The organism is Acinetobacter sp. 789_lipA (genome assembly GCF_058242845.1).
The window spans coordinates 2537333-3460078 of record NZ_JBZAYS010000001.1 but is presented as its reverse complement, the minus strand read 5'-3'; the positions used below and the strand labels follow the sequence as shown (position 1 = coordinate 3460078).

880 protein-coding genes, 24 tRNA genes, 1 other RNA gene, 46 pseudogenes, 1 riboswitch and 5 other annotated features (2 of these 957 only partly in view) are annotated in these 922746 nt (G+C 40.5%); of the genes and pseudogenes, 551 read left to right on the top strand and 400 right to left on the bottom strand.

The window, feature by feature from the left end:
- Together AC4CUZ_RS17085 and AC4CUZ_RS17080 are read right to left on the bottom strand one after the other, a co-directional pair.
- Window positions 1-34: transfer RNA gene (locus tag AC4CUZ_RS17085), tRNA-Arg, on the bottom strand (it extends 42 nt beyond the left edge of the window).
- A gap of 79 nt (window positions 35-113) precedes the next feature.
- The gene (locus AC4CUZ_RS17080; protein ID WP_078426427.1) at window positions 114-1466 is read right to left on the bottom strand and encodes an amino acid permease; all 1353 of its coding nucleotides are present in this window, start codon (window positions 1464-1466) and stop codon (window positions 114-116) included.
- 331 nt (window positions 1467-1797) lie between these two features.
- On the opposite strand from AC4CUZ_RS17080, the gene prpF reads away from it, so the two are divergent.
- Window positions 1798-2988, top strand: coding sequence for a 2-methylaconitate cis-trans isomerase PrpF (gene prpF / locus AC4CUZ_RS17075; protein WP_490747938.1), 1191 nt, complete (start codon window positions 1798-1800; stop codon window positions 2986-2988).
- A gap of 315 nt (window positions 2989-3303) precedes the next feature.
- Complete coding sequence (locus AC4CUZ_RS17070) at window positions 3304-4215, top strand: polyprenyl synthetase family protein (protein ID WP_005399971.1); 912 nt, start codon at window positions 3304-3306, stop codon at window positions 4213-4215.
- Window positions 4216-4356: 141 nt separating this feature from the next.
- Here the strand turns inward: AC4CUZ_RS17070 and AC4CUZ_RS17065 are convergent, their stop codons facing one another.
- From AC4CUZ_RS17065 to AC4CUZ_RS17050, 4 genes are all read right to left on the bottom strand, one after another.
- Window positions 4357-5214: an SPFH domain-containing protein gene (locus AC4CUZ_RS17065; protein WP_005399970.1), complete on the bottom strand. Its 858-nt coding sequence runs from the start codon at window positions 5212-5214 to the stop codon at window positions 4357-4359.
- 15 nt (window positions 5215-5229) lie between these two features.
- Window positions 5230-5703: an NfeD family protein gene (locus AC4CUZ_RS17060; RefSeq protein ID WP_005399969.1), complete on the bottom strand. Its 474-nt coding sequence runs from the start codon at window positions 5701-5703 to the stop codon at window positions 5230-5232.
- Window positions 5704-5800: 97 nt separating this feature from the next.
- Window positions 5801-6718 carry a patatin-like phospholipase family protein gene (locus AC4CUZ_RS17055; RefSeq protein WP_490747937.1) on the bottom strand — a complete coding sequence of 306 codons (918 nt, stop codon included), beginning with the start codon at window positions 6716-6718 and terminating at the stop codon, window positions 5801-5803.
- A gap of 65 nt (window positions 6719-6783) precedes the next feature.
- Complete coding sequence (locus AC4CUZ_RS17050) at window positions 6784-7413, bottom strand: 1-acyl-sn-glycerol-3-phosphate acyltransferase (RefSeq protein ID WP_005399968.1); 630 nt, start codon at window positions 7411-7413, stop codon at window positions 6784-6786.
- Between the two features lie 136 nt (window positions 7414-7549).
- Between AC4CUZ_RS17050 and AC4CUZ_RS17045 the strand changes: the two genes are divergently transcribed.
- From AC4CUZ_RS17045 to AC4CUZ_RS17025, 5 genes are all read left to right on the top strand, one after another.
- Window positions 7550-8806 carry an MFS transporter gene (locus tag AC4CUZ_RS17045; RefSeq protein WP_490747936.1) on the top strand — a complete coding sequence of 419 codons (1257 nt, stop codon included), beginning with the start codon at window positions 7550-7552 and terminating at the stop codon, window positions 8804-8806.
- 141 nt (window positions 8807-8947) lie between these two features.
- Window positions 8948-10072 (top strand): porin, encoded by a 1125-nt coding sequence (locus AC4CUZ_RS17040; protein ID WP_010326218.1) that lies wholly within the window; start codon window positions 8948-8950, stop codon window positions 10070-10072.
- A gap of 111 nt (window positions 10073-10183) precedes the next feature.
- On the top strand, window positions 10184-11842 hold the full coding sequence (locus AC4CUZ_RS17035) for a phosphoethanolamine transferase (RefSeq protein ID WP_010326219.1): 1659 nt from the start codon (window positions 10184-10186) through the stop codon (window positions 11840-11842).
- A gap of 3 nt (window positions 11843-11845) precedes the next feature.
- Window positions 11846-12526, top strand: coding sequence for a response regulator transcription factor (locus AC4CUZ_RS17030; protein WP_004694591.1), 681 nt, complete (start codon window positions 11846-11848; stop codon window positions 12524-12526).
- 1 nt (window position 12527) lies between these two features.
- Window positions 12528-13844, top strand: coding sequence for an ATP-binding protein (locus AC4CUZ_RS17025; protein WP_039889772.1), 1317 nt, complete (start codon window positions 12528-12530; stop codon window positions 13842-13844).
- Here the strand turns inward: AC4CUZ_RS17025 and AC4CUZ_RS17020 are convergent.
- Window positions 13834-14544, bottom strand: a complete 711-nt coding sequence (locus AC4CUZ_RS17020; protein ID WP_005399963.1) for a phosphatase PAP2 family protein — start codon at window positions 14542-14544, stop codon at window positions 13834-13836. The genes AC4CUZ_RS17025 and AC4CUZ_RS17020 overlap by 11 nt on opposite strands.
- A gap of 164 nt (window positions 14545-14708) precedes the next feature.
- Here AC4CUZ_RS17020 and AC4CUZ_RS17015 point away from each other — a divergent pair, with 164 nt between their 5' ends.
- On the top strand, window positions 14709-15401 hold the full coding sequence (locus tag AC4CUZ_RS17015) for an HAD family hydrolase (RefSeq protein WP_005399962.1): 693 nt from the start codon (window positions 14709-14711) through the stop codon (window positions 15399-15401).
- 70 nt (window positions 15402-15471) lie between these two features.
- On the opposite strand, the gene AC4CUZ_RS17010 is transcribed toward AC4CUZ_RS17015, so the two are convergent.
- Entirely contained in the window at window positions 15472-16659 is a 1188-nt protein-coding gene (locus AC4CUZ_RS17010; protein ID WP_010326222.1) for an ammonium transporter, read from the bottom strand.
- Between the two features lie 845 nt (window positions 16660-17504).
- Here AC4CUZ_RS17010 and AC4CUZ_RS17005 point away from each other — a divergent pair.
- Window positions 17505-18227 carry a carbonic anhydrase gene (locus AC4CUZ_RS17005; protein WP_010326223.1) on the top strand — a complete coding sequence of 241 codons (723 nt, stop codon included), beginning with the start codon at window positions 17505-17507 and terminating at the stop codon, window positions 18225-18227.
- 63 nt (window positions 18228-18290) lie between these two features.
- On the opposite strand, the gene AC4CUZ_RS17000 is transcribed toward AC4CUZ_RS17005, so the two are convergent.
- From AC4CUZ_RS17000 to AC4CUZ_RS16980, 5 genes are all read right to left on the bottom strand, one after another.
- Window positions 18291-19016, bottom strand: a complete 726-nt coding sequence (locus tag AC4CUZ_RS17000) for an amino acid ABC transporter ATP-binding protein (protein WP_010326224.1) — start codon at window positions 19014-19016, stop codon at window positions 18291-18293.
- Window positions 19017-19030: 14 nt separating this feature from the next.
- Entirely contained in the window at window positions 19031-19714 is a 684-nt protein-coding gene (locus AC4CUZ_RS16995) for an ABC transporter permease subunit (protein ID WP_005399959.1), read from the bottom strand.
- Window positions 19714-20457 carry an amino acid ABC transporter permease gene (locus AC4CUZ_RS16990; RefSeq protein ID WP_005399958.1) on the bottom strand — a complete coding sequence of 248 codons (744 nt, stop codon included), beginning with the start codon at window positions 20455-20457 and terminating at the stop codon, window positions 19714-19716. The genes AC4CUZ_RS16995 and AC4CUZ_RS16990 overlap by 1 nt, the downstream gene beginning before the upstream one ends.
- A gap of 68 nt (window positions 20458-20525) precedes the next feature.
- On the bottom strand, window positions 20526-21470 hold the full coding sequence (locus AC4CUZ_RS16985; protein ID WP_010326225.1) for a transporter substrate-binding domain-containing protein: 945 nt from the start codon (window positions 21468-21470) through the stop codon (window positions 20526-20528).
- A 567-nt stretch (window positions 21471-22037) separates the two neighbouring features.
- The gene (locus AC4CUZ_RS16980; protein ID WP_004694572.1) at window positions 22038-22460 is read right to left on the bottom strand and encodes a hypothetical protein; all 423 of its coding nucleotides are present in this window, start codon (window positions 22458-22460) and stop codon (window positions 22038-22040) included.
- A 287-nt stretch (window positions 22461-22747) separates the two neighbouring features.
- Between AC4CUZ_RS16980 and AC4CUZ_RS16975 the strand changes: the two genes are divergently transcribed.
- The 3 genes from AC4CUZ_RS16975 (at window position 22748) to AC4CUZ_RS16965 (ending at window position 25148) form a co-directional block, all read left to right on the top strand.
- The gene (locus tag AC4CUZ_RS16975; RefSeq protein WP_005399956.1) at window positions 22748-23026 is read left to right on the top strand and encodes a hypothetical protein; all 279 of its coding nucleotides are present in this window, start codon (window positions 22748-22750) and stop codon (window positions 23024-23026) included.
- A gap of 163 nt (window positions 23027-23189) precedes the next feature.
- Complete coding sequence (locus AC4CUZ_RS16970) at window positions 23190-24896, top strand: mechanosensitive ion channel (RefSeq protein WP_005399955.1); 1707 nt, start codon at window positions 23190-23192, stop codon at window positions 24894-24896.
- A 60-nt stretch (window positions 24897-24956) separates the two neighbouring features.
- On the top strand, window positions 24957-25148 hold the full coding sequence (locus AC4CUZ_RS16965; protein WP_010326226.1) for a hypothetical protein: 192 nt from the start codon (window positions 24957-24959) through the stop codon (window positions 25146-25148).
- A 217-nt stretch (window positions 25149-25365) separates the two neighbouring features.
- Here the strand turns inward: AC4CUZ_RS16965 and AC4CUZ_RS16960 are convergent, their stop codons facing one another.
- A complete protein-coding gene (locus tag AC4CUZ_RS16960) occupies window positions 25366-26067 on the bottom strand; it encodes an IS1 family transposase (protein WP_005005861.1) in 702 nt (233 codons plus the stop codon).
- 71 nt (window positions 26068-26138) lie between these two features.
- Between AC4CUZ_RS16960 and AC4CUZ_RS16955 the strand changes: the two genes are divergently transcribed.
- A complete protein-coding gene (locus AC4CUZ_RS16955; RefSeq protein WP_490747935.1) occupies window positions 26139-26264 on the top strand; it encodes a hypothetical protein in 126 nt (41 codons plus the stop codon).
- A gap of 21 nt (window positions 26265-26285) precedes the next feature.
- Here AC4CUZ_RS16955 and AC4CUZ_RS16950 read toward each other — a convergent pair whose 3' ends face one another.
- The 5 genes from AC4CUZ_RS16950 to AC4CUZ_RS16930 all read right to left on the bottom strand — a co-directional run bounded on the left by AC4CUZ_RS16950 (window position 26286) and on the right by AC4CUZ_RS16930 (window position 31890).
- Window positions 26286-27485 (bottom strand): BaiN/RdsA family NAD(P)/FAD-dependent oxidoreductase, encoded by a 1200-nt coding sequence (locus AC4CUZ_RS16950; RefSeq protein WP_005399952.1) that lies wholly within the window; start codon window positions 27483-27485, stop codon window positions 26286-26288.
- 64 nt (window positions 27486-27549) lie between these two features.
- Window positions 27550-28419, bottom strand: coding sequence for a 1-aminocyclopropane-1-carboxylate deaminase/D-cysteine desulfhydrase (locus tag AC4CUZ_RS16945; RefSeq protein WP_005399951.1), 870 nt, complete (start codon window positions 28417-28419; stop codon window positions 27550-27552).
- A 62-nt stretch (window positions 28420-28481) separates the two neighbouring features.
- Window positions 28482-29642, bottom strand: coding sequence for an HlyD family secretion protein (locus tag AC4CUZ_RS16940; RefSeq protein ID WP_005399950.1), 1161 nt, complete (start codon window positions 29640-29642; stop codon window positions 28482-28484).
- Between the two features lie 32 nt (window positions 29643-29674).
- Window positions 29675-31324 carry an MFS transporter gene (locus tag AC4CUZ_RS16935; RefSeq protein ID WP_010326227.1) on the bottom strand — a complete coding sequence of 550 codons (1650 nt, stop codon included), beginning with the start codon at window positions 31322-31324 and terminating at the stop codon, window positions 29675-29677.
- 17 nt (window positions 31325-31341) lie between these two features.
- A complete protein-coding gene (locus AC4CUZ_RS16930) occupies window positions 31342-31890 on the bottom strand; it encodes a TetR/AcrR family transcriptional regulator (protein ID WP_005399948.1) in 549 nt (182 codons plus the stop codon).
- A gap of 545 nt (window positions 31891-32435) precedes the next feature.
- On the opposite strand from AC4CUZ_RS16930, the gene AC4CUZ_RS16925 reads away from it, so the two are divergent.
- The gene (locus AC4CUZ_RS16925; protein WP_010326228.1) at window positions 32436-32639 is read left to right on the top strand and encodes an NF038215 family lipoprotein; all 204 of its coding nucleotides are present in this window, start codon (window positions 32436-32438) and stop codon (window positions 32637-32639) included.
- A 207-nt stretch (window positions 32640-32846) separates the two neighbouring features.
- Here AC4CUZ_RS16925 and AC4CUZ_RS16920 read toward each other — a convergent pair whose 3' ends face one another.
- Both AC4CUZ_RS16920 and AC4CUZ_RS16915 read right to left on the bottom strand, forming a co-directional pair.
- Window positions 32847-33302, bottom strand: a complete 456-nt coding sequence (locus AC4CUZ_RS16920; RefSeq protein ID WP_004981209.1) for a DIP1984 family protein — start codon at window positions 33300-33302, stop codon at window positions 32847-32849.
- 471 nt (window positions 33303-33773) lie between these two features.
- Entirely contained in the window at window positions 33774-35393 is a 1620-nt protein-coding gene (locus AC4CUZ_RS16915) for an oleate hydratase (RefSeq protein WP_010326229.1), read from the bottom strand.
- 445 nt (window positions 35394-35838) lie between these two features.
- Here AC4CUZ_RS16915 and AC4CUZ_RS16910 point away from each other — a divergent pair, with 445 nt between their 5' ends.
- The 4 genes from AC4CUZ_RS16910 (at window position 35839) to AC4CUZ_RS16895 (ending at window position 38310) form a co-directional block, all read left to right on the top strand.
- On the top strand, window positions 35839-36462 hold the full coding sequence (locus tag AC4CUZ_RS16910; protein ID WP_005399945.1) for a LysE family translocator: 624 nt from the start codon (window positions 35839-35841) through the stop codon (window positions 36460-36462).
- 111 nt (window positions 36463-36573) lie between these two features.
- The gene (locus AC4CUZ_RS16905; protein ID WP_005399944.1) at window positions 36574-37245 is read left to right on the top strand and encodes a CsgG/HfaB family protein; all 672 of its coding nucleotides are present in this window, start codon (window positions 36574-36576) and stop codon (window positions 37243-37245) included.
- Between the two features lie 13 nt (window positions 37246-37258).
- Window positions 37259-37636 (top strand): DUF4810 domain-containing protein, encoded by a 378-nt coding sequence (locus AC4CUZ_RS16900; protein WP_004694541.1) that lies wholly within the window; start codon window positions 37259-37261, stop codon window positions 37634-37636.
- Window positions 37633-38310 carry a DUF799 domain-containing protein gene (locus AC4CUZ_RS16895; RefSeq protein ID WP_490747934.1) on the top strand — a complete coding sequence of 226 codons (678 nt, stop codon included), beginning with the start codon at window positions 37633-37635 and terminating at the stop codon, window positions 38308-38310. Before AC4CUZ_RS16900 ends, AC4CUZ_RS16895 begins: the two co-directional genes overlap by 4 nt.
- Window positions 38311-38419: 109 nt before the next feature.
- Here the strand turns inward: AC4CUZ_RS16895 and AC4CUZ_RS16890 are convergent, their stop codons facing one another.
- The 5 genes from AC4CUZ_RS16890 to metG all read right to left on the bottom strand — a co-directional run bounded on the left by AC4CUZ_RS16890 (window position 38420) and on the right by metG (window position 44413).
- Window positions 38420-39388 (bottom strand): MBL fold metallo-hydrolase, encoded by a 969-nt coding sequence (locus AC4CUZ_RS16890; protein WP_005399942.1) that lies wholly within the window; start codon window positions 39386-39388, stop codon window positions 38420-38422.
- A gap of 46 nt (window positions 39389-39434) precedes the next feature.
- Window positions 39435-40202: an LA2681 family HEPN domain-containing protein gene (locus tag AC4CUZ_RS16885; protein ID WP_490747933.1), complete on the bottom strand. Its 768-nt coding sequence runs from the start codon at window positions 40200-40202 to the stop codon at window positions 39435-39437.
- A 175-nt stretch (window positions 40203-40377) separates the two neighbouring features.
- A protein-coding gene (locus tag AC4CUZ_RS16880; protein ID WP_490747340.1) for an IS3 family transposase occupies window positions 40378-41597 on the bottom strand; the annotation gives its coding sequence in 2 pieces (ribosomal slippage) (window positions 40378-41321 and window positions 41321-41597; 1221 coding nt in all).
- Window positions 41206-41322 (bottom strand) — a sequence feature (AL1L pseudoknot). (Overlaps the previous gene by 117 nt.)
- Window positions 41572-42291 (bottom strand): hypothetical protein, encoded by a 720-nt coding sequence (locus AC4CUZ_RS16875; RefSeq protein WP_490747932.1) that lies wholly within the window; start codon window positions 42289-42291, stop codon window positions 41572-41574. Before AC4CUZ_RS16875 ends, AC4CUZ_RS16880 begins: the two co-directional genes overlap by 26 nt.
- 64 nt (window positions 42292-42355) lie before the next feature.
- A complete protein-coding gene (metG, locus tag AC4CUZ_RS16870; RefSeq protein ID WP_005399940.1) occupies window positions 42356-44413 on the bottom strand; it encodes a methionine--tRNA ligase in 2058 nt (685 codons plus the stop codon).
- A gap of 172 nt (window positions 44414-44585) precedes the next feature.
- Here metG and AC4CUZ_RS16865 point away from each other — a divergent pair, with 172 nt between their 5' ends.
- From AC4CUZ_RS16865 to AC4CUZ_RS16850, 4 genes are all read left to right on the top strand, one after another.
- Window positions 44586-44969 (top strand): hypothetical protein, encoded by a 384-nt coding sequence (locus AC4CUZ_RS16865; protein WP_490747931.1) that lies wholly within the window; start codon window positions 44586-44588, stop codon window positions 44967-44969.
- Between the two features lie 157 nt (window positions 44970-45126).
- Window positions 45127-45840: a hypothetical protein gene (locus tag AC4CUZ_RS16860; protein ID WP_395488576.1), complete on the top strand. Its 714-nt coding sequence runs from the start codon at window positions 45127-45129 to the stop codon at window positions 45838-45840.
- Between the two features lie 82 nt (window positions 45841-45922).
- Window positions 45923-46723, top strand: a complete 801-nt coding sequence (locus AC4CUZ_RS16855) for a hypothetical protein (RefSeq protein ID WP_010326233.1) — start codon at window positions 45923-45925, stop codon at window positions 46721-46723.
- A 149-nt stretch (window positions 46724-46872) separates the two neighbouring features.
- Entirely contained in the window at window positions 46873-47337 is a 465-nt protein-coding gene (locus AC4CUZ_RS16850; RefSeq protein WP_490747930.1) for a hypothetical protein, read from the top strand.
- Window positions 47338-47380: 43 nt separating this feature from the next.
- Here the strand turns inward: AC4CUZ_RS16850 and AC4CUZ_RS16845 are convergent, their stop codons facing one another.
- A complete protein-coding gene (locus tag AC4CUZ_RS16845; RefSeq protein WP_039889769.1) occupies window positions 47381-47710 on the bottom strand; it encodes a hypothetical protein in 330 nt (109 codons plus the stop codon).
- 316 nt (window positions 47711-48026) lie between these two features.
- Between AC4CUZ_RS16845 and apbC the strand changes: the two genes are divergently transcribed.
- Entirely contained in the window at window positions 48027-49304 is a 1278-nt protein-coding gene (gene apbC, locus AC4CUZ_RS16840) for an iron-sulfur cluster carrier protein ApbC (protein WP_005399936.1), read from the top strand.
- Between the two features lie 53 nt (window positions 49305-49357).
- On the opposite strand, the pseudogene AC4CUZ_RS16835 reads toward apbC, so the two are convergent.
- From AC4CUZ_RS16835 to AC4CUZ_RS16825, 3 genes and pseudogenes are all read right to left on the bottom strand, one after another.
- Window positions 49358-50686, bottom strand: a pseudogene (locus tag AC4CUZ_RS16835) (TRAP transporter permease); the annotation flags it as partial.
- 28 nt (window positions 50687-50714) lie between these two features.
- Entirely contained in the window at window positions 50715-51416 is a 702-nt protein-coding gene (locus tag AC4CUZ_RS16830; protein ID WP_004282344.1) for an IS1 family transposase, read from the bottom strand.
- A gap of 61 nt (window positions 51417-51477) precedes the next feature.
- Window positions 51478-52110, bottom strand: a pseudogene (locus AC4CUZ_RS16825) (TAXI family TRAP transporter solute-binding subunit); the annotation flags it as partial.
- Window positions 52111-52471: 361 nt separating this feature from the next.
- Between AC4CUZ_RS16825 and AC4CUZ_RS16820 the strand changes: the two are divergent.
- From AC4CUZ_RS16820 to AC4CUZ_RS16795, 6 genes are all read left to right on the top strand, one after another.
- Complete coding sequence (locus tag AC4CUZ_RS16820) at window positions 52472-53065, top strand: LysE family translocator (protein ID WP_005399932.1); 594 nt, start codon at window positions 52472-52474, stop codon at window positions 53063-53065.
- Between the two features lie 114 nt (window positions 53066-53179).
- Window positions 53180-53749, top strand: a complete 570-nt coding sequence (dcd, locus tag AC4CUZ_RS16815) for a dCTP deaminase (protein ID WP_004694514.1) — start codon at window positions 53180-53182, stop codon at window positions 53747-53749.
- Between the two features lie 237 nt (window positions 53750-53986).
- A complete protein-coding gene (locus tag AC4CUZ_RS16810; protein WP_010326236.1) occupies window positions 53987-55429 on the top strand; it encodes a hypothetical protein in 1443 nt (480 codons plus the stop codon).
- A gap of 9 nt (window positions 55430-55438) precedes the next feature.
- Window positions 55439-56122: a hypothetical protein gene (locus AC4CUZ_RS16805; protein ID WP_005399930.1), complete on the top strand. Its 684-nt coding sequence runs from the start codon at window positions 55439-55441 to the stop codon at window positions 56120-56122.
- Between the two features lie 26 nt (window positions 56123-56148).
- The gene (locus AC4CUZ_RS16800; protein WP_005399929.1) at window positions 56149-58434 is read left to right on the top strand and encodes a DUF6160 family protein; all 2286 of its coding nucleotides are present in this window, start codon (window positions 56149-56151) and stop codon (window positions 58432-58434) included.
- Between the two features lie 24 nt (window positions 58435-58458).
- Window positions 58459-59754 (top strand): hypothetical protein, encoded by a 1296-nt coding sequence (locus AC4CUZ_RS16795; protein ID WP_004981169.1) that lies wholly within the window; start codon window positions 58459-58461, stop codon window positions 59752-59754.
- A 59-nt stretch (window positions 59755-59813) separates the two neighbouring features.
- Here the strand turns inward: AC4CUZ_RS16795 and AC4CUZ_RS16790 are convergent, their stop codons facing one another.
- The 4 genes from AC4CUZ_RS16790 to AC4CUZ_RS16775 form a co-directional block, all read right to left on the bottom strand.
- Window positions 59814-61532 (bottom strand): proline--tRNA ligase, encoded by a 1719-nt coding sequence (locus AC4CUZ_RS16790; protein WP_005399928.1) that lies wholly within the window; start codon window positions 61530-61532, stop codon window positions 59814-59816.
- A gap of 96 nt (window positions 61533-61628) precedes the next feature.
- Window positions 61629-64733 carry an efflux RND transporter permease subunit gene (locus AC4CUZ_RS16785; RefSeq protein ID WP_010326239.1) on the bottom strand — a complete coding sequence of 1035 codons (3105 nt, stop codon included), beginning with the start codon at window positions 64731-64733 and terminating at the stop codon, window positions 61629-61631.
- Between the two features lie 20 nt (window positions 64734-64753).
- Window positions 64754-65881 (bottom strand): efflux RND transporter periplasmic adaptor subunit, encoded by a 1128-nt coding sequence (locus AC4CUZ_RS16780; RefSeq protein WP_005399926.1) that lies wholly within the window; start codon window positions 65879-65881, stop codon window positions 64754-64756.
- Between the two features lie 57 nt (window positions 65882-65938).
- Window positions 65939-66577 (bottom strand): hypothetical protein, encoded by a 639-nt coding sequence (locus tag AC4CUZ_RS16775; RefSeq protein ID WP_010326240.1) that lies wholly within the window; start codon window positions 66575-66577, stop codon window positions 65939-65941.
- Window positions 66578-66857: 280 nt separating this feature from the next.
- On the opposite strand from AC4CUZ_RS16775, the gene pilG reads away from it, so the two are divergent.
- Genes pilG through AC4CUZ_RS16760 form a run of 3 tightly spaced genes read left to right on the top strand, consistent with a single transcriptional unit; the run spans window position 66858 to window position 68209 of the window.
- On the top strand, window positions 66858-67241 hold the full coding sequence (gene pilG / locus AC4CUZ_RS16770) for a twitching motility response regulator PilG (protein WP_004694493.1): 384 nt from the start codon (window positions 66858-66860) through the stop codon (window positions 67239-67241).
- Between the two features lie 30 nt (window positions 67242-67271).
- Window positions 67272-67640 (top strand): response regulator, encoded by a 369-nt coding sequence (locus tag AC4CUZ_RS16765; protein WP_004694491.1) that lies wholly within the window; start codon window positions 67272-67274, stop codon window positions 67638-67640.
- A gap of 5 nt (window positions 67641-67645) precedes the next feature.
- Window positions 67646-68209 carry a chemotaxis protein CheW gene (locus AC4CUZ_RS16760; RefSeq protein ID WP_490747929.1) on the top strand — a complete coding sequence of 188 codons (564 nt, stop codon included), beginning with the start codon at window positions 67646-67648 and terminating at the stop codon, window positions 68207-68209.
- On the opposite strand, the gene AC4CUZ_RS16755 is transcribed toward AC4CUZ_RS16760, so the two are convergent.
- The gene (locus AC4CUZ_RS16755; RefSeq protein WP_004282344.1) at window positions 68202-68903 is read right to left on the bottom strand and encodes an IS1 family transposase; all 702 of its coding nucleotides are present in this window, start codon (window positions 68901-68903) and stop codon (window positions 68202-68204) included. The genes AC4CUZ_RS16760 and AC4CUZ_RS16755 overlap by 8 nt on opposite strands.
- Before the next feature lie 125 nt (window positions 68904-69028).
- Here AC4CUZ_RS16755 and AC4CUZ_RS16750 point away from each other — a divergent pair, with 125 nt between their 5' ends.
- From AC4CUZ_RS16750 to AC4CUZ_RS16740, 3 genes are all read left to right on the top strand, one after another.
- A complete protein-coding gene (locus AC4CUZ_RS16750; RefSeq protein WP_005399922.1) occupies window positions 69029-71101 on the top strand; it encodes a methyl-accepting chemotaxis protein in 2073 nt (690 codons plus the stop codon).
- A gap of 165 nt (window positions 71102-71266) precedes the next feature.
- Window positions 71267-75745 (top strand): hybrid sensor histidine kinase/response regulator, encoded by a 4479-nt coding sequence (locus AC4CUZ_RS16745; protein ID WP_005399921.1) that lies wholly within the window; start codon window positions 71267-71269, stop codon window positions 75743-75745.
- 4 nt (window positions 75746-75749) lie between these two features.
- On the top strand, window positions 75750-76211 hold the full coding sequence (locus AC4CUZ_RS16740) for a hypothetical protein (RefSeq protein WP_005399920.1): 462 nt from the start codon (window positions 75750-75752) through the stop codon (window positions 76209-76211).
- A gap of 59 nt (window positions 76212-76270) precedes the next feature.
- Here the strand turns inward: AC4CUZ_RS16740 and dapE are convergent, their stop codons facing one another.
- The 3 genes from dapE to AC4CUZ_RS16725 all read right to left on the bottom strand — a co-directional run bounded on the left by dapE (window position 76271) and on the right by AC4CUZ_RS16725 (window position 78702).
- Entirely contained in the window at window positions 76271-77404 is a 1134-nt protein-coding gene (gene dapE, locus AC4CUZ_RS16735) for a succinyl-diaminopimelate desuccinylase (RefSeq protein WP_005399919.1), read from the bottom strand.
- A gap of 115 nt (window positions 77405-77519) precedes the next feature.
- On the bottom strand, window positions 77520-77666 hold the full coding sequence (locus tag AC4CUZ_RS16730; RefSeq protein ID WP_010326244.1) for an entericidin A/B family lipoprotein: 147 nt from the start codon (window positions 77664-77666) through the stop codon (window positions 77520-77522).
- 157 nt (window positions 77667-77823) lie between these two features.
- On the bottom strand, window positions 77824-78702 hold the full coding sequence (locus AC4CUZ_RS16725) for a DUF1853 family protein (protein ID WP_005399917.1): 879 nt from the start codon (window positions 78700-78702) through the stop codon (window positions 77824-77826).
- A gap of 97 nt (window positions 78703-78799) precedes the next feature.
- Here AC4CUZ_RS16725 and AC4CUZ_RS16720 point away from each other — a divergent pair, with 97 nt between their 5' ends.
- The gene (locus AC4CUZ_RS16720) at window positions 78800-79192 is read left to right on the top strand and encodes a YbaN family protein (RefSeq protein ID WP_005399916.1); all 393 of its coding nucleotides are present in this window, start codon (window positions 78800-78802) and stop codon (window positions 79190-79192) included.
- Complete coding sequence (gene elsL, locus AC4CUZ_RS16715) at window positions 79192-79689, top strand: cell wall-recycling L,D-carboxypeptidase ElsL (protein ID WP_010326245.1); 498 nt, start codon at window positions 79192-79194, stop codon at window positions 79687-79689. Before AC4CUZ_RS16720 ends, elsL begins: the two co-directional genes overlap by 1 nt.
- Window positions 79690-79877: 188 nt before the next feature.
- Here the strand turns inward: elsL and AC4CUZ_RS16710 are convergent, their stop codons facing one another.
- Complete coding sequence (locus tag AC4CUZ_RS16710; protein ID WP_007116247.1) at window positions 79878-80906, bottom strand: IS701 family transposase; 1029 nt, start codon at window positions 80904-80906, stop codon at window positions 79878-79880.
- A 201-nt stretch (window positions 80907-81107) separates the two neighbouring features.
- On the opposite strand from AC4CUZ_RS16710, the gene AC4CUZ_RS16705 reads away from it, so the two are divergent.
- From AC4CUZ_RS16705 to AC4CUZ_RS16655, 11 genes are all read left to right on the top strand, one after another.
- Window positions 81108-81183: transfer RNA gene (locus AC4CUZ_RS16705), tRNA-Val, on the top strand.
- A gap of 25 nt (window positions 81184-81208) precedes the next feature.
- Window positions 81209-81285, top strand: a tRNA-Asp gene (locus tag AC4CUZ_RS16700).
- A gap of 49 nt (window positions 81286-81334) precedes the next feature.
- Window positions 81335-81411: transfer RNA gene (locus AC4CUZ_RS16695), tRNA-Asp, on the top strand.
- Between the two features lie 21 nt (window positions 81412-81432).
- Window positions 81433-81508: transfer RNA gene (locus AC4CUZ_RS16690), tRNA-Val, on the top strand.
- A 13-nt stretch (window positions 81509-81521) separates the two neighbouring features.
- A tRNA-Asp gene (locus AC4CUZ_RS16685) sits at window positions 81522-81598 on the top strand.
- Window positions 81599-81666: 68 nt separating this feature from the next.
- A tRNA-Val gene (locus tag AC4CUZ_RS16680) sits at window positions 81667-81742 on the top strand.
- Between the two features lie 11 nt (window positions 81743-81753).
- A tRNA-Asp gene (locus AC4CUZ_RS16675) sits at window positions 81754-81830 on the top strand.
- A gap of 64 nt (window positions 81831-81894) precedes the next feature.
- Window positions 81895-81970: transfer RNA gene (locus tag AC4CUZ_RS16670), tRNA-Val, on the top strand.
- 50 nt (window positions 81971-82020) lie between these two features.
- Window positions 82021-82097, top strand: a tRNA-Asp gene (locus tag AC4CUZ_RS16665).
- Between the two features lie 88 nt (window positions 82098-82185).
- Window positions 82186-82261 (top strand) — tRNA-Val (locus tag AC4CUZ_RS16660).
- 85 nt (window positions 82262-82346) lie between these two features.
- Window positions 82347-82808, top strand: a complete 462-nt coding sequence (locus AC4CUZ_RS16655; protein WP_005399914.1) for a DUF2750 domain-containing protein — start codon at window positions 82347-82349, stop codon at window positions 82806-82808.
- Window positions 82809-82825: 17 nt separating this feature from the next.
- Here the strand turns inward: AC4CUZ_RS16655 and AC4CUZ_RS16650 are convergent, their stop codons facing one another.
- The 4 genes from AC4CUZ_RS16650 to yccS all read right to left on the bottom strand — a co-directional run bounded on the left by AC4CUZ_RS16650 (window position 82826) and on the right by yccS (window position 89353).
- A complete protein-coding gene (locus AC4CUZ_RS16650) occupies window positions 82826-83605 on the bottom strand; it encodes a YdcF family protein (RefSeq protein WP_005399913.1) in 780 nt (259 codons plus the stop codon).
- A gap of 94 nt (window positions 83606-83699) precedes the next feature.
- Window positions 83700-86363: a PepSY domain-containing protein gene (locus tag AC4CUZ_RS16645; protein ID WP_010326246.1), complete on the bottom strand. Its 2664-nt coding sequence runs from the start codon at window positions 86361-86363 to the stop codon at window positions 83700-83702.
- A gap of 169 nt (window positions 86364-86532) precedes the next feature.
- Complete coding sequence (locus tag AC4CUZ_RS16640) at window positions 86533-87093, bottom strand: YcxB family protein (RefSeq protein ID WP_004981126.1); 561 nt, start codon at window positions 87091-87093, stop codon at window positions 86533-86535.
- Between the two features lie 85 nt (window positions 87094-87178).
- On the bottom strand, window positions 87179-89353 hold the full coding sequence (gene yccS, locus AC4CUZ_RS16635) for a YccS family putative transporter (RefSeq protein WP_005399911.1): 2175 nt from the start codon (window positions 89351-89353) through the stop codon (window positions 87179-87181).
- Between the two features lie 141 nt (window positions 89354-89494).
- On the opposite strand from yccS, the gene AC4CUZ_RS16630 reads away from it, so the two are divergent.
- The 4 genes from AC4CUZ_RS16630 (at window position 89495) to AC4CUZ_RS16615 (ending at window position 96370) form a co-directional block, all read left to right on the top strand.
- Window positions 89495-90694 carry a multidrug effflux MFS transporter gene (locus AC4CUZ_RS16630; RefSeq protein ID WP_005399910.1) on the top strand — a complete coding sequence of 400 codons (1200 nt, stop codon included), beginning with the start codon at window positions 89495-89497 and terminating at the stop codon, window positions 90692-90694.
- 1098 nt (window positions 90695-91792) lie between these two features.
- On the top strand, window positions 91793-93073 hold the full coding sequence (locus tag AC4CUZ_RS16625) for a DcaP family trimeric outer membrane transporter (protein WP_490747928.1): 1281 nt from the start codon (window positions 91793-91795) through the stop codon (window positions 93071-93073).
- Between the two features lie 505 nt (window positions 93074-93578).
- Window positions 93579-94820 carry a sodium/glutamate symporter gene (gene gltS / locus AC4CUZ_RS16620; RefSeq protein ID WP_005399906.1) on the top strand — a complete coding sequence of 414 codons (1242 nt, stop codon included), beginning with the start codon at window positions 93579-93581 and terminating at the stop codon, window positions 94818-94820.
- 74 nt (window positions 94821-94894) lie between these two features.
- A complete protein-coding gene (locus AC4CUZ_RS16615) occupies window positions 94895-96370 on the top strand; it encodes an alanine/glycine:cation symporter family protein (protein ID WP_004981107.1) in 1476 nt (491 codons plus the stop codon).
- Window positions 96371-96423: 53 nt separating this feature from the next.
- Here AC4CUZ_RS16615 and chrA read toward each other — a convergent pair whose 3' ends face one another.
- The gene (gene chrA, locus AC4CUZ_RS16610; protein ID WP_490747927.1) at window positions 96424-97611 is read right to left on the bottom strand and encodes a chromate efflux transporter; all 1188 of its coding nucleotides are present in this window, start codon (window positions 97609-97611) and stop codon (window positions 96424-96426) included.
- Window positions 97612-97749: 138 nt separating this feature from the next.
- Between chrA and AC4CUZ_RS16605 the strand changes: the two genes are divergently transcribed.
- Together AC4CUZ_RS16605 and AC4CUZ_RS16600 are read left to right on the top strand one after the other, a co-directional pair.
- Window positions 97750-98748 carry a patatin-like phospholipase family protein gene (locus tag AC4CUZ_RS16605; RefSeq protein ID WP_279045214.1) on the top strand — a complete coding sequence of 333 codons (999 nt, stop codon included), beginning with the start codon at window positions 97750-97752 and terminating at the stop codon, window positions 98746-98748.
- Between the two features lie 294 nt (window positions 98749-99042).
- Window positions 99043-99564 carry an acyl-CoA thioesterase gene (locus AC4CUZ_RS16600; protein WP_004694449.1) on the top strand — a complete coding sequence of 174 codons (522 nt, stop codon included), beginning with the start codon at window positions 99043-99045 and terminating at the stop codon, window positions 99562-99564.
- A gap of 245 nt (window positions 99565-99809) precedes the next feature.
- Here AC4CUZ_RS16600 and AC4CUZ_RS16595 read toward each other — a convergent pair whose 3' ends face one another.
- Window positions 99810-100013: a hypothetical protein gene (locus tag AC4CUZ_RS16595; protein WP_004694446.1), complete on the bottom strand. Its 204-nt coding sequence runs from the start codon at window positions 100011-100013 to the stop codon at window positions 99810-99812.
- A gap of 475 nt (window positions 100014-100488) precedes the next feature.
- On the opposite strand from AC4CUZ_RS16595, the gene AC4CUZ_RS16590 reads away from it, so the two are divergent.
- From AC4CUZ_RS16590 to AC4CUZ_RS16575, 4 genes are all read left to right on the top strand, one after another.
- A complete protein-coding gene (locus AC4CUZ_RS16590) occupies window positions 100489-101493 on the top strand; it encodes a CobW family GTP-binding protein (RefSeq protein WP_490747926.1) in 1005 nt (334 codons plus the stop codon).
- 68 nt (window positions 101494-101561) lie between these two features.
- Window positions 101562-102092 carry a YaeQ family protein gene (locus AC4CUZ_RS16585; protein ID WP_004694442.1) on the top strand — a complete coding sequence of 177 codons (531 nt, stop codon included), beginning with the start codon at window positions 101562-101564 and terminating at the stop codon, window positions 102090-102092.
- Between the two features lie 49 nt (window positions 102093-102141).
- The gene (locus tag AC4CUZ_RS16580) at window positions 102142-102480 is read left to right on the top strand and encodes an FKBP-type peptidyl-prolyl cis-trans isomerase (RefSeq protein WP_004981094.1); all 339 of its coding nucleotides are present in this window, start codon (window positions 102142-102144) and stop codon (window positions 102478-102480) included.
- Window positions 102481-102638: 158 nt separating this feature from the next.
- Window positions 102639-104348, top strand: a complete 1710-nt coding sequence (locus tag AC4CUZ_RS16575) for a sensor domain-containing diguanylate cyclase (protein WP_490748080.1) — start codon at window positions 102639-102641, stop codon at window positions 104346-104348.
- Here AC4CUZ_RS16575 and AC4CUZ_RS16570 read toward each other — a convergent pair.
- Window positions 104243-105333 (bottom strand): IS4-like element ISAba33 family transposase gene (locus AC4CUZ_RS16570; RefSeq protein WP_125625403.1). Its coding sequence is split into 2 segments (ribosomal slippage): window positions 104243-104793 and window positions 104793-105333, totalling 1092 coding nucleotides; the frame shifts between segments, so codons are not numbered across the junction. The two genes, AC4CUZ_RS16575 and AC4CUZ_RS16570, sit on opposite strands and share 106 nt — an antisense overlap.
- 48 nt (window positions 105334-105381) lie before the next feature.
- On the opposite strand from AC4CUZ_RS16570, the gene AC4CUZ_RS16565 reads away from it, so the two are divergent.
- Window positions 105382-105675: a diguanylate cyclase domain-containing protein gene (locus AC4CUZ_RS16565; RefSeq protein WP_490748079.1), complete on the top strand. Its 294-nt coding sequence runs from the start codon at window positions 105382-105384 to the stop codon at window positions 105673-105675.
- Window positions 105676-105707: 32 nt separating this feature from the next.
- On the opposite strand, the gene AC4CUZ_RS16560 is transcribed toward AC4CUZ_RS16565, so the two are convergent.
- Window positions 105708-106154, bottom strand: a complete 447-nt coding sequence (locus AC4CUZ_RS16560) for a GNAT family N-acetyltransferase (protein WP_078425415.1) — start codon at window positions 106152-106154, stop codon at window positions 105708-105710.
- A 444-nt stretch (window positions 106155-106598) separates the two neighbouring features.
- Here AC4CUZ_RS16560 and AC4CUZ_RS16555 point away from each other — a divergent pair, with 444 nt between their 5' ends.
- On the top strand, window positions 106599-106967 hold the full coding sequence (locus AC4CUZ_RS16555; protein ID WP_227518514.1) for a hypothetical protein: 369 nt from the start codon (window positions 106599-106601) through the stop codon (window positions 106965-106967).
- An 8-nt stretch (window positions 106968-106975) separates the two neighbouring features.
- Here the strand turns inward: AC4CUZ_RS16555 and AC4CUZ_RS16550 are convergent, their stop codons facing one another.
- The 3 genes from AC4CUZ_RS16550 to AC4CUZ_RS16540 are packed head-to-tail and all read right to left on the bottom strand — an operon-like array spanning window position 106976 to window position 109326.
- Window positions 106976-107560 carry a TetR/AcrR family transcriptional regulator gene (locus AC4CUZ_RS16550; RefSeq protein ID WP_490747925.1) on the bottom strand — a complete coding sequence of 195 codons (585 nt, stop codon included), beginning with the start codon at window positions 107558-107560 and terminating at the stop codon, window positions 106976-106978.
- Between the two features lie 6 nt (window positions 107561-107566).
- Complete coding sequence (locus AC4CUZ_RS16545) at window positions 107567-108475, bottom strand: alpha/beta hydrolase family protein (RefSeq protein WP_490748078.1); 909 nt, start codon at window positions 108473-108475, stop codon at window positions 107567-107569.
- A gap of 53 nt (window positions 108476-108528) precedes the next feature.
- Complete coding sequence (locus AC4CUZ_RS16540; RefSeq protein ID WP_490747924.1) at window positions 108529-109326, bottom strand: crotonase/enoyl-CoA hydratase family protein; 798 nt, start codon at window positions 109324-109326, stop codon at window positions 108529-108531.
- Window positions 109327-109525: 199 nt separating this feature from the next.
- Between AC4CUZ_RS16540 and pnuC the strand changes: the two genes are divergently transcribed.
- From pnuC to AC4CUZ_RS16525, 3 genes are all read left to right on the top strand, one after another.
- Entirely contained in the window at window positions 109526-110101 is a 576-nt protein-coding gene (gene pnuC, locus AC4CUZ_RS16535) for a nicotinamide riboside transporter PnuC (RefSeq protein WP_490747923.1), read from the top strand.
- Between the two features lie 8 nt (window positions 110102-110109).
- The gene (locus AC4CUZ_RS16530) at window positions 110110-110379 is read left to right on the top strand and encodes a hypothetical protein (RefSeq protein ID WP_490747922.1); all 270 of its coding nucleotides are present in this window, start codon (window positions 110110-110112) and stop codon (window positions 110377-110379) included.
- Between the two features lie 134 nt (window positions 110380-110513).
- Window positions 110514-111023, top strand: a complete 510-nt coding sequence (locus AC4CUZ_RS16525; RefSeq protein ID WP_490747921.1) for a DUF2505 family protein — start codon at window positions 110514-110516, stop codon at window positions 111021-111023.
- A gap of 71 nt (window positions 111024-111094) precedes the next feature.
- Here AC4CUZ_RS16525 and AC4CUZ_RS16520 read toward each other — a convergent pair whose 3' ends face one another.
- On the bottom strand, window positions 111095-112372 hold the full coding sequence (locus AC4CUZ_RS16520; RefSeq protein ID WP_490747920.1) for an MFS transporter: 1278 nt from the start codon (window positions 112370-112372) through the stop codon (window positions 111095-111097).
- Window positions 112373-112585: 213 nt separating this feature from the next.
- On the opposite strand from AC4CUZ_RS16520, the gene def reads away from it, so the two are divergent.
- Complete coding sequence (def, locus tag AC4CUZ_RS16515; protein ID WP_490747919.1) at window positions 112586-113071, top strand: peptide deformylase; 486 nt, start codon at window positions 112586-112588, stop codon at window positions 113069-113071.
- A 14-nt stretch (window positions 113072-113085) separates the two neighbouring features.
- Here def and AC4CUZ_RS16510 read toward each other — a convergent pair whose 3' ends face one another.
- Entirely contained in the window at window positions 113086-113868 is a 783-nt protein-coding gene (locus AC4CUZ_RS16510; RefSeq protein ID WP_490747918.1) for an AraC family transcriptional regulator, read from the bottom strand.
- Window positions 113869-113972: 104 nt separating this feature from the next.
- Here AC4CUZ_RS16510 and AC4CUZ_RS16505 point away from each other — a divergent pair, with 104 nt between their 5' ends.
- On the top strand, window positions 113973-115193 hold the full coding sequence (locus AC4CUZ_RS16505; protein ID WP_490747917.1) for an MFS transporter: 1221 nt from the start codon (window positions 113973-113975) through the stop codon (window positions 115191-115193).
- 134 nt (window positions 115194-115327) lie between these two features.
- On the top strand, window positions 115328-115786 hold the full coding sequence (locus AC4CUZ_RS16500; protein ID WP_490747916.1) for a hypothetical protein: 459 nt from the start codon (window positions 115328-115330) through the stop codon (window positions 115784-115786).
- Between the two features lie 2 nt (window positions 115787-115788).
- Here the strand turns inward: AC4CUZ_RS16500 and AC4CUZ_RS16495 are convergent, their stop codons facing one another.
- Entirely contained in the window at window positions 115789-115992 is a 204-nt protein-coding gene (locus AC4CUZ_RS16495; protein ID WP_490747915.1) for an amino acid transport protein, read from the bottom strand.
- 134 nt (window positions 115993-116126) lie between these two features.
- Here AC4CUZ_RS16495 and AC4CUZ_RS16490 point away from each other — a divergent pair.
- Window positions 116127-117217, top strand: a protein-coding gene (locus tag AC4CUZ_RS16490; protein WP_490748077.1) for an IS4-like element ISAba33 family transposase whose coding sequence is annotated in 2 segments (ribosomal slippage) — window positions 116127-116667 and window positions 116667-117217 — 1092 coding nt in all. Because the reading frame shifts where the segments join, the coding sequence is not laid out codon by codon here.
- Between the two features lie 133 nt (window positions 117218-117350).
- Window positions 117351-117728 (top strand): endonuclease domain-containing protein, encoded by a 378-nt coding sequence (locus tag AC4CUZ_RS16485; RefSeq protein WP_317110346.1) that lies wholly within the window; start codon window positions 117351-117353, stop codon window positions 117726-117728.
- A gap of 77 nt (window positions 117729-117805) precedes the next feature.
- Here the strand turns inward: AC4CUZ_RS16485 and AC4CUZ_RS16480 are convergent, their stop codons facing one another.
- Window positions 117806-118639: a TIGR02391 family protein gene (locus AC4CUZ_RS16480; RefSeq protein ID WP_490747914.1), complete on the bottom strand. Its 834-nt coding sequence runs from the start codon at window positions 118637-118639 to the stop codon at window positions 117806-117808.
- Window positions 118640-118843: 204 nt separating this feature from the next.
- Window positions 118844-122530 (bottom strand): methionine synthase, encoded by a 3687-nt coding sequence (gene metH, locus AC4CUZ_RS16475; RefSeq protein ID WP_490747913.1) that lies wholly within the window; start codon window positions 122528-122530, stop codon window positions 118844-118846.
- A 427-nt stretch (window positions 122531-122957) separates the two neighbouring features.
- Here metH and AC4CUZ_RS16470 point away from each other — a divergent pair, with 427 nt between their 5' ends.
- Window positions 122958-124577 (top strand): inorganic phosphate transporter, encoded by a 1620-nt coding sequence (locus tag AC4CUZ_RS16470; RefSeq protein ID WP_490747912.1) that lies wholly within the window; start codon window positions 122958-122960, stop codon window positions 124575-124577.
- A gap of 86 nt (window positions 124578-124663) precedes the next feature.
- Here AC4CUZ_RS16470 and AC4CUZ_RS16465 read toward each other — a convergent pair whose 3' ends face one another.
- The 3 genes from AC4CUZ_RS16465 to AC4CUZ_RS16455 all read right to left on the bottom strand — a co-directional run bounded on the left by AC4CUZ_RS16465 (window position 124664) and on the right by AC4CUZ_RS16455 (window position 127269).
- Window positions 124664-126211 (bottom strand): hypothetical protein, encoded by a 1548-nt coding sequence (locus AC4CUZ_RS16465; RefSeq protein WP_490747911.1) that lies wholly within the window; start codon window positions 126209-126211, stop codon window positions 124664-124666.
- A gap of 144 nt (window positions 126212-126355) precedes the next feature.
- Window positions 126356-126514 carry a hypothetical protein gene (locus AC4CUZ_RS16460; protein WP_490747910.1) on the bottom strand — a complete coding sequence of 53 codons (159 nt, stop codon included), beginning with the start codon at window positions 126512-126514 and terminating at the stop codon, window positions 126356-126358.
- 137 nt (window positions 126515-126651) lie between these two features.
- Window positions 126652-127269: a rhomboid family intramembrane serine protease gene (locus AC4CUZ_RS16455; RefSeq protein ID WP_490747909.1), complete on the bottom strand. Its 618-nt coding sequence runs from the start codon at window positions 127267-127269 to the stop codon at window positions 126652-126654.
- Window positions 127270-127429: 160 nt separating this feature from the next.
- Here AC4CUZ_RS16455 and nfuA point away from each other — a divergent pair, with 160 nt between their 5' ends.
- Window positions 127430-128068, top strand: coding sequence for a Fe-S biogenesis protein NfuA (gene nfuA / locus AC4CUZ_RS16450; protein WP_490747908.1), 639 nt, complete (start codon window positions 127430-127432; stop codon window positions 128066-128068).
- A 175-nt stretch (window positions 128069-128243) separates the two neighbouring features.
- Window positions 128244-130448: a FepA family TonB-dependent siderophore receptor gene (locus AC4CUZ_RS16445; RefSeq protein ID WP_490747907.1), complete on the top strand. Its 2205-nt coding sequence runs from the start codon at window positions 128244-128246 to the stop codon at window positions 130446-130448.
- A 36-nt stretch (window positions 130449-130484) separates the two neighbouring features.
- Here the strand turns inward: AC4CUZ_RS16445 and AC4CUZ_RS16440 are convergent, their stop codons facing one another.
- The gene (locus AC4CUZ_RS16440; RefSeq protein ID WP_201950775.1) at window positions 130485-131486 is read right to left on the bottom strand and encodes a hypothetical protein; all 1002 of its coding nucleotides are present in this window, start codon (window positions 131484-131486) and stop codon (window positions 130485-130487) included.
- 15 nt (window positions 131487-131501) lie between these two features.
- A complete protein-coding gene (locus tag AC4CUZ_RS16435) occupies window positions 131502-132533 on the bottom strand; it encodes an alpha/beta fold hydrolase (protein ID WP_062034416.1) in 1032 nt (343 codons plus the stop codon).
- A 310-nt stretch (window positions 132534-132843) separates the two neighbouring features.
- Here AC4CUZ_RS16435 and AC4CUZ_RS16430 point away from each other — a divergent pair, with 310 nt between their 5' ends.
- Complete coding sequence (locus AC4CUZ_RS16430) at window positions 132844-133458, top strand: carbonic anhydrase (protein WP_004981036.1); 615 nt, start codon at window positions 132844-132846, stop codon at window positions 133456-133458.
- A 30-nt stretch (window positions 133459-133488) separates the two neighbouring features.
- Here the strand turns inward: AC4CUZ_RS16430 and AC4CUZ_RS16425 are convergent, their stop codons facing one another.
- The gene (locus AC4CUZ_RS16425) at window positions 133489-134130 is read right to left on the bottom strand and encodes an arylesterase (protein WP_126035831.1); all 642 of its coding nucleotides are present in this window, start codon (window positions 134128-134130) and stop codon (window positions 133489-133491) included.
- A gap of 11 nt (window positions 134131-134141) precedes the next feature.
- Between AC4CUZ_RS16425 and AC4CUZ_RS16420 the strand changes: the two genes are divergently transcribed.
- Window positions 134142-134870, top strand: a complete 729-nt coding sequence (locus AC4CUZ_RS16420; protein ID WP_151835833.1) for an ABC transporter ATP-binding protein — start codon at window positions 134142-134144, stop codon at window positions 134868-134870.
- A 1-nt stretch (window position 134871) separates the two neighbouring features.
- The gene (locus AC4CUZ_RS16415; protein ID WP_201950779.1) at window positions 134872-137361 is read left to right on the top strand and encodes an ABC transporter permease; all 2490 of its coding nucleotides are present in this window, start codon (window positions 134872-134874) and stop codon (window positions 137359-137361) included.
- Between the two features lie 30 nt (window positions 137362-137391).
- Here the strand turns inward: AC4CUZ_RS16415 and AC4CUZ_RS16410 are convergent, their stop codons facing one another.
- Window positions 137392-138207: a rhomboid family intramembrane serine protease gene (locus AC4CUZ_RS16410; RefSeq protein ID WP_151835831.1), complete on the bottom strand. Its 816-nt coding sequence runs from the start codon at window positions 138205-138207 to the stop codon at window positions 137392-137394.
- 77 nt (window positions 138208-138284) lie between these two features.
- Here AC4CUZ_RS16410 and mtgA point away from each other — a divergent pair, with 77 nt between their 5' ends.
- Together mtgA and ppk1 are read left to right on the top strand one after the other, a co-directional pair.
- The gene (gene mtgA, locus AC4CUZ_RS16405; protein ID WP_004694386.1) at window positions 138285-138959 is read left to right on the top strand and encodes a monofunctional biosynthetic peptidoglycan transglycosylase; all 675 of its coding nucleotides are present in this window, start codon (window positions 138285-138287) and stop codon (window positions 138957-138959) included.
- Window positions 138960-139069: 110 nt separating this feature from the next.
- On the top strand, window positions 139070-141154 hold the full coding sequence (gene ppk1 / locus AC4CUZ_RS16400) for a polyphosphate kinase 1 (RefSeq protein ID WP_151835830.1): 2085 nt from the start codon (window positions 139070-139072) through the stop codon (window positions 141152-141154).
- An 85-nt stretch (window positions 141155-141239) separates the two neighbouring features.
- On the opposite strand, the gene oxyR is transcribed toward ppk1, so the two are convergent.
- The 4 genes from oxyR to rubA form a co-directional block, all read right to left on the bottom strand.
- The gene (gene oxyR / locus AC4CUZ_RS16395) at window positions 141240-142142 is read right to left on the bottom strand and encodes a LysR family transcriptional regulator OxyR (RefSeq protein ID WP_004981021.1); all 903 of its coding nucleotides are present in this window, start codon (window positions 142140-142142) and stop codon (window positions 141240-141242) included.
- Window positions 142143-142155: 13 nt separating this feature from the next.
- Window positions 142156-143094 (bottom strand): alpha/beta fold hydrolase, encoded by a 939-nt coding sequence (locus AC4CUZ_RS16390; protein WP_004694383.1) that lies wholly within the window; start codon window positions 143092-143094, stop codon window positions 142156-142158.
- Window positions 143095-143151: 57 nt separating this feature from the next.
- Window positions 143152-144330 carry an NAD(P)/FAD-dependent oxidoreductase gene (locus AC4CUZ_RS16385; protein ID WP_151835829.1) on the bottom strand — a complete coding sequence of 393 codons (1179 nt, stop codon included), beginning with the start codon at window positions 144328-144330 and terminating at the stop codon, window positions 143152-143154.
- A 68-nt stretch (window positions 144331-144398) separates the two neighbouring features.
- The gene (gene rubA, locus AC4CUZ_RS16380) at window positions 144399-144563 is read right to left on the bottom strand and encodes a rubredoxin RubA (RefSeq protein WP_004694381.1); all 165 of its coding nucleotides are present in this window, start codon (window positions 144561-144563) and stop codon (window positions 144399-144401) included.
- Between the two features lie 514 nt (window positions 144564-145077).
- On the opposite strand from rubA, the gene AC4CUZ_RS16375 reads away from it, so the two are divergent.
- On the top strand, window positions 145078-145620 hold the full coding sequence (locus AC4CUZ_RS16375; protein ID WP_151835828.1) for an adenine phosphoribosyltransferase: 543 nt from the start codon (window positions 145078-145080) through the stop codon (window positions 145618-145620).
- Between the two features lie 36 nt (window positions 145621-145656).
- Here the strand turns inward: AC4CUZ_RS16375 and AC4CUZ_RS16370 are convergent, their stop codons facing one another.
- Window positions 145657-146163: a YqiA/YcfP family alpha/beta fold hydrolase gene (locus AC4CUZ_RS16370; RefSeq protein ID WP_010326266.1), complete on the bottom strand. Its 507-nt coding sequence runs from the start codon at window positions 146161-146163 to the stop codon at window positions 145657-145659.
- Between the two features lie 278 nt (window positions 146164-146441).
- Between AC4CUZ_RS16370 and lysS the strand changes: the two genes are divergently transcribed.
- From lysS to AC4CUZ_RS16345, 5 genes are all read left to right on the top strand, one after another.
- Window positions 146442-147968 carry a lysine--tRNA ligase gene (gene lysS / locus AC4CUZ_RS16365; protein WP_062034107.1) on the top strand — a complete coding sequence of 509 codons (1527 nt, stop codon included), beginning with the start codon at window positions 146442-146444 and terminating at the stop codon, window positions 147966-147968.
- Window positions 147969-148449: 481 nt separating this feature from the next.
- Entirely contained in the window at window positions 148450-149364 is a 915-nt protein-coding gene (gene cysD, locus AC4CUZ_RS16360; protein ID WP_004694369.1) for a sulfate adenylyltransferase subunit CysD, read from the top strand.
- Window positions 149365-149530: 166 nt separating this feature from the next.
- Window positions 149531-151147: a sulfate adenylyltransferase subunit CysN gene (cysN, locus tag AC4CUZ_RS16355; RefSeq protein ID WP_151835827.1), complete on the top strand. Its 1617-nt coding sequence runs from the start codon at window positions 149531-149533 to the stop codon at window positions 151145-151147.
- A 103-nt stretch (window positions 151148-151250) separates the two neighbouring features.
- On the top strand, window positions 151251-152981 hold the full coding sequence (locus AC4CUZ_RS16350) for an ATP-dependent nuclease (RefSeq protein ID WP_114837886.1): 1731 nt from the start codon (window positions 151251-151253) through the stop codon (window positions 152979-152981).
- Window positions 152969-154306: a UvrD-helicase domain-containing protein gene (locus AC4CUZ_RS16345; protein WP_195728795.1), complete on the top strand. Its 1338-nt coding sequence runs from the start codon at window positions 152969-152971 to the stop codon at window positions 154304-154306. Before AC4CUZ_RS16350 ends, AC4CUZ_RS16345 begins: the two co-directional genes overlap by 13 nt.
- A gap of 67 nt (window positions 154307-154373) precedes the next feature.
- Here AC4CUZ_RS16345 and AC4CUZ_RS16340 read toward each other — a convergent pair whose 3' ends face one another.
- Window positions 154374-155528 (bottom strand): sterol desaturase family protein, encoded by a 1155-nt coding sequence (locus tag AC4CUZ_RS16340; protein ID WP_201950786.1) that lies wholly within the window; start codon window positions 155526-155528, stop codon window positions 154374-154376.
- A gap of 244 nt (window positions 155529-155772) precedes the next feature.
- Here AC4CUZ_RS16340 and AC4CUZ_RS16335 point away from each other — a divergent pair, with 244 nt between their 5' ends.
- The 6 genes from AC4CUZ_RS16335 to AC4CUZ_RS16310 all read left to right on the top strand — a co-directional run bounded on the left by AC4CUZ_RS16335 (window position 155773) and on the right by AC4CUZ_RS16310 (window position 159594).
- Entirely contained in the window at window positions 155773-156294 is a 522-nt protein-coding gene (locus tag AC4CUZ_RS16335; RefSeq protein ID WP_201706229.1) for a PadR family transcriptional regulator, read from the top strand.
- Between the two features lie 9 nt (window positions 156295-156303).
- A complete protein-coding gene (locus tag AC4CUZ_RS16330; protein ID WP_201706230.1) occupies window positions 156304-156612 on the top strand; it encodes a DUF3861 domain-containing protein in 309 nt (102 codons plus the stop codon).
- A gap of 22 nt (window positions 156613-156634) precedes the next feature.
- Window positions 156635-156895: a DUF2798 domain-containing protein gene (locus AC4CUZ_RS16325; RefSeq protein ID WP_125281208.1), complete on the top strand. Its 261-nt coding sequence runs from the start codon at window positions 156635-156637 to the stop codon at window positions 156893-156895.
- Between the two features lie 219 nt (window positions 156896-157114).
- Window positions 157115-158107, top strand: coding sequence for an NAD(P)H-quinone oxidoreductase (locus AC4CUZ_RS16320; protein WP_201706231.1), 993 nt, complete (start codon window positions 157115-157117; stop codon window positions 158105-158107).
- Window positions 158108-158339: 232 nt separating this feature from the next.
- Window positions 158340-158540 (top strand): hypothetical protein, encoded by a 201-nt coding sequence (locus tag AC4CUZ_RS16315; RefSeq protein WP_004694352.1) that lies wholly within the window; start codon window positions 158340-158342, stop codon window positions 158538-158540.
- A 148-nt stretch (window positions 158541-158688) separates the two neighbouring features.
- On the top strand, window positions 158689-159594 hold the full coding sequence (locus AC4CUZ_RS16310) for a helix-turn-helix transcriptional regulator (protein ID WP_201706232.1): 906 nt from the start codon (window positions 158689-158691) through the stop codon (window positions 159592-159594).
- 138 nt (window positions 159595-159732) lie between these two features.
- Here the strand turns inward: AC4CUZ_RS16310 and AC4CUZ_RS16305 are convergent.
- Window positions 159733-159818, bottom strand: a tRNA-Leu gene (locus AC4CUZ_RS16305).
- 10 nt (window positions 159819-159828) lie between these two features.
- A tRNA-Cys gene (locus tag AC4CUZ_RS16300) sits at window positions 159829-159902 on the bottom strand.
- 152 nt (window positions 159903-160054) lie between these two features.
- Between AC4CUZ_RS16300 and folD the strand changes: the two genes are divergently transcribed.
- Window positions 160055-160903, top strand: a complete 849-nt coding sequence (gene folD / locus AC4CUZ_RS16295) for a bifunctional methylenetetrahydrofolate dehydrogenase/methenyltetrahydrofolate cyclohydrolase FolD (protein WP_201706233.1) — start codon at window positions 160055-160057, stop codon at window positions 160901-160903.
- A 266-nt stretch (window positions 160904-161169) separates the two neighbouring features.
- Window positions 161170-161856, top strand: a complete 687-nt coding sequence (locus AC4CUZ_RS16290) for a class I SAM-dependent methyltransferase (protein WP_201706234.1) — start codon at window positions 161170-161172, stop codon at window positions 161854-161856.
- Between the two features lie 23 nt (window positions 161857-161879).
- On the opposite strand, the gene AC4CUZ_RS16285 is transcribed toward AC4CUZ_RS16290, so the two are convergent.
- Both AC4CUZ_RS16285 and AC4CUZ_RS16280 read right to left on the bottom strand, forming a co-directional pair.
- The gene (locus tag AC4CUZ_RS16285; RefSeq protein WP_078425449.1) at window positions 161880-162308 is read right to left on the bottom strand and encodes a hypothetical protein; all 429 of its coding nucleotides are present in this window, start codon (window positions 162306-162308) and stop codon (window positions 161880-161882) included.
- A gap of 171 nt (window positions 162309-162479) precedes the next feature.
- Window positions 162480-163799 (bottom strand): MFS transporter, encoded by a 1320-nt coding sequence (locus AC4CUZ_RS16280; protein WP_058952087.1) that lies wholly within the window; start codon window positions 163797-163799, stop codon window positions 162480-162482.
- Between the two features lie 537 nt (window positions 163800-164336).
- Here AC4CUZ_RS16280 and glpD point away from each other — a divergent pair.
- Entirely contained in the window at window positions 164337-165854 is a 1518-nt protein-coding gene (gene glpD, locus AC4CUZ_RS16275; RefSeq protein ID WP_151836897.1) for a glycerol-3-phosphate dehydrogenase, read from the top strand.
- 71 nt (window positions 165855-165925) lie between these two features.
- Here the strand turns inward: glpD and AC4CUZ_RS16270 are convergent.
- Window positions 165926-166198, bottom strand: a pseudogene (locus tag AC4CUZ_RS16270) (hypothetical protein); the annotation flags it as partial.
- 130 nt (window positions 166199-166328) lie between these two features.
- Window positions 166329-168161 (bottom strand): phosphoenolpyruvate carboxykinase (GTP), encoded by a 1833-nt coding sequence (locus AC4CUZ_RS16265; RefSeq protein ID WP_004694340.1) that lies wholly within the window; start codon window positions 168159-168161, stop codon window positions 166329-166331.
- Between the two features lie 415 nt (window positions 168162-168576).
- Here AC4CUZ_RS16265 and AC4CUZ_RS16260 point away from each other — a divergent pair, with 415 nt between their 5' ends.
- The 4 genes from AC4CUZ_RS16260 (at window position 168577) to groL (ending at window position 172460) form a co-directional block, all read left to right on the top strand.
- A complete protein-coding gene (locus tag AC4CUZ_RS16260) occupies window positions 168577-169500 on the top strand; it encodes a diacylglycerol/lipid kinase family protein (RefSeq protein ID WP_151836896.1) in 924 nt (307 codons plus the stop codon).
- Window positions 169497-170273: a metallophosphoesterase family protein gene (locus tag AC4CUZ_RS16255; protein ID WP_151836895.1), complete on the top strand. Its 777-nt coding sequence runs from the start codon at window positions 169497-169499 to the stop codon at window positions 170271-170273. Before AC4CUZ_RS16260 ends, AC4CUZ_RS16255 begins: the two co-directional genes overlap by 4 nt.
- Window positions 170274-170467: 194 nt before the next feature.
- Complete coding sequence (locus AC4CUZ_RS16250; RefSeq protein ID WP_010326285.1) at window positions 170468-170758, top strand: co-chaperone GroES; 291 nt, start codon at window positions 170468-170470, stop codon at window positions 170756-170758.
- A gap of 67 nt (window positions 170759-170825) precedes the next feature.
- Complete coding sequence (groL, locus tag AC4CUZ_RS16245; protein WP_004694331.1) at window positions 170826-172460, top strand: chaperonin GroEL; 1635 nt, start codon at window positions 170826-170828, stop codon at window positions 172458-172460.
- A 253-nt stretch (window positions 172461-172713) separates the two neighbouring features.
- Here the strand turns inward: groL and AC4CUZ_RS16240 are convergent, their stop codons facing one another.
- Window positions 172714-172929 carry a hypothetical protein gene (locus tag AC4CUZ_RS16240; protein ID WP_094148767.1) on the bottom strand — a complete coding sequence of 72 codons (216 nt, stop codon included), beginning with the start codon at window positions 172927-172929 and terminating at the stop codon, window positions 172714-172716.
- 299 nt (window positions 172930-173228) lie between these two features.
- Here AC4CUZ_RS16240 and AC4CUZ_RS16235 point away from each other — a divergent pair, with 299 nt between their 5' ends.
- Window positions 173229-173930, top strand: coding sequence for an IS1 family transposase (locus AC4CUZ_RS16235; protein WP_005005861.1), 702 nt, complete (start codon window positions 173229-173231; stop codon window positions 173928-173930).
- 114 nt (window positions 173931-174044) lie between these two features.
- On the opposite strand, the gene AC4CUZ_RS16230 is transcribed toward AC4CUZ_RS16235, so the two are convergent.
- Window positions 174045-174743, bottom strand: a complete 699-nt coding sequence (locus AC4CUZ_RS16230; RefSeq protein WP_125275164.1) for a hypothetical protein — start codon at window positions 174741-174743, stop codon at window positions 174045-174047.
- Window positions 174744-175305: 562 nt separating this feature from the next.
- On the opposite strand from AC4CUZ_RS16230, the gene AC4CUZ_RS16225 reads away from it, so the two are divergent.
- Window positions 175306-176334 carry an IS701 family transposase gene (locus tag AC4CUZ_RS16225; RefSeq protein ID WP_007116247.1) on the top strand — a complete coding sequence of 343 codons (1029 nt, stop codon included), beginning with the start codon at window positions 175306-175308 and terminating at the stop codon, window positions 176332-176334.
- A gap of 122 nt (window positions 176335-176456) precedes the next feature.
- Window positions 176457-177407: a MobA/MobL family protein gene (locus AC4CUZ_RS16220; protein ID WP_029575044.1), complete on the top strand. Its 951-nt coding sequence runs from the start codon at window positions 176457-176459 to the stop codon at window positions 177405-177407.
- 68 nt (window positions 177408-177475) lie between these two features.
- On the opposite strand, the gene AC4CUZ_RS16215 is transcribed toward AC4CUZ_RS16220, so the two are convergent.
- Window positions 177476-178321, bottom strand: a complete 846-nt coding sequence (locus AC4CUZ_RS16215) for a hypothetical protein (protein WP_010326923.1) — start codon at window positions 178319-178321, stop codon at window positions 177476-177478.
- Window positions 178311-178649, bottom strand: a complete 339-nt coding sequence (locus AC4CUZ_RS16210; RefSeq protein WP_010326922.1) for a hypothetical protein — start codon at window positions 178647-178649, stop codon at window positions 178311-178313. The genes AC4CUZ_RS16215 and AC4CUZ_RS16210 overlap by 11 nt, the downstream gene beginning before the upstream one ends.
- Window positions 178650-179759: 1110 nt before the next feature.
- On the opposite strand from AC4CUZ_RS16210, the gene AC4CUZ_RS16205 reads away from it, so the two are divergent.
- The 8 genes from AC4CUZ_RS16205 (at window position 179760) to AC4CUZ_RS16170 (ending at window position 184776) form a co-directional block, all read left to right on the top strand.
- Window positions 179760-180368, top strand: a complete 609-nt coding sequence (locus tag AC4CUZ_RS16205; protein WP_125275053.1) for a hypothetical protein — start codon at window positions 179760-179762, stop codon at window positions 180366-180368.
- A 26-nt stretch (window positions 180369-180394) separates the two neighbouring features.
- Window positions 180395-181747, top strand: coding sequence for a CAP domain-containing protein (locus tag AC4CUZ_RS16200; RefSeq protein WP_125275052.1), 1353 nt, complete (start codon window positions 180395-180397; stop codon window positions 181745-181747).
- The gene (locus AC4CUZ_RS16195; protein WP_125275051.1) at window positions 181737-182483 is read left to right on the top strand and encodes a hypothetical protein; all 747 of its coding nucleotides are present in this window, start codon (window positions 181737-181739) and stop codon (window positions 182481-182483) included. Before AC4CUZ_RS16200 ends, AC4CUZ_RS16195 begins: the two co-directional genes overlap by 11 nt.
- A 33-nt stretch (window positions 182484-182516) precedes the next feature.
- A complete protein-coding gene (locus tag AC4CUZ_RS16190; protein WP_094148774.1) occupies window positions 182517-182900 on the top strand; it encodes a hypothetical protein in 384 nt (127 codons plus the stop codon).
- 95 nt (window positions 182901-182995) lie between these two features.
- Window positions 182996-183241 carry a type II toxin-antitoxin system HicB family antitoxin gene (locus AC4CUZ_RS16185; RefSeq protein WP_094148775.1) on the top strand — a complete coding sequence of 82 codons (246 nt, stop codon included), beginning with the start codon at window positions 182996-182998 and terminating at the stop codon, window positions 183239-183241.
- Window positions 183242-183273: 32 nt separating this feature from the next.
- Window positions 183274-183555 carry a hypothetical protein gene (locus tag AC4CUZ_RS16180; protein ID WP_094148776.1) on the top strand — a complete coding sequence of 94 codons (282 nt, stop codon included), beginning with the start codon at window positions 183274-183276 and terminating at the stop codon, window positions 183553-183555.
- 20 nt (window positions 183556-183575) lie between these two features.
- The gene (locus AC4CUZ_RS16175; protein WP_227556820.1) at window positions 183576-184214 is read left to right on the top strand and encodes a DUF6088 family protein; all 639 of its coding nucleotides are present in this window, start codon (window positions 183576-183578) and stop codon (window positions 184212-184214) included.
- Between the two features lie 256 nt (window positions 184215-184470).
- Complete coding sequence (locus tag AC4CUZ_RS16170; RefSeq protein ID WP_094149123.1) at window positions 184471-184776, top strand: hypothetical protein; 306 nt, start codon at window positions 184471-184473, stop codon at window positions 184774-184776.
- 405 nt (window positions 184777-185181) lie between these two features.
- Here AC4CUZ_RS16170 and AC4CUZ_RS16165 read toward each other — a convergent pair.
- A pseudogene (locus tag AC4CUZ_RS16165) lies at window positions 185182-185631 on the bottom strand (SDR family oxidoreductase); the annotation flags it as partial.
- A 64-nt stretch (window positions 185632-185695) separates the two neighbouring features.
- On the opposite strand from AC4CUZ_RS16165, the gene AC4CUZ_RS16160 reads away from it, so the two are divergent.
- Window positions 185696-186628 (top strand): IS5-like element ISAba12 family transposase, encoded by a 933-nt coding sequence (locus AC4CUZ_RS16160; RefSeq protein WP_053579251.1) that lies wholly within the window; start codon window positions 185696-185698, stop codon window positions 186626-186628.
- A 456-nt stretch (window positions 186629-187084) separates the two neighbouring features.
- Here AC4CUZ_RS16160 and AC4CUZ_RS16155 read toward each other — a convergent pair whose 3' ends face one another.
- Window positions 187085-188062: a GlxA family transcriptional regulator gene (locus AC4CUZ_RS16155; RefSeq protein ID WP_125275154.1), complete on the bottom strand. Its 978-nt coding sequence runs from the start codon at window positions 188060-188062 to the stop codon at window positions 187085-187087.
- A 132-nt stretch (window positions 188063-188194) separates the two neighbouring features.
- Here AC4CUZ_RS16155 and AC4CUZ_RS16150 point away from each other — a divergent pair.
- Window positions 188195-189081, top strand: a pseudogene (locus AC4CUZ_RS16150) (MBL fold metallo-hydrolase).
- Window positions 189082-189287: 206 nt separating this feature from the next.
- On the opposite strand, the gene AC4CUZ_RS16145 reads toward AC4CUZ_RS16150, so the two are convergent.
- Window positions 189288-190420, bottom strand: a protein-coding gene (locus AC4CUZ_RS16145; RefSeq protein ID WP_223235881.1) for an IS3 family transposase whose coding sequence is annotated in 2 segments (ribosomal slippage) — window positions 189288-190168 and window positions 190168-190420 — 1134 coding nt in all. Because the reading frame shifts where the segments join, the coding sequence is not laid out codon by codon here.
- Window positions 190421-190479: 59 nt separating this feature from the next.
- On the opposite strand from AC4CUZ_RS16145, the gene AC4CUZ_RS16140 reads away from it, so the two are divergent.
- Entirely contained in the window at window positions 190480-190992 is a 513-nt protein-coding gene (locus AC4CUZ_RS16140) for a cysteine hydrolase family protein (protein ID WP_490747903.1), read from the top strand.
- A gap of 103 nt (window positions 190993-191095) precedes the next feature.
- Here the strand turns inward: AC4CUZ_RS16140 and AC4CUZ_RS16135 are convergent, their stop codons facing one another.
- The 5 genes from AC4CUZ_RS16135 to AC4CUZ_RS16115 form a co-directional block, all read right to left on the bottom strand.
- Window positions 191096-191317 (bottom strand): DUF6500 family protein, encoded by a 222-nt coding sequence (locus tag AC4CUZ_RS16135; protein WP_087014582.1) that lies wholly within the window; start codon window positions 191315-191317, stop codon window positions 191096-191098.
- Window positions 191318-191373: 56 nt separating this feature from the next.
- Window positions 191374-191592, bottom strand: a complete 219-nt coding sequence (locus AC4CUZ_RS16130) for a hypothetical protein (RefSeq protein ID WP_010326906.1) — start codon at window positions 191590-191592, stop codon at window positions 191374-191376.
- 4 nt (window positions 191593-191596) lie between these two features.
- Window positions 191597-192892, bottom strand: coding sequence for a Y-family DNA polymerase (locus tag AC4CUZ_RS16125; protein ID WP_279693934.1), 1296 nt, complete (start codon window positions 192890-192892; stop codon window positions 191597-191599).
- A gap of 12 nt (window positions 192893-192904) precedes the next feature.
- Window positions 192905-193540: a LexA family protein gene (locus tag AC4CUZ_RS16120; protein ID WP_010326904.1), complete on the bottom strand. Its 636-nt coding sequence runs from the start codon at window positions 193538-193540 to the stop codon at window positions 192905-192907.
- Between the two features lie 107 nt (window positions 193541-193647).
- A complete protein-coding gene (locus AC4CUZ_RS16115) occupies window positions 193648-194298 on the bottom strand; it encodes an SOS response-associated peptidase family protein (RefSeq protein ID WP_010326903.1) in 651 nt (216 codons plus the stop codon).
- Between the two features lie 215 nt (window positions 194299-194513).
- Between AC4CUZ_RS16115 and AC4CUZ_RS16110 the strand changes: the two genes are divergently transcribed.
- On the top strand, window positions 194514-194654 hold the full coding sequence (locus AC4CUZ_RS16110) for a hypothetical protein (RefSeq protein ID WP_004981682.1): 141 nt from the start codon (window positions 194514-194516) through the stop codon (window positions 194652-194654).
- Between the two features lie 67 nt (window positions 194655-194721).
- Here the strand turns inward: AC4CUZ_RS16110 and AC4CUZ_RS16105 are convergent, their stop codons facing one another.
- The 4 genes from AC4CUZ_RS16105 to AC4CUZ_RS16090 all read right to left on the bottom strand — a co-directional run bounded on the left by AC4CUZ_RS16105 (window position 194722) and on the right by AC4CUZ_RS16090 (window position 198426).
- Window positions 194722-196800 carry a catalase gene (locus tag AC4CUZ_RS16105; RefSeq protein WP_490747902.1) on the bottom strand — a complete coding sequence of 693 codons (2079 nt, stop codon included), beginning with the start codon at window positions 196798-196800 and terminating at the stop codon, window positions 194722-194724.
- Between the two features lie 290 nt (window positions 196801-197090).
- Window positions 197091-197774: a DUF421 domain-containing protein gene (locus AC4CUZ_RS16100; RefSeq protein ID WP_004986536.1), complete on the bottom strand. Its 684-nt coding sequence runs from the start codon at window positions 197772-197774 to the stop codon at window positions 197091-197093.
- Between the two features lie 71 nt (window positions 197775-197845).
- Window positions 197846-198142, bottom strand: coding sequence for a hypothetical protein (locus AC4CUZ_RS16095; RefSeq protein WP_004981674.1), 297 nt, complete (start codon window positions 198140-198142; stop codon window positions 197846-197848).
- 107 nt (window positions 198143-198249) lie between these two features.
- Window positions 198250-198426, bottom strand: a complete 177-nt coding sequence (locus AC4CUZ_RS16090) for a hypothetical protein (RefSeq protein WP_004986537.1) — start codon at window positions 198424-198426, stop codon at window positions 198250-198252.
- A gap of 616 nt (window positions 198427-199042) precedes the next feature.
- Between AC4CUZ_RS16090 and AC4CUZ_RS16085 the strand changes: the two genes are divergently transcribed.
- Window positions 199043-200449 carry an iron-containing redox enzyme family protein gene (locus AC4CUZ_RS16085; protein ID WP_490747901.1) on the top strand — a complete coding sequence of 469 codons (1407 nt, stop codon included), beginning with the start codon at window positions 199043-199045 and terminating at the stop codon, window positions 200447-200449.
- A gap of 200 nt (window positions 200450-200649) precedes the next feature.
- On the opposite strand, the gene AC4CUZ_RS16080 is transcribed toward AC4CUZ_RS16085, so the two are convergent.
- Complete coding sequence (locus AC4CUZ_RS16080) at window positions 200650-200883, bottom strand: DUF2171 domain-containing protein (RefSeq protein ID WP_004772208.1); 234 nt, start codon at window positions 200881-200883, stop codon at window positions 200650-200652.
- A gap of 263 nt (window positions 200884-201146) precedes the next feature.
- Here AC4CUZ_RS16080 and AC4CUZ_RS16075 point away from each other — a divergent pair, with 263 nt between their 5' ends.
- The 5 genes from AC4CUZ_RS16075 to AC4CUZ_RS16055 all read left to right on the top strand — a co-directional run bounded on the left by AC4CUZ_RS16075 (window position 201147) and on the right by AC4CUZ_RS16055 (window position 205731).
- Complete coding sequence (locus AC4CUZ_RS16075) at window positions 201147-202160, top strand: acyl-CoA/acyl-ACP dehydrogenase (protein ID WP_058951824.1); 1014 nt, start codon at window positions 201147-201149, stop codon at window positions 202158-202160.
- Window positions 202148-202924, top strand: coding sequence for a PIG-L deacetylase family protein (locus AC4CUZ_RS16070; RefSeq protein WP_078424967.1), 777 nt, complete (start codon window positions 202148-202150; stop codon window positions 202922-202924). The genes AC4CUZ_RS16075 and AC4CUZ_RS16070 overlap by 13 nt, the downstream gene beginning before the upstream one ends.
- Window positions 202917-203516 carry a class I SAM-dependent methyltransferase gene (locus tag AC4CUZ_RS16065; protein ID WP_125275127.1) on the top strand — a complete coding sequence of 200 codons (600 nt, stop codon included), beginning with the start codon at window positions 202917-202919 and terminating at the stop codon, window positions 203514-203516. Before AC4CUZ_RS16070 ends, AC4CUZ_RS16065 begins: the two co-directional genes overlap by 8 nt.
- A complete protein-coding gene (locus AC4CUZ_RS16060) occupies window positions 203513-204157 on the top strand; it encodes a glycosyltransferase family 2 protein (protein WP_294166354.1) in 645 nt (214 codons plus the stop codon). Before AC4CUZ_RS16065 ends, AC4CUZ_RS16060 begins: the two co-directional genes overlap by 4 nt.
- A 383-nt stretch (window positions 204158-204540) precedes the next feature.
- Window positions 204541-205731 carry an MFS transporter gene (locus AC4CUZ_RS16055; RefSeq protein ID WP_078424969.1) on the top strand — a complete coding sequence of 397 codons (1191 nt, stop codon included), beginning with the start codon at window positions 204541-204543 and terminating at the stop codon, window positions 205729-205731.
- 61 nt (window positions 205732-205792) lie between these two features.
- Here the strand turns inward: AC4CUZ_RS16055 and AC4CUZ_RS16050 are convergent, their stop codons facing one another.
- Together AC4CUZ_RS16050 and otsB are read right to left on the bottom strand one after the other, a co-directional pair.
- Window positions 205793-207229 carry a trehalose-6-phosphate synthase gene (locus AC4CUZ_RS16050; RefSeq protein WP_125274839.1) on the bottom strand — a complete coding sequence of 479 codons (1437 nt, stop codon included), beginning with the start codon at window positions 207227-207229 and terminating at the stop codon, window positions 205793-205795.
- Entirely contained in the window at window positions 207217-208068 is an 852-nt protein-coding gene (otsB, locus tag AC4CUZ_RS16045) for a trehalose-phosphatase (protein ID WP_125274840.1), read from the bottom strand. The genes AC4CUZ_RS16050 and otsB overlap by 13 nt, the downstream gene beginning before the upstream one ends.
- A 261-nt stretch (window positions 208069-208329) precedes the next feature.
- Between otsB and AC4CUZ_RS16040 the strand changes: the two are divergent.
- Window positions 208330-208533, top strand: a pseudogene (locus AC4CUZ_RS16040) (transposase); the annotation flags it as partial.
- Window positions 208534-208579: 46 nt separating this feature from the next.
- Here AC4CUZ_RS16040 and xseB read toward each other — a convergent pair.
- Both xseB and xseA read right to left on the bottom strand, forming a co-directional pair.
- Window positions 208580-208774 (bottom strand): exodeoxyribonuclease VII small subunit, encoded by a 195-nt coding sequence (xseB, locus tag AC4CUZ_RS16035; protein WP_094148961.1) that lies wholly within the window; start codon window positions 208772-208774, stop codon window positions 208580-208582.
- Window positions 208767-210029, bottom strand: a complete 1263-nt coding sequence (xseA, locus tag AC4CUZ_RS16030) for an exodeoxyribonuclease VII large subunit (RefSeq protein WP_094148960.1) — start codon at window positions 210027-210029, stop codon at window positions 208767-208769. Before xseA ends, xseB begins: the two co-directional genes overlap by 8 nt.
- Before the next feature lie 562 nt (window positions 210030-210591).
- Between xseA and AC4CUZ_RS16025 the strand changes: the two genes are divergently transcribed.
- From AC4CUZ_RS16025 to AC4CUZ_RS16010, 4 genes are all read left to right on the top strand, one after another.
- The gene (locus AC4CUZ_RS16025) at window positions 210592-210819 is read left to right on the top strand and encodes a hypothetical protein (RefSeq protein ID WP_004984985.1); all 228 of its coding nucleotides are present in this window, start codon (window positions 210592-210594) and stop codon (window positions 210817-210819) included.
- Window positions 210820-210913: 94 nt separating this feature from the next.
- Window positions 210914-211183, top strand: a complete 270-nt coding sequence (locus tag AC4CUZ_RS16020; RefSeq protein ID WP_004984984.1) for a hypothetical protein — start codon at window positions 210914-210916, stop codon at window positions 211181-211183.
- A 501-nt stretch (window positions 211184-211684) separates the two neighbouring features.
- A complete protein-coding gene (locus tag AC4CUZ_RS16015; RefSeq protein ID WP_094148948.1) occupies window positions 211685-211894 on the top strand; it encodes an acyl-CoA thioesterase in 210 nt (69 codons plus the stop codon).
- A gap of 546 nt (window positions 211895-212440) precedes the next feature.
- Entirely contained in the window at window positions 212441-212800 is a 360-nt protein-coding gene (locus tag AC4CUZ_RS16010; protein ID WP_227556819.1) for a hypothetical protein, read from the top strand.
- 22 nt (window positions 212801-212822) lie between these two features.
- Here AC4CUZ_RS16010 and AC4CUZ_RS16005 read toward each other — a convergent pair.
- Window positions 212823-213755: pseudogene (locus AC4CUZ_RS16005) on the bottom strand (IS5 family transposase).
- A 79-nt stretch (window positions 213756-213834) separates the two neighbouring features.
- Between AC4CUZ_RS16005 and AC4CUZ_RS16000 the strand changes: the two are divergent.
- From AC4CUZ_RS16000 to AC4CUZ_RS15990, 3 genes are read left to right on the top strand one after another with little or no spacing between them, the layout of a single operon-like run.
- Entirely contained in the window at window positions 213835-214263 is a 429-nt protein-coding gene (locus AC4CUZ_RS16000; RefSeq protein WP_094148950.1) for a hypothetical protein, read from the top strand.
- Window positions 214264-214266: 3 nt separating this feature from the next.
- Window positions 214267-214569: a hypothetical protein gene (locus AC4CUZ_RS15995; protein ID WP_125274842.1), complete on the top strand. Its 303-nt coding sequence runs from the start codon at window positions 214267-214269 to the stop codon at window positions 214567-214569.
- Entirely contained in the window at window positions 214557-214943 is a 387-nt protein-coding gene (locus AC4CUZ_RS15990) for a DUF3325 domain-containing protein (RefSeq protein WP_151862434.1), read from the top strand. The genes AC4CUZ_RS15995 and AC4CUZ_RS15990 overlap by 13 nt, the downstream gene beginning before the upstream one ends.
- 76 nt (window positions 214944-215019) lie before the next feature.
- On the opposite strand, the gene AC4CUZ_RS15985 is transcribed toward AC4CUZ_RS15990, so the two are convergent.
- Window positions 215020-216237: a tyrosine-type recombinase/integrase gene (locus AC4CUZ_RS15985; protein WP_094148954.1), complete on the bottom strand. Its 1218-nt coding sequence runs from the start codon at window positions 216235-216237 to the stop codon at window positions 215020-215022.
- A gap of 910 nt (window positions 216238-217147) precedes the next feature.
- On the opposite strand from AC4CUZ_RS15985, the gene AC4CUZ_RS15980 reads away from it, so the two are divergent.
- Both AC4CUZ_RS15980 and AC4CUZ_RS15975 read left to right on the top strand, forming a co-directional pair.
- A complete protein-coding gene (locus tag AC4CUZ_RS15980) occupies window positions 217148-218413 on the top strand; it encodes an anaerobic sulfatase maturase (protein ID WP_151836188.1) in 1266 nt (421 codons plus the stop codon).
- Window positions 218414-218557: 144 nt separating this feature from the next.
- Entirely contained in the window at window positions 218558-220108 is a 1551-nt protein-coding gene (locus AC4CUZ_RS15975) for an arylsulfatase (protein WP_171500560.1), read from the top strand.
- A 112-nt stretch (window positions 220109-220220) separates the two neighbouring features.
- Here AC4CUZ_RS15975 and AC4CUZ_RS15970 read toward each other — a convergent pair whose 3' ends face one another.
- On the bottom strand, window positions 220221-220697 hold the full coding sequence (locus AC4CUZ_RS15970; protein ID WP_151836189.1) for a copper resistance protein NlpE: 477 nt from the start codon (window positions 220695-220697) through the stop codon (window positions 220221-220223).
- A gap of 277 nt (window positions 220698-220974) precedes the next feature.
- On the opposite strand from AC4CUZ_RS15970, the gene AC4CUZ_RS15965 reads away from it, so the two are divergent.
- Window positions 220975-221571: a 1-acyl-sn-glycerol-3-phosphate acyltransferase gene (locus AC4CUZ_RS15965; RefSeq protein WP_171500561.1), complete on the top strand. Its 597-nt coding sequence runs from the start codon at window positions 220975-220977 to the stop codon at window positions 221569-221571.
- 69 nt (window positions 221572-221640) lie between these two features.
- On the opposite strand, the gene AC4CUZ_RS15960 is transcribed toward AC4CUZ_RS15965, so the two are convergent.
- The 4 genes from AC4CUZ_RS15960 to mrdA form a co-directional block, all read right to left on the bottom strand.
- Entirely contained in the window at window positions 221641-221976 is a 336-nt protein-coding gene (locus AC4CUZ_RS15960) for a hypothetical protein (RefSeq protein ID WP_151836190.1), read from the bottom strand.
- 164 nt (window positions 221977-222140) lie between these two features.
- On the bottom strand, window positions 222141-222875 hold the full coding sequence (locus AC4CUZ_RS15955; protein WP_151836191.1) for a sulfite exporter TauE/SafE family protein: 735 nt from the start codon (window positions 222873-222875) through the stop codon (window positions 222141-222143).
- A 206-nt stretch (window positions 222876-223081) separates the two neighbouring features.
- The gene (gene rsmD, locus AC4CUZ_RS15950; RefSeq protein WP_195728796.1) at window positions 223082-223648 is read right to left on the bottom strand and encodes a 16S rRNA (guanine(966)-N(2))-methyltransferase RsmD; all 567 of its coding nucleotides are present in this window, start codon (window positions 223646-223648) and stop codon (window positions 223082-223084) included.
- A 2-nt stretch (window positions 223649-223650) separates the two neighbouring features.
- Window positions 223651-225696, bottom strand: a complete 2046-nt coding sequence (gene mrdA, locus AC4CUZ_RS15945) for a penicillin-binding protein 2 (protein WP_005399838.1) — start codon at window positions 225694-225696, stop codon at window positions 223651-223653.
- A 241-nt stretch (window positions 225697-225937) separates the two neighbouring features.
- On the opposite strand from mrdA, the gene AC4CUZ_RS15940 reads away from it, so the two are divergent.
- From AC4CUZ_RS15940 to AC4CUZ_RS15925, 4 genes are all read left to right on the top strand, one after another.
- Window positions 225938-226456, top strand: coding sequence for a hypothetical protein (locus AC4CUZ_RS15940; RefSeq protein ID WP_004980918.1), 519 nt, complete (start codon window positions 225938-225940; stop codon window positions 226454-226456).
- 63 nt (window positions 226457-226519) lie between these two features.
- Entirely contained in the window at window positions 226520-227836 is a 1317-nt protein-coding gene (locus AC4CUZ_RS15935; protein ID WP_062034448.1) for a DUF445 domain-containing protein, read from the top strand.
- Window positions 227837-227913: 77 nt separating this feature from the next.
- On the top strand, window positions 227914-228573 hold the full coding sequence (gene adk, locus AC4CUZ_RS15930) for an adenylate kinase (protein ID WP_004980915.1): 660 nt from the start codon (window positions 227914-227916) through the stop codon (window positions 228571-228573).
- Window positions 228574-228655: 82 nt separating this feature from the next.
- Window positions 228656-228853, top strand: a complete 198-nt coding sequence (locus tag AC4CUZ_RS15925) for a hypothetical protein (protein ID WP_151836194.1) — start codon at window positions 228656-228658, stop codon at window positions 228851-228853.
- Between the two features lie 12 nt (window positions 228854-228865).
- On the opposite strand, the gene nth is transcribed toward AC4CUZ_RS15925, so the two are convergent.
- Together nth and AC4CUZ_RS15915 are read right to left on the bottom strand one after the other, a co-directional pair.
- Window positions 228866-229576, bottom strand: coding sequence for an endonuclease III (gene nth / locus AC4CUZ_RS15920; RefSeq protein ID WP_151836195.1), 711 nt, complete (start codon window positions 229574-229576; stop codon window positions 228866-228868).
- Window positions 229577-229579: 3 nt separating this feature from the next.
- On the bottom strand, window positions 229580-230374 hold the full coding sequence (locus tag AC4CUZ_RS15915) for an RnfABCDGE type electron transport complex subunit B (RefSeq protein WP_151836196.1): 795 nt from the start codon (window positions 230372-230374) through the stop codon (window positions 229580-229582).
- 347 nt (window positions 230375-230721) lie between these two features.
- On the opposite strand from AC4CUZ_RS15915, the gene gdhA reads away from it, so the two are divergent.
- Window positions 230722-232065 (top strand): NADP-specific glutamate dehydrogenase, encoded by a 1344-nt coding sequence (gdhA, locus tag AC4CUZ_RS15910; protein WP_087010569.1) that lies wholly within the window; start codon window positions 230722-230724, stop codon window positions 232063-232065.
- 76 nt (window positions 232066-232141) lie between these two features.
- Here the strand turns inward: gdhA and AC4CUZ_RS15905 are convergent, their stop codons facing one another.
- The 3 genes from AC4CUZ_RS15905 to rlmH all read right to left on the bottom strand — a co-directional run bounded on the left by AC4CUZ_RS15905 (window position 232142) and on the right by rlmH (window position 234432).
- Entirely contained in the window at window positions 232142-232924 is a 783-nt protein-coding gene (locus AC4CUZ_RS15905) for a DUF4377 domain-containing protein (RefSeq protein WP_087010571.1), read from the bottom strand.
- 140 nt (window positions 232925-233064) lie between these two features.
- Entirely contained in the window at window positions 233065-233841 is a 777-nt protein-coding gene (locus tag AC4CUZ_RS15900; protein WP_005399833.1) for a dioxygenase family protein, read from the bottom strand.
- Window positions 233842-233949: 108 nt separating this feature from the next.
- Complete coding sequence (gene rlmH, locus AC4CUZ_RS15895; protein WP_004980899.1) at window positions 233950-234432, bottom strand: 23S rRNA (pseudouridine(1915)-N(3))-methyltransferase RlmH; 483 nt, start codon at window positions 234430-234432, stop codon at window positions 233950-233952.
- 146 nt (window positions 234433-234578) lie between these two features.
- Here rlmH and AC4CUZ_RS15890 point away from each other — a divergent pair, with 146 nt between their 5' ends.
- On the top strand, window positions 234579-235520 hold the full coding sequence (locus AC4CUZ_RS15890) for a M20/M25/M40 family metallo-hydrolase (protein WP_151836197.1): 942 nt from the start codon (window positions 234579-234581) through the stop codon (window positions 235518-235520).
- Between the two features lie 245 nt (window positions 235521-235765).
- On the opposite strand, the gene AC4CUZ_RS15885 is transcribed toward AC4CUZ_RS15890, so the two are convergent.
- From AC4CUZ_RS15885 to AC4CUZ_RS15870, 4 genes are all read right to left on the bottom strand, one after another.
- Window positions 235766-236146, bottom strand: a complete 381-nt coding sequence (locus tag AC4CUZ_RS15885) for a VOC family protein (protein ID WP_151836198.1) — start codon at window positions 236144-236146, stop codon at window positions 235766-235768.
- 127 nt (window positions 236147-236273) lie between these two features.
- Window positions 236274-238703, bottom strand: a complete 2430-nt coding sequence (gene lon, locus AC4CUZ_RS15880; RefSeq protein ID WP_490747900.1) for an endopeptidase La — start codon at window positions 238701-238703, stop codon at window positions 236274-236276.
- 148 nt (window positions 238704-238851) lie between these two features.
- Entirely contained in the window at window positions 238852-239442 is a 591-nt protein-coding gene (locus AC4CUZ_RS15875; protein WP_151836199.1) for a 5-formyltetrahydrofolate cyclo-ligase, read from the bottom strand.
- A gap of 71 nt (window positions 239443-239513) precedes the next feature.
- Window positions 239514-239909 carry a MerR family transcriptional regulator gene (locus AC4CUZ_RS15870; RefSeq protein WP_151836200.1) on the bottom strand — a complete coding sequence of 132 codons (396 nt, stop codon included), beginning with the start codon at window positions 239907-239909 and terminating at the stop codon, window positions 239514-239516.
- A gap of 82 nt (window positions 239910-239991) precedes the next feature.
- Here AC4CUZ_RS15870 and AC4CUZ_RS15865 point away from each other — a divergent pair, with 82 nt between their 5' ends.
- From AC4CUZ_RS15865 to AC4CUZ_RS15835, 7 genes and pseudogenes are all read left to right on the top strand, one after another.
- Window positions 239992-242952 (top strand): heavy metal translocating P-type ATPase, encoded by a 2961-nt coding sequence (locus AC4CUZ_RS15865; protein WP_151836201.1) that lies wholly within the window; start codon window positions 239992-239994, stop codon window positions 242950-242952.
- A 341-nt stretch (window positions 242953-243293) separates the two neighbouring features.
- Window positions 243294-244205 carry a LysR family transcriptional regulator MumR gene (gene mumR / locus AC4CUZ_RS15860; RefSeq protein ID WP_151836202.1) on the top strand — a complete coding sequence of 304 codons (912 nt, stop codon included), beginning with the start codon at window positions 243294-243296 and terminating at the stop codon, window positions 244203-244205.
- Window positions 244206-244550: 345 nt separating this feature from the next.
- A pseudogene (locus AC4CUZ_RS15855) lies at window positions 244551-245805 on the top strand (NRAMP family divalent metal transporter).
- Between the two features lie 35 nt (window positions 245806-245840).
- The gene (locus tag AC4CUZ_RS15850) at window positions 245841-246623 is read left to right on the top strand and encodes a LamB/YcsF family protein (protein WP_151836204.1); all 783 of its coding nucleotides are present in this window, start codon (window positions 245841-245843) and stop codon (window positions 246621-246623) included.
- Window positions 246616-247422: a putative hydro-lyase gene (locus tag AC4CUZ_RS15845; protein ID WP_151836205.1), complete on the top strand. Its 807-nt coding sequence runs from the start codon at window positions 246616-246618 to the stop codon at window positions 247420-247422. The genes AC4CUZ_RS15850 and AC4CUZ_RS15845 overlap by 8 nt, the downstream gene beginning before the upstream one ends.
- A 33-nt stretch (window positions 247423-247455) precedes the next feature.
- Window positions 247456-249039 (top strand): 5-oxoprolinase subunit B/C family protein, encoded by a 1584-nt coding sequence (locus AC4CUZ_RS15840; RefSeq protein ID WP_195728798.1) that lies wholly within the window; start codon window positions 247456-247458, stop codon window positions 249037-249039.
- Window positions 249039-250760 (top strand): acetyl/propionyl/methylcrotonyl-CoA carboxylase subunit alpha, encoded by a 1722-nt coding sequence (locus AC4CUZ_RS15835; protein WP_171500563.1) that lies wholly within the window; start codon window positions 249039-249041, stop codon window positions 250758-250760. The genes AC4CUZ_RS15840 and AC4CUZ_RS15835 overlap by 1 nt, the downstream gene beginning before the upstream one ends.
- A gap of 267 nt (window positions 250761-251027) precedes the next feature.
- Here AC4CUZ_RS15835 and ssrS read toward each other — a convergent pair.
- The 3 genes from ssrS to AC4CUZ_RS15820 form a co-directional block, all read right to left on the bottom strand.
- A non-coding RNA gene (ssrS, locus tag AC4CUZ_RS15830) (6S RNA) lies at window positions 251028-251211 on the bottom strand.
- A 99-nt stretch (window positions 251212-251310) separates the two neighbouring features.
- Window positions 251311-251595 carry a cell division protein ZapA gene (locus tag AC4CUZ_RS15825; protein ID WP_151836208.1) on the bottom strand — a complete coding sequence of 95 codons (285 nt, stop codon included), beginning with the start codon at window positions 251593-251595 and terminating at the stop codon, window positions 251311-251313.
- 2 nt (window positions 251596-251597) lie between these two features.
- Window positions 251598-252149 (bottom strand): hypothetical protein, encoded by a 552-nt coding sequence (locus tag AC4CUZ_RS15820; protein WP_010326327.1) that lies wholly within the window; start codon window positions 252147-252149, stop codon window positions 251598-251600.
- A gap of 64 nt (window positions 252150-252213) precedes the next feature.
- On the opposite strand from AC4CUZ_RS15820, the gene AC4CUZ_RS15815 reads away from it, so the two are divergent.
- From AC4CUZ_RS15815 to AC4CUZ_RS15805, 3 genes are all read left to right on the top strand, one after another.
- The gene (locus AC4CUZ_RS15815; protein WP_151836209.1) at window positions 252214-252846 is read left to right on the top strand and encodes a UPF0149 family protein; all 633 of its coding nucleotides are present in this window, start codon (window positions 252214-252216) and stop codon (window positions 252844-252846) included.
- A gap of 80 nt (window positions 252847-252926) precedes the next feature.
- Window positions 252927-254249 carry a Xaa-Pro aminopeptidase gene (gene pepP / locus AC4CUZ_RS15810; RefSeq protein WP_151836210.1) on the top strand — a complete coding sequence of 441 codons (1323 nt, stop codon included), beginning with the start codon at window positions 252927-252929 and terminating at the stop codon, window positions 254247-254249.
- A 145-nt stretch (window positions 254250-254394) separates the two neighbouring features.
- The gene (locus AC4CUZ_RS15805) at window positions 254395-254781 is read left to right on the top strand and encodes a hypothetical protein (RefSeq protein WP_490747899.1); all 387 of its coding nucleotides are present in this window, start codon (window positions 254395-254397) and stop codon (window positions 254779-254781) included.
- On the opposite strand, the gene AC4CUZ_RS15800 is transcribed toward AC4CUZ_RS15805, so the two are convergent.
- Window positions 254764-255983, bottom strand: a protein-coding gene (locus tag AC4CUZ_RS15800; protein WP_490747898.1) for an IS3 family transposase whose coding sequence is annotated in 2 segments (ribosomal slippage) — window positions 254764-255707 and window positions 255707-255983 — 1221 coding nt in all. Because the reading frame shifts where the segments join, the coding sequence is not laid out codon by codon here. The two genes, AC4CUZ_RS15805 and AC4CUZ_RS15800, sit on opposite strands and share 18 nt — an antisense overlap.
- Window positions 255592-255708: a sequence feature (AL1L pseudoknot), on the bottom strand. It overlaps the preceding gene by 117 nt.
- Before the next feature lie 49 nt (window positions 255984-256032).
- Between AC4CUZ_RS15800 and AC4CUZ_RS15795 the strand changes: the two are divergent.
- From AC4CUZ_RS15795 to AC4CUZ_RS15775, 5 genes and pseudogenes are all read left to right on the top strand, one after another.
- Window positions 256033-256635: pseudogene (locus AC4CUZ_RS15795) on the top strand (aminoglycoside phosphotransferase family protein); the annotation flags it as partial.
- Window positions 256636-256723: 88 nt separating this feature from the next.
- Entirely contained in the window at window positions 256724-257113 is a 390-nt protein-coding gene (locus tag AC4CUZ_RS15790; protein ID WP_114836855.1) for a tautomerase family protein, read from the top strand.
- Between the two features lie 376 nt (window positions 257114-257489).
- Window positions 257490-258698, top strand: a complete 1209-nt coding sequence (gene ubiH, locus AC4CUZ_RS15785; RefSeq protein WP_151837000.1) for a 2-octaprenyl-6-methoxyphenyl hydroxylase — start codon at window positions 257490-257492, stop codon at window positions 258696-258698.
- Window positions 258695-259939 (top strand): FAD-dependent monooxygenase, encoded by a 1245-nt coding sequence (locus AC4CUZ_RS15780; RefSeq protein WP_151836999.1) that lies wholly within the window; start codon window positions 258695-258697, stop codon window positions 259937-259939. The genes ubiH and AC4CUZ_RS15780 overlap by 4 nt, the downstream gene beginning before the upstream one ends.
- Before the next feature lie 175 nt (window positions 259940-260114).
- A complete protein-coding gene (locus AC4CUZ_RS15775) occupies window positions 260115-260366 on the top strand; it encodes a hypothetical protein (protein ID WP_151836998.1) in 252 nt (83 codons plus the stop codon).
- 115 nt (window positions 260367-260481) lie between these two features.
- Here the strand turns inward: AC4CUZ_RS15775 and AC4CUZ_RS15770 are convergent, their stop codons facing one another.
- The 10 genes from AC4CUZ_RS15770 to AC4CUZ_RS15725 form a co-directional block, all read right to left on the bottom strand.
- A complete protein-coding gene (locus tag AC4CUZ_RS15770; RefSeq protein ID WP_050764484.1) occupies window positions 260482-261138 on the bottom strand; it encodes a DUF2238 domain-containing protein in 657 nt (218 codons plus the stop codon).
- A gap of 96 nt (window positions 261139-261234) precedes the next feature.
- Complete coding sequence (gene purB / locus AC4CUZ_RS15765) at window positions 261235-262623, bottom strand: adenylosuccinate lyase (protein WP_151836997.1); 1389 nt, start codon at window positions 262621-262623, stop codon at window positions 261235-261237.
- A 57-nt stretch (window positions 262624-262680) separates the two neighbouring features.
- Window positions 262681-263412 carry a high frequency lysogenization protein HflD gene (gene hflD, locus AC4CUZ_RS15760; protein WP_004980842.1) on the bottom strand — a complete coding sequence of 244 codons (732 nt, stop codon included), beginning with the start codon at window positions 263410-263412 and terminating at the stop codon, window positions 262681-262683.
- Between the two features lie 13 nt (window positions 263413-263425).
- Entirely contained in the window at window positions 263426-264559 is a 1134-nt protein-coding gene (gene mnmA, locus AC4CUZ_RS15755; protein WP_005399800.1) for a tRNA 2-thiouridine(34) synthase MnmA, read from the bottom strand.
- A 4-nt stretch (window positions 264560-264563) separates the two neighbouring features.
- Window positions 264564-265049 (bottom strand): NUDIX hydrolase, encoded by a 486-nt coding sequence (locus tag AC4CUZ_RS15750; RefSeq protein ID WP_005399799.1) that lies wholly within the window; start codon window positions 265047-265049, stop codon window positions 264564-264566.
- Between the two features lie 358 nt (window positions 265050-265407).
- Window positions 265408-265944, bottom strand: a complete 537-nt coding sequence (locus AC4CUZ_RS15745; protein WP_151836996.1) for a gamma carbonic anhydrase family protein — start codon at window positions 265942-265944, stop codon at window positions 265408-265410.
- Between the two features lie 92 nt (window positions 265945-266036).
- The gene (dacC, locus tag AC4CUZ_RS15740; protein WP_004694204.1) at window positions 266037-267185 is read right to left on the bottom strand and encodes a D-alanyl-D-alanine carboxypeptidase PBP5/6; all 1149 of its coding nucleotides are present in this window, start codon (window positions 267183-267185) and stop codon (window positions 266037-266039) included.
- Window positions 267186-267302: 117 nt separating this feature from the next.
- Entirely contained in the window at window positions 267303-267689 is a 387-nt protein-coding gene (locus AC4CUZ_RS15735; RefSeq protein WP_004694202.1) for an MCR_0457 family protein, read from the bottom strand.
- A 192-nt stretch (window positions 267690-267881) separates the two neighbouring features.
- Entirely contained in the window at window positions 267882-268256 is a 375-nt protein-coding gene (locus tag AC4CUZ_RS15730; RefSeq protein ID WP_035326613.1) for an MCR_0457 family protein, read from the bottom strand.
- 311 nt (window positions 268257-268567) lie between these two features.
- Window positions 268568-269089 carry a MerR family transcriptional regulator gene (locus tag AC4CUZ_RS15725; RefSeq protein WP_004694198.1) on the bottom strand — a complete coding sequence of 174 codons (522 nt, stop codon included), beginning with the start codon at window positions 269087-269089 and terminating at the stop codon, window positions 268568-268570.
- A gap of 336 nt (window positions 269090-269425) precedes the next feature.
- Between AC4CUZ_RS15725 and AC4CUZ_RS15720 the strand changes: the two genes are divergently transcribed.
- Entirely contained in the window at window positions 269426-270190 is a 765-nt protein-coding gene (locus AC4CUZ_RS15720) for a COG4705 family protein (protein ID WP_062034481.1), read from the top strand.
- Window positions 270191-270372: 182 nt separating this feature from the next.
- On the opposite strand, the gene AC4CUZ_RS15715 is transcribed toward AC4CUZ_RS15720, so the two are convergent.
- Entirely contained in the window at window positions 270373-270648 is a 276-nt protein-coding gene (locus AC4CUZ_RS15715; RefSeq protein ID WP_151836993.1) for a putative quinol monooxygenase, read from the bottom strand.
- An 8-nt stretch (window positions 270649-270656) separates the two neighbouring features.
- Window positions 270657-271811, bottom strand: a complete 1155-nt coding sequence (locus AC4CUZ_RS15710; RefSeq protein ID WP_262470872.1) for a catalase family protein — start codon at window positions 271809-271811, stop codon at window positions 270657-270659.
- Window positions 271812-272058: 247 nt separating this feature from the next.
- Between AC4CUZ_RS15710 and AC4CUZ_RS15705 the strand changes: the two genes are divergently transcribed.
- Complete coding sequence (locus tag AC4CUZ_RS15705; RefSeq protein ID WP_078388870.1) at window positions 272059-272763, top strand: DUF1003 domain-containing protein; 705 nt, start codon at window positions 272059-272061, stop codon at window positions 272761-272763.
- A gap of 170 nt (window positions 272764-272933) precedes the next feature.
- Here the strand turns inward: AC4CUZ_RS15705 and AC4CUZ_RS15700 are convergent.
- Window positions 272934-273044 (bottom strand): annotated as a pseudogene (locus tag AC4CUZ_RS15700) (IS5/IS1182 family transposase); the annotation flags it as partial.
- A gap of 166 nt (window positions 273045-273210) precedes the next feature.
- On the opposite strand from AC4CUZ_RS15700, the gene AC4CUZ_RS15695 reads away from it, so the two are divergent.
- Window positions 273211-273570: a hypothetical protein gene (locus AC4CUZ_RS15695; RefSeq protein ID WP_201950789.1), complete on the top strand. Its 360-nt coding sequence runs from the start codon at window positions 273211-273213 to the stop codon at window positions 273568-273570.
- A gap of 313 nt (window positions 273571-273883) precedes the next feature.
- On the opposite strand, the gene AC4CUZ_RS15690 is transcribed toward AC4CUZ_RS15695, so the two are convergent.
- On the bottom strand, window positions 273884-274039 hold the full coding sequence (locus AC4CUZ_RS15690) for an Arm DNA-binding domain-containing protein (RefSeq protein ID WP_227556994.1): 156 nt from the start codon (window positions 274037-274039) through the stop codon (window positions 273884-273886).
- 148 nt (window positions 274040-274187) lie between these two features.
- On the opposite strand from AC4CUZ_RS15690, the gene surE reads away from it, so the two are divergent.
- The 3 genes from surE (at window position 274188) to AC4CUZ_RS15675 (ending at window position 276946) form a co-directional block, all read left to right on the top strand.
- The gene (surE, locus tag AC4CUZ_RS15685) at window positions 274188-274949 is read left to right on the top strand and encodes a 5'/3'-nucleotidase SurE (RefSeq protein WP_201953883.1); all 762 of its coding nucleotides are present in this window, start codon (window positions 274188-274190) and stop codon (window positions 274947-274949) included.
- A gap of 153 nt (window positions 274950-275102) precedes the next feature.
- Complete coding sequence (locus AC4CUZ_RS15680; protein WP_176537436.1) at window positions 275103-275921, top strand: peptidoglycan DD-metalloendopeptidase family protein; 819 nt, start codon at window positions 275103-275105, stop codon at window positions 275919-275921.
- 95 nt (window positions 275922-276016) lie between these two features.
- Entirely contained in the window at window positions 276017-276946 is a 930-nt protein-coding gene (locus AC4CUZ_RS15675; RefSeq protein WP_010326350.1) for a LysR family transcriptional regulator, read from the top strand.
- A gap of 210 nt (window positions 276947-277156) precedes the next feature.
- Here AC4CUZ_RS15675 and rsmI read toward each other — a convergent pair whose 3' ends face one another.
- Window positions 277157-278002, bottom strand: coding sequence for a 16S rRNA (cytidine(1402)-2'-O)-methyltransferase (gene rsmI / locus AC4CUZ_RS15670; RefSeq protein ID WP_201950799.1), 846 nt, complete (start codon window positions 278000-278002; stop codon window positions 277157-277159).
- A 333-nt stretch (window positions 278003-278335) separates the two neighbouring features.
- Here rsmI and AC4CUZ_RS15665 point away from each other — a divergent pair, with 333 nt between their 5' ends.
- The 3 genes from AC4CUZ_RS15665 to AC4CUZ_RS15655 are packed head-to-tail and all read left to right on the top strand — an operon-like array spanning window position 278336 to window position 280361.
- Entirely contained in the window at window positions 278336-278743 is a 408-nt protein-coding gene (locus AC4CUZ_RS15665; protein ID WP_058869310.1) for a YraN family protein, read from the top strand.
- A 60-nt stretch (window positions 278744-278803) separates the two neighbouring features.
- On the top strand, window positions 278804-279487 hold the full coding sequence (locus tag AC4CUZ_RS15660; RefSeq protein WP_005399779.1) for a BON domain-containing protein: 684 nt from the start codon (window positions 278804-278806) through the stop codon (window positions 279485-279487).
- Window positions 279477-280361, top strand: coding sequence for an alpha/beta hydrolase (locus AC4CUZ_RS15655; RefSeq protein WP_078388873.1), 885 nt, complete (start codon window positions 279477-279479; stop codon window positions 280359-280361). Before AC4CUZ_RS15660 ends, AC4CUZ_RS15655 begins: the two co-directional genes overlap by 11 nt.
- 42 nt (window positions 280362-280403) lie before the next feature.
- On the opposite strand, the gene nudC is transcribed toward AC4CUZ_RS15655, so the two are convergent.
- From nudC to dnaQ, 3 genes are all read right to left on the bottom strand, one after another.
- On the bottom strand, window positions 280404-281180 hold the full coding sequence (nudC, locus tag AC4CUZ_RS15650) for an NAD(+) diphosphatase (RefSeq protein ID WP_087010659.1): 777 nt from the start codon (window positions 281178-281180) through the stop codon (window positions 280404-280406).
- Window positions 281180-282823, bottom strand: a complete 1644-nt coding sequence (locus tag AC4CUZ_RS15645; RefSeq protein WP_201950802.1) for a chemotaxis protein — start codon at window positions 282821-282823, stop codon at window positions 281180-281182. Before AC4CUZ_RS15645 ends, nudC begins: the two co-directional genes overlap by 1 nt.
- A gap of 126 nt (window positions 282824-282949) precedes the next feature.
- Complete coding sequence (gene dnaQ / locus AC4CUZ_RS15640) at window positions 282950-284371, bottom strand: DNA polymerase III subunit epsilon (RefSeq protein ID WP_201950804.1); 1422 nt, start codon at window positions 284369-284371, stop codon at window positions 282950-282952.
- 209 nt (window positions 284372-284580) lie between these two features.
- Between dnaQ and AC4CUZ_RS15635 the strand changes: the two genes are divergently transcribed.
- The 6 genes from AC4CUZ_RS15635 (at window position 284581) to AC4CUZ_RS15610 (ending at window position 294750) form a co-directional block, all read left to right on the top strand.
- Window positions 284581-287850, top strand: a complete 3270-nt coding sequence (locus AC4CUZ_RS15635; RefSeq protein ID WP_201706251.1) for a LysM peptidoglycan-binding domain-containing protein — start codon at window positions 284581-284583, stop codon at window positions 287848-287850.
- A 35-nt stretch (window positions 287851-287885) separates the two neighbouring features.
- Window positions 287886-289727 carry an extracellular solute-binding protein gene (locus tag AC4CUZ_RS15630; protein WP_201950805.1) on the top strand — a complete coding sequence of 614 codons (1842 nt, stop codon included), beginning with the start codon at window positions 287886-287888 and terminating at the stop codon, window positions 289725-289727.
- Window positions 289728-289748: 21 nt separating this feature from the next.
- Entirely contained in the window at window positions 289749-290810 is a 1062-nt protein-coding gene (gene yejB, locus AC4CUZ_RS15625) for a microcin C ABC transporter permease YejB (protein WP_201950806.1), read from the top strand.
- Window positions 290810-291820 carry an ABC transporter permease gene (locus AC4CUZ_RS15620; RefSeq protein WP_201950807.1) on the top strand — a complete coding sequence of 337 codons (1011 nt, stop codon included), beginning with the start codon at window positions 290810-290812 and terminating at the stop codon, window positions 291818-291820. The genes yejB and AC4CUZ_RS15620 overlap by 1 nt, the downstream gene beginning before the upstream one ends.
- A complete protein-coding gene (locus tag AC4CUZ_RS15615) occupies window positions 291798-293387 on the top strand; it encodes an ABC transporter ATP-binding protein (RefSeq protein WP_201950808.1) in 1590 nt (529 codons plus the stop codon). Before AC4CUZ_RS15620 ends, AC4CUZ_RS15615 begins: the two co-directional genes overlap by 23 nt.
- A gap of 118 nt (window positions 293388-293505) precedes the next feature.
- Window positions 293506-294750 carry an NADH:flavin oxidoreductase/NADH oxidase family protein gene (locus AC4CUZ_RS15610; protein ID WP_125274806.1) on the top strand — a complete coding sequence of 415 codons (1245 nt, stop codon included), beginning with the start codon at window positions 293506-293508 and terminating at the stop codon, window positions 294748-294750.
- An 8-nt stretch (window positions 294751-294758) separates the two neighbouring features.
- Here the strand turns inward: AC4CUZ_RS15610 and AC4CUZ_RS15605 are convergent, their stop codons facing one another.
- Window positions 294759-295424 (bottom strand): glutathione binding-like protein, encoded by a 666-nt coding sequence (locus tag AC4CUZ_RS15605; protein ID WP_125274808.1) that lies wholly within the window; start codon window positions 295422-295424, stop codon window positions 294759-294761.
- A gap of 62 nt (window positions 295425-295486) precedes the next feature.
- Here AC4CUZ_RS15605 and AC4CUZ_RS15600 point away from each other — a divergent pair, with 62 nt between their 5' ends.
- Window positions 295487-296095 carry a YiiX family permuted papain-like enzyme gene (locus tag AC4CUZ_RS15600; RefSeq protein ID WP_125274810.1) on the top strand — a complete coding sequence of 203 codons (609 nt, stop codon included), beginning with the start codon at window positions 295487-295489 and terminating at the stop codon, window positions 296093-296095.
- A 78-nt stretch (window positions 296096-296173) separates the two neighbouring features.
- On the opposite strand, the gene AC4CUZ_RS15595 is transcribed toward AC4CUZ_RS15600, so the two are convergent.
- From AC4CUZ_RS15595 to pyrC, 10 genes are all read right to left on the bottom strand, one after another.
- Window positions 296174-296249 (bottom strand) — tRNA-Glu (locus AC4CUZ_RS15595).
- 47 nt (window positions 296250-296296) lie between these two features.
- Window positions 296297-296372, bottom strand: a tRNA-Glu gene (locus tag AC4CUZ_RS15590).
- 24 nt (window positions 296373-296396) lie between these two features.
- Window positions 296397-296472, bottom strand: a tRNA-Glu gene (locus tag AC4CUZ_RS15585).
- Between the two features lie 132 nt (window positions 296473-296604).
- Window positions 296605-297510 carry an alpha/beta fold hydrolase domain-containing protein gene (locus AC4CUZ_RS15580; RefSeq protein ID WP_125273035.1) on the bottom strand — a complete coding sequence of 302 codons (906 nt, stop codon included), beginning with the start codon at window positions 297508-297510 and terminating at the stop codon, window positions 296605-296607.
- A 79-nt stretch (window positions 297511-297589) separates the two neighbouring features.
- A complete protein-coding gene (locus AC4CUZ_RS15575; RefSeq protein ID WP_078388883.1) occupies window positions 297590-299002 on the bottom strand; it encodes an amino acid permease in 1413 nt (470 codons plus the stop codon).
- Window positions 299003-299111: 109 nt separating this feature from the next.
- Window positions 299112-299187, bottom strand: a tRNA-Glu gene (locus AC4CUZ_RS15570).
- 175 nt (window positions 299188-299362) lie between these two features.
- Window positions 299363-300724: an amino acid permease gene (locus AC4CUZ_RS15565; RefSeq protein ID WP_490747896.1), complete on the bottom strand. Its 1362-nt coding sequence runs from the start codon at window positions 300722-300724 to the stop codon at window positions 299363-299365.
- A gap of 480 nt (window positions 300725-301204) precedes the next feature.
- Window positions 301205-301280, bottom strand: a tRNA-Glu gene (locus AC4CUZ_RS15560).
- Window positions 301281-301300: 20 nt separating this feature from the next.
- Complete coding sequence (rnt, locus tag AC4CUZ_RS15555; protein ID WP_005399764.1) at window positions 301301-301960, bottom strand: ribonuclease T; 660 nt, start codon at window positions 301958-301960, stop codon at window positions 301301-301303.
- Complete coding sequence (gene pyrC, locus AC4CUZ_RS15550; protein WP_010326368.1) at window positions 301945-302979, bottom strand: dihydroorotase; 1035 nt, start codon at window positions 302977-302979, stop codon at window positions 301945-301947. The genes rnt and pyrC overlap by 16 nt, the downstream gene beginning before the upstream one ends.
- A 151-nt stretch (window positions 302980-303130) precedes the next feature.
- On the opposite strand from pyrC, the gene AC4CUZ_RS15545 reads away from it, so the two are divergent.
- Window positions 303131-304393, top strand: coding sequence for a GGDEF domain-containing protein (locus tag AC4CUZ_RS15545; protein WP_195728857.1), 1263 nt, complete (start codon window positions 303131-303133; stop codon window positions 304391-304393).
- Between the two features lie 53 nt (window positions 304394-304446).
- On the opposite strand, the gene argG is transcribed toward AC4CUZ_RS15545, so the two are convergent.
- Entirely contained in the window at window positions 304447-305790 is a 1344-nt protein-coding gene (gene argG / locus AC4CUZ_RS15540; protein ID WP_004694013.1) for an argininosuccinate synthase, read from the bottom strand.
- A gap of 626 nt (window positions 305791-306416) precedes the next feature.
- On the opposite strand from argG, the gene lldP reads away from it, so the two are divergent.
- The 6 genes from lldP to AC4CUZ_RS15510 all read left to right on the top strand — a co-directional run bounded on the left by lldP (window position 306417) and on the right by AC4CUZ_RS15510 (window position 314400).
- A complete protein-coding gene (lldP, locus tag AC4CUZ_RS15535) occupies window positions 306417-308084 on the top strand; it encodes an L-lactate permease (protein WP_171054209.1) in 1668 nt (555 codons plus the stop codon).
- 32 nt (window positions 308085-308116) lie between these two features.
- A complete protein-coding gene (gene lldR, locus AC4CUZ_RS15530; protein WP_004694009.1) occupies window positions 308117-308860 on the top strand; it encodes a transcriptional regulator LldR in 744 nt (247 codons plus the stop codon).
- A gap of 2 nt (window positions 308861-308862) precedes the next feature.
- Complete coding sequence (gene lldD, locus AC4CUZ_RS15525; RefSeq protein WP_195728858.1) at window positions 308863-310017, top strand: FMN-dependent L-lactate dehydrogenase LldD; 1155 nt, start codon at window positions 308863-308865, stop codon at window positions 310015-310017.
- 282 nt (window positions 310018-310299) lie between these two features.
- The gene (dld, locus tag AC4CUZ_RS15520; RefSeq protein ID WP_201950809.1) at window positions 310300-311997 is read left to right on the top strand and encodes a D-lactate dehydrogenase; all 1698 of its coding nucleotides are present in this window, start codon (window positions 310300-310302) and stop codon (window positions 311995-311997) included.
- Between the two features lie 188 nt (window positions 311998-312185).
- Window positions 312186-314222 (top strand): NADPH-dependent 2,4-dienoyl-CoA reductase, encoded by a 2037-nt coding sequence (locus tag AC4CUZ_RS15515; protein WP_125273175.1) that lies wholly within the window; start codon window positions 312186-312188, stop codon window positions 314220-314222.
- A gap of 87 nt (window positions 314223-314309) precedes the next feature.
- A tRNA-Ser gene (locus AC4CUZ_RS15510) sits at window positions 314310-314400 on the top strand.
- Window positions 314401-314502: 102 nt separating this feature from the next.
- Here the strand turns inward: AC4CUZ_RS15510 and AC4CUZ_RS15505 are convergent.
- Window positions 314503-315325, bottom strand: a protein-coding gene (locus AC4CUZ_RS15505; RefSeq protein ID WP_087554504.1) for an IS5 family transposase whose coding sequence is annotated in 2 segments (ribosomal slippage) — window positions 314503-314943 and window positions 314945-315325 — 822 coding nt in all. Because the reading frame shifts where the segments join, the coding sequence is not laid out codon by codon here.
- A gap of 112 nt (window positions 315326-315437) precedes the next feature.
- On the opposite strand from AC4CUZ_RS15505, the gene AC4CUZ_RS15500 reads away from it, so the two are divergent.
- From AC4CUZ_RS15500 to AC4CUZ_RS15475, 6 genes are all read left to right on the top strand, one after another.
- On the top strand, window positions 315438-315998 hold the full coding sequence (locus AC4CUZ_RS15500; protein WP_201950811.1) for a hypothetical protein: 561 nt from the start codon (window positions 315438-315440) through the stop codon (window positions 315996-315998).
- A 7-nt stretch (window positions 315999-316005) separates the two neighbouring features.
- Window positions 316006-316938 carry an IS5 family transposase gene (locus tag AC4CUZ_RS15495; protein ID WP_490747895.1) on the top strand — a complete coding sequence of 311 codons (933 nt, stop codon included), beginning with the start codon at window positions 316006-316008 and terminating at the stop codon, window positions 316936-316938.
- 37 nt (window positions 316939-316975) lie between these two features.
- The gene (locus tag AC4CUZ_RS15490; protein WP_201950813.1) at window positions 316976-317530 is read left to right on the top strand and encodes a GTP-binding protein; all 555 of its coding nucleotides are present in this window, start codon (window positions 316976-316978) and stop codon (window positions 317528-317530) included.
- 9 nt (window positions 317531-317539) lie between these two features.
- Window positions 317540-317956: a roadblock/LC7 domain-containing protein gene (locus AC4CUZ_RS15485; protein ID WP_004693977.1), complete on the top strand. Its 417-nt coding sequence runs from the start codon at window positions 317540-317542 to the stop codon at window positions 317954-317956.
- A gap of 83 nt (window positions 317957-318039) precedes the next feature.
- Complete coding sequence (locus AC4CUZ_RS15480; RefSeq protein ID WP_227556997.1) at window positions 318040-319032, top strand: hypothetical protein; 993 nt, start codon at window positions 318040-318042, stop codon at window positions 319030-319032.
- Between the two features lie 39 nt (window positions 319033-319071).
- On the top strand, window positions 319072-319428 hold the full coding sequence (locus AC4CUZ_RS15475) for a roadblock/LC7 domain-containing protein (RefSeq protein ID WP_087526884.1): 357 nt from the start codon (window positions 319072-319074) through the stop codon (window positions 319426-319428).
- Window positions 319429-319478: 50 nt separating this feature from the next.
- On the opposite strand, the gene AC4CUZ_RS15470 is transcribed toward AC4CUZ_RS15475, so the two are convergent.
- The 3 genes from AC4CUZ_RS15470 to AC4CUZ_RS15460 form a co-directional block, all read right to left on the bottom strand.
- Window positions 319479-320351: an arginase family protein gene (locus tag AC4CUZ_RS15470; RefSeq protein WP_201950817.1), complete on the bottom strand. Its 873-nt coding sequence runs from the start codon at window positions 320349-320351 to the stop codon at window positions 319479-319481.
- Between the two features lie 4 nt (window positions 320352-320355).
- Window positions 320356-321318 (bottom strand): hypothetical protein, encoded by a 963-nt coding sequence (locus AC4CUZ_RS15465; RefSeq protein ID WP_201950818.1) that lies wholly within the window; start codon window positions 321316-321318, stop codon window positions 320356-320358.
- 174 nt (window positions 321319-321492) lie between these two features.
- A complete protein-coding gene (locus tag AC4CUZ_RS15460; protein ID WP_201950819.1) occupies window positions 321493-322527 on the bottom strand; it encodes a helix-turn-helix domain-containing protein in 1035 nt (344 codons plus the stop codon).
- 114 nt (window positions 322528-322641) lie between these two features.
- Here AC4CUZ_RS15460 and AC4CUZ_RS15455 point away from each other — a divergent pair, with 114 nt between their 5' ends.
- The 5 genes from AC4CUZ_RS15455 (at window position 322642) to epmA (ending at window position 328167) form a co-directional block, all read left to right on the top strand.
- The gene (locus AC4CUZ_RS15455) at window positions 322642-323859 is read left to right on the top strand and encodes an alkane 1-monooxygenase (RefSeq protein WP_201950820.1); all 1218 of its coding nucleotides are present in this window, start codon (window positions 322642-322644) and stop codon (window positions 323857-323859) included.
- Window positions 323856-324020, top strand: coding sequence for a rubredoxin (locus AC4CUZ_RS15450; protein WP_004693963.1), 165 nt, complete (start codon window positions 323856-323858; stop codon window positions 324018-324020). The genes AC4CUZ_RS15455 and AC4CUZ_RS15450 overlap by 4 nt, the downstream gene beginning before the upstream one ends.
- Window positions 324021-324643: 623 nt before the next feature.
- Window positions 324644-325816, top strand: a complete 1173-nt coding sequence (locus tag AC4CUZ_RS15445; RefSeq protein WP_201950822.1) for an OmpP1/FadL family transporter — start codon at window positions 324644-324646, stop codon at window positions 325814-325816.
- Between the two features lie 303 nt (window positions 325817-326119).
- The gene (locus tag AC4CUZ_RS15440; RefSeq protein WP_201950824.1) at window positions 326120-327187 is read left to right on the top strand and encodes a 4-phosphoerythronate dehydrogenase; all 1068 of its coding nucleotides are present in this window, start codon (window positions 326120-326122) and stop codon (window positions 327185-327187) included.
- Complete coding sequence (epmA, locus tag AC4CUZ_RS15435) at window positions 327184-328167, top strand: EF-P lysine aminoacylase EpmA (protein ID WP_201950828.1); 984 nt, start codon at window positions 327184-327186, stop codon at window positions 328165-328167. Before AC4CUZ_RS15440 ends, epmA begins: the two co-directional genes overlap by 4 nt.
- Before the next feature lie 52 nt (window positions 328168-328219).
- Here the strand turns inward: epmA and AC4CUZ_RS15430 are convergent, their stop codons facing one another.
- The 6 genes from AC4CUZ_RS15430 to ahcY all read right to left on the bottom strand — a co-directional run bounded on the left by AC4CUZ_RS15430 (window position 328220) and on the right by ahcY (window position 338163).
- Window positions 328220-329443: a multifunctional CCA addition/repair protein gene (locus tag AC4CUZ_RS15430; RefSeq protein ID WP_151835901.1), complete on the bottom strand. Its 1224-nt coding sequence runs from the start codon at window positions 329441-329443 to the stop codon at window positions 328220-328222.
- A gap of 83 nt (window positions 329444-329526) precedes the next feature.
- A complete protein-coding gene (locus tag AC4CUZ_RS15425; protein ID WP_078426787.1) occupies window positions 329527-331806 on the bottom strand; it encodes an NADP-dependent malic enzyme in 2280 nt (759 codons plus the stop codon).
- A 139-nt stretch (window positions 331807-331945) separates the two neighbouring features.
- Window positions 331946-334822 carry a bifunctional diguanylate cyclase/phosphodiesterase gene (locus AC4CUZ_RS15420; protein ID WP_201950831.1) on the bottom strand — a complete coding sequence of 959 codons (2877 nt, stop codon included), beginning with the start codon at window positions 334820-334822 and terminating at the stop codon, window positions 331946-331948.
- Window positions 334823-335003: 181 nt separating this feature from the next.
- Complete coding sequence (locus AC4CUZ_RS15415; protein WP_125273044.1) at window positions 335004-335720, bottom strand: 16S rRNA (uracil(1498)-N(3))-methyltransferase; 717 nt, start codon at window positions 335718-335720, stop codon at window positions 335004-335006.
- Window positions 335721-335760: 40 nt separating this feature from the next.
- A complete protein-coding gene (gene metF / locus AC4CUZ_RS15410; RefSeq protein ID WP_087010755.1) occupies window positions 335761-336597 on the bottom strand; it encodes a methylenetetrahydrofolate reductase [NAD(P)H] in 837 nt (278 codons plus the stop codon).
- 183 nt (window positions 336598-336780) lie between these two features.
- Window positions 336781-338163, bottom strand: coding sequence for an adenosylhomocysteinase (gene ahcY, locus AC4CUZ_RS15405; protein ID WP_125273045.1), 1383 nt, complete (start codon window positions 338161-338163; stop codon window positions 336781-336783).
- Between the two features lie 221 nt (window positions 338164-338384).
- Between ahcY and AC4CUZ_RS15400 the strand changes: the two genes are divergently transcribed.
- Window positions 338385-338918: a cysteine peptidase family C39 domain-containing protein gene (locus AC4CUZ_RS15400; protein ID WP_114837006.1), complete on the top strand. Its 534-nt coding sequence runs from the start codon at window positions 338385-338387 to the stop codon at window positions 338916-338918.
- Window positions 338919-338938: 20 nt separating this feature from the next.
- Window positions 338939-339889 carry a DUF4424 family protein gene (locus tag AC4CUZ_RS15395; protein WP_201950833.1) on the top strand — a complete coding sequence of 317 codons (951 nt, stop codon included), beginning with the start codon at window positions 338939-338941 and terminating at the stop codon, window positions 339887-339889.
- Window positions 339890-340160: 271 nt separating this feature from the next.
- Here AC4CUZ_RS15395 and AC4CUZ_RS15390 read toward each other — a convergent pair whose 3' ends face one another.
- The 4 genes from AC4CUZ_RS15390 to AC4CUZ_RS15375 form a co-directional block, all read right to left on the bottom strand.
- Window positions 340161-340679 (bottom strand): tetratricopeptide repeat protein, encoded by a 519-nt coding sequence (locus AC4CUZ_RS15390; RefSeq protein ID WP_171500545.1) that lies wholly within the window; start codon window positions 340677-340679, stop codon window positions 340161-340163.
- Between the two features lie 79 nt (window positions 340680-340758).
- On the bottom strand, window positions 340759-341097 hold the full coding sequence (locus tag AC4CUZ_RS15385) for a DUF3325 domain-containing protein (protein ID WP_151835894.1): 339 nt from the start codon (window positions 341095-341097) through the stop codon (window positions 340759-340761).
- Entirely contained in the window at window positions 341094-342821 is a 1728-nt protein-coding gene (locus tag AC4CUZ_RS15380; protein WP_151835893.1) for a PepSY-associated TM helix domain-containing protein, read from the bottom strand. The genes AC4CUZ_RS15385 and AC4CUZ_RS15380 overlap by 4 nt, the downstream gene beginning before the upstream one ends.
- A gap of 7 nt (window positions 342822-342828) precedes the next feature.
- Window positions 342829-343179 (bottom strand): hypothetical protein, encoded by a 351-nt coding sequence (locus AC4CUZ_RS15375; protein WP_126036008.1) that lies wholly within the window; start codon window positions 343177-343179, stop codon window positions 342829-342831.
- Window positions 343180-343452: 273 nt separating this feature from the next.
- Here AC4CUZ_RS15375 and AC4CUZ_RS15370 point away from each other — a divergent pair, with 273 nt between their 5' ends.
- Complete coding sequence (locus AC4CUZ_RS15370; RefSeq protein WP_004980661.1) at window positions 343453-343713, top strand: hypothetical protein; 261 nt, start codon at window positions 343453-343455, stop codon at window positions 343711-343713.
- A 97-nt stretch (window positions 343714-343810) separates the two neighbouring features.
- On the opposite strand, the gene AC4CUZ_RS15365 is transcribed toward AC4CUZ_RS15370, so the two are convergent.
- The gene (locus tag AC4CUZ_RS15365; RefSeq protein WP_201950835.1) at window positions 343811-346285 is read right to left on the bottom strand and encodes an acyl-CoA dehydrogenase; all 2475 of its coding nucleotides are present in this window, start codon (window positions 346283-346285) and stop codon (window positions 343811-343813) included.
- Between the two features lie 291 nt (window positions 346286-346576).
- Window positions 346577-347590 (bottom strand): lipoyl synthase, encoded by a 1014-nt coding sequence (lipA, locus tag AC4CUZ_RS15360; RefSeq protein WP_004693928.1) that lies wholly within the window; start codon window positions 347588-347590, stop codon window positions 346577-346579.
- A gap of 208 nt (window positions 347591-347798) precedes the next feature.
- Between lipA (AC4CUZ_RS15360) and sthA the strand changes: the two genes are divergently transcribed.
- On the top strand, window positions 347799-349214 hold the full coding sequence (sthA, locus tag AC4CUZ_RS15355) for a Si-specific NAD(P)(+) transhydrogenase (RefSeq protein WP_004693926.1): 1416 nt from the start codon (window positions 347799-347801) through the stop codon (window positions 349212-349214).
- Window positions 349215-349516: 302 nt separating this feature from the next.
- Here the strand turns inward: sthA and AC4CUZ_RS15350 are convergent, their stop codons facing one another.
- Window positions 349517-349657 carry a hypothetical protein gene (locus tag AC4CUZ_RS15350; protein WP_004693924.1) on the bottom strand — a complete coding sequence of 47 codons (141 nt, stop codon included), beginning with the start codon at window positions 349655-349657 and terminating at the stop codon, window positions 349517-349519.
- A gap of 420 nt (window positions 349658-350077) precedes the next feature.
- Entirely contained in the window at window positions 350078-351010 is a 933-nt protein-coding gene (locus tag AC4CUZ_RS15345) for a hypothetical protein (protein ID WP_201950838.1), read from the bottom strand.
- A 265-nt stretch (window positions 351011-351275) separates the two neighbouring features.
- On the opposite strand from AC4CUZ_RS15345, the gene AC4CUZ_RS15340 reads away from it, so the two are divergent.
- Both AC4CUZ_RS15340 and AC4CUZ_RS15335 read left to right on the top strand, forming a co-directional pair.
- Entirely contained in the window at window positions 351276-351746 is a 471-nt protein-coding gene (locus AC4CUZ_RS15340) for a YaiI/YqxD family protein (protein ID WP_004693920.1), read from the top strand.
- 13 nt (window positions 351747-351759) lie between these two features.
- Window positions 351760-352671 (top strand): DMT family transporter, encoded by a 912-nt coding sequence (locus AC4CUZ_RS15335; protein ID WP_201950841.1) that lies wholly within the window; start codon window positions 351760-351762, stop codon window positions 352669-352671.
- Window positions 352672-352686: 15 nt separating this feature from the next.
- Here AC4CUZ_RS15335 and AC4CUZ_RS15330 read toward each other — a convergent pair whose 3' ends face one another.
- Window positions 352687-353256, bottom strand: a complete 570-nt coding sequence (locus AC4CUZ_RS15330; RefSeq protein ID WP_201950856.1) for a PilZ domain-containing protein — start codon at window positions 353254-353256, stop codon at window positions 352687-352689.
- A 24-nt stretch (window positions 353257-353280) separates the two neighbouring features.
- On the opposite strand from AC4CUZ_RS15330, the gene AC4CUZ_RS15325 reads away from it, so the two are divergent.
- From AC4CUZ_RS15325 to AC4CUZ_RS15315, 3 genes are all read left to right on the top strand, one after another.
- Window positions 353281-354516: a lipoprotein-releasing ABC transporter permease subunit gene (locus AC4CUZ_RS15325; protein ID WP_004693914.1), complete on the top strand. Its 1236-nt coding sequence runs from the start codon at window positions 353281-353283 to the stop codon at window positions 354514-354516.
- A complete protein-coding gene (gene lolD, locus AC4CUZ_RS15320) occupies window positions 354509-355192 on the top strand; it encodes a lipoprotein-releasing ABC transporter ATP-binding protein LolD (RefSeq protein ID WP_004693913.1) in 684 nt (227 codons plus the stop codon). The genes AC4CUZ_RS15325 and lolD overlap by 8 nt, the downstream gene beginning before the upstream one ends.
- Window positions 355193-355293: 101 nt before the next feature.
- Window positions 355294-357765, top strand: coding sequence for a DNA internalization-related competence protein ComEC/Rec2 (locus tag AC4CUZ_RS15315; RefSeq protein ID WP_262469847.1), 2472 nt, complete (start codon window positions 355294-355296; stop codon window positions 357763-357765).
- Here AC4CUZ_RS15315 and AC4CUZ_RS15310 read toward each other — a convergent pair.
- Window positions 357665-358654 (bottom strand): lysophospholipid acyltransferase family protein, encoded by a 990-nt coding sequence (locus tag AC4CUZ_RS15310; protein WP_201950859.1) that lies wholly within the window; start codon window positions 358652-358654, stop codon window positions 357665-357667. The two genes, AC4CUZ_RS15315 and AC4CUZ_RS15310, sit on opposite strands and share 101 nt — an antisense overlap.
- A 127-nt stretch (window positions 358655-358781) precedes the next feature.
- Here AC4CUZ_RS15310 and sppA point away from each other — a divergent pair, with 127 nt between their 5' ends.
- Together sppA and AC4CUZ_RS15300 are read left to right on the top strand one after the other, a co-directional pair.
- Window positions 358782-359801: a signal peptide peptidase SppA gene (gene sppA / locus AC4CUZ_RS15305; RefSeq protein ID WP_148826360.1), complete on the top strand. Its 1020-nt coding sequence runs from the start codon at window positions 358782-358784 to the stop codon at window positions 359799-359801.
- A complete protein-coding gene (locus AC4CUZ_RS15300) occupies window positions 359798-360598 on the top strand; it encodes an alpha/beta fold hydrolase (RefSeq protein WP_279690738.1) in 801 nt (266 codons plus the stop codon). The genes sppA and AC4CUZ_RS15300 overlap by 4 nt, the downstream gene beginning before the upstream one ends.
- A gap of 54 nt (window positions 360599-360652) precedes the next feature.
- Here AC4CUZ_RS15300 and purN read toward each other — a convergent pair whose 3' ends face one another.
- Complete coding sequence (purN, locus tag AC4CUZ_RS15295) at window positions 360653-361282, bottom strand: phosphoribosylglycinamide formyltransferase (protein ID WP_201950865.1); 630 nt, start codon at window positions 361280-361282, stop codon at window positions 360653-360655.
- 5 nt (window positions 361283-361287) lie between these two features.
- Window positions 361288-362358: a phosphoribosylformylglycinamidine cyclo-ligase gene (gene purM, locus AC4CUZ_RS15290; RefSeq protein ID WP_151836594.1), complete on the bottom strand. Its 1071-nt coding sequence runs from the start codon at window positions 362356-362358 to the stop codon at window positions 361288-361290.
- Between the two features lie 132 nt (window positions 362359-362490).
- Between purM and cxpE the strand changes: the two genes are divergently transcribed.
- The 4 genes from cxpE to AC4CUZ_RS15270 all read left to right on the top strand — a co-directional run bounded on the left by cxpE (window position 362491) and on the right by AC4CUZ_RS15270 (window position 368796).
- Window positions 362491-363711: a chloramphenicol efflux transporter CxpE gene (cxpE, locus tag AC4CUZ_RS15285; RefSeq protein ID WP_114837636.1), complete on the top strand. Its 1221-nt coding sequence runs from the start codon at window positions 362491-362493 to the stop codon at window positions 363709-363711.
- A 15-nt stretch (window positions 363712-363726) separates the two neighbouring features.
- Window positions 363727-364431 carry a DnaA regulatory inactivator Hda gene (gene hda / locus AC4CUZ_RS15280; protein ID WP_004693897.1) on the top strand — a complete coding sequence of 235 codons (705 nt, stop codon included), beginning with the start codon at window positions 363727-363729 and terminating at the stop codon, window positions 364429-364431.
- A gap of 122 nt (window positions 364432-364553) precedes the next feature.
- On the top strand, window positions 364554-366359 hold the full coding sequence (gene rbtA / locus AC4CUZ_RS15275; protein ID WP_151836595.1) for a rhombotarget A: 1806 nt from the start codon (window positions 364554-364556) through the stop codon (window positions 366357-366359).
- A gap of 16 nt (window positions 366360-366375) precedes the next feature.
- Window positions 366376-368796, top strand: coding sequence for a CSLREA domain-containing protein (locus tag AC4CUZ_RS15270; RefSeq protein WP_490747894.1), 2421 nt, complete (start codon window positions 366376-366378; stop codon window positions 368794-368796).
- Between the two features lie 78 nt (window positions 368797-368874).
- On the opposite strand, the gene AC4CUZ_RS15265 is transcribed toward AC4CUZ_RS15270, so the two are convergent.
- The 5 genes from AC4CUZ_RS15265 to AC4CUZ_RS15245 form a co-directional block, all read right to left on the bottom strand.
- A complete protein-coding gene (locus AC4CUZ_RS15265; RefSeq protein WP_004693891.1) occupies window positions 368875-369279 on the bottom strand; it encodes a DUF3106 domain-containing protein in 405 nt (134 codons plus the stop codon).
- Window positions 369269-369586: a hypothetical protein gene (locus tag AC4CUZ_RS15260; RefSeq protein WP_004693889.1), complete on the bottom strand. Its 318-nt coding sequence runs from the start codon at window positions 369584-369586 to the stop codon at window positions 369269-369271. Before AC4CUZ_RS15260 ends, AC4CUZ_RS15265 begins: the two co-directional genes overlap by 11 nt.
- Window positions 369583-370197: an RNA polymerase sigma factor gene (locus AC4CUZ_RS15255; protein ID WP_004693886.1), complete on the bottom strand. Its 615-nt coding sequence runs from the start codon at window positions 370195-370197 to the stop codon at window positions 369583-369585. Before AC4CUZ_RS15255 ends, AC4CUZ_RS15260 begins: the two co-directional genes overlap by 4 nt.
- A 161-nt stretch (window positions 370198-370358) precedes the next feature.
- The gene (locus AC4CUZ_RS15250; protein ID WP_004693884.1) at window positions 370359-371135 is read right to left on the bottom strand and encodes a TrmH family RNA methyltransferase; all 777 of its coding nucleotides are present in this window, start codon (window positions 371133-371135) and stop codon (window positions 370359-370361) included.
- A 52-nt stretch (window positions 371136-371187) separates the two neighbouring features.
- Window positions 371188-372162 (bottom strand): class 1 fructose-bisphosphatase, encoded by a 975-nt coding sequence (locus AC4CUZ_RS15245; RefSeq protein ID WP_004693882.1) that lies wholly within the window; start codon window positions 372160-372162, stop codon window positions 371188-371190.
- A gap of 181 nt (window positions 372163-372343) precedes the next feature.
- Here AC4CUZ_RS15245 and AC4CUZ_RS15240 point away from each other — a divergent pair, with 181 nt between their 5' ends.
- On the top strand, window positions 372344-372544 hold the full coding sequence (locus AC4CUZ_RS15240; protein ID WP_004693880.1) for an NF038105 family protein: 201 nt from the start codon (window positions 372344-372346) through the stop codon (window positions 372542-372544).
- A 60-nt stretch (window positions 372545-372604) separates the two neighbouring features.
- On the opposite strand, the gene pal is transcribed toward AC4CUZ_RS15240, so the two are convergent.
- The 6 genes from pal to ybgC all read right to left on the bottom strand — a co-directional run bounded on the left by pal (window position 372605) and on the right by ybgC (window position 377694).
- Window positions 372605-373174, bottom strand: a complete 570-nt coding sequence (pal, locus tag AC4CUZ_RS15235; RefSeq protein WP_004693879.1) for a peptidoglycan-associated lipoprotein Pal — start codon at window positions 373172-373174, stop codon at window positions 372605-372607.
- A 52-nt stretch (window positions 373175-373226) separates the two neighbouring features.
- Entirely contained in the window at window positions 373227-374510 is a 1284-nt protein-coding gene (gene tolB, locus AC4CUZ_RS15230) for a Tol-Pal system beta propeller repeat protein TolB (RefSeq protein WP_005399723.1), read from the bottom strand.
- A 360-nt stretch (window positions 374511-374870) separates the two neighbouring features.
- Window positions 374871-376106, bottom strand: coding sequence for a cell envelope integrity protein TolA (tolA, locus tag AC4CUZ_RS15225; RefSeq protein WP_004693874.1), 1236 nt, complete (start codon window positions 376104-376106; stop codon window positions 374871-374873).
- 3 nt (window positions 376107-376109) lie between these two features.
- Window positions 376110-376562, bottom strand: coding sequence for a protein TolR (gene tolR, locus AC4CUZ_RS15220; RefSeq protein ID WP_004693872.1), 453 nt, complete (start codon window positions 376560-376562; stop codon window positions 376110-376112).
- Window positions 376562-377260 carry a protein TolQ gene (gene tolQ, locus AC4CUZ_RS15215; RefSeq protein WP_004693871.1) on the bottom strand — a complete coding sequence of 233 codons (699 nt, stop codon included), beginning with the start codon at window positions 377258-377260 and terminating at the stop codon, window positions 376562-376564. Before tolQ ends, tolR begins: the two co-directional genes overlap by 1 nt.
- 26 nt (window positions 377261-377286) lie before the next feature.
- Window positions 377287-377694, bottom strand: coding sequence for a tol-pal system-associated acyl-CoA thioesterase (gene ybgC, locus AC4CUZ_RS15210; RefSeq protein WP_004693869.1), 408 nt, complete (start codon window positions 377692-377694; stop codon window positions 377287-377289).
- Between the two features lie 221 nt (window positions 377695-377915).
- Here ybgC and AC4CUZ_RS15205 point away from each other — a divergent pair, with 221 nt between their 5' ends.
- Both AC4CUZ_RS15205 and AC4CUZ_RS15200 read left to right on the top strand, forming a co-directional pair.
- A complete protein-coding gene (locus AC4CUZ_RS15205; protein WP_004693867.1) occupies window positions 377916-378497 on the top strand; it encodes a hypothetical protein in 582 nt (193 codons plus the stop codon).
- 76 nt (window positions 378498-378573) lie between these two features.
- Window positions 378574-379362 carry a hypothetical protein gene (locus AC4CUZ_RS15200; RefSeq protein ID WP_004693865.1) on the top strand — a complete coding sequence of 263 codons (789 nt, stop codon included), beginning with the start codon at window positions 378574-378576 and terminating at the stop codon, window positions 379360-379362.
- Window positions 379363-379390: 28 nt separating this feature from the next.
- On the opposite strand, the gene ruvB is transcribed toward AC4CUZ_RS15200, so the two are convergent.
- From ruvB to AC4CUZ_RS15185, 3 genes are all read right to left on the bottom strand, one after another.
- Window positions 379391-380395 (bottom strand): Holliday junction branch migration DNA helicase RuvB, encoded by a 1005-nt coding sequence (gene ruvB / locus AC4CUZ_RS15195; RefSeq protein ID WP_004693863.1) that lies wholly within the window; start codon window positions 380393-380395, stop codon window positions 379391-379393.
- A 313-nt stretch (window positions 380396-380708) separates the two neighbouring features.
- Window positions 380709-381311 (bottom strand): Holliday junction branch migration protein RuvA, encoded by a 603-nt coding sequence (gene ruvA / locus AC4CUZ_RS15190; protein WP_004693861.1) that lies wholly within the window; start codon window positions 381309-381311, stop codon window positions 380709-380711.
- A 126-nt stretch (window positions 381312-381437) separates the two neighbouring features.
- Entirely contained in the window at window positions 381438-382778 is a 1341-nt protein-coding gene (locus AC4CUZ_RS15185) for a deoxyguanosinetriphosphate triphosphohydrolase (protein WP_004693859.1), read from the bottom strand.
- A 436-nt stretch (window positions 382779-383214) separates the two neighbouring features.
- Here AC4CUZ_RS15185 and purL point away from each other — a divergent pair, with 436 nt between their 5' ends.
- The 4 genes from purL (at window position 383215) to AC4CUZ_RS15165 (ending at window position 388606) form a co-directional block, all read left to right on the top strand.
- A complete protein-coding gene (purL, locus tag AC4CUZ_RS15180) occupies window positions 383215-387051 on the top strand; it encodes a phosphoribosylformylglycinamidine synthase (RefSeq protein ID WP_004693857.1) in 3837 nt (1278 codons plus the stop codon).
- Window positions 387052-387266: 215 nt separating this feature from the next.
- Entirely contained in the window at window positions 387267-387395 is a 129-nt protein-coding gene (locus tag AC4CUZ_RS15175; RefSeq protein WP_004693854.1) for a KGW motif small protein, read from the top strand.
- 124 nt (window positions 387396-387519) lie between these two features.
- A complete protein-coding gene (locus tag AC4CUZ_RS15170) occupies window positions 387520-388290 on the top strand; it encodes an abortive infection family protein (protein ID WP_004693852.1) in 771 nt (256 codons plus the stop codon).
- A gap of 4 nt (window positions 388291-388294) precedes the next feature.
- Window positions 388295-388606 carry a YqfO family protein gene (locus AC4CUZ_RS15165; protein ID WP_004693851.1) on the top strand — a complete coding sequence of 104 codons (312 nt, stop codon included), beginning with the start codon at window positions 388295-388297 and terminating at the stop codon, window positions 388604-388606.
- Window positions 388607-388853: 247 nt separating this feature from the next.
- Here the strand turns inward: AC4CUZ_RS15165 and AC4CUZ_RS15160 are convergent, their stop codons facing one another.
- Together AC4CUZ_RS15160 and AC4CUZ_RS15155 are read right to left on the bottom strand one after the other, a co-directional pair.
- Window positions 388854-389609 carry a nitroreductase family protein gene (locus tag AC4CUZ_RS15160; protein ID WP_004693849.1) on the bottom strand — a complete coding sequence of 252 codons (756 nt, stop codon included), beginning with the start codon at window positions 389607-389609 and terminating at the stop codon, window positions 388854-388856.
- 103 nt (window positions 389610-389712) lie between these two features.
- Window positions 389713-390513 (bottom strand): enoyl-CoA hydratase-related protein, encoded by an 801-nt coding sequence (locus tag AC4CUZ_RS15155; RefSeq protein ID WP_004693847.1) that lies wholly within the window; start codon window positions 390511-390513, stop codon window positions 389713-389715.
- Window positions 390514-390617: 104 nt separating this feature from the next.
- Between AC4CUZ_RS15155 and AC4CUZ_RS15150 the strand changes: the two genes are divergently transcribed.
- Together AC4CUZ_RS15150 and AC4CUZ_RS15145 are read left to right on the top strand one after the other, a co-directional pair.
- Window positions 390618-391187: a nicotinate-nicotinamide nucleotide adenylyltransferase gene (locus AC4CUZ_RS15150; protein WP_004693846.1), complete on the top strand. Its 570-nt coding sequence runs from the start codon at window positions 390618-390620 to the stop codon at window positions 391185-391187.
- Between the two features lie 43 nt (window positions 391188-391230).
- The gene (locus AC4CUZ_RS15145) at window positions 391231-391827 is read left to right on the top strand and encodes a YceI family protein (protein WP_004693844.1); all 597 of its coding nucleotides are present in this window, start codon (window positions 391231-391233) and stop codon (window positions 391825-391827) included.
- A gap of 37 nt (window positions 391828-391864) precedes the next feature.
- Here AC4CUZ_RS15145 and AC4CUZ_RS15140 read toward each other — a convergent pair whose 3' ends face one another.
- Window positions 391865-392755, bottom strand: coding sequence for a LysR family transcriptional regulator ArgP (locus tag AC4CUZ_RS15140; RefSeq protein ID WP_004693842.1), 891 nt, complete (start codon window positions 392753-392755; stop codon window positions 391865-391867).
- Window positions 392756-392873: 118 nt separating this feature from the next.
- On the opposite strand from AC4CUZ_RS15140, the gene AC4CUZ_RS15135 reads away from it, so the two are divergent.
- Complete coding sequence (locus AC4CUZ_RS15135) at window positions 392874-393473, top strand: LysE/ArgO family amino acid transporter (protein WP_004693840.1); 600 nt, start codon at window positions 392874-392876, stop codon at window positions 393471-393473.
- A gap of 75 nt (window positions 393474-393548) precedes the next feature.
- Here AC4CUZ_RS15135 and AC4CUZ_RS15130 read toward each other — a convergent pair whose 3' ends face one another.
- Together AC4CUZ_RS15130 and AC4CUZ_RS15125 are read right to left on the bottom strand one after the other, a co-directional pair.
- Window positions 393549-394007: a peroxiredoxin gene (locus AC4CUZ_RS15130; RefSeq protein WP_004693838.1), complete on the bottom strand. Its 459-nt coding sequence runs from the start codon at window positions 394005-394007 to the stop codon at window positions 393549-393551.
- A gap of 9 nt (window positions 394008-394016) precedes the next feature.
- Complete coding sequence (locus tag AC4CUZ_RS15125) at window positions 394017-394709, bottom strand: Dph6-related ATP pyrophosphatase (protein WP_004693835.1); 693 nt, start codon at window positions 394707-394709, stop codon at window positions 394017-394019.
- A gap of 114 nt (window positions 394710-394823) precedes the next feature.
- Between AC4CUZ_RS15125 and AC4CUZ_RS15120 the strand changes: the two genes are divergently transcribed.
- A protein-coding gene (locus AC4CUZ_RS15120) for an IS3 family transposase (RefSeq protein WP_115613872.1) occupies window positions 394824-396061 on the top strand; the annotation gives its coding sequence in 2 pieces (ribosomal slippage) (window positions 394824-395160 and window positions 395160-396061; 1239 coding nt in all).
- A gap of 50 nt (window positions 396062-396111) precedes the next feature.
- Here the strand turns inward: AC4CUZ_RS15120 and AC4CUZ_RS15115 are convergent.
- The 4 genes from AC4CUZ_RS15115 to dapD all read right to left on the bottom strand — a co-directional run bounded on the left by AC4CUZ_RS15115 (window position 396112) and on the right by dapD (window position 398875).
- Window positions 396112-396519, bottom strand: a complete 408-nt coding sequence (locus AC4CUZ_RS15115; RefSeq protein ID WP_004693833.1) for a hypothetical protein — start codon at window positions 396517-396519, stop codon at window positions 396112-396114.
- A gap of 16 nt (window positions 396520-396535) precedes the next feature.
- Window positions 396536-397204 (bottom strand): 7-cyano-7-deazaguanine synthase QueC, encoded by a 669-nt coding sequence (gene queC / locus AC4CUZ_RS15110; RefSeq protein WP_004693831.1) that lies wholly within the window; start codon window positions 397202-397204, stop codon window positions 396536-396538.
- Between the two features lie 43 nt (window positions 397205-397247).
- A complete protein-coding gene (gene queE / locus AC4CUZ_RS15105) occupies window positions 397248-397958 on the bottom strand; it encodes a 7-carboxy-7-deazaguanine synthase QueE (RefSeq protein WP_151836257.1) in 711 nt (236 codons plus the stop codon).
- A gap of 95 nt (window positions 397959-398053) precedes the next feature.
- Window positions 398054-398875: a 2,3,4,5-tetrahydropyridine-2,6-dicarboxylate N-succinyltransferase gene (gene dapD / locus AC4CUZ_RS15100; protein WP_490747893.1), complete on the bottom strand. Its 822-nt coding sequence runs from the start codon at window positions 398873-398875 to the stop codon at window positions 398054-398056.
- A 304-nt stretch (window positions 398876-399179) separates the two neighbouring features.
- On the opposite strand from dapD, the gene carO reads away from it, so the two are divergent.
- Window positions 399180-399932, top strand: a complete 753-nt coding sequence (gene carO / locus AC4CUZ_RS15095) for an ornithine uptake porin CarO (protein WP_490747892.1) — start codon at window positions 399180-399182, stop codon at window positions 399930-399932.
- A gap of 55 nt (window positions 399933-399987) precedes the next feature.
- Here carO and AC4CUZ_RS15090 read toward each other — a convergent pair whose 3' ends face one another.
- The 7 genes from AC4CUZ_RS15090 to AC4CUZ_RS15060 form a co-directional block, all read right to left on the bottom strand.
- The gene (locus AC4CUZ_RS15090; RefSeq protein ID WP_490747891.1) at window positions 399988-401184 is read right to left on the bottom strand and encodes an outer membrane protein transport protein; all 1197 of its coding nucleotides are present in this window, start codon (window positions 401182-401184) and stop codon (window positions 399988-399990) included.
- A 189-nt stretch (window positions 401185-401373) separates the two neighbouring features.
- Window positions 401374-402297, bottom strand: a complete 924-nt coding sequence (locus tag AC4CUZ_RS15085; RefSeq protein WP_490747890.1) for a CysB family HTH-type transcriptional regulator — start codon at window positions 402295-402297, stop codon at window positions 401374-401376.
- 57 nt (window positions 402298-402354) lie between these two features.
- Window positions 402355-403416 carry a sulfate/molybdate ABC transporter ATP-binding protein gene (locus AC4CUZ_RS15080; RefSeq protein WP_004693820.1) on the bottom strand — a complete coding sequence of 354 codons (1062 nt, stop codon included), beginning with the start codon at window positions 403414-403416 and terminating at the stop codon, window positions 402355-402357.
- A gap of 12 nt (window positions 403417-403428) precedes the next feature.
- Entirely contained in the window at window positions 403429-404310 is an 882-nt protein-coding gene (gene cysW / locus AC4CUZ_RS15075; RefSeq protein ID WP_490747889.1) for a sulfate ABC transporter permease subunit CysW, read from the bottom strand.
- A complete protein-coding gene (gene cysT / locus AC4CUZ_RS15070; protein WP_004693816.1) occupies window positions 404307-405140 on the bottom strand; it encodes a sulfate ABC transporter permease subunit CysT in 834 nt (277 codons plus the stop codon). Before cysT ends, cysW begins: the two co-directional genes overlap by 4 nt.
- Before the next feature lie 85 nt (window positions 405141-405225).
- Entirely contained in the window at window positions 405226-405831 is a 606-nt protein-coding gene (locus AC4CUZ_RS15065; RefSeq protein WP_490747888.1) for an RBBP9/YdeN family alpha/beta hydrolase, read from the bottom strand.
- A gap of 37 nt (window positions 405832-405868) precedes the next feature.
- A complete protein-coding gene (locus AC4CUZ_RS15060) occupies window positions 405869-406879 on the bottom strand; it encodes a sulfate ABC transporter substrate-binding protein (RefSeq protein ID WP_490747887.1) in 1011 nt (336 codons plus the stop codon).
- Window positions 406880-407043: 164 nt separating this feature from the next.
- On the opposite strand from AC4CUZ_RS15060, the gene pabC reads away from it, so the two are divergent.
- The 4 genes from pabC to AC4CUZ_RS15040 all read left to right on the top strand — a co-directional run bounded on the left by pabC (window position 407044) and on the right by AC4CUZ_RS15040 (window position 410017).
- Entirely contained in the window at window positions 407044-407856 is an 813-nt protein-coding gene (gene pabC, locus AC4CUZ_RS15055; protein WP_490747886.1) for an aminodeoxychorismate lyase, read from the top strand.
- A gap of 55 nt (window positions 407857-407911) precedes the next feature.
- Entirely contained in the window at window positions 407912-408913 is a 1002-nt protein-coding gene (mltG, locus tag AC4CUZ_RS15050; RefSeq protein ID WP_371746436.1) for an endolytic transglycosylase MltG, read from the top strand.
- On the top strand, window positions 408914-409513 hold the full coding sequence (tmk, locus tag AC4CUZ_RS15045; protein ID WP_178927857.1) for a dTMP kinase: 600 nt from the start codon (window positions 408914-408916) through the stop codon (window positions 409511-409513).
- An 87-nt stretch (window positions 409514-409600) separates the two neighbouring features.
- Window positions 409601-410017: a PaaI family thioesterase gene (locus tag AC4CUZ_RS15040; RefSeq protein WP_178927858.1), complete on the top strand. Its 417-nt coding sequence runs from the start codon at window positions 409601-409603 to the stop codon at window positions 410015-410017.
- 45 nt (window positions 410018-410062) lie between these two features.
- Here AC4CUZ_RS15040 and nadB read toward each other — a convergent pair whose 3' ends face one another.
- On the bottom strand, window positions 410063-411697 hold the full coding sequence (gene nadB, locus AC4CUZ_RS15035) for an L-aspartate oxidase (RefSeq protein ID WP_125273086.1): 1635 nt from the start codon (window positions 411695-411697) through the stop codon (window positions 410063-410065).
- Between the two features lie 229 nt (window positions 411698-411926).
- On the opposite strand from nadB, the gene AC4CUZ_RS15030 reads away from it, so the two are divergent.
- The 11 genes from AC4CUZ_RS15030 (at window position 411927) to AC4CUZ_RS14980 (ending at window position 421171) form a co-directional block, all read left to right on the top strand.
- Window positions 411927-413306, top strand: coding sequence for a Do family serine endopeptidase (locus AC4CUZ_RS15030; RefSeq protein WP_004980546.1), 1380 nt, complete (start codon window positions 411927-411929; stop codon window positions 413304-413306).
- A 111-nt stretch (window positions 413307-413417) separates the two neighbouring features.
- A complete protein-coding gene (locus AC4CUZ_RS15025) occupies window positions 413418-413894 on the top strand; it encodes an acyl-CoA thioesterase (RefSeq protein ID WP_058869358.1) in 477 nt (158 codons plus the stop codon).
- 145 nt (window positions 413895-414039) lie between these two features.
- On the top strand, window positions 414040-415857 hold the full coding sequence (gene lepA / locus AC4CUZ_RS15020; RefSeq protein WP_005399692.1) for a translation elongation factor 4: 1818 nt from the start codon (window positions 414040-414042) through the stop codon (window positions 415855-415857).
- Window positions 415858-415877: 20 nt separating this feature from the next.
- A complete protein-coding gene (gene lepB, locus AC4CUZ_RS15015; RefSeq protein WP_489774010.1) occupies window positions 415878-416705 on the top strand; it encodes a signal peptidase I in 828 nt (275 codons plus the stop codon).
- A gap of 21 nt (window positions 416706-416726) precedes the next feature.
- The gene (locus AC4CUZ_RS15010; RefSeq protein WP_004693667.1) at window positions 416727-417101 is read left to right on the top strand and encodes a DUF4845 domain-containing protein; all 375 of its coding nucleotides are present in this window, start codon (window positions 416727-416729) and stop codon (window positions 417099-417101) included.
- Entirely contained in the window at window positions 417073-417765 is a 693-nt protein-coding gene (gene rnc, locus AC4CUZ_RS15005) for a ribonuclease III (RefSeq protein WP_281963391.1), read from the top strand. Before AC4CUZ_RS15010 ends, rnc begins: the two co-directional genes overlap by 29 nt.
- A gap of 6 nt (window positions 417766-417771) precedes the next feature.
- Complete coding sequence (gene era, locus AC4CUZ_RS15000) at window positions 417772-418800, top strand: GTPase Era (protein WP_004693663.1); 1029 nt, start codon at window positions 417772-417774, stop codon at window positions 418798-418800.
- A gap of 35 nt (window positions 418801-418835) precedes the next feature.
- On the top strand, window positions 418836-419033 hold the full coding sequence (locus AC4CUZ_RS14995) for an NF038104 family lipoprotein (RefSeq protein WP_004693662.1): 198 nt from the start codon (window positions 418836-418838) through the stop codon (window positions 419031-419033).
- Window positions 419034-419043: 10 nt separating this feature from the next.
- A complete protein-coding gene (gene recO / locus AC4CUZ_RS14990) occupies window positions 419044-419754 on the top strand; it encodes a DNA repair protein RecO (RefSeq protein ID WP_178927863.1) in 711 nt (236 codons plus the stop codon).
- A 13-nt stretch (window positions 419755-419767) separates the two neighbouring features.
- Entirely contained in the window at window positions 419768-420493 is a 726-nt protein-coding gene (pdxJ, locus tag AC4CUZ_RS14985; protein ID WP_281963390.1) for a pyridoxine 5'-phosphate synthase, read from the top strand.
- 24 nt (window positions 420494-420517) lie between these two features.
- Window positions 420518-421171, top strand: a complete 654-nt coding sequence (locus AC4CUZ_RS14980) for a MiaE family protein (RefSeq protein ID WP_279663473.1) — start codon at window positions 420518-420520, stop codon at window positions 421169-421171.
- An 814-nt stretch (window positions 421172-421985) separates the two neighbouring features.
- Here AC4CUZ_RS14980 and AC4CUZ_RS14975 read toward each other — a convergent pair.
- Window positions 421986-422061, bottom strand: a tRNA-Asn gene (locus AC4CUZ_RS14975).
- Window positions 422062-422312: 251 nt separating this feature from the next.
- On the opposite strand from AC4CUZ_RS14975, the gene AC4CUZ_RS14970 reads away from it, so the two are divergent.
- The gene (locus AC4CUZ_RS14970) at window positions 422313-422771 is read left to right on the top strand and encodes a hypothetical protein (RefSeq protein ID WP_178927866.1); all 459 of its coding nucleotides are present in this window, start codon (window positions 422313-422315) and stop codon (window positions 422769-422771) included.
- Between the two features lie 69 nt (window positions 422772-422840).
- On the opposite strand, the gene AC4CUZ_RS14965 is transcribed toward AC4CUZ_RS14970, so the two are convergent.
- A complete protein-coding gene (locus tag AC4CUZ_RS14965) occupies window positions 422841-423275 on the bottom strand; it encodes a PaaI family thioesterase (RefSeq protein WP_178927867.1) in 435 nt (144 codons plus the stop codon).
- Window positions 423276-423738: 463 nt separating this feature from the next.
- Here AC4CUZ_RS14965 and AC4CUZ_RS14960 point away from each other — a divergent pair, with 463 nt between their 5' ends.
- Window positions 423739-424158 (top strand): GFA family protein, encoded by a 420-nt coding sequence (locus AC4CUZ_RS14960; protein WP_148826274.1) that lies wholly within the window; start codon window positions 423739-423741, stop codon window positions 424156-424158.
- 131 nt (window positions 424159-424289) lie between these two features.
- Window positions 424290-425159, top strand: a complete 870-nt coding sequence (locus AC4CUZ_RS14955) for a DMT family transporter (protein ID WP_078389004.1) — start codon at window positions 424290-424292, stop codon at window positions 425157-425159.
- Window positions 425160-425261: 102 nt separating this feature from the next.
- Here the strand turns inward: AC4CUZ_RS14955 and AC4CUZ_RS14950 are convergent, their stop codons facing one another.
- The gene (locus AC4CUZ_RS14950; RefSeq protein ID WP_005399684.1) at window positions 425262-426488 is read right to left on the bottom strand and encodes a pyridoxal phosphate-dependent aminotransferase; all 1227 of its coding nucleotides are present in this window, start codon (window positions 426486-426488) and stop codon (window positions 425262-425264) included.
- A 217-nt stretch (window positions 426489-426705) separates the two neighbouring features.
- Between AC4CUZ_RS14950 and AC4CUZ_RS14945 the strand changes: the two genes are divergently transcribed.
- Window positions 426706-426885, top strand: coding sequence for a hypothetical protein (locus AC4CUZ_RS14945; protein WP_004693646.1), 180 nt, complete (start codon window positions 426706-426708; stop codon window positions 426883-426885).
- Window positions 426886-426927: 42 nt separating this feature from the next.
- Here AC4CUZ_RS14945 and AC4CUZ_RS14940 read toward each other — a convergent pair.
- The 3 genes and pseudogenes from AC4CUZ_RS14940 to AC4CUZ_RS14930 all read right to left on the bottom strand — a co-directional run bounded on the left by AC4CUZ_RS14940 (window position 426928) and on the right by AC4CUZ_RS14930 (window position 430360).
- Window positions 426928-428387: pseudogene (locus tag AC4CUZ_RS14940) on the bottom strand (sensor domain-containing diguanylate cyclase).
- Between the two features lie 206 nt (window positions 428388-428593).
- A complete protein-coding gene (locus AC4CUZ_RS14935; RefSeq protein ID WP_490747885.1) occupies window positions 428594-429301 on the bottom strand; it encodes a hypothetical protein in 708 nt (235 codons plus the stop codon).
- Between the two features lie 267 nt (window positions 429302-429568).
- Complete coding sequence (locus AC4CUZ_RS14930) at window positions 429569-430360, bottom strand: A1S_2505 family phage non-structural protein (RefSeq protein ID WP_234303716.1); 792 nt, start codon at window positions 430358-430360, stop codon at window positions 429569-429571.
- Between the two features lie 175 nt (window positions 430361-430535).
- Between AC4CUZ_RS14930 and uvrB the strand changes: the two genes are divergently transcribed.
- The 6 genes from uvrB (at window position 430536) to AC4CUZ_RS14900 (ending at window position 437803) form a co-directional block, all read left to right on the top strand.
- Window positions 430536-432557, top strand: a complete 2022-nt coding sequence (gene uvrB / locus AC4CUZ_RS14925) for an excinuclease ABC subunit UvrB (RefSeq protein ID WP_236769995.1) — start codon at window positions 430536-430538, stop codon at window positions 432555-432557.
- A gap of 103 nt (window positions 432558-432660) precedes the next feature.
- On the top strand, window positions 432661-433245 hold the full coding sequence (locus AC4CUZ_RS14920) for a lipocalin family protein (RefSeq protein WP_490747884.1): 585 nt from the start codon (window positions 432661-432663) through the stop codon (window positions 433243-433245).
- Window positions 433246-433394: 149 nt separating this feature from the next.
- Window positions 433395-434330, top strand: coding sequence for an EamA family transporter RarD (gene rarD, locus AC4CUZ_RS14915; protein ID WP_490747883.1), 936 nt, complete (start codon window positions 433395-433397; stop codon window positions 434328-434330).
- Between the two features lie 323 nt (window positions 434331-434653).
- Window positions 434654-436111 carry a glyceraldehyde-3-phosphate dehydrogenase gene (locus AC4CUZ_RS14910; RefSeq protein WP_490747882.1) on the top strand — a complete coding sequence of 486 codons (1458 nt, stop codon included), beginning with the start codon at window positions 434654-434656 and terminating at the stop codon, window positions 436109-436111.
- Window positions 436112-436397: 286 nt separating this feature from the next.
- Window positions 436398-437114 (top strand): MFS transporter, encoded by a 717-nt coding sequence (locus AC4CUZ_RS14905; protein ID WP_490747881.1) that lies wholly within the window; start codon window positions 436398-436400, stop codon window positions 437112-437114.
- Window positions 437115-437122: 8 nt separating this feature from the next.
- On the top strand, window positions 437123-437803 hold the full coding sequence (locus AC4CUZ_RS14900) for a hypothetical protein (RefSeq protein ID WP_490747880.1): 681 nt from the start codon (window positions 437123-437125) through the stop codon (window positions 437801-437803).
- A gap of 52 nt (window positions 437804-437855) precedes the next feature.
- Here AC4CUZ_RS14900 and AC4CUZ_RS14895 read toward each other — a convergent pair whose 3' ends face one another.
- Window positions 437856-438707, bottom strand: coding sequence for an SDR family oxidoreductase (locus AC4CUZ_RS14895; RefSeq protein WP_490747879.1), 852 nt, complete (start codon window positions 438705-438707; stop codon window positions 437856-437858).
- Between the two features lie 112 nt (window positions 438708-438819).
- On the opposite strand from AC4CUZ_RS14895, the gene AC4CUZ_RS14890 reads away from it, so the two are divergent.
- The 3 genes from AC4CUZ_RS14890 to proB all read left to right on the top strand — a co-directional run bounded on the left by AC4CUZ_RS14890 (window position 438820) and on the right by proB (window position 441874).
- Window positions 438820-439200 carry a winged helix-turn-helix transcriptional regulator gene (locus AC4CUZ_RS14890; protein ID WP_004693624.1) on the top strand — a complete coding sequence of 127 codons (381 nt, stop codon included), beginning with the start codon at window positions 438820-438822 and terminating at the stop codon, window positions 439198-439200.
- Between the two features lie 299 nt (window positions 439201-439499).
- On the top strand, window positions 439500-440714 hold the full coding sequence (gene cgtA / locus AC4CUZ_RS14885; protein WP_490747878.1) for an Obg family GTPase CgtA: 1215 nt from the start codon (window positions 439500-439502) through the stop codon (window positions 440712-440714).
- 26 nt (window positions 440715-440740) lie between these two features.
- Window positions 440741-441874, top strand: coding sequence for a glutamate 5-kinase (gene proB / locus AC4CUZ_RS14880; protein WP_428855385.1), 1134 nt, complete (start codon window positions 440741-440743; stop codon window positions 441872-441874).
- A gap of 58 nt (window positions 441875-441932) precedes the next feature.
- On the opposite strand, the gene AC4CUZ_RS14875 is transcribed toward proB, so the two are convergent.
- The 3 genes and pseudogenes from AC4CUZ_RS14875 to AC4CUZ_RS14865 form a co-directional block, all read right to left on the bottom strand.
- Window positions 441933-442529 carry a phosphatase PAP2 family protein gene (locus AC4CUZ_RS14875; RefSeq protein ID WP_178927873.1) on the bottom strand — a complete coding sequence of 199 codons (597 nt, stop codon included), beginning with the start codon at window positions 442527-442529 and terminating at the stop codon, window positions 441933-441935.
- Window positions 442530-442657: 128 nt separating this feature from the next.
- Window positions 442658-444853, bottom strand: a pseudogene (locus AC4CUZ_RS14870) (TonB-dependent receptor family protein).
- A 192-nt stretch (window positions 444854-445045) separates the two neighbouring features.
- Window positions 445046-445747 carry an SIMPL domain-containing protein gene (locus AC4CUZ_RS14865; protein WP_281963610.1) on the bottom strand — a complete coding sequence of 234 codons (702 nt, stop codon included), beginning with the start codon at window positions 445745-445747 and terminating at the stop codon, window positions 445046-445048.
- A gap of 473 nt (window positions 445748-446220) precedes the next feature.
- Between AC4CUZ_RS14865 and AC4CUZ_RS14860 the strand changes: the two genes are divergently transcribed.
- The 7 genes from AC4CUZ_RS14860 (at window position 446221) to sohB (ending at window position 456304) form a co-directional block, all read left to right on the top strand.
- Window positions 446221-447594: a diaminobutyrate--2-oxoglutarate transaminase gene (locus AC4CUZ_RS14860; RefSeq protein ID WP_078426577.1), complete on the top strand. Its 1374-nt coding sequence runs from the start codon at window positions 446221-446223 to the stop codon at window positions 447592-447594.
- 2 nt (window positions 447595-447596) lie between these two features.
- On the top strand, window positions 447597-449129 hold the full coding sequence (locus tag AC4CUZ_RS14855; RefSeq protein ID WP_490747876.1) for a pyridoxal phosphate-dependent decarboxylase family protein: 1533 nt from the start codon (window positions 447597-447599) through the stop codon (window positions 449127-449129).
- Window positions 449130-450222: 1093 nt separating this feature from the next.
- Window positions 450223-451248, top strand: coding sequence for a substrate-binding domain-containing protein (locus tag AC4CUZ_RS14850; protein WP_004693599.1), 1026 nt, complete (start codon window positions 450223-450225; stop codon window positions 451246-451248).
- A gap of 104 nt (window positions 451249-451352) precedes the next feature.
- Entirely contained in the window at window positions 451353-452732 is a 1380-nt protein-coding gene (pstC, locus tag AC4CUZ_RS14845) for a phosphate ABC transporter permease subunit PstC (RefSeq protein WP_178927876.1), read from the top strand.
- A complete protein-coding gene (gene pstA, locus AC4CUZ_RS14840) occupies window positions 452732-454120 on the top strand; it encodes a phosphate ABC transporter permease PstA (protein WP_348937838.1) in 1389 nt (462 codons plus the stop codon). Before pstC ends, pstA begins: the two co-directional genes overlap by 1 nt.
- A 13-nt stretch (window positions 454121-454133) precedes the next feature.
- Complete coding sequence (gene pstB, locus AC4CUZ_RS14835) at window positions 454134-455048, top strand: phosphate ABC transporter ATP-binding protein PstB (RefSeq protein ID WP_004693593.1); 915 nt, start codon at window positions 454134-454136, stop codon at window positions 455046-455048.
- A 284-nt stretch (window positions 455049-455332) separates the two neighbouring features.
- Window positions 455333-456304, top strand: a complete 972-nt coding sequence (gene sohB / locus AC4CUZ_RS14830) for a protease SohB (protein ID WP_490748076.1) — start codon at window positions 455333-455335, stop codon at window positions 456302-456304.
- 79 nt (window positions 456305-456383) lie between these two features.
- Here sohB and AC4CUZ_RS14825 read toward each other — a convergent pair whose 3' ends face one another.
- A complete protein-coding gene (locus AC4CUZ_RS14825; RefSeq protein WP_178927878.1) occupies window positions 456384-457595 on the bottom strand; it encodes an aspartate aminotransferase family protein in 1212 nt (403 codons plus the stop codon).
- 162 nt (window positions 457596-457757) lie between these two features.
- On the opposite strand from AC4CUZ_RS14825, the gene grxD reads away from it, so the two are divergent.
- Window positions 457758-458099 (top strand): Grx4 family monothiol glutaredoxin, encoded by a 342-nt coding sequence (gene grxD, locus AC4CUZ_RS14820; protein WP_004693588.1) that lies wholly within the window; start codon window positions 457758-457760, stop codon window positions 458097-458099.
- Between the two features lie 55 nt (window positions 458100-458154).
- Here grxD and AC4CUZ_RS14815 read toward each other — a convergent pair whose 3' ends face one another.
- Window positions 458155-460788 (bottom strand): Lon protease family protein, encoded by a 2634-nt coding sequence (locus AC4CUZ_RS14815; RefSeq protein ID WP_490747875.1) that lies wholly within the window; start codon window positions 460786-460788, stop codon window positions 458155-458157.
- Between the two features lie 181 nt (window positions 460789-460969).
- On the opposite strand from AC4CUZ_RS14815, the gene AC4CUZ_RS14810 reads away from it, so the two are divergent.
- From AC4CUZ_RS14810 to rpmE, 4 genes are all read left to right on the top strand, one after another.
- Complete coding sequence (locus AC4CUZ_RS14810) at window positions 460970-463111, top strand: AmpG family muropeptide MFS transporter (protein WP_490747874.1); 2142 nt, start codon at window positions 460970-460972, stop codon at window positions 463109-463111.
- A 124-nt stretch (window positions 463112-463235) separates the two neighbouring features.
- A complete protein-coding gene (gene gloA, locus AC4CUZ_RS14805) occupies window positions 463236-463637 on the top strand; it encodes a lactoylglutathione lyase (RefSeq protein ID WP_004693583.1) in 402 nt (133 codons plus the stop codon).
- Between the two features lie 167 nt (window positions 463638-463804).
- The gene (locus tag AC4CUZ_RS14800; protein WP_178927881.1) at window positions 463805-464785 is read left to right on the top strand and encodes a bile acid:sodium symporter family protein; all 981 of its coding nucleotides are present in this window, start codon (window positions 463805-463807) and stop codon (window positions 464783-464785) included.
- Between the two features lie 205 nt (window positions 464786-464990).
- The gene (gene rpmE, locus AC4CUZ_RS14795) at window positions 464991-465218 is read left to right on the top strand and encodes a 50S ribosomal protein L31 (protein WP_004693579.1); all 228 of its coding nucleotides are present in this window, start codon (window positions 464991-464993) and stop codon (window positions 465216-465218) included.
- A 148-nt stretch (window positions 465219-465366) separates the two neighbouring features.
- Here the strand turns inward: rpmE and AC4CUZ_RS14790 are convergent, their stop codons facing one another.
- From AC4CUZ_RS14790 to epmB, 3 genes are read right to left on the bottom strand one after another with little or no spacing between them, the layout of a single operon-like run.
- A complete protein-coding gene (locus tag AC4CUZ_RS14790) occupies window positions 465367-467493 on the bottom strand; it encodes a sensor domain-containing phosphodiesterase (protein WP_490747873.1) in 2127 nt (708 codons plus the stop codon).
- Window positions 467475-469220 (bottom strand): cyclic-di-GMP receptor FimW-related protein, encoded by a 1746-nt coding sequence (locus AC4CUZ_RS14785; RefSeq protein WP_490748075.1) that lies wholly within the window; start codon window positions 469218-469220, stop codon window positions 467475-467477. Before AC4CUZ_RS14785 ends, AC4CUZ_RS14790 begins: the two co-directional genes overlap by 19 nt.
- A 17-nt stretch (window positions 469221-469237) precedes the next feature.
- Window positions 469238-470254: an EF-P beta-lysylation protein EpmB gene (gene epmB, locus AC4CUZ_RS14780; RefSeq protein ID WP_279741156.1), complete on the bottom strand. Its 1017-nt coding sequence runs from the start codon at window positions 470252-470254 to the stop codon at window positions 469238-469240.
- 309 nt (window positions 470255-470563) lie between these two features.
- On the opposite strand from epmB, the gene efp reads away from it, so the two are divergent.
- From efp to AC4CUZ_RS14745, 7 genes and pseudogenes are all read left to right on the top strand, one after another.
- On the top strand, window positions 470564-471133 hold the full coding sequence (gene efp / locus AC4CUZ_RS14775) for an elongation factor P (protein WP_004693574.1): 570 nt from the start codon (window positions 470564-470566) through the stop codon (window positions 471131-471133).
- 168 nt (window positions 471134-471301) lie between these two features.
- Window positions 471302-473404: a carbon starvation CstA family protein gene (locus tag AC4CUZ_RS14770; RefSeq protein WP_490747872.1), complete on the top strand. Its 2103-nt coding sequence runs from the start codon at window positions 471302-471304 to the stop codon at window positions 473402-473404.
- Between the two features lie 10 nt (window positions 473405-473414).
- Window positions 473415-473717: a YbdD/YjiX family protein gene (locus tag AC4CUZ_RS14765; protein ID WP_004693572.1), complete on the top strand. Its 303-nt coding sequence runs from the start codon at window positions 473415-473417 to the stop codon at window positions 473715-473717.
- Between the two features lie 254 nt (window positions 473718-473971).
- Window positions 473972-474991, top strand: a complete 1020-nt coding sequence (locus tag AC4CUZ_RS14760) for a 2-dehydropantoate 2-reductase (RefSeq protein WP_419277255.1) — start codon at window positions 473972-473974, stop codon at window positions 474989-474991.
- Between the two features lie 120 nt (window positions 474992-475111).
- Complete coding sequence (locus AC4CUZ_RS14755; protein WP_419277253.1) at window positions 475112-476068, top strand: AAA family ATPase; 957 nt, start codon at window positions 475112-475114, stop codon at window positions 476066-476068.
- Between the two features lie 16 nt (window positions 476069-476084).
- Window positions 476085-476984 (top strand): DUF58 domain-containing protein, encoded by a 900-nt coding sequence (locus tag AC4CUZ_RS14750; protein ID WP_490747871.1) that lies wholly within the window; start codon window positions 476085-476087, stop codon window positions 476982-476984.
- A 10-nt stretch (window positions 476985-476994) separates the two neighbouring features.
- Window positions 476995-478687: pseudogene (locus AC4CUZ_RS14745) on the top strand (transglutaminase TgpA family protein); the annotation flags it as partial.
- Window positions 478688-478692: 5 nt separating this feature from the next.
- Here AC4CUZ_RS14745 and AC4CUZ_RS14740 read toward each other — a convergent pair.
- Entirely contained in the window at window positions 478693-479718 is a 1026-nt protein-coding gene (locus tag AC4CUZ_RS14740) for an IS30-like element ISAba125 family transposase (RefSeq protein WP_001988464.1), read from the bottom strand.
- Window positions 479719-479738: 20 nt separating this feature from the next.
- Between AC4CUZ_RS14740 and AC4CUZ_RS14735 the strand changes: the two genes are divergently transcribed.
- The 6 genes and pseudogenes from AC4CUZ_RS14735 (at window position 479739) to AC4CUZ_RS14710 (ending at window position 486389) form a co-directional block, all read left to right on the top strand.
- Window positions 479739-480083, top strand: coding sequence for a hypothetical protein (locus AC4CUZ_RS14735; protein WP_490747870.1), 345 nt, complete (start codon window positions 479739-479741; stop codon window positions 480081-480083).
- A 43-nt stretch (window positions 480084-480126) separates the two neighbouring features.
- Window positions 480127-480203, top strand: a tRNA-Val gene (locus AC4CUZ_RS14730).
- A gap of 218 nt (window positions 480204-480421) precedes the next feature.
- A complete protein-coding gene (locus tag AC4CUZ_RS14725) occupies window positions 480422-481438 on the top strand; it encodes a tyrosine-type recombinase/integrase (RefSeq protein WP_005399651.1) in 1017 nt (338 codons plus the stop codon).
- 30 nt (window positions 481439-481468) lie between these two features.
- Window positions 481469-482275, top strand: coding sequence for a phospholipase D-like domain-containing protein (locus AC4CUZ_RS14720; protein WP_005399650.1), 807 nt, complete (start codon window positions 481469-481471; stop codon window positions 482273-482275).
- 1 nt (window position 482276) lies between these two features.
- Window positions 482277-484969, top strand: a pseudogene (locus AC4CUZ_RS14715) (efflux RND transporter permease subunit); the annotation flags it as partial.
- A gap of 21 nt (window positions 484970-484990) precedes the next feature.
- Window positions 484991-486389 (top strand): annotated as a pseudogene (locus AC4CUZ_RS14710) (efflux transporter outer membrane subunit).
- Window positions 486390-486539: 150 nt separating this feature from the next.
- Here the strand turns inward: AC4CUZ_RS14710 and AC4CUZ_RS14705 are convergent.
- Both AC4CUZ_RS14705 and AC4CUZ_RS14700 read right to left on the bottom strand, forming a co-directional pair.
- Complete coding sequence (locus AC4CUZ_RS14705; RefSeq protein ID WP_114837323.1) at window positions 486540-487055, bottom strand: chromate transporter; 516 nt, start codon at window positions 487053-487055, stop codon at window positions 486540-486542.
- Window positions 487052-487627, bottom strand: a complete 576-nt coding sequence (locus tag AC4CUZ_RS14700) for a chromate transporter (protein WP_004693553.1) — start codon at window positions 487625-487627, stop codon at window positions 487052-487054. The genes AC4CUZ_RS14705 and AC4CUZ_RS14700 overlap by 4 nt, the downstream gene beginning before the upstream one ends.
- Before the next feature lie 108 nt (window positions 487628-487735).
- On the opposite strand from AC4CUZ_RS14700, the gene AC4CUZ_RS14695 reads away from it, so the two are divergent.
- Together AC4CUZ_RS14695 and AC4CUZ_RS14690 are read left to right on the top strand one after the other, a co-directional pair.
- Window positions 487736-488620, top strand: coding sequence for a LysR family transcriptional regulator (locus AC4CUZ_RS14695; RefSeq protein WP_114837322.1), 885 nt, complete (start codon window positions 487736-487738; stop codon window positions 488618-488620).
- Window positions 488621-488772: 152 nt separating this feature from the next.
- Window positions 488773-490525 (top strand): annotated as a pseudogene (locus tag AC4CUZ_RS14690) (amidohydrolase).
- Here the strand turns inward: AC4CUZ_RS14690 and AC4CUZ_RS14685 are convergent.
- Window positions 490516-491151, bottom strand: a complete 636-nt coding sequence (locus tag AC4CUZ_RS14685; protein WP_004693547.1) for a TetR/AcrR family transcriptional regulator — start codon at window positions 491149-491151, stop codon at window positions 490516-490518. The pseudogene AC4CUZ_RS14690 and the gene AC4CUZ_RS14685 overlap by 10 nt on opposite strands.
- 110 nt (window positions 491152-491261) lie before the next feature.
- Between AC4CUZ_RS14685 and AC4CUZ_RS14680 the strand changes: the two genes are divergently transcribed.
- From AC4CUZ_RS14680 to AC4CUZ_RS14640, 9 genes and pseudogenes are all read left to right on the top strand, one after another.
- Window positions 491262-492284: an HlyD family secretion protein gene (locus AC4CUZ_RS14680; protein ID WP_005399644.1), complete on the top strand. Its 1023-nt coding sequence runs from the start codon at window positions 491262-491264 to the stop codon at window positions 492282-492284.
- Window positions 492285-492301: 17 nt separating this feature from the next.
- Window positions 492302-494113 carry an ATP-binding cassette domain-containing protein gene (locus AC4CUZ_RS14675; RefSeq protein WP_171355075.1) on the top strand — a complete coding sequence of 604 codons (1812 nt, stop codon included), beginning with the start codon at window positions 492302-492304 and terminating at the stop codon, window positions 494111-494113.
- Window positions 494114-494123: 10 nt separating this feature from the next.
- Window positions 494124-495254 carry an ABC transporter permease gene (locus tag AC4CUZ_RS14670; RefSeq protein ID WP_114837319.1) on the top strand — a complete coding sequence of 377 codons (1131 nt, stop codon included), beginning with the start codon at window positions 494124-494126 and terminating at the stop codon, window positions 495252-495254.
- 19 nt (window positions 495255-495273) lie between these two features.
- Entirely contained in the window at window positions 495274-496389 is a 1116-nt protein-coding gene (locus AC4CUZ_RS14665) for an ABC transporter permease (protein WP_490747869.1), read from the top strand.
- Window positions 496390-496497: 108 nt separating this feature from the next.
- Window positions 496498-497320, top strand: a protein-coding gene (locus AC4CUZ_RS14660) for an IS5 family transposase (RefSeq protein ID WP_104794718.1) whose coding sequence is annotated in 2 segments (ribosomal slippage) — window positions 496498-496878 and window positions 496880-497320 — 822 coding nt in all. Because the reading frame shifts where the segments join, the coding sequence is not laid out codon by codon here.
- Window positions 497321-497450: 130 nt separating this feature from the next.
- Entirely contained in the window at window positions 497451-498095 is a 645-nt protein-coding gene (locus tag AC4CUZ_RS14655) for an RluA family pseudouridine synthase (RefSeq protein ID WP_114837317.1), read from the top strand.
- 136 nt (window positions 498096-498231) lie between these two features.
- Window positions 498232-501069: an RNA polymerase-associated protein RapA gene (gene rapA / locus AC4CUZ_RS14650; RefSeq protein ID WP_490747868.1), complete on the top strand. Its 2838-nt coding sequence runs from the start codon at window positions 498232-498234 to the stop codon at window positions 501067-501069.
- A 161-nt stretch (window positions 501070-501230) separates the two neighbouring features.
- Window positions 501231-501497 carry a PAAR domain-containing protein gene (locus tag AC4CUZ_RS14645; protein ID WP_004980182.1) on the top strand — a complete coding sequence of 89 codons (267 nt, stop codon included), beginning with the start codon at window positions 501231-501233 and terminating at the stop codon, window positions 501495-501497.
- A 138-nt stretch (window positions 501498-501635) separates the two neighbouring features.
- A pseudogene (locus tag AC4CUZ_RS14640) lies at window positions 501636-502451 on the top strand (alpha/beta fold hydrolase).
- A gap of 38 nt (window positions 502452-502489) precedes the next feature.
- On the opposite strand, the gene fabR reads toward AC4CUZ_RS14640, so the two are convergent.
- On the bottom strand, window positions 502490-503185 hold the full coding sequence (gene fabR / locus AC4CUZ_RS14635; protein WP_490747867.1) for an HTH-type transcriptional repressor FabR: 696 nt from the start codon (window positions 503183-503185) through the stop codon (window positions 502490-502492).
- A 140-nt stretch (window positions 503186-503325) separates the two neighbouring features.
- Here fabR and AC4CUZ_RS14630 point away from each other — a divergent pair, with 140 nt between their 5' ends.
- Together AC4CUZ_RS14630 and AC4CUZ_RS14625 are read left to right on the top strand one after the other, a co-directional pair.
- Window positions 503326-504393, top strand: coding sequence for a ferredoxin reductase (locus AC4CUZ_RS14630; protein WP_490747866.1), 1068 nt, complete (start codon window positions 503326-503328; stop codon window positions 504391-504393).
- A gap of 14 nt (window positions 504394-504407) precedes the next feature.
- On the top strand, window positions 504408-505502 hold the full coding sequence (locus AC4CUZ_RS14625) for a fatty acid desaturase family protein (protein WP_184119188.1): 1095 nt from the start codon (window positions 504408-504410) through the stop codon (window positions 505500-505502).
- 36 nt (window positions 505503-505538) lie between these two features.
- Here the strand turns inward: AC4CUZ_RS14625 and AC4CUZ_RS14620 are convergent, their stop codons facing one another.
- From AC4CUZ_RS14620 to AC4CUZ_RS14610, 3 genes are all read right to left on the bottom strand, one after another.
- Window positions 505539-505739, bottom strand: a complete 201-nt coding sequence (locus tag AC4CUZ_RS14620) for a hypothetical protein (RefSeq protein WP_348960436.1) — start codon at window positions 505737-505739, stop codon at window positions 505539-505541.
- A 160-nt stretch (window positions 505740-505899) separates the two neighbouring features.
- Window positions 505900-506556, bottom strand: a complete 657-nt coding sequence (locus tag AC4CUZ_RS14615; protein WP_348960435.1) for an HAD-IB family hydrolase — start codon at window positions 506554-506556, stop codon at window positions 505900-505902.
- The gene (locus tag AC4CUZ_RS14610; RefSeq protein WP_004980175.1) at window positions 506523-507728 is read right to left on the bottom strand and encodes a DUF1615 family protein; all 1206 of its coding nucleotides are present in this window, start codon (window positions 507726-507728) and stop codon (window positions 506523-506525) included. Before AC4CUZ_RS14610 ends, AC4CUZ_RS14615 begins: the two co-directional genes overlap by 34 nt.
- Window positions 507729-508123: 395 nt before the next feature.
- On the opposite strand from AC4CUZ_RS14610, the gene AC4CUZ_RS14605 reads away from it, so the two are divergent.
- From AC4CUZ_RS14605 to AC4CUZ_RS14555, 11 genes and pseudogenes are all read left to right on the top strand, one after another.
- Entirely contained in the window at window positions 508124-508528 is a 405-nt protein-coding gene (locus AC4CUZ_RS14605; protein WP_017395860.1) for a transposase family protein, read from the top strand.
- Between the two features lie 37 nt (window positions 508529-508565).
- Window positions 508566-508958: pseudogene (locus AC4CUZ_RS14600) on the top strand (transposase family protein); the annotation flags it as partial.
- A gap of 140 nt (window positions 508959-509098) precedes the next feature.
- Entirely contained in the window at window positions 509099-510124 is a 1026-nt protein-coding gene (locus AC4CUZ_RS14595) for an IS30-like element ISAba125 family transposase (protein ID WP_079265503.1), read from the top strand.
- Window positions 510125-510187: 63 nt separating this feature from the next.
- Window positions 510188-511357: a type I restriction endonuclease gene (locus AC4CUZ_RS14590; RefSeq protein ID WP_490747865.1), complete on the top strand. Its 1170-nt coding sequence runs from the start codon at window positions 510188-510190 to the stop codon at window positions 511355-511357.
- Between the two features lie 271 nt (window positions 511358-511628).
- Entirely contained in the window at window positions 511629-511844 is a 216-nt protein-coding gene (locus AC4CUZ_RS14585; RefSeq protein WP_004693517.1) for a hypothetical protein, read from the top strand.
- Between the two features lie 278 nt (window positions 511845-512122).
- Complete coding sequence (locus AC4CUZ_RS14580) at window positions 512123-512332, top strand: cold-shock protein (protein WP_004693516.1); 210 nt, start codon at window positions 512123-512125, stop codon at window positions 512330-512332.
- Between the two features lie 341 nt (window positions 512333-512673).
- Window positions 512674-512961 (top strand): head-tail connector protein, encoded by a 288-nt coding sequence (locus AC4CUZ_RS14575; protein ID WP_279678033.1) that lies wholly within the window; start codon window positions 512674-512676, stop codon window positions 512959-512961.
- Window positions 512962-513211: 250 nt separating this feature from the next.
- Window positions 513212-513481, top strand: a pseudogene (locus AC4CUZ_RS14570) (hypothetical protein).
- A gap of 104 nt (window positions 513482-513585) precedes the next feature.
- Complete coding sequence (locus AC4CUZ_RS14565) at window positions 513586-513711, top strand: hypothetical protein (RefSeq protein ID WP_017397253.1); 126 nt, start codon at window positions 513586-513588, stop codon at window positions 513709-513711.
- A 77-nt stretch (window positions 513712-513788) separates the two neighbouring features.
- Window positions 513789-514076, top strand: coding sequence for a hypothetical protein (locus AC4CUZ_RS14560; RefSeq protein ID WP_336000315.1), 288 nt, complete (start codon window positions 513789-513791; stop codon window positions 514074-514076).
- A 96-nt stretch (window positions 514077-514172) separates the two neighbouring features.
- Window positions 514173-514249: transfer RNA gene (locus AC4CUZ_RS14555), tRNA-Met, on the top strand.
- A 189-nt stretch (window positions 514250-514438) separates the two neighbouring features.
- Here the strand turns inward: AC4CUZ_RS14555 and AC4CUZ_RS14550 are convergent.
- Both AC4CUZ_RS14550 and AC4CUZ_RS14545 read right to left on the bottom strand, forming a co-directional pair.
- Entirely contained in the window at window positions 514439-514810 is a 372-nt protein-coding gene (locus AC4CUZ_RS14550; protein ID WP_490747864.1) for a winged helix-turn-helix transcriptional regulator, read from the bottom strand.
- A gap of 230 nt (window positions 514811-515040) precedes the next feature.
- Window positions 515041-515622 (bottom strand): hypothetical protein, encoded by a 582-nt coding sequence (locus AC4CUZ_RS14545; protein ID WP_490747863.1) that lies wholly within the window; start codon window positions 515620-515622, stop codon window positions 515041-515043.
- Window positions 515623-516056: 434 nt separating this feature from the next.
- Between AC4CUZ_RS14545 and AC4CUZ_RS14540 the strand changes: the two genes are divergently transcribed.
- The 3 genes from AC4CUZ_RS14540 to AC4CUZ_RS14530 all read left to right on the top strand — a co-directional run bounded on the left by AC4CUZ_RS14540 (window position 516057) and on the right by AC4CUZ_RS14530 (window position 516854).
- The gene (locus AC4CUZ_RS14540) at window positions 516057-516266 is read left to right on the top strand and encodes a cold-shock protein (protein WP_004693506.1); all 210 of its coding nucleotides are present in this window, start codon (window positions 516057-516059) and stop codon (window positions 516264-516266) included.
- Between the two features lie 106 nt (window positions 516267-516372).
- Window positions 516373-516600: a hypothetical protein gene (locus AC4CUZ_RS14535; protein ID WP_004980159.1), complete on the top strand. Its 228-nt coding sequence runs from the start codon at window positions 516373-516375 to the stop codon at window positions 516598-516600.
- Window positions 516601-516656: 56 nt separating this feature from the next.
- Complete coding sequence (locus AC4CUZ_RS14530; RefSeq protein ID WP_010326560.1) at window positions 516657-516854, top strand: hypothetical protein; 198 nt, start codon at window positions 516657-516659, stop codon at window positions 516852-516854.
- A 583-nt stretch (window positions 516855-517437) separates the two neighbouring features.
- Here AC4CUZ_RS14530 and AC4CUZ_RS14525 read toward each other — a convergent pair.
- A protein-coding gene (locus AC4CUZ_RS14525; RefSeq protein WP_088631513.1) for an IS4-like element ISAba1 family transposase occupies window positions 517438-518528 on the bottom strand; the annotation gives its coding sequence in 2 pieces (ribosomal slippage) (window positions 517438-517988 and window positions 517988-518528; 1092 coding nt in all).
- Window positions 518529-518679: 151 nt separating this feature from the next.
- Between AC4CUZ_RS14525 and AC4CUZ_RS14520 the strand changes: the two are divergent.
- Together AC4CUZ_RS14520 and AC4CUZ_RS14515 are read left to right on the top strand one after the other, a co-directional pair.
- Window positions 518680-520869 (top strand): annotated as a pseudogene (locus AC4CUZ_RS14520) (TonB-dependent receptor).
- 430 nt (window positions 520870-521299) lie between these two features.
- On the top strand, window positions 521300-523501 hold the full coding sequence (locus tag AC4CUZ_RS14515; protein ID WP_490747862.1) for a TonB-dependent siderophore receptor: 2202 nt from the start codon (window positions 521300-521302) through the stop codon (window positions 523499-523501).
- A 122-nt stretch (window positions 523502-523623) separates the two neighbouring features.
- Here AC4CUZ_RS14515 and AC4CUZ_RS14510 read toward each other — a convergent pair whose 3' ends face one another.
- Window positions 523624-524034 (bottom strand): GGDEF domain-containing protein, encoded by a 411-nt coding sequence (locus AC4CUZ_RS14510; RefSeq protein WP_490748074.1) that lies wholly within the window; start codon window positions 524032-524034, stop codon window positions 523624-523626.
- A 51-nt stretch (window positions 524035-524085) separates the two neighbouring features.
- Here AC4CUZ_RS14510 and AC4CUZ_RS14505 point away from each other — a divergent pair, with 51 nt between their 5' ends.
- The 3 genes and pseudogenes from AC4CUZ_RS14505 to AC4CUZ_RS14495 all read left to right on the top strand — a co-directional run.
- Window positions 524086-524433: an IS630 transposase-related protein gene (locus tag AC4CUZ_RS14505; RefSeq protein ID WP_039890557.1), complete on the top strand. Its 348-nt coding sequence runs from the start codon at window positions 524086-524088 to the stop codon at window positions 524431-524433.
- A 201-nt stretch (window positions 524434-524634) separates the two neighbouring features.
- Window positions 524635-525336 carry an IS1 family transposase gene (locus tag AC4CUZ_RS14500; protein WP_004282344.1) on the top strand — a complete coding sequence of 234 codons (702 nt, stop codon included), beginning with the start codon at window positions 524635-524637 and terminating at the stop codon, window positions 525334-525336.
- Between the two features lie 39 nt (window positions 525337-525375).
- Window positions 525376-525720 (top strand): annotated as a pseudogene (locus AC4CUZ_RS14495) (transposase); the annotation flags it as partial.
- On the opposite strand, the gene AC4CUZ_RS14490 reads toward AC4CUZ_RS14495, so the two are convergent.
- Window positions 525698-526570, bottom strand: coding sequence for a PAS domain-containing protein (locus tag AC4CUZ_RS14490; RefSeq protein ID WP_490747861.1), 873 nt, complete (start codon window positions 526568-526570; stop codon window positions 525698-525700). The pseudogene AC4CUZ_RS14495 and the gene AC4CUZ_RS14490 sit on opposite strands and share 23 nt — an antisense overlap.
- Before the next feature lie 145 nt (window positions 526571-526715).
- On the opposite strand from AC4CUZ_RS14490, the gene AC4CUZ_RS14485 reads away from it, so the two are divergent.
- Window positions 526716-527538 (top strand): IS5 family transposase gene (locus AC4CUZ_RS14485; RefSeq protein WP_490747837.1). Its coding sequence is split into 2 segments (ribosomal slippage): window positions 526716-527096 and window positions 527098-527538, totalling 822 coding nucleotides; the frame shifts between segments, so codons are not numbered across the junction.
- Between the two features lie 425 nt (window positions 527539-527963).
- Here AC4CUZ_RS14485 and AC4CUZ_RS14480 read toward each other — a convergent pair.
- On the bottom strand, window positions 527964-528926 hold the full coding sequence (locus AC4CUZ_RS14480; protein WP_004691346.1) for an IS30-like element IS18 family transposase: 963 nt from the start codon (window positions 528924-528926) through the stop codon (window positions 527964-527966).
- Window positions 528927-529052: 126 nt separating this feature from the next.
- Between AC4CUZ_RS14480 and AC4CUZ_RS14475 the strand changes: the two genes are divergently transcribed.
- Window positions 529053-529565 carry a cytochrome b gene (locus AC4CUZ_RS14475; protein ID WP_490747860.1) on the top strand — a complete coding sequence of 171 codons (513 nt, stop codon included), beginning with the start codon at window positions 529053-529055 and terminating at the stop codon, window positions 529563-529565.
- 143 nt (window positions 529566-529708) lie between these two features.
- A complete protein-coding gene (dusB, locus tag AC4CUZ_RS14470; protein WP_490747859.1) occupies window positions 529709-530734 on the top strand; it encodes a tRNA dihydrouridine synthase DusB in 1026 nt (341 codons plus the stop codon).
- A gap of 40 nt (window positions 530735-530774) precedes the next feature.
- Here the strand turns inward: dusB and AC4CUZ_RS14465 are convergent, their stop codons facing one another.
- On the bottom strand, window positions 530775-531827 hold the full coding sequence (locus tag AC4CUZ_RS14465; protein WP_490747858.1) for an NAD(P)H-dependent flavin oxidoreductase: 1053 nt from the start codon (window positions 531825-531827) through the stop codon (window positions 530775-530777).
- A gap of 206 nt (window positions 531828-532033) precedes the next feature.
- Between AC4CUZ_RS14465 and AC4CUZ_RS14460 the strand changes: the two genes are divergently transcribed.
- Together AC4CUZ_RS14460 and AC4CUZ_RS14455 are read left to right on the top strand one after the other, a co-directional pair.
- On the top strand, window positions 532034-533293 hold the full coding sequence (locus AC4CUZ_RS14460; protein WP_490747857.1) for a putative DNA modification/repair radical SAM protein: 1260 nt from the start codon (window positions 532034-532036) through the stop codon (window positions 533291-533293).
- Between the two features lies 1 nt (window position 533294).
- Window positions 533295-533879: a TIGR03915 family putative DNA repair protein gene (locus tag AC4CUZ_RS14455; RefSeq protein ID WP_490747856.1), complete on the top strand. Its 585-nt coding sequence runs from the start codon at window positions 533295-533297 to the stop codon at window positions 533877-533879.
- On the opposite strand, the gene AC4CUZ_RS14450 is transcribed toward AC4CUZ_RS14455, so the two are convergent.
- Window positions 533817-534779 (bottom strand): IS30-like element IS18 family transposase, encoded by a 963-nt coding sequence (locus AC4CUZ_RS14450; RefSeq protein ID WP_004691346.1) that lies wholly within the window; start codon window positions 534777-534779, stop codon window positions 533817-533819. The two genes, AC4CUZ_RS14455 and AC4CUZ_RS14450, sit on opposite strands and share 63 nt — an antisense overlap.
- 105 nt (window positions 534780-534884) lie before the next feature.
- Here AC4CUZ_RS14450 and AC4CUZ_RS14445 point away from each other — a divergent pair.
- Window positions 534885-535148: pseudogene (locus AC4CUZ_RS14445) on the top strand (DUF4130 domain-containing protein); the annotation flags it as partial.
- Between the two features lie 290 nt (window positions 535149-535438).
- Here AC4CUZ_RS14445 and AC4CUZ_RS14440 read toward each other — a convergent pair.
- The 3 genes from AC4CUZ_RS14440 to ahpF form a co-directional block, all read right to left on the bottom strand.
- On the bottom strand, window positions 535439-536137 hold the full coding sequence (locus AC4CUZ_RS14440; protein ID WP_234951731.1) for a VIT1/CCC1 transporter family protein: 699 nt from the start codon (window positions 536135-536137) through the stop codon (window positions 535439-535441).
- A 120-nt stretch (window positions 536138-536257) separates the two neighbouring features.
- Window positions 536258-536599 (bottom strand): hypothetical protein, encoded by a 342-nt coding sequence (locus tag AC4CUZ_RS14435; RefSeq protein WP_058869489.1) that lies wholly within the window; start codon window positions 536597-536599, stop codon window positions 536258-536260.
- A 180-nt stretch (window positions 536600-536779) separates the two neighbouring features.
- The gene (gene ahpF / locus AC4CUZ_RS14430; RefSeq protein WP_490747855.1) at window positions 536780-538345 is read right to left on the bottom strand and encodes an alkyl hydroperoxide reductase subunit F; all 1566 of its coding nucleotides are present in this window, start codon (window positions 538343-538345) and stop codon (window positions 536780-536782) included.
- Between the two features lie 238 nt (window positions 538346-538583).
- Here ahpF and AC4CUZ_RS14425 point away from each other — a divergent pair, with 238 nt between their 5' ends.
- On the top strand, window positions 538584-538802 hold the full coding sequence (locus AC4CUZ_RS14425; RefSeq protein ID WP_004693482.1) for a DUF1653 domain-containing protein: 219 nt from the start codon (window positions 538584-538586) through the stop codon (window positions 538800-538802).
- A gap of 30 nt (window positions 538803-538832) precedes the next feature.
- Entirely contained in the window at window positions 538833-539438 is a 606-nt protein-coding gene (locus AC4CUZ_RS14420; protein WP_078426502.1) for an O-methyltransferase, read from the top strand.
- Window positions 539439-539463: 25 nt separating this feature from the next.
- On the opposite strand, the gene AC4CUZ_RS14415 is transcribed toward AC4CUZ_RS14420, so the two are convergent.
- Both AC4CUZ_RS14415 and AC4CUZ_RS14410 read right to left on the bottom strand, forming a co-directional pair.
- The gene (locus AC4CUZ_RS14415; RefSeq protein ID WP_004980128.1) at window positions 539464-539667 is read right to left on the bottom strand and encodes a KTSC domain-containing protein; all 204 of its coding nucleotides are present in this window, start codon (window positions 539665-539667) and stop codon (window positions 539464-539466) included.
- Between the two features lie 139 nt (window positions 539668-539806).
- Window positions 539807-541237 carry a pyridoxal phosphate-dependent aminotransferase gene (locus AC4CUZ_RS14410; protein WP_490747854.1) on the bottom strand — a complete coding sequence of 477 codons (1431 nt, stop codon included), beginning with the start codon at window positions 541235-541237 and terminating at the stop codon, window positions 539807-539809.
- A 227-nt stretch (window positions 541238-541464) separates the two neighbouring features.
- On the opposite strand from AC4CUZ_RS14410, the gene msrB reads away from it, so the two are divergent.
- The 3 genes and pseudogenes from msrB to AC4CUZ_RS14395 all read left to right on the top strand — a co-directional run.
- Window positions 541465-541884 (top strand): peptide-methionine (R)-S-oxide reductase MsrB, encoded by a 420-nt coding sequence (gene msrB, locus AC4CUZ_RS14405; RefSeq protein WP_005399615.1) that lies wholly within the window; start codon window positions 541465-541467, stop codon window positions 541882-541884.
- Window positions 541881-542363: a glutathione peroxidase gene (locus AC4CUZ_RS14400; RefSeq protein ID WP_004980122.1), complete on the top strand. Its 483-nt coding sequence runs from the start codon at window positions 541881-541883 to the stop codon at window positions 542361-542363. The genes msrB and AC4CUZ_RS14400 overlap by 4 nt, the downstream gene beginning before the upstream one ends.
- Before the next feature lie 21 nt (window positions 542364-542384).
- A pseudogene (locus tag AC4CUZ_RS14395) lies at window positions 542385-542630 on the top strand (AraC family ligand binding domain-containing protein); the annotation flags it as partial.
- Window positions 542631-542745: 115 nt separating this feature from the next.
- Here AC4CUZ_RS14395 and dapC read toward each other — a convergent pair.
- From dapC to AC4CUZ_RS14370, 5 genes are all read right to left on the bottom strand, one after another.
- Window positions 542746-543915 (bottom strand): succinyldiaminopimelate transaminase, encoded by a 1170-nt coding sequence (gene dapC, locus AC4CUZ_RS14390; RefSeq protein ID WP_490747853.1) that lies wholly within the window; start codon window positions 543913-543915, stop codon window positions 542746-542748.
- Window positions 543916-543939: 24 nt separating this feature from the next.
- A complete protein-coding gene (gene glnD / locus AC4CUZ_RS14385) occupies window positions 543940-546606 on the bottom strand; it encodes a [protein-PII] uridylyltransferase (protein WP_159128266.1) in 2667 nt (888 codons plus the stop codon).
- 28 nt (window positions 546607-546634) lie between these two features.
- Complete coding sequence (purT, locus tag AC4CUZ_RS14380; RefSeq protein WP_171054205.1) at window positions 546635-547849, bottom strand: formate-dependent phosphoribosylglycinamide formyltransferase; 1215 nt, start codon at window positions 547847-547849, stop codon at window positions 546635-546637.
- A gap of 233 nt (window positions 547850-548082) precedes the next feature.
- Window positions 548083-548430 (bottom strand): L-valine transporter subunit YgaH, encoded by a 348-nt coding sequence (gene ygaH / locus AC4CUZ_RS14375; protein WP_005399608.1) that lies wholly within the window; start codon window positions 548428-548430, stop codon window positions 548083-548085.
- Window positions 548427-549179: an AzlC family ABC transporter permease gene (locus AC4CUZ_RS14370; RefSeq protein WP_004980104.1), complete on the bottom strand. Its 753-nt coding sequence runs from the start codon at window positions 549177-549179 to the stop codon at window positions 548427-548429. The genes ygaH and AC4CUZ_RS14370 overlap by 4 nt, the downstream gene beginning before the upstream one ends.
- A gap of 101 nt (window positions 549180-549280) precedes the next feature.
- On the opposite strand from AC4CUZ_RS14370, the gene AC4CUZ_RS14365 reads away from it, so the two are divergent.
- Complete coding sequence (locus AC4CUZ_RS14365) at window positions 549281-549763, top strand: hypothetical protein (RefSeq protein ID WP_004980102.1); 483 nt, start codon at window positions 549281-549283, stop codon at window positions 549761-549763.
- A gap of 301 nt (window positions 549764-550064) precedes the next feature.
- On the opposite strand, the gene AC4CUZ_RS14360 is transcribed toward AC4CUZ_RS14365, so the two are convergent.
- The gene (locus AC4CUZ_RS14360) at window positions 550065-550760 is read right to left on the bottom strand and encodes a Crp/Fnr family transcriptional regulator (RefSeq protein WP_490747852.1); all 696 of its coding nucleotides are present in this window, start codon (window positions 550758-550760) and stop codon (window positions 550065-550067) included.
- 117 nt (window positions 550761-550877) lie between these two features.
- Here AC4CUZ_RS14360 and AC4CUZ_RS14355 point away from each other — a divergent pair, with 117 nt between their 5' ends.
- The gene (locus tag AC4CUZ_RS14355; protein ID WP_490747851.1) at window positions 550878-551411 is read left to right on the top strand and encodes an Mpo1 family 2-hydroxy fatty acid dioxygenase; all 534 of its coding nucleotides are present in this window, start codon (window positions 550878-550880) and stop codon (window positions 551409-551411) included.
- A 65-nt stretch (window positions 551412-551476) separates the two neighbouring features.
- On the opposite strand, the gene AC4CUZ_RS14350 is transcribed toward AC4CUZ_RS14355, so the two are convergent.
- From AC4CUZ_RS14350 to AC4CUZ_RS14300, 11 genes are all read right to left on the bottom strand, one after another.
- A complete protein-coding gene (locus AC4CUZ_RS14350) occupies window positions 551477-551815 on the bottom strand; it encodes a hypothetical protein (RefSeq protein WP_078426512.1) in 339 nt (112 codons plus the stop codon).
- A gap of 190 nt (window positions 551816-552005) precedes the next feature.
- Window positions 552006-553097, bottom strand: a complete 1092-nt coding sequence (gene ychF, locus AC4CUZ_RS14345; RefSeq protein WP_004693442.1) for a redox-regulated ATPase YchF — start codon at window positions 553095-553097, stop codon at window positions 552006-552008.
- 130 nt (window positions 553098-553227) lie between these two features.
- Window positions 553228-553944: a haloacid dehalogenase type II gene (locus tag AC4CUZ_RS14340; protein WP_490747850.1), complete on the bottom strand. Its 717-nt coding sequence runs from the start codon at window positions 553942-553944 to the stop codon at window positions 553228-553230.
- Window positions 553945-554189: 245 nt separating this feature from the next.
- A complete protein-coding gene (locus tag AC4CUZ_RS14335) occupies window positions 554190-554849 on the bottom strand; it encodes a methionine ABC transporter permease (RefSeq protein ID WP_005399601.1) in 660 nt (219 codons plus the stop codon).
- Complete coding sequence (locus tag AC4CUZ_RS14330; protein WP_490747849.1) at window positions 554830-555900, bottom strand: methionine ABC transporter ATP-binding protein; 1071 nt, start codon at window positions 555898-555900, stop codon at window positions 554830-554832. The genes AC4CUZ_RS14335 and AC4CUZ_RS14330 overlap by 20 nt, the downstream gene beginning before the upstream one ends.
- Before the next feature lie 11 nt (window positions 555901-555911).
- Window positions 555912-556748 (bottom strand): MetQ/NlpA family ABC transporter substrate-binding protein, encoded by an 837-nt coding sequence (locus tag AC4CUZ_RS14325; RefSeq protein WP_058869505.1) that lies wholly within the window; start codon window positions 556746-556748, stop codon window positions 555912-555914.
- A 9-nt stretch (window positions 556749-556757) separates the two neighbouring features.
- Complete coding sequence (locus tag AC4CUZ_RS14320; protein WP_058869506.1) at window positions 556758-557600, bottom strand: MetQ/NlpA family ABC transporter substrate-binding protein; 843 nt, start codon at window positions 557598-557600, stop codon at window positions 556758-556760.
- Between the two features lie 22 nt (window positions 557601-557622).
- On the bottom strand, window positions 557623-559041 hold the full coding sequence (locus AC4CUZ_RS14315) for an LLM class flavin-dependent oxidoreductase (protein WP_490747848.1): 1419 nt from the start codon (window positions 559039-559041) through the stop codon (window positions 557623-557625).
- Window positions 559041-560264: an SfnB family sulfur acquisition oxidoreductase gene (locus tag AC4CUZ_RS14310; protein WP_490747847.1), complete on the bottom strand. Its 1224-nt coding sequence runs from the start codon at window positions 560262-560264 to the stop codon at window positions 559041-559043. The genes AC4CUZ_RS14315 and AC4CUZ_RS14310 overlap by 1 nt, the downstream gene beginning before the upstream one ends.
- A 10-nt stretch (window positions 560265-560274) precedes the next feature.
- The gene (locus tag AC4CUZ_RS14305; RefSeq protein ID WP_490747846.1) at window positions 560275-561477 is read right to left on the bottom strand and encodes an SfnB family sulfur acquisition oxidoreductase; all 1203 of its coding nucleotides are present in this window, start codon (window positions 561475-561477) and stop codon (window positions 560275-560277) included.
- Between the two features lie 262 nt (window positions 561478-561739).
- Window positions 561740-562830 (bottom strand): IS4-like element ISAba33 family transposase gene (locus tag AC4CUZ_RS14300; RefSeq protein ID WP_115736667.1). Its coding sequence is split into 2 segments (ribosomal slippage): window positions 561740-562290 and window positions 562290-562830, totalling 1092 coding nucleotides; the frame shifts between segments, so codons are not numbered across the junction.
- Between the two features lie 216 nt (window positions 562831-563046).
- Here AC4CUZ_RS14300 and AC4CUZ_RS14295 point away from each other — a divergent pair.
- The 3 genes and pseudogenes from AC4CUZ_RS14295 (at window position 563047) to AC4CUZ_RS14285 (ending at window position 565042) form a co-directional block, all read left to right on the top strand.
- The gene (locus tag AC4CUZ_RS14295) at window positions 563047-563811 is read left to right on the top strand and encodes a glutathione S-transferase family protein (protein ID WP_490747845.1); all 765 of its coding nucleotides are present in this window, start codon (window positions 563047-563049) and stop codon (window positions 563809-563811) included.
- A gap of 280 nt (window positions 563812-564091) precedes the next feature.
- Window positions 564092-564562, top strand: coding sequence for an Lrp/AsnC family transcriptional regulator (locus AC4CUZ_RS14290; protein ID WP_086209319.1), 471 nt, complete (start codon window positions 564092-564094; stop codon window positions 564560-564562).
- A gap of 6 nt (window positions 564563-564568) precedes the next feature.
- A pseudogene (locus AC4CUZ_RS14285) lies at window positions 564569-565042 on the top strand (GrpB family protein).
- Between the two features lie 50 nt (window positions 565043-565092).
- Here the strand turns inward: AC4CUZ_RS14285 and AC4CUZ_RS14280 are convergent.
- From AC4CUZ_RS14280 to AC4CUZ_RS14215, 14 genes and pseudogenes are all read right to left on the bottom strand, one after another.
- The gene (locus AC4CUZ_RS14280) at window positions 565093-565842 is read right to left on the bottom strand and encodes a YebC/PmpR family DNA-binding transcriptional regulator (protein WP_004980080.1); all 750 of its coding nucleotides are present in this window, start codon (window positions 565840-565842) and stop codon (window positions 565093-565095) included.
- A 261-nt stretch (window positions 565843-566103) separates the two neighbouring features.
- On the bottom strand, window positions 566104-566676 hold the full coding sequence (locus AC4CUZ_RS14275) for a 1-acyl-sn-glycerol-3-phosphate acyltransferase (protein WP_317113631.1): 573 nt from the start codon (window positions 566674-566676) through the stop codon (window positions 566104-566106).
- A gap of 928 nt (window positions 566677-567604) precedes the next feature.
- Entirely contained in the window at window positions 567605-567868 is a 264-nt protein-coding gene (locus AC4CUZ_RS14270) for a hypothetical protein (protein WP_004693415.1), read from the bottom strand.
- Window positions 567869-568075: a hypothetical protein gene (locus AC4CUZ_RS14265; RefSeq protein ID WP_490747844.1), complete on the bottom strand. Its 207-nt coding sequence runs from the start codon at window positions 568073-568075 to the stop codon at window positions 567869-567871.
- Window positions 568075-568674, bottom strand: coding sequence for an HNH endonuclease signature motif containing protein (locus AC4CUZ_RS14260; protein ID WP_490747843.1), 600 nt, complete (start codon window positions 568672-568674; stop codon window positions 568075-568077). Before AC4CUZ_RS14260 ends, AC4CUZ_RS14265 begins: the two co-directional genes overlap by 1 nt.
- Window positions 568675-568677: 3 nt before the next feature.
- Entirely contained in the window at window positions 568678-568920 is a 243-nt protein-coding gene (locus AC4CUZ_RS14255) for a hypothetical protein (RefSeq protein ID WP_205668019.1), read from the bottom strand.
- Window positions 568917-569159: a hypothetical protein gene (locus AC4CUZ_RS14250; RefSeq protein ID WP_490747842.1), complete on the bottom strand. Its 243-nt coding sequence runs from the start codon at window positions 569157-569159 to the stop codon at window positions 568917-568919. Before AC4CUZ_RS14250 ends, AC4CUZ_RS14255 begins: the two co-directional genes overlap by 4 nt.
- Window positions 569160-569289: 130 nt before the next feature.
- Window positions 569290-570423, bottom strand: a complete 1134-nt coding sequence (locus AC4CUZ_RS14245) for an ATP-binding protein (protein WP_490747841.1) — start codon at window positions 570421-570423, stop codon at window positions 569290-569292.
- A gap of 5 nt (window positions 570424-570428) precedes the next feature.
- A pseudogene (locus AC4CUZ_RS14240) lies at window positions 570429-570902 on the bottom strand (IS630 family transposase); the annotation flags it as partial.
- A gap of 17 nt (window positions 570903-570919) precedes the next feature.
- The gene (locus tag AC4CUZ_RS14235) at window positions 570920-571267 is read right to left on the bottom strand and encodes an IS630 transposase-related protein (RefSeq protein ID WP_039890557.1); all 348 of its coding nucleotides are present in this window, start codon (window positions 571265-571267) and stop codon (window positions 570920-570922) included.
- Between the two features lie 56 nt (window positions 571268-571323).
- Window positions 571324-571590: a putative quorum-sensing-regulated virulence factor gene (locus AC4CUZ_RS14230; RefSeq protein WP_336149989.1), complete on the bottom strand. Its 267-nt coding sequence runs from the start codon at window positions 571588-571590 to the stop codon at window positions 571324-571326.
- Complete coding sequence (locus tag AC4CUZ_RS14225) at window positions 571581-572000, bottom strand: hypothetical protein (protein WP_490747840.1); 420 nt, start codon at window positions 571998-572000, stop codon at window positions 571581-571583. The genes AC4CUZ_RS14230 and AC4CUZ_RS14225 overlap by 10 nt, the downstream gene beginning before the upstream one ends.
- Entirely contained in the window at window positions 572000-572428 is a 429-nt protein-coding gene (locus AC4CUZ_RS14220; protein ID WP_490747839.1) for a hypothetical protein, read from the bottom strand. The genes AC4CUZ_RS14225 and AC4CUZ_RS14220 overlap by 1 nt, the downstream gene beginning before the upstream one ends.
- A 747-nt stretch (window positions 572429-573175) precedes the next feature.
- Window positions 573176-573529, bottom strand: a complete 354-nt coding sequence (locus tag AC4CUZ_RS14215; protein ID WP_005104451.1) for a hypothetical protein — start codon at window positions 573527-573529, stop codon at window positions 573176-573178.
- A gap of 378 nt (window positions 573530-573907) precedes the next feature.
- Between AC4CUZ_RS14215 and AC4CUZ_RS14210 the strand changes: the two genes are divergently transcribed.
- From AC4CUZ_RS14210 to AC4CUZ_RS14200, 3 genes are read left to right on the top strand one after another with little or no spacing between them, the layout of a single operon-like run.
- Window positions 573908-574213 (top strand): IS630 transposase-related protein, encoded by a 306-nt coding sequence (locus AC4CUZ_RS14210; protein ID WP_000122230.1) that lies wholly within the window; start codon window positions 573908-573910, stop codon window positions 574211-574213.
- A gap of 47 nt (window positions 574214-574260) precedes the next feature.
- Window positions 574261-574656, top strand: a complete 396-nt coding sequence (locus AC4CUZ_RS14205) for a transposase (protein WP_490747838.1) — start codon at window positions 574261-574263, stop codon at window positions 574654-574656.
- A 21-nt stretch (window positions 574657-574677) separates the two neighbouring features.
- On the top strand, window positions 574678-575451 hold the full coding sequence (locus AC4CUZ_RS14200; protein WP_490748073.1) for a DUF262 domain-containing protein: 774 nt from the start codon (window positions 574678-574680) through the stop codon (window positions 575449-575451).
- Here the strand turns inward: AC4CUZ_RS14200 and AC4CUZ_RS14195 are convergent.
- From AC4CUZ_RS14195 to AC4CUZ_RS14175, 5 genes are all read right to left on the bottom strand, one after another.
- A protein-coding gene (locus tag AC4CUZ_RS14195; protein ID WP_490747837.1) for an IS5 family transposase occupies window positions 575408-576230 on the bottom strand; the annotation gives its coding sequence in 2 pieces (ribosomal slippage) (window positions 575408-575848 and window positions 575850-576230; 822 coding nt in all). The two genes, AC4CUZ_RS14200 and AC4CUZ_RS14195, sit on opposite strands and share 44 nt — an antisense overlap.
- A 5-nt stretch (window positions 576231-576235) precedes the next feature.
- Window positions 576236-576649 (bottom strand): PD-(D/E)XK nuclease domain-containing protein, encoded by a 414-nt coding sequence (locus AC4CUZ_RS14190; RefSeq protein ID WP_490747836.1) that lies wholly within the window; start codon window positions 576647-576649, stop codon window positions 576236-576238.
- Between the two features lie 108 nt (window positions 576650-576757).
- The gene (locus tag AC4CUZ_RS14185) at window positions 576758-577060 is read right to left on the bottom strand and encodes a hypothetical protein (protein ID WP_490747835.1); all 303 of its coding nucleotides are present in this window, start codon (window positions 577058-577060) and stop codon (window positions 576758-576760) included.
- Window positions 577061-577087: 27 nt separating this feature from the next.
- Window positions 577088-577303: a hypothetical protein gene (locus AC4CUZ_RS14180; RefSeq protein WP_004693775.1), complete on the bottom strand. Its 216-nt coding sequence runs from the start codon at window positions 577301-577303 to the stop codon at window positions 577088-577090.
- 77 nt (window positions 577304-577380) lie between these two features.
- Entirely contained in the window at window positions 577381-578091 is a 711-nt protein-coding gene (locus AC4CUZ_RS14175) for a LexA family protein (protein WP_490747834.1), read from the bottom strand.
- A gap of 99 nt (window positions 578092-578190) precedes the next feature.
- Here AC4CUZ_RS14175 and AC4CUZ_RS14170 point away from each other — a divergent pair, with 99 nt between their 5' ends.
- The 16 genes from AC4CUZ_RS14170 (at window position 578191) to AC4CUZ_RS14095 (ending at window position 585029) form a co-directional block, all read left to right on the top strand.
- Window positions 578191-578442: a helix-turn-helix domain-containing protein gene (locus AC4CUZ_RS14170; protein WP_242760359.1), complete on the top strand. Its 252-nt coding sequence runs from the start codon at window positions 578191-578193 to the stop codon at window positions 578440-578442.
- Entirely contained in the window at window positions 578439-578714 is a 276-nt protein-coding gene (locus tag AC4CUZ_RS14165; RefSeq protein ID WP_130234757.1) for a hypothetical protein, read from the top strand. Before AC4CUZ_RS14170 ends, AC4CUZ_RS14165 begins: the two co-directional genes overlap by 4 nt.
- Window positions 578715-578762: 48 nt before the next feature.
- Window positions 578763-579053 (top strand): hypothetical protein, encoded by a 291-nt coding sequence (locus tag AC4CUZ_RS14160; RefSeq protein ID WP_490747833.1) that lies wholly within the window; start codon window positions 578763-578765, stop codon window positions 579051-579053.
- A gap of 65 nt (window positions 579054-579118) precedes the next feature.
- Window positions 579119-579832 carry a phage antirepressor KilAC domain-containing protein gene (locus tag AC4CUZ_RS14155; RefSeq protein ID WP_428871404.1) on the top strand — a complete coding sequence of 238 codons (714 nt, stop codon included), beginning with the start codon at window positions 579119-579121 and terminating at the stop codon, window positions 579830-579832.
- Window positions 579833-579909: 77 nt separating this feature from the next.
- Window positions 579910-580833 carry a hypothetical protein gene (locus AC4CUZ_RS14150; RefSeq protein ID WP_490747832.1) on the top strand — a complete coding sequence of 308 codons (924 nt, stop codon included), beginning with the start codon at window positions 579910-579912 and terminating at the stop codon, window positions 580831-580833.
- Complete coding sequence (locus tag AC4CUZ_RS14145; protein WP_279662075.1) at window positions 580830-581576, top strand: ATP-binding protein; 747 nt, start codon at window positions 580830-580832, stop codon at window positions 581574-581576. Before AC4CUZ_RS14150 ends, AC4CUZ_RS14145 begins: the two co-directional genes overlap by 4 nt.
- Window positions 581573-581974, top strand: a complete 402-nt coding sequence (locus AC4CUZ_RS14140) for a hypothetical protein (protein WP_490747831.1) — start codon at window positions 581573-581575, stop codon at window positions 581972-581974. The genes AC4CUZ_RS14145 and AC4CUZ_RS14140 overlap by 4 nt, the downstream gene beginning before the upstream one ends.
- Window positions 581974-582189, top strand: a complete 216-nt coding sequence (locus AC4CUZ_RS14135) for a winged helix-turn-helix domain-containing protein (RefSeq protein ID WP_490747830.1) — start codon at window positions 581974-581976, stop codon at window positions 582187-582189. Before AC4CUZ_RS14140 ends, AC4CUZ_RS14135 begins: the two co-directional genes overlap by 1 nt.
- Before the next feature lie 74 nt (window positions 582190-582263).
- Window positions 582264-582446 carry a hypothetical protein gene (locus tag AC4CUZ_RS14130; RefSeq protein WP_281199293.1) on the top strand — a complete coding sequence of 61 codons (183 nt, stop codon included), beginning with the start codon at window positions 582264-582266 and terminating at the stop codon, window positions 582444-582446.
- Window positions 582443-582646 (top strand): hypothetical protein, encoded by a 204-nt coding sequence (locus AC4CUZ_RS14125; RefSeq protein WP_291375075.1) that lies wholly within the window; start codon window positions 582443-582445, stop codon window positions 582644-582646. The genes AC4CUZ_RS14130 and AC4CUZ_RS14125 overlap by 4 nt, the downstream gene beginning before the upstream one ends.
- Window positions 582646-583059: a DUF559 domain-containing protein gene (locus tag AC4CUZ_RS14120; protein ID WP_490747829.1), complete on the top strand. Its 414-nt coding sequence runs from the start codon at window positions 582646-582648 to the stop codon at window positions 583057-583059. The genes AC4CUZ_RS14125 and AC4CUZ_RS14120 overlap by 1 nt, the downstream gene beginning before the upstream one ends.
- Window positions 583056-583214 carry a hypothetical protein gene (locus AC4CUZ_RS14115; RefSeq protein WP_201706302.1) on the top strand — a complete coding sequence of 53 codons (159 nt, stop codon included), beginning with the start codon at window positions 583056-583058 and terminating at the stop codon, window positions 583212-583214. The genes AC4CUZ_RS14120 and AC4CUZ_RS14115 overlap by 4 nt, the downstream gene beginning before the upstream one ends.
- 12 nt (window positions 583215-583226) lie before the next feature.
- Window positions 583227-583775, top strand: coding sequence for a hypothetical protein (locus AC4CUZ_RS14110; RefSeq protein ID WP_490747828.1), 549 nt, complete (start codon window positions 583227-583229; stop codon window positions 583773-583775).
- 169 nt (window positions 583776-583944) lie between these two features.
- Window positions 583945-584184 (top strand): hypothetical protein, encoded by a 240-nt coding sequence (locus AC4CUZ_RS14105; RefSeq protein WP_490747827.1) that lies wholly within the window; start codon window positions 583945-583947, stop codon window positions 584182-584184.
- Between the two features lie 382 nt (window positions 584185-584566).
- On the top strand, window positions 584567-584854 hold the full coding sequence (locus AC4CUZ_RS14100; RefSeq protein WP_058869380.1) for a hypothetical protein: 288 nt from the start codon (window positions 584567-584569) through the stop codon (window positions 584852-584854).
- A gap of 98 nt (window positions 584855-584952) precedes the next feature.
- A tRNA-Met gene (locus AC4CUZ_RS14095) sits at window positions 584953-585029 on the top strand.
- Window positions 585030-585696: 667 nt separating this feature from the next.
- Here AC4CUZ_RS14095 and AC4CUZ_RS14090 read toward each other — a convergent pair.
- On the bottom strand, window positions 585697-586725 hold the full coding sequence (locus tag AC4CUZ_RS14090) for an IS701 family transposase (RefSeq protein ID WP_007116247.1): 1029 nt from the start codon (window positions 586723-586725) through the stop codon (window positions 585697-585699).
- A gap of 264 nt (window positions 586726-586989) precedes the next feature.
- On the opposite strand from AC4CUZ_RS14090, the gene AC4CUZ_RS14085 reads away from it, so the two are divergent.
- The 26 genes and pseudogenes from AC4CUZ_RS14085 (at window position 586990) to AC4CUZ_RS13960 (ending at window position 604110) form a co-directional block, all read left to right on the top strand.
- Entirely contained in the window at window positions 586990-587163 is a 174-nt protein-coding gene (locus AC4CUZ_RS14085) for a hypothetical protein (protein WP_490747826.1), read from the top strand.
- Between the two features lie 194 nt (window positions 587164-587357).
- On the top strand, window positions 587358-587657 hold the full coding sequence (locus tag AC4CUZ_RS14080; protein WP_490747825.1) for a DUF4258 domain-containing protein: 300 nt from the start codon (window positions 587358-587360) through the stop codon (window positions 587655-587657).
- An 8-nt stretch (window positions 587658-587665) separates the two neighbouring features.
- Complete coding sequence (locus tag AC4CUZ_RS14075) at window positions 587666-588124, top strand: helix-turn-helix domain-containing protein (protein WP_419283564.1); 459 nt, start codon at window positions 587666-587668, stop codon at window positions 588122-588124.
- A gap of 39 nt (window positions 588125-588163) precedes the next feature.
- On the top strand, window positions 588164-588610 hold the full coding sequence (locus tag AC4CUZ_RS14070; RefSeq protein WP_490747824.1) for a PDDEXK family nuclease: 447 nt from the start codon (window positions 588164-588166) through the stop codon (window positions 588608-588610).
- Window positions 588561-588821 (top strand): annotated as a pseudogene (locus AC4CUZ_RS14065) (putative metallopeptidase); the annotation flags it as partial. The gene AC4CUZ_RS14070 and the pseudogene AC4CUZ_RS14065, both read left to right, overlap by 50 nt.
- A gap of 48 nt (window positions 588822-588869) precedes the next feature.
- A pseudogene (locus tag AC4CUZ_RS14060) lies at window positions 588870-589612 on the top strand (IS3 family transposase); the annotation flags it as partial.
- Window positions 589145-589261, top strand: a sequence feature (AL1L pseudoknot). It overlaps the preceding pseudogene by 117 nt.
- Window positions 589613-590116: 504 nt before the next feature.
- Entirely contained in the window at window positions 590117-591358 is a 1242-nt protein-coding gene (gene ltrA, locus AC4CUZ_RS14055) for a group II intron reverse transcriptase/maturase (RefSeq protein ID WP_490747823.1), read from the top strand.
- A 79-nt stretch (window positions 591359-591437) separates the two neighbouring features.
- A pseudogene (locus tag AC4CUZ_RS14050) lies at window positions 591438-591923 on the top strand (IS3 family transposase); the annotation flags it as partial.
- A 38-nt stretch (window positions 591924-591961) separates the two neighbouring features.
- Window positions 591962-592348 (top strand): annotated as a pseudogene (locus AC4CUZ_RS14045) (putative metallopeptidase); the annotation flags it as partial.
- Between the two features lie 45 nt (window positions 592349-592393).
- Window positions 592394-592900 carry a DUF2280 domain-containing protein gene (locus AC4CUZ_RS14040; protein ID WP_148826315.1) on the top strand — a complete coding sequence of 169 codons (507 nt, stop codon included), beginning with the start codon at window positions 592394-592396 and terminating at the stop codon, window positions 592898-592900.
- Entirely contained in the window at window positions 592897-594573 is a 1677-nt protein-coding gene (locus AC4CUZ_RS14035; RefSeq protein WP_490747821.1) for a terminase large subunit, read from the top strand. Before AC4CUZ_RS14040 ends, AC4CUZ_RS14035 begins: the two co-directional genes overlap by 4 nt.
- Before the next feature lie 12 nt (window positions 594574-594585).
- Entirely contained in the window at window positions 594586-596052 is a 1467-nt protein-coding gene (locus AC4CUZ_RS14030; protein WP_490747820.1) for a phage portal protein family protein, read from the top strand.
- The gene (locus AC4CUZ_RS14025; protein WP_490747819.1) at window positions 596053-597258 is read left to right on the top strand and encodes a phage head morphogenesis protein; all 1206 of its coding nucleotides are present in this window, start codon (window positions 596053-596055) and stop codon (window positions 597256-597258) included.
- A 48-nt stretch (window positions 597259-597306) separates the two neighbouring features.
- Window positions 597307-597690, top strand: a complete 384-nt coding sequence (locus AC4CUZ_RS14020) for a hypothetical protein (protein WP_490747818.1) — start codon at window positions 597307-597309, stop codon at window positions 597688-597690.
- 38 nt (window positions 597691-597728) lie between these two features.
- Window positions 597729-598691: a hypothetical protein gene (locus tag AC4CUZ_RS14015; protein WP_490747817.1), complete on the top strand. Its 963-nt coding sequence runs from the start codon at window positions 597729-597731 to the stop codon at window positions 598689-598691.
- Between the two features lie 3 nt (window positions 598692-598694).
- Window positions 598695-599069 (top strand): hypothetical protein, encoded by a 375-nt coding sequence (locus AC4CUZ_RS14010; RefSeq protein ID WP_490747816.1) that lies wholly within the window; start codon window positions 598695-598697, stop codon window positions 599067-599069.
- Between the two features lie 5 nt (window positions 599070-599074).
- Window positions 599075-600154: a major capsid protein gene (locus AC4CUZ_RS14005; RefSeq protein WP_419282911.1), complete on the top strand. Its 1080-nt coding sequence runs from the start codon at window positions 599075-599077 to the stop codon at window positions 600152-600154.
- A gap of 10 nt (window positions 600155-600164) precedes the next feature.
- Complete coding sequence (locus AC4CUZ_RS14000) at window positions 600165-600521, top strand: hypothetical protein (RefSeq protein ID WP_490747815.1); 357 nt, start codon at window positions 600165-600167, stop codon at window positions 600519-600521.
- 8 nt (window positions 600522-600529) lie between these two features.
- Window positions 600530-600970 (top strand): gp436 family protein, encoded by a 441-nt coding sequence (locus AC4CUZ_RS13995; protein WP_490747814.1) that lies wholly within the window; start codon window positions 600530-600532, stop codon window positions 600968-600970.
- A 7-nt stretch (window positions 600971-600977) separates the two neighbouring features.
- Window positions 600978-601526: a phage virion morphogenesis family protein gene (locus AC4CUZ_RS13990; protein ID WP_490747813.1), complete on the top strand. Its 549-nt coding sequence runs from the start codon at window positions 600978-600980 to the stop codon at window positions 601524-601526.
- Window positions 601519-601950, top strand: a complete 432-nt coding sequence (locus AC4CUZ_RS13985) for a phage tail terminator protein (protein WP_004980455.1) — start codon at window positions 601519-601521, stop codon at window positions 601948-601950. Before AC4CUZ_RS13990 ends, AC4CUZ_RS13985 begins: the two co-directional genes overlap by 8 nt.
- Before the next feature lie 8 nt (window positions 601951-601958).
- Window positions 601959-602144, top strand: coding sequence for a hypothetical protein (locus AC4CUZ_RS13980; protein WP_195728968.1), 186 nt, complete (start codon window positions 601959-601961; stop codon window positions 602142-602144).
- Window positions 602134-602877, top strand: coding sequence for a phage tail tube protein (locus AC4CUZ_RS13975; protein ID WP_490747812.1), 744 nt, complete (start codon window positions 602134-602136; stop codon window positions 602875-602877). Before AC4CUZ_RS13980 ends, AC4CUZ_RS13975 begins: the two co-directional genes overlap by 11 nt.
- Window positions 602878-603007: 130 nt before the next feature.
- Window positions 603008-603193 (top strand): hypothetical protein, encoded by a 186-nt coding sequence (locus AC4CUZ_RS13970; RefSeq protein ID WP_490747811.1) that lies wholly within the window; start codon window positions 603008-603010, stop codon window positions 603191-603193.
- Window positions 603186-603773 carry a hypothetical protein gene (locus tag AC4CUZ_RS13965; protein WP_490747810.1) on the top strand — a complete coding sequence of 196 codons (588 nt, stop codon included), beginning with the start codon at window positions 603186-603188 and terminating at the stop codon, window positions 603771-603773. Before AC4CUZ_RS13970 ends, AC4CUZ_RS13965 begins: the two co-directional genes overlap by 8 nt.
- 58 nt (window positions 603774-603831) lie before the next feature.
- The gene (locus tag AC4CUZ_RS13960; RefSeq protein ID WP_333652688.1) at window positions 603832-604110 is read left to right on the top strand and encodes a hypothetical protein; all 279 of its coding nucleotides are present in this window, start codon (window positions 603832-603834) and stop codon (window positions 604108-604110) included.
- A 407-nt stretch (window positions 604111-604517) separates the two neighbouring features.
- Here the strand turns inward: AC4CUZ_RS13960 and AC4CUZ_RS13955 are convergent, their stop codons facing one another.
- Together AC4CUZ_RS13955 and AC4CUZ_RS13950 are read right to left on the bottom strand one after the other, a co-directional pair.
- Window positions 604518-604817: an XRE family transcriptional regulator gene (locus tag AC4CUZ_RS13955; RefSeq protein WP_130234783.1), complete on the bottom strand. Its 300-nt coding sequence runs from the start codon at window positions 604815-604817 to the stop codon at window positions 604518-604520.
- Entirely contained in the window at window positions 604810-605157 is a 348-nt protein-coding gene (locus AC4CUZ_RS13950) for a type II toxin-antitoxin system RelE/ParE family toxin (RefSeq protein ID WP_130234784.1), read from the bottom strand. Before AC4CUZ_RS13950 ends, AC4CUZ_RS13955 begins: the two co-directional genes overlap by 8 nt.
- A gap of 141 nt (window positions 605158-605298) precedes the next feature.
- Here AC4CUZ_RS13950 and AC4CUZ_RS13945 point away from each other — a divergent pair, with 141 nt between their 5' ends.
- Genes AC4CUZ_RS13945 through AC4CUZ_RS13930 form a run of 4 tightly spaced genes read left to right on the top strand, consistent with a single transcriptional unit; the run spans window position 605299 to window position 613370 of the window.
- Window positions 605299-608697 carry a tape measure protein gene (locus AC4CUZ_RS13945; RefSeq protein ID WP_490747809.1) on the top strand — a complete coding sequence of 1133 codons (3399 nt, stop codon included), beginning with the start codon at window positions 605299-605301 and terminating at the stop codon, window positions 608695-608697.
- Entirely contained in the window at window positions 608697-609113 is a 417-nt protein-coding gene (locus AC4CUZ_RS13940) for a hypothetical protein (RefSeq protein ID WP_490747807.1), read from the top strand. Before AC4CUZ_RS13945 ends, AC4CUZ_RS13940 begins: the two co-directional genes overlap by 1 nt.
- The gene (locus AC4CUZ_RS13935) at window positions 609103-612714 is read left to right on the top strand and encodes a hypothetical protein (protein WP_490747806.1); all 3612 of its coding nucleotides are present in this window, start codon (window positions 609103-609105) and stop codon (window positions 612712-612714) included. Before AC4CUZ_RS13940 ends, AC4CUZ_RS13935 begins: the two co-directional genes overlap by 11 nt.
- Window positions 612715-612767: 53 nt before the next feature.
- The gene (locus tag AC4CUZ_RS13930) at window positions 612768-613370 is read left to right on the top strand and encodes a hypothetical protein (RefSeq protein ID WP_490747805.1); all 603 of its coding nucleotides are present in this window, start codon (window positions 612768-612770) and stop codon (window positions 613368-613370) included.
- Here the strand turns inward: AC4CUZ_RS13930 and AC4CUZ_RS13925 are convergent.
- Window positions 613367-614586 (bottom strand): IS3 family transposase gene (locus AC4CUZ_RS13925; protein ID WP_490747804.1). Its coding sequence is split into 2 segments (ribosomal slippage): window positions 613367-614310 and window positions 614310-614586, totalling 1221 coding nucleotides; the frame shifts between segments, so codons are not numbered across the junction. The two genes, AC4CUZ_RS13930 and AC4CUZ_RS13925, sit on opposite strands and share 4 nt — an antisense overlap.
- Window positions 614195-614311, bottom strand: a sequence feature (AL1L pseudoknot). It overlaps the preceding gene by 117 nt.
- 192 nt (window positions 614587-614778) lie before the next feature.
- Here AC4CUZ_RS13925 and AC4CUZ_RS13920 point away from each other — a divergent pair.
- From AC4CUZ_RS13920 to AC4CUZ_RS13870, 11 genes are all read left to right on the top strand, one after another.
- Window positions 614779-615306: a hypothetical protein gene (locus AC4CUZ_RS13920; RefSeq protein ID WP_490747803.1), complete on the top strand. Its 528-nt coding sequence runs from the start codon at window positions 614779-614781 to the stop codon at window positions 615304-615306.
- Entirely contained in the window at window positions 615299-615652 is a 354-nt protein-coding gene (locus tag AC4CUZ_RS13915; RefSeq protein ID WP_490747802.1) for a carboxypeptidase regulatory-like domain-containing protein, read from the top strand. Before AC4CUZ_RS13920 ends, AC4CUZ_RS13915 begins: the two co-directional genes overlap by 8 nt.
- Entirely contained in the window at window positions 615649-616041 is a 393-nt protein-coding gene (locus tag AC4CUZ_RS13910; RefSeq protein ID WP_490747800.1) for a hypothetical protein, read from the top strand. The genes AC4CUZ_RS13915 and AC4CUZ_RS13910 overlap by 4 nt, the downstream gene beginning before the upstream one ends.
- A gap of 13 nt (window positions 616042-616054) precedes the next feature.
- Entirely contained in the window at window positions 616055-618064 is a 2010-nt protein-coding gene (locus tag AC4CUZ_RS13905; RefSeq protein WP_490747799.1) for a hypothetical protein, read from the top strand.
- A complete protein-coding gene (locus tag AC4CUZ_RS13900; RefSeq protein WP_004693692.1) occupies window positions 618057-618287 on the top strand; it encodes a hypothetical protein in 231 nt (76 codons plus the stop codon). Before AC4CUZ_RS13905 ends, AC4CUZ_RS13900 begins: the two co-directional genes overlap by 8 nt.
- A gap of 64 nt (window positions 618288-618351) precedes the next feature.
- Window positions 618352-618723 (top strand): hypothetical protein, encoded by a 372-nt coding sequence (locus AC4CUZ_RS13895; RefSeq protein ID WP_490747798.1) that lies wholly within the window; start codon window positions 618352-618354, stop codon window positions 618721-618723.
- Between the two features lie 11 nt (window positions 618724-618734).
- The gene (locus AC4CUZ_RS13890) at window positions 618735-619313 is read left to right on the top strand and encodes a lysozyme (RefSeq protein WP_490747797.1); all 579 of its coding nucleotides are present in this window, start codon (window positions 618735-618737) and stop codon (window positions 619311-619313) included.
- 660 nt (window positions 619314-619973) lie between these two features.
- Window positions 619974-620189, top strand: a complete 216-nt coding sequence (locus AC4CUZ_RS13885) for a cold-shock protein (protein ID WP_004693381.1) — start codon at window positions 619974-619976, stop codon at window positions 620187-620189.
- 106 nt (window positions 620190-620295) lie between these two features.
- Complete coding sequence (locus tag AC4CUZ_RS13880) at window positions 620296-620523, top strand: hypothetical protein (RefSeq protein ID WP_004693379.1); 228 nt, start codon at window positions 620296-620298, stop codon at window positions 620521-620523.
- Window positions 620524-620672: 149 nt separating this feature from the next.
- Entirely contained in the window at window positions 620673-620870 is a 198-nt protein-coding gene (locus tag AC4CUZ_RS13875; RefSeq protein WP_490747796.1) for a hypothetical protein, read from the top strand.
- Between the two features lie 452 nt (window positions 620871-621322).
- Window positions 621323-621580, top strand: coding sequence for a hypothetical protein (locus tag AC4CUZ_RS13870; protein WP_490747795.1), 258 nt, complete (start codon window positions 621323-621325; stop codon window positions 621578-621580).
- A 504-nt stretch (window positions 621581-622084) separates the two neighbouring features.
- Here AC4CUZ_RS13870 and AC4CUZ_RS13865 read toward each other — a convergent pair.
- The 5 genes and pseudogenes from AC4CUZ_RS13865 to AC4CUZ_RS13845 all read right to left on the bottom strand — a co-directional run.
- Window positions 622085-622570: pseudogene (locus AC4CUZ_RS13865) on the bottom strand (IS3 family transposase); the annotation flags it as partial.
- Between the two features lie 79 nt (window positions 622571-622649).
- Window positions 622650-623891 carry a group II intron reverse transcriptase/maturase gene (gene ltrA / locus AC4CUZ_RS13860; RefSeq protein ID WP_004826931.1) on the bottom strand — a complete coding sequence of 414 codons (1242 nt, stop codon included), beginning with the start codon at window positions 623889-623891 and terminating at the stop codon, window positions 622650-622652.
- Window positions 623892-624395: 504 nt separating this feature from the next.
- Window positions 624396-625138, bottom strand: a pseudogene (locus AC4CUZ_RS13855) (IS3 family transposase); the annotation flags it as partial.
- Window positions 624747-624863 (bottom strand) — a sequence feature (AL1L pseudoknot). It overlaps the preceding pseudogene by 117 nt.
- A 145-nt stretch (window positions 625139-625283) precedes the next feature.
- On the bottom strand, window positions 625284-625511 hold the full coding sequence (locus tag AC4CUZ_RS13850; RefSeq protein WP_004693368.1) for a hypothetical protein: 228 nt from the start codon (window positions 625509-625511) through the stop codon (window positions 625284-625286).
- Window positions 625511-626761, bottom strand: a complete 1251-nt coding sequence (locus AC4CUZ_RS13845) for a site-specific integrase (RefSeq protein ID WP_026056451.1) — start codon at window positions 626759-626761, stop codon at window positions 625511-625513. The genes AC4CUZ_RS13850 and AC4CUZ_RS13845 overlap by 1 nt, the downstream gene beginning before the upstream one ends.
- A 160-nt stretch (window positions 626762-626921) precedes the next feature.
- On the opposite strand from AC4CUZ_RS13845, the gene AC4CUZ_RS13840 reads away from it, so the two are divergent.
- The 8 genes from AC4CUZ_RS13840 (at window position 626922) to AC4CUZ_RS13805 (ending at window position 635600) form a co-directional block, all read left to right on the top strand.
- A tRNA-Ile gene (locus AC4CUZ_RS13840) sits at window positions 626922-626998 on the top strand.
- Between the two features lie 398 nt (window positions 626999-627396).
- Window positions 627397-628526 (top strand): IS3-like element ISAcsp5 family transposase gene (locus tag AC4CUZ_RS13835; protein ID WP_490747794.1). Its coding sequence is split into 2 segments (ribosomal slippage): window positions 627397-627649 and window positions 627649-628526, totalling 1131 coding nucleotides; the frame shifts between segments, so codons are not numbered across the junction.
- Window positions 628527-628646: 120 nt separating this feature from the next.
- Window positions 628647-629243: a hypothetical protein gene (locus AC4CUZ_RS13830; protein WP_490747793.1), complete on the top strand. Its 597-nt coding sequence runs from the start codon at window positions 628647-628649 to the stop codon at window positions 629241-629243.
- 512 nt (window positions 629244-629755) lie between these two features.
- Complete coding sequence (locus AC4CUZ_RS13825; protein ID WP_490747792.1) at window positions 629756-630157, top strand: hypothetical protein; 402 nt, start codon at window positions 629756-629758, stop codon at window positions 630155-630157.
- Between the two features lie 2 nt (window positions 630158-630159).
- Window positions 630160-632187 (top strand): DUF262 domain-containing protein, encoded by a 2028-nt coding sequence (locus tag AC4CUZ_RS13820; RefSeq protein ID WP_004679599.1) that lies wholly within the window; start codon window positions 630160-630162, stop codon window positions 632185-632187.
- A gap of 1 nt (window position 632188) precedes the next feature.
- Window positions 632189-633379 carry a GmrSD restriction endonuclease domain-containing protein gene (locus AC4CUZ_RS13815; RefSeq protein WP_490747791.1) on the top strand — a complete coding sequence of 397 codons (1191 nt, stop codon included), beginning with the start codon at window positions 632189-632191 and terminating at the stop codon, window positions 633377-633379.
- A 12-nt stretch (window positions 633380-633391) separates the two neighbouring features.
- Window positions 633392-634417 (top strand): IS30-like element ISAba125 family transposase, encoded by a 1026-nt coding sequence (locus AC4CUZ_RS13810; protein WP_079265503.1) that lies wholly within the window; start codon window positions 633392-633394, stop codon window positions 634415-634417.
- Window positions 634410-635600 carry a hypothetical protein gene (locus AC4CUZ_RS13805; RefSeq protein WP_490747790.1) on the top strand — a complete coding sequence of 397 codons (1191 nt, stop codon included), beginning with the start codon at window positions 634410-634412 and terminating at the stop codon, window positions 635598-635600. Before AC4CUZ_RS13810 ends, AC4CUZ_RS13805 begins: the two co-directional genes overlap by 8 nt.
- 300 nt (window positions 635601-635900) lie before the next feature.
- Here the strand turns inward: AC4CUZ_RS13805 and AC4CUZ_RS13800 are convergent, their stop codons facing one another.
- The 9 genes and pseudogenes from AC4CUZ_RS13800 to AC4CUZ_RS13760 all read right to left on the bottom strand — a co-directional run bounded on the left by AC4CUZ_RS13800 (window position 635901) and on the right by AC4CUZ_RS13760 (window position 645941).
- Complete coding sequence (locus AC4CUZ_RS13800) at window positions 635901-637730, bottom strand: hypothetical protein (protein WP_490747789.1); 1830 nt, start codon at window positions 637728-637730, stop codon at window positions 635901-635903.
- Complete coding sequence (locus AC4CUZ_RS13795) at window positions 637730-638896, bottom strand: 3'-5' exonuclease (protein WP_490747788.1); 1167 nt, start codon at window positions 638894-638896, stop codon at window positions 637730-637732. Before AC4CUZ_RS13795 ends, AC4CUZ_RS13800 begins: the two co-directional genes overlap by 1 nt.
- Window positions 638897-638898: 2 nt before the next feature.
- On the bottom strand, window positions 638899-641316 hold the full coding sequence (locus AC4CUZ_RS13790) for an Hsp70 family protein (RefSeq protein WP_490747787.1): 2418 nt from the start codon (window positions 641314-641316) through the stop codon (window positions 638899-638901).
- 109 nt (window positions 641317-641425) lie between these two features.
- Window positions 641426-641560 carry a hypothetical protein gene (locus tag AC4CUZ_RS13785; RefSeq protein ID WP_265596413.1) on the bottom strand — a complete coding sequence of 45 codons (135 nt, stop codon included), beginning with the start codon at window positions 641558-641560 and terminating at the stop codon, window positions 641426-641428.
- Window positions 641561-641747: 187 nt separating this feature from the next.
- Window positions 641748-642173 carry a hypothetical protein gene (locus AC4CUZ_RS13780; protein WP_004776956.1) on the bottom strand — a complete coding sequence of 142 codons (426 nt, stop codon included), beginning with the start codon at window positions 642171-642173 and terminating at the stop codon, window positions 641748-641750.
- A 75-nt stretch (window positions 642174-642248) separates the two neighbouring features.
- Window positions 642249-642644 (bottom strand): annotated as a pseudogene (locus AC4CUZ_RS13775) (IS30 family transposase); the annotation flags it as partial.
- A pseudogene (locus tag AC4CUZ_RS13770) lies at window positions 642641-643201 on the bottom strand (transposase); the annotation flags it as partial. The pseudogenes AC4CUZ_RS13775 and AC4CUZ_RS13770, both read right to left, overlap by 4 nt.
- Before the next feature lie 143 nt (window positions 643202-643344).
- Window positions 643345-644435 (bottom strand): IS4 family transposase gene (locus tag AC4CUZ_RS13765; RefSeq protein ID WP_490747786.1). Its coding sequence is split into 2 segments (ribosomal slippage): window positions 643345-643895 and window positions 643895-644435, totalling 1092 coding nucleotides; the frame shifts between segments, so codons are not numbered across the junction.
- 480 nt (window positions 644436-644915) lie between these two features.
- Window positions 644916-645941: an IS30-like element ISAba125 family transposase gene (locus AC4CUZ_RS13760; protein ID WP_119023814.1), complete on the bottom strand. Its 1026-nt coding sequence runs from the start codon at window positions 645939-645941 to the stop codon at window positions 644916-644918.
- A 20-nt stretch (window positions 645942-645961) separates the two neighbouring features.
- Here AC4CUZ_RS13760 and AC4CUZ_RS13755 point away from each other — a divergent pair, with 20 nt between their 5' ends.
- Together AC4CUZ_RS13755 and AC4CUZ_RS13750 are read left to right on the top strand one after the other, a co-directional pair.
- A complete protein-coding gene (locus AC4CUZ_RS13755; RefSeq protein ID WP_490747785.1) occupies window positions 645962-646486 on the top strand; it encodes a hypothetical protein in 525 nt (174 codons plus the stop codon).
- Entirely contained in the window at window positions 646458-647018 is a 561-nt protein-coding gene (locus AC4CUZ_RS13750) for a macro domain-containing protein (protein WP_140986740.1), read from the top strand. The genes AC4CUZ_RS13755 and AC4CUZ_RS13750 overlap by 29 nt, the downstream gene beginning before the upstream one ends.
- A gap of 432 nt (window positions 647019-647450) precedes the next feature.
- On the opposite strand, the gene AC4CUZ_RS13745 is transcribed toward AC4CUZ_RS13750, so the two are convergent.
- From AC4CUZ_RS13745 to AC4CUZ_RS13730, 4 genes are read right to left on the bottom strand one after another with little or no spacing between them, the layout of a single operon-like run.
- The gene (locus AC4CUZ_RS13745; RefSeq protein WP_490747784.1) at window positions 647451-648350 is read right to left on the bottom strand and encodes an EamA family transporter; all 900 of its coding nucleotides are present in this window, start codon (window positions 648348-648350) and stop codon (window positions 647451-647453) included.
- Between the two features lie 59 nt (window positions 648351-648409).
- A complete protein-coding gene (locus AC4CUZ_RS13740) occupies window positions 648410-649849 on the bottom strand; it encodes an amino acid permease (RefSeq protein ID WP_114258588.1) in 1440 nt (479 codons plus the stop codon).
- 57 nt (window positions 649850-649906) lie between these two features.
- Window positions 649907-651343 carry an NAD(P)/FAD-dependent oxidoreductase gene (locus AC4CUZ_RS13735; RefSeq protein ID WP_490747783.1) on the bottom strand — a complete coding sequence of 479 codons (1437 nt, stop codon included), beginning with the start codon at window positions 651341-651343 and terminating at the stop codon, window positions 649907-649909.
- 11 nt (window positions 651344-651354) lie between these two features.
- A complete protein-coding gene (locus tag AC4CUZ_RS13730) occupies window positions 651355-651750 on the bottom strand; it encodes a nuclear transport factor 2 family protein (RefSeq protein ID WP_032037828.1) in 396 nt (131 codons plus the stop codon).
- A gap of 289 nt (window positions 651751-652039) precedes the next feature.
- Here AC4CUZ_RS13730 and pdxR point away from each other — a divergent pair, with 289 nt between their 5' ends.
- Complete coding sequence (gene pdxR, locus AC4CUZ_RS13725; protein ID WP_114258590.1) at window positions 652040-653542, top strand: MocR-like pyridoxine biosynthesis transcription factor PdxR; 1503 nt, start codon at window positions 652040-652042, stop codon at window positions 653540-653542.
- 184 nt (window positions 653543-653726) lie between these two features.
- Here the strand turns inward: pdxR and AC4CUZ_RS13720 are convergent.
- From AC4CUZ_RS13720 to AC4CUZ_RS13710, 3 genes and pseudogenes are all read right to left on the bottom strand, one after another.
- A protein-coding gene (locus AC4CUZ_RS13720) for an IS4-like element ISAba33 family transposase (protein WP_160124087.1) occupies window positions 653727-654817 on the bottom strand; the annotation gives its coding sequence in 2 pieces (ribosomal slippage) (window positions 653727-654277 and window positions 654277-654817; 1092 coding nt in all).
- An 83-nt stretch (window positions 654818-654900) separates the two neighbouring features.
- Window positions 654901-655020: pseudogene (locus AC4CUZ_RS13715) on the bottom strand (transposase); the annotation flags it as partial.
- Between the two features lie 515 nt (window positions 655021-655535).
- A complete protein-coding gene (locus AC4CUZ_RS13710; protein ID WP_490747782.1) occupies window positions 655536-657455 on the bottom strand; it encodes a sigma 54-interacting transcriptional regulator in 1920 nt (639 codons plus the stop codon).
- 226 nt (window positions 657456-657681) lie between these two features.
- Here AC4CUZ_RS13710 and AC4CUZ_RS13705 point away from each other — a divergent pair, with 226 nt between their 5' ends.
- The 7 genes from AC4CUZ_RS13705 to AC4CUZ_RS13675 are packed head-to-tail and all read left to right on the top strand — an operon-like array spanning window position 657682 to window position 663567.
- Entirely contained in the window at window positions 657682-658164 is a 483-nt protein-coding gene (locus AC4CUZ_RS13705) for an MSMEG_0572/Sll0783 family nitrogen starvation response protein (RefSeq protein ID WP_004679574.1), read from the top strand.
- 31 nt (window positions 658165-658195) lie between these two features.
- Window positions 658196-659200 carry a Nit6803 family nitrilase gene (locus AC4CUZ_RS13700; RefSeq protein ID WP_004679573.1) on the top strand — a complete coding sequence of 335 codons (1005 nt, stop codon included), beginning with the start codon at window positions 658196-658198 and terminating at the stop codon, window positions 659198-659200.
- A 47-nt stretch (window positions 659201-659247) separates the two neighbouring features.
- Window positions 659248-660327, top strand: a complete 1080-nt coding sequence (locus tag AC4CUZ_RS13695) for an MSMEG_0568 family radical SAM protein (RefSeq protein ID WP_004679572.1) — start codon at window positions 659248-659250, stop codon at window positions 660325-660327.
- Window positions 660328-660338: 11 nt separating this feature from the next.
- Window positions 660339-660938, top strand: a complete 600-nt coding sequence (locus AC4CUZ_RS13690; protein ID WP_004679570.1) for an MSMEG_0567/Sll0786 family nitrogen starvation N-acetyltransferase — start codon at window positions 660339-660341, stop codon at window positions 660936-660938.
- Window positions 660939-661988 carry a sll0787 family AIR synthase-like protein gene (locus tag AC4CUZ_RS13685; RefSeq protein ID WP_004682280.1) on the top strand — a complete coding sequence of 350 codons (1050 nt, stop codon included), beginning with the start codon at window positions 660939-660941 and terminating at the stop codon, window positions 661986-661988.
- Window positions 661976-662269 carry an MSMEG_0570 family nitrogen starvation response protein gene (locus AC4CUZ_RS13680; RefSeq protein WP_004682279.1) on the top strand — a complete coding sequence of 98 codons (294 nt, stop codon included), beginning with the start codon at window positions 661976-661978 and terminating at the stop codon, window positions 662267-662269. The genes AC4CUZ_RS13685 and AC4CUZ_RS13680 overlap by 13 nt, the downstream gene beginning before the upstream one ends.
- Window positions 662270-662280: 11 nt before the next feature.
- Window positions 662281-663567: an MSMEG_0569 family flavin-dependent oxidoreductase gene (locus AC4CUZ_RS13675; protein WP_490747781.1), complete on the top strand. Its 1287-nt coding sequence runs from the start codon at window positions 662281-662283 to the stop codon at window positions 663565-663567.
- Between the two features lie 101 nt (window positions 663568-663668).
- Here AC4CUZ_RS13675 and AC4CUZ_RS13670 read toward each other — a convergent pair whose 3' ends face one another.
- A complete protein-coding gene (locus AC4CUZ_RS13670) occupies window positions 663669-664652 on the bottom strand; it encodes an IS481 family transposase (RefSeq protein WP_490747780.1) in 984 nt (327 codons plus the stop codon).
- Between the two features lie 76 nt (window positions 664653-664728).
- Here AC4CUZ_RS13670 and AC4CUZ_RS13665 point away from each other — a divergent pair, with 76 nt between their 5' ends.
- Window positions 664729-664920, top strand: a complete 192-nt coding sequence (locus tag AC4CUZ_RS13665; RefSeq protein WP_490747779.1) for a hypothetical protein — start codon at window positions 664729-664731, stop codon at window positions 664918-664920.
- Here AC4CUZ_RS13665 and AC4CUZ_RS13660 read toward each other — a convergent pair.
- The gene (locus AC4CUZ_RS13660) at window positions 664901-666160 is read right to left on the bottom strand and encodes a tyrosine-type recombinase/integrase (RefSeq protein ID WP_490747778.1); all 1260 of its coding nucleotides are present in this window, start codon (window positions 666158-666160) and stop codon (window positions 664901-664903) included. The two genes, AC4CUZ_RS13665 and AC4CUZ_RS13660, sit on opposite strands and share 20 nt — an antisense overlap.
- A gap of 391 nt (window positions 666161-666551) precedes the next feature.
- On the opposite strand from AC4CUZ_RS13660, the gene AC4CUZ_RS13655 reads away from it, so the two are divergent.
- Together AC4CUZ_RS13655 and AC4CUZ_RS13650 are read left to right on the top strand one after the other, a co-directional pair.
- The gene (locus AC4CUZ_RS13655) at window positions 666552-667799 is read left to right on the top strand and encodes a tyrosine-type recombinase/integrase (RefSeq protein WP_004637174.1); all 1248 of its coding nucleotides are present in this window, start codon (window positions 666552-666554) and stop codon (window positions 667797-667799) included.
- A 37-nt stretch (window positions 667800-667836) separates the two neighbouring features.
- Window positions 667837-668205, top strand: a complete 369-nt coding sequence (locus AC4CUZ_RS13650) for a helix-turn-helix transcriptional regulator (RefSeq protein WP_129717166.1) — start codon at window positions 667837-667839, stop codon at window positions 668203-668205.
- 144 nt (window positions 668206-668349) lie between these two features.
- Here AC4CUZ_RS13650 and AC4CUZ_RS13645 read toward each other — a convergent pair whose 3' ends face one another.
- Entirely contained in the window at window positions 668350-668694 is a 345-nt protein-coding gene (locus tag AC4CUZ_RS13645) for a helix-turn-helix domain-containing protein (protein WP_490747777.1), read from the bottom strand.
- Between the two features lie 131 nt (window positions 668695-668825).
- Here AC4CUZ_RS13645 and AC4CUZ_RS13640 point away from each other — a divergent pair.
- Window positions 668826-669916, top strand: a protein-coding gene (locus tag AC4CUZ_RS13640; protein ID WP_115736667.1) for an IS4-like element ISAba33 family transposase whose coding sequence is annotated in 2 segments (ribosomal slippage) — window positions 668826-669366 and window positions 669366-669916 — 1092 coding nt in all. Because the reading frame shifts where the segments join, the coding sequence is not laid out codon by codon here.
- A gap of 114 nt (window positions 669917-670030) precedes the next feature.
- Window positions 670031-670354: a hypothetical protein gene (locus AC4CUZ_RS13635; protein ID WP_052431342.1), complete on the top strand. Its 324-nt coding sequence runs from the start codon at window positions 670031-670033 to the stop codon at window positions 670352-670354.
- Here AC4CUZ_RS13635 and AC4CUZ_RS13630 read toward each other — a convergent pair.
- From AC4CUZ_RS13630 to AC4CUZ_RS13620, 3 genes are read right to left on the bottom strand one after another with little or no spacing between them, the layout of a single operon-like run.
- Complete coding sequence (locus tag AC4CUZ_RS13630) at window positions 670345-673401, bottom strand: tyrosine-type recombinase/integrase (protein WP_490747776.1); 3057 nt, start codon at window positions 673399-673401, stop codon at window positions 670345-670347. The genes AC4CUZ_RS13635 and AC4CUZ_RS13630 overlap by 10 nt on opposite strands.
- Window positions 673394-675577, bottom strand: coding sequence for a hypothetical protein (locus AC4CUZ_RS13625; RefSeq protein WP_490747775.1), 2184 nt, complete (start codon window positions 675575-675577; stop codon window positions 673394-673396). Before AC4CUZ_RS13625 ends, AC4CUZ_RS13630 begins: the two co-directional genes overlap by 8 nt.
- The gene (locus AC4CUZ_RS13620) at window positions 675567-676208 is read right to left on the bottom strand and encodes a hypothetical protein (RefSeq protein WP_005265722.1); all 642 of its coding nucleotides are present in this window, start codon (window positions 676206-676208) and stop codon (window positions 675567-675569) included. Before AC4CUZ_RS13620 ends, AC4CUZ_RS13625 begins: the two co-directional genes overlap by 11 nt.
- A gap of 623 nt (window positions 676209-676831) precedes the next feature.
- On the opposite strand from AC4CUZ_RS13620, the gene ureE reads away from it, so the two are divergent.
- The 14 genes and pseudogenes from ureE to prpC all read left to right on the top strand — a co-directional run bounded on the left by ureE (window position 676832) and on the right by prpC (window position 689044).
- Window positions 676832-677314 carry an urease accessory protein UreE gene (gene ureE / locus AC4CUZ_RS13615; protein ID WP_005090807.1) on the top strand — a complete coding sequence of 161 codons (483 nt, stop codon included), beginning with the start codon at window positions 676832-676834 and terminating at the stop codon, window positions 677312-677314.
- Entirely contained in the window at window positions 677301-677966 is a 666-nt protein-coding gene (locus AC4CUZ_RS13610) for an urease accessory protein UreF (protein WP_004778087.1), read from the top strand. The genes ureE and AC4CUZ_RS13610 overlap by 14 nt, the downstream gene beginning before the upstream one ends.
- Window positions 677967-677984: 18 nt before the next feature.
- Entirely contained in the window at window positions 677985-678599 is a 615-nt protein-coding gene (gene ureG / locus AC4CUZ_RS13605) for an urease accessory protein UreG (protein ID WP_004778085.1), read from the top strand.
- Window positions 678600-678611: 12 nt separating this feature from the next.
- A complete protein-coding gene (locus AC4CUZ_RS13600; RefSeq protein ID WP_004778083.1) occupies window positions 678612-679184 on the top strand; it encodes a HupE/UreJ family protein in 573 nt (190 codons plus the stop codon).
- A 34-nt stretch (window positions 679185-679218) separates the two neighbouring features.
- Window positions 679219-680121, top strand: a complete 903-nt coding sequence (locus AC4CUZ_RS13595; protein ID WP_490747774.1) for an urease accessory protein UreD — start codon at window positions 679219-679221, stop codon at window positions 680119-680121.
- A gap of 159 nt (window positions 680122-680280) precedes the next feature.
- Window positions 680281-680583: an urease subunit gamma gene (gene ureA / locus AC4CUZ_RS13590; RefSeq protein WP_004778079.1), complete on the top strand. Its 303-nt coding sequence runs from the start codon at window positions 680281-680283 to the stop codon at window positions 680581-680583.
- Between the two features lie 19 nt (window positions 680584-680602).
- The gene (locus tag AC4CUZ_RS13585) at window positions 680603-680911 is read left to right on the top strand and encodes an urease subunit beta (protein ID WP_004778077.1); all 309 of its coding nucleotides are present in this window, start codon (window positions 680603-680605) and stop codon (window positions 680909-680911) included.
- 89 nt (window positions 680912-681000) lie between these two features.
- Complete coding sequence (locus AC4CUZ_RS13580; RefSeq protein WP_004778076.1) at window positions 681001-681462, top strand: GNAT family N-acetyltransferase; 462 nt, start codon at window positions 681001-681003, stop codon at window positions 681460-681462.
- 11 nt (window positions 681463-681473) lie between these two features.
- Window positions 681474-683174, top strand: coding sequence for an urease subunit alpha (ureC, locus tag AC4CUZ_RS13575; RefSeq protein ID WP_490747773.1), 1701 nt, complete (start codon window positions 681474-681476; stop codon window positions 683172-683174).
- 296 nt (window positions 683175-683470) lie between these two features.
- A complete protein-coding gene (locus tag AC4CUZ_RS13570) occupies window positions 683471-684403 on the top strand; it encodes an IS5 family transposase (protein ID WP_081405714.1) in 933 nt (310 codons plus the stop codon).
- A gap of 22 nt (window positions 684404-684425) precedes the next feature.
- Window positions 684426-684878 carry a helix-turn-helix transcriptional regulator gene (locus AC4CUZ_RS13565; RefSeq protein ID WP_490747772.1) on the top strand — a complete coding sequence of 151 codons (453 nt, stop codon included), beginning with the start codon at window positions 684426-684428 and terminating at the stop codon, window positions 684876-684878.
- A 468-nt stretch (window positions 684879-685346) separates the two neighbouring features.
- A pseudogene (locus AC4CUZ_RS13560) lies at window positions 685347-686978 on the top strand (long-chain-fatty-acid--CoA ligase).
- A gap of 42 nt (window positions 686979-687020) precedes the next feature.
- A complete protein-coding gene (gene prpB, locus AC4CUZ_RS13555) occupies window positions 687021-687905 on the top strand; it encodes a methylisocitrate lyase (protein ID WP_004696708.1) in 885 nt (294 codons plus the stop codon).
- 2 nt (window positions 687906-687907) lie between these two features.
- Window positions 687908-689044, top strand: a complete 1137-nt coding sequence (gene prpC / locus AC4CUZ_RS13550; protein ID WP_004696709.1) for a bifunctional 2-methylcitrate synthase/citrate synthase — start codon at window positions 687908-687910, stop codon at window positions 689042-689044.
- Window positions 689045-689393: 349 nt separating this feature from the next.
- Here prpC and AC4CUZ_RS13545 read toward each other — a convergent pair whose 3' ends face one another.
- The 3 genes from AC4CUZ_RS13545 to AC4CUZ_RS13535 form a co-directional block, all read right to left on the bottom strand.
- Complete coding sequence (locus AC4CUZ_RS13545) at window positions 689394-690020, bottom strand: aminotransferase (RefSeq protein ID WP_490747771.1); 627 nt, start codon at window positions 690018-690020, stop codon at window positions 689394-689396.
- 78 nt (window positions 690021-690098) lie between these two features.
- On the bottom strand, window positions 690099-690581 hold the full coding sequence (locus tag AC4CUZ_RS13540; RefSeq protein WP_348958646.1) for a CinA family protein: 483 nt from the start codon (window positions 690579-690581) through the stop codon (window positions 690099-690101).
- 44 nt (window positions 690582-690625) lie between these two features.
- The gene (locus tag AC4CUZ_RS13535) at window positions 690626-691276 is read right to left on the bottom strand and encodes an A1S_1983 family putative colistin resistance protein (RefSeq protein WP_490747770.1); all 651 of its coding nucleotides are present in this window, start codon (window positions 691274-691276) and stop codon (window positions 690626-690628) included.
- Between the two features lie 101 nt (window positions 691277-691377).
- Between AC4CUZ_RS13535 and ispF the strand changes: the two genes are divergently transcribed.
- On the top strand, window positions 691378-691866 hold the full coding sequence (gene ispF, locus AC4CUZ_RS13530; protein WP_004979990.1) for a 2-C-methyl-D-erythritol 2,4-cyclodiphosphate synthase: 489 nt from the start codon (window positions 691378-691380) through the stop codon (window positions 691864-691866).
- On the opposite strand, the gene AC4CUZ_RS13525 is transcribed toward ispF, so the two are convergent.
- From AC4CUZ_RS13525 to AC4CUZ_RS13510, 4 genes are all read right to left on the bottom strand, one after another.
- Complete coding sequence (locus AC4CUZ_RS13525) at window positions 691854-692378, bottom strand: protein tyrosine phosphatase family protein (RefSeq protein WP_490747769.1); 525 nt, start codon at window positions 692376-692378, stop codon at window positions 691854-691856. The two genes, ispF and AC4CUZ_RS13525, sit on opposite strands and share 13 nt — an antisense overlap.
- A 56-nt stretch (window positions 692379-692434) precedes the next feature.
- Complete coding sequence (locus tag AC4CUZ_RS13520; protein ID WP_004693350.1) at window positions 692435-693526, bottom strand: 3-deoxy-7-phosphoheptulonate synthase; 1092 nt, start codon at window positions 693524-693526, stop codon at window positions 692435-692437.
- Between the two features lie 139 nt (window positions 693527-693665).
- On the bottom strand, window positions 693666-694562 hold the full coding sequence (locus AC4CUZ_RS13515) for a sulfite exporter TauE/SafE family protein (protein ID WP_490747768.1): 897 nt from the start codon (window positions 694560-694562) through the stop codon (window positions 693666-693668).
- A 219-nt stretch (window positions 694563-694781) separates the two neighbouring features.
- Window positions 694782-694976, bottom strand: coding sequence for a hypothetical protein (locus AC4CUZ_RS13510; protein WP_490747767.1), 195 nt, complete (start codon window positions 694974-694976; stop codon window positions 694782-694784).
- A gap of 34 nt (window positions 694977-695010) precedes the next feature.
- Between AC4CUZ_RS13510 and AC4CUZ_RS13505 the strand changes: the two genes are divergently transcribed.
- Window positions 695011-695232 (top strand): hypothetical protein, encoded by a 222-nt coding sequence (locus AC4CUZ_RS13505; protein WP_490747766.1) that lies wholly within the window; start codon window positions 695011-695013, stop codon window positions 695230-695232.
- Between the two features lie 217 nt (window positions 695233-695449).
- Here AC4CUZ_RS13505 and AC4CUZ_RS13500 read toward each other — a convergent pair whose 3' ends face one another.
- From AC4CUZ_RS13500 to AC4CUZ_RS13485, 4 genes are all read right to left on the bottom strand, one after another.
- The gene (locus tag AC4CUZ_RS13500; RefSeq protein ID WP_490747765.1) at window positions 695450-695746 is read right to left on the bottom strand and encodes a hypothetical protein; all 297 of its coding nucleotides are present in this window, start codon (window positions 695744-695746) and stop codon (window positions 695450-695452) included.
- Window positions 695743-697302, bottom strand: a complete 1560-nt coding sequence (locus tag AC4CUZ_RS13495; RefSeq protein ID WP_490747764.1) for a PepSY-associated TM helix domain-containing protein — start codon at window positions 697300-697302, stop codon at window positions 695743-695745. Before AC4CUZ_RS13495 ends, AC4CUZ_RS13500 begins: the two co-directional genes overlap by 4 nt.
- Window positions 697303-697305: 3 nt before the next feature.
- Complete coding sequence (locus tag AC4CUZ_RS13490) at window positions 697306-697584, bottom strand: hypothetical protein (protein WP_490747763.1); 279 nt, start codon at window positions 697582-697584, stop codon at window positions 697306-697308.
- Window positions 697585-697659: 75 nt separating this feature from the next.
- On the bottom strand, window positions 697660-699804 hold the full coding sequence (locus tag AC4CUZ_RS13485; protein ID WP_490747762.1) for a TonB-dependent siderophore receptor: 2145 nt from the start codon (window positions 699802-699804) through the stop codon (window positions 697660-697662).
- 245 nt (window positions 699805-700049) lie between these two features.
- Here AC4CUZ_RS13485 and lpxB point away from each other — a divergent pair, with 245 nt between their 5' ends.
- Window positions 700050-701222, top strand: a complete 1173-nt coding sequence (gene lpxB, locus AC4CUZ_RS13480; RefSeq protein WP_490747761.1) for a lipid-A-disaccharide synthase — start codon at window positions 700050-700052, stop codon at window positions 701220-701222.
- 69 nt (window positions 701223-701291) lie between these two features.
- Here the strand turns inward: lpxB and AC4CUZ_RS13475 are convergent, their stop codons facing one another.
- Window positions 701292-703496, bottom strand: coding sequence for an OsmC domain/YcaO domain-containing protein (locus AC4CUZ_RS13475; RefSeq protein WP_490747760.1), 2205 nt, complete (start codon window positions 703494-703496; stop codon window positions 701292-701294).
- Between the two features lie 283 nt (window positions 703497-703779).
- Window positions 703780-704712: a helix-turn-helix transcriptional regulator gene (locus AC4CUZ_RS13470; RefSeq protein ID WP_490747759.1), complete on the bottom strand. Its 933-nt coding sequence runs from the start codon at window positions 704710-704712 to the stop codon at window positions 703780-703782.
- A 169-nt stretch (window positions 704713-704881) separates the two neighbouring features.
- Between AC4CUZ_RS13470 and AC4CUZ_RS13465 the strand changes: the two genes are divergently transcribed.
- From AC4CUZ_RS13465 to AC4CUZ_RS13420, 10 genes are all read left to right on the top strand, one after another.
- Window positions 704882-706078, top strand: a complete 1197-nt coding sequence (locus AC4CUZ_RS13465) for an alkane 1-monooxygenase (RefSeq protein ID WP_010326608.1) — start codon at window positions 704882-704884, stop codon at window positions 706076-706078.
- A gap of 167 nt (window positions 706079-706245) precedes the next feature.
- The gene (gene ybaK, locus AC4CUZ_RS13460) at window positions 706246-706713 is read left to right on the top strand and encodes a Cys-tRNA(Pro) deacylase (RefSeq protein ID WP_126036314.1); all 468 of its coding nucleotides are present in this window, start codon (window positions 706246-706248) and stop codon (window positions 706711-706713) included.
- A gap of 418 nt (window positions 706714-707131) precedes the next feature.
- Window positions 707132-708916, top strand: a complete 1785-nt coding sequence (locus tag AC4CUZ_RS13455) for an IucA/IucC family protein (protein WP_490747758.1) — start codon at window positions 707132-707134, stop codon at window positions 708914-708916.
- Window positions 708909-710360 carry a lysine N(6)-hydroxylase/L-ornithine N(5)-oxygenase family protein gene (locus tag AC4CUZ_RS13450; protein ID WP_490747757.1) on the top strand — a complete coding sequence of 484 codons (1452 nt, stop codon included), beginning with the start codon at window positions 708909-708911 and terminating at the stop codon, window positions 710358-710360. Before AC4CUZ_RS13455 ends, AC4CUZ_RS13450 begins: the two co-directional genes overlap by 8 nt.
- Window positions 710357-712192, top strand: a complete 1836-nt coding sequence (locus tag AC4CUZ_RS13445; RefSeq protein ID WP_490747756.1) for an IucA/IucC family protein — start codon at window positions 710357-710359, stop codon at window positions 712190-712192. The genes AC4CUZ_RS13450 and AC4CUZ_RS13445 overlap by 4 nt, the downstream gene beginning before the upstream one ends.
- 28 nt (window positions 712193-712220) lie before the next feature.
- Window positions 712221-712865 carry a GNAT family N-acetyltransferase gene (locus AC4CUZ_RS13440; protein WP_490747755.1) on the top strand — a complete coding sequence of 215 codons (645 nt, stop codon included), beginning with the start codon at window positions 712221-712223 and terminating at the stop codon, window positions 712863-712865.
- Window positions 712862-713242 carry a hypothetical protein gene (locus AC4CUZ_RS13435; RefSeq protein WP_279698588.1) on the top strand — a complete coding sequence of 127 codons (381 nt, stop codon included), beginning with the start codon at window positions 712862-712864 and terminating at the stop codon, window positions 713240-713242. Before AC4CUZ_RS13440 ends, AC4CUZ_RS13435 begins: the two co-directional genes overlap by 4 nt.
- Window positions 713230-714489: an MFS transporter gene (locus AC4CUZ_RS13430; RefSeq protein ID WP_490747754.1), complete on the top strand. Its 1260-nt coding sequence runs from the start codon at window positions 713230-713232 to the stop codon at window positions 714487-714489. The genes AC4CUZ_RS13435 and AC4CUZ_RS13430 overlap by 13 nt, the downstream gene beginning before the upstream one ends.
- 15 nt (window positions 714490-714504) lie before the next feature.
- Complete coding sequence (locus AC4CUZ_RS13425; RefSeq protein ID WP_490747753.1) at window positions 714505-716778, top strand: TonB-dependent receptor; 2274 nt, start codon at window positions 714505-714507, stop codon at window positions 716776-716778.
- Between the two features lie 75 nt (window positions 716779-716853).
- Complete coding sequence (locus AC4CUZ_RS13420; RefSeq protein ID WP_490747752.1) at window positions 716854-718080, top strand: MFS transporter; 1227 nt, start codon at window positions 716854-716856, stop codon at window positions 718078-718080.
- A gap of 19 nt (window positions 718081-718099) precedes the next feature.
- On the opposite strand, the gene AC4CUZ_RS13415 is transcribed toward AC4CUZ_RS13420, so the two are convergent.
- Window positions 718100-718801 (bottom strand): LrgB family protein, encoded by a 702-nt coding sequence (locus AC4CUZ_RS13415; RefSeq protein WP_490747751.1) that lies wholly within the window; start codon window positions 718799-718801, stop codon window positions 718100-718102.
- A 9-nt stretch (window positions 718802-718810) separates the two neighbouring features.
- The gene (locus AC4CUZ_RS13410) at window positions 718811-719227 is read right to left on the bottom strand and encodes a CidA/LrgA family protein (RefSeq protein ID WP_490747750.1); all 417 of its coding nucleotides are present in this window, start codon (window positions 719225-719227) and stop codon (window positions 718811-718813) included.
- Between the two features lie 100 nt (window positions 719228-719327).
- On the opposite strand from AC4CUZ_RS13410, the gene AC4CUZ_RS13405 reads away from it, so the two are divergent.
- The 3 genes from AC4CUZ_RS13405 (at window position 719328) to AC4CUZ_RS13395 (ending at window position 723197) form a co-directional block, all read left to right on the top strand.
- Window positions 719328-720227: a LysR family transcriptional regulator gene (locus tag AC4CUZ_RS13405; RefSeq protein ID WP_279691392.1), complete on the top strand. Its 900-nt coding sequence runs from the start codon at window positions 719328-719330 to the stop codon at window positions 720225-720227.
- Window positions 720228-720432: 205 nt separating this feature from the next.
- A complete protein-coding gene (mtlD, locus tag AC4CUZ_RS13400) occupies window positions 720433-722574 on the top strand; it encodes a bifunctional mannitol-1-phosphate dehydrogenase/phosphatase (RefSeq protein ID WP_279691390.1) in 2142 nt (713 codons plus the stop codon).
- A 134-nt stretch (window positions 722575-722708) separates the two neighbouring features.
- Entirely contained in the window at window positions 722709-723197 is a 489-nt protein-coding gene (locus tag AC4CUZ_RS13395) for a winged helix-turn-helix transcriptional regulator (protein WP_078389734.1), read from the top strand.
- Between the two features lie 2 nt (window positions 723198-723199).
- Here the strand turns inward: AC4CUZ_RS13395 and AC4CUZ_RS13390 are convergent, their stop codons facing one another.
- Genes AC4CUZ_RS13390 through tusD form a run of 4 tightly spaced genes read right to left on the bottom strand, consistent with a single transcriptional unit; the run spans window position 723200 to window position 724581 of the window.
- On the bottom strand, window positions 723200-723511 hold the full coding sequence (locus AC4CUZ_RS13390) for a TusE/DsrC/DsvC family sulfur relay protein (RefSeq protein WP_078389733.1): 312 nt from the start codon (window positions 723509-723511) through the stop codon (window positions 723200-723202).
- 14 nt (window positions 723512-723525) lie between these two features.
- On the bottom strand, window positions 723526-723807 hold the full coding sequence (locus tag AC4CUZ_RS13385) for a DsrH/TusB family sulfur metabolism protein (protein ID WP_279691387.1): 282 nt from the start codon (window positions 723805-723807) through the stop codon (window positions 723526-723528).
- A gap of 10 nt (window positions 723808-723817) precedes the next feature.
- Window positions 723818-724168: a hypothetical protein gene (locus AC4CUZ_RS13380; RefSeq protein ID WP_279691385.1), complete on the bottom strand. Its 351-nt coding sequence runs from the start codon at window positions 724166-724168 to the stop codon at window positions 723818-723820.
- 44 nt (window positions 724169-724212) lie between these two features.
- Complete coding sequence (gene tusD / locus AC4CUZ_RS13375; RefSeq protein ID WP_279691383.1) at window positions 724213-724581, bottom strand: sulfurtransferase complex subunit TusD; 369 nt, start codon at window positions 724579-724581, stop codon at window positions 724213-724215.
- Window positions 724582-724862: 281 nt separating this feature from the next.
- On the opposite strand from tusD, the gene AC4CUZ_RS13370 reads away from it, so the two are divergent.
- On the top strand, window positions 724863-725882 hold the full coding sequence (locus AC4CUZ_RS13370; RefSeq protein ID WP_490747749.1) for a tyrosine-type recombinase/integrase: 1020 nt from the start codon (window positions 724863-724865) through the stop codon (window positions 725880-725882).
- Here the strand turns inward: AC4CUZ_RS13370 and AC4CUZ_RS13365 are convergent.
- From AC4CUZ_RS13365 to AC4CUZ_RS13320, 10 genes are all read right to left on the bottom strand, one after another.
- Entirely contained in the window at window positions 725879-726157 is a 279-nt protein-coding gene (locus AC4CUZ_RS13365; RefSeq protein ID WP_125280172.1) for a DNA-binding protein, read from the bottom strand. The two genes, AC4CUZ_RS13370 and AC4CUZ_RS13365, sit on opposite strands and share 4 nt — an antisense overlap.
- A complete protein-coding gene (locus AC4CUZ_RS13360; protein ID WP_125280171.1) occupies window positions 726158-726601 on the bottom strand; it encodes a hypothetical protein in 444 nt (147 codons plus the stop codon). It abuts the gene before it with no gap.
- A gap of 126 nt (window positions 726602-726727) precedes the next feature.
- Entirely contained in the window at window positions 726728-727183 is a 456-nt protein-coding gene (locus AC4CUZ_RS13355) for a DUF551 domain-containing protein (protein ID WP_490747748.1), read from the bottom strand.
- A complete protein-coding gene (locus AC4CUZ_RS13350) occupies window positions 727183-727773 on the bottom strand; it encodes an HNH endonuclease signature motif containing protein (protein WP_490747747.1) in 591 nt (196 codons plus the stop codon). Before AC4CUZ_RS13350 ends, AC4CUZ_RS13355 begins: the two co-directional genes overlap by 1 nt.
- Window position 727774: 1 nt before the next feature.
- Window positions 727775-728020, bottom strand: a complete 246-nt coding sequence (locus AC4CUZ_RS13345) for a hypothetical protein (RefSeq protein ID WP_490747746.1) — start codon at window positions 728018-728020, stop codon at window positions 727775-727777.
- The gene (locus AC4CUZ_RS13340; protein ID WP_125280165.1) at window positions 728017-728253 is read right to left on the bottom strand and encodes a hypothetical protein; all 237 of its coding nucleotides are present in this window, start codon (window positions 728251-728253) and stop codon (window positions 728017-728019) included. The genes AC4CUZ_RS13345 and AC4CUZ_RS13340 overlap by 4 nt, the downstream gene beginning before the upstream one ends.
- Window positions 728250-728927, bottom strand: coding sequence for a 3'-5' exonuclease (locus AC4CUZ_RS13335; protein WP_490747745.1), 678 nt, complete (start codon window positions 728925-728927; stop codon window positions 728250-728252). The genes AC4CUZ_RS13340 and AC4CUZ_RS13335 overlap by 4 nt, the downstream gene beginning before the upstream one ends.
- Window positions 728924-730051, bottom strand: a complete 1128-nt coding sequence (locus AC4CUZ_RS13330) for an ATP-binding protein (protein WP_426977008.1) — start codon at window positions 730049-730051, stop codon at window positions 728924-728926. The genes AC4CUZ_RS13335 and AC4CUZ_RS13330 overlap by 4 nt, the downstream gene beginning before the upstream one ends.
- Before the next feature lie 12 nt (window positions 730052-730063).
- The gene (locus AC4CUZ_RS13325) at window positions 730064-730369 is read right to left on the bottom strand and encodes a hypothetical protein (protein WP_490747744.1); all 306 of its coding nucleotides are present in this window, start codon (window positions 730367-730369) and stop codon (window positions 730064-730066) included.
- Window positions 730369-730734 (bottom strand): hypothetical protein, encoded by a 366-nt coding sequence (locus tag AC4CUZ_RS13320; RefSeq protein WP_490747743.1) that lies wholly within the window; start codon window positions 730732-730734, stop codon window positions 730369-730371. The genes AC4CUZ_RS13325 and AC4CUZ_RS13320 overlap by 1 nt, the downstream gene beginning before the upstream one ends.
- A gap of 274 nt (window positions 730735-731008) precedes the next feature.
- On the opposite strand from AC4CUZ_RS13320, the gene AC4CUZ_RS13315 reads away from it, so the two are divergent.
- A complete protein-coding gene (locus tag AC4CUZ_RS13315; RefSeq protein WP_490747742.1) occupies window positions 731009-731359 on the top strand; it encodes a hypothetical protein in 351 nt (116 codons plus the stop codon).
- A 5-nt stretch (window positions 731360-731364) separates the two neighbouring features.
- Here AC4CUZ_RS13315 and AC4CUZ_RS13310 read toward each other — a convergent pair whose 3' ends face one another.
- The 4 genes from AC4CUZ_RS13310 to AC4CUZ_RS13295 form a co-directional block, all read right to left on the bottom strand.
- Window positions 731365-731646: a hypothetical protein gene (locus AC4CUZ_RS13310; protein WP_151837174.1), complete on the bottom strand. Its 282-nt coding sequence runs from the start codon at window positions 731644-731646 to the stop codon at window positions 731365-731367.
- Between the two features lie 103 nt (window positions 731647-731749).
- Window positions 731750-732076 (bottom strand): hypothetical protein, encoded by a 327-nt coding sequence (locus tag AC4CUZ_RS13305; protein ID WP_151837173.1) that lies wholly within the window; start codon window positions 732074-732076, stop codon window positions 731750-731752.
- A 78-nt stretch (window positions 732077-732154) separates the two neighbouring features.
- Entirely contained in the window at window positions 732155-732457 is a 303-nt protein-coding gene (locus AC4CUZ_RS13300) for a hypothetical protein (protein ID WP_125273661.1), read from the bottom strand.
- Window positions 732458-732535: 78 nt separating this feature from the next.
- Window positions 732536-733306, bottom strand: coding sequence for a LexA family transcriptional regulator (locus AC4CUZ_RS13295; RefSeq protein WP_131230301.1), 771 nt, complete (start codon window positions 733304-733306; stop codon window positions 732536-732538).
- A gap of 129 nt (window positions 733307-733435) precedes the next feature.
- Here AC4CUZ_RS13295 and AC4CUZ_RS13290 point away from each other — a divergent pair, with 129 nt between their 5' ends.
- The 5 genes from AC4CUZ_RS13290 to AC4CUZ_RS13270 are packed head-to-tail and all read left to right on the top strand — an operon-like array spanning window position 733436 to window position 735219.
- Entirely contained in the window at window positions 733436-733660 is a 225-nt protein-coding gene (locus tag AC4CUZ_RS13290) for an XRE family transcriptional regulator (protein WP_131230303.1), read from the top strand.
- A 58-nt stretch (window positions 733661-733718) separates the two neighbouring features.
- On the top strand, window positions 733719-734219 hold the full coding sequence (locus AC4CUZ_RS13285; protein ID WP_159151754.1) for a phage regulatory CII family protein: 501 nt from the start codon (window positions 733719-733721) through the stop codon (window positions 734217-734219).
- Between the two features lie 48 nt (window positions 734220-734267).
- A complete protein-coding gene (locus AC4CUZ_RS13280) occupies window positions 734268-734558 on the top strand; it encodes a hypothetical protein (protein WP_490747741.1) in 291 nt (96 codons plus the stop codon).
- Window positions 734555-734863: a hypothetical protein gene (locus AC4CUZ_RS13275; RefSeq protein WP_490747740.1), complete on the top strand. Its 309-nt coding sequence runs from the start codon at window positions 734555-734557 to the stop codon at window positions 734861-734863. Before AC4CUZ_RS13280 ends, AC4CUZ_RS13275 begins: the two co-directional genes overlap by 4 nt.
- Window positions 734860-735219 carry a hypothetical protein gene (locus AC4CUZ_RS13270; protein ID WP_058952046.1) on the top strand — a complete coding sequence of 120 codons (360 nt, stop codon included), beginning with the start codon at window positions 734860-734862 and terminating at the stop codon, window positions 735217-735219. Before AC4CUZ_RS13275 ends, AC4CUZ_RS13270 begins: the two co-directional genes overlap by 4 nt.
- A 5-nt stretch (window positions 735220-735224) precedes the next feature.
- Here the strand turns inward: AC4CUZ_RS13270 and AC4CUZ_RS13265 are convergent, their stop codons facing one another.
- Window positions 735225-735443 carry a hypothetical protein gene (locus AC4CUZ_RS13265; protein WP_058952045.1) on the bottom strand — a complete coding sequence of 73 codons (219 nt, stop codon included), beginning with the start codon at window positions 735441-735443 and terminating at the stop codon, window positions 735225-735227.
- Window positions 735444-735525: 82 nt separating this feature from the next.
- Between AC4CUZ_RS13265 and AC4CUZ_RS13260 the strand changes: the two genes are divergently transcribed.
- The 46 genes from AC4CUZ_RS13260 to AC4CUZ_RS13035 all read left to right on the top strand — a co-directional run bounded on the left by AC4CUZ_RS13260 (window position 735526) and on the right by AC4CUZ_RS13035 (window position 769609).
- Window positions 735526-736515 (top strand): hypothetical protein, encoded by a 990-nt coding sequence (locus AC4CUZ_RS13260; protein WP_058952044.1) that lies wholly within the window; start codon window positions 735526-735528, stop codon window positions 736513-736515.
- Entirely contained in the window at window positions 736508-737257 is a 750-nt protein-coding gene (locus tag AC4CUZ_RS13255; protein WP_058952043.1) for a hypothetical protein, read from the top strand. Before AC4CUZ_RS13260 ends, AC4CUZ_RS13255 begins: the two co-directional genes overlap by 8 nt.
- Window positions 737254-737520, top strand: coding sequence for an IclR family transcriptional regulator (locus AC4CUZ_RS13250; RefSeq protein ID WP_058952042.1), 267 nt, complete (start codon window positions 737254-737256; stop codon window positions 737518-737520). The genes AC4CUZ_RS13255 and AC4CUZ_RS13250 overlap by 4 nt, the downstream gene beginning before the upstream one ends.
- Entirely contained in the window at window positions 737517-737702 is a 186-nt protein-coding gene (locus AC4CUZ_RS13245) for a hypothetical protein (protein WP_058952041.1), read from the top strand. The genes AC4CUZ_RS13250 and AC4CUZ_RS13245 overlap by 4 nt, the downstream gene beginning before the upstream one ends.
- Window positions 737695-737895, top strand: a complete 201-nt coding sequence (locus AC4CUZ_RS13240; protein ID WP_058952040.1) for a hypothetical protein — start codon at window positions 737695-737697, stop codon at window positions 737893-737895. Before AC4CUZ_RS13245 ends, AC4CUZ_RS13240 begins: the two co-directional genes overlap by 8 nt.
- Entirely contained in the window at window positions 737873-738277 is a 405-nt protein-coding gene (locus tag AC4CUZ_RS13235) for a DUF559 domain-containing protein (RefSeq protein WP_490747739.1), read from the top strand. The genes AC4CUZ_RS13240 and AC4CUZ_RS13235 overlap by 23 nt, the downstream gene beginning before the upstream one ends.
- The gene (locus tag AC4CUZ_RS13230) at window positions 738274-738762 is read left to right on the top strand and encodes a hypothetical protein (protein WP_004693748.1); all 489 of its coding nucleotides are present in this window, start codon (window positions 738274-738276) and stop codon (window positions 738760-738762) included. Before AC4CUZ_RS13235 ends, AC4CUZ_RS13230 begins: the two co-directional genes overlap by 4 nt.
- A 651-nt stretch (window positions 738763-739413) precedes the next feature.
- Entirely contained in the window at window positions 739414-739587 is a 174-nt protein-coding gene (locus AC4CUZ_RS13225; protein ID WP_201951282.1) for a hypothetical protein, read from the top strand.
- A gap of 264 nt (window positions 739588-739851) precedes the next feature.
- Window positions 739852-740289, top strand: coding sequence for a hypothetical protein (locus AC4CUZ_RS13220; RefSeq protein ID WP_490747738.1), 438 nt, complete (start codon window positions 739852-739854; stop codon window positions 740287-740289).
- The gene (locus AC4CUZ_RS13215; protein WP_490747736.1) at window positions 740249-740890 is read left to right on the top strand and encodes a putative metallopeptidase; all 642 of its coding nucleotides are present in this window, start codon (window positions 740249-740251) and stop codon (window positions 740888-740890) included. Before AC4CUZ_RS13220 ends, AC4CUZ_RS13215 begins: the two co-directional genes overlap by 41 nt.
- Window positions 740891-740948: 58 nt before the next feature.
- The gene (locus AC4CUZ_RS13210) at window positions 740949-741425 is read left to right on the top strand and encodes a DUF2280 domain-containing protein (RefSeq protein WP_490747735.1); all 477 of its coding nucleotides are present in this window, start codon (window positions 740949-740951) and stop codon (window positions 741423-741425) included.
- Window positions 741403-742929: a phage terminase large subunit gene (gene terL / locus AC4CUZ_RS13205; RefSeq protein WP_490747734.1), complete on the top strand. Its 1527-nt coding sequence runs from the start codon at window positions 741403-741405 to the stop codon at window positions 742927-742929. The genes AC4CUZ_RS13210 and terL overlap by 23 nt, the downstream gene beginning before the upstream one ends.
- An 80-nt stretch (window positions 742930-743009) precedes the next feature.
- Entirely contained in the window at window positions 743010-744296 is a 1287-nt protein-coding gene (locus tag AC4CUZ_RS13200) for a DUF1073 domain-containing protein (RefSeq protein ID WP_490748072.1), read from the top strand.
- Window positions 744271-745080 (top strand): phage head morphogenesis protein, encoded by an 810-nt coding sequence (locus tag AC4CUZ_RS13195; protein WP_490747733.1) that lies wholly within the window; start codon window positions 744271-744273, stop codon window positions 745078-745080. The genes AC4CUZ_RS13200 and AC4CUZ_RS13195 overlap by 26 nt, the downstream gene beginning before the upstream one ends.
- A 36-nt stretch (window positions 745081-745116) precedes the next feature.
- Window positions 745117-745875, top strand: a complete 759-nt coding sequence (locus AC4CUZ_RS13190; RefSeq protein ID WP_490747732.1) for a phosphoribosyltransferase — start codon at window positions 745117-745119, stop codon at window positions 745873-745875.
- Window positions 745876-746042: 167 nt separating this feature from the next.
- Complete coding sequence (locus AC4CUZ_RS13185) at window positions 746043-746234, top strand: hypothetical protein (RefSeq protein WP_490747731.1); 192 nt, start codon at window positions 746043-746045, stop codon at window positions 746232-746234.
- 121 nt (window positions 746235-746355) lie between these two features.
- Window positions 746356-746970, top strand: a complete 615-nt coding sequence (locus AC4CUZ_RS13180; RefSeq protein WP_151836690.1) for a RipA family octameric membrane protein — start codon at window positions 746356-746358, stop codon at window positions 746968-746970.
- A gap of 59 nt (window positions 746971-747029) precedes the next feature.
- Window positions 747030-748214 carry a DUF2213 domain-containing protein gene (locus AC4CUZ_RS13175; protein ID WP_490747730.1) on the top strand — a complete coding sequence of 395 codons (1185 nt, stop codon included), beginning with the start codon at window positions 747030-747032 and terminating at the stop codon, window positions 748212-748214.
- 14 nt (window positions 748215-748228) lie between these two features.
- Entirely contained in the window at window positions 748229-748699 is a 471-nt protein-coding gene (locus tag AC4CUZ_RS13170; RefSeq protein ID WP_490747729.1) for a structural cement protein Gp24, read from the top strand.
- Window positions 748700-748705: 6 nt separating this feature from the next.
- The gene (locus tag AC4CUZ_RS13165) at window positions 748706-749701 is read left to right on the top strand and encodes a DUF2184 domain-containing protein (protein ID WP_490747728.1); all 996 of its coding nucleotides are present in this window, start codon (window positions 748706-748708) and stop codon (window positions 749699-749701) included.
- Window positions 749702-749714: 13 nt separating this feature from the next.
- Entirely contained in the window at window positions 749715-750101 is a 387-nt protein-coding gene (locus AC4CUZ_RS13160; RefSeq protein WP_490747727.1) for a hypothetical protein, read from the top strand.
- Between the two features lie 8 nt (window positions 750102-750109).
- Window positions 750110-750493 carry a DUF4054 domain-containing protein gene (locus AC4CUZ_RS13155; RefSeq protein WP_490747726.1) on the top strand — a complete coding sequence of 128 codons (384 nt, stop codon included), beginning with the start codon at window positions 750110-750112 and terminating at the stop codon, window positions 750491-750493.
- A 9-nt stretch (window positions 750494-750502) separates the two neighbouring features.
- On the top strand, window positions 750503-750697 hold the full coding sequence (locus AC4CUZ_RS13150; protein ID WP_178928033.1) for a hypothetical protein: 195 nt from the start codon (window positions 750503-750505) through the stop codon (window positions 750695-750697).
- 7 nt (window positions 750698-750704) lie between these two features.
- Window positions 750705-751190: a hypothetical protein gene (locus AC4CUZ_RS13145; protein ID WP_155861500.1), complete on the top strand. Its 486-nt coding sequence runs from the start codon at window positions 750705-750707 to the stop codon at window positions 751188-751190.
- Complete coding sequence (locus AC4CUZ_RS13140) at window positions 751183-751623, top strand: hypothetical protein (protein WP_155861499.1); 441 nt, start codon at window positions 751183-751185, stop codon at window positions 751621-751623. The genes AC4CUZ_RS13145 and AC4CUZ_RS13140 overlap by 8 nt, the downstream gene beginning before the upstream one ends.
- A 60-nt stretch (window positions 751624-751683) precedes the next feature.
- On the top strand, window positions 751684-752445 hold the full coding sequence (locus tag AC4CUZ_RS13135) for a hypothetical protein (RefSeq protein ID WP_490747725.1): 762 nt from the start codon (window positions 751684-751686) through the stop codon (window positions 752443-752445).
- A gap of 6 nt (window positions 752446-752451) precedes the next feature.
- A complete protein-coding gene (locus AC4CUZ_RS13130; RefSeq protein WP_490747724.1) occupies window positions 752452-752772 on the top strand; it encodes a hypothetical protein in 321 nt (106 codons plus the stop codon).
- Window positions 752773-752798: 26 nt separating this feature from the next.
- Window positions 752799-753032 carry a hypothetical protein gene (locus AC4CUZ_RS13125; RefSeq protein WP_490748071.1) on the top strand — a complete coding sequence of 78 codons (234 nt, stop codon included), beginning with the start codon at window positions 752799-752801 and terminating at the stop codon, window positions 753030-753032.
- 4 nt (window positions 753033-753036) lie between these two features.
- The gene (locus AC4CUZ_RS13120; RefSeq protein WP_183175780.1) at window positions 753037-753324 is read left to right on the top strand and encodes a hypothetical protein; all 288 of its coding nucleotides are present in this window, start codon (window positions 753037-753039) and stop codon (window positions 753322-753324) included.
- Between the two features lie 98 nt (window positions 753325-753422).
- Window positions 753423-753881, top strand: coding sequence for a hypothetical protein (locus tag AC4CUZ_RS13115; protein WP_490747722.1), 459 nt, complete (start codon window positions 753423-753425; stop codon window positions 753879-753881).
- Between the two features lie 10 nt (window positions 753882-753891).
- Window positions 753892-754218, top strand: a complete 327-nt coding sequence (locus AC4CUZ_RS13110; RefSeq protein ID WP_490747721.1) for a DUF4236 domain-containing protein — start codon at window positions 753892-753894, stop codon at window positions 754216-754218.
- Window positions 754219-754280: 62 nt separating this feature from the next.
- Window positions 754281-754880 carry a hypothetical protein gene (locus tag AC4CUZ_RS13105; protein WP_490747720.1) on the top strand — a complete coding sequence of 200 codons (600 nt, stop codon included), beginning with the start codon at window positions 754281-754283 and terminating at the stop codon, window positions 754878-754880.
- Window positions 754881-754959: 79 nt separating this feature from the next.
- Entirely contained in the window at window positions 754960-758721 is a 3762-nt protein-coding gene (locus AC4CUZ_RS13100) for a transglycosylase SLT domain-containing protein (RefSeq protein ID WP_490747719.1), read from the top strand.
- A 10-nt stretch (window positions 758722-758731) separates the two neighbouring features.
- Window positions 758732-759373: a DUF2460 domain-containing protein gene (locus AC4CUZ_RS13095; RefSeq protein WP_279662023.1), complete on the top strand. Its 642-nt coding sequence runs from the start codon at window positions 758732-758734 to the stop codon at window positions 759371-759373.
- Window positions 759370-760227, top strand: coding sequence for a DUF2163 domain-containing protein (locus AC4CUZ_RS13090; protein WP_490747718.1), 858 nt, complete (start codon window positions 759370-759372; stop codon window positions 760225-760227). Before AC4CUZ_RS13095 ends, AC4CUZ_RS13090 begins: the two co-directional genes overlap by 4 nt.
- Before the next feature lie 59 nt (window positions 760228-760286).
- Window positions 760287-760673, top strand: coding sequence for a hypothetical protein (locus tag AC4CUZ_RS13085; protein WP_490747717.1), 387 nt, complete (start codon window positions 760287-760289; stop codon window positions 760671-760673).
- A gap of 53 nt (window positions 760674-760726) precedes the next feature.
- A protein-coding gene (locus AC4CUZ_RS13080) for an IS3 family transposase (RefSeq protein WP_223235881.1) occupies window positions 760727-761859 on the top strand; the annotation gives its coding sequence in 2 pieces (ribosomal slippage) (window positions 760727-760979 and window positions 760979-761859; 1134 coding nt in all).
- A gap of 181 nt (window positions 761860-762040) precedes the next feature.
- Window positions 762041-763396, top strand: a complete 1356-nt coding sequence (locus AC4CUZ_RS13075) for a CotH kinase family protein (protein ID WP_490747716.1) — start codon at window positions 762041-762043, stop codon at window positions 763394-763396.
- Between the two features lie 11 nt (window positions 763397-763407).
- Window positions 763408-764883, top strand: a complete 1476-nt coding sequence (locus AC4CUZ_RS13070) for a BspA family leucine-rich repeat surface protein (protein WP_490747715.1) — start codon at window positions 763408-763410, stop codon at window positions 764881-764883.
- Window positions 764883-765077 carry a hypothetical protein gene (locus AC4CUZ_RS13065; protein ID WP_407595048.1) on the top strand — a complete coding sequence of 65 codons (195 nt, stop codon included), beginning with the start codon at window positions 764883-764885 and terminating at the stop codon, window positions 765075-765077. Before AC4CUZ_RS13070 ends, AC4CUZ_RS13065 begins: the two co-directional genes overlap by 1 nt.
- A gap of 47 nt (window positions 765078-765124) precedes the next feature.
- Window positions 765125-765550, top strand: coding sequence for an NlpC/P60 family protein (locus AC4CUZ_RS13060; RefSeq protein WP_490747714.1), 426 nt, complete (start codon window positions 765125-765127; stop codon window positions 765548-765550).
- 1 nt (window position 765551) lies between these two features.
- Window positions 765552-768095 (top strand): phage tail protein, encoded by a 2544-nt coding sequence (locus AC4CUZ_RS13055; RefSeq protein WP_490747713.1) that lies wholly within the window; start codon window positions 765552-765554, stop codon window positions 768093-768095.
- Between the two features lie 59 nt (window positions 768096-768154).
- Entirely contained in the window at window positions 768155-768436 is a 282-nt protein-coding gene (locus tag AC4CUZ_RS13050) for a phage holin family protein (protein WP_058869409.1), read from the top strand.
- The gene (locus tag AC4CUZ_RS13045; protein ID WP_317455369.1) at window positions 768426-768932 is read left to right on the top strand and encodes a glycoside hydrolase family protein; all 507 of its coding nucleotides are present in this window, start codon (window positions 768426-768428) and stop codon (window positions 768930-768932) included. Before AC4CUZ_RS13050 ends, AC4CUZ_RS13045 begins: the two co-directional genes overlap by 11 nt.
- The gene (locus tag AC4CUZ_RS13040; RefSeq protein WP_490747712.1) at window positions 768933-769229 is read left to right on the top strand and encodes a ubiquitination-like system serine protease family protein; all 297 of its coding nucleotides are present in this window, start codon (window positions 768933-768935) and stop codon (window positions 769227-769229) included. It begins immediately after the preceding gene.
- On the top strand, window positions 769229-769609 hold the full coding sequence (locus AC4CUZ_RS13035) for a hypothetical protein (RefSeq protein WP_490747711.1): 381 nt from the start codon (window positions 769229-769231) through the stop codon (window positions 769607-769609). The genes AC4CUZ_RS13040 and AC4CUZ_RS13035 overlap by 1 nt, the downstream gene beginning before the upstream one ends.
- A 154-nt stretch (window positions 769610-769763) precedes the next feature.
- Here AC4CUZ_RS13035 and AC4CUZ_RS13030 read toward each other — a convergent pair whose 3' ends face one another.
- Window positions 769764-769991, bottom strand: a complete 228-nt coding sequence (locus tag AC4CUZ_RS13030; RefSeq protein ID WP_490747710.1) for a hypothetical protein — start codon at window positions 769989-769991, stop codon at window positions 769764-769766.
- Window positions 769992-770256: 265 nt separating this feature from the next.
- Between AC4CUZ_RS13030 and AC4CUZ_RS13025 the strand changes: the two genes are divergently transcribed.
- The 4 genes from AC4CUZ_RS13025 (at window position 770257) to AC4CUZ_RS13010 (ending at window position 774475) form a co-directional block, all read left to right on the top strand.
- The gene (locus tag AC4CUZ_RS13025) at window positions 770257-771264 is read left to right on the top strand and encodes an NAD-dependent epimerase/dehydratase family protein (RefSeq protein WP_279692152.1); all 1008 of its coding nucleotides are present in this window, start codon (window positions 770257-770259) and stop codon (window positions 771262-771264) included.
- Between the two features lie 136 nt (window positions 771265-771400).
- Window positions 771401-772429 (top strand): IS701 family transposase, encoded by a 1029-nt coding sequence (locus AC4CUZ_RS13020; protein ID WP_007116247.1) that lies wholly within the window; start codon window positions 771401-771403, stop codon window positions 772427-772429.
- Window positions 772430-772481: 52 nt separating this feature from the next.
- A complete protein-coding gene (fumC, locus tag AC4CUZ_RS13015; RefSeq protein ID WP_004979849.1) occupies window positions 772482-773876 on the top strand; it encodes a class II fumarate hydratase in 1395 nt (464 codons plus the stop codon).
- A gap of 107 nt (window positions 773877-773983) precedes the next feature.
- Window positions 773984-774475, top strand: a complete 492-nt coding sequence (locus AC4CUZ_RS13010) for a hypothetical protein (protein ID WP_010326627.1) — start codon at window positions 773984-773986, stop codon at window positions 774473-774475.
- Between the two features lie 63 nt (window positions 774476-774538).
- Here AC4CUZ_RS13010 and AC4CUZ_RS13005 read toward each other — a convergent pair.
- Window positions 774539-775629, bottom strand: a protein-coding gene (locus AC4CUZ_RS13005; RefSeq protein WP_085947913.1) for an IS4-like element ISAba1 family transposase whose coding sequence is annotated in 2 segments (ribosomal slippage) — window positions 774539-775089 and window positions 775089-775629 — 1092 coding nt in all. Because the reading frame shifts where the segments join, the coding sequence is not laid out codon by codon here.
- 221 nt (window positions 775630-775850) lie between these two features.
- On the opposite strand from AC4CUZ_RS13005, the pseudogene AC4CUZ_RS13000 reads away from it, so the two are divergent.
- Window positions 775851-776189, top strand: a pseudogene (locus AC4CUZ_RS13000) (nitroreductase family protein); the annotation flags it as partial.
- On the opposite strand, the gene AC4CUZ_RS12995 reads toward AC4CUZ_RS13000, so the two are convergent.
- A protein-coding gene (locus AC4CUZ_RS12995) for an IS5 family transposase (protein ID WP_104794718.1) occupies window positions 776166-776988 on the bottom strand; the annotation gives its coding sequence in 2 pieces (ribosomal slippage) (window positions 776166-776606 and window positions 776608-776988; 822 coding nt in all). The pseudogene AC4CUZ_RS13000 and the gene AC4CUZ_RS12995 sit on opposite strands and share 24 nt — an antisense overlap.
- Window positions 776989-777012: 24 nt before the next feature.
- Here AC4CUZ_RS12995 and AC4CUZ_RS12990 point away from each other — a divergent pair.
- Window positions 777013-777339: pseudogene (locus AC4CUZ_RS12990) on the top strand (nitroreductase family protein); the annotation flags it as partial.
- Between the two features lie 63 nt (window positions 777340-777402).
- Here the strand turns inward: AC4CUZ_RS12990 and AC4CUZ_RS12985 are convergent.
- Window positions 777403-777738 (bottom strand): annotated as a pseudogene (locus AC4CUZ_RS12985) (thermonuclease family protein); the annotation flags it as partial.
- 53 nt (window positions 777739-777791) lie between these two features.
- Window positions 777792-778724, bottom strand: coding sequence for an IS5-like element ISAba12 family transposase (locus tag AC4CUZ_RS12980; RefSeq protein ID WP_053579251.1), 933 nt, complete (start codon window positions 778722-778724; stop codon window positions 777792-777794).
- A gap of 124 nt (window positions 778725-778848) precedes the next feature.
- Here AC4CUZ_RS12980 and AC4CUZ_RS12975 point away from each other — a divergent pair, with 124 nt between their 5' ends.
- Window positions 778849-779451: a hypothetical protein gene (locus AC4CUZ_RS12975; protein ID WP_490747709.1), complete on the top strand. Its 603-nt coding sequence runs from the start codon at window positions 778849-778851 to the stop codon at window positions 779449-779451.
- A 298-nt stretch (window positions 779452-779749) separates the two neighbouring features.
- Here the strand turns inward: AC4CUZ_RS12975 and AC4CUZ_RS12970 are convergent, their stop codons facing one another.
- The gene (locus AC4CUZ_RS12970) at window positions 779750-780667 is read right to left on the bottom strand and encodes a LysR family transcriptional regulator (RefSeq protein ID WP_279692698.1); all 918 of its coding nucleotides are present in this window, start codon (window positions 780665-780667) and stop codon (window positions 779750-779752) included.
- 94 nt (window positions 780668-780761) lie between these two features.
- Here AC4CUZ_RS12970 and AC4CUZ_RS12965 point away from each other — a divergent pair, with 94 nt between their 5' ends.
- The 7 genes from AC4CUZ_RS12965 (at window position 780762) to AC4CUZ_RS12935 (ending at window position 786663) form a co-directional block, all read left to right on the top strand.
- Window positions 780762-782003, top strand: a complete 1242-nt coding sequence (locus tag AC4CUZ_RS12965; protein ID WP_279692696.1) for an acyl-CoA dehydrogenase family protein — start codon at window positions 780762-780764, stop codon at window positions 782001-782003.
- A 96-nt stretch (window positions 782004-782099) separates the two neighbouring features.
- On the top strand, window positions 782100-783221 hold the full coding sequence (locus AC4CUZ_RS12960; RefSeq protein ID WP_490747706.1) for a phosphotransferase family protein: 1122 nt from the start codon (window positions 782100-782102) through the stop codon (window positions 783219-783221).
- Window positions 783218-783916, top strand: coding sequence for a histidine phosphatase family protein (locus AC4CUZ_RS12955; protein ID WP_078425610.1), 699 nt, complete (start codon window positions 783218-783220; stop codon window positions 783914-783916). Before AC4CUZ_RS12960 ends, AC4CUZ_RS12955 begins: the two co-directional genes overlap by 4 nt.
- Window positions 783917-783931: 15 nt before the next feature.
- Window positions 783932-784675: an SDR family oxidoreductase gene (locus AC4CUZ_RS12950; protein WP_005399526.1), complete on the top strand. Its 744-nt coding sequence runs from the start codon at window positions 783932-783934 to the stop codon at window positions 784673-784675.
- Between the two features lie 151 nt (window positions 784676-784826).
- The gene (locus AC4CUZ_RS12945) at window positions 784827-785150 is read left to right on the top strand and encodes a pyrimidine/purine nucleoside phosphorylase (protein ID WP_005399525.1); all 324 of its coding nucleotides are present in this window, start codon (window positions 784827-784829) and stop codon (window positions 785148-785150) included.
- Window positions 785151-785328: 178 nt separating this feature from the next.
- Window positions 785329-786039, top strand: a complete 711-nt coding sequence (locus tag AC4CUZ_RS12940) for an SGNH/GDSL hydrolase family protein (RefSeq protein ID WP_039889631.1) — start codon at window positions 785329-785331, stop codon at window positions 786037-786039.
- Window positions 786040-786069: 30 nt separating this feature from the next.
- Entirely contained in the window at window positions 786070-786663 is a 594-nt protein-coding gene (locus AC4CUZ_RS12935; RefSeq protein ID WP_005399523.1) for a uracil-DNA glycosylase family protein, read from the top strand.
- 62 nt (window positions 786664-786725) lie between these two features.
- Here AC4CUZ_RS12935 and AC4CUZ_RS12930 read toward each other — a convergent pair whose 3' ends face one another.
- Complete coding sequence (locus AC4CUZ_RS12930) at window positions 786726-787163, bottom strand: hypothetical protein (RefSeq protein WP_490747703.1); 438 nt, start codon at window positions 787161-787163, stop codon at window positions 786726-786728.
- A 259-nt stretch (window positions 787164-787422) separates the two neighbouring features.
- The gene (locus AC4CUZ_RS12925; RefSeq protein WP_490747702.1) at window positions 787423-788976 is read right to left on the bottom strand and encodes a phospholipase D family protein; all 1554 of its coding nucleotides are present in this window, start codon (window positions 788974-788976) and stop codon (window positions 787423-787425) included.
- Window positions 788977-789098: 122 nt separating this feature from the next.
- Between AC4CUZ_RS12925 and AC4CUZ_RS12920 the strand changes: the two genes are divergently transcribed.
- The 4 genes from AC4CUZ_RS12920 to AC4CUZ_RS12905 all read left to right on the top strand — a co-directional run bounded on the left by AC4CUZ_RS12920 (window position 789099) and on the right by AC4CUZ_RS12905 (window position 795225).
- Window positions 789099-790214, top strand: a complete 1116-nt coding sequence (locus AC4CUZ_RS12920) for an S-(hydroxymethyl)glutathione dehydrogenase/class III alcohol dehydrogenase (RefSeq protein WP_490747700.1) — start codon at window positions 789099-789101, stop codon at window positions 790212-790214.
- A 225-nt stretch (window positions 790215-790439) separates the two neighbouring features.
- Window positions 790440-791468, top strand: a complete 1029-nt coding sequence (locus AC4CUZ_RS12915; protein ID WP_078390193.1) for a flavin reductase family protein — start codon at window positions 790440-790442, stop codon at window positions 791466-791468.
- Between the two features lie 12 nt (window positions 791469-791480).
- Entirely contained in the window at window positions 791481-792650 is a 1170-nt protein-coding gene (locus AC4CUZ_RS12910; RefSeq protein WP_490747698.1) for a fatty acid desaturase family protein, read from the top strand.
- 658 nt (window positions 792651-793308) lie between these two features.
- Window positions 793309-795225, top strand: coding sequence for an EAL domain-containing protein (locus AC4CUZ_RS12905; protein ID WP_490747696.1), 1917 nt, complete (start codon window positions 793309-793311; stop codon window positions 795223-795225).
- 400 nt (window positions 795226-795625) lie between these two features.
- On the opposite strand, the gene AC4CUZ_RS12900 is transcribed toward AC4CUZ_RS12905, so the two are convergent.
- Window positions 795626-795739 carry a hypothetical protein gene (locus AC4CUZ_RS12900; protein ID WP_490747695.1) on the bottom strand — a complete coding sequence of 38 codons (114 nt, stop codon included), beginning with the start codon at window positions 795737-795739 and terminating at the stop codon, window positions 795626-795628.
- Between AC4CUZ_RS12900 and AC4CUZ_RS12895 the strand changes: the two genes are divergently transcribed.
- The gene (locus AC4CUZ_RS12895; RefSeq protein WP_490747693.1) at window positions 795718-796779 is read left to right on the top strand and encodes a 3-deoxy-7-phosphoheptulonate synthase; all 1062 of its coding nucleotides are present in this window, start codon (window positions 795718-795720) and stop codon (window positions 796777-796779) included. The two genes, AC4CUZ_RS12900 and AC4CUZ_RS12895, sit on opposite strands and share 22 nt — an antisense overlap.
- 237 nt (window positions 796780-797016) lie before the next feature.
- The gene (locus AC4CUZ_RS12890) at window positions 797017-798210 is read left to right on the top strand and encodes a PilT/PilU family type 4a pilus ATPase (protein ID WP_348928332.1); all 1194 of its coding nucleotides are present in this window, start codon (window positions 797017-797019) and stop codon (window positions 798208-798210) included.
- A 47-nt stretch (window positions 798211-798257) separates the two neighbouring features.
- On the opposite strand, the gene AC4CUZ_RS12885 is transcribed toward AC4CUZ_RS12890, so the two are convergent.
- From AC4CUZ_RS12885 to AC4CUZ_RS12840, 10 genes are all read right to left on the bottom strand, one after another.
- A complete protein-coding gene (locus AC4CUZ_RS12885; protein WP_490747692.1) occupies window positions 798258-799436 on the bottom strand; it encodes an MFS transporter in 1179 nt (392 codons plus the stop codon).
- A 259-nt stretch (window positions 799437-799695) separates the two neighbouring features.
- Window positions 799696-800070, bottom strand: a complete 375-nt coding sequence (gcvH, locus tag AC4CUZ_RS12880) for a glycine cleavage system protein GcvH (RefSeq protein ID WP_004693240.1) — start codon at window positions 800068-800070, stop codon at window positions 799696-799698.
- Between the two features lie 71 nt (window positions 800071-800141).
- Window positions 800142-801170 (bottom strand): AraC family transcriptional regulator, encoded by a 1029-nt coding sequence (locus AC4CUZ_RS12875; RefSeq protein ID WP_004979806.1) that lies wholly within the window; start codon window positions 801168-801170, stop codon window positions 800142-800144.
- A 302-nt stretch (window positions 801171-801472) separates the two neighbouring features.
- Entirely contained in the window at window positions 801473-803323 is a 1851-nt protein-coding gene (locus tag AC4CUZ_RS12870; RefSeq protein ID WP_078389083.1) for an ABC transporter ATP-binding protein, read from the bottom strand.
- Window positions 803324-803779: 456 nt separating this feature from the next.
- Window positions 803780-805018 carry a mechanosensitive ion channel family protein gene (locus AC4CUZ_RS12865; RefSeq protein WP_078389085.1) on the bottom strand — a complete coding sequence of 413 codons (1239 nt, stop codon included), beginning with the start codon at window positions 805016-805018 and terminating at the stop codon, window positions 803780-803782.
- Window positions 805019-805280: 262 nt separating this feature from the next.
- Window positions 805281-805817 (bottom strand): DUF2058 domain-containing protein, encoded by a 537-nt coding sequence (locus AC4CUZ_RS12860; protein ID WP_004693234.1) that lies wholly within the window; start codon window positions 805815-805817, stop codon window positions 805281-805283.
- 20 nt (window positions 805818-805837) lie between these two features.
- Window positions 805838-806506: a YoaK family protein gene (locus tag AC4CUZ_RS12855; RefSeq protein ID WP_010326651.1), complete on the bottom strand. Its 669-nt coding sequence runs from the start codon at window positions 806504-806506 to the stop codon at window positions 805838-805840.
- A gap of 39 nt (window positions 806507-806545) precedes the next feature.
- Complete coding sequence (gene sstT, locus AC4CUZ_RS12850; protein ID WP_490747690.1) at window positions 806546-807739, bottom strand: serine/threonine transporter SstT; 1194 nt, start codon at window positions 807737-807739, stop codon at window positions 806546-806548.
- Between the two features lie 233 nt (window positions 807740-807972).
- The gene (locus tag AC4CUZ_RS12845) at window positions 807973-809706 is read right to left on the bottom strand and encodes a SulP family inorganic anion transporter (RefSeq protein WP_490747689.1); all 1734 of its coding nucleotides are present in this window, start codon (window positions 809704-809706) and stop codon (window positions 807973-807975) included.
- Window positions 809707-809805: 99 nt separating this feature from the next.
- A complete protein-coding gene (locus AC4CUZ_RS12840) occupies window positions 809806-810123 on the bottom strand; it encodes an ArsR/SmtB family transcription factor (RefSeq protein WP_004693230.1) in 318 nt (105 codons plus the stop codon).
- A 631-nt stretch (window positions 810124-810754) separates the two neighbouring features.
- Between AC4CUZ_RS12840 and cysK the strand changes: the two genes are divergently transcribed.
- Together cysK and AC4CUZ_RS12830 are read left to right on the top strand one after the other, a co-directional pair.
- A complete protein-coding gene (cysK, locus tag AC4CUZ_RS12835; protein ID WP_490747688.1) occupies window positions 810755-811753 on the top strand; it encodes a cysteine synthase A in 999 nt (332 codons plus the stop codon).
- A gap of 77 nt (window positions 811754-811830) precedes the next feature.
- Window positions 811831-812596 (top strand): annotated as a pseudogene (locus AC4CUZ_RS12830) (IS5-like element ISAba31 family transposase).
- Between the two features lie 78 nt (window positions 812597-812674).
- Here the strand turns inward: AC4CUZ_RS12830 and AC4CUZ_RS12825 are convergent.
- The gene (locus tag AC4CUZ_RS12825) at window positions 812675-813286 is read right to left on the bottom strand and encodes a TetR/AcrR family transcriptional regulator (protein WP_335997074.1); all 612 of its coding nucleotides are present in this window, start codon (window positions 813284-813286) and stop codon (window positions 812675-812677) included.
- A 521-nt stretch (window positions 813287-813807) separates the two neighbouring features.
- Here AC4CUZ_RS12825 and AC4CUZ_RS12820 point away from each other — a divergent pair.
- From AC4CUZ_RS12820 to AC4CUZ_RS12795, 6 genes are all read left to right on the top strand, one after another.
- On the top strand, window positions 813808-814980 hold the full coding sequence (locus AC4CUZ_RS12820; RefSeq protein ID WP_151837004.1) for a thiolase family protein: 1173 nt from the start codon (window positions 813808-813810) through the stop codon (window positions 814978-814980).
- A 319-nt stretch (window positions 814981-815299) separates the two neighbouring features.
- The gene (locus AC4CUZ_RS12815; protein ID WP_004979763.1) at window positions 815300-816193 is read left to right on the top strand and encodes a LysR family transcriptional regulator; all 894 of its coding nucleotides are present in this window, start codon (window positions 815300-815302) and stop codon (window positions 816191-816193) included.
- Between the two features lie 144 nt (window positions 816194-816337).
- Window positions 816338-816441, top strand: a riboswitch (guanidine-I (ykkC/yxkD leader).
- A gap of 27 nt (window positions 816442-816468) precedes the next feature.
- Window positions 816469-817209 (top strand): urea amidolyase associated protein UAAP1, encoded by a 741-nt coding sequence (locus tag AC4CUZ_RS12810; protein WP_490747687.1) that lies wholly within the window; start codon window positions 816469-816471, stop codon window positions 817207-817209.
- A gap of 17 nt (window positions 817210-817226) precedes the next feature.
- Window positions 817227-817877, top strand: coding sequence for an urea amidolyase associated protein UAAP2 (locus tag AC4CUZ_RS12805; protein WP_490747686.1), 651 nt, complete (start codon window positions 817227-817229; stop codon window positions 817875-817877).
- A gap of 5 nt (window positions 817878-817882) precedes the next feature.
- Entirely contained in the window at window positions 817883-821488 is a 3606-nt protein-coding gene (uca, locus tag AC4CUZ_RS12800; protein WP_490747685.1) for an urea carboxylase, read from the top strand.
- 241 nt (window positions 821489-821729) lie between these two features.
- On the top strand, window positions 821730-822167 hold the full coding sequence (locus AC4CUZ_RS12795; protein WP_224216854.1) for a hypothetical protein: 438 nt from the start codon (window positions 821730-821732) through the stop codon (window positions 822165-822167).
- 65 nt (window positions 822168-822232) lie between these two features.
- Here the strand turns inward: AC4CUZ_RS12795 and accC are convergent, their stop codons facing one another.
- From accC to aroQ, 3 genes are read right to left on the bottom strand one after another with little or no spacing between them, the layout of a single operon-like run.
- On the bottom strand, window positions 822233-823594 hold the full coding sequence (accC, locus tag AC4CUZ_RS12790; protein WP_005399493.1) for an acetyl-CoA carboxylase biotin carboxylase subunit: 1362 nt from the start codon (window positions 823592-823594) through the stop codon (window positions 822233-822235).
- A 16-nt stretch (window positions 823595-823610) separates the two neighbouring features.
- Complete coding sequence (accB, locus tag AC4CUZ_RS12785; RefSeq protein WP_176537684.1) at window positions 823611-824030, bottom strand: acetyl-CoA carboxylase biotin carboxyl carrier protein; 420 nt, start codon at window positions 824028-824030, stop codon at window positions 823611-823613.
- A 16-nt stretch (window positions 824031-824046) separates the two neighbouring features.
- A complete protein-coding gene (aroQ, locus tag AC4CUZ_RS12780; RefSeq protein WP_205668078.1) occupies window positions 824047-824502 on the bottom strand; it encodes a type II 3-dehydroquinate dehydratase in 456 nt (151 codons plus the stop codon).
- A gap of 1105 nt (window positions 824503-825607) precedes the next feature.
- On the opposite strand from aroQ, the gene AC4CUZ_RS12775 reads away from it, so the two are divergent.
- Window positions 825608-826570, top strand: coding sequence for an IS30-like element IS18 family transposase (locus tag AC4CUZ_RS12775; protein WP_004691346.1), 963 nt, complete (start codon window positions 825608-825610; stop codon window positions 826568-826570).
- A gap of 94 nt (window positions 826571-826664) precedes the next feature.
- Here the strand turns inward: AC4CUZ_RS12775 and pcaD are convergent, their stop codons facing one another.
- The 12 genes from pcaD to AC4CUZ_RS12715 form a co-directional block, all read right to left on the bottom strand.
- A complete protein-coding gene (gene pcaD / locus AC4CUZ_RS12770; RefSeq protein WP_490747684.1) occupies window positions 826665-827441 on the bottom strand; it encodes a 3-oxoadipate enol-lactonase in 777 nt (258 codons plus the stop codon).
- 100 nt (window positions 827442-827541) lie between these two features.
- The gene (gene pcaF, locus AC4CUZ_RS12765) at window positions 827542-828747 is read right to left on the bottom strand and encodes a 3-oxoadipyl-CoA thiolase (protein ID WP_490747683.1); all 1206 of its coding nucleotides are present in this window, start codon (window positions 828745-828747) and stop codon (window positions 827542-827544) included.
- Window positions 828748-828864: 117 nt separating this feature from the next.
- Window positions 828865-829521: a 3-oxoacid CoA-transferase subunit B gene (locus AC4CUZ_RS12760; protein WP_490747682.1), complete on the bottom strand. Its 657-nt coding sequence runs from the start codon at window positions 829519-829521 to the stop codon at window positions 828865-828867.
- 13 nt (window positions 829522-829534) lie between these two features.
- Entirely contained in the window at window positions 829535-830215 is a 681-nt protein-coding gene (locus AC4CUZ_RS12755) for a 3-oxoacid CoA-transferase subunit A (RefSeq protein ID WP_490747681.1), read from the bottom strand.
- Window positions 830216-830242: 27 nt separating this feature from the next.
- Window positions 830243-831475: a benzoate/H(+) symporter BenE gene (gene benE / locus AC4CUZ_RS12750; RefSeq protein WP_490747680.1), complete on the bottom strand. Its 1233-nt coding sequence runs from the start codon at window positions 831473-831475 to the stop codon at window positions 830243-830245.
- 54 nt (window positions 831476-831529) lie between these two features.
- The gene (gene benD, locus AC4CUZ_RS12745) at window positions 831530-832315 is read right to left on the bottom strand and encodes a benzoate diol dehydrogenase BenD (RefSeq protein ID WP_490747679.1); all 786 of its coding nucleotides are present in this window, start codon (window positions 832313-832315) and stop codon (window positions 831530-831532) included.
- A 15-nt stretch (window positions 832316-832330) separates the two neighbouring features.
- Window positions 832331-833347 carry a benzoate 1,2-dioxygenase electron transfer component BenC gene (gene benC, locus AC4CUZ_RS12740; RefSeq protein WP_279745116.1) on the bottom strand — a complete coding sequence of 339 codons (1017 nt, stop codon included), beginning with the start codon at window positions 833345-833347 and terminating at the stop codon, window positions 832331-832333.
- A gap of 88 nt (window positions 833348-833435) precedes the next feature.
- Complete coding sequence (benB, locus tag AC4CUZ_RS12735) at window positions 833436-833945, bottom strand: benzoate 1,2-dioxygenase small subunit (protein WP_234964140.1); 510 nt, start codon at window positions 833943-833945, stop codon at window positions 833436-833438.
- Window positions 833942-835339 carry a benzoate 1,2-dioxygenase large subunit gene (gene benA / locus AC4CUZ_RS12730; RefSeq protein ID WP_333656626.1) on the bottom strand — a complete coding sequence of 466 codons (1398 nt, stop codon included), beginning with the start codon at window positions 835337-835339 and terminating at the stop codon, window positions 833942-833944. The genes benB and benA overlap by 4 nt, the downstream gene beginning before the upstream one ends.
- A 78-nt stretch (window positions 835340-835417) precedes the next feature.
- On the bottom strand, window positions 835418-836338 hold the full coding sequence (catA, locus tag AC4CUZ_RS12725) for a catechol 1,2-dioxygenase (protein WP_004979728.1): 921 nt from the start codon (window positions 836336-836338) through the stop codon (window positions 835418-835420).
- A gap of 145 nt (window positions 836339-836483) precedes the next feature.
- On the bottom strand, window positions 836484-836774 hold the full coding sequence (catC, locus tag AC4CUZ_RS12720) for a muconolactone Delta-isomerase (RefSeq protein WP_005399484.1): 291 nt from the start codon (window positions 836772-836774) through the stop codon (window positions 836484-836486).
- A gap of 29 nt (window positions 836775-836803) precedes the next feature.
- Window positions 836804-837913 carry a muconate/chloromuconate family cycloisomerase gene (locus AC4CUZ_RS12715; RefSeq protein ID WP_279043321.1) on the bottom strand — a complete coding sequence of 370 codons (1110 nt, stop codon included), beginning with the start codon at window positions 837911-837913 and terminating at the stop codon, window positions 836804-836806.
- A 115-nt stretch (window positions 837914-838028) separates the two neighbouring features.
- On the opposite strand from AC4CUZ_RS12715, the gene AC4CUZ_RS12710 reads away from it, so the two are divergent.
- The 4 genes from AC4CUZ_RS12710 (at window position 838029) to AC4CUZ_RS12695 (ending at window position 843275) form a co-directional block, all read left to right on the top strand.
- The gene (locus tag AC4CUZ_RS12710; protein ID WP_130235429.1) at window positions 838029-838943 is read left to right on the top strand and encodes a LysR family transcriptional regulator; all 915 of its coding nucleotides are present in this window, start codon (window positions 838029-838031) and stop codon (window positions 838941-838943) included.
- A gap of 281 nt (window positions 838944-839224) precedes the next feature.
- A complete protein-coding gene (locus AC4CUZ_RS12705) occupies window positions 839225-840592 on the top strand; it encodes an MFS transporter (protein WP_078425584.1) in 1368 nt (455 codons plus the stop codon).
- 240 nt (window positions 840593-840832) lie between these two features.
- The gene (locus tag AC4CUZ_RS12700) at window positions 840833-842110 is read left to right on the top strand and encodes a DcaP family trimeric outer membrane transporter (protein WP_490747678.1); all 1278 of its coding nucleotides are present in this window, start codon (window positions 840833-840835) and stop codon (window positions 842108-842110) included.
- A gap of 277 nt (window positions 842111-842387) precedes the next feature.
- Entirely contained in the window at window positions 842388-843275 is an 888-nt protein-coding gene (locus tag AC4CUZ_RS12695) for a DMT family transporter (protein WP_078425582.1), read from the top strand.
- Between the two features lie 208 nt (window positions 843276-843483).
- Here the strand turns inward: AC4CUZ_RS12695 and AC4CUZ_RS12690 are convergent, their stop codons facing one another.
- On the bottom strand, window positions 843484-843678 hold the full coding sequence (locus tag AC4CUZ_RS12690) for a hypothetical protein (RefSeq protein WP_039889615.1): 195 nt from the start codon (window positions 843676-843678) through the stop codon (window positions 843484-843486).
- Window positions 843679-844030: 352 nt separating this feature from the next.
- Here AC4CUZ_RS12690 and AC4CUZ_RS12685 point away from each other — a divergent pair, with 352 nt between their 5' ends.
- From AC4CUZ_RS12685 to AC4CUZ_RS12655, 7 genes are all read left to right on the top strand, one after another.
- The gene (locus AC4CUZ_RS12685; protein ID WP_490747677.1) at window positions 844031-844867 is read left to right on the top strand and encodes an SDR family NAD(P)-dependent oxidoreductase; all 837 of its coding nucleotides are present in this window, start codon (window positions 844031-844033) and stop codon (window positions 844865-844867) included.
- Between the two features lie 130 nt (window positions 844868-844997).
- On the top strand, window positions 844998-845906 hold the full coding sequence (locus AC4CUZ_RS12680; protein WP_490747676.1) for a cation diffusion facilitator family transporter: 909 nt from the start codon (window positions 844998-845000) through the stop codon (window positions 845904-845906).
- Window positions 845907-845971: 65 nt separating this feature from the next.
- The gene (locus AC4CUZ_RS12675; protein ID WP_004693170.1) at window positions 845972-846400 is read left to right on the top strand and encodes a cation efflux protein, CzcI-like; all 429 of its coding nucleotides are present in this window, start codon (window positions 845972-845974) and stop codon (window positions 846398-846400) included.
- 47 nt (window positions 846401-846447) lie between these two features.
- Window positions 846448-847770, top strand: a complete 1323-nt coding sequence (locus AC4CUZ_RS12670) for a TolC family protein (protein ID WP_490747675.1) — start codon at window positions 846448-846450, stop codon at window positions 847768-847770.
- 1 nt (window position 847771) lies between these two features.
- The gene (locus AC4CUZ_RS12665; RefSeq protein WP_183173341.1) at window positions 847772-848998 is read left to right on the top strand and encodes an efflux RND transporter periplasmic adaptor subunit; all 1227 of its coding nucleotides are present in this window, start codon (window positions 847772-847774) and stop codon (window positions 848996-848998) included.
- Complete coding sequence (locus AC4CUZ_RS12660; RefSeq protein ID WP_490747674.1) at window positions 848988-852134, top strand: efflux RND transporter permease subunit; 3147 nt, start codon at window positions 848988-848990, stop codon at window positions 852132-852134. Before AC4CUZ_RS12665 ends, AC4CUZ_RS12660 begins: the two co-directional genes overlap by 11 nt.
- Window positions 852135-852339: 205 nt before the next feature.
- Entirely contained in the window at window positions 852340-852453 is a 114-nt protein-coding gene (locus AC4CUZ_RS12655) for a hypothetical protein (protein WP_010326689.1), read from the top strand.
- A 116-nt stretch (window positions 852454-852569) separates the two neighbouring features.
- On the opposite strand, the gene AC4CUZ_RS12650 is transcribed toward AC4CUZ_RS12655, so the two are convergent.
- Complete coding sequence (locus tag AC4CUZ_RS12650; protein WP_490747673.1) at window positions 852570-854663, bottom strand: TonB-dependent siderophore receptor; 2094 nt, start codon at window positions 854661-854663, stop codon at window positions 852570-852572.
- Window positions 854664-855072: 409 nt separating this feature from the next.
- On the opposite strand from AC4CUZ_RS12650, the gene AC4CUZ_RS12645 reads away from it, so the two are divergent.
- The 3 genes and pseudogenes from AC4CUZ_RS12645 to AC4CUZ_RS12635 all read left to right on the top strand — a co-directional run bounded on the left by AC4CUZ_RS12645 (window position 855073) and on the right by AC4CUZ_RS12635 (window position 858759).
- Window positions 855073-857259, top strand: a complete 2187-nt coding sequence (locus AC4CUZ_RS12645; RefSeq protein ID WP_490747672.1) for a TonB-dependent siderophore receptor — start codon at window positions 855073-855075, stop codon at window positions 857257-857259.
- A gap of 12 nt (window positions 857260-857271) precedes the next feature.
- Window positions 857272-857418: pseudogene (locus AC4CUZ_RS12640) on the top strand (zinc ribbon domain-containing protein); the annotation flags it as partial.
- Between the two features lie 282 nt (window positions 857419-857700).
- Complete coding sequence (locus tag AC4CUZ_RS12635; RefSeq protein ID WP_201703322.1) at window positions 857701-858759, top strand: asparaginase; 1059 nt, start codon at window positions 857701-857703, stop codon at window positions 858757-858759.
- A gap of 118 nt (window positions 858760-858877) precedes the next feature.
- On the opposite strand, the gene AC4CUZ_RS12630 is transcribed toward AC4CUZ_RS12635, so the two are convergent.
- Both AC4CUZ_RS12630 and AC4CUZ_RS12625 read right to left on the bottom strand, forming a co-directional pair.
- Window positions 858878-859576 (bottom strand): DUF1826 domain-containing protein, encoded by a 699-nt coding sequence (locus tag AC4CUZ_RS12630; RefSeq protein ID WP_279692705.1) that lies wholly within the window; start codon window positions 859574-859576, stop codon window positions 858878-858880.
- 177 nt (window positions 859577-859753) lie between these two features.
- The gene (locus AC4CUZ_RS12625) at window positions 859754-863230 is read right to left on the bottom strand and encodes an indolepyruvate ferredoxin oxidoreductase family protein (RefSeq protein ID WP_419380739.1); all 3477 of its coding nucleotides are present in this window, start codon (window positions 863228-863230) and stop codon (window positions 859754-859756) included.
- A gap of 203 nt (window positions 863231-863433) precedes the next feature.
- Here AC4CUZ_RS12625 and AC4CUZ_RS12620 point away from each other — a divergent pair, with 203 nt between their 5' ends.
- The 6 genes and pseudogenes from AC4CUZ_RS12620 to AC4CUZ_RS12595 form a co-directional block, all read left to right on the top strand.
- The gene (locus AC4CUZ_RS12620; RefSeq protein WP_490747671.1) at window positions 863434-864372 is read left to right on the top strand and encodes a LysR family transcriptional regulator; all 939 of its coding nucleotides are present in this window, start codon (window positions 863434-863436) and stop codon (window positions 864370-864372) included.
- A gap of 670 nt (window positions 864373-865042) precedes the next feature.
- Window positions 865043-865687 carry an acrylate utilization transcriptional regulator AcuR gene (acuR, locus tag AC4CUZ_RS12615; RefSeq protein ID WP_078389310.1) on the top strand — a complete coding sequence of 215 codons (645 nt, stop codon included), beginning with the start codon at window positions 865043-865045 and terminating at the stop codon, window positions 865685-865687.
- A gap of 83 nt (window positions 865688-865770) precedes the next feature.
- A complete protein-coding gene (gene acuI / locus AC4CUZ_RS12610) occupies window positions 865771-866748 on the top strand; it encodes an acrylyl-CoA reductase (NADPH) (protein ID WP_078389309.1) in 978 nt (325 codons plus the stop codon).
- 93 nt (window positions 866749-866841) lie between these two features.
- Window positions 866842-867000: a hypothetical protein gene (locus tag AC4CUZ_RS12605; protein ID WP_004979619.1), complete on the top strand. Its 159-nt coding sequence runs from the start codon at window positions 866842-866844 to the stop codon at window positions 866998-867000.
- Window positions 867001-867042: 42 nt separating this feature from the next.
- Window positions 867043-869709 carry an excinuclease ABC subunit UvrA gene (locus tag AC4CUZ_RS12600; RefSeq protein ID WP_287166405.1) on the top strand — a complete coding sequence of 889 codons (2667 nt, stop codon included), beginning with the start codon at window positions 867043-867045 and terminating at the stop codon, window positions 869707-869709.
- Window positions 869710-869873: 164 nt separating this feature from the next.
- Window positions 869874-870338: pseudogene (locus AC4CUZ_RS12595) on the top strand (IS5 family transposase); the annotation flags it as partial.
- Here the strand turns inward: AC4CUZ_RS12595 and AC4CUZ_RS12590 are convergent.
- A complete protein-coding gene (locus AC4CUZ_RS12590) occupies window positions 870336-871361 on the bottom strand; it encodes an IS30-like element ISAba125 family transposase (protein WP_490747670.1) in 1026 nt (341 codons plus the stop codon). The pseudogene AC4CUZ_RS12595 and the gene AC4CUZ_RS12590 overlap by 3 nt on opposite strands.
- A gap of 53 nt (window positions 871362-871414) precedes the next feature.
- On the opposite strand from AC4CUZ_RS12590, the pseudogene AC4CUZ_RS12585 reads away from it, so the two are divergent.
- Together AC4CUZ_RS12585 and istB are read left to right on the top strand one after the other, a co-directional pair.
- Window positions 871415-871903, top strand: a pseudogene (locus tag AC4CUZ_RS12585) (DDE-type integrase/transposase/recombinase); the annotation flags it as partial.
- Window positions 871903-872674 (top strand): annotated as a pseudogene (gene istB / locus AC4CUZ_RS12580) (IS21-like element helper ATPase IstB). The pseudogenes AC4CUZ_RS12585 and istB, both read left to right, overlap by 1 nt.
- A 269-nt stretch (window positions 872675-872943) precedes the next feature.
- On the opposite strand, the gene AC4CUZ_RS12575 reads toward istB, so the two are convergent.
- Both AC4CUZ_RS12575 and lipA (AC4CUZ_RS12570) read right to left on the bottom strand, forming a co-directional pair.
- Complete coding sequence (locus tag AC4CUZ_RS12575; protein WP_004979611.1) at window positions 872944-874035, bottom strand: sigma-54-dependent transcriptional regulator family protein; 1092 nt, start codon at window positions 874033-874035, stop codon at window positions 872944-872946.
- Between the two features lie 233 nt (window positions 874036-874268).
- Window positions 874269-875243: a lipoyl synthase gene (gene lipA / locus AC4CUZ_RS12570; RefSeq protein WP_004979608.1), complete on the bottom strand. Its 975-nt coding sequence runs from the start codon at window positions 875241-875243 to the stop codon at window positions 874269-874271.
- A gap of 341 nt (window positions 875244-875584) precedes the next feature.
- Here lipA (AC4CUZ_RS12570) and AC4CUZ_RS12565 point away from each other — a divergent pair, with 341 nt between their 5' ends.
- Genes AC4CUZ_RS12565 through AC4CUZ_RS12540 form a run of 6 tightly spaced genes read left to right on the top strand, consistent with a single transcriptional unit; the run spans window position 875585 to window position 882408 of the window.
- The gene (locus AC4CUZ_RS12565; protein ID WP_114837087.1) at window positions 875585-876547 is read left to right on the top strand and encodes a thiamine pyrophosphate-dependent dehydrogenase E1 component subunit alpha; all 963 of its coding nucleotides are present in this window, start codon (window positions 875585-875587) and stop codon (window positions 876545-876547) included.
- Window positions 876548-876562: 15 nt separating this feature from the next.
- A complete protein-coding gene (locus AC4CUZ_RS12560) occupies window positions 876563-877582 on the top strand; it encodes an alpha-ketoacid dehydrogenase subunit beta (protein WP_114837086.1) in 1020 nt (339 codons plus the stop codon).
- A gap of 1 nt (window position 877583) precedes the next feature.
- Window positions 877584-879119: a dihydrolipoamide acetyltransferase family protein gene (locus AC4CUZ_RS12555; protein WP_287166453.1), complete on the top strand. Its 1536-nt coding sequence runs from the start codon at window positions 877584-877586 to the stop codon at window positions 879117-879119.
- 11 nt (window positions 879120-879130) lie between these two features.
- Window positions 879131-880531, top strand: a complete 1401-nt coding sequence (lpdA, locus tag AC4CUZ_RS12550; RefSeq protein WP_279691978.1) for a dihydrolipoyl dehydrogenase — start codon at window positions 879131-879133, stop codon at window positions 880529-880531.
- Between the two features lie 11 nt (window positions 880532-880542).
- Complete coding sequence (locus tag AC4CUZ_RS12545; RefSeq protein WP_114837083.1) at window positions 880543-881328, top strand: acetoin reductase; 786 nt, start codon at window positions 880543-880545, stop codon at window positions 881326-881328.
- Between the two features lie 21 nt (window positions 881329-881349).
- Window positions 881350-882408 carry a 2,3-butanediol dehydrogenase gene (locus tag AC4CUZ_RS12540; RefSeq protein WP_279691975.1) on the top strand — a complete coding sequence of 353 codons (1059 nt, stop codon included), beginning with the start codon at window positions 881350-881352 and terminating at the stop codon, window positions 882406-882408.
- Window positions 882409-882606: 198 nt separating this feature from the next.
- Here the strand turns inward: AC4CUZ_RS12540 and AC4CUZ_RS12535 are convergent, their stop codons facing one another.
- Window positions 882607-882843 carry a VF530 family protein gene (locus AC4CUZ_RS12535; protein WP_114837081.1) on the bottom strand — a complete coding sequence of 79 codons (237 nt, stop codon included), beginning with the start codon at window positions 882841-882843 and terminating at the stop codon, window positions 882607-882609.
- A gap of 423 nt (window positions 882844-883266) precedes the next feature.
- Between AC4CUZ_RS12535 and AC4CUZ_RS12530 the strand changes: the two genes are divergently transcribed.
- The 4 genes and pseudogenes from AC4CUZ_RS12530 to AC4CUZ_RS12515 all read left to right on the top strand — a co-directional run bounded on the left by AC4CUZ_RS12530 (window position 883267) and on the right by AC4CUZ_RS12515 (window position 886454).
- Complete coding sequence (locus AC4CUZ_RS12530; RefSeq protein ID WP_279691973.1) at window positions 883267-884598, top strand: type II toxin-antitoxin system HipA family toxin; 1332 nt, start codon at window positions 883267-883269, stop codon at window positions 884596-884598.
- On the top strand, window positions 884583-884906 hold the full coding sequence (locus AC4CUZ_RS12525; protein WP_373863465.1) for a helix-turn-helix domain-containing protein: 324 nt from the start codon (window positions 884583-884585) through the stop codon (window positions 884904-884906). Before AC4CUZ_RS12530 ends, AC4CUZ_RS12525 begins: the two co-directional genes overlap by 16 nt.
- Before the next feature lie 14 nt (window positions 884907-884920).
- Window positions 884921-885033: pseudogene (locus AC4CUZ_RS12520) on the top strand (IS5/IS1182 family transposase); the annotation flags it as partial.
- A 330-nt stretch (window positions 885034-885363) separates the two neighbouring features.
- Window positions 885364-886454 (top strand): IS4-like element ISAba1 family transposase gene (locus AC4CUZ_RS12515; RefSeq protein ID WP_085947913.1). Its coding sequence is split into 2 segments (ribosomal slippage): window positions 885364-885904 and window positions 885904-886454, totalling 1092 coding nucleotides; the frame shifts between segments, so codons are not numbered across the junction.
- Window positions 886455-886725: 271 nt separating this feature from the next.
- Here the strand turns inward: AC4CUZ_RS12515 and AC4CUZ_RS12510 are convergent.
- From AC4CUZ_RS12510 to tssF, 6 genes and pseudogenes are all read right to left on the bottom strand, one after another.
- The gene (locus AC4CUZ_RS12510) at window positions 886726-887490 is read right to left on the bottom strand and encodes an OmpA family protein (protein ID WP_201951461.1); all 765 of its coding nucleotides are present in this window, start codon (window positions 887488-887490) and stop codon (window positions 886726-886728) included.
- Between the two features lie 6 nt (window positions 887491-887496).
- The gene (gene tagF, locus AC4CUZ_RS12505) at window positions 887497-888453 is read right to left on the bottom strand and encodes a type VI secretion system-associated protein TagF (protein WP_201951463.1); all 957 of its coding nucleotides are present in this window, start codon (window positions 888451-888453) and stop codon (window positions 887497-887499) included.
- A 36-nt stretch (window positions 888454-888489) separates the two neighbouring features.
- Window positions 888490-892100 (bottom strand): annotated as a pseudogene (tssM, locus tag AC4CUZ_RS12500) (type VI secretion system membrane subunit TssM).
- A gap of 90 nt (window positions 892101-892190) precedes the next feature.
- Window positions 892191-893618, bottom strand: coding sequence for a hypothetical protein (locus AC4CUZ_RS12495; RefSeq protein WP_004693090.1), 1428 nt, complete (start codon window positions 893616-893618; stop codon window positions 892191-892193).
- Window positions 893611-894609: a type VI secretion system baseplate subunit TssG gene (tssG, locus tag AC4CUZ_RS12490; protein WP_490747669.1), complete on the bottom strand. Its 999-nt coding sequence runs from the start codon at window positions 894607-894609 to the stop codon at window positions 893611-893613. The genes AC4CUZ_RS12495 and tssG overlap by 8 nt, the downstream gene beginning before the upstream one ends.
- Window positions 894573-895847 (bottom strand): annotated as a pseudogene (gene tssF / locus AC4CUZ_RS12485) (type VI secretion system baseplate subunit TssF); the annotation flags it as partial. The gene tssG and the pseudogene tssF, both read right to left, overlap by 37 nt.
- Window positions 895848-895926: 79 nt before the next feature.
- On the opposite strand from tssF, the gene tssA reads away from it, so the two are divergent.
- Genes tssA through AC4CUZ_RS12460 form a run of 5 tightly spaced genes read left to right on the top strand, consistent with a single transcriptional unit; the run spans window position 895927 to window position 900812 of the window.
- On the top strand, window positions 895927-897057 hold the full coding sequence (tssA, locus tag AC4CUZ_RS12480) for a type VI secretion system protein TssA (protein ID WP_201951468.1): 1131 nt from the start codon (window positions 895927-895929) through the stop codon (window positions 897055-897057).
- Between the two features lie 5 nt (window positions 897058-897062).
- On the top strand, window positions 897063-898427 hold the full coding sequence (tssK, locus tag AC4CUZ_RS12475; protein ID WP_490747668.1) for a type VI secretion system baseplate subunit TssK: 1365 nt from the start codon (window positions 897063-897065) through the stop codon (window positions 898425-898427).
- An 11-nt stretch (window positions 898428-898438) separates the two neighbouring features.
- Window positions 898439-899236, top strand: a complete 798-nt coding sequence (gene icmH / locus AC4CUZ_RS12470) for a type IVB secretion system protein IcmH/DotU (RefSeq protein WP_005399426.1) — start codon at window positions 898439-898441, stop codon at window positions 899234-899236.
- 11 nt (window positions 899237-899247) lie between these two features.
- Window positions 899248-899847 carry a hypothetical protein gene (locus tag AC4CUZ_RS12465; protein WP_201951470.1) on the top strand — a complete coding sequence of 200 codons (600 nt, stop codon included), beginning with the start codon at window positions 899248-899250 and terminating at the stop codon, window positions 899845-899847.
- Window positions 899844-900812 carry a M15 family metallopeptidase gene (locus AC4CUZ_RS12460; RefSeq protein ID WP_201951472.1) on the top strand — a complete coding sequence of 323 codons (969 nt, stop codon included), beginning with the start codon at window positions 899844-899846 and terminating at the stop codon, window positions 900810-900812. Before AC4CUZ_RS12465 ends, AC4CUZ_RS12460 begins: the two co-directional genes overlap by 4 nt.
- On the opposite strand, the gene AC4CUZ_RS12455 is transcribed toward AC4CUZ_RS12460, so the two are convergent.
- The 8 genes from AC4CUZ_RS12455 to AC4CUZ_RS12420 all read right to left on the bottom strand — a co-directional run bounded on the left by AC4CUZ_RS12455 (window position 900813) and on the right by AC4CUZ_RS12420 (window position 905916).
- Window positions 900813-901586, bottom strand: a complete 774-nt coding sequence (locus tag AC4CUZ_RS12455) for an alpha/beta fold hydrolase (RefSeq protein WP_201951474.1) — start codon at window positions 901584-901586, stop codon at window positions 900813-900815.
- Window positions 901587-901800: 214 nt separating this feature from the next.
- Window positions 901801-902670, bottom strand: coding sequence for an MBL fold metallo-hydrolase (locus AC4CUZ_RS12450; protein WP_078389287.1), 870 nt, complete (start codon window positions 902668-902670; stop codon window positions 901801-901803).
- Window positions 902667-903089 (bottom strand): DUF6691 family protein, encoded by a 423-nt coding sequence (locus AC4CUZ_RS12445; protein WP_078389286.1) that lies wholly within the window; start codon window positions 903087-903089, stop codon window positions 902667-902669. The genes AC4CUZ_RS12450 and AC4CUZ_RS12445 overlap by 4 nt, the downstream gene beginning before the upstream one ends.
- Window position 903090: 1 nt before the next feature.
- Complete coding sequence (locus tag AC4CUZ_RS12440; RefSeq protein ID WP_078389285.1) at window positions 903091-903507, bottom strand: YeeE/YedE family protein; 417 nt, start codon at window positions 903505-903507, stop codon at window positions 903091-903093.
- Window positions 903508-903980: 473 nt separating this feature from the next.
- Window positions 903981-904706, bottom strand: coding sequence for an ATPase (locus AC4CUZ_RS12435; RefSeq protein ID WP_490748070.1), 726 nt, complete (start codon window positions 904704-904706; stop codon window positions 903981-903983).
- 33 nt (window positions 904707-904739) lie between these two features.
- A complete protein-coding gene (locus AC4CUZ_RS12430; RefSeq protein WP_004693049.1) occupies window positions 904740-904991 on the bottom strand; it encodes a hypothetical protein in 252 nt (83 codons plus the stop codon).
- A 127-nt stretch (window positions 904992-905118) separates the two neighbouring features.
- The gene (locus AC4CUZ_RS12425) at window positions 905119-905544 is read right to left on the bottom strand and encodes a hypothetical protein (protein WP_490747667.1); all 426 of its coding nucleotides are present in this window, start codon (window positions 905542-905544) and stop codon (window positions 905119-905121) included.
- A gap of 3 nt (window positions 905545-905547) precedes the next feature.
- Window positions 905548-905916: an immunity protein Imm33 domain-containing protein gene (locus tag AC4CUZ_RS12420; protein WP_004693046.1), complete on the bottom strand. Its 369-nt coding sequence runs from the start codon at window positions 905914-905916 to the stop codon at window positions 905548-905550.
- A gap of 185 nt (window positions 905917-906101) precedes the next feature.
- Between AC4CUZ_RS12420 and AC4CUZ_RS12415 the strand changes: the two genes are divergently transcribed.
- The 5 genes from AC4CUZ_RS12415 (at window position 906102) to AC4CUZ_RS12395 (ending at window position 910253) form a co-directional block, all read left to right on the top strand.
- On the top strand, window positions 906102-907046 hold the full coding sequence (locus tag AC4CUZ_RS12415) for an ABC transporter permease (RefSeq protein WP_114837069.1): 945 nt from the start codon (window positions 906102-906104) through the stop codon (window positions 907044-907046).
- Complete coding sequence (locus AC4CUZ_RS12410) at window positions 907046-907942, top strand: ABC transporter ATP-binding protein (RefSeq protein WP_114837068.1); 897 nt, start codon at window positions 907046-907048, stop codon at window positions 907940-907942. Before AC4CUZ_RS12415 ends, AC4CUZ_RS12410 begins: the two co-directional genes overlap by 1 nt.
- A gap of 72 nt (window positions 907943-908014) precedes the next feature.
- Entirely contained in the window at window positions 908015-909025 is a 1011-nt protein-coding gene (locus tag AC4CUZ_RS12405) for an isopenicillin N synthase family dioxygenase (RefSeq protein WP_125273816.1), read from the top strand.
- Window positions 909022-909906: a hypothetical protein gene (locus AC4CUZ_RS12400; protein ID WP_490747666.1), complete on the top strand. Its 885-nt coding sequence runs from the start codon at window positions 909022-909024 to the stop codon at window positions 909904-909906. Before AC4CUZ_RS12405 ends, AC4CUZ_RS12400 begins: the two co-directional genes overlap by 4 nt.
- Before the next feature lie 17 nt (window positions 909907-909923).
- Window positions 909924-910253, top strand: coding sequence for a DMT family transporter (locus tag AC4CUZ_RS12395; protein ID WP_159128315.1), 330 nt, complete (start codon window positions 909924-909926; stop codon window positions 910251-910253).
- A 111-nt stretch (window positions 910254-910364) separates the two neighbouring features.
- On the opposite strand, the gene AC4CUZ_RS12390 is transcribed toward AC4CUZ_RS12395, so the two are convergent.
- The 4 genes from AC4CUZ_RS12390 to AC4CUZ_RS12375 form a co-directional block, all read right to left on the bottom strand.
- A complete protein-coding gene (locus AC4CUZ_RS12390) occupies window positions 910365-911387 on the bottom strand; it encodes an ABC transporter substrate-binding protein (protein WP_201951482.1) in 1023 nt (340 codons plus the stop codon).
- Window positions 911388-911477: 90 nt separating this feature from the next.
- Window positions 911478-911918, bottom strand: a complete 441-nt coding sequence (locus AC4CUZ_RS12385; RefSeq protein ID WP_201951485.1) for a CopG family ribbon-helix-helix protein — start codon at window positions 911916-911918, stop codon at window positions 911478-911480.
- Between the two features lie 4 nt (window positions 911919-911922).
- Window positions 911923-912045 carry a hypothetical protein gene (locus tag AC4CUZ_RS12380; RefSeq protein ID WP_260395253.1) on the bottom strand — a complete coding sequence of 41 codons (123 nt, stop codon included), beginning with the start codon at window positions 912043-912045 and terminating at the stop codon, window positions 911923-911925.
- A 319-nt stretch (window positions 912046-912364) separates the two neighbouring features.
- Window positions 912365-912856 (bottom strand): hypothetical protein, encoded by a 492-nt coding sequence (locus tag AC4CUZ_RS12375; protein WP_184118758.1) that lies wholly within the window; start codon window positions 912854-912856, stop codon window positions 912365-912367.
- Between the two features lie 329 nt (window positions 912857-913185).
- Here AC4CUZ_RS12375 and AC4CUZ_RS12370 point away from each other — a divergent pair, with 329 nt between their 5' ends.
- The 4 genes from AC4CUZ_RS12370 (at window position 913186) to AC4CUZ_RS12355 (ending at window position 918570) form a co-directional block, all read left to right on the top strand.
- The gene (locus AC4CUZ_RS12370; protein WP_490747665.1) at window positions 913186-914265 is read left to right on the top strand and encodes a zinc-binding metallopeptidase family protein; all 1080 of its coding nucleotides are present in this window, start codon (window positions 913186-913188) and stop codon (window positions 914263-914265) included.
- 133 nt (window positions 914266-914398) lie between these two features.
- A complete protein-coding gene (locus AC4CUZ_RS12365; RefSeq protein WP_490747664.1) occupies window positions 914399-916339 on the top strand; it encodes an esterase/lipase family protein in 1941 nt (646 codons plus the stop codon).
- A 175-nt stretch (window positions 916340-916514) separates the two neighbouring features.
- On the top strand, window positions 916515-917276 hold the full coding sequence (locus AC4CUZ_RS12360; protein ID WP_419272007.1) for a 3-oxoacyl-ACP reductase: 762 nt from the start codon (window positions 916515-916517) through the stop codon (window positions 917274-917276).
- A gap of 139 nt (window positions 917277-917415) precedes the next feature.
- A complete protein-coding gene (locus tag AC4CUZ_RS12355; RefSeq protein ID WP_490747663.1) occupies window positions 917416-918570 on the top strand; it encodes an MFS transporter in 1155 nt (384 codons plus the stop codon).
- 55 nt (window positions 918571-918625) lie between these two features.
- On the opposite strand, the gene AC4CUZ_RS12350 is transcribed toward AC4CUZ_RS12355, so the two are convergent.
- The 4 genes from AC4CUZ_RS12350 to AC4CUZ_RS12335 all read right to left on the bottom strand — a co-directional run.
- A complete protein-coding gene (locus AC4CUZ_RS12350) occupies window positions 918626-920116 on the bottom strand; it encodes an amidase (RefSeq protein ID WP_490747662.1) in 1491 nt (496 codons plus the stop codon).
- 54 nt (window positions 920117-920170) lie between these two features.
- A complete protein-coding gene (locus AC4CUZ_RS12345; RefSeq protein WP_490747661.1) occupies window positions 920171-921601 on the bottom strand; it encodes a GGDEF domain-containing protein in 1431 nt (476 codons plus the stop codon).
- Window positions 921602-921855: 254 nt separating this feature from the next.
- Complete coding sequence (locus AC4CUZ_RS12340) at window positions 921856-922077, bottom strand: hypothetical protein (protein ID WP_490747660.1); 222 nt, start codon at window positions 922075-922077, stop codon at window positions 921856-921858.
- A 182-nt stretch (window positions 922078-922259) separates the two neighbouring features.
- Window positions 922260-922746: the 3' end of a D-amino acid dehydrogenase gene (locus tag AC4CUZ_RS12335; protein WP_490747659.1), read on the bottom strand. The gene runs 758 nt beyond the window's last position; 487 of the gene's 1245 nt are visible here — the last part of the coding sequence; the start codon falls outside the window, past its right edge — the gene reads right to left on this strand; the stop codon is at window positions 922260-922262.

Genomic DNA, 922746 nt, shown 5'->3' with positions numbered 1-922746 from the left:
AGGCAACTGCTCTATCCAGTTAAGCTAAGAGCGCAAAAGTGCGGTTAATGTAGCTGATTTTACTCAAAAAAAATAGTTATTGCCGAAACAATAACTATTTAAAAATGAATATTTTATGCTTTTCTATACAGAATTTTGTATAGGACGAACATTAATACGATCCAAATTGGAATCATGATCACTGCGCCGCTTAAACCTTGAGTCCACATGATGTAAAGCACTACAGCAATAAATGCAAGAACAAGGTAGTTACTGAAAGGCGACCAAAGTGCAGGAAACAATGGTTTTTTCGCTTCGCTTTTCATGGCCTTCATAAATTGAAGATGAGTTAAGCTGATCATGGCCCAGTTCAATACCAAAGCGCCAACAACAATATAAATTAAGTTGCTGAGAGCATCTTCTGGCGCAAAATAATTCAACAGTACACAACCGAAAATCAGTAAAGCAGAGAACAAGACTGCTGGAATTGGCACGCCTTGCTTATTGGTTTTACTAAATATTTTAGGTGCATTGCCTTGCTGTGCTAAACCAAACAGCATGCGGCTGTTAGCATACATACCACTGTTATATACAGAAAGTGCTGCAGTCAAGATAATAAAGTTAAGCAAATGCGCGGCCCAACCAATACCCAATTGACTGAAGATCATTACAAATGGGCTCTTATCTAAGTCGCCAAGTTGTAATTCATTCCAAGGTACAAGCGATAATAAAATGGTCAATGAACCCACATAGAAAATGAGGATACGGAATACCACTTGGTTGATTGCTTTAGGAATTGATTTTTGTGGGTTATCAGCTTCTGCTGCAGCCATACCAATCAATTCAATACCGCCAAAGGCAAACATGAGGAAGGCGAGCATATAGAATAGACCTTCAACGCCATGCGGGAAGAAGCCGCCATGTGACCAAAGGTTGCTAAATGAAGCCGTGGAATCTGCGCCTGCCGTGGCCAAAAGATAAAGACCAAATACAATCATGGCGACGACGGCCGTGACTTTGATGATAGCTAGCCAGAACTCTGATTCACCGTAAAATTTCACATTACCTAAATTGACTAAGGTAATGATCACAAAGAAGGTGAGAACAGATGCCCATGCAGGAATATGGGGCCACCAGTAGTTGATATACTTCGCAACAGCGGTAAGCTCGGTCATGGCCACCAGAACATATAGAATCCAGTAGTTCCAACCAGCTAAAAAGCCTGCAAATTTGCCCCAGTATTTGTTTGCAAAATGACTAAAAGAACCAGCTACAGGTTCCTCAACGATCATTTCCCCGAGTTGACGCATGATTAGAAATGCAATTAAACCGCCAATTGCATAGCCCAAAATAATGGATGGGCCAGCAGATTCAATCACATGTGCGGAACCTAAAAATAAGCCAGTACCAATTGCGCCGCCCATGGCAATCAATTGAATATGACGGTTCTTTAAGCCACGCTGAAGTTGAGACGACTCTTTATTCAAGTTATTTCAGCCCGACAATGGATAAGTGTTTCCGATTGTAATAGATCGTGAAGAAATCGCATAGTAGCTCAAAATTCATGAAAAAAAGTTATTATTCATATGAAAAATAATGTGTAATGAATTGTAAATAAAAAACATACGAATCAATATATTAATTTTATTTAAATTATCAAATTGGGAATTTTATTTGGAAACCGGACGTTCACAAATGATGTTTTTTTAGACTTAAGTCTGTATTTTACGTAGGCATAGGGAAAAAAGGTATGATGATCCTAAGTTAAATCAGATCTTTTGACTTAACACAATGATAAATATGAAGGATTCAATAAAAATGAGTTTTGCACCGCAAATCAAAATTCCAGCAACGTATATGCGTGGAGGGACCAGTAAGGGCGTATTCTTTAAATTAGATGATCTCCCAGAAGCTGCGCAACAGGCTGGACGCGTTCGAGATCAGTTATTGCTCCGTGTAATTGGTAGCCCGGATCCTTATGCAAAGCAGATTGATGGTATGGGTGGTGCAACATCGAGTACCAGTAAAACGGTGATTTTAGCGAAGAGCCAACAGCCCGAACATGATGTCGACTATTTATTTGGGCAAGTGTCGATTGATCAGCCTTTTGTCGACTGGAGCGGAAACTGTGGCAACTTAACGGCTGCTGTAGGCTCATTTGCGATTTCAAATGGTTTGGTCGATGCTGCACGTATTCCCGAAAATGGCATCTGCACAGTCCGCATTTGGCAGGTGAATATTCAAAAAACCATTATTGCACACGTACCTATTACGCAGGGCCAAGTTCAAGAAACAGGTGATTTTGAACTGGATGGCGTGACGTTCCCAGCTGCAGAAGTGCAAATTGAATTTTTAGATCCAGCCGATGATGGTGAAGATGGGGGTGCAATGTTCCCAACAGGGAATTTGGTTGACACTTTAGAGGTTCCAGAGATTGGTTGCTTTCAAGCAACGTTTATCAATGCAGGTATTCCGACCATTTTCTTAAATGCAGAAGACATTGGCTACACGGGGAGTGAATTACAAGACGCAATTAATGGCGATGCTAAAGCTTTAGCGCGTTTTGAAACCATTCGTGCCTATGGTGCAAAACAGATGGGGCTGATTCAAGACATTTCTGAAGCTGCCAGTCGTCAACACACGCCTAAAATTGCTTTTGTTTCTAAGCCAAAACAATATGTCTCGTCGAGTGGTAAAACCATTACAGAGCAAGACACCGATTTATTGGTTCGTGCACTTTCTATGGGTAAATTACACCATGCGATGATGGGTACAGCGGCTGTTGCCATTGGTACCGCAGCAGCGATACCTGGAACCTTGGTCAATTTGGCCGCGGGAGGTGGAGCACGTGAAGCCGTTCGTTTTGGTCATCCTTCAGGGACCTTACGTGTGGGAGCGCAAGCGATACAAGAAAAGGGTCAGTGGGTAGTGAAAAAAGCTGTCATGAGTCGTAGTGCTCGCGTGTTGATGGAAGGTTGGGTGCGTATTCCAGCGGAAAGCTTGGAGTAGTGCTATGTAAAAGCCTCTCTCTGTAGAGGCTTTTTTATGTCAACTCTAGGTCTGTGATAAGAAGGCTAAAAATAACTAAGACCATGAGCAGTGAATTTTAGAGCTTGATTGCTTGTGTAATGGTTGCTTGAAATAGTAGAAAAGTCATTCTTATCACCTCGTCTGCAAAAATTAATAGAATACTGTGCCTTGTTTGTGCTTTCGGCATAGAGAAAGCGGGCAGAAAGCAGTATCATGCCAACAGATCATTTCAAATGATCGGCTCAGGCAAACTGAGTACCAGATTAATTTATCCTATTGTTATTCGAGGCGAATGTGTCAGCACTAACCGACGTATCAGCAAATGCACTTCAACAGGCTCAACAACGTATTCACGATGATTTATTGACTGCACTTGATGCTTTTTCAATTCCGGAACCGTTAAAGAGTGCCGTGCATCATGCGGTCATGTTAGGTGGAAAACGTGTGCGTCCTGCGCTGTGCTATGCCACGGCACATTTAAATCCAAACAATAATGCAGCTGCCGTGCGCCGCGCCGCTGTAGCTGTGGAACTGATTCATTGTTATTCCTTGGCACATGATGATTTGCCTTGTATGGACAATGATCTTTTGCGTCGTGGTCAGCCGACCTGTCATGTGGCTTATGGTGAAGATACGGCTTTGCTTGCGGGCGATATCTTACAGTCCATGGCATTTGAAATTTTAGGTAGCCGTCTGTTTGATGCTGGCCCAGTGGTTGATCAAGGTATTGTACTGAAGCAGATGCAAATTTTAGCGACAGCGAGCTCTAAAATGGTGTGTGGCCAAGTCCTTGACCTGCAAGCCGAAGGTAAACGTGTCGATCAGACTGCACTTGAAAATATCCATCGAAATAAAACGGGTGCATTGATTTCTGCTGCGGTGATGATGGCCGCGGTGACTGTATTTGACGGTTGCGATCAAGCGATTCCAAAGTTACGCGAATATGCACAGGCAATTGGTTTGGCTTTTCAGGTGCAAGACGATATTTTAGATATCATTTCAAATACAGATGTACTGGGTAAAACCGCAGGGAAGGATGAGCAAGTCGAAAAATCGACTTATCCAGCTTTGATGGGACTTGAGTCTGCACAAGACTATGCCAAAACTTTGCATGATCAAGCCTTTGCCGCTCTGGCTTATTTCCCAATGGATGCGGCAGCAGAACTTAATCAGATTTCACAGTTTTTATTGGCTCGCCAAAGCTAAGTTTCAGTGTTTAGATTAAAAAAGAGGACATAGCCTGTCCTCTTTTTTTAATGCTTGTTTCTTAGAGGCTTGAGTTTTTCCTCAACCACAATAAAAAAGACAGCTCGAAAGCTGTCCTCATTCAATCAAATCAAGCATCAGTTAGATGTCTTTACGTCCCATAACACCACGGATGGTACTTAAAATATCGGCTGGCAACACCACTGTTTTAGCATTGTTCGATTTAGACATGTCTTGCATCGCTTTGACATATTGTTCGCCCAACAAGTAAGCCACAGGAATTTCCTTGTCGCCCACAGCCGAAGTGACCATTTCAATGGCACGCTGAGAAGACTCTGCTAAGACCACTTGTGCTTCTGCATCACGACGAGACGCTTCTAAACGACCATCAGCTTCTAAAATCGCTGCTTGTTTTTCACCGTCTGCTTTGGTCACAGTCGCACGACGTTGACGCTCAGCCGCCGCTTGAGCTTCCATTGCAGATTGCATGGTTTGCGACGGTTGAATATCTTGGATTTCAACGGTTTTTAAAGTAATGCCCCAGTCCGAGATGTCATCAGAAATAGCCGCTTTAAGCTTAGCTTTGATGTGATCGCGCGATGATAATGCATCATCCAAATCCATTTCACCGACAATAGAACGTAGTGATGTTTGCACTAAGTTTTGAATGGCCCATGTATAGTTTTCAATCCCATACACTGCATTTACAGGTGCAGTGATATTGATGTAGGCCACTGCATTCATAAGCAAAACGGCATTATCGCGGGTAATCACTTCTTGAGAGGGAATGTCTAATACAATGTCTTTGGTCGTCACTTTATAAGCCACTTCATCGACATAAGGAATCACAAAGTTGAGACCTGGATTCAACGTGGTGTGGTATTTACCCAGACGTTGCACGATCCATTTATAACCTTGTGGAACAATACGGACACCTTTAAAAATGGTGACAGCGGCAAAAGCCAAAATTGCTAAAACGACAATAAATCCACCAGACATATGCTTAACTCACTTTTATCTATTTTCGTTGGTTGAGAGGTGTGCTTTGACCATTAAATCATTGCCCAGTATTTCAACGACACGCACTCGGTCACCGACTTGGACTTTATCTAAAGTACGACAGTTCCATTCATCTGAACCGAGTACTGGAATGGGAAAGCGAACGCGAATGTGTTCATTTTCAGGGCTGGCTTGAATCACCATGCCAATTTGACCGATGGTTGCTTCGCGAGACAGTCCTGCTTTGGTTTTGTCAGTCGAAAGCGGTTTAATAAACTTAAACCAAAGTAAAGTGCATAAAATCGACAAAATAATCCACGTCACAAACTGCGTGGTAACGCCCATCATGGGGAACATCCAGTACAGAATACCGACCATAATGGCCGCAATACCGAACCACAATGCGGCAAAAGCAGGCAGAATCAGCTCTGATAGGATTAACAGAACGCCCAATACAAACCAGTGCCAAGGCTCAAAAGCAAATTCCATACATCTACTCATATATTCGTTATAGGGATATAGATGCAGAAGCATCTATATCAATTTAGCAGATGAATAAGTCTATGAATATTAAAAATCAAATTTTTTAGAATTTGGCTTTAGGGGCAGGTTTAAAAGCATCTGGGGTCTTTTTAAAATCGACAATGGCTTTTTCAATCGATTTAATTTTGAGCTGTGCAGCTTTTTCACCTTCTAAAATAGATTGATTGCTGGCTTTTAAGTCCAAAGTGCCCAAGTGTCCGACTTTGGGTTGAATCACCACAGTCGCTTGGCTCAATTCTTCATTGATGCTTTGCTGCCCCATAATATTAATGGTCTGGTCGAGCAAGCCCCACATATTGAGGGGTTTGTTGCCGACAGGGCGCGCTGAAATATCAATCGCGATCACAATATCCGCACCCATGTCCTTGGCTGTTTTGACTGGAATTGGGCTGACTAGACCACCATCAACATACTTGGTTCCACCAATCACTGCAGGTACAAAAACGTTCGGAATACTGCATGAAGCACGTACTGCTTGGCCCGCATTGCCTTTGATAAAGTCGGCTTTACGTCCGGTGTCGAGACGGGTTGCTACCGCTGCAAAGCGGATAGGGAACTGTTGAATAGGTTTGTTGCCGACGTGTTTGTTGACATAGTCTTGCAGTTTTTGACCTTGAACAAACCCTTGGGAGTTGAGGGTTAAGTCTCGAATGTCCGATTCTTTTAAGGTCAAGGCAATTTGCTGAAGCTGGAAAGGCGTTTTACCACTGGCATAGATACTACCCACAAAACTTCCCGCACTGGTTCCCGTGACAATTTTAGGTTTAATACCATGCGACTCTAAAACTTTAAGCACCCCAATGTGTGCAAAACCTTTGGCACCGCCACCGCCGAGTGCAATCGCAATCACAGGTTCGCGAGCTTGAATGGGAGTTGTTGTTGGTGTTTTCTTTGATGCAAGATCACATCCTGCCATAGTCAGTGTGAGTGCACCAATCAGAGATAAACGAGCAAAATTCATGGTCAAAAATACTAAAACGCAAAACAAATAATGGTGCACATCTCAGCAGATTCGATCTTGATTTACTAGCTATTTTTTAAGCGTTTTTGTAAAGGCTTGGCCAACCATTTTGGGTTTTTCGCTGAAAATTTGCCGATATACAGATCTAAAATATGCTCTAGGTCTTGCTCAAAATCCCCAGTAGGATGAAACACACCCAAGCAGTGGATAGTTTTTTGTGCATAGTCAAAGGAAAACATCACAATTGGAATCTGTGCACCATACGCAATGTGATAAAAGCCACTACGGATGGATTCCGCTTGCTTACGTGTGCCTTCAGGTGCCATACCGACCCAAATTTTTTCTTTGCTGTGAATAATATCGATAATGTCTTGGGTTAAACCTTGGGCATGGCTACGATTGACTGGTATGACGCCAATCCACTCAAGTAAAGGTTTCAGCGGGGTATGAAACAAACTGTTCTTGCCAAAAATGGTGATTTGCAGGCCTAAGCCCAATAGAGCTGTAAAACCATGCCATGCATCGATATTTGAGGTATGCGGTGAAATAATTGCAACGGCTTTGGGGAGGTTGGGAAATTCGCCAACAAAGCGCCAACCTTGCGCTAAAAAGAGCTGCTTAAAAATAGCGCGAGTGAATGTAGACGAGTTACGACTTGGAACTTGATCTGGTAGTTCTGGAAAATATTGGTTCATTGTTATTATACTCAATCGACCAAGATGTATATCATCTCATCATAAGCACTGATTGGCTTGAATTCATTGGCAAAAAAAGTGAACGGATACCGATCTCAGATGAACATTTTGACCAATCCATGTATATAGGAACAGCATGCTACAGACTCGCAATGTATATATTTTGCTGTTTTCATTGTATTGGGCGCAGGGCTTACCTGTTGGGTTTATGACCCATGCCTTGCCTGTCATTTTAAGAGCACAGGGTGTGTCACTGGCACAGATTGGGGGCTTCGGACTACTGATGTTGCCGTGGTCGATCAAAGTGTTTTGGGCACCAGTGTTAGATCATTTTGGGATCACCCGTTTCGGCCACTATCGTAGTTGGATTATTCCATTACAGTTCCTTACGGTGCTGGTGCTGATCGGACTATCTTTCCTCCCGATTGATGGATTAAATCAACCTATTTATTTATGGGCTTTCTTTGTGGGCCTCCTGAGTATGAATTTGCTAGGGGCAACGCAAGATATTGCAACCGATGGATTGGCGGTCAATATTTTAAAAGGGGAGCAACAGCACTGGGGCAATACCTTTCAGGTGATTGGATCGCGTCTGGGTTTTATTGTCGGTGGTGGGGCAATCTTGTGGGCACTAGATTGGCTGAGCTGGCAGACCACTTTTTTGATGCTGGCGGCAATTGTCTTTATAAACACGCTGCCGATTTTAATTTATCCAGAGCCAAAACATCGAGAAGTTTCAGCAGCTCAGACCACATCTTTTAAATTCCAACAGATCAAAAACTATTTGGCTTATTTTGTCCAGAGTCCCGTACTCACAGCATGGTTAGCAGTGCTATTGAGCTTTAAAATAGCGGATGGTTTAGCAGGGCCACTTTTGAAGCCTTTAATGGTCGATTTGGGTCTGAGTTTTTCTCAGATAGGGCTTTATGTCACCATGCTGGGTGCATGTGCCGCCTTAATGGGTGCAGGACTTGCGGGCTATAGTTTGAAGTTGATTCGCGGTGCCACGGCTTTAGTGCTGTATTCAGTGCTTAAAATATTCAGTCTGGCGGCTTATACATGGTTAGCCTTTCAATATGAAAACCAGCACAGTATTCAGCCGTGGTTGATTTATCTGATTAATGCCTTTGAAGATATGACCTCATCGATGCTGCTGGTGGTCATGCTCACCCTAGTGATGCAGTACAGTCGTAAACATCTGGCAGGTACGGACTTTACTTTTCAAGTGGCGCTGATGGCTACTGTCAGTGGCGGTTTGTATAGTGTGAGCGGTCTATTGGGAGATTGGCTCGGCTATTTTAATTATCTGTGTATGATTGTAGTCATTGCGATGTTGAGCATGTGGTTTATCTTCAAATGGCGTGGCATTGCGATGCATTCAGACCTTTCATAATTCATTCATAAATAAATCATAAAAAGTGCTAAATAGTGACATAAACAATTAAAAAATATAACTAAATAATTTTTTAATTGTTCTGTCATATATGTCTGAACGGTAATATTTGTAACAAATTTACCGTAGGATATTTCGATAATGAAAACACAAATTGCAGCCGCAATCGCTTTAAGTTTAGTGGCAGGGGTAACATTCGCAGCACCTACTTTTTATGGTGAAATTGATGTCACGGCCGATTATTTACCTGAAGACAATGCTTCGCCAAATAAAGACCGCGATGTGGTCGAGCTGAATTCTAACAACTCCTTTTTGGGGTTAAAGGGCGAAGAGAAGCTGACAGATCGCTTAAATGCACTATACCAAGCTGAATTTACCTTCTATGTGGACAATGGTGGTAGCACGGATACTTTCGTTCCGCGTAATTTACTCGTTGGCTTACAAGACCAGAAACTTGGCACATTGAAAGTCGGTAAAATTGATACCCCCGTTAAACAACTGTCTTCAGTGGTAGATACCTTTAATAACTATGTGGCCAACAAAGCCGATGTGGCGGGGATTTTCACGGGTGAAAACCGAGTCGATAACGTGCTGGTCTATGAAACACCTGCTTGGGGAGTGGGCGCAGGTAAACTGAAAGCTGCGGCACTGTTAGCAACAGGTGAAGCTGGTGGTATTGAAAAATCTAAAGGCGGGGCAAAAGTTGCAGGGCGTGGTCTGGGCGATGCTTGGTCAGCATCAGTGGTCTATGACAGTAAAAAGTTTGTTGCAGGGGTTGGTTATGATAAGGCCATTCCGTCAACCTTTGCAGGACGTGGCACTTTGAATGCGTCAGTGCCTGAAGTGACTGGCGGGGTGGCAGGCAGTGCTTTTGCAGCAGCAGATACCTTACGCGCGATTGGTCGAGTAAATCTGAATAATGGTTTGGCACTGAAAGCCTTATATCAAACTTCTGAAGTGGCGGATGTACAAGGCAATGATGCTGCCGCGGCTGCCATAGACGATGCACAAGGCTGGTTGGTTGGGGCTGAATATAACTTACCGACTGCCAAAGCTTGGACAGTGAAAGCGCAGTACAGTCAAAACTCAACCAGCTTTAAAACATCTAAAGATGACTTTGATGCACAGCAGTTAATTGCAGGTGCTGATTATGCCTTTACTAAGCAAGTTAAAGCTTATGGTTACGCAGGGATTTTGACGCTTGAACAAGCATCATTTGAAACCAAACAACCTGTAGTAGGTACGGGCATCGAGTACAAATTTTAATGTTTAAGTGATAGAAAAAAGGCGCTGCACAGACAGTGCCTTTTTTATTTAAGCGAGTTTTAAGTTTAGAAAACTACATTGGGGCATCCGCTCAGCAAGACATGATTTAAAATGTTCAATTTGCAGTCTATTTTTAAAGAAGTTTCACTTTCGCGCTTTAACATCTATTTGGCGCTGTGGTTAGCCGTGGTTTTAAACGTGATGTTCTACAAGCAAGTTCAGTTGCTTACACCGTATCACGGTTTCAAAGCTTATGCCTTTATCGGCGCTACCATTTTGGTGGTGTTGGCTTTTTATCATTTGGTTTTTCAGCTGTTACAGTGGCGGCCGATGGCTAAAGGGTTGGCTGCGTTATTGATCATCATTGGTGGAATGAGTGCCTATTTTGTCAACAGTTTAGGCGTTTCGATCACACCAGATCAAATTCAAAACATGATGCAAACCGATGGAAATGAAGTGCGCGACTTGTTGTCATGGCGTCTTGTGCTGTGGATTGGGGCGATGGTGGTACTACCTTTAGTGGTTTTATTTAAGGTCAAAATCCGCCGTGATCCTTTTAAAACCGTGTTATTGCACAAGCTGTTCGGTAGTGCAGTTTCTATTTTACTGATTGCAGGCATGTTGTTTATTTTCTTTGTTGATTATGCCGCGATTTTCCGTGAGCATCGTGATCTCAAAGGGATGATTTCACCGCAAAATGCGATCAGTTCAACCCTGTCGTATTATAAAAAGAATCGACCACAGCAGCATTTACCGTTGGTGACTTATGGTGAAGATGCTCATTTGGTGAAGCAAGTCGGACAGCAAAACTTGCCGAAATTGATGGTTTTGGTGGTCGGTGAAACGGCACGTGCAGAAAGTTTTTCTTTAAATGGCTATGCGAAAAAGACCAATCCTGAGCTGGAAAAACTCAATGTCATCAACTTTAATCAAGTCAGTTCTTGCGGGACAGCCACTGCGGTTTCTGTGCCTTGTATGTTTTCAGGCATGCCACGTGAAAACTATGATGCACAGTTAGCGCACCACCGTGAAGGTTTATTAGATCTTGCACAGCGTGCTGGTTACAAAGTGACATGGATTGACAATAACTCTGGCTGTAAAGGCGTTTGTGATCGGGTTGAGCAGTATAAAATTCCAGAACCGATACAGAAAAAATGGTGTTCAGCCGATGGCGAATGTACCGATGAAATTTTGGTGGATAGCTTAAAAGCGTATATGGCTGGTATTGCGGCTGATGATAAAACGCCACGTTTAGTTGTGTTACACCAAATGGGCAGTCATGGACCAGCTTACTATAAGCGTTCAACGCCTAAGTTTCAGCCTTTCCAACCGATGTGCGAAACCAATGCCATTCAAGCCTGCACACCTGAACAGCTGAAAAATAGTTATGACAACTCCATTGTTTATACCGACCATGTGTTGAGTCAACTGATTGGTGTATTGAAGCAAAACTCAAACTTTGAAACAGGTTTTTGGTATTTATCTGACCATGGTGAGTCGACTGGTGAGCACGGTCTGTATTTACATGGTTCACCTTATGCTATTGCACCGAGTCAACAGACCCACGTACCGATGCTGATGTGGTTTTCAGAAACATGGCAAAAGCAGAATCCGCAACAAATCGCTTGCTTAGGGCAACAAAAAAGCCAAGAATTAAGCCAAGATCATTTGTTCCCAAGCTTACTGAGTTTACTTGGGGTAAAAAGTACGGTGATTGATTCAAAAAATAATATGTTAGAACACTGTACTGCGACCAAAGCGAGCGCTTAGACCATGTCAAAAATATTGATTATTGAAGATGATTTTATGATTGCAGAGTCCACACAAACGCTGCTGCGTTATCAGCAGTTTGATGTGGTATGGGTCAACAATGGTTTTGATGGTTTAAAGCAATTACAACAATATCCATTTGATGTGGTGTTGTTGGATTTGGGCCTGCCGATGATGGATGGGATGCAGGTCCTAAAAAATATTCGCTCGCTTTATCCGACTTTGCCTGTGCTGATTATTTCGGCACGAGATCAATTACAAAACCGAGTTGATGGTTTAAACCATGGTGCGGATGATTACTTAATTAAGCCTTATGAGTTTGATGAGTTGCTGGCACGTATTCATGCGTTATTACGTCGTAGTGGCGCGTTAAAACAGCAAAAACAAAGCCAGACTTTGAGTTATGCAGGTCTAGAGTTAGATGAAGATTTGCACTTAGCCAAATACAAAGGGCAGACCATTGATTTGTCGAACCGAGAATGGGCTATTTTAATTCCTCTGGTCAGTCATCCCAATAAAATTTTTTCCAAAACCAATTTGGAAGAAAAGCTCTATGACCTTGATTCGGAAATTAACAGCAATACCATTGAAGTTTATATTCACCATTTGCGTGCCAAACTTGGCAAAGACTTTATCCGTACCATTCGAGGTTTAGGCTATCGTTTGGGGCAGGTTGAAGCATAAAATGGCGAAGCCGACTCCTGTTTCCTTAAAGCGTCAACTAATTACCTATACCTCTTTATTTAGTATTGTGATGGGCTGTTTGTTGGTGATTGCAGCGTATCGCATTGCCCTTGAAGAGACCAATGAGATCCTCGATGCACAAATGCGTAATTTGGCAGAGCGTGTTGCAGCGCATGATCCCGCTCCAATTAAGAGTGAATTTGAAGCGGACAGACACTATCACGAAGAAGATTTATTTGTAGATGTCTGGTCGTATGGACTGCCTGAACAATGGCAACATGAGTTTGATTTATTAATACAACCCGTTAAAAAAGCTGGATTTTATACCCATCACACGGCACAGGGGCTATGGAATACCTATGTGCTGCCAACAGAAAAGTACCAGATTCAAGTCAGTCAGCAGCGCAGTGTAAGACAAAAGCTGGCTTTAGAGCTGGCGGCCAATATGTTGATTCCATATTTACTGTTTATGCCTTTGGCTTTATGGGGGCTGAGTTGGATTATTGGACGTAGTCTAAAACCCTTAGATGAGTTTAAAGCGGAACTTGCACAGCGTGAACCATATGAACTGAGTGAGATTCAGCCAGACGGTTATCCACTGGAAATTCTTCCGACCATTAATGAAATGAATCGTTTATTTGAACGCATTTCGCTGTCGCAAAAAGAACAAAAGCAATTTATTGCCGACGCAGCGCATGAGCTCAGAACCCCTATTACAGCACTGAATTTGCAAATGAAAATTTTGCTGCATGAGTTTCCAGAACACCAAGCCTTAAAAAACCTAAGTTTAGGCTTAATTCGGACTCAACATTTGGTGTCACAACTGCTCAATTTGGCGAAACAGGATGCTTCCTTACCAAGTTTAGAACCGACACAAAGGCTAGGGCTAAGTGATGTGGCGGTTGAATGTATGGAGCAACTGATGGAGCTGGCGCTAGCCAAAAGCATCGATTTAGGCTTGGAACAGCATGAAGCACTTTGGCTAGAAACTCAAAGTTCAGCCTTACATTCTATTGTCTATAATCTCTTGGATAATGCGATTAAATATACGCCTGAACAGGGTGTGATTAATGTCTCTATTTATCAGCAAGATCAGCAAGCCATTGTTCAAATTGAAGACAGTGGACCGGGCATTGAGCCAGAACTTTATGATCATATTTTAAAGCGTTTCTATCGCGTACATCACCATCTGGAAGTCGGCAGTGGATTGGGCTTGTCCATTGTCGATAAAGCCGCAGAAAAAATTGGCGCCAAACTGCACTTTGGACAAAGTGCAGGATTGGGCGGCTTACAAGTTCAAGTGATCTTTAAGCTGTAGTTTCGGCTTGAGTTGGGCTGGACAGTGTAAACTGTTTATAACACAGCGCATATGCCAGTACATTGACCAGCCAAATCACCCATGCCGTCCATAAATTGTGACTAAGGAAATGCGCCCCCCGCATCATTTGCGCCCAACCCATGACAAAGCCTAAAATCAGGGCAGCAAGCAAATAAAACCACGCGCGTTTGGGTTCATTTAGACGGTATACGAAATATCCCACAAAGAGCGCAAAACCTGTCGCGGCATGTCCACCAGGGAAACAATGTCCTGCGCTGGCAGATAAGTCCCAAAAGAAATCATGTGTCGTGGCTAGAGTCATGTCCCATGGACAGGCATGTGCGGATTGTGATTTTAAAATCCCAATGAGGCTGGTACTGATGAGGACTAAGCCAATGAAATAACCATTTTGCCAACGGCGGGGTTTGAACGCAGCCCATTTATACGAAGCGAGCCATTTCAGTAAATAAATTACATACACTGCGATGATGATGTCTTTAACATAACGATGATTCAGTTCTGCTAAGGCCCAGTCACGCTTTAGTGGAAAATGACCAGTTTGATCCATAAAGGGGTGAATCAGTTGTAAGTCGATGGTGCCCGCCACAGGGAAGAGCAGCCACAATACGGCAAAACCCAGCGTCAAAATAAAAAACTGAAGGATGAAAAAACGTTGCTGATCCGACACAAGTGAGGCCATGTTCTGAAAATAAGCGCTATTCCAACAGCGCTAGCTTAAACAAGGCTTAACATAAACCCTGTTTCATCTGCTTTAGCATGATCTGTGCTTTGGTTATCGTTTTAAGGCGAATACAAAGTGTCGGTTCAGTGTTACATTTGCTCTCAAATACATGAGGTTTAAACATGTCGATACGTGCTGTTCTATTTGATTTGGATAATACCTTGACGCATCGTGGGCGAAGTGTTGCGGCTTTTAGTCAAAGCCTTGTCGACATCTATCAAAGCCAACTTAACTGCGTTGATGTGGAACAGGTTGAGTCGATTGTGAATCGGATTGACAATGGTGGTTATCCCTTAAAAGAGCATTTAACCCATCCCAGCATCGGTGCTTCGGTGGCTTATGCGTTGCTACAGGAGTTAAACTGGCAGGTGGCTCCGCATTTAGAAGCGTTAAGCAATTTTTGGTTTGAACAGTTTGGTCGTAGTGCTGTGGCAATGCCTGAGGCTGAGCAAACACTGACCCGTCTAAAGCAAGCTGGATATAAACTCGCCATTATTTCAAATGGCGGTCATGCCACACGGCTGTCTATATTAAATGGCTTGGGTTTTCAGCATTATTTTGATGTGATCAATAGTTCTGGATTGTTTGGCCAAGCCAAACCCGAAGTTGATATTTTTATTGACACCGCACAGCAACTGGCTGTTGATGTGGAGCAGTGTTTATTTATCGGTGATCATCCTATCAATGATGTACAAGGTGCACAGCAGGCAGGAATGCAAGCACTGTGGTTATCAGGCTTTCATGTTCCTTCAGTACAGATGTCTGCACCGAGTATCACGGCATTGTCCGAGATTTTTGATTATTTAGAGCGCTAAAAGCCTCTTATCATGTTCAATACGAATAAAAAAAGCGGCCCATGTGAGCCGCATTAAAGTGGAAATGTGTTTAGAATATACTGTCATCTGAGTTGGCAGAGATTTTATGAATAGATAAATCTGCACCGCGAAATTCATCTTCTTGACTTAAACGGATGCCCATCGTGGCTTTTAAAGCGCCATAGACCACCAATCCACCAATAACAGCTATACCTATTGCTAAGAGCGTACCAATCAGCTGTGACATCATCGCAACACCGCCCAAACCACCAAGCCATTTTTGACCAAAGATCCCGACTGCAAGCCCACCAAAGGCACCACATACGCCGTGCAAAGGCCATACACCGAGTACATCATCGACTTTTAGCTTGTTTTGGGTGTAGGTGAAAAGTTTGACAAAAATCAGTCCAGCAATAGCGCCAATCACCAATGCCCCAATCGGGTGTACGACATCTGAACCTGCACAAATTGCCACGAGACCAGCTAAAGGGCCATTGTGTAAGAAGCCAGGGTCATTTTTTCCTGCGAAGTTGGCTGCTAAAGTTCCGCCAACCATGGCCATAAGTGAGTTAATCGCCACCAGTCCTGAAATAGCATCCAAACGCTGTGCACTCATCACATTAAAGCCAAACCAACCCACGATCAAAATCCATGAACCTAAAGCCAAGAACGGAATGGACGAAGGAGGATGCGCACTGACACGACCATCTTTTTTGTAGCGACCATCACGTGCACCGAGTAGAACCACAGCAGCCAGAGCGATCCAACCTCCCATAGCATGTACCACCACTGAACCTGCGAAGTCATGGAAACTTGCACCGAAAGTATCTTGTAGCCACTGTTGTAAACCAAAGTTGCCATTCCATGCGATTCCTTCAAAAAAAGGATAAACCAAGGCCACCAATAACACGGTTGCAATCGCTTGTGAGCGCATTTTGGCACGCTCGGCAATACCGCCTGAAATAATGGCTGGAATTGCGGCCGCAAAAGTGAGCAGGAAGAAACAGCGCATCAGGTTATAACCATGATCAGCTGCTAAGGTATCCCCGATATGGAAAAAATGGTGTCCATAGGAAATGTAATAACCTACAAAGAAGTAGGCAATTGCGGAAAGTGAAAAGTCCGTTAAAATTTTGCTTAAAGCGTTGACTTGATTTTTATGACGAACTGTCCCTAGTTCTAAAAAAGCAAAGCCCGCATGCATGGCAAGGACTAAAACCGCACCAAGAAGAAGAAAAAGTAAGTCAATATTTTGCATGTTTAGGTTCCATTTGAGTGCAAAATTTTGCAAAAAGAAACTCAGTATACTGATGCCTGTAATTTCGTGAAGATCTCAGCAAAAAGGAAATATTGATTAAGTTTTGCTTAAAAATAACAAGACTCGATATAAAGCAAAAGTGTGCACCATGATGGTGTTTGTGCATTGCAGTGGTGCATGGGTTAAAATATAAATTAATATTAAGTTTATGAATATATTATGTTTATCTAATTTTTTTATTTCAAATATACAGGTGTATATTTTATCTTTTGAGTTAAACCCAAAAAGTAGCAACACAAAAAAATGATAAAAAAATTCGGTTAGCAGTTATTGTTAGCTGAGTCTCCGTTGCTTTGTTCTCTTTGGGAACGCTCATGCCATGAGATGTGCGTGCTGATTGTGCATCAGTGAAAAATTTTAAACATGATTGTATTTTCTCATTCTTATTTTAATTTATCACGGCTTTGTTGCATAAATATGTAAGCATCTGATTTAAATAAATTTAATTTTGGATCAAAAAATAATCAAAACTTTTAAAATCATATAGTTATGAAATCTTTGTGCAACAAAGCCATTTATCACAGATAAAACATGAATAATCACATAACTATATGTAATTAATTGTAATTATTGTCATATATGATCAGTCCTATTTCAGCATTTTTCATCTACAACGAGAAAAAATAGTCGGGCAATATTGGCTTTTTGCTGAAAAGTGATGATTACAGAGTTTGCACAAAAAACAAAGACAAGCAGCAGAATTGGCATTTTAGGTTTTGCTGCTTGAGCGTGATTTCTTAGAGGATATTGGGGCGTTTTAAACTGATATTTTTTGATGGATTATGATGAAGAAAAAACTAATAGCAACATTGTTTGGTCTCCCATGTGTGATGGCTTGGGCCAGTAGTGAAGTAATTTCGGATTGGAGTTATCAAGCACAAACAGCACCGCAGTATTGGAGCCAGCTCAATAGCAAATACCAAACTTGTGCGGGGCATAATCAATCGCCCATTAATATCGAGCATGTGATTTCAGCAGACCTTGCACCACTTGATTTTGATTATAAAACGGCTGCAACGAGTATCGTGAAGCTTCCTCATACTTTACAAGCCAATTTTCAGCAAGGCAGTTATTTAAGTTTAGAGGGAGAACGATTTCAATTATTACAAATGCATTTACATAGCCCTTCTGAAAATACGATCCACGGCAAAAGTTTTCCGATGGAATTACATTTAGTTCATGCTTCTGAAAAAGGCGAGCTGGCTGTGGTTGCGGTGATGTATGAACAAGGGAAAAAGAATCAAGCACTTGATGGACTATGGCAGCAATATAGGCAACCCCAAAAAGCACTCAATTTAAACGCAGATCAATTTCTGCCGACACATCGCGAGTACTACCGCTTTAATGGTTCGCTCACGACACCGCCGTGTACTGAAGGTGTACGTTGGGTGGTCTTAAAAGATATTCAGCAGGCATCAGCACAGCAAATCACAAACTTCGCTGCACTGATGGGGTATCCGAATAATCGTCCTGTTCAAGCCACCAATGCGCGCTTGGTTTTAGACTAGAGCGTGAATTAAAAAAGCAGATCGTATGATCTGCTTTTTTTAAGGTGGGATAAGACGTCTGTACTAGTGCAAGATCTTGTCTAAGAACTGTTGAGCACGATCACCACGTTTGGTGTTAAAGAAATCATCTTTGCTACAGTCTTCAACAATTTTACCTTGATCCATAAATAACACACGGTTGGCGACTTGGCGGGCAAAGCCCATTTCATGGGTGACACACATCATGGTCATGCCTTCATGTGCCAACTCGACCATCACATCAAGAACTTCATTAATCATTTCAGGGTCAAGCGCCGATGTAGGCTCATCAAACAACATGGCAATCGGATCCATGCTTAATGCACGGGCAATTGCGACACGTTGTTGTTGTCCACCTGAAAGTTGTGCTGGAAATTTATGTGCATGTGCACTCAGCCCAACCCGTTCTAAATAGCCTAAGCCTTTCTTTTTCGCTTCAGCTTCAGAGCGTCCCAATACTTTAATTTGGGCAATGGTTAAATTTTCAGTAATGCTGAGATGCGGAAACAACTCGAAGTGCTGAAACACCATACCTACACGGCTGCGTAATTTGGTCAAATCTGTTTTCGGGTCTTTGATGGGTATTCCATCGACTGTGATTTGACCTTGTTGGAAGGCTTCCAGTCCATTCACTGTTTTAATCAGGGTCGATTTTCCTGAGCCTGATGGACCACAGACCACCACCACTTCACCTTGGCAAATTTGTGTGGTGCAATCGGTTAAGACTTGAAAATCGCCATACCATTTACTGACATTTTGGAGGTCAATCATTACTTTTTGGTCGCTCATACGCTTAACCTCCTTTGTAATCGTTTTACTGCATATGTGGCTAGCATACTGATGGTGAAATACACCAAGCCAGCAAATAAAATATATTGCGTTAATAGAGACATCAAATCGCCCCGCACGTAGTTGGTGCGGAAGAAGTCGAGTAGTCCAATGGCGTATACCATGGTTGAGTCTTGGAACAAGATGATGGTTTGTTGTAACAGCAGCGGTGTCATTTTGCGAAAGGCTTGCGGCAAAATGATTAAGCGCATGGATTGACCATAGGTCATGCCTAGTGCATAAGCCGCGGCAGACTGTCCTTTAGGAATTGATTGAATTCCTGCACGTACAATTTCCGAGAAATAAGCCGCTTCAAACAGCATGAACGCCACAATACTTGAGACCAAAGCGGTATCAATGGTCAGGTAATTTCCCGTGACTGTGGTGTAGATGAAGGGTACAGCAAAGTAGAACCACATCAATACCAATAGGAGTGGAATCGAGCGGAATAAATTGACATAGCCTTGGGCAATTAAATTCAAGATGCGAATTGAAGACAAACGCATCAGTGCCAACAGCGTGCCAATGAAAATACCGCCAATGGTGGCGATGATGACCACTTTTAAAGTGATACTTAAACCATGCCATAGGGCAGGTGCAGATAACTGCAAATCATGGGTAAATGCGGTGAGCCATTCCATTATTTAGCTCCTGCAATTAAACCTGGGACACGCAAACGTTTTTCAAGCAGCGTCATTAAGGTAATTAGGCACACGTTGATAACGATGAATATAATCGTGACATAGGTATAGATTTCGATGGTGTTCTGCGTATATTCGCTGATGGTTTTCATCTGCGAAATAATCTCGGAGACCCCAACCAAAGAGGCCACAGAAGTATTCTTGACGCAGTTGGTCAGCTCGGAGCTCAGAGGCGGCAAAATCGTACGGAAGGACTGCGGTAAAATGACATAGCGGTATAGTTGTGCGGTACTAAACCCCATGGCATAACCTGCATTGACCTGTCCTGTAGGTAAGGCTTCAATGCCTGTACGGACTTGTTCGCAGACACGTGCTGCGGTAAACAGTCCAAGACCGATACTGGCTGAAATCAACGCTGTTGTTCCTGCACTTAAATCGTTAATCCACCATGACTTAATCGGACCAGGTAAGAAATTCGGCACCACATAAAACCAAATAAATAATTGGATCAGTAGCGGTACATTACGAAAAATGGTGACGTAACCAGTGCCGATAGAACGTGCGGTTTTATTGGGAAGCGTGCGCATAATGCCGAGAATACTTCCGAGCACCATTGCAATGCTCCAAGCCACAATGGCAATAACAAACAGCCAGCCTAAACCAATCAAAATCCAACTGAGATAGGTGCTATCTCCGACGCCTGTGGATTGCCAAAGGACGCCCCAGTTCCAGGTATAATTCATGACAATCCCCTAAAATAGGTCAGGCAAAGAAACTTTGCCTGAGTGAACATTAATCTTTCCTTTATCGTTTACTGATCACGGTCATGTGGGTTTGCAATTAAAGCTTTAAGTTGGTCTGACATAGCAAAGTTCAGGTTAATATTTTTCGGTGGAATCGGTTGTTCAAACCATTTGTTGTACATTTTGTTAATTTCACCTGAGCTATAAGTGGCTTTAATTGCATCATCAACCACTTGCTTAAAGCCAGTATCGCCTTTACGTAACATACAGCCATAAACTTCTTGAATTGGTGCTGTACCGACAATGTGCCACTTGTTTGGATCTTTGGCTTTCGATTTCTCTCCAGCAAGTAAAATGTCATCCATCATAAACGCAGCAGCACGACCGCTTTGGAGCATCAAGAATGATTCAGCATGGTCTTTGGCAGAAATCACTTCACCAATACCGAGTTCTTTTTCATGCTGACGGATATAGCGTTCAGAGGTTGTCCCTGCTGTCGTTACTAATTTTTTGCCTTTTAAGTCAGCAAAATCCTTCACGCCTGAATCGGTTGCAGTAAGTAAACGTGAACCCACTTCAAAGAAGCCCACAGAAAAATCAACTTGTTGCTGGCGTTCTTTGTTGTTTGTAGTTGAACCACATTCAAGATCGACTGTGCCATTTGAAACCAATGGAATACGGTTTTGGCTGGTGACTAAGTTATAGCGAACTTTCAAATCAGGCATATTCAGCTTTTGTTTAACAGCTTCAACCACTTTGAGCTGTAAATCATGTGCATAACCGACTGGTTGATTTGGGTTGTCTGCGATATAGGAGAATGGAATAGAGGAGTCACGGTAACCTAAAACAATGGTTCCTGATTTTTTAATCTTATCTAAAGTGCCTGACTGTGAAGCATCTGCGCCAGTGCTAGCTGCATCCGTTGCAGGTGCTTTGTTGTCGCTACATGCACTGAGGCTCAGCGCAAGTGCACTTGCACAAAATAAGGCAGAAAGATTACGTTGCATGGTCATGTACAAACTCCTTTTGTTTGCAGCATCAATTGCATTGTTTTTATCAAAAACGTCAGAATTGGGTTAAAGCTTTATTCTGTGCAAAAGATGTTCTTTTTATGGTATTTTTTTACAGCTTAGTATGCATCTTAATCGAGATTGCTTTTGCTGCTCAAGAGGGATTTTTAATATTTTGTTAATAATGCTTTAAATAAGTGCATCGCTATATTCCTCTGATATTAAAAAGAAAATTATGCATAATGCGTGCCATTTCGAGTTTTCTAATTCATTTTATTAGGCTAATGTCTAATGCCACAGGGTTGGCTATGCGTTTCGTTATGGATGCATGACAGAATGGATTTTGTTCGTGTAGAACATGCTAAAACTGCAATAGCAAAGAAAAGTGCTTTATTTTGAAGATGATCCGTTTTATGACGCAGTATATAAAAGTCAGTTAGATTCGGTTTACTGTCCTACGTTTTCCGCAGCAGATTAAAAACTAAAAAATAAAAGCGACTGTACGTTATGAACAAATGACGGGGCACAATCGCAAGGGGAGGAGATGAGCAGGTGTGTATCGAGAAGTGCTTAGTGCACAAACATATCCATATATTCACGGATTTCAGAAATAGCCGTTTCAATATCAGTCGTCAGCCATGTTGGCTCAAACAGTCCAATATAGTGATCTAAACGGTCTTGAGGTACAACTAAACGCACAGGACATTCTTCTTCCAGTAAGCGCCAAGGAATGATGGGTGTTTCATTGTCTAAAAAGGCTTGCACATTTCGAATGTCAATAATCATGGCATTGACACATTCAGGAAAAGGCATCACTGAAAACTCTTCAGTACGACGACGGAAAAACTCCAGATCGCCCCATTTTAGAATATAACTAGGCTTAGAAAATTCAATAATACCAATAAGATGTTGGTCTCGCGTGTAGTGCAAATGACATTGGTGCGTAACATCAGTGTCTAAATCAAGCGTTACACTTTGTTGACGATATGCCATAAAGTCCAAAAACAGCTAAAACAAGGTGCATAATTATAGCGCAAATTCAGTTGAAGAGCGCTGTTCGCCAGACTCTTTTTGTCTACGCCTATATGAAATACTTTTTATATGACCTTTAACATTGATTTGACAGAAGAGTGACTGTTTTTAAAACCATAAAAAATAACAACTTAACTTAAAATAAAGCGCTTGTTTACTATCTCACTATGCTTTGAAACACAATGCTACACAAGCAGTTGTTAGTATGAGAATTCGACAACTTGATAATAGAAAATTGAGGGGGAGCTATGACACATGATTTCAATAAACCGTCCCATGTACAAACGCCAGAGGAGCGGCAGAAGAAAAAACGCGTGCCCTTGTATATATTGGCATTGGTCGGAATTTTCTTAATCGCATTATTATTTTATATGTTTGCAGATACCAAGCCAAATCCGAATGAGGCGCCTCCAGGACATCCGAATCCGAGTGCAGAGCCTGCAACACCAAATAACAGTACCACTGCAACAGCAGGTGACGAAGCGACAGCCAACGATAGCAATACAGCGACTGCAACTGACCGCTAAATGTGACTAAAGCCCTTGTAATGTACAGGGGTTTTTTCTTTAGCAGTCATCAAAAGGTATTCCATTTCGCATTCATACCTCATGGCAGACAATCACTTCAAAACTAAAATCTGTAGTTGAGCAAAGGTCGCTGTGATGTAGACACAACAAGAGGGAGAACAAAATGAATGATTATGTAGGGCATCAGGGTCGATTTGATGCGATGTATTATTGGGACCAGTTTCACCCGATCCTGTCCGCAATCGCCATCCTGATCATTGGTTGGATTATTGCATTATTGATTGCAGGTGCTGTGAAAAAGGTTTTAACCAAACTCGGGACCAACCAAAAACTTTCCAGTGCTACTGGCCATCGCTCGAATATTGAAAATATTATTTCTCGAGTTGTGTTTTGGCTGATTTTGATTATTGCGGTGATCGGTGCACTCAATGTTCTCAATCTCACCAGTGTAAGTGGGCCATTTAGTAATATGGTTCAACAGTTCTTGTTGTTTATACCACAATTGTTGGCTGCTGTTGCTGTGGGCTTTATTGGCTGGATTGTGGCAAAGCTGGTCAAAGTGGGTTTACAAAAAGGATTGGATCGGACTCAGTTAGATGAAAAACTCAGTCAGGATGTCGGAGTCAGTACGCTGAGTCAAAACATTAGTGAAATTGTCTATTGGTTGATTTTATTACTATTCTTACCCATTGTTTTGTCGATACTCGGTCTGACTGGGCTGCTCTTTCCGATCCAAAATATGGTCAATGAAGCCGTACTGTATCTACCAAATATCTTTATTGCGGGTGTAATTGTTTTTGCAGGTTATATTCTAGCCAAAATTGTACGGGGCATTATTGAGGGCTTATTGAGAAGCCTAGATGTACAAAAACAGGTTGAAAAAGTAGGACTGTTTAAAAACTCAGATTTGGCTAAAGTGCTCGGATCTTTTGTTTTTGCAATGGTTATTATCACAGCGCTGATTATTGCGTTTGAAGCTTTAGGCATTGATGCAATTTCTCAACCAGCGACGGCCATGCTGTATGAAATCATGAATGCGATTCCGCACATCATTGCGGCGGCATTGATTTTAATTTTGGCCTATGTAGTGTCACGTTTTGTTGCAAGCCTTGTGGTTGAAGTCTTGTCGGGAACAGGTGTAGATGACATTCCAAACAAAGTTGGCTTGCAACGTTTCTTAGGAAACACCAAAGCATCTTGCGTTGTGGGTTATTTTATTGTGTTCTTTACCATGCTATTTGCGGTCTCTGAAGCAGCAAATCGACTCGGCTTTGAACAGATCAGTGGTTTGATTGCGATGTTTATCCAGTTTGGTGCAAACATCCTATTGGGTGCAGTCATTCTGGGTGTGGGCTTCTGGCTGGCGAACTTGGTTGCTCAGGTGATTGAGCGTGGTGAATACAACAGCTCTCGTTGGGTGGCGAACATTGTACGTGTCTTGATCATTGGCTTGGTATTGGCGATGGGCTTGCGTGCAATGGGTATCGCAGATTCGATTGTGAATTTGGCCTTTGGCTTAACGCTTGGTGCGGTTGCTATTGCTTTTGCACTGGCTTTTGGTCTCGGTGGGCGTCAACCTGCGGAACGGGTTTTGACCGATTTGTTAGATAAAGCCAAAAAAGAAGGTACGCAACCGAATCCACTTTATCAGGCCAAAGCTGAAAGCACACAATCCGCACAAGGCAAAGAAGAGCATGCCTCACTGAAAGAGCAAATGGATACACCAACGGTTGCAGAGGAATATCAACATGCAGATGATATTCCAACTACAGCAGAGGTCGATCCTGCGCATAAACCTTTAAATAAACCTTTTGGTTCAACGGGTGAAGCTGAGCAAGATATTGATGTTCATCCCAAAGATCCAGACTAAATTAATCACCCTAAACACCGACCACTGATGGTGGTTGGTGTTTTTTATTGGAGTAAACCGATGTCAAAAAAAGCCCCAAATAAATACTTTGCCCCAATCATCATTGCAGGTATTACGGTTGGATTTTTTGTGAGTGCTTATAAATTTGTATTTGCAAAACCGAAGATCGATACAACAACACACGCTAATGTTGAAAAAATACCGACTGCGGCAACTGAAGGCCGTGATGCGGATGAATCTGATGAAAAATAATACAAAAGTCTATAGTGTGGAATGAAATTTAATTTGGTATGTTTGATGCATGTGGAATATGGATATTTCATAAATTAGAAATACTTACATGCCTATACTTTTGTGATAGCTGCATGGACATTTCACGATTTATTTTTATAAATTGCAGTTTAAAAAGGAAAAAACAGATGATACAAATATTAAAAAAAACGGTGGTGTTTTAAAAAGTATGCTGACATTAAATGAAGCCATTATTGATGTAAAAGAAGGTTAAGTCGAAGGCTTTAAAATGGTTTTCAAGCTTTTTGGAGAAATTGCAACTTCTTCTAAAACCACGCCTTATTCGATGCCTTATTTTGCAATTATTACCTTCAATTCCTACAGTAAACAACTTACCAATACTTTGCTTGCAGTTTTTAAAAGCAGTGATGAAACTGTCCCAATGATCACTTGCAATTCGGGTGTAGTGAATACCTAATTGTTTAAGCTTTGTCTTCAACCTTTGGACTGTAGCTAAATCTCTCTTACCCCAAACATAAGCAACAATCTCACCTGTTTCTCGATGGTAGGCGTAAATAAGCCATTGTTTATTATTTTTATTTCCAACAAAAGTCCAGAATTCATCTACTTCGAGAGATTCATAATGACTTTGTTTAGGCTGAATTTGATAGGCCGATTCAGTTAAAGTCCGTAAGACTTTACCGATACTAATGCGCTCAACTTCAGCGATATCTCGTATACCGCTGCCTCTGACCATTAACTGTAATATTTTACGAGTAATGCCAGAATTACATCCTAGATAGCTCAGAGCATGGTCACCAATAAACTGACGTTTGCAGTCTTTGCATTGGTAGTTTTGTTTCCCATCTACTTTGATGCCATTTTTCTTTATACTGTCACTGAGGCAGGTTGGACATTTGATTTCTAGAGTTATTTGCATTTCTCTATTTTATCAAAATTCAACCTGCTTTTTTTTAGCATACTTTTTGATACACCACCAAAAAAACATTGATGGCGAAACGTTCAGTGATCCAGCCGAGCCATGTCCATATTGCCATTGCGAAAATGGACTTAGCACTTGCCCGTCAGCGGAAGCAAAAGCAGTGCGTACTGCTACGCACTGATTATTTAGAATAATTTATCATTTAAGCAGATGGTTTAGACATATTCTGATGCTGCATGTGCAGATGACCATGCCCATTGGAAGTTAAAACCGCCCAAATGTCCTGTCACATCCAATATTTCACCCACAAAGTACAGGCCTTTTTGCTTTTTACTTTCCATGGTTTTCGATGAAACCTCGGTGGTATCTACGCCACCTAAAGTCACCTCAGCAGTACGGTAGCCTTCTGTTCCTGATGGTTTGACTTCAAATGCATGCAAGCGCGTTGCAATCTGCTCCAGTTTTTCATCTGACAACTGACCAATCGCTGTTTCAGCCAGCTCAGGCCAAATGAGGTTTTGCAGTTCAACCACCACACTTTTAGGAAAGTGTTCACCCAATAAAGTGCGAAGCAGGGCTTTGGGTTGACTCTGTTTCTTGGCTTTTAAGTAGTCGTGTAAATCCACGCTGGGTAGGAAATCAATTTTGAAGCTTTGTCCCACATCCCAATAATTTGAAAGCTGTAGCGAGCTTGGTCCACTGAGTCCTCGATGGGTAAATAAAAGAGCTTCGGTGAAAGAATTTAAATCATTCGATAAAGTTGCATCTACAGCATTGCCACTTAAGCGTGTGGTCACTTCTTTAAAACTGTCCGAGAAGGTAAAAGGCACTAAACCTGCGCGAGTCGGATACACATGATGACCAAATTGTTTTGCAATCTCATAACCAATGCCTGAACCGCCTAAGGTTGGAATAGATAAACCACCTGATGCGATTACTACAGATTCTGCTTCAAAATAACCCAGTGTTGTGGCAATTTGAAAACCTTGCTTTTCTAGGGCGGTGATGGCTTTCACTTCACAGTTGGTTTTAATGTCGACCAAACCTGTTTTTTCACACTCACTTAACAGCATAGCTAAAATTTCTTTAGCGCCATTGAGGGTGAAGAGCTGACCATGTTTACGTTCTTCATATTCAATGCCGTACTCACAAACGAGACCAATAAAGTCCCAATTGGTATAGCGGGTCAGGGCTGAAATTACAAAGTGCGGATTATGTGAAATAAAGTTGCTTGGCTCGACATAAAGGTTGGTAAAGTTACATTTACCGCCACCCGACATGAGAATTTTTTTACCGACTTTATTGGCTTTTTCTACCACCACCACTTTACGTCCGCGTTGAGCTGCCATATAGGCTGTCATTAAGCCAGATGCACCTGCACCTAAAACTAAGACATCATATTGATTTGTGGACATGACACACTCACGGGAGAATAAAGCAGGGCATTATAGACCATCTTTTTTGCTTTTTCAGGACTATCTAAAGCGTGGCTAAACGACCTTGCAGCCCACCTGAATGAATCACCAAAATGCGATGATCTAGTGCAAATGCACCTTGTTGAATTAAATCGGTTAAGCCCAACAGCATTTTGCCTGTGTAAATCTGTTCCAGTGCAATGTCATATTGCTGCTCAAAGTCTTGAATAAATTGCAGTAGTTCAGGCGTGGTTTTGGCATAGCCCCCACAGCAATATTGGTCGGTGATTTGCCAATTCCTTTTTTCGGTCAGTTGTTCGACTTCGGTGCTTAGGAAATCGCCTTTGAGTGCGGAGAAGCCCAAAATTTGCTGTTGTGAAGTACTGGCTTCAATCAGACCTGCAATGGTGCCACCCGTCCCCACAGCGCAACAAATCAGATCGTAATTTTGTCGATCTTCATCAGAAAGAATTTCTGTGCAGCCTTGAATGGCAAGGGAATTCGTCCCTCCTTCAGGAATCACATAATAGTCAGGATAATCTTGTTGTAACTGCACTAAATATGCTGGGCTTTGCTTTTGTCGATAGGCTTCACGGGTCACAAACTGCAACTGCATGCCGAATTGCTGTGCTGTATTTAGAGTTGGGTTTAAGGGTTTACTGGCTAGCTCTTCACCTCGAATAATGCCTAGACTTTCAAATCCAAATAACTGCGCTGTATAGGCCGTCGCGGCAATATGATTGGAATATGCTCCGCCGAAGGTCAGGAGTTTTTTATAGCCCTGTTGCTGTGCCGCCAACAGATTGTATTTCAGTTTAAAAAATTTATTGCCTGAAATGTGTGGATGGACCAAGTCCAAACGTTTGATGCTGATATTGATCCCACCAACGCTTATGTGCTGATAGGGAATGGACTGTGCAATCTGGTCAAACATAGGATTTTATCAACTTGGCTCAGAGCATAGTGTAAGTGAAAAGTCGTGGTTTCTGTACAGGGTTAATGCTGTGCAGATTGAGTATCGACCGAACTAATTACGGACATGCCGGGGCGTAAATTTTCAATGCCCGTTTGATTCGGGTCAATCGCAATCCGTACCGCAATGCGTTGCACCACTTTGGTAAAGTTACCCGTAGCATTATCAGCTTTAAGCACACTGAACTCTGAGCCTGCCGCAGGGGAAATTTGTTCGACATGACCTGTAAATTTCTGATGATTTAAGGCATCTACCGTGAACCATGCTTTTTGCCCAATTTTCATATTGGCAATTTGAGTTTCTTTAAAGTTAGCCGTGACCCAAGTCTGTTGTGGAATCAGATAGAGCAATTGTGTACCTGCTGCCACATATTGTCCCACACGCGGATTGACTTCACCCAGTTGCCCATCCATCGGGGCGATAATACTGCTGTAGTTTTTGGTGGTTTGGGCTTGATCCAGTTGTGCCGCGGCATTGGTTACTTGCGCTTTGAGTCCTGTTTCAGCCACTTGCGCGGTTTTGAGCGCTTCTTTTGCCACCAATACATTGGCCTGTGCTTGTTGCAGTAAGGCTAAATTATTTTGGGTATCGGCAAAGGCTTTGTCTTGTTCCGATTTAGACGCTGCACCTGTGTCTCTCAACTGTTGATAGCGCTGTTGTTGTGCTTGTGACAATTGATACGCTGCTCGCGCTTGTTCGACCTTGGCTTCTGCCGCGATAATATCGGCTTTACGCTGTGCAATATTTTGGGTTTGATTAGATAGGTTATTTTGCGCTTGATCCACTCCTGCTTCAGCCTGTGTGACTTTTTGGTCATAGGTGGTGGCATCGATATGCATCAATACCTGTCCTTTTTTGACGTGATCAAAATCACTGACCAACACATCTTTGACATAGCCGTTAATTTGCGAAGAAAGCACCGTGGTTTTGCCTTTGACATAGCTGTTGTCGGTTGACTCAACGGTACTGTCAAATGGCCCAATTTTCCATGCCCATAAAATGATCCCAATCCCGATGATGAGTACTAAAAACATCAAGATTAGCGTACGTTTCGCTGTTGGAATCAGTTTGCTCGAAGGTGGCGTAACCGTTGTTGCTGTTGCCGTCGGCTGTTCAGCCTCAGCCGCATTTTCAGAAGTTTCGGTTGTTTCAGTCGGAGCTGCTGGTTTTTGATCTTCAGACATAACAATTTCTCAATAAATAGGGAGCAGTGGCATTAGGTATGACCGATTTTCGCTTGTTGGCGCAGTTGGTATTGATTCCGTGCAATCAGTAATGTTCCCCACAGCAACAGCAGCATGGCCACGACGCCATTGAAGCTAATCACATCGTTATAGGCACGCACTTGAGCCTCTCGGGTTACCACCTGATTTAGATTTTTTAAGGCTTGTTGCTGCTCTAACTGCTGATCGAGCGTGTAGCTATGCGAACTTTGTTGATACGCTAAAAGACGCTGTGCAATCAATGGATTGGTTTCGGGCAGTTGTTGAATCATTTCGGCACGGTAGTTTTGAGTTCGAACCTGTTGATAGGTGGAGTAAAAGGATGAACCGACTAAGCCACCAAAAGTTTGGGTCGCTGAAAATAAAACAATAAACGTGACAATATGGGTGGGACCTTTTTGCATGGCGCTTAAGATCCCTGTGATCAAGAGTGGGCCAATAAAAACACCACTGGCAAAGCCCACCAAAAACTGACTACCGTAAAAGTTGGAAGGACGAATATCGCTGGTGAGGTGAAAATCCAACCCACAAGCAATCAACACCAAAGCTTCTGCTAACAGCAGGTGCCAAATAATCCGTTCACGTGAAAAAGTGATGGCACTAAATAAGGTTCCAGACACGATGCCGAAAAAGATCACCACATAGAGCGGAACAAATTGATCGGGGCCCATGCCCATAGTTTTGAGAAAATTTACCGCAGCATAGCTTTGCTCCGACATTAAGAAGCGAATTGCAAAGGCACCGATAATAAAACGAAGCGTAGATGATGTCCCCAGCCAACGCGTCATAATCAGAGGATTGACCCGATAATGCTCGTAGACCAAACCAATCACAATTAGGCTGAACCCTGCAATTAAAAGGTACGCCAACCACTTTGCTTCAAACCACCACAAGATTGGTCCTTGGGTCAGCACAATACACAAAAAGGCAAAACCAGGTGCAAGTAGTGCAAAGGTGAAGAAGTCCTGCTTTTCAAAAACAGCAATTCTTAAACTGCGCGGCAACTTAAGCGACACCACCATTGCGAAACAGCACAGGGCTAACCCAATTTCAAAGGTATACAGGACATTCCAGTTATTCACGTCAATGAGATAGGGAGAAATGATCCATGCTAAGGGAATACCGAGCTGTTGAAAGCCCAAAGCCAAATAGATACTGCGACCAAAATTTTCTCGCTTAAAGGCCTGCATAATGTAATACATGCCTAAGGAACTGAGAGGTGCTGCAACCATGCCGCTAATAAAACGTACCAATACCGCCATTTCAAAGGTATGCACAAAGACGTGTAAAACCAAAACCGCAATAAAAATCAGTAGACCAATTTCAGAAAATAGACGCAGACCATATTGCTGACGGGCTTTAAATAGAATTAGGTTAGCACTGACATTTGCCATGACATAAGCCGCAGGAATCCATGCCACCTCAGAAGGAGTGAGTCCATATTCACCCTGAATTAAGGGCAAATTTGCAGTAATAAAACCATTACTAAGACTCGCAGACAATGCGACAAATAAGCCAATAAAAAAATATATGAAGCGCTTAGGTGTGGAGTGTGCGATCACGGCAGGAGAGCCGGGCAGGGTTGGCTTTTCTTCGGGGGTCCAGTTTGGCGCGGGTTCAAGTAAACGCGGAGGCTGTGTCATGAGTTGTGACCTCTACTTTATGCCCGAATACCATTGAGTAACAGCTCAATTGCACGTTGTGCAAGTTGCTGTTGTTCTGTATCGGTCAGTCCCTGAAATGAAGTCCTTAAAATAGCCGTAATCATGGCGTAATCTTGGGTGGTTAAATCGGGGCGACACACGCCGTGCTGAATGGCTTGATCAATCAGCGGTTGCAAAATGGCATCGCGACGCGCGTAGATATCGACCATGACTGGATCATCACGCTCAATCACCCGCCAGTATTCCATCAGTGCAGTCAAATACGGTAAGTTATAGACATGGTTTTCAATTAAACGAATAAAACCATCTTCATATTGAGAAAACGCTTCTGCACGAACTGCGAGACGCTCTAAGGCTTGTTCCATCAATGCAATCACCAAGGCACGACGGTCATCAAAATTACGATAAAACGTCGCCCGTCCGACATTTGCTGCATCAATCACCTGTTGTAAGGGGGCATTGATACCGTGTGTACGAAAAACCTGAACTGCGGCTTCCAGCAATTCCTCACGGTTTTGTGCAGCACGCTGTTGACGACTGGTCATGGTGATTATTTCATTTAATTTGGAAGTGCTATTATTTAACGGACAAAAGTGTCCGTTGTAAATATTCAATCCTGTAAGATTTTGTAAATTACTTTGTCTTTTTCTAATTTAATCTAATTTCGATAAGAAATGGGCGATTCGGAAACGTCATCTGCAACCTGCATGGTGTAAATAAGATAATGTTTTATTCGCTATATTTTAATAAATCCAAGAAATGAACAGGTTTTGCAGATGACAATGGTTTTGCCTACTTTTGTCGAAACAAAAGTAGGGCGAGCCGCAGGCTGATGAAGAAATTGAATAAAACAAGATAAGACTCCGCCAAGATAGTTTTTTAAATACGTTGGATAAATATTTAAATCGAATTTTGGTTAACTTAAATCATTTATATTATTGTTTTATAAACGAATGATTGATTTTTCTTGAAATAAAAAAATACGCACAGAACCATCATGTAGATAGATAAGAGTTGTAACAAAGTCGATAGGATTGGAAAAATAAAAGTGCTATGCTGAAAGCACAATAATGATAAATGAGGGGATATGATGAAAACCTTATCTACCCTAGTATTAGTTTTATTGCTCACTCAACTGACCGCGTGTGATGCAAAAAAGGATTTGAATCAGCCTAGAACTGAGGCTCGTACCATGATTATTGGTGGTGTTCCTGTGCATGATCGTGATTATAAACTTCCATCACAAGAAATGGCTTTTAATCAGAAAACGCCTACACAGGCTGATGCGTACTAATAGGTAAAAATAGGGAGGCATATTGTCAGTACATGGTGGTGCAAGGTGCGATGTGCAGTATAAAAGATGCATTGTGCTACGTCAGATTTGTGAAAATGTGAAGTAGACGTCTTACTTCCTGCAAACGTTTGTTGAATTAAAGCCTTACAAACGTATAAAAGGCCTTGTACTCGCCCAATATGCCCAAACTGTTGTGGCTCAAATTGGCTAGATCAGTTCGATTTGCCAATTTGAAGCTTGAATCTCTAAGTTATTTTGCCTGAGTTGCTGGCTAATTGCATCCGCTTGTTTTTGCAAGTCTGCAACCGCAATGGTTTTAACCCAGCGAATTTCACTCGAACTATAACGACCATTTTCACGTCGTGAACTGTCGATGGCCTGTTGAATAATACGATGCTGTTGTGTGAGTAAATCACGTGTGTTTAAAACACTGAGCATGGATTGACCCGTGCTGGTTTTAGCTTGCGCATTGGTCGCATGAATTTTTGCAATCAGATGATGTAACTCTGTATTTACACTAAAGGCCTCACCCATCAGCGCATTAGGGTCTTCACTCAGTTCATCGCCTTCTTGGATTAGCACATTATTGTTGATACGTTGTTGTAAAGAGGCAAGTTTGGTTTGTAAATCACTACGCAATAAAAGTGCTTCTGCTAGTTTCATAGATTTATTTTTAAAGTTTTAGATAAGTCTTATGCTGCCTCTGTGCAATCAAAGCTGCAAGTGAGTTTTGTAATTTTATGAAATCTAAAATCATGAGAAAACGATAGAAAAGCACTTAGTCAGTTTCGGTATTTTGTTTAAAACGTGGAGATGTTTTTCCTATGTTGATTAGTCAATTTATTTACTAATGAGGTATAAAGTTTTATCTAATTTTTCTTTTTATCCAATTTAAAACTAGGTGTGTGCATTGCCTCAACTTTTCAATAAAGTACAAAAGGTGTTTGCGTAGGCAATAACCTTACTTTTGATAGGCCAAAAGTAAGCAAAAGCCTTTGTTATCCATACATAACATCCCTATTATGATGGATAACGTGTGGCATCCCTGCCACACTCGCGTATCCAAACGTTGCTTAAATTAAACTATGTATTAGTAGTGACATAAAGATGCTCTTATCGCTATATATTAAAAGCTTAGTGGAACACGGTTTCCAAAGCTTTCAAACCGACCTTTGGATCAAGCAGACCATTGTAAATTTCAGGGATTTCACGCTCCACCCCAAAGAATTCATAAATGGCAAGCATCGCTCCACGAACTGAATATTCCACAGTAAAGACTACGTCATCTTCAATTTCCACAAACTGTCCAAGGAAAGCAAAGTTTTGTGAGCCTTGCGGAATCACCTGTGGACGATCTCCCGGTTTACGGCAGGCAAACAGGGCAGAGGCGTATGGCATCATGGCTGTGGTAACATCAGTCGTTGTCAAAACATGATCTAAAATGTCGTCAAAACCGAGCTGTTTAATCAGTTCTGTTAGGATTTCTTGCCCTGTGGCTTCGGACATTGGTTTTTTGATGTAATCGCCTATATGGTCAATTTGGAAACCGTAGCCCCATAAGGTATATAAACCTTCAGGTAAGTCGGCAAAGTGTGGCTGTGCAGGAACCACAATGGATAAATGCCAACCCGACTCATACCAAGTCATCAGTGCGCCGGTACCTGGTTCATTGCCTGTATAGTCAATAATGCGTTTAAGCAACACGTCATCTTTCATAGTTAGTGTGAAAGACTCCCACTTATGTTCATCGACATTGCCATAAAAAGTCATTGGACGGCCAAAGTCTGGGGCTTTTTGTGCCAGTGTTTCCCAAAGTGTCCAGCCATGGTCTTCTCGATGACGAACGAGGGCAGGCACGTCATGATTACCACCATAACGTGAGTCCGCGGTAATGGAACCTAAAGTGAAAATAGCTAAATCATTGGCTTTCAGATTAATTTGCTCTGAGCCTTCAGGCAATTGTACATATAGTCGCGAGGCATGGCGCTTTTGAGTTTCAGCATTGGTAATGAAGTCCGCATCTGTGACATAGTGTCCAAAACGTACATCGACGCCTTGTGCGACTAGCCAACGCTGTAGGGGCAGAATCATCGAGTCATATTGATTGTACTTGGTACGTTTGACACCCGCTAAGGTATGAATGCGTGGCAATTCTTGAATAAAACGCAAGAAATAGCGTCTTAACTCTGCTGCACTGTGCCATTTTTGAAAAGCGAAAGTCGTGCGCCACATGCGCCAGAAATTGGTTTCAAAAAAGGCTTCATCAAAAAACTCATCAATGCGGCGACTGCCAATTTTTTCTTCTTTTGAAGCCAATAGGCGCAGCATCTGTGCACGATGTAGTGTATTCAGCCCAAGCTTTGCAGCATCCGCAATGACATGTTCGGCATCAATTAAACGTGCATTGGCGTGGGTTTTCAATTTTTCATTAAACTCACGACATTCTTCACGCACCGAAATGTCTGGATTTTCCAAAGATGGAATACTGGAAAATAAGTCCCATAGGCACAAATAAGTTTCATCGGTCAGCATTCGCCCACCACGTGTTACCCAAGCTTGCGCGGCATGCGGTGTATGTCCGCCATCCATCGAGCCACCTGAAATATCGAGTTCTTCTAAAATATGGATATTTTTGGCAGGGACTTTGGCATCACGGATCGCAAATGCAGCAGCAGCCATACCTGCAATACCACCACCAATGATCCAAAGATGGGACTGTTGTGCGTCTAATGGGGTGCGCTTCTTATTTTGCATGGTTCACCTTTAATTCTGATGTTAAAAATTATGAAGTTAAAAATGTGGTTTAGAGAAATAAAACCTTATAAATAGTAAGTCTTTTTATATATGAAAAATGTATGAAAAGGGAAGTAATTCCCCCATTATATTTTGTAATCGAAAATAAGCATATGATGGCTATTTTTAATACACATTTGTCTTTTTATTAAAATTGAATATGATCTAAATAACTGATTTTGCATTTTATTGTTGAGTAATTGCTCTATTGTTGTTTTCACGATTGCCTATGCTAAATTTCCTTAAAAATAGGCTTTTTTATTTATCATTAAAAAATATAATGGACGTACACGCTGCGGCTTGATCACGATATAAATGTGAAAAATAACTGATAAAGTGAATATCGTAAAAACTTTGTTTAGCGTAAAATCGCAGCTGATAAATTCTCTCAATTTAGAGGTCACTCTTGGAATCATTTTGGATTTTGGGCTCGATTGCCTTTGCATTAATGTTAGGCGCAATGAGCCCTGGACCGACGTCGATTTATGTAGCAAAAAATTCGATTGCGATTTCTCGAAAGCATGGCCTCTTTACCGCACTGGGGACTGGAACAGGCGCAGCTGTTTTTGGTCTGTTGGCTGTACTTGGTTTACAAGCCTTTTTGTTGGCAGTGCCGTCAGCGTATTTGGCCTTAAAAATTTGTGGTGGGATCTATTTGCTTTGGCTCGCATTTAAAATTATTAAACATGCCAAAGAGCCGATTGAGGCAGATCATTCCAGCTCAAAAGCAATGACTTTACGCCGTGCCTTTATGACTGGCTTAATTACCCAGCTCTCCAACCCTAAAATTGCGATTGTTTTAGCCAGTATTTTTACTGCACTTTTACCCAAAGAAATCCCAACCTATTACTATTTTGTACTACCTATCCTATGTTTCTTTATTGATGCGGGTTGGTGTTCGTTGGTTGCAGTGGCGTTGTCTGCTGAAAAGCCGCGCCGCGTGTATTTGAAGTTTAAAGCCGTATTTGACCGCGCAGCAGGGGCCGTGATGACGGTGTTGGGTTTAAAACTGATTTTTGGAATGAAGTGATAAGGTTCACAACAACAAAACTGGATTTTGTATAGGTAACTAAAAGCTAAATGGTTATAATCCCTTTGATTTTTTTAATGATTTTTAAATTAAAGATTTGAGGGATAAATTTTGAATAAATCTATATTTTTGGCCGTTTTGAGTGGCTTAGCATTATCTGCATGTTCAACAACAGAAACGTCAAAAACAATTCAATCACCGCAAGTAACAGCGGCAGTGGCGACAGTCAAATACGCTGGCACTAAAACGCCTGTTTCTGTAGGAAAATTTGACAACCGCTCAAGCTACATGCGTGGCATTTTCTCAGACAATGTTGATCGTTTAGGTGGTCAGGCGAAAACCATTTTAGAAACGCATTTACAGCAATCGGGCTATTTCTCTGTCCTAAACCGTGACAACCTTGCTGAATTAAAACAAGAAGCAGGCTTTACTAAATCATCTCAATCCATTAAAGGCGCACGTTATGTATTAACGGGCGACGTGTCTGAATTTGGCCGTAAAGAAGTTGGTGATCACCAGCTATTTGGCATATTGGGCCGTGGTAAAACCCAAATTGCTTATGCCAAAGTGAACTTAAATATTGTCGATGTAAAAACAGCAGAAATTGTTCACTCTGTGCAAGGTGCAGGCGAGTATGCACTCAGTGAACGTGAAATTTTAGGTTTTGGTTCTACTGCTTCTTATGACTCAACTTTAAACGGTAAAGTTCTAGATTTGGCTGTGCGTGAAGCGGTTAATAATTTGGTGTTGGATATTCAAACCAATAAGTGGTCTGCGCAGTAACTGGTTTGAATCAATGAAAAAAATCGTATTGGTTTTAGGTGTGATCTGCACCATGACTTTGGTGGGCTGTGTTTCAGCGCCAAAATCGTTATATAGCTGGGGCGAATACCCGCAGCAAACCTATTTGATGTTGAGTCTGCCAGAAAAGACTTCTCCACAAGAACAGATTGGCAAACTTGAAAAAGATATTGAAAAAGCCAAAGCCAAAAATGCAGCAGTGCCTCCGGGCTTGTATGCGCATTTGGGTTTATTGAATTTAAATATCAATAATGGGCCACGTGCTGTTCAGTATTTTGAGCTTGAACGCCAAACTTACCCAGAGTCGACAGTATTAATGGATCGTCTTTTGAAAAAAATGACGGCTCAGTCTGCGGTAGGGAGTGTGAAGTGAAAAATTTCAAAAAACTATGCATACTTGGCCTTGCTGTGACACTCTTCACAGGTTGTGCTACGACACCAAAAAGCAATCGTGACTTATCTGCATATCATGCCAATATGCCAAAATCCATTTTGGTGTTGCCGCCTGTAAATGAGTCACCCGATACACGGGCAACCTATGGGTATTGGTCTACTGTGACTTTACCTGTAGCAGAAGCGGGCTATTATGTGTTCCCCATTTCTATGGTCGATACGCTATTTAAAGAAAACGGCGTAACCAACGGCTATGATGCGCAGCAAATTCCAATTCAGAAACTCAATGAAATTTTTGGAGCGGATGCCGCACTGTATGTCAAAGTCAAAGAATATGGTTCTAAATATCAGGTGATTCAATCGACCTCGACCGTTGCGGTCGAGGCGAAATTGGTGGATTTAAAAACCGGAGCATTATTATGGGAAGGTCAGGAAAAAATCCAACAAGCCAATAATAACAACAACGCCGGTCTGGTCGGGATGTTGGTGGGTGCCTTGATTGACCAAATTTCTAATCATTTATCTGACAAAGCTTATGTACTGTCTAACAGTGTGAGTACCCAGTTGTATGCTCCGCAGTTGATGCAGCAAAAAGGGTTGCTATATGGACCTCGTTCTCCGCATTTTGTACAAAACTCGATGAGTCCACAGTAGTAAAAAAAATCCCCTCAAATGAGGGGATTTTTTATGATTTAACAAACTTATATTTGGTTTGAAGTGACTTTTAACTCTCAGGCAAAAGAAGAGATAATTTTCGTATAAATTAATCCTTAAAATGCACAGGAATCCATTGATAGCTTTTACCATCTGCTGAATAGATATGTCCAATAGCAGGGAATGGCAAGTGTGGTGCTGCAATGGTTTGCACGCCTTTTGCATATTCAGCAAATTGCTTTAAGCGGGTTTGCACTGCTTTTTTCGGGTCGATGTCATAATCAATAGCGGTTTCTGGCTTGTCGAATTGCACGGTATGAGAGTGCACAATGTCACCAATAAAGACCACCGTTTCATCTTTGGTTTTCAGCTCATAGCTAAAATGTCCCGGCGTATGCCCCGCGGTATTAATGACTTTAAATCCCTGAACTTGATCGCCCAATTGATACGTTTTGAAGCGTTGTTTGGCTTGATAAGGCACAATGGCTTGTTTAATTTTTTCAACAGTTCCTAAGTAGCCTGCTTGTTTTTCTTTCGGGAGTTTTTCGATTTGTTTCGGGTTTAGCCAATAGTTCGCTTCATCGCTCGAAACATAAACCGTTGCATTTGGAAAGTTTGCCACGCCATTTTGGCTAATACCACACACATGGTCTGGGTGTAGGTGCGTTAGCAAGATGGTATCGACTTGCTCTGGTTGATAGCCTGACGCTTTTAAGTTGCTTAACACTGAACCTAAATGTGCGCCAAAACAGCTCGCAGCGCCGCTATCCACTAAAACCAGCGAATGACCTGTATTTACAAGGAAGGCATTGACAGAGGTCTGTACGCCTTTGGCTTGGTCGGCAGCATATTTCTTTAAAATTTCATGGACTTCTTTTTCTGGAGTATTTTGAAATAATTTAGGCGACATGAAGTTTGTGCCGTCTAACAGGGCAGTGATTTGTACATCACCCGCTTGGTATTGGTAATAGCCTGAGACTTGTTTTTGTTGGGGGATTGGGGCAGGTGGGGAAAGAGCGAAGGATGAAACACTAATGAGACTGGAGCTAATTAAAGCGGAAGCAAGTAACTTATTCATTTATAAAGTTTCACAAAATTTGTTGAATTGTCTATTTTTTAGCATGTCATGGAGAACCTTTAAACTCCTTTTTATGGATTTTTATTTCAAGAGAATTATTTTTATCATTTGGCATTTTCTGACGTAGATCTTCAACAATTGCAAATACTGTTGAAAATATAGATGATCTTGTTAATTGAATTAAATTTAGGAGACTATTTTCGAAGTCAGTGATTTTTACATAAGTATGTGTAGAGTCATTAGAGAGTTCAAAAGTATCTGGAACTAGAAATAAAATATGATGTTCGAGAGCATTTCGCCAAACTTTATAGAAACCAAATTGTCCATTTTTTTCATTTAGATCAAAAATAAGACTGTTAATTGCAATCAAAGCAAAATTTTCTTTGCTTTCTAGGGCAGATTTATTCTGATGCCAAAAATTATTGAACGCAGTATTTTTCTCAATTTTTAGTGAAAAATACTGACACAAGAAGATTGCTAACTTATCTAATATTGAGAAACATAGTCTGAAACAAGTTCTTAGCTTTTCAGATCTTATATTAATGATTTCTTTGTCATCAAGTTCCGAATAACAGCTTTCATAATCAAACTTAGAGCTATTTGTGAATTTAGACTCATAGAACATTACTCGCATCAAGGAAAATTCGGCTTTCAATCGGTTGAGATATTGTTCATATATAAGAATATTAGTCGGAGAAATTATACCCTCTAAAAGAGTTAAATTATCTCGTTCATTGGCAATGCATGAACAATACATTCCATGAATATTCAGAGTTAAATTTTCTTCTATACACCATTGTCGGAATTGAGTCATAGAAGAATATTCTTTAAGTGTCTCAGCTTCTTCAGAATCTAAGTCTTTAGAATCTAATTGTTCAGTTAAAAAATTGACTTGATTTTTGTAGTAAGGTTTCCAGGTATTCGGAGTTAAATGTGAGTTACAAGCGAATTGAACCGTACCGGGTTTGTCGGAGGCTTTTTTATTTAAGTTAGGCCACCTGACCTAACGGGTTAATCTTATCATAGTACATTGCTTCAAACTCAAAAGGCGATACATAACCCAGTGCACTGTGTACACGCTTTTTATTGAACCAATCTACCCAGTTTAGTGTCGCAAGTTGTACATCTGCTAAACCTTGCCAATCTGCTTTTAAATATTCAATCACCTCTGTTTTGTATAAGCCATTCACCGTTTCAGCCAGAGCATTATCGTATGAATCACCAGTCGTACCGACTGATGCTCGTAAATTTGCTGCTTCTAAACGATTGGTATAGCGAATGGAAAGATATTGCACACCCCTGTCGGAATGATGAATCACATTCTTTGGCATGCCTCGATCGTGCAATGCTTGCTCCAATGCATCGAGCACCATATCTGTATTCATTCGTGTAGATACTTTCCATCCAACAATTGCTCGTGAAAACACATCAATAATAAAGGCGGTATAGACCCAGCCTGAATGAGTTTGAATATACGTAAAGTCAGCAACCCACAGCTGATCTGGATGATCAGCACTAAAATTACGTTTCACTAAATCATCTGCTCTTTTTTGATCATCTCGGCTACGGGTGGTTTGTTTATTCTTACCACGCCAAACACCTTGTATACCTAGCTTCTGCATCAATCGAGCAACTGTACAACGTGCAATAACATAACCTTCACGTTTCAATTGTTGCCAGACCTTACGCACACCATATCGACCTGAACTTTCTTTCCAAATTCGTTTGATTTGCTCAGCATGATGCTCATCATGTAGATCTCGTTTCGCTCGATGTTCTGGATTTTCACAGAGATCTAAAGTCCGGTAATAGGTTGAAGCTGCGATCGGTAAAATCCTACAAATCGCATCAACACCATATAAGTCTTTATTGTTATGGATGAAATCCACCATTATTTGTGTGGGCGGTCGAGCTCCGCCTGGGCGAAAAAAGCGGCTGCTTTACGTAGAATTTCATTGGCACGCTTTAATTCTTTAATTTCACGTTCCATTTGCTTCATTTTTTCTTGATCAGATATCTGTTGTACTTTAATAGGATTTTGCTGATCTAAATGCTTTTGATGCCAGGCACGAAGTGTTTCAGGAGTACAACCAATCTTAGGCGCAATTGCTGTGATTGCAGCCCAAGTAGAAGGATAATCTTTTTCAGATTCAATCAATAATTGAACCGCTCTTTCTCTGATTTCAGGGGTATATTTTAATTTTGTCATCGGGGTAGTCTCTCAGAATATTGACTCTCCGACAAACCTGGTACGGTTCAAATTTATACCCTTTAATTATTTCCATAATCATTTTTGCGGTGCGATGATCTAATAGTTGATCAAATTGCTTTAAACAAGATGTTCGATTAAGCCATGCTTGTGGATAGGGCGTATTTTCTTTTATTACTAAATCATAGAGTTTTAAAGCTTCCGAAAATCGAAATTGTTGTTTGAGAACATTTGCAAGATTAATTATATTTTGTTGATATAAATCGTAATTATCTTCTTTTTTTATTAATTTATAAGCCTTCCAATATAAGTTCTTTACATCATTAAATAATTCTATATTTTTGAAATTCACGTCATCTTCTGAATAACCACAATCATTAGCTAATGCTAATTTTCCATTTGCTAAATTATAATAATAGTTAATATTAGATTGATTTTCATAATGCTCTGAGTAAGTCTCTAAAATTTGGATTCCTTTAGACACGGCACTTTTATTTCTTAACGATGTGCCTGCATCTATAAATTGTCCAGCTAAATTAAAGAATAGACGTAATACTGATTCTGATTTTTCATATTTTTCGAGTTCATTCAACATTATCTCAGAACCTAACAAAGCTTCTTCATATTGTTCAGTATCAATAGAATAAGAAATAGCATTTATAGCTTCGTTGATTTTCTTTAATTCTAATCTCATTTTATTAACTTACATAAAAAAGCCCCACTAAAATATAGCAGGGCTTTTTATGGGTGTCTAAACCTTAAGACACTTTATCACCAGCTTTAGCACCAGATTCAGGTGAAATCACCCAAACACCTTCGCCATTGCCCGCAGCTAAAACCATACCGTTAGAAATACCAAAACGCATTTTACGTGGTGCAAGGTTCGCCACCATCACCACCAATTTGCCTTTAAGGTCTTCTGGTTGGTAAAACTCACGAATACCACTGAATACATTGCGCGGTTCAGCTTCACCAACATTTAAAGTCAGTTGTAGAAGTTTGTCAGAGCCTACTACCGTTGCAGCTTCTAAAACTTCAGCGACACGTAGGTCAACTTTCATAAAGTCTTCAATGCCAATCACTTCTGCCTCGCCAACTTTTGGCTCAGGCTTAGTCGAGGCTTTCTTCTCTTTTTTCTTCTCAACTTTTACAGGTTCAGCTGCAGCAGCTAAAGAGTCTTTAGATGCATCGACCATTGCCGCAACTGCTTTCGGGTCTACACGTTGCATTAAAGGTTGGAACAATGCAATTTCATGATCGACCAATGCCGTTTGAGCAGAAGCAAAGTCAAAGCGGTCTAGTTTTAAGAACGCTTGCACTTGAGCTGCTAAAGTCGGAAGTACAGGTGCAAGGTACACAGCCAATTGACGGAATAGGTTAATTCCTACCGAACAAACATTGTGTACTTGTTGCTCTTCGCCTTCAACTTTCGCTAAAGCCCAAGGTTTTTTCTCATCAATATATTGGTTGGCTTTATCTGCAAGTGCCATGATTTCACGAATCGCAGCAGAGAACTCACGTGCTTCATAGGCTTTAGCAATTGAGTCGCCCGCATCAATAAAGCTTTGTACCAATTCAGGCTCTGCACAAGTTGCACTTAACTTATTATCAAACTTGGTGTTGATGAATTTTGCACAACGGCTGGCAATATTCACCACTTTACCAACTAAATCAGAGTTTACTTTCTGAACGAAATCATCCAAGTTTAAATCAGAGTCTTCAACTTTGTCCGAAAGTTTAGACGCGAAGTAGTAACGTAAGTACTCAGGGTTCAAGTGTTCTAAATAGGTTTCAGCTTTGATGAATGTGCCGCGAGACTTCGACATCTTCTGACCGTTCACCGTCAAGAAACCATTGACGAATAAACCGGATGGCGTACGGTAGTTTGCACCTTCAAGCATTGCAGGCCAGAACAGCGCGTGGAAGTAAACGATGTCTTTACCAATGAAGTGATAGACTTCTTTGTCAGAGTCTTTCTTCCAAAAGTCGTCAAAACTTAAATCAGGACGTTTAGCTTTGATGTAGTTTTCAAAACTCGACATATAACCAATCGGCGCATCGACCCAAACATAGAAATATTTATTCGGTGCATCTGGAATTTCAAAACCGAAATATGGTGCATCACGTGAAATATCCCAATCCGATAAACCCGCTTCAAACCATTCATCCAGTTTGTTGGCAATTGAAACAGGTAAGCGACCTTGGTCACGCGTCCATTTTTGTAAATATTCTGAGAAATTCGGTAGTTTAAAGAAGTAATGATCTGAAGATTTCTCTACAGGCGTCGCACCACTTAAAGTCGATTTCGGGTTTAAAAGCTCAGTCGCATTGTATGTTGTACCGCAGACTTCACACGCATCGCCGTATTGATCTTCCGACTTACATTTCGGGCACGTGCCTTTAATGAAACGATCCGATAAGAACATGCCTTTTTCAGGGTCAAAAAGCTGGTTGACAGGACGGATGGCAATATTGCCTGCTTCACGGTTTTTCACATAAATTTCAGAAGCACGAGAGCGGTTTTCATCACTATGGGTTGAATCATAATGATCGAAATGCACACCGAAACCGTCAAAATCACGGATGTGTTCCTTTTGCACATTGGCAATTTGATCTTCAGGTGAAATACCATTGGCTTCGGCACGTAGCATGATGGCTGTACCGTGAGCATCATCCGCACATACATAAGTCACATCGTGTCCCATTGCACGCATGGCACGAACCCAAATATCTGCTTGGATATAACCGAGTAAGTGTCCCATATGGATGGGGCCATTGGCGTATGGTAGGGCGTTAGTGACTAAAATATTACGCACGGATATGACTCTCTCATTCGTATTTTATATAAGGTCAACGATTTTACCTGATGAATGAGGTAATACAAAGCGATGCTTCCTAAAAAGTAGAATAAAAACAAGAGATGATTTAACTTCTACATGTTAGTCTAACTGCAATTTTATTTATTTAATTTAATAGCATAAGGTAAATATGAGCATATTCTTATTGGAGAATGGTCAATTAAATGCCATACAAGGAACAACGTTTATCAATGAATCTATTTTAGAGCGTCAGCATTTACAGCAAGCTTTAAAGCAGAATATTAGCGTGATTGCAGCGGATTGCTTAGTTTTAACGGAGGAATATGCAGAATGGGATGCTTCACGTAAACGTATTGATTTATTAGCAATTGATAAACAAGCAAATTTAGTGATCATAGAGTTAAAACGCACCGATACAGGTGATCATATGGAGTTACAGGCCCTTCGTTACGCTTCTATGATTTCTACCATGACTTTTGAGCATGCATTGGATGTATTGGTAGACTATAGAAACAAAAAATGGAGAGGAAGGCTTTACAAAAGAAAATGCTAGAGAAACTATTGAGGATTTTATTGAATTAGATGCGATTAATGAAACAAATTTTGGTAATGATGTTCGAATCATTCTAGTTTCTGCTGAGTTTTCTAAAGAACTGACTACATCCGTAATATGGTTGAATGAGAGGGACTTGGATATTACTTGTGTTCGAATGAAACCATACAAATATCAAGATCAAATTTTGATTGATATCCAGCAAGTGTTACCTTTGCCTGAGGCAAAAGATTATCAAATACGAGCTCAAAAGAAAGCTGAAGAAAGAAGAGAAATACAGAAAAATCTAAATAGTAAGGATTATTCTAAATACTTATTTAACGGATTAGAGTTAAATAAAAGAAAACTGGTACTAGAACTAATTAAAACACATATTAAAAATAATAATATTTTATCTCTTGAAGATTTATTGTTTGATTTTCCTCAAGAATTAAGAAAGGGGAGAAAAATGTACAAGCGTTATGATGAAGTGATTCAGACAAATGATAAGAATAGATATTTTTCTGAAGTCGATGAGGTTTTAGATTTGACTGATGGAAAATTTGTTATTTCAAATCAATGGGGTGCAGGAAATATTCAGGCGATTTTAGACCGAGCTGATGAGTTGGGTTATGAGATAGAGATCGTTAGTGACAATGTTTCAGTAATTAAAGAAGTGATTTTTGGAGAGTATCAGATTCAGCAATTATCAAACTTAAGTATTAACATAAGCAAAAATCAAGTGCTGCAATCTGTTGCAAAACCTATATTAAGAGAAATTGCTATTAGAATTAATGTTGATTTAAATAACCTGAAAGGGAATGAAAAAAACACAAGATCATTAGGTTCTGACGTTATTCAGAGAATCTCTCAAATGGAAAAAGAAAGATAGAAAATTAGAAATGGTTATATATCCATTTTGCAATAACAGCGATAATACTTAGATTCAGCCCGTTTTTAAGAGTATGCCGTCCATGATCGATGATGATTTTGATTTCGACCAACCCGTGACCCGAATTCCGCAAAATCCACAAGCGACCAAACTATTGGGCAATCGTCTTTTACAACAAGCTGAACAATATCTTGCTTCAATGGGTAGTCGACCACATGCACAATTGGTCGAGTCGCTCCGTCAGCTCGAGTCTGAAGATTCGTACTTTGCGGTAATGGCGGATCAACTTGAGTATGAAAGTGATGAACCAATGGCCAATGACGTGCTCAATCTGTTGTTTTTCTGGCAAATGGCCAATGAAAAAGAAGCTGATATGACTAAGTTTCAGTTGCCCAATTTAATCCAAACGGACTATTTCCAAGCGACTTTGCTTGACGCTTACGACGCGATGGATTTGGGTGCATTCCAAGCTCAGCGCCGCAGCGTGATTGAAGAAATCTTAAAACTGTATCAACAGCAGTGTTATGCAGGTTGTATTACGGTTCTTTATGGTCAAATTGAAGGAATTTTGACGGATGCGCTGATTGAACATGGGTATTTAAAGCAAAATCAAACCAAGTTCGTCGATGTGTATAAAATTGTACCGGGTTTGAAAGGCCATGAAGTCAAAAGCCTATGGCATAAAGTTAAAATTGCCAGTGAAATCAATCCGTATTTTCTGAGCCTTGAAGCATTGAAAATGGATGCGAGTTCTAGTGTCACGGCCAGCCGTCATAATATGGTACATGGCGCAGACGTGACCCATTTCACTCAAGCCCGCAGTTTCATTTTGTTTATTTGGCTGTTTGCAGTTATTAGCTTTCTCAGTACCGTAAAGCGTTAGTCTCTTCCGTTGAGTGGTACAGGATGGTGTTTAAATTGCTGCATCCTGTACAGCTATTGTTTCCAAATGATGCAAATGACGTCAGCACTTAAAAAGCAAGGTATAACTCTGAGTTAACCAAAATTTTAAATACGAAAGAGGGCTGTGACATGACGAATGACAATAAACTCGATGATTTAAAAACCAAAGCGACTGAGTTGGGTGAAGATTTGAAGTTGAAAGCTCAAGCGGCAAAACTCGAAGGCGAGAAAGTACTGGAAGATGTCAAACATCAGGCCACTGAAGCCAAGCTAGATGCTGAAAAGCAGCTGACTGACTTAAAGCAGAACGCAGCAGAAAGTAAAGCCGAAGGCGATGCAGCTTTTGAGCAAAAGTTGGAGTCTGCACAAGCCAAAGCCGAGCATGCGAAACAAGTTGCACAGGAGAAATTGGATCACTTTAAAGTTGAAGCAGGGCATAAACTGGATGAGGCGAAACTTAAAGCCACTGAGTTAAAGCATGAGGCCGAAATTAGACTGGAAGAATTTAAGGTGCAAGCCACTGAAAAGTTTGACGAGTTGAAAAAGAAAGCCACAGAAACACTGCAAAAGTTTAAAAAAGACGACCAAGCTTAATCCGTCTGAAACGGCGAATGTCGGCCTTAAATGTTCGCTAATACTATGGCGTAGACTGTGTACTGAGTGCAGGGTCTGCGTCCAAGTTAAACCACATGATGCTCTGAATTTGATTGTTCACGGTGCGGATGGTGTAACGATAGTTTGCAATTTCATATACATATACCGTCTCAAGTGGGCTATTCGGTGCACTGTTGATTGGGGTAGAGGACATAGAAATCGGCGATAAATCGATTTTTTTCTGCATGTCTTGAACTTGATCACCGATAGTTACCGTTTGACCCGCAGGGGTTTTAAATGAATTGGTTGATGTACCTGCAAAACTAAAGATAGATATGGTGCAAGCCAAAACAACCACGGCCCAAAGTTTCATTATTTTCTCCCCAAATCGCGTAAAGATAGAACAACAGAATATAGATATTTTGCTATGCAATAACATCACCTTAAATGGGGAGATTGGATTGTACTTACAATTCTTTACGTTCAAATTTGATCCAATTCACCGATTTTATTTTTTCAGTTAGCTTAAGCGACTAAGCTTCGCCCTTTGATATTCAGCGTATAAAACCAACTAAAAAGCTAGGAATACTAAATTTCATGGCATAATCCATAAATACTGAACTTAACCTAAGTTCGTTTTGTGGTTAAACTATAGCATTCAGCTGAATACTCGAATTTGGAGTACATATATGTCGTGGCTTTCTTCTCTTAAATCAGTTTTTTCTCCTGCGCAGGAGGTAAAGGAAGAAGAAATCCAAACAGTACTGCAAAACTATATCTTGCCCAATTCAAACCATGCGTTGAAAGACCGCATTACTCAAGTGAATGTGCAGGGCAATATTCTGCAAATTACCATCAATACTTTTCCTGCCGAAGCAGATGATTTACAACAGATTCATGATGATTTGGCGGTTGCGCTTGAAGCATGCGGTATCAAAGAATTAAACATGCATGTGATTCAACAAAAAACGGGACATAAAGAAAAGTCAGGTGGCTGTGGACATCAGCATGCTGAAGGTGAGAGCTGTTCAAGCCAAGCAAAAGAGGCTGCACCGAAAAGCAATTTACCCCCAGTGATTGATGCTTCAGGCTCAGCAGCCCAAGCTGCTGCACAACCCGTTGAAACTGATCCAAACAATCCACCCATTCAAAAAGCAGCACCACAACAACGTGATGTGCCGAAGCATCCGCGTATTCAAAATGTGATTTTGGTGTCCTCGGGCAAGGGCGGCGTGGGCAAATCCACCACCACGGTAAACCTTGCACTTGCTTTGCAAAAGCTCGGCTTAAAAGTTGGGGTCTTAGATGCGGACATTTATGGTCCAAGTATTCCGACTATGTTGGGCAATGCGGGCAAAACGCCGATGATTGAAGCGGAAAATTTTGTACCCTTAGATGCCTATGGTTTGGCAGTGTTATCGATTGGGCATTTAACAGGTGATCATAATACTCCCGTGGCTTGGCGTGGGCCGAAAGCGACAGGTGCGTTGATGCAACTGTTCAATCAAACCTTATGGCCTGATTTAGATGTCTTGATGATTGATATGCCACCGGGTACAGGTGATATTCAGTTGACGCTTGCGCAGCGTATTCCTGTGACAGGTGCAGTGATTGTAACCACGCCACAGAATGTGGCGCTTATGGATGCGACCAAAGGCATTGAGCTATTTAACCGCGTACACATTCCAGTCATGGGTGTTGTGGAAAATATGTCGACCCATATTTGCTCAAATTGTGGATTTGAAGAGCAAATTTTTGGTACGGGCGGTGGTGATAAACTGTCTGAGCAATACGCTATTCCACTTTTAGGACGTCTGCCTTTAAATGTACAAATCCGTGAAAATGCGGATGCGGGTAAGCCTTCTGTTTTAGTGGAAGACAGTGCAGCAGACAGCTATATGCAGATTGCTGAAAAAATTGCAGCCGCACTGCCTCAGGCTGAAAAAGATCAGACTCGTATTTTCTAAATGAGCCATAAAAAAGCCCAACACATTAAGTTGGGCTTTTTTTTGTTTCTTTTTTAGGAGAGTGAATAGGACTGATTTTGTTTTTTGGCTTGCATAATATTAATGCTGATGGCGATCACCACCATCACAATCCCGATAATATCAGTCACAGTTTCAGGGATAATCATACATAAAGCACCTGCACCTAAGAAAATTCGCCAGAACCAGTTCAAACCAACTTTAAAGTAACCTTCAACTGCTGCCCCCAGTGCCAAAATCCCAACCACTGAGGTAAAGACAATACTCACAATAGTTGTCCAGGCAGGAAAAGCAAACTCACGTGCATTGACTGCGACATTGGCCGTATCAATCATCAGCATGGCAGGGTTATAGACGAACAGGAACGGGACAATGAAACCCGCTAAAGAAAGCTTCAAGGCTTGGAAGCCCGTGCGCATTGGGTCGCCCCCTGCGATTCCCGCACCTGCAAAGGCGGCTAAGGCGACAGGGGGGGTAATATTGGCAAACAGACCAAAGTAGAACACAAACATATGCGCCACTAGCGTGGGAATATCAAAGTTTGCCAAAGCGGGTGCAGCCATAGTCGCGGTAATGATATAGGCTGGAATCGAAGGAAGTCCCATACCTAAAATCATCGATGCAATCATGGTAAAGAACAGCGTTAAAAATAGGCTGCCTGCACCGATGCTCATAATCGAGGAGGTCATGACAGAGCCAAAGCTGGTCAGGCTCACCACACCAATAATAATCCCCACCACAGCACAGGCTGCCATGACCGAAAGGGATTGTTTTGCACCATCGGCGAGCGCTTCTAATATTTCTTTGAAGCCCATACGGGTCGATTTGCGGAAACTCGCCACAATCACAGTTAAGACAATGGTGTAGACCGCGGCATAACTGACAGGGATGGATTGAAAGAGGAAAAACACCAAAGCCACGATCGGAATAAGCAAGTGTCCTCGTTCCTTTAGGACATCTTTAACCCGTGGCAAATCCGCTTTCGGGACACCTTTTAAATTGTCTTTACCAGCACGGAAATGAACCTGCGCCATCACACCTAAATAGTAGAGTAAAGCTGGAAGGGTGGCTGCAAGGGCAATGGTGCCATAACTGACACTCGTGGTTTCAGCCATAATGAAGGCACTGGCTCCCATCACCGGGGGTAAAATTTGTCCACCTACAGAGGCACTGGCTTCAACAGCACCTGCAAAATTTTTGTGGTAGCCAATTTTTTTCATCAGGGGAATGGTGAATGAACCGGTCCCTACGACATTGGCCACCGCTGTGCCATTAATACTGCCCATAAATCCACTGGAAATGACGGCAACTTTTGCAGGACCACCTTGTTTATGTCCCGCAAGTGCCATCGCAAGATCATTAAACGGTGGTGTTTTAAAAAGTATGCTGACATTAAATGAAGCCATTATTGATGTAAAAGAAGGTTAAGTCGAAGGCTTTAAAATGGTTTTCAAGCTTTTTGGAGAAATTGCAACTTCTTCTAAAACCACGCCTTATTCGATGCCTTATTTTGCAATTATTACCTTCAATTCCTACAGTAAAAAACTTACCAATACTTTGCTTGCAGTTTTTAAAAGCAGTGATGAAACTGTCCCAATGATCACTTGCAATTCGGGTGTAGTGAATACCTAATTGTTTAAGCTTTGTCTTCAACCTTTGGACTGTAGCTAAATCTCTCTTACCCCAAACATAAGCAACAATCTCACCTGTTTCTCGATGGTAGGCGTAAATAAGCCATTGTTTATTATTTTTATTTCCAACAAAAGTCCAGAATTCATCTACTTCGAGAGATTCATAATGACTTTGTTTAGGCTGAATTTGATAGGCCGATTCAGTTAAAGTCCGTAAGACTTTACCGATACTAATGCGCTCAACTTCAGCGATATCTCGTATACCGCTGCCTCTGACCATTAACTGTAATATTTTACGAGTAATGCCAGAATTACATCCTAGATAGCTCAGAGCATGGTCACCAATAAACTGACGTTTGCAGTCTTTGCATTGGTAGTTTTGTTTCCCATCTACTTTGATGCCATTTTTCTTTATACTGTCACTGAGGCAGGTTGGACATTTGATTTCTAGAGTTATTTGCATTTCTCTATTTTATCAAAATTCAACCTGCTTTTTTTTAGCATACTTTTTGATACACCACCCTGGTTAAGAATGCAGCGTCAATTTTTCCACCCTTTAAAGCATCCGCGGCTTCTGCATAGCCTAGATAATCGACCTTCACGTCATTATAAGTAATACCAAAACCATTTAAGAGGGTGCGCGCATTAACTTCAACCCCTGAGTTTTGGGCACCGACAGCAATACGCTTACCTTTTAAGTCTTCAAGCTTTTTAATGCCTGATTTTTTTGAGGCCACAATTTGCACATAGTTGGGATAGAGTGCCGCAATTTGTTGGACATTATCAATTTTCCCACTGGCAAAACTGCCAGTGCCATTTAGTGCTTCGGTTAAGCTGTCACTCATGACAAAAGCCATTTCAACTTTTTTCTGTTTGAGTAAGTTAAGATTTTCTACCGATGCGCCTGTGGTTTGGGTTTTTGAATTTACACCGTAGGTTTTATTATAAATTTCAGCCAAACTGGTGCCAATCACGTTGTATGGGCCAGATGCACCACCTGTCGCTATGTTGACAAATTTACTTTGGAGTTTGTTGGATGCTTGTGCACTGGTTTCAGTTTGAGCATCGCCTGAAGTCGTGGTTTTATTGTCACTTGAGCATGCTCCTAGACCCGCAAGTGCAATTGAAAGTAGCGTGAGTTGAGTCCATTTTTTCATATACTTTTCCTCGTTTTATTATCTTCAAAGCCATTCACTTGGCTCTTTTATCCTTGACTTAGCGTGATCAGATTGATGAATAAAAATACGCATGTTTTAAAAAGTAACTGATTAAAAATCATTTGAATAGTTTTTTTTCATTAGGCATGTCTATTTGATTTATAAAATCATTGATTTGAAAAAAGAATAAAGCATGTGGCGTCATTTTTATGAATGCTAGATTGGGTAAGGGTCTTATACGTTATTTATGTTAAGTATTGAATGAAAATTAAAAAAACTGTTATCACGGTTCACTAAATTTGATTGCTTTCAGCATGGCAAGTCATTACGCTTATAGTTATATATATGTGGGTCTGTGAATATGGTCACTTGGTTTTTTATTGGTTTAGTGATAACCATTCTTTTAACTCCAGGACCGACCAATACCTTACTTGCCTCTTCGGGCATTCAAGTCGGTATTCGTAAATCATTGCGTCTCATTCCTGCAGAAGCTTTTGGTTATCTCATTTCAATCACGGCATGGGGCTTCCTCATTGGAAAAGTGTCCGTACATTTGCCGTTATTACCGACTATTTTAAAACTGTTCAGCGCAAGCTATATCATTTATTTGGCCATCAAATTATGGCGTACAGCCGATGTCGAGGTGAGTTTTAATCAACCGACTATTCGGGCGCGTGAACTGTTTTTGGCAACATTATTGAACCCTAAAGCATTGTTATTTGCTTCTGCCATTATCCCGACTATTGCGTGGACAAAACTGGATTATTACTTGTCACATATGTCGCTGTTTTTGGTGTTGATTGTTCCGATAGCTTTCTTTTGGACTTTTATTGGGTCAATTTTAGCGAGCAATAAAATTCGTTGGCTGAACCAATCCAACCTGCAAAAAACAGCGTCGCTGGTTTTGATGAGTTTTTCGATTCCACTGAGCTATTCTGCGATTTTAAGTTTTTAATTTAGTAATTAAAGACAGAAATTTTGAGAACTTAAACGCGCTTATTTTCATTGAAAGCGATTTCAGTTAAAGTACAACGCAATTATTGAAATTAAGCTTTTTTGGAAAGAATAAATGGCTATTAAGTCCGATCGTTGGATTCGCGAAATGAGCGAAAAACACGGCATGATCGAACCGTATGCAGAAAACCAAGTTCGTTTAGATGAAAATGGTCAAAAACTCATTTCTTATGGTGTGTCGAGCTATGGTTATGATGTTCGTTGCGCGCGTGAGTTTAAAGTTTTTACCAATGTTCACTCGGCAATTGTAGATCCAAAAAACTTTGATGATAAAAGTTTTATCGATATTGAAGCTGATGTTTGTATTATTCCGCCGAACTCATTTGCTTTAGCACGTACCGTTGAGTATTTCCGTATTCCACGTAATGTGTTGACTGTGTGTTTGGGTAAATCGACCTATGCACGTTGCGGTATTATCGTAAACGTCACACCACTTGAGCCTGAGTGGGAAGGTCATGTTACTTTAGAGTTCTCGAACACAACCAATCTTCCTGCACGTATTTATGCAGGTGAGGGTGTTGCACAAATGTTGTTCTTCGAATCTGACGAAGTGTGTGAAACATCGTATAAAGACCGTGGTGGTAAGTACCAAGGTCAAACAGGTGTGACTTTACCGAAGACCTAAGTTTTTGATATTAAAAAAAGCGGATCATTGATCCGCTTTTTTTATGGCAATTCATTCATCGGAAAATAAATATTATCGGACAGTTGGTTTTGCATTTGTGCTGAGTTTCAGCATAATCAATTGTGAATTAGAGTGCTTTGGTTGACGCAAATAAAAATTATAGTGCGCAGAGTAAAATGCCAAGCAAAGGATGTAGTACATAAAGATGCGGAGCATCGAATAATAAGGATGGTCGAGATGACGAATCGTATATATCCCGCAGGATTGAAAAAATCCTGTTTAGCTAGTCTTGTCGGACTCATGCTTGCGCAGCCTACATTTGCCCTTGAGTCACTTTCCGATGAATATCTAGCGGATACTACAGGTGAAGGCATTGCGTTACTTCCTGAAAACTTCAAGATGGTGTTTCAAGGGGCTAATGATCTCTCCACGGCTTCTAGTTATAACCGTGGCGTGGCCAATCCACAACAATACGACACGGGCTTTATTCGTATTATTCCTGTGGGTGAGAACTACTCCAAATATACCAATGCCGATGATCTGACCACGAAACGAACCAAAGCGGACATCTTTATTTATGGTTTAGCACTTTCACGGTCTGATAATAATGCCAATAGTCGTTTCAGCAATCAGGGCTTTACATGGGGAAGCGATGTTAACCCTTGGTTATTTCGCGCTGGCACAGCCACGGGGATTAAACAGTTTCATCAAGCGAATGCAAGTTCAGATGTGAGTTTTCTAGGGCTGGAAGCCCCTTTAGCGACCGTTCTAGCCAGTGACGCAGATAATAATATTAAATTAGGTTTATGGTGGGATGCTTTTTCACGAAGTTGGAATTCCCAAAATAAAGTGGACCCTATCACTGGTGCACCGACAACAACCAATGCGGCTGCGGATCCTGATTTAAGTTTAAATCAAAGAATACGTTTACAAGCGGTTGCCAACGGATTGAGTTTAAATGGTTCACAGGTTCGTATGTTTCAAACTCAAGCATCTACCTTAGACCAGCAAAATAAAACCTTTGGGATGGCAGCCTTACTTCGGATCAATACCAATGATGATCCATCTGGATTGGTCTATGCCAACAACGACGCAAATAAAGCGCTATTGAATGCTAAAGTCCTTCGACTGAGCACAGCTGCGACCAACGACGGTACGGCAGTCACACCCGCATTAGATCGTTCATTGGCTCCAATTTTTGATGCGAGTGAGGGACTTTATTTATACAGCCCAAATATTAACTTGGTCTTGGGTAATATTTATCAGCCTTTTGTTGTAGGTTCGGAAGGACGCAATATTATTCTCGAAGTCACGCGTATTCCGAATGTGCCTGAGATTTATAAGCAGATTTATAACTACTACCCAGATGTACAGGGTGGAAACAATGCTGACTATAAAGGATCAACCTGTAATGTGGCCTATTGTGGTTCGAATTTTGTTCAAACGGGGGCAGGGAGTACTGCGATTCAATACCAAGGAAATAACGCAACACATAGCAGTATTTCGATTGGTAGCGTGACACGAGATCCGACCACCAATACGCTTAAAGCCAATACGGCAACACAGTCAACTGGTGTGGTATTCCGCGGGATTGGAACAGCAGTTCCTGTAAATTTAGGGTCAGTTGCTATAGATGGTGTATTGATCCAACACTTAAAAATTAAGACCACAGGGTTATAGGATACTGACATGATGAAAAAATTATGTGTAACCATATTGATGTCTGTATCCATGTTGTCTCAAGCGGGTTTGGTAGATTTGGATAATAAGGAACTAGTCGGTGTGACTGGGCAGGGCGGCGCAGATCTGAGCTTAACCCTATCGATCAACCACCAATATGCCAATGATATGAGTTTAAATACGATCTCTAGGACCAATGGTGTAGATGCAAATGGGCGAGCTATTGTCACTGAAGCCTATTATCAAATGCGCGCAAATCAAGATTGCGCTTTATTAGAACTGTGTCGTATCGCCATTTCCCCAAATAATCATAAGGAAAATGGGCAACGAAAATGGCTGGTGTTTAAGCAGTTTCAAGGCACCATGCAAATTGATAAATTTTCGCTGGAAGGCACCACAATTCTGAATAAAGAAGGTAAGCCACAAACTGCGATGCTGTTAAAATTTTTCGATGATAAACCCCTCAAAATTCGTAACTTGGGTTTTGCTAGCCTTTCAGTTGAAAGTGGTGAAAATGGATATTTCAATACCTCAACGTATAACAGTTATGGTACGAGTAAAACTGTACCAACTTTTGATAAAGGTCAGGAACAAGGCTTTATGGGCTTAAATGTTCACGGAAACTTACATCTGGATGGAAATCTAAAAATCTTTAGCTATAACTGCTCGGGCACTGCGGGTAGCCGCTGTTAGACACATAGTTTCAAAAGGATATTGAGATGCAGAAAATAATAAAACTAAACCTTCTGACACTGTGTATCTGCGCAGCGAATCAAAGTTATGCATTACAAGCTTTGAATGATCAGATTTTAAGTGATGTAACGGGTCAAGATGGTATTTCAATTACCCATGAAGCTTCAAAAGTTGACATTAAACAATTGAATTGGGTCGATCCAGCGGAAGTCGGAAAAACACCGATTAAACTGGGTTTACATAATATTGACGTTAAAACGGCGACTGGTTATAACAACATTAAAACCAAACTCGATTTTGATGTGGGAACAACACAATTAGCCAATGGTACGCAAGGGGTTGGCATTCAGCTCTCTGCCAGTGTGTCACCTTTTACCGCAACGGCTGCCCAAATCATGCTGATGTGTTCACCAAATTGTGCAACGGGTGAAACGGATCAAAATTTAGGAAGTTTTAAGCTTTCAACTATTTCACCTTTTGAAGTGTATTTGGCAACGACGAATGGGCTGTTTAACCGCGACTCAAAGGTGCATTTAGATTTTAAATTGCAGAATGCGAGCATTAGCTATGGACAAAATAATCAAGATTTAACCTTAAAAGATTTCAATTTCAATTTATCTGCTGATGGATACCTCTATATCGATGAAACGGAAGGTGTAGTTCTCACCTCAAAGGGTAGTGTTGGCGATAATATTGTTGTTTTAGGTCGAGTGGAAGATAAGACAGATGTACATGACAGCCGTGTAGGCAATGCCACAAATCCGGGGTTAAACGTTGATTTACGTTATGGCTCAGCAAACTCGACTCACCGGAACTTAATTCGGATAGGGGCATCGGGTGCATTAACCAATGGCAAGATCGCGTTAAATGCTGACCAGACTGGTGTTGCTAAGTTTAATACGGTCAACCGTGTTAACGGTAATGTTCAAGAAAATGAGGTGGTTGCATCTGCAGGTTATGGTTTTAAGAATGCTGGCGGCTTACATTTAAATGTATCGGCTGACTTTACCCGTGCAGGGAATAGTTTGCTTGGTGCTAGCACACCAACAACGTTTGAATTAGGACACACTGGTACAGGCAGTTACGCCATCGAGTTTTCAAATTTATCACCGCTCAATGTACGTACTTCCACTGACCCCAATTCAGCAATAAACAGTCAAAATGCCTATATTGATTTTGGCCAGATTTATATCAATAACATTCGCACTAACTCAATGGGTTTTGTGGTCAATGACCAAATTAAGACGATATTGGGTGCACAAAACTATGAGCTGATTTATAACCCATCACCAACGGGCAATGCTTCAAATATGGCTTTTATTGCTGTACGTGGGCTCGATTTTCAAGCCATTGCACGCAAAGCCCGCTTTATTTCAGATAATTCGATTGCAGTAAACAATACTAACGAAGGGACATGGGGCTTAGGTATTCCGATTTATAACCTGAATGCCAATGCTGCATTTTTTGCCAAGAAATACACCAATACCGCTGGAACGGTGAAGGATGGCTTGGGCTATGATATCGCGGTATCAACCGATGGTTATGGTGAAGATAGTCAAGGCAACCCGAAAACAACGTCGATTATCGTCATTGATGGTGCGATGAGTAAGCATGGCGAAGAAGTTAACTACTATACAGGCTTACGTAATATTGACTCATATTTTAAAGCCAATGGTGTGATTGGTTTTAATGAAAATGAAATCTATATCAAAGCCGATAGTTTATTGTTTGCTGCCAATGCGGAAATTGCAATCGGGCAGCTTCCAGGTGCACTGTATAACTGCCCAGCAGGGGTGAATAGTTGTGCCAAAGAAGTCGTGCCGATTAATAACTTTGCCAAAAAAGATGATGTTCTCGCATCAATTGCTTTTATGTTAGATGGTAAAGGCGAACTCTTTATTATTCCAGGGCTTGAGGCCGTAGGCGGGACACCACAAAGCAATTATTTGTCATTTAAATCCAATTTTGAGTTTAATACACTGAGTAGCACAGACCTGAGTAATGAAAGTAAAAAAGGCAGTTTTATTAGTTTAAGTAATACCGATAGTAATGGAACAGCAACAAAAACCTCAAGTTTTAACTTAAACAAAATGCAAGGTCACTTGGGTTTGAATGGAAAAATTCATATGCAAAAGGACTCAGTGGTCATAGATAATCAAGTGCAATTTAACCATAAGGCATTAGCAGGGGGACAAGGGACTGCCTTTAGAACGGAGGTTGCATTGTCTCCAACAGGTACCATGCAGAAGGTTGCAGATATTGCCATTACGGGTGGGGCTATGCGTAGCACATTAGGGATTACGCCGCGCTAAAAAGGATGACAAGGAATAAATAAAATGAATAAGTCTTTAATTTCAATTCTAATCACAGCGACATTAGGCTTGAGTCAAAGTTATGCGATGACCGCTTTAAATGATGAGGAGTTGTCAGAAGTTGAAGGTCAGTCTTTGATGAACCTAGAGTTCCAGCAGGGGACAAATACAACCGATGCACAAGGGAAAACATATAACCAATCAAACATTGGTTTTTATAAGTTAGCTCTTAGTGCCGAATTGGAGTTGAATGCCAATATTAAAAAGCTTCAGTTGGGATGTGGTGGCGACAACAATTCCATTCGAGCCAACAGTTGTGATATTGATATCGATCATATTTCTTTAAGTGGACTACCTGATGATGCGAACTACACATCGGATCAGCGTGCAGCAACTTCGGCATTAATCACAAATCCATTTATTCAGTTTGCGATTAAAAATCCGACTTCAGCTGCAACACGTGAGGTGTTAGGCTTTCGTGTGAGTGCTGAAAAGATTAAAGGTTTAATGACCCTTGGTACAGAGAATACTTCTACGCCAAACGGCATTAATACCTTTAGTGGTTATATGAAAACTAAAACAGCTTCAGGTACTGCTGTAACAGAAGCTCGTACTATGACGTATGCGGATACGGGTTTACAAATTAAAGGGAAGGTTACAGGAACAATTTTATTTATTCCGACAACATTGGATTACACATCCGATAATTATAATTTAACCCTGAGTTCAACCACAGCACCTTTTACTATCAATTCGACAATTGTGTCAGGAACTCGAATGAAAGATGTAACTTTAAAAGGAAGCGGTACTGTTGGACAAATCAATTTCTCAGGTCCTCTTACTGCAACAGTACTCGGCGGCGTGCCTCTGAATAAGCAGGTAACAGGGAATATCACGGGATTAAAAACCGATATCACTGTGAATCAGAGTTTAGGTTTAATACATGCGCTGTATTTAAACAACCCTGCATCACTATCCTTGCAATCACAAGATATCTTATGGACAGGGGCTGCAGTTGGTGCGAATAAAGGATGGTGGCTAGCGATGGAGGATGAAGTTGAGCTAGGCAGCTTAAGCCCAACCACTAAAGTAGCAATTACCAATGAAGTCTTAAAACAAACCATTGCGGGCATTAATAAAGATTTAACTGAGCATCCACGGCCATGTGGAGATTTACTTTTTCAGTGTGCTTTGGGGAGTGACTTAGCAGTTGGTAATGTTCCAATGAATTCTACAACTTTAGATTTCCCACTGACTAATTTAAGCTTACAAGGGCAAAACTTTCGATCGAACTGCTACGGTGGATTAAAGTTCTGTTAAATATATAACGTCATAAAAAAATCCCGCGATATACGCGGGATTTTTTATTCTAAAATGAATTATTTTGCAATTTTCGCTAACAACTCGTCTTTAGAAATGTTTACAGATTCAGCATCGCGACGGCCTTTATATTCAAAAGTACCTGCATCCAAGCCTTTCTCACCAATCACAATACGGTGAGGAATACCTGTAAGCTCTAGGTCAGAGAATTTCACGCCTGGACGTTCGTTACGATCATCCAGCAATACATCATAACCTGCTGTCGTAAGTTCAGCGTACAGTGCTTCAGCTGCTTCTAAAGAACGTGGAGACTTATGTGCATTCATCGGCACAATGGCAACTTCAAATGGTGCAATTGCCGCAGGCCAAATAATGCCTTTTTCGTCAAAGTTTTGCTCAATTGCAGAGGCAACCACGCGTGTTACACCAATACCGTAACAACCCATGGTTACCGTAAATGGCTTACCATCTTCACCTAAAACTTTACAGCCCAAAGCTTCTGAATACTTTTGACCCAGTTGGAAAATATGCCCAACTTCGATACCACGTTTAATTTGCAGCGTACCTTTACCGTCTGGAGATGGATCACCCTCAACCACATTACGTAAGTCATAAACTTCGGTGAACTGTGCATCACGTTCCCAGTTTAGACCAGTCACGTGTTTATCAATCTCATTTGCACCCGCAACAAAGTCAGACAGTACCGATGCAGCACGGTCGACAATGACCGTTAAGCCTTTTTCAACTAAGCCTTGTGGTCCACAGAAACCAGCGGTTAAACCCAGTGCAGCAAGTTGTTCTTCTGTTGCAAAAGTTAATGGTGATGCAATGCGTGGATGCTTCTCCGCTTTAATTTCATTCAGCTCATGATCGCCACGTAAGAACAATGCCACTACAGGTGTTGCTTGGCCTTCTTCGGCTGCAATACCTTGTACTAACAAGGCTTTTACAGAGTGAGCAGGATCAGATTTTAAGAAGTTTGATACATCTGCAATGGTTTTTTGATTTGGTGTATCGACAACGTCTAAAGCTTTGGTTGGAGCCGAACGTTCACCGACCAAAACGGCTTCAGCCATTTCAACGTTTGCAGCATAGTCAGATTCAGTCGAGAAGGCGATATCATCTTCACCACTTGATGCTAACACGTGGAATTCATGTGAGCCTGAACCACCAATTGAACCTGTATCGGCTTGTACTGGACGGAAATCTAAACCTAAACGGGTAAAGATTTTGCAGTACGCGTCGTACATGATGTCATAGGTTTCTTGCAGTGATTCTTGGTTTGAGTGGAAAGAATAAGCATCTTTCATGATAAATTCACGTGAACGCATTACACCGAAACGTGGACGAATTTCATCACGGAATTTGGTTTGTACTTGATAGAAGTTTGCAGGCAATTGTTTATAGCTTTTGAGTTCATTGCGCGCAAGATCGGTAATGACTTCTTCATGGGTAGGACCAAGCACAAAAGGGTTGCCATGGCGGTCTTTGAAACGAAGCAGTTCAGGGCCGTATTGGACGTATCGACCAGATTCTTCCCATAAAGACGCTGGCTGAGTTACGGGCATCAGGACTTCGAGTGAACCCGCATTGTTCATTTCTTCATGAACGATCGCTGCAACTTTATTTAATACGCGAACGCCCATCGGCAGCCAAGTGTATAAACCTGAAGCCAATTTACGAATCATCCCAGCACGTAGCATTAGTTGATGTGAAATCACTTCTGCGTCATTTGGGGTTTCTCTTAACGTTGCAAATAAAAAGCGACTCGCGCGCATGGAAACTGTCCTAAAATTTTAAACTTTGAAAGTCAAAGATTATACGATAAAAAAATGAGGAGGCATGTCGACACCGCCTCAGAAAAATGTTGATTATTATGACATGATTTTACGGACTTGACGCAGCATAAAGTTGTTAAAGTCATCTAAATAGGTGAAGATCACAGGAACCACCACTAAGGTCAGTAGTGTCGATGTAATGACACCGCCGATCACTGCATGTGCCATTGGTGCGCTTTGTTCCCCCCCTTCACCTAGCCCTAAAGCCAGAGGCACCATGCCCATCACCATGGCGCTAGTAGTCATCAAAATAGGGCGTAGACGTGTTTTACCTGCATCAATAATCGCTTGATAACGATCAACGCCGTGATCCATGGCTTTTTTAATGAAATCGATCAATAGAATTGCATTTTTGGTCACCAGACCCATCAACATGATAATACCGATAATAGAAAACAAGTTCATGGTGGAGTTAAATAAGAAGAGCGCTAAAAATACTCCTATCAGCGATAACGGAAGGGAAGCCATAATCGCCGCAGGGTGAATAAAGCTATTGAACTGTGAACCTAGCACAATATAAATAAACACAATGGATAAGGTGATAGCGGTCATGGCATAGCCTGCGGATTCAGCCATGTCTTTGTTTGAACCTTGTGTGTCAAAGCTATAACCTGCAGGAAGGTCAAAGTTGTCTTCAATTTTTTTAATATCTGCACCAATATCGCCTGCAGGACGACCCGCGGTGTTGGCTTCGACTAAGACTTCCCTTGCTAGATCGCGACGATTAATCTGCGATGCCCCCAGACTTTGCTCTAAATGCGCAACGCTAGAAAGGGGAATCAATAAAGCTTGGCCATTGGCATCCGTTTTTTGCGATGTGAGGTAAAGGTTTTGTACATCACTAGGTAAGCTACGTGCAGTTTCAGTTAGGCGTAGGTTAACGTCATAGGTTTCGCCTTTGTCATCTTGCCATGTGGTGACATCATCCCCTGCAATCAGTGGGCGAATGACATTGGCAATTTGGTTGACCGATAGTCCTAAATCGCTGGCTAAGACCCGATTAATATGCACGCCTAAAGTCGGTTTAGGGGCTTTAAGTGAGCTTTCTAAGTCGACAATGCCTTTGACTTGCGCAATTTCAGCCATAAAGCGGTCTGATATTTTTTGCAATTCGGCTAAGTCTGGACCTTTGATAGAAATCATCACGGGTTTTTGTCCGCCCGATACCGTTTCATCTGCGGAGGCAATTGAGGTCACAGTAATGCCACCCACTTGTTGCAGGCGTTGGCGGAATTCATTGTTTAAGTCGGTTAAGCTTTTCTTGCGTTCTGTACGTGGTGTAACGGTTACGCGAATACTGACATGGTTTTTACCACGATCTGTAACGCCATTAATCACTGCATAAGTTGCTCGAACGTCAGGGTGCTGCTGAATAATTTTATCGACTTGCAGCAGTTTGGCTTGTGAATATTCCAAAGAGGCGTCGACAGGTGTTTCGAACTTAATCCGAATCTCACCTTTATCTGGAACAGGGACAAACTCTGTTCCAATTAGTTTAGATAAGCCTAATGCACCGAATAGCGAAGCCACAGCAATCATGAGGGTGATGAATCGGAAGCGCAGAGCAAGCTTGAGTAATTTCTCATAGTCATGGCTGAGATTATCTAGTTTGCCAGAAATCCAATTAAAGAAATGTTTGACTCGATTGGGTGGTTTATGCGGATTATGCTGTTCAGCCCAATGTGCAGATAGCATTGGATCTAAAGTAAAGCTGACAAACATGGAGATCAGCACAGCAGTACTGACGGTTACGCCAAACTGATAGAAAAAGCGCCCGATAATACCGCCCATAAATGCCACAGGTAAGAACACCGCAACAATGGTTAAGGTGGTGGCTAAAACAGCGAGTCCAATTTCTTTGGTGCCATCAAGGGCTGCTGTGACAGGGTCTTTGCCCATGTCTGAATGTCGCACAATATTTTCACGGACTACAATCGCATCATCAATCAGTAGACCAATACTGAGTGATAGTGCCAGTAAGGTCATCATATTGATGCTAAAGCCGAAGATCCAAATAAACGTCAGAGTGCCAAGGAGGGCAATCGGCAGGGTCATTCCTGTAATGGCTGTGGAACGGAATGAGCCTAAAAACAGCAGGACAATCAAAACGGCAAGAGCTGCACCTTCAATAATGGTACGTGCAACATCGGTGATGCTGTTACGAATGCCTTTGGATGAATCTACCACGACTTTTGCTGTGGTGCCTTCAGGTAACTGTTTTTGAATATCTGCTAAGGTCTCATAAGCACCATCGACCACGTCAATCACATTTGAATCGGAACTGCGTAAAATATCAATCGCAACCGCGGTTTTACCATCTAAATAGGCACTTGACTCAAGTTCGGCTTGGCTGTCTGAAATGCTTGCAACTTGGCGCAAATAAATCGGTACACCATTTTTATTGGCAATCACCAAATCGCCGAAGGCTAAAGGATGAATCACTTTAGACTTAATTTCGACCACAAGTTCACTGTTACCATGTTTCAGCGTTCCACCCGGAACCTCGACATTTTCAGCTTTTAGCGTGTTGATGATCTGGTCAATACCAATCCCAAAACTTTGTAATTTTTCAGGTTCAATCTGTATGCGAATTTGTCGCTTGGCATCACCCAACAAGTTGACTGTCCCGACACCAGAAACGGTTCTAAACTGTGGAACGATGCGCTGATCCAAATAAGAACTGAGCTCTTTTAGTGACATGTTTTGTGATTCAAGTACAATTGACATCACGGCATTGGCAGAAGGATCGTAACGTTCAACGATCGGGTCTTGAATTTCGTCTCGAAATTGTGCGGTGACCGGTGCAATTTTATCGCGGACATCTTGCGCGGCTATAGCAGAAGAAACATCGAGATCAAATTCAGCAATAATGGTCGATAAGCCTTCGCTAGACTGAGAAATGACCTGTTTTAAACCTGAAATGGTATTGATTTGGTCTTCCATTTTCTTGGTGATTTCAGACTCAACCGTTTCAGGCGATGCCCCTGGATAGGTGGTATAAACCACCACGAAGGGGAAATCGACATCAGGGAACTCCTCAACCCCCATTCTTTGCCAAGAGGCTAAGCCTAAAACCATCAGACAGAACATCATCATGATGGTAAAAACAGGATATTTCACACTAATACGGGTTAACCACATAGCAACAACCTTTTCTTATTTTATGGATTGATTGTCACCATTTGATGCAAATCTTTTTCATTAAACTTTATACGACTGATGCGGTCGCCAGTTTGTAGTCCCTGAACCACAGCACTGTTGTTGCTATAGCGTTGTTCCAATACTTTTATGTGAATACGTTCAATTTTATTGTGGTGAATCACCCAAACATAAGGCGAATTTTGTATATCATGAATGGTATCAAGCGGGATAATTTGGCCTGTTATGGACTGTGAACCAAGTATATTCCCCTCCACAAAGGTACCGATACTCAATGAATTAATACTTTCAATTGGCTGAGCAAAAAACTCAATTTGACGGTTTGCGGGGTCTGCAATCGGAGAAATACGAGTAAGCTTGGCTGTCAGTTTTTGAGGATTGCCTTGCAACCGATATTCAATTTTTTCTCCCAAACTTAAAGCAGCTTGTAGATCACTTGGAATTTTGGCCTGTATTTCTAAATGACTCGGATCAATGATTTCAAATAGGGTTTGTCCCGCGGATACCGTTTGTCCAGGTTCCACCTGACGTTGAGTAATAACCCCTGAAATCGGGCTTACAATAGTGCCATCGCGATCCGCTTTTTCTGCAATATCAACATTGGCTTGTTGCGCACGAACATTTTCTAATTGAGCTTGATAGTCTACAAGGCTTTGTTCATATTCCACTTTAGAAATAAAGCCCTGATCGAGTAAACGTTTTTTTCTTTGAGCCATGCTTTTTGCAAGATTGGCTTGGGCTTGAGTTGATGCAAGATTGGCTTGAGCTTGGGCAAGACGCGCAGCATTATCTTGATTGTTCAATCGAACCAACACTTGCCCTTTTTGAACAGCTTGTCCAACTTGAACTGAAACTGCGGTTGCTGTCGCTGTCACTTGAGCCTGAATGGAACTTTGATTGACGGCTCGAATAGTACCAGTAAAGGCTGTACGTTGGATAGAAGGCCCTTCTTGGAACTGGACCAAGTCTTGTGCTATCAGCTCGATTTTAGCTGTAGACGAAGTAGGGGAGGTGACTTCATCTTGTTTTTGGCAGGCAGAGAGGAGTAAGCACAAACACAGCGGACTGAGTTTTAAAATAGGGAGCACTTGGCGGCTTAATTTGTTTTTTATACGTAGTGCAGCCTGCATTGAGTCAAATCCTTTGGTCTAGCGGCGAAAGTCAGCACACTGTAAATAAGACGCAGATTATTCAAGTGTTTTTAAACGAGCAATAATTCTGTCGTATTCAGCCTTGGTATTACGATAGTGACTTTGTAACGATTGTATTTGCTCTTTTTTCATCACAATATTTTTGGAATTATAGTCAATCATATCTTGGAGTGGTTTCGGATTGCTTTTGCCTTTACGCATGTTCTCTTTTTCTTGGCGTAAGAATCCAATACGGTCATTCTGTAATTGTTTTAATTCATCTTGCTGGAACTTAATCTGTTTTAAAATATAGGAAAGGGCAGTATTGCGTTTTTGAGTGGCGACTTGGCTGCTAGTATAAGCGCGTTTTAATTTAAGATCTGACTCGCGTTGCTTGGCTGCTGCTGCACGTTGCGGCGCATATTGCGCATCTTTTTCTGCGTTGTATGGACGAGCCCGTTGAATCACTTGCATGTTGCTATCGAGTGCTTCATAACCATAACGAATATGGTTGGGGGTGACACTACTACTGACGTTCGCGATGCCTTTACTGTCGTAATATCGATACCAGACCGCTTTAGGTGGATCGGCCATAATCGAGATGGTCTGCAAACTTAGCAAAGCCAGCAAAATGACTTTCGCAGTCATCCTTTTTTTCACGATCAAAGCAAGTTTGTGATTAAACTCCCTAAGCATCGATACCCCCAGTTTAAAGTTGACTAAATTACTTATTTACAAGCAATAAATAGTGCTATATTAGTCCTAAATTTAGGAATAAAAAATATAATCAGTCAAAAAAAAATCGACGGGTATAGGAAAGTGTGAAGCCGTTCTTAAAAAGAAGATGAAGTGTGGTTTTATGCGGAAACTGTTCGTTGAAAATATAAGTAAATATATGTTAAAAGTGTACGTAACTTGTAAAGCGTCTACGAATCTGTTTCTACAAACATTCTAAAAATGGGAAGGGTCATATTAAATGGACGATAAATTCCAGAATCTAAAAGTAATGGTCATTGATGATTCAAAAACCATTCGTCGCACAGCTGAAACATTATTGCAACGTGAAGGTTGTGAAGTGGTGACTGCAGTCGATGGTTTTGACGCATTGTCAAAAATTGCTCAAGCCAATCCTGATATCGTATTTGTCGACATTATGATGCCACGACTAGATGGTTATCAAACGTGTGCATTAATCAAAAATTCACAAAATTATCAAAATATTCCTGTCGTAATGCTCTCTAGCAAAGATGGTCTATTTGACCAAGCCAAAGGGCGTGTTGTCGGTTCAGATGAATATTTAACAAAGCCGTTTAGTAAAGATGAATTATTAAATGCGATTCGTAATCACGTTTCAGCATAAATAATATAAGTGTAATTGGGGGAAAAAATTATGGCGCGTATTTTAATTGTGGATGACTCACCTACAGAGACATTCCGCTTTAAAGAAATTTTGGGGAAACACGGTTTTGAAGTGATTGAAGCGTCGAATGGTGCCGATGGTGTAACCATGGCTCAAGCTGAACTTCCTGATCTTGTTTTGATGGATGTGGTGATGCCAGGCGTTAATGGCTTTCAAGCAACCCGTCAAATTGCGCGTGGCGCAACAACAAAACACATTCCCGTAGTGATCGTCAGTACTAAAGATCAGGCTACAGACCGTGTATGGGGTAAGCGTCAAGGTGCGTGTGATTATTTAACCAAGCCTGTTGATGAAAACCAACTGATTGATGTGATTAAGCAACACCTGAACGCAGGATAAGCTCTATGGCAGCAAATGGATTTATCGAATTACTTCGACTTGCTAAACGTGGTAATAAAAACTACGTTTCAAACGAAAATGAGGTAAACCGCTGGTCGGGCATTGCTTTTGAGATGATGGGGCAATATTTCGTTGCGCCATTAGGTGAAGTTGCAGAGGTAATTTATCCTCCGAAATATACCTTAGTGCCAAATACTCAGCCTTGGGTTGTGGGTTTGGCCAATATTCGAGGACGTCTACTTTCTGTTGCTGATTTAGCGCACTATGTATCAGGGCATCGTAGTGCGTATTCACTAACTCAAAAAGTACTCTGTATTAGTCACAATGACCACTATGTCGGTTTAGTTGTAGATCAGGTTCTGGGGATTCAGCACTTTAATAAGAAAAGTTTCTTTTCTAAACATGAAGATTTAGATCGGAATTTAAAAGAATATTGCCAAGGGTATTTTCACCAACATAACCAACAATGGCATGTTTTCTTATTCAGTCGCTTATTAGACAATCCAAAGTATATGAACGCATCTATAAAATTTAGGTGGTGTTTTAAAAAGTATGCTGACATTAAATGAAGCCATTATTGATGTAAAAGAAGGTTAAGTCGAAGGCTTTAAAATGGTTTTCAAGCTTTTTGGAGAAATTGCAACTTCTTCTAAAACCACGCCTTATTCGATGCCTTATTTTGCAATTATTACCTTCAATTCCTACAGTAAAAAACTTACCAATACTTTGCTTGCAGTTTTTAAAAGCAGTGATGAAACTGTCCCAATGATCACTTGCAATTCGGGTGTAGTGAATACCTAATTGTTTAAGCTTTGTCTTCAACCTTTGGACTGTAGCTAAATCTCTCTTACCCCAAACATAAGCAACAATCTCACCTGTTTCTCGATGGTAGGCGTAAATAAGCCATTGTTTATTATTTTTATTTCCAACAAAAGTCCAGAATTCATCTACTTCGAGAGATTCATAATGACTTTGTTTAGGCTGAATTTGATAGGCCGATTCAGTTAAAGTCCGTAAGACTTTACCGATACTAATGCGCTCAACTTCAGCGATATCTCGTATACCGCTGCCTCTGACCATTAACTGTAATATTTTACGAGTAATGCCAGAATTACATCCTAGATAGCTCAGAGCATGGTCACCAATAAACTGACGTTTGCAGTCTTTGCATTGGTAGTTTTGTTTCCCATCTACTTTGATGCCATTTTTCTTTATACTGTCACTGAGGCAGGTTGGACATTTGATTTCTAGAGTTATTTGCATTTCTCTATTTTATCAAAATTCAACCTGCTTTTTTTTAGCATACTTTTTGATACACCACCAAAATTTATAAATTAATATCATTGTCGCGCGCGAAATTATAAGGGCGTAAATCGGGGAGAAGCTGCATGGGCTTTAAACTTAAAAAGAAAAATACGGATGGAAGCAGTAACCGCTCAGGTGGAAATGCTTTAGTGGCAAAACTTCAATCACAGACGGAACAGTTTTCACGTGTATTTGGTGATAGTGAAAAGTCCAAGCCATTAATTTTGGGTGCGGCATTTTGTATCGTACTGGCAATTTTCTTATTGTTGTACCTATTCTATAGCGTACCTCGAAATAACGAATTCACCCGTAGCTTGGGTGATTTACGTCTTTTATCACAAACAATTTCGCGTCAGGCAACTGAAGCAACAGCATCGGGTACACCTGAAGCCATTAAAAAACTGACAGAATCACAAAAGTCTTTTGCTGAAAACTTAGAAACAGTAAAAGATATTCACGCGAGTACAGACGCATTGCGTGAGGTAGATGCGCAGTGGAAAAAAGTTTCTGAAAATATTGATTTAATTGCGTCGCAACAAAAAATCATTAACCAACTCTACGATACCAACATTGCGATTAGTGAAAGTATTCCGGGGATTCAAGCCGAATACAACTTAATGGTTGACCAAATGGCACGTCAAAATGTGCCAGCCAACCAAGTCGTAATTGCAAAAAACCAAGTATTCATCGCGGAACGTATCCTACGTTCAATTGGTTCGGTATTAACGGGTTCAGACAACTCGCGTGAATCTGCGGATGACTTTAGCTCAGATACAGAAACCTTCGCGTCATACTTAAACGCACAGTTAAATGGCAGTGCGGACTTAGGTGTAGAGCGTATTAATGACCCTGAAATGCGTGACTCTTTAACCAGTATTCAATCTGAATATGATGATGTACTGAAGTCAGCAGCAGCAACCGTCTTAAAGAACTCATCACAAATCGTTAAAGTACGCCAAGCGTCATCATCGATTTTTGAACAGTCAGATGCTTTGTTAAGCAATTTGAACAAATTGTCAGGTGGTACAGGTTTAGCGATTGCAATTCCTGCCTTAGGTCTAATTCTAGCCCTGATTGCTTTCTTATTCTGCGTATTTAAATTACTCGTACTTCGTGGCGAATCTGATAAAAAACGTGTATCTCGTCTACAAGATGAATATGACCGTAACCAAAACGCGATTTTACGTTTACTGGATGAGATTGCCGATCTTGCAGATGGTGACTTGCGTTCATATGCAACGGTATCTGAAGACTTCACGGGTGCAATTGCCGACTCGATTAACTTCGCAATTGACCAATTACGTGACCTTGTATCGCGTATTACCGAAACTTCTCAAGAGGTTGCACAATATACGGCAAGTACGCAGGGGATTACCAACCAGTTAGCCGAAGCATCTGAACATCAAGCGCAAGAAATTGCGGGTGCATCTGCTGCGATTAACGAAATGGCAATGTCAATTGACCAAGTATCTTCAAACGCTGAAGAATCAGCGGTGGTAGCAGAACGTTCAGTAAAAATCGCTGCAAATGGCGCGAACGTTGTAAACCGTTCAATTGAAGGTATGGATATCATTCGTGAGCAGATTCAAGAAACCTCTAAACGTATCAAACGTTTGGGTGAATCTTCGCAAGAGATTGGTAACATCGTTGCCTTGATTAACGATATTGCCGACCAAACGAACATCTTGGCTTTAAATGCAGCGATCCAAGCATCGATGGCAGGTGAAGCAGGTCGTGGTTTTGCCGTGGTTGCGGATGAAGTACAGCGTCTAGCTGAACGTTCAGCATCAGCGACCAAACAGATTGAAACATTGGTAAAAACCATTCAGACCGATACCAACGAAGCTGTAATTTCGATGGAGCAAACCACGTCTGAGGTTGTACGCGGTGCGAACTTATCTAAGGATGCGGGTGTTGCACTGGATGAGATTCAAAACGTATCGGGTAATTTGGCGAAATTGATTGCAAACATTTCGGATGCAGCAAAGCTACAATCCGCGTCTGCAGGTCATATTGCAACTACGATGAATGTCGTACAAGAAATTACCTCACAAACCACCACTGCGACGTTCGATACAGCACGTTCAGTCTCTGAACTTGCAAATATGGCGGAAGCGTTACGTGAGTCTGTAACAGACTTTAAACTGCCTGATTAAGCGCTTGCTTTGGGGGTGGTATGCTGCTCATTGCTTGAGTGGCATACCAAAATCAGGATACACATCAACTCAATTAGTTTGAGCAAAAAGACTGGTTTGGGATGATGGTTATAATGAAGTTTATGCACCTTTTTTGGGTAGCTGACAACGCAAGAAGCCTTAGCTATGAAAGAAATATTAAAACATTTAGTTGAAACGACAACGCTTCCGGAAGATAGTTATCTAGATCAAGATGCAGAAATTCTTGAAATTTTTGTTGAAGAAATTGAAGAAATCTTCGTTGACTTAGATCCATTATTTGAAAAGTGGTACGCTGAACCGACACATCAAGAAACTTTGTTGAGCATACGTCGTCACTTCCATACCTTAAAAGGCTCTGGTCGTATGGTGGGGGCAAAGTCAGCAGGTGAAACAGCATGGGCGGTTGAAGATACCTTAAATCGTGTGATTTCAGGGGCTGTGCCTCTCACGGCAACGGTTCAAAAATTCGCTAAAACAGTATTCAAACTGTATCAATTTAAACTGTATCCGATATTCAAAGCGGTACAGGAAATTGATCTTGATCTTCGTCCATTGGTTTTAATTGGACAACAATTACAACAAAATCAAAGTTTAGAACCTGCTCTAGAAGAGTTGCTACAACTGTCTAATCATCTAAATAGTAATGATGTCGTGACGGGATTAGAGCTGAGAGATATCGAAGTGGCTGAATCTGAGCCGCAAGTTGCAGACGCATCTGAACAGGATGGTCAAGTGCATGATGTCCTAGAAGAAACTTTAGCGATCTTCATTGAAGAGGCGGAAGATCATTTAGCGACTATCGACCACTTCTTAAATGCAGATGAAGCCAAAGTACAAGATTACAATGGTTTAATCCGTGCTTTACATACATTGCGCGGTAGTTCGTCTATGGCGCAAATTGAGCATGTCTTTAATGCCAGCTCAAAAGTCGAAAATCTATTTAAAACCTTGGTTCAAGAAGAGATCGTTTCTACCTCGAAGGAAATCTCGTTACTCACCCAATATGCTGAATTTGTACGTGACTATTTACACGTGCTTGGGCGTGGTACGAACGAACAGCTTGACGTGATTTACGCCACGTTCACTACGGCTTGGGATAACTATGGTTTCAGTATTGAAGACGTAGCTGATGAGCTAAACCCACAAGGTATGGTCTCGAAGCTGATCGAGTTAAATATTGACCTGTTGCTTGATGCCGAGTTTGAGTTTGATCAGCGTGCTAAGGTTGAATATCCAGACTATATTCAGCACTTAGGTGAACAAGCAAAACAATTGCTGGAATTCACCAATAACCGTGCTGCTCAAGGAATTCATGATTTTACTTCTGAGCTATATGCGGGTTATCAAGCCTTACTGGAAAAGCCAGAATTACTCAATGTAGACTATGCATATGAGTTATTTGGTCAGGCACATCAAGAATTTATCCATTTATTTGACACTTTAGCTGCGGGTCAGCGTGTCATTCTGACTGAAGAAGTGCATAAAGTTCTGAATGAATTAATGGCCTTCGTACAGCAAGATGTTGAATCGACTTCGACGACGGTAATTGAACCTGTTGCTGAGGCTATTGTTTCTGGAAATACTTTACAACCAAGCCTTGATCTTGCGCAGATTTCGCAGCAAATTGCATCGGATCATCAGTACCAGCAATCGAATACGGCCAATACCGATTTTGATGATGATTTGCTTGATATCTTCTTGGAAGAAGCCGAAGAATTATTGATGGGGATGGATCAGGATCTCAATACTTGGTCTAAAAATGGCAATGATACCGCAGCGCTCAATAATTTAATGCGTTATTTGCACACCTTAAAAGGTGGTGCAAATATGATTTCTGCACCTTTTATTGGTTCAATTGCACACGAATTAGAGTCTATTTATGAGCGTGTGATTCGTCAGCAAATAGCCACAACGCCACAGTTGATCAGCATCATTCGCTTAATACAGGATGACGTCGCAGACCGAATTCAGGTTATTCGTACTGAGAAGGTTGATTATCCAGCAACAGCGACCATTAAGGTACTGCATAACATTCAGAGCTTAGTTGAGGGTACGACTGTTACAACTACAGTATCCGAGCCTTTAGTTGAAGCGTTTGTTGCGGCAGTTGAAGAACCTTTATCTAATATAGATAGAACGATTGAAGCTGAGGCAGCTGCGGTTGAGTCAGCAACTGCGATTGAAGAGCCGAGTGTAGTTGATAACACTGACGTTACTGTCGTTGAACAGCTGGATACTCCGTCACCTGTCCAAGAAGAAGCAGTCAACGCTGTTGAAGAAGCAGCTAGTCTTTTATCAATTGTTGAAGAAACCTTCTTGGAAGAAGCTGAAGAAATTTTAGCGACTACGGATGGCTTACTGAAACAGTGGACTGAACAACGTAGTGACCGTAGTGTGTTACTACAATTGCAACGTGCTGCGCACAGCTTAAAAGGCGGCGCGCGTATGGCGGAGAATGAACCCGTTGGTGCGATTGCTTATGAACTAGAAACCACATTTGAGCAATTTGCTGTACATAATTTCAGTTCAAACGTGTATGACCCATTATTGCAAACTGCATTTGAATGGTTAAAACAAGCCATCTTCAAACGTGATTTCAGTAATTATGATGGTTTGAAAAATAGCTTAGCATCTATTGATTATGTGGATGTGATTGCGCAATTACCGACGCGTGTAACTCAAATTGATTTACTCAATGCGGTACCAAGTTTTGAGTTTGTGCAGGGTGATGGTACGGAGCCGCCAGCAATGCTGGGTGAGTGGAAAGAAACGACTCACTTGGATGGCGGTAATGAGATGATCCGTATCTCAGCTGATTTGGTTGAAAAAATGATCGACCTATCAGGTGAAAATGCAATTAACCGTTCACGTATTGAAATGGATTTAGGTCAACTCGGCAATACGTTGAACGAGATGGAGCTTGCAATTAAGCGTTTGGCAGATCAGTTACGTCGAATGGAAGGCGAGCTTGAGAGTCAAATTATTGCGAAGCATGGTTCTGAAAACTCGCGCTACGCAGACTTTGACCCCTTGGAAATGGACCAATATTCATCGCTGAATCAATTGTCTAAATCCTTAGCCGAATCGGCTTCGGATTTGGTCGACTTCAAGAGCACTTTGGCTGAAAAAATTCGTGATGCAGAAGGCTTGTTATTACAACAATCCCGTATTCAAGCGGAGATTCAAGAAAGCTTAATGCGGACACGTTTGGTGCCGTTCTCACGTATGTTGCCGCGTTTACAACGTATTGTGCGTCAGACAGCCTCAACCTTGAACCGTCCAACGGAATTGGTCGTTCATAACACTGAAGGTGAGTTGGACCGTACAATTCTAGAACGTTTGGTTACGCCGTTTGAGCATATGCTACGTAACGCAATCGACCACGGTATTGAAGATGCGGAACAACGTAGTGCTGCGAAAAAATCAGCGACAGGCCAAATTGAACTAAACATTAGCCGTCAAGGTACAGATGTTATCGTCAGCTTTAAAGATGATGGTAAGGGTATTGATGAAAGCACGATTAAAGCGAAAGCGCTAAATTTAGGTTTAATTAAAGCCGATCAAGTACTAGATAAACAGGAAATTTTACAGTTTATTTTCCATCCAGGTTTTAGTACGGCCAAAGAAGTGACGCAAATTTCTGGACGTGGTGTTGGTCTTGATGTGGTGCAAAGTGAAATTAAAGCACTGTGTGGACATGTCACGGTTGAATCGGAAATTGGATTCGGCACAACCTTCATTATTCGCGTACCGACTACGGTGGCGGTGAGTGATGCCCTGATGGTGAAAGCCGGTGATCAACAATATGCGATTCCATTGGCGCAGATTGATCGTATTGTGCGTATTGCTCCAACAGCACTGGATCACTATTTCCACAGCAAGGATGACCAATTCAAAATTGATGGCGTGAGTTATAAGCTGCGCTATTTATCTGAGTTTTTATCCAATCAGCCGATTCCGCGTTTGAGTAATATTGGACATTCATTGCCAGTGCTATTGATTAAAGGCAATAGTGGACAAACCATTGCATTGTTGGTCGATCAGCTGATTGGTTCACGTGCGCAAATTGTAGTGAAGCCAGTTGGACAACAGTTTGCTAGCATTGGTGCAATTGCTGGTGCAACGATTTTGGGTGATGGCCATGTGTGTTTGATTTTAGATGGTCAGAACATTGCACGTCAGATTTTAAGTACCAAGCGTGTGACGCATGCAGCTGATCACCGTGACTTTGGTCGCCATCAGGATACACGTCGTTTAGTGATGATTGTGGATGACTCGGTCACGGTTCGTAAGGTCACATCGCGCTTATTAGAGCGCCAAGGCTTTGATATTGTGACTGCTAAAGACGGTGTCGATGCGATGGAGCAGCTTGAGAGCGTTAAACCAGACTTGATGTTACTGGATATTGAAATGCCACGTATGGATGGTTTCGAAGTGACGAACTTGGTTCGTCACCACGAAATTCACCAGAACTTGCCGATTATTATGATTACATCGCGTACGGGTGAAAAACACCGTGAACGTGCTTTCAGCTTGGGCGTGACACACTACATGGGCAAACCATTCCAAGAGGCAGAATTACTTGCCAACATTCAGCAGTTATTGGCTGAAAAGCAGGGGTAAATAAATGAATGCAAATGTTTCAAAGAGCATGAATGAGCAAATCAGTCAGCAAGAATTGCAATATCTGATTACAGTATCGACTGGTTTTATTGATGCTTATATCATTGAATGTCATGGTAAAAACCCCATGCTCTTGCCGCAAAATATTGTACTTTCAGCGCTCGATAGTGATACGCAAGTAAAAACGGTGGAATGGCATGATCTTCATCTGCCTGTTTATGCCATCAACCGTCCAGAGCAAATGGAAGGAGTGGCTCTGGTGATTGAAGGGGATGATGCTTCTCAGCGCTTTGCTTTGATGTGTAATGAAATGCCGAAGTCAATTCGTTTGCGTATTTCTGAAATTGTTGATGATGAAAGCCCTGTGAATGATCCCACCATTTTCCAGTTGGTGCGTATGGGGGATGAGACTTACCACGTACCGAATTTAAATAAAATTCAGGTCAGCTTAGGTCTTTCTACTTAAGTTTGAATGTAATAAAAAAGGAACTCAACTGAGTTCCTTTTTTATGTGGATTTGAATGCTTATGCCAAAAGGCCTTCTAAAATTTGTTCGTAAATTTCAGCAAGTGGTTCAAGATCAGCGACATTCACATGCTCATCAATTTGATGGATGCTGGCATTGAGTACACCAAGTTCAAGTACTTGAGCACCTGTAGGAGCAATAAAGCGACCATCAGATGTTCCGCCTGAGGTTGAAAGCTCAGTTTCTACACCAGTCACATTACGAATGGCATTTTTAGCCGCATTCACCAACTCACCCACTGGTGTTAGGAATGGTAAGCCTGAATGTGTCCATTTAATGTCGTAGACTAAACCATGACGATCCAAAATTTCTAAAACACGTGCTTTTAATTCTTCAGCGGTTAATTCAGTTGAATAACGGAAATTGAAAGTCACGGTCATGGTACCTGGGACGACATTGGTTGCCCCTGTACCAGCTTGAATATTGGACACTTGGAACGATGTCGCAGGGAAGTATTCGTTGCCCTGATCCCAAACCGTATCACAGAGTTCAGAAACGGCTTTAGAGGCCATGTGAATCGGGTTAATGGCCAAATGTGGATAAGCCACGTGACCTTGTTTTCCTTTCACTGTCAGTACTGCATTGAGTGAACCACGACGACCATTTTTAACAATATCACCCAGTTGATGTGTACTTGAAGGTTCACCCACCAAACACCACTTCATTTTTTCATTACGGGCTTCGAGTGTTTCGATCACTTTGACAGTGCCATTGATTGATGGGCCTTCTTCATCTGATGTGATGAGGAACGCGATTGAGCCTTTATGATTTGGATGTTTGGCAACAAAGCGCTCAGACGCAACCACCATTGCAGCCAAGGCAGTTTTCATGTCTGCACTGCCACGACCATAAAGCTTGCCATCACGAATTTCAGGGGCAAATGGGTCTGAGTTCCAAGCATCTAAATTACCTGTAGGAACGACATCGGTGTGACCTGCAAAGCAGAAGACAGGTGATTCAGTACCTTTTCGTGCCCATAGATTATCAACATCATCAAAGCGCATAGACTCAATGTTGAAACCAATTTTTTTTAAGCGTTCAGCCATAATATTTTGACAGTTGTGATCCACAGGTGTAACCGATGGCTGACGTAAAAGTTGGAGGCTTAAATCGAGAGTAGCAGAAGAGGTCATGCGCATTTCAAAGTCAATAAAACAGTCGGCACTATAATAGGCGATTAATCTCTGGAATGCGAAACTTAGCAATAAAAAACCTTATCGATTGATAAGGTTTTTATGCAAATATTAACTACTTGCGGATTTCATCTTGGGTTTTTTCAGCGGTATGTGATACAGCATTACCTGCTGAAGAGACATCTTTACCCATACCTTTTACGGTATTACAGCCTGTTAAAACAAAAAGCATCACGAGTGAACTTAAAACAATTTTTTTCATCTCTATCTCCAAAATTTTTAGTGTATTCATCAAATGATTTTGTTCTGATGTTGTTTAAGATTAAAAAATAAACACTTTAAAAAATAGCATGGTTTTACAGGAGATAAGTAAGCGTATGTTGCATTATGTATTTTTGTATAAAGGAACCTCTGCAAAATCAAGTTAAAATCAAGTTTGGATTTCGGTACATATAAAACTGATTGTTTTGATTTTGTAAGTACATTCCATTTGTCCACCAATGTGCATTTGGGCTACTGATTTCAGCATTTGGGCAAATCCATTCTTGACGTTGTAGGCGATAGTAATTCAAGTCGGCCTTTGGAATGATGTTACCCCAAGTGCCCAGTCGACGGTCAGGATTGAGCCAATGGGGAAGGCAGTATTGATTTAAAGCATCAACTGCCGTGAAACCATTTGTTAGAGGGAGAAAGAATTGTCCCTTTAAAACGGCAAAGCGCGTTTGAATGTCTGTGTCTAAAGCTTGCTGGAATTGAAATTGTTTATGGGTAAAGTGTTTTAGTTTTCGGTTTAAAGTATCAGTACGATTCAACCCATACCATGTGGTTAAGCTCAGATCTGTTTCACCTAAATAATATTTCAAGGCGACTTCCCAATGCTCGATTTGATTGGTTTCGGTATTTTTAATTAAGAAGTCCAGCTCACCCGTAGTCCGCGCACCATCAATGATTTGGATACTATGACCCAATAATTCATAAGCATGATAGTGATGATCCAGTAACCAAAACCACATGAACATTTCAAAGCGCAGACCCAGACGGGTACTTTTCAGTTGAGCAATAAAGTCTTCGAGTTCTTTAGGGTCTTGATCGAGCTGTTTAAGGCGAGGTAAATAGGTTTGAAAGTGCTGTTGCCAGATTTGTGAGGGATGAAAATGAAAAGCATGTTGTATATCGAGCTCTAACGGCAACGCAGACAAAATGTTTGGACTTGCTACAGCAAAAGCCAATTGGCGAACCAATGGATGCTTGAATTGGAGCCAAGGTTCGAACAACTGATGCTGTGAAATGAGATGCATGTGAGTGCCTTAAAAAAGAAGCTAAATATGCAGAAGGACAACGGATAAAATTAAAAAACACTTTATACTACCGCAATTCGGTGCTCAGGAAAGTGGTATGAAAACGTTGTTTTGGCGTTGTTTAGTGGTGATCTTTGTCATCCTAGGCTTTATCGGTGCACTGTTGCCGGGTATGCCAACAACTGTTTTTCTGATCTCGGCAGCTTGGGCTGCGTCTAAAGGTTGGCCACAAATGGATGCTTGGTTACTCAACCATCCTAAATATGGTGCAACGTTAAGAGCATGGCGTGCCAATGGCACTGTACCACGTAAAGCGAAGTGGTTTGCCAGTATCATGATGTTGATCAGTGGAATGATCATGCTACTGACCAATGCACCATTTTTAGTGAAATTATTTACCAATACCACCATGCTGCTTGTCGCAATATGGTTATGGTTACGCCCAGAACCCAATATATCAATAGATAAAAAACAAATAGAGGACAACTGATGTCTTATGTAATTGCTGATGCAGACGTCTTGATTGATCTGGCTGAACAAACTTTAACGCTGCCTAAAAAGAATAAATTTTATCTGATCTCATCGGGAAAAAATGGCATGGGTGAAACTGAAAATAGTGGTAAAACGCCGCGAGGTTGGCATCTGGTTGCTGAAAAGCATGGTGCTGAGCAACCGCAAAATGCCGTTTTTATTGCTCGAAAGCCTACTGGGGAAGTATACGACACCGATTTAGCCAACCAGTTTCCTGAACGGGACTGGATTTTGTCTCGGATTTTATGGCTGAGTGGTTTAGAAGAGGGCTTCAATCGTGGGGAAGGCTGCGATACCTATCAACGTTATATCTATATTCATGGAACACCTGATAGCGAACCAATGGGGATGCCGATGTCGCATGGCTGTATTCGTATGCGTAATACGGATGTCATAGAGTTATTTGAACTAATTGATTGCAATGCACTGGTTTATATTTCCGAACATAAACTTTAAATCTAAAAATAGCTGTTAAAAAATATGCAAGCTTATTTTATTGAGTATTCAACGCTGTAATTTAAAATATGAATATTGAGTAGAAGAAGGGGATTAATCATAGAAAAAGTGTATTTTGAGGAAAATAAATTTAGCGAATAATCATTTTAATTTTCGCAAATATGTTAAATAATAGGACTTACGCACTATTATTTATAGATTCTCTGTGGTAGCAGATGATTTTTATCGAGAATAAAGTCATCAATGAAGTTTTTGATAACTGGTCTAAATAATTTCTTCTGCCAACGATATACATTTTCAAAGATCCGCTCAAACTGGTTCTTTTGTATCTCGACGTAGGCCATCAAGGCTGAAAAAATATGATTCAAAATCAGTTTAGATCGTCTTACTTGAAACTTTTCAATATGACAAACCTGTTTAATCACCCGGTGATATTGCTCTATTTTCCAATGACTTGAATGTAATTCATGAAAACCCTCAAAGGACAATAAATCATCTTCATCTTGATGCACAATATAAAACCTCTGCTGTTCTTTTAACTGAGTCTTAAATAATTGTACAAAGCCAAAATCTTTGAGCCAGACCACTTGACCCTGATGGAAATTTGGCAATAAACGCAGTTGAAACCATTGTCCTTTTTCTGGGGAAACCTTACGGTTACAGTCGATACCAAACATAAATCGAATACCATATTTTCTTATGGTTTTTAGATTTCCAGTCGATGAATACCAACTATCACCTGTAATAAATTGAATCTTTGCACCCCAACTGAGTACTTCACTTAACATATCCATAAAGTAATCATTCTTGGTTTTACTTTCAGATTTGTCATAAATTCGGAAATTAATTGGAATATTTTGACCATTCTGATCTGTCGCATACAAGGTAATGAGATTAATACCCTTGACGGATCGGTGGTGTTTGCCTGACCAAAAATAGCTAACCAAGTCCATATGTTGACTATAGGGTTTATCTAAAACAGTATCATCAATACTGACTATAAGTTTATTATTATCAATATGTTGAATTGCTTCTTGATATAGGTCGTGAGGTGTGTAGTCTTCACGTTCTAGAAAGCGATTTACACTATCATGCGAGATGTTATAAGTCTCGGCAAGTTGTGTGCAGCTAATAGAGTTCGGTTCTGTCATGAGAAAGCCCATATAAATGGGTAATGTACAAGTTGCTGTAGAAGCATGTTTAATTCGTCTGATCACAGATACTTTATAAAGTATTTTAATACTTTTTTGAATCCGTCAATGCGTAAGTCCTAAATAACATACAGAAAACACTTGTTTTTATACCATTTGACCTATTTTTTAATCACTCGATTGCAAAAAAGTGAAAACAAGCCGAAAAGCGTTTGACAGCCTGTAAAGATTCTCTATAATGCACCTCACAAACGATAAAGACGTTAAGGGCGCTTAGCTCAGTTGGTAGAGCGTCTGCCTTACAAGCAGAATGTCGGCGGTTCGATCCCGTCAGCGCCCACCAAGCCTTTACGTTAAAGATCTTACGTGCAGCGGTAGTTCAGTTGGTTAGAATACCGGCCTGTCACGCCGGGGGTCGCGGGTTCGAGCCCCGTCCGCTGCGCCACTTAAGATTTTTAATATTGTTTGTACCACATTAGTGACTTTGTGTAAGTGCAGCGGTAGTTCAGTTGGTTAGAATACCGGCCTGTCACGCCGGGGGTCGCGGGTTCGAGCCCCGTCCGCTGCGCCATTTATACAGAATCCTTAATGAGGGCGCTTAGCTCAGTTGGTAGAGCGTCTGCCTTACAAGCAGAATGTCGGCGGTTCGATCCCGTCAGCGCCCACCAGATTTTTTGCGATGCAGCGGTAGTTCAGTTGGTTAGAATACCGGCCTGTCACGCCGGGGGTCGCGGGTTCGAGCCCCGTCCGCTGCGCCATTCAAAGAATCGATTAAATTTAAGTTCCTGAGCTTAAGTTTAAAAACTAAGACTGACAATCTTAATCAGGGCGCTTAGCTCAGTTGGTAGAGCGTCTGCCTTACAAGCAGAATGTCGGCGGTTCGATCCCGTCAGCGCCCACCATATTTTACGACGCAGCGGTAGTTCAGTTGGTTAGAATACCGGCCTGTCACGCCGGGGGTCGCGGGTTCGAGCCCCGTCCGCTGCGCCATTTAAAATATAAATTTAAGTCCCTGAGCTTAAATTTGAAAACTAAGACTGACAATCTTAAATCAGGGCGCTTAGCTCAGTTGGTAGAGCGTCTGCCTTACAAGCAGAATGTCGGCGGTTCGATCCCGTCAGCGCCCACCATATTCAAGCTGTAAAGCTTAATGACCCTAATTGCATTCGCAATTACCGTTGCAGCGGTAGTTCAGTTGGTTAGAATACCGGCCTGTCACGCCGGGGGTCGCGGGTTCGAGCCCCGTCCGCTGCGCCATTTTCTAGATCCCTTGTGCTAGTAAATGGAATCAAGCAAAATTTCTTTCTTGCATCATAAAAATAGCGACGCTATTTTTATTTCTCAAGGGCGCTTAGCTCAGTTGGTAGAGCGTCTGCCTTACAAGCAGAATGTCGGCGGTTCGATCCCGTCAGCGCCCACCATATTCCCTTATCGTAAAAACCTTGCTTATCTCAAGCTGTTTTCATACACTTCTGTACAATAATAATTTTAAAATATGACAGATTTATGAGAAACCCCTATCAACGCAAAGCTGCATCTAAACATCAAAATACTGCTTACGATCCTCTTGAAATCTATCGTCTTTTTATCGAAACTATTGTGCATCAAGGCCATGTTATTGCCTTATATCAAGATGGCTGGGCTTTATGTGCCACGCCAACCGGTCAACGTTCTTTTGCGATGTGGCAGAGTAAAGGTTTAGCGCAGCTTTTGGTGAAAGATAATTGGGCGGGCTACGAAATCCAAAGTATTGGTCTCAGTGATTTAGTCGAAAAAGTGATTCCATTCTTACGTTCAGAAAAGACCACGGTCTCGATGAATTTAAGCCCAGAAGGGCAGAATGTCTTGGTTGCACCAGAAAAATTATTATTAGATATCAAAAACTATTTATATCAATTTTCAATGCAGAAGCCTGAATTATTTAAACAATTACAATTACCGTCGCCACGGACAATCCGTCTTCATTAATTCATGAGGATTTCATTTTAGTATTCATTGAGTAGCCAACCACTCCAATATGCAAAATACTCACGTAACCATGCATTATAGCGAGTGGCAAGAGGTGTCTGAGCGCTGATCATGATAGGCGTTTGATAACCCTGACGTATGGCTATAGCACGACTACGGGGGATATGAAAATCGCTGGTCACAATAGCAATCGGTTGCTGTAGGGAAATATGCTGCTTGGCTAAAATCTTTTTACTATTGATCAGATTTAACTCAGTACTGGTGCTTTGATCTTCGGTGTAAATACGCTGTGCTGGGATATGGTGTACATCAATCAGATACTGCCGCATTGCTTCAGCTTCACTATTTTTTTGCTGAAAAGATAGGCCACCACTGACGACCACAATGCTGTTGGGATGTAGCTTGGCATAGTTTGCCGCTTGATCTAAACGGCTGGCCAATGTTGGACTCGGTTTGCCATGCTTCAGACCACTGCCAAGAACTACAATAGCGGGTGCAGCGACATGAGGGGTATTTTGTTGATTTGAAAAGCCTAAAAAGACGAAGAAAATGACTAAGCTAAAAACCCAAACAAAGAAAATCGCCCAAGCCCAACGCCATATTGATTGTCTGATTGTATTGCTTTGAATATAGGCGATAAGTTTAGGATAAGCCAGTGCATAAATGATTAGACCTAGTCCAATCAATAAGGGCAAGAGGGTGCCAAAATTAAAGCGTAGTTGTAAAACGAAATACAAGCCGTCTGCGAACAGTAATGACCCGATAATAAAACTAATGACTCTTTTTGATTTTTTCATACAGGCTTGTGGGTTATCGTTTGCATGATTCTAGCAAATTTACGCATGAAAAAACCGAGCGCTGTGGCTCGGTTTTTTCATTTAGACTTAGTGTTTAGTAAACATCGCGACGGTAACGACCTTCTTGACGGAGTTGATCTAATTTTTCTTCACCTAAGATTTCAATTAGCGCCGCATCGACATCGCTCGCCATCCCATTAATGCTACCGCAGACATAAATTACGGCACCATTTTCAACCCATGTTTTAAGCTCAGTGGCTTGTTCACGTAGTTTATGGTGTACATAAACTTTCTCTGCTTGATCTCGTGAGAACGCTAAATCTAAGCGTTGTAGCATGCCTGTGGTTTGCCACGCTTCAATCGTACTTTGATAGAAGAAATCATGTTCACGTTGACGCTCACCAAAGATCAACCAGTTTTGCGTATAGTCTAGGCGGGTACGTGCATGGAGTAGACTCATTAAACCAGCGATGCCTGTGCCGTTTCCAATACAAATGATAGGACGGTTGTCATTGATCAAGTGGAAAGATTCATTGGTACGAATACGTAGTGCGATAGGTTGCTGAAGCTCGGCATGTTGGGTTAACCAACCAGAACCTAAGCCCAGTTCACCTTCTGAATCTTGCTGTTGGCGTACGACCAAACGTAACACTTGTTGAGTCGGTACACTTGCAATCGAGTATTCACGTGTAGGTAAAGGGCTCAACTGTTCCAGTAAATGTTCCAAATTGGCAAAAGGCTCAATCTCTGTGTTGAGGTTCTTATCCCAAAGCGCTTGCTCAATCGAAATGGCTAAAGACTCAACGATGCTCTGTGCTGCAATGTGATGCTTTTGCATAAAGGCTTGGATACGTGCTGTACTGTTACCTGGTTGAACTTCAGCAATATCACCCGCTTGCCATGTTGCATCGAAGTTGGTTTTTAGCTCGATATTATAAGCATGTGCGCCAACGCTGTTTGGATTGAGCACGTCACGTTGTGCCAAAGTCCATTGATCAAAGGTTTTGTCAATATTCATGGCTTGAAGCTCAAGTTTGGTTGCAGAGGCAAGAGCACTGTTCCAACGTTGAATATCATTGTTATCTGCGTTGTTGACCTCAATGGTTGCAAACAAAGCATGAGCTCCATTGGCTTTTAACCAACCATCAATGCGATGCCCAAAACTACAATAGGAATCAGGATACTCTTGAGAGCCTAAAGCCAACACGGCATAGTGAAGGTGTGACAAATCCAAAGTTGTATTTAAAAATTTCTTTTCAAAACTACTGGCTAAGTCAGGTGCTTCACCCGTGCCATAAGTACTTGCAACAAAAAGCACTTGTTCGGCAGCTTTTAAGTCATCTTGCGTTAAGTGTTGTACAGCTTTAACACTTACAGGTTGTCTTGCTTCTTGTAAGCTGGTTGCAGTACGCCAAGCGATTTGCTCAGAAACACCTGTTTGTGTTGCATAAGCAATGAGCCATGGTTTCGCATGTGGATCAACTGGAACATTCAACGCTCCACCACGGGCTTGCTGAGTGAGTTTCTTCTGCTTATGACGTTTTAGATACAGCATCCAACCGGTTACAAAGAACAGTGGCATCATCAGTGATGCAAACATAGCAAAAAATTGATAAATTGGGCCAAAGAAGCTACCACGGTGTACAGGAAGCATACTGCTCATGATTTTTTCATTCAGCTTCTTCTGCTCATATAACTCCATTTTTTCAATTTTTGCAGTTTGATAATTGAAGACCGCTGAATTTCGCGCCCGCTCATGTTGTGGAATTGCATCTACAAATGAAAGCTCAAGTGTACCATCAGGCTTTTTCGGAATATTTAGGGTCAGGGTTGAATAGTCTCGACCAACTTGTGCGTTAAATCCTGTCCACGTTTGGGTTAAAGCAATTTGCACTTGTTCAGGAGATAAGCCTTTACGCTCACCATGTTGTTCGCCGTGGCCACGTTCGCCACGTGCAGTGTGCTCACCTTGTGGGTCGCGACCTTGCTCACGTGATTCGCCACCACGAGCACCAGCTTGTTCGCCGCGTGTCCCTTGAGCTGTACCTGCATTTGGGCGAGGTCCTTCTTGCATTTGTGCTTGTGGGCGTTCAACACCGAGGACTTTAAACATGCCATCACGCCACCAATCATAAGACCAGTACAGTCCTGTACAGGCCAAGATCAGATAAAAAATCACCACCCAAGTACCAACAACAGCATGCAAATCCCAAATGAAGTTGCGTCCTTTCAATTTAGGTTTAATAAAAAACCATTGTTTGATGGAATGACGTTTGGGCCAACGTAAGTACAGGCCACTCAATACAAAGAAAATAAGCATGAGGGTACAAGCGCCAGTAATTTGTTTACCGACAGGACCGACAGTTAAATTACGGTGCAACTGTTGAATAAAGTTAAAAAACTCACGGCCTTTAACTTCGGGTAGGACTTCAGCAGTATACGGGTTCACCATCATGTTATAACCACGACGTGCGCCTTCTTTCTCGATATTGACCGTACTTGAAGTGGTTGACTCTTGAGCAATCGTAATACTATTGATTTTGATGGCAGGATCTTGTTTTTGGAAATGTAGATACAGCTCAGCAGGGGTTAATTTATTGTTTTGTGTTGCTTGAACGGTATAGCTATCTGGGTTCATCCATTTTAAGATTTGTTGTTCATAAGAATAGATGGCCCCTGTGACACCCATAAGCGACAGGATAAGACCCGCAGTGATTCCCAAAAACCAATGCACTTGGAAAAATGTTTTTTTAAACATGGCGATACTTAATGGTGAGCGATTTGTTGTGCGGAAATTATACCTGAAGATTGAGAAGATAATATGGATTTAGAAATTAATATTTATTCTCATTATCATTTATATTTAATAGTCGAAGATATAAAAAACCTCCAAAAGTTGGAGGTTTTTTACAGAGTAGAAGCAGGACTTAAAGTGGCTGCGCTTCACCGACTGTTTCTTTTAAATGTTTACGAATCGTATTAAACGAGAAGTTTTTGCTATCCATGCGTTTTGGCAGAATGTATGCACCTTCTTGGCCTTTCACTTTGAATTTAATCAACAAAAACTCAGGTGTGTTGTACCATTCGTAGATGTCTTTCCAACCGATCGCACCGACACCTTCTTGCATGCCCATTTGCTGGCGCATAATCAGACCATGAGGTTGTACACCTAAACGAATGCCTTTAATTTCCTGAACTGGAAACTCATTCATTTTGCGCTTTACATACCATTCTAAACCGAACTTACGGACTAAAAGGTAAACCACGACACAGGCGATTGCGACCCAACAAAAGATGGTTGAATAATTTTTGAGTAAAATTAGGCCAAGAATCGAAAGGGCTGTAACGACAGCCATGATGATCCAAGCTTTCATGCTAATTTTGTTTGTGCTACGCCAAATTTTTAATTGAGCATCGCGTTGTTCAGCTTCAGTGATTTCATAGGTCACAGGCTGTAAAGTATAAGCGTATAAATTTTTCGCGGTCATAGTGAAAGTAACAGATTTAAAACTGCAAAAAGTTTAGCATCATTTAGAGCATTTCAGTGAGTATATTGTTCCAAAATCACCCAAATTATAATGAAGCCAGTTCTGTGGCCTCATGATCCCGTTCGTGGCTTAAACTTTGCTTCAAACGACTAAACTGATTCAAGATGCTAAACATCAACGAAAGCTGTTGTAAAATGATCAATGCTTTCTGATCTTCCTCATTATTTTGGCTTAAACGCTGACGAATGGTCTGTAGCATATTTTGCGCAGTTAAATCAGGCATTTCATCCCGCAGGAGCGCACCTTGGATATTGTCAAAAGCGCGATCCATCAATTCTAAAATTTCTGGGTCGTCAATTTTTTCACGATGTGCACCCAACGCTGCAATATAGCTAATAAAGGTATGATTGAGGCACAAGAATTCAAATGCCAAGCTCTTTTGCGTTGGGTCAAAGTCGGGCTCGGTGGCTAAAGTTGAAATGAGTGAAGCAACTTCTGCATCAGTATTGTGTGCCGCACGACGAACCACGCGATAATTCAGGCCATTGTTGCGTCCAGACTTATACTGTTCAATCACCTCAGCCAAATAATCACATTGAGCGGAAAGCGAGCGGTAAATTGTGCGGGGGAGGCGACGGAACTTCCAGTCAGGGAAAATGAAACTCACGCCTAACCATGCCAGACCACAGCCAATTAAGGTATCCATCATGCGCGGAAGAGCAGCTTCATATCCCATACCATCTAAGTTGAAATTAATCAGCGCCAAGATGGTGATGAAAGCGGTGGCTTGAGCGTATTGTTTACTGCGCAGCTCAAAGAAAAGTACCCCGCTGATAACCAATACGAGAAGTTGTCCTTCAATCGAAGGTACAAAGTACAATACGGCATACCCTAAAATGATTCCGACCAAAGTCCCTACGATACGTAAACGTAAACGACGTTTGGTTGCGTTGAAGTTGGGCTGACTGACAAATAGTGCTGTAAGTAGAATCCAGTACCCATATTCAATGTTGGTGACTTGAACAAAGATATATCCAACTAATAGCACGATAGACAGACGAATCGCGTGTCTAAATAAAACCGACTCGGGGGTGAGATGTTGTTTAATCCGAACTTTAATGTCATCCCAGCCTTTCAGGTCATCATCTTTGAGCTGGCTTTCGATATGTTTGGTTTTATCGAGCTTAATATTGCGTTCAGTTTCTAAATTACGTAGCTGCGCATCAATAGACTTTAAGTTTTGATACAGTGAAAACAGAGCATTGACCCAAATTTGGTCGTATTGTTGTTCGTCTCTGAGCTTTTCTAATGATAAACGGAGGTTTTCAAATGCATGTTTAAAGCGCTTATTATGGGTATAGGTTTGACGGTTTAAAATGCTGCTGCTTAAGTCCTTACAGGCTTTGGCTTGTATAGATAAGATTCGTTGAAAGCGGAATAAAATATCGCTGTGTTGAAAAATTTTCGCCAGTTTTTGATAGTCAATATGTGCTGAATCTGCACGCTCGTGAATATCTTGCGCCACAAAATAATATTGCAGACTGCGACGTGTATCCCGTTGTCCACGGTCACCTTTTAAACGGGTGAGTAGGGCGGTTTTCATGTCGTTGAAAATTGCAATTAATTTACCATTTTCCAACGACAGTTCAATCATGCTCTGTTGATAGCTGTTTGCTGTCATATCGACATCAAACAGGTTGGATTTGGCAAACAGAAAATCGGCGAGTGAGGAATAACACTTCGATAGATTGTCTTGTACCTGACGAACGGGAAAGAGCAGAAAACTGATAGTTGAAATAACGCTATACCAAATTGCCCCAATCACCAGCAGAGACGGTTGTGTATACCAGTTGTCAAAAAGTCCGACACCGAGCATGGAGTAAACCGAAACCACTAAGCAACCATAGGAAATGGTGGCATAACGACGTCCCAGTGAGCCCAGTAAAATCAGACCAATACACGAAACTATTAGACCCAGTGCGAATAAAATTGGGTGCGGAAATAAAAAGTAAATCGACGTTGCGGTAATGAAAAAGCCAATATAGGTAAAAATTAAATTCATGATTCGCACGGAAAAGCGGTCATCAATATCACTTAAACCCGCAGCAACAGCGCCGAGTGTCAGCGGAATAGTTGCCAGCTGAAAACCCATAAAATATGGAACAAAAGCCGTCCCTGCAAAAGTAATAACCATGCGGAGGTTATACATGAAGGTTGTATTATAAGTAGCCTGTTTTAGACTCGTCAGCCATGCTTTCAAAGGGCACCTTTGTTTGTCACTTGGGGTTGGACCATTTTCAAATATGAGAATATGTGAAATTTCACCTGCTCTGCTATAAATCATACTATGGAGCGTGTAAACTTGTCTGCAAACTCTCCTTCCAAAACATAAATTAATCCTATGCCGACTACACAGGAAAAAGCGGTCTATTCCAACGCTTGGATTCTCTTACTTGCTTCACTGACTGCACTCGGTCCACTGTCTATTGATATGTATTTGCCCGCTTTGCCACAAATGGCGAATGACTTTGGGGTAAGCACACAAATGGTGGCCAACAGCTTACCTGCGTACTTCTTAGGCTTGGCTATTGGACAACTGATTTATGGGCCAGTAAGTGACCGAATTGGGCGGAAAAAGCCGCTGTATTTTGGCCTAAGTCTCTACATTATTGCCAGTTTACTGTGTGTGTTTGCAAACAGTGAGTGGAGTCTCATTGGTGCTCGGGTTTTGCAAGCCTTAGGCGGTTGTGTAGGCGTGGTGATTGCCCGTGCTGCGATTCGTGACCGTTTAGATATGCAAGCCTCAGCCCAAGCATTTGCCAGTATGATGATCGTGACCACCATTGCGCCGATTATTGCACCGAGTTTAGGCGCGCTGGTACTGAGTTTCAGTAGTTGGCATAGTATTTTCGCCTTTTTGATGGTCGTTGGTTTGGGAAGCCTGTGCTGTGTACACTTTTTCTTTGAAGAAACTTTAGATCCTAAGCGCCGTTTAAAGCTTAACTTTAACCAAGTTTTAAATCTCTACGGGGCGATTCTGCAAGATTCGAGCTTTAGACGCCCGATGTTTGTTGGATGTTTTGCCGGGGCTGTACTCTTTTGCTATATCAGTGCTTCTGCTGCCATTCTGATGGATGGTTATGGCTTAAGTCAGCAAATTTTTGCCTATGCTTTTGGTGCCAATGCAGTTGGGATTATGCTGTTCTCGACTTTAAATAAACGTCTGGCACAAAAGTTAAGTGTTTTTCAGCGCTTAAAATTAGGCAGTTTTTTGCAACTGGCTGGTGTGGGGCTGTTGTTGGTAGCGGGTAGCATGACGCATGCGCCCTTATATATCGTATGTGCAGGGATGTTTCTCGCTGTCGCAGCAATCGGTTTTACAGGCCCAAATGCCATGGCGATTGCAATGTCTGAGCAGGGTGCACGGGCAGGAACGGCCAGTGCGATTATGGGCAGCATGCAATTTGGTTGTGGCCTACTTTGTGGCGTAATTCTTAATTTTCTACTTTGGTCGGCACTTTTGAATATGGCCATTGTCATGGCTATTTTTGTGGCTTTGGCTTTGTATTATGTGTTTAAGCTTGAGCACGAAAAAGCCTAAAAATTTAAGTCGTGACTATATAAAAAAGAGACTCATTTTAGTCTCTTTTTTATATTTAAATGAATGCTTTAAATCTCACTCATTGTTTAAGAATACTGCAAAATCTTCAACTGGTACGCCATGTGTTATAAAGCGATTGACGATCTGCTCTGGATCTGCATAACCTAGTGCCATGCCACAGACGAGTTCAGCATCTTGTACATTCAGCTCGATAGCATAAAAGTGATTCTATACGGCTCGTGACAAGAGTCTGAACCTTGTGCTTTGACTGAAGTCATGACATTTCTCATCATGGCAATATCCATTTTCGCGCAGATGTTTAAGGCTTGATTAACTGTGAAGAATAGCCCAACAGGTGTATCAAAAAATTGGTCATTACATGATTGCAGCTGTGCGATTTTCGCTTTTTCACCTTTTTGAATATTAAGCAAGCCATATAAGCCCCAACCATTTTCGCTGCGGTGCTCAATAAAAGGCGAAATCCATTTTTCTGGATAATATGCAAAAGTTTCTTATTATTAGATGTTTTTTCAGGATGTTCAGACGGTCTAAATTGAGTTTGACGAGTTTGCTCAAACATTTTGTTAGGAGTTTTCCTATAAGCACATCTATTTGCCATAGCCGTGTATTCGTGCTTGCGGATATTTTATTTATCATACTCAATAATCGTCTGAATAGTTAGGCTTTTTTGGTGCAAAGCTGTGATTTTGACCCATCATTGGGCATAGGTGGCTATCTATTAGACTAAGACTTTAGTTATAAGAAAAAAATATAGATCTCAAATAAAACTCAGTCTATATTTAAGAAAATATGAAGAATTGTTACTTAATTATTGCAAAAGTCTGTCTAAATTGTAATTTGATGCTTCAAAGCCAATCGCGAATAACATCAATTATCGTTTGAAATTGTGTGCATTAGACTTTAGTGGCAAGAGTAATAAAAGGTCATATCTTAAAACATCGAAATGTGCGATTTTTCATCTTTATAAGATTACTTTGCATATGAAAAGACCAAAACGGAATAGTCTTTTGTGCAAAAAATTTTACTGAAATGGAATTTTTGATTCACCATTAACAATGTAATATAGGAAGTTTGTGTATGCGTTTAGCCCTCAATAAAAAGCCATTTATCGCTCAAAGCCTAGCACTTAGTGTGGCTGCTCTGATGATGACAACAACTCATGCTGCAACTAAAGAACAACAAGAACTCGCTCAGTTACGTGCCGAAGTTGCTGAGTTAAAAGCTTTAATGCAACAGCAACAACAAGTTCAACAACAACAAGCCGTTCAGATTCAACAAGTCAAAGCACAGCCAGCTCCTGTAAAAGCTGAATCTCCACTGTCTTCGTTAAAATCTAAGTCTGGCGCAGACATTAACCTATATGGTTTTGTTCGTGGCGATGCAAATTACATTATTGAAGGTCAAGATGACGACTTTAACAAAGTTTCAAGTTCAGATGGTAAAACTAAAGACAAACTTCGTGCAACAGCAAAAACTACGCGTTTAGGTTTAGATTTCAATACCAATGTTGGTGGCGATAACAAACTTGGCGGTAAAGTAGAAGTGGATTTTGCGGGCTCGACTACAGATAGCAATGGTGCTTTACGTATTCGTCATGCATACTTAACGTATAACAACTGGTTATTTGGTCAAACTACATCTAACTTCCTGTCTAACCATGCGCCAGAAATGATTGACTTCGGGACTAACGTGGGTGGCGGTACAATTCGTATTCCACAAGTACGTTATGGCTTTAATTTAGCGCCTGCAACGAAATTATTTATTGCTGCGGAAGAAGGGAATAGCAATAGTGGTAGTTCAGATGCTGCAATTAAATATAGCGTACCCAACTTAACTGCGAAGTTGACGCAAGGTTTTGCTGATGGTAAAGGTTCTGTATCTGCGCGTGCTTTAGTTGAAAACTACAAATCTGCTAACGATTCTGATACCGGTTGGGGTGTAGCAGCAGGTGTAAATTATCAAGTAATGGACCCGCTAAAACTAAGTGCTGATGTTTCTTATGTTGACGGCAACAGCAACTACTTACATGGCAGCAACTCTGCATATGTGGTTAATACTTCAAATGGCAAGATCGCACAAAATGAAGCGTTTGGTGTACAAGTCGGTGGTACGTATAAATTCAAAGAGAAATTGCGTTCGACTTTAGCCTATGGCGCACTCTTTGCAGATGACGGCACAGATTATGCAACTAACCCAACAGCAAACGAAGAAGTTTACCAAGCATGGATTAACTTCATCTATTCACCAGTTAAGCCATTGGACTTAGGTGTTGAATATATCAATGGTAAACGTGATACCTTTGCTGGTAATAGCTACAAAGACAACCGTGTTGGCTTAATGGCGAAATACAGCTTCTAATCATGTGATGATATAGTTGTAGTTTAAAAACAGGAGCTTTAGGCTCCTGTTTTGTTTGAGTCGAGAAATTTATACAGACTAAATACATTTTGAATATAGACTTAAGTATTGGGTCAGAAAAAAATAAGTGAAATAGTTGGAAATTATTGTAAAAAAATAAAGATTATCTAAAAAAAATCTGCATAATGTCGGTCTTTCGCCCATATTGTACTTTTATTGGTTGTTTTTGAGCCAATATGGGGCGGTTTTGTGATTTTTTTCAAAAAACCGTATCTGTGTCCAAACATTATTGGGCATTACGTTATTTCAGTTTACTCATCGTGTAGAACTGAACATGTTATGCATCAGATCGCTTAGTTTGTTACCAATTTACCCATTGCCTGAATTTCCATACGCAAGACTGAGTTTGTCTCAGATTTACGAAATATCTCTTGAAGTATCAATGGATTCGGTGGCTTATTAGCCAGATAACAAAATCTAAGCATCCGCTTTATGGACAATTGTCATGGAATTTACTTTTAACGCTTTTTATACCTTGATTGCAGCCGTCATTGTTTTGTTACTTGGCCGCTTCTTGGTAAATAAAATTGGTTTCTTGAAACGCTACAACATTCCTGAGCCTGTCGCAGGTGGTTTAGTTGCAGCGATTATCTCCTTGGTTGTGCATAGTCTTTGGGGCTATAGCATCACGACCAGTAGCGAATTGCAAACAAGCTTTATGCTGATTTTCTTCGCCTCAATTGGCTTAAGTGCAAACTTTGCCAAATTGCGTGAGGGCGGGATCGGTCTGGTTATTTTCTTGATGGCTGTCGCTTCATTTATTGTGGTGCAAAACTTTGTCGGCATTAGCCTTGCAACTTTATTGGGTATTGACCCACTTATTGGTTTGATTGCAGGTTCAATTACCTTAACTGGTGGTCATGGTACTGCGGGTGCTTGGGGTGAAATTTTAGAAGTTAAACATGGTATCCAAGGTGCATTAGCTTTGGGTATGGCGAGTGCGACATTTGGTTTGATTATTGGTGGTTTGATTGGTGGTCCTTTAGCAAAGTTACTCATTAACCGCTATCAATTGGCGACACCACGTACCAATGAACAAATTGAAAAGAGTGATAACACGCCACTGACTGATATTAATTCAACAGAATATGTACCGTTTGAATATCCACATCGTGTGCGTTTAATCACTGCGGATAATGCGATTACCACATTAGGTTTGTTTGCAGGCTGTTTGGCTTTTGCTGACTTTATGACCGGCCATATGAAAGGCACAATGCTTGAGTTACCGACTTTTGTTTGGGCGCTTGCAGGTGGTGTGATTTTACGTAATGTGTTGGAAGGTATTTTCAAAGTTCAAATCTTTGACCGTGCGATTGATGTATTTGGTAATGCATCATTGTCGTTGTACCTTGCGATGGCGCTACTTTCGTTGAAATTATGGCAATTGGCTGACCTTGCTGGTCCGCTTGTGGTGATTTTAGGTGCACAAACAATTACGATGGGCTTATATGCTGCATTTGTGACATTCCGTGTGATGGGTAAAAACTACGATGCTGCTGTGCTATCTGCGGGTCACTGTGGATTTGGTATGGGTGCAACCCCGACTGCGGTTGCAAACATGCAGGCGATTACCAACATGTATGGTCCTTCGCACAAGGCATTCTTAATTGTGCCTTTATGTGGCGCATTCTTTGTAGACTTGATTAACGTGGCTGTCATTCAGTCTATTTTGCAATTTTTTAACTAATTGGAAATGCAATTTGCCCTAGGAAACTAGGGTTTTTTTGCTTTCAGGTCTCTCACAATAATTAGGATATCGAGATGAATGATCAATTAAATGAAACATTACTCGGGTGGGTGAATACACTGAATGGACCTCTGTGGGACTTTTTGGTGATTTTCCTTGTTGCGGTCGGTGTGTTTTACACCCTAATTACGGGTGCAGTACAGGTTCGCTTATTTTTGCACAGTATTAAGGTCATGAAATCAAGCCGTAAGGAATGTGATGATGATCATGGCATTACACCTTTTCAGGCTTTTGTCACTGGGCTTGCAAGTCGTGTAGGTGTAGGCAATGTCGCGGGTGTTGCGATCGCAATTGCGATTGGTGGGCCGGGTGCAGTATTTTGGATGTGGGTCACTGCATTTTTAGGCATGAGTTCGGCTTTTGTTGAGTCATCTCTCGCACAGTTGTTCAAGGTGCGCGACCAAGAAAATAAACAGTTCCGTGGTGGACCTGCCTACTATATTACCCAAGGCCTGAAACAAAAATGGTTGGGTGTAGTCTTTGCTGTTGCGCTTATTTCAACCTATGGTTTTGTGTTTAACGCAGTACAGGCCAATGCGATTACTGGTGCGACAGCACATGCATGGGGATGGGATAAAGCCAATCTAGCATTTGAACTCGGTGGCATTCATATTGTGGTGTCTTGGGTTGGACTAGGTCTAGTCTTGCTGACCGCAATGATTATCTTTGGTGGGATTAAACGTATTGCCAAAGTGGCAGAAAGTTTTGTGCCATTGATGGCCTTGTTGTATTTGGCAGTTGCTTTATATATTGCCGTAATTAATTACGCGATTTTACCTGATATCTTCCAGCTCATTTTCTCGAAAGCTTTTGAGTTTGAAGCTGCTGCTGGCGGTTTCTTCGGTGCGATGGTTTCTATGGCAATGATGATGGGGATTAAACGTGGTTTATTCTCTAATGAAGCCGGTATGGGTTCAGCACCGAATGCGGCAGCTGCATCGGATGTAAAGCACCCTGTAAACCAAGGTTTGGTACAAATGCTCGGTGTATTTGTGGATACCTTTGTGGTGTGTTCATGTACAGCGATTATTATTTTGGCCTCAGGACTTTATCATGATGCAGGCTTTGAAGGCGTAGCGCTCACCCAAATGGCTTTAGAGAGCCAAATTGGTTCTTGGGGTGATGACTTCCTTGCAACGATTTTGTTCATGTTTGCCTTTTCCTCAGTCATTGGTAACTATGCCTATGCTGAAGGGAATGTACAATTTATTAATAACAATGCCAAGGTGATGTTCGTCTTCCGTATTTTTGTTTTGATTATGGTGTATCTCGGTTCAGTGATGAGCGTGCCTCTCATTTGGAACACTGCGGATTTGTTCATGGGTATCATGGCCACCATTAACTTGTTTGCCATTTTGTTATTAACACCATTCTTATTGATGCTGTTAAAAGACTATTTGGCACAGCTGAAACAAGGTGTGAAAGAGCCTGTGTTTAAATTGGATAACCATCCTAAATTTAAAGACAAAGTGAAATCAGACATTTGGTAATCACTTAGTACATAAAAAAGCCTCTACATTGATAGGGGCTTTTTTATGGCTATTTAACCGCTAAAGTAAAAGAACAGTTGATAGAGTGCAAAACTTAAAATCAGGCTTAGCCAAATCGGGAGTTTGGTTCGAAGCAGTAAAATAACAGCGATTACAAAAACTAAGTCAGTCCAATGCTTGAAATAACTTTGTCCCATTTGTATCACTAAACACAGCAGTAAACTTACCACTGCCGCATTAATCCCAATCACGGCTTTTCGGATCGCAGCTTGCTGCATAAGCCAAGACCAATAGGGCAAGGTGGCAAAGATTAAAAAGAATGAGGGTAGAAAGATTGCTAAGGTGGCTAGAACCACATTCAGCCAAACAAAGGGCGTTAAAGGTAATAAAGCACCTAAGTAACTGGCGAAACTAAATAAGGGGCCGGGCATGAGTTGAGCCAGCGCATAACCTAAGTCAAATTGTTCGGCAGATAAAATATGGTTGGCGACGAAGTCCTGATGTAAAAGTGGCAAAATAATATGCCCACCGCCAAAAACTAAAGATGCTGCTTGGTAAAAACTGAACAGGCTCTGTGAGAAGAGTGAAGAAGATGAATGCAACACCATAAAAACTACAAAAGGCAAAACAAAGGCAATTAGCCAAAGATAAGACTGCTTTGCTTGGACTTTTGATTTTAAGCTGCTGTCTTGGAGCTTTGATGTCGAATCTGATGCGAAATAAATACCGACGAGAGCAGCAACAAAGATGACGATAACTTGGCTGAATGACCATGGCACAAAGTAAAGAAACAAGGTGCTAAGTAGCATCAGCACATATTGCCAGATAGTTTTGCAGAAATTTGTCAACATTTGCCAAAAGGCCCAGACCACCACAGCAAAAACGATCAACTGAATGCTATGTAGTGTCATCGCACTGAGTTGATTGAAATACTGCTGACCCAGTACCGCGAAACATGCCATGAGGAGCATAGACGGCAAAGTAAAACCGAGCCAAGCCGCGCACGCACCGCGGTAGCCTTGGAGTTGATAACCAATGGCAATACCCACTTGGCTGCTGGTCGGCCCAGGGAGCAATTGTGCGAGAGCAACCAGTTGGGTGTATTCAGCATCACTCAACCACCGAAGTTGCTGTACAAAATGTCGGTGAAAAAACACCAAATGAGCAGCAGGGCCACCAAAAGACAGGCAGCCTAATTTTAAAAAGTGCAGAAAGATGCGAGTGAGCTGCTGAGTGTGCATGTTGAATTATGCTGAAAAATTGAAACAGATTATAATAGGGGAATATGACGCTTTTACGAAAAACAACAGTACTTGGACTGCTGATTTTCATACACTATGCTGCTGGAAAATTTCGCTCTATCTCAACTTCGGTGAATCATGTTAAACATTAAACTTAGCCTTATGTCGTTTACATTGCTCGCTTTAGTCGGCTGTCAAAGCATGCCTAAAGTTGCTCAAGAAACGCCAAGTCAGGCTTTTTCAGCCGAAACTGAGTCAGGGGAAGCCCAAGAGCGACTCAACCAGATCAATTTTAAACAGCTCAAAAAAGAACAGAACCGTCCAATTATTGCCTTGGTGTTGGGGAGTGGTGGTGCACGTGGTTATGCACATATTGGCGCAATTCAAGTTTTAGAGCAGTCGGGGATTCGTCCCGACTTTATCGTGGGAACCAGTGCTGGTAGTATCGTCGGCTCACTGTATGCCAGCGGTAAAAATGCCAATCAAATTCGTGAGATTGCGCTGAATATGAAAGCCAATGACGTGCGCGATATTCGTTTGGACATGAAAGGTTTCTTTGATGGTCAAAAAGTTGAAGATTATGTTAATGAACAAGTGAGCGATGTTCCACTTCAGCGCTTACCTATCCCAATGTATGTGGTGGCGACGCAGTTAAAAGAAGGTAAAAAAGTCGTCTTTAACTATGGCAATACTGGGCAAGCGGTTCGGGCATCGGTATCGATCCCGAGTATGTTTATTCCAACCAAGATTGGTGCTGATGAATATGTAGATGGTGGTTTAGTCAGCCCTGTACCTGTTGATGTGGCACGCAAGTTAGGGGCGGATATTATTATCGCGGTCGATATTCTGGCGCAGCCAATGTATACCGAAACCTCAAATGTTTGGGGGCTGTTTAACCAAAATATCAATATTATGCAAAAGAACCTTGCACAAATTGAGCTGAAAAATGCCGATATTGTGATTCAGCCAGACTTACGTGAAAAGGTGCATATCTTTGATGTCAGCGGACGTGAGTTGACCATGCAAGCTGGGGTCGATGCAACCGTTGCACAGTTAGGACAGATTCAAAAAGTTTTTGCGCAGAAAAATTATAAGCAAAAATTGAATATTCAAAGTATTCAAGTAAGAACGCATTGATCTGGCGCGATGTAGAAATAAACCCTGAATGGGCTTTTCTATAACTCGAAATACAGTGGATCAGGCTCAAAGCCATTTATGTGCTAAGAAAATATCACAGCAACAATGTTTTTGAATAAATTAAAATTTAAAGAAGGCCTATAGATTCAAAAACTTAGTCTTCTTTATATATATTTTTTTGAATGATACTTAAATCACTATAAATAATAATGATGGTTTTGTTACCAAATTTAGCGTTCAAAACCGATATAATAAATGTCACATATCCTATTATCTTACCAATTAGAGAACGCGATGTCCCCATTAGATCAAATTGCTGCGGCTGCGGATGACCAGTCTGAACTCACTATGTCGGTCTTAATGACACCTGATATGGCGAATTTTTCAGGAAATGTGCATGGTGGCACCATTTTGAAACTGTTAGACCAAGTGGCATATGCGTGTGCGAGTCGTTTTTCAGGAAGTTATGTGGTGACCTTATCGGTTGATAAAGTTAATTTTAAAGAGCCGATTCATGTGGGCGAGTTAGTGACTTTCTTGGCAAGCGTGAACCATGTCGGTCGTACTTCAATGGAAATTGGTATTCGTGTTGAAGCACAAAATATTCAAAAGCGTACAGTACGCCATACCAATAGCTGTTACTTCACCATGGTTGCGGTAGATGAAAATGGTAAGCCAAAACAAATTCCTGCATTGAATTTGGACAATGACTGGAAGCGTTGCCGTTTTGAAGCGGCAGAACAACGTAAGGTCGCGCGCTTACAAGAGAACCATCATCCTTCGTGCAGTATTTATAAAAAAGCATCGCATAGTTAAGTTTTAAAAAAAGATCTCCTACACAGGGGATCTTTTTTAATGTCTGACGTTTATGTTTTGAATAGAAGCTTATATGGGAAAACTATGCAAATTTGGCTTTCTGCACCTGTTGATCTTGAACTGCTATAGTCCATGCGCATAAATAAAAAGAAACCAAGATAGGATATATCTTGGTTTCAAGTGACGCTAAAAAGTTGTTGCGATCCAGCAGGAGAGTAAAGCCACTGGATCTCTCAACATTTGAATTATTTAGCGGCTTTTTCTTGATTCGGTTGCTCTGCTGATGCTTCCGAAGCTGGTGCATTTGCACTTAAGTCTGTAGTTTCAGCTGTTTCTTGGGTTGATACTACAACTTTGTCTTCTTGAGCTGGTGCTTGTTGAGGTGCAGCAAAAGTTGCAAAGCTCGCAGCTGTTAAAGATGTTGCAATAATTAGGTGAGAAAGTTTCATGGTTTTGGCATCCTTATATTTTATAGATAAAAATAGTTCAGACTGATCATCACATCAATTTGAACTGAGCTTCATGCTATCGCCTGAATATCTGCGGTTCAATCGAAGCAACAATGTGAAAAGTGCACATTACCTAAAACTACAGATGATGAAAAAATAGTGAGCTTTAAGTAACAAGTAGAAGTTTTTTGTGAATAGATTGAGATAAAAAGAAGAATTAATGATCAATATGGATGTTTGAAAACTCACATAAACTGTACAAAGCATGCGAATTAAGTGCGAAACCCTAATTTCAGTATTGAGTAAAATGTAAGGAAGTTTGTCCAATAGGGGTATAAATGAATGAAATGTCAGCTAACTGAATGCTGAGTGTTCGATGCCATGGATTTGAGATGAGAAAATTGGTTATTTAAATTAAGATAAAGGCTTATTTTATTGTGCTGTTTTTATCATATTCCATGCTAGGTATAAAATTTTGAAACTGATGTCGATGCCGCAGGCGGTTCCTACGCATATTATTTCGGGCTTTCTTGGTGCAGGTAAAACCACTTTGCTCATGCATTTGTTAGGTCAGAAACCGGAACATGAAATTTGGGCGGTACTGATGAATGAGTTTGGGCAAATTGGCGTAGATCAACAGCTCATGCCACAAACGGAAGGCTATGCGGTGAAAGAATTACTCGGTGGTTGTTTATGTTGTAGCAGCCAACTACCGATGCAAATAGCACTGTCTCGTTTGCTTTCAGAACAAAAGCCTGATCGGCTGTTTATTGAACCCACAGGCTTGGGACATCCAGCACAGTTACTGGAGCAACTGACCGAGCCACATTGGCACTCGACCCTGCACATGCGTGCTCCGATCACCGTGCTGGATGGTTCGCGTTTACATGATCATGCATGGACAGTACAAAATCTCTATCAGGATCAATTAAAAGCGGCGCAGATTGTGGTGGTTTCGCATCAAGCTCATATGCAAAAAGCAGATCAAGATGCTCTTGATAAACTGCAAACCGAATATCAGCCTTACGCTCAGCAGTGGCTGATGGCAGAGCAGGGCAAGATTGAGCTTGCACAAATTGATTTTGACTACATCGGAACAAAACGATTTAAGCAGCCTTTACTGAGCGTTCAGCAACAGTTGAAAGCGACTCAACAAGATTTTCCCGAGATTAAACAGTTGCCGTATCACTATGTAGAAACAGCGCAAGGTTATAGTGTTGCGGGTTGGAAAATGCCGAAACGTTGGGTTTTTGACTTTTACGATTTATTAGATTTACTTTGTGAACAGCAAGATTGGCGACGGATTAAAGGAATTTTCCATACCAATCAGGGGTGGAAGGCATTTAATTTCAATCCTGAACAATTTAACTATCAAGATGTTGACGAAGGGATTGATAACCGAGTTGAGTTGATTATTCAAAAACAAAGAGATTGGATGAGTTTTGAAAGCGCACTTTTTGCATGCCGCATTGAGCAATGACTTAAATTGTTTTAAGCAAAAAAAGCCGAAATCTTATATGCTAGTCGGCAAATTTGAGGATGGTATGTATGGCGCTTAAAGCTACAATTTATAAGGCAGATTTGAATATTGCCAATATGGATGTTCACCAATATGGGGACTATCAACTGACTTTGGCATTGCATCCTTCAGAAACCATTGAGCGTTTGATGGTGCGTTTGTTGGCGTTTGCACGTTTTGCAGATGAAGCTTTAGAGTTTACCAAAGACTTATTTGAAACCAATGAGCCTGCGCTGTGGGAAAAGGACCTCACGGGTCAGTTGGTGAAATGGATTGAAGTGGGCAGCCCAGACGAAGATAAAGTGAAAAAAGCCAGTGCACGTTGTAAGCAAGTGGCGATTGTCACTTATGGCACAGCGGTCGATGAATGGTATAAGCGCAACAGTAAGTTGAAGACATTGAACAATGTAGAAATCTGGCAATTGTCGACTGCAAGTACTGAAGCAGTTCAAGCCCTGTGTGAGCGTACTATGCAACTTCAGTTGAATGTGATGGATGGTGAGTGGACCTTAATTGGTGACCATGCACAAGCCATTATTGAATGGACGAAATTGCAATAAGCATGCAGTTTAACTAGATTTATTGATTGAACAGGTTGGGAGCGAAAACATGAGCGCAGAATTAGAAATTATTGATTTGGTTGTCGGTGAAGGTAAAGAAGCGGTTAAAGGTGCTTTAATCACCACGCATTATACGGGTTGGTTAGAAGATGGAACCAAATTTGACTCATCTTTAGACCGCGGGAACTACTTTGAAACTGTGATTGGGACAGGCCGTGTCATTAAAGGTTGGGACCAAGGGATTATGGGCATGAAAGTGGGCGGTAAACGTAAACTCATCGTGCCATCACATTTGGCTTATGGTGAGCGTAAAATGGGTAATATTATTCCTGCCAATTCAAATTTGATTTTTGAAATTGAGTTGTATGATGTAAAAACACGTGATTAATCAAAAATATTGATAAATAAAAGAGTCAATTACAAGGATGTATTTGATTCATTTGTAAAAACACTTGGTTTTTAAGAAAAACATTTGTAGATTAATTATTAGGCAGAGCGTATTTAAGGGAAGAGTCGCTTTTGTATAGCTCATTGAGCAAACGTTCTTTGTTTGGGTTTGTTTTAAGCTGTTTGCTGGTTTTAAGTTTGATACCTTCGACGTGGGCACAATATGAAGCTGAGCCCACGCAGTATTATTTGCATCAAAAAAATGTCAATGACATTCAATTCACCGAACAAACCACCAGTTATTTAAAAGGTACATGGTCTTATTATGACCAAGAGCTGATTACTCGGCCCAATCCCAAATTAGTTTCAAAAGCAACGGAGTTGCCAATTTCGTTTAAGGAACTTACTGGCAGTAATATTGGTTACGGCACCTTTATTGCACATTTTAAAATTCCAGAGGAATTCATTGGCCGAAGATTAGCCATTCACATTCCCAACCAATCTGGAGCTTATCGGGTTTATCTCAATGGAGACTTTTTAGTCCGTTTGGGGGATGTTGCCGATAATGCAGAAGCACAACAAACAGAAAATGCACCGCGGATTGCTTATTTTGTTCCCGATCGTCCTTATTTCACCCTGAGCATACAAGCCTCAAACTTTAATAAGTTAGGTGGTGGACTTGAAAGCCCCATGCATATTGGCATTGCTAAAACGATTAATCGACATTATCAGCAACTGATGATGAGTATCGCCATGATCTGTGGCGCGGTATTTGGTGTGGGTTTGTTCACCACTATGTTTGCTATTTTCCGTGGTTCGGATGAGCGAAATAGTAGAGGTATTTTTGTCTTTGGTATTTTTATTTTATTTCTTGCCTTACACAATCTTTTTACCGCGCCTTATGCCTACACGACCTTCTTAGATATCAACTGGTTGTGGGGAATCCGCTTAGAATATTTATTTATCTATTTGGCGGTTATGTTCTTTTTGAGCTATATGTATTTGCTCAATCAGCACTATTTACAGCATTGGATTTACACCATTTCCATGTTGGTTTTGACCTTGAATATCGTCATTACCTTGTTATCCGAGCAAGTTGTTTTTGAGCTGCTGGCTTTTTATAGCGCTTTTTTCAGTATTATTATTTTACTGAATTTTGCCTATGGTTTTTACATAACCTTAAAGACCAAACAAAAGTATTCGAAGCTTAATTTTTGCGCCGTGATTGTGTTATGTATGTCGTTTATCCATGACTTTTTGCTGACCTTACATGTGATTGATTCTATTCATCTATCTTTTATCTCTACCAGTCTGTATGCACTTTTGGTGATGTTCCGACAATCACGTAACTATGCTTATCAGACTTACCATACCGAACGTTTAAATAATAATTTAATTGAATTGAATGATTCTTTAGAGCAAAAAGTGCAACAGCGCACCTCTCAATTACATGACTTAAATGAAAAACTCGAATATCAAATTCAAATTGATGCCTTAACAGGCGCCTATAATCGGCGTGCATTGAATCAGGAAATTCAGCAGCGCTTTATTGAAACACAACAAAATAGTCATGCAACTTTGGTTTTTGCCATGATGGATGTCGATTATTTCAAAAATTATAATGATTTCTATGGGCACCTAAAGGGCGATGAAGTTCTGCAAAATCTGGTCAAAGTGATTGGTGCAGTACTGCCACATAATGCCTACTTAGCACGCTATGGTGGGGAAGAGTTTGCCATTGTTTTCTCTGTACACGACAAATTTCATAGGACCCTTGTCCTATCAGGCTTTTTCTTTCTTAAAATTGCTAGCACTTTCTTAAATTCTTCTTTTTTTCCAAAACCAATCAAACGTAGAATAGCCATTTGAACATAGTCCAAACCGTAGCGAAATAAACTTACTGAAAGTCGTCCATGCTTCTTTATTTTTATCGCTTTTTTTCGATCATGTTGCCATTCACCTGTTAAATAGCACCAACAGAAACCGATAGCTAGCACTGCTATCAATTTCTTGACTCGTCTAGGGTCTGTTAAACGAGTATTTTCAAGATTGAATCCACGTCCTTTGAGACAACTAAATAACGTTTCGATTTCCCAGCGTAATGCATAATCACGAATAGCAGAAGCATTAAACATAGGAGAAACAACAAGTAAAAGTTCTCCATCTTCTAATCGTAGCGCACTAATATACAGTTTCACTCGACCAACCCAAATACGTCGTTTACGACATTCAGTTTGACCAACTTGAAGATGACGAAATAAATCACTAATTTTATGATTCTTGGCTAAGTGATTGGTCACAATAAAGTTTTTTTAACACGTATACAGAAGTTAATGTCATTTTCAATTAACCATGTAAACCATTTCTCACCGATAAATTCTCTGTCTGCAAACACATTCACAATACGATCTTTACCAAAAATGGAGATAAAGCGTTGAATCAAAGCAATACGCTCTTTTGTATCTGAATTTCCACGTTTATTGAGCAATGTCCAAACAATAGGTATCGCTATTCCACGATAGACGATGGCTAACATCAAGATATTGATATCTCGTTTTCCCCATTTCCAATTAGTTCTATCCAAAGTTAATTGGACTTTATCGAATGAAAATATATTGAAAATTAACTGAGAAATTTGACGATAATCGAAATACTGATCTGCAAAGAAGCGTTGTATACGTCGATAAAATGATTGTGGTAAGCACTTGATGGGTAAGGCTTTAGATGCAGAAGAAAGATTACATGTCTGTTTTACAATTAATGCAAGCATAATCAGTGTAAAACATTTTGCATGTGACTTGTTCCACTTTAGATATTTGTTTAAGATGAGATGTAACTCATTGAAATGTGTCATCATATTCGTCGTCAGAAAACAAGTATTATGCCATTATTTCAATGAGTTATCTTTTTTTGTCGTGTACAAAGCATTGTTTTATATAATGTCCCAATTGCGATTATTAGTCAGATTATGCAAACCGTTTTAGATGCAGTGCGTAGTGCGCGCTTTGAGCATCATAACCGCCTAGATGGCAAAGATTATGTAACTTTGAGTATGGGGGTGTCGTGGATGGATCATGAAACGATTTATGCCAATATTCATGACCTTATGAAAGCGGCCGATTTAAAGCTTTATCAAGCCAAAGAAGCGGGCCGTGATCAGATGAAAATGCCCAATGAATCCTATGAAAATGAGTGAATTTAGTTGAGTCATACTTCTGTTAATAAACCTTAGGATAAGAGTTTAACCATGGTCACCATTTTGGGATTTGGAATGTCTTGGACATGGATTTGAAAGCCATGTTTTTGATAAAAAGAGCATGCTGTTTGGGTGCTTTCTAAACTCATTTGGTGAATTTTTTTACGTTTAAGATGTTCAATAGCGGTTTCTAATAAGGCTTTCCCAATACCGCGCTGTTGTTCAGCGGATGAAATATAATTGAGTAAAATACGACCTTGATCACTGACCATAATAAAACCCACTACGTGCTGATTGAGTACATAAACCCAGCTGTCGTTATAGTGCATCCACATAATCAGGTTGGATTGGGTTTTATTTTCTAGCCAAATTTGAATCGTACTTTCATGGCGATGATGGTCTTTGATACATGATCGAATACTGTCGTGCACGACATTTAAAATTTCAGGAATGTCCTGAAGTTGGGCTGCCCGTATCATCTTTTCTTCTTAGAGCTATAGAAACAGCTATTTCATGCTAGCGACTGTATTTATTAAATTGAATTACTGTTAGTACGGATGTAACTTTGTTGTTCAATCGCACTAAGTTAATTATTTTTTATAGTGATTTTGTGAGTGAAAAATCACATATCGTGATGCCTTTCACGTTTGTGCGAATATGTGTTGAATCACTTGAATTGGTCTGAGAATCAATACCCAATTACAAGTCATCGAATTGAGCATTTGAGTTCATACGTAGTCTGTTTTAATTAATTTGGTGTTTATTTGAGCGATAATGCTGTATTTTAAAAGGGAATATTGGTTACGAGAGCAGGGCATGGCGACATTTTTACTGATGATTTGCATACTCATTGCTTTGGTTGCGGCATCTATTATTGTAATCAAAATTCAAAAAAAGCACCGCTTTCTGAAGCGACAAAAAAAGTGGTTGAATCGGAAGCAGCATCTGTGCAAATGGCAACGCATACCAATAGAGCACCTCAGGTTGAGCGTGTTATTGAAGTTGATGCTTATGAACAAGAGCTGTTCGATGACGTGGCGACTCTATTTTTAGATCAAGCGATATTGCTCACGGTCGAAGAAGATGCAACGTTAATGCAAAGCACATTATTGGTCAAAATGCCTGCGAAAACCCAGACGCAAATTCGCAAAATGGATTTAAATGAATGGTCTATTTTTTGGAGCTTTTATGATCAGTCGCTTGAATATTATGTAAGTCGTTATGGCATGTTTTATACGCATATTGACCGCAGTGGATGCGAGCATAAAAAAAGCTATCGTACTCGGGATTGATCTCTTGCTTAAGCCTCCACAGCGTCCATCACAGCTATGGATAACTGCTTAAGAATTCTTTCTGCAACATGAGTTAGATAGAAGTCATCCTGTTTTAAGCGTGTCATTAAGATTGCCCCCTCATAATCGGCAACACTGATTTTGGCCAGTACCTCAGCTTGAGCAATAGGCATGACTTGCTGAAAGTAGTGTAACAACGCCAGCTCCCAATCTTGAAAAATCGACTGAATTTTGAGATGAATTTGTTCGGATAAATGCGGGATTTCCAAAGACAGCATTCCGACTAAGCAACCTTGAACACCCGCACTAAAAAAGCGGACAGCTTGCTGGTGCAAGTGTTCAAAGCGAACGCAATACTCTAAGTGCGTATCACACAAAATGCTGAACAATTTATGGTTTAAGTATTGCTGGCTGACATGCAAAATATCTAAAACCAAAGCTTCTTTATTGGGATAATAATAATAAAATGCTGCTTTACTGAGCCCACAAGACTTTGCTAGTAAATCCATACTGGTGCCTGCATAACCATGGGTTTTAAAGGTTTGCATGCAATGCAACTGGATTTGTTCTTTACTCAGTTTTTGTGGGCGCATAGAGCTTTAACGTTCCGTAGGGGTTGGTGAGGATAAATAGCCATCGAAAGTGTTCAGCATATCGTCCCAGATGGCTTCGGCCCCCTGGCGGAAATATCCCATGTGTCCAATTTCTTTTAAGCCATAGTCATTGGCTTCAATATTGAGGTAATGCATGTTCGCATGCCGATAATGCTGCATAAATGCGTGCCTTGAGTTGGGTAAAGCCCAGTCATCATCCAGTGCTGAAACAGCATAGATTGGAGTTTTGACCTGCTCATACTGTTCCAGTAAGTGTTGTTGCTCGGGATCTGCAAAAAAGTAGGTCGGATTTTTACACCATTTTCGCCACTGTGTGTAGACATCTACAGGTAAATCGGTGCCCATTTTCAGCAGGCTCCAAGGCAGATAGCCCTTTAGTGCAACCATCGGGGGGAAAATAAGATTCCACATGACATGTACTTTCATTTTCTCCTGAAACGGCATATAGCCATGCCAACCCGCACCTGTGCCAAAGCAATACATCGCAGTGACTTGGTCATGGTTGCGGGTTAAACCGAGTGCTTGGCCTCCATAAGAGTGTCCAACCACAAAAATAGGTTTGTCATCTTTGCGGATAGAGTCAATGGCAGCCGACAAGTCTAGCTGCCCCCAGTCCAAATAGGACATGCTAAAACCTTTGAGTTGCTTCGGTGCAGAAAGCCCCACACCACGATAATCAAAAGTTAGGACTTGATAACCTAGAGCTACTGCATACTCAGCAAAGCGACGATAGAACTGCTGTGGTACACCTGTTGCACTGGCAACAATGATGTTGGCTTTGATCAGCTCAGATGAGCGATAACGTGTACCAACAAGTACATAACCATCGGTTGCTGAAAATTTTACAGTTTGTTTCTCTATTTGAATCGAATCTAAATGGGCGGTGGCTTGCATCATCGTTTCTTCTTTTTTGTTAAATCCTAAAGTCGGTTCCAGATTTCTGGGCTTTACTGTCCTTTAAACTGAGCAGGGCGGCGTTGTAGCATTGCCATGACACCTTCTTGGACATCTTGGGTTTTGAGTAGCGGGCTGAGGTGCTCTTGTAAATGTGCAAAGGCATAGTCTGCACCGTGCTGTACGGCTTGTTGCGCAGAAGCCAGCGTGGCTTGAACGGCGAGTGGTGCAGCTTTTGCAATTGATTCTGCAAGGCTCAATGCTCGCTCTAATGCAGCATTTGGCGTGGATGTTTCTACGACCTCGGTAATTAAATTGAGATCGAGAGCTACTTGTGCATTGAAGCTGTCACCTGTGAGTAGATAGCGCATAGCCTTGTTCCAACCCGCCGCTTGTACAAAGCGAACCGTTGCACCGCCAAAGGGTAAAATGCCGCGCTGTACTTCCATTTGGGCAAATTGTGTATTGGCATCGGCAATCACCACATCCGCATTGAGCATCAGTTCAATTCCCGCGGTAAAACAAAAGCCTTGGACTGCCACAACCACGGGTTTGGTACGAGGTCTTGAACTGGTGCCCCAAGGGTTAATTTGTGACGCGGGAAAGTCGAAAACGCCTGCAGTGAGTTTGGGTTGCAACTCAACCAAATCAAGCCCAGCAGTAAAGTGTTCTCCGTGCGCAAAAATTACAGCACAGCGCAGTGAAGGATCATCCTCATATTCGGTGAGGGCCAGTGATAAGTCATGAATCATATGACTATCGAAAGCATTGCGCTTGGCTGCGCGATCTAAACCAATTAAAAATAACGAACCGCGAACTTCGCGACTGACACGACCTTGTTGTTCTGACATTTTGATTATTCCTACATCGTTTTATAAGTTTTTAAACGATTGTTAGAAAACTGTCAAAACTTATGCGTATTCATTCTGTGACTCGATAGTTTGATCCGATTCCCCGAAAAAAGAGCGACGTTTAGATTGAGCGGAATTGTCTTGCCTTTATTGAGTTTTTTTTCATAATAGCAGCACTTCTTTGAATACCAGTTGAACCATGTCTAGCCTTGAAATATTTGCAGTCATCATTAGCTTAACTGGGGTGACGTTGACCATTAAGCGCAATATGTGGTGTTGGTGGTTTAACTTCGCTGCTTTCTTGTTATATGCCTATTTGTTTTATACCTATAAGTTGTATGGCGAAACCATTTTGCAGTTTTTCTTTGTAGTGGTGAACTTTTACGGTTTTTATCACTGGCTCAAAGGTAAACAACAAGATCATGAGATTCGGATTGAACCGATTACAGCTCGGCAAGTGATTTTGCAAATGCTACTTGCCGCTGCGGCTGGTGCAGTATTTGGTTTGAGCTTAAAGTATTTGACCGATGCTGCTGTACCGCTATTGGATGCGCAGCTCGCAGCGTTTAGTCTGTTGGCGACCTATTGGACCAGTCGTAAACATATTGCGACGTGGGTGCTGTGGGTATTTGTTGATATTGTTTATGTTGGTATGTTTATCTATAAAGATTTGTTCCTAACCGCGGCTTTATATGCAGGCTTTGTTGGCTTGGCAGCTTTTGGCTGGTGGCAATGGACTCAGGTACGCCATAAACAACAGCTAAAAAGTGTTTAGGCTAGGTAATGTTGATTGATTTTAAACACGCACAATTGGCTCAATTTGAGTCGGTCATCGAACGGTTAAAGGGAAGTCCAAAGCAATATTTGGACTTTGCTTCGGTTGCAGATTTTTATCAGGCCAATTGGCTGGGTGATTTACCCAGCAGTGCAAGTTGGGCGGTTACAGGACTGGATGATGGGGCCGAGCATTTTGATATTCGCTTGGCCTGTTTTGAGCGTGTTGTTTTTATTTATATTGCAGATGATATTGTCATACAGAATGGCACACATTGATATCTAGATCACGGTATAGTCGGTGCTGGAGCATCGTCTATATTTGACCCTTCTACAGGATGACGAGATCCAGTTTTTCAGTCCTGATCAGGGCATGGATGTTTACAAAAACAAAAAATAAAGGATTTAATGCTATGGCACATCAGTTTGTAGTCAATGCCACCATCAAAGGTGTTTCGTTGGATGACTTCCGTCGACTCGCAGCCAATATCAGCTTACATGAAAAGGTTTGTCGTCGTATTCCTGGTGAGAAGTTGGAAATTTTGGAGTCGAATAAAGTCGGCGATATTTATACCCTCAAGCGCGCGTATAATTTGGATGTCAATATTCCCGATATTGCGAAGAAATTTCTAAAAGATGCATTTCGTTTACAACGTACCGACGTCAGCAATTTAGTTGTGCTCAGTTCGGAAGTTCGTTTAGACCCCAACCTACCTTTAGAAGCTGTGTGCCAACGTAGTGTATCGGGTAATGATGAGCAGATTCACTTTCAACTGGAGTGGACGGTAAAAGTAAAAGTGCCATTGATTGGTGGTATGTTAGAAAAACATACTGAAGGCGAAATTCGTAAGTTTAGCCAAATCGAGCTTGATATTGTGGAAGATGAACTGCGCCAAAATCTGCATGCAGAAACCTTAAGCTAAAGGTTTTGACATCATATTTTCAAATTAGGTTATATAAAAAGAAAACCCTTCGATTGAAGGGTTTTATCATTTTAGTGCTTCGTCTCGAATTGAGCTCGATAAACCAAAGCTGTGAAGAAGCAAACCAAACAAACCAGCCAAATATAATACATCGCGCCAATGTTGCTATAGAGGCTGAGCCATTGAACCAAAGGCAGTGTGATGCCTCCTGCAATGGCATAGGCGACATTGTAAGAAAACGAAATGCCCGAAAAGCGGATCGGAGCAGGGAACATTTTGACCATGCTATAGGACACAAGCCCTACCGTGCCTGAAAAGAATCCCAAAAGCATATACAGTGCAAACACAGTAGTTGGACTGACTACACCTAAACTGTGATAGAAAATGGTTGCGATTGCTGCGACACCGAGCGAGCCAAAAATCAAGACCTTGGCTGCACCAAAACGATCAGCCAATATCCCAGCGAGTATGCATCCCAGCATTTGCATGATGATCGCAGCACTTTGCATTTGAAAAGCATCGCTACGTTCAAAACCAAAGGCACCCGTCAGTAAGTTTGGCATGGCTAAAATTAGGACCACCACACAAGCAGTTAAGAACCAAGTCAAGAGCATACCAATCACCATGGCGGTTTTATGACGGGCTAAGACTTGTTTCACCGGCATTTCTTTAAAAAGCTCTTTACGTGCTTGCATGGCTTTGAATACTGGGGTCTCTTTCAAATAACTGCGTAAATACAAGGCGACTAAGCCAAAAATACCGCCCACAATAAAGGGAATACGCCATGCCCAATCATGTATAGCTGCTTCACTAAACTGAAGAGAAATGAACAGTGACATTAAAGCACCGAGCAAGATGCCGAGAGACAAACCTGCCGTGAGCAAGCCATTGGCAAAACCAATTTTTTCAGAAGGGACATGTTCGGAAACAAAGGTCCAAGCCGCTGGAATTTCTCCACCAATTGCAATGCCTTGTACTACCCGCATAAGGAGCAAAAGCAGCGGCGCAGCATAACCGATCGTTTCAAAGGTCGGCATGACCCCGATCATGAGGGTGGGTAAAGCCATGAGCAAAATAGATAAACTAAAGAGACGCTTGCGCCCGATGAGGTCACCAAAGTGCGCCATGACTACACCGCCAAGTGGACGGAAGAAGTAACCTGCGGCAAAAATACCGTAAGTATTCAGCATGGCCCAAAATGGGCTGAGCCCTGCGGGAAAGAACAACTCAGAAATAATTTTGGCGTAAAAAACATAAATAACAAAGTCATAGAACTCAAGTGCACCACCGAGTGATGACAGCCCAAGGGTACGTTTGTCTTCTCTGGTCAAACGTGGTGTTGCATCCATGCGTATATTTCCAAAGCTAAATAAAGGTTTATATTTGATTTTAAAGAAGTCTTTTTTGAATGAATAATCAATCTTTCTTTACTGGGTTTGAACTAAAAATTATACATGAATCAACATCGTTGATTTGACGGTCAACGTAAATTTATAACGCAGGCGAGATAAAAGGCTTATGATATAAAAAGAATAAATAGGTATAAAAATTAGGATTTGTGTATGAGTGTCATTTTACCTGTTGCACAACGTGGTGAAGATATTTTAAGACTCAAAGCTGCTCGCATCGCAGATGCAGAATTTAATAGCGACTGGCTTATGCAGTTGGCTTCTGCCATGATTGCGACCATGTTAGAGCGGAGCGGTGTAGGTATTGCTGCACCACAAGTCTATATTTCAAAGCGGGTCATTATTGTGGCTTCACGGCCAAATTTACGCTATCCCGATGCACCAGAAATGGACGCCGTGGTGATGGTCAATCCAGAAATTTTAGAGTTTTCGCAAGCAACGACCTTAGGTGAAGAAGGCTGTTTAAGTGTGCCGAATGAACGCGGACAGGTACAGCGTGCGCAAAGCATTAAGGTGCTGTATCACACTTTGACTGGTGAAGTAATGGAAAGCACTTTTGAAGGTTTTCCTGCGCGCATAGTGCAGCATGAAATCGACCATCTCAATGGTATTTTATTTGTCGATCGCCTGAGTGCTTAGGCGCGAGTGTCATTTTATTCATCCTTATATTTAAACTGTTGCGGGGTCTGTCCCAAATGACGTTTAAACATGCTACTAAATGCGCTCGGATTGCTATAGCCAAGAGATCTTGCAATCTGCGCAACGGATTCACCGCTGGCAATTTTACTTAAGGCATGGGCAATATGCATTTGCTGAACCCATGCCCGATAAGACAGCTCAGTTTCCTTTTGAAACATGCGCATCAAGGTTCTGGAACTGGTGCCAATTTCATCTGCCCATGTGCTTAAATCTTTTAACTGATCGGGCGTACTTAACAGTGCTTGGCAAATATTCATTAAGCGTTTGTCTTGTGGCCACGGAATTTGAATGGGCAACAGATTGGCTTTATGAATTTCATCAAAAATTAAAATCTGTAGAGATCGTGACAGTTCATCAGAGCTGATCAGCTCGGAAGGTGGAATGTGTTCAATCGCATTTAAGCGAATCAATAGTTCATGCAATAACTTGCTGACCCGAATAATAAAACAATGTTGCCCTAGCAGTGCAGCTGCATCGGCTTGAACCAATGCGGTATTGAGTTTAACTCGACTTAATGAAATCACACTGTGTTCAACATGGGTCGGAATCCATAGTGCGCACATCGGCGGCACGATCCAAACGTGGTTTGGGGTGAACACTTGAATCATCCCTGTCGAAGCATACAGAAACTGTGCCCGCGAATGGGTATGCGCAGGGGTAATCTCTCGATAGGTATGCTCAGAAGAAAGCCCAATCACCAATTCGGACATTTCGGTTTGAATCAGAGAATTTGGCATGTGCAGTTTAAAATTGTCAGTTATACAATGATTATTGGAAGATAGTCTCATGAATGACATTTTACAATCAATGCCTGATGAAAAATACATGGAGTTTGCGAGGTATGTCGTCTTCAATTCAAATGAAAGAGGGTATGGGCGAAGCTACGATCAATGAGCAACCGCAAGGTATGATTATAAAAGTGGTGGGGGCTGTGGCTATTGCACATCTGCTCAATGACTTGATTCAAGCCGTTTTGCCAGCCATTTACCCGATGCTGAGAACCCATTTCTCGCTCAGCTTTGCACAAGTCGGATTGATTTCTTTGGTTTATCAAATTACGGCATCGCTACTGCAACCTTGGATTGGACTCTATACCGACAAACATCCGAAACCTTATCTGCTCCCACTCGGTATGGTGGTGACTTTTAGCGGCATTTTACTGTTGGCATTTTCACCAAATTTTATCGTACTGCTCATGGCCTCGGCATTGATTGGTGTGGGGTCATCCACCTTTCACCCTGAGGCTTCACGTGTGGCACGAATGGCATCGGGTGGGCGTTTTGGTACAGCGCAATCGACCTTTCAGGTGGGTGGAAATACGGGTACAGCGATTGGGCCTTTATTGGCGGCGCTGATTATTGTGCCTTTTGGACAGCATGCTGTGGCATTGCTCATTGTATTTGCCTTACTTGCGATTTGGGTGCTGTTTGGTGTGAGTCGTTGGAGCATCAGCCACAGTAAAAAACAGTTAGCAGCCAAGGCACAGCAAGTTCAAAGCAAATTACATGGACGTCAACTCGTCATCGCGCTGTCGACCATTTGCGTGTTGATGTTTGCCAAATTTACTTATATCGCCAGCATTAGTAACTATTTCACTTTTTATTTAATGCATAAGTTTCAGCTCAGTTTGCAAAATGCGCAGTTACATCTCTTTGCCTTTTTGGCAGCGGTGGCTTTAGGTACATTTGCAGGTGGGCCGATTGGAGACCGAATTGGGCGTAAAGCGGTGATTTGGGTGTCTTTTGTCGGCATGGCGCCGTTTGCATTGATGATGCCGCATGCCAATCTATTTTGGACGACCGTACTTTCGATTATCACGGGTTTAGTACTTTCCTCTGCCTTTGCTGCCATGGTGGTTTATGCACAAGAAGCCGTTCCGGGACGAGTTGGCATGATTGCAGGTTTAATGTTTGGTTTAATGTTCGGTGTAAGTGGTATCGCAGCAGCAGGGTTAGGATATTTAGCCGATGTAAAAGGTATTGAATGGGTGTTTGGCGTGTGTGCGTTATTGCCCTTACTCGGTTTAGCGACCTTCTTTTTACCGAAGACCCAAGCAAACTAACGGAATACGGCTGATCTTCAGTCTTAATCGCGCTACCTTATCAAACGAAGATAGCGCGATTGCATTTCGGCAGGATGATTATCGTTATGTAAATGCATTGGGTATGTATGTTTTGATTTCAGAGGATTGATGTAATGACTGATCCGAATGGTGTACTCAAATTTTCCTTGGGCTTAGACCAACTTCCATTTGAAATGGATGGACAGCATATACAGCTAGATCAAGGTTTAAGCTATATACAGTCAAACAGTATGCGTCATGGTCTGCTGGATGAGCTTGCGATTGAGTCGATGATTTATGTGATTGAGGAGCTGTTAGAATCTGTTCAGATGAAGTATGCCCAACCCAAGACTGCCATGACTTCAGATGGCTTATTCCAAAGGGTTTTAGCGTTGTTTTTTCCAGATCAGCAGCAACTTGACCGTGTGCAACTTGAAAGTGCTTTTACTACCTTTGTTGAGCGCAGGGAATACTATGTGTCTAAAGTGGCTGATGACGGTCTTTCTAGTTTGGTTTACTTTATTGTACTGCGGGAGATGATGCACCACTGGAATGTCGTGGAGATTCAATTCAAACAGCTTAATTTTGAGTGACATTAAAAGCGTAAAAAATACGGAATAGCAGATAAAAGTAAGCCGATACCACCTAGCAATGCGTTATTTTCAATAAAGTAAGGGAAGATCATTAAAACTAGACCTACAGTTAAAGGTATGGTCATTTTTTGCTTTTTGCCATACAGAAAATAGCCTAAACCAATTGAGCTAAAGATCACGCCTAGAAAGAGTTGGGTAGTATTCATGGTGATGTTTCGTACTTTGTTGTTCTCTGGCGGATATTATGCCAAGGTTCTTATAAGAAGATGCTTTGTACACGACAAAAAAAGATAACTCATTGAAATAATGGCATAATACTTGTTTTCTGACGACGAATATGATGACACATTTCAATGAGTTACATCTCATCTTAAACAAATATCTAAAGTGGAACAAGTCACATGTAAAATGTTTTACACTGATTATGCTTGCATTAATTGTAAAACAGACATGTAATCTTTCTTCTGCATCTAAAGCCTTACCCATCAAGTGCTTACCACAATCATTTTATCGACGTATACAACGCTTCTTTGCAGATCAGTATTTTGATTATCGTCAAATTTCTCAGTTAATTTTCAATATATTTTCATTCGATAAAGTCCAATTAACTTTGGATAGAACTAATTGGAAATGGGGAAAACGAGATATCAATATCTTGATGTTAGCCATCGTCTATCGTGGAATAGCGATACCTATTGTTTGGACATTGCTCAATAAACGTGGAAATTCAGATACAAAAGAGCGTATTGCTTTGATTCAACGCTTTATCTCCATTTTTGGTAAAGATCGTATTGTGAATGTGTTTGCAGACAGAGAATTTATCGGTGAGAAATGGTTTACATGGTTAATTGAAAATGACATTAACTTCTGTATACGTGTTAAAAAAACTTTATTGTGACCAATCACTTAGCCAAGAATCATAAAATTAGTGATTTATTTCGTCATCTTCAAGTTGGTCAAACTGAATGTCGTAAACGACGTATTTGGGTTGGTCGAGTGAAACTGTATATTAGTGCGCTACGATTAGAAGATGGAGAACTTTTACTTGTTGTTTCTCCTATGTTTAATGCTTCTGCTATTCGTGATTATGCATTACGCTGGGAAATCGAAACCTTATTTAGTTGTCTCAAAGGACGTGGATTCAATCTTGAAAATACTCGTTTAACAGACCCTAGACGAGTCAAAAAATTGATAGCAGTGCTAGCTATCGGTTTCTGTTGGTGCTATTTAACAGGTGAATGGCAACATGATCGAAAAAAAGCGATAAAAATAAAGAAGCATGGACGACTTTCAGTAAGTTTATTTCGCTACGGTTTGGACTATGTTCAAATGGCTATTCTACGTTTGATTGGTTTTGGAAAAAAAGAAGAATTTAAGAAAGTGCTAGCAATTTTAAGAAAGAAAAAGCCTGATAGGACAAGGGTCCTATGAAATTTGTCGTGTACAGAGAAGAAGATGAGAAAAATAGAGATTATTCTTTAGGGCGTATAGAGCAGTATTTGTTCCAAGCGATATGCTTAGACTAGGCATGTATTTCCTACATTTAAAAATAAAGAGAATTTAGATGCAACCTTACAATAAGAACTTAAAACAAGCCTCGCGTGATTTGCGAAACAATATGACCGATGTTGAACAACTGCTTTGGCAAAGATTACGCCGTAAACAAATTTTAGGATTACAGTTTTATCGACAAAAACCGATTCTTAATTTTATTGTGGATTTCTATTGTCCCGCAGCGAATTTGGTCATTGAGTGTGATGGTAGCCAGCACTATACGATTGACGGATTAGCAGCAGATCGGATTCGAGATGAAGCTTTGGCGCAGTTGGAGTTGAACGTGCTGAGGTTTGATAATGGGCAGATTTTGACTGAAATTGATGGGGTTATTGAACTTATATTTCAAACTGCCCAATCCAGAATCCCCCTAAATCCCCCTTTATAAAGGGGGACTTGCCGTGAATTTGATGGTGGTATTGTTTCGCGGAGTTCCTCCCTTTTTTAAAGGGAGGTTAGGAGGGATTAAAGGTCTCCTTCATATATTTTTTTAGCTTCTATGGCTTTATCAAGTTTCCTATGAATAAGAGATATCATTGATAAAGTATCGAGAGCATCTTGTTCATTGACTTCCCAAGTTATTTTAGGTGCGTGTGCAGTAGTATTTCTGAAAGTTCCAAATACACCTTTGAGTAAATTCATAAACCCTTTTTGTTCACTTTCATGGCTTTCAGTTGTTAAGTTATTTAATGCTAAATAAGGAATTTTACCTTTATATGAGAAAGCTTGATCAACTAATTCTGAACCGTCAGCAGTTAAGTTAGTTTTTATTCTAATTTTTTCTGCAATACTTTTAGTTGCTTCAAATACAGCATGAAAATAATTATCGACAAGTAATTCAGCTTTGCAAAAAGTAAGGATGTCAGAATGAATTTTTCGGTCTAATAATGTTTTTCTTAAATTTTGAGCTCGTTCTTCAGCTTCAGAAAAAGTTTTTACTTTATTTGTTTCTCTGATATCACCACTTTCAGTTAGTTCAAAGCCCTCAAATGACAATACATAATTTAGTTCGGTTCTTATATTTTTAAACCATTCTTTTCTATGGATGTGTCGGGATGGGCGTAGAACATATTTGATAAATGCTAGAATATTGTTGGAACAGCGATCTTCACTTTGCTTGGTACTAAGAGCATCATACAAACGTTTCCATTTTGTAGAATTCAATTGTGGGTCTTTGATGCTTGTTTCAGCAAGATATTTGGAAATTTCAGTTCCTGAAATCCCATTATTTGTATCACCCAAAATTTTACAAATACTTTCTAGGCTACCAAGATCAATATTTTTAATTATTGCCATCATTTACTTTAATTTTTAACGATTCATATATTCTAAGTATATGCTTGGGGAATATCAATTTAATCCCTCCCAACCTCCCTTTGAAAAAGGGAGGAGCTGTCACCTAATTCATTTGATACGCAAAAGTTCCCCTCACTTTGAGGGGATTTTTTTGATACGAATTGATTTTCTTTCCCCTTTGCCAAAGGGGGATTTAGGGGGATTCAATTAACCAATCGAATCATCTAAATTCGGTGCTAACCAACGCTTCGCTACATCCAGTGTCCAACCTTTACGTTTTGCATAATCCTCAAGCTGATCTTGAGAAATCTTACCCACGTTAAAGTATTCACTTTCAGGGTGCGAATAATAGAAACCACTGACAGAGGAAGGTGGCATCATCGCAAAGTGTTCAGTCAGTTTCGTACCGATTTTTTCTTCAGAACCTAACCAGTCAAACAACACCGCTTTTTCAGAATGCTCTGGACAAGCAGGGTAACCTGGCGCAGGACGAATACCAACATACTTCTCTTTGATCAATTCTTCATTGCCCAAAGTCTCATCGGCTTTATAGCCCCAAAACTCTTTACGGATACGCTCATGCAAATGTTCTGCAAATGCTTCGGCAAAACGATCGGCCAAAGACTGAATCAAGATTGCAGAGTAATCATCCCCTTTGGCTTTATATTCATTTGCCAATTCTTCCGCACCGAAGATTGAAACAGTGAAACCACCAAGATAATCGGTATTGTCTTTAGAAGTGCTAATAAAGTCGGCTAAAGATAAATTCGGCTTACCCGTGACTTTGTCAGACTGCTGACGTAAATGTTCAAAAGTATGCGTGACATTTTGCGCTGTTTCGTCAAACACGCTGACCGTATCTGCACCTGTACGTTGCGCAGGGTATAAACCAAACACCGCACGCGCATCGAAACGATTATTCTCGATCACATCTTTAAGCATGGCTTGCGCTTGATTATACAAATCCGTTGCAGCTTCACCGACAATCTCATCTTCTAAGATTTTCGGGAATTTACCTGCCAAGCTCCAAGAAATAAAGAATGGTGTCCAGTCAAAATATTCCACCAATGTTGCAAGTGGGTAGTTGGTGAGGACATGTGTACCCATCGTATTTGGAATTGGTGGCACATAATTCGCATCCACTTTAAAGCCATTTTCGATTGATTCGGCATAGCTGAGTTTGGCAGCTTTCGGTTGCTTATTGGCTAAACGTTCACGAATCTTGGCATATTCAGCACGATGCTCGGCAATAAAATTACCGCGCATTTCTTTCGAGAGTAGGGTGGTTGCCACACCGACTGCACGAGAAGCATCAGCCACATAAATCACCGCATCATTTGAATATTGCGGATCAATTTTAACGGCTGTATGCGCTTTCGATGTGGTTGCACCACCAATCAATAAAGGAATGTCAAAACCTTTACGTTGCATTTCTTTGGCTACAAACACCATTTCATCCAAAGATGGGGTGATCAAACCTGATAAACCGATAATGTCACATTTTTCATCAATCGCGGTTTGCAGGATTTTTTCCGCAGGCACCATGACGCCGAGGTCAACGATGTCATAACCATTACAGCCCAAAACAACACCCACGATATTTTTACCAATATCATGTACGTCACCTTTTACCGTTGCCATCAACACACGGCCTTTAGATTGTGCATTGCCTTTTTCGGCTTCGATGTACGGGTTCAGCCAAGCTACGGCTTGTTTCATCACACGTGCAGATTTGACCACTTGAGGTAGGAACATTTTGCCTGAACCGAACAGGTCGCCGACCACGTTCATGCCATCCATCAATGCGCCTTCAATCACATCGAGTGGACGTTTGGCTTTTAAACGGGCTTCTTCAGTATCTTCATCAATATAAGTGGTGATACCTTTAACTAACGCATATTCGAGACGTTTTTCTACAGACTCATTGCGCCATTCAAGATTTTCAGCTTCACGCTGCGCGCCACTATGACCACGGAATTTTTCTGCCACTTCAAGCAATTTTTCTGTGGCGTTTTGACCTGATTCACCTTGGTTTTGATTCAGAACAACATCTTCAACCGCGTCTTTCAGTTCTTTTGGAATATCGTCGTAAATCGCCATTTGACCAGCGTTCACGATACCCATGGTCATGCCTTGTTTAATGGCATAGTAAAGGAATACCGAGTGAATCGCTTCACGTACAGGTTCATTACCACGGAATGAGAAGGAGACGTTAGAGACACCACCCGAGATCATGGCATGCGGTAGGTTTTGTTTGATCCAACCTGTGGCTTCAATAAAATCGACGCCATAGTTATTATGTTCTTCAATCCCTGTTGCCACGGCAAACACGTTCGGGTCAAAAATAATATCTTCGGCTGGAAAGCCAACATCATTGACTAAAACATCATAAGAACGTTTACAGATTTCACGCTTACGTTTTGCGGTATCTGCCTGACCTGTTTCATCAAAGGCCATAACAATTATCGCAGCACCGTACTGACGGCATAAGCGCGCTTTTTCGACAAACTCGTCATAACCTTCTTTTAAGGAAATCGAGTTCACGACAGGTTTACCTTGGACGCATTTTAAGCCTGCTTCAATGATTTCCCATTTTGATGAGTCAATCATGATCGGTACACGAGAGATATCAGGCTCAGATGCAACTAAATTGAGGAAATGCACCATCGCATTTTGCGAATCGAGCATCCCTTCATCCATGTTGATATCAATAATTTGTGCGCCTGCAACGACTTGTTGCTGTGCAACCTCTAGGGCTTCAGCAAATTTTTCTTCACGGATTAAGCGTAAGAACTTTTTGGAACCTGTAACGTTAGTACGTTCACCGACGTTAACGAATAGTGAATCATCATAGATGTTAAATGGTTCTAAACCACTTAAACGGCAGGCAGGTCTGGTTTCTGGAATCTGACGTGGCTGAATGTCTTTAACAGCATTATAAATGGCACGAATATGATCAGGCGTCGTACCACAGCAACCGCCTGTAATATTGATCAAACCACTTTCTGCAAATTCTTTAATGAAGGCTGCGGTTTGTTCTGGGGTTTCATCATATTCACCAAAGGCATTTGGTAAACCTGCGTTTGGATGGGCAGAGACAAAAGTATCGGCAACATCAGCAATGGTTTTCACGTGCGGGCGCATGGCATCTGCACCCAAGGCACAGTTAAAACCAATTGAGAGTAAATCGCCATGACGCACCGAGTTCCAAAACGCTTCCGCGGTTTGACCTGTAAGAGTACGACCTGATGCATCGGTAATGGTGCCCGAGATCATGAGTGGAAGTTCACGACCAAGTTGCTTGAACACTTCCTTGACTGCAAAAATCGCAGCTTTACAGTTCAGCGTATCAAACACAGTTTCAATCAAGAGGATGTCTGCACCACCTTCGATCAAGGCATGCGTTGCTTCAATGTAGTTTTCTTTGAGTTCGTCAAAGGTGATGTTACGGAACGCTGGGTCATTTACATTTGGTGAAATAGAACAAGTACGTGAGGTTGGGCCAAGTACGCCTGCAACAAAACGTGGTTTATCTGGGGTTGAATATTTGTCGCATGCTGCACGCGCTAAACGTGCTGCTTCACGGTTGATCTCTGGAACGAGGTCTTCCATGTGGTAGTCCGACATCGAAACACGTGTGCCGTTAAAGCTGTTGGTTTCAATAATGTCTGCACCCGCATCCAAATAAGCTTCATGAATGCCTTGAATAATTTGTGGCTGAGTCAACACCAAAAGGTCATTGTTGCCTTTGAGGTCAGAAGCCCAATCTACAAAGCGCTCACCACGATAATCTTCTTCTTCGAGCTTGTGACGCTGAATCATGGTACCCATTGCACCATCGATAATAAGGATGCGCTCGGCAAGAAGTGCTTTTAAGGTGGCAAGTGTAGACATTCAAAACTCACAAACAGGTTTTCAAAACGTGCAATATTTTAGCAGAAAAGCAGGTTGATTGATGCCTAATTCAAGTGGTATTGGCTATATGGCAAATAAAAAAGGCTGATTTAGCTTTAGTTTTCACGAAAGTGAAATATAGAACCGCTATGTTAATAGATCAGAATAAATAGAGATGAAAAAATATTGATTAGAGCAGATTGTTACAGACAGTACAGCCAAATGTAAGAAAATAATTCAGCGTAATCCGCACCGAAAAATTAAATTTTGAGCCAGCACAGTGCGTTCAAAGCCTATAGGTGATTTACTGCTGATCTAAAATAAGCCAATTATGAAAAAATTGGCTTCATGTGACACGCATTTGTCATATAATTGTCACAATTAAATTGAACAATAGGGGATATTGATATCCTCTTTAGCCGTCTGCATGAATTCTAATATTCCTCCCGTCCAAGATCAGGTGCACGTGACACAGGTCAAGTCGACGAATGTGCACGTACCTACACCGAAATTTTTTATGCCGGTGTTTTTAACGGTCATTATTTCAACGCTAATTTATATTGGCTTTCAGCTTTCTGCTGACTTATCGCATGTTCCTGCACTGAATCTTTACTCTTTAATCCTTTTAGCAACGGCATTGTTTATTGCTTTGGGTTTTGAGTTTGTAAATGGCTTTCACGATACTGCCAATGCGGTTGCAACGGTCATTTATACCAATGCACTGTCTGCACCTGTTGCGGTGATGTGGGCAGGTTTCTGTAACTTTCTTGGGGTTATGGTCGCAAGTGGTGCAGTGGCTTACGGTATTATTGCGTTGCTGCCCGTTGAGTTGATTATGAATGTCAGCTCAGGCGCAGGTTTTGCCATGGTATTTGCCATGTTGATTGCTGCGATTTTGTGGAACTTGGGCACATGGTTCTTGGGTATTCCAGCATCAAGTTCACACACTTTGATTGGTTCAATCTTGGGTGTGGGCATCATGAACTACCTGATGCATTCAGGCAGTGGTGCTTCGGGTGTCGATATGGATCAGGTGATTAAAGTTGGTAAGGCTTTGTTGTTTTCACCAATGATTGGTTTTGCTTTTGCTGCGGTGTTGTTCTTATTGGTGAAAAAAGTCTTTAAGAAACAATTGGAATTGTTCCAACCACCTGAAGGCAATAAACCACCACCGCCACTGATTCGTGCCATTTTGATTTTCACCTGTACTGGTGTGAGTTTTGCTCACGGCTCAAATGATGGTCAAAAAGGTATGGGTTTGATCATGCTGATTTTGATTGGTATTGTGCCTTTGGCTTATTCTTTAAATAAGAATTTAGATTCACAGCACATTCAGTCATTTGCTCAACTTTCAGATCAAACTGCGGCTGTGATTTATCCGAATCATAATGATATTGCAGATGAAAAAGCCCGTACGGTGATAACGCAATATATTCAAACCAAAGAAATGACCCCAGAAGTCGTACCTGCTTTAGCAAGTTTGACAGATCATTTGGGTGAGCGTGTTGGCCATTATGGAGATCTTAAAGATATTCCTGAAGCTGAAGTTTCTGCACTACGTAATGACATGTACTTAAGCACGACAGCGTTCAAACGTTTGGATAAAGCGGATCAATTGCCAGCGATGTCTGAAGCAGGCAAGAAGACAGTAAAAGAATATCGTAGTAACTTAGATTCATTCTTACAGTACATCCCAACATGGGTGAAAGTGGCTGTAGCATTGGCTTTAGGTCTAGGTACGATGGTGGGCTGGAAGCGTATTGTGGTGACTGTAGGTGAACGTATTGGTAAAAACCATATGACTTATGGTCAAGGCATGTCAGCAGAATTGGTGGCGATGACCACGATTGCAGCTGCGGATGGCTTTGGTATGCCAGTATCGACCACTCACGTGTTGAACTCTGCGGTTGCAGGGACCATGGTGGCAAACAAGTCTGGTCTGAACTTTGCAACAGTAAGAACCATTCTTTCGGCTTGGATCTTTACCTTGCCAGCAACGATCTGTTTATCAGGTGGCTTGTTCTGGTTGTTTCTACAGTTCGTTTAAACTGATGTATAATAAGCAGTGATAAAAAACGCTACCTTGAGTAGCGTTTTTTATCACTGTATTTTATTGAAGCGGGTATTCAAGGTCTACTTTTTCAGTAAAGCAAATACTTTGTTGAGTGGTAGCTTGTCTGCAGCAAAACCATAAAGTGCTGCAAAGGGCAGTGCAGTACGTGCTAAATAAGCTACACGCCATAAGCCACCGTGATTGGCACCGTGCATCATCAGTTCTAGAGGATGTTCAAGTTTGTTCTCTGGATTGGCTACAGACTCAGGATTACGCAGATCATGGATCCATAAGGCCGCCATGATAGCATTGGTGGTTGCTGGCTTAAAGGCTTCTACATCAAACAAGCTCGCTCCATTAAATGCTGCTTTGAGCAGTGGATTTTTGGTGACAGAGTGTGTGGTGGTTGATGGGGCAATGTTGATGCTGACACGCTGACCTTCCGAGCGAGCAAGCGTTGCACGCCACTGTTGAATACGTTTAGCCAATGCATAGTTCGGCCCTTGTTCAATTACTAAACAGTCGGTGATGCCGTAAGACTTGTCATTATCCGACTCGACGAGGTCATGTAGGTTTTTCTTAAAGAACAGTTGCCCACTGAGGGTTGAAATACTCTTGCTGATCATCTGCTGCGTTTTAGAGCGTCCACTGAACTTTTGCTCAGACGCTGTAATCACTTCCTCTGGAACCGCATAGACGTCTGTAGGGGTGCACATATACATCAAACTGGTATCTACTTTGTGCGCACTGACATGTTGCATAATCGCATCCATCGCAACGGATACGCGGACATGCTTTTCACCATCCAAATATGCAATGGCGGCCAAATCTAACTGATGCGGGTTTTGTACCAACCATTGTGCAATTTCAGGCACTTGTGTTAGTAAATTTGCACCGAGTTTTTCTTTGAGAACTGACACCGGTGTTTCCGCGCTCAAGGCTTCAACTGATGGGGCATATAGCGTGGCATTACCGTGTTGAATGGTGTCTAAAATTTTGCTCCATACGCGTCTATTGGGTAGATCAACCGCCACAATATTGGCTTTCCATTGGGCTAACCATGTGAGTGGACCAGCTTCAGATGCCGCACCGAACAAAACCATCGTGCGGTCAGATAAATCAAACCATTCAGGATGTTCCACACAGGCAATCAGTGCTTCAGCGTGACTGGGTTCAATCACCCCAGCATCTAACCATGTTTGGATTTGTGCGAGTAAGGCATCACCTCTGAGTTGTTGGCCTTTATAAGGCACTGACCACTCAGGCGCAGCATCACTTTCACCTTTGAGTTTGATGGTGTGTAGCGGTGTAGTTTTAAGTGACATCACATCTTTGAGAAGATGCTTTTGGCCATCCCGATAAAACTCAAACACATTATGTGTTTTGTTGAGCCCATCTTGTGCCATTTGAATCGGTGCAATTTGATTACGAATCCCAAATTCAACTAAGGATTTAAAATAGCGAGGATATTGTTTACGCCAGTTCTTTTCTGTAAGTGCAGTAACAGAGCTTTGGTGATCAACATTGGCTAAGGCCTCTGCAATAATCTCTTTCCCTGTACGTGAGGTGCTAACTTTTTGTGTTTTCGAGTAAATTGGAAATTGAAGACCATCTAAGGGATTGGACATGCAAGAAATCTCACTGGCATTTGCTATTTATATACAGTTGTAAACATTATCTATGCCAAATCAAATTCCTGCTTGGCATTTCATGCCAAATTTATGTAAAAATATATGTAATAAAAAAGCCTTCTGAATAGAAGGCTTTTGAGTTTAGCAGCGACCTTTTTTGGCCTGTCCGGGTGGGCAGAAATCGCCTTGGCCATGAGGATAATAAGAACGATCAGGATCGACGATGATACTCCCTTCAGGGGTGTGTACCGCACAGGCTGTAAAACTGAGACTGATCATCAAGGTTGCCAATATAGACATTATTTTTATCGCAATTTCCTTGGTTTATAGTTGTCCTGATGTTCATTGTAAAAATCAGGACAACCCATTGCTGTAGAAAAATGTTACTGAGCCTATATGCGTATGGATGCAATCCACTTGCAACCTAGGGCTCAGCTTTAAAAAGGTAACTGGGTTAATTTGCTCAGAAAGTGTGGGATAAGACGCGGCTCTAAAATTAAGGTCATGATGACCCCATAAGCAGCTCCCCAAAGGTGGGCGCTATGGTTGATGTTGGAGTTGCCTTTTTTACCTGCCCAGATGCTATATGCCACGTACAACACTGCAAAAATAATCGCAGGTACGGGAATAAAAAATACAAAAATCAGCTTCCAAGGTTCAAACAACACATAAGCGAACAATACCGCAGAGACTGCACCAGACGCACCAAGGCTTGCCCAGCGCACATCATTCTTATGTTTTAAATAACTCGGTAAAATGGCAAAAATTAAACCACCCAAATAAAACAAAACAAAACCTAAGTCAAAGAAGTATTGGCGGTAAAAACTTTCAATAATGCTGCCAAAGAAAAACAGGGTGAACATATTGAACAGGAGATGCATGCCATCGGCATGAATAAAGCCATGTGTAATAAAACGATCGTATTGTCCACGTTGCATGGCAGGAGGCCAGAAAATCAGACGGTTCATCACGTTCTGATTTGAAAATGCCACCATAGAAATAATGACCGTAATAATAATGATCGTAACTGTATGATTAAAAGGTAAATCCAACATTTCTGAGATGTTCTACATATAACTATCTTGTGGTCATAATGCCATTAAATTGAGCGGAAAGATGAACTTTCACAATAAATCCGACAATTTTGGTTGATTTTTTTTAATTACCCCGCATCTTCAGTTAAAATAGCAACTTCAGCTTGAGGAAATGATTGTTATGTCGACTGAGAACAGCAGCACTGCAGTTGCAGAGGAAATTCCAAACTTATTGATTACTCCGACTGCACAAGAGTATTTACGTGATTTATTAGAAAAACAAAATACACAGGGCATTGCTGTACGTGTATTTGTTGAAAATCCGGGTACACCACGTGCTGAATGTTGTATGGCATATAGCGCGCCTGAAGAAGTGATCCCAACCGATTACCGTCAAGATTATCCAGACTTTCCTGCGTATATCGACACACCGTCTATTCCATATTTATTAGATGCGGTGATTGATTACAACAAAGACCGTTTTGGTGGGCAGTTAACTTTCCGTGCACCAAACTCGAAAGTGCCACGCGTCGGTCCTGATGCATCAATTGAAGAGCGTATTACGTATATTCTTCAGTCTGAAATTAACCCAGGTCTAGCTGGTCATGGCGGTAACTGTGCATTGGTTGAAGTTGTTGAAGATGAAGAGCATGGTTTAACGGCTGTATTAAAATTTGGTGGTGGTTGCCAAGGTTGTTCAGCAATTGACGTCACTTTGAAACAAGGTGTTGAAACGACTCTGCAACAACACATTCCTGAGTTACGTCGTGTGATTGACCAGACAGACCATACGCAGGCTGAAGGCGCGTACTTCAAATAAATTTGAATCCACTTTACCAAATAACCTCCTTAAATTAGGGGGTTATATTTTATCTAAAGCTAAAATGTAATTGAGAATAATTATCAATATTTATTGCAATATGTTTATCGTTTGTTAAAATGCCCTACGAAATTTACACAATCTCTCCTTCTTTTGTATTTTGGGTGTATGCGTTATGGGTAAAAATCTGACGAGATCAACTTTAGCTTTGGCTGTTGTAGGGGCAATGAGTTCATTTGCGATGGCAAATGACGTTGTGGAAACCACAAAAGAGAAAGAAGCAACACAATTACAGACGATTGTATTAACGGCTGAGGAACAGGTTAAGCAGTCTCTAGGCGCATCTATTATTACGGATAAAGATTTAGAAAAATTACCTGTTGTAAATGATATTTCTGAATATGTACGTCGGATGCCTGGCGTAAATTTAACAGGCAATAGTGCAACGGGACAACGTGGTAATAACCGCCAAATTGATATTCGCGGTATGGGCCCAGAAAATACCTTGATTTTGGTTGATGGTAAGCCTGTGAATTCGAGAAATTCTGTGCGTTATGGCTGGAGAGGGGAACGTGATACCCGCGGTGACTCAAACTGGGTGCCTGCAGATGCAATTGAATCTATTGAAGTATTACGTGGTCCAGCGGCTGCTCGTTATGGCTCAGGTGCCATGGGTGGTGTTGTTAATATTAAAACTAAAAAAGTCACAAACGAAGTTCATGGTTCGGTTGAGGTATTTACTAACCAACCTGAGAACTCAAAAGAAGGTTCGAGCCATCGAGAAAGTTTTAACTTGAGTGGTCCAATTATTAAGGAAGTATTGTCTTATCGTTTATATGGAAATTATAACAAGACAGATGCCGATGCTGCAGATATCAACCCACTGACAGAAAGTGGTAGTCGTGCAGCAGGTCGAGAAGGCGTTGAGAATAAAGATATCTCAGGGCGTTTAGCTTGGCAGATTAATGATCAACAGAGCTTGACTATTGACACTTCATTTGGTCGTCAAGGGAATGAATATACAGGTGATATTCAAAACAGTAATGCAGATGCAACAAATCCAGATTCTAGCTTTAGTAACATTGCGTACGTCAATGGATTGTTAGGTAAAGAAACTAATACGATGTACCGAGACAGTTATGCTTTAACCCATGAAGGAAAATGGGCATGGGGTGATACAAAATTATTGGCTCAATTTGATAAAACTAAAAATAAGCGTATTCCTGAGTCACTAGCTGGTGGGCCAGAAGGAAGTCCAAATTCATTTGATAAAAAAACGTCGGTGCTAGATACCACACGTTTTAATGCTGAAACCAATATTCCATTGGATATATTTCTTCCTCAAGCACTCACCTTGGGCGCAGAGTGGGTTGAAGATAAGTTTAGTGATGCAAGCAGTACAGTACAAGCAGATGCCTCTGGTTTGGTACAGTTGCCATCTGATCGTACTCACATGAAATCACGAATTGCTTCTGCATACATTGAAGATAACTTTAAAGTAACTGATGCAACAGATTTGGTCTTGGGAGTTCGTTTTGATGATCATAGTAAGTCTGGGTCAAACTGGAGTCCAAGTTTAAACATTACCCAAAAACTTGGAGATTACTTCACTTTAAAAGGTGGTATAGCAAGAGCATATAAAGCGCCAAATATGTATCAAAATGCAGAAGGCTACTTACTCTTTACACGTGGGAACGGTTGTCCTGACACCACAGCAACGGCTTCGGGAAGTTGCTATTTAGTTGGAAATGCAGACTTAAAACCTGAGACTTCTATTAACAAGGAAGTGGGTATCCAGTTTGAAAAAGATATTGTGAATGCAAGCTTAACGTGGTTCCGTAATGATTATAAAAACAAAATCACATCAGGTGACGAAGTTGTTGGAACGACAACCGTAGGTTCAACAACATATCATTTATTAGAGTGGACCAATATTCCAAAGGCTTTAATTCAAGGTCTAGAAGGAAGTGTTAGCTTAGATTTTGGTAATATTAATTGGACAAACAACTTTACTTATATGATGGATTCAGTGAATAAAACCACTGGAAATCCTTTGTCAGTTGTACCTAATTACACGATTAATTCGATTTTCAACTATGATATTACAGATCAATTTGATGTGAATTTCGTTTATACCCAATATGGTCGCCAAAAACCACGTCAATTTGCTGAAACGCGTAATACAACGATGAACACGAAAAGTGTGCCAAGCTATGGTATCGCAGGGATTAATGTTGGATACAAATTTACAGATCAATTTAGCGGTCGTTTAGGTGTGAGTAATTTATTTGATGAGCAACTTGTTCGTAATAATGACTTGAACCAAACCTACAACGAACCAGGTCGAGCTTATTATGCGAGCTTGAAGTATGCATTCTAAATTATGAAAGAAAAAAGCCGCATAATGCGGCTTTTTTTATCGTTTTAGAATCGCTTGTGCTTGGTCAGAATAATAAAACAGTTCTAAATAATAACGTGCTCGATCACGCAAGTAATGTGATTTGATGAGCTCTTGAATAATAGGATTCAATAAATCTTGAAGTTCATTTTGAATTAAAGCTTCGTCGATATTTAAGTCACGTAGGAGTAAATCAAAAGGACGTTCTTGGTTGCGAATGTACCAAGCATAAACACCATCATGCAGCTGTTGCTGCAGATAGTTAGTTTGACGTATATGTTCCCAAATTTCGTGACCCATAGCGACGGTTTGAGGCAAGTCTTGCACTTCTACATAATTTTTTAAAACTGATAAAGGCATGTCTTTGATTTTATGCCAAAGATTGGCTTGAAAATGATACAGCTTTTCATCATTAAAGTTTTGATTTAACACTTGTTCGCTCATTTGACTGAGTTTTAAGATGTTCTTTTGCAAATAATGACCGATGGTGTCATTTAGGTTTGAGTCCGTGACGGTTTCAAGTACCGACTTGCCCATTTTCATAAAACTAGAGACACCCGGCACACGTTTGGTCATGACGGAGTTGTTTAAATAGTCTTGAATTGAGTGCTGAATGAGCTGAGTAATCATGGCTGAAAAAGCTGGGTTATTTACCACAGTTTTAATCAGGCGTTGACGATGCCCACTTTTACTCGCGACATACTGCGCAATTTTGTCGATGGTGAGTACTGGAATCACATCGGCAATTTTTGTTGATTCATTGATGGGGTGAATCAAAGCAAATTTGATGTGCTCTGCAATTTGTGAAATCAGATGTTCTGTTGCAGGTGTGGCTAGGATTTGTTTTTGCAACAGCGCATTGATGTCTTCAAAGCTCCACAGTTGCTGCAAAGTTTGTTTTCTAAACCAGTGATAAAAGAGGGTGAATTCATTTTGTACGGTACTTGCTTGCGAAAACTCATGATCTAAAAAATTAAGATGAGCTTCAATGAGCTGCTCAATCATCGGGTGTTTCTGCATACGTACTCAACAAAATTAATTTAGTGGAATCAGTTTATCAGCCAATGGATTTTTTAACTTTTGTGTTTTTGCAAGAAAAGGCAGGTAGTGCTGTGCAACTGCTTGTTCTGCCTCCAAAAGTGGCATATGACCAACATTGTTAAGGATGACAGGAGCTTCAGCACGTTTCAATAAAGATTTGAGCTCATTCGCCACTTCGACATTAATAATTTTGTCCTGCTTACCCCACAAAATGAGGGTGGGTGCTTCAATGTTACGAGTCACTCGGGCAAAGGAGTCAGTGGTATAAATTCGGTTCAAGGTCACCAATTGATCAATCACTTTACTGTTTTTTTCAGCCTGAGTAATTAACTGTTTTTCTTGGGCGCGCTTTAAATAATAGGGCATTTTGATTGGGGTTTGCATGACGCGTTGCATCACATCATCCAAATCGCCCGGCTTGCTTACAATCAAGTGCTTTAAATATTGCGGGTCTTTGGCATAGTTGGTGTTGGCGTTTTTATAAATCCCGGCACTGTTCAATAAAAACAAACTTTGCGTGTCAAAAGGGTATTGCGCGGCATATAGGGTTGCAATAGAACCACCGATAGAATGTCCTGCAACATTGAGCTTATCTTGTATATGAATGGCTTCAACAAAACGACGGAGTCGCTCTGTGACATTTGGCATAGAGAGATCAAAATCATCTGGGACTTTGGTGTCGCCGTTGGTTGGAAGGTCAGGGATAACCACGTGGTAATACGGCGTTAGAAACTGTGCTACACGGTTCCAATTGTCCCGATTTCCAGCAAAACCATGAATCAGCAAAATAGTCGGTTTATCAACTGCACCGCCTTCGTTATAACTCCAAACGATGTCATCCACTTTAAGTGTTTTGGTTTTTAAGCCGGCGGTGACGCGTTCTTGTAGAAGGTAGCTTTGTAAACTGAGTTTGTCTTTGATGATGGTATTTTCGACCGCATGGCTGGCGAAAGGAAATGACAAAGCTAAGGCGAATAGACCGGCCTTTAGACTTTGTTTCAAGACGGATTTTGAGCGCATCATCATGGTTCATCCTTAAACGGAGATGAATGAAAAAACTGACCGAATAAGATAAAAATGCTCTGATTTTGAATAGTTTTTATGTTTATTTACAGGTCTGTTTGATTCTAATAGCTTTCATGCAAATGTCATTAATTATTTATTTGAAAGGATATACTGCATTTGGATAAAGTGTGAACTGCGTAACGATTTGTTTGAGATTAAATGCAAATTTAAAATTAAGCAAAAAAAGAAGCCGCTATGTTTTTTGCAAGTGACAATCAATTTCGCTGGGATTAAACTAGTCCAACTTAATAACAATCGGGTGGGAAAGGGAATGCTAACAGCTCAAGAAGCTTTAAGCCGTCTAAAACAAGGTAACCAACGTTTTGTAGCGGGTGAGACAACCCACCATAAGCAATTGTCTCACCAAGCACGAGCAGAGATGGCGGAAGACCAAAACCCATTTGCGATTGTACTCGGATGTTCTGATTCTCGTGTGCCTGCAGAAATGGTATTTGACCAAGGCTTGGGTGATCTGTTTGTTATTCGTGTTGCTGGAAATGTGGTTGCACCTTCGCAAGTTGGCAGTGTTGAGTTTGCGGCTGAGCGTTATGACTGTGCGGTCGTTGTGGTTCTTGGTCATAGTCACTGTGGTGCGATTCAAGCCACCATTGACACTTTGATGAACCCAGATAGCCCACCGTCTGCAAACTTGATGTCGATTGTAAACCGTGTCCGTCCTTCAGTTGAAACCTTGATGCAAACTGAACTGAAACATGATTTATGCAAACTGTCTAAACACGCGGTGCGTTCAAATGTATTTGCCTCTGTAAATCAGTTACGTCATGGCTCAGCTGTGCTTGAAAGTTTAATTGCCAAAGGCAAGTTACAAGTGGTTGGCGCTGAGTACTCACTTGAAAGTGGTGAAGTGGTTTTTTTTGACTTCTGATCAGCGGATATGATCAGAATAAAAGGCGCTCTATAAAGCGCCTTTTATATAGGGATAAGCCAAATTTAATAAAATAGGCTGTGCTTTGCCATTTGGATGGACCAAATCTTTTTGCATCAAGCTTTTATTTCCCGCTACACCTTCCAAGAAGAAGGGCAGCAATTTCACTTTGTATTGTTGACTAACCACTTTGTAATTATTTTCAAATGCCTTGCTATAGGCTGTGCCATAGTTTGGTGGCATTTTCATTCCCAAGACAACCACAGTTGCATTGGCTTTTTGACTCTGTTGAATCAGTTGCACTAAATTTTTTTGAATCATCTGAGGTGGTTGACCACGCAGCCCATCATTCCCGCCAAGCTCAATCACCACAACATTTGGCTTATGCGTTTGCAACAGTTTGGGTAAACGAGCCAAAGCGCCACTGGTGGTTTCACCACTCACACTGGCATTGACCACTTTGTGTTGTTTCGGATACTGTTGGTCTAACCGTTTTTGCAGTAAATTTACCCATGCTTGCTGTGGTTCTATGCCATAACCTGCACTAATGCTATCTCCTAAAACCATCACGGTTTTTGCAAAAACCCAAGTGGGGCTTAGGCACAGTGCAAGCAAAACCAAGTATGAACTGATACGTTTTTTAAATTTGCGATTTTGCACGAATATTTGCATATAGGGATGTTATGACCCAAGTTCATAGTGATGTAAGCATCATGCCACAAGTGATTATTTCTGCCCAGCAACTGACACAAAAGATTAAACTTCCGCAAAAAGAACTGACCATTTTCTCAGATTTGAGTCTGAGCATCGCAGCAGGTGAACAAGTCGCAATTACAGGACGTTCAGGTTCAGGAAAGTCTACCTTACTGGGTATTTTGGCGACCTTAGATCAGGCTAGCGGTGGTGAGCTAATCGTTTGTGGTGAAAGTATCTCCAAGCTCAACGAAGAACAGCGTGCGAATGTGCGTTTGAAGCATATTGGCTTTGTGTTTCAGTCCTTTCAACTGCTGCCACACCTGACTGCTGTTGAAAATGTGATGCTGCCGTTACGGCTTCATGCATCCTTTAACTTCGCTGAAGCGGAGCAACGCGCTTTGAGTTTGTTGCAAAAAGTTGGATTAGAGCGACAGGCCACCCAAACACCGAAGGTACTTTCGGGTGGGGAGCAGCAGCGCGTTGCAATTGCCCGTGCGCTGATTGCTGAGCCAAAAATTATCTTTGCCGATGAACCAACAGGAAACTTAGACAGTCAAACTGCGCGAGAAATCGAGCAATTATTGTTTCAATTGAACCGTGAGTTGGGTACGACCCTGATTTTAGTGACGCATGACCATACGCTTGCAGAACAGTGCCAACGGCATTTTGAATTACTCGATGGTCAGTTGATCGAACATCCTCGAACGGGAGGATAAAATGAATTCTCTATTTCAGCCCTTACTGAAGCAAAGTTTTAAAAGTAGCGGTGTGTATTTATTGATTATTGCATTGATTCTCGCAATCAGTGCAACGACCGCGTTGAAGTTTAGTAATGAGAAAATTCAAAATGCCGTAGCACTGCAAGCCGCTGAGATGCTAGCAGGGGACTTGGTTTTAACGGACAGCCAAAAACTCGACCCGAAATGGAAAGCGCAAGCGACAGCTCTCGATTTAAAACAATCTGAAGTCACTGTCTTTAGTTCGATGGCATATACCGATGATCAGTTTGTTATGGTCAATGTTAAAGCCATCGATCAAGCCTTCCCTCTGCGCGGAGAGTTACGTATTCAGCCTGCGGCGAAGCATATTGCTTCGGGTGAAGTGTGGTTGAGTCAACGTGCTATGGATTTGCTACGGGTTAAACTGGGCGATCAGCTGAATATTGCAGATGGTGTGTTTAAGATTACAGGCTTGATTGAGCATGACTCCAATCAGGAGTTAGGATTTTCAGGTTTCTCTCCCACGGTGATTATTTCAGAAGCGGATATTGCCAAGACCAATGCCATACAAGTCGGTAGTCGCATTGAATATCGCCTACTAATGGCAGGTACGGCACAAAATACTCAGCAGTTTGAAGCAAATTTTAAGAAGCAGAATGTATTGTCTGAAGAGGTCAGTGCGACAACTCAAAGTCCTAATGCGGAAGAACCACAAAACAGCTTACGCTTACGGAATGCCAGTGAGGGCAATACCCGTTTAATGAAACCGATTGAAAATTTGGACACATTTTTGCAGTTGGCGAATATCTTAACGATTTTACTGTGTGGAATTGCGATTGCTTTGACCAGTCAGCGTTTTGTGCAACAAAACCAAGATCACATTGCGCTATTACGTTGTATGGGGGCTGCGAAGTCACAAATTCTTTGGGCTTACCTTAGCTTGTTGGGTGTGGTGTTCTTGCTTGCCATGCTGGTCGGGAGTGTCGTGGGGGTAGGGCTGGGTTATGGCCTGTTACAGTTGATGTTACAACTGATTCCACACTTAAGTATTGCATTTTCAGCTTGGGATATGCTGCTCGGGCCGATTCCGATTGCCATGTTGACTAGTGCTGTGGTGCTATTGGGTTTTGTCTTACCAAGTTTTTGGGAGCTTTTGAATACTCCACCGATCCGTGTCATTCGCAGTCAAGAAAAATCAGTTTCGTCTATGTTTTGGATGTTACTTGCAGGCACGGCAAGTCTGGTATTATTTAGTATTGTTCTGACTGAAAACATGGTGCTGACAGCCATGGTGATTGGGGCAATTATTATTCTATGTGCAGTGTTATACGTTGTGGTCTGGCTGAGTTTGAAGTTCCTGCGCGGCTTGAAAAATGCGGTTTCTGCCTATGTCCGTACGCCTTACCAAACTGCGTTTCAGATTACCGCTTTGGCTTTAGGACTCAGTTTAATTACGGTTTTAGCCGTGCTACGAACCGATTTGTTAGAACGTTGGCAACAGCAAATTCCTATAGGAACGCCGAATCAGTTTGTATATGGTTTACCGCCTTTTGACATGCCTGAGTTAAAAGCGAAAATTGAACAAAACCATTGGAACAGTACGCCGCTCTATCCGAATATTCGAGGTAGACTGATTGCCAAAAATGGACAGCCTTTTGCTGCGGATTTGGTGAAGCAAAATAATTCCTTACGTCGCGAGCTAAATTTAACCCAAGCAGACCGTTATCCTAAAGACAATGTAATTGTCTCTGGAGTATCAAAACTGACAGCAAAAGGGCAAGTTTCGGTGGAAGCCAACACCGCAACAGAGCTTGGGATAAAAGTGGGGGATCAACTGACCTTTAGCTTACCAGAGGGTGTGATTCATGCCAAAGTGGCAAACTTACGAACTGTAGAATGGGAAAGTTTTAGCCCAAACTTCTTCTTTATTTTTGCGCCCCAAACTATGGATGAAAATGCGGGCAGTTATTTGGGCAGTTTCTATGTGCCTGAGTCAGACAAAGCGAAATTGGTCAGTATCATTCAACAATTTTCCAACACTGTCTTTATTGATGTAAGTTTAATTTTAGATGAAATTAAGCGCATCGTGACCGTGCTGGTGCAGATTGTCACGATCCTTGCAGTTTTAGTGAGTATTTCAGGTATTTTGGTTTTAATTGCGTGCCTGAACTTACTCATGGATGAGCGCAAACGTGAGGTGGCGTTATTACGTTCATTTGGTGGTTCCAAGCAAAAACTCAGAACTATGCTCAGTCTAGAAATTGGCTTTATTGGTTTTATGGCAGGTGTGGTTTCTTGTTTATTTGCTGAAGCAATAAGTGCAGTAGCATGTTATCGCATGGGATTAACCATTCAGCCACACTGGGAAATCTGGCTCATTTTACCACTGTTCATGACCTTACTCTGCGCGCTGATTGGGCGTTATCGCTTAAGTTATCTCAGTGAGATTCCACCTTTACAAAGTTTGAGAGAGATCAATCAATCGTGATTGATCTCTTAATATCTTAAGCGTTGAATCTTAGAAATTGAGCTGTTGACGCATCATCATTAACACTTCTGACCATAAGGGTTGAATATAGACCACAAGGTTTTGGCAGTGTAAGTAAAACCAATACGAACCGCAGGCTGCCAAAACAAGGCTCAGCAGCATAATCCAACGCTGCTGCGTTTTTTGTGAGAGATACCAAAGTGCCGCCAAAACAGCACCCATCAACATGCCGCCAATATGTGCGGCATTGTTAATCCCTGAAATCATAAAGCCCATGGCTAAGTTGATTCCCATCACGATGAGCAAAGTCTTTTTATCTAAAATAAAACGTTGCTGTGGGAGCATCGGTAGTAGCGATAGAACCGTCAGTGCTGCGCCCAGTCCCATGACGGCACCTGAAGCCCCTGCACCGACACGCGGCAAGAGTTCAGGGTTTGCTAAACCAACACGAATCAGTTCATAACTGTCTTGAATGGCAATATAACCACTGAGCAAGCTACCCATGAGACCAGCAAGAACATATAGCGCAAGAAAATAGACACGTCCAAACATTTGCTCCAGCACACTGCCAAAAATATACAGCGCCCACATGTTCAATATGAGGTGAACCAAGCCAAAATGAAAGAACATACTGCTCAATAAACGCATCGGTTCAGTCAAGAAGGTGAGCGGTGCATAGTCTGCTCCCCAGTGTATAGCATCAGCCGTACTTGGATTGCTGACATCCATGCCATGCAGTACTTGCCAAAAAAACAGCCCAACATTCACGGCAATAATGACGGCGGTAATCCACCATAAATGTACGTCGAATTTTGTTTTGATTTGCGGAGGTGTAAGCTCGGTCATGCTATTCTTGCTAAAATTTTGCTATATTTGCCCAAGCTTAGCATGAATAAAAATGATTTTTGGAGTAAGCCACTGGCATGAAAGCTTTTATTGTTCGTAGTTTGTTAGTCGTTGTCAGCTTCGTGCTTTTGGTACAGTTGTGGATTTTTGCAAGTCTTGCGTGGTGGCGGTACAAGCCAGTGGAAACCACCATGTTTATGCGAATTGATTATTGGTCTGAGCCATCTAAGCCTATTCAACACGAATGGCGTGATTATGACGAGATCAGTGAGTACATGAAAAAAGCCATTGTTGCGGCTGAAGATGGCAAATTTATGCAACATCATGGTTTTGACTGGGATGGCATTCAAGCGGCGCTTGAGCGTAATAATGACACGGGCAAAGTAGTTGCCGGCGGTTCAACAATTTCTCAGCAATTGGCCAAAAACTTATTTTTATATAACAAGCGTTCATTCATTCGTAAAGGTCAGGAAGCTGTTGCAACTTGGATGATGGAACGGATGTGGAGCAAAGAACGCATCTTAGAGGTTTATCTGAACTCGGTGGAGTTTGGTGATAATATCTATGGCGTGGAAGCTGCAACCCAACACTACTTTGGTAAAAGTTCACGTAGCTTAAGCCGAGAGCAGGCGGTCTTTTTAGCGGCCATTTTACCCAATCCGAAATACTACCAAGACCATCAAAATGACCGTAAGTTGCAAAACCGTGAGCGCATGATTCGAAAGTATATGCGCTATAGTGATATCCCTTAATTTGATTGATGTGAAAAAGCCCAAATTTATGGGCTTTTTTTTATGAAATTGTCACAAAATTGAAGCATACTTATCATGATAAAACGCATTCAAATAATCAAAGGTTAGCTATGAATACGGCAGCAAGCACATCTCCGATACTACAACCTGAATACGCGTATAACGATCGCTATATTAACCGTGAGTTATCGATATTAGATTTCCATTTACGTGTATTGGAACAAGCCGTAGATCCTTTACATCCGCTGTTAGAACGGATGAATTTCTTACTGATTTTTTCACGTAACTTAGATGAGTTCTTTGAAATTCGTGTTGCGGGCGTCATGGAACAGTTGGATCTGGGCAATGAAAGCCGTAGCCCCGATGGCTTAACCCCACGCCAAGTACTCGATCAAATTTCGCAAACCGCACATGCCGCAATTGAACGTCAGTATCGTATTCTCAATGATGAAATTCTGCCGAAACTACGTGAGGAAGACATTTGCTTCTTACGCCGTGGGGAACTGACACCTGCACAGTCTTCATGGGTAAAGAAATATTTCCAAGAACAGGTCGCACCTGTCTTAACACCGATTAGCCTTGACCCTGCGCATCCATTTCCGCGTTTAGTGAATAAAAGTCTCAACTTTATCGTGACTTTGGAAGGGAAAGACGCATTTGGTCGTCAGATTGATTTGGCCGTTGTTCCTGCACCACGTTCATTGCCACGTGTGGTTCGGCTACCTGATGAACTCACAGGTGGAAAAGAGCATCATGTGATGCTTTCAGCCATTATCCATGAGCATGTTTCTGACTTGTTCCCAGGGATGACAGCGACAGGCTGTTATCAGTTCCGTGTCACACGGAATGCCGATTTGGCACTCAATGAAGATGTGGAAGACTTAGCCAAAGCACTGAAAGGTGAGTTAAGTTCACGTCGTTTTGGACGAGCAGTACGTTTGGAAGTTACACAAAACTGTCCAGAACATATTTATAACTACTTGCTAGATGAATTTGATCTGCATCAGGAGCAGTTGTATAAAGTCGAAGGACCGGTGAACTTGGCGCGTTTATTGTCCAATTTTAAACGTCCCCATCTACGGTATGACGCGCATATTCCTGTTATTCCTAAAGTGCTGAAAAAGTCGGAAAGCATGTTCTCTGCAATGCAGAAACAGGATATTTTACTACATCATCCGTTTGAGTCTTTCGCACCTGTGATTAACTTATTGCGTGAAGCGGCACGTGACCCACAAGTGTTGGCGATTAAACAAACCCTATACCGTAGTGGTGCAGACTCTGAAATTGTACAAGTCTTAGCAGAAGCGGCGCGTAATGGGAAAGAAGTTACCGCAGTGATTGAGCTGCGTGCGCGTTTTGATGAAGAGTCAAATATCGAAGTGGCAAATGTGCTACAAGAAGCGGGCGCAGTGGTTGTTTACGGCATTGTGGGCTATAAAACTCATGCCAAAATGATTCTTGTGGTACGCCGTGAAAATAATAAACTCGTTCGTTATGTGCACTTGGGAACGGGTAACTACCATGCGGGTAATGCACGAATTTATACCGACTATGGCTTGCTCACGACCGATAAAGAGTTATGTGAAGATGTACACCGTATTTTCCAAGAACTGACGGGTATGGGGAAAATGGCGAAGCTGAAAAAGCTACTCCATGCACCGTTTACGCTCCATGCTCAACTGATTAACTTTATTGATGATGAAATTGCCAATGCCAAAGCGGGCAAGAAAGCGCAGATTATTGTGAAAGTAAATGCACTAACTGAAGTGCAACTGATCAACAAGCTATATGAGGCATCGCAGGCAGGTGTACAAATTGATCTCATTATTCGTTCAATTTGTTGTCTACGCCCAGGCTTGCCAGGGCTTTCGGAAAACATTCGTGTACGTTCGATCGTGGGGCGTTTCTTAGAACATACCCGTGTTTTCTATTTTAGTAATAATGGCGATGCGCGTATTTATGGTTCGAGTGCTGACTGGATGGATCGAAATCTATTTAATCGTGTTGAGGCATGTTTCCCAATTGAAGATCCTGCTTTGAAAAAACGTATTTATCAGCAAGGTTTGTTGACCTATTTGCAGGATAATCAACAAGCTTGGTTATTACAGGGTGACGGAACATGGCTTCGTGCGACACCAGTTGAAGACGAAACTGAGCATAATGCACAGCGTTATTTGTTAGATGTGATTAAATAACTTTAGAGAGGTGCTTGGGTCTAAAAAAGATTTAGGCACAAAAAAGGAGTCATGTTTGACTCCTTTTTTATGCACAAAAATAAACTTAGTGCAGATCTTGAGTAATTTTTTGCAGGATTTGTAATAGCACATCAAATTCGCTTTGTAGCGGGGTGCTTTTACGTGTCACCAAAGCCAAGATACGGCTTGGAGCAGCTTCAATTTGTTTGACCATCAAATCTGGATTCGCTTTAATCATATTGGTATGAATTGCGATTTCAGGTAATAAGGTAAAACCAAGATCAGCCGATACCATTTCTACAAGGGTCGGTAAAGAACTCGCTTTTAAACGATGGTCATTCTTACGTTCACCAATAGGGCAGGCACTTAGAGTGTGGTCACGTAAGCAGTGGCCTTCTTCAAGCAACATTAAACGCGAAAGGTCTAAGTCATCCAGCGATTTGGCTTGGCTTGCGATATCTGATTTATTGCAGACCAAAAATAAACTTTCTTTTGCGACCTCAGCAACTTTTAAGCCACGTGTATCAAAAGGTAGAGCCAAAACGACCATGTCTAAATTACCATGTTCGAGTTTTTCTACAATTTTCTCACTTTGCGCTTCGTGTAAATGTAGTTGAATTTTAGGGAGTTGCTTATGCACTTCATCTAACAATTGCGCCAAAATAAATGGCGCAATGGTTGGAATAACACCTAGATGTAAATCACCAGTTAAAGGCTCGCTCATTTCTCGGCTTAAACGCATCAGGTCTTGAGCATCTGCCAGTAGAACACGAGCACGAGCAACGACTTGCTCGCCTAGAGGAGTTAAGCGCACATTTTGGCGATCACGCTCTACAAGTACGCCACCGAGTAGGCGTTCAAGCTCCATAATCCCGCCCGACAAAGTCGATTGGGTTACAAATGAACGGCGTGCAGCTTCAGTAAAATGCAGCGTTTCTGACAGTGTAACGAGATATGACAGCTGTCTTAAGGATGGTAATGCAGCCATAGTGTCCTAATGATTATGATTTAAAGTGTTGTGCAAATAATTCGCTAAGATTTGGAATGAAGTGCGGTGGGATATCATGCCCCATTCCATCAATTAATTCAAATTTAGCGCCCATAATTGCCTTTGCAACGGCCTTTCCGTGACTAGGCGGGAGTAAACGGTCTCGCGAACCGTGTACCACAAGGGTCGGTTGTTGAATCTGTTTGTCCAGTTGCAATAAAGAACCTGTACATAATATTGCTAAAAACTGTTGAAGTACACCCGCAGGGTAATAACTTCGGCGATATAATTTGCGAGAAGTCTGAATTGACTCGATTGGATTGTGATAATCAGGCGAGCCAATGATCTTAAACACTTTCAAAGAGTGGCTTACAATTCCTTCTTCATCGGTCGATTCAGGTCGCCCAATTAGACTAAAGAGTTGCTTTGGAAAAGGCGGCGGCAGTAAAGGTTGGTTGTTACTGGTGAACATTAGGCCGAGCTTTTTGACCTTCTGTGGATGACGTGCTGCTAGAATTTGCCCAATCATACCCCCCATGGATGCACCAATCACATAACTTTCATCTAAACCTAAACGGTCTAAAAGCAGTGCCACATCGTCAGCCATGTCATATAAGTCATAAGGTGCACCACGGTTATCTAAACCTAAAGCAAAACGACCCATCAGTTTGAGGGTGTTTAAGCGTGGACCTTGATGTTTAATTTTTGAAGATAAACCAATATCTCGGTTATCAAAGCGAATGATACGAAAACCTTGATCAATCAGAGATTTACAGAAGAAATCAGGCCAAAATAAGAGCTGTGCTCCTAAGCCCATGATCAAAACAATGGTCGGATGATGGTCTTCGCCACCGATTTCGACATGGAGTTCAATACCATTGCCTAAGTCGACTTTGGTTTCGCGCATGAAAGAGGTATAGGGTGAAAGATTATATTGGAGTGCGCTATTCATTATTGTAATCCTCACATAAAGGACATCTATTGTTATAAATGTCCTTTTATTTAAACTCTAAATCTGTGCTGGAATCAAGTCTGGAACCAGTTTTGTTAATGCTAAGCGTTGTTTCGCTGCGGTTGCACCGAGCAGTACGAAGCCGCGAAGTGTACCTTGACTGTCTAGGGCTTTGGCAATCATGCCATCGTCTAATTCCTCAGTTTCCCAGTTCACCTCTGCATCGATTGGCGCAGGCAAAACAGTGAGCGGCGCAGCGGGTGTTTTAACGGCTACAGGCATAGCAGGGTAATGCACCGCAGTGGTCTCACCATTTAAGGTTTTGGCTAAAGCGCGTGCTTGTTGCATGATTGGCATGACATAAGGTAGCAAGAGTCCGTTCACTTCAGCACAATCTCCGACAGCGTAGATATGCGGCTGATTGGTCTCAAGTTGTGCATTGGTCAAAATGCCACGACTGGTTTGAATATCTGCTTCTTTTGCCAGGGAGATGCTCGGTTGTAAGCCAATCGCAGATAAGACTACATCTGCAACCAAAGACTGACCATTGGCCAAGGTCACAACATAGTCACCATTTTCAATTTTAGACACTTTTTCAACTGTAGTGCCAAGGGCAAAATGAATACCCGTTGCTTCAAGGTTTTCTTTAAAGGCACTTGAGACATGCGCTGGCAATAAACGGCCCAAAGGCTGGTTTGCCAAGTCGATGACGGTAGCTTGATGGCCTGTATGTTGTAAATCATTGGCAAATTCGCAGCCGATGAGACCTGCACCTAAAATGACTACACGCTTGTCTGCACGTTTTTCAAGTTCTGCACGGAAGGCTTTATAGTCGTCTAGATTGTTGACAACTTGAATATCATTGCTTCCATCACCAGCAATGGCTAAGCGAATTGGGTTTGCACCTACCGCTAAAACCAATTGAGAGTAGGGCTGTGTAGATTCAGCGCCATCTTTAACAAGAGTTAACTGCTGTTGTTCAGCATGAATCTCTTTCACCCAAGTATGCGTGGCAATTTGCATTTTCAGTTGTGTTGCCATTTTCTCTGCATCACCCAAAGCAATCTGTTCAGGCGCTTTGTTGGCAACAAAGGCATTGGACAACGTTGGTTTGGCATAATTAGTCGCATCATCTGCACATAGCATAAGCAGCTCTTGTTCAGGGTTCAGCTTGCGAAATTCACGTGCTACAGCATAGCCTGCCATACCTGAGCCAATGATGACGATGGGATGCATAAGGTTCTCCAGAGATTATTTTAAAGACGTAAAAAAAGACCATGCTGCATGGTCTTTAACACTATGAATTAGATTTCAACCATTTCAAAATCGATTTTTGACACGCCACAATCTGGGCAAGTCCAATCGTCAGGGATATCGTCCCATTTTGTTCCCGCCACGATGCCATCTTGTGGCCAACCTTCTGCTTCGTCATAAATCCATCCACACACGATGCATTGATACTTCTTCATTTGACTCTCCAAAACGCTGAACAAGAAAGGGTTCAGCAAAATAATCCATTACGCAAGCTGCTATTCATCTGAGTGGTTAGCATGCTTCGCTAACCTAAATTTTTACGCAGTTCTAATACGAATGTAAAGTAAATATCGGAGTTTAATGATTGAATCTATCGGCTAAAAGCGATAATCAGGACAAAACGTATCATTTAAAACCAGATCACGTTTTGCGAATGGGTGAAGGTTGTAGATGATTACATCTAAAAAAGATGCGTTTTTTCAGTCAGCTAGCCTTATAAAATTATTGATGTATAGACTAAGGTCGTGCTGTAAACTCAAAGTTAAATTGCTATTTTAATATTGAGTACATCTATACCTAATATTTATTAAATAAATGATTTAATTAAAAACAATAATTTACATAAATATTTTGGTTGTTCGGTCGGCTGCATAGCCAGTACTTGACTGTTTTTTTAACAGATAAAGCTGTAAAATTCATCTATTCCTTTTCAAATTTTATTGATCTCCTATGAACAACTTGTCTACAACGTTGTGGTCGCACATTCGTACGGTCCAAGATTTTCCAAAACCTGGGATTTGCTTCTTCGATTTAACACCATTGTTTATGAGCAATATTGAGCCTTTAACCGACGCGTTAATTGCAAGTATTCCTGCTGAACAGTTGGCGGAAGTAGACAGTTTTGTTGCTGTAGAAGCGCGTGGCTTTGTCCTTGCGAGCTTATTGGCACAGCGTTTAGGTAAAGGTTTATTGTTGGTGCGTAAAGCGGGCAAGCTGCCACCACCAGTGGTGGGCGTGGGTTATAGTTTGGAATATGGTTTAGACCGTTTAGAAATGGCAGCCAATACCCCATCGCAAAAAGTGATTATTGTGGATGACGTTTTAGCGACAGGCGGTACATTAAAAGCCGTTAAACAGTTGGTGGCAAAATGTAATCATGAAGTGCTCGGTGCCAGTATTTTTCTTGATTTGCCTGATTTGCATGCTGACTTAGGTTTAAAGATTTGGTCAGTGTTAGATGATAAATCGAAACCAGACTCTGTTGCTGCATAAGCACATTAAAAAGCCTTGGGACATCCAAGGCTTTTTTTATTTATATAAATATTGTTGTTCTAAATGTTCAATTAGCTGATTAATATTTTCAGGTTTAAGTAGTCGGTGATGTCCACCTTCAACCGCTTGAATCAACATATAATTTTCTAAAATTTCCTGTGCTGCATACATATCAATTAATTCATCTCCCAGCTCCAAGTAGGCCACTTGCGGTACATTGTGGTCTAAGTCAGTATCATTAATACTCGGATAATCATCGCGAAAGTCAGGGGCTAAGCGTGGGTTGGCAATCACACATGGAATTTGATGTAGCAGCGACATTTTCAATGCCCAATATGCACCAATACAATGCCCAACAATAATTTCAGGTTTTATTTTTTCAATAATATCGTCGTAGAAACTGGCTACGGTAGAAAAATTGAGATAGCGATAATCGATATCGATACAAAATTTCTGCTTTGCATCAATGGCATGGAACTTAGTGGACTCGCGTGAGGAGTCTAATCCATGCAAAAACAAAATTTTAGATTCGCATCTGCTCATGATTTATCATTCAATTAAAAAACTAAATTATTTTATGAGTGGAGAAAAGTTTACTTTTCCACGATTTATAATGTCCATTGTAGAGGGATTAACCGTGAAATGAAGTTAGCTTTTGGTCTAAGAAATAGACAGACCTTTTATACGGTGGGTTCTTAGCTCTGAAATAAACGGGATATATACTTTTTTATATACCGCATGGTTTTTGATGATGCTCATTCGTCTGGAATTCTGCTATGCTATGCAACTTCCGTTTTTTAATACATATACACGAGGCAGAGATGACGCAACAAAACGCTCAATCGACTTCTGAACAAGCCATTTCCGAAAACGATTTAATTGCACAGCGTCATGCCAAGTTAAAGCAGATTGAAGATCAAGCCAAACAAACGGGCACTAGCCCATGGCCAAACACGTTTAAACGTGAACATTATGCGCAAGACTTACAAGATCAATTTGCAGACAAAAGCAAAGAAGAAATTGAAGCAGCAGAGCATGTTTATGTGTCTGTAGCGGGCCGTGTGATGTTGAACCGCGGTTCATTCATCGTGATCCAAGATATGACGGGTCGTATCCAGTTATATGTAGCGCGTAAAGAGTTAGCACCAGAAACCCTAGAAACCATTAAGAGCTTAGATCTTGGCGATATTATCGCGGTGAAAGGTTATATTGGTCGTTCAGGTAAGGGTGACCTTTATGTACATATTGAACACTTTGAGCTTTTAACCAAGTCGCTTCGTCCACTTCCAGATAAATTCCATGGTCTAAACGATACTGAAGTTAAATATCGTAAGCGTTATCTTGACCTGATTGTGAACGAGGAAACACGTAAGACTTTTGAAATTCGTGCCAAAGTGGTTTCAGGCATTCGTGCGTTCTTAACTGAACAGCGCTTTATGGAAGTAGAAACACCGATGATGCATGTGATTCCAGGTGGAGCATCAGCGCGTCCATTTGAAACGCATCATAATGCTTTGGATATGCCACTTTTCTTACGTATTGCGCCTGAGCTCTACTTAAAACGTTTGGTGGTCGGTGGTTTTGAGCGTGTGTTTGAAATCAACCGTAACTTCCGTAACGAAGGTGTTTCGACGCGTCATAACCCAGAATTCACTATGATTGAATTCTATCAAGCTTATGCAGACTATAAAGACTTGATGGAACTTACCGAAAATATGCTTGAGCGTTTAGCGTTGGACATTTTGGGTTCAACTGATGTGCCTTATGGTGAAGAAGTATATAGCTTCAAAGGCCCATTCAAGAAAATTTCAATGTTTGATGCCATTCTAGCACACAACCCACAGTTCACGCCTGAAAATGTCAATGATCGTGAATTCTTGGCAAAATTTGTGCAAGAAGAACTTAAAGAACAGGTGAAACCAGGTTTTGGTTTGGGCAAACTTCAAACCATCGTATTTGAAGAAACTGTTGAAACTCAGCTACGTCAACCGACTTTCATTACAGAATATCCTGCTGAAACTTCGCCATTGGCACGTCGTAATGATCATAACCCACACATTACGGACCGTTTTGAGTTCTTTATTGGTGGTCGTGAACTTGCGAATGGTTTCTCCGAGTTGAATGACCCGATTGACCAAGCTGAGCGTTTTCAAGCACAGGTTTCAGAAAAAGACGCAGGTGATGATGAAGCAATGCACTACGATGCAGACTTTGTTGAAGCACTTGAGTACGGCTTACCGCCGACAGCGGGTGAGGGTATTGGTATTGACCGTTTAGTCATGTTATTCGCTAATGCAGCAAGTATTCGTGATGTGATTCTGTTCCCACACATGCGTCATAAAAACTAAGTTTGATATGAACATAAAAAGCCCGCATTTATTGCGGGCTTTTTATGTTTTACGGATTAATCTTGAAATAATTGGAATCCAAACTTGGGGTTATCATGTTGATATATAAAATCAACAAGCTGGTCTGTATTGAGTGTGCTTTTTAGTATTCTAGGTTGCGAGTTTGGTAAGTCATATACATAGAACGTAAATGAAACCTACACTAGGTATTTGTAGATGTATTACCTAGCAGAAACATAGATGAAGAATCGAAGCGTGAACAGGCTTAGTGCTTTGAATGAAGTTGATGTAATATTTGAGTTTATTTAGTGATATATTATTGTTAAATAAAACTTATAGGGCTTATCAATTTTGTTTTATATGAGGTTTTTGCATATAAATATAATAAAACAAGCAATAGTGTGTATAACTAAATCTTTATAATGAATATATATTTTTAAAAGTGTAATAAGTACACGATTTTTGTGAGTTGGTGCTGTCAATGTCATTAAATGAGGAAAGACTTACTCATCTTAAACAGCTTGAAGCTGAGAGTATTCATATTATCCGCGAAGTAGCTGCTGAGTTTGAAAACCCAGTGATGCTTTATTCTATTGGTAAGGATTCAGCAGTCATGCTGCATCTGGCGCTTAAAGCGTTCTATCCTGCCAAGCTTCCATTTCCGCTTCTACATGTAGATACAGGCTGGAAATTTAAAGACATGATTGCTTTCCGCGACAACATGGCAAAAACCCATGGCTTTGATTTGATCGTACATCAAAACAAAGAAGGGAAAGATGCGGGCATTAACCCATTTGACCATGGTAGCTCAAAATATACCGACATCATGAAAACTCAAGGCTTAAAACAAGCACTTGATAAATACGGTTTTGATGCGGCATTTGGTGGTGCGCGTCGTGATGAAGAAAAATCACGTGCTAAAGAACGTGTCTATTCATTCCGTGACTCGAAACACCGTTGGGACCCGAAAAACCAACGTCCTGAACTTTGGAATCTTTACAACGGTAAAGTGAACAAAGGTGAAAGTATTCGTGTATTCCCACTATCAAACTGGACTGAGCTTGATATTTGGCAATACATCTACTTGGAAAGCATTCCATTGGTTCCACTTTATTTAGCTGCAGAACGTCCTGTGGTTGAGCGTAGTGGCACCCTGATTATGGTTGATGATGAACGTATGCCTTTAAAAGAAGGCGAAGTTCCACAAATGAAATCGGTACGTTTCCGTACTCTTGGTTGTTACCCACTTACGGGTGCAGTTGAGTCAACGGCAAATACCTTACCTGAAATTATCCAAGAAATGTTGCTTGCAACCAGCTCTGAACGTCAAGGTCGTATGATTGACCATGATGAGGCGGGCTCGATGGAGAAGAAAAAGCAAGAAGGTTATTTCTAACTGTTTATAAATCTCTCCCCTTGCGCAGCAGTGCTGCTCATCTTTTTCTAAGAGAGGAGAAAAGCCCTTGTTTTGTAAAGGGGAAAGTCTCCCTTAACAAAGGGAGATTTAGAGGGATTAAAGAGATTAAAAACCGATTTCTAAAGAATATGTGGAGTTTTGAGCAATGTCTCATCAATCAGAACTGATTAGCCAAGATATCTTGGGCTATCTAAAACAACATGAAAATAAAGACTTATTGCGTTTTCTGACTTGCGGTAACGTCGATGATGGTAAGTCAACTTTAATTGGTCGTTTGCTTTACGATTCAAAATTGATTTATGAAGATCAATTGCAAGCGGTGACTCGTGACTCTAAAAAAGTCGGTACGACAGGCGATGCACCTGACTTAGCACTCCTTGTAGATGGTCTACAAGCTGAGCGTGAGCAGGGTATTACCATTGATGTTGCTTATCGTTATTTCTCAACTGAAAAACGTAAGTTCATCATTGCCGACACGCCAGGACATGAGCAATACACGCGTAACATGGCAACGGGTGCGTCAACCTGTGATCTTGCGATTATCTTGATTGATGCGCGTTATGGTGTACAAACTCAGACGCGTCGCCATACTTATATTGCAAGCTTACTGGGCATTAAGAACATTATTGTTGCGATTAACAAAATGGACTTAGTTGAATTTTCTGAAGCGCGCTTCAATGAAATTCAGACAGAGTATGCAGGTTTTGTTGCACAACTCGGTGACCGTAAGCCAAACAACATTATCTTTACGCCTATTTCAGCATTGAATGGTGATAACGTTGTCAATAAATCACCAAATACGCCATGGTACACAGGCGAAACTTTGATGGGTACGCTTGAGTCTGTGGAAATTAACCGCAGTTCGGTGACTAACGATTTCCGTTTCCCTGTGCAATATGTAAACCGTCCAAACCTCGACTTCCGTGGTTTCTGTGGTACGGTTGCGTTGGGTGATGTATCTGTAGGTGACAAAATCGTGGCTTTACCATCGGGTAAGTCATCAACGATCAAAGAAATTGTCACTTATGATGGTAATTTAGAGCGTGCCGTTGCAGGTCAAGCGGTAACCTTGACGCTGAATGACGAAATTGATATTTCGCGTGGTAACGTGCTTGTACGTGCAGATCAAACTGCGCCAGAAATTTCACGTTCAGTGAATGCTACTGTGGTCTGGATGGCAGATCAACCACTGGTGATTGGTAAGCTTTATAACTTAAAAGTAGGCACGCAAACTGTTCCTGCAAAAGTGACCGCAATTAACTACCGTACCAATGTAAATACATTGGAAAAAGTACAAGTGGATAGCCTTGAGCTGAATGCCATTGCCAATGTCACTGTTGAGTTTGATGCGCCTGTCGTATTTGATCGCTACCAAGACAGTCGTTATACAGGTTCGTTTATCTTCATCGACCGTTTAAACAACGTGACGATTGGTGCGGGTATGGTGGAAGAGTCTGTGGAATGGTCTGCATACAGCAACCCTGTCACAGCGGAAGATCGTGCTGCACGTTTAGGTCAAAAACCTGCTGCGGTAACTGTATCTGTGAAAGCACTTGAAAATGCACAAGTACTTGAAAACTTGTTAATTCAACAAGGTGTGGTTGCGATTGCGAAAGCAGGTCTAACTGCTGATCAGGTTGCACTAGTACGTGAAACAGGTGTGGTTGTGGTGACTGACCTTGTCGATGGTACAGATGTCGCATTCACTCAAGATGCGGTTGAAGAGCTAGCTGATAAAATTGTTGAATTGGTTCGTCTATAAGAGATTGAGCTGATTTGAAGGAACCCACCGTAAGGTGGGTTTTTTTATTGAAAAATTAAAAAATAGTGGTAATAATGCATGAAAAATAAACGAGTTTAGTTAAATGTTTAAAAGTTTGACATTGAAAAATTTTAGAAATTTTGAAAATATTTATATTGAGCTCAAAGATAAAAATATAATTTTAGGGATGAATGATGTTGGTAAAAGTAATCTATTGCATTCATTAAGAATGATATTTGATAGGAAGATAAGATTAGATGAAATACATAGTAGTGATTTTCATAATAAAAATATGGGTTCGGCTATTGAAATAATTGTAGGTTTAGATATATCACATTTTGATGGAGATGATGTTGAAAAGCTTATAGCTAAAGTACAAGAGGCAAGAACACAAGAAGAATCACAAAATTTTTATATAAAGCTAAAAATAGATAATAAAGAAGATGAGGGAGCTTTAAAGCAATTTTATTGGGGAGATGATTTAGATAATTTAAGAGAAATAAAAGCTAAAGGCATTAACTATTTGGTTTTAGATGATGTATTTAGCGTGGTTTACATACCTTCTCACGTGGAAACAGTAAGGGTTTTCAATGATATTAGAAAGGAAATTTTAAAAGATATAGAAGAAGTTGAACATGACTTCATTCTCAAAAATGAGATAAATGAAAATTTTCAAAAGATAAATGAAAAGATTCAAGAGTTGACAACGGTTTGTAAAATTGAAGAAGTGATAAACACTAATTTAAAAGTATTTGATGATGCATACAAAGTAACAATTACATCTCAATCTGTAGTTGATGACTTATACAAGCAACTTAAAATTTATACAATTGAAAGTGACCATGATCATCTTTATCCAGCATCTGGAGATGGTCGACAGAAGAAAATAATGTACGCAATGTTACATTATTTTTTAGAGAAAGAAGCTATTAAAAAAATTCCCATCTTAATTCTAGAAGAACCAGAAAATCATTTATTTTTAAGTGCGCAAATAGACTTATCTAGAACATTATTTGATGATTTAAATATTAAGTATATTTTTTGTTCAAGCCACTCATCTGAGCTACTGTATCATATTGGTATAGATTGTAATTTAGTTAGGTTGTATCGCCAGAAAAATATGCCCTTAAGAAAAACTATCAGTAGTTCGGCACAGATAAGTAGTGAATATCATAATCTAAAAAAAATGTATGCTGAGGGGCTCAGTAAAGGATACTTTGCGGATTGTGTTTTATTGGTTGAAGGTTATTCGGAAAAACTTTTGTGTGATTCTATTTTAAGTTGTGTACTCAGTAAAAACCAGTTTCAAAAACTGTATGTTTTACCAGTGCTTGGTACAAATTTTAAACCATATAGAGATTTACTTAAAAAACTTGGAATCAAGATTATCGTTCGAACGGATAATGATATATATAAGAATGATATTTATGGATTAAAACGCTGCTTAAAAATAGTTAATAAGAACCTTACTGAGATCATTCCTGAAGAGCTAAAAGGTAGGAAAGATGAAGGTGAAATAATTTTGAATAAGAAGAAGAAAGATCTACACAAACACTTTCAACCATTAATTGAGAATCTTAAACTGGAACATGATATATTTTTGGCTGAAATTGATTTAGAAAATGATATTGTAAATGCTTTATTGGATGAGGGAATAAGTAATTGTTCGCTTAATGGTGAAGTTGTTGATTTAGAGGAATTGAAGTCAGAACTTCAATATAAAAAATGGCACAATATGTTTTTATTTTTAGAAGAAAATGAAGAACTATTTGAAATAATATTCAAAAATTCAAGATTTGATTTTTTAAAAGAAGTAAAAGCATGCCTAGTTTAGATTTTACATTGGAACAACAGAGAATATTAGATTGTACTTCGGAAAATATAATTGTTTCAGCTTGTGCCGGATCTGGAAAATCTTCTACATTAGTTGAAAAAGCAAAAAGGGAAATATTGCTAAGTCGTCCATGGAAGAAATTGGCAGTACTTACGTTTACAAATAAATCTAAAGATGATTTGATTTCTAAAGTAAATCATCCATCAATTATCATTACAACATTTCATGGGTTTATTTTTGAAAATGTTTTCCCTTTCGACCCATATTTTTGTAATGAAGTTAGGGAGTCTTTCCAAAAAAGAGCTAATACATATATTGAGTGGTTAGATGCTTTTAAAAATAATAAAATTATCATGGGGTCTAGTGGTAAAAATGATTTTGTACTACAGCATGCTCTTTTTCTACTTAATAAGATAAATTTAAAAAAATTTTTGAAATCGAAATTTCATGCTGTTTTTATTGATGAGGCGCAAGATAATAATATCCAGCAATATTCTATTGTTGAATTTTTAATAAATTGCAAGATTAAAATCTTGATGGTTGGCGATCCTAATCAGACTTTATATGGCTTTAGGGGAGCTTGTTCTGAAACCTTTAAAAAATATAAAGATGATTCTAGGTTTGATAGTTTTATTTTATCTGAGAACTTTAGATGCCATAATATTATAAATGAAATTGCTATATCATATAGTTTCCCAGATAAAAACTATTGTGAGAATGGGAAAGGTTATATAGTAACTAATCTCAGTAAGTTGGATGAAATTGTTGAAAAGCTTCAGTATGAGTCGATCGCATTTTTAAAAAAAACTAATTATGATTTGCATGATTATGATGGGAAGTTTTCCATATTAAAGGAATTATCATTTTCTAGAGATGTTAATTCCGGAGTACAGGAAATTGCAATATGTCTTTTGAAATTAAAATTTAAAAAAAAATATTTTTTTTATAACGTAATGGAAGACTTACAGGTAGATATTGATAGATATAAACAAAAAGAGATAGATAAACTTAAGGATGATTTAAACACGTTTATTAAAACAGAGTCTTTTGATTTATTGTATATTTTTTTAGATATGATAAATTTTGTTGAACTAAGTAGTCAAGTATATGAAAGCTATTGTGCTTTAAGTAAATTAGAAGAAACAAAAAATTTCTTTCGGGATACAAGAAGGCATGTGACAATGACTATTCATTCATCGAAAGGGTTAGAGTTTGATAATATTATTATAAGAAAGGATGATCTTTATCATAATGGAGTACTTCAGAAAAATAACTTTTATGTGAGTATGACTCGAGCTAGAAATCGTGTTTTAGTAATTTTATGATTCTTGAAGAAGAAATTAATAAAAACTAATTTTTAATTCATATTTTAACTAATCGAATCACAACAAGTTAACTTTCTTTATTAAATCGTTTTTTCAGTTTATTCACATAGCGCTTAAATGGCCAAGTAAACTGCTTCACAAAACTGTTTGGAATTTTATAGCCGACGGTGCCGTATACACTGGCCAAATGATTAGGCATATAAATCGATTTAAAAATCACGTCATAAAGTGGAATAAAGGCTGCATAATTTTTATCAATCGCAGGCTTTTCGGAAGAATGATGCCAGTGATGAAATTCAGGTGTTGCAATCAACCAGCGCAGATAGGGAAAGCGGAAACGCACGTTGGAGTGAATAAAAATGGCATGGAAAGAAATAAAGACCAAATAAGCAAAGACAGCAGACGTATGAAAACCTAACAAGAAAATTGGTAAGGTTGCGATAAAACGGGTCATTAACACTTCAACGATGTGTAAGCGTGAAGAGGCTAGCCAGTCCATTTGTTCCGTTGAATGGTGAATGGCATGAAAGCGCCATAAAAAATTCACTTCATGCATCGCACGGTGTAACCAATAGGTGGTGAAGTCCACCACAATCAATAACTCAATAAACTGCAACCAAATCGGTTGTGCCTGCATATAAGGCACAATCGGATTATTGGGAATATGTGTGATCCAATACTGAATAGGCATGACCGTTAAAAACGAAAAAAGCTGAATGCCAATATGGCTAAACATGAAATATTTCATGTCTGTGACCCAGCCAACGCGCAGAATTTTCTGTTCAGTGTTCTTCGCAAAGAATCCTTCAAGCGGAATAAAGACTAAAGCAAGGATGATTAAAGTAATAACGAAATAATCAAAACCTGCATAAAATGGCAAAGTGGGTAATGTCGGTGCTTTGATTAATCCACAACCTAAAACAGCCGCTAAAATGGTGATACATAAACCATAAAAACCATATTTATTCTGTTTAATGATCGCACTATAGGTACCAAAACCAGCACTGATGATGATACCGAACAGTAAGGTGTAGTAGAAAACATCATAGTGTTTGCTATATAGCGGGCGTAGTTCTGGTGTGGTGAGCACAGTGGGGAATAAAAAACATAAAGCAGCAAGAATACCCAAAAAGCCTAAGGAAATAGAAAGAAATGCACTGATCTTGCCTTGCCCAGCATTGAGTTGTAGGTTTTCAAATTTTTTTCTAAGTTGATCTGTCATTTTAATTTAATTCTGAATTTTAGGAGTTTTGTCAGAGTTCACTTGAGGGGGGGTGAACGTGAAAACAGAGGTTAAATTTTAGCGGTATTGCAACTGTTCAGCAATCTTATCTAAAAATATCAAGTAATCCTTCACGGTTACCTATTTGATTTTAAATTTTGATGTTCTATTTCAGGGCTTGAGGTTGCAATTCTTAAAAAACAACTTAAGATATATCTTAGTAATTTAAAGATGTATCTTGTTTATGTCTAAAGCACAAAAAGTTGAACCCTTTACTGATTTGGAAATAGCGCCAGTGTTACGTAAACAGCGCCTATTTGAAGTGGGTCAGATGAAACTTTTAGCCTTACATCTCATTTCATTTGCACCTAAATATGGCTATGACCTCATTAAAGAGGTGGGTGAAATTGTGGGAGGGGGCTATTGCCCAAGTGCAGGAACGATCTATCCAACCTTGAATTATTTGGAAGAGCAACAGTTTGTTCAGGTCGCATTAGATGGCGCTGAACGTAAGCAATACCGTATAACAACCTTGGGTTTGAAGCATCTTGAGGTTGAGCAAGCAAATGTGGAAAAGATTTTATCTCGTTTCGACACGCGTAAACAAATTCAAAATAATGAACAATATCTTGATATTAAACGTGCGATGGAAAATCTCAAAGCTTCCCTAAAGCTCAAGATCCAACACAGTGAGCTAAGTGCTGAACAAATTCGTGTTATTGCAGAACAAATCGATCAAGCAGCAGTGAATATTGCACGTCTCTAGGAAAACAGAATGAAACAACATACTTATGAAGTCACCCTCAAACACATTGCAGATGCTCAAGGCAACCCATCGACCTATACCGATACTTTGAGTTTTAACACCTACAACCACGACGATATTTTTAAAGTGTTACAGGTGATTCAAAACAGTCAAATGCTGGATGCTGAAGCAGCGAAATCATTTGCTGTTGGTCTAAAGCTCTTTAGTGAGGTGATGCTAGAGCATAAAAACTTTCCACTCTTTAAAGATTTTATGCCACATTTTGGGCAGTTTATGAAAACTTTAAAACAAACCGTTAAAACGCCAAGCCAAAGCTAATTTTTATTTACTCAGGTCGATTATGTTCAACACGCTCCCCAAAATTCATATCAAACACTTAAATTGGTTAATGCCTTTATTGCTTTCAGGTCTGATGAGTGGTTCTATTTCTGGTTTTAACTTGCTGCTAAATAAAGGCTTAGTGCATAATTTCTTCAATCTTTGGCTCAAAAGCTGGAGCTTATCTTGGTTGATTGCATTTCCTCTGATTATGGTGTTTTTGCCTTTGGTTCGTAAATTTCTAATGCAGTTTGTATCTTTGCCTGATCAGCCACGCAACTGAATACCTGTGTTTTTCATTTGGCCCGAATCGTTCTAAGTAATGCTTGAGAGGGATGTCGAGAGCAGTCGCAGCTTGCTTTTTTTATCAATGATCAGCGCTATCACGTAGCAAAATAGGCTTCACACTATACATAAGTACGGTGTTCTTCATTTCAATTTATTTCTATGATCAAATAGGTCTATGAAACTTGAAAAATATCGTAAGAGTTAGGAATAAATCATGTCACAAGAAACGATGCAACAGGTCATTATTACAGAGCCGGGTGGTGTGGATAAGCTGGCATATGAAACAGTGACGATCCCTGAAGCAAAAGCAGACGAGGTCTTGGTTAAGGTTCATGCGTTTGGTATTAACCGTCCAGATATTTTACAGCGTCAGGGTTTATATCCAATGCCGCCTGGGGTAACGCAAGTGCCAGGACTTGAGGTTGCAGGTGAGGTCGTTGCAATTGGAGCTGAAGTTACACAGTTTAAATTGGGTGATAAAGTTTGTAGTTTGACCAATGGTGGTGGTTATGCCGAGTATTGTGTAGTTCCACAAAGTCAAACTTTACATATTCCAGAAAATGTAAGTTTTGTGGAAGCGGCGGCTATTCCTGAAACTTTTTTCACGGTCTGGGCGAATGTGTTCCAAATGGGTAAAGCTAAAGCAGGGGAAGTGGTGTTAGTACATGGTGGAACCAGTGGTATTGGCACCACGGCACTCATGTTATGTAAAGCATTGGGCATTAAAACCTTTGCAACCGTTGGCAGCGATGAAAAAGTACAAGCCATTGCAAATTTGACAGATGCCATCAATTATAAAACCCAAGACTTTGAACACCTGATCAATGAGAAAACGGATAATGCTGGTGTGGATGTGATTTTAGATATGGTGGGTGCACCGTATTTAGAAAAAAATTTGAACTTGCTCCGCCGCGATGGACGTTTGGTTTATATTGCCTTTTTAGGGGGGGCAAAAGCCAAAGAGGTTAAGTTGGGGCAAATTATGATGAAGCGCTTAACCATTACAGGCTCGACCATGCGTGCACGAAATACCGCTGAGAAAGCGGAGATTGCACAAGGTTTACAAGATCATGTAGCACCGCTATGGGCCAAAGGTGAGTGCTTGCCAATGATTTATCAAACTTTTGAGTTCGATCAGATTCAAGCAGCACATGCGTGCATGGATACGGGTGAGCACGTGGGTAAAGTTGTGGTAAAAATTCTGTAATATTTCTATAGTATAAAAAGTAGAGCTGACCTAGTGTCAGCTTTTTTTTGCCTAAAATTTTGCCAAAAAATAAAAATAATGTACTGAAAATAGAAAATAATTTAACAAAGATTAAAAAATGATAATTGTTCGACACAACCTGTCAAAACTGTGGTGTAAATTTGCAACTAAATTTAAACCTGACAAATTTACGTGGTTTTAAATGAAAAATAAAACAGAAAAGAGGGTTGTCATGAAAATTTTATCGACATCATATACACATGCGCATGGTTTCCGTGCGCTCAAGCGCTTGCATAAGGCGGTTATCTATAATAGTGTTTTACCTGATGAGTTACATAAGCTATATAAAGCTTTAATTCATTTTGAGCGTTATATAGAGCGTTTAGCGCATCAGCAAACTGTAGTAAAGAAGAAGAAATCTAAAAAACATTGATCGATTTTTTTTTGATAAAAACATGACATAGCTTGAAAGCTGACCGTTTGTCTTTTACTTAATATTATTCAGTGACTTATATTGAATATAATGCTTAGGCATTTAACTATAAATAAAGACACAACATTGATTGTGCAGCGAGGGCAATATGAAGCGTAAAGCTTCAACACATGAACGCCTTGCGGAGCGTTTAGCGAATATTTTGACTAAATTAAATACTGGATATCAATTAGGGGTTGCAGAACTAGCACATGAATTTCAGGTGAGTACGCGAACGATAGAGCGAGATTTTGATCGTCTCAATACGTATTTGCCTTTACTTCAAGATGAATATACCAAGAAGTACTTCTTAGATCCTGTTTATCTTGGGCGCTTTAAGCTACAAGACATTCAGAACTTTGCGCAGCTTTCTGGGATTGGTGAGCTCTATCCATCTCTAGATATGTCTTTTCTACGTGGCCTGCTTGATGAGCGTGCGAATCAAGTGTTCTCTGCCAAAGGTTATTATTATGAAAATGCACAGCAATTTGCTGAACATTTTCAGGTTTTTGCGGGCGCGATTCATAAGCGTCAAAAAATCAGTTTTATTTATAATGATCGTTTACGCCATGTTGACCCGTATCGTTTAATTCATCATCAGGGAAGTTGGTATTTGGCCGCAGCTGTAACTGATGAATTACGTGCTTATCGTTTAAGTAAAATAGATCAAGTGGTTGTACATGAGTCGGAGCTTTTCGAGCACCATTTAGAAGTTTTGACCCAATTAGAGCTCAGTGAGGGGATTTGGTTTGCAAAGCATAAGCAAACGGTGAAAAGATCGGTGCGACCTGAAGTTGCTTTATATTTTAAGCAACGTCTGTTATTGCCAGAGCAACAAATTGTACTAGAAGATGCATCAGGTGGTTTATTAATTGATTGTCAAATTTGTCATGAAATGCAACTTTTACCTTTGGTACGTTATTGGATTCCATACATTAAAATTATTGAGCCAGCTCATTTTCAAGAAAAATTAGAACAAGATCTGCAACATTACTTATTACCACCCTTATCGTGATAAACAAATGAGATATTATTTTTAAGAGAGTCAATGTGCTCTCTTTTTTTGTGCATTGTATTATGCTTTTTCTATAGGCATAAAAAAACCAGCTTAACGCTGGGTTCTTTATATGCACCATACTTAGAAGTATAAGAATGGTGCCCGAGGCCAGACTCGAACTGGCACGCTTTGTGGGCGGGGGATTTTAAATCCCCTGTGTCTACCGATTTCACCACTCGGGCTTTAACAAGATGGAGGCGGAGGTCGGAATCGAACCGGCGTCCACGGAGTTGCAGTCCGCTGCATGACCACTCTGCCACCCCGCCGCGTCTTGTTGATGCGTATATTAGCAAGCTCTGAAAAAAAAACAATAGTGCTTTCATTCGTATGCGCATAAAAACAGCATATAGCGAAAAATATTTAAAATTATCATGTATTATGTGCAAAATTGATTCATATCAACACTTGGAGATGTGCCGTGGCATTAGTTTTAGATGGTCGTGCATTGGCAAAACAAATTGAAGCTGACTTGTTAACTCGCGTTGAAGCGCTCAAAGCAAAATCAGGTCGTACCCCAATTCTTGCGACAATTTTGGTGGGTGACGATGGTGCATCTGCAACTTATGTTCGTATGAAAGGAAATGCCTGCCGTCGTGTTGGTATGGACTCACTTAAAGTTGAACTGCCAAAAGAGACCACCACTGAACAATTGTTGGCTGAAATTGAAAAACTGAATGCCAATCCTGATGTTCACGGTATTTTGCTTCAGCATCCAGTGCCTGAACAAATTGATGAGCGTGCATGTTTTGATGCAATCTCTCTTGCCAAAGATGTGGATGGCGTAACTTGTTTTGGTTTTGGTCGTATGGCTATGGGTGAGGCAGCATATGGTTCTGCGACACCCGCAGGTATTATGACTATTTTGCAAGAAAACAATATCGAAATTACTGGAAAGCATGCTGTCGTTGTAGGACGTTCTGCAATTTTAGGTAAGCCAATGGCTGCGATGCTACTTCAAGCCAATGCGACCGTAACGATCTGTCACTCACGTACTCAAAACTTAGCTGACTTTGTGAAACAAGCTGATATTATCGTGGGCGCGGTTGGTAAGGCAGAATTGATTCAAAAAGATTGGATCAAACAAGGTGCAGTAGTTGTTGATGCTGGTTTCCATCCACGTGATGGTGGTGGGGTAGGCGACATTCAATTGGTCGGTATTGAAGAAGTGGCTTCTGCGTACACACCTGTTCCAGGTGGTGTTGGCCCAATGACGATTACGACACTAATTCGTCAAACGGTTGAAGCGGCTGAGAAAGCTTTAGCTTAATTATTTTAAGTGGTCTAATGCTGCCTTGAAGCCAGTATTAGATACACGAAAACGTCATTCGCTGTTGTTTGAGTTAAGACTTTATTGTTTATTGAATGTTTCTGCGACTATTTTAAATAGATGGTGGTGTTTAACGAGTTCAGCGAATGACCATGGTTTTGCCTACTTTTGCCAAAACAAAAGTAGGTCTAGCCGAAGGCTAATTCCTCAATCCAAATCTTAGCTGCAAGATCCTGCAGTAAAAGCATAAAAATACTCAACAACTTATGAGCTGTACTTTCCAATTCCCCAAAGCCCCAGATCATTTACTTCAAGCCTTGCATGAAGTGATTCCACACTGTGAATTGCTTGCGCAACAGCTTCCTGAAACATCTATTTCCCTGTGGCTCATTCCTCCCGTATTTCCAACCGATAAACTGGATGATGAAATCATTCGTCGCATTTGGAATGAAACGCCATATTGGATCTTTTGTTGGGCTTCAGGCCTAGCCATGGCGCAGTGGTTACTGGCAGAGCCTCATCATGTCAAAGATAAGGTGGTGTTGGATTTTGGCGCAGGTTCAGGTGTGGTGGCGATTGCAGCCAAAATAGCGGGTGCAAAACGTGTGATTTGTTGCGATATTGATGCAGTGAGTTTATATGCTTGCCGTGCTAATGCGGAACTCAATAACGTAGAGCTAGAGTATTTGGATGACTTGTATCAATCGGAACCAGTTGATGTTCTATTGGCTGCCGATGTTTTATATGATCAATGCAATCGTTTCTTTTTAGATGAGTTTTTAAAGTTTGCACCTGAAGTTTGGGTGGCAGATAGTCGTGTTAAAAATTTTAGTCATCCGCAATACATGAAGCTTGATGAGCGTAGTGCAACAACTTGGCCAGATCTAAATGAGTCACCAGAGTTTCGTAATGTGAGTTTTTATCGAACGTTAGATGCTCAAAAAGGGCACTAAGCCCTTTTTTATATTAGAAGGTCTTAAGAGCAGGTATAGCGTACAACATGTAGTGTGCTTGGGCGTGCTTCAAGTGACTCACGTGTTGCAATGTTCTCACCTTGGTGTAAGTCGGGTGTATTGCTTAAACCGAAAGTGGCACGGGTTTGACCAATTTGGCGGCCATATTCGGGAACATCCGCTGCGGTGTTAGGAATTTCATTAATACTTAAAATCGCCAATTTATAATTCTTTTGTGAACCTAAAACTTTTTGGCAAGCACGTTGTAATTTGTTTTCATCGAGTTGCTGATTTTTACGAGCAGCAAGCGTATAAGCAAGGGTAGCACTCGATTCGGATTGATGTTCAATTTGATAGCCAACATTGCCATTGTATTGGCGAGGCGTGCTTTGACATGCAGATACTGCTAAAACGATACAGCTTAAGCCTAAAAGTTTATACGTATTTTTCATATAAAAAGTTCCTAACATTATTCTTGTTCTTAGTATGCCATACGCGGGTGTAATTCACGATAATTCAATCGATCAAGTTTCGGCAAAAAATTGATCAGACATAAAAAATGCCTTCATTCGAGAAGGCATTTTTTATGTCTAGCTTATTAACTTACACACTTACTTTAAGCATCAATGATCGGTAATCATACTGTGCTTTTTGGTGTCTTTCATAAAGATATAAGTCAGTAGAGATAAACCAATCATGAAGGTGATGTAGTAAAAGAAGTAGTTTTCATGTCCTGCATTTTTAAAACTCAACGCTACAAGCTCTGCTGTGCCACCAAAGATGGTATTTGCAATCGCATAAGGTAGGGCAACCCCTAGTGCACGAATATGTGCTGGAAAGAGCTCTGCTTTGACTACGGCATTAATTGCGGTATAACCCGTTACAATTACCATACCGCTCATACATAGCATGAATGCGGTTGTTGGACTGTTGGTTGAACCAAGACCGTTGAAAATTGGAATCGTGAACAGTACACCCAATACACCAAAAGTGATCATAATTGGTTTACGACCAATTTTATCAGACAGTGCACCCACCACAGGTTGCAATAGCATGAAGACAAAGATTGCAGCTGTGGTGATCTCTGTTGCTGTGGTTTTCTCAAAACCTGAGGTGTTGACTAAGTATTTTTGTAAATACGTGGTAAAGGTATTGAATGCCAGTGTTCCACCTGCAGTCAGCATAATTACGGTGAACGCTTGCTTTGGATATTTGGTAAATAAAGCAAGTGCGCTAGATTTTGGGCCACCATTTTTAGCTTGTTCCTGTGCATCTTTTGAGGATTGGGTTTCAACCAAACCACGACGAATCCAGAACACCACAATGGCAAGTACAGCACCAATGAAGAAGGGAATACGCCATCCCCATTCAGATAACTGTGCTTCGCTCATGGTGCGTTGTAAAATGATCAACACACACAGCGCCAAGAGCTGACCTGAAATGAGAGTCACATACTGAAAACTAGAGAAGAAACCACGATGGTTTTTCCCAGCCATTTCCGTTAAATAGGTTGCGCTTGAACCGTACTCTCCACCAACACTTAAACCTTGCAATAAACGGGCAAAGAGCAATAAGGCAGGTGCGAGCATACCCACACTGGCATAGGTGGGTGCACAGGCAATAATCAAAGATCCTACACACATTAAAGATACAGACAGGGTAAGACCTGATTTACGTCCTTTACGGTCTGCATAAATTCCCATGATCCACGCGCCAATAGGACGCATCAGGAAGCCCAGTGCAAAGACGGCTGCAGCTTGTAAGAGTTTTACCGTGTCATCCCCTTCAGGGAAAAACTGTGGCGCGAAATATAAGGTAAATGCGGCATAGACATACCAGTCATACCATTCAACTAAGTTGCCAGCTGAACCACCGAGAATCGATTTTAAACGGGTTTTTTTATCGATGCTTACTGGAGCAGTTTGGGGAGATAGATCAGTCACAAAAATTTCCCAAGGATAAGTTCGGAAAATACATCTTTTAACTTTTTTAAGTAGAAAAAGTTAAAACAATATATTTTAAGATTAAACAAAAAATTCTGTTTCGTTATACGCCCCTTATCCTTGGACTTCATTCGACTTTAGTCTAAATGTTGGTATGATTTATATGCTGTTAAGTTTTTCTAATGAATATCTTTATTTTAATGGGAAATTATCGTTTTACTTATCTAAAACAAACTCTTGTGGTTTTTTAATATATGAATAGTCAATTAAAATACAAAGGGTTATAGTGCTTTTTTATTTTATGGTGAATGTTGATTTTTAGAAAAGAAAGTGTTTTTAGCTTGGAAATTAGTCGACTTTTCACTGAATAGTCAAAATTAAAAATTAAATTGTAAAAATAGATGCAGTTATTAATTTATTTAGAATAACGAATTTTCTCTGATTTGACTGGCTTTGGAATATGACAAGGTTGGATTTTGATGTTAAGTTTAGCGTGAAGAACAAAAATAACACAATAACTCAATGAGAGAGGTGAATATGCAAGACACAGATGCCATTTATGATATTGCCGTTGTAGGCGCAGGCATCAATGGGGTGGGTATTGCAAATGATGCTGTAGGCCGTGGTTTAAGTGTTTTCGTCTGCGAAAAAGATGATTTAGCTAGTCATACCTCGTCAGCCAGTAGCAAGCTCATTCATGGTGGATTGCGTTATCTCGAACAGAAAGAATTTCGTTTGGTGCGTGAAGCGCTATTAGAGCGTGAAGTACTTTTAAAAAAAGCCCCACACTTGATCCATCCTATGCGTTTTATTATGCCGCATTTGCCTTATTTGCGCCCTGCATGGCTAATTCGTTCAGGCTTATTTATCTATGATTATTTGGCAAAACGAGAAACATTAGAGGGTTCAGAGCTTGTTCATTTTAATGTCGACAGTCCCTTAAAAGACACCATTAAACGTGGTTTCGAATATTCAGATTGTACTGTGGATGATGCGCGTTTGGTGGTAGTTAATGCAATCCAAGCGCATGAGTTAGGGGCTCAAATTCGAACACAAACCCGATGCATTTCTGCAGTTCAGCAGGAGGGTGTGTGGTGTCTAACCTTAGAGCATCAAAAACAACACTACCAAATTAAAGCTCGAACTTTGGTTAATGCAACGGGTGCATGGGTCACAGATTTTATTCAACAACAACTGTTCCAAACACCAAAGGCGGGTATTCGATTGGTTCAGGGCAGTCATATTATTGTGAAGCGTTTATACCCGGAACCGCATGCGTTTATTCTACAAAATGATGATCAACGCATTGTGTTTGTAATTCCTTATTTAGATGATTACAGCCTGATTGGTACCACGGACGTAGAGTTTGAGGGTGATGCAAATTATGTCCACATTACCGAGCAGGAAACGGCTTATTTGATTGATGTGATTAATGATCATTTCAAGCTTCAATTACAGCCAGAAGATGTAATCTCAAGCTTTGCAGGTGTAAGGGCACTGTATGATGATGCAAGTACACAAGCCTCTAAAGTGACACGTGATTATGTACTGGCAATGTCTAAATCTGTTGCGGATGAAGCGCCATTGTTATCTGTTTATGGTGGAAAGTTAACGACTTATCGAAAGTTGGCGGAAGCGGCTTTGCTACAGCTAAAACGTTATTTTCCACACATGAAAGTAGAATGGACGGCTGAGGCAAAACTCCCTGGTGCAGATGGTTTTAGTTCAGTCGAGGTTTTATGTGCAGAGTTGATGCATGAAATCAAAGGGCTAGAGTCTCAAACAGCACATCGTTGGGCAAACAGTTATGGTAGTCGAGTGTGGCATATGCTTGGTGAGAACAAAGATGTACAAACTTTAGGTCAGTCTTTTGGCCATGGCTTGTATCAGCAAGAAGTGGATTATGTGGTGAAACGTGAGTGGGCCATCAGCAGTGAAGATATTTTAAAACGACGGACTAAACTGTATTTAAAATTTGATGCACTAGAAACTCAAGCTTTAGACATCTACTTGCAGGATTTACACCTACGTCGTATGCAAGGCGATGCTGCATAATGTTGATTGCATGTCATGGTTACACTTGATTTTGTTCTATTAAAAAAGCCGCTATCGCGGCTTTTTTAGATTTAAATTTCGATACCGCCGAGCTGTTTACAGTCTACAGGTGTCTTCCATTTTACAGCCGTTCCCCAAACGACTGGGCGGACAATACGCCAAGGCCAAAAGCCAAATCGTTGGCTGGCATTATAGTTAATGACGACGTTACCACCGACTTGATGTGCACGTTCAGCAAAACGCGGATAGAGTTCAACCACGCTGCCATAAGTGCCTTTAGCGACTTTGATGCGCTTTTTGATTTCAAATTGAGTTGAATCCGGTATGCCTTTGATTGCGCAAATATGAAGTTGTGGTTACTTCTGTGTAAGCCATGTCTAGCGTGATAAATTTTTGTTGAGTTATAAAGTTTTAAAATTATAAAGAGATTAAAAAAAGACCGCTTACGCGGTCTTTTTTGGCTTAATTTAAAGATTAAGCAGATTGCTTAACAGCATCTAAAAGTTCGTTTTGGCGAGCTTTAAGTGCCGCTGGTAGGCGTTCACCAAGTTTGTCGAATAGCTCAGTATGGCTTTCAAGCTCTTTGATCCATTGATCTTTATCTTGAGAAGTCACAAGGTCAAACTGGGCTTTAGTGAAGTCAGAACCTGTCCAGTTCAACTGTTCATAAGTTGGAACTAAACCAATTGGTGTTTCAACTGCATCAGCACGGCCTTCACAACGGTCAATGATCCACTCAAGAACACGCATGTTTTGACCGAAACCAGGCCATACGAAGTTGCCTTCAGCATCACGACGGAACCAGTTCACGTTGTAGATGCCTGGAAGTTTGTTCCCCGCAGCTTTAGCTTTCGCTGCAACTTCTTCACCAAGCTCTAACCAGTGAGAGAAGTAATCCGCCATGTTGTAACCCGCAAATGGAAGCATTGCGAATGGGTCACGACGAACAATACCTTGTTGGCCAACAGCGGCAGCAGTTGTTTCAGAGCCCATAGTTGCAGCTTTGTAAACACCATCTACCCAGTCAAATGCTTCTGAGATTAGAGGCACTGTGTCCGCACGGCGACCACCAAAGATGAACGCTGAAATTGGAACACCTGCTGGATTTTCCCAGTCAGCATCGATAGAAGGACATTGACCCGCTGAAACAGTAAAGCGCGCATTTGGATGAGCTGCTTTTTCACCAGCAACATGTGGTTGACCTTTCCAGTTGGTTAGGTTGGCAGGTGCTTCTTTAGTAAGACCTTCCCACCATACTTCACCGTTGTCAGTTACCGCAACGTTGGTATAGATGACATCTTTAGTCAATGTCGCCATGCAGTTCGGGTTGGTCTTGGTATTTGTACCAGGTGCTACACCGAAGAAACCTGCTTCTGGGTTGATTGCGTATAAGCGACCATCTTCACCTGGTTTGATCCAAGCAATATCATCACCTACAGTTTCAATTTTCCAACCTTCGTAGCCAGCTGGTGGAATCAACATCGCGAAGTTTGTTTTACCACAAGCAGAAGGGAATGCCGCTGCGATGTAGTGTTTTTCGCCTTGAGGATTAGTCACACCAAGGATCAGCATATGTTCTGCTAACCAACCTTGTTGACGACCCATAGAAGAAGCAATACGTAAAGCTAAGCATTTTTTACCTAACAATGCGTTACCGCCGTAACCAGAACCGTAAGACCAGATTTCACGTGTTTCTGGGTAATGAACGATGTATTTTTCAGGGTTGCAAGGCCATGCAACATCTTTTTCGCCATCAGCAAGCGGCGCACCAACAGTATGTACGCAAGGAATAAATTCACCGTCTGTACCAAGAACGTCATAAACAGCTTTACCCATGCGAGCCATTTTAGACATGCTAACTGCTACATAAGGAGAGTCAGTTAATTCGATACCAATGTGCGCAATATGAGAACCCAATGGGCCCATAGAGAACGGTACTACATATAAAGTACGACCTGCCATTGAGCCGTCAAACAAACCATTTAGACGAGCACGCATTTCAGCAGGCTCTTCCCAGTTGTTTGTTGCGCCAGCATCTTCTTGTTTTTCAGAGCAGATGTAAGTACGACCTTCAACACGAGCAACGTCAGAAGGATCAGAATTAGCAAGATAAGAACCAGGATGCGTTTCTTGGTTAAGCGCTTGCATTGTGCCGTTAGCGATCATCAAGTTGATATAACGTTGATATTCTTCTTCGCTGCCGTCACACCATTCAATTTTCGCTGGTTTTGTTAATTTTGCAATTTCTTCCACCCACGCAATAAGCTTAGGGTGACGAACGAATTCTGGTGCGTTCACTTGGGTCATGGTGAGGCCTATCTCAAATATGTACACGTTTGTACAAAGTACAATCTCAGCAATAAAATTTACTGCAGAGATGAAAAGATGAAAAAAAAGTGGCTGTATTAAAGCATAATTTGATAAAAAAAATAAGACCAAAGGCGTATCTAAATTATGAACAGTTCGATGGGGTTGCTTCATTTTAACTATTAAAAAACAATAGTTTGGTTTGATTTTTTGCTTTTATTTTGTGTATTTATTATATTTATGAAGATTATTCATTTAAGATATTAGTATTAAAATCATATGCTTGCATTTATTTTGTGATTGAGATTTATTATTGATTAAATAAATGGTAATCATTTGAATTTTACATAACAAAACTGTTAAGTGTTGAATATTTGGACAAAAATAGAGCAATTACTTCAAGTTTAGGTGCAAAATGTCAGAGCAACTCAAACCTTTATCACTTATTTATAATAAAAAATCAGGTTTTCATGCCGCAAATAAAGATGAAGTGTATGAACAGTTGGTAGCAGATCTGAGTACCGCAGGTTTTGAAATACAGTCATTTGAGTTAAGTGAGTGCATGAACTTTGATCAGATGATGCAAGAGATTTTACTACGCCATCGTCAAGCGGAAAATGTAGGGGTCATCGTTGCTGCAGGTGGGGATGGTACTTTAAATGCAGTTGCATCTAAATTGATGGGAACGGATATTCCCATGGGGATCTTGCCTCTAGGTACATTTAACTATGTTGCACGAGTGTTGAATATTCCGCTGGATTTATTAGACGCAGCCAAAGCCATTAGTGAAGGGCAGCCACGTTCTGTACATGTGGCACAGCTGAATCAACATATCTATCTGAACAATGCTAGTTTAGGGCTTTATCCTTTATTTATTCAAAAAAGAGAACAGTTTAATAAGCATTTTGGACGTTTTCCATTGCATGCGTATACCTCGGCATTGGATGTTCTCATCCGCGACCGAAAAGAGTTAAAACTTGAAGTAGAAGTCGATGGACAGCGCTATCCAGTGAAAACGCCATTGATTTTCTTTGGCAATAATCAGCTTCAACTGGCTGAAATGAAACTACGCATTGCCAAGGCGGCGGAAGCAGGCAAAGTAGCGGGCGTGGTAGTAGCAAAAAGTGATAAGCGGACTTTGTTCAAGACCTTATGGCAGCTGATAAAAGGCAATTTGGATCAGGCTTCCGATGTCTATAGCTTTGCAGCAGATGAAGTGATTGTTCATTCAAAGCGTAATAAGCTCACGGTTGCGGTAGATGGAGAAATTGTCACGATGACACCACCGCTGAAAATTACAGTACGTAAGCATGCGCTGAATATCATGGTTCCCGCATGATTTTACATTTGTCGGATTTACACTTTGGAACCGAACGCGAAGCCTGTATGCAGGCCATTCGTCAGTTATGTGAGGAACATCCTTTTGAAGCCGTAGTGGTCAGTGGGGACTTGACCCAACGTGCACGGTTTATTCAGTTTTATGCTTGTCGGCAGTTTTTAGACAGTTTAAAGCTACCGTATTTGGTGGTGCCGGGGAATCATGACATTCCGCTTTACCATGTGTGGAATCGTTTTTTTAGCCCCTTTGCACGTTATCAACTGTTTTTTGGGGGGATGGAAAACACCTTAGAAACTGAACATTTTTATGTCATTGGAGTGAATAGTATTCGTCGGCGTTACCATACGCGAGGGCATATTTCACTGAGCCAAATTCAAGAGATTGACCTAAAATTGCAGCAAGCACCTGCACACAAACTTAAACTGATCGCCGCGCATCAGCCTTTTTATACTCCGCCAGACCATAGTCATTGTGTGAAAGACTGTCCAATGCTTGGTCGTATTGCGTTGGAGCAATGGAGCCAACATGGTTTAAATGGACTCTTACATGGGCATTTACACCACGCTGCCGTTTATGATTTGAATCAGATTTATCAACTTGGGGTATCGCATCCTGTGCTGGATATTCATGCAGGAACGGCAACGTCTTATCGTTTACATGCGGGCTTGCCCAATAGCTTGAATATTATTTTGCCGAATGCCGATGTACAACATTTTAGCTTTAACGCTGAAACAAATCGCTTCGAGTTGATGCAGCAAAATACCTCAGATTGAATCGAGTGTCTAAACTTTGATGAGGTTTGCTTAAAAAGAGCGCAAAAATATAAAAATATTTTGTGTTTGCCCTTGAAGCGTTTTATTCCATCCCCACAAAAGTGTCATATCAAAATTTTGTTGATGACCTAGGAATAAGAAGTCATCTTCACATCGTAAACAATGGCATTTTGAAAATGTCTATGGAGCTAGAAATGAGCAAAATTCGTCCTTTACATGACAACGTTGTGATTCGCCGCGTAGAAAAGGAAACTAAAACTGCGGGTGGTTTAATTTTGAGTACTTCTGCTGCTGAACAGCCAGCTCAAGGTGAAATCATTGCAGTAGGCAATGGCAAAATTACAGACAATGGCGTTCGTGCTTTAGATGTAAAAGTGGGCGACAATGTACTGTTTGGTGCATATGCAGGCACTAAAGTTAAAGTTGAAGGCGAAGAACTTCTTGTGATGAAAGAGTCTGATATTTTAGCGGTTCTTGAAGGTTAATTCAGAACGTTCATTTGCTGTTTAAGCAATACAATTGATTAAAATTTAAGAATATTTGGAGTTTAGTATGTCAGCTAAAGACGTAAAATTTGGTGATTCAGCTCGTTCTAAAATGATTGCAGGCGTAAACGTGCTTGCAGATGCTGTAAAAGTAACTTTAGGTCCTAAAGGCCGTAACGTTGTGATTGACCGTTCTTTTGGTGCACCGCACATCACTAAAGATGGTGTAACTGTTGCGAAAGAAATTTCTCTAAAAGACAAATTTGAGAACATGGGCGCTCAATTGGTTCGTGAAGTATCTTCTAAAACCAATGACATCGCTGGTGACGGTACAACAACTGCAACTGTACTTGCTCAAGCAATTTTAAATGAAGGCATCAAGTCTGTAACAGCGGGCATGAACCCAATGGACTTGAAACGTGGTATCGACTTGGCTGTTAAAGCCTTAGTTGCTGAAATTAAAGCAACAGCAAAACCTGCTTCTGATACCAAAGCAATTGAACAAGTCGGTTCAATCTCTGCAAACTCTGACGAAACTGTAGGTAAACTCATTGCACAAGCAATGGAACGCGTAGGTAAAGAAGGCGTGATTACCGTTGAAGAAGGTTCAGGCTTTGAAGATGCTTTGGACGTTGTTGAAGGTATGCAGTTTGACCGTGGTTATATCAGCCCATACTTTGCAAACAAACAAGATACATTAACGGCTGAACTTGAAAATCCGTTCATCTTGCTTGTTGACAAAAAAATCAGCAACATCCGTGAATTAATTACTGTACTTGAAGCTGTTGCTAAAACAGGTAAACCACTTTTAATCATCGCTGAAGATGTTGAAGGTGAGGCTTTAGCTACACTTGTTGTTAACAACATGCGCGGAATTATCAAAGTATGTGCGGTTAAAGCGCCAGGTTTTGGTGACCGTCGTAAAGCAATGCTTCAAGATATCGCAATCTTGACGGGTGCGACTGTGATTTCTGAAGAAGTCGGCATGACTTTAGAGCAAGCTTCTCTTCAAGACTTAGGTACTGCGCACAAAATTACTGTGTCTAAAGAGAACACTGTGATTGTTGACGGTGCTGGTGATGCAGCTCAAATTGCTGAACGTGTGACTCAAATCCGTGCGCAAATTGAAGAATCGTCTTCTGAATACGACAAAGAAAAACTTCAAGAACGTGTTGCTAAATTAGCGGGCGGTGTTGCTGTAATCAAAATTGGTGCAGCGACTGAAGTTGAAATGAAAGAGAAGAAAGACCGTGTTGACGATGCACTTCATGCAACGCGTGCTGCAGTTGAAGAAGGTGTGGTTGCTGGTGGTGGTGTTGCACTGGTACGTGCTGCAGCTGCGCTTGATGGCGTAAATGGTGCGAATGACGATCAAAATGTAGGTATCAACATTTTACGTCGTGCAATTGAAGCACCACTTCGTCAAATCGTTGCCAATGCGGGTGATGAGCCTTCTGTTGTGATCAACGCTGTGAAAAATGGTGAAGGTAACTTCGGTTATAACGCTGCTACTTCTGAGTATGGTGACATGCTAGAAATGGGTATTCTTGACCCTGCGAAAGTAACGCGTTCTGCACTTGAGCATGCTGCATCTGTAGCAGGTTTAATGTTGACAACCGAATGTATGATTACTGACGTTCCAGAAGACAAGCCTGCAATGCCTGATATGGGCGGCATGGGTGGTATGGGCGGAATGATGTAAGCTGCCTATATTTTGATTAAACTACTGTAATTTAATATAATTAAAATTTTATTAAATAAACTTACTCACAGTGTTACTCACATTTGAGTTTGTTACAAAAAAGGTCACAAATTTTATTTGTGGCCTTTTTTTAATTTTATAGTCCTATGCTTAGTTTTCTTCAAGAAGTCATAGTATGGATTAAGAATTTGACTACTAGATGAGTGGATATGTTAAAAAATCAGGCACTTTTAGTCATAGAACAACATTTACGTCAATCTGGCGTAAGAATGGAATCTTCCTCATGAAGAATACAGGCAAGCACATAACTATTAAGCCAGTAATTTTTACGCCCATCTTTTATTGGTCTTTTCACACGACCGCTTTTAATTCGATCATATAGTTCTTTTTCAGAGATATTCATTCTCAAAGCAAATTCAGCTGTAGATACGCGCCTTTCTGTGTTTGTAAGATCTATGCATACACCCATATAAATCATCTCCTTTATTATCTGGTTTTAATAGATACACTCTTAAAATAAAGATTATCAAATCAATATAAAAAAAGATGAGAAAAGTTTAAAAAACAAAAAAAAGGTTTATTTTTTAATTTATTATATCAGTAAAATAATCTTAAGTTTGTTTAGATGGATATTCATTAAATTAGAAATGGTTTTTTGTAAAGTGATTTTTAAAAAAATATTATTATAAAGTAAGAGAGTTAAATTTTTGGTGGTGTATCAAAAAGTATGCTAAAAAAAAGCAGGTTGAATTTTGATAAAATAGAGAAATGCAAATAACTCTAGAAATCAAATGTCCAACCTGCCTCAGTGACAGTATAAAGAAAAATGGCATCAAAGTAGATGGGAAACAAAACTACCAATGCAAAGACTGCAAACGTCAGTTTATTGGTGACCATGCTCTGAGCTATCTAGGATGTAATTCTGGCATTACTCGTAAAATATTACAGTTAATGGTCAGAGGCAGCGGTATACGAGATATCGCTGAAGTTGAGCGCATTAGTATCGGTAAAGTCTTACGGACTTTAACTGAATCGGCCTATCAAATTCAGCCTAAACAAAGTCATTATGAATCTCTCGAAGTAGATGAATTCTGGACTTTTGTTGGAAATAAAAATAATAAACAATGGCTTATTTACGCCTACCATCGAGAAACAGGTGAGATTGTTGCTTATGTTTGGGGTAAGAGAGATTTAGCTACAGTCCAAAGGTTGAAGACAAAGCTTAAACAATTAGGTATTCACTACACCCGAATTGCAAGTGATCATTGGGACAGTTTCATCACTGCTTTTAAAAACTGCAAGCAAAGTATTGGTAAGTTGTTTACTGTAGGAATTGAAGGTAATAATTGCAAAATAAGGCATCGAATAAGGCGTGGTTTTAGAAGAAGTTGCAATTTCTCCAAAAAGCTTGAAAACCATTTTAAAGCCTTCGACTTAACCTTCTTTTACATCAATAATGGCTTCATTTAATGTCAGCATACTTTTTAAAACACCACCAAATTTTTAAAAACGCACACGGCTTAGCCGACCCTGAAAAAAAGGTCGGCTATTAACGCATACTGCTTTTTCTGTTAGTTTTTTTATTTACTCATCGTAAATTAAGAATGGATTATTTAAATTGAGTAAAATTGAATTCTTTTTGTTGTTAAATTCTCTTCCAGTTTCTGAAGTACTAAATTCATTTATCTCTTCAGTGTTAAATGATTTTCTCTCAAAATAATCATGCATTAAATAGAGTTTCATGATCTCAAATAATATATCGATTGGATCATCATCATTATTATTTAATTTAAGAAGCGACAATAATGTCCCACCAATAAAAAATTTTTGATGATTCTCTCTATTTCTCTTTTTAATATTTTGTTTCTTTTCTAAAGCATCATCCGTGTCTAAGATGTTTTGATGGATTTTTATTTTTATATCATCGGGTAATTTTGACATATAATTGTCTAACATTTTTTCAGCTAAAAAATAATGTTCAAGCACTGGTGGAACAACTTCTCCGAAATAACTATAATCTAAAATATCGCGTTCTATTTTTGTGATCGATTTTGGATCTTTTTTAGATATAAAAAGAAGTTTATTATCATACGTCTTTCTTTTTTTTGTATATAGATACGTTTTTCTGATTAATTGTTTTTCTTTATCACTCAGTTCCCCTAATTTTTTTTGTTCGATTAATTGAATGACATCATAATGTGAACTTTCGAATGTAGCATTATTCATTGCAAAATATTCGATTGAATTAATGTGGTCTTGTGTTGTTAATGCTGTATGACTCATTGTGATATTTTCTCACTAAAAATATAAAAATTTATATCACATGTTAATTTTAAAACTTGAGAAAAGTTGAAATATTCAAAAAAATTGCTGCTTTTTTTTCTACTCACTGTTAGTCACTTTTAGTTTGCTGTTAGTTTGAGCTGTTAGTGGTGAGAGATAAAAATCATTTTTTGCGAATGCAAAAAAAAGATTTTTATCTCGTCTCCGTGTTCATTAAAATTTTCTTTCAGAAAATTTTAATGAACACTACGGCTCGTCCTGCGGAGCACTTTTAGTTAGTTAAGTGTTTGTATTTAAATGATATTATTTATTAAATATTCGAAAATTTACTTGAAGTGGCTAAAAATTGCACAAACGCCTGTTACACGTTAAAAATTGGGGCTGTTACATGTTTTTTTGCTTAAATTTCGTTCGGTGTTACACGTTAAAATTTCTGTTGTTACACGTTAAAACTGGGGGGTGTTACACGTTAAAAGTACATACATTTATGATGCTGATATATTTTCTAGGACTTACGCATTGACGGATTCAAAAAAGTATTAAAATACTTTATAAAGTATCTGTGATCAGACGAATTAAACATGCTTCTACAGCAACTTGTACATTACCCATTTATATGGGCTTTCTCATGACAGAACCGAACTCTATTAGCTGCACACAACTTGCCGAGACTTATAACATCTCGCATGATAGTGTAAATCGCTTTCTAGAACGTGAAGACTACACACCTCACGACCTATATCAAGAAGCAATTCAACATATTGATAATAATAAACTTATAGTCAGTATTGATGATACTGTTTTAGATAAACCCTATAGTCAACATATGGACTTGGTTAGCTATTTTTGGTCAGGCAAACACCACCGATCCGTCAAGGGTATTAATCTCATTACCTTGTATGCGACAGATCAGAATGGTCAAAATATTCCAATTAATTTCCGAATTTATGACAAATCTGAAAGTAAAACCAAGAATGATTACTTTATGGATATGTTAAGTGAAGTACTCAGTTGGGGTGCAAAGATTCAATTTATTACAGGTGATAGTTGGTATTCATCGACTGGAAATCTAAAAACCATAAGAAAATATGGTATTCGATTTATGTTTGGTATCGACTGTAACCGTAAGGTTTCCCCAGAAAAAGGACAATGGTTTCAACTGCGTTTATTGCCAAATTTCCATCAGGGTCAAGTGGTCTGGCTCAAAGATTTTGGCTTTGTACAATTATTTAAGACTCAGTTAAAAGAACAGCAGAGGTTTTATATTGTGCATCAAGATGAAGATGATTTATTGTCCTTTGAGGGTTTTCATGAATTACATTCAAGTCATTGGAAAATAGAGCAATATCACCGGGTGATTAAACAGGTTTGTCATATTGAAAAGTTTCAAGTAAGACGATCTAAACTGATTTTGAATCATATTTTTTCAGCCTTGATGGCCTACGTCGAGATACAAAAGAACCAGTTTGAGCGGATCTTTGAAAATGTATATCGTTGGCAGAAGAAATTATTTAGACCAGTTATCAAAAACTTCATTGATGACTTTATTCTCGATAAAAATCATCTGCTACCACAGAGAATCTATAAATAATAGTGCGTAAGTCCTATTTTCTATAAAAAAACGCATTATTTTTTCATTTTCTGTATCAAACGAATAAAATTTTTGAATAATTTTATATGCTCCATTTTCTTTATTTGAAATTGGATTTGTATATGTATTATTTTGATTTACGTCATAATGTGAAAGAACTAAAAATTCAGCATAAAAATTTGCGTAGAGACAAATTTAGACATTCTTCAGAACTCGGTTATCACTACATTACGCGAACATTATATTTTTCAACGCATAAACAAGATATTGAAGAGCTTGAATATACAGCATCAGCCAATATGCCAATCTGGGCAGCTGATTGCCCCGAAGTATTTTGGAATGCAGCGGATCAATATGAAAGTATGAAGGGGAGGACATCTACGCATATTACCGTGGCTCTGCCGAAAGAACTCAATTATATGCAGCGGATAGATTTATCAAATCAACTTATATATGAATTCTGCGGTCAATATCAGATGCCCTACAGCTTTGCCATCCACAATCATGTTTCAACCCTAGATGGGCGTTATGAACAACCACACCTACATTTATTATATTCAGAGCGAAGTATTTATGATGGCATTGAACGAACACCAGAACTGTATTTTCAAAGACACTGTCCAAAGAATCCTGAGAGAGGCGGTGCCAAGAAACTAACAGCAGATGTAATTGGTCTCGGTCGTCATCAAATTAATCATTATCGAAAAATCACAGAAAATGTCATAAATAAATTTTTAAAAGAATATGCACCCATTAAAGAGGTGGAGATCTACGGAATTAAGTTCCACGTCGAAAATAAGGTCTCATGTTTATCGAATGAAGATTATAATCAAAAAAATGGGACAAATTTAAAAGATGTTCCGCAAATACCGAGGCATTATTTACATAGTAAAGATCCGAATATTCAAGAAAAAATTCAAATGGTTAGGCAAACAGTTAAAGAGATTCGAGAAGCGAATTTATATGAATTGCATCAAGCCGAGTATCAGCTTGAATTGTCCAGAAAAAATCAGTATCAATATGAAAATAATGATATTGTTCAGAAGCCAAAATCTAATGATTTCGACTTCTAATTTATTTTGATTCTCAGTGTAAGGATAGTTTCTAATAAGCAAGTTCAATCTGGATAAGATGAACTTGCTTACTTGATTAAATAGCTGTCGATTTGCAATTGCTCAAGTGCATGCCATTGATAACGATCCTGACCTGAAAAATGCTGTTTGATATAGGCAATATGTCGAATCACGTGTTTCTGCTGTTTGAGTAAATGCTGAATGCGCTGATCTGCATAATGAATATCAACGCGCTGCTGCAACAGCGCTTGATAAAAATGACGATAATCAGGGTTCATATTTTTCAAAATTTCATGTGATGCAATTGGAGAGCGTGGCTGACTCAATCCTTGTGCCGTCGTATTTCCAGAAATGACAATTTTCGGTTGTACGGAACTTTTCGCTGGTCTTAAGGACTGTGTGGGTGTATCTGTCTGAGTTTTGAGAGTGTGAAACGCGTGTTGAATTGACTGCGTTAGCGTATCAGCTTGGGTGTCTTTAAGTGGATTTGTACTTCTTTCAGGCTTTGTACCAGTTGTATTTGTCATTTGCACCGACGATTGCGGTTGAGCTTGAGTTTCAGTATTCGGCTGGATCAGTTGCTTTAACTTTCGATAGTTAATTGAATAAAAGTTGGTTTGAAGCCATTTATTTTTTGAGAGCTTTTTAATCACTAAAATCTCCGCTTGTTTTAATTTAGCGACGATCCGTTTGATTGTGGAGACACTATAAATCCCCAGAGTTTGTTGCCACTGTTCATAGCTATGAAACCAATACTTTTTTCCTTTGTGGACTTGAGCATCACTGTGTTCTAAACAGTAGTGCAGCTTTTGTAAAAAAGTCGCGGCTGCGACGCCATACGCTTTTGCAAGCGTAGGCGAAGCAATTAAAGGGTAGTCAGAGGGAGCCAGCAGAATATGCTGATTATGCTTCATAACGTGCTCCCAAAAGACGCTCAGCACGTTCAATCAGGTTTTGACGTTGATGGGTGCGGAATGCCCAGAGCGATGGGGTATGATTATTTTGATTGAGTTTTGCGACTTCAGCGATTTGTTCATCATTCATCTGGCGCATACATTGACGAATAATTTGGTGCGCATGTTCAAGCTCGGTCAACAAGGAGTCTGCAGTATCGAGTGCTTGATAAAGATGGGTTAGACTTTGACGCTGGGGATTTGAAATGCTTTTGCCAAGTTCAACAATCAGTTGAGAGGCTTGTTTTTTAGATGTGCAAGTGTATGCACCATGAAAAGTAGCGTTCATAGCAGTAGTCCTAGATAAGTTTTAAATACTTACCAGCATTACTTCTCACGGTAATGGTGGCAGCGAGACAGGGGTGAGAATACTGAATCTAGGATCAGCCAACCTTACGGTTGCCCTATCAAGCTGCCATAACGACTGCTAAAACAGTAGACAAAAAAATAGCCGCGAGTGCGACATTAATTTGCACCTAGATTGTATCAGGTTCTCACGCCTGAACACAGATTTTGCTGTGTCCTATAAGCTTATCTGCGTATCCATTGCACTGTCAACGCTGTATTTGCATATTTTTACAAAACGCTACATTTAATTAATTCATTGATTAAGCTTTAGTTATTGGGGAAGTCTGACGGCTGGGTTTACCTATGATGAACAGGAGTATGTCGTTGGATACGGCAGGGCTTTTCTTCAGATCCACTTAAAAAAGTGAATGTTTGGTGAAGATCTATTCAATCATTTTATTCATTTATTTTATTACAGAAGAGCAGTTCATTTTAAACCGATCCATAGCATCAAAATCAGCCCATTGATGGTTTTAATTTGAGCTTATGGGTGAAATCAATAACTTAACTGAATTTATTCAAGGCGATCATGTGAATTTTATCGTATCGCGAAATTGACTAAAGCGCTGGATAAATCTAATATGAGCTCGCTGGCCTACATTGCCAGTCGGTTTTGACAGACCGATTCATCTAGCACATGAGGTTTATATTTTTGGATATAAACTGAATGTGGGAATCTTCACGTCCCCCTTTTTTTCTATGGTAGGACGGAAGGGGGACACTTTCGGGTGTGCTGATTCCTAGATGATCAGTCTGTCAACCCCTTTTCGTTCTGCCACCATTATTTGACAGTAATTTGGTAGAACTTCTATTACATCTAGGAGCTTCTCATGCTGTATCCATCTATTCTTTATTGTGCCTCCGCACCTGTTCAACCTTGTTGTGTCATTCAACAGGGCATACAGCACTGATTTTAATTTTTAAGCTGTATTAAAAAAACATTTTTACACGAACAATCTCTAAGGTGGATGGCTCAATCACGCCTATAAAAAATACTTATTTTTATATCCCCTTGTGATTGTCAATTGCATTGAACATGCGGGGAACAATGATGTCTGAATTCACTCAACCAAAAATCATTCCAATCGAAAATCGCCCACCAAAATCCAAAGTCTTTGTAAAGTGCATCGTGGTGCCAATCGTCATCTTTTTAATTATGGCCAAAGTCTTTTCCTTTAGCTGGTTTGGTTCTCTATTCTTTGGCATCTGGCTGTTATGGTTTGTGATTGTTTATTACTTCTATACATATGGCAATACCTACTTTGCAGGTATGACGGAGCAACTGACCCGTCAAGGTGAACAGTTTAATTATCACAATCGTGGGGTCTGGATTAACAGTCAGCATAAAACCATTATTCTGTTTGATGAACCTGAACAGCGTTTAGTGAAATACCCATTTGACTATATTACTTCGGTTGGCCACTTCAACTTAGTTGAAGATAAAGTCTCTTATTCCAGCACAATCACCAGCAATCCGATGACGGGAACGCATATCCACCATCACGAACATCGCAGCCCAGTCAAAAGAGAATACCAAGTCAATATTGGAACACGCGACCCATTCAAACCGCATTACTGCCTTAAAGTGTTGTTTCCTTGGCGTAGCCCCAAAATGGCCAGTGAAATCCGCCAACTGCTGTCGGCTGATCATTACCAATAAAAACCAAGAATAAGAGGGAGTGTAAAATGATGAAACGCATAAAAAAGGGGACACCATCCATTAGAACCACCACCTTGATGCTGGCCATCAGTATGGCGATGGTTGGATGTGGTGGTGGTTCAAGTTCTGGTGGAGTAGAAGACTCAAATAATGGCAGCACTTCACCTCAACCCGTGACGTGTGCTGAAACAGAATATCTACAAGAAGGAATCTGTAAAAACAAGACAGCACAACGCTTTGAACCCTTAGAGATCCATCGCTTTCTCAAAGGTCAGGGCTATCAGTTAAATCTGAAGACGGATCAAGATCTGACCCTCAGTTTTAGCAGTCAGAGTCCAAGTATTTGTGACTTCGAACAAGGGGAGCTCAAAGCCTTAGATTTGGGCGAATGTAGTTTAAAACTGACACAGGCAGGAACCTCACAGCTTCTGCCTGTGAATAGCACAATGGTGGTGGATGTCATTGAGAATGATGCAGAGGATCTTAAGGATCTGAATGCCTGTCAGGCAGGGAGGCCCAGTGAGGCGGAGCGTCAGCTGTTTATCAATACCTTGAATGAGATCCGTGCCTTACACCATCTGCCGAAAGTTCGCTATGACCAAGCCTATGAAGATCAGATGATGCAAGCCTCTATGTTACTGGCGGTGAATGAAAAGACCTCACATTATCCGGATCGTACGTGGCGCTGCTTTAGTGATATTGGTTATCAAGGGACTTCGACATCGAACTTGAATTTTGTTCAAGCCTATCAGCCTTTAGCCAGCTACGGTGCAGATACCCATGTGATTAATTGGTTGATTGAAAAAAACTCGGTCAGCATTGGTCATCGACGTCATCTCTTAAGTCCCTTCCTGAGCAAAACTGCCTATGGCGAAGTCTCTAATACTGAGGCTAAAAGCGTAGCGACCATCTTAGGCGCTGCCATGAAAGTGGTCTATCCCTATGCATCGCAAACCCTAAGCACCACGATGCCGAAAGGGGTGATTGCCTATCCATATCATGTGTATCCGAAGAAATTCTTTTCAAAAACTGAACCTTTATCCCTGTCGATATTAGTCAATCCACAGAATGCCTATGCCAATAATCAAGTCGATTTTTCACAGGCGAAGCTCACAGTGACGAGACGGGATAATCAGCAAGCTCAAACGATCAGCAACATCCAGTATGACAATATCAGCTATGGTTTATTGGCCAATAACCTGCAATTTCATTTTAGCGCAATGGAATACAACGTGATCTATGACGTTAATGTGCAGCATGTGATGGTAGATGGAAAAGCTGAAGACTATGCTTACTGGTTTAAAGTTGATGATCAGTCTGGTGAACAACGCTTATCAGGAGAACAACGCTCAGCAGGAGAACCATCCGATGACATTTAAGTTGAGATCATTTTTACTCGCCAGTGCTTCATTGTTGGCATTGCAGACTGTGGTGGCACAGCCTGTGACTTTAGAGCAGGGCTTAAACTGTTTGGATTGGGCCAAGCAAGAACAGTCTTTTAGCAATCAACTGGCCACGGGCGATTGGACGCATACAGTAGCATCTAAGCTAACAACGCTGCAACAACAATTTCAGCAGCAATACACCCAGCAAAAATCAAGCGTTGTGGATGATCCAGACGATGAAAACTACTGTGAGGATTGTCCTGAAATTGAGGTTTATCTGCCCAAAGATCAACGCAATCCGATTCAACGGATTGAGGCTTTGATGCAGGTCAGTGTAGCTGGGGCAAGTACCTCGATTTATCGCAATGATGATATGGCCCAAACCAAAGATAACATTGAAGCGGGTTTAAAGATTCAGTTGAGTCACTATAGCGGGCAGCAATTTAAACGCTTTAAACAGCAGTGGGATCAAGCCTCAGCACATGACAATGAGAAACGAACCAAGACCCGGCAGGTCTTTCAACAGTATCCGCATTTAAAGGTGTTTAACGGAGAGGTCTTTCAAAACGGAAAGCGTTACAGCCCTAAACAGATTTACATCTATACCCAGCACTATAAACGGGATGTTTCTGATCTGACCGACATGATTGCCTATATCAGTCTGTATGACCATCCCGTGAATCCATCACAGCACATATTACAGTGTGGCTTTATTGACAATCTGTTTTAAACCACTTCAACTGAATAAATAACGAGTAGCATCATGAAAAAAATATTTTTAGCGGGCTTATGTCTCAGCCTTTCAAGCTGGGCTTGTGCGGGCGCCAAAGAAAGCCTGATCGGAAAGCGTCTGGTGATGGACATTCCTGAGGTTCAATGTGCCGGCTTGTCCTTCTCGAAAAATGGCAAAGATGCGGCGATGTATGCAGAACTGGGACAATGTCAGGATCCCTTACATCTTAGAGTCAGATGGTTAGATGACAAGACTTTTATTTTAATTGAAAAAGTACGTCTCAATGAAACGTCTCCGCCCCGTAGCTTTTTATACAAAGTCAAAAGTATCAATCAGGATTATGTCCAGCTGACAGAAATCTGGACAGGGTGGGGAGACTCAAAAGACGATACGCTGGGTTATTATTTTAGATAAAGCATTTAAAACAATGATCAAGACAGGCCCTTGCTGAGACAGGGGCTTTAAAAGCAAGAAATGAATGGTTTGATCAGTATTAAAGGAATTCGATCATGGTGTGTAGTCCAATATTTTATCCAGCAAAATTTGAACAAGAAGGTCAAGCTTACAACGTCTCATTTCGGGATATTCCAGAGGCAATGACTTGCGGTGACAATTTCGAGGATGCCCTACAGATGGCCAAAGATGCGCTGTTCACCAGTATGGACTTTTATCGTGAAGAGGATCGGACTTTACCTCCACCGAGTGAATGCCAAGAAGGTGAGATCATGATTGCTTTGGATCTGGCACTGAAATAAATCTCAGATGCATCAAAAGTGAGGAGATCGAGATGGAAAGAAAAGAACATGAATATTTAGAGCAACACAAAGACTTAGAGCAAACGACAGATATTTTATGTGATGTTTGTATGGAATCCACTCAACTGAACTATGCTGTCCTGTCAGCCAATTGGGGCAGTGGGTCGAAGCATAATGGAGAACAGTATGAACTGCATTTATGTGAGGCGTGTTTCTTCGCTACTGTCGTAACGTTAAAAAGAGAGCATCGGGTGAAGCAGATGTTTAATGATGATTTTAATGAAGCTGCCTTAGAAAAATTTGGTCTGAAATAAGTATATCAAGATGACGGATTGTGCCTATAGACGACAATATTAAAAGACTTTTAGTAGAAGCTGAATTGAAAAACTTATCAGCAGGCTCTGTGTTTTCTATTCAAGATATCAGTGTTGCTCTTTCTAAGAAGCAGCTATTAAGCTTTTTATCTGCCTATCTGGATCAGGGGGAGGTCAGTCAGGTTATCCCTAATATTTACTATAAAGTTAAATTCTCAAATCTTTTTAATCCGCCGAGAGCCTTACCCCCAGATCTCTCCAAAGTGTTAGCCGCGATAACTCGATTAACCGGTGAGACGTTTCAATATGATGGAGGCTATTGTGCCAATCGTTTAGGTTTAAGTACTCAAGTGCCTCTATATCATGTCTTGCATACCAATGGCTGTTCAAGGCGATTCAAACTGGCTGGGGTAGATGTGGTACTGAATCACACGGATGATCAGCGACTGCTCCAATACCCTTTACAAAAAGTAGGTATGGCGATCTCTGCTTTGTACTATTTAGGACCAAATGTTGTGGATGATAAGATCATCAAAGCGATCAAAGATCAGTTATCACCTGAGGAGTATGCAAAGTTACTTTCAGCCGATTTACCGAAATGGATCAAAAGGTTGACGAGTGATTATGAAAATTGGACTGCTACCTGCATTAGGCTCTAAATCTCTTGCTTCAGTATTTAATGCTAAGAATGTTTTGAATTCCTCATATTTTTCCTGAGTCCAATAAACAAGACAGTATTTAGTAATTAATGGGTCTCAAATATTGTATACATTGATTTTAGTTATACTATCTTGCAGTAGTTTATTTCATACTACTTGATGATATTTTTACATACTAATTTTTAATTCACAGGGGTAAAGACGATGTACTATTTCGCAGAGGATCCCTTCTAGGTAATGTTACCTAGGAGGAACAATGAAAAAACTAAAACATCAATACAAGCAATCAATACAAAGTACTCGACACGATTATCTTTGGAAGGTTTACCCTAATGTCAGAAGTTCTATATTTAAGAAATTTAGTACTCAGCAAGAGCTTAGCTTTTATTTTTTGCATCGTATTGAATACAAAAGCTATTCGCTTAAAATTCGTGTAGCACGTGGTACAGGCTTACCTCATGTTTGGGATGATTTTCCGACTTGCGTTTATAAAGTTGCTAAAAGTTGGAAACATAATTCTAAGAGAGCACATCAATACTACAAAGAACATGAACAAAAATAAAAAATGGGAGCTGTTGATCAGCTCCCATTTTTGTTGTTTCGGCATAAGCCACTTAAGAAAATAGGGCTAAAATTCCCTCTTTGAAAAATCCGATTGAGTTTATCCTAGACAGTTTTAAGCAAATATCGGTAACTGTCAGATTAAGTCAGAACTAATACAATTTAATCCATCAACACCTTGCTCAGAATATCTTTTCCACCACTTACGTAAGAAGATTAGAGGTAATTCAGTGTAAACAAAAAATCTCTTTCAGGCTTCTTTTTTCACAACAAGTTTTTTTTTCTTCTTAAAATTCTAATAAATAGAGCAAAGCATTTTGTTGTATTAGCGTGCTTTGTATACGTAGATATATGATAGTCTCGTTATGCTATAAAAAGACCTCTAGAAAGAGGTCTAATTTCAAAATTAACCATTGACTATCTCCCCACCATTCACATGTATGACTTGCCCAGTAATATAGCTTGCATCGTCAGAGGCTAGGAATAAATATGCAGGAGCGACTTCACTTGGTTGGCCCATTCTACCCATTGGGGTATCTTTACCAAATTTTTCAACTGTTTCAGCATCAAAGCTACTTGGAATTAACGGTGTCCATATGGGACCCGGTGCCACACCATTTACTCGAATTCCTTTTTTCTGCTTCATTAAATGGTTAGAAAGACTACGCGTAAATGTTGTAATAGCACCTTTGGTACTTGCATAGTCAATTAACTCATCGTGACCTTGATAACTCGTAATACTTGTTGTATTGATAATACTGTCCTCTTCTTTCAAATGAGGAAGTACTGCTTGAGTCAGATAAAACATCGAGTAAATATTTGTTTTAAATGTTATTTCTAATTGTTCTATCGTTATATTTTGAAAGGGCTTTGTTGCACAAACCTATCTGTAAAGGGTTTTTCAGCGATATAATTTTCAAATGAAGAAGCCTACACACAAAATCTACCGCACAACCAATTGGCCCGCATATAACCGAGCACTCATGAGTCGCGGAAATATTGCCATTTGGTTTGATCCTGCTACGCAATGGTATGCGCCATCAAAAGGCAAACAAGGGCGAAATCAAACCTACTCCGACGCAGCCATCCAATGCTGCTTAATGATTAAATCCTTATTCCGTCTGTCTTTACGTATGGTCACTGGCTTTGTGCAAAGTCTGATTAAACTTTGCGGATTAAATTGGATAGCTCCAGATTACACCACGCTTTGTAGAAGACAAAAGCATATTGATATTGTAATCAGCTACCAAAAAAGTAGCGATGGGCTGCATCTACTCATGGACTCTACAGGCATGAAGTTTCTAGGTGAGGGCGAATGGAAACGCAAGAAACATGGACCTGAATATCGTCGCCAATGGCGTAAACTTCATATTGGTATAGATGCTAAAACCCTACAAATACGAGCAGTTCAGCTTACAACCAATAATGTCAGTGATTCACAGGTGCTTGGTGATTTACTTAATCAGATTCCACAAGATGAGCGGATTGACTCTGTTTATACCGATGGAGCTTATGACACCAAGCAATGCCGTCAGGTCATTGCAGATCGGCAAGCGCATGCGGTGATTCCACCTAGAAAAAATGCGAAACCATGGAAAGATACAAAGAGTAGCTCGCTAGAGCGAAATGAATTACTTCGAACAATTAAACGTTTAGGCAGGACACTATGGAAAAAATGGTCAGGCTATCATCGGCGAAGTTTGGTTGAAACTAAGATGCATTGCATCAAATTATTAGGAGATAAACTCAGTGCAAGGAGTTTTGATAGCCAAGTGAATGAGATCCATGCACGTGTAGCAGTCCTTAACAGATTTACGGAATTAGGTCGACCACTTACCCAAGTTACGCCTTAAATTTGGCTCAATTAGGGGCGCTTTGCATTTCAAATCTTTGTGCAACAAAGCCTTTATAAAATGTATTCTGTTTACATCTATATCTGAAATTTATTTCACCTAACTGATATCAGAAGTAGCACAAATGGTTAGGCTGAACTCCATAGACTACAGTGGAGCGTTTCTATTAGGCAATACTTATGAAAAGTCACTATTACTATTGAGCATATGGTGTTTTGTAGTGTAGTAGATCAGTTCACTGTTTGGGGGAATGCAGGAGGTAAAAGTATGCAAGGGCTTATTAATCTACATGCTAAAGAAAAGGCTTTGTTTCTATCATGATCAAAACATTCATGCTGTGCATCCTGCTCTCAGCCTGAACAGCGGATTCGATTTTGATAAAGGTACATGTGACTGTCTTTGTGCAGTGTGTGAATTGGAATAGTCCATTTGTGAGGGCTGATTCGAATAATTCTTTTATGGAAAGTGGGGATGATTATCTTTTTTTTTGATCCCAAATGCTTTTCTCCATGCTAGTGGGCAGGTGCCATATTTTTCACGAAAATTTTTTCTAAATGACACAGTATTATTAAAACCTGAAAGCTCAGCTATCTTTTCGATAGACAAGTTTGTCGTTTCTAAGAGTTCACAACTTAATCTGATTCTTTCAGTATTCAGCCAATCGACTAAGGTCATACCTGTAGCTTTCTTAAAATGCCGTGTGAACGTCCTACGTGTCATATGTGTCCGTTCAGCTAGGCTTTCAATATTATGTTGTATAGCTAAATTCGTTCTTAAAAAATCAAGTAATAGGTTAATTTGTGCATCTTGACTCGATTCTGCTACTGGTTGTTCAATAAACTGAGCTTGTCCACCTTCACGGTGAGGCGGAATTACCATTACTCTAGAGACTTTATTCGCAATTTGTGCATTATAGATTTCACGTACCAAGTATAAACAGCAGTCTAATGCTGCACCTGTTCCAGCAGAGGTTACGATCCTTTGGTCTTCTACATACAAGGCATCATGATCAAGCTTAACCTGTGGAAATCGCACACAGAAATCTTGTTCAGCCATCCAGTGTGTAGCTGCTTTTTTATGGTCAAGTAAACCAGCATATGCCAATGCATAAGTTCCATAGCATAACCCTACAAGTCTAATTCCAGTCTGATATGCACAATTTAGGGCATCAATAAGTACTTGTTCAGGCTCGTGATTAAAATCATCCCACCCAGGAATAATAATAAAATCCGATTCTTTAATAAGTTCAATCCCGCCATCAGGCATAATCATCATTGATTGTTCTGTTTTTACAGGCTGACCATCTATAGAAAAAATTTTAAGGTCAAATAAGGGCTTATCTTCAATTTTGATATTGAAGATAATATAGGGGATAGAGAAGTGAAATGGATTTATATTGGGATAGACGAACAATCCAATCACTGGTATAGCCATTAAACCTACCTCTCTAAAATAATAAATATAGCATTTTGTCCCAATAGTTTCGATGATTGTCCTTCAGGACAATTTTTTTGTTTGATATTTTCTATCATGATCTAGGTATGACTAAATGATTGGATCTGGAACATGAATAAAATTGTAAGTAGTTCACTTATTACACTCTCTCTAGCAATGGCCTCAGTCCATTTATCTGCGAATGATAATGTGGTTCAGCGAGATACGTCTAAAGTTACGTATATACAAGAAATTCGCAATGCAACGATTAAAGTAACCTATGCTGATACGACTTTTTTAATTGACCCAATGTTTGCTAAAAAAGGATTCTATGAAGGTTTTCCTGATACTCATCGTAGCTATTTACGGAACCCATTAGTCGATTTGCCTATCAAGCCCGAAACGATTTTAGAAGGTGTGTAGATGCGGTAATCGTGACCCATACCCATCTAGATCATTGGGATGATGCAGCACAAGCGACTATTCCGAAAAACATGCCGTTGTTTGTACAGAATAAAGAAGACCAGAAAATCATTCAGTCACAAGGCTTCAAAGATGTTCGTGTATTAACTCAAGCGACCTTTGAAGGGATTAAGCTCACTAAAACTGGTGGTCAACACGGTACTGATGCCATGTACCGTATTCCTAAGCTTAAAGCTGGATTAGGTGAAGCAATGGGTGTGGTATTTGAAGCTGCTGGCCATGAAACTGTTTATGTGGCAGGAGATACCATCTGGCGTTCTGAAGTTGATCAAGCGATTCAAACATTTAAACCTGATGTGATTGTCTTGAATACAGGTAACGCCTTGGTTGATGGCTTTAAAGAATCCATTATTATGGGCAAAGAAGATACTTATCATGCAACTCAGAAAGCACCAAATGCTAAAGTGGTTGCTGTTCACATGGATGCAATTAACCACATGTCGGTAACACGTGCTGAGCTTGCAGATTACGTAAAGGACAAAGGAATCCAAGATAAGGTTTTAATTCCTATCGATGGTGAAACGCTTTCTTTCTAAAGTGACTTAAAGAAGTGGAAGCATTCCACTTCTTTAAAACATAAGTAGAACAAAACAAATATTAGTTAAGTAAAGGAATAGGTATGTCAAAATCAGCTTTATTAGTTATCGACTTACAAAATGAATATCTACCTACAGGTAAATTAGAGGTGGTCCCACATGTTTGAACAACTAAAAGCTTATTTATAAGTGATACTCTGCTCTAGTTAAGCTACCTTATTTTGTTGTGGTAGCTGGTCATAGTAAAACTCATCTGGAGTCATTTTGTCCAGACTCGAATGAGGTCGTTTCAAATTATAAAATTCAAAATATGCGTTTAATTGCTTCTTCGCATCCAAAACATTGCTGTAGGCTTTGAGATACACCTCTTCATATTTAACGCTCCGCCATAATCGTTCAACCATCACATTATCAACCCATCGACCTTTACCATCCATACTGATTTGAATGCCATTTGATTTCAATACATCAATAAATGCATCACTGGTAAACTGACTGCCTTGGTCTGTATTAAATATTTCAGGTCGACCATATTTTTCAATAGCTTCATTTAATGTTTCTATGCAAAATGTAACCTCCATACTAATCGATACTCTATGCGCAAGTACCTTGCGGCTATGCCAATCAATCACAGCACATAAATAAACAAAGCCTTTTGCCATAGGGATATACGTTATATCCGTAGACCACACTTGATTACTGCGCTGAATAGCCAATCCTTTGAGCAGATATGGATATTTGCGGTGAGCTTGATTAGCCTGGCTTAAATTTGGTTTGCAATATAACGCATTAATGCCCATTTTCTTCATTAAAGTACGTGTATGACGTCGTCCTATATGATGTCCTTGACGATTCAACAAATCACGCATCATCCGGCTACCTGCAAAAGGGTATTGCATATGTAACTCATCCATACACCGCATTAGCTTCAGATCTGATGCACTCACAGGTTTTGGGCGATAGTAATAACAACCACGGGAGACTTTCAGCAGCTGAGCTTGCTTAGATACTGAAATCTGAAGTGAGTCATCGATTAACTTTTGTGGTTGAAGCGGCCCAGTTTCTTCAACACACCTTCTAAAAAATCAATTTCTAATGCCTGCTCACCGATTTTTGCATGTAGTTTTTTTAGATCGATGGGTGGTTCTGTTGGAGCTTTTGATTGATCGAAAGCTTGCGAGGAAGCTGAAATCAGTTGATTTTTCCAGTCGATAATTTGGTTTTGATGAACATCAAATTCAGCACTCAATTCAGCAAGTGTTTTTTCTGCTTTAATCGCAGCAAGTGCTACCTTAGCTTTAAAATCATTTGAATGATTTCTTCTTGGTCTACGTGCCATAAAATACTCCATATATTGATGTTTATAACATCATTTGGGGAGCAAAATATCACTTATAAGTGTTGTTCAAATTTCCTGATCCACCTCTATTACCATTGGTAAATATTGAACAAGCTGCTGCTAATGCAGTGAAAGTAATTGCGAAAGCCCGTCAACTGGGTACTCAAGTGATTCATGTGCAACATATTGCTGATGCTGAATCTCCTATATTTGAACCTAGCTCAAATAGTATTGAATTTCAGGACACAGTTAAGCCGCAAGAAGATGAAGCTGTAATCATTAAAAATCACATCAATGCGTTCTTAAATACGAATCTCAAAGAAATTTTAGATAGCAATCAAGTGACTGAGTTAGTCGTGATTGGTGCTATGAGCCATATGTGTGTTGATGCTGCTGTTCGTGCTGCTTCTGATTTTGGTTACAAGGTAAAAGTTATTCATGATGCTTGTGCAACGCTAGACCAAGAATTTAATGGTATCAAAGTACCTGCTGGTCATGTACATGCAACATTAATGGCTGCTTTTGAATTTGCATATGCTCAAGTAATATCAACTGAAGATTATGTTAGCTAAAGACTAAGATTTTAATATTGTACTTTGTTTATAATTTTTATTGTAATAATCAATATCCTATATCAAACCATGATAGAGTTAAGCGCTCTATCATTGTTTTTTATTACTTTGACTCACCTAAAACAAGTTGCCTAACTTTAACTGCTTTCTCGAAGTGATCTAATTTGTGTTTCATAATCCACCAGTGAGCAGCCTCCATTAATAGTTCTGGATTATCATTTTTATTCTTGAAGAAAGCATAAAAGGATAGACCGACATTTTCTCCTTTTTTCTCAATTTTCTCGTTGCACCCACGAATAAAAATTTCTTTTAATTCATCTCTCATTTTTGACCTACTTCAATTGTTCAATTTCTCTAAAACCCGTATTCCTGCCGATTGTTTTAGTTTACTGTTCCCAACACTGGAATCATTCTAGGTCCAGCCTGTCTAGCCTTACCAATAATCTCAACCAGCTCATCATAAGTCAGCTCAAACTTATCCTCACTGTCAAAGACATAGACCATATTCTTGTCTTTGAATTCTTCAGGAGTAGGCGGCACGAACCGCTTAGGAATTAAAATCTGTGCCAATTGTTCATTTGAAAGTTTAAATAAATGCATAGTCTTATCTCACTCTAAAGAGTTCATTCCATTCGGTTAAATAGTTTGGGGATTTGCGTTCTTGATTCATTTGCCAGTGTTCTTCTTTTCGCCCACACAAGCCCAACGACAGCGTGTTCTTGCCATACTTGTGGGTGATGTGATCTAAGGTGTCGGAGAGCTTGGCTCGCTTAATCTGTAGAGAATAATCGGTAAATAGGTCAGGGGAGAATTTGGTTTTAGGTATGATCTCCATCAGGATGATGCCTGCCTTTTTATACTTAAATCCGGGTTTGAATATTTCATCAATGGCCTGCATTGCTATGCGGGTAATCTCTAATACATCATCGCTGTGTTCATGTAGCTGCATAATCACGTAAGGTGTGTATTTTGCACATTTATCAAAGCGACCAGTTTGAATAAACACCCCAATCATTTTGCATAGGAACATATCATCCCGAAGCCTTGAGACAGCTCTTTGCACATATAAACGCACTGAGGATTTGATATTTTCAATGTCGTAAATCGGTTGGCCATAAGATTGGCTACTGATGATTTGCTTTTTAGCAGGCGCATCACTCTCTAGATCGATGCATGAGATCCCATTCAACTCGCGTACAGTCTTTTCCATAACAATACTGAACTGCTTTTTAATCTCTGCTGGATGCGCTTGAACTAAATCCAAAACGGTACGGATATTCATTGTATTGAGCTTTTTACTGTTCTGGCGACCAACTCCCCAAACCTCGCCAACATCGATCTGTGCAAGCATGGCTTCAGTTGAGCAGGGATCCATATCGACCAGATTGCACACTCCATTAAAGAACTTATTCTTCTTGGCTAGATGATTGGCAATTTTGGCTTCAGTCTTTGAACGTCCAATGCCCACACAGCAGGGTAAAGTGAGCCACTGCCAAGCAGTCTTGCGAATGTCTTGGGCATAGTCGGTTAAATCAAATAAGTGCTCATAGCTGGTGAGATCCAAGAAGCATTCATCAACTGAATAAATCTCTTGCTCTCCTGGTGCAACATACATCCCCAGTAAAGTCATAAAACGACGAGACATGGCCCCATATAGGGCAAAGTTGCTGGAGAACACCTGAACATCATGCTTCTTGATGATGTCTTGAATCTGGAATACCGGCACACCCATTTTAATACCAATGTCTTTGGCTTCTTGGGAGCGCGCCACGGCACAACCATCATTACTCGAGAGAACAATGACCGGACGATTATTAAGGGACGGATTAAAAATACGCTCACAACTGACGTAGCAGTTATTCACGTCCACTAACGCGAATATACGATTTTCAGCTTTCATTTTTTATACTTCTTATTTGCTGGTCGAGCGTCTATAAAATTGCTTGAGGTTGAAAGTCACAACCCCTTGGATAGAGATAGACTGGCTGTCTTTAGGAATAATATGCTCGTAAGCTGGATTTTCAGCTCTCAGCCAAATAGGGGGAAGTTCATAGTCTTCATCCCCAAACATTTCTTTGATTTCTTGTTTTGACATCTTAGCGGTCATCATTAACCGCTTAAGTGTTATTTCACGCTCATCGATGAGGGCTAAAACGATATCTCTATGCTGTGCTGTAATGCTCTTATCGACCAAGAAAGGGTCATCGATTTCAAAACCAGCGTAAAGCATAGACTCACTATCAACCCGTCCCATAAAAGTGGATATGGGGTTGAAGATAAGAAAGTCATTTAAGTCGATCGACTTATCGATATGGTCTTTGGTACCAAAAGCAGGACCAGCTGAAAAACGTTCCAGTGCAGACGGAATTTCGAGGCGGGTTTTGACTGAAATTTCTTTAAGATCAAACTTAGAGCCTAGCTCATGCTTTTTTTGTATTTTTTCAAAGACAGCATTGACTGTAGGACTAGGAGCACCATCGGGACCCATGAGTGTTTGAAGGAATGACCAGACGTCATCCGAGAAATAGATCGGTAGTTTCTTTGACATGTTTGACTCCTACGCTACGAGGCGTGTTTGGAACTGAACTCTTTTTTTAGAATAGTCTGCGCTGAATTAAATTTCAAATTTAAAAGCTGTGGATAATCAAGGCACCTTCAAATTAAATTAGGTTGAGCACCATTTTCGGATAAGTGGGATTTAGGGAAGGTGATGTACTCATCCTGCATTTCAAAGAAGAACTCATGCGCCTCTTTAAAGCTGCAATTCAGCCATTCTTCGCGGTATTCGTCAGGGATTACGATGATCGAGCGCTTCTCATCTTTAGGTTTATGGAATTGCTTCATAAAGGGGTGTTTATCGGCATTGATGGTGAGCATGCTCATTGATCGGATTTGCTCCCCATCGATGACAGCATTCTCGTATATGGCCGCCACAGTAAAGGGCATGCCATCCTCACGTGCAATCCCATACCAGTGAGATTTCCCGTCAATGTATTTAGGCTCAAAGATGGTTTCGACAGGGATTAAACCAAATTGAGACTTATGCCAAGCCTCCCTAAAACTGGGTTTTTCAGCGACCGTTTCAGTCCGGGCATTGTATGTGTACTTGCCGAAATTCTTTTCCTTGGCCCACTTAGGAATCATTCCAAAATTAACCGATCGCCATTCGATCTTGCCGTCATTGGAAAAGATCAAAGGAGAGGGATAGTTAGGAAATATGTCTTCAGGAAATTGCAATTGATCAGGTTCAGGGAGATCTATCAGGAATGCACGATTCTTTCTTATCGCTTCGAAGTTTGCGCACATAGACTTATCCCTGTTTATTCTTCATGATCATCGCTCAAATAGTAACCCAACTAAGAATAAAATGATTTCAAAACAATTTAGTATCGTCAACGCAGTGCTCACATAAGAATTTGCAGTATTAAACCTAAAAACAGTGAGTTTTACATATCTATAATTGATACTCAGCTCTACAAGTCATATTTATTTATATAAGCTATACTGGTGATGGAATCGCTATGACTAATAAACAAACGCAAGAGTCCAATCCTCAAAAAGAATCAAACGATGACAAGGGTGATCAGAAAACCTATCAGAATCCAGATCCTCAGAAAAAACCAAATGAAGAGCCTGAGAATCCACTTAAAGAGCAAAAGTAGATCAAAAAGCCCTCGTCGAGGGCTTTTTGAAATCAAATGCTTACACTACTTTTAATCTCAAATAAATTCATGCTGGAATAGCTGCGACAACTTTTTCTCTATCCCACAAACGGTGATTTTGAATAGCTTGTTTGAATTGATCTTGGATCTCTTTAAAATTTTGAGTAGAGAATAGAGCTGCATCCTTAGTGAGCTGAAACTCATCTATTAAAGCGCATTTATCACCCAGGAAAACAATGGGCTTGAGATGTTTATATGTCTCTAATACATAATGTTTAGAAACTCCATCAGCCTTAAATACTTCTAAATTATTCCCATCAATCACGATTACGGCATCATAAGTCACTGAAGGCTCGCCATTTTGTCTTCCATCTACTGGTATTTCATTGCCATCACTAGATTTAACAGGGGCTGCGTTCGGTGCTAAAGTTTCCACAATAGCTTTTTCTGCTTCAGCCCATATTTTAATATCATCTATTGATGACGCATTTACACCGTCATGAACGAGCAAGGCAATTTTTCGCTGTTTAATATCAGATGCAGGAAAAGATGAGGTACTTAATCTTTTCGAAGATGCAATTACGGGTTGGTGCAGACTATCTTGCTGTTTAGGGGGAGTTTTAATACCTAACTCTTTCGCAACATATTCAGCTAAGTCCAAGTCAATATTAGCTAAGACAGCGTAAACTACACGTCTGCGGATATCTTCCGATTTAACCTTAGATAATTCAAAAGAATATGCATCCTTAATATGCTGTTGTTCATGTTTTTCCAAACTATGGTAGTGCATTGTGGCTTGCGAGAAATGATCAGCGAAACTTTCTGGTCGAACTCTTAGTTTGCTGCCTTGTACTTCTTCAGGATGTGTCTTGAAGGCACCACTGTCATTAGGTGATTCTCTTGGCCAATTTTCATCAACAGAATTTGGTTCATAATTTGCCTTTCCTTTATAAACTTCGTGATTAGCATAACCACCTCGTCTATTCGTATGAAAAGGACAAACGGGTTTGTTAATTGGAATTTGATTAAAATTTACCGTACCTAGTCTGTGTAAGTGAGTATCCGTATAGCTAAATAGCCGTCCTTGTAAAAGGGGATCGTTACTAAAATCTATACCTGAGACAATATTTGCAGGACTAAAAGCAACTTGTTCTGTTTCTGCGAAAAAATCATCTGTATTTTTGTTTAAAACAAATTTACCTAGTGGAGTGACAGGTACAAGTTCTTCTGGGATTAATTTTGTAGCATCTAAGACATCAAAGTCCCATTGTTTTGCATCTTCTTCAGAGAAAATTTGTGCGCCTAATTCCCATTCCGGGTAATTGCCACGCTCAATAGCATCCCACAGATCACGTCTGTGAAAATCGGGATCTTTGCCATTAATTTTTAAGGCTTCATCCCAGACGACTTGAGCTAACCCTTGCTTTGGAGTCCAATGGAATTTCACTAAGAATGCTTCATTATTCTTATTAATCAATCTAAATGTATGAACACCAAAACCTTGTATAGAGCGTAGATTTCTTGGAATTGCTCTATCAGACATTATCCAAGTAGTCATATGTGATGCTTCGGTGTTTAAAGAAATAAAATCCCAGAAAGTATCATGGGCAGATTGACCAGTTGGAACTTCATTGGCATCTTCTGGTTTTACTGCATGAACAAAGTCCGGAAATTTAATAGCATCCTGAATGAAGAAGACAGGGATATTATTCCCCACCAAATCATAATTTCCTTCTTCAGTATAAAATTTTATAGAAAAACCTCGTACATCTCGAACGACATCAGCCGAACCTCGCCCACCTTGAACTGTAGAAATACGGACAAAGATAGGAGTTCGATTATTTGTGTCCGTTAGGAACTTAGCTTTAGTCCATTTTTCATTACCGGTATAAGCTTGAAAGTAACCATGAGCACCGACCCCTCGAGCATGTACAACACGTTCTGGAATACGCTCACGATCAAAATGAATAAGTTTATCCCTTAGAAGAAAGTCCTCGAGAAGAGTAGGGCCTTTCTCATTAATTTTTAGACTATTTTGATTATCAGCTACGGGAACACCTAAAGAAGTGGTAAGAGTTTTACCTATAGGATCCACGTATGCTTCCTCAGAAAGCTGGTCGATTTTTGGTGTATTTGGTTCTTTCATATCACATTCTCTTATACATTTGCTTTATAACGTTTTATGAAAATAAGTATTTATTTTCACGTAAGTTAATGGCTTATTTGTTGACGGATATTTTGTGCTTATACAATTTAATAGGTTATCTACAATCGAATATGAGTTACTTGCAAGAAAACTCTTTTTTGGATCAAAGATACCCATATAAACTTTAAGTATTTACGCTTTGAGTAAGGTAAAGAAATGTGTATTTTTTGTTCGCTTAAACTATTCATTTTAAATAATATTGAATTAATCTAAGTCAAAACAAAAGCTTATTAATTTTGATATTCCTCACAATACAAACAGGATTTAGCCCATTTTGTATTTTGACAGCGAGGGCATTCTTCATTTAAATGATTTAAACGTTGGGTTTGACCACACAACATACAAGAATAAAAGTGATCGACATTATGATGATCTGCGATTTGGTATTCATCGGGAAACAGAGGAAGGCCCCATTTTATATTTTCTTTAGAATATGGGATCACGCTTAGGCAGCCATCAGTCTCAAGCAGTGCTATTTTAACTTGTCCGAGATGCTCTATTTTTTTTTGGCGCATTTCAGCAAAGAATTCATCGTATGAATACTTTTCTTGCTTAATATCCTCAACAATCAGTAAACCATTTTTGACGATGTATATAGGTCGACCTTCCAATACGGTCTCAATAGCATCGGATTTCATCATTAAATAAGTTGTTAAGCGATATAAAGCCATAATTACTGCAAAAACGATGACAGCATGTATGATCGGAACTTCTTCATAGAACATAGCATCGCCAGCAGCAGATCCTAAACTAAGAATAATTGCGATTTCAAAGATGGAAAGTTGCCTAACACCACGTTTACCAGAAAATCTTAAAACTAAGATAATCAGGAAGTACATCAAGACACTACGAAGTACAATTTCTGCTGCAAAAGTAAATGTAGTATCAGCTAATAGTATTTTTATAAAGTCCATTTTACACCTATTTAATTATTATTTAGATGTGCTGATAATGAGCCTAAAAGGCTCATTATCATTATATTGGCTTACATTTTGTCCCATGCATCTTTAATCGCATGTTTGGCTTGTTCCCACTTTAAGCGTGATTCAGCCTTTAGTTCTTCCCATTTTACTTTTAGATCACTTTCTGAATCCTCAAATCGTGCATCAGTACCACGCTCATTTCGGGCATGCTGACCTAATTCATAGGCTGAACGAAGATCACGGTCATAATCCACATCAGGAAGTTCTCTTTGGATATCGCCGTAATATGGGCGGTTTGAATAATCTGTACGCCAATCATGCTTGATTGGGTTTTCGTCTTGATGGTCATTGATAGTCATAATGAACTCCAATTCTATCCAACTAAGAATTCAAAAAAAATTCATAGTTGGATTTAATTAATGAATGAGTTTAAGAATTTAATAATATTATTCAACATGAAAAACTATTATTTCTGTTGAGCGTGTTGGTCATTTTTCTGGTTTTGGTTCGGTTGTTTTTGCTGATTCGGATTTTTTTGTGGTTGGTCTGGTTGCTGTTGCTGTTGTTGCTGATCTGGCTTTTTTTGCGGTTGATTTGGCTGCTGCTGTTGCTGATTTTTCTGCTGTTGATTTTGATTAGTCATTTTACTGAACCTCATAAGATTAGAATTAATCTACATTAATTAATCAGTAGATTTATTATTAATATCATAATTTGTGTTTTAAAAAACATCAGAGGTGTTACATTTTAATTTTTGAGTTAAATTGTGTTTGTTTTAAAGGTTTAGGTGTTGATAATAAATGGAAATATATATTTTGTTTTTTACAAAAGGCTAACAATGTTAAATTTTATTCTTAATTCAGATTTATATCTTTTTGATTGGATTTGTGTTTGTAATTTATTGATTTTTTTGAATTTGAAAAAATAAAAATCTGTGTTGGATCAATGAAATAACGAAAGGAATAATAACGGTGCTTGTACTTTCAATAAATAAAGTTAAAAATTTTATAAATTAGATATAATGCTTTTTACTAATTTTAAACACCATAATTTTTTTAATTCCAATGAGTGTGATTTATATCACAGATTGTGAAATGTTTCTTTATTTCAAATATTATAATTATTTACTTAAATTTTTGTATTTTAAAATAAATAAACTAAAGGATTACATTTGTTAACGTTTCTTTTCAAAGTTGTTAATTAATTAAGTGCAAGTGTCAATTATGTTGGTATAAGTTATTTACCGCGAGAGAATTATAATGCCTACTGCAGTAAAAGAGAGAATTTTAAATTTAATAACCGATGCCCATCAGAAATATTTTGAAATAACACAATTTTTCTTAGATCCATCAGTGTCGCGTTCTGCAAAAGAGTTGAAAGCTTTTCATTTCCTAGAAAACGAAATACTTCATTTGGATAGTGATTTCTCTGATTTTCCTACTAATGTTGATCAATTGGCAGTCTGGATGCAGAAACAAAATAAAACACAATGCTTGCATTACAAAGAGTACTTAGAAAGGCGTGAAAATGGGAGTGCAAGGGAGTTTTTTGGAACTACAAGTAAAGCTTATGAGTTTTTATACAAAGTAGCACCGACCAAACGTGTAGACGGGGCTTGGCTTTATAGCTTTACACAGTACTGGAATGATCCAGCTTTTAGAGACTTTATACAGATATATGTTGAGGAGTTGGGGTTAGGTTCCAGTCAAAGTAACCATGTAAAACTTTTCAATAAATTACTTCTATCACTTGGTCTTCATCAATTTTCAATGAATTTGCCTGATGAATATTATCACCAGTCAGCAATACAATTAGCTTTAGCTTATGCTCCATCAGATTTTATACCCGAGATTGCAGGTTTTAATTTTGGATACGAACAACTACCACTTCATTTACTGATTACAAATTATGAACTTAAAGAGTTAGGTATTGATTCCAAATATTTTAACCTACACATTACAATTGATAACTTTGATAATGGGCATGCTCAATTAGCTACAAATGCGATTAAATGTTTAGCCAAACGCTACCCAAATCAATCCGAATTTATTCGTAAATTAAAGATAGGCTTTTTATTGAATAATCGGGGAGTTAGCTCAGTTCAAATAATAAAGAACCTAAATACTGAGCGAGTGGTTCTGGAAATTTTCAAGAACAAAGCTTTGGTTGGAAAGCACATGCATAATGAGAAATGCAAGTTTAATAATAAGTCTGTAAATTCATGGCTATCAGAAGAAGATCAGGTTGAGGAATTCATTAGTGAGCTAATAAAAATAGGATGGATTAAGCTTAACGAAGATCCAGAACATAGCCGATTTTGGAAGCTGATCAATGAAGAAGATGGGAAAATGTTTGGAGTTTTCTCTGCTGCAGAAAAAACTTTTATTTATGATTGGATTGCTGGTGCTAATTTAAGTAGACGCATTAATCCAGTAAATTCAGAATATATAAAAAACTTTATAGAACTAAATGATTTTAGTTATTTGTCAGAAAAAGAATTATCGCTGTTACAGCAGCAAATTCAGATATCTACAAATACTGGGCATAAAATTAGCAAATTGATGCCATATTTAGCTCCACATCAACATCACCAAGAGATTGGTTTATGGGCTACGCAAAAAGTAGTTGAGTATATTTTCCCATTCTTAGGCAGTAATTTTAAATAAGAGTAGGCTAACTTATTAATTTATACAGAATAGATGTAGTCTATGACAAATAGATTGCATCTAGCTATTTTTTACAAGTATGAAATGAAATACCTATGACTCAAACGGACATTGCGAAGGATTAGGGCTTTTTTGAAATTACTTACAAAGAAATAAAGAGTACGATCAAAGTCTAGCCGTACTCTTTATTTTACGATAATTTAAATAGCTTGCCATTGTTGCTTAACTTCTTCTGAATTTTTAATCAGAACTACTTTGTCATCTTTGACCTCACCAATCCATGCCGTTGGGATCAGATGATGCTGATCATTTTCATCACGCGTCAGTTTGAGTTGGCTATCACCTTCGAGATGATCAACTGTTCCGACTTTGGTACCACAAGAAGCAATTACATCTGAATGTTTTTTAATATCTTGAATATTTAAAGTACTCATTTCTTAAACCTCTTTTATAAACATTACAACACAGAAGCCTTTAAGCTACTGCTTATTTCATCATAATTGTTGGATTTTAAATAATCCTTACATGATGATTTTATAGATTCACATAAACCTACTATTTAGTTAACAATGAAACAAAAGAAATAAATAGTTAAATAATTACGAATAATTATCTTTTCATTACAATTTATCTATTTAACTAAACAGATTATTTCAATTATTATTTAAATAAACTCATTTGAATTAAAATTTTAAGAATGAATAGAAAAATATTTATAAAAGGCTCAACTTTAGACATATTAAATCGCTTTGAGCAGTATTCAGCTGAAGAAAAGCTAAGTCAACGTCCGATTGTGTTGAAACAGTTGATTCATTCTGTTGGACGATTGCCTGAACCTGCTTCGGGACAAACCTATCAACGCTGGCAAATTTTTGCCCAGATAGCTGGCTTTGACCTAAGTTTAGGAAAGCTTTTTGAGTCCCATTTTGATGCTTTAAGTATTTTGCATGAACTCGGTTATCAACATGAAATCAATGAGGAGACATGGGCTGTTTGGGCTGCCGATGGTGGACCCGTGCCGTTACAGGTCGAAAATGGGCTTTGTCATGGAATTAAGCCGTGGTGTTCAGGCGCTGAATTTATTCATAAAGCATTAATCAGTTTTAAAGATCAACAGGGGCAATCTCAGCTCTGCATTATTGACCTCAACCAATCATTGATCACCATTGATCTGGCTCACTGGCAAGCTATAGGCATGAAGGGAACACAGACCGCAAGAGTCAATTTTCAGGGGATAGCAGTCAAACTCATTGGTCATCCCAATGACTACCTTGATCGTGTTGGTTTTTGGCATGGTGCTGCGGGTGTTGCAGCTTGCTGGTACGGTGCCGCGGTACGGTTAGTGGATGAGCTACAACAAAGTTGCCTTAAAACCCCTAATCCTTTTAAGAAAATGTATTTAGGGCGGTTGGTAACTCGACTTGCTGTAACCCGACAATATTTCCAATATATCGCGCAACTGATTGATAGCCAACCCAAGCTTAGCCATGAACGGGATGTACGGATCTTGCGTGCGCAGGCAGAACAAAGCTGTTTGGAGGTTATTGAAGGGGTAGGAAAAGCGCTTGGAGCACGGCCTTTTTGTGAACAAGCAACTTTTGCCAGCCTAATGGCTGATTTACCTGTATTTATTCGGCAAAGTCATGCGGCATTCGATGATGAGCAAATTGCTGAACGATGTTTACAGGAGCAAATATCATGGCAGCTCTAAAACATGCTTTAGTCGAAGATCGTATTATTGAAGGGCAAGGGACCTCCCGAGAACAATGGCTGCATGCATTTGAGCAGCAGCCGCTTTCTCTACTCAATTTTAAAAAATTTCAATCTAAAAGAATCTTGATTGTCGCACCCCATCCAGATGATGAGATACTGGGGTGTGGCGGCTTGATGCAACAATTAATTATGTTGAATTGTCAGTTGGTGATCGTTGCCGTCAGTAATGGGACACAAAGCCATCCACATTCAACCAAATACAGCCCAGATCAATTAGATCAAATTCGCCCACAAGAAAGCTTAGCGGCTTTACAGTGTCTAGATATTTCTGAATATGTTCAACGTATTGCATTAAATTTACCAGACGGGCAGATTCATTTGCACAGGGAACATCTGTGGCAAGAATTAGACAAGTTGGTTAAAGCGGAAGATATTTTAATTTGTAGCTATGCACTGGATGGGCATCCAGATCATGAAGCGGTAGGAAAGACTGTACAGGCATTTGCTCTAGCTCATGACATATCATATTTACACGTGCTGATCTGGGCTTGGCATTGGGCGCGACCACTAGATCCGCGTATCCACTGGCAAAAGGCTAGAGCTTACAACTTAACTCAGGCCCAATTAATCAAAAAACGTCAGGCCATCATGCAGTTTAAGAGTCAGATTGAAGCTGATGAAAGTACAGGCAATGCTGCGATTTTATCTCCAGCAATCATCGAACGTTTGTTAATGCCTTGGGAGGTTTATCTTTGTGAATGATTCTAATCAATATTTCGAAGCCTTATATCATCACAATAATGACCCTTGGGGCTATGATTTACATTGGTATGAAGCTCGTAAAAGGCAGATTTGTTTGGCATTGCTTACTCAACAGCGTTATTCATCAGTGTTGGAAATCGGCTGTTCCAATGGCCATTTAAGTGTACATTTAGCCAAACGCGCTGATCAGCTTTTATGTCTAGATTTTTCTGAACATGCTGTTCATTGGGCCGCTAAACGTTTACAGAATTTGAAGCATGTGAGCGTTCAACACCAAAAAATTCCTGAATATTTTCCTGAACAGAAATTTGATCTGATTGTCATCAGTGAAGTGGCCTATTACTTATCAAGCAATGAACTGCATGAACTGATCGATCAGCTCCAAGACAGTTTAACGCCACAAGGTGAAATCCTGTGTTGTCACTGGCGTCACGCCATTCAGGATTTTGAACTAGATGCTTATCAAGTCCATCATTATTTAAAACAATCTTTGTTGTTCACTCATTATTTAAGTCTGAATGATCCAGATTTCACCATTGATATCTGGACGGTAAATCCTTCATCTTTGGCAAAACAACAGGGCTTAGTATGAAAATAGGTATTGTTATCCCAGCCCATAATGAGGAACAGAATTTATCCGCTTGTTTGCAGTCAATTAAACACGCTATACAGCATATAGGTCACGGTCAGGTCGAGATTCTAGTGGTTTTAGACAGTTGTACTGACCAGTCCCTCATGATTGTAAAGTCATATCAAATGAATTGGCTTGAATGTAATTTTGCTTGTGTGGGCAAGGCCAGAGACCTTGGCATTAGGCAGCTAATCGATCAAGGAGTTACATGGGTCGCTTGCACGGATGCTGATACAATTGTAGATCCAGATTGGTTACTATGCCAAATGCGACATCAGCCAACAGATGCTATTTGTGGAATCGTTATACTGGATGATCTTAGTCACTTATCAATACAACAACAGCAAAAATATCTGACGCATTATCAAGACATGATGGATCATCAACATATACATGGGGCGAATTTAAGCTTTAGTGCCGAAGCCTATATTCAGGCGGGAGGCTTTGAACCTATTCCTTGTCATGAGGATGTCTCATTAATTGAAAAATTTATTAAGCAATGTTGCAAAATCACTTGGAGCAATTTGGTTCGCGTCACCACTAGCAGTCGATTAAATGGACGTGCACCTGAAGGTTTATCGTACTTTTTAAAACATTTATAAAATTGACCTAATTCGAGAGAGAAAGTTAATCCACAGCTTTAGCGGGTGACATATATTATTCAGCTTTATAAATGAGCTATTTAATTCTGTCATCTTTACAAAATTTAAGTAAATTCATATCTTTGCCTAATTAAATTGAAAAGCTAAGAAGAAAAAGTGTTAAAAATAAATGCTTTAATTTTATTTGGATAAGTAATAATAAGTTATTGATATATATAAATTTTATTTTTGTAAAAAATACTGTTTTTAGATTGGTTTTGTGTATAATTTCGTCATAAAAGCCTCTGTGGATTTATAGAACTTCTCTATAGATTAGCAGGGGTTTTTCTATGGCGATTTATCCGAGATGGACGCTCTGAGTTAATTTGTGTGGATGGTATTAAATGATCCTTTTTTCCAGAACTGCTCTTATTGATCCTGAAATTCAATTAAGTGCTCAACGTCTTTCAACTCGTTTTAGCTTTTTCGGTCTTGGTTTCGCCACGGCTGCATGGGCGCCGCTGATTCCTTTTGCCCAGCAACGTTTACATTTTAATCATGCCGATTTTGGTTTGTTGCTATTATGCAGCGGCTTAGGTGCAATGCTAGCTATGCCTGCAACAGGTAAAATTGTTCAGCGTGTTGGTTGTCGTGTGCCGATCGGTTTCGCTTTACTCTTGCTTGCCGTTTTATTGCCAAGCCTAAGCTTATGGACCACGCCGTTAATGATGGCGATCACCTTATTCTTATTTGGTACAGCAGCAGGAAGTCTGGGCGTTGCACTCAATATTCAGGCCGTAGTGGTTGAGAAAAATAGCTTAAAATCATTGATGTCTGGCTTTCATGGTATGGCGAGTCTAGGCGGATTAGCTGGGGTACTGACGATTACTGCATTGCTTGCTTTAAGTATTTCGGCTGTTATGAGCGCATTTGCTGTGAGTTTACTGTTGGTAATTATTATTTTTCTTTCAGTGCCATACAGCATAAAAGCTGTAGAAAATACCAGTCTTGAAGCATCTTCGAAAGTGAAAAAGTCGATACGCCAGCGCCTGCCACAACCTTTGATTATATTAATTGGTATTGCCTGCTTCATCATTTTCATGGTGGAAGGCGCGGCGATGGACTGGAGTGGTATTTATTTAACGCAACAATATGGAGTTAATACCACTTTTGCGGGATTGGCGTATACCTTCTTCGCGATTGCCATGACCACAGGACGTTTTACGGGGCATTATCTGATCCGTTATTTTGGTGAAAAAAAGCTTTTAACCTATAGCGCGATTTGTGCAACTTTAGGTTTAGCTTTGGTCAGTATCGCGCCTTATTGGTGGCTGGTTTTAGTGGGTTATACACTGGTTGGGACAGGTTGTTCTAACATCGTCCCGATCATGTTTTCCCGTGCTGGACGTCAGACGGTGATGCCGAGCGCAGTTGCATTGTCTTGTGTTTCGACCATGGCTTATACGGGTATTCTGGTTGGACCTGCTTTCATTGGAATGGTGAGTGAGCTGATTGGCCTAAGTACAGTGTTTATGGCACTATCGGGTCTATTATTATTGATTGTGGCTTTAAATCGGTTTACTTATGTGAAATAAGCATCATAGTGAATTGAACTGGCAATATCTGGATACTGCCAGTTCCTTACAAATCGAAGTACTATAAATTTTGATAAATAGGGTTAACGTTACGCATTCCCAGGAATCTGAAATCCTGCATAGCGGTTTTGTTCTGTAAGTCGTTAAGAAATGCATTGCGCCAGTCATTAATATCAAAATCTTTTAAACCTTTCATTAGTTGTTTGTAGCGTGAAATACGTTCTTGTCGTGGCATTTCCAGTGCTGTTTTTAAAACATCGACCATTGCCGTTTTATCGGTAGGATCAACCAGTAGTGCTTCTGACATATGCTCTGCAGCACCTGCATATTTGGATAGAATAAGTACACCAGGATTTGATGGATTTTGCGCGGCAATATATTCTTTCGCGACCAGATTCATCCCGTCTCGTATTGAACTGATCCAGCACACATCGGCTTGACGATAGATTTGCATCAAATGATGATGTTTTATTGCATCATAAATACATTCCACGGGTTGCCACTCTTCCTTTGCAAATTCCTGATTAATCATCTCGATCTTAATCTTGAAACGCTCAAATAAACGTTGATAAGCTGGAACTTCCAAACGACATGGGCAAGCAATTTGTAAATGTTGAATATGCTGCTGATACTCAGGATATTTCTCTAAGAACTCTGCATAGGACAAAAAGCGTTCCAGTAAACCTTTTGAATAATCAATCCGATCTACGCCGATAATGGTTTTTGCAGCATTCAGCTCTACTGGACGGGTAAGGAAGTCTTGTACATCAATAAACTTATGGGCCGCTTTTTGAATCGCTGTTGGATTTACACCAATTGGGTAGCATTTAATTATGGTTAAACGTTGATGGTAGCTTAACAAAGTTTGTTGAATTTTCTGTGCGTTCAATAAAGATGTGCATACTTGCATACACACTTTTTGATCTTTATCTGTTTGTAGACCCACCACATCGTATTGGCATAGATCCTCAATCAATTGTTGAGCACATGGAATTTTTTGCCAGATAAATAAAGGTGCAAAAGGAATGTGCAGGAAAAATCCAATTTTATTCTGCATACCGAGTTCACGGCAATATTTCGCCACACTTAAAAAATGATAATCATGAACCCAAATGGTATCGTCTGGATCTGCAATTTCGGCAAGTTTTTGAGCGAATAAAGAATTTACTTTTTGATATCCTTCGTATTCTGATGTTTTAAACTCAATCAGGTCTGAACGATAATGCATGGCAGGCCAAAGTGAATTATTGGCAAACCCTGCATAATAATCTGAATATTGAGAATTTGTTAAAGGACAGGTGACATAATCAACTTTATCCTTCCGAAAAATATTAAAATGTACTTCCTCTTGCTTATGAACTCGTTCGCCATTCCATCCGAGCCATACACCACCAATATCATCTAATGCATCTTGTATAGCGACTGCAAGCCCACCTGCGGTAGTTTTTTGCCCGTTGGGAATAGTGACTCGATTCGATAAAATAATTAATTTAGACATGTTTTCTCTCCATCTAAGTTGTTGTTACCCTTAAAATTGTTATCATGGCTTCGAATATGGTCTAAAAATAATTCTAAGAAATCATATACTTGCTTTGTGTCTTTAAGCTGATATTTGGCATGGGTAAGCCCTTGACCGACTTTGATTGAGATGCCATCTTCCAACTGATTCACAAAATAAAAACCATCTTCGTCCGTAACGTCATCACCAATGAAAATTGGTGTGTAAACCTCATACTGGTTTAAATGAGCTAAAACTTCCTTGATTGCCAAGCCTTTATTGGCTTGAACGGGTATTAATTCATAAACGAATTTCCCTTGAATTAATCTTAGGTTGGGGAATATCTTTTGAGCTTCTAACATTATTTTTTTTGCTATATCTTCGAGCTCTGGAGCTTTCCTATAATGCAACGCAATTGATGATTTCTTGTTTTCAATCAGTAAACTTGGATAGGCGATACATGCTCGAGCTAAAATTTTGTAAATATTTGAAATTTCTAAGAAACTCTTTGGTGTATGTAATTTTTTTTCATTTCCTATATATATTTCTAATCCATGCAATGCGGCAATTGGAAGATCAATGGATTCAAATAATTTACGTGCAGAATCAATATCTCGTCCAGTCACAGCTATAACAGGAATCTTCTTTGAAATAATTTGTCTTAAAATATTTAAAGTCTTAGTCGGAATATAACTATCGATAGGATTTAATTGAAAATCAGATAAAGTGCCATCTATATCTAAAAATAGACATGGCTTATTGTAATTTGAGCTAAGCTTATCTCTTAAAGAGTTCAAGTATTCTAGTTTTGAAATTGATTTATCTATTATGTCTCTCAATTTTTAATATCTCATATTGCGATTATATTTTATTATAGATCGATATTTTTTTTATAATACTTAAGTTGTCAATAAGCAAACACAAGCAGAACGTAATTTACATTAGTAACGCTTAGAATACATCGTAAATCTTTCTTACATGTTTAATAAGAATTCATTTTTTATATTTATTATGTCTTTGTTACACAAAGACATATAAGTTGAAGTCGCTTTATTGCATAAATTTCTTCTTGAAGGTTTTTTCAATAATATAAATTCCAAATGAAGAAGCCTGTACCTAAAATCTATCGTACAATGAATTGGTCCACCAATAACCGAGCCTAATAAATCGAGGAAATATCTCGATTGGATTTGATCTTACAACTTAATGGTAGCCTCCTCCCAAAGGTAAACATGGTCGAAATTAAACTTATTTGAACACATCTATCCAATGTTGTTTTAATGATCAAATCCTTATTTCATCTAATGTAAACCAAAAAGTAAAATCAAATTTTCCCATATTATTAACTTATTATTCCTTAAATGTCTCATTCAAAGCATTTTGCACTGCGTCCACACGTGTTTTACAGGCTTTGTATGCCACCATAGACTCTTCAACGATTTTCATTAAATTATCAATGTCGGGCTCTTCCTGTGACTCCAATAGCTCGGCATTCTTTTTAAGGACTCCATAGCCTTCCTTGAAAGAGAGTTCTTTTTTACTCATTACCAATTACCTTCATTACATTTGCTTGAATGGTACCATCCTGTAATTCGACCTGGATGTTATCACCTGAAATCTGTTGAATAGAGCGAATAGCTTTCCCTTCACTACGAACTATTCCATAGCCTTTAGCCAGCACGTTTCGCGGATTCTGGATTAGGGTTTCACGCATCAGCGATTCGACTTGATTCGTTGCCAGTTTGATCTGTTGCTGGGCTAAGTAATGTAGGATGCTTCGCATCAAATCTACGCTCTTATTTGCTTCATTAATTTGCCCATGCGCAAGCGTCTTAATCACTCTCATGTATTGATCATTTTGGCTTTGGTACGTCGTGATTTGATGTTGGGATAATAGCTTAATGGTTTGGAATGAATCTAAGACACCCTGAGTCCGTTCAGCGATAAGATTACGAATACCACCAATTACCTTACTTGGTGTGTCAAATGAACGGTTTGCAACTTCATCCAATATCGTACGGTCTTTCTCGTGACCAATACCGACCCAAATCGGAACGGTTCGTTTGGCCAACAATGCTGCCAGTTCGAAATCATTTAAATAGGCAAGGTCGTTCACAGCACCGCCACCACGGATAATCACGATGAGATCGGGTGGCGTATTGAAATCAGTAGCCCATTGTCTCAGACCATTACTTAGAGAAGTGATGATACTCTGTGCTGCCGTGTTCCCTTGAAATGTGGCTGAATAGTATTTGAAATGACATACACCAGATTTTTCTAAAGCATCAGCATCTTTTTTGAAGTCACCTAAACCTGCCGCATTCTCAGGAGCAATTACCAGGACATTCTGAATATCAAACGGAGTAGGAATGAGCTTATTTTTATTTAACAGACCTTCAGTGGTTAGTCTTTCTAATATTTGTTGATAACGCCGTGCAATGTCTCCAAGGGTATAGCTTGAATCAATATCTTCAACATTAACTGAAAAGCCATACTGTGGATCAAACTTGGCTCTGACTTTTACCAGGACATTTAAATCTTTTGAAAGCTCTACACCGCTTTCCCTTTCAAACTTAAGCACCATTTTTTGAGCTGTAAATTTCCAGATGGTTCCTTTACAACTCGCTATAACTTTGTCGGTACTTTCATCCTTTTCAGCTAACTCAAGATAGTAATGTCCGCCCTTAATATTTAGATTACGGATCTCAGCTTTCACCCATACAGGCTCATTGAAAGTAATTTGAATGACTTCCTGTACGGTTGATAGATAATCACTGAGAGAAAACTGAGGTTCAGACATTAGATCAATTATTTGAAGTGCTTAGATGAATAGTATTAAAGCAAAGCCAGAAGTGCAAATTGAGAATATGCTCACTTGACCCTGATCAAGGTATATGGCATATTTCTGCTATAGTGGACGTACATATGGAAATTCACTTAATTACCGTAAAAAGCTCATCATTTGATGGGCTTTTTTTGTTGCTAGATAATTTGGAATAAAATGTGAATGAGGTCTCAATATAAACCAAGTATATTAGTTGGTATTAAGTTCTCTATGATAGTTAATATCAGTTTATACCTGCACCTTCCCCAAGTTGCAGGTTTTTTTTCTTCATTTTTTATTCGATTAATGATTTAATTATTTTGTTGTAAATAAAAACAACGATTCCTTGTTTCGGCGCAAAAGACCAAGGGGAAAGCCTTACAGAAATGTAGGGCTTTTTTAATAGGAGCTTAACTTAAATCGTATTGGTATAAATTTTAATTTTTTATCAGATGCTTAGTCGATAAAGTGCGTTCAAATAATTGCGCTTTTTTGTTGTGATATATTTTAATCATTACTTACAACAAGAAGAATAGAAATGAATATTTATATCGGTGGTGATTTAGATGGCAGGGTAATAGTGCTTGATAAACCATGTTTTAATGCTAAAAAAGTAAACAAGACAAAAGCAGCAAACTACATTAAGCAAATGTATGTCATACATGGTGACGTCTATTATTTTTGGCGTGATGCTGAGCTTAAATTATTGGAAGTTACTCAACGTATAGAGATCTTACTGGCAAAGACTAAGCGAAAATCTATTTAACTGTCCCTGATAGTAAGTTTTTTATTGTCTTTATCCGTAAAAGAAATTAGTTTAAATTGAACCAATTGTTAAAATAATTATGAGAACGGAAAAAATGAATAGAAAATTTGAACTACATGTGATTAGCCAGATCTATGACTTTTTAGTTGAAAGAGAGGCGTTTACCTCACTAAACCTTGATCGGAAAGTTACGGAGTTTTTTCGGGAAGTACATGTAGGGCGAGAAGAAGATTTTACAATTCTTGAATCAAATAAAATCTCAGGAAACTTTGGTGAAGTTTCCTATATCAATTTATTGAATGTCCCTAATTTCAACGATAAAGATAAATTTCTGAAATGGGCACATAAAGCTTTAAATTTATAAGTTGTAATAAATCAGTGTAATTTAATAGGAATTGTTTCATTGTTTAACAAATTCAATTACATAAATAATAATGTGGTTACATTATGAACAGTAATTCATCATAAGGCGGTTAGATAAATACAAATCACAGTGATATGTTTGAATCAAAAGTTCTACATGGATGGAATTAAAGATGAAATTCTTAACTTTGGTGAGCATAGGTGCGGTAGCAACTTTCTGTTTATTGTTAAAGAGTCACACTACTGAAAATTCATTTCATTCAAACTTCGATAAAGTTGTTCGAAATGCTGTCTTACAGGGATTCATATAAATATAGATGCCTAAGACATATACTTTTTAGGTACTTAAAGGAGGAATAAGATGATCAGATTATTAATGTGTATATTTGGCCTTCATGGTGCTAGAGAGATTGATTACACAAATGACCATAAAGAAATTTGTGTATGCCGAGAGTGCTTGAAGAAATTTAAAAGTCCTCATGATTAGGTATAATTTCTTTTTATAAAAAGACTGCCTAAAAAATCTGAGCATATAACCTCAATTTGGACAACCGAGCAGGATATTTTCTTAATTGAAAATAGTGTTATGGCGATTGAGGAGCTTATCAATCATCTGCCTTTTACTGAAGATGAAATTATTAAGCGCAAAGAGGTACTAGGTCTCACTAGAAGACATAGACAGATGCGTAAACTTTTAAGCAATCCATCTTAAGAGAGTTCTAAGCCTCTATTTTTTTAAATGGATCAGACATAAAAGACCCTGTTCGATATCTATTATTCGCGGAGGTTTTTTCTCTCTTATGAAATGTTGTTATAAAACTTTATACACTTAATCAACGTCACAGTTACTTTTATAAAACCTCTTACATGTCTATCCCTAGAATTTGTGATAATTGTTTGCATTTAGAGTCAAATGCATTCTTAATGACTAGAGCATTAAATAGAACAATAGAAGGAGATGGATATGACCTCGCAAGAAGTACTCGTATTTTCAGCCTCAGCATTTGGTCTCACATTACTCATTTATGAGTTTGGACAGATGTCCATGATGTTTAGTTAAACCACCTTCGGGTGGTTTTTTATTGCAAGATATAACTACATCACAATATGGATAGAATATGTAAACTGGTTAAATTTTAGTGTAATTGTGAATTTACAATATTTACTGGAAGTTTCATTTACGTAACAAACGAGTAATTAATTATTGATTATGTATTCACATAATAGTTTAGGTATGATTTATATAAAGGAAATTATCATGCCACAATATCTAGCTTTGGCTGAAAAAGTCATAAAAGACATTAAGGATGAGGTTGGTATTGAAAGGGATCAAAAAGGCCTTTTCACATTGATAATCCTCAAAGTTAGAGAGTATACCCACTCAAGTAATTTAAAAGTTGATCATGAAATTTGTGCGACCATTTTTGATGATGAGAATAAAATTGAGGGTATTAAAAGGTTGGATTTAACCCTAATTCCTCGAATCTCAAATGAAGATGAGTTTCTGTTATGGTTAGCAGGTTTCATACAACATATTACTATTGATGAGAGTAAGAAAGACCAGATTCCACTATCTATAGTTATGAAGGGCTTTGTTGCACAAAGATTTAAAAAATAAAATACCCCTAAGTGACTCAAATTTAAGGCACAACTCGGGTGTGTGGTCTGCCTAATTCTGTAAATTTATTTAATATGGCTACGCGTGCATGGATCTCATTCACTTGGCTTTCAAAATTCCTAGCACTGAGTTTATCGCCTAATAACTTGATGCAATGCATCTTAGTTTCAACCAAACTTCGCCGATGATAGCCTGACCATTTTTTCCATAGTGTCCTGCCTAAACGTTTAATTGTTCGAAGTAATTCATTTCGCTCTAGCGAGCTACTCTTTGTATCTTTCCATGGTTTCGCATTTTTTCTAGGTGGAATCACCGCATGCGCTTGCCGATCTGCAATGACCTGACGGCATTGCTTGGTGTCATAAGCTCCATCGGTATAAACAGAGTCAATCTGTTCATCTTGTGGAATCTGATCAAGCAAATCACCAAGTACCTGTGAATCACTGACATTATTGGTTGTGAGCTGAATAGCGCGTATTTACAGGGTTTTAGCATCTATAGCAATATGCAGTTTACGCCATTGCCGACGGTATTCAGGCTGATGTTTCTTACGCTTCCATTCGCCTTCACCTAAAAATTTTAAACCCGTAGTGTCGACGAGTAGGTGTAACCCATCACGACTTTTCTGATAGCTTATCGCAATATCAATATGCTTTTGTCGTCTACAGAGGGTGGAGTAATCTGGTGCTGTCCAATTCAAGCCACTGAGTTTAATCAGGCTTTGAGCAAAGCCAGTGACCATACGCAAAGAAAGACGGAATAGAGATTTGATCATTAAACAGCATTGAATCGCTGTATCGGAATAAGTTTGATTTCGTCCGTGCTTGCCTTGTGGTTGTGCATACCATTGGGTATTCGGATCAAACCAGATTGAAATATTCCCTCGCTTGATTAAAGCTTAGTTATACGAGGACCAATTTGTTGTACGGTAGATTTTAGATGTAGGCTTCTTCATCTGGAAATTATATTGCTGAAGAAGCCTTCAAGAATAGCTTTGTGCAACAAAGCCAGTTAAAGCTACCAAAGCAGGCAAAGTGAGCTTTGGTCATCAACTGGTAGAAAAACTCAATATTGCCACAATTGCAGGTTTGCCTTTTGCTATTGCAATGTATTTTTGGGCAAATCGTTTGATTCCCGTACCATTTGATGGACGTGCGGATTGGGAAGTCCATAGCCTGTTTATTGCATGGTTACTCACTCTTATTTATGCAATTTTCCGACCATTGATGAAAGCATGGCGGGAGATTTTAGCTTTTGCAGCCTTAGCTTGGTTACTACTTCCTATTTTAAATTTTTTCACAACAGATCGGCATTTAGGTGTCGCCATTCCATATGGCGCTTGGGTGTTAGTTAATATTGAAATCGGATTGATGCTTATTGGTCTATTATTATTATGGGCAACATTGGAAGTACAGAAAAAAATAAACACCCCTATACCAATAAAAAATCGGCTAAACGGATAGTCAATGATGAAATTTTTTAATTTCTCTGACATTGTAAAATATCGTTGGATGGTGTTTGGTCGTTGTTTTCTAGCAGCTGTGGGTGGATTTTTGATTGCTAGCATTTCGGTATCTTTAATTGCATTGAGTTCTGAGCAAAAAGCACTTGCAACCTACACAGGTTTAATCATCAGTTTTATCATGTGGTTATTAATCATTATTTATGTATTTAGTGTCAAAAGTTCGATTAAAGCATGGTGGGCTATCCTAATAATTTTAATGGTTATGGCTACGGTGAATTGGGGCTTAAAACAATGGATAGTTTAATGTTTGGTTTGTCGGTAATTACTGTTTTTGCGACCAATTTTATCGGTATGGCAAACCTTAATTTTGCGATGGATAAAGCTCACATACAATTAATCAAATGCAAGCCTTTCTGGCTACCTGTCACTTTCCTAAAGCCAGTGTATTTAAGAGTTATGGGATGGATTTTTCTAGCTGTAGTCTTGAAGCTAAGTATTCAAATATGGGGCTTTTCGATTGGATTGGCAGCATATTTTGGTGTATTGACGTTTGGGGTGGGAGTACTGGTTTTTTTACTCAGTTATCAACTAGCATGGGTTATCAGGCTAGTAGGTTTGGCTACAATACTATGCATATTTTATGTAGGAATAATAATTTATTATAAATCAAAATTGTAGCTGGTAATTGGAATGATGTGGTGTGCGTTTAAGAACACCACTCTTTCATATGTATACTTTATTTTAAAGTAGTTTATTAATATTCCCATTTATCAATCATATCAGCCCATGTTTGTAACATAGCCTTCCTGTCTTTCAGCCACTTGGCATGATCATAAGAGGCACGTGTTTTGTTGCCTTTGGCATGGGCAAGTTGTATTTCTACCCAATCAGTATTGAAATTTGCTTCATGTAATTCTGTCGATGCTGTAGCACGGAAGTCGTGCATAGAAATATGACCAATACCCAAATTATCTAAAGCAGAATTAAGGGTGTTCTTTCCGATCATGGAGATTCCATCATCGCCGGGAAAAATGTATTCACTGTTTGGGTAAAGAATAAATTGTTCCTTTAGAATTTCAATCAATTGACTTGATAAAGGAATTATATGAATACGATTCTTTTTCATATTTCTTTTGCCAGCTAAGACTTCTTCATTAGTTGCTCTAGGAATAATCCAAGTTTTATCTTCAAAATTAATAAATGTTTTTTTAGCTCTTCGTACTTCAATTGTGCGGAGCATGCTGTAAAGCAAAGTTAAGATAGAGTTTTTAGTGCTGGTACATCCTCCGTAACTTTTTATGGTTGGAAGAATGATTTTTTTATCTTCATCACTGAGTGGTTGGGCATGTTGAACATCAGGTCTATGGATATAACGTCTTAATGCATATGTGGGGTCGGTAGTTATTCGTTGGGTAATAATTCCATACTGCAGTACTTCAGCACAAATCTGTCGTACAAATGTTGCTTTCACTTCTCCAGTACCACGTCTACTTTTGCGTATGCGTGTAATAGTGTTGTCTATAATGGTTCTAATATCACTAGAATTGACATCCTTGATAGGGGTTTTTCCTATAACCGGATAAATGTCTTTAGAAAAATATCGAGTTCTATTCATAAACCAGTCTTTAGATTTTCCTGTTTTGTACTTCTCTAGATATTCTTCTGCGACATTTTTAAAGCTATCTGCATTTGATTGAATAGCAGCTGTACGCTCTTCTTTCTGAAATTGAATAGGATCAGTACCTTTAGCTAGCTTTTCTCGATACTCCATTGTTTTACTACGTGCATAAGCGAGACTAATTTCTGGGTATTGCCCGATGGTTAGCATTTTGGCAATATTTAAATAACGGTATCTATACCGCCAAAATTTGGCACCTGTGGGACGTATCTCAATGCATAAACCGGAATGATCTGCAACTCTATAAAGTTTTTCTTTAGGCTTTAATTGTTTGATTTTAAGATCGTTTAGCATGGTGTGTGAGTAACAAGTTTGTTAATTAGATTTACTCACGATCTTACTCACATTTTTTTGAAATGTCATTGCATGCTAGGTTATACAAGGTGAAAATAAAAAACCATGTAAAACAATATGTTGCTTTTGATTTCTGGAAAGGTGATATATAGTAATAAAGCAGTGAGGAATGATGTAATTCTAACCCTAATTAAATAAGTGTTTGTAATTTATTCATAGTTATTCACATATATTTGAAAAGAAAAAGGTCGCTCCATGAGCGGCCTTTTTTATTGAACTTTTTGATCTTTCTGACTGTGTGAATAAAAACAAAAGATAAGACGGAGACGTACCAGCGCATAAGGTATGAATGGATCATTTAAAAATTCATTACTCAGCTTCACTTTTTATAAAATATGTCTGGTTTAGGTTTAACTGAATGGTGTTTAGATTCGAACGATGACGTAGTTCAAGTATATAACGACCATAAAAAATGCAATTACCATTCTTTTGAGTGGTTTCTCTATTTTCAAAGTTTGATAACGTGCTCTACCAAGCGATGCGACTGTGTGAGATGGGTCAGTATTTTTCAGCATGCCTAAATTGGAATTGGCTGTTGATTTTTACTCTTACACGGTAGCTTTGCTGATGAAAATTAAGCTTAGGGATAAGACGAGAATGAATTATAAAACATTGAAATTATCAAAAGATTTGCAAGGTCATCTTATAGCCTCCTTCCTGTTGCATGTCTAGTGGCAATAGTCACTCGGGTTAATCTATTCAAAATACAAAACGGCTCTAGTCTTTAGCAAACTTCATGCAGTGAATGGAATGAAACTACCAGATCTCTTTTCGCAGAATGACTTGTGTACATAGTTTTGCACAGTTGTGAATTTGTGCCTGAACGTTGAAAAAAATGAGGACTCTAAAAATGCGAATGATACCTATACAAGCTGAATCTCCGCCATTAAGAAGCCTGCAAGTGCAGGGACAAACCTATCGCTATCACGTGATGATCAAACCCACTGGGGCACAGTGCAATTTAGACTGTAGTTATTGCTTCTATTTGCATAAACAAGACATGTTACAGCAACCAAAAGTTCCGCGTATGTCTGAGTCGATGCTTGAGTTACATATTAAGCAATATATCGAAGCGCAAACGGGCAATGAAGTGGTTTTTAGTTGGCAGGGTGGTGAGCCTACACTTATGGGGTTAGAGTTTTTCCAGCGGGTGGTTGAGCTGCAAAAAAAATATGCCAAACCTCATCAGCGTATTGAAAATGATTTACAAACCAATGGCACTTTACTGGATGAAGACTGGTGTGCATTTTTAAAACAACATGATTTTTTGGTGGGTTTATCCATAGATGGGCCTGCCGAGTTGCATGATATCCATCGCTATAACAAAGGTGGAAAACCGACGCATGCCAAAGTCATGCAGGCTGCTGCGTTATTGCGCCAGTATCAAGTTCCGTTTAATGCCTTATGTGTGGTGAACCGTGATAATGCGAAACGACCGTTAGAGGTTTATCGTTTTATCCGAGACCAAGTTCAACCGCGCATGATTCAACTGATTCCTGGAATGGAAAGTGCCCAGTTTCAACAGACAGCACCAGGCCATTGGAATCCTCAAGATTTACCTAAATTGGGCAGTTCAGCAGCACAACCGGGAAGTTCAGATTCTGTGGTGACAAACTGGTCGATTGCTGCCGATGATTGGGGCATATTCCTTTCAACTGTGTGGAAAGAATGGTTACAGAAAGACTTTGGGCAGGTCTTTATTGACCAGTTTGAAAACATGGTTTCCATGATGTTTGGCTATGGGGCGCAGAAATGTGTGTCGGGTCAAATTTGTGGCAAATCCTTGGCGGTTGAACACAATGGCGACTTATTTTCTTGTGACCACTTTGTTTATCCCGAATACAAATTGGGCAATATTCACGAGATTCACCAAGGTGATTTGGTTTTTTCTGAGCAACAAAAGAAATTTGCATATGCCAAATCCAAGTCACTGCCAGAATACTGCCAAAAATGTCCATATCTTCAATATTGCTGGGGAGATTGTCCAAAAGACCGTTTCCTCAAGACCCCGGATGGAGAGGCGGGTCTACATTATCTTTGCTCAGGTTTAAAACGTTTTTTTCATACAGCGCTATTGTCAAAGAATGAAATTGCTAAACGGATACGGCCGCATTAGGGAACTATTGTCACTAGTTTTTAGAAAAACATTTTTCTAAAAATTAAATTTGTAAGGCACTGATATCGTTTTGCGTTTAGTGCCAATTGGGTTTGAAACAAGGATGAAAATTCGTTTTATACGAATTTGTTTAAGGAAAATACCATGCAAAAAAACTTAATTTCTCGCTCTTTAGCTTTAGTTGGCGGGGCATTGCTGTCTTCTGCATTGATGGCGAAACCACCCAATATTTTGGTGATTATGTCTGATGATGTAGGGTGGCAGAATGTCAGTGCTTATAGTCATGGTGTGATGGGCTATAACACGCCGAATATTGACCGTATTGCCAAAGAAGGCATTATGTTTACCGATTATTATGCGCAGCCAAGTTCAACCGCTGGACGTGCAGCCTTTATTACGGGTCAGTATCCGATTCGTTCAGGAATGACCACCGTAGGGCGTCCAGGTTCACCTTTAGGGATTAAAGCTGCAACGCCGACTTTGGCAGAAGTGCTAAAACCATTGGGTTATATGAATGGTCAGTTTGGTAAAAACCATTTAGGTGATCGCAACGATAGCTTACCGACGGTACACGGCTTTGATGAGTTTTTCGGTAATTTATATCATTTAAATACGGAAGAAGATTCGGAACAGTATGATTATCCAAAAGATCCTGAATTTGTGAATCAGTATGGAACGCGTGGTGTATTGCATTGTTATTCGTCTAACGATAATGATGAAACTATCGATCCTCGCTTTGGCGTAATGGGTAAACAAAAATGTAAAGACTCAGGTCCTTTAACCCGTAAGCGCATGGAAACGGTGGATGATGAGTTTATTGCAGCCAGTGTTGATTTTATGAAGCGCAGCAAGAAAGCAGATAAACCGTTTTTCGTTTGGTTAAACCCAAGTCGTATGCACATGTTTACCCATTTACGTGACTCACATCGTTATTTGGCGGCGAAAGCCACTTCAGAAGATGATTTATACGGCAGCGGTATGATCGAGCATGATATGCAAGTCGGTGCATTGTTGGACGATATGAAGAAGATGGGTGTGTTGGATAACACCATTATTGTTTATACCACCGACAATGGTCCTGAGCACAGTGCCAAAAATCATGGCGGAACCACGCCATTTCGTGGTGAGAAAATGACCACTTATGAAGGTGGTGTTCGTGTCCCTACAATGGTGCGTTGGCCGGGACATATTCCTGCTGGACAGGTGAAAACAGGGATTCAAGCCAATATGGATCTGTTCACAACATTGGCAGCCGCAGCGGGTGACTCAAATGTTGTAGAGGAAATGAAAACCAATCGTAAGCAAATTATTGATGGTGTGAACAATCTCGACTATTGGACAGGCAAATCAAAAGAAAGTAAACGTGATAACTTCTTGTATTATCATGAGTCGACTTTGCGTGCAGTTCGTATTAATCAATGGAAAGTTCACTTCGAAACCAGTGAAAATTATTACGACCAGTATCAAAAGCAAAAGTTTCCAATTATGTACAACCTTCGTCAGGATCCATTTGAGTCTTTTGATAGTATTAGAGATCGTTCAGACATTATTCAAACCAAACAATGGATCAATGAGCCGATGCAGAAATTGCTTGGTTCGCATATCAAATCGTTAATGGATTATCCACCGGTACAAAAAGCAGCAACTTTTGACTTTAGTGAAGTGATCAAAAATATGCAGAACCAAAAGAAGTAAATTATGAAAAAAGGTAGCTGAAGTAATTTGGCTACCTTTTTTGATGCTTGGATGAAATTTATGCGGTGATATTTAAATAAGCAATTTAAATCATTCAGAATGTTGCGAGTGTCTATTCCAAGGATTTGGTGAGTTTAAAGTTGGACTCAGGTTGATCCAGTACTTGGCCTTTATCGCCACGCATTTCAATAAATTGCGCACCAATATAATAAATACGGCTATCGCCTGATGAGTCGAGTTGAATCATCTGATCAGAGCCATTCAAAAATTGAAATGAACCTTTCACTTCATTGACATAATTATTATTCGATTTGCCTAAAATTTTTTGTTTCAGCACAAAATGATGATCTAAGGTCAGTTCAAGTTCAGTGTCGATCCCAGAACAATCGTGACAGGGCAGAACCCCTTGATATGTGCCTACCCAATCTAAGGCATTTGCTGTGTCTGGTGTATCCATCACGGTTGCGCTAGCACTGTCGTCCATAGATGCCGTGACATTGTGATCTGGTGGAGGATTGTTTTCATTTGGCTTTGAGCATGCAGTTAACATGGTGAGAGATAGGCATAGTGCTAAAACAGTCTTTTGCATATACAGCACCCGATATTACTTAATGTTTAGTTTTACCTTACAGGAGTGCTGGAGATGAAACTGTGAAGATCTGTGAATGCTTATGTATCTTCAATAAAGAATACTATTCACGTATTTTTACCTTTAATCTCAAAGAGCCTGATTTTTCCTGAAATATTTGGAATTAAATAAAATATACGTTTATAGATTAATTGTTGTTTTATTGAGCGTCTCGCCGTGTATTTGATCAGCAGCATTGCTAGAATCGGCGCGGATTTTCAGTAATGTGGTATTTTTTGTGTTCGAAAAGCTTGCAGAACAAAGTTTGGCCTTAATGGGGTGGCAGATTGATAATCATTGGGATTTGAATATCGATCAATGTGTAATGATTGCAGCGCCACATACCAGCAATTGGGATGCGCTGTACGCTCGTTTGGCATTAAAGGCCTTAGGTGTGCATGTCCGTATTACTATTAAAGACAGCTATATGAAACTGCCATTTGGGCCATTTGTTCGTGCAATGGGCGGGATAGGTATTGACCGTCGTCCAAAGCATGAAGGTGAACCACGTCCAAGTATGGTGCAACTCATGAGTGATCTTTTTAAAGAACATCCTAAGTTGGTGATGTTGGTTACCCCTGAAGGGACACGTGCCAAGCAGGAACAATGGAAAACAGGTTTTTATCATGTTGCAGTCAGTGCAGGTGTTCCAATTGCGTTAGCCTATATGGACTATGCGAAGAAAAAAACTGGAGTGGGTAAAATTATTTATCCTACGGGTGACTATGAAAAAGATATGGCTGAAATTATGGCATTTTATGCGCAAATTTCTGCTAAATTTCCTCAAGGTTTCAGTGTCGATACTCGTTATCACAACGACTCAACTGTGTCTTAACTTCAAATTTAAGTCATATGAAATAAAAAAGACAGTTTTCGAGCTGTCTTTTTTATTGCTAATCGTATTTTAAAGACTTTGCTGGGGATTGGGTAAAACCCCACCTAGTGACTGGCATGCGGCCGTATAACTTTGTAGCTGTGTTTCAATCACTTCGGGCAGTGGCAGGTCAAAAATTTGATCGCCATGTTGATAGCTTTCTACATAGGATTGGGCTTTTTGTTTGCTGCTGGCAAGCACTTGTTCATGATAACTGGTCATACTGCTGTGGTCTGCCTGATCGTGCTCTATATTTTGACAGTTAAAAGATTGGAGAAGTTTTTCAGCTTGTTTTATTTCTTTGGATGAGCTTATGGAGCAAGCACTGATAAAGCAAAAACTCAGTAGTGCAAGAGGCAGTTTCATATATGGTGAGCGATGGGTTGGAAGGTGCGCCAATTGTATAAAGATTTGTGAAGCTGGAGGAAGTCTAGTAGTGCCAAGTTGTTTAAAGATGAGCCTATATTGACACAAAATACACAATTGCTGACCCAAGCCATTGCCAAAGTTCAGAGTCAGGTTTTATAGCACTACAGAAAGCGATAGCTGATACATAGAAAACAGCCTGAACTAAACAATAAACCCAGTACCGTATGTTTGAACTGCCGCTCAGAAATTTTATAAAACAATTGCGCGCCGAGCATGGCCGGTAGACTCACACTCAAAAGTAAGATGCCCATATAGGGCAAATGTTGCAAGTTTAAATTTCCGCGGAGCAGATAGGTGAGTAAGGTGAATAGCTGAATGGCGAAATTAAAATGCCTTAAAATTGAGCGCTGTTGCTCTTTAGGAAGGTTTTTTAACATGACCCAAGCTGAAGGCAGTGAGCCACAAAAGCCTCCCACCCCACCCAATACACCCCCAAGAAAACCAATACTGCTATCGGCGTATTTTCCAGAGTTTTGAATGAAGCGAATCTGGGGATTAATTAGCATCAATGGACACCAAAGAATCAAAAAAATTCCTAGTATCAGTTTAAAGGTCTGTGCTTGAATGATGTCTAATAGATAGGTTCCCAATGGAACGCCAATCAGACCTGCAAGGATATAAGGTGCAACGAGGCTTTTATCAAGTTGAAAGGCAGATTCTGACTTTAAGGAAATCAGGTGACTCCAGACTGAGGCGAACACCACCAGAGGCGCTGCGAGCTGAGGTGCCAGGATCCAGACCCAAAATGACATGGCGATTAAGGCAAATGCAAAGCCTGTGAGTCCCTGTACAAAACCCGCCACCATTGCACCTAAGATAAAGATCAACCAAGTCATATGCGATATATTTAAAATTTTAGCGAGTGTACGGTTTTTTGATCGGTCTACATAGTTTTAGACATGTAAAATGACTGAAACCTTAGCTTGATTTTGAATATGTATATTGATCTTCATACATAGCGTAGCTCAGAACCACACTAATATTCGCTAAGACCACTTTCTTTCGTGATGGCGTAAATCAAAAGGGCATAAAAGTGTCTAGATTATGGACAAACCACCACTTTCTTTTGATATAAGCCTGCGCGAACAGTCCCAGCTTTGGTGCTCTTTATTTGCACCCACGACGTTGGGAGTTTTAATAGATTTAAATCTCGATCGGCTTCCACATAAATATAGCCATTATTTTGAATCAGAGGATCAGCCAAGAGGGCCAATTCTTCCCATAGCTCTAGGCTATACGGCGGGTCTAAAAAGACCAAATCAAACTGTTCTTTTAAGGTGGCTAATGTTTGCTGTGCAGTCGCTACTTTTAACTGGGCACGGGACTTAGGTACTTTAAGGAGTTCCAAGTTTTGCGTTAAAAACTGTGCTTGACTGCGGTCAGGTTCAATCATCACTACTTTTGATGCACCACGTGATAAGGCTTCAAATGCCAACGCACCTGAACCTGCACAAATATCCAAAACATTGGTATTTTGTACATCCCACATGAGCCAATTAAACAAAGTCTCACGTACGCGATCAGGCGTAGGGCGTAAACCTTCAATATTGGCAAAAGGCAGTTGACGACGTTTCCAGTCCCCTCCAATGATGCGGAGTTGGTTTTTCATAATTAGTCTGACTCCACAGGTGCAGAAGGTGGTGTAGCTGAACGGCTTGTATTTGCCGTTGTTGAAGCGGGTGCTGTATTGGAAGTACTGGTTGGCGTAGCTGCACTTGTCCCAGTTGTGGTCGCTGGTGGCGTGCTACCACTTGGTAATTCACCCGGTTTAATCCCCGCTGTCATCAAACCACCACTAATTTGATGGTTTTGTGGACGAATTGGATTTTTATGACGTGTGAGCAGCCAGTAGTCTAAGATCGGACGAGCCAGCTGTGCCGCAGAACCACCATGACGACCATTTTCCCACACTACTGCAATCGCAATTTCAGGGTTTTCCGCAGGTGCAAAGCCCACGAATAAACCGTGGTCTAACTGCCGTTCGGTTAACAGGGCTTCATTGTAGCGTTTGCCTTGGGCAATACTTTTGACTTGTGCCGTACCGGTTTTACCTGCAATTTTATACATTGGCGTGCGAATGCCACGTCCAGTCCCTGTTTCAATGACATCGACCATGGCATCACGCATTTGTATCCAGTCTTGATCGGTGCCATTGAACTGGATTCTGCCATCAGGTGCATTTAAGTCTTTATGTGGTTTTGCGCCTTTACTTGTTTGTAAAACATGCGGAATCACATGTGAACCATGGTTGGCGGTAATGGCTGTTGCCATAGCCAATTGCAGCGGTGTTGCTGTAAAAGCACCTTGTCCAATACTCACTGAAATGGTTTCACCTTTGAGCCACTTGGCATCACGGGTACGCATTTTCCATTCAGGGTTGGGGTAAAGGCCTGTACTTTCACTTGGTAAATCCACGCCAGTTTTTTCACCAAAGCCAAACTGGCGCATCCATGTGTTCATTTTTTCAATGCCCATACGGAACGACAGAATGTAGAAGAAGGTATCGCAAGAGACTACTTGTGATTTATGCAAGTTGACTACGCCGTGACCTGACTTTTTCCAGTCGCGGAATTTATGCGAATCGCCCGGAAGTGTGAAATAGCCATGATCGGAAATGGCCGTGCCCCAATCAATTAAGCCATAATGAATACCACCTAAACCAAACATCGGTTTAATGGTTGAGCCGGGTGGGTAAGCGCCTTGTACAGCACGGTTATATAGCGGTTGATCGAGGTTATCGCGTAAACCGCTATAGTCGGTATGACTAATCCCCGTGACAAACAGGTTAGGGTTAAAACTTGGACTTGAGACCAAGGCCAGAATTTCACCTGTACGTGGATCCATCGCCACGATTGCACCACGACGACCTGCAAGCTGCTCTGAGGCAACCGTCTGCAAGCCATAATCGAGTGAAAGATATAAGTCATTACCACGAACGGGTTCTTTGCGACCTAAATGGCGCAACACGTTACCGTGCGCATCGGCTTCGACCGACTCATTTCCTGGTACACCATGCAGCAAATCTTCATAGGAGTTTTCTACCCCAATTTTACCAATCAGGTTAGTGCCCGCATACAAATCTTTATTGATACTTTTTAATTCTTTATCGTTAATTCGACCTACATAACCAATCACATGGGCAAATAGCTCACCATGTGGATAGTAGCGCGTCATCTGGGTTTCGATATTAACCCCAGGGAATTGATACTTAACTTCGCTAAAGCGAGCGATATCATTTTCATTGAGATTAAGTTTAATGGAAACGCGTTCAGTTTTACGTGAGGCTTTAATACGACTGTTAAAGCGCTCAATATCATCTGGTGTGAGTTCTAAGATTGGCGTTAAACGTTCAATTGTGGCATCAATATCCGTCACATCCGCTCGACTCATCGTCGCGGTAAAGACTGGATAGTTGTCCGCCAACAGCACACCATTGCGGTCATAAATATAACCACGTGCAGGGGCTAAAGGTTGTAGGCGGATACGGTTTTGATCGGATGCAGTTGAAAACTCGTCAAATTGAACCAGCTGCAAATAGGCATAGCGAGTGACTAAAATCAGCAAGAAGAAAACCACAATACCCATGGAAATAAAGGTACGATTTCGAAAAATGCGCTTTTCTTGTTGGACATTTTTTAAAGGAAAGTGCTGTTTCATACCAAATCGACTTAAACACATGGATAAAGAGGAAAATACCTGCGCGCTATTCTAACGCATGTCACACTGTTTTGATATTTGTTATCGCTGCTTCTGCTTTTCATTTTTGCCTAAATTTTGACTTTATAGACATCAAAAATATAAATTGCTGTATATAAGTGTTTTATAAATTCTGCTACAGTCAAAATCCTGTAAAAAGGGACCAATTACTAAAATAACATTACGGATAATGGTGACAATAATGACAAGAATTTATCCAGTGTTGGCACTTGTTGCCTGTGCAAACGTAGCCTACGCTCAAGATAATTCCTTTTTGCCAGATGCGAAAATTCCTGCTGGCAGTGCTCAAACGTGGAATGTAGGGGCTGGTGTAACGCAGAAATTACTGCACACCAATTTGGAGTGGGTGAATCCTTATGGCATTGCATACGCAAAAGCTGGGGTATTTATCAATGATGATTACCCTGTAGGTGGTCAGCTGGGTTTTAGATTTCCAGTTCATTTTACTGGTAAAGATAAAAATGGCTATTATCTCGGTGTTTACGCAGGGCATATTGACAGCAAGAAAGTAGATGGCGAGTACGAATCTCGCCTTGGTGGTGGTGTAGATCTTGCTTATGTGTTACTTAGTCCTGAGCGAATCAGCACTTTCAGTGTGGGGATTGGTGCAGGGGAAAAACTCGAAGCCAAATCGGGCTATGTGGTTGCAGAAACTGAACCGAGACTACAATTTTCCTATACTCTAAGTTTCGGTTTATAGACACAATATCTTTTTTAAAACGCTATATAATTCAGTTAATAAAATTAAATATGGAAGTTATGCATGCTTGAGTACGTCAATCAGTTGTGGCAAACCTTTTTGAATCGACCCGATTTTTGGGCTGTACTCAGCATTATTCCTGTGACTGCTTTTGTGACTTGGGCACACGTTTGGATGGCCCTGAAAATGGTCTTTTACCCGATTACATTTTGGGGGTTTCATATTGGGCCTTTGCCTGTGGGTTGGCAGGGTATTGTGCCCAGAAAAGCGGGGCGTATTTCAGGCATCATTACGGATAACACCTTATCTAAACTTGGTTCTTTGCGTGAATTTTTAGATGCAATGGATCCTGAGGATATGGCGCGAATCATTGGTGAGCAAGTTGGTTTTGAACTTGAGCACCTGATTGATGAAGTCATGATTGACCGTAATGCTGTACTTTGGGAAAACTTACCTTATTCGATTAAGCGTCGAATTTATGCGCAGGCACACAAACAGCTTCCGGCTGTGCTCAGAGAATTAGTGACCGAACTGACCATGAACGTCGAGTCACTTGTGGATATGCGCGATATGGTGGTCAGCCAAATGGAAGGTGACCGCAGACTAATGGTGCGTATGTTCTTGAAAGTGGGTCAGAAAGAAATCAACTTTATTTGGCATATTAGTGCCCTCATTGGGATGTTCTTTGGTATCTTCCAAATGATTGTTTGGTTTGTGGTGCCATGGCATTGGACCGTGCCATTTTGGGCCGCGGTATGGGGCTTCTTAACCAACTGGATTGCGATTTGGATGGTGTTTAATCCAATTGAGCCACACTATGTTCGATACTTACAACTGACTGAATTAACAAAAGATCGTAAGTTTCCATGGATTAAACCTGTGATTCCGCGCATTGGGACTTATAATGTACAAGGCGCTTTCATGAAGCGCCAAGAAGAAGTGTCTGATGTGTTTGCAAGTGTAGTCACAGAAGACCTGATTACGTTAAAATCCATCATGACTGAAATGATGTATGGCAATAAAAAAGACAAGACCCGTCGTATTGTCAAACGTCATATTAATGAAATCATGGAAACGCCATTGGTGAGAACGTCTTTGCAACTGTCTTTAGGTCCACGTGAATACGCAAAACTGAAGACGGACTTGATTGATCGTTCAATTGAAATTACGATGGTGCCTGTATGCGACCCAGCGTTCAATGCGAGCCGTGCACAGAAAATCTATAAAATGTTTAGAGACCGTATTCGAGAGCTAACGCCGAAAGAATTTCAAAACTTATTACGTCCTGCATTTCAGGAAGACGAATGGATTTTGATTTTATTGGGTGGGGTAACTGGCTTCATTGCGGGTACAATACATTTGTTTGTAGCTTTCTTATAATTAGATGCTAAAAATATGTCGAATTTTTCGATATGTACAAAGTGTCAAATACATTGTTTAAATGAGGATGTTTTTTTATGCGCATTATCTTACTCGGACCACCTGGAGCAGGTAAAGGTACACAAGCTCAGTTGATCTGTAAGCGCTACAATGTCCCACAAATTTCAACCGGTGATATGCTCCGTGCTGCAATTCGTGAAGGAACTGAACTCGGTCTACAAGCTAAAAGCGTGATGGACAATGGTGGTCTTGTATCTGATGAACTGATCATTGGTTTAGTGAAAGAACGTATTGCGCAACCTGACTGTGTAAATGGCTGTATCTTTGATGGTTTCCCACGTACCATTCCTCAAGCCGAAGCGCTTGAAAATGAAGGTATCAACATTGATCACGTGATTGAAATTGATGTTCCTGACGAAGAAATCGTACAACGTCTTTCTGGTCGCCGTCAGCACCCTGCATCAGGCCGTGTTTATCACATCGTTTACAATCCACCTAAAGTGGAAGGTAAGGACGACGAAACTGGTGAAGAGCTGGTACAGCGTCCAGATGACCAAGAAGCAACGATTCGTAAGCGTTTGGGTTCATACCACACTGAAACTGAACAGTTGGTTGGTTTCTACCAAGGTCGCGCAGCGTCTGGTGAAAATGCACCAACCTATGACAAGCTGAATGGCTTACGTCCAATTGACGAAGTACAAGCAGATTTGTTCGCGATTCTTGATCAAGACAAATAATTGCATGTTTTAAACATGGCAATGTTTTGACATTGAAAGAGCTCTAAGTCATATTAGGGCTCTTTTTCTTGATCCTCTAAAAATGGAGTCGCGTGTGGCACAAGTTGGAATCATTGTTTTAATTATTGTTGCTGCGGCGGTATTGGTGGGTTTGTTTTACATTAGCGTAAAAATGCTACGCGATGTCAGTAAACAAGAAAAAATGTCGAAGAAGCAGCCAAAACGTCAGTTACATCCGAAGTTGCAGCAAGATTTCAAAGATAAATCAAATCAAAAATAAAAAAACTGAACTTTAATGTTCAGCTTCTATCGTCGTTGTGGCAATACGTGCTGCACCAAATTCAAAACGATCTGGCCAGTTACACACATCTGAAACAATACACTCATGGCATTTCGGTTTGCGTGCAATACAGCAGTATCGACCATGTAAAATCAGCCAATGATGTGAGTCGACAATAAATTCTTTCGGTATGACTTTCATTAAACGGTGTTCGACTTCAAGCACATTTTTGCCGACTGCTAATCCCGTACGATTGCCTAAACGAAAAATATGCGTATCGACCGCCATCGTCGGTTGTCCAAAAGCAGTATTTAACACCACATTGGCTGTTTTTCGTCCTACACCGGGCAAGGCTTCTAAATCCGCACGATTGTTTGGCACGATGCTGTTATGTTTTTCAATCAGTATCTTACAGGCTTTAATGACATTCTCAGCCTTTGCATTATATAAGCCTATGGTTTTAATATAGGTTTTTAAACCATCGACCCCTAAGGCATAAATAGTTTCAGGTGTATTGGCGACTGGAAAGAGTTTATCTGTAGCTTTGTTGACACTCACATCTGTCGCCTGAGCAGACAAGGTCACAGCCACCAACAGCTCAAAAGGACTCGAATAATTTAATTCAGTTTTGGGATTTGGGCGTTGTGCACGTAAACGTTCAAAAAAGATTTGAATTTGCTTTTTGGTCATGTTTTTTACAGGTTTTCCGCTTGTCGTTAGCATGCTTTACGCTCCCTGTAACTGATGAAGCTGTTGGGTTAAGTCATCCAACAACAGACGTTTTTTTTCATCTTCACGAACGCTGAGTTGCTTTTCTAATTTTTTAATTTGTACGCGTAATTTCGCCAGCTCAATCGTGGATTTTGCATCAAGCTTTGCTGCCATTTCTGGTTCTTTTTCAATGATCTGAATATCAGGTACAGCATCGTTCTGTGCTGAAAACTGGGCAAATAAAGCCGTATCAATTTCCGCACGAACCACTGGACCTTTACGGTGTAGGCGCTGTTTTTCTTCACGTTGAATATGTGCGTAATAGCGTTGTCTTAAATCATCTTGCTCAGCTTTGCGCAAGATTTCCGTTGGTATGCCGTCTACATCTGGAATAAGGTCAATACAGTCGACAGGACAAGGCGGGATACACAGTTCACAGCCTGTACACAGATCAGTCAAAATACTGTGCATGAGTTTACCCGAACCAATAATGGCGTCTACAGGACAGGCACTAATACATTTGGTACAACCAATGCATTCATCCTCACGAATGATTGCTTTCATTCTCTGTGGGCGGCCATCGGCTTGAATAGGCCAAACACTTTCCTCTGCAATTAATGCTGGTCGGTTTAGCAACTGAGCCAATGCATCGGCTACAGGCTGCCCGCCGGGTACACATTTATTGGCTGCTTCACCTTCGCTGATGGCTTGGGCATAAGGCAGACATCCATCACGATGTCCGCAGAGTCCACATTGGGTTTGGGGAAGGAGGGCATCGATATTTTGGATCAGGGAAATGTGCGAATTCATGCGTAAACCAATCCTGCAACTGAATTTGCAGAGATATTAGGAGAAATAGGTAGATCACTGAATTTTACCATGTTTTTTTTGATTAATCCTGTGTTCTAAAATGGTTCATTAACTGCATCATTTTTGAGCAAAAAAAGATTTTAAGCCTGTGTTTTCATTGGTGTTTTTTTATAACAAATTTCTAGGTATATTTTATATAAATAATTGTTATATAAATGATAAATATGTTTTTTTATAGAAATGTGTTGTGAATTGTTGGTAAAAGATATTTAATTGTTTGCGCCAAAATTTAACATTGTTTATAAAATTTGACCAATTTTGATCCATTTTCTGCTGAGGATTAAGCGTTGAAATATAACAGCCTTAATGAGTTTTTAGATTACGTGAAAACACGTGATGAACATCAACCCGAGTTTCTACAAGCGGTAGAGGAAGTCATGACCAGCCTTTGGCCGTTCATTGAAAAAAATCCTCGTTATGCAGACCACGGTTTGCTAGAGCGTTTGGTTGAGCCAGAGCGTGCGATTCAATTCCGTGTTTCATGGGTGGATGACCAAGGTCAAACCCATGTAAACCGTGCTTTCCGTGTTCAATACAACTCGGCGATTGGTCCATTTAAAGGTGGTATGCGTTTTCACCCATCGGTGAATTTATCGATCCTAAAATTCTTAGGCTTTGAGCAAACCTTTAAAAATGCGTTAACCACACTGCCAATGGGTGGTGGTAAAGGTGGTTCAGACTTTGATCCTAAGGGTAAGTCTGAAGGCGAAATTATGCGTTTCTGCCAAGCGCTAATGATTGAGCTATACCGTCACCTAGGTTCAAATACGGATATCCCTGCGGGTGATATTGGTGTGGGTGGCCGTGAAGTGGGTTATATGGCTGGCATGATGAAGAAGTTGAGCAATGACACTTCATCTGTGTTTACGGGTAAAGGTTTGACCTTTGGTGGTTCTTTGGCGCGTCCTGAAGCAACGGGCTACGGCACAGTGTATTTTGCTGAAGAAATGCTGAAAACCCGTGGCGACTGCTTCCAAGGTAAAACAGTCGCGATTTCTGGTTCGGGTAACGTAGCGCAGTACGCTGCTGAAAAAGCAATGTACTTAGGCGCAAAAGTCGTTTCATTGTCTGACTCTGCGGGTACGGTATATGTAAAAGCAGGCTTTACCGATGCTTTACTTGCTGAAGTGATGGAACTGAAGAATGTGAAGCGCGGTCGTATTTCTGAGTTTGCGTCTAAGCATGGCTTTGAATACTTAGAAGGTCAGCGTCCATGGTCTATTCCATGTGATATCGCATTGCCATGCGCAACTCAAAATGAGTTAGATCAGGCGGATGCTGAAGTACTCCTTACAAATGGAGTGATTTGTGTCGCTGAAGGGGCAAACATGCCTTCTACCTTAGATGCAGTCGAAAAATTCGTTGAAGCGAAAATTTTATATGCACCAGGTAAAGCATCCAACGCGGGTGGTGTTGCGACCTCTGGCCTAGAAATGTCACAAAATGCTTTGCGTTTGGGTTGGACTTTTGAAGAAGTCGATGAGCGTTTACATGCGATTATGAAAGAAATTCACCGTAACTGTGTGAAATACGGTACACAAGCAGACGGTACTGTGAACTATGTAAATGGTGCCAACATTGCAGGCTTTGTAAAAGTTGCAGATGCAATGCTTGCTCAAGGCGTATTCTAAGTTTATATACACTTAGAAAAATCCCAATAAAAAACCGAGGCTTTAGGCCTCGGTTTTTTTCTAGGTCATTGAACGATTACAATGAACCTTTTACCGCTTCACGTTCAATAATCATGTCTTGAACATAAGCATATTTTGATTGGTCAGCCGCAGGGTTGGCAATTTCAAAACGTTTAACACGTACGATTTGACGCTCTTTCGGATTGTGGGTGAAACCATCGATATGGTTATAGAATAACGTCCAGTCTTTATCGACCTGCGTTTTTACGCCATTTTCAGCATATTTAATTTCACGAACTTGTAGGCATTCCATACGGGCAACACCTGCAGAACATGTTTTGGTTTCTGGTGAAATTTCTAAGAAAACAGTTTCACCTTGGCTTTGATATTTCGATTCAGCAGTTTGCTTACCTGTGAATACAATTTTTTCACCCTTTGCCGATACCACGGTCAATGTTGGTGCATCAGGATCATTTAGGTTTAAAACAAACGGTGCTTTACGGTTATCAAATAAATCTGCTGCAACACCTTCTTGAGCCATGGCTTTTGGTTCACATGCCATTTGAGTCGCCATCAGGTTACCCGTTACAATTTGATTGTTTTCAACTTTCCAACTGGTACCCATACCGTTACAACTGGTTGCAATGCCTAAGCGACCTGCTTTTTTGTCAAAGTTTAAAACCAATGGTTTAGGCGCATCTGCGGTGTTTGCACTCCAATGGTAGTTTGCGAGTGTTTGATCTGCATTTTGTTGTTGTAGTACAGACACAGCCAAATCTCCTACTTTTTGAATATCAGATGATTGGCAAGCAGCCAGTGCGAGTGGGAAAAGGGCAATCGCTAAATATTTTAATTTCATGGGTTACAAGTTCTTGATTTAAAATAACAAGATACATGATATCCGATGTTGTTTTTAAAAGAATGGATACATTCAGTTCTTTTGGGTTTCAAAATGTATCCATAAATATTTTTTTTTAATATATAAGTAAAATTTATACATTAATCAAAACGGTAAATGTCCATGCCCAGTGCACCCATGGTAAAACTACTATGCACAATATTGAAACGATGACCTGTACCCATCGCAAAGAATATTGGGGCAAAGTGTTCCAACGTTGGGTGGTTACGACGGACAAAAGGAATCGATTCCCAGTCTAAAATGGCGTCAAAGTCCTGATGGCTAAGTTTCGCGACGACATGATTACGAAACGTCGATGCCCACTCAGGTACCGCTTGTGACTGACCGTGCCAAGACAGCTCAGCTAAGTTATGGGTAATACTCCCTGAGCCAATCAGCAAGACCTGCTGTTCGCGTAGTGGTGCAAGAGTTTGTCCAATTTTATAAATCTCCTCTGCCGACAGATTCATCGGGAGTGAAATTTCCACCACAGGGATGTCTGCATCTGGATACATATGGAGTAAAGGCATCCAAACGCCATGATCACGCGGACGAGTACTGTTTGCATGAGCTGAAAAACCCGCTTCTGCCAATAAATGTAGAATTTCTTCGGCTAAAACAGGCTGACCAGGTGCTGGGTAGCGAATGTCATAAAGCTCAGCAGGAAAGCCTCGAAAGTCATGCCATGTCTCAGGACGAACTCCAGTACTTACTTCAAGTGAGTTACTTTCCCAGTGAGCGGACATAATCACAATTGCTTGTGGTGTCGGTAAGTTTAGGCCTAAACGATGTAACGCAGGCCCAACTTGCTCTGGATTCAACGCAAGCATGGGTGAGCCATGAGAAATGAATAAGCCGGGTAGCGTTTGTAAGTTCATTGTGAAAGCCTAATAGCAGAAGATGAAAAGAATTTTGTCAGATTCTTATCATCTGTGTAATGGGGGAAATATCAACGTATTGTTCCAAAAAAAGAACAATAGTTGAGTTTAACCTGCACGATGATAAGGGTGATTATGGTTAATACTCATAGCTCGGTAGAGTTGTTCAATCAGCATCACGCGAACCATCGGGTGAGGTAAGGTCAGTTTGGATAAAGACCAATGCCAAGCAGCTGCTTTACGTACTGCTTCAGAGTGACCGTCAGGCCCACCAATTGCCAGTACAATATCATTGCCCTCAAGCATCCATCCTTTCATGGTTTCTGCCAGTTTTTCGGTGCTAAACTCACGACCACCGACTTCTAAAGCAATCAGCACTTCGTTTCCTTTCATTGCATTTAAAATGCTATCACCTTCAATTTGACGGTATTTTAAAATATCTGCTTCTGAATCATTTTTACCGCGCTTTGCCATTGGCAGTTCAATAATCTGCGTTTGCACAAAAGGTTGAATACGTTTGAAATAATCTTCAAAACCAGTCAGTACCCATGCAGGCATTTTTTGACCAATGGTCAGAATACGGATTTTCATAATGGGTCATGTATAAGGAGACGATTCATTATAACGGTGAAAGCAAGGCTTTGCAGTGAGACGAAACAAAATGCAATTGAATTCACTGAACTAATGTTGCTTAATTCAACAGATGAGAGGAATAAGAAATACTTGGAATAATAACAATGTGGCTCAAAACTTTAAAAAAACAGGCTTTTTTGTTGATTGTTGTACTGGGTACTTTCACAGGGCAGGTATTTGCAAGCAACGTCAAAATGGCTGATGAACAAAACCTACAAGTTTATTTGGAGCAAGTGATTGGTCAGGGCAAAGCACGTAACTATAAAAACCTTGATGAACTGAATCGTGTCTCTGCATGGATCAAAGAACAAATGCGCTTATTGGGCGTCCCATGTCACTATCAAAATTTTACTGCCAATCAGCAAATCTACCGAAATGTAGTGTGTAGTTTAAACGTCGGACGTCCAGACCGCGTGATTGTCGGGGCGCATTATGACGTCTTTGGCGATCAAGATGGTGCAGATGACAATGCCTCTGGTGTTGCCGGCGTGATTGAAACGGCACGTATTTTGGCAGAGCAAAAGGCTAAACTACCCAACAATGTGGACTTTGTGTTCTATAGTTTAGAAGAACCACCGTTTTCTAAAACTGAACAAATGGGCAGCTATGTGCATGCGAAATCAGTTCAGTCACAAAAAGATAAGATTAAAGGTGTGTATATTTTAGAAATGATAGGGTTCTTTAGCGAACAAACCATCCAAAGCTATCCTGTGGGCTTAAAGTGGATTTATCCAACCCATGGTAATTTTATTGCTACAGTGAGTAATGTCAGTTCACGTGATTTAGGCGCAGGATATTGTGCAGCGATGCAGAAACTTGATCAATTAGAATGTCAGCGTTTGGTTGCACCAAGCTTTGCCAATGCTTTTGATTTTTCAGATCATTTGAATTATTGGGAGTTTGATATTCCCGCAGTCATGATTACCGATACGGCATTTTATCGAAATGGTCACTACCATACCAAAGCAGACCGCTTAGCGACGTTGAATTTGACCAAAATGGCGAATGTGATCGATGGGCTGGTACAGCATTTATTGAAACCTTAATGTATTTTGAGCAATAAAAAACGCAGTTCCCAAGTAGCGAGAACTGCGATAAAAGGTCATCCGTCTGGAGAATCAGATGACCATGCAATTTCAAATCATCAATAAAAAGAAACATACAGCGCGTATCTGTTCTTATTATTTATATCGGGCTTTTTATCGATTTTTCAAGTCTGATGGATGATAGTGGAAAAGGTTTAATACAAAAAATCAAACAAGCTAGGCAAAAATTTGGAGTTTCATCCGTTTCACGTCATGGAATGTAGGCCAATCATATTTCCTTCGCTATCAAAGGCCAGCACAATAAAACCATATTCACCAATGGCAGTTTTTGCTTCATGAATTTTTCCACCAGACTCAACAAGCCGGCTCGCTTCATTCGCACAATCATCACATGAAAAATAGATTAAGGTACTGTTTTCTCCTGCGGATAGGCCTGGCATTTTCACCAGTGCACCTGAAGCGCCATAGGCTTGCATATCTGACGGGAAAGCCCACATTTGCAGTGAGTTATCATCCGCTGGTGGGGTTAATTCAGTTAATTGAATATTAAAAACAGATTCATAAAATTGTTTGGCACGAGATAAGTCATCCACATAAATTTCAAACCAACCAATCGGGTTTTTCATTTTAGTTGTCCTACATGTATCCCTTGATCAAATTATTGTAGGAAATAAAAGCATAAAGATGTGTGGTGTTATCTACAGTAAATTGTAATAAAAAAGAGAGCCGAAGCTCTCTCTTTACGATGCGGAATTAGTGGCGTGCAGCTTTTTTGCCTTCATCGACCGCTTTGACAATTGGTGCTTTGACCAAAGGCTCAGGCATAGAGGTCAACGCCAGTGGTAAAATCTCATCAATCGACTTCACCGCTTTAATCTCTAAACCTTCTTTAACATTGTCAGGGATTTCAGATAAATCACGGACGTTGTCTTGAGGAATGAAGACCAGCTTAATTCCACCACGGTGTGCAGCCAGAAGTTTCTCTTTCAAGCCACCAATGCGCATTGCACGACCACCGAGACTGGTTTCACCTGTCATGGCAATATCAGGGCGAATTGGGATGCCTGTGAAAGCAGAAACCAATGCAGTTGTTAACGCTAAACCTGCAGAAGGGCCATCTTTTGGTGTTGCACCTTCTGGTAAGTGAACGTGAACATCGGTTTCTTCGGAACGTGTCGACTCGATACCCAATTCATCTGCACGGGTACGCACGACAGTCATAGCAGCAGTAATCGATTCTTTCATTACATCGCCGAGTGAACCCGTGGTAATGAATTTACCTTTACCTTTGACCGCTGCAACTTCGATGGTCAACAACTCACCACCGACTGAAGTCCAAGCCAAACCGTTAACACGACCGACTTGTGCTTCATCTTCCGCCATACCAAAGTCAAACTTATGTGGACCTAAGTAATCTGGAAGATTGGCCGAAGTCACATCAACTTGCAGGTTTTTTGCCTTTTTGCTGACCGCTTCTTTTACAACTTTACGGGCAATTTTAGACACTTCACGCTCTAAGCTACGAACACCCGCTTCACGTGTATAACGTTGCACGATGTCACGAATCGCTTCTTCGTGAACAGTCAATTCTTTCGCACGTAGACCATTGTTCTTCATTGCTTTCGGAACAAGGTAACGCTCAGCAATATTGACTTTTTCATCTTCGGTATAACCCGGTAGACGAATCACTTCCATACGGTCAAGCAATGCTTCTGGAATATTCATGCTGTTGGCAGTACAGATGAACATCACTTCAGACAGGTCCAGATCAAGATCTAAATAGTGATCGTTAAACTTGCTGTTCTGTGATGGATCGAGTACTTCAAGTAACGCAGACGCAGGGTCGCCGCGGTAGTCTTGTGCCATCTTGTCGATTTCGTCGAGCAAGAACAATGGGTTCTTCACGCCAACTTTCGTTAATGACTGCACAATTTTACCCGGCATCGCACCGATATAGGTACGACGGTGACCACGGATTTCCGCCTCGTCACGCACGCCACCGAGTGCCATACGTACAAACTCACGACCTGTTGCTTTGGCAACCGATTCACCCAGTGAAGTTTTACCTACACCTGGAGGGCCAACCAAACAAAGGATTGGGCCTTTGAGTTTTTTCACGCGAGATTGAACCGCTAAATATTCCACGATACGATCTTTCACGTCATCTAAGCCGTAATGATCGGTATCCAAAATTTCTTGCGCTTTGCTTAAGTTAATGCTGACTTTGCTAGCTTTATTCCAAGGCGTATCTAAGATGGCCTCGATATAATTGCGCACCACAGCCGCTTCGCTAGACGCAGGTTGCATTGCTTTGAGTTTACGGAATTCGCTTTCAGCTTTTTTGCGCACGTGTTCAGGCAAATCAGCTTCGGCAAGACGTTTTTCAATTTCGGCAACGTCATCTTCCGCGCCGCCATTCATGTCAGAAAGCTCACGCTGAATGACCTTCATCTTTTCATTGAGGAAGTATTCGCGTTGATTTTTCTCCATTTGACGCTTCACTGAGTCATGTAAAGTTTGCTCAATCTGTTGTTCTTCAGATTGTTGCAATAAATACGTCATCAGTTCTTGTAGATGTGCTTCGAACTCATCGTGTTCGAGGAATTTTTGCTTTACATCAATATTCAGTGGAACACGGGTCGCTACGAAGAATAACAATTGCAGTAAATCGTCAATCTTGTTCGCTGCAGCAATCAGTTCACGTGCGTTACGTAGTTTTGCTTCAGCGTATTGTGCAAACAGGGCACGTAATTCTTGAACACGTGTTTCTTGCGTTGTTTCGTCAATGTGGACTGACATTGGGCTAAGCGCATGTTCTGCGGTTAGATAATCATTTTCATCAATGATTTTTTCTAGCTTTGAACGATGCAAGCCTTCAATTAATACTTTTATACAGTTTTCATCATTTTCATGATTCACAACTTGCACAATCTTCGCGACAGTACCGTATTGATATAAGTTGTCGTGATCAATTTCTTCTGAAAGAGAATCTTTTTGAGCAACTACAAATACTAGATTGTCACTGTTACGAGCCACATCAACTGCATTGATCGATTTTTCACGACCTACAAATAGCGCGATTTGCATGTATGGATACACCACCACATCACGTAACGCTAAAAGTGGTAATACACTTGGAACCTGAGGCTCTAAGGTTTCTTGATTCATAATAATTTCAGACATGGGCACTCCTAATGAGTGACAACGGTGTTGCCATGTTTTTTATAGTGATGGGTATTTTAAAAAATACAAGGGCAGGTCAAAATAAATTGTATAAAAAATGACTAAACATGTGATTTTTAAGTATTCTCAACAGTCAAAAATGTCAATTTTAGCGCTTGAAGCGTAAATGCTGTTGAGGGGTCAGCAGTCCATCTAAAGGTTGATCCCATTTTTCTCGAATCAAGCGCTGTGGCACCAACTGGAAGTGATGAGCCAAACCAAGACGAAATGGACGGTGATAGCGTGCAGAAGCCAAGGTTTTATCGTAAAAACCACCGCCCATGCCAATGCGTGTGCCATAAGGATCACAAGCCAATAAGGGCATGAGTAGCAGGTCTAAATGTGAAACGTGCTGACCACGTGTTGCCATAGGCTCTTGCATACCTAGCGGATGGTGTGAAAAGCGTTTATTTTGAAATTGATTGCGTGAAACTTTGACCCACACCAAGCGCTGATTCATATTGCAAATCATCGGTAAATACACCGACTTTTTTTGATGAAAGCAATATTCAATGATTTTATGGGTCTGAATTTCCCCAAAAGCATGTAGGTAGATCCCAATACGGGTGGCATGTTTGAATTCGGGCACACGTCTTAAACGTTGTAAAATTTGCAATTCGGACTGCTGCTGTTGATAGGCGGAAACTTGTCTGCGTTGTTTGCGAAGCTGTTTTCTGAGTTGGGCAAGTTCAATCGACATGGTGAACGCAGTCCTGAGTATCGAAATAGTGAGTGTTAAAGTGAGCGCCAAATTTAAAAGATGGCATCTGTTTATGGCGTAGCCGTTGAACCTTTTTTCAGTTCTTGCAAAATTGGGCAGCAACTGTCAGTGGTGGTTTTACATTCATCCACCCAAGTTGAAAGACGTTGTTTCAAAGCATTCAGCTCTTGAATCCGTTGATCAATTTTTTCAAGTCGTTGCTGAATCACATGACGGACTTTTTCGCGATCGTCCAGTTGCAAATGCAATAGATCTTGAATTTCACTGAGCTGTAAGCCCGCATCTTTGCCTTTTTGAATAAAGCTTAAGGTTTCAATGTCTTGTTGGCTGTAATAACGATAGTTTTGTGTGGTTTCAGGAATGCGCATGAGACCAATTCGCTGATAATAACGAATCGTTTCCACATTCACCTGACAGTGTTTTGCCAGCTTGCCGATAGTGAGCATAAAATAATCTCCAAAAGGCTTGACTCAGTACCTAGGTACAGACTTTATGCTAACACAATCAAAAAATAAAAGGTGAGTCAGAATGAGTGAGCAACACAAAATGTCTTGCTGTTCTAAACAGAAATTAGCGCCGATGGTGGTGAATATCGATCCTGTCTGTGGGATGACGGTCGCAGAAGACTCTCCTCATGTGTATGAGCATCAAGCAGTTCGTTATTTGTTTTGTTGTTCAGGCTGTTTAAAGAAATTTTCGGCCAATCCAGAGGCTTATTTAACATCAGAAAAAGCGCCCAGTGCTTGTTGCAGTAAACCCAAAGTAGATTTAGCTGAGGCATGTTCTCAGGCGAAAGAGGAAGGCACATTAGTTGCATCTAAGGGTTGTGGTTGTGGATCAAAACCTGTGTCAGATGCAGAGAAGACCACATTTATTGACCCTGTGTGTGGCATGACCGTCAAGGACTTAAGTAAACCGCATACTGAATGGCAGGGGCAAAACTACTACTTTTGTAGTGAAAAATGTTTGCAAAAGTTTATTGCAACCCCAGAGGCTTATGTAAAGGCTGAACGTTCAGATTCTGTAGTTAAAGCCTCAGGTTGTTGTGGTTCGACCTCGAAAGTGGCTGAGGAAAAAACGTCTTATTGTGCGCCCAAACCGCAAACAGAAGCAGACAGCAAAGCCAGTTGCTGTACACCCAAGCCGAAAGTAGAAGCTGCCAAAAGTAGCTGCTGTGGTGGTGGGAAACATCAACATGAACACAGTACTCAATCGGCGTCAGCAGAGTCTATTGACCCGGTGTGTGGCATGTCCGTTGACCCAAATACAGAGTTAAAAACTGATTATCAGCAACAGACCTACTATTTCTGTAATCCTTCTTGCTTAGACAAATTTCAGGGAGATCCTGAATTTTATCTGATTCCACCCGATCAGCGTCCTGTGCCTGAAGGGGCTGCTGATATGGACTATACCTGTCCGATGGACCCTGAAATTGTACAAAAGGGACCGGGGACGTGTCCGATTTGTGGTATGGCACTCGAGCCGATGCAACCGACTTTAGATGATGCACCGAACCCTGAATTGGTGGATTTTAGCCATCGCTTTTGGATGACCTTGCCGCTGACGTTGATTGTATTTGTACTGGCGATGGGTTCACATATTCATAGTTTCATTTCACCGCATATTCAGCCGTGGATTGAGTTGGTCCTAGCGACTCCTGTAGTGCTATGGGCGGGTAAACCGTTTATTGAGCGTTGCTGGACCTCGTATAAAACCCGCAACTTAAATATGTGGAGCCTCATTGGTGTCGGGGTGTTGGCGGCCTATATCTATAGTGTGGTGGCAACGATTTTCCCAAGTGTGATTCCAATGGAAGCCAAAACGGGGCATGGCGTTGCAGTGTACTTTGAAGCAGCCTGTATGATCGTATCTTTAAGTTTGCTTGGTCAAATCATGGAGCTGAAAGCACGTGCCAAGACAGCAGATTCACTCAAAGCCTTACTCAAACTGCAAGCCAACACAGCCAAGTTGGTTCAAAACGATCAAGTGGTTGAAGTGGATATTGGCATGGTCAAACAAGGCGATATTTTACAAATTTCCTCGGGTGAGCAGATTCCACTAGATGGTGTGGTGGTGGAAGGCAAAACCTATGTCGATGAAGCCATGATGACAGGCGAACCTGTACCTGTGAAAAAGCAAATGCATGACACGGTGATCGGCGGTACGGTCAATCAACAAGGCAGTATTCGTATTCAAACCACGGCGGTCGGGGCGAATACTACTTTGGCGAAAATGATTCAGACGGTGGCAGAAGCACAGCGTTCTAAAGCACCGTTACAACGTTTGGCCGATGTGTTTGCCAAGTATTTTGTGATTGTGGTGTTACTGATTAGTGTGTTGACCTTTGCCGCTTGGATGGTGTTTGGTGGTGCACAATTTGATTTGGCACTGATGTGTGCGGTGGCGGTACTGATTATTGCCTGCCCATGTGCGCTGGGTTTGGCGACGCCAATGTCAGTGATGGCCACCACCGGTCGTGCGGCACAAAAAGGGGTACTGTTTAAAGATGCAGAGGCGATTGAAGCTTTAAGTAAAGTGAATACGCTGATTGTCGATAAAACAGGGACTCTGACGGAAGGTAAACCGAGTCTTAAAGAAATTCAGTTGCTCAGCCCAAATGTGGAACAAGCACAAGTAGAACAGTGGATTGCCTCGATTGAGCAGTATTCTAGTCATCCGATTGCACAGACTTTGACTCAAATAGTTCCTGCACAGCAATTGCTTAAAGTGGCAGACTTTGAGGATGTGACTGGTTTTGGCGTCAAAGGGCAGATTGGCGAGCAAACCCTCTATATTGGTAGCCAAAAGCTGCTTGAACAGCTCGGCATCACTTTAGATGATACTTTGCAAAGCCAGTTGAACCAGCAGCGTGCGACAGGCAATGTGATCAGTTTCTTAAGCAATAGCCAAGAAGTACTGGCTTATATTGCTATTCACGATGCGATTAAAGTCAATGCCCAGCAAGTAATTCAGCAGTTGATTGATGATGGTATTGAAGTGGTCATGGCAACAGGTGACCATGAACAAAATGCCCAGTTGGTGGCTAAGGAATTGGGTATTCAACAAGTCTATGGCAACTGTACGCCAACTGAAAAACTGGAGATCGTGAAGAAATATCAGGCTCAGGGTAAAATTGTGGCGATGGCGGGAGATGGCATTAACGATGCACCAGCCTTAGCGCAATCCAATGTCGGAATTGCCATGGGAAACGGAACTGATATTGCTAAACAAACCGCGCAAGTCACCTTAGTTAAAGGCGACATTCGTGGTGCAGCCGATGCACTACATATGGCGAAACTGGGTGTTCGTAATATGAAACAGAACCTTGCTTTTTCCTTTGTGTATAACGGTTTGGGTGTACCTGTTGCAGCAGGAATTTTCTATCCATTGACGGGTTTATTACTCACCCCAATGTTCGCTGCGGTGGCGATGTCACTGAGCTCACTGTCCGTGGTTTTAAACGCTTTGCGCTTACAGAAGAGTAAATAAGCACTTTTAGATTTTACAGTCTCTTTTTAAGTTGAGTTTTAAAAAGCATCTTTTAAACAAAGGTGCTTTTTTTATGATGATTCGTGATGGAATGAAGAGTAGTGCGAATAAACATTAAGCCTTTCAAGCGTTTTTTCTTAATTCAACTTGATTTAAATAGCCTTGATTGGGTTAGGCCGAGTCAATTGGTTAAAAGATGCAAAATGGATGTAATTGGGCAAGAGGTAGAGTTTTAATGAGCGTCATCTTGTGAGTCATTTTGAAATTATATAAAACAGGAACTTAAAAAATAGTGATAACTGCCGTACTATAAGCGGGATGGAGTAAAGGCAGGATTCAGGGTGAATTTAAAAAATCTAGCAGCATTTTATTGGGTTGTGACTTTAAATAGTTTCAATAAGGCTGCCACAAAATTACAAACGACCCAACCTGCCGTTTCACAAAAAATCACCTCTCTTGAAAATGATTTAGGCTTTAAAGTACTCGATCGCAGTTTTCGACAGCTTAAACCCACCCATAAAGGCATGACCCTGTTTAAATATGCTGAAAAGTTTATGCGTTTGGAAACCGATTTGGTGGCTGAGCTGACTGAAAATCAACACCTAACAGGAACAATTCGTTTAGGTGTTTCTGAGACGATCGTTTATACGTGGTTGGTTGAATATATCGAAAAAGTACAAAAAGAGTTTCCCAAAGTTTCTGTGGAAATTGTGGTGGATTTAACCCCAAATTTGCAAGAAGGTGTGCGTACAGGGGATTTGGACATGGCCTTTTTGCTGGGTCCGACTTTGGCTTTCGAGTGTGTGGAGCAGGCGCTGTGCGACTTTGAACTGAGTTTTTTGGCAGCTCCATCTTTTAAAGGTGGTGTGGGCCAAATGTCGTTTAAGGCATTAATGTCTCATACCATTTTAACTTACCCGAAAATTACCTATCCCTATAAAGAGCTCAAGGCCAAAATGAAAGAGCAGGCACTAGATGAGCCGCTTTCAATTACCAGTTATTCGCTTGCGACCTTATTGCGTCTTGCAGAGCAAGGTTTGGGGATCGCCGTTGTGCCGACCTTAACGGCGCTAAAGGAAATTACAGATGGTCGTTTAGAGATTTTAAATACACCGATCCAGCTCAAAACCTTTCATTTCACCTCGATTTATATGCAAGGAAATGATGCTGCCTTGAAAGAGAAATTAACCGATGTCGCAGTCACTGTTTCTGAAAGTGCAATGAAAAGACTGCTTGAGAAAATTAAAAAATAATTGAGGCGTACGCAGTTTTTTGACAAGCGACGTTTCTTTATCTCAAACCGTAATTTGTTTGAAAAACTATAAAAGCAGCTTATCGTGTGTGATAAGTAAAATTTATCATTAGACTTTTAATAAATAAAAAACAATAAAATACAGTTATTTAGTTTTAATAGTGGAGGTAAAAAGTCGTATTGTTCATCGCGCTTGCCTATGTTCTTATTTCAAATAGAAGATTTGATCCGCCATGGCTTTGGTTGGGCAACAGGGAATCTTTGTCAGTTAAAGGGATTTAAGAACAGAATTTGTAAGCAAAATGATGTTCTTGGTTCAACTTGAAAATAGCGTTATTAAGCTCAAATGGACGAGGAACGCATTAAATATGTCTTTATTAAAATCTTCTTTTTTATCAGATCGCCAATGGGCCATTGTTGCTTCAATCTTCATGATGGCAACCTCTGCCATGGGACCTGGTTTTCTAACTCAAACCGCGGTCTTTACTGTGAAATTAGGTGCGGCGTTTGGCTTTGCCATTCTCGTGTCTATTTTGATTGATTATGTAGTTCAGCAAAATATTTGGCGTGTCGTAACACTGACGCAAATGCGTGCCTCGGATATTGCCAATAAAGCCTTGCCGGGCAGTGGTTACTTACTGGCTTTTCTGGTCATTTTGGGTGGCTTCTTCTTCAGTATTGGTAATATTGCAGGCGCAGCTTTAGGTCTCAATGCATTATTTGGTTTGGACACTAAATGGGGTGGCATTTTAAGTGGTGCTTTAGCCATTTTAATTTTTGCTTCAAGAAAAGCCACCTTGGCCATGGATAAAAGCATGATCGTTTTGGGGTTGCTCAAAATCATCTTGATTATCATTGTTGCCGTCATTGTGATGCCACCTGTGGGCCAAGCTGTTCATCAAACGTTTGCACCCGACCAGATTGATTTTGCCATCATCACCACGATTGTCGGTGGAACGGTCGGCGGCTATATTTGCTATGCAGGCGCCCATCGTTTACTGGATAAAGGCGCGGTTGGCCCTGAAAATATTGATGAAGTCGCAAGAGCTGCAACCAAAGGTATTGTGGTTGTGGGCATCATGCGTTATGTGCTGTTTTTAGCTTTCTTGGGCGTGGTGGTGAGTGGTGCAAGTATTGATTTAGCCAGCCATGATGCCAATCCCGCAGCGCAAGCTTTTCAATATGCCGCAGGGACTTTTGGTTATAAATTATTTGGTCTGATTTTCTGGGCAGCAGGGATCAGTAGCACCATTGGTGCCGCTTATACTTCGGTTTCATTCTTTACTGCATTTAAGAAAAACCTCAGTCCAAAACAAACCAACTACACCACCATTACATTTATCTCTTTAGCTTTACTACTGTATGTCCTACTGGGCGCAACCCCTGCTGGATTGTTGATCTTCGTTGGTGGTTTTAATGGTTTGGTACTGCCAATTGGTTTGACTATTTTTGTTTATGTTGCCGCTTGCCGTAAAGATATGATGGGGAATTATAACTATCCAAAATGGTTACTTATTTTGGGTGTACTCACATGTATGTTGACATGGTGGATGGGCTATATGTCCTTTACCACAGTCTTTAATTATTTAACCAAACTTTAAGCCAGTAGACGGTGAAGTGATAAAGGAATTAAGCCATGTTTGTAGATTTAAATAGTGACTTAGGTGAAAGTTTTGGTTCGTGGAAAATGGGCAATGATGACCAAATTCTACCTGTGGTGACAAGTGCCAACATTGCATGTGGCTTTCATGCAGGAGATCCGCTGGGGATTTTAAAGACACTGCGTAAAGCTGTTGAATTAAATGTCACGATTGGCGCGCATGTATCTTATCCAGACCTCGTCGGTTTTGGTCGCCGCAATATGGATGTATCACGTGATGAGCTGATTGCCGATGTGTTGTATCAAATCTCTGCACTGGATGGTCTAGCTAAAGTGGCTGGTTCTCACGTGCAATATGTGAAACCACATGGCGCACTGTATAACACCATTGCACACGATCACGCTCAGGCCGCTGCGGTGATTGATGCTATCAAGATGTATAACCCAGAACTGGTTTTGGTGGCACTGGCTGGTTCCCACTTGGTTGAGCAAGCACGTGCAGCAGGTTTAAAGGTTGTATCTGAGGCTTTTGCAGACCGTGCTTATAACAGTGATGGCTCATTGGTTTCACGTCGTTTGGACGGGGCTGTTTTACATGATTCGGCCTTTGTGGCACGCCGTGTGGTGTCTATGTTGAAAAATGGCGGCGTTGAGTCGATTGATGGTGTATTTACCCCTATCCAAGCGGACACGATTTGCTTACATGGTGACACCGCAGGTGCTTTAGAGATGTCGGCTGCGATTAAAGCTGAACTGCTAAATCATCATATTGAAATTCGTCCCTTTGTCTTAAAGCATGAGGAACTACGCAATGTATAAGGATATCCGAGTCGATTCAGCGCAGCTTGAAGCCGCTTTAGCTGCACGTTTAAAAATCCGTGCAGGCTTTGACAAACCAACGGCGGGTATGGCTGCGGGCATGACGCAGGTCAATATGATTTCGGTGCCTAAAGATTGGGCTTATGATTTTCTACTGTATGCACATCGCAATCCGCAAAGCTGTCCTGTTTTAGACGTGTTAGAAGAAGGTGTTTATGCTACAAGACTGGCAGAAAACTCAGATATACGCACCGACTTTCCACGTTATCGCATCTGGAAAGAGGGTGAAATGGTCGATGAAGTCACGGATGCGAGTGACATTTATCATGCACATCCTGACTTGGTGACGTTTCTAATTGGTTGTAGTTTCTCTTTTGAAACAGCACTGCAGGAGGCGGGCATTGAAGTTCGTCATATCCATGATCAGACCAATGTACCGATGTATTTGAGTAATATTCAATGTCAGCCTGCGGGTCGTATTTCGGGCAATATGGTGGTTTCTATGCGCCCAATTCCATCCCATCAAATTGCGGATGCCGTCAAAATTACAGCACGGATGCCAAGTGTGCATGGTGCGCCTGTACATATTGGACATCCTGAAGGTTTAGGCATTCGTGATGTGAATCAGCCAGACTTTGGTGATGCTTCACGTATTGAGGCTGGGGAAATTCCAGTATTTTGGGCTTGTGGTGTAACCCCACAAGCAGCGGTGATGAACTCAAAAATTCCTTTTGCCATAAGCCATGCACCCGGTCATATGTTGATTACCGACATTCCTGATCGTGCATGGATGGGTTAAGCGGCACTAAAGAACAATTAAAAGGATAGGCATATGCGTTTTTTATCGGTAAACGCGGATTGTTTTCTTATAGAGCTTGCCAGCCTAGAGGAAACATTGGCGTTGTACAATAAATTGCACACGATGCAATTGAATGGAATTAAAGACTTAGTCCCTGCTGCAAAAACGATTTTGGTATTTTTTAATGAAATCGAGACCACCTTTAAAACACTGGTTACTTCGATTCAGACTGTAAAAATTGGTTCAGGTGTTGAGCGTAATGTCCAAGAGCTGATTATTCCTATTTGCTATACGGGCGAAGATCTTGCTCAAGTTGCAGAGTTACAAGGGCTTTCAATTGCTGATGTTATCTTGAAGCATCGTCAAAGTGTTTGGAATGTGGCTTTTATTGGCTTTGCGCCGGGCTTTGCTTATATGAGCAGTCCCGATCGACCTTTTACAGATATTCCTCGTTTAGCCGTACCACGTAAAAAAATACCGTCGGGTTCTTTGGGACTGGCAGGACAATATTCGGGGATTTACCCGAAAGATAGTCCGGGAGGCTGGCAGCTGATCGGTACGACTGTTGAAAAAATGTGGGATCTAGAGCGTAAAAATCCAGCGCTATTGTTACCAGGAATGACGGTCCATTTTGAAGATGTCACACATCAACCAACCACGGTTAGCGTAGCACAGCAAGTCACTCGTACAGTTGAGCCCAAACAATCCATGCCTTTGTTTACGGTAACTGCACCGAGCCTACAGATGCTGATTCAAGATGAAGGGCGTTTTAACCAGACCAAGATAGGGGTTGGTGTTGCAGGGGCGATGGATGTATCGGCGATGCACAGTGCAAATCGAATTGTTGGTAACCCAACTCCGACGCCTGTGATTGAAGTTTTAAATGGTGGTTTGAAAGCCAAAATGCATCAGTCCGCAGTCATTGCGGTTACGGGAGCGATTTCAAACATCCACGTGAAATTTAGTGATGGCCAAAAGGCTGACTTTGGTAGTTATCAGGCGATTGCCCTTGATGAAGGTGATGAATTTCAGATTCAAGCACCGACGGCAGGACTGAGGAATTATCTGGCGATTCGTGGTGGTATCGACGTGCAGCCTGTGCTGAATAGCGCCTCATTTGATAGTTTGGCCATATTGGGGCCAGAACCTATAAAAATGGGGGATACGGTTTATCAAGGACAGGTTGAAGTTTCAAATATCAGTATTACCGAAATTGCGAAGTTACACTTGCCCAAAGTCGGCGATGTGGTTGAGCTCGACATTGTGATGGGACCGCGAACGGATTGGTTCGAAGCGGAGAGCATTGAGCGCTTATGTCAGCAAGCTTGGCTTGTGACGAATGAAAGCAATCGGGTTGGACTGAGACTTTCAGGTGAGCAGCCGTTGCAACGCAAAATTACCCATGAGTTGGAAAGTGAGGGAACTTGTATTGGTGCCTTACAGATTCCGCCAAGTGGACAGCCTGTATTGTTTATGAATGACCATCCTTTAACTGGTGGCTACCCCGTGATTGCGGCTGTGGCGAAGCACCATTGGGACTTGGTGGCGCAGATTCCAGCAGGTTGCCAAATCAAATTTAAAAAAATGACTGAATTTACAGATTTTGAGAATGAATGATGACTACTGAAAAATTATTAATTGCAAACCGTGGTGAAATTGCCGTTCGTATTATTCATGCTTGTCGTGATATGGGTATTAGCTCAGTTGCGTTATATGCCGATGATGATATGGATAGTATGCATGTCGAACTGGCGGATGAAGCATGGGGGCTGGCGGGTGCAACTGCACGTGAAACCTATTTAAATATTCCAGCCATTCTTGAGGTTGCTAAAAAATCTAAGGCGACCATGGTTCATCCGGGTTATGGCTTTTTATCTGAACGTGCTGAATTTGCACAGGCCGTAATTGATGCAGGCTTAAAGTGGGTCGGGCCGTCACCTAGCGCCATTGAAAAGTTGGGTGATAAAATTGAAGCACGTAAGATAGCCGCTTCAGTGGGCGCACCTTTAGTTCAAGGCACACAAGACCCCTTGAATAATGCTGATGAAGCACTCGAGTTTGCAAAGCAGTTTGGTTTACCTATTGCGATTAAAGCCGCATTTGGCGGTGGTGGTCGCGGTTTAAAAGTTGTTTGGAAACTGGAAGATGTAAAAGAGCTGTATGATTCGGCTGTACGTGAAGCGCAAGCTGCCTTTGGCCGCGGTGAGTGTTTTGTTGAGCAATACTTAGATCAACCACGCCATGTCGAAGCGCAAGTGATTGCCGATCAACATGGCAATGTAGTGGTTTTAGGTACACGTGACTGTTCTCTACAACGTCGTAATCAGAAGCTGATTGAAGAGGCCCCAGCGCCTTTTATCAGCGATGCAATTTATGAAGAAATTTTAACTTCGGCTAAAAATATCTGTCAGGCAGCCAACTATGTCGGTGCGGGTACCGTTGAATATTTGCTGAGCCGTGATGGAAAGCTTTCATTTTTAGAGGTTAATACCCGTTTGCAGGTGGAACATCCTGTTACTGAAGAAACGGCCAAAGTCGATTTGGTGGTCGAGCAAATTCGTGTGGCTCAAGGTCATGAACTTTCAATCAAAGAAACCCCGAAAGTGCAAGGGCATGCCATTGAGTTTCGTATCAATGCTGAAGATCCTGCTCGTGGCTTCATTCCTGCATTTGGTGTATTGAGTTTATTTGAAGCACCTTTTGGTCAGGGCGTACGCGTAGACACAGGTGTTCGTACTGGTTCTTTGGTGTCGAGTCATTTTGATTCGCTCATGGCAAAACTGATTATCACTGGCCCGACACGTGAGGTTGCTATTGCTCGTGCTAAACGTGCGCTGAAGCAATTTAAAATTGAAGGGGTTGCGTCGGTTTTAGACTTTCACCGTGCTGTATTAAATGAAGCTGATTTTACCGAAACATTTAATGTCCATACTCGTTGGATTGAAAATGATTTTAAACAGGACTTAAAGCCAACGAAACGCAGTATTCCGAATCATCAACAGCCGATGTTACTCAGCTATATTGAAATTGATGGGAAATTACATCGTTTAGGCTTACCTGCGGGCATGTTTGCACAAAACCCTGCAATTATATCTCATGACCAACCAGCTACAGAAACAGCAGTGAGTGCTGAACACTTACTTGCTCCAATCAATGGCGTAATTAGCGCTTGGAAGGTAGAAAACGGGGAGCAGGTAGTAGAGGGGCAAGTGGTTGCGATTATGGAGGCCATGAAAATGGAAGTCCCTGTACTTGCACATCAAAGCGGAATGATTCAATTGACAGCTTTGCAAGGCACAACTTGTCACGCAGAGCATATTATTGGATCGATTTGCTAAAAAAATAAATCATTTGAATGAACCTGATGCAGCATTCAGCTAAGTCAGGTTTTTGTTTGGAAATTTTTAAAAATTGAGGGCTGGTTAGCTTTGCTCTATAGAAAAATAACTTGATAAAGGTTGAATAGCCAAATAAAAGCGTTATTTAAAGAGATAGAAATATTCAATAATCATTTTGTTTGGTAACTGGAAGACAAGATGAAAACGATAAAGTTAAAAAATAAAAGAGTATTAACGATGTATGTAATTATTATTTTTAACTAAATAAAGTACTCCGAAGATGCCGCTGCATGTGTCGTTACCCTGAACCCGATGAGTTCAAGGTGGACGCGACGTATACTTGCTGGGTTTCCCACATGAAAGTGGGCATACACTCTAAATATACAGAACACATCCATAAGTTTAAGTATCGGCAGGGGAATAGACCCGCTGGCGAACACCTCAGAGTTGCCTTAAGTATAACGAATATCACACTGATGGCAACTCATACACCGCTACGAACTGTAAACAACTGGAGTAAGTGTTGATACTTTATTCAATTAAGTCGAGTTTAAACAAGTTCTGCAACCTCATCGATAATATTTGCCAGTAATCGTTCTGCGTGTGCATACTCTTGTAGTGTTTTATTCATCGACAACACTTCTTGCATTAATTCTAGTGCCACCATAATGATAATTTTACTGGGTTCTACCCGTGGCGCTTTACGGCGAAACTCATCATATTTATCATTTAAAAGCAGAGCTGCACGTTCAAGGTCGGCTTTTTCTTTTTCCGTTGTGACTAAACGAAAGCTATGACCTAAGACACGTAATTCAACGGTAATTGGTTCGCTCATAATTAAACTTCCTCGCCAGCTTCAGTAGGGTGGGCAAGTTGTTGAATTTCTTGCGCGTGATGATCTTGCTCTGTGCCTAAAACAGCCAAACGTTGGATGATGGCTTCGACTTTAGCTTTGGCATGCTCATTTTTTTGTAACAATCTTTCACGTTCTTGCTGAAGTGCTTGGATTTCTTGCTGAGCTTGACGCTGATCATTGTTCATTTTTTCTTTAATTGCACGTAATTCATTACGTTCAGCCAAGATTTCCTGAAAGCGATTTTTTAAATCCGTACAACTTTTTTCCAAACGACTATAACGATCGGCCAAAGCAGTCGCATCAGTGTTTAAGTGTTGATATTGGGTCTGAGCGCTGCTTAATTGCTCAGTTAAATCATCAATTTGTTCTTGCTTCTGGGTAATTAAGCCATTTTTTTGCACAACTTGAGAACGGTGCTGTTCTTCAGCATCCAGTTTAGCTGCATTTAAAGTGCTATTTTCACTTTCAAAATGAGCAAGTCGCGTTTTTAAAACGCCAATATGCGCCTGTAGACGCTGTAATTCTTCTAACATATCGTGGTCGCACAGTGCTGCAAACAAAGGTAATATATAAGAAGTATAGAGATTGGATAAACGAATGCAAGACGATATTTCAGGTTGGTCAGAATGGCAGCCAAATTTTTCTAAAATTGAAGAGATTTCTAGCCCAAGTGAGTTACATGGTTTACTCACAGGTATCATTTGTGTAACTCAGGCACCGAGCCGTGAAGAGTGGCAACACATCCTCACGACTTTGGAAATTCCAGAGTTAAGCGAAGAAGCTTTGGCGTTGTTAGCCGATGAAGCAGAAGATGTCGCACATGCACTTTCTGACGATGAATTGGACTATTTACCATTACTTCCCGATGACACACATACGCTGGCAGACCGTGTACAAGCTTTGGCTGATTGGTGCGCAGGCGTAGTGCTGGGCTTTGGTTTGGCGTCTGGTCATATTCGCCCAGATGAAATGGAACTGATCGAACATTTACAAGATGTCGCGGCAGTTGAGTTTGAAGAAACCGATGATGATGAAGAGGGTGAACAAAGCTATCAAGAATTATACGAGTTTGTACGTTTAATTCCTGTGAGCTTATCTGTAGGCCGCAAAAAGATTGCGGTAGAGGAAAGTTCGCTGCTTAAACACTTTCATAACAAGCAACAAATCGACCGTTCTGTAACAGAAGCGAACAATGTTGTAGAAATGTTTACGCCGCATCGCCCAAGCTGATTGGCATAAGACTTGCTGCGCGTACATGATAGGGTGCGCGTGGCAACTTTATTCTTTGGTATAAAAAGGACAGATCAAACATGAAACTAACGCAAGTGGATTTTCAGGAACGCCGTGACCGTTTGGCTGCACAAATGGGTCCGAACAGTATTGCCATTATTGCAACCAGTCCAGTGGCGATGCGTAATCGTGATGCAGACTATAAATACCGTACCGATAGCAGCTTCTTTTATCTAACTGGTTTTGCTGAGCCCGAAGCCGTGGCAGTCATTGAAACCTTTGCCGAAGACGATGAAGACGGTTACAGCTACAGTTTGTTCTGCCGTGAGCGTGACCGCGAGATGGAAATCTGGAATGGTTACCGCGCAGGTGTGGATGGGGCGGTAGAAGAATATGAAGCTGACGAAGCGTATGCGATAGATTTGTTAGATGAAGAAATCATTGAAAAACTCTTAAGCAAAGAAAAATTATTCTATCGTATTGGGCAACAGCCTGAATTTGATGCGCGTGTAGCAAAATGGATCACGACTGCCAATGGTGAGTCACGTCGTGGGACTGCTGCACCTGCACAAGTGATACAGCTAGACCGTATTTTAGATGAAATGCGTTTGTTTAAGTCAGAACAAGAAATTGCATTGATGCAAACAGCTTCTGATATTTCCGCACAAGCGCATACTCGTGCCATGCAAGCCATTAAGCCCGGTATGATGGAGTATGCTCTTGAAGCTGAGCTTAATTATGTATTTGGGCAAAATGGCTGCGTGCCGTCGTATAACAGCATTGTCGGTGGTGGTGAAAATGCTTGTATTTTGCACTATGTAGAGAACAACAAAGAGCTAAAAGATGGCGATTTGGTGCTGATCGATGCAGCGTGTGAGTATGAATACTATGCTTCCGACATCACCCGTACTTTCCCCGTCAATGGAAAGTTCAGCCCTGAGCAAAAAGCACTTTATGATGTCGTCCTTGATGCACAACTTGCCGCAATTGACGCAGTGCGTGTAGGGAACTCGTATAAAGAACCACATAATGTTGCTGTGCGCATTTTAGTCCAAGGTTTGCTTGATCTGGGTATTATGCAAGGTGATATTGAAGAGATTATCCAAAAGGAAAGTTTCCGTCAGTTTTATATGCATGGTACAGGACATTGGCTCGGTATGGACGTGCATGATGTCGGTTCATATAAGCAAGAAGGTGTGTGGCGTGCCTATGAAGAAGGCATGGTGGTGACTGTTGAACCGGGCTTGTACATTGCGCCTGATGATGAAACGGTCGATGCGAAATGGCGTGGTATTGGTATTCGTATTGAAGATGACATCGTAGCAACCCAAAACGGTCCACTGAATTTGACTGCGAAAGTGGTGAAGTCGGTAGAAGAGATTGAAGCGTTAATGGCGCGATAAATATAATTTACTGTATAAAAGCCGATCATGTGATCGGCTTTTATTTTTTATAAGGTATTTATGTTGAATAGAGAACTATAATATTTATAAATAAAAATTTTAGTTATTTCATCATCATTTTTATTCACAACAGAAATTAGGCAGCATGAAAGATTTATCTAAGTTAAAGCATAGGATTCAGGCAAAGACGTTAGATTTAGTTACACAGAGAAATGGGGCTTCAGTGTATCAAGGGCAATCCTCTCAAGGAGAAGTCTTTATCAAAATAGCAAATATTCAAACGGCTAATGATCGTTACTGTGAAATCTTAGAAGCTCTCAAAGAATTTCCACTAACACCAAAGGTATTAAATAAGTTTGAATGGGAAGGTTCTTCTATCCTTGTCATAAGTGCCATAGAAGGTACTCAAGTCGATCAAGCATTAAAGAATTGTACGCGGGTACAGAAAATCTCTTTGCTTGGGAATGCAGGACGAGTGAACCGTACCGGGTTTGTCGGAGACTTTTTATTTAAGTTAGGCCACCTGACCTAACGGGTTAATCTTATCATAGTACATTGCTTCAAAATCAAAAGGTGATACATAACCTAGTGCACTATGTACACGCTCTTTATTAAACCAATCTACCCAGTTTAGTGTCGCAAGTTGTACATCCGCTAAACCTTGCCAATCTGCTTTTAAATATTTAATCACCTCTGTTTTGTATAAGCCATTCACCGTTTCAGCCAAAGCATTATCGTATGAATCACCAGTCGTACCGACTGATGCTCGTAAATTTGCTGCTTCTAAACGATTGGTATAGCGAATGGAAAGATATTGCACACCCCTGTCGGAATGATGAATCACATTCTTTGGCATGCCTCGATCGTGCAATGCTTGCTCCAATGCATCGAGCACCATATCTGTATTCATCCGTGTAGATACTTTCCATCCAACAATTGCTCGTGAGAACACATCAATAATAAAGGCGGTATATACCCAGCCTGAATTTGTTTGAATATACGTAAAGTCTGCGACCCATAGCTGGTCAGGCTGATCTGCACTAAAATCCCGTTTCACTAAGTCGGCTGCTCGTTTTTGATCATCTCGGCTACGGGTGGTTTGTTTATTCTTACCACGCCAAACACCTTGTATACCTAGCTTTTGCATCAATCGAGCAACTGTACAACGTGCAATAACATAACCCTCACGTTTTAATTTTTGCCAGACTTTACGTACACCATATCGACCTGAACTTTCCTTCCAAATTCGTTTAATTTGTTCAGCATGATGCAAGTCATGTAAATCTCGTTTCGCTCGATGCTCTGGATTGTCCGCGAGATCTAAAGTTCGGTAATAGGTTGAAGGTGCGATCGGTAAAATTCTACAAATCGCCTCGACTCCGTACAGCTCTTTATTATTATGGATAAAATCCACCATTATTTGTGTGGGCGGTCGAGCTCCGCCTGGGCGAAAAAAGCGGCTGCTTTGCGTAGAATTTCATTGGCTCGTTGCAGTTCTTTATTTTCGCGTTCAAGTTGTTTAATGCGTTCTTGGTCTGAAAGCTGCTGTACTTTGATTGGATTCCGTTGATTTAAATGCTTCTGATGCCAGGAACGTAGTGTTTCAGGAGTACAGCCAATCTTGGGTGCAATTGCTGTGATTGCAGCCCAAGTAGAAGGATAATCTTTTTCGGATTCAATCAATAATTGAACCGCTCTATCTCTGATTTCAGGGGTATATTTGGGTTTTTTCATCGGAACATTCTCTCAGGAAAGTTGGTCTCCGACAAACCCGTTACGGTTCAGAGCTTTGGGCGAACTTCATCGTGCGCTTCCACAAACGCGCATATTGAATATGAGGTTCTGGCAAGATCGTGATGGCTTATCAACACATTGGGTATTGTGGAAGCAACAATTAGAATTAATGATCTCAAAATGGATGTCACGTATAAATCCATTGTCATCTGATTATCATGAGTTTTGCGACCAATTGAATGAGTTACGAAAATACGCTAAAGCGATATGTGAGCCGACACAGCTTCATTTACTGCATTGTGACTATAAAGGTCGAAATATCCTTGTAGACAGTGAAAATCGAATTTCGGGTATTATAGACTTCGACGCTGCTCGTATTGGAGATGCGGTCTATGATTTAGCTAAAATTATTTGGGTGGATATAGATTTCTCTGATTTAGAATTACGAAATGCTTTTTTAGAGGGTTGGGAATGTACGTATAAGCAGACTGTGCCTAAAATGAAATTTCTATTCTATGTTGGCATTCAATGTCTTGCAGCAATCGCTTGGACAGATCAAAATCCTTCCGCTGATGGGACAAATCCTATTTTTCGTGCTTCCGCAATTCGGACGCTGAGAATTGCATTAAAAGAATTAGAGATGCTTGATTAGATTCTAAGACTCTTGTTTCGTATAAGTGCCATTATGTTAAATAGGGGAGAAACTAAGCTAAAATTAGGGTTTTAATTTAGAGAAAGTAATGTCTCAGATAAAAATTTATGCTTTAAATGAAACAATAGAATTACATCGTGATAATTTAAGTAAAGCTATCCATCAGGCTTTAGTTAAAGAATTAAAATACCCTGAAGAGAAAAGGTTTCAACGTTTTATCGCACTAGAATCTAAGGATTTTGTATATCCAGTAGATCGCAGTAAATCTTATATAATTATTGAAATTTCTATGTTCGATGGACGAACAAAAGAGACTAAAAAAGCATTTATTAGGTCTCTATTCGAAAATATAAACAATCTATGCGGTATTGATTCAAATGATGTTGAGATAACTATATTTGAAACTCCTAAAGAAAACTGGGGCATTAGAGGGAGAAATGCGGATGAACTACAGTTGAATTATAAGGTAAATGTTTAAATTTTCTAAAATTAACATAATACACCTTATACGAAATTATTGAAATTTATCCTTCTTAATCAATACTTTAATTAAAGTTGTTCTAGTGCTCTGAACCCTAGAACGGCTTTTTATTGATTCTTCACGTTCCACGCCTACTATTTAATCAGAGCTCCAGATTTTTCATAAGTTTGCTTAAACCGTGTTCTGAACAAGTTTTGATGAAAATCGAAAAGACTGTCTTTTCAAAAATCATGACATGACACTTTACGGTGAAAGTACGTAAAAACATCCATTTCATTATAAAAAAGAAAATCTTTGATGTAATATAAATCCATTAAAACTTATAGGTATTTGAAGTTTTTGACTTTAGGTACGCCATAAAAAGGATAGAAGCATGCAACAAGAAGTCATCATAGTCGGTGGTGGTATGGTCGGACTCAGTCTAGCGTTGATGTTAGCCAAACAAAACATGGCAGTGAAGCTTTTAGAGGCGATCAAATACCCAAATTATGATGATGTAAACCTTGCGCCATACCATTCTAGCTTTGATGCACGAAACAGCGCCTTGTCACGTCGCACAGTTCAAATTTACCAAGAACTGGGTTTATGGAACGCTTTACAAGAACATGCAACACCTATTTTAGAAGTGAATATCACCGAACAAGGCAGCTTTGGTAAGGCGCGTCTTAAAGCAGAACAAGAAAAAGTCGAAAGCTTCGGGCAGGTCATAGAAAACGCATGGCTTGGTCGTGTACTACTGACGGAAGTTCAAAAACAACCATTTATTGAGCTGATTGATGGTGTACAAGTCACCCAACTGACCCAAGATGCCGATATGGCATACATAGAAGCGAGTCGTGGAGAAGAACAACTGTCATTGCAAGCAAAACTTGTCATTGCTGCAGATGGACGTGATTCATTCTGCCGTAAAGCCTTAGGAATAGGTGCTTCGGAGCATGATTATGATCAAGTCGCTATTGTGACCACGGTACAAACCTCAAAACCGCACAACCATGTGGGTTTTGAACGTTTTAGTAGCTTAGGGCCATTGGCATTATTACCTCTTCCTGGAGAATACCGTCGTTCCGTGGTTTGGCCTGTGAAAAAAGGCACAGAAGGTGAATGGTTGGGCGATGAAAATGACCAGCATTTCTTAGATGCTTTGCAAGAAACTTATGGCGACCGTGCAGGAAAGTTCCAAAAAACAGGTAAGCGTTTTAGTTTTCCATTGTCACAAGTATTAGCAGAAAAGCAGGCCGTAGGACGGTTGGTGTTAATGGGCAATGCCGCGCATACCATTCACCCCGTTGCCGGGCAAGGTTTTAACCTGTGTATGCGAGATGCACACGTCTTAGTACGCTATTTGACGGAGCAAATTGCGCAAAATGCCGATTTGGGCGATGCCGAAATGCTGCAAGCTTATGAGGCTTCACGTTTGACCGATCAACAACGCGTAATTAAGTTCTGTGATTCGGTGGTACGAGGTTTTAGCAACAGTAATCCAATCTTAAAGTTTATTCGGAATACTGGTTTGGTCGCGTTTGATACGATTCCAGGCATTAAACCGCTCGTTGCCAACTATGCCATGGGACTAAAAGCATGAGTCATGTTCAAACTGATGTTTTAGATGTGGTGATTATTGGTGGTGGTTTGGTTGGTGGACTGACCGCCTTGCTTTTGGCGCAAGGCGGTGTGCAAGCTACCGTACTGGATGCTGCACCTATTTTAGATGAACAAAAAACCTTGAGTGTTGCAAACCCACGTGTCTTGGCACTCAGTCAAGCGACGATACACTTGCTTAAAACCGTTGATGTTTGGGACAAGATTGCCCGCCAGATGCCGTATAGTGGCATGCAGGTGTGGAATAAAAATGGCTATGGTGAAATTAACTTTGGTCATGCGTCCAAGAAGGAACCACAAGGCGAACAAGCACTCGGTTCTATGGTTGAGCCAAGTTTGCTTAATTTAGCGATTCAACAGCAGATGCTTGCTGTACTCAACGATTACCGAACTCAGGTTAAAGTTGCCCGTGTAGAAGAAGGTGTTGGGATGTGGTATATCCATTTGGCCGATGGTACGGTGTTGAAAACCAAACTGGTGATTGGTGCAGATGGTGCAAACTCTTTTGTACGGGAACAAGCGTTTATCGATATCGATGTGCTGGATTACAAACAGGCTGGTTTAAGCTGCGCCATTCGCACGGCACAGCCTCATCAACACGTTGCACATCAGATTTTTTTAGAAATGGGACCTTTAGCATTTTTACCAATGGCGAGTTTACAGCCAGAGCAAGCAGGGCATTGGCAATCTATCGTATGGACGCTCCCCGATGATTATGCAGAAGAATATGCTGCACTTTCAGATGCTGAATTTACCCAGCTGTTAACGCGAGAAAGTCATCACATGTTAGGCGAAGTGTTGGAAGCGACACCTCGTGCCACTTTCCCACTCAAAGCACGTGCTGCACAGCAATATGTTAAAGCAGGCTTGGCTTTAATTGGTGATGCGGCTCATGTGATTCATCCGTTGGCGGGGCAAGGTGTGAATATTGGTTGTCTTGATGCGGCTGTACTGTGTGATGTATTACTACATGATCTAGCACGTGGCGCGTGGGCACATGAGCAAACACTGAAGCGTTATGAACACCGCCGTAAAGGACAAAATGATGCCATGATGCATAGCATGTCTGCCATCGGTTGGATGGAAACCACACAACTCTTTCCTGTGGTGTGGGCACGAAACTTTGGTTTGAAACAGGTTGAAAAACTGCCTGTATTAAAAGATGCTTTTATGGCACAGGCCAATGGTTTAGGGTTGCTCAAAGAGACGCGTTATGCTGTCTAAGAACGGAAGTGTTATTTTTTAGGCAGTCGTAAAATAAGATTACGATTTTGATTAAAAAAGATACGATTTTCCGTTGAATAAGACTATGCGAAAGGCTGAGAGCTTGTTAAATTTCAACATAATTGGAAACCAGTAATTCATGGGAACCTAAAATGTCATTTGTGGGGAGATTAAGATGACTGATTCAAATGATTATGATGATGTAGAAGACTCAGCAGTCGACGAAGATGAAGCTCAAGCAGCGGAAAAAGGCGCATCAGATTCTTCTGATAATGTTGTAAGTGATGGTGATGTTGCCGAAGCTGAAACACTGACGGTGACTGCAAAATTAAAACAACGCCAAGCACTTGAAGACGAAGTTGCGGCATTCCTTGCTCGCGGTGGCCGAATTACTGAAGTGCCAACAGATGAGTCTGCGAAAGACTAAGAGAGTTAAAAACACCACGCCTGACGTGGTGTTTTTTTTTGTTTTTTAAAACTGATGTACAAATCACTTATACTTGAATGAGTCCTGTCGTTATTTTTTATGGTAGACAAAATGACTACTTTTTCAATAGACAGGCTATGCCTGTGATGATTGCGCCAACTGTGGCTAAAAGCATGTCTTGGTGCGCGTCCCAAATATCACCTTGTTGTCCATTGTAGTTTTCAGCATCTTCAGGCGATAAGCCCATCGCAATAAACCATTCAATCCATTCGTAAATGAGGCTACTTGCCATCACAAATTGAATGACCAGCAAGAATAGGGTGAGTTTAGAAAGTTGAGGCAGCCACACTTGAAACAGACGGTAGAAAAACGGGTAGAGCAGCAAACCGTACGCTAAATGTACAAAGCGATCATACATATTCCGCGTCCAACCGAAACTCTGGTTGAGGTCTAGATTTAAATACTGCATAGACCATTCATTATAGGGCACATAAGAATATAGATAATGCGCACCGAGTATATGAATCAGCAAAAACCCAATATATAGCATAAAACTGATTAAGCTGAGCCCCATTTTATAAAGACAAATGATCAGCGTCACCAACATGAATACGGTTCCGACCTGATGCAGAATATAAGAGCTGACTTCAAGGGGGTGGATCGATGCGAAAGCAATGGCGACAGCGAGTACAATGAGCGCAACCCAATGCGGTTTTTTCAGTTGATAGTCAAAGTGAGCTTTCGTTGTTGTACTTTTAAGGATTGTCATCATTTTTATTGGTTTTTCAATTATGCATATAGGAGATTCTTGTTTGCATTATAGATAAAAAAGCGAAGCCTAAGCTTCGCTTTTTTCAATTTCTAAAAATTAGATTTTAGAAATTAAGTCAGCAACTTGTTTTGCTTGTTCAGCTGCGTTACCTGTATAGGTTGCAGGTGTCATTTCCGCTAAACGTGCGCGGTCAGCAGCAGGGACAGCTTCAAGTTCATTACCATTGACGAAGTCAACCATCATGTCACGTGTCATGGCTTGACCACGAGTTAATGCTTTTAGTTTTTCATATGGTTTTTCAACGTTGTAACGACGCATTACCGTTTGAATTGGTTCAGCTAGAACTTCTTGCGCATTGTTCAAGTCTTCATCAATACGTGCAGCATTCAGTTCAAGTTTACCAATACCTTTTAAACAGGCTTCAAAAGCGATCAAGCTTTGTGCAAAACCAACACCCATGTTACGTAGTACAGTTGAGTCCGTTAGGTCACGCTGCCAGCGAGAAATTGGAAGTTTTTCGCCAAGGTGCGCCAGTACAGCATTGGCTAAGCCTAAGTTGCCTTCTGAGTTTTCGAAGTCAATAGGGTTTACTTTGTGTGGCATCGTTGAAGAACCCACTTCACCATCTTTGAGTTTTTGCTTGAAGAAACCAAGCGAGATATAACCCCAAACGTCACGGTTAAAGTCGATCAAAATCGTATTGAAACGACGTAAAGCATCAAACAGTTCCGCCATGTAGTCATGCGGCTCAATTTGAGTGGTATATGGGTTAAAGCTTAGGCCTAAAGACTCAACGAATGCTTGTGAGTGTGCAGGCCAGTTGATGTCTGGGTAAGCAGAAAGGTGAGCGTTATAGTTACCTACCGCACCATTAATTTTGCCTAAAAGCTCAACTTGTTTGAATTGTTTGATTTGGCGCGCAAGACGGTACGCTACGTTTGCCATTTCTTTACCCAAAGTGGTTGGGCTTGCCGTCTGACCATGTGTACGAGACAACATAGGTTGGTCAGCATGCTTTTCAGCCAATGCCACGATTGAGTCAATGATTTGCTGCATAGATGCAACCAATACATCACGACCACTTTTCAGCATTAATGCATGAGACAAGTTGTTGATGTCTTCAGAGGTACACGCAAAGTGAATGAATTCACCCGCATTTTTAAGCTCTTCGATGCCTTCAATTTTTTCTTTCAGGAAGTACTCAACGGCTTTGACGTCATGGTTCGTGGTACGTTCGATATCTTTAATACGGTTGGCATCGCTTTCAGAAAAGTCAGCAACAATTGCATCAAGTGCAGCATTGGTCTCAGCACTGAAATCAGGCACTTCAGTGATTTCTGGACGGTTTGCAAGCGCTTGTAACCAACGCACTTCAACAGTCACACGAGCATGGATTAAACCAAACTCAGAGAGGAAAGGACGAAGCGCATCACATTTGCTAGCGTAGCGTCCATCTAATGGAGAAAGTGCGGTTAAAGCGTTCATAGCGATTCCTTAAACTTTGGAATTAAACGTAAAACTAAAAAGCCCGTCGATCATGTGTTAAATCACCTGATACTGTAAACGAGCGAGATCTTGAATATCTTTGAGCAATTTGCGTTTACTAAACACCATGCCCCATGAACTTCCACCGAGCTGACGCCATAAATGTGCCATTTGTAAGCCAGTGAAGAGGGAAGCTCGAATGCGGTTGGTATGCGATGAGTCTTTAAATGCTTCTGCATTGCCCCGCACCATAATGCGTGGGTTAATTTGCCCGGCGGTATCGACGTAGGTTTGTGCGAGGTTGGCAATGATGCTTGGGTGTAAATAGTTATTATCGAAAAAAGAAAGCTGTCTTAAGATTTTTTGTTGGGACTGTTCAATAATTTCAACGAATTTGGGGTTGCTATACACTTTCTTTTCGAGTTGTAAGAGTGCCATGGCATAGGTCATGGGAAGTTTAGCGGTGGATAATTTGGGAATTCGAGTTTTGGGTGAGGTATTAAAGGGCTGGGTAATGCTACTTTCTAAGGTTTTCAGTCCTAAGGAGATGTCCGCCAGTTGATGAAAGAAGTCTAAAGTTTGTCCACTTTGGTTGCCCTTCGGTCGGATATTTAAACTGGCTTTAATCAACTGCTCTAAATAGAAGTTACCGCTTTCCCCAATACTTTGCTGACCGCTTAAGGCGGTCATATGCGTTAGTTGCGCGGACTGAAAAACAGCCGCCAACGCCAAAGCTCGGTTTTGGCGTTCGTTCAAAGTTTGAGGCTGTTGAAACGGTAACTCAGCCATGTCTTAAAATCCTTTAAATAAAATCAGGTTTAGGAGCATTGGTATGATGAATCACGCCACCGCCTAAACAAACTTCACCTGAGTAGAATACGACACTCTGACCCGGAGTCACAGCACGTTGGGGTTCATCGAACTCAACACGTACGCCACCTGGGGTAGTCGGATCATTAAAGATCACACAATCTTGGTCATCTTGGCGATAGCGCGTCCGTGAGGTACAACGGAAACCTGTTTCAGGAATCTGCATTTCACCTGCGACCCAGTCAATTGTTTCACTCCAAAGTGTAGTACTTTGCATGAGTGGATGTTCATGACCTTGACCAATCACCAAACGGTTGTTTTCAATATCTTTATGTAGAACGAACCATGCGCCTTCAGCCACACCTTTCAAACCACCAATACCAATACCACCGCGTTGACCGAGCGTATAGTACATTAAGCCGTGATGTTCACCAACCTCTTTGCCATCATCTAAGACGATTTTTCCAGCTTGTGCAGGTAAGTATTGTTTTAAGAAGTCATTAAAACGACGTTCACCAATAAAACAGATGCCTGTTGAGTCTTTTTTCTTCGCCGTGACTAAGTCATATTGTTCCGCAATTTTACGTACTTCAGGCTTTTCAATTTCACCGACAGGGAACAACGTCTTATTAATTTCACGGCCATGCACAGCATGTAAGAAATAGGTCTGGTCTTTGTTTTTATCTAAACCACGCAGTAAAGGTGCGTATTCCTCACCTTTAGAGTTGGTCATAGTTTCGCCGCGACGTGCATAATGACCAGTCGCAATAAAGTCTGCGCCCAGTTGCATAGCATGATCTAAGAACGCACGGAATTTGATTTCTTTATTACATAAAATATCTGGGTTTGGTGTACGGCCCGCAGCATACTCCGCTAAGAAATGCTCAAATACCCGATCCCAATATTCCATAGCAAAGTTAGCGGTGTGTAACTTAATCCCTAGTTTGTCACAGACGGCTTGAGCATCGGCTAAGTCTTCCATAGCCGTGCAGTATTCCGTACCGTCATCTTCTTCCCAGTTCTTCATGAAAAGACCTTCAACTTGATAACCTTGTTGAAGAAGAAGAGCAGCAGAAACAGATGAATCTACACCACCCGACATACCGACGATGACACGTTGTTGCATAGGACTAGGCATCCAAACTTGAAATAAGGGGAGAATTTTGGTGCTCATAAACGAGCGATAAAGGATATTTTTGCCCCGCGAGTGCGTCTTGAACCGCTTTAATCACCAATGGACTACGTGCACGGGCCGTTTCGAGTAGTTCATCCAAAGTCATCCATACTGCACCCACGATACCTGTATCGAGTTCAGCGGTTGGACTGTGATGAAGTGACTGCGCTAAAAAGCAGAAACGATAATACGTGCGGTCTGGAAACATGGGTGGTGTATAGGTATAAATGCCCAATAACGCATCTATAGACACTTCATGTCCAGTTTCTTCCATAGTTTCACGAATGGCAGCTTCGATGAGTGTTTCACCTGATTCAACATGGCCAGCAGGCTGGTTAAATACAGTGTGTGTCACACCCGCAGTATGCTCTTCTACAAATAGAAATTTTCCGTCTTTTTCAACAACAGTTGCGACGGTGACGTGAGCTGTCCAAGCGGTCATATAAAAGCACCATGGGGTAAAAGGAGTATTCTACAAAATTTAGGCGGTGGTGGCTATGTTATGAATATAAAATTAGTAGCTTAGTTCCAAGCTTTAGGTATTGTCTTCATCCGCTAGGCTATGTAGGTATTGTGGTGGACTTGGACTGCCAAGTTACCAGAGCTGATTATTCATAATGATTTAAAAGAAGGGCGTTTGGTCAAAGTGATTCCAAACTGGGAGCCAAAACCCGAAATGATTCATTAATTGATTTTTTAGTGACAGCATTTGAGAAGTATTAATCCGCAGATTCAGCATTTTTGAAGGGAATATTGTTATTTGATCTGATACGAAAAGGGGAGCAAAATGCTCCCAATGATTATGACTCTAAATAATGCCCCGATACTTTGACATAGTTTTGTGCTGAATACGGTAAGAATGCCAACTCTTTTTCTGTTAGAGGACGAACTTTTTTGGCAGGACTACCGACATATAAATAGCCACTTTCCAGTACTTTCCCTGGTGGAATTAGTGTTCCTGCGCCAATCATCACATCGTCAGGAATGATGACATCGTCCAAAACAATGCTATTGATACCAATCAAAACCCGATTGCCGATCGTACAGCCATGTAAGGTAACATGGTGACCAATCGTGACATCTTCGCCAATGATTAAAGGCGAGCCATTTGGTTTGTCCGCTTTTTTATGACTAACATGCAGCATAGCATGGTCTTGTACATTTGAGTTTTTACCAATCTGAATATGGTTTACATCACCACGAATCACGGCAAAAGGCCACACAGAAACATTTTCAGCCAAGATGACATCACCAATCACTACCGACATTTCATCGATATAGCAGTTGTTGCCAAGCTGTGGAGTGCTGTTCAAATAAGGGCGAATATTTTTAGCCATGTTGGTGTTCTGCCTTTGCGTAGGTGCCCATTATAAAATAAAAAAGCATCCAGACCGAGGTGTGGATGCTTTAACTTAAGTCTAAATATTACTTAGAATAAGTTTGAGAAGAATTGTTTGATGTGGTCAAGCATACGTGCAAAGAAACCTGCTTCTTCAACATCTTTCAGCGCCACAAGTGGTTTTTCAGCAATCACTTTACCATCAAGGCTTGCTACATATTTACCAACCACTTGTCCTTTTTTCAACGGTGCAGTCAGTTTCGGTTGAACCACGAGTTGTGTTTTGATTGCGTTGGCTTGACCTTTAGGCATAGTCACATTAAAGGTTTCAGCTAAACCAATTTGTACGTCACTTTCTTTACCAAACCACACTTTTGATTTTGCTAAAACTTGGTTCGCAGCTTGAACATTTTTAGTTTCAAAATTTGCATAACCCCACGCTAAAATTTCACGTGTTTGCGTTGCGCGTTCTTGCATGCTTGGCGCACCAAAAATCACAGAAATCAAACGCATTGGGCCACGTTTAGCCGAAGTTGTTAAGCAATAACCCGCTTCGTCAGTATGACCAGTTTTTAAACCATCGACACTTGGGTCAGTATAAAGCAAGGCATTACGGTTGCCTTGTTTGATACCGTTAAAAGTAAATTCTTTTTCAGAATAAATCGGATAATATTTTGAACTGTCGTGAATGATGTGCTGTGCAAGCGTTGCCATGTCTTTAGCAGTGGAGTAGTGACCTTCAGCAGGCATACCTGTTGAGTTCATGAAGCTGGTATTGGTCATGCCGATACGTTTTGCTTCAGTGTTCATCATGTGAACGAAAGTGCCTTCGTTCCCAGCAATGTGCTCAGCCATAGCCTTAGATGCATCATTACCCGATTGGATGATAATGCCGCGTAACATCTCTAATGCAGTCGCAGTACCATTTAATGGCACATACATACATGATTCCGAACTACTACCACGACACCAAGCAGACTCGTTCATCCGAACTTTTTCATCTTCGGTTAGCTCGCCCGCCAACAACTTTTGCTCAATAATGAAACTCGTCATCATTTTTGTCATTGACGCTGGTGCTAATTTTTCATTTTCATTTTTAGATGCGAGGATTTGCCCAGTCTCATAATCCATCAGCACATATGATTTATTATTTAGTTCTGGTGGTGAGGATAAGACAGTTGCTGCAAATGAAATGCTTGGTACGAGTAATGCCGCAGCAAGGGCGCTTTTTTGAATCATTCTAAGGGGTTCCGATTTCTTTAGTATAAGCACGAGAGCTTTGCATTTTAGGACAAAGTTCTGCCGACTTCTACGGGAGAAATCGGCTTATTTCAAAGATATTGTAACCAATTGGTATTATTTGCTGTAAGTGCTCAATTCTTTACAAATTTCTTGGTTTTTCGCTTTACCTGCTTTTTTCGCATCGGCTTGAGCTTCGGCTAAAATAGGCTTAAATTTTTTCTCTTTGCTGAGGCTTTTAAGGTATTCAGTCGGGTTTTTCTGTTGCGGTAGATATTCTTTGGCCAAAGTGTTGTAGCCATTTTCAAACTGACTCTGGTCTGAAACGAGACTTGGACAAACTTCTGATAGGACATAAATTGCAGCCAACTCTTGCTGCGTCACTTGTTGCAGTGGAGTTACTTCAATATTTTCGTCTTTATTGGCCGCATGAGCCGAACCGATAGCAATCAAAGAAGAACCACAAACTGCCAAAATCACTTTTTTCATTACATTTAAATTCATTATAAACCCTAAGTGCATACATGTTGTTGCCATAATAGGATGAGCTTAAACAAATTTTAAGTAAATGTAAGCGCAAAAATGTATAGAAGCTGTTGAAGTCGCTTCATCGTTTTTACATTTTTCAGTCCAATAAAAAAGGATGAATAACCCCATTATTCATCCTTTCTTTGCGATATAGATGTAGAACTTGAATTAACCTTCAAAGTTTACAACGTCATCACATACTGACTTTTGTTCTGCTTTGTCAGTACCATTTGCATCTGTACGAGCTTCTTTCAGAATCGACTGGTATTCGCTGTCTGACTGTAATTTTGCATAGGTCATCGACTTATCTGAGTAGTCTTGTAAATAGGTTTGAATTAAAGTTTGAATGTTGCTTTCAATTTTAGGGCCTTGACCCACCAAAGCAGGGCAAAATTCGGTCATGACTTGCGCTGCTGCAATATCTTCTTTCACGATGGTGTTGGCTTCTTCTGTGCTTAATCCCTCTAGTGCAAAAGCAGATTGAGAAATCATGATAGCCATGCCTAATCCGAAGAAATTACGTAATGTTAAGCTTTTAATCATTTTTAAAATCACATATTTATGGTGGATGCGGAGACTCAATATATATATTTTCAATTAGAATTCAATGAAAAGTTCTGACCAGTCATTTTTTAATAAAGTTTTTTGTTTTGGACTTTTTAATCGCCAATGATCATCCTAACGACTTCTAATCTTCAGTTTTGGCAGTCTTTAGGATGATCTGCTTGTTGGTGCAGGAATAATATTTAGGGATAAAAAATGCTTACGATAGGTAAGCAGTGAACTCAATAGCGCTTAGATGAGAGCTATTGGGTTTGATGTTCAAATGATCAAATATTGAGAGCTAAAAAGCACTATAAGCTTCGAATAGCCGTAATCTCATCTTGTGTAATGTTGAGTGACTCTAAGAATTTTTGATGCTCCTCAGGTTCCATCTCTTCAAATTTTTGATGCCACTTAATCATATCTTCTTTTGATAAACCTGCTGCGATCATAATCTCTACCCATTTGGCTTTATTCACGAACTTTTCCTTTAATAAAATGGACTTTTTCAATAACTCAATGATGGCTTTTTGATGAGCTCTTAAGTTATTGATCTCTTGTTCCAATGCCCGAAAATGATTTTCCAAGATCTGCCCTTGGGATATGCTAAGTGGTTCTAAAAGCAAGCGAATATCTGAAATGGATAGTCCGTAAGAACGGTAGGAGATGATGCTTTTAAGACGCTCAATTTCACTTTCACCGTACCACCGGTATCCATTTTCAGCGATTAAGCTTGGTTTTAATAAACCCTGTTTCTCATAATAGAGAATAGTCGTTCTGGATAAACCGAGTTTTTTCGCTAAGCGAGATACAGTAAGCATAGTTTCCATCATTCGTTCATTGTTCCATTAAGCTAAACCCTTTACTTATAGACGGGTCAATCAGGTGAATTCAAAAATATCGCAAATTAAACTGATGCGAACAGAACATTTGCCATGGCTTATTTTACAGCTGTCTTTACGGGTAGCGAGTAACAACAGCTTAGGTGTTTAACTCAGCTCAGCTTGGTTTCAAGTCCATTTAGAAAGCGGATGAATAAGTCTATGGACGTTGTGTTATTGAAAGCCATAAACAGCCTCTATGGGCGAGGTCTTTGAAATTTAAGATTGGTTTCAGTTGTGAGCACTATTATTCAGCATAGACAAAAGAATAAGGTTTGGGTGCGTATCATGACTGAAGAAAAAACACTGCATGAGGTGCTGAGCAAGGTGCCTGAAGTCACTTTGCTGTTTTGGATCATTAAAATTGCGGCAACAACTCTGGGTGAAACAGCGGGGGATGCCTTATCCATGTCGCTTAATTTGGGATATATCGTAAGTACGGGTATCTTCGCCGTTATTTTTGCAATATTCGTTGCGGCACAGATTAAGGCCAAAAAATATAATGCATTTTTTTATTGGTCTACAATCATTGCAACAACAACTCTAGGGACAACTATAGCGGACTATGTTGATCGTACCTTAGGACTGGGCTATTTAGGTGGCAGCTTAATCTTATTTGGCCTGCTTATTTTATCTTTATTGGCGTGGTACTACAGCAGCGGGTCAATTGCGGTACAGAGTATTCAATCTTCTAAAAGTGAAGCGTTTTATTGGCTGACCATTATGTTTTCCCAAACATTGGGCACAGCGCTAGGGGATTGGACAGCAGATACGCAAGGACTGGGCTATACCAGTGCAGCACTTATCTTTGGCGGTTTACTTTTATTGCTGACGATGCTTTATATGTGGACCAAAATCTCTAGAACTTTCTTATTTTGGGCTGCATTTGTACTCACGCGACCATTAGGTGCCGTACTGGGGGATTTCCTAGATAAGCCCATTAGTCACGGAGGGTTGGATCTGAGTCGATTTGGCGCATCCTTTGTTCTATGTGCTTTTATCGTCTTTTGTTTGGTGGCTTTTAAACCCAAAGCAGCAGCGATTGCTCACTAAAAAGCTCTTAGCTTTAACACCTGCTCAATGCATGATGATCCATACAAAAATCGCTATTCTTCATTGTGTTTTTTAGTACAGAACATTTTAAATTTTAAGGTCTGAATAGAGATAGCTTTCATTTGAGGGCTATTTCAAGTTTTAGTCATAGAAGTGTCATTTTATAGCTAGAAAGTTAAACCTTATTCACCCTCAGATATTTTATACTGTCGTTTAATATTTTGTGTTTTCACTCCCCAAATGGACGAGGCCGTTCTACTTTGGTGATGCTTAAAACTTTTCATGCTATCAAAAACTTCTAGCACCTCCCAGATAAAAGGGTCGTGGCTTTGCTTGACCTCAAAAGAAATGCAGCCTTCTTCTTGATGAGTTAATTCAATATGTTCTGGAAGGAGTTTCATCACCAGATGGACTTCTTCTTTAGACACACAGATTAATAGGCCATCGAGTTTAACCATAGGACTCCTTATTGATCTCCGACATTGTTAGCGTTTGTTTGTTTAGCCGAATTCATTTCATGTCTGACGCGACTAATCTGGTCATATATGACTTTGCGCATTCGGTTTATCGCACCCAGTGGTTTATGTTCAGCTAATGCATGCCATGGTGTAAAGGATAGGTTTTCACAAAACTTATTTTGCTCAGGGGTATCAAAAACTTGCTGAGGAATACGAATAGTGGCCACCTTATAGAAGGGAGCTTGGTCTTCTTTCCATTCCGTCATCGAGTCTTCAACAGACATTGCGCTGGATGTCCGAGGTTGTACTAAAAACTCCATGCAGGCATCACGATCTTGTAACGTCGTTCGAAGTGTCTCTCTTAAAAAGTCCTTTTGAGGAGTAGCTGGAATCGGGCTAACAACGCTTGAACATGCACGAGCAGAGTACTTTACTGCTTGACGATGATCGCCGACTCCTAACTGATAGGGAACCATAGACCAGTATCTGGTTTGCAGTGGATTTGAAATTTTATTTCTAGTGTTCAAGGCAATCCAAGTTCCTTTGGCTCCTAATGCAAAAGGGACATGCAGTTTTTTTAGAAATCGATCACTATTGATATCTTGTATAAATGATAGATAACGAGCGGGGTCATTTACAAAGAATACAGGGTGATTGATCATAATGAAGTCTTGCGTAGCCGCAGGTTCATCTAAAAGGTTTTTCTCTGGCACGGCTAAAAGTTTGATCGCCATGCCGCGTGCATCTTTTTTTATATCCGCCTGTTTTGCATTACTCGATCCATTCGAAAAACGAATCCATGCTTGATAAGTTTTTCCTGGAATAAAAACACCATAAGCCATGTTTTGAGGCAATGTCTCATTTATTTTAAATTCTGCACGTACGCAACCATGTGCTTTAGGGTGCGCATCACGTAGCGCGATATCTGTGGAATATTGTTTTCGGATCGTCATTTCAATGATGTTCGCGATTTCTTTAGCAGTGGCGGCCTCATTTGGATAAAGACTTTCACTTAGACCCAGATCTACATCTGGGTATATAAAATCTTTAGGAGAAGTCAACATTACAGGTGGTGTATTCGCATCTACGTTAGCAGTGATACCTGTGAGCAATATTGTATGAAAAAGTAGACCTAAACGCATAGGCCTTGCGGAGTTAGGCATTGATTGTCTCCTTGCTCTAAAGCTGGATTTTTTTAATTTTTAGCCTGATGATATGAACTTGTTTAGCCTTATTTAAGACACAGAATCATGATTATATCTGTGGCATTTTTTTATTCATGGCTACTGTCTAGAGAAAACTTAATGAGGAGCTACTCTGAGTGGTGCTGAAAATTTGACATTGGTTTAAAATTTGTTCGAAGATGTTTATCTCCCCCAAAACCAATAATGATTATAAAAGAGAACGAGCATGAGCGAAAAAAATCAAAGTCATGAATGTTTAGTCTGTGGGCAGAAATTCCTCATTAAAAACCTCATTCCTATGGGGGCAATACGAAAATCTATTACCGAAGAAATTTCACATGATTTTCCAGAATGGTCGCCTCAAAGTTATATTTGCCAAGCAGATTTAACTAAGTATCGAATTCAGTATGTTCATTCACTGTTAAAGTCTGAAAAGGGGGAAGTGACTGATCTTGAATATGAGGTGATTAAAAGTTTGCAACAACATGAAGTGATCACCAAAAATGTTGAAAATCAGTTGGATCAAAATTGGACTTTAGGGGAAAGGCTGGCAGATAAAATTGCGACCTTTGGTGGTAGTTGGGCTTTTCTCATGTGCTTTGCTACTTTCCTAGCCATTTGGATTATTGTCAATACAGTGGTCATGGTCACGCATCCTGCCGATCCATATCCCTTTATTTTATTAAATTTAATTTTATCCTGTATTGCAGCGATTCAAGCTCCTGTGATTATGATGAGCCAAAACAGACAGGAAGCCAAAGACAGATTGCGTTCACAAAACGATTATAAAATTAATTTAAAGGCAGAGTTAGAAATTCAACATTTAAATGAAAAACTAGATCATCTGTTGATGCATCAGTGGAATAGGTTAGCCCAAATACAAGAAATACAACTGGATTTGTTATCCGAAATGAGTAAAAAACGCGAATAACTTGGCTCAATATACTCATACTTAAAGCGTGTTTTTATAATAGTGTATACTAGCTCAAACCTGAGCTGATAGTTACAGATATTTGCTTAAGACTGTTAGGTTAAATTTGAGCTTAATTCTTTTCAGCCCAAATACGTTTTTCATGGAGTAATGTTGCAAATGGCATTCTGCCATTGAGTGGTAGGATTAAACCAAATTAATATATTTACTCGATTGATTAAGGCTTGATTATAAGAGGATCAATTCGTTGAGCGATAAAATTCAGTTATAGGTTTTTTCATTTGAAAATTATATTTCTGAATAAGCTGTCAAAAATAGGTTTGTACAACAAAGCCGTGTAGAAATAGAACGTTTAATAAGATATGAGTTCTTCTAAGTTTTTAATTAAATATTTAAATCATTTTTTATATTTGATTTTATGAATGTGTTGTGATAAGGGGGGGTAATGTGAAATTTATAATATATCCAATTTTAATAATGGTTATTATTCAACCTTTTATTAGTGATTATTTTTTTGAAAAAAGAGCAAGACAGTTGGCGCTAGATGATAAAAATATTATTAGGGGGTGCTTGTTCTTAGAGAAAAAATATCGTCATAGAAATAGTAGTGATTTTTTATTATATGATGTGAATGTTGATGGTAAAGTTTATAGTACCATGGATATAAGTATTAGTGGTTTTCCATATTACGCTAAAAAATTTGCTTTTGAAAGAAAAATGGATGTCAATATTTCTTGTTATAAGATTGAATATGTAAAAGTTGGTTATTGGTTTTTTGAAAGGAGGTATATATATGATTTATCTTAATGAAAACAATATGAATGTTTTTTAATGGTTTTAGGCTTGGTTAGGTTTTTAAAATAGTTTTTTTTGATTTTTTATAAATATAGATGAATTAACATGAGTAAAGTTGGAGGTGAAATAAGTAATGTTTTAGAGATAAGCTGTGATACAGTAGATAGTGAGCTAGCGAATGCAGTTAGCAGTAGAAGTATTGGATGAGGCCGTAACAGATTCTGCCTTTTTTTCTTTTTTCATCAACAGGGTTTATATCGTCTTTTAATAAGATCCTAGATTCATCTTTCTTTTACATGCTTCAGCTAGACAGACAATAGCATATTCACCAAAACTTACCATTCCTTCCTTTTAATGTATATTTGAATCGCCAGATTTTCTTGCCAGTGGGTCTAACTTCAATGTATAACCTTTCTGCATCAAGCACTCTATATGCTTTTTCTTTAGACTTTAGTGATTTTATTTTAGTATCTGATAGCATTAAGTTACCCGCAAAAGTCTCGGTTTTTTGACAGATTAGTGCGAACTAATACAGACTAAAATAGATTAAATTTAAAGTTAAATAAATGTTTTTTTTATATATTTTCTAAATTAATATAGATTTAAGAAGATTCATCAGTGAATATTTTATAATAGCTAATGACGATGGTGTTTTTGCACCAGGTATTCAAGCGCTCGCACATGCTTTACGTCCATTAGGTCGCGTGGTGATTGTAGCACCCGAAAGTGAACGCAGTGGTTTTTCCAGTGCTTTAACTTTAGATCGACCTTTACGTCCAATCGAAATTGCATCCGACATGTGGGCAGTCAATGGTACACCCGCGGACTGCGTCTATTTGTCCATGAATGGCTTATTTGACTTTGAGTTTGATCTGGTTGTTAGTGGCATCAATAGCGGGGCAAACTTGGGTGATGATGTACTCTACTCAGGTACAGTTGGAGCAGCATTTGAAGGGCGTCTAATGAAACAGCCAGCCATTGCGGTATCACTTGCGGGCCCTGAAGTGCGTTCGTACAATCGTCCAGAAGATTATCATCATGCTGCACAGTGGGTGCATGACTTTGTGAAACAAGGTTTGCCAGCACTGCCACCACGCCATATTTTAAATATTAATATTCCAGATGTCGCTGAGTTACAGGGCGCTAAAATTACTTATCAAGGACGTCGTCGTCAGTCTAAGCCGATTACCAGTCATGTTGACCCACGTGGTCGTCAAGTGTACTGGATTGGGCTTGCAGGTGAAGCTGTGGCGGAACCGAAAAGAGGCTATGATGAGGTAGAGTCAGACTTTTTCGCTGTGGCAAATGGTTTTGTGAGTATTACGCCTATTCAGATGGATGCAACCAACTATGAAGTTTTGCATGCATTACAAGGGCAAATAAGTGCTTAAAAGGCGCTACAGCTGAGCAATACAAGGAATGTATTCAGCTGTTTGTTATAACTTTGTGAAAATACGCGCAGAGATACTATTTTCACATACTTTTTTGCTAATCTTAGCGCAAATTAAACTGATTATTTTTTGTATTTTTAGAGAGTAAGATAAATGTCTGTGTTGTCTCAAATTCGTTTCATTGCAATTCCTACAGCACTACTGAAAACTGTCGTGTTATCTACTGCTGTAGTTTCAACTGTTATTTTGAGTGGTTGTGCTTCTAAACCACAGGTTAACAATGCGACACGTTTTGCGAAAGCACCAGACTATTATACAGTTCGTTCAGGCGACACGCTGAGCGGTATTGCAACTCGTTATGGGCTGAGTTATACCTCTGTTGCGGACATGAATGATATTGCTGCGCCGTATCGTATTTATGTGGGGCAGTCATTACGTTTAAAAGGTTCGGGTAGCCCACGTACAACCACGACGCAACCTATTACACAAACCGCCCCAATTCAACGTCAAAATGTTGGTCTCCCGAGTCAAAATACGACCACCACAACCACAACAACTCCTGCTAAAGTACCGACCGCACCTGTTGCGAGCTCGAAAAGTTCAACTTTACGCTGGGTAAAACCAAGTAATGGCGCTGTTTTGCAAGGTTATAATTTAGCAAATAATGTAAAAGGTATTCGCTATGCTGGTAACCAAGGTGATCCAATTTATGCAGCAGCAGATGGCCAAGTGGTGTATGCAGCAGACGGATTGAAAGAATATGGGAACTTAATTTTGGTTAAGCATATTGATGGTTATATCACAGCATATGCACACAACAGTGCGATGAATGTGAAGAGCGGTCAAAATGTGACGGCAGGACAGAAAATTGCTGAAATGGGATCCACAGGTGCAACGCGCACCATGTTAGAGTTCCAAGTACGCTTAGATGGCAAGCCAATCAATCCGACTATAGTTTTACCATTAAATTAAAAAATTTGGATGCAACGCAAAAAATTCACCGTATAATACAATGAGTTGTTTTTATCAAATAGATGAAAACTTCTCATGAATCCAGAGAGAATTTTATGTTAGATCAACTACGGGCAATGGGTGTTTTTGCTTGTGTTGTCGAAAAGAGTTCATTTAGTGGTGCCGCGCGTGAGTTAGGCATCACTACAAGTGCTGTGAGTCAGCAAATTCGTTCTTTAGAGCAAGAGATGGAAGTTGTTCTTTTACATCGCTCAACAAGAAAGTTGAATTTAACTGAAGCAGGCCAGGCTTTTTTCCACAGCTGTCAAGAAATGCTCGCCGCTGCTGAACGTGGCAAAATACGTATCAATGAATTGCGCGATGATCTCGTGGGTGAGCTGCGAATAGCCACTACGCCAGAGTTGGGTGCCAATCATGTGATTCCTGCTTTGTCGCATTGGATGTCTGCACATCGCGGATTATCTATTCATATTGAAGCAGATAATCATTATGTGGATTTGATGAATGGGCGAATTGATATTGCGTTAAGAATGAGTCCAACGGTTGACGATCAAAGCGTACATGTCGTGCCATTGGCGCGCGTGGAACAGATTTTGGTTGCTTCACCGAGCTATTTGAATCAGTCTGCACCAATTTCACGACCTGAAGATTTGAAAAATCATGATCTTATTCCGATCACGATTATGAAAAATAATCATGATTTTGATTTTAAAAATGTGGTGACAGGTGATGCGGTTAAACTTGAGATGAAATCAAGAGTAGCCAGTAATAATATTTTAGTAACAAAGACTTTATGCCAACATGGGCATGGAGTTGCACGTATTTTATATTTAGATGTGCAAAAAGAATTGGTTAACGGTTCTTTAGTGGAAGTTCTTCCAGAGTGGAAGCTCCCTAACTTTACGCTATATGCCATCATTTCAAAGCATGAACAACAGCCGATGAAGATCCATCGTTGTTTGGATGCATTGAAACAATACTTTTGCCAACTACCCGGCGGTCGTATTTACCAAGAAGCAAGCTAATTCGATAGAGATTGTAACTGACGATCAGTCAACCCATACACATGCTTATAAATTTTAAATGACATAACTACATAATTTGAGTTAAGCGGTTCACATGGAACCGCTTAACATGGAGAGCAGCAGAGAAAGGCCAAAGCACTTACGTCTGTTGCTCTTTATTTTTTCCTTCAAAAAAGCAATACTTTTATTTTAAGTTCAAGCTATCGAAGCCTATTCAGCCTGATCTTGCGTTAGCTCTAAAGCGCGCTGGTAAGCAATTTTCTTTTTGATGCCAGTCAAATCAGCCGCTAACTGTGATGCGGCTTTCACTGACAAATCTTGTAAGAGGCGCGTTAAAAGCTGGTCGAGTTTTTCTTGTGCCATATCTTTTTCAGTGGTCGCGCCACCAACAATCAATACAATCTCACCTTTTTGTTGATGATGATCGTTTGCAATAAATTCAACCAACTCACCTAATGTCATTTTCTTGATGGTTTCAAAGGTTTTGGTAATTTCACGAGCAAAACCGACAGGGCGGTCAGCACCAAAGACTTTAGTCATGTCACTGACACTGTCTAAAATACGATGTGGTGCCTCATAAAAAATCAGGGTTTGCGTTTCGTCTTTGAGTTTTTCCAAGCTTGCCAGTCGTTGGGTTTGTTTAGAGGACAAAAAACCTTCAAAGCTGAAACGATCACTTGGTAAGCCCACTGAGCTTAAAGCTGCAATGGCAGCACATGCGCCCGGTACAGGGATTACGCGGATATTATGCTCTTGTGCCGCACGAACCAATTTAAAACCTGGATCACTGATAAGAGGCGTTCCTGCATCACTGATAAGCGCCATATCTTCACCTTTCAACAAACGCTGAATAAGGATGTCAATTTTGTTGTTTTCGTTATGATCGTGGCATGCGGTGAGCGGTGTTTGAATATTAAAGTGTTTCAGTAATTGTGCTGAAGTTCGTGTATCCTCAGCAGCAATGATTTTGACTGATTTTAGTACATCAATTGCGCGGTAAGTCATGTCATCTAAGTGCCCAATAGGGGTTGCGACTACAAATAACTGGGCACTCATGGGTTTTCTCCGCGTTGCAAAATAATAAAATGATAGGTTGGCTTGAGTGCTTTGATGCATTCAACCGATACCGCGATAAGCATTCTACCTGAATTGTCCGTCGTGGCGTGAGTTAGAATATTGTCGGCGATGGATTTGCAGGAGTCGGGAAGACATTCGATTGAAATCTAAACGCCAAGAAGGCTTTAAAACGTAGAATGAAATGAATTGTTTGGTTCGAGAGACTCACAGCAGTGGTTTTAAATATCAAGACGTGAGATTTTTGATCGAAATTGAGTTTTTCGAAATGTGATGATTAAAAAAATAAAAAACGAAATGGGGGAAGATAAAGAGATGAAGCTGGGACAATGGGCAGAGCAACAAGCTTTGACGGTGTTAGAAGAACAGGGTTATGTTCATGTGCAGTCCAATTATCACTCGCGCTTTGGTGAAATTGATCTGATTGTACAAAAAGGGCAGGAATTGGTTTTTGTTGAGGTCAAAGCACGTTCAAAAACGCGTTTTGCACAGGCTGCTGAAACAATTTCCTATTCAAAACAACGCAAAATAGCAAAAACGGCCATGTTTTTTTTACAAGATCATCCACATTTCCAGCAATATTATTGCCGCTTTGATGTGATTTGTTTTGATTTTTTTAAAGAAATTGCAAAAACCATACAGCAAGATTTTTCAAAATTCACTTATGATCAGCAATGGATAGAAAATGCTTTTACTTTTGATCAAGACTTTATTAATCTTTGAACAAAATCAAAGCTGAAATGCTGAATTAAAATAGTTTGAAAAGTTGAGGAGTCTTGCTGAGTGTTCAATCGTATTGCAATGACCGTATTATGCGTCGCAAGTTTATCTGGATGTGCAAGTTTCATTTCGGGTGGGACAGGAACAGCCGCTGTAGGAACAGAAAGCGGTGCACGTTCATTAGGGCAGGTCTTTATTGACTCTTCAATTGAGCGTACTGCAAAAATTAACTTATATAAATTGGACAGCCGTTTTAAACAGTCACGTGTCAATATCGAAAGTTTTCATGGGAATGTCTTGTTAACAGGACAAGTACCCGATCAACACTTACGTCAGTTGGCTGAAGACAATGTACGTGCGATGTCAGATGTCAAAACCGTGCATAACTACATTACAGTTGGAAACCAAATTAGTTATAGCACCATCATGCAAGACACCTCAGTTACGGCAAATACCCGTGGCTTGATCATGAAAGCTGCTGTTGTTTCAGATGCGAAAGTGCGTATTCACACCGAAGATGGTGTGTTATATGTGATGGGGCGTTTAAATGGTGCTGAAATCACCGATTTAAACCAAGTTTTACAGCAAGTGGGGAATGTTACTAAAATTATCACATTGGTGGATAATATAGAGCAACAGTCGCAAACGACCAGTGCGTTTGCATCACCAATGATTAATTCAACACCGACAGAGCAAACGCCTGTTGCGATAGACCCAGACCAAGTTGAACCAAATAATGTTCAATAAGCTTCAGCCTTTTGTTCAAAGACTGAATCGTTCGGTAGAGTATGCAAGATTACTCTATCGTGACTTTCGTATTTATGATGTAGGTAGTTATGCCCTAAACCGTTTAACACCACGTAAGGGTTATTCGGTCCAAGAAAATGTGGCCTATGGCTTACGCGCGCGACACCGTCTAGATCTGTTTCGCACGCAAAAACCGCGTGAACACCGTCCTCTGATTGTATTTGTGCATGGCGGCGCGTGGATGCATGGCGATAAAAAAGATTATCGTTTTATTGGTGAAGCCTTTGCCAAAGAAGGCTTTGATGTGGCGGTGATTAACTATCACTTGGCGCCTGAGCATATTTTTCCTGCCTCTATTGATGATCTCAGCTTGGCTTTAAATTATCTCAATGTGCATCAGCTTAAATATCAAATTTCAACGGAAAAAGTGGTGTTGATGGGGCATTCTGCGGGCGCGTTTAATGTGATGTCTGCGCTCTATCATCCGAAGCCATATGAAATACAATGCCGCAATCAAATTACCGCCATTATTGGTTTGGCAGGCCCTTATCATTTCGACTATAAAGGCGATCCAATTTGTGCAGATGCTTTTGATCAGAACAGGCCTTATCAGGAAGTGATGCCATATTATTTCGTCGAGTCGAATACGGTTAAACATTATCTGTTGGTTGCAGAAAATGATGATGTCGTCGGGTTGAGTAATGCCGTTGATTTGGATCGTAGGTTGAAAGAAAAAGGCAACTACAGTCAACTTTGGACGGTGCCGCGTATCGGTCATATTTCAATGATTGGTTCGGTATCGAGTTTGTTTAGTCGTTACTTCACGACCAAGCAAAAAATTATGCAGGCGCTAGAGGATGCGCTTAAGCACTAATTGGGTTTTAAAGTATATTTGTTGTAGAGATGGTGAGTGAGCTTACAGCCACTCACGTGTATCATCTGCGACCGTTGTGCCTTCTGTCGCATGCATGATCATGGCATGTGCAATGCTGCCTTTGAACGGAATTTCAGGCAGTTGATCAAACTTAAAGAATTGGGCATCACTGATTTCTTCTTCTTGTAAGCAAAGTTCACCCGATGCGTATTCTGCTTTAAACGCAATCATTAGGTTACTTGGGAAAGGCCAAGGCTGACTCGCTAAGTATTGAACATTTTTAACTTGAATGCCGACCTCTTCCAAGGTTTCGCGGCGTACCGCTTCTTCTAAAGTTTCACCGACTTCAACAAAACCCGCAATCAAACCATACATATTGCTACGGGTATTACGCGCATTTTTTGCCAACAGAATTTCATCTTCACCTCGTGTAATGACGGTGATGACACAGGGTTGTACCCGTGGATACTGATGATAACCGCAGGCAGGACAGATCATGGCATATTCGCTGGCATGTGCTTCTGTGGCGTGGCCGCAATGACTACAAAATTTATGATTGCGACGCCATTCTAGCAGTTGAATAGCTCGGCTGGCCTGTTCGAATTGTTTGGTGCTCCAGAGTGGAAGCAACTGGCGAATTGGGATGAGTTCTAAGCCTTCAGGAATCGGCTCATTGTCTAGCAGGTCTCGGGCAATCACTTGATCACCCGAGTGAAAACTTAAATCACTTGCTAGCTTTTCTACACGAGGCAATTGAAAGTTATGATCCACCAACAATTGTTGTTGGTGAAAAATATAAGCAAGTGAAAGTTCTGACATTAGGCAACAGTCTTTAGTTTTTGGCTACTGTCCAATGCTACATCAAACATACTGTGTAATACAGGCTGTTTGTTTTTTAAGTTATCAATCAGCATATCTGCACTTGCGAGTGCATCAAGTACATGATTCACCTGAGCAGCAGTGAGCGCAGTTTCAGCCGTGATTTGTTGTTGCACAAAATCTGCTGAAATATTCAGGGCTGTTTGACCATTTTCTGCGCCTAAGAACAACATTGCGCCCGCAACTTCACGTAGTTGCGCAGGAGTATTCTCAAGAACAGTTAAAACTTGTTCTTGCTGATATTGCGCCAACGCTTGACTACTTAAGTCAATAGACGTTTTAGCCTCTGACAATAACGCAGCATGGGCTTCATCTAAACGGTCTAGTGAAATATTCATGTTGTTCACACGAAGCTGTAGGCGGCTTGAAGTATGGTGACGTTCTAACACTCCAATCGAGTTCATTGCCGACAAGATCACGTTCATCAACTGCTGCGCAAAACCTTCATCTTTCAGCATATCGGCTTGACTAAGTGATGTTGCTTGACGGTTTAAGTCATTATGCGCTTCATTTAAGTTCAATACTTTGAAGATGTTCGCCAAATCGACCAGTTTTGCTTGGAGCTCTTGGGTCTTCTCTGGGGTCATGTTTTGGTAGTTGTACTCAATGTCATTGCGGATTTGAGACATTTCGGTGGTTACCAAATCACTAATGGTATGCATCGTGTCGAAATCTGGGCCATACAGATGACGACTGAAAACTTGCAGCTGCGTATCTGTGAGCAGGTCGTCGCCAATATTGAGTTTGCCACGGATGTGTTGAGAAACTTCGTCTTCTTGGCTGATACATAGGCTGAGAATGTTGGCAAGATCTGTGAGGCTGGCTTTGAAACGTTCAGGCGCAGTAAAGAACTGTGCAATGTTACGTTCGATGCTAATCAGAGTGCGTAAACGTGGTTCATTAATGAGCAATTGTTCAATTTGATTGAGTGCAACATAGACCAAGTTCCAATACTGTTTACTCGGCGTTTGTTCTGCTAGATCCGCTAAATAAGTGCCCACCAATTTCATTGCTTGTAAATCAAGTTCGCTTTCTTCTTGTTTCAGCATTTGACTTAAAGACAGCTTGTACAGGCGGTGAACATATTGAGATTTTTCAAGACTTGGTGCTTGAGGGAGGCTGAAATCTGGGGTGATACAGTCTAGTAATGACTCGATTTGCTGACCTTCTTGCGTTAAAGGCTTTGCTAATGCAATTTCAAGACGGTTTAAGGTATCGAGTAAAAACTGTGGAATTTTCACTTCTCTTAAGCAAATGAACTCAATATAGCGCTTCAGCATGGTCGTGCCTTCGCTGAGTGCAATCACATCTTGCGTATTAATCTGTGCAGGATTCCCCATGATCTTGCGCATAAGCTCTGCGGAATATTCAGCAATTTTGGCCAAGCTCGACATATCAATCAATGCAAGCACTTGAGCACATTGCTCAAATTGGTTTAATGCATCGTCAATTCCAAAAGGTAAAGTCTGATCTTCTGCTAAGGTGCTCACAGCTGATTCAACCAGCTTAATGGAGTTATCCACTTCATTTTTTATTATCAGCAGCGCCGTTGGATCAAAATGAATAGAGGTTTGGTAAGACATTGATCTGCACCTATCCTAGTGTTTTATCGTGTTTATATGCGGCCCAAACAAGGCATAGCAACTTGTTCATCACTATAGCCTAACTGAAAAATCTTGTAATACAAAAGTTAACAAAAACTTTAGAATTTATTTGGCAAAAAAGCAGGGTGTGCCGTGTTTTTCTTGGTATTGTTTGACCCAAGTCTCATGTGCTTCAAGTTCTTCGGCTGAAGGGTGAATTACCGCCAGTTCAATATCTAGTGTTTGATGCTGACTTTGCCCATTTTGTTGTTCACTATGTGACAGGGCATCCATATCAAAGGAAACCTGACCACCTGTCATAGCCAAGTAAACGTCGGCTAGAATTTCAGCATCCAGTAAGGCCCCGTGGAAGGTACGGTCACGCTGTGGAATTTCGTAACGGCGAACTAAGGCATCGAGTGAGTTTTTTTGCCCCGGATGCTTAGATTTTGCCATCGCGAGGGTATCTGTCACTACACAAACTTCAGAAAGCGCAACAAATCCTGCACGTTTGAACTCCATGTCTAAGAAGTTCATATCGAAGCTTGCATTATGCGCAATGATTTCCGCACCTTTGAGATAGGCAAATAAGGTGTCGGCAATCTCTTGATATAGCGGTTTATCTTTTAAAAAGTCATCAGAGATACCGTGGATATTTTCAGAGTCGCCCACAGGTTTTTTTGGATTGATGTAGATATGAATCGAGCTGCCTGTGAGCTTCCGGTTCACCATTTCAATCGCACCAACTTCAATAATGCGATCGCCATCTTGATAATAGAAACCTGTAGTCTCTGTATCGAGGATGAGCTGTCGAGGTCCAAAGACCTCAACCTTACGTGGAGTAATCACAATTTGTGGATGTTGTTTGAGTTGTGTTAAATCCACACTTGCCACAACTTCAGGCGTTTGTTCAATGGAAGGCACCGTTGTAGCAAGTTCTGGTTCAGCGACTAAACTTGGCTTTTGTTCTGCAACGTGTATTTCACTTTCGGTTAAATCTTCGCTGTCATCGGCTTCTTCGTCATCGAAACCCAAACCAAAAGGGTCGTTTAACAACCAGTCTGGTTCAACTTTTTTTTTATCTACAGACGGTTCTGTTGTCGCTGTTTTAGACTGACGAAGTTGAGCCTGTGTTTGATCGGCACCGAGGTTCGCCAATTGATCTGCCATTTCGTTACCTTCATGACCTGCATGGCCTTTGACCCAGTGCCAGTCGATATCACGGCCTTGGCAGGCTGTATCGAGTTTTTTCCACAAATCTGGATTTTTAACGTCTTTCCAGTTTTTCTTTTTCCAACCCGTAATCCACTCGGTAATGCCGCGTTTGACATAGGTTGAATCTGTCCAGACTACCAACTTCGCATCGGTTGGGCAAAAAAGAATGCCTTCAATGGCCGCGGTGAGTTCCATACGGTTATTGGTGGTGTTGTCTTCACCGCCACACAGTTTATGTTCTTCAGTTTCTGTAATAATGTACGCGCCCCATCCCCCAAGACCAGGGTTTCCACGACAAGCACCATCGACATACAGGGTAATTGTTTGTGACATACACAACTTCCGTAAACTGAAAATTAAAACTAAGCGGGCACCATTGTATAACGCAAATGCACTAGAGAAGTGTATAAGATGCAGCTTTTTTAATTTCTTGTAACATTTATACTGATTTCAAGTTAAATTAACGCCTTGTGTCTGCGGCGTGCTTTACTACAATGGCAGATCTAAAAAATAAATTTTATACGAGTTGTTTGGATTTTCTTATGTATAAGTCAGCTGCCATTTTTGGCCAACCGATGTTACCGACATTATTTAAAATTACAGTACTCGGTTCAGCTCTCGCGACACTTGGACTGGCTGGTTGCTCCTCGACGCAAAGTGCAACGCAAACATCTAAATCCAAACAAGTCGTATCAAACTACTTAGACGCAAATAGTCTAGATTCTTTAGAAGATTTACTTTCTGCAACCGACATGCGTGCGGTGGAAGGGGATCGACTGTTGGTGTTAAAGCACGGTGACGTTTGGAAGCGTATGACCGTGGGCTTTAAAATGAATAGCGATCATTGGAATCCGCGCATTGATGCACAGCGTGGTTGGTTCATTTCACGCCAACCGTATTTGGACCGTTTAAGTGCACGTGCTTCACGTTATTTGTATCACACCGTTAAAGAAGCCGAGCGTCGCGGATTACCAACAGAGCTGGCTCTTCTGCCTGTGATTGAAAGTTCGTATGATCCTGCTGCAACCAGTAGTGCTGCGGCTGCGGGCTTATGGCAGTTTATTCCAAGTACGGGGCGTATTTATGGCTTAAAACAAAGTAGCCAATATGACGGTCGCCGTGATGTGGTCGAGTCAACACGTGCCGCGTATGAGTTCTTGGGCAGTTTATATAACCAGTTTGGTTCGTGGGAACTTGCCCTAGCAGCTTATAACGCAGGTCCGGGCCGTATTCAACAAGCGATTAACCGTAATAAAGCCGCAGGTTTGCCGACAGATTATTGGTCATTAAAACTGCCTGAAGAAACTATGAACTATGTGCCACGTTTCTTGGCGGTTGCGCAGATCATTAAAAATCCAAATGCCTATAACATCAATTTACCACCGATTGCCAACCGTCCGCACTTTAGAGAAGTTACTGTGGGCGCGGTGAGTCTAAATGAAGTCGCGTCGATTACCGGTTTAAGCCGTGCCGAGCTGTATCAGTTAAACCCGGGACACCGCGGTGAATGGATTGATGGTGCAAGTCCAATGCGGATTTTAATTCCTGCGGATTTGAGTCCTTCAGTGGATGTACGTTTGAAAAAATTACAGGGTGGTTCAGGCGGCTTGTGGGCATCTGCAAATACCAAACTGCCTGAAAATAACCAAACGATTCAACCAAGCAAAATTGAACCGCCGACCTTAAACACCAAAGCGATCACACCGTCGAAAACTACACCACCTGTTTTAGCGACGACAACAACAAAAACCACAACAGGAAAGCCTGCCACTTCGTCTACAGTGACGTCGTCGAGCAGTACTGCTATTGCGACGCCTACCCGTGGTTCAACGCCTAAAGGGTCTAATGCACTGGCTGCTTTTGCTGCCAATAGCGATATTCCAAGTGCGCCGCGTATTCCAGTTGCGGTTACGCCAGCGACCCCAGTGAAACCAGTTTCCGTTGAACCACCAATTTCAGCAGCAGAGCGTGAGCAGTTAACCGCGGCAATTCAAGCCGAAGGTCAAAGCAAAACTGTCGATGAAGTTCTGAAACCAGTTGCGACCAAAGCAGAGCAAGCTGAAGTGGTAGCTGAAATTCAAGCTTTGGCCCCTCAAGGCACAGAAATTGTGGATCCTTTAGATGGTAAAATTAAACTCACCGCAATTCAAACCAGTCAGTCCGTGGCAGAGCTGCAAGGTAAAGAGTTAACCAAAGGTTTTGCTTATCCAAAATCTGTGGCTGACAATACCCGTTTAGATTCAGATGAAGTGAAACGTAATCAAGGCAAAAACTTTGTTAAGACCGACTCTGAAATTGTGATTGTGCCGCCAAAAGGTAAACGTTCAACTTATACCGTACAACCGGGTGATACTTTGGCGCTGATTGCGGCCAAAAATGGGGTGAACTGGCGTGATGTGGCGAAGTGGAACCAAATGGATGCCAATGCCATACTTTATGTTGGTACATCGATTTATTTATATGATGCAAAACCACAAACTGAAAAAGTTGAAGTACGTTCTACAGTGAAAGCTGAGACTAAACCCGAGAGTTATACCGTTCGTGCCAATGATACCTTAACAGGCATTGCGGATGAGTTTGGTTTAAGCTTAAAACAGTTGGCTGACTATAACGGTTTAAGCGTAACGAGTGGTGTACGTGTGGGGCAAAAGCTTTCTTTAAAAGAAACAGCTCAATCCCTTACTAAATCCAACGATGAAAAAACTAGCAGACCAACCAAAGTGGCAACCCAGTCGTATACGGTGAAACGTGGCGAATATCTGAAACTGATTGCAGACCGCTATGCGCTGTCAAATCAAGAATTGGCAGATTTAACACCAGGTTTAAATGCGGGCAGCAACCTGTTGGTGGGACAAAAAATTAATGTGCCACTCAATGAGGTCAAAAGCTTGACGACAAGTAGTGCCAAAGCATCTCTAGTCAAAGCTGAGCCACAGTTCAAAGTTGAAAGTTATAAAGTACAACGTGGTGACACATTGTATAGCATTGCATCACAGTCGAAGATGAGCTTGTCGGAGTTGGCTGATCTCAATAATCTTTCAACCAATAGCGGCTTGCAAGTGGGTCAAAGTATTAAGATCCCTGCGGGTTCAAGCGTGCCAGATACTTATACCGTTCAGTCTGGAGACTCATTAACTGCGATTGCTTCGAAATATAATTTGGGTATGGATTATATTGCTGACCTCAACAACATGAGTCGTACAGCGGGCTTACGTGCGGGTCAAAAACTCAAATTAACGGGTGAAGTGCCTGCTGTTGAAACGCCGAAAACAGTCGAAAAACAAACTACTGCAAGTAATAACTCAACCGATATTCACGTTGTGAAATCGGGTGAAACCCTAAATAGTATTGCGCGTAAATATCACTTGCAACTGAACTATTTGGCTGCATTAAACAACCTAAGCCGTACAGCCAATGTTCGTGTCGGTCAGCGTTTGAAAATTGAAGGTGATGTTGATCCCGCGCCGATCAAAACAGAAACAGTGGCAGCAAAGCCACAAGCAACTTCTAGCCGTGCAACTGAAGCTTATAGAGTGAAGTCAGGCGAGTCGTTAAACTCAATTGCAAACCGTGCTGGGATGTCTGTGTCAGAGCTTGCTAGTTTAAATAATCTGAGTCCGCGTGCGGGCTTACAAGTTGGGCAGACCATTCAAATTCCAAAACTGATTTCACAGTACACAGTGAAACGTGGTGATACCTTAATTGGACTGGCAAGCCGTTATGGTATGGACACTTCGCAATTGGCTGAGCTCAATGACATTAAACCGAATACGCAGTTGCGCATTGGCGATGTAATTAAGGTGCCGAACTAATATTGAGTTGAAATGCAATTTCAGAGAACGCCCCGATGAAGGTTAGAACAACATTCTTGCTGTTCAGCCTTGTAGCGATTCCATTAAAGGCATGGTCTGCACTGCAGACCATGCCTTTTATTGCACCTTATGCTACGCCGAAATACAGCCAATTGGATTATCTGCCTTATGCCAATGTGCAGGCGCCAAAGGGTGGCGAATTAACACGTGCAGTCATCGGGAGTTTTGATAACTTAAACAGTATGAATGGTCGCGGTACTGCGGTTGAGGGAACCAATTATTTATTTGACTCACTTATGAGTAGTTCTTTGGATGAGCCTGCGGTGATGTATCCGTTGCTGGCAGAAAAGGTCAGCTATGACCCGAAAAACTTTAACGCTATCATTTTTCATTTAAACCCAAAAGCACGGTTTAGTGATGGCAGTCTTGTTACCGCAGCCGATGTAAAGTTCAGTTTTGATATCTTTCAAAGCAAATCCAATTTTGGCTTACAGATGTATTTGTCAGATTTAGCCAAGACAGAAGTGTTGTCCAAATACAGCGTCAAAATGCATTTTAAAACCCGAAATAATGTGGAAATGCCTTTGATTGTGGCCAGAATGCCAATTTATTCCAAAAAAGACTGGCAAGGCAAAGACTTTAGTCAAACTTCGGTCAAACCGATTTTAGGTTCAGGCCCTTACCTCTTAGAGAAAATCAATGCAGGGCAGCGGGTTATTTATAAGCGTAATCCAAAGTATTGGGCCAGAGATTTAAAGGTCAACCAAGGGCGTTATAATTTTAACCGCGTGGGTTATGTATATTATCGCAGCAAAGATATTGCTTTTACTGCGTTTAAGGCGGGTTTATATACTTTGCATGAGGAAGAGTCCGCACGACAATGGGTGACTGCTTATAACTTTCCCGCAGCGAAACAAGGTCTCGTTAAAAAATATCGATTTAAGCATTTCAATCCGATACCGACGCAAAGTTTTGTGTTTAATACCCGCCGTCAGCCTTTTCAAGATATTTATTTTCGCCAAGCTTTAACCTATGCCTACGATTTCGAATGGCAAAACAAGGCGATGTTCTATGGGCAATATCAACGCCTGCAAAGTTATTTTTCTAACAGTGAATTAGAGGCCAAAGGTGTGCCTTCGGCTGCTGAAATCAAAATCTTAAAGCCTTATTTGGCGAAATTACATCCTGTGCAGCGCGATGGTGTTTTAAAGAATTGGCGTTATTCGGCTTCGGATGGATCGGGTTATAATCGAAATAATTTGCTTATCGCACGACAGATTTTATTAAAAAATGGCTATACATATAATGCCAAAGGGCAATTGTTGGATCGGAAGAACAAGCCGATTCAGTTTGAGTTTCTGATTCAGCCGAGTGATGCTGTGCGTGAAATTACGCCTTTTGTTCGCCATCTAAAGCGCCTAGGAATACAGCTGAGGATTCGACAGGTTGACACACCGCAGTATTATGAGCGGATGCGTACTCAAGATTTTGATATGACCCTACAAACGATGCCACAGTCTTTGACACCGGGCAAAGAACAGGTGCAACTGTGGGGCAGTGCTTCAGCCCATCAGGTGGGAAATTATAATTATTCGGGTATTCAAAATCCGGTGATTGATCAGATGATTCAACAGTTGATTCAAACGCCTGATCGTAAGCAAGTGGTCGTGCAAACGCGTATTTTAGATCGATTACTGCGTGCAGGTTATTATCAAATTCCAACCTATGGTAAAGCGGATCAATGGTATGCCTATTGGAACATGTATCAAAAACCGGCACGAAGTCCACAGTTACATGTCGGGTTGGATTATTGGTGGAGTGATGCCAAACAGGCGAAAACGGTGAGTCAGTATTTAGGTCGGGCAGCCAAGCCATAAGCTTGCATAGGGGTTTTTGAGATGCGTATGTATATATTCAAAAGGCTGTTGCTGATCGTTCCGACCTTATTTCTGATTTTACTGATCAATTTTGCTGTGATCCAAATTGCACCCGGTGGTCCTGTTGAGCAAGCCATTCAGCAAGCGGAAGCTATGCAAACTTTGGGTAATCTGCGCAGTGCAGGTGGAGGCTCAAATGTCTATCAAGGCGCGCAAGGACTCAGTGATGAAATGCTCGCAAAGATCAAAGCACATTATGGTTTTGATCAGCCTATGCATATACGCTTTTTTGAAATGGTAAAAAATTATGCGCAACTGGACTTCGGTACAAGCTTTTTTAAAGACCAGCCCGTTACAGCGCTGATTAAGGATAAATTACCTGTATCCGTGTCCTTGGGATTGTGGAGTGCTTTGCTGATTTATCTGATTTCCATTCCTTTGGGCATCAAAAAAGCCCGATTGCATGGCACAGTGTTTGATCAGTCTACATCGCTACTGTTGGCAGTGGCCTATGCAATTCCTGCGTTTATTTTTGCAATTCTCCTGATTGTATTTTTTGCAGGCGGTTCTTATTTCCAATGGTTCCCCTTACAAGGTTTGGTCTCGGAAAATTTTGCGGATTTGTCGTTATGGGGCAAAATTAAAGATTATTTTTGGCACATGGCTTTACCGCTTTTGGCGATGGTGATGGGTGGCTTTGCCACAGTGACTTATCTCACCAAGTATTCGTTTGTGGAAGAGCTCAGCAAGCCTTATGTGCTGACGGCACGTTCCAAAGGCCTGACTGAGTCTCAAGTGTTGTATGGTCATGTGTTTCGCAATGCGATATTGATTGTGGTAGCAGGCTTACCTGAAGCTTTAATCGCTTACTTCTTTGTGGGCAATTTATTTATTGAGATCATATTTAATCTGGATGGTTTAGGCCTATTGGGCTTTGAAGCCATTGTGCAGCGTGACTATCCTGTGATTTTTGGCATATTGTTCATTTTTACTTTGTTGGGCTTGCTGCTGCGTTTAATTGGCGATGTGTTGTATCAGCTGATTGATCCGCGAATACATTTTGATTCGCAAGGGAGAGGCTGATGTCACCTATTTTACATGCAGGTTTCAAACGATTTAAGCAAAATAGGCTCGGTCTCAGTTGTTGTATTTTATTTCTTTGTGTTTTTGTACTGTCTTTAGCTGCAGAGCTGATCGCGAATGATAAACCGCTGTTGGTAAGGTATGATCAGACCTTATATTTTCCAGTATTGAAACACTATCCTGAAACGACTTTTGGCGGTGTTTTCGAAACTGAAACTGAATATAAAGATCCAGTGGTACAACAGCTGATTCAAGCAAAAGGTTGGGTTGTTTGGCCGTTGATCCAATATTCATATCAAACTCCCAATGTAGATTTGACTATCCCTGTACCGTCACCACCCACGATGCAAAATTGGCTCGGGACAGATGACCAAGGTCGTGATGTCTTGGCACGCGTGTTGTATGGTTTACGTGTCTCATTGCTGTTCGGTTTTATTTTGACTTTCAGTTCAGCTGTACTGGGCATAGTGATTGGAGCAATACAAGGTTATTACGGTGGTTGGATCGATTTAATCGGGCAGCGCATTTTAGAAGTGTGGGGTGGGTTACCTATGCTGTTCTTGGTGATGATTTTAGTCAGTATGTTTAGCCCAAATATTTACTGGCTGTTTTTAATCATGCTGTTATTCAGTTGGACAATTTTAGTTCCACTGGTACGTGCTGAGTTTTTAAGGGCACGTCAGTTGGACTATGTCCGTGCCGCGCGAAGTTTGGGTGTGACCAACCGAGCCATTATTTTTCGGCATATTTTACCCAACGCGATCAGCTCGAGTCTGTCACAACTGCCTTTTATCTTAACTGCCAATATTACAGCGCTAACAGCACTGGATTTCTTGGGTTATGGTCTACCGCCTGATGCGGCATCATTGGGCGAGCTTTTGTTACAAGGGAAGAATAATTTAAATGCACCATGGTTAGCACTGTCTGGCTTTTTCAGCTTAGCCATTGTGCTTGCGTTGTTGATGTATATCGGGGAGGCTTTGCGCGATGCATTTGACCCTAGACGATAATAGGACTGCTCACATACTTAAAGTGAATACACTGCGCATTCAAAGTGCAGAACGGGTATTGGTCGATCAGCTCAGTTTTGAACTGTATGCTGGGCAGACTTTGGCGCTGGTTGGAGAGAGTGGTTCAGGAAAATCGATCAGTGCTTTAGCCTTGATGGGTTTATTGCCGAAAGCATTGCAAGTGCACGGCTCAGTACTGTTAGACGGAAAAGAGCTACTAGAGTTAAACGATGCACAATTTAGGTCGATTCGTGGGCAAAAAATCGCAATGGTTTTTCAAGAGCCGATGACTGCCTTGAATTCTTTGCATCGGGTGGAAAAGATCATTGCCGAGACTTTGTGGTTACAGGGCTGGTCTAAAATGCAAGCTCGGCAACGTGTAATTGCCTTGCTGGAGGATGTGGGCATTCCAAATCCTGAAAGTGTGTTGCAGCGTTTTCCTTATGAGCTGTCTGGCGGGCAGCGTCAGCGGGTCATGATTGCCATGGCACTGGTGCAAGAGCCTGATATTTTGATTGCCGATGAACCCACCACAGCACTAGATGTCATGCTGCAAGTTCAAATTTTAGACTTGCTGAAGTCTTTACAACAGCGCCATAACATGGCCATGATTTTGATTAGCCATGACCTCAACTTGGTGAAACACTATGCTGATGATGCCGTGGTCATCCATCAAGGTAAGGTCGTAGAGCAAGGGGCGGTTGCGCAGATTTTTGAGCAGTCGCAGTCTACTTATACTCAAAACTTACTCAATCATTCTTTTGGTCAAGCCATTAATGTACAAGATGCAGCACCTTTGCTCTGCTTAAAACAACTTGAGGTTAAATTTCCGATTAAAAAAGGCTGGTTTAATCGCACGACACAGTATCTTGCTGCGGTTGAAGCTTTGGACTTGAGCTTGGCTCAAGGGCATTCGTTGGGAATTGTTGGGGAAAGTGGTGCAGGCAAAAGTTCTTTGGCACTGGCTGTAGCAAGGTTGATTGAAAGTCGAGGGCGGATTCTGTTTGGAGAACATGATTTAAACCAACTTTCGCAAAAAGCATTACGTCCGCTTCGCGGTGATTTTCAAATCGTGTTTCAAGACCCGTTTGCAAGTTTGAATCCACGCATGAGTGTTGAACAAATCATTGCAGAAGGTTTGACTTTAAAACCTTTGTCTTCATTTGAGAGGACGCAATGTGTTGAGAATGTCTTAACTCAGGTGGAGTTGCCAGTTATATTTAAAAGCTATTACGCGCATGAGCTATCCGGTGGACAGAGACAGCGTGTGGCTTTGGCACGAGCCTTGGTGCTTCAACCGAAACTATTGATTTTAGATGAACCAACTTCGGCCTTAGACCGAAGCACGCAGCGTTCGATTGTGGCGTTATTACGCCGCCTACAACACGAGCAGGGTATGAGCTATTTGTTTATTAGCCATGACTTACAAGTGGTACGTGCACTCTGCCAACAAGTTTTGGTTTTGCGACATGCCAAAGTAGTGGAATTGCAAGCCACTGAACAACTTTTTGAGCAACCGCAGTCTGACTATACGCGTCAATTGATTCAAGCCAGTCAGTATCAGTAAAATCATTTTCTAAATAAAAGATCAGAAATTTTGACAAAATGAATTGTCAAATTCTCTTGACTGTAGCCAAAAAACACATAGAGTAAAAACACTAAAAAATATTAAAGGATGAATTTTCATGAGCCAGCTTGCAAGCGCAATCGACATTGGGCAGGTCCATTTTAAAAATAAGATGATTAAAGGGGCAATGAGTGAAGCACTGGCTAATCATGCTGGCCAGCCGAATCATTTGCACTTAGGCTTGTATGAGGCTTGGGCAAAAGGAGGCCTAGGCTGTGCCATTACAGGTAATGTGATGGTGGACTTCCGAGCTAAAAATGAGCCAGGCGTGGTGGTGATTGAAACCGAGCGTGACTTAGAACCACTAAAACAATGGGCTGCGATTGGTAAAAAACATGGCATGGTGCAATTGGTACAGTTGTCACATCCGGGCCGTCAATGTCCTAAGGGCTTAAATAAGGAAACGGTTGCACCTTCAGCAGTACCATTTAGTCCCGCTTTATCAATGAGTTTTGGAACGCCGCGAGCGCTTCGTGAAGATGAAATCCTTGATATTATCCAGCGCTTTGCAACTTCAGCTGCCATTTGTGAGAAAGCAGGCTTTGAAGGCGTGCAATTACATGGTGCACATGGTTATCTAATTAGTCAGTTTTTATCGCCGTTGACCAATAAACGCCAAGATCAATGGGGTGGCTCTGCTGAAAACCGCATGCGTTTTTTATTGGAAATTTATAAAGCAGTACGTGCAGCGACTTCAGAGCAGTTTATTATTTCGGTCAAACTCAACTCGGCAGATTTTCAGCGTGGTGGAATCTCGGAAGAAGATGTCATTGCGACATTTAAAGCGATTGATGCGGCTGGGATTGATTTGATTGAAATTTCAGGTGGTAGCTACGAAGCACCTGCCATGGCTGGGGTGAAGCAAGAAAAACGTAAAGCGTCGACCATTGCACGTGAGGCTTATTTTTTAGAGTTTGCTGAAAAAATTCGTGAACAAGTCCAGTGTAAGTTGATGGTGACAGGTGGTTTTCGTACTGCTGCGGGTATGAGCGCAGCCTTAGAAAGTGGCGCGTGTGACTTTATTGGGATGGCGCGTCCATTTGCGGTTGAACCCGACGTGACCAATCGTTTAATTGCAGGGCAAGATGTACGTTATGCAGTCGATAAGATCAAAACAGGCATTTCAATGATCGATAAAATGGCGATTATGGAAGTGATCTGGTATGCCGCGCAATTTAAGGATATCGCAGAAGGTAAACAACCAAATCCGAAACTGTCACCGCTCAAAGTGTTTTTTAATTATTTAAAAGGCAATGTAAAGGCGGTGATTAAAGGGCAAGTCAACTCTAGAAAGTCAGCTTAAGCATAGCATTACTGCGTGATAGACCAATAGTGTTCAAAATCAGAAGCAGACCATTGCCCATGTGCCATAGCAGCATCGAAGGCAGGTCTGCTTTGTATTTGGGTGAAATAGTGTTGAATGGCCTGATACTGAGCAAACTGCGGTGTGGCATAACTGGCTGCATAGAGTGGAAACCACATTAGTATATCCGCATAACTAAACACATCGCCTGCAAAGTATGCATACGCGCTTAAGTGGGTATCAATTTCTTTAAGTTGTCGATGTAGCTCAGGGTTTAAATAAGCATAATTGAATGCGCTTTGAAAGGCCAAACTCACAAAACGTACAACCAAAGGTGTTTGTTGCTTAATGTGTTGGAAAACTTGTTTCAATGCCAAATTGGGCATGAGACTGACATCGCTATAACGACTATAAAAACAGAAGTTCCAATACTGTGTATGGTCATGGGGAATAATCAACTTCTGGTGTCGTTGGCATAAATATTCTACGATTGCGCTGCTTTCCGTAAGTCGTATCGTCTGAGTATTATGTGGAATGTCGAGCGTTGGAAATTTCAGATTTGTTTGTCTAGCTTGTGTTGCATCATACAGTTTGAGTTCATAAGAAAGCTCAAGTTCCTCGAGTAGCCAAAGAATACGCTGTGAACGTGAGTTTTGAAGATGATGTAAGATCATAAAGATTTTTAGTTTTAAGTGATTGATCGTGTCTATAAAAAGAAGAATAAAGGAAATCTAGGATGAAAAATAGAAATGTTGTGATTTTAAGTGCTGTTTTACTGTTGGTAAGTCCTCAACTGCTATGGGCGAATATGTCCTATCAAACGGGCGATATTATTTTTCATGTTTCGAAGTCTCAGCAAAGTTTAGGGATACAAAAAGCGACCAAGTCTCGTTATAGCCATATGGGTTTAATTGTTAATAAAGATGGAAAAGCATGGGTTTTAGAGGCAGTTCAGCCTGTGAAATATACAGCACTTCAGCAGTGGATTGATCGCGGGGTAGAGCGGCATTATGTGGTGAAGCGTTTTAAAACGAATTTGACTGTTCAGCAAAAGCAGCAACTAAGCAAGAACGCAGAACAATACTTAGGCCAGCCTTATGATCTTTATTTTGAGTGGGACAATCGTGCTTTATATTGCTCAGAAATAGTCTGGAAGGCCTATCATGATGCTTTAGGTATTGAGTTGGCTCCGTTATCCAAACTGAAGCAATTTGATTTAAGTTCGTCTGAAGTCAAGCAACTCATGCAACAGCGATATGGGCAAAACATTCCCTTGAATGAAACTGTGATTGCACCACAGACTATTTTTGCCTCGACCGCTTTGGTTGAAGTCGATCGTAAATGAACAGGGAATAAAAAAGCCCAAGTCATCATGCTTGGGCTTTTTTATGAGATGACTATAGAAAAAAATCAATCTCAAATATGGCGTCCCTACGGGGATTCGAACCCCGGTTACCGCCGTGAAAGGGCGATGTCCTAGGCCTCTAGACGATAGGGACAGTACAGAAGTGATGTTTTAAAACCGATTACTTTTGATCTTAAGTAATGGCGTCCCTACGGGGATTCGAACCCCGGTTACCGCCGTGAAAGGGCGATGTCCTAGGCCTCTAGACGATAGGGACTTAATAAAACTTTACTTCTGAAATTGGCGTCCCTACGGGGATTCGAACCCCGGTTACCGCCGTGAAAGGGCGATGTCCTAGGCCTCTAGACGATAGGGACGTTTCAGAGGTGGGCGTATATTAGGTCGAAAACAGAGGGGTGTCAAACGCTTTTCTCTAAATAATTCCAGTTTTAAGTGTTGAGTGCATAAATTTAAAACAATCTAGATAAAATGATTAAAAATCATATGATTTAAGCCGATTTTTTAAGCAAACTTAGCAAGTTGTTGATGAACTCGGGATGGTGTAAATAGCCTTCGATTAGATGAGGATGAGCAAGATCGGTGGTGATTTGCTTGTTGATAATGGCGGGTGTAAAAGCAAACGGTTTTTGGTTCAGTGGAAAAGCACTCAGAAAATCAGCATCTGAATAAAAATTGATCCAATCGCCATATAAAGCTGCAGGCCGTTGAATAGGTTGCTGCAAATGACACTGAATAACGCGAAAGGCAAGTGGTGAACCGAGGGTAATTAGTGCTTGAATCTTAAGTTCGGGGTGTTGAATTAAATAAATATAGGCAATCACGCTGCCTAGAGAGTGGGCAATCACAATATTGGGTTTCGTACCGTGTAAGTGCTCATGCAGACGCGTATGCACGGTGTGGATGAAGTGTGGATTGGATAAATATAGATACGCTTCCATCAAAAAACGATGAATAAAGCTACTATGCAGCTCTGGGAAGTGGTTGATTAAACTAGCTAACTCACGTAAGGCCAGATCTTTGCCGAGGAGGCTAATGTATTTAATTTTATTATTGAATGAGAGTTCATCTGAAATTGTGAGCTGAGGGTTTTTAGAAATTTCAGCTTGATGTTCGATATTGGGTGCAGCGGTGTGCGTCAGGTGAATAGGATGTAAAAAAGAAAAAGGAGACCAATGTTGTGGCATGAGGGTGCTGGCATTGAGGGTGTTTTCTAAATGCTGACGTGTTAGAAGATCTCCATAAAAGGCCAGCCGACTGTGCCGCTGAAGATAGGGAAGGTCATCTGCGCGGCCAAGTTCGCTCAGTACCTGTTGTAAGATCACAAGCCAATGTTTAAGCAGGGTACGTGCAGTCTTGTGCTGCTGATTCATCCCATGAATCCATACAATATTCATCGTGCATGCACCGATGATGTACTTGATCAAAACAGTATAAAAAAAGAGCGACCGAAGTCGCTCTTTTTAACAATACGGATTAAGTTTTCTTGTGATAAAAGGTGTAATAACTGGCATAACATACTGCAATAAACAATAAACAACCAAAGAAACTAATACGCATACTTGGATCAAACACCATGCTGACGCAGGTGATAAAGCAGAAGATAAAGCCAAGGATTGGCACAATAGGAAACAGGGGTGCTGCAAAACCTAATTCTTCTTTTTTACGTCCTTGTTTATACCATTGGCGACGGAAGTTAAATTGGCTTAAGCAAATACTCATCCAAACGACGACCATGGTAAACGCTGCAATACCCAGTAAATTGGTAAAAATGGCTTCAGGTGCAAACTGTTCAGACAGTAAACCTGGCATACCCCCAATCATGGTCACGATGACTGCCACATAAGGGACACCACGTGCATTGATTTTTGAGAAGACTGCTGGTAACTGCTTTTGGTAAGATAACGACCACATCATACGCGAAGCGGCAAATAGTCCTGAGTTCGCAGCAGATAGCAACGCAGTGATAATCACAAAACGAATGATATCTTCAGCATAAGGAATGCCAATGTGTTGGAATACGGTTACAAATGGACTGCTACTCACGCCTTCAGCTGCTAAACCTGCTTCTTGATGCGGAAGGAGTGAAGTCACGACCAAGATGGTACCCACAAAGAAAATCAATAAGCGGAAAATCGCAGTATTGATGGCTTTGGGTACATTCTTAGCAGGATCTTTGGTTTCACCCGCAGCAACACCAATCAGCTCTGTACCAGAAAATGCAAAGTTCACGATCAACATGGTGGTAAAGATAGGGAACAAGCCTTCTGGGAACCAACCCTGAGCCGTTAAGTTGCTAAATAAAGGCGCAGCTTCATAGCCTCTGTAGCCAATCACGCCAAAAATAGCGAGTAGACCCAATAAAATAAAAATAACAACGGTGATAACTTTGACTAAAGCCAACCAAAACTCAGATTCTGCGAACCATTTGGTCGAGATCATATTTAAACTAAATACAAAAGCACCAAATATTAAGGTCCACATCCACATTGAACTATCTGGAAACCACTCCTGCATGAGCAGTGCAGCAGCTGTAAACTCGGTTCCTAGCGTGACCGACCACGTTAGCCAGTACAGCCATGTGATGGTATAACCTGTACCTGGTCCGATGTAGCGTTTGGCATAGGCGCCAAATGAGCCAGACTCAGGCATATGAACAGCAAGTTCCCCTAAACACAGCATGACCATATATGCAATGATCCCGCCGAGGAAATAAGAAATAATGGCACCTACAGGCCCCGTTTGTGCAATGACTTCACCCGATCCTAAAAATAGGCCAGTCCCGATTGCGCCACCAAGCGAAATCATAACCAGATGTCGAGTACTCATAGCGCGTTTTAAAGGCGCAGAATTGCCCTGATGCGAAGCATCATTCGGAGATGAGTGCATAAGCGTTAATAAGTTCAGGAATGAAGCGGGCTATTGTAGTGAAAAACTGCAAATCTGCAATGAAATAATAATAATTATGAATAAGTGTTGATCGGATAAGATCAAGATATGGCGTCCCTACGGGGATTCGAACCCCGGTTACCGCCGTGAAAGGGCGATGTCCTAGGCCTCTAGACGATAGGGACGTTGCGAGGTGATGCGTATATTAAGGATTAAAGGCCTATTTGTCAAAAGGGTTTTTGCTCTGTGATGGTTGAAAGTTCAAACATTAGGCAAAACAAGTAATTAAATTGAATGAATTTTTTATTGCTGCAAAAGTGAGCCCAAAAAATAAGCTTGAGCTCACTTTGCTGAAGGTACTTAGTTTTTATTATGATAGAGCCAATAGTAACTAGCATAGCAAGCCGCCATAAAGAGTAAGCAGCCAATAAAACCTGAAAGCATTTCAGGGTCAGCCGCCATACTTAAGCCTGTTGCTGTACAGCAGATAAAGCCTAGGATCGGAACCAACGGATACCAAGGGGTACGGAATTTCAGCTCCGATAAAGCCCGACCTTGCTTTAACCATTGGCGACGAAAGTTAAACTGACTCCAGCAAATACTCATCCAGACAATCACCATGGTAAATGCTGCGACACCCATCAAGTTCTTAAAAATGACATCTGCACCAAACTGCTCTGAGAGTAAGCCCGGCAAGCCACCAATCATGGTGACCCAAATGGCAATATAAGGCACGCCAGATTTACTTACTTTAGCAAAAAGCTTGGGGAGTTGGTTTTGTGAGGACAGGGCCCACATCATGCTTGATGCAGCATATAAGCCTGAGTTCGCGGTTGATAATAATGCCGTGATAATCACAAAACGGATAAAGTCTTCGGCATAGGGAATGCCCATTTGGGTGAATACAGTCACAAATGGACTGCTGCTTAAGCCGCCATGTCCACCTACTTGCAAACCTGTGTTGGTGTAGTTAAGTAGCGAACTGATGACAATGATAGTACCAACAAAGAAAATAATGAGGCGCCAAACCGCGGCATGAATGGCTTTGGGTACATTTTTTTCTGGGTTTTCAGTTTCACCTGCGGCAATGCCAATCATTTCTGTGCCATTAAAAGCGAAATTCACAATTAATAAGGTGGTAAACAAAGGAATAAGGCCATTTGGTAGCCAGCCCTGTGCGGTTAAGTTGTTAAATAAGGGTGCAGATTCATACCCCTGAAAAGGGATGATACCGAAAATACAGGCAAAGCCTAATAGAATGAGAATAAGTACAGTTGCGACTTTAATCATGGAGAGCCAAAACTCAGACTCTGCAAAGGCTCGTGTTGAACTGAGGTTTGAAATCAGGACGCCACTGGCAAAGATCAGTGTCCATAACCAGATCGACGTTTGTGGGAACCATTCCTGTACCAAAATGGCTGCTGCGGTAAATTCGGTACCGAGTGTTGCCGACCAGCCGAGCCAGTACATCCACGACACCATATAACCTGTGCCAGGGCCAATATAAAGTGTTGCAAAGGCACCAAATGAACCAGAAACAGGCAAATGTACTGCAAGCTCTCCAAGGCAAAGCATGACCATATATGCGATCAACCCGCCAATAATATAAGCCAGCACAGCACCAAGAGGGCCTGCCTGAGAGATCACTTCGCCTGAGCCCATGAACAGGCCTGTACCAATGGCACCACCAAGCGATAACATGATCAGGTGGCGTGTGCTCATGGCACGTTTTAATGAGGTATTTTACGGTGAATCAGTTGAAGACCGCGAAGGCGGCGTTGCAGATTGCATAGAAAATCAAACAATGGGCTTAAAGTTATATTCTAGTTTTTAATAAGATGAAAAATCACGTGAATTGAAATTTTCTAATGAAATCTCAGTATTAATTTAAAAAACAAATGTTTAAAGTCGACTTTTAGTGGTCAGGTGTTGGATAAGAAGGGCTGTTCTCAGCACTTGGGTGTATTTCTTCTGCAACAGGGTCTTGTTTGGTGTTGTTGGTTCCTTGTTGGACAAACCATAGATAAAAAATAGAAGGTGATAGAATCAATAAAAAGATTAAAAATTTCTTAAACATAACAATCAACCTTGAAAAACACGAAGCATCGTATAACTAGCGCATGGTTAAAATTGAAATGAAATATCGGTGTTCAATTAGAACTGATTAAATGAAAAGTGGTGTTTTCTAGAAATAGAATAAGATGGCGTCCCTACGGGGATTCGAACCCCGGTTACCGCCGTGAAAGGGCGATGTCCTAGGCCTCTAGACGATAGGGACGTTGCGAGGATGGCGGTATCCTATTGATCCGCCACCAGAGTGTCAAGTAGGTGCGGCGCGAGTTTGTTCAAAATATAACAGAACAGTTCGGCGGTCTTTTGAGTGTCGTATAAAGCCGAGTGGGCCTCTCTACCATCGAACTCAATCCCTGCTTGAATACATGACTTCGCAAGAACGGTTTGACCAAACATCACAGCACTTAAGGTGACGGTGTCAAATACAGAGAAACTGTGAAATGGGTTTTGATTTTTAGTCCCTGTACGTGCAATCGCTGCCTGTACAAAGCCTAAATCAAAGTGGGCGTTATGACCGACCAAGACCGCATGTGTACAGTTCTGTTGGCGACGGACTTCATTGACGGCTTTAAAAATACGTTTTAATGCTGTTTTTTCGTCTTCAGCCATAGCCATGCGCATGGGGTTAAAGGGATCAATACCAATAAAGTCTAATGAGCGACGGTCTAGATTTGCACCTTCGAATGGGTTGATATGCGCATGATGTGCAGGACCCGGTACAAATTGACCTTCTTCATTATAAATAATCGGAATTGCGGCAATTTCCAATAAGGCATCGGTCTGTGCATTAAAACCTGCTGTTTCAACATCGACAACAACAGGTAGAAAACCACGGAAACGCTGACCAATTATTGGCAATGTTTCATTTGTCACACTTTTCTCCATTGAATGGTTTTACCCGCATACAGCGGAATAATTTGTTCACCATCCAAATAGTCTAAACTCTCAGGGATGACTTGGTCTTCTTTTACCAGTGTAATTGTTGAAGTATTGCGCGGTAGACCGTAGAAGTCTGCACCAAAGTGGCTGGCAAAACCTTCAAGGCGTTCAAGTTTACCCACTTGATCGAATGCTTGAGCATAAAGTTCAATTGCCGTTGGTGCGCTGTAGCAGCCTGCACATCCACATGCATTTTCTTTAGCATTTTTAGAGTGTGGTGCACTGTCTGTGCCTAAGAAAAACTTAGGGTTGGCACTGGTCGCAACTTCGAGCAAAGTTTGCTGATGCGTTTGGCGTTTTAAAATGGGTAAGCAATAGAAGTGCGGTTTAATGCCACCAACCAACATATCATTACGGTTAAACAGTAAATGCTGCGGAGTAATGGTTGCAGCCACATTGCGGTCTTGTTCTAAAACAAAGTTGGCCGCTTCACTGGTCGTAATGTGTTCTAAAACCAACTTCAGTTTTGGAAATTGTTTTAGCAGCGGAGAAAGAACTTCGTCTAAGAAACGTTTTTCACGATCGAAAATATCGACATGATTGTGTGTAACTTCGCCATGCAGAAGTAATGGAACCTGATGTTCTTCAAGTTGCTCAATGACAGCATAGACTTTACGAATGTCACTTACGCCATTGTCTGAATTGGTGGTCGCGCCAGCAGGGTAGAGTTTAATCGCATTTACAAACTCAGAGTTTTTAATTTTCTTGACTTCTTCAGGCGAAGTTGTGTCAGTAAAATACAACACCATACGTGGGTCGAAGGCATTGCCTTCTGGTACGTGCGCCATGATGCGTTCTCGGTACGCATTCGCTTCCTCAACCGTTTTAACGGGAGGTACGGTATTTGGCATACAAATAGCGCGTGAAAACTGTTGGGCTAAATCGGGAACCGTACGTTGTAATGCAAGACCATCACGAAGGTGAGCGTGCCAGTCATCTGGCTGGAGAATCGTAATCGTATTCAAGGCGATTTCTGTCAAAGAAATAAAACAGATGATAATGCATATACGCCAAAAATGGTAATGACAAATAAAGGCATCTTGTCTGATTATTATGATTCATCTTTGTAAATTTGTGTTATTTTTAAGCAACCACAAGAATTAAATCTGGTCTGGTATGGAATATAAATACAACCTCGCCAAACTTCAGTACGATAAAGAAAAAATGGAAGAGCTGATTACACGACATAACCGTCGTATTGGTCAGGTTTTTCCTCAGAAATTAGAACAAGAGTTTTGGCGATTAAACTTAGAGCGCGCGCGTCGTAATATTAATGACTTTCTTTGGTCTGGTGTTTTGGCTTATTTTATTTTTGCCATTTTCACGATTCCGGGGGATTACTGGATTATTGAACAGTCTCATTTTAAACAAGATTTTATTCATTGCTTACTGGGATTGCTGAATGGTGCTGTCTGTCTTTTGTTCCTTTATGTTTTTTCACATTTTACCAAGCTGAAGCCTTTTTTTGCTTATGCAGCCATGTTTGCTGTGTTTTGGGCTGTGGTCTCTACGACTTGGTTGACCATGTCGGTGCATACTGAAGCTTTGCGTCATCAAGCGATGATGATCATCTGCATGATTTATGTCTTGGGGTATTTGCTGACTGGAGTAAAACCAGGATATATTTTTATCACTGGCGTAGTGGCTGCTGGGGTTTCATTTTTAGTCCTGATCTCGACTTTGGTCAAGTTTGATGCGATCGTGATGGGGCGTGTGATGCTTGGTAGCTGTTTGCTGGGGTATATCATTAGTCGTATGATTTATGCTCGCGAGCGCATCATTTTTTTAAATATTCGCCGCGCTAAAATTAGTGAAAAAATACATCGAATACATACTTCAGAATTGCTGCATTTGAGTCAGAATGATGAGCTGACGAAGATATCAAATCGGCGTAATTTTGACGAAATGATGGATACTTATTATGAGCAATCACGTCAGGATGAAACACCCTTGTCGATTTTGTTTATTGATGTTGATTTTTTCAAAAAATATAACGACTGTTATGGTCACCAAAAGGGCGATGATGTGATTTCATCGATTGCAAAGTCTATTAAAAATGCGATTCGGCATATGGATTTTGTGGCGCGTTATGGTGGCGAAGAATTCGTAGTTTTATTGCCAGAAACCGATGCACATGGCGCTTATGCGGTTGCTTCGAATATTTACCGAGCGATTGAGCGGTTGGAAATTCCGCATGAAATGTCTGAAGTATCGCCATTTGTCACCATTAGTTTAGGGATTACAGTCTTTAAAGGCGAGGTCGATTTGAGCAAAGTCGAGTTGCTAGGGATCGCAGATCAGGCTTTATACCGTGCCAAGCAATTAGGACGTAATCAGATTTATTATCAGCCTTTAACCACTTCTACTTGTACGGAATAAATCACTGAATAAAAAAACCGCTCTTATGAGCGGTTTTTTGACATTCAACAAACTTATTTGTTTTTGTCTTTTAACTGTGGAACAGCAGAACCAGTACCGACTGCAAGTAAACCAGTATTGGTATAAATACCAAGTTTCGCACGAGTATCGGTAATGTCCAAGTTACGCATAGTTAACTGACCAATACGGTCCATTGGCGTAAACATTGAATCGCCTTTCTCCATCGTCAAACGCTCAGCTTCATAAGTGAGGTTTTCAGACTCTGTGTTCATGATGGTGTAGTCATTACCACGACGAAGCTCTAAAGTCACAGTACCTGTGATGGCTTTCGCAACCCAACGCTGTGCAGTTTCACGAAGCATTAATGCTTGAGAGTCGAACCAACGACCTTGGTAAAGTAAACGACCTAAACGTAGACCGTTAATACGGTATTGTTCAATCGTGTCTTCGTTATGAATACCTGTAACCAAGCGCTCATAAGCAATATGTAGAAGTGCCATACCTGGTGCTTCATAAATACCGCGAGATTTTGCTTCAATAATACGGTTTTCGATTTGGTCAGACATACCTAGACCATGACGACCACCAATACGGTTGGCTTCAAGGATGAACTCAACAGGGTCTTCGATACGTTGACCATTGATTGCAACAGGGAAGCCTTCTTCAAAAGTAATCGATACTTCTTCAGCTTTAACTTCTACGTCGTCTTTCCAGAATGCAACACCCATGATTGGGTCAACAATTTTGATCCCTGCATTGAGGTATTCAAGATCTTTTGCTTCGTGGGTCGCACCCAACATGTTTGAGTCAGTTGAATACGCTTTTTCTTTTGACATTTTGTAGTCAAAGCCGTTGTCGATCAAGAATTGCGACATTTCAGCACGGCCACCTAATTCATCAATAAACGTTTGGTCTAACCAAGGTTTATAGATTTTAAGTGCAGGGTTGGTCAACAAACCATAACGGTAGAAACGTTCAATATCGTTTCCTTTATATGTTGAACCATCGCCCCAGATGTTTACATCATCTTCTTTCATTGCGGTAACAAGCATAGTCCCTGTTACTGCACGACCCAATGGCGTCGTGTTGAAATACGGTACACCACCAGTTGAAATGTGGAACGCACCACATTGAATTGCAGCAATACCTTCAAGTGCAAGCTGTAAACGGCAGTCAACTAAGCGAGCTTTTACTGCGCCATACGCTTCCGCTTTTTTTGGAATCGCATCGTAGTCGTCTTCATCAGGCTGACCTAAGTTTGCTGTATAAGCATAAGGTTCTGCGCCTTTTTGTTTCATCCACAAAAGTGCAGCTGAAGTATCTAGACCACCAGAGAAGGCAATACCAACTTTTTTGCCAACTGGGACATTCTGCAAGATAGTTGCATTATCAGTCATTGTTAATCCTAACGATATAAATATAGGCACCGAGAATGGGTGGCCTGAAAGAATAAATATGTCCGCGATTGTAGCACTTTTCCAAATGGTTTTTCTAAAAAATCATAGGGCTTTAAAAATATTAAAGCTCATGTGCATATCGATACTGTTGAAAAATTTCTGGAGAAAATCGGTTTCTATATTGTGTGCTCACTTTTTGTCTTTTTAGAAGATGTTTAGGCTGTAAATTAATCAGAAAAGTGGGGAAGTTGGTTTGGTTTTAAATTGGTATGATCAATATTGTGTGATTTTTCCATTTTTTGAGTATTAAGCTGGATTTAAGTTCGGTGATTATTTTTTATATTATTAGACTAAAGTCTAAAATTGGCATTATTTTCATAAAAATATCAGTAAAAACAATGATATTAATTTGATTGAAATATGATCTAGTTTATGAAGGTAGTCAATATTGGTCATACCAATATTAACTTTTAATTGAAGTTTTACTTCATTTTAAATCAAAATAAGCCAAGCATAAGTCATTATTGGTTTGTTTCTCTTTACGGTTGCTTATATTGGTCTGTCCAATATTGGCAAAAGTGCCAATAATATGCTCAAAATTAAATCTTAGTAAGCATTTCAAGGAGATGACAATGCTTCAATGGCAGCAAATGTATGACCCGATGGGGAATATTTGGATTTCAAGTCTAATTGCACTGATTCCGATTATATTCTTCTTTTTGGCGCTCGCGGTATTTCGTTTAAAAGGCAGTGTGGCAGGTACGATCACTGTTGTACTTGCACTTCTTGTCTCTTTATTTGCCTATAAGATGCCGGTGCTGATGGCATTCGCATCGATGGCTTATGGTTTCCTCTACGGTTTATGGCCGATTGCATGGATTATTATTGGTGCGGTATTCCTGTATAAAATTTCAGTGAAGACAGGCCAGTTTGACATCATTCGTTCTTCTATTCTCTCAATTACTGAAGATCAGCGCTTACAAATGCTGTTGGTGGGTTTTGCTTTCGGTACTTTCTTAGAGGGTGCTGCAGGCTTTGGTGCTCCTGTGGCGATTACCGCAGCATTATTAGTCGGTTTAGGCTTTAAACCGTTATATGCAGCAGGTCTCTGTCTAATCGTAAACACAGCACCTGTGGCTTTTGGTGCAATGGGTATTCCAATTATTGTTGCTGGACAAGTCTCTGGTGTTGATACGATGGAAATCAGCCAAATGGTGGGCCGTCAGCTACCATTTATGGTGCCAATCGTGTTGTTCTGGATTATGGCAATTATGGACGGCTGGCGCGGTGTTAAAGAAACATGGCCTGCAGTTGTGGTGGGTGCAAGTAGCTTTGCAATTGCACAATACCTAACTTCTAACTTTGTCGGTCCAGAATTACCCGATATTACGGCTGCAATTGCATCCTTGGTTTCTTTAACGATTTTGTTTAAATACTGGCAGCCAAAGCACATTTTCCGTTTTGCAGATCAAGATGCAACGATGAGTGAAGATGTGGCTGCACAAAAACAGCAAAAATACACTGTAGGACAAATTGCAAAAGCATGGTCTCCATTCGCGATTTTAACTGTGATGGTGACGATCTGGAGTGTGAAACCGTTTAAGGATTTATTTGCCAAAGACGGTGCATTGCATGATCTCGTGATTTCAATCAAAGTGCCATTTTTGCATCAAATGATTCAAAAAATGCCACCAGTGGTTGCTGAAATTAAAGATTATGACGCGATTTACAAGTTTGATTGGATCTCGGCGACAGGAACTGCGATCTTTATTGCAGCATTGATCACCATTGCCTATTTGAAGATGAAACCGAAAGATGCTGTGGTAACTTTTGGTGAAACTCTGAATGAGTTGAAAGTTCCCATTTATTCAATTGGTATGGTGTTGTCTTTTGCTTTTATCGCAAACTATTCGGGTATGTCTTCGACCTTGGCTTTGGCCCTTGCACATACAGGTTCAGCATTTACGTTCTTCTCGCCTTTCTTGGGTTGGTTGGGTGTATTCCTCACGGGTTCAGATACTTCTGCCAATGCACTGTTTTCAGCACTTCAAGCCACTACGGCTCAGCAAATTGGTGTGCCAGAAGTTTTACTGGTGGCAGCAAATACCAGTGGTGGTGTGACCGGTAAGATGATTTCACCTCAATCGATTGCGATTGCGTGTGCGGCGGTAGGACTGGTTGGTAAAGAGTCTGATTTATTCCGTTTTACCTTAAAACACAGTATAACGTTCACAATTATGATGGGTATTATGATTACTCTACAAGCCTATGTGTTCCCATGGATGATTCCATAACACAAATTGTGTATCAACGTTAAGGAAAGCAGATGAAAGTCTCCGATAAAGCTGTACAAAGCCTGCGTGTATTGATTGAACAAAGCAATATGCAAGTTGGAGACCGTCTGCCTGCTGAAAGAAAACTGTGTGAACAGCTTCAAGTCTCTCGCTCTTCTTTAAGAGAGGCCATTTCGCAGTTGACCAGCATGGGTATGTTGGTCAGCAAAGTGGGGGCGGGGACTTTTTTAAAACAATTACCAGCAACTTGGTCCAGTTATCAAATCGTACAACCGATTAGTAATTTGATGAGTGAGGATCCTGCCTATCGATTTGATGTGCAAGAGGCGCGCATTATTTTAGAAGGTGGAACAACTTGGTATGCAGCACAACGCGCAACCCAAGAAGATCTGGTGAACATCAGACATCATTATGACCAGATTAACCATTTTCAGGCTTTGGGAAATGATGACGAAGCGGCTCGTGCAGATGCGAAATTTCATTTAGCGATTGCTGAAGCCTCTCATAATTTGGTCTTGATTCAGATGATGCGTGGTCTGTTCGATTTGTTGCAGTTCAACGTCGCTTTGGGACGTCGAAAAGTCTATAGCGAAGCACACCGGTTTGATCAATTGCATGATCAGCACTTTCAAGTCATGAATGCAATTGAACGTCGTGATCCAGAAGCTGCACGTAAAGCAGTCTGTGGACACATTGAGTTTGTAGTACAACAGGTGCGAATGATTGATGAGGAAGAAGCTCGTCGTCAGCGCGCCAGTCGATTAAACAGGATATAAGCATGATTATTTCTTCTGCCAATGACTACCGTGAAGCGGCACGACGTCGTTTACCGCCATTTTTATTCCATTACATCGATGGTGGTGCGTATGCAGAATATACCCTGAAGCGTAATGTAGAAGATTTGTCAAAAATTGCTTTGCGCCAGCGTGTATTGAACGACATGTCTGCTTTAAGTTTAGAAACCAAACTGTTTGATGAAACTTTGTCGATGCCTGTTGCATTATCTCCTGTGGGTTTAACAGGCATGTATGCACGCCGCGGCGAAGTTCAAGCTGCGGTCGCTGCAGATAAAAAGGGTATTCCATTTACACTGTCTACTGTTTCAGTATGTCCAATTGAAGAAGTGGCACCTGCGATTCAGCGTCCAATGTGGTTCCAGCTCTATGTACTACGTGACCGTGGTTTCATGAAAAATGCCTTGGAACGTGCTAAAGCGGCAGGATGTTCAACCTTGGTGTTTACTGTGGATATGCCTGTTCCGGGAGCGCGTTATCGTGATGCCCACTCGGGTATGAGTGGCCCGAATGCAGCAATGCGTCGTTATATGCAGTCGTGTTTCCACCCACACTGGGCGTGGAATGTTGGCATGATGGGACGTCCGCATGACTTGGGTAATATTTCCAAATACTTAGGTAAGCCTACAGGTCTAGAAGATTATATTGGTTGGTTAGGTTCTAACTTCGATCCGTCTATTTCGTGGAAAGACCTTGAGTGGATTCGTGAGTTTTGGGATGGCCCAATGGTCATTAAAGGAATTTTGGATCCTGAAGATGCCAAAGATGCAGTGCGTTTCGGTGCAGATGGGATTGTGGTTTCAAACCATGGTGGTCGTCAGCTCGATGGCGTTTTATCTTCTGCACGCGCACTTCCACCAATTGCAGATGCAGTCAAAGGTGATATTAAAATCCTCGCGGATTCGGGTATTCGTAATGGTCTAGATGTTGTGCGTATGCTGGCGTTGGGTGCAGACACGTGTATGCTTGGTCGTGCCTTTGTTTATGCTTTAGGTGCAGCAGGCGGTGAAGGTGTTTCAAATCTTTTAGAATTGATTGATAAAGAAATGCGTGTTGCTATGACCTTAACAGGTGCAAAAACCATTGCTGATATTACGTCTGACTGTTTAGTGAAGTTAGAACGAGAGTTGGCTGAGTAAAACTCTCTAATAAAAGCGAATGAATATAAAGAAGCATCCTTTGCCTCATTTTGAATTAAAAATTTAAGTTCAATTGCGTAGGCGATACCTTACTTTTCAAAGATGAAAAGTAACAAAAATCTTTTGTTGGGCGAGGGGTACGTCCTGTACCCCCGCCCAACGGCGACATCCATGCCGCCACACGACATCGAATACCGTGATTAATACGCTTAAAAAATGAATGAGTTATTTCATAATCTAGCTTTATTGAAAAGCTCAAAAAATTAATGGGCAGGATATAAAATGCAATCCAATTTAGACGCACCGCAAACTATTCAAAAACTCATCACCATTGTTGGTAAACAACATGTTTTAACTGACGATAAAGACACACGTTTATACCGCCAAGGTCGTCGTTACGGTGCAGGGAAAGTACTAGCTGTTGTTGCGCCAGGTTCATTACTGGAACAGTGGCAAGTACTGCAAGCCGCTGTTGATGCAGATTGTATTGTGATTATGCAAGCAGCCAATACAGGTTTGACCGGTGGTTCAACGCCTTTTGGCGATGACTATGACCGTCCTGTAGTTCTGATCAGCACGCGTCGTTTGGTTGGCATTCAGGTTATTAATGACGGTCAGCAAGTGATTTGTCTACCTGGTGCAACACTAGATCGACTTGAAAAAGAATTGGTGTCATTTAATCGGGAGCCGCATTCGGTGATTGGTTCATCGTGTATTGGAGCTTCAGTTTTAGGTGGCGTCTGTAATAACTCAGGCGGTGCTTTGGTGCGTCGTGGTCCTGCTTATACTGAGCTGGCATTGTATGCCCGTGTTAATGATGAAGGTCAGTTAGAGTTGGTGAATCATTTAGGGGTAAATCTCGGAGAAACACCTGAAGAAATTCTAAGCAAGCTTGAAACTAAAAATTATCAAATCGGCGATATTATCAATAACTCAGGTTGCTGCGCATCGGACCATCGTTATGGACATGATGTTAAACAAGTTGATGAAAATACGCCGGCACGTTTTAATGCCGATCCGTCTCGTTTATATGAAGCATCGGGTTCGGCAGGTAAAGTGTGTGTTTTTGCCGTACGTTTGGATACCTTTGAAAAAATTCCAAGTCAAGTATTCTATGTCGGTACAAACTCACATGATGATTTGACTGAAATCCGCCGTTTTTTACTAAAAGATTTGCCGCGATTGCCGATTGCAGGGGAATACATCCACCGTGTGGCTTATGATATTGGGGCGGAGTACGGTAAAGACACCTTCATGTTCATTGAAAAACTCGGTACAGCCAAAGTACCTGCCGCATTTGCAATGAAAGATAAGGTCGATGCGTACTTAGAAAAATTTGGTGTGAAAGGTCTGTCAGATAAAGTCCTGCAATTGATCACCAAATTTTTGCCCAATCATTTACCGAAACGGATGAATGTTTTTCGTGATCTGTATGAACATCATTTGGTTATTCGGATTGAAAATCAAGATGTCGAGCAAGTTGAAAGCTTTTTAAAATGTTATTTTCAAGATAAAACCTCAGGTGATTTTTTCCACTGTACAGAGGAAGAAGGACGTAAAGCATTTTTACATCGCTTTGCCGTTGCAGGTGCAGCAATTCGCTATCGGGATACGCACCGTTCAGAAGTTGAAGATATTGTGGCTCTGGATATCGCATTGCGTCGTAATGATCGCGAGTGGGTGGAAACCTTACCCAAAGAGATGGATGATCTGATTGTTCATAAACTCTATTATGGTCACTTTTTATGTCATGTGTTCCATCAGGACTATATTGTGAAAAAAGGCGTAGATCCTTTGGCGATGGAGCACCAAATGTGGCATTTACTGGATGCTCGTGGGGCGGAATACCCAGCTGAGCATAATGTCGGACATTTATATGTAGCAAAACCTGCACTACGAACGCATTATGAAAAGCTTGATCCAACCAATAGTTTTAATGTGGGTATTGGTCAAACCAGTAAGCTGAAGCATTGGCAGTAAAGGGCTTTGGTCTAAAAAACTAAACCAGTGAGGGCAACGTCACTGGTTTTTTATTGTCGTATGTTTTTGAGAGCTCAGTTGAATTGACCGTAGATGCCAAGAATTTTTTATAAATTGTCATCCCAATATTTTAAAAAACAGCTAAAGTAGTATGCAACAAGTTGCAAAGCCAAAGATAAGGATTCATGATGACAACCAATAGCTATGCACATATTTTAAAACCCTTACATTTGGGTTTTACCACCATTAAAAACCGTGTGGTGATGGGCTCCATGCATACGGGCTTGGAAGATCGTTTTTATAATTATCCAAAATTGGCAGCATACTTCGGTGAGCGTGCTAAAGGCGGTGTCGGCCTGATCATTACAGGCGGGATTTCTCCAAACCGTCAAGGTTGGCTTCTTCCTGCGGGCGGGACGATGAATACGCTGGGGGATATTGCTCCGCATCGTTTAGTGACACATGCGGTACATAAGCATGGCGCAAAAATTTTAATGCAAATTTTGCATGCTGGACGTTATGGCTACCAACCTTTTGTTGTGTCTTCCAGTCCAATCAAGTCGCCGATTTCGCCTTTTAAACCGCGTCAAATGTCTGAAAAACAAATTTTGAATACCATTGATGACTATGTTAACTGTGCCAGTCTTGCAAAAAAAGCAGGCTATGACGGTGTAGAAATTATGGGTTCAGAAGGTTATTTACTGAATCAATTCTTAAGCCGTCATGTGAACCAACGTGAAGACCGTTGGGGTGGGCCGATTGAAAACCGTATGCGTTTTGCGGTCGAAATCGTCAAAGGGATACGTGCACAAGTTGGTGAGAAATTTATTATTTGCTTCCGTTTGTCATTACTCGATTTGGTGCATGATGGCAATACCATGCAAGAAGTAATTACCATTGCGCAAGCACTAGAAAAAGCAGGTATTACTTTGTTGAATACAGGAATTGGCTGGCATGAAGCACGTATTCCAACTATTGTGACTTCTGTGCCACGTGCTGCTTTTGTTGACTATACTGCGGAAGTGAAAAAGCAAGTGGCTGTGCCAGTGATTGCTTCAAACCGCATCAATATGCCAGACACGGCAGAAGAGATTTTGGCATCGGGCAAAGCCGATATGGTGCAAATGGCACGTCCGTTATTGGCCGATGCTTTTTGGGTGAATAAAACAGCGACCAATCGTGTCGATGAAATCAATACGTGTATCGCCTGTAACCAAGCATGCCTAGATCATACTTTTAAAAATCAGCGTGCAACCTGTTTAGTTAACCCGCGTGCGGCGTTTGAAACTGAGTTGGTTTATTTGAAAGTGAAACAACCGAAACGAGTTGCGGTTGTTGGTGGTGGCGTCGCAGGTATGTCAGCCGCGACGGTTGCAGCCAGTCGTGGACACCAAGTGACTCTGTTTGAAGCAAGTCATGAGGTGGGTGGACAGTTCAACTTGGCAAAAGTTGTACCCGGTAAAGAAGAGTTTCATGAAACCATTCGTTATTTCAAAGTACAGCTTGAAAAAACTGGCGTCGACTTACGTTTAAACACCAAGGTGAATCGTGAGCAGCTTGAGCGTGAAGGCTTTGAAGAAATTATTATTGCAACAGGCGTTGTGCCACGTGCATTACGTATCGAAGGGAGTGATTCACCGCAAGTCTTGTCTTATGCAGAAGTGTTACGCGGCGCACCTGTCGGTCGAAAGGTTGCAGTGATTGGTGCTGGAGGGATTGGTTTTGATGTGTCTGAGTATTTATTGAAACCAGAGCATCAACCTCAGCCACAACCGCTTGCAGATTGGCAACGTGAATGGGGCGTAGATCCAAACCCGAATTATGTTTCTGAAGGAGGCACGCAGGCCGCAGAAGTTCATCCGCCTGTTCGTGAGATTTATTTATTACAGCGTAAAACCTCTGCACTTGGAGCAGGTTTGGGCAAAACTTCGGGCTGGGTACACCGCGCACAGTTGAAAAAGCATGCAGTACGTATGTTACGTGGGGTTCAGTACAAAGCTGTGACTGATGAAGGGCTTTGGGTCGATATGGCAGGACAAGATCAATTGCTCCGTGTTGATACTATCGTTGTGTGTGCAGGACAGGAGTCTGTGAAGGATCTGATGCCAAGTGTTGAGCAAAATATGTTAGCGAATTATCACATTATTGGTGGTGCTAAATTGGCAGCTGAGCTAGATGCGAAGCGTGCGATTCGTGAAGGTGCCGAAATCGCCTCGAAATTATAAGCTTTTGATGAAACAATATGCAGTTGGTTGCTTTGACGGTAAGTTTTACTTGTCATGAAAACAAAAGCTCCGTATGATGGCGCACATGGAAGCGTGGCAGAGCGGTTTAATGCACCGGTCTTGAAAACCGACGAGGGCTTATACCCCTCCGTGAGTTCGAATCTCACCGCTTCCGCCAAATTAGAAACAACAAAGCCCTGATAATGTCAGGGCTTTGTTGTTTCTAATTTGTGTAACGTAAGCAGATAATAAGCAAAAAATAGATCTCTTGCGAAAGTCATTATTGCAAGTTTATCCGGTTTACGAGTGCAGCAATTAAGTTAATGCGTAAACCGAATCTTTTCCGTCTATTTCGATAGCGTTCACTTAATATTCTAAATGTTTTCAATTGACTATTAATGTGTTCGATCACAACTCGTATTTTTCCAATCATTTTATTGTACCTTTTCTCAACATCAAATAAGGGTAAATTCTTCTTTTTCTTTATTGGCATCAATAATTTAAAGCCATCTTGCTCTAATCCGTAGTACCCTAAATCGGTCATAACATATTCACAATGTTTGAATTTCTTAACCGTTTTTCTTGCCAATTTAATATCATGCTGACTGCCATTCGATATATCTAGCCCTATGATTTGTTTGCTGTTCGGATGATAGATCACTTGTGCTTTTAGCGTATGTTTCTTCTTTTTACCACTGTAGAACTTACTCTGATTTTTTTTTCGGACGTTCTATTGAACATTCTGTCGCATCAATAATGACCCAGTTAAAGTGTTCGTCTGCTGTGGTAATGCTTCGTTTTGGCAGAGTAAAACGTCTTGATTTCATCAATGCATCTTCAACCTTTTTAATGGTTCGATTCACATTACTTTCAGCGATATGGTAATTTGCCGCTAATTCCAGTTGAGTGCTGTAGTTCCGTAAGTAATTGAGAGTTAATAACAACTGATCCTCTATATCTAAAGTATGAGGACGACCTGATTTCTTTTTGAGTGATTCTGCTTTTTCTAAAACCTCTACCATTTCAGTAAAAACTTGTCGAGGTACGCCAACCAAGCGTTTGAATTCAGAATCTGAAAAACGATTTAATTTCTGATATCTCATGAAATTTATATTGAGGTGGTTTTTACTTTCGCAAGAGATCTAATAAATACTTAACTTATATAAATTGTTAAAATCAAAAAAATTAAATCATTTAAAACGGAATAACTAACTGATGACACCATTTTCAATCGAGTTAGCAATTGAGAAAATTGTAGATAAAAATTCTAAAGAAAACTTTCTAGAAGTATACAAGTGCTATGAAGCTGGGTGCTATAGAGCTGCTGTTGGCTTACTGTGGTCTGTAGTTGTAACAGATATAGTTTCAAAATTGCAAAAGGTTGAAATCGATTTTAATGATTCCACAGCCCATAAAATTTTAGCTGAAATAAAAACTAAACAACAAAAAAGAGAAAAAGGAAGCGATTGGGAGCAGTCTATTGTTAAAGATGTATATGAACGAATGAAATTTTTTGACCAAGATACATATGAAAATCTTCTACATTTACAAAAGAAACGTCATTTATGTAGTCATCCTTTGATTCAAGAAAATGACAATAAACTTTATACCCCGACTCCTGAAGAAACAAAATCTTTTTTACGACATGCATTAGAAGATGTTTTGACAGTTCCAGCTGGCTTTTCAAGGCACGCTTTGACCGACTCTATTTTGGGGGAGATATCTAAATGGCTTTGTTGCACAAACCTATCTCTAAAGGCTTATTCCACAATATAATTCTCAAATGAATAAGCCCACACCTAAAATCTATCGTACAACCAATTGGTCTTCTTATAACAGTGCATTAATAAATCGAGGATATCTCTCAATTTGGTTTGATCCCAAGACTCAATGGTACGCTCAACCCAAAGGTAAACATGGTCGAAATCAAACTTATTCAGATACAGCCATCCAATGCTGTTTAATGATCAAATCCTTATTTCATCTTTCTTTACGCATGGTCACTGGCTTTGTGCAAAGTCTCATTCATCTTTGTAGATTAGATTGGACAGCACCGGATTATTCAACCATTTGTAGAAGACAAAAGCATATTGATATTGCAATTAACTATCAAAAAAGCAGTAATGGTCTCCAGCTACTCGTCGATTCTACTGGCTTAAAGTTTCTAGGCGAAGGTGAATGGAAGCGTAAGAAACACCAACCTGAATATCGTCGCCAATGGCGTAAACTTCATATTGGGATAGATGCTGAAACCCTTCAAATACGAGCAGTTCAGCTTACAACCAATAACGTGAGTGATTCACAAGTGCTTGGTGATTTACTCGATCAGATTCCACAAGATGAGCAGATTGACTCTGTCTATACTGATGGGGCTTATGACACCAAGCAATGCCGTCAGGTCATTGCAGATCGGCAAGCACATGCAGTGATTCCGCCAAGAAAAAATGCGAAGCCTTGGAAAGATACAAAGACCAGTTCGCTAGAGCGAAATGAATTACTACGAACAGTTAAACGTTTCGGCAGGACACTATGGAAAAAATGGGCAGGCTATCATCGCCGAAGTTTGGTCGAAACCAAGATGCATTGCATCAAATTATTAGGCGATAAACTCCGTGCGAGAAACTTTCAAAGCCAAGTCAATGAGATTCATGCACGTGTGGCCGTATTAAATAAATTTACAGATTTAGGTCGACCTCACACCCAAGTTGCCACTTAAATTTAGATAACTTGGAAGAAGTTTAGCTTTTGAATGTTTGTGCAACAAAGCCCTACAGCAGTACAAAATTGTTTTCGGGGGAACCATGGGGGCAGGAAAATCTGCTGCCATTCAAGCATTGTCTGATATTCCTGTCGTGACGACAGAAGCAGTAAACACTGATACTGCAGCGCACCATAAATTTTTGACCACTGTAGGTATTGATTACGGTGAAATTAGCCTTGATGACGGTACGCAGATCGGCTTGTACGGTACCCCAGGTCAAGATCGTTTTGATTTTATGTGGTCTATTGTCTGCAAGGGTGCAATGGGAATCGTGATCTTAATCGATCATAGCCAAGCAGATCGTTTAAAGGATTTAGAGTTTTATTTAAAAGCATTTGAGCAGTATGGATCAAATGTGGTGGTTGGCATTACGCATTTAGATCAAGAAGATCAGCATAAGCTCAAAATTTACCGTGATTGGATGCAGATCCATCAAAAACAATTTCCGCTGTTTGCCGTTGATGCGCGTGAACAAGATGATGTTTTACTGATGATTGAAACACTAATTACAACACTAGAAATGCAAGCTGAATCTGCAGTTGCATAGGTAGGATAAATGAATAGTTCACGTGAAATTCCGCAAGCACTGATTGAGTCTGCCCATATCGAGTTACAACGTTTTTTAAATACCGTTACAGGCATCGACTTTGTGATGTTGTGCTCATCGGATGGTTTTGAGCTTGCTTTGGCTTCAAAGAAAAATATCGACAATACAGGAAAAATCGCAGCAGTCAGCAGCTCCATCTTGGCTATGGTGAATGCATTTATTACAGAAATTCAATTGTTGGGCTGCCAAACCATTACTCTTGATGCGGACAATGGCAAAGTGTTTTTAACTGCTGTCCACCACCCACAGCATCCGATGGTCATGGTGGCGGTCACCCACACAGATATTTTGATGGGGCAAATGCTGTATTACTACAAAGAGTTAAGTGCACGATTAAGCAGCGCGCCGCTCAGCCTTGCATCATAAGAAATTCTATATTTTTTGATTTTTAATTATATCAATCGGCGTGATGCCGTGATTTAAAGGGTGAGGTTGTCGTGGGTTTAGGCATGAAAAACGTATTAAATATTGCAGTATTTGGTTTAAGTTTAAACTCGTTAGAGCAAATAAAAGAACAAATTTTACTGTCTTTACCTGAAAATTTGAATGTGAAATGGGTCAATCTTGCTGAGCAAAAAATCGATTTATTGCTGGTCAATGATGTGTTTTTTAATTCACCAGGCATTCAAAAGTTGCTGACCATTCAAAACATTGTGTATTTGCGTCTGGTCAAAAAGGTTGAAAATGCAGGGCACATTGTTGGAGATCAATTGTTCTATCCATTTTCAAACATAGAGCATTTGCACGATTGGTTATCTAGAAAATTACTATCACAACATGAACTTACCGCGCATGTGAAATCAACGCTTGAAGTCATTATGCCTGTTCAATCTGTTATGCCTACAGTGCTGAACCCAGTAATGACCACGGCACAGGTTTTTAGCGAAATTTTTACACCACGTAATGGTTATATTCAGTTGTTCGATGCCCATGGTTTTCTCGCTTTGGTCGATACGCGGACCGAACGTGTTTGGGTCGAGCCGAATAAAGAGATTCAGTTTAATGAGACCTTGAACCAAACGTATGCAACTGCACAGTTGGTCCAAGATACGATTAAAGATAAAGACGTTTATGATCTAAGAATTTGGCTGTGGAAAGTGGTGAATGCTTCGTCTGCGATTCAGTTACCGCAAGTCAGCTTGAATCAGAACTTTAGACTTGAAATATGGCCTCAGTTTGAAAAAAATTTACAACGTCGTGACTTTTTAAAGATGGCAACCTGTTTTTCACAAGGCGCACAAATTGATCAAGTAAAACAGTCCTTAAATTTAAGTAATGAAAGGGTATTGAATTTTGTAGCATGTGCTGTTCTACTGCAATTAGGTCAGTTTGTTGATCAAAATCAAGTGAAGTATCAGATAGATACACAACAAGCAGAAACAGGGCAAGTAAATAAATTACGCGGTTTTATTGGGAAGTTACGTAAGAAACTGGGTCTTTAAATTTTTTGGGGTAACCCTATAACTAGAGGTAAGAATAAGATGGCACGTGTTAGTTTAGATGCGTTAACAGGGATTGATGGTTTTGTTGCTGCTGCACTGGTCGACAGTGACAGTGGCTTAGCACTCGCGACTCAGGGGAGTGGTGTAGACTTAGAATTAGCAGCAGCAGGTAATACTGAAGTTGTACGTTCTAAGCGTAAAGTTGCGAAAGCATTACAATTAAACGATAACATTGAAGATATTTTGATTACTTTGGGTAAACAATATCATTTGATTCGTCCGCTTGATAGCAATGAAACATTGTTTTTATATTTGGTACTTGACCGTACCAAGTCTAACTTAGCGATGGCGCGTTATGAGTTAAAAGGCTTTGAGAAAGAGCTTGATTTTTCTTAATTAAATAGCCGAGTTATCTGTGCCAGTGTATGTCAATATGCTGGCATTTTTTATTCGGTATAGTAAGTTTTATAAGCAGTTTGAAACGTCCCCACATGAAGCTTGACCAGTTCTGGTAGTGCTTGATAGCCGCCAGCTAAAACAAACATCAAAGGCAGTTGGTGCTTTTTGGCCAAGCGAAATACAATTTCATCGCGTTTTTCAATCAGTTCTGTACTGAACCATGATGAGCCGCAAGGATCATCTTGATGGCAGTCCATTCCCGCCTGAAAGATAATTAAATCAGCGTTCCAGTCTAGGGCACGTTGAAAAGCTTGATGGATCGCTAAAATGTATTGGCTGAAGTTCCCTTGATGTTTATGCACATGATAGGTTTCTGAACGTTCGTAGGTCGGACAGCCAAAGGCCAGCCCATAAATACTATAATTAAAAAAGTTGTCAAAACGGCTGGTAAATTCTGCCGTACCATTACCGCCATGTTGATCACAGTCCAGCACGAAAATACGTTTATCTGGAAACTGTTGTGCGATTAAAGCTAGCCCGTTAAAGGTACAAAAAGACCCACCATGTTCGTAAACCGCATGATGAAAGCCTTGTGCGATATTGGCCGAAATTTGATGTTTGAATGCCAATTCTGCTGCGAGAATTTGCCCTGCATTAATCTGGTAAACCGCATCACGCAGTTGAGTATTCCAAGGCTTAAAACCTTGGAAAGTGGCTAGCTTTTCAGGGAAGCCTGTATCAAAAGCATCGACATATTTTGGATCATGCAGTTGTTTTAAAATATCTATGGAGAGCTTTTCAGGGCGATGGAACTCTACGATACCTAGGGGATCTAAAGCATCGGCCACAGCGCTCAGTTTTTCCATACTGTTGGTATGGGTCTGAGCATAATAATCTGGTGAGTAGCAAACCTGTAGCATGCGTTTAGTTCCGTATTTGCACGGTCGCGACATCAACCAATTGTTGTAGGCGTGTGGTTCCCGGACTAAATAAACCATTTTCAACTTGCTGCTGATAATGCGTTGTAAAAGCACGTGCACGATTTTCAGGAGAAATGGCTAAGGTCGTGAGTCTTAAAAACCAAAAGCCGTTGATCTCAGAATAGGGGATCACATAGCCTTTATATTGCTGGTTTTGAGTTTTGTTTTGAATGGCTGTGCGATCGTAGTTGACTGAGAACAATGAACCCGCAGGCAAACATACCCCATTCATCAGGATCGGTTTGAGGCTAATACAGGAATGATCATCTCCCATATTGAGTTTTTCTAACAATAAGGGCTGCTGTTGTTCATCCACAAAAATATTGAGTTCGCCCTGTCTTAAGACGCGGCCATGGGCAATTTTAAGAAAGAAGTTTTCAGCCATGGGGCAAGAACCGACTTTCGGTTTTTCAGCCAAGGCTTCGAGCTCAACCAAACCTGTTTTCGCTGTGCTTTGCGGGAGAATAATATCGGCAATGAGTTGGCACAGAATCTGAGTTTCTTCCAGTTGCGCTTGTGTGCTGATACTGCGTAATTGTAGTTGTAACTGCCGTTGACGTTGCACTTGCTGAGCAAATTCAGAGCTTTTTTCGGTTGCGAGCAGTGGTTGAATTTGCTCATTCAAATCTAAATTATGCCAATCAGAAATCATGTACTGCGATTGCTCAAGCAATACTTTTAAGGTCTTGGTTTCGTATTGGTCAAACAGTTTTAAGTCGGCAAAATCTTGGCTGAGTCTGGGGCTGTTAATATAGTCCGCTAAAACACGTGTCGCCTGCGTATAGCCGCAACCGCGACGTTCTGTTTGGTGGGAGAAATGCTCATTTAACATTTCGGTGAGTTTGCTTGAAAGCGGGTGAACGTGTTGTTTAAAAAGTTGAATAATTTCGTGATCAGTTTCGCGCATCCTTGCCCCAAAAAAATAAATTTAAAATCTGTTTTATTATACAGTTATATATCAAATTACTATTGATATTGAAATAAAAACCAGCAGGGACTACGACATTTATTTTGGCAGGATAATCATTGTTTTATTTGGTATGAACTCTTATTAAAGTGTCTTTTATTGAAACTACAAAGGTCAGCTTATCTTCGGTGTGGAATTCAGCCGATACATCTGTGGTGTGGTGCCTAATTCAGCTTTAAATGTCCTACAAAAATTCGCTGTCGTGGAGTAGCCCAGCTCAAAACTAATTTCGGTGATGCTTTTGTTGGTGTGCATCAGCAGATGCTCAGCACGGCTTAAAATGACCTGCTTACGAATGGTATTAAAATTGGCATCCTGCTTTTTTAAGTAGCGCTGCAGGGTTTTACTTGAGATATTCAACATTTGTGCACAGTCTTCAAAACTTGGCGGAGGAGATGCTTCGCGGAGCATCATGCTGATCCAGTCAATAATCTCTCCATCTAAACTGATTTGTTTCAGTTGTTCGCGGCACTGTTGTTCCAAAATGTTCAATGAAAATGCATCTGCTTTGGGGAGTTTAGTGTCTAAATTATCCGCTTGAATAAAGATTTTAATGCTAGGACGAATGAGTGTACCAAAGTGAAATTGAGCGGGCTTGAGTTGCTGTAAAGCTTGTACATAAGTCGGTTGAAACACGGATAAATGAATGTCATAGGGTTTAACTTGGTGATTGAGCAATTCAGCAAAACTGCTGCAAAAACCCACTGCAATGGCTTCTAAATGAAAATTCAATGTGAGCGTGCTCATGGCTTGCAGCGGGTGAATGTCCAAAACCACGACGTTTGTTAACTCAGTCACTTTTAGTCGAAAGTTCGGCATGATTAAGCTGAAATATTGCGACATCACGCCTAAGGCTTGCATAACATTTTCACAGCTGAGTAAGGCATAACCCACTAAATGATGGGCGCTCAATTTTAAGGAGCGACCGAGCTCAAAGGCCAAATCACGGTTTTCTGGAAATTTAAGTAAATAGCTGACTAAGGTTTCAATTTGTGCCAGAGAAAGCTTGGCATCCTCCTGTTGTACATAGCTGCTCAAATCCGTTCCTAACAGTTGAAAAAGTTCAGTCAAATCCATCTCGCGTTCCAGCAATAAAGGCAGCAAACGCAAATAATATCGGGCTGGAATAGATGGAATGTGAGGATTCATATTTTTAAAGTGATGTCTTGTTTTGAATATATAGTGTCCGAAAATGAATAATGATCACAACTGATTTTACCAATAATGAGCAAGCGTTCTATCTAAAATAAAAAGGAGTTCCGCATGAATGCACTGACCTTGCTTGAGCAGCAGCACAGTGAACATCAGTTTAAGGATAAAAAACGGCATTTATGGTTATTTGGTTTGGCGTACCCGTGTATTGCTATGGGTGCTTTGGCAGGCTATCAGTTTGGCCCCAAAAAATTACGTTCGGTGTTTGCCTCGACAGGCCCGATTTTTATGCACGTGGTCATGCCAGCTTTGGACAAATTGATTGGTGAGGACAGCGAAAACCCACCTGATGCCGCAATTGCAGCCTTAGAGGCCGATCCCTACTATGCCCGTATTTTGAAGTTGTTTATTCCACTACAATACACTGCCAACTTATATGCTTTATACCTCGCCAGTCGTGATAGCACTCCAACGCATGATCGTGTGCTTATTGGTACGTTATTGGGTGTATTGAATGGTGTCGCGATTAATACTGCACATGAGCTGAGTCATAAACCGAATAAATTAGAACAAATGTTGTCGCATTTGGCATTGGCACCGACGGCTTATAATCATTTTCGAATTGAGCATCCTTATGGGCACCATCACCGTGTGGCGACACCTGAGGACCCAGCTTCTTCGCAAATGGGCGAGTCTTTTTGGCAGTTTTGGCCGAGAACGGTTGTGGGCAGTTTTAAGTCGGCAGTTGAAATTGAAACTCGACGTTTAGAGCGCCAAGGTCTTGGTTTTTGGTCACTCAAGAATGAGTTGTTGCAAGGTTGGGCGATGTCAGGGCTTTATCATGCGGCGATGCTGAAATGTTTTGGGAAAAATATTGCGGTCACCCAAGCCACTCAAGCTTTGTACGGTATTACGTTATTTGAAGTCGTAAATTATATTGAGCACTATGGCCTAAAGCGGGAGCAGCTTGAAAATGGCCAATATGCACGCACCCAGCCAGAACATAGTTGGAACAATAACAACTTGGTGACTAATCTATTCTTGTATCAGTTGCAGCGTCACTCTGACCATCACGCTTACCCAACGCGGAGTTTTCAAACCCTAAGAAACTATGACGACGTACCGCAGCTTCCAGCAGGTTATGGAGCCATGATTTTACCGGCACTGATTCCGAAGTGGTGGTTTAAATTGATGGATCAACGGGTGGTGGAGCATTATGCCGGTGATTTCAGCAAAATGAATATTTACCCTAAAGCCAAACAGAAAATTCAGCAGAAGTTTGCGGGATTGTTCGCTCAGTCATCCTCTATACATGAGGACTTAACATGAAATGCTATCAATGTTTGGTTTGTGGATGGATTTATGATGAGCAACTCGGATGGCCACAAGAGGGAATTGCCGCGGGTACGCCATGGCGAGATGTCCCCGAGAACTGGAGCTGTCCTGACTGTGGGATATCTAAAGCTGACTTCGATATGGTCGAGATTTAAACAATAGATTTGAATGCATTCTGTATAAGGTGCTGCTACGGACTGTGGCCGCACCTAAAACCTTTCTATTTGATAATTTATTTTGCTAAACCATTCTAGAACCATTCTTTCGCATGGTTGCTCTGCGCTTTAAGACTGCTAATCTTCTGAAGCAGATTGAATGCTCCGTCTCAGAGTGAAAATCGTAAGTCATGTTTTAAAGAAACCCACTATTAAGGACGATTGTGGGTTTCTTTAAAATCTAAAGCATATTTAAAAAAGATCGATGCGAAATCGAATGATAGTAACGAGATAAAACGTTCGAAAATAACAGAGATAGAAAAGTCTTGTAGTGGATTACAAGAGAACAAAGCTTAAAAGGATGTATAGCTATGATGAATCAGAAGAACAGAACCGCTGTTATCAATTTTCAAATCCAATTAACACTGAAATGTGTATATCCAAGCATACGTTATTTATCCCTCACAAATACGCCATAAAAGTCGTCGAGTTTTATACGCCTTAATACATATTTGAGGCCAACAAAAAGGATTAAGTCATCCAAGATTTAATCAAATATGGTGAGTGCTTTTCATAGGAATGGTCGGCATTTGCTGTTTTAAAACGCAACTAAAGAAATAGAAATGAAATTGAATCAGAAGTATCTCATTGGGGCGATACTGTCCGTATGTGCAGGCCAAACCTATGCTACGGGTCTTGAGCGTTCTCCACAACAAATTGATGCTTTGTTTGAATCTGGCACCTATGCAGAAGTGGGCTACACGCATATTTCACCAGACGTGACTGGTAAAGATGCCAGTGGTAATAATATCTCTGATATGGCTGAAGACTTTCAATCACTTAATTATGCAGTAAAAACGGACATCAATCCGAAGTTACGCCTTGCGGTGATTTATGATGAACCTTTTGGTGCCAAAGTAAAGTTTGAGGGTGATAATAATTTCATTGCAACAAACCATCCAGCAGCAGATGCCAATACGCGTGTAGATGTTAAATCGAAAAACATCACAGCACTTTTAGGCTATAACCTAAATAAAAATGTCATGATTTATGCTGGCCCAGCACTTCAACAGCTTCAAGCCGATGTTCATTTACGTGGTTTAACTTATGGACCAAATAGTGGTTATAACAACCATTTTGATGATATAGCTGTCGGTTGGGTTGCAGGTCTAAGCTATGCTAAACCTGAAATGGGGATTTTGGCCTCATTAACCTATCGCTCGGAAGTTGAGCATAAAGCAACGATTAAAGAAGATGTTCCTTTGGCAGATATTGTATTTGCAGGAGATTATTCACACAGTAACTCGGGCACGATCACGACTCCTGAGTCTATCAACTTAAACCTGCAAACAGGTCTGAATGCGACCACAGCAGTTTATGCAAAAGTCCGTTATGTGCCGTGGGGGGACTTTGCCTACTATCCTCCAGTATTAAAAGCATCTACTACAGCTGCATTGGGCAAAGGTTTGCCTTTAGTTGACTATTCAGAAGATCAAACCTCAGTTGAACTGGGTGTTGGTAAACGTTTGACACCAAAGCTCGCGATTTCTGTATCAGGTTTATGGGACTCTGGTGCAGGCGACCCTGCTCCAACTTTAGGCCCAGTAAATGGCTATTGGGGCGCTGGCTTGGCAGCGAAATATAATATCAACCAAAAGTTGGCGTTCAGCGTAGGTGGTCGCTATATGTGGTTTGGTGATGCGGAAGGTGAAACTTCGGATCGTCGTATTGTTGGCGAGTTTGAGGACAATACAGGCTATATCGTGGGGATGAAACTCTCTTATAAATCTAAATAATTATCTCGCTTATTACTTGCTTGAGGTTTTGCCTTCTCTCTGAAATGTTGGGAGAAGGTTTTTTTATAACAGTATTAAATTATTTGTCTAGTTGTTTGTACTATCATAGCGTTTACGGAGTTGACTTTATATTTTTCAGTATTTTGAACGAAGTAAATCTATATTAAACAATTCTTTAAAGTATTCGGTTTTTTACCATGAAGATGAAACATCGTGACTGTTTATTCAGATGTATTGCAGAGCAACATAGTGTTGAGCTTGTGCAACGGTTATCATAGAGTCAACAAAGCGTTGGAAGACATTATGAAAATCGTGGCAGATGAAAATCTCGCATTTACCGATTATTTTTTTGCCGAATTTGGTGAAATTGAGCACAAAGCAGGGCGTACTTTAACACATGCCGATGTTGTAGATGCCAAAGCACTGTTGGTGCGTTCCGTAACTCAAGTCAATCCAGCATTAATCAATAACACCACACTTCAATATGTGGGTAGTGCAACCATTGGTACAGACCATTTAGATATTGAAGCCATTGAGAAACAGAATATTCAATGGGCGAATGCCGCAGGTTGTAATGCGCAGGCGGTGGCTGAATATGTAATTACGGCTTTACTCCATCTCAATCCAGTATTGCTGAACGCTAAAGAAAGTTTTACTTTGGGCATTATTGGTCTAGGAAATGTCGGTTCTCGCTTAGCTTATATGGTCAAACTATTGGGCTGGAATGTGATCGGTCATGATCCTTTTGTACAGCAAGATGCGATTCAGCAGGTCGATTTAAATGCCTTATTAAGTACTGCTGATGCGATTTCATTGCATGTGCCCTTAACCAAAACAGGATCACATCCAACCTACCATTTGTTCAACGCCGAAGCTTTCGCTGCGATGAAAACGACAGCAATATTGATTAATTCTGCGCGTGGGCCTGTAATTGAAGAGCAGGCTTTATTGGCCGACATCGAAAAAACACAGCGTAAAGTGGTACTAGATGTCTTTGAGCATGAGCCTGTGATTTCTGAACAAGTGTTGAATGCTGTGAGTCTGGTGACGCCACATATCGCAGGTTATAGCTTAGAAGGCAAAGCGCGTGGTACACAAATGATCTATGAGGCTTTCTGTAAAACCTTTCAGTTTGAAGCACATAAAAGTTTCGAGTCGCAGTTGCCTGTATGTGCTCAATATTTTGAAGGCCAAGATTTGAAATCTGTACTTCAACAGCATTTAAGGGAAATCTACCCGATTGCACGAGATGACCAAGCCTTACGTGCTTGCTTAAAAGAGGGGATGATTGACCAAAAAGCCTTTGATCATTTAAGAAAGACTTATCCATTACGTCGTGAATGGGCTGCACAAGGAGGGCCGAAGGCATGAGTCAGGACGTGATCCATTATCAGCCAACCTGTGACTTAAAAGCCATGCGAGCGCGTGCGCAAATGTACAGCCAAATTCGTCAGTTTTTTGCTGAACGTGAAGTGCTTGAGGTTGAAACCCCGATTTTATCTCAAGCTGGTGTGACCGATGTGCATTTGGCTTCGGTTCAAGCACAGCGCCATCTACAAGGCAAACAACAAACGCATTATTTGCAGACCTCACCTGAGTTTGCCATGAAGCGCTTATTGGCCAGTGGTAGTGGGCCGATTTATCAAATCTGTAAAGTTTTCCGTGATGATGAACATGGTCGTAAACACAATAGTGAATTTACCATGCTGGAATGGTATAGACCGAATTTCAGTTTGAAGGATTTGATGTTTGAAGTGACAGACTTATTGAATGTCACATTAAAGCAGCGTTTTGGTGAGGTTCGCCCTACCATTTTGAGCTATAAGCATGCGTTTATGGATCGTTTGGATTTGAACCCACTGCAAGCCAGTTTGAAGGAGTTAAAAGACTGCTGTAATCGCGTGGGTTTAAATTTGGACTTGGGTGATGACCGACTTGGCTATATCGATTTGCTCTTTTCACATTTTGTAGAGCCAAGCCTAGGTTTTGATACGCCCGTATTTCTAACCGATTTTCCACCAGAGCTGGCCTCGCTTGCCAAAACTAAAACGGATGAAGATGGTGAATTAGTTGCAGCACGTTTTGAGCTGTATATTGAAGGTTTGGAACTCGCCAACGCATATGATGAGTTGATCGACGCGGAGGTGTTACGTTCACGTTTTGAAGCCGATAATGCTGAACGTGAAAAGTTAGGCTTACATGCGATGCCGATCGATGAGTTTTTATTGGCTGCTTTGCCTCAAATGACCGCATGTGCAGGTATTGCTTTAGGTGTGGATCGTTTGTTAATGATTGCAACTGAACAGATGCAGTTGGAAAAAGTAATTACCTTTCCTGCATCCATTTCTTAAGTGAAATTAAATAAAGCGCCGATTGTGGCGCTTTATTTGAGTCGATCAAGGTTTAACTGTATTGAGCCTTTAACTCTCCAATCGCGTGTATTCGACGTTCAATCAGCATTTCACCAATATCAGGGCCTTTGATATCCGCAGGCAGGTCTTGTGCTTTGATATTTCGCACCACATCCATCACCTTTAAAATATATGCAGACTGTGGGTATTCACGATCTTCAAGCCCTAAACGACCACGTGAGTCACATTCACAAGCTTGTACAAAGGCTTCAACCCGTTCTGGACGACGTAGTACATCTAAGCGTTGCAGTAAGCGCCACAAAGTGCCTGGTTTTAAGGTCAGGGCTTGATGACATTTCAAATGTTCTTTACAGACCGTAATTGCGAGCTGCTTCATCTGCGTTGGAACTTTTAGGCGCTCACACACTTCTGTCACAGGCTTGACCCCACGTTCTTCATGCATGATATGACGCGGTAGCTCGTCCACAGGTGTCAAAGCTTTGCCTAAGTCATGTACTAAAACAGCAAAACGAACATCCAGTGCGTAGTTGGCACGACACGCTTGTTGTAAGGACATCATGGTATGAATACCACAGTCAATTTCAGGGTGATATTCAGGGCGCTGTGGAATACCGTAAAGGGCCTCGATTTCTGGAAAAAGCACTTTTAAAGCACCACAGCGACGTAGCACTTCGAAGTATTCATCGGCATGATCTTCCATCAGAGCACGAGAGGTTTCTTTCCAAACGCGTTCAGGAGTCAGTGCCTCCAGTTCACCCGAGTCTGCGAGTTGTTGCATCAGTGCCAACGTTTCTTCGGCCACCGTAAATCCTAGGGTTTTATAACGTGCAGCAAATCGTGCAACACGGAGGACGCGTAGTGGGTCTTCTACAAAAGCATCAGAAACATGCCTTAAAACACGGAGCTCTAAATCGCGTTGGCCGCCATAGGGGTCATACAGTGTACCTTCCGCATCCATGGCGATGGCATTGATGGTAAGGTCGCGTCGAATTAAATCTTGTTCTAAGGTAACGGTACTGTCGGTATAAAACTCAAAGCCATGATAACCCTGTCCCGACTTACGTTCGGTGCGGGCAAGTGCATATTCATCTTTGGTTTCAGGATGTAAAAAAACAGGAAAATCTTTACCTACAGGTTGGAAACCCTGGGCAAGCAGTTGTTCAGGCGTTGCACCGACAACTACATAATCTTTTTCGTGATAGGGGTGACCCAGAAGCTGATCTCGGACCGCACCGCCTACTAAATAAACTTGCATGAAAAAACCTCTATTCTTGCAGCCATCATGCTACAGAATAGAGGTTTTCTCAAGTCACAAGATACGAGTATAACGACAAACAATTATTCGCCGTTTTTCTCCGCTTCTTGAATTTCCGCTACAGTCAGCGCAGTCATATTCACTAAACGACGTGTTGTTGCTGTCGGTGTAAGAATATGAACTGGTTTCGCTGCGCCAAGTAGGATAGGGCCAATGGTAACATTATTACCTGAAGTTGATTTCAACAGGTTAAATGAAATGTTGGCTGCATCCAAGTTTGGCATGATCAATAGGTTCGCAGAACCTTTGAAGCGCGAGTTTGAGTATGCAAAGTTACGGATGTTTTCATCCAATGCCGCGTCCGCATGCATTTCACCTTCAACTTCAAGTTCTGGCGCGATTTGCGTCAAAATCTCAAACACTTTACGCATTTTTTGCGCACTTGGATCAGTTTGATCTGAACCGAAGCTTGAGTGAGAAAGTAGAGCAACACGTGGTGTCATACCAAAACGACGTACTTCTTCAGCAGCTAAAATTGTCATTTCAGCCAACTGTTCAGCTGTTGGGTTGGTGTTGACATAAGTGTCAGCAATGAACAGGTTACGGTCTTCAAGCATTAAAGCATTCAATGTAAAGAAAGAGTTGTGACCTTCTTTTTTACCAATGATGTTTTTAACGAAGTCTAAGTGAATGTCGTAGCTTGAATACGTACCACATAGCATACCGTCTGCTTTACCATGTTTCACTAACATCGATGCGATCAAGGTTGAACGACGACGTGCTTCACGTTGTGCATATTCAGGTGTTACACCTTTACGCTGCATAAGCGTGTAGTAGTCATCTGCAAACAATTCGTAGTCAGGATTTTTTTCTTGATCCACAATAGTGATGTTCACACCATGTTCAAGACGTAAGCCTAACTTTTTAATGTTTGCTTCAATAACCGCAGTACGACCGACTAAAATTGGTTTTGCAAGATCTTCATCGACCGCAATTTGTACTGCACGAAGTACACGTAAGTCTTCACCTTCAGCATAAGCAATACGTTTCGGATCAGATTTTGCTTGAGCAAAAATAGGTTTCATCATCAGTGCTGAGTTATAAACAAACTCAGAAAGACGTTGACGGTATGCAGAGAAGTCTTGAATTGGACGACTTGCAACACCTGAATCCATGGCCGCTTGTGCAACAGCAGGTGCAATTTCTAAAATCAGACGCTGATCAAGTGGGCGTGGAATTAAGTAATCACGACCAAAAGATGCAGATTTTTCACCATAAGATGCCGCATCTGCTTCAATGTGTGCCATACGCGCAATCGCATAGACACATGCAATTTTCATCTCTTCATTGATAGTGGTTGCGCCTACATCAAGAGCACCACGGAAAATGTAAGGGAAACAAAGTGCGTTGTTTACTTGGTTTGGATAATCTGAACGACCTGTTGCCATGATCACGTCATCACGAACTTCGTGTGCATGTTCAGGCAGAATTTCAGGATCTGGGTTGGCAAGTGCGAAGATAATCGGATCTTTCGCCATTACTTTAACCATTTCTTTGGTTAAGATACCCGCAGCAGATAAGCCGAGGAACATGTCTGCGCCTGCAATCACGTCAGCCAGTTGAGTGCCTTCAACATCTTGTACATAACGTTTTTTAGAGTCGTCTAGACCTTCACGTTTTGTTGTAAGTAGACCTCGTGAGTCTGCAACAATAATATTTTCTTTTTTTGCACCAATGGCACAAAGTAAATCTAGGCAAGACAGAGCTGCAGCCCCTGCGCCTGAAGCGACGATTTTAATTTCGTCAATTTTTTTGCCATTCAATTGCAAAGCATTCAGCAAAGCAGATCCAACGATAATGGATGTACCATGCTGATCATCGTGGAACACAGGGATATTCATACGTTCACGAAGTTTTTGTTCAATATAGAAGCATTCTGGTGCCTTGATGTCTTCAAGGTTGATGCCACCAAAAGTCGGTTCTAATGCAGCAACAATATCGACAATTTTGTCAGGATCATTTTCTGCAATTTCGATGTCAAATACATCAACACCTGCGAATTTTTTAAATAAAACGCCTTTACCTTCCATGACAGGTTTAGAAGCCAGTGGACCAATATTACCTAGACCCAAAACGGCAGTACCATTTGTGATTACGGCAACAAGGTTCCCACGTGCAGTATAAAGCGCTGCTTTTGAAGGATCTTTTTCAATTTCAAGACATGGTGCTGCGACACCAGGTGAATACGCCAAGGCTAAATCGTGTTGGTTGACCAGCTGCTTGCTAGGTGTAACGCTGATTTTCCCTGGGGTTGGGAATTCGTGATAATACAAAGCTTGCTGTTTTAATGATTGATCGTCCATCTGAATCTCTTTGTAGCGTGGGTTAGCCAGCGGAGCTGGTAGTTTTTAGTAGACAAGACCGAATATACCATTAGTTGCTGGCATATCCCAGTGATAGCTGGTGCTTTTTAAGGCAAACTTAGAGCTAAAACAGTCTGATTTATATTAAGTATGTATACGAGGGTGTGTCGAGATGATCTCTTAAATATTGGGTAGCATCGAGCTGCGGAAGAGGTTTGGAAAATAAATAACCTTGCGCGATATCACATTCTAAGTTTTGTAGGTAACTCAGTTGTTGTTCGGTCTCAATTCCTTCCGCCACCACGGTCATACCCATGGCTTTCCCCATGGCAATCATGGCGCTCACAATGGCTTCTTGTTTGCAGTGCCCAATTTTTGAAATGAAGCTTCGATCAATTTTTAAAGTATCGATTGGGAAGTCAGTCAGATAAGACAGCGATGAATAACCTGTGCCAAAGTCATCTAAAGAAATATGAATGCCACGCGATTTGATGGTTTCAAGGAGGTTCTTCACCGCTTCCGAGTTTTCAACCAAAGTGGATTCTGTAATTTCTAATTCGAGGCTACTACCACTGATTTTATATCGATCAAGGGCTTCATCTAAGTCCTTTAAAAGCTGTCCACGTTGTAATTGTTGGGCAACCACATTGACCGAAACGCAGATATTATCAAAACCCAATTTATTCCATTCTTTGATTTGCTTAGCGGTTTGTAAAATTACAATGCGGCCAATATCTGAAATTAAGCTGGTTTTTTCTGCCATCGGAATGAATAGACCCGGTGGGACGATGCCTTTGGTCGGGTGATTCCAGCGTACCAACGCCTCAAAACCATAAATCTTCTGATTGTGAAAGTTGATTTTGGGTTGGTAATAAACCACCAACTCATTGTTTTGTATTGCTAGCCTTAAATCGCGTTCTAAATAAATTCCTTCTTCTAATGCAACGGTATTGCTCAGGCTGTAGAACTTGGTGGCATTTCCACCTAAACGTTTTGCTTCACTCAGTGCTTGTTCTGCACAGTTGTTTAAGTAGTCCAGCTGACGACCATGTTCAGGGTACTGCGAAATCCCCATTGAAAGCGTAATAATGTGCTCTTGACCAAAAATATCAAAAGGTAGGCTAAAGGCTTTGTTAATGCGATCAATATGTTCCTGAACGGAGGGGCGAATATGAGAGACCTCATATACAATTGCAAAATCGTCACCATTTAAGTGAGCCACTATCAAGGCTTCAGCATTGGTTAAACGAAGGCGCTGGGCAACTTGGCGCAGCAGTTCATCTCCGCCATTATTGCTTAAGAATTCATTCAATGGGCGGAAACGGTCGATATTGAGCCGAATAATCGCCAGTTGTTTAATGCTGTCTTGTTGAGAAACCAAATACTGATGAAGCTGATAGTTATAGTAAAAACGGTTGGGCAAATCGGTCAGCGTATCGTAGTTTTCTAAATAGGAAAGACGCTGTTCTTGTAGTTTACGCTCGGTTAAATCGGACACGATACCAATATAATGCGTGACACGATCTTGCTCGTCGGTAATGGCATTCAGATGCATCCAAATACACAGCTCTTTGCCTGATAGGAACTTTTCATTAAGTTCACCGTCGTATTCGCCTTTTTTTAGGAGCTGTCCAATGATTTGGTTATGTGTGCTGCGTTGATGCGACTTATAGTTTGCAACAATATCAAACAGATGTTTGCCATTAATTTGTACAGCTTCAAAGCCAGCCAAACGCTCAAAGAACGGATTTACGTCGATATAACGCAGGTCTTCATCTAAGATGAAAATCCCTTGTTCAGCTTGTTCAAGGACGCTCGCTGCTAGTCGAAGACGTTCTTGGTTGCTTTTTTCATGTTGAATATCGCGTCGAATACCGACCATTTGTAACGGTTTTTGATTGATTGGATCGCGAGCAATGACGCGTCCCGTGTCATGTACCCAGTACCATTTCCCGTTATTGTGTTGCACACGGTAAGTCGCTTCATAGCGGTCTGAATGACCCCGTAAATGACTTTTCATTGCAGATTTAAACGGGGCAATATCATTTGGATGAATTAGGTACTGAAGCTGAAGTTGATGCTCTGTGGAATTTTTAAGTACTTTTTCTTGTTTGTGATTGGTCAGGGAAATGAGCCGATCTTTAATATTCCAATCCCAAGGACGGATACCTGAAATTTCATGGGCAAGCGATAGGTTTTCTTGCTTATTTTTTAAGTCTTTATTGATTTGATTTACGTCAAAGGTTCGTTCACGTACTTTTTGCTCAAGTAATTGATTATTCAGTTGTAACTGTTGTTCAATTTCTTTGGATTTATTCATTTCGTTTTGTAGCTGTTTGCATAAATCATCGGTCCAAGCGACTTGTTTTTCAGCTTCTTTTTTCAACTCTCGATTTTTAATTGAGAGACGGGATAAGTGCTGATTAATACGGTTGGTGGCATTGGCACAGAGCAAAATCACAATCAGAATAAAGTTCACAGCAAGGTGAAAAAGAGTATGATTGGCATCGAAGTTGATAAATTGCGAGAGGACATAAGGGGTGATAGACGGAATAAAAACCAAACAAAAATAACTGATGCGTTGCGTTAAATAGGTGAGGCAAACGGTCTGTGTGACAATCACTAAAAGTGCAGATAAGAGTAGGGCATTTGTATAGTTAAAATTGCCAGATAGGCTGGGTAAGTAGTAGTAGATACATACGACGCCTGCTGCAACCAAAAGACCAATACTTAAACAGATGCCTTGAATCCAGCGGTGTGCATGTTTGGCAGAGTGATTTTTCGGGTTGAAATACACGGTGTTCACGAGCCAAAAAATACTGAGAATAAACTCGGAAATAAAAAACCACAGGTTAAAATAAAAAGAATCTTGAGAAAAATTATAGTGATATGCACAGAAAATATAAAAATTAAGAATCAGTAAGCTACTGATGAGGAAACGAAGATGGCTAATGGAATGCGATATTTGCGCAGTCTGCAAGTGCCGATCAAGATTTTCTGTAGAAATATCTGGCATGAATCGCGAAACCTTATTTTTTTTATGACCCAATGGCGTTGTGTTGTGTCTTTTTTCAAATTTAAATGCATTGTGTAAAACACAATCAATTTATATTTTGATATAAGTCAAGGGTAATATTGTTGTACATCATAATCAATATATTAACAGAACAAAAGGGTGACTCTGCTGTTTATGTGATTTAAATCACTAAATTGTAGTTGAGGATTGACAAAGCGACGACAGGTGCTGTCTCTGTACGTAATACACGCTCACCAATACACCAGCTGATAAAACCGTGCTCATTGGCTGTTATAATTTCAGCCTCACTTAAACCACCTTCAGGCCCAATGAGTAGTGCAATGTTTGGTGTCGCATGTGCCAATACGTCGAGTTTTTCTTTATTTGGGGCGAGTACAAGTCGCGTCGCAGGTAATTCAGATGCAAGCCATTTTTCCAAACTAACTGGTGCAAGAATTTTTGGCACAAGATTCATGCCACATTGTTCGCAAGCCGCAATGGCAATGCCTTGCCAATGATCAATCTTCTTTTGGTCGCGGTCATATTTCAAACGCATTTCACAACGTTCAGACGTTAATAGTTGAATTTCGGAAACGCCTAATTCAACTGCCTTTTGAATGACATAATCCATACGGTCACCTTTACTCATGACTTGACCGAGTAAAGTTTTAAACGTAGGCGTACGATTGGTTGGGTTAAAAGCAGTGACCTGAACTGATGCTGACTTTTTAGCAACGTCATTTAAGGTCACTTCATATTCGCCGCCTTGTCCATTAAACAAAGTAGCCGTTTCACCGACTTGAGCGCGCAAAACTTTGACCCAATGGTGAAACACAGTTTCAGTCAGTTCGACAGTGTGATCAACATTGAGTTCTGCTTCCATAAAAAAACGAGGCATTCGGTTTTACTCTCAAATAGGGTGAATCTAGTTTAAATGCTTATGCTAAACCGAGGTCTAGTACAAGCTGGCGGGTAGGGTCAGTGGTGTTCATGGTGTAGAAGTGCAAACTCGGTGCGCCACCTGCAATCAGGCGTTCACAAAGTTTCACAATCACTTCATGACCAAATGCTTTGATGCTGGCAGTGTCATCACCATAGGTTGCCAGTTGCTTACGAATCCAACGTGGAATCTCAGCGCCTGTACCATCTGCAAAGCGAATCAAGTTGCTGGCATTGGTAATTGGCATAATGCCTGGTGCAACTGGAATGTTCACACCTTCTTTTTGAATGCGATCGACAAAGTAGAAGTAGGCATCTGGATTAAAGAAGAACTGAGTCAGTGCGGCATTCGCACCTGCATTGGCTTTGTCGCAAAAGCGTTGAATGTCTAGGTCAAAACTATCTGCTTGAGGGTGCATTTCTGGATAAGCGGCAACTTCAATTTTGAAATGATCGCCCGAATGTTCACGAATAAAGCGAACCAAATCCGTGGCATAAGGTAATTCGCCTAGGCCAACTTGACCTGAAGGTAAGTCACCACGCAGCGCCACAATACGGTCAATGCCTTGATCTTTATAAATGTCGAGTAACTCTGCAATACGTGCTTTGTCATCACCAATACAAGACAAGTGAGGGGCAACAGGTGTGCCTTTACCATTGAATTCAGCAATGGCTGCTAAGGTGCGTTCACGGGTTGAACCGCCTGCACCATAGGTAATTGAGAAAAACTCTGGGTTTAGCAGCTGTAATTCTTGGTGTACGACTTTCAGTTTTTCTGCGCCCGCATCCGTTTTGGTCGGGAAAAACTCAAAAGAAATAGGAATGTGTTTCGACATGTTCAAATCCTTTTTATAAATGCTTTTTATTTAGACCTCTTCCGAGCCCTCTCTTGCGCATAGCTTTAAAGCAGTGCTTAAAACTCGCTTCACAGGAGAGGGGACTTTCACTATAAATTGAATTAATAATGAAAAGTCCCTTCTCCCACTGGGAGAAGGCTAGGATGAGGGGAAATATAAAACTTAGTATTTATAAGTATCTGACTTGAATGGGCCTTCAACAGCAACGCCCAAGTAATCTGCTTGTACTTGAGTCAGTTGAGTCAAAACACCACCAAAGCCTGCAACCATTGCTGCCGCAACTTCTTCATCTAATTTTTTAGGAAGTAGTTCTACGCGAATCGAGGCTTGCTTCTGATCTTCTGCAAGATCCGCAAATTTTTCAGCGAACAAGTGCATTTGACCTAGTACTTGGTTGGCAAAAGAACCATCCATAATACGTGATGGGTGACCCGTTGCATTACCTAGGTTAACTAAACGACCTTCAGAAAGAAGGATCAAGTAGTTATTTTCATCTTCTGAACGATAAACTTGGTGAACTTGTGGCTTCACTTCAACCCACTTGTAACCACGTAAGTAGTTGGTGTCGATTTCAGTGTCAAAGTGACCGATGTTACATACCACAGCGCCTGCTTTTAATGAATCAAGCATTGCAGCGTCGCATACGTGGTAGTTACCTGTTGTTGTTACGATCAGGTCAGTATTTTGAAGAAGGTCTGCATTTACATCTTCTTTTTTACCAGTCTGTACGCCATTTTTGTATGGAGATACAACTTCGTAACCGTCCATGCATGCTTGCATCGCACAGATTGGATCGACTTCAGTGACACGTACAATCATGCCTTCTTGACGAAGTGATTGCGCAGAACCTTTACCTACGTCACCGTAACCGATCACAAGCGCACGACGACCAGATAAAAGCATATCCGTACCGCGTTTGATGGCATCATTCAGTGAGTGGCGGCAACCATATTTGTTGTCATTTTTAGACTTAGTTACTGAATCGTTGACGTTGATTGCAGGAACTTTCAAAGTACCGTCACGAAGCATTTCATACAGACGTTGAACACCTGTAGTCGTTTCTTCAGTTACGCCGTGAATTTTTGCAATTACTTCAGGGTATTTTTCATGAACAAGGAGGGTTAAATCACCACCATCATCCAAAATCATGTTGGCATCCCAAGGTGTGCCATTTACATTGATTTGTTGTTCAAGACACCACATGTATTCTTCTTCAGTTTCGCCTTTCCAAGCAAATACAGGAACACCAGAAGCCGCAATTGCAGCAGCAGCATGATCTTGAGTCGAGAAGATGTTACAAGAGGTCCAGCGAACTTCTGCGCCTAATTCAACTAGGGTTTCAATAAGAACCGCAGTTTGAATGGTCATGTGGATACAACCAAGGATTTTTGCACCAGCAAGTGGTTTTGCAGCAGCATAACGCTTACGTAGGCCCATAAGTGCTGGCATTTCTGCTTCAGCAAGTTTGATTTCTTTACGGCCGTAGTCAGCGAGTGAAATATCAGCAACTTTGTAATCTGTAAATGAAGCAGTAACCGCGTTCATCACGATCTCCTAATATAAAAAATTGATCATTCAGTTCGCGGATGCCGTTGTTGATTCAAAAGGGATTTGAACCGGATCGTCGAGCCTAGCGATTTCACATTTATGTACCTGTGAAAAAGTCGCAGCATCCCTCGACTAGCGAAGTATTGTACTTGGAAATTGATTCAGTTCCAACGATGTTTTGTTTATTATCAACACAATCATCTTTTTTGAATTGTGTTATGGCTTTGAATATCCCTGAATCCTTAATGAACCTTGAAGCTAATGGCGGTATTTATGCGGTATGGATGCTACTCCAGCATTTATATATCGATGCGGATATTGAACAGTTGATAGAGGTCTGTGGTTACGATGCAGAAAACGGAACGACAACCATTGGCTTGGCAGTCGGATTAAAGAAATTTGGCTTTGATGTTCAATTTTATACTGATGAAGACCCAGAGCTTCAAGCACAAGAAAAATTGAGTTATGCAGAAGCTGAGCAACTAAACCTGCCAGTTTTAGCGGCCATCAATTACCAACAAATTCAACAGGCATTTGAGCAAAATAAATTTATCATTGTCTATTATGATACTTTAGATGGCATTGGAAATCATTCACTGGTTTATTCTATAGATGAGCAGGAAATCTGTTTCTTTGATAGTTTTGATGCGATGCCTGCATCTGTATTTGAACAGCAACGTCAAGTCGAGGGCATCTGCCGACAAGTGATCGTGCTTGATCATTCAAGCGCTCGCATGGAAACAGCACAATAAACATGAAAAGGAGGCATTAAATGAAAAAAATCCTTGGACTATGTGTGTTCATCTCTATGCAGATCAGTGCGAATGACAGCACGGGTTTTGTGGCAACGGGCGGTGTGCAATATCTGAAAAATCCAAAAATCAGTATGCAAAGTGAAGATTTGTTTATCAGTAAAAACATCATTCGGGTGAATTACCAATTTAAAAATCTTACAACTCAAGATATTACGGAAACTGTTTTATTTCCCTTGCCGCGTGTGGGCAGTTCGCGTGAAAGCGATTTTGCGCATACCGAACAATTGATTCAAAGCTTTAAAGTACAAGCCAATGCACAAAAGATTCAGCCAGAAACGCATGTGCGTGCATTTTTACCCGCTTTAACAGCAAGTGGGGACTTCAATTCCAATGGCGAAGTTGTCGATGTGACTACGGGTTTGAAAAAATGTGGTTTTTCCGATCGAGATTTGATGTATCCGTGGTTATTGCAACAAGACTCTACGCTTAATCAGCGTTTGTATCGTTGTCAGGACAAAACAGTGCAGCAGCTTTTAAAGCCCTATCAGGCGGATGATGAAATTTATTGGGAATCGCAAATTATTTATAGTTGGCAGCAGAAGTTTAAGGCCAATGCGTTGACCCATGTACAACATGAATATATGCCATTGGTCGGTGGTTCGGTCTCTTTATATCCTGAAGAGGATGAGAAGATCTATTGTATGGATCAAAACTTTAAAGCAGGTTTGAAAAAGGCCAAGTCGCAATATGCACCTTATCAAGCCTTGGGCTATATCTTAAAAACGGGTGCAAATTGGGCGAAACCTATTCAAAGTTTTAAACTGACCATTGAGCGTGACCCGAATGAGCTGGTTTCATTTTGTTGGAAGGGTCAGGTGAAAAAGATCAGTTCGACACAATTTCAAATGACAGAAAAGAATTTTGTGCCGAAGCAGGATTTAGAGATTATTTTTGTGCGTAAGTTTTAAGTCCAATTTTTTGGGCGTTCTTTTGTTTCGGCAAAAGAACCAAAAACATTTGTCTTCCGAAAAATCTGTTTACTTTCTGAATGCAGAGCGCCTTTTGTTGCAAAAAACAATTCATTTTAAAGGCGACTACTTCGTCTTACGCTGCAAATAAAAGCATTGCTTTTAATCTTGCTGAGGTTGCGGATGACCTTATGGCGTATCGAATGAAATTTAAAAAATGCCAGTCAGTTTATTCACTAACTGGCATGACATCAAAGGATGGGCTTTTTACTTATTCTTGCTCTGCGGCATCTGCTTTGTCGTGCCAGTATTTGGCTTTTGCTTCATCAGCATCGACACCTAGCGCATTTTCATAAATGAATGCCAAGTCACGCATGGCTTGAGCTTCACCCAGTTCCGCTGCTTGTTGTACCAGTTCAATCGACTTAGCGCCATCCTTTTCAACCACATCACCACGACGGTAAAAACCAGCCAACTCTAATATTGCAGTAGGGTGTTTGAGTTCAGCGGCTTGTTTTAACCAGTGATGTGCATGTCCAAAGTAGGTTTCAGCTTCGCTTGGATCTTCTTCGCGAAGTTCTTTGGCATAAAAAGCATAACCTTCACCCAGCCAATACATGGCTTCCACATGACCCAATGCTGCTGCTTTAAGCGCCCATTCTTCTGCAAACGTAATGTCATCTTCATTTTCACTTTGCATATACAGTTCAGCAAGTTCAAATTGAGCGTCACTATTACCTGTTGTTGCAAGGTTGACCAATTCAGCAGGAATTTTAGGAGATTTAGGCATACAAATAACCAAAGATTTAAACTGTGGATAGCCTAATGCTTTCAAGTAAAAAAGCCAATCCGAAGATTGGCTTTTAGGTTCAGATCAGGTGCAAAGTTAGGCTGAATATAAATAAGAGTAAAACTGAAACAGCGATATTCTTAATTTTTTGTTCAAAATAACTTAAGCAAAGTCCAACAAACAGTGCAGCGAAGCTAATTACGCCGACCCAATAACTGATTTCGGTGCTCCAATGCCCTTGCGTTAAGCAAATGAACAAAGAAACAATTAACAGTAACCAACCCACAGTGGTTGCTAAGCGTGTTTGCTGAAGTGTCAGTTCTTTGCTAAAGATTTGCTTTTGATGTTTAGACATACTGCTGGCAAGTGCAAAAAAACCTAAAGTTGCTAAAGTCCAAATGATCAGAAACCAAATCATGCTTCGGCCTCCTGAAGGGGTGCTTTCACTTTTTTATTCGGCAAACCTTGATGTTTTTTCACTTTGTCATAAGCGAAATAGAAGATCACTGCCATTACCCACATGGCTAAATCAACCGATGCAATCATCCACTGGCCTTGCGCAATGCTGTTCCACAAAGCTTGACCACCTGTCATCAAGTTGACCACTGGCAGCAGGGCGAAAGCGAGTGTTGCCAATAAAAGTAAGTCTAACCATGCTTGGCGGTGGGTACGGAAAATGGCATAAATTAGCGTGAGTAACCATACGGTAAAGAAGCTACGAATTTCCCAGTTCAGGCGCATTTCTACATCTGCAGGAATGAAACGGTTGGCATAAAAATATGCCGCGCAGGCCAAAGGCAAACCAATAATGGCCGCAATATTCAGGACTTCAACCAGTCGGAAACCAAACGATTTATAGCCTTGTTTCTGCTGTTGGGGTGCACGTTTTACACACCAAAGGATCAGACCTGTCGCCACCATGAGCGTGCCTAAAATACCTGAGCAGAATAATAACCAACGCAGTGCTAAGTCGAGGCCACGCGCTTCGTGTAAGACGGTGACCACGTTATATATGCCACTTGGAATCGATGGATTTTTGATTCGTATATTTTTATCCGTTTCATCTTGACCCGTGACCCCATTATAGTTGAGGGTTGCATACACATTGCGATGCGCGACGCTTTCAGCACGCAAGGCACGCAACTCAATTTTGGCTTGGTCTGTATTGGGTGAAATAATGTTAATTGAAGCAATTGGATTGTCTTTCCACTGTTGTTGTACCGCCACCATAATTGGTGCTAAGTGTGTCAGTGGCGCAGGGCGGAGTTCGGGTTTTGGACGTTCCTCACCACGACCTTCTATATGTTCACCGCGTTGCTGTCCGCGTTCTCCACGAGCCGCTCTTTCGCCTTCGCGTTGACCTCGATCTTCGCGCTGCACATCTTCAGCCTTTTGGGGCTGTTCAATCATGCTGGCCTGTTGGTCACGTAAAAACTGTTGTCGATTTTCATACGCTTGGTTAATTCCCCAAGGCATGAACATAAACATGAGCAGTAGTAGGCCACTAAAGGTAATCATTAGATGAAAAGGCAATGCAAAGACAGCGGTTGCGTTGTGTGCATCTAGCCATGAGCGTTGACCTTTGCCAGAGCGAAAGGTAAAGAAATCTTTAAAGATTTTTTTATGGGTAATGATGCCGCTAACAATTGCGACCAACATGAACATGGTGGCAATCCCGACCAACCAACGCGTCCAAAGGCGGGGTAAACCGTACAATTCAAAATGGAAACGATATAGGAATCCACCACCACGCGTATCCCGTGGTTCAATCACTTCACCAGTCGCACTGTCTAAGGTGAGGCGTGTTCCACCACGACGTGCTTTCGGGTCTTCACCAACGGCACGAATAGTCACTTCAGTTGTGGTTTGGCGTGAGTTGGGTAGTTGAATATTCCAACTGCTTGCATCTGGGTGGTTTTTCTGTAAATAGTTGAGCGCGACCTGCATTTGTTGCACTTGAGATTGTGCGGGGACAGATTGATGTGTTTCTGGTTTCATCCAAGTAGAAATTTCATTTTGGAAAAAACTCAGGGTTCCAGTCACAAAAATTGCATACAGCAGCCACCCTAAAATGAGACTGGCCCATGTATGCAACCACGACATGGATTGGCGCGGTCCTTCCGCTTTTTGATCAACACGCATTGAAAAACTATCCTAAAAATTTGAGTAGGGCATACAGTGCAATACATGGCACAGCAATGCCGAGCGTTGCTTTTAAGGTTTTTTGAACCATAAAGACCCAAATAAAGGCAGCACAGTTAAGACAAAATGCAATGAGTGTGGCGCTCATGGCCGCATTCACAGGATTTGTAATAAAGACTTTAGCAATGGTTAATGCAGAGAGTGCAGCAAGGAGATAACCTCCAAGCAAGGCAAGTGCAAATCGATACAACACCATCAGACGGTAGCTAAGTGGTGTGTCGACTTTCTTCTTTTTGGCAGGCTTCGGACGGACTTTTTCCGAATGAACCAAGGCATCAATTTGAGTGGTGCTATTCATGGAAGAGAGTTGGTGTATTAGTAAACGATATCGCAAATGATAACAATTATTATTTAAATAAAATAGATGGTAACTTTATTTATTTTTTCTGTAACGCTAAGTGAGTTTGGTGAACAGAAAAACTTGGATTGTAGTCGCTGCCTTTTTAAATAGATTTGATTCTTATTGTTATTTCTCTAAGAAATGGCTACACAGTGTTACCAAATCACGTTATACGCTGTTTTGTTCTGCGTTAGTTTCATAGTCAATACTTGGGCGAATTTGGAGGAAAAGATGGCTGCTTTTATTAATGCCGAACAGGCAAAAATTATGTCCAACCAAGCGTATTTAGATATTGAAGTCTATAAATTACGTTTAGCCTCACTAATTGAGGAGAGTGCGAAACAGGGAAATACTGCGGTATTTACCGTATTGCCAAAACATTTACCCTTAGAAGATATTCGTCATCTTTCAGCAGAACTTACCCAACTGGGATATCAAGTCCGTTTGGAAGTGGAAGAGTTCTACTATCGTTTAAACGTGTATTGGATTTAAAACTTCGCTTTGAGGTCTTGGTTTATATTGTGTGGATAAAATAAAAGCCCGTAAACGGACTTTTATCTTTTAGGAGTTTCAAAAACCGATGAGAGGGTTATGGTTGAATATCGGAAGCTTTTGTATGGTAGGGATTCTTTAAATCTAGTGTCTGTTCAAGCTCATGATCGAAAATATCGGTGAGCATACTGTCGAAGCGTTGAGCATTGTAATGAATCAACTGATCCGCTTCCTCGGAGCGGATGAATCCTGTTTCAAGCGCATGTTGGATATGTGATTCAAAATCTAAGCCTTCAAATTGTCCTTTGGACTCCGCTTTTTTAAACTTCGTCCACAGTGGATCAATCTTTAATGCTGCTTGGAAGGCATTTTCCATACGCCCAAAGACGTCATTGGGATCGGTATTATAAAAAACATGCTGCTTCAGTTGTTCACGGAAAGGATTATTTTCCATAATAGCAAGTCCTAATTGCGTTTTTAGCTGATCACTTGGTTGCTGGGCAACACGACCAAAAGGGAAACAGATGAACTTGACCACACAAGCTGCGGCTCGCATAGGAAAGTTTGCGAATAGTCCATCAAATGCATCTTGAATTTGGACAAATGCTTTTTCTAAAGCCAGTTGAACATGCTGTTGTTCCACCTCACTACGTTGTCCTTTTTCATAAAACTTCAAAATAGCGGTCGCGATAAATAGATGGGCATGAATGTCAGCCAAACGCCCTGAAAGCATTTCTTTGCGTTTAATATCGCCTGCAAGTAAGCCTAAACACAGGTCTGCGGTTAAAGCAAAGTTTGCACTGTAACGGTTAATGGTTTTGTAAAAAGGACGCGAGAAAGCATCTGTCTGTGCGGAAGCATCTGAAGGGCCACCGAATATGCCATAACTGAATGAACGGGCTGTTCGGTTAAAGGTATAAGCCAAATGTTTAAAAAGTAGCGTATCGAAAGGCGCTAAAGCTGCCTTTGTATCTTCTGCTTGGAGGAGTTGTAGCTCTTCATATAAATAAGGATGACAGCGCATTGAGCCTTGACCAAAGATCATTAAAGAACGGCTTAAAATATTGGCCCCTTCAACGGTAATTGAAATGGGGATGGCCTGATAATTCAGTGCTAAAAAATTGCGTGGCCCCATTTGTACCGCCCGACCACCAACGACATCCATCCCATGATTGACAATTTTACGCATGGTTTCGGTGGCATAGTATTTGGCCATAGCTGTCATCACAGCAGGTTTTCCACCTTCATTTAAACCACAAGTCACCATATAGCGAAAAGCTTCTAACATATACGCACCGCTGGCAATATCACTGGTGGCTTCTTGCACGCCTTCAAAATGTCCTACAGAAATTTTAAATTGTTGGCGAACTTTGGCAAAAGCACCGACACTTAAATAGGCCATTTCAGCTGAAGCAGTGGAGAGCGCTGGCAGGGAAATCCCACGACCTACGGCTAAGCATTCCATCAGCATGCGCCAACCTTTACCTGCATTTTCCACCCCACCAATAATCCAATCGAGTGGGATAAAAACATCTTGTCCATCGACCGTGCCATTCATAAAGGGTGAACCAGGATTATGTCGCGCACCGACTTGGACACCGTCATGACTGGCAGGTAATAATGCGCAGGTGATGCCATATTCAGTTTTGCTTGCATCGCCTAATAGTCCATCAGGGTCATAGAGTTTAAAAGCGAGACCAATCACAGTCGCAATAGGCGCCAGTGTAATCCAGCGTTTTGAAAAATTCATACGTAAACCGAGTACTTCTTGGCCTTCAAACACGCCATAGCAGACCACGCCTGTATCAGGGATTGCACCCGCATCTGAACCAGCCTCAGGACTGGTTAAACCAAAGCAGGGGATTTCTTCACCCTTAGCGAGTCCTGGTAAGTAGCGTTGTTTTTGTTCCTCAGTTCCATAATGTAAAAGCAATTCACCTGGGCCTAGAGAGTTGGGCACCATACAACTGACCGCAGTGGTCAGTGAACGTGAAGAAATTTTGCTCATGATTCGGCTTTGTGCAAAGGAGCTAAACGCACGACCGCCGTATTCTTTGGGAATAATTAAACCTAAAAAGCCTTGTTCTTTGATGTATTGCCATGCCTCAACAGGAAGATCTTTTAAGTGGTGATGAATTTCCCATTCATTGAGTAAACCACAAAGGTGTTCAACTTCATGATCTAAGAAGGATTGCTCTTCAGCGGACAGAGTTGGATAGACATAACCATCAAATTTTTTCCAGTCAGGCGCACCCATAAATAATTCTTTTTCCCACCAACTAGTGCCGGCATCCAATGCTTCGCGTTCGGTACTGCTCATACTCGGCATGGCTTTGGCTAAAGCTTTATAGGCAGGTTGCGTGATTAAAGACTTTCGTAATGGATCAATAACCACAATCAGGCTGAGAATAATTAAGGGCAGACCTAGAAGTAATGACCACGGACTGATAAAAATAGCAGCGAAGAGGGATGCAAAAATAATCATTGCAGTTGCCATTAAGCGACTGAGTTCAAAATAAAAAACAGCCCAGAGGATACAGATTAAAAACAGAATGGCGAAAATGAAACCCATTGAAACCTCCCGTTGTTTACACCGTGAGGTCAGTCATACGTTTTATAGAATTCCACGGAAAATAAGGCAAAACGTAGACTAAAAAGGTGTAATAAAATGAATTTGATGTGATGTGTAGCATCACGATTATTTTAGACTTTGAATTAGATTAGGATGTTTATTGAACAATGACTGTGTTAGAAATGTATGAATACGTAATTGAAAAATATAAAGAACGAAGATCGTAATAAAAAAAGCCCTCATATGAGGGCTTTTAATTCTTGCGTTTTAACTGTTTAACACCACAGCAAATTAAGCTTCAATCGTTTGGACCGCAATCTTTTTCGCAGGATCTGCTTTGCGACGTACTGCTGGTACAGGTTCGCCATAGTATTGACGGTCAGCGAAGTAGCTTGAACGAACCATCGGCGCTGCCCAAATATTTCTAAAGCCCAACTTTTGACCATGCGCAGTGTAGCGTTCAAACTCTTCTGGTGTAACGAAGCGGTCAATCGGCGCATGCTCTTTAGAAGGCTGTAAATACTGACCAATTGTTACATAGTCAACGCCATGTGCATGCAAATCATCTAAAAGTGAAATGACTTCTTCTTCAGTTTCACCAATACCGACCATCAAACCACATTTGGTTGGAACGTCAGGGCAATATTCTTTAAACATTTTCAATAGATTTAAAGAGTGTTGGTAGTCTGAACCTGGACGCATCGCTTTGTATAAACGCGGTACCGTTTCAATGTTGTGGTTAAACACATCAGGTGGACACTCAGTCATAATGCGAAGCGCAATGTCCATACGACCACGGAAGTCAGGTACCAAAATCTCAAGTAAAGTATTCGGGCTTAATGCACGTGCTTCTTTAATACAGTCAACAAAGTGTTGTGCGCCACCGTCAAGTAAGTCATCACGGTCTACAGACGTGATCACGGCATATTTTAAACCTAAGTTTGAAATTGTTTCAGCCATGTGACGTGGTTCGTCTGCGTCAAGTGCATTTGGACGGCCATGTGCCACGTCGCAGAAAGGACAACGACGTGTACAAATGTCACCCATAATCATAAAGGTTGCAGTACCGCCACCAAAACATTCAGGTAGGTTTGGACATGCAGCTTCTTCACAAACGGTATGAAGTTTTTGTTCACGTAGGGTTGATTTAATGCGTTGCACTTCTTCGGGTGCTGCCATTTTCACGCGAATCCAATCCGGCTTACGTGGCGTTTCAACCGTAGGAATAACTTTTACAGGTATACGCGCGACCTTTTCTGCGCCACGAAGTTTGATACCCTGCTCAGGTTTACGGTTTTCAGACATATTCAACTATTCCACTGTTTTTGACGGGGGAGATGCTAAAAATAGCAGTATTAGTATAGCGGAAATGCGAATTGATAGGGCGGAAATACTATTCATTTACTAAATGTGGTTATCACTTAATATATGTAAGCTAAATACAGCAAATTGCCTGCAATTACGTCATAATATGCCCAAGATAAGTAATAAGTTTTTGAAGAAGGAGCGTTGAATGCCACGTAAAAAAGAGGTCGTTGGTGGAACTTTCGTTAAGTACGATGCGGTCGTTCTAGGTTCAGGCCCTGCGGGTGAAGGCGCGGCAATGAAACTTGCCAAATCTGGAAAGCGTGTTGCGATTGTGGATGTACGTGAGCAGCTCGGTGGTAACTGTACCCATGTGGGGACCATTCCAAGTAAAGCTTTACGTCAAACGGTATCGAGTATTATCCGTTATCGCCGCGACCCAATGTTTAAAAAAATGGGTGACTGGCGTCAGTTTACAATGAAGCAAGTGCTTCAAAATGCACATAAAGTGATTCAACAACAGGTTGATACACACTCACGTTTTTATGACCGCAATAAAATTGATATTTACCATGGTCGTGCCTATGTTCAAGACCAAAATACGGTTTTAGTGTTTAGCCCTGAAGGCATCAAAGAAACGATCATGTGCAAACAAATCGTGATTGCAACGGGTAGCCGTCCATACCGTCCTGCGGCGCTTGATTTTAATCATCCGCGTGTATTCGATTCGGACAAAATTTTAGACCTTGATTATTCGATCCAAAAAATCATCATTTATGGTGCGGGTGTGATTGGCTGTGAATACGCGTCTATTTTCATTGGACTCGATCATAAAGTTGACTTGATTAATACACAGCACAAATTGCTGAGTTATCTAGACGATGAAATTTCTGATGCTTTGTCTTATCACTTACGTCAACAAGGGGTCTTGATTCGCCATAATGAGCAGATTGATCATCTTGAAACGTATGATGATCACGTGGTGCTACATTTACAAAGCGGTAAGAAAATTAAAGCAGATGCTATTTTGTGGTGTAACGGTCGCTCTGGAAATACGGATGGCTTAGGTCTAGAAAATGTGGGTATTACGCCAAACAGCCGTGGTCAAATTACAGTCAACGATCAATACCAAACCGAAGTGGAAAACATTTACGCTGCTGGTGATGTGATTGGTTGGCCTTCACTGGCTTCTGCTGCATATGACCAAGGTCGTTGTGCAGGTGCAAACATGAGCGGTGAAGTGGGGGTAGAGCCTGTGGTTGATATTCCGACAGGAATTTATACCATTCCAGAAATTTCTTCGATTGGTAAAACTGAACAAGAGTTAACCGAAGAAAAAATTCCGTATGAAGTCGGCCAGGCTTCGTTCCGTCATTTGGCGCGTGCGCAAATTACAGGTGACACAGTGGGTGAGTTGAAAATTTTATTCCACCGTGAGACTTTGGAAGTGCTGGGTGTACATTGCTTCGGTAATAACGCTTCGGAAATTATTCACATTGGTCAAGCGGTGATGAATAGTCCAAACAATACCATCAATTATTTCGTAGAAACGACGTTTAACTATCCGACGATGGCTGAAGCATATCGTGTAGCGACTTTAAATGGTATGAATCGTTTATTCTAATTTTTATAGTATTTTCAGAGGCCTGTAAGTTTAGACTTGCAGGTTTTTTTATACCTAAAATTGCTATTTTTTATTGTATGTCTCAATGTTTAAAACTTTTCACCAACTTGTGCGGTGGTAGGTGAGTGCGACAACTAAGGGGGAGGGAAGCAACTCTGCTTATGAGATACAAGTAATTTTGTGGGTGCCATGTTGCGTAGAACATGGAAAGAATGATCCAGTGATACGGCGTAGCAGATAATCTAGGCATAAAAAAACCAACAAAGTTGGCTTTTTTGAATTGGGCTGCGACGTGAAATCAGTTACAGGATGAACTGATGTAAGAAGTAGGCAGAAATCATCATGCCTAACACAAAAAACATGCACGAATAAGCGTCAAGCTGATAGCGCTTTTCTAATTGATGTTCAACATGCTGTATATTTTCTTCTTGCATAATTTTCATGGAAGTTTTTATTCCGATTTAATTATCGTTAAAATCCTATTGCATGTTTGTATTTTTAACATAAAAAAATGCTTAAATAAAGTACTAATTAAAAATAATCAGATTTCCACTATACATAATCACTTAAATATTCAAGTTTATGCTGAGTTAACCTAGAAGCCAGCAGCTACCAATAACTAACTATCTGAAAGTCAAAGAACTTAGGATTTTATTATTCATCGTTAAAATAAGATAATTGAATTTAAAACTGTGGATAAAAGTTCTTTTAAATGAATTTAAAATACTAAGAGATAATAACATATGTGGATAATTTTTATACAAATGAATTCAAATTAAAATAAATCGTACTGATATAAATAAAGAAGCCAACGCAGCCTATACATCGATCTTGCATAGTTTACGTCGGCTTATTTTTATAAATTATTGATTTAATGCATAAATATTGGCTTGAATCCAAATATTGCCGCGAATGTATTGTCCGATATTAAAGTTGGCATACTCTGGATTTTTAGTGGCAATACGAATCAGTGTTGCAGGTTGGTTGTCTTCATGAATCAAGGCAACATCAAGCAGAGTGTAGTCTTGTTCCATAAATTGCATGCTGGTTTTGCCAACAATATTCCCTTGGAACCATGCTTCATCTTCCTGACCGATCTTTTCGCCATACAAATAAGCGACCATTTTTGAAAAATCGACAGTCACAGGTTCTTTGTCGTCATCTGACTTTGGTTCCCATGCATCAATCTGTTCTTGTAGGTTTGCAGGAGCAATGCCATTGTTTGCTGCCAAAATATCGTTCAAGGCACGATGATGTTTAATCGATGCAGGGTCATCAACCACCAGTTGCTCGTGCTCTGCGACTGCTTCTAGTTCATATGCCCATGCATTGAGATGTGCAATATAGGTTTGGTCTTTTTGGTATTGAGCATGATTGACGCTATACAGGCTGTCATAAGCGTAGACGATGCTGTTATTGCCTAAGTTTAAACGTAAAACGGCTTGTGTGTTGGATTGACCGCGAATGATGCGTTCAACCACAGCAGACACTTTATAGGGGCTATTAAAACTTGGAAATGCAGTTTTAACAGCCTTGGGTTTATTGTCTTCAACCGCGATGACTTGAGTCAGCTGAACAGCCGCTTGACTTGGACCTTGAATGAGCCAGCAATCTGCATCCATATCTTGTTCAGTCTGGCATAAACCCATCGGCATGATTGGTGCATTTAAAGCTAAACCTAACCATTTAGGGACATCTTGTGCAGGGTTATCTGTGAGTAAATTCCAATGCTCGACGTGGCTACCAAAGTTTTGGTCATCAATGGTGATTATTTCTGGACTATTTTGATTGTTCATATGCACGATTGAATGAGGTTATATATCCCTATTAAATCGAGGGTTATTTCTATATTTCAAGTCCTATATTTTATTTTTACTGGAAAATCATCAAAAAAGACTAAAGCCTTACTTTATTTGACAGACAAAAGAACAAAGTATTTCCTTGTGATACTTAAGAAGTATGACACAAGCTTTGTATTAGGGATTTTGAGCGGTTTTATCTATTATGCTCAAGCACTGAGTTTGTTAGACTAAGGCAGTTTCTTTTGTTTATGGATGTGCAGTGCTGCCATTTAAACTCTGGGTCGATGCAGATGCATTGCCTAAAATTTTACGTGAAGTGATTTTACGTGCTTCAGATCGTTATCAGCTTGAAGTGACCTTTGTGGCCAATCAAAATGTCGGGATTACGCCTTCCGTTCGTATAAATTCAATTCAAGTGATGAGTGGAGCCGATGCCGCTGATAAAGAAATTATCGAACGCATGAAAGAGAATGATATTGTGATGACACAAGATATTCCGCTGGCGGCACAGGTGATTGAAAAGGGTGGAATCGCAATTCATCCGCGTGGCGAAATCTATACTACCGCGAATGTTAAAGCCCGCCTACATTTACGTGATTTTATGGATTCATTACGTGGCGCAGGTGTAAATACGGGTGGGCCACCGCCTATTTCTGAGCGTGATAAACGCGAATTTTCTAGTTCTTTAGACCAAACCATTCAAAAGCAAAAACGCAAAACCGCCATTTAGCATCGAGCTGATTATGTCTTCTAAAGCCAATCTGATGGCAACCTATGGATTATTGGTTTTTATTTGGTCCACAACGCCTTTAGCGATTGTGTGGAGTGTGACCGATTTACATATGCTGTGGGCGTTGGTATTACGTTTTTTCATCGCGTTGCCTTTGGCGATTTGTTTGTTACTGGTCTTAAAGCGACAGTTCCCCATCGATAAAGTTGCTTGGCATAGTTATTTGGCTGGTTCTTTTAGCTTGATTGGTTCCCAGTTTTTTACCTATGTTGCGACTAACTATATTAGTTCAGGCATGATTGCATTGATGTTTGGCTTAGCACCGATTATGGCAGGGCTGATCGGATGTTTTTACTTTAAGACCTATTTGAGTGCGATGCAGTGGCTTGGGATGTGTATTGCACTGCTGGGACTTGCGATCATTTGCCTTGCAGGTACAGCACAGCATGTCCATCCGTTTGGGATTGGGTTGATGTTACTGAGTGTATTTTCTTATGCAGCCTCTATTTTTTGGGTGAAAAAAGTCAATGCGAATATTGAACCCGTTGCACAAGCGACAGGTTCAATTTTGGTGTCGACATTGGCGGCTATATGTATTGTGCCGTTTATTTGGCAGTATGCACCGCAGCAAATTCCCGATTTGAAAACTTGTTTGGCGCTGCTATATACGGTCATCATGGCGTCATTGATTGCGATGTTCTGTTATTTTAAATTGGTGCAGAAAATTCAACCCACGACTTTATCGCTGACTACCGTTATGACGCCGATGATTGCTTTATTTGTAGGTGCTGTGCTGAATCAAGAAAAACTCTCGATGATGGTGATTGTGGGTGCAGTGGTTTTATTGTCAGGTTTATTCGTTTATTTTTATAAAGATCTTCAGGCAAGTCGGAAACTTGCCCAAAAGTTAAAAAGCCAAAACTAGTCCAAGGTTCTGGCTTTAATGATCTTCGACAGCCAAAGAAATACAGTCGGCCAACTTGACACGATCTTGCGGGTGTAAGGTAATAAAGTATGCTCCCGTACGGCACTTACCATTTTCCTCTTCATTGCTGTACACCACTTGCGCTATGGCTGCAATATGGAAGAAGTTTTCAGGGTGGCTCAAGGTTAAGTGGATATAGGTACCATCTTGAACTTGTTTTTCGCTATAAAAGCTCAAACCACTTTCAGAAAAATTCACATGTTCAGGTGTAGGTAACATGGTTTGTACAATTGTGTCATACAAAGACCCCGTGATCAGGTTTAATTTCTGGTTAAATAGGGATAAGATTCGAGCAATTTGTTGATCTTTTTCAGATAATTGTTCTAATTCGTAGTTTAGTGCATGATCAAATTGATCTAATTCTGCGAGTAGTAGAAAATAGCGCGGTAAAACAAAATTAGGATCGTAAGGGTCATTCAGGGCAACATCATCAGAAATGATCTGATAGTTAATTCTCAAGGCCGCATCGATTCGTGACATCACACGACGTTCTGTTTGAACGTTTTGATGCTGTAAATTTTCCATAATTATGACCTCGGACTAGATGGTATGTTTAAACCAATCTCGCTGTATATAGGGTTGAGATATACTCGCGCACGGCGTAGCAACCACTTTATTTCTTTTATTGCACTGGTTTCGATGATCGGTCTGACACTGGGTGTGGCTGTACTTATTACAGTCTTATCTGTAATGAATGGTTTCGACCGAGAGCTGAAAACACGTGTACTTGGAATGATACCTCAAGCCACTGTTTCTTCAACACAAATTTTAACAGATTGGCCTGAACTTGCAAAAAAAATTGAGACAAAGGAACACGTCACAGGCGTAGCACCGTTTACTCAATTGCAGGGGATGCTTACGGCACAAGGCCAAGTGGCTGGAATTATGGTCACGGGGATCGAACCTCAATATGAAAAAAAGGTTTCGATTATCCAAGATCACATGGTTGAAGGCGGTATTGATAACTTAAAAAAAGGTGAGTTTGGTATTGTTTTAGGCAAACAAATGACCGATGCCTTAGGTTTAGGGTTAAATGATAGTGTGACTTTGGTTTTACCGGAGGCAACACCTTCACCTGCGGGTGTAGTGCCGCGTTTTAAACGTTTCAAAATTGTGGGCATTTTCAGCATTGGTGCTGAGGTCGATTCGATGATGGGCTACATTGCCTTGAATGATGCATCTACTTTGTTACGCTTACCTGATGGCGCGCAAGGCATTCGCTTGAAATTGGATGATATTTTTGCAGCACCTAAAGTGGCTGATGAAATTGTGATGGATCTGCCAAGCGGTTTTTATGCTTCGAATTGGACCTATACTCATGGCAATTTGTTTAGTGCGATCCAAATGGAAAAGGCTATGGTGAGCTTATTACTCTTCCTGATTGTCTTGGTGGCTGCATTTAATATTGTGTCATCCTTGGTGATGGTTGTGACCGATAAAAAATCGGATATTGCCATATTACGTACCCTTGGCGCCTCACCTGCGACCATTACTCGTATTTTTATGGTTCAGGGCACGATTATTGGTGTGATTGGTACGGTGTCGGGTGCGATTCTCGGCATTGTTTTCGCCTCTGGAATTAGTGGTTTTGTGGGTTGGTTAAACAACGTGATGGGACTGCATCTGTTTGATGCCTACTTCATCAATTACTTACCATCGTATTTAAGATGGCAAGATGTATTAACCATTGTGTCCCTGTCTTTAATTTTAAGTTTCCTTGCAACAATTTATCCTGCAATGCGTGCTGCAAAAATCCAACCCGCGGAGGCATTACGTTATGAGTAAAATTGTTTTAGAAGCGCAAAATATTGAAAAGCACTTTACCGATGGTAAGTCGACTGTTGAGGTGATTAAAGGTCTCTCTTTACAAGTCAAAGCAGGTGAATTTGTCTCGATTGTGGGGTCGAGTGGTTCGGGTAAAAGTACTTTGTTGCATGTCTTGGGTGGTTTAGACCGTCCGAGTTCGGGCCAAGTGTTTTTGCAGGGCAGTCGTTTTGACAGTTTGAATGAAGCTGAGCGTGGTTATTTACGTAACCAACACTTAGGTTTTGTTTACCAGTTTCATCATCTGTTACCTGAGTTTACGGCTTTGGAAAATGTGGCAATGCCACTGATGTTACGTCAAGGCACCAACTTTAAAGATGTACAAAAGCAAGCCGAATATTTACTCGAACGTGTAGGATTGACGCATCGTTTAACCCATAAACCGGGTGAGCTTTCGGGTGGGGAACGTCAACGTGTTGCATTGGCGCGTGCATTGGTGGCCAAGCCAGCATTAATGATGGCAGATGAACCGACAGGCAACTTGGATCGGAAAACAGCAAGCAAAATTTTTGAACTGCTGATGGATTTACGTCAGGAGTTCAATATGGCGATGTTGATCGTGACGCATGATGAACAACTGGCTCAGTCCGCCGATTCTATTTTGCATATGCAAGATGGTCTTTGGGTCAATGACTAGGCTGAGTGCCGATAAAAATATGAGATAAAGCCACTATCTATTGAAGCCCACTTCGGTGGGCTTTATTATGGCGCCAATAAAAAAAATAATTGAATAAAAGAATGAAGCTTTTATATGCTGCTGCTTGGATTGTAGGAATTGCATTGATGGGGCAGACCGTCCCTATTCTAAATCACCTTTTTTACCCAGCGCTGATTTTGGTCATTGTACTTTTGCCGTTACAGTTTTTTCTCTTTAAGCACAAACACGCCCTTATTTTACAGTTTATATGTGGATTGATTTATTCCATGTTGTTTTTAACTACGGGATATCATTATGCACAATCAGCTTTGCAACAGCGTCTAGCCTATAAAGAAACAAAAGTTGAAGATGCTGAAGTCATTGTTTATATAGCAAAAATTAACCAACTGGGTGCTGAGACTATTCAGCAAGAAATACAGGTCTTGAACCGACATGTGCAACCAGTGCAGTGGCTGGGTTTTCAAAAACGAATATCGGATGAGCAAGCGGTCTTGGAACTTGGGAAATACTACCGACTGAGAGGGGAAATACGTCCTGCGCATAGTTATGCGGTGCAAGGTGTATTCGATGTTGAGCAGTGGTATCTGCAACGTAATCTCATGTCTGGTTTCAAACTCAAGCACATACACCCCTTGTCTGAGTCAGAAATTTCTGCATTAGGCTATACCAATTATTTAAGAAAACAGCAGGGTGTACTCAATAAAATTCAACTGGGTATAGAACATCAGCGATTAAACATTCGTCATTTTATTTATAGCCAGCCCTTAAGCCATAAGGGCTTAATTCTAGCACTCCTGACTGGGGATGAAAGTTTCTTAGATAAGGAGACGACAGCACTTTTTCAACGCTTTGGCATTAGCCATTTATTAGCGATTTCTGGGCCACATGTGCTGATCTTTGCCGTGATGCTGTGTTGGCTGTTACAAAAGGTGCTGAATCGTTATTGGCCACAGATTTTTCTAAAAATCCCACGACCTTATGCATTGTTACTGCCATTTTGTTGCTGCGTATTGCTGTATTGTGCCTTTGTCGGTTTTGAGATTCCTGCACTCCGTACTTTACTCAGTTGTTTTTGCTTAAGTGTGTTGATTTGGCTCAGGCAGAAAATTTCAGCTTTGACGTTACTCTTATTGAGTGCATCCCTCCTTTTACTGTTTGATCCTTTTTCAATTCTATCAGCGGCCTTTTGGTTGTCCTATGGTGCGTGCTTTGTGCTTTTACGCATTTATCAAACCACTATTCGGCTCGATTTAACTCGCCCGCAGTCTTGGCAGAAAAAACTCGTTTTTAGCCTAAAACTTTTGGTTGAGTCGCAGTGGAAAATATTTGTGGCTTTGATGCCTTTGGTGATTATTTTCTTCAAGCAAGTCTCATGGGTGAGCCCAATCAGTAACCTTGTCGCTATTCCACTGATCAGTTTACTGGTTGTACCACTGGAGGTTTTGGCAGCATTTACTTTTTATCTTTTCGAACCGCTGAGCAGCCTTTTGTTTCAGTTGGCAGATTGGGTGCTGGTATTTTTATTGGGCATACTCAATGGATTGGATGCGCTACTACCGATTAAGTTGTACCCGATTGCGCTCAATACTTGGCAAGTCATTTTACTGATTGTGCTCTCAATCATTGTTTTTATGCCCAAACCGAGTCTACCAAAATCATGGCTGGTGCTAGGTTTGATTCCTTTGTTGGGGTTCAGTAGCCAAAACCGTCCTTTTGAGTTGATCGTACTGGATGTCGGTCAGGGACAAGCGGTGTATATGCAACATGGGCAACAGCATGCCATGATTGATGTTGGTGGCTCCTATGATGAATCGAAGTTTAGTGTTGCTAAGCAGATTATTCAGCCATTTTTATCGAAGCAAGGCGTGAGCCAGTTAGATCAGCTAATACTTACACATTTGGATCAAGATCATAGTGGAAGTTATGCCAAATTAAAAAATGAGTTATCGATCAATCAAGTTTACTCTAATCAGCAATTGGATGTGGCAACTACGTCAAACTTTAACTATTGCCAACAAGGTCAGATCTGGCACTGGTCTGAAAAAGTAGAAATCAAAATTTTGTCGCCGAAAGCCAATCAATTTGCACAAGTGCCGTATCAGCAAAATGAGCTATCTTGTGTGGTCTATATACAGGTGAAGGATGTACAGCCTTATCAGTATTTTCTGATTATGGGCGATGCTGGCTGGCAAACCGAGTTTCAATTATTACAGGATTATCCGGACTTAAAAGTTGATGTATTGGTCTTGGGGCATCATGGCAGTCGGCATAGTTCAGCCTATGCATTTTTAAAACATTATCAACCGAAATTAGCAATTGCCTCAGCAGGGTTTAATAACCGTTATGGACATCCAAGTACATTAACGCAAGCCCGTTTGAAAGCTTTAAAGATCCCACTCTTAACAACAGCAGAGCAAGGCAGTATCGGTTTTATTGCGCAGTCTACAGGGTTTATTGAGCTGACGGCACAACGTCAGACTCGACAGTGGTTGCAGTCGGCTGAGTCTGTTGTTCCATACGCAGTTGCTCTAAACGTGTCACAGCCTCATTAAAGGGAAGGTTATACAGTGCTCGAAGTTTAGGGTTGGCCTTAAAGCGCTTATAGGTCCAATGATAATGCTCAGGATAACGATGGACCAAGTCCTCAATGGCTTGGTGAATGACGAAGGTGCCATCATTGGCTGTACCTTGATAAATACTTTCGCTGATTTCTTCAATGTACATATCAAAGCCATCATCATTACGAATAGCATAGAGCAGTAAAGCCTTGGCTTTGGTTTTTTGAATCAGTTTGGCGCTCAGGTTGCTTGAAGCTAAAGGAAAGCCAAAATAAGGAATCATTTCACCGCCTTGTTTTGGGGTATGATCAGGCAGAATTACGGTCGTCCCCCCTTGTTTGAGCGCCTTAAAAATTTGGCGTACCCCCGATTCATCGGTCGGTACAAGGTGAGCGCCTTCACGACTGCGCGCCTCACGAACAAATAAGTCAGCACCAGGATCCTTGACCGGTTTATACATAATGGTCATTTCAGTAAATTGGGCGACATAACTATTCATAATTTCCCAAGTCCCAAAATGAGGTACGATTAAGACTAAACCTTTCTGAGCGGCAAGCGCCTGATGTAGCAAATGTTCGCCATGTACTTTTTGGACGCGTTCAATATTTTTCTGATTGCTTGAACCCCAAATACTAAAAAACTCAAAATAGGTGGTCAGTTCATTACGTACTGCTTGCTTCGCAATCACTTCGCATCGCTCATCACTCAGCTCAGGCAGCGCAATTTTTAAGTTGAGTCTGAGAGCATCATTGTTTTTACTGATTTTTAAAAGATTGACTAAGCCTGCTAAACTCTTAGCAAAAAAACGTGCAAATTTAATAGGTTGTTTGCTTACAAAATGCAGTAAACGATAAGTCGAGTTTTGCTCTTGTGCTTTAGTCATTCTTTAGAGTCAATGGTACATGTGGATAAAAACATAAAATATTATAGGCTAAAATAAACTGTTTCGACAGTTTTGTATAAATCAGTGTATATAATGAGGGCAATTTTATTCAAGTTTGGATTGTTATATGTCCGATTGGCCACCAAAACCAGAAAATGAAACGCCGAAACAACAGCCTGTACATGAACAACCGACAGGAAATGAATGGAAACTTTTAGAGAAAGCCGTTTTAGCTTCCGTTGAAGAACAACGTCGTGCACGTCGCTGGGGCATCTTTTTCAAATGTCTAACTTTTGCCTACCTTTTGTTTATTCTGATTGCCATGACCAAGAGCTGTTCGACCAGTGGTACGGATGCAACTGCATCTAAACATATAGCTGTAGTTGATATTGTTGGTACCATTGCCGCTGATGAGCAAAGCGTAAACAGTGATGACACGATTAAATCATTAAAGAAAGCTTTTGAAAATAAACAAAGCCAAGCGGTGGTGCTCAATATTAACTCACCGGGCGGTTCTCCAGTTCAGTCGGATGAAATCTGGCAAGAAATTCAATATTTGAAAAAAGCACATAGCGATAAAAAATTGTATGCGGTGATTGGTGATACAGGTGCATCAGGTGCTTACTATATCGCATCTGCTGCGGACGAAATCTTGGTGAATCCTTCGAGTTTAGTGGGTTCAATCGGTGTGATTATGCCGAACTATGGGGTGAATGGTCTCATGCAAAAACTGGGTGTTGAAGACCGCACCATGACCTCTGGTCAAAACAAAGCTTTATTGTCAATGACACAACCTGTTAATCCTGCGCAGCGCGCACATGTTCAAGGTGTACTTGATAATGTACACGAGCATTTTATTAATGCTGTGAAACAAGGTCGTGGCAAAAAGTTAAAGTCGAACGATCCTGCACTTTTCTCAGGCCTTTTCTGGACAGGGGACCAGGCGGTCAAACTGGGTATTGCGGACCGTATTGGTAATTTACATACTTTAAAACGTGAACTAAATACCGATAAAGCGATGGATTATACGGTGGTACATAGCCCACTAGATGCAGTATTAGGCCGTTTAGGTGCATCGATGGGAGCTGGTTTTGCATCTTCACTTTCAAATCAAATGCAATCTGAACAGACCACGAAACTCCAATGAAACCTTTAATTCATTTTGCGCACGCCAATGGCGTGCCTTCTAAGGTCTATCAGAAATTATTTGATTTACTGTCAGATCAGTATGATGTGATCTATGTCCCTTTATTAGGGCCAGATAAAAACTACCCGATTGATAACCATTGGAAAAGCTTAACTCAGCAAGTGATTGAAAGTATTGTTCGTCAGGCACAGGGTCGTAAAGTGATTGGTTTGGGACATTCATTAGGATCAGTGCTGACGTTTCAGGCGGCGTTACAGCGTCCTGATTTATTTGAACAAGTCATCATGATGGACCCGCCTTTGATCATGGGCAAAGCCTCGTTTGCATTACACTTTGCGAAGATGTTGAAGTTAAAAATGGTCGATACCATGTCACCAGCAGCGCTATCCTTACGGCGTCGTGACCATTGGGAGAGCCGTGAGCAAGCAGCTGAACTTCTACGTCCAAAAGGCTTTTATAAAGACTTTGATCCAGACTGTTTTCAAGCTTATATTGACTATGCTTTAACGGAAGATCGCGTCCGTGGCGGTGTTGAACTTACGATTGCAAAAATGGATGAAGTTCATATCTTCAGAACCAATCCTTCTTTATGGTGGCTACCTCAGTGCAAACCACAAGTGCCGATGCATTTAATGATTGCTGAAAAAGGTCCTTTTATTGGTCCGGGGTTTCCACAAATAGTGAAAAAGAAATTTGGCATTCCTTATCAAATCGTTGAGGGAAGCCATATGTTTCCTTTGGAGCGACCAGAAGAAACGGTTGCTTTGATTAAGATGCTGATTCAAGAAAATGTTTAATAGTACTTTTCAGCAGCCATAAAAAAAACGCCTCCAAGGAGGCGTTTTTTATTTTTAAAATTTGCAAAACTGAATTGGCTCGTGCATCAGTGTACCGCGGTAGAGAACACCTTGGTCTGTATGCTGAATCGTTTGTGTACAAATCCATTCTACCACTTGCGGGTAGATGATATGCTCAAGCGTATGTACGCGCTGGGCCAAACTATTCACACTATCATGTGAACCAACTTTCAGTACACCTTGTGCCAAAGCTTGACCTGCATCGAGTTCAGCCGTCACATAGTGTACGGTACAGCCATGCAGTTGATCGCCAGTATTCAAGACGCGCTGATGGGTATGCATACCTTTGTAATGCGGTAGAAGAGAAGGGTGAATGTTGATCATTTTCCCTTCCCAAGCACTGACAAATTTCTCACTTAAAATACGCATAAAGCCAGCAAGAACCACCAAGTCCACATCCCAATCGAGTAACTGTTGATGCATGACATCATCAAAAGCTTCACGATGAGGATACTGTTTGTGTTCAATGACCGCTGTTGCAATACCTGCATTTTCAGCACGCTGTAGCGCATAGGCTTCAGGTTTGTTGGAAACCACACCCACAATTTGGCCTGACAGATTGGCATCAATCAAGGCTTGAAGGTTTGATCCACTTCCTGAAACCAGAACAGCAATTTTAATCATACGAATTAAGCGAATACCACGCGGATTTTTTCGTCTGCGCCTTCAACTGACTCAGCATTGTCTACGATATGCCCCATAGTGAAAGCTTTTTCACCCAGGCTATTGAGTCGTTCAACTGTTTTGTCAGCATCAGCAGCATCGACAACTAAGACCATGCCTACGCCACAGTTGAATGTGCGATACATTTCGAACTGTTCAACACCGCCTTCGCGCTGAAGAAGTTTAAACAATTCTGGCCATTCCCAAGTTGCCTCACTCACAACAGCTTGAGCACCATTCGGCAATACGCGTGGTAAGTTACCTGGTAAACCACCACCAGTAATGTGCGCCATTGCGTGTACATCAACTTCTTTTAACAGTTGAAGAATAGGCTTCACATAAATACGTGTTGGTTCCATTGCAACATCAGCAAGTGGACGACCATCAACGATTTGCGTCAAGTCAACGTTTTTCACGTCTAAAATTTTACGAAGTAGAGAGTAACCGTTTGAGTGAGCACCACTTGATGCAACACCAATTAAAACGTCACCCGCTTTGACTTTAGAGCCATCAATAATTTTGCTTTGCTCAACTACGCCTACACAGAAACCTGCCAAGTCGTAATCTTCGCCTTCATACATGCCAGGCATTTCGGCAGTTTCACCACCAACCAATGCACAACCAGCAAGTTCACAGCCTGTACCAATACCAGTAACTACGTTTGCAGCTACATCTACATTAAGATGGCCAGTTGCATAGTAGTCAAGGAAGAATAATGGCTCAGCGCCACATACAAGAAGATCGTTTACACACATTGCAACCAAGTCTTGACCAATCGTGTCATGACGGTTCAAATTCAATGCTAAACGTAATTTTGTACCAACACCGTCTGTGCCAGATACGAGAACAGGTTCTTCATAACCTTTAGGGATTTTACAAAGTGCACCGAAGCCACCTAATCCGCCCATTACTTCAGGACGAGTAGTACGCTTCGCGACAGATTTGATACGATCGACTAACGCGTCGCCCGCTTCAATGTCGACACCTGCATCTTTGTAGCTTAAACCAGTGTTTGGGGTAGAAGTTGAGTTGCTCATAATGAAGTCTCCGCATTCGCGGGGCGATTATACCTGAATATACGAAACACATATGTTATTTCTGCGCTAAAATGTTATCTTTGCTAAAATATTTTTCTCAATAACGATTAAATCTGACAAAGGCGAGATTGCATGCAAGATCGTACACTTAAACGTATTTTTATTTTGGCAGGAATCGCGCTCATACTCTGGGTGTTGTATCTACTCAAGCCTGTTGTTTTACCTTTTATTGGTGCATTTTTAGTCGCTTATCTGTTTAGTCCACTGGTCGATAAACTGCATAAAATTGGCTTACCACGTTGGTTATCTATTAGTGCTGTTTTTATCGGTATTGGTGTTGTCATTACATTGGCATTTTGGTATTTGGTTCCACTGGTGTGGGAACAGTTGATGTATGCAAAGAACAGCATTCCTTCAGGTATACATTGGGCAAATTATAAATTCCTCCCTTGGTTATCTGACAGTTTTAATTTGGTCCCAATGGAATTAGATGTTGACCAGATTTCAGCTGCGATTATGGAATATGTACAGACCAACTATAGTGCTGACAGTATTCAGGCTATGATTGCCAAATTGGCTCAGTCTGGACTGAACTTCATTCAGATTGGTGGTACGGTTGTACTGATCCCAATTATTGCATTCTATTTCTTGTTGGATTGGGATCGCATGCTGGACAGTTTCCGTCGTCTTATTCCACGGCGATATGAAGAACAGACCTTAGTCATTGTTAAAGAATGTCATAGTGTACTTGGTGCTTTTGTCAAAGGTCAGTTCTTGGTCATGGTGCTCTTGGGCGTGGTCTATGCAATGGGCTTACAGTTAATTGGACTTGAAGTAGGTTTGATTATTGGGATGGTGGCTGGGCTGTGCAGTATCATTCCTTACTTAGGTTTTGCTGTCGGGATTATTGCCGCAGTGATTGCAAGTTTATTCCAGTTTGGTATTGATTGGATGCAATTACTCTTGGTTGGCGTGGTCTTTATGATTGGTCAGGCAGTGGAAGGTTATATCCTACAACCGTTCTTGTTGGGCGATAAAATTGGCTTGTCTCCAGTTGCTGTGGTATTTGCAGTGCTGGCTGGTGCACAATTGGGCGGTATTTTAGGAATGTTAATTGCATTGCCTGTCGCTGCTGTGATTGTGGTCTTATTAAGACATGCACGTGAGTTTTATGAAAACAGCCCAATGTATAGTACATCTACTTATGTTGTGCAAGATTCATCAGCGGGTTCAATTACGATTGAAACAGATGAAGTCGATGTTGATATTGAACTAAAAAATCAAACGGTAAAAGCTCAGCAAGCATCTGAAAATTCAAGTAAGATTGATCAGATAGACCATAAAGAACTTTAGGATATACAAACCAGCATGCGTCAATTGCAACTAGATATTGAACCCCAACTCGATGCCCGAATCAGTGATTTTTCTGGGCCGGGATGGGGGCCTGTTATCGATGCGATTCGTCAGTTACATGCAGGTTTAATGAATCGTTTTTATGTTTATGGTGGTGCGGGTTCTGGAAAAAGCCATTTACTTTCAGCAATTTGTGATTCTTATTTAGATGTAGGTAAAACAGCGATTCAAGTTTCATTACTTGAGTTGCTGGATGCGCCAACTGAAGCAATTACCTCTTTAGAGCGTTTTGACCTTGTCGCTTTAGATGACATTGAAGCCATAAGTGGTGTGCCGCATTGGCAGAAAGCGGTTTTTCACCTGATCAACTACAATAATGAAGAAGGCGGGCAGTTGGTGTTCTCTTCTCGTGTTGCGCCGATTGAATTAAAACTTGAACTACCCGATTTACAATCTCGCCTGACGCAGGCTGTAAGTGTGAAAGTACCAAACGGAAGTTTGTATGCCGATCGTTCTACACTGGTGATGTCGGTTTTATCGCGTCGTGGGATTCATATTGATCAACAGATTATTGATTATTTACTCTCGCATGGGCCACATCAAACCTCGGTGTTATTGCAAAGTTTAGAACAACTGATTCAACTGCTTAAAGGTGAGAAAACCAAACTGAGTAATGCAAACCTCAGACAAATTTATGCGCTAATTGACGAATATCGGTAAATCATAATATTACTTGAGAAATTGTCCGAGCTGTGACAGAGTACGAAAAATTGTTAGATATTGCAGGGATTTTGCAATCTAAGAATAAAAAGAAAAGATAAAATAAAAGCAAGGAGATCGTTATGCTCAAGAAGAGCATAGGTGTAGCTACGCTATTGGTGGCGAGTCATGCCTATTCGGACAATATTAAGGTGACCATCACTGACGATATTGTCAAAAATGACACGGAATGTTCACTTCGCGAAGCTATCGACTATATTAATCAAGGTATGCCTGAGGCGGGTTATTATGGCTGCGGGGGCAAAGATGCGATTTCCACCGTCATGCTTGAGAAAAATAAAACCTATTTGCTAAATACCCATCTTGCGATCAAAAAAGATTTAACACTCAGAACAAGTTATGACAGTTCTGTGGGGGAAGAAACTGTTCAGGGTTTAAGTAATGCCATCTTAAAAATGAATGGTTCTGACAATTTATTAAGGGTTGATAATGCTGAGAATGCTTTAATTCGTGTGTTAGTAAAAGAGGTTACTCTACAGGGCTGTGCGAAAGACTGCGGTGTGAATCAAGGTGGTTTAATTTATAACAATGAATATTTAGGTCTTGAGTACGTCAAATTAACAGGTGGTTTTGCAGGGCAAGGGGGGGCGATTTACAATGTCGCAACCTTGCTTGAAGATGGTACCAGTCGTAGTCTAGTCGAAATTCGCGCTACTCTGGTTGAACAAAACCAAGCGGTACAAGGTGCTATTTTGTATGGGGAGGCGCCTTCTTTTCGGATTTATAATTCAGTTTTCAAAGAAAATAAAACAACAGATGCAAGCAGTGCCAATATTTACTCTGTCAATAATGCAGCGGTTAAAGAAGATATAACCTTATCCAGTTTAGCATCACGTCTGGTCAGTAGCACCTTTGTGAAAAATACAGGTTATGTCGTCAATGTTCGAGATGGCATGGCTTTGAATAACTTAACGGTGGTGGGGAACAGTAAAGGGATTTATTTCAATCCATCTACAAACTTGGCTTATCTGGCCAATAGTATCGTTTTAGGAAATAGCGAAAATACTATCTCAAAAAACTGTGCTGGGGATTTAAGTAAAGCAGTCCTTCAGAACAACTTAGTTACACAAACTGACTGTGGCAGTGGAGCGAGCTATTATCCGAATGAGTTTTGGTCTGGCGCCTTGATTGCAGGCAGCGATGTGGTGGGTGAGTGTAAAACCATGTCTGCAGATGCTGACAGTTTATTGTGTCCTTATATTGTTCCCAACCAAAAATTTTTAGGCTATATCCGTCCACGCATTTTAATGAGTCAGACACATTGGTTAGATTCTCCAATTGTGAATAAGGGGAAAGTGGTTGTAAACACAACAGATTCTTTAATTGGTTGTGAAAATTCAGATCAACGCGGTGTGAATCGAAATACGAACAATACCTTTTGTGACCGTGGTGCAATTGAGATTGAAGTCCCAACCACGATTAGTTTAATTGGTGAAGATCTGATTGCGGGGCAAGTAGCTAAACTTTCTGTTGCAGATCTGCTAGGCGATAGTGATCTACTGTCCAAAACCGAATGTGCAAGTTTATTCAAATTAGCTAAAGCACCAAATGGTGAAGAATGGCAGCCGGGTTGTATGCGGGTGCAGCAGACTCAAACGGTATCGAAAGGCAAAGTGGTGATTGATGAACTAGGAAATATTACTTACACGCCAAATGGAGCATGGCATGGTGCTGATATTTTCAGGTTACAGTTGGTCACAACCACAACACGCTTTGATGAGCATGTTCCGTTCATTGAAGTGAATGTACAAATTGTACAGGAACCGCAAAATCATATGGAAAGTGACAAAATTAAAACCTCTGGGGGAAGCACAGGTATTCTGAGCTTACTGGGGTTATTTGCTTTAATTTTGATGCGTCGAAAATAAAAAGAAAAGGGCGAACATGAAACACTTTAAAAAAGGACTATTGGGTGTCATGGTTGTAGCTGCTATGACATTAATGGCTGCAGAAGATAGAACAATTCTTGTCAACACATTTGATGATGAAGATAATGTGAACATGAATCAATGTTCACTCCGTGAGGCAATCAAAACAGCCAGCTTAAACAAGGCTTATGGTGGCTGTAGTGCTGGGAATACCGGTTCAGGTCAAACCGATTATATTCAGTTAGAAGCTGGGACGTATAAACTGAATAAGGAAATTGTTCCCGAGTCTAAAGTGGTGATTTTTGGGAAAAGCCCATATTTAGATCGTGAAAAAAATCCCATCACTTTTAAGTATCCAGCGCTAGGTGAGTTGACTTCACGGATTGATGCGGGTGGAAAGTCACGTTTATTTAATACCATTAGCAAGACCAGTTTGACGCTAGAGAATGTGATTTTAGAAAATGGTTATTCGGCAGATGAAGGCGGTGCTTTATTGGTCGGTGGAGCATTAACCTTAAATAATGCACAAATTCTAAACTCAAAGTCCGATAAAAAAGGTGGAGCACTCTATCTCGTTGGTCCTGGTGAGCATCAGGTGACTGTAAATAATAGTGTATTACAAGGCAACCAAGCGACTGTGGGTAGTGTTCTTGCAATGCAATGTTATGCAGGGCTGTTGGATGTAAAAACCAATATAGAGTTTAGAGCGAATAGTATTATTTCGAATGGTCAGATATCGAATCTAAATGCATTCGATTTTTGTGGTAACCCAAAAGTTGCTATGGCGAATAATACCATTGCAAAAAATACGGTAAATGCAACAAATGGAAGCATTTTGTATGCCGTCAATACCCGAGAGCATAATCTAAGTCTTGAAAGTAGTTTCTTATTGTCAAATAACACTATTGTAGAAAACAGTGCAGCGAGTGTTTTGGATTATGATGATTTTGGTATGAAGTCAATGTATTACAATGTGCTTGCATATAATGGAAACACATCATGCCGCTATGTCGGTTCTCAGACACTATCCGATAAATATGATGCAGGTGTGACAGCCGGTTACAATGCGCTTGATACGGTGACCAGTCAGTGTGAACTGGCAGCAAGTGCACGAATACTCGATGGTACGACAGATACTAATATTGATGTGAAAAATGTAGCTATAGGAAGTCTACTCAGTTCCTTAACTTCGCCATCAAAATATAATTTATTCCGCCCAATGTATTTCCCGAAAGTGAATAGTGGTGGAGTTGATTTACTCGATACCAACAGTAAATTGAGCTGTAATGATAGTGACCAGCGTGGTCTAGATCGTATTGTCGACGGAACATTGATGTTAGCACCTGCGGAAGCTAACAGCTGTGATATTGGATCGGTTGAGTTGCGTCGTTTAGCAGCAGCTGATATTGCTGATTTGAAAAATAGCTCGCAGGCAGAACGTCTTCAGGCTTATGAGAATAATATTAAGGAATTGGAAGAATTAATCGCCAATAAAAACACCAATCCAGACTTTTTGATCGAGTTTAATGAAGAGTTAAAGCGTTATAAAGAGCTTTTAGCGGCAACCAAACTACATCAAAAGTACCGAGCGATTTATGTCGATCCTTTCCAGTTTGTCTTGCAAGATGAGGCTGTGGTCAACACTGCTGATGGAACGTCTGCTTTAAAAGAAATGAACACTGAGAATTATACCATTACTGAAACTCAGGTATTAGGTGTAGGTGTGCTCAGTGCCAAAGATGGTGTGCTGGATACCTCAAAGCTCAGAGCGGATCCAACTTTACGCTGTGAGTGGAAGGATGATTTAAAACAAATCATGATTTATCGCACCGATGGTAAGCCTACAACAAGCACGGAATATGTGTATTGCCAATATAGTGTAAAGAGTAAGGCTACGCAGGCAAGCTCTTCGGGGATTCTAAAAGCGGAGTTTAGCAATATACAACCGATTGCCAAAACGGATGAATACACCCTGAATTATGGTGGCATTTTAAAACTCAATGTAAATCCACTGGCAAATGATAGTGATGATGGTGATGGGCCAATTAGTACAGTCGCGGCAGAACATCAGCGTCCAGCATTTCACCGTGATGCGAATGGAAAGGATCTTGCTATTCGTATTGTACGTCAGGATGCAGGCATTAATATTAAGCCAGAACGTACAGGTTCTTGTCCGGGAGAGTATGAAAAATATGTATGTTATGGCGGCAATATTGAAGTTGAAGTCCGCAATAATTTCAGTCCATTCCCTTATGAAATTGAATATGTGATCTATGATGCAGAGGCTGAAGAGTCTAAATCTGCGATGATGTATTTTACGAACACCGCTAAAAATACCAATACGGAAGCGAGTGGCGGTGGTGGTGGCTCAATGGGTAGTGTTGGGGTGCTTGGATTGTTGTCATTAGCGTGGCTTAGACAACGACGAAAAATATAAATGTAAGCATAAAAAAATGCCTCACATGAGGCATTTTTTTATGAGCGTTTCTATACTATTTATATTCGGCTAGGCATCTTAATGTGTAGCAGTGTTACTATGGATGTATTTATTGATATATTCATTTCGAATATTCACACGTTCATCTGCATCTGCTTTTTGCATGCGTACACGTAAATCACGTCGTTCTTGGGTGCTCATCTGTTGCCAAGTCTCACGCATTTTTTGCTTTTCTTGCTCAGGTAGCTGAGTAAACCAGTCCATACGTTGTTGCAGGGCTGCACTTTGCGCATCGGGCAGTTCTTTAAGAGATTGGTAACGTTGAATCAACGCACGCTGTTCTTCTTCAGACAACGATTCCCATGTTTCAGACACTTGGGTGTCTGCATCTTTGGAAAAAATCCAAAAACGATCAAAACCTGCAAAACTGGTTTGTAAAAAACCTAGCGTGCAAAGTGCGAAAGCGACACGTTTAGCTGCCATGTGGAACAGTGTCCTCACCTAAAACCAATAACATTTCTAAATCTTCAACCATTTGAGGTGAAAGTTTAGGAGTCGAAACCACTTGGTTGTGTGGTTTTTCATCAAGGGTTACAGAGTTCGGAAGTACGACAAAACCAGCAATAGCCGCAGCTAAAGCAAAACCTGACATTTTCCAAAGGCCATAACGTGAGGACTTTTGATCTTGAATGTCATCAAGAACATGTTGCATCACCACGGGTTTGTTTTTGTGGTGTTGCGCGAGCCCATCAAGTTTGGAGGTTACTTGCTTTAAGAAATCATCTTTCATTCGGATGATCCTCCTAGATGTGGATTCAAATGTGCGAGAGCATTGCGTAAGCCTTGAATCGCACGGTGGTAATGAGTTTTAACACTGCCTTCAGAGCAATTCATGATTTGCGCAGTGGTTGCAGTATCAAAACCTTCCCATGCACGTAACATAAATGCTTGCTGCTGACGAACAGGAAGACCCGCAATGGCTTCTTGAATTTCATCCGCAGTGACAGCTTGACTTAAAAAGTCTGAAGGATTCAGCGCTCTTTCATCGACCACCTCATTGACTTCAAAATCGTCATCATCAAGACTGACTTTTTTAAAGAAAGAAAACGGTTGTGCTCGACGTGCTTCTTTACGACGCCAATCCTGTAACTTGTTGGTTAGAATGGTATAGAACAGGGGATACCATTCTTCCGTAGATCGATCGGAATAAGATTTGTGTAATGAAATAAAGGCTTCTTGCACCAAATCCATGGCGATACCCTGCTGGTTTTGGGTAGCACTTTCCATCATTACTAACGCACGACCAGTCACTTCTTGCATGAAGTTTTTTAGGCGAGACTCGGCGGTACTCTTAAGAGTACTAGAATCCTGCGTTTTAGACTGTTTGGGTGCTAAATCCATAGAGATGGAAAATCCTGTCATCGGATACCCACCATTATTTCCTCGATCATGTGCTTATAACGTTGGAAATAATGGTTTGGTTGACAACACAAGTAATTATTTTGTCTAGTGTAATCTATTTTTTCTGCTGAGCCGACTTTAGTTAATATAACTTAACGATTTTAAAGTCGTTGTCGTACCATTTCAAAAAAGCAGATTGAACCCGCAATAGCGACATTGAGAGATTCTTGGCCACCGGGCTGTGGGATGCTCAGTGCTTGAGCATGTGCTAAAGCAAAGTCAGAAACTCCTTGGCCTTCATTGCCTAAGATCCAGACACAAGCTTGTGTTAAATCTTTTTGATATAAACTTTCAGCCTGATGTGAGCTGGTTACATACACTGGAATTTCAAAGCGTTCGAGTACATCTTCGATGGCAACGTTTTCATAGGTGTTGAGTGAGAAGTGTGCACCCATGCCTGCGCGTAATACACGTGGTGACCAGAGTGCAGCAGAACCTTTGGTACAAATAACTTGCTTAATACCCGCTGCAGCAGCAGAGCGGAGTAGTGTACCTACATTGCCTGGATCTTGAATGTTTTCCAAAATCAAGGTATCTAAGCTAAAGTCTACACTTTGGCTTGAACTTGGTAAGTCTACAACTGCCAAGAAGGGTAAAGTCGTTCCTAATGTGCTTAAGTCACGATATAGGCTTTCAGCAATGACAAAAACAGCACCCTCATATTCATCTAGAATATCGCAAATATCAGGGTGTTCGAGTGCATTTTCAGTGGTGAAAATAGAATTGAGTTTCTTCTTTTTTTCAACCCAAGCTAAGCCTAAGTGTGTCCCTTCAAGCACAGTTTGACCTTGCTTTTTACGGTAGCTACTTTGCTCTATTAAACCACGGAGATGTTTAATCTTTGGGTTGTCTTTTGATTCAAGGAAAATAATCGACATGGAGGAGACTCATGCGCATAACGCGTCAGATGGCTATGCGCATTTAAAAAAATTAGTTGTGGTAGCCAGTCACTAAATCGACTTCGTTTTTAGAACCAATAATAACAGGGACACGTTGGTGTAGGTCAGTTGGTTCGATGTCTAAAATACGAACGCGACCCGTTGTAGATGCACCGCCAGCTTGTTCAATTAGCATACTCATAGGGTTTGCTTCATACATTAAACGTAGGCGACCTGCTTTTTTCGGATCTTTGAGGTCGTATGGATACATGAAAATCCCGCTACGGCAAAGAATACGGTGAATGTCGCCCACCATACAAGCCACCCAACGCATATTGAAGTCTTTCTCACGTGGACCTGTTTTACCTGCGAGAAGTTCTTCAATATAACGTTTTACTGGGTTTTCCCAGTGGCGTTGGTTTGATGAGTTAATGGCATATTCTTTGGTATCTACTGCCACTTGAATATTTTCAGAGGTGAGCAAGAATTGTTGAGTTTCTGGGTCAAAGGTAAAGAACACCGTACCTGCGCCGACTGTTAGTGCCAACATGGTTGATGGGCCATAAAGTACATAACCCGCAGCAACTTGCTGGTTGCCTGCTTGCATAAAGTCTTCAGCTTGTGTCACTGCATTTTTTGCAGGCAAGATTGAGAAAATAGTACCCACACACATATTGATGTCGATGTTGCTTGAACCATCAAGTGGGTCAAATAAAACTAAATATTTGCCATTTTCTTGAGCTGGCGTGAATTCATCCAATTCTTCAGACGCTAAGCCACCAACTTGTGGGTGAACTTTTAGAGCATCAATCAAATAATCATTTGAAATCACATCCAGTTTTTTCTGTTCTTCACCTTGCACGTTTTCATGCTGTGCGCTACCTAAAACACCTGCTAAAGCGCCTTTTTGTAAAGCTTGATCGATAGTTTGGCAAGTAGCAGCAATGGTGCTAATCACTTGTGCCAATTCAGGCGTAAGATTTCCCATTTGTTGTTCTAAAAATTGGGACAGATTGAGATATGACATAAGGGGGAGGACTCCACTAAAACTTGAATACGTAACAAAATCAACATTGCGCTATATTTTAGTCGAGAACGAGACAAAAGAACAATTAAACTCGACTATTTGCTGCGATTTTACCCTTGCAAGTCTTGTGGAAAGTGCTATGTTGATGGAAGGAATATCAGGTAAAAATAGGAGCACAACAATGACAACGCAAAAATTTGATGCGACTCCAACGCCGAGCGAAGGGATTAACTTAGATGATATTTCAGACGATAGCGTAAAAAAAGCGTGGAAAGACTACGAAGCAAAAGCTGAGTATAAAAAGTTCAATAAACATGACATGATTGAATCTATGCAACATGCTGAAGAATCTGATGAAAATCCCAAGCCTGTACAAGTTTAAGTCATAAAAAAAGCGCTCATCGAAAGGAGCGCTTTTTTTATTTCAGTTGTAATACCAGCATTATTTTAAAAGTGGTGGAACTGCTTCGTAGTTAATTTCTACGCGACGGTTTTCTTTCCATGCATTTTCGTCATGGCCTGCATTGATTGGCATTTCTTTACCATAACTAACGGCTTCAAGTTGGTTTGGACTCACACCTGTGGTGATTAAGAAACTTTCAACCGCCTTGGCACGGCGCTCACCCAATGCCATATTGTATTCACGTGTACCGCGCTCATCGGTATGACCTGTTAACGCCACACGCGAATTTGCATTTGCCATTAAGAACTGCGCATGAGCTTGTAGCGTTTGGTAATCATCATTGCTGAGGTCGCTACTGTCATAGTCAAAATGCACAACGCGTTTTGCTAAAAATGCTTTGTTGGCTTCAGTTACGCCTTTTGCCGATGCACCTGCAAGATTTTGTGCATTTAAAGCAGCATCTTCACTTAGACCTTGAGTATTGACTGTGGTTGAACCATTTGGGTTTTGACCCGCTTCAATTGTCGCAGCGGGTTTGCGGCTCGCACATCCTGTAACTACAAGAGCAGTCGCTAAGATTGGAAGGGCTAAAAGTTTGATCGATTTCATTCTTCATCTCCATGAAAATTGATGATTATTAAATGACTAGTCATTAAAAAAGTTATTTGGGTGCCCAAGCGGGTTCACGGACTTCACCTTGTTCACTTGGTAAATTCATACGGAAACGGCCATCCAGTGACATGATCGATAACAAACCACGTGAACCTTCACGCGTTGCATAGACCACCATCTGCCCATTTGGGGAAAAACTTGGTGACTCATCCAAACTGGTTGGCGTTAAAATATTTGTAACACTTGAGTTTAAATCTTGAATAGCGACTTTATAGTTACTACCGCTTGGGCGGTGGACCAGTGCCAGCTTTTTGCCATCGGCACTGAGCGTACCACGTGCATTGAATGCGCCACGGAAGGTCAGGCGGTTATAACTGCTATTTGCCAAGTCATAACGGTAAATTTGTGCAGAACCACCCCGGTCAGAAGTAAAGATAAATGACTTACCATCTGGTGCATAACGTGCTTCAGTATCAATAGCACTGTCATTGGTCATACGTTGCAGTTGACGGGTTTCCAAGTTCATTTGGTAAATTTCTGGGTTGCCATGCATAGAAGCGGTGAACAACATACTTTTCCCATCTGGAGAGAAGCTTGGTGCGCCATTTAGACCACGGAAGCTAGCAAGCTTTTCACGCGCACCTGTCGAAAGGTCTTGGACATAAATTGCAGGGCGTTTGGTTTCAAATGAAACATAAGCAATTTTCTTGGCATCTGGTGTCCAAGCAGGCGATAAAATTGGATCGCGTGACGTTAAAATTGTACGTGGTTGCTCACCATCAGTATCCGCGATTTGTAGTGTATAGCGTTGTTCCGGTGTAGCTGGATTACGTAGCACATAAGCAATACGACCGCTAAAGTCTCCTGGAATACCAGTTAATGCTTGATAAATGGCATCACTAATCATGTGTGCAGCAGAACGAACGCGTGATGCTGGAACAGTTAATAATTCATTTAAAAGATATTGTTGTTTTTGGACATCATACAGTTGGTAATGAACCTCGTAGCTACCATTTTCAGTGGTTTTTACTGTTCCTGTAACGACATATGGAACACCTGCAGCCTGCCAGTTGGCTGCGTTCGGATTATTCATGCTGGCGGTTGCAGGTAAATTTTTTGAAGCGCTGGTAAATTTCCCTGAGCGGTTTAAATCCGTTTCAATAATGGGATAGAGGCTACTGTCATTGCTAAAAGGTACGATTGCAATTTTAGGCGCTTCTTCAGGTGCTTTTGCAATTTCTAAATGAAGCTGAGCATGCGCTTGAGTCACTAAGACTGGGCTGAAAGCAGTTAAAATGGCTAGGCTAAGAAGGTGTTTACGCGTCATTTCCATCATTCGTTATTTACTCAAACAAACGGCTTTTATTGTGGGTTTAATTGTTCTACATAATGGCATGATTTTCTAATATTAAAAGCATGAAATTATGACTGATCTGTTATAACACTGTGAAAAATGAGTAAGAATTAAGTCGTTGAAGCGTAAATGCAAAAACGCATAGGTAGATATGTGTGATAAGGGGGGAGTGGCGATTTGCTTATATGGAGTGCAATATCGACTGAAATTAAAGATATTGCACGGATTGTTATTGAAAGCTAAAACAGATTAAACGTATATAAAATAAGTTATTTGAGTATATAAAAGTACTGAGATTTAGGCTAAAAAAATCCCCCTGACTGTTCAGAGGGATTTGGGTTATTTTGCAGTAAAGGATGAGGTAAAGCTTTGTGCTTGCCGGCGCGCTTCTGGATCTGAAGGCATTGGATAGGGTGCAGCAGAACGAACAGCTGCTTCGACGCTGGCTTTCATGTCAGGGTCACTGGAGCTTACGAGCACAGATCGTACAGCACCACTATCCGAAAGCGTGACACGTGCAGTCGCGGTTTTACCCGTTGAACCTGCTGGGGTATCCCAAGCACGCTTAATTTTATTCTCAAAGTCGCGCTTAGCCGTTGAAGCAATTTGCTTTGCTTCTGCTTTCTTTTGCGCGGCTTCTTCGGCAGCTTGTTTTGCAGATGAAGCACGTGCTTCTTCAGCCGCACGCTCTTTCGCTTCAGCATCAGCTTTACGTTTTGCATCAGCGGCAGCCTTGGCTTTTTCGGAATCAGCTTTGGCTTTTGCATCAGCATTTGCCTTAGCTTTATCAGCATCAGCTTTACGTTTCGCATCAGCGTCAGCTTTGGTCTTCGCAGCATCTGCTTTAGCTTTAACATCAGCGGCGGCTTTCGCTTTGTCTGCATCGGCTTTACGTTTTGCATCAGCGGCAGCCTTGGCTTTATCTGCATCTGCTTTGGCCTTTGTATCAGCGTCTTGCTTCTGCTTTTTAGCGAGATCCGCTTTCTTTTGTGCCTCTAGCTTCGCTTTTTGTACTGCCTCTGCTTTTTTCAATGCTTCTAAGTTTGCTCGGCGTTTGGCATCTGCTTCGGCTTTCGCCGCTGCATCTGTTTTGGCTTTCTCTGCATTTTTAGCTTGCTCCGCTGCACGGGCAGCAGCACGTTCTTGCTGAGCTTGTAGTTTTTCAGCTTCAGCCTTCGCTCGTGCCTCTAACTGCTTTTGCATTTCTGCTTTACGCGTTGCCGCTTCAGCAGCTTTGGCATCCGCTGCTGCTTTTTGAGTGTCGACCTTTGGCACAACGGGTGTTATAGGTGGTGCAGTTGGGATCACAGGTGCAGGCTCTACAGCGGGCGGAGCAGTTTGTGTGACCTCTTTTGCTACATTTTCATGCGCTGTTTCAGTAAACTCTGTTTCTTCAAGCGTAACAGGCTTTAAGTCCTCAGGTTTGATGAGCACAGTTCTAATTTGCTTCGGTGGCTCTGGTGGTTTACTCATACCAAGATAAAGTAAGCCAACAACAGCAATCACATGGACACCAAAGGTAAATCCAAGCGCGATGGCTTTTTGTTTAAAAGGTGGCTTTTTAAAATCTTTCATAAATTACTTTAATGGCTCTGTGAGTAATCCAACTTGGCTGAGACCCGCTTCTTGTAGGCTGTTCATGAGCGACATGACTTCGCCATAAGAGCGTGACTGTTCACCTTCCACAACAACGGTTAAAGTTTTATTTTCAGCCTGAGCTTGTTGCTGTGCTTCACTTAAAATAGAGGTCAATTCAGATAAAGCCAAAGGTTCAGCTGAACTGTGTGTTTTATATTTAAGGAAATAGCGACCTTCTTTATCTAAGCTGACCATTGCAGGTGCATCTTTTGATTCAATGGGGTTGCCATTGGCCTGAGGAAGATCGACATTGATGCCGCTGGTAATCATGGGTGCGGTGACCATAAAAATCACTAATAATACGAGCATGACGTCAATATATGGGACGACGTTCATCTCACTTTTTAGTGGTTTCTTAATGCGCTCGAAGCGTCCTGAACGTTGAATTGCCATTAGTCATGTTCCTTAGTTTCACCCAAAGACTGACGTTGTAATAACGCAACCATTTCTTCTGCAAATAAAGCACGATCGGAGTAAACTGTTTCGCCTTTTCCGGTGTAATGGTTAAATGCCAATACCGCAGGAATCGCTGCAAATAAACCAATCGCTGTAGCAATGAGGGCTTCAGCAATACCGGGTGCAACCGTGGCAAGGGTGACTTGATCTACGTCTGCTAAACCGATGAATGCATTCATGATGCCCCAAACGGTACCAAATAAGCCAACATACGGGGCAACAGAACCAATGCTGGCCAAAGCACCTAAGCCTTGTTCAAGTTGGCTTTGGTCACGACTTAGACCGACGCGTAAAATACGTTCTGTGCCTTCAATGGTTTGTGCTGGAGCAGCATTGCGTTTTTTGAGTTTTAAAAACTCGCCTAAACCTTGATAAAAAATATCCTCAAGGCCGACACGTTTGGAGTTAAGTTGCGCATTGTTATATAGCGTATTCAGTTCAGCACCCGACCAAAAGATTTTTTGGAAATGGTCATCGTCTGCCTGTGCTTTTTTATAACTCATGTGTAACTTGGCAATCAGATACCAGCTAAACAGCGAGGCCAAAAGTAAAGCCAGCATTACCAGTTGTACGACTGGGCTTGCTTGTAATATTAGATCTGAAACTTGAAGAGATGATTCGAGTTGAGTTGCCATAGTTACTACATGTGCCAATAATTTTTTTAGTCTTGTCCTAATTCTTTTAGAATCAGTTCGCGGATTTCATCGGGAAGTCGACGTGGTTTCATTTCTGAACTGATACATGCCAATTCGACCTCACCAGATGCAAGCATGATTTCACCACGATAAATATTTTGTTGCAACACAAATGACGTAGCCTTACACGAAACAACACTTGCTGTAACAGTAATTAAATCATCCATTAAAATTGGACGTGAATATTTCACATTAATTTTGTGTACAACGAAGTTATAGTCTTTTTGATGCCAGTAATGATCTACACCAGAAGCACGTAACCACTCAGTACGGGTACGCTCCATAAAGCGAATATGATTGGCGTGGTAAACAATGCCACCTGCATCAGTATCTTCAATATAGACACGAATGTTGAATTCAAATTTATTCGCCATGAGAGTATTCCGTTTTTCCAGTTGTACGAGTCGATTTAGATTGACTTGGCGCTTTTATATTTAAGGACAGGGTCTTAAAATTGATGCACGTCAAAGTACTAATGCGTCGCAGTTTAGCATTATGAGATTTCACTCCAATGGCACAAGATGTCAAATATTGTGATTCATAACTGTTGGGGGAGTTGAACGCTGTATGGCTATAAAAATATAAGGATAAGGGAATGAATGGTTATTTTAAACTGCTGCTTATTTTGGCTGTGGCATTTGCGCTGTGGACATATTGGCTTAAGCCTGAGCAAGGAAGCAGAAGTTTAGAGTTATATTCACCGATTGAAAATGTACAGCAAGTTGAAGGCTACACAATTACTTCCTTAGAACCATATGCGGGAGAGTTTCGTGTGTTGGCGCGTGAAAACTATAGGATGGGTCGTGAAGCAGAGCTGAGTCCTGTGGATTTTGCTTTGGGTTGGAACGAGATGGCGAAGCCTGAAGTCTACAAGCAACTATCTATTACACAAAGTAATCGTTGGTATTATTGGCGTTATGAGAACAATCCACCCATTCCAGTAAATGACATTGCCTCGAGTAGTGCCAATACGCATTTGATCCCAGCCAATAAAGTTGTTGCACAAAAGCTTGCAGATATTGATGTGGATGACATGGTTTATTTAAAAGGGCAACTGGTTGAAGTTAAGTCGGCTGATGGTTGGACGTGGCGCAGTTCACTGAGTCGGACAGACACAGGAAATGGGGCGTGTGAGTTAATGCTGGTGGAGGATGTGAGAGAAATTTCTTCTTTATAAACCTTACTTTGTGTTCAAGCCTATTTGAAGTTTAGTATGATAAAGCCACTTGATAAGTTAAAAATAAGTTTGAAATATGCCTAAGCAAGATTCTAACGATATAGTAATTCAACTTCCTTGGACAGTGCCTCAACAACCAAGTGTGCAAACAATAGTTTTCCAGCAGCCTGCTAAAACACATATGGAATTAAATGCTTCTACAGACAAAACGGCTATTTTGTCTTTTGCACTTTCTGTTGTGATTGCATTAGCTTTAGGTGGCTTAGCTACTTGGTTGGCATATTGGTATGGACGAAAAAGTTTTGATTTAACGAAGCAGTCTTTTGATGCGGTAATTAAGCAAATAGAAAGTTCTGAAAGACTAATGATGGAATCAAATAGTAATTTAATTGAAAATCAATATAAACAATTACTTATGAAGAATAAAATAGATGGTTTTAATAAGGATAGAAATGAATTTAAAAGATTGGTAGTTGATTTTCTAACTGAGGCGGAAAATTTATCAACATTTATTGGATTTACTGCGATGGAAAGTATAAAGATTGATTTATCAAAGCATGTTCAAAAGGGTACGTATGGTTATGAAATATATAAAGAACTCCAAGGAAGATTGAAAAATATGCAGGCTTTAAAGGTGAAAATATCATTTGAAGTTTTTTACTATACTGCTGATTTTCAAACTGAGGTAAATCTAATTTTAAGAGACATTGTTTTAGATGGTGCTTTATTAAATAATGCTCTATTACGTAAAAGTAGTACATTGCAGGAAGACATTAAAGCATATAGAAATCACATTGCAAAATTTAAACTCATTGCAAAAAAACTTTTAAAAAATGAGATGGTTTTAGATAAATTCATAAACTAAGCCTATTTTTCAGGCTTAGTTTTTTTGCTTAATGTTTCGGTTCAGGCGGTGTCATACCAAACTGTAAATATGCCATATTGGTGGCAATACGACCACGGGCTGTCCGCATCACATAACCTTGTTGAATCAAATACGGTTCAATCACGTCCTCTAATGTACCTGAGTCTTCAGCCATTGCAGCTGCCAAAGCTTCTACACCACCAGGGCCGCCATCAAAACGTTCAAGTAACATACTCAAATAACGACGGTCTAAAGTGTCTAAACCATCTTTATCGACATTGAGCATATCGAGTGCACGCTGAGCCATATCTTGTGTCACTTCACCAGTACCTTTGACTTGTGCATAGTCACGAACTCGACGTAGTAAGCGGTTGGCGATACGCGGCGTACCACGTGAACGACGTGCAATTTCTGCTGAACCTTCACGTGTAATAGGTACATCCATCAAATTGGCAGAACGAGTCACAATATGCGTCAAGTCAGCGACGGAATAGAATTCAAGGCGTTGCACGATGCCAAAACGGTCACGTAAAGGAGAGGTGAGGAGTCCAGCACGTGTGGTTGCGGCAACTAAAGTAAAAGGGGGTAAGTCGAGCTTAATTGAACGCGCTGCAGGACCTTCACCAATCATAATGTCGAGTTGGTAGTCTTCCATGGCAGGGTAAAGAATTTCTTCAATCACGGGGGAAAGACGGTGAATTTCGTCGATGAATAGCACATCACCTTCTTCAAGGTTGGTCAGCATGGCTGCCAAATCCCCAGCCCGTTCTAGTACGGGGCCTGAAGTCGACTTGAGGTTTCCACCCATTTCACGCGCAATAATATTGGCAAGTGTGGTTTTACCTAGTCCCGGTGGACCAAAAATTAAGGTGTGATCGAGTGCTTCACCACGACCACGGGCTGCGCCAATAAAAATTTCCATTTGCTCACGAACCACGGGCTGACCGATGTAGTCATCGAGTGAGGTCGGGCGGATAGCGCGGTCGATATGATCTTCGGGTTTTTCGGAACCACCGATGAGACGGTCTTGCATATATTATTTAAACTTTAGGTGAATATGCTTTGTAGCAAAATGTCAGAAAAGAAAGTATATACCTTGGCGGAGTCTTTCCATTTTCAAGCGAAACTCAGGAATAACCTGCGGTTCGCCTTACTTTTGTTTTGCAAAATGAGAAGCAATGCTTCGCAAGAAAACCACTTGCGGTGCAATGCACCTCATCGCAAAACTCATCGAATGAAAGTTCTTATCGACTATATCGCAGAAACATTGATCTGCAAATGTCTCCTGACTCGAACAGTTGCCAATGACACTTACGTGTATCAAATGTCGTCTTGATTGAGATGCTTTATTTATTCATCGATTTGAGTGCAGCACGGATGATGTCGCTTGCTTCAGTGAAATCACCTTTTGCTGCATTGACCAATTTCTGTGCTTCTAAAGGTTTATACCCTAAAGATTGTAAGGCCGCTTCAGCTTCTGCCACGGCAGAGTTACCTGTGAACTGAATTTGTTCAACGGTTGAGTTGCTTGGTGCTGTACCTGAAGACATCGCTTTAAAGCGATCACGTAGTTCAATCATGAGGCGTTCAGCGGTTTTTTTACCCACACCAGGTACTTTAACCAGTGTATTAATATCTTCATGCTCAACAGTATGAATCAGCATATCGACACTAAGCGTGGATAAGATACCTAAAGCCATTTTAGGGCCGACACCGTTGACCTTTAATAGGGTGCGAAAAATGATTTTTTCTTGTTGATGTAGAAAACCATAGAGCAGTTGAGCATCTTCACGCACGGCAAGGTGCGTCCATAAGGTAATCTTCTGGCCTTTTTGTAGTTGGCAGAAGGTTGTCAGTGGTGTATCAATTTCATAACCGACACCATTTACATTTAAAAGTACGGTGGGTGCTTCTAGTGCGAAGACTTCACCAATAAGACATCCGATCATGTTGTGTGATTCACTTTTTTATCAATGGTTGCATAGTAGTGAGCATTGCGCAGAAAGGCAAAAGGCTCACGGAAAATTGAGTTCGGATTGATGGCTTTATCATCAAACTGGATGTTGATGACACATTTAAATCAATCCTGCCTTATTGCCTTGTAACTCTTGAGACAAGTTGTACGCTTGGTGGTCTGAAAATTTAGAAATAATATCTAAGACCTGCATGATATTTTCATAATGGTTGCTACCAAAGTGCGCACCAGAACGACATAAAATAGCCATTAAGCGTTGTTCTTTAAAGCTCAATGTTTTATGCGGTGTAGTGAGCGGAATAAAGGCATCTAAAATGTTTTGTAAACTTTGATGGGCAATAATTTCCAAACCAGCTTTTTGTGGGTGTTCAAATATTTTATTGCGGGCTAAATCTTTTGCACGGTTAATGCCTAACTCAATATCAGCAGCGCAGTATTGCAGTAAGCTGCCAGCCAGTTGTCCGTTTAAAATTTCAAAATGATGCTTAGCAAAAGCCGATGTGACTTCTTCAACCAGACGTTTCATCACGCGCCCGCGCAGGGCTGCAATTTTTTGCTGCCAAGTCGTATCTGGCATCGACAGTTCAGTTGGTGCGCTATATTCACCAAGCAAGCTTAAAAAAATCGGTTCAACTTCTTCATAAGACAACATGTTTAAAATAATGCCATCTTCAAGGTCAATCAGGGCGTAGCAAATATCATCTGCTGCTTCAAGTAAATAAGTCAGTGGATGACGACAATAATGATATTCACCCAGTTGAATCAGTCCGAGTTGCTCTGCAATTTGTTGAAGGATTTCTTTTTCTGCCTGATAGCAGCCAAATTTGGCACGTTTACTGGCAGGGGTATTGCCTTGTGATTCGATGGTTTTAGACAGCCACGGATATTTTAAATAAGCGCCCAGTGTTGCATAGGTTAGACGCATGCCACCATCATTAGGGTGATAGTCAATTTTAGTCAGTAAGCGTAGACCTTGGGCATTACCTTCAAACTGACGCACATCGGCTTGTTCTTCTGCGGAAAGTTTCTCTAAAAAGTTTCCATGTGATGCATCGTCAAACCATTCGCGAATGGCGTATTCACCTGCATGGCCAAACGGGGGGTTCCCAATATCATGTGCTAAACAAGCTGCTTGAATAATGGCTCCAACATCGGCAGGGGAAATCCAAATTGGCAGTTCGTCCTTGATCTTTTCCGCTGCGAGCATGCCAAGAGAGCGTCCAATGCAGGAGACTTCGAGCGAATGAGTTAAACGGGTGTGAATGCCATCGTGTTGAGTCAGTGGATGGACTTGGGTTTTTCGGTTCAGTTGGCGAAAACTTTGGGAAAAAATAATTCGATCATAATCTTTGTGAAATGGGCTACGTGCCAATTCGGTATTTTGTTTTTTACTTCCAATACGAACTGTTGAGAGCAGTTCCAACCAACGCATTTGCATCATTTATCGTTATTCAGTGAGTTATTGGCTTCATCATGCCAAAAAAGTGTGACGAGCTCTAGAGGGCTGCGACATAAGTTGTCTTTTAATTTATGCAGTATGAAGTTTTCAGAAATAGAACATCTTAAAGCAGTCCTGTTTGTTCTCAAGCAGGCTGTCAACTTCGTTATTTGCAGCTTAAATATCAATTGAAAATGGTTTTTAGAACCCAACAAAAGCCTAAAAGTCGGGCATCTTTGAAATTTATTCCTTAAAACATTTGTTACTAATCATGTTTGATTTTTAAAGTCAAAGTAAATTGATCTTTTAAAACAAAGAAATCTCACTTTTTTAAGTCGTAGACGACTAGCTGATTTTGGCAATACACAGTAGAATATGCGCTCTCTTCAAGTCACATTGAGGTAGGTTGTCTAGACCTGCCCGTGGAGCCAAAAACAGCATGTTTATCGTTGCCGGTGCACCTGCACACTCTTCTTTTAAGCAAACACAACTTTTAACACGTCTATCGTCTATCAGTTCTGTTCAATCAATAGAAAGCCAATGGGTTTACCTTTTCGACCAAGCGCTCGACGAGCAACAACAGCAATCTGCTTTGCAGCTATTAAATGATGGCGCAACCTTCCAAGTTCGCGAAGCGACAAGTGATGAAGTTCAAGTCCTTGTGACGCCACGTGTAGGTACAATCTCGCCGTGGTCATCAAAGGCAACGGATATTTTTGCTAACTGTAATACCCCGATACACCGCTTAGAACGCGGTGTTTTGTTTACTTTAAAAGGTATTTCTGAAGTATCGGATGCAGTAAAACAAGTTTTACATGACCGTATGACTGAAAGTGTGTTCAATCAAATTGAAGACGCTGCTGCATTGTTCTCTGAAACTGCACCAAAGCCTTTAAATGCAATTGACATATTAGGTCAGGGTAAAGACGCTTTAGTAAAAGCGAACTCTGAGTTTGGTTTTGCACTCTCTGATGAAGAAATTGATTATTTAGTTGCTGCTTTTAACAAGCTCGGTCGTAATCCGCACGATATTGAACTGATGATGTTTGCTCAGGCAAACTCAGAGCACTGTCGTCATAAAATCTTTGGTTCTGAATGGACAATTGATGGTGAAAAACAGCCATTGTCATTGTTCCAAATGATTAAAAATACTTATAAAGAATCACCGACAGATGTATTGTCCGCATATAAAGACAATGCTTCGGTGATCGTTGGTTTTGATACTCAGCGTTTCTATCCAAAGAAAGATGAAGCGACGGGTCACCACGTTTATAAATACAAGAGCCAAGCCGCTCACATCTTGATGAAAGTGGAAACGCATAACCACCCAACAGCGATTGCGCCATTTGCGGGTGCTGCGACTGGTTCGGGCGGTGAAATCCGTGATGAAGGTGCAACAGGTCGTGGTGGTAAACCAAAAGCAGGTTTAACAGGCTTTACGGTTTCAAACTTAAATATTCCGGGCTTTGAACAGCCTTGGGAAGAAAACTACGGTAAACCATCTCGTATGGCATCTCCGCTTCAAATTATGATTGAAGGCCCATTGGGTGGTGCTGCGTTTAACAACGAATTTGGTCGTCCTGCTTTAAATGGTTACTTCCGTACATTTGAACAAAATGTAAATGGCGATGTAAAAGGCTTCCATAAGCCAATTATGATTGCGGGTGGTTACGGTAACATTCGTCCAGACCACGTGGAAAAAGATGCGATTCAACCGGGTGACTTGCTGATCGTTCTTGGTGGGCCTGCAATGCTGATCGGCCTGGGTGGCGGTGCTGCATCTTCTGTAGACAGCGGTAAACTCGGTGAAAACCTAGACTTCGCTTCTGTACAACGTGAAAACCCTGAAATGGAACGTCGTTGCCAAGAAGTGATTGATGCATGCTGGCGTATGGAAGACTTCAACCCAATCGTGTCTGTGCATGACGTGGGTGCAGGTGGTATTTCAAACGCAATGCCTGAGTTGGTGAATGACCACGAACTGGGTGCGATTCTTGATTTACGTAAGATTCCATCACTTGAGCCGGGCATGTCTCCAATGGAGATCTGGTCAAACGAAGCGCAAGAACGTTATGTATTGGCGATTCGTCCAAGTTCTTTAGAATTATTTGAATCATTATGTGCACGCGAACGTTGTCCGTTTGCCGTTTTAGGTGAAGCAACTGAAGCGCGTCAATTGACAGTGAACGATCCATTGTTTGATAACAAAGCCGTGGATATGCCAATGCAAGTCATGCTGGGCGGCACACCTCGTATGAGCCGTTCGTATGAAACGATTGAACGTCAAGGCGACGACTTTGATGCTTCTAAAGTCACAGATTTGAAAGATGCGATTTACCGTGTACTTAAAAACCCAACGGTTGCATCGAAATCATTCTTGATCACCATTGGTGACCGTTCAATTACAGGTATGGTTGCACGTGATCAGTTTGTAGGTCGTTGGCAGGTTCCTGTTGCAGATGCAGCAGTGACCACAACAAGCTTACAAGGCTATACAGGTGAAGCAATGGCGATGGGCGAACGTCCACCTGTTGCATTGTTAAACCCTGCGGCATCTGCACGTTTATCGGTTGCAGAGTCGATCTCGAATATTATGTCTGCAAAAATCGACCAGATCAGTGACATTAAATTGTCTGCGAACTGGATGGCGGCGGCAGGGCAAAAGGGTGAAGACCAAGCTTTATTTGAAGGTGTAAAAGCCATCGGTATGGAAATGTGTCCTGCACTCGGTATTGCAATTCCAGTGGGTAAAGACTCATTGTCTATGCGTACTACTTGGAATGATGAAGGCGAAGACAAATCGGTGACTTCACCGATGTCAGGTGTAATCACAGCCTTTGCGCCTGTGACTGATGTACGTAAAACCTTAACGCCTGAATTGAAAAATGAAGAATCAGTACTTGTGCGTATTGATCTTTCTAAAGGTCAGTTCCGTCTAGGCGGTTCTATCCTTGCTCAGGTCTATAAAGCTATTGGTTCAGTGACACCAGATGTGGATAGTTTTGACGACTTCAAAGCTTTCTTTGTCTTGGTTCAAGACTGGAACAACCGCGGCTTAATTAAGGCTTACCACGACATTGGTGATGGTGGTTTGCTTGCAACTGTTGCGGAAATGATGTTTGCAGCACGTCTCGGTGTGGCTTTAGAAGATCAATCAACTGAAAGTTTATTTGCAGAAGAAATTGGTGCAGTGCTTCAAATCAGCACGTCTGATTGGGCAACACTTGCAGAAGAAGTTGCGGCATCTACATTATGCGATGCAATTACGGTCATTGGTACGGTAAACAACACCGATCAGTTGACTGTAAATGGCTTAGTGCTTGAACGTGCAGACTTGCAAGTGGCGTGGACTGAAGTGTCACATCAGATCCAACGTTTACGTGACAACGTAGAAACAGCGGATCAAGAATTTGCATTGATCACGGATAAATCACATGCAGGTATTATTGCAAAACCTACATTTGATTTGAACGAGCCAATCGAAGCGCCGTACATCAACGAACGACGTCCAAACATGGTGATCTTACGTGAACAAGGCGTAAATGGTCATGTTGAAATGGCTGCGGCATTCGACAAAGTTGGTTTCAACACTGTAGATGTGCACATGAGCGACTTACTTGCAGGTCGTATCAGCCTAGATGACTTTGAAGGCCTTGTGGCATGCGGCGGCTTCTCTTATGGTGACGTCATGGGTGCAGGCGGCGGCTGGGCGAAATCAGTTTTGTTCAACCCAAAACTTCGTGACCAATTTGAAAAATTCTTCAACCGTGACGAAACGTTCTCTCTTGGTATTTGCAACGGCTGCCAAATGTTGTCGCAATTGGCTCCACTGATTCCGGGTGCTGAAGCTTGGCCGCGATTCCATCGCAACACTTCTGAGATGTTTGAAGCGCGTGTGGTCAATGTTCGTGTTGAAAAATCGAACTCTGTCTTGTTAGATGGTATGGAAGGTTCAATCCTACCGATTGCAGTTGCACATGGTGAAGGTCGTGTAGTGACTAGTGCAGATAACTTGGCTGCATTAAATACAGGTAATCAAGTAATCTTGCGTTATGTCGATAGCCAAGGTAACCCAACTCAACACTATCCAATGAACCCGAATGGTTCTCCAGAAGCGATTTCAGGTGTTACATCGAAAGATGGTCGTGCAACGATTATGATGCCGCACCCTGAACGTAACTTCCGTGCAGTACAGCATTCTTGGAAGCCTGAAGAGTGGACGGAAGATGGTGCATGGTTACGTATGTTCCGTAATGCACGTAAGTTCATTGGTTAATCTGAAGTCTGGGTTTTGAAAAGCCACCTTCGGGTGGCTTTTTTATTGAATCGTTTTTTATTTTTTTAATTCTCCCGCTGAAGTTGGTTTAGATTTTGCTTTTATATTTATGTAAAAGTGATATTGTGTAATAAATGCACAAATATCATGCACAATAGAAGAAAGATGGATCACTAAACAATTTCAGTATCAACACTCATGTATGAGGTGATGACATGATTAAAACAGTTACATACGAAGCAGTAGATAAGTCTGCATTGCGTAAAAAAGGATGGAAGTTGTTTGCTGTGATTTTGAGCTTGCAATTGATCTTTTTGATTTTGGGTTATGCATTGCAGATGTGATTTTTGAAAGTTAAAGAACCAACGAAAGGTGGATTTTTATTGATGATAAGATATTCAAAAATATTTATGGCTTTATTTTTATATACTTATAAAATATTTAAAGTTTGAATATTTAAGATTAAAAATGACAGATTTAATAAAAACAGTTTCATTATTACAAGAGTTAATCATCTCTAGAGTCTTAGACAAATTAGAGCAAGGCTCTGACGAAGCATTTATTCAATTGAGAAATGAGCTGATTAAAATTAATAATCTAAAACCTTATCTTCCAACATTAGTGAAAAATTCTAGATCTTTAGATCAGGCGAATGACTATTTAAAAAATACTTTTAATGGTTATGAGGAATGTAAACAACATATCTATGATGATTTTAATGAATTGTTCGATGTCTTGGAAAGTTTAGATACAACTCCATTAGACCATCTAGTGATGAATAAAATTGAAGGTTTAAGTTCTGATTACATTCATCAAATATGGGGTAAAGCTTTAGAAAGACGAAGTACAGATCCCGAAGGGGCAATTACGTTGTCGAGAACATTATTGGAATCTACTTGTAAGCATATATTGGATGACTTCAATGTTGATTATGGAAATAGTCCTGATATTAATCATTTGTACCGTCTATTAAACAAAAAGTTGAACCTATCTCCATCACAACATACAGAGCAAACTTTTAAGCAGATTTTGGGCGGTTGTAGTTCTATTGTTGAGGGATTAGGTGCATTAAGAAATAAAGTTGGTGATGCACATGGACAAGGGCAGAAGAATTTTAAACCATCTTCGAGACATGCAGAATTAGCAGTGAATTTAGCAGGAACCATGTCGGTGTTTCTTTTCTCAACTTGGGATATAAGAGCCGAGTCCGAAAAATTATCAAATTCTCATAAAGAGTAGTTCCATGCTCAAACTTATTTACTATGTTCCCGAATCACATCTTGAATCTACCAAACTTGCGATTTTTGAAGCAGGGGCAGGTGGTATAGGAAACTATGAACACTGTGCATGGCAGGTTTTGGGTACAGGCCAGTTTAAACCTGTAAAAGACGCAAATCCGTTTATAGGTGAGTTGGATGCTTTGGAGAAAATTCCAGAGTGGCGGGTAGAAACCATTGTTCCAGAGGAGAAAGCTGTCACTGTGGTAAAGGCTTTAAAATTAAGTCATCCCTATGAAGAACCAGCTTTTGAGTTTATTCAAATCGTGGATATTTAATCTTAAAAGAAGTTTGTGGCGGAGTCTTAAGGTTTAATATTTAATTGAGACTTTAACCTTCGGTTCGACCTACTTTTCTTTCGGGAAAAGTAGGCAAAACCATTGTCATCAGCAAAACTCGATTGCTTTTATCATATGATTAAATAAGTCGCAGAAACTCTATGATAGGTATTTAGGTTAGCTCGAACAGTTGCTGATGACCTTAACGCGTATCAAACTTTTGCAATCACTATAATTAAGGTAGCAACTAAACCTTCTGAATAAATAACTCACGATCAAAACGGTACTGCGGGAAAAATACACCGTCTTCTGCACGCTCACCTGCACCAATCACCATCACAGGGTATTGTTGATCATTCAGATTTAACAGTTTACGCACCAAAGGCTCATCAAAACCTTCCATCATACAACTATCGAAACCATAGGCACGTAAAGCTAGCACTAGGTTCTCACAAGCTAAAGCTGTAGTTTTACTTGCCCAAAGCTTAGCATCGGCTTGATTAAATGCAGTAACAGGAAGTTGTTTATCAAGTGTACGGGCTACTTTAAATGCAACTTTTTTGAAGTTACCCAATGCATTGAAATAACCTGTTTTATAGTTGTATGGAATAAAGCGGTAATACTTTTGAATCGCTGGTGGTGCTTCGGGAAATGGAAACTCGGTGATATTTAGTTTCGCCATCTCATCAACACGATCTGTTCTAGCGACACATACGATTAATTCGGATGCGGTTTTAGCAGCAAGTTGTCCTAAACACGCTTTAACCAGCTGCTTTTTCTTACTCGGATTTTGCACCACATAGAATGTCCAAGGCTGTAAGTTTGATGAATTGGGTGCAAGCAACGCTAAATCTAAGCATTCATCTAAAATTTCACTTGGAATCGGTTTATCCGTGAACTTACGTACTGAACGACGGCTTTGGATGACTTTCTTAAAATTTTCAACATCGATGTCTTGTGGGGCAGGCTCAAAGTAACGCTTTTTTTCTGTAGTGTTTGACATAAGAAGTTTTCCGAATAGGTTCTTAAATATTTTGGGACGGAAAATAAAAAAACAACTGTGTAATATGAAACACAGTTGTTTTTAGTGATTCAACGATGAACGATTAGTTGAATTGGGTGAAATCAGGTTTACGCTTTTGCATAAATGCTGATACGGCTTCCATCATTTCTGGAGAGCCGACACGATCCATGAAAATTTCAGCTTCATGATCAATCCAAGCCACAATTTCATTTACATTGTGCTTCATTAATGCCTTAGACTGCACTAAAGAGGCTAAAGGTAAAGCAGACAACTGTGCCGCTTTTTTAGCTGCTGCTGCATACACATCATCTTCAATACTATTCACAAGGTTTGCAGCAACTGCAGTTGCACTGTCAAACTTCTGAGCGGTCAGCAGTAATTCAGCAGCTTTGTGATAACCTGCTTGTTCTACCAATAATTTGCTTGAAGCACCTTCTGGAGATAAACCAAGGCTTACAAATGGAATCTGGAATAGGGCAGTGTTGTCGCTATAAACCAAGTCACAATGTAACAGGATCGTTACCCCAATACCAATCGCCACACCACGTACAGCCGCAATCAACGGTTTAGAAAATTTTGCCGCAGATTTAAGTAAAATAAATGGAGGGCCTTCAGCCGCAGGTGCTTGACCTTTTTGCGCTGCAGATTTCATAAAATCTTGCATGTCGTTGCCTGCGGTAAAGTCCGCGTCTTCACCACGTAGAATGACAGCACGAACGCTATTGTCTAGATCTGCTTCATCTAAAGCTTTTGCGATCCATAAATAAAGTTCGCCATACAACGCATTCTTTGCTTCAGGACGGTGAATGGCTAATGTCAGTACGCCATTGTCTAATTTTGCATTCAAATGTTGATGAGGTTGTTGAATACAGCTCAGTGTCATCGTACTATCCTTGCTAGAAAGTTTGATTTAATTTTATGGGCTCATTATGTCGCATAATTTTATGATCGACACAACTGACCAGTTCATAAAAAAGTAAAAGATTTATGCCATATACATTTGATTATCTCGTATTCATTGGTCGCTTCCAGCCATTTCACTTGGCGCATATGCAAACCATTAAGATTGCTTTAGAGCAAAGTGAAAATGTCATTTTGGCTTTAGGTTCTGCGCAAAATGAACGAAATACGAAAAATCCATTTTTAGCATCTGAACGTGAAGAAATGATTTTATCGAACTTTTCAGAAGCGCATCAAAAACGGATTCACTTTGTACATGTAATTGATGTTTATAATGATGTTAAATGGGTGCAATTGGTAAAAAAATTAGTGAATCATGTAGTCACACCTGATTCTAAAGTTGGACTCATTGGCCATTTTAAAGATGATTCCTCCTATTATTTACAGCTTTTTCCTGAATGGAAAATGGTTGAACTCGATAGCCTACAAGATGCGATGTCTGCAACACCTGTTCGAGAAGCTTATTATCGAGGTGATATTTTAGAGCAGGCGTTTCCACTGGGAACCAGTGATTTTTTACATAAATTCCAACAAAGTGAAATATATAAACAGTTACAACACAAATTTTTAACTCAGGACCCATCCAATTTAGACTAAGGTTCTCAGTCGAATAAAAATATTTCGACGAGGATCGAGTTCAATGGATAGAAAACAACAGACGAAACAGATTGCACGTCATGCGGTCATTAGAAATGCTTTGATGATTGCAGGTGTTACATTTGCATTCAGCACTCAAGTGCAAGCCCAGTCATGGACATTGACGCCTCAGAGTAATGTAGGCTTTGAAATTAAATCCTTGGGTGTAACCGTTGTAAGAGCTAAGTTTAATCGGGTGCAATCTAGTATGCAGTTTGATGCCAAAGCACCACAGCATGCTTCGACGCATTTTGTCATGGATGTAAATAGCCTAAGCTTGAGTAAACCTTCACTGAAAAATATGATTTTGGGTGAAGATTTGTTTTATGCATCCAAGTACAAAACCGCTAACTTTAAAAGTACCAGTTTTAAAGATTTGGGTAATGGTCAATATAATATTGCCGGAAACTTAACACTTCGCGGCATCACCAAGCCTGTTAGCTTTAGCACGACCCTAAAACCAAGTGCCAATAATGCCAATCTACTGGATGTCCAGTCCTCAGCCGTAATTAACCGAAGTGATTTTGGCATGAAAAAAGCCATTGCAGGTGTAGGCGAAAAAGTGAATATTCAACTGTCAGGGCAGTGGAAAGTGCAATAGAGGCTTAATATCTTAAAGACCTATATTCAGGGCTTTATTAATTCATCGCTGCGTGAGCCTGTTCAATCAAGAGATCTGTTAGCAGATTTAACTGCACCGACTGCTGTTTCCAATGATGCCAATACAAAGGCAAATCGATATTGAGTTGAGGATCCACCTCAACCAATGAGCCATCCGCCAAACGCGGTTTGGCTTGGTAATAGGGTAACCAACCGTAACCGAGTCCCATCGTAACCGCATCAAAAAATGCACTGGAAGACGGAATAAAGTGATGTGGATATTGAGTTGGATTGAGGCCAAACTTTTGTTGGATATACGCGGTGTGGAGTTGATCTTTTGCGTTAAAGATCAGTGCAGGAGCTGCACGTAGAGACACCCGGTTAACGCCTTGTTTAAACCATTGCTGTGCAAAAGTTGGGGTGGCGACAAAACGATAGTTCATATCGCCAATGTATTCGGCTACACAGCCTTTCATGGCTTGTGATTCATCTGTCACGCAGGCATTCACCAAACCGGCTTCAAGTAAGTGATGGGTTTGTGATTGGTCATCAACCTGAAAATGCACCACGATCTTTTGTTCAATTAATGTTGACTGTAGCAAGGGCAACAACCATGTCGCTAAGGAGTCGGCATTGGTTGCAATGTTGATTTGATAAAAAGCAGAGGTGTTCATATGACCAGTGAGGTTCTGAATGAAACTTTGCTCTAACAGTCGGCTATGTTGCAAATAATGTAGCAGCGATTGACCTGCTTGTGTCGGGCGGCAAGGTCTTTCGCGCACAATTAATAAATGCCCCAAACTTTTTTCTAGGCTTTGTACGCGTAAAGTGACGGCTGAAGCAGTAATGCATAGCTGTTCAGCAGCAAGGTCAAAACTTCCTGTTTCTGCTACAGCTAAAAATGCGTCGCATTGTTTATGATTCAGCATATCGGGACTCACTTTAAACTAAAAATATTTTAGTTATATTGATATTTTCTAAATAATACTTAATTTAACTAAAAATGAAAGATAATCCTGACATCATCAATTAAGTTGAAAAGTCAAAATGTTAAGTACATATGTACAAGGGCTTGCAGTTGGGATGAGCCTTATTATTGCTATTGGGGCTCAAAATGCATTTGTGCTAAAACAGGGGCTTAAAAAGCAGTTTGTTTTTTGGGTATGTTTTGTCTGTGCATTGTCGGATTCTATTCTAATTGTCTTAGGCGTTTCGGGTTTTTCAAAAGTGCTTCAGCACTATCCTGAAATTATTCAGTTTGCCAAATGGGCAGGGGCACTTTTCCTGTTTTGTTATGGATTCCAACATGCACTGCGGGCATTCAAATCACAGCAGGGCTTGGAGGCAAGTCCCATTGAAAAGCATCAACTAGTGAATATTGTTTTGCTGTGTTTGGCGCTGACTTGGCTTAATCCGCATGTGTATTTAGATACGGTTATTTTACTGGGTTCAATTTCAACACAGTTTGAGCAACCTGCGTACTTTGCTCTAGGAGCAGTGTGTGCGTCTTGGTTGTTTTTCTTTGCTTTGGGCTATGGGGCTCGTGTGCTTATCCCTATTTTTGCAAATCCGAAAGCGTGGAATGTGCTAGATGCGATCATTGCTCTGGTGATGTGGGGAATCGCCATTTCACTGCTTGCGAAATGAAAAGCGTGTGCAATAAAAAACTATAAATTAAAAAATCACAAAAAAACAAAGCCCGCATCTGCGGGCTTATGTACATTAAGCTTGTAATGCTTTTAAGTCTTCTAAAACTTGTTCAGCATGTCCCGCAGCTTTTACCTTACGATACTCTTTAACCAGCTTACCGTTATGGAAAATAAAAGTTGAGCGCTCAATACCCATCACTTTTTTACCATACATATTTTTTTCTTTAATCACATCAAAGTGTTTACACAGCACTTCTTCTTTGTCGCTAATTAAATTAATGGTTAAAGCCTGCTTTTCTGTAAAATTCTGGTGCGCTTTAACCGAGTCACGTGAAACACCAATGATTGTGGTTTGTAGGGCATCGAACTGATCTTTTAAACATGAAAAACCAACGGCTTGAGTTGTGCAACCAGGCGTTGAATCTTTCGGGTAAAAATACACAATCAGCCACTCAGTCGGCACTTCAGTTAAGTTCACTTCACCCGTTGTGGCTGGAAAGTTCTGATTTGGAAGTTGGATGGTATCAGTCATGTTCTATCCTTAAATGTCGCATTGTTCTAATTCAAGTGGTAAAAAGGCATAATTTTCGTGATACAGAATATCACCTTTAACGACCGAAAGTGGATGTTTGAAAATTGGGCCATCAATCACCGTGGTGTGGAATTCACCCGCTTCGCCGCATGGATCAATGCCTCTTGCAACAAGTTCATCGACATATTCAAGGCTAAGTACTTGACCTAAGTCTTCAACTTTCATGCCTAAGTTTAAGTTGACAGTAACGATGATGCTTTGAAATCCAAGTCGAATAAACTCATGCACAATGTCTAAACGTGGACATTGCCATAGTGGCATACATAAACTGAGCTTACTTTTATCACACACAGATTGATTCCATTCAGCATGTGCCATTAAATCAATATCGCCTGTGACTAAGGTTTCTGCTCCAAGAGCTTGAGCTTTTCGTAACAGTTGAATGAACTGGTTTTCATAGTCTTGCCACGTTGCAGAGGCACTGTAGATGGGAAGTCCAATTGCTTTTGCCTGCGCATGAATAATATCGAGAGACATCCCATGTGAGCGTGATTTCAGACCTTGCTCTTCTAACATGACAATTAATGCAACAGGTTCACCCATTTGCATAGCTTGGTATAAAGCAAGGCTGCTGTCTTTTCCACCACTATATGACGCAACAAATTTGCGATTTTGGGCGCGTGTATTCCATTCGGTGAGCATATTTTCAGGTTCTATCTATTTTGAACATATAAAAAAGCCTGCATAGAGCAGGCTTCATTCACATTCAGTGTGTCCCGTCCTGAAATAAGTTTACACCTTTAAGAGGCTTATTTTATGGAACATGAACGAGAACAAAGAGTTAAACGTACACAAGGTGATTATAGCTTTGCCTTTAAAATGATGGTTGTACATGAAGTAGAAAAAGGGCAAATTACTTATAAACAAGCTCAGGCAAAATATGGTATTCAAGGAAGATCAACTGTGCTGGTATGGTTACGCAAGCACGGACAACAGGACTGGACTTCGAATATGCCGCCTTCTTCTAAACGCCAATTAACACCCCAACAACGAATCCGCCAATTAGAAAAGCAGTTAGCCGCAGAAAAGCTTAAAACTGAATTTATTCAGGATGTGATTTATCACATTGATAAAGAATGTGGGACTGATCTTGGAAAAAAGTATACCGAGCACGTTTCAAAGATTGGCAAAGCCAAAGAGGACTAAGCGTTTCACGTTATTGTCAGTGGTTGGGAATCACCCGACAAGCTTATTATCAAGCAGAAAAACGTGCTCAAATGACTGCACAAGCAACTGAACAAATACTTGAGTTGGTTATGGAATATCGTTGTCTCATGCCAAGTATCGGAACACGTAAGTTGTATTGGCTTATTAAAGGCAAATTGTTGCAGCGTGGTTTAAAGTGTGGACGGGATCAGTTATTTAAAATATTGAAAGAGCATAATTTATTGATTCGCCCCAAGCGTCGCTATACAAAAACTACGGATAGCAAGCATTGGATGAAGAAGCATCCAAATTTATTAAAGGATTATTCAGCAGTGCAAGCCAACGAAGTCTTTGTTAGTGATATTACTTATGTTGAGAGTGCTGAAGGCGTACATTATTTATCATTGGTGACAGATGCTTATACCCGTCAGATTAAAGGTTATAAGTTATCGAATGATATGCGTGCGGAGAATGTTATGCAGGCTCTACATATGGCGATGCAGCATGTGACGGATCGAGCGACTAGGATGATTCATCATTCAGACAGAGGCTCTCAGTATTGCTCTGAGCTATATCAATCGGCATTGCACCATTATGGGATATGTCCTTCCATGACAGATGGATACCTTGCGAAACAGTGTTTCTCATATCAAAATGCATTAGCAGAGCGGATTAATGGAATATTAAAGCAGGAGTTTTTAACTACACGATGTCAAACCATGAAGGAGTTAGATCACTTAATTACGGAATCTATCATGATTTATAATTGCTATAGACCACATTTAAGTTTAAATATGAACACCCCGAATCAGATGTATGAGCAAACTAAAACCGAGCTAATTGCTTAACTCGGTTTGAAGTGGAATACTGTCAATCTATTTCAGGACAAGACAGTGAATTATTTTTTCGGAGCAGCTTTCATTGCTTCTTCAGTTAAAGATTTTAATTTACCTGTTAACTGTGGACCGAAACATGTTTGCAAGTCTTTATTTTGCTTTTGTACAAAAGCTAAAGTAGATGGGCTTTTCTTTTGGTTGATCGCACTTTGGATTTCCCATTTTTGTGCATTGGTCAACTTACCATCAGCTTCAACTGCACAAGTACAGTATTTGCTTACTTCTGCTGCGCTAAGCTTTTTGCTTTTTGCAGTTTCTTCTTTACAAACATTAATTAATGCCGATTTTACATTGCTGCTTTTATACGCTTCTTGTAATTTGTTCGATTCAGCAGCATTTGAAGCTGTAGCGAACAATGCAGCTGCAGACACCAATGTAGAAAGCAAAATGTTTGATTTTAAATTTTTCATAAACTGTACCTTGTCGTTACGGTATATAACGCGTTGGGTCTGTTACGCCAGCATCTGCAAAACCTTCTTTACGAAGACGGCAGCTGTCGCATTTCCCACAAGCACGTCCTTGGTCATCTGCTTGGTAGCAAGACACCGTTTGACTATAGTCTACGCCATGTTCTATACCTAAGCGAATAATATTTGCTTTGGATAAATGTAACAGAGGTGTTTCAAATTTAAGAGGTTTTCCTTCAACGCCAACCTTGGTTGCAAGGCGAGCCATGTTGGCAAATGCCTCAATAAATTCAGGTCGACAGTCAGGATACCCTGAATAATCAACAGCATTAATACCAATCACAATGGCTTCGGCATCTAAAACTTCTGCTGCTGCTAGGGCATAAGATAAGAAAATCGTGTTACGTGCTGGAACATAAGTTACAGGAATACCGACTTGTTCATGATCTGGAACATCAATGCTATGGTCTGTTAACGCAGAACCGCCCAAATTACCTAAATCGATATTAATGACACGATGTTCTACGCCTGCTTTTTTTGTCAGTTCGCGTGCGGCATCGAGTTCAGTGGTAGAGCGTTGACCATACATAAAGCTCAGCGCTGTACAGTCATACTGTGCTTGCGCCCATGCTAAACAAGTTGTTGAGTCTAAACCGCCAGATAACAAAACTATGGCACGAGGGCGCATACAAATTTCTCCAAATATAAATTAAAGATGAATAGGCAATGTATTAGCGACCAGTTTCGTCATTCCAAAGCAACTTGTGGAGTTGGAGTTGGAAGCAAACAGGGAGATGGTCTTCTAATATCCATTGCGCTAAGTCACGTGCAAGTTGAGGTAAACGAGCAGCACCTTTCTCAACTGCAAAAGCAGGAGAGAACCATACTGTGCTGACTTTTTCATTGAGTTTATAGTTTTCAACTTGCTGTTTTGACCACTCATAATCCTCACGGTTACAAATTACAAACTTGATTTGATCGTGCTGGGTTAAATGGTCGAGATTCGAAAGCAAATTTCGTGCAACTTCACCTGAAGTTGGGGTTTTCAAATCTAATACTTTTGAAACACGTGGGTCAACCTTAGACACATCTAAAGCGCCACTGGTTTCTAAAGAGACTGCACAGCCGAGGTCAGCAAGACGTTGCATTAAAGGCAACGCATTGGGCTGTGCAAGAGGTTCACCACCTGTCACACAGACATAAGGGGTTTTAAAATCAAGCGTGGTTTGAATAATCTGATCTAAAGATTGACGTTCGCCACCTTCAAACGAGTAGGTCGTATCGCAGTAGGTACAACGTAGTGGACAACCCGTTAAACGAATAAAAACTGTTGGCAGTCCTGAGGTGTTGGCTTCTCCTTGCAAAGAATAAAAGATCTCCGTGATACGTAGACCCGCAGAAGGATCAGAAACAGGGATAGCAGAAGATCGAAGCGTATTCATAGCAAAATTAAACCACAGGTTAGAAAAACAAAAATCTCTACGGCTAGTCTTAACCGTAGAGATGAGGAACTTGAGTTCCGCACGACAACGAAAAATTATTCGTCGCGTAGTAAATCGTTCAAGCTCGTTTTAGAACGTGTTTGTGCATCTACTTTTTTCACGATGATTGCAGCATACAGGCTGTAAGTACCGCATTTAGAAGGTAAGCTACCTGCAACTACAACAGAACCTGCTGGTACACGACCATAGTGAATTTCGCCAGTTGCACGGTCAAAAATCTTAGTCGATTGACCAATGAACACGCCCATCGAAATCACAGAACCTTCTTCTACGATCACGCCTTCTACGATTTCAGAACGTGCACCGATGAAGCAGTTGTCTTCAATAATCGTTGGGTTTGCTTGAAGTGGCTCAAGAACACCACCAATTCCTACACCACCAGATAAGTGAACGTTTTTACCAATTTGAGCACATGAACCAACAGTTGCCCATGTGTCAACCATGGTGCCTTCGTCAACATATGCACCAATGTTGACATAAGAAGGCATTAACACCACGTTTTTCGCTTGGAAAGAGCCTTTACGTGCAACCGCAGGAGGAACAACACGTACGCCAGCCGCTTTAAACTGTTCTTCAGTCCAACCTGTAAATTTGGTATCTACTTTGTCGTAGAATTGAAGGTCACATGACTCAATTGGTTTGTTGTCATTTAGTTTGAATGATAAAAGCACAGCTTTTTTCACCCATTGATGAACAACCCACTCACCATTAATTTTTTCAGCAACGCGCAATGTGCCGTTATCTAAACCTGCAATTGCTTGTTCAACTGCTTGGCGAATTTCAGCAGGGCAATCTGCTGCTGTAAAATTAGCACGGTCTTCAAATGCTTGTTCAATAATTGTTGAAAGCTGCGACATCGATGTTCTTACCAGAAAAAAATTTTCCTGATTTTACACTATATTGAGACAGGAATAGATAAAATTTAGAACAACTTGGAGTTTATCCTTGGCTAGATAAAGCAAGTCAAGTTGAGCGCTAAATTGTTGAAGTTTTGAAAATAAAAGCTTTTGCAATAAACAATAAAAATAAATTTGTATCAAAAAATAACATAAACCTAGCACATCTTGCATAGATACTGAACGCATTATGCTCTATAATATTTCACATGAAAAACGAACGAATGAAAATTCATCAAAAAGCTTTAGTTTGAGGAGAAACCCAATGAAAACTTTACATACAATTCTAGCCGCTTCGGTATTGGCAGCAGCTACAGGTTCTGCAATGGCAGATACAGCTGTGGTACAAGATGGTTATGCGTTTGATCGTAACCAACTCATTCCAACAGGCGTACGTGCTGAAGTCGGTACAACAGGTTATGGCGGTGCCTTACTTTGGACTGCAAACCCATATGTGGGCTTAGCGCTGGGTTATAACGGTGGTGATATTTCTTGGTCGGATGATTTATCAGTCAATGGCTCAAAGTATGACTTAGACATGGACAATAACTTGACCTATTTAAATGCTGAGATCCGTCCGTGGGGTGCAAGTGCTAACCGTTGGGCTCAAGGCGTTTATGTCGCTGCTGGTGTTGCTTACTTGGATAATGAATATGGTTTGACTAAAAATGTTGGTAGCAATAGTTTAGTAAAAGTGAATGGTGAACGATTCACTACAAATTCTACTCAAAGCGCCAAAATTGATGGTACGATGAACTACGATAATAATATCTCACCATATTTAGGCTTTGGTTTAAATGCACCAGTATATAAAAATATTGGTTTATTTGGTGAGGTAGGTGCTTATTATACAGGCAATCCAACAGTTAGCTTAAAAACATCTGGTGATGATCAAATCATTGGTCACAAGGGTAATACATTAAAAAGTGCTGTTGAAAAAGAGCAACGTGATATTGAAAACAAAAGTAAGTATGAGTGGATGCCAGTGGCTAAAGTGGGTGTGAGCTACCATTGGTAATTCAAGTCAGTGTTTGAATGAACAAAAAAACGAGTTTCGGCTCGTTTTTTGTGTTTTAAAAGCGGTGTGCTAATTTCAAGTGATAAACCCAAGCCTCACGTTGTTCGAGTGAAGAAAAACTTGAAATTTGCGTGATGAATGACTGTGGTTGTACCGTGTCTGGCTTAGTAAAGTGCAAATAATGCAGACCCGCAATCATAAACGTTTTGGGGGTGAAGTGATAAACCGCGCCCGTACCCACACCAACATAGCCGTCTACAGGGTTTAAGCTTGAGGCAGGATTACCCGCACCAGAATCCCACAATCCTTCCACCGCAGTGATCCATTTGGATGACCATTGATGGGCAACCCCCAAACGGGTCGACCATTGATTTTTTTGGTAATCAATCAGGTTGAACTGATTACCTAGTCCTTCAGATTGCAGAATTGCAGCAAATTGAGTGGGTTGAATTTTAAAATCTTGCCAATTGACCCATCGCAATGATCCGTACAGAAAATTTTGTGCAGGTAAACCGGTGTGAAAATCTAAATTCACCGATTCTGGGGTCTGAATTTCCGTTGCTTGTTGTGGTGCAATCTCTAAAGGAAATCCCCAAATACTTTCGCTTGCATTGGTCCTGTGTTTGATTTTAGAGCGATAAGTGATTGCTGTATTAAATGCATATTCAGGGATTTGGTAGCTTAGACCTGCTAACCAACCCCACGCATGATCTTTGGGAAAATGTGCGTGATAATCAAAAAAGGTATAGTCAACTTGTGTACCAATTTTCAGATCACCTGAAAATGACTGGTAACTTAGACCTGTAAAGAGGTTCCAATGTTGTGTGGGTTGGTAGCCGATTAGCGCTGTGATATTTCTTGAGTCAAACTTAATATCTGCATTTTCTATAGGTAAGGGTTCACCTGAAAGAATAGGACTATAGTGATAATCCACATCAACAAAATAAGGTTGGTCAAATAATAACGCCACAGAAATTTGTGGATGGGGTTGTAATTTTAATGCAGCTTGGATGAAGTGTTGATGATTGACTAAATTGCCTGTTGAAAAATCTTGAACGCCTAATTCCGCAATATTTTGTTGATGCTGGACCTGACCTGAAATATTGGGATCTACTTGGAGCAAAGCAACTTCCGCATAATTACCTTTTTCAAATAATGCATGTACCGATTGAGCGCTACGTTCTAAAGCTGCGGCAGAGGCATAACTTAGCGGCAGGACATACAGCAATCCGACAAAAATGTGAAATTTCATGTTGCGTCCTTGGTCTAAATTATAGAATCGTGTTTAAAATCAAATTAAGTTTTTTATTTTTGATTATATTTTATTCATTTTTCTTATGAATTAAAATCATTATTTTGATTATTTCTAGGTGTATAGAATAAGCAAGAGTTTTGCTAAAGATCAAAAAAGAGAGCCTAGGCTCTCTTATGTATTGCGGTTTTATTCTTCGGGATAGGCTATACGTTTTAAAGCTTTAATATCGGCATTTGGTGCACATAAAGAAATAAACTCATAGCCATAGCCACGTAGTAAATGTCCTTTGCGAACCGCAATCCATGTGGTGTTTAGCCCAAAAATATCAGTTGGAATTTGTTTTAAACGGTAGTCACGCTCAACGTCATAGGCCACATTATTGACAATACCAACACCCATATTAAGCTCAACATAGGTTTTAATCACATCGGCATCTAAAGCAGACATTACGATGTCGACATCTACACCTGCATCTTCAAAAGCTTTGTCAATTTTTGAACGGCCTGTGAAACCGCCGTGATAGGTAATCAGTGGATATTCCGCCAAGTCTGCAATACTAATATTTTGTTTGCTTGCCAGTGGGTGATTTTGCGGGGTAATAATACTGTGCTGCCAATTATAGAACGGCACGCTAGCCAGATTGTCCTCAGTGGTGAGTGACTCAGTTGCAATACCAATATCAGCTTCACCTTGTAGAAGCATTTCGGTAATTTCAATAGGGCTGGCTTGCTGCAAAATAAGATGAACCTTTGGAAACTCTTTTTTGAATTGATTAACAATCGGCGGTAGCACATAACGCGCTTGCGTATGTGTAGTTGCAATCGTCAAAGTGCCTTCATCGACACGGTTAAAATCATCTGCAAGACGTTTAATATTGTCTGCGTCGACCAACATGCGTTCAACAATGCCCAGTAGTGCTTGACCTGGTTCAGTTAAACCCAGTAAGCGTTTCCCTTTACGAATAAAAAGCTGTACGCCTAATTCATCTTCTAGGTCTTTGATGTGCTTACTGACGCCTGACTGAGAGGTATATAGTGCAGCAGAGGCTTCGGTGAGGTTGAAGTTTTGTCTCACCGTTTCTCGAATAATTCTGAGTTGTTGAAAGTTCATAGTTTTGGATCTCTTTTATGATGAATGAGGCATTCAACATGCCCCATTCAATTGGTCTTAAGCCGCAGGTTTTGCAAATAAATGCAAGTTTGATGGGCTTAACCATACCGTTTGATTAGGTCTAAATTGGTGTAATTTTGCTTCTTCAGAAGTCAGTGAGATTTCAATCAGTTTGCCTTGGCGATCATGGAGCTCTGCAACCACTTTGCCCGCGATCCATAATTCTCGAACGAACGTTGCTTGGATGGCATTGTCTTGCGGCTGTGCATGGATCCTTAATTCATCTGGACGGGCAAAGGCAATCACGTCGCCCGAAGGTGCATTACGTAAAGAATCTAATTGAATACGGTCTTCACCAATTTGGATCGTCCCTGCGTTATTTTGGCCTTCGAAACGGTTCGCTTGACCTAAGAAGTCAAACACAAATGGCGTTGCTGGCTTTTCATAAACCTCGCGGGGTGATCCAATTTGCTCAACATTCCCTTTATTCATCACAATGATTTGATCCGCGACTTCTAAAGCTTCTTCTTGGTCATGCGTTACAAAGATAGAGGTGATATGAAGTTCATCATGCAAAGTACGTAACCAACGACGGAGCTCTTTACGTACTTTTGCATCCAAAGCACCAAAAGGTTCATCTAGTAACAGTACGCGTGGTTCAACTGCCAAAGCACGTGCCAGTGCAATACGTTGACGTTGACCGCCAGAAAGTTGAGCTGGGTAACGATCTGCCAAGAACCCCAATTGGACTAAGTCCAGTAAACGCGTGACACGTTTTTTAATCTCAGCTTCAGATGGGCGTGTTGCACGTGGGCGAACGCGGAGACCAAAGGCGATATTGTCAAATACGGTCATATGGCGAAACAAGGCATAGTGCTGAAATACAAAGCCAACTTCACGTTCACGTACGTGTACATTGGTTGCATCTTCACCTTCCAAGATGACTTGACCGCCATCTGCGGACTCAAGTCCCGCAATAATACGAAGCAGGGTGGTTTTACCACAGCCTGATGGGCCGAGTAATGCAACCAATTGACCATCAGGAAAATCGAGAGAAATGTTATTCAGCGCATGGAACGCACCAAAGTGTTTTTCAATATTTTTAACTTGAATACTCATGAGGTCATTCCTTTAAATTGTTGAATTATTATGTTTGTTTTGCTTTTCTTGGCGAATCTCAACCCATGTTTTTAAAACTAGAGTCACAATCGCTAAAAGCGCCAAGAGGGAAGACACAGCAAAAGCCGCACTGAAGGTATATTCGTTATAGAGAATTTCGACATGTAAAGGCAAAGTATTGGTTTCACCACGAATATGACCTGAAACGACCGATACCGCACCAAATTCACCCATTGCACGTGCATTACACAGAATGACGCCGTAAATTAAACCCCATTTGATGTTGGGTAGGGTTACTTTCCAGAAGGTTTGCCAGCCTGATGCACCCAGTACAATAGCAGCTTCTTCTTCTTCCGTACCTTGAGCTTCCATGAGCGGAATAAGTTCACGTGCAACAAAAGGAACGGTGATAAAGATCGTTGCTAATACAATGGCAGGAACGGCATACAAAATTTTGATGTCGTTATCCATGAGCCAACTACCAAACCAACCTTGCGTACCAAAAATCAGTACCAGCATTAAGCCCGCGATAACAGGGGATACTGAAAATGGCATATCAATAATTGTGGTTAAGATGGATTTACCACGGAAGTTAAATTTGGCCACACACCAAGCTGCTGCAACACCAAATACCACATTTAGTGGAACTGCAATCACCGCGGTTAATAAAGTGAGTTTGACTGCGGAGAGCGTGTCTGGATGAACCAAGGCTTGTGCATAGACACCGACCCCTTGTTTAAAGGCCTCAACGAACACCAAAATCAGCGGTAAGATCAAACAGCTCAAAAAGAACAGCAGAGCAATCGTAATCAGGGTGTAGCGAACCCAAGTTGGCTCACGTGTTGCATCACGCGATTGTAGCTTTTCAGCAAGCGCATTACTGTTGATATTCATCGTGCTGTTCTCCCTGTACGACGGCTTGCCCATGCTTGTAACAAGTTAATCAGGAATAAAATGGCAAAAGACAGTACCAACATGACGACTGCAATCGTGGTTGCACCTGCATAGTCATATTCTTCTAGGCGCGAAATAATCATGAGCGGTGCAATTTCTGTTTTAAACGGTTGGTTCCCGGCAATAAAGATCACTGAACCGTATTCACCGACGCCGCGTGCAAAGGCAAGTGCGAAACCGGTGATGAGTGCTGGAAATAAAATCGGTAAAATCACTTTGGTCACAATCTGTAAACGGTTGGCACCTAATGCTGATGCTGCTTCTTCTAACTCTGTTTCCAAGTCACTGAGAACAGGTTGCACAGTCCGCACCACAAAAGGAATACCAATAAAAATCAGTGCCAATGTAATACCAATTGGGGTATAGGCCACTTGAATCCCTAAAGGCTCAAGATACTGACCGATCCAACCTGTAGGCGCATAAAGCGAGGTGAGTGCAATACCTGCAACCGCGGTGGGTAAGGCAAACGGCAAGTCGACCAAGGCATCTACAATGCGTTTACCCGGAAAACGATAACGAACCAGACACCACGCTAGAAGGAGACCAAAAACCACATTAATAAACGCGGCGATCAGGGCTGTACTAAAACTGAGCTGCAAAGATTTTAAAATACGTTCTGAACTTAAAATTTCCCATAAACCATCCCAACCAATGCCTAAAGATTTAATGAAAACAGCGGACAATGGAATAAGAACGATTAATGACAAATATGCTAGGGTAAAGCCTAGAGAAAGACCAAATCCTGGCAGCACTCGGGATCGCTGCGACATGATTACTCCTCAAAGAGAGAAAGCTGACCTAAAAAGAGTCAGCTCAAATAAAACTGAATTTCGGCACAAGTATCATTTACAGCGTTTAAATTGCAAATTTAAATAAATACTTGCTTTCATTGTAAAAACTAATGTTTTTTAGCACACTTTCTGAAATCAAAAAATCATAAATTTCAGGGAATGGTCCAAAACCTGACGCAACATTAATATGTCCGACTTGCCCCAAGTTCTTAGGCCTAATTTTCCATGCTTTTGCCAGTTGCAGCGCATCTTGAAAATTAAGCCAAGGATCATTTTCACTGATGATCATTTGGGTGGGAACTTGCAGCTTGAGTTGGTGGAAATATTGTTGATAGTCATTTTGGCTATCACGAGCAAAGCCAGCATCACCAAAGCGAGCAGGGTTAGCTGGTGCAACCAGAACTAAATTTTTGATTTTTTGATTTAGTTCAGGATGCTGTGCTAAAGCAGCGACTGTCGTTAGACAGCCAAAACTGTGCGCCACAATTTGAATCGGTTCCTGAATGGCTTGAACCGTTTTGACAAATTGTTCAATCCACTCATGGAGTACGGGTTTATTCCAATCCTGCTGCTGTACACGAGAGCATGACTTGAGCTGACGTTGTAACCACGATTGCCAGTGGTCATGTTCACTCCCACCCACGCCCGGTACAATTACAGTATGAATCATGTCGATGCTCCCTTACAGCTATTTACTGGACTCGGTTTTATTTCGTCGTATTGGCTTTCACAATTTGGTCAAATACACCACCATTTTCAAAGTGCTGTTTTTGTACCTTGGTCCAACCACCAAATTCTTTATCAATGGTCACCAACTTCAACGGTTTGAATGTGGCTGCATATTTTTTCAAGACAGTTGCATTACGTGGGCGATAGAAGTTTTTCGCCGCAATTTCCTGTCCAGCAGGTGAATATAAATAGTTGAGATATGCTTTCGCCAGATTCAGATTGCCGTCTTTTTCCGCATTTTTTTCAACAATGGCAACGGGTGGTTCTGCCAAAATAGATAGCGAAGGCGTCACGATTTCAAACTTACCCGGTTGTTCACGGATTGCTAAGTGCGCTTCGTTTTCCCATGCTAAGAGAACATCACCGATACCGCGTTCAGCAAAAGTTGTGGTTGCGCCACGTGCACCTGAATCCAGTACTTTGGTATTTTTATAAATTTTACGCACGAATTCTTGTGCTTTTGCATCGTTACCCGCAGGTTGATGTTTCGCCCAAGCCCAAGCTGCTAAGTAGTTCCAGCGTGCACCACCTGATGTTTTTGGATTTGGTGTAATAATGCCAACACCCGGCTTAACGAGGTCACCCCAGTCTTTAATGCCTTGAGGGTTACCTTTACGGACGAGGAACACGAGAGTTGAAGTATATGGTGTCGAGTTATTGGGTAATTTCTTTTGCCAGTTGGTCGGTAAAAGTTTTGCTTTTTCAGCAATCACATCGATATCTGCTGCAAGTGCAAGTGTCACAACATCTGCACCTAAACCATCAATCACTGAACGAGCTTGTTTACCCGAGCCGCCGTGAGACTGTTTAAAGTTGATGTCTTGTCCTGTGCGTTGTTTCCAATAAGCGCCAAACTGTTTGTTGACGTCTTCATAGAGTTCGCGTGTTGGATCATACGACACGTTAAGGAAATCTTTTGCTGCAACACCAAAAGATGTGACTGAAACTAGCGCTGCTAGTACCCCAATTTTTAACTTAGATAAGCTCATGTGAGACCTCAAATTTTAAACGTTTTTAAACATGAGGCAAGAATACTGCGAGTCTTATTGCTAAAAAAATAATAAAAAATGAATTTTATATGAATAAAAAAGAAAAAGAGTTCTGCCTAGAATTCATTAAACTAAAGCAGAAAATTGTTTCAGGGTAGATTGGCATGCATTGCTATAAAAATGCACAAGAAATCAAACAAATAGAATTATTAGATCGTGCATTTCACTATGGAGATGGTTGTTTTAGTACAGCGCGTATCCGTGAGGGTGTGATCGAACTAGAGCCTCTACACATAGCGCGCTTGAAATTGGCCTGTGAAAGACTGTTGTTGTCAGCAGATTTAGCCTTTATTCAGCACAGCATCGTGCAATTAAAGCAAACCCATGCACACTTAAACGGCACGCTGAAAATTATTATTAGTCGGGGTGAAGGGCAGCGCGGTTATAGTTTGCCCACACAGCCTGCTGACGTTTGGATTTTTTTCTATCCGCAAGCATCAGAGGCTTTTACATACAGCGAAATTGATTCAGGGATACTGCAACATGCGATGGGGTTAAGTATGCCGCAAATGGTGGGTGTGAAAAGCTTAAACCGTTTAGAGCAAGTCTTACTCAAGCATGAAGCAGAACAGCACGGTTGGTTGGAAGCTTTGGTCACAGATGTGCAAGGTTCTGTCGTTGAAGGTGTGAGTAGTAATTGTTTCATTCTGCTAAATGATCGATGGATTAGTCCCGAACTTCGTTATAATGGCGTGCACGGTGTCATGCGTGCCGAAATATTGGCACGGATGCAGCAACAAGGGATTAGCTGTGAGCTGAGAATGATTGATATGGAAGAGATTCCACGCTTTCAAAGTTTATTTTTCTGCAATGCCTTGAGTCCTATGAAAATAGCCAAAAGTTTGAATCATCAGCATTTAGATGTTCAGCCGTGTATAGATTTGTTCCATCGTCTTCAACTTAATCAGATGCAGTAGTATGTCCGCAGCCAAAACCAAGTCGAAAAAGAAAACGCAACCACCCCAACGCAAAATGAAAGGGGTGTTATTGATTGCTGTGAGCATCATTGTTTTATTGATGATTGTACTGTGGTCGAGTTTATTTAAATCCTATCCTGTTGAGGGTAAAAAGCAGTTATTGGCAATTAACTCTGGCGATACCTATTCCGGTTTTATTGACCGCTTAGCCAAAGAAGACATGGCTAGTTTTCCTATTATTTTAAAGCTTTACCAAAAAATATTTATTCATGACACGTTGAAAGCCGGTGTTTACGAAGTGCGTGAAGGTATGAGCATTCGCCAAGTTTTGGATATGATTTCCAATGTCGATAATGCCGAGATGAACCGTATATTGGTGATTGAGGGGACGACCTTTAAACAGCTGATCGAGGCGTTGAAAAAGGATGCATTGGTTAAAAAGGAAGTCTCCAATTTACCCATGGATCAGCTTTTAAAAGCATTAGATATTCCGTATACGCATGCTGAAGGACTTTTTGCCCCCGATACTTACTTCTTCGCCAAAGGGGAGTCAGACAAAAAAATCTTAACGGATTTATACAAACGCCAAATGAAAGCTTTAGATGAAGCGTGGGCAAACCGTGCGGCAAATTTGCCGTATAAAGACAAATATGAAGCCCTGATCATGGCCTCTATCATTGAAAAAGAAACCAATGTTGACCGCGAACTGGAGCAAGTTTCAGGTGTGTTTGCGCGTCGTCTTCAACTCGGCATGCGTTTGCAAACGGATCCGACCGTGATTTATGGCATGGGCGATAAATATACAGGCAATATTACCCGCCAAGACTTGCGTACTCCAACGGCCTATAATACTTATACCATCAATGGTTTACCTCCTACGCCAATTGCTTTACCAAGTAAAAAAGCCATTGAAGCTACCATGCACCCAGATAACAGTAAAAACATCTACTTTGTTGCAACGGGCAATGGTGGGCACACATTTAGTGAGACTTTAGAGCAGCACAACCAAGCTGTAAAAGAGTATCTCAGTGTTTTAAAAACCAAGAAGGATGAATAGATGTTTATTAGTTTTGAGGGCACAGAAGGTGTCGGTAAAACCACACTGATTCGCAAAATTTATGAGCATCTAGAACAACAAGGTCAGCAGGTTGTTTTAACGCGTGAGCCAGGTGGTACACCGATGGCTGAGCAAATTCGTTCGCTACTATTGTCTGTCAATCATGAAGAGTCGATGTCGAATGATACTGAACTGCTACTGATGTACGCGGCTCGCGCACAGCATTTACAACAAGTGATCATGCCTGCTTTAACGGAATATAAAACTGTATTGTGTGACCGTTTTACCGATGCCAGCTTTGCTTATCAATGTGCAGGACGTGGTTTAAGCCAGTCGAAGCTGCAACTGCTGAATGAAAATTTTGTCAGCCATATGCCAAATATTACATTTTGGCTCGATGCCCCGATTGAGACAGGCATGTCTCGTGCGCGGGAAAGGGGAGCTTTGGACCGTTTTGAACAAGAAAAAGTCACTTTCTTTGAAAAAGTTAGAGCAGGTTATCAGCAGTTATGGGAACAATATCCTGAGCGGGTTAAACGCTTGGATGCAACACAGTCACCCGAGCAGGTTTTTGCACAAGCGTTGCAATACTTAAACTAAAAATAAGCCTGAAAAGTTATTTCAGACTGTAGTGAAATGCATTTTTCTTTTATAGTCAGTGACAAAGGACTGTATGTTGAAGGAAAAATGAAAAGTAACTTAACTGAGATTGTGGCTTTTTTAGAAAAGGAATTTCCGCAAAGTTTAGAAAAATGTCGTATCGAATCTGTCACTGAGCGCGCAGCAACAGTTGTATATCAGGTCGATGAGCGCGATTTGAGACCGGGTGGAACGGTTTCAGGCTCAACCATGATGACTCTTGCAGACTATGCATTGTATATCGCCATTTTAGGGGAAATTGGGCTGGTCGGTTTAACCGTGACCACCAATTTATCGGTCAACTTTCTAAGTAAACCTGCAGCTTCAACAAATATCCGCGGTGAATGTAAGTTAATGAAAGTTGGCAAAGCATTGGTGGTTGGGGATGTGTGGTTGTATTCAGTGGGTAAGGATGAACCCATTGCACATGTGGTGGGAACTTATTCTATTCCACCCAAATCCTAAAAAATGTCTGAATAAAAAAGCCTGACGAATCAGGCTTTTTTTAAATTAGTTATTCACTAAAGGGGTTTCAACTTTAAAATTTAAAGGGGTGAGTACGGTTTTACGCAGTTCATTCGACAGTTCAGGGTAGTCTAAAGTGTAATGTAGCCCACGTGATTCTTTACGCTCCATAGCACAACGCACGATCATTTCAGAGACTAAAACCAAATTACGCAGTTCAATCAGATTTTTGCTGACTTGGTAATCTTGGTAATACTCGGTAATTTCTCGCTTCAACATTTCAATGCGGTGTAGCGCACGTTCAAGACGTTTCGTAGTACGCACAATGCCGACGTAGTTCCACATGGTTTGACGGAGTTCATCCCAGTTCTGCAAAATCACCACATCTTCATCAGGATTCATCACTTGCGAGTCATCCCAAGACGGAGCAGTTGGAGATTGGTAATTAGAATCAAAACTTTTTTCGATGTGCTCTGCTGCACTCATGCCATACACAAAACACTCTAACAGTGAGTTACTGGCCATACGGTTAGCGCCATGCAAACCTGTGTACGAGGTTTCCCCAATCGCATAGAGACCTGCAATGTCAGTTTGACTATGTTCATCAACCACCACACCGCCACAGGTATAGTGCGCAGCAGGAACAACAGGAATCATTTCCTTGGTAATGTCGATGCCGAGTTCAAGTAAGCGTGCGTATAAGGTTGGGAAATGTTCTTTAATAAAACTTTCGGGCTTATGGCTAATGTCGAGCCATACGTGACGAATTCCTAAGCGTTTGATTTCATAGTCAATAGCTCGCGCCACAATGTCACGTGGGGCAAGTTCTGCGCGTTCATCAAAGCGCAACATAAAGCGTTCGCCATCGGGTAAACGTAAATAAGCACCTTCACCACGCATTGCTTCAGTAATGAGGAAAGAGCGTGCTTGCGGGTGGTATAAACAGGTTGGGTGGAATTGGTTAAATTCCATATTGGCCACGCGGCAACCCGCACGAAACGCCATGGCAATACCATCGCCCGTTGCAATGTCTGGGTTCGAGGTATACAGATAGGCTTTCATGGCACCGCCACACGCCAGCGCGGTAAAAGGGGCTAAAAAGGTATGTACTTTTTCAGTCTTTTCATCGAGTGCATAGAGTCCTAATGCACGATTTTGTTCTTCCAAGCCCAGTTTTTGAGAGGTAATTAAATCGATGGCGATGTAATTCTCAAAAATGGTGATGTTGTCTTTTTCAATCGCACGCTCAACTAAGGTGGTTGAAATGGCACGACCTGTAGCATCTGCGGCATGAATAATACGGCGTTGAGAATGTCCACCTTCACGTGTTAGATGCAATTGTTCTTGATCATCAAGGGTAAACTGCACGCCGTGTTTCAGTAGAAAATCAACAGAAGGTTTACCGCCTTCAACGGTTTGCTTTACGGCTTCGGTCTCACACAAGTGAGCGCCCGCAATCATGGTGTCATCAATGTGCTGTTCGATGGAATCCGTTTCATCTAAAACAGCGGCAACGCCACCTTGTGCATAGAAGGTACTTGCATCGGTCAGGTTTGATTTTGCAAGAACAGCAATATTGAAATGTTGAGGCAACGATAAGGCCAAGCTCAGGCCTGCACCGCCACTTCCCACAATAATCACATCAAAATGATGTGTTGTGTTTAAATTAGACATGTCCATCAGCTAATTTGGAAAAAGTTCGCTAATGACAGCGCTTTTTTCACGAAAAGGCAAGGGTAAAATCTCTACAATTGATGGGAAATATAAATAAAGAACGTATTTTTTAAGCAAATTTTAAGCTCTTGTTTATACAAACATAATAGAACATATTATTACCCAAGACAGACAAAGATTATGCTAAAAACGCTAATACATAAATTGATAACAAACATATAGGTCAATACTTGATATGAAAAGTCGCGCGATACAAACTGGTTTTTTTGCTGTTGCATGCACAATGGCTGCGGTGCAAACACAAGCAGCACCTGTTGATTTCTCAAACTTAGTTGAGCAAGTTAGCCCTGCGGTAGTGAGTGTCAATGTGGTTAAAAAGATGACTCAAGAAGAGTTACTGCAGCAGCAAATACCTGAGATTTTGAAGCGTTTTTTTGGTAATCAAGTCATTATTCCGCAGCAGCAAGCGCCGCAAGAAAAAACGGCTTATGGCAGCGCATTTTTTATTAGTAAAGATGGGTATTTACTGACAAACCACCACGTCGTAGAAGATGCATCGAAAGTCACGATTATGTTTAATGACCGTCGTGAACTGGATGCAACTGTAGTAGGTAGTGATGAACGAACGGATGTGGCCCTGCTTAAGGTGAATGGTACGAATTTTCCATCACTCCGTGCTGGCAATGTTGATCAATTGCGTGTAGGTGAACCTGTGCTTGCGATAGGTTCACCGTTTGGTTTTGATTACTCGGCTTCGGCAGGAATCGTGAGTGCGAAAATGCGCAATATGATGGGGGAGACATCGGTACCCTTCATTCAAACCGATGTGGCTCTCAACCCAGGAAACTCAGGCGGTCCGTTATTCAACCAACAGGGTGAAGTGGTTGGGGTGAACTCGCGTATCTTCAGTGGTACGGGCGGTTATATGGGGCTGTCTTTCTCGATTCCAATTGATGTCGCAATGGATATTGCTGACCAACTTAAGAAAACCGGCAAAGTGACCCGTTCTTATTTAGGCTTCAATCTACAAGATCTAGACCGCAATTTGGCAGAGTCTTATAATTTGCCAAAACCTGAAGGTTCATTGATTACCAATGTTCAGCCGAATTCACCTGCGCAGAAAGCGGGACTAAAAGCAGGCGATATTATTTTAAAATTCAACGGAACGCCGATTTCACGTACCTCTGAGTTGTTGAACTATTTAAATCGTACCATGCCAAATCAAACGGTACAGCTTGAAGTACTGCGTGATGATAAAAAGCGTAATATATCGGCAACATTAACCACAGCACCAGATGATACACCTGCAAAATCAGATACAGTTACACAAAGTAAAGGGCCTGTGTTAGGTATTGCTATCCGAAATTTAGCACCTGCTGAATTGTCACAGCTCAATGTGAAAGGTGGTGTGTTAATTCAAGAAGTGAAACGTGGCGGTGCAGCAGCACAGTCAGGTATGGCGGCTGGTGATGTGGTCACTCACATTAATAATAAAGTCGTAAAAGACACCAATGATTTTGTCCAAGCGGCGTCTGAGTTGAAAAAAGGTCAGGTTGCCCGCGTTGGAATCATCCGACAAGGCACACCAGCCATTTTAGGGATGCGCATCCAATAAGCGAAAAAAACCACTCTTCGGAGTGGTTTTTTATTTTTTGCAATTTGATGATGTCTGTTATTTGCGTACACTGCCATCTTCATAAGGATATTTAGATTAAATAGAGTGTTTATGAGTAGTATTTTTGACTTAAGACTTCAGGTACAAGCAGAACATATCGACCAGTTAGGCCATGTGAATAACGTGGTTTATATGCATTGGATGCAGGATGTTGCAACAGCACATATTGATGCACTGGGTTTAGGCTTAAAAGAATATATCGAGTTAAAACATGCCATGGTTGCGGTTGAGCATCATGTACAGTACCGAAAAGCTGCATTTAAAGAGGATGAAATACTCTTACGCACATGGTTTGACGATATAAACGCATTATATTCATCGCGCCAATATGTGTTTTATAGACCCAAAGACAATAGCATTTTATTTGTTGCTCAAACTAAGTGGGCTTGCGTAGAGATTGAAACAGGACGCGCGAAACGTATGTCACCTAGTTTTACCCAAGCTTACCAACCGCTTGCAAAAGATGTGAATGCCTTAGATTTTTCAATGGATTATTCAAAAAGCCCAGTGAAAAGCGAAAACATGTAAAAAAGCGTCAGAGTTGTGAAAAGGAAGCGTATTAATATGGATACTTTAAAAAAACCATCTGTTATAATCCTTCGCAATTTCTATTCGGCTTTTGTTGTGCATCGAAATTTGTCTGCATAACGCTTCATTTTGTTCAAGGTAGCCCATGGCGCAAGCTAAAAAATCTGTTGATATTAAAAATATCCGTAATTTCAGTATTATTGCTCACATTGACCACGGGAAGTCAACGCTCGCTGATCGCTTTATTCAAACCTGTGGTGGTTTGCAAGATCGTGAAATGCAAGCACAAGTACTTGACTCCATGGAGCTTGAACGTGAGCGTGGTATTACCATTAAAGCTGCGTCGGTTACTTTGTATTACACTCATCCAAATGGTCAAGAGTATCAATTGAACTTTATTGATACACCAGGGCACGTCGATTTTTCATATGAAGTATCACGTTCATTGGCTGCCTGTGAAGGTGCATTGTTGGTTGTAGATGCTGCGCAGGGCGTGGAAGCTCAGTCGGTTGCGAACTGTTATACCGCAATTGAGCAAGGTCTCGAAGTCCTTCCTGTACTAAATAAAATTGATTTACCACAAGCTGAACCTGAACGTGTGATTCAAGAAATTGAAGACATTATTGGTATTGAAGCAACTGAAGCGCCAACTTGTTCGGCAAAAACAGGTCTTGGGATTGATAGCGTTTTAGAAACCCTTGTTAATGTCATTCCTGCACCTACTGGTGATCGTAACGCGCCACTACAAGCTTTAATTATCGACTCTTGGTTTGATAACTACTTAGGCGTGGTTTCTTTGGTACGTGTGAAAGAAGGTCGTGTGCGTAAGGGCGACAAGATGTTGATGAAATCAACAGGCCAAACGCACATCATTACTTCTGTGGGTATTTTCAATCCTAAGCATACTGAGACAGACATCCTTGAAGCGGGTGAAGTTGGTTTCGTAATTGCAGGGATTAAAGACATTTTTGGTGCGCCAGTGGGTGATACGATTACCCTTGCCAACACACCAGAAGTCAAAACCTTACCAGGCTTTAAAAAAGTGAAGCCGCAGGTGTATGCAGGTTTGTTCCCAATTGATTCAAGTGAATTTGAACCGTTTCGTGAAGCTTTGCATAAACTTCAGATCAATGACTCGGCGTTATTCTTTGAACCTGAAAGCTCAGATGCTTTAGGTTTTGGTTTCCGTTGTGGCTTCTTAGGCATGCTACATATGGAAATCGTGCAAGAGCGTTTAGAACGTGAGTATGATTTAGACCTCATTTCATCTGCACCAACTGTGATTTATGAAGCGGTGATGAAGAATGGTGAGACGATTTATATCGATAGCCCATCTAAAATGCCAGATGGTTCAACGGTCGAAGACTTACGTGAGCCGATTGCTGAGTGTCATATCCTTGTACCGCAAGAGTATTTAGGTAATGTCATGACTTTATGTGTGGAACGCCGTGGTGTTCAAAAAGACATGAAGTTTATGGCGAACCAAGTTTCAATTACCTTTGAAATTCCAATGGCGGAAGTGGTGATGGACTTCTTTGATAAATTGAAGTCGTGTTCACGTGGTTTTGCATCGCTCGATTATAACTTTGTACGTTTTGAAAGTTCATCATTGGTAAAAGTCGATGTTCTAATCAATGGCGATAAAGTCGACGCCTTGGCAATGATTTGTCACCGTCAAGACGCACGTCACCGTGGTATTGCATTGGTTGAAAAAATGAAAGATTTGATTCCACGTCAAATGTTTGATGTGGCAATTCAAGCGGCCATTGGCGCACAAATTATTGCTCGTTCAACCGTAAAGGCAATGCGTAAAAACGTATTGGCGAAATGTTATGGTGGTGACGTTTCTCGTAAGAAGAAACTGCTATCGAAGCAAAAAGAAGGTAAGAAACGTATGAAGCAAGTGGGAAGTGTAGAAATCCCACAAGAAGCGTTCTTGGCTGTGTTGAAAGTAGAAAGATAAAAAGGTAGGAATATAAGCCCATGGATTTTGATTTTAATTTGATACTTGTTCCTGTCACACTAATTTTCTTTTTGGTGTGGTTGCTCGATAAGTTTGTATTTAAACAACGAGCGACGAAAGGCAAGGGAAATGAAAATTTTGTCATTACGTGGGCTTATGATTTCTGGCCAGTCCTTGCGATTGTTCTATGCTTACGTTCATTCTTTTATGAACCTTTTAATATTCCTTCCGACTCGATGGTCCCGACTTTAGAAACTGGTGACTTCATCTTGGTCAATAAGTTTGACTATGGTGTGCGCCTACCGATTGTGAATAAAAAAGTGATTGATGTGGGTGAGCCTGAGCGTGGTGATGTGATTGTCTTCCGTTATCCACCGCAACCGACGATCAGCTATATCAAACGTGTAGTTGGTATTCCTGGCGATCACATTGTTTTTGATCATGGCCAATTAACCATTAATGGTCAAAAAATTGCTAAAGTTCCTGTTGAATTTAGTCGTGAAAAAGACCGTTTAGATACGCCTACTTCGATATATCATAAAGAAACGATTGGCAAGCATACCTTTACCATGCGTGAGTTAGAAGGTGTTAATGTTGCACGCCAAGCACCGTATATTAACTTTGTAGAAAATGGTAAATACTCTGCTGAAAATGGTTTATATTGGGAAGTGAAAATAAAAGAAGGTGAGTACTTTGCGATGGGGGATAATCGCGACCAAAGTGCTGACAGTCGTTTCTGGGGAATGGTTCCTGAACAGAACCTAACAGGTCGTGCATTTTATATTTGGATGCATAAAGAACCTGGCTTTAAGTTGCCGTCATTTAACCGTAACGGTAGCATTGACTAATATCGATTCGGAAAATAAAAAATGCGCAAGAATCAACAAGGGGCATCTTATATCGCCATTTTATTTGCAATCATGGGGTTTGCATTTATGGCGAAAGTGGCAATTGCAGTTTGGGCTCCCTATTTTGATGATCGGATGATCAATAGCCAAATTGAGGAAGTATTTCAAAGCAGCCCGAAAAATATTCAGCCCGCGGAGTTTGAGAGTCAGCTTTCAAAGCGTTTGGATATGAATGGCATTCGTGATGTGAAGATTAAAGAAATTATGCAAGTCACCAATACCGAAGGGTTGCAGGTGAAAAAGGAGTATGAGGTAAGAAAACCCTTCTTACTGAATATAGATTTAGTATTAAAGTTCGAGAAAAGTTTTGATCAAAGCTCAGTCCAAGCTAAGTGAAGCCCGCTTAGCGAGCCGTATCGGTTATCAGTTTAAACAACCTGAGTTACTTCAGCTTGCACTGACCCACCGATCGGTGAGCCACAAATACAACTATGAGCGCCTAGAGTTTCTAGGCGATTCTTTGTTAGGGATGATTATTGCGAATTATCTCTATAAAGCTTATCCGACTGAGAACGAAGGCCGTTTGACGCGTATGCGTGCAACCTTGGTTCGTCAGGAAGCTTTAGGTAAAATTGCAAATGATTTAAAACTGAGCCAGTCACTCATTTTAAGTACAGGTGAGTTGAAATCAGGTGGACATCATCGCGAGTCCATCCTTGCGGATACGGTTGAATCGATTATTGGTGCAATCTATGTGGATTGTAGTGATTTAATGGTGTTAGAGCCGATTGTGTTAAAATGGTACGAGCCATATTTAGACCATATCGAGCCAACCGATCAGCTTAAAGATCCTAAATCTCGTTTACAAGAATATCTTCAAGCACGAAAAAAAGCTCTCCCAGTTTATGATGTGGTTGATATTCAAGGTGATGCACCCAATCAGCATTTCAAAGTGGAATGTAAAGTGGATGGATTGTCCGTTGTAAGTGGTGAGGGCACCAGTCGCCGTTTTGCTGAACAAGCTGCTGCGGCGGATATTTTAAAACTTTTGGAGCAGTAATCTGCCATGTCAAATTCTTCCGATCACATCGATGCTGATCACGAGTCGCAAAGCGACAGTAATGATTTAATTAGCCAGTTTTTTAGCGAACAAGGCACAGAAATCCCAACGGATTTTCGTAGCGGCTTTGTGGCAATTGTCGGTCGTCCAAACGTAGGCAAGTCTACGTTGATGAACCATTTATTGGGTCAAAAATTATCGATTACTTCACGTAAGCCGCAAACTACGCGTCATAAAATTGTGGGGATTGACTCACGTGCAAAATCTCAAGCGGTCTTTGTTGATACACCAGGGATGCATAAAAAAGAAGTACGCGCCATCAACAAAATGATGAACCGTGCTGCGTCTTCTGCTTTGCGTGATGTCAACTTGGTATTGTTTGTTCTGGATGCAGACAAGTGGACTCAAAACGATGAACTCGTTTTGGAAAAACTCAAAAATGCAGAGATGCCAGTGATTCTAGTGATCAATAAAATTGATACACTTGAAAATAAAAACCATGCATTACCCTTGATTCAAGAGCGTGCAAAATTAATGAATTTTGCTGAGATTGTTCCTGTTTCTGCACTACGTGGTGCAAACTTAGACCATCTGCGCGATACCATTGAAAAATATTTACCTTTTCAACCACCGATGTATTCATTGGATCAATTGACAGATCGTTCTGAGCGTTTCTTGGCATCAGAAATTATCCGTGAAAAGATTATGCGTCAGTTGGGTGAAGAGCTACCTTATGATTTAACCGTGCAAATTGAGTCGTTTAAGACTGAAGAAGCAACGGTGAATGAAAAAACAGGTCGTCCTAAACCAGCATGTACATATATTGATGCAACGATTTTTGTAGACCGCCCAGGCCAAAAAGCGATTGTGATTGGTGAAAAAGGCGCTAAGCTTAAGAAAATTGGTATGGATGCCCGTATCGATATGGAAAAAATGTTTGAACAAAAGATCATGCTGACGCTTTGGGTTAAAGTGAAAGGCGGCTGGTCTGATGATGAACGTGCATTAAAAAGCTTAGGTTATAGCGATATCTAAGTTTTAAGAAAACAAATTTTTATAGGGATGGTGTTATGGTCAAAGTGTTCGCAGTAATGGCTTGTATGTTGTTTTTGCAAGGTTGTATACACAAGATCGTCACCGTTCCTGTAAAGATTGCGTATAAAACCACAAAAGGCGTGGTGAAAGGAACCGCAGCGGTGGTTGGTGCTGTTATCCCAGATGGGGATGATGAAGACAGTGAACAGAATGATAAAGATAAAAAAGATTAGTTAATTCCTCATGCGCAATGAAGTACTGCATGGTTATTTAATTCACCACAGAAAATACCGTGAACGTAGTCATATTGTGCATTTATTTACCCAAGAGCATGGGCGAGTTGATGGCATTCTAAGACAAACCCCGCCGCCACAATATCAGCCGATTTGTTTACAAGCTTCGGGTAAATCTGAACTCAAAAATTTTACAAAACTTGAAATTGTCAATCAGCCGATTTTTTTCTTCGGGGATGCTTTTTTTTCAGGTTTTTATCTCAATGAGATTCTGCTCAGACTATGTCCACTTGAAGTACAGATGGAGCAAAGTTTTGCTCAATATGCACATACGCTAACGCAATTACAACAACTGGCGCAGCAAGCAGATCCCAATCAATTTTTAAAACAAATTCTAAGACAGTTTGAGCACGAACTACTGGAAGATTTGGGTTATGCCTTAGATTTTTCGACTGATGCCAATCAACTAGAAATTCAATCATCACTCAACTATATATTCCAGCTGAATGAAGGCTTTATTCCTACTGCACAAGCTTCGCGAGCGACCTTAAATGGACAGCAAATTTTAAGCATGTGCCAATATGAAAAGGGTAGGGATTTTGGTTTGGAACAGTTACAATTGCTGACCAAGTTGTATCGACAAATGATCAGTTCATTGTTGGGCGATCGCCCCTTAAAAAGTCGTCAGTTGTGGATTCAGAACACTCAAACTCAATCGTAATTAGGAAATGAATATGGCTGCATTACTTGGTGTAAATATTGACCACGTGGCAACTTTACGACAAGCGCGTGGAACGTCTTATCCTGATCCAGTCAATGCAGCGCTGATCTGTGAGCAAGCAGGGGCGGAAGGGATTACCTTGCATTTACGTGAAGACCGTCGTCATATTCAAGATGATGATGTGCGTCGTATGCGCCCAGCACTTAAAACACGTATGAATTTGGAACTTGCAGTTACAGAAGAAATGATTGCATTTGCCAAAGAAATTAAACCGCACCATGTGTGTTTCGTTCCTGAAAAACGCCAAGAAGTGACGACCGAAGGTGGTTTAGATGTGGTTGGACATTTTGATGATGTCAAAGCGGCGACTCAAGCGTTGTCTGAGATTGGCTGTGATGTGTCCTTGTTTATTGATGCTGACTTTGCACAAATTGATGCAGCAATTGCTTGTGGTGCACCAACCATTGAAATTCATACAGGCGCTTATGCTGATGCAGAAACACCTGAAGCTCAGCAACATGAGCTTGAACGTATTGTTAAAGGTGCTGAATATGCAGTATCAAAAGGTTTAGTGGTGAATGCTGGGCATGGGCTCAACCTTGAAAATGTAACGCCAATTGCGCAAATTCCACAGATCCACGAATTAAACATCGGCCATTCCCTAATTGCGGATGCTATTTTTGTGGGCTTGGAACAAGCTGTGCGTGAAATGAAAGCAGTGATTAAAGCTGCACGTTAATTTTAAAGTTTTTAAGATTTGAATATGTCGAATATCAATTATGATGAACTCATGAAGCCCGTCATGGATTTCTTGGGCTGTGAAACACCTAAAGCTTGGTTGACTGAAGCACTGAATAATCTTGATGTGCTGATGCAAGACCATGCGAATTGTGAGAAGAAAGCAGCAGGTACAGCGATGAACCTGATGTTTCGTTATAGCTTTTTTACCGATTTGCAGGTCAAGCTTGCGCAACTGGTTCGTGAAGAAATGCTGCATTATGAGCAAGTGCTTGAATTTATGAAAAAGCGCGGGCTAGAGTGGAGCAATCTGAGTGCTGGTCGTTATGCGGGTGGTTTACGTAAAGAAGTGCGGACTTATGAGCCTGAGGCTTTAATTGATATTTTAATCATTGGTGCCTTTGTAGAAGCACGCTCTTGTGAGCGTTTCTACGCGTTAGCACCTTTGGTGGATGATGAGTTGGGTCGTTACTATCGCTACCTTTTGAAGTCTGAATCACGCCATTTTGAAGACTATTTGGCTTTGGCTTTAGAGGTTGCGCAAACGGGGAAATTGAAAAATCCGAAAGAAGATATTCAAGACCGTATTGAACATATCCGTAACGTCGAAAAAGAGCTAATTAGTACACCTGATGATGTGTTCCGTTTCCATAGTGGCGTGCCTGTGGAAGCGGCTTAGGAATAAGCGGGTGAATGCTACAGTTTGTAAACTGTTCAAAATTTACAGATTCTCAGTGTAGATAGCCTTGACTCATTAAAAAGCCCAATTTTATCGATTGGGCTTTTTAATTAAAGAAGGGTAGATGTGATGTATTGAGAGCTGTAATTCCTTTCCATAAAATCGCGAAATATGAGTCAGTGGAATGAGTTGTTTAAGTATGGATGTTTAGTGATTTTGAGGATGATTTATTGTACTTTTTTATATCTTCCACGTTCCACCATTGCACATCATGAAAAATTGTTGCATCAGAAAGAGTATTTCGCAAAGTCTCAGAGACATGACTTAATTGGGTTGAAAGATCTATTTTCTTAAAAAAATATTTTTTAATGATTGGCTGTGGTGGGTGAATAAAAATTAAAAATAAGTTGTCATTTTTCTCGTAACGATTACATCTAATAAAGTGGGATGACTAAAACTAAGTAAGTATCCTCAATCTTCATTGTGAATTGTAGCGATCCCTAGTTGTTGTTGATTGAATTGTTTAGCAAGATGTTGGGCTAATAGTTCACCAATAATTTATCCTTCCCATTTTTCATTTTAGTTGCTGTGATTAGGAGGGGATCTGAACGAACATCCATATGTGTTTTAAATGTGCCCATGATTTTTATTGTGAATCATTTTTTAGTGTTTTTAAGATAAGTTATTTTTCGAGAGTGGCCTAGTTCTGGCTTTCTGTTGGGTTTAGCTGGAAGATTTACATCTTAAGCAGCGAAACTTTTAAGACTTATAAAAGAAGAAAGCCCACGACATATAGTGTGGGCTTTCTAGAATTTGGCTCTCCAACCTGGGCTCGAACCAGGGACCTGCGGATTAACAGTCCGTCGCTCTACCGACTGAGCTATTGGAGAATCTGCATGCGATTATAAGGACATTTCATAGTGGGTCAAGTCTAAAATGTCATGTTGTTGTCATTTTTATATTGGATGCTTTTTATTTGAACAAAAAAATCATTTTCAAAAAAAATCGTATTGAAGTGCTTGCAATGTTGAAAAGTCGTTGATAGTCTGATTTCAACAACAGAGCGTTTAAGTGAAAACTTAAACAGTGTGGATTTATAACCAACTTGCCAGCACTAAAATGGCTAAACAGGAGAAAGCGAATGAATACGCTTACCATTTCCGATATTTTTACAAACCTAGCTGATTACCAAGATCAGTATCTCTCTATTATTTCAAACCCTGAACAATACTATACCCCTGTAGAGTCTGCCTATATTGATGTTTGGCCAGTCGGTTGTACAGACTTGTATTTGGGTGATTTATTACAACTTTGGTTTAGTGAGCGTTGGCTGGTCAATAGTCCTTGTCAGTTACTTTCAACACAGTCGACGACTACTCTTAAAAAGACTGTGCAGCGAGAACATGATCTGTATTTGTACCAGTTGTCAGGCAGTGCTTTATCAGGTAATAATCGTTCAAAAGTCTGGTCTGCTGCTGAAGGTAAAAGTTTAGACGTGAGTTTAGACAGCGCATTTAAATACTATTGTATTTATAAAGGAGTTGAGCGTCCTGATGCCTCAAAATTGCAGACGCTGAATACGTTTAAAACCGCAATTTGATCTGTCGTGCTGCATTAAAGTTTTCTTTGACATGAAAAAGGCACTGAAATTTATCAGTGCCTTTCGTTTTTAGGAACGAATAATCATACAGGTGGCTGTGGCATGGGCGTAGAGTTTACCATCTTCATCTACAATTTTACCTTCAGAAATACCTAAGTTCTTACTGATGTTGATCACGCTGCCGATGGCAAGCAGTTCTTTGTCTCTTGGAATCGGTCGGCACATTTTAATATTCAGATCAATGGTGCCATAGCCAACACCAGCTTCAAGCATAGTATGTATGGCACAACCCGTCACTGAGTCGAGTACTGTTGCTGCAAAGCCACCATGCACGCCACCAAGCGGGTTTAAATGACGATGATCCGCTTTTGCTTTAAAGCTAATTTTCCCTTCAGAAACTTCAAAAGGCTGCATGGGAATGGTTTCACTGATACTTGCGGGTGGAATTTTTCCTGTACACATGGCTTCTAAGAGTTGTAGTCCTGTCATTTCTTTGGGATTCATCTTGTTCATTCCTATATTTATCTATGAGTTCCTTTTGGCTTTGTTGCATAAATATGTAAGCATCTGATTTAAATAAATTTAATTTTGGATCAAAAAATAATCAAAACTTTTAAAATCATATAGTTATGAAATCTTTGTGCAACAAAGCCGTTCCTTTTTGGAACTTGTTATCTAATTAAGCAAAATTCAGTCTTCTCGTCAATATTGAGCATTGGATTGATCAGTACAAAATCAACGAAATCGTAATCATGGATTGAGCTCATGCTATGAACATATTGTAGGGAAAAGATTTAGGATTATTCATTTTGATAATTTGAGTGTTGATAGAACGGAGCAGCCTAAACGTGAGCATTGTTTTAAAATGGTGCACAAAATTTATACACTCTTTTGTTTTTTATTTATATATAAGATAAACAAGGTTTTAGTAATTTTACACAGTCTTCACATGAAGAAGGAACTCACAATGAACGTGTCCTGTTTATGCGGTAAAACTAAGTTCCAAGCCGCACTCAAAAATCATGATGTGCATGCTTGTCATTGTTCTATGTGCCGCCAGCAGTCGAGCGGGGTACTCATGAGTATTGATGTCGAACCCAGTAGTTTAAAGTTTGACAATCAAGAATATTTAAAATTATTCAAGTCGTCGGATTGGGGGGAGCGTGGTTTTTGTAGCGAATGTGGCACGTCACTTTTTTGGCGAACTCAGGACGGCAGCTATTGCAATATCAATGTATTTGCGATGGAAGAACAGCCAAAAGATTTAAAGCTTACAACAGAAATATATATTGATAATAAGCCTGATTTTTACCAATTTAAGTATTCTACAGAGCAGCTCACTGAAGCGGATGTAATTGCTTTATTTTCACCAGATGATGCTAAATAATAAGGTATTCAGGTTGAATCATCTGAGTTACACATTGATATTTCTGATAAATTTCATGAGAAAAACTCTCTAGATTTAATAAGATATATTCGATATATCTAAAGCAAGCTGTTGAATAAGGACGCTCAAACATGCTGCTTAAAATTTCCATTGCAATGTTGGCCTTTGCAGCCAATTCGGTGCTATGTCGTTTAGCGTTGGCTGAGCAGCAGATTGATCCGATGAGTTTTAGCTTGCTTCGGGTCTGTAGCGGTGCAATGGTGTTATTTCTACTGTATGTGCTCACTACTCATAAGGCCAAAATAGAGTGGAGTATAAAAAACGGGTTTTTTCTTGCCTTATATATTGTGGCTTTTTCACTGGCCTATTTGCATATCGATGCGGGCGTTGGTGCATTACTCCTATTTGGGACAGTTCAATTAAGTATGGTCGGTTATGGCCTGTGTCATGGTGAAAAAATCAATTTGCGACGCGGGTTGGGGTTGGTGATCGCTATTTTAGGTCTTTTGATTTTATTGCTACCAGGGGCCTCGGCACCTCCTTTAGGCTATGCTGCATTGATGGTACTTTCAGGCATAGGTTGGGCAATGTATAGCATTGCAGGTAAAAAGATGCATAACCCACTGGCCAGTAGCTTGGCAAATTTTGTAGTGGCGATTCCTTTTGTTGTCTTGGTTTATTTATTTTTTTACACACAGAGTTTTATTAACCTAAAAGGTATGCTGTTGGCGCTCTTATCTGGTGGTTTGGCATCGAGTGGGGCATATGTACTTTGGTATGCCATAGTGAAGAAAATTGATCGGGTCACGGCCAGTAGCGTGCAATTGTCCGTGCCATGTTTGGCGATTCTGGGTGGGGCATTGTTTATTGGGGAAGCGTTGAGCTTCCGAATCATCATTTCCGCGACGATTGTTCTGGCAGGCATTGCCTTGGTGATCTCGGCATCATCTCGCAATAAAGACGTAGATACCATAGATTCTGCTGGTACTACACGGCTCTAAAATTATTTAAACGGGCTTAAGAGCAAATTTTTCAGATTTTGATTAAAAATAAAAAACCCGCGAATTTCGCGGGTTTCTCTAATCTAACTTTAAAGGGTTAAATTATTTTTCAGCAGCAATTGAAGCAATAGCAGCATCTACGCCTTCGATTGAATCAGCCGCTTTCTTGATACGTGCAAGCGCATCTACAAGTACTTCGTCAGCAGTTGCATAAGAAATACGCATGAAACCGCCTAAGCCGAATGCATCACCAGGAACAACGGCAACGCCAGTTTCTTCCAATAACCATTCAGAGAATTCTGTACAAGATTTTAAGCCTTTCGCACGAATTAATGGACGGATGTTTGCATATGCATAGAATGCACCATCAGCAGGTAAGCAAGAAATACCGTTGATGTCGTTCAAACCGCTAACAACTAAGTCATGACGGCGTTTGAATGCTTCAATCATAGGCTCAAGAACGTCTTGGGGACCATTCAACGCAGCTTCAGCAGCAACTTGTGAAATAGAAGTTGGGTTTGAAGTTGATTGAGATTGGATTTTTTTCATTGCGCCAATAAGCTTTGCAGGGCCCGCTGCATAGCCAATACGCCAGCCAGTCATTGCATACGCTTTAGACACACCGTTTAACACGATTGTGCGGTCATAAAGGTCTGGTGCAACTGTTGCGATATTGTAGAATTCGTCATCCCAACGGATTGGTTCGTACATATCATCAGAAGCGATGTAAACTTCAGGGTATTTACGAAGAACGTCAGCCAAAGCTTCTAATTCAGCTTTAGTGTAGATCATACCTGTTGGGTTTGATGGGCTGTTTAAAACCACTAAACGCGTTTTGTCTGTGATCGCAGCTTCAAGTTGAGCAGGTGTGATTTTGAAACGTTGTTCTTCACCACATTTTACAATAACAGGAACACCTTCAGCGATAATCACCATATCTGGGTAGCTTACCCAAAATGGTGCAGGGATGATTACTTCATCACCTTTGTTTAACAAAGCTAATGCTAAGTTAAAGAATGACTGCTTGCCGCCACAAGAAACCAAAATTTGGTTTGCAGCATAATCAAGGTTATTGTCACGCTTGAATTTTGCAATAATCGCTTTTTTAAGGCCAGGCGTACCATCTACAGCGGTGTACTTTGTGAAACCGTTGTTAATCGCTGCAATTGCTGCATCTTTGATGTGTTGTGGGGTGTCGAAGTCAGGTTCACCTGCGCCCAAGCCAATAACGTTCTTGCCAGCCGCTTTTAATTCAGCAGCTTTGTTGGTAACAGCAAGAGTTGGGGACGGTTTGATGGCATTCACACGATCAGAGAGACGTACGTCCACGGCAGTATTCCTTCTTATAGGGTTTAAAAAATAAAAAGCACACTATCTTAGCTTAAAAAACTCAAGCAAGGCGTTTAAAAACACAGATTTTCTGCAAAAAACATAAAAAAAATTCAATTTTGAATTAATGATTTCAAAAATGTACAGAATTAGGAAGTTTCTCGCATCTTTATGAAAAAAACTTTAAAATAAGCGCAATTTGATGAGAGTGATGGTCATGAGTAAGCAACAGCCTACTTCAAAAAAACCTTTGGTGAATCTCCCATTCCCAATGCCAAATGCAGAACAAAGTGCTGACGATGTTGCACATAATCAGGTTCGTCCAAAACCTGAACAATATGCAGATCGTACTTGGATGCCACCACGTGGCACCCGTCGTTCAATGGGTAAACGTTGATTCGCCATTGAAATAAAAAAGCGCCCTGGTTAGGGCGCTTTTTTATTGATCATTCGTTGGGTTGTAATTACTAACCCGTCGATCATTTTCTGCATAGTAGGTTTTTTTGTGTTCATACATCGCAGTGTCGGCACGTTTAAGCATATCTTCAACCCGTTCATTTGGCTGGCTGGTGGCAGTGCCAATCGATACACTAATAGGTTGATGATTGTTAAATTGGTTATCCACCATTAAAAGCTCATGCAAACTTTCAATACAATGGTTCAATGCGGCTTCATCGGCGGCAGGTAATAGCACCACAAATTCATCTCCACCGATCCTTGATGCTGAGTATTTTCAATTAACTGATTCAGGGTATTACCCATACGGCGTAATAAGCTATCACCTTGATCATGGCCGAGGTTGTCATTGATTGCTTTTAAGCCATTCATATCTAAGAAAATACAAGACACAGGGCGTAGGTTGTTGCGCTCAAGTCGGTTAATTTCAGTGCTGTAGAAAGAGCGGTTATAAAGTTTGGTTAAGACATCATGTTTGCCCAAGTACTCAAGATAATTCTCGGCTTTTTTACGTGCAGTAATATCGGTGAGCGCCAGTTATACCATACCCCAATCGTCTTCGAAGCCTGGAAACACGGCAAAATGTAACAGCACATGGCGAATACTGCCATCGAGCGCGTAATTGACCGCTTCGCAGTTATGTTGAATATTGCCATCCCATAGTTCGAGCAACTGATGTCGAAAGGTCTGTTGGGTTTCGTTCTGAAAGACTTTATGCAAATTTTTAAGTAAATGGTCTTTGTCACGTGCAGCAAATAAATCGAGTGTGGCTTGGTTGACATCAGTAACCATGATGTCTCTGAGGCATTCATTAATAAAGTCATTGTGGACATCAAGGAAAGTTTTAAAGTCACTGATCCCCAAACGACGTAAATGATCTAAACGTGCTTTGACTCGGCTAAAGTCCTCAACCCAAAGCGAAGTAGGCGAGTATTGAAAACGTGCTTCAGCAATTAAACGACTTTTTTCTTCTAAACGTTGTGCATTGGCATAAGGCGTGATGTCTTCCGTGGTGATCAAAACCAATGAAAGATCGTGTTCATGACCGGGAAGTACTGTTCTGCGCAGTCGAATGTCAAGGCGATGACCTGTAAGCGTATAGTTTACAGCAGTATTTTCAAATAAGGTCTCACCATTCCAAAGTGCGACCAGCTCATTTAAATGAGTGCTTGACATATCTGCTTTAAAAATTTGCGCAAGGTTTGCGGTTAAGTCTTCAAAACTTTGGGCTTCAAATTGTTTTAAGGTTTGCGGGTTGACATGCAGGACTTTAATTTTATGTGCACAACTTAAAATACGTGATTTGTCTTCCAACAGAAACGACGCAATATCTTCAACACCTTCACTCCGCCAAAGATCGAATTGTTTTTGTACTTCGCTAAAGTCTTCTAACCACATGGCAATGGGAGATAATTCAAAAATAGGAGAGTCCAATAATTGCATTTATATCTCGTTTTTATGTCGGAATTTAAAGCAGTATAAGCGCTAAAAAAACTTTTTAAAATAATGTGATAAAAAAGTTATTTTTAAAATTTATGTGAGTTTATGGAGGGATTTAGTCAAAAAATGCATATTGATTGCTCATAGAAAGTGCATAAGCTCCAATGGTTTTGGAGTTTAAAGAGCGTATATGCTGATATTGATAAGCGCTAAATACTTTGAGGTCGATAGCGAAAAGTTTGTGATTGTTGATATTGATGGTCGCGCCAAGATAAATTGATCACCAACAGGTTTGGAATTAATACCATGAAGAATAAATACATCAAAAAATTGCTTCGTTGTTGTTGGTAGATGCGCATGAAGTCTTGGCTGCTGATGGTTGTGTTGTCTGTTGTGACCGATAACACTAAAACTTCTGGGTAGATAAACTGACGGCTGTCTGTGTAATAACTAATACTGACTTTTTGTTGTTGAAAGTCTTCTAATAGCGGGCAGCTCTTAAAGCGATCCATAAAATTACAAACCAGTCTTAGTGGTTGCTGCTGAGAAGGTTCATTTAATACAACATCTTCATAATGTGATTTATTGCGCCCAGAGCCTACAGTGTAGCTATTTAAGAGAATTTGGCCCTCGACGTGTTGCGGGTTGGGTATATGTTTTGCAATACGCACAGCCGAATAGTCAGTAAATTTGCTGAGACTGGAAAGTGAAAAAACATTAATGATGAAGAAGGGCGCCGTCATGAATAAAATATTTAACAGGAGGTTGTTCTTTTTTGATTGTTCGTTCTTTGTCTTTTTGAGGAAGGATAAGCATACAATGAAGATAAAGTAGACAGGGGATAGATTTATAAAACTAAAATCCTGAAATTGAGGCAGTTGATAAAATGCAATCAGCATGACAACGGCAATAGCCATACTGAAAAGAGCATGCTTGCTTCTTTGGGATTTGAAGGCTTCAAGCTGTCTATTTGTTCTCACGATTTATTTAAATTTTTGAAAAGTATGATTATGATTCAGAGTGTAAGTGAACTTTTAAAAGTTAAAAAGGGAAAAGCAGGTACAGTACCGTCACATATTTTTTGTCGTAGTTGGCGATTGGAGGATATGTGAAGTGTTCAACAGCTCTATTATTTTTAACTAAAAAAGCCAATCTGATGGATTGGCTTTTTGAAAAGATTGAATTTAACGTGAGGCTTTCCGCGCACGATGTTCAGGCTTCGGTGGTGCGATTTCTCGTGTGCCTTGCCAAACTTCAATGAAGTCTTGCTCATTGATATTATAAAGTTCCAACAGCGCTAGAATGGCACCACCAAAAAGCATGCGTCCCTCAGCATTGGTCTCAAAATCAAATATTTTCCCAGACAGCGCATGTAAAATATCTTCAATTTCAAACACACGATCACGGCCATTACTGTCGGTTGGATACATGCGTGTGTTGAGAATAATTTTGGCTAAACTTTTTTCATTATCGGTTAAGGCCAAATGCTGAATCAGCATGTCATCATTTTGGGTACTGAAAATCACAGCATCGTTAAAAATAGTATGCAAAAACTTTTTACTTAGACGTGGCAGAGTTCTTTCCACAAATGGGCGAAATGATGCGGGGAAAATAACATTATGAGAAATGCCTTTAAACATAGGAGCAATTTCTTCAACTTTATAACCCGCAATACCGCAGCCAATAGAGGTTAGAAAGTAAGTTATTTTAGGATGATTTTTGGTATAGATTTTAAAGTCATCAATATAGTGTTGAATTTGCGAGAGCGGCATTTGTTGTAAGTGTTCGTTCATGGTGGGAATGGCATAACTTTGCCCTGACCAACCACGTCCGACGCCTTTGATTGCGCCAAAGTGTTCAAGTGCAGTTCGGGCAGCGCCATCCGCATGTTGACCTGCCATGTTACTACCAAACACAAATACGGTATGTTCATCTAGGTTTTTGACGATGCTTTCGTCATGATATTGGTAAGTCATAGGCTCTGATTTTTCGCTCTTCTTCACTTCATGTTGCCCTTGAAATACGGGGGGGTCAAGTGAAAAATCTTTGTAATATTTTCAGTAAATTACATTAAAAATCTAAAAGCGAGAATTGCTCGGGATTGAATCTGTTAAAATAGTCGGTTGAAGAAGCAAATCTTGGGATATGTCTGTGAGTGAGAAACAACCTTTTGATTTAGTCACCAATTACCAACCCGCAGGTGATCAGCCGCAAGCCATCGAAAAGCTTGTTGCTGGAATAGAAAAGGGCTATCACGACCAGTTGTTACTTGGGGTTACGGGTTCTGGTAAAACCTATACCATGGCCAACGTGATTGCGCGGACGCAACGTCCGACCATTGTCATGGCGCATAATAAAACCTTAGCCGCACAGCTTTATGGTGAGTTCAAATCTTTCTTTCCGAACAATGCCGTCGAATATTTTGTCAGTTATTATGACTATTACCAACCTGAAGCCTATGTGCCATCTTCAGATACATTTATTGAAAAAGATTCAGCGATCAATGACCACATTGACCAAATGCGTTTATCCGCGACGCGTTCGCTCTTAGAGCGTCGAGATGCAATTATTGTTGCTTCAGTTTCTGCTATTTATGGTTTGGGTGACCCCAATGCCTATATGAGCATGCTGCTGCATATTGTACAGGGCGATCGTATTGCACGTGATGATATCATTCGTCGTTTGGTGGAAATGCAATATAGCCGTAATGAGCTTGAGTTTTTACGCGGAACCTATCGTATCCGTGGGGAAATTATTGATATTTTCCCTGCCGAATCGGATCAGTATGCGATTCGGATTGAGTTGTTTGATGATGAAGTCGATTCGATTCGTTGGTTTGATCCACTGACAGGCAAACTGGTACGTAAAGTTCCGCGTGTAACCATTTACCCAAAAAGTCACTATGTAACACCTAAAGATAATCTAGAGCGCGCCATCGGCACGATTCGTGAAGAGTTAAAAGAGCGTTTAGGTTTCTTTCGTGCACATGACAAATTGCTTGAAGCACAGCGAATTGAGCAACGTACCCGTTATGATTTAGAAATGATGCAGCAGTTGGGCTATACCAACGGTATTGAAAACTATTCACGTCATTTATCCGGTCGTCCCGCGGGCGAAGCGCCGCCAACCTTATTTGATTATGTTCCTGACGATGCCTTACTGATTATTGATGAGTCACACGTGACTGTGCCGCAAATTGGCGCGATGTATAAAGGTGACCGTTCGCGTAAAGAAAACTTGGTGAATTATGGTTTCCGTCTTCCTAGTGCTTTAGATAACCGCCCAATGCAGTTTGAAGAATGGGAACGGATTACGCCAGCAACGATTTATGTCAGTGCTACACCAGCCAAATACGAGCTTGAAAAAGCCGAGCAAATAGCTGAGCAGGTGGTTCGTCCTACAGGGTTGATTGACCCCGAAATTGAAGTACGTCCGGTATTGACTCAAGTTGATGATGTGTTGTCTGAGATCAATATCCGTAAAGATTTAGACGAGCGTGTCTTGGTTACCACCTTAACCAAACGTATGGCAGAAGATTTAAGTTCGTATTTGAAAGAGTATGGAGTCAAAGTTGCTTACCTGCATTCAGATATTGATACCGTTGAACGGGTGAAAATTATTCATGACTTACGTTCAGGTGTCTACGATGTTCTCGTTGGGATCAACTTACTACGTGAAGGCTTGGACATGCCTGAAGTGTCTTTGGTGGCGATCTTGGATGCTGACAAAGAAGGTTTCTTGCGTTCTGAGCGTTCTTTGATTCAAACCATTGGTCGTGCAGCGCGTAATGTAAAAGGCAAAGCGATTTTATATGGTGATCGGATTACTGATTCGATGCAAAAAGCCATCGATGAAACAGCCCGTCGTCGTGAAAAACAAATGGCCTTTAATGAGCTGCATGGCATTATTCCGCGTAGCACCATCAGACAAAATAAAAAGGATATTGATACAGGTGAAGTGCTGACAGATGATCAAGTTGAAAGTGGTATCACAGATCAACACCAAACGCTCAGTGCAGATGAGCAGCACTTGCTATCCGATCCGAAACTTCTTGCCAAGCACTTAAGCAAGTTGGAAAAAGAAATGTTAAAAGCTTCTAAAGAGCTACAATTTGAGCAAGCTGCGCGTCTGCGAGATGAAATTTTGCGCTTAAAAGCACAACTTTTAGCCTAAGTTGCATTTACATAACGCTACAGTAATTTGGGCAGAAAGCATTATTTTTTAAAGAGATGTTTATTTTTAGATCATAAATTCTGAAATATTAAAGGTACAGTTTATGTCTGCAAATCTTCCAAAGGCGGGTTTTACACTTGCCAAAATTGCTGTTGGTGGTGCTGTTTTAATAGGGTTAGGCATGGCAACCATGGCTTATGCCCAGAGCAAACCCTTAGCCGTGGTGGATAAGGTTGAATTAGACCGTTATTTGGGTGTTTGGTACGAAATTGCACGTAAGCCCATGTACTTCCAAAATAAATGCGGAACTAATGTCTCGGCTACTTATACCCTGAATGAAAATGGCAATGTGACCGTAGATAACCGCTGTTATGCTCAAGATGGCAAGCTAATGCAGTCCATAGGTGAAGCATTTGTACAAAACCCACCTTTTAATAGTAAGTTGAAAGTGAGTTTTTTACCTGAGGTGGTGCGTTGGTTACCTGTGGCACGCGGGGATTATTGGATTTTAAAAATTGATGATGACTATCAAACGGTTTTAGTGGGTGAGCCACGCCGTAAATATATGTGGGTGCTTTCTCGCTCGCCACAACCAGACCAAAAAGTTATTAATGAATACTTAGAATATGCAAAGTCAGTGGGTTATGACTTGAATGATTTGATTCATACCAAACAATTGCAAAAATAAAATTTATTAAGCCTTGAAAGCCATGCTGAAGCATGGCTTTTTTAGTTTCATATACGTATTTTAAAACTTGAATAATAAAGCTTTATACAGTCGAACGCTTTATAATTGGCGCCTATCAAAAAATCGTGTAAATCAATGTGGAGTGAAGGATGTATAAAGGTGTTGCACTATCGGTTTTAGCATCCGTCACTTTTGGAGTTTTGTATTTTTATACCTTTTTTTTAAAGCCCTTAGATAGTGAGCAAACTTTTGCTTGGCGTATGCTTTCGACCTTACCCTTTTTAACCGCATTCATGTGGTGGAGTGGCGATTTAAAACTCATTTCGGAGTTGTTTAAGCGTATGTTTAAACAACCTTGGATGATTGCTTGGTTATTGTTTAGTTCGATTTTATGTACCACGCAGTTGTGGCTATTTTTATGGGGGCCCATGAATGGTCGTGGTCTACAAGTATCACTCGGCTATTTTTTACTGCCTTTGGTCATGGTGTTGGTTGGTTGCATCCTTTACAAGGAAAAACTATCCCGCTGGCAAATGGCCGCGGTAGCCTTTGCTGTGCTTGGGGTGGGACATGAAATTTGGCGTATTGGTAGCATGGCATGGGAAACGGTTTATATCGCTTTGGCTTATCCTTTGTATTTCTTCCTGCGCCGTGTTTGTAAAACGGATCATTTGGGTGGCTTCTGGTGGGATCTGTTTTTAATTTTACCTGTCGCGTTTTATTTGGGCTTTGTGCATAGCGATAGTTTGGCTTTGATACAACATTTTCCACATCTGATTTTGGCGGTCATTGGACTGGGTTTCTTAAGTGCAATGGGACTCGGAAGTTATATACTCGCGAGTCGTTATTTACCTTTTGTGATCTTTGGTTTGCTGAGTTATTTGGAGCCTGTTTTACTGGCGGGAGCATCAGTTGCCATGGGAGAGCGTATAGAGGCAGGTGAGTGGTTTACTTATATTCCAATTTGGTTCGCAGTCTTATTGCTTATTATTGAAGGTGTGTTGCATTTATATAAACAGCAACAAAATAAAAAACAGCTCGAACGAAATATTGAGCATTTTGAAAAGCAGCACCATTCAGACTAATTTGATGATGTTCGGAGCTGTCATTGCGCTGGAATTTGGGCAATAAGCATGTTTCTGATTTGTTTCTTGCCTTTTAAAAATAGTTGACTGTTTGATAAAACATCATTTGTGTAACTGTTTATTTTTTATCTAAAAAAATATTTTTTTAATTTTTATACTGAAAAATCATAAGACTAAATGCAATCATTTCTTAAATTAATAATGAATATACGACAAAAAACATCATGCATTTACAGCTTTCGATTCAAACTTGGCGCTAAATCCTTTACAATTGTTGGGTTTTAAAATTTATGCTTAGATTAAATTAATTAGAGGACGTATCTGTGAGCAAAGAGACTATCATCGCCCTACACGCAGAACACCAAGGTCGCTGGAAAAACCGTGAAGAAATCGCGGAACAAATGATCGCATTGATCGGTCAGCTTTACCGTGAAAAAAATATTGTGGTTTCAGTGTTTGGACGTTCTTTAGTTAACCGTTCAGTTATGCAAATTTTAAAAGCGCACCGTTTCACTCGTATGATGGATGTTGAGCTTTCAGTTGTACACACGTTCCCAATTCTTGAAGCGTTGGCTAAAATTGAAAATATCGGTACTGCTGAAATTGATCTAGGCAAATTAGCCGTTGCGTTTAAAGAGCAAGGTGGCGATGTTGATGCATTTGTTGCAGCCGCTGTTAAATCTGTAGAAGGTCGTGCGACTTCAGTAGAAGGTCGTGACGTTGTTCTTTACGGTTTTGGTCGTATCGGTCGTATTCTTGCACGTTTAATGATTGGTCAGTCTGGTCTTGGCCGTGGTTTGAACCTAAAAGCGATTGTGGTTCGTAAATCATCTGATGGTGATTTGGAAAAACGTGCGTCTTTATTACGCCGTGACTCAATCCATGGTCCTTTCTCTGGTACGATTTCTGTTGATGAAGAAAACGAAGCAATCATTGCCAACGGTCAATTCATTAAAGTGATTTATGCGTCGAACCCAACTGAAGTTGATTATACCGATTATGGTATTAGCAATGCATTAGTGATCGACAACACAGGTAAATGGCGTGATGCGGAAGGTCTTGCTCAACACCTTAAGTGCCCAGGCGCTGCACGTGTGATCTTGACTGCACCAGGTAAAGGCGACATGAAGAACGTGGTGTTTGGTGTGAACCAAGCAGATATTCTTGATGAAGATACGATTATCTCTGCTGCAAGCTGTACAACCAACGCAATTACACCAACACTTAAAGTTTTGCATGACAAATACACAGTGTTGAATGGTCACGTTGAAACAGTTCACTCGTTCACAAACGACCAAAACTTAATCGACAACTACCATAAAGCAGACCGTCGTGGTCGTGCTGCAACGTTGAACATGGTAATTACTGAAACAGGTGCAGCTAAAGCAGTTGCTAAAGCACTTCCAGCACTTCAAGGTAAACTGACAGGTAACTCTGTACGTGTTCCAACACCAAACGTTTCACTTGCGATTTTGAACTTAACTTTAGATAAAGAAGTTGATCGTGATGAAGTGAACGAATACATTCGTAAAATCTCAATCAGCTCTAGCCTTCAAGGTCAGATCGGTTATACCAACTCGACTGAAGTTGTATCATCTGACTTTATCGGTTCGCGTACAGCAGGTGTATTTGACGCGCAAGCAACAATCACTTCGGGCAACCGTTTAACTGCATATGTTTGGTACGATAACGAAGTAGGTTATAGCTGCCAAGTTTTACGTATTGCAGAGCAAATGGGCGGCGTAAGCTATCCAAAAATTCCAGCTGAAACAAATGCATAATTTGTAATAGCGACTAAAAAGAGCCTCAATTGAGGCTCTTTTTTTGCGTTGTTGTTGTGGATGAGGCTAATCAGGTGCGTTGGGGGACATAAGTATTGGCTTGAGTGCTAAGAGTTGCCAATGTTTAATCCCTAGTAATTTACTTAGAATAATCAAAATGTACTGTGTAAAATAGGGCGATAAAAATTAAAGAGTCTGGTTGGTATACCGTCCCCAATGACTTTCTAAGCTGACAAAAGGATGATATTTGTCAGATAAAAGAAAATAAAACAAAAGGAATTTGAATTTGCAAGTGAAGCATGTGCTAAGTGGATTGGCATTCATTGTGTTGGCATCTGTATGCGGCGTGCTTATCGCTATTTGGACGTTTAAACACTTTAATATTTATATTCCCTTAGAAAATCAAAAAGTCAGTATTGATCTGCAAGAGCCTTTACAAGCTGAGGTTAAAATTCATGATGCCTTAGATGTGGATGTGACAGGGCGTGTAAATGCAGAAATTCCGATTCGTGAAAACCTGAATATTCCCCTGACCCAAACGCTGACTCCACGGGTGTATTTTGATAATCAGGTTCCGATTAAAACCACCATTCCAGTGCGTGAAACCTTGAAAATTAATCAGAATATGCCTGTAGATACCAAGGTACAGGTGAAAGTCATGGGGCGAGATGTGACTTTGCCTTTAAAAGGCAATATTCCTATTCAGCTGGATGTGCCGATTCATATCGATGTGCCGCTTGAACAGCAGGTACACCTCAAGTTTGATGCACCTGTGAAAACTGTACTGAAAGAAAACCTACATATTCCAGTCAATACAGTGATTAAAACCAATATTCCAATACAGGGACATTTAAACGTTCCCATTAAAACGGCGTTGAACGCTTCGGTGGATGTGCAAAATACATTACCAATTGAAATCAAGCAGGGTGAGTTGAAAATTCCACTTAATAGCTTGCAATTACTGCGTGAAAAACCTCTACCTCAAGAACACGTGAAGCCATAGGGGGGAGTATGTGGATATTCCAGTCTGCGAAGCGGCTTGTACTGAGTTTTGTGTGCGTTGTAATTTTAGTGGGTGCGCTGTTTTGGTTGTACCTGAATATTCAAGCCAGTATGCAAGTGTCTGCGAGTGAAGCCCAAATTCAACTATCAGACTCCTTGCCGACACAAATCCAAGTGGGTAATTATTTAGAAACCCAATCCGTTGGGACTTTAGATACGCAACTGAAAATCGATCAGAAAATCAATCTGCCTTTGACTGGGAAATATTTGGCAAATTTAGAGTTTGAAGTAGAAGTACCCGTTTCAGTATCTGTTGATTATCAAACTGAGGTACTCATTGATCAAAACATGCCGTTGGAGACAACTACAGATCTAATTTATCAAAATAAACTATTGCCTAAGTTCCCACTCGCTTTAGATATTCCGATTAAGCTGGCTGTACCATTTCATTTAAAGCAAGACTATCAGATCCCAATCAAAATTATGTTTAATGGCTTGGTCTATTTTGAGTTCAATGAGCAAGTACGACTGCATGTGTTGCATCAGTTTGCGCCACAGTTAAATTTGAATGACCCAATGACTATGCGCAAAATAGCAAGCTTCAATGCCACCATGTACAACATAGAGCGAAGCACGACCGCAAATTTGGAAATGAATATGACACTACCCGTGAAGAATATTCATCCATAAAAAACACCACCAATCATTGGCGGTGTTTTCATGTGAAAATCAAAAGGGTGGCTTAAAGTGCAGCTTTGATCGCATCTTGAATGTTCGTAGTTTTACGTCCAATCAATTGTTCTAGGTCTTGACTGTCACTATACATTGCACCTTGTATAGTTTGAATGTCTGCATCAACGATGACCTCAACTAAGCCAGCAGGTAAGCTCGCCTGAATTAGGCCTTGAGTGTATTCTTCCGCACTTAGGTTTTGATAATTAATGGTTTTACTCGCTGCTTGACCAATCAATGTTGCAAGCTCTGAGAGGCTAAAGCTTTGTGAACCTGCTAGTTCATAGGTTTGATTATCATGGACAGTTGACGTTAAGACTCTCGCTGCAGCTTCAGCATAATCTATGCGTGATGCCGAGCTAATGCGACCATCTTGAGCTGCTCCAAAAAGCGTCCCAATTTCAATGGTGTGAGCAACACCTGCAAGGTAGTTTTCGCTATACCAGTTATTTCTTAAGAAGGTGTAGCGTAGTCCACTATCTTGAATCAGTTTTTCAGTTTCACGGTGTTCTTGGGCTAAGCCGAGTGGCGATGTATCTGCACGTAGTAAGCTAGTATAAGCAAGATAAGGAACACCGACCACTTTTGCAGCATCAATCACTGCCTTGTGCTGAGGTGTACGGCGACCGACTTCATTTGCAGAAATGAGTAATAATTTATCTATACCTGATAGAGCAGGGACTAAAGTTTCAGGTCGGTCATAGTCAAACTCACGCACTTCAATATTTTGTGCTGTGAGATGTGTCGCATTGGCTGGGTTTCGCACAAGCGCAACAATGTTGCTGGCCTCAGTTTGTAGTAAAAGTTTTTCTATCACAATAGAACCCAATTGGCCTGTTGCACCTGTGATTGCAATTTTCATAAGTCACCTATATTGGTTGTTTTCTGTACTTGATGGTTTTATCTTAATCTGATAACTTACTAAATGAAAGTACGTACCAAAAAGTAAGTAATAAACCAAATGGAGAGAAATGATGCACACCTATGCAACAAGCAAACTATTAGGTCAAGTTTTATCCACTGAGTGCCCATCTCGTGACATATTGGAACATCTTACGAGCAAATGGTCAGTACTGGTGTTGCGTTGTTTGAGTGATGGCGTACACCGTTTTAGTGAATTGAGACAGCGTATAGAAGGGGTGAGTGAGAAAATGCTTTCTCAAACCCTTAAAACACTTGAGCAAGATGGTTTTATTTTACGGACAGTTTATCCTGTAGTTCCACCTAAAGTTGAGTATCAATTGACGATACTGGGCTCTCAAGCGGCCGAAAAAACCATGTATCTAATTGGATGGATTGAAAAAAGTTTGCCTGAGATCTTGGAAAATAAAGAGCGAGTCTCAGCTTTAAAATAATGACTTAACATCAAAATAAGCAGAATAAATGGTTTGAATTAAGTGAGTTATAGGTTTCACAAAAAGTCATAGATTTGCTTGTAACAGAGTATATGCTGCTTAATTTATGTAAGTTGAGCATGGGATTAGGTTGATTGTTTTCAGGTACAAAACTGAAGAAAATCAAGAGAAAAAGAGCTAAATGCACGTTTTTAAGTGATTTGTCACTAAATTTCATGTTTCGCTCAATAATTCTATTCGAGAAATTTTGTAAAATATGGCAGAATATGCGGTTTTAAAGTATTTAGAGGATTGGCAGCATGCGCTTTGTTGATGAAGCAGTCATTACCGTAGAGGCTGGCGACGGTGGCAATGGCGTAGCCAGTTTTCGCCGTGAAAAATTCGTACCTTTTGGTGGTCCAGACGGTGGTGATGGTGGTCGTGGTGGTAGCATATTTATCGAAGCTGATGATAATACCAGTACCCTTGTAGACTTCCGTTATACTCGCCGTTTCCGTGCGGAACGAGCTAAAAATGGTCGTGGCGCGAACTGCGCAGGCCGTGGTGGTGAAGACACCGTATTAAAGGTTCCTGTAGGTACAACCATTGTTGATACTGACTCAGGTGACATTATTGGCGACTTGGTTGAAAGTGGTCAGCGTGTGCTTGTCGCAGCGGGTGGTGATGGTGGTTTGGGTAATACTCACTTTAAATCATCGACGAACCGTTCGCCACGTAAGTGTACCCATGGTTTTAAAGGTGAATTCCGTGAAATTCGTTTAGAGCTAAAAGTACTGGCCGATGTTGGCTTACTAGGTATGCCAAATGCAGGTAAATCGACGTTTATTCGTGCCGTATCAGCAGCAAAACCTAAGGTTGCAGACTATCCATTTACTACGATGGTTCCAAACCTTGGTGTGGTCGATGCAGACAGTCACCGTTCATTTGTAATGGCGGATATTCCTGGCTTGATCGAAGGGGCTTCTGAAGGTGCGGGTCTTGGTATTCGTTTCTTAAAGCACTTGGCGCGTACGCGTATTTTGCTTCACATTGTGGATGTTCAGCCGATTGATGGTTCTGATCCTGCATACAATGCAAAAGCGATCTTGGGTGAATTAGAGAAGTTCTCTCCGACACTTTCAAAGTTACCTATCGTTCTAGTGTTAAACAAAGTTGACCAACTTTCAGACGATACGCGTGATGAATGGTGTCAGCATATCTTAGATGAAATGCAGTGGGATGGTCCTGTATTTAAAACTTCAGGTTTGATGTCTGAAGGGACAAAACCAGTTGTGTATTATCTGATGGATCAAATTGAGCAACAACGTGAACGTGAGCTTGAAGATCCTGAGTATGCAGCAGAAGTGAAAGCATTCCGTGAGCAGCTTGAAGCTGAAACACGAGAACAAACGATTGCCGCTAAAGAAGCATATCGTGAAATGCGTCGTCAACAACGTCTTGCAGGCCTGTTGGCTGATGATGATGAAGACGATGATGAAGATGACGGCGAAATGGAAGTGTTTTACGTACGTTAAGCTCGTAATGAGTAACTGAGGACAAGATGATAGAAGTGGTAGATGGGCAACGTAAGCTCGAAGCTTGTAAACGAATCGTTGTTAAAATCGGATCATCTTTACTCACAGCAAATGGGCAAGGTCTAGATATAGATGCAATTTCGCATTGGGCGAAACAAATTGCAGATCTACACAATGCAGGACATGAGATTATTCTGGTGTCGTCAGGAGCTGTGGCTGAAGGTATGGTTCGTATGAAGCTAGACAGCCGACCCACCGATCTACCCAGTCTTCAGGCGTGTGCTGCCATTGGTCAGATGGGCCTTATTCATACGTGGTCAAGTGTGCTTGAAAAACACCACATTCAGACTGCGCAAGTGTTATTAACCCATGATGACTTGGCAGACCGTCGTCGTTATTTGAACTCATGTGATGCTTTACAGAACTTGATTGAATGGCATGTCATTCCTGTAATCAACGAGAATGACACGGTTTCGACCGATGAAATTCGCTTTGGTGACAATGACACGCTGGCCGCAATGGTTGCAGGTCAAGTCCATGCAGATTTGTTAATTATTTTGACTGATCAGCAGGGGATGTTCGACTCAGACCCACGTTCAAATCCAAACGCTAAACTGTTCCATACTGTGCGTGCTCTAGATGAGAGTTTGTTTGATATGGCTGGCGGTGGCGGTAAGTTTGGTCGTGGTGGGATGTTGACCAAAGTCCGTGCTGCACGCTTGGCTGCAAAGTCTGGCTGTCCAACGCTGATTGCCAGTGGTGAAAGCGACAATGTGCTTGCACGTTTGATGGATGGTGAAATGCTTGGGACATTGTTTATTACTGACAATGACCGCATTACTGCTCATCAACAGTGGTTAGCAGCTCACTTACAAACTGCGGGTCGTTTGGTGTTGGATGATGGTGCTGTCAAGGCGATTAAAGATAATCATCGTAGTTTACTTCCAGTTGGTGTGAAAGCTGTGGAAGGGCATTTTGAACGCGGTGACGTGGTTGAATGTGTTGATATCCAAGGCGGACGTGTTGCGGTTGGACGTGTCAACTTTAGTTCGCGTTCTGCGGAGTTGGTAAAGGGCTTGGCGTCAGATAAAGTTCACCAAGTCCTAGGTGAAGCACGTTCACTTGAGATGATCCATCGAAACCACATGGCGATCTACTGATTTAAACGCATTAAAGAAATCCCGCTTTCGAGCGGGATTTTTTGTTTTAAAGCAAAAGTTATTTGATATAGCCTTTTTGAATAAGTGGCTTAAATAAGTAAAAGTGAATGGTGAGTACCCATTGCATGATTTTATCTTTATAGAGATTCCAAAGCTTTAAGCCAAAGAAGTTTAAGGCAAAAGCCAATAGAAAAGCGCCGAGCATATCTAAAGGGAAGTGCACACCAAGATAGACGCGTGACCATGCAACCAGCCAAGCCATGAACAAGAGAAAAATTCCCAGTTTACGCTGTGCAGAGAATAGATAAGAAAATGCGATACTGCTAAAAATCAGCATATGGTCACTCGGGAAAGAGCCATTGCGTGCATGGTAAATGAGAGTGCGTCCGACCTCCATGACGAAAGGCCTTGGGTGATAATACACATGAGAAATACATTGACTGATCAAAATGGCGATACTGGTAAAAATAAACGCCTTCAATATCTGCTTTTTAGTGTCATAGTTACCACGTAGCCAAAACCAAGCAAACAGTAAAATCATGCAATAGAGCAGGTCATTGGCGATGAAAATGGCAAAATGAATGCTGGTATTACTGGCTTCAGGAGAAGCATTAATCCATGAAAAAAGCGATAAATTAAGTTCTGAAAGAGTCATGAAAGTGGATTGTGTTTATCAAGTACGGAAGAGAGTCATAATTTTGTCATATTGTTAAAATAAAAAAGACCACAAAAATGTAGTCTTTTTTAACAGTTCAATGTAGTTGAACTAATTGGCTTTCAGTTTTAGAAATCAAATGACGTTTGAAGGTAGAAGGTACGTGGTTGCCCTACATATTTTCCGCCTGTTGAGTCAGTAGAACGTGTGAAATATTGTTTATCAAACACGTTTTTAACGCCACCCGCGATTTTTAAACCGTGGAATTGCTCACCAAAGTCATAGGCTGTACGCACGGCAAAAGTGGAATAACCAGGAATATCACCTAATTTTCCATCAGCCGATTCGTCAGTTTGATAGGTATCACCCGAACCTGGAGAATGCTGCTTAGATTGGGCAAACATATCTGCATTGACGCTCCATTGATTCACTTTATAGCCTAAACCAACATTTGCTGTATGGCGTGAGTAGAAAGGAAGGTCTTTGTCTTCAAAGTCACCTGCTTCAGCCACAGCTTTGGTGAAGGTGTAGTTGCTATAGAGTTTTAAGCCCTCAAGCGCATCGGTCAAATAAGCAAAGTCATAAGCCAGACCAAGTTCTACACCTTTGTGGCTGGTTGCGCCTAAGTCTGTCCAAATGCCATTGTTCTGGGCATCGCGTTCTAAAATTAACTCTTTTTTGAAGTCTAAATAAAACGCGGTTAATTCTGCATTTAGACCATTGCCTAAATATTTCGTCCCAATTTCATAGTTGTTGGACTTTTCAGGATGCAAGCCATCCGTTGTGCTTTGCGCAACCCCACCTTCTAAACGTGCCAATTGGTTGTATTGCTGTGGGCCGAATGAAACGCCCGCATTGGCAAAAATGTTCCAATTGTCTGTCGCTTTATACATGACCGATAGGCTGGGTAAAAACTCATCTGAATCAATTTTTGGAGAAACGGTATTAACTGCTACGCCTTGGTTATAGGCAGTAAAATTGTTATGCGTTTCAATTGATTCAAAACGTAGTCCCGGTGTGATGACCCAGTTCCCTAAATCGAAGCGGTTATCTGCATAAATTGCATGTGCTTTAGTGCCCCCTTCACTTGTGGTACGTGCTTTAATTTCGGTCACAGGTGCATTCAATGCATATGTAGATGAGCGACCTGAGAACTCAGAACTATCTTCATCTAAATAACGATAGCCGATAGTAAATTCGCTATTTGAGCTACCTAATTGGTATGCACGAGACCAGCGCGGTTCAATGGCAAAAACTTTGTAGTCGCGTGGAGAGGTGTCCATACGCGAAGTCGTTGCACTAAGATCTGTCTCTAAGTCGCTCGTGCGAAATGAGTCAATATAATAGGTCAGCAATTCAAAGTTATTTTTTTCATCTTGATGGGTATAGCGGAATGACACATCTGAGCGGCGACCAGAAAAATAATTACGTGACTTATTTGACTGATAAGGGTTTTGTGCATATTTTTCGGCAGTTAAGCCTTCAGGCATTTCACCATAACCTTCATAGTGATGTAGGTTTAAGGCAATCGCATCCGCATCTGTAATTTGATAGGCCGTTTTTAACATGACATCATCAATGTCAGTTTTATTATTGGCTTCACGGTAGCCATCACCTTTTGTACCCGAATATAGCAGAGCAAGGCCTAAACCATTATCTAAGGTTCCGCCTACAAATAGGTTCGGGCTGTATTTAACTTGATCTGTACCCGAAGCATATTCGGTCGTTAGGCTGATATTACCTGCAAACTCTTGAGGAATCGCGCGAGTTGCAAAGTTAATGATACCGCCAACGTTCTGCGGTCCAAAACATACAGAACCTGCTCCACGAACCACATCCACAGATTCAATATTGCCTAATGATACCGGTGCTAGAGAAAGCTGAGGTTGTCCATAAGGCGCAAATGATAGCGGAACACCGTCAAGCAGTACAGTAGAACGAGGCGATAAACGAGAGGCTAAACCACGAACACCAATATTGAGTGAAACATCACTCCCACCAGTACCATTATTTTCTTGGACTTGAACACCGGGCACTTGCTTCAGGGCATCTTTAATTTAAGTCGCAGCAACTTCATCTAAGCGATTGCGATTAATAATCGTACGAGCGCCTGCATGCTTTTGCACTTTCTCTGCATTGGCATCTTCTAACCAGTTGCCTTGTGCTTCAAGTTTGATGGTCGGAAGCACATTGTTGCTCGTTGCTTCAGTGAGTTCTTCTGCTTGTGTATAGGTCAAGCAGCTCATAGAAAGTCCAATCGCAATACTGAGTTGTTTGGCTTTGAATAATCTGCGATCCTGCAGATGAAGACGTGATGAAATCATTCTTTTGTGCACAATCCATAATAAAGAGCGCGGTTATCATATGCTGAACTTTGTTGAAATCAAATAATAACCATTATCACTTATTGCAATTAAAACATTAAAATTAATAGGCGAATTAAAGTTTTATTGATGGACACACAATAAAAAAGCCACGTTAAACGTGGCTTTTTAGATGAATTTGAATGAAATCTGTTATTTAAGTTGAACAGTACCATTCGCATTCACAGTGATTTTAGATTCACCGCCAGCTACATCTTGCATTGGCGCATCAGCTGCTGCAAATTTTGCACTTTCTGCACGCATCATGACTGGGCGGGGGTAGTAGTTGCTGGTATTAATGTTTAAGTTAACTAAGTTATAACCTGACTTACTCCATGCTTGTGCTAATGATTGCGCACGCTGTTGAAAGTTTTTCGATGCTTCAACAATCAGCTCATTTTCCACTTTCTTACGTTGTGTGTCGGACACACTAAAGCCGATTGACTGCGTTTGGAAGTTTTGCTGTAGCTCACCAATCAACTGACTTGCCGCCTTAAAGTCTGTGCTTTCTAAATTAATTTCTGCACGACCACGCCATTCTTTTAGCTTTTGGTTGTCATCATTATAAATTGGGTAAGTGCTTTGAGAGCCTGTTTCGACTTTTACACTTGGGTATTTGCGTGCTAAAGCAGTGGCTTGATTCATCAACTGTGTAATTTGAGTAGCCAGTTCAGCAGGTTGCTTATTGCTGCGTTCAATGTAAAGCGTTGCATTCATTAAATCGTTGGATACTTGGCGTGTTGCCTCGGCCTGAACATTGACAATATTGTAGTTCAATTGGTTCTCAGACTGAGCAAAAACTGCTGAGCTAAATAAAGCACTAAGAGCGATTGCTGGGATGAAGAATTGACGCATTTTTATTCCTTTTTTATTTAGGAGGAGTTTTGCAACGTTTGTAAAAAAGCTTAAAGCCAATTTGTGGTGAATTTGCGAAAATATTGTGGTTCGATTGTAAAAAAAGGTACAAAATATTTTTCAGAAAAACCTAGATAAAGTGATTTATTTCAAAAACTTATTTTTTGACCAGGGTGAGTATTTTGAAATTTTGTGGTGAAGTTGAAAAATAAATAAATTCATCGTCTATTCTTTACGTTGTCACACTATAAGAGGATAATTTAAGCTATGGTTTGGCATGATATATTTTTTTAGTAAATTTCTGGCAGATAATATCCAAAAGCTGTTTATTTTATTGAAAATTTCTGTATCATCCGCCTCCTAGTTATGAAGTATCCAAACGCTATCTGACTAGATTTATAAAGCGCCGAGTCAAAGGACCAAAAGTCACCCGACTTATTTCTTTCAACCCATATCAGAGATGGTAATTCGATATGAGCGTTTCTTCTGTAAACCCTGCCACTAATACTACTAACGAATACTATTTGACTCGCCAAAGTCAGATGGAATCCAATGTTCGTAGCTATCCACGGAAATTACCGTTAGCGATAGCCAAAGCATTAGGCTGCTGGGTTACTGATGTTGAAGGTACAGAGTACCTCGATTGTTTAGCTGGGGCAGGAACATTGGCTTTGGGCCATAATCATCCTGCGGTAATTCAAAGTATTCAAGATACACTTGCAAGTGGTCTTCCTTTACATACTTTGGATTTAACGACACCTTTAAAAGATGCATTTACTGAAGCATTGCTTGAACAATTACCAGGCGGTAAGGAAGAGTATTGTCTACAGTTCTGTGGTCCATCGGGTGCAGATGGCACGGAAGCAGCAATTAAATTAGCGAAAACGTATACCGGTCGTAGCACAGTGATTAGTTTCTCTGGTGGTTACCATGGTATGACGCACGGCGCTCTTGCAATGACAGGTAACCTGTCTGCGAAAAATGCTGTAAATGGTTTAATGCCAGGCGTTCAATTTATGCCGTATCCGCATGAATACCGTTGCCCACTTGGTTTAGGTGGTGAAGCGGGTGTGGATGCTTTGACTTATTTCTTTGAAAACTTCATTGAAGATGTTGAAAGTGGTGTAACCAAGCCAGCTGCTGTTATTCTTGAAGCAATTCAAGGTGAAGGCGGTGTGGTAACAGCGCCAACCAAATGGTTGAAAAAAATCCGCGAAGTGACTGAAAAGCACAACATTGTGTTGATTCTTGACGAAGTTCAAGCAGGCTTTGCACGTTCAGGCAAAATGTTCGCATTTGAACATGCGGGTATTGAACCTGACGTTGTTGTCATGTCTAAAGCCGTTGGTGGTAGCTTACCGCTTGCTGTATTGGGCATTAAACGTAAGTTTGATGCTTGGCAGCCAGCAGGCCACACGGGTACTTTCCGTGGTAACCAATTGGCAATGGGTACTGGTCTTGCAACGATCAAAACCATCAAAGAACAAAACCTTGCGCAAAATGCACAAGAACGTGGTGATTTCTTACAAGCTGAATTTAAAAAGCTTGCTCAAGAGTTCCCATGTATCGGTAACGTGCGTGGTCGTGGTTTGATGATTGGTGTTGAAATTGTTGATGAGCGTAAACCAGCGGATCATATGGGGTCTTTACCTGCAGATGGTCAACTGGCAGCAGCGATTCAAGCGGCATGCTTTAACAACAAGTTATTGTTAGAAAAAGGCGGTCGTAACGGTACAGTGATTCGTTTACTTTGCCCACTTATTATCACTCAAGCTGAATGTGAAGAAGTAATTGTTCGCTTTAAGAAAGCAATTGCTGAAGCACTTGTTGCAACTCGAGGCGCGTAATCATGGTTGATTTTGCAGAACACCGTAAGGCGTTACTCTGCAATGATGCTGCATCCATTGCTGACTATTCGTCAGCAATGGACCAAGCGACTAAAGCAGTTGCAGCATGGTTGCAAAATGACAAAATGTACACAGGTGGTAGCATTAAAGAGCTACGCAGCGCGATTGCATTTAATCCTTCTAAAGAAGGTTTGGGTGTACAAAAGTCACTTGAACGTATGGTTGAGCTTTTCTTAAACAAAAGCTTAAAAGTCCATCACCCGCACTCGCTCGCGCATTTGCACTGCCCAACTATGGTGACTAGTCAAATTGCTGAAGTGCTGATTAATGCAACGAATCAATCGATGGATTCTTGGGACCAAAGTCCTGCAGGTTCATTGATGGAAGTTCAGTTGATTGACTGGCTTCGTCAAAAAGTGGGTTATGGTGCAGGTCAAGCTGGTGTGTTCACTTCTGGTGGTACACAGTCAAACTTGATGGGTGTACTGCTTGCACGTGATGCATGTATTGCGAAAAACTGGAAAGACGAAAACGGTAATCCGTGGTCTGTACAGCGTGATGGCGTGCCAGGCGATGCGATGCGCAACGTCAAAGTCATTTGTTCTGAAAATGCACACTTCTCTGTGCAAAAGAACATGGCGATGATGGGCATGGGCTTCCAATCAGTCGTGACCGTTCCTGTGAACGAGAACGCGCAGATGGATGTGGATGCATTTGAAAAAACCATGGCTCACCTTCAAGCTGAAGGTAAGATTGTGGCGTGTGTGGTTGCAACTGCGGGTACGACCGATGCAGGTGCAATTGATCCACTGAAGCAAATTCGTGAAATCACCAACAAATATGGCGCGTGGATGCACATCGATGCGGCATGGGGCGGTGCTTTAATCTTATCGAACAATCATCGCGATATGTTGGATGGTATTGAGCTTTCTGACTCAATTACGCTGGATTTCCATAAGCATTACTTCCAAACCATCTCTTGTGGTGCGTTCTTGTTAAAAGACGAAGCGAACTATCGTTTCATGCACTATGAAGCTGAGTATTTAAACTCTGCTTATGACGAAGAGCATGGCGTGCCTAACCTCGTGTCTAAGTCACTTCAAACAACACGTCGTTTCGATGCGTTAAAGCTTTGGATGACTGTTGAAGCCTTGGGTGAAGAACTGTATGGCTCTATGATTGACCACGGCGTTACTTTAACTCGTGACGTTGCTGATTATATCAATGCAGCTGCTGGTTTAGAGATGTTGGTTGATCCACAATTTGCATCTGTATTGTTCCGTGTGGTTCCAGAAGGCTATCCAGTAGAATTGCTTGATACCTTAAACCAAAACGTTGCAGACGAATTGTTTGCACGTGGTGAAGCGAATATTGGTGTCACTAAAGTGGGTCAAAATCAATCTTTGAAAATGACGACTTTAAGTCCAGTTGCGACTTTAGATAACGTGAAGAACCTGCTTGGTCTTGTCCTTGCAGAAGCGGATCGTATCAAAGGTCCAATCGCAGATGGAACCTATACACCTGCAATTGCTTAATCGATTGTTTGTGTTAAAAAAAAGGAGCTGATATCAGCTCCTTTTTTTATATGTTGTAAATATTAAAATGCATAACATCTATTGGCTAAGCATCTAATTTTAATTATGTTGGAGATGCTTTATTTTTCTATGAAGTAGTTTTCGATATCTGCTTGAACTATGATTTTCAGGAAAATGAACTTCAATAGTTAAGACTAAAGCTAAATATTCGGGCTTTTGATTTTCAATAGGCAAATGATTTTCTTCATGAATTTTTAAGTTAAAGGTATGACCTGCACGACAGGCAAGTCCTTGTCATAATCACGGCAATTTGGGGTAAATAAATGTGTTTGGCTAGCGCTCATGGGAAAAGCCGCATTCATATGACTTGTCAAGCTTCTTACGAAAAATGAAAGGTTAAGGCGGCAGTAAAGGGTAGATGAAGCCCAAAATCTCCTTCATTGAGCTATCTTTTAGAAAAAAGATAAAGCGGTATCGTCAGAAATACCCATTATTCGGACAAATATTTCTAAAAATAAGAAAGGTACCTGAGTCTAAAAGTCATAAATTGGCTCTTGTATTCAAGATGAGCATGCTATTTTTCAGTAATAAATAAGGGATAAAAGGTAAAAATTAAGACCTAAATGACGCTCAATTTTCTAAATATGACACCACTCATTTGTCATTTATAGGTTATGAAATTCTGACAAATGGCGAAAATTTATATGGATTCTGCATATGGGTATACGCAAATTTTTATAGATTAGAAGGGCTATTCAATGTTAAAGAAATCAAAGTCTATGGAGTTCTTTTTTGCTTTATGTATTGATTCTAAATGTGTTTTATTTTTTATAAAAGCGTAAAAGATGTTGATGTAAAATGAATTATGCACTCTCGGTATATCGAAATAAGAAAAATTCTTTACGTGTTTAGAGTGGGTGAAATTGAACAAAGTGTAACGAATCATGGACAAATAAAAATAAACATCATGAAAGTGTCACAATGCTGTAACTTGCTTGTCATATTCTGAAATCAAAATGCAGTTATCCAAAAAAGTACAAGACTGAATAAAAAGTGGCGTACTCCAAAATGTTTAATATGTGAGATAACAAATATGCGCTTAAACCATATCGCACTTGCAGTAGTAGTTTCTGGGGCAGCTGTAGCAACCACGGCAAATGCAGCTCGTGACACAATCCAAATTGCGGGTTCTTCAACAGTTTTACCATATGCAAGTATTGTTGCTGAAGAATTTGGCAATACTTTCCCACAATTTAAAGCACCCGTTGTTGGTTCTGGCGGTTCTTCAGGTGGCTTAAAACAGTTCTGTAATGGTGTGGGTGATAACACAATTGATATCGCAAACGCATCTCGTAAAATTAAAGATACAGAATTAGCTGCTTGTAAGAAAGCTGGTGTGAACCAAGTGATCGAAATCAAAATTGGTTATGACGGTATCGTGTTCGCTTCAAATGCAAGCAAAGCAGCATACAAATTACGCCCACAGCACGTCTATGCAGCTTTAGCAGCGCAGTTACCATCTAACGGTAAAATGGTTGCAAACCCTTATACACGTTGGAACCAAATTGACAAAAGCCTTCCAAACGAACCAATCACTTTAGTGATTCCAGCATCAAACCACGGTACACGTGAAGTGTTCCAAGAAAAAATGGTTGATGCAGGCTGCGAAACTTATGCAGCAATCAAAGCAATGGATAAAGATGCACAAAAGAAAGCATGTTCAACTTTCCGTAAAGACGGCAAAGTGATTGAGATTGCGGGTGACTACACTGAAACTTTAGCGCGCTTAAAAACGTCGCCTAGCGCAGTAGGTGTGTTTGGTTTAGGTTTCTATGACCAAAACCGTGACAAGTTACGCGTAGCTACAGTGAACAATGTTGCACCATCTGAAAAGACTATTTTGAATGGTTCATACCCAGTTTCTCGCCCACTATTCTTCTACGTGAAGGGTGAGCATTTGAAATCAATCAAAGGCTTAAAAGAATACACTGAATACTTCATCAGCAAGAAAGTATCAGGTAAAGGTTCTAAGCTTGAGCGTGCAGGTTTGATCTCAATGTCAGACAAAGAGCGTGCAGCAGTTCTTGCGAACTTTAAAGCAGGCAAAGCGGTTAAGTAATTAAGCGTAGAAACAGTCAACGGTAGGCAAGTCCTACCTTTGACGTTTTTTACTAGGATTAAGTTTTTTCAAATAATGAAAATTGAAAGAACCGTGGAGAATACATGAATCTGCTACTTATAGGTGTGTTATTGGCACTGATTGCCATAGCCTATCAAATGGGCTTAAGCCAGAGCCGTAACTTAGCAGGTAAAGGAAATAATTCTGCAAAATTACACTCACGTCCGGGGTATTACGGTGCGTTAGTGGCTTTGTGGTGTGGTATCCCTGCTTTTTTAATTTTGATTGTTTGGAATATTGTTGAACCAAATGTTTTGAATCATGTGGTACTAAATCACGTGCCAGCACAAGTCGCTGCAACTTTAGATGCTGCTAGTACAGATGTGTTGATCAACCGTGTGGAAGCGATTGCCTCAGGTTTTGGTGTCACAGACACACCAGCCGCGTATGAGCTTGCTGCTGCGGAGCAACTGGCGAAGTTTCAAAGCATTGGTACATTTGCCAAAATTGCAGTGGTGATTTGTGCGGCACTGGCAGGTTTAGTCGCTGCGAAAAAGCGCATTGCAACTCAGTTTCGCGCTCGTAACCAAGTTGAAAAAGCCATCAATGTTGCACTTGCGCTCTGTTCTGGTGTCGCGATTCTAACTACGATTGGTATCGTGATGTCGATGTTCAGCGAAGCGATGCGATTCTTCCACTTTGTGAGTCCACTCGACTTTTTCTTCGGTACAGAATGGAACCCTGGCTTTAGTACTTCAGGTAGTGCAGACGGCAGCTATGGTTTGCTTCCGCTACTTTGGGGCACCTTAATGGTCAGTGGTATTGCACTCTTAGTTGCAGTCCCTGTGGGTTTAATGATCGCAATCTATCTTGCTGAATATGCATCTTCTGGTTTCCGCTCATGGGCAAAACCAACCATTGAAGTGCTCGCAGGGATTCCAACCATTGTTTACGGTGTATTTGCACTGATGATCATTGGCCCATTCTTTAAAATGCTTGGTGAATCCGTTGGTTTACACATCAACGCAACCAGCGCACTCACTGCTGGTTTCGTCATGGGGATCATGATTATTCCTTTCGTTTCATCGCTGTCTGATGACATTATCACGCAGGTACCACGTGCATTACGTGATGGCTCATTAGGTTTGGGTGCGACAAAGTCTGAAACCATTCGTCAGGTGGTGATACCAGCAGCACTTCCGGGCATTATCGGCGCGTTCTTGCTTGCAGCATCACGTGCCATCGGTGAGACCATGATTGTGGTGCTTGCAGCAGGGAACAGTCCTTTACTGCATGCCAATCCACTTGAAGCTATTTCAACTGTGACCATTACCATCGTAAACCAATTGACAGGTGATACTGACTTTGCAAGCCCGCAAGCTTTGGTGGCATTTGCACTGGGTCTGACACTCTTTGTGATTACGCTTGGTTTGAACATTGTTGCACTGTACATCGTGCGTAAATATCGTGAGCAATACGACTAATGACGACTTCTAATAGCACAGCAGATCAAGTATTTGATCCACAACTTGCGGCAGAATTACGAGAAAAGCGTAAGCAAACGATCAGTAATTCATTGGCAAAACGTCACCGTAAAGAAAAAACCTTTCGTTTCTTTGGTTTCTCGGCAGTGATTGCAGGTTTATTCTTTGTCGCGCTACTTTTTGGCAGTATTTTATCAAAAGGCTTACCTGCTTTTTGGCAAAGTAGCATGAGTTTACCCGTGTACTTTGACCCTGCCATTATTACGACAGGTGCAAAACCTGTACAGCGTGCAGGAGAATCTCCAGCGCAGTTTGAAGAGCGTTTTATTGCTTGGCAAACTGAAATGGGTATGGTGGATTGGGATGCTTTAATCGTGAATGCCATGATTGCAAAAGACCCAGCACTTGCTTCTAAACGCGATGATTTGGCTTCTTTGTACACCAGTTCTGAAGCGTATCGCTTACGTGATATGGTGATGAAAGATCCATCATTGGTCGGGAAGAAAGAAGACATTAAAGTACTTGCCGATGCAAACGTTGATGTGTGGCTCGCAGGAAATATTGACCGTAGTTTGCCTGATGAACAGCAACAGTTGAGCCCAGAAGTTCGTCAACTTGCCGATGAAATGAAAGCTTCAGGGGTAATGGAAAATACTTTCAATACCAACATCTTCGTCAGTCCAGACTCGCGTAGTTCTCCTGCAACTTCAGGTTTAGCAGGGGCATTCATGGGATCGCTGTTCATGATGTTGATCGTGATCATTATTTCGATTCCAATTGGTGTGGCATCTGCAATTTATCTCGAAGAATTTGCGCCTAAAAACTGGATCACTGACGTCATTGAAGTCAACATTAACAACCTTGCCGCTGTACCATCAATTGTCTTTGGTTTGCTCGGTGCTGCGATCTTTATTGGCTGGATGCATTTACCGCTTTCTGCGCCATTGGTCGGTGGTTTAGTGCTGAGCTTAATGACTTTACCAACGGTGATTATTACGACACGTGCATCGTTGAAAGCTGTACCACCATCAATTCGTCAGGCAGCTTTAGGGCTAGGTGCTTCACGTGTACAAACCGTATTCCATCATGTTTTACCACTTGCACTACCGGGGATTCTAACGGGTGCAATTATTGGTGTAGCACAAGCATTAGGTGAGACTGCACCGCTGTTATTAATTGGTATGAGTGCATTTGTTGCAAGTGTACCTACAACTCCATTTGATCAATCGAGTGCTTTACCTGTACAGATTTTCTTGTGGCAAGGTAATGAGCTGCGTAACTTCTTCGAAGGACGTACAGCAGCTGCGATTATTGTTCTGCTTGCAATGATGATTGGACTCAACAGTATTGCAATTTGGTTACGTAAGAAATTTGAAGTCCGTTGGTAAGTGAGGGCAAAATATGAATACCGTTGTTAAAAATTCCTTAGATCAGGATCAAACAGTGAATCAAGAACACACTCAATTTACAAACCCAAATACGACCTCAGGTCAGCAGGGTACTTCTTTTGTGTCGCAGTTCGATACACAGACTTCTGCTAAGAAAGATCAGGCACAAGGACAAGTCAAACTCAGCACTTCAGATGTACATGTTTACTATGGCGAAGCTGAAGCGATTAAAGGGATTGATTTGAATATCTACGAAAATGAAGTGATTGCATTTATTGGGCCATCGGGCTGCGGTAAATCGACCTTCTTGCGTACTTTGAACCGTATGAACGACACCATTGATAGCTGTCGTGTGACGGGTAAAGTGATGTTGGATAATCAAGATATTTATGACCCAAACCTAGATGTGGTACTGCTTCGCGCTCAAGTAGGTATGGTATTCCAAAAACCAAACCCATTCCCAAAGTCAATTTTTGATAACGTGGCTTATGGCCCTAAACTCCATGGTTTGGCGCGTGATAAGTATGACTTAGAAGAAATTGTAGAAAACAGCTTACGTAAAGCGGGCCTTTGGGATGAAGTCAAAGACCGTTTAAACCAACCGGGCACAGGCTTGTCGGGTGGTCAGCAGCAGCGTTTATGTATTGCACGTACCATTGCGGTGAGCCCTGAAGTGATTTTGATGGATGAGCCATGTTCAGCGCTTGACCCGATCGCAACAGCGAAAGTGGAAGAGCTTATTTCTGAGCTTTCAACGCAGTATACGATTGCAATTGTGACGCACTCGATGCAGCAGGCTGCACGTGTATCAGATCGTACCGCTTACTTCCATTTAGGTGACTTGATTGAAGTGAACTCAACCGAGAAAGTCTTCACTCAGCCAGATCATCAGCTAACTGAAGCCTATATTACCGGTCGTTTCGGTTAATACGCACAACTTGAAATATTTGAAAAAACAGAGCCTAAGTGCTCTGTTTTTTGTTATAAGCAGATATTAAGTCTAGTGACTAAAACAGCCATGATAATGGGCATTGTGTATTGCAGTCATATTGGACAATAGATGCGAAGATGTGCTGTCTGAGATATTGACTCATCTTATAAATGATTAAATGTGAAAGATAACGCATTACAGAATAAAACAAAAAATGGCTATTGAAAAAAAATGCCATTGACCTAATCTAGGTCATATACCGACGTATTATTTTAGAGAATATAATTTCTATGTTATTTCATTTACCGAAACTTCCCGCTGAAATTCGAATTACACATTTAAATGCGCGTATTAATGAACAACGTAAAAAAATAGCGCAAACAACAGCCTCTAAACTAGAGTTACTGCAACTGACTCAGCAGTTAGCGAAAGAGTCACGTCATCGTAAAAAGGCCAATCAAAAAGTTTATATTCTAGATTTTAAAGGCGATACTGCGGCAACATCGGTAGAAAGTTTACGTGAAGAAATTACCTTGATTTTAGCGACAGCCAAAGCAGGGCGTGATCGCGTTGTGGTACGTCTAGAAAGCCCAGGCGGTATGGTGCATGGTTATGGTTTGGCTGCTGCACAATTGGTTCGTTTACGTGATGCAGGTTTCAATCTCACGATCTGTGTCGATAAAGTTGCAGCGAGTGGTGGTTATATGATGGCATGTATCGCCAATCAGATTATTGCTGCACCTTTTGCGGTTGTTGGTTCAATTGGTGTAGTCGCGCAAGTTCCTAACTTTAATCGTCTGCTAAAAGAACACAATATCGATTTTGAACTGTACACAGCAGGCCAATATAAACGTACAGTGACGATGTTTGGTGAAAATACAGCAGAAGGTAAGGCGAAGTTTGAAGAAGAGTTACAACAGACGCATGTGCTGTTTAAACACTTTGTTGAAAAATATCGTCCACAGCTCAATGTTGAGAAAGTAGCAACAGGTGAGCACTGGTATGGGCAAGATGCTTTAGATTTGAATTTGGTCGATCAGTTACAAACTTCAGATGCTTATTTGCTTAATTTGCTGACCGATCATGATGTTTATGTCATCTCAACGCGTAAGAAACCGACTTTAGGTGAGAAGTTAGGCTTACAAGCTGCGCAAATGGCAGATGCTTTGGTACCAGCAGTCATGAATAAAGTGATGGAAACCTTAACTAAAACCAATGCAAGTTTGGTGCAAATGCGTGATCCAAAACTTTAATATTTAGTTGGCCGATTCATTTCAAAAAGTCTGGTTCCGAAATATGCAAAAAGCAATTTTAGAACCAGACTTTTTTGGCTTAAGCCAAGTACGCTTTAATCATTTTCACTAGACGTTCAATCAGTTGATCCGCCTGATCTTTGGTAATATTCAAGGTCGGCAGTAAACGCACCACAGAACCCGCAGTAACGTTAATGATGGTGTGGTATTCATCACGAGCGATGTTGACCAAGTCACCACATGCTTTTGGTAGCTCCACACCAATCATCAAACCAAAGCCACGGACAATCACATTTTGATCGGCAAGTTGCTTACGCAGTTGTTCTACGATGTAAGCGCCTTGTTCAGCTGCATTTTGTACAATGTTTTCTTTTTGCATAATGTCGATGATGGTATACACCACACGCGAACCCAATGCTGAGCCACTATACGTTGAACCGTGGTTACCTACGGTCAATACGCCTACACCACGACCTTGAGTCATCACCGCACCAATGGGGAAACCATTACCTAAACCTTTGGCTGTGGTGAGTACATCAGGAATGATGTTGGTGTGTTGGTAGGCAAAGTATTCGCCTGTACGGCCATTACCTGTTTGGACTTCGTCCAACATCATCAGCCAGTTATGCTGATTACAGATCTGACGAATCTCTTCCAAGTAGCTAAAGCCTTGCGGAGCAGTGTTGACCCCACCTTCGCCCTGAATTGGTTCGACAAAGATTGCGACAATGTCAGGATGATGGATTGCAGCTTCTTCAATGGCTTCAATGTCGCCGAATGGGACACGAATAAAACCTTCAACCAATGGGCCAAAGCCTTCTTGGACTTTTTTGTTGCCTGTTGCCGATAAAGTTGCCATGGTACGCCCATGGAATGAGTGCTCTGCAACAATGATTTTTGGATTGGCAATGCCTTGCATGTAGCCAAATTTACGAGCAATTTTAATTGCACCTTCATTGGATTCTGCACCACTGTTTGAAAAGAATACTTCTTCCATGCCAGCAACTTCAGCAAGTTTTTGTGCTGCAGCCGTTTGCCAAGGTACTTCAAACAAGTTACTGGTATGAATGAGCGTTGCCGCTTGTTCTGCAATCGCTTCTGCAATGACAGGATGTGCATGGCCTAAACCACAGACTGCAATGCCCGTTAGCGCATCAAAGTATTCAGTACCATCTTCTGTGTACAGATAAGAGCCTCGACCTCGGACAAAGCTGATCGGCTGACGGCCAAATACTGGCATCAAATGAGAGGGTTGATCAGTTTGTACAGGAGCAAGGGTAATGTTATTCATGACTAACTCTTATCTGTTAGAGGGGAAGTGAAATCCAATATTAAGCAATTATGCTTGTAGTTTTAAAGCCTAAATCTAAATAAAAGTCGAAATATTGCTTTAGGCATACTGTTTTTCTACGTTTTGGGTATAATGCGGGTTAGATTAGTTGAGGATTGATCAATGACTGAACAAGCACGCGATACCGAAGCGTTAATTCGTGACCAAATTGCAAAACACGCTGTACTTCTTTATATGAAAGGCACCCCACAGTTTCCACAATGTGGTTTCTCTGCACGTGCTGTAGAAGCGCTTAGTCAAATTGGTCGTCCGTTTGCTTATGTGAATATTCTTGAAAATCCAGATATTCGTGCTTTGTTACCACAAATTGCAAACTGGCCTACATTCCCACAGTTATGGATCAACGGTGAGTTGATTGGTGGTAGTGACATTATTCTAGACATGTTCCAAAAAGGTGAATTACAACCTTTAGTTGAACAGCATAGTCCAGCACCTGAAGCTTAATCTTCAGTTGTAAAAAAGCGCCATTGAGGCGCTTTTTTTTGTTTGAGGGAAAGGGTTAATCCGCTGTAGTTGCTGTACTTATGGTTTCAGGAGTTTGTTCCGCTGCATTTTCAGTTGCAACTGTCTTCTTTTCAGCTTTTGCCTTTTTTTTGTCCTTCTTCTTTTTTTTCTTTTTCTTCGGCTCTTCTTCAAACTCAGCACCATCTTCAATGGCTTGCCAATAATCTAGCTGATCCATCACCGCCGCATAAATAGACTTCTTGGTATAGCGTCCTTTCTTGTCTAAAGTGCCGACTGGTCGAGCCATAAGTAGTTCAAGCGCTTGATCAATCGTATCTATAGCATGAATGTGGAACTGGCCATTTGAAACCGCTTCAATCACATCTTTACGTAACATTAAATGTTGCATGTTTTGGCGTGGAATAATCACACCTTGCTTGCCAGTTAAACCTTGAAGTTTACATGCATCAAAGAAACCTTCAATTTTCGCATTGACACCACCAATCGGTTGAACTTGACCCAATTGGTTCATTGAGCCAGTAATCGCCCAAGACTGATCAATCGGTAGCTGACTAATTGCAGAGATTAAAGCGGAGAGTTCAGCAACCGTGGCGCTATCACCATCGACTTGACCATAACTTTGTTCAAAAGCAAGCGCGGCAGAGAAGTGTAGGGTTTGTTCACGACCGAAGTGTGCTTTTAAGAATGAGGACATCAATAGCACACCTTTCGCATGCAGAGAGCCACCGAGCTCGACACTACGCTCAATATCTAGAATATCGCCGCCGCCTTGATACACGGAGGCTGTTAAACGTGACGGTAAGCCAAACTCGACATCCGCATAGTGAATGACAGAAAGTGCGTTAATTTGGCCGAGGCGGTGTCCGCGCGTTTCGATGAGCTGTGTACCACGTGACAAATCCTGCCAATAGAGCTCACGTAAATAGCCTAAGCGATATTTGCGATGATCTAATGCCATATTAATGTGTTGATCCGAGACCATTTTATCGCCTGATTGGAAGGCGTGATGATGCGCCTCACGAATCAAATCACCCAAAGTGAGGGCATGCAGAGATAGGGAGCTTTGATCTTCGGCTTGACGACTAGAGTCGGTCAAAAGCGCAGAAAGGGCAGATCGATCAAAAGGAAGTAGTTTATCGGCCTGTACATAGTCTGCGATCAGCTGCATATAGGCTTGTTCATTTACTTCATTACGTTGCAACGTATCAGTAAAGTCGGCACGGATTTTAAAGACACTGCCAAGCTCAGGTTCTACTTCGAGTATTTCATAATAAATTTCAGGCTCAGCCAGTAAAACCACTTTCAAATTAAGCGGGATTGCTTCAGGTTCAATTGAGATACTTCCTGTCAGTGTCAACATATGTTCAAGTGAAGAAAGTTTTAACTGGCCTGATTTTAAAGCACGTTTTAGACCTTGCCATGCATAAGGCTGTTCAAGCAGTTGTTCTGCTTCTAACATTAAAAAACCACCATTGGCTTTATGCAATGTCCCTGGGCGGATTAGGGTAAAGTCTGTAGTAATGGTGCCATGTTGAGTCAGTTGCTCTACATGGCCAAGTAAATTGTAGTGAGTTGGGAAGTCTTCAAAAATAACCGGTGCACCAGCATTGGGTTTATGCGACACAACGACATTGGCTTGATAGCGTGAAGGGATACGACTAAACAGGCCTGGGGTAAAGTCATCTTCTTCTTGTTCGAGTACAACCTCGACATTGTTAATAATGTCTTCAGCATAATATTTTAAATAGTCTTTTAAGCCCTCAACCTCAGCAAACTTAGTCAGTAACTGTTCGACTTTAGGTAATAAAACTTGCTTGGCAATATCGCGGTTCAATACTTGAACTTTATCGCGGGCATCTTCCTCCAAGTCGCCTAAATGCATGCCTAAACGCTCAAGTTTTTTATCCATATGGCGTATATTGGCATTAATTTCAGAACGCTCTTTCGAGCTTAACGCATTGATGTCGGCCTGCGTCATTTCCAATACTTTATCGTCTACATACTGGACGGGAATAAAGCAGTGCTCATCATTACGAGAGATCAGTTTGAGGTCGAGTTCTTCACCTTCTTGAGTCAATTCAATCAAGGCTTGTTGCTGAACGTCACCCGTTTGTTGGTGAATGGCTTCTATACGGTTGTGGTAGGTTTCAGCAGTAAAGCGGCGCTCGAGCTGCTTTAAAGTGGTTTGCCATGTTTGATGTAACATGGTTTGAAATTTTACTGCCTGACCCGCAGGCAACTCTAAAGCAATCGGTTGACGTGGGCTTTTAAAATTATAAACGTAAACCCAATCGTTCGGTGTTGGCATATTTTTGGCGTGTTGTTGGAGTAACCGCTTGACCATGGTGCGCTTGCCCAAGCCAGCTGTCCCTACGGCAAAGATGTTATAGCCAGAGTAAGGTAATGAAATGCCTGCTTCAACTGAAGCACGTGCACGGTCTTGCCCTAAAAAATTATTGAGCGGTTTAATACGACGCGTTGAGGCTGGAATCTTATCCAGAGCAGGGGTGTGCGTCAGTTGCTCTGCTTGAAGTTGTGTCTTTGCTAAGGTCGTTTGAATTTCGGGTTGGTCAAATGCTGAACTAAGGTTGTTTTCTGGATTTTCTTGACTATTTAATGCGGGTGGTACAGATATAGAAGAGCTCATTTGATCGTGTTTTTGGGTCACTTTGAAATCCGAAACTAAAGATTGCGTTAGAAACTTAAAGGTATACAGGTTTAATGCAAAAGATCAAGCAAAGTCGCAGTGTTTGTCGACAAAAATAGAACATTGATTTTATAAATCAGGTTGAAACAAATTGTATTAAGGGTTTGAATAGCAGCATTGGTTTTAAGACAACAAAAACGTAATGACAACACAATCTTCAGGATGGAAATCCGCCTTTACTGCATTTTTAGATCGCCGTGCGTTGATCATGCTGTTTTTGGGTTTCTCAGCAGGTATCCCAATCCTATTAATTTTCTCGAGCTTATCTTTATGGCTAGGGGAAGCAGGTATCGATAAGAGCGCTGTGACTTTTTTTAGTTGGGCAGCTCTGGGTTATTCATTCAAATTTGTTTGGGCCCCTTTGGTTGATGAATTACCTGTACCGGTGCTGACCAAATTATTGGGTCGTCGCCGTGCGTGGTTATTGATCGCGCAACTGTTAATTATCTGTGCCATATCTATCATGGCTTTTTCAGATCCGTCTCTTGGTCAGAGCTATCTTTACCAGATGGCTGCGGGTGCTGTGCTTTTAGGTTTTTCTGCCGCGACACAAGATATTGTGATTGATGCCTATCGTATTGAGCTGTCAGAAACGCAAATGCAAACGGTGTTGGCTTCAACTTATAACGCTGGTTATCGCATCGGGATGATCGTTGCGGGTGCGGGCGCGTTATTTTTAGCGGCTTATTTGGGTACAGCCAAAGGCAACTATATTTATGAGGCGTGGAAGTGGACGTATTTGGCAATGGCGGCGGTCATGTTGGTCGGGATTGCAACCACATTATGTATACGTGAGCCACAAGTTGATCGGGTACGTAAAGAATATAAACGAGTAGATTATTATCGTTTAGTGGCAGTTTTCTTTGTATCTGTGGTGAGTTTTGTACTGAGTTATATTTACTCAGGCAAGCTCACAGAAATGCTGATTCAGCTCTGGTCCATCAAAGATAGTTTTGCACTGTTTTGTTTTGAGGCTTTACGTTTTATTGGCTCTGGCGCTGTTGCATTTGTGGTGGGTTCAAGCCTTGTCAAAATGGGTGCTGTGAATAAACAAATGGCCTATGAAACATGGGTGAATCCTGTTGCTGACTTCTTTAAGCGCTATGGCGTGAAATTGGCGTTGGTATTGCTATTGTTGATTGGTTTTTACCGTATTTCCGACATTATTGCAGGTGTGATCTCCAATGTGTTCTATCAGGACTTAAACTTTACCAAAGAGCAGATTGCTGAAGCGGTGAAAGTTTATGGGGTGATTTTTAGTTTGGTTGGTGGTTTTTTAGGAGGACTACTGGCGCAGCGCATGAACATCATGAAGCTGATGTTTGTCGGGGCAATTTTGGCCAGCTCAACCAATCTCATCTTTATTGGCTTGGTCAAATCAGGACAACCTTTAAATGATGTTGTGATCAATGTCGGTGAGCAAAGTTTCAAAACTCAAGCGGATGAGACAGGTGCATGGGCAATTAAGGTTCCTGTTGAGCAACTTCAGGCAAATGAACGTCTAACTGCAACGGCCAGTTTTCAAAATGATACTTCACAGCCTGTCTCGGTCACATTGCCTTATATTAGTCAACCGGGTGCATCTACGGCATTGCTCTTGCTTCCGATCACGGCTGATAATGTGATTGATCAACGAGAGTCTGAAGGAAGTATCGTGGTACGAGGTCAATACCTTGCTACACTGGCTGAAAACCAAAGTATTAAATTGAGCTTAGATGGTCAAAGCTTTGATGCAAAGTTAGACAAAGAAGGTGTGTTTAGCGCAGCAATCCCTGCTCAACTGCTTCTTGATTCAAACTCTAAAAAGCTGAATGCCGTATTGATGCAAAATGAGCGTGCGCAACAACACACTGCACTGAATTATCAGGTGGATCCTGAAGCTGAGAAATCTGCAACTCTAGATGTTGATCTTCAACCGATTAATTTGAATAAAGCAGTTGATGGGCAGTTAGAAGTTAAAGGGAAGGTGATTAAAGAATATAGTTCAAACTGGCTGTATTTTGCGATTATTGTCGATAACTTGGCATCAGGTTTAGCTGGTGCTGCATTTATTGCATTTCTATCAAGTTTGACCAGCGTATCTTTTACTGCGGTTCAGTATGCGATTTTTAGTTCATTGATGACGTTGACACCTAAAATACTAGGTGGATATTCAGGGACAATTGTGTCCAATATTGGCTATCCAAATTTCTTCTTGCTGACCACACTCATTGGGATCCCAATTTTAATCTTAGTGGTCTGGGTGGCGAAACTTCTACGTGAGCATGCCGCTGAGCAAAGTTAAAGCATCGATTTATTTCGAATGAAAAAAGTAGCCCTTGTGGCTGCTTTTTTTATGGTTGAGGTTTGAAATATAGAGCGGCATTGCCTATATTGGGTGGCTGAGAATAAATCATGAGGAAATTCCAATGCGCATGCTACATACCATGCTACGTGTAGGCAATTTAGAACAATCTTTGGCATTCTATACTGAAGTGCTTGGTATGACTTTACTTCGTAAGCGTGATTATGAAGAAGGTCGTTTTACTTTGGCATTTGTGGGTTATGGTGATGAAGAAAATCATACGGTTTTAGAGCTGACACATAACTGGGATACGGACAGTTATGAACTGGGCAATGCTTATGGTCATATAGCGATTGCAGTAGACGATGCATATAAAGCTTGTGAGGAAATCAAAGCGCGCGGTGGTAATGTCGTGCGTGAAGCCGGACCAATGAAGGGTGGCGTAACGGTTATTGCCTTTGTAGAAGATCCAGATGGCTATAAAATTGAACTGATTCAACAAGATAATAATGCACGTAATAACTAAACCGTTATTCGGTCATATGCAGCGTGTATGCACAGTATTAATTAAAAAAATATTGAACATATTCTGTAAAAGCTAGCTTTATTTATATAGCTCAGTAAGATGAATTTACCCAAAGGTAAATTAGTCACTGGGCTTTTTCATTTTTAGAGGAATGACAGGATGTTGGTATGTTGAAATTATTGGCACTCGATCGGTTTACGTTATTGCTATTTGTTATGGTGCTCTTAGCCAGCTTTGTCCCTGTTTCAGGTCAAGCTGCCAGTGTTTTTGGTGTACTGACGACGGTCGCGATTGCAATATTATTCTTTTTGCATGGGGCTAAACTATCCCGTGAAGCCGTGATTCAGGGCATGATGCATTGGAAACTCCACGCGTTGGTTTTTGCATTTACCTTCATCCTTTTTCCCGTTTTAGGTTTGCTTGCTAAACCTGTATTGGTACCACTACTTGGGCAGGAGTTGTATTGGGGCTTTTTGTTTATGTGCTTTTTGCCATCGACAGTACAGTCTTCAATTGCGTTTACTTCGGTCGCGCAAGGCAATGTGGCTGGGGCGGTATGTAGTGCTTCATTCTCGAATTTGATCGGGATGTTTATTACTCCTGTGATGGTGGCCTTTTTCATTTTGGGGCAATCAGAGCATGGTTTTGATCCAACCTCGTCTATTCTTCAAATCACCTTATTGCTGTTGGTTCCCTTTGTCCTTGGACAGCTACTTCGACCATATGTCTTTCCGTATATGCAAAAAATGCCAAGCATCGTCAAAGCATTCGATCAGGGTTCGATATTAATGGTGGTGTACGGTGCTTTCAGCGGTGCTGTGGTGGCCGGTCTATGGCAAGAGGTGAGTGTTGGTACTTTAATCTTATTGATCATTGTCTGTTCGGTCTTATTGACGATTATTATGTTGCTTGGGTTGTTTTTACCACGTTTGTTAGGCTTTAATCGTGCCGATCAGAAAACCATTTTTTTCTGTGGCTCTAAAAAGACTTTGGCTAGTGGTGTTCCGATGGCACAGATTCTTTTTATTGGACAACCTTTGGGGATGATTGTTTTACCGATTATGATTTTTCATCAAATACAGCTGATGGTGTGTGGGATTATTGCTAACTATTGGGCCAAGCAATCTGAAATTGAAACGAAAGAATAATTGGCTATCTGATACTATATCTCGTATAATATTTGCCACTTGTTGTGCTTAGCCCTGACGGTATCCGTCTCGGTGGGCCAAAAGAATGGTCTGTTATGGTGTTGATCTGCAACTTAATTTAATTAAGTGGCCCTTTCCTCAATTTTGAGAGTGATCAATTGCGATGACAGCAAAACCTTCTTTAATTTTTATGGAGTAATCGACGATGCGCGCCGATATTCACCCAAAATACCAAACTTTAGTTGCTACATGTTCTTGCGGTAACGTAATTGAAACTCGTTCAGCACTTGGTAAAGAAACTGTTTACCTGGACGTATGTTCAGCTTGCCACCCATTCTACACTGGTAAGCAAAAGAACGTTGACACTGGAGGTCGTATCGACAAGTTCAAACAGCGTTTTGCTGGCATGTCACGTTCTATCAAACGCGACTAATAGCAAAAGAAAAAAACGGGCATTTGCCCGTTTTTTTATGCCTATGATATTTGAATACAGAGTCATGGGGCTGCTAGTTAGACCATATAATAAAAAGACCCCGTATAGGGGCCTTGAAATTTAGAGGTCAGTATCCAAGGTCAAAGCTTTACTGATCCTGCACATCAATCAGATGATCGAGTTTCTTTTGGAAATAATCGCCTTGAATAAAGCGGGCATCGACATTCCATGCATTGGCAAACGACGTCATATCATTCAGATCACGCAGCATAATTTGAATGTTTTTCAATTGATGGTATACCGCAACTTTTTCTTGCAACTCTTCCGTGTTGGCGTCGCTACTGAGCATGCGAGTTAAGTTTTCATGTAAAGTGAGATTGTTGATATCGAGCTGACGTAGGATAGATTCACTATAAATACTATTACCAAAGTCACGAATCGAAACTTCAGCACCATATTGGCGAAGTTGGGTAATGTATTTTTGCGCTTCAGCAATGTTCTGGCTGATATCATCCTCAGAGAACTGAAGGGTAATTGGGTGACTTAACTTACTGCGTACAATGGTAATCAGTTTGGCGATAAATTCAGGGAAAGAGCGGTCATTCAACAGTACGGCTTTGTTTAAATTTACAATCAACTTTGCTTCAGGATACTGAGTGATAAAATTGTGTAGCTGTTTACACGACTCAACTAAAATCCAGCGGTCAAGTTTAATAGACAGTTCGTGGTCTTCACTTAACTCTTTGAGACTCGATATATCTTTACATGTGTTACCATAAATAAAGCCACTGGTAACCTCATAGGTATATAAATTGGTGTCTTCTTTGTCATAAAGTTGTTGATATTTAAGATGAATCTCGCCACGCTCCAAAGCTAGATGTAAAGCTTTAAGTACCGTAGGTTCATTTGCTGTTTTCTGGGTGTCTAAAGTATCGCTGACTGTAGGATTAATCAACTCAATCACAGGCATATCAATACTGGCTTTTTGCTCAATTTCGCAATCGTCTTGATTGGTCGGTAAAGCGGTTTTAAAGGCTGAGCATAACAAGTTTTCAAACTGATCTTGATTTGAAATTTCCCCTTTCAATAAAGTATAGCCAATGCGCAAATTTACTGGATAGCTATTGTTTTCTACGGTAATGAGTTGTGGTTTGGTGAGCGCATTTAACGCAATCAGCTTAGATTCAAGTTTGGCCTGTGATTCTGCTTGGAATAAACCAACGATGGTTTGCCCACCCGCCTTAAACAGAGGAATATGAGTCTGTTCATTTAAAAAGCTGTAAATATTGTTAAAATAATCACGCGTAGTTGCCCAGTTGGCTTTAAAAATTTCATCTGGACAAGAGCTGAGTGCAAAGCTAACCAAAGCATTCTGATCAGAAGGCTGTTTGGTCATAGCACGGTTAATTTGTTGATACGTATTAGGTTGTATCGCATGCTTTTCAGTGTTGGCTGATGGAGCAGCAGGGCGTTCAGATTCGACTTCAATCGTCAGTTGGAGAGCATCATCTTCAGGTGCAGCTAAAAACTCAACTTTTAAAGGATTTTGAGTTTGGGCATTGCTATTGAGAGTAGCAACTTCAAAAGCGCCTAAATCAAACTGACCTTGTGAAATTTTCTTAAAACGGATTTTGAAATCGTTTACATCTTTCGGCTGGAGAATATCAAGCAGCGGTTGACCAATAATATCATCTTCAGAGCTTAAGCCGAACAGTTGTAAGTATTCAGCATTGGCTGAAACATGAATCCCTTCTTGAATTAAAGCAATGGCTTTATTACTTTCTTCAACTAAAGCCTGTGCTTGGCTTTGAGCCGTTTCAAGCTCATTCATAAGTTGTTGTTGGCTTTGCAATAAACGACTTAATGACAGCGCACGTAGTAGACCTAAGTAAAAGTTATCCGCTTCTTCTAAGTCCAAAATATCATAGACCCCTTTACGAATAAAACTTGCGTATTGGGTTGATTGATATTCATCTGGCTTTAATAAAATCAGCGGTAAATTGACTTGGTTAGAGTTGCGAATCAAAGTTAGTGCTTGTTCATACTTTAAGTCATAAGCGCGACCAAAAATCACCACATCCCAAGGCAGATGAAGCTGTTTTTCAAAGTTTTGTAAGTCATCCAGTAAAGTGGCATGAACTTGATGATCGCTAGAAGTTAAAAGGTCACGAATTTGGTTATAACGGATCTGATTATCATCAATAATGAGTAAACGTGTTTCCGTACGTTTTAACTTTTTAGATAATAATGGATTTCTCACTTCAATGCTTCCCATAAATCGTGATTCTTAATAGCATTCCTTTGCTTTTGAATAAAACTTTGAACCAATGGTTCTTGTTGGTCATTCAACAATTCATAATCAAAACGAATAAAACTTTGTGTAATTAAATGTGCTTTTACTAAATAAATTTTAAGATCTTCATCACCTAGGCGTAAGTGAATGGTTTGTTTTTCTCGGTACATATTCGAACCTGGGACAATAAGACTAGTCTGTACTTCATCAAGCTGGGACGTTTGTACCAATAACGCAGGTTGATAGTTCTGAGTGGTTCGGTCTGTTTTTACCATTACGGCACATGGGAAAAGATCTTGCGCTAAGATTTCTAACCCTAGTTCCAAGCTTTTTTCACTTGATTGTTTAATCCAGCGAATCACACCACCGCGCCATTGGCTATGCGCATTTTCTTGGACCAAAATAAACTCACCTGTTTTTAAATGTGCAGGTGTTGGTCCAGTCCAACGAATACGGTAACCATTCACACTAATATCTAAAACTTCGGCAGGGTAGATTTGTTTCGATTCACGATCAATCATACGAGCAGAACTTGTCTCCACAGGAATATTACTGTTCATGGAGTTGATCACGTGACTTTCATTCTGAAAGTTGTAGTTACCTTCTAGCTCTAAAGTTTCATTAAAGTTCTTGCCTTTAGACAAATAGAAATGTGCGACTGACAGGCCAAAACAAATTTGTAATTGAGCAGAGTATTCATAACGCTCATGCTTACGTTCAATGTTATTGGTCAATAAGTTATGAATGTGAAAATGCAGAGCAGGGGTAAGGAAAATCTTCTCATCGCGAGACAGTGGCTCAGCGCGTTTGGTTTGCATCTCTGAGAGATGATCAAGCAGGGCTTGCGTCGAGATAAAAATATTGGGTTGAATATGACTGTTTTTTTGAGAATTATAGGTCGGTGGATAGTCTTTTGATGCATCGACAATATAGCGAGATAAGGTGGTTTCTTTAGGTAATATTTGAATCAGTTTCGCCCAATCAAAACTACACAAAAATAGCCCTTGAATCTCACCTGGACGGATTTGATGGGTATTAAAAATATCCAATAGAATGAGCTGCGCATAGGCTTGGCTAATATTGTTGAGTTGATGCTGTGTACCTTGTATTTGATTAATGTTGGTCAAATAGAAGTTATTTTGGATAGCAGAATCTAAGAGCTGATGAGCCGCTAGCCACTGACCCGGAATAGGGGAACTATAGAGCAAGTGTTGTTGGTACAACAACAGTGACAGTTGTTGTAAAGCATAATAACTCGATACGGTTCGAGCCGTTTGTAGGTTCTTTTTTTGATTAAAAGCAAATAGAGAAAACTTATTTTGAGTGATTTGCTGAGAAACACGTTTTGCAATGTCGATATAGACTTTAGCAAAATGACTACGCATTAATAAGGCAAGCTCAATAATATGGTCATTTCGGTCAGTGGTGATGAGGCCTTGATTAAAAAAATGTTTCTCTAAACTGGTAAGCACATTTTCCAAATTCGGATGCAGTACTTGAACCAAATCAAAACGAAGTGTTTCACTGACTTGAAGCTCGGAGACTTCAAGTAATGCTTGAAATAAGGAACGAGAAGAGTCACCCAATTGTAAAATGGATAAGTTTGCTAACCATTCTTGTAAGCCTTTGACTGTGCTTGGGCAAAAACTAAGCTTATCCAACTTTAATTCGGTTGGTTTTTGGAAGATATCTGAAGTACTCGTCGTCATCATCGTTATTATTTAACTCAAAAAGTTGAAACCCCGAAAAGTGGTGTCTTATTCTTTTCTCCCGCAATTTCCCTGACCAGCTTGGGAACCAGATAGCCGGGTAGATTCGCCAATAATCCTTGGTATAAGAAATCAATATCTTGCGGGTTTAAATCAAAATGGTGAGCCCCTTTTACTTTATCTAAAACATGTAAATAGTATGGCAATACACCTGCATCGAATAAACGGTAGCTCAAATCTGTCAAAATTTGAACATGATCATTGACCCCTTTCAACAAAACCGCTTGATTGAAAATGGTGATTTTTTCTGCGACTAATTGCTGTAATTGACGGCAGGTAAAATCATCCAATTCCGATGCATGATTTGAGTGTACCACTAGAATAATGCGCAGCCTACTGTTTTTTAAGATGGAAATTAGCTCATCGTCGACACGGTTAGGCATTACGATAGGAACTCGTGAGTGAATTCTCAAAAATTTAAGTTGAGGAATACTTTCTAGGCGTTCAATCCATAATTTTATTTTACGATTGGACAGCGTTAAGGGGTCTCCGCCACTCAAAATGACTTCATTAATGTCAGGTTGCGACTGAATATAGTGTTGAATATTGATCCAATCTTCTGACTTTGGCAGGTTCTCTTGATAGGGGAAATGTCGACGAAAACAGTAACGACAATGAACGGCACATGCCCCAGTCAGTGTCAGTAAGAAACGAGTTTTATATTTGTGCAAAACACCGGGTTGTTGGTTGGCTTGTTCCTCACCCAAGGGGTCGGTCACGAAGTCGGGATGTTCTTCAAGCTCAAGATGATGGGGCAGGACTTGAAGGAGTAAAGGATCAAGCGGATTACCTTTTTGCATTCTTGTCACAAAAGCACGGGGAACACGGAGTTTAAATTGGGTTGATGCAAGCAGTGCGCCTGACAGCAGTTGCTCAGGAGAAAGCTCTAGAATGTTAAGTAATTCTAAAGGATCGGTAATTAAATCACTGAGTTGAGCTTGCCAATTTTGCTCTTGGTACAAATAATGAGTCATGCAATAAGGGGTCAAATACTAGGACAAAAGAAAGTTAGGTCATCAAATCGGGTGATGTCGAAACGAGTTGTTCTGATGTGTGTGGTCTAAAAAGGCTTTTTCAATGCACAAAAACACGCGGAACAGGGCTATTTTATCAAGATCTTCGGCTTATAGGCAGTGGATTTTCATTGCTTCATAACACCTTGCTCATTTACAATGCGAGGCATCAAAAAAGATGCCCTATCTTTATGGCCCTGCTTTTCAAAGCTTTGGTGTCTAAGATAAAGACATAAATATTTAAGTTAGTTAGTTTGGAGTGCGCCAGTCATGGCCTATTATTCTACGAATGATTTCAAGTCAGGCCTTAAGGTTATGCTTGATGGTAACCCATGTTCAATCATGGAAAATGAATATGTAAAGCCAGGTAAAGGTCAAGCATTTAACCGCGTAAAACTACGTAATTTACGTTCTGGTAAAGTTTTAGAAAAAACATTTAAGTCTGGTGATTCTTTAGAAGCGGCTGACATTGTAGAAGTAGAAATGGAATACTTGTACAACGACGGTGAAATGTGGAACTTCATGGATCCTGTATCATTTGAACAGATCGCTGCTGACAAAACAGCAATGGGCGATGCTGCAAAATGGTTAAAAGACGATTCAAATGAAAAATGTACCATTATGTTGTTCAATGGCGTGCCATTAACAGTAAACCCACCAAACTTCGTAGTTTTGAAAATTGTTGAAACTGATCCGGGTGTACGTGGTGATACTTCTGGCGGTGGTGGTAAACCTGCAAAATTGGAAACAGGTGCTGTAGTACGTGTTCCATTATTTGTACAGCAAGAAGAAAGCGTTCGTGTAGATACTCGTACTGGCGATTATTTAGAACGTGCATAATGGTTTAAAAATAGACTATTATCTGAAGGGATGATGAAAATCATCCCTTTTTTTATGCCAAAGTATTAGATTAAAACAAGGAGATGCAGAGTAAAGTCGCAAAGGAAAACAGCAGTACCTCGAATAATTAAAGACGCTGATTGAATGCAACAAATATGAGGGATTGAAATGGAATCTGTTCAGCCGAAGTCAACCCTGACTTCAAAAATCATCTGGCTACTGGTAGCCATCGTCGGTGCAGTCTCTTTTGGGATATTGGCACTGAGTCGTGGTGAGCATGTCAATGCCATCTGGCTCGTACTTGCTGCGGGCTGTATTTATAGTATTGCTTATCGCTTCTATAGTTTATTTATTGCAAATAAAGTTTTTGAGCTTGATGAACGTCGCTTAACTCCCGCGCATCGTTTGAATGATGGTCTGGACTATGTTCCAACCAACAAAAGTGTTCTATTTGGACATCACTTTGCAGCGATTGCAGGTGCAGGTCCATTAGTAGGGCCTATTTTAGCAGCGCAAATGGGCTATTTACCGGGCACGATTTGGTTACTTGTCGGTGTAGTGCTTGCAGGTGCAGTACAAGACTTTTTGGTGTTGTTTATTTCTACCCGTCGTGATGGACGTTCACTCGGTGAAATGGCAAAGCAAGAGCTTGGAACGTTTGCAGGTATTGTGGTCATGCTTGGTGCATTGGGGGTAATGATTATTATCCTTGCTGTTTTGGCACTGGTCGTGGTCAAAGCACTTGCACACAGCCCATGGGGCGTATTTAGTATTGCGGCAACCATTCCAATTGCGCTCTTTATGGGGATTTACATGCGTTTTATCCGCCCGGGTAAAATTGCAGAAGTATCTATTATTGGTTTCGTCTTGATGATGCTCGGCATTGTCTACGGTGAAAATATTGCACAGCATCCATATTGGGGTGCGCTCTTTACACTGTCGGGCACTCAGTTGACATGGGCGCTGATTATTTATGGTTTCGTGGCTTCGGCACTGCCTGTGTGGTTATTGCTTGCGCCACGCGATTACTTATCAACCTTCCTAAAGATTGGTGTTATTGCAGGTTTGGCAGTCGGTATTATTTTCGCAATGCCAGAAATGAAGCTACCAGCATTCACGCAATTTATTGATGGTACTGGCCCTGTGTTTGCAGGTTCAATGTTCCCGTTCTTATTTATTACCATTGCATGTGGTGCAATTTCAGGTTTCCACGCTTTAGTGTCGTCTGGAACTACGCCGAAACTTGTGAACAATGAACGTGATATTCGAATGATCGGATATGGCGGTATGCTCATGGAGTCATTTGTTGCAATCATGGCCTTGATCTGTGCAGCAGTGCTTGATCCGGGTGTGTATTTTGCGATTAACTCACCAGCCGCTTTACTGGGTACAAGTGTCGACACCGCAGCTGAAGCTGTTCGTAACTTAGGTTTTGTTGTTACTCCAGAAACATTAACTTTACTGGCTCAAGAAGTGGGTGAAAGTACCATCCTTTCACGTACTGGCGGTGCGCCAACTTTTGCCATTGGTATGGCTCACATCATTACGGAAATTTTCAATAGCCGTGAAATGATGGCGTTTTGGTATCACTTTGCCATTTTATTCGAAGCACTTTTCATCTTAACAGCTGTTGATGCGGGTACGCGTGCATGTCGTTTCATGGTGCAAGACACAGTTGGGATTGTGATTCCTGCGGTGAAAAACTCACATAACTTTTTCGGAAACTTGTTGGGTACAGCAGTTGCGGTTTCAGGGTGGGGCTTCTTTGTTTACCAAGGTGTCGTCGATCCGCTCGGGGGCATCAATAGCTTATGGCCACTGTTTGGTGTGGGTAACCAAATGCTTGCGGCAATGGCATTGATCTTAGGTACGGTTATCCTCTTCAAAATGAAGAAAGAGAAATATGTATGGGTCACGATTATCCCGACAGTATTCTTGTTGGTAACCTGTATGACCGCGGGCTGGCAGAAAATTTTCCACGAAAATCCAAAAATTGGTTTCTTGGCACAAGCTGAACGCTTTAACAATGCAATTGCAAACAATGAAATTTTAGCACCAGCAAAAACGGTTGCTGAAATGCAAACTGTTGCGATGTCGAATCAGATCAATGCTGCACTGTGTGGATTCTTTATGATTGTGGCGATTGTGATGCTGTTTGCTGCGATTAGAGTGATTCGTCGTGCATTGGCAAGCCCAGTTCCGACTGTGCATGAGGCAGAAGCCATTTATCGTGATCCTGAAGACATTCAGCCATCAAAAGCTGGACATTAAGGAGAGTCAGATGAATCTAAAATTTGCTAAAAGTGGAAAAACGATGATTTATAAAATCATTAAAATGACCGTGATGTCGCAGAAAGATTTGATTCTGAACCCTAAAAATTGGTCTCGAATTGCGACGCTGTGGCAACGTTTGCAGCAAAGTTTCCGCTTGATGGTAGGGGTGCCTGACTATCCAAACTATTTGGAGCATATGAAAAAGCACCATCCTGATTTAGAAGCGATGGATGCTAAAACTTTTTATCGTCATTGTGTGGATGCACGTTATCCATCTGCAACGAATGGCATGAAAAAGTGCCCTTGTTAATGTAATGAATCAATTGAAAGACGGCACTTCGGTGCCGTTTTTTTTTGTGAAAAATCGAGTGAAAATAATCAATTACATGCGGTTGTTCGTGTTAGATTCGACAGTGTACTTTTTTGCATGAAGCAAGTGGTGGCATCGTAGATTAAATCATAACGAATACGGAGTGTGAGGCATAAAAGGTTCATGTCGTATATCGGACAGCTTTTAATTGTTATAGCTCTTAAAATACTGGAATGTTTGCAAAGGGAAATTGAATGAAAATATATATTTATGGTGCTGGAAGCATTGGATGTTATTTAGGCGGAAGTTTGGCTGCTGCAGGTAATGATGTTACTTTTATCACGCGTCCACGTATTCATGCAGAGCTTTCCCAATGGGGCTTAGTCTTAACCGATTATTTAGGCAAAAATATCAAACTTGCACCTCATCAACTAAAACTAACGACCGATCCGACTCAGGTTGTGGATGCCGATGTTATTTTAATTTGTGTGAAATCGGAGGCAACCGAACAAGTTGCACATGAACTCAAAGAATATTTAGGGGCTAAAACACCGCTGATCATCAGCTTTCAAAATGGCTTAAGCAATGTCCCTATTTTAAAAAGAGTTTTGCAAGAGCAGATGATTTTAGAGGGGATGGTTCCTTTTAACGTCGCTACTCAAGAAGCTGGGCATTATCATCAAGGTACCTCTGGTGCATTAAGTGTTAAGCAATATCCGAATCAAAATTTGCTTGAGAATGCATTTCAAAAAGCAGGTTTAGAGATTGTTTTTGAAAAAGACATGCTGGCTGTGCAGTGGGCCAAGCTTTTACTTAATTTAAATAATTCAATCAATGCATTGTCAAAAAAACCACTAAAGGAGCAATTGTCGATTCGTAAATATCGCCAATGTGTGGCAATGGCGCAGCAGGAAGCTTTAGCACTGCTTGATTCTGCTCAGATTAAACCTGCAAAGTTAACCGCAGTTCCGACCCATTTGATTCCAAAATTGCTGAGTTTACCCAATCCACTATTTAAATTATTAAGTCGTAAAATGTTGGCAATCGATCCGCTGGCTCGGTCGTCTATGCAAGATGATTTAATTGCAGGCCGTCCCACAGAGGTCGACTGGATTAATGGTGAGATTTTAAAACTCGCAGAACAATGTGGTAGACAGGCGCCAATCAATGCGCGACTCATAGAATTGATTAAGCAAGCAGAGAAATCATCTCCTTCATTTTCAATGAGTGCAGATGCTTTAAAAGATCAGTTGAAATCTGCAGCGAAACAATAACTTGAACTGAGGGAGATTATACATACGCAAATCATTGAAGATTTATAAGGATCATCTTTGAGTATGGTTGAAAAACCTGTATGTTAAACCTTGATTTATATTTTGATTGGGGAGAATAAGGTGTTTTGGGGAAAAGAAAAAACGGTAGAAACGCAGCAACATAGCATGCTCGATGAATCGCAGTTAAGTGTTTTTTATCCAAAAATCCAAGAATTTCTCAATCAAGTTAATCAAATCGTTTTAGATAAAAATCAACAAACCCAATTGGCCTTATGTAGTCTGTTAGCAGGTGGGCATATCTTATTTGAAGACTTGCCCGGTTTAGGCAAAACCACATTGGCCAGTAGCTTGGCCCATTTGGCTGGTCTTCAATTTAAACGGATTCAGTTTACCAATGACATGCTGGCAAGCGATGTGATTGGGGTGAATATGTTTAACCAAAAAGAACATCAGTTTGAGTTTAAACAAGGGCCAATTTTTACTCAAATTTTACTCGCAGATGAAATTAACCGCTGTAGTCCGAAAACACAGAGTGCACTTTTAGAGGCGATGGAAGAGGGTGTGGTGACGATTGATTCAAGTCGTTATGTACTCCCACAGCCTTTTTGGGTAATTGCAACGCAAAACCCACTTTTTCAAAGTGGAACTTATGCACTACCAGAGTCACAGCTCGACCGTTTTCTTATGCGGCTATCTTTGGGTTATCCATCACGTCAGGCAGAAAAGGCTTTATTGCAGCAACAATCCCGTCATGACTTGATTCAGCAGTTGATGACTGTATTCTCCGAACAAGACATTCTCGCCTTACAAGCTTTGGTGCCACAGATTTATTTGTCTGAGGAAGTCTTGGATTATATTTTAGATTTGGCGGCTGAAACCCGTAAAGGTCGACATGGGTTATCTACACGTGGCGTACTGGCTTTGAAGAAAGCAGCACAAGCCTATGCTCTGGTTAAAGCCCGTGCATTTGTTACACCCGATGATGTACAGGCTGTATTTGTCGCAGTGACCGCGCATCGTATTGGGCTGGGTGAAGCTGAAACTGAGCAGCTTATGAAGCAAGTCAAAGTTCACTGATAGGATAAGCTGACGCATGCTGTGGCAAAACTGGATAAATAAACGCTTTAAATTTAAGGCTGAAAAACAATTGACCCAAAAAGATGTACTGGTGTTTATTTATCAGCAAGGATATGTGTATGTGGTGCTGATTTTAATCACCTTTATTGCTGGGGTGAATTATGCCAATAACTTAATTTTAGCGTTTTGTTTTTTAATCAGTGCTGTGCTGTGTATGAGTTTTTATTTGACCTTTAAACAGCTACATGGCTTAAGTATTGACTTTGTACTACCTGAAATAGGACAGGTTGAGAGTGCATTGCAATTACAAATGTATTTCAAACAACAGCATTCACAGCCTCGATACCTTTGGCTCGCTTATGCTGATCATATAGAGCAGTTGTTTATTCAAGACACTCATCAGGTGGTCGATTTAAATTTCTTTCCAATAGAACGCGGGCGGTTTAGTTTTCCAGAGATTAAAATCTACTCAACATATCCGTTTGGCCTCGTTCGTGCATGGAGTTATTTTTTCATTCAGAAAACCCTGTGGATCGCGCCTAAAACTAAGTCTTTAGCGGCAGAAAATAAACAGCAACAGCACAGTTTTGAACCGGACATGGATGAATTTCGAGAATTGCGAAATTTTAAAGAGGGTGACTCTTTACAGGCGGTTTCATGGAAACAAGTGGCACAAGGACAAGGTTTATTTATTAAAGTCTTTGAACAGCATCAGGATCAACACAGTTTAGAAATCCACTATGCACATATGCTGAGTCCTTCACATGAAGAAAAATTAAGCTTAATGATGGGCTTGGTTGAACAATGTGAGCAGTTGCAGTATGCCTATGCACTGTATTTACCCCATAGTGAATTAGCCAAAGGGATAGGGCGAGAACAATACCTTCAAGCCAAATTACTTTTGGCGCAGGCATAGCGAGCACAGTATGCATTCTTCTATTCGTATTGCCATTGTACTGACACTGAGTTTGATTTGGATCACACAACTAAGTTTTAGCCCTGTGTTATTGAGTGTCATTTTTGCCATTTGTATCGGTTGTCTATGGTATTTCATGAAATCCACGGGCAACCATTTTCCGAAATGGGCAATTTACATTTTGACCCTTGTTGCTCTAGCGGTCACTTTTTGGAGCTATCAAAGCTTTTTAGGGGTAGAAGCGGGCGTAGCTGTTTTAAGCATATTTCTCTTTGCTAAAGCCTTAGAAACAAAAACGCAGCGTGATGTGATCATTTTGTTTAACTTTGCTTTATTTGTTGCGGCAAGTATGTTTTTACATAGTCAGTCATTTATGACGGCTGCCATGGTTTTGCTGTGTTTATTGAGTTGTTTGTTGGGGCTGTATCGAGTGCAAACCCATTCTTTTGCATCTGAAAATTCGAATCGTCTGGCATTACGGCAAGATGCAAAACACGTTATTAAATTTGTAGGTTTTGCACTGCCTTTTTTTTTGCTGCTGTTTATCTTTTTTCCGCGCTTACCCCCACTTTGGCATATTCCAATTCCTGAAAATAAGGCGGTGACAGGAATGAGTGACACTATGTCACCTGGAGATATTGCGCAATTATCCCAGTCCAGTCATTTGGCTTTTCGTATTATTGGTGATGTCACTCAGCTCCCAAATCGTTCAGAGCTTTATTGGCGCGCGATGGTTTTAGATCAATATGATGGGCAAAAGTGGACCAGTAGTTTTATTAACCAACAAAGCATTGCGGATGATACCTTAACGCAAATTTCAACATTCAAAAAATGGAACTATCAATATTTACCTGCTGATGTCGCGATTCCGTGGATTATGGCATTGGAATATTCACAACCCTTAGAGCGACGTTATCAGCTACGTCAGGATTGGAGTATTCAGGCTTATCGTCAAGTGCAGCGTGTGGAACCTATTGCATTGCAATGGATGGGAAATGTTCAATTTGGCCAAAGTGAATTATCTAAAATACAACGAAGCATAAACTTAAAAGCGCCTGAGCACATGGACTTGAAAGCGCAGCAATTGGCACAGCAGCTGTTTAAGCAAAGTGACGAGAACCCGAAACGTTATATCCAAAATGTTTTGCAATGGTATCGCAACAATGGTTTTAGCTATACCTTGCAACCGGGCTTGTTGGGTCAGCATCGTATTGATGAATTTTTGTTTCAATCCAAACAAGGTTTTTGTGAACATTATGCTTCTAGCTTCTAGCTTCGTGATGCTGATGCGTTATGCGGGAATTCCAGCGCGTATTGTGGTTGGGTATCAAGGTGGTCAGCCTTCACCAGATGCAAAAAGTTGGGAAGTTCGACAGTTAGATGCGCACGCATGGACGGAAGTCTTTGTGGATGGGCGCTGGAAACGCTATGACCCAACAGCCATGATTGCACCGCAGCGTATTGAACAGGGTATGCAAGATTTAATGAGCCAAGATACCAGTGTTTGGGGTGAGAGTAGTCGATGGCATGTACAGCGCTATTCGGTATTAAACAAAATGCGCATTTGGAGTGACTATGTAAGTTATCAATGGCAAAGTAAGGTGGTTGGCTATAATGCAGAGACTCAACGAGGTTGGTTACAGAAGCTAGGACTCCAATCCAGTTATTCATTGGTATTGCTGATTATGATTAGCATTGGTGGGCGAATTCAAACATGAGGTGCGACAGTTTCAAAAGCCATATGATAATCAACAAGCTGAGCAAATTTCTCTAATGGTGTAAGCCAATCTAACGCTTTTCTAGGACGAGTATTCAGTGACATGGCAACTTGATTTAAATAATGCTGATCTGCCTGATTTAAATCAATCCCTTTAGGTAAATATTGCCTAATTAAACCATTCATATTTTCGCATGTGCCTTTTTGCCAGGGTGAATGTGGGTCACAGAAATATACATCTATGCCTAAATCTTCTTCGAGTATTTTATGTTCTGACATCTCACGTCCACGGTCATAGGTCAACGTTTTACGCAGTTCTGCAGGTAAATATTTCAGAGCTTCAGTTAAAGCCTTGCGCACTGATTCTGCCTTTGCATCAGGTAATGTTGCCAAGATACAGAGCCGTGTATTTCGTTCAATAAGTGTTGCTATCGAACTTTTATTGTCTTTACCTTTAATTAAATCAGCTTCCCAATGACCCGGTATTTTTCTTTCTTGAACTTCGGCTGGGCGCTCATGAATAGTTTTAATATCCTGTAATATAGAATCTTTTTTAGGTTCACCGTTAGCTTTTCGCTTTTTATTTTCATGACGTAGACAGGATAATAAGTCTTTTTTCAACTCACCCTTGGGTAATGCTCGTATCGTTGAATAAATCGTTGTATGGCTTACATTCATTGTTTGATCCAAATCAGGAAATGTCTTTAAACGCTTTGCTATTTGCTGAGGAGACCATAAACAACGGATCGCTTCAACAATAAATTTCCAGAGGATTGAATCGATTTTGAGTTTTCTGTGACCACGTCTACGTCTAGCAAAAGTGTTATCAGAAGCATATTGAGCTTGATAAACGTCATTGATGCTATTTCTTTTAAGCTCACGATAGATCGTACTAGGATGTCTTTTAATAAGTTCAGCAAATTTTCTGGCTGAAAAGCCTTCTTTTCTTGACTCAAGCATTAATGCAGTACGATCTTCAAAGTTAAGATGATGGTATGACAATTTTATATACTCCATAAACCCTTTAAATTAATTAGGTGGTTTATGTCGCACTTCAAGTTTTACTCTGCCGTGGATTAGTTTTACTGTACTGGTGCGCTATATTTTGGTGTAAACGTGCTCAAACTTCTGAATATGACATTGTCATTCAATCTTTTTCTCGAAGCTTAACAACTGAGCAGCGTAAACAAGATGCCGAAACGGTAAACAAATGGTTGTTGCGTTTAGCTCAAGACGTTAAACCTGAACAGCAAGTTTTATTTAAGCAGGCGGGTGATTATTATCAACAAATGCGTTATTCCAATAGGTTGAATTCAAAAAGCATTCAACAATTTAAACAGATGCTTAAAACTTGTGCATCTGCTTTAAAAAACAAGAAATAGCGCTTGTCATACTTTTTAAAAGTGAATATTATGCTTTTACTTCAGGTGTATAGCTCAGTTGGTTAGAGCGCTACGTTGACATCGTAGAGGTCTCCAGTTCGAGTCTGGATATACCTACCAAGATATATATTGAGTAAAATCAATATTTTAAGGGGGTATTGTAACGATATTTCCCTGTTTTTATTGTCAAATAGGTCAGCTTTGGGTAATCAAAATACCCAAAATTTGCATTAAAAACTGCTTTATATTTCGCTTTCGGGCGCCGTTTTGAGATGGTCGTATGTATCTCAAGATGGATGGCGCCCGTTTTCGGCACCAAATATTGAGAGTTTATTAATATGCAAAAACCTGTCAAACGCGGCAATGCATGGCGCATCCAAGTTAAATACAAGCATCTTCGTGATGCAGCAACAAGAGATACCTCACAAGAATGTATTCAATGGGCGCACAAGCGACTCATGGAGTTACAGCTTGAGTATGAAAAGCAGCTCAAAAATTTAGATAAACCCCAATACACTGTAAAGCAGCTATTTAATATCTATTACGAAAAAATTGGGCAGTTTACCAAAAGTAAAGTCTACATCAAAAATCACATCAAATATTTAGAACGGTATTACGGCAAACTCACCGAATACTCAATTTATGATCTCACTCCAAAGCTAATCACTGAAAATAGAGAAAGACGATTGCAGTATGTGAAAGCAGGGACTATTCATAAGGAAATGAGCCTTGGATCTTCTGTTTTCACATTTGCAGTACGTGAACTATTTTTACTGCCTTCAAATCCATTCAATTTGGTTAAGAAGCCAATTAAACCACCTGCACGAAAGAACCGTATAAGCCAAGATCAAATCAAAATGGTTTTGGTGGGTTTAGATAATTATGAAGAAGGTATGGTGCCGAAAACACCAGCGCACTATGTAGCTTGGAGTTTCTTATTTGCATTGGAAACTGCCATGCGTAAAGGCGAGATATTAGGAATTGAGAACCAACATGTCTTTCCTGATTATGTTCATTTGCCTGATACTAAGAATGGTACCTCACGAGATGTCCCACTAACGACAAAGGCAAGAGCGCTATTAGATCTACTGCCTAAGCGCGAAGGGTTACTGGTCAAACACAACTCCAATTCGTTTAGATTGCTTTGGCAGCGTAATTTAAAGCGTGTCGGACTTGCTGGAGCATTTACGTTCCATGATTCACGTCATGAGGCCATTACATGCTTTGTGAATAAACAAAAATTGCCTGTTGAGATATTAGCTAAATTGACTGGGCATAAAACCATTGGGGTTCTTGTGAACACATACTACAACCCAACGGCTTCTGAGATAGAAAAAATGCTAAATGCTGCTTAAGATATGCCCCATTGAATGGGGCTTTTTATTATGCAAATTTCTGATTTATCATTAAATGAATTAACAACAGTAATTTTGCGTGAATTTTCTTCAGAGAGGAGATCGGGCTCTGATATTGTAAAACTATTTAATTATTTAGGGTTCAGTGATGATTATTGGGAGTTGAATAAAAAAGGGGAATTTGGTAGTAGAAGGGACTTCACAAATAAAAAGCTTGCTGAGATAAATGGAACTTTTAAATTAATTTCCTTGATCGAGATTTTGGTTGATGATCGCCAAACACAAAATCCTGATGAGATTGCATGTGAACTCAATAAAATACTGAAACATGATGGTTTATTGCTTTATAAAACTGAGAATGAAATCTATAAAATTGGTGGAAAATCTACTCAAGAGGATTTACAGCTCAAGCCTGTTTTTGAAAAAATAGAGAAAGAAATAATAGAACATATCAAAACAAGTAAGTATTCCGTATGGGTTGCGGTTGCATGGATTACTTCTAAGCCGATAGCTGAGGCACTTTATAGGCAACATCAAAAAGGGGTTAACATAAGAATTATAGTGAATGATGATAGTTTGACTGAAAGCAAGGGAATACGCTTTGAAAAATCTGAGATCGAATACTATAAAATCTCACCTAAAAATGGCAATTTCAATAATTTAATGCATCATAAATTTTGTGTTATTGATTTCAAGAAAGTTATTACGGGTTCTTTTAATTGGACTGTGAAAGCATCATTTAATAATGAAAATATAACTGTGATTGAACAAAAAGATCAAGCTGAGAAATATGCGGACGAATTTATAAAGCTCATCAAAGATTTACCAAGAAGATAGAATTTTTTATTTGGCATTGAGTTCAGCGCATTTATCTGCGGGTAAATTATATGAAATTGCCAGCAATCAACTCTAGCCCAATCTTGCGCAGATGACTGGCGTCGGTGAAGTTGAAATTGATGGCGCGTCTATGCCTGCGGTGCGGATTACTTTAAATCCGAATGCACTCATTGCACAGGGCGTTTCATTGGAACAAGTCCGTACTGCAATTGAAAAAAGCAATACAGTACAAGCATTGGGCGTGGTTGAAACCGATCAACTTCGTTGGCAAGTCGCACTGTCGAATGATTTAAAACAAGCGCAAGATTTTGCCAACTTGGTGATTCATCGTAATGCTCAAGCCATCGTTCGTTTAAAAGATGTGGCTGAGGTGCAAGACTCTGTTGAAAACCGCTATGTCAGCGGTTTTCATAATGGTCAACCTGCGGTGATTATCAAAATCAGCCGTCAACCCAATGCCAATACCGTGGCGACCATTGATCAAATCAAAGAAAAACTGCCTGAATTAAAATCACTGATTCCCGCAGACGCACAATTGACTACAGTGATGGATGGTTCTGAAATCATTCGCGCAGGTTTAGCGGAAGCCCGTGATACGTTGTTATTTTCCATGCTGTTGTTCATTATTGTCGTTGCTTTGATGTTAGGGCATATTCAAAGTGCTCTTGTGCCGGGTATTGTCATGTTGGTGACTTTGGTCGGGGCGTGTAGTTTGGTGTATTTGGCAGGCTTTTCGCTCAACAACCTCTCCATTATGGCGGTGATTGTCGCTATTGGCTTGGTGGTGGATGATGCGATTGTGGTGCTGGAAAACATTAAGCGTCATATTGAGCAGGGAGACTCTCCTGTACAGGCTGCTATTAAAGGGATTCAGGAGGTAGGGCTGACTTTAGTGGCCATGAATTTGGCTTTGGTGGTGATTTTCATTTCAGTGCTGTTTATGGGCGGTGTGATTGAGCGGCTTTTCCGCGAGTTTTCACTGACCTTAGTTTTTACCGTGGTGTTATCCGTTTTTGTTTCCTTGGTGTTGACACCAAGCTTATCTGCACGCTGTTTAAAACCGCTAGAGAGCGACCAACAACAGCCTTTATATCAATTTAGCCATCGTTGCATGCAGCAGTTCAATCATGCTTATTTAACATCTTTAAAATGGATGCTAGCACATGGCTATGTTGTGATTTTGTTTTGGTTAGGTGCGATTGGGGCTTCATTCTATGTTTATCAGCACCTCCCTAAACGGGTATTGCCTGAGCAGGATACAGGACGGGTTGAGGCTTTTGTTCGTGGTGATGACGGGTTTTCCTTTCAAATTATGCAACCCAAAATTGCAGCCTTTAGCCAAAGCTTGCTGAGTGATCCTGCTGTAAAAGATGTGGTTGGAACTTCAGGCGGAGCAGGTGGAACCACAAATTCCTTTTTCATGGTGAGTTTAAAACCCAAATCGGAACGTGAGGGGCAAAGTTCACATGCCATTGTCGAGCGTATGAAAAAAATGCGCCGTGGCAGGCTGGGGCAATTTTCTCAGCACGTGTGGAACAAGAATTAGAACTGGATGATCCTTTTTCAAGTGGCAGTGGTCAAGATTATATGCTGTTACTACAGTCAGACGAGGTTGCACAGCTACGCCAATGGGTACCGAAAGTCGCGCAGGCCATGCAAAAACTGCCTGAACTTGAGGAAGTCGAAACCATGGGGGATGAAGGTGCACAGCATGTCACCCTAGATGTAGACCGTGAAGCAGCACGTCGTTTGGGCGTCGATATTGAAAGCATTTCGAGCGTACTGAACAACTCATTTTCACAGCGCCAGATTTCAACCATTTATGATCAAATCCAACAGTTTCATGTGGTCATGGAAGTAGATAAGCACTTCACGGAACATCCTGAATCCTTAGCCAATGTACAAGTCCCTAATAAAGTTGGACAGGCTGTGCCGCTACGTAACTTTGCGACATGGTCTTATGGAATTACCAATGATCGAGTGTATAGACGTAATCAATATGCCGCGATGGGTATTGGTTATGTGGTGAAACAGGGCTATAGCTATGAACAGGCCGATGCCGCGATCCGATATGTCTTAACTGAAGTGATGTTGCCAAACAACGTTTTTATGACCACGGATAAAGATGTAGAAGCAGAAAGTTTACAAGCGGGCTTAAGTACACCGTTACTAATTCTTGCAGTGATTGTGTTGATTTATATCGTGCTTGGGGTGACCTATGAAAGTGTGGTTCATCCGTTAACGATTTTATCGACCATACCCGCTGTGGCTTTGGGCGCACTGTTGACCTTATGGATCTTTAACTTTGAGTTCACTCTGATTGCATTGTTGGGCATGTTTTTACTGATTGGTATCGTGGTGAAAAATGCCATTTTATTGATTGATTTTACTTTATATGAACGGCGTGCAGGAAAGTCAGCATATCAAGCTGTATTGTCTGCGGCGGCTTTGTGTTTTCGCCCGATTTTAATGACCAATACCGCAGCATTATTGGGTGCAATTCCGCTGGCTTGTAGTTGGGGTAAGGGGGCTGAGTTACGTCAGCCTTTAGGTGTGGTCATTGTGGGCGGCTTAGCGCTTGGGCAGCTCTTAACTTTGTACACAACGCCTGTTTTGTATTTGCTCTTTGAAAAATGGGCTGAATCTTGTTCGAGATTTAAACGTAAATTTGTGCTGCAAAGCTTAGGCAAATAGATAAAGAAATAGGAAAATAGAATGTCAGGTTTGGTTTATAAAAATGTCTTCAGCCTAAGTTGTGTGTTGTTGTTGACTGTATGTAGTTCTACAGCCGTAGTACGCCCTCCCGAATATAAAACACCGTTGATTCACGCGGATGAGCAATATAAATATGCTGCGCTCAATTGGACAGAAACAGCAGGCTTAAAAGGCGCGACAGTCGCATGGTGGAATATTTATCAAGACCCCGTTTTAAGCCAACTGCTGCAACAGTTAAATGCAGAAAACTTAAATTTGAAACAGGCCGAGGCACGTTATAGACAAGCCAATGCTTTACTTGAACAGCAAAAAGCCAGTCGTTCTGTCAGTCTAAGCTTAGAAGGTGCTGCTAAACGTAATGGAGTAAAGCATACTTCTCCAAACAGTCAGTTTAGCACAGGGGTTCAGGCCAGCTGGATTCCCGATGTTTGGGGACGTGTGGCGAAAGCGATAGAGGGACAACAGGCAAATTTAGAAGCGGTGCAGGCGGACTTAGCCGCAGTAAAGTTGAATCAACAGTTATTGGCGACTGAGGCCTATTGGAACATTCGTGTTTTGGATGCGCAACTTGATGTATTACAGCAAACCCAAAAAAGTTACGTACGTTCAGTGCAAATTTTAAAAAACCAATATACAGCAGGGATGATTGCGCGGGCAGATGTGATACAGGCAGAAACACAGTTAAAACAAGTGCAAATACAGCAGATCGAAACGCAGCGTGAACGCAATTTACAGGAAAATGTGCTGGCGGTCTTGCAGGGTAAAAGTGTGGTTCAGTTTCAACTGGTGAAACGTCAGCAAGGTCTGAGTATTCCTACTGTTCCTGCACAGTTACCCAGTCGCTTACTCATGCAACGTCCTGATGTGATTCGTGCAGAGCGGGAGCTTGCGAGTACACATGCACAGTTAGGTTTAGCACAAACGGCATGGTTGCCAGATATTAATATTGGTCTTAATGCGAGTTTAAATAGCCAAGTGTTAGGTCAGCTGTTCCAAGCCCCCTGCATATTTATGGTCTACTGGATTAGAAGCGGCTTCGGTTATTTTTGATGGTGGAAAACGGCAAGCTGAAATTGCCCAAGCGCGGGCAAGTTATGATGAAAAATTAGCAGCCTATAAGTAAGCTGTACTTACGGGCTGGAAGGAAGTTGATGATGCTTTAATGCAAACTTCAAGTTTGAAACAACAACAACTGGAGCAAGCTCAGTTACTGCAACTGACTAAAGAAAATGAACAAGTGGTGATGCGACGTTATAACGCAGGTTTAGTCAGTTATTTGGAAGTGGTCACGGCGCAGAATTTAAGGCTGCAAGCTGAACAGAGCACATTAGAGTTACAACAAATGCAATTAAAAAATACAGCGCAATTAATGACTGCTTTGGGTGGGAATATTTCCTAAACACTTGCTTTCTTTTCACATGGTTATTGGCCCAAACGAAATTAAGCCTTACATCTTGGGCATCAGATGTAAGGCTTATGCTATTTATTTGAAAGTAACAATAAAATAGAAAGTATGTGCTATTGAACACGAACTTTTATGACACACCGTTTATAAAAACAGTGCGCCTGACATTGCTCCAAAGAGCATGACCCACAGTGGATGAATTTTTTTAACTAAACTTAAACCAGTAGCGACGATAACGATTGCAATGAGTAACCAGTTCTGAGCAGATGCAGTGGCAATAATATATGCACTGACTAAAACCAAGCCAACGGTAAGTGGTTTCAACGCCTTTTCAAACATGCTACGTAGTGGATGATCCTTAAACTGATTCCAAAACTTGAGTGCAAATACAGTCAGTACAGAAGAGGGCCCAAACTTCGCTAGTGAAGTCACAAACAGTCCAGCAGGTCCAGCCACATGCCAGCCGACCAGTGGCACAATCATCATATTGGGGCCCGGAGCCGCTTGAGCCATGGCAAACATGGTGCTGAACTCTGTGGCAGTAAGCCAACGATGCACTTCAACCACTTGATGTTGCATTTCAGGCAAAATGGCATTGCCGCCACCAAAGGCCAGTATAGAAAGCTGGGTAAAAACGATGGCTAAGGTGATTAAAATCATGCGTTTTTTCCTCTTTTTTTCAAGCTTAAGACTGCGACATTGATGCTGACTAAGATCAGTAACGTTAATGCCAATGGAATCTTAATAATCAGCATAAAGACAATGGTCAGCGCAATGGTAAAGATCGTGAGGTAACTTTTCAGAATGGGTTTCAGCATTTTTAGCCCCATGGCAAACAGTAAACCTGCTGCTGCCGCTGCCAGTCCCTGTATCATATGCTGAATCACGGGGATACTTTGAAATTGGCTATAGAGCTGATACAGCAAAATCACAATCACCGTCGGTGCAAAAATTAACCCGAGAACGGCACTAATCGCACCTTTAACCCCCTGAAACTCATAACCAATCGCAACGGCCATATTAATGATGTTTCCTCCAGGGAGGATTTGACAGACACCCAATAAGTGCGTGAACTCTTCCGTGTTGAGCCATTTTTGGTCTTCTACAACCATTTGATGTGCAAGTGGCAATACGCCACCAAAGCCCATGAGTCCCAGCTTCATAAAGCCTGCAAATAATTCCCGTGAAGTTGGATGGGTTATTTGTTCAGCAGGGAGCACTTCAGTGTTCATGTCTTTCGCCTTTTGTGGAATGTGCCCAGTATGAACCTGTAGAGATATGTTGAAAAATGCTATTTTTGACGTTATATATACTGAAAAAGTATGTTTAATAGGGTGGACATGATCGATATTCATAAACTCAGAGCATTTGTTGCAGTGGTAGAAGAAAGTAATATTTCGCATGCTGCTGTTCGTTTGAATATGCAACAACCACCGTTGACACGGATTATCAAAAGCTTGGAAGAAGAGCTGAATGCTCAACTGTTAAAGCGTTTGCCACGTGGTGTTGAGGTAACGGAAGCGGGCAAGGTATTGTACAAAGAAGCCCTTGCGATATTGGCGCATGCACAGTTAATTCCTAAACGTGTGCAGGATATTTCTTTGGGGGTCGAAGGTCAGATTAATATTGGCTTTACCAACTCGGTTGGCTTGCATCCTTTTTTACCGGCCTTGCTGCGTAACTTTCGGGAAACTTTTCCACGTGTTTCAATTCATCTGGAAGAAGATGGCAGTAGCTCGCTGATAGACTCCATTAGTAATGAAAAAAATGACATTGTGTTCTTACGCAAACCTGCACCGATTGGCCTTGGTTTAACCAGTCTACATGTATTAGATGAACCGCTCATTGTGGCCTTACCAAACAATCATCCTTTGGCTGAACACGCCGAACCGATTCACTTGCTGGATCTTGAACCGCATGATTTTGTGTTATACCGACGTTTAGCTGGACAAGATTTATTCGATAATATTTTGGCCAGTTGTTACCAAGCTGGATTTAGTCCCAAAATTGTACAAGAAGCGCCACGTTTAACCTCAAGCTTAAACTTGATTGCTGCAGGGATTGGTTTATCCATCGTGCCTGAGGCCATTCGTGACTTTTGGAATAAGCAGATTGTTTATAAAACACTTAAGGCCAATAACCCATGTATTGCGCCGATTTATGCAGTGTATAAAGAAAATATAGACAATGTCCGTTTGCAACACATCTTAAAGTTATTGCAATAATCTGTTGAATATTGAGCACCTTATTCTGCCTGACAAGAGCTGGCTTAAAGTGCTAAGGTAGAGTGATAATGTGTTGTATCAAAGTGTTATACCTATAACGAATGCTCGTATGGAGCAAAATATAATATTTAGCAATATGAGGTGTTTAACCCATGCTTTTTAATAAGGTTTCTTTTGCACTCACGGCTCTACTTTCTTCCACTGTGGTAATGATGAGTGGTTGTGCAACTAGTCTGTCTAGCACCACTTCAAACACACAACAACAGTCGCAAAATGCCTTATTGGTCTATGGTGGCCCCATTTTAACCATGCAAGGCATGCAGCCCAGCTATGTCGATGCCATGTTAATTCAAGATGGAAAGATCCGTTATACAGGCACATTGTCTGAGGCTGAAAAGCCTGCGCCACAGGCGAAACGCTTAAACTTGAATAACAAGACCGTCATCCCTGGCATCATCGATGCCCATAGTCATTTAAACTCTGTCGGTATGCAGCAAACTGTGGCAAATTTATATCCGCCGCCAGATGGCAAGGTGGTGAGTATTGCCACACTTATCCAAGAAATGAAGGCGTGGGCGAAGCAAAATCCAACCTTTGTCCAAGCCACTTCTGGTTGGATTATTGGCAATGGTTATGATGATGCCCAGCTACAAGAGAAAGCTCATCCGACAGCCACAGATTTAGATCAGATTTCAACGACTCAACCGGTGCTGATTTTACATCAGTCAGGGCATTTGGCCTCTGTGAATCACAAAGCGCTAGAGTTGTTAGGCCTTAATGAAAAAAGTAGCAACCCCAGTGGTGGTGTGATTCGACGCGTAGTGGGGACCAATATTCCGAATGGTGTACTGGAAGAAAGTGTTGTGATTGAAGCCATGTTACAGGCTTTTAAAACGGTCCCACCTGAAATGATGCAGCAGATGGCGTTGACTGCGGTACAGACCTATATGAAAAATGGTTATACCACGGTACAAGAAGGACGAGCTGATCGTGGTACTTCAGAACTTTGGCGCAGTTTGGCCAATCAAAACAAATTAGCCATCGATGTCGTTTCTTATCCTGATATCAGTTCTGAACAGGCGTATATGCTTGAAAAAGGTGTAAGCAAAAACTATGTCAATCACTTTAGAATTGGTGGCGTGAAAATTAGCTTAGATGGTTCACCCCAAGGTAAAACGGCATGGTTAACCGAACCTTATGTGGTTCCGCCTGAAGGGAAAGATAAGAACTATCGTGGCTATCCTGCATTTCCAGAGCAAAAAACAGTCCAGCAAATGATTGATTTGGCTTTTCAAGAGCAGTGGCCAATTTTGGCACATACCAATGGTGATGCTGCGATTGATCAATACCTCAATGTGATTGCCAATGCGCAAAAGAAATATGATGCCTCACAGCGAAGAGATGTGATTATTCATGCGCAAACCATGCGAGAGGATCAACTGGATCGGGCGAAACAGCTTCACTTGATCCCCTCATTTTTTTCTTTGCATACCTACTACTGGGGCGACTGGCATGTAGCACAAACCTTAGGTGAAAAGCGTGCTGAACACATCTCTCCGACAGGTTCAGCCTTAAGAAAAGGCATGATTTTCACCGAGCATCACGATGCCCCTGTTATCCCACCGAAAAGCATGATGGTGCTGGATGCAACGGTTAATCGCACCACACGAACAGGCAAAGTTTTGGGTGAGGCACAAAGTCAGCCCGTATATCGCACTTAAAACGATGACGGACTGGGCTGCATATCAGTATTTTGAAGAAGACATCAAAGGCACATTAAGTACTGGGAAATACGGTGACTTTGTTGTTTTAAGTGACAATCCAATCACAATTGATCCGTCTAAAATCAAAGATATCAAAGTCCTTGCAACCTATAAGCAAGGACAGTTGGTTTATCAAAGATAAAGTTGTTTAGCGGCTTGTAAACCTGCGACTGAAAAGGTCATGAGATGTTTGACCAAAAGCGCAGGTTCAAGTTTGGAGACATTTTTAAGTGGGCTTGGCCCATTTGCATCTGCCAAAATCAGCATCATACAAGGCGCGACCGTGCTGAGTACACAAGGCAAAAGTGCAGGGTGGTTTTCATCAATCCCTGAAACTTGGCTAATAATTTTTTTGACCAAAAGAAACTTTCGCGCACCATCATTTTGCATAAACGTGTATAGGTGGGTGGTCGGTGAAAAAAGTTCACGAACAAACACTTTGCTGTGCCAGACATCGGTTTCAACCAATTTACCGATCAGGCTTTCAAAAAAAGCTTCTAGTTTTTCAGTAGGCGTTTTAGAGCTGTTAAGTAAGGTCAAGAGTTCTTGTTCATCAATATAATGCGTATGTGCTTCGGCAAGTACGGCACGATATAACCCATCACGACCATCGAAGTGATAGTTAATGGCAGCCAAATCGACTTCGGCCAGCTTGGCAATGGCTTTACTCGTGGTTTTTGCAAAACCATCCTGAGCAATTAGGCGGCCAGCAGCATCCAAAATTTTCGATTTGGTTAAATCACCATCGCTACGTCCAGCTCTAGACATTATTTACTCTGCATCAAAATTTAGACTTGAAGTATATCTTTCTTAACTGAATTGTTATAGTTTAAATTAAATTTAAACTTGTATTAAAACTAAGCGAAGGTTTGGTGTACATGAACAAAAGTAAGTTCATACTGCTGGTTGGGGTATTGCTCATTGCTGTAGCGGCTGCATTTTTGTGGTTCAGTCGAGACAAAGCCGATCCCGATCATCTGGTGTTATATGGCAATGTTGATATTCGACAAGTCTCGCTGGCATTTGAAACGGCTGGGCGTATTCAAAGCTTGGCTGTTCAAGAAGGCGATCGCGTTCAAAAAGGTCAGGTTCTTGCCGAACTAAATACCAAATCCCTTACTATACAAGCACAGCAAGCCCAAGCGCAGTTACACGTTCAACAGCAAACCTTAAATGAGCAAGCTGCGGGCAATCGACCTGAAGAGATTACCCAAGCGAAAGCGAAAGTACAGTCTGCCCAAGCCCAATTTGAAAATGCCGATAAGCAATACCAACGTTTAAATGTCTTAAATCGGAGTACTGCGGGTCAAGCGGTGAGTAAGCAAGAGGTTGATGCTGCAAAAAGCAATATGAAAATGGCGGAAGCGGCCGTCGGTGAAACCAAAGCCAACCTAGAGTTACTTTTGAAAGGTGCACGCACAGAAGATCGTGAAGCGGCTAAAGCACAATATGAATCGACCAAGGCCAATCTTGATTTGATTGATTACCAAATTACTCAAAGTAAGCTGCTAGCACCTGTGAATGGCGTAATTCGTGCACGTTTACAAGAAGTTGGTGATATGACGACTTCAAACAAGTCCGTCTATACCATTGCCCTGATCCATCCTAAATGGGTGCGTGTTTATGCCAGTGAAATGGATCTTGGACATATCAACATGGGCGCAGCAGCACAAGTCATTCGTGACTCACAACCGAATCAGCCTATCACAGGAAAAATTGGTTATATCTCATCTGTGGCGGAATTTACCCCGAAAACGGTACAGACCGAAGATATTCGCACGACTTTGGTTTATGAAGTCCGTATTTATGTCGATGACCCGAATGACCAACTGAAGATGGGACAACCTGTGACGGTGAACATAGCCAAATCATCGCGCCCAACTGCCACGAACAATCCTTAAGGCAGGGGAATATGTCGATGTCAGTAGAGAGCATTGTAATTGCCACGGATTTAAACAAAACCTTTAAAGCAGAACAAAAAGGTTTGGATGATGTGCAGGCTTTGCAAGGCATAAATATGCAGATCAAGGCAGGGCAACTAACGGCTTTGGTCGGGCCTGATGGTGCTGGTAAAACCACATTTTTAAGATTGATCGCAGGTTTATATAAGCCAACCGCTGGAAGCTTAGAGGTCTTAGGAATGGATGTCGCCAAAGACCCGCAATCTGTGCAAGATCGTATCAGTTACATGCCGCAAAAGTTTGGTTTGTATGATGACCTCAGTATTCAAGAAAATTTAGACTTGTATGCGGATTTGCATGGCGTGCCAATGGACGTTCGCAAGGAGCGTTTTGCACGTTTGCTCAAGATTACCGACTTGGCGCGCTTTACTGAACGTCCCGCAGGAAAACTCTCTGGGGGCATGAAGCAGAAGTTAGGTTTGGCCTGCACTTTAGTGCGTTCACCTGAACTATTGCTGCTGGATGAACCAAGTGTCGGTGTCGATCCACTCTCACGCCGTGATTTGTGGATCATCATTGAACAATTGGTGAGGGAGGAGAACTTGAGTGTCATTCTCAGTACGGCGTATATGGATGAAGCTGAGCGCTGTCATCAGGTTTATGTCATGTTGGATGGGCAAGTCTTAAAGCAAGGTACACCCGACGAGCTGACGGCTCAGGCACAGGGACAAACATGGCAAGTAAAACCCAGACCTGACATGAAGGCGCGGGTGTTACAAGCACATTTACTCGATAATCAATATTATATTGCCGATGCAGTTCCCAAAGGAGATGTAGTGCGTTTTATTACGCGAACTGAAAGCCCATCACTTCCAGCAGATCTCTTGCCCAAAGGCGTTGTTGCGGAACCGAGAGCAGCAGAGCTAGAAGATGCATTTATGTTGCTTTTACATGAGGCGAAGCATACTCAAAAAATGGTATTGGCACAGGAAAATTTAGCTTTAGACCCTTCAATAACTTTGATAGAAAACTCTGATCCACCACAAGTGAAAACAGAGCAGAATGTAAAACAGCAGCTCGAAAAACCTGTGATTGTGGTGAAGGATTTGGTACGCACTTTTGGTGATTTTACCGCCGTGGCCAGTACCTCGTTTGATGTATCCCGCGGCGAAATTTTTGGTTTGCTTGGCCCCAATGGTGCAGGTAAGACCACGACGTTTCGTATGCTCTGTGGCTTACTGCCCGCCAGCAGTGGTGTGTTGGAAGTGGCAGGCATGAATTTGCGTACAGCTCGTGCGCAGGCAAGGGCAAAAATTGGTTATGTATCGCAGAAGTTTGCCCTGTATGGCAATTTGAGCGTACTGGATAATCTAAAGTTTTTTGGTGGTGCTTATGGCTTATCGGGCAAACAGTTAAAGCAGCAAATTGATAAAGTGTTGCTTCAGTTTGAACTTAAGCCACATGCTAAAAGCGGTGATCTACCAAATGGTTTTAAACAGCGTTTGTCGATGGCAGCAGCACTGTTACATCAGCCTGAAATTATATTTTTGGATGAACCGACCAGTGGTATTGATCCATTAGCAAGGCGCTCTTTTTGGTACACCATTGGAGAGCTGGCGAACCAAGGCATGACCATTATTGTGACCACGCACTTTATGGAAGAAGCTGAATATTGTGATCGGATTGCGATTCAAGATGCAGGGAAATTATTGGCGATTGGCACACCTCAACAGATTCGTGGGATGGCGCAGTTAGAGGGTGTAAACGATATGAATAGCGCGTTTATTACCATCGTTGAACAGTCCCGTGCGGACATGCAGGCTCACTGAGGAGCGTCAGATGAATCATTTCGCAGCTTTCTGGACACGACTGTTTGCCTTAACACGTAAAGAATCTAAACAGCTGCTTCGTGATAAAAGCAGTATGGCGATCGGTTTCATTCTACCGATTATTTTAATTTTACTGTTTGGTTATGGACTGTCTTTCGATTTAACCAACGGACGAGTCGGGGTTGTGGAGCAACAGCCCACGCCACAGAGTCAGCAACTGATGAGTGGGTTAAACGGTTCTAGATACATTACTGTCAAGCACTATCCCAGCTTTAGCCAAGCTGAAGCCGCAATGGGCAAGGCTGAAATTGATGCCATCGTCAATATACCCAGTAACTTTGCGGAGCAATATGCAAAGGGGGCGGGTGCTGTTCAGGTCATTACCAATGGCCGTTCGACCAGTATTGCTTCGGCTTTGCAGGGTTATATTACCAGTGCGATCAATACCGCCAGTTTGATACAAGCAGACCGAACAAATGCAGCTTCGGTGGGTGGCATTATCAGGGTTGAACAACGTATGTGGTTTAACGAGTCTGCAAATAGCACATGGTTTTTAGTACCGGGTTTAATTGTCTTAATTTTGACCTTGGTCGGAGCATTTTTAACAGGTTTGCTTATTGCACGTGAGCGCGAGCGCGGCACTTTAGAAGCATTATATGTTACGCCCGTACGTCCTCTAGAAATTGTACTTTCAAAACTGGCGCCCTATATCGTGATTGGGATGATCGATATTGTGATGTGCTTAGTTGCAGCACATGTTTTATTTGATGTACCCATCCGCGCATCACTGCTCTCTGTCATGAGCGCTTCTTTTTTATATTTAATGGTGTCGTTACTGCTGGGTCTGATGATTTCAGGCCTATCAAAAAGTCAGTTTCAAGCCAGTCAAATGGCACTCCTTGCCAGCTTCATGCCCGCTTTGATGCTTTCAGGTTTTGTGTTCGATACACGGAACTTACCGCTAATTGTGCAAATCATCAGCAATGTTTTACCTGCAACGCACTATATGACTTTGATTAAAACATTATTACTCGGTGGTGATGATTGGTCTTTGTGGTTCAAAGAATGTGGCATTTTACTGATCTATATCGTGCTATTCACAGTAATGACCGCGCGTACACTGAAAAAGCGCTTGGGCTAACGAAAGGAAGAATGGTGTTATGACAACGTTAATGCGCTGGTTTCGTTATCTTTGGGTGCTAACCCGAAAAGAGTTTTTAGCCATTTTAGCCGATCCTGCCAATCGGGTGACCTTAATCGCGCCTGTATTTATCCAAGCGGTCTTGTTTGGTTATGCCGCAAGTTATGATGTGAATCATGTTGATTATGCTGTGCTGGATCAAAGCCGAAGCCAAAGCTCACAACAAGTTTTAGCGCATTTAGATGGTTCAGGAATTTTTAAAAGAACAGCAGATTTGCAGAATAATCAACAAATCCAACAGGTGATTAATGATCGAACAGCCTTGGCGGTCATCACCATTCCTGCTGATTTTGAGGATAAGCTCAATAATAATGAGTCTTCGCCGTTTCAAGTGATTCTAGATGGGAGAAACTCATCGACCGCAAGTATGGCTGGTTCTTACATCAGCAATGTGGTGGGGCAGGTCAATCAAGAGCGTTTGGGAACCAACTCCGCGATCACGGTACAAGCGCGGACATGGTATAACCCGAATGTCGAGTCGAGATGGGGCATCATGCCATCTCTGATTGCAACTTTAAGTATGATGCAGACACTGTTACTTTCGGCACTTTCAGTAGCACGCGAGCGTGAACAAGGGACTTTTGATCAGCTCTTAGTTACACCTTATACTCCGACGCAGATTATGATGGGGAAGGCCATTCCGCCGATTATTATTGGGGTTATTCAATCCTCCATTATTTTGGCAATTATTCTGTTCTGGTTCCAGATCCCGATGAATGGCTCCTTGACCTTACTTTATTTTGGATTATTTATCTTTAATATTGCCGTTGTGGGTGTGGGACTGTCGATTTCAGCGATTGCACTGAATATGCAACAAGCCATGCTGTATACTTTCTTTTTGATCATGCCTTTGACACTTTTATCTGGTTTACTAACTCCTATACAAAATATGCCAGAAGTGTTGAATTGGCTGACTTATGCCAACCCGCTACGCTTTGGTATAGACTTGGTACAAAGGGTGTATTTGGAAGGTGCGAGTTTTGCGCAAGTGAAATGGGACTTTGTACCGATGTTGGTATTAGCCATAATTACCTTGCCTTTGGCTGCGTGGTTATTTAGAAATCGTTTGTCATAAGAGAGTGATATCTCTTATGTCTCACTTATCGATACAGACTGTGACTCCGCGTTTGACGTTAAATAATAGACCTCTTGCGAAAGTAAAAACTACCTCAATATAGATTTCATGAAATATCAGAAATTAAACCGTTTTTCAGATTCTGAATTCCAGCGCTTGGTTGGCGTACCTCGACCAGTTTTTAGTGAAATGGTCGAAGTTTTAAAAGAAGCAGAATCACTTAAAAAGAAATCTGGGCGTCCTCATACTTTAGCTATAGAGGATCAATTGTTATTAACACTCAATTACTTACGGAATTACAGCACTCAATTGGAATTGGCTGCAAATTACCATATCGCTGAAAGTAATGTGAATCGAACTATTAAAAAGGTTGAAGATGCATTAATGAAATCAAGACGTTTTACCCTGCCAAAACGAAGCATTACCACAGCAGACGAACAATTTAACTGGGTAATTATTGATGCGACAGAATGTTCAATAGAACGCCCGAAAAAAAAATCAGAGTAAGTTTTACAGTGGTAAAAAGAAGAAACATACGTTAAAAGCCCAAGTGATCTATCATCCGAAGAGCAAACAAATCATAGGAGTAGATATATCGTTTGGCAGTCAGCATGATATTAAATTGGCAAGAAAAACAGTTAAGAAATTCAAACATTGTGACTATGTTATGACCGATTTAGGGTACTATGGGTTAGAGCAAGATGGCTTTAAATTATTGATGCCAATAAAGAAAAAGAAGAATTTACCCTTATTTGATGCTGAGAAAAATTACAATAAAATGATTGGAAAAATACGAGTTGTAATCGAACATATTAATAGTCAATTGAAAAGATTTAGAATACTAAGTGAACGCTATCGAAATAGACGAAAAAGATTCGGTTTACGCATTAACTTAATCGCTGCACTGGTAAACCGGATGAACTTGCAATAACGACTTTCGCAAGAGGTCTAATGCAATCAATATCGGTTCATGATCAAAAAAAACGATTTTTGCATTGTATTTCTGGCTTAAGCTTTTTATTATTGCCCGCTTGTTTTCGCGATCAGCTTGGAATAGAACCTTGAGTAATTTTCTAACCGAACACCTGATTCATCGAGATGAGGACTTTATGGTCATCCATAAGCCTGCAGGTATACTCACCGTTCCGGGGAAGACAGAAGACTTACAAGATTGTATGATCAATCGTTTAGTCAAACTAGAACCTAAAACACTACTGATCCACCGTCTTGATCGTGATACCTCAGGTATCTTGGTTTTTGGTCTCAGCCGTTGGGGACAAAAATCCATTTCTCGTCAGTTTCAAGAGCGCCAAACCGATAAAACCTATCAAGCGATTGTGGCTGGTCATTTAGAGGGTCAGGGCACTGTTGATGTGCCTGTCATTTATGATCCGTCCCGTCCACCGTTACATATTGCAGAGCTCAGTCATAACAAGCCTGCTGTGACAGAGTGGAAAGCCATTGAACATTTTGAAATACAGGGTCAGCCCGTGACTCGTGTAGCACTCACCCCCATTACAGGGCGCTCGCATCAACTTCGTGTACATATGCAGTTTTTAGGTCATCCTATCGTGGGAGATACGCTTTATGCTGCGCCTGACCAGCAAGATTTGATGCCGCGTTTGTGTTTACACGCAGAGCGTTTGAGTTTTCATCATCCCCAAACAGATGAACGTATCGAATTTATTTGTCCAGTACCATTTTAAGTACGTGGAATCATCAAATTTGCTCACTTTTTTAGTGAGCTTTATGTCAAAATATATTGCTTAAAGGTGTATAATTTTGCTCAAATATCAAACAATGTTTGAGCATTAAATTTGCAGTCCTAACTTGTAGATAAAGGTGGAAAAATTGCAGCAGTTTGCTATTGGTCAACGTTGGTTATCAGATACAGAAACAGAACTAGGTCTAGGAGTTCTTATTGATGTAGATGAGCGATCTGTCAGCATCTTATTCCCTAAAAGTGATGAAACACGTGTATATGCACGGAATAATGCACCTTTATCACGTATCATTTTTAACGTGAACGATGAATTACAAGATCAAGAAGGCACCAAGTGGACGGTTGAATCACATGAAGACCGTCATGGTGTGGTGCGTTATAACGTTGTTCGTCGCTTAGAAGATGGCACGGAAGAACGTAAATCACTGAATGAGACTCGCATTGGCGCTCAAATTCAGCTGTCTAAACCGCTTGATCGCTTATTGGCAAGTCAAATTGACTATAAAGAATGGTACGACTTACGTATTGAAGCGATGCTAATGCAAGCCAATATGAAGTCGAGCCCACTGCGTGGTATGGTCGGTTCGCGTGTCGGTTTGATTCCTCATCAGTTGTATATTGCACACGAAGTGGGTCAACGTTTTGCTCCCCGTGTTCTTTTAGCCGATGAAGTGGGCTTAGGGAAAACCATTGAAGCTGGGTTGATCATCCATCAACAGCTTAAAACGGGACGCTCTGAACGCATTCTGATTTTGGTGCCAGATTCACTGCAATATCAGTGGATGATTGAAATGCGCCGCCGTTTCAATTTGCAGTTCTCTTTATTTGATTTAACTCGTACGGCTTCAATCAAAGAACATGACCCTGAACTGAATCCATTTCTGACTGAACAATGCATTATTGCCTCAATTGATCTGATGATTGACCATGATGATTTGCGTGAACAAGCTCTAGAAGCGGGTTTTGATCTGTTGGTGGTCGATGAAGCACATCACTTGATGTGGAATGAAGAAGATGGCGGTAATGATCGCTATGACCTCGTTGAAGAATTGGCAGAAAAAACACCGGGCGTTTTATTGTTAACGGCAACCCCAGAACAGCTGGGTGTGGAAAGTCACTTTGCGCGTTTACGTTTACTTGATCCACAGCGTTTTAGTTCGCTGGATCGTTTCTTGGATGAAGAAACCCAGTATCAACAAACTGCAAAAATTGCTGAAGTACTGATGTCAGATATGCCACTTGAAGAAGGGCATTTAGCTGCATTGGAAGGTTTGTTAGGGCATCGCATTGAAGATGCACCAGAACAACGTTTCCGTGCCATTCATGAGCTTTTAGACCGTCATGGTACAGGGCGTATTTTGTTCCGTAACACCCGTGAGGCCATTCAAGGTTTCCCAGGTCGTGACTGTCAGCCTGCACCTTTGCCTGCACCAGAAAACTGGTCTAAAGATGGTAAATTGCGTGAACAAATGTGGCCAGAAGAAGCGCAGCTTGACGGTGCGTGGATGGAAGCTGACCCGCGTGTCATGTGGCTCATGGAAAAACTACGTACAGACTTAAAACACAAAAAAGTATTGCTCATTGCACGTACTGGTCCCGTGGTTGAAGCGCTTGAAAATGTACTCCGTTTACATGCGGGTATTCGTACTGCAATGTTCCATGAAGGCATGAGTTTGCTTGAGCGTGACCAAGCGTCGGCTTACTTTGCTGAAGAATCTTATGGTGCACAAATTTTACTGTGCTCTGAAATTGGTTCTGAAGGTCGTAACTTCCAATTTGCATCAGATTTGATTTTATTTGACTTGCCTGCAAACCCAGATGTACTTGAACAACGTATTGGCCGTTTAGACCGTATTGGTCAAGAAAATCGGATTCAAATTCATGTGCCGTATCTAATTGGAACAGCACAAGAACGTATGTTCCGTTGGTATAACGAAGCATTAAATATTTTCAGTAATATCTCGCCAACTGCTCAAACTTTACAAGAAAACTTTATTGTTGAATTGAAAGATTGTTTACTGACAGATCAAGGTCAGCAGTTTGATGACTTACTCGAAGCAGTTAGCGTACAACGTGAAGCCTTAGAAGCAGAGTTACAATCAGGTCGTGACCGTTTACTTGAATACAACTCTTGTCGTCCAATTGTGGCGCAAGAAATTGTACAAGCGCTTGAGTCTTATGATGACAACACCACTTTGCCAATGTTTATGAAGCGCTTTATGGCGTCGACAAACATTGATTTTGACGAGCAAAGCAACGGTACAGTCATCATTAAACCAACCGATCAAATGCAAGTTCAAGGTTTAACCTTGGACGAAGAAGGCATGACTGCGACCTTCTACCGCGATCAAGCTCAGATACGTGAAGATGCTCAGTATTTAACTCTTGAGCATCCATTTACTGAAAGCGTAATGGAAATGATCAACACTCAAGGTTTTGGTAGTACCAACGTTGCAGTGTTGAAGTCAGCTGCTTTACCGCAAGGTTCAGTATTGTTAGAAGTGTGGTTTAAGGTCGATGTGGTTGCGCCGAAAGCATTGAATTTACCTTCAAGCTTACCGCAGCAGCTGGTTCGCGTCTTGCTGAGTGAAAAGGGTCAAGACCTGTCGCAGAAAATTGCCCCTGAAATCTTAAAACCATACTTGCATCATTTGGATGGTAATAGCTGTCGTCAAGTCGTGAAAGCACGCCGTGAAGTGATTGAGCAGCGTTATGTACAAGCATTAGAGCTTGCACGTGCGGCTTTACCAAGCTTTGTGCAACAAGCGAAAGAAGTCTACGGTAGCAAGTGGCAATACGAAATTGACCGCCTGTCTTATTTAAAGCAGTTTAATCCGAGTATTCGTGAAGATGAAATTTCGCGTCTACAAAAACTGCAAAAAGAAGGTCTCGGTTTGCTAGATGGCCTATCGGTCACACCAGAAGCAATTCAAGTGATGGTTGTGGTTAAACCATAATTGGAATTGCTGTATGAAAAGCACCTTCGGGTGCTTTTTTAATGAGTCCTTAAAAAAATGGATGTCTAAGTTGTATTTGAAAAGTAATCCATTGAAATTTTAAGCGCTTGCTTATGCTAGAATTTTCGCCATTAAAACTCTAATGTATCGAACAATAAATTATGTCTAAAGCTTTAGTAACAATGGGTTCAAAAACAACACATGGTGGCATCGTCACTGAGTGTGAGAACAGTTTTGTGATCAATGGTATTGCTGTGCACTTAAATGGAATGAAGCATTTTTGTCCTAAGTGTCGAATGGTGGTTTCTGCGATTGCAGCAGATCAGAGTACAACGGTCTTGGGGCGTGCTGTGGTGATTGCAGGAGACAAAACCAACTGTGGCGCTACTTTTTTAGCTAATCAGAACTTAACTGTTTCTGCAAAGTAATGTCAGATCTATTCCGGAATATTTTTAAAATTGGCCGAAGTGATCAAAGTCTATGACTTAGCATTCATCCTGCGCCATTTCGTTTAGATTGAAAAACGATTATGGTAAATAGGCTATAAAACAATAGATCTGAATGACATGAGCAAACCAGCCTTACACTTTACCCATGCAAACGGCATTCCCTCGGGCAGCTATCAAAAATTCTTTCAGTTTTTAAATAAAGATTTTGATGTCAAAGCGATTCCGATGATTGGTCTAGATCCGCACTATCCTGTGGAATACCGTTGGGAAGCATTGGTGGACCAAGTTATTTCAGATATTGAATAGCAGTTTCCACGGCAACAAGTGATTGGTTTAGGGCATTCTTTTGGTTCTTTACTCACGCTTATGGCGGCTTATAAAAAACCACAGTTGTTTTCGCAAGTGATTATCATGGACCCCCCGTTTGTGATTGGTTCCAAGGCCTTTTTATTTGAAGCGTTACAAAGGCTAGGATCAAAGTCCATTGAAAAACTTACCCCAGCTGCAGTGACTGTCAAGCGTCGTGATCATTGGGAGAGTATTGAGCAGGCCAGTCAGGCGCTCAGACCGAATCGTATTTTTAAAGACTTTGATGAACAGTGTTTTGCGGACTTTATAGCGTGTGGTTTAAAAAGTGATTCGACTCGAAATGGGGTGACGCTAACCATTCCCAAACATACTGAAGCTGAGATCTTCAGGACAGTGCCTGCGTGGTGGTGGCGTACCCCACGCAAAGCACCTGATATGCCGATTCATGTGTTGACTGCAAAAGATAGCCATTTCTATAAGCAAGGTTTACCCCAAGGGATGAAAAAAACCTATGCGATCGACTATAGTGTGCTTGAAGGTGGGCATATGTTTCCGCTAGAACAACCGAAACAGACCGCAGAATTTGTGCACCAGCTCATTAAAGAGCAACAGCGAAACAAATAATAAGATATTTCAGCGAATCTGTTGGGTGTAATCACAGATTAGCGAATCATCGCTTCATCCAAATGACGCGAACCTTCCAAAATCATGCGAATCATGATCATGGTTTGTTCAGCCATTTTTTTACGCTCTACACTTGGCATATCAATCACTTTGGCACCCATATTGAAAACCAATTGGGTGATTGCCATGGACACCAATTCAGGGTGGAAGAGTTTGCTATTATTTAAACGTTCTAAACGAATTAAATCATCTTTGAGTTCTTGCTGGAAATAATTCAACTGTCTTTCGACCGCATTTTTATAAGATGCTGAACCCGTATATGCTTCGCGTAATAGCAGGCTTAAGTTGCCGTCATCCGCATCTAGTTGTTCAATAAAAACTTCGACTGAGCTACGAATAATACTTTCTTGGCGAATGGCCTTAATCCGTGCTTCATGCAAAATTTGGCGTAGCACAACACCTGCACGTTCAATCAACTCAATAGCAAGTTCATCGGTATCTTTAAAATGACGATAAAAACTATTCGGCGCAATGCCTGCTTCACGTGCGACTTCACGCAAGCTCAGGGATGCAATACTTTTTTCAGGACCAATCAAATTTAAAGCAGCTTGAAACAGTTCATCTTTTGTAATCGTTGCTTTTCGACCAACACTACGTGCAAGCACTGGTGCATGTTTTTTTGAAGCTTCATGCTCTGTGTTGGTTGTATGGGTTTGAATGGTGGTCGGTTTCATATTTATCAAGTAATTAAATCAATCGGTTCATTATAGCCCCACTGGTCGGCATTGTGAAACGAAACGAAACAATCAGAGTATATATACAAATATATATACATGTGTATAATAATTCAAAATCTATGGCGTGGTCCTTTACTATGCAGATCCTTGAAAGAACTAAATCTCCTTTAACTGAGTATGCTGAGAGTGTTATAGACCGACACACAGCTAACTTTTGGCTTCAAAAAATCAACCCACTTTGGTCGATACACCAAGCTTTGGGTAAAGTGGTAAAAAAAGAGCAAGTTGCACACGATATGGTGAGCTTGACGCTGCAAACCAATCGTCATTTTCAAATGGGGCAAGCGGGGCAACACCATCCTGTATATGTCGTGGTTCAAGGCGTACGTTATGAACGTACCTATAGTTTGACCCAGATTGATGCGCAACATGTCTTACTGAATGTAAAAATGGTAGACCAAGGCAAGGCAAGTCATTGGCTATGTGAGCAGGCTCAAATCGGCGATGTTTTAGAATTCGGTCAGCCTTATGGCGATATGCAATTGACTGTAAATGATCAACAGTTAATTTTACTTGCTGCGGGCAGTGGTATTACCCCCATGCTGAGTTTACTGAAACGTTTAGAGAAGACCGCTAAGCTTAAAAAGCAGCCTGTACATTTGATGTATTGGGTGAAAAAACATACTGATGCAGCTTTCAAAGCATATTTTGAGCAACTAGCAGCACAATACTCAAACTTCACATTCAGCATGTTTTATACCCAAGAGTCAGATGAAGGTGAGCGTTTAAACCAAAACCATATGTCTGGATTGGATCAGATTGAAAATGCAACGGTATATGCATGCGGCCCTTCAGGTTTTGTGGCTACGGTTGAGCAGCTTTTCGCTCATGCCAATACCTTAAAAACTGAAGCGTTTAGCATGAGTCCATTTGCAAATGATGATGTTGGTTTTGTGAATATTACCTTAACAAAGTCGAAGAAAATTTTAAGCATTCCCAAAGGTCAATCCATTCTTTCAAGTTTGGAACAGCAAAATGTTAAGCCTCAACATGGCTGCCGTATGGGAATCTGTAACAAATGTGCCTGCAACAAAGTTGAAGGTTCGACTAAAAACTTGGTCAATGGTGCACAAAATTCTGAGCCTGGAAATTTTCTAAAAATTTGTGTCAATACGGCACAAACCGATCTTATTGTTGATTTATAAGGGGAATAAATACAATGAATATGCCTGTTAAAGTTGAATATTTTAAAAACCCGAAGAATCGTGAGTTAACGACATTTGAGTTGGATGAACTTGCACGTGAGCTAGATGCCATTAAGCAAGAAGTACTGGATGATATTGGCGAGAAAGATGCGCAATATATTCGTCGTGTCTATGCAGCGGTGCGTTATGCATCTATTGCAGGTCGTGCATGTTTATTTGCAGGTTGGTTCCCACCTGCATGGGTGTTGGGCACGGGCTTGCTGAGTTTTGCCAAGATTATGGAAAACATGGAATTAGGTCATAACGTGATGCACGGTCAATATGACTGGATGAACGACCCTAAGTTTAATGGTCAAAACTATGAGTGGGACATCGTAGGTACAGCAGACAATTGGCGTCAGACCCATAACTACAAGCATCATACCTATACCAACATTAAAGGAATGGATGATGACATTGGCTATGGTCTGCTTCGATTATTCCCTGAACAACGTTGGAAACCGGGCTTTTTATTACAACCGATTTATAGCATTCCATTTTGTTTGTTGTTCCAATGGGGCGTTGCGATCCAAAACTTGGAATTAGGCAAATACTTCAAGGGACGTAAAAGCAAAGCGCAGACTTTAGCTGAATGGAAACCTATGCAGCGCAAAATTGGTAAACAATTGTTTAAAGATTATGTGTTTTTCCCACTCATTGCAGGACCTGCGGCGTTGCCTGTCTTTACGGGGAATTTGATTGCAAATGGTATCCGTAATATGTGGACATTTAGTGTGATTTTTTGTGGTCACTTCACCAAAGATGTGGAAGTTTTCCCGAAAAAAGTACTGGAAAATGAAAGCCGTGGTCACTGGTACATGCGACAAATTCGTGGTTCATCGAATTTAACGGGTTCTGAAGCATTCCATATTTTGACGGGGCACTTAAGTCATCAAATTGAGCATCACTTATATCCAGATGTACCTGCGCGTCGTTACCGTAAAATGGCACCGAAAGTACAAGCAGTGTGTGAAAAGTATGGCATTAACTATAACAATGCCAGCTTAGTAAAACAGTATGGTAGCGTCATCAAACGTATTGTGAAATATGCATTTCCCTTTAAAAAGTAAGTAAAAAAGCCACTTCATTTGAAGTGGCTTTTTTTGTTATTTACTAAATTGACGTAAGGTCTTTACCAGATGATGGTAATCACCTTGTTTGGCGATATTGAGCACATGTTCAATTTCGTGTTTTAACCATTTTTGTTTTGAAGCATTAAAAGCGAACTTCGCCAATAATACAAAGGGGCTTTCACCGAATTTAATCGAAAGACCTTTGACATACTTGGGTGGAGATAACTGTTCCATACTGATGCCTTTTTATAATTTAAGTGGAATGGTTCTCAAAATATTTTTATTAGGCAAAATTTATCATAAATATATTTTTTGGTAAATAAAACATACTGAATTTTAATAATAAATATTTTTAAAAATTTAATATGGCTAATTATTAACCTGAACTTAATAATTAGCTTATTTGACGATGATTTGATGTTTCTGACAAGTCAGGAAGACTTAAATCTGTCCCTACCAAATAGCTAAAATCAGCTAAAGACAACATTTGTTTATCTTCAATGCTATTTCCATAAGCATAAACGGCATGATAACTATCCAGCGCATATTTTTCTTGGATACGTTGAGCTTTGTACTCACAGCTACAGTCCGCAGTCAGATAACGCCCTGTATAGTGTTGCTGGTCTTGTTCAACTTGGGTACAGATCAGTTCAATTGAGAGGATTTCACACACATATTTTAAATAGATATCAATTGAAGCAGAGACCAAAACCACATCATCGCCCAAACTTTGGTGTTGCTTTAGTTGGCTATAAAGTGCTGGATTAAGTCCTTTGATTAAGAGTTCTGCATAGCGTTTTGCATAAGCGTCAATTTCGCTCACTTCAGCTTGCTTAAACATCGCATGGAAAAGTTTAGAGCGCATATGATGGGCAGGATAAAAACCTAAATAATAACTTTGAATATAAGGCAGAACTTTTAAGCCTTGTAGAGCAATATGCCGTTTCGAGTGTACATAGAAGATGAACCCCGTAAAACTGTCTTTGTCATACAGGGTGCCATCAAAGTCAAATAAGGCTAGATTTTTATGCGCTTTGCACGTTGCATGCATGTTTGATAACGTCCATTGACACGAGTGGCAAACCAGTTGGTATTGTAGTCACGGCTGAGCTTTGGACCAGAAATGACGACTTCTGGCATCATGGCATAGAAAGGTTCTTTTTTAGTGACTTCTTGATAAAGCTTAGCCACAGCACGATAGGTGGCTGTATCTTCAAATTTCTTCTCTTTCTCTTTTTTCAGGTCAGAGCGAATTTGACGTGGAGTAACCAAAATATTGTGCTGAGCGAAAACACTGATGAGTTCACGCTCTGATTGACTCTTTGCAGATTTAGGTGAGCCATCTTTGCCATAAAGTAACAAGTCACCGTCTAAATCAAGTTCAGCTTCAGTTAAGTCATTCAACATACTTTGGAAGGCTGCATTTCGACTTGAGTACATACCTGAGTTATAGTCAGCAAAACGGTAAAGCGGTTTGTCATAGTCAGCAGGGTACATCATCAGTCGGTGGATGCCGTAGTACAGACCACCATATTGGCTATAAAGGTCGGTACGTAGGTCAGCCATGCTGCCACCTTCGCGTTTATTGTCTTTGGCATAACCGATATGCACTTGCATTGAACCCAATGTAGTAATTGGGTTCATTTTTTCGCCCACGTCTTGACCCACAAGTTTGGCTGCACCTGTGAGTGCACTGACGTGATAGTGCTTTGACATATAGTCAAAAATTTCACGGTACAGTTCATCCAGTTCACGTTCTGTTTTAACGCGGCGCATTTGGCTTAAATAGTTATCTTCAGGACTCGGCTGCTCTTTTAAAACCTGTTGGAAATAGCCTGCAATGGTGCCACCAATGGCATCACCGAGCTTATCTTTAAATTTTTCATCTAAGCGATCTTGGACTTCTTTAACCGCTTTTTCACCTAAACCGTAAACTTGTGGGTCTGCAACAAAGTTAGACTCTTGATCAACCACGGCAATGATCGAACACATATTCTCTTTATTTTGCGGAATACCAAACTGCTCTGAAATATCGTATATATCTTCAGCCCATGAACGGCGGTCATTTACGCGTCCGGGAATGATGCGTGCGATTTGTTCAGCATTGAGCTTAGGCTCATCATCTGTCCACCATGAACGATCACCGCAGGCGGTTAAGCCTATAGATATGGCCAAGACACTTAGTGTTTTTAAACCAGAAGAAAGAAACAGCTTTTTATTCATAAACAGAGAACACATGATAAAAGGTGAGCCGAAACAGCAGGTGCAGTATACTATGTCGGTCGAAAAAGTGATGAATTTATATGTATATTGGTCGGTATCAACTGTCAAATCATTTGGTTGTTGTTCCTATGGCAGGTGGGTTGGGTTATTAAGAAGAATGAATATTATTCAGTCTGTTATCTGTTTTATTATGACGGATGGCGCAAAATTAGTGTAATAGATTGAGGAGAACTTAACTTATGATTTTTCCATTTTTTGAGATTCGTTTTTTTAATAAATTAAACAGAAAATAGTTCAACGAATAGAATAGACTTCCGTCATAAATCAAAAAACGTACAATTTATTTGATCTTAAATTAATCAGCAAAATTATTTAATTCAAGAGATAATCCTTGGATGAAATTCAAAGATATTCAAAAATTATCAGACGTTAAGTTTCGTAGGCTTACCGGTGTTAGTTGGGCTACATTTAACCTCATGTTGGCCGAGCTAAATAAGCATTTACCTCGTCATATTGGTAAAGGACGACCGCATAAATTACCGTTGGAAGATCGTTTGCTCTTATGTATAGAATATTGGAGAGAATATCGAACATTTTTCCATCTTGGTATGAGTTACGGTGTATCTGAAACGAGTGCAATTCGTATCACACGTGTTATTGAAGATACCTTAATCGGTTCTGGAAAATTTAACTTGCCAAAACAACTTCCTAATCGAGATGAAGTGGATTGGGAAGTTGTTGTGATTGATGCCACTGAAATATTAGTTCAACGTCCAAAAAAAACAGAAGAAATGGTATAGCGGTAAAAAAAAGCGACATACCTTTAAATTTCAGCTATCTATGCACTATACAACAGGTGAAATACTGAGTGTATGTGGAAGTCATGGAAGCATGCATGATTTTAAAATATTTAAAAAAAGCATGAGGAAATTAAAATTTAAGCCCTTTTTTATCGTTGATAAGGGGTATTTAGGGATAAAGAAATTGGGTTTTGGATGCCTCATGCCATCTAAAGCAAAGAAAACTGAAAAACTAGATTCTGAATTAAAAAAGTTAAATAGAGAGATTGGTCGTAGACGAATTCAAGTAGAGCATGTATTTGGAAGGATGAAATGTTTTAAGATTTTATCTTGTGTATATAGAAATCGTCGTAAAAGATTAAACCTGCGGTTTAATTTACTTGCTGGCATATACAATTTAGATTGGGTGAAAGATAAACAATTAAATTGATTGAAAAATGATTTATGAAGGAAGTCTAATGTAATGATATTCTAAAAACAAATTTAAATTAATATTTGAAAAATAAAGTAAAAGGGGGCAGAGTAAAACTTGAAGTGCGACATAAACCACCTAATTAATTTAAAAGGTTTATGGAGTATATAAAATTGTCATACCATCATCTTAACTTTGAAGATCGTACTGCATTAATGCTTGAGTCAAGAAAAGAAGGCTTTTCAGCCAGAAAATTTGCTGAACTTATTAAAAGACATCCTAGTACGATCTATCGTGAGCTTAAAAGAAATAGCATCAATGACGTTTATCAAGCTCGATATGCTTCTGATAACACTTTTGCTAGACGTAGACGTGGTCACAGAAAACTCAAAATCGATTCAATCCTCTGGAAATTTATTGTTGAAGCGATCCGTTGTTTATGGTCTCCTCAGCAAATAGCAAAGCGTTTAAAGACATTTCCTGATTTGGATCAAACAATGAATGTAAGCCATACAACGATTTATTCAACGATACGAGCATTACCCAAGGGTGAGTTGAAAAAAGACTTATTATCCTGTCTGCGTCATGAAAATAAAAAGCGAAAAGCTAACGGTGAACCTAAAAAAGATTCTATATTACAGGATATTAAAACTATTCATGAGCGCCCAGCCGAAGTTCAAGAAAGAAAAATACCGGGTCATTGGGAAGCTGATTTAATTAAAGGTAAAGACAATAAAAGTTCGATAGCAACACTTATTGAACGAAATACACGGCTCTGTATCTTGGCAACATTACCTGATGCAAAGGCAGAATCAGTGCGCAAGGCTTTAACTGAAGCTCTGAAATATTTACCTGCAGAACTGCGTAAAACGTTGACCTATGACCGTGGACGTGAGATGTCAGAACATAAAATACTCGAAGAAGATTTAGGCATAGATGTATATTTCTGTGACCCACATTCACCCTGGCAAAAAGGCACATGCGAAAATATGAATGGTTTAATTAGGCAATATTTACCTAAAGGGATTGATTTAAATCAGGCAGATCAGCATTATTTAAATCAAGTTGCCATGTCACTGAATACTCGTCCTAGAAAAGCGTTAGATTGGCTTACACCATTAGAGAAATTTGCTCAGCTTGTTGATTATCATAAGACTTTTCAAACTGTCGCACCTCATGTTTGAATTCGCCGGGTTAAGATCTAAAATTAGATCAAAAAATGTACTTGTAATAATAATGAGGGGAATATGGAAAATTTTATTAATAGACTAAGAAGCCATATTGAGCATGTGAAAAAAGTAGGGGGCCACTGTACTACAGAAGAAACAACTAAGCAGGCTTTAATCCTTCCTTTATTAGATATTTTAGGTTTTAGCCCTTATGACCCGACCAAGGTGCTTGCAGAATTTGCAGCTGATTTTCCAGGTGTGAAATCTACAGAAAGAGTTGATTATGCTCTTTACTGTAATGGGCAACCTGTAATGTTTATTGAAGCAAAACCTTATGTTGCTAATTTAACGAATCATGCTCCGCAGCTATCTAGATATTTTAATAGTAGTTTAGGGGTGACGATTGGCGCGATCACAAATGGTAAAGAATGGAGATTTTTTACTGATTTAATTAATCCAAATGTGATGGATGATAAGCCATTTTTAACAGTTGATTTTACGAAGAATAAAGCCGAGGTTTTGACACAGCTAGCTGAGTTTAAACATGATAATTTTCATGTAGAAAAGCTACGCTTTTTTGCTGAAGAAAATCAATATATCCAGCAGTTTAAAACTGTAATAAAAAGAAGTATTAATGAAGTTGATATTGATTTTGTTCGCTATGTGGCTCAACAAGCAAGTATTCCTCGTCAATTAAACACTAAATTTTTAGAGTCAATTCAGCCTTTTGTAAAACAAGCTGTTGAGCAGCCAATTAGTGATACCGTTGTTAAAGGACTATCCTCGCCTACAATTATTACTGCCCAGCCAGTTGAACAAAAAGTAGAGGAGACTATTGAGATTGTGTCTGAAAGCTCAACGCTAGCTGACATTGTTAACTCTGAAAATGAAAGAATTGTGACTACTGTTGATGAACAGGAGTTAAGTCGTATTGTGACAGAGCTCTTTCCTGAAGTTGAATTGGTGGCTAAAGACACAGAAAGCTATTTTAGCGTGCTGTTTCAGAATAAAAATAATCGTTGGTTATTTAGATATGATGTAAATCGTAAGAGACCAACCATTCAGTTTGCAGTAGCAATTGATGACTATCGAAAAAAAGAGTTAGAGCGGGCAGGATTGGAAGTGCAAAATAACGGTCAAGTTTTTTTAGATAAACCTGAACACATATATAGAGCCGTAGGCATTTTAAAAGATTGCTTGGATTACTGTAGTAATGATGACAACTTTAAAAGAGCATCTAATTCCTAATAGAAAAAGCCACTTTATAAGTGGCTTTTTCATAGCACAGTAAAAACTTCATACTTGAGAGATAGGATAGATCTTATTTTGTCATTACAAGTCATCCTTGGACGTGACCGTCGTGCAAAGATATCAAAATGATGTTTCTAATTTTCGATGAACTATGAATAAGAGTTATGGAGTACAGCCAAAGGCTCGGCAACAAGCCTCAAAAGCTAATCAAAGAGTAGGTTTTTTTATTTGTGCTATAGTTTAATTGTTACTTAGCAGGCAGAACAATATGAATATCTGTATTGGTGGTGACTTGGATGGTCAAGTAGTGATTTTAAATAAGATGCGATTTAATGCAAAAGAGATAGATCAAAATAAATCATCGAGCTATATCAAGCAAAAGTACGTTAAGGGCGATCAAGTCTTTAATTTTTGGCGACATGCAGAAATGAAAATATGGGATGTTACTCATCAAGTTGAGTTGATTTTAGGAAAGAAAAATTAGCTAGAAGTGGGCAAATAAGCTTTATTCGCTTTTAGTGAAGATTTTCTTATCAATATGGATGAAAAAGCATTTCATGTGGGGTTGGGTGGTAGCAATAAAATAATATGTTAAGGTCTATCTATTGCGCGCTAAAAAGCTTATAGTGATAGTGTATTAGAATTATTTATTTTATTGTATTTACTAAAGTTATTTCGCAATTGATTCAACTCTGCGGTTTATCCGATGTATATGATTTAAAAGATTAATTCTTATATTTTTCAAAATTTAAGAGAATATTTATGTCAAACATTACAACTGGTACCGTTAAGTGGTTTAATGAAACTAAAGGCTTTGGTTTTATTTCTAGCGATACTGGAGAAGACGTTTTTGCACACTTTAGCGAAATCCAATCAAACGGTTTCAAAGTGTTGAATGAAGGTCAACGTGTTCAGTTTACGATTGTAGCTGGCAAGAAAGGCCCTCAAGCAAGCTCTATCACAGTAATCTAAGAATATTGTGAATTAAAAAACCCGCTTCAGTTAGCGGGTTTTTTAATGGCAGCTTATTTACTATTCGGTTGTTCAGGCGTCGTACGCTCACTATCTTTAGGCGGTGAATGGCTTATTTAAAAAACATATGAACAAATATTAATTGATCTATAAGAAATCTTTTGAAGGACTTATTAAGAATAGTAGAAAAATCCCTAGATAAAGGGATTTCAATGCCAAGTAATCAATATGAGAATAGGAATGAGGTGAAATTGTGATATTTGCTATGACACCGTAAAAGACTCTAGGAACGAGTTTAGTGATGAAAGTGTAAAAGCTGACTCGGAAAAATGGAGTGATCTATGAGTATTGTTGAATTACATGAAGTGAAGTGCCACTTACACTATGCCGATGATAGCAATGATGTTTCATTAAAAAGCTTTATTGTTGCTGGTGACGCTATAATTAAAAACTACATTACAGATAATTTTGGATCGGAATATCCATCTGCCATTAAACAAGCTGCTTTATTATTAATCGAATACTGGGAACAGCACAGAAAAGATGGGGGTGAGGTGTCTGTGAATGGTAACTACCTTCCGATACCCGTACTCTCTTTGCTTAATCTATATCGTAAGCCCACTGTTTGATAGGTGATGTAGATAATTGTATATATCTTTAGGTAGGTATATTTGAAATTATGATAATTGCAATTGAGAATTATTTGCATTTATTGGGTTTGTGCGTTAGAATCAATTTCAAGAATAAAATTTGACAATGATGTTTCATTAACCCAGCTCTATTGATTCTCCAGAGGCTGGGTTTTTTATCTGCTTTAACAAAAAATAAAATTAGGTTAAATTATACCGATTGTTAAAATAAATATGAGAAGAATAGACCATGAATAAAAAATTTGAATTACATGTACTCAGTCAAATCTATGACTTTCTAATTGAAAGAGAAGGATTTACTGCTCTGAATCTTCATTTTTAGGTTATGGAATTTTTTAGGGAGTTACATGTGGGGGATAAGAGGGATTTTATTGTTTTGGCCCCGAATAAAATCTCAGGTAATTTCGGTGAGGTTACTCATATTCACTTATTAAATATTCCACATTTCCATGAAAAGGAAAAATTCATTCATTGGGCACATAAAGTTCTAAATCGCTAAGCGCCTAATCTGTAAAGAAAGAAAATAATATTGTTTCATAAATTAAACATTGAAATCTTTAGATTTTGATAAGTTATATTTTTAAATCGTGCTAGGCAAAAATGATGAAAATATTTGCAATAGTAAGTTTAGTTTTAATGCTGGGATTAACGGCATGCCAAAAAAGAGATACAGATACGAAAGAGCAGGATAAAACTACAACGCCACATTCCATGGATAAAGATCAGTAAGAAAAAGCTTGCCAAATGGTGGGCTTTTTCAAGAGTTAAAATGGTATAGTAGTGCTGTCATTTAAGTACTTTTTTCTATGTCTGAAACCTATAAATACATTTACACCCAAATTAGTACATTTGGATCATTACCTACACATAAAGTTCTTATAAGTAGTGTAGGAAGGAAGACAAAATTAGTTTTCGCTGATAATACTTTTGTTTATAGTACTGTTTCTAATTGGGCTTTAAGTCATTCGGGTCTTGATTCTAGGAAATCAATATGGTCTGAAGAGCCTAAGTCATTTTTAGACAGTGAAAAAACAAGATTAAGCATCTATAGAGCCTCACATCCTGCTTTTATCACTGAAGCAAGCATTGGTTAAGCACTAGAATTTGTATGTTGCTCATGTAATAACTGCTTATATTACAAATAAAGTTTGCTTTGTGGGTGCTTAGGGCGTATAAAGCTAACTCGTTGATGCGGGATGGAGCAGTCTGGTAGCTCGTCGGGCTCATAACCCGAAGGTCGTTGGTTCAAATCCAGCTCCCGCTACCAACGAAAAAGATTCAAAGTTTATAGCCTAGTCTTCACAGATTAGGCTTTTTTTATGGCTGGTTAATTTTATACATAGCGGTTTTTAAGAACGTGCTTTTATACAAGTTACTGGAATGGTGTGTAAGCAGTGAAAGCACAGTATTTCTAGAAAATATCAGAGTTGTAAGTGACGTAAAACAGGTTTAAGTTTTATTCTGATTCTAAAGGCATAATGGGTTTTCCAAATAAACCAATATTTTTATCCCCCCATTGTTTTAATGCAACCAAAATAGGTGCTAAAGAAGTGCCTAGTGTTGATAATCGGTATTCTACTTTAGGAGGAACAACGGCATAAACCTTTCGTAGAATCAGTTGATCCTCTTCAAGTTCACGTAATTGTCTAGTGAGCATTTTTTGAGTGACATTTGGAATTTTCTTCCTCAGTTCATTAAACTTTAAAACATCATCTTCTAATAAATGCCATAAGATAATACTCTTCCATTTACCATCAAGTAAGCCTATGGCAGCTTCAACAGAACATCCTGGTGTGCAATCAAAACGCGAATGTTTTAGCTTACCCATTTCAATAGTATCCTTTTGGTAACTATAAGACGAATTTGTCTGTATAACGGCTTTGTTGCACAAAGATTTCATAACTATATGATTTTAAAAGTTTTGATTATTTTTTGATCCAAAATTAAATTTATTTAAATCAGATGCTTACATATTTATGCAACAAAGCCCTTTGTGAGTATTAAAAATCTTAAGTATGGAGGATTTTGTATAGTTGTGATTATTTGAATACCCAAGAGCTATTTCACTGTTCCTGCTTTTTGCATTTCTTGGTAAAGCTGATCAAGATAATGTTGTTGTTGGACGTTATCTTTAAAGTATCGTTGATAATTCACACTACAACTATCGATATCGGCGATATTATTGAGATTGAATGTCCAATCATCCGTATTTTTAACACGAATGCCTAAGTCATCACTACATTTCTGCCAAAGTTGAGAAAAGCGCGTCTGCTTATGGCTTGGGAGTTGGTTGAAACGTGCATAAACGCTGAAGCCTTTCATTTCTGAGTTAAAATATTTGTGAATAAAACCAATGGGTACACCACCCCAATTCATTGATTGATCTTCTGGGAAGGAAATTCTGATGAGTTTTTTTTCGTTCAGTAATGAATCTTGTTGGCCTGATTTAAAATGTTGTTCTTCATATTCTAGTTTTGTGCCTATAGGTACATTAATCTTTTTCACGATCATTGGTTGTGTCGTGATGTAATAGGGATAATCAGACCTACTATTGCCGCCTGTAGGGTTCATATTGCCAACACATGCTCCCAAATTTGAGAGTAGGGCGATGCAAAAGATTAATCTAACTTTATTATTCATTATTGATCCTAAGAAACTGTATTTAAAGGCTATTTTATTTATCTAGAATACACACATAGTACACCTTATGCGAAACGTTTGAAATTTCACCTCTAGCCTCAATATTTTGGTTCAAGCTATTCTAAGGCTCAGCACACGACTAGGGCTTTTTTTAGATGCTACACTACTATTTTTAAGGACGTTTCAATTGATTGCAGGAAACACCTAATATAATTAAAATTTATGACAGCTATAAATAACTTGAATATTTATTTTTTTCATGTATACTTGGCCTAACTAGAAAAAAGTAATGTTTAGTAAATCTTCTTTAAGTATCGCAGTTTTAGTCATAATCCTCCGTTGTTTCAGATATTAAGCTCCACTTTTATTATTTTCAAAGTTACATCTAGTCATTTATTTTTGACTAAAATTATTAAAATTCAGCAGGATATATTATGTCTACTACAGTTACCGGTACAGTTAAATGGTTTAATGAAACTAAAGGCTTTGGTTTCATTCAACAAGAATCTGGTCCAGATGTTTTTGCTCACTTTCGCGAAATCGCTAGTTCAGGCTTCAAAACATTGCATGAAGGCCAACAAGTGTCATTCAGCATAGAGCAAGGTCAAAAAGGCCCAAATGCTGTAAATATTGTTGCTTTATAAGAAGCATTAAATATAAAAAAGCACTGAACAGTGCTTTTTTAATGACTAAAAATTATTAATTAAATATTTATTCCTTGGTGGAATATATGAAAAAAACTGGTGAAAATTGAAAAAACTTAATACCTTAATTGCTAAATCTTCAAATGGTACTGAAATTATAGTCTCGCTAATTCCTCTGAATAAAATGCAAAATACCCGTGATGGATTGAAATCTATTGAAGTGGGTAAGCGTGTGCTGCTTCAGTCTGGAATCGAAGTAGACTTAAATTTAGATGGTAGAACATTCTATACCGCTTTAAATCAATTATTTAAATTTAACTATAAAGTTGCCTAACTAAATATTTGATTATATTGTTTTTTAAATGAATTAATATTATAAGTATAGAAAAAATGTTAAAGAAAAATGTTACTGTCAAAGATCAATTCGGTACTGAATACTCTATTCAGGCAACTGTAGATAAAAACTCTTGCAGCACAATGTTGCATTCAAATTTAAGATATATTACTGTTGATGGCGAAGACATTCGTCCTGGTTTTGAAATGTTCTTCCAAAGTCTAAATAGCGGTAAAATTTTCAAGTTGATCTGAACGTTATTAGTTTTAATTTGGTCGTGACGACTAATACTACAATATCCTAAACAACCCAAATCATTCCTTCTCAAATCTATTTAAATTATAGAACAGTTATTTTAGATAATTTGCAGAGGGCTATGTCACACAGAACACGTTTATTAATAAATAGTTTAATGACATAGCTAAAATGTCTTTTTAGCAAAAATATTTTGTAAAAATATGGATTTAGGCACTTTTACTATATGAAGGCTATTGATTTATGGATTGTTAGCTTGTCCACGAGGAATTCTTAATCTCCAAATTTCTTCCAATGATTGGTTTCTCGATGCAGCCCTTTGCCTATTATTCGTTATATTGCTAGCTCAATTCGCTCCTAAATGAGTTCCAAAAGCGTCTTCCGCAAATAAGTATTTATAAACCAAATCCATAGCTGGTTTCTGCCGTATAACAATAATAGCTATATCATATTTGAGCTCTTTGAAAGTAAGTATAGAAATACTAGCGTATGACGATCAACACCTGTTTGAACTGAAGGCTGCTTTTTCGTATTAAAGATAGAATTTACTGCATTAAAAAATATCTCTGTACACGACAAATTTCACAGAACCCTTATCCTATCAGGGTTCTGCCTTCTTAAAATTGCCAAAATTTCCTTAAACTCTTCTTTTTTCCCAAAACCAATTAAACGCTGAATCGCCATTTGAACATAGTCTAAACCATAGCGAAATAAACTCATTGAGAGTCGTCCATGCTTCTTTATTTTTATCACTTTTTTTTGATCATGTTGCCATTCACCCGTTAAGTAACACCAACAGAAGCTTATAGCTAACACCGCAATCAATTTTTTCACTCGTCTAGGGTCTGTCAAGCGCGTATTTTCAAGATTAAACCCGCGTCCTTTGAGACAACTGAATAAGGTTTCAATTTCCCAGCGTAATGCATAATCCTGAATAGCATTGGCATTAAACTGAGGAGAAACGACGAGTAAAAGCTCTCCATTTTCTAACTGTAGTGCACTTATATATAGTTTCACCCGACCAACCAAAATCCGTCGTTTACGACATTCAATTTGACCAACTTTAAGATGGCGAAATAAATCACTAATTTTATGATTCTTTCCTAAATGATTGGTGACAATGAAGTTTTTTTAACACGAATGCAGAAGTTGATGTCTTGTTCAATTAACCATGTAAACCACTGCTCACCGATAAACTCTCTGTCTGCGAACACATTCACAATACGGTCTTTACCAAAAATGGCTATAAAGCGTTGAATCAAAGCAATACGCTCTTTCGTATCTGAATTTCCACGTTTATTAAGCAATGTCCAAAGGATAGGTATCGCTATTCCACGATAAACGATTGCGAGCATCAGGATATTAATATTTCGTTTTCCCCATTTCCAATTGGTTCTATCTAAAGTCAGTTGCACTTGGTCGAATGAAAACATATTGAAAATCAACTGAGAAATTTGACGATAATCAAAATACTGACCTGCAAAGAAGCGCTGCATACGTCGATAAAATGATTGTGGTAAGCACTTGATGGGCAAGGCTTTAGATGCAGAAGAAAGATTACATGTTTGCTTTAAAATAATCACAAGCATGATGAGCGCAAAGCACTTTAAATGTGACTTGTTCCATTTTAGATATTTGTTTAAGATAAGATATAACTCATTGAGATGTGTCATAGTATTCGTCGTTAGAAAACAATTATTATGACATTATTTCAATGAGTTATCTATTTTTGTCGTGTACAGAGAAAAAATATAATAAAAAGTTTTACATTGAAATTAATAATAATTATCATTCTCAAAAATATTTTACAAAAGAGGAATAAAAATGCGCTTGTCTCACTTTAGTCTTTGTTTGCTCACTACGGCTATTTGTACTCAACTTTATGCAAACGATATGACTTCAGCATTAACTGAAGCAAAAAAAACAGAGACTAAACTTCCAACTATCGTGATGACAGCAACACGTACACCCAAAACTATTGCTGAAATTTCAGGAACTGTCCAAACCATTTCTGCTGATGAAATTGCTCAACAGGCTGGCCCAGGTCGTAAAGTTGCAGATGTTTTGGCGCAACTGGTTCCATCTTTAGCACCAAGCAGTGGAACGAGTAGTAATTATGGTTAAACTATGCGTGGACGTAATGTACTTGTAATGATTGATGGGGTATCACAAACGGGTTCACGTGATGTGTCACGTCAGTTAAATAGTATTAGCCCAAATATGATTGATCACATTGAAGTGGTTTCTGGTGCGACCAGTATTTATGGTTCAGGTGCGACAGGCGGGATTATTAATATTATTACTAAACGTGCCGATAAATCAGAACCAGTTAGTTTTCAAGCCAAATTGGGTGTGACATCGGCAGATAACTTCCGAGGTGATAGTTTGGCTTATCAAGTTGGACAAACAGCTTCATTTGCAAATGACAAAGTTGATGGTTTTTTTGGCTTAGACTATACCAATCGTGGCTCACAATTTGATGGTAATGGGGATCGTATTTCATTAAGTCCTTGGCAGGGCAGCACCATGGATACTGATACTATTGATGTGAATGGTCGTTTAAACTTTAATTTAACTGACAACCAAAGCTTAAGTTTTGGTGCTCAGTACTATAAAGATGAACAAGATACAGAATATGGGCCTGATTATTCTTATTTACTTACCAAAACAGCTCCATCTTTAAAAGCGGTCAAAGGTTGGAGCTTAGATAATCAGCCGTTTACTGAACGTTATGCTTTTAATACGCAGTACCAAAATCAGGATTTTTTAGGACAAGTTTTGAATGTTGAAGCATACTATCGAAATGAGAAGTCACGCTTCGTACCTTATGGTTATTCAGCTGACGGTGTTAGTGTAAAGCAAAGTCAATCCAATGTGGATTACGCAGGTATTCGTTCAACTTTACAGTCTGATCTTGTAGTTGCTGACCGTGATTTAAAACTAACTTATGGCTTAGACTATGATTGGGAAAAAGACCATCAGTGGGCAGACTACTACACGCCAAGCAATAATGGTTTAGTTTATACCCCAACTGGAGAAAAACAAGGCTCAGGACCAGATACTGAAATTCAGAATATTGGTACCTTTATACAAGGGGACTATGCCGTAACTGATCAGCTTAATATTCAAGCTGGGGTACGTTACCAATATGTTCAGGCAGACACAGACAGCTATTTAACTGCACGTAAGCCATATACATTAATGGCGGCAGACTCTACAGATTCAGAGAAATTTCTGTTTAATCTAGGTGCTGTTTATAAGCTAAATGATGTACAACAAATTTATGCTAACTTCTCTCAAGGCTATAGTTATCCAGATGTACAACGCGTATTGCGTGACGTTGCAGCATATACTTTAACCACGTCTGGTATCGCTCCAATCACTGTGAATAGCTATGAACTAGGCTGGCGCTTAAATCAAGACACAGGCTTAAATTTGGGCTTAACAGGTTTCTATAATAACTCTGATAAAGTCGTTCAATTTAACTCGAATCGTTCTGTAAATGTTGTCGACACAGATCAGCGAGTTTATGGTGCGGAGGCAACAGTAAGTTATCCATTTATGGAAAATTATAAGGTGGGTGGCACTTTAGGTTACACAAGAGGCCAGTATAAGGATGTGGCCAATAACTGGCATGAGTTAAACGCTTTTGCAGTATCACCAGTGAAAGGCACATTGTTTGCAGAATGGAATAATGAAGATGGCTATGGTGTACGTGCTCAAATGCTTGCAATCAAAGGAACTGACAAAGCCTATAAAGATGACTTAGAGTTAAAAGCAGCTGGACTGAGTGATAGTAACAGTGCAGCAGAGATTAAAGGTTATACGACTATGGATGTATTAGCACATTTTCCAGTAGCGAAAGGCCGTATGGACTTTGGTGTTTATAATCTATGCGGTAATCAATATAAAACTGTATTCGCCCAACAAGCAGCAGTGACCAATGCCAACTCATTGTTAGCGATCCCAGCGGAAGGTCGTACTTTTGCACTAAGTTATACCATTAATTACTAATGGTGCCTGAAGCATGTTATGTAGAACTTTTTAATTCTATCTAAAATAATCGGGATAACATTTTTAGTTAAATTCCTAAGATTTAACATATAACATCATTATTTTATGCAAGGCCATTCTAGAGCTCATGGAACTAGAATGGCTTTCATGTAATTTTACTCATCTGAATTATTTTTATGATTAATACCTCAAACTAACTCCCCATCGAATTACACGCGACGAGAAGGCAACTTACAAGACCTGATTGTAAACTTCGAATCTACAAATTTTTAGGGGACTTGAGAGGATATGTATGATCTGTCCTCATAATCTATAAATACAGAATATACGCATAAACACTCAATCATTTTGAGTAAATATTCTATTTGTGTAGAAATGTAAATGATAATTAATATACAATGATTCTCATTTGCAAATGGTAGCTTGTAGTATGCAATATTTCCCACCTAATAAAATTTGGCTTGTCGTTCTTTTAACTCCTTTATTTAGTTCATCTCTTTATGCAGCAGCATCTGAGCCAGTAGCAAGTTTAGCCCCTATTGTGGTACAGGCTGAAGACGAGGAGGATGCTACGGAAAACAGTAAAAAATATAAAAAGAGTAAGTCTTCTCAAGCAACCAAAATGAATATTGCATTGAAAGAAACACCTCAGACAGTGACTGTTGTTACACAGCAAAGAATGCAGGATCAAGGCTTAGCGACTGTTGCAGACGTGATGCAACAAGTAGCTGGTGTAAGTATTGGATATAACGATAGCGAACGCCCAAATTACAACGTTCGTGGGTTTGCAGTCGATAATATTCAAATTGATGGTATTGCATCATCTTATTCAGGTGTTAGTGGTTCCGTAATTGCTATGCCTGTGTTTGATACGGCAATTTATGATCACATTGAAGTTTTAAAGGGGGTAAATGGCCTAAACACTGGGCTGGGTGAGCCTTCTGCATCAATTAATATGGTCCATAAAAAACCAACACAAGAGCTTAATGCACAGCTTGGAGCAAGTTACGATACTTTCGATGGGCGAAGATTTACTGGAGATATTAGTGGCGGGCTGTTAGCTGATGATAAACTTAACGCACGTTTAATTGTTGCGACATCAGACGGTAGAACAGGGAAACATTATTATGAAAAGAATACAACAACGATTTCAGGATCATTAACGTCTAAACTCACTGATCAAACTCAACTTACTTTGGGTATTGATTACCAAGATGATGACCCTCACAGTCTTGGTGGAGGTGTACCAATTTTCTATAGCGATGGGAGTCAAACTAGCTTTTCATCAGAAGATAACTTTGGTTCGATGAACTGGGTGAGATGGCAACGTGAATTACAAAATAGTTATGTGTATTTAGACCATAACTTTAATGACAGATGGAAGGCTAAACTTTCATTCAGTCGACAGGATCTGGATGCATTTGCTAAAACATCATATGCATACAATGGAAACTTAAACAAAGATGGCACGGGTTTAAGTTATTCACATTGGGCATCTGAAGGGGATTTGAACCAAAATACATATGATTTAACAGTCAATGGACTATTCGATTTATTTAACCGAGAACATCAAGTGGTCTTTGGTTTTAATGGTTGGGATAGAGAAGCTAATGAATATGGACTCACTTACCCTACTTACTCAGCAGGAAATACAATTAATGATATTGAACATTTCTACGGAAATGCATCTCCTGATTTCAAACCAGAAAGAACGGGTGTAGACAAAACAACAGACACCAAAATGTTTGGAACTTTTATTAATACACGATGGAACATCGCAGACAAGTTTAAGATTTTCACCGGTGGACGTATGTCTGACTGGGAGACTAAAACCCGTAACTTCAATCAAGGCCAACTCATCAGTACGACTTCAAAGCAAAAGCAATCTAGTATTTTTGTGCCTTATGTGGCTGCTACGTATAACATTTTTCCAACTAGCACTATTTATGCAAGTTATACCGAAATCTTTAAACCACAGTCGAGTTTAGATGCTAATGATAATTTCTTGGATCCTGTTACGGGCAGTAATACAGAGCTAGGTTTAAAAAACAGTTTCTTTGATGATCGGCTAGACGTCAATGCGGCAGTTTTCTATGCTCAAAAAGACAATGTCGCTGAACAAATCGCTGGGACTGGGTTAAATGGCATTGAAGCGCGTTATAGAGCTGTGAAAGGTGCTAAAACGAAAGGCTTTGAAGTTGAAGCATTAGGTCAACTTACGGATGCATGGACGCTTACATTTGGATATGCATACAATGACACAGAGGATGCGAAAGGCAAAAAAATTAATACCGCAAATCCAAAGCAAACAGCTAAATTCAATACAAACTACCAGTTTAGTGGTGATCTTTCTGGATTGAGAGTTGGCGGTAGTTTAAATTGGTATGGTTCAAGCTATGATTATATCAATATGGGAACACGAGCTCAGCCTAACCTAATAAAAGCGGAACAAGAAGATTATGTTGTAGCAAGTTTGTATGGTGCTTATGATCTTAATGAGAAAACCCGTGTGTCACTAAATATTAATAATTTATTTGATGAGCAGTACTACACCCGCATCATTGCAAACTACAAAACTGGCTATATGGGAGACGGCAGGTCAGCTGTAGTTGCGTTAAATTATAAATTTTAAAATGTATGAAGTCGCATTTTTTAATGAAGGTTAGAAAATGCGACTTTTTAGGATCTAGAGTTTTAATATCGAGCTTAGAAAGTTTTAACTGGGGTAACTTATCGCTTTAAATGGATTTTAGCTTAAGGTACTGAGTGTGGAGATATACAGTTACGACCATTTGCTTTAGCAAGATATAATTGCTCGTCTGCTCTTCGTAGAACTCTGGTTTTAAGCTCTTTCCTTTTCCAAGTCACTACTCCAAAGGACATAGTCACTTCTTCAATCCTCGGAAACTTACAAGATTCAATGACTGTGCGTAGTCGATCAGCCATTTTCAAAGCTGAATCTAGTTTGATACTTGGTAATACGATTAATATTTCGTCTCCTCCCCAACGAATGAGAGTGTCCTTGCTACGTAAATTTTTGGAGAGCTCATGCATGACTTGTTGTAAGACCTTATCTCCTAATGCATGACCATGAGTATCATTAATGGTTTTAAAGTAATCGATATCAGCCAATAACACGCAGCAAGAGTTATCTTCATTGCACATGTCTTTTTGAATGGTATAGTCCGCACGCCAAAAAACCAATACAATACTGATATGAGTTATCCAATACATTTTAGAAAGAAAATATTAGCCAAGCTTGAAGAAGGTCAATCTATCCGAGCGGTTGCTCAGCACTTCGAAATTAATAAAAATACAATTGTCGAATGGAAAAAGCGAATCGAAATAAAAAGAACTCGACCAAGAAAACCATCTAAAGTTGATGATGATGCCTTACGTGCAGATGTTGAGCAATATCCCGATGATTATCAATATGAACGCGCTGCTCGTTTTGGTTGTGCTACTTCTACAATTGGAGATGCGCTCAAGCGTCTAAATATTACAGTTAAAAAAAGACCTTACGGCACCCGAAAGCAAAAACAGAACTCAGAGAGCAGTATTTAAAAGATTTAAACCGATTAAGGTATCAACACCCGATCATCTATCTTGATGAAAGTGGATTTAAATCTCATGAACATAGACCTCATGGTTATTCAAAACAGGGAACTCCTTGTTATGGAACATATAATTGGCAATTAAAAAATCAGGTGGTGTATCAAAAAGTATGCTAAAAAAAAGCAGGTTGAATTTTGATAAAATAGAGAAATGCAAATAACTCTAGAAATCAAATGTCCAACCTGCCTCAGTGACAGTATAAAGAAAAATGGCATCAAAGTAGATGGGAAACAAAACTACCAATGCAAAGACTGCAAACGTCAGTTTATTGGTGACCATGCTCTGAGCTATCTAGGATGTAATTCTGGCATTACTCGTAAAATATTACAGTTAATGGTCAGAGGCAGCGGTATACGAGATATCGCTGAAGTTGAGCGCATTAGTATCGGTAAAGTCTTACGGACTTTAACTGAATCGGCCTATCAAATTCAGCCTAAACAAAGTCATTATGAATCTCTCGAAGTAGATGAATTCTGGACTTTTGTTGGAAATAAAAATAATAAACAATGGCTTATTTACGCCTACCATCGAGAAACAGGTGAGATTGTTGCTTATGTTTGGGGTAAGAGAGATTTAGCTACAGTCCAAAGGTTGAAGACAAAGCTTAAACAATTAGGTATTCACTACACCCGAATTGCAAGTGATCATTGGGACAGTTTCATCACTGCTTTTAAAAACTGCAAGCAAAGTATTGGTAAGTTTTTTACTGTAGGAATTGAAGGTAATAATTGCAAAATAAGGCATCGAATAAGGCGTGGTTTTAGAAGAAGTTGCAATTTCTCCAAAAAGCTTGAAAACCATTTTAAAGCCTTCGACTTAACCTTCTTTTACATCAATAATGGCTTCATTTAATGTCAGCATACTTTTTAAAACACCACCAAAAATCAAACCAATGCAATAGGAGCAATCCATGAGGGTAAGTTATTTGCAGTGGGTTTATTTGATAGCAAAGTAAATTCGGATGTATTTTATTTTTGGGTAGATCAGTTTTTATTACCAGAACTACCCTCGAATAGTGTAATTGTCATGGACAATGCAGCCTTCCATAAACGACCAGATATACAAGATCTATTAAGCCAACATGGGCATCAAATACTTTGGTTACCACCTTATAGTCCTGACCTTAATCCTATTGAAAAAATGTGGGCATGGGTGAAAGCAAAAAGGAAAAAATGGTTGGTTAACTCAATAGATAAGCTTTTTAGTCGTTTCTTTAACGAGTGTATGGGTAAATAAGCGGTTTGACTATATCTAGAAGATGTTCACCATAGCGACGATTAAAAATACTCGTCAAACTGTCGTAATTGGCCCACTCTTCAAGTTGACGCTTGATCTCGATATGATGATTAATATTTCTACCGATACTCACATTGTGTGTAATTGTGCCATTACGGTCTTTTAGAGGGGATGAAACGAGCTCTAAGAAATGCTTTTCATATACATGGTCTTTATTTTCAATATCCTGATTTTTTATTCTTTGTAGTTCTATCAGCTTTTGATCATGTGGATATAATTTTGTGATAGGTTCATCTTTTAAATCTGCTAGGGTGTAGCACGAGAGTTCCTCTGCGGCATGATTCATAAATTTAATTTTAGCTTGATCATCCGTGATCACTATCGTATCGGGTGTTGTATTGATTGCTGCAACCAGCATCGCTTGATATTTAAGACTTTCGTTTTTTTCCGTGATATCTCGTTGAACGGATACAAAATGGGTGATTTCACCTGTTTCAGTTTTAATCGGGGAGATGTTCCACTCTACATCGTACGGTGTTTTATCTTTGCGATAATTAATCGTATGGTTATGGAAAAATAGTCCATTAGATATGCAATCTTTTAATTCCTGAATCACGGTTAGATCTGTCTCAGGCCCTTGTAAGATACGGGGCGATTGTCCAATTAACTCTTCTTCGCTATAACCTGTCATTTCACAAAATGCTGGATTGCAGAAAAGGATGTGTGGGCCATTATTCTCAAAGCAGGCATTTGTAATGACGATCGCATTAAATGATTGCTGAATAGCCATAGTCATTAAACTATTGAATTCAGTCGCTGTTAATTTTTTGTGTTCAGAATATTGAGGCATATTGGAGTGAATCACTATGTTTCTTTATTGTTTTCCTTGTTCTTCTTAATATCATAAATTAGACTTTAAATTAATGAATAATGCTGGTTTATGATTTATACAATAGACCTCTTGCGAAAGTAAAAACCACCTCAATATAAATTTCATGAGATATCAGAAATTAAATCGTTTTTCAGATTCTGAATTCAAACGCTTGGTTGGCGTACCTCGACATGTTTTTACTGAAATGGTAGAGGTTTTAGAAAAAGCAGAATCACTCAAAAAGAAATCAGGTCGTCCTCATACTTTAGATATAGAGGATCAGTTGTTATTAACTCTCAATTACTTACGGAACTACAGCACTCAACTGGAATTAGCGGCAAATTACCATATCGCTGAAAGTAATGTGAATCGAACCATTAAAAAGGTTGAAGATGCATTGATGAAATCAAGACGTTTTACTCTGCCAAAACGAAGCATTACCACGGCAGACGAACACTTTAACTGGGTAATTATTGATGCGACAGAATGTTCAATAGAACGTCCGAAAAAAAAATCAGAGTAAATTCTACAGTGGTAAAAAGAAGAAATATACGCTAAAAGTACAAGTGATCTATCATCCGAACAGCAAACAAATCATAGGGCTAGATATATCGAATGGCAGTCAGCATGACATTAAATTGGCAAGAAAAACGGTTAAGAAATTCAAACATTGTGAATATGTTATGACTGATCTAGGGTACTACGGATTAGAGCAAGATGGCTTTAAATTATTGATGCCAATAAAGAAAAAGAAGAATTTACCTTTATTTTATGTTGAGAAAAAGTACAATAAAATGGTTGGAAAAATACGAGTTGTGATCGAACACATTAATAGTCAATTGAAAACATTTAGAATATTAAGTGAACGCTATCGAAATAGACGGAAAAGATTCGGCTTACGCATTAACTTAATTGCTGCACTCGTAAACCGGATAAACTTGCAATAATGACTTTCGCAGGAGATCTAATATAATCAATAGTCTATAAAATTATTTATATGGTTACCTTTGCCATGTACTGGAAGATGTAATTATCGATGAATTTATGGAACACTCTAAAGGATATTAGGGCTATCTACATACATCATAATAAATTAAAGGTAGCAGAGCATAGTGTTTAGAAAAGATGATGTAGCACAAATGTTCAACCTGAAGTTTTACAAAGGATGTAAGGAATACTTGAAGCGATGAAGGATGTTGTATTTAAAAGTACTTTAATCTTCAAGATGTTGGAAATAGTGGATAGGCAGGCAATTGATTTTTAAGGTTTAAGTCAAGCCTAGCCTGAATAAAAAGCAGAGCATTCTATTTTTCTTTACATTTTTCGTTTAAGCTTTTTTTTAACAGCTCCGTTTTATAAAAATATGGCGGATTCAAGCGGCAAGTGCAACAGTATAAAAACCAGCCATAACTTCACTCGGTGTATACCAACCTAGTGTTTTTCTAGGACGATGGTTGAGTGCAAATTCTATCTGCTCTATTTGTTCGTTTGACACGCCATCAAACGATGATGATTTTGGCAGATATTGACGGATTAAACCATTCGTATTTTCATTTCTAGCTCGCTGAATAGACTTGTAAGGATCAGCAAAATACGTCTCTATGCCAGCATCAGTAATTCTTTTGTGTTCGGAAAATTCTTTGCCATTATCAAATGTCACACTATAAGCATGGCTCATTTGTAAACGATCTAATGCACAAGTAATCGTTTGAGAGGATGCTCTTGTTGGCCCTAAATGAACAATATGTACATACAGGCTCTTTCGATCAACGAGAGTCAATAAAGCACCTTTATGATGTTTACCAATCACCGTGTCACCTTCGAAATCTCCTAAACGTTGTCGTTGATCAATGACCTGGTGTCGGCAATGAATACTTGTTTTATCAATGATTTGACCCCTACGATCCGTGTTTTTGTAACCGCGTTTTCGATATTTCTTCTGATGCCTTAAATGTAGATGAAGTTTACCGCCTTTTGATTTATCTTGATAAATGTACTGGTAAATCCACTCATGTGAAGGTACATCCAGCCAACCGCGTTGTGTTAAAGCACCTGAAATTTGTTCGGGTGACCAGTCCAAACCAATCAAATAATCAATATAAGCGAAGGCAAATGCTGTCATTGATGATGAAGGACGGTACCGTCTTTGACTTGCAAATTTAGCTGCCTGTTGAGCTCTATATCCACGTTGCCCAGTATTTCTTTTTAATTCACGGTAGATGGTTGATCGTGAACGTCCTAATTCCCGAGCAAGGGTAGCGATTGAACTTTTACTTTTCAAAGTAGCATAAATTTCGTATCTTTCATCTTGAGAAAGTTGGGTGTATTTCTTCATTGTGTGCTTTCCAATTGCGAGTTGAAAAAGTCCAATGATTCTACGAATACACCTAACTTTTTCAACTAACTACAAATGTGTTGCACTTGGGATTTGAATCTGCGTATTTAAAACTTAGGAAAAGCGATGAAGAATAACTATCCAAAACCTATAATAATCATGCATTGGATTACCTTTGCTTTAGTTACAATGGTATATCTGACTGCAGGTGATCCCACAATAACAGACTGGAAAGGCCAGATTTATGTTGCAGGTGGGATTTTAATATTTATTTTATTTTTCTTGAGATTGAGTTTTGTTTTTCTGTATAGAAAAAGTATTCCTAAAACTGAAATAATTAATTCTTACCAGATAATGTTATTTAAAACGGTCAGATTTTTCCTTTACTTAAGCTTATGTATTGTTCCAATTGCGGGGTGGATGACATTATCGAGTTTTACTGATAATTTCCACGTTTTATCTTTAAATTTACCGCTTTTGAGTACTGTTTGGGGGAGTGACTATATTGCAGATGCGCATAAATTTTTAGGGAATCTCTTTATTGCGCTCGTGGGTTTGCATGCCTGTGCGGCATTGGTTCACCACTTCATTTTCAAAGATAACGTCTTAAAAAGTATGCTTTTTAAAAAAATGATGTGATTTAGAGGCTATCTGATGGCTGCCTTTTAGATTCGTCTGGCTTTTTTATTATGAGTATTTCATAGTCACATAACACATGATAAAAGATGAGCCGAAAGTGTAGATGCAGTATACTGTGCCAGTCGAAAAAGTGATGAATTCATATGTATATTGGTCCGTATCAACTGTCAAATAATTTGATTGTTGCTCCGATGGCAGGCGTAACTGACCGTCCATTTAGGTCTCTGTGCAAATACTTTGGTGCAGGGCATGCTGTCAGTGAAATGATGACATCAGACCAAACGTTACGGATGAGTAAAAAAAGCTTATATCGTGCTAATTTTGATGGTGAATTGGCGCCTATTTCAGCACAAATTGCGGGATCAGACCCTAAAGATTTGGCTGAAGCTGCACGATATCAGGTCTCAAATGGTGCTCAAATTGTGGACATTAATATGGGGTGTCCTGCCAAGAAAGTCTGTAATAAGCTGGCGGGTTCTGCACTTTTAAAAGATGAAGACTTGGTGGCTCGAATTTTGGATGAAGTTGTGGCTGCAGTTGATGTACCTGTCACACTTAAAACTCGTTTGGGTTTTTTGAATGGTCATGAAAATATCTTACGTGTAGCGAAACGTGCGGAAGAGGCGGGTATTGCCGCGTTGGCGTTGCATGGGCGCACCCGTGAAGACATGTATTTGAATACGGCTCGTTATGATTTGATTAAAGAAGTAAAACAGCTCATTCGTATACCAGTGGTTGCCAATGGGGATATTGATAGTCCAGAAAAAGCCAAATATGTACTCGATTATACCGGTGCAGATGCAATTATGATTGGTCGCGCTGCGCAAGGGCGTCCATGGATTTTTCGTGAGATCGCACATTATTTGGAGACAGGTGAACATTTGGCTGCACCAAGTATTCAAGAAGTAAAAGAAGTTCTACTTGGACATCTTGGCGAATTGTATGCATTTTATGGGGAATACTCTGGCTGCCGAATTGCACGTAAACATATTGCTTGGTACACCAAAGGTTTACGTTCAAGTAATGAGTTTCGTCAGAACATGTACAAAGTGGAAAGTACAACTGAACAATTTAAAGTGGTCGCAGACTACTTTGACCAATTACTTATTCATGGTGAAACCATGAATGACGTACAAGTTGAACAGGTCAATTTATTGGAAACTAAATAAATAAAGCTCCATTTATGGAGCTTTAAGTGAATAATATGACTTAATAGCTGACTTGTTGCATTTCAACCAACAGTTGGTTAATTAAGTCAGGTGCTTCCATGGCACGAATTTGAGAAACATTCGTGCCTGCCCAAAATGCACCAAAACCTTGATCACCTTGTTTAGTCGCTGCGGCATGTAATTGTTTCCCTAGATCATAACAGTATGGGTATGCAGCAACTGCAGGGCGGTTCGGTAGATCAATCTGGGTATGCCAGTGACCCAGTAAGCCGCGAGCAGGGCGACCTGAAATACTGGCACTTATTTGTGTGATGTGCTCATGGAAAAGTGCATGACGGTAGGCATCATTGGCATTTGATGTTTTACATTGTACGAAAGCTGTTCCCAACTGTACCGCACTCGCACCTAGACTTAACATCTGCTGAGCCTGTGTACCATTCATAATGCCACCCGCAGCAATAATCGGGCACTGACAGTGCTGCGTCAGAAGTTGTACAAGGTCGACTGTACGTATTGCACTATCAAAATGTTCATTAAAAATCCCGCGGTGTCCACCTGCTTCTATGCCTTGAGCAATAATAAAATCAATCCCTGCTGCTTCAATGGCCCGTGCTTCTGCTAGGTTGGTTGCAGAAACCATGGTTAAAATGCCAGCATCTTTTAGCGCCTGTATTTGATGCGGATGCGGAATACCAAAGTGGAAACTCACGGCTTTAGGGCGAGTTTCAAGCACGACATTTAAAAAGTCATCATTGTCCAAAAAGCTAGGATAAATACAGTGCAGTTGCGTGGGTGGTTCTGCATCGTATTGTTCAAAATGAGGTCTTACAAAATCAATCCATGTTTGTGCGATAGTTGGATCAAGTTCGACACTTTGATGACAGAAAAAATTAACTTGAAAAGGTTGTTCGGTCAGTGCTTGAGTTTTTAAAATTTGGCTACGTGTGGCTTCTGCGGTGTTTGCGCCTAATCCAAGTGAGCCTAGCCCGCCTTGATTTGAAACCTCCGCTGCAAGCTCTGGTGTAGAAACACCGGCCATCGGTGCAAGGAAGATAGGATGTTTAATTTCAAGACGTTCTAATAATAAAGACATGTACTTGCTCCTTTTACATATAGACACTTTGCCCAAGCACTGCAAAATTGGCAAATAATATTCAGTATTTTCTCGAAAAATATCTAAACCAATCACGTTTATTTTTCGGTTTTTAGCGACAGGCCATGTCGTTGGGTAGGTACGTTGGTAATGCTTTTAGTCTGAAATTTTTTATACTTTTATTTTAGATTTTACCGAGGATCGTCATGACCGATCGTATCCGTGAAAAGCTACAGATTTTAGCTGATGCAGCTAAATATGACGTGTCCTGTTCGTCCAGTGGTAGCAATCGTAAAAACAAAAACCAAGGTTTGGGAAATACAGGAAACGGTATTTGTCATAGTTATACAGAAGATGGTCGCTGTGTTTCATTGCTTAAAATTCTATTTTCAAATGTCTGTATTTTTGATTGTTCCTACTGTGTTTCTAGACGCTCTAACGATGTCAAGCGAGCCGCTTTTACTGTACAAGAAGTGGTGGATTTAACCATCAACTTTTACCGCCGCAATTATATTGAAGGTTTATTTCTCAGTTCAGGTATTTTTAAATCAGCTGATTTCACTATGGAGCGAATGCTGCAAGTGGTGAAAAAGTTACGTCTTGAAGAAAACTTTAATGGTTATATTCACCTAAAAACGATACCTGGTGCTTCCCAAGAGATTATTACCGAGGTGGGCTTATATGTAGACCGCATGAGTATTAACTTGGAAATGCCGACAGAAGTTGGTTTAAAACAGTTTGCACCAGAAAAATCGCATGCAGAAGTACAAAAGGATTTAGGTATTGTACGCGATCGCTTAATTCAGTTGACTGATGAGCGGCGTGTGATTCAGCATGTGCCGAAGTTTGTACCAGCGGGACAAACCACTCAGATGGTGGTGGGCGCACATCAAGAAACAGACAAAGATATTATTTTAATGGCAGATCATCATTACAAAGTGTATCAGCTCAAACGGGTATATTTTTCAGGTTATATCCCAATCAATGAACAGGAAAAAATGCTTCCTGTTGTAGGTTCTGCACCGCCATTATTAAGAGAAAATCGGCTGTACCAATCGGATTGGCTCATGCGTTTCTATGGTTTTGATGCGCAGGAAATTGTGAATGATCAGCATCCGAATTTAGATTTGGACATCGACCCGAAGCTAAGTTGGGCACTACGTAACCCTGAGCATTTTCCTGTTGATATTCAACATGCAGACTATCGTATGATTTTACGTGTTCCGGGGATAGGTGTTCAATCGGCTAAAAAAATTGTGCAAGCTCGTCGTTTTGGGCAGATTTATATCGATCAACTAAAGCGTATGGGCATTGCTTACAATCGGGCACAGCATTTTATTCGCTGTGCAGATACGCCAAAGTTTAAAAAAGAACAACAAGCGAACCAGATTCGGCAGCACATTTTGCAATCGGGGCAATCTAAATATCAAAAACAGCTTTCACCTCAACTGGGCTTTGGTTTTTAGTATGTCGATATATTGCTTTGATCAAAGCATGACTGGGTTGCTGAGTTGTGTGTATAGGAGCTTTCAGTTTAAAGATTTTGACGTCAAGCTTGCATCTAACAATTCCCAAGCCAGCTTGTTTGATGAGTGTATTGAGGTTGCTTCAAATGATGAACACGCAGAGCGAGTTTGGCGGGGATTAAAACAAAAAATCACAGCTGAGAGTCTGCGATCTTTTTATTATTGCTTTCTGTCTGAGCAGGAACAGGCACATCAACATCTTTTTAATTTCTGTATCTATGTGTTTAAAAATACACATGCGGTAAATCATAACTATGCGCATACGGATGTATTGGCTGTTTCGCAGTGGGCCAAACAAGTGGGCAGGGAAAAGCATCGTATGGAAGCTTTTGTCCGCTTTAAAAAATGTCAGGATGGATTGTTTCTAAGTTTGGTACAGCCAGATTTTAATGTTTTACCACTGATAGAACGGCATTTTAGAAACCGATATCAAGACCAAAGATGGTTGATTTATGAGGCGGATTCAAGCGGCAAGTGCAACAGTATAAAAACCAGCCATAACTTCACTCGGTGTATACCAACCTAGTGTTTTTCTAGGACGATGGTTGAGTGCAAATTCTATCTGCTCTATTTGTTCGTTTGACACGCCATCAAACGATGATGATTTTGGCAGATATTGACGGATTAAACCATTCGTATTTTCATTTCTAGCTCGCTGAATAGACTTGTAAGGATCAGCAAAATACGTCTCTATGCCAGCATCAGTAATTCTTTTGTGTTCGGAAAATTCTTTGCCATTATCAAATGTCACACTATAAGCATGGCTCATTTGTAAACGATCTAATGCACAAGTAATCGTTTGAGAGGATGCTCTTGTTGGCCCTAAATGAACAATATGTACATACAGGCTCTTTCGATCAACGAGAGTCAATAAAGCACCTTTATGATGTTTACCAATCACCGTGTCACCTTCGAAATCTCCTAAACGTTGTCGTTGATCAATGACCTGGTGTCGGCAGTGAATACTTGTTTTATCAATGATTTGACCCCTACGATCCGTGTTTTTGTAACCGCGTTTTCGATATTTCTTCTGATGCCTTAAATGTAGATGAAGTTTACCGCCTTTTGATTTATCTTGATAAATGTACTGGTAAATCCACTCATGTGAAGGTACATCCAGCCAACCGCGTTGTGTTAAAGCACCTGAAATTTGTTCGGGTGACCAGTCCAAACCAATCAAATAATCAATATAAGCGAAGGCAAATGCTGTCATTGATGATGAAGGACGGTACCGTCTTTGACTTGCAAATTTAGCTGCCTGTTGAGCTCTATATCCACGTTGCCCAGTATTTCTTTTTAATTCACGGTAGATGGTTGATCGTGAACGTCCTAATTCCCGAGCAAGGGTAGCGATTGAACTTTTACTTTTCAAAGTAGCATAAATTTCGTATCTTTCATCTTGAGAAAGTTGGGTGTATTTCTTCATTGTGTGCTTTCCAATTACGAGTTGAAAAAGTCTAATGATTCTATGAATACACCTAACTTTTTCAACTAACTACAAATGTGTTGCACTTGGGATTTGAATCTGCGTGATGAAAGAAGAAATTTTGGAATTTATTATGATTTGACAGCTGTGCATCAGGTGAAGATGGATGTGGATCAAATTGATCATGCACACAAAGTCGGACACAGCCAGTCCTTTAGTGTTGAATTAGATGATGATGAGCTGCTGTATGACCAGTTATGGAAAGATTATTTTAAAAGTATCAACATCGAGGCAAGAAAAAATATCAAAATACATGTGCAATATGTTCCTAAACGCTACTGGCGTTATATGAATGAAAAAACAATCTAGCGAGATGTAAGCAGGGAGGAGTTGGTTCATCATTTCTATGACGTTTTGGGCTGCTATGATGAAGAAGAACAGACGTTAAACAATTCATACTAATTCGAGGCTAAGCTTTCTCACCTGTAGACTTGAAGCGCAACCGTCAGTAATGGTGCATCTGAGTAGTGGCTCAGAGAAAAATGTGCAAGCTTAAAGTTGATGATGAATGATGCTTCAAATAGTAAAAAGCCCATTCAATCCATGGGCTTTTTACATTTTTAATAGGTAGATTGTTAACGCTTATCGTGTTGTTGACGTTAAACATGCACATTAAATAGTGAACCAATCCAACTGGCAAACAGCATCGCAAAAATCCCCCATAGCGTCACACGAAATGCGCCTGTCCACATAGATGTCCCAGAAAAATAGCTTGATAAAGCCCCTAAACCGAGTAAAGACAGTACGCCTGTAAGGGCAACTGACTGAGTCAGATAGCCTTGAGGGCTTAAGAGAATGGCCAGCATGGGAAACAGAGCGCCCAGTGAAAAGGCGAGGGCAGAAGAGCCCGCGGCTTCAAGTGGTTTAGCACTGGTATTTTCATGGATGCCTATTTCATCACGTGCATGTGCAGACAGTGCATCATGTGCGCTGAGTTGCACCGCGACTTCATGTGCTAGCTCGGGTTCTAGTCCGCGTTGTATATAAATTTGAGTCAGTTCTTTAAGTTCTAAATGCGGGTTTTTATCTAATTCTCGGGCTTCATGTTTTAAGTCAGCTTCTTCAATATCTGATTGAGACTTCACCGAAATATACTCACCCGCAGCCATAGAGCTCGCACCTGAAATGAGCCCTGCAATACACGTGATGAGTAAGGTATGGCTGGTTGCGCCACTGGCCGCCATCCCCATAATCAAACTGGTCACTGAAATGATGCCGTCATTGGCACCCAATACCGCTGCACGTAGCCAACCAGTACGATGAATTAAATGAGGTTCAATATGGTGAGAATAGGACATGACGATAGATCATCCTCAAAGTTTTAAAGTTATGATTTATTTAATAATGCAAGTTTCATCTACTATAGCATAGCCCATAAAAAAGCCTCCGAGTGGGAGGCTTTTTTAAGCTTAGAAATATTATTGCGCTTTTTCTTTTACATCAGCAGCGCCTTGTTCTACTGCACCAGCAACATGAGCTGTTGCTTCTTTAGAGGCATTTTTAACATCTTCAGCAGCAGCTTCTGTTTTCGCAGCAGCTTCGTCAGCGGCAGCACCAATTTTTGCAGATGCTTCATCTGCAGCTTTTTGAGTGTCAGATACGGCTTCACTTGCAGCTTTGTTAATGTCATGACCTGCTTGTTCAGCAGCATTTTCAAGGTGTTCACCTGTCGTTGCACCTGTTTCAGGTGCTTTTTCTTTTGAACAACCCACTAAAACAACAGCAGCAGCAAGACCTAAAGCAATAAGTAATTTATTCATTTTCATATCCTTTTCGTTTTATACCCAAAAGTAGGGGTTGGGCAAAATATAATCTAATTTGAATGTAAAGCAGACTACATTATTGTTAAAAAAATGTAATTTTTTATAAAAAACAGCGTGATAAAAAGGCTTATAAGCTGAGTTGCCTATAAGCCTTTAGCAGAGAAGCGTCTGAGAGGATTACACGCCAGAACGAATAATATAATCAAAAGCAGACAGAGCGGCTTTCGCGCCTTCACCTGTGGCAATGATGATTTGCTTGTAAGGTACTGTCGTACAGTCACCTGCGGCAAATACACCTTTGACATTGGTTTCGTTGCGATCGTTAATCACAATCTCACCACGGTTTGAAAGCTCAACTGCTGTTTCTTTGAGAAAATCAGTGTTTGGCAATAAACCAATTTGCACAAAGATCCCTGCAAGCTCTACCGTATGTTCTACATCAGTTGCACGATCTTTATATTTCAATGCTGTCACTTGCTTACCATCACCCACAACTTCAGTCGAGAGTGCATTTAGGATCACTGTGGTATTAGGTAAGCTATGCAATTTGTCTTGCAACACTTGGTCAGCACGTAATTTGCTATCAAACTCAACCAAATTCACATGTTCAACAATCCCCGCAAGATCAATCGCAGCTTCGACACCTGAGTTACCTCCGCCAATTACGGCAACACGTTTGCCTTTAAACAGTGGGCCATCACAGTGTGGACAGTAAGCAACACCACGAGTACGGTATTCTGCTTCGCCCGGCACATTCATTTCTCTCCAACGTGCGCCTGTTGAAAGAATTACTGTTTTAGATTCAAGCTTCGCACCATTTTCTAAAGTGACTTCAACCAAGCCATTCGCTGTCTCATCTGCACCTTTGATGTTAGAAACACGTTGTAAGTTCATGATGTCCACACCGTACTCACGTACATGTGCTTCCATTTCAGCAGCAAACTTCGGCCCTTGAGTCTTTTGAATCGAGGTATAGTTTTCAATGTCCATGGTATCCATGACTTGACCACCCATACGTTCAGCCACAATCCCGGTTTTAATGCCTTTACGTGCGGCATAAATGGCAGAGGTATTTCCCGCAGGACCACCACCAACCACTAAAACATCAAAAGCCTCTTTGGCATTGAGTTTTTCAGCTTCTTTGGCCGCAGAATTGGTATCCAGTTTGGCAACAATCTCTTCCAAGGTCATACGGCCTTGACCGATATGGTTGTTGTCTTGGAACACCATCGGTACAGCCATGATTTTGCGTTCTTCAACTTCGTCTTGGAAGAATGCACCATCAATCATGGTGGCTGTCGTGCCTGGATTGTAAATGGCAATCAGATTTAAGGCTTGCACCACGTCTGGACAGTTATGACAGCTTAAAGAGACAAATACATCAAAGTCAGACTGGATGCCTAAACCTTTGATTGAAGCTAAAACTTCATCCGATACTTTGGGTGCATAACCTGAGGTCTGTAACAATGCCAAGATCAAAGAGGTAAACTCATGCCCCATCGGTAAACCCGCAAAGAAGACACGTGGCTCTTCACCAGCTTTTGCCACACCGAAGCTGGGTGCACGTGAGTTTTGACCATCAAAACGTGCAGTCACCAGTGGAGACAGTGCTGCAACTTCTTCAACCAATTCTTTGATTTTGTCTGATTTCTCAGAACCGTTCAAAGTCGCAACCAATTCAATCGGACCTTCAAGGCGTTCAAGAAGTGTTTTTAATTGAGCTGAAGTATTTTGATCTAACATGGTTAAGCTCTCCAAAGCAGTCTATAAATTTATTTGATAGAAGAATCATAGAGTAAATCTAAAAATAGATAAAACAGTTTGTTTTTATTTTAGTAATCGGTTTTATAGATTTAAAGATATTTTCTTCAATCATTTCATAAAGCTATATGGGGGATTTAAATGATTTTTCAAGTGATTTACAGTTTAAGCCGTATAAATTAGGTATGATCAAGACAGTTAAAAAATAGGGAAGCAAGTGATGCAATTACAGCGCGGTATCTATCAGCATTATAAAGGGCAACTGTATCAAGTTTTACATGTAGCGACGCATAGTGAAACCGAAGAAAAACTGGTGGTTTATCAGTGTTTATATGGGGATTACTCGATTTGGGTACGTCCACTTGCCATGTTTACTGAAACGGTAATGCTAGAAGATGATCGTGAAGTTGAGCGCTTTAAACTGATTCAAGAAGTATAAACAACGCTAAGTAAAGTAGAGGGGGATTGGATGATGCATGCAGAATTTTTGAGTAAAGTATCGGCCTTATATCATCGCTTTCAAGAACATGACAGTACGCAAGCAGATCGCATTGCGCGCTTTCGCAATATTGAGCCTGAGTCTGCACAGTTTTTGGCGCAACTGGTTCATATTCAACAGCCTAAGCAGATATTAGAAATAGGTACATCAACAGGTTACTCAACCTTATGGTTGGCTTATGCAGCGCAACAAGTTAATGCTCGATTAACCACTTTAGAAATTGATGCTGAGAGAAGTCAACAAGCCGCTGCTCATCTTGCAGATTTCAATTTATCCAATGGCGTTGAGTTTTGGGTGGGTGACGCAGCTGAATATTTGAAGCAGTCACAAGCCATCTTTGATTTTATATTGCTAGATGCTGAGCGTGATGCTTATGTCGACTATTGGTCAGATTTGAAACGACTAATGTGTGTTTCACGCGGAGTTTTGGTGGTTGATAATGTTTTATCGCATGCAGATCAAGTCACGGACTTCATCGCGATTATTCAGCAGGACGAGCAGTTTAACCTGTCTACATTAGCGATTGGTGCGGGCTTGTTGGTGGTGACATGGGATCATGAAAAACAATCAGGATAAATCCTGATTGTTTGAGATTCAAAAATTAATGAATACTTAAGCGCGTAAAGTGCAAATCATATTCTAAATATTTATGAACAAAGGCTGTTTTATTATTACATCGAACTAAGTTGTTATAAATAAATTCAGGCACAGGGTGGTAGAGCTCGCCTGAACCATCGGCATAGAAAATTTTTAAATAGCGTGTGGAAGCGTTGTATTTCCAAGATGTTACCGCAATTGTCCCCATAAGCGACTCCCCATCATGTACATGGAATCACAGCAATGTGGCTGCTTAATTTAAACTTATGCCAAACTTAAAAAGCGAAGTATTACAGTTTTGTAAATAAAAAAACCGTACATAAAGTACGGTTTTTTAAAGTGATCAATTAGCGCATTTTCGCAAGGAAACGACCTACTCGGGTAATGGCTTCACGTAGTTCATTTTCAGCAGGTAAGAACACTACGCGGAAATGATCTGGTGTTGGCCAGTTAAAGCCTGTGCCTTGAACCAGAAGTACTTTTTCCGCACGAAGTAGATCAAGCATCAGTTTTTCATCATCTTGAATTGGATAGATTTCTGGGTCCAATTTCGGGAAGCAATACATTGCACCTTCAGGCTTAACACACGATACGCCTGGAATGTCATTCAACATTTGCCAAGCAATATTACGCTGTTCGTATAAACGACCGCCTGGACGAATTAAATCATTGATTGACTGGTAGCCGCCTAAAGCAGTTTGAATGGCATACTGTGCTTGGTGGTTGGCACACAAACGCATAGAAGCCAGCATATCTAAACCTTCAATATAGTCGACTGCACGCGACTTATCGCCTGTGATGGCCATCCAGCCTGAACGGTAACCCGCAATACGGTATGCTTTAGATAAGCCATTGAAAGAGATACAGAGTTGGTCACCAGCTAATGCAGCGACAGAAACATGTTCAATACCGTCATAAACAATTTTGTCGTAAATTTCATCTGCAAACAAAATCAAATCGTGCTTTTTAGCCAATGCGACGATTTGCTCAAGTACATGGCGTGGATAAACTGCACCTGTTGGGTTGTTTGGATTAATAATCACGATACCGCGGGTACGTGGTGTGATTTTACTCTCCATATCCGGAATATCGGGATACCAAAAGTTTTCTTCATCACATTTATAATGAATAGCTGTACCGCCTGAAAGATTTACCGCAGCCGTCCAAAGGGGATAGTCAGGCATTGGCACGAGCATCTCGTCACCATCATCTAACAAGCCTTGCATCGCCATCACGATCAATTCAGAGACACCATTGCCGATATACACATCATTGACATGCATATCTAAGATGCCTTTTTGCTGATAGTACTGACAGATGGCTTTACGCGCAGGGAAAATCCCTTTTGAGTCAGTATAGCCCACTGCATTTGGCAAGTTTAAAGCCACATCATTAATAATTTCTTGAGGAGCTTCAAAACCAAACGGCGCAGGGTTACCAATGTTGAGTTTGATAATCTTATGGCCGGCTTCTTCCATTTCATTGGCCGCTCGTAACACTGGTCCACGGATGTCGTAGCATACATGCTCGAGCTTAGACGATTTTTTTATTTCGCGTGGGGTTTGGAGAGTGTTCGGCATTTTGATGTTCTCGGAAAGAGTGGAGGTCACTTTTGCATAACGGTATAAATAACTTTTAAATGTTTCAGTTGTCACCAAATCGAGATCATGTTCGTCTCTGAGTAAAGCAACAATTTTTTCATGCGTAAATCCCACCTGTTGATATTGTTTAATCACAGGCAGTAGATGTTTAAAAATAACGCTCTTTTTTTGCGACATTTTTTAATCCTGAGCAAGAATGTCAATAAGACTAACACTAAATTTGCTCACAAAAAAGCATTTAAGAAAATAAATTGCTTCCCGTTTTTGTGAATTGCTTTCTTTTTGCTTTTATTGGAATTATAGGTCTTTTGTAAATTGTGAACTAAACACTAGAAATTTTAAGATGAATCACGTAAATATAGGATTATCCTATTTTAAATAGCAAGATAGAAAGGGACGTAATCATGGGAAAACTCAATAAAACAGACCGAGAATGGCAAAGAGAGTTATCACCTGACGAATTTCGCATTACGCGACAAAAGGGGACGGAGCCAGCTTTTACGGGGAAATATTGGAATACTAAACAAGCCGGCACTTATGTATGCCGTTGCTGTGGTACGCCATTATTTAATTCTGAAAATAAATATGACAGTGGTTGCGGCTGGCCAAGTTTTTATAAGCCACTCAATACGACTGTGATAGAAGAGCATCAAGATACAACACATGGCATGGTGCGTACTGAAATTGTATGTCATCACTGTGATGCTCATTTAGGCCATGTTTTTACAGATGGACCTGAGCCTACAGGTTTACGTTACTGTGTAAACTCGGCTTCATTAGAACTAGAAACACAAGAAAAAAGTGATGAGGATACTTATCCATGACCAACATTTATCAGTTTGAAGCGGAATTGTTAGATGGAAAAAATAAATCCTTTGCTGACTATGAGGGCGAAGTGCTGCTCATCGTCAATACGGCCAGTAAATGTGGTTTTACACCACAATTTGCGGGATTAGAAAAAATTTATGAGCAATATCATGCACAAGGGTTTGAGGTGTTAGGTTTCCCTTGTAATCAGTTTGGGGGGCAAGATCCGGGAAGTAATGAGCAAATAGGAACGTATTGTCAGAAAAACTATGGGGTGACTTTTCCCATGTTTTCCAAAGTTGATGTTAAAGGCCCAGAAGCCCACGCCATATTCCGTTATTTAACCAATAACAGCAAAGGGATTCTCGGCAGCGGTATTAAGTGGAATTTTACAAAATTCTTGATTGGTAAAGATGGCAAAGTAATTAATCGATATGCGCCAACCACCAAGCCTGAAGCGATTCAGGCAGATATTGAAAAAGCATTACAACAATAATCGGTTGATGTGTCGTCAGTGATGAAAGAGCAAGGTACTTCAGTTGAATTTTGGAGTGATCCGCGCATGCCTTATGTGGAAACACGTCGGGCGTGTGCAATTCGTACTTGTTATAAAGCCCATAGTCATCCGACATTTTCAATTGGAGCGGTGGATCAAGGCAACAGTATTTTCACTAGCCACTTTGGTGGAACGCAACAAATAGACGCTGGTACTTTGGTATTGGTTCCTGCATATGTAGAACATGCGTGTAATCCTGTTCCAGACATGCTCATGATATCTGGATGATTAAAAATAAGGGACATATATTAGGCCTCTCATTTTTAGAGTTGATTAAAAGGAAACCTCCGTTATGGGAGGTTTTCTTTTTAGATGAGCTTATTTATAAAATTGCTTTAAGGCGAGCAATGACTTGTTCACACTGTGCAAGATCTGCAACTAGCGCAAGACGCACATGGTTTTCGCCTGGGTTGCCTTGCTCAGTATCGCGTGACAAATAACGTCCAGGAAGCACTTTGACATGTGCTTTTTCCATGAGCATTTTTGCAAAAGTTTCGTCATTATCTACTTTCAACCAGTAGTAAAAGCCTGCATCTGGTTTTTGTAGGGGCAGTATATGGCCTAACTCCTTTTGAAATAAATCAAATTTTGCACGATATTGCACGCGGTTTTCTTCAACATGCGCTTCGTCATCCCATGCTGCAATCGAAGCCAATTGGTGCTGTACAGGCATCGCCGCACCATGATAGGTACGGTATTGTAAATAAGGTTTGAGCAATGCTGCATCACCCGCGACAAAGCCAGAACGCATACCCGGTAAGTTTGAGCGCTTAGACAGTGAGTGGAATACGACACAGTTTTTGTAGTCATCTCGGCCTATTCCAGCACAAACTTCGAGTAGGCCCACAGGTGCAGTATCAAACCAAAGCTCTGAATAGCATTCATCCGATGCAATCACAAAACTATATTGGTCTGACAGTGCGATTAATTTTTTGAATTGTTCTTTTGATAACACCGCACCAGTTGGATTGCCCGGTGTGCAGACAAATAATAGGGCAGTTTTCTCCCAGACTTCAGCAGGTACAGCATCAAAGTCACCGAGATAACCATTTTCTTCGGTGCAATTTACAAAATAAGGTTTTGCCCCAGCAAGTAAGGCTGCACCTTCATAAATTTGATAGAACGGATTAGGCATAACCACATAAGGCGCATCTTCACGATTTACTAATGCTTGAACAAAAGAAAAGATTGCTTCACGGGTGCCAGAAACAGGCAATATATTGTTTTCTGCACTAATCTGATTAAGTTGAAAACGACGGGTTAGCCAGTTTGCAATACTGGTGCGTAACTCGGGTATACCTTTACTGTTTGGGTAGGTCGATAAATGCTGAAAATTATCGATAATGGCTTGTTTCACAAACTCGGGTGCAGGATGCTTAGGCTCACCAATTGATAATGGAATGAGGGGTAAGTCTGCGGGAGTAATATCCTGAAATAGTTTATTCAACTTTTCAAAAGGATAAGGATGTAAAAGGGATAAACTCGAGTTCATGAAACAAAATACCAGTGTGTATTGTTAATGTTGACCACAGACCTGACTAGAGGCTTCATCTAAGGCTGATTTTAGTTGTGCAGCAAAAGTTTCAGCTTCAGTTTCGGTCATGGGTTGACCATCTTTTTTGGTGACAAAGAAAATATCTTCGGCACGCTCACCTAGGGTGGCAATTTTAGCAGAGTGAATATCTAAACCTTGCATCATAAACAACCCGCCTACTTTGGCAAGTAAGCCGGGATGGTCAAGTGTTGCAATTTCGACCATGTTTTGTTGCAGTGCTTCATTCAGCGTAATATCAACGGTGTTTTCAATGTCAAAATGACGCAGCTGACGTGGTATGCGACGTTGCATGAGCCCAGGGTATTTATCTGAATTGGCTAATGCATCTTTTAACGCTGACAGCACTTTGGCTTCACGTTCAGGGTCGGTTAGCAGCGTACCAAAACGGTCAAGCACGACATAAGTGTCTAAGCTAAATGCTTTGGTCGCGGTAATAATACGCGCATCTTGTACGTCCAAATTCATACGATCGAGAATAGCAACCGTTGTTGCAAACAGGTTGGGCTGATCTTGGGTATAAATAAAGATTTGTACCGCATCTTGAGCAAATTTACGCTGTGCACGCATCAAAACCAGCGGTTCAGGGTTGTCACCGTGTTGTAAAATAGCACGTGTGTGCCAAGCAATTTCATCGGCAGATTCTTTGAGGAAATATTCATCCCCCAGTTCTTGCCAGACTTTTTCGACATCATCTAGTGCAAACTCTTCGACCAGTTGTTCGCTGGCAGAAAACTTAGTGTCCTCGATGAGCATTTGATAATCCACAGGACGGCCTAAACCTGAGCGAATCACGTCACGTGCATGGGTATAGAGCTGACGCATGAGAGATGCGCGCCACGTATTCCAAAGTGAAGGATTGGTGGCATTGATATCCGAAACTGTCAACGTATATAGATAATCGAGATGTTCCATGTCGCCCATTTTCTCAGCAAAAGCTTTAACCACATCGGGGTCAGAAATGTCTTTCTTTTGAGAAGTGACGGACATGAGTAAATGGTTTTGGATAAGCCATGCGACAAGGTTGCATTCACGCTCGGTAAAACCATGACTACGACAGAATTCAATCGCATCGGTTGCACCTAGCTCACTATGGTCTCCGCCACGGCCTTTAGCAATATCATGGAAAATGGCAGCCAAATAAACAATGTCACGACGTGCTAGACGTTGGAACACTGAACTGACGACAGGGAAGTCTTTGGCAAACTCAGGTTCTTTGAAACGGTTTAAGTTGCGCAGTAATAATAAAGTATGTGCATCCACTGTATAGATATGGAACAAGTCATACTGCATCAACCCCATAATCTGTCCAAATGCAGGAATATAGTTACCTAAAACGCCATAACGTTTCATTGCTACCATGGTTTCGTATAGACGATGAGGTGAGCGAATGATAGCCATAAAGAGGGCTTGATGCGCTGGATTATCTCTATATTTTTGGTCAATGCGTTTAGCTGCCAAAATTAACAGTCGTAGCGTACGTGCTCGGATGCCAGTAATTTCAGGTCGATTAGCCAATATATAGAAAATTTCTAAAATAGCACTTGGGTTCTCAGAGAAAATCTTGTGGTGTTGAACGGCCAATTTGCCGTCGACCAGTTTAAAATTTTCATTGATTTCTTCAATGTTACGCTCATAGTTCGGCAGGCGTGGGGTAATCACAGATTCATTGAAATAAGCCAACAGCATTTCATTCAGCGTGGTGACTTGTTGCGCGCTTCGATAATAACGCTTCATGAATTGTTCAATCGGATAATTCGGTGATTTACCTTCTTCACGCACATAGCCAAACTTTGCGGCAATGTCACGTTGATAGTCGAACAGTAAACGGTTTTCATCACGTTTAGTGAGGCGGTGTAGGTGATGACGAATTTCCCAGAGGAAGCTTTCGGCTTCTTCTAATACACCTAACTCAAACTCCGAAATGAAGCCTAAATGCACCAAGTCATAAATACGGTTGACGCGGAAATGCCGTTTAGCAATCCAACCAATTTGGTTAATGTCCCGAATGCCACCCGGCGCGTTTTTAATATCGGGTTCTAGATTACTTTCCGTAAAGTTATGCTGTGCATAGCGTTTGGCCTGTTCTTCCATTTTTGCATCATAGAAGGTTTTATCTGTCCATGTTTGCGAAACAATGCGTCGCGGCCATTTGGCTAAGTGTTCATTGCCTGTAATTAAACGGGACTCAATGAGGGCAGTAGCAACAGTTAAGTCGGAGGTTGCTTGTTCAACACAGTTGGCAATGGTACGTACACTAATGCCGGGCTTGAAATTGCCGACATCCCAAAGTGAGGAAATAAAGACAGAAATGAGCTTTTCTTGTTCTTCGCTAAACTCATCCTCAGACAAAATCATGATGTCTACATCTGAGTAAGGTAGCATCTCTCGGCGACCGTAACCACCGACAGCAAATAAACTTAAGTCTGTCTGATCGAGTTTTGCATATTTCCATAGGAAAATAAGCGCTTCATCGGTCATATTTGAACGCGTTAAAATGACATCGCGGATGGATTGGCCATGATCAAAACTTTCTTGTAATTGATTTTCGACATCACTACGCCATTGATTAATCGCTTTGATGTCGTGATTGCTGCTGACATAGTTAAGCAGTGGAGAAGTATTGATCATGAACCGTATCCGTATATTTTAACAACGCTTAATTTTGATGAACGCTAACCAGTCCAGCAGCTTGTACTGCTAGTTCACGCGCTTGGTCAGTTGTTTCAGCACGTGCTGTCGCAACGCCCATACGGCGACGTGTAAAGCCTTCTGGTTTTCCAAAAATGCGCAAATCAGTATTTGGGTTTGCCAAAGCAAGATTTAAGCCAGAAAAAGATAAGTTATTATCATCTACGCCTGCATAGATCACGGCACTCGCAGCAACGCTATGACGTGCTGTATTGACAGGTAGACCCAAAATCGCACGTGCATGTAGTTCAAATTCACTTTGGAACTGAGAGGCAAGCGTCACAAGACCTGTGTCATGTGGGCGTGGTGATACTTCACTAAACCACACTTTATCGCCTTTGACAAAGAGTTCTACACCGAAAATACCACAGCCACCCAATGCGATGGTGACTTTATTGGCAATACGCTTTGCTTCGTCGAGGGCCACTGGCGACATGGCTTGAGGCTGCCAGCTTTCAACATAGTCGCCCGCGTCTTGGCGGTGACCAATTGGGTCGCAGTACGAAGTTTCAATTTCACCTGTTTCTGGGTTTTTTGAACGTACTGTTAATAGCGTAATTTCAAAATCAAAATCAATTTGAGATTCTACAATGACAGTCCCTTGATTTACACGACCACCTGTTTGTGCATATTTCCACGCAGCATCCACTTCTGAAAATTCTTTTACGCGGGATTGGCCTTTACCAGAAGAGGACATGACTGGTTTAACAAAGTTTGGATAACCAATGTCATCACATGCAGCACGGAAAGATTCTAAAGTATCTGCAAAACGGTAAGCCGATGTCGGTAAGCCCAGTTCTTCGGCAGCTAAACGACGGATGCCTTCACGGTTCATGGTTAAATTGACCGCTTTTGCAGAGGGGATGACTGTGGCAATATTTTCTTGTTCGATTTCAACCAATACTTGTGTCGCAATGGCTTCAATTTCGGGAACAATTAAATTCGGCTTAACGTCCTGAATGAGTTGTTTAAGCGCTGTCGCATCTGCCATATTTAAGGTATAGGCATAGTGTGCCACTTGCATTGCAGGAGCATGATCGTAACGGTCAGCAGCATGAACTTCTACACCTAAACGTTGTAAAGAAATCACAACTTCTTTCCCAAGCTCTCCAGAACCCAATAGCAGAACTTTAAATGCTGAAGGCTGAAGTGGAGTACCAATAGTAACGCTCATGTAAATCATCCATGCTTGATTTTATGGGCTTTTAGCATAGCAGAACTCTTAAAAGTCTTCAGGGTTCATTCACATAAATTAATGATATTGTCCAACAATTTTTTTTATAAAGCTGCGCATTCCAAAGTCAAAATTTTCATGCAAAAGGATGCTCAATAAACTTTTCCAATCAAGCTTGAAATGTCTTGCACAGCTGAGCGCTTCAAATAGTAAATCAGATTTTGATGGATGCAAGATATGGGTTAAAAAGGCATAGGAATATAGGTATAAACCAAACCATAGCTCAGTGCTGCGGTGAGTGTAGCGGGGACAATTTGCTTAAACTTGAAATAAAGTCCGGCTAATACGACGAAGCCGACTAACATGGCAAAACTTTTATTGGGTGTATCTAACAGTGGTGGCAAAGTTGCAACCACAAGCATTGAACTAATCGCCGCAATACCAATCGAACCCAATGCAATTTTTAACCATAGAGCACCGCGCTTTTGTGAACCTTGCTGGAACTTTTGAATGACGAAGAATGGGCCAAAGCGTGAAGCAAAATTTGCAATACCCACTACAATGCCGACCAAAATAATTTCGATATTCATGCTTGATCTCCCATATGTTCAGGGTCTGGTTTTTTCAGTACATAGTGCTTAAACAAGCCTGCAAAAATACCCGAACTGATACCAATAAAAATCGCAGCAGATAAGTCAATAAAATAGCAGGCAATGGCAGATACAAGAATGGTCACAGCCACCACAAAAGTGTGTTTCTTTTCAAAAGCTGCCAATAAGAAACTTAAGAACAGTGCTGGTAATAGAAAGTCTAGAGCGGCTTGTAAAAACTGGGGTAAATGACTGACTTGGTCTGCAAACATTCCACCCAGAAAAGAACCTGTAGCCCATGCGAGCCAACTAAACAGGCTTAAACCGAGCATCCAAGACTCAGACCACTCTTGACGGCGTTGTGACAGTTTAATCATACCTGAGGCAAAGACTTCGTCGGTTAGCCCCCATGACCAAATAGCGGTTTTCTTTAAGTTCAGTTTATCTTGAATTAAGTTTTGTAGTGCAGGGCCATAGAGTAAGTGACGAATATCTAAGGCAATCACAGTGAGGGCAGTCATCCAAATAGATGTTCCACTACCCAATAGGGCAACCACTAAAAACTGACTGGCCCCTGCATACATTGAGCAGGATAAAAATAAAGCCTCCCATGCATTAAAGCCAAACTGGGTTGCAGATACACCAAAGGCAAAAGAAACAGGCAGATAGGTAAAGATAATCGCTTGGCTATCCTTAGCCCCTTGCCAAAAGCCAGCAGCTTGTGCAGGAGTGGGATTAAGTTCGGACACAACACACCTTGAAGAAGACTTTATCAATAGGTCAAAATTGATTGTGTATTGTAACTGAATTCACTAGCATAGTGCCCAATTGTTTGTTGAGGCGTTTAACCATGTTGAAGCTCGAATTACGTACTTTAGGGCTGGCTGCTATAATTGTAAGCAGTTTACTTTTGCAAGCTTGTGGGCAGTCAGAGCAAGCTCCTGAACAAAAAGTAGAAATTAAGGCTGCGCCAAAAATTACCAATGACGCGACGGAATATGCCCAGCGTGCTTGGGTGTTTATTAATGAAGTAGATGGCTTGGTATATAACAAGCAACTGGATCAGATTGAAGCTAAAGTCCGTCATCCTGCACGTAAACTCAGTACGGACTGGCGTATTAATGTCAAAATGACAGACTCAGTGACCGAAGGAAAATACGCACTGTGTCGTAAAGCCTTGACCAGCTTAGAAGTGTGGGCACGTGAGACCTTAGACGGTTCTTCGAGTGTTGCACAGAAACAGAGCGATTATGAGCGTGATAAAGCACAATGTCGGGGCGCAATTGATAACCCCAGTTTAGGCAATACTGACCCTAAAAAAGTGGGTGTCTAAGACCGATATAGCATGATTAAAAGCGAGTTTTAAAACTCGCTTTTTTATGGTTGTAGCTTTAATGAATAATATAATAAAAATAGTAAATTATCCCAATGCAGTAAAATATCGGAATTGAGTCGAATTTTGAGGGTTAATTTAAAAAATTTAGCTGTTGCGATGTTTACATTAGCTATCTGTCAAACACAGTGACAGCAGTCTCAAGCCGGGGAGACGAATAGCCAAGACATTAGGCCGTGTAGCAATATTTCTATACATTCCTTCTATGTGAATTGCACTCTTAAGGCGCACACTTGATTGTCTATTCTGAGCTATGTGCAATTGTATGCAGCTTTGCAGGATCTAAAATCTTAATCTTTTTAAACGCAATTGCCAGTATTCCTTGTTTTTCTAAGTTTTGAAGTTCTTGGTTAATCGTTTGGCGTGAACACATCAGCATTTGAGCCAGTTGCTCCTGTGATAAATGAATTTCATCATTGGTAATCGATAGATGGTTGCCATAACCGCTTAAAATAAACAGTAAGCGTTGAGCCAGTCGTTGACTGATATTTTGACTTTGGATTGCGATTAGTTCTAAAAAGGCGAGACGTAACTTCTGCGAAGCAAGCTGTGCAATATGAAACCAAAATTCTGGGGTGGCTTGGATAAATTCCTCAACATCGCGTTTAGGTAGATGGAGCAGGGTGCTTTTTTGAATAGCAATCGCATCGTGCGAACGCGGTTGCTGATCTATTAATGAAATTTCTCCAAACCACATAATCGGTTCAGCAATTGCTGCAACTGCTTCTTTACCTTCAATGTCGACATGACCTAAGCGAATGGCACCATTCAAGACTGCATAGATGCCATCAAATAAATCCCCAGAGCGAAAAACAGCTTGGTCTTTTGCAACGTCAATATATTTGGCATGTTGCACAATATACTGTTGATAGGCTTGTGGTAGTTTGGCGAACCAATTGTTATTGAGTAACTGTTGTTGATGTTGAACTTCCAGCATTCCGCGTCCTTTCGTGATTGATCGAGCAACTTGTCAGGTCGACGACAACTTGATGGGCTGTTTTCCTTTAAAGTTATTCTATATCGTGATCAATATCATGCAATAAGGAAATACAGTATGAGTAAATTAGAAAAATTATTAAGTCAGTATGCAGCTTATCATCTTGATCATAAAAATATCGTGACCCACTTTGTGGGGATTCCGCTGATTGTGTTTTCAATTATGTGTTTAACCGCAAGAGCTGGCATGACTATTGGCAGTTTTGAAATTACCTTGGCGATGGTTTTGATATTAGCGAGTATTGTTTACTACTTAAGCTTAGATCGAATTTTTGGTGTGATCATGCTAGTGATCTATGCCATGGCTTATCCATTGGCGTATAAAATTGCACAGTTTGATTTGGGGCTTTGGTTAAGTCTCAGTATTGGTATTTTTCTTGTCGGCTGGGCGTTTCAGTTTGTCGGGCATTTCTATGAGAAGAAAAAACCAGCCTTTATGGATGATGTGATTGGCCTAGCCATTGGTCCACTATTTGTTTTGGCGGAAATGGTGTTTATGCTTGGTTTTAGAAAAGACATTGAACAACGCATGTTAGATGAAGCGCGTAAACAGCGTGCTGCAATGGATAACAAGCATGTATCTGTGGCATAACATTAACTGAATTATTTTATCGATAAAAAAGCCAGTGAATTTCACTGGCTTTTTTTTATGCTGTTTTAAGATGTCTTCGCGACTTTATGTATATCTGGTTGAGCTTTGGGTGTATTCGGGTTTGAAGCATGAGCATCTTTATGGGATTTATTGGTCACATCATTGGCTTTCATTGAATCATGTTTCACCATTTTATCCTGTTTCATGGCTTGATCGTGTTTGGCCGTTTTGGCTTGTTTCATTGCCTGATCATGTTTCGTCACGTTCATGGTTGCGACGCACTTACCACCTTTATGATTTGCACCTGTACCACCCGACAGTGTTGCTCCTTGTGGGCATGCAAATGCTGTAGCGCTAAGCGTTGTGAATAAACCTGCTGCAATAAATGTGCTGATCTTTTTCATTTTCGTTTGTTCAATGAAGGCATTAGTGCCTGTGATTAAATTAGCGATAATGTAAAAGAATAGAAGTTAGAATATTGTGTGAGATCCAAACGGATCAGGTGCTCATATGTTATTTAATGCTATTTTTAAGCTTGATTTAAGCTTATAAAAAAACCCGATTGGTATCGGGTTTTTTTATACTCGGAACGACTTATACGTTAAAGCGGAAGTGTAGAACATCACCGTCTTGAACGATGTACGTTTTACCTTCTAAACGCCATTTACCTGCTTCTTTCGCGCCTGCTTCACCGTTGTATTGAACGAAGTCGTTATAAGCAACACATTCAGCACGGATAAAGCCTTTTTCGAAGTCAGTGTGGATCACGCCGGCCGCTTGTGGTGCGGTTGCACCCACTTTAACGGTCCAAGCACGAACTTCTTGTACACCTGCTGTGAAGTAAGTCTGTAAACCTAAAAGACCGTAGCCTGCGCGAATTACCACGTTTAGACCTGGCTCTTCCATGCCTAAAGCTTCAAGGAACTCAGCACGGTCTTCATCTTCAAGCAGTGAAATCTCGGCTTCGATTTGGTTGCAAAGCGGAACTACGATTGCATTTTCTTCAGCTGCAAGTTTTTTCACAGCATCTAAATGCGGGTTATTTTCAAAACCATCTTCTGCAACGTTCGCAATATACATGGTTGGTTTTAAAGTCATTAATCCAAAACCACGAACCAATTTACGTTCGTCATCATCTAGGTCAGCTGCACGAGCAGGTTTGCCTTCATCAAGTAAAGGTAAAATTTTGTCTAAAACCGCTTTGGTTGCAAGCGCTTCTTTGTCGCCACCTTTTGCAGATTTTGCTAAACGAGTCACTGCTTTTGTCACAGTTTCTAAGTCAGCAAGTGCAAGTTCCGTATTGATAGTTGCGATGTCATCAAGCGGGTCAATTTTACCGTTAACGTGAATGACGTTTTCATCTTCAAAACAACGTACAACGTGAGCAATCGCATCCGTTTCACGGATGTTTGCAAGAAATTGGTTCCCCAAGCCTTCACCTTTAGATGCACCCGCAACTAAACCTGCAATGTCCACGAATTCCATCGTCGTTGGAATCACACGCTGAGGTTTTACAATCGCGGTAAGTTTGTCTAAACGTGGATCTGGCACAGGAACGATGCCTGTGTTTGGTTCAATTGTACAGAATGGGAAGTTTTCAGCAGCAATAGCAGCTTTAGTCAATGCATTGAAAAGTGTAGATTTACCAACGTTCGGCAAGCCGACAATACCGCAATTAAAACCCATGAAATAACTCACAACGTGTTATATAAAAATTGCCAGTGATTTTACATGAAAGCCATGACAAAGTCAGGTCTCAGGCGAGAAGAATCAAAGTTGTAAATCATGTTGTGGGCAGAACTTCCTCATTTAAGCCCTATATACGAGCCTTTTCTTTTAATAAAGAAACCAGATTTAAGAGGTCAGTTGCATGTAGATTATTGTCTATGCAAGAACTAGAGTCTTTCAATTGAGCTGAACCATACTCAAAGGGGCGTTCAATATACGCCGTCAGAAGTCCACAGCTACGCGCTGCGGCAAGGTCATCTTGATGGGTGGCAACCATCATCACTTGACTCGGTACAACATTGAGTAAGTCTGCGACACCTAAATAGGTTTGGGGAGAAGGTTTGTAGGCTTTGAAATTTTCAGCAGAGAAAATAGTGTCCCAAGGCAATTTTGCGTACTTTGCTAGATCGACGAATAAGCGAATGTTGCCATTTGAAAGGGTGCAAATAATATAATCTTGTTTTAATTGATTGAGTGCAGCGACTGTATCTGGCCAAGGGTTGAGACGATGCCAAATAAAATTTAAATCCATTTTTTGAGCTTCGGTCAGTGTGGATATTTGATATTTCACTAAAAGCTCATCCAAAATGAGACGGTGAATATCATCAATGGAGATCCACGGCTGCTGACCTGACAAAACCTGATCCATTGCAGGTCGATAGCCTGCTCGCCAGTCTAATGCAAATTGGTTGGCATCAATGTTCAAGGCTAGACTTTTCACTTCTTGAACGATTGAAGAATGCCAGTCCACAACAGTTCCAAAGATGTCGAAAGCGAGTACTTTAATTTTAGGGGAATGATGCATATTGAGGTAGTTATTCTTATTTAGCTTTGAAGATACGTTATAGCTTATTCATTTCTATCTGTATATTGAGAGCTATATTTTCTATGTGAATTTCAAAGAAAAACAATGTTGATTAGACTGCTGTCATAAATCAGAAGCGATTATAAATGGGTAGTGAACTTCATATTGAAACACCCTCCTCAGAAAAAGGAGGGCTAAAAAACTTAAGTGGACAGTATAGTCTCTGCTTTATATAGGAAATGGGATTAAACCTTCCTTTTATCGAGTTGATTTGCCAGATTGTCTCCAATCACTTGCACACACATCACCAAAATCACGAGCACGACAATCACGGCCAACATGATCTGCATATCAAAACGCTGATAACCATAACGATAGGCAATATCGCCTAAACCGCCAGCACCAATTGCGCCTGCAATGGCAGAGGAGTTAATCATGGTCACAATGGTTACGGTAAAACCTGCGACAATTCCAGGAAGAGCTTCAGGTAACAACACATGCCAAATGATTTGAGTACGGTTACAGCCGATAGCTTGCGCAGCCTCAATCAGCCCTTGATCTACTTCGCGTAAACTGACTTCTGCAATTCGTGCAAAAAAGGGTGTTGCTGCTAAGGTTAAAGGGACAACTGCTGCCCAAACACCATAACTGGTGCCTACAATCCAACGTGTGAGTGGAATGAGGGCCACCATCAAAATCAGGAAGGGAACGGAACGGGTGATATTCACCAACCAGCCTAAGCTATGGTTAATACTTTTGGAAGGATAAATGCCATGCTCAGAGGTACTGACCAGAACCACTGCCATTGGCAGACCAATGAGTAAGGCAAAAAACGCAGATGCGCCGACCATGATTAAGGTGTCGATAGTGCCTGTCAGTAATAAATCAATGAGTTGGTCGTGCATAGCCAAGTACCTCTACATGTGTCACATGCGCTTTTAGTTTTTGTAGTAGCGATTGAATTTCTAAGTTCTGTGTAGGAACAGCAATAACCAATGTTCCTATTAAATGGTTCTGGATGGTGTCGACCTGACTTTGATATAAATGCAAAGTTTGTGGAAAGTGTTCTAAAATTTGTTTTAGGTCAGGAGGATGATGCGCATCTGACGTCGAGCGAATTTTGAAAATGGCATGTGTATCGAGCTGCGTAGGTTCAGCATTTAAACGAAAAGGCAAATCGAGTTGTTCTAGATTTAGTAGTTCTTGCGTAATGCCTTGTTGGGGTTGAGAGAACACCGACCAAACTTCGCCTGATTCCACAATTTCACCACCATCAATGACCATGACCTGATCGCAGATTTCCCGAATCACTTGCATTTCATGGGTAATCAATACAATGGTGATACCCAGCTTTTGATTAATCTCTTTGAGTAGGGACAACACTACAGAGGTGCTTTCTGGATCGAGCGCAGATGTCGCTTCATCACAGAGTAAAATTTCAGGATGGTGAACCAATGCACGGGCAATGCCCACGCGTTGCTTTTGACCACCAGACAGTTGTGATGGGTAATGCTGTGACTTATCGCTTAGCCCAACCAACTGTAAAACTTCATTGACACGTTGTTCGATGTTTTGTTTAGGATAATTGGCCGCTTTGAGGGGCAGTGCAACATTTTCATAGACTGTTTTGGCAGACATTAAATTGAAATGCTGGAAAATCATACCAATGCGTTGGCGGAGCTGAATCAGCTCAGCGTGGTTCAATGCTGCCAAGTCTTGCTGATGAATATGGATATGACCTTCACTGATACTTTCTAAACCATTTAAGGTGCGGAGCAGGGAAGATTTACCTGCACCACTTTTGCCAATAATGCCAAACACTTTCCCTGTCGGGATGTCTAGGTCAATATTTTTGAGTGCGTGTACAGTTTGACCTTGTACTGCATAATGTTTGTTTAAGTTACGAATTTTGATATGTGGAATTGAAAAATCCACATGAGAACCAAAGCTGACCATTCTTTTTCTCCTTATTTCCAGCCTTCAAACCACAGACCTTGGCCAAAATCACGGTCTAAAATTTCTTGAACGTGTTTTGAGTTTTGGAATGCTTGCACAAAGGTCGCAAGTTTCTGGTTTTGATCTGGATAGTCTTCACGTGTCACAAATAAAATGGCGTATTTCTTGTCTATAGGATCAAGAAAAAGGGCATGATGAGGATCTGTGACTTTGGCCATTTTTAAATAATGCGGGAAGCCAAAAATTAAATCGGCATCATTAAACGCATGAGCAGTTTGTGGGCCTTCTACTTCAATAAACTGAAGCTGTTTAGGATTGCTCACAATATCTTGTACAGTAGATAGTTCATTGTTGAGGTCTTTGAGCTGAATCAAACCTGCACGATGCAGTAAAATTAGAGCACGTGCCGAGTTTACAGGGTCATTGGGGATGACCACACGTGCTTGAGTTGGTAGTGAATCTAAGGACTTATATTTTTTTGAATACAGTCCGACATGACTTCCTGTTCCTGTGGCGAATGCATGCAGATCATAATTTGTTTCGCGAATCGCATTGCGTAGAAAGACACTTTGTTGAAAAAAATTGGCATCAATGTCACCATTTTGCACAGCAACATTTGGCGCATGCCAGTCAGAGAATTCAACCAGTTTGACTTGAATGCCTTGCTTTTTTACATCATCTGCCACGCTTTGCAGCAGTTCGGCATAAGGTGGGCTAATACCAATCGTTAAGACATCATCTTGCGCATGGCTTTTGCTATAGCGGTAACCCGCTAGAGAAAAAAATGCCACGATGATGCTTAAGCCAATCAGCCATTTTTTTCGATTTTGAATGAAAGATTGCGTCATTGCTTATACTCACTTCCAACCAGGGAACCAAAGTTTTTCACCAATTTCACTATTCAAAGTCTGTTTAACTTTGTCAGATGTTTGATAAATCTTGATGAACTTTTCAAGTTGTGCCGCTTTCTCTGGATGTTGCTGTTGGTAGTCGTCACGCACCACAAATAAAATCGAATACAGGGTATTGGTGTTGTCATCTAAGATCAGTGCATCATTTGGGTCGATGGTTTTTGCAAGACGTAAATAATGTGGATAGCTAAAGACCAAGTCAGCATCATCAACGGCACGCGCAGTTTGTGGACCTTCAACTTCAATAAACTGGAGCTTTTTAGGATTGCTGACAATATCTTGCAGGTTGGATAGGTGATTGTTTGGATCTTTTAAGCTAATCAATTTAGCCTGTTGTAACAGTAAAAGCGCACGACCTTGATTTACTGGATCATTTGGAATAACTGTACGTGCATTTTCAGGAATCGCAGCAATCGAGTCATATTTTTTTGAATATAAACCGACGTGTGTGGTGACGCCTTTATCCAGTGCTTTGAGTTTAAATTGGGTTTCTTTGATGGCGTTATCTAAGAAGGGCTGATGCTGAAAATAGTTGGCATCAATATCACCATGGTTGAGCGTGATATTGGGGGTATTCCAATCCGAAAACTCGACCAGTTTGACGTTGATGCCTTGCTGTTTTGCTTCTTCCACAGCCACCTTTAACGGATTGGCAAAGGGTGGGCTGATCCCAATCACCAGTTCAGTGTTGCTCGATTTTTTATGATAAGACCACGCCACCAGTGCAATGACGATGGCGGCGACAATTACCCCAATAACGGTAAATTTTGTTTTTGCAGTTTGAGCCATGATATTTCTCGTATTTTAAAATTTATGCGGTTTGTTTTTGCTGTGTTTTAGGATGAGAGCTCGAGCTTTGACATCGATACTGCTGTACTGGGTGGTCTGCGGCCAGTCGGTCACCTTGAGCGAATAATTTGTGGCGTAAACTACCTGTTTCATAGGCGGTTTTATAACGTCCACGCTCTTGTAATTCTGGGATGACCCAACGAATAAAGTCTTGATGTGACTCTGGGGCAACGGTTCGTGTGAGATTAAAGCCGTCTACGCCAGTTTCATCTAAGAGCTGAATGAGTTTCTCTGCTACAGTTTTTCCACTCCCGACGATCAGTGGATAGCGTCCACCGAGTACATGCTGGGCTTTCAAATCAGCTCGCGTAACTTTTTGTTCTTTAAATTTGTTATTGACCGAAGCAATGCTATTGGTTTGTTTATAAGGAATCGCTTCATCATCTGCGAATTGGCCCAAATCAATTCCGACCGAACTGGAAAAATGAGCCAAACCTGCTTCTGGACTGGCATAGCGAATATATTCTGTCAGTTTTTCTTGTGCGAGTTCGTCCGTTTCTGCCGTCACTATACTAATGCCAACAAAGAGTTTAATAGCTTGCTCATCACGTCCATGGCTTAATGCAAGCGCACGAATCTTATCGACTTGCTGTTTCAGTTTTTTAGGCGTGTCAGCACCAATAAACATGGCTTCAGCATGCTGAGTTGCGAAAGCTAAGCCTTTACTTGAAGCGCCCGCTTGATAAAGTACAGGCGTCCGCTGAATAGATGGAGAAACTTGAAAAACGCCCTGACTTTGGAAAAATTTGCCTTGATGCTGTATGGCATGAACTTTTGACGGATCGGTAAAGACACGGTTTAATTTATCTTTTTGTACGGCATCGTCTTCCCAAGAACCTTCCCAAAATTTATAGCAAAGTTCGAGAAACTCTTCAGCTTGTTCATAACGTAAGTCGTGATCTTTTAAACCTTTTTGACCAATTAATCGTTCTGCGCTGTCTAAGTAACCCGTGACAATGTTCCAACCAATACGACCGTGGGTTAAATGATCGAGGCTCGCAAAGCGTCGTGTAAACTGATAAGGCGACTCATAGCTCAGATTTACAGTGACACCAAAACCTAAGTGCTGTGTAACGGCAGCCATAGCAGAAACGAGTGTACTTGGGTCATGGCTTGGAAGCTGAATCGACTCTTTTAGGGTTAAATCAAGACCATTTTGATAAACATCGTAAACACCCGTAATGTCGGCGATAAACAACCCATCAAATAAACCTTGCTCTAAAGTTTGCGCCAAATCGGTCCAATAGCTGAGTTCATTAAAACGATGTGACTCATCGCGTGGGTGTGTCCACAAACCGTGATTGATATGACCTACGCTATTCATATCAAAGGCATTCAGGATGATTTGCTTCGACTTGTTATTTTGAGATGATAATGTCATTACAATGTCCCTCTGCGTGGCGGAAGTACACCATTAAGAAGATAATTGGCAATGAAGTAATATTTCCAACGTGACGCATCATGTAGCGTGTGAACACGTGCATTACGCCAAAAGCGGTCTAGGCCATCTTCACGCTGACTACCACGACTGCCTGCCAGTTCAATCAATTTCGAAGCGGCTTTTAATGCGGTTTCTGTACTGTGTGCACGAACTTTCGCTACATCCAGTGATGCTTTAGCAATGTTTTCTATGGTTGGATAAGGACGTGCTGCATCGATTGAGCGGGCCGCTTGTTTGAGTAAGACTTCACTGGCACGAACATCGGCAATTACTCGTCCCAGTTCAAACTGTGTTAGAGGATCATCGGTTGCCTGTTCAACAGCAGAGTCAATCCACGGACGAGCCTGACGCACACGAACCAGTGTTTCCTCAAAAGCAGCACGCGCGATGCCTGTTTCAATGGCAGCATGCATAATTTGAGCAAAAGGCCCAACCAGAGTCGGTCTAGAAAAAGCGGTATCGAAAGGAACAATATCTTCAGCATCTACAGCGACATGATTGAATTTGACTGTACCGCTGCCTGTGGTACGTTGACCAAAACCCGACCAATCATCAATCAGTTCGAGTCCTTGGCTACTCCGTGGGATAAAGACCAGAAACTCTTTGTCATCGGCATCTTTGACTAAAGTGGGGATGCGGTCTGCAAACAGACTACCTGTGCAATAAAACTTTTCACCATTGACCACATAGCCTTGTTCAGTTTGGCTGAGTGCAGTTTGTTTTTGTGTTGCATTTTTAGTTTTAAACTCTGCCAAGGCATTACCAAAGCGTGCACCTTTTAGCACTTCTGCATAGAGTTTACGCTTTTGTTGTTCAGTACCGTTGTTACGTAAAACCTCTAAGGCATAGAAATGGTTCTGGGGAATTTGTCCAATCGAACCATCCACACCACTCATTAGTGCAATAATTTGCGCGACCGTATAGCTGGAAACATTTGCGCCCCCGAATTCCTTCGGTACAGTAATCGCCCAGAGCCCAGATTGACTGTAGGCTTCGATTTCCTCAAAAGGCAAAATACGTTCCGCATCACGTTGGATAGCCTGTTGTTTAAACTGCTCAGCTAAATTTTTGGCAATCTCTAAGGCTTCGGCATCGCTTTGAATAATATGTGCATACGCTGCATTTTTGGATTGAAGTGGAAGAATAGGTTGAAATGAAGTCATAATGTTCTCCTTAAATCCAGGCGTGGCGAGCAGGGAAAGTGTTGTTCAAATAGTAGTTACCCAGTGCATGCAGCTTCCAGCGGATCGGGTCGTGTAAGGTATGCACACGTGCATTGCGCCAATGTTGATCTAAATTATGTTGGCTTAGGCTCGAACGACTGCCGCCAAGCTCTAGGAGTTTTTCAGAAATTTGTAGTGCAGCATCATTAGCATAGACCTTTGCTTCGGCGACTAGAATGGAAGCTTTAGCTGCTTGTTCGGCACTGACAATGCTCAGTCGGTCGAGCTCATCTAAATATTCAGCAGCTTCATCGAGCAGTAAAATAGCGGCATCCAACAGGACAGCGGATTTGCCGACTTCTTGTAAGGTGTAATGTTCAAAACTGGCTTTCTCAACTTGCGCATCGACAATTGGTCGGGCTTTTTTCACTGCTGACAAAGTGTCTTCAAATGCGGCTTCTGCAATACCGACATCAATTGCAACTTGCATTAACTGCGAGAAAGCACCACGGTAATTGACGTCTTCAACCAGTTTCCGCTCATCAAAGATAAGTAGTGGATCGACTTCAACCCGTTGTAATTTTACTGTGCCGCTTGAAGTTGTACGCTGACCAAAACCGTTCCAGTTATCAATGACTTCCACACCTTGTGCTGTGGCATCAACAAGCGTCAGTACCACATATCCTTCAGGGTGAATGGCTTTAATAGCTAACCAATGGGCAAAGCTACTGCCTGTAGAGTAGAACTTTTCACCATTGACATAGTAACGACCATTTTCAATGCTTAATGTTGTACTCAGAGTTTTAGTGTCTTTGGTATTGCGTTCAGGGCCGCCATTGGCAAGGCGTTTGCCGTTTAATATTTCATTAAAAATAAACTGTTTCTGTTGTTCGTTGCCTAAGATATCAATCATGTTAAGCAGCGCAATTTGGTTTTGGGGAATTTGGCCGACACTTGAGTCGGCTTTATTAATAATGCGAAAAACCTGAGCTAAGGTTTTGTTGGAAACAAATGCGCCTCCAAAAGCTTGAGGAATACGAATACCACCTAATCCTTTTTGGCTAAATAACTCGACTTCAGCAAAAGGGAGTTGACGGTTCTGATCACGTTGATCCCGACCTTCTAAGGCAAAGTCAGCGACATGATAGGCTGCATTAATTGCGTCCTGATCATTTTGTATCACGTGAATATTTTTAGAGAGTGTATGAGACATAAAAGCACCTTTACTTAATGCCTATACGCTACTTGGGATTGCTTGAATGATTAAATGAAGGATTTTGAATTACTTAGCAGCTAAAAAGTTAAAAACAAAATATGCTAAGTTTAATCATTTAGAAGATATGTTAAGAATTTGAAAAATAAGGAATAACTAATTTAACGGTGGGGTAAATAGTATGATCAAAGGCTTGCTTATCAAGATTTGAGATATTGTAGAGAAAAAAACGTATAAATTTGATCTCTGTACACGACAAATTTCATAGGATCCTTGTCCTATCAGGCTTTTTCTTTCTTAAAATTGCTAGCACTTTCTTAAATTCTTCTTTTTTTCCAAAACCAATCAAACGTAGAATAGCCATTTGAACATAGTCCAAACCGTAGCGAAATAAACTTACTGAAAGTCGTCCATGCTTCTTTATTTTTATCGCTTTTTTTCGATCATGTTGCCATTCACCTGTTAAATAGCACCAACAGAAACCGATAGCTAGCACTGCTATCAATTTCTTGACTCGTCCAGGGTCTGTTAAACGAGTATTTTCAAGATTGAATCCACGTCCTTTGAGACAACTAAATAAGGTTTCGATTTCCCAGCGTAATGCATAATCACGAATAGCAGAAGCATTAAACATAGGAGAAACAACAAGTAAAAGTTCTCCATCTTCTAATCGTAGCGCACTAATATACAGTTTTACTCGACCAACCCAAATACGTCGTTTACGACATTCAGTTTGACCAACTTGAAGATGACGAAATAAATCACTAATTTTATGATTCCTGGCTAAGTGATTGGTCACAATAAAGTTTTTTTAACACGTATACAGAAGTTAATGTCATTTTCAATTAACCATGTAAACCATTTCTCACCGATAAATTCTCTGTCTGCGAACACATTCACAATACGGTCTTTACCAAAAATAGAGATAAAGCGTTGAATCAAAGCAATACGCTCTTTTGTATCTGAATTTCCACGTTTATTGAGCAATGTCCAAACAATAGGTATCGCTATTCCACGATAGACGATGGCTAACATCAAGATATTGATATCTCGTTTTCCCCATTTCCAATTGGTTCTATCTAAAGTCAGTTGCACTTTGTCGAATGAAAATATATTGAAAATTAACTGAGAAATTTGACGATAATCAAAATACTGACCTGCAAAGAAGCGTTGTATACGTCGATAAAATGATTGTGGTAAGCACTTGATGGGTAAGGCTTTAGATGCAGAAGAAAGATTACATGTCTGTTTTACAATTAATGCAATCATAATCAGTGTAAAACATTTTACATGTGACTTGTTCCACTTTAGATATTTGTTTAAGATGAGATGTAACTCATTGAAATGTGTCATCATATTCGTCGTCAGAAAACAAGTATTATGCCATTATTTCAATGAGTTATCTTTTTTTGTCGTGTACAAAGAAATTTGATAAAGGCTGTTGAGCATTTGCTAGGCAGTTTTGAGTAAAAAGTACATTGTAAATCCTAAATACAGTGACTAAAGTATCCAACTGAAATAGATGGCTTTTCTGAAAAGTCAAAATAGAAAAATAAATGTGGAGCATTTATGAGAACTTTATACCAGTTTCCTTTATCTCATTTTTGTGAGAAAGCTCGCTGGTTGCTCGATCATAAAGAGCTAGATTTTGTTGCACAAAATGTGGTGCCTGGGGTTCACCGGGCTTTTGCACAGTTAAAGACCGGTCAAAATAAACTGCCTATTTTGCGTGATCAGAACAAATGGGTCGCTGATACCACCGAGATTGCATTATATCTTGATGAGCGTTATCCAGAACATCGACTGTTACGTAATGAAGTACAGCTTCGTAAAGAGGCTTTAGATGTTAATGCACTAGCCAACGACTTGGGATTGCATGTGCGTCGTTGGGGGTTGGCCCATGCATTGTCCGATAACGATCAATCGTTACAGATTATGTTGGGCGAAAAGGGCTATTTACGTAAATTTGAAAAATACACTAAACCTTTAATGAAAACATTGATGTCGAAAGGCTATGAGTTGAATGCAGAGAAAATAGAGCATTCCAAAGCCGAAATGCAGCGTTTAATTGAAGTATTGAATGAGAAGTTAATTGCTAATCATGGACGTTACTTTGTCGGGGATCGTTTAGGTTTGGCGGATATTGCTGTGTGTTCGATGTTGGCGCCTGTACTGGAGATTAAAGGGACACCTTGGGAAAAAGACCATGAGGAAAGTCTATCTGAAGAATTTAGTGCTTATAAAACCTATTTAACCAATTTACCCTTGGGGCAGTATGTTTTAAGAGTCTATCAAACCGAGCGCAATGCTCGAGTCGACTGGCGCGGCGTTTAAAATAAGCTCAAGCCAAACAAGGCAAAGGTGGTATGTGATACATACAGCCTTTGCCTTTCTTGTATTTTCAATATCATTATTTTGAGAAACTGAATAGAAATTTTCTCAGTCTATTTAACACGTTGTAAAAGATCATGGCACTCTTTGTCTAAAAAAGCTGATATCTTTTTATTAATCTGAAAATATATGAAAAAAAACTGCAAATAAGCTTTATCTTTCATTTGAAATGCTTAATATGAAATAAACACCTATAAACATAAGTTGTCATGAGAGTTAAATAATGGAATTAGATCGTTTTGATAAGCAAATTTTAGAAATTTTAAGTAATGAAGATATCAATCTAAACGAATTATCAGAGCGTATTAATTTATCGGTCAGTTCGGTGCATCGTCGTATTAAGCATCTGATTGATAATGCGATTATGACTAAAGTTAAGCGAGATATTAACTATCAAAAACTCGGGTTTAGCCTACATGTTTTACTCCAAGTATCTTTGAGTAAACATGATACCGACACTTTTTCCAAGTTCTTGGAAGAGTTGGAAAGCATTCCTGAAGTGACCAATGCCTTTTTAGTGACAGGGCAGTCAGCAGATTTTATTGTTGAAGTTGTGGCAAGAGATATGGAAAATTACAGTGATATTTTACTCAAACGCATTGGTAAAATTGAGCATGTGGTAGCACTTCATTCAAGCTTTGTGATTAAAGAATATAATGTATTTAACTGTAGCGGTTTGTTGAGTAAGGTTTAGCGTATGCTGAGGTTCTATGCAGCTACTGAGTATCAAGCATCTTGCCATTAAAAATTTGTATACTACCAGCGACAACTTTTAGCTTTCATACCCAAAGCACAGATTGAACATATTGGTTCATCTGCCATTCCTTATGCAGTTTCTAAAGGTGATTTGGATATTTATGTGGCTGTTGATGCTGTAGATTTTGACTCAGCCATCGTTAGTATTTCCAGTTTAGGTTTTGTTGAAAAGCTTGATACTTTAAGAACGCATGAACTGTGTATGCTAGAGTCGCTACAGCAGGATGATGTTGCTATTTAATGGGTCGTGAAAAACTCTCAGTGGCAAAGTTTTTTGATCTTTCGTGATCGCTTGTTGAAAAGTCAGAATTTAGTCATGGCTTATAATCAATTAAAACAAGACAGCCAATATTTAACGATGGATGAATATCGATTTAAAAAAGCAAAATTTATTGACAGTGTATTCAATCAGCCATAAAAAATGCGCTCCCAAAGCTATATTTGAGAACGCATTTTTAAAGCAGAAGATTAGGCGTCTAATTCTGCCAATACCGCGTCAGAGAATTCAACATTGGTATATACGTTTTGTACATCATCTAAATCTTCAAGCATATCAATCATTTTCATAATCTTTTTCGCTTGATCGATATCGGTGATTTCGGCTTTAGTTGAAGGGCTCATGACCACTTCAGCATTGTCCGATTTTAAACCTGCAGCAGTTAAAGCATCTTGTACATCACCAAAAGATTCAGGTGTAGTAATGACTAAGATTTCATCTTCATCGACTTCGATATCTTCAGCACCTGCTTCAAGTGCCACGTCCATGATTTTATCTTCTAAAGACACATCTTCAAAAGTGATCTCACCACGTTTTGTGAACAAGAAAGCAACTGAACCGTTTGTGCCTAAGTTGCCATCTGTTTTTGAGAAACAGTGACGGACATCCGGTACAGTACGGTTTAAGTTGTCAGTCATGGTTTCCACAATAACTGCAACACCACCAACACCATAACCTTCGTAAGTAATTTCTTTTAAATCATCGTTATCTTCGCCACCAGCACCACGTTGGATTGCACGGTTGATAACGTCACGTGTCATATTTACAGAAAGTGCTTTTTCTACAACTGCACGAAGACGTGGGTTGCTTGCAGCATCACCACCGCCAAGCTTTGCAGCAGTTGTTAATTCACGAATAAATTTGGTAAAAAGTTTACCACGGCTAGCATCTTGTTTTGCTTTACGATGCTTAATATTGGCCCACTTGGAATGACCCGCCATGCGAAATATGCTCCTTGTAGATTGGCTTTGTGCCTATCAAATTGTGCAAATTCTACCATAAGCACTTTTTTATGCGAAAGTAGGTGTTTTTCTGAAAATCGCCTGAACAAACAAAAAAAGAATTAAAATTGTTTGAAATAAAGCCAGTTATTTAAAATTTACCTTGTGAGGCAGTTCACTTTAAAAATTAACTGTTGGGAAACACCCACAGAGACCTAAAAGAATAGCGTCTTCACATTCTTTTAGGTTAATTAAACGACCTTATTGTGCAGCAGTTTTAGGTTCTGGAATCTCAATATCTAAACCAACATGCTCTTTATAAAGTGCTTTAATAAGCGTTAAGTCATGATCTAGGTCTGTAGGGTAGATTTTTCCAAAAATACCGCCTTGCTTGGTTTTTGAGTTCGCGTACATCAGTACAATAGGGACATTTGCTGCTTTAGCAATATGCCAAAACCCAGTACGAATAGGTTTACGTACTTCACCTGTTTTGGCGCGTGTCGCTTCAGGTGCAATGACTAAATTGAATTTTTCATTTTGACTAAAGTATTCAACCATTTGAGACACAATGTCTTTATTTGACTTACGATCGACCGCGATGCCACCAATGGCTTCGAGTATGGGCTTCATTGGCCCTTTGAATAATTCTTTTTTAATCAGGGTATGGATTTTCATATCGTAGATTTGAAAAATCGCCAGTGACAAGACAGCATCCAACATAGAAGTATGTTCAAATCCAATAATGACTTGCTTGTCTTCCAAAACGTTTGGTTCTACATGATATTTCCAGCCTGTGAGTTTAAACGCAGACTCACCAATGAATTTTTTTAACATGACCATAAAAATACAAGTGTTTTTTAAAGAGGCTAATGTCTGCTTGTTTACGGTTTGAGTCAAGTCCTACTTGATTGCACTTACCACTTTTATGAATGGGCTTGAATCCTAAGTAGTTGAAGAAGTAGAGGGTGAAAATGGAACATTAAGATGTTTTAAATCTAATCAAATAGAAAATAAATATGGTGAAAATGAAAATACCACTATTCATAATCGAAATGAAAGATTAGACTTTGGTCTAAGATTAAAGTGTGCATTTTCACACTTTAACTTTGGTTTAACAAAGTTCAGGATTGTTAAAATGGCTTATCTTTCGACTTTTTTATGTGCAATCGTTCTCTTTTCTTTGGTGGTTATTTGGTCAATTGTTGAGTTTTTCATTGAGTCACGAAAAAAAGAAAAAGCCGGTATTTAGTTTTTATCCAATTTAATTAAATTTTATTATTGTAGTGTTTATAAGTGCTTTTGAGTCTTAGTATGTAACTCAAACATCGTGAAAGACCTGATATGTCAGTTTGATGATGTAAATTCCCCTGATTGTTTGGATAGTGTACAACCATGTATGAAAAAGCTTGTCTTTTGAAAAAATCTTCGATAGTATTCATTTCGCCTGAACTTGTTGATATATAACAAATTCAGCATATTAGGGCCTATAGCTCAGTTGGTTAGAGCAGCGGACTCATAATTCTAAATTCTCCTATAAAATTCGCAATTTCATACAATATTTCGCAATATCCTGCATCTTAAATAATCCTCAAATACCTATATTTACAGCATATTGCAATATCTGACTATCTATTACGATCTACGGAAATAGCTCTAGCGTCTACAATGAGTCTACTTGAGGTTCCAATTTGTAGACTCTAAGTAGACTTACTAAAATATAAAATCATATTCAAAAATAAAGCCCTCAACTGAGGGCTTTTTATTAGGCTGTGTGTTGGAGCCGGTTGCTGTCCATAAATTCTAAAACATCACTTTTTCGATAGAGTACTGTTTTAGCTGTCGGTTTTGAAAAGGGTATTCCACCACCTTCACATCTCTTCTTTTGCAGCCAAGCCAGTGAAATATGAAAGGTTAGTGCAATGGCTTCGGGTGGAAAATCCGCTTCAGGCGGAGCATTGCGAAAATCTTTAATTACAGCTTTTTTTTCGCATGCGGACATTTTATCGATTTTAGTTAAACGAGCCATTTAAGATACCTCCTTCTTAATATCAATTAACTCAAACGGTAATTTGGTGTCCAATCCTGTGCATTCATCCTTATATCCAAAACTTACAAGGATGTGATAAAGGGCAGAGGCTTGCTCCACCGTGAATGTTTTGGTTGTGCCTGATTGACCTATAACAAGTGGTGCGAATTCTTCGGCAAGTTCTTGGGCGATGTGTTGAAGATCCATCAAGACACCTTCTTGAGAAGTTGATGCTTCATATTTTTAACTTTGGCCATTAACAAACAAGACTCATTATTTTCAGGATTAGCCAATTTTTGATAACTCTGGTTGTATCGAACCATATCGGTTCTACTCATCAGTATTAAGTTATCTAACCGGCAATCTGTTTTATCCTGATTTTTAAATGCCAATACTTGGTTCATGGGAACGGGGCCATTTTCTTTTTCCCAAATTACCCGGTGTTTCAACTCAAAGACATTCGGCTCTGCTGTTTTGATAAGTACATAGCCATCTTTAGAACAAATACGCTCGTAACCAACAGGTTTTTTATTCCAGGATATTTGGCCCTTTTTAAAGTTTCCTGAGTTTGGTTTGCAGACACCTTTGGTGCCTGTATTCCAAGGTTTTGAGCCTTTTTCAAAACAACCAGTTCGTCCAGATTTCCATTTGTTCCTGGTGCACAGGGATTTAATCTGATCAACAGAAAATTCACTCCCAAATACACCATTAACCTTTTCAGTGAGATCCTTTCGGCTTAATGTGCAGTTGGCTTTAATAAAGTCCAGTTGCTCTTGGCTGTAATGGATAGCGCTACCTTTAGCCATAAATCACCCAATTAAGTTCTGTGGAATTTCAACTGAATCGGCGTTTTTAAGCCCACGATATTCAGCAACCAATTTTGCAGCGTTTAAACGCATATTATTGTTCTTAATAACTTGTTCACTAATTTTCTCAATTGCCTCAGCTTTTTGAATTTCAGCTTCAAGTTCTGTACCTTTTAGGCTTGGATTACTTAGACGATCGAGCTGTGCAAATAGAACAGCATTTAGATCCATTGGTGTATTGTTCATCCCGCCACCTTCATTTCAATATAGTTAGAATCTTGGTAATTCACGTATTCTTCATACGGTGACTGGCACGCCGCATTACCCGTTAAATCATTCTTTACGAACACATAGCTCAGCGATTTCTTTGTACCTTTGCCTGAGAACGTACAGCTACCGTCAGCCAGCACTTTCTTTACGTAGCCCAATAATTCAAGCCAAATCATGAAGGCAAAGGCATGCTTGTTTTTAATTTTGAAGATCATCGATACCCCCACGTATTAACAAAGTTTTGAATACAGTCCTCAATTCCAAAGAGGTTGATGTTTCTATATGTTCTTACCCGCCCGTTGTGCTGAATTAACAGCACACGGGTAATAGAAGAGTAGGTGTAGCTCATGCAATGGCTCTCCCTTGTCCTTGGGTAGTATTGATGATGTGAGCTTTTACATTCTCAAAATGTTGGGCTTCAATGCCTAATAGGCTATCGATCCCTTGGTCTTCACAATAGGTCATAACATCAATGCCGGCTTGTGCTAGGAGGTCTTGCAACTCATCACGTTGAGCTTCTGATATCCCATTAAATTCAGGAGGTTCTATCCATGTATCGCGGGGTATATCGAATGTGCAGCCGAGTACTTTCGCTCGAGCAAGCATTGCTTGACGCATGTTTTGATAATAAGTGTGTTCTTTGTCTAGCTTTAGGGTCTCGGTCAGGTGATTTAAGTCGCTTGCATAAACTGCTTCTTCGCAGCTTTGTTTCCAGTTATCCAAATCCTCAAGTGCTTTATTTAATGCAATTTGAGCAGGGGTAAGCGTGTTGATATGAGCCTTCGCATCTGCAATTAAGTCTGCAAGAAAAGTAGGGTGTAACTTAAGATCAGGTACCCAAACCTCACCAGTCTCGCCACCTAAAGCACCAGAATTTTTCGCATGGTGTGTTGGGGATGGCTTGAAGTTAATGACTCTCGCATTTTTACCCTCACCAGTAGTTACAGTGGTCAAATAACCCATGATGTCTGCAATACGGTAAAGTTCATTTCGGTTCTTACCACCAAGCTCAGGACGGTAGATGATTTGATCACCGCTTTGGTCTTCTGAGGCATGGGCAATAAAGACGACATCCTTACCAAAGCTTAAAAGCGTATTGATGTACTGCTTAAACTTCATATTTGCTAAGCCTTGGGCTTTTAACTTGAGTGCACCATCTTGCTGACGGTTATTTGCTGTTTTGAGCAAATGTGTCTTGATGGATTCAAGCATTGCGCCCACAGTATCAATAACAACCGTATTGAAAGGTGCTAAGTCTTGTTCAGTAATGTTTTCAATATCTGACCACTGCTGAACTGGAACAACAGCTCCGCGACGAAGTTCACCAGTACGGTGTGCACCGCGGTCAAAGTCAAACGAAATTGCTTTATCTGCGGTAAAACCTAGAGACGTTTTACCAAGCCCCGGATCTGCATAGATGTAAGTAATAATCGCGCTAACGTTTAATGCTTGGTCTGCTGGAATAATAGGTATAGTCAAACCGCTTAATTACCCATACACTCGTTAAAGAAACGACTAAAAAGCTTATCTATTGAGTTAACCAACCATTTTTTCCTTTTTGCTTTCACCCATGCCCACATTTTTTCAATAGGATTAAGGTCAGGACTATAAGGTGGTAACCAAAGTATTTGATGCCCATGTTGGCTTAATAGATCTTGTATATCTGGTCGTTTATGGAAGGCTGCATTGTCCATGACAATTACACTATTCGAGGGTAGTTCTGGTAATAAAAACTGATCTACCCAAAAATAAAATACATCCGAATTTACTTTGCTATCAAATAAACCCACTGCAAATAACTTACCCTCATGGATTGCTCCTATTGCATTGGTTTGATTTTTTAATTGCCAATTATATGTTCCATAACAAGGAGTTCCCTGTTTTGAATAACCATGAGGTCTATGTTCATGAGATTTAAATCCACTTTCATCAAGATAGATGATCGGGTGTTGATACCTTAATCGGTTTAAATCTTTTAAATACTGCTCTCTGAGTTCTGTTTTTGCTTTCGGGTGCCGTAAGGTCTTTTTTTAACTGTAATATTTAGACGCTTGAGCGCATCTCCAATTGTAGAAGTAGCACAACCAAAACGAGCAGCGCGTTCATATTGATAATCATCAGGATATTGCTCAACATCTGCACGTAAGGCATCATCATCAACTTTAGATGGTTTTCTTGGTCGAGTTCTTTTTATTTCGATTCGCTTTTTCCATTCGACAATTGTATTTTTATTAATTTCGAAGTGCTGAGCAACCGCTCGGATAGATTGACCTTCTTCAAGCTTGGCTAATATTTTTTTTCTAAAATGTATTGGATAACTCATATCAGTATTGTATTGGTTTTTTGACGTGTTGACTATATAGCCATGAGTATTTCCCCTTATCTCGAACCAACCCAACCCATACGACGCTTAAAAGCCCTGCGTTCGCTGAGAGGAATGTGTGTACGTTGCAGTGCTATCGCTAACTCTTTACGTCGCTGAGCATCTTTAACCCAAGGCAGGCTCTCTAAGCTTTTGCGTAAATCACCATTAAGGCTTTCCTGTTTAAGCAACCAGCGTACGTATGGTTGGTCTAAATCAATAAGGGCGGTACCTTTATGCTTACCGAAGTTAATTACTTCGGGAGTTTGATTATTTAGCGCCATAAGATACTCTCCAGCTTACTTAGGGCCACTAGGTCTAATTCATCTTGAATTAAAAATGTTTTAACCTTCCCTCCAAAGAAATACTCTTTTCTTAAGCCTATTCCGTTGTGAATGAATCCATGGCTGCTACCCAGATCAAGCTCATCACACTCGTCAACAAAACTTGTCCCAAATACCTCTTCATACAATTCATCAAATTGATGCAAGGGCATGTAGTAGCTAGCGATGCGGCGATGTTTTAAAGCGGTAAGGTCTGCTGCGTCAAAAACATACTCAGGGAAGCCAAGGATGGAGAAGCAATTCTCCCCAAAACCAACTACCACAACATTTTCAGCAGTTAAGTCGACCATCGTTTCTTTACAGATTTTCACCCAATGAGGTGCGAAAATTAATTTGTCAAAATTAGTCATCAGCCTGCCTCCACTAAACGATGCTTTTCGATATAGCCTTTGATGAGGGCATTGAAGTTCTGATGGTCGATGTGGTTTGTGAAGTCGTTGTATGGATTGCCTAGGGCATCTGAAACGGTCACTTCATTAAGGCTGGTTACGTCTACAGCTGTGAATTCACTACCTGGTACGCCGTAGCTGTCAGGAAATGCCTCAACTTCAAAACGTGCTGTAACGCGGAAACCATCTAAACGAATAACAGCTTCGCCGTGGTTTTCACCAGTCATGCGTAATGCAAGAAGTTGATATTCAGAAGCGGCTACGTTTGCGACGATAGGTTGAGCAGCCTGAGGTGCAGTTTTAAACCCACAGCTAAGTACGCCTATTGTTACAGCCGCTACACCAAGAGATATCTTGATGGTATTGAAAGGGGATAAGGTTTTGTTCATAATTGATCTCGCAGTTTCTGTAAAAGCACACATGATTTGACGGTCGGTGTGCTTTTTTAATGTCTGTGAGATAAATATGAACTAATGGTTCAATATTGTCAAGAACCAAAAGTTCAATAATATGCATAATTGAATTATTGGTTCTTATTTTGTGTTTTAATAGACAAAAGAAAACCCACTACCAAAGGTGATAAAAATGAGTCTTTCGGATGAAATATTTGAATGGCGTAAGCAATTTATTGAAAAACTAATATTGAGTGGTGTGAAGCCAGAAGATGCGAGGGTGTAGACAGATGCAGCACAGGCACTTATTTATAAGGATTGTATAGTTACAGCGACAATTGAATGTCCTATTGAATTTGTAGAAGAGTTAAACACCATTCTTCTGGATTTCTCGCAAAAGAATGGTTGTCTTGTAATTGCTAAGGCTAGTTACTAGACGAGAGTTGCCCAGCTGTAGCTGGCTTTAATCGGGTTCTACTTTTGTCGCACTCACCCTTAACTTCGGAGAGTGAAGCTTCATAGGTTTTAACCCAGTCAGATGCAGTAGTGTCCTTATTGGCAAGTTTTGATTTAGTAAGCTCTAACGCTAGGGCTTCTATAATTTCAGGTTTCATATTTTCTCCGATATTTATGGGTGTTTGAGAACAATGTTGGTGCAGAGCCTCAACTTCATAATATCAGGGAAAATATGGATTTTTAAAAAGAAAACCCACCGCTGGGGTGGGTTGTCCTAGAACAATAATCTTATTTTTTGTATTCAGTAATACTGATAGGTTTGTCTTTCATAAACTCTACAATACCTTCACCAGCTTTGAAGTGAATTGAAACACCATCATCATTGGCCAAACGCATGCCACTTCCTGAAATAGCTCGCTTAAGGTGATAAACCTTGCCAGAATTATCTGTCATTTCTGCAGTTTCAAAATTATCCGAAGATTTCAATTCAACTGTAAGATCCATTGGACCAGTAAAGTTAATTACCTGAGTTTCAGCCGGAGTATTGCTCACAACTTTTTCTTGTACCACTTCGTTTTTTGGATTTGAAGTACAGCCAGTAATTGCTAATCCTAACAATGCTGCACCTAACAAATATTTCATTGATACTTACCTTTCTATTTATGAATCATAGGTATCTTTATATTAATTATTATAATGTAACATTTAAAGACAAGGTTACACTTACCTTAGATAAAGAAAACCCGCGGATAGCGGGTTAGTGATGCTTTACTTAGTTATTACAGACCTGGTCATGAGAGGTCTTAAGTCCAATATAAAGATTTAATATTTCAGAAGTAAGAAAGCTTTAGCACTGAATAGCATCTTTCTCTTTGTAGTGATCCAAAACCAAATCCATATCAGCCAAAAGTGCAACTTCAGAGTATTCACCGGGTGATAGCTTCAACAAGTTAGGCATATAGTTTTTTTGATACTCGCGCGGGTATAGTCAAATCATTATAAAACCAATACAATGGTGCAATGAGTTATTCAGAACATTTTAGACGTAAAATTTTAGCTAAGCTTGAGGAAGGTTATTCTATTCGAGCGGTAGCTGCACAATTTGAAATTAATAAAAATACCATTGTTGAATGGAAGAAACGTATAGAGATTAAAAAAACTCGTGTACGTAAACCTTCTAAAATTAACGATGATGCTTTACGTGAAGATGTTGAAAAGTATCCTGATGCTTATCAATATGAACGTGCTGCACGTTTTAATTGTGGTGTTTCATCTATTGGTGCTGCATTAAAGCGCTTAAATATTACAGTTAAAAAAAGACGTTAAGCCATCCTAAAGCAGATACAAAGCTTAGGGATAAATTTATTCTGCAAGTGAATGAATTAGAAAAAAACCATCCGATTATTTATCTGGATGAAAGTGGTTTTAAGTCACATGATTACAGACCTCATGGCTACTCACGAAAAGGAGTACCCTGTTTAGGGCAATATAATTGGCAATTAAAGAATCAGACCAATGCTATTGGAGCAATCCATAAAGGGTATTTCTTTTCAGTCGGTTTATTTGACTGCAAAATCAATTCAGATGTTTTTCATTTTTGGATTGAGCAATTCCTCATACCAGCATTACCTGAAAATAGTGTAGTGGTTATGGATAATGCAGCATTTCATAAAAGAGCAGATATTCAGGAGTTATTGGAACAACAAGGGGGCTTTGTTGCACAAAGATTTCATAACTATATGATTTTAAAAGTTTTGATTATTTTTTGATCCAAAATTAAATTTATTTAAATCAGATGCTTACATATTTATGCAACAAAGCCACCGCAAAGTGTAAAATGGTTATACGATCTTAATCATAAAGGTCTATTGTTGGTAGATGATTCTTTCCAAAGAAACTATGTGTGGAATAGAAAAAATCAAGTGCAGTTAATCGAATCTATTATTATGGGATTTCCTATTCCTGAAATTTATATTTGGAATATTGGAACTGATGAGAATACTGGAGATACTAGATATTCTATTGTTGATGGACAACAAAGAACAGGTGCAATTTTTCAGTTTATATCGAATCAGTATAAACTATCCGATATTTCGCTGAAAAAAGAGAGTGGTTGTTTTGATAGAATAAAAAATAAATATTTTAAAGATTTACATGTTGATGATAAAAAAGCAGTTTGGGCATATATTTTCTCAATTCGACTTGTAAGAAATAGTGTGGATCGAGAAAGCATAGTAAAAATGTTCTTAAGATTGAATAGTAATAATTTGACTTTGAACCCTCAGGAGTTAAGAAATGCTGAGTTTGAAGGTGAATTTATGAAGGTTGTTTCGATTCTTTCTGAAAGAGATTATTGGGAATCAAATCAAATATTTGGTATTTCTGATAGACGAAGAATGAGAGATATATCATTTGTAAGTACTTTATTAGTTTTCATGAAGCAAGGCATACAAGAGGATGTAACAGAAAAAAATCTTAATAAAATATATGACTTATATAATAGATCTCCTGCGAAAGTCATTATTGCAAGTTTATCCGGTTTACGAGTGCAGCAATTAAGTTAATGCGTAAGCCGAATCTTTTCCGTCTATTTCGATAGCGTTCACTTAATATTCTAAATGTTTTCAATTGACTATTAATGTGTTCGATCACAACTCGTATTTTTCCAACCATTTTATTGTACTTTTTCTCAACATAAAATAAAGGTAAATTCTTCTTTTTCTTTATTGGCATCAATAATTTAAAGCCATCTTGCTCTAATCCGTAGTACCCTAGATCAGTCATAACATATTCACAATGTTTGAATTTCTTAACCGTTTTTCTTGCCAATTTAATGTCATGCTGACTGCCATTCGATATATCTAGCCCTATGATTTGTTTGCTGTTCGGATGATAGATCACTTGTACTTTTAGCGTATATTTCTTCTTTTTACCACTGTAGAATTTACTCTGATTTTTTTTTCGGACGTTCTATTGAACATTCTGTCGCATCAATAATTACCCAGTTAAAGTGTTCGTCTGCCGTGGTAATGCTTCGTTTTGGCAGAGTAAAACGTCTTGATTTCATCAATGCATCTTCAACCTTTTTAATGGTTCGATTCACATTACTTTCAGCGATATGGTAATTTGCCGCTAATTCCAGTTGAGTGCTGTAGTTCCGTAAGTAATTGAGAGTTAATAACAACTGATCCTCTATATCTAAAGTATGAGGACGACCTGATTTCTTTTTGAGTGATTCTGCTTTTTCTAAAACCTCTACCATTTCAGTAAAAACATGTCGAGGTACGCCAACCAAGCGTTTGAATTCAGAATCTGAAAAACGATTTAATTTCTGATATCTCATGAAATTTATATTGAGGTGGTTTTTACTTTCGCAAGAGGTCTATTATCATGATTATAAATAAACAATAAACCATGCACCTTATAATCAGATGCACCTTCCAAGTATAAGGTTTGCCATTCTTCGCTTATTTCTGAGCATTCTACTTGCATTGAAAGACTCTGCAAAACTTCGCTTAGATTTAAGTTGCTTAACGTACTTTCTGAAAAACTTTTTAGATCCGTATGAATATAAGTTACAGTATTTGTATATGGGTCATTATAATAAAAGACAACGTCTGCCGGATGTGTAGATTTTTCATGCTCAGCATTTTCACATTTCCAATTAAGATCTTCAAAGGTACACTTCTTCCATCCAAAATAATTAAATAGCTCTTCAGAGAGAAGCGCAGCCATTTTTCCAATATTACTTGTTTCAGCCATTTTTAATCCTAATTTAGTTAGATATCCTGTACAACAACCCAATAACCTTACCCAAGCCGCATATAGCGGCTTTTTTATTTACCCAGCCAACAAAAATTGATTTAGGGTTTATAGCGCAGAATACTTTTCAAAAAACTCATCTATCCATCCTTGTGCCACTTCAAGATTGGTTATGTCGGCCAGCTTCAGATTAGTGCCTTCCTCTTCATTAAAGCCCTCAATAATCGCTTCAAATATGTTTACTTCACCAATGACCTCGTGTGCTATTTCCGCAGGGTCGTAGCTTTGTTTGGCTTTTTTGAGCGAGGCTATTTGTTTATCAATTCCTGCACCAATTTTTTCTAATGCCAATTTGAATTCTTGACGATTAATTGTTAGCGCAGTTTTGGATTTGTTAAGTGTTGCGATCATTATGTTTTCCTTCTTTAAGGGCTTTTATTACACAAAAAGTTGAATTCGTTTAAATTTTTTATTCATATCAATTTGGCTTTTATAGAATTTATCTTTATCAATTGCTTCAATAAAATCGTTAAAGGTACTGGCTTCAAGAAGTCTATAAATAAATCTCTCACCAGTCCTAAGAACCACGGTCAGCAAGAAGTGCTGATAAAGCACGTAGCTGATATTGCGCGAATTTACTTCAATTCTTTGCATGTTTGGTATTTTGTTTCCTTATATTTGTGTGCTTTAAATAGCTTAAAACCCAAGCTTTGATGTGCTTGGGTTTATTCTTATTTATTAAAGCTTCTTAGGTGTTCAACCACTACCCCAATGATGCGAATCTCTTGCTGAGTTGAGTTCATGGTTGGAAAGTCAGGGTTTAATGGAACTAGCTCAAAAGTCTCCCGCCCATGTTCGTCATAACCGATTGCACGGTATTTTTTAAATGTAGCTTCATGACTACCATTCTGAGCAATTACATAACAACCAGGATAGGGCGGTTTTGAGGCATCAACCACCAATTTTTCGCCAGGATTAAAGTCTGGCGTCATGCTTGCACCTGAAACCTCCAGCGAGAATACACACTCAGGTTTTGCACTCTGATAAGTAGTGTAAGTCTCACTTTTGGGATTGAGACCATCATATCCAACATCATGAAACAGTCCTGCTTGAACGTAATCCAATACGGGAATTTTGCGTAGAGGTGATGTATCAGGGCGAACGTTGCCAAAGCTTGATTCTGGCGTTGTTTGAGTTGGGGGCTCTCCATCACCATTGAGTAACCATTCAGCAGATACGCCCAGAAATTTGGATAATTGAGGGAATTTTGACGTTTCAGGCATAGCTTCGCCTTTTATCCACTTGCCAGCCCCTTTATCTGATATCTCAAACTCTTTGCTGAGAATTCTTGCTCGACCACGAACAGGGTAGCCTTTCAGATCCATAGCTTCATTTAATCGTTTAGCAAAATCTTCTTTGATTTTATCTGTTGAAGTATTCATTAAAATTACCGATGAACCAATGGTTCAATAATAATAAGTATTGAAAGAACTATCAGTTCTTGTTAAAGTTGAACTATAGGTTCAATAATGGTTAGGGTTATGCTTACTATAAAAAGTGCAATTACATGCGCTGGTGGCGTGAAAGTGGTTGCTAAATCAATAAACATCACCGAAAGAGCAATCTATAAATGGATTGCAAGAAACACGCTTCCATATACAGATTACAAGGGCGAAACCGACTATGCGGAGCAAATTTCTGCATTAACAGATGGTGAGCTATCGAAGTCGCAAATATTAAAAATTGGCTTGAATAAACAAAGCGATCTACCTACACAAGTGGTGAAAGTATGAGCCTTGAAAAGAAATCTACGCATGTCCGTTTGTCTCCTGAAATACATGAGCGAGCTAAAACTCTCGCTGAAATTAAGGGTAAAGACCTTGCTCAGTACCTCGCTTTCTTACTTGAAAAAGAAATCGTGGGTGAGTGGCATGTTCTTAATTTACAAGCAAAATCTTTTGAGCGCTTGGGATTAGCAGCCTTAGTAAGGGACTTGTCAACCGAAGTCAGCTTTCTTGAGGGATCGGAAGGGATTCACGGGAATTCACACAAAGAAAAAGCCTGATCGCAGAAATCAGGCTTTTCAATTCATTAATTATCGGAACCAATGAATATGAGAACAAATTTAGCACAACAAGCAATTCAAGACAATGCAAATAACGATTTCTTACAAGGGGATACGGTGGTGCTAATCGCTCCAGTGACTCTAGTGAATCGTGTTTTTGATACGGGAGATTTACTTTCCGTTGAGTACACAACCTCACTGGGTGGTATTGGCGTTACAACGAATGGAGTGATCGTTGTTGTTGTAGATCCAACAGAGGTTCGTCATGCAACAACATTGGAGCTGAAATTAAAACGCCGACTTTCTCTGACCGAGCAGAGTCTGGGTGAAGTGTCGTGATTAAAAAAAGAAAAGCCCGAGAGTTGAGATCGGGCTTTAGCATTCAATTCAGAGGGTAAATCTTAATGAATATGCCGATGATAACACAGTTTCAAGAAAATCAAAAAACGATGTCGAGTCGTGAAATTGCTGAGCTATGTGAAAAAGAACACTTTCATGTGAAGCGTGATTGTGAGGTTGTATTTCGTGGCCTCAATTTAGATGCATCCAAATTTGGATGTACCTATTTGGACTCTATGAATCGTGAGCAAACCGAGTATCTGCTAGACGAAGAGCTAACAATGACTCTGATCACAGGTTATAGCATTTTATTGCGGAACCGAGTCATTAAGCGCTGGAAAGAACTCGAAGACAAAGCATCAAAACCTGTCGAACTCAGCCGAATGGAACTAATCCAATTGGCCTTAGCTGCTGAACAAGAAAACCAAGCGCTTAAGGACCATGTCGCCGTGTTAGAGCCTAAGGCACAGGTTATGGATGTGATTGCAGACACTGTAAACACGTATTCAATTCGTGATTCAGCAAAGACCATCGGGATTCAAGAATCAAAGCTCATTGACTTCATGTTGAAGAAGCGCTGGGTGTTTAGAGAAAACAGCCGTCACCGACGGTTATGTGCATATGCACAACGAGTAGAGCAAAAGGTAATGGTAAACAAGGTTTCACAGGTGATTGCATGTGTAGAGGGTGACAAGGTTTACACCCAAGCACGCATTACAGCCTTTGGATTAACAAGATTAACGGCACTCGTTGCTGCTGCGGGTTTATTAAACAAATGAGTCAATTCACTCCTAACAGCTTTCAGGTGCCTAACGCCTTTGTAGACGACGTACTTTGTCAAATTGGAGTGTGCTAAATGAGTTTATTCAGCACTGGCCATGATGTCGTGGATCAGGTTGGTAGTGTTCACCTTGAAGGCAATATCTTGCCGACCAGTTGGCTTAGTACATTCGTTTTAGAGAGTGGAAAACCCGATTTAAACGCTATCGTTGTGCTTTCAGAAATCGTTTATTGGCATCGACCTACAGTGGTGCGTGATGAATATTCTGGCCAAGTTGTGCGCGTTAAAAAGAAGTTTAAATCTGATCTTTTGCAGCGTTCTTACCAGAGTTTTTCTGATCAATATGGCTTCTCAAAACAGCAAGTCAAAGAGGCATTTGATCGTCTCGAGAAATGTGGGGTGCTAAAACGTCACTTCCGAACAATTGAAGCTAACAATCAGAAATACAACAATGTTTTGTTTATTGAGCTCATTACACCTGTGCTTTTTGAAATGACCACCCTCCCACTTTCAAAAGGGGGAGGCTCCCCATTTGAAAAGGCAGACCCTCCCCATTTCAAAAAGGGGACAAATACAGAGACTACTACAGAGATTACTACAGATATAAACACACAACAGGAATTGCCTGAAAATTCAGCTCAGGATGATTCATGGAAACCTGATCAAAATTTCCTAAGCACAATTTTGCTTCAAACGAAATTCAGCCATCGCGTAAATGAAATTTTAACCATGCCTGATTTCCAGTTTCACTTGGGTAGTTTCAATGCGCACTGGGAAAACAAAATCCATCTCACCGAAAACCAAAAAACGAGAAAGTTCGCAGCTTGGTTGGTGCAGGAATTTGAGAAGCAAGTAACCAAGACAGAGCGTGAAGGAAGAAAACCAAAACGTAAACAATCTTCTGAAAAACCAAATAACCGCAATGTGAACGATCCTTGGGGTGAAGTTCAGAACTATGAACCAGCAACAGGTGATGTGGATACAAGGGGGCTCCTATGAACGCAATCGCACCGCTTAGTTTTGATATTCAGCAATCAACAGAATTTTGCCAGTTGCACCAGGCACAAATGGTTTCTTTCCGTGGTAAGTCGTTCTGCAAGCAATGCTCAACAGAAGCGCTTAACAAAGCTCAAGCAGAACATCACAACGCCGTGAATGCGATGGTTCGTGAAAAACACTTCCAAGGCGCAAAACTTCCAACCCGTCATGCGAACAGTGGGTTCAGAGAATACTTGGTCGCGAATAGCGGTCAGCAAAATGCAAAAACTCAATGCGTCACATTTGTGAAAGATTTCACGAAGGGGATCAAGCGCAACTTAATCATGATTGGTCGCACCGGTACTGGGAAAACACACTTAGCTTGCGCCGTAGCTCGAAACATTCTCGAGACCCAAAAGTATGCCCGCTATGTGACCTCTGAAGACATGGCCAATGAAATAGCGAATGCATGGACCAAGGCTGATGATAGTGAAGTAAACGCTGTTCATCGCTTCACTGAATACGATCTATTGATTCTTGATGAATATGGATTGCATGACCGCCATGAAAACCGTCTCCAGCTGGTGCACAAAGTTCTTTACTCACGTTATGACGCTGGCAAGCCAACCATGTTGATTTCAAACATGACAGCACATGAATTGGAACAAGACCTTGGTGATCGTCTCTGGTCCCGTTTTCAGCATGATGGCTTGGATGTGGTGGAGTGTAATTGGGCAGATGAACGTGTTGGGGGTGAAGTGTGAGCTATAAAGAAGACCATACGATAAATATTGATACTGTGGAAAATGTCATTAAGTTTTCACGCAAGTCTGAACGTTGCACATGCGAACATAAAAACATCCAGATATCAGCAGAAGAAAATGAAGTTTTATGCACTGACTGCAATGTTCGCTTAAACCCGGTCTGGTGGATTCAAAAGCACCTTAAGCACCTCAATCGGGCTACAGAAAGAAATAACAGTGTTTTATCTGAGGCACGGGAAATTTATAAAAAACTGGAAAATAAAAATTCATTCATGTGCAAACACTGCCATGAAGTGAATCTGATTGACTTCAAAAAATTACCGAGCAAGGCAGCAATCACACGCGGAATATCTGTGGTTGAGCAGGATCATGTCGGTATGACCGTGGAGATTAATTGATGAAATACCTAAGTGATAACAGTGTTATTGATTTGGTCGGCACTCCAGTGAATCAGATTGCAATATTTGAACGTGTGATCCATGCGCTCAAGGCAATTGAAACCACCCCAATAGCAACGGTATCTGAACTTCGCAAAACAGCATTAAACGATCTCAGTTTAAGAACAGCACAGCGATACCTGAAGGATTTAGAGCAAGCTGGGTATATCAAATGAAAAGATGCAGGTTTTGCAGATGAATCGCGATTCTTTTTAACGGATAAGGCGAAGCAGTTGTTTGAGGTGAAGGGATGAATAAAGGCGACCGCGTAAAAGTAGATTTTATTGGTGAATCCGCAACAATTTATTCAGGCAAACGCTTCACTGGTTGCGGCGTATTAGACCGAGTTGAAGATGGTCGCGTATTTGGGCGCTTGGATGATGGAACGCCGTTCATGTGTTTGTGTGCTGATGTGGAGGTGGTTGAGGGATGAGTAATAAAGACTTTCTACTCTGTCTACTGCTTAGTGCATTTGTGTTTTTCGCAATCAAGTTTTTTTGGAAGTGGGTAAACGGCGGTTTTAATAATGGCGCTGTTTGGGAGTGGATGAATCGTGGCTTTAGTTTTGGACTAGGATTTTGCTCTGCATTGGTTGTAGTGATTTTGGTGATCAAGTTGATTTCGGGTGACTGATGACAAGCAGCTACTCCATTGCTGAATACAAAAAAATGATCGGTGCGAATAAACCTAAAAGAGGATCTAAGCGTCCAAAGGTAAAAGGTGAAAAAGTACAGAGTGAGGGTGAGGTGATATTGGCCACAGCCTTGAGGGCTTTGAGAATCGAGTTTGAGCAGGAGTTTAAATTTCACCCTACACGTAAATGGAGAGCTGATTTTCATTTGAAGGGCAAAAAGGTATTGGTCGAAGTGGAAGGTGGGATCTGGAGTAATGGTAGGCATACAAGGGGTAAGGGGTATTTAGGAGATTTAGATAAATACAATGCAGCAACAATGATGGGTTATCAGGTAATACGGTTTAGCACCGAGCAAGTGAAAAGCGGCAAAGCGATTGAGCAAATAGAGAAGATGGTAGGGGATTTGGGATGAAACGTAGGAATAATGACTGGCTTTGGATTGCTGGTTTCATCTTATTGATGATTCTTGCTGTTGCTGTAAATACGTGGAATACGGTTCAGGTTTGCAAAAGTCAGGATGTGTACTGGGTTAATGGTACTCAGCATACATGCAAATTATTTAAATGAGTGGGTGATGGAATGAATGCAGTTATGGCAGATAAATTTGAACAATTTGAATGGTTGACTCATGGCATTACTGCAAAGTCGCCAAACTTTGAGCCACAAGCTCATGGCACTGGGGAGAAGCCTTTGAATTATGAAGACCGCTTGGGTGCGATTGCGAGTATGGAAACACAGCTCGCAAAGTCAGTTACAGCACTTATTGTCTTTGATGGGAAGTGCGAAAGCGATTATGAATATGTGCGTATGCACCTGGTAAATATCATGCTTCAAAACGCCGTGGCTGATAAGAAACGGGAGCCTGAGCAAATTACTATGAATCACTTGGCTTACTTAATTGCACGCATGGTTATAGATTTTTCTTTAGATCCTGGATTAGAGGAAAATTACACAGCTAAGGGTCGTTTATATTATGCGGGAGTGGGAGCGCGTCAAATGTCACTCAAGGCCTATGATTGCACATGGAAAAAATATGAAAAGTTAATGGATATGGCAATTGAATCGGCTATAGATGAGGCATCTAAAGCAATTAAAAAATACAAGAAACTGACATATATGGACGCTTAAAATAATACTAGGAAAATTTTACTGACTAGGCTATAGTTTCACTATACTGGTCGTATTACGGTTTATCCGAGACCAAGACTTAAAAGCTCACCATTTGGTGGGCTTTTTTTGACATTGTTTGTTCATGAAAATAAGCAATAATGAATTTTTGTTTTGAGCTTTAACTGAAATGGCAATTCTAACTGTCAAGAAATTAGATGATACTCTTAGTGAATTAGTAGTTAACGGCAAAAAACCTGAAAGGATTTTGTTGGGTTATAAAGTGTATGGCGAGCTAATGAATGATCGTAGCTTTTTTGAGGAGGTAGCAGGGTCGGCAATGGATCCAAACAAACGAAAATATAAAAATATTAAAATTAAGGTTACCCAAGACGAATACCAGTTTGAAGTGAAGTGTTCAAAAGAGTAGGTTTAGGCATCAAGGAAAGCTCGCCAAATGGTGGGCTTTTTTTTATTCCTAAATAATTTGGAATAAAATGTGAATGAGATCTCAATATAAACCAAGTATATTAGTGGTATTAAGTTCTCCATGATAGTTAATATCAGTTTATACCTGCATCTTCCCCAAGTTGCAGGTTTTTTTTGCTTCATTTTTTATACGATTAATGATTTAATTATTTTGTTGTAAATAAAAAAACAACGATTCCTTGTATCAGCGCAAATGACCAAGGGGAAAAGCCTTACAGAGATGTAGGGCTTTTTTATTGCTGTATACAAATTGCATGGGCTTTGATGGGCTTTTTAAACAACTAAGATGGTATAGTGACACTCTCTTTTAAGTGCTCCTCTATATGCCTGAAATCTATAAATACATTTACACACAGATTAGTGTATTCGGTTCATTACCAACACATAAAGTTCTTATAAATAGTACACATAACAAGACCAAATTAATTTTCGCTGATAATACTTTTGTTTATGGGGCTGTTTCTGATTGGGCACTAGGTCTATCCGGGCTTGATTCGAGAAAATCAATATGGTCAGAAGAACCCAAGTTGTTTTTAGAGGGTGAAAAGAGAAGATTGAGCCTCTATCGAGCATCTCATCCAGCATTTATAACTGAAGCAATTTTAGGGTAGGCTTAAGATATTTTGAATTTCGTTAATACTATAAGTGCTTATATTTCAAATAAAGTTTGCTTTGTGGTTGCTTAGGGCGTATAAAGCTAACTCGTTGATGCGGGATGGAGCAGTCTGGTAGCTCGTCGGGCTCATAACCCGAAGGTCGTTGGTTCAAATCCAGCTCCCGCTACCAACGAAAAAAGATTCAAAGTTTATAGCCTAGTCCCCGTGGATTAGGCTTTTTTTATGGCGGCTTGACTTTATTCGTAGTGGTTTAAATTTTAATGCCGCCACCCAGATTTTACATACATCAAAGCTCGGTCAAATGACTGGGCTTTTTTGTTGCCGAAATTTGGCAACCCTATCCTGTGAGTGTGCCAGCTTACAGAACATGCCTTGAGTAAACGCCTAGATGGTTTAGGCAATTCCAGCTAGGGCTTGGCAACCCGACCTTAAAGAGAATGAAAGCAAGTAAAGTTAACCGTGCATGTAAGGTTGATGTGATTGTGAGTAGCGGTAGATCAGTTGCCGAGCTGATTAATATCGAACTATAGGCAGGGGTGTGGCAGATCACCACATCCTTTTTTTATTGCCCTGAGAAATATTAGTGTAATCACACCAAGTTAAAATGCTTGATTAGCCAGGAGTAAAATCATGCTTAGATTACTGATGTGCTTATTCGGCCTGCATGGTGCGACTGAGATCGATTACACGGTTGACGATGAAGAAATTAAAGTGTGCCGTGATTGCATGAAAGAAATAAAGTGACTTAATTCAATTTAATCGTTAAAACCACTTAGTAATTAATAGTTTATTTTTAAAACGAGTTAGATCTCAAATATAATAGGACTTACGCACTATTATTTATAGATTCTCTGTGGTAGCAGATGATTTTTATCGAGAATAAAGTCATCAATGAAGTTTTTGATAACTGGTCTAAATAATTTCTTCTGCCAACGATATACATTTTCAAAGATCCGCTCAAACTGGTTCTTTTGTATCTCGACGTAGGCCATCAAGGCTGAAAAAATATGATTCAAAATCAGTTTAGATCGTCTTACTTGAAACTTTTCAATATGACAAACCTGTTTAATCACCCGGTGATATTGCTCTATTTTCCAATGACTTGAATGTAATTCATGAAAACCCTCAAAGGACAATAAATCATCTTCATCTTGATGCACAATATAAAACCTCTGCTGTTCTTTTAACTGAGTCTTAAATAATTGTACAAAGCCAAAATCTTTGAGCCAGACCACTTGACCCTGATGGAAATTTGGCAATAAACGCAGTTGAAACCATTGTCCTTTTTCTGGGGAAACCTTACGGTTACAGTCGATACCAAACATAAATCGAATACCATATTTTCTTATGGTTTTTAGATTTCCAGTCGATGAATACCAACTATCACCTGTAATAAATTGAATCTTTGCACCCCAACTGAGTACTTCACTTAACATATCCATAAAGTAATCATTCTTGGTTTTACTTTCAGATTTGTCATAAATTCGGAAATTAATTGGAATATTTTGACCATTCTGATCTGTCGCATACAAGGTAATGAGATTAATACCCTTGACGGATCGGTGGTGTTTGCCTGACCAAAAATAGCTAACCAAGTCCATATGTTGACTATAGGGTTTATCTAAAACAGTATCATCAATACTGACTATAAGTTTATTATTATCAATATGTTGAATTGCTTCTTGATATAGGTCGTGAGGTGTGTAGTCTTCACGTTCTAGAAAGCGATTTACACTATCATGCGAGATGTTATAAGTCTCGGCAAGTTGTGTGCAGCTAATAGAGTTCGGTTCTGTCATGAGAAAGCCCATATAAATGGGTAATGTACAAGTTGCTGTAGAAGCATGTTTAATTCGTCTGATCACAGATACTTTATAAAGTATTTTAATACTTTTTTGAATCCGTCAATGCGTAAGTCCTATATAATACATATTATCTTACCGATTATTCAAAATCTCCACATTTTGGATTTCAAGTTTCGCCCACATCGACCCCAATGATGTGGGTTTTTTTTGACTAAAAAATTGCCGAACGTATTACGGCACATAAAACCCCGCTGAGATAACAAACTTGGCGGGGTTTTTCTTTTCTTATTTGAACTATCCGAAAATACCGGAGGGTTGGGATTTATGGCAGATCGTGTACAAGCGAAAAAAGACTTAGAATTTTGTAGTGCTGAGCTGTCTAAGTACCAAAACTTAAGCCGTTCAGGTTTGACTCGAAATGAGATGCTGGCGATTGACGGCATCATGATTAAGTTGAAGGATCGGATTAAGAATTTACGTGAAGCGCTATATGGATGAGAAAGATACAATTAAAATGATGCATTGCGACAAGATATAATGCCTTTGACAAACATCAAGATTGCCTATCGACTTTACATGTGGTAACCGAAAAACATTGACCGAATATTCTCAATGGAATACTATTCGCATATACCGCTAATAATTAACGGTTCTGCGCGAATCACTCAACCTAATCAATAAAGTGTCTGTATATGTGTTTAACCGAAATTGAAGCTAAGCGTAAGCTTAGAGAAATTGCAAAAGACACTAGAAAGATCAAACTAACAAAACATGTTAGGGAGAGAATGCAGGAGCGCGGTATCTCGCTTAAACAGATTATTTGCTGTTTTGAGCACGGAGATATTACGGAAGGTCCATACCCAACTACTCATGGAGATTGCCAACTGAATATTTCGGTTCGCACTGCGGGAGAGTTCATTACAACCGTGGTTGTGATTAAGGTTCGTGAAAACGGGGACTTTTCCATTGTTGTTACTACATTTAAAGAATAGGCACAGTTATGTATCACTATGAAGAGTGTGGTTTAAGCAATGTTTGGCTTGTTGATGGTTTTGAAATTGAAACCGATGAAGAATATGGTGAATTGGTGTCTATTGCATCAGTGAACGAACTTCATAAAACAATTGGCCTCTATTTGATTAATGAAAAACCAGAACTAAATGGTGAAGAAATTCGCTTCTTGCGAAAAGAACTAAATCTTTCGCAGAAAAACCTAGCAGGCATTTTAAGCGTCAACGAGTCCACTGTTCGTAACTGGGAGAGTGATCGCGTAGAAATTGGGAAGCCTGCCGAGCTTGTCTTGAGAGCATTATATAAAGAGCAGGCCCATGGGGGTGGTGCTCTTATAGAAATGATTGAGAAGCTTAATCATCAAGAACGGACTCATGAGACTGATAATATGAGTTTTTCGTATTCTCGGAACCGATCATGGAAACACAGAGAGCATGATGCAAGATAACTAAACCACCTTCGGGTGGTTTTTTAATGGGCGCAAAATATGAACGCAGACGACTACTTCCAGAAAACCAAAAAGCGCCCACCTAAAACGAAACCACGCTCTAAACCTTTACCAAAGGCAAAAGAAAAATACCTAGAAGCTGAAGAAACTCTATTCCAAGAATTAGAAGAACACCTGATTGGCTCTGAGCGCAAATTTCAATTTGAATCCACCAAAAACTGGCGATTTGATTTTTATATTGTGAAGTTGCGACTTCTGATTGAAATAGCGGGTAGTCCTTGGGCTGTCGGGCGTGGTGGACGAAAGATAGCGAATGCATTTAATAAATATGATTTGGCTGAAGATATGGGTTACAAGATTCAACGTTTTGAGCCACATGCAATTGAGTCGGGTAGTGTGATTCGTTGGATTAAGTCGCAGTTAGAGAGAATAGAAGATGGAACAAATCAGACCATTCCCACCGACGGATCTAATCGATCAGGCTGAGGAAGAAGAAGCAATTCGCCTTGCACCCGCCGTGGAATTAAAAGAATGGGTGATTAAAAACTTTCTAACCATTGGTGGTCAGCTCCACAATCCAGATCATGACCATATCTCTGAGTTACTACACGACCATGAAACCTTTTTAGCATTTGCTTGGGCATCATCTGCATGCCAGTCAAAAAAGCGCATGGTATTGGGCCAATGTGAAAAAGTGAATCGTACCGGGTTTGTCGGAGAGTCAATATTCTGAGAGACTATCCCGATGACAAAATTAAAATATACCCCTGAAATCAGAGAAAGAGCGGTTCAATTATTGATTGAATCTGAAAAAGATTATCCTTCTACTTGGGCTGCAATCACAGCAATTGCGCCTAAGATCGGTTGTACTCCTGAAACACTTCGTGCCTGGCATCAAAAGCATTTAGATCAGCAAAATCCTATTAAAGTACAACAGATATCTGATCAAGAAAAAATGAAGCAAATGGAACGTGAAATTAAAGAATTAAAGCGTGCCAATGAAATTCTACGTAAAGCAGCCGCTTTTTTCGCCCAGGCGGAGCTCGACCGCCCATACAAATAATGGTGGATTTTATCCATAACAATAAAGATCGATATGGTGTTGATGCGATTTGTAGGATTTTACCGATCGTAGCTTCAACCTATTACCGAACTTTAGATCTCGCTGACAATCCAGAACATCGAGCGAAACGAGATCTACATGATGAGCATCATGCTGAACAAATTAAACGAATTTGGAAGGAAAGTTCAGGTCGATATGGTGTACGTAAAGTCTGGCAAAAATTAAAACGTGAGGGTTATGTTATTGCACGTTGTACAGTTGCTCGATTAATGAAAAAGCTAGGTATACAAGGTGTTTGGCGAGGTAAGAATAAACAAACCACCCGTAGCCGAGATGACCAAAAACGGGCAGATGATTTAGTGAAACGTAATTTTAATGCTGATCATCCAAACCAACTATGGGTGGGTGACTTTAGTGTGCCGCAGCAAGCGGCGTAAGAGATGAGGGTATGGCCCCTCGCTATCGGCTTGCAGGAGCAGGTAGCAAACCACCATAAGCGGCTTGGATCAAAAGTCCCGGTCGTGAGCGTTATGGAAAAGGCATCGTAGAGATGTCAGGTAAGAATTAGGAAGGCGAACAACAGTGAACTGCCGTTCAAGTGTCGAAAGTACTCAAATGACATCAAAACCGGGGATGGAAGTTACCCCGCGATTAGTTTGGCCGTTACCTGCTTACGGGCCATTCGGTGTCCGGCGTAGAGGCAGCGCGATCCTAATTCAGGCTCTTACGTTGAACTGCGGGAACCTTCGGTGGCGATGTCAAGCGAAAGGCACAAGCTCAAAAGGCAAGGCTGATAATAGCAATGCGTCACCAAGGGGCGGAGCAACTCGTAGTAGTGTTGAAGTTACTGTAATGGTAATGGAGCGAAGGGGTTGCATTATCCAGGTCTACGGATTTGTCAACTGTGCAAGCAGGAGGAGCAAAACTTTATGACCAAACCATTTAATATTCCTAAAGCGTTAATCTGGGAGGCATTTAAAAAAGTCAAAGAGAATGGTGGCGCTCCAGGCGTTGATCATGAATCTATTGAGCAATTCGAAAAGCATTTAAAGAACAACCTATACAAACTATGGAATCGACTTTGTTCTGGCAGTTATTTTCCACCGCCAGTTAAGGCTGTTCCGATTCCAAAGAAGTCAGGTGGCGTGCGTATACTAGGTATTCCAACAGTTGCAGATCGAGTCGCGCAAACAGCAGTTAAGCTCTTATTAGAGCCGAAAATTGATCCATCATTTCATCCAAACTCATATGGATATCGTCCGGGGCGTTCTGCCCATGATGCAATTGCGATAGTGAGGAGACGAAGTTGGGATTATGACTGGGTTGTGGAATTTGATATCAAAGGTCTCTTTGATAACATCGACCATGATTTACTCATGCGTGCACTCAAGAAACACTGTGAAATTCCATGGATTCTTTTATATGTGCAACGTTGGTTAAAAGCACCAATGCAACACATAAATGGCCATCTTTTAGAAAGGAATCGCGGCACACCACAAGGTGGTGTTGTGAGTCCTTTATTGGCGAATTTATTTATGCATTATGCTTTTGATATGTGGATTACGAAACATCTTCAAAGTGTACGGTTCTGCCGTTATGCAGATGATGGCGTAATTCATTGTCGGAGTTTATCTCAAGCCAAACTTGTTTTACAAAAGATCGATGCACGATTTCGTGAATGTGGTCTCGAATTGCATCCAGACAAGACAAAGATTGTTTATTGCCAAGATATTAATCGTCGTAAAGCATATCCCGATGTTCAATTTACTTTTCTCGGGTACACGTTTAGGCCCCGTAAGGCTGTGGACAAGTATAAAAGAGTTTATGTAAATTTCTCTCCTGCAGTCAGTCGTGATGCACTTAAAGCAATGCGACAGACTATTCGGAAATGGCATCTACATCTGATGTGTAATCGCGAATTAAGTGATTTATCTGCAATATTCAATCCAATTCTTCAAGGTTGGCAGCAATACTATGGTCGATTCCATGGTTCAGCAATGTCAGCGATCTGGCAACACATGAATGCTTATCTTATACGCTGGATGAGGCGTAAGTATAAAAACTTGGCCCGTCATAAAAGACGGGCTAGATATGCCTTAGGGCGACTTGCGCGTGATTTTCCAAATGCCTTTGTGCACTGGAAAATGGGATGTTTACCATCGGTTGGATAATGGGAGCCGGATGAGCTGAGAGGTTCATGTCCGGTTCTGCGAGGGGCTAAGGGTGAAATTCCCTTGGTCTACTCACCCGTATATTCAAACTCATTCAGGCTGGGTATATACCGCATTTGTTATTGATGTGTTCTCACGAGCAATTGTTGGATGGAAAGTATCTACACGGATGAATACAGATATGGTGCTCGATGCATTGGAGCAAGCATTGCACGATCGAGGTATGCCTAAGAATGTGATTCATCATTCCGATAGAGGTGTTCAATATCTTTCTATTCGCTATACCAATCGTTTAGAAGCTGCAAATTTACGAGCATCAGTCGGTACAACTGGTGATTCATACGATAATGCTCTGGCTGAAACGGTGAATGGCTTATACAAAACAGAGGTGATTGAATATTTAAAAGCAGATTGGCAAGGTTTAGCAGATGTACAACTTGCGACACTAAACTGGGTAGATTGGTTCAATAAAAAGCGTGTACACAGTGCACTGGGTTATGTATCGCCTTTTGAGTTTGAAGCAATGTACTATGATAAGATTAACCCGTTAGGTCAGGTGGCCTAACTTAAATAAAAAAGTCTCCGACAAACCTGGTACGGTTCAAAGTGATGTTTAACCAAGGTGGATGGAAGAAAGCCCGGCAAGAACAGCAGATGCGGGACTGGTTTGGTTGTGTACCTGTTTATCTCATCACTATAGATGCATCATTCTGTGAGCAAGCTTCAGATCATGATTTTTGTGCACTGATAGAACATGAGCTTTATCACATTGGCGTAGAACGTGATCAAGATGATGAAATCATGTACAGCGACAATACTGGCTTACCAAAGCATTACCTAGCTGGCCATGACGTTGAAGAGTTCTACGGTGTGGTCAAACGCTGGGGTGCAAGCGACAGTGTTAAACGCTTAGTCGAAATCTCAAAGAATGCGCCGTTTGTATCTGATTTTAATGTATCTGCGTGTTGTGGGAACTGTGTCATAGGTTAATTTTTTTGCCCACTTTCCTTGACGTACCTTGACGGATGGAGAGAAATGGCAAGACTTAAAAAAGCAGAAAAAATCTTTATTGTTCGGTCACTTGCACAGTTTATGGAACCATCCCTAGTAGTAGAGGCTGTCAAGGAAAATTTCAAGATTGATGTGTCTCGACAACAGGTTGAATGTTATGACCCAACAAAGACTGCAGGTGCAGATCTATCGCAAGAGTTAGTGGATTTATTCCATGAGGCTCGGCAGAAATATATTGATCAACCGATCTACAACATCATCGGTGCAAACGACATTATTCAATTGCAAATCTTGAGTGACCTTTTGGTTTCCAAGAAAGGCAATGTGGTGATGTCGATTAAGCTGATTGATCAAATTCAAAAGATTGTGAAAGGCCACTACGAGCGTAAGTTAGAAATTACAGGCAAAGATGGTGGTGCGATTAAAACTGAAACAGAGCACAGCCAGCGCCCCGCTATGTATACCCCTGAGCAGCTTGCAGGGATGTCAGCACAAGAGCTATCTCGCTTAGCAATTAATGGCAAATTATGAGTTACGCAATTGAAGAAATAGCGCCCCTCATCAAAGAGTGGACGATGAACACACGTTTGCCTGAAGTCATTGCTGAGATGACCAGACGATACTATTACCGAGCCGTAATAGAGCAAAGTGAACTCAGCATTCAAGCAGAGATATACAAGTGCAAGAATGATCCAGCACATTGGTTTAATCATTGGGTGTGGACCTACGATCCAAGGGGGATGCCTTTTGGATTACCGGCAAATATTCCGTTTGTACTTCGCCCTGGTCAAGTTGAATTGGTCGACTGGTTACTTGAACGTGAAAGCACTCAAACCCATGGCTTAATTGAGAAGAGTCGTGATGAAGGTATGAGCTATGTTGTGCTGGGGTTTTATCTGCACCGGTGGCTATTTGTAGAGGGTTTTGCTGGTGGTGTAGGTAGTCGCAAAGAGGATCTAGTTGATAAAAAGGGTGACCCTAAAACGCTGTTGCATAAGTTCCGAGATATGTTCTCAAAACTTCCTGATTGGATGAAGCCGAAAAGTTTTGTCGAAAAGGTCCACGACAACTACATGCGTATTATCAATCCTGATAATGGTGCGACCGTTACGGGCGAGGCTGGAGACAACATTGGCCGTGGTGGACGTACCACTATGTACTTTCTTGATGAATGGGCATTCGTAGAGCGTCAAGAAGCTGTAGATGCAGCTATATCGCAGAACACCAACGTTCATATCAAGGGATCAACTCCAAACGGTATCGGGGACAAGTTTCATCAAGATCGATTCAGCGGACGTTACGCCGTGTTTACGATGGCGTGGCGGGACAACCCAGATAAAAACTGGACTGTCTCACTCCATGGGAAGCTGATTCATCCGTGGTATGAAAAGCAAATTGCGACGCTTGACGACATTGTCTTAGCCCAAGAGGTTGATATTGACTACGCCGCTTCAGTTGAGGGTGTATTGATTCCATCGGCATGGGTTGAGGCTGCGGTAGATTCGCATATAAAACTCGAGATTCAGCCATCAGGTGAGCGTAATGGTGCACTTGACGTGGCAGATGAGGGTAAGGATAAAAACTCCTTTGCCTCACGTCACGGCATTGTTCTGCAGTATTTGGATACATGGTCAGGCATCGGTGATGACATCTTTGGAACAACCCAAAAGGCGATTGATATTTGCTTAGAGCAAAAACTGAATTTGTTCTTCTACGATGCTGATGGTTTGGGAGCTGGAGTTCGCGGCGATGCCCGAGTTATTAATGAGCAGAACAACGCAAAAGGAATTGATCAGATCCAAGCAGATCCGTTCAGGGGCTCGGGTGCAGTACATAACCCAGAGCTTGAGATGGTAGAGGCTCGGAAGAATATAGATTTCTTCGCAAACCTAAAAGCTCAAATGTGGTGGAGTTTGCGTATGCGCTTCCAGAACACTTACAGAGCATTACAAGGCATGCAATACGATCCTGACGCACTTATCTCACTATCGACTGAAGATTTAGATAAGCGCGAACTAGAGCAACTCAAGCGCGAGTTATCACAGCCGACCTACAGTAAAAACGGTGCTGGCAAAATCCTTGTAAATAAGCAACCCGATGGTGCCTTATCACCTAACCGGGCTGATAGCGTCATGATCTGTTTTAGTGATATCAAACCACCTGCACGATTAAGACCAGGAGGGGGAGGTTCACGAAGTTTCTAAAAGGTTTTTAAGATGGCAAAGAAGTCAGAAAGTAAGAAAACAAAGCCTAAATCAGCGGGCTTGATGACAGAGGTTGCTGTTGAGAACCTTGCATTCACTTTGGGTCGCAAAGCTGATATTGACGAAGTACTTCGTCAGGCTGGACTAACCCGGCAACGATTATCAGTCCTTATGGTAGATGATGAGATTGCGCAGGCCATGGAGACGCGTCTAGATGCAGTTCTCAATGCGCCGTGGCGATTTGTTGAAGATCACGGTGAACAAACGGTTTTTCTAAAGGATTTGTTCACTCGTTGGCATGCTGAAATCGTCTCAGGTGCATGGGAAGCTTGTCCTTATGGTTATTCGGTTATGGAAGCCAACTATGCACTTACCAGTGATAGTAAATTCGCCTTAAATGAGATTGTAGTTAAGCCTCTAGAATGGTTTGAGCCCAAGAATGATGGACGTTTAATTTACCGACAAAATGCTACAGAAATTGATGTGAATGCCAAATATCCACTCAAGTTCTTTTTGACACGCCGTAAACCTACATTCAAACAGCCTTATGGTGATCCATTACTGTCGAAGCTTTATTGGCTATGGTTCTTCCGTACCAATACAACAAAGTTTTGGGTCAAGTTTTTAGAGCGCTTTGGCACACCAATATTATTGGGGAAAGTTGGGGGTAAAGGTCGTAAACAGGATGATATTGATGCGATGACTGCGGCTTTACTGAATGCTCATGCACAATCAGTTATGTCTATTGGCGCAGAGGATTCGGTAGAAACTATAGGTGGAAGTTCTTCTAATGGTGGCAGCACAGCATTTGAAGCCTTTGATAATGTATTAACCCGCCGTATTCAAAAGGTGGTCTTAGGCCAAACGCTCACAAGTGGGACTGATGGTGTTGGAAGTCGAGCTTTGGGTGAAGTGCATAACGATGTTCGCTTAGATAAGCGTAATTCAGACCTACGCATGATCACGCCTACGATTCAAGAGCTCATAGACGCACTCTGCCTGCTGAATAACTTTGAAAAGCACACAATTGTCCTGGGCGGTGAGCAGGATCTTAAGGTCGCTGTTGTTGATCGTGATATTAAGCTTAAAACATTAGGTGTTGAGTTTAATGATCAATATGTGATTGAGACATACGGCATTAAGGCTGAACACTTTAAGATGAGTACTAGCGCTGCCGTCCCTAACACTCAATTTAATGCACTACCTCACCAAGCATTCAGCTTTAAGGCATCAGTGCAAAAGCCATCACCTGAACAGCAAGAGGTGGATGAACTAACAGATGCTCAAGATGATTTACAGCTATTAACCAATGAGCAAATTAAACAGTTAGCGGCTGAGTCTGAAACACCAGAGGCTTTGCTGTTCAATTTATCTCGATTGATACCTGGTGCAACAAAGTCGCAATTTACAGCGCATTTGGATCAGGCTTTATATGCTGCAGATGTATTGGGGTATGCAACAGCAGCAAAGGGGAAATAGATGCAACCAGTCACGTTTCTTGAAGCGCTGTATTATGCGCATAGTAAGAAAGTGGTGCTGCCTGATGAGTTTTACTCTATGGATCTTAAGACGCGGCAGATGGCGACTACGGTTAGCTTTCTGTCGAGTCTTGAACAAGCTGAGTCGGTGATTAAGTCACTTAATAAAACATTAGCATCGAGTGGCACCTTTAACGATTTTCAGAAGCTTATAGCAGAGTCTGGAATCATTTTACCTAAGCATTATCTGGACAATGTATTTCGGACCAATATCCAAAGTGCCTATGGTCATGGACGTTGGCAGCAACAGCAACGAAATAAAGATAAACGTCAGTATCTGATGTATTCGGCTATCAATGACTCACGTGTGCGTCCTGCACATTTGGCATTGAATCGAATTGTACTGCCGATCGATCACCCATTTTGGCTCACACATTACCCTCCCACTGGATTTCGCTGTAGATGCACGTGTATAGCATTAACTGAAGCCCAAGCGCTTAAATACGGCATTACACCTGATGATAAGTTGCCCGAAGTTGCAGAAGCATTGGACTGGAGTTCACATCCTTTGCAATTTGGAGAATTTGAGGCTTTGGTGGATCAGAAGATTTCTAAGTCATTACTTGATAAGGAATATCTACTGGAGCAGAAAGAAGCAATTAAGGCCGAATGGACTGCATCCAAAAAGCTCACCAGTCTGTTAGCCCCGATGAATGATAAATCGAGAGATTTATTCAACACGGTGGCCAATACGGTTATTCCTTTAGATCCATCCATCAGACCGAGTGCAATTAAGACTTTCTTGGATTATGTGCAGGGCAATGATGCTGCAATCACGAACTACCTAAATGCGTCTGTAAGCTCGAAAGCGGACGATGTTTTAAAGCATTGGCTCAGACAGGACATGCAAGCATTAAGCGCCGTGGCGAGTAATTCAGCTGCAATTGTGACAGGTGGCGTGACCTTGCAGCATGTAGTGGCTTATGAGGTTGGGCAAACGATTCAATTTAATTCGCCATTACTGTTAGCTGAAAATGCTTCCGATGTGGTTTTGCAAATTGAGAATGCTAAAGGACTAGGCATTGATCTAAACGAATTGAATGCTGGGCATGGCGTATTAATTCCAATGGGATTGTCGTTTGAAGTGGTTTCGATTGAAACATTGAATGGCAAGATGATTTACACACTTAAAGCATTGGTGAATTAGATGAAGCTTATTTAAAAAAATGGAATGAGTGTCTTATATAAAAATGGCATGTCATTAACTGGAATGAAAATCGATTCAATTGTCGCGGAATCTAAAGAAGATCGGGCAGAACTTCGAATGCTTTTAACGAGTGCATTAAAAGTAGATGAGCGCGGTTGTCATGCATTAGGTCATGACTTTGGATCAAATGCTTTATGTCAAAGTTCAGATGTGTCAAATGGAAATGTGGCTTTAGGTGTTGAGCCCAATGGGAGTAACTCATTAGCGGATGGCGATACTTCACAAGGCATCCTTAAGCTAGATTATTCTGTCGAAGAGAAGTTACGAATTATCGAAACACTATCTAGCGCGATTCAACGGAATGAGCCAATGATATACCCACACACAAAAGAGGCTGAAGGAAAACTTTTAGCCTTAATTCAAAGCATTTAAAACCACCTTAGTAGGTGGTTTTTTTATGGAGCATGAAAATGCCAGAAGAGGACAATAATCCTAATCAGTACTGTTTTCAGCTTGGGCAACTAAGTGTTGATGCAGAACAAGAGGGTAAAAAGAAACGCACATTTTCAGGAACTGCGTATAGCGGTGAGGTCATTACTGATCACTGGTATTGGGATCGAATTATTTTTGATTTGGACTCAATGCAATTGAAAGGTCGTATACCTGCTTTACTCGAACATCGATCAAGCCAACGAGCAGGTGCAATCAATACGCATTCAATTAGTCATCAAACTGGTTTAACGGTTTCAGGTGACTTGATGAGTAATGAATTTGGCACTCAGGTTGCTCAAGACTCTGATGATGGTTTTCCATGGCAAATGTCGGTGCGTATCGATCCCTCAGCCATTGAAGAAATTCAAGCAGGCTCATCAGTCTCGGTCAATGGGAAAAGTCATCAAGGGCCAATCACCGTATTCCGTGGCGGCCGTATCCGCGAAGTGTCTTTTTGTGCCTTGGGTGCAGATGACAATACAAACGCCGTGGCAGCAAGTCACGCACCTAAAAACTTTAATCAACCAGAGGACACAGACGTGACCGAATTAGAAAAGGCGCAAGCCCGTATCCAAGAGCTTGAGACTAAAAACTCTGAGCTTGAAACCCAAAACAAGCAGTTTGCTGCAGCCAAGCGTGAAGCAGAAATTACTGCTTTAGGTAAAGATCTGGGCAAAGAATTTAGTGCGGAAGATATTACCGAGATGAAGGCATTAGATGACTCTGCATTTGCATTCTCAGCTAAACAACTTCGTCAATTCTCAGCAGGTACTCAGCCACCAGCTGGTCAACAGCAGCAACAAATTCCATCACACCTTACTCACTTGTTCAGTCACCAAGCTACAGGTGGTCAGGGTGGGCAAGGTGGTAATCAAGGTGCTGTTGATAAACACAAATTCACAGCTGGTGCTCAAGCATTCGCAGAACAAAAGGGGAAATAATCCATGGTTACTCACTATATACCGCCTATCACGGTCACGTCACAACGACTGATTCTGGATAATGAAAAGTTACGTCGTGCTAATGCAAAAGTAACGACTGCCACAGCATATAAATACGGTGATTTGCTAACACTATCTGCTGCTAATGTGCTGACTCATGCTACAGACGAATCTACTTGGGATGTGATCTGTGGTCAGGATGTCACTGCAGCAGAAGCAACAATCAAAGCAGCTGATGGCATTGAAATCCCGATGTATTACGGTGGTGTATTTAACGTTGAAGCTGTATCACTTGATGGCACTTTACTTAACACTGCTCAATACGATGCAGCACGCGCCAAAGCAACCAAAAACAAAATCGAACTTTCTAAGGTGTAAATAACATGCCACAGTCTTTTAATCTTGAAGGCATCCCACTTGAATTGCTTGATGTGGGTGAGCTTGCGTTAATTCATAATAACTATCGACCAATGGATACATGGTTATTAGATCAGCTTTTCCCAAATCGTCCTGTTTTTGATCGTGATGATGTACCACTTGCAGAAGTGAGCTCTGAGCACGATTTAGCTCCACTTGTGTCACCACATCAACCAGGTAAACCATTTGATACTACACAATCTGGTGAAGTGCGTACTATTAAGCCTGCTTACTACAAACCAAAAAATCAGGTTACGCCTGCAGAAACTTTTGAAATTGCTTTGCTGGAGCGCTTACGCAGCGCCGGTATTATTTCTACAGGTAATCAAAAATTATCTGATCAAGAAAAAATGCTGATTTCCCAAGTTGCCGTCATGAAGCGTAACCATGATGCGATTGATAATTCAGTTTTAATGATGGCGATTGATCTTCTGAAAAATGGTAAATATGTCCTTCATTCAGATGACTATGAGTACAACTTAGTTGATTATCGCCGTGATGCCTCTCTGACATATACGCCGTTGACTAAGTGGAACGAAGCGGGTGCTAAACCGGTTTTAGATATCCGCACTATGCTCGAGCGTCAATTGGCAGCTGATGGCGGTGAAGCCAAAAAAGCAATCATGTCTGGCTTGGTATGGGCTGCATTATGGAATAACGAAGAATTCAAGAAAGAATTCATCACGCCGTACGCTGGTATTTCTGTTCCTGTTACACCAAGCTTTGGTGTCAAAGAGTCAGCAACTCTCAAAGGGACATTTGATGGAATCGAATTCTGGGTATATGACGCAACTTACCGCAATAAAGGTCAGGTGAAGCGCTTTATTCCAAAAGATTACTTCTCTTTGATTTCTGATACCAACGGCTCAGTGGCACATTGTAAGATCAAAAATATGTTGGCCAACGGTGTTGCTCAGCAATACTTTGACCGTCAATGGTACTGTGAAGATCCAAGCGGCATCATGTTGATGACAGAATCTGCTCCATTGGTCGTGCCTTCTAACAAAAATGGTGTAGTCGGTGGTACCGGCTTTATCACCCTATAAGGAGTAAGACATGCCGAAGTACATCGCAAAACAATCCATCGGGCATTTTATGCCAGGTGATGAATTCAAAGGGCTTGAAGATAAACAACTTCAGGCCCTTTTAGCATCAGGAGCTATTGAAGAAGAAAAAGCTCCAGAACAACCTAAGGCTGATGGTACTGCTGCCCAGCTTGCAAGCCTTGCTGCAGAAGTGGCAGAGCTGAAAGCAAATGAGGTAATCCTTATTGAGGGTAAGGATAGAGCCGATGCAGAAGTGGCAGAGATTCAAAAGAAAGTTGCTGAACTTGAAAAGGCTTTAGCCACATCAGAAGCCGCTTTAAAGAAAGCTACTGCCGAAGCCAAGAAAGCACCACCAGCTGATAAATAAGGTGACCTATGTACGCGACTCGAAATGACTTAGAGGCGCGTTTTGGTGAAGGTGAGCTTCAACAATTAGAATCAATGCAAACTGTAGGTAATTCGATTGAAGAAGCGTTACAGGATGCATCCGAGGAAATTGACAGCTATATCGCTGTTCGATATGTCCTGCCTTTGCCAAATACGCCTAGTACGTTGAAACGGATTGCGTGCAACATTGCGCGCTACCGGCTTTATTTTCAGCAGCCAATTGAAGAAGTTGAAAACCGCTATAAGGCGGAAATTGACTTCTTGAAACGGGTTGCTGATGGTAAAGCAACATTGAATATCCTAAACCCTCAAAATGAAGTCACAGAAGAGAAGCCCGCAAGAACGCCAGCCACAATGCCAATCGGTACTACATATCGTGGCGGTGTTTTTGGTGATGCTGTCTTAAATATGATGCCTAGCATCAAGTGAGGCTGATATGTCAGGCGTAGCAATTACGATTGAAGCGGATGGTGAATCTGCTGTGATGCAGGCTTTGGCGCATTTATCTGATTTTGATCAAAACAAGTCAGTATTATTCGACTCAATTGGTCAGGCAGTGGTGGAGAATATCCGCAATCGCTGGGCAGATGGTGTGGGTCTGGAGGGTAAATGGCGTTTATCTAGGCGTGCAATGATCAAGGGTGATGTCACCTTGGTTAACTCATCTCGCCTCAAAGACTCCATGACTCATAACGTTCTGCCCAATGGCTTAGAAGTAGGTACTCATGTTAAATATGGCGCTATTCATCACTTTGGTGGCGAAATTAAGTATGAAGCACGTATGCGTCGCACTTACTTTCGGCAGGATCTGCGCACAGGCTTGGTGGGTAATAAATTTGTGCGTAAGGCTCGATCTAACTTCATGCAGGAAACTCAAGGGAAAGCGTACAAAGTGAACATGCCTCGTCGTCCATTCTTGGGATTGACTGAAACAGATGATCGGGAAGTATTGGATTTAATTGTGGAGCATTTGACAGATGAGTAATGAAGATAACTTCTTTGCTGTACGTGGTGAGATAGCTGAAAAGCTAACTGAAATTGCAGATTTTAAAAAGATCTACACACCAGCCAACTCTGCAAAAATTACGGAACTTTCTCAGGTTACGCCAAACGCCCAAATCTATTACCGCCGCATTCGCAAATCTGATGAAGCTGTGCGATCGTCAGTAAACATGCTCACTCAACAGTGGGAAGTCACGATTTGCGAACGTCATGCAGCATCACAACTTAGTGATGGGTCTGCAGTACTGGATCGAGTGGGTTTGCTGACGATTAAAGCTTTAAAACTTTTATCGGGTTGGCAACCTGCATCCAGTAAGCGCCCTTTAGAAATGGTGGCGGTAGAAGAAGACTATTCACCAACGTGTGTCTACATTACATTGGTGTTTGAATCAAAAATGTTTGTTTAGGAAATCATATGCAGAAGCAATACAAAGCCCGGCAATCTGTCGGGCGATTTCATTCAGGGGATATCGTCGGTGGTTTAAGCGAATCTCAAATTCAAGATTTATTACAGCGCGGTGTAATCGAGTTGGCTGAGCCTGCCTCAAAACAGAAGCCTGCACCAGCCAAAAAAGAAGAGGTGAAAACCGATGGCGAATAAACCAGATTTAATCTCGCTCCAAGGTGAGTTGTTTTTAGCAAAAATGATTAATGGTCAGCCTGCTGCACTATTATCGATTGGCAACACGCCAGAGCTCCAGCTTCAGATCACCTCTGAATCAACAGATCACTATGAATCTAAAACAGGTCTGCGTGCAAAGGATGCAGTACTGCGTAAGCAAACCGGTGTATCGGTTAGCGGAACTTTGGAAGAGGTCACCAAAGAAAACCTAGCTATGGTACTCAGTGGTAAAACACTAGAAATCCCAGAAGCAACAATTCCTGAAACAACATTAGGTGCAGTTAAAGCTGGTGAAATGATTGATCTAGGGACCCGCAACTTATCCGATGTGGCTTTTAAAGGCCCTGCGGATGCGGCAATTGCTGAAGATAAATATATCTTAGACGCCGTGTTTGGAACGGTCATCTTTAATGAACCCATTACTGATGTGAAATGGTCAGGTAAATCTGGTGCGATTACACGTACAACGATTGCTACCAATCTAAGCGAGGAATATCGTTTCTTCTTTAAAGGGGTCGATACATATCTGGGCGATAAAGTTGCAGTGACACTATGGCGCCTAGAATTATCTCCTGAAACGGAATTTGATTTAATTCATGAAGACTTTGCAAGTTATAGCTTTGAGGGTGAATGCCTTGCAGATATCACTAAAGCGAACGATGCTGAATTAAGTATCTTTGGTCACATTGAGCGCTTCTCTGTAGCAGCATAAACCCATTAGGCACAAAGAACCTTAGGCGCATTAGCGTCTTTTTTTGTGCCCATAAAAAGCAAAAGCCCAGCGACTGCAATCGTTGGGCTTTTTATTTCCATAACCTTAGCAAAGATCAGAAAAAACTTGTATGAATGATTTTATCACAAACTTAAATGGGTTGTTGAAAATGACGGCAGATATTTCTATGTGGCGATTAGCATTTTTGTTACTCGCGGTGATTGTTTGCATATTTGCTTGGCAGTCACCACAATTTTTCAAAGCTTATCTGGAATACAAAAAATACAAAAAATACAAAGGTGATATAGGTGAATGAGTTCTTTGTGGCCTCAAATCGACCTGTCAGTGTTGGTGAGCTATCGGTGCACCAGCTGCAGATGCATAACTTTGATGAATGGCTGGGTGTGGGGCAAGTTATTAAAGACTTTTTGGATAACCACCCAGATGAGACCGTACAAAAGATCTTTGATGAACATCCTTTTGAATCGACACAGTTGATCGCCTATTCTCTAAAATGTAGTAGTGAGCAGGCTGTTGATTTATTTAAGCAAGAGAGCAAGCTCAACATCTTATTACTTGATGCTGCGATAAAAGTGAATGAAGCTTTCTTTGGCGAACCCAAGCCGAAGAAACAAAAACGCAAACGTTCGCGGAATACTAAACAACCAAAACAGCCTAGCTGGTTTGAGACTTTTCAATACCTAACAAAAGCGGGTCATCGCAACGACGATATCATGCAGATGAGTTATGGGGCTTTCATTGGTTATCTAGAGGCAGCTCAGAAACAACGATCACAAAGCTTACTCACTAACACAAACCTAATGCGTGCTGCTCAGCATGCCAAGGATAAAGCTTATGCCAAATTGACCGACGAACTAAAGTCAAATGACGATTGAGTTGTGCTGTGAATTTTAGCAGGTTATGATTTATCCAATTATAACGAGGGGTAAATTCATGAAAAAATTATTAATTACAGCTGCTTTGATGTCTGTTTTTACATTAGCAAATGCGAATTTAGCAGGGGCAAGCATTAACGGTAAGCAAGTTCGCAAAGGCCAAAGCTATGGTGAAGTCGTTGCAGCCGCAGGCCAACCAGTATCTCATTATGACTACGTTAAAAATGTCGGTGGTAAAGACGTTTCAGTACGTGAACTAAGCTATGTAGATGGCAGCAAAACTTTTACTGTTGTGATTGAAGATGGCAAAGTTACTACGATTCGTAGTGGGCGTTGAGGTGGGTATGGGTAAGCAAGTCGTTGAGTGTAAAAATTGTAACAATGTGGGAGAGTCAAAACTTAAAGGGAGCACTTTGATCTCCTTTGTTTTGTTTTGGTTCTTTGCGATGATACCTGGCATTATTTACATGATCTGGCGTCGGGGTGGAATAGGTGTTTGTAAATTTTGCTCAAGTGATGCTGTTACCCCTTATAGCGGTAGGCGCACAAGAGTTGTTCAAGATAATGTCTTCCAGCCAAAGGAGATTGACACTAGCCCAAACGAGGTTAAGCAAATCAATTGCCCTGACTGTCGTGAATTAATTAGATTCGATGCGAGGAAGTGCAAGCATTGCGGAAGCATGGTAGAGAGCAATTAAAAAAAGCACCTTAGGGTGCTTTTTTTAATCTCAACAATCATGTTTTTTAGTTGGTTAAATTAATGCGAGAACCATCAGGAAGTTTAGCATTAATTTCAAGATTAGCCCCAAGCACTTGCACATATTGGCGCAGCGTTGAAAGATGCATGTCTGCACGTTTTTCCATCTCTGCAACAGTTGGTTGCTTGATATGCATTGCGCCCGCTACTTGTGCTTGTGTGAAACCAAGCTGCTTGCGCAATTTAGCTAAACGCAGTGCTGTAATCATTTCAGCAGCTTTAGCCCCAACAATAGCTTGGTCAGCTTTGGAAAGTGTATTCATTAATTCGCTGATGGGTTTAGCCATTTTTCAACTCCTTTAGATATTGCCGATAACTCTTTTCCGCTATTGGAATCATACGATCATAAAAGCGCTTATCACCTGTTTTATTGCCACCACATAGCAGTACCGCTTGACGTAATGGGTCAAATATAAACAGGATGCGGTAAGGGTCGCCAGAATGTTGTACACGTAGTTCTTTTAAGTTCTTTAATTTACTGCCTTTTAAGGTATCTACGTGTGGCCTTGATAGCAGTGGCCCATATTCCTCAAGCACTTTAATGCTTGCGAGTATGTCGATTTTTTCATCAGCCGAGAGTTCCAAGAACCACGTTTCAAAAGGTTGTTCAAACAGAACAGTCCACATAGTTTAATCCTTACTACATGAATTAAATATAGGTTAAAACCTATAAATTAGCAAGATGATTATTTTAGCTCTCAAATAGTATTTGATCATTTATTCGCACCGCCTTAGAGCGGTTTTTTAATGCCAGAATTTGAGGTCTCAATGTCAAAAAATCTAACTTTTAAACTCATCATGGATGGTGACAGCAAAGGTCTTGTGGCTGCAGCCAAGCAATCTGAAGCCGTTACTAAAAAGGTTTTTGACAGTATCAAAGCTGAAGCAGATCAGCTGAAGCAGGCAAGTACTGATACAGCTAAGACTCTTGGGAGTATTGTCCCAGAGAAAAGCAAGGAATTGGCAGATGGCCTAACTAAATCTTTAAGCGGTGCAACTCAAATCATTCGCGATGCTGGAGATAACGCCAAAAGCGCTGCAAGTAACTTCACTGATTTTGGTAATAAGTCTGTAAAAGCTTTGGCATTCTTAAAATCAGATTTAGAAAAAGCGAAGAGCAGACTTGAGGCCTTTTCAAAAACAAAAGCCACTCCTGCAGATATTGAGATTGCACAAAAGCAAGTAGACCAACTTGAGAAAGAAGTTCAACAGGCTGAAAGTGCATTTATTGATTTTCACACAGAAGTAGGTAAGGCAAATAATTCCTTAAAGCATACAGATACAGCGGCACAGACCGCGCAGAAAGGATTGAATGGTGCAAAGTTTGCTGTAAATGCTCTTGCTGGAGCTATGGCGGCACTAGGGGTTGGGGTTGGAATACGTGAATTAGCTCAAACAGCCGATACCTATACCAATCTATCAGCGCGTATCAACATTGCCACCAAAGAAGGTGGTGATTTCACATCAGCAATGGCTGGTGTGCATCAAGTTGCTCTGATGACAAACTCAAGCTTGAGTGCAACGGGTGACTTATTCACGAGATTAAATGCTGTTGGTAAAGACTTAGGAATGACCCAACAGAATTCCCTTGATTTAACCAAAACCATTAATCAAGCGATTCAAATTAGCGGAGTATCTGCACAAGCAAGCGAAGCATTTACACAGCAATTTATCCAGAGTATGCAGCAAGGCACCTTACGTGGAGAAGAATACAACTCCATGATGGAGAATGGTTATGGTGTTGCAGAGGCTTTAGCTAAAGGTTTGGGTGTCACCACTGGTGAACTTAAGAATATGGCTGACAATGGAGAGCTTGGAGCAGAGCGTGTCTATAAAGCCCTACTGAGTCAGAAGGATGCTGTTCAGCAAACCTTTGATCAGTTCCCAACTACCATAGGTAATGCGCTTACTAAGATTTCAACACAATGGCAAATTCTTATTGGTGAGATGGATCAGGCGAATGGATCGAGTGCCAAGGTTGCAAATGCTTTATCTATCATTGCTGATAATCTTGGGATTCTAAAAGTATTCTTTGATGATGTGGCAGAAGGGGTTGGTTATTTCACATCTAAGTTTAAGGATATTGAACCAAGTACATTAGATGCCTTAAGGAATACTCTTGCGCAAGTTTATGAAAATATTAAGCTAAATATTAAGTATGTTGCTGATTTTGGTGAAACTGCTTGGAGTGCATTTACAAGCGCAATGGATGCAATCTCACCATTATTTAATGCGTTAGTCGGTGGTGGAGAGGATGTAAGTGGGTTCACAACCCTCCTTAATATGCTTCGCATGGCAATGGCCGGAGTAAGTGATGCTTCTTTTGGCTTAAATGTTGGGTTAAAACTTCTATTATCTGGTATTCAATTTTTAGCTGGTGGCATCTACTCATTAGCCGCTGCTACCTTAAGGTACATACCTTTCATGGGGGATTTGGCTGACGAGGCGGAAAAATCCTCAGACCGAATGTTTGCACAGGCGGAGAAAAACGCTAAAGGTGCCATAAAACTTGCTGAAGACCATAAATGGGCTGTGGTTAAAACCTATGAGGATATTAACAAGACTCAAGAGCAAAAGAATTCAGAAAGCTTGGCTCAATCCAAAGTAACTTTAGACCAACTGCTTGCCGACCAACAAGCCGAAACTAATGGTAAAAAGGCCTCTGAAGCAGAAAAAATGAGCGCTGTTCAAGCCTATGCAGAAGCTGCCATCAAAGCCAATAATGGTGTAATGGATGGCGTGATGCAGGCTGACCTTATCACCAAGGGTTACATCGTCACTATTGATGAAGCTGGAAAGGTCAGTGTTCAGGCTGGTGTTAGTGCAGCACAGGCAGCAGAAAATGCGAAGGTTAAGGAGGAAGCGCTCAAGGTTGCCAAGGAGAATGTTAAAAAGGCGGACGAAGAATATCTGGCTTATCAGAAACAGGCAGCAATTGAGCGTGCAGCACTTGAACAGCAGATTGAGCAGGCCAAAAGAACTGGCGATTTGAATGCACTCGCATCTGCACAAACCTCGCTTGCTGGGATTGATACAAAAGAGGCTGAACTTGCTAACAACAGGACTACTCGTATTAATGAGCTGAATCAGCTTAATTCTGGAGCTGGACAGGTTGTTGAGGGTGCAGCAGTTCGCGCTCGTAAAGCTGCTACCGCATTAGGTATCGATCTCGATATAGCTTTAGGTCGGGTTTCTGAAAAGTTTGCAGCAGATCAAGTGCATTTGAATAATTACGCAAATGGATTTGATGAGCTAGGTCTAAAGGGTGAGCAGGCAACCAATGCGCTTTACGCTGGTTGGGAAAAGTGGGTAGCGGGTGCTAAATCACAAGTCGAGCTTGATGCAGCTAAAGCTAAGCTTCTATCGTTTGGCGAACAAGGCAAATTATCAACATCACAAGTTGAGATGGGCTTGCAAGCCATTAAGCGTGCTGGTCAGGAATTGCCTGCTGCTCTAAGCCCAGCTGAAGCCGCAATGGCGCGACTTGGAATTCAATCAAAGAAACAACTTGAACTAGCTGCTACCAATGCCTTAACGGATCTTGATGCTGCAATAAAAAGTGGCGAAGCAACTCAAGAGGGATTGCAGCAAGCGTATGAGAAAACGATGCGTCTAGCTGAGGCATCTGGCAACGCTCAGCTAATTGCAGCGGCTAGGGCTAAAGCCGCTTATCTTGGTTTGGAAGTTCAACTCGATGCCACAGGCAAAGCCACTGTTGCTAAACTGGGGGAGATGCAGCAAGCCGCTGTTGCTACTCAGCGTACTGTGAGTCAGGTGAGTCAAAGTTCAGCAACATCATCAACTCAACCTGAAATAAGCCCTGAACAACAAGCCACCAATGACCACTGGGATGATTTCAAAGCTAAGATGAAAGCGCGTACTGATGAGCTGAATGCAAAATCACAAGCACGTAGTTCAGGTGGTGGTGTTGGTTCGTTATTGTCAGGTAGTAGTCAATTGGCTCAGCAAATCCCTGTTGCCCCCGAGGCTCCAATGATTGCAAGCTCATTTGATATAGAGGGGATTGAAACAATGCAGCCAACTGAAAAGAAAATTCTAGAGATTCAATCTGGAGGTAAGTCAGCTGAACTACAGGGCACACCTGAAGCGGTGGATGGTATGGAAGACATACTTCGTGAATTTGAGATGCTTAAACGGAGCATGTAATGAAACTTATACGAAAACTGACATCAGAAACCGTCCCACTAGAGGACGGTTTTTTATGGTCGGATGAATTTGATTGGAAACCTGTTGAGCAAAAGCAAGAGCGTTCAATTAGCGGTGCTTTGATTGTCCAAGAAGGCAAAAAACTTTCAGGTCGACCAATCACTTTAGCTCCACCCTTATCAGGTCAAGGCTGGATTAAGCGAAAGCATTTACGGACCATTTTGGAATGGTCAGCATTAGGTGAGCAATTCACGATTGAATTTGAATACCTTCATGATCAGCGCCGCTTTAATGTGATTTTCAATCATGAGGCGGGTGCGATTGAGGCTAAGCCTGTTAATGAATTTCCAACCGTTTCCGAGGACGACTATTACGTGGTCACCATGCGTTTTACAGAGGTAAGCGATGCCAATTGAAACTAATAATTTAAAGCTCCTTGAGTCAGAACGCATTCGTACAGATGCTGAAGATGGTGGGGGTAAATACTCAGGCCGTGAAATTGTCGATGGTCAAAGCAATAACCTATTCAATGATATTTCTGAGATGGATCGAACCACGGGCCGTACTTCTATCCAAAAGATCTATGCTGCGGTGGATACAGCAGATACCGATGCTTTGATGGGGGCGACAGTATTTATCTCTCAGAATGCGCAAGATCCCAATGTCTCCGCCGTGTTATTCAGTACCGATAGTTGGACGGATGAACGTTCGAGCGCTCAAAACCGAATTGAAAATTACTTGGCCAAGGGTGCGCAGATTGCCGGCACACCGTTGGACACGCATTGGCAAGGCATGAAGTCTTTACAAGTGGCGATGTTTCCTCAGGAGGCAGAGTCATCGATCGGCAAGTCGATTGTGTTGATCTCAAATGAAGGTAAAGCCTTAGAAATTGAGCAATTCCTACGGATTACTGAAGTATCAACACGAACAGCAATTATGATGGTCGACGGCAAACAGGTGGAATATAAAATTGCTACTTATGGCCTGAGTGATGCATTGAAAGCCGATTTTGTGGGCTTGTCTGCGAAGCAATGGTATGGCGGTGAAAAGAGCACCACCACTATCCGTGACACCATTGTGGCGGATACAGGTAAGTATTATTCCAGTGCCAATCTTAAAGAAGCTGCACAAGTCGGTGACTATTCTGTGGTTGCAGAGGATGTTTATACGCAGTTGGTTCCCTCTGCACAGACTGAAACCCCTATGGTGAATATCAATGCTGCAGGTGATTCTGTGGCCTTGGTAAAAGCCAAGAATGGTGTGCTAAGCAAGACTTTTAATAATGTCACCATTAATACCGTGTCGAGCTTATATGTCGGCTCATCGGTCATGCCAAAATCAGTTGAGTTTACTTTATTTGGTTCGGCGGTTATCGACGTGGGCGGTGAACTTAAAAATGCCGCTGGTACTTCCATTGGTACCATCAACTATCAAAACGGCTCTATTGTGTGGAATGCAAGCGCAGGGACAGGTGCCACTAATTTAACGATAAACTTTATGCCTGCTGCAGCGGTGACAGCTCCAGTTGAATCCGATCTTATCTATGTCAATCAAGAGAACATCGGTTTTAACTGGATCCGTAATTTGGTCCCGTTGCCATCGCCAGGCAGTTTGCAAGTATCGTACTTGGTACAGAATCAGGTCTACACGCTTCGAGACAATGGTGCAGGGCAATTACGCGGTGCTGATTCATCCTTTGGTTCAGGCAGTATTGATTACGATACCGGTACCATGTCATTAACGACAGGTGAACTTGCAGATGTCGGCAGTGCAATCTTGATGACATGGAGCAATATGATCACGGCTCAGGAGCGTTCAGGATTAACCATCAATAAAGCCTATGTTGAGATTCCCGTAAATGCTTCGATTGTGGCAGGTACCTTAACCGTTGACTGGTTATTGAATGGGGTCACCAAGACAGCAACCGATAATGGCCAAGGGCAATTCACAGGGGATGCCACAGGTACCATTGATTATGCTGATGGTATGGCCAAGCTGATGCCGACCTTATTACCTAATGGTGGTACCACGTTCAATGTATCAGGTCAGAAAGGGGCTAAGTCTTCAATTCAAGTGACTGCGGTACCGACCAGTGGCAGCATCTCAATTGAGTTGGACAATGGATCTGCGGCACTCATTCCTAAGTCTGTAAAAGTACGTGTACCCGTCAAGTATATGAGCTACACAGGTGAGGTTGAGCTGCGCGATATGCCAATTGATGCCTCTACAGGGCGTTTAATCAATGGTGCAGGTCAGCAACAAGGCACGATCAACTATGCGTCGCGCACAATGAATATCACCCCAAGTACTACACTTGAAGCGATCGAGCGTGAGAAGATTATGCGCCCTTATTATGGAACGCATAATACGTCTCAGGAGGCAATTGCGGCAGGTATGCTAGGGATGACTATTAAGTATGAAAATACAAGTGAGACGCATACTCTAAGCCTGAATGAAGTGGCGACTGCGGTGACGGTGAGTGTCTCGTATCGAGATAGTTCAGCGGTTCAGTCGTGGTCGGATACCATCATTGGTTCTGTTCTAAAAACGGATTTAACAGAAGGCTTTGCTGAGCAGATTCTTGCAGGTTCGGTTCGCTTTACACTGGCTGATTCAACCTATGTTGATAAACTCGGATCGCTTTACCGTAATCCCTCAGTGACCACGGGTGCGGGAACGGTAGCTGGCCAGATCCACTATGGAAATGGTGCGGTCGAGTTATCCGCTTGGGATGTAGGTGGTGCGAATAATCCGACCTTAGAGACCTTGGTGACTCAACTAGAAAGTGTGCAAACCAACCAAGTCTCATACCGTGCACCGATGATCCCTATCCGGGCGCAGTCCTTAACTTTGTCAGCAACCAAGGTGGAAGGCGGGGTATTGAATATCACGCCTGATGGCTCGGGTACGATTGATACAGCAGAGTGCGATGGCTTCTTTAACTTTGACCAAGGCTATGGCCAGTTTGTTTTTCGGCAAAAGATTGAAGTGACTTCTGCCAACCGTGCTGAAATTATGGCGCAAGATTGGTACGTGGCTGAGCTTGAATATAGCAAGGATGGCAAGCAGTGGATTCATAAGCCGATCATGGTTTTACCTGAAACCATTAAATACAGTGCGGTGGGTTATAGCTATATCCCGATTGATGCGGAGTTACTTGGATTGTCTGCAGTGCGTTTACCGATTGATGGGCGAGTTCCGATTTTCCGATCGGGCGAGATTGGGATTGTGAGTGCAAGTAAGTCGCAGGAATTACCTGATTATATTGCTGGCCAAACCTACCCATTGAATGATGCACGGATCTCCTGGTGCGAGCTTGAAGATGCCGATGGTATTAAAATTCCATTTGATATGTATGTGGTTGATTATGACTACGGCAAAGTGACTTTAAACGGTGATTTTGCCTTAGGTAATCTCACAGGACCACTGACAGCCAAGTATCGCTACCAAGATATGGGTTTAGTTCGTGATGTTAAAATCAATGGCCAAGTGACTTTCACCAAGCCTCTGACGCACAACTATGATCCAGCGCATACCATCGTCGGTTCTGCACTGGTAATTGGTGACATGCAAGCGCGTTATACCCGAAAGTTTGTACAGGCGACTTGGGACAGCCTGTGGAAAGATGAAGCAGTGGGTGCAGCCATCTCAGCGAATTACAACGACACCCTGTATCCGATTGCTGTCACCAATCAGGGCAATATTCAGGAGCGTTGGGCGATTGTCTTTACCTCGAATGATGCATTCCGAATCATTGGTGAAAGCTCTGGCCAGATCGGAACTGGAGTGCGTACTGAAGATTGTTCCCCAATTAATCCAGTCACCAATGCCCCTTACTTCACTATCAAGAAGGAAGGATGGGGAAGTGGTTGGGCAAGCGGAAATGTGCTGCGTTTCAATACCATTGCTGCTAATCATCCGATCTGGGTAATCCGCACAGTGAAGCAATCTGAACCAACTGTTATGTCAGATCAATTCCAAATCATGCTGCGTGGTGACATTGACCGCGTAGTTTAAAAGTTTAATCAAATATGGCCGCCTTATGCGGTCTTTTTTATGAGTAAATAAAAATGGCAATGAAGCAGACACAAACTAAATTATTTGACTTTTCGGATGTAGGTTTAGACTTTTGTGCGGGTTCAAAAAACCTATTTCCAGATCGTTTTAAGAAGATGTTGGCACTAGGCTATAACGAGCAGACTGTTTCAAGCGTGGCGATAACTGGCAATCAGGTTACATTAAGTTATGGTGTATCACACGGCTATGTTGCAGATCGTGTTTTAAAAGTCAATGCACCTGAGCTTTTAAGCATCAATGGTGGTGAGTTTGTTATTGATAGTGTGACTGAGAATACAGTCACAATGACGATTGATGGTGCGCCAGCATTAATTGCAGGCAATTTCACAACTAAGGTTGCTTCGCTTGGGTATCAACTTGTATATGAGCAAAATCCTGTTCAGCTCTATAAATTTAAAGCACTTGATGAAAGTGATCTATTTTTGCGACTGGTATTTACAACCGCTTTCACAAATAGAAATACCGTCTCTGTTTGCATTGGGGCGCACGCTGATATTGCTACGGGTGTTATTACTGATCAAGAGTCTTATGATTTGACTCGCAATAACCCTACTGAACCGTACCAGGTACGTCGGAGACTTTTTTATTTAAGTTAGGCCACCTGACCTAACGGGTTAATCTTATCATAGTACATTGCTTCAAACTCAAAAGGCGATACATAACCCAGTGCACTGTGTACACGCTTTTTATTGAACCAATCTACCCAGTTTAGTGTCGCAAGTTGTACATCTGCTAAACCTTGCCAATCTGCTTTTAAATATTCAATCACCTCTGTTTTGTATAAGCCATTCACCGTTTCAGCCAGAGCATTATCGTATGAATCACCAGTTGTACCGACTGATGCTCGTAAATTTGCAGCTTCTAAACGATTGGTATAGCGAATAGAAAGATATTGAACACCTCTATCGGAATGATGAATCACATTCTTAGGCATACCTCGATCGTGCAATGCTTGCTCCAATGCATCGAGCACCATATCTGTATTCATCCGTGTAGATACTTTCCATCCAACAATTGCTCGTGAGAACACATCAATAACAAATGCGGTATATACCCAGCCTGAATGAGTTTGAATATACGTAAAGTCACCCACCCATAGTTGGTTTGGATGATCAGCATTAAAATTACGTTTCACTAAATCATCTGCCCGTTTTTGGTCATCTCGGCTACGGGTGGTTTGTTTATTCTTACCTCGCCAAACACCTTGTATACCTAGCTTTTTCATTAATCGAGCAACTGTACAACGTGCAATAACATAACCCTCACGTTTTAATTTTTGCCAGACTTTACGTACACCATATCGACCTGAACTTTCCTTCCAAATTCGTTTAATTTGTTCAGCATGATGCTCATCATGTAGATCTCGTTTCGCTCGATGTTCTGGATTGTCAGCGAGATCTAAAGTTCGGTAATAGGTTGAAGCTACGATCGGTAAAATCCTACAAATCGCATCAACACCATATCGATCTTTATTGTTATGGATAAAATCCACCATTATTTGTATGGGCGGTCGAGCTCCGCCTGGGCGAAAAAAGCGGCTGCTTTACGTAGAATTTCATTGGCACGCTTTAATTCTTTAATTTCACGTTCCATTTGCTTCATTTTTTCTTGATCAGATATCTGTTGTACTTTAATAGGATTTTGCTGATCTAAATGCTTTTGATGCCAGGCACGAAGTGTTTCAGGAGTACAACCGATCTTAGGCGCAATTGCTGTGATTGCAGCCCAAGTAGAAGGATAATCTTTTTCAGATTCAATCAATAATTGAACCGCTCTTTCTCTGATTTCAGGGGTATATTTTAATTTTGTCATCGGGATAGTCTCTCAGAATATTGACTCTCCGACAAACCCGGTACGATTCATACTGTTAATGATCATCTAAAGTGGGAATTTCAGTATAGCAATAATGCTACCTTTAATAACTATACCTACACGCAGGGGTATTCGGAGTTTGGTAGAGGCTGTATCCTGGGTAGTAAGTATCATTTTGTAATTCTTAGTAATATGGCCTCAGTTTTATCAGCTGGGACAGTGAATGGCTTTCTTCCAGTTATTACGCCATACGACAATCTTAAACTGCCTGTAATACTTGGGTTTGTTCGCAATGCAGGAGGTAGCGGTTATAATACCAAAGGACTCAGTTATACAACTTTTGCTTATTTGGGAAAAATCAGTGTAGCTTTTGATGCTATGAATGGCAGCAACTTTCCTCCATTTATTTTTACCACCGCCAAAGCCAATCAATCCTACCTCCCTGCTACAATTGAAGCTTTCAACACTACAACAGCTAGACCTATCGCTATTTATGAACACAGCTCTCGCCAACATTTGGGTTTTATAAATGGCGGTATGTATGAATGCATGTATGCAAATGATGTAAATGCGCCATCTACTGATAGAACGCAAACACCACTCCATACTTACGATATTGACCTAAATAATAAGTGCATTATTCATCACATTGCATCCAATACTGGGGCACAAAACTGTCAGTATCTTGCGTTTCCAGTTGAGGAGATAAAGATTGATTAAAATTTTTAGAGCTTTTCATGGGGGTTACACACCAAATCAAGCCAAATTGACTGGCATGGGTTATCTTTTTGTTAGAAATTTAAGACCTTTTATTAATGTTAAGACCACAAATCAAGGTTTTGGGCAAATTAAAGGTACTACAAAGAAAGTTGGGGTAAATTACTCTCCAGTGCCAGTATGTTGTTTTAAGCGCTCAACTCGTGAATTACTGTGGGAAACAACCTCAAAAGCTGATGGCTCTTATGCATTTAGAAACATTGCCGTAGGGCTTGAGTGCTTTGTAGTGGCTTTTGATCCGAATGGGCAATATAACGCTGTAATCTCTGACAAACTGGTGGCCAAATGATTCAACCCTCTTTAAAAGCCAGTCTTGCGCAACTTCAAGCGCTGGCAGCATATCTCGATCAAGGAAGCTCAAATGCTTCCTTTGTTTTTTATGATGATGCAAAACCTGCTTCGGTGTCAGTTGCAGCCAATAACGCTGCAAAACTGGTGATTCTGACATTGCCCAAGCCTTGTTTAAAGACCATGCATGTTGACCGTATTGAGCTCAATCAGACTGATGCTGCGACCGTAACGAAAGCGGGTATAGCAACTTGGGCACGCTTACTCAATGGTGCTGGTGAAGCTGTTGCTGACTTTACCGTGGGTACGGATATAGAGTTGGCCAATCCTGAACTGGTCTTAGGTAGCACCCTAATGATGAATTCTTTAATTCTCAAACCATCTACATAAAAGAGGTGGACATGTGGCGAACTATATTCCACCTGATGCACTTCTTGTAAATCTTAATTTTAAAGACATTGTAACGGGATCTGCCGATCTTAACCTTGGTGCAGATGAACAAAATCTCGCATCACTAGAAGCCACGATTGATACTTCATTTTTAGCACTGATTCAGGCGCAGAGTTTCGACTTTAATGCACTTGAAGCAGAAGTTGATGTCTCATTTAATGCCAGGTTTCATGCTGTAACAGGGCAAACCGCACAGCTTGAAGCCACGATCCATACAGGATTTACCCCTGAGCTGAACGTGGTGGGGATTAATGCGTATTGTGCACTTGATGCAGTGATCAATACGTCATTCAATCCCGCCTTTGATGCCTTATTTGATATCAACCATCAGCTCGGCGTTGAACTGAGATTTAGTACTGTCTTTGAGTGTGCAATCACTCAGCTTGGATCAACGGAAATACCATGGGCGAAACCAGTACTTAGGGTGTCAAATGACACCTTTTTTTACGATCGTGGGTTGGTGATCAACCATGGTAATGATATTGGCTTTCAGCATGGAAGGACTTTATCTGAATCCATCCATGCGGCGTTTGACCAGGGCGCGAATCTCAGTCGTAACCAAAGTGTGCGCTGGCAAGAAAATCTCATAATTCGCATTGCACGTGATTTGTACTTTGATGAGTCGATCAAGCTTCGATTGAACCGTGAATTGACGCTTCAGGAGATGATCCGAAAGCGGCGCAATATCTCATTTTCACACCAAGTCGCGCATGTGTTTGAAAAGCGATTCAGCTTCGATTGGGATAAAGGACTGGAGCTGGTCACACAAGATGAGATCCCTTGGGATAAAGCCAAATCTATCCATTATCGCAAGCATCCCGTTCAACCATGGCCAGAGCCTGAAATTCCTCAATATGAGGGTACGGGTGATCTAGAGTTTGTTTGCTTGTGTGATGAGCTGGATGTGCACAATGTTGAACTCAACTTCGGTGCAGATGATTGCATCCCTGGCATACCAAATCGTAATTGGTGGTACATATTGAATAGTTTATCTGTGACACGCCAAGACAATGGCGTAGCGATTGAAGTCTATGACGGGAATTACAGTACCGATCGCAGCTGCTGGTGTTGGTCCTATAGTTTGACCGTACCGGCATCTGAGATTGGCAAACTTGAACCGATCAATGGCCAACCTGTGATTTTAAAGATTATCGTGAATGGTATCGAGCATCAAATGTTGCTTGAGAACCGCAGACGTTCTCGTAAGTTCGCCCAAGATACCTACACCTTAATTGGACGCAGTCAAACCGCGCTGCTTGCTGCACCGACTGCGCCTTTACGCTCATTCTTACAAGAGAACGATCGAACCTCAGTCCAGTTGTGTCAGGCGGAACTGGATCGTGTGTTTAGCGATACGGTACTGAATTGGCAGTTGATCGATGCACTGGGCTGGATCGTTGAACGTGAATGCTTAAGCTATTCCAATTTAGCACCGATCGATGCCATCAAGATGGTGGTTGAAAGTGGCGGTGGGTTTATTTATAGCGAAAAGGGCAGCAATACCCTGACGATCAAGCCTATTTACAAAAAGACCTTTTGGGATGTGTTGTCGATCGCTGAATATGATCGCTTGTTGCCTGAGTCCGCGGTGGTAAGTCAGTCCACCGATTATCAAATCTATCCTGATTACAACGGCATCACGCTGACCAATGATCGAAAGGCGTTGGTCGCCCAAGTGAAACGCACTGGAACCAGTGCTGATACCCTACTTCAGCCTGAAAACAATCCAATGTTTAACCATGTCAGCATGGGGGCATATGGTAAAGCCAAACTTGCCAAAGCAGGAATGGTCGAAACCCATACCTATAGCATGCCGATTTCGCCTGAGGTAGGTGAATGTGTACCAGGAGAAGTGCTTGCCTTTAATGCGGAGTGGTGGGGCATTGTGGACAGTGTCAGCGTTTCTTTCAGCCATGCAGTGGTCAATCAAACCGTAAAAGTGGAGCGTGTCAATCGTGAGTAATGCATTACAGCGTTTAATTGATTTACTTCCTGCGGCTGCAGAATTTGTAGGAACCATTACCAGCGTGGACCATCCCAATTACAAAGTGTTGGTGGTGGGTGGATCGGGTTTAAATCTGGTGACCAGTTCAACACGTTACAACCTTGGAGCAACAGTATTTGTATCTGATGGTGAGATTAAACGACTCGCACCATTGGGTGAAGTGATTCAAATCGAAGTTTAAGTTTTTAAAAAGTATATGGCGCTCATTGAGCGCTTTTTTATTGCCAAAAAATTAGGAGTGGTCTATGAATGACCCGTTAAGCATCAAGGGCCTACCATGGCTTTTTAAAATTATCGCTGCAGTGGTTGGGGCAATCTTTGCTCTGAGGTTATCGGGGGATATCGACACCGAGGGACGAATTAAAATCACGATGGGGGTGATTATGAAGTTCACGTTTAGTGTGGCGATTAGTCTGTATGGTGGTTCAGCATTTATTGAATATTATGGTTGGCATGTCTATTCACATATGACGCAAGGCTTTGTAATGTTGATCTTTGCGATTTTCGGAATGTTGTTAATTGGCATCTGGTATCAAGCGATTCAGCTGTTACGTGGTAAAACCATTGGTGAATTAATCTTTGAAATTCGATCAGCTTTTAAAGCAATGTTTAAGTGAGTAAGTGAAAAATGAAACATATTTTTGATTTTTTAAGAAAGATCAGTGGTGGAACACTTACTCAAAAACAGGTAGATGCTGCCAATCAAGTGATTGCTACAGCTACAGATGTATCAGTGGCTGATATGTTGGGTATTGCGATCGACCAGATGGCTGTTAGTCTTTTTGGTGTGGATCTCATCTGTGGTTTTGAGGGAAAGCGGCTTACTGCCTATGACGATGGGGTGGGAGTGTGGACGATTGGTTTCGGTACCACAGTTTATCCGAACGGCATTAAAGTCAAGAAAGGTGATACCTGCACTGAAGCACAGGCCAAGGCATACATGGCGCATGATTTGAAGAAGTTTGAAGCTGCTGTAAATAATGCAGTGAAGATACCGCTTAATCAAAATCAGTTTGATGCACTGGTATCACTTGCCTACAACATTGGGACAGGTGCTTTTAGCAAATCAACATTAGTAAAAAAGCTGAATGGCAATGATATTCGCGGTGCAGCAGATCAGTTCGATGTATGGGTGAATGCTGGCGGTAAACGTATGCAAGGGCTTGTTAATCGTCGTGCTAAAGAAAAGGCTTTGTTTCTATCATGATCAAAGCCCTAATGCTGTGCATCCTGCTATCAGGCTGCACAGCGCATTCGATTTCGACAAAGGTGCATGTCACTGTTTGTGTTCAGTGTGTGAATTGAAAAAGCTCTCTATCTATATGGGGGCTTTGGTATAAGTTTTATCGTGAGCGAAATAAGCGTTCTTAATTAATATATTGAAACGACTAAAAGTGTTTAAGCATCTGATTGATTTTGAATTTAATTACTTATCAATAGATGCAGTAATAAAGTTTGCAGGGTGGTAGGAGCTTTGTATATGGGAAAAAATCATCATTCCCGAAACCAAAAAAACTAGAATTGTTATTACAGAGTTATAAAATCGCATTCATTACTTATCAATATTGCTGAGGTTCAGAGTAACAACATCTTACTGTATTTACAATAAAGGTTTAATTTTATTGTAAAAATAAAAAAATATAAGGCTAATAAATATATATATAAGAAAACTTGATTAAATTAATTTTTAGTGTATAGTTAAGTTAACTAGAAAAAAGTCTTGTTTCGGTAAATCTTCTTTAAGCATCGCAGTTTTAATCATAATCCTTCGTTTTTTCAGATTTTAAGTCTCAAAATTTATTATTTTCAAAGTTATAAACAGTCAATCAAATGACTCACAATTATTAAAAAATCAGTAGGATTTATTATGTCAAACTCGAATGTTGTTAAAGGTACTGTAAAATGGTTCAACGAAACTAAAGGTTTCGGTTTTATCCAGCAAGAATCAGGTCCAGATGTTTTTGCCCATTTTAGCGAAATTGCTAATTCAGGTTTCAAAACACTATTTGAAGGCCAAATGGTTGAGTTTAGTGTAGCTCAAGGTCAAAAAGGACCAAATGCTGTAAATATTGTTGCTATCTAGGCAATAATTGACAGTAATAAAAAGCACTAAACAGTGCTTTTTATAAATTGAAAGTTAGTTTTAAAGTTTTTTCAAATCGAGAAAACCTCCAGAAATAGGATACAAGTTGTTAAAAATAAACGATTTAATTGCAAAATCAAAAAATGGTACAGAAATTATAGTGTCGCTCATCCCTCTAAATAAAATACAAAATACTCGTAATGGGTTAAAAACTATAGAAGTGGGTAAGCGAATACTTCTTCAATCAGGTAAAGAAGTTGATTTGAACCTAGATGGAAGAACTTTTTATACGTCTTTAAATCAGATGTTTAAGTTAAATTATAAAGTAATTTAATCAAGTTATATAATAGACCTATTGCGTTAGTCAAAATTTAAACAGCCTAAAGCTACATTTAATAAGGTTTTAGCCAATTCAAAAATTAGGCAAAACGATACTTTCGCAAGAGGTCTAATTTCTAAATAATTTAAATTAAGGATCCATCTATGTTAAAAAAAGAAGTTACCGTAAAAGATCAATTTGGTACTGAATATAATATTCTAGCAACAGTTGATAAGTCTATTGTAGACCTACAAGATCACTCAAATTTAAAATATATTACTTTTGAAGGTGAGGATATTCGCCCTAGTTTTGAAATGTTTTTTCAGAGCCTTAAAAGTAGTAAGATTTTTAAGTTAATTTAATGTCTATATATAAAGAAAGTTTGAATTTTTTATTTGATTTAAAATATATTAAACCTGTTTTTTTCATTTTAAAATCATATATGTTAGTTTTTATTTTATTTGTATCTATTGTTTTAACTAGTATCATACACAATGATGTTGTTGATACTATTTTGACTATTTTAAATTTTTTTATTGTTTTTAGAATTATTTTTGTGCTGCATGTAAAAATTATAAAGTCCATCTTCGAAATTTGTAGCCCTTAAAAAGCTCTTATTTTCAAGAATCAATAGAATAATCAAACCATGACATATCACTCCCTCTGTCATGGTTTTTTGTTGCCTCTTCATAACTCATATACATGTTTGTTATTATATTTCACTTCCCAATTTTTAGAAGTTTGCGCACATAGACTTATCCCTGTTTATTCTTTATGATCATCGCACAAATAATAACCCAACCAAGAATAAAAAATGATTTCAAAACAATTTAGGATCGTCAACGCAATACTCGCAGTCATTGGCATTGCTGCATTCATCTTTTTCCAATACCAAATGAGACCTGACAAACTTGGTGGCTTTGAGGAAGGCACAGAAGAGTATTACGGCTATCAATACGCACGTGATAACAACCTAAAGAGTGCGGATCAATGCGATGATGAGAAGGATGATCCTGAAATGAATATAAATGAAGCGTTCATTAAAGGGTGTCGCTCATACTTTAAGAAATAAGTTTCTACCGCACTGCAATAATGGAAGAGCTCTCCAAGTTAGGGCTTTCATATAAGCGTTACTATGTTAAATATGTAATTAATTAGAGTTTACAAAATTGCTAAATTTTTTCTTAATTCTTCTCATGTCATCAAGTGTGTAACCATAATTTCCAAAACATTGATGTAGTATTTTGGGATCGCTCATTGGACTATCTAATACATTAAAGAACTCATTAATAGTATTTATATTTGATAAGTTAGCCTCATGCTTTTTTGTACGATGGTTGGTTTTAATTAATTGATTTTTACTAAAATCATAAGTTGTAATTAAATCTGGTAGTTTTTTTTCTTGAGGATTTCGTTTTCTGAAATCAGCATTATAAAGAGGGACACAGCTTTCTATTATTTGTGATAAAGCAGGATCATTTAAGAACTCATTCAGATTGGAAACTATATCCCCAGTAGGTTTCGAATTACTAATATTTGAACCGTACCAGGTACGTCGGAGACTTTTTTATTTAAGTTAGGCCACCTGACCTAACGGGTTAATCTTATCATAGTACATTGCTTCAAACTCAAAAGGCGATACATAACCCAGTGCACTGTGTACACGCTTTTTATTGAACCAATCTACCCAGTTTAGTGTCGCAAGTTGTACATCTGCTAAACCTTGCCAATCTGCTTTTAAATATTCAATCACCTCTGTTTTGTATAAGCCATTCACCGTTTCAGCCAGAGCATTATCGTATGAATCACCAGTTGTACCGACTGATGCTCGTAAATTTGCAGCTTCTAAACGATTGGTATAGCGAATAGAAAGATATTGAACACCTCTATCGGAATGATGAATCACATTCTTAGGCATACCTCGATCGTGCAATGCTTGCTCCAATGCATCGAGCACCATATCTGTATTCATCCGTGTAGATACTTTCCATCCAACAATTGCTCGTGAGAACACATCAATAACAAATGCGGTATATACCCAGCCTGAATGAGTTTGAATATACGGGTGAGTAGACCAAGGGAATTTCACCCTTAGCCCCTCGCAGAACCGGACATGAACCTCTCAGCTCATCCGGCTCCCATTATCCAACCGATGGTAAACATCCCATTTTCCAGTGCACAAAGGCATTTGGAAAATCACGCGCAAGTCGCCCTAAGGCATATCTAGCCCGTCTTTTATGACGGGCCAAGTTTTTATACTTACGCCTCATCCAGCGTATAAGATAAGCATTCATGTGTTGCCAGATCGCTGACATTGCTGAACCATGGAATCGACCATAGTATTGCTGCCAACCTTGAAGAATTGGATTGAATATTGCAGATAAATCACTTAATTCGCGATTACACATCAGATGTAGATGCCATTTCCGAATAGTCTGTCGCATTGCTTTAAGTGCATCACGACTGACTGCAGGAGAGAAATTTACATAAACTCTTTTATACTTGTCCACAGCCTTACGGGGCCTAAACGTGTACCCGAGAAAAGTAAATTGAACATCGGGATATGCTTTACGACGATTAATATCTTGGCAATAAACAATCTTTGTCTTGTCTGGATGCAATTCGAGACCACATTCACGAAATCGTGCATCGATCTTTTGTAAAACAAGTTTGGCTTGAGATAAACTCCGACAATGAATTACGCCATCATCTGCATAACGGCAGAACCGTACACTTTGAAGATGTTTCGTAATCCACATATCAAAAGCATAATGCATAAATAAATTCGCCAATAAAGGACTCACAACACCACCTTGTGGTGTGCCGCGATTCCTTTCTAAAAGATGGCCATTTATGTGTTGCATTGGTGCTTTTAACCAACGTTGCACATATAAAAGAATCCATGGAATTTCACAGTGTTTCTTGAGTGCACGCATGAGTAAATCATGGTCGATGTTATCAAAGAGACCTTTGATATCAAATTCCACAACCCAGTCATAATCCCAACTTCGTCTCCTCACTATCGCAATTGCATCATGGGCAGAACGCCCCGGACGATATCCATATGAGTTTGGATGAAATAATGGATCAATTTTCGGCTCTAATAAGAGCTTAACTGCTGTTTGCGCGACTCGATCTGCAACTGTTGGAATACCTAGTATACGCACGCCACCTGACTTCTTTGGAATCGGAACAGCCTTAACTGGCGGTGGAAAATAACTGCCAGAACAAAGTCGATTCCATAGTTTGTATAGGTTGTTCTTTAAATGCTTTTCGAATTGCTCAATAGATTCATGATCAACGCCTGGAGCGCCACCATTCTCTTTGACTTTTTTAAATGCCTCCCAGATTAACGCTTTAGGAATATTAAATGGTTTGGTCATAAAGTTTTGCTCCTCCTGCTTGCACAGTTGACAAATCCGTAGACCTGGATAATGCAACCCCTTCGCTCCATTACCATTACAGTAACTTCAACACTACTACGAGTTGCTCCGCCCCTTGGTGACGCATTGCTATTATCAGCCTTGCCTTTTGAGCTTGTGCCTTTCGCTTGACATCGCCACCGAAGGTTCCCGCAGTTCAACGTAAGAGCCTGAATTAGGATCGCGCTGCCTCTACGCCGGACACCGAATGGCCCGTAAGCAGGTAACGGCCAAACTAATCGCGGGGTAACTTCCATCCCCGGTTTTGATGTCATTTGAGTACTTTCGACACTTGAACGGCAGTTCACTGTTGTTCGCCTTCCTAATTCTTACCTGACATCTCTACGATGCCTTTTCCATAACGCTCACGACCGGGACTTTTGATCCAAGCCGCTTATGGTGGTTTGCTACCTGCTCCTGCAAGCCGATAGCGAGGGGCCATACCCTCATCTCTTACGCCGCTTGCTGCGGCACACTAAAGTCACCCACCCATAGTTGGTTTGGATGATCAGCATTAAAATTACGTTTCACTAAATCATCTGCCCGTTTTTGGTCATCTCGGCTACGGGTGGTTTGTTTATTCTTACCTCGCCAAACACCTTGTATACCTAGCTTTTTCATTAATCGAGCAACTGTACAACGTGCAATAACATAACCCTCACGTTTTAATTTTTGCCAGACTTTACGTACACCATATCGACCTGAACTTTCCTTCCAAATTCGTTTAATTTGTTCAGCATGATGCTCATCATGTAGATCTCGTTTCGCTCGATGTTCTGGATTGTCAGCGAGATCTAAAGTTCGGTAATAGGTTGAAGCTACGATCGGTAAAATCCTACAAATCGCATCAACACCATATCGATCTTTATTGTTATGGATAAAATCCACCATTATTTGTATGGGCGGTCGAGCTCCGCCTGGGCGAAAAAAGCGGCTGCTTTACGTAGAATTTCATTGGCACGCTTTAATTCTTTAATTTCACGTTCCATTTGCTTCATTTTTTCTTGATCAGATATCTGTTGTACTTTAATAGGATTTTGCTGATCTAAATGCTTTTGATGCCAGGCACGAAGTGTTTCAGGAGTACAACCGATCTTAGGCGCAATTGCTGTGATTGCAGCCCAAGTAGAAGGATAATCTTTTTCAGATTCAATCAATAATTGAACCGCTCTTTCTCTGATTTCAGGGGTATATTTTAATTTTGTCATCGGGATAGTCTCTCAGAATATTGACTCTCCGACAAACCCGGTACGATTCAATTTGAAGGTTTTACTGGAAAACCATGAAACATCCACTGTATTCCCCAAATAATGGTAATCACTAAAATTACTGTAAAAATAATTTCTAACTTTTTCATTTCCCAACAACCTTAGCACCTTTCCAAAACTCCCCACGTCGTCTTACTAGAAATGAACTAGCGATACTTTCAGCATGGAATACTTTGGCATCATCTTTGTTATCGACCCAAAACCATTCGGGTTGATATACCTGCTGGATATCTGAAAAATCATCATATTCAGTTATTTCTTGTGTTGCATCTCGATATGCAAGCCACTTACCATCTTTGGTGATGTAGGCCATTAGCTTTCTATCTTTGAGAAAATAGTTGATTTATATTCACCTAAAACAATGTCCTCAATAGCATTCATTGCTTCACGTAATTTTCTTTCACTAACTTGTACATAACCTGCAGTTACATCGCGGTCATCTTCTTCCTTATGATTGAGTAAGCGCTTAATTGTGTATCGACCATAATCCAAGTTTTCAGCAATAGAACCAAATGTTCGACGTAGATCATGGAAACTAAACTCAATTCCGCAAGATTTATTAATTTTCTGTCGTACTTTGGAAATATTAACAATATGTCCCGAAGACGATTTAGCAGAAGGGAACACCCATTCTGTAGTGGCCTGTGAGTAGCGCTTTTTCATTAATTCAAGTAGAAAATTACCCATTGGCAATGTGTGAGGTTCGCCATTCTTCGGATCTATAGATGTTATGCGCCCATACTTTAAATCAACACTTGACCAAGGGAGGGATTCACATTCTTCACGTCTAAAGCCAGTCAAAACTAAAGTCAGTAAAAAATCGCGGTTAGTTTCTAATTGTTGGCCACGATCTTTATATTGAAATACAGCTTTAATCCAATCAGGCATTTGATCCTCATTGATATAAGTCTTACGTCGTCTAATTTTGTTCCAAGCATTTTTAGCATTTAGGGTTTTAATAGGATTGTGAGCATCAAGAATCGGCTTATCATTTTCATCTAGATAATGCTCAACTGAATAATTATAAATGGCACGAAAAACGCGCATGGCCATATTAGCTTGAGCCTTACTTCGTTGTGATAGCTCTGTATGTTTAGCCTGAATCATAGTACGAGAAATATCATCCAGCTTTAAATTATTCCAATCTTTTAAATAGTCATCAATCACGATGGTGTAATCTTTAATGCTTCTTGGTTTTAAGGTTTTATGGAATAAGTAATTATCAAAAGCTGCTTTTAATGTTGGTTTGCTTCTTGATAGGTCGGTTTTAGCTTTTTCATCCGCAATAGCTTTGCGTTTCATTTCGTTTGGGTTGATGCCTTGCGTCATTTGAGCAAGCTTATCTCGGGCAATGTCTCGCGCCTGAGCAAGTGTTAGATTGCCATGTAGACCAATTGTAGACCGTACTGTCTTACCAAGAACCTTCTTTTCAACGATATAGGTTTTACAGGTTGAATTGACACGAATAGCAAAACCAATAAGCTCAATGTCACGATAAATGGCAGGAGTCATTTCGAGTTGGTCAATAAGTGTCTTTGTGAGCTTTACTCTGGATGATGACATCGCTAGAATCACTACCAATTGCAATACTTTGCAATATAGCACAATAATTTCTAGCGTCTACTATAGGACTACAAGTAAAAAATACTTGCTCAATAGGAAAATGTTAGATAGTATTGCAGCACTGCCAAGCTATTGAATATAATCGCTTTGCAATCTTATAGGGCCTATAGCTCAGTTGGTTAGAGCAGCGGACTCATAATCCGTTGGTCGACAGTTCAAGTCTGTCTGGGCCCACCATATAAAACAACCACTTACGTGCATTAATCGTAAGTGGTTTTTTTGTTTTTAGATTCTGGTAAGCAAATGGTAAGCAGATGAAATCAACTTAAACAAACAGTTTTTTGTATAGTTCTTCTAGGTTTGGATGTGTGCTTGGAATGAAGTCTTGAAGTTTCGGGTGAATGCGGAAATCTGCTTCGGCTTTTGTAGATATCTCTTTAACTTCACTAGACCAGTTTTTCCTTCTGTATTCTCGCCAATTTAATTTAATTTTGAGTGGTCGACTGTATCCTTTTAATTCTATAAGGAAGATCTGATCACATAATTCTGATGTGGTTCTAGGATTTTAGACCACGCCTATAAGTGATAATCTACTCCCCAATAAGCATGGGAAATGCTTGTTTTTGGAGTCAACCATGACACGAAGAAAACGTCGTAATCATTCAGCAGAGTTTAAAGTTAAAGTTGCTCTCGCAGCAATTAAAGGCGACCACACACTCGCTGAACTTTCTACTCAATTCGATTTACATCAAAACCAAATCATCGATTGGAAAAATCAACTGCTTGAGCAATCAGTCAATATTTTTTCACGACCAACAGCACAACAAGAACCAGAGATTGACCTCAAAGCTCTACATGCCAAGATAGGACATCAGGCATTGCAAATTGATTTTTTAGAAGGTGCGCTCAGAAAAATAGGGCAGCTGAGCGGCAAAAAATGATCGATAAGACCCATCAACTTTCGGTACGACAACAATCGCAATTGATTCAAATCAATCGCAGTACGTTGTATTACAAGCCCAAAGAGATTTCATCAACTGATTTGAGTTGGATGCGTCTAATCGATGAAATTCATCTCGACTACCCATTTATGGGCAGTCGAATGATACGAGATATGCTACAGCGTCAAGGACATCAAATAGGTCGGCGTAAAGTCCGACGTTTAATGCGCTTGATGGGAATACATGCCTTGTATCCAAAACCCAATACCAGTAAGCCTAATCTTGCACACCGTATTTTCCCATATCTGTTGAAAAACATGGTCATCGATCACTCTAATCAAGTCTGGTGTACAGATATAACGTACATTCCTATGGCTAAAGGCTTTGTCTATCTATGTGCAATTATAGATTGGCATAGTCGTAAAGTACTGGCTCATCGAGTATCGATCAGTATGGAAACAGACTTTTGCATAGATGCGTTGCAAGAAGCAATTGTGAAATATGGTTGTCCTGAGGTGTTCAATACAGACCAAGGCAGTCAATTCACAAGCGAGGCATTTTTGAATGAGTTAAAATTGCGAAATATCCGTATCAGTATGGATGGGAAAGGACGATGGATGGATAATGTGATGATTGAGCGTTTATGGCGCAGCGTGAAGCATGAGGAAGTCTATTTGAAGGCTTACGATACGGTTAAACAAGCGAAACAATCAATTGCTGAATATTTGGGTTTTTATAACATGATACGTCCTCATTCAAGTTTGAATAAGGCAACACCGAATGAATTTTATGATCAACATTTACTAAAAGTAATGGCAGCATAATTTAAATATTTAGAGCGGATTTATCACTTATAAAACTGAATTGAGTGGTCTAATTAACGGAACCACATTAATCATCATTTAGAAGCAACGGATAAGAAAGGAAAGGATGCAGAATACGACTTGTCAGCCATTGATTTTCACCGTCTAAAAGTTGAGTTTGAGAAAATTAAACATAAGAGAACGGTGTTGATGGAGCTTCAGGAGCGTATTGAAAAAGCATTAGCTCGTCTCACTGCTGTAAACGGTGATCGTGCGAAGTTCCATGAAGATTACCAAAAAATCATTACGCAAATTAATGAAGACATTTCTGATGTGACGATTCAAAAGGTTTTTGAAGAGCTGATCAAAGTGTATGAGGACTTGTCTGAAGAAGAAACTCGCTATGTCAGAGAAGAACTAGATAATGATCTAGAGCTCACACTATTCGATAAATTGAAGAAACCGAATTTATCTGAGAAAGAAGAAAAAGCAGTGAAAAAAATTGCTCAAGATTTGTTGAATAAAATTCAAACTGTTTTATCGCAGGGTGTAAATTGGATCAACCAAGAAAGTAATAAAGCTCAATTGCTGGAAGTTTTAAACTCTGAAATTATTTTGACTGATGCCCTGTCATGGGAAACGTTTAATTTCGAAGATCGTAAAGCGAAGGCGGATGACATATTTGACTATGTGCTTACACATAGTGATTTAATTATGAATAGGCAGATGTATTCTTAATTTGGGAGTGAGAGTTATGCATTGGCTACAGCAGGAATTTGAAACCTTTATATGGGTGATTACGACTTATTGGCGAGTATGGCTCATTCCTTTGATGTTTTTGATTCTTAGTCTTTGTGTTTTAATTCTTTTAAATATGCGGTTAAACCACTATTTTGAAACAAGACCTGAAACTGTTTTAGCACCATTTATGGATCAAATGTTAGTGACTTACTACGACAAAGTGAATCACAAGTTTTTGAGGAAATTCGTGATTTTTGCTCCATTGTTTCTCTTTGTACTAGGATACTTGAAATACAGGAAGAAGTTTTAATCTGGCTTGGCTTTGTTGCACAAATAGCTAACACTATGATTTTATTATATTTATTTTTATTAAAATTTTAGGAAAAACCTTAAAAATCAGTATCTTGAAAAATATTTATGCAACAAAGCCTTCAAACAGCACAGACTCAAGATATTTTGATGAGGATATACACTAATCTTATTCATCATCATTTTACGCAGGATATCGTATGATTTTGAAAGAAGACTTAATGATTGATGGATTACACTACATACCCAAATTTGATCATTATAGTTTTTCCTTTTCTTTAAATAGACCACCCCGTGCCAGAGTCCAGATCAATTACCGTAAACATCCTGAATTAGCCCTATTTAGAGATGATCCCATATATGAAGATATCAACTTAAAGTTACCTGCCATGAAAGTTTTTAATGCGATTAGTCAGAGAGTTGAGGAGCTTATTTATAAGCATGATATTCATTATTGGTCTTTTAGTGCGACCTCTACGAAAAAAGCGAATGTCTACGAAAAACTTTTAAAGCGATGGATGAGTCGTAACACCATAGCCTTTAAATATGATCGAGTGGAAAATGATTTTTATGTATATGTAGAGAACAATTTTAATGAGTAATTTTGCCAAAATATAGAGAATCTGATGCGGATATTGATTTCTACAACAAGTTTAAAATTGAGGAGAAAATCTTGCAAGCTGAAAAACTACTATTAAAGGTTCAAGAAATTTTAAGACAAAAGCCTGATTTATTTGAAATTGCTGAAAGTTCTTTAAATCATCTAATTAATGATTTAGAGCAAAGAGAAAATTCTCTTGAACTTAAGAGAATTGAGGAGTTAACAAACAAACACTTTTTTGTAGACAGTTATCAGCGTGGCTACAAATGGAAGCCCCAACAGGTTAAAGCATTATTGGATGATATTGATGAGTTTAAGATTGAAAAATCTTCAGATTTTTATTGTTTACAACCTGTCGTAGTTAAGCGAACAAAATTACAAGATGATGTCCAATACTATTGGGAACTAATTGATGGTCAGCAACGTATGACTACAATTTTTATTATTTTAAGTTACCTGAATAAAGACAAATTTTTCCACCTAAGATATGAAACCCGGAAAGAAAGCACAGAGTTTTTAAATCAATTATCTAATTTGCCTGAAAATGCTAGTGAGATTCCCTTAAGTACAATTGATAGTCATTATTTTTTTGAAGCTTACAAGGCCATCCAGGAATGGTTTTTGAAAAAAGAGGAAGAGGCTGGGTTTAGCCGTGAGGATTGGAAATCAAAGCTTTTAAAGAATACTAAAGTGATTTGGTATGCAGTTCGTAATAATGAAAATGAAGATTTCAGAAAACAATCTATAGAAATTTTTACTCGCCTGAATCAAGGTAAGATTCCTTTAACAGATGCTGAATTACTCAAAGCTTTGTTTTTACAAAATGTAGTTAAGGCTTATGAAATCCCAGAAATTGCTATTCAAAAACAGATGGAAATGGCGAATCAGTGGGATTTAATTGAACAATCATTACAGGATAATGATTTTTGGGCCTTTCTAAGCCCACACAAAGACACGAATAAATATACTCGTATTGAATTGATCTTTGATTTGATTGCACAAAAATCTAAGTTAGAACATTCAGCCATTGAACAAGATCATCAAACTTTCCTTCATTATGCAAACCAGTTTAAAAGCGATGTCAATTCCAAAGAACAACTTAAAGAAACCCTTGAGTTAATTTGGCAAGATGTACTGACTGGTTTTCAACGCTTAAATGAGTGGTATCAAGATGATCGGCTTTATCATTTAATCGGTTATTTAATCGGGCAGAAATATAAGAAGATACAGGACCTTTGGGAAGCGGCTAAGGAAACTAAACGTGATAATTTTAAGCATATATTGATTGGTTTTATTGGAGAAGAACTTAAAACTATTTTTAAGCAAAAAAAAGAAGATAAGGAAATTTTGGCTTTTGAGGCTATTGATTATGAACGTAGTAATGCTCGGCCAAAACTGATCTCATTATTAACATTGTTTAATATATATCGCCATGAGCAGCAAAGAACACGGTTTCCATTTAAACAATATTATGCATGTAAATGGGATATTGAGCATATTCATGCCCAGCAAAGCCCAGAACTCTCACAAGAGGATAAGTTAAAAAGTTGGTTTGAAGACCAAAATAAAATTATTGACAATGTACCTAGCGAAGATCAAGCCCGTTTAAGAACAGCATTGGATAGATATAGAGCAGCGAATAAGGATGAGTCTGATATCTTGCAAACTGAATATTTGAAAGAATTATACGCCGTTGTAGGTGATACATCTGAAAATGTTCATACACTTGATAACTTATGTCTTTTACCTGATGAAATTAATCGTTCGATCGGAAATGCTCCATTTTTTATTAAACGGCAAGACATTATTAGTAGTGAACAAAAATGGGAACACGGGAATACTAAAACTGATTTGAAAACTAGTTTTATACCTTTGGCATCTCAACAAGTGTTTTCAAAGTACTTTAGTCCAAATGTAAACCAAATGCTGAAATGGGGTATTGCTGATAGGGATGCGTATAAAAAAGCATTAATAAATTGTTTTAATAAATATGGTATTCAACTTAACCATATTGGAATGGGGGGAGAATAGCATGGCAACATATACATTATGGAATACTTTACAGCAATATAAAGTCATTATTCCTATTATTCAGCGAGACTATGCTCAAGGTCGAAAAGATGATCGTCAGATTGAACAGATTAGAAAAGGCTTTATTAAAAACCTATTTGATCATCTTGTTTCCTCAGTCCCATTAGAATTGGACTTCATATACGGTGCTTTACATCAGGATGAATTGGAATTGTTGGATGGTCAGCAGCGATTGACGACTTTATTCCTGTTACATTGGTATCTGGCAAATAGAACTGAAGAAAAGCTTCAAAAAATTGAAATTAAAAAAAATCTAAGTCAATTTACCTATCAAACTCGAGTTAGTTCAAGAATGTTTATTTCTGAACTCATTCAGCATGGTCATGAAATACAGATAAAACAGGTGGCCGAAGATAATAAGTTATCTTCAATGATCGAAAATGAGGCTTGGTATCTAGCTATCTGGAAAAAAGACCCTACAGTTATATCGATGTTGACGGTATTGGATGAAATTCATAGTCAGTTTCAAGCATTAGTAAATTACTCAGAAATAACTGCAATTGAATTATGGAAAGCTCTGACAATAGACAAAGTACTTTGTTTTTATCTATTGCCAATGAATGACTTTGCCCTGAGTGAGGAGCTTTACATTAAGATGAACGCTAGGGGAGTTCAGCTTACTGAATTTGAGAATTTCAAAGCTTGGTTACAGGGGTATTTAGAAAAATCTATAGATAATGAGACTAGGAAAGATTTCTTTAATCAAATAGATCGCGAATGGACGGATTATTTGTGGACCTTGAAACAGTTTTCAAGTAAATCAAAGGATACTAACAAGCCTCATAATCTTAACTTTGATGAGATGTATATGCAGCTCTTTAAGTCCTGCTTATTGTGTCATAGTTATGTATTAGCAACATTTAAAAATGCAAAAACAGAGAGTACATATGATAAAGATGAAAAAAGTTTGGTTAGTCGTTTAAGAAAAAACCTCATTATTACAACAGATGAATATGAAGTGCTATTGGGCAATGCGAATTCACAAGTACAAATTATGCAAAATATTTATAGGTTTTTTGAGTTTCTAAAAAACTATAGTGGTGAAGAAAATATTCAGGGTATTTTACTGAATATTTTTAACTCTAAAGATGGCAGAGTAAAACTTGAAGTGCGACATAAACCACCTAATTAATTTAAAGGGTTTATGGAGTATATAAAATTGTCATACCATCATCTTAACTTTGAAGATCGTACTGCATTAATGCTTGAGTCAAGAAAAGAAGGCTTTTCAGCCAGAAAATTTGCTGAACTTATTAAAAGACATCCTAGTACGATCTATCGTGAGCTTAAAAGAAATAGCATCAATGACGTTTATCAAGCTCGATATGCTTCTGATAACACTTTTGCTAGACGTAGACGTGGTCACAGAAAACTCAAAATCGATTCAATCCTCTGGAAATTTATTGTTGAAGCGATCCGTTGTTTATGGTCTCCTCAGCAAATAGCAAAGCGTTTAAAGACATTTCCTGATTTGGATCAAACAATGAATGTAAGCCATACAACGATTTATTCAACGATACGAGCATTACCCAAGGGTGAGTTGAAAAAAGACTTATTATCCTGTCTACGTCATGAAAATAAAAAGCGAAAAGCTAACGGTGAACCTAAAAAAGATTCTATATTACAGGATATTAAAACTATTCATGAGCGCCCAGCCGAAGTTCAAGAAAGAAAAATACCGGGTCATTGGGAAGCTGATTTAATTAAAGGTAAAGACAATAAAAGTTCGATAGCAACACTTATTGAACGAAATACACGGCTCTGTATCTTGGCAACATTACCTGATGCAAAGGCAGAATCAGTGCGCAAGGCTTTAACTGAAGCTCTGAAATATTTACCTGCAGAACTGCGTAAAACGTTGACCTATGACCGTGGACGTGAGATGTCAGAACATAAAATACTCGAAGAAGATTTAGGCATAGATGTATATTTCTGTGACCCACATTCACCCTGGCAAAAAGGCACATGCGAAAATATGAATGGTTTAATTAGGCAATATTTACCTAAAGGGATTGATTTAAATCAGGCAGATCAGCATTATTTAAATCAAGTTGCCATGTCACTGAATACTCGTCCTAGAAAAGCGTTAGATTGGCTTACACCATTAGAGAAATTTGCTCAGCTTGTTGATTATCATAAGACTTTTCAAACTGTCGCACCTCATGTTTGAATTCGCCGATAGTTCTTATGAAGCCCAGGCACAATTTGCAATTCTCTATTTTTATAATGCATACATTAATAATGAAAGCCAATTCGATGATTGGTTTAATGTTACAAAGAGATTAGTTAATAATGCCAAAAACTATTTTAATGCTGAAAAAGATTTAATTAGTGTTTTGGATGCAATCAATCATTTAGCAGTTGAAATTTCTGAAAACAATATTTTAGATAAAATCCGTTCATTGACTGAGACGAGTGAAATATTTAAAAAACTTACTACGGCATTTGATAAACAGCATATTGAGCATGAAATAGAAAAAGCAGAATTAATACATCATAATGCAGCATGGAAATCACTATTTAGAAAGTATGAAAAAAATGACTACTTCTATGGGCAAATCAGTTTTTTAATTGATTATGCCAAAGATGAGGGGAATCAAAATGTTTCTATGGATATATTCACGAAGTATGCAGAAATCTCCAGTAAAATTTTTACTGATAAATTCCTTAAAGATGAAGATTATATTTTCCATAGAAGCTTATTAAGCATCGGAGATTATTTAGTAAAGGATGGATCTAACTGGAGTTTTGGGCGACAAGTTTTTAATACTGTTCGACAAAGAAATGAAAATTGGCGAAAAGTATTTGAAGATAAAGACAGACGTAAAATGCTTAAAACTTTACTAAATCAAATCAATGAAGGTAGTGAGTTTGAAAGCTTAAAAAATATTATTTCAAATAATATTAGCCAGGTTAAAGACTGGCGTAGCTATTTCATTAAAGAACCTAAGACTATTAAATATTGTCAAAAATATCAGATACGTTTCCATAATGAAAACGAAATTTATTTATTAAGTTCAAGACAAATGAATGGTGCTCATGCTGAACTAAGAACATATGTTCTATATTCAAAGCTGCTTAAAATAGGTTTCGACGAATCTAAAGTACAGTATGTCGAAGTTGCTACCAGTAGTGAAAATCCTTCATTAATTGTAAAGTTAAAGGATTTACCTATTTTAAGAGTAAAATTTGAAGCAGGTTCTTTTAAAAATGACTTCCTAATGCAAGATTCAGTAATTAATGAGGAGCACGGATCTGAATATGCCGAGTTATTGATGAGACCGGAATATGCAAAAGTTATAGATTTGGAAAAAGAACTAATTAGTTGGGTTGAAGTACAAGAAGTTGCATGAGAGTAAGTTAAGCAGATAGAAAAGTGAACCGTACCGGGTTTGTCGGAGACTTTTTTATTTAAGTTAGGCCACCTGACCTAATGGGTTAATCTTATCATAGTACTTTGCTTCAAACTCAGAAGAGGCTATTAAGTTCTCTTCTTTATAGGATTGTAGACTGGCATAAAAAGCAACTTGAATTGAGTTGGTTTTCTCAATCAATATTGAACTAAAGATTACAGTAGTAATCTTTAGTTCATATATTGATTGATCTCTCAGAAAATTATAGTGGGTACCGAAGAATGAAACACACAGTTAAAACTAAGACTTTTTAGCTATTTCTCTTTTCATGTAATTAAAAAGTTTGTCTCCATTTTTAGGTGCATCCTGTGGATTTAGAATACCTTCGGTAACTAATCGTTCTCTTAATTTGCCTTGAGTGGTGATGTCATTAAATTTGGAATCTTTTTTCAACATTTCTATCAAAGATTTAAGATCTTGAATTTCTGGGTCATTAAACAATCGTATTAAATGCTCAATAAGCGAATTTTGTGGCATAGCCATTGTCTCATCAGCTGCTGATACCGGTAGCGATTCCTCATTTATCTGATGTTCTACAATTAAACTGATTTGCTCTTGTAGGTTTGGCCTTGATGAAGCTTGTGGCTTTGGATGTTCAGGTTGCTGTATTGGCATAGGGGGTTGCTGATCGACTGGTTGTGATTGAGTTGCTGTTACAACAGGTGGTGTTACTAATGGACTGCTCTGTACCTCAGAATGTGCGCTTAAATCAGTTGTTTCGGATATTGGCATTGTTTGTGGATTAGTGTCCAAATGCTTTTCTGATGGATGAGTGATGTTTGCTGATCCTGTGTGTTGAGTAATATTCGAAGCGTTTACGTCTTCTGTTTTTTCTGTAGGTGTGACGTCGGAGATCTGTGACATCTGAAAGCTACGCTGAACTTCAGTCCAAGTTTTAGAAATTCTTTCATTTAGTTGATTTAATGTCATTTCTAGAAACTCTTCATCAGCAATGCTTGGCAAAGCCTGTTCTAAATCGGTTTGATGAGTCGCCTTAAAACATGGATAGGCTTTTGTTTTATAGTAATAAAGTGTGTTAATAAATTCAGATGGCAATAACTTGCCAATGCTAAAAGCCACCAAATACGGCAAATCTTTATATTCTTTACATTCTGATCGTGTATAAAAGAAATCAAGACGGTAAAGATCGGCCTTTAATGCACTTAAATTTAATGAATATTCGTGCTTAATTAACATCTCATAATGAAAGTAGAGTGATAATGCAAGCAATGGCAAATGCTTAATATTCGATTCTAGGAGTATATATTCAGTTAGAGTTTTTTCTTGCAGAATTTTCTCAGACAAAAAATCTAAGGTGAGTTCATCTTTGGTTTGTTTTACTCTTAAATCATTAGAATAATATTCTCTTGATCCACATCGCTTCGAAATCTGTTTGTATTTTTCAGTTAATTGTTGATCATTGATTTCAATGTTAAACAAGAAACGTGTAAACATGCCGGCATAAGCTTTAGTTTTTTCATAACTTTCTAAGGAAAAAAGATTTTTTTGTGTTTGTTCGTCATGTACTTGTGCATGAAGGCGAGCGGGGCTGTATTTGGTTGGGTTAAAATATTGGTTTAATGTTTCATTATTGATAATGCTCATTAAACGCTCTTTTGAAATTTGATTTTCAAAAATGAGCGCAGTAAATTTGATTGCCTTCTCATGTTCTAGTGTCGTTTTTTGATCTAAGCGATATGCTCCCCAAAATTGTGCTATTAGTGGATCAGTGGCTAAGCTTACTTGCAGATTGTTTGCACTATAGTTTAATGCAATTTTTCCCCGCTCGGTTAAGGCATAAAATTGTTGTACGGCTTCTAAACCAATATAGCTAGCCAAAGTATTTTCAGATTGATAAGTAGAAGATGAATATGATTTAGATAGTTCAGCAAGAATATACTCATTATCATCTAAATGTGTAATATCAGCCGCAGTATTCATGAGATTAAAAAAACTCTGTTGAGTATTCAAATAAGGTTGAATCCTAGAACTGTGTATTTTTAATAAGCCTTGAGCGATCCAGTTATTCCATTCTTTAAAGCTAAGAACAATATATTGACCATTGATCATTAAAAGAACTCCTCATCCTCATCATCTTGATTAGGCTGATATTTAATTTGAGTAATATTTGGAAGATTTTGAATTAGTTTATGCGGAGAGGGGGTATAATAACTCATAAACAGATTACATCGACTTCTCGTAGTTGCTACAAAGAGCAGACGCTTATCTAAATCTGGATTTTTTTCCAACACAAATGGTTTGACAATATCTTTATTACTATTTAATTGTGGAATAAAGACTTGCTCAAAATCTAGACCTTTTGAGCTATGATACGTCATAAGGTATGCCATTGGCTTTGATGGCATCTCGTTAAAGTCGCCAAAGTCATTGCCTAAGTATCTAATATTTATGTTATTTTCTCTTAAATAAGTATTTACTTGTCTATAATCATATCGGTCACTTTTACCTGCTTGATAAGAAAACAATTCATCAGCATTTTTAGAACAAAAATGTTGGATAATCACTTGAATAAGCGAAGTAATATCTCTGTGATGTGATAGCAATATACAACTAGGCTTGTCTGGCCTAGCTCTACTTAATGCTTCTTCCGCTGTCCAAATAAATTCTTGATTTTGATTTTCGAATTGGATCAATCTAGCGGTTGTATTTGCTAAAGTGTTTCCTGGTTTTCCACTAAGTAAATGATTATTAGGTAAAATGCTGAAAGCAATTTTAGCTAAAAACTCTGTAAGCCTATGAATAATCATTAATACGTGCTGGAATGGATTAACCGTTGAAATAATTTCTGTTTCTGTAGCCGATTGTTCATAAATAGATTGGGCACAATCACCAGCAATAATTAAATGGGTTGATAGTTTCTTGATTGTATTTAAATCTTCAGCAGAAATATCTTGAACTTCATCAAGAAACACGAAATCGCATGGCCAATTATTTTTTAAAAATTTGGTATGTGTAAGGAAGTGTACACCTTCCACATTCTCTTCTTTAAAGGCACTAATTGCTAAATCCTTAAGAGCGTGTGTGTATGTCAAATAACAAAAAGAAGCATTAGGGTATTCAAGCTTAAGTTCTTGTGTTAAAGCTGCTAAAACTGTTGTTTTTCCAGTACCAGCAGCTCCTCGAACCCAATGAACATGACTTAAATTGTTTTTAATTGATAGAATGTATTGGCGTTGCTCTTCACTCAAATTTTGCTTTTTAATCCACCAAGCCATAATTAACCCTCTTTCATGCCTAGATTTGGTTTTAGACTAGATACTAAATTTTCAGAGGAATATATCTCTTTATTCTCATGGATTATTCTTTTCTTCATATCAGTTGCTGTAGATTTAAGCTGTTCATAATCTTCAAGTATGTCACAAACTTCAATAAGGTCATCACAATCTCTGATACGTACAGAGCTAGTATATATTTCATCCTGAAGTAACAAGAGGGCTTTTTCTAAAAGAATAGTGCCTTCTTTATCAGCTCGAAGTTTAAGAATTTTACCAAGTTTTAATAAAGCGGAGGTGAAATTTGGATCATGTTCTAATGCTTTGCGAAGATAGAGTTCCTCTTTTTCTCCGTATGACTTACAAGCAATGTTAAACGCATTAACAGCATTTGGTGAGCGTTTGTAGGCAATTTCGGCCCATTCATTAGATTTTTGTGATTTACCGGCTCGAGCATAATTATAACAAATGTTAGTAGCGTGATTAGCATTACGATCTAAGCGTTCGATAGCGATGTATAGATCTGCAGCTAGTTCATATGCTCCCGCTTCTGAACAGGCTGAGGCATACTCAACGGCAATATCTACGGGAGGGCGACCATTATAATCTAAAAGTGCTTGATTAAACTTTTGCTTTGCTCGAAGCATATGTTCTTCCACTTTTGTTAAAGTATTATTGGCTAGAGGATTTAGAATAGAGGTGTTTACTTTTATACCATCAATTACAGCTTCAACATTAAGAAGTTTTTCATGATTAATATTGGCGTAGACATCAACGATAGCTCCTTGCTTAAAATAATCATCTTCTGTCTCTATAGTCAAAATGCCTAAAAGTTTATTTTTGCTTCCTACGCAAATAGGTAAATCGATAATGGTTTGATCATCACGAGTGACTATTAGTTGAGTATGGAATGGCTCTGGGGTAGGAACCTCAGTTGATGCTGGTATGATTGTTTCCAAATGCTCATGAGAGGTGATGATATATATAGCTTCTGAAACAATAGGCCTAATAAAATCAATTCCTAGACCATGATAGCTAAATGAATGAATTGCAGCTCCGAGAGAAACATGAGCTCTTACATCCTTAGGTAAGATAGCTTCAACTTCATCTGAAAACTCATTCATGTAATTCATTACGCATGATTGCACTAATGGGTTAAGACAACTTCCTCCGATGAAAAGAACACCATCTATGTCTTCACGTTCTATATTTGCTTTAGATAATGCATCTTCAATCGGAGAGGATAAATGCATTGGTGTGTGTATACCATCATACATCCCCACAAAATCATCCATAATGATTTTAAACTCATCAAGGCGTATAGACGGTTTAGTTAAATTTAATCTAGAGTCTCTGACTTTGATTCCTTCCAGAGAATGTAAAGTGAAAATTTCGCTGGAATATTGATCTAAGCTTCTAAATTGATTTATATTTTTTTGTTTAAGCCATTTGCAAACAGCTATTTTTAATTGTTCTGCTGTCGCTTGCAAAACAGGGATGACAATTTCTGAAATATCTCTTGAATCGGGTTTGAAATGTGTGTTCTCTCTTAAAAGTTGAGGTAATAGTATATTTTTGGCAATTGCTCGATCGATGTCATCGCCACCTAGAGCCGTAAATTTTGAAATTGCCAAATTTTTTGATGAAAACTTGTTGTTGCAAGCATCAACTTGAAGAACTGTCACATCACATGTTCCTGCACCAAAATCGTACACTAGTATGTTTGTTGGTCTAGACTTAAGTTTTTCTAAAAAAGGATGTGTAGCATTATTTCTAGTACAATCATATACAAAGCTTAAAAATGCGGCATTAGGCTCATCAATTAAACAACATTGATTCTGAACAATCCCACATTCTTCCAAGCTATTAAATAGACTACGTCTTTGATTAGCTTCAAATGAGGCTGGTACGGAGAAAGCAAATTTGTAATTTTCCAAATTTGAATTTCCAGTTTCATTCTTAATACTTTCTAAAAGCTTACTAAAAAAAACTTGAGTAGCATCTTCTGCTGTCTCAATGATATAAGGCTGAGCCTTGCTCTCAGATAGAGCGGTCAATGGATAAGTGGGACCTATTGCTAACCCTAAGCGCATTTTAAATGATGAAAAGACATTGCGACTTTCAGTTAATAGCGATTTTAATCGATATGCATCTTGGCCCCAAATAAGAGTTTTATTTCGCCACGCAAGTACTGTATTCACTAGGTGATGCCGTATGGTCGCACCATATTCATCAGGTTGATTAAGAGTAAGTGTTTTTACTTTTTCAACGGAGTTCTCAGTAATGACTACCAGACTTACAACTGTTGTGGATGTGCCAAAATCAATACCAATATAGAGCTTATTGGGATATGAAGGAAGTTGGTTTTTTTCTGAATTTTGATTAATAAGCCAATTTGTATTGGAAGAATGTTCTATAGGCATTTTAATTAAGGTTTTTTGAAGGAGAATAAATCTATTATGTTGTTCTTATAGGTTTTATTCAATAGTAAGCTGAACCGTACCGGGTTTGTCGGAGACTTTTTTATTTAAGTTAGGCCACCTGACCTAACGGGTTAATCTTATCATAGTACATTGCTTCAAACTCAAAAGGCGATACATAACCCAGTGCACTGTGTACACGCTTTTTATTGAACCAATCTGGCTTTGTTGCATAAAAATTCTTCAAGATACTGATTTTTAAGGATTTGTTTAAATTTCAATCCAAAAATAAATTAAATAAAATCATAGTCTTATATATTTATGCAACAAAGCCGTTCTGCTGTGATCACAGCTGTACAGCCTGTCACATATTTTTAACAGCTGTTGTAGTTATGATTCCTTAAACATTATTTCTTTTTTGATTAAAAACCATTCTAATGGTTACCAGATTTTTTAATGTTATATTTTTTAATAAAATCATTTATAATACAATCATGTAATTCAATAAGGCCATCCTGGCTAGCTAAAAATGGTAGCCAAATATCATTATGATCTATAAAAAAATCTTTTTGTTCCTGAGTTAAAGAAGAATTTTTATTTTTTTTTATAAACTCTTCTTTAATTAAAAGATATTCTTTTTGCTTTTCCTCAAACTGTTCCAAAAATATATCCATAGATTTGTACAGAGGTAAATTTTTAGTTTGTAACCAAAAGTTCATAAATTCATAGCGTTTTTTCATCAGAGACTGTTCGCTTTTTATCCTATTTTCAGCTACTTGAGCTTGAGCTTGTTCAGGCCATTTTTCTGTTTCTTGTCTTAATTCATGTATTTTATCTTTTAATTTTTTTAAAAAGTTCATATGCACTAGATCTGATATAATTGAAAATATATTTAGTATCTTATTATATTTATTTAATATAAAAAAGGCTTTGTTTCATAAACCTAGAATGGAAGGCTTGGCGGATTCAAGCGGCAAGTGCAACAGGATAAAACCAGCCATAACTTCACTCGGTGTATACCAACCTAGTGTTTTTCTAGGACGATGGTTGAGTGCAAATTCTATCTGCTCTATTTGTTCGTTTGACACGCCATCAAACGATGATGATTTTGGCAGATATTGACGGATTAAACCATTCGTATTTTCATTTCTAGCTCGCTAAATAGACTTATAGGGATCAGCAAAATACGTCTCTATGCCGGCATCAGTAATTCTTTTGTATTCGGAAAATTCCTTGCCATTATCAAATGTCACACTATAAGCATGGCTCATTCGTAAACGATCTTATGCACAAGTAATCGTTTGAGAGGATGCTCTCGTTGACCCTAAATGGGCATTGTCCATTTTTCAGAAGCCTGTTGAATGCCAATATATAGCAATTCCAGCAGGCTATTTTCATTTGGGAAAGCTACCTTAGTTTTGGTTAGTTTCCTGAATTGGCGATGTACTGCCTCAACCGGATTGATGGTATAAATCGGCTTCCTTACAGCTTTTGGATATTTGAAATAGGCACTAAGCAAATGCCATTTTTCACGCGATGAACGAATGACTTTCTCGTATTTATCACCCTATTTGGCTTTCAGCTCATCTAACGCCATTTCAGCTTGTCTGTAATATTGGTAATAGCACCCTCGGAAATATCCAGTGCATACATATCCGCAATATGTTTTTGAATATTACGGTAGTTCATGCCGAGTGCAAATAGCGAAATGACTTTACTATCGATCTCTTCAGAGAGTTTGGTTTTTCTTGACGAGTTGAGGCTCAAAATCACCGGTACGATCACGAGATGTTTCCAACTCAAATGAACCGGAGGATGATTTTGCGGTCTTGCCAGAGTAACCATTCCTGCGATTGGATGGTTGAGGATTTTCTTCCAGATAGTTTTCACACCAAACCCAATAACTAAAGTTTTTATCGAATTCCGTGCTGTTATGGATTTCACCAGAGCTAACTGCTTTGAAAAATTACACCAAGCCTGACAAGCTGCCTCCACAATTATTTCATAATTTGCCTCTGTACACGACAAATTTCACAGACCCCTTATCCTATCAGGCTTCTGCTTTCTTAAAATTGCCAGAATTTCCTTAAACTCTGCTTTTTTCCCAAAACCAATTAAACGCTGAATCGCCATTTGAACATAGTCTAAACCATAGCGAAATAAACTCATTGAGAGTCGTCCATGCTTCTTTATTTTTATCGCTTTTTTTTGATCATGTTGCCATTCACCCGTTAAGTAACACCAACAGAAGCTTATAGCTAACACCGCAATCAATTTTTTCACTCGTCTAGGGTCTGTCAAGCGCGTATTTTCAAGATTAAACCCGCGTCCTTTGAGACAACTGAATAAGGTTTCAATTTCCCAGCGTAATGCATAATCCTGAATAGCATTGGCATTAAACTGAGGAGAAACGACGAGTAAAAGCTCTCCATTTTCTAACTGTAGTGCACTTATATATAGTTTCACCCGACCAACCAAAATCCGTCGTTTACGACATTCAATTTGACCAACTTTAAGATGGCGAAATAAATCACTAATTTTATGATTCTTTCCTAAATGATTGGTGACAATGAAGTTTTTTTAACACGAATGCAGAAGTTGATGTCTTGTTCAATTAACCATGTAAACCACTGCTCACCGATAAACTCTCTGTCTGCGAACACATTCACAATACGGTCTTTACCAAAAATGGATATAAAGCGTTGAATCAAAGCAATACGCTCTCTCGTATCTGAATTTCCACGTTTATTAAGCAATCTGCAAACGATAGGTATCGCTATTCCACGATAAACGATCGCAAGCATCAGGATATTAATATTTCGTTTTCCCCATTTCCAATTGGTTCTATCTAAAGTCAGTTGCACTTTGTCGAATGAAAACATATTGAAAATCAACTGAGAAATTTGACGATAATCAAAATACTGACCTGCAAAGAAGCGCTGCATACGTCGATAAAATGATTGTGGTAAGCACTTGATGGGCAAGGCTTTAGATGCAGAAGAAAGATTGCATGTTTGCTTTAAAATGATCGCAAGCATGATGAGCGCAAAGCACTTTAAATGTGAGTTGTTCCATTTTAAAGATTTGTTTAAAATAAGATATAACTCATTGGGATGCGTCATAGTATTGGTCGTTAGAAAACAATTATTGTGACCATTATTTCAATGAGTTATCTATTTTTGTCGTGTACAGAGCATTTTTTTATAACGTTCAGTATGATCAGTAAGCTCATTCATCCGAGCTTGGTTATATAAATCATCGTAAAATAATGTCATATGAAATTTGGCTTAGATAAAGATTCGATATCCAGCTACTTTCCATATTTTTCATCGTATTAACATGATTCAACTTATAACTGAATACTTAATTTATTATCATACCTAAAACCATAGGAAATGAGGTTTTACAGATGTTTCCATGTGCTAGTGTTTTTAGAATTTAGCTATATCGACCATTTTGATTAAGAGAATGTATTCTTCTCGTTCTAAAGAATTTAAGAAATCATAGATAATATTTTTTATAAGATGACCAATTGGTTGTACGATAGATTTTAGGGGGCAGGTTTATGCATTTTGAAATTATATTACTGAATAAGGGCGAATTCAAACATGAGGTGCGACAGTTTGAAAAGTCTTATGATAATCAACAAGCTGAGCAAATTTCTCTAATGGTGTAAGCCAATCTAACGCTTTTCTAGGACGAGTATTCAGTGACATGGCAACTTGATTTAAATAATGCTGATCTGCCTGATTTAAATCAATCCCTTTAGGTAAATATTGCCTAATTAAACCATTCATATTTTCGCATGTGCCTTTTTGCCAGGGTGAATGTGGGTCACAGAAATATACATCTATGCCTAAATCTTCTTCGAGTATTTTATGTTCTGACATCTCACGTCCACGGTCATAGGTCAACGTTTTACGCAGTTCTGCAGGTAAATATTTCAGAGCTTCAGTTAAAGCCTTGCGCACTGATTCTGCCTTTGCATCAGGTAATGTTGCCAAGATACAGAGCCGTGTATTTCGTTCAATAAGTGTTGCTATCGAACTTTTATTGTCTTTACCTTTAATTAAATCAGCTTCCCAATGACCCGGTATTTTTCTTTCTTGAACTTCGGCTGGGCGCTCATGAATAGTTTTAATATCCTGTAATATAGAATCTTTTTTAGGTTCACCGTTAGCTTTTCGCTTTTTATTTTCATGACGTAGACAGGATAATAAGTCTTTTTTCAACTCACCCTTGGGTAATGCTCGTATCGTTGAATAAATCGTTGTATGGCTTACATTCATTGTTTGATCCAAATCAGGAAATGTCTTTAAACGCTTTGCTATTTGCTGAGGAGACCATAAACAACGGATCGCTTCAACAATAAATTTCCAGAGGATTGAATCGATTTTGAGTTTTCTGTGACCACGTCTACGTCTAGCAAAAGTGTTATCAGAAGCATATTGAGCTTGATAAACGTCATTGATGCTATTTCTTTTAAGCTCACGATAGATCGTACTAGGATGTCTTTTAATAAGTTCAGCAAATTTTCTGGCTGAAAAGCCTTCTTTTCTTGACTCAAGCATTAATGCAGTACGATCTTCAAAGTTAAGATGATGGTATGACAATTTTATATACTCCATAAACCCTTTAAATTAATTAGGTGGTTTATGTCGCACTTCAAGTTTTACTCAGCCATGCTTCTGAAATTCAGAAATTATTTCAAATTTCTCAACAAGTATTTTCACAAATTAATGATCACATAATTAGAAACCTACAAACTGAATTACAAGAAAAATTTTCCATTCGAAATTACCGGCCCACTTACTACAATGGCGAATCAGAATATTGGTTTTGTAATGCGTCATTAGCTGATTCGCGTTGGATTTGCCCTACACTTGTTATTAATACCTCAAAAAAGGATTTACCTAGTGAAGTACATTTATGTATAGAAGCTAAATCATTAAACGATGACGAATTCTTACAGGCTTTTCACAATCAATTTTTAAACTTTAAAAAACAAGAAAAAGAAAGTGTATATGGGGGTATTCCTTATATGAGATATACGTACTCAATTGCCGCTTTAGATATCTCAGAGGTCTCTAACCTGATTACAGCTATTAACCAATTAATTCTTAAATTTTACCCTGTGAAATATAATGAAGAAAGTCACTCTACTACAAACTGATATTACCACTTTAAATGTGGATGCCATTGTTAACTCGGCCAATAAGTCTTTACTAGGTGGGGGTGGTGTAGATTATATCATTCACAAAAAAGCTGGTGCAGAGATGCAACAGGAATGTCACCGGATTCATGATGACATCGGTGGCTCTCTTCCTAATGGTCAGGCTGTAGTTACCACAGCTGGTAATTTACCTGCTCAATTCATCATTCACACAGTTGGGCCTCGCTGGTTGGGCGGCTCAAAAAATGAAGCCGAAGAACTTTGTAATGCTTATCTAAACAGTTTAGTCAAAGCTAATGAAGTTCAAGCAAAAAGCTTATCATTTCCAAATATCTCAACTGGTGTATATAACTATCCAAAACAGGAAGCTGCAGAAATTGCAATTGGTACTGTGCTGTCAAGCCTACCTAGTTTTGAATATATCCAGCATGTGTATTTCATCTGTTACGATCAAGAAAATTACAATATTTATGCGTCTATTCTGTCCAACTTGGACGATCCAAAAATCCAAATTAATATTTGTTTACAATAAGAAACCCGCCTTTCAGCGGGTTTATTTTAAATCAGCTCAATCTGTTGCAGACGAACCAATTCCACAATTTTCTCAGCAAGCTCCGTACTGGGTTTGTTGGAGACTTTTTAAAGTTAGGCCACCTGACCTAACGACTTAATCTTATCCTACATGATTTATTTTAAATTAGACTAAATGGTCAATAAAGAAATATGAATTCTATTATTGGAATCGATATAATTGCATTCTAAATAATATTTTAAATCTAAAATATTTTAAGGGGGCTTTTTTGCACAAATACTTAACACTATAATTTTATTATGTTTATTTTTTATTAAAATTTAATAAACACATTAAAAATCATTAACTTAAAAATATTTATGCTATAAAGCCTAAGGAAGTTACCATACTTTTTTTATATGCTTAACTTCCTAAGCCCCTTATTTAATTATTTTATGTTGTTCGGACAAGTTTACGTGAAGTGATGTGTGACTGAATTTTTTGCCCTAATAAATGCACCATCAAACCCAGCATAACAATACAAGAACCCAGCCACTGCAAAGTATTTAATTTTTCATCTAAAAATAAATAGGCAAAAATCATACTTATAACAGGTACCCAAAGTGACAATGGGCTAATTTTAGCAACAGGATAATGTGTCAGTAGGTAGATCCATAAGCCATATCCGATAATCGTGGCAAAATAGGCGAGAAATGCGGCGGCGCCGAATCCTTTCCAAGTCAGTGCATGCCAATCCGCAACCACACCTTGCCAGCCAATATTCTGTACCGCTAAAAGTAAAAACCATAAAGGGGTAAGAATATTGCCCCATATGACTAAACCAATTGGGTGAACAGGCCCCATTTTTTTGACTACGATATTACCGCAGGCCCATGAAATTGCTGAGCATAATACCAATGCTAAACCCATTAATGGAACATGACTATGTTGTTGACCAAAGGCAATCAGCATTAAGCCCATAAAGGCAATCGCGATAGCCAGCCACTGGTTCCAAAAGGCTTGTTCGCGTAATAAAAATGCTGCAATCATGACAGTAAAAAAGGCTTGGGATTGCACAACTAAAGCGACTAAACCTGTAGGCATTCCTGTCGCAATTGCACTGAACATAAAAGCAAATTGAGAAAAGTTACTAATAAAGCCATAGAGTAATAACCATTTCCACCCGACACTTGGAATACGGATGAAAAATAGGGCAGGTAATAAAACCAGTAGATAGCGTAAACATCCGAGGAGCATAGGGTGTATCTCACTGACCCCAACTTTCATAAAATAAAAGTTAATACCCCAGATGAACACGACTGCGAAGGCAGCTAGTTTATCTTTTAAAAGCATATGTAATTTCCTAAAGACGTGGATGACCTGTACTTGGTACAGGTCATTGTGTTTGAGGATTAAATTTTGGTTTGTTTGGCAGGGATGAGCGTACTCAGTTGTGTACTTTGATGACGTAATTTAATCAGCTCTATGTAATCACGAATAATGAAGATACAGAATAGGATGCCTGCACTTGCGATACCGAACCAGAACGCTTTTTGAAGACTAGGAATAAAAGCCATGGCAGCAAAGATGGAAAGCATGCCGATGATTGCAAAATAACTGAGGTATGGGAAACACCACATACGAACTTTTAAACGTTCAGGTGCTACACGCTCTAAGTGGCGACGCAAACGGATTTGCGAGAATGCAATCACGATATAGACAAATAAGGCTACAGTTCCATAAGATTCGACCAAGAAAGGGAAAACAGCATCTGGTGAGAAGTATGAAGCTAGAATTGATAGATAACCAAACAATGTGCTGAATAGGATGGCACGAATTGGAACGCCATTTTTTGAAAGTTTAGTTAAGCTACGAGGTGCATCACCATTTTGGGTTAACGCAAACAACATACGGCTCGCAGCATAAACACCAGAATTTAAGCAACTAAGCACCGCTACGAGAATTACGACATTCATAATGTCTGCAACAAACGGAATATTAAGAACTTTTAATGCACTTACATAAGGCGTCGCAATTTCTGGACTATTCCAAGGGACGATACATACCACTAATAAAATTGAGCAAACATAGAAAATAAGTACACGTGAAATTACAGATTGAGTTGCTTTGGCAACAGATTTTTCGGGGTCTTTGGTTTCTGCAGCAGCAATCGTAACGATCTCAGCACCAAAGTAAAATCCAGTTGCGGCAACAGCCCCAGATAAAACTGGTCCCCAACCATTTGGCATAAAACCACCATGATTTAACAATTCACCAAATCCAGCAGCTTGATGGTTTGGCCAAAGTCCGAACATATATAAAGTGCAAAGGAAAATGAAAAGACCAATCGCAGCAACTTTAATAGATGAGAACCAAAACTCGAATTCACCAAAGGATTTGACTGAGAATAAGTTCGTTGCTGTTAATAGGGCGAGTAAAACTAGACTGACGATCCATTGTGGTGTATCAGGTAACCAATAAGCAAATAGTTTTGCACCGACAATCGCTTCTAATGCAATCACGATGACCCAGAAATACCAATACATCCATCCCGTCATGAAGCCTGCGAGTCGAGATAAATAAGGTGAATCTTGGAAAGCATGGCGTGCATATGCATAGAAGGAGCCTGATACAGGAGAGGCGGTTGCAAGTTCACCAAGCATTCGCATCACTAAAATAATCAACACACCCGTAATCAGAAAGGACAAAATTGCGGCTGGACCCGCAGCTTGAATCACTACTGAACTACCTACAAATAGTCCCATTCCAATAACACCGCCAAGTGCCATCATTTGGACATGACGAGGTTTTAAAGCACTTTTTAAACTTTGATTTGAATCTGAATCATACATGATGGATTCCCTCTTATATTTTTATAACCGAATCATTACAGATGACTGAATGTGTGCTTAAAGCACTTCATCTCTTAAGTGGTACCAGCGATATAACAATGCTTGCCCGAGTCGACGGAATGGTCGAAACAGATGTGAAGGCAAAGGGGATTGATAAATCGGAAGCTCAAATTGAGGGCGGTGTATTCCCATCACTCGTTCCGCGAGACGGAGTCCTGCCATCGCGGAGAAAGACACACCATTACCACCATAACCAATAGCGTAATAAATGCTTTCCTCAGGGTTGGGTTGTACGATACGAGGCATCATGTCATGACTCACATCGACCCAACCCCACCAAGAATAAGCAATAGGTATGCCACGTAGGCTTGGAAATTTGCGATAAAGCCCTTCTTTTAAACGTTCGAGATGGACTGGATTATCTGCATCTGCACCGGTTAAGGAACTTCTACTGCCACATTGCATGGATCCATCAGGGAGTAGGCGATAATAGTGACGTAAAGTTCGAGTATCCGTAATAAATGTGGTGCTGTGTAAGCCTGCCTCAGCACGTTCCGCTTCTGTTAAAGGGCGCGTCACAATAGAGTTGGATAAAATCGGCATGATTTTTCCAGAAAGATGAGGGTGTAAGCCGTTAGGCGTATAGCCACCTGTTGCAACCGCCACACGTTTTGCTTTGACAATACCATTTGGAGTACGTAAATAATGGATGCCATTGTGCGTTTCCCATCCAAGTACCGGACTTGAAGTGTGTACTTTGGCACCAGCAGCACGGGCACGTTTTAAATAGCCAAAAGCTAATTTTAATGGGTGTACGCCAACTCCATCGGGTTCCAACAAAGCACCTGCAGCTTCCTGATCCGCAACATATTCCTCATGTAGTTGTTCACGGCTCAACATACGAGTTTGATAGCCAAACACTTCTTTCATGACTCGGCCTTCATTTTCGAGGAAAGCCATTTTTTTTGCGCGATGAGCAATATAAAGATGTCCACCATCTTGAGCATCACATTCAATGCCGCTCACAAGGTCTTTGAAGTAATCAAAACCTTCCCGAATTTCAGCATCAAGACGTTTGGCGGTGTCTAATCCCCATTTTTCAATCCATTGGGATCGGTACAAACGACCTGAGGCATTTTGACCTTGCCCACCGTTACGGCTAGTACAGCCCCACGCTGTACGGTTTGCTTCAAGGACAAGTGGGGCAGCACCAAATTGTTCAGCTAGTGTTAGTGCTGTAGATAACCCAGTGAATCCTCCACCAATAATCACGATGTCCGCTTCGGTGTCACCCATTAATGGACCATCATCTTCAGGTGGTGTACCTGCTGTGCCGACCCAATAAGTTGGTGCATAATTTTCATTTCCCTGTAAGACAGGAGAGGTTAATGGGTCAAACTGTGCGTCGTAACTTTTAAAACTATGTGGCGGTATAGATTTATGCAGTTCTAAGTGTTCGCGAAATGAACGTACATGTTGGACAGATTGATTCATTGAATGACTCCTTACGCGATTGCTTGAACAGGTCTATTTTTACGGAATGCATTTTTGACGAGAATTTTTCCATCTTTAAATGTAAAGACATCAACCATATTGGCTTCAATCCAGCCACCATCAGCAGTTGTCGCAGTAAAGGTTGTTTCTGAAATACCAAATTCAGCGTTATCACTGATCCAGTGTTTACCGTTTCGCCACTGAGCATCTGGAAAACTTTTGAAGGTATTGCTAAATGCTTGACGAACAGCATCTAAGCCTTCAATTCGGGTTCCATGAACATCCTCACCAGCTACAGTTTCAAAACGGCAATCTGGATGCATGCATGCCATGAGTTGTTCGACATCATGTTGATTCCATGCTGTAGAAAAATCTGTAAGTAGTTGGATTAATTGTGCTTGCTGCATTTGTATTGCTCCAAAATAAGGTTTATTTAGCTGTTGAATTGAATTTACGGAAATAGTGAAAAATGGCGTAGTACCAGATTTGGAGTTTTGATGGAGCCAGTAATAAATTAACTTAAATTATTGTTTTAATAGATTTAATTTAAATATTGAAGAGTGGAATACCTTTTGCTTTATATTGAGTAAGTCCAGTTTTAACTTAAAGATGGGCTGAAACTATGAACTTTGCACCAGTTTGATTTGGGACGCATCAAAATGGATCGCAGTAATGCACAGATATAAGGATTGAGTAGTGAATACAGCGATTTCAGCTACAGTTTGGCAGGCATTATTTTCTAATACTGCAAAAAGTGGTTTGAATTTACAGGGCAGAATCTGTCGTATGATGTTTTCGGCTTTGGTACAGGGTTATTTAAAGCCAGGTATGGCTGTACCTTCTAGCCGTGATTTAGCTGATCAACTAGGTGTTGGAAGAAATACGGTCACCATTGCGTATCAACAATTGGTTGCTGAGCGAATTTTAGAATCTAAACAGCGGAGTGGACATTTTGTCTGTTTAAATTTCCAGATTGATAGTAGTGAGAGAAAAACCATTCGTACTACGTCAAAAGCGACGACTTGGGGGGCTCGCTTTTGTATACGACCTTCAGCACAAAGGCATTTGACGAAACCAAGTGATTGGATGAATTATTCTTATCCCTTTATTTATGGTCAACCTGATGCGGAAAGCTTTCCTGCTTCAGCTTGGCGGGAATGTGCATTACGTGCCTTATCTGCAAAAGATGCCTCAATATGGTCACGAGATATGACTCAACAGGGGGACGACGCCTATCTCATTAATGCAATCCGTCAGCATATTTTGCCTACGAGAGGCATCATGGCTCAAGAGAATGAAATCTTACTGACTGTGGGAAGCCAGCATGGCTTATATATGTTGGCAACGTTGTTAATGCGGCAGAATCATGTGATCGGTGTTGAGGAACCTGGTTATCCAGATGCACGTAATATATTTATGCTACAAACTCAGAATATTGTTCCTTTAGCTGTAGATCATGAGGGGGTAACTTTAACTAGAGCAAGCGAGTGCGATTATTTATTTGTTACGCCAGGACGGCAATGTCCAACAGGTGTAACAATGTCACCACAGCGCCGACAAAATTTATTGCAGTTAGCAGAACAAAACGACAGCATTATTATTGAAGATGAATATGACGCTCAAGTGTTGGTGCAAAATACGACGATACCCGCGTTAAAAAGTTTAGATCGACATGGGCGAGTCATTTATCTTGGAAGTCTGTCTAAGCCATTGGCACCAGGATTACGTCTAGGATATATCGTTGCTGCACCCGAATTAATACAAGAACTTCGACATTTACGCCGTCTGATGTTGCGACATCCAAATGTTTTTAATCAACGTGTTTTTGCTTTGTTTATCGATCAAGGCTATTACCATAGCATGTTGCGCCGTCAGTATCAGTTGCACCGCCAACGAGGTGAAATACTCAATAAAGCTTTAAAACAATATCTTCCGACTTGGGAATCGTACGCTTTGAATGGTGGTTCAGCATGTTGGATTGATACCTCAGCAGAAATTGATACTGCAGTTTTGTCTCATTATGCAGCAAATTTAGGGGTATTCATTGAATCGGGGCAGTCTTTCTTTTTAGATGATAACAAACACAAACATTTCCTTCGTTTAGGGTTTGGTTCAATCAGTGCAGATAAAATTGATGAGGGGATAAGAAAGCTGGCTCAAGCCACTGAAGAATTTTGTTTATATAATTGGGCAGATTAGCATTCCGCGACACTGTATTATTGATGTGTGCTGAAAAAACAGGCCACATGGTAATCCCCCAAAAAATAATTGAGTTTCTTGTTTTCTTCGAGTAGAGCAACGAGATCGGACAAATATTGTTGTGTTCCTGCTAATGTCCCAACCTTTGCTTTCTTGTATCAATTTGCTCTGTACACGACAAATTTCATAGGACCCTTGTCCTATCAGGCTTTTTCTTTCTTAAAATTGCTAGCACTTTCTTAAATTCTTCTTTTTTTCCAAAACCAATCAAACGTAGAATAGCCATTTGAACATAGTCCAAACCGTAGCGAAATAAACTTACTGAAAGTCGTCCATGCTTCTTTATTTTTATCGCTTTTTTTCGATCATGTTGCCATTCACCTGTTAAATAGCACCAACAGAAACCGATAGCTAGCACTGCTATCAATTTTTTGACTCGTCTAGGGTCTGTTAAACGAGTATTTTCAAGATTGAATCCACGTCCTTTGAGACAACTAAATAACGTTTCGATTTCCCAGCGTAATGCATAATCACGAATAGCAGAAGCATTAAACATAGGAGAAACAACAAGTAAAAGTTCTCCATCTTCTAATCGTAGCGCACTAATATACAGTTTCACTCGACCAACCCAAATACGTCGTTTACGACATTCAGTTTGACCAACTTGAAGATGACGAAATAAATCACTAATTTTATGATTCTTGGCTAAGTGATTGGTCACAATAAAGTTTTTTTAACACGTATACAGAAGTTAATGTCATTTTCAATTAACCATGTAAACCATTTCTCACCGATAAATTCTCTGTCTGCAAACACATTCACAATACGATCTTTACCAAAAATGGAGATAAAGCGTTGAATCAAAGCAATACGCTCTTTTGTATCTGAATTTCCACGTTTATTGAGCAATGTCCAAACAATAGGTATCGCTATTCCACGATAGACGATGGCTAACATCAAGATATTGATATCTCGTTTTCCCCATTTCCAATTAGTTCTATCCAAAGTTAATTGGACTTTATCAAATGAAAATATATTGAAAATTAACTGAGAAATTTGACGATAATCGAAATACTGACCTGCAAAGAAGCGTTGTATACGTCGATAAAATGATTGTGGTAAGCACTTGATGGGTAAGGCTTTAGATGCAGAAGAAAGATTACATGTCTGTTTTACAATTAATGCAAGCATAATCAGTGTAAAACATTTTGCATGTGACTTGTTCCACTTTAGATATTTGTTTAAGATGAGATGTAACTCATTGAAATGTGTCATCATATTCGTCGTCAGAAAACAAGTATTATGCCATTATTTCAATGAGTTATCTTTTTTTGTCGTGTACAAAGATCAATTTGATAAGTTTTCATGGAAATACCGAGTTGTCGTGCTGTTTCGGAAACATTACCTTTATTTTCCTCAATAGCTTTTATTGCTTCAGCTTTAAATTCTGCCGTATACGTCTTGTGTTTTTTGCTCATGGTAAATACTATTTCAATCAATCAATCAATCAATCAATCAATCAATCAATCGCTGAGCACTTAAGTTCAAATCCGGTTTCAGTATTTGAATAAAATAACTTTTATGATTTAACGGGCTTTGTTGCATAAATATTTTGCAAGATACTGATTTTTTAGGGGTTTTTGAAAATTTTAATAAAAAATAAATTAATAAAATCATAGTGGTAGGTTTTTGTGCAACAAAGCGCTTTAGCAACATCAATATCAGGATAAAACATAATCTTTACCTGCTTTAATTATTCAATTATTGTTTTAGCATAACCACCGTCTTTTCTTGTGAATGCAGCATCAAAGTGCTTAGTTACCGTCCAGAGTTGTGCAAGTGGTTAGGGCAAATTGTAGGTTTTATCTCTTACACAGACTAAAAGTCTTAGGTCTATTACAAACTCTACAATTTGCATATAGTGGAAGCTAATCACTACAAGCTCCAAGATACAATATCTATTATTTATAAAATCCTCACTCTAAGTAAAAAACTAATAGCTAATCCCAAATTTTTTTAATCTTGAAATTAAGGTCGTCGGATTAATTCCAAGCAATTGAGCAGCACCATCCTCACCAAATATTTTTCCTTCACAATGCTGGACAGCACGTTTTAGGTTTTCAATTTCTAATTGTTTAAGATCATCAAGTGTAAGAATATCTGGGGTCCTATGCTTAGCGATTACATTAGTTTCCTTTGTCTGAGAAACAGGCTGATCCTGTTCCAATAAATACTGGAATGACACAGCACCATGACGAGCAGTAATCATGGCACGTTCCAATACATTCTGTAATTCACGGATATTGCCGGGCCAGTTATAACGTTGCAATTCTTGGATATGTTTCTGGCTAAAAGAAAGGTAGGGTACTTTACGCTGTTCACAGATCAGCTTGCTAAAATGGCTGACCAGAAGAGGAATGTCTTCTTTACGTTCACGTAGTGCAGGCGAGAAAATTGGAAATACATTCAGGCGAAAATAGAGATCCTCACGAAAATGCTTTTGTTTGACTTCTTCTTTAAGATTGCGATTGGTCGCGGCAATAATCCGCACATTCACTTTGCGAGTCCGCTCCTCACCAACTCGTTCAAAGGTACCTTCCTGCAATACACGAAGTAACTTACTTTGTAGTTCTAGTGGAAGTTCACCAATTTCATCCAGGAATAATGTTCCTTGATCTGCTAGTTCAAAGCGTCCTGCACGATCACGAACCGCTCCAGTAAATGCGCCTTTGACATGGCCAAAAAATTCACTTTCAAATAGCTCGGCTGGAATAGCGGCACAGTTCGCCCGAATTAAGGGTTGCTGCTTACGGTGGCTGGACTGATGAATCGCACGGGCAATCAATTCCTTACCTGTACCTGACTCGCCATAAACCATTACGTTTGCATCTGTTTGAGCAACAACCTTGATCTTTTCAATAATTTCTCGGATAGAGCTGCTATTCCCGACAATCTCATGATACTGGTTGTCCTGCAGGATTTCTTCCTGCAAATATTCATTTTGTTGTTCTAGGCGGCTTTTAAGGTTTTGCAGTTCATTTAAGGCCTGGGTAAGTTTGGCTTCAGTATTTAATCGTTCGGAAATGTCGCGGAATACCACCACTGCACCAATAATCTTACTATCACGGATCACAGGCGTACTGGTAAATTCAACTGGGAAATAACTACCATCTACCCGCCAAAATATTTCTTGAATACCCTCATGTACCACACCATCATGTACCGCAGCATAAATTGGGCATTGCTCAACAGGATAATGACGACCATCTTCATGGGTATGGTGGTGAATCTGATGAATATTCTTGCCAATAACATCTTCGGGTTTCAGCCCAAGCATTCTGGCACCGACTGGATTAATAAAGGTGCATAACCCTTGATGATTAATACTATAAATTCCATCGCCAACAGCACTAAGTAGCAAATGTTTACCAGTGTCTGAATCAATAAACAGTTCTTGTAGTGCTTGCCATTCCATTAAGCCAGAACGTATGGCTTTGTCTGCATTTTTATTAAATTGGCGTAGCTCTAGATCTTTGACATCAACAAGCGACCAGATCATATAGTCATGTTGTTGATAGGGCAAATGGGTCGCTTGTACATCCAGCTGGATTTTCTCTCCGTTCCAGTCAAAGGCATAAATTTCATTATTCCAGGCCTGACCTTTATTCAGCGTTTCCTCGGTAAAAGCAATCAGATAGGGTAGTTGGGTAAAGTGACCAAAAATTGAAGTGACCGATTTATTCAGTAATTCATGGCGTTCGTAACGTAGCATACGGGCCGCCGCAATATTGAAATCAATAAAACGATTCTCTTTCGGATCAATCACCATTAATGCCTGCGCGGCATGCTCAAAAGTTAAAGGTCTTAAAGAATCTTCAGAATTTGCCCAACCAGAAATAAAGTCAGCTGCCATGATATGAAATTTCGTAGATATAGCTATGAAAAATCATAGTAATACGAAATTTCATAATTGTAAAAAGTTTTTATCTGAACACCATTAAACAGAGAAAAACATGATTATCAAATAAAAACAATGATTTAAAAAATACATTATAGCAATTTTCTTAACTTGGCACAGCTTATGCAATAACTAAGACAAACCAATCAAGGTTGTTTAACTCATCTTATCGGAGCGCATTATGCCAAAAGTAGATATCGAACAATATAAAGATGGCGACTTCCTGGTCGACTATGAAGAAAAGGTATTTGAGGATGTCAAAGCACAGCCCGGCGAAAAAGCATTAGTAACATTCCATACAGTGGCTTTTGAAGGTTCGATTGGTTTGGTTAATGTGTTACAGGCTAAACGCTTATTACGTAAAGGCTTCGAAACCAAAATCCTGCTATACGGTCCAGGTGTGCAATTAGGGGTACAACGTGGTTTCCCGACTTTAGGCGCTGAAGCATTTCCAGGACATCTGGCAGTCAATAATCAGATCAAAGCATTCATGGAAGAAGGTGGTGAAGTCTATGCCTGCCGTTTTGCTCTTCAGGCGCTATATGGTCAGACTGAAAAAGCACTCATTCCTGGTATTCGTGCCATCAATCCATTAGATGTGATGGATCTTAAACTGCTCATGCGTCGTGACAATGCATTAATTATCGATACTTGGACAGTGTAATTCAAATCTTGGAAAAATAAGGGAGTAAACCATGAGTAGAATCGTAAAAGCTGCAGCCGTACAGTGTAGTCCAGTTCTTTATAGTCAGGCAGGTACCGTAAAAAAGGTCTGTGACCTGATTACTGAGTTGGGACAGCAAGGTGTGCAATTTGCAGTTTTTCCTGAGACTGTGGTGCCTTATTACCCTTATTTTTCCTTTGTTCAGCCTCCGTTTGCGATGGGTAAAGAGCATCTCAAGCTTTTGCATGAATCTGTAGTTGTACCTTCAGAGGCTACTGACCTAATTGGTGCGGCATGCCGTGCGGCGCAAATGGTGGTTTCAATTGGGGTCAACGAACGTGTGGGGGGCACAATTTATAACGCCCAACTGCTATTTGATACGGATGGCAGCATCATTCAGCATCGTCGCAAAATTACGCCGACCTATCATGAACGTATGGTTTGGGGGCAGGGTGATGGCAGTGGTTTATGTGCGATTGATTCGGCTGTTGGACGAATTGGTTCATTGGCTTGTTGGGAGCATTACAACCCATTGGCACGTTTTGCGCTTATGGCTGATGGCGAACAGATCCATGCGGCTATGTTCCCTGGATCATTGGTCGGACAAGTTTTTGCCGACCAGATATCAGCAACCATTCAGCATCATGCGCTGGAATCAGGTTGTTTTGTGGTGAATGCCACCGCATGGCTGACACCGGAACAGCAACAACAGATTATGCAGGACACCGGCTGTGAAAAAGGTCCAATCTCAGGTGGCTGCTTTACTGCGATTGTTTCACCTGAAGGCAAATTTTTAGCTGCACCTTTAACGGAAGGTGAGGGCTATGTGATTGCTGATTTGGACTTTAGCTTGATCGATAAACGCAAGCGCATGATGGATTCCGTTGGACATTACAGTCGCCCTGAATTACTGAGCCTGTTGATTGATCGTCGCAAAACCCAGGTTTTACATGAATATCCAGAATCTCAATCAACAACACAAGAAAAAATCAGCAACTTTACCGTGCTAACAGAAGAGCAACTGAGTAAAGCGTAGAAGTTAAATTTGAAAATGAATTAATTTCAAGTGTAAGGAGTGTCGCCATGTTAGCAGTTGAATTACTCAGTGACTTGCAATGCAATGGCCTGAAATGGGAAGGTGAGGTTGGTCTGGCCCGTAAAGGTGGAGCTGGGCCAAGCGACCATAAAGCCCTGAGTCTGAATGGACAGACCATGATGATTCCCGTGCTGAATCTTACAGCCCAGAATTCTCCTTATACCGCACAGCAGGACAAAGAATCGGACAACGTAATTATCTTTAAGAACAAGATACCGGTAGCTACGCTAACTGCACCGAAACGTCCAAAGTTTTATGAGCTGAAAACCGCAGATGGTATTACTTATGAACAGATTGCTACCCTGCATAGTCATAATGTTCTGGCAACCACTGTTTTGCAGCACTGTATTCGTATGAATGACAAGTCAACGGCTTGCCAGTTCTGTTCGATTGATCAGTCTTTACAAGATGGCCGGACATTAATCCGCAAACGTCCTGAACAGCTGGCAGAAGTGGCTAAAGCCGCAGTTGAGCTAGATGGGATTACTCAAATGATCCTGACGACTGGAACACCAAACACGCCTGACCGTGGTGCCGAGATTTTATTTGATTCAGTCACTGCCATTCGTGCAGCAGTCGATTTACCGATTCAGGTGCAATGTGAACCACCTGATGATTTTAGCTGGTTTGCAAAGTTAAAAAATGCAGGAGCTGTATCCATCGGGATGCACTTGGAAGCCGTCAGTGATCGGGTACGACACAAGATCATGCCGGGCAAAGCTGAGGTCTCACTGGATAAATATTTTGCTGCTTTTAAGGCTGCAGTCGAGGTATTTGGCCGCGGTCAGGTCAGTACCTATATTCTGGCTGGACTTGGAGATACAAAAGAAGAAATTCTTGAAATGACGGCCCAATTGACTGAAATCGGCGTCTATCCATTTGTCGTTCCATTTGTGCCGATTCATGGCACGCCACTGGAGCATCATTCAAAACCAGAACCAGAGTTTATGCAGGCGCTCTATCCAGAAATCGGTGCACAGCTGAAACAGCATAAATTGAAGTCTGAAGACACCCAGGCGGGATGTGCCAAATGTGGTGCCTGCTCATCACTCAAAGCTTATGAATAGGAGAGATCGCTATGTATTTAGATGATGATCTTTCACAAAACCCATGGTTGCAGGCAGTTAACCAGCAACTCAAGCATTATCTGGCTGATGAATTTATCAGCGCGGATATCGTGATCAAAATTGTCAGCGAAGATTGGGAACGTCGCCAGTATTACCGTCTTCGTGAAGCAACCTTTCGTGATGAACAGCAGATCCTGAAAGAAGACCGGGATGAATACGATTTCAAAGCATTCGGTATTGTAGCAATTGGTCAGATGTTTGGTGAACCGGATCGGGTCATTGGTGCAGTCCGGATTTTCCCTGAAGGTAAACAGACCTGGTGGGGTGGCCGACTCTGTGTTGATCCCTTATATCGTCACCATCGCGCTATTGGCAAAGCCTTAATCAATGCGGCGGTTTCAACTGCAAAAAATCTGGGATGCCAGCGTTTTCTCGCGACGGTACAGCAACAAAATGAAGCGTATTTCCAGAAGCTGCACTGGCATAGCGAGAAAAACATTCAGGTTGCCAATATTCCACATGTGCTGATGCAGGCAGATCTTGCAGATTACCCATTGAGCAATATCAGTCAGGCTTACATGCAGCAGTCCTATACACTGCAGGAGGTATAAATGAATCAGTCAGAACTTGAACGGCTGCTCGGCTACCTCAGACAGATACCAGCGATGCAGGCCAAAATGAATATTGGGAAAGGGATTAAAATCGCCCAGCCAAACATTGAAAAGATAGCAGATCTCTATGTTCTGCCGGGAGATGATACCGCTGCAATTGCAACAGAACATGGCTATATGCTACATGCCTGTGAAGGCATGATTCCCAGCTTCGTCGAATATCATCCCTATTTTGCTGGCTGGTCAGCGGTCATGGCCAATATCAGTGATATTGCAGCGATGGGAGGCCGAGCTACCTCTGTTGTCAACAGCTTCTGGCATCGAAGTGCTGAGCAAGCACAAGCTTTGGTTCAGGGAATGCAGGCGGCTTGTCAGCACTATGGCGTGCCATTGGTGGGTGGACATACCCATATTGATCCCAATTTTCAGCCAGGACTTTCAGTTGCCATTCAGGGTGAGGCAAAACAACTTTTATCAGTCATGCATGTGCAACCACAGCAAAACATATTGTTGGTGCTAAACCTGAAAGGTAAGTTCCATCCAAATACCACTTACTGGAAATGCTTTGAAGGTGTGGATGGTGACCAGTTACAGGCAGAGCTCGAAATCCTTCCGCAACTAGCCGAACAGGGATTGGTTTATGCAGCACGTGATATCAGCAATGCCGGCATTCTTGGCAGCCTATTGATGTTGCTGGAAGCCTCCGGCTGTGGTGCAGTTATTCAGCTTGATCAGATTGCGAAACCGAAAGATGTTGAATGGCAGCACTGGCTACAAATCTTCCCAAGCTATGGCTTCTTACTGACTGCTGACGATGAAGAATGTGAAGAGATTATTGAACTGTTTGCTGCACAGGATCTGCATTGTGCAGTCATTGGACAGGTGAATGCTTCAGGCAAAGTCACTGTTTCTAATCAAGGGTCAAAAGCTGAATTCTGGGATTTTCAACAGCAGCTTTTTACTGGCCTGTGCTATGCAGAACAGATTCAAGATTTTCAAAGATATCAACACAATTTTAGACAACGGGAGCTCAGCTTATGCCAAGCGTAAATTTCACGGTGAAATGGCCAAATGGTCAAAGCAGTAATTTCTATTCACCAAGCACCATTGTTTATGAATATTTTCAGAAAGGTCAGCAATGGGCTGGGCAGGAATTTTTAAACCAGGCTGATCAAGCCCTACATGCTGCTTCAGAACGAGTACGTGCGCGTTATGGTTTTGCCTGTAGTTCAGCGATGGATACGCTCAACCGTATTCAGGAACAGGCAGAGTCATTTTCCTTGAAGCCTGAAGATACGATTGAGATTACTGACATTTATAACATCGACTAGAGGAAATCATCATGTTTCAGTCAACACACTTAAAATCACATTATGATGTCGTTATTGTCGGTGGCGGGCAGGCTGGTCTTTCAGTCAGCCATTATCTTAAACAGGCTAATATCGATCATGTAGTCTTGGAAAAAGAAGACTGTCTAACCCATAGCTGGCGTAAAAAACGTTGGGACAATTTTACTTTGGTCACGCCAAACTGGCAGTGTTTATTGCCTGACCATCCCTACCACGGCAATGAACCGGATGGTTTTATGAAGCGGGATGAAATTGTCGACTATCTGGATGGTTTTATTGAGAAGCTCAATCCACCTGCGGTGCTTAATATTACGGTACAACAGGTGCATAAAATTGCAGAGCAACATTTTGAGATTCAAACCAGCCAAGGTAAAACCACAGCCAATCAGGTGGTGGTGGCAGCCGGTGGTTATCACACGCCAATTTACCCAAAACTCAGCTCTGAATTACCCCAACAGTTCTATACCATTCATTCCGAGCAGTACCTTAATCCTGCGCAACTGCCCGAAGGGAATGTACTGGTTGTCGGGTCTGGTCAGTCAGGCGCACAGATTGCGGAGGATCTACATTTAGCAGGTAAAAAAGTCTATCTGTCTATTGGTGATGCACCACGTTGTGCACGTTTTTATCGTGACAAGGATGTGGTGAAATGGCTGTTCGATATGGGCTATTACGAAACCAATGTTAAGGACCATCGCTATAGTGAAGAAGTACGTAATAGTACCAACCATTATGTAACTGGTCGGGATGGTGGTCGGGATATCGATCTACGTAAATTTGCACTGGAAGGTATGCAATTATTCGGACGTTTTTCTGATTACGAGAATGGTTCACTTAAATTCCAGCCAAATCTGGTACAAAACCTGGATAATGCAGATGCCACTTACAACCGTATTAATGCTTCAATTGATGCCTATATTGAGCAAAATGCGATTGAAACGGCTGAGCCTGCCAGTGTCTATACGCCAGTTTGGCAACCCAAAGCAGAACAAACAGAAGTTAACTTAGCTGAAGAAAATATTACCTCAATCATTTGGTGTATCGGTTTTAGACCGGATTACTCGTGGATTGATCTGGGTATATTTGAAGCTAGTGGTTATCCAAAACATGATCGCGGTATCACGATGGATCCAGATGTCAGCTTTATCGGCTTACCATGGTTATATACCTGGGGATCAGGACGTTTCCTAGGTATTGATCAGGATTCTCGATATTTGTCTGAACATCTCATTCAGCGTCATAGAATGTTCAAGGAAAAATATGCAGAGATGATTGCTTAATAGTAGCTGATTATCAATCTTTTAGAATTTTAACCGCATTATTTAATGCGGTTATTTTTAGGAGGGATTACCGGGCGTGAGGCACTCTACAAAGCCCTACGTCAGGATTCAGCACCATGTTTTGATGCGATTAATCGTGTGTTTAGTCCCGGCATTTGATGGATCGGATCAATTTTAAAAAGTTCAGGTTCATCTGTCCACTGTTTGCAGATGAATTCGTAGGGAGTCAGGCCCCTGAGTGTTTTGAGTCTGCGGCCGAAGTTGTATGCAGCAATAAAATCAGCAAGGTGAATGCATAGCTGAGTGTGATCGTCGTAATGGAACCGTTTGACAGTAGCTTCTTTAATCGTTCGGTTCATCCTCTCGACCTGTCCATTGGTCCATGGATGCTTAACCTTGGTAAGACGATGTTCAATGCCACATTCAGTACAAACCCGATCAAAGATGTGCTCAGAGGCGTAGCGATCACAGGTGCGGTTCGTGAACTGGATGCCGTTATCTGTTAGCACCGTATGGATTCTATAGGGCACAGCCTTAACCAGATTGCGCATGAACTCCGCGGCTGCCATCTTACTGGCTTTAGTATGCAATTCAGTGAACGCAAACTTGGAAGTGCGATCAATGGCAACGAAGAGATAAAGCTTACCCTGTGCTGTTTGCATCTCAGCGATGTCGATATGAAAGTAACCAATGGGGTAGCTCTTGAAGCGCTTCCTGACAGGGCGATCACCTTGTACCTCAGGCAGTCGTGAAATACCATGCCGCTGTAAGCAGCGGTGTAACGACGAGCGTGTCAGATAAGGAATACTCGGCTGCAATGCATAAAGGCAATCGTCTAGCGGCAACAAAGTGCGTTTTCGAAAAGCAACAATTGCCGCCTCATCTTCAGGCGATAACACGCTTGAGCGAGAATTCTTTGGGCCGGTTGTAAGATCATCTACTGAAGTACGTTTCTTCCATTTTGCGACGGTCTTTTGATTGATGCCGTAACGCTTGGCTAGCGTTCTTAAGCTCTCTTGACTATTTTGTATTGCTCGACGCACTGCCTGTGTCGTTGTGGCGCTGCTGTGTAGAACTTGTCCCATAGTGCTTCCTTCCATTTATCTGAGAATATTGCACCATTAAAATCTGGGACTAAACACCTAATTAACAAGGGTAGTGATGCAATCTGAAAAATTTGAGTTTTTAAGAGAAAAATTTCCACTTTTATCTGACTTAGGGGCACTTGCGGAAGCTATGATTTATACAGATCCTGGAAGTGCTACGACACGGTTGCGATCTTTTGCAGAAGAAGTGGTTGAAATTTACTTGTGTAAAAATGGGTTTCACATTTTCAGGGGGTATTTAAATTAATGCCATTTCGTACTTGTTGTAAAATCCAATCCTCATATTCTTGTAGCGTTTCTCGTAGCATATCCATAGGTCGTACGATATAGTGTCTTTCAACTAATGCACTCGGTTTATGACCTGATATCTGTGCTAAAGATCCTTCATTGATTTTTGTCCATATAGCTAATGTTTTATATGACCTTCTCAATCCATGGGGAGTAAGTCCAATATTTAGTTTTTTACATATTTTCTCTAAGCTATCGTAGGGATTAACAATATGTCCACATGCAGCGCCCTTACTGCTAAATATGAATTTAGAATCAGAATTTTTCTTTAGTTCTAATAATAGGCTTTCAACATATGCAGTTAGAGGGATTAAGCGACCTTCATCTTCAATTTTATCTCTGACTTTTGCTGTTTTCCAACGAAAATCGACATCTGTCCATTTTAATGAAAGCAGCTCATTCTTTCTGCAACCAGTGATTAAACTACATATAAAAAAAATCGCAATTTTTCTACTAGTTAACTTATTTACCTCTTCAAACCATGGTTTTAGGTGCTGTTTCATCAAACAATCATTTTTGGCTTTGGAGGAAGGGACTTTATCTTTAACCTTCTTGGCGTTATATGATTTTGGAGGTATTAAGTTTTCATAGTCCTCATGTTCCTCGCACCAATTCAGAAAAGCGCGTGTGAGTCGATATGCTTTAGCTGATGTTGTAGGACGATAGTCATTCTGATCAAGCCAATCACAAAACACATCTGCAGTTAATTCAGAAAGCTTGTACTCGAACAGTTGATAAATGGGTTGATTAGTATAAATACTATTTTTTTCAGGATCGTAACCACCTCTAGATAATTCGATATGATCCTGATAGCTTCTTGGTCGCCAATTAGGTTGTCTTGCTTTTAAATATTCAAACCATACATCTTTAAATTTAATAGTTTTACGCTTTTCTTGTTTTAGCAGTTCTTTATTATCAGCTAAAGCTTTCTTACGCTCGATTAATGGGTCAATTCCTTTGTGGCACATAATCGCCAATTCTTGTGCATATTTACGAGCGTCATCTAATTTCCATACATCAACGTCACCAATTTTGATACGACGGTTTTGAAGACCAATACGGCCTTGGAAGATGTAGCTTTTATTATTTTTAGGTGTAACTTTAACACCGAATCCTGGGGTTTTCTCATCCCAAAAAAAAGTTGGTTTATTTTTGTCTGAGCAATCAATTTTATCAATAGCAGGTTTTGTTAACTTCATTCTAGTAAGCGTCTGGTAAGCAAGTAGTAAGCAAAATCAATATATATTAATCAACAAAAAGAGTGAATAATAAAATTTTAAAATTATATAAATATATGATAGTATTGATTTTATATATGTTACTTGTTGATTTTTAATTGCCATGTAAACGGACTCATAATCCGTTGGTCGACAGTTCAAGTCTGTCTGGGCCCACCAAATTTTATAATCATATGCACTCATATGATACTTAAACCCTTAATTCTAAAAGAGTTAAGGGTTTTTTATTGCTTTGTTTAAACTTATATAACTTCGTATGGGAACACGCTCTGTGTATCCTTGTTTGTATCCTAAATTTAAAATATAACTCAGGGATACACCAAGGAAAAAATCACTGGAGATTCCATAAGTTATGAATGTTTTTGATGTTAATACTCACGATGATATTCGTCTAAGATCTGTATCGCAGAATACAAAGGTTCGCCGAAAAAAAAGTGTTGAAGAAATTTATAAAACACTTAAACCCAAAGCGAAAGAATATCGTGAGCCTACTGATATTCCAGGTTTGTATTGTAGGGTTAAACCGAATGGCAAAAAACATTGGCAATATCGATATAAGAATGATCAAGGAAAATGGGCATGGATAGGATTAGGTAGTTATCCATCTGTAAGTTATGCGCAAGCACGTGAAAAAGCAGAGGCCATGACGCTAGGTGAAATACTAATTCAAACACAGGTTGAGATTAAGAAAATTCAGCTTGAGGAGGAAAAGGCTTTATTCTCGCATCTTATTTATGAGTGGTTAGAGCGAAAAAAGCAGACTTGGGCTGCTGATACTTATAAAAAGGAAAAACAATCGGTTGAACGACATTTAATTCCTGTCTTTGGACATCGACCATATAAATCAATTACACCAGCAGAATGGTTGGAGTTTTTTACTAACAAGCAAATGAATGAAGGAATTTATAACAGAATTGAAAAGCTTATTTCATGTTGCTCAGGTGCTTATGGTTTAGCAAAATTTAAAAAAGGTATTTTATATAATCCATTGGAAGGGATTGGTGATTATTTAGCGAAAGGGGAATCTCAAAGTATGAAGCATGTAGCTATTCAACAGCTTCCAGAAATGATTTCATTAATTCGAAATTCCTCATCCAGACCGATTGCAATAGGCTTAGAACTTTTAATACATATGTTTCCTCGTCCAGGGGAATTGCGACAGGCGAAATGGGAGCAATTTGATTTTGATGAGGCGGTGTGGATACGTCCCTCAAATATAATGAAAAAAGGTATCGAACATGGGATTCCTTTGTCCAAGCATGTCATTAAATTATTGATGGAGCTAAAGAAAATTTCACCTGAAAGTGAATACTTATTCCCAAGTCGCGATAGCATTAATAAGCCAATTTCGAATTTAACATTTAATGCGGCATTGAATCGATTAGGTTATCGAGGAAAACAAAATCCACATGGATTTAGACATATTGCATCCTCCAATTTGAATAAACGCTATAGTGACAAATGGCAGGTGATCGAATCAGCATTGGCTCATTTAAAAACTGGGGTCAAGGGAGCATATGATAAAGAGGCACACTTAGAAGAACGATATGAAATCATGGAGTGGTGGAGTGGTTATATTGAGTCTTTACTTAAGCATTAATTTAAAAAAGTGGAGACTTTTGTGAGTTTTTGAACGGATGGGATTTGAATTGTTCATTTTTGCTAGGATGGTTTCTCTATTGTTAAATGAGGATCCTCAGTTGGATCATTTTAAAGCGCCTACATCACATACTCGTCGAAGTATTGTACGTACTGTTCAAAAAAATGATGATTTAGATATACCTGTTGGTTATCAGAATCTGAAGCCTCTTCGCTTAAAATACAATCAAGTTTGTGAGTTGCTTAATGTCACCCGAGATTGCTTGCGCAAAATTATCGAAAATGATCCTACTTTCCCAAGATTTTTGAAAGAAGGGGCTTCTCGCCAAGCAGCGGTCTATTTTGATACTGAAGAAATAGAAGAATGGTATAGAAATTACAAAACAAAATGTAGAGGTGAGAGATAATCAGAATTGTAATGACCATCTATGAAATAGATGGTGACTTTCTTCATAGCGAATACATTATGTATTTATAGCCATTATGCTGCTATGCAAAAAAACCACATTATGTGGTTTTTTAATTTCCAGAACTTTTATTTAATAACACATCTAATCATTCTGTTTAATGTTCTCATTCGTCAAAGATACAATGAATTTCTCAATCATTTTACGCTCCAACTCTGGTAGGTCCTGTAAAGCATTAGTAATAGGATCAATCGCTGAGGTACTCATTTTTTCACAGCGTCCCAAGATGTAATCGGATGATACATTAAGCACGACAATGAGCTTATAGAAATTTTCTAAAGAGGGTTTACGAGAGCCTGACTCAAAATGCGCAATCGAGGTTACGGGTATCCCCGTTTTTTCAGCAAGTTCTAGCTGTGTTAGCTTTCGTATCTTTCTAACTTCTTTCAATCGAATTTTAAATTCATTCGAGTCTAATTCAAGTGTCATTATTACCGCCAAATAGACAATAAAAACTTGACGTTTTGGTCATGTTTTTATATAAATATACTTTGTACACGACAAAAAAAGATAACTCATTGAAATAATGGCATAATACTTGTTTTCTGACGACGAATATGATGACACATTTCAATGAGTTACATCTCATCTTAAACAAATATCTAAAGTGGAACAAGTCACATGTAAAATGTTTTACACTGATTATGATTGCATTAATTGTAAAACAGACATGTAATCTTTCTTCTGCATCTAAAGCCTTACCCATCAAGTGCTTACCACAATCATTTTATCGACGTATACAACGCTTCTTTGCAGGTCAGTATTTTGATTATCGTCAAATTTCTCAGTTAATTTTCAATATATTTTCATTCGACAAAGTGCAACTGACTTTAGATAGAACCAATTGGAAATGGGGAAAACGAGATATCAATATCTTGATGTTAGCCATCGTCTATCGTGGAATAGCGATACCTATTGTTTGGACATTGCTCAATAAACGTGGAAATTCAGATACAAAAGAGCGTATTGCTTTGATTCAACGCTTTATCTCTATTTTTGGTAAAGACCGTATTGTGAATGTGTTCGCAGACAGAGAATTTATCGGTGAGAAATGGTTTACATGGTTAATTGAAAATGACATTAACTTCTGTATACGTGTTAAAAAAACTTTATTGTGACCAATCACTTAGCCAGGAATCATAAAATTAGTGATTTATTTCGTCATCTTCAAGTTGGTCAAACTGAATGTCGTAAACGACGTATTTGGGTTGGTCGAGTAAAACTGTATATTAGTGCGCTACGATTAGAAGATGGAGAACTTTTACTTGTTGTTTCTCCTATGTTTAATGCTTCTGCTATTCGTGATTATGCATTACGCTGGGAAATCGAAACGTTATTTAGTTGTCTCAAAGGACGTGGATTCAATCTTGAAAATACTCGTTTAACAGACCCTGGACGAGTCAAGAAATTGATAGCAGTGCTAGCTATCGGTTTCTGTTGGTGCTATTTAACAGGTGAATGGCAACATGATCGAAAAAAAGCGATAAAAATAAAGAAGCATGGACGACTTTCAGTAAGTTTATTTCGCTACGGTTTGGACTATGTTCAAATGGCTATTCTACGTTTGATTGGTTTTGGAAAAAAAGAAGAATTTAAGAAAGTGCTAGCAATTTTAAGAAAGAAAAAGCCTGATAGGACAAGGATCCTATGAAATTTGTCGTGTACAGAGATAAATATAGACATAGTTTAGATGTTAACTTGCGAAACGAGAAGCAACTAAATCATTACTTGATAAAAATTTAAATTAATAGAAGGTCAAATGATCATGATGGATTATTCTTCGAGTCGCGTTTTGACATCAATGCATCCAAGTATTCGGCATCTGAATATTCGCAATGTAGCTAAAATTGTGACGTCAAAAATTATTCTAAATACGGCGTTACAGCTACAATATAACCCTGATTTTTGTAGGCAGCTTGGCGTATCTACTTATCTAAATACGCATATCGGCTTGGCTTACTTTATTGATGCTCGCTATTTTGAGCATTATGGTTTGCAACCAAAACAGTTAATCAATTTTTCTGATGTTTATGAAAAATTGGTTCAAGATTTTTATGAGTTTTCCTGTTATCAACCAGATCAATTATGATCTGGCAACTGCGTACATAAAATCAGTAGAATCAACAGGCAGTAGCGAAAGATACCGAGTGATTTACCATTTTTCTGAGATATCAGCTCCAACTTAAAGGAGTTACTTAAACTGCTGTTCGTACGACAAGAAGGGAGTTTAGAATGTAGTCTTGCCATGAGCTTCTCCTGAGGAATGTCAGGTGATATCGCTTTATGCCAATATTTTTCTGGAAATAAAGAATAAATACCCCTTAAAAATCGATTTGCTAGTCTTACATCATTAGCATTAAAAATTAATCCTGCATGTGAAATATTGGCTTTCATTTCAAAAATATGTAGTGCATCTAATATATAGATATCATTACAACTATGCTGGTTAAGCTGTTTAAAAAAATATTCTAAAAGTTTTTTGTCTTCGGCAGTTTCAATGTGCGGAAGTACGCGCTCTGATTTTTCGGCATTAATGATGAAACGCGGACGATTTTTACGGTTTTTGAGTTGTTTGAGCCTAAGTATATTCTGTTGCCATGGCATCAGAGTCTCAATTGGAAAATCATATTGTTGTGAAAGAAGCTCTGGTGTATATGATTGATCTAAGGCTTTGAGGATTTTTATGACTAGAGAAAATGGATAACTAGATTTACTGCTTCCATAGAAAAAATTGCTATCTTCTGCTTGAACTAAATCACCTTTAATCTTAGATGTGTTGATGTATTCATCAGGCATTGTTATAGGTTTTATTTTTATTGTTTGTACTATTTGTTCATCGTAATAGCTAAGTGCTATTTGCTGGTGTTTAGATGATTTTAAGCTTGGACAGATTTTTCGAATAACGGTTCGATCCAAACATGGGTCAAATTTTCTTAATTGATAACCTGCCATTATATAAGCTAGATGCAAATAGCTCCTAAAGGTTTCAGTAGGATCAATATGGCCCAATAAGTGGGCAAGTAGATACCAACAATTTTGAGGTGTTTGAGACGATAAGAGCTGACTACGAATCAAGTTGTAATGCCTAGGTGAATAGTCAGTGAAGACGTTTACAAACTCGTAGTCCATAGTCAAAATTATAGCTAGATTGTTCGTCGCACTATGTCGCAGTGAATGGAAGGTATAGCAATGATTTGGCAAAATTGAATCAAGTGTCTTTTGAAAAGGTGTGGTGACCATGTAGGGTCTAATACGTTCTGCACTATTCCACATCGTGAATAGGTATTGATTGGGGTTATAGGCTATACGGCGTGCCTTGCAGTATTTCTGAAATTGGAGATGCTCTTCTTCGCTAAGTAAAATTTGAACGTTGAGATTGCGCTCAGCACTATCCGTTTTAAGAAAATGCTGTTGATGCTTTGCACGATATGTACGTATCCAAATGGAACTTGCTTTGACACCTTCCACGTCCTTGATTCGCATGCCGAGTATTTCATTGATGCGCATACCAGTACGAAAAGCTATCGTATATACGATACTCAGCATTTCTAAATCATGTGGGGTATAGCTTGAGTTTTTATATTGACTAAGCTGACTGAGTAGATGTTGAAAAGTTTTTCCTGAAATAATCTCAGCTTTGGGTGAGTGAATACGTAGTCCTTCAGTGCTGAGAGGGAACGATTCAGCGTTAAAGAGCATCTGTTGAAATTGATGGAATCGTTTTAAAAGATCGAATTTTTGTGATCTAGATTTACCTACGCCATTTAACATACGGCTATAAATCGTTTCTAAATGATCGTTGAGATTGAGCTCTTCTAGATAATCTGTACTGTGCAATAACCAAGTCTCTGCGAGTTTTGTGTAGTAGCTATATATTGAGCTATGACGAATTTTTTGCTGTTGAGCTATATGACGCGAGTACTTACTTTGATCGAGCTGATAAAGCTCGGCAATATATTCAATATCTTCTCGTGTAGGATGAAACAAGCTGTATAACCACAGCCCGAGCCTCTTCGCATTTTCTGGAAGATGAGCATGTTGGTTGAGTAAGCAATTTTTTAGATCTGTTACGGTCTGATCACTATTTCTAAAAAATTTTAAAATTTGTTTATGCAATGCAATCGATGAATCTAGAGAGTGATCTGTGCAGGATTTTTCTTCTTTTTCTGCGGGATTTAGCGTTTTAGGTAGAGGTTCTTCAGTTTGTTGTAAATCGAAATTGGATAACTGAGGTGTGAGATAGCGTTTAAAAACACTTGGACTTAAACCGCAGGTCTCAATCTCTTCTGATAAGCAAAGACTTAGTGCTGGGCTTAAATCAACCCTATCTAGTTGCATCCATGAATGACTAGCCATCTGTAAGAATTGTTTGAATTGTTTTGGATTAAACGGAAGTGCTAATGCATTAAAAATACAATTGATATAAGTGTAACAATCGTGTTGGATATCTATTGCTTGTGTTTTAAACCTAGTAATCCATAGCAGTGTTAGCCGATCGGGTACAAAATTTCTAGATTTTTTTAAGGGACGTTTAGGGTCATATAAATCACCATAATGTGGTGATTGTGGTTCTAGAAAGATCAGAGGGATTTGTATTCTTGAGATCTGATCAATCGAACCTTGTTGTTTTAAATGTTCTAGCAAAGCTGTTAGGCTCGAAAGATTAGAGATCCCACCATAGAGAATTGCGCAGATCAGTATATTTCCAATGCTTTCATCTATGGTAAAGTCATCCGCCGTATACCAATATCTTAAAAGTTTTTCTTTGATCTGTGAGATGTATTTAGTTTGTTCTAGCCAAGTCTCATTGAATAGTAACGGCGTACGTTGAATAGAAACGAGATGCTTGGTGGGTAAAGGTAAATCAGTATGATAGGCACGATTAGATTGAATAATACGTTTACGGAACTGCTGATAAAATGCCTTTTTTAGAGAAAAACTATATTTTAGTTGGTCTAAGTGTTGGTTAACTTGGTCATAGACAGTAGTTATGCTTTCTGACTGCTGTGCTTGATGTAATTGCTCGAACGACAGAAACTCATCTATGATCGCTTGAATTTGTATACGCTCTTTAATTCGCTTTTGGTCTCTGTTGTTCGCACGGCGTTCATGGGCATACTTTGTTTGTTTAGGCATGTTCATACATTCCATCGATACTGTAAAAATTTTGCATCTCGTTAAGGTAATCAGCGAGGGCTCTATATTGTTGAAGAGACAGACTTGAGAATTTTTGGCCGATTTCTTGTTGGTTTTGCTCATGCCCAAACGTGGCTAAAATTAAATTTTCATCTGCTTTTTCGGTGAGATATGCACGAGCTGTATGCCTAAGCCAATTTGCGTGGTTGATCTCCATAACACGAGTAAATGAGCTTATAAGATGAGGGCTAAGCGCTTGCCATTCTCCATGTTGATAAACACTCAGCAGAGGCTTTTTACTGCTTAAAATTTCTTGAATGTGTGATTGATGCTCTGGATGAAGTTGTTGGAATTCACCTAAATAGCCAATAAATTGACGGACTTCTTGAACTGCAAAATCACATAATGGGATTAAGCGTCCATCTTCATTTCTTGTGTGAATTTCTTTGTCCGAAACCCAAAGCCATTTTTGTTTTAAATCAAAGTTTCGTAAGAACCCTGGGAATCCAATTACAGGTCGAGCAGCAGTGAATAGCAATAAAATGTGCCAAAGCCAAATATTGTAGTGATTGAACATCTCAAGCATTTGGTTTCTGTGTCGGGCTTGAATGATCTGATGTTGTAAGTAGGCAAATATAGCAGTCACTGTCGGGGCTTTGGGAGCTTTGCCGCTACCAAATCTTAATTGTTCATCATCAACGACATGAATTTCTTTTGCTAACGCATTTGAGAGTTGTTGTATTGTTGATTGATAACTTTGCTGTAAGCGGTAGATTGGATATGAGCAATATGAAATAGAAACCGATCGATTGGCATCAATACCCGTAAGTATGTCAGCGAGTTGCTCGTTCTTGGTATGTCTATAAATACAATGATGTAGTAAAACACTTATTTTTTTAGTTGATAAAGACGGAATAAACAGTTCGTAACGGCATTTTTTTAATGCTTGATTGACTTGCTCCTGGCTCACAACAGGAGATTTTTTTAGACCATCTACTAATTCTTTAATTAGTGGTAAGTCGAAGTAGGTCACTTGATTGAGTAACTGTTCTTTAAATTTAAAGTCAGTGTTCTCAAATAGCGTGAATTTTGAACGTAAAAAATATTGGTCGTTTTCTAAAATGAGCTTCTGTCGATTATTTAGGACACGGCGCTGATTTGTCTGTAACTCCAGCCATTGCTCAATCGGAACACCGCTTAAGAAACTGAGTAGAATAAAAAGATACGCTTTATTTTTTTCTGGATGATTCAAATAGACTTGATGGCAATGTTTTACAAGTAAGCTCAGGCTGTTGAAATCTGGATAATGCTTGCTACAGCTAAAATTATGTTGTTGTCTAATGATATGCTGTTGTGTCAGTTTACTCACTTGATGTTGCAAATAACTCGATTGGCTTGCTAAAGGCGATACCTGCGCTGTATTGAGTGAGTATTGCTGATTTGGCTGTTCATCCTGTAATTCCTCATAAAAGAGAGCAGGATGCTGTTTCTGAGGCATGTCATATGGACAGTGTAAAATGGCGTTGTGTTCATCCAAATAAATTGGCTCATCGATGTGCTTGGGTGGTGCTGAGTAATGTTTCTTGGGTTTAAGTGCTAAGACATAATCATAGAATCGCCGTATATCAAGCAGTAATAGATACTGAAAACGATTGAGTTTAGAGTCGTTTTCTAATTCCCGTAAACTCTTCACGAAGTCAGCCAAGGTAATCTCATGGCTAGGCAATTGCTCCCATAACCACAAATATTCCTGCTGATACCGATTCAATTGTTTGCCTTGTTGCGATGCGGCATAAGCTTCGTTTGCTAATCTAAATCGATTAAACACTCTAATAATGGTGGTTTGGTGATCCTTTTCAGTCGGATTCGGAATTGCTTTAAGAATACATGCTGCATGTAAATTATGCACAGCCCATCGTTGTATAACAGGATATTCATGCTGATCTACTGAATAGAGATAGGCACAGATCGGATGTTTAGACACACTTGGGGGGAGAGGTAGTTTTGTTGGGAGTTCAAACTTAGAGTCTGCATCGAAGCTGACTGTTGTTTTCAATAAGGGTTTTAATTCAGGGATTAAGACTGTAGGTTTTAAGTGCTGTGCGATAGCATTTTGATAGTCCTGATCAAAAAATTCATGATCTAGCATTCGCTCAATGATGTTTTCAATTTTCATGGTCTAAACTCCAAAATTGTGATGCGCATGGTTGTACGCTCGTGAGTGCTTTACATTTATTTTTGAGTGCTTGAATTCGTAGGTCGTGAGTGCCGTTGATTTGCTTCTGGCGATAAAGTAGCTGATTACGACTGCAATCGATTAACTTAGCGAGTAGGTCTCGAGAAAGACTGCATCTGGGTTTGTCATAAAGCTTTTGATTCACATCGTAAATTGCTTGTTTCGATAGAGACTGATTTAAGTTATGAAGTAGCTTATCGGGATTAAGAGCCTGTGGATTGATCTTGAGCTCAGTCATCAACTTAAAGAGTGTGTTGCTGAGTTGATATTGAACCTGAATGAGGTCTACATCAGCTTCTACAATGCTTCGAGCTTTGATTCGAATATTTTGTTGTTGTGCTATATAAACAAGAAGAAAGTTATCTGTTGCGAATAACTCAGCTGGAGCAGGTGCAGTAGCAGATATTAGGCTCACGTCATGTTGAAAGTGTGTTGGCAGTTGCGAGGCATTTAAAATCTGAGCGTAGCTTTGGTAAATTTTGAACAGAGGCGGGTAAGGACGGATCATGACCTCCTTTGTATAAAACGGTCTTTTATTGGCTAGCTGAGAATTTGCTTTTGTAGGCTTCATTTATTCGCCCTCCTGATTTTTTTAACTTAGATCAAGAAGTACAAAAAACTTTTAATTTTTATAAAAAGATCAAGAAAGTGGTTATAAATGTGGGCGGTTTTTGATGAATTTGAGAGGCTCAAAGCGGGTGGGAAATAGGGTGTATTTGGAATTTTTATTTTAAGTTATTGATTTTATTTGATGTGAATGTGGCTGGTTTCTTCGTGTTTTGTATTATCTCTGTGGTAGTTTAAATATGGCCCAAGGTATTGATGATGCTTTAGTAGAAATTTTAGGTGCTAAACAAATTAATGCCTTACGTAAGGCCGGTCACTACCGACGAGATGTGTATTAATGCTTAGCTAGATTGGCATAAATTCTATTTCTACAATCCTCCATCGATGGGGGGATTTTTTTATGGCCATCTGAATAATTATCGGCAATCACATATTTTTTAATAATTAAGATGTCTTGCACGAAGCAAATTTCAAAATAATTAGATAGACACGGCAAAAATAAAACGCTTGGCAAAATAAGATTGGCATGAATAGTGCATTATTTTAATGCAAATCATTCATTTAATGCTGAATTTAGCATCAATTTAGTTCACGAATCACGATAAAAGAAATTGAGATTGGGTATTTATGAAAATCTATACGGAAAGACTTGAGGGTAATGTCGTACAAGAAAATGTTGAGATAGTTGAACTGACATTTGATACACGACAAAAGAGCCGTTTTCGTGCAACTTTAGCTAACGGGCACGATATTGGTGCAGATTTACCCCGTACCGGCATTTTAAGGCACGGTTCATATATCGCAACTCAAGAGGGTGATGTACTGCGTGTCGATGCCAAAGCAGAAAAACTCATGAAAGTAGAAGCACCAAGCAGCTTTGATTTATTAAAAGCAGCGTATCACTTAGGTAATCGTCACGTCCCTTTAATGCTCACACCAACGGCGCTGTATTTTGAGCCAGATCATGTATTGGCTGAAATGATAATTGGACTTGGTTTAACGGTATATGAAACCATGCATCCATTTGAGCCTGAAAGCGGTGCTTATGCACAGCATCAGCATGATCACAGATTAAGCCCAATTAAGGCTTTGCATCATGTTCACACCTAATGCTTCACAGCTTTTAAGTCTGTTGACTTTGTCCTCAACGGCACTACCAATTGGGGCGTACTGTTATTCTCAAGGGGTAGAAAGTGCGATTGATCAGAGCTTAATTTTTGATGAAACCTCGAGCATTACTTATTTTGAAGAAGTGCTTGAAATGCTTTTGGTACGGTTTGAGCTGCCCGTTTTGAAACGCCTAATAATATCTTTTGATCAGCCTGAGCAGTTTGAATACTGGGCGCAGTTATATAGAGCAAGTCGAGAAAGCAAAGAGTTATTGGCTGAATCACAGCAATTGGCATTTTCATTAAATGCGTGGATTCGTGATGTGCTGAAAAAGCCTGTGAAATTAAAAAAGCAGATCGGTTTCGTACCCATCTATGCGCATCTTTGTGGGCAACTCGAACTTGATGTTGCAGAGGTTTTGACTGCTTATACCTTTACCGTACTTGAAAATCAGGTGTTGGCTGCCGTGAAAACTGTACCACTTGGACAGATGAGTGGACAACGGATTTTATGGCATGTGCATGGGCTGATTCCAGAGGCAATTGAACGTGCTTTAGCACTGCAAGATGCTGAACTCAGTAGCGCCTTACCTAATTACGCCATGCTCAGTATGGCACACGAAACACAATATTCACGATTATTTAGATCTTAAAAATAAAGGACATTTCACATGACAGAACGTAGCCCATTACGCGTAGGTATTGGCGGTCCAGTTGGTTCAGGTAAAACAGCGCTTACTTTAAATTTATGTCAGGCACTGCGTGAAAAATACAATATGGCGGTGGTGACCAATGATATTTATACCAAAGAAGATTCCAACTTTTTAACACGCCATGAAGCTATGTCACCTGAGCGTATTGTTGGTGTAGAAACAGGTGGTTGCCCGCATACCGCAATTCGTGAGGACGCCTCCATTAACCTAGCGGCTATTGATGACCTGTGCGAAAAATTTGATGGCCTTGAACTGATCATTATTGAAAGTGGCGGTGATAATTTGGCAGCAACATTTAGCCCGGAACTTTCAGATTTAACCCTGTATGTAATTGATGTGGCGGGTGGGGAGAAAATTCCGCGTAAAGGTGGCCCCGGTATTACCAAATCTGATTTGTTAATCATAAACAAAACCGACCTTGCACCAATGGTTGGAGCAAATTTAGATGTGATGGATCAAGACGCGAAACGTATGCGCGGTGAAAAACCTTTTCTATTTTCCAATATGAAAACTAAAGATGGCTTAAATGACATCATCAGCTTTATTGAGAAACAAGGTTTGTTTAAAGCATAAGGGGCATCCACTATGAAGTTATTATTGCAAAGAATTACCTTCACATCGTTGGCATTCTTTCCCTTGGTAGCAATGGCGCATCCAGGCCATGAGCATAGCCATAATAGTTTTATCAGCGGTTTTGTGCATCCATTTACAGGGCTTGATCATCTAATGATGGCGTTAGCATTTGGCGTATTGATTTGGACTGCACACCAGCGCTGGAAATGGGCCGGATTATTCGGTTTATCTGCCGCAATGATTGTCGGTTTTATGATCGGTGCACAATTCAACTTAGCAACAGCAATTGCTGAAAACGGCATTATTGCGTCGTTAATTGTATTGGCTGTTGCTCTTTGGACCAAAACCAATAAAGCCGTTCCTTTTATTGCTGCACTTTTGGCCGGTTTTCATGGCATCGCACATGGTACGGAACTTGGCCAAAGCGGTCAGGCAGTTTTACTGGTCGTTGGTATGGTTACAGCGATGGCATCTATATACGTATTCGGTTTGCTCGTCGGCGCATTTATTCAAAAATATGTGCCTTATGGTAAGCAAATGATTGGTGCTTTGACAGCTATTGTTGCTGTAATTGGTTTAGCTTGATGCCTCATTCATCTCAAATAATAGGGAGATGCAAATGAATGATCTGGTATTAAGCGAAACAAAATTTATATCGACACAACAGCAGCATAACAGCCAACTGTGGTATGCCTGTTTGGAACTTGGTTTTGCCTATCAAGTACAGTCAAATCGAACCGTATTACAGCATCGCAAGCATCATGGGCCTGTACGCGTTCAGAAGATGTTGTGGCCTGAAAAAACTGGTATTTGCCATGCAATTATTGTGCATCCACCAGCAGGAATTGCTGGCGGAGACCATCTGACTTTTGATATGAAAGTTGAGGCGAATGCGCATGCGTTAGTTACCACGCCCGGTGCAGGAAAATGGTACAAAACCAATGGCAAGCAAGCCTATCAGCATATTCATATACATGTCGCAGCACAGGCGACATTTGAATGGTTACCGCAAGAAACCATGCTTTTTGATGGTGCCAATGCAGACTCTGAAACACATATTCATCTAGATGAAATGGCCAGTTTTATTGGGTGGGATATGTTGGTCATCGGTCGACAAGCACGTGGTGAAATTTTTCAGCAAGGGCAATACCAAAGCAAATTTAGGCTGTATCGTGCAGACAAATTATTGGTTGCAGATAGTTTAAATTTTAAGGGGCAGGATCGGTGGCTTACATCCTGTTTAGGTATGAATGGACATGCTGTGATGGGAAGTTTCTGGGCAGTAGCACCATCGCGTTTAAGGCAAACAACATTACTGGCTGAACATATCGAATTAATCCGTGAATTGATTATGCGGATGAATCTAGCGGTGTCTTTAACCCTGTTAGATGATGTGATTTGTGCACGTTATTTAGGCGATGATGTACGTGAATGCCATGATGCTTTTGCAGCAGTCCGTGCCCGTTTAAGACGCTATTGGTATGACCTAGCAGAAGAATTCCCACGGATTTGGCGCACTTAAGTTTTGCCATCATTGGAAAGTAGATAGGTCTAGCAAGATTAATAGATTAAGTGTTCATTTTACCTTTGGGTTAGGACACTAAAAATCAAAACGTGCGAGAGCGAAAGAAGAATTTGCACGCATTTTGCATTCTACATTTTAGAAGATTAGGAAATTGTTATGGAACTTAATCCAACTGAAAAAGATAAATTATTAATTTTTACCGCAGGCCTTGTTGCTGAGCGTCGTAAAGCGCGTGGATTAAAATTGAATTATCCAGAATCAATTGCATTTATTTCAGCAGCACTGCTTGAGGGCGCACGCGATGGCATGTCCGTGAGCGAGTTAATGCATTACGGCACAACCTTGTTAAGTCGTGAAGATGTCATGGATGGTGTCGCGGAAATGATTGCAGAAGTGCAGGTCGAAGCTACTTTTCCAGATGGTTCAAAGTTAGTCACAGTTCATCAACCCATTGTCTAATAAAAATAAGGAGTAAGCCATGATTCCTGGTGAAATTATTACGCCTGATTCAGACATTGAAATGAATGTCGGACGAGAAACACTGAAAATGCGTGTTGCTAATGCAGGCGATCGACCAATTCAAGTCGGTTCTCATTTTCACTTTGCTGAAGCCAATGATGCTTTGCAATTTAATCGAGAGCAAGCTAGAGGCTATCGACTCAACATCGCTGCTGGAACAGCAGTTCGTTTTGAACCGGGCCAAAGTCGAGATATCGAATTGGTTGCACTTGCAGGTAAACGTGAGGTGTATGGGTTTGCAGGGCGTGTTATGGGTAAATTGGATTAACTATTTTTATGCTCAAGTGTCTTGTTGAACAATTAAATTATTGTTAGTAATAAGTTCAATAAGTACATGAAAAAGCATAAGAGAATTAAATGTTAATAATGAAAATACGCCCAGCAACTGTTGATGATGTTGAAGCCATCGCTGCTGTTATTGAACCTTTTGTCGATTATGTTGTCGTGACTGAAGAAGGACGTGAACGCTTTAAACCTGATATGTTGAAAAACATCTTCCAACAACCACTTATTCATTATTTTGTGGCAGAAATTAATGAAGAAATCGTTGGGAATTTGGCGTATATCGCTCCATCTCATGTCATGCATTATTTCTTAAAAGCTGAATATCACGGTCAAGGTTATGGTCGACAAATGTGGGACTTTTTAGAGCAAGAAATACTTAAAAATGATCCCGATATAATCACAATAAATTCAAGTCATTATGCACTCGATATTTATAAAAAATATGGATTTGAAGTGGTCGGTGCGCTAACGGAGAAATGGGGTATTCAATTTATTCCGATGCAAAAGCTGCTAAAGCCAAAAAATCTAGAATAGGAAATATATTAATGAAAATGTCTCGCCGTGCTTATGCGGAAATGTTTGGCCCTACAGTAGGTGATAGAGTTCGCTTAGCTGATACAGAATTGTTTATTCAAGTTGAACAAGACCTCACGACTTATGGTGAAGAAGTTAAATTTGGCGGTGGCAAGGTCATTCGCGATGGTATGGGACAGTCACAATTATTGTCTGATGAGGTCGCTGATACCGTCATTACCAATGCTTTAATTGTCGATTGGTGGGGTATTGTCAAAGCCGATGTTGGACTTAAAAATGGTCGTATCTGGAAAATAGGTAAAGCAGGTAACCCTGATATTCAACCTGACATTACAATTCCTTTAGGTGCAGCAACTGAAGTCATCGCAGGTGAAGGACAAATCTTAACGGCGGGAGGGATTGATACTCACATTCATTGGATTTGCCCACAACAAGTTGAAACAGCACTAATGTCAGGCACAACTACAATGATTGGTGGTGGTACAGGCCCCGCCTCAGGAACATCTGCAACCACAGTAACTCCAGGCCCATGGCATATTGCGACCATGCTACAAGCTATTGATGATTTACCTATGAATATTGGTCTGTTAGGTAAAGGCAACTTGAGTCAGCCAGAACCAATCGCTGAACAAATCAAAGCCGGTGTGGTGGGTTTAAAATTACATGAAGACTGGGGATCGACGCCAGCCGCGATTGATAACTGTCTAAGTGTGGCGGATCAATACGATGTACAAGTTGCCATTCACACAGACACACTAAATGAAAGTGGCTTTCTAGAAGAAACCTTAGCAGCATTTAATAACCGGACCATCCACACTTACCATACTGAGGGTGCGGGCGGTGGTCACGCACCAGATATTTTAAAAGCAATTGGTCAACCCAATGTTTTACCATCTTCAACCAATCCCACACGTCCATATACCGTCAATACCATTGATGAACATTTAGATATGTTGATGGTTTGCCACCATTTAGACCCTGCAATTTCTGAAGATGTTGCTTTTGCTGAAAGTCGGATTCGCCGTGAAACTATTGCTGCAGAAGATATCTTGCAGGATATGGGCGCAATTGCCATGATGTCTTCCGACTCGCAAGCGATGGGGCGTGTGGGTGAAGTAATATTACGTACTTGGCAGACAGCACATAAAATGAAAGTGCAACGCGGCCCACTCGAAGGTGATAATCAAAATCACGATAACAATCGTGTGAAGCGCTATATTGCTAAATATACGATTAATCCTGCCATTACCCATGGATTAAGCCATGAAGTTGGTTCGATTGAAGTGGGTAAATTAGCCGATATTGTTTTATGGAAGCCTGCATTTTTTGGTGTTAAGCCCTCGATGATTATTAAAGGCGGAATGATTGCAGCTGCGCCGATGGGTGATATTAATGCTTCAATTCCAACGCCACAGCCTGTGCATTATCGTCCGATGTTTGGCGCTTACCCTCGTGGCGTACATAACACCTGCATTACCTTTTTATCGCAAGTGGCAATAGAGCAAGGCGTACATGAACAATTGGCTTTAAAGAAGTTGATTAGTCCTTGTAAAGCCACGCGTAATATCTCGAAAGCAGATATGAAGTTAAATACTTATTGTCCTGTAATGGAGGTTGACCCTGAGATTTATGAAGTACGTGCAGATGGTGTGCATTTGACTTGTGAGCCTGCGGAAGTGTTACCAATGGCGCAGCGTTACTTCTTATTTTAATCATTTCCAAAACACTATTTCACAAAGCCTTTCTGAATATGAAAGGCTTCTCTTTTTTAAATTTTAGTATTTTTGAAAAGTAAATAATCTTTAAAATATGAAAATACGACTACCTCTATAAGGGCTAACAATCCAAAAAATGTAAAATTTAATAATTTATGATTATACCCATCTACCAATAAGTGTAAAAAACAAATGAAATCATGATTCCACAGGCAAGTCTTAAAAGATTAATGCAGATAGGCTTTGTTGCACAAACCTATCTGTAAAGGCTTTTTCAGCGATATAATTTTCAAATGAAGAAGCCTACACACAAAATCTACCGCACAACCAATTGGCCCGCATATAACCGAGCACTCATGAGTCGCGGAAATATTGCCATTTGGTTTGATCCTGCTACGCAATGGTATGCGCCATCAAAAGGCAAACAAGGGCGAAATCAAACCTACTCCGACGCAGCCATCCAATGCTGCTTAATGATTAAATCCTTATTTCGTCTGTCTTTACGTATGGTCACTGGCTTTGTGCAAAGTCTGATTAAACTTTGCGGATTAAATTGGATAGCTCCAGATTACACCACGCTTTGTAGAAGACAAAAGCATATTGATATTGTAATCAGCTACCAAAAAAGTAGCGATGGGCTGCATCTACTCATGGACTCTACAGGCATGAAGTTTCTAGGTGAGGGCGAATGGAAACGCAAGAAACATGGACCTGAATATCGTCGCCAATGGCGTAAACTTCATATTGGTATAGATGCTAAAACCCTACAAATACGAGCAGTTCAGCTTACAACCAATAATGTCAGTGATTCACAGGTGCTTGGTGATTTACTTAATCAGATTCCACAAGATGAGCGGATTGACTCTGTTTATACCGATGGAGCTTATGACACCAAGCAATGCCGTCAGGTCATTGCAGATCGGCAAGGGCATGCGGTGATTCCACCTAGAAAAAATGCGAAACCATGGAAAGATACAAAGAGTAGCTCGCTAGAGCGAAATGAATTACTTCGAACAATTAAACGTTTAGGCAGGACACTATGGAAAAAATGGTCAGGCTATCATCGGCGAAGTTTGGTTGAAACTAAGATGCATTGCATCAAATTATTAGGAGATAAACTCAGTGCAAGGAGTTTTGATAGCCAAGTGAATGAGATCCATGCACGTGTAGCAGTCCTTAACAGATTTACGGAATTAGGTCGACCACTTACCCAAGTTACGCCTTAAATTTGGCTCAATTAGGGGCGCTTTGCATTTCCAATCTTTGTGCAACAAAGCCTTTCCGCAGGAACAGCTCGATCAAAAAAGAGCAGGGCATGATCGTCAGTTAGATCAATTTTTGCGTCAGCATTTGTCTGAGCTGCAAAGCCACGATCGTGTCGATCTGATAGGTCAGATTTGTAAAATTATTGAGGAATTATTGCCGCATCGAAGTTGTAATGTCGAACGTGTAGCTGAATATTTCTCGATTCACCGTTTTACTTTGTATCGTTATTTGAATAAACATCAGACCAGTTTTGAAGCCTTGCTTGAAGCCACGCGCAAGAAAATTGCAGCGGAGTTACTCAAAAACAAAAAACTTATGATTATAGAAGTGGCCAATCAAGTAGGTTATGACGATCAAGCCAATTTCACCCGCGCATTTAAGCGTTGGTATGGCATCACGCCCGGGCGTTGGAGACGGATGAATCTGCATGCTTAAAGTGTGCAGATTAAGCTTCATTTTTATTTCTTAAAATATGCGTTCGGCATTTGATGGGTGCTTAAAATCATTCCATCTGTCCACATTTGCACTATCTCCTTAAATTCCTCATAAGACGTCTTTTCTTGAATTCTCTAGAGTGTACCTCTATTCCAGCTTGACCTTGCTCAGCGTGTTTTTTTATTCAAGTTTTAAAAAATCATATGAAATCAGGTGCATGTTCCACAGATTCGTTTTGACTTAATTATCACTTTTTATAATATTGAATATTTGTATAAATAATTAATTAAAACAATAAATTAGAAGATTTAAGTTTTTTGTGCATAAGTGACCAAATGACTAAATAACACAACGAAATGACAAAATGAAGATCGGAAAAGACAGTATTTTAACAAACAAATGACCAAGACCGATCATATGCGGATCTTAAACAATAAGTCTAAAAAGATTTTAAAAAGGAAGTTTCTGATGATTGGAAATATGATGTTTCAACCTTTGTTGATTAGCAGCCTGATTGAACATGCCGCTCGTTATCATGCAGATACAGCCATTATCTCTAAAAATACTGATGGGTCGATGCTGCATACAGACTGGGGACAAATTGCTAAAAACTCAAAGCGTTTTGCCAATGTATTGCAGTCGTTTGGCTTTGCAGTCAGCGACCGTGTGGCCACCATTGCATGGAATAATCATCGTCACTTAGAAACATGGTATGGCATATCAGGCAGTGGGTTGGTTTGTCACACCATTAACCCACGACTTTTTCCTGAGCAGCTCAGCTATATTATTAACGATGCGAATGATAAGGCACTGATTTTTGATAAAACGTTTCTAAATCTAGTATTGTCAATTAAATCATTCATTCCCTATGTAGAGCATTTTATCTGCCTCGATGCTTATGATGAAGACATTCAAAAAGCTTTACCTGAAGTGCTGTTTTATGATGAGTTAATCGCACAGCAAAGTGAACATTTTGAGTGGCCTGAACTGGATGAAACTAAAGCCAGTTCACTGTGTTATACCTCGGGTACGACTGGGAATCCTAAAGGGGTTTTATACAGTCATCGTTCAAGTATTTTACATAGTTACGCAACCTGTTTACCCGATTAATTTAATTTTTCAGCGCAAGATTGCATTTTACCTGTTGTTCCCATGTTCCATGTCAACGCATGGGGCACGCCATATGCAGCGGCAATGGTTGGTTGCAGTATGGTGCTACCGGGGCCGATGTTAGATGGAGCAAGCTTGGTTCAGCTGATTGATCAATACAAAGTGACGACAGCTTTAGGTGTACCGACCATTTGGCAAGGGCTGCTTACAGCAGCGAAGCAATCTGGCAGCAAACTCGACAGCTTAAAACGCAATGTGGTCGGCGGCGCGGCTTGCCCACCGTCAATGCTGAAAACATTTAAAGATGATTTTCAGTGTGAAACTATTCATGCATGGGGCATGACGGAAACCAGCCCTCTGGGTGTGGTGAATCAACTCAAGTCTAAACATTTGCAGTTGGATGACTCGGCGCAATCGAGCTTACGTTACGCACAAGGCCGGCCACCGTTTGGGGTCAGCATTCGAATTTGTGATGCTGAAAAGGGCAGTACTGAATTGGCTACTGATGGACAAACTACAGGACATTTGCAAATTAAAGGGCACTGGATTGTAGATTCTTATTTCGATCAATTTAGCAATGCACTCACCGCAGATGGCTGGTTCGATACGGGTGATATGGCAACTATTGATTCAGATGGCTATATGGTCATCAGTGACCGTTCTAAAGATTTGATCAAATCAGGCGGAGAGTGGATTTCCTCGGTTGAGCTGGAAAATATTGCCATCGCACATCCTGAAATTGACATGGTGGCAGTTATTGCCGCGACCCATCCAAAATGGGATGAAAGACCTATTCTCATTGCTAAAAAGACCGCAGTCAGTCAGGTGTCTGAAGCTGAACTCTTAGATTATTACACGGGCAAAATTGCAAAATGGCAAATTCCTGATCGCGTGGTTTTTGTCGATAGTATTCCTGTCGGTGGTACAGGCAAAGTCCTGAAAAAAGATTTACGAGCGACCTATGGCTCAATTTTACTTGCCGTGGAATAAACAACATTTCGCATTCATTCATAACGCTTCAAGGAACGGACGATGACAGAACAAAGATCTGCAGGCTTAAGATTTAGACAAGCACTGGAAGTGGAAAAACCATTACAAATTATCGGTACAGTCAATGCTTATGCAGCAATGATGGCGAAACAGGTGGGCTACAAGGCCATCTACCTTTCGGGTGCTGGTGTAGCCAACTACTCTTATGGATTGCCTGACTTAGGCATGACCAGTCTGGATAATGTTTTGGAAGATGTACGTCGCATTACCGAACGTGTAGACACCCCGTTACTGGTCGATATCGACACGGGTTGGGGTGGGGCATTTAACATTGCCCGCACTGTGAAACAAATGATTGCCGCAGGCGCAGCCGCAGTGCACATCGAAGACCAAGTAGCACAAAAACGCTGTGGCCACCGCCCCAACAAAGAAATCGTCACCCAACAAGAAATGGTCGACCGCGTAAAAGCCGCAGTTGATGCCAAAACCGATGCAAACTTTGTGGTGATGGCACGTACCGATGCCCTACAAAAAGAAGGCCTACAAGCGGTAATTGATCGTGCCTGTGCTTGTGTAGAAGCCGGTGCTGATGCGATCTTTGCTGAAGCAATGACTGACATTACCATGTACAAAACCGTCTGTGATGCAGTCGGTGTTCCAGTACTGGCGAACATTACCGAATTTGGCGATACCCCATACTACACCAAAGAACAACTGGCAGAACAAGGCATCTCGATGGTGCTGTACCCACTGTCACCGACCCGTGCCATGCAAAAGGCAGCACTGGAAGTCATGCATGCCATTCGCAATGACGGTACCCAAGTCAACGTCCTCGACAAAATGCAACAGCGCAAAGAACTCTACGAATTTCTCGATTACCACACCTTTGAAAACACATTAGACAAGCTGTTTAAACAGGAGAATTAAAAATGGCTGAAGGAAAAGTCCTCACAGGCGCAGGATTGCGCGGACAAGTCGCAGGAAAGACAGCACTCTCAACTGTAGGTAAAAGCGGAGCAGGTCTAACCTACCGTGGTTATGACGTACAAGACCTCGCTGAAAACTGCCAGTTTGAAGAAGTGGCCTACCTGATCTTCTTTGGTGAACTACCAACAGCAGCACAACTCACCGCTTACAAGGCTAAACTTAAATCACTGCGCCAACTGCCACAAGCACTCAAAGAAGTATTAGAGCGTATCCCTGCGGATTCACACCCAATGGATGTGATGCGTACAGGTGTATCGATGCTAGGTAACCTAGAAACAGAACAATCCTTTGCAGAACAGCAAGATGTTGCAGACCGCATTCTCGCAACGCTTCCAGCGATCATTTGCTACTGGTACCGTTTTAGCCATGATGGCGTACGCATTGAAGAAAACACCGATGACGATTCAATCGGTGCTCAGTTCCTACACCTGCTGCGTGGTGAAAAGCCAAATGAATTGCATGAACAAGTGATGAATGTATCACTGATCCTCTATGCAGAGCATGAATTCAACGCATCGACCTTCACCGCACGTGTATGCGCATCAACCTTATCCGATATGCATTCATGCATCACGGGTGCAATTGGTTCACTACGTGGTCCATTACACGGTGGAGCAAACGAAGCAGCGATGGAAATGATTGAAAACTGGACGTCACCTGAAGAAGCTGAGCGAGAAATGCTGGGCAAATTGGAACGTAAAGAAAAGATCATGGGCTTTGGACATGCAATCTACAAAGACAACGACCCACGTAACGGCATCATTAAAATTTGGTCAGAGCGCTTAGCGAAAGATGTTGGTGATACCGTTCTTTATCCAGTTTCAGTACGTTGTGAAGAAGTGATGTGGCGTGAGAAGAAATTATTCTGTAATGCAGACTTCTTCCATGCATCGGCATACCACTTCATGGATATTGCGACCAAGTTATTCACCCCAATCTTCGTGATGAGCCGTGTGACAGGTTGGGCTGCGCATGTGATGGAACAACGTGCGGACAACCGTATTATTCGCCCAAGTGCGGACTATACGGGGCCTGAACTGCGTAAGGTAGTGCCAATTGAAGAACGTTCAGCGGCTTAAATTGAAAAATGTGTAATAAAGCCTCTTCGGAGTAATGCCAGTCAGTTAAGGGTTTTAGAAATAAAGCCCTTAGCTTTTTAGTTATGCACGAGGGAGTCTTATATTTTTAAATCATATACTTGGAGCTCATCTATTACTTTGGATAAGCCCAAAGTAATCAAAAGCATTTGTCTTCCGCAAAACTCGCCAAATTCCTTTTATTGATTAATTAATCGCAGAAAACTTACTTTTTAAAAATAGTTTTGCCTCGAACAGTTGCGGATGACGTTTCCGTGTATCGAATAACATCATGAATTTTAAAAAAAGCCAGGCAACTTCTTAACTGACTGGCTTTCCCTCTTCTGAGGTTTTATTTTTTAGGCATCAATAAAACAGGATCTTCAATGTTATAACCTGTTTCAAAAGGAATTCCGAGATATTGAACAGTTACCAGCACTTTTTGTTGATTAGGAACTTTATAACTTTGAGAAATGCGCAGCCCATTTTTATAGTCCACCGCCTTGTGTACGGGACTTTTCAAATTGTTGTATTTCACTTGATATTGATAGCTAAACTTCGGGATGTCGACTTTAGGATCATACCAAGAAGCTTCTTTTGAAGCCTTTTTACTGATGACTTGAATTTTAACCTGTTTGGGTGGAATTGGTGTTAAAGCTTTGAGTCGTTTTTTTATTTTTGCAATGTCATGGTCAAACTTTTGACTGTCTTGATCATAGTCAATTTTTTGAGTTTTTGGATTGATATATAAAGATTTCACTTCAATCAGTTTGGAGGGTGTTTTGCTGTTAAGTTGATAATAATACAATCGTGGTAAACGACCACGACCATCTAAATAATGTCGCATCACATAAATTTTTTGATCAGCTTGGTCAAGACCTAAAACTTCAATATTTTGTGGTCCCCCTACAGTTGCAAAACTGTGGCTTGAAAAAAATAAGGTGCTGAAAAGTAGAGGATGGATTATTTTCATCATCATGAAGCGCTTCACATTTTTATTGATTATGGTTCAGTTTAAGGGTTTTAAATGTAGAAAAATTAAATTTAGTGTAAAGATTTAAGCATTTTGAATACGTTGAATGACCATTTGAGCTACGTTTTTCGTAAGCTGATCAAGTCGCTCGAGCGCACTGCCTAGCAGTAAATAATGGTAAGTACTTAAACTGTTTTGATAATGAATGGCAATATAAAAGGTGCCTTCTGGTTTTTCAGGCGTCGCACTTCCACCAGGTTTGAGCAACCCTGTACAGGAGACAATAATATCGGCATGACGAAATAGTCGATGCCCGTGAAGTGCCATAGCTTCAGTGACTTCAATTGACTCCGCTGTATATTGCTGAATAAGTGCAGGATCAATCTTTAAAATTTCACATTTGATACTGGGGTCATAACTCACCAGTCCACCGAGTAAAATGTCAGCTCCGCTATGCTTATAAATCGAAAATTGACTGGATAGATAACCTGAACTGGCACTTTCGATAAAGGCAATGGTCAATTTTTTCTGTTCTAGGAGGTTGCAGCATTGCTTGAGTACTTGCACCACTTTAGCCTCCCGATGTCCATTATTTTGATCTGTTTGACAGCTTAGTCATAAACACGGTACACACCAACAAAACGATTACATGCTTTACTTTCACTTTTTACTGAAAGAATGGCTTTTTGAAAGTTGAACTGGTAGTGACAGTTGTTTTCATTGTCCGTGATGTTTTGCTTTTGATCGGGTGTGGTATAGGCCAAAAATGAAATGGTTTGGGTTTCTATACGATTATTGGGACTACGATATGCAACACCTTCGATCTTAATTTTATCTTTAGACAGCTGATGCACTTGTAGGTGCACAGGTTGTTTAGCAATGGCCCCATGTTCAAACTTTAAATAGTGTTGCGTCAAACTTTGATTTAATGATGTGTAGAAGTTCAGATCATCAATTCGGAAGTCCATCTGCTGCTGATAGCATGCTAAGGATTTACACTGCTGTAGGCGGTTTAGCCATAGCTGATGGGTATCGACCAATAAACGCTGAGGCGCATCACTGATTAAAAAAGCAGTCATGGATTGCGTGTCTAATTTTTGTCGAATATCTTTGAATTGATCGCTACAGATCTTTTTAAGGCTAGATGAAGTCGGATCATCACAGTCAATGACTTGAGCATAACTAAAGCTGGTACAAAGACAACTTAGACACACTAAAATACTAAATTTTTTCATAAGTTTTATGTCGGTTTTCAACAGCATGATCGCTTATACTTTCACTATGTTGCGCTGCTTGTAACTATAGCGAAAGAGAAAGCGTGAATACAAGATTTCAATCATTTATTTCTTAAAGGAAACTGAGCATGGTTGCACATATTCGAATTGGACAGGGACTTGATGTACATGCTTTTGAAGAGGGTGAATTTGTCACACTGGCAGGTATTCAAATTCCACATACACACGGCTTAAAAGCACATTCAGATGGTGATGTGGTTTTGCATGCTTTAACAGATGCATTATTGGGTGCGTTGGCTTTAGGGGATATTGGTCAGCATTTTCCCGATACCGATCCTCGCTTTAAAGGAGCAGACAGTCGAGTATTACTCAAACATGTCTATCAGCTCATTCTAGATCGTGGTTATCAGTTAAATAATGCTGACATTACTGTGGCATGTGAACGTCCGAAGTTGGCACCGCATAATTTAGCGATGCGCCAAAGCATTGCAGACGTTCTTGATGTTGAAATCACACAGATTAGCATTAAAGCAACGACCACGGAAAAACTGGGTTTTACGGGTCGTCAGGAAGGTATTTTATCTACAGCAACAGTGCTGATTTCTCACGCAAAATGATCAGGATTGATCATAGCCAGCTTTAATTCTTGTGTTGCTTTACGACCTTGAAGTTGTAAGGCAACAGCATGCACCAAACCTGTCCATGTGTCATTGGGTTCCCAAATTTGATGCATGGCTTCATGTGCGGTTGGCATATCGATATTCATATAATATTGACGATATAAATACATCAAACTACTGACGCGATAATTTTCTGAACAATGGACCCAAATGGTTTGTTCTTGCACCAAATGATCAATCATATCTAAGACCAATAAGCACTGATCATCAGACGGTGTATCCCATGAAATAGGCACATGTAGATAGTTCAACCCGAGCTCTAAACAGATTTGATCTTCATTGGCTAAATAGTTATTGCTATTACTGAGCGCAAGATTGATGACCGTGTTTACACCATACTCTTTAATTTGCTGTAATTGCTCAGCAGTCGGTTGTCCAGAAGTAAACAAATGCTCGTGGATAAATTGAAAGTTAAGTGTTTGGCTTAAGTGTGTTTCAATAGCGTTCATAATTATTTCTTAATCTTAGAATGAAAAACGCCATCCGAAGATGGCGTTTTAAAAACTTAACGGTTCGGTAAAACGTCTTTGAGTGCTTCGTGCATCTCTAGTAATACCTTTTCTGTGGTATCCCAGTCAATACAACCATCGGTTACTGACTTGCCGTATTCAAGATCGCATAGGTTTTCAGGAATTTCCTGACGACCACCTTTCAGGTGACTTTCAACCATAATGCCGATAATAGATTTATTTCCATCAATAATTTGTTCGGTAATATTTTTAAGAACAAGTGGTTGAAGGAACGGGTCTTTGTTCGAGTTTGCATGACTGGTGTCAATCATGATTTTGGTGCTGACTTTCGCTTTAGCCAAAGCTGCTTCTGCTTCTGCTACAGAACCAGCATCGTAGTTTGGCTTGCCATTACCACCACGAAGTACCACGTGTGCATACGGGTTACCTGAAGTACGAATCACAGAGACTTGGCCTTGGTTGTTTAGACCCAAGAAGTGGTGACCATGTTTGACCGACTGCATGGCATTGGTTGCAACAGTTAAGCCACCATCTGTACCGTTTTTGAAACCTACGGGTGAAGAAAGACCAGAAGACATTTCACGGTGCGTTTGGCTTTCAGTGGTACGTGCACCAATCGCTGACCAAGAGATTAAGTCTTGGTAGTACTGTGGTGAGTTTGGATCAAGGGCTTCGGTCGCGCATGGTAAGCCTTTTTCATTTAACTCAACCAAAAGTTTACGACCAATGCGTAAACCTTTTTCAATGTTGAATGAGTCATTCATGTCTGGGTCATTGATCAGACCTTTCCAACCCACAGTGGTGCGTGGCTTTTCAAAATAAACACGCATTACGACATAGATTGAGTCTTTAATTTTATCGCTTAAAACTTTTAAACGGTCTGCGTATTCGTGAGCAGCAACTGGGTCATGAATTGAACATGGGCCAATCACCACAAAAATGCGTTTGTCTTTACCATCTAAAATATTGCGAATCGTTTCACGACCGTGAAGTACAGTTTGATATGCAGACTCAGTGAGAGGCAATTCAGTTTTTAATTCCGCTGGGGTAACTAGCGGATGAATGCTTTGTAAATTCACGTCATCGATGTCGTTTTGGGTAATAGAGTTTGACTGTAGAGTATTCATTGCCGTCACTGGTTCGATCGTATTAAGTTGCTTTATAAGCTGAATATAACACGGTTTAGCTGATAAAAGGTTATAAAAAAGTCGAATGAATCTTTGAAAAAAAAGTGATGAATCTTAGGTTTATTTTAAATCAGAATGCCTATACTAAGGCATTCTTAACTGTTGAAATTTGAACAACTTGAGCCGTTTCGGCAGGCTTCACAGGTTTCGCTTTGATCGGATTCAACATGAAGTTCACACCCAGCGCGAACAGGGTAATACCCAACACTTTACGGATGATCTTTTCAGGAAGGCGTGAACTAATCAGTGTTCCAATAATAATTGCTGGAATAGAACCGACCAATAACCACATAAGGAGGTGGAAGTCCACGTTGCCTGAAGTCATATGACCCATACCTGCAACGAAAGTAAGTAGTACTGCATGCACAACATCAGAACCAATAATACGAATCATTGGTAGGTTGGGAAACATAATGACCAAAGCCATGATTCCGAAAGCACCTGCACCAACTGATGATAGTGTCACGAAGACCCCAAGAACCACACCCATCATCACAATGTACTTACGTTTATTGCTGGTTTGAAGCTGAACTTTTTCTAAGTCTTCAGTCATGTCAGGGAGTTCATCTTTACGTAATTTGTTGAAAAAATTTTCAATTTGATTACGGAAGACAATTGATAAACCTGTAATGGTCAACATGAAGCCTAAAACCATGGTGAGCACGGCTTTGTAGTGGGTAGACTGGCTCAAATAGTTGTCGAGTACCCAGTGCGTTGCAAAGGAAGCAGGAATACTGCCAATTGCAAGCCAAAGCACAATCGGCCACACAATATTTAGTTTTTTGGCATGTACAAATGAACCACAAAATTTTGAAATTGCGGCATAGAGCAAGTCAGTACCAATGGCAATGTGCGGTTCAATTCTGAAAAGGCTAATGAGGATCGGCGTCATTAAAGAACCGCCACCCACACCAGTAATTCCCACACAAAAACCGACTAAAACACCTGCGAGAATAAATTCGAGTGGACCAAACATTGTTATATGCCAAAATATCAAAAAACGTGCATATCTTATGACGTTTTCATATAAGTCGTTGTCTTGATTGTTGATTTACTTATTCTAAAAAGAGATATAGGAGTTATTGTTTGAGCTGCAGCCGCGTTTTTATTTTCATGCCTACAATTATCAGTAACCACAATAGGTTAAAACCTATGAGTGTTCGTATAACATAAAGAGGGGCTAGCTGATGCTTTTTTATTGCTCAAAATCCGCCGCGGTCGAGCTATAGGTCATATGTAAGTGTTGAAGACGTGGATCTGCTAATGTAATCTGATGAATAAATGCCTCCTTTTTTGCATTTTTTAGGTTCCAAAAAATACGCTTCAAATAGTAAACCTCGACCTGCTTTGCTGTAAATCGGTGACGATTGATTACATAGTGTTTGAGCATATTCTCCCATCAATGCGCAATTTGCGATCCATAAATGATGCTGTTGTTTAAATTTCAAGGCGTTGATTCGTTCTTTACCGACTTCAACAGTGATTTCATTAAAGGTTTTACTTTGAATTGGAGTAGGGATCCAGCCGCTTGGGAAACAAATAAATACAAGCAAATTGAAAATGAAGGAAATAAAAAGCGTCCAGCCAAAATAATGCTTCGACCAACTGCAGAGCTATTGAAAGGGCATGATGATTTCTTGTTGTAACCAATCTAAAGCTGAACGCAATGTTTGTCCCGTGAAAAGGTGTATAAAAGTGCTTATTATTTAGCGTGTTATAACTAAAAAATCGCGGTGTTTCAACTTAAATGATTTTGATCACTCTTTAAAATTCTGTTGAGATGGTTCTGGCTCATATATTTACACACCTTTTTATTTGGCTCATGATCGAAATAAAAAGGCGTGTGAGTTGTAGAGTAAATACTTACTTAGATTGAGCTGTTCTTTTAGGTTTTAAGTCATTGATGCTTAAAATCAGTATAAAAAGTATCGGAGTTGCAAATACAAATAAACTGACACTTCCCACACCGCGGCCCGTGAATTGAATCAATAAAATTAATGTCGCGGCCAGTACACCAAAAGCCAGATATCGGCAGATTTGATAATGTTCTGCACACTTGGCCCAACGTGACTTTTGAGTTTTTGGACGTTGCTTATCGCTCACCAGAAATAATACATAGCACGCGAAAGTGATGAGAAGTCCTGCAATCAAGTAGATCATGAATTGGGCTCCTGAACTGCAGTATTGGCATATTTTTTCTGAATTTTTTGTACTGCTTTTTGTTGAATGGGCTGGATTTTTTGATGTAAGAAAATAGCCAATATCGCAAGGATGGAGATCATAAGATCAACTCGCAAGAATAACCAATATTCATTCAAGTTATGCACATATTGGTGGCTGATTAAATAGTAAAGATTGAAAATAGGCAAAGATACAGTCAGTAAAATGAAGACCTTCAGTTGAGTGTTCCAAAGGTGTTGCTGTGGAGTGAGCAGTGCAATGACTAAACTGAGTAACCAAGTGCCGAAAAATGCGTAGATTTCGTAGTTGGGTTGACCTGCTTCTAACTGAAGTAAACGGTTTGCACAAAGATAACTGAGCATGGCAATCGGCAAGCCAATGATGGCAGCCGTATTTAGGCGGTTAACCACATAATGTCCAAAGTGGAAACTTTGTTTCTTATTTTGTAGCTGACGTTTTAAGCTCCAGAGTAAAAGTCCAGACGCGATCATGGCACAGCCTAAAAGCCCTGAGAAAAATAACGCAAAGCGTAATAGGGGCTGCGCAAAGTGTGCCATATGTAAACCATAGACTCCATTATTGAGCGTGGCAATTGCACTATTATTTCGAGTGTCTCCGAGCAGGACACCAGATTTGCCGTTAAAGCTGAGTTGGGCTTGGTTTCGCGTGATGCTTCGGTCAGCTGACTCAATCAAGTTCACCTGAGCGATATTGGTATTGGGGTGTTTGACCGTAATATTGTCAATTTCTGTTTTACCCCAACGCTGCCCAGATTGTTGTATGAAGTATTCAATTGGATGCATCGTAGCAGGTGCCGGTTTATCATCAGAGCTGATGCTAATATTTCTAATTTCATCAAAATATTGGAACGGTTGCTCTGGATAAAGTCTCTTCATGCCATTGGGAAGAATGAGATAAAAGAAAATGGCTAAACCAGTGAATGTAATGGTCAGGAAAAAGGGCAAAGCAATGACAGAGGTGACATTGTGAAAGTCTAGATACGAGCGTTGCCCTTTGAAGGCTCTTAGGGTAAAGAATTCGGTGAATATTTTTTTGTGTGTGATGATGCCTGAAATGAGGATGATCAACATTAAGAAGGCAGCAATCGTGACTAAAAGTCTACCGATAAAATAGGGCACACCATACAGCTGATAGTGAAAGCCATAGAAAAACTCACCGCCTTGGGTTGCTGACAAGGTGACTTCTTTACCTGTGTTCGCATCCAAAGTCTTATTTTCGTAGCCACCATCGGCCTTTTGCCAGTAGATTTTATTAACAGGTGAACTAGGACTAGCTACGCCAATATACCAACTTTGCGCATCTGCGGCATTTTTTTGTAAGTATTGATATGCCGACTCCATCGCTGTGTCTTGTTTGACCTGCATGGTGGCAAATTGAGGTTGCATCCACAAATTTATTTCATGACGATAATAGGTCGCAGCACCTGTTAAAAATATGGCAAATAATAACCAACCCAGTGTTAGTCCAAGCCAAGAGTGTAGCCATGCCATTGACTGGCGAACAGATTTTTGCATGGTTTAACCTACGAACTTCAGCAATAGAAAAAAGCAAAGAGAAAGCGAAATGGTTGACGCAGTTAACTTTTTTAGGGATTGAATACAAAAGCTTAAAATGACAAAAATGATAAAGAAAATAAGAGATAGAAAAGCCGCTAAATAAATGGATTCTGCTTTAGCTAAGTGAGGGTAAAAACTGAGGGTAAGCAGTTCTGATAACATGAATGTACATAAATAGCCTAAGCCAAATGCGATCAAAAACCGATACAAGACGGATAGGGGATATTGAAATTTATGCATGACGAACCATTTAACCCAGAAAAAAGCGCCTCAGTTTCTGTGCTGTTAAATAACAGAAAACGAGGCGCTATTGAATCAATATTTGAATTTTACAGCAACACTATAGTTGGCAGGTGCACCATAAAATGCTTGACCATCAGGGAAGCTATATAAGTATTTTTCATCCGTGACGTTATTTGCATTCGCTTGAAGAGTAATATGTTTATTCAAATCATAACTTGCCATTAAGTTGACTAAAGCATAGGCATTTTGAGTAATTGTTCCGTCTACTGATGAATCATACAGTTTCGTCGAATCTTGCCATTGCAGTGCCGCCCCCACTTTTAGTTTTGGTAAAGCTGGAATGCTATATGTAGTTAAAAGATTGATGGTTTGGTTCGGGTTGTAAGTTCGAGCATCCCCACCATTTTTTAGGTCCTTTAAGCTAAATTGGGCATAACCAAAAGATATATTCAACTGATCGGTGAGCTGACCAGCTAAACCAACTTCAATGCCCTGGGAACGTAAATCACTGGTTTCCACTTTACGTGTAAGCGGATTGCCATCTGAGCTACGTAAAGGGTAGTTACTTTGTTCAGTTCTAAATACTGCAAAAGTACCCGTTAGCTTCTCATCTAGCCATGAACTTTTAATTCCCATTTCATAGCTTTCGCCTTCAACAGGTTTAAGTGCTTTATTAACTTCTGCGCCAGTTTGTGGGCGGAAAATAGAAGTGTAGCTTAAGTACCCTGTATATTCAGGGGTGAAATTATAAGTGATGCCCGCGTATGGGGAAACTTTACTTTCATCATAAGCCACAGATGAGCTATAACTTATTCCATCATTTTCAGCTTGAACATAATTTGCACCTAATAATATCTTTAGGTCATCATTGAGGTGTAATCGTGTTGCAGCATAGAAAGAGTTAATTTTTTGAGTATAGTTTGCAGCTTCATTGAACTCGGACCAAGTTATAGATTGGGGAGTCCAACTTGCCAAGTTTGTCGTTAATTGACGTAAGTAGCCAAGCGAATAATCATCTACAATATTACTATCATTAATATAGCCATTGGTTTGTTGATCATGCTGCTTACTGTGAATATAACTATATCCAATCGTGGCTTCATGATCTTGACCGAACAAAGCATATGTACCTTGTAAATTTAGATCTGCAAAATGTCTTTCTTGATTTTCTTTACCACCCCAAGCGGTAAGTGATACATCAGAGCCATCTTGATTTGGATAGCCATAATAATAAAGCAGCTTGCTATTGTGCTCAGTATTGGTGTAGTTGTAGCTGAATTTTGCTGCCCAATTTTCATTCAGCTTTTGCTTTAATTCTATGAATGCTTTTTGACTTTTATTATCCCAATATGCCCAATCAGGGTTTGGATTGTAATTGCGATCATATGACAGTTGATTGCCATCAGCATCTAATAATGGTAATGCTCCCCAATTATTTGCATTCGGTTTATTTTTTTCTTCACTATAGCCAACAGTAAGTAAAGTACTATCTGTCAGATCGGCTTCAAGAATGCCTGAAAATCCATTTTTCTCCGAAGAATATCGGTCTATATATGAATCTCCAGTTTGCTCATAACCCATTAAGCGACCACGAATACGTCCGTCTTGAGTGAGGGCACCTGATACATCTGCTTCATAACGTTGTGTATTCCAAGAGCCATAACTTACACCAGCATTTGCTTGAAAGTCTTGGGTTGGGCGTTTACGAATATAGTCGATTGTTGCACTTGGGTCGCCAAAAGCATTGGTCAGAGCATCTGCACCTTTAATGACTTCAACTCGATCATAAAAATATGTATTTGGATTGGTATTATTGTAATTATAATTACTCGATGGAAAACCGACGCCATCTGTCAATATATTGGAGATTTCAAAACCACGAGCCATATAAGTAGAACGTTCAGTCTCTTGGTTAGTAACCGTTACGCCGGGTGTATTACTTAAAACCTCACGAGTGCTATTTAGTGCGAAGTCATCCATTTGCTGGCGAGTCACGACATTTACAGTTTGTGGAGTTTCCTTCACGGTCAGATTTAGTTTTGCTGCACTCGATGAATTTTTTAGGATATAAGCTTTACTTTTTTCAGCTTGATCATCACTTGCTTGTACGGTAATGGTTGCTAAGTTTTGCGTGTCTTGTGCAAAAGTATACTGAGCGCTAAGAATAGCTAAACTAATGATAGAGAGCTTAAAGCCGCGAGAGGAGATGTTGAGCATTAATAAATACTAATGAGAATAATTATTAATAAGTTTATTGTTTGTTTGTGTGCTTTACAAGTTATTTACAATTGAAAAAATAAATCAAAAATTATCTTTGATTGAGGCGATATGAAGTGGTTAAGAGTTCATGAAGGCCATTGATGTAAGTTGACGGCACTTTATCATTGTTGCTTAAACATACCCACGCCAAACTAAAAGACGCTATGTTATGATGCATGGGTTGAAAAATAAGGAATAATGCTTTGCAAAATCGGAAACTTAAAATTGGAATCGTAGTGGGTGAAGTATCAGGTGATACTTTAGGTGCTAAACTTATTCGCAGTTTTCGTGAGCAAGGAATTGATGCAGAATTTGAGGGTATTGGTGGCCCGCAAATGATTGCAGAGGGTTTCAAGAGCTTTTATCCGATGGATATTTTGTCTGTCATGGGGCTAGTTGAGGTTCTTAAAGACATTAAAAAGCTTTTTGCTGTGCGTGATGGACTGGTAGAGAAGTGGACAGCCCATCCTGTCGATGTATTTATTGGGATTGATGCGCCAGACTTTAATCTGCGCCTTTCAAAAAGTTTAAAGCAAAAACAACTGCCAATAAAAACCGTGCAGTATGTTAGTCCTTCCGTTTGGGCATGGCGTCAGGGACGGGTTCATGGTATCAAAGCTTCTATTGATTTGGTACTGTGTTTATTTCCGTTTGAAAAAGCATTTTATAAAAAATGGGATGTTCCTGCTGCGTTTGTAGGACACCCCTTGGCAAGCCAATTGCCTTTGGAAAACCCAATTTTACAAGCCAAAGAAGAACTGGGTTTAGATCTGACCCAAAAGCATATTGCCTTATTGCCCGGAAGTCGACGTGGTGAAATTGAAAAGCTCGGTCCACTGGTTTTAGATGCTGCAAAATTGCTCTACGCCAAATATCCAAACTATCGCTTTGTGATACCGGCTATCAACGATGCGCGTAAGCAACAAATCGGAGCTTTGCTTAACCAGTATCCAAAAGCATTGGTCGATCAAATTGACTTGCTTGAAAACTCAGGCACCGAGTCGAAGATTGGGCGCCAAGTTATGAATGCAGCCAATATTGTGGCTTTAGCATCAGGTACAGCAACTTTAGAAGCCATGCTGTTACACCGTCCAATGGTGACCTTTTATAAGTTGAACTGGCTCACCTACCATGTGGTGAAATTCTTGATCAAGATTCAATATTATTCATTGCCGAATATTATTGCAGGCAAGAAAGTGATACAAGAATTAATTCAAAAAGATGCAACACCTGAGAAATTGGCGGCTGAAATTGAAAAATTAATGAATATTGAAACCGCACAGATTCAAGCCATGCAGCACATTACCATGCATAAACAGTTACTTGTAGGAAATAGTGAAAACCCTGTTGAGGCGATTTTAAATATTTTAGATTAATTTTCTTTAAGACATCGTGATAGTGCAGTGAGAAACAACCCAAACGTATTTGGGTTGTTTCTTTTTATTTTAAGGTTTTAGTCCAACAGCTTTGGCGCGTGCAGCGTGTAACTTTTTATAACTGTCGATTAAACGTAAGTGACGGTCTAAACCTTCAAGCTTCATACTGGTTTCTGTTAAACCATAGAAACGTATGCGACCTTCAACTGTGCCTATTACAGCATCCATACGTTCATCACCGAACATACGGCGGAAGTTGGCTTCATATTCTTCCAGTTCCATGTCGTCATCCAACATCACTTCGAGCACGACATTCATGCATTGGTAGAACAGACCACGTTCAACGGTATTGGTGTTGTATTGTAAGAATGCTTCAACCAAGTCTTTTGCTTCCTCAAACTGCTCTAATGCAAGATAGATGAGTAGTTTGAGTTCAAGCAGAGTCAATTGACCCCATTCGGTATTGTCATCAAATTCAATCCCGATCAAAGTCTTGATTTCAGTATAGTCGTCTAGCTCACATTCTTCTAAACGTTCAACCAGCGCTTCGAGCTGTTCGTCGTCTAAACGGTGTAAGTTGAGGATGTCTTCACGGTAAAGCAGTGCTTTGTTGGTGTTATCCCAAACCAAGTCTTCAACCAAGTAGATTTCTGAGTAACCTGGTACCAAGATACGGCACGCTGTTGCACCTAAATGTTGGTAAATGGCCATATAAACTTCTTTGCCCATATTTTCCAAAATACCGAACAGTTCATCAGCTTCATCTGCATTTGAGTTTTGGCCTTGATTGGTAAAGTCCCACTCGACAAAGTCATAGTCCGATTTGGCACTAAAGAAGCGCCATGACACCACACCACTTGAGTCAATGAAGTGTTCAACAAAGTTATTGGGTTCGGTGACCGCATTTGAGCTAAATGTTGGGCGAGGTAAGTCGTTCAGACCTTCAAAACTACGACCTTGTAGTAGCTCAGTTAAGCTACGCTCAAGTGCAACTTCAAAGCTTGGGTGTGCACCGAAAGAGGCGAATACACCACCTGTACGTGGGTTCATTAACGTCACACACATTACAGGGTATTGACCGCCTAGAGAGGCATCTTTCACCAGTACAGGGAAACCTTGCTCTTCTAAACCTTGAATGCCTGCTAAAATGCTAGGGTATTTCGCTAAAACCTCTTGCGGTACATCTGGCAGGGTCAGTTCACCTTCCAAAATTTCACGTTTTACTGCACGCTCAAAAATTTCAGACAAACACTGTACTTGTGCTTCAGCTAAGGTATTTCCTGCACTCATCCCGTTACTAAGGTACAAGTTTTCAATTAAGTTCGATGGGAAGTAAACCACCTCAGCATCAGACTGGCGAACAAAAGGTAAAGAGCAAATACCGCGCTCAGTTTTCCCTGAATTGGTGTCGTATAAATGCGTACCTAACAGTTCTTCTTCAGGGTCATAAATTTCAAGGGTGTACTCATCCAGAACGCCTTCTGGCATTTCACCATTTGGACCTGGCATGAACCATTTTTCATCTGGATAATGCACAAACTCGGCATTGGCAATGTCTTCACCCCAGAAATGGTCATTATAGAAGAAGTTACAGTTCAGACGTTCAATGAACTCACCCAGCGCAGAAGCTAAAGCACTTTCTTTGCTTGAGCCTTTACCGTTAGTAAAACACATGGGCGATTGAGCATCACGAATATGTAAAGACCATACATTTGGCACAATGTTACGCCAAGAGGCAATCTCAATTTTCATGCCTAGACCAGCCAAAATACCCGACATATTGGCAATGGTTTCTTCTAAAGGCAGGTCTTTACCCGGAATAATCGTGCTGGTTTCAGAAGCAAGGCTTGGAATAAGTAGGGCTTGAGCATCAGCATCAATGCTTTCGACTTCTTCAATAATAAACTCAGGACCTGTTTGAATCACTTTCTTAACCGTACAACGGTCGATAGAGCGCAAAATACCTTGGCGATCTTTTTCTGAAATGTCCGCTGGGAGCTCAACTTGAATTTTGAAGATTTGTTTATAGCGGTTTTCAGGGTCAACAATGTTGTTTTGTGACAAACGAATGTTGTCGGTTGGAATGTCACGTGCCAAACAATACACTTTGACAAAGTAAGCCGCGCAAAGCGCAGAAGATGCTAAAAAATAGTCAAATGGACCGGGTGCAGAGCCATCACCTTTGTAGCGAATCGGTTGATCGGCAATGACTGTAAAATCGTCGAACTTCGCTTCTTGGCGAAGATTATCGAGATAATTAACCTTGATTTCCATGCTGGCACCTAAATTTTCTTATATGTCAGTATGGACATACAAGAGATAAAATATTGAAAAATAAGCCGAATCACGGATGAAAACTGGACTTAAAAAAAGTGTGGCTAGAGCGAAAAAGAACAAACAAGCAGTGGTTTGAAGCCATCTCTAGCAAGGATGCGGGATATTATAGTGTGATTTTCACAAGATGCTAATCTTTGTCTGCAAGTTCAGGGTATTTATCTCGACGGACAAAGACATAAGCTGAGAGAAGATTGCTATTAAACCATTACGGACGAGCATTTTAAGTTGGGTTTTGATTATTTCTATATTGGCTTGGGCTCAGTTGGTACTGTCGTTTAAAGCTTTGGCTAAAAGCCGTTTCAGAGTTATAACCCACCCGATGTGCAATTTGCTGAATAGTACCTTGTCCATTACGAAGGTATTGGGCAGCTAAACGCAGACGGTGTTGTTGCAAATAAGCCAAAGGGCTGATGCCTAAAATTTGGCTAAACAATGTGGCAAATTTAGACCGTGACATACAACACTGTTCTGCAAGGGACTCAACTGTCCAAGGCCGTGCAGGTTCCGCATGAATTTTTGCAAGTGCATTGGAGAGTTCAGGGTGAGACAAAGCACTCAGCCAATTGTTCGAGTCTTGCAGCGCATCAATATAATCACGTACACATTCAATTAATAAAATACTTACCAAATGATCCAAAATTTTGTCACGACCCGGGCGTATGCGTTGCACTTCTAGAGCGAGAAATTGCAGTCCAATTTGCAACCATTCAGGAACCGTGCTGAGATCTTTGTGCTGAAGGTGAATAAACGCGGGTAAGGCCTGTACTAAAGGACGCGCCATAATGGGGTCCATATGTGCATGTAAGGCCAAGATCACAGTTTTTTGTTGTGTCGCATCACTGCCAAAAGAGACTTCTTTGTGTTGGTTTTGGGCAAATGAGTCAGAAATATCGAATACTTCTAACAGTTGGTCGGTAGTTGAGGAGCGACACTCATGACTTGGCCCTGAAGGCAGTAAGATCAAGTCGCCCACTTCAGCAACAATAATTTGTTTAGCATCTAAACAAATAGTGAGTTGTCCTTGAAGTACCGCATAGGCCATCATGGTTGATTGTTCGGTATAGCGAAAAGCCCACTCACCATGCGGTTTAAGGTAGAGGTACTCAGATTGGTTGAGGTGTATATCTTCAAAAATTTTACTTAAAGCATCCATACTTTACGATTTCTAGTCTTTATATCTTAGGCTTAATATTTGATTTAGGGTCAATTTAAGTCATTTCAGGCCAAGGACGATTACGCTGTTTTCTTGGACGTTAGCAACTGTTCTTTATGTCCCATTTCTAGAAATATAAAGGCATAACAAGAAAATTGGAAGAATGGTAATGAATGCATCAGTGAAAATGACGAATGCTAGCGTGGTCGTCAAAAATGCAGCAGGGATCGATAAAAAGCGTTTTGGCTGGTTATTGAGTCCTGGGCTTCCTGTGATTGGCATGGGCATTTTAGCGGGCTATCATTTTGGCCCGAAACCCACCAAGAAAATCTTCGCTTTGGGTGGGCCGCTGTTACTGCATGTCATTATTCCTGCGGTAGATGGTCTGGTCGGTGCAGATGAAAATAATCCTTCGGATGATGAAATTAAGGTCTTGGTAAATGACCCGTACTATGACCGTATTGTGAAATTGTTCATTCCGCTACAAATGGCAGCCAATTTGTTTGCAGGTTATGTGGTGACTCGCCAAAATGTATCGATGCTCGACCAAATATTATTGGGTGTTTCCATGGGGGCAATTAATGGAGTAGCAGTAAATACAGCACATGAGCTGTGTCACCGTCCTAAAAAATCAGATCATTATTGGTCGCATATGACTTTAGCTCCGTTGGTCTACAACCATTTCCGCATTGAGCATCCTTATGGGCACCATAAACGTGCTGCAACGCCAGAAGATCCCGCTTCATCGAAAATGGGCGAGACTTTTTATGAGTTTTGGCCGCGTACCGTTTTCGGCGGGTTGAAGTCGGCTGTTGAAATTGAACATAAACGCCTAAAACGAAAAGGTCTGTCTTTCTTCTCCAAAGAAAATGAACTGTTTCATGGATGGGCGATGAGTGCTGGTTTTCATGCAGTCATGTTGAAATTGTTTGGTAAAAAAGTGACGCCATATCTGGTGACACAAGCATTTTATGGTGTGAGTCTGTTTGAAATTATTAATTATATTGAACACTATGGTTTAAAGCGTAGTCAAAAGGAAGATGGCAGCTATGCGCGAACCATGCCTGAACACAGCTGGAATAATAACAACATTGTGACTAACTTATTCTTATACCAGTTACAACGCCATTCAGATCATCATGCCTATCCAACCCGCCCATTTCAGGCCTTAAGACATTTTGATGAAGCCCCTGAGCTACCGAGTGGTTATGCCACGATGTTGATTCCAGCGTTAATTCCAAAGCTGTGGTTTAAAATGATGGATCAACGAGTGTTCGATCACTACGAAGGTGATTTGACCAAAGCCAATATTTTGCCAAAGCGCCGTGCTCAAATCTTTAAGAAATTTGGATTAAGTGCTGACTAAATTGTGATATTTCAGCGATAACAAGCTGCATACATAGTTGACATCGAACTTACAGTCATTGATTCGTTGAGTGCCTGTAAGTTCGATGATCATGATAGGTGTACCGCTAAACTTTCTTTTTGAATAGGCATATAATGCCGAATATGTAGTGAAAATATTGAACAGAAATGACACCTGCAACTAAACTTTTAAAAGCCAATAAAATCGATTTTTCTATTCATGAATATGAACATGATGCCAATGCAAAAAGCTTTGGGCTTGAAGCCGCAGAAAAATTAAATCTACGTGTCGAAGAGGTGTTTAAAACACTTTTAGTGACCGATGAAAAAAACTATTTTGTTGCGATTCTTCCTGTACATCATCAGTTAAACTTGAAAAAAGTTGCACAGGCAGTGGGGGCAAAAAAACTAAAAATGTCCGACCCTAAAGATGCAGAACGACTGACAGGTTATTTGGTCGGTGGGATTAGTCCTGTTGGACAGAAAAAAAGGTTAAAAACCGTGATCGATCAAAGCGCACAACAGTTGGAGAAACTCTATGTCAGTGGGGGGAAGCGCGGCTTAGATATCGGTTTAAAACCTCAGGATTTAGCAAAAGTACTTTCAGCCACTTTTGCTGATGTACTGGATGAATAAAGAACAGTGAAGTCTTCACTTCTTCGTCCCTATTTGATTTAAGTCTTGAGCTCTTTTGAGTATTAATTCGAGCACAAATGAAAGCCCATTCAGTCACCTGAATGGGCTTTTCCTTATGAAATATAGGGAAATTTTATAGTTCGAATCAATTATAAATTCATAAACTATCATTTAAAGCTATGGTGTAATTTCGTATAGGCTTTATTAGAAAAACTGATTAAATTTTTAAAAGTATTAAAAAACAATAATATATGTTGGTGTAGTGCGTATATTTTCAAAAGTAAACAAAATTGCAAAGATAAATGATAATAATTACCATTAACATACTTTCTGCAGCGTTGGTCAACGTGAACATCTTTAAGAAACATAATTACATGAAATGAGCTTGGAATAAGCTTTAAAAAGAGGAAATGGTCAGATGAAAGAGCTAGCCAATCGCTTGGCGATGCAGCATCTTGTCAATGCATACTCACAAGAAACAGGCCAAGCGAGCTTGTTTGAGAAGTATCAACAAAATTCAACTCAACTCGCGTTTAGCCAAGGTTTGACGCTGTTATCTTTGCCGCTTAGTTTAATCCAAGCACAGCTTTTTGTTCCGTTAAGCTATGTCAGTCGTGTTGGGCGACATCGTATTGCGGCTTTACCGCAAATTTTTCAAAAAGGCCAAAAGCTTAACTTTAGCGCAGTAGCCATGGTCAGTCTGTTACTAGAAGAGTTAGTGCAACAATCCGAAGGCCGTGTCGATGCTGCATCCTTGGTTGAGCGTTGGATTCAAAGTCGTGATGCATTACAACAGTTTTTAAATATTCGGGCAGAGGATTTTGATGCGCTAGTACAGCTTGAACAAGGTTTTATAGAGTCTGAACAGGCTTTGATTTTAGGTCATAGCATGCATCCCGCACCGAAAAGCCGAACAGGTTTTGTCCATGAGGACTGGCAAAAATATTCACCTGAAGCTTGTGGTCAGACCCAGCTGCATTATTGGCTGGTGGCATCTGAATATATTGCAGAAGGAACAGCGCTTGAGCAGGCTTTTTCAATACAACTTAAACAAGAAATCAAATGGCATTTGTCTGAATCGGAACTTGAAACCTTAGCTGCATATGCACATTACAAACTGCTACCACTGCATCCGTGGCAAGCCCGCTATTTGCAAAGCAAAGTATGGTTTAAAAGTTTAAAAGCTAAACTGAAAATCATCGATTTGGGTGAAAAAGCATGGATATTTTCACCAACCACTTCTGTACGTACTTTGGCGAGTTTTAACGCGCCGTGGATGCTGAAACCTTCGCTTTCAGTGATGATTACCAACTCTATTCGCGTCAATTTAGCAAAAGAATGTCACCGCGGTGAAATGACGCATCGGCTTTGGCACAGTGAGTTAGGGCAAAGTATTTTAAAACAATATCCAACTCTAAAAGCGGTCAATGATCCGGCGTGGATTGCTCTTCAGTTGGATGGTGAAATCATCGATGAAACGATTTGTATTGTACGTGATCAGCCGTTTACTCCTGAACAGCAGGTCACGTGTATTGCTTCATTGTGTCAGGATCATCCGGTAGAAGATCGCAATCGTTTTAATGCATTATTTGATCAGATTGCATCTCAACAAAATTTAGATGATAAAGCGAAAATTGCTCTTGATTGGTTTAAGACCTTTTTAAACATCAGTCTGACCCCGCTAATGTATGTTTACCATCGTTATGGTATGGCCTTTGAGTCGCATCAGCAAAATGTCTTGGTTGAGTTGAAAGATGGCTGGCCACAGTGGCTATGGCTATGGGACAATCAAGGTTTTTATTATATCGAAGAATTCGCAGATGAAATTTTACAACAATTTCCAGAACTGCATGATAAAGCCCATGCGGTAGGTTCAAAGACTTTTGTCGATGAACGTTTTAGTTATTATTTCTTTGGCAATACCTTGTTTGGCATCATCAATGCCATCGGTGCAACAGATTTTGTAAGTGAGCAAGATTTACTGTCTGTTTTACAGCAACACCTCTTTGACCTGTTGAAGCAGTATCCAGACAGTAGTTTGATTCAAAGTCTGTTGTATCAACCGACGTTGCCTTATAAAGGTAATTTACTGACTCGTTTATATGAACTGGATGAATTGATTGCACCCGTTGAAAATCAGTCTGTCTATATTCAGTTAGCCAATCCGCTGTATATCAAACAAAAGGATGCTCTCTATGCTTGATTTTATTGCGATTGGCCTTGGGCCATTTAACTTAAGCCTTGCCAGCTTGCTGCATGAAAAGACTGAATTGCACTATCTATTTTTTGAAAAAAAAGCGCAGTTCGACTGGCATGCAGGTATGCAACTTCCCAATACGGTCTTACAAGTTCCATTCATGGCGGATTTGGTGTCGATGGTTGATCCGACCAGTCCGTTGAGTTTTTTGAATTACCTAAAATCGCAGCAGCGCTTATATAAGTTCTACTTCCTTGAGCAGCCGCATATTCCGCGCCGTGAATATAACCATTATTGCCAATGGGTGGCAGATCAACTGGGTCATATACAGTACCAGTCAACGGTGAAGGCCATTTATGCCAAAAGCGAAGGTTTTGAGGTGGTGGTTGAGCAAGGTGGCCGTTTTATTCGTTATTTGTGTCGAAACTTGGTGATTGGTTCGGGCAACCAGCCTTATTTGCCTGAATGTCTGCGTAAGTTACAACAACAAGCCCCTGAAAAATGTATCCATTCAGCAGAGTACTTAACCCATAAAAAAGGCAAGCTCAAAGGCAATGTTGTGGTCTTAGGCTCAGGACAGTCTTCTGCTGAAGTCTTTTTAGATTTGTTTGATCAGCAGTATCAACATGATGGTGTACCAACGGCTAACTTTAAGTTGCATTGGCTGACGCGTTCCAATGGCTTTTTTCCGATGGAATATGCACCATTGGGCTTGGAACATTTTAGTCCGAACTATACCCAATATTTTTATAGACTCTCAGAAACACAAAAAGCAGCGCAGTTAAAAGATCAAGGTTTGCTGTACAAAGGTATTAGTGCCAAAACCATACGTGAGATTTACCAAAAACTTTACCACCGTAGTATTGCCTCTGCTGCACAAGCAACGCATTTGCATGCACAAATTCAGTTGCTTGATGCTGAGTTACTGGAAAGTCAGTACATTCGCTTGAGCCTTGAACATACTGTAACCAAGCAACGTTTTTATATGGATGCTGATTTTGTAGTGGCATCTACAGGTTATTACAGCCCTGAGTTTTCATTTTTAAAATACTTAAAGCCCTTCATTGCAACAGATCAAGCGGGGCGTTGGAAGGTGAGCCAAGACTATCGTTTGCAGCATACAGCAATGGGGGAAATTTATGTGCAAAACCAAGAAATGCACAGCCATGGTGTAGGTACACCAGATTTAGGCCTAGGCGCATTTCGTGCTGCGACCATCGCCAATCAGCTACTAGGTTATCAGCTTTATGAACTGGACAGCAATGAACAGACGTTTCAGCATTTCAGACCTGAACAGAACCCTGAAATGTATGTGCAGAATGACACATCTATTAGACGAACAGCAGCTTTAGCACCATCGATTCCTAAATCAAAAAATATTGAGCAGCGCAAAATACAAACAGGGTCACATCCCTCCATGCAGCCTTATACATTCGAGAAAATCATATGAGCTTTGCACAACTTCAAGTGAATCAGAAACAGTGGCGTTTGGCAGGACAGCGCTTAATAGAAATGGCGATTGCTGAATTTTTATATGAAGAAATTATTCAAGTGGCCCATTTAAAGGACAATCGTTACCAGCTGACGTTGGATGATCAAACCTATACTTTTAAAGCACAAAACTATTTATTGGGACATTGGCAGATTGAGGAGGGTTCAGTACGTGAGTTGAGCGTGGTTGAAGACCTGCCTGCATGGAACTTACATACTTTTATTCGCGCGTTTTCAAATCAAACCGAAGTTAAGCCTTTTACCAAGGCATATCTCATCAAAGAAATGAACAATACGTGGTTAGCCGAGGCGCATTTATTTGATGAAAGTCGTTTAAGCAGTGAAGCAGCATTGACGGCATCGCATCATGAAATTGAAGGTATGCTCCGTGGTCATCCGTGGTTGATTATGAGCAAAGGTCGTATGGGTTTTGGTTATGACGACTACTTAAGTGCCGCTCCTGAACTTTCGCCAACGGTCAAAGTGCTGTGGCTCGCGGTGCATCGTGATTTGGCAGAGTTCCGTTCCACCGAGGAGTGGCAAGCAGGGAGACTTTATCAACATGAGTTAAGTGCAGAAGAACTCGCAAATTTTGAACAAAAATTACATGAGAGAGGTTGCTCTTGTGGTGATTATTTCCTCATTCCAGTACATGCATGGCAGTGGCATCAATGGTTAGTGCCAACTTATGCCAATGAAATCGTGGATCAGCGCATTATTGAACTAGGCGTTGGGCAAGATGACTATGTACCTATGCAGTCGATTCGTACGCTTTGCAACATCAGTCAGCCTGAGCGTCATTATGTCAAATTGCCTGTCAGTATCTTCAATACTGCGGTGTATCGTGGGTTGCCGTCTAAACGAAATTTAGCAGCTCCAGCCGTCACAGCTTGGTTAAAGCAGATTCAAACTCAAGATCCAGACTTGAAACAGTCTGGCGTTGCATTCTTAGGTGAAGTGGCAACTTTGACTATTCATCAGCCTTGTTTTGATCAGATTGAAGGTGCGCCGTATCAGTTTAAAGAACTGTTTGGATGTTTGTGGCGTGAAAGTGTAGATCCAGTGATTGGAACAGGTGAACAGGCACTTTCTCAAGCGGCTTTATTACATCGAGACATCAACGGACAGTCGATATTAGCCGTGTTGATTCAAGCGTCAGGTTTGAGTCCATTACAGTGGTTAAAACGCTTTGCCGAAGTCTCTGTTACTCCACTCTTAATCTGCTTGTACAAATATGGCTTGGCTTTTTCTCCACATGGGGAAAATACCATGCTTATTCATGCCAATGGCGTACCGCAGAAAATGGTGCTGAAAGACTTTATTGATGATGTCAATTTGGTTGATGAAGACTTTCCAGAATTGGCAAGTTTACCTATTGAAGGGCAAATTTTACTGCGTCATCCTGCGCATGAACTCAGCCATTTTATTTTCACTGGGCTGTTTATGGTGCATTACCGTTATATCTGTAATGTATTTCTACAAGACTACCCTGAGCATAGCGAAGTTGAATTTTGGCAGACCATTTCATCTGTCATTGATGCTTTTCATCAGGCACATCCAGAGTTGGCAGAACGCATCGAAAAATTTGCCATGTTTAGAGCCGAATTTGAAAAAATTTGTTTAAACCGAGTGCGTCTATTTACCACCAGTTACAACGACGAAGCAGAACGTCCTGTCCCGGTATTTTTAGATCCAATTGCCAATCCTGTCAGCCCTGAAACCTTAAAACGATGGTCAGCGCAGGTGTCCAAGTCAACTGACGATACAACCACAAAGCGTATTGCATCATAAAAAACCAAAAAATTTAGCAGGCTACCATATGAAAACACTTTCACAGCAACTTCCCGATTTCTACGAATACTATGAGAATGAGACGCAATTTTACTTGCGCCAAGTACAGTATCCGCAGGACTTAGCACTGTTACATAAATGGATGCATGAGCCTCATGTTATTCCACAGTGGCAGCTGAATAAGTCTGAAGTTGATCTCGCGGTGTATTTTGAAAAAATGCTGGCCGATGACCATCACCGTTTGTTGATCGTTGGGGTGGATGGACAGGATGTGGGCTATACCGAAATCTATGAAGGCAAGCGTGACCGTCTAGGACGTTATTACGATGGTGATGATTTAGACCTCGGTTGGCATTTATTGTTTGGTGAAAAGTCGGCTTTCGGTAAAGGCTACTTGCGTCCAGTGATGCGGCTATTAGGTTTTTATATTTTTGAAAATGCACCTTCCGACAAAATTGTCGGGGAGCCTGACCATACGGTTAAACCCTATGCCGCAGTGGTCGAAGAAATGTGCTATGAGGCGCAGTGCTTGATCCCGATGCCTGAAAAAACGGCCATGTTGTATTACTGCTTTAAACAAAAATTCTATGAAAAATTTGGAGGGTATTTAACTGATTCAAATGCATTTATGCAAAACCCTAACCCACTCAATAGGACTGAGGAACTTACATGAGCTATAGCTCAGAACATATACAAATCATGGACATGCGCTTTTCGGCGCATGTCACTGTCGCTGAATTTGAACAATGGCTCAGTCAAGTCGAACGTTTTTTCTTAAAAAAACAGCACTTTGTTTTGGTCATGCAAATCGATATCGGTACGGAATTTCCTGAGGAATACCGTCAATTGCAAGCGGTTTGGTACAAAAAATACAAACAACTTTTTTTTCAATACTGCTTGGGTCTGGTTCGAATTGCACAAGACCCAACCGATCAAGAACGACTGAATACACCTTCACTGCATGCTGCATGGCGGGTGCCTTACTACGTCACACTTGATCATTCTGATGCACTGCAATGGGCAGTGCAGAGGTGGATATGCAAAACCTAAATACACAAAGAGCAACAAGCCAAATCTCAGCTTTGAGCTTAGCCGTTGTCATTGTTTTATATCTGGCACATGCCTTGCCTTTGTATTTTTACAATGTGGCATTACCCGCTATTTTGCGACATCAGGGGGTAGATTTACGTTGGATTGGAATGCTGTCGCTGCTTTATATTCCATGGGCCTTTAAGTTCTTATGGGCACCACTCATTGACCGACTTTATATCATGAAGTTAGGTAAACGAAAAACATGGCTGCTCTTTACACAAGTAGCCCTGGTACTTGGAGTATTGGCCTTGGCCTTTACCCAGTTCTCTTACGGACTGGTGGTGTTTGTTGTGATTGGCTTGTGGATTTCAAGCTTTGCGGCGACCCAAGACATTGCCATAGATGGTTATACCGTAGAAACTTTTTCAGCGTCTGAATATCGTCTAGGCAGTATGGCTCAGAGTATAGGGATCGCTTTGGGGAGTATGTTGGGGGGTGCAGCGACATTATGGCTATACCAATATTACGGTTGGGAAAGCGCATTGGTGTGTTTAGCACTCATGACCGCTTTAACGATGTTTGCTGTTTTTTATATTCAAGAAAATGCAAACGAACAGACAAATATTGTCAAACAAGCGCCTAGCTTAGCCCGTGCTTTCAAACGTCCTGAAATTTTATCTGCCTTGGCACTGATCCTGTGTTATCGCGTGGTAGAAGCACCAGCAATGGCGATGCTCAATCCAATGCTGATTGACCAAAAATGGACGCTTGCCCAAATTGGGGTGCTGATGTCTGTAATTGGCGCAGGTGTTGGTTTGTTGGCGGCTGTGAGTGCCGCATTTTTATTGAAAAAAATTCAGGCTACACAGTTGCTTATTTGGGCGGGGTGGTGCCGAACAGCATTGTATGGGGTGATTGGCGCAGCCATTATTTTGGGCTGGTTAAACCATTGGCATTTGCTCTTGGGGGGATTTGTAATTGTTATGCTTGCGATTCGTTATGTCGCGATGACTTCATTATATGCCTATTTCATGCAAAGCAGTTCCAAAGAACAGGCAGGCACGGACTTCACCATCTTGGTGTGTTTTGAACTGTTGGTTTATTTCATCGGGGGAGCCGCATCGGGCTTTTTAGCCAAATCACTTGGCTATGGCAATTTTTATGTGGTGTTGGCGGTTGCATCTGTAGTCAGTGTACTACTGAGCCAATACATCATTGCACGTCATCAAAAAACTCAACAAAAACTGTTGAATCAAGAAGTTTAATAAAAGGAAAAAGAAATGAACCGTTTTATGTTACCTATGCAGTTGACTTGTTTAACACTGGCTGTATGTACACAGTTATATGCTCAAGATAACGTTCTAACAAATTCAGCAAGTCAGACAAGCGGTGTTGAAGCCCAACAAAAAGAAACCACACAACTTGCACCGATTGTGATGACAGCAACCCGTTCTGCAAAGAGTATTGCGGACATTGCAGGCACTGTTTATAGCATCGATCAAGCTGAAATTGAGAAACAGGCCAACGCAGGTCGCTCAACTGCTGACATTATTGGCTTTTTAATTCCTTCATTAACACCAAGTTCAGGCACAACCAGTAACTACGGGATGACCATGCGTGGTCGTGCGGTGCAATACATGATTGATGGCGTGCCTCAGACAGGTTCTCGTGATAGCTCACGTCAGTTGAATAGCATCAGCCCAAATTCGATTGAACGTATCGAAGTGGTATCAGGTGCAAGTAGTATCTATGGTGCAGGTGCGACAGGCGGTATTATCAATATCATTACAAAAAAAGGTAGTGATGATGCACTGAGCTTTGAATCTAAACTCGGTGTGACGTCTGGTGATAATATCCGTAGCGATGCTATGGCATATGAAGCATTCCAATCGGTTGCCTTTAATCAAGGTGATGTAAGTGGTTATTTGGGTGCGAGTTATAACAAACGTGGCGAATTTCAAGATAGTCACGGTGATCGTATTGGACCTGAGGTTGCCCAGACTGATCGTCAAGATACAGAAACTGTCGATGTGAATGGTCGTCTAAGTTGGCAATTTACTGACAATCAAAAGCTAAGCTTTGGTGCGCAATATTATAATGATGAGCAAGATAGTGAGTATGGTCCTGATTATGGTACAGGCTTAGCTGTCCTGTTTGGTGCGGAGCCGACTTTAAATGCTGTAAAAGGTTTAGATCTCGATACTCAGCCAAGAACCAAACGTTCGAACTTTAATCTGCAATATGAGCATCAAGATTTATTAGGGCAGATATTAAATGCGGAAGCTTATTATCGTTCAGAAACAGGGCGTTTTTATCCAAGTGCAAATTATTTAGCACATTCTGCAATTCCAAGTGGTGGTACATATATCGTAACGCAATCTGAAACTGATATTGATGTATGGGGCGCTCGACTTGCTTTACAAAAAGCCTTTGATCTGGGTAGCCGTAGTCTAAACCTAACTTATGGTGTGGATTATGATTTTGAGCAAGGTTCTCAGACTGCACAACAATATAATCTTGGAACCTTTATGGCGAGTAATGGTTTGACACTCGATCCACAAAATGAATATGCCTTTGGTCCAGATGTTGATACGTCGAAATTTGGTCTTTTCTTACAAACACAATTCGATGTTACGGATCACTTAAATCTACAAGCTGGCATTCGTCATGAGCGTATTGATAGTGAAGTTCAGGACTCGATTCCTTACAGTGAAGCGATGGTTGCAGATGCTATTCCAACATATACACCAGTTGCTTTAAATGGTGGTACGATCAAACATGATGCAACATTATTTAATCTTGGTGCTGTATATCATTTGACGGATGCTCAACAAGTTTTCGCAAATTTTTCTCAGGGCTCAAGTCTACCAGACATTCAACGTATGCTTCGTGATGTACCCGCAAATTTTACTGTGAATAGTCAAACTATTGATCCAATTAAAGTCAATAACTATGAGCTGGGATGGCGTGTACAAGCTGAAAACGGTTTAAATGCAAGTGTCACCACTTTCTATAATGACTCAGATAAAAGTTTAAAGTTTGGCCGTCCCAACTACACGATTGAAGTACTAGATACCGATGAGCGCGTTTATGGTGTTGAAGGAAATCTGTCATATCGACTGCAGCCAAATTGGACAGTGGGTGGAACCATGGCTTACACCCGCGGACAATTTAAAAATACCGCAGGAAAGTGGCAAGAGCTAGATGCAATCCGTGTTGCACCACTAAAAGGCACGGCATTTTCTGAGTGGCAGTTTAACAACGATATGAGCCTGCGCGTTCAATCTCTTGCTATCGGTGGTACAGATAAAGCCAAAAAAGATGCGGTAAAGTATGGTTCAACGCTTCCTGCTGAAATCAAAGGTTTCGCAACAATGGACGTTATAGCCAATGCCAAAGCAGGTCCTGGTACTGTGGGCTTTGGTGTGTATAACGTATGGAATGCAGACTATAAAACTGTATTTAGTCAGGCTGTCGCACCAACCTATGGCGCCATTTCAAGCTTAGCTGCTCAAGGTCGAACCTATGGTTTGAGCTACACATTAAAATACTAATTGCACAACCAGAGGTAGCTTTCAGCTACCTCTTTGCTTTGTAATCTCGCTTTAAGAAATGGTTTAAATAATAAAATGAATAGCAATAACAAAATCTTTATTGCAGGCAGCCTTGCCAATGGCGCTTGTTTTTCGATGATTTTACCTTTACTTGCACCGTTTATTCGGCAACTGGGGCTGACGGAACTGCAAGGGGGTACATTGGTTTCGGCTGGTGCTTTGGTGATGGCCATCTCAGCTATTTATATTTCTAAACAAACCCAAAAATTTAGTATTTATCAGCTTTTAAGTATCGGTTTTATCGGTATGGCGATCACTTGGGGCTTATTTGCGGCGGTACTCAGTTATGGGCTGAGTTATGCCATGTCGTTTATTGTTTTGTTTAGCTTACTCATATTGACACGTGCCAGTACTGGCTTTTTTATGGCGATGCCACAAATTGCGCTGCAAAGTTATGTTATGACGGCTTTTCAAAGTGAACAGGAACGTAGCCAGAATATGGCGAAGTTTGGCGCGCTGAACAGTTTAGGCGTGGTGATAGGTCCTTTAGCGACGACATTATTGTTGACATGGAGCATGTTGACACCATTGTGGGGTGCAGTGGCTATTCTAACGGCTATGGCGGCTTGGATTGTACTAGGCTTTCAAGGGAAGCAAGCGTCACAGACACAAGAACGGGACGAAACCACAGCGAAATTACAAGACGTGTCTACAGAAAAGCTGCAATGGTCAAAGTTAGGGATTTGGTTATTGCTGGGCTTTAGCTTATATGTCGCTATTGTTACCCTGAATTTAACTGCGGGTTTTTATATCCAAGATCGATTCCATTTTGATACCTACCAAAGTGCAATGTATTTTTCTCAGTGTTCATTGATTGTGGGGATAGCACTGGTTTTGATGCAACTGGCGATTTCAAAATGGTTTAAATGGTCAATTAAACAATTACTTTGGATCGGTCTTGTGACGATGGTTTTAGGTTTATTACTTTCACTGAGTGCCAGTCAGATTTGGACTTTCCAAGCAGCTTATATTTTTTATGGTATCGCCGTGGCCTGTTTAATTCCAGCTTTTACCACGGGGGCAGCGCAAACCGCACCAGCCACGCTACAAACTAAAATTGCCAGTTTATGCACAGCTACGCAAGCACCGAGTTTCGTTTTTGCACCTTTACTAAGTACAGGCTTATATCAATGGAATCAACATTTACCCTATTATTTTTTATTGGCGTTGATGACGGGGCTGATGATGTACTTTAGCTTTAAACACATACAAACCAACAAGGATTTAAGTAGCATGGCTTGAGATCCTTTATCGAAGATGATTAACCAAGAAGATAAACGACAGCGTGAATTAAACTTGGGCCAAACAGCACCATGAAAATACCGGCCAAAACCATACTGAGGCAGGCCGCGACACCTTCTTCTTTATGACGTCTGAAAGCAGTACTGGTACCAAAACCATGTGCGGCACTACCCAATGATGCACCTTGAGCAAATTTAGAATCCAATTTTAGAACAAGCAATACGCTGTTAGCCAAGAGTCCACCAACGATACCCGTAATCACAGTGAATAATATCACCAGCTCGACTGAGCCTCCGACGGCTTGCGTGACTTCCATGGCAAAAGGGGTAGAGATAGAGCGGCTCATCAGACTGTAACTGGTCACAGCATCAAAATGGAATAAACGTGCCAAGTAAAAAGAGCTGACTACGCCAACCAACATACCCACGATTATGCCTAAAGCAATTGAAAAAGCATGCTGTTGAATGACTTTGCGATATTCATAGATTGGGATGGCAAATGCGACCGTTGCAGGACCTAACATCCAGACTAACCATTTGCTGTAATACATATAGTTGTCATACTGAATGTTGAAAAACACCAGACACAAAATAATCAGGCAGGGAATAAAAACCGCTGGTGAGAGCAATACATACGGGTGTTTCTGATAAAACTTTTTACCCCAAAGATAGGCCAATATAGTTCCGATAAAACAGATCAAGGCAACGAAGTGAATATGCATGATCGTTCCTTAAATGTGACTTTTCAGCTGATGTGATTGCTTCGGCTTTTTTTGAAACTTGGCCTCAAGCTTAAAGCCCAAGAAAACACAGTAAGCAGTGCAGGTCATCACGCAAATCGTCCCAAGGACAATAGATAAAACCAGTTGCCAACCTTGGGTGAGAAAAAGATGTTTATATTTGATTAAGCCAATAATACAGGGAATAAAAAACAACAACAGTTCAGCTAAAAGCAAATCCGAACCTGACTTAATCCAGTCCAGCTTAAATACACCCGCTAACAGAGAAATAAGTAAAAGCGTTAGACCCACGACCCCACCTGATATCGGTAAAGACAGGGCGATTTGTATCAGCGTTCCGAGATACCAAATCCCAATCAGCAAACCTACTTGAAGAGTAGAACGATAAGGCAATTTGAACGAATGCATTGGAAGACCACAGGGTATAAGTTGTTGGTGTTATTTTAAGTTTGACCTGATCGTGTAATTATGAATAATAAAATAATAATTATGCTTAATTGGAATAATTTTGGATTTTAAAGCGCTAAAAATATTTGTGCAGCTGGTGAAAAGTCACAGTTTTAGTCTTGCAGCGGAGGAGCTATCTGTAACTCAACCCACTATTAGTAAATCTTTAAAACAGTTAGAAGACGAGATAGGACTGCCTCTATTTCATAAAGGCGAGGCAGGGCGTAAGCGAGAAGTCAAACTGACCTATATGGGAGAACAAGTCTATCTGCATGCCCTGCAGATTTTACAGCAAGAACAACAGATCTTTGAAGCAGCAGATCAAATTCGTGGGCTGAAACAAGGTGTGCTGAGATTGGGTTTACCACCTTTAGGTTCAGTACTGCTGAGTTCCTTAATCGTTAAATTTCACAAATTGTATCCCAACATTGAATTGAACTTTTTAGAAGTCGGCGCGACAGGCATTGAAGAAGCCATTTTGGCCAAAAAAATTGACGTTGGGATTTTATTGGGCGAGTTAAAACCCAGCATTCAAGGCATTCAAATTATCGATTCACCGTTGTGTTTGCTTTCCAACTACGATTCACAGTGGAGAAAGCGCAATGTGGTGCAGTTTGCTGAACTTAAAGAAGAGTCATTTTTACTGTATGCAGACACCTTTACTTTAAACCATGTGATTCTAGATGCGGCGATGGCGGCTGGTTTTGAACCCAAAGTGTTATGCAAAAGTAGCCAGTGGGACTTTATTGCCAAAATGGTCGAGTCAGGTGTCGGTATTGCTTTATTGCCGCAAATTTATTGTGAGCAGTTAGATCGCGCAAAATTCAGTGTCAGTTTAGTGGAACAACCCAGCTTACGTTGGAACTTAAATATGGCATGGAATTCAACCGTGGTGATGAATCCTGCAACACGTGCATGGTTATCGATCATTGATGAATATAAAGATCAAATTCATTTTTAGATATTTCATCTTCAGACACGCTTTATTAAAAAATGATCACTCTGGTTACGTTTTGATTACCTAGTGTTACCTTATGCTTACAAAAAAATGTCTAAATACCAATTTATTGATTAATAAGTAAACAAAAATGTTTCATAAAATCAGATCAAAGTCTCTGTGCCCGATTTTTGTATAGTCTAAGTGCAAACATAAAAACGGAGGCTAAATGTTTAAATTTAAGAATGATATTGTGCACGGTGCGCTTTTTGACATGGATGGAACAATGTTTGATACCGAGCGTTTACGGTTTCAAACCTTGAAACAGGCATCCAAAGAGCTAATTGGGGTCGAGTTTTCAGATGCCTACCTTATGGCATGTTTAGGCTTAAGCGCCCGAAGTGCGGAAGCCTTGGCGCAAAAGCAATATGGACAGGAAGTTCCCTATGCAGAGATTCGTAAACGGGCAGATGAATTAGAATTAGAAACAGTGCGCCAATATGGTGTGCCGATTAAAAAAGGTTTGGTACAAGTTCTAGAACGCTTACGTAAAGCAGGATTACGTATGGCTGTGGCGACCTCTAGTCGAAGAGCGATTGCTGAAGAGTATTTAATCAATGCCAATGTTTATAAGTTTTTTGATGTTTTGGTCTGTGGTGATGAGGTTGAAAAGGGGAAACCACATCCTGAAATTTTCTTAAGTGCAGCGCAAAAACTGAACCTCGAACCTGCGCAGTGTTTCATGTTTGAAGACTCAGAAAATGGTATCCGCTCGGCACATGATGCTGGGGGAATCTGTGTACTGTTCAAAGATATTAAAGAACCCAATGCAAGCATGTTGGCACATGCCAATTATTATTTTGAAAATATGTATGACTATCTAACGGAATTAGATATCTACAGCTCACATCTGGAAATGTCTAATTTACAAGAAAGCTTTCCTCAAACTTTAAATCAACTAACTGTGGGGATTCATGGATTTGGTGCCATTGGCGGAGGCTATATTGCACAAATCCTGTCGCATTGGGATGGCTATACGCGTCCTAAAAAAATCTATGCGTCTACACGTAACAGTTTATACCGTTCAGCCGTAAATGCTTTTGGCGCATATTGCATACGTTATGGACAAGTGTCTTATGATGAACGTATTGAAAATATGCATATTATCGATGCTGAAGATTTACAGCAAATGCATGCCATGTACGTCGAGTCGAGTTTAATTGCGATTTGTTTAGCTGAAAATGCATTAGCCAGTGAAGCTGCAACCATTGCACAGGGCCTCTATGCACGCTATCTGGCGCAAGACGAGCAAGTTAAAACTCCACTGACGCTGTTAATTATCTTAAATAAAATTGGTGCTAAGCAGTTGGTTCTAGAGCAAGTGCGTAAAACATTGGTAGAGTTAACAGACCATGCTGTTGCTGACTTTATTTTAGAGCAGCACTATTTCTGCGATACGGTGGTGAACCGTATGGTGTCTAAGCTGAGCGATAAAAATCTATATCGTCAATTATGCATTAAATACAATATTTTTAAGCAATATCAACTTGATGACGAGAGTAATCAAATTGAAGTTGAAGATGTTAGTAAACTGAGTGCAGAACAAGAGCGCCGTGCCAGTGAATATGTAGAAGATTTAAGACAAAATTTTCAACCGAGTCATATTTTACAACATATGGATTTAATTCTTTTCAATGCTGAAATGGATATGCCGATCTATGTGGAAAACAAAAGTCCCTTACTCAGTAAAATGCGTCAAATGATCTTGGTAGATCAAATTTCAGATATTCAACTTATTAAAAACCGTTTATGGAATGGCGTACATGCCATGACTGCATGGTATGCAAGCCTACTCGGGCATCAGACCATTGGTGTAGCGATGGGCGACCCGCGAGTACAGTACTACGTTGAAAAACTGCTTGCAGAAGTAACGCAGGGTCTGACGCATTACCTGCCAAAACGCAAAAATGATTTAACGCGCTTAGCCCGAAGTTTTGATCAGTCTTGCCAGTATGCCTATAAAGATCCATGTAGTCGGGTTGGGCGTGATCCACTGCGTAAGTTGAGTGCATTTGAACGTGTATTTTCATCGGTCGCGTACAATGTCTCGCATGGATTTTCTTTTGAAGCACTATTAAGTGGTGCGATCTTTGGCTATTTGTATTTGATGGAAGAAGAGGAACAGCCCATAGATCTGTTGTTAGGGCATTTGAAGCAACAACTTCAACAGATGAACCTGTCAAAAGCGCACAAAAAGGCGCTGTATTATGTTATTCAAAAACGTCTCAATGAATATCAAAAAGGTGAGCTGGGAATGGAAGACTTTATGATCCCTGACCAACCTCAAAAGGCTGAAATGAGCTGTGCTTAAGCCTTCATGACGTTCAGATGTCTTTGAGCCGACTAAAATGTGGAAACACCATAAGAAAAGCTGGGTAAAAAGAGCTTTTCTTATGGTCTTAAATCTTTTAACGTTAGACCTAAGAGAGACTTGGTTTTTTTACAATGAAATGGGATGAGATCGGGGAACAACCGTGTTCAATTGCACGAACGCTGTCAGTGATTGGCGATCGGTGGACGATGTTGATTTTACGAAATGCATTCTTGGGTGCACGCCGTTTTGAAAGTTTTCAACAAAACTTGGGTGTCACTCGTCATGTGCTTTCTGAGCGTTTAAAGCGTTTGGTTGAACATGATATTTTGGAGAAAAGACCCTATACAGATCGTCAAGAGCGCTTTGAATATTGTCTGACTGAAAAAGGTTTGGCTTTATACCCAGTACTGATGTCCATGGCAATATGGGCCGATCAATGGATGGACGAAGGCTTAGGTCGTCCCGTGCAATTTATTCATAAAACCTGTGGGCATAGCATTCAGCCACATTTGGTTTGTAACGAATGTGGTGATGCCATACATGCCAAAGACATCAAAGCGATACCGACACAGGTTTATGTCGATGCTTTAGCTGTTCAATCAGACGTTAAACAAGCTTAAGTTTATAAACAGTTTGCAGGTTTTGGCACGCCTGCCAAACGACTCAGATGGCGCGCTACAAGCCCAGTATTAAACTTTTCTTGTAGTATGGCATTATTGATGTCTGCACGGACTGTCTTCATTAAAAACTTAATCAGTGGACGTGTTGCAGGTGAGTGTCCAAACTGTTGGTAAAACTGACGTACTGCCATGAGGATTTCAAAGTGCCAATCAGTCAATTCAAGCTCTAAAGATTTTGCTAGCTCTTTTGCAACCTCTTGATTCCAAATGGTGTAATCAACCAAATGACCATCTTGGTCTAATTCTAAATTCATCTAAACACTCAAAATTATTTCAAACTGATACAACGACTATGGTTTAAGCATAGCTCAGCAAACCTAGCATAGCTGATGGTTTGTAGGTTACTCGAATGGATAGCAGCTATATTTTCAGCATCCTGCTCAAGCACAAAAATACAAGGCAACTGCTGAATAAAAGTATGCTCTATATACAGGGCTGCATCTCCCATTAAAACTACATCATCCCCTGATTGATACAGGTTTTGTAACTTACTCAGCGCTTGTTCCGTCGCGGAAAATGGAGACTGCACTAGATAAAGTGTTTTGCTCATAGTTGTCTCCTTACCAATACAATACATGGTCAAACTGCTGTATTAAATTGACATTGAGTTCAACATATTCGATTTCTTGCTCTGTTTCTTGAACAAAAGCAGAAGCTTGATTCTTGGTTTCAATCCAAATTGGGCTTAAGTCATAAAACTCAAAGCTATCAACCATGTTTGAAGCCAGTTTAAACGCATGTTTTAAGGGTTCAAATGATTGAGTATTGTTTAATAAGCTGAGTGCAGCATCTTGTAATAGGACTTTGACTTCACAGCCAAAAGTCGCAAGAACCATCGTTGCAGACAGGCTTTCATGCACTTGCAAAGAGTTCAAATTGGCTTGGGTTAAAATAACCAGTACAGATTTCACACAATATACCTTTTAAAAGCAACAAATTCTTGAAAACTTAGCACTTAGAATTGAATTAAGCGCTCTGCAGACTGAACAGCATCGGCCAGTTCCCCTAGGCCTACCAAGTCAAAACCTGTAGCAAGATTATGCTGTGCTAACTGATGACGCTGTGCGTTTTCGGCATTGGTAATTCCTCGGGCTAAGGCTGCACTTACACAAACGGGTAGGCGAATGGCGAGTTTTTGCCACTCAGAACATAGATTCCGTTGGTCGTCAGGTACCCATTGCAGGGCATTGGCAACTTGAACAGCATCTTGGTAGAAAAACACTCGAAAGGGTTCATTTTTCCCATGCAGTGCTTGCGCTAAACCTAGAGCATGCCATGCATGAATTGAACTCGGTGCGGAGGTAATTAGTAATAAAGTACTCATCAAACTTCACTAGAGGAATGTCCAAAGCTTGCTTGGTACATTCGGACTTCATAATAAAAAGGTAGTATACAATGATTTTAGATGATCTTTTCTAAAAATAAGACAAAAATTAAAAGTAAAAATAAAATTAAACTAATAAAAACAATAATTTAAAACCATGTATCAATCAAATACCATCACTAAACCTCTGACATATCTGCACAAAATCCCCTCTATTTCCTTTTATTTTTTTACTTTATAGATAGAATAAAAAGCAATCTGCACCAAATCTGCACCAAGAAATGAAACTACCCAAACCGATTCAGCGCGGCAACAGCTGGCGCATCACTGTGACTTATCAAAATAAGCGTTATTCGACTACCAAAGACTCTGCAAAAGAATGTGAGCTTTGGGCGATGGATAAATTGTCCGAGCTTCGATCTAACAAAAAAGCAATCGAACAAGGTGAAAAGCCTGCTTATCCATTTAGGGATCTATGCGCCAAATACTATCAAGAGCATGGTCGACACATGCGATCCGCACGAACAATCAATTTCAAAATAAAAAACCTTGATCGAATTGCACCAAATTTAGCAGACAAGTCTATTTATGACTTTAAGCCTGCCGATATTGCAGAATGGCGAAATAACCGTAAGAAAGAAGTAAAGGTGGCAACACTCAGGAATGAGCATGCGATTTATTCAGCCGTGTTCACTTATGCCATGAAAGAACTATTTCTGATTGATTCCAATGTGTGGCATTCAGTCACGATGCCAGGCAAAGAAAAATCAAGAAGTCAGCGTATCACTGAGGAAGATCAGGCTTTAATGCTCAAGGCGTTAAGTTGGGATGGAATCACCACACCTGAAACATCACGTCATTATGTAGCCTGGGCATTCCTATTTGCTTTGGAAACCGCAATGCGTCAGGGTGAAATCCTTGCCATGAAAAGACAGGATATTAAAGAAGGCTTTGTGCATTTACCGATGACTAAAAATGGTGAATCCCGAAGCGTTCCATTATCTAAGGAAGCGAAACGACTTTTATCATTACTGCCTAAAACCAATAATCAACTTTTGCCAATTGATAAAGATCAATGTTGCGCCACATGGGTTCGAGCTAAGAAAAGAGCAGGGCTGCCGCATATCAACTTCCATGACTCGCGACATGAAGCTATTACAAGAATGGTGAAAGTAAGGAAATTACCGGTAGAAGTGTTGGCCAAGATTACAGGCCACAAGACGATTTCGATGCTGGTGAACACTTATTACAATCCAGATGCTCAAGACCTGGTGGAAATGTTTAATGACAGTGAGAGCTAATTAGCTCTCGGTCTGCCTCTTTTAACTTTCACGGTCAGCAAGTCATGTGCAAGGCGTGGATTGTATAGCGCCTTGCCTTGTGTGCCTTGATTAATCGGGGCTAACTTTTCCCGAATCGTGGTCACTGACAAGTTGTATTTCTGAGCTAGGTGAGAAGCTGAAACCAATTCGACATCAACCTCTTTAAGCTCCTTCACTGTTGCACCGCCAATAGTCTGACCTAACATGATTTGAGGCGGTCTTTCGGCTTCAACAGTGATGGTGTAACGAGCCATTCAAGACACCTCCTTTAAACTTTTTACTACCGTTTCAGGTAGTTCGAATACATCTTTAAAAGCCTGATCAAAACCACCCTCTGCAATAAAGCTATCAATAGTGTTTTTAGGTTTAGCCCACCAAGCTACCGGCCCATCCTCTGTATCGTTAATAGACACTAAGAACCAGCCACCATCTCCTTTAGGTTTACTTGGATTCCAGTAAGCGACCGCTTCAAGCTCCTCATGATCCCAGTAGCGGCTAGCTACTTCTTCAGGAGCATCAAACTCCATCTCAACCTTTGAAAACTCAATACCAAAATAACGTTTCAATTCTTCATACTGTTCAACTGTCATACATTCAGTGTCACCAATTACACGATCCAGATATCCACTGAATACTGGATGAATCCAGAAGCCGTATTGATCACGGATAATATCTGCTGGTTCTAATTGCTTAATCATCCCTTTCTCTCCTTGGCTTCATGAGCCTTCAAGTATTCAAACTTTGCATCTGCCCAGTTCTTAGCATCATATGGGCTTAAACCTTTTTGCTTGCACCAGTTGGTACACCAGAGGAATTGAGCATTATCAAAGTTCATTGGCTTTTTCCTGTGCTTTGATCACTTTCGGAAGTGGCAGCCAATGAGTAGGCGGTTCGTCTTGGCAGTTAGGCCAATATTCGTTGTAATCTTCATCAAGTGTTAAATATTCTTTTTCTGGCTCTATATCAGCAGCGTAATCCCAGCAAACCAAAACAGTTTCATCTACTGGTGGCAAGCTATCCCCAACAGAAATCCATTCCGGCACCGCTTGGGCTTTGACATCACGTTTTGCACGTAACCACATAACCCAACCAGTATTTAAAGCTTCGTAAGCAACTTTTCGATCCTCGTCATCAGTGTTGTTTACACACTCACTTTTGATTTCATAATCACCCGTATTTTCATTAAAGTTGAAAAACGGTAGAAGGTGAGAGTGAATGAACTCAGCTTCAAATAAAGGTTTTTGTTCACGCCATACAGCTTGTTTTTCTGAAATATCCATCACGCCACCTTCAAGTTATGCGTTTTATTTTTGATCTTCGCCATCAAGACACAGGTTTCATTTGTTTCTGGTGTGGCAAGCTTTCGATAAGATTGATTTAAGCGAACAAGCTCAGCACGACTAATCAACATCAGGTTTTCAAGTCGACAGTCTTGCTTGTTCATATTTTTAAAAACAAGAACATGGTTATCTGGTATTTTCCCGTGGTGGTGCTCCCAAATCCAGCGGTGCTTTGATTCAAAAACATTTGGTTCAGCAACCTTTACTTCAACATAGCCATCAACGGTGATTCGCTCATAACCGACAGACCTGTGATTAAGGGGTGTATTTCCTTTTTTAAAGGATGTTGAGTTCGCACCCATATAACCCTTTAAACCTTTATTCCAAGATTTTTGACCAAGTGAAAAGCATCCTGTTCGACCTGTTTTTAATCCCATGCGCAGACATTTAGCCTTGATGCTATCTACTGAAAGCTTGTAGCCAAACTTTTCATTAAATTTACAAGTTAGTTCAGTACGTGGCGTTTCCTCATGCTGACGTAAAAACATCAGCATTTCTTCGGTGTACTTAATCGCAATACCTTTCGCCATATCAAACACTCATATTCATATCACCAACAGAAATCTGTGGCGCTTCTTGATTCGTGTTAAGCCCTTTGTATTGAGCCACCAGTTTTACCGCATCCAGTTGAGTTTTGTGCGCATCCACAATCTGCTCACTCACTTGCGACATGGTTTGAGCGCGCTTTACCTCTGAATCAAGAGTGTCTTTGTCAGCCTTAGCCAGACGATCCAACTGATCAAACAGATGCTTGTTTAAATCTTTCAATGTGCTCATGCTGCCACCTCATTAAATGGATCATGTTTCTTAAATTCTTCAAATAATTTGGCAGCTGGTCTGTTTAATCGACCGTTTTCCAAAATCATAACGCCACGTGGAAAGTTTCGATTGTTGATCTCGTGGTAAAAAGAGATAACACCAGCACGCGCCACACCTTTGTATCCAAGCTTCGCTAGCCAAATCAGAAATGCTTCACTCATGAGTGGGTGGACAAGAGTTGCTTTTTTCATAGAGTCACCAATGCTTTACGTAGGTAAGGATCTAAGTCATCTTGACGTAGTAACCAAGTTACATAACTTGGATCAAGTTCTTTAATGGCGGTACCTTTGTGCTTTCCAAAAGTTATGTACTTCGGTATACGGGCAGTTTCTGACATGATGTTCAGAGAGTTCATGTCTTTAATGCCTAGCTGCTCTACTAATGTTTTTAGAATTACACCAGTGAAATAGATGTCTGCTTTAGCGTTGTGGGCATGTCGAAGGTGTTTACGTGCAAGCTCCAAATCATCCATAACGTGGTAGTACATTGCGCTTAATGTGTGTGGCAATTCAGGCCATACCATGCGACATAAAGCCAATGTGCAAATACCTTTGACAGTGAAGTCTGGCTGGCATTTCTGAACAGCTTTAATGTCATAATCAATATTGTGCCCAATCAAGTATTGAACACCTTGAGGCATCCTGAAGGTATCAAAGCTTGGCTTTTCAGCAATATCAGTTTCAAGAATGTGGTGCGTTGCTAAAGCACCCAGAGCGATAGGCTCAGGGCATGAGAAGTACTCATCAAAAACTTCCCCTTGGTTGATTACCAACACCCCTTGCTCAAAAGAGCAAGGTGCGTAAGCAATCTCAATTGGGTAACCATTCAGGTCGTGAGTTTCTGTGTCTAGGATTAATGCGCTCATTGGCTGATTCCTGATTTTGCTAATTCTTCAAGTTCTTTCATTACTTTCTGGACTTGGGTTGAATCAATTTCCATAAGAGAATCTATACCCAAGTGCTCACAAGCTGTTTTTACATCTAATCCACACTGGTCTATAAATTCCTGTAATTCATCCCGCAGGGCTTCTGATATCCCATTAAATTCAGGAGGTTCTATCCATGTATCGCGGGGTATATCGAATGTGCAGCCGAGTACTTTCGCTCGAGCAAGCATTGCTTGACGCATGTTTTGATAATAAGTGTGTTCTTTGTCTAGCTTTAGGGTCTCGGTCAGGTGATTTAAGTCGCTTGCATAAACAGCTTCTTCGCAGCTTTGTTTCCAGTTATCCAAATCCTCAAGTGCTTTATTTAATGCAATTTGAGCAGGGGTAAGCGTGTTGATATGAGCCTTCGCATCTGCAATTAAGTCTGCAAGAAAAGTAGGGTGTGATTTAAGATCAGGAACCCAAACCTCACCCGTCTCACCACCTAAAGCACCTGAATTTTTCGCATGGTGTGTTGGGGATGGCTTGAAGTTAATGACTCTCGCATTTTTACCCTCACCAGTAGTTACAGTGGTCAAATAACCCATGATGTCTGCAATACGGTAAAGTTCATTTCGGTTCTTACCACCAAGCTCAGGACGGTAGATGATCTGATCACCGCTTTGGTCTTCTGAGGCGTGGGCAATAAAGACGACATCCTTGCCAAAACTTAAAAGCGTATTTATGTACTGCTTAAACTTCATATTTGCTAAGCCTTGGGCTTTTAACTTGAGTGCACCATCTTGTTGACGGTTATTCGCTGTTTTGAGCAAATGTGTCTTGATGGATTCAAGCATTGCGCCTACGGTATCAATAACAACCGTATTGAAAGGTGCTAAGTCTTGTTCAGTAATGTTTTCAATATCTGACCACTGCTGAACTGGAACAACAGCTCCGCGACGAAGTTCACCTGTGCGGTGTGCACCACGGTCAAAGTCAAATGAAATAGCTTTATCTGCGGTGAATCCTAAAGACGTTTTACCAAGACCCGGATCTGCATAGATGTAAGTAATAATCGCGCTTACGTTTAATGCTTGGTCTGCTGGAATAATAGGTATAGCCATGAGTATTTCCCCTTATGCCCAGAATAGTGAGTCTTTAGCTCGTTTATATGATTTTGGATAAGCACGTGTAAGTGACTTTTGAAGACGAACAGCCATGGTTTTTCTTTGCTGGAAAGCACGTTCACGTTCAAAGTTTTCACGGATCCAAGGCTTGGCTGCATGAACCTCAAGCGTGATTAACTTCTCGGTACCATCCTTATTGATCACATAGATATGGCGACCTTTTTCAAAGTAGGTTGAATGGCCTAGACGCATACGGATGTTGCCTTCGTCATCTTGGCTGATGAACTCAGAAAACTTTTGAGTAGAAGTAGTCATTAGCCTGCCTCCACTAAACGATGTTTTTCAATATAGCCTTTGATGAGGGCATTGAAGTTCTGATGGTCGATGTGGTTTGTGAAGTCGTTGTATGGATTGCCTAAGGCATCTGAAACGGTCACTTCATTAAGGCTGGTTACGTCTACAGCTGTGAATTCACTACCTGGTACGCCGTAGCTGTCAGGAAATGCCTCAACTTCAAAACGTGCTGTAACGCGGAAACCATCTAAACGAATAACAGCTTCGCCGTGGTTATCACCAGTCATGCGTAATGCAAGGAGTTGATATTCAGAAGGTGCTACGTTGGCAACTATTGGTTGAGCAGCCTTAGGCTCAGGGTTGAATGCGAAAGCGAGCGCACCCATTGTTACAGCAGCTACACCAAGAGATATCTTGATGCTATTGAAAGGGGATAAGGTTTTGTTCATAATTGATCTCGCAATTTGCAAAAGCCCTGATAGCCGTCCAAAGTCATCGGGGCTTTTTGTTGTCTGTGAGATAAAATATACCTGTGGGGTAAAATAAAGTAAATACCTGCAAGGTAAAATTATTAAAAATATTTTTACTAAATTGGTAAATTGAGATTAAATAGACAAAAGAAAACCCACCGCTGGGGTGGGTTGGATGGAGTTTTTTTTAATGACTAAAGAAGAGTTTCGAGCAAATTTGTATACAGCCTTAGTGGCTACAACACAAAACCAAGTTGTTATTCAAGAGCAAATCAAAATAGCTGAGGAGTTTGTATTCTCTAGCGCAGTAGTGAGCACCGAACGATTAAATGCTATGCATCAGACCGTAAAAGTGGTTTGTGACAATACTCTCGTCGGTGTTGAGACAAATAAAAAACGACAAGACTTGCTTCAAACCGTTCTAAATGATCCAATGCATCAACAGCTCCGTGCTTATAAAAGCCAACTTCTAAGTTATTCTGAGAATAATAAGCGCGATCCAGTGAATGCATTACTCGAAGATTTATTCTCAATATTATAGATGAATCACTCTCTATAATTATTTTCAGGGGTGTCGTCAGCATCTGCGACAACAATAATCATGTGTTTTTGCTGATGCCCTGATGATAAATACATAAAGTGGCGCGCAATAACCTTAAAATGAGCAAAATTTCCTCTTTCTTCTAACGGGCTGCAAAGGTCGATCATAATGCAATCACCTATAGAGGGAATTGGTTCTCCTTGCTCCACTTCATATCCAGCATCGGATAGCGTTATATTGTCAGGTCTATCAGCATCTTTAGCCAAATATTGAAATTCAATTTTCACTTAATTCTCCACCCGATCTATTCTTAAGGACTGCGTCGGGTTCGCAGCTTTTATTCTTTTTCAAAGTCACTGATGACTTACTTTATAAACATCCAGAGATAACCTAAACAAACTCATACCGGCCCAGCTTCGCAGTATTTAAAAGTTCTTCGTGATTACATAACTCTATTCTTGAAATAAAGTCTAAAGGCATAGTCAGTCTCTCAGCAGTAATGGTCTCGAAGTGAACCCAGATTGCAGCATCTTGATTCTCGAAGCTAATACTTACAAGTTTGACCAGGTCGTAAGGCTCACTATCATGGAGTAAGACAATATTGTAGAAATGATCTGTGCGTACATATGAGATAAGCATTTCATGAATAGCAGTTTGTTCATCACTGCTTAGCTCGCTATATTTGCTCAGCTCAATGTTATTGTATTCTTTACTCATTAATCATTCTCATTACGTGATTAAGCCGCATATAGCGGCTTTTTATTTAATCCAGCCAGCAAAATTGATCAGGGCTATTTATATATCCGAATACTTTTCTAAAAAGTCATCCACCCAACCTTGTGCTGTATCAAGATTGGTTATATCTGCTAGTTTTAGATTGGTGCTTTCTGCTTCGTTAAAGCCCTCAATAATCGCTTCAAAGATGTTTACTTCACCAATGACCTCGCGTGCTATTTCCGCAGCGTCGTAGCTTTGTTTGGCTTTTTTGAGAGCTGCTATTTGTTTATCAATTCCTGCACCAATTTTTTCTAATGCCAATTTGAATTCTTGACGATTAATTGTTAGCGCAGTTTTGGATTTATTAAGTGTAGCGATCATTTTGTTTTCCTTTTTTAAGAATTCTTATCATAGGATATCTTGGTTGATATCGTGTTAGACCTTGACTTGTTACAGCATCTATGGCTTTACGAGCGCTAATTCCAAACGGCCAACAAAATTGATTTCATTAAGTTGCTCATTCGTAATAAATTCATCTGGGTAGCGAACTTTATCTGGGTTATCACTTGCAAGCCTTACGGTTTTGCCACCTGCATAACTAACAAAAATTCGCTTCATTCTTAATTCGTTGCTATGTGTAAAAACATATACATTGCCATTTTTCAGCATATCTGGATCTTTATCAGATATGTCTACAAAGAGTGGGCTATCAGGAGCCACAGTTGGCCACATACTGTACTCAGATGAGTAGATAATTCTTAAATTTTCAGGTTTTGTTTGAATACCCATGATTTTTAGTATGTAAGGATCTATATCAAGATATTCACTCACATCTTCTAAAAAATTCTCAATACCTGCACCACAGGATGCTTTGATATCCTTGTAGACAGGGATTCTCACATTGGTGGCTTTTGCGTCACCACTTCTAAATTCAATTGGGGCGATTTTAATACCGCTCGATTGAGCATGACTTGATTCCGAGTCATTGGAGTCAAGTGAAAAAGCATTTGCCTGATCTAGATACCCCTTTGGTTTTCCAAAAGCCTCCTCGATCTTTATCGCAGTTTCATCCCCAATATTCTTTGTTGGATTTTTACCAATATATTGACTGATTAAGTTATAGGAAATACCGGTCTTTTCAGCAAAATCCGCACGACTCAATCCAGATTCCTTTAATAAATTTCTAGCATTCATTAAGCGAATCTCATGAATTTGCATTAAGCCTGTCATACGAACCCCACATTTAAAATTACTTGTTAAATTTACCCGATGGGTAGAAAAAATAAATACCCTGATAGGTTGAATTAAATTTACCTTACAGGTATATTTGTATTTAATTTACCTATTGGGTGTATTTAAATGCCAAACTTATATGAATTCTGGAAAGCTTTAAGCGAGCCTGAAAAAAATAAATTTTGCGAGCGCGTAGGAGTTTCTTATGGATACATGGAGTCACATCTAATCCATGGGCGCAAAAAGCCTCGCATGGAGACCATTCAAGCAATTGTGGATGCAAGCAACGATAAGCTTTCACATAAAAAATTATTTGAATTTTTCTTAAAGAAGAATCCCTCCGCCGCATAACCAATTATCACTTTGTCAAACCTTCAAAGAAACGTGAAACAAATAAAGGATTTCACAAATGCAAGAAATAACACTAAGCCGTGAAGCTCAAACGGCAATTTTTAAAATGATTAACCAGACAAAGGGAATTTCACCAAAGGAAATTGCTCAGGTCACTGGTGATTCGCATAACACCATATGCAACTACGGCAACGTAGGGATGCCAAACCATTTACCGAGCTTAAAGAAGCTTGAAACCATCATGATGTATACGCAGAACCCTGAAATTTTAAAGGTGTGGGCGCATCAGATGGGATACGCATTAGTACCAGTGGATTGTGACTCAAGCAAACATCATGAGCTATCGATCTTTGAAGCAATGATGCAACACAACATTAAGAGCGGGAAAGCAAACCGAGTTGTGTATGAGGCTTATGAGGATGGGGTGATTACACCAGCGGAATACGAAGAGATCCACCAGATTACCCAGGGCTTGATCGAGTTGATTACCGCCGTGGATCAGGCAGCGCTTAAGCAAATGCAGAAGTACACAGCAAATGCTCAAAAAGAAAAAGCCTGATCGCAGAAATCAGGCTTTTTAATTCATTAATTATCGGAACCAATGAATATGAGAAGAAATTTAGCACAACAACCAATTCAAGACAACTCAAATAACGATTTCTTACAAGGGGATATGGTGGTGCTAATCGCTCCAGTGACTCTAGTGAATCGTACTTTTGATACGGCTGATTTACTTTCCGTTGAGTACACAACCTCACTGGGTGGTATTGGCGTTACAACGAATGGTGTGATCGTTGTTGTTGTAGATCCAACAGAGATCCGTCATGCAACAACATTGGAGCTGAAATTAAAACGCCGTCTCACTTTGGCCGAACAAGCCTTAGCGGAGGTTCCATGATTACCAACAAGGCCATTCAAAAGAAGCCTGACCATAAACAGATGATGCAGCTTCAATCATGGTATGAGCCAGCACTCCGTACATTAGATGGATTGCTAGAGATCCGTAGGGCAAATCTTCGCAAGATCAAGGGTGATGAAAAGAATGCTGCCGTCACCCGTGACGAGTTTATGGAAACGTTGATCAATGAACATCATGTTTCAGTTTGGTATGCAGGTGAAATTATTTCAAGCCTACATCGAGCAGGTCATATTTTTATGTTTGGCCGCTTTATTAAAAATATCGAAAAAGGGGGTGCTCAGTGAGATATTCAGCTAAACGTGGGCAGAAAGATGTTCAAGCTCCAGCACCTATCGAGGTGATGATCCCTTTGCTTGATCCAGTGAAGATATACACACCTAAAGAACTTGCCGCAATGCCTTTATCAGTCATGAACCAAGCTATTGAGGCTCAGGAAGCTTATTTCATTCTTGAGCATACAACCCAAATGGGGGGGCAAGCCATAGCGATACGTCGCCAAATGCAAGAAGGTACCCAACTTGTTCAGGTGAAAGAAAAGTCACGTACGAGGTACAAAATCAACAACGAATTTGTCGAACCTCGAATTATTCGTCAGTTGGAAAAGCGCGGCCTAGTCAAATTGGGTGGGGAATCAATATGAATCAATTATTCATTTTCAAGCTCTTCTTGAACCTGTTCATAGTATTCCTTTTGGATTCTAAGAAGCTCAGATACAACAAGATCAATATCTTCTGGAAGTATTGTAATTATAACGTCCTTGTTCTTGCCCGACTCAAAATCTTCTACATCTGGGTGCATTATCGAAATGGTGTTGTTTTCATTTATAAAAATAGCCAAAGCTTCACGCTTTTTAAGAAGTGTCATTTTGTTGGTTTCCTAGTTGATTTTGATCAATTTACAGACCTTGGTAGCCCCTTGCAAGCCCCTTCAAAGGAGGTAATTTCTCATGCGTGATTATGCAAAAGTTTCACCTCATTTTTGGGTAGGTAAAACAGGAAAGCAGCTAAAAAAGAATCCTGAAGCACTAATGGTTTCTCTTTACTTAATTACGAACCCTCATGCCAATATGTTGGGTCTGTACTACATGCCAACTATGTACATTGCCCATGAAACTGGACTTACCTTAGAAGGGGCTTTGAAGGGGCTACAAAGTGCCTGTGAAGCAGGGTTTTGTGCTTACGATCAAGACTCAGAGGTTGTTTGGGTGTATGAAATGGCACGCTTTCAAGTGGCTGAGGAGCTAAAGCCAGCAGATAACCGCTGCAAGGGTGTTCAAAAGGACTATGACTCACTACCTGATAATCCTTTTTTATCAGCATTTTACGATAAATATTCTCATGCATTTTGTATGTCAAACAAGCGTGGTATTAATACGAGTAATACAAGCCCCTCCGAAGCCCCTTGTGAGCCCCTCCGAAGCCAAGAACAAGAGCAGGAACAAGAACAAGAACAAGAACAAGAACAAGAGCAGAATTGTAGTAGTAATCCGTGTGAAGAAAATTTTCCATTACCAGCAATTCAGTTTTCACAATACAAATCTGAAGACCATAAGCGATATTCAATTCTCGAATGCGTAAATCAATACCCACTCCAAAACGATTTTATTGAACTTGGAAGACAAAGATTCTGTGAAGTTCAAATCCAAGATTTGATTTCCATGTTTACCAACTTTGGTGATTTCTTCTCAGCTAAGGGTGAAGAATCCAAGAACACGCCAAGTCTATGGTTGGTTAAGTGGTACACATGGATTCAAAACAACAAGGATGCTACGAAACGTCAGCGTGAAACACAATCAACATCTCAAAAACCAAAATCTCAATCAAGCGCAGGAAATAGAACTCAGGGTGAAGTCAATGAGTGGCTATCTGAAATTAGTGGTGAAGACACTCCATCAATTCGAGATGTTCATGAAGTGGAGGGTGTGAAATATGCGTAATGAATTAACTCAAAATCAAGATCATTCTGTCCAACAGTTTGGTGAGCAAGATGCGCGTAAGTTGGTTGAAGACATGCTTTTGTCATACGGTAAACGCTTTACAGATCAATGGTCGGGTTTAAAAAAGGGGCAGGTGATTGATAAGTTTGTCCAGAAGCTTTCAGGTATCACCTTTGATCAATTTAATCGGGGACTGATTCGTCTTGAAACTTCAGCTTGGCCACCATCCGTAAACGAATTTAAAGATTGGTGTTTAGGTAAGTATGAATACCAAAGCCATGATGAGGCTTGGTTGCAGGCTTTGACTTACGAAAAACAGAATCGATCTCATGAAATCAATAAATTTGCAAAACAAGCATTTGATGAAGTTGTAAAGCCTTATGGATATTTAGGTTCAACAGATACGTTTTATAAAGTTTATAGCAGTGTTTACAAGCGAATCATATCTGAGGCTAAGGAGCGTAATGAAGCGGATGAGTTACTAGAAGCAATTGCTCAATGTGGATTTACTGGTGACGATCTAAGCCATAAGCCTGTGACAAACGATGTTGCACGTCAGCAGCTGGAGAACCTAAAGCGCAAACTGAATGTCCGTAATCGTGAAATACCTAAACCTCAAAAGCTTGAAATTAACGAAGCCAAAAAGCGACTTCAAAACGAGTGGCCAGATCCTTTTGATAATCCAAATGAGTATCAGGCAATGAAAGCCAATGGATTCAATCGTGTTGGGGGTGAAGTGTGAAGCGTCTAAGTACTTCAGTGAATCAGATTGCAATATTTGAACGTGTTGTGCTTGCGCTCAAGGCAATTGAAACTACCCCGATAGCAACGGTATCTGAGCTTCGTAAAACGGCCTTAAACAATCTCAGTTTAAGAACAGCACAGCGCTACTTGAAGGGTTTAGAGCAAGCTGGGTATATCAAACGAAAAGATGCAGGTTTTACAGATGAATCACGATTCTTTTTAACGGATAAGGCAAAACAATTATTTGAGGTGAAGGGATGAATAAAGGCGACCGCGTAAAAGTAGATTTTATTGGTGAATCAGCAACGATTTATTCAGGTAAGCGATTCACTGGATACGGTGTGTTAGACCGAGTTGAAGATGGTCGTGTATTTGGGCGCTTAGATGATGGAACGCCGTTCATGTGTTTGTGTGCTGATGTGGAGGTGGTTGAGCATGAGTAATCCATTTCATATTGGTGACAAGGTGATTCATGACATTGAAGCATGGAAGCAACCAACAAGCACACTAACTGTGACGCATATTAAGAATTTTGCAGTCGCAGCAATTGATGACAGTGGGCAGAAATTTGTTGGAAATTATGGGTGTTTTACCTTGATTAAACGAGGTGCAAGTGACCAGCATCTCCCTCGCTGAATATCGAAAAATCTACAAACCAAAACGCAGGGCTAAACGTCATGCATCGGTCAAGAAGCAGCGTGTTGTTAGTGAGGGTGAGCAAACTCTAAGCCTACAACTCAAGGCGCTTAGAATTGAATTTGAGCAGGAGTTTAAGTTTCACCCTACACGTAAATGGAGAGCGGATTTTCATTTGAAGGGTAAAAAGATATTGGTCGAAGTGGAAGGTGGGATCTGGAGTAATGGCAGGCATACAAGGAGTAAGGGGTATTTAGGGGACTTAGAGAAATATAACGCAGCAACAATGATGGGTTATCAGGTAATACGGTTTAGCACCGAGCAAGTGAAATCAGGTTCAGCGATTGAGCAAATAGAGAAGATGGTAGGGGATTTGGGATGACGGCAGCAGTAACGATTATGCAAGCGACAGATTGGTCGAAATACAGTTTTGAAGAATGGTGTCGTCAGCTTGGAGCTTGGATAAATGGCGATAATGAGACAATGGTAATGGTTGTTAAAACTATGCCAACAAAAAGAATAACGCAGCAACAACGTGAGCGGCTGCTTGCAATGTACATGTCAGACGAGACTCTTAGAGATCGTCTATGCGTACGCCGAAAAGGAACATGCTGCCAATTAGACTGCAACGAGGCACGTGCAATTCAAAGACTATTTCTTGATATTCAGCTTGTAGAAGATGTAATCCTTCAGGAGTGGATCTCATCAATTTGGTCTCACTACGTGATAGGTAATTCATTACGAGATATTGCTGGGAGTAATGACACATCCGTGAATCAAATTCGCCAAGATCTAAAATGCGGCCTTGCTTATATCAAAAGCAGACACCCGCATTTTGTATTTGAAACTTTTGAAAAAACCGCTTGAGTGTGCGCACGGGGTATGGCATATTTCAGGTATAGTGGACGTACATATGGAAATTCACTTAATTACCGTAAAAAGCTCATCATTTGATGGGCTTTTTTAATGCCTTGAGAAATGTTCCGTGAAAGCAATATCAAGGCACCCAATGGCGGCTTAACTTTATTCGTAGTGGTTTAAATTTTAATGCCGCCACCCAGATATTTACTTACATCAAAGCTCGATCAAGTGGTCGGGCTTTTTTGTTGCCCTGAGAAATACTAGTGTAATCACACCAAGTTAAAATGCTTGATCATTGCTTGATTAACCAAGAAGAAATCTTTCTTAGTTCGACAAAATCACTGACATTATTTCGGTAATAAATATTCTAAATTTATGTTTTATAAGTAAAATTAATTGACATTTCTTGCGACATGATTGCTTGATTGTTCAGGAGTAAAATCATGCTTAGATTACTGATGTGTTTATTCGGCCTACACGGTGCGACTGAGATCGATTACACGGTTGATAATGAAGAAATCAAAGTGTGTCGTGATTGTATGAAAGAAGTTTAAGACCCTCGCCACTTCGGTGGCATTTGCCGAACGTATTACGGCACATAAGACCTCGCTGAGATAACAAACTTGGCGGGGTTTTTCTTTTCTTATTGGTGATTACATGACAGACAAAGTACAAGCGAAAAAAGACTTAGAATTTTGTAGTGCTGAACTGTCTAAGTACCAAAACTTAAGCCGTTCGGGTTTGACTCGGGATGAGATGCTGGCGATAGATGGCATCATGATTAAGTTGAAACAGCGGGTTAAGAATCTAAGAACAAGCCTGTACGATTAATTAACAAATAAACCACTATTGTATAATTTCTTACATATCTATCCCTATAAATTGTGAGAAATGTATTCTTTTAGTGTTGATAATTTTTTTAATTGTGAGAGTATAAAAAAAGAACAATAAAGGGAGAAAAGTATGGCTTCACAAGATGTGCTTATAATCTCGGTTTCGGCTTTAGTCCTTACATTAATTATTTATGAGTTTGGGCAGATGTCGATGTTGTTTTAAGCAAACCACCTTCGGGTGGTTTTTTAATGGGCGCAATATATGAATGCAGACGACTACTTCTGGAAAACCAAAAAGCGCCCACCTAAAACCAAACCACGCTCTAAACCTTTACCAAAGGCAAAAGAAAAATACTTAGAAGCTGAGGAAGCGCTATTCCAAGAATTAGAAGAACATTTAATTGGCTATGAGCGTAGATTTCAATTTGAATCCACTAAAAATTGGCGATTCGATTTTTATATTGTGAAGTTGCGACTTCTCATTGAAATAGCGGGTAGTCCTTGGGCTGTCGGGCGTGGTGGAAGAAAGATAGCAAACGCATTTAATAAGTATGATCTGGCTGAAGATATGGGTTACAGGATTCAGCGTTTTGAGCCACATGCAATTGAGTCGGGTAGTGTGATTCGGTGGATCAAGTCGCAGTTAGAGAGATTAGAAGATGGAACAGATCAGACCATTCCCACCGACGGATCTCATTGATCAGGATGAGGAAGAAGAAGCAATTCGCCTTGCGCCCGCCGTGGAATTAAAAGAATGGGTGATTAAAAACTTTCTAACCATTGGTGGCCAGCTCCACAATCCTGATCATGACCATATCTCTGAGCTACTACACGACGATGAAACCTTTTTAGCATTTGCTTGGGCATCATCAGCATGTATGGCTAAAAAGCGCATGGTGCTAGGTCAATGTGAAAAAGTGATGTTTAACCAGGGCGGATGGAAGAAAGCCCGGCAAGAACAGCAGATGCGGGATTGGTTTGGTTGTGTACCTGTTTATCTAATCACTATAGATGCATCATTCTGTGAGCAAGCTTCAGATCATGACTTCTGTGCCTTGATCGAGCATGAGCTTTATCACATTGGCGTTGAGCGTGATCAAGACGACGAAATCATTTACAGCGACAACACTGGCTTACCAAAGCATTACCTAGCTGGCCATGACGTTGAAGAATTTTATGGTGTGGTCAAGCGTTGGGGTGCAAGTGAGAGTGTTAAGCGCTTAGTCGAAATCACAAAGAATGCGCCGTTTGTATCTGATTTTAATGTGTCTGCGTGTTGTGGGAACTGTGTGATTAATTGAGCCTTGGGGCTCTTTTTTTGGGCTATTTAGGTTGACGTAGGTTGACAGGATTGAGGATATGGCGGCTCTAAAAAAAGAGGTAAAACTCTTTATAGTTCGCTCACTTGCCGTATTTAATACACCCACAGAAACTGCTGAGCTCGTCAACCAAGAATACGGGATAAAAGTTACTAAACAGCAGTGTGAGAAATATGACCCAACTAAACGGGCAGGTGAGAACTTAAGCGAAGAATTGAGAGTAGATTTTGAAAAGACTCGTGGAATGTTTTTGGGAAAACCTGAGGCAATACCCATTGCTAATTTAGCGGTACGCATGCAGCGCTATGAAAATCTGTTTCAGAAATACAGTAAAAACCGAGTAGCTGCTACAAGCATTCTTAGACAGGCTGCTGAAGACATGGGTGGTAAATATACCAATAAGCAAGAAATTACAGGCGCTGGTGGTGGCCCATTGCAGAGTGAAAACGTTACTCCTGTGACCGCTACTAATGAGCAAATAAGGCAGGCAATAAATGAACTCGAGAGTGAATATTGATCCTGTAAAACTCAAAGCAAAGCGCATGAAGTGTGAGGATGAGCACCTGTTTTTTACACGTGCATTCTTTAAGCCCCGTATGGGATTTAAGTTCTCAGTCAATTGGCACCATGAGTATATGGCTTGGGCAATTGATGAGGTCATTGCAGGCCGTATTGAAAACCTAGTTATTAATGTTCCACCGGGTTCAGGTAAGACTGAATTACTGACCAACTTGATCCCGCGCGGTATCGCACGGAACCAACGTTCAAGATTCTTATATTTATCATTCTCACAATCTCTAGTTGAGGATGTGTCATCTACAGCACGAAACATCGTTAAATCGGCTGATTTTCAGGGCTTATGGCCAGTGAAGATCTCAACCAATACCGATGCTAAGGCCAGTTGGAAAACGACTGTAGATGGCTATGAAGCAGGGCATGTTTATTCTGCTTCGATGGGTGGTCAGGTTACGGGCCGCCGTGCAGGTACATTGGCAGACGCTGGATTTACCGGTGCGATTATTCTGGACGATCCGCTCAAGCCTGAAGATGCATTTAGTAAGACGGCACGTAACAAGGCAAACCGTAAGATTCTGAACACGGTCAACTCACGTAAGGCCAAGTCATCCACACCTATTATTTTGATCATGCAGCGTTTACACGTTGAGGATCCGACCAACTTTGTGATGACTGGCAACGTGCCAGGGAAATGGCATCAGATCTCGATACCGGCACTGATTGATGATGACTATATCAACTCATTGCCTGAGCATATTCGTAAGAAAGTACCACGTGATGTGGAACGTGACGAGAAAGGACGTCAGAGCTATTGGCCACTGAAAGAGTCGTTACAGTCATTACTGCAGTTAGAGAAAGGCGGTGAGGACAAAGACGGCGCTACGGTGTCTCGTTATACGTTCAGCAGTCAGTACCAGCAAGAGCCTAAAAAGCTCGGTGGTGATCTTGTTAAGGCTGAATGGTTTGGTCACTATCTCGAATTGCCTCCACTCAAGTGGCGTGCGATCTGGGCAGATACGGCGCAAAAGACTAAAGAACATAACGACTATTCAGTGTTCTTATGTGCAGGTCTTGGGCATGACAATCGCCTATATATTATCGACGTGCGCCGTGGCAAATGGGAAGCACCTGAGCTAATTAAGGAAGCTAAGGCTTTCATCAATAAGCACAAGGAAAGTAATACCAAGATTGGCAAGCTTCGATACATGGCCATCGAGGACAAGGCATCAGGCACAATGCTGATCCAAAACATTTCGCGTGATACCACATTACCAATTAAAGCGATCCAGCGTGATACGGACAAACTGACTCGTACCATGGACGTTGTGTTCTACGTTGAAGATGGTCGTGTCATGTTGCCTGTAAGTGCGCCGTGGCTATTGAACTATGTGGAAGAGATCGAGGGACTTACTGCCAGCATGTCACATGAGCATGATGACCAATGGGACCCTACCATCGATGCGATTAACGATTCACTTGCGAAAAAGCCGACTGTATTTGATTAGAGGTATTTATGGCTAAAGATAAAAAGTCGGATACAGGCGGTAAAATTAAAACGCTTGTAGCTGATGCAGTAAAACAGGCAATGAATGCCATTGGTGATGCTGGTGCATATACAAACTTGGTATCGAATATTGGTACCGAACGTGACAAGGCTGCTGGTGGCAAATTTGTACGGAAAGATATTGACGATGATCAGCTTGAAGCGGTTTACCAGAACTGGCTCGCACGCCGTATTGTCAACCGTCCTGCATCAGACATGCTTCGTGCTGGATGGTTCTATGAAGGCATTCAAGGCGATGATTTAAAACGCCTTGAAGAAGCGTGTAAGGCATTTCATTTAAATCAGGTGCTTTTATCAGGCTTAATCCTTTCGCGCCTCTACGGCGTTGTATATATCCTGCTTGGAACGGCTGATGGTGCTGCATTAGATCAACCTTTAGATATTTCTAAGCTTGGCCAAGGTCGTTTGGAATTCTTCACGGTCGTGAAAAAGAAATACATCACACCAGATAAGAACTCGTATTTGCCGCCGTCGGCATGCTGTGGACTATTGAAGCAGCCTGAATTTTACGACATGAAAATGGGGAATGAGGCTAAGAAGCGCATTCACCATACTCGCTTAATTCGTATTGCCCATGCTGATGTGGTCAATGAAGAGCCACAAAGCATCTTGCAAGAAGTCTATGAGGATCTGCTTGACCATGCCAGTGTGAAACGCGGTTCAGCCAGTCTGATTCATGAATCGAAGATTGATGTGATTCAAACGCCTAACCTGGTCGATAAGATCAAAGAGGACATGAAAGGCGTGATGGAGCGATTTATGTCCGTGGGCTTTATGAAGAGCATTAACGGCATGATCGTGTTGGATGCTGAAGAAAAGTACGAATCAAAAACGTATAGCTTTGGCGGTTTGCCTGACATGATGCGTGAATTCTCGATTCAGACAGCTGGCGCGGCAGATATCCCATATACGATTCTGTTTGGCCAATCACCTGCAGGGATGAATGCCACTGGTGAGCATGACACTCGTAATTATTACGATACGATTGCAACCAAGCAGGAATGGCATGTTAAGCCTGTTCTGATGAAGTTCCTCGCCGTGATATGTCAGTCTACGTTTGGGCGTCAAATTTCTGAATTAAATGTTGTGTTTAATCCACTTTGGCAATTGGATGCAAAAGTCCGTTCAGAAGTGGAGAAAGCCAACGCTGAGCGTGATGAGAAATATCTCAATATGGGCATCATCACTGAGCCTCAGATCGCACGTCAGCTTAATATCGACGGCGTTTACTCGGTTATCAGTGAGGATCACATCAAATTGCTGGAAACAATGGTGACAGCTAATGACGACGATCATACAGATCCTTAAGCCTCAGCTTCAGCAGATCAAGAAACGTAAGAAAGGACGCAAGGCAAAGCCTAAGGCAGTTAAGGTCAATCGACGTGTTGAGTTGTTCTATACACGTCAGCTTTTGGAAATATCTAAATATTGCCAAGAACAAACCAAGGATTTTGTTTTACCTACCGTAGGGCAGAACATTGGTGATGGCTGGGTGACGGATCTATTCACGGCGTTACGTGAAAAGATGGTGAAGTACACCATGGAAGTGTCGGTATCTTTGGCCACCAAGGTTGTTATGGATACCAGCAAGGAAGTGGATAAGCAGATTGCCAGTCATACCAAGACCATTCTTGGTGTGGATTTGACGCCGTTTTTCCGTGGCGCTGATATTCAGGATGAAATCGATAATCAGATTGCTGCAAACGTATCTTTGATTAAATCAATTCCAAGTCAGTACACCGACAAGCTTGAAGCCTTGGTGATGAATGCCTTGCAGACAGGGCAGACCAACGAGGAATTAGCTCAGGAAATTAAAAAGCTCGGTCATAGCACGGACTTTCGTGCACGACTCATTGCAGCCGATCAGATGGGCAAGATCAACGGCGCCATCACAAAGGTACGCCATTTAGATATTGGGTTTGAATCTTACACTTGGTCAACATCAAAAGATGAGCGTGTGCGACCAGATCATGAGAAAAAGCATGGTGAAACATTCCGATGGGATGATCCACCAAGCGGAGGGCATCCAGGTCAACCAGTTCGATGTCGATGCACGGCATTGCCGAATTATGAAGATATTTTAGTTGATTGAGTTGTTTTTGATTTTTAAGCGCTTAAAATAATAGTATTGAATATTTCTTACAGGAATATAGTTATTAATTTTGTACGAACACCTTGGGGTGATTTCCCAAAAATCAAAGTACTATATCCCTCTGGCACACTAAGGAAAGCATCTGAAGAGCTATACTTACAAGCTAAAGGTGGTAATGTTTTATCTGCTTATGAATTACTTGTAGAGCATGTTTTAACATCTGAAGATATTTTAGATATTGGGACTTTAATACTTGGGCATAGTCCAATACTTGTTCCAGTCTTAGCCCAAGAGCATTTGGGTAAAAACAGAATTCCTGCTGTTTTTGCAGAGATTATTGGTGGTGATTTAGGTCTTGAGGTTTGTGACGATATTGTCCAAACAGTTAAGGCAAACCATACTGATGCAAATGCATATGAACGAATAGTACGCCAGCCAATGTTTGATGGACACGTTGAAGTGGGTAGAAACTACGTTATCATAGATGATACTGTTTCGATGGGTGGTACATTGGCTGCCTTAAAAGGACATATTGAATCTAATGGTGGAAAGGTTATACTAGGAGTTACTCTAACTGGTTATCGAGATTTAGATCTTGTCCCATTAGATAAAACATTAAGTTTTATTCGCAACAAACATCCTGAACTTTCTGAGTGGTGGAAAAATGAATTTGGTTTCCCAATCGAATATCTCACGCAAGGTGAGCTCGGGCACTTCAAGAAGCCCAATAGCCTTGACGAAATCAGAAGTCGTCTCATTGCGGCAGGATTTCAAAGCAGCTATGAAAGAGGCTAGAGCATTAGTTGCACAAAGCAAAAATGCTTTAAGTAAATAACCTATAAGCTTTATGAAAAACAAAAGCCACTCTCAATGTGGCTTTTTTATTATCTATGTGAAATGTGCTGATTGATTAAATTTTATAACTTTCATAAAGTTGATTCTCATTAGATAGGAATTTTCTTATGCAAGTTGAAATTATTAATCACGATCATTTAGCAATGGATGCGGACTTGGAAGTTGTACCTCGAATTGGTGAAATATTTAATGGTACGACTGAAAACGGCGATGAAGTTTTAGGTATCGTGCGTGATGTTGAACATAGTTATAATGCTGCTCGAGGTGGCCACTCAATCCGAGTGTATCTAAAGCCTTGAATAATGCTGATTATTGACCCACTTCGGTGGGTTTTTAATATAAAAAGACATTCTATAATTTGGGTTGTAAAATTAAAATTTATCTTTAAGATTCTTTTAAATAATTTTACTGATCATCATTATGATAGACCCAAAAAAAGACAATGCTGAAAAGCTTTCAGAGCTAAAAGCGGTATATAAATTAGCAATTGAAACAAGAAACTTTGAGATTCATCAGTTAATTAACAGAAATAATTTCTTCATGTTATTTCAAGGTGTATTACTTGCAGCAGTTTTTAATAATCAAGCTAGCAAGCCTTTCGTAGAGTTCGTAATTTGTTTTGCTGGAATATTTATTTCATGGCATCAAATAGGTGTAGCAGCGGGAGCAAAATATTGGCAAGAATGGTGGGAATTAAAGACTAGTGAGATTGAAGAACGATTAAAAGGTGTTATTGGATCTGAGACTTTCATTCCTCTTTTTAATCTCGATGATCAAGAAAGTCACAAAGAACAAAGCACAAAAGTAATTGCTAAGATAAATAAACATTCAGGTTGGATGGATTCCATAATCAATATGCTGATATTGAAAAAATATTCTGTAAGTCGTGTACCTATCAGAAGTGGTCTCGTTTTAATGGCAACATGGACTATCTTATTTCTTAACACAATAGATTGGAGTGTTGTCAGTGCTTCAATAGATTTAAGTCAGCTTTTAGATGGCCATTTTTTCGAAAAAACCCCAAGCGAAAGATAATTAGCTAATTTTAACTAGTTCAAAACCACCGCAAGGTGGTTTTTTTATGGGCGAAATTTATGAAACTCATTTACCAACTGAAAATTGGTGACTTTGCACCAAGCGAAAGTACACGCTCATTTACTCAAGAAGGGTATCTGAAATGCGTCAACGTACGCTTGGCCAAAGCACCTCAAGTCCGTCAGTACTACGCTTATGAATTTCCAAATCTGGAAGGCTATTCAGCGGATCAGGTCATCAATGTCTATGTGGCAGCAGAGGATCTATTCAAACCGGAAGTGATCAAGAGCTTTGACGGCGTAGATGCAACGGACTATCACCCACCTAAAAATGAAATCAATGCGTCCAACTGGAAGGACTACCACATTGGCGATTGTGAGAATGTGCGCCAAGAGGGTGAATTCATGCTGGGTGATCTGATCATCAAGGATCAGAACAGTATTAATGCTATTCAGAACAATGAGCGCGTTGAGATCTCATTGGGCTACGCGGCTGATCTTGTCCTTGAACAAGGCACGGCGCCAGATGGTACGCCGTATCAAGCCAAATTTATCAATTTTAAAGGCAATCACGTGGCGCTGGTTAAATACGGTCGCTGTGGCGGTGATTGTCGCGTCGGTGACCATAAACCAAACCCAAAGGGGAAAAAGATGGAAATTAAAGTAAACGGTATTCGCTTTGAGATTGGTGATAACCAAGCGCTAGCTGATGCTGTAAAGCAACAAGAAGACCAGCTTGAAAACTTAAAAGCAGCAAAACTCAAAGTCGGTGACAAACAATTTGCCATCGGTGATGAATTACCCGCTGTACAAGCAGTGGTTAATACATTGCAGACTGAAAATGCTGAACTGAAGCAGAAAGTTGGTGATCTTGAGCAAAACCAAATCACTCCTGAAAAGCTTGATCAGGTTGTGGCTGAACGTGCGTCCGTGGTTGCGGATGCCGTTGCATTGGTACCTGGTATCAAAACAGAAGGCTGTTCATGTGAGCAAATCAAACGTGATGTGATTGCAGCCAAAGCAGGTGACACATTGGTGACCGCTGTACTTGGTGGTGTCGCCGTCGGTGATGCTAAGCCTGAACAGATCGACACGGTATTCCGTGCACTGTCAGCAGTGAAATCGACCACACCAGGCAATGCAGTCGGTGATGTATTACATCAACAGCAACAACAGCAAAACAATAATCAGGACCCTAAAGAAAATAAGGGTTATGACAAGTCTGCTGCATACAAAACAATTTAAGGAGAACTTGAATCATGGTTCAGCAATTAAATGCGGTAGTCGGTCAGCGTGGCCGTTTAACTGCCAAAGAAGTTGTACTGTCATTACCGCTTTCAGGTCTGACTTTAGTCAATGACGGTGATGTAGTTGTCCGCACGACTGATGGCAAATCTGTAACGGCTGTGGCAGGTGCCACACCTACACGTTTCGGTGTTGTGGTGCGCCACGGCGTAGGTAAGTCCGGTAAAACCACTGCCGGCAAAGAAGCCTATAAAGCCGCTGATATGGTCCCTGTGATGTTTGAAGGCGCGATCTGGGTCAAGCCTACAGCGCCAATAACTGACATTACTGCTGCGGTTTACGTAAAAACTGCAAACGGTACCACAGCAGCACCGTTGGGTTCTTTGTCGAGCTCAGCAACTGATGGTACCGAATTACCAGGTGCAGCATGGGAAACTGTGACTGGTGCCGATGGTTTAGCCCTTCTTAATCTTCGTGGAGCTTAATAGAACATGAGCAAATTAGTAAAAATGAAAGCGCGTTTAACGCCGATTTCATACGCCATTCAGGCACAGGTGGGTGATGCGTTCAATATGGACGCATTGGCACAGCTTTTCATTAAGCTTGAAGAACAAAACGAAATTACTCCACAGCTTCAGCAGGTTCTGGACTATGCCAAATTCATTCCAGTGATGGATGTGCAAGCGGTGTACGGTGGTGGCGAAATTCTTTCACGTAAAAAAGGCGTGGGTATCGGCAAAGACTATGCAGGTACTGGTGATGATATCCCGCTTGCAGAAGTGGAATATGACACTGTGCAATTGCCTGTAAAAGTTGGCACGATCGGTTACCAATACTCAATTGTAGAATTGGCAACGGCTCAGGCAATGAGCCTTACACTTGAAGCTGACAAAGTTCAGGCTGCGAATTTGGCTGCTGAAAAACACATGTCGAATGTGGCTTGGTATGGCTACACCACAGCGAATGCAAGCGGTCAGCTTACTCAGGTCAATGGCTTCCTGAATCAAACTGGTGTGACTGTTGTGACAGCGCAATACAACTGGGCAACCGCAACGATTGAACAGGTCCTTTCAGACTTCAATAACTCATTGGCTGATTCGTCAGATTTGTTTGATGGAGATGCTTCAATTGAGCCTGACACTTACTTAATGGCATCAGCGCAGTACACTCACTTATCGACACGTGTCGTGCCAGATTCAGGTGGTAAAACATTTCTGAAGTACATTGAAGAAAACAATATCTTCTCAACTCAAGGCAAACCATTAGCCATCCGTGGATCTGGCCGTGGTAATGGTAAGGGTACCGCAAGTGCTGACCGTTCGATCATCTATCGCCGTGATCCATCATGCATCCAGTTTAAAGGTAACAGCGTTGAGTTCTTGACGGCGCAACCAAAAGGCTTAGATGTGCTTGTACCTGGTCACTACAAATACCAGGGCGTTTGGCTGAAGCGTGTTGATTCGCTTCGTTACCTTGACCATGCATAAGGATTAAAACCACATGGCTAAATATTCATACACATACAGCGGCTCTAATGCCGCTTTTGTTTTTGCGGGTGTGGCAACTTTGCCAACAGGTATCGCCGTATTGCTTGAAGCTGATCAGCACAAAGCACTTCAAAAGAATAAGTTTGCCAAACATCTGATTGATGCGGGTGAGCTGGCTATTGAAGAAGTTGCAGAAGTGGGTGATTCAAAACCTGCTTCAGGTCGTGGTAAAGGCGCTCAATCAGGTAAAACTGACGATGGCAAAGGCAAGGATGAATCCAAACCTACTGAGCTCACGATTGACGATGTGCGTAAAGCACTGACTGATCTTGAAATTACCTTTGCTGAAGATGAAACCCTTGAGCAGCTGCAAGAAAAACTTGCTCAAGCGACTGAATAAGGTGAGCTATGGACCCACAAGCTTTTAAGTTGAAGTTTAAGTACGACACGGCGCTGATGAATCTACCCGATGCAGAAATTGCAGACGCATTAGAGGAAGCAGATCTCGTTGTGAAGTCGCTTGAATTTGGTGATCTGAAAGAACTTGCTGTGGGTCTATATGCAGCACACATTCTCAAGGTTGCACTCAAATCAAAGTCAGGTAACAGCTTTTCAGATGCATCGAGTATGACCATTGCAGGGCAGAGTGTGAGCTTTTCACGTTCAGGTACCGATGCGTTTTACAATCAAAGCATTTATGGCCAGCGTTACTTGGCATTAAAGAATTCAATTCCAATTGGCAGTGATGGTACCAATCCCAATCGTTTGGGGGTGGGTGCTTTTGTTGTTTAGGAGCAAGGCATGTCATTTAAGTATCAAGCGCCTGAAAATTTCAAAGCGACTTCGCTCGAAATTGCAGGTACCACATACAAGGTTGAAAAAGGTGTGATCGAGTCGGATGCCGACATTGCGCACATCTTGGCACCACATGGTTTTAAACGTGCGGTACCTGAAACCAAAGCAGAACCTAAAAAGGAAACTGCTACTGCAAAGTAGGTGATGTATGAGTGAGTACCGTGTTGATGCCGATGTTGATTTTAACGAGGTCAATGAACGTGTACGTGCTGAAATACGGCGCACTATTGTTGCACTAACAGGTCGACTAGAGTGGAAGGTAAAAAGCCATTTAACAGATGGCTTGCCTTATTTAAAGAGAGATTCTGGTCGACTTGATGGGTCAGTTGTTAGTCAAATAACTGACAACAAGGATGTAATAGAAGGTGTGGTAGCGGCAGGCGGAGCTAATCTGAGATATCTTTTTGTTCATGAGTTTGGGCTTAATGGTGCGGTAAGCATCAAAACACACTTAAGAACAATCAAGAAAGCTTTTGGTCGCCCGATTACACCCAAACAGGTAATGGTAAATGCATTCTCTCGTAAAGTTAATTTTAGAGAGCGCAGAATGATGCGTGACGCGTTGGAGCAAGTAGGCAAAATTGTACCTAAGAATATTGATGCTGCAATTGAAAGGGGATTAAGCAGTGAATAGTGAAGCCATTTACCAGGCATTGTTTAATCGCTTGTCAGGCATCGAGGGGATTAAAACCACCAGTCGACGCTTAAAGCATTTTAATCACGTTGCACCTGATGACCGTCCAGCATTATTCGTGACCCAAGGCAATCAAACCGAAGCACCAGTCAAAGGCTTGGATGCCAAGGTTGAACTTGAAGCGGAAGTGTACGTATACATTCATGAATCAGATCCATCGATACCGCCGTCGGTACAGTTGAATCAGATGATTGATCACGTACGTGCCAAGCTTGCACCTGATCATCCTGACATCTGCGAATACCAAACCTTAGGGGGATTGGTCGAGCATTGCTGGATCGAGGGCACGATCGAAGTTTTTGAAGCAGTTGAAAACATGCTCGATGACCAAGGGATTGCCATTATTCCGATACGGATCCTTACCACTACCTAAAGCAATTCATAAATTCCATGACCGCCAATACGGCGGTTTTCTCATTTTTAAGAGGTCGATATGGCTCAATATTTATTTGGTGCCGGTAAAATCTTTGCCACACCATTACAGGATGTGCACGGTAATCCAATCACCAACGGCACGCCCGTTGAAGTGGGCGTACTGCAGTCAACGTCAGTTGATATCAGCTATGACTTAAAAGAACTCTATGGCCGTGGTCAATTCGCCGTGGATGCCGCACGCGGTAAAGGTTCGATTAAGTGTAAAGCGACGATGGGTCGCATCAACGGCGCATTGTTGAATTCCATTTTCTTTGGTGGCGTGGTCACTGAAGGCGGTATTACTGCAGTCGCTCAAACCATCAATGGTGAAGTCGTTGCAGCGTCAGTCACACCAGTCGTTCCGAATAGCGGTACATTCGTGAAAGATTTAGGCGTAACTGATGCCAAAGCAGTTCCTTTAAAGCGTGTGGCGAGTGCACCGGTTGCAGGTCAATACAGTGTGGATGAAGCGACAGGTGTTTATACCTTTGCATCTGCCGATGTGGGTAAAACGGTATTTATCAGCTTTAAATACACAGCGACGGTGGCAGGTGCCAAGTCAGGTGTCGTAAGCAACTTGGATATGGGTTATACGCCTGAATTCAGTGTTGATCTGTTCCGTGACTACAAAGGTAAATTCTTTGGTATGGAATTCTTCCGCTGTGTCAGCAATAAACTTGCGTTCAGTTCAAAACAGGATGATTACGATCTACCTGAGTTTGAATTCCAACCAATGGCTGATGATTTAGGCCGTGTCTTCAAATGGACTACTTCGGAGTAATACCACATGCAATTTAACCAGGTCGAAAACCCACGTGGTAATCCAATTAAAATTAATGGCCAAGTTTGGATTTTTGCGCCGTTGTCCTTAGGTGCTGCTGAAAAGCTGATGCCAAAGCTTAAAACCTTTGATCCAAGCGATTTTGCTTTAGTGGTAGATGTTGCGCATGGCTCTTTAAAGCGCAACTATCCTGACATTACACGTGAATTTGTTGCTGATGAACTGCTTGATGTTGGTTACGTGAACGCCGTATTTGAGACGGTCATGGGGGCTTCTGGTCTGGTTTATACAGGTGAAGACGAGCAGGCCACTGATTCGGGGGAATAGATTGGGAGGAGCTGTACACGCATTTGGTGCTGACATTGGGCAAGGATTACGACTATGTGCGTAATGAATTGGATCTCCCAAGGGTTAAAGCATTGAATGCGTATCACAAGCAGTGCCCTCCCAGCCATGTTGGCATTCAACGTCTATGTCGGATCCTTGAAGCATTTATGGAGATTGATGACAGTACAGGTTCGGATGATACGCAAAGTGATGATGAAGATGATTTAATGGATGCTTTGATTAACTTTCCACAAGGATAATTTTATGACTGTAGATTATGAGGCATTAGGTCGTTACCATGCTGTTTTGGAGCAGTACCAGCGATTAATAACTCAGCGACATAATTTAGCAAGTAGTATTGATCGAATAACTTTGAATGCTCGTATTTCTGGAAGTGTATCTGATTCCATACAGACACTGGATCATGAAAAATTGGGTAGTTTGGTGAATGAAATTACTTCAGTTAATCAAGAGCTGATGCATGTTGTTGAGCAGGTAAATCATTATGCTGGCATTGTGAATAAGCCTAAAATCAAAACTATGCGTAATTAGTCGTTGGTTTTATTCAGGGTGGCTAAGGTTGCCCTGATTGATTTATATACTTGAGTTGGTTAAAGTTTGGCTGAACTTTATAAAAATCGGGTATAAGCATGAAAAAAGTATTAGGGGTGAGTCTTTTGGCTTTGGGTTTGACTGCTTGTGGTGGAGGTGGTGGAAGCGATTCAAGCTCAGGTGGATCATCCAATGGAAACAATAATCAAATTAACCAACAAAGTGAAAGTGTTCAAGCTATTGAAAACAAGCCACAACCCATAGATAAAGAAATTTCTAAATCCAAGGTAGAATTTAAGTTAGATTCAGTTGAAACTGCAAATTGCGCAGCTGCCGCAATGAAAAGCCAAGAAGTTGAAGTTTTCAGTAAGTGGTTTGATGTATTAGAACAGAAATATACTTTGATCTATCCTGATAAAAATAAAGATGAGGTTGAAGCGTACACAACTGAGCGCGTTTTAGACAAAAGACGCAGTTTGCAGAGCAAAGGGTATGATTCAAAGCCAGCATTTAATAAGTATTATCAAATGAATTGTGTTGATTATGAGCCTAAATGAGGTTTGAGATATGGGCTTTAATTTCAGAAAGAGCTTTAAAATCGCACCTGGTGTTCGCTTGAATGTCGGAAAGAAAGGTATTTCAAGTGTTTCCGTTGGTGGTAAAGGTGCTCGTGTTAGCGTAGGAAAAAAGGGAACGAGAACAACAATCTCAGCACCAGGTACTGGATTGTCCTACTCATCATATAAAACGCACGGAAAATCTAAAACGAGTATAAGAAGGCAACCAGACTACGAAAATCCAGATAATTTTTTAGGATATCCAAAATCAGAATGGTGGATAGCAGGAATTATATCTGTGATAACAGTCATATTTTTAATTTGGATAATAGTTTAGTGAATTGCTTTAAGCTGATGGGTTGGTTAAAGTTAAAACAATAATTTTCTGACAAATTAAATATGAAAAGATCACTTATTGCTGTGTTAATTGCATTTGCTCTTACGGGTTGCGAGGAAAAAGAAACCGGATTACAAAAAAATGTTATTAATGCAACATATGAAAAATGTTTGGGTGATTTAAAACGTCAATTAAAGAGTCCACGTAGTTTGATTATAAACGATGTCATAGTGGCCACTTATCCCACGACTGCTAACGATGTTTATAGAACATATGGAGATCTGGTGATTGCGGATAATGGAAAAGAAATAAGTAGTTTATATACACGATTGAAAACTAGGTTTAGAGAAATTGGAGCTAGTATAGATTATGAAGCTCAGAACTCATTTGGTGTTTTTTTGCCTAGTACCTATAGTTGCAGTTATGTTTATATGCTTACCTCAGATGAGGTATCACCAGACGAACTCAAATTGTTAAAATCGGGTGATCTATTAGTCAAACCCGGCAATCTCAATAGATCAGTATCCATAAAGGATTACTCAAATTTTAAGATTAATAATAAGATTAAAACGATTGTCGGTGACGTAACGCCTAATCATATGAAAACAGATGATCAGTTATTGCAAGCTGTACTTAAAGAACACCAAAAATATAAGTTATAAAAAGTTTTAACTTAGCATTCTTAAATTTTAACTAAAACCGCCTTGAAGGCGGTTTTTTTATGCCTGTGAGAGAGGAATTATGAGCAACAATCGAGTGGAAGTGCACGTTGGTGCGAAAACTTCCGAACTTAAAAAAGGCATGAATGAAGCCGAAAGTATTGTTAAAGATACGGCGCAGGAGATTGAAGTCACAGGTAAAAAAGTGGACTTTCAGATTGATGTATCTGGTGTTCAAAAAACCTTTGATAATCTCTCAAGCAATATCTCAACACAAATGCTGGGCCTTGGTAAAAAAATTGCTGCTGGTATTGGTTCAGCTTTAGCTGTAGATGGATTGGTCAGTTTTACTCGTAATGCCATTAGCACCGCTTCAGAAGTTCAGAAAATGTCTGACATGCTGGGTGAATCAGTAGAAGACTTCCAATACTTTTCCAAGGGTGCTGAAACAGCTGGATTATCATTAGAACAGTTCGGCATGATGGGTAAGGATGCGCTAGATCGTCTCGGTGAAGCACGCCGTGGTGAAGGCGAAATGATGGACTTCTTTGAAAAGGTTGCGCCTAAAATTGGTGTGACCATCGATATGTTCAAAGATTTAAGTGGTCCAGAAGTTATCCAAGCATATTACGATGGATTGGAAAAAGCCAATTTATCGCACGCTGAAACCATCACCTACATGGAGCAGATCATCAATGATGGCAGTTTGCTTATTCCACTACTCAAAGATGGCGGTGCAGGTTTTAAAAAATGGGGTGAAGAAGCCAAGAATGCTGGCGCTATCATGTCTAAAGATATGGTGGACAACCTTGGTAAGGCTAAAGAAAATCTTTACACACTAGAGCTTCAGTTCCAAGGTTTCCAGGCAATGCTGATCAATTCAGTAACGCCTGCAGTGACTGCTATTGCGCAGAACTTTGACAATATCAAAGCTGTAGTTATCGCTTTAGGTGCTGCTATTTCAGCGAAATTAGTTGTTCAATGCGCCGTATTGGCTAAAGAGTTTGTGATCGGCGTGGCCCAAGGCATGGCATATCAGATGCAATTGTCTGCGCTTCAAGGTCAGGCAATGCGTACCGCTACGGCGATGGGTGTCTTACGCAGTGCTTCAGCATTGCTCGGTGGTCCTGCAGGTTTAGCCATGTTGGCAGTTCAAGGTGTGGCGGCAGGTGCTGCATTCCTTTACATGAAACGAAGCAGTGATGAAGCTGTTCCTGCTTTAAGCACACAAGGCAAAACAGTTGCTCAACTTCGTGAGGAATATGAAAAGCTTGATAAGGCTCAACAGCGTGTATTGACGCGACAAGCTACAACAGATTTATCCAAAGCTGAACAAGGATTCCGTAAACAGGAAATTGCATTACTAGGCTTGGTGCGTGCGCTTATTAGTCACTCTGATGCTTCTGAGGCTGATAAGAAGACGGCGAAAGACTTATATGACCAATATTTGCAAGGCAAACTAAATGCGGATCAGTTGGCTACTGGTATTAACAATCTTCGAACTGTTGAGGCTAAGCATAAAACAGGCATTGATGAGAAAGCAGCTGCTGTTAATAAAGAGCGTAAAGCGGTCATTGATGCGCAAGGTGTCTTAAAAACTTACAACGACGTTGTTAAGCAAGGCACTAAGGACAACAAAAGCCATACCGACTCGATTAATGATAAAGCGAATGCATTAGCCAATTTGACTGCAAAGCAAATGGAATATGTTCGTGAATCCAACAAACAGTCTGAACGAGAACGCTATATTCAACACAACATGAAAGTTGGTGGGATATCTCGTGAACGTGCAGAGCACATGGCTGATGCTCGTGAATCCGCTGGTATGGGGTATTCAGCTAAAGATGGAACTATGCCTGGGGCTGTAAAGCAAGCTGAGGAAGCTGAATGGAATCTTAAACAAGCTGCCGAAGCCCGGGAGCAGGCAGAGAAAAAGGCTGAAGATGCCAAACGGCGCCAAGCTGAATTTGCGGAAAAGAACTACAAGTTCACTCAGCAAGAACTGGAAATGCTTAAGGAGGTTGCGGACCTATCAGCCAAATACAAATTGGATGAAATCGGTGCTAAATATGGCATTCCTGAAAATTATCTAGCTGGTTTAATGGCGCAGGAATCTAAGGGGGATCCAAATGCAGTCAGTCCTACTGGCGCCGTAGGATACTTTCAGACTACCGGTAAATATCGTAAGGATAATAAAATCAGTGTCGATGACTCTAAAAATTTGCCTGTTATCGCTGATGTGGTGGCCAAAAATCTAGCTAAAGCCTATGAAGAACTTGGTAGTTGGGAGGCTGCAATTCGATCTCACAATGCTGGTGTGGCAGGTTCTAGTCAGTTTGAAAAAACAGGTCGGGTAAATGGTTCTGCTGAAAGAAACAAGGAAGTTGCTAACTTTGCACCATCTGTAAGTAAGTGGATTGCAGGGCTTGGAGGTTCAAGTCTGAAATCTAAAGGTCTTTCTGATTCTAATTCGCCAGAAGCGTTACTCGAGTACAAAAAATTCGAGAATAAAAAGATCGAAAGTGCTGAAGAGGCTGAAAAGAAATTATTAGCACTTCGATATAAGTATGCAGATGAGCGAAAGCAGATTGCTATCGATCTTGATAATGACATTAAAGAAATTGAAAAGTCGACACTTTCAGGTGATGAACAAGTTAATGCAATTGTCATGGCCAATCAGCAAGCTTCTGACAAACTCAAAGCAATTGATATTGAAAATCTTGAGCACCGATTAAGCCTTAATGAACTTGAGATATCAGGTCGTGAAATTCTAGCTGATCGTATTTACGAAATTGAAATGGCTCAACTCGAAGCTTCATTAAATGCAGGTAAAATTTCCAATGTTGAAAAGGCGCGTTTAGCCAAACAACTTGAAGATCAATTGTATGCAATTAAGCGCATGGGGCTAGAGGAGCGCCTAGCACTTGAAAGTGAGCTTGGTGGTCTTACCGGCAATACCAACGGCGTATCAAGTGTCACCAATGAAATAGGGGCTTTAGATAATCAGAAATCCATTTCAGATATTCAAAGCCCTGCGTTAATTTCTAGTGCAGAAATGAAAGACTTTGAGGATAAGTTTGGTGATCTAACGTCACGAATGTCTGGTCTATGGGACAAAGGCATTCAGTCTATGATGAATGGCACGCTGACATGGAAAAATGCCATGAATGCTATTTTCACTGAATTGGCTGGGGCATTTGTTCAAAGCATGATTACGGCGCCAATGAAAAAGTACGCTGCAAGCTTAGCCACTCGATTGGCCGTAAAGCTTGGATTCATCAAAACTGAAACCGCTACTGAAGTTGCAGGTCAAGCCGCACAGACTGGCGCCGTAGTGGCTGGTGAAACCACCAAGACCATGGCAACCAGTACAGGTGCCTTAGCGCGTTTGGCCATCAAAGCGGGTGAAGCGATCAAGTCTATCATGATGTATGCCTGGGAAGCGATGGCGGGTGCATTTAAAGCCATGGTATCCATTCCTTACATTGGCCCAGTGCTTGCTGTGGCGGCTGGTGCTTCTGCATTGGCATTGGTTGGCGGTCTTGCGGGCAAAATCAAATCTGCTCGAGGAGGTTACGACATTCCTGCAGGTGTGAATCCAGTTACCCAACTCCACGAAGAGGAAATGGTCTTGCCTAAACAGCATGCCAATACGATCCGTGCTTTGGGTAAAAACTTAACCTCCGATGGAGGAATAGGTGGAGGCGGGGGAAGCTCAGCGCAGACCTTTAACAATTTCACGATTCAAGCTTGGGATTCAAAAGACGTTCGCCGTTTTATGGAAAAGCACGGTCGTGAATTGGCGAGTGGATTAAAGGGCCATCGCCGTAATTTCGGTACCTAAGGAGGTTTTTGTGTCTGATGTATTATTTCCTGAATTACCAGGTCTTGAATGGGAGTTGTCAAAAACTCCCATTTTTAATACCAAAATTATGACTTCTGTGAACGGTCGGGAACTTCGCGCAAGTTACCAAGCCATTCCTAAGTATGAAATATCTTTGTCATTCGGCTTTCTGCGTGAATCGAAAGGACGTAATGAGCTACAGCAACTCGAAAGCTTCTTTATCGAGCGCCGTGGTGCATTCGATTCCTTTCTTTTCAAAATGCCTGAAGACTGTGAGTTTAAGTGCACTTTTACTGGTGATGGTGAAACTACAAATTTTCAGCTACATAAGCAGATGTATACATCACAAATACCGTTAGCACATACACAAGAATTTGAATCAGAAGATCCACTGATGTGGGCAGATGATTTAGATCAACCAATGTGGTCGGATCTTGATGCACAGATGTGGGAAACGCAATATGAAATTACCAAAGATGGCATGCTGATTTTACCAGTACCACTTGCTGAAGGTGACACATTACAGGTCAAAGGAACTTTTTATTATCGTTGTCGTTTTGCTGATGATGAACAGCAATATACAAATTTTATGAGCAATCTATGGAAAGCCAATAAGATCGAAATGATTGGATCATTAGGAAACAAGGTATGAGAACAGCTTCTCCACAGCTTATTACACTGCTTAATGAAGATCAGTTTTTAATGGCAGATCTATATACCATTACCACTGTACAAGGTGATGTGTACCGATACACCAACTATGATTTTGATTTGATGGTTGGTGGTCATACTTATAGCTCAAGTGGTCCGATCATCAGTCGTGAAGGGATTAGCCTGTCACTCGGTATTGAAGTTGATAATTTATCGATCAGCATTGATTGTATTGATGATAATGAATGGAACGGCATCAATGTTGTTCGTGCTTTTCATAATGGCCAATTAGATGGTGCTCGATTTAAGTTAGAGCGCATATTTATGGATATGAATACACCAACGGATACCAGTGCCGGCGCCATTAAGTTGTTTGAAGGTCGAATCATTGAGCCTGACTTAGATCGTAATTCAATTCAAGCCAGTGTTGCGTCAGATCTGGATGAATTGAATGTGAAAATGCCACGAAATCTGTATCAGCCAAGCTGTACCAATACGCTATTCGATACAGCATGCGGTCTATTGCGTCAAAACTTTATGGTGCAGACAACCATTGAAACGGGCAGTACTGCAGCTCGAATTTTATGCCAGGTAAATCAGCCTCAAGGTTGGTTCACGCAAGGTGTGATTGAATTTTTAGACGGTGGCAATGCAGGTTTAAAACGGACGATTCGCATGCATGAATCAGGTGCTTTGTTATTGACTTTGCCAGTGTTGGAAGCACCGCAGGCAGGGCAACGAATCAAGGTTTATCCAGGATGCGATAAGCGTTTGGAAACTTGCCAAAACCGTTTCGATAATTTTAGCCGATTCCGTGGTGCGCCTTTTATTCCAGTACCAGAAACGTCAGTTTAATCAAATTTAAATTTCTAAGCCTCGCATTCGCGGGGTTTTTTGTTCTTGAGGGTAACCCAATGACTGTACCGAGCGATTACGATTTTATCGGGAACACTATCACCGAATCACAGTTTAAAAATGCATTAACCGTTTTGCTCAATCATATTCGTCAAATGTCACTTGATTTAGTCGAGGCGCAAGGTGGCAACTATAGCTATGCAACAATGGCCTTATTTGATGTAGATAAAATAAATGTACCGGCAAATTCTACTATACGTATCGCACAGGGAGACGATGCTGGGCTTTATGTTTGGGATGGCGCAAATTTAACAAAAGTAGAAACCTCGAATAATCCTTATACAATTTCCTCAACCCCAGATGACTTATTCATCATTTCAGATGCTTTGGATAATATTTTATTCTCAATTGAGAGGTGGATCAGGAAATTTGAACAACACTTATAAGTGATATTTTGCTCCCCAAATGATGTTATAAACATCAATATATGGAGTATTTTATGGCACGTAGACCAAGAAGAAATCATTCAAATGATTTTAAAGCTAAGGTAGCACTTGCTGCGATTAAAGCAGAAAAAACACTTGCTGAATTGAGTGCTGAATTTGATGTTCATCAAAACCAAATTATCGACTGGAAAAATCAACTGATTTCAGCTTCCTCGCAAGCTTTCGATCAATCAAAAGCTCCAACAGAACCACCCATCGATCTAAAAAAACTACATGCAAAAATCGGTGAGCAGGCATTAGAAATTGATTTTTTAGAAGGTGTGTTGAAGAAACTGGGCCGCTTCAACCACAAAAGTTAATCGATGACTCACTTCAGATTTCAGTATCTAAGCAAGCTCAGCTGCTGAAAGTCTCCCGTGGTTGTTATTACTATCGCCCAAAACCTGTGAGTGCATCAGATCTGAAGCTAATGCGGTGTATGGATGAGTTACATATGCAATACCCTTTTGCAGGTAGCCGGATGATGCGTGATTTGTTGAATCGTCAAGGACATCATATAGGACGACGTCATACACGTACTTTAATGAAGAAAATGGGCATTAATGCGTTATATTGCAAACCAAATTTAAGCCAGGCTAATCAAGCTCACCGCAAATATCCATATCTGCTCAAAGGATTGGCTATTCAGCGCAGTAATCAAGTGTGGTCTACGGATATAACGTATATCCCTATGGCAAAAGGCTTTGTTTATTTATGTGCTGTGATTGATTGGCATAGCCGCAAGGTACTTGCGCATAGAGTATCGATTAGTATGGAGGTTACATTTTGCATAGAAACATTAAATGAAGCTATTGAAAAATATGGTCGACCTGAAATATTTAATACAGACCAAGGCAGTCAGTTTACCAGTGATGCATTTATTGATGTATTGAAATCAAATGGCATTCAAATCAGTATGGATGGTAAAGGTCGATGGGTTGATAATGTGATGGTTGAACGATTATGGCGGAGCGTTAAATATGAAGAGGTGTATCTCAAAGCCTACAGCAATGTTTTGGATGCGAAGAAGCAATTAAACGCATATTTTGAATTTTATAATTTGAAACGACCTCATTCGAGTCTGGACAAAATGACTCCAGATGAGTTTTACTATGACCAGCTACCACAACAAAATAAGGTAGCTTAACTAGAGCAGAGTATCACTTATAAATAAGCTTTTAGTTGTTCAAACATGTGGGACCACCTCTATTGGAAGAGATGGAACTGTAAGAGGTTTATTTGATCTTTCAAATGTTGATTTGAATATCGAATCTACAAGCGAGGTTGGTGGGGACACAATTCTTGCAGTTTCCGATAATGTAGGAAACATGCTTGCCTCTTTGAATTCTAAAGGTGAGTGGTATTTCACAAAAATCATAGCAGATGAAGTCGTGACCCCATTCGGGAGCCGCTCGGAATCAACAGACGAAGTGACCGACCAAACTGAAATCGCTATCCCTGAATTAGGCTTTTATAGAATCGATTTCGCCATGGTAGGCCAGCCGCCTACCGATTTAGGCGAGACAACCGTATCGGGTATGTGTTCATTTAGTGACCCATCCAACTCTCAGACATTTTTTAAATCAAACATGGAAGTAACGGTCCAGGGTCACGGGTCAGCATACGACTATAAGAAAAACTACACATTAGATCTTTTTAATTCAGATATGGAATCGCTCAAGGTCAAAGTAGGTAGCATGATCGCCACTGACTCTTTTCACTTGAAAGGGTTCTACAGGGACCCTACCCACTTCCGAGATCAGGGTGGATACAGATTTTGGAACAGTCTTGTGAGGAAATTGGATTATCCTTATTGCAAAGTAAATAACATTATTTACCAAGCAAATACTGATAGAAAAGTGGATGCAGAATACACAGTTGATGCAAAGTACTATCCTCACGGAGTCCCTTGTGTTGTCTACTTAAATAATCAATTTTATGGTTTATACACCTTAAGATTAAAGAAAACTAGACAAAATTATGCACTTAACAACGCTGATACCAAGCATATATTTTTAGACAGCGCCACTTATGATGCATACTTGAGTCAAAGCTTTGACTCACGCGATTGGGAAATAAAATCCCCTAAAATGTCGGGATATGAAGACCAAGGACCCATACCTAGTAAATTTGCTGCGGTACAAACCTCGATCGAAAGACTCTTCAACTTTACCAAGGACTTAGATAGTAATTACCAAAACCACGCTTCTGTTTTGGTCTTACCTCACTGGTTGATATTCTACATCTTTGTTGAATTGGTTGGACATTGGGACATCAACGGCAACAATTACAATATCATGACATGGGACAATGTTCATTGGTCCATTCTACCATCGGATTTAGACTGGACATTAAACTGGTTTACTGGCGACAACGCTGGAGCCACTCAAACAGGTTTAATTGTCAGTGGCGATATCTGGCCTAAATTTAGACAAGTATATCTGCCTCAAATCCGTGAGCTTTATACAAAGTTAAGAAAAAGCGGGGATATATCTACATATGCGGTAGTTAAGCATTACGTAGAAGCGGCACGGAATATTCCTAGAGACATTTATTCGAAAGATAAAGCCAAATGGGGGGTAACACCGATTTTCGGCAATAGTAATTACCCAGATCTAGAGCAGGCGTACAGATATATCGATGCGAGAATCAACTATCTAGATACAGTGTGGTTAATCAATTAAACAGGTGAAATATGTCAAATACCCTTTTACTTAAAACAGACGAATCCATCAATACTAGATCTAAAGTATTCCCTAAATTGGGGAAATGTAACGTGGCAATTTATCGTAGAACAAACGGAGCCGACGAGGTAGAAATTTGGACGTTTGGTGTTTCACATACTGAGAATCCGATCACGGTAAATGGCGGCAAGTTCGTAGCATGGGCTGCCAATTTACCTAATAGGTTAATAGTTCCTGATAACCCTCTTGTAATCGATTCCACTGAGCTAATACTTCTGAACCGGACCGTTTGTTATTTTAAAATCAAAATTGATGAAGGTCTTAAAAGTTGTCAATTGATGTTCAACAACTACTTGTCTGACACTTCCCTATGTGGTGGCAATGATCCTAATCAAATGAAGATCGATTACTCAAGAAGACCGTACACTATTAATAGCACGGACACGATGTTCGCCAGTCAATTTGTGGCGTATGATTTATCCGACTGGGATATGTCGGATGTGGTGTTCGCAGCAGCAATGTTTGAAAACTCCCCCAACTTCAACCAGAATCTAAGCTTATGGGATGTAAGAAAAATCACTGAATTTTCGTTTATGTTTGCAAGAACACCGTTCAATCAACCATTAAACTCATGGGAAACGGACTCAGCTGTATCTTTTGCCAGTATGTTCTCATCTTGTGTTGATTTTAATCAACCACTAGATAGATGGAATACCTCTAAAGTATCGGCATTTATGTACATGTTCCATAATGCTCAGTCATTTAACCAGTCTATTGGTAATTGGGATTTGTCAGCCGCTACGAATATAGCCTATATGTTTGAGCAAGCTTATGCGTTTGATCAAAACTTAAATGCATGGAACGTTCAAAATGTTCTGAATATGAGTGGTCTATTTAAAAATGCGAAGATGTTTAATCAGCCGATAGACAACTGGAACACCAGATCGCTGGTCATGGCTTCAGAAATGTTCGCTGGAGCTGTCGCTTTTGATCAACCTATAGAAGGACTAGATTTATCTAAATGCACCCTACTAAGATCATTCATGCGGTCAGCTAGTTCGTTCAATAGACCAGTGGCGGCCTTAAATGTATCGGTTTGCACGGACCTTGCGCAGTTCTTCGAAGAAGCAGTCGCATTTAATCAGCCAGTAGAAGCATGGAATATATCTGCATGTTTAGATATGTGGAAAATGTTCGCTTTTGCCACTGCGTTTGATCAACCTTTAGCGGCTTGGTGTCCTAAATTCAACGTTGAAGTATCTCTAGATTCTTTCATGGAAGGAAAAGTGTATAGAACATCTTATTATGATGATTTCCTGAATGCACTATGGCTAGATATAAATACGACAAGAAGAAACCAGTGGGCATCAAGAATTAAACCTAGATTATTGGGCATGGGTTTATCAAAATACTCTTCTGTTTCTTCGAGTGCTAGAGCAAATTTAGTAAGTGCAGGTTGGACAATTACAGATGGAGGACAAGCATAATGACTGATTACACACTTACAGACGGGCAGTTCTATAAAGTTACGGATAAAGACAGCGGTGCTGTCATCACTATCGGTGAGATATCTGACACAAGTACACTTTCGACAATTCACAACGTCGAGTTCATTTCAGAAGAGCAGTATGAAGCTGAGCGTCCGAAGCCGAAGCTGTTGTCTGAAACGAAGATGATGTAAAAGGCCGCATTTAAGCGGTTTTTTATTGCCAAAATTTAGGTGAGTCTATGCAGAAAAACGATCTTGCCGTTCAAGAAGCCCTCACTTGGCTCGGCACCCCATATCACCACCAAGGGCGTGTTAAAGGTGTCGGTGTAGATTGCGGAACTTTGATCTGTGAAGTCTACGAAAAAGTGGGCTTGATGGATCATTTAGATCCGCGACCATATCCACCAGATTGGCACATGCACCAGCTTGGGCAGCGATATTTAGAGCACGTTTTATCGGTGTGCTATGAAGTCGATGAACCACAGCCTGGTGACATTGTTCTTTATCATTTTGGCAAGTGCATCAGTCATGGTGCAATTGTCGTCGAATGGCCAACGATTATTCACTCCTATATACATCAAGGAGTGATACTCCAAGATGGCACAAAAGGAAGTCTAGCTCGCAGAATTGCGGGCTTTTATCGTATGAAGAGGCTAAAAGAATAGTATGGGTGGAATATTTGGAAGCACAACGATCAGTACGTCTGATAAGCGCATCAATTCGATGCGCATTCAGCAATCTGCATACGGACTGACACAGCCATTGGTTTACGGCAAAAACCGTGTCGCAGCCAATATGTTTTGGTATGGAGACTTTAAGGCGACTGCTCATACGACAACCACTAAATCTGGTGGTAAAGGTGGTAAAACCAAGACAAAAAACACAACATACACTTATTCAGCATCTTTGATGTTGGGGCTTTGTGAAAACAAAATCAAAGATATTGGTATCATTTGGCGTGACAAAGAACAGATCGTCACAGGTAATATGCCGATTATTATTGGTTATAAACGACAAGGATTTAATTCATTAAAACCGATTATTGAATATCGAATTCAGACACCAATCGAGCAATTAGGCTTTGAATTGTTTGATGGCGACTATAATCCTGTTTGGGGATATTTAGCATCAAAACATCCAGATGAGGCGGTGCATTATCCATTCCTTGGATATGTCGCATGTGCTAATTATGATTTGGGTGGTAGTGCAGCATTATCGAATCATAATTTTGAAGTGATCAGCGACATTACATTTTCAGAAACGATTCATGATGCCAATCCAGCTGACGTGATTGAAGATTTCATCACCAATCCACGTTATGGCGCAGCACCAAGTCTAAACATGGCTGATTTATCCGAATTTCGAACCTATTGTGCAGCCACGAATTTGTTGATCAGTCCTGCATTGACTGAACAGCGTGAAGCATTTGAAATCATCAGTGAAATTGTGGAAGCCGTGAATTGTGCCGTGGTCCCAAGTCCAGACGGTTTGAAAATCCGTTCATACGGTGATAGTGCGGTGACGGGGAATGGGGTGACATTTACGCCAAATCTTGAACCTGTTTATCACTTAACAGATGACGATTTCTTGGGTGAAGATCAGCCAATTCGCGTGCGTCGTAGCCGTGACACAGATGCATACAATCATTGCCAAATTGAATACGCGAATCGCTTCAACCAGTACAACACTGAAACGGTTGAAGCCAAGGACCAAGCAAATATTGAAATGTTTGGGCTGCGTACACAAGATCCAGTCAAATTTGACTTTTTCTGCGAACCGAAAATTGCCCGTCATGCCGTGCAATTGCTATTACAGCGACGACTCTATGTACGAAATGAGTATGAGTTTGAATTGGGGTGGAAATACTGCCGACTTGAGCCGATGGACATTGTGACCATTACAGATGAATCATTGGGATTAAATCAGTTTCCTGTTCGAATCACACGAGTTGAAGAAGATGAAGAAGGTGTGCTTTCGATTACCGCTGAAGAACTGGCAGTCGGGTCACGTTCAGCAGTTGAGTATGATCTGCAATCATCAAACGGGTACCAAGGTGGCAATGAAGAACCAGGCAACGTCAATGCACCAGCAATTTTTGAGCCTCCTTTAGAATTGACAGGTGGTAAAAATCAAATCTGGGTCGCTGCGTCAGGTGGAATCAATTGGGGTGGGTGTAACGTCTGGACAAGTTTGGACAATACAACATACGAAATGATCGGGACCATTTATGGTTCAGCGCGTTACGGTACATTAGTTTCAGCCATTGATGCAGATGATACATCTATGCAAGTCCAGTTGAATACATCAAGTCAAATCTTTGGTGGTACGCTTGAAGATGCTGAAGTTGATGCAACCTTGTGTAAAGTCGGTGATGAATATATCAACTATATCGATGCAACCTTGGATGGATCGGGGCGTTATACATTAAGTAGCATGCTTCGTGGCCGTTTTGGCGATGCAAGCTCACACAATGCCGGTGAATCGTTTGTTCGTATTGATCGTGCCATTTTTGAATATGACTTCAATCCAAATATGATCGACAAACAGATTTATCTGAAGTTCACAAGCTTCAACGGACTTGAGCAAAAAGAAGAAACTTTAGATGAAGTGACGGCATACAGTTACACCATCAATGGTGGTCGTCCTACGGGTGTCAAAGGTTTATCATTGCAGTCCGCATTTGAAGCAATGAGCTTTAAAGCTCAATGGCAAAGTGCAGCTGGTGCCACAGGGTATATCGTTCAAATCATGTCAGGTGGTGTATTGCTACGTGAAGTTGAAACGACAAATACTGATTACAGTTACAGTATGGATGAAGCCAAGATTGACGGTATTCAACGTGCTTATACAGTACGTGTTGCAAGTAAAAACGGTTCGATTGTCAGCACTTTTGCAGAGCTGAATATCAGTAATCCAGTGCCATCATCATTGATGAACGTGTACACATCGGCAACTGCAGATTCGATCACAGTGACTTGGATTCCAAGTGAAGTGCCTGATCTGAAAGATTACCAGGTGTGGATTAGTACCAATGCGAACTTTGATCCTGATACAACGGCAGCACGTTGGACAGGTACTGAAAATGCTTGCACGATCACGGGCTTGCAATCAACGACCACATATTATGTGCGTGTTGCTGCGCGAGACGTGTGGAAGCCAACCTCGTGGAACTATTCAACACGAATCACACAAGCGACTGCGGATAGTTAAAATTTTCAACCATAAAGCACCCTCGGGTGCTTTTTTATTGCCAAAATTTAGGGGGCGAAATGTCTGAAACAACAGGGCAAGCAATTGCTGAAGCGAGTGCTGCAGTTACATCAATTTCAACCAAAACAGCAGTAGGGGGATCAATTGCTGGCTTGTCGGGGAAGTTATTGGGTTTAGATCCAATCACAGCGATTGGTTTGTTAGTAGCGATTGCAGGCTTATTAGTGAGCTTTATGAGCTTCTTGATTAATTGGTACTACAAGCGCCAAGAAAACAAACGTGCCGAACAACTACATCAGATTGCGCTGAGTAAAGCTAAGGGTGAATGCAATGTCGAATAAGACGAAATACTGGGCAATAGGATTAGCAGCTTCGGCTGCTTTTTTTTGGAATTTAGAAAGCAAAGAGGGAAATGTGTCGGTTCCTTACAAAGACACTGGTGGTGTTGTGACTCAAGGTATCGGATCAACAACCAAGCCTGATGGCACCAAGATTAAAATGTCTGATCCACCAATTTCACGCAAAACCGCATTGGAATGGGCAAAAGCACATGTGGCCAAAGACGAAATTCCATTTCGAAAGTCTCTCCAGAGCGTGAAGTTGTCTCAAGTCGAGTATGACGTATATCTCGACTTCACCTACAACTTTGGCCAAGCCAATTGGAATCAATCTTCCATGCTTCGCAATTTGAAAGCGGGGAAGTACAAGCAGGCATGTGATTCATTATTGAAATGGAAGTATGTGGCCAAACGTGATTGCTCTGTACGATCCAACAATTGCTATGGCGTTTGGACACGACAAGTTGAGCGTCACTCGAAATGTATGGGAGCACAGTAGATGAATGAATTTAAAAAAGTTAGCAATGTGCTTCTTGAGTCTAACGGTATTTATTTTATTGAATGCCCTGGTTGTAAAACCTTGCATCCATTCCATGTTGATCCAAAACACAAAATTCGCTGGGACTTCAATGGCGATTTAGAGAAACCAACATTTAGCCCAAGCTTAATGGTAAATCAAGGCCACCCTAGTCAATGCCATTCCTTTGTCACGGATGGAAAAATCCAGTTCTTATCTGATTGCCATCATGGATTAGCCGGGCAAATAGTGGACCTCCCTGACGTGGAGGAATTCTGATGCCGTTACTTTATTGGATTTGGAACAACAAGCGCTGGACCTTAATCATTGTGCTTTTGATCTATGGATTCTTTCAAACATGGCAATCCAATTCACTTGCGGGTGATCTGAATAAGGCAAAAGCTGATTGCAAAACAAAGGTACAGCAAGAAATTGATAAGGCTGTGAAGCCTTATAAAGATGCTGAACAGGAAGCACAAAAACGAGCACAAAAAGCAGGTGATGACTATGAACAAACCAAAGAAATGGAACGAGTCAAGACAGAAACGATTACACGTGAAGTGCAAAAGATCATTGAACGTCCTATTTATCTCAACATTTGTTTCGATGATGCTGGGGTGTCAGCAGTCAATGCCGCTGGTAATACCGCCGAACCTTAAAGCACCATGTCCCCCGTTGCAAAAACTTGAATCAGGGCAGGGTAAAGACATTCTGCCGATTATGATTGATGATCGCCGCAAGTATGTAGATTGCCAGCAACGGCACTCAGCAGTAATTTCAATAGTTGAAAAAAAAGCCCTCTAAGTGAGGGTTTTATTTCAGCACAACCTTAGCACCTTTCCAAAACTCCCCACGCCGACGCACTAGAAATGAACTCGCAATACTCTCAGCATGGAATACTTTGGCATCATCCTTATCATCAACCCAAAACCATCCAGGTTGATAGACCTGTTGGACATCTGAAAAATCATCGTATTCCAGTATTTCTTGTGTCGCATCTCGATAGGCAAGCCACTTGCCATCTTTAGTTATGTAGGCCATTGAACATCCCCTCCAAGTACAAACTTCACAATTTATTCAATAATCTTTTTCTTTTCATAAACGATATACAGTACATAGCTATAACTGTAACACATGCAATATTCCGAACCTTTAAAATGATGATATAGTGCTCTTGCAGATTGGCCGGCTCAAGAGGATTTTGAGTCGGTTTTTTGCGTTTAATATCTGTGGATAAGTCATTTGAAACACCATAAATACACCAATAAAACGCAACTTGCTGATTATTATAAGGAGTATGTATACAATGATTTTAGTGACTGGTGGTTTAGGCTTTATAGGCTCTCATATTGCTTTGAGCTTTATGGTGCATGGGCAAGAGGTCATTATTGTAGACAATTTATCCAATGCGAACTTACAAACTCTTGAACGATTAGAATTTATTAGTGGCATGTACGTGCCTTTTGTCAAAATTGATATACGAAATACCCCTGCCTTAAACAAAGTTTTTGAGCAGTATTCCATCGATGCGGTAGTGCATGCTGCAAGTTTTAAATCGCTTGAAGAATCTGTACTGAAGCCTTTGGAATACTATAATGACAATGTCAGTTGTATCATGAGTTTACTGCGTGCCATGCAGCGCACAGGTGTACGCACTTTGGTTCATCTTTCCAGTCTTGCGGTCTATGGTGAATCCAGCCTACATTTAGAAGAAGATTTGGAGCTGAATTTCGGCTATCCAAACCCGTATATCAAGTCGCAGCAAATGGTCGAAGAAATTATTCGAGATACAGCAAAAACGGATAATGAATGGAAAATTGCAATTTTAAGAATGGGCAATGTTGCTGGTGCATTTGAAAATGCGATGCTCGGAGAATTGTTTCCGCCTTTACCGAAAAATATTATCCCACTGTTGATGCAAGTCGCTGCAAAACAGCGTGATCATATTGAACTTAGAAAAAGTGCACAAACCACAGATCATACCGTAGAGCGTAGTTTTTTACATATACTCGATGCCTGTGATGCGATTGCTGCTTCGTTACAATGGTTAAGTACTCAACAGTTTGCTTGTGATGCTTTTAATATTGCAGGTCAAAGTGTGTCGATACAGCAGTTGGTTGAAAAAGTTGAAAATGTGACGCAAAGTGATATTGCTACAGTCGATGTGAAGGATTCGAACATCGTGGAATTAGATCAGGTCGCAGCCGAGTGTAGTAAAGCGAAAAACGTTTTACACTGGCAAGCGAAGCGCAGTTTAGAACAAACCCTTGAAGATGGATGGCGTTTCTACCGACAAAGTCTAGATGGTCGTTAATTAATTTAATGATAACAATTATCATTTATATATTTTTGCTTAATCATTAAGATAAGGAAAACAAGCGCAAAATAATCATTTAGGACTTACGCATTGACGGATTCAAAAAAGTATTAAAATACTTTATAAAGTATCTGTGATCAGACGAATTAAACATGCTTCTACAGCAACTTGTACATTACCCATTTATATGGGCTTTCTCATGACAGAACCGAACTCTATTAGCTGCACACAACTTGCCGAGACTTATAACATCTCGCATGATAGTGTAAATCGCTTTCTAGAACGTGAAGACTACACACCTCACGACCTATATCAAGAAGCAATTCAACATATTGATAATAATAAACTTATAGTCAGTATTGATGATACTGTTTTAGATAAACCCTATAGTCAACATATGGACTTGGTTAGCTATTTTTGGTCAGGCAAACACCACCGATCCGTCAAGGGTATTAATCTCATTACCTTGTATGCGACAGATCAGAATGGTCAAAATATTCCAATTAATTTCCGAATTTATGACAAATCTGAAAGTAAAACCAAGAATGATTACTTTATGGATATGTTAAGTGAAGTACTCAGTTGGGGTGCAAAGATTCAATTTATTACAGGTGATAGTTGGTATTCATCGACTGGAAATCTAAAAACCATAAGAAAATATGGTATTCGATTTATGTTTGGTATCGACTGTAACCGTAAGGTTTCCCCAGAAAAAGGACAATGGTTTCAACTGCGTTTATTGCCAAATTTCCATCAGGGTCAAGTGGTCTGGCTCAAAGATTTTGGCTTTGTACAATTATTTAAGACTCAGTTAAAAGAACAGCAGAGGTTTTATATTGTGCATCAAGATGAAGATGATTTATTGTCCTTTGAGGGTTTTCATGAATTACATTCAAGTCATTGGAAAATAGAGCAATATCACCGGGTGATTAAACAGGTTTGTCATATTGAAAAGTTTCAAGTAAGACGATCTAAACTGATTTTGAATCATATTTTTTCAGCCTTGATGGCCTACGTCGAGATACAAAAGAACCAGTTTGAGCGGATCTTTGAAAATGTATATCGTTGGCAGAAGAAATTATTTAGACCAGTTATCAAAAACTTCATTGATGACTTTATTCTCGATAAAAATCATCTGCTACCACAGAGAATCTATAAATAATAGTGCGTAAGTCCTATCATTTTGCAATTCACTTAAAAAGGAAGAGGTTAAAATGCAAACACGTATTGAACATGACACGATGGGCGAAGTTGAAGTACCGAGTGAAGCACTTTGGGGTGCTCAAACTCAGCGTAGTTTGCAAAACTTTAAAATTGGTAGTGAACGTCTACCACGTCCAATGATTCGTGCCATGGGCTTAGTGAAAAAAGCAGCAGCATTGACCAATGCTGAGCTCAACCAAATTCCACAAGAATTGGCGCAATACATCGTCGGTGCTGCGGATGAAGTGATTGCAGGGCAGTGGGATAGTCAGTTTCCTTTGGTGGTATGGCAAACTGGTTCAGGCACACAAAGCAACATGAACTGTAATGAAGTGATTGCCAATATCGCCAATCAGAAACTTGGCAATCCCTTAGGTGCACAAAAACCTGTACACCCGAACGATCACGTGAACCGTGCTCAGTCGACCAATGACTCCTTCCCAACGGCGATTCATGTCGCAGCAAGTATTCAGATCAATGAATTACTGATTCCTGCGGTGACACAGCTTCGAGATACTTTAGAGGCAAAGTCTCAAGCATTTGCTGACATCGTCAAAATTGGCCGAACTCATTTACAAGATGCGACACCCTTAACCTTAGGCCAAGAATTTAGCGGGTATGTTTCTCAGCTCGATCACGGCTTAAAGCGTTTACAACAAGCACTTTCAGGTTTGTATGAACTACCTTTAGGTGGAACTGCTGTAGGTACAGGGTTGAATGCTCATCCTGATTATGCAGAAAAATCAGCGGAGCAACTGGCACAGTTGACAGGACTGCCTTTTGTGACGGCACCAAATAAATTTGAAGCATTGGCTGGGCGTGATGCAGCAGTGTTTGCCTCAGGTGCATTAAAAACGCTTGCGGTAAGCTTGAACAAAATTGCCAATGACATTCGCTGGTTGGCAAGTGGCCCACGTTGTGGTTTTGGCGAGTTACGTATTCCAGAAAATGAACCAGGCTCAAGTATTATGCCGGGGAAAGTGAATCCGACTCAAAGTGAAGCGATGACCATGGTGGTGGCGCAAGTCTTAGGCAATGACACCACGATTAATGTTGCGGGTGCATCGGGTAACTTTGAACTGAATGTATTCATGCCAGTGATTGCGTTTAATTTGTTGCAGTCGATTCAGCTTTTGGGTGACGCATGTAATAGTTTTAATGATCACTGTGCCGTGGGTATTGAGCCAAACCGTGAAAAAATTGACCACTTCTTACATGACTCATTGATGTTAGTTACGGCTTTAAACCCAGTGATTGGCTATGAAAATGCAGCGAAAGTTGCCAAAACAGCCTATAAAGAAGGGAAAACGTTAAAACAGGTGGCCGTAGAATTGAACTTAGTCACGGCTGAGCAGTTTGATGAAGTAGTACGTCCAGAGCAAATGATTTCACCAAATGTAAAATAGCCCTTGGTCCAGATGCTCAACTAAAGAGCAAATGAACACCAGCGGTTTTTATCTTTGGGCGAAGTCGGTACAATGGTCGACTAAAGATAAACTGCTGATGAGTTACCATGCTTGATATTTATTTGACAGATGTTCAGAAAAACGTGCAATTTAACGATTATCCGGGTGAACATCCTGTTAAATTTGTTTTAAATTTCAAAAAGATTTTCCCAAGTGTTATGGAGTTATTACTTCCTGTTCTACCTGAAAATGAAAATCTTGAAGAAATGACATGGGAATCAACCACGACTGACTTTGAACTTTTCAAACTGTTGTTGAGTGGTTGGGGCGTTATTGAATTACGCTTAAACGCGATCAAACAGTTTAAAGATAAAGATTTTGCCGATGCTCTAGTGAAACGTGCACAACAAAAGCGCAAAGACTTTGCAAAAGCACAGCAACAGTTGAAAACAGTTGAACTCGATTATTTATTTATGCATGAGATTCATGCATTGATCGATGCAGAATTGGTTGAACTGGGTGAAAAGTTCTATTTACCCGTTCTTCGTGACTTATGGAAAAATAAAATTTCCACTCAAGTCTTAGAAGCCAAATTTTAAGTCATTCAAAAATCCTCCAAATGGAGGATTTTTTATATCGATAGCCTCTGTACACGACAAATTTCACAGAACCCTTATCCTATCAGGATTCTGCCTTCTTAAAATTGCCAAAATTTCCTTAAACTCTTCTTTTTTCCCAAAACCAATTAAACGCTGAATCGCCATTTGAACATAGTCTAAACCATAGCGAAATAAACTCATTGAGAGTCGTCCATGCTTCTTTATTTTTATCGCTTTTTTTTGATCATGTTGCCATTCACCCGTTAAGTAACACCAACAGAAGCTTATAGCTAACACCGCAATCAATTTTTTCACTCGTCTAGGGTCTGTCAAGCGCGTATTTTCAAGATTAAACCCGCGTCCTTTGAGACAACTGAATAAGGTTTCAATTTCCCAGCGTAATGCATAATCCTGAATAGCATTGGCATTAAACTGAGGAGAAACGACGAGTAAAAGCTCTCCATTTTCTAACTGTAGTGCACTTATATATAGTTTCACCCGACCAACCAAAATCCGTCGTTTACGACATTCAATTTGACCAACTTTAAGATGGCGAAATAAATCACTAATTTTATGATTCTTTCCTAAATGATTGGTGACAATGAAGTTTTTTTAACACGAATGCAGAAGTTGATGTCTTGTTCAATTAACCATGTAAACCACTGCTCACCGATAAACTCTCTGTCTGCGAACACATTCACAATACGGTCTTTACCAAAAATGGCTATAAAGCGTTGAATCAAAGCAATACGCTCTTTCGTATCTGAATTTCCACGTTTATTAAGCAATGTCCAAAGGATAGGTATCGCTATTCCACGATAAACGATTGCGAGCATCAGGATATTAATATTTCGTTTTCCCCATTTCCAATTGGTTCTATCTAAAGTCAGTTGCACTTGGTCGAATGAAAACATATTGAAAATCAACTGAGAAATTTGACGATAATCAAAATACTGACCTGCAAAGAAGCGCTGCATACGTCGATAAAATGATTGTGGTAAGCACTTGATGGGCAAGGCTTTAGATGCAGAAGAAAGATTACATGTTTGCTTTAAAATAATCACAAGCATGATGAGCGCAAAGCACTTTAAATGTGACTTGTTCCATTTTAGAGATTTGTTTAAGATAAGATATAACTCATTGAGATGTGTCATAGTATTCGTCGTTAGAAAACAATTATTGTGACATTATTTCAATGAGTTATCTATTTTTGTCGTGTACAGAGATCGATAGCAAAACTATGTATTTGCGAGCACAAGAAAGTATTTAAACTGCATCTAAAGCACTAAATTTTATTATTTGGTCAAATGTTGGAATTAATATTGCTTGATACATTGCGTCATCATTCACAGTATAACCGTAAGGATTTTATAATATGTCAAATCAGTTCATCGACTTAATCACAAAGCGTCGTACCATTTATGCCATTGGTAAAAAGGTCGAGCACAGCCCTGAATTTTTAACTGATTTGATTCAAACTGCCATTAAACAAAGCCCATCATCGTTCAATTCACAGTCATCTCGGGCGGTAATTTTATTTAATACGGAACATGAAAAGTTTTGGACTTTTGTGGCTGAAAAACTGAAGTCTTATGCTAAAGATGAAGAAAGCACGGCTAAAACAACGGCAAAAATGACCAGTTTTTCAGCAGGTGTGGGAACTGTTTTATTAGACCTCTTGCGAAAGTCGTTATTGCAAGTTCATCCGGTTTACCAGTGCAGCGATTAAGTTAATGCGTAAACCGAATCTTTTTCGTCTATTTCGATAGCGTTCACTTAGTATTCTAAATCTTTTCAATTGACTATTAATATGTTCGATTACAACTCGTATTTTTCCAATCATTTTATTGTAATTTTTCTCAGCATCAAATAAGGGTAAATTCTTCTTTTTCTTTATTGGCATCAATAATTTAAAGCCATCTTGCTCTAACCCATAGTACCCTAAATCGGTCATAACATAGTCACAATGTTTGAATTTCTTAACTGTTTTTCTTGCCAATTTAATATCATGCTGACTGCCAAACGATATATCTACTCCTATGATTTGTTTGCTCTTCGGATGATAGATCACTTGGGCTTTTAACGTATGTTTCTTCTTTTTACCACTGTAAAACTTACTCTGATTTTTTTTTCGGGCGTTCTATTGAACATTCTGTCGCATCAATAATTACCCAGTTAAATTGTTCGTCTGCTGTGGTAATGCTTCGTTTTGGCAGGGTAAAACGTCTTGATTTCATTAATGCATCTTCAACCTTTTTAATAGTTCGATTCACATTACTTTCAGCGATATGGTAATTTGCAGCCAATTCCAATTGAGTGCTGTAATTCCGTAAGTAATTGAGTGTTAATAACAATTGATCCTCTATAGCTAAAGTATGAGGACGCCCAGATTTCTTTTTAAGTGATTCTGCTTCTTTTAAAACTTCGACCATTTCACTAAAAACTGGTCGAGGTACGCCAACCAAGCGCTGGAATTCAGAATCTGAAAAACGGTTTAATTTCTGATATTTCATGAAATCTATATTGAGGTAGTTTTTACTTTCGCAAGAGGTCTATTTTTTGAAGATTTAGATGTAATTCAGGACTTACAAGAGCAATTTCCATCTTATGCTGAAAATTTCCCAGTATGGGCAGAGCATTCAACTGCAATAGCGCAGTTTGCAACTTGGACTGCATTACATACCTTAGGTTTAGGTGCATCTTTACAGCATTACAATCCAATTGTAGATGAAGAAGTCCATGCTTAGTGGGATGTGCCTGCAAGTTGGAAACTGCGAGCACAACTGGTCTTTGGTTCAGTTGAGGGCGAAGCTAAAGAAAAAGGCTTTGTGGATGATGCTGTACGCTTTAAAGTCTTCAAATAATTAATGAAAAAGCCACTCTACACGATGGAGCGGCTTTTTTTAGGCTGAGTTTTTACAGATCGGCTACTTCTTCAGTTTGCGGTAGTCACTCGGGCGAATAGGGCGTGTGCCGCGCCATAAACCTTTCTTGTGCTTTTTCGCATGACTTTGTAAAGCATTCATATGTTTCAAATGCTTTTTATCCTTAATATAGTCCTCATAGACCCATGCTGCACCACGTTTGACCATTTCTTCATTCATACTTCTCCGAAAACGATAGATTTCACCTACACAACGACCATAACGGTCAATGTCTGTAATGCGAACACGAACCACTTTCCGATAAACCATTTTTTTGATTAAGCGTTTGGACTCAGGCCCATAGCTTTGAGTGGACTCAGGCGCATCAATATACGCAAAGGGCTTTGTTGCACAAAGATTTGAAATGCAAAGCGCCCCTAATTGAGCCAAATTTAAGGCGTAACTTGGGTAAGTGGTCGACCTAATTCCGTAAATCTGTTAAGGACTGCTACACGTGCATGGATCTCATTCACTTGGCTATCAAAACTCCTTGCACTGAGTTTATCTCCTAATAATTTGATGCAATGCATCTTAGTTTCAACCAAACTTCGCCGATGATAGCCTGACCATTTTTTCCATAGTGTCCTGCCTAAACGTTTAATTGTTCGAAGTAATTCATTTCGCTCTAGCGAGCTACTCTTTGTATCTTTCCATGGTTTCGCATTTTTTCTAGGTGGAATCACCGCATGCGCTTGCCGATCTGCAATGACCTGACGGCATTGCTTGGTGTCATAAGCTCCATCGGTATAAACAGAGTCAATCCGCTCATCTTGTGGAATCTGATTAAGTAAATCACCAAGCACCTGTGAATCACTGACATTATTGGTTGTAAGCTGAACTGCTCGTATTTGCAGGGTTTTAGCATCTATACCAATATGAAGTTTACGCCATTGGCGACGATATTCAGGTCCATGTTTCTTGCGTTTCCATTCGCCCTCACCTAGAAACTTCATGCCTGTAGAGTCCATGAGTAGATGCAGCCCATCGCTACTTTTTTGGTAGCTGATTACAATATCAATATGCTTTTGTCTTCTACAAAGCGTGGTGTAATCTGGAGCTATCCAATTTAATCCGCAAAGTTTAATCAGACTTTGCACAAAGCCAGTGACCATACGTAAAGACAGACGGAATAAGGATTTAATCATTAAGCAGCATTGGATGGCTGCGTCGGAGTAGGTTTGATTTCGCCCTTGTTTGCCTTTTGATGGCGCATACCATTGCGTAGCAGGATCAAACCAAATGGCAATATTTCCGCGACTCATGAGTGCTCGGTTATATGCGGGCCAATTGGTTGTGCGGTAGATTTTGTGTGTAGGCTTCTTCATTTGAAAATTATATCGCTGAAAAACCCTTTACAGATAGGTTTGTGCAACAAAGCCTAACCAATTAAAAGAAAAATATGGGGCATTATTTACTGAACAGTTTGAAATTCAAAACGAAACACAGCGTTTGTATGATGCAGTAAAAGCACTAATACCATCTACAGGAAAAGTTCAAGATCAAATTGCTGCCGCTATGAAAGTTTATTATAGTGCGTATGGAACATTGGCGAGAAGCAAGACAGCCTCTGTCAGTCAAAATGTACGTAAAGATAATAAATTTCGTGAAATATTACCGATCGGCCCATCAGATATGGCAACTGAAATCAGCCGCTTAGAAAAATTACAAAACCTAACAGCACCTAATAAATCTGGTGGAATAAATATTTTTAGAATATTGTCACCTGTTTCAAAAGCATATGAGTTTTTCTTAGACGTAGAAGATTGGGAGTTCGCGAGTTGGCATAAAGAATCAACACCAGAAATTATGAGCTTTTATCAAAACTATATTCATGACTCTAAGTACGGTTTTATGAGTAATGCTGAACCTTTTAGTTATTTCCGTCAAAGAACGGTATATGAGTCCAGTCGTAGTGGAAAGGGCGAAGAGGTAGATCAAAAAACTGCAGAAGATAAAGCAGTATGCGCTGTGGTAAATAGGGAAGTACAACACGAAGAATTTTTTGATGCATTTGAACGAGCTAAACAAGAAGATTTACCGTTAGCTATGTAAAAAAGAATAAACTCTTGGTACGGTCGCTAAGTTCTAAACGGCTTTAATTCCTTATAGGTGCTATTAAGAAATTAACATTTATTCCATATTTTAAGCATCTTAAGATGAGATGCTTATTGTTTACTTTCAAATTGAGTGTTCCTACAAATGGTTATGGTGTATATAACAAAGATACAGAATTAGAAAAAACAAGGAGTAATTTGTAAGACTGGTGCGTTGGTTGTTTAGAGGTTCCAAATGACAGTCAATACAGGAACTAAGTTAGAACTTCGATTTTTTTTAAATTTTATAAAATAGCCTAAGCAAAAATTTTATAAATTTCGCTCCTTAAAAAATGGTGTCTTTTATTTTCCATTAAATTTTTATGCCAATAAATTCCAATATTCATCTGCGGCAGTTTCACAGGAACATCAAAAATATTCAGCAGAGGGGAAACATGCAAATGGCTCAAAATATTTTGAGGAATCGTTAAAATTGCATTGGGATATTGCTCTAGAATTTGTAGCGCAGTGGAATAGTGCTGACAACGCAAAAAAACCTGCCTAGACAGTTGCTTACGATTTAAATGAACATCTTCAACTAAAACACCAGTACGCCGCGAAGATACACCAATATGCGGTGCAGCCAAATACAATTCAGCATTGATTTGCTGGAGCTGAGTACAAGCCACAAACTGGTCTTTGACCAAGCTCTCAAATTGAATTTTATCGCCAAAGTTTTGTTCCAAATCAATCACAAAATCAATTTGTTGAGAAACTAAATCAGCATCTACTGTTTTACGGTCCAGCTTACTACTCATGAACTGAATACTTAGTCCAAGTTTCTGAAAGTGAGCAACTAACTTTGGGAAAACAATTGGTTCGATTTCATCATGAATCGCAATTTTTAGGCTTTGAACCATGTTCGGGTCGAAGCTTTGCTGCTGCATGAAAATACTTTGAATTGCAATTAAAGCATTTTTAATAATTAGGTAATTTTGTTCTGCAAAAGGTGTTGGAAGCATTTGGCTGCCAGAGCGAACAAATAAATCATCCTTTAAATGGCTACGTAGACGCTGCAAAGCATGACTGGCAGCAGACTGCGTAATCGACAAGATTTGAGCTGCTTTTGAAATACTTTTTTGCTCATAAATCGCAATAAAAAGCGGGTATAAATTGATATCGATGCGATGAAAAAGCCCCATATCAATGGGTGATTTACTATGAATATCGTTCATGCTGATCTATAAAATAAAATCATTTTGTTCATATTAGTTTTTAGGTTATGTTGATGTAAAGCGAAAATATCAAAATAGATCGAAGGAAGTAGCCATGTTTGAACTCTCAGCACGTGCTCAAGATTATGTAGAACGTACCAAACAATTTATTCAAAACGAAATTGAGCCGATCGAAACTGACTTTTGGCATGAGGTACATGAACTGAACCAAGGTGGCGACTGGACCAAATGGCAGTGGCCTACACAACTTGAAACACTCAAAGCCAAAGCAAAAGCTGCGGGTTTATGGAATATGTTTTTGCCTTGTCCTGAATTGGGCCAAGGTCTATCGGTTCAAGACTACGCTCATATTGCAGAACTCACAGGTCGTAGTCTCCTTGCGCCGACCGTGTTTAACTGTAATGCTCCTGACACTGGCAACATGGAGGTATTGTGGCGTTATGGCTCTGAAGCTCAAAAGCAAGAGTGGCTTACGCAGCTTTTGGATGGAAAAATTCGCTCTGTTTTCTGTATGACAGAACCAGCTGTTGCTTCATCCGATGCGACCAATATGCAAGCAACAGCCGTGATCGAAGGCGATGAAATTGTGTTAAATGGCCGTAAATGGTGGTCTTCAGGCTTAGGTGACCCCAATGCCAAAATAATTATTTTTATGGCGCATACACCAGATGAAACCAAAGATCGCCACCATCAACACTCGATGGTTTTAGTGCCTGTTGAAACGGCTGGAGTTAAAATTGAACGGATGTTACCAGTCTTTGGTGACTACGATGCACCCCATGGTCACGGTGAAATTAGCTTTAGTAATGTTCGTGTTCCTGTTTCCAACTTTATTGGTGGTGCAGGTCAAGGTTTTGAAATTGCCCAAGGTCGTTTAGGCCCGGGTCGTATTCATCACTGTATGCGCTGCATTGGTGCTGCGGAAAAATCTTTAGAGTTGATGATCGATCGTGGTATGAGTCGTACTGCATTTGGCAAAGAAATTTTAAAATTAGGTGGGAACCTAGAGCGCGTGGCTGATGCACGTGTTGCAATTGATCAAGCACGTTTATTAACCTTGTATGCTGCGTATAAAATGGATACTTTAGGGAATATGGCAGCGTTAACTGAAATCTCTGCCATTAAAGTCGTTGCGCCAAGTGTGCTTGAAAAAGTGGTCGATATGGCGATTCAAATTCACGGCGGAGCAGGTGTGTCGCGTGATACGCCTTTGACAGGTTTCTTCGCTCAAGCACGTTCACTGCGATTGGCTGATGGGCCAGATGAAGTCCATAAAGGCATGATTGCAAAACTAGAACTGGCAAAACGCGGCTATAGTACGCGTCGTAAAAAATAATAGAGGAGAAGATCATCTCTTTAATTCATCGTGTTGAAATAAGAATAGATGATCTTCTAAGTTATAAAGAAAAGATTGATAGTTTGGGAAAAAAGAATGTCAGCGATTGATGTAGGTGGAACAGTTCGGGCGGGTGAAGAACTGGATGCTGTAGCCGTAGAAAACTGGCTCAAAGCACAAGGTGTCGATCTACAAGGGCAGGTTGAAGTCACGCAATACTCAGGCGGTGCATCTAACTGGACGTATAGATTGAAATACGACAATGTCGATCTAATTCTACGCCGCCCACCCAAAGGTACCAAAGCTAAATCTGCACATGACATGGCACGTGAATATCATGTGCAAAAGAATTTAACCTCTTTTTATCCTGTACTTCCCGAAATGGTTGCATTGTGTCAGGACGAATCTGTTCTTGGCTGTGACTTCTACGTGATGAAACGTGTAGAAGGCGTTATTCCACGTGCCAATTTACCGAGAGATCTAGATTTTAAAGAAGCCCAAGTTCGTGAGTTGTGTATCAATGTGATTGATAAACTGATCGAACTTCATCAAGTCCCATACCAAGGCACAGAACTTGAGAACCTTGGTAAAGGTGATGGTTACTGTCGTCGTCAAGTGGAAGGTTGGGACGCTCGTTTTGAAAAAGCCAAAACCATTAACGTCCCTTCATTTAAATATGTGCGAAAGTGGCTGAAGGATAATATTCCAGCAGACTCAAAAACCTGCGTAATTCATAACGATTGGCGTTTTGATAATATTATTTTAGATCCGAATCATCCGACACAAATTATTGGTGTCTTGGATTGGGAAATGGCAACGCTTGGTGATCCACTTATGGACTTAGGTTCGGCCTTGGCATATTGGGTTGAAGAGTCGGATAGTGCACTTTTTAAAGCCACACGTCGTCAACCGACAAATCTTAAAGGCATGTTCACACGTAAAGAAGTGGTCGATTATTATTTAGAAAAAACAGGTTTAGAAGTAGAAAATTGGACCTTTTATGAAGTCTTTGGTATTTTCCGTTTAGCCGTGATTGCCCAGCAAATTTATTATCGCTATCACCACAAACAGACCAATAACCCTGCCTTCAAAGATTTTTGGATTTTAATTCATGCTCTCCATATTCGCGCACTTAAATTGATTGGTTTACAGAAAATTGAAGCCAATGAAGTCGCTCAAAAATACATTGTTAAAATGAAGGAAATATTAGGCAAATGACCACTATTTATTTCATTCGCCACGGGCAAGCATCTTTTGGTGCAGAAAGTTATGATCAACTCTCTCCCAATGGTGAACTCCAAGCCAAAATTTTAGGTCAATATTTTGACCAGATCTTAAAAGAAGCACCCGTGGTGGTTTCAGGCTCTATGCAGCGACATCAACAAACGGCATGTATTTCTTTGGCTGAGTGCTTTCCTGAGGTGGATGTTTTGACCAATTCTGCATGGAATGAGTTCAATCATCAGCAAGTCTTTGCTCATTATGAACCACGTTTTAACGAGCCACATTTACTAAAAGCCGATGTGGCTAAAGAGTCGAACCCACGTGCTTATTTGGCCAAGATATTTGAAGGGGCAATTGAACGCTGGACAGGTGGAGACTATCACCATGAATACGATGAATCATGGCCTGAGTTTAAAAGTCGAATTGAAGTCGCTTTACAAGATTTGTGTGATGAACTGGCTCAAAGCAAACCGCGCTATGCTGTGGTGTTTACTTCAGGCGGTGTAATTTCAGTGGTAGCAGGCAAACTCTTAGGTTTAAGTCCAAATAAAACCTTTGCGCTAAATTGGGCTATTGCCAACAGCAGCATGACCACATTACGACTGGTGGGCAATGAACCGCAGCTTTTAAGTCTCAATGAACATCATTTTATTAAAGCCGAAAACTCAAACTTACTGACATGGATCTAAGGACAGGATTAAGACATGGCTAAAACAATTTTAATTACAGGGGCAAGTTCTGGTATTGGTGCAGGTATGGCACGCGAATTTGCACAAAAAGGTTATAACTTGGCAATTTGTGCACGACGCTTAGATCGCCTTGAAAGCCTAAAACAGGAACTTGAGAGCAAGTACGGGATAAAAGTCATTCCTAAAGTTTTAGATGTGACCAATTACGATCAAGTGTTTGAAGTTTTTCGTGCATTTAAACAAGAGTTTGGTCATTTAGACCGTGTAATTGTGAATGCTGGAATTGGAGATGGGCGTCGAATTGGCAAAGGCAGTTTTGCGATTAATAAAGCCACGGTTGAAACCAACTTTATTTCAGCTCTAGCACAGTGTGAAGCTGCAGTCGAAATTTTCCGTGAGCAAAATGCAGGACATTTGGTTGTTATCTCTTCTATGAGTGCAGTCCGCGGTATGCCAAAACATTTGACAGCGTACGGTGCAAGTAAAGCAGGTGTTGCACATTTGGCTGAAGGCATTCGTGCAGAACTGCTCAATACCCCAATTAAAGTTACGACTATTTTTCCTGGATATATTCGTACAGAAATCAATGAGGGTGCAAAACCACTACCTTTTGAAGTGGATGAAAAAACAGGTTCACGACTGTTGGCAGCAGAAATTGAAAAAGCCCCTGTAAAAGCCTATGTTCCTAAATGGCCATGGCTACCACTAGGTTTAGCAATGAAAATTTTACCGCTGAAATTGGTTAATAAACTGGGTTAATGATTGAAATAAAAAGGCTGTAAATCAGCCTTTTTATTTTTAACTATGCGAGTACCTTCTAAACATATGTTGCTATTTCCAAATGATCATTTGAGTGCATTCATGAGTTGGTCATAAAATCGAGGTAGCATTGAAGAAAAAGGTGATCAAGATGTCCACACAATTCGACTTTGTTTCAGTCAGAAAAAAGCCCAATGTTCATTTTGGTGGGCGCTCAATCAGTCATGTCATTCAATGTGAAGATGGTTCACAAAAGACCCTTGGGGTTATTTTGCCTACAGATCAACCGCTGACGTTTGAAACGCATGTTGCGGAGCATATTGAAATTGTTTCAGGTCAATGCCAAGTTAAAATTGGGCTACAGACTGAAATGACTCTGTATTGTGCAGGTGAAAGTTTTGATGTTCCTGCCAACAGCCGCTTTAGTATGATGGCAAGTGAAGTTGTAGATTATATTTGTCACTTAGAAAAATAGCCGAAGACAAAGACTCAAATTGTTAGAATAATATTAAGTCTTATAAGTTATTGATTTAATAGATATTATGTTATTTACTTTGCAGCAATATTTCTGAAAAATATTTAAGTCTGTGTATCGGTGCAATTCAACGTATACTATTTTCATCTCTCAGTTAGCTTAGACCCAGTCACTGAATATGCGATTAAAAATTTATACGCTGGCTTTGATTCCAGTCATTCTTTTTCAAGGTTATGCCGTCAAAAAAAATACACCAAGATTGGCTGAACCCGAAGGAGAGCGCATTGGACAAAAAGGCGTGGGTAAGTCGCTTTCCTTGCTCATTTTGGGGGATTCAGCAGCAGCGGGCGTCGGTGTAAATGTTCAAGATGATGCCTTATTGGGTTCAATTTTAAAAGAACTGTCATCTGAGTTTAGTATTCAATTTTATTTACACGCAACGACGGGATTCACCACAGATCAGGTCATTCAGTCCATCCAAACGTTTGAGACACAGCATTTTGATGTCATCATTACTTCTGTGGGCGTAAATGACATTACAAAATTCACTTCGCCGCAGGCTTGGATCGCAAAACAGAAGCAGCTTTATCAAATACTCAAACATAAGTTTAGTCCACAATTAACGATTGCATCTGGTGTACCTCCGATGGATCAGTTTCCTGCACTTCCAAACCCACTTGCATGGTTGTTTGGTCAATATGCCAAAGCGATGAACTTAGAATTAGGCCAATTTGTCGCACAGCAAAAACAGATGGAGTGGATAGAGTACGATCTAAAGAAGTTTTTAGCTTTAAACTTAGCTATGGCCAAAGACGGTTTCCACCCCAGCAAAGAAATTTATCAGTATTGGGGTAAACAAGTGGCTGAAAAAATACGCCAATCTTTTTAAAATGCAATAAAGACAAATTTTCTATAGCTTATGACACATTCAGTTGAAATTGAAAAACATCCACTTAAACCGTTCCTCCCAGCTAATGCCAAATTATTGATGCTGGGCAGCTTTCCGCCGCCCAAGACCCGCTGGAAAATGGACTTTTACTATCCAAATTTTCAAAATGATATGTGGAAAATATTTGGCCTGTGTTTTTTCCAAGATAAAAATTATTTTCTCAATATCGAACAGAAGACATTTAAAGAACAACAGATCCGTACATTTTTAAATGAACGGGGCATTGCGATTTTTGATACGGCCTATGAAGTGATTCGCCAAAAAGGCAATGCTTCAGATAAGTTTTTGCACATTATTAACCCAACCAATGTGCAACATTTACTTGAAAAAATGCCCGAATGTCATAGTGTGATGACCACTGGCGATAAAGCTACTGATACGCTCATGCTGTCTATGCCCACAGGTACGTTAAAACCACAAATTGGCATGAAGTCCGAGACACATTTTGCTGGGCGAGATCTGAGGCTTTATCGGATGCCATCTTCTTCTCGTGCCTATCCTTTGGCTTTAGAGAAAAAAGCCGAGGCTTATTACAACTTATTTTCTGAAATAGGCTTACTTTAGGTAACTATTTGGATTATCCACATGACTGAATATTCCAGCCATTCGTAGATGGTTGGTCTGCTTTAGTCTTCGTACTCAACATAGTCCCAGAGATTAAGCCGCGCTTTAATCTGTTTACGTAGTTGTGGCAGCATAGGAAATAATGTTCCATCAATCCATAGGCTGAGTGCACCTGCCGAAAGTGGCTGTTGCGATTCATCGATCAATTGTGCACCTTTCACCAAAACAAAAGTCTCTTCGCTTGCAGCTGTTTCGATCCCTTTAAACTGAACCAAAAGTTCATGGCCTGTATCTTGGATTTGCCACTCCAGTTCAATTTGGATATTTTGATTGGATTTTAAAACGACTTGCCCTTCAACCATGTCATTGTCACTCAAGCAGTCATATTCAACACGCACTTTACTTAGAAACCATTCTTGTCGAGCAAGATCTTCTAGTGTTTTGTAAGGGGTTAAAATATTACTGAGATTAAACTGACGACTTAAATCAAAAAATTGCATTACTAAACTTTGTAAAGGGGAGATAAAAAAGATGGGCTGCATGTTAAATCAAAGTGTGTACTGAGTAAAACCTTTCAAGCCCTTGAATGAATTTAGGTATCAGAGCCAATTATTTTGTTCGAGTATTATATTCAACGCTGTTGTATTAAGAATAGAAATAGATAAAGCATTTTTAAGCTGAGCCTAAAAACAAAGCAACTCAGCCTAAACAGAAAGCAATTATACATTAGAAAATGTGGATAACGTCATTCACCTGTAATTACATCATCCATTCAATGGGCAGGTATGATACAGCTTTCATCATAAAACGCTGAAATTTTGTGGTTTCGGGTTCTGTTTGATGTTCAATGACACTTCCATCTTTTTGATGTTCAAGCCAAATGATATCGCCTTGAGGATTAAGCTTTAACTCATATGCAATATGCGGAAGAAATTCATCTAACTTATGTGAGATTGCATTTTGCAATTGATCTGACTCCACCACTAAGCCCACTTCTGTATTTAAATGGGCTGAGCGTGGGTCAAAGTTAAACGAACCGACAAAGACTTTTCCGTCTATATCAAAAAATTTGGCATGGAGCCGTGAGGAACTTCGACCTTTAGCTGGAATCACATGCCCAGTTGCTACTTCATACCATGTGTATTTTTCTCGTTCGATATAGGGTTTAAACTCATACAGTTTGACGCCATTTTCGAGCAAGCCACGGCGATATTTTTTATAAAATGCATGCACAATGGCAACATCATTAGCCAATAACGAATTGGTTAAGACCCGAACTCGAGTTCCATTTTTTGCCAAATTGGAAAGGTAGTCAGCACCTGCTGTGGTTGGAACAAAATATGCGGAGACCAACTCCATATGCTTTTCAGGCTTGCCCATCAAATCGAACATTTGTTTGACAATGATTTCATCAGGCTTTGCTTCACCACGAATTTTATTGGGAGAATCGGCGATGAAATGAGCCTTTGCCCAGTTAACAGGATGCTTAGTCAGCTCTGAATCGACTTGTATCCGAGCCAAATCAATTTTCTGTTCAATCACATTTTTATCTAAGGCATACGCTTCATAGTGCTGTTTTAATTGAGCCAGTTCTTCTTTTGTTCCACGACCCACTAATTGGGGAATTGTATAACTGAGATCATCATTCCAGAAACTTAGAAATACACTATTGGCATGTTCTACAGCTTGCCCATAAAACAAAATGTCCAAATCGGTAAATTGGAATTTTTCACTGGCGTCAAAATATTCACTGCTGATATTACGACCGCCAGTTACTGCTATTGCGCCATCAGCAATAATCAGTTTGTTATGCATACGATGGTTAATGTGATTGAAGCGGAAAGCATAATCAATCACACGTAAATGACGGTATTTGTAAGGATTGAATAATTTGATTTCAAAATTGGGGTGAGCGCTCAGCTTTTTGAAAGTTTCATCAAGTGCCGTGCCGTTTTGGTCATCAATTAATAAACGTACTTTCACCCCACGATCCGCAGCATTCAGCAGTTCGTGCAACATCATATGGCCTATAAAGTCATCTCCCCAGATATAGTATTGGACATCTAGACTGTGCTTGGCTTCTCGTATCAAGTGTAAGCGTGAGGCAATGCTCATAAATGCTTCGTCCAATGCCAAATAAGCCGTAAGTCCCTGTTTTTGCTGTGCAGATACATCTTGACCCTTGAGCCAATGCTCTGCATATACCTCTACAGGGGCTGAAGGCTTAGCCTGATTAGGGGCGAGCTGGCATCCCGCGAGTGTTAAAACGGTGCTCAGCAAAATCAGCGGTCGACAATGAGTTGGTATCGCCATATTTCTTTTAAAGACCTAATTTTTATAAGTTATATATTTCACATGTTATAGGTTCAAACAGAGAATAAAAAGCGGTTACTGTAGCGCATCTGTTAAAGACCTGTTAAGTAAGGATAGCGAAAATGAAATCACGTGCAGCAGTTGCCTTTGGACCTGGACAACCTCTGGAAATTGTAGAAATTGATGTTGCTCCACCGCAAAAAGGTGAAGTTTTAGTCAAAATTACCCATACAGGTGTATGCCATACCGACGCATTTACTTTATCTGGTGATGATCCTGAAGGTGTTTTTCCAGCAGTTTTAGGCCATGAAGGTGCGGGTATCGTAGTTCAGGTCGGTGAAGGCGTAACTAGCGTTCAGCCGGGTGATCATGTTATTCCACTGTATACGGCTGAGTGTGGCGAGTGTTTATTCTGTCAGTCAGGCAAGACCAATCTATGTGTTGCAGTTCGAGCTACACAAGGTAAAGGTCTGATGCCCGATGGTACAACGCGTTTTTCTTATAATGGACAACCGATTTATCACTACATGGGCTGTTCAACATTTTCTGAATATACCGTTGTCGCAGAAGTGTCTTTGGCTAAAATCAATCCAGAGGCTAACCCTGAACACGTCTGTCTATTGGGTTGCGGCGTGACCACTGGTTTAGGTGCAGTCAAAAATACAGCCAAAGTACAAGAGGGTGATACCGTTGCAGTCTTTGGTTTAGGTGGTATTGGTCTAGCAGTTGTACAAGGTGCAAAAAAAGCCAAAGCCAGCCGTATTATTGCGGTTGATACGAACCCTGACAAATATAAATTAGCAGCAGAATTCGGAGCAACTGATTTTGTAAACCCAAAAGATCATGACCGTCCTGTACAAGAAGTCATTGTTGAAATGACTGGTTGGGGGGTTGATCACTCATTTGAATGTAGTGGTAACACCAATGTCATGCGTTCAGCACTTGAATGTGCACACCGTGGTTGGGGCCAGTCGGTGATTATTGGTGTGGCAGGTGCAGGCCAAGAAATTTCAACGCGCCCATTCCAACTGGTTACTGGCCGTACATGGAAAGGAACTGCTTTTGGTGGAGTAAAAGGTCGTTCACAACTGCCAGGTATGGTTGAAGAAGCCATGACTGGTGACATTCGTTTAGAGCCATTTGTTACGCATACTATGGGTCTCGACAAAATCAATGAAGCCTTTGACTTAATGCATGATGGAAAATCAATCCGTACGGTGATTCATTTTGAAGACTAATTCGCTGTAATGTGTTTAAAAACCAAGCTGCGGCTTGGTTTTTTGTTTTTTGCTTGAAGAAAAGTAAATTGGCAGAACTGTTCATATTGTTAGACAAAAATGATAAAAAATGTCAATTCGTTAGATTTTGTCCTTTTATGACATAGTCGAAAATAGGTTCTCACCTTATCTTGATGTCTCAATAATGCACACTTGTATAAAAATAAACTAAAGCAGAGGGTGACTATGGGAAAGCATGTTGAATACCGTCCTGAATGGGTACGTGAAGATTTCATCGATTTTCTGGCTGAAAAAGTAAATCCGCTATGGGCATGGAAAAAAGCCAAAGCGCGGATTGTTGCAAAGCATCACTTGTCAGATGACTTTGTGTACATGCAGTTACAGCCAAATCATCATTTTAAAGCAACCGACTATCAAGCTGGGCAAAGTATCTTAGTGACAGTACTCATTGCTGGTGTACGTTGGCAGCGCAGCTATTCAATTGTCGAGATTATAGAAAATGGCAATCTTGTGATTGCTGTTAAACAACAGGGCAAAGTCTCAAATGCACTCACTCAACAGCCTGTAAAAAGTGTAGTTGAAATTTCCAAACCGCAGGGCGAATTTGTTTTAAAAAGTCAGCCTCACTCTGCACTGATGATTGCCTCGGGAAGTGGTATTACCGCAATTTACGCATTGATTAAGGCTGCATTAAAACGCCCACAAACAGTTTCCAATATCGATTTAATTTACTTTACGCGGGATGATGCCTTTCATGCAGAACTGCAACAACTTACTGAACATTATCCGCAGTTTAAATACCATCATGTCAATACACGGACTCATAAACAACATCTGAGCCAAGAGTTGCTTAGCCAAAAGATTGAAGGTTTTGAACAACGTGAATGCTATGCTTGTGGTGCTGCCAATATGATGCAAAGCCTGACAGAAATTTATCAGGCTCTAGACTTAGTTGACTATCTGCATACCGAATACTTTCAAATTGTTGTCGATCACACCCAAAGTGCTCAAGTGGTCACGTTTCAACGTTCTCAGCAACAGTTTCAGGCCAAAAGCAATTTATTAGACAGTGCAGAACAGGCGGGTTTACGTCCCGCACATGGTTGTCGTATGGGCATTTGTAATACTTGTTCATGTACCAAAGTTCAGGGTGTGGTGCGGAATCTGCTCACAGGTGAGCTTGATCAAAACAATAACACACAAATTAAGTTATGCATTTCACAGGCGGTTAGTCCTGTTGTGATTAACCTTTAAGAAGGTATAGATATGAATTTTCCCGTTTATTTTAGTGAAAGTAGTAAATCCAAATATTTAAGTCCTGCACAAATCGAAGAATTTGGTGCGAAAGTTGAAGCGATCCGTCGTGAAGTGATGGAAAGTCTCAATGAAAAAGATGCTGAGTATATTTACAAAATCCGAAATTTTGTGCGCTATAGCGAAATAAGCGCACGTGCAATGCTCATGTTTGCAGGATGGTTACCTCCAGCATGGCTTTTGGGCACAGGTTTATTAGGGGTATCTAAAATCGTAGAAAATATGGAGCTTGGGCATAATGTCATGCATGGTCAGTTTGACTGGTTAAATGACCCAAGTCTCAATGGGGCAAATTATGACTGGGATACTATGGCCACAGGCCCCGACTGGAAACATACGCATAATTATATCCACCATACTTACACCAATATTGTTGGTATGGATCATGATGTGGGCTATGGCTTAGTCCGTGTGAGCGATGCACAGGTCTGGGAACCTCGTTTTTTGCTGAATCTGCCTTTAGCTGCACAGTTGATGGTGTTTTTTGAGTGGTATGTTGGTCTACAAAATCTGCATATAGAAGATGTGGTGGCCTATAAAACAAAAACTTGGCGTGAAGTTTGGGTAGAGTCATATGATTTTAGGCAGAAAATGAAACGCCAAGTGATTAAGGATTATGTCTTTTTCCCCATCATTGCTGGGCCAAATGCACTGCCAGTCTTTGCAGGAAATGCGGTAGCCAATGTTATTCGTAGTTTATGGGCATCCGCGGTGATTTTTAATGGTCACTTTACCGAAGACGCTGAAAACTTTGAAATGGACAATATCGACAATGAAAAACGGGCCGAGTGGTATCTGCGCCAAATTAGAGGCTCAAGTAATTTTAGTGGGACACAGGGCTTACATATTTTAAGCGGGAACTTGAGTCATCAAATCGAACATCATCTTTTCCCAGACATGCCAGCCAATCGCTACGCACAAGTCGCGCCCAAAATTAAAGCATTGTGTGCAGAGTATGGAATTCATTACAATGAAGCGAGTTTTATCAAACAGTTTTCATCTGTTTGGGTGAAATTGGCTAAATACTCGCTGCCAAATGAATGTTATGAAAAAAGTGACCCTACACAGTCTTTTCTGAAACACAATCTGAGTTTATTGAAAAAAAGAATCTTTAAATCATAGCTCACAAGTATGTACCAGAGCAGAAACTTTATTGGATAATATTGACCCATTAGGTTTCTGCTTTTTTTGCACAAAAATAAGGCGTAAAACCCCTCTATATGATGTCTTTGTGTAAGTAGGATTAAATTTAATCATTATGTGAATAGTCGGTATTTACTTAAAATAAATTATTGTTAATATTGGGTTTTCACTGAAAGTTGTTTAGCTTTGCAGTTTTGCTCAAATGAATGCTCATTTGCTATTGAAAACGGCTCTCAGTTATTTGTCTAATTTGTGTAATAGTTGCAATTTTTCATTGGTATACGCTGATATAAGTTGTATATGATGCATATTGTGATGGTAATCACGCAGCGTCATTATACTTATATTTACTTTTTTGTTTTTTCATTGTTTTTCATGACTTTGCTTGATTTCTTTTTTAAACAATATGTCTGGTTATGGACTAAACCAGCAAGTTTAAGTTGCAGATAATTATTATGTCTCGAACCCATTCACAGCCTAAGAATAAATCTAAAAATATTGCTTATGATCAACAGGCAGGAAAGCGTTCTACTTTAAAAAAGACTACTATCTGATTGATACTATTCCTCAGCTTTTTTGGATTCATAATGACGTCTGCAAATATATAAATTTACCCTTACGTCAGTATGTGGGAGGAATGGATTTATCCGCAGATAGCTTCAATTTGGTCGAATATATTCATCCAGAAGATGTGCCAGCATTAGATGAATTTTTGCATCAACCGATAATTGTTGAGCTCACATTTGAAAAAACCTGCCGTATTCGTAATCATCAGGGCCTGTATCATTGGTTCTTAGTCCAAGGTGAAATGGATCGCTCTACGGCGGGATTTCAACTGAGTTGCACTGATATTCATCAGGGCATGAAAATTTATATCGAGTCTTTGGCACTGTTACGTGCTCATTCGGATATGTTAAATGCCAGTGTAGACTGCATTATTGTGGTTGAGCCAGATGGTACGGTCACACATATGAATAAGTCGGCATGTGTCATGTTATTAGGAAGTGCAGATGTTAAAGACTTTGGTATGTCTTGGGTCGAACTTTTACCTCCTGCGGTGCGTAAAAAAGCCAAAAAAGCATTGCATGATGCGGGCCAAGGCCAAATTTCGCGTTTTAATGGCATGAGTTTATCGGATGGAAAAGTTTATTATTGGGATAATGTTCTGACGCCTGTACTTGATGTTGACGGAAAGACCCAGAGCATTTTATGTGTTTCACGTGATATCACGCTGCAATATTTGACTGAACAGAAATTAAAACAAGGCAGTGAACGTGATGAGTTAACCGGGTTAAATAACCGACGTGCGTTTAAAGAAAAAATCAGAAAAATGTATAACAGTGCACGTGATAAAAAACAAAAGTTAGCCGTCATGCTGATGGATTTAGATCACTTTAAAACCATCAATGACACACTGGGCTATGCCGCAGGCGACCACCTTTTAAGAATTTTATCAAAACGCTTAAAACAAATTTTAGAAGGACGTGCTTTCTTGGCACGTCTTGGTGGGGATGAGTTTGGTGTGATTATTCCGCATGTGCAGGATATAGGCGAGCTCAATCAAATTGCCCAACAGATTTTGCAACAACTAGAAATCCCCATTACGTTTTCGGGTAACTACATCAATGGTGGTATGAGCATTGGATGTGGCCTCTATCCAGATGACGCCAATGACCTCAGTGAGTTACTCAAGTGTGCTGACACAGCACTCAATGATGTTAAAGCACAAGGGCGTGGTGGTATGCGCATGTTTGATCAGGATATGTTTAATGCTGTACGGGAACAATCTGAACAACTCAATTGCGCGCATCAAATTATCCGTAATGTTGCAATTGAAGCTTTCTTTCAACCGAAAGTGTGTTTAGATTCAGAGAAAATTGTTGGTTATGAAGCGCTATTACGCTGGCGTGATGATCAAAATAACATTCAAAGCCCTGCACGAATTGCAGCAGCTTTTAATGATTATGAGTTATCTAGCCGTATTGGTGAGATTATGCAGCATCAGGTCTTCAAGCAGATTACTGAATGGCGGGCAAAAGGCTTACAGATTGTACCTATTTCAATTAATGCAGCACCTGTTGAGTTTATGCGTGATAATTTTGCAGAGATCTTCTTAAAACGTCTCAAAGCCTACCGCATCCCCTCGAAATTTGTTGAAATCGAGGTTACTGAATATCATTTGGCTGAACGCGGCTATGAATACGTGGTTCGTGCCTTAAAAAAACTCAAAGCAAATGGTGTGCGAATAGCATTGGATGATTTTGGTACAGGGCATTCTTCTCTTACTCATTTACGTGACTATCCTGTTGATATTATTAAAGTTGACTGCTCTTTTGTACAACATTTAAGCGATGATAAATCGATTTATGCTATTGTCGAAGGGTTAGCCAAGCTTGGTCCGATTTTATCGATGGATATCGTTGCTGAAGGGATTGAAACTGAAACACAATTGCAGCTTTTAAGAGATATGGGCTGCCATATTGGGCAAGGTTATCTGTTTAGTCCGCCTGTTTGTGCTCAGCAGGCAGAAATGCAGTTGCTAAAACTACACTAGGCATGGCTCCATATAGCGGCTGTTCTCATGAACTCAAACATGATTAGGCCATTGAGTTAAAGGCGAAGGCAGTGGCTTAAACGGGATAGAACAGAATTTTTTGTATAAAAAAGTGTTGTAAAAGCAAAAAAATCAGCGTATTTTAAATTTCAGATAACATATTTTTTGAAGATATAAAAATGTTAAAGCAACCTGTAACCTCTAACGCAAATTATTACTTTTGGCAATTTAGATAATTGCCTGAACGCGTTCGGGCATGAAAAGGTTGCCCACCTAGTTAATACCTGATTGGCAACCCTGGTCAGGTTTTTTTATATCTGCTGTTTTAATAAATTTTGGAGTATTTCATGAAAACAACTAACTATTCATACTTTAGCAACTTTTATTGGTTTTACTTTAGTCAATTTATGACTTTAGTCCAGCAATCCATTAGACCCATAACGCTCAAATAAAAGATCGGACTGAAGACCACAGTCCAAAGGATACAAACCAATGAATGCTCTAAATACTGCACTACAAAGTACTCAAACGACAGTTCAAGAAACACTTTTTAGTTTGCCGCAGCAACTCAAAGCGCAGTTGCCACTTTCAGCGCCATTAAAACTACAAATTGCTGAACAGCGTCAAACCATTCAAAATATATTAGATGGCAAAGACCATCGTTTAATGGTCATTACTGGCCCGTGTTCCATTCATGACCCTATTGCGGTTTTAGAATACGCTGAAAAGTTAAAGCAACTACAAACCAAAGTTTCAGATCAGATTTTCTTCGTGATGCGTGCTTATATTGAAAAACCACGGACAACAGTGGGTTGGAAAGGTTTTTTATACGATCCTCTACTCGATGGATCTTCCAATATGCAGTTGGGATTAGAGCAGTCTCGAGCATTGTATTTAGCGATTATTGAAATGGGACTGCCGATTGCTACAGAAATTTTAAGCCCGATGGCGACTGCTTATTTCGACGATCTGTTGGCATGGGGAGCCATTGGTGCGCGTACCAGCGAGTCGCAGATTCATCGTGAAATTTCGAGTCATATGCCATTTAGCATTGGTTTCAAAAATGGCACAGATGGCTCAATTCAAATTGCTCTGGATGCGATTCAGTCTGCATCAAACCCTCACCAGTTCATGGGAATTGGGCAGCAAGGCATGGCATGTATGCTTCAGTCCCAAGGAAATCCGAAGCCACACTTGATTTTACGTGGTGCAAACTCAGGGCCTAACTATGCTTTATCCGATATTCGTCATATGCAAGATAAAGTCAAAGGTGAATTACCTGCTTTGGTGATTGACTGTAGTCATGGGAACAGTAGTAAAAATCCACTCAATCAACCTAATGTATTGCGTCGCATTGTTGCAGAACGTACGCAAAGCAATGTGTGTGGTGTCATGCTTGAAAGTCACTTGGTTGATGGTAATCAGAAAATTTCAGATGACATGGTCTATGGTCAGTCTGTTACCGATGGCTGTTTAGGGTGGGAAAAAACCGAGGAAGTACTTTTAGAGGTTGCTGATACATTACGCAGCCACGCTGTTCAACGTAGTGCTTAATCAATGCAGCCAAAAAGACCTTTCAATGAAAGGTCTTTTTTTGTGATGCAGTTCAATAAATGAAGATAATAAATTGAAAAATAAGCTAAAATTTATTTATCAAACGATAAATTAGGTTGAGCTAGAGCATAAACTTATGCAAAATCAGAAGCCTGAAACAACACGATAAAAATTGTATTTTGAATAAAAGAAATGCTTTTTAAAGTCAGCTATTTGCACTAATTTTTAGAGAACACTATGTATTCTGCAGAACTTTTAGAAGAAGCCCGTCGGATGATGTTTCACATGCTCAGCAAAGTGGTTGAGTATGGTGGCTCAGACTTATTTATATCTGCAGACTTTCCGCCAAGTATTAAGCATCAGGGCCTTATGAAGCCATTGGGTCAACAAAACTTACCATCTGATCAGACCAAACTCTTTGCTTATAGTTTAATGAACGAAAAGCAACGATTAGAGTTCGAAACTGAGCTGGAGTGTAATTTTGCAATTAGCGTTCCCAATGTTTCGCGTTTTCGTGTCAATGTTTTTCAGCAGCAACTACATGTAGGTATGGTGATTCGTACGATTACAGCGGAAATTCCTAACTTTACTAAATTACAACTTCCAACGTCTTTAAAAGACGTGATTATGGAAAAACGTGGTTTAGTACTCGTTGTCGGTGGTACAGGGTCAGGTAAATCTACGTCTTTAGCAGCCATGATTGATCATCGAAATGAAAACTCGGCAGGGCACATTATTACGGTTGAAGATCCTGTGGAGTATGTACATAAACATAAGAAATCGATGATTACTCATCGGGAAGTGGGTGTGGACTGTCACTCTTGGCACAATGCTTTGAAAAATACTTTGCGCCAAGCACCTGATGTCATTTTAATTGGTGAGATTCGTGACACGGAGACTATGGAGCATGCCATAGCTTTTGCAGAAACAGGCCACTTATGCCTAGGCACATTACATGCTAATAATGCAAATCAGGCTTTAGATCGAATTATTAACTTTTTCCCAGACGAACGTCGCAATCAACTTTTGATGGACTTATCTTCCAATATGAAGGCGATTATTTCACAGCGTCTGGTGCGAACTGAAGATGGGCGTGGTCGCCGAGCAGCAGTGGAAATCATGCTCAATACGCCGTTGATGTCAGACTTGATACTTAAAGGGAATTTCCATGAACTCAAAGAAGTGATGTCAAAGTCGCGTGAGCTAGGCATGCAGACTTTTGATCAGGCTTTGTTTGATTTATACAATCAAGGTGCAATCGCTTATGAAGAAGCACTACGAAATGCAGACTCGGTCAATGAATTACGTCTACAGATTAAGTTAAAAAGTAGTCGTGCTAACCCACAGTTAAACTCAAATAGTGCTTTGTCTTTTGATCAAGCGGTTGCTGAAAAGGTCAAAGAAGCTGAAGAAGAGAAAGACGACGCTTAATTTTCTGAGTCCGTATGTTCATTACTATGGGCATACGGATTGATGTTTTAAGCGGTTTTCTTTCTATTCGCGATAAAGGCATAGAAAAATAAACTTAAAACGGTTGTCAGTGCACAGAATAAATAGGTAAAGCTATAACCTTGCTTAGAAATGAGTAGACCCAACAATACAGAGCCAAGAGCAATACCTAAGTCATACATTGTAAAGAATGTAGAGGTCGCATGGCCAATCCGATGCTTTTCAGCACCTTGAATAGCGAGAGTTTGTAGACAAGGCTGTGCAGAACCAAAGCCCATGCCAACGCATACTGCCGCAACCAATAAACCCATCAAAGATTGAATCTGACTGAGAATCACAAGCCCTAAGCTAAATAATATAATTGCTGGGTAAATCACATAGTTTGCTCCGTGACGGTCATAAATTTTGCCTGTAATTGGGCGTAGACTCATCATGGAAATCGCAAAGACGATAAAAAACAAGCTCGCGTAGTTCAGCAGATGTTTAGACTCTGCATAAGTTGAAATGAACGACATGATACTGGCATAGGAAAAAGAAACGATCATGCCCATAATTGAAATATTCAAGGCTTTAGTTTCAACAAAGTCATGGATACTGAGCTTGCGCTTCACGGCGGGTGTCAATTTTTGAGTGGTCTGCTGAATTGGGATAAAGAAGCAAAACAAGAAACCGAGACAGACACTAAACGCTAAAATCCCTGCGACCATTGGATAGGATACAGACTGGATCAGGGTTAAACCGAGGAATGGCCCAAGTACAATCCCCAGATTAATCGACATGACAAAATAGCCCATGCCTTCGCCTTTACGTTTTTCTGGAATAAACTCATTGACGATAGGTACGGCAACTGTAGTGACTATACTGAACCAAATGCCATGTAGAAAACGAATCAGTAACAACAGTTGTAAATTATCAGCAAATAAATAGGCCAAGGAAAACAAAGAAAATAGGGCTTTCGCGATAAAAAGCGTTTTCTTATTGCCAAATTTTTCAATAATGAGTCCGCTAAAAGGACGAACTGCGATAGACGATGCCATGAACAAAGTCATGGCTAAGCCTGCTTGTGCAAGGCTTCCACCCAAATCATTCAAAATATAGATTGGGAGGATTGAGGTCTGTGCAAAGTAAAAGATGAACAAAAACAGATTGTTCGCTAAGCAAAGAATAAAAGACTTATTCCATAGAGATGATGTATTGAGAGCAGACATGCAGAACCCTTGGCTCGAAGATGAGGCTACAGGACGTAAACTGTTGTTATTATTTTATGCAGAAGCTAGGTCACGGCTGTGAAATTAGAACAATCAAATTATAAGATAATGCACGTGAAAAGTATAATTATAGTAATAAATACTGGTGTTTAAGCGAGATAAATTTATAAATATTGATTTAATTTATCAAAATAAGAGGATAGATGTAAAAAACCAGTCCGTAGACTGATTTTTTGAGCCGTAAATATGAATACTAGGCTTATAGACCCGCTTCATAGGCTGTGCTTGAAAGGAGTTGTTCTACATCTGCGATATTGTCTGGTTTGATTTTATAAATCCAACCTTTGCCGTAGGGGTCATCATTGACGAAGTCAGGATCATCTTCCAGATTGGCATTGATTTCTACCACGGTGCCAGAAACTGGTGCATGAATATCAGAAGCTGTTTTTACAGATTCAACCACACCCGCTTGTTCGCCCGCAGTGATTTGTTGACCAACTTCTGGTGTTTCAACGTAGACTAAATCGCCTAAGGCATCCTGTGCATGGTCTGAAATACCAGTTACAACAAGATCACCTTCAATACGCACCCATTCATGTGTACTTGCATACTTCAATTCTGAAGGATGATTCATGAATAACTCCTTAAAATACAAAAATAATTTTTCGCATGATTTATACATGCTTTTTTATCAAAACAAAAGATCTATAAATACGGATCTTTACGCCAATTACTCGGGCTGCGTCCACTCCAACGCTTAAATGCTCGGCTGAAATTTGCCACATCACTATATCCCAGTTCATCCGCGATTTGCTCTAAGCTATAGTCTGTACGTGACAAAAGTGACGTGGCATGACGGTAACGCACTTCATCCACAATGGTTGAAAAAGACGTGCTTTCAGCAGCCAATTGGCGCTTCAGTGTTCGATCAGACATGTGTAAGAGGTCAGCCACATGCTCGATGCTTAAATAGTGTTGTTCTGAGCGCGTCAAAATGTCACGTACACGCATCGATAATCTTCGGCGTTCGCCCATGGCTGAGAGCTCAGCTTCACATTGATTAATGGCTATTTGGCTTGCAAGTGGGTCAGCATTGACCATTTTAAAGCCGAGATAATGCTTATCAAAACTCAAAAGTAAATGTGGTTGATCAAAGCGAACACTATGGTTAGGTAGCTTTGCACGATAGCGATCAAAGCCTTCGGGTTCTGGAAAATCGAAATCAATTTCCCCAGCCAGATTTTCAATGCCAGTGAGCGCCTTACTCATAGAAACAATGCCAAAAATAATACTGATCGCAATATCGGTACGCAACGGTTCTATATCGACATCACAGCGTAATTGTAAAGTCGCTTTTTCGCCAAAGGTGGAAAAGAAAAGCTGCAAAAAAGGCATGCGCAGTTGAATAAAGCGGTTAGCAAGTACCAAGGCTTCGCCAATATCATGAGTTGTCATAATGGCATAGCCAATGAAGCCATGAATTGAAATACGCATTTGCGTGCCTAGATGGTAGCCAAGCGTGGGCTCACCAGTGAGACGGCTAGCCAACTTCACAAGTTCATTGGCAGTATGAACAGGTATGCGAAAGTCAGGCTCTGCGAGTTGTTCGCTCGTGAGTTGAAAAGGGGAAAATAGCGTCTCTGCGTTATAGCCCCAACGAGACACAACATCTAACAACAATAAGCCATAAACACCAGGAATTCCTTGATCTTGGCGAAGTGAAACTGTTTTCATGCGCGATCCATTGCATTTTTCTTTCTTTTCTGACTGAAGTTATATTGGCATGAATATTTCAAATTCATGGAGCATATTGTTGGACAATATGTTCCGAGCCTATAGCAATTCAGTATCCTTTACATTTTTGATTTAGTGGAACGATATTATAAATATCATAAATTTCTGAGCAAAAATATAAGACTCTCGATAAAAATAAAGGCTCAGCAAATGATGCTAAAAATTAAGTAAAATCTTTTCAAAATCAGCACGCTAAAATCATTGAGATAACGATCTAAGCGTGCTGAAAATGGAAAGTAAAATTAGGCTTCTTTCTTTTTAATCGGATGTTGTTCCGTTAAAAATCCACCTGTTTGACGCTGCCAAAGGTGCGCATAGATACCATTTTTTTGAATCAGTTCTTCATGTGTCCCTTGTTCTGCAATACGACCTTCATCAAGCACAATCAAACGATCCATTTGAGCAATGGTTGAAAGACGGTGCGCAATCGCAATCACCGTTTTATCTTGCATTAAGTCATCAAGGCTAGATTGAATTGCAGCTTCAACTTCTGAGTCTAGGGCACTGGTGGCTTCATCTAAAATTAAGATTGGTGCATCTTTCAAGAACACACGAGCAATGGCGATACGCTGGCGTTGGCCACCTGAAAGTTTCACTCCACGCTCACCAACATAGGCTTCATAACCTGATTTACCACGTAAGTCATTCAGCTGAGGAATAAACTCTTCGGCTTTGGCTTTACGTACAGCAGCATACATTTCTTCATCACTCGCATTGGGACGGCCATATTTGATATTTTCTGCAACACTACGGTGTAGCAGGGAGGTGTCTTGAGTCACTAAGGCAATATTACGACGTAAACTGTCTTGGGTGACATCTTCGATATTCTGCCCATCAATTAAAATTTCACCCTGTTTCAATTGATAAAAATGTAGCAATAGTTGAATCAGTGTTGATTTCCCTGCACCAGAGCGACCCACGATCCCAATTTTTTCACCAGCTCGGATGCGTAGGTTTAAATTGTCTATGACATTTTTACTGTTATACGCAAAAGTGACGTCTTTAAATTCGATCATGCCTTGTTTAACTTCAAGGTCTTTGGCATTAGGTTTGTCTTGAATCGTGATCGAACGACCTAAAGTTTTCATGCCATCTTGAATGGTACCGACACTTTCAAAAAGTGCTGAGGTTTGCCACATGATAAATTCAGCAATACTGCTCAGTTTTAAAATCATAGCCGTTGCAGCAGCAATAACACCGAGTTCAACTCGCCCATTCATCCATAACCAAACCGCAGTGCCCAGTACACCCGCGTAAAGCACTATGTTTAAAAACAGGATGCTGATTTCATATTTAGCACCTAAACGCATTTGTTTATAGACGGTGACCATGAACTCTTGCATCGAGGCTTTGGCATATAAGCTTTCTCGTCCTGCATGGGCAAAAAGCTTTACTGTTTGAATATTGGTATAGGCATCGGTAACACGGCCAGTCATTACAGCTCGGGCATCAGCCTGTTCATTTGAAACTTTGCTCAAACGTGGAATGAAGTAATACGCTGCGCAGATAAACAACGCTAACCAGACCAGTAACGGTAATATTAGGAGCGGAGAAATAGCGGCAAGCACCAGATTGACCGTGACAAAATAAATCAGCACATAAGCCAACATGTCACCCAAAATAACCCAAAACTCACGTATTGCCAGTGCGGTTTGCATGACTTTTGCGGAGAGGCGTCCTGCAAAGTCATTGTGAAAAAAGTCGAGACTTTGCTTCAGTAGTAAATTATGAAAGCGCCAGCGCAGACGCATAGGAAAATTACTAAATAATATTTGGTGTTTAATAATCGACTGTAAACTGGCAAATAAAATATTGGCCAATAAAATACAGAATAGAAGGGCTAAGTTTGAACCATGTTCCGATAAAAATGTTTCTGGCTGGCTTTTACTGAGCCAATTCACTAAGTCACCAATTTTGGCGTAGAACAAAGCTTCAAAGCTGGCAGCCCCAGCCGTGAATAAAACCAAGATCAACAAATAGCCACGCACACCTTTAGCGGCCTGCCATACAAACGGAAAGAACGTGGTCGGTAAAGGTTGGTTTAAACCTTCGTCTGGATAGGGATCAACACGTTTTTCAAACCATTTGAACATGAATAAAACCTTCAAAAAAATAAGTCATTTATGAGTTAATGACTCGTTTTATAAATAAGCAGAATTTGAAAATTTTAGCATGAAAATACCTCAGTCGTCTGTGTAAATTGCCAGAGACTAAACGTTGTTGTAGCAGTATTGATAGCAAGAAATGTAGATGAATAGATATAAAAGTCTGATTAGAAAGTCTTACAAAGTGAAAAGGAGTGGCTAATTTAATGAAGAGAAAAGGTTGATATTGTGATATTGAGGTATATTTCATGTAAATAATCAAGTATTTAATTTACATAATACACAACGTAAATAACACAGTTGTTGAAAAACTAATGTTATGTATTTTCAGAATCTGTATTCTAAAACTAGTAATTTAGACCGTATGTTGAAATGATTATTCTGTATTTTTAAGACCTTGGTATGCCAAAACTAGGGTAGTTTTAGCATACCAAAGTGAAAAAATTACGGGTTTGACAGTGCGATTTGCATGTCATATCCCGATGGTGCTTGGTAAATTTTGAGACCAAATTCGGGAAGAATGGCAATTAAATGATCGAAAATATCCGACTGAATCGCTTCATAGTCTTTCCATGCAATTTGATTGCTAAATGCATAAATTTCCAGTGGCAAGCCTTTTTCAGTCGGTTGTAGCTGACGTACGATTAAAGATTGGTGTTTTGAAATGTTCGGATGCTGATTAAGGTACAGCTCAACATACGCACGGAAGGTCCCGATATTGGTTAAACGTCGCTGATTACAAGGAGATGTATTGCTCAGTTTTTGATTAAACTCAACCAGCTCTGTGCTTTTGTGATCCAAATATTGGTCTAATAATAAAAACTCTTTAAGTTTGCTTTGCTCTGCTTCAGACATAAAGTGAACGCTACTTTGGTCTATATAAAGTGAGCGTTTGATACGACGTACGCCTGCCTGTGACATACCCCGCCAGTTTTTAAAAGTATCTGTGACCAATTTGTTGGTTGGGATCGTGGTAAAGGTTTTATCAAAGTTCTGTACAGTGATGGTATGTAATGACATATCAATGACATCACCGTCTGCATTCAGAGATGGCATTTCAATCCAATCTCCAATGCGAACCATGTCGTAGGATGAAATCTGAACAGAAGCCACCAAAGACAAAATGGTATTTTGGAAGACCAACATCAGCACTGCCGCCATAGCACCGAAGCCCGCCAGCAAGGTGAAGACATCTTTTTTCAGGAAAGTCCCTAAGATCATCAAGCCACAAACGATGAAAATAATGAGTTTGATCAGCTGTAGATAGCCTTTGATAGGCTTATTTCTAGACTTTGGATTACGTTGATAAACCAAATTGAATATATTCAGTAATTCACCAATCGCCAGCGCAATGGTTAAGAAAATAAAGGCCTGTGCCGCCATTTGGACAAAGGTGACCATTTTCGCAGATAGGTGAGGAACGGTAACGATACCATTCATAATGACGATTGCTGGGACAATGTTCGCAATTCGACGAATCACGCTATGCTGCGACATGATGTCGTGATTGGCAAATTTTAGCTTAGTGATGAGATGCCGAATGCCGCGAACGACAACATGCTTGGCAATAATATACGCCAGTATAGCCACTAGAATGAGTATGCAGAACCCTGTCAGCATTTCGATCCAAGGATACTGATCCGACCAATCTTTTAAACTCTGTATAAAATGAAAATTATCCAAAATGCGATCTTCTTTTGATTAAAACACTGTAAATAGTGTAATCAGCTATGCGAATTAAGCAAATTGTGTCACTAAGTTTATACATGTTATCAACGACTTGTTTATTTACTCTCGTAGATTCGGTTTTTAAATCGATATTTGAATGTCATGAAGTATAAATTGTTGATGGTCGGGATGTGTCAGGTCAGTGGAATGGTAAATTAGTTTTATAATGAACTAGGAAAAAAGAAGCTTCCAATATGGAAGCTTCTGATGGTTCAAATTACCACATGAGATCATCAGGGATCACGTACGCAGCGTATGGATCTTCCTCATCGGTGACTGCTTCATTTTTCTCTGAAGTATTTACGATAATAAAGCCTTCAAGTTTGGCATTAATACGATCAGCTAAAGCTTTAGGTAAGAAGGCATAACTTTCATGATCACGTGCAATCACGAGGCTACCAGCAACCAAGGCATTATAAATTTGTTGATTGATATATTGTTTTTTGATTTTGCCATCGTCAATAAACTGATAGGCCACGTCACCATCGGTATCCCGAATTTTATGCTGCGTGATCATTTGAATGATCGTCGCTTTGAGCTCTTTTTCTTGCAATATCGCTTTCTTCTCAAGTTCAATGGCTTGATCTTTGGCCTGTTTTTGCTGTTTGTCTTGTGCAATTTTTGCCTTGATCTCAGCTTCACTGCTTTGACCTGTTTTTTGCTCATGCACTGCTTGTTTAGAAAGTTTTTTGGCCTTTTTGTTGTCAACTAAACCGGCTTTGAGTAACTGAGCCTGTAATGCATTTTTTACCATAGCGAATTCCACAACTGCGTTTAAAAACGACGATAACGAAAGTAAATGATCCAATATACAACACTAAGGATCAAGCTTAATGCTGTTGGAACTAAAAAAGAATTGAGTTTTAAATAGGGATACATCCAACTTGCACAGAGTCCGCCGATTAAAAAGCCACTTAAAATCAAAAGATGTAAAACTACACGCCGACGCTCAACCACGAGTCCGCGCACACGATAACCAAGTGCTAAGCCGAGGTCGGTAAGGACACCCGATAAATGTGTAGTGCGAATGATAGTGCCTTTATAATGGCTCACCATGGCATTTTGCACACCCATTGCGACGCAGGCCCAGAGTAAAGCATAGCGTGGAAAATAAGGCAGAAAGAACCAACACAGAAAAATAAAAAAAGCCACTAACGTGAGTGGTACGCCATAGCGGCGTCCCAATCGAAAGTGACTATTTCCCAGAATTACACCGCTATAAAATGAACCGATGACATAGCAGACAGTTACTAATAGCAAATATAAAATGCTTTCGGATTGCCAATGTACAAGCGACATCGCCAAAACACTTACATTACCAGTCATATGGGAAACAGACTGGTGTAAAACAGTCACCAGTCCTAAGACATTAATCATTCCTGCATTGACTGCAAGAAAGAATGCCCCCAGTTGAATCCAAAGTGGTAAGTGTTGAAATGGCATAACTTCAAAAAAGAAATAATATACTGATTCTACAATATATTATTTTGAAGCGCGGTCAACTGCTGCAGTAAATAATACGTCAGTGGATGAGTTCAATGCGGTTTCAGTAGAGTCTTGTAGTACGCTAATCACCATACCAATTGCAACGACTTGCATTGAAATATCAGATGAAATACCAAATAGGCCGCACGCTACTGGAATCAAGAGTAGAGAACCACCCGCAACACCTGAAGCACCACATGCTGAAACTGTTGCAAGCACAGATAAAATCATCATGGTGGTAAAGTCAACATTAAGACCTAGCGTATTGACTGCTGCCAGTGTAAGCACCGTAATAGTTACTGATGCACCCGCCATGTTAATGGTCGCACCGAGTGGAATGGCTACGCTCGCTGTAGATTCAGGTACCCCCAAACGTTTGGCAAGATCTAAGTTCACAGGAATGTTCGCAGCAGAACTACGCGTGAAGAAAGCAGTGATACCACTTTCACGTAAACATTGAAATACCAATGGATACGGATTGCTACGTGTTACCACAGCAACCATAAGTGGGTTGATGACTAAGGCAACGAAAGCCATTGTGCCGAGTAAGACAGCCAATAAGTGTGCATAGCTTACTAATGTGCTTAAACCTGTTTCTGCAAAGGTTACCGCCACTAGACCGAAAATACCGATAGGCGCAAAGTTAATCACCAAACGAATCACGCTATTTACTGCGTGTGCAGTATCATTGAGTAAGTCTTTGGTTGAGTCTTTGGCATGACGGAATGCAGCACCCAAGGCCACAGCCCACGCTAAAATACCAATGAAGTTTGCTTCACTAATGGCAGTTACAGGGTTAGCAATAAAGCTCAGCAGTAGGTTCTTAAAAATTTCAATCAAGCTACTTGGCGGTTGTAAGTCAGTATTTGCAGGTAAGTTTAAGAACAAAGTACTTGGGAAAGCGATACTGACTGCAACTGCTGCAAAAGCCGCTAGTAACATACCCACAGCATACATGATGATAATAGGACGCAGATTCGCACTATGACCCACTTTAAAGTTTGCAATAGAAGCAAGCACCAAGAAAAATACAAGTACAGGCGCGACAGATTTTAACGCTTTAATAAATAAGTCGCCTAGCAGGCTCAAATAAGGTGCAACACCTGGGAAAACGAGGGCTACACCAATACCCAAAATAATGGCAATGATAATTCGAGTAACTAGACTCATTCGCGCTAAAACAGAAAACATAGAGGCGCCTTGTTGAAATTACGAGGACAAAATACGGATTTTAAGTGCGCCATTTTATACCTAATTTGCTAACTGACTGAAAAATATTTAAATATAAAAATTAAGTTATTGTAATTTCAGTTTTTATTATTCATTTTAATTCATAAAAATGACATGTTTAATGGATTTTTATCACAAATGCCTGCTTGATATTTCTCACTATATTGAAAAAGTGCAAGCAGGCATTCTGTCTCTTATGAAGTTTTAAGCAGTTGAGGTGAAAGGGTCTGAATGGCTTGATAGTGAGTTAAAAAGACATTCCCACTTAAATGTTTCAATAGTTTTGAGCTTTGCAGTCGATCCATCACAGGACCTTTAACTTCGGACAAATGCAGTTGAATGTTTTGCTTGGCCAATTCTAGATTAATATCTTCCAGCATTTCTAAAGCACTCAAGTCGATACTGCTCACACTGGAGCAATTAATCACCACATGGGCTAACTCAGGTTGTTGGCTCACGGCATTGATCAGCTCGCCTTTCAATATATTGGCATTTAAGAAAGTTAAGCTTTCATCTATACGCATTGACAGTAATTGTGCCGTCGTCTGAACTTGATGGCGTTCAACATTGCGAAAATGTTGCGTCCCCTCGACCAAGCCAATCACAGCGATATGTGGCCGGCTAATCCGCCAAAGCAACAAAATAAAGGTCGAAACCATGCCAATGATCAGGCCGGTGGAAATATCGATACAGACAACACCAAAAAAGGTAATCCACATCGCGATACCATCTGCTTTAGAATACTTCCATGCTTCGATGAAGGGTTTAAAGTCCACAAGTTTCCATATCGAGACGATAATCGTTGCAGCCAAAATAGCTAAAGGAAGGTCCTGAAAAAAACCGGTAAAGTATAAGCTCACTACAATAATCAAAAGCGAAGATAGGACGCCAGCCATAGGGGTCTGAGCGCCTGCATCTGCATTTACGACAGTACGAGAAAGGCTGCCTGTTACAGGAAAGGCGGAACTGAAACCGGCACTGATATTGGCTAATCCTAAAGCGATAAGTTCTTGGTTGCTATTGAGTTGACTTCGGTTTTGTAAAGCAGTGGCTTGAGCAATGGAAAGTGATTCAACAAAACTGATCATCGCGATCATAGTTGCACCTGGCAAAAGTTGCAGAACTAAAGTCCAGTTCCAATACGGCATATCGAGTGGAGGCATACCAGATGGAATGATTCCGACGGTTTTGATTCCAAGCGATTGCAGTTGGAAAAAATAAACCAAGGCAATCGAGGCAACCACTAAAAATAAGGGAATGGTACGCGAAAGTAATACGGTCGATCCGAACCAACGTTTTAAGGCATTAGTATTCAGCATCTTTGGTACATAAATTAAAAATGCGATTGCACACAGTCCAAACAGCAGCGTACCTATGTGAGTCAAACTGATGTATTGCCAAACACTAACCACAAACTCGGGGATATTATTGGCTTTTAAAGGAAGATCGACAATAAACTTCAACTGACCCAACGCAATCAGCAAAGCAGATGCAATAATGAAACTTTGGATGACGGGGTGGCTAATTAGTTGGATGAGGAAACCAAAGCGAAATAAACCCAACAGCAAGGAAATGATACCGACCATTAGGGCTAATAAACATGCCGCTTGTATATAAACTGGTGAACCAACTTCAAACATCGAGTTCAAAGTCGCAAAGGTCATCATCGAAATGATGGCAACAGGGCCAATAGAAAGCGTCGGACTGCCACCAACGATGGCATAAATAATCATTGGGATAATGCTGGCATATAGCCCAGTGATTGGTGGTAAACCTGCCAACATGGCATAGGCCATGCCTTGAGGAACCAACATGGCAATGACGATAAAAGATGCAAGTAAATCTGACTTAAACGTAGGCGTGTCATAGTGCTTGAGCCATTGACATGCGGGTAGATAATGGCTTAGACGACGATTCCAATCAGACATAATATATCTAAATCACAAATTTAGATATATTATGCATAAAAAATGCTAAGAAGTCTTAGCATTCGTTTTCATAGCACAGAAAATATAGCAGTGATTGGTTTAGAGACGTGGTTTTGGGCAGTACAAGCTATACAAAGTATTTAAAACTTCAATCATGCGTTCATCTTTAATGGAGTAATAAATTTGTTTACCATCACGGCGCGTATTTACCACATCACTTTTACGTAGCATCATTAATTGTTGAGAAAGAGTCGGCTGTTTGATGTCGGTAATTTCTTCAATTTGAGAAACATTAAGTTCTTGTTGCGACAAATGACACAAAATTAATAAACGATCAGTATTGGCTAGAGATTTTAAAATACTCACAACAACTTCAGCAGAGTCGCGCATAGACGTTATTTCAAGTCCTGTGTTCATTTAAAACCTACTCATAAAACAAAACAACTGTGCGCTTAGTATAAAACCAAGCCGTTCATAATGCTGTCTTTTCAAGTCCAATATGCATGGCTTTTAGTGAAATAAAATATTAGCTAAAGTTATATATACTTAATATTTACATCAAAATTAGTTATTCAAAATGTCACTTAAGTTCTCGATATTTATATAATTTAAGCCGATTTTTTAAATCAAAAACTCATTCTTTATGATGATTTATAATAAGCTTTGAATATTTTATCATATAGAGAACATTAAAATCATAATTACAGAGCTTTTTAAAAAATATCATTATAAATTTAAAAAATACAAACATTTATTAAAGGGCATAATTATTGCTAGATAATATTTTTGACCAAAAAGTAAACTTTGAGATGAATGTACAAATTTTTCCATCCCATATAGAAGACGCTGAATATGTGGTTTTGTCGTCTAGCTTTTTGGGAAAAGCGGCTGTTTTCTTCAAGTAAAAGCATGGGAAAACTCATGCTTTTTCTGTTTAAGTGATTTATTTATCAAATAAAAACATAAGCCCGACCAAATGTCAGTTTGCATTTAAAAATCAGGGTATGATAATGAGTGGATCATTAAAAACAACATAGGAAACATTGGTATGAGTACTGACTCAGCTTTTCCAACGCCTAATAATTTAGGGATAGCGGTTTATAGTAATAATGCAGAAGCGATTGGTAACACACCATTGGTTCGTATTAACCGAATTATACAAAGTCCAGCCACCGTTTTAGCCAAAGTTGAAAGCCGTAACCCTGCATTTTCAGTAAAATGTCGTATTGGGGCTGCGCTGATTGCGGATGCGGAAGCACGCGGTGTGCTGAAAGCGGGAATGCATATTGTCGAACCAACCAGTGGCAATACAGGCATTGCTTTGGCATTCGTTGCTGCTGCAAAAGGTTATGCGTTAACTCTAACTATGCCATCAAGCATGAGTATCGAACGTCGTAAAGTGATGAAAGCTTTGGGTGCGAACTTGGTGCTTACTGATCCTGCAAAAGGGATGCGCGGTGCAGTAGAAGAAGCACAGCGTTTGTTGGATGAAAATCCAGACACTTATTTTTTGCCACAACAGTTTGAAAACCCAGCAAACCCAGCTATTCATGAAGCAACTACTGGCCCAGAAATTTGGGACGCAACAGGTGGTAAAGTTGATATTTTAGTTGCAGGTGTTGGGACGGGCGGTACGATTTCAGGGATTTCAAGTTATTTTGAAAAAGTAAAAAAACAAGCCCTGTACTCAGTTGCGGTAGAACCTGCTGAGTCGCCGATTATTGGTCAAACCAAACGTGGTGAAACTTTGACGCCTGGACCACATAAGATTCAGGGCATTGGCGCTAACTTTATTCCTAAAAACTTAGACCTCGACTTGGTCGATGAAGTGATGCCAATTGATGCTGCTACAGCAATTGATTGGGCGCGTAAAACAGCAAGCCAAGAAGGTATTTTGGTGGGTATTTCAAGTGGTGCCGCGATGGCAGCAGCAGATGAACTTGCTGCACGCCCTGAAAATGCAGGTAAAACCATTGTAGTGATTTTACCTGATGGTGGTGAACGTTATTTATCTTCAGTCTTGTTTGAAGATATTTCCGCAGACTAGGGTGTGTTGACACTTTTAGCTTAAAAAAATAGCGAAGTAGTAAAATCAAATCGCCAAACCCAATTTTACTATTCGCTATGCCTCGTACCATGCTGACAGATCAACACTGGCAAAAGTTGAAAGTTATTCTGCGTAATTTATCCATTCACCACAACTCAAATTTACGCAATTTTATTGAAGCTATTCTCTATAGAATTAGAACAGGCTGTCCGTGGCGAGATATTCCTTGTTGTTTTGGTCATTCAAACTCTATTTTCAAACGTTTTAATCGTTGGTCAAGCAGCGGTAAGTTACTTAGATTATTCAAATTACTAGCCTCATGCCCCGATATGGAGTGGATTTTTATTGATGGCTCTCATGTACGTGCTCATCAACATTCTGCCGGCATAGCGAATCAATCTATTTCTAAAAGTGTAGGAGGAAACTCCTCAAAAATACATTTGATTGTTGATGCACATGGCAATCCTATTGATTTCATGATTACCGATGGAACCACACATGATGTTAAAGTTGCACCTGATTTAATATCAACATTAGATTTAAAAGAGACAAAAGTGGTATGTGCAGATAAAGGCTATGATTCAGAACCACTGCGTGAACAGATCAGGAAAACAGGGACTAAAGCGAATATACCAAAGAAAACAAATAGCCAATCGAACAATGACCATATGGACTGGTATTTATATAAAATCAGGCATTTAGTTGAAAATATGTTTTGTAGATTAAAGCAATTTAGAGGAATAGCTACTCGATATGACAAGCTCAAAAGAAATTATCAAAGTTCTGTTGCTTTAGCCTGTATATTTTTATGGCTACCTTTATAGGGTTAATTATGAACAGTAAATGTCAACAGACCCTAATTAAATATATGAAAAAAAGCTAAACATTTCATGTTTAGCTTTTTTTATGCCGTTTAGAAACTTAAAGTGCTGAGTGTGAAATTTTATCGGGTGTCATAAGAGCTTGGTTGACATACAGTTTAATCAGACGTTCACGTGAACCGATTGATTTTTGATAATGCGTTGAATTGAGTAACAACGACGCACCATAGGTCACTGTCCACACATAAGATAAATAGTCACGAATGGACATTGCGCTGTCTAAAGACTTTAAGTAGTCAGAGGTCATGTCTTTAATTTCGATAATACGTTGTTCACGTATTTGGTAGAGCTTCTCAAAAAGTTCTTTGAGTTTACGTTCATTATTGGTTAAACGTTCTTCAATAACGTGCAGTAAAATCGTACGGTTCGAGTTCAACATATTATAAAGCATGTATTCAGAAACATACGTTTTAATATCATTGTTATGCTTTTGAGAAATCTCTAGCAGGCGAGTTTCATTCAAGATAATCAGCTCTAAATAAAGTTGATTTTTACTTTTGAAATGCTTGTAGATCGTACCCTTCGCAATATCGAGTTCCGTTGCTAATTCGCTTAAGGTGATGTCTTGATTATTGTCTAATAATAAAGTCTCAGCCATGGCTAAAATTTTCTCTTTGCGTAATAGAAAATTTTGTTGGCGTACTGAAGTCATTGGCTTATTCCAGTGTATTTCATGAGAACTATAGAGAGGCTATTGAACTTGGTTGAAAATGAAAATGCAACTAAGGTCTTGGATATTACTACAATCGTTTTAAAAATATCCACTTGTTCAACAATAGAAATAAATACAGGTGCATTTTCGCATTTCGTTGTCAATAAATTTGATCTCTAGAGATCAAATTTGGGCCATTGCATTCCTTTTTCGTGATTTTTACACTATTGTCAGTATAGCCACTGTGTTCTTAGAGACGAGAACCTTTAGTGCTAAAGCCTCGAATGCAGTGCGGGTTGATAAATAGATCATCTGTCGTATGGATCGATGTCTTATTCACGTGTGTTTATTTTAATGTCTTTATAGATGACTCGCTTTGAGACGGTAGCACTATGAAAAACATTAAAATAAGATCTGAAACGATTAACCCTTTTGTAATATGAAAAAATAGATAGGGAATGTTTTTAAGTCTCTTAATTGGGCTAAAAGCAAATAAAACGCAAAAAAGGATGAAATAGAAAATGATTGTTATTGTAGACGGTGTACGTACAGCAATGGGTGGTTTTCAAGGTTCACTGTCGAGCTGTACCGCGCCTGAACTTGGTGCGGTGACAATTAGAGAAGTGTTAAACCGTTCTGGCCTACAACCAACCGATGTGGATGAAGTGATCTTTGGTTGCGTACTTCCAGCAGGTTTAAAACAAGGCCCTGCACGTCAAGCAATGCGTATGGCGGGTCTACCTGACTCAACGGGTGCAACAACCATCAATAAAATTTGCGGCTCTGGTATGAAAGCCGTCATGCAAGCGGCTGATGCGATTAAAGCGGGCTCAGCTGAAATTGTGGTGGCCGGTGGTATGGAGTCGATGTCAAATGCGCCGTACTTACTTGAAAAAGCACGCGCGGGCTACCGTATGGGACATGGTAAAACCACTGATCACATGTTCCAAGAAGGTTTAGAAGATGCTGAAACAGGTCTGTCGATGGGTGTACTTGCTCAAGAAATGGCAGATAAAAAAGGCTATACCCGTGAGCAGCAAGATCAGTATGCCATTGGTTCTTTAAATAAAGCCGTTGCTGCGATTCAAGGTGGTTTCTTTAAAGATGAAATCGTGCCTGTGACGGTGAGTAGCCGTAAAGGCGATGTTGTGGTTGATCAGGATGAACAGCCGCTCAATGCCAAAGTGGATAAAATTCCAACTTTACGTCCGGCATTTAAAAAAGACGGCACGATTACCGCGGCAAATTCGAGCTCTATTTCGGATGGTGCTTCGGCATTGGTTGTAACTTCATCCGAAGTTGCTGATGCACGTGGTCTTAAGCCATTGGCAAAAGTTGTGGCTTATGCAAGTAATTCCCAGCATCCATCTGAGTTCACCATTGCCCCTGTAGGTGCCATTGAGAAAGTTTTAGCCAAAGCAGGTTGGTCTGCGAGTGATGTGGATCTGTGGGAAGTCAATGAAGCATTTGCGATGGTCACAATGCTTGCAATTGATGGTTTTCATTTAGACCCTGCAAAAGTTAATGTGAATGGTGGTGCTTGTGCACTTGGTCATCCATTGGGTTCATCTGGTTCACGTATTATCGTGACTTTACTGCATGCCTTGAAACGTACTGGTGGGAAGAAGGGTGTAGCTGCTTTATGTATTGGTGGTGGTGAGGCGACTGCTATTGCCGTCGAGCTGCTGGACTAAAACTGTAAATATTCTTAGCTATGCCTGTGAAGAAAATGATTTAAATAGCTATAATTGGCATGGTTGATTTCATCAAAGGTTCGATTGATTCGGGCCTTTTTTATTTTGTAAAATACATGAAGATCATGCGTCATAACTTTTCAGGGAAAGCATCAATTGTTCAGAACAGCTAAAGGTATAATTAATGTGCTTTTATTGCTGAAATGTCTGATATTAGACCTAGATGCTTGTAAAAGTAAGTTTTGAGCATTGGATCATCGCTATAATGGGTAGATGATGGATCGTCTACCATCACATGCATATAAGGAACATTTTTTTCGTGTTTGAACTGGACTGTAAATTACTCAGTATCTTTTTTTACGTTTATAAGTTTAAAAGTGTGTCACTGGCGGCTGATCATTTAGAAATGAGTCAACCGACGGTGAGTAACATTCTGAATAAAATTCGCCAACATTATAATGATCCGCTATTTTTGCGGATTGGCAATGAAATGGTGCCAACTGAGCTGTCGAAACAGTTATTTCCATTGGTCAGTGAGGCTTTAAACAAGGTTGAAATCATCAATAACTTTACGATTGATTTTGACCAAGCCACTTCGCAGCAACAGTTTAGTTTGGCCATGACCGATGTTTCGCATTTGGTGCTGTTGCCGAAAATTTCGCAATACTTAAAGAAACATGCGCCGCATATTCGTTTGAATATCCGTCCGATCACCTCTGAAACCAGTTATCAAATGGCAAATGGTGAGATTGATTTGGCGCTGGGTTTTTTACCTCAACTGGAAAATGGCTTTTATCAACAGCAACTGTTCGAGCAGTATTATGTGGTGATTGCTGCCAAAGATCATCCGCGTTTGACAGGTGACAGTATCAGCACAGCGCAGTACTTGGCTGAGTCACATATCGATATTGATGCAGGCATGGGACATTACCATATTGAAAACGAACTACTTAATTTAGAACTAAAACGTGACATTTTAATGCGTTTACCGAGCTATTTAGGGGTAGGCTTGGTGGTACAAGAAACCGATGCAATTGCGACAGTCCCGTATTATTTAAGTGAAGTGCTGCTTTCACGCGGCAATTTAAAGATCTTCAATGCGCCAATTGCCTTCCCAAGTTATGGGGTGAAACAGTATTGGCATATGTCTTGTCATCACAAAACCAGTCACCAGTGGCTGCGTCACATGTTCCATGAAATTTTAATGAAGTAATTCTTAAAATTTGATGCTTTTTAGTGCGCATAGCGAAAATATGTGTGCTTGAAATCTAAAGTGCCCATTTATTGCTCATAAATAGTATTACGAAGTTTAAAAATCGTAATACTAAATTGGCACAGCCTTTGCATCGTCTAATCTGAAAGAGTGATCTAGGGTTCCGATACATATCTATTTTATGTATGTCTGCGACCGAGAGTTCACGGTTCGAAAGAGCTACACGGAGGGATAAAAGCCCGGGAGGTAAACAGTTACGATTTAGGCAGAAGCGCATGAGCACAATAATTTACCACGACGATAACGCACTATGGACTGAACTTTTACCGGGTGGACATCACTGGTCTGGGCGTATTCAACGAGGCACAGTCTTACAGTTTAAAGCCTTGGGGGCACAAGCCAACGTTTCTCTTTTCTGTGTCAACAGTGAAGACAAGCTCGAATGCTTTAATATGCCAGATAGTCTAAAGGCACAGCATACGGCATTTCTAAGTACAGGACATGTGTTGTATTCAGACTTAGGTCGGGTTATGGCCTCAATTGTTCACGATGATCATGGTTGGAATGATGCTTTGTGTGGTCCTAGTCGTACAGAACAAATTCAAAAACAGTTTGGTACTCAAACTTTTCAAGATGCAAGAAATGAGATGTATCGGAGTGGACGCGACAGCCTGTTACTTGAAATGACCAAGTTCTCATTAGGTCAAGCTGACCTGTCAGCTACGGTCAATTTATTCTCTAAAGTTCGCCCTGATGATGCAGGCAACTTATCTTATATCGATGTCGATAATACCCATCAAACTATTGAACTGCGTTTTGAGATGGACTGTCTGGTGTTCTTATCTGCCGCGCCACATAGTTTGAGCCAAGCAACAAAGTATCATCCTGCTGATATTCAAATGCGCTTATTCAAAGCCTCCGCTTTAGCAATACACGATGTCTGTCGTGATTCATGCCCACAAAACCAACGCGGTTTTCAAAACAACGCGCGTTATTACGCATTCGATGCTGTTTAAGCCCAAGGAGAATACGCATGACCAGTTTACAAGCATTTGATCAAGCTTTTTTAAATGAAGTTTGTCCAGCGGGCGAAGCATGGATGGGTGAAGTCCAGAAAGGGCAATATTTCCGGATTATTGACCTCGAAGGCAACCAAGCAGTCGATACTTTATTTATTTCTGCGAGCAACCCCGAAGAGCGTTATAGCGCAACTGATACTTTAGCCATTAATCAGCAAATTTATCTCGAAAAAGGCACAGCTCTATATACCAACTATGGCAACAAAATCGCCACGATCCATGATGATAACTGTGGTCGCCATGACACCTTAGGCGGTGCTTGTTCATGTGAAAGTAACACCGTACGCTATGCACACGACACATTTCCGATGCACAGTTGCCGTAATAACTTTATGACAGCTTTAGCTTTGCACCCTATCGCAAAAAAGCATGGACTAAATGTCCGTCATATTGGGCCTAATATTAACTTCTTTATGAATGTACCCGTGAGTAGTGATGGGCATCTCAAGTTTGATGATGGAATATCGGCGCCGGGTAAATATGTTGAAATTCAAGCAGAGATGGATCTCATCGTGCTGATTTCTAACTGCCCACAACTGAACAACCCCTGTAATGCCTATAACCCGACTAAAATTCAACTGATTGTACGTGAAAGCAAGGAGTAATCAGCATGTTTAAAAAAGTTCTCATTGCTAACCGTGGGGCAATTGCCTGCCGAGTAATTCGCACATTAAAGAATTTAGGCATTCAGTCTGTTGCGGTGTATTCAGAAGCAGACCGTGATTCCTTGCATGTGACTTTGGCTGATGAAGCGGTATTTATTGGTGATAGCCCAGCCAGTCAAAGTTATTTAAATATTGAAAAAATCTTACAGGTCGCGAAAGAAGCAGGTGCTGAAGCCATTCATCCGGGCTATGGTTTCCTGTCTGAAAATGCGGAGTTTTGTGATTTATGCGAGTCACAGGGCATTGTGTTTCTAGGGCCGAATTCTGCACAAATGCGTAGTTTTGGCTTAAAGCATACTGCGCGTGAACTAGCCATTCAGGCGAACGTGCCATTGTTACCGGGGAGCCAACTTTTAGCAGATGAAGCGGAAGCACTGGTAGAGGCGAATCGTATCGGTTATCCCGTGATGCTGAAAAGTACCGCAGGTGGTGGTGGTATTGGTATGCGTTTGGTGTGGAATGAAGCAGAGCTTAAAGATGCTTATGCAACGGTATCTTATTTGGCACAAGCGAACTTTAAAGATGCAGGTTTGTATTTAGAAAAGTTTGTGGAAAATGCGCGTCATATTGAAGTCCAAATTTTTGGTGATGGTCAAGGTTTGGTTCTGGCTTTGGGAGAGCGGGACTGTTCAGTACAGCGCCGTAACCAAAAGGTAATCGAGGAAACTCCTGCACCACATTTAAATGATGAACAACGTGCTTATATTCAAGCTGTTGCCGTTGAATTGATGCAGTCAGTGAATTACCGTTCGGCAGGTACGGTTGAATTTGTGATGGATACAGACACCCAAAAATTCTACTTCTTAGAGGTGAATACACGTCTACAAGTTGAACATGGCGTGACTGAACAAGTGTTTGGTGTAGACCTTGTGGAATGGATGGTCACTTTAGGTAGCGGTGACTGGACTGTGCCAACAGAGCCGCTTGCACCTAAAGGCCATTCGATCCAAGTCCGTTTATATGCTGAAGATCCAATTAAAAACTTTCAACCCAGTGCTGGCTTATTGACTTATGTCGAGTTTAATCGGCAAGCGCGTAATGAAACATGGGTAGAAACAGGTTCAAACGTGTCTTCCTTTTATGATCCAATGATTGCCAAAATCATTGTGACTCACGAAAACCGTGAAAGTGCAATTCAGGCCATGAGCGATACTTTGGCAAACACCTCAGTGGCAGGAATTGAAACCAATCTTGAGTATTTACAAAATATTATTGACTGTGAAGTGTTTAAAGCAGGGACACAGACTACACGTTTCTTAAATACTTTTGAGTGGAAAACCCAAAAAGTTGAGGTATTACAGTCCGGTATTCAAACGTCAATACAAGATGTCAATGGTCGTTTGGGTTATTGGGATGTTGGTGTTCCACCATCGGGTGCGATTGATCCACTATCGTTAAATGTTGCTAATCAACTATTGGGGAATCCATTTAATACCGCAGGGCTCGAATGTACATTACAAGGCCCAACTTTAAAGTTTCACTGTGATAGCCAAATCGTGATTACGGGTGGCGACATGCTTGCGACATTGGATGGTGTCGACGTTGCTATGTGGCAGACCCTTAATGTTAAAAAAGGGCAAATTCTTAAAACAGGTAAAATCACCACAGGTTGTCGTAGTTATATTGGCATTAAAGGCGGGTTCAATGTCCCTACCTACTTAGGCTCACAAGCAACTTTTACTTTAGGTCAGTTTGGTGGTCATGCAGGACGCAATTTACTGATTGGAGATATGTTGCCCATTACGGCGTACTCATCGGCAGAAACTGTTGCACTCAGTGCAGCACAGGTGCCGAGCTTTAGCCAGACCTGGAACATTGCAGTGATGTATGGACCGCATGGTGCGCCTGACTTTTTCACCAAACGAGATATTGAGTGCTTCTTTGAGCAAGAATTTGAAATTCACTTTAACTCAAGTCGTACAGGCATTCGTTTAGTCGGTGAAAAACCTGAATGGGCGCGTACCGATGGTGGTGAAGCAGGACTACATCCTTCGAATATTCATGATAATGCTTATGCCATTGGCGCGATTGACTTCACTGGAGATATGCCAATTATTTTAGGACCCGATGGTCCAAGCTTGGGCGGTTTCGTTTGCCCAGCGGTGGTGGTTAGCTCAGAACTATGGAAAATTGGTCAGCTTAAAGCGGGCGATAAAGTTAAATTTATCCCAATTTCTTATGATCAAGCTCAAGTATTGAATCAAAAATATAGCGCAGCGTTAACCGCAGATACGACTGAAAATGTAGAATTTTCTCCAAGCTTTCATGCTGAAATGGAGACCTTATCAGATGCCGTTTTAGCGACCCAAAAAGGTGAGAGCGCTGCACCCGATGTAATCTATCGTCCCGCAGGTAATAGTTATCTGTTGGTTGAATATGGAGAGTTGGTTTTAGATCTCAATTTACGCTTCCGTATTCATGCTTTAATGCAATGGGTTAAAGACCAAAGTATCGAAGGAATTATTGATTTAACACCGGGTATTCGTTCACTGCAAATTCATTTTGATTCATTAGTGCTAGATCAAAAACATTTATTGTGCCTTTTACAACAAGCAGAAAGTGAATTGCCTGATGTGACCGCAATGGAAGTCCCGTCGCGCACAGTCTATTTGCCTTTGGCTTGGGAGGACTCACAAACTCAGTTGGCGACTGAACGTTATATGCAAACAGTCCGTCCAGATGCGCCGTGGTGTCCTGACAATGTAGAGTTTATTCGTCGTATCAATGGTTTAGACTCAAAGCAAGCAGTGAAGGATATCGTATTCAGCACCAATTATTTGGTGATGGGTTTGGGAGATGTGTATTTGGGTGCACCTGTGGCAACGCCGCTGGACCCACGTCATCGTTTAGTAACTACCAAATATAATCCTGCACGTACATGGACGCCTGAAAATGCAGTCGGTATTGGTGGCGCGTATATGTGTGTCTATGGCATGGAAGGCCCGGGCGGTTATCAGTTTGTTGGACGTACAACCCAAATGTGGAGTCGTTACCGCAAAAACCCCGACTTTGAACAGGATAAGCCATGGCTACTGCGCTTCTTTGATCAAATTAAATTTTACGAAGTGTCTGAAACAGAACTGATGCAAATGCGGGAAGACTTTAAAGCGGGACGCTTAAAGCTTCGTGTAGAAGATGGGATTTTAAACCTAAAAGAATATAATGACTTCCTCATTGAAAATGCGGCATCCATTTCAAGTTTTAAAGCGGTACAGCAAGCGAACTTTGAAGATGAACGCCGTCGTTGGCATGAGGCAGGTTTGGCTGAACATGTTTCTGAAAGTATAGATACGGTGTTAGATGATAGTGAAATTCAAATTCCTGAAGGTGGTTGTGCAGTAGAGTCGCATATGCCGGGTTCTATTTGGAAAATTGAATGTACCTCTGGAGACATTGTGGAAGAAGGGGCAACTTTGGCCGTGATTGAAGCCATGAAAATTGAAATTCCCATTATTGCACCTGAGCGGATGAAGGTTGAAGCCATTACCATTGAAAAAGGGCAAACGGTAAAAACAGGTCAGGTGCTGTTTACACTGGCACCTGTAGCCTAAATTCAAATATCAAGAAATACAAAAAAGACTGCTTAAGCGGTCTTTTTTCGATTCTGAAAGGAGAATTTATCTAGTGCTGACAATAAATCGTTTTGTTAAATCGAGATTGCAACCCATAACAAAAAATAGATTGTTATGAAATGGTTATAAAATGATGTTTTGAATCAAAATATGCTAATTTAGTGAGACGCTTAAAAACATTATGGCTTGTATGAAAAAAACATTACTCGGCATGTTATTCATGTTAACTTCATCAGTGCTTATGGCAAATACGCCAAGTCAGCCTGAGGATACTCAAGCATCAAATCAAAATAATATTCGTGTAACGACACGCCCTGAAATTGTGGGCTTATGGGGAATGGAAATTCCAAATAATCGTAAATGCGTTGAATACTATAATTTTAAAAGTAATAGTGATGTTGTGATTAAAAGTGGGGAAGAATGGTCTACGGGAATTTATGATTACCAGCCATCAACCGACAAAAATGTGCAATTACCTGCTTTGATTTTACAAGTCAAATTTGATAATAACCAAGTGGATTGTTCTGGGTCTCAAGAAGACCAGACTGGTGAAATGTCTCAGTATTTTGTGAAATGGCAAAGTCCATCGACCATTAATTTTTGTGCCAATGATAAAGCACAGCAATGCTTTGCAACACTACGTCGTGTACTACCTTAATTAATTGTTTTATAAATAAAAAAACCGCGATAAATCGCGGTTTTTTTATTTAAGGATCAAGACAGTTATTTATCTTGATTGCCTTCAATTTGCTTTAATAAGTGCTTTTCAAGGTAGTGAATATCCATTGCTTGTTCACAGAATTTTTCATCTTGAAGAATCAAATCTTTATGCAATGGAATATTGGTTTTAATACCGGTCAGAATCATTTCATCAAGCGCTTGGCGCATTCGAGCAAGTGATGTTTTACGATCCTTACCGTGTGCGATCAGCTTTGCAATCATCGAGTCATAGTATGGCGGAATGCTATAGCCTTGATAGATATGCGAATCAAGACGAATACCTGCACCACCTGGCACATAAAAATTCTCAATTTTACCTGGTGAAGGCAAGAAGGTCGTTGGATCTTCAGCATTGATACGGCATTCAATCGCATGTCCTTTGACTTCAACTTGATCTTGTTCAATTTCAAGACCTAAGCCACCAGCAATGCGGAGCTGTTGTTCAATAATGTCAATACCTGTCACCATTTCAGTTACAGGGTGCTCAACTTGAACACGTGTATTCATCTCAATAAAGAAGAATTCACCATCTTCAAACAAGAACTCGAATGTACCTGCACCACGGTACTGCATTAATTTACAAGCATTTACGCAAGCTTCTAAAATGTCAGCACGTGCTTGTTCAGGTAAGTTTGGCGCTGGCGCTTCTTCTAGCACTTTCTGATGGCGACGCTGCAAAGAGCAGTCGCGGTCATAGAGGTGAATCGCGTGGCCATTACCATCAGCAAGAACTTGGACTTCAACGTGACGAGGTGTTTGTAGGAAACGTTCCATATACACCGTGTCATCGCCAAACCACATTTCAGCATCACGTTGTGCAGCTTGAACGGATTCGAGCAGGGTATCGACACGTTCTACAATACGCATACCACGACCACCACCACCAGAAGCAGCTTTCACGATCAATGGGAAACCAATTTCTTTAGCTTCAGCCAGCGCATTTTGCGGTGTAACCGCATTTGCAGAACCCGGTACGGTTGGAACACCTGCTTTACGCATTGCTGTAATCGCAGAAACTTTGTTACCCATCAAACGGATGTGTTCAGGGCGTGGTCCAATAAAAATGAAACCTGAGTTTTCTACAATTTCAGCAAATTCAGCATTTTCTGATAAGAAGCCATAACCTGGGTGAATGGCATCTGCACCTGAAATTTCAGCTGCTGTAATAATGGCAGGAATATTCAAGTAGCTTTCGCTGCTCGCACCTGGTCCAATACATACTGCTTCGTCTACAAAACGTAGGTGCATTAAGTCTTTGTCGGCATCTGAATAGATCCCTACAGTCTTAATCCCTAAAGTTTTGCAGGCACGGGTGATGCGAAGGGCAATTTCACCACGGTTTGCAATTAAAACTTTTTGCAACATTATAAGTCCCCGTCTATTACGCGCGGTAGCGGAATAATGGTTGACCGAATTGGATCACTTCGCCGTTTTTCACTAAAATTTCTTCAACCACGCCGCTTTGCGTTGCTTCAATCGGGTTCATGATTTTCATTGCTTCGATAATACCAAGTGTTTCACCAGCAGTGATGGTTTGACCGACTTTAACAAATGGCGCTTCACCTGGGCTTGGAGCCGCGTAAAACACACCAACCATTGGAGATGTTTCTACAGCACCACGTGGTGTTTTAGCCGCTGGAGCTTGAGCAATAGGAGCCGCCATAGCAACAGGAGCACCAGCTGCAACAACTGGACTACGACGAGTCAGCGCAATCGATTGATCGCCTTCTTTAACTTCAATCGCTTGTAAGTCAGATTCAATCATCAGGTCGATGAGTTTCTTGATTTTACGAATATCCATGTGACAGTATTCCTAATTATGATTGCGTAGAGGGTTGAATTTTAGTGAGAGCGTAATTGAGCGCAGCGCTATAACCTTGAGCACCTAAGCCACAAATAACGCCAACGGCTTTATCTGATAAATATGAATGATGTCTAAACGCTTCGCGCGCATGAACATTTGATAAATGAACTTCAATAAATGGGATGGCTACACCAAGCAGGGCATCACGTAGAGCAACAGAGGTATGCGTGAGTGCAGCAGGGTTAATAATAATAAATTGGACGCCATCCGCTTGGGCTTGATGAATACGGTCGACAATGGCACCTTCCCAATTACTTTGGAAAGCGTCGAGAGAAATTGAAGCATTTTCAGCTTGTGCAATGAGTTGCTGATTGATGTCGTTCAGCGTTAGAGAACCATATACCTCTGGTTCGCGCATTCCTAGCAAATTTAGATTCGGTCCATGAATAACCAAAATGGTCGAACTCATTTAGCTTGCTCCATTTATAAATTGCAATAAATCTTTGCAAGATGGCTGCAAAGTTTGCGTATTATGGCATAAAGTTCTACATTTTTTTTATAGTTTGTTTGAATTGACGTAGATGCTTAGTGCCAAACTTCGGCAATATAATGTAAATTTTGCAAGGAATTGACAATGTTAAAAGATTACAAATTTTCGGATTATTACTCTTTTTTACATTGTAAGCCAAATTGACCAAAAGCAGCAGATTTGTTTCCGTTTTGTGCCACAGGTGCAACTCGAGTCCTGAAAAGAGGTCAACTCAGACTTCTTAGTCGGTAGCTCACTCTACATGAGATCTAGATCATTTCTTATGTAACTAAACTGTATATCAAAATAAAGCTGAAGTTTGATATGGTTTGTATCTGTACATGATCTGATCAATTTATTCCAGCTCTTTTAGTTGGCTTGACGACCATGATCAATTCAGTTGCTAAGCTTTATTGGATCAATACTGAACTTGAAGAATATCACTTTCATCAATTAAAACATAAACTTGTTACGTTAAAATGTATATGGACGTTTTTGTCAGTTGTTAATGTCTATCTAGCTGATGCCATGATCTTTTAGAAAAAAACTGAAAAAATTGGAACAGTAAGAGGAAAATTTAGGTTTCCAACGGTGCTTTTCAGCATCCTCTTGGTTGAGAAATTTTGCCGTTAAATAAGCAAAAGACTGTAGAAAAATTGCTGAGTAGCAGAATGTATTGAAAAAATATCCTCCTATTGCGTCAGGGCTTTTGCTGTGCGAGAAAATTTATAAAAGAAAAGAATTGGCTATTTTGCTCATTTTAACTGGGTAGATTCGGCTTTACATGATGGGATCTAGTGAGTTTAGGATTGGCAATAAGTGAAATTCCGGAGATATGATATTGCAATCATAATAATTTCAGTTTGTTTTATATACAATTTTTGAGTTTTGATGATTTTAAGAGGAAAAATTAAATGAGCCAAAGCCAGCATATTTTTAATCGCAGATTCAAATCCCAAGTGCAACACATTTGTAGTTAGTTGAAAAAGTTAGGTGTATTCATAGAATCATTAGACTTTTTCAACTCGTAATTGGAAAGCACACAATGAAGAAATACACCCAACTTTCTCAAGATGAAAGATACGAAATTTATGCTACTTTGAAAAGTAAAAGTTCAATCGCTACCCTTGCTCGGGAATTAGGACGTTCACGATCAACCATCTACCGTGAATTAAAAAGAAATACTGGGCAACGTGGATATAGAGCTCAACAGGCAGCTAAATTTGCAAGTCAAAGACGGTACCGTCCTTCATCATCAATGACAGCATTTGCCTTCGCTTATATTGATTATTTGATTGGTTTGGACTGGTCACCCGAACAAATTTCAGGTGCTTTAACACAACGCGGTTGGCTGGATGTACCTTCACATGAGTGGATTTACCAGTACATTTATCAAGATAAATCAAAAGGCGGTAAACTTCATCTACATTTAAGGCATCAGAAGAAATATCGAAAACGCGGTTACAAAAACACGGATCGTAGGGGTCAAATCATTGATAAAACAAGTATTCACTGCCGACACCAGGTCATTGATCAACGACAACGTTTAGGAGATTTCGAAGGTGACACGGTGATTGGTAAACATCATAAAGGTGCTTTATTGACTCTCGTTGATCGAAAGAGCCTGTATGTACATATTGTTCATTTAGGGCCAACAAGAGCATCCTCTCAAACGATTACTTGTGCATTAGATCGTTTACAAATGAGCCATGCTTATAGTGTGACATTTGATAATGGCAAAGAATTTTCCGAACACAAAAGAATTACTGATGCTGGCATAGAGACGTATTTTGCTGATCCTTACAAGTCTATTCAGCGAGCTAGAAATGAAAATACGAATGGTTTAATCCGTCAATATCTGCCAAAATCATCATCGTTTGATGGCGTGTCAAACGAACAAATAGAGCAGATAGAATTTGCACTCAACCATCGTCCTAGAAAAACACTAGGTTGGTATACACCGAGTGAAGTTATGGCTGGTTTTTATACTGTTGCACTTGCCGCTTGAATCCGCCAATAACTATTTTTACGCACTCCTATCATTTTTTTTAATAGGAAAAAAACAGCCCATGTTGGGCTGTTTTGCGTTCAGATCTAGCGCATTAAGCAATAAAGTCTAAGATAGCCTGATTGAAGGCTTTGGGCTGTTCGATATTTGAAATATGAGAGGCATCGATTTCAAATAGGGCACTACTTCGGATGTGATTCACCATGTACTGTGCATCTGAGACTGTTGTTACGGGGTCTTTACGCCCTGCAATAACAAGTAAAGGTACGTGAATGCTTTCGAGTTTTTCACGTAAATCCGCTTTAGCCAAAGCTTCACAACAACTCGCATAACCTTCTGGGCTGCCAGCACCTAAGTCGTTTGAAAGCGCTGCTACAGTTGCTGCGTTGCTTTGGATAAAGGGTTCGGTAAACCAACGGTTTGCAGCCGTCGATGCAATGGGTTCTAAACCTTGGGTGCGTACTAATGATGCGCGATCATTCCATGCCTGTTCATTGCCAATTTTGGCAGAGGTATTACATACAATGGCACGGTGAAAACGTTCAGGTTTATGAATGACTAACCACTGACCTGTAAGTCCGCCCATTGAAATGCCACAAAAAATGGCTTTCTCAATATTTAAATGGTCCAATAAATGGATCAGGTCTAGACCAAGTTGTTCAATATCATAAGGCCCTTGAGGCGAAGAAGACTGACCATGCCCGCGAGTGTCATAGCAAATCACAAAATAATTTTTCTGGAAAAAAGTAATTTGTGGTTTCCACATGTTGAAGTTTGTGCCTAGCGAGTTTGAAAAAACGATCGCAGGATTTTTGGGGTCACCAAAGGTCTGATAGTGAATTTCGGCATTATTTGAAGTAAAACTTGGCATATACTTTTCCTTAATTCATTAAAAATTTTTGAGTGTCTCTACTGTTGTTATCAGCAAAACGTGTTATGAGCAGAAACACCTCGTCAGATCAGAAGAAGGGTTAAACTCGCTGAATAATCATTGCAATACCTTGACCGACACCAATGCACATTGAACATAGCGCATAGGTGCCACCGGTTTGTTCCAATTGATTTAATGCTGTGGTGACTAAACGTGCGCCCGATGCACCCAGTGGATGACCAATCGCAATCGCCCCACCATTCGGATTCACTTGTCTCGTATCGTCTGCCAGACCGAGGTCACGGGTAACGGCCAGTGCTTGTGCTGCAAAAGCTTCATTCAACTCAATCACATCCATCTGCTCTAATGTCAGATTAGCTTGTTTGAGGAGCTTCTTGATGGCAGGTGCTGGAGCAAAGCCCATGATGCGTGGTTCAACCCCCACTGCTGTTGAAGCAATGATTTTGGCACGCGGTTTAAGCTGGTATTGCTGAATCGCTGCTTCTGAAGCAATCAGTACAGCAGCCGCACCGTCATTGATGCCTGATGCATTCCCCGCAGTGACGGTGCCTTCAGCTGTGACGACTGGCTTGAGTTTGGCTAAACCTTCTAAGGTGGTCGATGCACGTGGATGTTCATCCGTGTCGACCACAATCGGATCACCCTTACGCTGAGCAATACTCACCGGGATGATCTCATGTGTAAAAAAGCCTTGAGCTTGCGCGGTTGCGGTGCGCTGTTGACTCGCCAAGGCAAACTGGTCTTGATCTGCGCGATCAATATTAAATTGTTGTGCTACGTTCTCCGCGGTTTGCGGCATGGTGTCTACACCATACATTGCTTTGAGCTGAGGATTAATAAAACGCCAGCCCATAGTGGTGTCTTCAATCTTTTGACTACGGCCATATGCGGTTTCTGATTTACCCATCACAAAAGGTGCACGAGACATACTTTCCACACCACCTGCGATGATTAAATCTGCTTCGCCGGCTTTAATTGCACGCGCTGCCATGGCAATCGCATCGAGTGATGAGCCACATAAGCGATTCACCGTTGTGGCTGGAACTTCGACAGGTAAGCCTGCAAGCAGTGCAGACATGCGTCCGACATTCCGGTTGTCTTCTCCCGCTTGGTTGGCGCAGCCATAGATCACATCATCAACTTGTGTCCAATCTACACTTGGATTACGTTGTATTAAAGCTTGAATCGGCACTGCACCCAAGTCATCGGCACGCACTGGAGCGAGTCCACCTGCATAACGTCCGAATGGGGTACGGATGGCATCGATGATATAAGCGTTTTTCATATCTATTCTTCTCTTAATCCTCCCTTAATCCCTCCTTTAAAAAGGAGGGAGACCTACCGCACTTGATGCTAGAGAAGTCCCCCTTTAGCAAAGGGGGATTTAGGGGGATTCAAATCATTAATTCTGTTGTGTCGCATCCACCAACGGAGCACCCGTCATCGCCTGCAATTCTGCAAAGCTTAGACCGTCGACTTTTTCAATCACTTTTAAACCTTCAGCAGTGACATCAATCACACACAGGTCGGTGTAAATCCGATCCACACACTTCAAACCTGTTGCTGGGTAGCTCAGTTCAGCCACGATCTTTGGTTCACCTTGTTTGGTCACATGGTCGGTGGTAATAAAGACTTTCTTGGCACCGACAGCTAAGTCCATCGCACCACCGACGGCAGGAATCGCATCGGGCGCACCAGTATGCCAGTTGGCTAAGTCACCATTGGCTGCCACTTGGAAGGCACCAAGCACGGCAATATCTAAGTGACCGCCACGCATCATGGCAAAAGAGTCACCATGATGGAAAAAGGCACCGCCTTGCAGCATGGTCACATATTCTTTACCCGCATTGATCAACTCAGGGTCCTCTTGACCTTTTTCAGGCGGTGGACCAAAAGCCAATAAACCATTTTCAGAATGCAGGAATACGTCTTTGTCGCTTGGAAGGTAGCTGGCAATCTTGGTTGGTAAGCCAATCCCGAGATTGACATACGCACCATCGTGGATATCTTGTGCCACACGTTCTGCAATTTGGTTACGGCTGAGTTTTTGATAGCTCATGATGTTCTCCCGATTACACAGCAACAGGTTCAGGTTGAACCTGTACCACGTGTTGAACAAAAATACCTGCGGTGATGATGTGTTCAGGGTCTAATTCACCCAAGTCCACCACTTCTGAGACTTGAGCAATGGTCACACCAGCAGCCATCGCCATAATCGGGCCGAAGTTACGTGCCGATTTACGGTAAACCAAGTTACCCCAACGGTCGCCTTGCTGCGCTTTAATCAGGGCAAAGTCAGCTTTGATTGGATATTCCAACACATAATCTTTACCGTCGATGTGACGGGTTTCTTTGCCTTCAGCCAATAAGGTACCGTAACCAGTGGGGGTGAAAACTGCACCGAGTCCCATGCCTGCGGCTTGAATACGACAGGCCAAATTGCCTTGAGGGACCAGCTCTAACTCAATTTTGCCTGCACGATAGAGTTCATCGAAGACCCAAGAGTCGGACTGACGCGGGAAGGAACAGATGACTTTTTTCACGGCACCTGCTTTCAGCAGCTTGGCTAAACCATAATCGCCATTGCCTGCATTGTTGCTAACAATCGTGAGGTCTTTAATGCCGAGTTGAATTAAGCCATCGATCAGTTCAGCAGGCTGTCCTGCTGTACCAAAACCACCGATCATGATGGTGGAGCCATCCTTTATTTGCGAAAGTGCTTCTGTTAAAGAAGTTGAACTTTTATCAATCATAATGTTGTCCTAGGCACAGCGTACCTATTAACTTTTAGAACTTGGATTGGAGCTTGGAGTTGAAGCTAAAGCTGAAACGTCAGGGCTGCGTTTGGTTAAAATTAGATGCGCAGTTAAACCAATAACGATGCCCCAAAAAACGGAACTTAGACCCAAAAAATGCATACCTGAAGCTGTAGCTAAAAAAGTAATGAGGGCAGAATCTCGTTGAGATTCATCTTTCATGGCGACAGCTATATTGGTTGAAATCGCACCCAATAAGGCCAAGCCAGCCAATGCGGCAACAAGCTCTTTCGGCAGCAAGCTGAAGAGCAGAACGATACTGCCTGCAAACAAACCACCTAAAATATAGAAAATGCCGTTAGCAACGCCTGCGATATAACGCTTTTCTTTTAACTCATGCGCATCTTTGCCCATACACAGTGCAGCGGTAATGGACGCCAAAACGATGGTGATACCGCCGACACATGCAACAGCTAAAGACGCAATACTGGTGGTGGTGATAATCGGCTTGGCAGGCATGTCATAACCACTCAGTTTCATGATGGCCATGCCCGGTAAAAACTGTCCTGTCAGGCTGACTAAAATCAAAGGCAGGGCAAGGTTTAAGGTTGAGTGCCAAGTCCATTCAGGGCTAATGAACTGAGGAATAGCAAGTTGGAAATCTAAACTCACCGCATTCATTTCACCAAGCCCAAAGCTCAAGGCCACACCTGAAAGCAGTACCCAAAGCATGCTATAACGTGGTGAAATTCGTTTTGCGACTAAAAAGACAAATAGCATGCTAAACACAATAATCGGCATACTGTTAGTTGCGCTAAACAGACCTAAACCAAACTGAAATAGAATACCTGCCATCATCCCAGCAGCTACTGACTGCGGAATCCATTTCAATAATTTATCGAAGTAACCACTGATTCCGATCAGGAAAATCACCAAGGCTGAGGTAATATAAGCGGCTACAGCTTCATTCAGGCTAATATTCGGGAACAGCGTGACCAACAAAGCCGTACCTGGCGCAGACCATGCTGTAATCACAGGGACTTTAAACTTAATGGAAAGAAAGATCCCTGCCACGGCTGCTCCAATAGAAATACCCCAAATCCATGAAATCATCATGGTCGGGGAAACCTGAGCTTGTTGCGCAGCCTGAAAAAAGATAATGAGTGGCCCTGAATAGGAAATCAGCACGGCCAAAAATCCTGCGACAGTGGCTGAAATAGACCAATCTTCTTTCAAAGTTTTAAACAGGGTAGCCATTCATTTGCCTCCATGCAGACATGATCCTGTATATAAAAGTAATGTAACGATCAATTAGCCTTGATCGCCACCGCCGACAGGAACAACTGTACCTGTCATATATGACGAATCATCTGAAGCAAGGAATACAATCGCATTCACTTGTTCCTGAATCGTGCCATAACGGTTCATAAAACTACGATCAATAGTTTGATCGACCACTTGTTGCATCCACGACTTTTCATTTTCAGATAGTGGATTTGCATTACGCGGCACTTTACGCGGCGGTGCTTCGGTTCCACCCGTAGCAACTGCATTCACTCGGATCCCATCTTTAGCATGCTCAAAAGCAAGTGATGCAGTAAGGGCATTGACCCCACCTTTGGAAGCCGAATAGGGCACACGGTTGATACCACGAGTCGCTATAGAAGACACATTTACAATCGTACCTTTCTGATTTTTAATCATTTCAGGTAAAACAGCGCGACAACACCACAGCGTTGGGAATAATGAGCGATTGACTTCTTTGATAATTTCTTCTTCAGAAAACTCTTCAAAAGGTTTCATCCAAATTGCACCGCCGACGTTATTGATGAGCACATCGACACGGCCATAGACTTCAAGTGCTTTGTCTACAGCACTTTGAGCACCTGCGAAGGTTTCAAGGTTGGCTTTGACTGTTATTGCATCACCTTCTTTTGCTTCAATTTCTGCTAATGTTTCATCGACATAGTCAGATAAGTCGGCTAAAACAACTTGCGCACCTTCGTCAGCCACTTGGAGTGCAACACCGCGACCAATGCCTTGAGCGGCACCAGTCACAATCACGACTTTGTTTAAAAATCTTTGACGATCAGACATGATAAGTGGCCCCAATCAGTTTGCGGAGAATTTTTCAAACAGGAAGTTTGCAGGCTTTACGCCTTCGCTATCTAACCAACCACGAACAGCATCAACCATAGGGACAGGACCACAAAGGTAGACATCAACATCACCGCCATTGAGCCATTCATTGTCAATGTGCCCAGTCACATAACCTTTACGCTCATGTGCAGAGTCTGGACTTGCAACCACGGTACGGTATTCAAACCATGGAAGTTTAGCTTGGAGGGCATTGAGCTGTTCTAAAGCAACTAAATCGAAGTCATTGGTAACACCAAACACCAAACGAACAGGGTGTTCAGCGCCTTTTTCTTCTAAAATCTGCAACATAGACATAAAAGGGGCAATACCTGTACCGCCTGCAAGCATGACAACAGGACGAACCACATTACGCAGGTAGAAGCTACCAAATGGACCAGTAAAGGTCATTTTGTCGCCCGCTTTGGCAGCGTTACTTAAAAAGCTACTCATTTTGCCATTCGGCACATTACGTACCACAAAGCCCGTTAAACGGTTGCCCGGTTTCGAGCTAAATGAATAGGAACGAGTCTCTGCTGTCTCTGGAATGCCGACGTTGACATATTGACCAGCAAGGAAGTGAATGTCAGGTTGACCTTCATCCAACTGAATATCAAAAGTAATGGTCGATTCTGATAAGTTTTCAACAGCGACTAAAGTGCCTTGGTACTGGTGAATTTCGGTTTTGCAGACTTCAGATGAAGCTTGAATTTGGAATACGGCATCCGAGCTTGGACGGCATTGGCAAGCCAAAATATAGCCTTGTTCCGCTTCTTCTGGTGTTAACGCATCTTCGATATACGTCTCTTCAGGCATGTCATAACTACCAGATTCGCAAAAAGCGCGGCAAGTCCCACATGCACCATCACGGCAGTCTAGCGGAATGTTAATTTTTTGGCGGTAAGCGGCATCTGATAAAGACTCACCTTGAGTCACTGTAATAAAACGCGTTACGCCATCTTCAAATTGAAGTGCAACATTGTGGTTTGACATGGCTGAATATCCTTTAAAAACGTTGAAACTTGGAACTCTCAGCCAAAACTCCATTTGGCTGAAAGCATACTAAGGATGTGTGGCTAATTTAGAGGTGATAAACATCAATCACTTGGTTGATATAGTCGTTTTTCAGAACCACGTATTTACTTAAAATTTGTGGTTTTTCACCTGAAAAATCGATTTCATAACGCGACATACCAAAGTAGCTATAACTGGTTTTGTAGCGGAAGCTCAGCGTATTCCAGTTAAAACGGACGGTAACTTTATCGCCATCACGCTCAATCATTTCGATATTGTTCACATTGTGACAAGTACGTGTGTCTGGCATGGTGGCAGAGGAGCGTTCAGTTTTAATGCGGAACACACGGTCTTCTAAACCTTGGCGGTCTGGGTAGTAAATCAGGGAAATTTCAGACTGCGGATCCGTAGTCAGGGTATCGTCGTCATCCCATGCAGGCATCCAAAACGATGCAGAAGGGGCATAGCATGCGAGCCAATCGTCCCATTGCTCATCATCTAAAAAGCGTGCTTCTTGATACAGAAACTGACTGACTTGTTCGATGCTAACGGTATTGAGTGTTGTAGGAGCATTCATGCCACTTCTCCTTGTTCATTTGCAGTTTCAACAGCCAGTGCTTTTTCATTGGCAATTGCAATTTTCATCATGTCCAACCAGTGTTGGTGCTGAGCAAGGTAGAGGCCTTCATCTTCAGTTTTGACACCTGAAAGTTTTGGTTTTAGACCAATTTCATTGGCAGCATCATCTGGACCATGAATCCAATGTTTTGAACCGCGGCACATATCATTCCATTCCAGCTCAATGCCTGCGTAGCCCGCTTGGCATGCACGGAATTCTTCTAAATCATCTGGTGTAGCCATACCTGAGGCATTGAAGAAGTCTTCGTACTGGCGAATACGGCGCGTACGAGCTTCCGCGTTTTCACCTACAGGTGCGATACAGTAAATGGTGACTTCAGTTTTATTGACTGAAATTGGGCGAAGTACGCGAATTTGTGAACCGAACTGATCCATCAAATACACATTTGGATAAAGACATAAGTTACGTGAACGCTCAATCATCCACTTCGACATTGCTTCGCCAAATTTTTCAGAATATTCGTCGGATTTCGGGAAGTTTGGACGGTCTTCTGGGTTAGCCCATTGTGTCCAAAGCAGCATGTGACCATTGTCAAAACCGTATGAACCACCGCCTTGTTTACCCCAAGCGCCTGCGCTCATGGCACGGATGTTGTCACCCGCTTGTTTTTCTTTACGCTGTTGAGTGGTCGCTGCATAGTTCCAGTGTACCGCGGAAACGTGATAACCATCTGCGCCATTTTCTGCAGTGAGTTTCCAGTTGCCTTCATAAGTGTAGGTAGATGCGCCACGTAAAACTTCAAGACCTTGTTCAGACTGATCCACAATCATGTCAATGATTTTACTGGTTTCGCCTAAGTACTCTTCTAAAGAGGGAACATCCGGATTTAAGCTACCGAACAAGAAACCTTTATAGTTGCCAAAACGTGCAACTTTTTTCAGATCGTGTGAACCTTCGTGGTTAAAACAGTCTGAATAACCTGCATCTGCTGGATCCTTCACTTTTAAAAGTTTGCCAGAGTTGTTAAATGTCCAACCGTGGAAAGGGCAAGTATAGGTTGCTTTATTGCCACGTTTATTACGACAAAGCTGTGCACCACGGTGTGAACAAGCATTGATCATGGCATTGAGTTCACCATTACGGTTACGTGCAATCAGAATCGGCTGACGGCCAATATACGTCGTGTAATAGTCATTGTTATTTGGAATTTGGCTTTCATGTGCCAAGTAAACCCAGTTACCCTCGAAGATATACTTCATTTCTAGGTCAAAAAGGGCTTGATCAGTAAACACTGAACGATGAAGTTTGAATTCGCCTGTTTCAAAGTTGTCGACAAGTAATTCATCGATACGATCGAGATGGCTAGTATTAATAACTGGGATACGTGGCATGTCCGTTCTCCGACTTTCCAAAAGTGAGGAAGTCCCCGAAATGCGACTTTGCAGTGGCTATTTCGGTTCCAAGGGTAATTAAGCGCTAGCGCGACGACGTTCAACTTCAGTTGATGGTGCAGCCGCTTGGTCTTTTACCAGTTCAACATTGAATTGAATGTGTTTGAATGGACCTGTTAAACCGCGGCGTGCAATTTCAGCTTCATCAGTGATATCGACAGCGGTAGCCACTAAGCCTTCACGTGTTGCAAATGCAAAGTCATCCCACAGGTATTGGTCACCTTCAATGTTGAATTGGGTGGTTAACTTACGGTAGCCTGGTGCAGATACGAAGTAATGTACGTGCGAAGGGCGGTTACCGTGACGGCCTAACTTGTTCAATACAAATTGAGTTGTCCCTTCTGGTGGGCAACCATAACCGACAGGCATCGTGGTGAGAGCAACGTATTTGCCATCTTGGTCACTCATGATTGAACGACGTAGATTGAAGTCTGATTGTGACTTATCGAAGAAAGAGTAGTTGCCTAAGCTATTGGCATGCCACACTTCAACTTTTGCACCTTCAATAATCTGACCATCAGTGTCAGTCACTGTCCCTTCAATAATTAAAGTCGGAATTTTGCCTTCTTCAGAACCATCATCCATACGCGCAAAACCAACCGATTCAGGTGCGCCAGCCACGTATAAAGGACCTTCGATGGTACGTGGTGTTCCGCCTGTAATGCCTGCTTTGGCATCGGCTTCATCTGCACGTAAGTCGAGGTAGTGTTCAAGACCAAGACCAGCCGCAAGTAAACCAAGTTCATTGGCTTGGCCTGCATCCGTAAAGTATTCAAGACCTTTCCAAACTTCAGTTTGGCTCAAATCTAAGTCTTCAATCGCTTGGAATAAGTCACCCAATAAACGAACCACAATTTGTTGAGTACGGGCGTCTACAGAACCTGTTGCTGTATCCACATTCATTGTTTTGACTAATGCATCAATCTGTTGACGATTCATACTATTGCTCCTTAAGTATGTTTGCTGTGTGGTGGCTAGCTTTATGAATAGGTTGAAAAGCTTAGCTGCCACGTTCCTTGTTAATTTCTTTCACTAGATCATTCATTAGGTTCCAGTGATTAAATTGCATAAAATCTTTTTTCAATTAACGATCATCTTCGCGAATAGACGATGGATGTCGGTTTAAAGGCATCACTTCAATATTCATATACGGGTACAGGGGTAAACCTTGCAAAATGTTGTGTAGCTCTTCATTGCTGTCTACATCAAAAATGCTGATGTTTGAGTACTGACCTGTAATACGCCAAATATGTCGCCATTTGCCTTGAGCTTGTAGCTCTTGCGAATATGCTTTTTCGACTGCTTTAATTTCACTGGCAGTTTCAGCAGGCATATCCAGTGGAATGTTTACATCCATACGTACGTGAAAAAGCATGTATAACTCCTAAACGGTTAAGACGTCGCTTAAGCGCGGCGTAGCTGATCAATCTTGCTTTCATCCAATTCAATACCGAGTCCTTTGCCTTGGGGTAAATGCAAAGCGAAGTCAGTGTATTGAAGTGGGGTTTTTAAAATATCTTGGGTTAACAGCAGTGGGCCGAATAGCTCGGTGCCATAAGCTAAATTTTCAAAGGTCGAGAACAAATGTGCCGAAGCAATCGTGCCGACTGCACCTTCAAGCATGGTTCCGCCATACAAATCTATACCGGCTAAGTTGGCAATCTTCGCCACTTCATGACCTTCAATTAATCCACCAGACTGAGCCACTTTCACTGCAAAAACAGAGGCCGCATTGGTTTTGGCTAAACGGTAGGCTGAGCTTGGTCCCATGAGCGATTCATCCGCCATGATGGCAAGATCAAAACGTCGTGTTAAACGCTGCATCGCATCAATATTGTCGATTGCACAGGGTTGTTCAATCAGGTCAACACCACCATTTTGTAGGAGTTGAATACCCTTAATCGCATCTAGCTCAGACCATGCACGGTTCACATCGACACGGATAGAAATGTCTAAACCCAGTGCTTGTTTAATCGCAAGAACATGTTCAACATCTTCTTCTACACGGCGTGAACCGATTTTAAGTTTGAAAATATTGTGGCGTCTTGCCTCAATCATTTTTCGGCCTTCAGCAATATCTTTTTCAGTGTCACCAGATGCCAACACCCAAAGTACAGGTAAACTGTCACGTAAGCGGCCGCCTAACACTTCAGAAAGGGGTAAATCTAAACGTTGCGCTTGAATGTCGAGTAGAGCCGTTTGAATTGCACATTTGGCAAAACGGTTACCATTAATATTCTTTTTTAAAGCACGCATAGTTTGTGCAATATTTTGAGCTTTAAGGGACTTCAATAAAGGTGCAAAATAAGTTTCAATATTGGTCTTAATACTTTCTGGGCTTTCTTCACCGTAGCCCAGTCCGCCAATTGTTGTCGCTTCACCCCAACCGACAAAGCCATCTTCAGTGCTGATTTTCACCAAGACAAGCGTTTGCGTTTGCATAGTCGCTACCGCCATTTTGTGTGGGCGAATAGTGGGGATTTCGACGAGTAAGGTTTCTATAGATTTATACATCTTAACTCTGCGCAGCCTTGCGTTGTGTACCTGATTTGATATACCTTAAAAGAATAAATATGAACTGTCGAAGATCAAATTAGCATTTTAATATATCTTAAAGGTATAAATAGTCATGGAATTGAGACACCTCCGCTACTACGTAGCTGTTGTAGAAGAGCAGAGTTTTACCAAAGCTGCTGAAAAATTATTCATTGCGCAGCCTCCTCTAAGCCGCCAGATACAAAATCTAGAGGCTGAATTGGGGGTGCAATTATTTGAACGTGGCAGCCGTCCACTCAAGACCACGGAAGCAGGACAATTCTTCTATCAACACGCTGTTAAACTTTTGTCTAATGCCGAAGAAGTCAAAGCCATGACACAGCGTGTAGGCTTGGTTGAAAAAACGGTGACCATGGGCTTTGTGGGATCGTTGTTATATGGTTTATTGCCTAAAATTGTGTATTTATTTCGCCAACAGCAGCCGCATTTAAAAATCGAATTGATTGAAATGAGTACCAAAGACCAAATTCAGGCCTTAAAAGAAGGGCGGATTGATGTTGGTTTCGGACGTCTACGTATTTCAGATCCTGCTGTGCGTCGGGTTTTACTGCGTGAAGAACCGTTGATGTTAGCGGCACATTCTAGTCATCCTTTGACAGCGCAAAAACAAGGCATTTACCTGTCGGATTTGGTCGATCAAAACTTATTTCTTTATCCAAGTCATCCCAAGCCAAACTTTTCTACCCAAGTCCAAGGGTTGTTTTCAGAATACGGGCTGGAACCTAAACATTTAAAAGAAGTTCGTGAAATACAGTTGGCACTGGGGTTAGTTGCCGCTGGAGAAGGAATTTGTGTGGTTCCAGAAAGTGCACGAACTATTCAACTGCCGCATTTGAACTATATTCCAATCTTAGATGATGCAGCGACCAGCCCCATTTTTCTGGCGATTCGTTCCATGGATGAAAGCGAAGATATTCGTTCACTATTTGATTGCATTTATCAGGTCTATGACCTTGAAGCGATCAAATATGACCGTGCATTTATCTAAACTTGGGGATTTAAATTCCACGATACTTTTAAAGTCTACATTTGAAAACGAACCATTTCAGCCATCTTTAGGGGATGGCTTTTTTTATAGTCATTTTCACTTGGTTTTGCTTATTTTCTGTCTCTCACTGCAATCATGGCTTATATAAGCTATTTATTTAAAACAATAAAAACCTTAACCGACCTTAAAGGTATAAATATAGAGTTATTCGGTTTTGGACAAGAAAGCTACTTTTGCTGCAATGTGCACAGCAACAAACATTCGCAAGCAGGAGGCTTAAAGTGAATACAAATCCAGTTAACATCAACACGGTGGTCGATGAAGCCAAATTTACGCCCTTTCATTGGAGTGTACTCATTTGGTGTCTACTGATTATTATTTTTGACGGTTATGATTTAGTCATCTATGGCGTGGCGTTGCCACTTCTGATGCAAGAGTGGGGACTCAGTGCAGTACAAGCAGGCTTACTTGCAAGTACAGCCTTGTTTGGCATGATGTTCGGTGCGATGAGTTTTGGTACGTTGTCTGACAAATTGGGCCGTAAAAAGACCATTATGATTTGTGTGGCTATTTTTAGTGGCTTCACCTTTCTAGGCGCATTTGCAAGCAATCCTATTGAGTTTGGTATTTTACGTTTTCTTGCGGGACTTGGCATTGGTGGAGTGATGCCAAACGTGGTCGCACTCATGACTGAATATGCCCCGAAGCGTATTCGTAGCACACTCGTGGCGGTTATGTTCAGTGGTTATGCTATTGGCGGGATGACGTCAGCTTTACTGGGTGCATGGTTGGTAACAGACTATGGTTGGAAAATCATGTTCTATATCGCCATCATTCCATTTCTGGCTTTGCCGATTCTTTGGAAGTTTTTACCTGAGTCTTTAATGTTCCTGACTAAAAAAGGCGAAACTGAAAAAGTCCGTGAAATTGTGCAAAAAATTGCACCTGAGCAAGCCATTCAGCCAGAAACGACATTTAAGCTCAACGAACCTGTTGCAGGTGATGATGCTCCATTAAAGGCATTGTTCCAACAAGGTCGTACCTTTAGCACCATGATGTTTTGGGTGGCATTCTTTATGTGCTTACTCATGGTTTATGCGCTTGGAAGCTGGTTACCAAAACTAATGATTCAAGCAGGTTATTCGCTTGGTGCAAGTATGATTTTCTTATTTGCTTTAAATATTGGCGGTATGGTGGGAGCAATTGGCGGCGGTGCGCTCGCAGACCGTTTCCACTTAAAACCAGTTTTAACAACCATGTTCACCGTGGGTGCTATTGCACTAATTCTACTTGGTTTCAACAGTCCACAAATGGTGCTGTACTGTTTAATTGCAATTGCGGGCGCAGCAACCATTGGTTCACAAATTCTACTGTATACCTTTGTTGCACAGTTCTATCCAACTGCGGTGCGCTCTACAGGGATGGGCTGGGCTTCAGGCATAGGACGCATTGGCGCAATTGTTGGACCAGTATTAACAGGTGCATTATTAACTTTTGAGTTGCCACATCAAATGAATTTTCTCGTGATTGCGATACCAGGTGTGATTGCAGCTTTGGCAGTGTTTATGGTCAATTTAAAAGTGTCTGTAGATGGTGAAAAAACCAAATCAAAACAAGTGTTTGATGCAGTTAAATCGACAGCCAATTAAATAATACTGAACCCATGAGTCTAGTGCATTAGTAGTAGGCTCATTTCAAAAACTGTATGAACTGTTAAAATCAATTTGCTTTTTATAAGTTGTTTTTTAACGCGATTTTTAATGCGATAAAAAGTTTCATTTTAAAGTATTAAAAGAAATGCATTGCGTTAGAAAACAGCGATGAAAAAGAGAGCTAAATATTAAAGAGTAAAAGTCAGGACAGACTTAAATACACAGGACCCGTGTTAAATGAAACAATTTAAGAAGAACGTTTTAGTTGTCACTTTATCCATGTTAAGTAGTGCAGCATTACATGCACAAACCAATACAACGGCAGAGATTGAGCAACTTAGAAATGAAATTAATGCGTTAAAACAAATACTTCAACAGAATACGCAGCAACAACAGCAGCAAGCTGTTCAATTGAGCGCTGTTGAACGTCAAGTGTTGACGACGCCAAAAACGGTTGAAAAAACGGGTTTAGGTTTGACCAAAGGTGGGGCAGAGTTCAACTTATACGGTAATGTTCGAATGGACGCATCGTATCAAGCTGAAGGTGGTGCTCGTGATATGCCCTATAACCAAATCAATAGTGTACCTTTAGACGGAAATGCTGAAAATAGCGATCGTTTAAGATCAACCCTTTCAGCAACGCGATTAGGTTTGGACTTTAAAGCACCAGTCGCCGATCAGAACTTAAATGCTAAAATTGAGGTCGACTTTTTAGGCGGTGCAAACCTTGATAATTTACGTATTCGTCATGCGTATTTAAACTATGGTAACTGGCTAATTGGTCAAACGTGGTCAAACTTTGCGACTCCAGACTATATTCCTGAAACGATTGATGCTTTGGCTTATGTGGGTGCTTCAATTAAACGTACCCCTCAAGTGCGTTATACCCATAAATTCACGCCAAATACCAACTTAGTCGCGGCAGTGGAAGACCCGAAAGATGCCGGCATGAGCCAACGTATGCCTGCATTTACAGGACGACTAAATCATAAGTTTAATGATGCCCTTTCAGTCAGTGGACGTGCAATGGCGCATGAAAAACGTATTCAAAATCAAGAAGAGTGGGCGTATGGCGTAGGTGTTGGTGCCAAATTTGATATTACTCCTGTGACTTCTGTGAAAGCTGACTACTACCATGTAAAAGGTGATAGCAGCTTTGTATCCTTTACAAACCCTGGCGTAGTTGCAACAGGAACAAGTATTGAACAAAGTGAGTTTGACTCAATTACTGTTGGTTTAACACAGAAGTTTAATGACAAATTACGTGGTACTTTGGCTTATGGTTATATGACTTTTGATAAAAATCAGGACTACCTTGATGCTGTAGCTGATGACACCAAAATCAATAAAAACTTATGGCAAGCATGGGGTAATTTATTCTATAGCCCAGTTCAGCCTGTTAGCCTTGGCGTAGAGTATGTTTACGGTGAGCGTGAAGCATTTGCACCTGCGGCAAATGGTAGTAAAAAAGGTGAAGACAACCGTGTGAACTTGGTTGCGATTTATAACTTCTAATACTTGAAGTGATAACCCGTTTTCACTTTGATATGTATAGATCGAAGTGAAATTTCACATAGAAGCCGAAGGATAAGCCCTTCGGTTTTTTATGTCTTGCTGTTTAATTTCCTCAATACTCAATTTTGAGGAAATGTTGCGAAAGTAATGCAATAGTAGAAGTTTCGTCAGAACTTAAGTTATTTGTCACATAAGAATAAGTCATGAAAATAAAGCACAGTTGCTGCCATCAACGGGTTACATTATGTGAGGTAAGTAACTGTATATAGAGTACTTGATGACAATAACATGGATTCTTTTTACGCTTATGGCCGCTTTCATGCAGGCTTGGCGCAACGCTTTTCAAAAGCAACTCAGTACTACTGTAGATGTTTATGGAGTAACTCTAGCGCGGTTCATTTTTGCTTTACCTTTAGCACTGATTTACATCAGTTGCCTTTACCATTTCCAACCTGTGACAGAGTCCGTCTATTTCAATCTCCGTTTTGCTATTTATGTACTTATTGCAGCATTGAGCCAAATTGCAGCGACAGCCTTGATGGTGCAACTTTTTAAGCAAAAAAATTATGCGATTGGAGTGGGTCTTGCTAAAAGTGAGGCAGTACTTGCCGCGATTATCGCCGTGGTCTTTCTATCCGATCATTTAAGCCTTTTAGGCTGGTTTGGGGTTGCTGTCGGAGGTTTTGCAGTTTTTTTAATGTCCAAAGGGCGGGACTTTTCTGATTTTTCCGTGCAAACCTTATGTATAGGTATCGGTAGTGGTTTATGTTTTGCCATTACCTCGCTCTTGGTACGTGAGGCCAGTTTAGAACTAGATAATTTACCATTTATTCACCGTGCTGCTTGGGTGCTCTTAATGGTGATTGGGACACAGTGCTTTTTACTTTTAATGTATTTGGGTATATTTCGCCGTGCAACATTATGGGCCATGTGGCAGCGTATTGGACTTACATTTCGTGTCAGCTTATGTAGTTTTTTGGCGTCACTGGGTTGGTTTAGTGCCATGAGTATACAGTCCGTGCCCATTGTAAAAACTTTGGGGCAGGTTGAGATTATTTTTAGTATGTTGATTTCAGCCTACTTCTTTAAAGAAAAGCTGGCACGTGCTGAACATCTTGGTATTGTATTGGTAGTGATTGCAGCGTTTTTAGTGATTTGGGCTTGAAGTCTGATCTTTACACATCCCCGTCATTCATTTGTAATGACATTAACCATTCAAAATATAATTTAACTGCCGTTTTACTAGTCTTCAACTCAAAAAAATAGAGATTAAACCCATGTCTAGGTTTAATCTCCAAAGTGTATTTTCTCGTGGAGTTTAATTTTGAGGCCCGAATTTAGATGTTGATATTAGTGCAGCAAACTTCAGATTCTTATTGAAGAAGGTAGTTTTGATCTGCACCGACAAAGAAAATCACACCTATACAAAAAAGCCCACAGTAAATCGCAAACCAGATAATCATGTTTTTAAATGCTTTATCTGAAATTGAACTATCTGCATATTTTGCTGGTTTTTTTGAGTCTAGATCTTTCATGGTTACTGCACTCAACTGAGGTGATGAGTACATTATGCAAATCAAAAGACTGATGAAACAGGTACAAAAACAAGATTAAAAAAATATAACAGATGAAGCAGAATTGCTCAGGGCTGTTATAGTCTAAAGCCTATGTGACACACTATGTAGATATCAGTAACTTGTTTTCAGAGTCCTATCACTTGAAAATACAAGAAAATTAAAAATGATCTTATATTTAAAATACCACTCATGAATTTTATACATACTGAATCATTAGAAATGATCATTTCGTTCATGCCTATAATTTTTGTACATTAACTAAAATAGACCTTGTCTGCGTAGAACCAAAGTACTTGAACCTTCAGCATGACATTTAAGTTTAAAACGATATTTAGAGAGCATTATGAAAAATTTTGAGAATAAGGTGGCTGCGATCACAGGCGCAGGTTCAGGCATTGGGCAGCAGTTAGCGATTCAACTGGCAAAGCAAGGTGCACATTTAGCACTCAGTGATGTCAATGAACAAGGTTTGGCGGAAACCTTAAACCACGTCAAAGATTATCCTGTTTCAGTCACGCTCACAAAACTAGATGTTTCAGACCGTAAGGCTGTAGAGGATTGGGCAAAGCAGAGTGAGCAGGATTTCGGACAGGTCAATTTAGTTTTTAACAATGCAGGGGTCGCGTTAGCGAGTACTGTTGAAGGCCTGAGCTATGAAGATGCCGAGTGGATTTTCAACATCAACTTTTGGGGTGTGGTGTATGGAACCAAAGCTTTTTTACCCTACTTAAAACAAAGTGGCTGTGGGCATATTGTGAATATTTCAAGTTTATTTGGGCTCACTGCTCAACCTACTCAAAGTGCCTATAATGCGACAAAGTTTGCTGTCCGTGGTTTTACCGAGGCACTACGTCAAGAGTTAGATTTGCAAAACTGTGGCGTCAGCGCAACTTGTGTTCATCCGGGCGGTATACGTACCAATATTGCCAATAGTGCTCGAATGAGTGACAGTATTCGTGCATTGGGTATGAACCCTGAGCGTGCTAGCCGTTCTTTCAATAAAATGCTTAAAACCCCGCCAGATGTAGCAGCACAGGCCATTTTAAAGGCTGTAAAAAAAGATGAGCGCCGTGTCTTAATTGGAAAAGATGCCAAAATTATCGATCTCGTACAGCGTATTACACCAACAGGCTATACGCAGGCCATGAGCTTTTTGACAGGGAAAAAACGCCGTAAATAAAGACGTATTCACATGAAAGATGATTTTATTGTTTTAACCGAGTATACTAAATCGAGTAATTTTTAAATTAAAAAAAGCTTCGATTTCAATGCTAAAGCATTCCGTTAAATAAAATGATAAGGAGTCCTACATGAGTGGTTCTCATAACCATGATCACAGTCATGTTGAAGTGACTGCAAAAAATGCCAAGAAATTAACCATCGCACTTGCCCTGACGTTTACCTTCTTAATTGTAGAAGTGGTCGCAGGATTTATCACGCAAAGCTTGGCCTTACTGTCCGATGCAGCGCATATGTTTACCGATGCCGCTGCTTTAGCGATTGCTTTAGCAGCCATCAAAATTGGGCAAAAACCTGCCGATGATAAACGTACTTTTGGCTATCAACGGTTTGAAATCTTGGCAGCTTTGTTTAATGCCATGATGTTGTTTGTGGTAGCCATTTACATTTTATATGAAGCCTATCAGCGTTTTAGTCAGCCACCTGAAATTCAAAGCTTGGGTATGTTGGTTGTTGCGGTTCTGGGTTTAATCATTAACCTGATTTCAATGAAGATTTTGGTGTCGAGCAGTCAAGACAGCTTAAATGTGAAAGGGGCTTATCTTGAAGTGCTCAGTGATGCCTTGGGCTCTGTGGGTGTGATCATTGGCGCACTGGTGATTTATTTCACAGGTTGGATGTGGGTAGATACCGTTATTGCGGTGTTGATTGGCTTTTGGGTCTTACCTAGAACTTGGGTGCTACTGAAACAAAGTATCAATATTTTGCTCGAAGGTGTACCAAGTGAAATTGATATCGAATCTTTACGCAATGATTTGCTGGCTTTAGGGGGTGTACAAGGTATTCACCAGCTTAAAGTTTGGGCCATTACCTCTAAGAATGTGCATTTAACAGCGCATTTGATTGCACCTGATGTAGATCAGAGAGCTTTATACCACCAAGCTGTGGAGTTATTGGGGCATGAGCATGGGATTACGCAAGTGACTTTGCAGATTGAAGAAGATGAATGCCATCCACACCAACATGAACATAGTCATTAAAAAAGACTTGACCTTAGACTTAGTCTAGGCTTTACAATAGCGTCACTTTATTTCAGTACGACATTATGCGTTCTACCACGTGGATTAGCGTCTTAGTTGCTTTATTCATGTTCCAAAGTCTTTGGAACGTGGCGGCAGCTTTTTGCGTCCATGAAGAACAAAAAACTCAAGTCGTGACGCAACAAAATTTTCATTTTGGGCATCATCAAACCACCTTGTGTGTGTCTGATGATAAGGCACACCAGCAAAGCAGTGCCGATAGCCATACTCAAACGGCAAATGATCAGTTTGAATTGGGTGAAGACCATCAAGACCATCAAGATCATTTGCCTTCAATGGCACATTTGATTATTCCGAAAGAAATAAACTATCAAATGCCGCTCGCGTTTGAAGTTCGTGAGCGTCCGCAGTTTTTTTGGCACAATGCCTATCAAGCCCCTGATTTATTGGGGCAACATCCTCCTCCTGAACTTTCCCCGCTAATGGTGGGGTAGCCTAAAACATTTCCCACCACTTCTTCTAAAAATTAGTGGGAAAAAACATGTCGAATCAATTTAAGGCGTTTATACGCCAAGCCCTTGCTGTGGGCATAACAACAGCCGCGATGCAATGGAGTTTTGCCGAACCGATCAAGACTTTGGATGAAGCTTTAGCAAAAGTAGAGCGCTATCAAAACCAAAGCGACATTGGGCAACAGCGTCAAAGCATTTCAGAGCTGAACATCAAAAACAGTGGCCTATGGCAAAATCCTAGCTTAAATATCAATCAAGATGGTTTGGGTTCAAATACCAATCAAGAGCTCAGTATTGCCATCAGTCAGCCCTTAGATGTTTTTGGACAGCGTAAGCTTAATCAAAAACTCGCAGAAACAGCGCAGCAACAAGGACAGTTACAACAACAACTGTGGACAGCACAAAGCCAATTGGTGGTGAAATTTGCATGGTCTCAGTTGGCTTTGGCACAAGTTGAAAAATCGCTGTACGCAGTACAACTCAAAGTGAGTCAAAACAATTTAGACAGTGCCAAAAAACGTTATCAGGCGGGCAGTATTGCTTTGGTTGACTATGAACGTGCGCAAATCGAAAGTTTGGATATGCAGCGCTTATACCAACAAGCGGTACTGTCAGAACAAGTAGCACAGCGTCAACTCTCAAACCTTTGGGGCGAAACCAAAGCCGATATTCAACTCAATGCGACCTCAATGCCATGGCCAGATCAAAGCGATGCCACAGTACAGCGCTATATTGCTGAAGGTTGGTTGGAAAAGCTATATGCACTGAACATTCAACAGTCCAATTTAAACATTGAAAGTTTAAAAGTGCAGGCACGTCCCAATCCGACCTTAAATGTCGGCATGAAACGGAGCCAAGCACCGAATGAAAGTAGCGATACCACATTAGGTGTCGGCGTGGATATTCCGCTGAATATTTTTAACCGTCAGCAATACAGCATTCCGATGGCCCAGCGTCAGCAAAGCCTGTTGAATCAGCAGCAACAGCGTGAGTTAAAACAGCAGATTTTAGATATCGCCAATGCCATGCATGAACTCAAAGGACTAAATAAACAGTTTAGTTCGATGAGTCAACAAACGTCTTTGGCAGAACAAGTGCAAGTCCGCACGCTGCAAGGTTTTAAAGCGGGAAAGCTGTCCATTACCGACATTCAACAAGCCAACTTACAGCTGCAAAGCATACGCCTTGGGCAGTTGCAGTTATTACGTCAAGCTTGGCAGACTGCATTGAGCGCAGAAGCACTCAGCCTCGGTACCAGCTATGAACAGATCAGTAGTTCAGATGCTTATAGCCAAATCAATAAAAATTCAATCGCACAAATACAAGACCTCATCCTTGGCGGAGCACAATAATATGCAACTAAAAAACCAATTTGGAAAAATATCACAGCCATTGATGATTGGGCTTTTGCTCCTCATTACATTTCTCATCGCTGTTGGAATTTGGTTTAGCTCGAAAGATACAACCACTGATGAACATGCGCATGAAGAATCTGAACATTCGGATGAGCCCGAGGCCGAAAAAGGACATGCTGAAGAAGGCGAAATTCAACTAACAGCGCAGCAACTGACAGAGCAAGGCATTCAAATCGCTTCAGCTCAACAAGGTGTGGTGTCTCAAGTTACCGTTCTACCCGGAAAGCTTGTGGTCAATACCGATCAGCAAGCACACATTTCGCCAAACTTTGGTGGGCATGTGGAACAGGTGAATGTTGAACTTGGTCAAAACGTACAAAAAGGACAAACCTTAGCTGTACTGTCTGTCCCTGAACTGATTGATCAACAAGCCAATTTGCGGATGGCTCAAGCCAGTTTGGATTTGGCACGTCAAGATTATCAACGTGAACAGCAGTTATGGTCACAGGGCATTTCTGCCAAGCAAGACTACCAACGGGCAGAAAATGCTTACCGACAAGCGCAGATTACTGTGCAATCGGTGCAAAGCCGTTTAAACGCCCTAGGGGCAACAGGTGGAGTAAATGGTCGTTTTGCCATCAAAGCCCCCATTTCAGGTGTGATTAGCCAAAAAGATATCGTGGTGGGTGAAAACGTACAATTGGCCGATCAGCTTTTTGTGATTGAACAATTTAAAGAGTTATGGCTTGAGTTTAATCTGCCTGCTCAGTACTCAGGTCAGTTACAAGCCAATCAGAGTCTGACATTTAAGCCGAATGCTTCTGAGCAAAAATATGAAGCCGTCATTCAAAGCTTAACTTCTCAAGCCGATGCACAAACAGGACGTTTGGTGGTACGTGCTAAATTAAAAAGCCAAGCGGCTGAACTACGTCCAAATGTTTTGGTGAATATCTTTTTAGACAATACCAGTTCCAAAACAGCACTTCGCGTCCATAAAAGTGCTATTCAAAACATAGAAGGTCAAACTTCGGTATTTGTGGTCGACGCTGAACAAAAAGGACAAGTGCATTTGAAAGCGCAGCCCGTTCAACTTGGGCAAGCTTCAAATGACGCTCAATGGGTAGAAGTGATTTCAGGCCTAACAGCAGGACAACGCTATGTCAGTCAAGGCAGCTTTGTCCTTAAGTCTGAACTAGAAAAAGGCGAGGCTGATCATGCACACTAATCATGATTTACCCAAGCCTGAGGGTTTGTTTGAACGAATTATTCAGTTCTCTATTCAAAATGCAATTTGGGTCATGCTCTTTGTATGCACGTGGATCGCGGTCGGGGTTTATAGCTATCAAAAACTGCCGATCGATGCAGTGCCCGATATTACCAATACGCAAGTACAAATTAATACCCAAGCCAATGGTTTTACCGCACTGGAGGTTGAGCAGCGGATTACCTATCCAATTGAAACTGCAATGGCGGGTATTCCAGATTTACAGTTGACTCGTTCGATTTCACGTTATGGTTTGTCGCAAGTCACCATCGTATTTGAGGATGGCACAGACATCTATTGGGCACGTCAGCAGATTAATCAACGAGTACAAGAGGTCAAAGCAGATTTACCCAGTGATGTTTCTCCAACCATGTCGCCAGTTTCGACGGGTTTAGGTGAAATTTATCAATGGGTCATTAAAGCCGAATCGAATGCCAAAAAAGCGGATGGTACGGCTTATAGCGCGATGGACTTGCGGGAGATCCAAGATTGGATCGTTCGTCCACAATTGCAACGTGTTGCGGGGGTTGCCGAGGTCAACAGTATTGGCGGGTTTAATAAAACCTATGTCGTTGCTCCTGACTTAAACCGTATGCAACAGTTAAATATTTCATTAAGTCAACTGCAAACCGCTTTACAGGAAAATAATGAAAACCGTGGCGCAGGCTATATTGAGGAAAATGGTCAGCAGCTCACAGTGCGTGTTCCAGGGACACTCAACAGTCTTGCAGATATTGAAAATACAACGGTTGCCAGCCCAAATGGGAACCCCATTCGTGTCGCGGATATTGCGCAGGTTTCAATTGATCATGACCTCCGAACAGGAGGCGCAACCTATAACGGCGAAGAAACTGTACTCGGCATCGCTATGATGATGATGGGGGAAAACAGCCGAACGGTGTCTAAAGCTGTAGATGCCAAAATTCAGGAGGTGCAAAGCAGTTTACCGCAAGGTGTCACAATAGAAACGGTTTATGACCGTACCACTTTGGTGGAAAAAGCCATTAAAACGGTACAAAAGAACTTGGTCGAAGGCGCAATCTTGGTGATTGTGATCCTCTTTTTATTCTTGGGTAATATTCGTGCGGCGTTAATTACGGCCTGCGTAATTCCGCTGTCTATGCTGTTTACTTTAACAGGTATGGCACAGCAGAACATCAGTGCCAACCTGATGAGTTTAGGGGCATTGGATTTCGGGATTATTGTCGACGGTGCAGTGGTAATTGTTGAAAACTGTATTCGCCGTTTAGCCCATGCCCAGCAGTTACTCAAACGTCCGTTAACTCAGTCGGAACGTTTTAAAGAAGTGTTTTTGGCAGCGCGTCAAGCCCGCCGTCCACTCATTTTTGGTCAGCTGATTATTTTAGTGGTGTATTTACCGATTTTTGCACTGACCGGTGTAGAAGCAAAAATGTTCCACCCAATGGCTTTGACTGTTGTACTTGCGCTCGTTGCAGCCATTATTTTGTCGATCAGCTTTGTACCTGCGGCTGTCGCACTTTTTGTTAAAGGTGACATCAAAGAAACTGAAAGCCGTTGGATGCTGTGGCTAAAAAATCGTTATCAGCGGGTATTGGACTGTGCCTATCAGTATAAAGCGGTGGTTTTAACCTTTGCACTGTGCTTGTTGATGTTGACAGGATTACTTGCAACGCGTATCGGCAGTGAGTTTGCACCGCAACTGAGTGAAGGTGACTTTGCTGTACAGCAACTGCGCTCTCCAAGCACAGGCTTAGAAGAGTCACTTCGTATTCAGGAAAATACGGAAAAGCTACTTCTGAAAAAATTCCCTGAAATACACGCTATTTTTGCGCGGACAGGCACGGCTGAAGTGGCGACCGATGTTATGCCGCCGAATATTTCAGATGGTTATGTCATGTTGAAACCCCGTGATGCATGGCCAAACCCAAAAGAAACACTCGATGAACTGCGTAGCCGTATGCAGGCCTATTTAGCTACATTGCCCGGTAACAACAGTGAGTTTTCTCAACCAATTGAACTGCGTTTCAATGAGTTAATATCGGGCGTGCGTAGCGATGTCGGTGTCAAAATCTTTGGCGATGACATGCAAGTACTAAATGCGGAAGCTGAAAAAATCAGTAAATTGATTCAACAGGTTTCAGGCAGTACCGCCGTTAAAGTTGAACAAACGTCGGGTTTACCTTTGCTCAATGTAGAAATTGATAAAAGTTTAGCAGCTCAATATGGCCTAAGTGTCAAAACCATACAAGACTATGTATCAGCAAGCATTGGCGGACAAAATGTTGGTGAAATTTTACAGGGTGACCGCCGTTTTGACTTTGTGATTCGACTTAGTGAACAAGACCGTAGTGTCAGTGGGATTGCGCAACTGCCAATACAGCTTCCGAACGGTGGCAGCATTCTGCTCACTGATATTGCCACTGTAAAAATGATGGATGGCATCAACCAAGTCAGCCGTGAAAATGGCAAACGTCGTGTGATTGTCACGGCGAATGTGGAAGGGCGTGATTTGGGCTCTTTTGTCACAGAAGTACAAAGTCAGCTTAAGCAGTATCCTCTACCAAGTGGTTACTGGATTGAATATGGTGGTCAGTTTGAAAATCTGGCCTCGGCACAGGCTCGAATGCAGATTGTGATTCCACTGGCATTATTAACGATCTTTATTTTGCTGATGGCCGTTTTCCATAACATTAAAGAAAGCTTGCTTGTGTTCACTGGCGTTCCATTTGCCCTAACTGGTGGTGTGCTTTTCTTGTGGTTAAGAGACATTCCCTTGTCGATGTCGGCGGGTATTGGTTTCATTGCCTTGTCCGGGGTTGCCGTCTTAAATGGTTTGGTCATGCTGACCTTTATTAAAGAACTAAGAGAGCAATACCACCTACATGAAGCCGTTTGGCAAGGGGCAATATTGCGCTTAAGACCTGTTTTAATGACCGCTTGTGTGGCGTCCTTAGGTTTTGTTCCCATGGCGCTTGCCACGGGCACAGGGGCAGAGGTTCAACGTCCACTGGCGACCGTGGTGATTGGTGGAATTATTTCTTCGACGTTATTGACCTTGGTGCTATTGCCAGTGTTGTATCGTTGGATGAATGCAAAGAAAGAAACGAAAATTTAACCCTTTAATCAACTGAAGCATGAGGAGGCAAAATAGTCTCCTCATACTTTTTTATACTACTTGATATCAGTCTGATCGCTTTTGGGCGTTAAAAATGGCAAATCTGTTATAGTCTGTTATATTTTTTTCACAAAGAACTGTATCTGTCCTTTCGTATAGGAAACCTTAGAATAATGAATATAGATAGAGCGTTGAGGTATTGGAAATGAACTTTTTACTGAAGAAAAATAGAGCTTGGTTTGTATTCTTTATCATTACTTTATATTCGTTTCTTGGATTTTTTCTTGGATTTATCATTTGGGAATACTTTTTGAAGTAAGTACATAGTAACACTAAAGAAAACTAAGGCAGCTAATACTTCAAAAAGTGATCTGAATCTTACTTTTCTGACTACCAGACTCAACTCATAACGAGACAAGTCTGGTGTTTAGAACCTTAAAACTTCCATTGCACCGAGACAGATGCATTTAAAGGATCACCGGGTTGAATCCACATATCGCTATAGCTTGCAACATAGTACGTTTCGTCTAAGAGATTGTGCACATTGAACTGATAACGTAGCTGATCTGTTGGCGCATAATAAGCATTTAGATTCAACAAAGTATACTCAGGTAAGTTGAAACCGTTATCTGTACTGTGCCCACTACGTTTGCCCACATAGATTGCCGTTGCACCCAGCCCAACTTTGTCTGCATTGGCAAGGGTCCATTCATAGTTGCTACTGATAGAGCCGCTGTGCTTCGGCACATTGCTGAGTCGTGAACCTTTAGCAAGAATTTGGTCTTTTTCAACTTGGGCGTCTGTGTAGCTATAATTGGCACGTATAGAGAATTGATCATTGAGTTGTGTCTCTAGATCCAACTCTAGCCCCTTACTTGAGACTTCTCCAGCGGTGATTTGATAGTTACTATCTGCTGGATCTGTGGTTAAGACATTCTCTTTATCCATTTTAAAGAGGGCTAAACTCAGCAAACTCTGTGGGGTAATCTGATATTTCCCACCAATCTCATAGCTTTTGCCTTTTTCAGGGTTAAACACATCGCCGTTTCGGTCCATGCCACTGTTGAGTGCAAAGGATTCTCCATAGTTGGCATACCATGACCAACGATCATTCAGTCGATAGTTTAAACCCAAGCGTGGACTGGTTTGTTGTAAATCCTTTTTATTGGATGTATCTGTAAGTTTATTTTGAAAGTCTTGAGTGATGTGATCAAAGCGCGCACCAAACAGCACACTCCATTCATCATTGAGGAAAATTTGATCTTGTAGATTCAGTGCAAAATAGCGTTGCTGTTCTTCGGTGTTAATGAAAAGTGGAAGCTCGGGTAAGTATTGTCCATAAATAGGATCATAGATATCAATGCTATTTGGCACGCTACTGCTGTGGTTTCGACGCAGTTGTAATTGACGATACTTCATCTGCCCAAGTTCAGTGCTCAAAAGTACTTCATGACGGGCCCAGTCTTGTTGGATCGTCCCAAGAACTTCTGTTTGAAAGAGAAAGTCATCACTTTTATTGTCACGGTAGCGACGCTGGCGCTCTAATGTCTGCCCATCACTTTGAATACGACGAGGTTCACTGGAAAAGCCTTTGAGCTGAGTATCTTTCACACTGAGGGCATTATTCATTTTCCAGTCATCATTAAACTGATGTGCAAGTCGAAGCTGATAGAAATGATCTTTTTGAATATGATCTCCATCATCAGGTTCCCCTGTAAATGTTTTAGGATCCATCACAAATTGTTTTTGATAACTACTTACACCACGGTCGAAGGTTCCATCTTGTCGGGTAAATTCACTGTCAAAATCTAATTGAGTTGAATCTGAAATTTTCCATGTGAGTTGAGGGGAGAAAAACCAACGCTCACTCTGCACATGATCACGAAAACTTTGATTATCTTCATGTGCGACCGCAATACGATAAGCCACAGCATCACTGATTGGGGCAGTATGTTCAAAACTAGCACGGTATTTTTCTAAACTATTGGCACGTAAATTCACTTCTGAAGAACGTTCCCATTCAGGCTTTTTAGTGTTGATATTCAGTAGACCGCCAGCTTCCCCGCGGCCATAGAGCGCAGCCATTGGGCCTTTTAAAAAGTCGAGAGATTCTATATTCACCATATCTCGTGGAGCACTGAGTCCACGGTTGACACTCAGACCATTTCTGATGATTTGTGCCCCAATATTGGGGTCTGTACTAAAACCTCTAAATGAAAAGTTATCCCAAAAGCCGCCACCATAATTGGTTTGACTATAGACCCCGCTCACTTGCGTGAGTGCATCGTCAATACGTTGCACATCTTGTTGCTGAATTAACGCTTTGGATAACACACTTCGACTAAATGGCACGTCTAAAATGTCATGTGAAAACTTAGTCATTGCGGTGCTTTGTTGAAGGTTTTCACCCTCAGTTTCGGCTTGTAATTGGATGGTCTGGAGTACTTCTGTTGAAGTTTCGGCCCAAGTGAAAGAACTCAGCAGACTTAAATATATGCTTGAGGAAAAAAGAGAGAATTTATTCATCATGAAGGAGAGTAGGTTAGATTTTGTATTGTTATGTTATAACATTTTAATGAGTTTGTAGTTAAAAAATCACTCTAAAGTTGAAAAAATGGCTTAAAAAAATGAAATAAATCAACCTAATCTTTTAGGTTCCAATCTACAATACACTGCTTCAAGTCAGCTAAAGTCCCAATACCATATGCTGTATCAAATACGAATGAAGATATGGAACGCAGATCAACGTTATAATTTAAAAGCAAGCGGTTAAACTATAACCTCAATTTCAAAATCTACACACTCAAAGCTATCTCCCAATAATTTAAAAAAAAGCTGAGATATGTTGAATAATGTGCTTGTTCATTTTAAGAAAATTGTGAATACTCATGCCGCAAAATTCAGGCTGTAAATTTATCTTTTGGGGTTAGCAACGACAGTGAAAACGTATCCATTTTCTCGTTTACAAAAAGCATTATTGGCGGTTGGTTCATTTTCATGTCTAGGGCTGAACTCGGTATGGGTACATGCGGCAGAAGAGAGTGATGTGGAACAACTTGCAACCATTACAACCACTGCTCAGACTGAACAACTGGCTTATTATCAGCCCAAAGTTAATTTGTCTGGGTTTGGTCAGCAAAACCTTGCAGCCATTCCTGCATCTATTCACACTGTTACTGCTGAACTGATCGCAGATCAACATGCGAAAACACTGGGCGATGTGGTAAAGAACGATGCGTCCGTTGGGGATGGCTATGCACCCATTGGTTATTATGCCAACTTTGTGATGCGTGGATTTAGCTTAAATGCGGGATCAAGTTATTTACTGAACGGTAATTTGCTACGCGGTGAGCAAAATGTAGCGCTTGAAAATAAAGAGCAAGTTGAAATCCTAAAAGGCATGAGTGCGATTCAAAGTGGGATGTCAACGCCGGGCGGTGTGGTGAACTATGTGAGCAAACGCCCCAAAGATGTCCAATCTTTGACCCTTGATGCAGATAGTCATGGCGGTAGTCGTGTGGCGACTGACCTTGGTGGATGGTTTGGGGACAATCAACAGTTTGGTTATCGTGTGAATGCAGCTTATGAAGATATTCACCCCTATGTTGAACATGCTGATGGAAAACGTTTGTTTGGTTCCTTGGCTTTAGACTGGAAAATTTCAGATCGTTCAAAACTTGAATTTGATCTTGAATCACAGCGTCAAAAACAGCGTTCAGTACCGGGCTATCAGCTACTTGATGGTAAAACTGTACCGACAGGAGTGAAATGGGATCGTTTACTGGGCTATCAAAGCTGGAGCAAACCTATCACCAATGAAAGTCTAAATACGAGTTTAAAATACAGCTATCAAATCAATGATAACTGGAGCGGCAATCTGTCTGCTTCACAAAGTCGTGTGGTTGTAGATGATTACTCAGCCTTTGTTTGGGGGTGTTACAGCAGTGTGTGTCAAACTTCTGGTCTAGGTAATAGTTTTGACCAAAATGGGAACTATGACATTTATGACTTCCGCAGCCCAGATGATAGCTATTTAACCAATCAATTTAAAACAGGCTTAAACGGAAAGTTTAACACTGGAGCATGGCAACATAACCTGAGTTTAGAGCTATCCCATGCTTATAAACGCCATACTCAATATGATGCTATATACTTACCAGTAGTTAAGGACTCTGAATCTACAGGAAATATTTATGATGATCCTATTAGCTATACACCTACGGATAAAGCCTTAGGTAATCATTACAAATCTTTGGATAGTCAACAAACAGCCCTCAACCTGTTGGATCAAATCGAATTTAATGATGCATGGTCAGTTTTGCTGGGCGGTAAGCTTTTACATTTAAATGAAAGTGCCTATGCTGCGGATGGCAACAGTATCCGTGACACCGACTTTAATCGCTTCTTACCACAGTTCGCGTTGATGTATCAGCCTTGGCAGAACACTCATCTGTATGTTTCGTATGCAAAAGGAATCAGCGACGGCAGTCAAGCGCCTGCATATACAGATAATGCTTATGTTACCTTAGCACCAAGACGTTCAACTCAATATGAATTAGGTCTTAAACAGCAATGGCAAGAGCTACTGATTACTGCCGCGTTGTTTGACTTAACACAAGACCATCAATATACCAACTTAGACAACTACTATGTCACCGATGGTGAACAGCATAACCTAGGTTTGGAATTGGGCTTGCAAGGTCGCGTTGCGGAAAATCTGGATATGATATCGACTTTGGCTCTGACTCGTTCACGTTTGGAAGATGTACAAGTAGATGCTTATAAAGGGCATCAAACTCAAAACGTACCGACGGTTCGTTTTGCTAGTCATGTGTCTTATCAAATGCCTCAAGTAGAAGGTTTACGTCTACTCGCAGGTATGCAATACAGTAGTAGTAAATATGCTAACAAAACGGGTACGGTTAAAGTTTCAGGCTATACCGTATTCGATGCGGGTGCAGCCTATAACTTCCGTGCTTATGGTTATGACAATATGCTTCGTCTGAATGTTGATAATTTGTTCAATAAAAAATATTGGCGAGATGCAGGAAGCTTCTTCGGGGATGACTATTTATTTCTGGGCACACCACGTACAGCACAATTTTCATGGACTGTGAACTTCTAATAAATAGTTTTAAATAAAGGCATACAGGCAAACTTTAACTGTGTTGAGTGTGGCTTTAGCGAGAATGCGGATATAAACGCTTCTCGCAACATTTTAGCGGTAGGATGTACCGTTTTGTCTGTGGGAGGAAGATACATTAAAGGTCGACCTATGAAGTAGAAAACAAGCGAAATCCGTGAGGAAGTCACCTAAGAGCCTTTGCTTTTAGAATACCCCCACTTGAGCTAGTCGAAAGTGGGCGGAAATATCACCCATTCATAGTGATTGGATGATTGCATAGGTCAGATCATTCATGTTGTAGCTGCTTATTTGTATTTAAGATAAGAAATGTGATGGCCCAAAAATACAATTTCTACACCTATACAATCCGATCTTTTTCAAGTAATTTTATAATATGGTATGAAAAATGCTAAGAATAAAATGACTCAAAAAGGATGACCTATGAAAAAAACGATTTCAGCTTTGACACTCAGTTTAAGCCTATTACTCCCATGTGTAGCATTTGCCAAAAATAATGTTGTTGTTGTCGCTACTGGTGGAACGATTGCAGGTGCTGGTGCAAGCTCTACCAATAGTGCAACTTATACTGCGGCAAAAGTTCCTGTAGATGCATTACTAAATGCGGTTCCCCAGATCCAAAACATTGCCAATGTAACTGGTGTGCAGGCAATGCAAGTTGCATCAGAAAGTATTACGGATAAAGAATTATTATCTCTTGCACGTCAAGTCAATGACTTGCTTAAAAAGCCTGATGTGAACGGTGTCGTGATTACACATGGAACAGACACCTTAGAAGAAACAGCTTTCTTTTTAAATTTAGTGATTCATTCAGACAAGCCGATTGTATTGGTCGGGTCAATGCGTCCAAGTACTGCACTTTCTGCTGATGGCCCGTTGAACCTTTATAGCGCGGTTGCACTTGCGGCCGACGATAGTGCAAAAGGTAAAGGAACTTTTGTACTCATGAATGACGACATTTTTGCAGCACGAGATGTTTCAAAAACAATTAATATCCATACCAATGCATTTATGAGCCAATGGGGTGCACTCGGAACCTTAGTCGAAGGAAAACCATATTGGTTTAGAAATACAGCAAAACGTCATAATAAGAGCTCAGAATTTAATATTGAAAATATTAAAGGTGATAGCTTACCGCTGGTACAAATTGTTTATGGTTCAGGCAATATGTTGCCGGATGCATACACGGCTTATGCGAAAGCAGGGGCAAAAGCTATTATTCATGCAGGTACAGGGAATGGCTCGGTAGCCAATTATATTGTCCCAACATTAACTGACTTACAAAAACAAGGTGTGCAAATTATTCGTTCATCTCGCGTACCCCAAGGTTTTGTTCTTAGAAATGCAGAACAACCAGATGACAAATATGGTTGGGTCGTCGCACATGATCTTAACCCGCAAAAAGCTAAATTACTTGCTGCACTTGCTTTAACAAAAACAAAAGATGCAAAGGAAATCCAACGCATTTTTTGGGATTACTAAACCCAATAACTGTGAACTCGCATAGTAATGCTTTTCAGCTAAGCACCTTAAAAATTTAAGGTGCTTTTTTACCGTCTATAAATAGATTAAATTCATCGACTCTATATTGAATAAATATTTAACAAATCAACAGCAATCTATACTCACCATCCTTTTCAACTGGTGCTCTATGCACACAAGGTAAGACTTTTTGTGTAGGATGATCTACCTCCAAGCGCCAAAGATGTCCTAAGCCTAAATTCACAGGTTTTGCATTGGGTTTAGACTGATAATGTAAATCAAAAAAATACTCTTCCAGGAAAGTTTCAAATTCTGCTTCTGGGCCATCATGTAATTCTTTGAGTTTTTCCCTGATCTCGGGAATCAAGATCTTTTGTTCTACTTGATCATTGGGCACGATATCACTTGCAGCGCCGTGGTAGGTACATAAGAAAGTATCTGTTTCTATGGGTGAACGATCTATATGAAACGAATATACATCTGTTGAAATAAAGTCTAGCTCGTCATCACGTTCATAACATTTTAGTAAATTAAGTGTAGGGGATGCACCGAAATCAGTTAAGAGCTGAATATCACTTAAGAGAATATCCCTTGCTAAATTTCCTTGTTCTGAGAGTTGTAGCGCTAAAAGATCTTCAATAGAAACTTCTGTAATATTTTCTTTTAACTCAAGTTTAGCCACAATTTCTTTAAAATCACCAATCAAATCTCTATGCCAGCAAAGTGCATTCATTTTTCCTTGAAATTTGGAATTTACAAGTTCAGAGAAAGTAGAAACTACACTAATTTGGGCGTTGTCAGAAAACGGATTTTTCATAGCAGACTTAAATAATAAACCATACGCAATATTATACGCTTAGTATCAAAGAAAGAGAGCATCTTTAGGCTTCTTGCGAAAATCGAGTTGTGGTGAACATTTATTTACAATGGAAATTCCCTCTCCTTTAAAAGAAGAGGGCTAGGGAGAGGATTTACATGATAAATCTTCCTCATCTCAACTTTCTCTACGAAGACTGAATGAAAGCTCATCCCAACGTTGTATCGCTGTGTCCATCGCTTGCATTTTGACATGACCAAAACCACGTACATCTGCTGGTAATTGAGCGATTTGCTCAGCAACAGATAAGTCATAACTTTCAGGTGCAGAACTAATGGCTTTAACAAATGCGATATAACGATCACGCCAAGCATGTTCTTTTTGACGTTCTTGCTGCAAAGCAAATGGATCAAGAATAGTTTCTCTGAGCCATTGTAGGCGAGCAAGAATCATCATCGGAATACGCATCCAATATCCGAAAGCACGTTTGCGTATGGTGCCATGAGCACCCAAAGCTGGCGGTGCTAAGTGATAGGTTAAACGTAAACCTTGACCAAACTGGGTTTCAATCGATTGTTTAAAACTTTTTCCTGTGAGTAAGCGTGCAACTTCATATTCATCTTTATACGCCATGACCCTATAGAGCTGTGTCGCAATGGTTCCAGCGAGTTCTTCGGGTAATACTTTGGCAGCTTGTTCAGCAAGATTTCGATACTGCATTGCATAATCTTGATTCCAATACTCGACCAGACGCGCAGAACGATCATCCACTAATTCTACCAATGTAGTTGGTTTATTCATTGTTGGTATCGTTGCAACAATTCGTTTGGCTAAGTCAGGATCATTCATCAGATGACAACCGATACGGAAAGCTTCAAGGTTTTTTTCAGTAGCCGTACCATTTAAATGAATTGCCTTTTCAATACTTTCGCGTTTAAGCGGAATCTGGCCTGCTTGCCAAGCCATACCAAGTAAGATTTGATTTGCAAAGATTGCATCACCTAAAACCTGTGTGGCAATACGTGTTACAGGTAAAGATGTGAGTTTTCCTTGAGTCGTTCGGCCACGAAGTCGGTGAATCAAATCTGTAATTGGCGCATACCAATCACGAGATTGAAGGAAATCAGAGGTAGGGGAACTATCTTCATTGACGATGATAACAGCATCCGCTTTTAAGCGAGAAAGTGCTGCATTACTGCCTGCAACAATGGCATCCGCACCGATCAAAAGATCACATTGTCCCGCAGGGATTTTGGTTGCGGAGATTTGCTCATCTTCTGTAGCAAGTTGTATGTAGGAGTAAACCGTACCACCTTTTTGAGCCAGTCCAGCCATATCCATGATACGTGCAGCTTTACCTTCCAAATGAGCAGCCATTCCCAGTAAAGCGCCTGCAGTTACTACACCTGTACCGCCAACACCACCAACCATGATCCGAGTTGGCTGATGATCAAGTTCAGGAAGGATTGGTTTTTCTGGCCAGCCAGCTTCTATACCTTTGAATATTTCTGGACGTTTCATATCACGGGTATGGACTGTGACAAAACTTGGACAGAAACCATCTACACAAGAGAAGTCTTTGTTGCAGCTGCTTTGATTGATTTGACGTTTCGTTCCTAATGCAGTTTCAACAGGTTCAATTGATAAACAGTTCGATTGTTTAGAACAGTCACCGCAACCTTCACAAATCTCACTATTGATAAAAACTCGTTCTGCTACATCTGGGTAAGCATTGCGTTTACGACGGCGACGTTTTTCACTGGCACAGGTTTGAACATAAATTAACGCCGTAACCCCAGAAATCTCACGTAATTTGCGTTGGACATCATCTAATTCATTTCTGTGGTAAATCTCGACGTGAGACGCAATACCTTCTTCGGCATGAATCAGCTCAGGTTCATCCGTGACGATGACTTGTTTTGTGATGCCTTCAGCATCGAGTTGTCGTGTTAATTGTGCCACGCTCAGATGACCATCGACATGCTGTCCACCTGTCATTGCCACTGCATCGTTATAGAGAATTTTGTAGGTCATGTTGAGTTTTGCAGCGATCGCTTGGCGTATGGCAAGATAACCTGAATGGAAATAGGTTCCATCGCCTAGATTGGCAAAAATATGCTTTTCATTGGTGAAATGAGAAGCACCAGCCCAACTCACACCTTCACCACCCATTTGCGTGAACGTTTCTGTGCCATGATTTTGTAACACGGCAATATAATGACAACCGATCCCGCCCAGTGCACGACTGCCTTCGGGTAACTTAGTTGATGAGTTGTGAGGGCAGCCGCTACAAAAGAAAGGTTTACGTTCTGCAATATCCAGAACTCGCCATGATTCATGTTCTGCTTTTTGTAGCAACTCAACTCTATTTTCAATCTGTGTTTTTAAACTTTCTGGAAGATTTAATTTTAAGAATCGAGCTGCCAACATTTTTGCAATCGGTTCAGGTTGGAACTCATAGTGACCAATCAAAGGCGCTTCATTAATCGATGTACTCCATTCACCTTTTCCATCACTCGCCTTACCAATGATACGAGGTCGTTTGCCATCTGGAAGCGCATAGAGTTCATCTTTAATTTGAGCTTCAAGAATAGGGCGTTTTTCTTCTACAACAATCAGCTCTTCTAAACCTTCGGCAAATTCACGCAGACCTTGCGGTTCTAAAGGCCAAATTAAAGCAACTTGATATACTCTCAATCCGAGCTGTTGGGCCGTTTCACCTTCAATTCCGAGAATGCGTAAAGCCTCAATCGTATCTAAATAACCTTTACCACTTGCGGCAATACCAATACGCGCATCAGCACAATGCCATGTTACCTGATTCAGTTGATTTTCACGTGCATAAGCCAATACAGCAGGTAAGCGATATTGATAAAGGCGTTCTTCTTGTTGAATGCCGTGATCAGGCCAACGAATATTGACACCATCTTCAGGCATTTGAATATCTTTGGGTAAAACAGGAGTGACTCGATCTAAATCCACATGAACAGAAGCAGAGGTTTCGACAATTTCACTGACTAACTTCATCGACGTCCATACACCCGCAAAGCGTGACATGGCAACCGCATGTGCACCTAAATCAAGAATTTGCTGTATTGAGGTTGGGTAAAAAATAGGAATGCCACAACCGATCATCACGTGTTCAGACTGGTGTGGAATACTCGACGATTTACAAGAATGATCATCCCCAAAAAAGGCAACCACGCCGCCTCGTTGTGATGTTCCAGCAAGGTTGGCATGACGGAGAACATCTCCAGAACGATCCACACCAGGGCCTTTGCCATACCACCATGCGGTTACACCATCATATTTACCTTGACCTGCGAGATTGGCTTGTTGGGTACCCCAAATTGCAGTAGCAGCGAGATCTTCATTTACACCAGGTTGAAAAACCACATGATGGTCCTTGAGTATGCCTTCAACTTGCCAGAGAAAATTATCATAATTTCCGACAGGGGAACCACGATAACCAGAAATAAAACCAGCAGTATGATAACCGTTTAAAGTATCCCGCCGTGTTTGCGCAAGTGGTAAACGCACCATGGCCTGAATACCTGTCATGTAAGCAGTACCGTCATCACTGAGATATTTATCTTCAAGTGACACATCCTTGGTTGGAATTTTATTTGGGGTAAATTTTGTCGCTATATTCATTTATATCTCCTTTGAATTTTGTAGATCGAGCTACTTTCTTTTCTCAACATCCCGTTGAATATTTGGAGTAAATGACATACTCGAAAAAAGATTGATCAGTTCAACTTAAGACAATGAAACTGTTCAATGTATGTACATTAATGTCATTGTGGGTGATCCAGACTGGTGCAACAATGCGTAATTAAGAAAAACATATTTACGTTATGCGCAAAAATCTTGAGGGTGGATTACTGCATGCAATGCATGCTTTCCTAAAAGTCATTGATAGTGGCAGCTTTACGGCTGCCGCAGAGCAGATGGAACTGACAACAGCGCAAGTGTCTCGACTCATTAGCGAGTTAGAAGGGCGTCTAGGTACAAAATTACTACAACGATCGACCAGACAGCATGCGTTGACCGATATTGATGCAACTTATGCAGAGCAATGTCGTCAAGTACTCGCAATGGTGGAAGAGGCTGAAGCTCAAGCCATGGGAATGGCAAGCAAACCGCAGGGCAAGTTACGTGTTTTGAGTATGGCCAGTTTTGGTCATCATTATGTGTCTCCGATGCTGGCTGAGTTCTGTCAAACCTATCCCGAGCTTACGGTTGAATACCGTACTTCGCAGAATGTACCAGACCTTTTAGCCAAAGGAATTGATGTCAGTTTATATCTCACTGAATCTTTGGCCGACTCAAGATTTGTTGCTCGCCGAATTGGAACAATATTTTCATTACTTTGTGCATCACCAGCCTATTTAGAAAAATATGGCGAACCCAAATCATTAGATGACCTACAAAAACATGCATGTTTAAGATTGGTTAATCCATCGATTACACCGCAATGGCATCTAGTCAGTGAAAATAGTTGCTCGTATCAAATCGATATTACAGGCCAATTGATTGCAGATACACCAGAGCTATTACTGGACATGGTGCAACAAGACATGGGTATCGCATTACTTCCAACCTTTGCTGTAATTGAGGCTGTACGTACTGGGCGATTACGCCGTGTTTTAGCAGATTGGAGATCACCTGATATTGGTGTTTATACCTTGCTGCCGTCGCGTCATTTTATAGATGCTAAAACAAGAGCATGGTTAACCTGGGTTGAACAGCATGTTTCACCTAAAATTCAAAGTGATACAGACTATTTTTTATAATTCTAAATTCTCGATTCAAATCTTTAAGCAAAACATTAAATATAAAGTAGATTTACCACAAACTACAGTCCATAGATAAGATGCCAGTAAAGATTGATCAACAGAGACATTACAAAACTGGAAGCTATGACAGATCAAAGGGTGTTTTAACCAAGGCTGACTATGAGTACATGCGCGATCTACTGGAGACCGTGCTAGAACAACTGCAAAATTCAGAATTAGACAACGATAGAGAAATAGATCAGCTCAAACAGTTTTTTATCAAGTTAGATCATCACATTGATAGGTTGCGTGCGTAGATTTCGGCATAACGTATATTATGTTCATTAGCGTACTCGGCATTGTGAATATAATTTTACTGAGATTCACGATGTCGAGCTGTAGCACCAACTGCGTTGCGTAGGCCACAGCCTTTGGTATCGGATTTAACTTATGTTTACCTAAAATCTAGTTTATAAATTATTTTTACAATATATTTATTAATTTCAATATTTTGAATAAAAGTAATAGGAATTTATTAAAAATGAGTTCATGAACTCGTAGAATTTTTAAGTACATTTATATAAAAGGCTAAGTTCTCCCAGCAAAGAAATAGATGCCGTTTAGATAAAATTTTCAATCAAATAATCTTATTGTTGATATTTCTAGTCACATAGTCTATTTTCATTATATGAATTATTCTTCTTTACCCAAAAGACCACGTGGTCGACCAACCAAACACGGTTGTAACTATGCAGACACTAAAGAAGTTTTAATCCGCCGAGGTATCGAGTTACTGACCGAACGTGGAATGAATGCTATGAGCTTGGACGATCTCATGAAATCAGTCCAAGTTCCTAAAGGGTCTTTCTACCATTATTTTGTAAATAAAGAGGCTTTTATTTTAGAAGTCTTAGATGCTTATGAGCTTTATTTTGTGAAGCGATTGAATAAGTTTTTAAGTCAAACTGATCTTTCCCCACTAGAAAAGCTGCAAAATTTTGTAAAAGATGCGGGTGAAAAAATGCAAAAATATGATTTTAAACGAGGTTGTATTTTAGGTAACTTAGGACAAGAAGTGTCGTATTTGCCACAAGAAATCATTGCCCGAATCGAAAGTATCTTTAAGGTATGGGAGAAATTAGTTTCTGATTGCCTACATCAGTCAAATTCACAATATAGCCTAGCTGATTGCGATGAAGCTGCTTATCAGTTTTGGATTGGGTGGGAAGGTGCAGTTCTAAGAGCGCGTTTGGTCAAATCAACAAGTCCCTTAGATGCATTTTATCGCTTGTTTACTTTAGCTGTAAAACAACAAAATCACGTAAAAAGTTAATTAAAAAAATAAATGCAGACGTCTGTATTTATTTTTTTAATTAATTCTAGATAAGCAGTCTAATTAAATAGAGAGGAAGTTCTATGTACAAAGGTATTGTAATTACTAAAGATGAAGCAGGTTACACATCACAAATTACTGAGATTGCATCAAAGCCTTTACAAGAAGGAGAGGTTAGAGTCGAAGTCAAATATTCAACACTCAATTATAAAGATGCTTTAGCCATTACTGGGCGTTCACCAGTGGTGCGTAGTTTTCCTTTGACCCCAGGCATCGATTTTTCGGGTGTTGTGATTGAATCAAAACATCCAGCATGGAAAGAAAGAGATGAAGTTCTACTAAATGGTTGGGGAGTGGGTGAAAAGTATTTTGGAGGGCTAGCCGAGCAAGTCACTGTTTCTGGTGATTGGCTCATACAAAAACCTTCTGCTTTTTCTTTTAAAGATACGATGGTTATTGGTACAGCAGGTTATACCGCAATGTTATGTGTCATGGCTTTACAAAAGCATGGTATTAAACCAAGTGATGGAAAAATTTTAGTGACAGGTGCAAATGGTGGAGTAGGTAGTATTGCCATTATTATTTTGAATTATCTTGGTTATGAGATTACAGCTTCAACTGGTCGACCTCAAGAGTCAGAATATTTAACCTATCTAGGTGCGAGTGAAATTATTGATCGTATTGAATTATCTTCCCCAGGAAAGCCATTAAACAAAGAAGTTTGGGCTGGCGTGATTGATACTGTTGGAAGCCATACTTTAGCCAATGCATGTGCTAGTACAAAATATCGTGGTGCAGTTGCTGCGTGTGGTTTGGCAGGCGGAATGGATTTTCCAGCAACAGTTGCTCCATTTATTCTAAGAGGGATTACCTTATATGGAATTGATAGCGTGATGGCACCAATCGAATTAAGAAAAGAAGCATGGGAACGTTTGGCTACAGAATTAGATCAAACAAAATTAGAAACAGTAACGACTGAAATTCAGTTAACAGATGCTTTAAATATTTCAAATGAAATTTTAGATGGAAAAATTCGAGGTAGAGTTGTTGTACAGATATAGTTCAACAAAATGAGTTGTGGGACTGTTCTAAATTTTGTGTAAGTACTTAATTTTCATTTATCCTACTGAGGATAATAAAAAGAGGTACTTCACATGGATGAAGCTACAATCAAAAGTATGACAGCTGAATTAGCTAAAGGTTTAAAAACTCCTGAAGATTTAAACCAAATGACAGCCATATTTAAATGTATTAGTTTAGCAATGAATTGTTTTACGATTCAGTTCGATGATCGATTAAAAGATCATTTATAAAAAATGGGACTTACACAAAATAATTTACAGGCTCGTAGAAACATGAAAATACATTCTTTTGGTGAACACAATAACATTACTTTATCTAATAATTGTATTGAAGTTCGAGGTGCACGTGAGCATAACCTTAAGGATGTAGATGTTTCTATCCCAAGAAATGCACTTGTTGTTTTCTCAGGTGTATCGGGTTCAGGAAAATCATCACTTGCTTTTGGAACTATTTTTGCTGAAGCACAAAGAAGATATTTCGAATCTGTTGCACCTTATGCAAGACGCTTAATAGATCAGGCCGGAGTACCAGATGTTGATGCTATTGATGGTCTACCACCAGCAGTAGCATTGCAACAACAACGTGGTGCAAGTAATACCCGTTCTTCTGTTGGAAGTGTAACAACTTTATCAAGTCTCGTGCGAATGATTTATTCGCGTGCTGGTGCATATCCTGCCGATCAGCCAATGTTATATGCCGAGGACTTTTCACCGAACACTCCTCAAGGTGCTTGTCCTACCTGTCATGGTTTAGGTCACATTTATGAAGTTACAGAATCGACAATGGTTCCTGACCCGACACTCAGTATTCGTGAGAGAGCTATCGCATCATGGCCACCTGCTTGGCACGGGCAAAACTTACGCGATATCCTAGTAACCCTAGGGTATGATGTTGATCGACCATGGAAAGATTTACCGCAATCGGATCGAGATTGGATTTTATTTACTGAAGAAACCCCAACAGTTCCTGTCTATGCTGGTTTAAGCCCCGCTGAGACTCAATCTGCACTTAAACGTAAATTAGAACCTAGCTATATGGGCACTTTCACTGGTGCTCGTCGTTATGTTCTACATACTTTTGCTAATACCCAAAGTACGTTGATGAAAAAACGTGTTTCACGTTTTATGGAAGGAAAAATATGCCCTTCCTGCCATGGCAAACGACTTAAGCCAGAAGCCTTATCTATTACCTTTGCTGGAGTAGATATTGGTGAGTTTATGCAACTTTCTTTGGATAAATTAACTTGTCTGCTTGAACCTATAGTTCTTGGCGATTTCGACGCTCATGATGCTGGCGAAAGGATTAATAATAAAATAACTCAACTTGATAGAGCTGAACGAGCAACAACAGGTAGAGCAGTGCATTCTGTATCTCCAGATGTAAGACGTACGTCAGCACTTTCAGATGAAAAGAAAATTGCTGCCCAGCGTTTAGCAAGTGGTGTGATGGGCCGTTTAAATCAATTACGCCAGTTAGGCCTTGGTTATCTAACATTAGATAGAGCCACGCCAACTCTTTCAGCTGGAGAGTTGCAACGTTTGCGTTTAGCAACACAATTAAGTTCTATGCTATTTGGTGTAGTTTATGTACTGGATGAACCGTCTGCTGGATTACATCCTTCAGATAGTCAGTCATTATATGATTCTCTCGATAAATTAAGAGACGCTGGAAACTCCGTATTTGTTGTAGAGCATGATTTAGAGCTCATGCGTCGTGCTCAATGGTTAGTGGATGTTGGACCAGATGCAGGAGAGCAAGGTGGTAATATTTTATATAGTGGAGTACCTCAGGGTTTAAGTGAGATTTCAGCTTCACGTACTGCAAGTTATTTATTTAATAAAATCCCAGTTACTCAAAGTTATGGACGTACACCCTCTGGTTGGCTTGAACTTAACAATATTTACCGACATAACCTGCATAATGTTGATGCTCGTATACCTCTTGGTGTACTTACAGCAGTTACAGGTATTTCAGGTTCAGGTAAATCTAGTCTCGTTTCTCAAGCTTTACCCGAGTTAGTACTTTCATATTTAGGCAATGAATCTGAAACTGAAAACAATAATGAAAATAATCCTTTAAATGAAGGAATGTTGGTTACCGAGGTTACACAGGGTTCTCTGGCTGGTGATGTGGAGGCTATACAGCGTCTGGTACAGGTTGATCAAAAACCAATTGGCCGTACTCCACGTTCTAATCTGGCAACTTATACGGGTTTATTTGATCATGTTAGAAAGTTATTTGCTGGGACTCCTGAAGCTCGCCAAGCTCATTATGATGCTGGACGTTTTTCGTTTAATGTGGCTAAAGGGCGATGTGAAACTTGTGAAGGTGAAGGCTTTGTCAGTGTAGAATTATTGTTTATGCCAAGTGTATATGCCCCTTGTCCGACATGTCATGGTGCTCGATATAATGATGACACTCTGAAAATTCGCTGGAATGGACGTAATATTGCTGAAGTATTAGGAATGACCGTCAATGAAGCACGTGATTTTTTTGATGGAGAGGTCTCGATTGCTCGTTCACTACAATTATTAAAGGAAATTGGCCTTGGTTATTTACGTTTAGGGCAACCAGCGACTGAACTATCTGGTGGAGAAGCGCAACGTATTAAATTGGCGACCGAGCTGCAACGCAATCAGCGTGGAAATACACTGTATATACTTGATGAGCCAACTACAGGTTTGCATCCATCAGATGTAGATCGATTGTTAGTTCAATTGCAGCGATTAGTCGATGCGGGTAATACCGTGGTTATGATTGAGCATGATATGCGTGCCGTTGCACAAGCAGATTGGGTGATTGATGTGGGACCAGGTGCTGGAAATGCTGGTGGGAATATTGTTGTGGCAGGAACACCAAAACAAATAACAGAAAATCAAGATAGCCGTACTGCTCCATATTTAGTTAATGAGTTAGTGAGTCGTGATACTAAACGTTGATATTGCGAGTGAGTAGAATAAAGACTTAAATTAAAATCCTGTAAAATCAATCAGATATTTTTTATTTTAGGTGGTGTGTGCATGAAATCTAAAAGTTTTTTTCAACTAAGGGCTTTGTTGCACAACCCTATCTGTAACGTTTTTTTCAGCGATATAATTTTCAAATGAAGAAGCCTACACACAAAATCTACCGCACAACCAATTGGCCCGCATATAACCGAGCACTCATGAGTCGAGGAAATATTGCCATTTGGTTTGATCCTGCTACGCAATGATATGCTCCATCAAAAGGCAAACAAGGGCGAAATCAAATCTACTCCGACGCAGCCATCCAATGCTGCTTAATGATTAAATCTTTATTTCGTCTGTCTTTACGTATTGTCACTGGCTTTGTGCAAAGTCTGATTAAACTTTGCGGATTAAATTGGACACCACCAGATTACACCACGCTTTGTAGAAGACAAAAGCATATTGATATTGCAATCAGTTACCAAAAAAGTAGCGATGGGCTGCATCTACTCATGGACTCTACAGGGATGAAGTTTCTAGGTGAGGGCGAATGGAAACGCAAGAAACATGGACCTGAATATCGTCGCCAATGGCGTAAACTACATATTGGGGCGAATTCAAACATGAGGTGCGACAGTTTCAAAAGTCTTATGATAATCAATAAGCTGAGAAAATTTCTCTAATGGTGTAAGCCAATCTAACGCTTTTCTAGGACGAATATTCAGTGACATGGCAACTTGATTTAAATAATGCTGATCTGCCTGGTTTAAATCAATCCCTTTAGGTAAATATTGCCTAATTAAACCATTCATATTTTCGCATGTGCCTTTTTGCCAGGGTGAATGTGGGTCACAGAAATATACATCTATGCCTAAATCTTCTTCGAGTATTTTATGTTCTGACATCTCACGTCCACGGTCATAGGTCAACGTTTTACGCAGTTCTGCAGGTAAATATTTCAGAGCTTCAGTTAAAGCCTTGCGCACTGATTCTGCCTTTGCATCAGGTAATGTTGCCAAGATACAGAGCCGTGTATTTCGTTCAATAAGTGTTGCTATCGAACTTTTATTGTCTTTACCTTTAATTAAATCAGCTTCCCAATGACCCGGTATTTTTCTTTCTTGAACTTCGGCTGGGCGCTCATGAATAGTTTTAATATCCTGTAATATAGAATCTTTTTTAGGTTCACCGTTAGCTTTTCGCTTTTTATTTTCATGACGCAGACAGGATAATAAGTCTTTTTTCAACTCACCCTTGGGTAATGCTCGTATCGTTGAATAAATCGTTGTATGGCTTACATTCATTGTTTGATCCAAATCAGGAAATGTCTTTAAACGCTTTGCTATTTGCTGAGGAGACCATAAACAACGGATCGCTTCAACAATAAATTTCCAGAGGATTGAATCGATTTTGAGTTTTCTGTGACCACGTCTACGTCTAGCAAAAGTGTTATCAGAAGCATATTGAGCTTGATAAACGTCATTGATGCTATTTCTTTTAAGCTCACGATAGATCGTACTAGGATGTCTTTTAATAAGTTCAGCAAATTTTCTGGCTGAAAAGCCTTCTTTTCTTGACTCAAGCATTAATGCAGTACGATCTTCAAAGTTAAGATGATGGTATGACAATTTTATATACTCCATAAACCTTTTAAATTAATTAGGTGGTTTATGTCGCACTTCAAGTTTTACTCTGCCCTCAGGAAATCCTGTTTGATAACGCTAAAACGATCATGATTGAACGGGACGCCTATCAGGAGGGGCAGCAAAAATGGAATCCCAAACTGCTCGACTGCGCCAAGAAGTACAGCTTTCGTCCTCGCGTATGTAAGTCCTATCGTGCACAGACCAAAGGCAAAGTTGAACGCTTTAATGGATACCTCAAATCAAGCTTTATTGTGCCATTGAAAGCAAGCCTGAAGACTTCGGGTTTACTGTTAGATGTTGATGTTGCCAATGCCCACATTGGCTGGTGGCTGCATGAAACCGCCAATCAGCGGATTCATGCCACCACGCAAGAAAAACCGGCTGTTCGACTGCAACAGGAGCAGCAAAGATTTACGCCATTACCGCAATCAGATACGGGTTCTGGCACTATACCTGTTGCAGCGGCACAGCATGTAATGCCCTACGAGAGTTTGCCGCATCCGTTATCGGTATATGAGCAGTTGCTAGGAGTTTCCTGATGAATCTGCAATACGACCGTATAGAGCAGCTTTGCCAGAAGCTCAGTCTGCATACAATTGCGTCACAATGGTCTCATCATGCGCAACAAACATTAGGTCAGGATGGAAGTTATGCCGACTTTGTTGAAACCATGCTGATGCATGAATATGCTGCCAGGCAACAGCGCAGTCAGCAGGTACTGATGAAACTCTCAGGCCTGCCTCAAGTCAAAACCCTGGAAGGTTACGATTTTAATTATGGACTGGGTGCTCCCAAATCATAGGTGGTCGAGTTGTTCAAGCTGAGCTTTATCCCGAGAGCAGAAAATGTGGTGTTTCTTGGTGCTAGCGGTGTAGGGAAAACGCATTTATCCATGGCATTAGGCTATAAGGCCATCATGAACAATGTCAAAACCAAGTTTATTACCGCCGCCGATCTCATGCTGCAACTCAGTACAGCCTATCAGCAAGGTAAATTGAAAACTTATATGCAACGCGTGATACTCGCCCCGAAATTACTGATTATCGATGAAATTGGTTATTTACCCTTTGGACGTGAAGAAGCGAATCTATTCTTTAACGTGATTGCCAAGGGTTATGAAAAAGCCAGTACGATATTGACGAGTAACTTACCATTTAGCCAATGGTCCAAATCCTTTGCAGATGATGTCACGTTGACCGCTGCGATGTTAGATCGGTTATTGCATCACTGTCATGTGGTACAAATATCGGGTGAGAGTTATCGTTTGAAGATAAAAAAGAATAGGGATTCAACCTCAGGTTGAAACTTAATACGAAATCAAGGGGGTCAATTTTACTTTGCCATTTGTAAGGTAAAAGGGGGGGCAATTTTAGAATGCCGTTGACAACGGCAAAGCTGTAGTAATGGCATAGATACACCTTGCAGCGACAAACTAGGTGTCAAAGCTGGATAAGTGAATTACTAGACTTCACTGTATTTAGTTCTCAATTTTAAATTTTATTAAAGGAAGTATGAAAATCATACTTCCTTTTCAATCTGCTTCACAATAAAACTTTAGAGTTGAAGCAACAGATCAAATCTAAATCAGATTTGAAAAATAATTACGGTGGATACTGTCCTGTGGTAATAACTCTAATAAACGCTGTACCGCATCAATTCGGTCATGTGTTTGCCCAATAATTCTTAATAATTGATCGATATCCTTTATTTGATAGATCAACTGGCTTAAACGGGCATCAAAACAATGTCTCCAAGTGCTGAGTAAAGGGCTTTCTGATTTAGAGAGAAAGCTACCTTTATATAGCGAGAATGTACTGGAAATAAGATTTGCATTTAATGATTGTTCAGCACTTAAAAAATCACATTGGACTTCACAGCTAAGCCTATAAATCCGAGGCTCAATTGAATGAGGTAATAGGCTACGAAGTTGTGAAAGCTCAGCCTTTAGGGTTTTTAAGCTGACACTACGCTCACCATAAAGGGCATAGTGTAACTCTTCTAAACCAATGCCATGGGGGTGCAAAGCTAAAATGCAAAGTATTTCAATTTGACGGTGACTCAAGTTCAAGGTATGCCCATTAAATTGAACCCAAGGCGAGCCTAGCGCCTTAATGTATAAAAAATTCTGCTGTTCAAACTTTATGGCTCGTTGTATTAAATCCGCACAGCGTTCAACTGCAAGCAGCCCCAAAGGAGTATGTTTTTTATATTTTGTGGAAAGGTTAATAATGCCATGAAATTGCCCTGATGTCGGATCCCAGATCGGCGCGGCATAACAAACCCAATCTCGAACACTGTCCATTTGGTTTTCATGAGAATAGACACAACTTGATATTTGGCTGTTTAAAGTCATACCTATCGCATTGGTCCCAACAGCCTGTGTAGACCAATGCCCACCCTCAATAAAATGAACCTGTTCGGCAGAAGAAAGCATTACAGAACTACTCCATGTCCATAAGAGAGTACCTTGATGATCTGTGAGACCAATCGCCATATCTGAATCATCAGCTATTTTGAGTAAGTCGGCATAATTATGTTGGATAGAGCGGCGAAATAAAGAAGTTTTATCTTCTGGAGGTAAGGCTAAAACAGGAGCGGCATGAACAGTATGTTGATTAATTAAATGGGTTGTTTGCAGATTTTTTGCAGATGCGGTATTGAACAGGTTCATATCATATTCCTTTATGATCAGACTGTAATATTTTTAAATTTTAGAAATGAGTTTCCAAATTTATAGTCATTTACGTCATTTCTTCTTGCTTCAATTTTAAATGCTTTTATCTTTGCTTGGTTAAATCATATCTTTTGGCTTTACCAGTCCTTGAGTTACTTTAAAAGTGTTCTTATGAGCTGAAAATGGCTATTTCCATCTGAAATGTTAATAAACGTAAATAGGATGAAAATTCATTCGCTCATGTAAGGGCTAGGCACAGCTTCACCATGATACTGACGGTCTGCAAAATAACTTGATCGTACTAATGGCGCACTCCAAATATTTTTAAACGCTAAGCGCTCTCCATGTGTTTGATAATGCTTAAACTCTTGCAACGTAACAAAACGATGAATTGGCGCATGAGATTTAGATGGCTGTAAGTATTGACCGATTGTGACATAGTCCACTTGATAATCTTTCAAATCATTTAATAACACAATAACCTCAGCCTCGACTTCTCCTAAACCGACCATCAAACCACATTTCGTTGGAATTTCAGAACAATAGTGTTTAAATTTTTTGAGTAAATCCAATGAGTGCTTATAGTCAGCGCCTGGTCGCATGGCTTTATACAGACGTGGAACGGTTTCAATATTATGATTAAAAACATCGGGTGGGTTTTGGCTCAGAATCTTCAGGGCAATATCTGCACGACCACGAAAATCAGGAACCAAAATTTCTATCAGAGTTTCTGGACTGGTTTGACGAATTTCTCGAATGCAATCTGCAAAATGCTGTGCGCCACCATCTTTTAAGTCGTCTCGATCAACAGAAGTAATCACGACATACTTTAAGTTTAGATTCTTGACTGTTTCAGCCAGATGCTTTGGCTCATTAGGATCTAGGATATTAGGACGACCATGTGCGACATCACAGAATGGACAGCGGCGAGTACAAATATCTCCCATGATCATAAACGTTGCAGTCCCTCCGCTAAAGCATTGTGGCAAATTAGGGCAGGCCGCTTCTTCACAAACCGTATGTAGTTTCTGTTGTCGTAATAAATCCTTAATGATTTGAACTTCCTCAGGTTGACTAATTTTAGTCCGAATCCATTCTGGCTTTTTCGGTGTCGTTTCTGTTGGAACAACTTTAATTGGAATACGCGCCATTTTTTCAGCGCCACGTAGCTTTTTTCCAGTTAACACTGTGTTATTTAAATCCATTACAAACACTCCATCATTTAAAATAATTAATATAGATCCCGATATTAAATAAGCTCTTTTAGGTGCTTTAATAATATTAAAACAGTGCAAAAAACTTATCATATAAAATAAAGGTTGGTTAAAGGTTTGTTTTCATATGTGATTGAACCATTGTAAAATTTTAAAAAATTTTTAAGTTCATAACCTTCTGTTTTTAATATTTTTCCCATCTCTTAATGCATTATATTTTTTTAGTCTAATATGAAATTAAATAAAAATATATTTATATAAATATACGGTTTAAAAATCCAACCATTAATTTTTGGATTTTCTTTTAAGCGTAGTTAATAAGGAACAAAGATATGCAATTAACGGAAGAGCAATTGCTAGCAGCATACAAAAGAATGCGCGACATTCGTGAATTTGAGGATCGACTTCACGATGAAAATAATACAGGTGATATTCCCGGTTTCATCCATTTATATAGCGGTGAGGAAGCTATTGCCGTAGGGATCTGTGAAAATTTAACAGACAAGGACTTCATTACATCAACGCATCGTGGTCATGGACATTGTATTGCTAAGGGCTGTGACATTCACGCCATGATGTTAGAAATTTTTGGCAAAGATGATGGTTTGTGTCGTGGTAAAGGCGGCTCAATGCACATTGCGGACTTAGATAAAGGCATGCTCGGTGCAAACGGTATTGTGGGTGGTGGTCCACCTTTGGCTATTGGGGCAGCTTTAAGTGCTAAAACACTGAAAAATGGTGGGATTGGTCTATCATTTACCGGTGATGGCGGGTCAAATCAGGGCTTAACTTTTGAAGCCATTAATATGGCTGTCGTGTTAAAGCTCCCTGTCATTTTTGTTTTTGAAAATAACGGTTTTGGTGAAGGTACTGCACATGACTATGCCGTAGGCAGTAAAGACATTGCAGGTCGAGCGGCAGGTTTTGGCTTACCTGCTGAAAAAGTAGATGGAACAGACTTTTTTGCTGTGTATGAAGTTGCACAAAAAGCCATTGAACGTGCCCGCTGTGGTGAAGGTCCGAGTGTGATTGAAACGGTAACCAACCGTTTTTATGGACATTTTGAAGGTGATCCGGGGCTTATTCGTTCCAAAGAAGAACTGGATTATGTCAAAGAACATAAAGACCCATTGAAAATATTCCGTGAAAAAGTCAAGGATAAAATTGACGAAGCCAAACTGGATGCGATTGATGCCCAGTCTAAATCCAATGTAGACGATGCCGTTGCAAAAGCACGCGCAGCTAAGTACCCAGAAGTCTCTCAGTTACTTACTGATGTTTACGTCTCTTACTAAAGGAATAGTAGAAAAATGTCAAATAAAAGTTATCGAAACGCGATTAAAGAAGCAATTGAATTAGAAATGCGCCGAGATCCGAGTGTCATTGTGGTCGGTGAAGATGTTCGTGGTGGGCATGGTGGCAAAAATACCGATGACAATAAACTGGAAGGTTTTGGCGGTGTACTTGGTGTAACCAAAGGCTTATGGACTGAATTTGGTTCTGAGCGAGTCATTGACACCCCGATTACAGAATCGGCGATTATTGGTATGGCGGCAGGTGCTGCTGCAACGGGTTTAAGACCTGTGGCAGATTTAATGTTCATGGATTTTTACGGCGTGTGTTATGACATGCTGTATAACCAAGCGGCTAAATTCCGCTATATGTTTGGTGGCAAAGCCAAAGCGCCACTCGTTGTACGAGGCATGATCGGTGCAGGTTTTTCCGCAGCAGCGCAGCATTCTCAGTCGCCATATAACGTGTTTGCCTCAGTGCCTGGTTTAAAAGTGGTGGTGCCTTCAAGTGCCTATGATGTGAAAGGGTTGTTGATTCAAGCCATTCGAGATGATGACCCAGTAGTCTTTTGTGAACACAAATTGTTGTATGACATTAAGGGCGAAGTGCCAGATGAAGCCTACACTATTCCTTTTGGTGTCGCAAATTACACCCGTGAAGGCACTGATATTACCATTATTGCCTTAAGCTTGATGGTGCATCGTGCCAATGAAGTTGCGGATAAGCTCGCAAAAGAAGGCATTTCGGTTGAAGTGGTTGACCCTCGAACCATTTCTCCATTAGACGAAGATGGCATTTTAGAATCAGTGGCGTCAACAGGTCGCGTAGTGATTGTAGATGAATCTGCGGCGCGTTGCGGTTTCGGACATGATGTGGCTGCACTCATTGCACAGAAAGGCTTTCATTATCTTAAAGCACCAATCGAGTTAGTCACTCCACCACATTCACCCGTACCATTTTCACCAGTATTAGAAAAAGAATGGCTACCCAGTGTAGAACGCATCGAACAGGCTGTACGTAAGACGTTGGAGGCTTAGGATGAGCGAAATTAAAACTTTAGAAATCCCAAAATGGGGTTTGTCCATGGAAGAGGGTACGATTGCCCAATGGCTGATTGAGGAAGGTACGCAATTTAGTAAAGGACAGGAAATTTGTGAAATTGAAACCACAAAAATCGTCAATGTTCTTGAAGCACCTTTTGATGGCTTGCTACGCAAAATTATTGCTAAAGATGGCGACACGCTGGTCGTAGGTGGAGTTATTGCAATTTGTGCAGACGCTCAAGTTTCAGATACAGAAGTTGAAGCATTTGCACAGTCCTTAGGTGGAACACCTGCTGTAACAGAAAATAAAGCGGTAGCAGCGGTTCCTGAAAAAGTAGCTGTAGCTCAAGTTGAAACCAAAGTGCAAGCTGCTCCTAAACAGAACAGTGTTGGTAATGGATCAAAAGCGGTGACTCAGGGCGGATATTCTATTCCTGCTGCGTTACAAGGCTACCAACAAAGCGATGATATTTTTGCAACGCCACATGCCTTGAAATTGGCTGAAAAGCATAATGTAAACTTGTCTCAGATTACGGGTTCTGGACGTGAAGGTCGTATTAGTGTTCAAGATATTCAGACCGCAGTTCAAGCTGCTGGTGGTTCTTGGCCAGATGTGCGTCATCAAGCCAGTACCAAAGCCGCGAAATCTAAAGCAGATGATAGTGATGTTCTAGCGACACCTGTTGCCCGCCGTTTGGCAAGACAATGGGGCATTAATTTGCATGATTGTCGCGCATCGGGTTCACGTGGACGAGTCTGTAAGGAAGATGTTGAAGCTGTATATCAACGTGAAAACCCTGTACAAGCTCAACATGCTGATCATGCGCATCCAACAGAGTCAGCAAAATTCACCACCGTAGCTATGAATGGTATGCGTAAAGCAATCGCTGCACGGCTACAAGCGGCAAAACGCAATGCACCACATTTTCGCTTAACGATAGACTTAAATGTTGAGTCGGTTCAGGCTTTGCGTCAGCAAATTAACAGTACTGTACCGCAAGTCAAACTTTCCATTAACGATATGCTGATTAAAGCTGCTGCTGCTGCACTGATTAAAGTTCCACAAGTTAATGTTCAGTTTGATGAAGAGAATCAGCAGATTTTACAGTTTGAACAGGCTGATATTTCGGTTGCTGTAGCCATCGAAAATGGACTGATCACGCCAATTATTAAAGCAGCGAACCGTAAATCTTTGGCGCAAATTTCCAATGATATGCGTGATCTGGCGACACGTGCCAAAACTGGAAAATTGGCACCTGATGAGTTTCAAGGGGGCAGTTTCAGTATTTCCAATTTGGGAATGCTGGGTATTCAACAGTTTGATGCCATTATTAACCCGCCTCAAGGTGCAATTCTAGCCTTAGGTGCAGCAGAGAAACGTGCTGTCGTTGAAAATGATGAGATTGTTGTTCGTGAAATGGTGACCGCAACATTGTCTTGTGATCATCGTGTCATTGATGGTGCGTTGGGTGCTCAATTCTTATCGGCATTGAAGCAGTTTGTCGAAAACCCTGCATTAATTTTGGTGTAGGAGGAATAGCCATGTCAGATACACAATTTGATCTTGTGGTTATTGGTGCTGGTCCTGGAGGATATGTCGCTGCGATTCGCGCAGCGCAACTGGGATTAAAAACAGCAATTGTTGAAAAACAACACTTAGGCGGAGTGTGTCTTAATTGGGGATGCATTCCAACCAAGGCATTATTGAGCGGGGCTGCGCTTGCGCAGCAGTTCAAACATGCAGAGCAGTTTGGCTTTACTCTTAACGCGGTTGATTTTGACATTCAAAAACTGGTCCATCATAGCAGACAGGTTTCTGAGCAACTGGTACAAGGTATCGGTCAATTATTGAAAAAGAATCAAATCACTGTTTTTAATGCAGCAGCCCAATTTATTGCCAAAGAGCATTTAGAGCTTACAGATGCGAATGGTCAAAAACAGCAGATTTCTGCACTGCATATTATTGTCGCAACAGGTGCACGTGCGGCCAATTTGCCTCATATTCCTGTAGATGGCCATCAGGTCTGGAGTTATAAAGAGGCTTTAGTTCCGGAACAATTACCAAAATCTTTACTGGTCATTGGTTCGGGGGCTATAGGCAGTGAGTTTGCAAGCCTATACCAAGACTTAGGCTGCCAAGTTACCTTGGTTGATATTGCAAAGCAGATTCTCCCTAGCGAAGACATTGAAGTTGCGAAGTATGTACAAAAGCAATTTGAACAGCAGGGTATGCAGGTTTTAACCGAAGCGACTGTAAAAAAAATAGAAACTGATCAGGCTCAAGTACATTGTCATATTGAAACTGCCACAGGTGTGCAAATCATTACTGTTGAAAAGGTGCTTTCAGCTATTGGCGTGAAACCGAATGCTGAAAATCTTGGCCTAGAAGCTTTGGGAGTTGAATTTGAGAATGGTTTTATTAAAGTCGACTCATGGTGTAAAACCAATATAGTGGGCATTTATGCAATTGGTGATGTCGCAGGTGCACCGTGTTTGGCACACAAAGCCAGTCATGAAGCCATTCTTTGTGTGGAGAAAATTGCAGGCCTAAGTCATGTACATGCTTTAGATCGTACACAAATTCCGGGCTGTATCTTTACCCATCCGCAAGTGGCCAGTATTGGTTTGACAGAACAGGAAGCGAAAGCTGCGGGCTTGAATATCAATGTGGGTAAGTTTCCTTTACAAGCGAATGGTAAAGCATTGGCTTTGGGCGATAGCGCAGGATTTGTTAAAACCATTTTTAGTCAGGAAACAGGGGAATTGTTAGGTGCTCACATGGTCGGACATGAAGTCACCGAACACATTCAAGGTTTTGCCATCGCAAAATACCTAGAAGCAACGGATGAAAGCTTAGCACAGGTCATTTTCCCACATCCTACTTTATCTGAGGCGATGCATGAGTCGGTCTTGTCGGCAATGCAACGTGCCATTCATATCTAAGGAGTCGGAACATGCCTAGAGGTTTAAACAATAAAGTTGCATTAATTACGGGTGCAGCACAAGGAATTGGACGTGGTATTGCCTTACGTTTAGCACAAGAAGGTGTTCATATTGCCTTGGTCGATCTTCATCAAGAAAAGTTAAATGCTGTTCAAAAAGAGGTTGAAGCCTTTGGCGTAAAAGTCACCACATTTATTGCGGATATTTCAGATCCAATACAAGTAAGTCATGCAATTGATCATGCCGAATCGACACTTAATGGTTTTGATATCATGATCAATAATGCAGGTATTGCACAAGTTAAAGCTTTGGCAGAAGTAACACCGAATGAATTTAACCAAATTATGAACATCAATGTTGGTGGTGTACTTTGGGGGATTCAAGCCGCAGCAAATAAATTTAAACAACGCCAACAGGCTGGAAAAATTATTAATGCATGCTCAATAGCAGGTCATGAAGGCTTTGCTTTACTCGGTGTTTATTCGGCAACTAAATTTGCAGTTCGTGCATTGACGCAAGCTGCGGCTAAAGAATATGCCAGTGTTGAAATTACTGTAAATAGTTATTGTCCGGGTGTTGTTGGTACAGACATGTGGGTCGAAATAGATCAGCGGTTCTCTGAAATTACAGGTGCACCAATTGGTCAAACGTATAAAAAATATGTAGATGGTATTGCTTTAGGACGTGCTGAAACACCAGATGACGTGGCTGCATTAGTTGCATTTTTAGCCAGCGAGGATGCAAACTATATTACAGGTCAGTCTATTTTGACAGATGGTGGAATGGTTTACCGTTAATATCAACATGAGGAATACACAATGAAAGCAGCTCGTTTTTATGATCGAGGGGATATTCGAATTGAAGATATCCCTGAACCGAAAGTACTTCCAGGCACAGTTGGAATTCAAGTTGCATGGTGCGGTATTTGCGGTACAGATTTACATGAATTCATGGAAGGCCCTATTTTTATTCCACCTTGTGGTCATCCACATCCAATTTCGGGAGAATCTGCACCTGTAACAATGGGACATGAATTTTCAGGCGTAGTTTATGCAGTTGGTGAGGGTGTAGACGATATCCAAATTGGACAACATGTCGTAGTTGAACCCTATATTATTGCGGATGATGTCCCGACTGGCCCGAATGATAAGTATCATTTATCAAAAAATATGAACTTTATTGGTTTAGGCGGACGTGGCGGCGGTCTTTCTGAAAAAATTGCAGTTCAACGACGTTGGGTACATCCTATTTCAAATGATATTCCCTTAGACCAAGCAGCATTGATAGAACCTTTATCTGTCGGTCATCATGCCTATGTCAGAAGTGGTGCAAAAGCTGGCGATATCGCACTGGTTGGTGGCGCAGGCCCTATAGGCTTGCTTTTATCAGCCATTTTAAAGGCCAAAGGTCTCACGGTCATCATTACTGAGTTGAGTGCAAAACGTAAAGAAAAAGCGATAGAAGCGGGTGTTGCAGATTATGTATTAGATCCTTCCCAAGTTGATGTGGTTGCTGAAGTAATGAAAATTACGGAAGAACGCGGAGTTGATGTCGCTTTTGAATGTAGTAGTGTCAATAAAGTCATGGATACACTGGTGGCTGCAATGAAACCAACTGGTGTGGTCGTTATCGTTTCGATTTGGAGCCATCCTGCCACAATTAATGTGCATAGTGTGGTTATGAAAGAGCTAGATATTCGTGGCACGATTGCTTATGTAAATGACCATCAGGAAACCATCCGCTTAGTCGAGCAAGATAAGATTAATCTAGAACCTTTTATTACCCAACGTATTGCATTAGATGATCTTGTTTCTAAAGGCTTTGAAACACTGATTCATAATAATGAGTCTGCAGTCAAAATTATTGTTCATCCGTAGTAAAGCCTAATTTTAACGACAAATTTGAATAAGCTAGAAATAAGCTCTATATAGCTATTCCTAATATCTTTAGCGATAGGGAATGAGCCTGTACGTACAGATTCATTCTCAAATTTACAGTGTAGAGTGCCAGTATGATTTTGATCATACAGCCTAGTATTTGGTATAAAATATTATGCTGAGGCTGGGTTTTGATAGCTACGATTTTTGTTTGGTTTTTTGGCGTAAGACATACAAATATAAGCTTTCAACTTTTTCACGTGCCCATGGTGTGGTACGTAAAAACCGTAATGATGACTTAATACTTGGATCTATACAAAAACATCTAATTTCAATTTTACGACTTAAGCCTTCAAAGCCACCGTAGTAATCCAATAATTCATCCAAAATGTCAGCAAGTTTTTTGCCGTGCAAAGGGTCATTGGAGGCGTTCATAATAGATCAACCATATTTTTGGAGGTCATCATTATAACCTGAGCTAGTTGAAAAATGAGTGGGTTGAAATTTAAACATAATTAACATTGATGTGCGCTGAAATAGCAGGATTCATTCACAACTAAAGCCAAAAATGGTTACTTCACAGAATCGCTCGCCAGCAACGTGGCTTCATTTTTCACCATGGATCGCGCTCGTATAAACCATTACCAGATCAAGTCTACTATTAGAGATCTTAAGGCACATGTTTTGTTTACTGTCTGATTTGGACGAGCTTTATATTTGTAGTATTGGAAGAAATTTTAGCTATTTATCGAGCAAATATTTGCTCATTTAATTTAAATTATCATAGAAATGCGCAAATATATTCGCATTTTTTTTATTTTATGATATTTTTGAGAAAATATTTGCTTATTAATATTTATGGAAAAATTAACGATTCAAGCTCTTCTCGATACAGAATGGCTAGATATAGCAGAACTCAAGATATTAGAACCACATAAAGGTTCTGCAAGTGCGAGTGAGTTATCCTACGAATTAGAATATGCCATTTCTTATCTAGATAAGAGAGATGAACATGCATGTAGCTTAGCACTTCCTGTTCAGATTCTTATTCAACATGAATCGAAAGTCTGGTTTAGTTTTTTAGATGATATTGTTCCATCTGGTGCTGCTCGACGTTATTTAGTGCAATATCTAGGTCTGCAAAAACTTTCGCCAGCAGAACAAGATTTTACTTTATTAGAAAAGGGCACAATTGCTCCTGTAGGGAATCTAAGAGTTAAGGAGTCAGTTCCTCCGATCAATCCAGAATCAACATTACACTTACGCAAGTTCACTACTGGTGATGTTACAGAACGAAATGTTGATTTTCTCGAATACGCACAACAAATGGGTGCAATTAGTGGCGGTGCAACTGGTGCAGGAGGTGAGGCTCCAAAACTATTAATTCGCGTGTCAAAGGATCAGCAAGTTTGGATTGATACCTATCAAAATTCTTTTGATGAACCAGATCAGCATTATCTAGTTAAATTCCCTCGAAATAAGCGTAGTGCAATAGATTGCGACATATTGAGAGCAGAATATCATTTTTATCATGTCCTGAATGAACTTGGATTTACAACAATTGAAACTTCTCAGATGAAGCTGATTGAAGGTCAGAAATACCCTTCGTTATGGTTGCCGAGATTTGACACAGAGTGGCGTAATCAACAATGGCATCGACTCGGGCTTGAGTCAGTTTATTCCGTATTGAATAAAACATCAGGGAGCCATTTGAATCATTTTGAGGTCATAGACACGCTTTGTACCTTATTAAAATCGGTGGACAAAAACTTTGATTCTTCGCAATTCGTTTGTGAGTGGTTACAAAGGGATTTGCTGAATATCATTTTTGGTAACTCAGATAATCACGGCCGTAATACGTCATTCTTAAAAAAATCAGGACGAATATTTCTTGCTCCAATTTACGACTTTGCCCCAATGAAAGCCGATCCAGAAGTTGTCACGAGATCAACAACATGGGGAAGTCCGTATGAAGAAGGAGGGGAATACCGCTGGGAAAGTATTAGCCGAAATCTTGCACATTGGTGTGAACCACAAATATCTTTAAGTACATTGAAAACATTGGCGAGCAAACTTATTGGTCTCAAACAGCAATTAATCAATAAAGGTGTTCCCCAAACGATTATAGATATGCCAGGTCTAGGATATGACTTTATTGAAGCCAAATTGAGTCGATGGGAGCTATTATGAAAAAGGAAAATCAGCCACTTGACCGTCAGCAATTGCTCATTGATTTATATACGCAATATTTATTCGGTAAAATTACCTTGGGGCAACTGCTGAACCACTTGCGCAAAAATGTATTGGGGCTATCTCAAGAAAAATATGCAGCAATGGTTGGAATCAGTCGGCGTACTTTAACCGACATTGAACAGGACAAAGGTCAACTGACTCAGGTCGTGTTAGATAAGGTGTTTAAACCACTTGGCTTAAAAGCTGGCCTCGTACCGACACATGAGCATATCGTTCACAAGATTATTCAGCCATCTAGTGATTAAAAGCTTAAGATTGAAGGTATTTTGACCATCTAGGCAGGACACTATGGAAAAAATGGTCACGCTGTGCATCAAGTTATTAGGCGATAAACTCAGTTCAAGGAATTTTGACAGTCAATTCAACGAGATTGATCTGCCTGAGAACAAAAAACAATCGAATACAGCGAGTTTACAGTGGGGATTGAAAACCCCCATTAATAAGATGCCGGTAAAGATTTATGCGTGTAAACCAACATTTGTACAAAACAGTCAGCTATGACAGAAACAAGGGCACACTCACCAGAGCCGACTATGAGTACATGCGCGATCTACTGGAGACAGTCCTAGAACAACTGCAAAATTCAGAATTAGATAACGATAAAGAAATAGATCAGCTTAAACAATTTTTTCTCTGTACACGACAAAAATAGATAACTCATTGAAATAATGTCACAATAATTGTTTTCTAACGACGAATACTATGACACATCTCAATGAGTTATATCTTATCTTAAACAAATCTCTAAAATGGAACAAGTCACATTTAAAGTGCTTTGCGCTCATCATGCTTGTGATTATTTTAAAGCAAACATGTAATCTTTCTTCTGCATCTAAAGCCTTGCCCATCAAGTGCTTACCACAATCATTTTATCGACGTATGCAGCGCTTCTTTGCAGGTCAGTATTTTGATTATCGTCAAATTTCTCAGTTGATTTTCAATATGTTTTCATTCGACCAAGTGCAACTGACTTTAGATAGAACCAATTGGAAATGGGGAAAACGAAATATTAATATCCTGATGCTCGCAATCGTTTATCGTGGAATAGCGATACCTATCCTTTGGACATTGCTTAATAAACGTGGAAATTCAGATACGAAAGAGCGTATTGCTTTGATTCAACGCTTTATAGCCATTTTTGGTAAAGACCGTATTGTGAATGTGTTCGCAGACAGAGAGTTTATCGGTGAGCAGTGGTTTACATGGTTAATTGAACAAGACATCAACTTCTGCATTCGTGTTAAAAAAACTTCATTGTCACCAATCATTTAGGAAAGAATCATAAAATTAGTGATTTATTTCGCCATCTTAAAGTTGGTCAAATTGAATGTCGTAAACGACGGATTTTGGTTGGTCGGGTGAAACTATATATAAGTGCACTACAGTTAGAAAATGGAGAGCTTTTACTCGTCGTTTCTCCTCAGTTTAATGCCAATGCTATTCAGGATTATGCATTACGCTGGGAAATTGAAACCTTATTCAGTTGTCTCAAAGGACGCGGGTTTAATCTTGAAAATACGCGCTTGACAGACCCTAGACGAGTGAAAAAATTGATTGCGGTGTTAGCTATAAGCTTCTGTTGGTGTTACTTAACGGGTGAATGGCAACATGATCAAAAAAAAGCGATAAAAATAAAGAAGCATGGACGACTCTCAATGAGTTTATTTCGCTATGGTTTAGACTATGTTCAAATGGCGATTCAGCGTTTAATTGGTTTTGGGAAAAAAGAAGAGTTTAAGGAAATTTTGGCAATTTTAAGAAGGCAGAATCCTGATAGGATAAGGGTTCTGTGAAATTTGTCGTGTACAGAGCAATTTTTTATAAAGTTAGATCATCACATTGATAGGTTGCGTGCGTAGATTTCGGCATAACGTATATTATGTTCATTAGCGTACTCGGCATTGTGAATATAATTTTACTGAGATTCACAATGTCGAGCTGTAGCACCAACTGAGGTTGCGTAGGCTACAGTCTTGGATATGCTATTTAACATAATATACATTATACGCAATATAAGTTATTTATAAAAAGCTACACTTGATGATGTAGCTTTTTATAAATAACTTAGATCACATCAAATTCAATTCGACGGTTTTTCTTACGACCATCTGCAGTTGCATTATCAGCAACAGGTTTGTTTGAGCCCAATCCTTCGACACTTAAGCGTTCTGCTGCAATACTTTTATTGATCAAATAATTTTTCACAGCTACAGCACGCTCTTTACTTAAAACAAGATTCTTTGCGGCGTCACCTGAGCTGTCTGTATGTCCGATAATTTTGACCTTTTTCCCACCAACCTTATTTAGAGCCACCGCCATTTCATCTAAGATCTGAGTCCCACTCGCAGCCAAAACCGCACTGCCAGATTCAAATTCTATAATTCTGTTTTTAAGCGCTTCATCTATAATTTGCTGTTCAGCCTGATTGACAGAAAGCTGCGCATTTAAGCGATATGGTGGCGTTACTAAACTTTGGAATAAGCTTGTTGTTGGCTGAACTTCATTTGAACTCGATATTTTTCCATTAAGTTCCATTTGCGTACCACGTACAGAAAGTTTACCTTGGTGAACTTTTTTTAACTCTGGAACCACCATATTCGCAACAGATTCACTCCAACCATTCGGAGCGCTAACTGCTTTAACCTTTATTTTATCAATCACTTGGTCAGCGCCATAGACACTGTACATCTTGTTTAAAATAATTTGCTTACTGGCATCATTTGGAACAACACCTTCAACAATAATCGGTTCAGCCCAGACATTCCCACTCAGGGCTAGCGTTAAAGTCAGCAGCCATTTATTTAGCTTAAATCTATGATTTATTTTCATATTCTATTAATCTATAAAAGTTTTTTTAAAAAGTTTCACAGCTTGTATTAAGCTCAATTGCCGCTCACATAAAGCTTGCTCCAGCGTTGCCAAACCTGCATTTTGCTCTAAATATGCATCAATCCAATTGGCTTGAACCAATGAAACCCAGTGATCTGAATCTAACTTTTGCGTGAAAATTTCACTTAAGGTCATAATATCAGCCCCTTGAAAGCCAAAAAGCAGTACGGGTTTTTCGCTATGTAAAATTCCTATCAGAAGCTCAGCATTTTGATTTTGAATAAAAAAACTGATTAGATTGACCCAAAAAGCCGCAATTTCATAGCAGTAGCTAGAGTTATTAATAGGTAAAATCAACACCTTAGTTAAGCGACTAGTACCATGTTGAATGACGGGCTGTAACAATAACCCGAGTCCAATCATGCTTTGTGCAAGCTCGTAACTGGTCATTCTTAGTAATTGAGCAAATGAATGTATCGTATGGTGTTCATAAAATGCCGAAACTTCGCTGTTATTAAAAACTTGTATCTCATTATTTAATTTAGATAATTTATCAAGCACGATATTGGGGTCACGTATCGAACGTACCACACGATTCTTTTGAAATAAATCGATTAAAGTTTGCTTATAGCGATATGGTGCATAAATAAGATTATCAAAACTATTTTCAACCTCTAATAAATGACTCAAAACCATTGGAAATTGACGGCCAGAACTATCGTGACTGGCTATCAAATTTGCCACAAGAAAATTATTTTCTTGTGGATTGGCAATAAAAAAGTCTAATGAAGGTAGCTTTTCATATTCTTGCGTAAATCCCTCTGATTGCATGGCATGTTCTAATGCCTCAGTAATCCACTGATCAATCAGTTGAATTAAGGCATACTGACCGCGTGTTTTTAAGAAATCACCACGTGCAGGACATTTTCCGTAATATAATGCTAAGGTCCGCAGTTCATCCATCACAATACTCCTTACAACCTAGCCACTTTCGAGAAATCATAAACGAGACTCCTGTATACCCGGCGTTGGAGCTTTAGGACTTGCAACAGTTGCTGAAGGTGTGGTTTGCGCTGCCACCACACGTACGGATTTAGTGGTGACAATTTGATCGACCAGTTGCATGCCATTGTAACTGCGCTGCCCGCCTAAGGCGCCTCAAAAATCGTATGCGTTTTCCCATCTAAATCAATGGCTGTAATACGTGCACCAGGAATTGCTCCGGCATTTGGCCATACAAAATTCACCCATTGTTGAATGCCATTTTCATAAAGCATTCTTTGCCCATCAATATCAATGGTATAGGATAAAAACTTAGGATTTTCAATTGGGTAAAATTGAAAATTGGATTGCGCTGTAGCAGCAGGTGCAGATGAAGCTTGATTCAACGCTCCTGTTGCCATGCCATTACTTGGCGCAACATAGCTTTGAAAATTCATTACAAATTGTGGATTTAAACTAATCCCTAAATCTTTCCATGTCTTAGAAGTCAAGGTATAACCACGACGAATAACCAGTGGATCAAGATACTCTTTGACATAACGCGCAATACTGCCATTTTCGCCAAGAATCTGGCTAATTTCATTGCTGGTTGCTTGCAATGTCGCTGAAGAATTAAATGGATATTTTTTACTCAGGTTTGTGTTAAAAGGTTGGTAGACTTGCATAACCCATAGCTTATTCATCTCATCTTGTGCGGGGAGAATTAAACTTTCAAATGATTGTGTCAGTGGCGAAATCAACAGCTTTTGGAGCAGTTTCTGATCAACCTCAGACAAACCAACGGACATTTTTTCATCGACCAGCTTCTGCGTTGTATTAAAAACAGAGTTTTGCTCATTAATGGTCGACTTAACTAAACTCATCGCAGATGGTCCAATATCCCCTGAACTTTTCAAGTCATTGAATTTACTTCGAACTTGTGCTAAAGATTGCATGTATTCATCAAGCAAAGACTTATTTTGTTGGTCGTCACGCTTACGCACCAACTGATAAAACATCTGGAATTCTTTAGAAATCGGGCCTTGCGCTTGATTCATGACTTTGGCATCAAGCTGAGTTTCATCTCGTCTTAATACTTTGCGTTTAAACCAAGCCACAAAACCTGTTTGTGGCGCTGCCAGCTCTGCCATTACGACTGGATTGTCCCAACTGGTTTCTTTGGCAACGCGATCAAAAACACTTCGAATGGGTGAGTTTTCAGGCTCGCCTAAAACTTGAACGAAACTCGCCTGTTGTCCGTAATCCTTAGCTTTTGCATAATGTATCGCACCTAAAAATTTCCGCCATTCCGCAATATATTCTTTTTTATAGAGTTCTGTGAGCTGTTTACGGATTTGATCTGGGCTACCACTAAATGATAAGTCATCCGACTGTGTGCTGTTGAGTACCCAGTCTTTGGTATCCGTAGGACGTTTTGCAACTTCATCGATGGCTTGTTCAACATATTCTGACCATGCAGCATGTGTAAACATACCCGGTAATGCATAACTGCCTAAGATTGCATTTTGATTGGCATCGCCAAGCATTTGCTTTATGGTTAATGCCGGATAACGGACAGCCGCACGCATTTTTAATTCATTATAAACACGGTCTCGTGCAGGCATTCCACGAACAACAGACAGAAGAACTTGACGCGTTTGATCCACCACCAAGCTGTCTGAGCTGAGTACAGGAAATTTAGGATCGCCAGCTAAAGTCATGCTATACGACAAAATTTGCTCTGCCTTTTGGATCATTTCTCCGCGCGGCATTTGCCCACGATTATTATCCAACCATGAACGCCAGAAGCGTGTGACTTGATCACTTAAATGACTTGCATCCATATATTGAGTATTACCCATCATTAAATAGGCTTTTAAAGCATTGTATGCATCTTGTGGATTTGCATCATTAGGCTCTAAATATTGCTGTGTTTTTGCAACAGGCGTCAGCTCTACATTTGCATGGTTTGTGCGCAATTTCTCTTCATTGCTTTTCACCCGCTGTAGATATTGAGCAATATTTTGTTGTGTTGGAGTCAATACAATTTGCTCAACACCCTTTAAATATTCAGTTTTTAGCTTCTCCCGCAGCTCATCTCCCTGATATAGACCAAAACCCAGCTTTAAAGGACGATCTTCTTCAAATTGGTCCAACTGCTGCATACGTTCCTGTAAAATCAAGAGTGCACTCAGTTGTGTAGACAACTCTTGACCTGATTGCTTTTCAAGTAAAACGACTTTGTCTAAATCGGCTTGTACGTCTGCAATCAATTGTTGATTATTCCGATAAGACCACACCCATAGACTTAAAATGATGGCTACACCAAATAAAGCGGCAACAAAGGCGATATAACGCTGACGCTTTCGGCTAGGGTTAATATGCTGTTTAACGAGGTTCTTGTCTTTCAGAATAATGTCTGAAAATAAACCTTTTAAAAAATAGCCATGGTTTTGCGAAACTGAACGCGTTGGAATGCCATTTTCATTGTCTAAACCTTTTTGCAATAAAAAGTCTTGAGCAATTTGCTCGGTCATTGGACTTTCAATAATGCCTTCTTGAAGTGCGCTGGTGAAATAAAAGCCACGGAAAACAGGTTTAAATTGATAAGGGTTATCTTCAAACAGCGTGCCAATAAATGTCTTTAATGCAGGCTTTAAGCTTTTAAACTCTAAAGGAAATGTCATGACACTTGGAGAAATATTCTGCGAGTGTCGGCGGCTGAGATGTGTCGTACTGACGCCTTTTAAACCGTCATATAAGATGGAATAGTGTTTTTCAAACAATTCAACAGCATTATTGGCCCCATCGGTTGTATAAGGCAGTGTTGCCCCCCAAACCTGATCAAACTCACCGACTTCATAACATTCAAAAAACTCAGTAAAACCTGCAATCAGATCCATTTTAGAGAAGACCAAATAAACAGGCGAAAAAACTTCTAGGCGCTCAGTGAGATCTTGAATCCGTGCACGTAAATTCTTTGCCAATTTGATCGACTTTTCTGGGCTGTTACTGACCAACTCAGCAATACTGACAATCACGATCAAGCCATTGATTGGTGCTTTTGAGCGGTTTTTTTTCAAAATATTTAAAAAACCTAGCCACTCAAAATGATCTTCCGCATAAACGGAATAACGACCTGCAGTATCTAATAACACGCCTTCTGTTGAAAAAAACCAATCACATTGACGGGTTCCACTTAATCCAGCAGAAACTGATTTTTGATGAGTTTCTTCAAAAGGAAATTTTAAACCTGAGTTATAAATGGCCGAACTTTTACCCGCAGCCGGATTACCAATTACCATATACCATGGCAACTCGTAGAGTGCAGCATTGCCCTTTTTATCCCCCAATTTTGATTTCCGAATCAACTGAATAGATTCTTTCATTTGTTGCTGAATTAAATGAAGTTCATCTTTGTTTTTTTGTTTGCCATATTCCGCATGCGTATCATGTGCAATGGCATCGGCAAGAGCTTCACCTTGTGCAGCATGTCGACGACGTACAATGAGTAAATAAATCCCCCACAGCATCAACCCGACTACATAACAAATCATTAAAGGCCAAAAAAATTTGGCTGGAATGACGTTATGCATGGCCATTAGTGCGACAAAACCCGATATAGCCATAATGGCTTTAGGGTTGCTCACATACTGCCAAACATAACCTAAGACGTTATAAAATAAAGAATTCACAATACTCTCTTATTCTTTTTTAATTTAAATGGTTGGTTCTACAGGGATATTACTGTCTTCACACGCATGTAGAAAACAATGTGTAGACAATTGATCAGTGCTATAAATCATCGCCATCAGCTCATCAGGCAAATGCATACTCAACATAAATCCAAATACTTTGGCCAAATGCTGCGTATGTCCAAAGCTTTGTTTGGTATGAATGAAGTGATGCAATTCAATCCCACTTCGATCGAAAATTTGGTTAAGTTTTTTCATGGTTTGAATGTCTGTAATATCATCGAGCATCAGCACAAAAGGCTGAATATCTTTAAATTGTTCTAATTGCTTCATCGGTGGGGATTCAAAATGATTGGCAAGATTGGCCTCGTTTAGTGCAATCTTGAGTTGTTTTAAGGGTTTGATATCAAGTAATGGTAAAGAAGATGATGCTAAGCACCAACTAGAGGCATATTCAGCAGGCAAGTAATGGTCGGTTAACCATGTTTTTTCATCAAGCAGTTCTTGGTCAATTTCAGAATCTACATTCAGGATGAACGTGATTTCCTCTGACTGCTGAGAAATTTGCTCCAATAACAGCATCCAATCTTTATAGGCTGTTTCTTGACTGAAATAATGGTGCTCAAGATGAATTTGCTGCGTAATCACGCCTAATGAACTTAAATAATCCTGTACGACGCCACTGCTTTGTTCTTCATTCCAAGCATGTAACATCGATTCAGGCAGCAGCATATGTATATTGATACGGTTTAATTTAGCAACCTGCTGCACATCAGGTTGTTCCTCTGGTTCATTGCTATCATATTCACTCGTAGGATCAATCCATGCCGGATGCATACGATATTCATAGGCCAATTCACTGTCATAAAATAAAGCCGATTGCTTTAAATGCTGCGAGACTTGCCACAATGTTTCTGCATGTTGCTCTAGTTGATGCTCGATCAGAGCTTGAATTCGCAGATGGCGCGGATGATCAACGACTTCACCATCGTCCTGATTTGTAATGACATGATCTAGTGCATGTATGCGATAAGACAGCATCGGTAAGCCATAGGCATTTTGTAATTGCGTATCGAGCTCTGGGCTTTTATATTTTTTAATCTCGTCAAGAATCTCGTCATTTTCCCCAAAAGCACTATATGCAGACGAGGAATAAATATTCAGGTTCAACCACTGAACTTCAACAGCTTCAGCCTGTTGGTTGTCATCATCCTGATGCTGCTCTACTTGCGCTTGTTTTTGTTGCTCTTTGCGCTTTTGGTGGGCTTTAATGGCATGATAAATAAATACAGGAGACCATAAAATCACACACAGAATCAGTGGAAATAGAAGCAAATAATTGAGCAGGTCTGCCCCAGTTGGGTCATATTGAATATCTCGCCAATAAAAAATGACGATTCCTGCAACAAGCAACAACAAGCTGCTCAAAGTACCAATAAAGAGCTTAAGCATGCCCTATCCCCATCAATGTATAACAGGTTTCATGATTGTGTTCAGTTGGCATCGGCATTAAAAAAGCGCCTTGTGATAAACCAATGGTCATCGTTGAACTCAGCTGAATCGGTTGAATATCCTCTTTCCTCAGGATGATTCTTAAATCCACCCCAAGCGTTGGACTGTGCCAACTTGCAAGTAATCGTTTAAGTTTTATACTCTCAGCTTGATCGGGTAAAAATTTTAAATACTCGGTGTATGAGACGGGGCCAACTTCTATTTCAATTTTTCCATCTATTTGACGGATATTTTCTCCACAAAAGGTATTAATGCCCAATTGATTATTACCACCCAGTGTGCTTCTTTGTTCAGGGGACAAATGAAAGACCTCTTCAACAAATTCTTTAATCTTAAAGGGTTGCTTAAACACACAACTCAGCATGGTTTTTAGCGCATGTGATGTATTATTTTGCCCCTGCATTAATCCAGCGAATTCAGCAAAATAATGATCTAAATCCTGCTGCTCATGTTGAGCACTCACATAGCCATTTAGTGCATGCAAAATATCGAGGTAATGGTTTTCTTGCTCAATCTCATAGCGAATCGGTAAATGGTAAGCTAAAGATGCATCCACATATTGCGCAGTGAGCTTGTGATTAAATAAACCTAAAAAATGAAGTGTTTCATTCCGTTGTATACGCGCACTTTGTTTAATTTTATTGGTATAGCTATACGGTAAGGTGCCCTGAATCCCAGTTAAACCAATCATTAAGTTGGTTAAGTGAATTTTTTCTTCGTCAAGGGTCAAACTCTCAATTTCTGCATTCGGAAAATTAAGATTCAGTGAACTATGAAACTTAAATTGCTTTGCCCAATCCCCTTCTTTTTGAGCATGGGGAGCCTCCGCATGACGTAGTAATCGCGTGGCCTGAATAAATTCAAAAGCGTTCGGTTGTTCAACCAGTACATCAACTATAGAAGTGTCTTGCCACCAACGTTCTGCACGCATTGGTATAACTCCTGTTGAGATTGAGCATCTGAAATAACAACATCGACAAAACTGTTCATCTGGACTTTTAGATTAAAGACATGCGACAACAACTGACTAAAAATATACAGGCTATGTCCTCGAAACACTTTCGAATCAATCCCTAGATTTACTTTCAACCCTCGTATAAAGAGTGGGAATGGTTTTGCATCCACCATCTTTTGCTTTAATTCAAAACTAACCGACTGAATCGCATTAATAATAAGGTGGTTTTCTTTGAGCTGAGGCAGGTTATACAGTTCAAGCAATTCCTGAATATGGCTTAAAGCATCGCCCTTGGTGAGAGATAAAGTATTTAATGATAAATGCGAAATGATCCGCCATTGCTCTTTTTTATTTTGTTCAAAGTAATAGGGTTTATTCGGTCTTTTTAAAACCACAGCTCGCCGTGCCAGACTACTATCATTCAAATTTAATATATTGTTGGCTTGGCTCAATGCCTCATGGGGTAAATCACGATTGGAGCATAATAATTGCGTACTGATAAAATCAGATTTGGTTGTTTCAGGCGATAAATGTTTTGAAATAATACTATAACCTGTTTCAACATATTTATTTTGTAGCTGTGCCGAATTCAAACTATAAAAAAACTGAGTCTCATCCTTTTGATAATGACTCATCGCAAAGAATGGATAAATGTCAAAAGTAGTTTGATCTTTATTCGACTTTTCACGAATCATTTGCATTTTAGTAATCGAATAAGTTTGATAAAACTCAGGATGATGAGCATCGGTAATTAAAGGATATTCGAGTTGTTGATGATTAATTTTTTGAGGTTCAGCCTGTTTTTTAAATAAATTGATAACTGGTACCACATATAATTTAAAGTTTGCGACATTCAACTCAGAATAATTTCGAATATTGACCTGATCATTTAAATTCAGTTTAAGATGAATCAAAATTTCAAACTGATTTTGCTCTTTTTCTAAATATTTTAACAAACCTAAGTTCATATTGAGAAAGTTAAATTTTTCAGAAAAACAGAAATATTCCATCAACAGCCGGTATGCATGATGTGTATGTTGATCCAAGGGCAACAGACTTTCAGTTTCAGCAAAACCCATGATACTAAACGGATTTGGGATGTCGATGACGCGATGACCAAACTTTAATGAAAATCCTGTACCCGACTGGAACACAGCATCCAAAACTTGTAGTGGAAAATTGGATATCGCATCCAAATAAATAGGCAAGTTTTCTTTTTCTACGGCTAAAAAGAAACGACATCCTGCTAAAAATAAAGCGAATCAAGTTTAATAGAATATAGAGTGTAAAATTATGAGCTTAGAAATCGAGCCTTTATTGTCTCCTATCTCAAGCGATCAACCATGTGGACAAGACTTGTCTTTTTCCAATGAATTCCACGCTATCAAAATTGCAAAAACTCAGGATGATCCACTACTCGATCAAGGCGACTGGGTCGCTGAACCCAAGCAAGCAGACTGGCATTTCGTTGAACAAAAATCTATCGAACTTCTCACGGAAAAATCGAAGGATTTACGCTTATTGGGCTGGGTACTTGAAGCGTGGTCAAATTTATACGGATTCGAAGGCACCGCAAAAGCCCTAGAGCTTATGCACCGGACGCTAAATGAGTATTGGACACAACTTCATCCTGAAATTGAAGAAGAAGATTTAGATCAACGTCTAGGTTTATTACAAGGTTCAATTAATCATTTGATTCCACTGATTAAACAAGTCGCTATCGTGAATGTTCCTTCATTTTCACTCAGTGATTATGAAGCCTTATTGAGACAAAAAAACCATTTGTTGAAACAAGTCGAAAGTTATACGGATGATGCCAATAGCTCTCAGATTTTGGAACAATTTGAGCAGAGCTTGTTCAATACATCAAAATCATTTCAATATCAGAACTATCAACATTTTTCGGCGATTCTGGCTGAATGGTCAATTTTGAAAAGTGTATTAGATACCTTAATAGGCTTAGATGCACCAAGCTTTGCTGCGATTGATACTCAGCTTGAAAACATCCACACCAGTTTAAAAAAGCTCTACAAAACCGATGTTTTTACTCAGCCTGTAATGGCGACACAAACGTCTGAGTCTTCTGCTGCCGCAACGATAACAACACAGGCACTTTCATTTACTCAGCACAAAGAACAAGAGATTGACATGAACACCGTCCATCCATCCAAAGGCTTTCAGGTTCAACCGCAAAATCACTTAGCAAACCGTGAACAAGCCATGCGGGTATTACAAGAAATTTCTGACTATTTCCAAGCCAATGAACCGCATAGTCCCGTAAGCTATATGTTACAGAAAACCATCAAGTGGAGTCAGATGCCACTACATGAGTGGTTAAATCAAGTCATTAAAAACGAAAATCCACTGCATAACGTCCAAGAACTACTGGGCGTGCAACAAGCAAATGAATCAAACGATTGGTAATCTAAATGTTTAAAGCAGAAAAAATACTTTGGGGTGAAGGTCTATTTTTACGTCCTCAACATTTTCAATTACAAGATGCGTATCATGAACAACGTCTGAATCATACCATTCGTTCCACAATTCCATTTGCCTATGGCATTCAAAATATTCAATTTGATGAAGCCCAGTTACACACACATATCTTGGCACTCGAAAGTATTAGTATGATTTGGCAAGATGGCGAAATCTATCAGGCGCCGGCACGTGATTTATTGCCAGAGCCAGTGTTATTAGATGAACTGAATTTACGTGGCGAAATCTTGGTTTATTTGGCTTTGCCGATTGTACAAGCCAATAAGAAAAATGTGACCGCTGAAAATAGTGCACAGTTCGGTCGCTATCATTCTTATCTAACCTCAACTCATGATTTATTTACAGATGCAACTGCAGCAGATATCACCTTATTGCGCCGCCGTGCAGAGTTTCGCTTGTTAGAGGTCAACGCAGAACCGAATCAAGAGCTTGATGGCTTTTTGTATTTAGCTTTAGCAAAAATTAAACGTCAAAGCTCAGGTCAATTTGAATTTGATCGTCATTTTATTCCGCCTATCTTGCATATTGAATCTTCTGAAAATCTTATCTCGAGTTTGAAACGCAGTTTAAATGTTATCAAAGCGAAAATTAAAACCATTCAAAGTAATAATCGAGAAAACGAGCAAAAACTGATTGAATTTCGCTCTGGCGACATTGTGTCATTTTGGCTGGTTAATGCACTCAACACAGCACACGCGACGTTGAATCATTTATTGCAATACCCGCATATCCATCCAGAGCGGCTATTCTTTGAATTATTACGTTTGACTGGCTCATTGCTGACTTTTTCAACGGCTCATGAGGTTGATCATTTACCTCGCTACCAACATCATAATTTACAAGAAAGTTTTAGTCAGCTCGATGTCATTCTACGTGAGTTATTAGATACGATTATTTCAAACCGCTACATCAGTATCCAACTCAAAGAAACACGACCATTCTATTGGTTAGGCAGTTTAGAGTCAGATAAAATCACCCGAGATTCAAGACTTTACTTGGCTGTTTCAAGCAGCATGATGCAAAGCCACGAACTGATTCAATTGGTTCCATTGCGCTTTAAAGTGGGCAATACCGTAGATGTGGAACAACGCGTCATCGCCGCACTCCCTGCAGTTCCTTTACATCATTTAATGCAAGTTCCAACCGCTATTCCAGTGCGATCTGGTGTGAGTTACTTTGAAATTGAACCAAATAATGACTTATACCAACGCATGTTGGATGCCGAGTCGATTTGTATTTATATTCCGGCAGGTTTCCAAGATATTGCTGTTGAATTGATTGCTGTGATGAATGGCTAAGGAAATGAATCATGAATAATGCCCCTTCACTTTTTGATGATGGACAAATTGGAACTGGTTCAATTACTCAGCCCATGACCGCCAAAGTCACCAGTACAACCAACTTGGTTGACTTACTCCATGACGGGTTTTATATTGTATTTTTATTAAAAAACAAATATATACCGAGTAGTTCGACTGAATTTCGTGAAAAAATTCTTGTCCTACTCAACCGTTTTGAAAACCAAGCTCGAAAATTACAATTTTCATCAGATGACATTCAAGATGCTAAATATGCTTACTGTGCATTATTAGATGAAACCATTGTGACTCAGCAAGATGCACAATTTTTCGAGCTACAAAATAGTTGGTTAATCAGTCCCTTACAGCTTAGTTTATTTGGCTCGCAACTTGCGGGTTATCGTTTTTTTGAAATTTTAGAAGAGTTACGCCGTAAAGGAAATAGTCGATTAGCCGCACTTGAAGTTTATCATTACTGCATGCTCCTGGGTTTTCATGGTAGATATCGCATTGAATCTATAGAAAATTTAAACCATTTGGTCGCACGTGTGGGCGATGAAATTGACTATTTGAAAGGAAAAAAGGCTGCCTTTTCTCCTTTTGCATCGCTCCCCGATCAAATTAAACACATGATTCACCGTGAGCTTCCTTTTTACTGGATTTTACTTTTTCTAATCCTATTCGCGCTCTTATCCTTTGCAGGCTTGCGCTATATGTTATCAAAGCAAAGTACGAATTCTTTGGCCACATATGAAAATGTCATTTCTACGCCAACAGAACAGGCACATATTACTATTCATTTACCCTAAGAACTAACTCCATGGCTCATGAAAAACGGACTTCAGTCAAAATTTTGACGTCTACAAAAAAGAAAAATATTTCACCTATGCTCTATGCGTTTGGTGGTTTTTTGAGTGGTGTCGTATTGATGGCCACTCTTGGTTTTACTTACTTTTTTACACAACAAAAAAATGATTCAATACAGGTTAGTCAAAATTCTAGCGTCGATGTCTCTGAACCCTCAGTCGATAATGAAGCCCCGACGCGGGAACCCGAAGCTATTTTTGAAGCAACTAAAGTCATCCCTTCTAAAAGTGTTCAACCTTCAAATGTAACTGAGCCGCTTTCTGATTTTCCCCAACCCAAAGAAGATGAATTAAGCAGAGCTTTTCTTCGTCCAGCTGAAACAGTTGCTGCCCCATCGATGAAGAGTGCTAGTCCTCAGCCCTTATCAAAAGAAAATAAGAAACAAAACTCGTCAACGCAAAGTTTGGCCGCACTGCAAGATAAAAATCACGACAAAGTAGCCAAAGCAGAACAGGCAGTGGAAAAATCCGAAGAATCTCCCACAGGTAGTGTACAAACCAAGATTACAACTCGTACCGCCGAAGCCCCAATGCCAGCTACTATCAGACTATAATTTATGCTCTTTTTTCGATTTTTCTAATCCTAGCGATAGGACTAGGTTTGGCACTGTCCTACGAACTCAGAGCAAAATTAGCAAGCTTTTTTGTTGGGTTAATTCCTCAAGGAAAACAAAGATTTCAATCCGCTCGTCATTTTGCACAGCATATAAATCATGCTGCTGCGCCTGAGCAATTGCAATCGCATTGGCATATTCAGCAATGGTGGATATTGATTGCGGGTCTATTTTTATTTGCTAGCATCTTAATGTTTGCTTTTACCAGCCCCGTCACACCCACTAAAATCGAAGCGGATTATTTAAGACAATCGGATCCACAAATTTATGCCTTACTTGATGGGCAAATTTTGTCGCCGCCACCAGAAATCGAAGAATCCTTAGTTGCTGCGGCCATAGTTGAAGCAAGTATGCTTGAGCAAGCGGATCTTAATAATAATTCTATTCAAGCCAGTGCTTTGAATTACGATCCAAGTATTCAGGATGTACATTCAACTCATTCACATGACAATTTAGCAACGGCTGATCGTAAGTGGCACAAAATGAACCCACGCTATAAACAACGTTTACTGATGGTATTTAAAATAATGCGTGAGCAGCATGGATATGAACTGGTTTTACTGGAAGGCTATCGTAGCCCGCAGCGTCAGAATTCTTTAGCCAGCAATAAAAATACGACTTTGGCACGTGGTTATCAGAGCTATCACCAATTTGGATTGGCGGCGGATGTCGCATTTAAGCGGGATGGAAAAGTCGTTATTTCTGAACGAGATCCATGGGCGATGCGTGGCTATCAGCTCTATGGTGAAGTTGCAGAATCTGTAGGTTTAACTTGGGGCGGGCGTTGGAAGTCGATCCAAGACTATGGCCATACTGAATATCGAATGCCGAATTTAAAGAAAACTGCGGAAATGGCTGAAAAGCTGACCTCTGAAGGACAACTTTCAGCTGCAAATTTGAGTTAATCAGGTTGAAGACTGACTCAAATATTGAGTGATGATTTGCAGAACTTGCGCAGTTTTCTCTGCATGTAACCAGTGTCCAGCATCTGCAACCGTCTGAATCTGGGCTTGAGAAAACTGCGATTGGATAGCTTCTATATATTCTGGCTTTTCTACATAAGGTGAGTTTCCACCACGTATAAACAATGCAGACTTATGCCATGTTTCTATATTTTCCCATGACAAAATTTGAGCATAGTTCTCATATAGTGCATCTACATTAAACAACCACTTCCCTTTGCTAAAAGACTTCAAGAGAAACTGAATAACCATTTCTTCTTTGAGATATTCACGCATGATTTCTATGGCTTGTTGACGTGTTTCAATATCTGCTTTTTGTACTGCAAAGAGCGCTTTAAAAATCTGCTCATGATGATTTTCTTTATAAGCAATAGGCGTAATATCCAATACCACCAGTTGATCTAGTCGATCTGCTGCGAGCTCTGTCACTTTCATCACCAGCTTTCCACCCATAGAATGCCCGATCAAAGAAAAGTGCTCGATATTGAGTTCATCTAAAGTTTCAATTAGATCAGCTGCCATGACTTCATAAGTCATAACATTGGAATGTGTAGATAACCCATGATTACGTACATCTACCTGTAATACATGGTGGCTTGAATAATACTCCCGAGCCAACATCCCTAAATTACTTAAACTGCCAAATAAACCGTGAACAAAGACCAATGTTTTTGCACGCGGCTGCTCATTTTGATGAAATTGATGATTTAGGATCATATGAAACTTACTTTATTTGATTCCTATAGATATTGAATTTTTAATGGAAATAAATCAAATGACTTTTTATATTAAGTTCAATTTTGCTTAGGCTATTTTAGGTGAGATATTTGCTTAGGCTAAATTTAAAAGCATGATGTGCATGTTTGTTTAATATCAGATTTTAAGCAAGTGAAAAGATGCCGAATGCTTTAAGTCTTGCTACTTTTCTGTTTTAAAAATAATTCAGCGGAATTTTTAAGTAAGAAATACCATTGTCTTCTGGTTGAGGGAACTTGCCTGCAAACATATTGATTTGAATTGCGGGTAATATCAATTTTGGCATACTTAACGTTGCATCACGGCGGTTTCGCATCTCGACAAAATCGGCCCTTTCCGTTGTAGTATTGATATGAATGTTTTCATGCTTTTGCGAATAAACCGATGTCTCATATTGGTATTGATCACGACTTTCGGGTAAGTAGTCATGACATAAGAACATCCGCGTTTGATCTGGCAATGTGTACAAAGTCTTCACTGAGTCAAATAAAGCCGCCGCACTCCCCTTTGGGAAATCACAACGTGCCGTTCCATAGTCAGGCATAAACAAAGTGTCCCCCACAAAAACAGCATCACCAATGACATAACTGAGACACGCAGGTGTATGCCCTGGTGTCGGAATATTATATGCTTTTATGTTGCCTATCAAAAATGTCTCGTAATCTGCAAAAAGATAATCAAATGACTGCTTGGCATTTAAACTCTTAATATCTAAGTGATAAATCTCACCAAAAGTTTGTTGTACTATCTCGATCTTATGACTAATCGCAATTTTTCCACCTAGTTTTTGCTTTAAATACTGTGCAGCACTTAAATGATCTGCATGCACATGTGTTTCTAAAATCCAGTCTATGCTTAGGCTATTTTCCTGAATATAAGCAATAATTAAATCGGCCTGCTCTGTTTTGGTCGTTGCCGATGCTGCATCATAGTCCAACACACTATCAATCACGGCGCAGCGCTGAGTGTCGGGATCACTCACCACATAACTAAACGTGTTGCTCGCTGTATCAAAAAATGCTTTTACTTGAGCAATTTGCTTCATGGCATTCTCTCCATCACTTTACGATGTAGCAGTACACCGACGAACATCGCAATTATAAAATAGATCGCTTGAAAATAACCTAGTCCAATCAAAGTAAAGCTCGGCGCAGGACAAATTCCCGCAATTCCCCAGCCTATACCAAATAGCAGACTTCCGAAGATCAGTTTTCTGTCGATTTTCGTATTTTTAGGAAGTTGTATGGCTTCACCATAAACCGTTTTTGGATGTGGCTGACGTACAGCTTTTTGAAAAGGAATAAATGCAACCGCAATTGCACCCATCATCACAAAAGCTAAACTGGCATCCCACTGCCCGAAAATATCTAAAAAGCCAATCACCTTCGCAGGATCCGACATTCCTGAAAGCATGAGACCAATTGAAAATAGTCCACCCCAAATGAATGCCCAAACATTTTTCATTTTAGATTGCTCCAAGCATATGACGGACAACATACACAGTAATAAAGCCTGCGAACAAAAAACTCATTGTAGCGATGATTGAACGTTTGGATAAGCGACTGATACCACAAATACCATGCCCGCTGGTACAACCAGAGCCTAAGCGAGTTCCAAAGCCTACCAATACGCCCGCAATAATTAACATGAAAGGTGTAGCCTCAATATGGATTTCTGGCTGAACAAAAGCTGCGTATATAAACGGAACAATGAACAGGCCCAATAAAAACCACAGTGCAGGCGTATTTATGATCCCTTTTAAGTTTAAAACTTGAGAGACCAGACCACTGATTCCTGCAATTCGTCCATTGGTATATAAATATCCAACGGCTGAGATGCCGAGTAATATTCCACCTATAAAAGACCACGCAAAATCATGCATTGGTAAGCACCTTAAAACAATATATATTTTTATAATATATTTAATTAAAAAATAATCAAGCACCCTTTGTATCTATCGATGCTATGCACGTCTATGACCACTGTTTACGGGCCCTTTCATCTAGCTTTAGATATTTGAATGGCACTACCCGTCCGTTCTCGAAGCTTTTAGTCTTTTAGATAACACCTTAAAGCATTTCTTTTACATAGTTATTCTTCACAATCATGCAAAAATCTTGAATATATCCCCGAGAGATTTTGTATTCAGCCCTTTTTTAGATTAGAAATACTTAACTTCTCTCGCTTTATTTCATGATAGTTTTCATTTAAAGAAACTGAATACAGTTAGAGGTACATCTCTACATCATGATCATTATTCTGGGTTTATGAAACACATTCGCGACTTTTGAATATTTTTTTATGCGGGCAGACACATGAAAAAGGATAAAATAATCTGCTCTTTTTCTGAGCAGTTTATTGGAATTCTGATAGTACGCGTTCTGCAAACCATCTTGGGAGCTTAGACACGGCGGCATTCATTTTTAAGGTTTCAGCTGCTTCTATTTCTGCAAGAAAAGACGCTTGTATACCGTCAGAAGAGTTATCAAACAAGTAGGCTCGATCACAGCACTCTATGGCTTGCATGAGCAGATCCATACTACGGTAGTAACGTTCAATAATTTTCTGCTCAGGAACAGGATGACCACCCACACTGACGCGATACTTGACCCGAGCAATATTGATTTGTGGGTCTACTGTTGAGACATAATATAGATAGGTTTTATAACCCTGACGTTTCGCTTCTCGGAGAAACTCAACTTTAGAGATATGTGACATGACCGTCTCAAAAGTAAAACTGACTTTTACGCGCAGAAACTCAAGCCGGATATAGTCAATAATGCGTGCACAGAGATAAGAATCAATTTCTTCGGTTTTAAACTCGATCTTCCATTCATCTAGCACAATTGGTTCATGCGCAAGTAAGGCCACGAACTGTCCCCCTTGAGGACGCTTCTTACTTTTTAGAAAAGTGACCAACTCTGAAGCTTTTAAGGAAGGATGATAATGCAATAAATCAATGCGTTGACTCTGTCTTAAGTTTTTTTCCAGTTCATCTGCATTTAAATATGCCCCAATATGTTGGGGCAAGAGGTAATCTTTAACAGTGCTTTTACCAGAACCATTTGGCCCTGCAAACATTCTTATTCTAGGTTGTCGAGGTGGCATATCAATCTATACGGTTGCGTGTTTCTTTTTACGTGTCAGTGTCGGTAAAACGCCTACATCGACATAAGCATGACTTAAGTCTTGTAAAACAGTTTCATTGCCATGAATATCGCGTTCAACCAACTGCTCTGCTTTTGCATAAACTACAGATGAACGAGTGGTTGCTTTTTGAAAAGCATCATGAAAAGCATGAATGGCAAGTTTAGGAATCATATCATCCTCATATTTGCCTACTTTAATGTCGGTATAAGCTGCCATACACCAACTCCTACTCAAACGATGGTTGATTTTTATTTATCTTAACACAATCGAGGACATTGTCTATTTATACAGCATCCTGAAACAATAAATTAGATCTTAATATCTACACTAATTTCATACTGTCTTATTGGGTTACTTTACTTTTTAATCGTTTCGTATCTTCAACTTTTAAAGTTTTAGCCGTTGGGCAGAAGGCACTTTCATTCATCCCTGCATCGGTCAGGCTTTTTTCTTGCTGATCAAGATAACGGTTGGCCACCATCAGCATCACTGAAGCGGTACTTAACTCAATATTGGCTTTAGATAGCGCAGCAATTTGATGATATGCATCCATACGCTGACAAAATGCGGTTTTCATTTCTGTTGCTGTCGCTGGATTATCTTTTGCATCTAAAACGGTTTTAGTTGAATTCACAGTTGCTGTATATTCAGCCATCTTCTGATCATACTGTGCCTGAGTTAGCTTCGTTGTTTCTGCATAACTCAGGGTTGATAGAAATGATGATAAAAATAACGAAAGGCTAAGCAACGTCCATATTTGTTTTTTCATGTATTAAGACTCATCGCCTTCTTTCCATACGTCTTCATAGTCATCGCCATCAATCATAAAACGATAACCTTCACTTAAAGCCAAATATGGAAGTACATCAGGCAAGATATCTTGTAATTCACGTACAGTCATGGTTGTAAAAAAGTCTTGTCCTTCACCCAATTCACCACCATAAATAAACCAAGCGACATTCTCTTCAGTTTCTGGCTTTTTACGTAAACCGACAATGGGTTCTTGATTCAAAGTATGCACAGCAACAGCAACGACATCATCACCTTTTACTTCAACATAAGCCGAGTCAAATTCTTCACACAGTAGTTTTTGTTCTGCAATCAATTCATTCAATGCAGATTGTTGTGACTTTTGTGCCATGCGATGCTGCCCCTTTTGAGCGTCAATCTATCGATAGCGCATTTTAAAACATATTTAGGTCAAAGGCTGTTTTTATTTAAACAATTAGCACATAGGTGAACACTCAATATCACTACAAATGTGGCATTCATTTTGCTTAACAGTATTACGTTTTATAAAAAAAGTAATATCGGGGCTAAGCAACTATGGGTTATGTCGCACGAGAACTCAGTCCTCAAAGCAAAATATTGCTGGGCTTTGGATCATTTCTAATACCAATCCTCATTTGGTGTGCTGTGAGTTATTTGCCCTTTATTTGGCATCCTCAAGTACAAATTACCAACTCTGGCAGTGTCTCTTTTTTACAAGTCGGTAGCCGTGTAGACAAAAATGTGTTCTATGCCGAAGCGCAAAATGCCGTCAATAAAGGCACTGAACCGCCACAAGGTAATTTGGTCAATCCCATTTATTTACCAGCACCTCATCAAGTTGCGACAGCCTTAGTGACAGCATTTACTACACCACCAGCTCAAGCCGATGCACCATGGTTTCATCAAAGTCTTTGGCACAGTATCAAAATTGTATTCAGTGCTTTCTTTATTGCATCACTCGTTGGTATTCCATTGGGGATTTTATGTGGTTTTTCCAACAAAATTTCCCAGCTCACTGAACCCTTTGTTGAGTTCTTTCGCTACTTACCTGCGCCTGCCTTTGGTGCACTGGCTGTTGCCATATTAGGCATTAATGATGCACCAAAAATTGCCATCATCGTGATTGGAACACTGTTTCAGCAAATTCTGATTATTGCCAATACTACGCGTATGGTTGACCGCGGGCTGATTGAAGCGGGTTATACCCTAGGGACGAATAAAGCAAAAAGTCTGTTTCACGTGGTCATTCCAGCGGCGTTACCCGATATTTACCGTGATTTACGTGTTTTGCTGGGCTGGGCGTGGACCTACTTGATTGTCTCTGAGTTGATTGGCACCACCACAGGGATCACTTGGTTTATTACCCAGCAAGCACGCTACCAGAACTTTGACAATGTCTATGCTGCGATTTTGATTATTGGCGTGATTGGCTTGGTCTGTGATGTGATTTTAATGAAACTCGGACAACATCTGTTTAAATGGAAAGCGGGAGCAAAATAATGATAACCACAGATATAAGAACGACGGAGTTCAATTCTCGTCAATATTTTGATCACATTTATCAACGTCCTGTCATTTTAGAGGCCAAACAACTTAGTCAAGTTTTTCAGCATAGTAAAAACACACGCACGATTTTAAATCAGCTCGATTTGAAAATTCATAAGCGGGAGTTTATTTGTGTGATTGGCCCGTCTGGTTGCGGAAAATCGACCTTTAGTCGTGTTGTTGCGGGTCTAGACCCATATAGCAGTGGCGAATTGCTAGTAGACGGACAGCCCATTTTAGGCCCTAGTCCAGAGCGAGGCATGGTGTTTCAAGGCTATACCTTATTTCCTTGGAAATCGGTTAAAGAAAATGTGATGTTTGGTCCACTGATGAAAGGTGCAAGTCATGCCTCAGCCGAAGCGGCTGCACGAGAATGGATCAATATTATTGGCTTAGAGAAGTATGAAAACCAATATCCGCATCAACTGTCTGGCGGGATGAAGCAACGTGTTGCGATTGCCCGTGCTTTAGTCAATGAACCGAAAATTTTACTGATGGATGAACCTTTCGGTGCGCTTGACCCGCATACCCGTCAGAAAATGCAAAAACACCTAATGGACTTATGGCAAAACATTGATATCACCATCATTTTTGTAACCCATGATATGGATGAGGCTATTTTACTGGCTGATCGTATCGTAGCACTGAAAGCCAATCCTGGGGAAATTAAAGAAATTATTGAAGTAGATTTACCCCGTCCACGAAACACTGAACTGATGTCCAGCCCTGCTTTTAAGCAACTTCGAGAACGGGTCGATTTCTTAGTACATGCACAAGAAGAAGAACTCGATCCAGCACTGGAAGATTTACCCAAAATTCCACGTATGACCCAAGTTAGTACGCATAAATAACTCATTGATCTAGCCTGAGGGACGACCCTTAGGTTTTATGCACTGTTGGACGGCCAACGCGAGGATTTTACCATGCAAGATAAATATGTCCTTCCATTGGTGGATATCAGCCTTTTAAATAGCCCAAATCTAGATGACCATATGCAAGTTGCTCAAGCGCTTGATCAGGCCTGTAAAGAAGTTGGCTTTCTCTACCTTAGAGGTGATCAATTTCAACCTGCATTATTTGCACAGTTATGTGACATCGCGAAGCACTATTTTGCCCAAGATGACGCACTCAAAATGCAAAACTATATTGGAAAATCGGTGAATCATAGTGGCTATGTGCCTATAGGTGAGGAACAGTTTTCGAGTAACAGCTACGATTTAAAAGAATCTTATGATGTGAATTATGACTATCAAGGGTCTGCATTAAATTATCCCTTACTTGGCCCAACGCAATGGCCAGATGATCCCGCATTTAAACGCCATGTCTCACAGTACTATCAGCACTTAAAAGCGATTGGTCATCAACTATTTCGCTGTTTTGCGCTGGCTTTAGAGCAAAAAGAAGACTTTTTTGATGTGCATATTCAACATGCACCCAGCCAGTTACGCCTCATTCACTATCCATATAACCCTCAAGCGACAGATGCAGAAGGCATCGGGGCACATACCGACTATGAGTGCTTTACTTTATTACTACCCACAGCGCCCGGTTTACAAGTCCTCACTAAACAAGGCGAATGGATTGATATTCCTCTACTTGAAAATACTTTGGTGATGAACATAGGTGACATGATGGAAATATTGTCCAATGGTAAATATTTAGCCACCAAGCATCGGGTTAAAAAAGTCCAACAAGAACGCTATTCCTTCCCTTTATTTTTTTCTTGTGACTATGACTATGTCATCCAACCGATTAATACAAATGAGCCACCTAAATATGCGCCACTGGCAGGTGGAGAACATTTGTTTAATCAAACGGCTCAAACCTTTCATTATTTAAAACAGCGTGTAGCCAGTGGTGAGTTGGCCTTAAAGAATGCCGTTCCACTTTATTCTTTTGGTCTGACTGAGTCAAACATGGAGTACACACCATGAATTTATTTGAAACTTTAAGTCAACTAAAACCCATCACAGCTGCTTCAGGTAGTGTGCCAACCTATTTAATGGGCGCATTTCGACGTAAAAGTATTAGCTTTTACAATGGCCTGACCGATGAAAATACGATTGTGTATTGGTTTCAGTCCAAGAGTTTCACCATTGACCTACGTCTTAAATCAGTAACAGATACACCTATCGTAGAGCGTCAAGCATGGGTCGGTTATACGCATTGGGATGCACAAAATGCATCACTGTCATGGGAGCTAAGTAGTAATTATCAGAACCATACCCAGTGGCCTGAGCCAGCAACTCTACATACTATTGGCAATTGTATTTTGGAGTTTTCACCCAGTAATGCCTATGTTGAAGACTGGCGTCAACAAGCCAGTACGGGTTTATTTTTAGGACTACACTTAGTCAAAGCTGTACATGTTGCCACGCAACAAGAAATTTCGCTCGATGGCGGTCTCATCATGTGCGGTGAGCATATGGCATATGCACAGTCACGTTTACCCCATATTCAACAGAATGTAGACGCATTAGGGGTTCTTTCTTATGTGGAGCAAAGTCCTTCTGACTTAAATCAAATTGAAAGCTATGAAGTATCAGTTTCAACTCAGGATCAACTCATTCAATATTCAAGCTGCACCCAAATGACTCAACAACAACTCATTCTAGATGGTTTTGAAGTCGTTGATACTAAAACCCTTATACAGCGTAAATTGATCGGTGGCGAAGCATATCAGCTGGTGTTCGTCGTGGATGTGTATGAACCTGAATACACTTTTCAAAATATAACATCGACCACGGCGGACAGTCAGCATTGGCTGAAACAAGAACAACATCACCTCATGCATCATGCAACTGTGGTTGCGTAAGGGAACTTTAATAAGCTATGGCTTTTCTCTATTTATTGATTGCCGTGATTGCAGAAGTCCTCGCGACTTCTGCATTAAAAGCGACCAATGGTTTCACTGCACCTTTACCTATTGTTTTAACTATTATTGGTTATGCAATTGCGCTCTTTTTCTTAGGTCTAACGTTTAAATCCATCCCTATGGGGCTAGCTTACGCACTGTGGTCAGGTGCAGGCATTATCCTGATCTCTACAGTCGGTTGGATTTACTTTAAACAGCAGCTCGACTTTGCGGCGGTTGTTGGTTTAAGTTTTATGATTATCGGCATCGTGATTATTCATGTGTTTTCTAAAAGTACACATTTATAAATACATGCCTTAAAATCTAATCTGTATTTAACATTAGATCTTTCTTTGCTTTTTAAACACACTCACACAAAAAAGCCCAAGTTAACTTGGGCTTTTAGTTTCTACGAAGTCCTATTTTAACTCTTCAATCAAAGCTGGGTAAATTGCACCATCAACATCCATTTCTGTTTTATAAATGCCATTTTCAACGTTGAATTTGTTTACGTGGTAGCTTGAGCCATAAATCGAGTCAAAACCTGAACCTTTCTTAAAGACGGTTTTATTGGCTGCCAAATCGAGTAAATGCGTCCCGCCAATAAATTGTTCATATTGTTTCGGATCGACTCCAACACGGTTAGACATAATTTTCACGGCATCTTCATGTGTTGCAGGGTCATTAATATATTTGACTGTTTTATCCCACACTTGAATCATCTTTTTCCAATCTTCTTTATTGGCAGAAAGATGGCTCATATTCACAGTCAGAGTGTCATAAATTAAACCAGGCTTATCTTTAGAACTATAAATAATTTTAGACCCTGCAACAGACTTCAACGCTTGATTGGCTACAGGTTGCCAGACCGCAATTGCAGCAATATCTGGACTTGCAAAAACTTGTGGAAGCTCATTGGTCATAGAATTGACCAATTTAATATCACTGGTCTTAATTTTTGCATCTGTCAGTGCTGTACTTAGCAATAGATGGTCAACCAAGCCTTTTTCAGTAGCAATACTTTTGCCTTTTAAATCAGCAATGCTGTTAATTCCATCTTTTGCGATAATCACGTCATTACCTGCGGAATAGTCTGTCGCCATAATCATGACACCTTGAGTGCCCCCAGAGGCTGTGACTAGATTATCTCCATTGGTCACCAGTACTGCATCTAGCTGATTGGCTGCAAAAGCAGAAAGTGATGATGAATAATCAAACCATTTAAATTCAACATTCAGCCCCGCTTCTTTGAGCCAACCTTTTTCAATTGCCACCTGCCATGCAACAAAACCCGGCCAATCACTATAGCCAATCGTGATGGTTTTGGTGCCTGTGCTCTCAGATGCACTGTTTTTTGTTTCAGGAATTTTGGCGGTGTTATCACAACCCGCCAATAAAATAGTCGAAACAATAGAGACTGACAAAAACGCTTTTTTAATCATGATGCAATTTTCCCGATGCTGTAAATGTTTAAACTTGCTATGTATGGAGTGAGCCATTGAGGACGGTGAACATGGTCAAGCTTTCAATGCTCACTGTTCTTCGTTTTGTGGAATCGGCGGCATCACCGCATCCATCAGTTCCAAATGCCCTTTGATCACACCTTTCAAAGCAATGAATTGCTGGCTCAGCGCTTTTAACTCTGTAGTTAAGCCCTGCAAAATCATCACTTCTAGAATTTTTTGCTCATCTAACTGAATATGCAGTGAACTCACCACTTGTTCTAAAAACTGCTGCTGTAAGTCCAGCAATTGGACTCTAAGTGGCGTAACACTGGCGTCATAGAGCAAGGTAAATGTCCCCACCATCACGGCGTTACGTTGCTCCTGATCCGCAATCAGATGTTTATTGATCATGTCGACAATTGCTTGAGAACGGCTTTCATAGTGCTGATCAACAATTTTCTGATCCAATGCATCGACAGTCAGTTCAGGCACAGTGATACTGATCCGTGCCAATTTATGTTTCGGCACGTGCTTATCCTTTTTCGGATGGATCTTGCTTGATATAAATGCCCGCTCTAGCGCTTAAGATAGCAACCACGAACTGTTTAAATACGATGAAGAATGCATTTAAGTCATCTTTGAATTGTTTAGACATTTGCTGCTCCTTTCGGTATTACCAAAAAAGGTTTTTGTAATACCTAGAACTAAGCAGAATACATGCCAATTTTTTTGATTAGATTGACAGCAACAACACATTAAAAAGTTTATTTTTTGTGCAAAATTTATTTATATTTTTAAAATTGATACATCAAAGTGCATTTCGGGCTATTCAGCTTGACTTTTTATCCGTCAAAGGCCGAATGTTTACATCCCTAGAAGCAAAACACCTTATGGACATGAGCTCTTATGTCCTCACAAGTTTTAGTTTTCTCTCACTTATAAGCAAAAAAAATCGCCAGATGGCGATTTTTCTTTTATTGATAAACTTTTTGGAACTCACCCAAAATTGGAGCTGAGACGCCATCTTTATACACATATCGAGAGATAATACCTTGATCTGTATAAATATTCATTTTGATCGAATTTGTACCTTTTAAGCTACTCATCAAATTTACAGGCGCTAAAATATAATTGGTCGAACGGTTTGTGCCTAACACATGATCATGCTCGGTTGGCCCAGTGACAGTAAAAGTTTGGCTTTTTTGTCCATTGGTAAACACGACCTTTTGAATGTCGTATTTATTGTAAGTACTACTCAAATGCATTTTTAACTTAAGCAGCTCTTTGTTTGATTCATTCCAGCTCACAGTAACCACTGGACAAAGCTCATTCTGCGCACAAATGAGTAAACCTGTGGTACCCACATTTTGACGACTTGGGTCTGTAGAGGTTGTCGCACAACCTGAAAGCAACATCGCCCCCAAACTCATGAGTAGCCATTTTTTTGGCGATACGTTCGTTATCATTATATTTACTCCCAGAAACTTAAAAGGCTTTGAAATTCTAAAATGAAGCTTTGATTTTTCCCAGTCCCTATTTTTGACGAATCTGCACCTAAATCAAGCTTTTTCGTTCATTCAGGTTATAAATTTTAAAATTTATATCTCTTTATACAAATATGAAAGAAAAGAACCTGCTGAAAAGCTCGCTACTAACCAAGCACATGTATTCTTTCTAATATGCTCTCAATGAATACTCAACTTTGCAAGCCTATCAAAACAGATGACAGAACATGACGAAGGGAATCAACATCCTTTATACTGATTCTAAAAGCTCACCAAAGACATAGCCGCCGATGAAATTCTTTAGTTGCGCATCCTGTCAAAACCAAGTCTTTTTTGCCAACTCACAATGTGTGAGCTGCAAAACTACACTCGGTTATATTGCATCAGAAAAAGATATGGGGAGCTTTGAACAGCATAGCCCTGTTCTTTGGTTAGCGCTAAATGAAAAATACCAGACGAAGCGCTATAAGCCTTGTTATAACTATCAGCATCATCAAGTCTGTAATTGGGTTATTCCCGCAGAGAGCAACGACATCTACTGTGAGTCTTGTGTACTCACATATACCATTCCTACTCTCGACAACCCTGATCATATCGTCTATTGGTCACGGCTCGAACATGCTAAACGGCGTTTTCTGTATTTAATGCAACGCCTGAATCTTATGCCAAGGCCCAAATATAACGATGATGATCGCTACGGACTCCGTTTTAATTTTCTCATGCCTGAACCAGAGCACCCTGTGCTGACAGGACATGCTAATGGCGTCATTACACTCAATGCCAGTGAAGCAGATGTCATCTATAGGGAAACGACCCGTATTAAAATGGGTGAAAACTACCGTACGCTTTTGGGGCATTTCCGTCATGAAAGTGGTCATTATTATTTTGACCTCATTAAATCGCTACATCCTGAGCTGGTCGATGAGTTCCGTCAGTATTTTGGAGATGAGCGTCAAGATTATAACGCAGCACTACAACGCCACTATGAAGATGGCGCACCGCAAAACTGGGACCAATTTTATGTCAGCTCTTATGCCAGCACACATCCTTGGGAAGACTGGGCAGAAACGTGGGCACACTATTTACACATGATGGACACATTGGAAACCGCGTACTATGCAGGATTAATTGTGCGTAACAATCGAAAAGATACGCATGACTTAAGCTTTTATGAAAATCCAATTGGCGCTCAAGATTTTGATGTACTACTCAAACAGTGGATGACACTGACTTTTAACTTAAATGCGTTAAATCGCAGTATGGGTTTAGAAGATGCTTATCCCTTTACACTATCAGGACCAGTCCTCGATAAATTAAGATTTATACATAAACATGTTTTAGGCAAAGCCTTTGCTCGCCAAATCGCTTAAGCTGAATATAAGCGTTCTTAAGTTATGTCTAGGGACACAAAAGATCGGACCGAATCTGGATGTAACTCGTTAGAAATTGTCTTAAAATGAAAGACATCTTTAGCCTATATAAATAACGTCCGTGCTAAAAACTATGCTTTTAACGAGACATCATACTTTCACGCGACCAATCATTTTAGGGCTAACGATTGTTTTACTGCCGGCCTGCCAGTTGGTCAAAGTTAAAGAAAATAACATCCATCAAGCTATTCGTAGCAAGTCTGAAAATATCTTAACCCACGACCAATTGAGTGCGGAAACCACCAGCTTACTCAAACTACTCAGCCTGACGCCACAGCAATGCACCGCTGAATTTGAAACATGTTTAAAGCGCTTAAACACACAAACGGATATTGCAGCAGATGAGCGTTATGCCGCGTTAAGTGAACTGTATTTAGCCCAAGCTTTAGAGCTCTCAAAACAACGCAACTGTACCCACGCACAGCCACATAGTGAAAATAATCACTGCTTAGAACAAAGCCTTGAGGCCTTCGACCAGAGTTTACGCTATAGCTATGTGTATTTATTTAAAATGCAAGAAAGCCCAAGTACCCGGGTTTTTGATCAAAGACAAATGCATGTCCGCACTTTTTACAATGTCGCTTTGTCACGTTTAATTACCACGGCGTACCGTACGCAGCCTTTTCATCAAATTCCTGCGCAACTCAACGTCCAACAACGTCAATATATTGTAAATTTAGAACACTATCCTGAACTGAAAAGTAAAACCATTGACCGAGTTCAATCCAGTTATAATTTAAACTTCTCGGGTTTTTATCAAGTCAATCGTCAAGATGGTTTGGGCGCAGAGTTTGTGGTTGTGACTGAAGCGGACCCTATTCATAAAAATGATTTTATTCTTGACCCGATATCGTTTTATCAAAATCAAACCAATCCCAATATCCATCCTGCACGCTATTTGTCCGTAACCGCAGCGGCGCAGCCATTAGACCCGGAAAGCACTATTGAAGATGTGCTTAATGGCAAAGCTGTTTTTGAGATTGAGCTGTTTAATCCTTATACGCAAAAGTATGTAGACATACATCAACAAAAATACATTCTCACGGCGAATTATTCTGTGCCTTTTGCCTACTGGCTGGCAGAAAATAAACTGGGCTCAACAGGCTACTTAACCTTGCTCGATAAAACTGAGCGATTGCGTACGCCACAGGTCTATATGCTCGAACCCTACCAACCGAATAAAAAAGTGATTGTGCTTATTCATGGTCTCGCCAGTAGCCCTGAAACTTGGGTCAATCTGACCAATAACATTTTGGGGGATAAAGTTTTACGAGAAAACTTTCAGGTATGGCAGGTGTTCTATTCAACCAATATGCCGATTGTTGAAAGCCGCTTTCAGATTCATGCGCTACTTAAACAAGCCTTTGCACAAGTTCAACCCAACTCTCGCTCGGCCAGTGACGCCGTGCTGATTGGACATAGTATGGGCGGTGTCATAAGTCGCTTACTGATTAGTGAAAACGATATTTCTGAGCAAGTGATTCCACTGTTAAACTATGAGCAATACACCCGATTACAACAATACCCCGTAATCAAAGAACGTTTTCAATTTCATCCTGATTTACCCATTGGACGTGCAATTTTTATTGCCGCGCCTCACCGTGGCAGTGAACTGTCTGACCGCTGGTACATGGAATTGGTGAAAAAAATGGTCAAGTTGTCGATCACTTTTTTTAACCAAGTGGATATACAGCTCAATGGTAGCTCTAGCACCAAAGGCATGGTGCAATCTGGCCCTGACGACTTAAGTCCAAAGTCGCGCTTTATGGCCTTGACCAGTAACATCATGCCTGTATCCACAGTTCCTTATCATTCTATTATTGGCAATCACCGTCAAACCAATGACACACATGACATGAGCGATGGTATTGTGCCCTATTCCAGTTCACATTTAGAACAGGCTGTCTCTGAAAAAATCATTAAAGGCAACCATTCGGTGCATGAGGAAGCAGAAACATTATTAGAATTGCGTCGTATTTTGAGGCTACACCTTGAGCAAACTCAAGCTCAATAATCAGTGATGCTAAAACTGTTCTACTGTGCTTAGAGATTTTTATCCGAATACTCTAACCCAGCTAAATGAGCATCGAAAATTTGAAAAGTAGCAGTTGTAAAACCTCAGGTCCGGAAAGGTTTTGATATACTTGTTTTATCTAAAAAATACATACATTTATCTGCTCGGAAATATCATGCACATTAAAAATCAAGTTGTACTGGTCACAGGTGGCGCACGCGGTTTAGGTCTTGCAATTACACACGCCTTAATCAATGAAGGCGCTCGTGTAGTCGTGAACTATTTGAACAGCCAAGTAGCAGCGCAAACCTTAGTTCAACAGTATCCCGAGCAGGTTTTTATCTACCAAGCTGATGTTACAGACAATGCTCAAGTCAAAAGTATGTTTGAAGCAAGCTTTCAGCATTTTGGACAGCATATCAATGCCGTGATTAATAATGCGCTCATTCAGTTCGAGTTTAATGGTGAGGCCCGCCCAAAAGTTCATGAGCTACACTGGGAGACTATGCAACAACAATTTGAAGGTGCAGTTAAAGCCGCTTTGAATACAACCCAAGCAGCGCTTGAAGGTATGAAACAAAACCAGTTTGGGCGCATTGTAAACATCGGAACCAATCTGGTACAAAACCCTGTGGTGCCTTATCATGACTACACCACGGCGAAGGCAGCACTGTTGGCATTTACCCGTACCTCTGCACATGAACTTGGTCAATACGGCATTAATATCAATATGCTCTCTGGCGGTTTACTGCAAACCACCGATGCCAGTAAAAGTACACCCAATGAAGTTTTTGATTACATCGCGAGTGCAACACCACTGCGTCGTGTAGTTACACCTGAGGAATTTGCTTCAGCCATTTTAATGTTCTTATCGCCCTATTCTTGTGCTGTGACAGGTCAAAACTTGATTGTGGATGGTGGTTTAGTCAAAGGCTAATGAGCTTTAATCCCTAAACTCTGAATAAGCATGATTAAACAATCCATTTTTAAAATTCTCGAAGCTTCATCGACTTGAAGCTTTATTTAGATTCAAGTCTTCTTCAGAATCTGCTCACCCTAGCAAGGAATACAGTACGATGCTTTCTTTTCCCATTCGGCACCGACTGGCTGGCTTTTACTTTTTTTATTATTCCATTGTGGGCACGTTCATGCCGTTTTGGAGCCTGTATCTCGAAGATCAAGGCTTTAACTACAGTGAAATCGGTATCCTGTCCTCAATTGCGATTATTACCCGTTTTTTTGCTCCTTTTATTTGGGGCTGGATTGCAGATAAATCAGGGAAACGGATGCTCTTGGTCAGAGTCGCAACGTGGATGGAAGCCAGTATTTGGTTCATGATTTTTATCATTCCAAACTCCTTTCAGGCGATCGCCCTGCTCATGCTGATCTTTAGCTTCTTCCAAAACGCCATTCTGGCTCAGTTTGAAGGCGTAACTCTATTTTGGCTCGCGGAACAACGCAGTGCTTTGTATGGAAAAGTTCGAAAGTGGGGCTCGGTCGGTTTTATTGTCGGGGTTTTTGGTATCGGAGCCTTATTAGAAATTTTACCCATCTCTATGCTGCCAGTTTTATTGCTGTGTATTTCTTTTTTGGCCTTTATTTGGTCATTTAGCATAAAAGAACCGACCACTGCACCCCATTCACAAGGGCAGCTCGAGCCATTATTACCGATTTTAAAAAAACCCGTTGTAGCGGCATTTTTCGGTATCGAGTTTATTCTGCTTTTTTCGCATGCGCCCTTTTATAGTTTTTATAGCAACTTCTTAAAACAAGCCGGTTACTCAACCACAGAAATTGGTTTTTTGTGGGCTGTCGGTGTCATGGCCGAAATTATTATGTTTGCCATTGCTCACGTTTTTTTCAAACGTTTTTCATGGCGACTCATGGTGTCTATTTGTCTGATCCTCACGGCGCTACGATGGTTTATGGTCGGTTCTTTTCCACAAATCTTCGCGATCCAGTTCTTCGCACAAACTATCCATGCTTTTAGCTTTGGTTTATTTCATCTCATCGCAATGCGTATCATTTTCCAAAACTTTAGTTTAGGACAACAAGGACGTGGTCAAGCCCTATATAGCACCATGTGGGGACTGGGTGTAGCGTCTGGAAGTATTCTTGCAGGACATTATTGGCACAGCCTGTCAGGCGAACTTATTTTTATTTTGGCAGGCTGTGCTGTGCTACTGGGTTTAGGTTTTGTTCGGTACTTACCCAAAGAAGTTCAAGCTTAAAAAGTTCTCTTCTGATCTGTCCGCATAAACTACAACAATTTAATTAATCAGCTTTCTAAACCTTGATTTCACTATATTTATGAAACCATGGCTGGGCTTGTTCAAGCTGACTAGCCAACTGTAATAACAGATCTTCACGGGCAAAAGGTGCAATTAACTGTGAACCAAGCGGAAGATTGTCAGCATTCCAATACAAAGGTACAGACATCGCAGGTAAGCCAGTGATGTTAGCTAACTGAGTAAAAGGCACCCAACGCAAATTATCTTTCACAATTTTATCGACCAGTTTTCCTTGTGCCAGCAAATGTGCTTTGCCGACTTTTAGTAAGCTTTTTAAAATTGGTTTTTGCCATGATGGGGTAGAAATTTGCCCATTTTTGGGTGCGACTGAAGCTGTAGCAGGAGTCAGATAAAGATCATAATGATCAAAAAATTGGTTCATTTTGGTAACATATACTCCCCAATTATTCAGATTATGAATATATTCTAACGCAGTCGTTTTGGCACCAAAGGCAGCCAAAGCTAAAGAATCCAGCTCAAAATCTCCTGCTGTAGTCGGAACCTGTTGCTTGATCTGCTCTAACATATAAGAAAATTGACTAAACCACGTCGTGATAAAGTCTCTGGCCAAAGACATACCATCTATCTCAGGTTGTGCTTCGACCACTGTATGCCCTAAAGACTCCAACAAACGTGCGGTATGGTGTACAGCATCAATGGCATCTTTAGACACTGTGGTTCCAATAGGCGACTGAGTACTAAATGCAATTTTAAGTTTTTTTACAGGCTGCTGTAGACAGGCCAAATAGCTTTGGTTGGGCTGTTCAATTTTAAACAACGAGCTATGCTCTGCACCCTGCGTTGCATCTAACATCGCTGCACTGTCTCTTACACTTTTACTCAATACATGCTGTATCGCAGCGCCGTGCATTGCCTCACTCATATCTGGGCCCCACGGCGTACGTCCACGACTTGGCTTTAAACCAAATAAACCGCAATACGATGCAGGAATTCGAATCGACCCGCCGCCGTCACCCGCACCTGCAATCGGAACAATTCCTGCGGCCACCGCAGAAGCGGAACCACCCGATGAGCCACCACTGTTATGTTTTAAATTCCAAGGATTATGACAGGCTCCCCAAGCATCTGATTCTGTTATGCCTTTGATACCAAACTCAGGGGTATTGGTACGGCCAAAAGTTAAAATGCCTGTGTTTTCCCAACGGTTTACAATTTCTGCATTATGTTCTGCAATATGGCCTGTACGTTTAAATGCTTGACAGCCATAAGATGTTGGATAACCTGCATATTCTTGAAATAAATCTTTTACTAAAAATGGCACACCTGCAAATGGACCAGACAAGGCATTTTGTGCTCTGTTCTTGGCATAATCATGCATAGGAATAATAATCGCATTTAAAGCAGGATTGGTTTGCTGGCTACGCTCAATTGCAATTTGTAATAATTCAGCTGGATGGATTTGTTTTTGTGCAACCAACTCAGCTAAACCCAGCCCATCATAACGAAGGTATTCAGAAAAATTCATTTTTATCCAAGTATCTATAGTTTTTATTGTTTTATACTTTTACTAAATTTTTACCTATGAGGCAAGTTGTACTTGATTGCGTCCTAAAGTTTTGGCTTGGTATAACGCCCGATCAGCGCGATTTAACAAGCTCTGTAGGCTATTTTTCGTTGGTAGAACTTGGTGCACCACACCAAGACTCACCGTCATACTCAAAACCGCATGCGCCACTTGCGTTTTTGAAGTGGCGACAGCGCGACAGATACGTTCTGCAATGATTTGTGATTCAATTTCAGTGGTATTATTTAGCACCACCACAAATTCTTCACCGCCCATACGTGCAAATAAATCCTGCTCACGTAAATTACTTTTTACCGTCGTGGCAAAGCTTTGTAGCAATTCATCACCAATATAGTGACCATATTGATCGTTCATTTTCTTGAAATGATCAATATCCAGCACAATGATACTCATCGACTTAACCAGATTTTTCTTCAATAAGTTTTCAGTTTGAGTGAAGAAAAAACGGCGATTTCCCACATGAGTTAAGGGGTCGTGGTTGGCCAGATAGAGCACTTCTTTATACAGATCATGACGATTACGACTCACAATACATAAAAGCAAAGGTGCAATCATCAACATGCACAGCCCTATACGCACCGAAATAGAAGTGGCCAAGAAGTTATCTGCTGTACGTGAAATATAATAGGTCGTTAAACTATGATACATCACAAAACAAACCAAACTGTTAATGATACTCACATAAAATAAGTTGTAACTTAAAGCCGCCCAAATCAGCCCTGCTAAAGGAAAAAGTAAGGCGCCTGGACCAAAGAAAAGATGAGTACACGCCACAGAAATTAAAACTGACAGTAAGGGTAAAACATCGACAAACTGGGTTTCGCACTGTCTACGGTTATTCCAAAGATACTTTAATTTCTTCGCTGCAGGAAAGGTCAACATGAGGGGTAAAAGTGAAATACAATTTAGAACTTCCCCCGTCCACCAAATATAAAACTCAGCCCAAAGGTCTTGCGTGCTCATAAAGGTGTGTGGCATATACGGAACGACAGCAACGGCAAATATCGCGCTGGAAAAGCACCCAAGAAAAACACAAACCAAGAAAAGATAAAGAAAATTTAAGCCTTTGTTATATGCACGATAGTCAATTTGTAAATAATGGATAAAGAATAAAGACACGCCTACCGTCATAAAATTGGCGATTGTTAAAGCCAAAGTCAGCTCAAGATGATTCCCTGTGACTAAGTCTGCCAACATATAACCAATAAAAGCACCCAACCAACCACCGACATTTCTAAGTGGCTTAAACCGTAAAAATAAGCCGATCAGTACAGCATTAGCTGGCCAAAAATAAGCGAAATATGCAATCGGCCGAGTGAATATCCCAAGCAAACAGCAGACAAAAATCACCGCAGCAACCATCAAACATGCTCGGCCATGCTGTTTAAAATTCAACGATACTTCTGTGAGCTTAACTGCGTACAAAATATTCCCTCATTTTTACATGAGTTATGATTAAACATCATGTTTTCTACTGTCACTTTGCTTGCAAACGATGCATTGATGAAAATCATCACAGATTGACAATATTTACTAAATAAACTCTATCGATTGTTCGTTATGGTTTCAATATGATTTTTTGATTTATATCCTGAATCTAGATATTTACGATTAAATGCTGATATCACTCTCACCCATAAAAAAAGCCTCCACATCGGGAGGCTTTTTGATCTTTGGACTTATTTTGCTTCAGGCGCTGGTGCTGATGCACCTGCTGCTTCAGACTCTAAAGGTGCAGCATCAATCATCTCTGGACTAACTTCAATATTGGTTACTGGTGTTTCAGCCGCTGAACTTTCCACTGGCGTTTGTTCAGTCTCTTGTTTTTTGTCACTACACGCAGCAAGCGACAGCATTGTTGCAGAAGCTAAAACCACCAAAGCCATTTTCATGTTAATCATTATTCACCTTCACATTAGTCATCAATTGCTTGAAACAATACTACTTATTTTTGCTCAAGTTTAAAGTATTCATTTGTGAGCAATCTTTTGAAATTAAGGCAGAATTATAACATCATTAAACAGAAATAATAAAAACAAGCTCGAAGCAAACTTGTTTTTATCTATCCAAGAATACACTCGAATTAAACAGGATACGCTGTCGCGACTTCCTGACTAATCATTGCCGCAGTTGCTGCAGATAGCGTCCAACCTAAGTGCCCATGTCCTGTATTAAAGAACACACGTTCTAGCTTTCCACGGCGAACTACAGGCATCATATTCGGCATCATGGGGCGAAGACCTGCCCAAGGGACCGCATGCTCTGTCGAAACTTTAAAGTTACGATTGGTCCAGTCAACAAGAGGTTGAATCCGATCTGCACGGATATCACGGTTATAGCCATTAAACTCAGCAGTGCCAGCGACACGGAAACGATCTTTACCTAAACGTGAAGTTACAATTTTCGCGCTTTCATCCAGCAAGCTCACCCACGGCGCATTTTGCTGACTCTCTTCGTCATTTAACATCACAGTAATCGAATATCCCTTTACAGGATAAACATTGACGCGTTCTTGAACCAATTCAGCCAATTGATAGCTACCCACACCTGCACAAACCACAACAGCATCG

Bases quoted from the DNA above. Each gene is read 5' to 3' on its own strand.
- prpF (WP_490747938.1), top strand. From the start codon at position 1,798: ATGAGTTTTGCACCGCAAATCAAAATTCCAGCAACGTATATGCGTGGA.
- AC4CUZ_RS17065 (WP_005399970.1), bottom strand. From the start codon at position 5,214: ATGTCTGGTGGATTTATTGTCGTTTTAGCAATTTTGGCTTTTGCCGCT.
- AC4CUZ_RS17060 (WP_005399969.1), bottom strand. From the start codon at position 5,703: ATGGAATTTGCTTTTGAGCCTTGGCACTGGTTTGTATTGGGCGTTCTG.
- AC4CUZ_RS17055 (WP_490747937.1), bottom strand. From the start codon at position 6,718: ATGAATTTTGCTCGTTTATCTCTGATTGGTGCACTCACACTGACTATG.
- AC4CUZ_RS17050 (WP_005399968.1), bottom strand. From the start codon at position 7,413: ATGAACCAATATTTTCCAGAACTACCAGATCAAGTTCCAAGTCGTAAC.
- AC4CUZ_RS17045 (WP_490747936.1), top strand. From the start codon at position 7,550: ATGCTACAGACTCGCAATGTATATATTTTGCTGTTTTCATTGTATTGG.
- AC4CUZ_RS17040 (WP_010326218.1), top strand. From the start codon at position 8,948: ATGAAAACACAAATTGCAGCCGCAATCGCTTTAAGTTTAGTGGCAGGG.
- AC4CUZ_RS17035 (WP_010326219.1), top strand. From the start codon at position 10,184: ATGTTCAATTTGCAGTCTATTTTTAAAGAAGTTTCACTTTCGCGCTTT.
- AC4CUZ_RS17030 (WP_004694591.1), top strand. From the start codon at position 11,846: ATGTCAAAAATATTGATTATTGAAGATGATTTTATGATTGCAGAGTCC.
- AC4CUZ_RS17025 (WP_039889772.1), top strand. From the start codon at position 12,528: ATGGCGAAGCCGACTCCTGTTTCCTTAAAGCGTCAACTAATTACCTAT.
- AC4CUZ_RS17020 (WP_005399963.1), bottom strand. From the start codon at position 14,544: ATGGCCTCACTTGTGTCGGATCAGCAACGTTTTTTCATCCTTCAGTTT.
- AC4CUZ_RS17015 (WP_005399962.1), top strand. From the start codon at position 14,709: ATGTCGATACGTGCTGTTCTATTTGATTTGGATAATACCTTGACGCAT.
- AC4CUZ_RS17010 (WP_010326222.1), bottom strand. From the start codon at position 16,659: ATGCAAAATATTGACTTACTTTTTCTTCTTCTTGGTGCGGTTTTAGTC.
- AC4CUZ_RS17005 (WP_010326223.1), top strand. From the start codon at position 17,505: ATGAAGAAAAAACTAATAGCAACATTGTTTGGTCTCCCATGTGTGATG.
- AC4CUZ_RS17000 (WP_010326224.1), bottom strand. From the start codon at position 19,016: ATGATTGACCTCCAAAATGTCAGTAAATGGTATGGCGATTTTCAAGTC.
- AC4CUZ_RS16995 (WP_005399959.1), bottom strand. From the start codon at position 19,714: ATGGAATGGCTCACCGCATTTACCCATGATTTGCAGTTATCTGCACCT.
- AC4CUZ_RS16990 (WP_005399958.1), bottom strand. From the start codon at position 20,457: ATGAATTATACCTGGAACTGGGGCGTCCTTTGGCAATCCACAGGCGTC.
- AC4CUZ_RS16985 (WP_010326225.1), bottom strand. From the start codon at position 21,470: ATGACCATGCAACGTAATCTTTCTGCCTTATTTTGTGCAAGTGCACTT.
- AC4CUZ_RS16980 (WP_004694572.1), bottom strand. From the start codon at position 22,460: ATGGCATATCGTCAACAAAGTGTAACGCTTGATTTAGACACTGATGTT.
- AC4CUZ_RS16975 (WP_005399956.1), top strand. From the start codon at position 22,748: ATGACACATGATTTCAATAAACCGTCCCATGTACAAACGCCAGAGGAG.
- AC4CUZ_RS16970 (WP_005399955.1), top strand. From the start codon at position 23,190: ATGAATGATTATGTAGGGCATCAGGGTCGATTTGATGCGATGTATTAT.
- AC4CUZ_RS16965 (WP_010326226.1), top strand. From the start codon at position 24,957: ATGTCAAAAAAAGCCCCAAATAAATACTTTGCCCCAATCATCATTGCA.
- AC4CUZ_RS16960 (WP_005005861.1), bottom strand. From the start codon at position 26,067: ATGCAAATAACTCTAGAAATCAAATGTCCAACCTGCCTCAGTGACAGT.
- AC4CUZ_RS16955 (WP_490747935.1), top strand. From the start codon at position 26,139: ATGGCGAAACGTTCAGTGATCCAGCCGAGCCATGTCCATATTGCCATT.
- AC4CUZ_RS16950 (WP_005399952.1), bottom strand. From the start codon at position 27,485: ATGTCCACAAATCAATATGATGTCTTAGTTTTAGGTGCAGGTGCATCT.
- AC4CUZ_RS16945 (WP_005399951.1), bottom strand. From the start codon at position 28,419: ATGTTTGACCAGATTGCACAGTCCATTCCCTATCAGCACATAAGCGTT.
- AC4CUZ_RS16940 (WP_005399950.1), bottom strand. From the start codon at position 29,642: ATGTCTGAAGATCAAAAACCAGCAGCTCCGACTGAAACAACCGAAACT.
- AC4CUZ_RS16935 (WP_010326227.1), bottom strand. From the start codon at position 31,324: ATGACACAGCCTCCGCGTTTACTTGAACCCGCGCCAAACTGGACCCCC.
- AC4CUZ_RS16930 (WP_005399948.1), bottom strand. From the start codon at position 31,890: ATGACCAGTCGTCAACAGCGTGCTGCACAAAACCGTGAGGAATTGCTG.
- AC4CUZ_RS16925 (WP_010326228.1), top strand. From the start codon at position 32,436: ATGAAAACCTTATCTACCCTAGTATTAGTTTTATTGCTCACTCAACTG.
- AC4CUZ_RS16920 (WP_004981209.1), bottom strand. From the start codon at position 33,302: ATGAAACTAGCAGAAGCACTTTTATTGCGTAGTGATTTACAAACCAAA.
- AC4CUZ_RS16915 (WP_010326229.1), bottom strand. From the start codon at position 35,393: ATGCAAAATAAGAAGCGCACCCCATTAGACGCACAACAGTCCCATCTT.
- AC4CUZ_RS16900 (WP_004694541.1), top strand. From the start codon at position 37,259: ATGAAAAAAATCGTATTGGTTTTAGGTGTGATCTGCACCATGACTTTG.
- AC4CUZ_RS16890 (WP_005399942.1), bottom strand. From the start codon at position 39,388: ATGAATAAGTTACTTGCTTCCGCTTTAATTAGCTCCAGTCTCATTAGT.
- AC4CUZ_RS16885 (WP_490747933.1), bottom strand. From the start codon at position 40,202: ATGACTCAATTCCGACAATGGTGTATAGAAGAAAATTTAACTCTGAAT.
- AC4CUZ_RS16875 (WP_490747932.1), bottom strand. From the start codon at position 42,291: ATGAGATTAGAATTAAAGAAAATCAACGAAGCTATAAATGCTATTTCT.
- AC4CUZ_RS16865 (WP_490747931.1), top strand. From the start codon at position 44,586: ATGAGCATATTCTTATTGGAGAATGGTCAATTAAATGCCATACAAGGA.
- AC4CUZ_RS16860 (WP_395488576.1), top strand. From the start codon at position 45,127: ATGAAACCATACAAATATCAAGATCAAATTTTGATTGATATCCAGCAA.
- AC4CUZ_RS16855 (WP_010326233.1), top strand. From the start codon at position 45,923: ATGATCGATGATGATTTTGATTTCGACCAACCCGTGACCCGAATTCCG.
- AC4CUZ_RS16850 (WP_490747930.1), top strand. From the start codon at position 46,873: ATGACGAATGACAATAAACTCGATGATTTAAAAACCAAAGCGACTGAG.
- AC4CUZ_RS16845 (WP_039889769.1), bottom strand. From the start codon at position 47,710: ATGAAACTTTGGGCCGTGGTTGTTTTGGCTTGCACCATATCTATCTTT.
- apbC (WP_005399936.1), top strand. From the start codon at position 48,027: ATGTCGTGGCTTTCTTCTCTTAAATCAGTTTTTTCTCCTGCGCAGGAG.
- AC4CUZ_RS16830 (WP_004282344.1), bottom strand. From the start codon at position 51,416: ATGCAAATAACTCTAGAAATCAAATGTCCAACCTGCCTCAGTGACAGT.
- AC4CUZ_RS16820 (WP_005399932.1), top strand. From the start codon at position 52,472: ATGGTCACTTGGTTTTTTATTGGTTTAGTGATAACCATTCTTTTAACT.
- dcd (WP_004694514.1), top strand. From the start codon at position 53,180: ATGGCTATTAAGTCCGATCGTTGGATTCGCGAAATGAGCGAAAAACAC.
- AC4CUZ_RS16810 (WP_010326236.1), top strand. From the start codon at position 53,987: ATGACGAATCGTATATATCCCGCAGGATTGAAAAAATCCTGTTTAGCT.
- AC4CUZ_RS16805 (WP_005399930.1), top strand. From the start codon at position 55,439: ATGATGAAAAAATTATGTGTAACCATATTGATGTCTGTATCCATGTTG.
- AC4CUZ_RS16800 (WP_005399929.1), top strand. From the start codon at position 56,149: ATGCAGAAAATAATAAAACTAAACCTTCTGACACTGTGTATCTGCGCA.
- AC4CUZ_RS16795 (WP_004981169.1), top strand. From the start codon at position 58,459: ATGAATAAGTCTTTAATTTCAATTCTAATCACAGCGACATTAGGCTTG.
- AC4CUZ_RS16790 (WP_005399928.1), bottom strand. From the start codon at position 61,532: ATGCGCGCGAGTCGCTTTTTATTTGCAACGTTAAGAGAAACCCCAAAT.
- AC4CUZ_RS16785 (WP_010326239.1), bottom strand. From the start codon at position 64,733: ATGTGGTTAACCCGTATTAGTGTGAAATATCCTGTTTTTACCATCATG.
- AC4CUZ_RS16780 (WP_005399926.1), bottom strand. From the start codon at position 65,881: ATGCAGGCTGCACTACGTATAAAAAACAAATTAAGCCGCCAAGTGCTC.
- AC4CUZ_RS16775 (WP_010326240.1), bottom strand. From the start codon at position 66,577: ATGCTTAGGGAGTTTAATCACAAACTTGCTTTGATCGTGAAAAAAAGG.
- pilG (WP_004694493.1), top strand. From the start codon at position 66,858: ATGGACGATAAATTCCAGAATCTAAAAGTAATGGTCATTGATGATTCA.
- AC4CUZ_RS16765 (WP_004694491.1), top strand. From the start codon at position 67,272: ATGGCGCGTATTTTAATTGTGGATGACTCACCTACAGAGACATTCCGC.
- AC4CUZ_RS16760 (WP_490747929.1), top strand. From the start codon at position 67,646: ATGGCAGCAAATGGATTTATCGAATTACTTCGACTTGCTAAACGTGGT.
- AC4CUZ_RS16755 (WP_004282344.1), bottom strand. From the start codon at position 68,903: ATGCAAATAACTCTAGAAATCAAATGTCCAACCTGCCTCAGTGACAGT.
- AC4CUZ_RS16750 (WP_005399922.1), top strand. From the start codon at position 69,029: ATGGGCTTTAAACTTAAAAAGAAAAATACGGATGGAAGCAGTAACCGC.
- AC4CUZ_RS16745 (WP_005399921.1), top strand. From the start codon at position 71,267: ATGAAAGAAATATTAAAACATTTAGTTGAAACGACAACGCTTCCGGAA.
- AC4CUZ_RS16740 (WP_005399920.1), top strand. From the start codon at position 75,750: ATGAATGCAAATGTTTCAAAGAGCATGAATGAGCAAATCAGTCAGCAA.
- dapE (WP_005399919.1), bottom strand. From the start codon at position 77,404: ATGACCTCTTCTGCTACTCTCGATTTAAGCCTCCAACTTTTACGTCAG.
- AC4CUZ_RS16730 (WP_010326244.1), bottom strand. From the start codon at position 77,666: ATGAAAAAAATTGTTTTAAGTTCACTCGTGATGCTTTTTGTTTTAACA.
- AC4CUZ_RS16725 (WP_005399917.1), bottom strand. From the start codon at position 78,702: ATGCATCTCATTTCACAGCATCAGTTGTTCGAACCTTGGCTCCAATTC.
- AC4CUZ_RS16720 (WP_005399916.1), top strand. From the start codon at position 78,800: ATGAAAACGTTGTTTTGGCGTTGTTTAGTGGTGATCTTTGTCATCCTA.
- elsL (WP_010326245.1), top strand. From the start codon at position 79,192: ATGTCTTATGTAATTGCTGATGCAGACGTCTTGATTGATCTGGCTGAA.
- AC4CUZ_RS16655 (WP_005399914.1), top strand. From the start codon at position 82,347: ATGAGAAACCCCTATCAACGCAAAGCTGCATCTAAACATCAAAATACT.
- AC4CUZ_RS16650 (WP_005399913.1), bottom strand. From the start codon at position 83,605: ATGAAAAAATCAAAAAGAGTCATTAGTTTTATTATCGGGTCATTACTG.
- AC4CUZ_RS16645 (WP_010326246.1), bottom strand. From the start codon at position 86,363: ATGTTTAAAAAAACATTTTTCCAAGTGCATTGGTTTTTGGGAATCACT.
- AC4CUZ_RS16640 (WP_004981126.1), bottom strand. From the start codon at position 87,093: ATGACCGCGAAAAATTTATACGCTTATACTTTACAGCCTGTGACCTAT.
- AC4CUZ_RS16630 (WP_005399910.1), top strand. From the start codon at position 89,495: ATGCCGACTACACAGGAAAAAGCGGTCTATTCCAACGCTTGGATTCTC.
- AC4CUZ_RS16625 (WP_490747928.1), top strand. From the start codon at position 91,793: ATGCGTTTAGCCCTCAATAAAAAGCCATTTATCGCTCAAAGCCTAGCA.
- gltS (WP_005399906.1), top strand. From the start codon at position 93,579: ATGGAATTTACTTTTAACGCTTTTTATACCTTGATTGCAGCCGTCATT.
- AC4CUZ_RS16615 (WP_004981107.1), top strand. From the start codon at position 94,895: ATGAATGATCAATTAAATGAAACATTACTCGGGTGGGTGAATACACTG.
- chrA (WP_490747927.1), bottom strand. From the start codon at position 97,611: ATGCACACTCAGCAGCTCACTCGCATCTTTCTGCACTTTTTAAAATTA.
- AC4CUZ_RS16605 (WP_279045214.1), top strand. From the start codon at position 97,750: ATGTTAAACATTAAACTTAGCCTTATGTCGTTTACATTGCTCGCTTTA.
- AC4CUZ_RS16600 (WP_004694449.1), top strand. From the start codon at position 99,043: ATGTCCCCATTAGATCAAATTGCTGCGGCTGCGGATGACCAGTCTGAA.
- AC4CUZ_RS16595 (WP_004694446.1), bottom strand. From the start codon at position 100,013: ATGAAACTTTCTCACCTAATTATTGCAACATCTTTAACAGCTGCGAGC.
- AC4CUZ_RS16585 (WP_004694442.1), top strand. From the start codon at position 101,562: ATGGCGCTTAAAGCTACAATTTATAAGGCAGATTTGAATATTGCCAAT.
- AC4CUZ_RS16580 (WP_004981094.1), top strand. From the start codon at position 102,142: ATGAGCGCAGAATTAGAAATTATTGATTTGGTTGTCGGTGAAGGTAAA.
- AC4CUZ_RS16560 (WP_078425415.1), bottom strand. From the start codon at position 106,154: ATGATACGGGCAGCCCAACTTCAGGACATTCCTGAAATTTTAAATGTC.
- AC4CUZ_RS16550 (WP_490747925.1), bottom strand. From the start codon at position 107,560: ATGCGCCCACAAAAACTGAGTAAAGAACAAATCCAGTTGCATTGCATG.
- AC4CUZ_RS16545 (WP_490748078.1), bottom strand. From the start codon at position 108,475: ATGCAAGCCACCGCCCATTTAGATTCGATTCAAATAGAGAAACAAACT.
- AC4CUZ_RS16540 (WP_490747924.1), bottom strand. From the start codon at position 109,326: ATGTCAGAACAACAAGGTCGTGTCAGTCGCGAAGTTCGCGGTTCGTTA.
- pnuC (WP_490747923.1), top strand. From the start codon at position 109,526: ATGTCTAGCCTTGAAATATTTGCAGTCATCATTAGCTTAACTGGGGTG.
- AC4CUZ_RS16530 (WP_490747922.1), top strand. From the start codon at position 110,110: ATGTTGATTGATTTTAAACACGCACAATTGGCTCAATTTGAGTCGGTC.
- AC4CUZ_RS16525 (WP_490747921.1), top strand. From the start codon at position 110,514: ATGGCACATCAGTTTGTAGTCAATGCCACCATCAAAGGTGTTTCGTTG.
- AC4CUZ_RS16520 (WP_490747920.1), bottom strand. From the start codon at position 112,372: ATGGATGCAACACCACGTTTGACCAGAGAAGACAAACGTACCCTTGGG.
- def (WP_490747919.1), top strand. From the start codon at position 112,586: ATGAGTGTCATTTTACCTGTTGCACAACGTGGTGAAGATATTTTAAGA.
- AC4CUZ_RS16510 (WP_490747918.1), bottom strand. From the start codon at position 113,868: ATGCCAAATTCTCTGATTCAAACCGAAATGTCCGAATTGGTGATTGGG.
- AC4CUZ_RS16505 (WP_490747917.1), top strand. From the start codon at position 113,973: ATGTCGTCTTCAATTCAAATGAAAGAGGGTATGGGCGAAGCTACGATC.
- AC4CUZ_RS16500 (WP_490747916.1), top strand. From the start codon at position 115,328: ATGACTGATCCGAATGGTGTACTCAAATTTTCCTTGGGCTTAGACCAA.
- AC4CUZ_RS16495 (WP_490747915.1), bottom strand. From the start codon at position 115,992: ATGAATACTACCCAACTCTTTCTAGGCGTGATCTTTAGCTCAATTGGT.
- AC4CUZ_RS16485 (WP_317110346.1), top strand. From the start codon at position 117,351: ATGCAACCTTACAATAAGAACTTAAAACAAGCCTCGCGTGATTTGCGA.
- AC4CUZ_RS16480 (WP_490747914.1), bottom strand. From the start codon at position 118,639: ATGATGGCAATAATTAAAAATATTGATCTTGGTAGCCTAGAAAGTATT.
- metH (WP_490747913.1), bottom strand. From the start codon at position 122,530: ATGTCTACACTTGCCACCTTAAAAGCACTTCTTGCCGAGCGCATCCTT.
- AC4CUZ_RS16470 (WP_490747912.1), top strand. From the start codon at position 122,958: ATGAATTCTAATATTCCTCCCGTCCAAGATCAGGTGCACGTGACACAG.
- AC4CUZ_RS16465 (WP_490747911.1), bottom strand. From the start codon at position 126,211: ATGTCCAATCCCTTAGATGGTCTTCAATTTCCAATTTACTCGAAAACA.
- AC4CUZ_RS16460 (WP_490747910.1), bottom strand. From the start codon at position 126,514: ATGTCTATATTGGCAACCTTGATGATCAGTCTCAGTTTTACAGCCTGT.
- AC4CUZ_RS16455 (WP_490747909.1), bottom strand. From the start codon at position 127,269: ATGTTGGATTTACCTTTTAATCATACAGTTACGATCATTATTATTACG.
- nfuA (WP_490747908.1), top strand. From the start codon at position 127,430: ATGTCGACTGAGAACAGCAGCACTGCAGTTGCAGAGGAAATTCCAAAC.
- AC4CUZ_RS16445 (WP_490747907.1), top strand. From the start codon at position 128,244: ATGGGTAAAAATCTGACGAGATCAACTTTAGCTTTGGCTGTTGTAGGG.
- AC4CUZ_RS16440 (WP_201950775.1), bottom strand. From the start codon at position 131,486: ATGCAGAAACACCCGATGATTGAGCAGCTCATTGAAGCTCATCTTAAT.
- AC4CUZ_RS16435 (WP_062034416.1), bottom strand. From the start codon at position 132,533: ATGATGATGCGCTCAAAATCCGTCTTGAAACAAAGTCTAAAGGCCGGT.
- AC4CUZ_RS16430 (WP_004981036.1), top strand. From the start codon at position 132,844: ATGCTAACAGCTCAAGAAGCTTTAAGCCGTCTAAAACAAGGTAACCAA.
- AC4CUZ_RS16425 (WP_126035831.1), bottom strand. From the start codon at position 134,130: ATGCAAATATTCGTGCAAAATCGCAAATTTAAAAAACGTATCAGTTCA.
- AC4CUZ_RS16420 (WP_151835833.1), top strand. From the start codon at position 134,142: ATGACCCAAGTTCATAGTGATGTAAGCATCATGCCACAAGTGATTATT.
- AC4CUZ_RS16415 (WP_201950779.1), top strand. From the start codon at position 134,872: ATGAATTCTCTATTTCAGCCCTTACTGAAGCAAAGTTTTAAAAGTAGC.
- AC4CUZ_RS16410 (WP_151835831.1), bottom strand. From the start codon at position 138,207: ATGACCGAGCTTACACCTCCGCAAATCAAAACAAAATTCGACGTACAT.
- mtgA (WP_004694386.1), top strand. From the start codon at position 138,285: ATGAAAGCTTTTATTGTTCGTAGTTTGTTAGTCGTTGTCAGCTTCGTG.
- ppk1 (WP_151835830.1), top strand. From the start codon at position 139,070: ATGAATACGGCAGCAAGCACATCTCCGATACTACAACCTGAATACGCG.
- oxyR (WP_004981021.1), bottom strand. From the start codon at position 142,142: ATGGCTGCATTACCATCCTTAAGACAGCTGTCATATCTCGTTACACTG.
- AC4CUZ_RS16390 (WP_004694383.1), bottom strand. From the start codon at position 143,094: ATGAATAGCGCACTCCAATATAATCTTTCACCCTATACCTCTTTCATG.
- AC4CUZ_RS16385 (WP_151835829.1), bottom strand. From the start codon at position 144,330: ATGCATCCCATCGTCATCATTGGCTCAGGTATGGCAGGCTATGCTGTA.
- rubA (WP_004694381.1), bottom strand. From the start codon at position 144,563: ATGAAGAAGTATCAATGCATCGTGTGTGGATGGATTTATGACGAAGCA.
- AC4CUZ_RS16375 (WP_151835828.1), top strand. From the start codon at position 145,078: ATGAACAACTTGTCTACAACGTTGTGGTCGCACATTCGTACGGTCCAA.
- AC4CUZ_RS16370 (WP_010326266.1), bottom strand. From the start codon at position 146,163: ATGAGCAGATGCGAATCTAAAATTTTGTTTTTGCATGGATTAGACTCC.
- lysS (WP_062034107.1), top strand. From the start codon at position 146,442: ATGACGCAACAAAACGCTCAATCGACTTCTGAACAAGCCATTTCCGAA.
- cysD (WP_004694369.1), top strand. From the start codon at position 148,450: ATGTCATTAAATGAGGAAAGACTTACTCATCTTAAACAGCTTGAAGCT.
- cysN (WP_151835827.1), top strand. From the start codon at position 149,531: ATGTCTCATCAATCAGAACTGATTAGCCAAGATATCTTGGGCTATCTA.
- AC4CUZ_RS16350 (WP_114837886.1), top strand. From the start codon at position 151,251: ATGTTTAAAAGTTTGACATTGAAAAATTTTAGAAATTTTGAAAATATT.
- AC4CUZ_RS16345 (WP_195728795.1), top strand. From the start codon at position 152,969: ATGCCTAGTTTAGATTTTACATTGGAACAACAGAGAATATTAGATTGT.
- AC4CUZ_RS16340 (WP_201950786.1), bottom strand. From the start codon at position 155,528: ATGACAGATCAACTTAGAAAAAAATTTGAAAACCTACAACTCAATGCT.
- AC4CUZ_RS16335 (WP_201706229.1), top strand. From the start codon at position 155,773: ATGTCTAAAGCACAAAAAGTTGAACCCTTTACTGATTTGGAAATAGCG.
- AC4CUZ_RS16330 (WP_201706230.1), top strand. From the start codon at position 156,304: ATGAAACAACATACTTATGAAGTCACCCTCAAACACATTGCAGATGCT.
- AC4CUZ_RS16325 (WP_125281208.1), top strand. From the start codon at position 156,635: ATGTTCAACACGCTCCCCAAAATTCATATCAAACACTTAAATTGGTTA.
- AC4CUZ_RS16320 (WP_201706231.1), top strand. From the start codon at position 157,115: ATGTCACAAGAAACGATGCAACAGGTCATTATTACAGAGCCGGGTGGT.
- AC4CUZ_RS16315 (WP_004694352.1), top strand. From the start codon at position 158,340: ATGAAAATTTTATCGACATCATATACACATGCGCATGGTTTCCGTGCG.
- AC4CUZ_RS16310 (WP_201706232.1), top strand. From the start codon at position 158,689: ATGAAGCGTAAAGCTTCAACACATGAACGCCTTGCGGAGCGTTTAGCG.
- AC4CUZ_RS16290 (WP_201706234.1), top strand. From the start codon at position 161,170: ATGAGCTGTACTTTCCAATTCCCCAAAGCCCCAGATCATTTACTTCAA.
- AC4CUZ_RS16285 (WP_078425449.1), bottom strand. From the start codon at position 162,308: ATGAAAAATACGTATAAACTTTTAGGCTTAAGCTGTATCGTTTTAGCA.
- glpD (WP_151836897.1), top strand. From the start codon at position 164,337: ATGCAAGACACAGATGCCATTTATGATATTGCCGTTGTAGGCGCAGGC.
- AC4CUZ_RS16265 (WP_004694340.1), bottom strand. From the start codon at position 168,161: ATGACCCAAGTGAACGCACCAGAATTCGTTCGTCACCCTAAGCTTATT.
- AC4CUZ_RS16260 (WP_151836896.1), top strand. From the start codon at position 168,577: ATGTCAGAGCAACTCAAACCTTTATCACTTATTTATAATAAAAAATCA.
- AC4CUZ_RS16255 (WP_151836895.1), top strand. From the start codon at position 169,497: ATGATTTTACATTTGTCGGATTTACACTTTGGAACCGAACGCGAAGCC.
- AC4CUZ_RS16250 (WP_010326285.1), top strand. From the start codon at position 170,468: ATGAGCAAAATTCGTCCTTTACATGACAACGTTGTGATTCGCCGCGTA.
- groL (WP_004694331.1), top strand. From the start codon at position 170,826: ATGTCAGCTAAAGACGTAAAATTTGGTGATTCAGCTCGTTCTAAAATG.
- AC4CUZ_RS16240 (WP_094148767.1), bottom strand. From the start codon at position 172,929: ATGGGTGTATGCATAGATCTTACAAACACAGAAAGGCGCGTATCTACA.
- AC4CUZ_RS16235 (WP_005005861.1), top strand. From the start codon at position 173,229: ATGCAAATAACTCTAGAAATCAAATGTCCAACCTGCCTCAGTGACAGT.
- AC4CUZ_RS16230 (WP_125275164.1), bottom strand. From the start codon at position 174,743: ATGAGTCATACAGCATTAACAACACAAGACCACATTAATTCAATCGAA.
- AC4CUZ_RS16220 (WP_029575044.1), top strand. From the start codon at position 176,457: ATGTATTATTTTGATTTACGTCATAATGTGAAAGAACTAAAAATTCAG.
- AC4CUZ_RS16215 (WP_010326923.1), bottom strand. From the start codon at position 178,321: ATGAAGCATAATCAGCATATTCTGCTGGCTCCCTCTGACTACCCTTTA.
- AC4CUZ_RS16210 (WP_010326922.1), bottom strand. From the start codon at position 178,649: ATGAACGCTACTTTTCATGGTGCATACACTTGCACATCTAAAAAACAA.
- AC4CUZ_RS16205 (WP_125275053.1), top strand. From the start codon at position 179,760: ATGTCTGAATTCACTCAACCAAAAATCATTCCAATCGAAAATCGCCCA.
- AC4CUZ_RS16200 (WP_125275052.1), top strand. From the start codon at position 180,395: ATGATGAAACGCATAAAAAAGGGGACACCATCCATTAGAACCACCACC.
- AC4CUZ_RS16195 (WP_125275051.1), top strand. From the start codon at position 181,737: ATGACATTTAAGTTGAGATCATTTTTACTCGCCAGTGCTTCATTGTTG.
- AC4CUZ_RS16190 (WP_094148774.1), top strand. From the start codon at position 182,517: ATGAAAAAAATATTTTTAGCGGGCTTATGTCTCAGCCTTTCAAGCTGG.
- AC4CUZ_RS16185 (WP_094148775.1), top strand. From the start codon at position 182,996: ATGGTGTGTAGTCCAATATTTTATCCAGCAAAATTTGAACAAGAAGGT.
- AC4CUZ_RS16180 (WP_094148776.1), top strand. From the start codon at position 183,274: ATGGAAAGAAAAGAACATGAATATTTAGAGCAACACAAAGACTTAGAG.
- AC4CUZ_RS16170 (WP_094149123.1), top strand. From the start codon at position 184,471: ATGAAAAAACTAAAACATCAATACAAGCAATCAATACAAAGTACTCGA.
- AC4CUZ_RS16160 (WP_053579251.1), top strand. From the start codon at position 185,696: ATGAAGAAGCCTACACACAAAATCTACCGCACAACCAATTGGCCCGCA.
- AC4CUZ_RS16155 (WP_125275154.1), bottom strand. From the start codon at position 188,062: ATGGCTATACCAGTGATTGGATTGTTCGTCTATCCCAATATAAATCCA.
- AC4CUZ_RS16135 (WP_087014582.1), bottom strand. From the start codon at position 191,317: ATGAGAGATGAATTAAAAGAAATTTTTATTCGTGGGTGCAACGAGAAA.
- AC4CUZ_RS16130 (WP_010326906.1), bottom strand. From the start codon at position 191,592: ATGCATTTATTTAAACTTTCAAATGAACAATTGGCACAGATTTTAATT.
- AC4CUZ_RS16125 (WP_279693934.1), bottom strand. From the start codon at position 192,892: ATGAAAGCTGAAAATCGTATATTCGCGTTAGTGGACGTGAATAACTGC.
- AC4CUZ_RS16120 (WP_010326904.1), bottom strand. From the start codon at position 193,540: ATGTCAAAGAAACTACCGATCTATTTCTCGGATGACGTCTGGTCATTC.
- AC4CUZ_RS16115 (WP_010326903.1), bottom strand. From the start codon at position 194,298: ATGTGCGCAAACTTCGAAGCGATAAGAAAGAATCGTGCATTCCTGATA.
- AC4CUZ_RS16110 (WP_004981682.1), top strand. From the start codon at position 194,514: ATGACTAATAAACAAACGCAAGAGTCCAATCCTCAAAAAGAATCAAAC.
- AC4CUZ_RS16105 (WP_490747902.1), bottom strand. From the start codon at position 196,800: ATGAAAGAACCAAATACACCAAAAATCGACCAGCTTTCTGAGGAAGCA.
- AC4CUZ_RS16100 (WP_004986536.1), bottom strand. From the start codon at position 197,774: ATGGACTTTATAAAAATACTATTAGCTGATACTACATTTACTTTTGCA.
- AC4CUZ_RS16095 (WP_004981674.1), bottom strand. From the start codon at position 198,142: ATGACTATCAATGACCATCAAGACGAAAACCCAATCAAGCATGATTGG.
- AC4CUZ_RS16090 (WP_004986537.1), bottom strand. From the start codon at position 198,426: ATGACTAATCAAAATCAACAGCAGAAAAATCAGCAACAGCAGCAGCCA.
- AC4CUZ_RS16085 (WP_490747901.1), top strand. From the start codon at position 199,043: ATGCCTACTGCAGTAAAAGAGAGAATTTTAAATTTAATAACCGATGCC.
- AC4CUZ_RS16080 (WP_004772208.1), bottom strand. From the start codon at position 200,883: ATGAGTACTTTAAATATTCAAGATATTAAAAAACATTCAGATGTAATT.
- AC4CUZ_RS16075 (WP_058951824.1), top strand. From the start codon at position 201,147: ATGAATAGAAAAATATTTATAAAAGGCTCAACTTTAGACATATTAAAT.
- AC4CUZ_RS16070 (WP_078424967.1), top strand. From the start codon at position 202,148: ATGGCAGCTCTAAAACATGCTTTAGTCGAAGATCGTATTATTGAAGGG.
- AC4CUZ_RS16060 (WP_294166354.1), top strand. From the start codon at position 203,513: ATGAAAATAGGTATTGTTATCCCAGCCCATAATGAGGAACAGAATTTA.
- AC4CUZ_RS16055 (WP_078424969.1), top strand. From the start codon at position 204,541: ATGATCCTTTTTTCCAGAACTGCTCTTATTGATCCTGAAATTCAATTA.
- AC4CUZ_RS16050 (WP_125274839.1), bottom strand. From the start codon at position 207,229: ATGTCTAAATTAATTATTTTATCGAATCGAGTCACTATTCCCAACGGG.
- xseB (WP_094148961.1), bottom strand. From the start codon at position 208,774: ATGAGTAAAAAAGAACTCTCTTTCAAGGAAGGCTATGGAGTCCTTAAA.
- xseA (WP_094148960.1), bottom strand. From the start codon at position 210,029: ATGTCTGAACCTCAGTTTTCTCTCAGTGATTATCTATCAACCGTACAG.
- AC4CUZ_RS16025 (WP_004984985.1), top strand. From the start codon at position 210,592: ATGAATATTTATATCGGTGGTGATTTAGATGGCAGGGTAATAGTGCTT.
- AC4CUZ_RS16020 (WP_004984984.1), top strand. From the start codon at position 210,914: ATGAATAGAAAATTTGAACTACATGTGATTAGCCAGATCTATGACTTT.
- AC4CUZ_RS16010 (WP_227556819.1), top strand. From the start codon at position 212,441: ATGCCACAATATCTAGCTTTGGCTGAAAAAGTCATAAAAGACATTAAG.
- AC4CUZ_RS15995 (WP_125274842.1), top strand. From the start codon at position 214,267: ATGATGAAATTTTTTAATTTCTCTGACATTGTAAAATATCGTTGGATG.
- AC4CUZ_RS15990 (WP_151862434.1), top strand. From the start codon at position 214,557: ATGGATAGTTTAATGTTTGGTTTGTCGGTAATTACTGTTTTTGCGACC.
- AC4CUZ_RS15985 (WP_094148954.1), bottom strand. From the start codon at position 216,237: ATGCTAAACGATCTTAAAATCAAACAATTAAAGCCTAAAGAAAAACTT.
- AC4CUZ_RS15980 (WP_151836188.1), top strand. From the start codon at position 217,148: ATGCGAATGATACCTATACAAGCTGAATCTCCGCCATTAAGAAGCCTG.
- AC4CUZ_RS15975 (WP_171500560.1), top strand. From the start codon at position 218,558: ATGCAAAAAAACTTAATTTCTCGCTCTTTAGCTTTAGTTGGCGGGGCA.
- AC4CUZ_RS15970 (WP_151836189.1), bottom strand. From the start codon at position 220,697: ATGCAAAAGACTGTTTTAGCACTATGCCTATCTCTCACCATGTTAACT.
- AC4CUZ_RS15960 (WP_151836190.1), bottom strand. From the start codon at position 221,976: ATGAAACTGCCTCTTGCACTACTGAGTTTTTGCTTTATCAGTGCTTGC.
- AC4CUZ_RS15955 (WP_151836191.1), bottom strand. From the start codon at position 222,875: ATGACTTGGTTGATCTTTATCTTAGGTGCAATGGTGGCGGGTTTTGTA.
- rsmD (WP_195728796.1), bottom strand. From the start codon at position 223,648: ATGAAAAACCAACTCCGCATCATTGGAGGGGACTGGAAACGTCGTCAA.
- mrdA (WP_005399838.1), bottom strand. From the start codon at position 225,696: ATGAAACAGCACTTTCCTTTAAAAAATGTCCAACAAGAAAAGCGCATT.
- AC4CUZ_RS15940 (WP_004980918.1), top strand. From the start codon at position 225,938: ATGACAAGAATTTATCCAGTGTTGGCACTTGTTGCCTGTGCAAACGTA.
- AC4CUZ_RS15935 (WP_062034448.1), top strand. From the start codon at position 226,520: ATGCTTGAGTACGTCAATCAGTTGTGGCAAACCTTTTTGAATCGACCC.
- adk (WP_004980915.1), top strand. From the start codon at position 227,914: ATGCGCATTATCTTACTCGGACCACCTGGAGCAGGTAAAGGTACACAA.
- AC4CUZ_RS15925 (WP_151836194.1), top strand. From the start codon at position 228,656: ATGGAGTCGCGTGTGGCACAAGTTGGAATCATTGTTTTAATTATTGTT.
- nth (WP_151836195.1), bottom strand. From the start codon at position 229,576: ATGCTAACGACAAGCGGAAAACCTGTAAAAAACATGACCAAAAAGCAA.
- AC4CUZ_RS15915 (WP_151836196.1), bottom strand. From the start codon at position 230,374: ATGAATTCGCACATTTCCCTGATCCAAAATATCGATGCCCTCCTTCCC.
- AC4CUZ_RS15905 (WP_087010571.1), bottom strand. From the start codon at position 232,924: ATGAAATTAAAATATTTAGCGATTGCCCTTTTCCCACTCGCACTGGCT.
- AC4CUZ_RS15900 (WP_005399833.1), bottom strand. From the start codon at position 233,841: ATGAACTTACAAACGCTACCCGGCTTATTCATTTCTCATGGCTCACCC.
- rlmH (WP_004980899.1), bottom strand. From the start codon at position 234,432: ATGAAAATCCGTATTCTGACCATTGGTCAAAAAATGCCTGCATGGGTA.
- AC4CUZ_RS15890 (WP_151836197.1), top strand. From the start codon at position 234,579: ATGTGGCTCAAAACTTTAAAAAAACAGGCTTTTTTGTTGATTGTTGTA.
- AC4CUZ_RS15885 (WP_151836198.1), bottom strand. From the start codon at position 236,146: ATGAAAAACCCGATTGGTTGGTTTGAAATTTATGTGGATGACTTATCT.
- lon (WP_490747900.1), bottom strand. From the start codon at position 238,703: ATGTCTGAAATTATTATGAATCAAGAAACCTTAGAGCCTCAGGTTCCA.
- AC4CUZ_RS15875 (WP_151836199.1), bottom strand. From the start codon at position 239,442: ATGTCGATTGAACTTGCCCAACTCAGAAAACAGCTTCGCAAACAACGC.
- AC4CUZ_RS15870 (WP_151836200.1), bottom strand. From the start codon at position 239,909: ATGCTCACTATCGGCAAGCTGGCAAAACACTGTCAGGTGAATGTGGAA.
- AC4CUZ_RS15865 (WP_151836201.1), top strand. From the start codon at position 239,992: ATGAGTGAGCAACACAAAATGTCTTGCTGTTCTAAACAGAAATTAGCG.
- AC4CUZ_RS15850 (WP_151836204.1), top strand. From the start codon at position 245,841: ATGTTTGTAGATTTAAATAGTGACTTAGGTGAAAGTTTTGGTTCGTGG.
- AC4CUZ_RS15845 (WP_151836205.1), top strand. From the start codon at position 246,616: ATGTATAAGGATATCCGAGTCGATTCAGCGCAGCTTGAAGCCGCTTTA.
- AC4CUZ_RS15840 (WP_195728798.1), top strand. From the start codon at position 247,456: ATGCGTTTTTTATCGGTAAACGCGGATTGTTTTCTTATAGAGCTTGCC.
- AC4CUZ_RS15835 (WP_171500563.1), top strand. From the start codon at position 249,039: ATGACTACTGAAAAATTATTAATTGCAAACCGTGGTGAAATTGCCGTT.
- AC4CUZ_RS15825 (WP_151836208.1), bottom strand. From the start codon at position 251,595: ATGAGCGAACCAATTACCGTTGAATTACGTGTCTTAGGTCATAGCTTT.
- AC4CUZ_RS15820 (WP_010326327.1), bottom strand. From the start codon at position 252,149: ATGTTAGAAGAATTACAGCGTCTACAGGCGCATATTGGCGTTTTAAAA.
- AC4CUZ_RS15815 (WP_151836209.1), top strand. From the start codon at position 252,214: ATGCAAGACGATATTTCAGGTTGGTCAGAATGGCAGCCAAATTTTTCT.
- pepP (WP_151836210.1), top strand. From the start codon at position 252,927: ATGAAACTAACGCAAGTGGATTTTCAGGAACGCCGTGACCGTTTGGCT.
- AC4CUZ_RS15805 (WP_490747899.1), top strand. From the start codon at position 254,395: ATGAAAGATTTATCTAAGTTAAAGCATAGGATTCAGGCAAAGACGTTA.
- AC4CUZ_RS15790 (WP_114836855.1), top strand. From the start codon at position 256,724: ATGTCTCAGATAAAAATTTATGCTTTAAATGAAACAATAGAATTACAT.
- ubiH (WP_151837000.1), top strand. From the start codon at position 257,490: ATGCAACAAGAAGTCATCATAGTCGGTGGTGGTATGGTCGGACTCAGT.
- AC4CUZ_RS15780 (WP_151836999.1), top strand. From the start codon at position 258,695: ATGAGTCATGTTCAAACTGATGTTTTAGATGTGGTGATTATTGGTGGT.
- AC4CUZ_RS15775 (WP_151836998.1), top strand. From the start codon at position 260,115: ATGACTGATTCAAATGATTATGATGATGTAGAAGACTCAGCAGTCGAC.
- AC4CUZ_RS15770 (WP_050764484.1), bottom strand. From the start codon at position 261,138: ATGATGACAATCCTTAAAAGTACAACAACGAAAGCTCACTTTGACTAT.
- purB (WP_151836997.1), bottom strand. From the start codon at position 262,623: ATGAACGCTTTAACCGCACTTTCTCCATTAGATGGACGCTACGCTAGC.
- hflD (WP_004980842.1), bottom strand. From the start codon at position 263,412: ATGGCTGAGTTACCGTTTCAACAGCCTCAAACTTTGAACGAACGCCAA.
- mnmA (WP_005399800.1), bottom strand. From the start codon at position 264,559: ATGCAACAACGTGTCATCGTCGGTATGTCGGGTGGTGTAGATTCATCT.
- AC4CUZ_RS15750 (WP_005399799.1), bottom strand. From the start codon at position 265,049: ATGACCGCTTGGACAGCTCACGTCACCGTCGCAACTGTTGTTGAAAAA.
- AC4CUZ_RS15745 (WP_151836996.1), bottom strand. From the start codon at position 265,944: ATGGCTAAAAATATTCGCCCTTATTTGAACAGCACTCCACAGCTTGGC.
- dacC (WP_004694204.1), bottom strand. From the start codon at position 267,185: ATGATTCAAAAAAGCGCCCTTGCTGCGGCATTACTCGTACCAAGCATT.
- AC4CUZ_RS15735 (WP_004694202.1), bottom strand. From the start codon at position 267,689: ATGAATTTAAATGTAATGAAAAAAGTGATTTTGGCAGTTTGTGGTTCT.
- AC4CUZ_RS15730 (WP_035326613.1), bottom strand. From the start codon at position 268,256: ATGATTAAAAGCTTAACATTACGTAATTTCTTCGGATTAGGCATGGCT.
- AC4CUZ_RS15725 (WP_004694198.1), bottom strand. From the start codon at position 269,089: ATGATGGAAACTATGCTTACTGTATCTCGCTTAGCGAAAAAACTCGGT.
- AC4CUZ_RS15720 (WP_062034481.1), top strand. From the start codon at position 269,426: ATGACTGAAGAAAAAACACTGCATGAGGTGCTGAGCAAGGTGCCTGAA.
- AC4CUZ_RS15715 (WP_151836993.1), bottom strand. From the start codon at position 270,648: ATGGTTAAACTCGATGGCCTATTAATCTGTGTGTCTAAAGAAGAAGTC.
- AC4CUZ_RS15710 (WP_262470872.1), bottom strand. From the start codon at position 271,811: ATGCCTAACTCCGCAAGGCCTATGCGTTTAGGTCTACTTTTTCATACA.
- AC4CUZ_RS15705 (WP_078388870.1), top strand. From the start codon at position 272,059: ATGAGCGAAAAAAATCAAAGTCATGAATGTTTAGTCTGTGGGCAGAAA.
- AC4CUZ_RS15690 (WP_227556994.1), bottom strand. From the start codon at position 274,039: ATGCTATCAGATACTAAAATAAAATCACTAAAGTCTAAAGAAAAAGCA.
- AC4CUZ_RS15680 (WP_176537436.1), top strand. From the start codon at position 275,103: ATGTCTGTGTTGTCTCAAATTCGTTTCATTGCAATTCCTACAGCACTA.
- AC4CUZ_RS15675 (WP_010326350.1), top strand. From the start codon at position 276,017: ATGTTAGATCAACTACGGGCAATGGGTGTTTTTGCTTGTGTTGTCGAA.
- rsmI (WP_201950799.1), bottom strand. From the start codon at position 278,002: ATGAGTGCCCAGTTATTTGTAGTCGCAACCCCTATTGGGCACTTAGAT.
- AC4CUZ_RS15665 (WP_058869310.1), top strand. From the start codon at position 278,336: ATGAAGCTGGGACAATGGGCAGAGCAACAAGCTTTGACGGTGTTAGAA.
- AC4CUZ_RS15655 (WP_078388873.1), top strand. From the start codon at position 279,477: ATGTTCAATAAGCTTCAGCCTTTTGTTCAAAGACTGAATCGTTCGGTA.
- nudC (WP_087010659.1), bottom strand. From the start codon at position 281,180: ATGTCAGAACTTTCACTTGCTTATATTTTTCACCAACAACAATTGTTG.
- AC4CUZ_RS15645 (WP_201950802.1), bottom strand. From the start codon at position 282,823: ATGTCTTACCAAACCTCTATTCATTTTGATCCAACGGCGCTGCTGATA.
- dnaQ (WP_201950804.1), bottom strand. From the start codon at position 284,371: ATGTCACAAACAATTACCCTGTATGTCGATGGTGCTTGTCGTGGAAAC.
- AC4CUZ_RS15635 (WP_201706251.1), top strand. From the start codon at position 284,581: ATGTATAAGTCAGCTGCCATTTTTGGCCAACCGATGTTACCGACATTA.
- AC4CUZ_RS15630 (WP_201950805.1), top strand. From the start codon at position 287,886: ATGAAGGTTAGAACAACATTCTTGCTGTTCAGCCTTGTAGCGATTCCA.
- yejB (WP_201950806.1), top strand. From the start codon at position 289,749: ATGCGTATGTATATATTCAAAAGGCTGTTGCTGATCGTTCCGACCTTA.
- AC4CUZ_RS15620 (WP_201950807.1), top strand. From the start codon at position 290,810: ATGTCACCTATTTTACATGCAGGTTTCAAACGATTTAAGCAAAATAGG.
- AC4CUZ_RS15615 (WP_201950808.1), top strand. From the start codon at position 291,798: ATGCATTTGACCCTAGACGATAATAGGACTGCTCACATACTTAAAGTG.
- AC4CUZ_RS15610 (WP_125274806.1), top strand. From the start codon at position 293,506: ATGAGCCAGCTTGCAAGCGCAATCGACATTGGGCAGGTCCATTTTAAA.
- AC4CUZ_RS15605 (WP_125274808.1), bottom strand. From the start codon at position 295,424: ATGATCTTACATCATCTTCAAAACTCACGTTCACAGCGTATTCTTTGG.
- AC4CUZ_RS15600 (WP_125274810.1), top strand. From the start codon at position 295,487: ATGAAAAATAGAAATGTTGTGATTTTAAGTGCTGTTTTACTGTTGGTA.
- AC4CUZ_RS15580 (WP_125273035.1), bottom strand. From the start codon at position 297,510: ATGAATATTGTATGGATTCATGGGATGAATCAGCAGCACAAGACTGCA.
- AC4CUZ_RS15575 (WP_078388883.1), bottom strand. From the start codon at position 299,002: ATGCACTCATCTCCGAATGATGCTTCGCATCAGGGCAATTCTGCGCCT.
- AC4CUZ_RS15565 (WP_490747896.1), bottom strand. From the start codon at position 300,724: ATGAGCACACGCCACCTGATCATGTTATCGCTTGGTGGTGCCATTGGT.
- rnt (WP_005399764.1), bottom strand. From the start codon at position 301,960: ATGGAGAAAAGTGTGACAAATGAAACATTGCCAATAATTGGTCAGCGT.
- AC4CUZ_RS15545 (WP_195728857.1), top strand. From the start codon at position 303,131: ATGGAATATAAATACAACCTCGCCAAACTTCAGTACGATAAAGAAAAA.
- argG (WP_004694013.1), bottom strand. From the start codon at position 305,790: ATGACTGATAATGCAACTATCTTGCAGAATGTCCCAGTTGGCAAAAAA.
- lldP (WP_171054209.1), top strand. From the start codon at position 306,417: ATGACAATGCTTCAATGGCAGCAAATGTATGACCCGATGGGGAATATT.
- lldR (WP_004694009.1), top strand. From the start codon at position 308,117: ATGAAAGTCTCCGATAAAGCTGTACAAAGCCTGCGTGTATTGATTGAA.
- lldD (WP_195728858.1), top strand. From the start codon at position 308,863: ATGATTATTTCTTCTGCCAATGACTACCGTGAAGCGGCACGACGTCGT.
- dld (WP_201950809.1), top strand. From the start codon at position 310,300: ATGCAATCCAATTTAGACGCACCGCAAACTATTCAAAAACTCATCACC.
- AC4CUZ_RS15515 (WP_125273175.1), top strand. From the start codon at position 312,186: ATGACAACCAATAGCTATGCACATATTTTAAAACCCTTACATTTGGGT.
- AC4CUZ_RS15500 (WP_201950811.1), top strand. From the start codon at position 315,438: ATGACACCATTTTCAATCGAGTTAGCAATTGAGAAAATTGTAGATAAA.
- AC4CUZ_RS15495 (WP_490747895.1), top strand. From the start codon at position 316,006: ATGAATAAGCCCACACCTAAAATCTATCGTACAACCAATTGGTCTTCT.
- AC4CUZ_RS15485 (WP_004693977.1), top strand. From the start codon at position 317,540: ATGAATAGTTCACGTGAAATTCCGCAAGCACTGATTGAGTCTGCCCAT.
- AC4CUZ_RS15480 (WP_227556997.1), top strand. From the start codon at position 318,040: ATGAAAAACGTATTAAATATTGCAGTATTTGGTTTAAGTTTAAACTCG.
- AC4CUZ_RS15475 (WP_087526884.1), top strand. From the start codon at position 319,072: ATGGCACGTGTTAGTTTAGATGCGTTAACAGGGATTGATGGTTTTGTT.
- AC4CUZ_RS15470 (WP_201950817.1), bottom strand. From the start codon at position 320,351: ATGCTACAGGTTTGCTACTCACCAGATTATTATGCTCAGACCCATACC.
- AC4CUZ_RS15465 (WP_201950818.1), bottom strand. From the start codon at position 321,318: ATGCGCGAAACTGATCACGAAATTATTCAACTTTTTAAACAACACGTT.
- AC4CUZ_RS15460 (WP_201950819.1), bottom strand. From the start codon at position 322,527: ATGAATCCTCACATTCCATCTATTCCAGCCCGATATTATTTGCGTTTG.
- AC4CUZ_RS15455 (WP_201950820.1), top strand. From the start codon at position 322,642: ATGAATGCACTGACCTTGCTTGAGCAGCAGCACAGTGAACATCAGTTT.
- AC4CUZ_RS15450 (WP_004693963.1), top strand. From the start codon at position 323,856: ATGAAATGCTATCAATGTTTGGTTTGTGGATGGATTTATGATGAGCAA.
- AC4CUZ_RS15445 (WP_201950822.1), top strand. From the start codon at position 324,644: ATGAAATTGAATCAGAAGTATCTCATTGGGGCGATACTGTCCGTATGT.
- AC4CUZ_RS15440 (WP_201950824.1), top strand. From the start codon at position 326,120: ATGAAAATCGTGGCAGATGAAAATCTCGCATTTACCGATTATTTTTTT.
- epmA (WP_201950828.1), top strand. From the start codon at position 327,184: ATGAGTCAGGACGTGATCCATTATCAGCCAACCTGTGACTTAAAAGCC.
- AC4CUZ_RS15430 (WP_151835901.1), bottom strand. From the start codon at position 329,443: ATGCAAGTTTATTTAGTAGGCGGTGCGGTCCGAGATCAGCTTCTGGGT.
- AC4CUZ_RS15425 (WP_078426787.1), bottom strand. From the start codon at position 331,806: ATGGACGATCAATCATTAAAACAGCAAGCTTTGTATTATCACGAATTC.
- AC4CUZ_RS15420 (WP_201950831.1), bottom strand. From the start codon at position 334,822: ATGCCAGATATTTCTACAGAAAATCTTGATCGGCACTTGCAGACTGCG.
- AC4CUZ_RS15415 (WP_125273044.1), bottom strand. From the start codon at position 335,720: ATGCCTCGTTTTTTTATGGAAGCAGAACTCAATGTTGATCACACTGTC.
- metF (WP_087010755.1), bottom strand. From the start codon at position 336,597: ATGTCGAAACACATTCCTATTTCTTTTGAGTTTTTCCCGACCAAAACG.
- ahcY (WP_125273045.1), bottom strand. From the start codon at position 338,163: ATGAACGCGGTTACTGCTTCATTTACAGATTACAAAGTTGCTGATATT.
- AC4CUZ_RS15400 (WP_114837006.1), top strand. From the start codon at position 338,385: ATGGCTTTGAATATCCCTGAATCCTTAATGAACCTTGAAGCTAATGGC.
- AC4CUZ_RS15395 (WP_201950833.1), top strand. From the start codon at position 338,939: ATGAAAAAAATCCTTGGACTATGTGTGTTCATCTCTATGCAGATCAGT.
- AC4CUZ_RS15390 (WP_171500545.1), bottom strand. From the start codon at position 340,679: ATGCCTAAATCTCCTAAAATTCCTGCTGAATTGGTCAACCTTGCAACA.
- AC4CUZ_RS15385 (WP_151835894.1), bottom strand. From the start codon at position 341,097: ATGATTTGGTTTCTGATCATTTGGACTTTAGCAACTTTAGGTTTTTTT.
- AC4CUZ_RS15380 (WP_151835893.1), bottom strand. From the start codon at position 342,821: ATGCGTGTTGATCAAAAAGCGGAAGGACCGCGCCAATCCATGTCGTGG.
- AC4CUZ_RS15375 (WP_126036008.1), bottom strand. From the start codon at position 343,179: ATGAATAGCACCACTCAAATTGATGCCTTGGTTCATTCGGAAAAAGTC.
- AC4CUZ_RS15370 (WP_004980661.1), top strand. From the start codon at position 343,453: ATGGCTGCTTTTATTAATGCCGAACAGGCAAAAATTATGTCCAACCAA.
- AC4CUZ_RS15365 (WP_201950835.1), bottom strand. From the start codon at position 346,285: ATGGGTTTCATTTTCGCCATTCTGTTTTTAATCTGTATCCTCTGGGCT.
- lipA (WP_004693928.1), bottom strand. From the start codon at position 347,590: ATGTCTGAAAACCGTAAACCTGAGCAGGGTATCAAACTTCGTGGCGCA.
- sthA (WP_004693926.1), top strand. From the start codon at position 347,799: ATGCCACGTAAAAAAGAGGTCGTTGGTGGAACTTTCGTTAAGTACGAT.
- AC4CUZ_RS15350 (WP_004693924.1), bottom strand. From the start codon at position 349,657: ATGAAAATTATGCAAGAAGAAAATATACAGCATGTTGAACATCAATTA.
- AC4CUZ_RS15345 (WP_201950838.1), bottom strand. From the start codon at position 351,010: ATGAACAATCAAAATAGTCCAGAAATAATCACCATTGATGACCAAAAC.
- AC4CUZ_RS15335 (WP_201950841.1), top strand. From the start codon at position 351,760: ATGTCTTCTAAAGCCAATCTGATGGCAACCTATGGATTATTGGTTTTT.
- AC4CUZ_RS15330 (WP_201950856.1), bottom strand. From the start codon at position 353,256: ATGGAAAATTTACAGCATCAAAACGTTCAAACAGAACGTCGTGTGATG.
- AC4CUZ_RS15325 (WP_004693914.1), top strand. From the start codon at position 353,281: ATGTTTAAACCAATCTCGCTGTATATAGGGTTGAGATATACTCGCGCA.
- lolD (WP_004693913.1), top strand. From the start codon at position 354,509: ATGAGTAAAATTGTTTTAGAAGCGCAAAATATTGAAAAGCACTTTACC.
- AC4CUZ_RS15315 (WP_262469847.1), top strand. From the start codon at position 355,294: ATGAAGCTTTTATATGCTGCTGCTTGGATTGTAGGAATTGCATTGATG.
- AC4CUZ_RS15310 (WP_201950859.1), bottom strand. From the start codon at position 358,654: ATGACTAAAGCACAAGAGCAAAACTCGACTTATCGTTTACTGCATTTT.
- sppA (WP_148826360.1), top strand. From the start codon at position 358,782: ATGTCCGATTGGCCACCAAAACCAGAAAATGAAACGCCGAAACAACAG.
- AC4CUZ_RS15300 (WP_279690738.1), top strand. From the start codon at position 359,798: ATGAAACCTTTAATTCATTTTGCGCACGCCAATGGCGTGCCTTCTAAG.
- purN (WP_201950865.1), bottom strand. From the start codon at position 361,282: ATGATTAAAATTGCTGTTCTGGTTTCAGGAAGTGGATCAAACCTTCAA.
- purM (WP_151836594.1), bottom strand. From the start codon at position 362,358: ATGAGCAACTCAACTTCTACCCCAAACACTGGTTTAAGCTACAAAGAT.
- cxpE (WP_114837636.1), top strand. From the start codon at position 362,491: ATGCAAGATCGTACACTTAAACGTATTTTTATTTTGGCAGGAATCGCG.
- hda (WP_004693897.1), top strand. From the start codon at position 363,727: ATGCGTCAATTGCAACTAGATATTGAACCCCAACTCGATGCCCGAATC.
- rbtA (WP_151836595.1), top strand. From the start codon at position 364,554: ATGCTCAAGAAGAGCATAGGTGTAGCTACGCTATTGGTGGCGAGTCAT.
- AC4CUZ_RS15270 (WP_490747894.1), top strand. From the start codon at position 366,376: ATGAAACACTTTAAAAAAGGACTATTGGGTGTCATGGTTGTAGCTGCT.
- AC4CUZ_RS15265 (WP_004693891.1), bottom strand. From the start codon at position 369,279: ATGGCAGCTAAACGTGTCGCTTTCGCACTTTGCACGCTAGGTTTTTTA.
- AC4CUZ_RS15260 (WP_004693889.1), bottom strand. From the start codon at position 369,586: ATGAAAGATGATTTCTTAAAGCAAGTAACCTCCAAACTTGATGGGCTC.
- AC4CUZ_RS15255 (WP_004693886.1), bottom strand. From the start codon at position 370,197: ATGGATTTAGCACCCAAACAGTCTAAAACGCAGGATTCTAGTACTCTT.
- AC4CUZ_RS15250 (WP_004693884.1), bottom strand. From the start codon at position 371,135: ATGTCGATTATTTTCCTTGAATCAAAAGACAACCCAAAGATTAAACAT.
- AC4CUZ_RS15245 (WP_004693882.1), bottom strand. From the start codon at position 372,162: ATGTCATATCTCAATCTGTCCCAATTTTTAGAACAACAAATGGGAAAT.
- AC4CUZ_RS15240 (WP_004693880.1), top strand. From the start codon at position 372,344: ATGACAACGCAAAAATTTGATGCGACTCCAACGCCGAGCGAAGGGATT.
- pal (WP_004693879.1), bottom strand. From the start codon at position 373,174: ATGAAATCGATCAAACTTTTAGCCCTTCCAATCTTAGCGACTGCTCTT.
- tolB (WP_005399723.1), bottom strand. From the start codon at position 374,510: ATGGAAATGACGCGTAAACACCTTCTTAGCCTAGCCATTTTAACTGCT.
- tolA (WP_004693874.1), bottom strand. From the start codon at position 376,106: ATGAAAGATTTTAAAAAGCCACCTTTTAAACAAAAAGCCATCGCGCTT.
- tolR (WP_004693872.1), bottom strand. From the start codon at position 376,562: ATGGCAATTCAACGTTCAGGACGCTTCGAGCGCATTAAGAAACCACTA.
- tolQ (WP_004693871.1), bottom strand. From the start codon at position 377,260: ATGGCAACTCAACTCGAATCATCTCTTCAAGTTTCAGATCTAATATTA.
- ybgC (WP_004693869.1), bottom strand. From the start codon at position 377,694: ATGGCGAATAAATTTGAATTCAACATTCGTGTCTATATTGAAGATACT.
- AC4CUZ_RS15205 (WP_004693867.1), top strand. From the start codon at position 377,916: ATGAATGGTTATTTTAAACTGCTGCTTATTTTGGCTGTGGCATTTGCG.
- AC4CUZ_RS15200 (WP_004693865.1), top strand. From the start codon at position 378,574: ATGCCTAAGCAAGATTCTAACGATATAGTAATTCAACTTCCTTGGACA.
- ruvB (WP_004693863.1), bottom strand. From the start codon at position 380,395: ATGCAAGACCGTCTCATCGGTGGTTCCGAAAAACCCGAAGATCATATC.
- ruvA (WP_004693861.1), bottom strand. From the start codon at position 381,311: ATGATCGGATGTCTTATTGGTGAAGTCTTCGCACTAGAAGCACCCACC.
- AC4CUZ_RS15185 (WP_004693859.1), bottom strand. From the start codon at position 382,778: ATGATGCAAATGCGTTGGTTGGAACTGCTCTCAACAGTTCGTATTGGA.
- purL (WP_004693857.1), top strand. From the start codon at position 383,215: ATGTTTATCGTTGCCGGTGCACCTGCACACTCTTCTTTTAAGCAAACA.
- AC4CUZ_RS15175 (WP_004693854.1), top strand. From the start codon at position 387,267: ATGATTAAAACAGTTACATACGAAGCAGTAGATAAGTCTGCATTGCGT.
- AC4CUZ_RS15170 (WP_004693852.1), top strand. From the start codon at position 387,520: ATGACAGATTTAATAAAAACAGTTTCATTATTACAAGAGTTAATCATC.
- AC4CUZ_RS15165 (WP_004693851.1), top strand. From the start codon at position 388,295: ATGCTCAAACTTATTTACTATGTTCCCGAATCACATCTTGAATCTACC.
- AC4CUZ_RS15160 (WP_004693849.1), bottom strand. From the start codon at position 389,609: ATGTCAAACACTACAGAAAAAAAGCGTTACTTTGAGCCTGCCCCACAA.
- AC4CUZ_RS15155 (WP_004693847.1), bottom strand. From the start codon at position 390,513: ATGACACTGAGCTGTATTCAACAACCTCATCAACATTTGAATGCAAAA.
- AC4CUZ_RS15150 (WP_004693846.1), top strand. From the start codon at position 390,618: ATGCCATATACATTTGATTATCTCGTATTCATTGGTCGCTTCCAGCCA.
- AC4CUZ_RS15145 (WP_004693844.1), top strand. From the start codon at position 391,231: ATGGATAGAAAACAACAGACGAAACAGATTGCACGTCATGCGGTCATT.
- AC4CUZ_RS15140 (WP_004693842.1), bottom strand. From the start codon at position 392,755: ATGCTGAATCATAAACAATGCGACGCATTTTTAGCTGTAGCAGAAACA.
- AC4CUZ_RS15135 (WP_004693840.1), top strand. From the start codon at position 392,874: ATGTTAAGTACATATGTACAAGGGCTTGCAGTTGGGATGAGCCTTATT.
- AC4CUZ_RS15130 (WP_004693838.1), bottom strand. From the start codon at position 394,007: ATGACTGATACCATCCAACTTCCAAATCAGAACTTTCCAGCCACAACG.
- AC4CUZ_RS15125 (WP_004693835.1), bottom strand. From the start codon at position 394,709: ATGCTCACCGAATGGAATACACGCGCCCAAAATCGCAAATTTGTTGCG.
- AC4CUZ_RS15115 (WP_004693833.1), bottom strand. From the start codon at position 396,519: ATGAAAAATTTAAAATCAAACATTTTGCTTTCTACATTGGTGTCTGCA.
- queC (WP_004693831.1), bottom strand. From the start codon at position 397,204: ATGCGCCCTCGTGCCATAGTTTTGTTATCTGGCGGTTTAGACTCAACA.
- queE (WP_151836257.1), bottom strand. From the start codon at position 397,958: ATGAATACGCTTCGATCTTCTGCTATCCCTGTTTCTGATCCTTCTGCG.
- dapD (WP_490747893.1), bottom strand. From the start codon at position 398,875: ATGTCGCAGCTTTCAACAATTATTGAACAAGCATTTGAAGACCGTGCT.
- carO (WP_490747892.1), top strand. From the start codon at position 399,180: ATGAAAACTTTACATACAATTCTAGCCGCTTCGGTATTGGCAGCAGCT.
- AC4CUZ_RS15090 (WP_490747891.1), bottom strand. From the start codon at position 401,184: ATGAAATTTCACATTTTTGTCGGATTGCTGTATGTCCTGCCGCTAAGT.
- AC4CUZ_RS15085 (WP_490747890.1), bottom strand. From the start codon at position 402,297: ATGAACTTTCAACAACTCAGAATTATTCGAGAAACGGTGAGACAAAAC.
- AC4CUZ_RS15080 (WP_004693820.1), bottom strand. From the start codon at position 403,416: ATGAGTATTCAAGTTAAAAATATTGAAAAACACTTTGGTGCGTTCCAT.
- cysW (WP_490747889.1), bottom strand. From the start codon at position 404,310: ATGAATATCAACAGTAATGCGCTTGCTGAAAAGCTACAATCGCGTGAT.
- cysT (WP_004693816.1), bottom strand. From the start codon at position 405,140: ATGTCGCAGCGATCCCGAGTGCTGCCAGGATTTGGTCTTTCTCTAGGC.
- AC4CUZ_RS15065 (WP_490747888.1), bottom strand. From the start codon at position 405,831: ATGATTCATACTGTAATTGTACCGGGCGTGGGTGGGAGTGAACATGAC.
- AC4CUZ_RS15060 (WP_490747887.1), bottom strand. From the start codon at position 406,879: ATGAGCTTATCTAAGTTAAAAATTGGGGTACTAGCAGCGCTAGTTTCA.
- pabC (WP_490747886.1), top strand. From the start codon at position 407,044: ATGCATTGCTATAAAAATGCACAAGAAATCAAACAAATAGAATTATTA.
- mltG (WP_371746436.1), top strand. From the start codon at position 407,912: ATGAAAGGGGTGTTATTGATTGCTGTGAGCATCATTGTTTTATTGATG.
- tmk (WP_178927857.1), top strand. From the start codon at position 408,914: ATGTTTATTAGTTTTGAGGGCACAGAAGGTGTCGGTAAAACCACACTG.
- AC4CUZ_RS15040 (WP_178927858.1), top strand. From the start codon at position 409,601: ATGAAAAGTAACTTAACTGAGATTGTGGCTTTTTTAGAAAAGGAATTT.
- nadB (WP_125273086.1), bottom strand. From the start codon at position 411,697: ATGGACATGTCTAATTTAAACACAACACATCATTTTGATGTGATTATT.
- AC4CUZ_RS15030 (WP_004980546.1), top strand. From the start codon at position 411,927: ATGAAAAGTCGCGCGATACAAACTGGTTTTTTTGCTGTTGCATGCACA.
- AC4CUZ_RS15025 (WP_058869358.1), top strand. From the start codon at position 413,418: ATGAGTAGTATTTTTGACTTAAGACTTCAGGTACAAGCAGAACATATC.
- lepA (WP_005399692.1), top strand. From the start codon at position 414,040: ATGGCGCAAGCTAAAAAATCTGTTGATATTAAAAATATCCGTAATTTC.
- lepB (WP_489774010.1), top strand. From the start codon at position 415,878: ATGGATTTTGATTTTAATTTGATACTTGTTCCTGTCACACTAATTTTC.
- AC4CUZ_RS15010 (WP_004693667.1), top strand. From the start codon at position 416,727: ATGCGCAAGAATCAACAAGGGGCATCTTATATCGCCATTTTATTTGCA.
- era (WP_004693663.1), top strand. From the start codon at position 417,772: ATGTCAAATTCTTCCGATCACATCGATGCTGATCACGAGTCGCAAAGC.
- AC4CUZ_RS14995 (WP_004693662.1), top strand. From the start codon at position 418,836: ATGGTCAAAGTGTTCGCAGTAATGGCTTGTATGTTGTTTTTGCAAGGT.
- recO (WP_178927863.1), top strand. From the start codon at position 419,044: ATGCGCAATGAAGTACTGCATGGTTATTTAATTCACCACAGAAAATAC.
- pdxJ (WP_281963390.1), top strand. From the start codon at position 419,768: ATGGCTGCATTACTTGGTGTAAATATTGACCACGTGGCAACTTTACGA.
- AC4CUZ_RS14980 (WP_279663473.1), top strand. From the start codon at position 420,518: ATGTCGAATATCAATTATGATGAACTCATGAAGCCCGTCATGGATTTC.
- AC4CUZ_RS14970 (WP_178927866.1), top strand. From the start codon at position 422,313: ATGAATACGCTTACCATTTCCGATATTTTTACAAACCTAGCTGATTAC.
- AC4CUZ_RS14965 (WP_178927867.1), bottom strand. From the start codon at position 423,275: ATGAATCCCAAAGAAATGACAGGACTACAACTCTTAGAAGCCATGTGT.
- AC4CUZ_RS14960 (WP_148826274.1), top strand. From the start codon at position 423,739: ATGAACGTGTCCTGTTTATGCGGTAAAACTAAGTTCCAAGCCGCACTC.
- AC4CUZ_RS14955 (WP_078389004.1), top strand. From the start codon at position 424,290: ATGCTGCTTAAAATTTCCATTGCAATGTTGGCCTTTGCAGCCAATTCG.
- AC4CUZ_RS14945 (WP_004693646.1), top strand. From the start codon at position 426,706: ATGAGTAAGCAACAGCCTACTTCAAAAAAACCTTTGGTGAATCTCCCA.
- AC4CUZ_RS14935 (WP_490747885.1), bottom strand. From the start codon at position 429,301: ATGGCTATTGCCGTTGTCATGCTGATTGCATTTTATCAACTGCCTCAA.
- AC4CUZ_RS14930 (WP_234303716.1), bottom strand. From the start codon at position 430,360: ATGACTTACCAATATCATGACGAAAGCATCGTCAAAAACCTAGATGAA.
- AC4CUZ_RS14920 (WP_490747884.1), top strand. From the start codon at position 432,661: ATGTCTGCAAATCTTCCAAAGGCGGGTTTTACACTTGCCAAAATTGCT.
- rarD (WP_490747883.1), top strand. From the start codon at position 433,395: ATGTATAAAGGTGTTGCACTATCGGTTTTAGCATCCGTCACTTTTGGA.
- AC4CUZ_RS14900 (WP_490747880.1), top strand. From the start codon at position 437,123: ATGTGGATATTCCAGTCTGCGAAGCGGCTTGTACTGAGTTTTGTGTGC.
- AC4CUZ_RS14895 (WP_490747879.1), bottom strand. From the start codon at position 438,707: ATGAAAATTGCAATCACAGGTGCAACAGGCCAATTGGGTTCTATTGTG.
- AC4CUZ_RS14890 (WP_004693624.1), top strand. From the start codon at position 438,820: ATGCACACCTATGCAACAAGCAAACTATTAGGTCAAGTTTTATCCACT.
- cgtA (WP_490747878.1), top strand. From the start codon at position 439,500: ATGCGCTTTGTTGATGAAGCAGTCATTACCGTAGAGGCTGGCGACGGT.
- proB (WP_428855385.1), top strand. From the start codon at position 440,741: ATGATAGAAGTGGTAGATGGGCAACGTAAGCTCGAAGCTTGTAAACGA.
- AC4CUZ_RS14875 (WP_178927873.1), bottom strand. From the start codon at position 442,529: ATGACTCTTTCAGAACTTAATTTATCGCTTTTTTCATGGATTAATGCT.
- AC4CUZ_RS14865 (WP_281963610.1), bottom strand. From the start codon at position 445,747: ATGCGTCAATTCTTCATCCCAGCAATCGCTCTTAGTGCTTTATTTAGC.
- AC4CUZ_RS14860 (WP_078426577.1), top strand. From the start codon at position 446,221: ATGAGCGTTTCTTCTGTAAACCCTGCCACTAATACTACTAACGAATAC.
- AC4CUZ_RS14855 (WP_490747876.1), top strand. From the start codon at position 447,597: ATGGTTGATTTTGCAGAACACCGTAAGGCGTTACTCTGCAATGATGCT.
- AC4CUZ_RS14850 (WP_004693599.1), top strand. From the start codon at position 450,223: ATGCGCTTAAACCATATCGCACTTGCAGTAGTAGTTTCTGGGGCAGCT.
- pstC (WP_178927876.1), top strand. From the start codon at position 451,353: ATGAATCTGCTACTTATAGGTGTGTTATTGGCACTGATTGCCATAGCC.
- pstA (WP_348937838.1), top strand. From the start codon at position 452,732: ATGACGACTTCTAATAGCACAGCAGATCAAGTATTTGATCCACAACTT.
- pstB (WP_004693593.1), top strand. From the start codon at position 454,134: ATGAATACCGTTGTTAAAAATTCCTTAGATCAGGATCAAACAGTGAAT.
- AC4CUZ_RS14825 (WP_178927878.1), bottom strand. From the start codon at position 457,595: ATGAATAACATTACCCTTGCTCCTGTACAAACTGATCAACCCTCTCAT.
- grxD (WP_004693588.1), top strand. From the start codon at position 457,758: ATGACTGAACAAGCACGCGATACCGAAGCGTTAATTCGTGACCAAATT.
- AC4CUZ_RS14810 (WP_490747874.1), top strand. From the start codon at position 460,970: ATGACAACACAATCTTCAGGATGGAAATCCGCCTTTACTGCATTTTTA.
- gloA (WP_004693583.1), top strand. From the start codon at position 463,236: ATGCGCATGCTACATACCATGCTACGTGTAGGCAATTTAGAACAATCT.
- AC4CUZ_RS14800 (WP_178927881.1), top strand. From the start codon at position 463,805: ATGTTGAAATTATTGGCACTCGATCGGTTTACGTTATTGCTATTTGTT.
- rpmE (WP_004693579.1), top strand. From the start codon at position 464,991: ATGCGCGCCGATATTCACCCAAAATACCAAACTTTAGTTGCTACATGT.
- AC4CUZ_RS14790 (WP_490747873.1), bottom strand. From the start codon at position 467,493: ATGGGAAGCATTGAAGTGAGAAATCCATTATTATCTAAAAAGTTAAAA.
- AC4CUZ_RS14785 (WP_490748075.1), bottom strand. From the start codon at position 469,220: ATGACGACGAGTACTTCAGATATCTTCCAAAAACCAACCGAATTAAAG.
- epmB (WP_279741156.1), bottom strand. From the start codon at position 470,254: ATGACTCATTATTTGTACCAAGAGCAAAATTGGCAAGCTCAACTCAGT.
- efp (WP_004693574.1), top strand. From the start codon at position 470,564: ATGGCCTATTATTCTACGAATGATTTCAAGTCAGGCCTTAAGGTTATG.
- AC4CUZ_RS14770 (WP_490747872.1), top strand. From the start codon at position 471,302: ATGGAATCTGTTCAGCCGAAGTCAACCCTGACTTCAAAAATCATCTGG.
- AC4CUZ_RS14765 (WP_004693572.1), top strand. From the start codon at position 473,415: ATGAATCTAAAATTTGCTAAAAGTGGAAAAACGATGATTTATAAAATC.
- AC4CUZ_RS14760 (WP_419277255.1), top strand. From the start codon at position 473,972: ATGAAAATATATATTTATGGTGCTGGAAGCATTGGATGTTATTTAGGC.
- AC4CUZ_RS14750 (WP_490747871.1), top strand. From the start codon at position 476,085: ATGCTGTGGCAAAACTGGATAAATAAACGCTTTAAATTTAAGGCTGAA.
- AC4CUZ_RS14740 (WP_001988464.1), bottom strand. From the start codon at position 479,718: ATGGAGTATATAAAATTGTCATACCATCATCTTAACTTTGAAGATCGT.
- AC4CUZ_RS14725 (WP_005399651.1), top strand. From the start codon at position 480,422: ATGCAAAAACCTGTCAAACGCGGCAATGCATGGCGCATCCAAGTTAAA.
- AC4CUZ_RS14720 (WP_005399650.1), top strand. From the start codon at position 481,469: ATGCAAATTTCTGATTTATCATTAAATGAATTAACAACAGTAATTTTG.
- AC4CUZ_RS14705 (WP_114837323.1), bottom strand. From the start codon at position 487,055: ATGATTTTAATCACCTTAGCCATCGTTTTTACCCAGCTTTCTATACTG.
- AC4CUZ_RS14700 (WP_004693553.1), bottom strand. From the start codon at position 487,627: ATGAACACTGAAGTGCTCCCTGCTGAACAAATAACCCATCCAACTTCA.
- AC4CUZ_RS14695 (WP_114837322.1), top strand. From the start codon at position 487,736: ATGATCGATATTCATAAACTCAGAGCATTTGTTGCAGTGGTAGAAGAA.
- AC4CUZ_RS14685 (WP_004693547.1), bottom strand. From the start codon at position 491,151: ATGTCTAGAGCTGGACGTAGCGATGGTGATTTAACCAAATCGAAAATT.
- AC4CUZ_RS14680 (WP_005399644.1), top strand. From the start codon at position 491,262: ATGAACAAAAGTAAGTTCATACTGCTGGTTGGGGTATTGCTCATTGCT.
- AC4CUZ_RS14675 (WP_171355075.1), top strand. From the start codon at position 492,302: ATGTCAGTAGAGAGCATTGTAATTGCCACGGATTTAAACAAAACCTTT.
- AC4CUZ_RS14670 (WP_114837319.1), top strand. From the start codon at position 494,124: ATGAATCATTTCGCAGCTTTCTGGACACGACTGTTTGCCTTAACACGT.
- AC4CUZ_RS14665 (WP_490747869.1), top strand. From the start codon at position 495,274: ATGACAACGTTAATGCGCTGGTTTCGTTATCTTTGGGTGCTAACCCGA.
- AC4CUZ_RS14645 (WP_004980182.1), top strand. From the start codon at position 501,231: ATGTCTAAAGCTTTAGTAACAATGGGTTCAAAAACAACACATGGTGGC.
- fabR (WP_490747867.1), bottom strand. From the start codon at position 503,185: ATGAAACCGACCACCATTCAAACCCATACAACCAACACAGAGCATGAA.
- AC4CUZ_RS14630 (WP_490747866.1), top strand. From the start codon at position 503,326: ATGCAGATCCTTGAAAGAACTAAATCTCCTTTAACTGAGTATGCTGAG.
- AC4CUZ_RS14625 (WP_184119188.1), top strand. From the start codon at position 504,408: ATGAATATGCCTGTTAAAGTTGAATATTTTAAAAACCCGAAGAATCGT.
- AC4CUZ_RS14620 (WP_348960436.1), bottom strand. From the start codon at position 505,739: ATGGAACAGTTATCTCCACCCAAGTATGTCAAAGGTCTTTCGATTAAA.
- AC4CUZ_RS14615 (WP_348960435.1), bottom strand. From the start codon at position 506,556: ATGCATGCAACGTGCAAAGCGCATAAAAATCTAGCCTTATTTGACTTT.
- AC4CUZ_RS14610 (WP_004980175.1), bottom strand. From the start codon at position 507,728: ATGAATAAAAAGCTGTTTCTTTCTTCTGGTTTAAAAACACTAAGTGTC.
- AC4CUZ_RS14605 (WP_017395860.1), top strand. From the start codon at position 508,124: ATGAAATTCAAAGATATTCAAAAATTATCAGACGTTAAGTTTCGTAGG.
- AC4CUZ_RS14595 (WP_079265503.1), top strand. From the start codon at position 509,099: ATGGAGTATATAAAATTGTCATACCATCATCTTAACTTTGAAGATCGT.
- AC4CUZ_RS14590 (WP_490747865.1), top strand. From the start codon at position 510,188: ATGGAAAATTTTATTAATAGACTAAGAAGCCATATTGAGCATGTGAAA.
- AC4CUZ_RS14585 (WP_004693517.1), top strand. From the start codon at position 511,629: ATGAATATCTGTATTGGTGGTGACTTGGATGGTCAAGTAGTGATTTTA.
- AC4CUZ_RS14580 (WP_004693516.1), top strand. From the start codon at position 512,123: ATGTCAAACATTACAACTGGTACCGTTAAGTGGTTTAATGAAACTAAA.
- AC4CUZ_RS14575 (WP_279678033.1), top strand. From the start codon at position 512,674: ATGAGTATTGTTGAATTACATGAAGTGAAGTGCCACTTACACTATGCC.
- AC4CUZ_RS14565 (WP_017397253.1), top strand. From the start codon at position 513,586: ATGAAAATATTTGCAATAGTAAGTTTAGTTTTAATGCTGGGATTAACG.
- AC4CUZ_RS14560 (WP_336000315.1), top strand. From the start codon at position 513,789: ATGTCTGAAACCTATAAATACATTTACACCCAAATTAGTACATTTGGA.
- AC4CUZ_RS14550 (WP_490747864.1), bottom strand. From the start codon at position 514,810: ATGGGTAAGCTAAAACATTCGCGTTTTGATTGCACACCAGGATGTTCT.
- AC4CUZ_RS14545 (WP_490747863.1), bottom strand. From the start codon at position 515,622: ATGAATAATAAAGTTAGATTAATCTTTTGCATCGCCCTACTCTCAAAT.
- AC4CUZ_RS14540 (WP_004693506.1), top strand. From the start codon at position 516,057: ATGTCTACTACAGTTACCGGTACAGTTAAATGGTTTAATGAAACTAAA.
- AC4CUZ_RS14530 (WP_010326560.1), top strand. From the start codon at position 516,657: ATGTTAAAGAAAAATGTTACTGTCAAAGATCAATTCGGTACTGAATAC.
- AC4CUZ_RS14515 (WP_490747862.1), top strand. From the start codon at position 521,300: ATGCAATATTTCCCACCTAATAAAATTTGGCTTGTCGTTCTTTTAACT.
- AC4CUZ_RS14510 (WP_490748074.1), bottom strand. From the start codon at position 524,034: ATGTGCAATGAAGATAACTCTTGCTGCGTGTTATTGGCTGATATCGAT.
- AC4CUZ_RS14505 (WP_039890557.1), top strand. From the start codon at position 524,086: ATGAGTTATCCAATACATTTTAGAAAGAAAATATTAGCCAAGCTTGAA.
- AC4CUZ_RS14500 (WP_004282344.1), top strand. From the start codon at position 524,635: ATGCAAATAACTCTAGAAATCAAATGTCCAACCTGCCTCAGTGACAGT.
- AC4CUZ_RS14490 (WP_490747861.1), bottom strand. From the start codon at position 526,570: ATGCCTCAATATTCTGAACACAAAAAATTAACAGCGACTGAATTCAAT.
- AC4CUZ_RS14480 (WP_004691346.1), bottom strand. From the start codon at position 528,926: ATGAAGAAATACACCCAACTTTCTCAAGATGAAAGATACGAAATTTAT.
- AC4CUZ_RS14475 (WP_490747860.1), top strand. From the start codon at position 529,053: ATGAAGAATAACTATCCAAAACCTATAATAATCATGCATTGGATTACC.
- dusB (WP_490747859.1), top strand. From the start codon at position 529,709: ATGTATATTGGTCCGTATCAACTGTCAAATAATTTGATTGTTGCTCCG.
- AC4CUZ_RS14465 (WP_490747858.1), bottom strand. From the start codon at position 531,827: ATGTCTTTATTATTAGAACGTCTTGAAATTAAACATCCTATCTTCCTT.
- AC4CUZ_RS14460 (WP_490747857.1), top strand. From the start codon at position 532,034: ATGACCGATCGTATCCGTGAAAAGCTACAGATTTTAGCTGATGCAGCT.
- AC4CUZ_RS14455 (WP_490747856.1), top strand. From the start codon at position 533,295: ATGTCGATATATTGCTTTGATCAAAGCATGACTGGGTTGCTGAGTTGT.
- AC4CUZ_RS14450 (WP_004691346.1), bottom strand. From the start codon at position 534,779: ATGAAGAAATACACCCAACTTTCTCAAGATGAAAGATACGAAATTTAT.
- AC4CUZ_RS14440 (WP_234951731.1), bottom strand. From the start codon at position 536,137: ATGTCCTATTCTCACCATATTGAACCTCATTTAATTCATCGTACTGGT.
- AC4CUZ_RS14435 (WP_058869489.1), bottom strand. From the start codon at position 536,599: ATGAATAAATTACTTATTGCTTTAGGTCTTGCTGCTGCTGTTGTTTTA.
- ahpF (WP_490747855.1), bottom strand. From the start codon at position 538,345: ATGTTAGATCAAAATACTTCAGCTCAATTAAAAACACTTCTTGAACGC.
- AC4CUZ_RS14425 (WP_004693482.1), top strand. From the start codon at position 538,584: ATGCAATTACAGCGCGGTATCTATCAGCATTATAAAGGGCAACTGTAT.
- AC4CUZ_RS14420 (WP_078426502.1), top strand. From the start codon at position 538,833: ATGATGCATGCAGAATTTTTGAGTAAAGTATCGGCCTTATATCATCGC.
- AC4CUZ_RS14415 (WP_004980128.1), bottom strand. From the start codon at position 539,667: ATGGGGACAATTGCGGTAACATCTTGGAAATACAACGCTTCCACACGC.
- AC4CUZ_RS14410 (WP_490747854.1), bottom strand. From the start codon at position 541,237: ATGTCGCAAAAAAAGAGCGTTATTTTTAAACATCTACTGCCTGTGATT.
- msrB (WP_005399615.1), top strand. From the start codon at position 541,465: ATGGGAAAACTCAATAAAACAGACCGAGAATGGCAAAGAGAGTTATCA.
- AC4CUZ_RS14400 (WP_004980122.1), top strand. From the start codon at position 541,881: ATGACCAACATTTATCAGTTTGAAGCGGAATTGTTAGATGGAAAAAAT.
- dapC (WP_490747853.1), bottom strand. From the start codon at position 543,915: ATGAACTCGAGTTTATCCCTTTTACATCCTTATCCTTTTGAAAAGTTG.
- glnD (WP_159128266.1), bottom strand. From the start codon at position 546,606: ATGATCAATACTTCTCCACTGCTTAACTATGTCAGCAGCAATCACGAC.
- purT (WP_171054205.1), bottom strand. From the start codon at position 547,849: ATGATTTACATGAGCGTTACTATTGGTACTCCACTTCAGCCTTCAGCA.
- ygaH (WP_005399608.1), bottom strand. From the start codon at position 548,430: ATGAATATCGAAATTATTTTGGTCGGCATTGTAGTGGGTATTGCAAAT.
- AC4CUZ_RS14365 (WP_004980102.1), top strand. From the start codon at position 549,281: ATGTTGAAGCTCGAATTACGTACTTTAGGGCTGGCTGCTATAATTGTA.
- AC4CUZ_RS14360 (WP_490747852.1), bottom strand. From the start codon at position 550,760: ATGCTGGAAGTTCAACATCAACAACAGTTACTCAATAACAATTGGTTC.
- AC4CUZ_RS14355 (WP_490747851.1), top strand. From the start codon at position 550,878: ATGAGTAAATTAGAAAAATTATTAAGTCAGTATGCAGCTTATCATCTT.
- AC4CUZ_RS14350 (WP_078426512.1), bottom strand. From the start codon at position 551,815: ATGAAAAAGATCAGCACATTTATTGCAGCAGGTTTATTCACAACGCTT.
- ychF (WP_004693442.1), bottom strand. From the start codon at position 553,097: ATGGGTTTTAATTGCGGTATTGTCGGCTTGCCGAACGTTGGTAAATCT.
- AC4CUZ_RS14340 (WP_490747850.1), bottom strand. From the start codon at position 553,944: ATGCATCATTCCCCTAAAATTAAAGTACTCGCTTTCGACATCTTTGGA.
- AC4CUZ_RS14335 (WP_005399601.1), bottom strand. From the start codon at position 554,849: ATGCACGACCAACTCATTGATTTATTACTGACAGGCACTATCGACACC.
- AC4CUZ_RS14330 (WP_490747849.1), bottom strand. From the start codon at position 555,900: ATGGTCAGCTTTGGTTCTCATGTGGATTTTTCAATTCCACATATCAAA.
- AC4CUZ_RS14325 (WP_058869505.1), bottom strand. From the start codon at position 556,748: ATGACGCAATCTTTCATTCAAAATCGAAAAAAATGGCTGATTGGCTTA.
- AC4CUZ_RS14320 (WP_058869506.1), bottom strand. From the start codon at position 557,600: ATGGCTCAAACTGCAAAAACAAAATTTACCGTTATTGGGGTAATTGTC.
- AC4CUZ_RS14315 (WP_490747848.1), bottom strand. From the start codon at position 559,041: ATGACATTATCATCTCAAAATAACAAGTCGAAGCAAATCATCCTGAAT.
- AC4CUZ_RS14310 (WP_490747847.1), bottom strand. From the start codon at position 560,264: ATGACTTCATTTCAACCTATTCTTCCACTTCAATCCAAAAATGCAGCG.
- AC4CUZ_RS14305 (WP_490747846.1), bottom strand. From the start codon at position 561,477: ATGTCTCATACACTCTCTAAAAATATTCACGTGATACAAAATGATCAG.
- AC4CUZ_RS14295 (WP_490747845.1), top strand. From the start codon at position 563,047: ATGAGAACTTTATACCAGTTTCCTTTATCTCATTTTTGTGAGAAAGCT.
- AC4CUZ_RS14290 (WP_086209319.1), top strand. From the start codon at position 564,092: ATGGAATTAGATCGTTTTGATAAGCAAATTTTAGAAATTTTAAGTAAT.
- AC4CUZ_RS14280 (WP_004980080.1), bottom strand. From the start codon at position 565,842: ATGGCGGGTCATTCCAAGTGGGCCAATATTAAGCATCGTAAAGCAAAA.
- AC4CUZ_RS14275 (WP_317113631.1), bottom strand. From the start codon at position 566,676: ATGTTAAAAAAATTCATTGGTGAGTCTGCGTTTAAACTCACAGGCTGG.
- AC4CUZ_RS14270 (WP_004693415.1), bottom strand. From the start codon at position 567,868: ATGGCTCGTTTAACTAAAATCGATAAAATGTCCGCATGCGAAAAAAAA.
- AC4CUZ_RS14265 (WP_490747844.1), bottom strand. From the start codon at position 568,075: ATGGATCTTCAACACATCGCCCAAGAACTTGCCGAAGAATTCGCACCA.
- AC4CUZ_RS14260 (WP_490747843.1), bottom strand. From the start codon at position 568,674: ATGGCTAAAGGTAGCGCTATCCATTACAGCCAAGAGCAACTGGACTTT.
- AC4CUZ_RS14255 (WP_205668019.1), bottom strand. From the start codon at position 568,920: ATGAACAATACACCAATGGATCTAAATGCTGTTCTATTTGCACAGCTC.
- AC4CUZ_RS14250 (WP_490747842.1), bottom strand. From the start codon at position 569,159: ATGATCTTCAAAATTAAAAACAAGCATGCCTTTGCCTTCATGATTTGG.
- AC4CUZ_RS14235 (WP_039890557.1), bottom strand. From the start codon at position 571,267: ATGAGTTATCCAATACATTTTAGAAAAAAAATATTAGCCAAGCTTGAA.
- AC4CUZ_RS14230 (WP_336149989.1), bottom strand. From the start codon at position 571,590: ATGGCGCTAAATAATCAAACTCCCGAAGTAATTAACTTCGGTAAGCAT.
- AC4CUZ_RS14225 (WP_490747840.1), bottom strand. From the start codon at position 572,000: ATGACTAATTTTGACAAATTAATTTTCGCACCTCATTGGGTGAAAATC.
- AC4CUZ_RS14220 (WP_490747839.1), bottom strand. From the start codon at position 572,428: ATGAACAAAACCTTATCCCCTTTCAATACCATCAAGATATCTCTTGGT.
- AC4CUZ_RS14215 (WP_005104451.1), bottom strand. From the start codon at position 573,529: ATGAAATATTTGTTAGGTGCAGCATTGTTAGGATTAGCAATTACTGGC.
- AC4CUZ_RS14210 (WP_000122230.1), top strand. From the start codon at position 573,908: ATGAGTTATTCAGAACATTTTAGACGTAAAATTTTAGCTAAGCTTGAG.
- AC4CUZ_RS14190 (WP_490747836.1), bottom strand. From the start codon at position 576,649: ATGGCTGAAACAAGTAATATTGGAAAAATGGCTGCGCTTCTCTCTGAA.
- AC4CUZ_RS14185 (WP_490747835.1), bottom strand. From the start codon at position 577,060: ATGATCGCAACACTTAACAAATCCAAAACTGCGCTAACAATTAATCGT.
- AC4CUZ_RS14180 (WP_004693775.1), bottom strand. From the start codon at position 577,303: ATGCAAAGAATTGAAGTAAATTCGCGCAATATCAGCTACGTGCTTTAT.
- AC4CUZ_RS14175 (WP_490747834.1), bottom strand. From the start codon at position 578,091: ATGAATACTTCAACAGATAAAATCAAAGAAGATTTTGCTAAACGATTA.
- AC4CUZ_RS14170 (WP_242760359.1), top strand. From the start codon at position 578,191: ATGCTTACTATAAAAAGTGCAATTACATGCGCTGGTGGCGTGAAAGTG.
- AC4CUZ_RS14165 (WP_130234757.1), top strand. From the start codon at position 578,439: ATGAGCCTTGAAAAGAAATCTACGCATGTCCGTTTGTCTCCTGAAATA.
- AC4CUZ_RS14160 (WP_490747833.1), top strand. From the start codon at position 578,763: ATGAGAACAAATTTAGCACAACAAGCAATTCAAGACAATGCAAATAAC.
- AC4CUZ_RS14155 (WP_428871404.1), top strand. From the start codon at position 579,119: ATGAATATGCCGATGATAACACAGTTTCAAGAAAATCAAAAAACGATG.
- AC4CUZ_RS14150 (WP_490747832.1), top strand. From the start codon at position 579,910: ATGAGTTTATTCAGCACTGGCCATGATGTCGTGGATCAGGTTGGTAGT.
- AC4CUZ_RS14145 (WP_279662075.1), top strand. From the start codon at position 580,830: ATGAACGCAATCGCACCGCTTAGTTTTGATATTCAGCAATCAACAGAA.
- AC4CUZ_RS14135 (WP_490747830.1), top strand. From the start codon at position 581,974: ATGAAATACCTAAGTGATAACAGTGTTATTGATTTGGTCGGCACTCCA.
- AC4CUZ_RS14130 (WP_281199293.1), top strand. From the start codon at position 582,264: ATGAATAAAGGCGACCGCGTAAAAGTAGATTTTATTGGTGAATCCGCA.
- AC4CUZ_RS14125 (WP_291375075.1), top strand. From the start codon at position 582,443: ATGAGTAATAAAGACTTTCTACTCTGTCTACTGCTTAGTGCATTTGTG.
- AC4CUZ_RS14120 (WP_490747829.1), top strand. From the start codon at position 582,646: ATGACAAGCAGCTACTCCATTGCTGAATACAAAAAAATGATCGGTGCG.
- AC4CUZ_RS14115 (WP_201706302.1), top strand. From the start codon at position 583,056: ATGAAACGTAGGAATAATGACTGGCTTTGGATTGCTGGTTTCATCTTA.
- AC4CUZ_RS14110 (WP_490747828.1), top strand. From the start codon at position 583,227: ATGAATGCAGTTATGGCAGATAAATTTGAACAATTTGAATGGTTGACT.
- AC4CUZ_RS14105 (WP_490747827.1), top strand. From the start codon at position 583,945: ATGGCAATTCTAACTGTCAAGAAATTAGATGATACTCTTAGTGAATTA.
- AC4CUZ_RS14100 (WP_058869380.1), top strand. From the start codon at position 584,567: ATGCCTGAAATCTATAAATACATTTACACACAGATTAGTGTATTCGGT.
- AC4CUZ_RS14085 (WP_490747826.1), top strand. From the start codon at position 586,990: ATGGCAGATCGTGTACAAGCGAAAAAAGACTTAGAATTTTGTAGTGCT.
- AC4CUZ_RS14080 (WP_490747825.1), top strand. From the start codon at position 587,358: ATGTGTTTAACCGAAATTGAAGCTAAGCGTAAGCTTAGAGAAATTGCA.
- AC4CUZ_RS14075 (WP_419283564.1), top strand. From the start codon at position 587,666: ATGTATCACTATGAAGAGTGTGGTTTAAGCAATGTTTGGCTTGTTGAT.
- AC4CUZ_RS14070 (WP_490747824.1), top strand. From the start codon at position 588,164: ATGAACGCAGACGACTACTTCCAGAAAACCAAAAAGCGCCCACCTAAA.
- ltrA (WP_490747823.1), top strand. From the start codon at position 590,117: ATGACCAAACCATTTAATATTCCTAAAGCGTTAATCTGGGAGGCATTT.
- AC4CUZ_RS14040 (WP_148826315.1), top strand. From the start codon at position 592,394: ATGGCAAGACTTAAAAAAGCAGAAAAAATCTTTATTGTTCGGTCACTT.
- AC4CUZ_RS14035 (WP_490747821.1), top strand. From the start codon at position 592,897: ATGAGTTACGCAATTGAAGAAATAGCGCCCCTCATCAAAGAGTGGACG.
- AC4CUZ_RS14030 (WP_490747820.1), top strand. From the start codon at position 594,586: ATGGCAAAGAAGTCAGAAAGTAAGAAAACAAAGCCTAAATCAGCGGGC.
- AC4CUZ_RS14025 (WP_490747819.1), top strand. From the start codon at position 596,053: ATGCAACCAGTCACGTTTCTTGAAGCGCTGTATTATGCGCATAGTAAG.
- AC4CUZ_RS14020 (WP_490747818.1), top strand. From the start codon at position 597,307: ATGTCATTAACTGGAATGAAAATCGATTCAATTGTCGCGGAATCTAAA.
- AC4CUZ_RS14015 (WP_490747817.1), top strand. From the start codon at position 597,729: ATGCCAGAAGAGGACAATAATCCTAATCAGTACTGTTTTCAGCTTGGG.
- AC4CUZ_RS14010 (WP_490747816.1), top strand. From the start codon at position 598,695: ATGGTTACTCACTATATACCGCCTATCACGGTCACGTCACAACGACTG.
- AC4CUZ_RS14005 (WP_419282911.1), top strand. From the start codon at position 599,075: ATGCCACAGTCTTTTAATCTTGAAGGCATCCCACTTGAATTGCTTGAT.
- AC4CUZ_RS14000 (WP_490747815.1), top strand. From the start codon at position 600,165: ATGCCGAAGTACATCGCAAAACAATCCATCGGGCATTTTATGCCAGGT.
- AC4CUZ_RS13995 (WP_490747814.1), top strand. From the start codon at position 600,530: ATGTACGCGACTCGAAATGACTTAGAGGCGCGTTTTGGTGAAGGTGAG.
- AC4CUZ_RS13990 (WP_490747813.1), top strand. From the start codon at position 600,978: ATGTCAGGCGTAGCAATTACGATTGAAGCGGATGGTGAATCTGCTGTG.
- AC4CUZ_RS13985 (WP_004980455.1), top strand. From the start codon at position 601,519: ATGAGTAATGAAGATAACTTCTTTGCTGTACGTGGTGAGATAGCTGAA.
- AC4CUZ_RS13980 (WP_195728968.1), top strand. From the start codon at position 601,959: ATGCAGAAGCAATACAAAGCCCGGCAATCTGTCGGGCGATTTCATTCA.
- AC4CUZ_RS13975 (WP_490747812.1), top strand. From the start codon at position 602,134: ATGGCGAATAAACCAGATTTAATCTCGCTCCAAGGTGAGTTGTTTTTA.
- AC4CUZ_RS13970 (WP_490747811.1), top strand. From the start codon at position 603,008: ATGAATGATTTTATCACAAACTTAAATGGGTTGTTGAAAATGACGGCA.
- AC4CUZ_RS13960 (WP_333652688.1), top strand. From the start codon at position 603,832: ATGAAAAAATTATTAATTACAGCTGCTTTGATGTCTGTTTTTACATTA.
- AC4CUZ_RS13955 (WP_130234783.1), bottom strand. From the start codon at position 604,817: ATGGCTAAACCCATCAGCGAATTAATGAATACACTTTCCAAAGCTGAC.
- AC4CUZ_RS13950 (WP_130234784.1), bottom strand. From the start codon at position 605,157: ATGTGGACTGTTCTGTTTGAACAACCTTTTGAAACGTGGTTCTTGGAA.
- AC4CUZ_RS13945 (WP_490747809.1), top strand. From the start codon at position 605,299: ATGTCAAAAAATCTAACTTTTAAACTCATCATGGATGGTGACAGCAAA.
- AC4CUZ_RS13940 (WP_490747807.1), top strand. From the start codon at position 608,697: ATGAAACTTATACGAAAACTGACATCAGAAACCGTCCCACTAGAGGAC.
- AC4CUZ_RS13935 (WP_490747806.1), top strand. From the start codon at position 609,103: ATGCCAATTGAAACTAATAATTTAAAGCTCCTTGAGTCAGAACGCATT.
- AC4CUZ_RS13930 (WP_490747805.1), top strand. From the start codon at position 612,768: ATGGCAATGAAGCAGACACAAACTAAATTATTTGACTTTTCGGATGTA.
- AC4CUZ_RS13920 (WP_490747803.1), top strand. From the start codon at position 614,779: ATGGCCTCAGTTTTATCAGCTGGGACAGTGAATGGCTTTCTTCCAGTT.
- AC4CUZ_RS13910 (WP_490747800.1), top strand. From the start codon at position 615,649: ATGATTCAACCCTCTTTAAAAGCCAGTCTTGCGCAACTTCAAGCGCTG.
- AC4CUZ_RS13895 (WP_490747798.1), top strand. From the start codon at position 618,352: ATGAATGACCCGTTAAGCATCAAGGGCCTACCATGGCTTTTTAAAATT.
- AC4CUZ_RS13890 (WP_490747797.1), top strand. From the start codon at position 618,735: ATGAAACATATTTTTGATTTTTTAAGAAAGATCAGTGGTGGAACACTT.
- AC4CUZ_RS13885 (WP_004693381.1), top strand. From the start codon at position 619,974: ATGTCAAACTCGAATGTTGTTAAAGGTACTGTAAAATGGTTCAACGAA.
- AC4CUZ_RS13875 (WP_490747796.1), top strand. From the start codon at position 620,673: ATGTTAAAAAAAGAAGTTACCGTAAAAGATCAATTTGGTACTGAATAT.
- AC4CUZ_RS13870 (WP_490747795.1), top strand. From the start codon at position 621,323: ATGATTTCAAAACAATTTAGGATCGTCAACGCAATACTCGCAGTCATT.
- ltrA (WP_004826931.1), bottom strand. From the start codon at position 623,891: ATGACCAAACCATTTAATATTCCTAAAGCGTTAATCTGGGAGGCATTT.
- AC4CUZ_RS13850 (WP_004693368.1), bottom strand. From the start codon at position 625,511: ATGGCCTACATCACCAAAGATGGTAAGTGGCTTGCATATCGAGATGCA.
- AC4CUZ_RS13845 (WP_026056451.1), bottom strand. From the start codon at position 626,761: ATGTCATCATCCAGAGTAAAGCTCACAAAGACACTTATTGACCAACTC.
- AC4CUZ_RS13825 (WP_490747792.1), top strand. From the start codon at position 629,756: ATGATTTTGAAAGAAGACTTAATGATTGATGGATTACACTACATACCC.
- AC4CUZ_RS13815 (WP_490747791.1), top strand. From the start codon at position 632,189: ATGGCAACATATACATTATGGAATACTTTACAGCAATATAAAGTCATT.
- AC4CUZ_RS13810 (WP_079265503.1), top strand. From the start codon at position 633,392: ATGGAGTATATAAAATTGTCATACCATCATCTTAACTTTGAAGATCGT.
- AC4CUZ_RS13805 (WP_490747790.1), top strand. From the start codon at position 634,410: ATGTTTGAATTCGCCGATAGTTCTTATGAAGCCCAGGCACAATTTGCA.
- AC4CUZ_RS13800 (WP_490747789.1), bottom strand. From the start codon at position 637,730: ATGATCAATGGTCAATATATTGTTCTTAGCTTTAAAGAATGGAATAAC.
- AC4CUZ_RS13795 (WP_490747788.1), bottom strand. From the start codon at position 638,896: ATGGCTTGGTGGATTAAAAAGCAAAATTTGAGTGAAGAGCAACGCCAA.
- AC4CUZ_RS13790 (WP_490747787.1), bottom strand. From the start codon at position 641,316: ATGCCTATAGAACATTCTTCCAATACAAATTGGCTTATTAATCAAAAT.
- AC4CUZ_RS13780 (WP_004776956.1), bottom strand. From the start codon at position 642,173: ATGAACTTTTTAAAAAAATTAAAAGATAAAATACATGAATTAAGACAA.
- AC4CUZ_RS13760 (WP_119023814.1), bottom strand. From the start codon at position 645,941: ATGGAGTATATAAAATTGTCATACCATCATCTTAACTTTGAAGATCGT.
- AC4CUZ_RS13750 (WP_140986740.1), top strand. From the start codon at position 646,458: ATGAAGAAAGTCACTCTACTACAAACTGATATTACCACTTTAAATGTG.
- AC4CUZ_RS13745 (WP_490747784.1), bottom strand. From the start codon at position 648,350: ATGCTTTTAAAAGATAAACTAGCTGCCTTCGCAGTCGTGTTCATCTGG.
- AC4CUZ_RS13740 (WP_114258588.1), bottom strand. From the start codon at position 649,849: ATGTATGATTCAGATTCAAATCAAAGTTTAAAAAGTGCTTTAAAACCT.
- AC4CUZ_RS13735 (WP_490747783.1), bottom strand. From the start codon at position 651,343: ATGAATCAATCTGTCCAACATGTACGTTCATTTCGCGAACACTTAGAA.
- AC4CUZ_RS13730 (WP_032037828.1), bottom strand. From the start codon at position 651,750: ATGCAGCAAGCACAATTAATCCAACTACTTACAGATTTTTCTACAGCA.
- AC4CUZ_RS13710 (WP_490747782.1), bottom strand. From the start codon at position 657,455: ATGGCAGCTGACTTTATTTCTGGTTGGGCAAATTCTGAAGATTCTTTA.
- AC4CUZ_RS13705 (WP_004679574.1), top strand. From the start codon at position 657,682: ATGCCAAAAGTAGATATCGAACAATATAAAGATGGCGACTTCCTGGTC.
- AC4CUZ_RS13700 (WP_004679573.1), top strand. From the start codon at position 658,196: ATGAGTAGAATCGTAAAAGCTGCAGCCGTACAGTGTAGTCCAGTTCTT.
- AC4CUZ_RS13695 (WP_004679572.1), top strand. From the start codon at position 659,248: ATGTTAGCAGTTGAATTACTCAGTGACTTGCAATGCAATGGCCTGAAA.
- AC4CUZ_RS13690 (WP_004679570.1), top strand. From the start codon at position 660,339: ATGTATTTAGATGATGATCTTTCACAAAACCCATGGTTGCAGGCAGTT.
- AC4CUZ_RS13685 (WP_004682280.1), top strand. From the start codon at position 660,939: ATGAATCAGTCAGAACTTGAACGGCTGCTCGGCTACCTCAGACAGATA.
- AC4CUZ_RS13680 (WP_004682279.1), top strand. From the start codon at position 661,976: ATGCCAAGCGTAAATTTCACGGTGAAATGGCCAAATGGTCAAAGCAGT.
- AC4CUZ_RS13675 (WP_490747781.1), top strand. From the start codon at position 662,281: ATGTTTCAGTCAACACACTTAAAATCACATTATGATGTCGTTATTGTC.
- AC4CUZ_RS13670 (WP_490747780.1), bottom strand. From the start codon at position 664,652: ATGGGACAAGTTCTACACAGCAGCGCCACAACGACACAGGCAGTGCGT.
- AC4CUZ_RS13665 (WP_490747779.1), top strand. From the start codon at position 664,729: ATGCAATCTGAAAAATTTGAGTTTTTAAGAGAAAAATTTCCACTTTTA.
- AC4CUZ_RS13660 (WP_490747778.1), bottom strand. From the start codon at position 666,160: ATGAAGTTAACAAAACCTGCTATTGATAAAATTGATTGCTCAGACAAA.
- AC4CUZ_RS13655 (WP_004637174.1), top strand. From the start codon at position 666,552: ATGAATGTTTTTGATGTTAATACTCACGATGATATTCGTCTAAGATCT.
- AC4CUZ_RS13650 (WP_129717166.1), top strand. From the start codon at position 667,837: ATGGGATTTGAATTGTTCATTTTTGCTAGGATGGTTTCTCTATTGTTA.
- AC4CUZ_RS13645 (WP_490747777.1), bottom strand. From the start codon at position 668,694: ATGACACTTGAATTAGACTCGAATGAATTTAAAATTCGATTGAAAGAA.
- AC4CUZ_RS13635 (WP_052431342.1), top strand. From the start codon at position 670,031: ATGATGGATTATTCTTCGAGTCGCGTTTTGACATCAATGCATCCAAGT.
- AC4CUZ_RS13630 (WP_490747776.1), bottom strand. From the start codon at position 673,401: ATGCCTAAACAAACAAAGTATGCCCATGAACGCCGTGCGAACAACAGA.
- AC4CUZ_RS13625 (WP_490747775.1), bottom strand. From the start codon at position 675,577: ATGAAAATTGAAAACATCATTGAGCGAATGCTAGATCATGAATTTTTT.
- AC4CUZ_RS13620 (WP_005265722.1), bottom strand. From the start codon at position 676,208: ATGAAGCCTACAAAAGCAAATTCTCAGCTAGCCAATAAAAGACCGTTT.
- ureE (WP_005090807.1), top strand. From the start codon at position 676,832: ATGAAAATCTATACGGAAAGACTTGAGGGTAATGTCGTACAAGAAAAT.
- AC4CUZ_RS13610 (WP_004778087.1), top strand. From the start codon at position 677,301: ATGTTCACACCTAATGCTTCACAGCTTTTAAGTCTGTTGACTTTGTCC.
- ureG (WP_004778085.1), top strand. From the start codon at position 677,985: ATGACAGAACGTAGCCCATTACGCGTAGGTATTGGCGGTCCAGTTGGT.
- AC4CUZ_RS13600 (WP_004778083.1), top strand. From the start codon at position 678,612: ATGAAGTTATTATTGCAAAGAATTACCTTCACATCGTTGGCATTCTTT.
- AC4CUZ_RS13595 (WP_490747774.1), top strand. From the start codon at position 679,219: ATGAATGATCTGGTATTAAGCGAAACAAAATTTATATCGACACAACAG.
- ureA (WP_004778079.1), top strand. From the start codon at position 680,281: ATGGAACTTAATCCAACTGAAAAAGATAAATTATTAATTTTTACCGCA.
- AC4CUZ_RS13585 (WP_004778077.1), top strand. From the start codon at position 680,603: ATGATTCCTGGTGAAATTATTACGCCTGATTCAGACATTGAAATGAAT.
- AC4CUZ_RS13580 (WP_004778076.1), top strand. From the start codon at position 681,001: ATGTTAATAATGAAAATACGCCCAGCAACTGTTGATGATGTTGAAGCC.
- ureC (WP_490747773.1), top strand. From the start codon at position 681,474: ATGAAAATGTCTCGCCGTGCTTATGCGGAAATGTTTGGCCCTACAGTA.
- AC4CUZ_RS13570 (WP_081405714.1), top strand. From the start codon at position 683,471: ATGAAGAAGCCTACACACAAAATCTACCGCACAACCAATTGGCCCGCA.
- prpB (WP_004696708.1), top strand. From the start codon at position 687,021: ATGACAGAACAAAGATCTGCAGGCTTAAGATTTAGACAAGCACTGGAA.
- prpC (WP_004696709.1), top strand. From the start codon at position 687,908: ATGGCTGAAGGAAAAGTCCTCACAGGCGCAGGATTGCGCGGACAAGTC.
- AC4CUZ_RS13545 (WP_490747771.1), bottom strand. From the start codon at position 690,020: ATGATGATGAAAATAATCCATCCTCTACTTTTCAGCACCTTATTTTTT.
- AC4CUZ_RS13535 (WP_490747770.1), bottom strand. From the start codon at position 691,276: ATGCTGTTGAAAACCGACATAAAACTTATGAAAAAATTTAGTATTTTA.
- ispF (WP_004979990.1), top strand. From the start codon at position 691,378: ATGGTTGCACATATTCGAATTGGACAGGGACTTGATGTACATGCTTTT.
- AC4CUZ_RS13525 (WP_490747769.1), bottom strand. From the start codon at position 692,378: ATGAACGCTATTGAAACACACTTAAGCCAAACACTTAACTTTCAATTT.
- AC4CUZ_RS13520 (WP_004693350.1), bottom strand. From the start codon at position 693,526: ATGAATACTCTACAGTCAAACTCTATTACCCAAAACGACATCGATGAC.
- AC4CUZ_RS13515 (WP_490747768.1), bottom strand. From the start codon at position 694,562: ATGTTTGGTCCACTCGAATTTATTCTCGCAGGTGTTTTAGTCGGTTTT.
- AC4CUZ_RS13510 (WP_490747767.1), bottom strand. From the start codon at position 694,976: ATGCTCAAACACTATGTAATCAATCGTCACCGATTTACAGCAAAGCAG.
- AC4CUZ_RS13505 (WP_490747766.1), top strand. From the start codon at position 695,011: ATGATGCTGTTGTTTAAATTTCAAGGCGTTGATTCGTTCTTTACCGAC.
- AC4CUZ_RS13500 (WP_490747765.1), bottom strand. From the start codon at position 695,746: ATGATCTACTTGATTGCAGGACTTCTCATCACTTTCGCGTGCTATGTA.
- AC4CUZ_RS13495 (WP_490747764.1), bottom strand. From the start codon at position 697,302: ATGCAAAAATCTGTTCGCCAGTCAATGGCATGGCTACACTCTTGGCTT.
- AC4CUZ_RS13490 (WP_490747763.1), bottom strand. From the start codon at position 697,584: ATGCATAAATTTCAATATCCCCTATCCGTCTTGTATCGGTTTTTGATC.
- AC4CUZ_RS13485 (WP_490747762.1), bottom strand. From the start codon at position 699,804: ATGCTCAACATCTCCTCTCGCGGCTTTAAGCTCTCTATCATTAGTTTA.
- AC4CUZ_RS13475 (WP_490747760.1), bottom strand. From the start codon at position 703,496: ATGGAAATCAAGGTTAATTATCTCGATAATCTTCGCCAAGAAGCGAAG.
- AC4CUZ_RS13470 (WP_490747759.1), bottom strand. From the start codon at position 704,712: ATGGATGCTTTAAGTAAAATTTTTGAAGATATACACCTCAACCAATCT.
- AC4CUZ_RS13465 (WP_010326608.1), top strand. From the start codon at position 704,882: ATGAATGCATCAGTGAAAATGACGAATGCTAGCGTGGTCGTCAAAAAT.
- ybaK (WP_126036314.1), top strand. From the start codon at position 706,246: ATGACACCTGCAACTAAACTTTTAAAAGCCAATAAAATCGATTTTTCT.
- AC4CUZ_RS13455 (WP_490747758.1), top strand. From the start codon at position 707,132: ATGAAAGAGCTAGCCAATCGCTTGGCGATGCAGCATCTTGTCAATGCA.
- AC4CUZ_RS13450 (WP_490747757.1), top strand. From the start codon at position 708,909: ATGCTTGATTTTATTGCGATTGGCCTTGGGCCATTTAACTTAAGCCTT.
- AC4CUZ_RS13445 (WP_490747756.1), top strand. From the start codon at position 710,357: ATGAGCTTTGCACAACTTCAAGTGAATCAGAAACAGTGGCGTTTGGCA.
- AC4CUZ_RS13440 (WP_490747755.1), top strand. From the start codon at position 712,221: ATGAAAACACTTTCACAGCAACTTCCCGATTTCTACGAATACTATGAG.
- AC4CUZ_RS13435 (WP_279698588.1), top strand. From the start codon at position 712,862: ATGAGCTATAGCTCAGAACATATACAAATCATGGACATGCGCTTTTCG.
- AC4CUZ_RS13430 (WP_490747754.1), top strand. From the start codon at position 713,230: ATGCAAAACCTAAATACACAAAGAGCAACAAGCCAAATCTCAGCTTTG.
- AC4CUZ_RS13425 (WP_490747753.1), top strand. From the start codon at position 714,505: ATGAACCGTTTTATGTTACCTATGCAGTTGACTTGTTTAACACTGGCT.
- AC4CUZ_RS13420 (WP_490747752.1), top strand. From the start codon at position 716,854: ATGAATAGCAATAACAAAATCTTTATTGCAGGCAGCCTTGCCAATGGC.
- AC4CUZ_RS13415 (WP_490747751.1), bottom strand. From the start codon at position 718,801: ATGCATATTCACTTCGTTGCCTTGATCTGTTTTATCGGAACTATATTG.
- AC4CUZ_RS13410 (WP_490747750.1), bottom strand. From the start codon at position 719,227: ATGCATTCGTTCAAATTGCCTTATCGTTCTACTCTTCAAGTAGGTTTG.
- mtlD (WP_279691390.1), top strand. From the start codon at position 720,433: ATGTTTAAATTTAAGAATGATATTGTGCACGGTGCGCTTTTTGACATG.
- AC4CUZ_RS13395 (WP_078389734.1), top strand. From the start codon at position 722,709: ATGAAATGGGATGAGATCGGGGAACAACCGTGTTCAATTGCACGAACG.
- AC4CUZ_RS13390 (WP_078389733.1), bottom strand. From the start codon at position 723,511: ATGAATTTAGAATTAGACCAAGATGGTCATTTGGTTGATTACACCATT.
- AC4CUZ_RS13385 (WP_279691387.1), bottom strand. From the start codon at position 723,807: ATGAGCAAAACACTTTATCTAGTGCAGTCTCCATTTTCCGCGACGGAA.
- tusD (WP_279691383.1), bottom strand. From the start codon at position 724,581: ATGAGTACTTTATTACTAATTACCTCCGCACCGAGTTCAATTCATGCA.
- AC4CUZ_RS13370 (WP_490747749.1), top strand. From the start codon at position 724,863: ATGAAACTACCCAAACCGATTCAGCGCGGCAACAGCTGGCGCATCACT.
- AC4CUZ_RS13365 (WP_125280172.1), bottom strand. From the start codon at position 726,157: ATGGCTCGTTACACCATCACTGTTGAAGCCGAAAGACCGCCTCAAATC.
- AC4CUZ_RS13360 (WP_125280171.1), bottom strand. From the start codon at position 726,601: ATGATTAAGCAATTAGAACCAGCAGATATTATCCGTGATCAATACGGC.
- AC4CUZ_RS13355 (WP_490747748.1), bottom strand. From the start codon at position 727,183: ATGGATATTTCAGAAAAACAAGCTGTATGGCGTGAACAAAAACCTTTA.
- AC4CUZ_RS13350 (WP_490747747.1), bottom strand. From the start codon at position 727,773: ATGGCGAAAGGTATTGCGATTAAGTACACCGAAGAAATGCTGATGTTT.
- AC4CUZ_RS13345 (WP_490747746.1), bottom strand. From the start codon at position 728,020: ATGAGCACATTGAAAGATTTAAACAAGCATCTGTTTGATCAGTTGGAT.
- AC4CUZ_RS13340 (WP_125280165.1), bottom strand. From the start codon at position 728,253: ATGAAAAAAGCAACTCTTGTCCACCCACTCATGAGTGAAGCATTTCTG.
- AC4CUZ_RS13335 (WP_490747745.1), bottom strand. From the start codon at position 728,927: ATGAGCGCATTAATCCTAGACACAGAAACTCACGACCTGAATGGTTAC.
- AC4CUZ_RS13330 (WP_426977008.1), bottom strand. From the start codon at position 730,051: ATGGCTATACCTATTATTCCAGCAGACCAAGCATTAAACGTAAGCGCG.
- AC4CUZ_RS13325 (WP_490747744.1), bottom strand. From the start codon at position 730,369: ATGACTACTTCTACTCAAAAGTTTTCTGAGTTCATCAGCCAAGATGAC.
- AC4CUZ_RS13320 (WP_490747743.1), bottom strand. From the start codon at position 730,734: ATGGGTGCGCTCGCTTTCGCATTCAACCCTGAGCCTAAGGCTGCTCAA.
- AC4CUZ_RS13315 (WP_490747742.1), top strand. From the start codon at position 731,009: ATGACTAAAGAAGAGTTTCGAGCAAATTTGTATACAGCCTTAGTGGCT.
- AC4CUZ_RS13305 (WP_151837173.1), bottom strand. From the start codon at position 732,076: ATGAGTAAAGAATACAATAACATTGAGCTGAGCAAATATAGCGAGCTA.
- AC4CUZ_RS13300 (WP_125273661.1), bottom strand. From the start codon at position 732,457: ATGATCGCTACACTTAATAAATCCAAAACTGCGCTAACAATTAATCGT.
- AC4CUZ_RS13295 (WP_131230301.1), bottom strand. From the start codon at position 733,306: ATGACAGGCTTAATGCAAATTCATGAGATTCGCTTAATGAATGCTAGA.
- AC4CUZ_RS13290 (WP_131230303.1), top strand. From the start codon at position 733,436: ATGCCAAACTTATATGAATTCTGGAAAGCTTTAAGCGAGCCTGAAAAA.
- AC4CUZ_RS13285 (WP_159151754.1), top strand. From the start codon at position 733,719: ATGCAAGAAATAACACTAAGCCGTGAAGCTCAAACGGCAATTTTTAAA.
- AC4CUZ_RS13280 (WP_490747741.1), top strand. From the start codon at position 734,268: ATGAGAAGAAATTTAGCACAACAACCAATTCAAGACAACTCAAATAAC.
- AC4CUZ_RS13275 (WP_490747740.1), top strand. From the start codon at position 734,555: ATGATTACCAACAAGGCCATTCAAAAGAAGCCTGACCATAAACAGATG.
- AC4CUZ_RS13265 (WP_058952045.1), bottom strand. From the start codon at position 735,443: ATGACACTTCTTAAAAAGCGTGAAGCTTTGGCTATTTTTATAAATGAA.
- AC4CUZ_RS13260 (WP_058952044.1), top strand. From the start codon at position 735,526: ATGCGTGATTATGCAAAAGTTTCACCTCATTTTTGGGTAGGTAAAACA.
- AC4CUZ_RS13255 (WP_058952043.1), top strand. From the start codon at position 736,508: ATGCGTAATGAATTAACTCAAAATCAAGATCATTCTGTCCAACAGTTT.
- AC4CUZ_RS13245 (WP_058952041.1), top strand. From the start codon at position 737,517: ATGAATAAAGGCGACCGCGTAAAAGTAGATTTTATTGGTGAATCAGCA.
- AC4CUZ_RS13240 (WP_058952040.1), top strand. From the start codon at position 737,695: ATGAGTAATCCATTTCATATTGGTGACAAGGTGATTCATGACATTGAA.
- AC4CUZ_RS13230 (WP_004693748.1), top strand. From the start codon at position 738,274: ATGACGGCAGCAGTAACGATTATGCAAGCGACAGATTGGTCGAAATAC.
- AC4CUZ_RS13225 (WP_201951282.1), top strand. From the start codon at position 739,414: ATGACAGACAAAGTACAAGCGAAAAAAGACTTAGAATTTTGTAGTGCT.
- AC4CUZ_RS13220 (WP_490747738.1), top strand. From the start codon at position 739,852: ATGAATGCAGACGACTACTTCTGGAAAACCAAAAAGCGCCCACCTAAA.
- AC4CUZ_RS13215 (WP_490747736.1), top strand. From the start codon at position 740,249: ATGGAACAGATCAGACCATTCCCACCGACGGATCTCATTGATCAGGAT.
- AC4CUZ_RS13210 (WP_490747735.1), top strand. From the start codon at position 740,949: ATGGCGGCTCTAAAAAAAGAGGTAAAACTCTTTATAGTTCGCTCACTT.
- terL (WP_490747734.1), top strand. From the start codon at position 741,403: ATGAACTCGAGAGTGAATATTGATCCTGTAAAACTCAAAGCAAAGCGC.
- AC4CUZ_RS13200 (WP_490748072.1), top strand. From the start codon at position 743,010: ATGAATGCCATTGGTGATGCTGGTGCATATACAAACTTGGTATCGAAT.
- AC4CUZ_RS13195 (WP_490747733.1), top strand. From the start codon at position 744,271: ATGACGACGATCATACAGATCCTTAAGCCTCAGCTTCAGCAGATCAAG.
- AC4CUZ_RS13185 (WP_490747731.1), top strand. From the start codon at position 746,043: ATGCAAGTTGAAATTATTAATCACGATCATTTAGCAATGGATGCGGAC.
- AC4CUZ_RS13180 (WP_151836690.1), top strand. From the start codon at position 746,356: ATGATAGACCCAAAAAAAGACAATGCTGAAAAGCTTTCAGAGCTAAAA.
- AC4CUZ_RS13175 (WP_490747730.1), top strand. From the start codon at position 747,030: ATGAAACTCATTTACCAACTGAAAATTGGTGACTTTGCACCAAGCGAA.
- AC4CUZ_RS13170 (WP_490747729.1), top strand. From the start codon at position 748,229: ATGGTTCAGCAATTAAATGCGGTAGTCGGTCAGCGTGGCCGTTTAACT.
- AC4CUZ_RS13165 (WP_490747728.1), top strand. From the start codon at position 748,706: ATGAGCAAATTAGTAAAAATGAAAGCGCGTTTAACGCCGATTTCATAC.
- AC4CUZ_RS13160 (WP_490747727.1), top strand. From the start codon at position 749,715: ATGGCTAAATATTCATACACATACAGCGGCTCTAATGCCGCTTTTGTT.
- AC4CUZ_RS13155 (WP_490747726.1), top strand. From the start codon at position 750,110: ATGGACCCACAAGCTTTTAAGTTGAAGTTTAAGTACGACACGGCGCTG.
- AC4CUZ_RS13150 (WP_178928033.1), top strand. From the start codon at position 750,503: ATGTCATTTAAGTATCAAGCGCCTGAAAATTTCAAAGCGACTTCGCTC.
- AC4CUZ_RS13145 (WP_155861500.1), top strand. From the start codon at position 750,705: ATGAGTGAGTACCGTGTTGATGCCGATGTTGATTTTAACGAGGTCAAT.
- AC4CUZ_RS13135 (WP_490747725.1), top strand. From the start codon at position 751,684: ATGGCTCAATATTTATTTGGTGCCGGTAAAATCTTTGCCACACCATTA.
- AC4CUZ_RS13130 (WP_490747724.1), top strand. From the start codon at position 752,452: ATGCAATTTAACCAGGTCGAAAACCCACGTGGTAATCCAATTAAAATT.
- AC4CUZ_RS13120 (WP_183175780.1), top strand. From the start codon at position 753,037: ATGACTGTAGATTATGAGGCATTAGGTCGTTACCATGCTGTTTTGGAG.
- AC4CUZ_RS13115 (WP_490747722.1), top strand. From the start codon at position 753,423: ATGAAAAAAGTATTAGGGGTGAGTCTTTTGGCTTTGGGTTTGACTGCT.
- AC4CUZ_RS13110 (WP_490747721.1), top strand. From the start codon at position 753,892: ATGGGCTTTAATTTCAGAAAGAGCTTTAAAATCGCACCTGGTGTTCGC.
- AC4CUZ_RS13105 (WP_490747720.1), top strand. From the start codon at position 754,281: ATGAAAAGATCACTTATTGCTGTGTTAATTGCATTTGCTCTTACGGGT.
- AC4CUZ_RS13100 (WP_490747719.1), top strand. From the start codon at position 754,960: ATGAGCAACAATCGAGTGGAAGTGCACGTTGGTGCGAAAACTTCCGAA.
- AC4CUZ_RS13090 (WP_490747718.1), top strand. From the start codon at position 759,370: ATGAGAACAGCTTCTCCACAGCTTATTACACTGCTTAATGAAGATCAG.
- AC4CUZ_RS13085 (WP_490747717.1), top strand. From the start codon at position 760,287: ATGACTGTACCGAGCGATTACGATTTTATCGGGAACACTATCACCGAA.
- AC4CUZ_RS13075 (WP_490747716.1), top strand. From the start codon at position 762,041: ATGCTTGCCTCTTTGAATTCTAAAGGTGAGTGGTATTTCACAAAAATC.
- AC4CUZ_RS13070 (WP_490747715.1), top strand. From the start codon at position 763,408: ATGTCAAATACCCTTTTACTTAAAACAGACGAATCCATCAATACTAGA.
- AC4CUZ_RS13065 (WP_407595048.1), top strand. From the start codon at position 764,883: ATGACTGATTACACACTTACAGACGGGCAGTTCTATAAAGTTACGGAT.
- AC4CUZ_RS13060 (WP_490747714.1), top strand. From the start codon at position 765,125: ATGCAGAAAAACGATCTTGCCGTTCAAGAAGCCCTCACTTGGCTCGGC.
- AC4CUZ_RS13055 (WP_490747713.1), top strand. From the start codon at position 765,552: ATGGGTGGAATATTTGGAAGCACAACGATCAGTACGTCTGATAAGCGC.
- AC4CUZ_RS13050 (WP_058869409.1), top strand. From the start codon at position 768,155: ATGTCTGAAACAACAGGGCAAGCAATTGCTGAAGCGAGTGCTGCAGTT.
- AC4CUZ_RS13045 (WP_317455369.1), top strand. From the start codon at position 768,426: ATGTCGAATAAGACGAAATACTGGGCAATAGGATTAGCAGCTTCGGCT.
- AC4CUZ_RS13040 (WP_490747712.1), top strand. From the start codon at position 768,933: ATGAATGAATTTAAAAAAGTTAGCAATGTGCTTCTTGAGTCTAACGGT.
- AC4CUZ_RS13035 (WP_490747711.1), top strand. From the start codon at position 769,229: ATGCCGTTACTTTATTGGATTTGGAACAACAAGCGCTGGACCTTAATC.
- AC4CUZ_RS13030 (WP_490747710.1), bottom strand. From the start codon at position 769,991: ATGGCCTACATAACTAAAGATGGCAAGTGGCTTGCCTATCGAGATGCG.
- AC4CUZ_RS13025 (WP_279692152.1), top strand. From the start codon at position 770,257: ATGATTTTAGTGACTGGTGGTTTAGGCTTTATAGGCTCTCATATTGCT.
- fumC (WP_004979849.1), top strand. From the start codon at position 772,482: ATGCAAACACGTATTGAACATGACACGATGGGCGAAGTTGAAGTACCG.
- AC4CUZ_RS13010 (WP_010326627.1), top strand. From the start codon at position 773,984: ATGCTTGATATTTATTTGACAGATGTTCAGAAAAACGTGCAATTTAAC.
- AC4CUZ_RS12980 (WP_053579251.1), bottom strand. From the start codon at position 778,724: ATGAAGAAGCCTACACACAAAATCTACCGCACAACCAATTGGCCCGCA.
- AC4CUZ_RS12970 (WP_279692698.1), bottom strand. From the start codon at position 780,667: ATGAACGATATTCATAGTAAATCACCCATTGATATGGGGCTTTTTCAT.
- AC4CUZ_RS12965 (WP_279692696.1), top strand. From the start codon at position 780,762: ATGTTTGAACTCTCAGCACGTGCTCAAGATTATGTAGAACGTACCAAA.
- AC4CUZ_RS12960 (WP_490747706.1), top strand. From the start codon at position 782,100: ATGTCAGCGATTGATGTAGGTGGAACAGTTCGGGCGGGTGAAGAACTG.
- AC4CUZ_RS12955 (WP_078425610.1), top strand. From the start codon at position 783,218: ATGACCACTATTTATTTCATTCGCCACGGGCAAGCATCTTTTGGTGCA.
- AC4CUZ_RS12950 (WP_005399526.1), top strand. From the start codon at position 783,932: ATGGCTAAAACAATTTTAATTACAGGGGCAAGTTCTGGTATTGGTGCA.
- AC4CUZ_RS12945 (WP_005399525.1), top strand. From the start codon at position 784,827: ATGTCCACACAATTCGACTTTGTTTCAGTCAGAAAAAAGCCCAATGTT.
- AC4CUZ_RS12940 (WP_039889631.1), top strand. From the start codon at position 785,329: ATGCGATTAAAAATTTATACGCTGGCTTTGATTCCAGTCATTCTTTTT.
- AC4CUZ_RS12935 (WP_005399523.1), top strand. From the start codon at position 786,070: ATGACACATTCAGTTGAAATTGAAAAACATCCACTTAAACCGTTCCTC.
- AC4CUZ_RS12930 (WP_490747703.1), bottom strand. From the start codon at position 787,163: ATGCAATTTTTTGATTTAAGTCGTCAGTTTAATCTCAGTAATATTTTA.
- AC4CUZ_RS12925 (WP_490747702.1), bottom strand. From the start codon at position 788,976: ATGGCGATACCAACTCATTGTCGACCGCTGATTTTGCTGAGCACCGTT.
- AC4CUZ_RS12920 (WP_490747700.1), top strand. From the start codon at position 789,099: ATGAAATCACGTGCAGCAGTTGCCTTTGGACCTGGACAACCTCTGGAA.
- AC4CUZ_RS12915 (WP_078390193.1), top strand. From the start codon at position 790,440: ATGGGAAAGCATGTTGAATACCGTCCTGAATGGGTACGTGAAGATTTC.
- AC4CUZ_RS12910 (WP_490747698.1), top strand. From the start codon at position 791,481: ATGAATTTTCCCGTTTATTTTAGTGAAAGTAGTAAATCCAAATATTTA.
- AC4CUZ_RS12905 (WP_490747696.1), top strand. From the start codon at position 793,309: ATGGATTTATCCGCAGATAGCTTCAATTTGGTCGAATATATTCATCCA.
- AC4CUZ_RS12895 (WP_490747693.1), top strand. From the start codon at position 795,718: ATGAATGCTCTAAATACTGCACTACAAAGTACTCAAACGACAGTTCAA.
- AC4CUZ_RS12890 (WP_348928332.1), top strand. From the start codon at position 797,017: ATGTATTCTGCAGAACTTTTAGAAGAAGCCCGTCGGATGATGTTTCAC.
- AC4CUZ_RS12885 (WP_490747692.1), bottom strand. From the start codon at position 799,436: ATGTCTGCTCTCAATACATCATCTCTATGGAATAAGTCTTTTATTCTT.
- gcvH (WP_004693240.1), bottom strand. From the start codon at position 800,070: ATGAATCATCCTTCAGAATTGAAGTATGCAAGTACACATGAATGGGTG.
- AC4CUZ_RS12875 (WP_004979806.1), bottom strand. From the start codon at position 801,170: ATGAAAACAGTTTCACTTCGCCAAGATCAAGGAATTCCTGGTGTTTAT.
- AC4CUZ_RS12870 (WP_078389083.1), bottom strand. From the start codon at position 803,323: ATGTTCAAATGGTTTGAAAAACGTGTTGATCCCTATCCAGACGAAGGT.
- AC4CUZ_RS12860 (WP_004693234.1), bottom strand. From the start codon at position 805,817: ATGGTAAAAAATGCATTACAGGCTCAGTTACTCAAAGCCGGTTTAGTT.
- AC4CUZ_RS12855 (WP_010326651.1), bottom strand. From the start codon at position 806,506: ATGCCATTTCAACACTTACCACTTTGGATTCAACTGGGGGCATTCTTT.
- sstT (WP_490747690.1), bottom strand. From the start codon at position 807,739: ATGTTTTCTGTTTTAGCGCGAATGAGTCTAGTTACTCGAATTATCATT.
- AC4CUZ_RS12845 (WP_490747689.1), bottom strand. From the start codon at position 809,706: ATGTCTGATTGGAATCGTCGTCTAAGCCATTATCTACCCGCATGTCAA.
- AC4CUZ_RS12840 (WP_004693230.1), bottom strand. From the start codon at position 810,123: ATGAACACAGGACTTGAAATAACGTCTATGCGCGACTCTGCTGAAGTT.
- cysK (WP_490747688.1), top strand. From the start codon at position 810,755: ATGAGTACTGACTCAGCTTTTCCAACGCCTAATAATTTAGGGATAGCG.
- AC4CUZ_RS12825 (WP_335997074.1), bottom strand. From the start codon at position 813,286: ATGACTTCAGTACGCCAACAAAATTTTCTATTACGCAAAGAGAAAATT.
- AC4CUZ_RS12820 (WP_151837004.1), top strand. From the start codon at position 813,808: ATGATTGTTATTGTAGACGGTGTACGTACAGCAATGGGTGGTTTTCAA.
- AC4CUZ_RS12810 (WP_490747687.1), top strand. From the start codon at position 816,469: ATGAGCACAATAATTTACCACGACGATAACGCACTATGGACTGAACTT.
- AC4CUZ_RS12805 (WP_490747686.1), top strand. From the start codon at position 817,227: ATGACCAGTTTACAAGCATTTGATCAAGCTTTTTTAAATGAAGTTTGT.
- uca (WP_490747685.1), top strand. From the start codon at position 817,883: ATGTTTAAAAAAGTTCTCATTGCTAACCGTGGGGCAATTGCCTGCCGA.
- AC4CUZ_RS12795 (WP_224216854.1), top strand. From the start codon at position 821,730: ATGTTAACTTCATCAGTGCTTATGGCAAATACGCCAAGTCAGCCTGAG.
- accC (WP_005399493.1), bottom strand. From the start codon at position 823,594: ATGTTGCAAAAAGTTTTAATTGCAAACCGTGGTGAAATTGCCCTTCGC.
- accB (WP_176537684.1), bottom strand. From the start codon at position 824,030: ATGGATATTCGTAAAATCAAGAAACTCATCGACCTGATGATTGAATCT.
- aroQ (WP_205668078.1), bottom strand. From the start codon at position 824,502: ATGAGTTCGACCATTTTGGTTATTCATGGACCGAATCTAAATTTGCTA.
- AC4CUZ_RS12775 (WP_004691346.1), top strand. From the start codon at position 825,608: ATGAAGAAATACACCCAACTTTCTCAAGATGAAAGATACGAAATTTAT.
- pcaD (WP_490747684.1), bottom strand. From the start codon at position 827,441: ATGCCAAGTTTTACTTCAAATAATGCCGAAATTCACTATCAGACCTTT.
- pcaF (WP_490747683.1), bottom strand. From the start codon at position 828,747: ATGAAAAACGCTTATATCATCGATGCCATCCGTACCCCATTCGGACGT.
- AC4CUZ_RS12760 (WP_490747682.1), bottom strand. From the start codon at position 829,521: ATGAGCTATCAAAAACTCAGCCGTAACCAAATTGCAGAACGTGTGGCA.
- AC4CUZ_RS12755 (WP_490747681.1), bottom strand. From the start codon at position 830,215: ATGATTGATAAAAGTTCAACTTCTTTAACAGAAGCACTTTCGCAAATA.
- benE (WP_490747680.1), bottom strand. From the start codon at position 831,475: ATGGCTACCCTGTTTAAAACTTTGAAAGAAGATTGGTCTATTTCAGCC.
- benD (WP_490747679.1), bottom strand. From the start codon at position 832,315: ATGTCTGATCGTCAAAGATTTTTAAACAAAGTCGTGATTGTGACTGGT.
- benC (WP_279745116.1), bottom strand. From the start codon at position 833,347: ATGTCAAACCACAATGTTGCACTTCAATTTGAAGATGGCGTAACGCGT.
- benB (WP_234964140.1), bottom strand. From the start codon at position 833,945: ATGAATGCTCCTACAACACTCAATACCGTTAGCATCGAACAAGTCAGT.
- benA (WP_333656626.1), bottom strand. From the start codon at position 835,339: ATGCCACGTATCCCAGTTATTAATACTAGCCATCTCGATCGTATCGAT.
- catA (WP_004979728.1), bottom strand. From the start codon at position 836,338: ATGAATCGTCAACAGATTGATGCATTAGTCAAAACAATGAATGTGGAT.
- catC (WP_005399484.1), bottom strand. From the start codon at position 836,774: ATGCTTTTTCACGTACGTATGGATGTAAACATTCCACTGGATATGCCT.
- AC4CUZ_RS12715 (WP_279043321.1), bottom strand. From the start codon at position 837,913: ATGTATAAATCTATAGAAACCTTACTCGTCGAAATCCCCACTATTCGC.
- AC4CUZ_RS12710 (WP_130235429.1), top strand. From the start codon at position 838,029: ATGGAATTGAGACACCTCCGCTACTACGTAGCTGTTGTAGAAGAGCAG.
- AC4CUZ_RS12700 (WP_490747678.1), top strand. From the start codon at position 840,833: ATGAAACAATTTAAGAAGAACGTTTTAGTTGTCACTTTATCCATGTTA.
- AC4CUZ_RS12695 (WP_078425582.1), top strand. From the start codon at position 842,388: ATGACAATAACATGGATTCTTTTTACGCTTATGGCCGCTTTCATGCAG.
- AC4CUZ_RS12690 (WP_039889615.1), bottom strand. From the start codon at position 843,678: ATGTACTCATCACCTCAGTTGAGTGCAGTAACCATGAAAGATCTAGAC.
- AC4CUZ_RS12685 (WP_490747677.1), top strand. From the start codon at position 844,031: ATGAAAAATTTTGAGAATAAGGTGGCTGCGATCACAGGCGCAGGTTCA.
- AC4CUZ_RS12680 (WP_490747676.1), top strand. From the start codon at position 844,998: ATGAGTGGTTCTCATAACCATGATCACAGTCATGTTGAAGTGACTGCA.
- AC4CUZ_RS12675 (WP_004693170.1), top strand. From the start codon at position 845,972: ATGCGTTCTACCACGTGGATTAGCGTCTTAGTTGCTTTATTCATGTTC.
- AC4CUZ_RS12670 (WP_490747675.1), top strand. From the start codon at position 846,448: ATGTCGAATCAATTTAAGGCGTTTATACGCCAAGCCCTTGCTGTGGGC.
- AC4CUZ_RS12665 (WP_183173341.1), top strand. From the start codon at position 847,772: ATGCAACTAAAAAACCAATTTGGAAAAATATCACAGCCATTGATGATT.
- AC4CUZ_RS12660 (WP_490747674.1), top strand. From the start codon at position 848,988: ATGCACACTAATCATGATTTACCCAAGCCTGAGGGTTTGTTTGAACGA.
- AC4CUZ_RS12655 (WP_010326689.1), top strand. From the start codon at position 852,340: ATGAACTTTTTACTGAAGAAAAATAGAGCTTGGTTTGTATTCTTTATC.
- AC4CUZ_RS12650 (WP_490747673.1), bottom strand. From the start codon at position 854,663: ATGATGAATAAATTCTCTCTTTTTTCCTCAAGCATATATTTAAGTCTG.
- AC4CUZ_RS12635 (WP_201703322.1), top strand. From the start codon at position 857,701: ATGAAAAAAACGATTTCAGCTTTGACACTCAGTTTAAGCCTATTACTC.
- AC4CUZ_RS12630 (WP_279692705.1), bottom strand. From the start codon at position 859,576: ATGAAAAATCCGTTTTCTGACAACGCCCAAATTAGTGTAGTTTCTACT.
- AC4CUZ_RS12625 (WP_419380739.1), bottom strand. From the start codon at position 863,230: ATGAATATAGCGACAAAATTTACCCCAAATAAAATTCCAACCAAGGAT.
- AC4CUZ_RS12620 (WP_490747671.1), top strand. From the start codon at position 863,434: ATGCGCAAAAATCTTGAGGGTGGATTACTGCATGCAATGCATGCTTTC.
- acuR (WP_078389310.1), top strand. From the start codon at position 865,043: ATGAATTATTCTTCTTTACCCAAAAGACCACGTGGTCGACCAACCAAA.
- acuI (WP_078389309.1), top strand. From the start codon at position 865,771: ATGTACAAAGGTATTGTAATTACTAAAGATGAAGCAGGTTACACATCA.
- AC4CUZ_RS12605 (WP_004979619.1), top strand. From the start codon at position 866,842: ATGGATGAAGCTACAATCAAAAGTATGACAGCTGAATTAGCTAAAGGT.
- AC4CUZ_RS12600 (WP_287166405.1), top strand. From the start codon at position 867,043: ATGAAAATACATTCTTTTGGTGAACACAATAACATTACTTTATCTAAT.
- AC4CUZ_RS12590 (WP_490747670.1), bottom strand. From the start codon at position 871,361: ATGGAGTATATAAAATTGTCATACCATCATCTTAACTTTGAAGATCGT.
- AC4CUZ_RS12575 (WP_004979611.1), bottom strand. From the start codon at position 874,035: ATGAACCTGTTCAATACCGCATCTGCAAAAAATCTGCAAACAACCCAT.
- lipA (WP_004979608.1), bottom strand. From the start codon at position 875,243: ATGGATTTAAATAACACAGTGTTAACTGGAAAAAAGCTACGTGGCGCT.
- AC4CUZ_RS12565 (WP_114837087.1), top strand. From the start codon at position 875,585: ATGCAATTAACGGAAGAGCAATTGCTAGCAGCATACAAAAGAATGCGC.
- AC4CUZ_RS12560 (WP_114837086.1), top strand. From the start codon at position 876,563: ATGTCAAATAAAAGTTATCGAAACGCGATTAAAGAAGCAATTGAATTA.
- AC4CUZ_RS12555 (WP_287166453.1), top strand. From the start codon at position 877,584: ATGAGCGAAATTAAAACTTTAGAAATCCCAAAATGGGGTTTGTCCATG.
- lpdA (WP_279691978.1), top strand. From the start codon at position 879,131: ATGTCAGATACACAATTTGATCTTGTGGTTATTGGTGCTGGTCCTGGA.
- AC4CUZ_RS12545 (WP_114837083.1), top strand. From the start codon at position 880,543: ATGCCTAGAGGTTTAAACAATAAAGTTGCATTAATTACGGGTGCAGCA.
- AC4CUZ_RS12540 (WP_279691975.1), top strand. From the start codon at position 881,350: ATGAAAGCAGCTCGTTTTTATGATCGAGGGGATATTCGAATTGAAGAT.
- AC4CUZ_RS12535 (WP_114837081.1), bottom strand. From the start codon at position 882,843: ATGAACGCCTCCAATGACCCTTTGCACGGCAAAAAACTTGCTGACATT.
- AC4CUZ_RS12530 (WP_279691973.1), top strand. From the start codon at position 883,267: ATGGAAAAATTAACGATTCAAGCTCTTCTCGATACAGAATGGCTAGAT.
- AC4CUZ_RS12525 (WP_373863465.1), top strand. From the start codon at position 884,583: ATGGGAGCTATTATGAAAAAGGAAAATCAGCCACTTGACCGTCAGCAA.
- AC4CUZ_RS12510 (WP_201951461.1), bottom strand. From the start codon at position 887,490: ATGAAAATAAATCATAGATTTAAGCTAAATAAATGGCTGCTGACTTTA.
- tagF (WP_201951463.1), bottom strand. From the start codon at position 888,453: ATGGATGAACTGCGGACCTTAGCATTATATTACGGAAAATGTCCTGCA.
- AC4CUZ_RS12495 (WP_004693090.1), bottom strand. From the start codon at position 893,618: ATGCTTAAGCTCTTTATTGGTACTTTGAGCAGCTTGTTGTTGCTTGTT.
- tssG (WP_490747669.1), bottom strand. From the start codon at position 894,609: ATGCGTGCAGAACGTTGGTGGCAAGACACTTCTATAGTTGATGTACTG.
- tssA (WP_201951468.1), top strand. From the start codon at position 895,927: ATGAGCTTAGAAATCGAGCCTTTATTGTCTCCTATCTCAAGCGATCAA.
- tssK (WP_490747668.1), top strand. From the start codon at position 897,063: ATGTTTAAAGCAGAAAAAATACTTTGGGGTGAAGGTCTATTTTTACGT.
- icmH (WP_005399426.1), top strand. From the start codon at position 898,439: ATGAATAATGCCCCTTCACTTTTTGATGATGGACAAATTGGAACTGGT.
- AC4CUZ_RS12465 (WP_201951470.1), top strand. From the start codon at position 899,248: ATGGCTCATGAAAAACGGACTTCAGTCAAAATTTTGACGTCTACAAAA.
- AC4CUZ_RS12455 (WP_201951474.1), bottom strand. From the start codon at position 901,586: ATGATCCTAAATCATCAATTTCATCAAAATGAGCAGCCGCGTGCAAAA.
- AC4CUZ_RS12450 (WP_078389287.1), bottom strand. From the start codon at position 902,670: ATGAAGCAAATTGCTCAAGTAAAAGCATTTTTTGATACAGCGAGCAAC.
- AC4CUZ_RS12445 (WP_078389286.1), bottom strand. From the start codon at position 903,089: ATGAAAAATGTTTGGGCATTCATTTGGGGTGGACTATTTTCAATTGGT.
- AC4CUZ_RS12440 (WP_078389285.1), bottom strand. From the start codon at position 903,507: ATGCATGATTTTGCGTGGTCTTTTATAGGTGGAATATTACTCGGCATC.
- AC4CUZ_RS12435 (WP_490748070.1), bottom strand. From the start codon at position 904,706: ATGTTTGCAGGGCCAAATGGTTCTGGTAAAAGCACTGTTAAAGATTAC.
- AC4CUZ_RS12430 (WP_004693049.1), bottom strand. From the start codon at position 904,991: ATGGCAGCTTATACCGACATTAAAGTAGGCAAATATGAGGATGATATG.
- AC4CUZ_RS12425 (WP_490747667.1), bottom strand. From the start codon at position 905,544: ATGAAAAAACAAATATGGACGTTGCTTAGCCTTTCGTTATTTTTATCA.
- AC4CUZ_RS12420 (WP_004693046.1), bottom strand. From the start codon at position 905,916: ATGGCACAAAAGTCACAACAATCTGCATTGAATGAATTGATTGCAGAA.
- AC4CUZ_RS12415 (WP_114837069.1), top strand. From the start codon at position 906,102: ATGGGTTATGTCGCACGAGAACTCAGTCCTCAAAGCAAAATATTGCTG.
- AC4CUZ_RS12410 (WP_114837068.1), top strand. From the start codon at position 907,046: ATGATAACCACAGATATAAGAACGACGGAGTTCAATTCTCGTCAATAT.
- AC4CUZ_RS12405 (WP_125273816.1), top strand. From the start codon at position 908,015: ATGCAAGATAAATATGTCCTTCCATTGGTGGATATCAGCCTTTTAAAT.
- AC4CUZ_RS12400 (WP_490747666.1), top strand. From the start codon at position 909,022: ATGAATTTATTTGAAACTTTAAGTCAACTAAAACCCATCACAGCTGCT.
- AC4CUZ_RS12395 (WP_159128315.1), top strand. From the start codon at position 909,924: ATGGCTTTTCTCTATTTATTGATTGCCGTGATTGCAGAAGTCCTCGCG.
- AC4CUZ_RS12390 (WP_201951482.1), bottom strand. From the start codon at position 911,387: ATGATTAAAAAAGCGTTTTTGTCAGTCTCTATTGTTTCGACTATTTTA.
- AC4CUZ_RS12380 (WP_260395253.1), bottom strand. From the start codon at position 912,045: ATGTCTAAACAATTCAAAGATGACTTAAATGCATTCTTCATCGTATTT.
- AC4CUZ_RS12375 (WP_184118758.1), bottom strand. From the start codon at position 912,856: ATGATAACGAACGTATCGCCAAAAAAATGGCTACTCATGAGTTTGGGG.
- AC4CUZ_RS12370 (WP_490747665.1), top strand. From the start codon at position 913,186: ATGAAATTCTTTAGTTGCGCATCCTGTCAAAACCAAGTCTTTTTTGCC.
- AC4CUZ_RS12365 (WP_490747664.1), top strand. From the start codon at position 914,399: ATGCTTTTAACGAGACATCATACTTTCACGCGACCAATCATTTTAGGG.
- AC4CUZ_RS12360 (WP_419272007.1), top strand. From the start codon at position 916,515: ATGCACATTAAAAATCAAGTTGTACTGGTCACAGGTGGCGCACGCGGT.
- AC4CUZ_RS12355 (WP_490747663.1), top strand. From the start codon at position 917,416: ATGCTTTCTTTTCCCATTCGGCACCGACTGGCTGGCTTTTACTTTTTT.
- AC4CUZ_RS12350 (WP_490747662.1), bottom strand. From the start codon at position 920,116: ATGAATTTTTCTGAATACCTTCGTTATGATGGGCTGGGTTTAGCTGAG.
- AC4CUZ_RS12340 (WP_490747660.1), bottom strand. From the start codon at position 922,077: ATGATTAACATGAAAATGGCTTTGGTGGTTTTAGCTTCTGCAACAATG.